Annotated in this window: 825 protein-coding genes, 9 tRNA genes, 16 pseudogenes and 2 riboswitches (2 of these 852 cut by a window edge); of the genes and pseudogenes, 458 read left to right on the forward strand and 392 right to left on the reverse strand. The window is 48.0% G+C overall.

Annotation, left to right across the window (positions count from 1 at the left end):
- The 16 genes from AM1_RS08510 to AM1_RS08575 all read right to left on the reverse strand — a co-directional run.
- On the reverse strand, positions 1-190 hold the 5' end (the start) of the coding sequence (locus tag AM1_RS08510) for a class I SAM-dependent methyltransferase (protein ID WP_041659417.1). 584 nt of this gene lie to the left of the window's left edge; the window shows 190 of its 774 coding nt (coding positions 1-190); its start codon is at positions 188-190; its stop codon lies beyond the left edge, outside the window.
- A gap of 8 nt (positions 191-198) precedes the next feature.
- Entirely contained in the window at positions 199-954 is a 756-nt protein-coding gene (locus AM1_RS08515) for a class I SAM-dependent methyltransferase (protein ID WP_012162428.1), read from the reverse strand.
- 20 nt (positions 955-974) lie between these two features.
- A complete protein-coding gene (locus AM1_RS08520; RefSeq protein ID WP_012162429.1) occupies positions 975-2,483 on the reverse strand; it encodes a lipopolysaccharide biosynthesis protein in 1,509 nt (502 codons plus the stop codon).
- A gap of 34 nt (positions 2,484-2,517) precedes the next feature.
- Entirely contained in the window at positions 2,518-4,809 is a 2,292-nt protein-coding gene (locus AM1_RS08525; protein ID WP_012162430.1) for a GumC family protein, read from the reverse strand.
- Between the two features lie 10 nt (positions 4,810-4,819).
- Entirely contained in the window at positions 4,820-5,944 is a 1,125-nt protein-coding gene (locus AM1_RS08530) for a glycosyltransferase (RefSeq protein WP_041659420.1), read from the reverse strand.
- Between the two features lie 456 nt (positions 5,945-6,400).
- Positions 6,401-8,215 (reverse strand): ABC transporter ATP-binding protein, encoded by a 1,815-nt coding sequence (locus tag AM1_RS08535; protein ID WP_012162432.1) that lies wholly within the window; start codon positions 8,213-8,215, stop codon positions 6,401-6,403.
- A 380-nt stretch (positions 8,216-8,595) separates the two neighbouring features.
- Positions 8,596-8,736: a hypothetical protein gene (locus AM1_RS42080; protein WP_012162433.1), complete on the reverse strand. Its 141-nt coding sequence runs from the start codon at positions 8,734-8,736 to the stop codon at positions 8,596-8,598.
- 184 nt (positions 8,737-8,920) lie between these two features.
- On the reverse strand, positions 8,921-9,061 hold the full coding sequence (locus AM1_RS42085) for a hypothetical protein (protein ID WP_012162434.1): 141 nt from the start codon (positions 9,059-9,061) through the stop codon (positions 8,921-8,923).
- A gap of 286 nt (positions 9,062-9,347) precedes the next feature.
- Entirely contained in the window at positions 9,348-11,318 is a 1,971-nt protein-coding gene (locus AM1_RS08540; protein WP_012162435.1) for a lasso peptide isopeptide bond-forming cyclase, read from the reverse strand.
- A gap of 20 nt (positions 11,319-11,338) precedes the next feature.
- Positions 11,339-12,556, reverse strand: coding sequence for a cupin domain-containing protein (locus tag AM1_RS08545; protein ID WP_041659424.1), 1,218 nt, complete (start codon positions 12,554-12,556; stop codon positions 11,339-11,341).
- Entirely contained in the window at positions 12,546-13,451 is a 906-nt protein-coding gene (locus AM1_RS08550; RefSeq protein ID WP_012162437.1) for a phosphoenolpyruvate carboxykinase (ATP), read from the reverse strand. Before AM1_RS08550 ends, AM1_RS08545 begins: the two co-directional genes overlap by 11 nt.
- Positions 13,452-13,580: 129 nt before the next feature.
- Entirely contained in the window at positions 13,581-14,504 is a 924-nt protein-coding gene (locus tag AM1_RS08555) for a hypothetical protein (RefSeq protein ID WP_012162438.1), read from the reverse strand.
- Between the two features lie 14 nt (positions 14,505-14,518).
- Positions 14,519-15,127, reverse strand: coding sequence for a 2OG-Fe(II) oxygenase (locus AM1_RS08560; RefSeq protein WP_012162439.1), 609 nt, complete (start codon positions 15,125-15,127; stop codon positions 14,519-14,521).
- 70 nt (positions 15,128-15,197) lie between these two features.
- The gene (locus AM1_RS08565) at positions 15,198-15,656 is read right to left on the reverse strand and encodes a lasso peptide biosynthesis B2 protein (RefSeq protein WP_012162440.1); all 459 of its coding nucleotides are present in this window, start codon (positions 15,654-15,656) and stop codon (positions 15,198-15,200) included.
- On the reverse strand, positions 15,640-15,945 hold the full coding sequence (locus tag AM1_RS08570; RefSeq protein WP_012162441.1) for a lasso peptide biosynthesis PqqD family chaperone: 306 nt from the start codon (positions 15,943-15,945) through the stop codon (positions 15,640-15,642). Before AM1_RS08570 ends, AM1_RS08565 begins: the two co-directional genes overlap by 17 nt.
- A gap of 188 nt (positions 15,946-16,133) precedes the next feature.
- Positions 16,134-17,336, reverse strand: a complete 1,203-nt coding sequence (locus tag AM1_RS08575) for a M20 metallopeptidase family protein (protein WP_041659428.1) — start codon at positions 17,334-17,336, stop codon at positions 16,134-16,136.
- Between the two features lie 163 nt (positions 17,337-17,499).
- On the opposite strand from AM1_RS08575, the gene AM1_RS08580 reads away from it, so the two are divergent.
- A complete protein-coding gene (locus AM1_RS08580; RefSeq protein WP_012162443.1) occupies positions 17,500-18,402 on the forward strand; it encodes a hypothetical protein in 903 nt (300 codons plus the stop codon).
- Positions 18,403-18,679: 277 nt separating this feature from the next.
- Here AM1_RS08580 and AM1_RS08585 read toward each other — a convergent pair whose 3' ends face one another.
- The 4 genes from AM1_RS08585 to AM1_RS08600 all read right to left on the reverse strand — a co-directional run bounded on the left by AM1_RS08585 (position 18,680) and on the right by AM1_RS08600 (position 21,561).
- A complete protein-coding gene (locus AM1_RS08585; RefSeq protein WP_012162444.1) occupies positions 18,680-19,579 on the reverse strand; it encodes an ADP-ribosylglycohydrolase family protein in 900 nt (299 codons plus the stop codon).
- 40 nt (positions 19,580-19,619) lie between these two features.
- A complete protein-coding gene (locus AM1_RS08590) occupies positions 19,620-19,880 on the reverse strand; it encodes a ParE family toxin-like protein (RefSeq protein WP_012162445.1) in 261 nt (86 codons plus the stop codon).
- Entirely contained in the window at positions 19,877-20,077 is a 201-nt protein-coding gene (locus AM1_RS44240) for a hypothetical protein (protein WP_012162446.1), read from the reverse strand. The genes AM1_RS08590 and AM1_RS44240 overlap by 4 nt, the downstream gene beginning before the upstream one ends.
- Positions 20,078-20,250: 173 nt before the next feature.
- Positions 20,251-21,561 carry an IS701-like element ISAcma8 family transposase gene (locus tag AM1_RS08600; RefSeq protein WP_012160919.1) on the reverse strand — a complete coding sequence of 437 codons (1,311 nt, stop codon included), beginning with the start codon at positions 21,559-21,561 and terminating at the stop codon, positions 20,251-20,253.
- A 133-nt stretch (positions 21,562-21,694) separates the two neighbouring features.
- Here AM1_RS08600 and AM1_RS08605 point away from each other — a divergent pair.
- Positions 21,695-21,768, forward strand: a tRNA-Arg gene (locus tag AM1_RS08605).
- Between the two features lie 64 nt (positions 21,769-21,832).
- On the forward strand, positions 21,833-22,477 hold the full coding sequence (gene trmB / locus AM1_RS08610; RefSeq protein ID WP_012162447.1) for a tRNA (guanosine(46)-N7)-methyltransferase TrmB: 645 nt from the start codon (positions 21,833-21,835) through the stop codon (positions 22,475-22,477).
- On the opposite strand, the gene AM1_RS08615 is transcribed toward trmB, so the two are convergent.
- Positions 22,470-23,765, reverse strand: a complete 1,296-nt coding sequence (locus AM1_RS08615) for a glucose-1-phosphate adenylyltransferase (protein WP_012162448.1) — start codon at positions 23,763-23,765, stop codon at positions 22,470-22,472. The genes trmB and AM1_RS08615 overlap by 8 nt on opposite strands.
- Positions 23,766-23,853: 88 nt before the next feature.
- The gene (locus AM1_RS08620; RefSeq protein WP_012162449.1) at positions 23,854-25,254 is read right to left on the reverse strand and encodes a 1-acyl-sn-glycerol-3-phosphate acyltransferase; all 1,401 of its coding nucleotides are present in this window, start codon (positions 25,252-25,254) and stop codon (positions 23,854-23,856) included.
- Positions 25,255-25,339: 85 nt separating this feature from the next.
- On the opposite strand from AM1_RS08620, the gene AM1_RS08625 reads away from it, so the two are divergent.
- Positions 25,340-26,032 carry a RibD family protein gene (locus AM1_RS08625; protein WP_012162450.1) on the forward strand — a complete coding sequence of 231 codons (693 nt, stop codon included), beginning with the start codon at positions 25,340-25,342 and terminating at the stop codon, positions 26,030-26,032.
- A 48-nt stretch (positions 26,033-26,080) separates the two neighbouring features.
- Here the strand turns inward: AM1_RS08625 and rpsF are convergent, their stop codons facing one another.
- The 5 genes from rpsF to AM1_RS08650 all read right to left on the reverse strand — a co-directional run bounded on the left by rpsF (position 26,081) and on the right by AM1_RS08650 (position 29,022).
- Entirely contained in the window at positions 26,081-26,407 is a 327-nt protein-coding gene (gene rpsF, locus AM1_RS08630; protein WP_012162451.1) for a 30S ribosomal protein S6, read from the reverse strand.
- A 171-nt stretch (positions 26,408-26,578) separates the two neighbouring features.
- On the reverse strand, positions 26,579-27,343 hold the full coding sequence (locus tag AM1_RS08635; RefSeq protein ID WP_012162452.1) for an EAL domain-containing protein: 765 nt from the start codon (positions 27,341-27,343) through the stop codon (positions 26,579-26,581).
- A 201-nt stretch (positions 27,344-27,544) separates the two neighbouring features.
- Entirely contained in the window at positions 27,545-28,039 is a 495-nt protein-coding gene (locus tag AM1_RS08640; RefSeq protein WP_010471389.1) for a Tic20 family protein, read from the reverse strand.
- 115 nt (positions 28,040-28,154) lie between these two features.
- Positions 28,155-28,670, reverse strand: coding sequence for a Tic20 family protein (locus AM1_RS08645; protein ID WP_012162453.1), 516 nt, complete (start codon positions 28,668-28,670; stop codon positions 28,155-28,157).
- A gap of 145 nt (positions 28,671-28,815) precedes the next feature.
- Positions 28,816-29,022: a hypothetical protein gene (locus AM1_RS08650; RefSeq protein ID WP_012162454.1), complete on the reverse strand. Its 207-nt coding sequence runs from the start codon at positions 29,020-29,022 to the stop codon at positions 28,816-28,818.
- Between the two features lie 298 nt (positions 29,023-29,320).
- Between AM1_RS08650 and glyA the strand changes: the two genes are divergently transcribed.
- Positions 29,321-30,601 (forward strand): serine hydroxymethyltransferase, encoded by a 1,281-nt coding sequence (gene glyA, locus AM1_RS08655; RefSeq protein ID WP_012162455.1) that lies wholly within the window; start codon positions 29,321-29,323, stop codon positions 30,599-30,601.
- A gap of 137 nt (positions 30,602-30,738) precedes the next feature.
- Positions 30,739-31,788: a glycosyltransferase family 4 protein gene (locus AM1_RS08660; RefSeq protein WP_010471382.1), complete on the forward strand. Its 1,050-nt coding sequence runs from the start codon at positions 30,739-30,741 to the stop codon at positions 31,786-31,788.
- Between the two features lie 60 nt (positions 31,789-31,848).
- Here AM1_RS08660 and AM1_RS42090 read toward each other — a convergent pair whose 3' ends face one another.
- Entirely contained in the window at positions 31,849-32,004 is a 156-nt protein-coding gene (locus AM1_RS42090) for a hypothetical protein (protein ID WP_012162456.1), read from the reverse strand.
- Between the two features lie 54 nt (positions 32,005-32,058).
- On the opposite strand from AM1_RS42090, the gene AM1_RS08665 reads away from it, so the two are divergent.
- From AM1_RS08665 to AM1_RS08710, 9 genes are all read left to right on the forward strand, one after another.
- Positions 32,059-33,318: a competence/damage-inducible protein A gene (locus tag AM1_RS08665; RefSeq protein WP_012162457.1), complete on the forward strand. Its 1,260-nt coding sequence runs from the start codon at positions 32,059-32,061 to the stop codon at positions 33,316-33,318.
- Positions 33,319-33,767: 449 nt separating this feature from the next.
- Positions 33,768-34,217 carry a type II 3-dehydroquinate dehydratase gene (gene aroQ / locus AM1_RS08675; RefSeq protein WP_012162458.1) on the forward strand — a complete coding sequence of 150 codons (450 nt, stop codon included), beginning with the start codon at positions 33,768-33,770 and terminating at the stop codon, positions 34,215-34,217.
- Positions 34,218-34,330: 113 nt separating this feature from the next.
- Positions 34,331-36,034 carry an ABC-F family ATP-binding cassette domain-containing protein gene (locus AM1_RS08680; protein ID WP_012162459.1) on the forward strand — a complete coding sequence of 568 codons (1,704 nt, stop codon included), beginning with the start codon at positions 34,331-34,333 and terminating at the stop codon, positions 36,032-36,034.
- A gap of 126 nt (positions 36,035-36,160) precedes the next feature.
- Positions 36,161-37,942: a tetratricopeptide repeat-containing S1 family peptidase gene (locus tag AM1_RS08685; protein ID WP_012162460.1), complete on the forward strand. Its 1,782-nt coding sequence runs from the start codon at positions 36,161-36,163 to the stop codon at positions 37,940-37,942.
- Between the two features lie 39 nt (positions 37,943-37,981).
- Entirely contained in the window at positions 37,982-38,587 is a 606-nt protein-coding gene (locus tag AM1_RS08690; protein WP_012162461.1) for a GNAT family N-acetyltransferase, read from the forward strand.
- A 228-nt stretch (positions 38,588-38,815) separates the two neighbouring features.
- Positions 38,816-41,284: an ATP-dependent Clp protease ATP-binding subunit gene (locus AM1_RS08695; protein WP_012162462.1), complete on the forward strand. Its 2,469-nt coding sequence runs from the start codon at positions 38,816-38,818 to the stop codon at positions 41,282-41,284.
- Between the two features lie 81 nt (positions 41,285-41,365).
- Positions 41,366-42,301, forward strand: a complete 936-nt coding sequence (locus AM1_RS08700) for a cation diffusion facilitator family transporter (protein ID WP_012162463.1) — start codon at positions 41,366-41,368, stop codon at positions 42,299-42,301.
- A 194-nt stretch (positions 42,302-42,495) separates the two neighbouring features.
- Entirely contained in the window at positions 42,496-42,927 is a 432-nt protein-coding gene (locus AM1_RS08705) for a hypothetical protein (protein WP_012162464.1), read from the forward strand.
- An 86-nt stretch (positions 42,928-43,013) separates the two neighbouring features.
- Positions 43,014-43,349 carry a septal ring lytic transglycosylase RlpA family protein gene (locus tag AM1_RS08710; RefSeq protein WP_012162465.1) on the forward strand — a complete coding sequence of 112 codons (336 nt, stop codon included), beginning with the start codon at positions 43,014-43,016 and terminating at the stop codon, positions 43,347-43,349.
- Between the two features lie 209 nt (positions 43,350-43,558).
- Here the strand turns inward: AM1_RS08710 and AM1_RS08715 are convergent, their stop codons facing one another.
- Both AM1_RS08715 and AM1_RS08725 read right to left on the reverse strand, forming a co-directional pair.
- A complete protein-coding gene (locus tag AM1_RS08715; protein ID WP_148215696.1) occupies positions 43,559-44,236 on the reverse strand; it encodes a hypothetical protein in 678 nt (225 codons plus the stop codon).
- A gap of 279 nt (positions 44,237-44,515) precedes the next feature.
- Positions 44,516-45,121: a hypothetical protein gene (locus AM1_RS08725; RefSeq protein WP_012162467.1), complete on the reverse strand. Its 606-nt coding sequence runs from the start codon at positions 45,119-45,121 to the stop codon at positions 44,516-44,518.
- A gap of 141 nt (positions 45,122-45,262) precedes the next feature.
- Here AM1_RS08725 and ttcA point away from each other — a divergent pair, with 141 nt between their 5' ends.
- Positions 45,263-46,099, forward strand: a complete 837-nt coding sequence (gene ttcA, locus AM1_RS08730) for a tRNA 2-thiocytidine(32) synthetase TtcA (protein ID WP_041659447.1) — start codon at positions 45,263-45,265, stop codon at positions 46,097-46,099.
- Here the strand turns inward: ttcA and AM1_RS08735 are convergent.
- Complete coding sequence (locus tag AM1_RS08735) at positions 46,096-47,637, reverse strand: DUF3747 domain-containing protein (protein WP_012162469.1); 1,542 nt, start codon at positions 47,635-47,637, stop codon at positions 46,096-46,098. The two genes, ttcA and AM1_RS08735, sit on opposite strands and share 4 nt — an antisense overlap.
- Before the next feature lie 520 nt (positions 47,638-48,157).
- Here AM1_RS08735 and AM1_RS08740 point away from each other — a divergent pair.
- The 5 genes from AM1_RS08740 to hemH all read left to right on the forward strand — a co-directional run bounded on the left by AM1_RS08740 (position 48,158) and on the right by hemH (position 52,040).
- On the forward strand, positions 48,158-48,637 hold the full coding sequence (locus AM1_RS08740) for a hypothetical protein (RefSeq protein ID WP_041659451.1): 480 nt from the start codon (positions 48,158-48,160) through the stop codon (positions 48,635-48,637).
- Between the two features lie 18 nt (positions 48,638-48,655).
- On the forward strand, positions 48,656-49,210 hold the full coding sequence (locus tag AM1_RS08745; RefSeq protein WP_012162471.1) for a hypothetical protein: 555 nt from the start codon (positions 48,656-48,658) through the stop codon (positions 49,208-49,210).
- A gap of 94 nt (positions 49,211-49,304) precedes the next feature.
- Positions 49,305-50,342, forward strand: coding sequence for a thiamine phosphate synthase (locus AM1_RS08750; protein WP_012162472.1), 1,038 nt, complete (start codon positions 49,305-49,307; stop codon positions 50,340-50,342).
- Between the two features lie 142 nt (positions 50,343-50,484).
- Entirely contained in the window at positions 50,485-50,694 is a 210-nt protein-coding gene (thiS, locus tag AM1_RS08755) for a sulfur carrier protein ThiS (RefSeq protein ID WP_012162473.1), read from the forward strand.
- 182 nt (positions 50,695-50,876) lie between these two features.
- Positions 50,877-52,040: a ferrochelatase gene (gene hemH, locus AM1_RS08760; RefSeq protein WP_012162474.1), complete on the forward strand. Its 1,164-nt coding sequence runs from the start codon at positions 50,877-50,879 to the stop codon at positions 52,038-52,040.
- 1 nt (position 52,041) lies between these two features.
- On the opposite strand, the gene AM1_RS08765 is transcribed toward hemH, so the two are convergent.
- Complete coding sequence (locus AM1_RS08765; protein ID WP_041659458.1) at positions 52,042-53,874, reverse strand: response regulator; 1,833 nt, start codon at positions 53,872-53,874, stop codon at positions 52,042-52,044.
- 48 nt (positions 53,875-53,922) lie between these two features.
- Complete coding sequence (locus tag AM1_RS08770; RefSeq protein WP_012162476.1) at positions 53,923-54,375, reverse strand: QcrA and Rieske domain-containing protein; 453 nt, start codon at positions 54,373-54,375, stop codon at positions 53,923-53,925.
- A gap of 418 nt (positions 54,376-54,793) precedes the next feature.
- Here AM1_RS08770 and AM1_RS08775 point away from each other — a divergent pair, with 418 nt between their 5' ends.
- The 5 genes from AM1_RS08775 (at position 54,794) to AM1_RS38230 (ending at position 61,726) form a co-directional block, all read left to right on the forward strand.
- Complete coding sequence (locus AM1_RS08775; RefSeq protein WP_012162477.1) at positions 54,794-55,813, forward strand: cytochrome-c peroxidase; 1,020 nt, start codon at positions 54,794-54,796, stop codon at positions 55,811-55,813.
- Positions 55,813-58,596: a DAHL domain-containing protein gene (locus AM1_RS08780; protein ID WP_012162478.1), complete on the forward strand. Its 2,784-nt coding sequence runs from the start codon at positions 55,813-55,815 to the stop codon at positions 58,594-58,596. Before AM1_RS08775 ends, AM1_RS08780 begins: the two co-directional genes overlap by 1 nt.
- 276 nt (positions 58,597-58,872) lie before the next feature.
- A complete protein-coding gene (locus tag AM1_RS08785) occupies positions 58,873-59,370 on the forward strand; it encodes an SRPBCC family protein (protein ID WP_012162479.1) in 498 nt (165 codons plus the stop codon).
- Positions 59,370-59,963, forward strand: coding sequence for a cupin domain-containing protein (locus AM1_RS08790; RefSeq protein ID WP_012162480.1), 594 nt, complete (start codon positions 59,370-59,372; stop codon positions 59,961-59,963). The genes AM1_RS08785 and AM1_RS08790 overlap by 1 nt, the downstream gene beginning before the upstream one ends.
- 149 nt (positions 59,964-60,112) lie before the next feature.
- The gene (locus AM1_RS38230) at positions 60,113-61,726 is read left to right on the forward strand and encodes a sensor histidine kinase (protein WP_012162481.1); all 1,614 of its coding nucleotides are present in this window, start codon (positions 60,113-60,115) and stop codon (positions 61,724-61,726) included.
- 153 nt (positions 61,727-61,879) lie between these two features.
- Here AM1_RS38230 and AM1_RS08800 read toward each other — a convergent pair whose 3' ends face one another.
- Both AM1_RS08800 and btpA read right to left on the reverse strand, forming a co-directional pair.
- Entirely contained in the window at positions 61,880-62,521 is a 642-nt protein-coding gene (locus AM1_RS08800; RefSeq protein WP_012162482.1) for a CAAX prenyl protease-related protein, read from the reverse strand.
- Between the two features lie 20 nt (positions 62,522-62,541).
- Positions 62,542-63,390: a photosystem I biogenesis protein BtpA gene (btpA, locus tag AM1_RS08805; RefSeq protein ID WP_012162483.1), complete on the reverse strand. Its 849-nt coding sequence runs from the start codon at positions 63,388-63,390 to the stop codon at positions 62,542-62,544.
- Positions 63,391-63,589: 199 nt separating this feature from the next.
- Here btpA and folK point away from each other — a divergent pair, with 199 nt between their 5' ends.
- From folK to AM1_RS08835, 6 genes are all read left to right on the forward strand, one after another.
- On the forward strand, positions 63,590-64,111 hold the full coding sequence (gene folK, locus AM1_RS08810) for a 2-amino-4-hydroxy-6-hydroxymethyldihydropteridine diphosphokinase (RefSeq protein WP_238549200.1): 522 nt from the start codon (positions 63,590-63,592) through the stop codon (positions 64,109-64,111).
- Between the two features lie 464 nt (positions 64,112-64,575).
- Positions 64,576-65,124, forward strand: coding sequence for an NUDIX hydrolase (locus AM1_RS08815; protein WP_012162487.1), 549 nt, complete (start codon positions 64,576-64,578; stop codon positions 65,122-65,124).
- Positions 65,125-65,278: 154 nt separating this feature from the next.
- Positions 65,279-67,807, forward strand: coding sequence for a COR domain-containing protein (locus AM1_RS08820; protein WP_012162488.1), 2,529 nt, complete (start codon positions 65,279-65,281; stop codon positions 67,805-67,807).
- Positions 67,808-68,047: 240 nt separating this feature from the next.
- Positions 68,048-68,497 carry a hypothetical protein gene (locus AM1_RS08825; protein WP_012162490.1) on the forward strand — a complete coding sequence of 150 codons (450 nt, stop codon included), beginning with the start codon at positions 68,048-68,050 and terminating at the stop codon, positions 68,495-68,497.
- Between the two features lie 74 nt (positions 68,498-68,571).
- Positions 68,572-68,964, forward strand: a complete 393-nt coding sequence (locus AM1_RS08830; protein ID WP_012162491.1) for an MAPEG family protein — start codon at positions 68,572-68,574, stop codon at positions 68,962-68,964.
- A gap of 121 nt (positions 68,965-69,085) precedes the next feature.
- Positions 69,086-70,183 carry a radical SAM protein gene (locus tag AM1_RS08835; protein WP_012162492.1) on the forward strand — a complete coding sequence of 366 codons (1,098 nt, stop codon included), beginning with the start codon at positions 69,086-69,088 and terminating at the stop codon, positions 70,181-70,183.
- On the opposite strand, the gene AM1_RS08840 is transcribed toward AM1_RS08835, so the two are convergent.
- From AM1_RS08840 to AM1_RS08855, 5 genes are all read right to left on the reverse strand, one after another.
- Positions 70,175-72,070 carry a GTPase family protein gene (locus tag AM1_RS08840; protein WP_012162493.1) on the reverse strand — a complete coding sequence of 632 codons (1,896 nt, stop codon included), beginning with the start codon at positions 72,068-72,070 and terminating at the stop codon, positions 70,175-70,177. The genes AM1_RS08835 and AM1_RS08840 overlap by 9 nt on opposite strands.
- A 93-nt stretch (positions 72,071-72,163) precedes the next feature.
- Positions 72,164-72,319 carry a hypothetical protein gene (locus AM1_RS42095; RefSeq protein ID WP_012162494.1) on the reverse strand — a complete coding sequence of 52 codons (156 nt, stop codon included), beginning with the start codon at positions 72,317-72,319 and terminating at the stop codon, positions 72,164-72,166.
- Positions 72,320-72,516: 197 nt separating this feature from the next.
- Entirely contained in the window at positions 72,517-72,876 is a 360-nt protein-coding gene (locus AM1_RS08845) for a DUF760 domain-containing protein (RefSeq protein ID WP_010467452.1), read from the reverse strand.
- Positions 72,877-73,150: 274 nt separating this feature from the next.
- Positions 73,151-74,320 carry an aldo/keto reductase gene (locus AM1_RS08850; RefSeq protein ID WP_012162495.1) on the reverse strand — a complete coding sequence of 390 codons (1,170 nt, stop codon included), beginning with the start codon at positions 74,318-74,320 and terminating at the stop codon, positions 73,151-73,153.
- Positions 74,321-74,335: 15 nt separating this feature from the next.
- The gene (locus tag AM1_RS08855) at positions 74,336-74,848 is read right to left on the reverse strand and encodes a bifunctional nuclease family protein (RefSeq protein ID WP_012162496.1); all 513 of its coding nucleotides are present in this window, start codon (positions 74,846-74,848) and stop codon (positions 74,336-74,338) included.
- Between the two features lie 235 nt (positions 74,849-75,083).
- Here AM1_RS08855 and AM1_RS08860 point away from each other — a divergent pair, with 235 nt between their 5' ends.
- The 3 genes from AM1_RS08860 to AM1_RS08870 all read left to right on the forward strand — a co-directional run bounded on the left by AM1_RS08860 (position 75,084) and on the right by AM1_RS08870 (position 77,871).
- Positions 75,084-75,752, forward strand: a complete 669-nt coding sequence (locus tag AM1_RS08860) for a riboflavin synthase (RefSeq protein ID WP_012162497.1) — start codon at positions 75,084-75,086, stop codon at positions 75,750-75,752.
- Positions 75,753-75,975: 223 nt separating this feature from the next.
- Positions 75,976-77,475 (forward strand): VanZ family protein, encoded by a 1,500-nt coding sequence (locus AM1_RS08865; RefSeq protein WP_012162498.1) that lies wholly within the window; start codon positions 75,976-75,978, stop codon positions 77,473-77,475.
- A gap of 54 nt (positions 77,476-77,529) precedes the next feature.
- Positions 77,530-77,871 (forward strand): MGMT family protein, encoded by a 342-nt coding sequence (locus tag AM1_RS08870; protein WP_012162499.1) that lies wholly within the window; start codon positions 77,530-77,532, stop codon positions 77,869-77,871.
- On the opposite strand, the gene AM1_RS08875 is transcribed toward AM1_RS08870, so the two are convergent.
- From AM1_RS08875 to AM1_RS08915, 9 genes are all read right to left on the reverse strand, one after another.
- A complete protein-coding gene (locus AM1_RS08875) occupies positions 77,860-79,050 on the reverse strand; it encodes an ABC transporter permease (protein WP_012162500.1) in 1,191 nt (396 codons plus the stop codon). The two genes, AM1_RS08870 and AM1_RS08875, sit on opposite strands and share 12 nt — an antisense overlap.
- A 124-nt stretch (positions 79,051-79,174) precedes the next feature.
- Complete coding sequence (locus AM1_RS08880; RefSeq protein WP_012162501.1) at positions 79,175-80,035, reverse strand: M56 family metallopeptidase; 861 nt, start codon at positions 80,033-80,035, stop codon at positions 79,175-79,177.
- Entirely contained in the window at positions 80,035-80,454 is a 420-nt protein-coding gene (locus AM1_RS08885; RefSeq protein WP_012162502.1) for a BlaI/MecI/CopY family transcriptional regulator, read from the reverse strand. The genes AM1_RS08880 and AM1_RS08885 overlap by 1 nt, the downstream gene beginning before the upstream one ends.
- A gap of 124 nt (positions 80,455-80,578) precedes the next feature.
- Positions 80,579-80,887, reverse strand: coding sequence for a hypothetical protein (locus tag AM1_RS08890; RefSeq protein WP_187152929.1), 309 nt, complete (start codon positions 80,885-80,887; stop codon positions 80,579-80,581).
- Positions 80,888-81,165: 278 nt separating this feature from the next.
- The gene (locus tag AM1_RS37545) at positions 81,166-81,525 is read right to left on the reverse strand and encodes a hypothetical protein (protein WP_049783713.1); all 360 of its coding nucleotides are present in this window, start codon (positions 81,523-81,525) and stop codon (positions 81,166-81,168) included.
- Between the two features lie 21 nt (positions 81,526-81,546).
- Complete coding sequence (locus AM1_RS08900; RefSeq protein ID WP_148215699.1) at positions 81,547-81,984, reverse strand: hypothetical protein; 438 nt, start codon at positions 81,982-81,984, stop codon at positions 81,547-81,549.
- Positions 81,971-82,546 carry a hypothetical protein gene (locus AM1_RS08905; protein ID WP_012162505.1) on the reverse strand — a complete coding sequence of 192 codons (576 nt, stop codon included), beginning with the start codon at positions 82,544-82,546 and terminating at the stop codon, positions 81,971-81,973. Before AM1_RS08905 ends, AM1_RS08900 begins: the two co-directional genes overlap by 14 nt.
- A gap of 86 nt (positions 82,547-82,632) precedes the next feature.
- On the reverse strand, positions 82,633-82,917 hold the full coding sequence (locus AM1_RS08910) for a hypothetical protein (RefSeq protein WP_041659478.1): 285 nt from the start codon (positions 82,915-82,917) through the stop codon (positions 82,633-82,635).
- 108 nt (positions 82,918-83,025) lie between these two features.
- The gene (locus AM1_RS08915; protein ID WP_012162506.1) at positions 83,026-83,784 is read right to left on the reverse strand and encodes a DUF1877 family protein; all 759 of its coding nucleotides are present in this window, start codon (positions 83,782-83,784) and stop codon (positions 83,026-83,028) included.
- Between the two features lie 84 nt (positions 83,785-83,868).
- Here AM1_RS08915 and AM1_RS08920 point away from each other — a divergent pair, with 84 nt between their 5' ends.
- The 4 genes and pseudogenes from AM1_RS08920 (at position 83,869) to AM1_RS08935 (ending at position 86,887) form a co-directional block, all read left to right on the forward strand.
- The gene (locus AM1_RS08920; protein WP_012162507.1) at positions 83,869-84,459 is read left to right on the forward strand and encodes a macro domain-containing protein; all 591 of its coding nucleotides are present in this window, start codon (positions 83,869-83,871) and stop codon (positions 84,457-84,459) included.
- 165 nt (positions 84,460-84,624) lie between these two features.
- Positions 84,625-85,116, forward strand: coding sequence for a hypothetical protein (locus tag AM1_RS08925; RefSeq protein ID WP_238549201.1), 492 nt, complete (start codon positions 84,625-84,627; stop codon positions 85,114-85,116).
- 1 nt (position 85,117) lies between these two features.
- Positions 85,118-86,337, forward strand: a pseudogene (locus tag AM1_RS43940) (urease accessory protein UreH domain-containing protein).
- Positions 86,312-86,887: a hypothetical protein gene (locus AM1_RS08935; protein WP_012162509.1), complete on the forward strand. Its 576-nt coding sequence runs from the start codon at positions 86,312-86,314 to the stop codon at positions 86,885-86,887. Before AM1_RS43940 ends, AM1_RS08935 begins: the two are co-directional and overlap by 26 nt.
- A gap of 59 nt (positions 86,888-86,946) precedes the next feature.
- Here the strand turns inward: AM1_RS08935 and AM1_RS08940 are convergent, their stop codons facing one another.
- A complete protein-coding gene (locus tag AM1_RS08940) occupies positions 86,947-87,345 on the reverse strand; it encodes a hypothetical protein (protein ID WP_012162510.1) in 399 nt (132 codons plus the stop codon).
- Positions 87,346-87,467: 122 nt separating this feature from the next.
- On the opposite strand from AM1_RS08940, the gene AM1_RS40910 reads away from it, so the two are divergent.
- Together AM1_RS40910 and AM1_RS08945 are read left to right on the forward strand one after the other, a co-directional pair.
- Entirely contained in the window at positions 87,468-87,716 is a 249-nt protein-coding gene (locus AM1_RS40910) for a hypothetical protein (protein WP_148215701.1), read from the forward strand.
- Positions 87,717-87,754: 38 nt separating this feature from the next.
- Positions 87,755-88,438, forward strand: a complete 684-nt coding sequence (locus AM1_RS08945) for a hypothetical protein (RefSeq protein WP_041659480.1) — start codon at positions 87,755-87,757, stop codon at positions 88,436-88,438.
- 208 nt (positions 88,439-88,646) lie between these two features.
- On the opposite strand, the gene AM1_RS08950 is transcribed toward AM1_RS08945, so the two are convergent.
- Entirely contained in the window at positions 88,647-88,988 is a 342-nt protein-coding gene (locus AM1_RS08950; RefSeq protein ID WP_010467412.1) for an antibiotic biosynthesis monooxygenase family protein, read from the reverse strand.
- Positions 88,989-89,363: 375 nt separating this feature from the next.
- On the opposite strand from AM1_RS08950, the gene AM1_RS08955 reads away from it, so the two are divergent.
- The 3 genes from AM1_RS08955 (at position 89,364) to AM1_RS08965 (ending at position 92,029) form a co-directional block, all read left to right on the forward strand.
- The gene (locus AM1_RS08955; RefSeq protein WP_238549202.1) at positions 89,364-89,882 is read left to right on the forward strand and encodes a pentapeptide repeat-containing protein; all 519 of its coding nucleotides are present in this window, start codon (positions 89,364-89,366) and stop codon (positions 89,880-89,882) included.
- Positions 89,883-89,968: 86 nt separating this feature from the next.
- On the forward strand, positions 89,969-91,492 hold the full coding sequence (gene crtD / locus AM1_RS08960) for a C-3',4' desaturase CrtD (RefSeq protein WP_012162514.1): 1,524 nt from the start codon (positions 89,969-89,971) through the stop codon (positions 91,490-91,492).
- A gap of 69 nt (positions 91,493-91,561) precedes the next feature.
- Positions 91,562-92,029, forward strand: a complete 468-nt coding sequence (locus tag AM1_RS08965) for a DUF29 domain-containing protein (protein ID WP_012162515.1) — start codon at positions 91,562-91,564, stop codon at positions 92,027-92,029.
- A gap of 120 nt (positions 92,030-92,149) precedes the next feature.
- On the opposite strand, the gene AM1_RS08970 is transcribed toward AM1_RS08965, so the two are convergent.
- The 4 genes from AM1_RS08970 to AM1_RS08985 are packed head-to-tail and all read right to left on the reverse strand — an operon-like array spanning position 92,150 to position 94,481.
- On the reverse strand, positions 92,150-92,857 hold the full coding sequence (locus AM1_RS08970; protein ID WP_012162516.1) for an HAD family hydrolase: 708 nt from the start codon (positions 92,855-92,857) through the stop codon (positions 92,150-92,152).
- Positions 92,858-92,890: 33 nt separating this feature from the next.
- A complete protein-coding gene (locus tag AM1_RS08975) occupies positions 92,891-93,190 on the reverse strand; it encodes a hypothetical protein (RefSeq protein WP_049783714.1) in 300 nt (99 codons plus the stop codon).
- A gap of 20 nt (positions 93,191-93,210) precedes the next feature.
- The gene (locus AM1_RS08980; RefSeq protein ID WP_012162518.1) at positions 93,211-93,672 is read right to left on the reverse strand and encodes a hypothetical protein; all 462 of its coding nucleotides are present in this window, start codon (positions 93,670-93,672) and stop codon (positions 93,211-93,213) included.
- Positions 93,669-94,481: a hypothetical protein gene (locus AM1_RS08985; RefSeq protein ID WP_012162519.1), complete on the reverse strand. Its 813-nt coding sequence runs from the start codon at positions 94,479-94,481 to the stop codon at positions 93,669-93,671. The genes AM1_RS08980 and AM1_RS08985 overlap by 4 nt, the downstream gene beginning before the upstream one ends.
- An 85-nt stretch (positions 94,482-94,566) precedes the next feature.
- Between AM1_RS08985 and AM1_RS08990 the strand changes: the two genes are divergently transcribed.
- Positions 94,567-95,445 (forward strand): class I SAM-dependent methyltransferase, encoded by an 879-nt coding sequence (locus AM1_RS08990; protein WP_148215703.1) that lies wholly within the window; start codon positions 94,567-94,569, stop codon positions 95,443-95,445.
- Here the strand turns inward: AM1_RS08990 and AM1_RS08995 are convergent.
- From AM1_RS08995 to AM1_RS09005, 3 genes are all read right to left on the reverse strand, one after another.
- Positions 95,442-96,461, reverse strand: a complete 1,020-nt coding sequence (locus AM1_RS08995; RefSeq protein ID WP_148215893.1) for a sirohydrochlorin chelatase — start codon at positions 96,459-96,461, stop codon at positions 95,442-95,444. The two genes, AM1_RS08990 and AM1_RS08995, sit on opposite strands and share 4 nt — an antisense overlap.
- Before the next feature lie 330 nt (positions 96,462-96,791).
- Entirely contained in the window at positions 96,792-98,057 is a 1,266-nt protein-coding gene (locus AM1_RS09000) for a glycosyltransferase (protein WP_012162522.1), read from the reverse strand.
- Positions 98,058-98,066: 9 nt separating this feature from the next.
- Positions 98,067-98,594: a GNAT family N-acetyltransferase gene (locus AM1_RS09005; RefSeq protein ID WP_012162523.1), complete on the reverse strand. Its 528-nt coding sequence runs from the start codon at positions 98,592-98,594 to the stop codon at positions 98,067-98,069.
- Between the two features lie 133 nt (positions 98,595-98,727).
- Between AM1_RS09005 and AM1_RS09010 the strand changes: the two genes are divergently transcribed.
- Positions 98,728-99,417, forward strand: a complete 690-nt coding sequence (locus tag AM1_RS09010; RefSeq protein WP_041659492.1) for a Bax inhibitor-1/YccA family protein — start codon at positions 98,728-98,730, stop codon at positions 99,415-99,417.
- A 73-nt stretch (positions 99,418-99,490) separates the two neighbouring features.
- Here the strand turns inward: AM1_RS09010 and AM1_RS09015 are convergent, their stop codons facing one another.
- Complete coding sequence (locus tag AM1_RS09015) at positions 99,491-100,786, reverse strand: glutamate-5-semialdehyde dehydrogenase (RefSeq protein ID WP_012162525.1); 1,296 nt, start codon at positions 100,784-100,786, stop codon at positions 99,491-99,493.
- A 26-nt stretch (positions 100,787-100,812) separates the two neighbouring features.
- Positions 100,813-101,718, reverse strand: a complete 906-nt coding sequence (locus AM1_RS09020) for a PRC-barrel domain-containing protein (RefSeq protein WP_010474481.1) — start codon at positions 101,716-101,718, stop codon at positions 100,813-100,815.
- A 333-nt stretch (positions 101,719-102,051) separates the two neighbouring features.
- On the opposite strand from AM1_RS09020, the gene AM1_RS09025 reads away from it, so the two are divergent.
- Positions 102,052-102,642, forward strand: a complete 591-nt coding sequence (locus tag AM1_RS09025) for a Uma2 family endonuclease (protein ID WP_012162526.1) — start codon at positions 102,052-102,054, stop codon at positions 102,640-102,642.
- A gap of 75 nt (positions 102,643-102,717) precedes the next feature.
- Positions 102,718-103,647, forward strand: a complete 930-nt coding sequence (gene murQ / locus AM1_RS09030; protein WP_012162527.1) for an N-acetylmuramic acid 6-phosphate etherase — start codon at positions 102,718-102,720, stop codon at positions 103,645-103,647.
- 16 nt (positions 103,648-103,663) lie between these two features.
- On the opposite strand, the gene AM1_RS09035 is transcribed toward murQ, so the two are convergent.
- Positions 103,664-104,605: an aldo/keto reductase gene (locus tag AM1_RS09035; RefSeq protein WP_012162528.1), complete on the reverse strand. Its 942-nt coding sequence runs from the start codon at positions 104,603-104,605 to the stop codon at positions 103,664-103,666.
- Between the two features lie 541 nt (positions 104,606-105,146).
- Here AM1_RS09035 and AM1_RS09040 point away from each other — a divergent pair.
- The gene (locus AM1_RS09040; protein WP_238549203.1) at positions 105,147-106,685 is read left to right on the forward strand and encodes a mechanosensitive ion channel; all 1,539 of its coding nucleotides are present in this window, start codon (positions 105,147-105,149) and stop codon (positions 106,683-106,685) included.
- An 81-nt stretch (positions 106,686-106,766) separates the two neighbouring features.
- Here AM1_RS09040 and asnS read toward each other — a convergent pair whose 3' ends face one another.
- Positions 106,767-108,158: an asparagine--tRNA ligase gene (asnS, locus tag AM1_RS09045; RefSeq protein ID WP_012162530.1), complete on the reverse strand. Its 1,392-nt coding sequence runs from the start codon at positions 108,156-108,158 to the stop codon at positions 106,767-106,769.
- 327 nt (positions 108,159-108,485) lie between these two features.
- On the opposite strand from asnS, the gene AM1_RS09050 reads away from it, so the two are divergent.
- The 3 genes from AM1_RS09050 to AM1_RS09060 all read left to right on the forward strand — a co-directional run bounded on the left by AM1_RS09050 (position 108,486) and on the right by AM1_RS09060 (position 111,990).
- Entirely contained in the window at positions 108,486-109,883 is a 1,398-nt protein-coding gene (locus tag AM1_RS09050) for a polysaccharide biosynthesis/export family protein (RefSeq protein ID WP_012162531.1), read from the forward strand.
- A 155-nt stretch (positions 109,884-110,038) separates the two neighbouring features.
- The gene (glgA, locus tag AM1_RS09055; protein WP_012162532.1) at positions 110,039-111,430 is read left to right on the forward strand and encodes a glycogen synthase GlgA; all 1,392 of its coding nucleotides are present in this window, start codon (positions 110,039-110,041) and stop codon (positions 111,428-111,430) included.
- 311 nt (positions 111,431-111,741) lie between these two features.
- Positions 111,742-111,990: an RNA recognition motif domain-containing protein gene (locus AM1_RS09060; RefSeq protein ID WP_010474492.1), complete on the forward strand. Its 249-nt coding sequence runs from the start codon at positions 111,742-111,744 to the stop codon at positions 111,988-111,990.
- Positions 111,991-112,493: 503 nt separating this feature from the next.
- On the opposite strand, the gene psbM is transcribed toward AM1_RS09060, so the two are convergent.
- Positions 112,494-112,598 carry a photosystem II reaction center protein PsbM gene (psbM, locus tag AM1_RS38600; protein WP_010474494.1) on the reverse strand — a complete coding sequence of 35 codons (105 nt, stop codon included), beginning with the start codon at positions 112,596-112,598 and terminating at the stop codon, positions 112,494-112,496.
- A 159-nt stretch (positions 112,599-112,757) separates the two neighbouring features.
- Complete coding sequence (locus AM1_RS09065) at positions 112,758-113,057, reverse strand: 2Fe-2S iron-sulfur cluster-binding protein (RefSeq protein ID WP_012162533.1); 300 nt, start codon at positions 113,055-113,057, stop codon at positions 112,758-112,760.
- Positions 113,058-113,594: 537 nt separating this feature from the next.
- Here AM1_RS09065 and psbB point away from each other — a divergent pair.
- A complete protein-coding gene (gene psbB, locus AM1_RS09070; RefSeq protein WP_010474498.1) occupies positions 113,595-115,115 on the forward strand; it encodes a photosystem II chlorophyll-binding protein CP47 in 1,521 nt (506 codons plus the stop codon).
- Positions 115,116-115,276: 161 nt separating this feature from the next.
- Entirely contained in the window at positions 115,277-115,369 is a 93-nt protein-coding gene (locus AM1_RS38605) for a photosystem II reaction center protein T (protein WP_071819940.1), read from the forward strand.
- A 102-nt stretch (positions 115,370-115,471) separates the two neighbouring features.
- Here the strand turns inward: AM1_RS38605 and rimM are convergent, their stop codons facing one another.
- The 7 genes from rimM to AM1_RS38610 all read right to left on the reverse strand — a co-directional run bounded on the left by rimM (position 115,472) and on the right by AM1_RS38610 (position 120,976).
- Positions 115,472-116,050 carry a ribosome maturation factor RimM gene (gene rimM, locus AM1_RS09075; protein ID WP_012162534.1) on the reverse strand — a complete coding sequence of 193 codons (579 nt, stop codon included), beginning with the start codon at positions 116,048-116,050 and terminating at the stop codon, positions 115,472-115,474.
- 34 nt (positions 116,051-116,084) lie between these two features.
- A complete protein-coding gene (locus AM1_RS09080) occupies positions 116,085-117,362 on the reverse strand; it encodes a valine--pyruvate transaminase (protein WP_012162535.1) in 1,278 nt (425 codons plus the stop codon).
- Positions 117,363-117,495: 133 nt separating this feature from the next.
- The gene (locus AM1_RS09085) at positions 117,496-118,260 is read right to left on the reverse strand and encodes a serine/threonine protein kinase (protein WP_012162537.1); all 765 of its coding nucleotides are present in this window, start codon (positions 118,258-118,260) and stop codon (positions 117,496-117,498) included.
- Between the two features lie 18 nt (positions 118,261-118,278).
- On the reverse strand, positions 118,279-118,743 hold the full coding sequence (locus AM1_RS09090) for a GNAT family N-acetyltransferase (protein ID WP_012162538.1): 465 nt from the start codon (positions 118,741-118,743) through the stop codon (positions 118,279-118,281).
- Positions 118,744-118,788: 45 nt separating this feature from the next.
- Entirely contained in the window at positions 118,789-119,304 is a 516-nt protein-coding gene (locus tag AM1_RS09095) for a hypothetical protein (RefSeq protein ID WP_012162539.1), read from the reverse strand.
- A gap of 89 nt (positions 119,305-119,393) precedes the next feature.
- Entirely contained in the window at positions 119,394-120,767 is a 1,374-nt protein-coding gene (locus AM1_RS09100) for an AtzE family amidohydrolase (RefSeq protein ID WP_012162540.1), read from the reverse strand.
- The gene (locus tag AM1_RS38610; RefSeq protein WP_238549204.1) at positions 120,764-120,976 is read right to left on the reverse strand and encodes a DUF4089 domain-containing protein; all 213 of its coding nucleotides are present in this window, start codon (positions 120,974-120,976) and stop codon (positions 120,764-120,766) included. The genes AM1_RS09100 and AM1_RS38610 overlap by 4 nt, the downstream gene beginning before the upstream one ends.
- 159 nt (positions 120,977-121,135) lie before the next feature.
- On the opposite strand from AM1_RS38610, the gene AM1_RS09110 reads away from it, so the two are divergent.
- Complete coding sequence (locus AM1_RS09110; protein ID WP_012162542.1) at positions 121,136-122,647, forward strand: UbiD family decarboxylase; 1,512 nt, start codon at positions 121,136-121,138, stop codon at positions 122,645-122,647.
- A 251-nt stretch (positions 122,648-122,898) separates the two neighbouring features.
- On the opposite strand, the gene AM1_RS09115 is transcribed toward AM1_RS09110, so the two are convergent.
- The gene (locus AM1_RS09115) at positions 122,899-123,429 is read right to left on the reverse strand and encodes a hypothetical protein (protein ID WP_012162544.1); all 531 of its coding nucleotides are present in this window, start codon (positions 123,427-123,429) and stop codon (positions 122,899-122,901) included.
- Between the two features lie 348 nt (positions 123,430-123,777).
- Here AM1_RS09115 and AM1_RS09120 point away from each other — a divergent pair, with 348 nt between their 5' ends.
- Positions 123,778-125,853, forward strand: coding sequence for a leucine-rich repeat domain-containing protein (locus AM1_RS09120; RefSeq protein WP_049783715.1), 2,076 nt, complete (start codon positions 123,778-123,780; stop codon positions 125,851-125,853).
- A 57-nt stretch (positions 125,854-125,910) separates the two neighbouring features.
- Here AM1_RS09120 and AM1_RS09125 read toward each other — a convergent pair whose 3' ends face one another.
- The 5 genes from AM1_RS09125 to topA all read right to left on the reverse strand — a co-directional run bounded on the left by AM1_RS09125 (position 125,911) and on the right by topA (position 133,821).
- On the reverse strand, positions 125,911-127,020 hold the full coding sequence (locus tag AM1_RS09125; RefSeq protein ID WP_012162546.1) for a substrate-binding domain-containing protein: 1,110 nt from the start codon (positions 127,018-127,020) through the stop codon (positions 125,911-125,913).
- An 8-nt stretch (positions 127,021-127,028) separates the two neighbouring features.
- Complete coding sequence (locus AM1_RS09130) at positions 127,029-127,757, reverse strand: hypothetical protein (protein WP_012162547.1); 729 nt, start codon at positions 127,755-127,757, stop codon at positions 127,029-127,031.
- Positions 127,758-127,790: 33 nt separating this feature from the next.
- On the reverse strand, positions 127,791-129,512 hold the full coding sequence (locus tag AM1_RS09135) for a VWA domain-containing protein (protein ID WP_012162548.1): 1,722 nt from the start codon (positions 129,510-129,512) through the stop codon (positions 127,791-127,793).
- A gap of 113 nt (positions 129,513-129,625) precedes the next feature.
- Positions 129,626-130,963: a DUF2330 domain-containing protein gene (locus tag AM1_RS09140; protein ID WP_012162549.1), complete on the reverse strand. Its 1,338-nt coding sequence runs from the start codon at positions 130,961-130,963 to the stop codon at positions 129,626-129,628.
- A 179-nt stretch (positions 130,964-131,142) separates the two neighbouring features.
- Positions 131,143-133,821 (reverse strand): type I DNA topoisomerase, encoded by a 2,679-nt coding sequence (gene topA / locus AM1_RS09145; RefSeq protein WP_012162550.1) that lies wholly within the window; start codon positions 133,819-133,821, stop codon positions 131,143-131,145.
- Positions 133,822-134,220: 399 nt separating this feature from the next.
- Between topA and AM1_RS09150 the strand changes: the two genes are divergently transcribed.
- Positions 134,221-135,786, forward strand: a complete 1,566-nt coding sequence (locus tag AM1_RS09150; protein WP_012162551.1) for an NAD(P)H-quinone oxidoreductase subunit N — start codon at positions 134,221-134,223, stop codon at positions 135,784-135,786.
- 180 nt (positions 135,787-135,966) lie between these two features.
- Here the strand turns inward: AM1_RS09150 and petH are convergent.
- Positions 135,967-137,022: pseudogene (petH, locus tag AM1_RS09155) on the reverse strand (ferredoxin--NADP reductase); the annotation flags it as partial.
- Positions 137,023-137,381: 359 nt separating this feature from the next.
- Between petH and chlP the strand changes: the two are divergent.
- Entirely contained in the window at positions 137,382-138,602 is a 1,221-nt protein-coding gene (gene chlP / locus AM1_RS09160; RefSeq protein ID WP_010474534.1) for a geranylgeranyl reductase, read from the forward strand.
- 125 nt (positions 138,603-138,727) lie between these two features.
- Here chlP and AM1_RS09165 read toward each other — a convergent pair whose 3' ends face one another.
- Positions 138,728-139,042: a hypothetical protein gene (locus AM1_RS09165; RefSeq protein WP_012162553.1), complete on the reverse strand. Its 315-nt coding sequence runs from the start codon at positions 139,040-139,042 to the stop codon at positions 138,728-138,730.
- A 291-nt stretch (positions 139,043-139,333) separates the two neighbouring features.
- On the opposite strand from AM1_RS09165, the gene panB reads away from it, so the two are divergent.
- From panB to rsmD, 4 genes are all read left to right on the forward strand, one after another.
- Positions 139,334-140,113, forward strand: a complete 780-nt coding sequence (gene panB / locus AM1_RS09170) for a 3-methyl-2-oxobutanoate hydroxymethyltransferase (protein WP_012162554.1) — start codon at positions 139,334-139,336, stop codon at positions 140,111-140,113.
- Positions 140,114-140,208: 95 nt separating this feature from the next.
- Entirely contained in the window at positions 140,209-140,853 is a 645-nt protein-coding gene (gene hisH / locus AM1_RS09175; RefSeq protein WP_012162555.1) for an imidazole glycerol phosphate synthase subunit HisH, read from the forward strand.
- A gap of 5 nt (positions 140,854-140,858) precedes the next feature.
- Entirely contained in the window at positions 140,859-141,371 is a 513-nt protein-coding gene (locus AM1_RS09180; RefSeq protein ID WP_012162556.1) for a hypothetical protein, read from the forward strand.
- Positions 141,371-141,916, forward strand: a complete 546-nt coding sequence (rsmD, locus tag AM1_RS09185; RefSeq protein ID WP_012162557.1) for a 16S rRNA (guanine(966)-N(2))-methyltransferase RsmD — start codon at positions 141,371-141,373, stop codon at positions 141,914-141,916. Before AM1_RS09180 ends, rsmD begins: the two co-directional genes overlap by 1 nt.
- 96 nt (positions 141,917-142,012) lie before the next feature.
- On the opposite strand, the gene petG is transcribed toward rsmD, so the two are convergent.
- Entirely contained in the window at positions 142,013-142,123 is a 111-nt protein-coding gene (gene petG, locus AM1_RS38615; protein ID WP_010474545.1) for a cytochrome b6-f complex subunit V, read from the reverse strand.
- A 282-nt stretch (positions 142,124-142,405) separates the two neighbouring features.
- Here petG and AM1_RS43945 point away from each other — a divergent pair, with 282 nt between their 5' ends.
- Positions 142,406-143,845 carry an energy transducer TonB gene (locus AM1_RS43945; RefSeq protein ID WP_148215704.1) on the forward strand — a complete coding sequence of 480 codons (1,440 nt, stop codon included), beginning with the start codon at positions 142,406-142,408 and terminating at the stop codon, positions 143,843-143,845.
- A gap of 77 nt (positions 143,846-143,922) precedes the next feature.
- On the opposite strand, the gene AM1_RS09195 is transcribed toward AM1_RS43945, so the two are convergent.
- From AM1_RS09195 to AM1_RS42100, 3 genes are all read right to left on the reverse strand, one after another.
- Positions 143,923-144,387, reverse strand: coding sequence for a plastocyanin/azurin family copper-binding protein (locus AM1_RS09195; RefSeq protein WP_012162558.1), 465 nt, complete (start codon positions 144,385-144,387; stop codon positions 143,923-143,925).
- Positions 144,388-144,535: 148 nt separating this feature from the next.
- Complete coding sequence (locus AM1_RS09200) at positions 144,536-145,201, reverse strand: methyltransferase family protein (protein ID WP_012162559.1); 666 nt, start codon at positions 145,199-145,201, stop codon at positions 144,536-144,538.
- 587 nt (positions 145,202-145,788) lie between these two features.
- Positions 145,789-145,944 (reverse strand): hypothetical protein, encoded by a 156-nt coding sequence (locus AM1_RS42100; protein WP_012162560.1) that lies wholly within the window; start codon positions 145,942-145,944, stop codon positions 145,789-145,791.
- Positions 145,945-146,254: 310 nt separating this feature from the next.
- On the opposite strand from AM1_RS42100, the gene AM1_RS09205 reads away from it, so the two are divergent.
- The gene (locus AM1_RS09205) at positions 146,255-148,045 is read left to right on the forward strand and encodes a M61 family metallopeptidase (protein WP_012162561.1); all 1,791 of its coding nucleotides are present in this window, start codon (positions 146,255-146,257) and stop codon (positions 148,043-148,045) included.
- Positions 148,046-148,474: 429 nt separating this feature from the next.
- Here the strand turns inward: AM1_RS09205 and AM1_RS09210 are convergent, their stop codons facing one another.
- On the reverse strand, positions 148,475-150,073 hold the full coding sequence (locus tag AM1_RS09210) for an Hsp70 family protein (protein ID WP_012162562.1): 1,599 nt from the start codon (positions 150,071-150,073) through the stop codon (positions 148,475-148,477).
- A 249-nt stretch (positions 150,074-150,322) separates the two neighbouring features.
- On the opposite strand from AM1_RS09210, the gene AM1_RS09215 reads away from it, so the two are divergent.
- From AM1_RS09215 to AM1_RS09225, 3 genes are all read left to right on the forward strand, one after another.
- Positions 150,323-150,784, forward strand: coding sequence for a hypothetical protein (locus AM1_RS09215; protein WP_041660837.1), 462 nt, complete (start codon positions 150,323-150,325; stop codon positions 150,782-150,784).
- A gap of 129 nt (positions 150,785-150,913) precedes the next feature.
- Positions 150,914-151,876, forward strand: a complete 963-nt coding sequence (locus AM1_RS09220) for an NAD-dependent epimerase/dehydratase family protein (RefSeq protein WP_012162564.1) — start codon at positions 150,914-150,916, stop codon at positions 151,874-151,876.
- A gap of 52 nt (positions 151,877-151,928) precedes the next feature.
- The gene (locus tag AM1_RS09225; protein ID WP_012162565.1) at positions 151,929-152,915 is read left to right on the forward strand and encodes an MraY family glycosyltransferase; all 987 of its coding nucleotides are present in this window, start codon (positions 151,929-151,931) and stop codon (positions 152,913-152,915) included.
- Positions 152,916-152,919: 4 nt separating this feature from the next.
- On the opposite strand, the gene AM1_RS09230 is transcribed toward AM1_RS09225, so the two are convergent.
- From AM1_RS09230 to AM1_RS09240, 3 genes are all read right to left on the reverse strand, one after another.
- Positions 152,920-154,242 (reverse strand): homoserine dehydrogenase, encoded by a 1,323-nt coding sequence (locus AM1_RS09230; protein ID WP_012162566.1) that lies wholly within the window; start codon positions 154,240-154,242, stop codon positions 152,920-152,922.
- Positions 154,243-154,295: 53 nt separating this feature from the next.
- Complete coding sequence (locus tag AM1_RS09235; protein ID WP_012162567.1) at positions 154,296-154,952, reverse strand: DUF4291 domain-containing protein; 657 nt, start codon at positions 154,950-154,952, stop codon at positions 154,296-154,298.
- 105 nt (positions 154,953-155,057) lie between these two features.
- Positions 155,058-155,405 carry a tetratricopeptide repeat protein gene (locus tag AM1_RS09240; RefSeq protein ID WP_238549207.1) on the reverse strand — a complete coding sequence of 116 codons (348 nt, stop codon included), beginning with the start codon at positions 155,403-155,405 and terminating at the stop codon, positions 155,058-155,060.
- Between the two features lie 200 nt (positions 155,406-155,605).
- Between AM1_RS09240 and AM1_RS09245 the strand changes: the two genes are divergently transcribed.
- Both AM1_RS09245 and AM1_RS09250 read left to right on the forward strand, forming a co-directional pair.
- A complete protein-coding gene (locus AM1_RS09245; protein ID WP_041659516.1) occupies positions 155,606-156,004 on the forward strand; it encodes a hypothetical protein in 399 nt (132 codons plus the stop codon).
- Between the two features lie 480 nt (positions 156,005-156,484).
- Entirely contained in the window at positions 156,485-157,480 is a 996-nt protein-coding gene (locus AM1_RS09250) for an alpha/beta hydrolase (protein WP_012162571.1), read from the forward strand.
- Positions 157,481-157,510: 30 nt separating this feature from the next.
- Here AM1_RS09250 and AM1_RS09255 read toward each other — a convergent pair whose 3' ends face one another.
- The gene (locus AM1_RS09255; protein WP_012162572.1) at positions 157,511-157,969 is read right to left on the reverse strand and encodes a GNAT family N-acetyltransferase; all 459 of its coding nucleotides are present in this window, start codon (positions 157,967-157,969) and stop codon (positions 157,511-157,513) included.
- A gap of 303 nt (positions 157,970-158,272) precedes the next feature.
- Here AM1_RS09255 and AM1_RS09260 point away from each other — a divergent pair, with 303 nt between their 5' ends.
- The 4 genes from AM1_RS09260 to AM1_RS09275 all read left to right on the forward strand — a co-directional run bounded on the left by AM1_RS09260 (position 158,273) and on the right by AM1_RS09275 (position 161,948).
- Complete coding sequence (locus AM1_RS09260; RefSeq protein ID WP_012162573.1) at positions 158,273-158,791, forward strand: P-loop NTPase family protein; 519 nt, start codon at positions 158,273-158,275, stop codon at positions 158,789-158,791.
- A 166-nt stretch (positions 158,792-158,957) separates the two neighbouring features.
- Positions 158,958-160,232, forward strand: coding sequence for a serine--tRNA ligase (gene serS, locus AM1_RS09265; protein WP_012162574.1), 1,275 nt, complete (start codon positions 158,958-158,960; stop codon positions 160,230-160,232).
- Between the two features lie 231 nt (positions 160,233-160,463).
- Positions 160,464-161,411 (forward strand): signal peptide peptidase SppA, encoded by a 948-nt coding sequence (gene sppA, locus AM1_RS09270; protein ID WP_012162575.1) that lies wholly within the window; start codon positions 160,464-160,466, stop codon positions 161,409-161,411.
- A 3-nt stretch (positions 161,412-161,414) separates the two neighbouring features.
- On the forward strand, positions 161,415-161,948 hold the full coding sequence (locus AM1_RS09275; protein ID WP_012162576.1) for a YIP1 family protein: 534 nt from the start codon (positions 161,415-161,417) through the stop codon (positions 161,946-161,948).
- A gap of 459 nt (positions 161,949-162,407) precedes the next feature.
- Here the strand turns inward: AM1_RS09275 and AM1_RS09280 are convergent.
- A pseudogene (locus AM1_RS09280) lies at positions 162,408-162,596 on the reverse strand (helix-turn-helix domain-containing protein); the annotation flags it as partial.
- A gap of 42 nt (positions 162,597-162,638) precedes the next feature.
- Here AM1_RS09280 and AM1_RS09285 point away from each other — a divergent pair.
- A complete protein-coding gene (locus tag AM1_RS09285; RefSeq protein ID WP_012162310.1) occupies positions 162,639-164,057 on the forward strand; it encodes an IS4-like element ISAcma16 family transposase in 1,419 nt (472 codons plus the stop codon).
- Positions 164,058-164,068: 11 nt separating this feature from the next.
- Here the strand turns inward: AM1_RS09285 and AM1_RS09290 are convergent, their stop codons facing one another.
- Both AM1_RS09290 and AM1_RS09295 read right to left on the reverse strand, forming a co-directional pair.
- Positions 164,069-164,770 carry an AraC family transcriptional regulator gene (locus tag AM1_RS09290; protein ID WP_012162579.1) on the reverse strand — a complete coding sequence of 234 codons (702 nt, stop codon included), beginning with the start codon at positions 164,768-164,770 and terminating at the stop codon, positions 164,069-164,071.
- Positions 164,771-164,865: 95 nt separating this feature from the next.
- Positions 164,866-165,618, reverse strand: coding sequence for a hypothetical protein (locus tag AM1_RS09295; protein WP_012162580.1), 753 nt, complete (start codon positions 165,616-165,618; stop codon positions 164,866-164,868).
- A gap of 279 nt (positions 165,619-165,897) precedes the next feature.
- Between AM1_RS09295 and AM1_RS09300 the strand changes: the two genes are divergently transcribed.
- Together AM1_RS09300 and AM1_RS09305 are read left to right on the forward strand one after the other, a co-directional pair.
- Entirely contained in the window at positions 165,898-166,521 is a 624-nt protein-coding gene (locus tag AM1_RS09300) for an NAD(P)-dependent oxidoreductase (RefSeq protein ID WP_012162581.1), read from the forward strand.
- Positions 166,522-166,562: 41 nt separating this feature from the next.
- A complete protein-coding gene (locus tag AM1_RS09305) occupies positions 166,563-167,054 on the forward strand; it encodes an anthrone oxygenase family protein (RefSeq protein ID WP_012162582.1) in 492 nt (163 codons plus the stop codon).
- Between the two features lie 12 nt (positions 167,055-167,066).
- Here AM1_RS09305 and AM1_RS09310 read toward each other — a convergent pair whose 3' ends face one another.
- The 9 genes and pseudogenes from AM1_RS09310 to AM1_RS39740 all read right to left on the reverse strand — a co-directional run.
- On the reverse strand, positions 167,067-167,984 hold the full coding sequence (locus AM1_RS09310) for an ABC transporter permease (RefSeq protein ID WP_012162583.1): 918 nt from the start codon (positions 167,982-167,984) through the stop codon (positions 167,067-167,069).
- Between the two features lie 7 nt (positions 167,985-167,991).
- A complete protein-coding gene (locus tag AM1_RS09315; RefSeq protein ID WP_012162584.1) occupies positions 167,992-168,924 on the reverse strand; it encodes an ABC transporter permease in 933 nt (310 codons plus the stop codon).
- Positions 168,924-170,738: an ABC transporter substrate-binding protein gene (locus AM1_RS09320; RefSeq protein WP_012162585.1), complete on the reverse strand. Its 1,815-nt coding sequence runs from the start codon at positions 170,736-170,738 to the stop codon at positions 168,924-168,926. Before AM1_RS09320 ends, AM1_RS09315 begins: the two co-directional genes overlap by 1 nt.
- A gap of 211 nt (positions 170,739-170,949) precedes the next feature.
- Entirely contained in the window at positions 170,950-171,675 is a 726-nt protein-coding gene (locus AM1_RS09325) for an SIMPL domain-containing protein (protein WP_012162586.1), read from the reverse strand.
- Positions 171,676-171,902: 227 nt separating this feature from the next.
- The gene (locus AM1_RS09330) at positions 171,903-173,180 is read right to left on the reverse strand and encodes a S41 family peptidase (protein WP_012162587.1); all 1,278 of its coding nucleotides are present in this window, start codon (positions 173,178-173,180) and stop codon (positions 171,903-171,905) included.
- Between the two features lie 538 nt (positions 173,181-173,718).
- Complete coding sequence (locus tag AM1_RS09335; protein ID WP_012162588.1) at positions 173,719-175,473, reverse strand: ABC transporter substrate-binding protein; 1,755 nt, start codon at positions 175,471-175,473, stop codon at positions 173,719-173,721.
- 71 nt (positions 175,474-175,544) lie between these two features.
- On the reverse strand, positions 175,545-176,624 hold the full coding sequence (locus tag AM1_RS09340) for a cytochrome-c peroxidase (protein ID WP_012162589.1): 1,080 nt from the start codon (positions 176,622-176,624) through the stop codon (positions 175,545-175,547).
- 180 nt (positions 176,625-176,804) lie between these two features.
- Positions 176,805-176,948 (reverse strand): hypothetical protein, encoded by a 144-nt coding sequence (locus tag AM1_RS43155; protein WP_012162590.1) that lies wholly within the window; start codon positions 176,946-176,948, stop codon positions 176,805-176,807.
- 552 nt (positions 176,949-177,500) lie between these two features.
- Positions 177,501-177,856 (reverse strand): annotated as a pseudogene (locus AM1_RS39740) (IS1 family transposase); the annotation flags it as partial.
- Positions 177,857-178,230: 374 nt separating this feature from the next.
- Between AM1_RS39740 and AM1_RS09350 the strand changes: the two are divergent.
- Positions 178,231-180,255, forward strand: a complete 2,025-nt coding sequence (locus AM1_RS09350; RefSeq protein ID WP_012162593.1) for an EAL domain-containing protein — start codon at positions 178,231-178,233, stop codon at positions 180,253-180,255.
- A 143-nt stretch (positions 180,256-180,398) separates the two neighbouring features.
- Here the strand turns inward: AM1_RS09350 and AM1_RS09355 are convergent, their stop codons facing one another.
- Together AM1_RS09355 and gndA are read right to left on the reverse strand one after the other, a co-directional pair.
- Entirely contained in the window at positions 180,399-181,112 is a 714-nt protein-coding gene (locus AM1_RS09355) for a DUF748 domain-containing protein (protein ID WP_012162594.1), read from the reverse strand.
- A gap of 74 nt (positions 181,113-181,186) precedes the next feature.
- Positions 181,187-182,617, reverse strand: a complete 1,431-nt coding sequence (gndA, locus tag AM1_RS09360; RefSeq protein WP_012162595.1) for an NADP-dependent phosphogluconate dehydrogenase — start codon at positions 182,615-182,617, stop codon at positions 181,187-181,189.
- Positions 182,618-183,003: 386 nt separating this feature from the next.
- Between gndA and AM1_RS39745 the strand changes: the two genes are divergently transcribed.
- Positions 183,004-183,886, forward strand: a protein-coding gene (locus tag AM1_RS39745) for an IS630-like element ISAcma31 family transposase (RefSeq protein WP_076611717.1) whose coding sequence is annotated in 2 segments (ribosomal slippage) — positions 183,004-183,330 and positions 183,332-183,886 — 882 coding nt in all. Because the reading frame shifts where the segments join, the coding sequence is not laid out codon by codon here.
- 70 nt (positions 183,887-183,956) lie between these two features.
- On the opposite strand, the pseudogene AM1_RS09375 reads toward AM1_RS39745, so the two are convergent.
- Positions 183,957-184,409: pseudogene (locus AM1_RS09375) on the reverse strand (transposase); the annotation flags it as partial.
- A gap of 64 nt (positions 184,410-184,473) precedes the next feature.
- Between AM1_RS09375 and AM1_RS39750 the strand changes: the two are divergent.
- Positions 184,474-185,533, forward strand: a protein-coding gene (locus tag AM1_RS39750; protein WP_076611764.1) for an IS630-like element ISAcma28 family transposase whose coding sequence is annotated in 2 segments (ribosomal slippage) — positions 184,474-184,950 and positions 184,952-185,533 — 1,059 coding nt in all. Because the reading frame shifts where the segments join, the coding sequence is not laid out codon by codon here.
- Between the two features lie 7 nt (positions 185,534-185,540).
- Here the strand turns inward: AM1_RS39750 and AM1_RS09390 are convergent.
- The 4 genes and pseudogenes from AM1_RS09390 to AM1_RS09405 all read right to left on the reverse strand — a co-directional run.
- Positions 185,541-185,894: pseudogene (locus AM1_RS09390) on the reverse strand (IS5-like element ISAcma5 family transposase); the annotation flags it as partial.
- 158 nt (positions 185,895-186,052) lie between these two features.
- A complete protein-coding gene (locus AM1_RS09395; protein WP_012162602.1) occupies positions 186,053-186,430 on the reverse strand; it encodes a helix-turn-helix domain-containing protein in 378 nt (125 codons plus the stop codon).
- Between the two features lie 14 nt (positions 186,431-186,444).
- Entirely contained in the window at positions 186,445-186,738 is a 294-nt protein-coding gene (locus AM1_RS09400) for a type II toxin-antitoxin system HigB family toxin (protein WP_012162603.1), read from the reverse strand.
- 350 nt (positions 186,739-187,088) lie between these two features.
- Positions 187,089-187,673 (reverse strand): TIR domain-containing protein, encoded by a 585-nt coding sequence (locus AM1_RS09405; RefSeq protein ID WP_041659529.1) that lies wholly within the window; start codon positions 187,671-187,673, stop codon positions 187,089-187,091.
- A 493-nt stretch (positions 187,674-188,166) separates the two neighbouring features.
- Here AM1_RS09405 and AM1_RS09415 point away from each other — a divergent pair, with 493 nt between their 5' ends.
- Positions 188,167-188,745, forward strand: coding sequence for a Uma2 family endonuclease (locus AM1_RS09415; protein WP_041659536.1), 579 nt, complete (start codon positions 188,167-188,169; stop codon positions 188,743-188,745).
- Positions 188,746-188,749: 4 nt separating this feature from the next.
- On the forward strand, positions 188,750-189,373 hold the full coding sequence (locus tag AM1_RS09420) for a Coq4 family protein (RefSeq protein ID WP_012162605.1): 624 nt from the start codon (positions 188,750-188,752) through the stop codon (positions 189,371-189,373).
- A gap of 84 nt (positions 189,374-189,457) precedes the next feature.
- Here AM1_RS09420 and malQ read toward each other — a convergent pair whose 3' ends face one another.
- Positions 189,458-190,978 (reverse strand): 4-alpha-glucanotransferase, encoded by a 1,521-nt coding sequence (gene malQ, locus AM1_RS09425; RefSeq protein WP_012162606.1) that lies wholly within the window; start codon positions 190,976-190,978, stop codon positions 189,458-189,460.
- A 15-nt stretch (positions 190,979-190,993) separates the two neighbouring features.
- Positions 190,994-192,100, reverse strand: a complete 1,107-nt coding sequence (locus AM1_RS09430; RefSeq protein WP_012162607.1) for an NAD(P)/FAD-dependent oxidoreductase — start codon at positions 192,098-192,100, stop codon at positions 190,994-190,996.
- Between the two features lie 220 nt (positions 192,101-192,320).
- On the opposite strand from AM1_RS09430, the gene AM1_RS09435 reads away from it, so the two are divergent.
- The 3 genes from AM1_RS09435 (at position 192,321) to AM1_RS44415 (ending at position 193,091) form a co-directional block, all read left to right on the forward strand.
- Positions 192,321-192,539, forward strand: coding sequence for a DUF4327 family protein (locus AM1_RS09435; RefSeq protein WP_012162608.1), 219 nt, complete (start codon positions 192,321-192,323; stop codon positions 192,537-192,539).
- Positions 192,540-192,624: 85 nt separating this feature from the next.
- Positions 192,625-192,936 carry a GNAT family N-acetyltransferase gene (locus AM1_RS42105; protein ID WP_012162609.1) on the forward strand — a complete coding sequence of 104 codons (312 nt, stop codon included), beginning with the start codon at positions 192,625-192,627 and terminating at the stop codon, positions 192,934-192,936.
- Positions 192,837-193,091, forward strand: coding sequence for a GNAT family N-acetyltransferase (locus AM1_RS44415; protein ID WP_071819944.1), 255 nt, complete (start codon positions 192,837-192,839; stop codon positions 193,089-193,091). The genes AM1_RS42105 and AM1_RS44415 overlap by 100 nt, the downstream gene beginning before the upstream one ends.
- A 45-nt stretch (positions 193,092-193,136) precedes the next feature.
- Here the strand turns inward: AM1_RS44415 and AM1_RS09445 are convergent, their stop codons facing one another.
- Positions 193,137-193,679: a cofactor assembly of complex C subunit B gene (locus tag AM1_RS09445; protein ID WP_012162611.1), complete on the reverse strand. Its 543-nt coding sequence runs from the start codon at positions 193,677-193,679 to the stop codon at positions 193,137-193,139.
- A 313-nt stretch (positions 193,680-193,992) separates the two neighbouring features.
- Here AM1_RS09445 and sigC point away from each other — a divergent pair, with 313 nt between their 5' ends.
- Positions 193,993-195,264: an RNA polymerase sigma factor SigC gene (sigC, locus tag AM1_RS09450; RefSeq protein ID WP_012162612.1), complete on the forward strand. Its 1,272-nt coding sequence runs from the start codon at positions 193,993-193,995 to the stop codon at positions 195,262-195,264.
- Positions 195,265-195,488: 224 nt separating this feature from the next.
- The gene (locus AM1_RS09455) at positions 195,489-195,938 is read left to right on the forward strand and encodes a Fur family transcriptional regulator (RefSeq protein ID WP_010477400.1); all 450 of its coding nucleotides are present in this window, start codon (positions 195,489-195,491) and stop codon (positions 195,936-195,938) included.
- On the opposite strand, the gene AM1_RS09460 is transcribed toward AM1_RS09455, so the two are convergent.
- From AM1_RS09460 to AM1_RS09475, 4 genes are read right to left on the reverse strand one after another with little or no spacing between them, the layout of a single operon-like run.
- Positions 195,908-196,522 carry an acyl carrier protein phosphodiesterase gene (locus tag AM1_RS09460; protein WP_012162613.1) on the reverse strand — a complete coding sequence of 205 codons (615 nt, stop codon included), beginning with the start codon at positions 196,520-196,522 and terminating at the stop codon, positions 195,908-195,910. The two genes, AM1_RS09455 and AM1_RS09460, sit on opposite strands and share 31 nt — an antisense overlap.
- A complete protein-coding gene (locus AM1_RS09465) occupies positions 196,519-198,246 on the reverse strand; it encodes a solute carrier family 26 protein (protein ID WP_012162614.1) in 1,728 nt (575 codons plus the stop codon). Before AM1_RS09465 ends, AM1_RS09460 begins: the two co-directional genes overlap by 4 nt.
- A 59-nt stretch (positions 198,247-198,305) precedes the next feature.
- Complete coding sequence (locus AM1_RS09470) at positions 198,306-199,367, reverse strand: hypothetical protein (RefSeq protein ID WP_012162615.1); 1,062 nt, start codon at positions 199,365-199,367, stop codon at positions 198,306-198,308.
- Between the two features lie 17 nt (positions 199,368-199,384).
- Positions 199,385-201,928, reverse strand: coding sequence for a glycogen/starch/alpha-glucan phosphorylase (locus AM1_RS09475; RefSeq protein WP_012162616.1), 2,544 nt, complete (start codon positions 201,926-201,928; stop codon positions 199,385-199,387).
- Between the two features lie 508 nt (positions 201,929-202,436).
- Between AM1_RS09475 and msrB the strand changes: the two genes are divergently transcribed.
- From msrB to ilvN, 4 genes are all read left to right on the forward strand, one after another.
- Positions 202,437-202,832, forward strand: coding sequence for a peptide-methionine (R)-S-oxide reductase MsrB (msrB, locus tag AM1_RS09480; protein ID WP_012162617.1), 396 nt, complete (start codon positions 202,437-202,439; stop codon positions 202,830-202,832).
- A 117-nt stretch (positions 202,833-202,949) separates the two neighbouring features.
- On the forward strand, positions 202,950-203,504 hold the full coding sequence (locus AM1_RS09485) for a DUF4333 domain-containing protein (protein ID WP_238549210.1): 555 nt from the start codon (positions 202,950-202,952) through the stop codon (positions 203,502-203,504).
- 43 nt (positions 203,505-203,547) lie between these two features.
- Complete coding sequence (locus AM1_RS09490) at positions 203,548-204,519, forward strand: alpha/beta fold hydrolase (protein WP_012162619.1); 972 nt, start codon at positions 203,548-203,550, stop codon at positions 204,517-204,519.
- A 55-nt stretch (positions 204,520-204,574) separates the two neighbouring features.
- Complete coding sequence (gene ilvN, locus AM1_RS09495; protein WP_010477416.1) at positions 204,575-205,093, forward strand: acetolactate synthase small subunit; 519 nt, start codon at positions 204,575-204,577, stop codon at positions 205,091-205,093.
- A 42-nt stretch (positions 205,094-205,135) separates the two neighbouring features.
- Here the strand turns inward: ilvN and AM1_RS09500 are convergent, their stop codons facing one another.
- Both AM1_RS09500 and AM1_RS38635 read right to left on the reverse strand, forming a co-directional pair.
- On the reverse strand, positions 205,136-206,068 hold the full coding sequence (locus tag AM1_RS09500) for a Ycf66 family protein (protein WP_012162620.1): 933 nt from the start codon (positions 206,066-206,068) through the stop codon (positions 205,136-205,138).
- Between the two features lie 444 nt (positions 206,069-206,512).
- Positions 206,513-206,635 (reverse strand): photosystem II reaction center X protein, encoded by a 123-nt coding sequence (locus AM1_RS38635; protein ID WP_010477420.1) that lies wholly within the window; start codon positions 206,633-206,635, stop codon positions 206,513-206,515.
- Positions 206,636-206,905: 270 nt separating this feature from the next.
- Between AM1_RS38635 and AM1_RS09505 the strand changes: the two genes are divergently transcribed.
- Positions 206,906-207,190 carry a YggT family protein gene (locus AM1_RS09505; RefSeq protein WP_010477422.1) on the forward strand — a complete coding sequence of 95 codons (285 nt, stop codon included), beginning with the start codon at positions 206,906-206,908 and terminating at the stop codon, positions 207,188-207,190.
- An 82-nt stretch (positions 207,191-207,272) separates the two neighbouring features.
- Here AM1_RS09505 and accC read toward each other — a convergent pair whose 3' ends face one another.
- The 4 genes from accC to rpmI form a co-directional block, all read right to left on the reverse strand.
- Entirely contained in the window at positions 207,273-208,622 is a 1,350-nt protein-coding gene (gene accC / locus AM1_RS09510) for an acetyl-CoA carboxylase biotin carboxylase subunit (protein WP_012162621.1), read from the reverse strand.
- Positions 208,623-208,898: 276 nt separating this feature from the next.
- Complete coding sequence (locus AM1_RS09515) at positions 208,899-210,845, reverse strand: hypothetical protein (RefSeq protein WP_041659545.1); 1,947 nt, start codon at positions 210,843-210,845, stop codon at positions 208,899-208,901.
- Positions 210,846-211,135: 290 nt separating this feature from the next.
- Positions 211,136-211,486, reverse strand: a complete 351-nt coding sequence (rplT, locus tag AM1_RS09520; protein ID WP_010477428.1) for a 50S ribosomal protein L20 — start codon at positions 211,484-211,486, stop codon at positions 211,136-211,138.
- An 83-nt stretch (positions 211,487-211,569) separates the two neighbouring features.
- Positions 211,570-211,767 carry a 50S ribosomal protein L35 gene (gene rpmI / locus AM1_RS38640; protein WP_010477430.1) on the reverse strand — a complete coding sequence of 66 codons (198 nt, stop codon included), beginning with the start codon at positions 211,765-211,767 and terminating at the stop codon, positions 211,570-211,572.
- A gap of 293 nt (positions 211,768-212,060) precedes the next feature.
- On the opposite strand from rpmI, the gene clpB reads away from it, so the two are divergent.
- Positions 212,061-214,688 carry an ATP-dependent chaperone ClpB gene (gene clpB / locus AM1_RS09525; RefSeq protein ID WP_012162622.1) on the forward strand — a complete coding sequence of 876 codons (2,628 nt, stop codon included), beginning with the start codon at positions 212,061-212,063 and terminating at the stop codon, positions 214,686-214,688.
- Between the two features lie 90 nt (positions 214,689-214,778).
- Here the strand turns inward: clpB and AM1_RS09530 are convergent, their stop codons facing one another.
- Together AM1_RS09530 and nuoL are read right to left on the reverse strand one after the other, a co-directional pair.
- Positions 214,779-216,251 carry a complex I subunit 4 family protein gene (locus AM1_RS09530; RefSeq protein ID WP_012162623.1) on the reverse strand — a complete coding sequence of 491 codons (1,473 nt, stop codon included), beginning with the start codon at positions 216,249-216,251 and terminating at the stop codon, positions 214,779-214,781.
- A complete protein-coding gene (gene nuoL / locus AM1_RS09535) occupies positions 216,178-218,193 on the reverse strand; it encodes an NADH-quinone oxidoreductase subunit L (protein ID WP_012162624.1) in 2,016 nt (671 codons plus the stop codon). Before nuoL ends, AM1_RS09530 begins: the two co-directional genes overlap by 74 nt.
- 671 nt (positions 218,194-218,864) lie before the next feature.
- Here nuoL and AM1_RS09545 point away from each other — a divergent pair.
- The 7 genes and pseudogenes from AM1_RS09545 (at position 218,865) to AM1_RS09570 (ending at position 228,706) form a co-directional block, all read left to right on the forward strand.
- Positions 218,865-220,976: an FAD-dependent oxidoreductase gene (locus AM1_RS09545; RefSeq protein ID WP_012162626.1), complete on the forward strand. Its 2,112-nt coding sequence runs from the start codon at positions 218,865-218,867 to the stop codon at positions 220,974-220,976.
- A gap of 332 nt (positions 220,977-221,308) precedes the next feature.
- Positions 221,309-223,201, forward strand: a complete 1,893-nt coding sequence (gene ftsH2 / locus AM1_RS09550) for an ATP-dependent zinc metalloprotease FtsH2 (RefSeq protein ID WP_012162627.1) — start codon at positions 221,309-221,311, stop codon at positions 223,199-223,201.
- Between the two features lie 151 nt (positions 223,202-223,352).
- A complete protein-coding gene (locus AM1_RS09555; protein ID WP_010477444.1) occupies positions 223,353-224,165 on the forward strand; it encodes a carbon-nitrogen hydrolase family protein in 813 nt (270 codons plus the stop codon).
- A gap of 139 nt (positions 224,166-224,304) precedes the next feature.
- Positions 224,305-224,451: a hypothetical protein gene (locus tag AM1_RS42110; protein ID WP_012162628.1), complete on the forward strand. Its 147-nt coding sequence runs from the start codon at positions 224,305-224,307 to the stop codon at positions 224,449-224,451.
- A 449-nt stretch (positions 224,452-224,900) separates the two neighbouring features.
- Positions 224,901-226,094: an IS4-like element ISAcma19 family transposase gene (locus AM1_RS09560; protein ID WP_012162629.1), complete on the forward strand. Its 1,194-nt coding sequence runs from the start codon at positions 224,901-224,903 to the stop codon at positions 226,092-226,094.
- A gap of 27 nt (positions 226,095-226,121) precedes the next feature.
- Positions 226,122-226,470 (forward strand): annotated as a pseudogene (locus AM1_RS09565) (cation:proton antiporter domain-containing protein); the annotation flags it as partial.
- Positions 226,471-226,777: 307 nt separating this feature from the next.
- Positions 226,778-228,706: an N-acetylmuramoyl-L-alanine amidase gene (locus tag AM1_RS09570; RefSeq protein WP_012162631.1), complete on the forward strand. Its 1,929-nt coding sequence runs from the start codon at positions 226,778-226,780 to the stop codon at positions 228,704-228,706.
- On the opposite strand, the gene mdh is transcribed toward AM1_RS09570, so the two are convergent.
- A complete protein-coding gene (gene mdh, locus AM1_RS09575; protein ID WP_041659551.1) occupies positions 228,703-229,668 on the reverse strand; it encodes a malate dehydrogenase in 966 nt (321 codons plus the stop codon). The genes AM1_RS09570 and mdh overlap by 4 nt on opposite strands.
- A 61-nt stretch (positions 229,669-229,729) precedes the next feature.
- Positions 229,730-229,939 (reverse strand): NAD(P)H-quinone oxidoreductase subunit O, encoded by a 210-nt coding sequence (ndhO, locus tag AM1_RS09580; RefSeq protein ID WP_041660842.1) that lies wholly within the window; start codon positions 229,937-229,939, stop codon positions 229,730-229,732.
- A 252-nt stretch (positions 229,940-230,191) separates the two neighbouring features.
- On the opposite strand from ndhO, the gene AM1_RS09585 reads away from it, so the two are divergent.
- The 6 genes from AM1_RS09585 (at position 230,192) to AM1_RS09605 (ending at position 235,382) form a co-directional block, all read left to right on the forward strand.
- A complete protein-coding gene (locus AM1_RS09585; protein WP_012162635.1) occupies positions 230,192-230,659 on the forward strand; it encodes a DUF4079 domain-containing protein in 468 nt (155 codons plus the stop codon).
- 233 nt (positions 230,660-230,892) lie between these two features.
- Positions 230,893-231,090 (forward strand): DUF559 domain-containing protein, encoded by a 198-nt coding sequence (locus tag AM1_RS44420; protein ID WP_390610039.1) that lies wholly within the window; start codon positions 230,893-230,895, stop codon positions 231,088-231,090.
- Between the two features lie 220 nt (positions 231,091-231,310).
- The gene (locus tag AM1_RS09590) at positions 231,311-231,784 is read left to right on the forward strand and encodes a cupin domain-containing protein (protein WP_012162637.1); all 474 of its coding nucleotides are present in this window, start codon (positions 231,311-231,313) and stop codon (positions 231,782-231,784) included.
- Positions 231,785-234,058: a ComEC/Rec2 family competence protein gene (locus AM1_RS09595; RefSeq protein WP_012162638.1), complete on the forward strand. Its 2,274-nt coding sequence runs from the start codon at positions 231,785-231,787 to the stop codon at positions 234,056-234,058. It begins immediately after the preceding gene.
- Between the two features lie 34 nt (positions 234,059-234,092).
- Positions 234,093-234,179, forward strand: a tRNA-Ser gene (locus tag AM1_RS09600).
- Positions 234,180-234,509: 330 nt separating this feature from the next.
- Positions 234,510-235,382 (forward strand): alpha/beta hydrolase, encoded by an 873-nt coding sequence (locus tag AM1_RS09605; protein ID WP_012162640.1) that lies wholly within the window; start codon positions 234,510-234,512, stop codon positions 235,380-235,382.
- Here the strand turns inward: AM1_RS09605 and AM1_RS09610 are convergent, their stop codons facing one another.
- Positions 235,383-235,523: a ribbon-helix-helix protein, CopG family gene (locus AM1_RS09610; RefSeq protein WP_012162641.1), complete on the reverse strand. Its 141-nt coding sequence runs from the start codon at positions 235,521-235,523 to the stop codon at positions 235,383-235,385.
- 283 nt (positions 235,524-235,806) lie between these two features.
- Here AM1_RS09610 and AM1_RS09615 point away from each other — a divergent pair, with 283 nt between their 5' ends.
- From AM1_RS09615 to AM1_RS09630, 4 genes are all read left to right on the forward strand, one after another.
- Positions 235,807-237,849 carry an AMP-dependent synthetase/ligase gene (locus AM1_RS09615; RefSeq protein ID WP_012162642.1) on the forward strand — a complete coding sequence of 681 codons (2,043 nt, stop codon included), beginning with the start codon at positions 235,807-235,809 and terminating at the stop codon, positions 237,847-237,849.
- Positions 237,850-237,886: 37 nt separating this feature from the next.
- The gene (locus tag AM1_RS09620; RefSeq protein WP_012162643.1) at positions 237,887-240,271 is read left to right on the forward strand and encodes a 3-hydroxyacyl-CoA dehydrogenase/enoyl-CoA hydratase family protein; all 2,385 of its coding nucleotides are present in this window, start codon (positions 237,887-237,889) and stop codon (positions 240,269-240,271) included.
- A gap of 41 nt (positions 240,272-240,312) precedes the next feature.
- Positions 240,313-241,494 carry a thiolase family protein gene (locus AM1_RS09625; protein ID WP_012162644.1) on the forward strand — a complete coding sequence of 394 codons (1,182 nt, stop codon included), beginning with the start codon at positions 240,313-240,315 and terminating at the stop codon, positions 241,492-241,494.
- 283 nt (positions 241,495-241,777) lie between these two features.
- Positions 241,778-244,252, forward strand: coding sequence for an acyl-CoA dehydrogenase (locus AM1_RS09630; protein WP_238549211.1), 2,475 nt, complete (start codon positions 241,778-241,780; stop codon positions 244,250-244,252).
- Positions 244,253-244,361: 109 nt separating this feature from the next.
- Here AM1_RS09630 and polA read toward each other — a convergent pair whose 3' ends face one another.
- Positions 244,362-247,313, reverse strand: coding sequence for a DNA polymerase I (gene polA, locus AM1_RS09635; RefSeq protein ID WP_049783717.1), 2,952 nt, complete (start codon positions 247,311-247,313; stop codon positions 244,362-244,364).
- 188 nt (positions 247,314-247,501) lie between these two features.
- On the opposite strand from polA, the gene AM1_RS09640 reads away from it, so the two are divergent.
- Complete coding sequence (locus tag AM1_RS09640; RefSeq protein WP_238549212.1) at positions 247,502-247,792, forward strand: hypothetical protein; 291 nt, start codon at positions 247,502-247,504, stop codon at positions 247,790-247,792.
- A 36-nt stretch (positions 247,793-247,828) separates the two neighbouring features.
- Positions 247,829-248,200, forward strand: coding sequence for a hypothetical protein (locus AM1_RS09645; protein WP_238549213.1), 372 nt, complete (start codon positions 247,829-247,831; stop codon positions 248,198-248,200).
- Between the two features lie 83 nt (positions 248,201-248,283).
- On the opposite strand, the gene AM1_RS09650 is transcribed toward AM1_RS09645, so the two are convergent.
- Positions 248,284-249,444, reverse strand: coding sequence for a phosphoserine transaminase (locus AM1_RS09650; RefSeq protein WP_012162649.1), 1,161 nt, complete (start codon positions 249,442-249,444; stop codon positions 248,284-248,286).
- Positions 249,445-249,645: 201 nt separating this feature from the next.
- Here AM1_RS09650 and AM1_RS09655 point away from each other — a divergent pair, with 201 nt between their 5' ends.
- From AM1_RS09655 to AM1_RS09715, 11 genes are all read left to right on the forward strand, one after another.
- Entirely contained in the window at positions 249,646-249,939 is a 294-nt protein-coding gene (locus AM1_RS09655) for a DUF3288 family protein (protein ID WP_010467646.1), read from the forward strand.
- Positions 249,939-250,442, forward strand: a complete 504-nt coding sequence (gene sixA / locus AM1_RS09660) for a phosphohistidine phosphatase SixA (protein WP_012162650.1) — start codon at positions 249,939-249,941, stop codon at positions 250,440-250,442. The genes AM1_RS09655 and sixA overlap by 1 nt, the downstream gene beginning before the upstream one ends.
- A gap of 86 nt (positions 250,443-250,528) precedes the next feature.
- Positions 250,529-251,665 carry a citrate synthase gene (locus AM1_RS09665; RefSeq protein WP_012162651.1) on the forward strand — a complete coding sequence of 379 codons (1,137 nt, stop codon included), beginning with the start codon at positions 250,529-250,531 and terminating at the stop codon, positions 251,663-251,665.
- A 155-nt stretch (positions 251,666-251,820) separates the two neighbouring features.
- Positions 251,821-252,939 carry an NADH-quinone oxidoreductase subunit NuoH gene (gene nuoH / locus AM1_RS09670; RefSeq protein WP_010467643.1) on the forward strand — a complete coding sequence of 373 codons (1,119 nt, stop codon included), beginning with the start codon at positions 251,821-251,823 and terminating at the stop codon, positions 252,937-252,939.
- A gap of 71 nt (positions 252,940-253,010) precedes the next feature.
- Positions 253,011-253,613, forward strand: a complete 603-nt coding sequence (ndhI, locus tag AM1_RS09675) for an NAD(P)H-quinone oxidoreductase subunit I (protein WP_012162652.1) — start codon at positions 253,011-253,013, stop codon at positions 253,611-253,613.
- A gap of 3 nt (positions 253,614-253,616) precedes the next feature.
- Entirely contained in the window at positions 253,617-254,213 is a 597-nt protein-coding gene (locus AM1_RS09680; protein ID WP_012162653.1) for an NADH-quinone oxidoreductase subunit J, read from the forward strand.
- Between the two features lie 44 nt (positions 254,214-254,257).
- Positions 254,258-254,563, forward strand: a complete 306-nt coding sequence (nuoK, locus tag AM1_RS09685) for an NADH-quinone oxidoreductase subunit NuoK (protein WP_012162654.1) — start codon at positions 254,258-254,260, stop codon at positions 254,561-254,563.
- A gap of 82 nt (positions 254,564-254,645) precedes the next feature.
- Positions 254,646-255,209, forward strand: coding sequence for a rhomboid family intramembrane serine protease (locus AM1_RS09690; protein ID WP_012162655.1), 564 nt, complete (start codon positions 254,646-254,648; stop codon positions 255,207-255,209).
- Positions 255,210-255,270: 61 nt separating this feature from the next.
- A complete protein-coding gene (uvrA, locus tag AM1_RS09695) occupies positions 255,271-258,291 on the forward strand; it encodes an excinuclease ABC subunit UvrA (RefSeq protein ID WP_012162656.1) in 3,021 nt (1,006 codons plus the stop codon).
- 117 nt (positions 258,292-258,408) lie between these two features.
- Complete coding sequence (locus AM1_RS38645; RefSeq protein WP_012162657.1) at positions 258,409-262,638, forward strand: TIR domain-containing protein; 4,230 nt, start codon at positions 258,409-258,411, stop codon at positions 262,636-262,638.
- Between the two features lie 3 nt (positions 262,639-262,641).
- Positions 262,642-263,835 (forward strand): FAD-dependent oxidoreductase, encoded by a 1,194-nt coding sequence (locus AM1_RS09715; protein ID WP_012162658.1) that lies wholly within the window; start codon positions 262,642-262,644, stop codon positions 263,833-263,835.
- 146 nt (positions 263,836-263,981) lie between these two features.
- Here AM1_RS09715 and psbA read toward each other — a convergent pair whose 3' ends face one another.
- Both psbA and AM1_RS09725 read right to left on the reverse strand, forming a co-directional pair.
- On the reverse strand, positions 263,982-265,064 hold the full coding sequence (gene psbA / locus AM1_RS09720; protein ID WP_010482631.1) for a photosystem II q(b) protein: 1,083 nt from the start codon (positions 265,062-265,064) through the stop codon (positions 263,982-263,984).
- A 141-nt stretch (positions 265,065-265,205) separates the two neighbouring features.
- Complete coding sequence (locus tag AM1_RS09725; protein WP_012162659.1) at positions 265,206-265,556, reverse strand: histidine triad nucleotide-binding protein; 351 nt, start codon at positions 265,554-265,556, stop codon at positions 265,206-265,208.
- 259 nt (positions 265,557-265,815) lie between these two features.
- Here AM1_RS09725 and AM1_RS09730 point away from each other — a divergent pair, with 259 nt between their 5' ends.
- The 3 genes from AM1_RS09730 (at position 265,816) to AM1_RS09740 (ending at position 269,808) form a co-directional block, all read left to right on the forward strand.
- Positions 265,816-266,559 (forward strand): DUF561 domain-containing protein, encoded by a 744-nt coding sequence (locus tag AM1_RS09730; RefSeq protein WP_012162661.1) that lies wholly within the window; start codon positions 265,816-265,818, stop codon positions 266,557-266,559.
- A 123-nt stretch (positions 266,560-266,682) separates the two neighbouring features.
- Positions 266,683-269,217 carry a mannose-1-phosphate guanyltransferase gene (locus AM1_RS09735; RefSeq protein WP_012162662.1) on the forward strand — a complete coding sequence of 845 codons (2,535 nt, stop codon included), beginning with the start codon at positions 266,683-266,685 and terminating at the stop codon, positions 269,215-269,217.
- Positions 269,218-269,364: 147 nt separating this feature from the next.
- Positions 269,365-269,808 (forward strand): single-stranded DNA-binding protein, encoded by a 444-nt coding sequence (locus tag AM1_RS09740; protein WP_012162663.1) that lies wholly within the window; start codon positions 269,365-269,367, stop codon positions 269,806-269,808.
- 5 nt (positions 269,809-269,813) lie between these two features.
- On the opposite strand, the gene purD is transcribed toward AM1_RS09740, so the two are convergent.
- The 3 genes from purD to AM1_RS09755 all read right to left on the reverse strand — a co-directional run bounded on the left by purD (position 269,814) and on the right by AM1_RS09755 (position 272,123).
- On the reverse strand, positions 269,814-271,097 hold the full coding sequence (gene purD, locus AM1_RS09745) for a phosphoribosylamine--glycine ligase (RefSeq protein WP_012162664.1): 1,284 nt from the start codon (positions 271,095-271,097) through the stop codon (positions 269,814-269,816).
- Positions 271,098-271,167: 70 nt separating this feature from the next.
- On the reverse strand, positions 271,168-271,899 hold the full coding sequence (locus AM1_RS09750) for a class I SAM-dependent methyltransferase (RefSeq protein WP_012162665.1): 732 nt from the start codon (positions 271,897-271,899) through the stop codon (positions 271,168-271,170).
- 44 nt (positions 271,900-271,943) lie between these two features.
- A complete protein-coding gene (locus AM1_RS09755) occupies positions 271,944-272,123 on the reverse strand; it encodes a hypothetical protein (protein WP_010471979.1) in 180 nt (59 codons plus the stop codon).
- Positions 272,124-272,356: 233 nt separating this feature from the next.
- On the opposite strand from AM1_RS09755, the gene AM1_RS09760 reads away from it, so the two are divergent.
- Positions 272,357-272,848 (forward strand): hypothetical protein, encoded by a 492-nt coding sequence (locus AM1_RS09760; protein WP_012162666.1) that lies wholly within the window; start codon positions 272,357-272,359, stop codon positions 272,846-272,848.
- 61 nt (positions 272,849-272,909) lie between these two features.
- Here the strand turns inward: AM1_RS09760 and AM1_RS09765 are convergent, their stop codons facing one another.
- Positions 272,910-273,788: a phosphate/phosphite/phosphonate ABC transporter substrate-binding protein gene (locus tag AM1_RS09765; protein ID WP_238549214.1), complete on the reverse strand. Its 879-nt coding sequence runs from the start codon at positions 273,786-273,788 to the stop codon at positions 272,910-272,912.
- A gap of 317 nt (positions 273,789-274,105) precedes the next feature.
- On the opposite strand from AM1_RS09765, the gene AM1_RS09770 reads away from it, so the two are divergent.
- Complete coding sequence (locus tag AM1_RS09770; protein WP_010471973.1) at positions 274,106-275,026, forward strand: c-type heme family protein; 921 nt, start codon at positions 274,106-274,108, stop codon at positions 275,024-275,026.
- Positions 275,027-275,104: 78 nt separating this feature from the next.
- On the opposite strand, the gene AM1_RS09775 is transcribed toward AM1_RS09770, so the two are convergent.
- Together AM1_RS09775 and AM1_RS09780 are read right to left on the reverse strand one after the other, a co-directional pair.
- Positions 275,105-277,801: an FHA domain-containing protein gene (locus AM1_RS09775; protein WP_012162668.1), complete on the reverse strand. Its 2,697-nt coding sequence runs from the start codon at positions 277,799-277,801 to the stop codon at positions 275,105-275,107.
- Positions 277,802-277,965: 164 nt separating this feature from the next.
- Positions 277,966-279,297: a serine/threonine-protein kinase gene (locus AM1_RS09780; RefSeq protein ID WP_012162669.1), complete on the reverse strand. Its 1,332-nt coding sequence runs from the start codon at positions 279,295-279,297 to the stop codon at positions 277,966-277,968.
- Positions 279,298-280,263: 966 nt separating this feature from the next.
- Between AM1_RS09780 and AM1_RS09785 the strand changes: the two genes are divergently transcribed.
- Positions 280,264-281,376: a hemolysin family protein gene (locus AM1_RS09785; RefSeq protein ID WP_049783718.1), complete on the forward strand. Its 1,113-nt coding sequence runs from the start codon at positions 280,264-280,266 to the stop codon at positions 281,374-281,376.
- Here AM1_RS09785 and AM1_RS09790 read toward each other — a convergent pair.
- A complete protein-coding gene (locus AM1_RS09790; protein WP_238549276.1) occupies positions 281,373-282,977 on the reverse strand; it encodes an ABC transporter permease in 1,605 nt (534 codons plus the stop codon). The genes AM1_RS09785 and AM1_RS09790 overlap by 4 nt on opposite strands.
- A 236-nt stretch (positions 282,978-283,213) precedes the next feature.
- On the opposite strand from AM1_RS09790, the gene mnmG reads away from it, so the two are divergent.
- The 19 genes from mnmG (at position 283,214) to AM1_RS09885 (ending at position 303,608) form a co-directional block, all read left to right on the forward strand.
- Complete coding sequence (gene mnmG, locus AM1_RS09795) at positions 283,214-285,121, forward strand: tRNA uridine-5-carboxymethylaminomethyl(34) synthesis enzyme MnmG (RefSeq protein ID WP_012162672.1); 1,908 nt, start codon at positions 283,214-283,216, stop codon at positions 285,119-285,121.
- Positions 285,122-285,166: 45 nt separating this feature from the next.
- A tRNA-Pro gene (locus AM1_RS09800) sits at positions 285,167-285,240 on the forward strand.
- Between the two features lie 333 nt (positions 285,241-285,573).
- Entirely contained in the window at positions 285,574-287,037 is a 1,464-nt protein-coding gene (locus AM1_RS09805; RefSeq protein ID WP_012162674.1) for an MBOAT family O-acyltransferase, read from the forward strand.
- Between the two features lie 167 nt (positions 287,038-287,204).
- Positions 287,205-288,095 (forward strand): hypothetical protein, encoded by an 891-nt coding sequence (locus AM1_RS09810; RefSeq protein WP_238549216.1) that lies wholly within the window; start codon positions 287,205-287,207, stop codon positions 288,093-288,095.
- A gap of 57 nt (positions 288,096-288,152) precedes the next feature.
- On the forward strand, positions 288,153-289,061 hold the full coding sequence (locus AM1_RS09815) for a sialate O-acetylesterase (RefSeq protein WP_012162676.1): 909 nt from the start codon (positions 288,153-288,155) through the stop codon (positions 289,059-289,061).
- Between the two features lie 142 nt (positions 289,062-289,203).
- Positions 289,204-290,004 carry a glucose-1-phosphate cytidylyltransferase gene (gene rfbF / locus AM1_RS09820; RefSeq protein ID WP_010471955.1) on the forward strand — a complete coding sequence of 267 codons (801 nt, stop codon included), beginning with the start codon at positions 289,204-289,206 and terminating at the stop codon, positions 290,002-290,004.
- Positions 290,004-290,987: a GDP-mannose 4,6-dehydratase gene (locus tag AM1_RS09825; protein WP_012162678.1), complete on the forward strand. Its 984-nt coding sequence runs from the start codon at positions 290,004-290,006 to the stop codon at positions 290,985-290,987. Before rfbF ends, AM1_RS09825 begins: the two co-directional genes overlap by 1 nt.
- Positions 290,988-291,020: 33 nt before the next feature.
- The gene (gene rfbC / locus AM1_RS09830; RefSeq protein ID WP_012162679.1) at positions 291,021-291,578 is read left to right on the forward strand and encodes a dTDP-4-dehydrorhamnose 3,5-epimerase; all 558 of its coding nucleotides are present in this window, start codon (positions 291,021-291,023) and stop codon (positions 291,576-291,578) included.
- Positions 291,575-292,492 carry an NAD-dependent epimerase/dehydratase family protein gene (locus AM1_RS09835; RefSeq protein WP_012162680.1) on the forward strand — a complete coding sequence of 306 codons (918 nt, stop codon included), beginning with the start codon at positions 291,575-291,577 and terminating at the stop codon, positions 292,490-292,492. The genes rfbC and AM1_RS09835 overlap by 4 nt, the downstream gene beginning before the upstream one ends.
- A 107-nt stretch (positions 292,493-292,599) precedes the next feature.
- Positions 292,600-293,757, forward strand: a complete 1,158-nt coding sequence (locus AM1_RS09840; protein WP_148215705.1) for a glycosyltransferase family 61 protein — start codon at positions 292,600-292,602, stop codon at positions 293,755-293,757.
- 204 nt (positions 293,758-293,961) lie between these two features.
- Positions 293,962-294,966, forward strand: a complete 1,005-nt coding sequence (locus AM1_RS09845; RefSeq protein ID WP_012162682.1) for a KpsF/GutQ family sugar-phosphate isomerase — start codon at positions 293,962-293,964, stop codon at positions 294,964-294,966.
- Positions 294,963-295,700 (forward strand): 3-deoxy-manno-octulosonate cytidylyltransferase, encoded by a 738-nt coding sequence (gene kdsB, locus AM1_RS09850; RefSeq protein ID WP_012162683.1) that lies wholly within the window; start codon positions 294,963-294,965, stop codon positions 295,698-295,700. Before AM1_RS09845 ends, kdsB begins: the two co-directional genes overlap by 4 nt.
- Entirely contained in the window at positions 295,697-296,533 is an 837-nt protein-coding gene (gene kdsA, locus AM1_RS09855; protein ID WP_012162684.1) for a 3-deoxy-8-phosphooctulonate synthase, read from the forward strand. Before kdsB ends, kdsA begins: the two co-directional genes overlap by 4 nt.
- A complete protein-coding gene (locus AM1_RS09860; protein ID WP_012162685.1) occupies positions 296,533-297,045 on the forward strand; it encodes a KdsC family phosphatase in 513 nt (170 codons plus the stop codon). The genes kdsA and AM1_RS09860 overlap by 1 nt, the downstream gene beginning before the upstream one ends.
- A 22-nt stretch (positions 297,046-297,067) precedes the next feature.
- On the forward strand, positions 297,068-298,396 hold the full coding sequence (locus AM1_RS09865) for a UDP-N-acetylglucosamine 2-epimerase (RefSeq protein ID WP_012162686.1): 1,329 nt from the start codon (positions 297,068-297,070) through the stop codon (positions 298,394-298,396).
- 86 nt (positions 298,397-298,482) lie between these two features.
- Positions 298,483-299,787: a glycosyltransferase family protein gene (locus AM1_RS09870; RefSeq protein WP_012162687.1), complete on the forward strand. Its 1,305-nt coding sequence runs from the start codon at positions 298,483-298,485 to the stop codon at positions 299,785-299,787.
- 106 nt (positions 299,788-299,893) lie between these two features.
- Entirely contained in the window at positions 299,894-300,982 is a 1,089-nt protein-coding gene (locus tag AM1_RS09875; protein WP_012162688.1) for an acyltransferase family protein, read from the forward strand.
- 162 nt (positions 300,983-301,144) lie between these two features.
- A complete protein-coding gene (locus AM1_RS09880) occupies positions 301,145-302,380 on the forward strand; it encodes a glycosyltransferase family 4 protein (protein ID WP_012162689.1) in 1,236 nt (411 codons plus the stop codon).
- A gap of 64 nt (positions 302,381-302,444) precedes the next feature.
- Entirely contained in the window at positions 302,445-303,608 is a 1,164-nt protein-coding gene (locus AM1_RS09885; RefSeq protein ID WP_041659575.1) for an acyltransferase family protein, read from the forward strand.
- Here AM1_RS09885 and AM1_RS09890 read toward each other — a convergent pair.
- Positions 303,595-306,411 carry an NACHT domain-containing protein gene (locus AM1_RS09890; RefSeq protein ID WP_012162691.1) on the reverse strand — a complete coding sequence of 939 codons (2,817 nt, stop codon included), beginning with the start codon at positions 306,409-306,411 and terminating at the stop codon, positions 303,595-303,597. The two genes, AM1_RS09885 and AM1_RS09890, sit on opposite strands and share 14 nt — an antisense overlap.
- Before the next feature lie 173 nt (positions 306,412-306,584).
- Between AM1_RS09890 and AM1_RS40915 the strand changes: the two genes are divergently transcribed.
- The 4 genes from AM1_RS40915 to AM1_RS09895 all read left to right on the forward strand — a co-directional run bounded on the left by AM1_RS40915 (position 306,585) and on the right by AM1_RS09895 (position 308,631).
- Positions 306,585-306,715, forward strand: a tRNA-OTHER gene (locus AM1_RS40915).
- 11 nt (positions 306,716-306,726) lie between these two features.
- Positions 306,727-306,848: transfer RNA gene (locus AM1_RS40920), tRNA-OTHER, on the forward strand.
- A gap of 7 nt (positions 306,849-306,855) precedes the next feature.
- Positions 306,856-306,979: transfer RNA gene (locus AM1_RS40925), tRNA-OTHER, on the forward strand.
- Between the two features lie 56 nt (positions 306,980-307,035).
- Positions 307,036-308,631 (forward strand): TROVE domain-containing protein, encoded by a 1,596-nt coding sequence (locus AM1_RS09895; RefSeq protein WP_012162693.1) that lies wholly within the window; start codon positions 307,036-307,038, stop codon positions 308,629-308,631.
- Between the two features lie 106 nt (positions 308,632-308,737).
- Here AM1_RS09895 and AM1_RS40930 read toward each other — a convergent pair whose 3' ends face one another.
- From AM1_RS40930 to AM1_RS09920, 6 genes are all read right to left on the reverse strand, one after another.
- Positions 308,738-309,166: a hypothetical protein gene (locus tag AM1_RS40930; protein WP_148215706.1), complete on the reverse strand. Its 429-nt coding sequence runs from the start codon at positions 309,164-309,166 to the stop codon at positions 308,738-308,740.
- A gap of 169 nt (positions 309,167-309,335) precedes the next feature.
- Positions 309,336-309,860 carry an HD domain-containing protein gene (locus AM1_RS09900; RefSeq protein ID WP_012162695.1) on the reverse strand — a complete coding sequence of 175 codons (525 nt, stop codon included), beginning with the start codon at positions 309,858-309,860 and terminating at the stop codon, positions 309,336-309,338.
- A 66-nt stretch (positions 309,861-309,926) separates the two neighbouring features.
- Positions 309,927-310,613, reverse strand: a complete 687-nt coding sequence (locus AM1_RS09905; protein WP_012162696.1) for a hypothetical protein — start codon at positions 310,611-310,613, stop codon at positions 309,927-309,929.
- Positions 310,614-310,767: 154 nt separating this feature from the next.
- Positions 310,768-311,424 (reverse strand): class I SAM-dependent methyltransferase, encoded by a 657-nt coding sequence (locus tag AM1_RS09910; protein WP_012162697.1) that lies wholly within the window; start codon positions 311,422-311,424, stop codon positions 310,768-310,770.
- Positions 311,425-311,621: 197 nt separating this feature from the next.
- Positions 311,622-311,852, reverse strand: coding sequence for a glycosyltransferase (locus AM1_RS09915; RefSeq protein ID WP_012162698.1), 231 nt, complete (start codon positions 311,850-311,852; stop codon positions 311,622-311,624).
- Positions 311,853-311,948: 96 nt separating this feature from the next.
- On the reverse strand, positions 311,949-312,674 hold the full coding sequence (locus AM1_RS09920) for a class I SAM-dependent methyltransferase (protein ID WP_012162699.1): 726 nt from the start codon (positions 312,672-312,674) through the stop codon (positions 311,949-311,951).
- Positions 312,675-313,633: 959 nt separating this feature from the next.
- Between AM1_RS09920 and AM1_RS09925 the strand changes: the two genes are divergently transcribed.
- Complete coding sequence (locus AM1_RS09925) at positions 313,634-315,235, forward strand: IS5-like element ISAcma17 family transposase (protein WP_012162700.1); 1,602 nt, start codon at positions 313,634-313,636, stop codon at positions 315,233-315,235.
- Between the two features lie 800 nt (positions 315,236-316,035).
- Here AM1_RS09925 and AM1_RS09930 read toward each other — a convergent pair.
- The 5 genes from AM1_RS09930 to AM1_RS09950 form a co-directional block, all read right to left on the reverse strand.
- Positions 316,036-317,514 (reverse strand): glycosyltransferase family 39 protein, encoded by a 1,479-nt coding sequence (locus AM1_RS09930; RefSeq protein ID WP_012162702.1) that lies wholly within the window; start codon positions 317,512-317,514, stop codon positions 316,036-316,038.
- Positions 317,515-318,289: 775 nt separating this feature from the next.
- The gene (locus tag AM1_RS09935) at positions 318,290-318,562 is read right to left on the reverse strand and encodes a hypothetical protein (protein ID WP_012162703.1); all 273 of its coding nucleotides are present in this window, start codon (positions 318,560-318,562) and stop codon (positions 318,290-318,292) included.
- A gap of 213 nt (positions 318,563-318,775) precedes the next feature.
- A complete protein-coding gene (locus tag AM1_RS09940; RefSeq protein WP_012162704.1) occupies positions 318,776-319,504 on the reverse strand; it encodes a hypothetical protein in 729 nt (242 codons plus the stop codon).
- Positions 319,505-319,615: 111 nt separating this feature from the next.
- Complete coding sequence (locus tag AM1_RS09945) at positions 319,616-321,004, reverse strand: IctB family putative bicarbonate transporter (RefSeq protein ID WP_012162705.1); 1,389 nt, start codon at positions 321,002-321,004, stop codon at positions 319,616-319,618.
- A gap of 5 nt (positions 321,005-321,009) precedes the next feature.
- Positions 321,010-321,693 carry a response regulator transcription factor gene (locus AM1_RS09950; RefSeq protein ID WP_012162706.1) on the reverse strand — a complete coding sequence of 228 codons (684 nt, stop codon included), beginning with the start codon at positions 321,691-321,693 and terminating at the stop codon, positions 321,010-321,012.
- 96 nt (positions 321,694-321,789) lie between these two features.
- On the opposite strand from AM1_RS09950, the gene AM1_RS09955 reads away from it, so the two are divergent.
- The 3 genes from AM1_RS09955 (at position 321,790) to AM1_RS40935 (ending at position 324,051) form a co-directional block, all read left to right on the forward strand.
- Positions 321,790-322,194, forward strand: coding sequence for a hypothetical protein (locus AM1_RS09955; RefSeq protein WP_012162707.1), 405 nt, complete (start codon positions 321,790-321,792; stop codon positions 322,192-322,194).
- A gap of 189 nt (positions 322,195-322,383) precedes the next feature.
- On the forward strand, positions 322,384-323,688 hold the full coding sequence (locus tag AM1_RS09960; RefSeq protein ID WP_012162708.1) for an ATP-dependent DNA helicase: 1,305 nt from the start codon (positions 322,384-322,386) through the stop codon (positions 323,686-323,688).
- 183 nt (positions 323,689-323,871) lie between these two features.
- Complete coding sequence (locus tag AM1_RS40935; RefSeq protein ID WP_148215708.1) at positions 323,872-324,051, forward strand: hypothetical protein; 180 nt, start codon at positions 323,872-323,874, stop codon at positions 324,049-324,051.
- A gap of 24 nt (positions 324,052-324,075) precedes the next feature.
- Here the strand turns inward: AM1_RS40935 and AM1_RS09965 are convergent, their stop codons facing one another.
- Entirely contained in the window at positions 324,076-327,966 is a 3,891-nt protein-coding gene (locus AM1_RS09965) for a calcium-binding protein (RefSeq protein ID WP_012162710.1), read from the reverse strand.
- 246 nt (positions 327,967-328,212) lie between these two features.
- Between AM1_RS09965 and AM1_RS09970 the strand changes: the two genes are divergently transcribed.
- The 3 genes from AM1_RS09970 (at position 328,213) to AM1_RS09980 (ending at position 331,851) form a co-directional block, all read left to right on the forward strand.
- Complete coding sequence (locus tag AM1_RS09970; protein WP_238549218.1) at positions 328,213-329,070, forward strand: ion transporter; 858 nt, start codon at positions 328,213-328,215, stop codon at positions 329,068-329,070.
- A 194-nt stretch (positions 329,071-329,264) separates the two neighbouring features.
- Complete coding sequence (locus AM1_RS09975; protein WP_012162712.1) at positions 329,265-330,701, forward strand: hypothetical protein; 1,437 nt, start codon at positions 329,265-329,267, stop codon at positions 330,699-330,701.
- The gene (locus tag AM1_RS09980) at positions 330,691-331,851 is read left to right on the forward strand and encodes an ARPP-2 domain-containing protein (RefSeq protein ID WP_012162713.1); all 1,161 of its coding nucleotides are present in this window, start codon (positions 330,691-330,693) and stop codon (positions 331,849-331,851) included. Before AM1_RS09975 ends, AM1_RS09980 begins: the two co-directional genes overlap by 11 nt.
- A gap of 17 nt (positions 331,852-331,868) precedes the next feature.
- Here AM1_RS09980 and AM1_RS09985 read toward each other — a convergent pair whose 3' ends face one another.
- Positions 331,869-333,149: an MSMEG_0569 family flavin-dependent oxidoreductase gene (locus AM1_RS09985; protein WP_012162714.1), complete on the reverse strand. Its 1,281-nt coding sequence runs from the start codon at positions 333,147-333,149 to the stop codon at positions 331,869-331,871.
- Between the two features lie 212 nt (positions 333,150-333,361).
- Here AM1_RS09985 and AM1_RS42115 point away from each other — a divergent pair, with 212 nt between their 5' ends.
- The 6 genes from AM1_RS42115 (at position 333,362) to AM1_RS10010 (ending at position 338,150) form a co-directional block, all read left to right on the forward strand.
- Positions 333,362-333,517, forward strand: a complete 156-nt coding sequence (locus AM1_RS42115) for a hypothetical protein (protein WP_012162715.1) — start codon at positions 333,362-333,364, stop codon at positions 333,515-333,517.
- 445 nt (positions 333,518-333,962) lie between these two features.
- Positions 333,963-334,445 carry an MSMEG_0572/Sll0783 family nitrogen starvation response protein gene (locus AM1_RS09990; protein WP_010478963.1) on the forward strand — a complete coding sequence of 161 codons (483 nt, stop codon included), beginning with the start codon at positions 333,963-333,965 and terminating at the stop codon, positions 334,443-334,445.
- Between the two features lie 30 nt (positions 334,446-334,475).
- Positions 334,476-335,474 (forward strand): Nit6803 family nitrilase, encoded by a 999-nt coding sequence (locus tag AM1_RS09995; protein ID WP_012162717.1) that lies wholly within the window; start codon positions 334,476-334,478, stop codon positions 335,472-335,474.
- A 9-nt stretch (positions 335,475-335,483) separates the two neighbouring features.
- Positions 335,484-336,569 (forward strand): MSMEG_0568 family radical SAM protein, encoded by a 1,086-nt coding sequence (locus AM1_RS10000; protein ID WP_012162718.1) that lies wholly within the window; start codon positions 335,484-335,486, stop codon positions 336,567-336,569.
- Positions 336,570-336,639: 70 nt separating this feature from the next.
- A complete protein-coding gene (locus AM1_RS10005) occupies positions 336,640-337,149 on the forward strand; it encodes an MSMEG_0567/Sll0786 family nitrogen starvation N-acetyltransferase (RefSeq protein WP_012162719.1) in 510 nt (169 codons plus the stop codon).
- Positions 337,149-338,150, forward strand: a complete 1,002-nt coding sequence (locus AM1_RS10010; RefSeq protein ID WP_012162720.1) for a sll0787 family AIR synthase-like protein — start codon at positions 337,149-337,151, stop codon at positions 338,148-338,150. Before AM1_RS10005 ends, AM1_RS10010 begins: the two co-directional genes overlap by 1 nt.
- Here AM1_RS10010 and AM1_RS10015 read toward each other — a convergent pair.
- From AM1_RS10015 to hsdR, 6 genes are read right to left on the reverse strand one after another with little or no spacing between them, the layout of a single operon-like run.
- The gene (locus tag AM1_RS10015) at positions 338,139-339,266 is read right to left on the reverse strand and encodes a PDDEXK nuclease domain-containing protein (RefSeq protein ID WP_012162721.1); all 1,128 of its coding nucleotides are present in this window, start codon (positions 339,264-339,266) and stop codon (positions 338,139-338,141) included. The genes AM1_RS10010 and AM1_RS10015 overlap by 12 nt on opposite strands.
- A gap of 38 nt (positions 339,267-339,304) precedes the next feature.
- Positions 339,305-341,026 (reverse strand): restriction endonuclease subunit S, encoded by a 1,722-nt coding sequence (locus AM1_RS37560; protein WP_012162722.1) that lies wholly within the window; start codon positions 341,024-341,026, stop codon positions 339,305-339,307.
- Positions 341,026-341,472, reverse strand: coding sequence for a type II toxin-antitoxin system VapC family toxin (locus AM1_RS10025; protein WP_041659585.1), 447 nt, complete (start codon positions 341,470-341,472; stop codon positions 341,026-341,028). Before AM1_RS10025 ends, AM1_RS37560 begins: the two co-directional genes overlap by 1 nt.
- The gene (locus tag AM1_RS44425; RefSeq protein WP_012162724.1) at positions 341,469-341,954 is read right to left on the reverse strand and encodes a hypothetical protein; all 486 of its coding nucleotides are present in this window, start codon (positions 341,952-341,954) and stop codon (positions 341,469-341,471) included. Before AM1_RS44425 ends, AM1_RS10025 begins: the two co-directional genes overlap by 4 nt.
- A 29-nt stretch (positions 341,955-341,983) precedes the next feature.
- The gene (locus AM1_RS10035) at positions 341,984-343,444 is read right to left on the reverse strand and encodes a type I restriction-modification system subunit M (protein WP_012162725.1); all 1,461 of its coding nucleotides are present in this window, start codon (positions 343,442-343,444) and stop codon (positions 341,984-341,986) included.
- 40 nt (positions 343,445-343,484) lie between these two features.
- On the reverse strand, positions 343,485-345,839 hold the full coding sequence (gene hsdR, locus AM1_RS10040; protein WP_012162726.1) for an EcoAI/FtnUII family type I restriction enzme subunit R: 2,355 nt from the start codon (positions 345,837-345,839) through the stop codon (positions 343,485-343,487).
- A gap of 285 nt (positions 345,840-346,124) precedes the next feature.
- On the opposite strand from hsdR, the gene AM1_RS10045 reads away from it, so the two are divergent.
- Positions 346,125-347,282, forward strand: coding sequence for an MSMEG_0565 family glycosyltransferase (locus tag AM1_RS10045; protein ID WP_012162727.1), 1,158 nt, complete (start codon positions 346,125-346,127; stop codon positions 347,280-347,282).
- Here the strand turns inward: AM1_RS10045 and AM1_RS10050 are convergent.
- Entirely contained in the window at positions 347,266-347,559 is a 294-nt protein-coding gene (locus AM1_RS10050; RefSeq protein ID WP_012162728.1) for an MSMEG_0570 family nitrogen starvation response protein, read from the reverse strand. The two genes, AM1_RS10045 and AM1_RS10050, sit on opposite strands and share 17 nt — an antisense overlap.
- Before the next feature lie 166 nt (positions 347,560-347,725).
- Here AM1_RS10050 and AM1_RS10055 point away from each other — a divergent pair, with 166 nt between their 5' ends.
- From AM1_RS10055 to AM1_RS10065, 3 genes are all read left to right on the forward strand, one after another.
- Entirely contained in the window at positions 347,726-349,135 is a 1,410-nt protein-coding gene (locus AM1_RS10055) for a LuxR C-terminal-related transcriptional regulator (protein WP_012162729.1), read from the forward strand.
- A 281-nt stretch (positions 349,136-349,416) separates the two neighbouring features.
- The gene (locus AM1_RS10060; RefSeq protein ID WP_012162730.1) at positions 349,417-349,836 is read left to right on the forward strand and encodes a hypothetical protein; all 420 of its coding nucleotides are present in this window, start codon (positions 349,417-349,419) and stop codon (positions 349,834-349,836) included.
- A 60-nt stretch (positions 349,837-349,896) separates the two neighbouring features.
- The gene (locus AM1_RS10065) at positions 349,897-350,733 is read left to right on the forward strand and encodes a hypothetical protein (protein ID WP_012162731.1); all 837 of its coding nucleotides are present in this window, start codon (positions 349,897-349,899) and stop codon (positions 350,731-350,733) included.
- 182 nt (positions 350,734-350,915) lie between these two features.
- On the opposite strand, the gene AM1_RS10070 is transcribed toward AM1_RS10065, so the two are convergent.
- On the reverse strand, positions 350,916-351,578 hold the full coding sequence (locus AM1_RS10070; protein WP_012162732.1) for a Uma2 family endonuclease: 663 nt from the start codon (positions 351,576-351,578) through the stop codon (positions 350,916-350,918).
- A 531-nt stretch (positions 351,579-352,109) separates the two neighbouring features.
- On the opposite strand from AM1_RS10070, the gene AM1_RS10080 reads away from it, so the two are divergent.
- The 6 genes from AM1_RS10080 to grxC all read left to right on the forward strand — a co-directional run bounded on the left by AM1_RS10080 (position 352,110) and on the right by grxC (position 355,329).
- Positions 352,110-352,679, forward strand: coding sequence for a TetR/AcrR family transcriptional regulator (locus tag AM1_RS10080; protein WP_041660847.1), 570 nt, complete (start codon positions 352,110-352,112; stop codon positions 352,677-352,679).
- A gap of 73 nt (positions 352,680-352,752) precedes the next feature.
- Positions 352,753-353,535 (forward strand): SDR family NAD(P)-dependent oxidoreductase, encoded by a 783-nt coding sequence (locus tag AM1_RS10085; RefSeq protein WP_012162735.1) that lies wholly within the window; start codon positions 352,753-352,755, stop codon positions 353,533-353,535.
- A gap of 33 nt (positions 353,536-353,568) precedes the next feature.
- On the forward strand, positions 353,569-354,249 hold the full coding sequence (locus AM1_RS10090) for a cupin domain-containing protein (protein WP_012162736.1): 681 nt from the start codon (positions 353,569-353,571) through the stop codon (positions 354,247-354,249).
- Positions 354,246-354,632: an OsmC family protein gene (locus tag AM1_RS10095; protein ID WP_012162737.1), complete on the forward strand. Its 387-nt coding sequence runs from the start codon at positions 354,246-354,248 to the stop codon at positions 354,630-354,632. Before AM1_RS10090 ends, AM1_RS10095 begins: the two co-directional genes overlap by 4 nt.
- 44 nt (positions 354,633-354,676) lie before the next feature.
- Positions 354,677-354,937 carry a hypothetical protein gene (locus AM1_RS10100; protein ID WP_012162738.1) on the forward strand — a complete coding sequence of 87 codons (261 nt, stop codon included), beginning with the start codon at positions 354,677-354,679 and terminating at the stop codon, positions 354,935-354,937.
- Between the two features lie 71 nt (positions 354,938-355,008).
- Positions 355,009-355,329 carry a glutaredoxin 3 gene (gene grxC / locus AM1_RS10105; RefSeq protein ID WP_012162739.1) on the forward strand — a complete coding sequence of 107 codons (321 nt, stop codon included), beginning with the start codon at positions 355,009-355,011 and terminating at the stop codon, positions 355,327-355,329.
- On the opposite strand, the gene AM1_RS10110 is transcribed toward grxC, so the two are convergent.
- Together AM1_RS10110 and AM1_RS10115 are read right to left on the reverse strand one after the other, a co-directional pair.
- Positions 355,299-355,934, reverse strand: a complete 636-nt coding sequence (locus AM1_RS10110; RefSeq protein ID WP_012162740.1) for a hypothetical protein — start codon at positions 355,932-355,934, stop codon at positions 355,299-355,301. The genes grxC and AM1_RS10110 overlap by 31 nt on opposite strands.
- A 273-nt stretch (positions 355,935-356,207) precedes the next feature.
- On the reverse strand, positions 356,208-356,699 hold the full coding sequence (locus AM1_RS10115; RefSeq protein WP_012162741.1) for a hypothetical protein: 492 nt from the start codon (positions 356,697-356,699) through the stop codon (positions 356,208-356,210).
- Positions 356,700-357,272: 573 nt separating this feature from the next.
- Here AM1_RS10115 and yghU point away from each other — a divergent pair.
- The 4 genes from yghU (at position 357,273) to AM1_RS10130 (ending at position 359,435) form a co-directional block, all read left to right on the forward strand.
- Positions 357,273-358,136: a glutathione-dependent disulfide-bond oxidoreductase gene (yghU, locus tag AM1_RS10120; protein WP_012162742.1), complete on the forward strand. Its 864-nt coding sequence runs from the start codon at positions 357,273-357,275 to the stop codon at positions 358,134-358,136.
- A gap of 391 nt (positions 358,137-358,527) precedes the next feature.
- Positions 358,528-358,761, forward strand: coding sequence for a ribbon-helix-helix domain-containing protein (locus tag AM1_RS10125; RefSeq protein ID WP_012162744.1), 234 nt, complete (start codon positions 358,528-358,530; stop codon positions 358,759-358,761).
- 31 nt (positions 358,762-358,792) lie between these two features.
- Positions 358,793-359,008: a type II toxin-antitoxin system RelE family toxin gene (locus AM1_RS38650; protein WP_261891573.1), complete on the forward strand. Its 216-nt coding sequence runs from the start codon at positions 358,793-358,795 to the stop codon at positions 359,006-359,008.
- Positions 359,009-359,039: 31 nt separating this feature from the next.
- The gene (locus AM1_RS10130) at positions 359,040-359,435 is read left to right on the forward strand and encodes a cupin domain-containing protein (RefSeq protein ID WP_012162745.1); all 396 of its coding nucleotides are present in this window, start codon (positions 359,040-359,042) and stop codon (positions 359,433-359,435) included.
- A gap of 8 nt (positions 359,436-359,443) precedes the next feature.
- Here the strand turns inward: AM1_RS10130 and AM1_RS10135 are convergent, their stop codons facing one another.
- Positions 359,444-359,833: an MAPEG family protein gene (locus AM1_RS10135; protein WP_012162746.1), complete on the reverse strand. Its 390-nt coding sequence runs from the start codon at positions 359,831-359,833 to the stop codon at positions 359,444-359,446.
- 42 nt (positions 359,834-359,875) lie between these two features.
- Entirely contained in the window at positions 359,876-360,469 is a 594-nt protein-coding gene (locus AM1_RS10140; protein WP_238549219.1) for an SRPBCC family protein, read from the reverse strand.
- 18 nt (positions 360,470-360,487) lie between these two features.
- Between AM1_RS10140 and AM1_RS10145 the strand changes: the two genes are divergently transcribed.
- The 3 genes from AM1_RS10145 (at position 360,488) to AM1_RS10155 (ending at position 362,566) form a co-directional block, all read left to right on the forward strand.
- Positions 360,488-361,381, forward strand: coding sequence for a LysR family transcriptional regulator (locus AM1_RS10145; protein WP_012162749.1), 894 nt, complete (start codon positions 360,488-360,490; stop codon positions 361,379-361,381).
- A gap of 219 nt (positions 361,382-361,600) precedes the next feature.
- The gene (locus AM1_RS10150; RefSeq protein WP_012162750.1) at positions 361,601-362,029 is read left to right on the forward strand and encodes an MAPEG family protein; all 429 of its coding nucleotides are present in this window, start codon (positions 361,601-361,603) and stop codon (positions 362,027-362,029) included.
- Positions 362,030-362,125: 96 nt separating this feature from the next.
- Entirely contained in the window at positions 362,126-362,566 is a 441-nt protein-coding gene (locus AM1_RS10155) for a VOC family protein (RefSeq protein WP_012162751.1), read from the forward strand.
- Here the strand turns inward: AM1_RS10155 and AM1_RS10160 are convergent.
- Entirely contained in the window at positions 362,563-363,708 is a 1,146-nt protein-coding gene (locus AM1_RS10160) for a pyridoxal-phosphate-dependent aminotransferase family protein (protein ID WP_012162752.1), read from the reverse strand. The genes AM1_RS10155 and AM1_RS10160 overlap by 4 nt on opposite strands.
- 273 nt (positions 363,709-363,981) lie before the next feature.
- Between AM1_RS10160 and AM1_RS10165 the strand changes: the two genes are divergently transcribed.
- The 12 genes and pseudogenes from AM1_RS10165 to tnpA all read left to right on the forward strand — a co-directional run.
- Positions 363,982-364,212, forward strand: a complete 231-nt coding sequence (locus AM1_RS10165; protein WP_010481519.1) for a DNA-directed RNA polymerase subunit omega — start codon at positions 363,982-363,984, stop codon at positions 364,210-364,212.
- Positions 364,209-364,892: a hypothetical protein gene (locus AM1_RS10170; RefSeq protein ID WP_012162753.1), complete on the forward strand. Its 684-nt coding sequence runs from the start codon at positions 364,209-364,211 to the stop codon at positions 364,890-364,892. The genes AM1_RS10165 and AM1_RS10170 overlap by 4 nt, the downstream gene beginning before the upstream one ends.
- A 9-nt stretch (positions 364,893-364,901) precedes the next feature.
- Positions 364,902-365,264: a DUF1818 family protein gene (locus tag AM1_RS10175; RefSeq protein ID WP_012162754.1), complete on the forward strand. Its 363-nt coding sequence runs from the start codon at positions 364,902-364,904 to the stop codon at positions 365,262-365,264.
- Between the two features lie 32 nt (positions 365,265-365,296).
- Positions 365,297-365,370, forward strand: a tRNA-Pro gene (locus AM1_RS10180).
- Positions 365,371-365,539: 169 nt separating this feature from the next.
- Positions 365,540-365,698, forward strand: a pseudogene (locus tag AM1_RS43950) (Arm DNA-binding domain-containing protein); the annotation flags it as partial.
- Between the two features lie 213 nt (positions 365,699-365,911).
- A complete protein-coding gene (locus tag AM1_RS10185; RefSeq protein ID WP_238549278.1) occupies positions 365,912-366,631 on the forward strand; it encodes a tyrosine-type recombinase/integrase in 720 nt (239 codons plus the stop codon).
- Between the two features lie 2 nt (positions 366,632-366,633).
- The gene (locus tag AM1_RS10190) at positions 366,634-367,419 is read left to right on the forward strand and encodes a hypothetical protein (RefSeq protein WP_012162756.1); all 786 of its coding nucleotides are present in this window, start codon (positions 366,634-366,636) and stop codon (positions 367,417-367,419) included.
- A 200-nt stretch (positions 367,420-367,619) separates the two neighbouring features.
- A complete protein-coding gene (locus AM1_RS10195) occupies positions 367,620-367,898 on the forward strand; it encodes a hypothetical protein (RefSeq protein WP_012162757.1) in 279 nt (92 codons plus the stop codon).
- Positions 367,899-368,000: 102 nt separating this feature from the next.
- Positions 368,001-370,082, forward strand: a pseudogene (locus AM1_RS10200) (DUF3987 domain-containing protein); the annotation flags it as partial.
- A gap of 156 nt (positions 370,083-370,238) precedes the next feature.
- The gene (locus tag AM1_RS43170; protein WP_238549313.1) at positions 370,239-370,487 is read left to right on the forward strand and encodes a hypothetical protein; all 249 of its coding nucleotides are present in this window, start codon (positions 370,239-370,241) and stop codon (positions 370,485-370,487) included.
- A gap of 57 nt (positions 370,488-370,544) precedes the next feature.
- On the forward strand, positions 370,545-371,132 hold the full coding sequence (locus tag AM1_RS10210) for a hypothetical protein (RefSeq protein WP_041659594.1): 588 nt from the start codon (positions 370,545-370,547) through the stop codon (positions 371,130-371,132).
- Between the two features lie 458 nt (positions 371,133-371,590).
- A pseudogene (tnpA, locus tag AM1_RS38655) lies at positions 371,591-371,872 on the forward strand (IS200/IS605 family transposase); the annotation flags it as partial.
- Between the two features lie 124 nt (positions 371,873-371,996).
- Here the strand turns inward: tnpA and AM1_RS10220 are convergent.
- The 5 genes and pseudogenes from AM1_RS10220 to AM1_RS39760 all read right to left on the reverse strand — a co-directional run bounded on the left by AM1_RS10220 (position 371,997) and on the right by AM1_RS39760 (position 377,236).
- Positions 371,997-372,470 (reverse strand): hypothetical protein, encoded by a 474-nt coding sequence (locus AM1_RS10220; protein WP_041659598.1) that lies wholly within the window; start codon positions 372,468-372,470, stop codon positions 371,997-371,999.
- 464 nt (positions 372,471-372,934) lie between these two features.
- Positions 372,935-373,348 carry a pepsin/retropepsin-like aspartic protease family protein gene (locus AM1_RS40940; protein ID WP_148215709.1) on the reverse strand — a complete coding sequence of 138 codons (414 nt, stop codon included), beginning with the start codon at positions 373,346-373,348 and terminating at the stop codon, positions 372,935-372,937.
- Positions 373,349-373,355: 7 nt separating this feature from the next.
- Positions 373,356-374,102, reverse strand: coding sequence for a hypothetical protein (locus tag AM1_RS10225; protein WP_012162762.1), 747 nt, complete (start codon positions 374,100-374,102; stop codon positions 373,356-373,358).
- Positions 374,103-374,165: 63 nt separating this feature from the next.
- Entirely contained in the window at positions 374,166-375,074 is a 909-nt protein-coding gene (locus tag AM1_RS10230) for a hypothetical protein (RefSeq protein WP_012162763.1), read from the reverse strand.
- Positions 375,075-376,230: 1,156 nt separating this feature from the next.
- Positions 376,231-377,236: pseudogene (locus AM1_RS39760) on the reverse strand (IS1 family transposase).
- A 332-nt stretch (positions 377,237-377,568) separates the two neighbouring features.
- Here AM1_RS39760 and AM1_RS10245 point away from each other — a divergent pair.
- Positions 377,569-377,814, forward strand: a complete 246-nt coding sequence (locus AM1_RS10245) for a hypothetical protein (RefSeq protein WP_012162766.1) — start codon at positions 377,569-377,571, stop codon at positions 377,812-377,814.
- 351 nt (positions 377,815-378,165) lie between these two features.
- Here the strand turns inward: AM1_RS10245 and AM1_RS10250 are convergent, their stop codons facing one another.
- From AM1_RS10250 to AM1_RS39765, 4 genes are all read right to left on the reverse strand, one after another.
- Entirely contained in the window at positions 378,166-379,455 is a 1,290-nt protein-coding gene (locus tag AM1_RS10250) for a glucose-1-phosphate adenylyltransferase (protein WP_012162768.1), read from the reverse strand.
- Positions 379,456-379,533: 78 nt separating this feature from the next.
- The gene (glpX, locus tag AM1_RS10255; RefSeq protein WP_012162769.1) at positions 379,534-380,574 is read right to left on the reverse strand and encodes a class II fructose-bisphosphatase; all 1,041 of its coding nucleotides are present in this window, start codon (positions 380,572-380,574) and stop codon (positions 379,534-379,536) included.
- 87 nt (positions 380,575-380,661) lie between these two features.
- The gene (locus AM1_RS10260; protein ID WP_012162770.1) at positions 380,662-381,096 is read right to left on the reverse strand and encodes a hypothetical protein; all 435 of its coding nucleotides are present in this window, start codon (positions 381,094-381,096) and stop codon (positions 380,662-380,664) included.
- A gap of 518 nt (positions 381,097-381,614) precedes the next feature.
- Positions 381,615-382,320, reverse strand: a protein-coding gene (locus AM1_RS39765) for an IS1 family transposase (protein WP_202947661.1) whose coding sequence is annotated in 2 segments (ribosomal slippage) — positions 381,615-382,041 and positions 382,040-382,320 — 708 coding nt in all. Because the reading frame shifts where the segments join, the coding sequence is not laid out codon by codon here.
- 539 nt (positions 382,321-382,859) lie between these two features.
- On the opposite strand from AM1_RS39765, the gene AM1_RS10275 reads away from it, so the two are divergent.
- A complete protein-coding gene (locus AM1_RS10275; RefSeq protein WP_012162772.1) occupies positions 382,860-383,099 on the forward strand; it encodes a hypothetical protein in 240 nt (79 codons plus the stop codon).
- 486 nt (positions 383,100-383,585) lie between these two features.
- Positions 383,586-384,128, forward strand: coding sequence for a GrpB family protein (locus AM1_RS10280; protein ID WP_012162773.1), 543 nt, complete (start codon positions 383,586-383,588; stop codon positions 384,126-384,128).
- A 241-nt stretch (positions 384,129-384,369) separates the two neighbouring features.
- Here the strand turns inward: AM1_RS10280 and AM1_RS10285 are convergent, their stop codons facing one another.
- On the reverse strand, positions 384,370-384,594 hold the full coding sequence (locus AM1_RS10285; RefSeq protein WP_041659613.1) for a hypothetical protein: 225 nt from the start codon (positions 384,592-384,594) through the stop codon (positions 384,370-384,372).
- Between the two features lie 574 nt (positions 384,595-385,168).
- On the opposite strand from AM1_RS10285, the gene AM1_RS10290 reads away from it, so the two are divergent.
- On the forward strand, positions 385,169-387,235 hold the full coding sequence (locus AM1_RS10290) for a DNA polymerase III subunit gamma/tau (RefSeq protein ID WP_012162776.1): 2,067 nt from the start codon (positions 385,169-385,171) through the stop codon (positions 387,233-387,235).
- Positions 387,236-387,241: 6 nt separating this feature from the next.
- On the opposite strand, the gene AM1_RS10295 is transcribed toward AM1_RS10290, so the two are convergent.
- From AM1_RS10295 to acsF, 3 genes are all read right to left on the reverse strand, one after another.
- Complete coding sequence (locus AM1_RS10295; protein WP_012162777.1) at positions 387,242-388,723, reverse strand: alpha-amylase; 1,482 nt, start codon at positions 388,721-388,723, stop codon at positions 387,242-387,244.
- A gap of 209 nt (positions 388,724-388,932) precedes the next feature.
- Positions 388,933-390,312, reverse strand: a complete 1,380-nt coding sequence (locus AM1_RS10300; RefSeq protein ID WP_238549220.1) for a serine/threonine-protein kinase — start codon at positions 390,310-390,312, stop codon at positions 388,933-388,935.
- Between the two features lie 175 nt (positions 390,313-390,487).
- Entirely contained in the window at positions 390,488-391,564 is a 1,077-nt protein-coding gene (gene acsF / locus AM1_RS10305) for a magnesium-protoporphyrin IX monomethyl ester (oxidative) cyclase (RefSeq protein WP_012162779.1), read from the reverse strand.
- A gap of 278 nt (positions 391,565-391,842) precedes the next feature.
- Between acsF and bioF the strand changes: the two genes are divergently transcribed.
- Positions 391,843-393,027 carry an 8-amino-7-oxononanoate synthase gene (gene bioF / locus AM1_RS10310; protein WP_012162780.1) on the forward strand — a complete coding sequence of 395 codons (1,185 nt, stop codon included), beginning with the start codon at positions 391,843-391,845 and terminating at the stop codon, positions 393,025-393,027.
- A 56-nt stretch (positions 393,028-393,083) separates the two neighbouring features.
- Here bioF and AM1_RS10315 read toward each other — a convergent pair whose 3' ends face one another.
- From AM1_RS10315 to AM1_RS10325, 3 genes are all read right to left on the reverse strand, one after another.
- The gene (locus AM1_RS10315; protein WP_012162781.1) at positions 393,084-393,572 is read right to left on the reverse strand and encodes a GNAT family N-acetyltransferase; all 489 of its coding nucleotides are present in this window, start codon (positions 393,570-393,572) and stop codon (positions 393,084-393,086) included.
- 99 nt (positions 393,573-393,671) lie between these two features.
- Positions 393,672-394,058 (reverse strand): VOC family protein, encoded by a 387-nt coding sequence (locus tag AM1_RS10320; protein ID WP_012162782.1) that lies wholly within the window; start codon positions 394,056-394,058, stop codon positions 393,672-393,674.
- Positions 394,059-394,063: 5 nt separating this feature from the next.
- Positions 394,064-395,728: a dipeptide ABC transporter ATP-binding protein gene (locus AM1_RS10325; RefSeq protein ID WP_012162783.1), complete on the reverse strand. Its 1,665-nt coding sequence runs from the start codon at positions 395,726-395,728 to the stop codon at positions 394,064-394,066.
- Between the two features lie 158 nt (positions 395,729-395,886).
- Here AM1_RS10325 and AM1_RS10330 point away from each other — a divergent pair, with 158 nt between their 5' ends.
- The 5 genes from AM1_RS10330 to AM1_RS10350 all read left to right on the forward strand — a co-directional run bounded on the left by AM1_RS10330 (position 395,887) and on the right by AM1_RS10350 (position 402,687).
- A complete protein-coding gene (locus tag AM1_RS10330) occupies positions 395,887-396,519 on the forward strand; it encodes a chorismate lyase (protein WP_012162784.1) in 633 nt (210 codons plus the stop codon).
- 82 nt (positions 396,520-396,601) lie between these two features.
- A complete protein-coding gene (murJ, locus tag AM1_RS10335; protein WP_148215710.1) occupies positions 396,602-398,323 on the forward strand; it encodes a murein biosynthesis integral membrane protein MurJ in 1,722 nt (573 codons plus the stop codon).
- A gap of 191 nt (positions 398,324-398,514) precedes the next feature.
- Positions 398,515-400,098 (forward strand): murein biosynthesis integral membrane protein MurJ, encoded by a 1,584-nt coding sequence (gene murJ / locus AM1_RS10340; protein ID WP_012162786.1) that lies wholly within the window; start codon positions 398,515-398,517, stop codon positions 400,096-400,098.
- Positions 400,099-400,180: 82 nt separating this feature from the next.
- Positions 400,181-400,417: a DUF6737 family protein gene (locus AM1_RS10345; protein ID WP_012162787.1), complete on the forward strand. Its 237-nt coding sequence runs from the start codon at positions 400,181-400,183 to the stop codon at positions 400,415-400,417.
- Positions 400,418-400,968: 551 nt separating this feature from the next.
- Positions 400,969-402,687 (forward strand): EAL domain-containing response regulator, encoded by a 1,719-nt coding sequence (locus AM1_RS10350; protein ID WP_012162789.1) that lies wholly within the window; start codon positions 400,969-400,971, stop codon positions 402,685-402,687.
- Positions 402,688-402,701: 14 nt separating this feature from the next.
- On the opposite strand, the gene AM1_RS10355 is transcribed toward AM1_RS10350, so the two are convergent.
- The 3 genes from AM1_RS10355 to AM1_RS10365 form a co-directional block, all read right to left on the reverse strand.
- Positions 402,702-403,475 carry an SDR family oxidoreductase gene (locus AM1_RS10355; RefSeq protein ID WP_012162790.1) on the reverse strand — a complete coding sequence of 258 codons (774 nt, stop codon included), beginning with the start codon at positions 403,473-403,475 and terminating at the stop codon, positions 402,702-402,704.
- A 150-nt stretch (positions 403,476-403,625) separates the two neighbouring features.
- The gene (locus AM1_RS10360) at positions 403,626-404,138 is read right to left on the reverse strand and encodes an inorganic diphosphatase (RefSeq protein ID WP_012162791.1); all 513 of its coding nucleotides are present in this window, start codon (positions 404,136-404,138) and stop codon (positions 403,626-403,628) included.
- Between the two features lie 391 nt (positions 404,139-404,529).
- Entirely contained in the window at positions 404,530-404,709 is a 180-nt protein-coding gene (locus tag AM1_RS10365; protein ID WP_012162792.1) for a hypothetical protein, read from the reverse strand.
- A 112-nt stretch (positions 404,710-404,821) separates the two neighbouring features.
- Here AM1_RS10365 and aroA point away from each other — a divergent pair, with 112 nt between their 5' ends.
- Positions 404,822-406,162 (forward strand): 3-phosphoshikimate 1-carboxyvinyltransferase, encoded by a 1,341-nt coding sequence (gene aroA / locus AM1_RS10370; protein ID WP_012162793.1) that lies wholly within the window; start codon positions 404,822-404,824, stop codon positions 406,160-406,162.
- Positions 406,163-406,208: 46 nt separating this feature from the next.
- Here aroA and AM1_RS10375 read toward each other — a convergent pair whose 3' ends face one another.
- A complete protein-coding gene (locus AM1_RS10375) occupies positions 406,209-407,471 on the reverse strand; it encodes a coiled-coil domain-containing protein (protein ID WP_012162794.1) in 1,263 nt (420 codons plus the stop codon).
- 429 nt (positions 407,472-407,900) lie between these two features.
- On the opposite strand from AM1_RS10375, the gene AM1_RS10380 reads away from it, so the two are divergent.
- The gene (locus AM1_RS10380; protein WP_012162795.1) at positions 407,901-409,181 is read left to right on the forward strand and encodes a D-alanyl-D-alanine carboxypeptidase; all 1,281 of its coding nucleotides are present in this window, start codon (positions 407,901-407,903) and stop codon (positions 409,179-409,181) included.
- A 10-nt stretch (positions 409,182-409,191) separates the two neighbouring features.
- Here AM1_RS10380 and lptC read toward each other — a convergent pair whose 3' ends face one another.
- From lptC to AM1_RS10415, 7 genes are all read right to left on the reverse strand, one after another.
- Positions 409,192-410,313, reverse strand: a complete 1,122-nt coding sequence (gene lptC, locus AM1_RS10385; protein WP_148215712.1) for an LPS export ABC transporter periplasmic protein LptC — start codon at positions 410,311-410,313, stop codon at positions 409,192-409,194.
- A gap of 9 nt (positions 410,314-410,322) precedes the next feature.
- The gene (locus tag AM1_RS10390; RefSeq protein ID WP_012162797.1) at positions 410,323-410,955 is read right to left on the reverse strand and encodes a LabA-like NYN domain-containing protein; all 633 of its coding nucleotides are present in this window, start codon (positions 410,953-410,955) and stop codon (positions 410,323-410,325) included.
- A gap of 104 nt (positions 410,956-411,059) precedes the next feature.
- Positions 411,060-412,658: a methionine--tRNA ligase gene (gene metG / locus AM1_RS10395; RefSeq protein WP_012162798.1), complete on the reverse strand. Its 1,599-nt coding sequence runs from the start codon at positions 412,656-412,658 to the stop codon at positions 411,060-411,062.
- 158 nt (positions 412,659-412,816) lie between these two features.
- Positions 412,817-413,275, reverse strand: a complete 459-nt coding sequence (locus tag AM1_RS10400; protein WP_012162799.1) for an ATP-binding protein — start codon at positions 413,273-413,275, stop codon at positions 412,817-412,819.
- Positions 413,276-413,434: 159 nt separating this feature from the next.
- On the reverse strand, positions 413,435-413,635 hold the full coding sequence (locus AM1_RS10405) for a hypothetical protein (RefSeq protein WP_012162800.1): 201 nt from the start codon (positions 413,633-413,635) through the stop codon (positions 413,435-413,437).
- A 74-nt stretch (positions 413,636-413,709) separates the two neighbouring features.
- Positions 413,710-414,909, reverse strand: a complete 1,200-nt coding sequence (locus AM1_RS10410) for an MlaD family protein (RefSeq protein ID WP_012162801.1) — start codon at positions 414,907-414,909, stop codon at positions 413,710-413,712.
- 51 nt (positions 414,910-414,960) lie between these two features.
- Positions 414,961-415,749: an ABC transporter ATP-binding protein gene (locus AM1_RS10415; RefSeq protein ID WP_012162802.1), complete on the reverse strand. Its 789-nt coding sequence runs from the start codon at positions 415,747-415,749 to the stop codon at positions 414,961-414,963.
- Between the two features lie 407 nt (positions 415,750-416,156).
- On the opposite strand from AM1_RS10415, the gene AM1_RS10420 reads away from it, so the two are divergent.
- Positions 416,157-417,689, forward strand: coding sequence for a pentapeptide repeat-containing protein (locus tag AM1_RS10420; RefSeq protein WP_041659623.1), 1,533 nt, complete (start codon positions 416,157-416,159; stop codon positions 417,687-417,689).
- On the opposite strand, the gene AM1_RS10425 is transcribed toward AM1_RS10420, so the two are convergent.
- A complete protein-coding gene (locus AM1_RS10425; RefSeq protein ID WP_012162804.1) occupies positions 417,666-418,424 on the reverse strand; it encodes a HEAT repeat domain-containing protein in 759 nt (252 codons plus the stop codon). The genes AM1_RS10420 and AM1_RS10425 overlap by 24 nt on opposite strands.
- Positions 418,425-418,550: 126 nt before the next feature.
- Between AM1_RS10425 and AM1_RS10430 the strand changes: the two genes are divergently transcribed.
- From AM1_RS10430 to AM1_RS42120, 3 genes are all read left to right on the forward strand, one after another.
- Entirely contained in the window at positions 418,551-420,353 is a 1,803-nt protein-coding gene (locus AM1_RS10430; protein ID WP_012162805.1) for a proline--tRNA ligase, read from the forward strand.
- A gap of 302 nt (positions 420,354-420,655) precedes the next feature.
- Positions 420,656-421,261, forward strand: coding sequence for a GerMN domain-containing protein (locus tag AM1_RS10435; RefSeq protein ID WP_012162806.1), 606 nt, complete (start codon positions 420,656-420,658; stop codon positions 421,259-421,261).
- 191 nt (positions 421,262-421,452) lie between these two features.
- The gene (locus AM1_RS42120) at positions 421,453-422,529 is read left to right on the forward strand and encodes a hypothetical protein (protein WP_012162807.1); all 1,077 of its coding nucleotides are present in this window, start codon (positions 421,453-421,455) and stop codon (positions 422,527-422,529) included.
- A 3-nt stretch (positions 422,530-422,532) separates the two neighbouring features.
- Here the strand turns inward: AM1_RS42120 and AM1_RS10445 are convergent, their stop codons facing one another.
- Complete coding sequence (locus tag AM1_RS10445) at positions 422,533-425,244, reverse strand: DUF3536 domain-containing protein (RefSeq protein WP_012162808.1); 2,712 nt, start codon at positions 425,242-425,244, stop codon at positions 422,533-422,535.
- A 433-nt stretch (positions 425,245-425,677) separates the two neighbouring features.
- Between AM1_RS10445 and cax the strand changes: the two genes are divergently transcribed.
- Positions 425,678-426,763: a calcium/proton exchanger gene (cax, locus tag AM1_RS10450; protein WP_012162809.1), complete on the forward strand. Its 1,086-nt coding sequence runs from the start codon at positions 425,678-425,680 to the stop codon at positions 426,761-426,763.
- A 7-nt stretch (positions 426,764-426,770) separates the two neighbouring features.
- On the opposite strand, the gene AM1_RS10455 is transcribed toward cax, so the two are convergent.
- Positions 426,771-429,206, reverse strand: a complete 2,436-nt coding sequence (locus AM1_RS10455) for an S-layer homology domain-containing protein (protein ID WP_012162810.1) — start codon at positions 429,204-429,206, stop codon at positions 426,771-426,773.
- 247 nt (positions 429,207-429,453) lie between these two features.
- On the opposite strand from AM1_RS10455, the gene AM1_RS10460 reads away from it, so the two are divergent.
- Genes AM1_RS10460 through AM1_RS44430 form a run of 3 tightly spaced genes read left to right on the forward strand, consistent with a single transcriptional unit; the run spans position 429,454 to position 431,627 of the window.
- Positions 429,454-430,872: a murein transglycosylase A family protein gene (locus tag AM1_RS10460; RefSeq protein ID WP_012162811.1), complete on the forward strand. Its 1,419-nt coding sequence runs from the start codon at positions 429,454-429,456 to the stop codon at positions 430,870-430,872.
- Between the two features lie 38 nt (positions 430,873-430,910).
- Positions 430,911-431,318, forward strand: a complete 408-nt coding sequence (locus tag AM1_RS10465; RefSeq protein WP_012162812.1) for a hypothetical protein — start codon at positions 430,911-430,913, stop codon at positions 431,316-431,318.
- 12 nt (positions 431,319-431,330) lie between these two features.
- On the forward strand, positions 431,331-431,627 hold the full coding sequence (locus tag AM1_RS44430) for a DUF1877 family protein (protein WP_041659627.1): 297 nt from the start codon (positions 431,331-431,333) through the stop codon (positions 431,625-431,627).
- 70 nt (positions 431,628-431,697) lie between these two features.
- On the opposite strand, the gene AM1_RS10475 is transcribed toward AM1_RS44430, so the two are convergent.
- Together AM1_RS10475 and AM1_RS10480 are read right to left on the reverse strand one after the other, a co-directional pair.
- Positions 431,698-432,294, reverse strand: a complete 597-nt coding sequence (locus AM1_RS10475) for an ATP-dependent Clp protease proteolytic subunit (protein WP_012162814.1) — start codon at positions 432,292-432,294, stop codon at positions 431,698-431,700.
- 44 nt (positions 432,295-432,338) lie between these two features.
- Positions 432,339-433,025 (reverse strand): ATP-dependent Clp protease proteolytic subunit, encoded by a 687-nt coding sequence (locus AM1_RS10480; RefSeq protein ID WP_012162815.1) that lies wholly within the window; start codon positions 433,023-433,025, stop codon positions 432,339-432,341.
- 388 nt (positions 433,026-433,413) lie between these two features.
- Between AM1_RS10480 and AM1_RS10485 the strand changes: the two genes are divergently transcribed.
- A complete protein-coding gene (locus AM1_RS10485) occupies positions 433,414-434,043 on the forward strand; it encodes a class I SAM-dependent methyltransferase (RefSeq protein ID WP_012162816.1) in 630 nt (209 codons plus the stop codon).
- Positions 434,040-434,738, forward strand: coding sequence for an isochorismate lyase (locus AM1_RS10490; protein WP_012162817.1), 699 nt, complete (start codon positions 434,040-434,042; stop codon positions 434,736-434,738). The genes AM1_RS10485 and AM1_RS10490 overlap by 4 nt, the downstream gene beginning before the upstream one ends.
- A 23-nt stretch (positions 434,739-434,761) precedes the next feature.
- Here the strand turns inward: AM1_RS10490 and AM1_RS10495 are convergent, their stop codons facing one another.
- Both AM1_RS10495 and AM1_RS10500 read right to left on the reverse strand, forming a co-directional pair.
- The gene (locus AM1_RS10495; protein ID WP_012162818.1) at positions 434,762-436,318 is read right to left on the reverse strand and encodes a hypothetical protein; all 1,557 of its coding nucleotides are present in this window, start codon (positions 436,316-436,318) and stop codon (positions 434,762-434,764) included.
- 15 nt (positions 436,319-436,333) lie between these two features.
- On the reverse strand, positions 436,334-437,284 hold the full coding sequence (locus AM1_RS10500) for an ABC transporter ATP-binding protein (protein ID WP_012162819.1): 951 nt from the start codon (positions 437,282-437,284) through the stop codon (positions 436,334-436,336).
- Positions 437,285-437,443: 159 nt separating this feature from the next.
- On the opposite strand from AM1_RS10500, the gene AM1_RS10505 reads away from it, so the two are divergent.
- Entirely contained in the window at positions 437,444-437,773 is a 330-nt protein-coding gene (locus AM1_RS10505; RefSeq protein WP_012162820.1) for a GNAT family N-acetyltransferase, read from the forward strand.
- A 24-nt stretch (positions 437,774-437,797) separates the two neighbouring features.
- On the opposite strand, the gene AM1_RS10510 is transcribed toward AM1_RS10505, so the two are convergent.
- The 3 genes from AM1_RS10510 to AM1_RS10520 all read right to left on the reverse strand — a co-directional run bounded on the left by AM1_RS10510 (position 437,798) and on the right by AM1_RS10520 (position 440,420).
- On the reverse strand, positions 437,798-438,784 hold the full coding sequence (locus AM1_RS10510; RefSeq protein WP_012162821.1) for an RluA family pseudouridine synthase: 987 nt from the start codon (positions 438,782-438,784) through the stop codon (positions 437,798-437,800).
- A gap of 15 nt (positions 438,785-438,799) precedes the next feature.
- Entirely contained in the window at positions 438,800-439,480 is a 681-nt protein-coding gene (locus AM1_RS10515) for a PHP domain-containing protein (RefSeq protein WP_012162822.1), read from the reverse strand.
- A 136-nt stretch (positions 439,481-439,616) separates the two neighbouring features.
- Complete coding sequence (locus AM1_RS10520) at positions 439,617-440,420, reverse strand: TPM domain-containing protein (protein WP_012162823.1); 804 nt, start codon at positions 440,418-440,420, stop codon at positions 439,617-439,619.
- Between the two features lie 668 nt (positions 440,421-441,088).
- Here AM1_RS10520 and AM1_RS10525 point away from each other — a divergent pair.
- The 3 genes from AM1_RS10525 to AM1_RS10535 all read left to right on the forward strand — a co-directional run bounded on the left by AM1_RS10525 (position 441,089) and on the right by AM1_RS10535 (position 444,022).
- Complete coding sequence (locus AM1_RS10525; protein WP_012162824.1) at positions 441,089-442,072, forward strand: RNA polymerase sigma factor, RpoD/SigA family; 984 nt, start codon at positions 441,089-441,091, stop codon at positions 442,070-442,072.
- 139 nt (positions 442,073-442,211) lie between these two features.
- On the forward strand, positions 442,212-442,943 hold the full coding sequence (gene sfsA, locus AM1_RS10530) for a DNA/RNA nuclease SfsA (RefSeq protein WP_012162825.1): 732 nt from the start codon (positions 442,212-442,214) through the stop codon (positions 442,941-442,943).
- A 137-nt stretch (positions 442,944-443,080) separates the two neighbouring features.
- Positions 443,081-444,022 (forward strand): DUF4351 domain-containing protein, encoded by a 942-nt coding sequence (locus AM1_RS10535; protein WP_012162826.1) that lies wholly within the window; start codon positions 443,081-443,083, stop codon positions 444,020-444,022.
- Here the strand turns inward: AM1_RS10535 and AM1_RS10540 are convergent.
- On the reverse strand, positions 444,019-444,789 hold the full coding sequence (locus AM1_RS10540; RefSeq protein ID WP_012162827.1) for a 7-carboxy-7-deazaguanine synthase QueE: 771 nt from the start codon (positions 444,787-444,789) through the stop codon (positions 444,019-444,021). The genes AM1_RS10535 and AM1_RS10540 overlap by 4 nt on opposite strands.
- A gap of 65 nt (positions 444,790-444,854) precedes the next feature.
- A complete protein-coding gene (queC, locus tag AM1_RS10545; RefSeq protein WP_012162828.1) occupies positions 444,855-445,541 on the reverse strand; it encodes a 7-cyano-7-deazaguanine synthase QueC in 687 nt (228 codons plus the stop codon).
- A gap of 458 nt (positions 445,542-445,999) precedes the next feature.
- Here queC and AM1_RS42125 point away from each other — a divergent pair, with 458 nt between their 5' ends.
- Positions 446,000-446,152, forward strand: a complete 153-nt coding sequence (locus tag AM1_RS42125) for a hypothetical protein (protein WP_010467774.1) — start codon at positions 446,000-446,002, stop codon at positions 446,150-446,152.
- Here AM1_RS42125 and AM1_RS10555 read toward each other — a convergent pair.
- Positions 446,149-446,802 carry a ComF family protein gene (locus AM1_RS10555; RefSeq protein ID WP_041659635.1) on the reverse strand — a complete coding sequence of 218 codons (654 nt, stop codon included), beginning with the start codon at positions 446,800-446,802 and terminating at the stop codon, positions 446,149-446,151. The genes AM1_RS42125 and AM1_RS10555 overlap by 4 nt on opposite strands.
- Positions 446,803-446,969: 167 nt before the next feature.
- Between AM1_RS10555 and AM1_RS10560 the strand changes: the two genes are divergently transcribed.
- Both AM1_RS10560 and AM1_RS10565 read left to right on the forward strand, forming a co-directional pair.
- Positions 446,970-449,297 (forward strand): putative PEP-binding protein, encoded by a 2,328-nt coding sequence (locus AM1_RS10560; RefSeq protein ID WP_012162830.1) that lies wholly within the window; start codon positions 446,970-446,972, stop codon positions 449,295-449,297.
- A gap of 65 nt (positions 449,298-449,362) precedes the next feature.
- A complete protein-coding gene (locus AM1_RS10565) occupies positions 449,363-449,689 on the forward strand; it encodes an MgPME-cyclase complex family protein (RefSeq protein ID WP_012162831.1) in 327 nt (108 codons plus the stop codon).
- 57 nt (positions 449,690-449,746) lie between these two features.
- Here AM1_RS10565 and dapF read toward each other — a convergent pair whose 3' ends face one another.
- Positions 449,747-450,598 (reverse strand): diaminopimelate epimerase, encoded by an 852-nt coding sequence (dapF, locus tag AM1_RS10570; RefSeq protein WP_012162832.1) that lies wholly within the window; start codon positions 450,596-450,598, stop codon positions 449,747-449,749.
- 170 nt (positions 450,599-450,768) lie between these two features.
- Between dapF and AM1_RS10575 the strand changes: the two genes are divergently transcribed.
- The 6 genes from AM1_RS10575 to AM1_RS10600 all read left to right on the forward strand — a co-directional run bounded on the left by AM1_RS10575 (position 450,769) and on the right by AM1_RS10600 (position 455,168).
- Positions 450,769-450,984 carry an Hfq-related RNA-binding protein gene (locus AM1_RS10575; protein WP_010467763.1) on the forward strand — a complete coding sequence of 72 codons (216 nt, stop codon included), beginning with the start codon at positions 450,769-450,771 and terminating at the stop codon, positions 450,982-450,984.
- 108 nt (positions 450,985-451,092) lie between these two features.
- On the forward strand, positions 451,093-451,428 hold the full coding sequence (locus tag AM1_RS10580; RefSeq protein ID WP_012162833.1) for a hypothetical protein: 336 nt from the start codon (positions 451,093-451,095) through the stop codon (positions 451,426-451,428).
- Positions 451,429-451,489: 61 nt separating this feature from the next.
- Positions 451,490-452,362, forward strand: a complete 873-nt coding sequence (locus AM1_RS10585; RefSeq protein WP_012162834.1) for a M23 family metallopeptidase — start codon at positions 451,490-451,492, stop codon at positions 452,360-452,362.
- Between the two features lie 87 nt (positions 452,363-452,449).
- Positions 452,450-453,004 carry a TRAP transporter small permease subunit gene (locus AM1_RS10590; RefSeq protein ID WP_012162835.1) on the forward strand — a complete coding sequence of 185 codons (555 nt, stop codon included), beginning with the start codon at positions 452,450-452,452 and terminating at the stop codon, positions 453,002-453,004.
- The gene (locus tag AM1_RS10595; RefSeq protein WP_012162836.1) at positions 452,994-454,358 is read left to right on the forward strand and encodes a TRAP transporter large permease; all 1,365 of its coding nucleotides are present in this window, start codon (positions 452,994-452,996) and stop codon (positions 454,356-454,358) included. Before AM1_RS10590 ends, AM1_RS10595 begins: the two co-directional genes overlap by 11 nt.
- A 231-nt stretch (positions 454,359-454,589) precedes the next feature.
- Complete coding sequence (locus tag AM1_RS10600; protein WP_012162837.1) at positions 454,590-455,168, forward strand: SRPBCC family protein; 579 nt, start codon at positions 454,590-454,592, stop codon at positions 455,166-455,168.
- Positions 455,169-455,760: 592 nt separating this feature from the next.
- Here the strand turns inward: AM1_RS10600 and AM1_RS10605 are convergent.
- The 3 genes from AM1_RS10605 to panD all read right to left on the reverse strand — a co-directional run bounded on the left by AM1_RS10605 (position 455,761) and on the right by panD (position 458,447).
- Positions 455,761-456,171, reverse strand: coding sequence for a hypothetical protein (locus tag AM1_RS10605; protein ID WP_012162838.1), 411 nt, complete (start codon positions 456,169-456,171; stop codon positions 455,761-455,763).
- A gap of 510 nt (positions 456,172-456,681) precedes the next feature.
- Positions 456,682-457,959 carry an FAD-dependent oxidoreductase gene (locus AM1_RS10610; protein WP_012162839.1) on the reverse strand — a complete coding sequence of 426 codons (1,278 nt, stop codon included), beginning with the start codon at positions 457,957-457,959 and terminating at the stop codon, positions 456,682-456,684.
- A 92-nt stretch (positions 457,960-458,051) separates the two neighbouring features.
- Complete coding sequence (gene panD / locus AM1_RS10615; protein ID WP_012162840.1) at positions 458,052-458,447, reverse strand: aspartate 1-decarboxylase; 396 nt, start codon at positions 458,445-458,447, stop codon at positions 458,052-458,054.
- 126 nt (positions 458,448-458,573) lie between these two features.
- On the opposite strand from panD, the gene AM1_RS10620 reads away from it, so the two are divergent.
- The 8 genes from AM1_RS10620 (at position 458,574) to AM1_RS10655 (ending at position 466,758) form a co-directional block, all read left to right on the forward strand.
- Positions 458,574-459,251 (forward strand): DUF4129 domain-containing protein, encoded by a 678-nt coding sequence (locus AM1_RS10620; protein ID WP_012162841.1) that lies wholly within the window; start codon positions 458,574-458,576, stop codon positions 459,249-459,251.
- Positions 459,248-460,393: a DUF4350 domain-containing protein gene (locus AM1_RS10625; protein ID WP_012162842.1), complete on the forward strand. Its 1,146-nt coding sequence runs from the start codon at positions 459,248-459,250 to the stop codon at positions 460,391-460,393. The genes AM1_RS10620 and AM1_RS10625 overlap by 4 nt, the downstream gene beginning before the upstream one ends.
- Complete coding sequence (locus AM1_RS10630) at positions 460,390-461,331, forward strand: AAA family ATPase (RefSeq protein WP_010467746.1); 942 nt, start codon at positions 460,390-460,392, stop codon at positions 461,329-461,331. The genes AM1_RS10625 and AM1_RS10630 overlap by 4 nt, the downstream gene beginning before the upstream one ends.
- Positions 461,328-462,788, forward strand: a complete 1,461-nt coding sequence (locus tag AM1_RS10635; RefSeq protein ID WP_012162843.1) for a DUF58 domain-containing protein — start codon at positions 461,328-461,330, stop codon at positions 462,786-462,788. The genes AM1_RS10630 and AM1_RS10635 overlap by 4 nt, the downstream gene beginning before the upstream one ends.
- Before the next feature lie 69 nt (positions 462,789-462,857).
- Complete coding sequence (locus tag AM1_RS10640) at positions 462,858-463,352, forward strand: tetratricopeptide repeat protein (protein WP_012162844.1); 495 nt, start codon at positions 462,858-462,860, stop codon at positions 463,350-463,352.
- A gap of 238 nt (positions 463,353-463,590) precedes the next feature.
- On the forward strand, positions 463,591-464,157 hold the full coding sequence (locus AM1_RS10645; RefSeq protein ID WP_012162845.1) for an Npun_F5560 family protein: 567 nt from the start codon (positions 463,591-463,593) through the stop codon (positions 464,155-464,157).
- A 191-nt stretch (positions 464,158-464,348) separates the two neighbouring features.
- Positions 464,349-465,272 (forward strand): UDP-glucuronic acid decarboxylase family protein, encoded by a 924-nt coding sequence (locus tag AM1_RS10650; RefSeq protein ID WP_012162846.1) that lies wholly within the window; start codon positions 464,349-464,351, stop codon positions 465,270-465,272.
- A gap of 106 nt (positions 465,273-465,378) precedes the next feature.
- Positions 465,379-466,758 (forward strand): UDP-glucose dehydrogenase family protein, encoded by a 1,380-nt coding sequence (locus AM1_RS10655; protein WP_010467737.1) that lies wholly within the window; start codon positions 465,379-465,381, stop codon positions 466,756-466,758.
- 18 nt (positions 466,759-466,776) lie between these two features.
- On the opposite strand, the gene AM1_RS10660 is transcribed toward AM1_RS10655, so the two are convergent.
- Together AM1_RS10660 and AM1_RS10665 are read right to left on the reverse strand one after the other, a co-directional pair.
- Entirely contained in the window at positions 466,777-467,535 is a 759-nt protein-coding gene (locus AM1_RS10660) for a M15 family metallopeptidase (protein ID WP_012162847.1), read from the reverse strand.
- Positions 467,536-467,672: 137 nt separating this feature from the next.
- Positions 467,673-468,518, reverse strand: a complete 846-nt coding sequence (locus AM1_RS10665; RefSeq protein WP_012162848.1) for a pentapeptide repeat-containing protein — start codon at positions 468,516-468,518, stop codon at positions 467,673-467,675.
- Here AM1_RS10665 and AM1_RS10670 point away from each other — a divergent pair.
- Positions 468,517-469,437 carry a phosphodiester glycosidase family protein gene (locus tag AM1_RS10670; RefSeq protein ID WP_012162849.1) on the forward strand — a complete coding sequence of 307 codons (921 nt, stop codon included), beginning with the start codon at positions 468,517-468,519 and terminating at the stop codon, positions 469,435-469,437. The genes AM1_RS10665 and AM1_RS10670 overlap by 2 nt on opposite strands.
- 266 nt (positions 469,438-469,703) lie before the next feature.
- Here AM1_RS10670 and AM1_RS37565 read toward each other — a convergent pair whose 3' ends face one another.
- Positions 469,704-470,150 carry a CAP domain-containing protein gene (locus tag AM1_RS37565; RefSeq protein WP_012162850.1) on the reverse strand — a complete coding sequence of 149 codons (447 nt, stop codon included), beginning with the start codon at positions 470,148-470,150 and terminating at the stop codon, positions 469,704-469,706.
- Positions 470,151-470,679: 529 nt separating this feature from the next.
- Between AM1_RS37565 and AM1_RS43175 the strand changes: the two genes are divergently transcribed.
- On the forward strand, positions 470,680-470,820 hold the full coding sequence (locus AM1_RS43175) for a hypothetical protein (RefSeq protein ID WP_238549223.1): 141 nt from the start codon (positions 470,680-470,682) through the stop codon (positions 470,818-470,820).
- Positions 470,821-470,862: 42 nt separating this feature from the next.
- Complete coding sequence (locus AM1_RS10685; protein WP_261891574.1) at positions 470,863-471,597, forward strand: transposase; 735 nt, start codon at positions 470,863-470,865, stop codon at positions 471,595-471,597.
- Positions 471,598-471,780: 183 nt separating this feature from the next.
- Here AM1_RS10685 and AM1_RS10690 read toward each other — a convergent pair whose 3' ends face one another.
- Positions 471,781-473,391: a B12-binding domain-containing radical SAM protein gene (locus tag AM1_RS10690; RefSeq protein ID WP_012162853.1), complete on the reverse strand. Its 1,611-nt coding sequence runs from the start codon at positions 473,389-473,391 to the stop codon at positions 471,781-471,783.
- A gap of 206 nt (positions 473,392-473,597) precedes the next feature.
- On the opposite strand from AM1_RS10690, the gene AM1_RS10695 reads away from it, so the two are divergent.
- On the forward strand, positions 473,598-476,126 hold the full coding sequence (locus AM1_RS10695; RefSeq protein WP_012162854.1) for a protein phosphatase 2C domain-containing protein: 2,529 nt from the start codon (positions 473,598-473,600) through the stop codon (positions 476,124-476,126).
- Positions 476,123-477,160, forward strand: a complete 1,038-nt coding sequence (locus tag AM1_RS10700) for an SIS domain-containing protein (RefSeq protein WP_012162855.1) — start codon at positions 476,123-476,125, stop codon at positions 477,158-477,160. The genes AM1_RS10695 and AM1_RS10700 overlap by 4 nt, the downstream gene beginning before the upstream one ends.
- A gap of 91 nt (positions 477,161-477,251) precedes the next feature.
- On the opposite strand, the gene AM1_RS10705 is transcribed toward AM1_RS10700, so the two are convergent.
- Positions 477,252-477,725: a globin family protein gene (locus AM1_RS10705; RefSeq protein WP_010467729.1), complete on the reverse strand. Its 474-nt coding sequence runs from the start codon at positions 477,723-477,725 to the stop codon at positions 477,252-477,254.
- Positions 477,726-478,287: 562 nt separating this feature from the next.
- Here AM1_RS10705 and AM1_RS10710 point away from each other — a divergent pair.
- Complete coding sequence (locus AM1_RS10710; protein WP_238549225.1) at positions 478,288-479,478, forward strand: SPOR domain-containing protein; 1,191 nt, start codon at positions 478,288-478,290, stop codon at positions 479,476-479,478.
- Positions 479,479-479,485: 7 nt separating this feature from the next.
- Here the strand turns inward: AM1_RS10710 and AM1_RS39775 are convergent.
- A protein-coding gene (locus tag AM1_RS39775) for an IS630-like element ISAcma34 family transposase (protein ID WP_148215715.1) occupies positions 479,486-480,483 on the reverse strand; the annotation gives its coding sequence in 2 pieces (ribosomal slippage) (positions 479,486-480,030 and positions 480,030-480,483; 999 coding nt in all).
- Between the two features lie 93 nt (positions 480,484-480,576).
- Entirely contained in the window at positions 480,577-482,571 is a 1,995-nt protein-coding gene (locus AM1_RS10725; RefSeq protein WP_012162859.1) for an ABC1 kinase family protein, read from the reverse strand.
- 555 nt (positions 482,572-483,126) lie between these two features.
- Here AM1_RS10725 and AM1_RS10730 point away from each other — a divergent pair.
- Together AM1_RS10730 and AM1_RS10735 are read left to right on the forward strand one after the other, a co-directional pair.
- Positions 483,127-485,076: an adenosylcobalamin-dependent ribonucleoside-diphosphate reductase gene (locus tag AM1_RS10730; protein ID WP_012162862.1), complete on the forward strand. Its 1,950-nt coding sequence runs from the start codon at positions 483,127-483,129 to the stop codon at positions 485,074-485,076.
- Positions 485,077-485,110: 34 nt separating this feature from the next.
- Positions 485,111-485,971, forward strand: a complete 861-nt coding sequence (locus AM1_RS10735) for a TSCPD domain-containing protein (RefSeq protein WP_012162863.1) — start codon at positions 485,111-485,113, stop codon at positions 485,969-485,971.
- Here AM1_RS10735 and AM1_RS10740 read toward each other — a convergent pair.
- The 4 genes from AM1_RS10740 to AM1_RS10755 form a co-directional block, all read right to left on the reverse strand.
- Positions 485,968-486,777, reverse strand: coding sequence for an HAD family hydrolase (locus tag AM1_RS10740; protein WP_041659647.1), 810 nt, complete (start codon positions 486,775-486,777; stop codon positions 485,968-485,970). The two genes, AM1_RS10735 and AM1_RS10740, sit on opposite strands and share 4 nt — an antisense overlap.
- A gap of 106 nt (positions 486,778-486,883) precedes the next feature.
- Positions 486,884-488,431, reverse strand: a complete 1,548-nt coding sequence (locus AM1_RS10745) for an FAD-dependent monooxygenase family protein (protein ID WP_012162865.1) — start codon at positions 488,429-488,431, stop codon at positions 486,884-486,886.
- A 36-nt stretch (positions 488,432-488,467) separates the two neighbouring features.
- The gene (locus AM1_RS10750; protein WP_012162866.1) at positions 488,468-490,603 is read right to left on the reverse strand and encodes an ATP-binding protein; all 2,136 of its coding nucleotides are present in this window, start codon (positions 490,601-490,603) and stop codon (positions 488,468-488,470) included.
- 582 nt (positions 490,604-491,185) lie between these two features.
- Entirely contained in the window at positions 491,186-491,662 is a 477-nt protein-coding gene (locus AM1_RS10755) for a hypothetical protein (protein ID WP_012162867.1), read from the reverse strand.
- A 140-nt stretch (positions 491,663-491,802) separates the two neighbouring features.
- On the opposite strand from AM1_RS10755, the gene AM1_RS10760 reads away from it, so the two are divergent.
- The 3 genes from AM1_RS10760 (at position 491,803) to AM1_RS10770 (ending at position 496,400) form a co-directional block, all read left to right on the forward strand.
- The gene (locus tag AM1_RS10760; protein WP_012162868.1) at positions 491,803-492,426 is read left to right on the forward strand and encodes a MarR family winged helix-turn-helix transcriptional regulator; all 624 of its coding nucleotides are present in this window, start codon (positions 491,803-491,805) and stop codon (positions 492,424-492,426) included.
- A 151-nt stretch (positions 492,427-492,577) separates the two neighbouring features.
- Positions 492,578-492,970: a hypothetical protein gene (locus tag AM1_RS10765; protein WP_148215716.1), complete on the forward strand. Its 393-nt coding sequence runs from the start codon at positions 492,578-492,580 to the stop codon at positions 492,968-492,970.
- A 217-nt stretch (positions 492,971-493,187) separates the two neighbouring features.
- Positions 493,188-496,400 carry a glycoside hydrolase family 15 protein gene (locus AM1_RS10770; RefSeq protein ID WP_012162870.1) on the forward strand — a complete coding sequence of 1,071 codons (3,213 nt, stop codon included), beginning with the start codon at positions 493,188-493,190 and terminating at the stop codon, positions 496,398-496,400.
- Between the two features lie 14 nt (positions 496,401-496,414).
- On the opposite strand, the gene AM1_RS10775 is transcribed toward AM1_RS10770, so the two are convergent.
- From AM1_RS10775 to AM1_RS10790, 4 genes are all read right to left on the reverse strand, one after another.
- Positions 496,415-497,128: a Uma2 family endonuclease gene (locus tag AM1_RS10775; protein ID WP_012162871.1), complete on the reverse strand. Its 714-nt coding sequence runs from the start codon at positions 497,126-497,128 to the stop codon at positions 496,415-496,417.
- Positions 497,129-497,211: 83 nt separating this feature from the next.
- Positions 497,212-497,877, reverse strand: coding sequence for a class I SAM-dependent methyltransferase (locus AM1_RS10780; RefSeq protein WP_012162872.1), 666 nt, complete (start codon positions 497,875-497,877; stop codon positions 497,212-497,214).
- Between the two features lie 13 nt (positions 497,878-497,890).
- Positions 497,891-498,901 carry an NAD(P)H-binding protein gene (locus AM1_RS10785; RefSeq protein ID WP_012162873.1) on the reverse strand — a complete coding sequence of 337 codons (1,011 nt, stop codon included), beginning with the start codon at positions 498,899-498,901 and terminating at the stop codon, positions 497,891-497,893.
- A gap of 138 nt (positions 498,902-499,039) precedes the next feature.
- Positions 499,040-499,651, reverse strand: a complete 612-nt coding sequence (locus AM1_RS10790) for an SMI1/KNR4 family protein (protein ID WP_012162874.1) — start codon at positions 499,649-499,651, stop codon at positions 499,040-499,042.
- Between the two features lie 159 nt (positions 499,652-499,810).
- Between AM1_RS10790 and AM1_RS40955 the strand changes: the two genes are divergently transcribed.
- Positions 499,811-500,212: a hypothetical protein gene (locus tag AM1_RS40955; RefSeq protein WP_148215717.1), complete on the forward strand. Its 402-nt coding sequence runs from the start codon at positions 499,811-499,813 to the stop codon at positions 500,210-500,212.
- On the opposite strand, the gene AM1_RS10795 is transcribed toward AM1_RS40955, so the two are convergent.
- The 3 genes and pseudogenes from AM1_RS10795 to AM1_RS10815 all read right to left on the reverse strand — a co-directional run bounded on the left by AM1_RS10795 (position 500,141) and on the right by AM1_RS10815 (position 503,811).
- The gene (locus AM1_RS10795; RefSeq protein WP_012160919.1) at positions 500,141-501,451 is read right to left on the reverse strand and encodes an IS701-like element ISAcma8 family transposase; all 1,311 of its coding nucleotides are present in this window, start codon (positions 501,449-501,451) and stop codon (positions 500,141-500,143) included. The genes AM1_RS40955 and AM1_RS10795 overlap by 72 nt on opposite strands.
- Positions 501,452-501,524: 73 nt before the next feature.
- A pseudogene (locus tag AM1_RS39780) lies at positions 501,525-502,581 on the reverse strand (IS630-like element ISAcma41 family transposase).
- A gap of 885 nt (positions 502,582-503,466) precedes the next feature.
- A complete protein-coding gene (locus tag AM1_RS10815) occupies positions 503,467-503,811 on the reverse strand; it encodes a hypothetical protein (RefSeq protein WP_041659654.1) in 345 nt (114 codons plus the stop codon).
- A 319-nt stretch (positions 503,812-504,130) separates the two neighbouring features.
- Between AM1_RS10815 and AM1_RS10820 the strand changes: the two genes are divergently transcribed.
- Positions 504,131-504,637: a 3'-5' exonuclease gene (locus tag AM1_RS10820; protein WP_012162879.1), complete on the forward strand. Its 507-nt coding sequence runs from the start codon at positions 504,131-504,133 to the stop codon at positions 504,635-504,637.
- A 214-nt stretch (positions 504,638-504,851) separates the two neighbouring features.
- On the opposite strand, the gene AM1_RS10825 is transcribed toward AM1_RS10820, so the two are convergent.
- Positions 504,852-505,904: an IS701-like element ISAcma22 family transposase gene (locus tag AM1_RS10825; protein WP_012162880.1), complete on the reverse strand. Its 1,053-nt coding sequence runs from the start codon at positions 505,902-505,904 to the stop codon at positions 504,852-504,854.
- A gap of 336 nt (positions 505,905-506,240) precedes the next feature.
- On the opposite strand from AM1_RS10825, the gene AM1_RS10835 reads away from it, so the two are divergent.
- A protein-coding gene (locus AM1_RS10835) for an IS3-like element ISAcma13 family transposase (RefSeq protein WP_148215638.1) occupies positions 506,241-507,397 on the forward strand; the annotation gives its coding sequence in 2 pieces (ribosomal slippage) (positions 506,241-506,496 and positions 506,496-507,397; 1,158 coding nt in all).
- Between the two features lie 36 nt (positions 507,398-507,433).
- On the opposite strand, the gene AM1_RS10840 is transcribed toward AM1_RS10835, so the two are convergent.
- Positions 507,434-507,817: a GNAT family N-acetyltransferase gene (locus tag AM1_RS10840; protein WP_012162881.1), complete on the reverse strand. Its 384-nt coding sequence runs from the start codon at positions 507,815-507,817 to the stop codon at positions 507,434-507,436.
- Between the two features lie 965 nt (positions 507,818-508,782).
- Here AM1_RS10840 and AM1_RS40965 point away from each other — a divergent pair.
- Positions 508,783-509,109 (forward strand): hypothetical protein, encoded by a 327-nt coding sequence (locus tag AM1_RS40965; protein WP_148215718.1) that lies wholly within the window; start codon positions 508,783-508,785, stop codon positions 509,107-509,109.
- A 196-nt stretch (positions 509,110-509,305) separates the two neighbouring features.
- On the opposite strand, the gene AM1_RS39785 is transcribed toward AM1_RS40965, so the two are convergent.
- The 7 genes from AM1_RS39785 to AM1_RS10875 all read right to left on the reverse strand — a co-directional run bounded on the left by AM1_RS39785 (position 509,306) and on the right by AM1_RS10875 (position 518,031).
- Positions 509,306-510,395, reverse strand: a protein-coding gene (locus AM1_RS39785; RefSeq protein WP_076611922.1) for an ISAs1-like element ISAcma12 family transposase whose coding sequence is annotated in 2 segments (ribosomal slippage) — positions 509,306-509,854 and positions 509,856-510,395 — 1,089 coding nt in all. Because the reading frame shifts where the segments join, the coding sequence is not laid out codon by codon here.
- Positions 510,396-510,464: 69 nt separating this feature from the next.
- Positions 510,465-510,620 (reverse strand): hypothetical protein, encoded by a 156-nt coding sequence (locus tag AM1_RS42130; protein ID WP_012162883.1) that lies wholly within the window; start codon positions 510,618-510,620, stop codon positions 510,465-510,467.
- 41 nt (positions 510,621-510,661) lie between these two features.
- Positions 510,662-511,768 (reverse strand): DNA methyltransferase, encoded by a 1,107-nt coding sequence (locus AM1_RS10855; RefSeq protein ID WP_012162884.1) that lies wholly within the window; start codon positions 511,766-511,768, stop codon positions 510,662-510,664.
- A 22-nt stretch (positions 511,769-511,790) separates the two neighbouring features.
- Positions 511,791-513,833 (reverse strand): ATP-binding protein, encoded by a 2,043-nt coding sequence (locus AM1_RS10860; protein ID WP_012162885.1) that lies wholly within the window; start codon positions 513,831-513,833, stop codon positions 511,791-511,793.
- A gap of 25 nt (positions 513,834-513,858) precedes the next feature.
- Positions 513,859-515,004, reverse strand: a complete 1,146-nt coding sequence (locus AM1_RS10865) for a hypothetical protein (RefSeq protein WP_012162886.1) — start codon at positions 515,002-515,004, stop codon at positions 513,859-513,861.
- A gap of 331 nt (positions 515,005-515,335) precedes the next feature.
- Positions 515,336-517,237 carry a transketolase C-terminal domain-containing protein gene (locus AM1_RS10870; protein ID WP_012162887.1) on the reverse strand — a complete coding sequence of 634 codons (1,902 nt, stop codon included), beginning with the start codon at positions 517,235-517,237 and terminating at the stop codon, positions 515,336-515,338.
- A gap of 230 nt (positions 517,238-517,467) precedes the next feature.
- Positions 517,468-518,031 carry an adenylate kinase gene (locus tag AM1_RS10875; protein WP_012162888.1) on the reverse strand — a complete coding sequence of 188 codons (564 nt, stop codon included), beginning with the start codon at positions 518,029-518,031 and terminating at the stop codon, positions 517,468-517,470.
- Between the two features lie 374 nt (positions 518,032-518,405).
- On the opposite strand from AM1_RS10875, the gene rpiA reads away from it, so the two are divergent.
- The gene (gene rpiA / locus AM1_RS10880) at positions 518,406-519,113 is read left to right on the forward strand and encodes a ribose-5-phosphate isomerase RpiA (protein WP_012162889.1); all 708 of its coding nucleotides are present in this window, start codon (positions 518,406-518,408) and stop codon (positions 519,111-519,113) included.
- Positions 519,114-519,162: 49 nt separating this feature from the next.
- Here rpiA and AM1_RS10885 read toward each other — a convergent pair whose 3' ends face one another.
- From AM1_RS10885 to AM1_RS10905, 5 genes are all read right to left on the reverse strand, one after another.
- The gene (locus tag AM1_RS10885; RefSeq protein WP_187152931.1) at positions 519,163-519,654 is read right to left on the reverse strand and encodes a tetratricopeptide repeat protein; all 492 of its coding nucleotides are present in this window, start codon (positions 519,652-519,654) and stop codon (positions 519,163-519,165) included.
- Positions 519,655-519,894: 240 nt separating this feature from the next.
- Positions 519,895-520,839, reverse strand: coding sequence for a cysteine synthase A (cysK, locus tag AM1_RS10890; protein ID WP_012162891.1), 945 nt, complete (start codon positions 520,837-520,839; stop codon positions 519,895-519,897).
- Between the two features lie 72 nt (positions 520,840-520,911).
- A complete protein-coding gene (locus AM1_RS10895; protein ID WP_012162892.1) occupies positions 520,912-521,349 on the reverse strand; it encodes an RrF2 family transcriptional regulator in 438 nt (145 codons plus the stop codon).
- Between the two features lie 112 nt (positions 521,350-521,461).
- Positions 521,462-522,301 carry a prepilin peptidase gene (locus AM1_RS10900; protein ID WP_012162893.1) on the reverse strand — a complete coding sequence of 280 codons (840 nt, stop codon included), beginning with the start codon at positions 522,299-522,301 and terminating at the stop codon, positions 521,462-521,464.
- A gap of 130 nt (positions 522,302-522,431) precedes the next feature.
- A complete protein-coding gene (locus AM1_RS10905) occupies positions 522,432-522,722 on the reverse strand; it encodes a hypothetical protein (RefSeq protein WP_012162894.1) in 291 nt (96 codons plus the stop codon).
- A 412-nt stretch (positions 522,723-523,134) separates the two neighbouring features.
- Between AM1_RS10905 and AM1_RS10910 the strand changes: the two genes are divergently transcribed.
- From AM1_RS10910 to rsmG, 3 genes are read left to right on the forward strand one after another with little or no spacing between them, the layout of a single operon-like run.
- Entirely contained in the window at positions 523,135-524,820 is a 1,686-nt protein-coding gene (locus AM1_RS10910; RefSeq protein ID WP_012162895.1) for a DUF3352 domain-containing protein, read from the forward strand.
- A gap of 47 nt (positions 524,821-524,867) precedes the next feature.
- Positions 524,868-525,146, forward strand: a complete 279-nt coding sequence (locus AM1_RS10915; protein ID WP_012162896.1) for a 4a-hydroxytetrahydrobiopterin dehydratase — start codon at positions 524,868-524,870, stop codon at positions 525,144-525,146.
- A gap of 23 nt (positions 525,147-525,169) precedes the next feature.
- Entirely contained in the window at positions 525,170-525,940 is a 771-nt protein-coding gene (gene rsmG, locus AM1_RS10920; RefSeq protein ID WP_012162897.1) for a 16S rRNA (guanine(527)-N(7))-methyltransferase RsmG, read from the forward strand.
- Positions 525,941-525,985: 45 nt separating this feature from the next.
- On the opposite strand, the gene AM1_RS10925 is transcribed toward rsmG, so the two are convergent.
- A complete protein-coding gene (locus AM1_RS10925; RefSeq protein WP_012162898.1) occupies positions 525,986-526,666 on the reverse strand; it encodes a 2OG-Fe(II) oxygenase in 681 nt (226 codons plus the stop codon).
- Between the two features lie 758 nt (positions 526,667-527,424).
- Here AM1_RS10925 and AM1_RS10930 point away from each other — a divergent pair.
- Positions 527,425-528,747, forward strand: a complete 1,323-nt coding sequence (locus AM1_RS10930; RefSeq protein ID WP_012162900.1) for a tetratricopeptide repeat protein — start codon at positions 527,425-527,427, stop codon at positions 528,745-528,747.
- Between the two features lie 264 nt (positions 528,748-529,011).
- Positions 529,012-529,374, forward strand: a complete 363-nt coding sequence (locus tag AM1_RS40970) for a hypothetical protein (RefSeq protein ID WP_148215719.1) — start codon at positions 529,012-529,014, stop codon at positions 529,372-529,374.
- 217 nt (positions 529,375-529,591) lie between these two features.
- On the opposite strand, the gene AM1_RS10935 is transcribed toward AM1_RS40970, so the two are convergent.
- The 10 genes from AM1_RS10935 to AM1_RS10980 all read right to left on the reverse strand — a co-directional run bounded on the left by AM1_RS10935 (position 529,592) and on the right by AM1_RS10980 (position 542,076).
- The gene (locus tag AM1_RS10935) at positions 529,592-531,046 is read right to left on the reverse strand and encodes a DASH family cryptochrome (RefSeq protein WP_012162902.1); all 1,455 of its coding nucleotides are present in this window, start codon (positions 531,044-531,046) and stop codon (positions 529,592-529,594) included.
- 2 nt (positions 531,047-531,048) lie between these two features.
- Complete coding sequence (locus tag AM1_RS10940) at positions 531,049-532,743, reverse strand: TolC family protein (protein ID WP_012162903.1); 1,695 nt, start codon at positions 532,741-532,743, stop codon at positions 531,049-531,051.
- Positions 532,744-532,892: 149 nt separating this feature from the next.
- A complete protein-coding gene (locus AM1_RS10945) occupies positions 532,893-534,065 on the reverse strand; it encodes a tocopherol cyclase family protein (protein ID WP_012162904.1) in 1,173 nt (390 codons plus the stop codon).
- A gap of 423 nt (positions 534,066-534,488) precedes the next feature.
- A complete protein-coding gene (locus AM1_RS10950) occupies positions 534,489-535,838 on the reverse strand; it encodes a DUF3747 domain-containing protein (protein WP_041659656.1) in 1,350 nt (449 codons plus the stop codon).
- Between the two features lie 155 nt (positions 535,839-535,993).
- Positions 535,994-536,722 (reverse strand): TIGR04283 family arsenosugar biosynthesis glycosyltransferase, encoded by a 729-nt coding sequence (locus tag AM1_RS10955; protein ID WP_012162906.1) that lies wholly within the window; start codon positions 536,720-536,722, stop codon positions 535,994-535,996.
- The gene (locus AM1_RS10960) at positions 536,694-537,398 is read right to left on the reverse strand and encodes a TIGR04282 family arsenosugar biosynthesis glycosyltransferase (protein WP_041659661.1); all 705 of its coding nucleotides are present in this window, start codon (positions 537,396-537,398) and stop codon (positions 536,694-536,696) included. Before AM1_RS10960 ends, AM1_RS10955 begins: the two co-directional genes overlap by 29 nt.
- Positions 537,399-537,437: 39 nt before the next feature.
- The gene (locus tag AM1_RS10965) at positions 537,438-537,875 is read right to left on the reverse strand and encodes a hypothetical protein (RefSeq protein WP_012162908.1); all 438 of its coding nucleotides are present in this window, start codon (positions 537,873-537,875) and stop codon (positions 537,438-537,440) included.
- Positions 537,876-538,144: 269 nt separating this feature from the next.
- Positions 538,145-539,980, reverse strand: coding sequence for an ATP-dependent zinc metalloprotease FtsH3 (ftsH3, locus tag AM1_RS10970; protein WP_012162910.1), 1,836 nt, complete (start codon positions 539,978-539,980; stop codon positions 538,145-538,147).
- 81 nt (positions 539,981-540,061) lie between these two features.
- Positions 540,062-541,300: a DHH family phosphoesterase gene (locus tag AM1_RS10975; RefSeq protein ID WP_012162911.1), complete on the reverse strand. Its 1,239-nt coding sequence runs from the start codon at positions 541,298-541,300 to the stop codon at positions 540,062-540,064.
- A gap of 278 nt (positions 541,301-541,578) precedes the next feature.
- A complete protein-coding gene (locus tag AM1_RS10980; RefSeq protein ID WP_010468930.1) occupies positions 541,579-542,076 on the reverse strand; it encodes an HNH endonuclease in 498 nt (165 codons plus the stop codon).
- A 120-nt stretch (positions 542,077-542,196) separates the two neighbouring features.
- On the opposite strand from AM1_RS10980, the gene AM1_RS42135 reads away from it, so the two are divergent.
- The 3 genes from AM1_RS42135 to AM1_RS10990 all read left to right on the forward strand — a co-directional run bounded on the left by AM1_RS42135 (position 542,197) and on the right by AM1_RS10990 (position 546,896).
- Entirely contained in the window at positions 542,197-542,358 is a 162-nt protein-coding gene (locus AM1_RS42135) for a hypothetical protein (protein ID WP_187152932.1), read from the forward strand.
- A gap of 210 nt (positions 542,359-542,568) precedes the next feature.
- Complete coding sequence (gene dnaK / locus AM1_RS10985) at positions 542,569-544,476, forward strand: molecular chaperone DnaK (RefSeq protein WP_012162913.1); 1,908 nt, start codon at positions 542,569-542,571, stop codon at positions 544,474-544,476.
- A 431-nt stretch (positions 544,477-544,907) separates the two neighbouring features.
- Positions 544,908-546,896, forward strand: a complete 1,989-nt coding sequence (locus AM1_RS10990) for a glycosyltransferase family 39 protein (RefSeq protein WP_012162914.1) — start codon at positions 544,908-544,910, stop codon at positions 546,894-546,896.
- A gap of 243 nt (positions 546,897-547,139) precedes the next feature.
- On the opposite strand, the gene AM1_RS10995 is transcribed toward AM1_RS10990, so the two are convergent.
- Complete coding sequence (locus tag AM1_RS10995) at positions 547,140-549,524, reverse strand: hypothetical protein (protein ID WP_012162915.1); 2,385 nt, start codon at positions 549,522-549,524, stop codon at positions 547,140-547,142.
- 865 nt (positions 549,525-550,389) lie between these two features.
- On the opposite strand from AM1_RS10995, the gene AM1_RS11000 reads away from it, so the two are divergent.
- The 6 genes and pseudogenes from AM1_RS11000 (at position 550,390) to AM1_RS11020 (ending at position 555,148) form a co-directional block, all read left to right on the forward strand.
- Entirely contained in the window at positions 550,390-551,787 is a 1,398-nt protein-coding gene (locus AM1_RS11000; RefSeq protein WP_148215720.1) for a DUF3370 domain-containing protein, read from the forward strand.
- Between the two features lie 10 nt (positions 551,788-551,797).
- A pseudogene (locus AM1_RS44250) lies at positions 551,798-551,893 on the forward strand (O-methyltransferase); the annotation flags it as partial.
- Positions 551,894-551,926: 33 nt separating this feature from the next.
- Positions 551,927-552,760 carry a bifunctional hydroxymethylpyrimidine kinase/phosphomethylpyrimidine kinase gene (gene thiD / locus AM1_RS11005; RefSeq protein WP_012162917.1) on the forward strand — a complete coding sequence of 278 codons (834 nt, stop codon included), beginning with the start codon at positions 551,927-551,929 and terminating at the stop codon, positions 552,758-552,760.
- Between the two features lie 302 nt (positions 552,761-553,062).
- Entirely contained in the window at positions 553,063-553,425 is a 363-nt protein-coding gene (locus AM1_RS11010) for a hypothetical protein (RefSeq protein WP_148215721.1), read from the forward strand.
- 156 nt (positions 553,426-553,581) lie between these two features.
- Positions 553,582-554,574: an alpha/beta fold hydrolase gene (locus tag AM1_RS11015; RefSeq protein ID WP_012162919.1), complete on the forward strand. Its 993-nt coding sequence runs from the start codon at positions 553,582-553,584 to the stop codon at positions 554,572-554,574.
- Positions 554,567-555,148 (forward strand): Npun_F5749 family FMN-dependent PPOX-type flavoprotein, encoded by a 582-nt coding sequence (locus AM1_RS11020; protein WP_012162920.1) that lies wholly within the window; start codon positions 554,567-554,569, stop codon positions 555,146-555,148. The genes AM1_RS11015 and AM1_RS11020 overlap by 8 nt, the downstream gene beginning before the upstream one ends.
- On the opposite strand, the gene AM1_RS11025 is transcribed toward AM1_RS11020, so the two are convergent.
- The 4 genes from AM1_RS11025 to AM1_RS11040 form a co-directional block, all read right to left on the reverse strand.
- On the reverse strand, positions 555,145-555,876 hold the full coding sequence (locus AM1_RS11025) for an ATP-grasp domain-containing protein (RefSeq protein ID WP_012162921.1): 732 nt from the start codon (positions 555,874-555,876) through the stop codon (positions 555,145-555,147). The genes AM1_RS11020 and AM1_RS11025 overlap by 4 nt on opposite strands.
- Positions 555,877-555,983: 107 nt before the next feature.
- Positions 555,984-557,228 (reverse strand): ISL3-like element ISAcma10 family transposase, encoded by a 1,245-nt coding sequence (locus AM1_RS11030; RefSeq protein ID WP_012160803.1) that lies wholly within the window; start codon positions 557,226-557,228, stop codon positions 555,984-555,986.
- Between the two features lie 99 nt (positions 557,229-557,327).
- The gene (locus AM1_RS11035; protein ID WP_012162922.1) at positions 557,328-557,615 is read right to left on the reverse strand and encodes a hypothetical protein; all 288 of its coding nucleotides are present in this window, start codon (positions 557,613-557,615) and stop codon (positions 557,328-557,330) included.
- Positions 557,616-557,719: 104 nt separating this feature from the next.
- Positions 557,720-558,328, reverse strand: a complete 609-nt coding sequence (locus tag AM1_RS11040; protein ID WP_012162923.1) for a hypothetical protein — start codon at positions 558,326-558,328, stop codon at positions 557,720-557,722.
- A 251-nt stretch (positions 558,329-558,579) separates the two neighbouring features.
- On the opposite strand from AM1_RS11040, the gene AM1_RS11045 reads away from it, so the two are divergent.
- Both AM1_RS11045 and AM1_RS11050 read left to right on the forward strand, forming a co-directional pair.
- Positions 558,580-562,674 (forward strand): adenylate/guanylate cyclase domain-containing protein, encoded by a 4,095-nt coding sequence (locus AM1_RS11045; RefSeq protein WP_012162924.1) that lies wholly within the window; start codon positions 558,580-558,582, stop codon positions 562,672-562,674.
- A gap of 30 nt (positions 562,675-562,704) precedes the next feature.
- On the forward strand, positions 562,705-564,006 hold the full coding sequence (locus AM1_RS11050) for an NF041680 family putative transposase (protein ID WP_012162925.1): 1,302 nt from the start codon (positions 562,705-562,707) through the stop codon (positions 564,004-564,006).
- 124 nt (positions 564,007-564,130) lie between these two features.
- Here AM1_RS11050 and AM1_RS11055 read toward each other — a convergent pair whose 3' ends face one another.
- From AM1_RS11055 to AM1_RS11065, 3 genes are all read right to left on the reverse strand, one after another.
- Positions 564,131-564,562 carry a GNAT family N-acetyltransferase gene (locus AM1_RS11055; RefSeq protein ID WP_012162926.1) on the reverse strand — a complete coding sequence of 144 codons (432 nt, stop codon included), beginning with the start codon at positions 564,560-564,562 and terminating at the stop codon, positions 564,131-564,133.
- A 127-nt stretch (positions 564,563-564,689) separates the two neighbouring features.
- The gene (locus tag AM1_RS11060) at positions 564,690-565,475 is read right to left on the reverse strand and encodes a YdcF family protein (RefSeq protein ID WP_012162927.1); all 786 of its coding nucleotides are present in this window, start codon (positions 565,473-565,475) and stop codon (positions 564,690-564,692) included.
- A 153-nt stretch (positions 565,476-565,628) separates the two neighbouring features.
- Complete coding sequence (locus AM1_RS11065; protein WP_012162928.1) at positions 565,629-569,333, reverse strand: hypothetical protein; 3,705 nt, start codon at positions 569,331-569,333, stop codon at positions 565,629-565,631.
- An 831-nt stretch (positions 569,334-570,164) separates the two neighbouring features.
- On the opposite strand from AM1_RS11065, the gene psaA reads away from it, so the two are divergent.
- Positions 570,165-572,426: a photosystem I core protein PsaA gene (gene psaA / locus AM1_RS11070; protein ID WP_012162929.1), complete on the forward strand. Its 2,262-nt coding sequence runs from the start codon at positions 570,165-570,167 to the stop codon at positions 572,424-572,426.
- A gap of 22 nt (positions 572,427-572,448) precedes the next feature.
- Entirely contained in the window at positions 572,449-574,659 is a 2,211-nt protein-coding gene (gene psaB / locus AM1_RS11075; RefSeq protein ID WP_012162930.1) for a photosystem I core protein PsaB, read from the forward strand.
- A gap of 209 nt (positions 574,660-574,868) precedes the next feature.
- On the opposite strand, the gene AM1_RS11080 is transcribed toward psaB, so the two are convergent.
- The 3 genes from AM1_RS11080 to AM1_RS11090 all read right to left on the reverse strand — a co-directional run bounded on the left by AM1_RS11080 (position 574,869) and on the right by AM1_RS11090 (position 577,205).
- A complete protein-coding gene (locus tag AM1_RS11080) occupies positions 574,869-575,159 on the reverse strand; it encodes a hypothetical protein (protein ID WP_010468883.1) in 291 nt (96 codons plus the stop codon).
- 5 nt (positions 575,160-575,164) lie between these two features.
- A complete protein-coding gene (locus tag AM1_RS11085; RefSeq protein ID WP_071819946.1) occupies positions 575,165-575,641 on the reverse strand; it encodes a DM13 domain-containing protein in 477 nt (158 codons plus the stop codon).
- A 91-nt stretch (positions 575,642-575,732) separates the two neighbouring features.
- On the reverse strand, positions 575,733-577,205 hold the full coding sequence (locus AM1_RS11090) for a DEAD/DEAH box helicase (RefSeq protein WP_012162932.1): 1,473 nt from the start codon (positions 577,203-577,205) through the stop codon (positions 575,733-575,735).
- A gap of 160 nt (positions 577,206-577,365) precedes the next feature.
- On the opposite strand from AM1_RS11090, the gene AM1_RS11095 reads away from it, so the two are divergent.
- From AM1_RS11095 to AM1_RS11105, 3 genes are all read left to right on the forward strand, one after another.
- Positions 577,366-578,034: a Mo-dependent nitrogenase C-terminal domain-containing protein gene (locus tag AM1_RS11095; RefSeq protein WP_012162933.1), complete on the forward strand. Its 669-nt coding sequence runs from the start codon at positions 577,366-577,368 to the stop codon at positions 578,032-578,034.
- Positions 578,035-578,119: 85 nt separating this feature from the next.
- Positions 578,120-579,229, forward strand: a complete 1,110-nt coding sequence (locus AM1_RS11100) for an S-(hydroxymethyl)glutathione dehydrogenase/class III alcohol dehydrogenase (RefSeq protein WP_012162934.1) — start codon at positions 578,120-578,122, stop codon at positions 579,227-579,229.
- A 1,127-nt stretch (positions 579,230-580,356) separates the two neighbouring features.
- Positions 580,357-583,356: an FHA domain-containing protein gene (locus AM1_RS11105; RefSeq protein ID WP_012162935.1), complete on the forward strand. Its 3,000-nt coding sequence runs from the start codon at positions 580,357-580,359 to the stop codon at positions 583,354-583,356.
- 59 nt (positions 583,357-583,415) lie between these two features.
- Here AM1_RS11105 and AM1_RS11110 read toward each other — a convergent pair whose 3' ends face one another.
- A complete protein-coding gene (locus AM1_RS11110; RefSeq protein ID WP_012162936.1) occupies positions 583,416-584,756 on the reverse strand; it encodes a TldD/PmbA family protein in 1,341 nt (446 codons plus the stop codon).
- 74 nt (positions 584,757-584,830) lie between these two features.
- Complete coding sequence (locus tag AM1_RS11115; RefSeq protein WP_012162937.1) at positions 584,831-586,300, reverse strand: TldD/PmbA family protein; 1,470 nt, start codon at positions 586,298-586,300, stop codon at positions 584,831-584,833.
- Between the two features lie 441 nt (positions 586,301-586,741).
- Between AM1_RS11115 and AM1_RS11120 the strand changes: the two genes are divergently transcribed.
- Together AM1_RS11120 and AM1_RS11125 are read left to right on the forward strand one after the other, a co-directional pair.
- Positions 586,742-588,769, forward strand: coding sequence for a GspE/PulE family protein (locus AM1_RS11120; RefSeq protein WP_012162938.1), 2,028 nt, complete (start codon positions 586,742-586,744; stop codon positions 588,767-588,769).
- Positions 588,770-588,814: 45 nt separating this feature from the next.
- Positions 588,815-589,969 (forward strand): glycosyltransferase, encoded by a 1,155-nt coding sequence (locus AM1_RS11125; RefSeq protein WP_012162939.1) that lies wholly within the window; start codon positions 588,815-588,817, stop codon positions 589,967-589,969.
- Positions 589,970-589,995: 26 nt separating this feature from the next.
- Here the strand turns inward: AM1_RS11125 and AM1_RS11130 are convergent, their stop codons facing one another.
- Positions 589,996-591,171 carry a glycosyltransferase family 4 protein gene (locus AM1_RS11130; protein WP_012162940.1) on the reverse strand — a complete coding sequence of 392 codons (1,176 nt, stop codon included), beginning with the start codon at positions 591,169-591,171 and terminating at the stop codon, positions 589,996-589,998.
- An 82-nt stretch (positions 591,172-591,253) separates the two neighbouring features.
- Here AM1_RS11130 and AM1_RS11135 point away from each other — a divergent pair, with 82 nt between their 5' ends.
- Positions 591,254-592,174: a hypothetical protein gene (locus AM1_RS11135; protein WP_012162941.1), complete on the forward strand. Its 921-nt coding sequence runs from the start codon at positions 591,254-591,256 to the stop codon at positions 592,172-592,174.
- Positions 592,175-592,258: 84 nt separating this feature from the next.
- Here the strand turns inward: AM1_RS11135 and AM1_RS11140 are convergent, their stop codons facing one another.
- From AM1_RS11140 to AM1_RS11150, 3 genes are all read right to left on the reverse strand, one after another.
- Positions 592,259-593,542 (reverse strand): tetratricopeptide repeat protein, encoded by a 1,284-nt coding sequence (locus AM1_RS11140; RefSeq protein ID WP_012162942.1) that lies wholly within the window; start codon positions 593,540-593,542, stop codon positions 592,259-592,261.
- Complete coding sequence (locus AM1_RS11145) at positions 593,529-594,875, reverse strand: P-loop NTPase fold protein (protein ID WP_012162943.1); 1,347 nt, start codon at positions 594,873-594,875, stop codon at positions 593,529-593,531. Before AM1_RS11145 ends, AM1_RS11140 begins: the two co-directional genes overlap by 14 nt.
- 178 nt (positions 594,876-595,053) lie before the next feature.
- Positions 595,054-595,854: an IS5-like element ISAcma5 family transposase gene (locus tag AM1_RS11150; RefSeq protein ID WP_012162944.1), complete on the reverse strand. Its 801-nt coding sequence runs from the start codon at positions 595,852-595,854 to the stop codon at positions 595,054-595,056.
- Positions 595,855-595,971: 117 nt separating this feature from the next.
- Here AM1_RS11150 and AM1_RS11155 point away from each other — a divergent pair, with 117 nt between their 5' ends.
- From AM1_RS11155 to AM1_RS11185, 6 genes are all read left to right on the forward strand, one after another.
- Positions 595,972-596,736, forward strand: coding sequence for an FHA domain-containing protein (locus AM1_RS11155; protein WP_012162945.1), 765 nt, complete (start codon positions 595,972-595,974; stop codon positions 596,734-596,736).
- Positions 596,736-597,737 (forward strand): glycosyltransferase, encoded by a 1,002-nt coding sequence (locus tag AM1_RS11160; protein ID WP_012162946.1) that lies wholly within the window; start codon positions 596,736-596,738, stop codon positions 597,735-597,737. Before AM1_RS11155 ends, AM1_RS11160 begins: the two co-directional genes overlap by 1 nt.
- A 312-nt stretch (positions 597,738-598,049) precedes the next feature.
- A protein-coding gene (locus AM1_RS11170) for an IS3-like element ISAcma13 family transposase (RefSeq protein WP_148215638.1) occupies positions 598,050-599,206 on the forward strand; the annotation gives its coding sequence in 2 pieces (ribosomal slippage) (positions 598,050-598,305 and positions 598,305-599,206; 1,158 coding nt in all).
- 58 nt (positions 599,207-599,264) lie between these two features.
- Positions 599,265-599,930 (forward strand): ion channel, encoded by a 666-nt coding sequence (locus AM1_RS11175; RefSeq protein WP_012162947.1) that lies wholly within the window; start codon positions 599,265-599,267, stop codon positions 599,928-599,930.
- Between the two features lie 153 nt (positions 599,931-600,083).
- Entirely contained in the window at positions 600,084-601,568 is a 1,485-nt protein-coding gene (locus tag AM1_RS11180; protein WP_012162948.1) for an efflux RND transporter periplasmic adaptor subunit, read from the forward strand.
- Positions 601,569-601,612: 44 nt separating this feature from the next.
- Entirely contained in the window at positions 601,613-604,861 is a 3,249-nt protein-coding gene (locus AM1_RS11185) for an efflux RND transporter permease subunit (protein WP_041659684.1), read from the forward strand.
- Positions 604,862-604,892: 31 nt separating this feature from the next.
- Here AM1_RS11185 and AM1_RS11190 read toward each other — a convergent pair whose 3' ends face one another.
- Positions 604,893-606,242, reverse strand: coding sequence for an FAD-dependent oxidoreductase (locus AM1_RS11190; RefSeq protein ID WP_012162950.1), 1,350 nt, complete (start codon positions 606,240-606,242; stop codon positions 604,893-604,895).
- Between the two features lie 103 nt (positions 606,243-606,345).
- On the opposite strand from AM1_RS11190, the gene AM1_RS11195 reads away from it, so the two are divergent.
- The 4 genes from AM1_RS11195 (at position 606,346) to AM1_RS11210 (ending at position 609,925) form a co-directional block, all read left to right on the forward strand.
- Positions 606,346-606,990 carry an HD domain-containing protein gene (locus AM1_RS11195; RefSeq protein WP_012162951.1) on the forward strand — a complete coding sequence of 215 codons (645 nt, stop codon included), beginning with the start codon at positions 606,346-606,348 and terminating at the stop codon, positions 606,988-606,990.
- A gap of 21 nt (positions 606,991-607,011) precedes the next feature.
- Positions 607,012-607,587, forward strand: coding sequence for a tRNA-(ms[2]io[6]A)-hydroxylase (locus AM1_RS11200; protein ID WP_012162952.1), 576 nt, complete (start codon positions 607,012-607,014; stop codon positions 607,585-607,587).
- Positions 607,588-607,678: 91 nt separating this feature from the next.
- Entirely contained in the window at positions 607,679-609,049 is a 1,371-nt protein-coding gene (locus AM1_RS11205) for a hypothetical protein (RefSeq protein ID WP_012162953.1), read from the forward strand.
- Between the two features lie 291 nt (positions 609,050-609,340).
- A complete protein-coding gene (locus AM1_RS11210) occupies positions 609,341-609,925 on the forward strand; it encodes an acyl carrier protein (RefSeq protein ID WP_012162954.1) in 585 nt (194 codons plus the stop codon).
- A gap of 183 nt (positions 609,926-610,108) precedes the next feature.
- Here the strand turns inward: AM1_RS11210 and AM1_RS11215 are convergent, their stop codons facing one another.
- From AM1_RS11215 to AM1_RS11230, 4 genes are all read right to left on the reverse strand, one after another.
- Entirely contained in the window at positions 610,109-610,525 is a 417-nt protein-coding gene (locus tag AM1_RS11215) for a VanZ family protein (protein WP_012162955.1), read from the reverse strand.
- An 85-nt stretch (positions 610,526-610,610) separates the two neighbouring features.
- Complete coding sequence (locus tag AM1_RS11220; protein WP_010475692.1) at positions 610,611-610,874, reverse strand: Calvin cycle protein CP12; 264 nt, start codon at positions 610,872-610,874, stop codon at positions 610,611-610,613.
- 188 nt (positions 610,875-611,062) lie between these two features.
- Complete coding sequence (locus AM1_RS11225; RefSeq protein WP_012162956.1) at positions 611,063-611,935, reverse strand: fructosamine kinase family protein; 873 nt, start codon at positions 611,933-611,935, stop codon at positions 611,063-611,065.
- A gap of 93 nt (positions 611,936-612,028) precedes the next feature.
- On the reverse strand, positions 612,029-612,256 hold the full coding sequence (locus AM1_RS11230; protein WP_012162957.1) for a Calvin cycle protein CP12: 228 nt from the start codon (positions 612,254-612,256) through the stop codon (positions 612,029-612,031).
- Between the two features lie 339 nt (positions 612,257-612,595).
- On the opposite strand from AM1_RS11230, the gene AM1_RS42140 reads away from it, so the two are divergent.
- The 10 genes from AM1_RS42140 (at position 612,596) to AM1_RS11275 (ending at position 622,763) form a co-directional block, all read left to right on the forward strand.
- Positions 612,596-612,739: a hypothetical protein gene (locus tag AM1_RS42140; protein ID WP_012162958.1), complete on the forward strand. Its 144-nt coding sequence runs from the start codon at positions 612,596-612,598 to the stop codon at positions 612,737-612,739.
- 141 nt (positions 612,740-612,880) lie between these two features.
- On the forward strand, positions 612,881-613,969 hold the full coding sequence (locus AM1_RS11235) for a glycosyltransferase family 4 protein (RefSeq protein ID WP_012162959.1): 1,089 nt from the start codon (positions 612,881-612,883) through the stop codon (positions 613,967-613,969).
- Between the two features lie 4 nt (positions 613,970-613,973).
- Positions 613,974-614,867, forward strand: coding sequence for a S66 peptidase family protein (locus AM1_RS11240; RefSeq protein WP_012162960.1), 894 nt, complete (start codon positions 613,974-613,976; stop codon positions 614,865-614,867).
- A gap of 59 nt (positions 614,868-614,926) precedes the next feature.
- On the forward strand, positions 614,927-615,745 hold the full coding sequence (locus AM1_RS11245; protein WP_012162961.1) for a hypothetical protein: 819 nt from the start codon (positions 614,927-614,929) through the stop codon (positions 615,743-615,745).
- A gap of 12 nt (positions 615,746-615,757) precedes the next feature.
- The gene (locus tag AM1_RS11250; RefSeq protein ID WP_012162962.1) at positions 615,758-616,480 is read left to right on the forward strand and encodes an NnrU family protein; all 723 of its coding nucleotides are present in this window, start codon (positions 615,758-615,760) and stop codon (positions 616,478-616,480) included.
- 45 nt (positions 616,481-616,525) lie between these two features.
- Positions 616,526-616,876: a thioredoxin family protein gene (locus tag AM1_RS11255; protein WP_012162963.1), complete on the forward strand. Its 351-nt coding sequence runs from the start codon at positions 616,526-616,528 to the stop codon at positions 616,874-616,876.
- A 181-nt stretch (positions 616,877-617,057) separates the two neighbouring features.
- Positions 617,058-619,121 carry an NAD(P)H-quinone oxidoreductase subunit 5 gene (locus tag AM1_RS11260; RefSeq protein WP_012162964.1) on the forward strand — a complete coding sequence of 688 codons (2,064 nt, stop codon included), beginning with the start codon at positions 617,058-617,060 and terminating at the stop codon, positions 619,119-619,121.
- A 56-nt stretch (positions 619,122-619,177) separates the two neighbouring features.
- Positions 619,178-620,782, forward strand: coding sequence for a photosynthetic/respiratory NAD(P)H-quinone oxidoreductase subunit D1 (ndhD1, locus tag AM1_RS11265; RefSeq protein ID WP_012162965.1), 1,605 nt, complete (start codon positions 619,178-619,180; stop codon positions 620,780-620,782).
- Between the two features lie 277 nt (positions 620,783-621,059).
- A complete protein-coding gene (locus AM1_RS11270; RefSeq protein WP_012162966.1) occupies positions 621,060-621,605 on the forward strand; it encodes a YcxB family protein in 546 nt (181 codons plus the stop codon).
- 186 nt (positions 621,606-621,791) lie between these two features.
- Positions 621,792-622,763 (forward strand): gliding motility protein GldB-related protein, encoded by a 972-nt coding sequence (locus tag AM1_RS11275; RefSeq protein ID WP_187152933.1) that lies wholly within the window; start codon positions 621,792-621,794, stop codon positions 622,761-622,763.
- A gap of 82 nt (positions 622,764-622,845) precedes the next feature.
- On the opposite strand, the gene AM1_RS11280 is transcribed toward AM1_RS11275, so the two are convergent.
- Complete coding sequence (locus tag AM1_RS11280) at positions 622,846-623,271, reverse strand: hypothetical protein (RefSeq protein WP_012162968.1); 426 nt, start codon at positions 623,269-623,271, stop codon at positions 622,846-622,848.
- 147 nt (positions 623,272-623,418) lie between these two features.
- On the opposite strand from AM1_RS11280, the gene AM1_RS11285 reads away from it, so the two are divergent.
- Positions 623,419-624,543, forward strand: a complete 1,125-nt coding sequence (locus AM1_RS11285; RefSeq protein WP_012162969.1) for an ATP-binding protein — start codon at positions 623,419-623,421, stop codon at positions 624,541-624,543.
- Here AM1_RS11285 and AM1_RS11290 read toward each other — a convergent pair.
- The 6 genes from AM1_RS11290 to AM1_RS11315 form a co-directional block, all read right to left on the reverse strand.
- Positions 624,540-625,394: a DNA-formamidopyrimidine glycosylase gene (locus tag AM1_RS11290; RefSeq protein WP_012162970.1), complete on the reverse strand. Its 855-nt coding sequence runs from the start codon at positions 625,392-625,394 to the stop codon at positions 624,540-624,542. The genes AM1_RS11285 and AM1_RS11290 overlap by 4 nt on opposite strands.
- A gap of 41 nt (positions 625,395-625,435) precedes the next feature.
- A complete protein-coding gene (locus tag AM1_RS11295; RefSeq protein ID WP_012162971.1) occupies positions 625,436-625,705 on the reverse strand; it encodes a photosystem I reaction center subunit IV in 270 nt (89 codons plus the stop codon).
- Positions 625,706-625,856: 151 nt separating this feature from the next.
- The gene (locus AM1_RS11300; RefSeq protein ID WP_012162972.1) at positions 625,857-627,029 is read right to left on the reverse strand and encodes a histidine kinase; all 1,173 of its coding nucleotides are present in this window, start codon (positions 627,027-627,029) and stop codon (positions 625,857-625,859) included.
- A gap of 180 nt (positions 627,030-627,209) precedes the next feature.
- Positions 627,210-630,755: a WD40 domain-containing protein gene (locus tag AM1_RS11305; RefSeq protein WP_012162973.1), complete on the reverse strand. Its 3,546-nt coding sequence runs from the start codon at positions 630,753-630,755 to the stop codon at positions 627,210-627,212.
- Between the two features lie 59 nt (positions 630,756-630,814).
- On the reverse strand, positions 630,815-633,409 hold the full coding sequence (locus AM1_RS11310; RefSeq protein ID WP_012162974.1) for an AAA-like domain-containing protein: 2,595 nt from the start codon (positions 633,407-633,409) through the stop codon (positions 630,815-630,817).
- 221 nt (positions 633,410-633,630) lie between these two features.
- Entirely contained in the window at positions 633,631-634,536 is a 906-nt protein-coding gene (locus AM1_RS11315) for a hypothetical protein (protein WP_012162975.1), read from the reverse strand.
- Between the two features lie 100 nt (positions 634,537-634,636).
- Here AM1_RS11315 and AM1_RS11320 point away from each other — a divergent pair, with 100 nt between their 5' ends.
- Positions 634,637-635,845, forward strand: coding sequence for a sigma-70 family RNA polymerase sigma factor (locus AM1_RS11320; protein WP_012162976.1), 1,209 nt, complete (start codon positions 634,637-634,639; stop codon positions 635,843-635,845).
- Between the two features lie 10 nt (positions 635,846-635,855).
- Positions 635,856-637,001 carry a DUF1822 family protein gene (locus AM1_RS11325; protein WP_012162977.1) on the forward strand — a complete coding sequence of 382 codons (1,146 nt, stop codon included), beginning with the start codon at positions 635,856-635,858 and terminating at the stop codon, positions 636,999-637,001.
- Positions 637,002-637,059: 58 nt separating this feature from the next.
- On the opposite strand, the gene AM1_RS11330 is transcribed toward AM1_RS11325, so the two are convergent.
- The 3 genes from AM1_RS11330 to AM1_RS11340 all read right to left on the reverse strand — a co-directional run bounded on the left by AM1_RS11330 (position 637,060) and on the right by AM1_RS11340 (position 645,548).
- Complete coding sequence (locus AM1_RS11330; protein ID WP_041659691.1) at positions 637,060-639,681, reverse strand: two-partner secretion domain-containing protein; 2,622 nt, start codon at positions 639,679-639,681, stop codon at positions 637,060-637,062.
- Positions 639,682-640,084: 403 nt separating this feature from the next.
- Positions 640,085-642,823: a carotenoid oxygenase family protein gene (locus AM1_RS11335; RefSeq protein ID WP_012162979.1), complete on the reverse strand. Its 2,739-nt coding sequence runs from the start codon at positions 642,821-642,823 to the stop codon at positions 640,085-640,087.
- Between the two features lie 130 nt (positions 642,824-642,953).
- Complete coding sequence (locus AM1_RS11340) at positions 642,954-645,548, reverse strand: trans-splicing intein-formed DNA polymerase III subunit alpha N-terminal partner DnaE-N (protein WP_012162980.1); 2,595 nt, start codon at positions 645,546-645,548, stop codon at positions 642,954-642,956.
- Positions 645,549-645,794: 246 nt separating this feature from the next.
- On the opposite strand from AM1_RS11340, the gene AM1_RS11345 reads away from it, so the two are divergent.
- The 4 genes from AM1_RS11345 (at position 645,795) to AM1_RS11360 (ending at position 652,307) form a co-directional block, all read left to right on the forward strand.
- On the forward strand, positions 645,795-648,056 hold the full coding sequence (locus AM1_RS11345) for a RelA/SpoT family protein (protein ID WP_012162982.1): 2,262 nt from the start codon (positions 645,795-645,797) through the stop codon (positions 648,054-648,056).
- A gap of 278 nt (positions 648,057-648,334) precedes the next feature.
- Entirely contained in the window at positions 648,335-648,997 is a 663-nt protein-coding gene (locus AM1_RS11350; protein ID WP_010475730.1) for a vWA domain-containing protein, read from the forward strand.
- A gap of 107 nt (positions 648,998-649,104) precedes the next feature.
- Positions 649,105-649,914, forward strand: a complete 810-nt coding sequence (locus tag AM1_RS11355) for a PP2C family serine/threonine-protein phosphatase (RefSeq protein ID WP_012162983.1) — start codon at positions 649,105-649,107, stop codon at positions 649,912-649,914.
- On the forward strand, positions 649,911-652,307 hold the full coding sequence (locus AM1_RS11360) for a protein kinase domain-containing protein (RefSeq protein WP_012162984.1): 2,397 nt from the start codon (positions 649,911-649,913) through the stop codon (positions 652,305-652,307). Before AM1_RS11355 ends, AM1_RS11360 begins: the two co-directional genes overlap by 4 nt.
- Positions 652,308-652,326: 19 nt before the next feature.
- On the opposite strand, the gene AM1_RS11365 is transcribed toward AM1_RS11360, so the two are convergent.
- The 5 genes from AM1_RS11365 to AM1_RS11385 all read right to left on the reverse strand — a co-directional run bounded on the left by AM1_RS11365 (position 652,327) and on the right by AM1_RS11385 (position 656,968).
- Positions 652,327-653,406 carry an N-acetylmuramoyl-L-alanine amidase gene (locus AM1_RS11365; protein ID WP_012162985.1) on the reverse strand — a complete coding sequence of 360 codons (1,080 nt, stop codon included), beginning with the start codon at positions 653,404-653,406 and terminating at the stop codon, positions 652,327-652,329.
- A gap of 254 nt (positions 653,407-653,660) precedes the next feature.
- Positions 653,661-655,238: a metallophosphoesterase family protein gene (locus AM1_RS11370; RefSeq protein WP_012162986.1), complete on the reverse strand. Its 1,578-nt coding sequence runs from the start codon at positions 655,236-655,238 to the stop codon at positions 653,661-653,663.
- A 7-nt stretch (positions 655,239-655,245) separates the two neighbouring features.
- Positions 655,246-655,965 carry a rhomboid family intramembrane serine protease gene (locus AM1_RS11375; protein ID WP_012162987.1) on the reverse strand — a complete coding sequence of 240 codons (720 nt, stop codon included), beginning with the start codon at positions 655,963-655,965 and terminating at the stop codon, positions 655,246-655,248.
- Between the two features lie 63 nt (positions 655,966-656,028).
- Positions 656,029-656,430, reverse strand: coding sequence for a hypothetical protein (locus AM1_RS11380; protein ID WP_041659695.1), 402 nt, complete (start codon positions 656,428-656,430; stop codon positions 656,029-656,031).
- 70 nt (positions 656,431-656,500) lie between these two features.
- Entirely contained in the window at positions 656,501-656,968 is a 468-nt protein-coding gene (locus tag AM1_RS11385; RefSeq protein ID WP_012162991.1) for a hypothetical protein, read from the reverse strand.
- 137 nt (positions 656,969-657,105) lie between these two features.
- On the opposite strand from AM1_RS11385, the pseudogene AM1_RS39795 reads away from it, so the two are divergent.
- From AM1_RS39795 to AM1_RS11410, 4 genes and pseudogenes are all read left to right on the forward strand, one after another.
- Positions 657,106-658,103 (forward strand): annotated as a pseudogene (locus tag AM1_RS39795) (IS1/IS1595 family N-terminal zinc-binding domain-containing protein).
- A 538-nt stretch (positions 658,104-658,641) separates the two neighbouring features.
- Positions 658,642-659,772, forward strand: coding sequence for a sugar phosphate nucleotidyltransferase (locus AM1_RS11400; RefSeq protein ID WP_012162994.1), 1,131 nt, complete (start codon positions 658,642-658,644; stop codon positions 659,770-659,772).
- Positions 659,773-660,061: 289 nt separating this feature from the next.
- Positions 660,062-660,493: a LexA family protein gene (locus AM1_RS11405; protein ID WP_041659700.1), complete on the forward strand. Its 432-nt coding sequence runs from the start codon at positions 660,062-660,064 to the stop codon at positions 660,491-660,493.
- Positions 660,490-661,755 (forward strand): Y-family DNA polymerase, encoded by a 1,266-nt coding sequence (locus AM1_RS11410; protein WP_071819947.1) that lies wholly within the window; start codon positions 660,490-660,492, stop codon positions 661,753-661,755. The genes AM1_RS11405 and AM1_RS11410 overlap by 4 nt, the downstream gene beginning before the upstream one ends.
- A 133-nt stretch (positions 661,756-661,888) precedes the next feature.
- Here the strand turns inward: AM1_RS11410 and AM1_RS11415 are convergent, their stop codons facing one another.
- Positions 661,889-662,365 (reverse strand): hypothetical protein, encoded by a 477-nt coding sequence (locus AM1_RS11415; protein ID WP_012162997.1) that lies wholly within the window; start codon positions 662,363-662,365, stop codon positions 661,889-661,891.
- Positions 662,366-662,570: 205 nt separating this feature from the next.
- Between AM1_RS11415 and AM1_RS11420 the strand changes: the two genes are divergently transcribed.
- Entirely contained in the window at positions 662,571-663,113 is a 543-nt protein-coding gene (locus AM1_RS11420; RefSeq protein WP_012162998.1) for a peroxiredoxin family protein, read from the forward strand.
- Here the strand turns inward: AM1_RS11420 and AM1_RS11425 are convergent.
- From AM1_RS11425 to AM1_RS11445, 5 genes are all read right to left on the reverse strand, one after another.
- A complete protein-coding gene (locus tag AM1_RS11425) occupies positions 663,110-664,075 on the reverse strand; it encodes an aldo/keto reductase (RefSeq protein WP_012162999.1) in 966 nt (321 codons plus the stop codon). The genes AM1_RS11420 and AM1_RS11425 overlap by 4 nt on opposite strands.
- 50 nt (positions 664,076-664,125) lie before the next feature.
- Positions 664,126-665,346: a nuclear transport factor 2 family protein gene (locus AM1_RS11430; RefSeq protein ID WP_012163000.1), complete on the reverse strand. Its 1,221-nt coding sequence runs from the start codon at positions 665,344-665,346 to the stop codon at positions 664,126-664,128.
- 141 nt (positions 665,347-665,487) lie between these two features.
- The gene (locus AM1_RS11435) at positions 665,488-665,886 is read right to left on the reverse strand and encodes a hypothetical protein (RefSeq protein WP_012163001.1); all 399 of its coding nucleotides are present in this window, start codon (positions 665,884-665,886) and stop codon (positions 665,488-665,490) included.
- Positions 665,887-666,205: 319 nt separating this feature from the next.
- Complete coding sequence (locus AM1_RS11440) at positions 666,206-667,390, reverse strand: AAA family ATPase (protein ID WP_012163002.1); 1,185 nt, start codon at positions 667,388-667,390, stop codon at positions 666,206-666,208.
- A 490-nt stretch (positions 667,391-667,880) separates the two neighbouring features.
- Complete coding sequence (locus tag AM1_RS11445) at positions 667,881-669,161, reverse strand: alpha/beta hydrolase family protein (protein WP_012163003.1); 1,281 nt, start codon at positions 669,159-669,161, stop codon at positions 667,881-667,883.
- Positions 669,162-669,815: 654 nt separating this feature from the next.
- On the opposite strand from AM1_RS11445, the gene AM1_RS11450 reads away from it, so the two are divergent.
- Complete coding sequence (locus AM1_RS11450) at positions 669,816-670,562, forward strand: methyltransferase family protein (protein WP_012163004.1); 747 nt, start codon at positions 669,816-669,818, stop codon at positions 670,560-670,562.
- A gap of 142 nt (positions 670,563-670,704) precedes the next feature.
- Positions 670,705-670,983 carry a hypothetical protein gene (locus AM1_RS11455; RefSeq protein WP_012163005.1) on the forward strand — a complete coding sequence of 93 codons (279 nt, stop codon included), beginning with the start codon at positions 670,705-670,707 and terminating at the stop codon, positions 670,981-670,983.
- A gap of 345 nt (positions 670,984-671,328) precedes the next feature.
- Here AM1_RS11455 and AM1_RS42145 read toward each other — a convergent pair whose 3' ends face one another.
- A complete protein-coding gene (locus tag AM1_RS42145) occupies positions 671,329-671,580 on the reverse strand; it encodes a hypothetical protein (RefSeq protein ID WP_012163006.1) in 252 nt (83 codons plus the stop codon).
- Here AM1_RS42145 and AM1_RS37570 point away from each other — a divergent pair.
- Both AM1_RS37570 and AM1_RS11465 read left to right on the forward strand, forming a co-directional pair.
- Entirely contained in the window at positions 671,566-674,127 is a 2,562-nt protein-coding gene (locus tag AM1_RS37570; protein WP_012163007.1) for an eCIS core domain-containing protein, read from the forward strand. The two genes, AM1_RS42145 and AM1_RS37570, sit on opposite strands and share 15 nt — an antisense overlap.
- Positions 674,128-674,137: 10 nt before the next feature.
- Entirely contained in the window at positions 674,138-675,094 is a 957-nt protein-coding gene (locus AM1_RS11465) for a YbjN domain-containing protein (RefSeq protein WP_012163008.1), read from the forward strand.
- Between the two features lie 58 nt (positions 675,095-675,152).
- Here the strand turns inward: AM1_RS11465 and AM1_RS11470 are convergent, their stop codons facing one another.
- Together AM1_RS11470 and AM1_RS11475 are read right to left on the reverse strand one after the other, a co-directional pair.
- Complete coding sequence (locus tag AM1_RS11470) at positions 675,153-678,245, reverse strand: efflux RND transporter permease subunit (RefSeq protein ID WP_012163009.1); 3,093 nt, start codon at positions 678,243-678,245, stop codon at positions 675,153-675,155.
- Positions 678,246-678,274: 29 nt separating this feature from the next.
- On the reverse strand, positions 678,275-679,588 hold the full coding sequence (locus tag AM1_RS11475) for an efflux RND transporter periplasmic adaptor subunit (protein ID WP_041659705.1): 1,314 nt from the start codon (positions 679,586-679,588) through the stop codon (positions 678,275-678,277).
- A gap of 99 nt (positions 679,589-679,687) precedes the next feature.
- On the opposite strand from AM1_RS11475, the gene AM1_RS11480 reads away from it, so the two are divergent.
- Complete coding sequence (locus tag AM1_RS11480; protein WP_012163011.1) at positions 679,688-680,233, forward strand: PadR family transcriptional regulator; 546 nt, start codon at positions 679,688-679,690, stop codon at positions 680,231-680,233.
- Here AM1_RS11480 and AM1_RS11485 read toward each other — a convergent pair.
- The 9 genes from AM1_RS11485 to AM1_RS11530 all read right to left on the reverse strand — a co-directional run bounded on the left by AM1_RS11485 (position 680,230) and on the right by AM1_RS11530 (position 689,091).
- The gene (locus AM1_RS11485) at positions 680,230-681,000 is read right to left on the reverse strand and encodes a hypothetical protein (RefSeq protein ID WP_238549229.1); all 771 of its coding nucleotides are present in this window, start codon (positions 680,998-681,000) and stop codon (positions 680,230-680,232) included. The genes AM1_RS11480 and AM1_RS11485 overlap by 4 nt on opposite strands.
- Before the next feature lie 246 nt (positions 681,001-681,246).
- A complete protein-coding gene (locus AM1_RS11490) occupies positions 681,247-682,032 on the reverse strand; it encodes a hypothetical protein (RefSeq protein WP_041659706.1) in 786 nt (261 codons plus the stop codon).
- Positions 682,033-682,221: 189 nt separating this feature from the next.
- Positions 682,222-682,959, reverse strand: a complete 738-nt coding sequence (locus tag AM1_RS11495) for a hypothetical protein (RefSeq protein WP_012163014.1) — start codon at positions 682,957-682,959, stop codon at positions 682,222-682,224.
- A 383-nt stretch (positions 682,960-683,342) separates the two neighbouring features.
- Positions 683,343-684,441 (reverse strand): IS630-like element ISAcma32 family transposase gene (locus tag AM1_RS39800; RefSeq protein ID WP_076611697.1). Its coding sequence is split into 2 segments (ribosomal slippage): positions 683,343-683,936 and positions 683,938-684,441, totalling 1,098 coding nucleotides; the frame shifts between segments, so codons are not numbered across the junction.
- A 26-nt stretch (positions 684,442-684,467) separates the two neighbouring features.
- Positions 684,468-685,253: a hypothetical protein gene (locus AM1_RS11510; protein ID WP_148215726.1), complete on the reverse strand. Its 786-nt coding sequence runs from the start codon at positions 685,251-685,253 to the stop codon at positions 684,468-684,470.
- Positions 685,254-685,465: 212 nt separating this feature from the next.
- Positions 685,466-686,497 (reverse strand): ankyrin repeat domain-containing protein, encoded by a 1,032-nt coding sequence (locus AM1_RS11515; protein WP_012163019.1) that lies wholly within the window; start codon positions 686,495-686,497, stop codon positions 685,466-685,468.
- 97 nt (positions 686,498-686,594) lie between these two features.
- Positions 686,595-687,119, reverse strand: coding sequence for an NADPH-dependent FMN reductase (locus AM1_RS11520; protein ID WP_041659707.1), 525 nt, complete (start codon positions 687,117-687,119; stop codon positions 686,595-686,597).
- A gap of 33 nt (positions 687,120-687,152) precedes the next feature.
- Positions 687,153-687,821 (reverse strand): CIA30 family protein, encoded by a 669-nt coding sequence (locus AM1_RS11525; protein WP_012163021.1) that lies wholly within the window; start codon positions 687,819-687,821, stop codon positions 687,153-687,155.
- Between the two features lie 55 nt (positions 687,822-687,876).
- Positions 687,877-689,091 (reverse strand): cation:proton antiporter, encoded by a 1,215-nt coding sequence (locus AM1_RS11530; RefSeq protein ID WP_238549231.1) that lies wholly within the window; start codon positions 689,089-689,091, stop codon positions 687,877-687,879.
- Positions 689,092-689,338: 247 nt separating this feature from the next.
- Here AM1_RS11530 and AM1_RS11535 point away from each other — a divergent pair, with 247 nt between their 5' ends.
- Positions 689,339-690,406, forward strand: coding sequence for an FHA domain-containing protein (locus AM1_RS11535; RefSeq protein WP_012163023.1), 1,068 nt, complete (start codon positions 689,339-689,341; stop codon positions 690,404-690,406).
- A gap of 39 nt (positions 690,407-690,445) precedes the next feature.
- Here AM1_RS11535 and AM1_RS11540 read toward each other — a convergent pair whose 3' ends face one another.
- Positions 690,446-691,615 carry an MFS transporter gene (locus AM1_RS11540; RefSeq protein ID WP_012163024.1) on the reverse strand — a complete coding sequence of 390 codons (1,170 nt, stop codon included), beginning with the start codon at positions 691,613-691,615 and terminating at the stop codon, positions 690,446-690,448.
- A 2-nt stretch (positions 691,616-691,617) separates the two neighbouring features.
- Complete coding sequence (hisIE, locus tag AM1_RS11545) at positions 691,618-692,247, reverse strand: bifunctional phosphoribosyl-AMP cyclohydrolase/phosphoribosyl-ATP diphosphatase HisIE (protein ID WP_012163025.1); 630 nt, start codon at positions 692,245-692,247, stop codon at positions 691,618-691,620.
- Positions 692,248-692,408: 161 nt separating this feature from the next.
- Positions 692,409-692,491, forward strand: a riboswitch (Glutamine riboswitch).
- A 37-nt stretch (positions 692,492-692,528) separates the two neighbouring features.
- Here hisIE and AM1_RS11550 point away from each other — a divergent pair.
- On the forward strand, positions 692,529-692,978 hold the full coding sequence (locus AM1_RS11550) for a DUF4278 domain-containing protein (RefSeq protein WP_012163026.1): 450 nt from the start codon (positions 692,529-692,531) through the stop codon (positions 692,976-692,978).
- A gap of 241 nt (positions 692,979-693,219) precedes the next feature.
- On the forward strand, positions 693,220-694,116 hold the full coding sequence (locus AM1_RS11555; protein ID WP_010479008.1) for an FHA domain-containing protein: 897 nt from the start codon (positions 693,220-693,222) through the stop codon (positions 694,114-694,116).
- 13 nt (positions 694,117-694,129) lie between these two features.
- Here the strand turns inward: AM1_RS11555 and trxA are convergent, their stop codons facing one another.
- Positions 694,130-694,447: a thioredoxin gene (trxA, locus tag AM1_RS11560; protein ID WP_010479009.1), complete on the reverse strand. Its 318-nt coding sequence runs from the start codon at positions 694,445-694,447 to the stop codon at positions 694,130-694,132.
- A 133-nt stretch (positions 694,448-694,580) separates the two neighbouring features.
- Complete coding sequence (gene dnaG, locus AM1_RS11565) at positions 694,581-696,635, reverse strand: DNA primase (protein ID WP_012163027.1); 2,055 nt, start codon at positions 696,633-696,635, stop codon at positions 694,581-694,583.
- 1,170 nt (positions 696,636-697,805) lie between these two features.
- Between dnaG and AM1_RS11570 the strand changes: the two genes are divergently transcribed.
- From AM1_RS11570 to AM1_RS11600, 7 genes are all read left to right on the forward strand, one after another.
- Complete coding sequence (locus tag AM1_RS11570) at positions 697,806-698,759, forward strand: alpha/beta hydrolase (protein ID WP_012163028.1); 954 nt, start codon at positions 697,806-697,808, stop codon at positions 698,757-698,759.
- Between the two features lie 92 nt (positions 698,760-698,851).
- On the forward strand, positions 698,852-700,603 hold the full coding sequence (locus AM1_RS11575) for a peroxidase family protein (RefSeq protein WP_012163029.1): 1,752 nt from the start codon (positions 698,852-698,854) through the stop codon (positions 700,601-700,603).
- 10 nt (positions 700,604-700,613) lie between these two features.
- Complete coding sequence (locus AM1_RS11580) at positions 700,614-701,531, forward strand: hypothetical protein (RefSeq protein ID WP_012163030.1); 918 nt, start codon at positions 700,614-700,616, stop codon at positions 701,529-701,531.
- Between the two features lie 27 nt (positions 701,532-701,558).
- A complete protein-coding gene (locus AM1_RS11585; RefSeq protein ID WP_012163031.1) occupies positions 701,559-703,067 on the forward strand; it encodes an NADH:flavin oxidoreductase in 1,509 nt (502 codons plus the stop codon).
- 32 nt (positions 703,068-703,099) lie between these two features.
- Positions 703,100-704,596 carry a c-type cytochrome gene (locus AM1_RS11590; RefSeq protein ID WP_012163032.1) on the forward strand — a complete coding sequence of 499 codons (1,497 nt, stop codon included), beginning with the start codon at positions 703,100-703,102 and terminating at the stop codon, positions 704,594-704,596.
- 52 nt (positions 704,597-704,648) lie between these two features.
- Entirely contained in the window at positions 704,649-705,083 is a 435-nt protein-coding gene (locus AM1_RS11595; protein WP_012163033.1) for a hypothetical protein, read from the forward strand.
- Positions 705,084-705,190: 107 nt separating this feature from the next.
- Complete coding sequence (locus AM1_RS11600) at positions 705,191-706,606, forward strand: c-type cytochrome (protein WP_012163034.1); 1,416 nt, start codon at positions 705,191-705,193, stop codon at positions 706,604-706,606.
- Positions 706,607-706,704: 98 nt separating this feature from the next.
- Here AM1_RS11600 and AM1_RS11605 read toward each other — a convergent pair whose 3' ends face one another.
- Positions 706,705-707,040, reverse strand: a complete 336-nt coding sequence (locus AM1_RS11605) for a hypothetical protein (RefSeq protein ID WP_012163035.1) — start codon at positions 707,038-707,040, stop codon at positions 706,705-706,707.
- Between the two features lie 108 nt (positions 707,041-707,148).
- Here AM1_RS11605 and AM1_RS11610 point away from each other — a divergent pair, with 108 nt between their 5' ends.
- The 4 genes from AM1_RS11610 to lepB all read left to right on the forward strand — a co-directional run bounded on the left by AM1_RS11610 (position 707,149) and on the right by lepB (position 711,641).
- Positions 707,149-708,333, forward strand: a complete 1,185-nt coding sequence (locus AM1_RS11610) for an HlyD family efflux transporter periplasmic adaptor subunit (RefSeq protein ID WP_012163036.1) — start codon at positions 707,149-707,151, stop codon at positions 708,331-708,333.
- Positions 708,330-709,583 (forward strand): FtsX-like permease family protein, encoded by a 1,254-nt coding sequence (locus tag AM1_RS11615; protein WP_012163037.1) that lies wholly within the window; start codon positions 708,330-708,332, stop codon positions 709,581-709,583. The genes AM1_RS11610 and AM1_RS11615 overlap by 4 nt, the downstream gene beginning before the upstream one ends.
- Before the next feature lie 3 nt (positions 709,584-709,586).
- Entirely contained in the window at positions 709,587-710,267 is a 681-nt protein-coding gene (locus AM1_RS11620) for a DevA family ABC transporter ATP-binding protein (RefSeq protein ID WP_012163038.1), read from the forward strand.
- Between the two features lie 219 nt (positions 710,268-710,486).
- Positions 710,487-711,641 (forward strand): signal peptidase I, encoded by a 1,155-nt coding sequence (gene lepB / locus AM1_RS11625; protein ID WP_063710520.1) that lies wholly within the window; start codon positions 710,487-710,489, stop codon positions 711,639-711,641.
- Between the two features lie 285 nt (positions 711,642-711,926).
- Here lepB and AM1_RS11630 read toward each other — a convergent pair whose 3' ends face one another.
- The gene (locus AM1_RS11630; protein ID WP_012163041.1) at positions 711,927-712,325 is read right to left on the reverse strand and encodes a helix-turn-helix domain-containing protein; all 399 of its coding nucleotides are present in this window, start codon (positions 712,323-712,325) and stop codon (positions 711,927-711,929) included.
- Between the two features lie 75 nt (positions 712,326-712,400).
- Between AM1_RS11630 and AM1_RS11635 the strand changes: the two genes are divergently transcribed.
- A complete protein-coding gene (locus tag AM1_RS11635; RefSeq protein ID WP_012163042.1) occupies positions 712,401-712,736 on the forward strand; it encodes a hypothetical protein in 336 nt (111 codons plus the stop codon).
- A 25-nt stretch (positions 712,737-712,761) separates the two neighbouring features.
- Here the strand turns inward: AM1_RS11635 and AM1_RS11640 are convergent, their stop codons facing one another.
- Both AM1_RS11640 and AM1_RS11645 read right to left on the reverse strand, forming a co-directional pair.
- Complete coding sequence (locus AM1_RS11640) at positions 712,762-714,126, reverse strand: tetratricopeptide repeat protein (protein ID WP_012163043.1); 1,365 nt, start codon at positions 714,124-714,126, stop codon at positions 712,762-712,764.
- Positions 714,127-714,235: 109 nt separating this feature from the next.
- A complete protein-coding gene (locus AM1_RS11645; protein WP_012163044.1) occupies positions 714,236-715,486 on the reverse strand; it encodes a DUF4331 domain-containing protein in 1,251 nt (416 codons plus the stop codon).
- 211 nt (positions 715,487-715,697) lie between these two features.
- Between AM1_RS11645 and AM1_RS11650 the strand changes: the two genes are divergently transcribed.
- On the forward strand, positions 715,698-716,264 hold the full coding sequence (locus tag AM1_RS11650) for a sigma-70 family RNA polymerase sigma factor (protein WP_012163045.1): 567 nt from the start codon (positions 715,698-715,700) through the stop codon (positions 716,262-716,264).
- A 172-nt stretch (positions 716,265-716,436) separates the two neighbouring features.
- Positions 716,437-717,042: a cupin domain-containing protein gene (locus AM1_RS11655; RefSeq protein ID WP_012163046.1), complete on the forward strand. Its 606-nt coding sequence runs from the start codon at positions 716,437-716,439 to the stop codon at positions 717,040-717,042.
- A 15-nt stretch (positions 717,043-717,057) separates the two neighbouring features.
- Here AM1_RS11655 and AM1_RS11660 read toward each other — a convergent pair whose 3' ends face one another.
- The 4 genes from AM1_RS11660 to AM1_RS11675 form a co-directional block, all read right to left on the reverse strand.
- Positions 717,058-717,285, reverse strand: a complete 228-nt coding sequence (locus AM1_RS11660; RefSeq protein WP_012163047.1) for a hypothetical protein — start codon at positions 717,283-717,285, stop codon at positions 717,058-717,060.
- A 50-nt stretch (positions 717,286-717,335) separates the two neighbouring features.
- On the reverse strand, positions 717,336-718,529 hold the full coding sequence (locus AM1_RS11665) for a DNA cytosine methyltransferase (protein ID WP_012163048.1): 1,194 nt from the start codon (positions 718,527-718,529) through the stop codon (positions 717,336-717,338).
- Positions 718,522-719,166: an Eco29kI family restriction endonuclease gene (locus tag AM1_RS11670; protein WP_041659708.1), complete on the reverse strand. Its 645-nt coding sequence runs from the start codon at positions 719,164-719,166 to the stop codon at positions 718,522-718,524. The genes AM1_RS11665 and AM1_RS11670 overlap by 8 nt, the downstream gene beginning before the upstream one ends.
- A gap of 228 nt (positions 719,167-719,394) precedes the next feature.
- Entirely contained in the window at positions 719,395-720,369 is a 975-nt protein-coding gene (locus tag AM1_RS11675; RefSeq protein ID WP_041659709.1) for a hypothetical protein, read from the reverse strand.
- Positions 720,370-720,650: 281 nt separating this feature from the next.
- On the opposite strand from AM1_RS11675, the gene AM1_RS11680 reads away from it, so the two are divergent.
- Positions 720,651-721,097, forward strand: coding sequence for a phage integrase N-terminal SAM-like domain-containing protein (locus AM1_RS11680; protein ID WP_041659710.1), 447 nt, complete (start codon positions 720,651-720,653; stop codon positions 721,095-721,097).
- Here AM1_RS11680 and AM1_RS11685 read toward each other — a convergent pair.
- Positions 721,056-722,420: a tetratricopeptide repeat protein gene (locus AM1_RS11685; RefSeq protein ID WP_012163051.1), complete on the reverse strand. Its 1,365-nt coding sequence runs from the start codon at positions 722,418-722,420 to the stop codon at positions 721,056-721,058. The two genes, AM1_RS11680 and AM1_RS11685, sit on opposite strands and share 42 nt — an antisense overlap.
- Positions 722,421-723,042: 622 nt before the next feature.
- Between AM1_RS11685 and AM1_RS11690 the strand changes: the two genes are divergently transcribed.
- The 4 genes and pseudogenes from AM1_RS11690 to AM1_RS39805 all read left to right on the forward strand — a co-directional run bounded on the left by AM1_RS11690 (position 723,043) and on the right by AM1_RS39805 (position 728,728).
- Positions 723,043-723,387, forward strand: a complete 345-nt coding sequence (locus AM1_RS11690) for a hypothetical protein (protein WP_012163052.1) — start codon at positions 723,043-723,045, stop codon at positions 723,385-723,387.
- Positions 723,388-723,579: 192 nt separating this feature from the next.
- Entirely contained in the window at positions 723,580-725,997 is a 2,418-nt protein-coding gene (locus AM1_RS11695; RefSeq protein WP_012163053.1) for a catalase family protein, read from the forward strand.
- Positions 725,998-726,271: 274 nt separating this feature from the next.
- The gene (locus tag AM1_RS11700; protein WP_012160919.1) at positions 726,272-727,582 is read left to right on the forward strand and encodes an IS701-like element ISAcma8 family transposase; all 1,311 of its coding nucleotides are present in this window, start codon (positions 726,272-726,274) and stop codon (positions 727,580-727,582) included.
- Between the two features lie 101 nt (positions 727,583-727,683).
- Positions 727,684-728,728: pseudogene (locus tag AM1_RS39805) on the forward strand (IS630-like element ISAcma41 family transposase).
- Between the two features lie 22 nt (positions 728,729-728,750).
- Here the strand turns inward: AM1_RS39805 and AM1_RS11715 are convergent.
- The 4 genes from AM1_RS11715 to AM1_RS11730 all read right to left on the reverse strand — a co-directional run bounded on the left by AM1_RS11715 (position 728,751) and on the right by AM1_RS11730 (position 734,418).
- Positions 728,751-730,061, reverse strand: a complete 1,311-nt coding sequence (locus tag AM1_RS11715) for an IS701-like element ISAcma8 family transposase (RefSeq protein WP_012160919.1) — start codon at positions 730,059-730,061, stop codon at positions 728,751-728,753.
- Positions 730,062-730,390: 329 nt separating this feature from the next.
- Positions 730,391-731,899: a lipoxygenase family protein gene (locus tag AM1_RS11720; protein ID WP_238549232.1), complete on the reverse strand. Its 1,509-nt coding sequence runs from the start codon at positions 731,897-731,899 to the stop codon at positions 730,391-730,393.
- 390 nt (positions 731,900-732,289) lie between these two features.
- A complete protein-coding gene (locus tag AM1_RS11725; RefSeq protein ID WP_012163056.1) occupies positions 732,290-733,282 on the reverse strand; it encodes a D-alanine--D-alanine ligase family protein in 993 nt (330 codons plus the stop codon).
- Positions 733,279-734,418, reverse strand: coding sequence for a KamA family radical SAM protein (locus AM1_RS11730; protein WP_012163057.1), 1,140 nt, complete (start codon positions 734,416-734,418; stop codon positions 733,279-733,281). Before AM1_RS11730 ends, AM1_RS11725 begins: the two co-directional genes overlap by 4 nt.
- Before the next feature lie 107 nt (positions 734,419-734,525).
- On the opposite strand from AM1_RS11730, the gene AM1_RS11735 reads away from it, so the two are divergent.
- Genes AM1_RS11735 through AM1_RS11745 form a run of 3 tightly spaced genes read left to right on the forward strand, consistent with a single transcriptional unit; the run spans position 734,526 to position 737,463 of the window.
- Positions 734,526-735,311: a VanW family protein gene (locus tag AM1_RS11735; protein WP_012163058.1), complete on the forward strand. Its 786-nt coding sequence runs from the start codon at positions 734,526-734,528 to the stop codon at positions 735,309-735,311.
- Entirely contained in the window at positions 735,308-736,375 is a 1,068-nt protein-coding gene (locus AM1_RS11740) for an Ldh family oxidoreductase (protein WP_012163059.1), read from the forward strand. The genes AM1_RS11735 and AM1_RS11740 overlap by 4 nt, the downstream gene beginning before the upstream one ends.
- A complete protein-coding gene (locus tag AM1_RS11745; protein WP_012163060.1) occupies positions 736,372-737,463 on the forward strand; it encodes an MFS transporter in 1,092 nt (363 codons plus the stop codon). The genes AM1_RS11740 and AM1_RS11745 overlap by 4 nt, the downstream gene beginning before the upstream one ends.
- Before the next feature lie 29 nt (positions 737,464-737,492).
- Here the strand turns inward: AM1_RS11745 and AM1_RS11750 are convergent, their stop codons facing one another.
- From AM1_RS11750 to AM1_RS11760, 3 genes are read right to left on the reverse strand one after another with little or no spacing between them, the layout of a single operon-like run.
- On the reverse strand, positions 737,493-737,858 hold the full coding sequence (locus AM1_RS11750) for a type II toxin-antitoxin system PemK/MazF family toxin (RefSeq protein ID WP_012163061.1): 366 nt from the start codon (positions 737,856-737,858) through the stop codon (positions 737,493-737,495).
- Entirely contained in the window at positions 737,842-738,156 is a 315-nt protein-coding gene (locus tag AM1_RS11755) for a hypothetical protein (protein ID WP_012163062.1), read from the reverse strand. Before AM1_RS11755 ends, AM1_RS11750 begins: the two co-directional genes overlap by 17 nt.
- A gap of 10 nt (positions 738,157-738,166) precedes the next feature.
- Positions 738,167-738,448 carry a hypothetical protein gene (locus AM1_RS11760; RefSeq protein WP_012163063.1) on the reverse strand — a complete coding sequence of 94 codons (282 nt, stop codon included), beginning with the start codon at positions 738,446-738,448 and terminating at the stop codon, positions 738,167-738,169.
- Positions 738,449-738,567: 119 nt separating this feature from the next.
- Here AM1_RS11760 and AM1_RS11765 point away from each other — a divergent pair, with 119 nt between their 5' ends.
- Together AM1_RS11765 and AM1_RS11770 are read left to right on the forward strand one after the other, a co-directional pair.
- Positions 738,568-738,840: a type II toxin-antitoxin system Phd/YefM family antitoxin gene (locus AM1_RS11765; protein ID WP_012163064.1), complete on the forward strand. Its 273-nt coding sequence runs from the start codon at positions 738,568-738,570 to the stop codon at positions 738,838-738,840.
- Positions 738,821-739,093: a Txe/YoeB family addiction module toxin gene (locus AM1_RS11770; RefSeq protein ID WP_012163065.1), complete on the forward strand. Its 273-nt coding sequence runs from the start codon at positions 738,821-738,823 to the stop codon at positions 739,091-739,093. Before AM1_RS11765 ends, AM1_RS11770 begins: the two co-directional genes overlap by 20 nt.
- A gap of 47 nt (positions 739,094-739,140) precedes the next feature.
- On the opposite strand, the gene AM1_RS11775 is transcribed toward AM1_RS11770, so the two are convergent.
- Entirely contained in the window at positions 739,141-739,920 is a 780-nt protein-coding gene (locus AM1_RS11775) for an ATP-grasp domain-containing protein (RefSeq protein ID WP_012163066.1), read from the reverse strand.
- 104 nt (positions 739,921-740,024) lie between these two features.
- On the reverse strand, positions 740,025-740,816 hold the full coding sequence (locus tag AM1_RS11780) for a class I SAM-dependent methyltransferase (RefSeq protein ID WP_012163067.1): 792 nt from the start codon (positions 740,814-740,816) through the stop codon (positions 740,025-740,027).
- A 454-nt stretch (positions 740,817-741,270) separates the two neighbouring features.
- Here AM1_RS11780 and AM1_RS11785 point away from each other — a divergent pair, with 454 nt between their 5' ends.
- From AM1_RS11785 to AM1_RS43955, 3 genes are all read left to right on the forward strand, one after another.
- Positions 741,271-741,969, forward strand: a complete 699-nt coding sequence (locus AM1_RS11785) for a glutathione S-transferase family protein (RefSeq protein WP_012163069.1) — start codon at positions 741,271-741,273, stop codon at positions 741,967-741,969.
- Between the two features lie 71 nt (positions 741,970-742,040).
- Positions 742,041-742,976, forward strand: coding sequence for a HEAT repeat domain-containing protein (locus AM1_RS11790; protein WP_012163070.1), 936 nt, complete (start codon positions 742,041-742,043; stop codon positions 742,974-742,976).
- A gap of 13 nt (positions 742,977-742,989) precedes the next feature.
- Complete coding sequence (locus AM1_RS43955) at positions 742,990-743,121, forward strand: hypothetical protein (protein ID WP_012163071.1); 132 nt, start codon at positions 742,990-742,992, stop codon at positions 743,119-743,121.
- Positions 743,122-743,164: 43 nt separating this feature from the next.
- Here AM1_RS43955 and AM1_RS11795 read toward each other — a convergent pair whose 3' ends face one another.
- Complete coding sequence (locus AM1_RS11795; RefSeq protein WP_012163072.1) at positions 743,165-743,809, reverse strand: hypothetical protein; 645 nt, start codon at positions 743,807-743,809, stop codon at positions 743,165-743,167.
- A gap of 948 nt (positions 743,810-744,757) precedes the next feature.
- Here AM1_RS11795 and purL point away from each other — a divergent pair.
- Together purL and purF are read left to right on the forward strand one after the other, a co-directional pair.
- Positions 744,758-747,109, forward strand: coding sequence for a phosphoribosylformylglycinamidine synthase subunit PurL (purL, locus tag AM1_RS11800; RefSeq protein ID WP_012163073.1), 2,352 nt, complete (start codon positions 744,758-744,760; stop codon positions 747,107-747,109).
- Between the two features lie 85 nt (positions 747,110-747,194).
- Positions 747,195-748,703 (forward strand): amidophosphoribosyltransferase, encoded by a 1,509-nt coding sequence (gene purF, locus AM1_RS11805; RefSeq protein WP_012163074.1) that lies wholly within the window; start codon positions 747,195-747,197, stop codon positions 748,701-748,703.
- 122 nt (positions 748,704-748,825) lie between these two features.
- Here purF and ylqF read toward each other — a convergent pair whose 3' ends face one another.
- Both ylqF and AM1_RS11815 read right to left on the reverse strand, forming a co-directional pair.
- Complete coding sequence (ylqF, locus tag AM1_RS11810; RefSeq protein ID WP_012163075.1) at positions 748,826-749,701, reverse strand: ribosome biogenesis GTPase YlqF; 876 nt, start codon at positions 749,699-749,701, stop codon at positions 748,826-748,828.
- Positions 749,702-749,705: 4 nt separating this feature from the next.
- Positions 749,706-753,077 carry a valine--tRNA ligase gene (locus tag AM1_RS11815; RefSeq protein ID WP_012163076.1) on the reverse strand — a complete coding sequence of 1,124 codons (3,372 nt, stop codon included), beginning with the start codon at positions 753,075-753,077 and terminating at the stop codon, positions 749,706-749,708.
- Positions 753,078-753,362: 285 nt separating this feature from the next.
- Here AM1_RS11815 and AM1_RS11820 point away from each other — a divergent pair, with 285 nt between their 5' ends.
- The 3 genes from AM1_RS11820 to AM1_RS11830 all read left to right on the forward strand — a co-directional run bounded on the left by AM1_RS11820 (position 753,363) and on the right by AM1_RS11830 (position 754,528).
- Entirely contained in the window at positions 753,363-753,650 is a 288-nt protein-coding gene (locus tag AM1_RS11820) for an RNA recognition motif domain-containing protein (RefSeq protein WP_010476170.1), read from the forward strand.
- Positions 753,651-753,821: 171 nt separating this feature from the next.
- A complete protein-coding gene (gene rpsU, locus AM1_RS11825; RefSeq protein WP_010476171.1) occupies positions 753,822-754,013 on the forward strand; it encodes a 30S ribosomal protein S21 in 192 nt (63 codons plus the stop codon).
- Positions 754,014-754,099: 86 nt separating this feature from the next.
- The gene (locus AM1_RS11830; protein WP_012163077.1) at positions 754,100-754,528 is read left to right on the forward strand and encodes an FKBP-type peptidyl-prolyl cis-trans isomerase; all 429 of its coding nucleotides are present in this window, start codon (positions 754,100-754,102) and stop codon (positions 754,526-754,528) included.
- A gap of 14 nt (positions 754,529-754,542) precedes the next feature.
- Here AM1_RS11830 and AM1_RS11835 read toward each other — a convergent pair whose 3' ends face one another.
- Complete coding sequence (locus tag AM1_RS11835) at positions 754,543-755,607, reverse strand: retropepsin-like aspartic protease (protein WP_238549233.1); 1,065 nt, start codon at positions 755,605-755,607, stop codon at positions 754,543-754,545.
- Positions 755,608-755,892: 285 nt separating this feature from the next.
- On the opposite strand from AM1_RS11835, the gene AM1_RS11840 reads away from it, so the two are divergent.
- The 7 genes from AM1_RS11840 (at position 755,893) to AM1_RS11870 (ending at position 763,814) form a co-directional block, all read left to right on the forward strand.
- On the forward strand, positions 755,893-756,789 hold the full coding sequence (locus AM1_RS11840; RefSeq protein ID WP_012163079.1) for a peptidoglycan recognition protein family protein: 897 nt from the start codon (positions 755,893-755,895) through the stop codon (positions 756,787-756,789).
- Between the two features lie 208 nt (positions 756,790-756,997).
- Positions 756,998-758,575, forward strand: a complete 1,578-nt coding sequence (locus AM1_RS11845; protein WP_012163080.1) for a bifunctional pantoate--beta-alanine ligase/(d)CMP kinase — start codon at positions 756,998-757,000, stop codon at positions 758,573-758,575.
- Between the two features lie 153 nt (positions 758,576-758,728).
- Entirely contained in the window at positions 758,729-759,898 is a 1,170-nt protein-coding gene (locus tag AM1_RS11850) for a pyridoxal phosphate-dependent aminotransferase (protein ID WP_012163081.1), read from the forward strand.
- A gap of 243 nt (positions 759,899-760,141) precedes the next feature.
- Positions 760,142-762,238 carry an FAD-dependent oxidoreductase gene (locus AM1_RS11855; RefSeq protein ID WP_012163082.1) on the forward strand — a complete coding sequence of 699 codons (2,097 nt, stop codon included), beginning with the start codon at positions 760,142-760,144 and terminating at the stop codon, positions 762,236-762,238.
- Positions 762,239-762,354: 116 nt separating this feature from the next.
- Positions 762,355-762,843 (forward strand): hypothetical protein, encoded by a 489-nt coding sequence (locus AM1_RS11860; protein ID WP_012163083.1) that lies wholly within the window; start codon positions 762,355-762,357, stop codon positions 762,841-762,843.
- 118 nt (positions 762,844-762,961) lie between these two features.
- Positions 762,962-763,159 (forward strand): hypothetical protein, encoded by a 198-nt coding sequence (locus tag AM1_RS11865; protein WP_012163084.1) that lies wholly within the window; start codon positions 762,962-762,964, stop codon positions 763,157-763,159.
- A 190-nt stretch (positions 763,160-763,349) separates the two neighbouring features.
- Positions 763,350-763,814, forward strand: coding sequence for a hypothetical protein (locus tag AM1_RS11870; protein WP_012163086.1), 465 nt, complete (start codon positions 763,350-763,352; stop codon positions 763,812-763,814).
- On the opposite strand, the gene bioD is transcribed toward AM1_RS11870, so the two are convergent.
- From bioD to AM1_RS11895, 9 genes are all read right to left on the reverse strand, one after another.
- Positions 763,781-764,506, reverse strand: a complete 726-nt coding sequence (bioD, locus tag AM1_RS11875; protein ID WP_012163087.1) for a dethiobiotin synthase — start codon at positions 764,504-764,506, stop codon at positions 763,781-763,783. The two genes, AM1_RS11870 and bioD, sit on opposite strands and share 34 nt — an antisense overlap.
- Before the next feature lie 22 nt (positions 764,507-764,528).
- Complete coding sequence (locus AM1_RS11880) at positions 764,529-764,984, reverse strand: phosphate-starvation-inducible PsiE family protein (RefSeq protein ID WP_012163088.1); 456 nt, start codon at positions 764,982-764,984, stop codon at positions 764,529-764,531.
- A gap of 462 nt (positions 764,985-765,446) precedes the next feature.
- Positions 765,447-765,563, reverse strand: a complete 117-nt coding sequence (locus AM1_RS38660) for a photosystem II reaction center protein J (protein ID WP_010476185.1) — start codon at positions 765,561-765,563, stop codon at positions 765,447-765,449.
- Between the two features lie 91 nt (positions 765,564-765,654).
- Complete coding sequence (locus tag AM1_RS38665) at positions 765,655-765,771, reverse strand: photosystem II reaction center protein L (RefSeq protein ID WP_010476186.1); 117 nt, start codon at positions 765,769-765,771, stop codon at positions 765,655-765,657.
- Between the two features lie 9 nt (positions 765,772-765,780).
- Positions 765,781-765,915 carry a cytochrome b559 subunit beta gene (gene psbF / locus AM1_RS38670; protein ID WP_010476187.1) on the reverse strand — a complete coding sequence of 45 codons (135 nt, stop codon included), beginning with the start codon at positions 765,913-765,915 and terminating at the stop codon, positions 765,781-765,783.
- 8 nt (positions 765,916-765,923) lie between these two features.
- Positions 765,924-766,175 carry a cytochrome b559 subunit alpha gene (psbE, locus tag AM1_RS11885; protein WP_010476188.1) on the reverse strand — a complete coding sequence of 84 codons (252 nt, stop codon included), beginning with the start codon at positions 766,173-766,175 and terminating at the stop codon, positions 765,924-765,926.
- Between the two features lie 130 nt (positions 766,176-766,305).
- Positions 766,306-767,283, reverse strand: a complete 978-nt coding sequence (locus AM1_RS11890; RefSeq protein WP_238549282.1) for a photosynthesis system II assembly factor Ycf48 — start codon at positions 767,281-767,283, stop codon at positions 766,306-766,308.
- The gene (locus AM1_RS43185; RefSeq protein ID WP_238549314.1) at positions 767,189-767,383 is read right to left on the reverse strand and encodes a hypothetical protein; all 195 of its coding nucleotides are present in this window, start codon (positions 767,381-767,383) and stop codon (positions 767,189-767,191) included. The genes AM1_RS11890 and AM1_RS43185 overlap by 95 nt, the downstream gene beginning before the upstream one ends.
- Positions 767,384-767,427: 44 nt before the next feature.
- The gene (locus AM1_RS11895) at positions 767,428-767,772 is read right to left on the reverse strand and encodes a rubredoxin (RefSeq protein WP_012163090.1); all 345 of its coding nucleotides are present in this window, start codon (positions 767,770-767,772) and stop codon (positions 767,428-767,430) included.
- A 204-nt stretch (positions 767,773-767,976) separates the two neighbouring features.
- Here AM1_RS11895 and petM point away from each other — a divergent pair, with 204 nt between their 5' ends.
- The gene (gene petM / locus AM1_RS38675) at positions 767,977-768,075 is read left to right on the forward strand and encodes a cytochrome b6-f complex subunit PetM (protein ID WP_010476195.1); all 99 of its coding nucleotides are present in this window, start codon (positions 767,977-767,979) and stop codon (positions 768,073-768,075) included.
- 79 nt (positions 768,076-768,154) lie between these two features.
- On the opposite strand, the gene ychF is transcribed toward petM, so the two are convergent.
- Positions 768,155-769,246, reverse strand: a complete 1,092-nt coding sequence (gene ychF / locus AM1_RS11900; protein ID WP_012163091.1) for a redox-regulated ATPase YchF — start codon at positions 769,244-769,246, stop codon at positions 768,155-768,157.
- Between the two features lie 120 nt (positions 769,247-769,366).
- Between ychF and AM1_RS11905 the strand changes: the two genes are divergently transcribed.
- The 7 genes from AM1_RS11905 to AM1_RS11935 all read left to right on the forward strand — a co-directional run bounded on the left by AM1_RS11905 (position 769,367) and on the right by AM1_RS11935 (position 777,973).
- Positions 769,367-770,821: an aminotransferase class I/II-fold pyridoxal phosphate-dependent enzyme gene (locus AM1_RS11905; protein ID WP_012163092.1), complete on the forward strand. Its 1,455-nt coding sequence runs from the start codon at positions 769,367-769,369 to the stop codon at positions 770,819-770,821.
- A 25-nt stretch (positions 770,822-770,846) separates the two neighbouring features.
- Positions 770,847-771,446, forward strand: a complete 600-nt coding sequence (cbiT, locus tag AM1_RS11910; RefSeq protein ID WP_012163093.1) for a precorrin-6Y C5,15-methyltransferase subunit CbiT — start codon at positions 770,847-770,849, stop codon at positions 771,444-771,446.
- Positions 771,447-772,089: 643 nt separating this feature from the next.
- A complete protein-coding gene (locus AM1_RS11915; protein ID WP_012163094.1) occupies positions 772,090-773,649 on the forward strand; it encodes a DUF3370 domain-containing protein in 1,560 nt (519 codons plus the stop codon).
- Positions 773,650-773,653: 4 nt separating this feature from the next.
- Positions 773,654-774,385, forward strand: coding sequence for a 6-phosphogluconolactonase (pgl, locus tag AM1_RS11920; protein ID WP_012163095.1), 732 nt, complete (start codon positions 773,654-773,656; stop codon positions 774,383-774,385).
- Between the two features lie 346 nt (positions 774,386-774,731).
- Positions 774,732-775,499, forward strand: coding sequence for an FHA domain-containing protein (locus AM1_RS11925; RefSeq protein ID WP_012163096.1), 768 nt, complete (start codon positions 774,732-774,734; stop codon positions 775,497-775,499).
- Between the two features lie 4 nt (positions 775,500-775,503).
- Positions 775,504-776,910 carry a protein kinase domain-containing protein gene (locus AM1_RS11930; RefSeq protein WP_012163097.1) on the forward strand — a complete coding sequence of 469 codons (1,407 nt, stop codon included), beginning with the start codon at positions 775,504-775,506 and terminating at the stop codon, positions 776,908-776,910.
- A 112-nt stretch (positions 776,911-777,022) separates the two neighbouring features.
- Entirely contained in the window at positions 777,023-777,973 is a 951-nt protein-coding gene (locus tag AM1_RS11935) for an alpha/beta hydrolase (protein ID WP_012163098.1), read from the forward strand.
- Between the two features lie 60 nt (positions 777,974-778,033).
- On the opposite strand, the gene AM1_RS11940 is transcribed toward AM1_RS11935, so the two are convergent.
- The 3 genes from AM1_RS11940 to AM1_RS11950 all read right to left on the reverse strand — a co-directional run bounded on the left by AM1_RS11940 (position 778,034) and on the right by AM1_RS11950 (position 780,848).
- Positions 778,034-778,738, reverse strand: a complete 705-nt coding sequence (locus AM1_RS11940) for a hypothetical protein (RefSeq protein WP_012163099.1) — start codon at positions 778,736-778,738, stop codon at positions 778,034-778,036.
- Between the two features lie 11 nt (positions 778,739-778,749).
- Complete coding sequence (locus AM1_RS11945) at positions 778,750-779,430, reverse strand: hypothetical protein (protein WP_012163100.1); 681 nt, start codon at positions 779,428-779,430, stop codon at positions 778,750-778,752.
- A 119-nt stretch (positions 779,431-779,549) separates the two neighbouring features.
- Positions 779,550-780,848: a tetratricopeptide repeat protein gene (locus AM1_RS11950; protein ID WP_012163101.1), complete on the reverse strand. Its 1,299-nt coding sequence runs from the start codon at positions 780,846-780,848 to the stop codon at positions 779,550-779,552.
- Between the two features lie 381 nt (positions 780,849-781,229).
- On the opposite strand from AM1_RS11950, the gene fusA reads away from it, so the two are divergent.
- From fusA to AM1_RS11965, 3 genes are all read left to right on the forward strand, one after another.
- Positions 781,230-783,317, forward strand: a complete 2,088-nt coding sequence (fusA, locus tag AM1_RS11955) for an elongation factor G (protein ID WP_012163102.1) — start codon at positions 781,230-781,232, stop codon at positions 783,315-783,317.
- A gap of 198 nt (positions 783,318-783,515) precedes the next feature.
- Positions 783,516-783,731, forward strand: a complete 216-nt coding sequence (locus AM1_RS11960) for an ankyrin repeat domain-containing protein (protein ID WP_041659713.1) — start codon at positions 783,516-783,518, stop codon at positions 783,729-783,731.
- Positions 783,732-783,779: 48 nt separating this feature from the next.
- The gene (locus AM1_RS11965) at positions 783,780-784,832 is read left to right on the forward strand and encodes an ankyrin repeat domain-containing protein (RefSeq protein WP_012163104.1); all 1,053 of its coding nucleotides are present in this window, start codon (positions 783,780-783,782) and stop codon (positions 784,830-784,832) included.
- Positions 784,833-784,843: 11 nt separating this feature from the next.
- Here the strand turns inward: AM1_RS11965 and AM1_RS11970 are convergent, their stop codons facing one another.
- From AM1_RS11970 to AM1_RS11980, 3 genes are all read right to left on the reverse strand, one after another.
- Positions 784,844-785,341, reverse strand: coding sequence for a hypothetical protein (locus AM1_RS11970; protein ID WP_012163105.1), 498 nt, complete (start codon positions 785,339-785,341; stop codon positions 784,844-784,846).
- 11 nt (positions 785,342-785,352) lie between these two features.
- A complete protein-coding gene (locus AM1_RS11975; protein WP_012163106.1) occupies positions 785,353-786,696 on the reverse strand; it encodes a DUF3370 domain-containing protein in 1,344 nt (447 codons plus the stop codon).
- Positions 786,697-786,787: 91 nt separating this feature from the next.
- The gene (locus AM1_RS11980; RefSeq protein ID WP_012163107.1) at positions 786,788-788,791 is read right to left on the reverse strand and encodes a cation:proton antiporter domain-containing protein; all 2,004 of its coding nucleotides are present in this window, start codon (positions 788,789-788,791) and stop codon (positions 786,788-786,790) included.
- A gap of 139 nt (positions 788,792-788,930) precedes the next feature.
- On the opposite strand from AM1_RS11980, the gene surE reads away from it, so the two are divergent.
- The 7 genes from surE to AM1_RS12015 all read left to right on the forward strand — a co-directional run bounded on the left by surE (position 788,931) and on the right by AM1_RS12015 (position 796,556).
- On the forward strand, positions 788,931-789,737 hold the full coding sequence (gene surE, locus AM1_RS11985) for a 5'/3'-nucleotidase SurE (RefSeq protein ID WP_012163108.1): 807 nt from the start codon (positions 788,931-788,933) through the stop codon (positions 789,735-789,737).
- 65 nt (positions 789,738-789,802) lie between these two features.
- Positions 789,803-790,759: an MBL fold metallo-hydrolase gene (locus AM1_RS11990; RefSeq protein ID WP_148215730.1), complete on the forward strand. Its 957-nt coding sequence runs from the start codon at positions 789,803-789,805 to the stop codon at positions 790,757-790,759.
- Between the two features lie 38 nt (positions 790,760-790,797).
- Complete coding sequence (locus AM1_RS11995; RefSeq protein WP_012163110.1) at positions 790,798-791,721, forward strand: bifunctional riboflavin kinase/FAD synthetase; 924 nt, start codon at positions 790,798-790,800, stop codon at positions 791,719-791,721.
- A 19-nt stretch (positions 791,722-791,740) separates the two neighbouring features.
- Positions 791,741-792,670 carry an AAA family ATPase gene (locus tag AM1_RS12000; RefSeq protein WP_012163111.1) on the forward strand — a complete coding sequence of 310 codons (930 nt, stop codon included), beginning with the start codon at positions 791,741-791,743 and terminating at the stop codon, positions 792,668-792,670.
- 283 nt (positions 792,671-792,953) lie between these two features.
- Positions 792,954-794,486 carry a family 10 glycosylhydrolase gene (locus tag AM1_RS12005; protein WP_063710548.1) on the forward strand — a complete coding sequence of 511 codons (1,533 nt, stop codon included), beginning with the start codon at positions 792,954-792,956 and terminating at the stop codon, positions 794,484-794,486.
- Between the two features lie 51 nt (positions 794,487-794,537).
- The gene (trmFO, locus tag AM1_RS12010) at positions 794,538-795,935 is read left to right on the forward strand and encodes an FADH(2)-oxidizing methylenetetrahydrofolate--tRNA-(uracil(54)-C(5))-methyltransferase TrmFO (protein WP_012163113.1); all 1,398 of its coding nucleotides are present in this window, start codon (positions 794,538-794,540) and stop codon (positions 795,933-795,935) included.
- Positions 795,936-796,211: 276 nt separating this feature from the next.
- Positions 796,212-796,556, forward strand: a complete 345-nt coding sequence (locus tag AM1_RS12015; protein WP_012163114.1) for a hypothetical protein — start codon at positions 796,212-796,214, stop codon at positions 796,554-796,556.
- A gap of 42 nt (positions 796,557-796,598) precedes the next feature.
- On the opposite strand, the gene AM1_RS12020 is transcribed toward AM1_RS12015, so the two are convergent.
- On the reverse strand, positions 796,599-797,153 hold the full coding sequence (locus AM1_RS12020) for a TetR/AcrR family transcriptional regulator (RefSeq protein WP_012163115.1): 555 nt from the start codon (positions 797,151-797,153) through the stop codon (positions 796,599-796,601).
- Positions 797,154-797,266: 113 nt separating this feature from the next.
- On the opposite strand from AM1_RS12020, the gene AM1_RS12025 reads away from it, so the two are divergent.
- Together AM1_RS12025 and AM1_RS12030 are read left to right on the forward strand one after the other, a co-directional pair.
- Entirely contained in the window at positions 797,267-797,887 is a 621-nt protein-coding gene (locus AM1_RS12025; RefSeq protein WP_012163116.1) for a glutathione S-transferase family protein, read from the forward strand.
- 15 nt (positions 797,888-797,902) lie between these two features.
- Complete coding sequence (locus AM1_RS12030; RefSeq protein WP_012163117.1) at positions 797,903-798,610, forward strand: cupin domain-containing protein; 708 nt, start codon at positions 797,903-797,905, stop codon at positions 798,608-798,610.
- A 69-nt stretch (positions 798,611-798,679) separates the two neighbouring features.
- Here the strand turns inward: AM1_RS12030 and AM1_RS12035 are convergent, their stop codons facing one another.
- From AM1_RS12035 to AM1_RS12050, 5 genes are all read right to left on the reverse strand, one after another.
- Positions 798,680-799,900 carry a cysteine desulfurase family protein gene (locus AM1_RS12035; RefSeq protein ID WP_012163118.1) on the reverse strand — a complete coding sequence of 407 codons (1,221 nt, stop codon included), beginning with the start codon at positions 799,898-799,900 and terminating at the stop codon, positions 798,680-798,682.
- A gap of 120 nt (positions 799,901-800,020) precedes the next feature.
- Positions 800,021-801,019 carry a sulfurtransferase gene (locus AM1_RS12040; protein WP_238549234.1) on the reverse strand — a complete coding sequence of 333 codons (999 nt, stop codon included), beginning with the start codon at positions 801,017-801,019 and terminating at the stop codon, positions 800,021-800,023.
- Positions 801,020-801,160: 141 nt separating this feature from the next.
- Positions 801,161-801,520, reverse strand: a complete 360-nt coding sequence (locus tag AM1_RS44255) for a TetR/AcrR family transcriptional regulator (RefSeq protein WP_083776759.1) — start codon at positions 801,518-801,520, stop codon at positions 801,161-801,163.
- A gap of 673 nt (positions 801,521-802,193) precedes the next feature.
- Positions 802,194-803,120 (reverse strand): LysR family transcriptional regulator, encoded by a 927-nt coding sequence (locus AM1_RS12045; RefSeq protein ID WP_041659714.1) that lies wholly within the window; start codon positions 803,118-803,120, stop codon positions 802,194-802,196.
- A gap of 151 nt (positions 803,121-803,271) precedes the next feature.
- A complete protein-coding gene (locus tag AM1_RS12050) occupies positions 803,272-804,276 on the reverse strand; it encodes an IS630 family transposase (RefSeq protein ID WP_012163122.1) in 1,005 nt (334 codons plus the stop codon).
- A gap of 75 nt (positions 804,277-804,351) precedes the next feature.
- Here AM1_RS12050 and AM1_RS12055 point away from each other — a divergent pair, with 75 nt between their 5' ends.
- Genes AM1_RS12055 through AM1_RS42150 form a run of 3 tightly spaced genes read left to right on the forward strand, consistent with a single transcriptional unit; the run spans position 804,352 to position 806,432 of the window.
- Positions 804,352-805,329, forward strand: coding sequence for an NmrA/HSCARG family protein (locus AM1_RS12055; RefSeq protein ID WP_269150237.1), 978 nt, complete (start codon positions 804,352-804,354; stop codon positions 805,327-805,329).
- 60 nt (positions 805,330-805,389) lie between these two features.
- On the forward strand, positions 805,390-806,271 hold the full coding sequence (locus tag AM1_RS12060; RefSeq protein WP_012163124.1) for an NmrA family NAD(P)-binding protein: 882 nt from the start codon (positions 805,390-805,392) through the stop codon (positions 806,269-806,271).
- Complete coding sequence (locus AM1_RS42150) at positions 806,271-806,432, forward strand: hypothetical protein (protein WP_187152934.1); 162 nt, start codon at positions 806,271-806,273, stop codon at positions 806,430-806,432. The genes AM1_RS12060 and AM1_RS42150 overlap by 1 nt, the downstream gene beginning before the upstream one ends.
- A gap of 2 nt (positions 806,433-806,434) precedes the next feature.
- Here the strand turns inward: AM1_RS42150 and AM1_RS39815 are convergent.
- Positions 806,435-807,317, reverse strand: a protein-coding gene (locus AM1_RS39815; RefSeq protein ID WP_148215732.1) for an IS630-like element ISAcma31 family transposase whose coding sequence is annotated in 2 segments (ribosomal slippage) — positions 806,435-806,989 and positions 806,991-807,317 — 882 coding nt in all. Because the reading frame shifts where the segments join, the coding sequence is not laid out codon by codon here.
- 111 nt (positions 807,318-807,428) lie between these two features.
- On the opposite strand from AM1_RS39815, the pseudogene AM1_RS12075 reads away from it, so the two are divergent.
- Positions 807,429-807,956 (forward strand): annotated as a pseudogene (locus AM1_RS12075) (response regulator); the annotation flags it as partial.
- On the opposite strand, the gene AM1_RS40980 reads toward AM1_RS12075, so the two are convergent.
- The 3 genes from AM1_RS40980 to AM1_RS12080 all read right to left on the reverse strand — a co-directional run bounded on the left by AM1_RS40980 (position 807,949) and on the right by AM1_RS12080 (position 809,045).
- Entirely contained in the window at positions 807,949-808,176 is a 228-nt protein-coding gene (locus AM1_RS40980; RefSeq protein WP_148215733.1) for a hypothetical protein, read from the reverse strand. The pseudogene AM1_RS12075 and the gene AM1_RS40980 overlap by 8 nt on opposite strands.
- A 280-nt stretch (positions 808,177-808,456) precedes the next feature.
- Positions 808,457-808,630, reverse strand: a complete 174-nt coding sequence (locus tag AM1_RS44435) for a TetR/AcrR family transcriptional regulator C-terminal domain-containing protein (protein WP_012163128.1) — start codon at positions 808,628-808,630, stop codon at positions 808,457-808,459.
- Between the two features lie 7 nt (positions 808,631-808,637).
- Complete coding sequence (locus tag AM1_RS12080) at positions 808,638-809,045, reverse strand: TetR/AcrR family transcriptional regulator (RefSeq protein WP_012163129.1); 408 nt, start codon at positions 809,043-809,045, stop codon at positions 808,638-808,640.
- 115 nt (positions 809,046-809,160) lie between these two features.
- Between AM1_RS12080 and AM1_RS12085 the strand changes: the two genes are divergently transcribed.
- The 4 genes from AM1_RS12085 to AM1_RS43195 all read left to right on the forward strand — a co-directional run bounded on the left by AM1_RS12085 (position 809,161) and on the right by AM1_RS43195 (position 812,392).
- Positions 809,161-810,096, forward strand: coding sequence for an alpha/beta hydrolase (locus AM1_RS12085; RefSeq protein ID WP_012163130.1), 936 nt, complete (start codon positions 809,161-809,163; stop codon positions 810,094-810,096).
- A gap of 89 nt (positions 810,097-810,185) precedes the next feature.
- Positions 810,186-811,121 (forward strand): SDR family NAD(P)-dependent oxidoreductase, encoded by a 936-nt coding sequence (locus AM1_RS12090; protein ID WP_012163131.1) that lies wholly within the window; start codon positions 810,186-810,188, stop codon positions 811,119-811,121.
- Between the two features lie 211 nt (positions 811,122-811,332).
- A complete protein-coding gene (locus AM1_RS43190; protein WP_049783679.1) occupies positions 811,333-811,836 on the forward strand; it encodes a helix-turn-helix domain-containing protein in 504 nt (167 codons plus the stop codon).
- Positions 811,796-812,392: an IS630 family transposase gene (locus tag AM1_RS43195; RefSeq protein ID WP_238549144.1), complete on the forward strand. Its 597-nt coding sequence runs from the start codon at positions 811,796-811,798 to the stop codon at positions 812,390-812,392. Before AM1_RS43190 ends, AM1_RS43195 begins: the two co-directional genes overlap by 41 nt.
- A gap of 320 nt (positions 812,393-812,712) precedes the next feature.
- On the opposite strand, the gene AM1_RS43960 is transcribed toward AM1_RS43195, so the two are convergent.
- A complete protein-coding gene (locus AM1_RS43960) occupies positions 812,713-812,838 on the reverse strand; it encodes a hypothetical protein (RefSeq protein WP_261890952.1) in 126 nt (41 codons plus the stop codon).
- Positions 812,839-812,983: 145 nt separating this feature from the next.
- Positions 812,984-813,056 (reverse strand) — tRNA-Thr (locus AM1_RS12110).
- 203 nt (positions 813,057-813,259) lie between these two features.
- Here AM1_RS12110 and AM1_RS12115 point away from each other — a divergent pair.
- From AM1_RS12115 to AM1_RS12130, 4 genes are all read left to right on the forward strand, one after another.
- Positions 813,260-814,573 carry an SWIM zinc finger family protein gene (locus AM1_RS12115; protein WP_012163133.1) on the forward strand — a complete coding sequence of 438 codons (1,314 nt, stop codon included), beginning with the start codon at positions 813,260-813,262 and terminating at the stop codon, positions 814,571-814,573.
- A 6-nt stretch (positions 814,574-814,579) separates the two neighbouring features.
- Positions 814,580-816,139 carry a DUF5691 domain-containing protein gene (locus AM1_RS12120; RefSeq protein WP_238549235.1) on the forward strand — a complete coding sequence of 520 codons (1,560 nt, stop codon included), beginning with the start codon at positions 814,580-814,582 and terminating at the stop codon, positions 816,137-816,139.
- A 799-nt stretch (positions 816,140-816,938) separates the two neighbouring features.
- On the forward strand, positions 816,939-818,411 hold the full coding sequence (locus AM1_RS37575) for a WecB/TagA/CpsF family glycosyltransferase (RefSeq protein ID WP_063710521.1): 1,473 nt from the start codon (positions 816,939-816,941) through the stop codon (positions 818,409-818,411).
- A 125-nt stretch (positions 818,412-818,536) separates the two neighbouring features.
- On the forward strand, positions 818,537-818,956 hold the full coding sequence (locus tag AM1_RS12130; protein ID WP_012163136.1) for a TerB family tellurite resistance protein: 420 nt from the start codon (positions 818,537-818,539) through the stop codon (positions 818,954-818,956).
- Here the strand turns inward: AM1_RS12130 and AM1_RS12135 are convergent.
- Positions 818,953-819,906, reverse strand: coding sequence for a M23 family metallopeptidase (locus AM1_RS12135; protein WP_012163137.1), 954 nt, complete (start codon positions 819,904-819,906; stop codon positions 818,953-818,955). The genes AM1_RS12130 and AM1_RS12135 overlap by 4 nt on opposite strands.
- Before the next feature lie 539 nt (positions 819,907-820,445).
- Between AM1_RS12135 and AM1_RS12145 the strand changes: the two genes are divergently transcribed.
- Positions 820,446-820,880, forward strand: coding sequence for a (2Fe-2S) ferredoxin domain-containing protein (locus tag AM1_RS12145; protein ID WP_041659718.1), 435 nt, complete (start codon positions 820,446-820,448; stop codon positions 820,878-820,880).
- Between the two features lie 4 nt (positions 820,881-820,884).
- On the opposite strand, the gene AM1_RS12150 is transcribed toward AM1_RS12145, so the two are convergent.
- On the reverse strand, positions 820,885-821,637 hold the full coding sequence (locus tag AM1_RS12150; RefSeq protein ID WP_012163139.1) for an FHA domain-containing protein: 753 nt from the start codon (positions 821,635-821,637) through the stop codon (positions 820,885-820,887).
- Between the two features lie 348 nt (positions 821,638-821,985).
- On the opposite strand from AM1_RS12150, the gene AM1_RS12155 reads away from it, so the two are divergent.
- The 4 genes from AM1_RS12155 to AM1_RS12170 all read left to right on the forward strand — a co-directional run bounded on the left by AM1_RS12155 (position 821,986) and on the right by AM1_RS12170 (position 824,287).
- Positions 821,986-822,306, forward strand: coding sequence for a 2Fe-2S iron-sulfur cluster-binding protein (locus AM1_RS12155; RefSeq protein WP_012163140.1), 321 nt, complete (start codon positions 821,986-821,988; stop codon positions 822,304-822,306).
- A 52-nt stretch (positions 822,307-822,358) separates the two neighbouring features.
- Positions 822,359-822,547, forward strand: a complete 189-nt coding sequence (locus tag AM1_RS12160; protein ID WP_012163141.1) for a hypothetical protein — start codon at positions 822,359-822,361, stop codon at positions 822,545-822,547.
- Positions 822,538-823,602 carry a DUF3326 domain-containing protein gene (locus AM1_RS12165; protein WP_041659721.1) on the forward strand — a complete coding sequence of 355 codons (1,065 nt, stop codon included), beginning with the start codon at positions 822,538-822,540 and terminating at the stop codon, positions 823,600-823,602. Before AM1_RS12160 ends, AM1_RS12165 begins: the two co-directional genes overlap by 10 nt.
- Before the next feature lie 79 nt (positions 823,603-823,681).
- Positions 823,682-824,287 carry a CPBP family intramembrane glutamic endopeptidase gene (locus AM1_RS12170; RefSeq protein WP_012163143.1) on the forward strand — a complete coding sequence of 202 codons (606 nt, stop codon included), beginning with the start codon at positions 823,682-823,684 and terminating at the stop codon, positions 824,285-824,287.
- 1 nt (position 824,288) lies between these two features.
- Here the strand turns inward: AM1_RS12170 and AM1_RS12175 are convergent, their stop codons facing one another.
- Positions 824,289-824,924, reverse strand: a complete 636-nt coding sequence (locus AM1_RS12175; RefSeq protein ID WP_238549236.1) for a sigma-70 family RNA polymerase sigma factor — start codon at positions 824,922-824,924, stop codon at positions 824,289-824,291.
- A gap of 190 nt (positions 824,925-825,114) precedes the next feature.
- On the opposite strand from AM1_RS12175, the gene AM1_RS12180 reads away from it, so the two are divergent.
- The 5 genes from AM1_RS12180 to AM1_RS12200 all read left to right on the forward strand — a co-directional run bounded on the left by AM1_RS12180 (position 825,115) and on the right by AM1_RS12200 (position 828,094).
- A tRNA-Ser gene (locus AM1_RS12180) sits at positions 825,115-825,203 on the forward strand.
- Between the two features lie 31 nt (positions 825,204-825,234).
- Positions 825,235-825,471, forward strand: a complete 237-nt coding sequence (rpmB, locus tag AM1_RS12185; protein ID WP_010473270.1) for a 50S ribosomal protein L28 — start codon at positions 825,235-825,237, stop codon at positions 825,469-825,471.
- Positions 825,471-826,031: a 2'-5' RNA ligase family protein gene (locus tag AM1_RS12190; protein ID WP_012163145.1), complete on the forward strand. Its 561-nt coding sequence runs from the start codon at positions 825,471-825,473 to the stop codon at positions 826,029-826,031. The genes rpmB and AM1_RS12190 overlap by 1 nt, the downstream gene beginning before the upstream one ends.
- 72 nt (positions 826,032-826,103) lie before the next feature.
- The gene (locus tag AM1_RS12195; RefSeq protein WP_012163146.1) at positions 826,104-827,297 is read left to right on the forward strand and encodes an NAD(P)/FAD-dependent oxidoreductase; all 1,194 of its coding nucleotides are present in this window, start codon (positions 826,104-826,106) and stop codon (positions 827,295-827,297) included.
- A gap of 188 nt (positions 827,298-827,485) precedes the next feature.
- A complete protein-coding gene (locus AM1_RS12200) occupies positions 827,486-828,094 on the forward strand; it encodes a peroxiredoxin (RefSeq protein WP_012163147.1) in 609 nt (202 codons plus the stop codon).
- A 159-nt stretch (positions 828,095-828,253) separates the two neighbouring features.
- Here the strand turns inward: AM1_RS12200 and AM1_RS12205 are convergent, their stop codons facing one another.
- A complete protein-coding gene (locus AM1_RS12205) occupies positions 828,254-829,258 on the reverse strand; it encodes a glycosyltransferase family 2 protein (protein ID WP_012163148.1) in 1,005 nt (334 codons plus the stop codon).
- Positions 829,259-829,523: 265 nt separating this feature from the next.
- Between AM1_RS12205 and AM1_RS12210 the strand changes: the two genes are divergently transcribed.
- The 13 genes from AM1_RS12210 (at position 829,524) to AM1_RS12265 (ending at position 841,467) form a co-directional block, all read left to right on the forward strand.
- Positions 829,524-830,108 carry a glycosyltransferase gene (locus AM1_RS12210; protein ID WP_238549237.1) on the forward strand — a complete coding sequence of 195 codons (585 nt, stop codon included), beginning with the start codon at positions 829,524-829,526 and terminating at the stop codon, positions 830,106-830,108.
- 25 nt (positions 830,109-830,133) lie between these two features.
- Positions 830,134-830,775 (forward strand): glycosyltransferase family 4 protein, encoded by a 642-nt coding sequence (locus AM1_RS12215; protein WP_238549238.1) that lies wholly within the window; start codon positions 830,134-830,136, stop codon positions 830,773-830,775.
- A 43-nt stretch (positions 830,776-830,818) separates the two neighbouring features.
- On the forward strand, positions 830,819-832,528 hold the full coding sequence (locus tag AM1_RS12220) for a glycerol-3-phosphate dehydrogenase/oxidase (RefSeq protein ID WP_012163151.1): 1,710 nt from the start codon (positions 830,819-830,821) through the stop codon (positions 832,526-832,528).
- Positions 832,529-832,530: 2 nt separating this feature from the next.
- On the forward strand, positions 832,531-833,070 hold the full coding sequence (locus tag AM1_RS12225) for a metal-dependent hydrolase (protein ID WP_012163152.1): 540 nt from the start codon (positions 832,531-832,533) through the stop codon (positions 833,068-833,070).
- Between the two features lie 42 nt (positions 833,071-833,112).
- Positions 833,113-833,958 (forward strand): hypothetical protein, encoded by an 846-nt coding sequence (locus AM1_RS12230; RefSeq protein WP_012163153.1) that lies wholly within the window; start codon positions 833,113-833,115, stop codon positions 833,956-833,958.
- A 139-nt stretch (positions 833,959-834,097) separates the two neighbouring features.
- A complete protein-coding gene (locus AM1_RS12235) occupies positions 834,098-834,829 on the forward strand; it encodes a class I SAM-dependent methyltransferase (RefSeq protein WP_012163154.1) in 732 nt (243 codons plus the stop codon).
- A gap of 58 nt (positions 834,830-834,887) precedes the next feature.
- Positions 834,888-835,922: an NAD-dependent epimerase/dehydratase family protein gene (locus tag AM1_RS12240; RefSeq protein ID WP_012163155.1), complete on the forward strand. Its 1,035-nt coding sequence runs from the start codon at positions 834,888-834,890 to the stop codon at positions 835,920-835,922.
- 98 nt (positions 835,923-836,020) lie between these two features.
- Positions 836,021-837,874 (forward strand): HAD-IIIC family phosphatase, encoded by a 1,854-nt coding sequence (locus tag AM1_RS12245; RefSeq protein WP_012163156.1) that lies wholly within the window; start codon positions 836,021-836,023, stop codon positions 837,872-837,874.
- Between the two features lie 12 nt (positions 837,875-837,886).
- Entirely contained in the window at positions 837,887-838,126 is a 240-nt protein-coding gene (locus AM1_RS12250) for an acyl carrier protein (RefSeq protein WP_012163157.1), read from the forward strand.
- A 62-nt stretch (positions 838,127-838,188) separates the two neighbouring features.
- A complete protein-coding gene (locus AM1_RS12255; protein WP_012163158.1) occupies positions 838,189-838,716 on the forward strand; it encodes an acyltransferase in 528 nt (175 codons plus the stop codon).
- Positions 838,717-838,899: 183 nt separating this feature from the next.
- The gene (locus tag AM1_RS44440) at positions 838,900-839,295 is read left to right on the forward strand and encodes a sulfotransferase (protein WP_071819948.1); all 396 of its coding nucleotides are present in this window, start codon (positions 838,900-838,902) and stop codon (positions 839,293-839,295) included.
- Positions 839,220-839,897, forward strand: coding sequence for a sulfotransferase family protein (locus tag AM1_RS12260; RefSeq protein WP_012163159.1), 678 nt, complete (start codon positions 839,220-839,222; stop codon positions 839,895-839,897). The genes AM1_RS44440 and AM1_RS12260 overlap by 76 nt, the downstream gene beginning before the upstream one ends.
- Positions 839,898-839,970: 73 nt before the next feature.
- The gene (locus AM1_RS12265; protein ID WP_012163160.1) at positions 839,971-841,467 is read left to right on the forward strand and encodes an oligosaccharide flippase family protein; all 1,497 of its coding nucleotides are present in this window, start codon (positions 839,971-839,973) and stop codon (positions 841,465-841,467) included.
- A 468-nt stretch (positions 841,468-841,935) separates the two neighbouring features.
- Here AM1_RS12265 and AM1_RS39820 read toward each other — a convergent pair.
- Positions 841,936-842,995 (reverse strand): IS630-like element ISAcma28 family transposase gene (locus AM1_RS39820; RefSeq protein ID WP_076611764.1). Its coding sequence is split into 2 segments (ribosomal slippage): positions 841,936-842,517 and positions 842,519-842,995, totalling 1,059 coding nucleotides; the frame shifts between segments, so codons are not numbered across the junction.
- Between the two features lie 591 nt (positions 842,996-843,586).
- Here AM1_RS39820 and AM1_RS12280 point away from each other — a divergent pair.
- Positions 843,587-844,765, forward strand: coding sequence for a glycosyltransferase (locus AM1_RS12280; protein ID WP_049783722.1), 1,179 nt, complete (start codon positions 843,587-843,589; stop codon positions 844,763-844,765).
- Positions 844,766-844,856: 91 nt separating this feature from the next.
- On the opposite strand, the gene AM1_RS12285 is transcribed toward AM1_RS12280, so the two are convergent.
- A complete protein-coding gene (locus AM1_RS12285; protein WP_012163162.1) occupies positions 844,857-846,068 on the reverse strand; it encodes a polysaccharide deacetylase family protein in 1,212 nt (403 codons plus the stop codon).
- Positions 846,069-847,135: 1,067 nt separating this feature from the next.
- Between AM1_RS12285 and AM1_RS12290 the strand changes: the two genes are divergently transcribed.
- A complete protein-coding gene (locus AM1_RS12290; protein ID WP_012163164.1) occupies positions 847,136-848,554 on the forward strand; it encodes an oligosaccharide flippase family protein in 1,419 nt (472 codons plus the stop codon).
- A 115-nt stretch (positions 848,555-848,669) separates the two neighbouring features.
- Here the strand turns inward: AM1_RS12290 and AM1_RS12295 are convergent, their stop codons facing one another.
- Positions 848,670-850,112, reverse strand: a complete 1,443-nt coding sequence (locus AM1_RS12295; protein ID WP_012163165.1) for a rhamnogalacturonan lyase family protein — start codon at positions 850,110-850,112, stop codon at positions 848,670-848,672.
- A 421-nt stretch (positions 850,113-850,533) separates the two neighbouring features.
- On the opposite strand from AM1_RS12295, the gene AM1_RS42155 reads away from it, so the two are divergent.
- Complete coding sequence (locus AM1_RS42155; protein ID WP_012163166.1) at positions 850,534-850,701, forward strand: hypothetical protein; 168 nt, start codon at positions 850,534-850,536, stop codon at positions 850,699-850,701.
- A gap of 816 nt (positions 850,702-851,517) precedes the next feature.
- A complete protein-coding gene (locus tag AM1_RS12305; protein ID WP_012163167.1) occupies positions 851,518-852,168 on the forward strand; it encodes a Crp/Fnr family transcriptional regulator in 651 nt (216 codons plus the stop codon).
- Here the strand turns inward: AM1_RS12305 and AM1_RS12310 are convergent.
- Positions 852,165-854,234, reverse strand: coding sequence for a dynamin family protein (locus tag AM1_RS12310; protein WP_012163168.1), 2,070 nt, complete (start codon positions 854,232-854,234; stop codon positions 852,165-852,167). The genes AM1_RS12305 and AM1_RS12310 overlap by 4 nt on opposite strands.
- Before the next feature lie 200 nt (positions 854,235-854,434).
- Between AM1_RS12310 and AM1_RS12315 the strand changes: the two genes are divergently transcribed.
- The 3 genes from AM1_RS12315 (at position 854,435) to AM1_RS12325 (ending at position 855,884) form a co-directional block, all read left to right on the forward strand.
- Positions 854,435-854,878, forward strand: a complete 444-nt coding sequence (locus AM1_RS12315) for a hypothetical protein (protein ID WP_012163169.1) — start codon at positions 854,435-854,437, stop codon at positions 854,876-854,878.
- 147 nt (positions 854,879-855,025) lie between these two features.
- On the forward strand, positions 855,026-855,370 hold the full coding sequence (locus AM1_RS12320; RefSeq protein ID WP_012163170.1) for an ArsR/SmtB family transcription factor: 345 nt from the start codon (positions 855,026-855,028) through the stop codon (positions 855,368-855,370).
- The gene (locus AM1_RS12325; protein ID WP_012163171.1) at positions 855,360-855,884 is read left to right on the forward strand and encodes an SRPBCC family protein; all 525 of its coding nucleotides are present in this window, start codon (positions 855,360-855,362) and stop codon (positions 855,882-855,884) included. Before AM1_RS12320 ends, AM1_RS12325 begins: the two co-directional genes overlap by 11 nt.
- A gap of 135 nt (positions 855,885-856,019) precedes the next feature.
- On the opposite strand, the gene AM1_RS12330 is transcribed toward AM1_RS12325, so the two are convergent.
- The 4 genes from AM1_RS12330 to AM1_RS12345 all read right to left on the reverse strand — a co-directional run bounded on the left by AM1_RS12330 (position 856,020) and on the right by AM1_RS12345 (position 861,170).
- A complete protein-coding gene (locus AM1_RS12330) occupies positions 856,020-858,320 on the reverse strand; it encodes a GUN4 domain-containing protein (RefSeq protein WP_012163172.1) in 2,301 nt (766 codons plus the stop codon).
- Between the two features lie 335 nt (positions 858,321-858,655).
- On the reverse strand, positions 858,656-859,063 hold the full coding sequence (locus AM1_RS12335) for an endonuclease domain-containing protein (RefSeq protein WP_012163173.1): 408 nt from the start codon (positions 859,061-859,063) through the stop codon (positions 858,656-858,658).
- A gap of 182 nt (positions 859,064-859,245) precedes the next feature.
- Positions 859,246-860,454, reverse strand: coding sequence for a hypothetical protein (locus tag AM1_RS12340; protein ID WP_012163175.1), 1,209 nt, complete (start codon positions 860,452-860,454; stop codon positions 859,246-859,248).
- 23 nt (positions 860,455-860,477) lie between these two features.
- The gene (locus AM1_RS12345; RefSeq protein ID WP_012163176.1) at positions 860,478-861,170 is read right to left on the reverse strand and encodes a rhomboid family intramembrane serine protease; all 693 of its coding nucleotides are present in this window, start codon (positions 861,168-861,170) and stop codon (positions 860,478-860,480) included.
- Positions 861,171-861,302: 132 nt separating this feature from the next.
- On the opposite strand from AM1_RS12345, the gene AM1_RS12350 reads away from it, so the two are divergent.
- Together AM1_RS12350 and AM1_RS12355 are read left to right on the forward strand one after the other, a co-directional pair.
- Positions 861,303-863,153 carry a DUF3685 domain-containing protein gene (locus tag AM1_RS12350; protein WP_012163177.1) on the forward strand — a complete coding sequence of 617 codons (1,851 nt, stop codon included), beginning with the start codon at positions 861,303-861,305 and terminating at the stop codon, positions 863,151-863,153.
- A 125-nt stretch (positions 863,154-863,278) separates the two neighbouring features.
- Positions 863,279-864,052, forward strand: coding sequence for a pentapeptide repeat-containing protein (locus tag AM1_RS12355; protein ID WP_012163178.1), 774 nt, complete (start codon positions 863,279-863,281; stop codon positions 864,050-864,052).
- Here the strand turns inward: AM1_RS12355 and AM1_RS12360 are convergent.
- Positions 864,042-864,512 carry an NADAR family protein gene (locus AM1_RS12360; RefSeq protein WP_012163179.1) on the reverse strand — a complete coding sequence of 157 codons (471 nt, stop codon included), beginning with the start codon at positions 864,510-864,512 and terminating at the stop codon, positions 864,042-864,044. The genes AM1_RS12355 and AM1_RS12360 overlap by 11 nt on opposite strands.
- Positions 864,513-864,999: 487 nt before the next feature.
- Between AM1_RS12360 and AM1_RS12365 the strand changes: the two genes are divergently transcribed.
- From AM1_RS12365 to AM1_RS12380, 4 genes are all read left to right on the forward strand, one after another.
- Positions 865,000-865,476 (forward strand): hypothetical protein, encoded by a 477-nt coding sequence (locus tag AM1_RS12365; protein WP_012163181.1) that lies wholly within the window; start codon positions 865,000-865,002, stop codon positions 865,474-865,476.
- Between the two features lie 119 nt (positions 865,477-865,595).
- On the forward strand, positions 865,596-865,925 hold the full coding sequence (locus AM1_RS12370) for a YbjQ family protein (protein WP_010473217.1): 330 nt from the start codon (positions 865,596-865,598) through the stop codon (positions 865,923-865,925).
- A gap of 72 nt (positions 865,926-865,997) precedes the next feature.
- Positions 865,998-866,510 carry a pentapeptide repeat-containing protein gene (locus AM1_RS12375; protein ID WP_012163183.1) on the forward strand — a complete coding sequence of 171 codons (513 nt, stop codon included), beginning with the start codon at positions 865,998-866,000 and terminating at the stop codon, positions 866,508-866,510.
- 14 nt (positions 866,511-866,524) lie between these two features.
- Positions 866,525-866,998: a gamma-glutamylcyclotransferase family protein gene (locus AM1_RS12380; protein WP_012163184.1), complete on the forward strand. Its 474-nt coding sequence runs from the start codon at positions 866,525-866,527 to the stop codon at positions 866,996-866,998.
- A gap of 76 nt (positions 866,999-867,074) precedes the next feature.
- On the opposite strand, the gene AM1_RS12385 is transcribed toward AM1_RS12380, so the two are convergent.
- Positions 867,075-867,395 (reverse strand): hypothetical protein, encoded by a 321-nt coding sequence (locus AM1_RS12385; protein ID WP_012163185.1) that lies wholly within the window; start codon positions 867,393-867,395, stop codon positions 867,075-867,077.
- A gap of 406 nt (positions 867,396-867,801) precedes the next feature.
- On the opposite strand from AM1_RS12385, the gene AM1_RS12390 reads away from it, so the two are divergent.
- Positions 867,802-872,859, forward strand: coding sequence for a C39 family peptidase (locus AM1_RS12390; RefSeq protein WP_012163186.1), 5,058 nt, complete (start codon positions 867,802-867,804; stop codon positions 872,857-872,859).
- A 120-nt stretch (positions 872,860-872,979) separates the two neighbouring features.
- On the opposite strand, the gene AM1_RS12395 is transcribed toward AM1_RS12390, so the two are convergent.
- The 7 genes from AM1_RS12395 to AM1_RS12425 all read right to left on the reverse strand — a co-directional run bounded on the left by AM1_RS12395 (position 872,980) and on the right by AM1_RS12425 (position 879,403).
- Positions 872,980-873,294: a type II toxin-antitoxin system RelE family toxin gene (locus tag AM1_RS12395; protein ID WP_012163187.1), complete on the reverse strand. Its 315-nt coding sequence runs from the start codon at positions 873,292-873,294 to the stop codon at positions 872,980-872,982.
- Positions 873,295-873,303: 9 nt separating this feature from the next.
- A complete protein-coding gene (locus AM1_RS12400; RefSeq protein ID WP_012163188.1) occupies positions 873,304-873,567 on the reverse strand; it encodes a type II toxin-antitoxin system Phd/YefM family antitoxin in 264 nt (87 codons plus the stop codon).
- Between the two features lie 361 nt (positions 873,568-873,928).
- Positions 873,929-875,101: a DUF58 domain-containing protein gene (locus AM1_RS12405; protein WP_012163189.1), complete on the reverse strand. Its 1,173-nt coding sequence runs from the start codon at positions 875,099-875,101 to the stop codon at positions 873,929-873,931.
- Positions 875,102-875,131: 30 nt separating this feature from the next.
- Positions 875,132-876,535 carry a (Fe-S)-binding protein gene (locus tag AM1_RS12410; protein ID WP_012163190.1) on the reverse strand — a complete coding sequence of 468 codons (1,404 nt, stop codon included), beginning with the start codon at positions 876,533-876,535 and terminating at the stop codon, positions 875,132-875,134.
- Positions 876,535-877,878: an FAD-binding oxidoreductase gene (locus AM1_RS12415; RefSeq protein WP_012163191.1), complete on the reverse strand. Its 1,344-nt coding sequence runs from the start codon at positions 877,876-877,878 to the stop codon at positions 876,535-876,537. Before AM1_RS12415 ends, AM1_RS12410 begins: the two co-directional genes overlap by 1 nt.
- Positions 877,879-878,101: 223 nt before the next feature.
- A complete protein-coding gene (locus tag AM1_RS12420; protein WP_041659747.1) occupies positions 878,102-878,386 on the reverse strand; it encodes a hypothetical protein in 285 nt (94 codons plus the stop codon).
- 318 nt (positions 878,387-878,704) lie between these two features.
- The gene (locus AM1_RS12425; protein WP_012163193.1) at positions 878,705-879,403 is read right to left on the reverse strand and encodes a hypothetical protein; all 699 of its coding nucleotides are present in this window, start codon (positions 879,401-879,403) and stop codon (positions 878,705-878,707) included.
- A gap of 375 nt (positions 879,404-879,778) precedes the next feature.
- Here AM1_RS12425 and acs point away from each other — a divergent pair, with 375 nt between their 5' ends.
- Positions 879,779-881,749, forward strand: a complete 1,971-nt coding sequence (gene acs / locus AM1_RS12430; RefSeq protein WP_012163195.1) for an acetate--CoA ligase — start codon at positions 879,779-879,781, stop codon at positions 881,747-881,749.
- Positions 881,750-882,024: 275 nt separating this feature from the next.
- Here acs and AM1_RS12435 read toward each other — a convergent pair whose 3' ends face one another.
- Positions 882,025-885,192, reverse strand: a complete 3,168-nt coding sequence (locus AM1_RS12435) for a pentapeptide repeat-containing protein (RefSeq protein WP_012163196.1) — start codon at positions 885,190-885,192, stop codon at positions 882,025-882,027.
- Between the two features lie 398 nt (positions 885,193-885,590).
- Here AM1_RS12435 and AM1_RS12440 point away from each other — a divergent pair, with 398 nt between their 5' ends.
- Together AM1_RS12440 and AM1_RS12445 are read left to right on the forward strand one after the other, a co-directional pair.
- Positions 885,591-885,893, forward strand: a complete 303-nt coding sequence (locus tag AM1_RS12440) for a type II toxin-antitoxin system Phd/YefM family antitoxin (RefSeq protein WP_012163197.1) — start codon at positions 885,591-885,593, stop codon at positions 885,891-885,893.
- A complete protein-coding gene (locus AM1_RS12445; protein WP_012163198.1) occupies positions 885,880-886,185 on the forward strand; it encodes a Txe/YoeB family addiction module toxin in 306 nt (101 codons plus the stop codon). Before AM1_RS12440 ends, AM1_RS12445 begins: the two co-directional genes overlap by 14 nt.
- A gap of 67 nt (positions 886,186-886,252) precedes the next feature.
- Here the strand turns inward: AM1_RS12445 and AM1_RS12450 are convergent, their stop codons facing one another.
- Positions 886,253-887,107, reverse strand: a complete 855-nt coding sequence (locus AM1_RS12450; RefSeq protein WP_012163199.1) for a class I SAM-dependent methyltransferase — start codon at positions 887,105-887,107, stop codon at positions 886,253-886,255.
- 343 nt (positions 887,108-887,450) lie between these two features.
- Between AM1_RS12450 and AM1_RS12455 the strand changes: the two genes are divergently transcribed.
- The 6 genes from AM1_RS12455 to AM1_RS12480 all read left to right on the forward strand — a co-directional run bounded on the left by AM1_RS12455 (position 887,451) and on the right by AM1_RS12480 (position 890,756).
- Positions 887,451-887,735 (forward strand): YkvA family protein, encoded by a 285-nt coding sequence (locus tag AM1_RS12455; protein WP_010473193.1) that lies wholly within the window; start codon positions 887,451-887,453, stop codon positions 887,733-887,735.
- A gap of 67 nt (positions 887,736-887,802) precedes the next feature.
- Positions 887,803-888,321 (forward strand): hypothetical protein, encoded by a 519-nt coding sequence (locus AM1_RS12460; RefSeq protein WP_238549239.1) that lies wholly within the window; start codon positions 887,803-887,805, stop codon positions 888,319-888,321.
- Positions 888,322-888,462: 141 nt separating this feature from the next.
- Positions 888,463-888,942: a hypothetical protein gene (locus tag AM1_RS12465; protein WP_012163202.1), complete on the forward strand. Its 480-nt coding sequence runs from the start codon at positions 888,463-888,465 to the stop codon at positions 888,940-888,942.
- Between the two features lie 53 nt (positions 888,943-888,995).
- Positions 888,996-889,391, forward strand: coding sequence for a c-type cytochrome (locus tag AM1_RS12470; RefSeq protein ID WP_238549240.1), 396 nt, complete (start codon positions 888,996-888,998; stop codon positions 889,389-889,391).
- 24 nt (positions 889,392-889,415) lie between these two features.
- Complete coding sequence (locus tag AM1_RS12475) at positions 889,416-889,994, forward strand: GNAT family N-acetyltransferase (protein ID WP_012163204.1); 579 nt, start codon at positions 889,416-889,418, stop codon at positions 889,992-889,994.
- A 39-nt stretch (positions 889,995-890,033) separates the two neighbouring features.
- Positions 890,034-890,756 (forward strand): pyridoxine 5'-phosphate synthase, encoded by a 723-nt coding sequence (locus tag AM1_RS12480; protein ID WP_012163205.1) that lies wholly within the window; start codon positions 890,034-890,036, stop codon positions 890,754-890,756.
- Positions 890,757-890,953: 197 nt separating this feature from the next.
- On the opposite strand, the gene AM1_RS12485 is transcribed toward AM1_RS12480, so the two are convergent.
- A complete protein-coding gene (locus tag AM1_RS12485) occupies positions 890,954-895,327 on the reverse strand; it encodes a tetratricopeptide repeat protein (protein ID WP_012163206.1) in 4,374 nt (1,457 codons plus the stop codon).
- A 77-nt stretch (positions 895,328-895,404) separates the two neighbouring features.
- Between AM1_RS12485 and AM1_RS40995 the strand changes: the two genes are divergently transcribed.
- The 10 genes from AM1_RS40995 (at position 895,405) to AM1_RS12530 (ending at position 903,146) form a co-directional block, all read left to right on the forward strand.
- Positions 895,405-895,620, forward strand: coding sequence for a hypothetical protein (locus AM1_RS40995; RefSeq protein WP_012163207.1), 216 nt, complete (start codon positions 895,405-895,407; stop codon positions 895,618-895,620).
- A 65-nt stretch (positions 895,621-895,685) separates the two neighbouring features.
- Entirely contained in the window at positions 895,686-896,246 is a 561-nt protein-coding gene (locus AM1_RS12490; protein ID WP_012163208.1) for a Uma2 family endonuclease, read from the forward strand.
- A 332-nt stretch (positions 896,247-896,578) separates the two neighbouring features.
- The gene (locus tag AM1_RS12495) at positions 896,579-896,983 is read left to right on the forward strand and encodes a hypothetical protein (RefSeq protein WP_012163209.1); all 405 of its coding nucleotides are present in this window, start codon (positions 896,579-896,581) and stop codon (positions 896,981-896,983) included.
- A 143-nt stretch (positions 896,984-897,126) separates the two neighbouring features.
- The gene (locus AM1_RS12500; protein ID WP_012163210.1) at positions 897,127-897,498 is read left to right on the forward strand and encodes a tetratricopeptide repeat protein; all 372 of its coding nucleotides are present in this window, start codon (positions 897,127-897,129) and stop codon (positions 897,496-897,498) included.
- A 218-nt stretch (positions 897,499-897,716) separates the two neighbouring features.
- Positions 897,717-897,995, forward strand: a complete 279-nt coding sequence (locus AM1_RS12505) for a hypothetical protein (protein ID WP_012163211.1) — start codon at positions 897,717-897,719, stop codon at positions 897,993-897,995.
- Positions 897,996-898,145: 150 nt separating this feature from the next.
- Positions 898,146-898,682, forward strand: a complete 537-nt coding sequence (locus AM1_RS39825; RefSeq protein WP_148215735.1) for a hypothetical protein — start codon at positions 898,146-898,148, stop codon at positions 898,680-898,682.
- Between the two features lie 218 nt (positions 898,683-898,900).
- Positions 898,901-900,685 carry a DNA repair protein RecN gene (recN, locus tag AM1_RS12515; protein ID WP_012163213.1) on the forward strand — a complete coding sequence of 595 codons (1,785 nt, stop codon included), beginning with the start codon at positions 898,901-898,903 and terminating at the stop codon, positions 900,683-900,685.
- Between the two features lie 206 nt (positions 900,686-900,891).
- The gene (locus AM1_RS12520) at positions 900,892-901,644 is read left to right on the forward strand and encodes a hypothetical protein (RefSeq protein WP_012163214.1); all 753 of its coding nucleotides are present in this window, start codon (positions 900,892-900,894) and stop codon (positions 901,642-901,644) included.
- A gap of 5 nt (positions 901,645-901,649) precedes the next feature.
- On the forward strand, positions 901,650-902,648 hold the full coding sequence (locus tag AM1_RS12525; RefSeq protein WP_041659763.1) for a pentapeptide repeat-containing protein: 999 nt from the start codon (positions 901,650-901,652) through the stop codon (positions 902,646-902,648).
- A gap of 105 nt (positions 902,649-902,753) precedes the next feature.
- Positions 902,754-903,146 (forward strand): calcium-binding protein, encoded by a 393-nt coding sequence (locus tag AM1_RS12530; protein ID WP_012163216.1) that lies wholly within the window; start codon positions 902,754-902,756, stop codon positions 903,144-903,146.
- Between the two features lie 130 nt (positions 903,147-903,276).
- Here the strand turns inward: AM1_RS12530 and coaE are convergent, their stop codons facing one another.
- Entirely contained in the window at positions 903,277-903,879 is a 603-nt protein-coding gene (gene coaE, locus AM1_RS12535; RefSeq protein WP_012163217.1) for a dephospho-CoA kinase, read from the reverse strand.
- A gap of 128 nt (positions 903,880-904,007) precedes the next feature.
- Between coaE and AM1_RS42160 the strand changes: the two genes are divergently transcribed.
- The 4 genes from AM1_RS42160 to AM1_RS12550 all read left to right on the forward strand — a co-directional run bounded on the left by AM1_RS42160 (position 904,008) and on the right by AM1_RS12550 (position 906,015).
- Positions 904,008-904,175: a hypothetical protein gene (locus AM1_RS42160; protein WP_187152935.1), complete on the forward strand. Its 168-nt coding sequence runs from the start codon at positions 904,008-904,010 to the stop codon at positions 904,173-904,175.
- 271 nt (positions 904,176-904,446) lie between these two features.
- The gene (locus AM1_RS12540; RefSeq protein WP_238549241.1) at positions 904,447-904,773 is read left to right on the forward strand and encodes a hypothetical protein; all 327 of its coding nucleotides are present in this window, start codon (positions 904,447-904,449) and stop codon (positions 904,771-904,773) included.
- 320 nt (positions 904,774-905,093) lie between these two features.
- Positions 905,094-905,453 (forward strand): hypothetical protein, encoded by a 360-nt coding sequence (locus tag AM1_RS12545; RefSeq protein ID WP_238549242.1) that lies wholly within the window; start codon positions 905,094-905,096, stop codon positions 905,451-905,453.
- Positions 905,454-905,559: 106 nt separating this feature from the next.
- On the forward strand, positions 905,560-906,015 hold the full coding sequence (locus AM1_RS12550) for a DUF2262 domain-containing protein (protein ID WP_012163221.1): 456 nt from the start codon (positions 905,560-905,562) through the stop codon (positions 906,013-906,015).
- A gap of 51 nt (positions 906,016-906,066) precedes the next feature.
- Here AM1_RS12550 and AM1_RS12555 read toward each other — a convergent pair whose 3' ends face one another.
- Complete coding sequence (locus AM1_RS12555) at positions 906,067-906,393, reverse strand: type II toxin-antitoxin system HicB family antitoxin (protein WP_012163222.1); 327 nt, start codon at positions 906,391-906,393, stop codon at positions 906,067-906,069.
- Positions 906,383-906,643, reverse strand: a complete 261-nt coding sequence (locus tag AM1_RS12560) for a type II toxin-antitoxin system HicA family toxin (protein WP_012163223.1) — start codon at positions 906,641-906,643, stop codon at positions 906,383-906,385. The genes AM1_RS12555 and AM1_RS12560 overlap by 11 nt, the downstream gene beginning before the upstream one ends.
- A 279-nt stretch (positions 906,644-906,922) precedes the next feature.
- On the opposite strand from AM1_RS12560, the gene AM1_RS12565 reads away from it, so the two are divergent.
- Entirely contained in the window at positions 906,923-907,549 is a 627-nt protein-coding gene (locus AM1_RS12565) for an acyltransferase (protein WP_012163224.1), read from the forward strand.
- Here AM1_RS12565 and AM1_RS12570 read toward each other — a convergent pair.
- Complete coding sequence (locus AM1_RS12570) at positions 907,520-908,386, reverse strand: alpha/beta fold hydrolase (protein ID WP_012163225.1); 867 nt, start codon at positions 908,384-908,386, stop codon at positions 907,520-907,522. The genes AM1_RS12565 and AM1_RS12570 overlap by 30 nt on opposite strands.
- Positions 908,387-908,487: 101 nt before the next feature.
- Here AM1_RS12570 and AM1_RS12575 point away from each other — a divergent pair, with 101 nt between their 5' ends.
- Genes AM1_RS12575 through AM1_RS12585 form a run of 3 tightly spaced genes read left to right on the forward strand, consistent with a single transcriptional unit; the run spans position 908,488 to position 911,055 of the window.
- On the forward strand, positions 908,488-909,405 hold the full coding sequence (locus AM1_RS12575; RefSeq protein WP_012163226.1) for a PRC-barrel domain-containing protein: 918 nt from the start codon (positions 908,488-908,490) through the stop codon (positions 909,403-909,405).
- On the forward strand, positions 909,386-910,105 hold the full coding sequence (locus tag AM1_RS12580) for a class I SAM-dependent methyltransferase (RefSeq protein WP_012163227.1): 720 nt from the start codon (positions 909,386-909,388) through the stop codon (positions 910,103-910,105). Before AM1_RS12575 ends, AM1_RS12580 begins: the two co-directional genes overlap by 20 nt.
- Before the next feature lie 11 nt (positions 910,106-910,116).
- Complete coding sequence (locus AM1_RS12585) at positions 910,117-911,055, forward strand: sulfotransferase family protein (RefSeq protein ID WP_012163228.1); 939 nt, start codon at positions 910,117-910,119, stop codon at positions 911,053-911,055.
- 159 nt (positions 911,056-911,214) lie between these two features.
- Here the strand turns inward: AM1_RS12585 and AM1_RS42165 are convergent, their stop codons facing one another.
- Complete coding sequence (locus AM1_RS42165; RefSeq protein WP_041659777.1) at positions 911,215-911,481, reverse strand: hypothetical protein; 267 nt, start codon at positions 911,479-911,481, stop codon at positions 911,215-911,217.
- Positions 911,482-911,568: 87 nt separating this feature from the next.
- On the reverse strand, positions 911,569-912,207 hold the full coding sequence (locus tag AM1_RS12595) for a HupE/UreJ family protein (RefSeq protein ID WP_012163230.1): 639 nt from the start codon (positions 912,205-912,207) through the stop codon (positions 911,569-911,571).
- Between the two features lie 23 nt (positions 912,208-912,230).
- Positions 912,231-912,447: riboswitch (cobalamin riboswitch) on the reverse strand.
- A gap of 127 nt (positions 912,448-912,574) precedes the next feature.
- On the opposite strand from AM1_RS12595, the gene AM1_RS12605 reads away from it, so the two are divergent.
- Together AM1_RS12605 and AM1_RS12610 are read left to right on the forward strand one after the other, a co-directional pair.
- Entirely contained in the window at positions 912,575-914,302 is a 1,728-nt protein-coding gene (locus AM1_RS12605; protein WP_012163231.1) for a succinate dehydrogenase/fumarate reductase flavoprotein subunit, read from the forward strand.
- 483 nt (positions 914,303-914,785) lie between these two features.
- The gene (locus AM1_RS12610) at positions 914,786-915,253 is read left to right on the forward strand and encodes a type IV pilin-like G/H family protein (protein WP_041659785.1); all 468 of its coding nucleotides are present in this window, start codon (positions 914,786-914,788) and stop codon (positions 915,251-915,253) included.
- Here AM1_RS12610 and AM1_RS12615 read toward each other — a convergent pair.
- On the reverse strand, positions 915,192-916,265 hold the full coding sequence (locus AM1_RS12615; RefSeq protein ID WP_041659788.1) for a hypothetical protein: 1,074 nt from the start codon (positions 916,263-916,265) through the stop codon (positions 915,192-915,194). The two genes, AM1_RS12610 and AM1_RS12615, sit on opposite strands and share 62 nt — an antisense overlap.
- Before the next feature lie 111 nt (positions 916,266-916,376).
- Here AM1_RS12615 and AM1_RS12620 point away from each other — a divergent pair, with 111 nt between their 5' ends.
- Entirely contained in the window at positions 916,377-917,003 is a 627-nt protein-coding gene (locus tag AM1_RS12620; RefSeq protein WP_012163234.1) for a TetR/AcrR family transcriptional regulator, read from the forward strand.
- A 3-nt stretch (positions 917,004-917,006) separates the two neighbouring features.
- On the opposite strand, the gene AM1_RS12625 is transcribed toward AM1_RS12620, so the two are convergent.
- The gene (locus AM1_RS12625; protein WP_202947656.1) at positions 917,007-917,429 is read right to left on the reverse strand and encodes a DUF805 domain-containing protein; all 423 of its coding nucleotides are present in this window, start codon (positions 917,427-917,429) and stop codon (positions 917,007-917,009) included.
- 429 nt (positions 917,430-917,858) lie between these two features.
- Here AM1_RS12625 and AM1_RS12630 point away from each other — a divergent pair, with 429 nt between their 5' ends.
- Both AM1_RS12630 and AM1_RS12635 read left to right on the forward strand, forming a co-directional pair.
- Entirely contained in the window at positions 917,859-918,359 is a 501-nt protein-coding gene (locus tag AM1_RS12630) for a signal peptidase II (protein WP_041659791.1), read from the forward strand.
- Between the two features lie 207 nt (positions 918,360-918,566).
- Positions 918,567-919,469, forward strand: a complete 903-nt coding sequence (locus tag AM1_RS12635; protein WP_012163237.1) for an alpha/beta fold hydrolase — start codon at positions 918,567-918,569, stop codon at positions 919,467-919,469.
- On the opposite strand, the gene AM1_RS12640 is transcribed toward AM1_RS12635, so the two are convergent.
- Positions 919,466-920,818, reverse strand: a complete 1,353-nt coding sequence (locus tag AM1_RS12640) for a GH1 family beta-glucosidase (protein WP_012163238.1) — start codon at positions 920,816-920,818, stop codon at positions 919,466-919,468. The genes AM1_RS12635 and AM1_RS12640 overlap by 4 nt on opposite strands.
- 222 nt (positions 920,819-921,040) lie before the next feature.
- Between AM1_RS12640 and AM1_RS12645 the strand changes: the two genes are divergently transcribed.
- Together AM1_RS12645 and AM1_RS12650 are read left to right on the forward strand one after the other, a co-directional pair.
- Entirely contained in the window at positions 921,041-922,006 is a 966-nt protein-coding gene (locus AM1_RS12645) for a serine/threonine protein kinase (protein WP_012163239.1), read from the forward strand.
- Between the two features lie 212 nt (positions 922,007-922,218).
- Positions 922,219-922,746: the 5' portion of a hypothetical protein gene (locus tag AM1_RS12650; protein ID WP_012163240.1), read on the forward strand. Its footprint extends 6 nt past the window's final position; 528 of the gene's 534 nt are visible here — the first part of the coding sequence; the start codon lies at positions 922,219-922,221; its stop codon lies beyond the right edge, outside the window.

The raw sequence follows: 922,746 nt of genomic DNA on the forward strand, positions 1-922,746 counted from the left end.
CCCCAATTTTTTCTGATACCAGCCCAATACCACACCCGATATCCAGGACCTTGCTATCCGGACGAGTATATTGCCCAATTAGCTCTACCGCTTTGTCGATTCGCGGGTTGCCATACAGGCGATAGCTCAACATCCGCGTATCGCGGAATTCATTGTAGTAATTTCTGACTTGTTCTACGTTGTTGGTCATCAAAGGTCCTATATTGATTTGCTTGAGTTGACAAGTGGCCGAGCCACAACTAGATAAACAGCGGAATTTTCTTGACGCTGTTCAGGGGAATAGGAACGATCTAAACAGCGAATAACCTGTTGCATCAATACAGCAAATACTCGTTTAAAGGGACTTCTTATCTTAGGAATTAAGGCATCTTGAATCAGGCAGGCTGAAGCGGCTGCAAATCCCAGTACTCCAGTGATCTCAACGACGTCCCAATGGCAGTCTGTCAACAGCTTGGTGAGACCTGCTCCAGTCCAGCGCCAATAATCCGTCGGTATAGGATGGTAGGGCCAATAGCCATGGGTAGATAACAGCAAGAGGCCGTTGGCTTTGCAAACTCGATGGGCTTCCGCTAAGTAAGCAGCGGGAGATTCGACATGTTCCAACACCTGGGTGGAAATCACTAACTCAACACTGTTGTCACCCAGGTCAACACTGCCAGTATCCGGATCAATGGCTAAATCAGCTAGAGAGTTACTCGCTAAGTCGGCCCCCAAATAGTTCTGGACCGTTGGGGTGAATAAACTACGATAAGGCATCGAGCCACAGCCCATATCGATCGCGGTTAAGTCATGATGCTGTTGATGGAGGGGTTGAACATGGTTCGCAATCGTTTGCTCAAGGGCCTGACGAAGCTTTACTAAAATGTAGTAGCGATCGCTGGTCCAGGATGGGTTGAGACGAGGTTCAACTTGATTGATCGTGTCGAGCGGATGGTCAGTTGAAGTTGGGGTCATATCCAGTCTCTGCATCTCCTTTATGCCGCCTTTAAATCAGACATTAATTGTTGCAGATCCCCTAAGATGCGCCTGCCCTTGGGAAGTGCGACTAAAGCCGTAAAAAAGCTGAAGACCGTCACGACAAACGCAACACAGCACCCCCAAAAAGGCTGAGGTTGAACAAAGTATCGTAGGGTTCCGAGGGCCAAGAGGGTCCAAATTGTCGCAAAGCCAAGGGGGGCAATAGTTACATAGAAGTCTTTCGTTTTGACGGGCCCCTGTCGCCCCACCACAAAAAATAATAAGGGCATCGTGATTCCTAGGGCGATACTGGAATAAGAGATAGCCACCCCCAGGGCCTGCCAGGGTAGGCCGACCCCAAACGAGAAAACGGTAATCGTCGAACTCAAAATGCCCCATCGGAATAAATCATCCGTTCGATCTTGGGTAATAAATAACCAGCCTACAGAATTGGCGATGGGCCGCATCAGCCCTGAAATTCCCAGTAATGCGAAGATGGCGCTGGCACCGAGCCACTGAGAGCCCAATAGCACCTGAATCAGCCAATCTGATGCCGAAATCATAAATAGGATAATCGGCAAGGTCAATAGCATGAGTTTTTCTAAGATGCGCAAATAGACTTGTCGATATCGATGCGGGTTGTCGACTAAGCGGCTGAGTACAGGAACAGCCACATTGGTGATCGGGGCGTTAATTTGGCTAATCGGCAACAGCAAAAGTTGATAGGCTTTAGCGTAGAGTCCTAATTGCTGGGAGCCCCAAAACTTACCAATTAAGACGTTGTCCAAATTGAGGGACAAGTAGTTCACAATACTGAAGCCAGTGATGTTACTGCCGAAGACCATTAGCGATCGCATCTCCGTATTCCAGGTGGGTAAACCCGGTACCCATCGACAGGCAATCCAAATGCCCAGCGTATTCACGCTAATCGTCACCAGGGAAAGGGCAATCAGTGACCAGTAGCCCCAACCTAACCCCACACATAGAAAGGCCGCACTCACCCCAGAGAGCTGGGCAAAAATATCGTTGAAAGCTAAGGCGTTGTATGACATCTGCCGCTGGAGTAGCGCCGTATGCTGTACCCCTAAGCCCCCCATCACAATGCCACCCGCTAAAGCAATGGTAATCAGGGTCAGTCTCGGCTCATTATAAAAGCCAGCGATCAAAGGTGAGAGGCAAGCGGCGAGGATCGCAACTCCTAAACTAAAGCTCACATTAATCCAGAACAGCGTACTGACCTGCTCATGATTAATGTCTTCTTTCTGAACCGTCGCCATGGATAGACCCAGATCTTTGAAGATCGTCACAAAGCCCATGACTGCGGTCACCATCCCCACTAAACCATAGTCATTCGGGGTTAAGAAACGCCCCAACACAACATTGGCCACAAGGGTCAGCGTAAACTTCAACCCTTGAGCCGTGATCGTGGTTGCACCACCTCGGACAGCGCGTTGCTTTAAATTACCTTGCAAATGCTTCGTACTGAAGAAAGCATCTGCAGTATGGTTAGACTTTCGAATACGCAAGGGTTCGGCCTGATGATTCGGTCGACAGACTCACTTAAGCTTTTAGGTAAGCATAATTTTTATGAGTGGGCGTAACGCCATTTGCCACGAGGCCAATCACATTTAATCTCTTGTGAGCAGAAATTGCTTTGGACAATTCTAATCGGGTGACTTGTTTCATTCGCCCCACCATCACAACACCATCGCACCCTAAACCGATGGGAATGGTATCGACAACGCCCAAAACTGGCGGACTATCAATCAAAATCAAGTCATAGTTATTTTCAAAAGCTTTAAGCACATCTTGCATCCGTTCTAAGCTCAGTAGCTTGACCGGATCGGCCGATAGCGGCCCCGCCGTTAGTACATCAATGCTGAGATCAGACGGAGGCAACGTTCCTGGATCCAGCTCAGACTCATCCCACCGCATATACACCCATTGTGGAGTGGTCTGCAGCTCTGCCAAGGTGACATTCCCATTGAGCAGGGTCGATAGTCCTTGGTGGTTATTCAAGTTAAACATATAGTGCAAGCTTGGATTCCGCAGATCCGCGTCAATCACAAGGACCCGTTGATCTAAGCGGGCAGCACTAATTGCTAGGCCTAGGGCCAAGGTCGACTTCCCTTCTCCAGCCCCAGCTGAAGTAATCATCAAGGTTTTGTAAGGATTTTTGGTTTGTAACAGCTGAATGTTGGTATAGATTAAATCCAAGGATTCTCGCAGGGGCTGCCATTGAAATAGTTCCGGAGTCGTAAAGGTGGGGCTTTGGGTTTCGGCCACCGGCAGAATGAGCGAGTCACGCAAGTCAGCGCTTGAAAGTTCAGGAATCGCTCCGAGTAAGGGCAAGGGAAACTGATTGCCCAAATCATCTGAGTTATGGAACTTATCATCCATCGCCTCGCGCACAAAGGCCGTGAGGCCCCCTAGAAATAGTCCCACCACTGCGCCCAACATTAAGTTACGACGGGCATTGGGGCTAATTTGCACTCCCAGTTGGGGGGCCTCGACCACTTGCCAATCAAAGCCACCTCGAGCAATCTCTAATCCCAGCTCTTGCCGAGCTTCTAGCAGCTTTTGCAACGTTCCTCGCCGAGTGGAAACTTCTGGTTGAAGGCGATTGAACTGGGCCAATAATTCAGGGTATTGCTTTAGTTCAGCTGTTAATTTCGCTTCGGTCTGAGCTAAGCTGCGATCGCGTGCTTGGAGACTCTGCAAGTTTTTCTGGAGCTCGCTCAACTGCCTAACGAGAGATAAATCATTGTCTCCAAACTGGCCTGCGTTGAGCTGATTTTCACTAGTGGGCAACTGGCCCGCATCTCCCCCCAATACACGACCGACTTCCTGCTCTAGGAGGGCCAATTGATCTCGGCGCTGATTGAGTAAGTTAAAAATGACGGGATGATCTTCTGTCAGAGTCTGACGTTTTTGTGCTAGCTCTAATTCCGTTTGCTGAATTTGATTCAACAGAGACTGATACCGAGTCGATTCACTTAACCGAGCCGAAGTTCGGGCTTGCTCAGGGGCTAGCTGAATCTGCCGCTGCACACTGGTATAGCTGGCATAGGTTTCCCGATATTGAGCATCTAATGCTTGTCGTTCGGTTTTGATCCGGTCTAAAGCCGCGGATGCCGTTTGGGCTTGAGTGGCAGGGTCAATCACATTGGTGCCACTGCGAAAAGTCTTGAGAGCCGCCTCTGCTTCCAAAACGCTGCGGCGAACCTCTGGCAATTGCTTATCAATAAATGCCAAACCTTTGGATAGACGGAGCTTCTGCTGTTCTAAATTGTAGAGTTGGTAGACCGCTAAAACCGTTTCTAAAATCTCTTGGGTTTTTTCAGGCTGAGTGCTGATATAAGTGGCTTTTAAGACTTTAGTCGCGACCTTGCCTTTACCTGTACTGTCTGGAGCATACACAGGACTAAAGGACAAGGATGACCGTAAATCCTCAATGGTGATATTCGGATATTCTGTTTGTAGGCGTTCAACAGCCCTAGACAGTACTTCCGACCCCGCCAACACCTGCAGTTGCGTTGTGAGATCCACTTGAACGTTTGGATCAGCAAACCGATTCTCCGCGGTCTTCGGCCCTAAACCATTGGGTTTGGACTGATAGTTAGACTCCACCAGCAGCTGCATCGTGCTTTGATACAGGGGCTGAGTTTTCAACGTTAAGAATATAGAACCGGCAATGGCACCGGCAAAGGCACCTAAAAACCAAAATTTCCGCCGGACTAAGATAGAAAGCAGATGTCCATAACCCCAGTCCTTATCAATGGTTTGGGCAATTAAAGCATCCTGTTGATGAGTAAGCTTATTAGGGGGTTTATATAAACTGCTTTCAGTCACAATCTGTATTTCAACTTATAGAAGGAACAAAAGAATTTTGATTAATGGGTTGGGTCGGATAAATTTGATTAATAACTTGATGAATTTTTTGAAAAAAGACGGGCTCAGAAAAGTGTGACAGGGCATGGTCACGAATATATTGATAGTCCCATTCGATCTGTTGAGATCGCACGAGCGCTGCCTGCAAGGATGAGGCAGTTTGTTGATGAAAAAACACACCTGTTTGACCTGGGACTTGGGTATCGATAACACCACCTGCACCAAAAGAAACCACAGGTGTTCCACTCGCATTCGCTTCGACGGGAACCAAACCATAATCTTCTAGTGCCGCCACGACCACCGCTTTAGCTTTAGACATCAAATGACAGCGTTCGGCATCAGAGATATACCCTAGAAACTCGACGTTTGACTTAGCACGTCGTTCCAAATGCTCCCGTTCTGGGCCATCTCCCATAATTTTTAACGGCCAACCTAACTGATTAAACGCATCAATAATAACGTCAACACGCTTATAGCCCAACAGTCGGGCAGATACCAAGAAAAAATCTTCTTTGTGGTCTGAAAAAGAGAATTTAGAATTATCAATTGGATAATTAACTACTATCGCTTGTTTACTATAAGTCGACTGGATACGGCGGGCGACTTCGGTAGAGTTAGCAATATATAGATCAGGTTCTTGGGCATAGGCAAGATCAGCCTTCCTCATCACCCGAAACATTTTCTCAATAAAAGGGTAGAGATGCTGATAATCCGCATACTCTCTCAAATAAGTTTGGGTATCCCAAAGAAAACGGGTGATGTTATGACAGAAGCAGATATGTTTGGCATCCGGCCGGGTTCGCACCGCTTTTGCAAAGCTGGTGCTACTGCTAATGATGAGGTCATATTTCTGTAAATCTAACGCCCTAAAAGCTGGATAATAGAAAGGAGCCAACAACCGAAAATACCGAGTAGCTCCGGGTAATTTTTGCAGAAGGGTTGTATGGACGAGGCGATCTCCCAACTCTATTGTTTGGTGAGGATCATAGAGGGAAGTGAATATATCTGCACTGGGGAAGTGACGACACAACAGCTCGAAAACCCGCTCAGCGCCTCCGCGTTGGGTCAGATAGTCATGAACTAGGGCAATCTTCATCATTTCGTTCGTACTTTAGCTGCTACTTCACCAGAACCCTTTGTTCAATTTTTAGAAATCCAACGGATGTGGAGGAATAGGCTCGACAATATCATGAGCTTGACGATACAACACTTCGTAAAAGGATACCTTAAACATTAGAACTCTTGCTTCATAAAGACTACAAAACCCCATTCAATAAGTAGCGCAGCTATTTCACTGGTCACCGCATGGGTTAACTACTTTGTGGACTTCAATCTCAATATTCATTGAGGAGAAGGAGGTAGTCATTCTAATTTTTTTTCAGCAATAGTCCCTCGCTTAAATCGTGAGGGGGAATAATGTTTGAAGATATTGGAAGTAAGTGAAAGTCTTGAGAAATTGGCTTAATTAGCCCACTTGCACCTCAGCAAGATCAGTATAGCGTGGCATTTTTCCCCTCGCCAGATAATTTAGAAAGTTTTTTACTATGATCGGTTATCGATAGTTCTGGGCTTGGGTTTCAAACATCGATGCATAGACCCCGTTGAGGTTCATCAACGTATGATGATTACCTTCCTCAATCATGTGACCTTGTGACATCACATAGATGTAGTCAGCCATCTTAACCGTTGACAATCGGTGACTAATCAAAATAGCGGACTGATCTTGAATGAGCTCTCGGAATTGTTGAAAAACCTCATATTCAGCTTTGGGGTCCATTGCACTGGTTGGCTCATCCAGAACAATCACTTGAGAATCCCTTAAGAAGGCACGAGCCAGAGCGATTTTTTGCCACTGGCCAATACTGAGTTCTTCTCCTTGATCAAACATCTTACCCAGAACGGTATCGTACCCTTGCGGTAAAGACTGGATGACTCGATCCGCTCCTGATAGTTGAGCCGCCGATCGAATCCGACGATCATCGGCTGGCCGCTCAATATTGCCTAACTGGATATTATCTCGGGCTGTGAAATGATATTTAGCATAGTCTTGAAAAATGACGCTGATATGGCTTTTTAGCTCAAGCTTACTAAAGCTTTTGAGATCGATGCCATCAATCGTGATACTTCCCTCAGTGGGATCATATAGTCGACAAAGTAGTTTAATGAGTGTCGTTTTTCCAGAGCCATTCTCGCCCACCAAGGCAATAACTTGTCCGGGCTGGAGCTTGAGTGACACATTGTGAATCGCTTTCCGTTTGGTCGTAGCATATTGAAAGCTAACATTATTGAAAACCACTCCAGTAGCCAACGTTTCTGGGAAAGGCTGCGGGCGTTCGGGTTCCAAGACTTTGGACTCTATATCTAAAAATTCGTATAGATTCGCGAGGAACAAATTATCCTCGTAAAGCCCCGATAGACTTCGTAACAACCCCCTCAGACTGTTTTGACCTTTTTGCAACGCTTGATAATAGAGGACTAAGTCTCCCAACTTGAGAACGCCTGCCAACGTTTGCTGGACCATATAGATAAAAATGGCAAAGACAAATAACCCTGCAATTACCTGAGCCCCAAAAAAGGCAAAGGATCGTTTAGAAACTATCCCTACTTTTTCCTTATAAATAAGTTCTCGTAGCTGGGCATACCGCTGTCTGAAATGCTCTCCTAGGTTGAATAATCGAATCTCTTTGGCGAACAAATCACTGGTTTGTAACCACCCCAAATACATTGCCTGCCGTTCTAGCTGAGTCCGACGGCGTTTCCAGTGGTACATTACCCCTGCAAATTTCATCCGCACCAATACAGTTGGAATTGCAGCCACAAACAGAATTCCGACAATACCCCAATGCAGGGCCAACAATAATCCCAACATTGCTAGTAATGAAATTGAACTTTGCCCTGCTAAGGCCAACCGATCCAAGATGCGGGGAGGCCGATAAGGCGCTTCTTGTTGGGCGCGCTGCAGAGCATCATAATATTGGGCATTTTCGTAATACTCTAAGTCAGCCGAAATCGATTTAGAGTGGATGATGCCCTGCATATAATCCGTGACTCGCTGAGCATGGGCAATGGTAACTAAATCTGATAGAGAGGCAAAGAGGGTCGTACTAATCGTCAAACAAGCGGCAACAACCAATAAAGGCACGATATCGTTGAGCGCGGCTGCTCGGTTCGAAAGTGCCAAACTAATCGTCACTTGATCGACAATTAGCTTAGTCATATAAATAGAAAATAAGGGTAGTATGCCCTGAATGATTACCAAGCCAATGCGTGCCAAAGTCCAGTTAGGACTGCTTTGCCAAACCAGTTTTAAAGCTGGGATGAAGTGCAAAGGGCGTTTAAATCTTGCTTTGATAAATCCAGTCAGCATAAATTGCCATTTGACAATGCGTAGTGCGAAACTATCCTAACCCTGTAAGCAAAGCTCAGCGAGGGAGAGGATCGATATAACCGCCCTTAAACAAAAGTCTGGGTTAAACGAATCTGCTATGCCGCTCATAAGTTCGAAACCTCAGAAAGACCAACCGACAGATTAAAAAGGCGAAGTCGAGTTCACCATAACTCAGCCCAAAAAGACTGCATCACATAAGCTAGGAGTCTTTTAGCAAAGCTCAAATCGTTAATATTTGGCATGCCCTACTATAGGAGGGTGCGATTTTTTCCGTTTTAGCTTAAACAAATAGAGCCAGCATTTGGAAGGCTGACTCTACTCGCTTCAATATTCAGTTGAACAATAACTGAAAAGGATGACTATGACGTTACATCATCAATATCACCAACGGGAATTGTCCCGAAAGGCACATCTGTAGCATTCAATGACGGTGAATTCTTAGTCATATCTTCTACGCTGCCGTACACCTTCAATTGGGGTGCACCATAGGTTCTTTTCATGGTCTTAGCTTACTCCTTACTTAATCTGTCGCTGTTTTAGCTTATGCAAGCATTTGCAAGTTAACAGCATCTAACTATAGTCAATTAGGTGTTTTACCCCCCAGGTCAGCTGTGAAACAATCCACGCTGGACCAGGACGCCCACATTCTAGCAACAATCAAAAATTAGTGACTGGATAAAATGACTAGGATGTAATGTCGTCGATATCTCCAGGAGGAATGGTTCCAAAGGGCACATCAATGGCATTGATTGATGGCGCATTCTTCGTCATATCTTCTACGCTTCCGTAGGTTCTGAGTTGAGGTGCGTCATAAAATTTTTTCATGGCTTTAGCTTGCTCCTTAAGTCATCTGCTTTTATCAGCTGTTCTGGTTTCCTTATATGGGTTGCCATACAAGTTGACAGCGTCTAATTAAATTAATTAGGTGTTTACCCCCCAGGTCAGCTGTGAAACAAGTTTCTAGCCGGACCTTGATACCGTTATTTGACATACTACCCAGTAGGCAAACTTGCCAAGCGGACATCAATTCAGCATACAAATCCAGTTAAGCTATTATAACTTCTCAAATATTTTGGGGACATTCCAATCCTTAAATATTCATTAGATTTGATTACTGTAGAGTAGATTCGGCAAAATTGACGCCTAGATTGGCTTGTTGTAGCCAAAGAGTCAAATTAACGGCAATCCAAATCAACAGTGTATCGTTAGCTTCAGCCTCTCCCCTTTGCCATCGCTGGACTAACTGAGTGAACTCGTGCATATCAATAAACGTCTCAATGGCATCGGGTGGATGATTGAGAACTTGATGAATTAGGTCCATACCGTACTTTTCTAGGGTATGGTCAAACGCTGTGCCCAAATTTCCTTTACCGGCACGCCATTGAATTTGAGGAGGAAGAATACCATCCAGTCCACGTCGGATAATTAATCGAGTCCAACCATTTTGCATCTTTTGTTCTTCTGGTAGAGAAACACAAAATTCCACTAACCGCTTATCCCAAAAGGGAAATCTCAATTCCACTTGGGAGGCAGCAGCTGTTCGATCCATCACTTCTAGGGTCGAAGAGACTAAGCCAGATGTAACGTCAACGATATGTTCGTGGCGCTGGGAAGGCTGTGCTCCAAAGCGCTGACGACGCAGGTGTTTATAACGCTGTAGCACGGATGCTCGATCAACAAAGTCTGGGGTGAGGGGGATGGCCCAGGGCCTGGCTGGAGTCACCTCGGACGTCTTCTGCTGCCCACGGAATTGCCAGCTTTTAACTTTACCTAAAATTTTGGTAATCTTTGTTTTTTTAAGGAGGGGATTGATGCCAAATTTACGGACATAGGACCGATACAAGGGCCATAAATCGTAACCAAAGCTTTGGCAAAACCCCCTCATCTCGCGCCATAACTTGAGCCACCGTCCTGCCTTGGCCAGAGTACGTAAATACCCAACACCATGAGATACCGCCTGATCACCATCAAAGCCATCCAATAACACCCTGACCGATTGGCTTTGAGCGATTTGATATAAGGCATGGGTTAAATGGGCGTTACAGGCAAATAAGGGTTCGTCTTGGATAGCTAGCATGTGCTGATAATCGGTCCAGGGGCTGAGTTGATCGCCCTGTACATACTGAGGCTCGATGGGTCGCTGATGAATCACGGCATTCATAAATTCCTGCTCATCAGATGCCGTAATTTCATTAAACACGGCGGAGAAAGTAGGGAATTTAGCGGTCTCTTGCGCCTCCTGTCTCAACTGGGCCGTCATACAGGTAATCGAGGAAGAATCAATTCCTCCACTTAACATTGTGCCGATGGAAAATGCACTTCTCAGGCGGCAGCGCACGGCTTCGGTGAAAATGGATTGAAACTGTTCCGCATAGGCTTGATCGGAGTCCAGCTGAAGTTCAAAGTCAGGATCGAGAGACCAATAGGCTGAGATGTCCAAACTGTTTTGGCTTACTGTCATCCGATGAGCAGGAGGAAGACGAACAATCTGCTCATAAAAAGTCATTTCTGCATCAAATAGCATCAGGGTCAGATAGTCGGCGACCCTGGTTTCATTGAGGGATTTAGGCACTTCCAGCAAATGAAACAGCGCTTTCATTTCGCTGGCAAAGGCAAAGACTTGTTCGGAGGCATAGTAAAAGAAGGGCTTGACTCCAAAATGATCGCGGGCGCAAAACAAATGCTGTTGAGTCTCATCCCAAAGGGCAAAGGCAAAATCACCTAAGAAATATTCGGGGCATTGTTCGCCCCATTTTTCGTAGGCAGCAAGAATGAGGGCGCTATCGGTAATCACTGCTGAGGGAGACTCTTTCAGACCCAGCTGGGTCATTAGGTCCACACGGTTATCAATTCGGGCGTCTGCCGTCAAGATTAAAGTTTGGGAAGCGTTGCTAAGGGGTAGCGTTTCAAACCGGGATTCTGGGGTGGTCTGTAATAAACAATGGCCTAAGCCAACCCTATCTTGACTCCATTCATTGGTTCCATCCGGTCCTCGATGGGATAGAGATTGGACCATTTGGTGCAAATAATCGCTCCCCTCAGGATGAGGGTGAGGATAGACAAAGCCAGTAATTGCGCTCATGGGGGCAGAAGGGGCAAATGTTAGGAAGTAGAAGTGGGTTCAATCGCTTTAATCATCAGAAATCCCTCTTGAATCAAGTTTTGAGCTAAGGACAATCGTCCAGCATCGTTAATCAAACCACCAATGTCTTTAACAGCTAGATAGGGATGGTCAATCAGATCAGTCAGGGAGGTCGCTAGGAAAATAGGAAAGGTTAGACTTTTTTGATAGAAGTTCAAAACGATTTGAGTGGAATCTCTATCAACGGAGAAGAGAATATTGGGTCTGCGAGCAACGACAGAGTTGAGATTGAGCTGTGGCAGGTAAATCAGATCTTGGAATCGACCTTGGTCTTCTGATTTGCGATCGCACAAAAATACCTTATGCTTCCGCTCTACCAGTTCTTCAGTCTTAACATTACTAATTAAGTACTGACTCAGGGTTTGAAACAACTCATAAAAAGCCTGCTGTTGCTCAGAACTGGAAAAACCGTGGGGAATCGCTTTCCGAAAGGCTGGGTCAGCCTGGGCGATGGTGACCAACTCCTCCAAGAGTTCATAGGCGAAGGTGGGATATAACCCTAGGGATGCATGCACAGAGGTGGTCTCCTGACTAGCCGCTTGATGGACTACCCCCCGAGGAATATAAAGCAAATCACCAGGCTGAAGCATTACCGTTAATTCCGGCTCCGCCAGTTTATGGCGGCCAATACTTTGATCGCGGATGTGAGAGGGGAGTTCAACAGGAGAATGGTAGAGTTTCCATTCCTTTTCCCCCGTGATTTGGAGAATAAACACATCATGTTCATCGTAATGAGGGGCTAAGCCCTGGGCCTGGGGGGGGGTGATATAGATATTGGTTCGTAGCTTAAACTTCAGCTCGCATTCTAGAGCACTGCAAAAATGTCTCAGCTTGGGAATTTTCTTATGAGCCCCATTGATAGTCAAGGTTAAGCCTTGATGCAACAGGCTATAGAGCTTGTCGTTATTAATAAAATACTGTTGGGATTTAGAGTGGCGATCACACCAGTCTTCCAGACTGAGCTTATTACCCTGATCCACTAGGCGAAAGTTATTGTAATCCGCCAACAACGCTTTGTTTTGCAGCAGAAGATCGATGTCCTCTGGCTGTAAAACTGACCCATAAAATGAGGCATCATTCCTTGGCAAATAGAGGGTTTTTGTTTCCCAATAGGTCTGGAAAAAATCCTCAATCGTGCAAGGAGAGATTAAACGGGCAAATTGAGACTCAACCTTCATGGGCCAGGATGTGATTTTCAACGAGGGTAGCAATGTCCGGTAGTAAGTCGAGGGAGGCTGGCCGTAAGAGACGCAAAAGTGGCACTTGTTGAGCCAGGAGCATCAGTTGCTTAAAATGGTTGGCTCCTCGCTCCTGCAATAAAGTTTGCTCAAAGCGGGTGACATAGGAGTTTTGCATCAAATGTTGAATAATCTCCTGGGGCGGTAACGGCTTAATGGCGACTTCCTCCCCCTGTCCCAGCACAAAAATATATCTCAAGGGCAGAATGTCAGACATAAAGCCAGAAGAGAGTTGATGATTGCGCTTTTCTAAGCGGGCCCCTAGTCGTGGTAAATCCTCGGGCTGCTTGCCAATACAGGTGACCGCATCGGGCCACAGCTTGATTTGTGGAAAGGCAGGCTGTACCTGAATTTGATGGCGTTGGACCTCTAGGGCTACCACATCATCCGCAATCAAGCTATGGCCACGATCATGCAAAGTCGCTGCCATCGTGGATTTGCCCCATCGCTTTTGACCAATAAAGGCCACCGCTTCTCCTTCCAACGCCACGGCACTGGCATGGAGGACCAAAAATCCGCGTTGATGCAGCACAACTCCCATGACCGCACCCAGAATAAAGAGTCGGAGACGATCCTCATCGAGATCAATCTCTAGATCAATCAGGACATCCTGGCCTTCCTGAATCAAAAACGTACCGACTCCTTGCCAATATAAATACATTCCTGAATCGTTATTTTGATAGCAATGCAGGGTGTCTCCCGTCTGCAAAGGACTATCGGTAATGGCATCAAAATGAATCCAGACATCCGCATCCGTTGCCAGGGTGGGAATCAGTTCTGGCAGTTTAATTTCAGACTGAAGGGTCAAGCCATAGGCTGAATAAAAGTGGGACATAGCAATTAGCGGCTATCCAGACTCAAAGAATAACGTTTTTAAGGGATTTTTGCCTTCAGCAGTTAGGGTGACATATGGGAGCAAAGTAGCAGATCATCAGCGGGACAAACCTGCAGATTGAAACCACCCTTACCGTTGGTCCCGAGGTAGTAATTTCTTGAGTTTGGATCTTAGTTTTTTGAGAAAGGGTTGAGTGGGTTGAGGCTCGTTTGCCGTAAACAGTTTATAAATTAATGCTTCGAACAGGGGATTTGGCGCCATAGAGTCCGGATGAATGATGGCATCTAAATTCAAATTAAAGGTTGGCAACTCATTTAAACCTTGGTTCCCTTGGGTATGACTGCCTTGAGTGCCAATATTGGAAATCAGATTGACCTTCGGCACAACGGTGAGACCGTCCTGAGCGAGACAAGAATAAAACCATGGAATATCCCAAACCTGTTGGTTCTGATAGGCCCAGTCAAATAATTGGGTCACCCAATCCGTGAGGGCCTGTTGCTCAAAAAATTGGGGTTGGGTTTGCTTGAACTGAGGCCACCCCGTCATCGTGAGGTCGTTGCCTTGCCACGCTCTGCGCCAAGAGGCCCATCCCCAAGACACAAAAAATTTAGAGAAGACATAGGTCTGGGGAATAGAAAGGGTATCTCGCAAAAAATTACTCCCCGAGATGGTCTTGACTTGGAATTGATGACGGTACTGAGCTAACATCCCTTGGCAAAACGGGAAAAAGCTGGGATGGGGAAGACAGTCATCTTCTAAAATGATCGCTTCTTCCACCTGAGAGAACACCCAGTCCAACCCCTGGACATTACAAGACCGTCCCCCCAGGTTCGATTCAGCAAAACGGGTGAACACCTCGCACTCCCAATCCACTTGATCAACAATCGCCCTTGCTTGCTGGCATAAATCATCATCCTCGGGCACATCAGCTCTCGGGCCATCCGCAACGATAAACAAGGTTGACGGTTTGACTTGGGCAATCGCTGCAAATACCTGATTCGAATATTGCGGACGATTGAAAATATGAAGGGCAACGGGAGTGGAAAAAGGCATGGGAGAAGCAAAATTCAGACAAACCAGCTGACAATGGTGAATCGTTCACCATGGGTGACGGGTTTAACTTCATGCCAGAGATCGGAACGGAAAGCGATCAGCTGGCCTTGTTCCGGTTCTAAGGGAAAGCCATAGTTTTGACCACGAGCATCATTGAGTAACCCATAGAGCGCTAAGGCTCCCCCCCCAAAGGTCTGAGGACTAGGCTCAGCGGACATGCCGTTGAGAAAAATAATTAAAGACACTAATCGATTTTTTTCAAACTTGGAGCCCGGTAGGCTCGGATCGATCACATCTCGATGCAGGCCAAAAAAGTCGCCCACTTGATAGCGGTAGCAGGAGGGAGGTTCAAGGGCATGGAGTTGAACCTCAAAATGAGTTTCTAATCGCGGTTTGATGGCAATTAAGCGCTCACGAATCCCCTTGATCGTGGTTGGGCTGATTTGCAACTGGCCTGTTTTCCGTCGACTATCGTCGGTCACAGCCTCCCCGTATCGGGTGAGACGAGCAGGCTCACAGGGGCAGGTCTGTGCTTCCGTGAGGTAGGACTCACAGAATTGTGGATCTAAGAAGCCAGGGTCTACAAATACCCCCAAGCGTTCAAAAAAAGCAGCGCTAGGCATTGCTCCGAACCTTTTATTCAGTGATAAAAAAATATTTAATATTCTAGGTCAAGTCCCCAGAGGATGGGACTTAGATCTTGGACTCAAACGATGGCATCGGCGTAAAGCGAGATAAGTCCTTCACAAAACCCATGATCACTTGCCCTTGTAGTTCAACCCAGGCATGGGCTTCAAGGGAATGATCCTCTGCTTTCGCGACCCCAATTTTTAGCTCGGGTTCATAGCCTCGTCGGCAAATTAAGACTTGCGTAACGAGGGCTCGGGCTAAACATTTCACGTGTCCTGGCATAAATCGGCTACTAGTGTTCACTGCCCAGATCACTTTTCCGACAGTTCTACGACTAATCTTTCTGAGGGTAGGGGTTTGATAGTAGGCAGGGGGGTTGTGAAAATTGGCCAGCCATTTCTGCAGGATTTTGAAAGGCAGCAACCACAATCCCAATCGAACCAAACCCAACAAAACGTAGGTTTTGATCAAGAGAGTGCGATCGCAACTTTGCAACCGCAAAAATTTAAGCAGTGGCGACATCTTTGATCTCAATCAAATCTGATTCAACCAGTTCATTCAGCAACCTGAGGACATCCTGTTCACACTGGTCCGACTCAACTTCGTACTGGTCCAGAATTTGGTCGCAGATGTCTTTAACCGATCGAGGTTGCTGAAGTAAATTCCAAATACTTGCACCCACTTCATTCAAACCGAAGTACATTCCTGTCTTCAGGTTGAGAATTACTGATTCCCCTGCTAAGTCAGATGAGACTTGCTCTGGGGTCGCAACAACCGTTGTATTCGTTGAAATAGTGGTAGTCAAACTCATAACCCTTTAAAACACTCAAATAATGCAGATTTCGTATAAGCTAGCACAGATATTTTATATTTATCCGTAGGAATTAAAACATTTAAAGATTTCCCTGAGCGGAATTGTAGCCCTGTTTTTCGCTAGGTAGCCTGGATCTATTTTAAGCGGCATTGATGATACCATTAGCCAGACTGTATTTCCGCGACTTACGGATTAGGATCACAGAATTTTTCAACGCAGCGCACAAAAATCTCCACACCCATAGCTAAGGCAGTCTCATCAAAATCGAACTGGGGATGGTGATGGGGATAGGCTAAGCCTCGATCGGCGTTGGCTGAGCCTAAAAAGAAGTAACAGCCTGGCACTTCTTGTAAAAAGAAGGACATGTCTTCTCCACCCATGGTTTGGCAATTGGGAACAACGCCTGTCGGTGTTTCAATAACTTCAGTACTGACGGAGCGAATCAAATCTGAGATCGCAGCATCGTTAATCACCGGTGGATACAGCCGCCAATAGTTGAGGTCGTAGGTGGCTCCCCAGCTTTGGCAAATCCCTGTGAGAATATCCTGCATCCGTGGCTCAATCAGATGGGCCAATTCCGGGTCAAAGTAGCGCACCGTGCCGCTCATAAAGCTGGAGTCGGCAATCACATTAGATGCCGTGCCCGCATGGAGTTGCCCGATGGTCACCACTGCGGAATTAAGGGGATTGACATGGCGAGCCACAATCGCTTGCAGGGCATTAACGATTTGAGCACTAATCACCACTGCATCAGTGGTTTGATGGGGCATAGCTCCATGGCCCCCCTTGCCCTGAATCTTGCATTCAAATAAATCCACGGCAGCCATCAGTGGACCCGATTTTATGCCCACCGTACCGAGGGGAAGGTTATTCCATAAGTGGAGGCCAATAATGGCGTCCACTTGTGGGTTTTGCAGAACCCCTGCTTCAATCATGGGCTTGGCCCCACCGGGAGACTCTTCCGCAGGCTGGAAAATGATCTTGACCGTACCGGCAAAGTCCTGGCGATGCTGAGATAAGTAGCGAGCGGTTCCTAGGGCAATGGCCGTATGCCCATCATGACCACAGGCATGCATCACTCCATCATGGCGTGACCGATAGGAAACCGTATTCTCTTCCTGAATGGGTAAGGCATCCATATCTGCCCGAATGGCTAACACTGGCCCCGGTTGCTCTCCAATGATGGTAGCCATAATGCCCGTTTCAGCAATGGCAGTTTGATGCTCAATGCCCCATTCTGTTAAGCGTTGGGCTACAAATTCAGCAGTGAGATGTTCTTTGAATCCAAGTTCTGGATATTGATGCAGATGCCGCCGCCAAGACACCAAGTCTAGGTGCTGGATATCTGGACGAATAGTGGTGGCAGCATGAGAAGGCGAAGAAACCATAATGCTCTTACTCAAGCAAGACAAGGATTGATTACCTTTTTAGAATACAATTCCCAGATTTTTCACAAACAGTCAGCAAAATGTTACGTAGCAGTCTGACAGAGAATCCTAGTTGGAAAACAATATCGATAGTCTCAGTCATCGACGAAGGACAGAATCACGTATGAGTCTAGAACGCAACAATTCCTTGAAAAATAGCGCAACGCTTCCAAAAGTACTTTTACACGTCGGTCGTCATAAGTCTGGTACGTCTGCCATACAAGCTTTTCTAGCGCTCAATGACGAGCTGCTTGCAGAAGAATATGGTGTACTTTATCCGCAAATCGGACGAGATCCAAAAGGCAACTACCATCACCCTCTATTTCGTCCTTTGGTTGAGAATATGGTGCCTTTGGATCAAGCTAAACTCCACAAGATTCAACAAGAAGCACAGGATCGAAATTGTCACACTATCTTGTTGTCTTCAGAAATGCTAAGTCGGATCAAATTATCGGAAGATCACCTGAAAGGCGTCCGAGATGCATTTCAAGGCCATGAAATACGCGTCATTCTGTACTTTCGCCAACAAGATTCTTTCTTGAGATCAACCTATGCCCATCGGATCAAGATTGGTTTTGTCGCAGCTCCGACAAAAATTCAAGATTTAGATCCAGCAATGGATTACTTTGAATTTGCGAACCGTTACGCATCCATTTTTGGTAAGCATGCTTTAACGATAAGAAGCTATGACGAAGATACAGCTAAAGGCTTATTTGAAAGCTTTCTGTCAATTATGGATATACCCTTATCGGACGCTTTTTCACGCCCAACCTCTCGTGTCAACCAGCGGTTACCGTGGCGTTATATTGAGTTGATTCGGCACGCAAATCGCTGGCCATGGACCCGCAAGCTGGCCATGCATCGGTATGTCCATCGCACTGCAATCAACCTTTTGCGTCAATTCCCCGACTTTATGGATAGCCCCGAACCCCTCTCGCCAGAACAAGGTCATCAGATTGTCATAAGCCAACAAACAAGTAATAACCAGCTCGCCCGTGAATTTCTGAATAGAGAGAGCCTATTTTAATCAGATACTGCATCACCCAACATAATGCCGTTTCTAAGGCTTTCCTGATATGCCCCAAACAAGCCAGCCTAGCCTTGAACTAGCTAAACCTCTAAGTCGGGCTCCATAGAAAGGCAATCTGCTTGAATTTACTTGCACGGATTCCTTGGCAACTCATTCCACACACTCTTCTACTGCTATGCATTGCAAAGATCAAGTTTGCAATGCATAGCAGCAAGGACTTGTGAGCAATCCTAATATTGCATCTTTGATTCTGTAATCCTGAAAAAGGTAACTTTTAGATTGCAGCATAGAGCTGATCTGCCAGGGTGACAATCTCTTCCTTCATGGTTAGCCTTTCTAGCCAATAGCGTGGAATACCTTGGACTCCGTAGAATGCACCTGCCAATTGACCACAGATTGCAGCCGTAGTATCCGCATCATCTCCAAGATTAGTGGCTTTCAGAACCGCCTGTTCAAAGGTCTCTGAGGTCCAGAAGCACCATAGAGCAGCCTCTAGACTTTTGACGACATAGCCTGAACCGCGAATCTCCGTGACTGTTTTATGTTTAAATTCTCCCTTAGCGATAGCTCGTATCGAAGGAGAAGTTAACCGGTCTAACTGATTTTTTTCAAGGATTTCAGTTTTATTAGCCCCCGATAAAGCGTGAAAAAGCATCTCGCCAAACAAGCGACTGGCCTCAACACATTCCGTCGCCCCGTGCGTGGTGCGCGAACTTTCGCCAGAAAAATACACGGTGCGATCGCGATCTGGGTGACAGAACATGGGAACCGGGGCTAACCGCATCAAGCAGCCATTTCCAGACGATTTGGGATGTGTAGAACCACTAAACGGGTTCCCCGTCTTCTTGTATTGGTTTAAAGCTTGTGTGACCGTATTGCCTATATCAAAACAGGTGCCCGTACTGCTGAGATAGCCATTCTCATACCAGTCACAATAGCGATTCATTTGATCCGCCGCATCAAACTGTCCCTTTTCAACCAGACTCGTGGCTAGACATAACGCCATAGAGGTATCGTCCGTCCATTGTCCCGGCTCTAGATAAAACGGACCACCGCCCACCATATCGGTGACAGGTGCAAAAGTCCCTCGGGGTTGAAACTCTACAGTGGTACCAACTGCATCGCCAACCGCCAGCCCTAGTAAACACCCCCTAAACCGATCAGATATATCCATATCTCACCCTCGTCACTCACAGCTGCTGATTCCCTAAACCTTACCCACCCCGTAACAGTTGGTCATATTCAGCATGCGTTCCAATCCAGAACCATAGGATATTCTGATCTTCTTCTATAGCCAAAGCACGGTAATGCAAGCCAATCCGAACGGACCAGAACGGTCCTACTTTTTTGAAATGCAGGGATGGATACCGAGAATCTTGTTTGAGCAGCTCATAACTCCGATCAGCTAAATTTTGAATTTCATCAGGTAGGCGTCGATAGTGATACCAGAAATCAGGGGTCGCACAATGTCTCACAGATCAGTGCAATTCCCGTCTTTAAGCTGCTGGCGTGCTCGCTCTGCTAGTTTATTAAGTCGGCCTGCAGCAACGTCTTCTTCAAATTGCTGATCCCATCTTTTCGCATCGAACTCTGCAAACCAGACCCGAAAGGCAGTGAGGTCGTCTGCAGATAATTGACTCACGGCAGTTTCAATTTCTTTAAGATTGCCCATAATGCTCAAAACAGCAGAATTCAGGTATATCCCTCCCATCATACCCTTCCTATAATTTAGCCATCCCAGCCCCTGAGGCCAAAAGCAGCCATGAGTGAGTGCAATGCAGTATTTCTCTCCCTGTCGCTGGGCCCAAGACATAGTGGCTGAACCTTTAACCCTCTTTTATCACTTTAGACAGAGAGAAAATCAGGATGCTTGAGCAATTTCCTCACCAGTGGACAGCAAAATGCCTCCATCTTTGATGTGAGTTGCTCAAACCCCTTTTTCAAAGCACGGCTGGGAAAGACTTCTAACCAGCGCTTTAGAAGATTCCAACTGATTAACGGTTGAATGATCAAGCGCACATTATTGAGCAGATTCTTCCACCCGTTTTGGTTATCCCACCAAGGATGCTGCGCAAAGTGTTGATGTGCCACTGGACAAGAGTCATTGAAGACATCAGCGAACAAACTCACCATCAAGAAAGCGCTCATCACTATCTCCCACCACTTTTCAATTTGTTCGTAGTGCGTCATGCGAAAATCAGCCCAACCCAAGGTATCTTTAGACTGTTTGAGACCATACTCAATCCAAGTTCTGAAGCCATAGCAATCCCCAATTTCATCCAGCTTGATCTCGGGTGCCGCTGCCATGACATAAGAGGTTGAGTTCTCTGGTAGCGTTTGGGGGTCCGTGGTTAATAGCCAATAGCGCTTCTGGTGGTGTCGCTGGCCATAAATGATCTCTTGCCTGTAACGAGTTTCAGTGGTGCCATTGCTGAAGGTTCGTTCAAATGACTGCCACGGTTCGGCAAAGACTGCTTGTTCTGCGGGTAACCACACCGCATGATTGCTACGAATCGCTAGGATATAGGGCAGCTTTAACTCCTCTAAGACATTCACAAAGTTTGTTTGAGCTTCCCCATACAAGCTGTCAGCCAGGACGAGCTCAAAGCAAAAGCCCATCCCTTGCAACTGTCGGATCATTCCAGCAGCAATTTGGGGTTTGCTGAGATACTCATCCTCCTCTTTAAGACGTTCTCGGGGTTTGTACACTTCAAAGGACAAAGGCAAAATCATCCCTTGAAACAGCCCGTAGGCAGTGACTGCGACGATGCCATTCTCTTTCTTGCCCACATTGCCGATATACTGCCGTTTCACATAGTCGGTACTCTTGCCTTTTTTGCAATCGCCCGTCTCATCGATCAATAGAATTAACCTGCGCCCATCCAGTATTTTCAAGATGATGTCCAATCTCTTGTCAGACAAATGTGACGCTACCCAAGGTGATTCACTCAGAAAATGATGCAGGCTTTGATGGTTCTCCAAGCCCACTGCTCTTGCAATGGCGGGCAATGATTTACGTTTGATATCACTAATCATCCCCAGATGGAGATGCTTGAAGGCTTCATAACTGCGGACTTGGGGAAATAACTCTGCAAATAGTTGGCAGTACTCATCAACAAAGCCAATGGTTGGTTCTGGACTTCTTGAAGCTGACATCACTCATTAGAAAAATAGAAACTGAGAATAGTCTATTTTTTATCTGTCTAAAGTGATAAAAGAGGGTTAAATCTGCAAACAACCTAATCTTGTTTCAGAGCTGGAGAATCTCTGCTAACATAAATACGCTTTAGGGCTTGTAGCTCAGTGGACTAGAGCACGTGGCTTCGGACCACGGTGTCGGGGGTTCGAATCCCTCCTGGCCCGTTTTTTAATTAACTCAAGTGTTATCGCTTGGGTGCATTGTCGTTTCTATCGTTGTCCTCACAGTATGGGTGTTCGAGTTCGTCAGCACGTTAACCCCCTGAGCAAAAAATTCCAACATGCGATCGCACCCCCGGATTGGCCTGAAATCTTCGCCCAACCAGAGCAGCCCCTTTACTTAGATATTGGCTGTGCCCGTGGGCAGTTTTTACTAGAGATGGCTCAACTGCACCCTTACCATAATTTCTTAGGCGTCGAAATTCGGCGGCCCATGGTTGAATCTGCCCTGAAGCGCCGTGATGCCTTACAGCTCACCAATCTCCATTTTCTGTTCGGCAACATCAATACGTCCCTCGATTCCCTGGTGGGTGCTCAATCGGTTACGGGTGTGACGATCCAATTTCCTGACCCTTGGTTTAAGCGTCGCCATCAAAAACGGCGCGTCGTCCAACCCCAGTTAGTGAATGAACTCGCCATTTGCCTTAAGCCAGAAGGGTTATTGCTGATCCAGTCGGATGTATTGGAGGTGGCGATTGATATGTGCGATCGCATCACCGAACATCCTGCCTTTACAGGCACAACGCCGCCCCACCATTGGCTCACAGAAAGCCCGTTTCCCGCTGCAACTGAGCGGGAAAAGTTGACCTTATCAGAAGGGTTGCCGGTGTACCGTTATTTATTTCAACGGCGAGTCGAGCCAAAGTCTAAATAATCGTGTTATCGGGAATCTCAGCATTTTTCAGCACCACAACAATACCGCTGCGGATGTAAAAGCCATGCTCTTCTTGGTTGGATTCCTCAACATTGTCTTTATTAACAATCTTGACGTTGCGGCCAATCCGGGCATTTTTATCAATAATGGCGCGACTAATCTTTGTATTCTCACCAATGCCGATGGGGATACTCGTATCGCCCATGCCTGAGGCCCGCTCCGCAAAGGGCTGATAATAGTCAGCCCCCATCACCAAAGCATTATCTAGGGTGCAGCCAGATTCAACCCGCGATCGCACGCCCAATACCGAGCGATTAATCTGGCAATTTTTGATAATGCAGCCTTCCGCAATCATCGATTCCGTCACATGGCAATCGAGCTGCTTGGTAGGAGGCAAGTAGCGAGAGCGGGTATAAATAGGCGATTTTTCGTCATAAAAACTAAAGGGAGGCTGAGGCTGGCGGGTTAACGCTAAGTTCGCTTCATAAAACGCTTCAATTGTCCCAATATCTTCCCAATAATCATTGAAAAGATAGGCTTGGACATTATAGTCCTTCGCTGAACTAGGGATAATCTCCTTACCGAAGTCGGTGGAATCTGGGGAATTCTTGAGCAGATCGATCAAGACATCTTTCTTAAAGACATAGATGCCCATCGAGGCAATAAACGGCTTCTCTTGGGCTTCTTCTGGAGTCAGTCCGAGGGTGGTGGTATCCACCTTCATCCGCTCCAGTTCTTCGCCTTGGGGCTTCTCACTAAAATCAACCACACGCCCCGACGACTCATCAATTTTCATCAAGCCAAACGCAGGGGCACGATAGGCATCAATGGGTAGTACAGACAGGGTAATATCTGCATTCGTACTCCGATGGCGCTCAATAAAGACGCTGTAATCCATGCGGTACAGATGATCCCCGGACAAAATCAGGATTTCATCCACATCTCGCTGTTCAGCGAACATCCACATATATTGGCGAACCGCATCTGCTGTGCCCTGGAACCAATTGGGATTTTCAGGGGTTTGTTGAGCAGCCAGCACCTCAGCAAAACCATCGCTAAAGCTGGAGAAATGATAGGTTTGGGAAATGTGGCGATTCAAAGACGCAGAGTTAAACTGCGTCATCACATAAATTTTGTTGATTTCCGAATTGATACAGTTACTCATCGGAATATCAATGAGGCGATACTTACCTGCTAAAGACACCGCAGGCTTTGCACGCTGCTTGGTAAGAGGATATAGGCGTGTACCAGCACCACCACCCAAAACAATTGCTAGAACTCTATTCATACTTTAAATGACACCTTCACTGCCTATCGCCTCCACACTCCAGTGTCGGACGGTCCGTTACAGTTGACAAGGGCAAATTAGTTAAGAGCTATGGTTCGATCGCGTTCAAATCTTCCAGGGCTGTCTGAATAGATTGAGTCAATTCATCCACGGCTTTCTTGGCTCCCTTGCGGTTGGCACTATAGGTGGGCCACAGGTCCGTCACTGATATGGGATCGCTAATGGTCAGCTTCAAGGATTGGGCACCGAGCTGTGGTGGTGAATGGGAATCGCCTCCCTGCATGAAGGTCATGATTTTCCACATAATCAGCACAATCTCGGCAAATCGATCCCCCGTCGGTTTCTCCAAAATATAGTTACCACTCACCATTGTGAGTCGCTCAACCATGCGCATATGTCCGATGCGGAGGCTTGCCTCTTGGGCTAACCAATCCGCCATGCCATGCTCCAAGGGGGTTAGCTGCTCCAAGTCTTGCCGATAGATGCGATCAAAACTCGCCTGTTCGAGACGTCGACAGCGATCCACGATCTCCCCTTTGGCCGTGATGCCGAAATAAGATTCAGCAGCCTGCAGGGCAATATCTAATTGTTGCTTGAGTTGAAAGGCCAGTTTGGCATTGCGATCAGGCGGATCATAGGGCAATGGGTCCACCACGGGCCGAGGCAGATGATAGTACTTGCTATAAAACCGATCCATTTCAGCCAACAAGCACTCACCCAAGCGCAGAACTCGACCATATAAAGCATCTTTTTCAGGATCCTCAAGTAGGCCGGAGGGTGTCACTTCGGCAGTCAACTCCATTTGAGCTTCTAGCTGCCCAAGTAAATCCTTGATCGCTTTCCAAGGCGGAGAAACATACCGATACCGAATCCGTAACGGCACAATATAAACCGATTCCGACCGGTTTGCTTTTAGTAGATCTTCGATACACCAAAAGCCCATTTGGGCGACCCCTGGCTCTAGCGGACTCACCAACTCATTATGTTCGTTGGTACCTCCTTCTGGAGCGATGGCAATGGGATAAGGACTATTGGCAAAGATGTCCCGGGCTGCTCGCAAGCCTACCCGATCGGCTTTCCCCCTCAGAATCGGCGTCCCTCCCAATCTCGGGAATAACCAAGACACAAATTCCCCTGCCCACAAAGGAATACCACGGTCATACATAAAGTGGCTGTAGGTGGGTCTTTTAAACCGAATACCCGATTTGCGCGCTTCCTTGGGGACGAGCCGCCACAGCATATAAGACATGGCAAAGGGATCTTTGGTACTCGGATGCCGGAAGGCCATCAAGAACCGAGTATTACCGGCTTGGAATTCCTGGTACAGCTTGACTAAAACCTCTAAGTTTTCGGCCTCGACAGACGTCACAGAGAGTTTCCAGGGCATCCAGACTGGTAACAAAAATCGGACAGTTTCGATCACCCAAGGCGTGAGACGTTGCGGAATAAATGCTAAAGGCGGTTGAGCTTTAGAAACGAACTTGGGCAAGGATAGCAGCTCCCTATTCAGGTTTAGTTGATCACGCTACCCTAAGAGAATAGCTTGTTTATATTGGACGACAAGACTGAACTGTATGGCCGAAACACCTCTCCAGAGACCCACAACAACCGTTGTTTTGGCGATGAGTGCAGACGGCAAAATTGCCGATGCCCAACATTCTCCCCCTGAGTTTGGGTCTGATGAAGATTATGCCCATTTAGAGCGACAAGTTGCGGCTGCTGATGGCATACTTTTTGGATCGGCCACCCTCAAAGCCGGGGAAACCGCTATGCGAGTGGTGACCCAAGATCTCATTAATGCCCGTTTAGAGCGAGGCCAGCCCGAGCAGCCTGCCCAAATTGTCTGTACGCGGTCGGGGGATTTAGACCCCAACCTCAAATTCTTCCAACAAGCCGTCCCCCATTGGCTAGTGACGACCCAGGCCGGTGGCCAATCCTGGCAAGGGACCTCCCATTTCGAGCAAATTTTCACCTATGGAACAGAAGCCCAATCCATTGATTGGGGGCAGACATTGGCGTCAATGCCTGCCTTAGGCATTCACAAAATAGCGGTGCTTGGGGGCGGCCAAATTGTGGCCGCCCTTTTAGCAGAAGATCTAATCGACGAACTTCACCTAACCGTTTGCCCCCTCTTGATTGGCGGAGCGTCCACTCCTACCCCTGTGGCGGGTCAAGGCTGGCTACAGCAGGATGCACCTGGGTTAGAGCTGCTTTCTGTTAAGCAAGTTGAGAACGAATTGTTTTTGCACTATCGTCGCCTTCGTTAGGAAGCGTCTTCTAGCACAATACTCGGGGTCAGGTTTTGCTAACCACGATTATTCTGAATCAGACTCGTCTTCGTCTGCGTTGGCGGCAGGACCTTCATGCTTAAGAGTCAGGTAGCGAATCACCTGTTCACTGATACGCATTTCACGTTCTAATTTTGCGATCGCATGACCCTGACCGTTGTAGTTCATCTGGATATAGACGCCTTCACGGAAATTCTGGATCTCGTATGCCAATCGACGCTTGCCACGGTGTTGAGTATCAATGTCCTCAACCCCTTGTTCTTTCAGCAGGTCTTGGTATTTATTAATCGCCTGATCCAACTGCTCTTCGCCTAAGTCTGGGCGCAGAATATACATGGTCTCGTAAGCAGTCATTCAATTTTCTCCTTATGGGCTTGAGGCTTCTTCAAGCTAGCTGGCAGTGCTCACAGGGAGCCACGCACGATCCAACTCTTTAAGAAGCAAGGATCTAGAATTCTAACATTCAATGCCCTGGCAAAAACCATCTTTTACCTATCTGGCACCAAGGAATTTTTCAGGCAACCCCTAACCAGGAGACAGATTTAAATGAGTGGTAATCGACCTGAAACTAGGTTTGGCAAAATAATAGCCTTGAAATAGCTGAATATCCATTTGCTTGAGAACAGCCAATTCCGCTTCGGTCTCTATACCCTCTGCAATAGGCTCAATCGCTAGCTCACGACAGACTTGAATAATCCCTCTGACAATGGCTTGCCGACCTTTATCTTGGTCAATATTACGGATTAACGCCATATCCAGCTTAATAAAATCCGGCTGAAAATCAGCTAAAAAGTTCAAGCCAGAATAGCCAGCTCCAAAGTCATCTAATGCCGTTTTAAATCCTAATTTTTGGTAATGCTCAATGATGGCGCGGACATGAGCATAGTCCTTCACCTTCTCAACTTCCGTTAACTCAAACAGAATTTTGTTCAACGGAAAATTGCATTGTTTAGCCGTTTCGATCGTAGTACGAATACAAAGATCGGGCTGATAAACGGCATTCGGGAGAAAATTGATACTGACCATTGACTGGATTCCCAGCTCAGCCGCTAGCTGAATCGCCCGAACTCGGCAGGCTTGGTCAAAACGATATCGACTTTGATCGGTCACCTGGCTAAGAATGCTCGCCGCCGACTCATTATTAAGACCACGAACTAGGGCTTCTTGCGCAAAAATAGTGCCGTTCCCCAGGTTCACAATGGGCTGAAACGCCATTGTGAAGTCAAACTGCAGTTCAGGCGTACTCAGACACCCAGAACATCCCACTGACAGAGTTTCTTGATCCACCACGATAGTGTTTTGAAATCACAGATAAAAAACCGAAGCTACCGCACATGGCTATTGATGTAAGTAGAAATCCATCTCATCCAAATACATGGAATCAAGATCTCAGCGATATGCAGATATAGTTAGTGTGCCCTAAAAGGACGCACGCACCACATAGAAGCCGTCCACCATATTTCTTTCTCCAGCGTTAGATCACGCAACGATTTAGATCTGCATATTGACCGCATTTGAAATCGCGGGAATCTCAGCATATTGGCCTTGAACAGTTTTAAATACACTGTAAGCAAACGTTGCGAAAATACCCAAGAAAATAGTGTTAAATAGCGTTTCAGTCAACAATTCAAGCTGAATTCCCTGACTAATAATCGGTAATACCAAATTGCACACCATTAATATGAGATCGAGCAAAATCGCCTGCAACACATTAAAGCGAATAAAACGGCTTATATTTTCATTCCGAACAACAGCAAAAAACAATCCCATAAATAGGATCAAGCCAGCAAACGGAATCAGCCGAATAAATTGGGCATAGATTTGCACAAACGGAATGATAGGCAATAGGCCAATGCTAGTAATCGTTGGGAATTGGCGCATAATGTACTGGCCATCGCCATAGACAATCGCATCCATCAAAGGCAGTAAATAAGGCAGCGCACCGAACACTCGTTCGGACCAAGGGGTTGAATCATCCCAACTCATTGCATCGTCTCCCAAATTATGGATTCATACCGTTTCATCAATGTAACGTATCTCCATTCCTGTTTTGGGAGACGCTACAAAAGACCTAACAATTGGCTAGAACCATAGCCAGAGACTAATCACGGGTTTGGGCATAAGCTGCATCAGAAAGCAAAGGCACTTCAGCATGATGTCCGCGCAACGATTGCACAACTGAGAACACCACTATACCTAAGGTTCCTAGAAATAAAACATTGAACAGTACCATGACAAATAGCCCGCCTCCTGGAGTCGCGCTGCTAAATGCACTACCCAAAATCCCCACTAACCGCAGAATCCACAAGATCAGAGATAAAGAAATACCGAGCATGATTGCCTGCATAGCGTTGTAGCGGATGAGGTGACGGATACGGTTATTCCTAACAACACCAGCGTATAGGCCCATAAAAACCAATAGCGGTACAATAGCCAATCCTCCACCTCCCATGTGATAAATGGGCATGAGCAATCCTATAGGGTAAAACAACACTCCTAACAAGGGAAATTGACCGAATAAAAAAATGCCAAATGGGTACGTATTCAACAAAGGTACTAGAAACGGTAAACAGGACTGAAGCCGCTCTTGTGTTGTTGTTGCTCCACGCCAAGCCATACAAGCCCCTCTTTCAACTGTGGATTATGGATAATCTTCACTCACTATAAGGGATAGTCCCCAATCGCTGAGTTCCCCTGATATTAAGTCCTTGAACATCCAGCAACAGCGGTAGGGTGGGTCTACCTGCAGCAAAGCTGCCTCCCTATCCTTCCACTTCAGCCACTCGAAATCCCATTTGGCACTGGTATTGCTTCGGCTGTAACTCAGTTTCTGAAATTTGTTCTAATAAGTGACCACAGCACAATTTATTTTGGTGCCATCGGGGTTGGCCCTGGCGATTGGCCAACAAGCAAGACTGACAAACGACTTGAGGCGAGAGTAATTGATCTTCAGTTAGGATGACTAACATTATCAACCTCCAGACACTTGGATCAGCTCTAGCACTATTTTAGGCGACTCATCTGGGAGTTGTCTGCTGTGAGCTGTTAAGAATTACGCAAAAGGGTGAGCAGAGTCTGTCATTTTCCTCAGCCTATAGTCACCTTGAACCGAGGTGTTAAGGACGCTTATAGGCGTTAAGATGATTACTTTAAAGATCGTTGTTATCCGTTGGGAAAGCAAGAAAAATACGCAGCACAAGACCTATTCAATGGATTGATGCTGTTCGATCGTAGCTTTGTTGACACTGGAAAAGGATAGGCTGTGCCATGCAAACTAGCTTAGATATTTTGACAGAAACCGATCCTGCGATCGCAGGGATACTACAGCAGGAATTACAACGCCAGCGCGATCATTTAGAGCTGATTGCCAGCGAGAACTTCACCTCAGCAGCAGTCTTGGCCGCGCAAGGGTCGGTCCTAACCAATAAGTATGCAGAAGGGCTACCTGGCAAGCGGTATTACGGTGGCTGTGAATATATCGATGCGGCCGAACAGCTCGCTATTGATCGAGCCAAAGAACTATTTGGTGCAGCCCATGTAAATGTCCAGCCTCACTCTGGTGCTCAGGCAAACTTTGCCGTCTTTCTCACCTTGCTGCAGCCAGGCGATACCTTTATGGGCATGGATTTGTCCCATGGGGGTCACTTAACCCATGGCTCTCCAGTGAATGTCTCAGGGAAATGGTTCAATGTCGTCCAGTACGGTGTCGATCCAAATTCAGAACAACTCAACTACGATACGATTCGCGAGCTAGCCCTTAAGCATCGTCCCAAAATGATTGTCTGTGGATACTCTGCCTATCCTCGCATCATTGATTTTGAGAAGTTTCGGGCCATCGCTGATGAGATCGATGCCTATTTAATGGCAGACATTGCCCATATTGCTGGCTTAGTCGCCTCAGGGCATCATCCCAATCCACTCCCCTTCTGCGACGTGGTCACCACCACCACGCACAAAACCCTCCGAGGTCCCCGAGGCGGCCTGATCATGACCAAGGATCTTGAGCTGGGTAAAAAGTTTGATAAATCCGTTTTCCCGGGTACCCAAGGCGGACCGCTAGAACATGTCATTGCGGCTAAAGCCGTGGCCTTCGGCGAAGCCCTCAAGCCTGATTTCAGAGATTATTGTGGTCATGTGGTTGAGAATGCCCAAACCTTAGCCCAACAACTGCAAGAGCGCGGCTTCAAAATCGTTTCTAACGGTACGGATAATCACCTCTTACTGGTTGATTTACGATCTATTGGTATGACCGGAAAGCAGGCCGACCAGCGAGTCAGTCAAGTCAATATCACAGCCAACAAAAACACCGTTCCCTTCGATCCTGAATCTCCATTTGTCACGAGTGGACTCCGGTTAGGATCTCCTGCCATGACGACTCGGGGCATGGGAACAGCAGAATTTACCGAGATAGCCAATATCATTGCGGATTGCCTGCTAAAACCTGAAGATGCTGCTGTAACAGAAGACTGCCGCCAGCGGGTTGCCAATCTTTGTTCACGATTCCCCCTCTATCCTCATCTCACCAGTCCTGTGCCCGCTTTAACTTAGCCAGGATCTCCCTTGGTTTGGCAACGTAGCTTGTGTTAATCCCCATTCCTCATGCATGATGTCATTGTGACAGTTCATTAAGACTGTTTTCTATTCTGCATGGTTTGCTCAATTTTCTTTACGTAGCAGGATCTCGGATGCCTTATCATCTGGTTGCCTTTCTTGTGGCTGCCCTTGTGGTCCTCTGGAGTACACCAATCGTTAAAAAGATTGGCTTAAAGAGTGGCTATGTAGACATGCCCAACCCCCGTAAAGTCCACAAGCGTCCAATGGTGCGTTTGGGGGGGATTTCAATTTTCATGGGGACCCAAATTGCCCTACTGATTGTTGCCATTTCCGGTGGATTTGGCGACCTACCGCCCGCCTCAGCATCCGAAGTTTGGGGGGTGGTTATTGGCGGCATACTATATTTCTTGATTGGTCTGGCCGATGACTTATTTACCTTAACGCCATGGTCGCGGCTATTGATGCAGTTTGCGGTGGCCGGAATGGCCTGGGGCGTGGGGGTACGTATCGACTTTGTCACCCTGCCGTTTTCTGACCTTGGACTGATTAATATTGAGTGGTTCAGCCTGCCCCTCACCTTAGTGTGGTTAGTCGGCATGGCCAATGCTGTCAATTTCATGGATGGCTTAGACGGCTTAGCGGCTGGCATTTCAGGCATTTCAGCGGTCGTGATGTTGGTAGTCAGCTTGTTTATTGACCAACCGGCAGCAGCCTTATTAGCGGCAGCCCTCGCTGGGGGAGCCTTAGGTTTTCTCCGCTACAATTTCAACCCTGCCCAAATCTTTATGGGAGATGGCGGTGCTTATTTTTTAGGGTTTACCCTGGCAGGAATTGGCGTTATTGGCTTAGTGAAAACGGTAACGACCGTCGCGGTTGTCTTACCCTTTGTGATTTTGGCAGTCCCCATCTTTGATACATCTACGGTAGTCCTCAATCGGTTACGTCGGGGTAAGTCCCCGTTTAGTGCCGATAAAGGCCACCTTCACCATCGCCTTCTAGATGCAGGACTTTCTCAGCGACGTAGTGTTCTCCTGATCTATGCCATTGTGTTTTGGGTCGGTAGCTTAGCCATTGCCATCGCGGGCATCCCAGCAGGTAATGCCTATGCTCTAGGCGCAACGTTACTTCTGTGTTACGCCATCTGGCGAGCTTGGCAGCGGTTGCAAGAGCCCCGCACTTAATGTAAAAGCGTCAACGACTCACCCAACCCATCGGCGTTCCACAAACATTTCCCTAATCATCTATAAATCCGATTCTTTCTGCAGACGGTAATGGACTGGAGCAGAGTCGAAGTTGGTAATCGGCCAATCTAAAGCCGTGGCTTTAGATTGGGTATCAGTAAACACAATGGCCTTAATTGACCCAATTGGCACCCAAACCGAGACAGCTCGCCCCATTTACGCTAGAAGTAACGATACAGTATTGAGGATAAGTCAACGAGATAAAAGGGTATGAGCCGAAGTGCTGAGGTCATTTGCGTGGGGACAGAGCTTCTCCTTGGAGAAGTACTGAACTCAAATGCTCAGTTTTTGGGGCAGGAATTGGCTCGATTGGGTATCGCTCATTTTCATCAGACCGTGGTGGGAGATAACCCCACTCGCATCAAACGTGCGATCGCACTCGCCTGTCAACGGTCTCAACTCCTGATCTTTACAGGAGGGCTAGGTCCCACCCCCGATGACCTGACCACAGAAACATTGGCTGATTTCTTCCAAGCTCCACTGGTCAACCATCCCGAAATTTTGGAAGACATTGCCCGTAAGTTTGCCCAGCGCAACCGAGTGCCGAGTCCTTCCAATGACAAACAAGCTCTACTCCCTGACGGCGCTCAAATCCTTCCAAATCCCATCGGCAGTGCCCCAGGTATCATTTGGCATCCACGCCCCGAGCTAACCATTTTTACCTTTCCCGGTGTACCCAAAGAGTTTCATCGGATGTGGCAGGAAACCGCCGTGCCCTATCTACAATCCACTGGCTGGGTAACCGCCCAAATTTATAGTCGAGTTCTGCGGTTTTGGGGGATTCCCGAATCCACTCTTGCGGACCAGGTTGCTCCCCTCTTGGCCTTAACCAATCCCACGGTTGCCCCCTACGCCAGCAAAGGACAGGCTCGATTACGAATTTCCACCCGCGCCACCTCCCAAGAGACCGCCCATCAAGTTATTGCTCCCATCGAACAACAAATTCGGCAGATTTGCGGACTGCACTGCTTTGGGGGCGATGATGAAACGTTGGAATCCGTGGTTGGCAAACTCCTGCAACAAAGAGGAGAAACCTTAGCCGTAGCCGAATCCTGTACAGGCGGAGGTCTAGGACAACGAATCACGGGTGTATCGGGCAGTTCAACCTATTTTTTGGGAGGGGTGATTTCCTACACTAATGCCGCTAAACGAGATTTGCTGAAGGTTAACGCAGCGGATCTCGAACAATACGGAGCCGTAAGTGCAATCGTGGCAGAACAGATGGCAGCAGGGGTGCGATCTCAACTCCATAGCACCTGGGGCATTAGCATTACTGGCATTGCGGGACCAGACGGTGGCTCCGAAACGAAACCCGTAGGTCTGGTTTATATCGGTTTGTCCGGGCCACAAGGAACTCAAAGCTTTGAATATCAGATTAGTCCGTTAAGAGGAAGGGACTGGATTCGACAAATGAGTACGTCCCACGCCCTTGATCGCTTACGTCGCCAACTGCTGGCAGACGAATCATAAAATTGCTAACGTATACATCCGGGCTTCCACGCAATTTGGTTACAGAGATCACACAATCAATCAGTAAATATGCTACGTTAAAGAAACGTTATAACATTTTTTGTTTTATAACCATCTGTAAAAACAATCATAACGTTTTTCTGATGCGTTACAACGTCACTGCGAGGGATTATTTACTCAATGGACTATTTAGATAAAATCATCGAAAAAATCAAGAATTTTGCTCGTAAGCTTGTTGAAGTTCTCGTTGGTCCGGAAGTTGAGCCTGAACTAGAGATGATCCCTATCCCTGTTCGAGATCGACGCTAGCCTTATTTCACTGCTGATTACTGATCAGCATATTTTTGATTCGTTAAACATCTAATTTATCCATCTTGCTGCTACACAGTGTTTATAACCATCATGTTCTGAATATTGTGGCCAACCAGTCTTTTTTTAACTAATTTTCTGTGAGCCGTCCTAGCATTCTGGTCCTGCACGGTCCCAATCTAAATCTGCTCGGCCAGCGTGAGCCTGGTATTTACGGTTCAGTCACCCTAGAAAAAATTAATCAGCAACTGCTATCTCTAGCAGAATCGCTGAAATGCAATATTGAATTTTATCAGTCCAACCATGAAGGCAACCTAGTCGATTCCATTCAGGAAGCCTTGGGTTGTCATAACGGCATTCTCATCAATGCAGCTGCCTATACCCACACTAGTGTTGCGATTCGTGATGCTTTAGCGGCCGTCGCGATTCCCGCCGTCGAAGTCCATCTCAGTAATATTTATCGGCGCGAAGACTTTCGACACCATTCCTTTATTGCTCCCATCGTAATCGGTCAAATTAGCGGATTCGGTGCCCAGAGCTACTCTTTAGGCCTTCAAGCCTTAATTCACCACTTACAAACCCAGACTTAATCCTGCTCTAGGCAATTCGTTACGAAGTCTAGACTATAATGAACTTTTGTTGCTGAAATACGGGATTGTCAAGGGAGAATTCCGTGAGCCTGCTGTTGGTATCGGAGTTCTAAATGCTAAGACTGGAACATATTGGTAAGGTCTACCCCACGGGCGAAATCCTCAAGGATGTGAATTGGGAGCTAAAGCCTGGCGACCGGATCGGCTTAGTGGGCGTCAATGGTGCGGGTAAATCCACTCAACTCAAAATTATTGCTGGCGAAGTTGAGCCAACCTCAGGAGAAGTCATTCGTCCCAACAGCCTACATATTGCCTATCTCAACCAGGAGTTCGATGTCGTCACGAGTCGAACGGTACGGGAAGAATTTTGGACCGTTTTTACAGAAGCCAACCAAGTTCAGCAACAACAGCACCACGTCCAACAGCAAATGGAAAGTGCTGCCCCAAACACCCTCGACGACTTAATCCATCAACTGGATCGACTACAGCGCCAGTTTGAGGCTTTAGATGGCTACGGCCTCGAGTCTCGCATTGAAAAAATCTTGCCGGAGATGGGCTTTAGCGCCGAAGATGGAGACCGTTTAGTCAGTGCTTTTAGTGGCGGTTGGCAGATGCGGATGTGCTTAGGCAAAATCCTGCTGCAAAGCCCTGACATTCTGCTACTGGACGAGCCGACTAACCATCTGGATCTAGAAACCATTGAGTGGTTAGAAACCTATTTAAAGGGACTCACGACCCCCATGGTCATTGTGTCCCACGATCGGGCCTTTATGGATCGGCTCTGTAACCGCATTGTCGAAACCGAGCGGGGAGTGGCGACCTCTTATTTGGGCAACTATTCTGCCTACATCCAACAGAAAACAGAACAGCAGTCAGCCCAACTCAGTGCTTTTGAACATCAGCAAAAAGAACTTGAAAAACAGCAGGCCTATGTCGATCGGTTTCGCGCCAGCGCCACCCGCAGTACCCAGGCTAAAAGTCGCGAAAAACAGCTCAATAAAGTCGAGCGCATAGAAGCCCCGACTGCCGACGTCCGCACCCTCAAGTTTCAGTTCCCTCCTGCTCCTCGAAGTGGTCGGGAAGTCGTCATCGTCAAGGATATGGTTAAAACCTATGGAGACGATATTCTTTTCCTAGGGGCCAATCTGTTGCTGGAACGGGGCGATCGGGTGGCCATCTTAGGCCCGAATGGGGCTGGGAAATCCACCCTTCTACATATGCTAATGGGAACGGAGCCCCCCGATGAAGGGACCGTCAAATTTGGAGAACATAACGTTATTCCAGGGTATTTTGAGCAAAATCAAGCTGAGGCTTTGGATCTGTCAAAAACCGTGATGGACACCATTCATGATGAAGTGCCTGACTGGAAAAACGAAGAGGTCCGAACGCTGTTGGGCCGCTTTCTCTTCAGTGGTGAAACTGCTTTCAAACAAGTGGAGGCCTTAAGTGGAGGAGAAAAAGCTCGGCTGGCCCTAGCCAAGATGTTGCTCAGTCCCGTCAACTTACTCATCCTGGATGAGCCCACCAATCACCTCGATATTCCCGCGAAAGAGATGCTAGAAGCAGCGCTACAGGATTATGACGGCACGGTCGTGATTGTGTCCCATGACCGATATTTCATCTCCCAAGTCGCAACTAAGATTGTGGAAATCAACGAGGGAGAATTGATTCTCTATCGAGGGGATTATCAGTACTACCAAGAGAAGCTAGCGGCTGCAGCAGAGAAAGCGAAGCAAGAGAAAATTGCCGCTGAGAAGGCAGCCAAAGCTGAAGCAAAGCGGGCCAAAAAACGCAAAAAAGCCAAAGCCAAAGTTTAGGAGTGGCCTGCGGTAAGATTGCAGCTGTTTTAGGCTATCAAACGACACCTTAACCCTGCTGAAAGACATCCGGTGGTCTATTTTTCTCCGTGCTAGAGTATGGTCTGGTGGCGATCTTTCAGCATTATGGTGTTTAAAAGTTTTACGTATCCAGCTGTGGCGTTTATGGGGGTTGCAGCCGTTGCGATTGCACCTCATCCCGCCCAAGCCCTCAGTCCTGACCAAATTAGTGGCATCGCCAAGCAAGTCACGGTGCTCATTGATGGTCAAAATCCTGGATCAGGGGTCATTATCGATCGGAATGGCGATACCTATACGGTCCTCACGGCGTTTCATGTGGTTGGCACCCCCGATGAATACGATGTCGTCACCCCCACCGATCAACGCTACAAATTAGACTACCAAACCGTTAAACGCTTGCCGGGTGTTGATCTAGCGGTTCTCAAATTTAAAAGCAATAAAACCTATAAGGTTGCCGACCTGGGGAACTCCACCCAAGTACAAGAAGGAAAGCCCATCTATGTGGCCGGATTTCCCCAACCCACCCAAGCCATTAACTTATCCATTTATCGGTTTACAGAAGGACGACTCACGGCCAACTCATCGAAACCCTTAGCCGATGGTTATGCCCTGGTTTATAACAATTCCACTCGACCCGGCATGAGTGGTGGCCCCGTCCTCAATGACCAAGGTGCCCTAGTCGGCATTCATGGCCGCTCGGATGCTCAGCAACAGGGCAATGTCTACTTCAAAAATGACACCAACTTGGGGGTTCCCATCGATACCTTCTCAATGATGGCCCCTCAAATAGGGGTGAAGTTAGATTCAATCCCTGGATCCTCAACGCCTAGCCCATCCATTCCCGCTACAGCTCCTACCCGCCCACCAAGACCGCCGGTCCCCCAAGGACCTAGGGCAGGAGATTTTTACCTCCAGGCCACTGATAAGTTGCAACGGGGAGATTCCCAAGGTGCTTTGCGAGATCTGAACCAAGCCATTAGCCTGAATCCCAATTATGCCAATGCCTATGGCGATCGAGCCACGATCAAATTTCAGCAGGGCGATCGCAGAGGAGCACTTGCAGACTTAGACCAAGCCATCCAGATTGATCCTCAGTTAGCAGATGCCTATGGCATTCGTGGACTATATCGAGTGGTGACGGGCAATATTCGCGGCGCTCAGTCCGATGTAGAGAAAGCGGTCCGTCTCAAACCTGAGATCGGCTATGCCTCTCGGGGCGTGGTGCGCTGGTATCGCAGTGATTTGGCAGGCGCTCAATCCGATTTTGACCAGGCGCTCAGTCTCAAGGATTCGTTCAAAGATGCCTATGCCGTCCACTATTTTCGTGGGTTTGTCCGTTGGCAGCTGGGCAATTTTGATGGTGCCCTCCAGGATCTCAATCGCTCTATTCAGCTGAACCCCAAATATCTAGAAGCCGTCGGCGTTCGAGGGATTCTGCGATTCCAAATGGGGGATGAGGTCGGCGCTTTACGAGACTTTGATGAAGGCATTCGCATCAACACGGGCAGTAGTGATATCTACACCATCCGCGGCATGATTCGCCTCACCCAGGGCGATAGCCAAGGCGCAATCTCTGATTTTGATCAAGTGATTCGCATCCAGCCCGGCAACGTCGCTTTAGCAGATATGTATGGCAGTCGGGGGATTGCCTACTTCCAAGCGGGTAATGATGAACAAGCCTTAGCTAGTCTCCGCCAGGCCGTTCAACTTGCCAAAGATGCCAGCAGCCGAGAGTCCTATCAGAAATTAGGTAACGCCATCAGTAACTTACAATCGCAACCTGCATTACGTCCTAAGATGAAGGCCTATATTCAAACCTTTATGCAAAGCTACCTGAAACGATATATCGGCCAGTATGTGCAGTCCTATCGTCCGTTGCAGGGCTAAGGGCAACCATGAGGTCCAGCCAGAAGGGATTCTCCACTCATGTTGGTAGAGGTTAGCCCTCTACAGGCCCCAGACTTAGCCGATGCAGTGGCCTTAGATCTGCAAATTTTTGGTGGCTGGTGGAGCTTGCAAGGGTACCAGCAGGAAGTAGACCGGCTGAGTAGTACTTTAGTGGGACTAAAAGTGCACCAGGAGGGTTCCAATCCTACCATCCCCGATGATGGAACGGCGTCCCTTCCTTCCTTAGTCGGTATCGGCTGTCTCTGGCGAGTCGAAGATGAAGCCCATATTACGATGCTGGGTATTCATCCTCAATATCAAGGTCGAGGGCTGGGCCAAGCCTTACTGACGTCACTCTTAACATTGGCCAGGATGGAGCAAGCCAACCGAGCCACGTTAGAAGTCAATGTTGCCAACTCGGCAGCCGTGAAGCTGTACCAAAAGTTGGGGTTCAAAACCGCTGGGCGTCGGCCCCATTACTACGACAATGGTGAGGATGCCCTCATCCTATGGCAAGGAAGTTTACAGACCCTCCAATTTCAGCAGTCGCTTGAGGAATGGCAACGAGATACTGAGCATCGACTCGCCCAATGGGGGTGCACAAGTCTAAATCTAATCTGGGGTGAACCTAAGGCAAGCTCTTAAAGTAATTTCGTAATATCCACACCCCAGTTTGATTATTTTTGACCCAATTGTTGGAAAGATAAATCTACAATGGATCAAAGGAAAAAGCTGTTTTGGTCAAAAATAGGATTTTTCGTTTGCGAAAGCTCCTCATCGATCCAGTGAGAATCCTTATGTAATCGCCAATTCAGCCGATCTATCGTGCTAAAATTGGGTTTACCAGCAAGCAGCAGGTTGTGGGAAAACGCCATGTTTGAACGCTTTACAGAAAAAGCCATTAAAGTCATCATGCTGGCTCAAGAGGAAGCCCGCCGCTTGGGGCACAATTTTGTCGGCACAGAGCAAATTCTTTTGGGGCTCATTGGAGAAGGAACTGGCGTTGCCGCCAAAGTTTTGAAATCCATGGGGGTTAACCTTAAAGATGCTCGCGTTGAAGTAGAAAAAATTATCGGTCGCGGTTCTGGATTTGTTGCGGTAGAGATTCCCTTTACCCCCAGAGCCAAGCGCGTTCTCGAGTTGTCGTTAGAAGAGGCCCGTCAGCTGGGTCACAACTACATTGGCACGGAGCACTTGCTGTTAGGACTCATCCGTGAGGGTGAAGGGGTCGCCGCCCGTGTTCTAGAAAATCTTGGAGTTGACCTGGCTAAGGTACGCACCCAAGTCATCCGCATGTTGGGTGAAACAGCAGAAGTCTCTGCTGGCGGTGGTCAAGGACGTACTAAGACCCCAACCTTAGATGAGTTTGGCGCCAACCTGACCAACCTTGCCTCTGAAGGCAAGCTAGACCCCGTTGTGGGACGCCAAAAAGAAATTGAGCGGGTGATTCAGATTCTCGGTCGTCGGACGAAGAACAATCCAGTCTTGATTGGTGAACCGGGCGTGGGTAAAACTGCGATCGCAGAAGGTCTCGCCCAGCGGATCGCCAATGGAGATATCCCCGACATCCTAGAAGAGAAGCGCGTGGTCACCTTGGATATTGGTCTGCTGGTTGCCGGTACCAAATATCGAGGGGAATTCGAAGAGCGTCTCAAGAAAATCATGGATGAGATTCGCCAAGCCTCCAACGTGATTTTGGTGATTGACGAAGTTCATACCCTGATTGGTGCAGGGGCTGCTGAAGGGGCTATTGATGCTGCGAATATCCTCAAGCCTGCGTTGGCTCGGGGTGAACTCCAGTGCATCGGTGCCACCACTTTAGATGAGTATCGCAAGCATATCGAGCGAGATGCCGCCCTGGAACGTCGTTTCCAGCCGGTGATGGTGGGTGAGCCTTCTGTGGAAGAAACCATCGAAATTCTTTACGGCTTGCGCGAGCGCTATGAGCAGCACCATAAACTCAGCATTTTGGATGAGTCTTTAGAAGCGGCAGCCAAGCTTTCGGATCGCTATATCTCCGACCGCTATCTGCCTGACAAGGCCATTGACCTGATTGATGAAGCTGGTTCTAGAGTTCGGTTAATTAACTCTCAACTTCCCCCAGCAGCCAAAGAATTGGACAAGGAACTACGCAAAGTTCTTAAAGATAAGGATGATGCCGTTCGCTCCCAAGACTTTGACAAAGCCGGTGAACTGCGCGACCGCGAGATGGAAATCAAATCCGAGATCAAAGCGATCGCTCAGAACAAAAAGTCGAGCGAGGAGAACAAGGACGATTCCCCCAAGGTGACGGAAGAGGATATTGCCCATATTGTGGCTTCCTGGACCGGGGTTCCCGTCAGCAAGCTGACGGAATCTGAGTCTGAGAAGCTGCTGCATATGGAAGATACCCTACACCAGCGATTGATCGGTCAGGATGAAGCGGTTCGTGCCATCTCTCGAGCGATTCGCCGGGCCCGTGTGGGTCTCAAGAATCCTAACCGTCCGATTGCTAGCTTTATTTTCTCTGGTCCAACTGGAGTCGGTAAGACTGAGCTGACCAAGGCTCTGGCCACTTACTTCTTTGGCTCCGAAGAAGCCATGATTCGCTTGGATATGTCCGAGTATATGGAGCGACACACGGTCTCCAAGTTGATTGGCTCGCCGCCTGGCTACGTGGGCTATAACGAAGGCGGTCAGCTAACCGAGGCAGTTCGTCGACGTCCTTACACTGTGGTCCTCTTCGACGAAATCGAAAAGGCTCACCCCGACGTCTTCAATATGCTGCTGCAAATTCTGGAAGATGGTCGCTTAACCGACGCCAAAGGACGAACCGTCGACTTCAAGAACACCCTGTTGATCATGACCTCAAATATTGGGTCGAAGGTGATTGAAAAGGGTGGCGGCGGCCTCGGCTTTGAATTTGCTGAGGACGAAGCGGATTCTCAATACAATCGCATCCGCTCCTTGGTCAACGAAGAGCTGAAGGGCTATTTCCGACCGGAATTCTTAAACCGACTCGACGAAATCATCGTCTTCCGTCAGCTCACTAAGGATGAAGTGAAGGAAATTTCCGAACTATTACTGAAGGAAGTCTTCAGTCGTTTGGAAGAGAAAAGCATCACCTTGAATATCACTGATCGCTTTAAGGAGCGATTGGTGGAAGAGGGCTACAATCCCAGTTATGGGGCTCGTCCCTTACGTCGAGCCATTATGCGTCTGCTCGAGGACACCTTGGCCGAAGAGATTCTCTCTGGTCGGGTGAAGGAAGGCGACACGGCCATTGTTGATGTAGACGAAGATCAGCAAGTTAAGATTGCCTCGGCTGAAAAACGGGAACTGCTGCCGCAAGCTGCAGAGTAATCGATTTCGCCTGCTAATGCTGGAAAAGGGAAATCCGAAAGGGTTTCCCTTTCTTGTAGTCGATAATGGTTAAAGAAATCTATGACTGCAGAAACAACGGCTCATAGCCACTCCCACCACCATAATCATGACGCTTGTAATCATAGTCATGGCGTGATCGATCCAAGTGTGGCCAGTTCCGAGCGAGGCCTGTGGGCGGTTAAATGGTCGACGACGGGACTGCTGACTACAGTCTTACTCCAGTTGGGAGCAGTCTATCTGTCCGGTAGTGTGGCCCTCCTAGCTGATTTACTCCACAATGTCGGCGATATTATTAGCGCCTTACCGCTGGGCATTGCCTTTTGGTTGGGAAGACTATCCCCAAATCGTCGATTTCAATATGGCTATGGCCGAGTTGAAGATGTAGCTGGAGTGATGATTGTTCTGATTATTGCGGCTAGCGCCGTGGCCACGGGCTATGAATCCATTCAGCGATTTATTCATCCTCAAGCTTTAGAACATTTAGGGGTCGTTGCGATCGCAGCCGGTATCGGGTTTATTGGCAATGAAGCCGTAGCCCTCTTTCGCATTCGAGTCGGCAACGAAATCGGGAGTGCTGCCCTCGTGGCCGATGGCTATCATGCCCGCGTCGATGGACTGGTCAGCTTAGCAGTCGTCATTAGTGCCGTGGGGTTATGGCTCGGCTATGCCTGGGCGGATCCACTAGTGGGATTAGGAATTACCTTCGCGTTGATCCATATTGTTTGGGAGTCTGGCCAGACAGTTTTAACGCGGTTACTGGATGGCGTTGAACCTGAAACGACTGAAGCACTACAACAAGCCCTAGCCGGATATGACTATACCCATCTGAAAGCTCGGTGGATGGGACATCAGCTCTATGCCCAAGTTTGTCTGAAGGTAGACCCCGAGATGAGCATTGGAGATGGGGATGCGATCGCAAGTCAGCTTCGTTCTCATCTCCACCAAGAAATCCCTTATTTATCAGATATCAGTATAGAGATGCAAGCAAAATCCTAACACTGGGGAAGCAGGTTCTACGTCAAACCGACACCATTGAACCAAACCGTCTTGAATTGCCAATTCCAGTAGCGATAGGAGCCATCAACAGCCCCACACTTCATTTTCCGTAACCTTCAGGCACAAGAATTCAGCCTATCTAGTCAAATGTTGTACAGTGATCTGCAAAATCTGAATTCCTAGGAGTTGAGCATATGCATCTTAACCTGGCAATGATGATGGTATGGCTGTGTTTAGGGCTGAGTTTGGGATGGCTAGGGTTATTACTCGCCCTCACTACGGCCAATACTCTCCAAAAGATTCAACCTCAGCAATCCAGGAAGAAACTGTCCTTGCCATTTAATTTCAAACCGTTCTGGCAAGGATGGTCAGGTCAGATTCTACTTCCAGTCTCCAGTCGAACCGCCAGCACATTGCTGGAGAAGATTATCCCAACGGAACAGACTATCCCGGCAGCAGCAGCACTTACCCCCCATCATCCACCCTTAGCCTGTGAGCTGAATATTAGATCCAGCTCCTTTAGCCCTAGCTGTTGTTTACTCCATACCAAACAGGGATCGCCACTCCATGGAGGCGCTATTTCGACTCGGTTAACTCGCCTACAACGGATGGGAGTCTTGTTATAAAAGTCATCAATTGGGGAGATTTGACATAATTTGTAATAATTTGTTAGGGTAATTGATTGAAAGACCCAGGCAAAGAGTAAGTAATTATGCTCAAAAAATTAATTGTTCCTTTGACCATCGCAGCATCCGTATTGTTTCAGTCTGCTGCCCTGGCTCAAACCGCAACTTACTACAGTGATTACTACCAAGGTCGCCAAACGGCATCTGGCGAAATTTTCGATACTTGGGGTAATACTGCAGCCCACCCCAGCCTACCGTTTGGTACTTGGGTTCAGGTCACCAATTTGAATAATGGTGCTTCAGTCAATGTCCGTATCAACGATCGATGCAACTGCGGCATTGACCTTAGCAAAGCTGCTGCTGGACAGATTGGTCTGCTGCAAACCGGTGTTGCCCCTGTTTCCATCCAAGTTCTACGGTAAGTAGCTGTCGCCAACCATTGAGTTGGAATAGATCCATCAGAATTTGCTCTGAATTGAAATTTTGATATTTCCAGAAGCCTCCTAATCGAGTTAGGAGGCTTCTGTGATCTCCGCCCTAAAATACACAGTGCGGGTTCAGCCCATACCAGTTTTTTAAATCGCCACAGGGATTGCTTTACCTACGCCAAGGTGACGATGATTAGCCAAACTTACAGATCTTCCCATTGCTCAAAAAGAATCACAGGATCGTCCGTCAGTTTGAGAACATAACAAAGATCACTCAAATGCTGACAAATATCGTCTCTTTCACTTGTTTCCAGGGTTCGATATTGCTGCTGAAGCACATTGAAGCCTTCAATAAGCAATTTTAAGTGGGCATGGACATGCTGTTTTTTGGGTTTGTCGCCTAGATCTATCAGTGCATCAATAGTGCTTCTGAATAACCGCCGTGACTTTTGGACCACAATCTTGGGCTTCATATATTCTTCCCATCTTGAGAAAAATTTTTCGCACCGAAATTGCTTTAAACTCATCATTCCCAGGTGGGCCAATCGCTCTTTTTCTTTCCGTTCCGATTCCAACAGCCTTGCCGAAAATTCTTCTTGCTGACGACGAAGTATTTCTTCGTGGTTGCCGTTGTCCCACTCCTCCTGCAGTAATAAGTGATTGCCATTGAACGCAGACCAGAACCCAATATGATTTCCTGGCAAGTCTTGATCTGATTCAGGTGGATAAATCACACCAAGATTCATAAAATCGGAACTGGGTGGGGAGCTAACTGTCCAACACACTAGCGCTCCTATATACGCATGATGCGTGAGTCGTAGAACCTCTTTCAGACGTTCATCTTCCAATTGCGGTATCTCATTGTCAAGGTAAGTCGTCATTACAATGACAGGGCAGATTCCAGCCCATTCGCCACTGTCTGCGTTTGACACAACTTTTGCGACTCTACACGCACCATAACGTCCATCTGCCAAGCGAAATGCATATACACAACTTTTGCGACTCTACACGCACCATAACGTCCATCTGCCAAGCGAAATGCATATATAGTTCCAACAGCCGGGAGATTATCTACTGTGTAACGTTTTTCTGCCATCAAATGTCTGAATTAACCTCCTTTATGATTCCCTGGTGTTTGACTAAGCAACACGCACATTAGATCAGTTATTCTGTTGCAGTTTTTGGAGGATGCGCAGAAGTAGAGGAATCCCGACCAGCGCAGACGCGATTAACGCCAATAGAATTTTTGCCAGATTTGCCGCTAATATTCCTTGATAGAGATACCAGAGTACACCCATCAACACGATGGCCCTGAGGATCAAACTTTGGGGCGAATACTTGATACTGCCTTTTTGCTTGGTTAATGGCAGTACGGATTGAGTTTCCCAAGCGCGATTTTTATTCAGCCCAAATTGGTAATGGTCTCCTGCCACTGTAGAAATCTTGAGAACATATCCCCCCGTTAGGCTCAGCAATACGGCTTCACTCACCGTTGCCAGAGGAATCTCCCAATCCCCACAGAATAGACATGTTTCTGTCAGAATCAGCATGCCGCGCCTAGACGCGACCCATCCCAGCTCATACTGAACCGGGGCATCGGCCTCCATCTTTCTGGCTTTCGTCACACCTGCAGCGAGAATCTGAACATCATGATGTTGATTTTGGAAGGTCTGTAAGCGCAACGGAACCAGGTAAAACACGTAACACGTCGCACGGCTAAACCCAATCAATACTTGTTCCAGCCAATCAGTAAGATAGGAAAGCATGGGCAGATTGTTAAAATTCTATCAATCCCGATTTAGGAATGATACTGCCATCTAGATACAACCCCCTATCCTTCAGCATTTGCTCCCTCTGAGTGAACTAAATATTCCCCAGTATTGATTGCTCTTTTGTCCAATCTGTTTATGACCGCCACTCAACTCCACCCCTCCAAACAACTGAAAAAGCTACAAGCTCGCCTCAGAGGGCTAGTGGGCAAGGCCATTCGTGACTACAACCTGATCGAAGCTGGCGATCGGATTATGGTGTGTTTGTCCGGTGGCAAAGACTCCTACACCCTGCTGGATATTTTGTTGCATCTACAGCGGGCTGCCCCCATTGATTTTGAAATCTTGGCCGTCAATCTCGATCAAAAACAACCCAATTTTCCAGAACAGGTTTTACCCAACTATCTAAACCAACTCCAAGTCCCTTACCGCATCGTCGAAGAAGATACCTACAGTACGGTCAAACGAGTCATCCCAGAAGGCAAAACCATGTGTGGCCTTTGTTCTCGATTACGAAGAGGGATTCTCTATCGAGTTGCTCAAGAAGAACAGGCCACCAAAATTGCCCTCGGTCACCATCGAGAAGACATTATCGAAACCCTCTTTCTGAATCTGTTCCATGCTGGCAAGCTAGAAGCCATGCCCCCCAAGCTATTGAGCGACAATCGCCAGCACATGGTGATCCGTCCCCTCGCTTACTGCCCCGAAGCCGATATCCAACGCTATGCCGATTTACGGCAGTTTCCGATTATTCCCTGCACCCTATGTGGATCTCAAGAGACCTTACAACGGGTCCAAGTCAAACAAATGCTGCAAGCCTGGGAGCAAGAAACACCGGGGCGATTAGAAACGATCTTTCGCAGTCTACAAAATATCGAATTGTCCCAGCTTGCTGATCCACAGCTGTTTGATTTCGCCCACTTGGCGATTGCTGCAACACCTTATGCAGATTCACCCGATAGGTCGGGGCTTTAACGAATATCGAGAATACCGTCAATCCCTTCTAAACTCAACATATCCAGGCGCTCATCGGCTTCTCCACGTTTTTCATAAGCCCCTACTTGTAAGACCGATCGGCCCTTATAGCTCGAACGAAACGCATCCGGTACTAGGGTTTTAATTCGCTTGTAATCCGCCGAGCTATTCGCCTTAACAATCACGCGATAGCGAAGTCTGGAGCGCTCATCCAGGGGAGGCGGTGGAGGATTACCTGTTCCTGCAATAGCGGCAAGCTGTTGAGCACGACCCGCATCCTGACTGGCTGCATAAATATCTGAAGCAGGACGATAGCGCCCCAAGGGCACAGTCTGTTGAGGGACGGGAAGAACACCATCCGAGCTGAGGGTCGGTCCTGGAATCGGTAAGTTAGGTAATGCTTTAGGAAGGGGAGCAACGGCACGACGGGGGGAAGGGACTGGAATGGGAATGGGAGCGGCAGCGCGGCGAGGAGAGGGGACTGGAATAGGAATGGGTCTAGAAAAGAATCCCTTAGACAACGGTGGTTTAGCCGCCAATCTCACCAGTTTTCGCCGTTTACTCGCTGAAGTTTTGGCAGAGGGTCTGTATCGATTCGATTGGGGTGCGGTAAGGGACGGCGGTGGTGGGCTTTCACCCGCTAACTCAGGTAATTCTGGATCGGTTTCTGGGCGAGGCAGAGCAATCGCCCCTGGCGTTTTACGGGCATGGGATGGAGGAGCAGAAGGAGCAGAACCCAGGGATTGTCCCGGCTTAGGTACGGGAATTTCAATGGGAGAGGTAATGAGATTCGTTAATTCATCCCGCTCTTGGGAGTGTTCTTGAGGCGTCGTTTTTGGGGGAGCTGCAGATGGCCGGGCTGACTCTTCTGGGGGAGGGTCTAAGGGGGGGAGACTCTCCACATCACCTGCCGGTGGGGCAGGTGGAAGTTCTTCAATCTCGATGGGAGGTACCGCATCAGAAGGGGCTTCAGCGATAGTATCTGTACTCGGCACTTCGTCACGGGTGAAATAGATATGACCCAAGGTTTTGCCGTTGTAGCTCCGCTTGGAAAACCGCCAGCCGGGTTCTAACTCAATTTTCAAAAAGCCATCGGTCAAATTTTGGGTTTGGCCTATTTTCAGCTTGGGAGCTTGGGGATTTCGAGATGGATATCCCATTAGTACGAGGTTGCCATTTTTCTTCACTACGGACAGACGATAGTCCAAGGCGTAGTCCTGCCCAGCTTGGCGAATGGAATACCCATTACTATCCGTACTCCGTCCACAGATACCCGTGAAGTCAAACTGGAGGAGCAAAGGCTCGATAACGCCAGGCTGATCCGCTTTTTCTTCCCAGCAGGCTTGGGTCGATGAGATTTGCTCCAGAATAATCAGGTTATATTGCTTCCCTTCTGCAAACGGAACTGCGATCGCAATAAATTTACTTTGGTCCACTTCCTCCTGACCAAAGGTATAAGCCTGGGCTGCATGCGGAATCAACAGCCCCAGAAATAGGCTGGAGACCGAAACCGCAACCCGACTTAAATGATATTTCATGACTCCTATCCGCTTCCCAAAATGTGAGTGATTTGCTGTTAAAGCTGGCCAAACTTTCTAGAAATTTCCATACCAAGTCTGTGAGCTGAACTCAGATTTACTCGGCTGCAAAATCCCATTCAACTCAAAATTAAAATGGCCGGTGGTGCCAAATTTTATCCTATTTTTTACTCAAAACTAAAAGTGAAATATAAGTTAACAAATGCCTCTATTTTCTAGAGTCGAAGAGCCAGAGTTAATTGAGTATAAATAGCTATTTAAGCTCTAGGATCTGGACCCTAAATTCAGATATCGATCAAATGATTCACTTTGACCAAAATGCATTTTTTGACACCATAAATCTTGCTATTTCTTTGCTGAGATCTTGGGCATCACACCTATAGAAATATGCAAATTAATTCTAATTTTATTTTCAAAAGATAATATAGTTGACCAAAATTTTTTTCAGGGTTTCTCCAGGATTGGGCGAATGATCTAAACGCCCGTTCAATTCGCTCTTCAAACGGTCCATCCTGACAGTATGAATAGAAAACGCATGGCTCACCCCATTTATGCCTGGGGCTATCTCTTCGGTCTACTGATGGCCTATGGGGCTGTGGGGTGGATTTTGGCAGCTTATGCCGCCCCCCTAATGATGTGGATGTGGACCCTTCTGCTGATTGCCTATGTTGCCTGGGCAGATACTGGTGCGATCGCAGGTGCAATGCTATGGGTCGTTTCCGTCGTGTGGATCGCTGCATACACCACCGCAACCCCCTTACTAATGCACTGGAAAGGGCCAACTTGGGCAATCTCATTAGTAGGGGTGTGGATATTCGCCATTGGGGTTGTCCTGTTGCTGGCATTTGCTCGATCAGCAATTCAGGCGTTGGGCTGGTCTCGACAAAAGACTTTTTATCGTCTGCTGATGCTCACAGGCGCAGGCTTGATCATCGGTCGTTTACTTTATGTGGGATCAATGCTTACTCCCCAAGCGATGGCCCTACTCTACATGACTTAGTTACAGGAGATACCTCGGTTGCCTCAATCCTCATTTTCCAAAGATCGAAATCACACCACCCCCAAAGACCAGAACGCCATATCTTCAACTGATACTCCGTCACAGCCGATCTCTGGGGCTGACTATATCAAACATATCGATCCCAGTCTTTTATCCAATTTAAATACATCCCAAGTACTGGAGATAAAGAAATTTATTAGTAAAGCCATTGCCCATGAAGTGACTCAAAAAACAGCCCATTTAAGTATCAATCATAATCAGGCAGAAAGTCAGGATTTCACCTGCAAAAAGCGTAGATCAAAACTCATAGATATTCGCTTTGTCATTGACTTATTGTTCTCACGTTTTTACGTTGTATTAATGGTGGGCAAAGACATCCGCAAAGGCCAGCGTTCTTATCCCACATCTCGCGCAACTAAAGCAGGCAATATGATCGCTGCTTTTATTCTAATTGTGGCGATGAACCTACTCATCTCTGCCATCTTGCTATTAGGTCTTTATTTACTCAAGTCGGCTCTAAATATTGACTTAATGCCTGGACATTTTTCAGATCAATTAGAAATCTTAAAATAATAAGGATATTAACACTCTTCTACCTCAGTTGAGTGCTTGTTTAGACTCAACCACTTGATAGGATAGAAAAGGTTTATTCGTAATACTTTTTTTAATGATGAATGCAAACTCGACCCTTTATCGCATCTTGGATGCCAACCTCGATCGAGCACGGGAAGGGTTGCGGGTGATTGAAGAATGGTGTCGATTTGGTCTAGAAGATTCTCAGATGAGTGCTCAGTGCAAGCAACTCCGCCAGGAATTGGCCCATTGGCATCATCCCCCCTTACGGATGGCCCGAGATACCCCCAATGATCCAGGCACCCAGCTCACCCATCCCCAAGAGGCAATCCGTACTGACTTGCCGACGGTTGTACAAGCCAATCTTTGCCGGGTACAAGAAGCCCTGCGAGTCCTAGAGGAATACAGCAAGATTTACGATACCCAGATGGCAGCGGCCTGTAAGCAGATGCGATATCAGGTGTATACCCTAGACACTCAACTCCAGCCTCGCCATCGCTTGCAGCAATTACTTGATGCGCCGCTCTATCTAGTCACGTCCCCCAGCGACCAGTTGACCGCCGTCGTCGAAGCCGCCTTAAAGGGAGGACTAAAGCTGGTTCAATATCGAGAGAAACAAGCGGACGACGATCAGCGCTTGGCCGTTGCCCAGACTTTATGTCGGCTATGCCATCAATATAATGCTCTGTTTATCGTCAATGATCGAATTGATATTGCTGTAGCCGTGGATGCCGATGGGGTTCACTTAGGACAGCAAGACATGACTATGGCGGTGGCCCGTCAAATGTTAGGCCCCGGTAAGCTAGTAGGGCGCTCCACCACCAATCCGCAAGAAATGGAAAGAGCCATCCAAGAAGAAGCAGACTATATTGGCGTCGGCCCCATCTATGAAACCCCTACCAAAGCAGGCAAAGCTGCCGTTGGTCATGAGTACATTCGCTATGCCAATCAACATGCACCCATGCCCTATTACGCCATCGGCGGCATTAACGAGTCCAATCTTGGCGAAGTCTTGGCCGCAGGCGCCCAACGGGTAGCTGTGGTGAGAGCGATTATGCATGCCCCTTCCCCAACCCAGGCTGTCCAACAGATGTTAAAGCAGTTTCCACAAACATCTGCTCCAGCCCCATAAAGTCGGTCTAGAAGAGAGACCACATTGGCGCATTCTATACCTCCAGCTCATCCACCAAGCTTCAGGATTTATTTTTGATCGTGAACCTAATATGGAAAGAGACGCCCCCCTATCGAATCGCTTTTGGGACTGATTCCTCCAAATGAAAATGATTAATATCCAAGTCAATGGAGAGCGACAAACCTGCGCACCCAGCATGTTATTGCCAGAATTTCTGGTACAGTTAAACCTCAATCCTCGCCTCGTGGCGGTAGAATACAATGGCGAAATTCTGCATCGACAGTTTTGGGAAACCACCCACTTGCAGATGGGAGATCGCTTAGAAATCGTAACGATTGTTGGCGGCGGCTAAGCAACCCTCAGCGCGATCTCAAGTCACGATTCTGAAGTTCAGTCATTGTCTTGGAGTCTTTCTAAACCAGTGTGTACCTGAGCTGCATAGCTCTATCAGAAATATTGGTCATTTGTCAATGCTTTACCCAGACAATGTTGTTAAAATAAGTAACAGAGTTTAACAAAGGCAATCATCAGGTTATGGGCCGTGTCGGTGTTCTATTACTGAATCTAGGGGGACCAGAACAGCTAAAGGATGTACGTCCTTTTTTGTATAACCTGTTTGCTGACCCAGAAATTTTACGACTGCCATTTGCCTGGATGCAAAAGCCTTTTGCCGGGTTAATTTCAACCATGCGAGCCCGAACGTCTCGGGACAACTATCGGCAAATCGGAGGCGGATCCCCTCTACGACGGATCACCGAAGCCCAAGCCCACGCGCTCCAAGACGACTTACAGGCTAAGGGATGTGACGCCCAGGTCTATATCGGTATGCGTTACTGGCACCCTTTTACAGAAGAGGCCGTCAACCGCATTAAACAGGATGGCATTGAAGAGCTGGTTATCCTGCCCTTGTATCCTCAGTTTTCTATTAGTACGAGTGGTTCAAGTATCCGGTTATTGGAAAAGATTTGGTCTGAAGATCCAGCATTACAAAAAATCAAGTACACCGTTATCTCCTCTTGGCACGATCGCCCTGGCTATGTTCAAGTTATGGCCGACTTTTTGCGTCAAGAGCTGGATCAATTTGAGAATCCAGACCAAACGACCGTATTTTTTAGCGCCCATGGCGTCCCTCTCAGCTATGTGACTGAATCAGGAGACCCCTATCAGCAGGAGATTGAAGCCAGTACCCAGCTGATCATGGAAGCGTTAAAACGCCCTAATCCCCATATCTTGGCCTATCAAAGCCGAGTGGGACCGATGGAGTGGTTACGCCCCTACACCACGAATGTGATTGCCCATTTAGGTCAGCAAGGGGTTAAAGATTTAGTGGTGGTTCCCATTAGCTTTATCTCGGAACATATCGAGACGCTCCAAGAAATCGATATGGAATACCGGCATTTAGCGCTAGAGTCAGGCATTGAAAATTTTCGCCGGATGCCAGCTGTCAATACCCATCCAGACTTTATTGATACCCTCAGTGAGATGGTGCTGGAATATCTGGACAAGCCTTCCCTTAGGTTCTCTCAAGTTTTTCGCCCCCAGAAAAAGATCAAGCTGTATCCTCAAGAGCGTTGGGAATGGGGGATGACCACCACAGCAGAGCGCTGGAATGGTCGCTTTGCGATGGTCGGCTTTATTGCATTACTGGTTGAACTGATCAGCGGTTATGGTCCCCTGCATTTAGCGGGGCTACTTTAAGCTATAGCTTTTTAGAAAGTTCAGCCTTCCAGAGTTTGTGCCAGTGGCTGCGGACAGCCCGGTTGGCATCGTACATCGTCGAATACCGTGCTTGGATATTAAAGTGGCACATCTGAGCGAAAATCTGAGCTGTCGCCTGGTGCAGTTCAGCCAATTCTGGATCATCCCCTGGTGCTGATAGTTGTAAGGCTTGCAAAAAGATTTTGCCCACCACGTATTGGTCCGTTTCAGGTTTAAAGGTACCGTAGCTAATTTCTGGGGCTAAAATATCGCCTTGATCCTGAAGCAGTTTTTGATATTGTGGATATTGAAGACTAAGCTTACTGAGAATACGGGGGACTACCCCATAGTCAATCAGGACTAGTTTTTTACCTTTCTCATTGGGCTGTAGAAAACAATCGGGATGCGGATGACTATGGACCAGATCGGCCTGATGCAGAATTTCAACAATCGTTAAGACTTCATCTGCAAACTTACAGGTCATGCGGGGATTTAAGGGAGCCTTGGAGGCCAATACTTTACTCAGCAGGGCCCCTTCAACATGTTCATGCACCACATACAGGACTTCACTATCCTGTAAAAAGCTGAGCACCGGAAGACATTGCACATGGGGAGCTAGCTGTTTCAAAGTCGTCATCTCAGCTAAAAACAGCTCTTGAACCGACTGCAAAACCTCTGAATTATTGGTGTCTAGTCGAAAGGTATGAACAATTCGCAGGGGAGTATCCGGTTCTTGCAGATCTTGGGCAATAACCGTTTGTCCGAAGGCATGCTTGCTAATTACTTCAACCAAGCGAAAGTGGTCATCCCAAAAAGAGGGTTGAGGAGCCGCTGTAACGGTCGATTCTAATAACTGCTGTCGGGCAGCGACTGAGGCTTCACGGGTTTTGAGATGACTTTGAATACGTGCCAGGGCAACGGGCAAATCAATGGGCTTCGTAATGTAATCATTGGCCCCTAGTTCTAGGGCTTCGACCACATTTTCGCTGGCATCTTTGGCTGTTGCCATAATCACCGGCAGCTCTTCCTGGGAATAGATCTGCCGAATACGCTTCAGGGTCTCAATCCCCCCAATGCCTGGCATCATAATATCCAGTAAGACCAGAGCAATATCAGTGGTGGCCATCAGTTCCAAGGCTGCTTCACCACTGTCTGCTAACGCCACTTCATAGCCTTTACGCTGAAGACGCCGACTCAACATATCCCGGTTCGCCTCGACATCATCCACGACTAGTAATGTCGGTGTCGTCGGTTCAAGGGCAGACGTTGGGGGAGGAGAGGAGGGCCGGGGTGTAGCTGCAACCAGGGGAGTCGCCCCACTCACTTCTTGTTGATCTGCTGAAGCTGTTCTAGCAGTAGCGGTGACCAATTGCTCAGAACGGGGAATATCGGGGGTCGCAACGGCGTTAGGGGCTGGCGTTGCTTTTGCCACAGCTTCTAAAGGTTGTGATGGCGCTGATGGTTCTTGAGTCTTTTGCAATAGGGTTTCAATTTTTTGCAACAGCCGCTTCAGATCAACAGGTTTAGTATCGTAATCATCACACCCTGCCGCTAGAGCCTCTTCTCGATCACCCACCATTGCATGGGCCGTAAGGGCAATAATTGGAATAGTGGCGGTCTGGTCTCCAGCTTTGAGGGTTCTCGTCGCTTCCCAGCCATTCATCACGGGTAAGCTCATATCCATAAGAATCAGATCAGGCTGTTCCGTTAGCGCCTTCGTGACGCCTTCACCGCCATCAACTGCAATCACAACATCATATCCTCGGCGCTTCAAGCGACGTCCGAGCATGTCGCGGTTAAGTTCATTATCTTCAACTAAAAGAATCTTCGGCATGTAATGATGGCCTCTCTAATCCCTGAGGTGTGTGAATCGCTGGCTAGATTAACTGGCTTGAGGCTTCACCAGAATGGCATCACCTTCTACTTTGATGTCATAGCTTTCTAGCGGCTCAGAGGCAGGTCCTTTAGCAACAGCTCCATCCGGTGTATAGGTGGAACCATGGCAAGCACAGAAAATATCTTGAGAGTCCTGTTTCCAATCTACGGGGCAACCCTGATGGGTACATGTTGGATTAAGCGCATGAAGGGTATCAGCGTTCTTTGGATCTCTCACCACTAGAACTTTTTGGTTCCCTTTCAAGGTTTGCAGAATACGGCCATTTTTGTCTAAGTCTTGGGTCTGGCCCACCTTGATAAACCCACCTGGGGTCGCTTCAGCTTTAGGCGCTGGGGTTGAGGAGGTTGAAGTCCGGTTCGTACAGGCCCCAATCACAACAGAGACGATTCCTGAAATCCAACTTAAGGTCAACCATGACAAAACTTTTCGGCGGTTCATACTGAAATCTTAAGAAACGAGATCCACAATAGTTTACTAGCTGATGGGAGTTTCCCTTGAAAAATAATAGGGAATAAATACACACAGACTAGAATTAGTTTGCCCATGCCAACGCTATAAACTGAACTTCAAAAACATTTATTTGTCGACCCAAAACAACCAATAATTGACGCTAAACTCTGTGAATCTCAGTATAGACTTACATTTTGAGTTTATTACAAATAATTGACCTAACTCCCTTAAATTCCTATCATTGCGATATTTTTATTTACAAATATCTTGTTGAAAGAGACCCATATTTGGGCAAACTAAGGGTTGGAGACAGAGTAGAATTATTGTTCTCGAAAGTCTTCTTTAACTCTTATGTAAAAAATGCATCAACGTTTAGAGAAATGCTATCTCCAGGAGGGTCTTGGGCGTGAACAGACTGTTTAAAAAACGCCATCTAGTATTGATTGTTTTGTTCGCAGTTGCATCGCTACTGTCATTACAACTGGCACGGATGACGGAGCAACCTGTGATTGCAAAACTAGGCCCCCCCATTACCGCAGCTGGAGATGAGCCGATTGAGCCGATTCCGATGCAGGTTTCATTAAATATGGAGAAAGTGGTTCTGGGCAAACAATTGTTCCATGATCCTAAACTCTCTAAAACCAATGATATTTCTTGTGCCAGCTGTCATGATTTAACGATGGGGGGGACCGATCGCCTACCGGTTTCCATTGGCATCAACGGTGAGAAAGGTTCTATCAACTCCCCCACCGTATTTAATAACAGCTTTCACTTTAAGCAATTTTGGGATGGCCGAGCTTCAAGTCTAGAAGAGCAAATCGAAGGTCCTGTCCATGCGGGGAATGAAATGGGATCGAGTTGGCCAGAAATTATTGGCAAGCTCAAGCAGTCACCTGAATATGTGAATGCCTTTAACAAACTCTATGAGAGTGACATTTCCGCGGACCATATCAAAGATGCGATCGCAACCTTCGAGCGCTCCCTCTATACCCCCAATTCAAAATTTGACCAATTCCTCCGGGGCAATGCTGACGCTCTAACCCAAGACGAAAAAGAAGGCTATCGACGCTTCAAAGGGTATGGCTGCGTCGCCTGCCACCAGGGCGTGCTGCTCGGTGGCAATATGTATCAGAAATTTGGGGTTTTTGGTGACTACATCAAAGACCGGGGGAATGAAACTAAAGCGGATCTGGGACGCTACAACGTCACTGGCAAAGAAGACGACCGCTACATGTTTAAGGTACCGAGCTTAAGAAATATCGCCTTAACTGCCCCCTATTTTCATGATGGCTCCTCTCAAACCCTAGATGAAGCTGTCAAAATCATGGTCAAATATCAACTCGGTCGCGAAGCAGATCAGAAAGACATTGACCTAATTATCAAATTCTTAAACACCTTAAATGGTGAAATCAAAGAGGTCGCCTAATGCAGAAACAAAAACTTCTTGGCCTCCTCGGGGTCTCTGGTGCCCTGCTCTTGTTTGGCGGCTTCGTTGCCAAAAGCTTATCCGTTGACAACCAGCAGCATCAACAATATCGCACCCTCATGGCTCAACAGTTGGACAAAGATGCCACTGTTAACCAGAGCGTACTCAAGGCCAGATATGCCCTTCTAACCTCCTACGACCCCCTCGTCCGAGCCATATCCGAGCAGCTCGAGTTACAAGAGGATCTCAAGCAAGTTCCTGGGTTTATTGGTAACCAACAAAGCCTCTTATCCCAGCTCAGCGAGAACAACCAGGTCTTCACCCAGAAAGAAGAGTTAGTTGAATCGTTCAAATCCAAAAATGCCATCCTCAAAAACTCCTTAACTTACTTGCCAGAATTGGTAAAAGAAGTTCGCACGGGCTCTGCTAAAGGCTTATCAACGGATGAGGCGATTCAGTTAGAAAGTCTATTGGATAACGTCTTGCTGTACAGCTTGTCATCCGATGAAGATCTCGTTCCCCAGATCGAAGCCCAAATCACTCAGCTTGAGGGGAAAAAATCTTCTCAGGGCATTCAATTGGCCCTTGCCCATACCCGGATGATTCTGGAGTATAAGCCCCAGGTCGACACCTTAACCCGCGATATCCTGAAGCTGCCTACGGCCCAAGCCATCAGCACCTTAGAAGCGGCTTATACCAATCAATATGATGCAGCCACCCAAACCGCCGACCTATTTCGACTACTCAGCTTCGGCTGCTTGTTAGTCCTCGTCAGTGGTGGTGCCTATTTGGTGGTTCAGCAACAGCGCCGCTCCAATGAACGGGTCTCGGGTATTCTCAGCAGTTTGACCGATGCCTTCGTCGCCCTCAATCCCCAGTGGCAAATCACCTATATCAATGACAAAGCTGCTGAAATTTTACAAGCGGATTCCCAACAGCTGCTCAATCAAGATTTCTGGCAAAGCTTTCCAGACGTTCTGGGGGCCGATCATCTTAGTGACTATCGGCAAGCCCTAAAAGAGAAGCAAAAGACCTCCTTCGAGGTGTTTTATCCTCCCAGCCAAATGTGGTTGGAAATTCGGGTCTATCCCAGTGTGGACGGTCTCTCCCTATTCCTTCAGGATGTAACCATCCGCAAGGAAGCGGAAGCCAGCTTGAAACAAATGAACCAAGAGCTGGAAACTCGGGTCAAAGCTCGTACGGCCCAGCTCGCCTCCAGTATGGAAGCCGCCGAAGAAGCGCGGGAGAAAGCAGAAGAGGCCAATAAGAGTAAGAGTGAATTCTTGGCCAATATGAGCCATGAACTGCGGACCCCCCTCAACGCCATTATTGGTTACAGCGAAATGCTGGAAGAGGATGCCGAAGATATGGGGCAGGATGATTTTGTCCCCGATTTGCAGAAAATTTCAGGGTCGGCCAAGCATCTCTTAGAGCTGATTAACGCAGTGCTGGATCTGTCGAAGGTTGAAGCCGGACGGATGGAGCTTTATTTGGAGTCCTTTGAAATCGCACCGATGGTTAAAACCATTGCTGCTACATTGCAACCCATTGCTGATAAGCAAAGCAACATGATTTCTCTACATTGTCCTGAAAACATCGGGACTCTGTATGCGGATCAAACCAAAGTCCGTCAGAGTTTGTACAACCTACTCAGTAATGCTTGTAAATTCACAGAATCCGGCGAAGTTAGCCTGACCATCTCTGAAGATGCGGGTGAAGAAGTTGTGTTTAGCATTAAAGACACCGGCATTGGCATGACTCCAGAACAACTGGAAAAAGTGTTCAAAGCCTTTACCCAAGCGGATGCATCTACCACCCGTAAATATGGGGGAACCGGACTGGGCCTCACCATCACCAAGCAGTTTATTGAGATGATGGGCGGTCATATTTCAGTGACCAGCCAATACGGCTACGGCACCGAGTTTACGATCCATCTTCCTCGCCAAGTGGAATCAGAATCGAAAGCATCGGCTCCCGCTCAATCTGTCCCCGCCGAACCCAGTAAAATCTCGTTACCCACAACGGCTAAGGGACAGCCGGGTGGCACAGTACTGGTGATTGACGATGACGAGTATGCCCGAGATTTAATGAAACGGTTTTTAACGGATGCTGGGTATGATGCCGTGGCGTCGTCTTCAGGGGTAGAGGGGCTACAACTCGCTGAAGACCTGATGCCGGACATGATTATTTTGGATGTTCTGATGCCAGAACTAGACGGCTGGTCCGTCCTCCAGAATCTCAAGGGCAATGCCAAGTTAGCAGATATTCCCGTCATTATGATGACGATGGTGGATGCCGAAAAAGTCGGTTTCTCTTTGGGCGCGACTGACTTCCTGACCAAACCCTTACAGCGGGATCGGCTGCTGGAACTGTTGGATAAATATGTCACCACCGCCGATCGCAACTGGATGTTAGTGATTGAAGATGATCTGCCTTCACAAGAAATGCTAGGTCGCCTACTAGAGCGGGAAGATTGGCCCTACAAAACAGCGGGCAATGGCAAACAAGCCCTTGAAGTCCTTGGTACCCATGGCATCCCAGACTTAATTTTTCTGGATCTAATGATGCCAGAGATGGATGGGTTTGAGTTCCTCAAGGTGCTGCGGCAAAATCCAGAATGGCAAAATATCCCTGTAATTGTGGTTTCAGCGAAAGACCTTACGGCTAGTGAACGGATGGAGTTGGGCGATACGGTCCAAAGCATTCACCAAAAAGGCCACCTCGATCGAGAGGAATTGCTGGAAGAAGTCCAAGACTTTATTGAGATTACAGCGGGTCATTAAATCGAGACCCAGAAAATTCAACACCGCCTAATCCCAGCAACCAGAGCGATTGGATGCTCTGGTTGCTGTTGTTATTTTTTGCTCGCAACTCATCACCTTAGAGATGAGGAGTATCACGGTCTATCATCATCCACCCCTATGCCTACAACCATCAATCACCTTGCCCTTATTGGTTAAAAAAGGGGTCTGGCATAGATCCAAATATGGGCAAACTGGCGTATATCTTATCAGTTGGCGTTCGCGCCACTCAGCTTCGTCCAATATTGGGAATAAGGCATGAAATTCAACTGTCGGCCAGTCGGAATAGAGTTTCTGGAGAATGCCCCCGTTCAATTCGTGAATCAGGTGGAACTCGCTGCATCACCGGCCCAGGTGTTTGAGATCTTTGAGAACGCCGAGGCTTGGCCCCAATGGTACAAAGAGATTGTCAATGTGGAATGGCATGGCTCCCAACCCTATGGGGTGGGCACTACACGCACCGTCAAACTGACTACAGTCACTGTAGAAGAATATTTCTTTGTCTGGGAGCAGAACCAGCGTTTGGCATTCTACTTTACGGGTATGAGCCTCCCTCTAGCAAAGGCTTTGGTTGAAGAATATCGCCTCATTCCTTTGGGTGAACATCGAAGTCAGTTCACCTATAAAGTTAGCTTAGAGCCTTCGTTTTGGCTCCGTTTGGGAGGTCCATTTATTCTCAAGGTCTATGCAAAGATGTTTCAGCAAGCAACAGCCGATTTGGCTGAATATATTCGGAGTCAATCAGTGATCTCTTGATGTCGGAACATATTCCCGATCGTTTTTTTGAACTAGCTCCCTTGTATGCTCTGGGGAGTTTAGCAGAGGGTGAATGCCAGTGGGTTGAAGCTCAAATGGAAGCTCACCCAGAATTAACAGCAGAAATTGCCGCGTATCAAGCTGCGATCGCAACCCTACCCTATGCCGTTCCTCAACAATCCCTGCCCGCAGGCTTAAAAGAGCGCGTTTTCCGCAAAACGACCGGAGAAGCTCCTCCAGCGACTGAGGAACCTGGTATTCCCGTCAGCAAAAACTTTAATTTTTCTGATCTGAAATGGCGACCGTTTAATGCTCCCGGTTTTGAAATGGCAAAACTGCACTTGAATCGTGACTCGCGTGAACTCACCTGTTTCGTCAGAGCAGCCACAGGCGGACTACCCTATCCTGCTCATCGCCATGCAGGTCCTGAAGAGATCCTGATGCTAGAAGGAGAGCTGAGAATTGGGGAAACGTTATACGGTCCAGGAGACTATATTCGCGCCGAAGCTGATTCAGTCCATCCCCATGCAGAGACTGTCACCGCTTGTCTCTTCTACCTGAAAACTTCTGTCGATAATGAAACCTTGGTGTAAAAGCGGTTTCCGACAAAACCCTATCAAGATGATGGTGATGAATCACTCAAGACTTATGCAGCGGCAGTAAGTTTCAACTTGAACTGGTCAATAATTTGAATAGAGGGCCGCATTTCTCCCCAACTGCCAACACTGCAACAATTCGCACTATGTTCCGCCAGTATGGTCGCCTGAAGCATTGGCTTGAACTATCACCGACAGAAGTTTTACGAGGACGGTTATCCAGAAAAATTGCGTTTTGGATCTTTGCAGGACTAGTGTTGATCGAAATCATTATTCTGCTGCCGTCCTATGCCAAAAGAGAACAAGACCTGCTGACCGATCTAGAACAGACTGGGATGGCAACCCTCAAACCTTGGGTGAACATTCCCTGGGACCGCTTATCCGCAGACAACTCAACATTGCTACAGCAATCGCTGGTTTTTGATTCACGGTTACGGGGGGCTGTTGTGCTCTCTCCTCGGGGTCAAATCGTTGCCCAATTTGGGACAGCGCCTACTCTCCAATCATCAGACTTAAGTCGTTCGCCTATCACTCGATCGCTACATACGAATGACCTCATCTATGACATCGCTTGGTCTCCCTCTGAATTCGGCACCACAAAATATACTGTCATTGCCAGTCTTGATGCCTCACAGGTCAAGAGAGAGAAAATTGCTTACCTATGGCGGATTATCGGACTGATTGTCTTAATCTGTGTGACGGTAACATTGGTGACGATGTTAGCCCTCAGACCGCTGGTGCTCAAACCCATCGACCAGTTAAGACTAGACCTGCAAAAAGTGGGACTAGCCATTAATCACGATCAGTCGCAACCTGCTCTAGCGACCCAGAGTATTCGGAGAAGTGATGAACTTGGCGAAGTCGTCGCCACTTTTCACCTGATGGTGTCCCAGATCTATGACAATGTCCACGAGCGCAAGCAAGTGGAGCATCAGTTACAAGAACTCAATGAAGATTTAGTTAAGACGCTAACCGAACTCAAAGCCGCCCAAGCTAGCTTGGTAGAGGCCGAAAAGATGGCAGCTCTGGGCACACTTGTCGCCGGAGTAGCCCATGAAATCAATACCCCCATCGGCACCAGCATTACCGTTGCCTCTACACTAGCTGACGAAACCCATGTTTTTTTGGAAGCTGCCCAATCAGGACAGCTCAAACGTTCAGTTCTCAACCATTACATCGACGTCGCTCGCCAATCAACCCAACTCATTAACAGCAATTTGGATCGAGCCGGTCAACTGATTCAAAGCTTCAAACAAGTTGCAGTCGACCAATCTCATCAATCGGTCAGAACGTTTAATCTTAAGACTTACCTCGACGAAATTGGCACCAGCCTGCAACCTCAAATCAAACGGTCAGGGCACCAGCTGAACATCCTTGGGGACGATGATATTGTCCTGACACAGGATCCCGGTATTTTCGCCCAAATCATAACGAATCTGGTCACTAATTCGATTAAGCATGCTTATCCATCCGATATAAATGGCACTCTCCAACTCCAGATCACAGCAGCCAACAACCAAGTCATCCTGGATTATTGTGATGATGGTTGTGGGATTTCACAGGATCTGCTCAACAAAATTTTCGATCCCTTTTTTACGACCGCCCGCCATATCGGGGGAACTGGGCTAGGTCTGCATATTGTTTACAACATTGTTGTGCAATCGTTGAACGGAACCATTGATGTCCAGAGTCAGGAACACAAAGGCAGTCAATTTAAAATTACGTTTCCCTTAACTCCCTCCCCTCCAGTAGAAACATAAGCGGGCAAAACCTTTAGGAATCAAGGCTCACCATTCCTGATGCTCAACGCCTAACCCTTGTCGAACATTCAGTGCCTGATAGTGAAGTGGCTTACGGCAGACTTTAATCATGTGACAAACTATCACAGCGAATTTAGCGCCAGAAGCACTGTATTACCAATACTGCCAAGCTGAATTCGTCAAAATATAGATTCCCAACGCCAAATTAGTGGTGCTATGGGCAATCATGCAGGCGTAGAGGCTCTTCGTCACCTTCAGCAGAATGGTATAAATCACCGCACAGATAATAGCCACCAGCCACTCGCTATGGAGCAGTCCAAACAACACACAAGAGATGGCAAAGGCTCCCCAGGTAAAGGTGCCTATAGGGATTTTCTGAAACTCGGGTACGCTCAAGTACCGAAGGAGGAAAGAACGCCAAAAGATCTCCTCCATAATCGGCACCATCACCACTAAGCCATAGAAGCGAAAGGCCAAAAAGACGGGTAAGATCCAGCCCGTCAAACTGACGAAGGGATTGTAGCCAACACGCTGGCCTAGAGGGGGATAAGGGATCCATTGATCCAGCAAAATCCATTCGGCAAAGACGATGAGACCGACTGCGATCGCAGTCACGGTTACCTTGCCACCGGGTCGAACATCTTGCCACGGACGCGCCAAAACGCCTAGCAGTGTAGACACAACAATCACCTTTACCCCATAGAGCCAAGGATAGGCCTCTGGCCATAGCCCTTCCAGGGTGGTAATCAGCATAAACGTAGCCATCGGGGCTACATAGGCAACCCAAGGCGGCATATTGATACGGCGCTCTTAATTTATGACTCGAGCATAACCGATGATTTCACATTTGCTGCGTCTTGCTGGGTTAAGCTACGGCGCATCGCTTCCACAAAACGGCTAACGCGAATGGGATCAATGGGTTGATCCACTTGACCATGACGCTTCAGAGAGCTGGAAACAATGGCACCATCCGCTGCTTGAATCAGGCTGGGAATATTTTCCCAATTGGCACCACTGCCAATAAAGACAGGAACATCTTTAGCCGCATCAATCGCAAGTTCCAAATCACCAATATTTGGCGGACTGCCCGTTTCCCAACCGGAAATAATAATGCCGTCTGCCAACCCCCGTTCGATGGTTTCATGGACGGTTGTGGTCAGGTTGGGCGCGCCCAAAGGACGGGCATGTTTGACGAGGACATCGGCAAAAATTTTGACGTCGCTCCCTAGTTCACGGCGATAGCGCAGGAGGCGGTGGGCTTCCCCTTCAATCAGTCCCTGATCCGTTTCCATGACGCCGGTAAGGACATTGACGCGAATAAACTGGGCTTCGACACAAGATGCGATCGCCATGGCGCTACAGGCATCGTTGCGAAGCACATTAATGCCAATGGGTAAGGGAACCAGATTTTTGACCCGCTGTACCACCAAACTCATGGCACTCACCACAGCTGGGTCTACTGTGCCTTTGGTAAAGGGGGCATCAAAGAAATTTTCAATAATAAGGCCATCGACTCCACCAGCGGCAAGGGCAGTGGATTCTTGTTCGGCTCTGGCAATAACAGCCTTGAGGCTTCCGCCCCAACGCGGGGAGGTGGGCAATGGCAGGAGATGGACAACGCCAATAATGGGATTCGGGGATTTAAAAATGTGTTGTAACTCCACGGATAATTGAGTCGAACTCAGTAGGGAGACTATAGAAAAATAAAATTAAATAAGTCTAGAAAATTCTAGCTAAATCACTAGAAAACGGTTGGCACAGCCAAAACCTTCTAGAGTGTCTAGCATAACAGCTTCCAGGAACCATGTATATTCTGTAAATCACTGTTCTCACTGACCGATCGACCTCAAGATCGACCCACCTATGGTTGAATGCTCGGAGATGGGCGGAGAAAAATCAAATTGGGTGCAATCGGCGGTTGCCTTAGGGGGAAATTTAGGCAATCCCAAAGCGACCCTTTCTGCTGCCATTACCACCCTGCAAAACGACGCCAAAATTCTGGTGTTGACCCAATCCCATTGGTATCAAACCGCAGCCGTTGGACCACCCCAGCCCGACTATCTCAATGGTTGTGTCAGTTTATTGACAGCTTACTCGCCTCAATCCTTGCTAGAGAAGCTATTGGAGATTGAAACTCAGTTTGGACGTGTCCGACGGGAGCGCTGGGGACCTCGCACCCTCGATCTAGATGTGTTGTTGTTTGGACAGGCCGTCATTCAGACACCGACGTTGACGGTGCCCCATCCCTGTCTGCATGAACGCGCTTTTGTGCTGGCCCCTTTGGCCGAGATCTGTCCAGGCTGGGTGCATCCCGTGCAACAGCAAACCATTGCCGAGCTGGCCAAGGCGGTAGACTATACAGGGGTTCATCGACTGTCTCACTAGGCAGCGTCATTCAGCTGAGAAGGCATACTCGTTGGTTACCTCTGCCATTTCTTTCACGCATTGAGAGCATGAATTGCAATCTCTTTCGTTATTTTCCAATGTGATATTTTGCTAGGCAACAACAAGCAAGAGCTTTCTCCCCACAGAACTGGAGGCCGGGGGCCAAATACAGATAATGTGTTCTTGCCCCAAGGTCTCACATACCTCATTCTTATCTTTTTCAAAGGCGTATCCCGAAGTTGGGGGAGTTGACTCTGGACACATCTAAGGCCCTCACCCCCAACCCCTCTCCCAAAGCTGGGAGAGGGGAGCTAGATCTCAACCTTGGGCTTGCATTTCTCCCCTTCGCCCAAGGTTGGGAGAGGGGGCTGGGGGGTGAGGGCCAAACCTCAAGACACTCTTCCCAAACTGTTGGATACAAGCTTTTTTAACTCCATACTCTGACCTCCCTTACAAGCCAACCTATGTCTTTATTTCAAGAACCGCCCGAAATCCTGAAGCCGTTAATGTTTTATGACGGTCGCAAGTATACATTTGAAGCGAATCGACTGCGATTACCCAATGGTAGTGAAGGGGATTGGTCGTGTGTAAGGCATCCAGGTGGAGCGATGGCGGTGCCGATTACCAGTGACGGACAGTTTGTGTTGGTCAAGCAGTATCGTTTTGCCTTGAAGGGGCGGCTGTTGGAGTTCCCGGCAGGTACGGTAGAAGTCCATGAAGATCCGGGGGTGACGATTCGGCGAGAAATTGAGGAAGAAACGGGGTACCGGGCTCATCAGTGGCAAAAGTTGGGGGAGTTCCCTTTGGCGCCGGGATATTCGGATGAGATTATCTATGCGTTTTTGGCTCAGGATTTAGAGTTGTTAGAGAACCCACCGGAGCAGGATGAGGATGAGGATATTGAAACGGTTTTGATGACTTCGGAGGAGTTGGAAAAAGCGATTTTGGCGGGGGAACCGATTGACGCGAAGTCGATTTGTGGGTTTTATATGGCACAGGCGATGTTGGCTTAATTGAGGTGCAGTGTGTGCCAAAGATATTTGTGTTTATGAAAACAATTGGATAAAGCGTGGCGAATGGCTGAGATTCACTTTAAATTCAGCTATTAGGTGATTTTTCTGCTGATTTTCTTGAGGATGGTGTGAGGTTCTTTTAGCGGGGAAAGGTATGTCTTGGGAAGAAGCAGAGCAACGGATTCAAGGGGCTGCGAAGCAACAATCTAGAAGCCTTGATTTATCATATTTAGGACTAACAGAAATTCCCGATGCGATCTCACAACTAAAAAACCTGCAAACGCTTTCCCTACAAGGGAATCAACTGACCACGATTCCCGATGCGATCTCACAACTAAAAAACCTGCAAACGCTTTCCCTACAAAGGAATCAACTGACCGCGATTCCCGATGCGATCTCACAACTAAAAAACCTGCAAACGCTTTCCCTACAAGGGAATCAACTGACCGCGATTCCCGATGCGATCGGACAACTGGTAAACCTGCAAACGCTTGACCTGCACGACAATCAACTGACGACGATTCCCGATACGATCTCACAACTGGTAAACCTGCAAGAGCTTGACCTACGCAATGATCAACTGACCACGATTCCCGATGCGATCTCACAACTGTCAAATCTTCAAAAACTTTATTTGCATGGGAATGAATTGCTGAAAATTCCGGCTGAGATTCTAGGTTCAACATACGGCGATGTTCGATCTGGAGCAGAACCAGCTAAACCAAAAGACATTCTGGAATACCTTTTCCGCATCCAGAAACAAGCCCAACCTCTTAATGAAGCGAAATTGATTCTGGTGGGCTATGGTGCGGTTGGTAAAACCTCTCTGGTCAACCGATTGGTTCATCAAAGGTTTGATGCGAGTGAAACTAAAACTGAAGGCATTCAAATCACCGATTGGCCCCTGTATTTGAACGGCAATGAAGACGTCAAATTAAATGTTTGGGATTTTGGGGGGCAAGAAATTATGCACTCCACCCATCAGTTTTTTCTAACTGAACGAAGTTTGTATCTTCTTGTCCTCAACGGTCGCCAAGGCCATGAAGATGCAGATGCTGAGTACTGGCTCGAACTGATTCAAAGTTTTGGTGGCGACTCTCCCGTTATTGTTGTCCTCAACAAAGTTGAAGAACATCCTTTCGATGTCAACCGCAGTGGCCTCAAGCAAAAATTCCCTAATATTAAAGGCTTTGTGCGTACGGACTGTGAAACTGAACGAGGTCTGGATGAACTCCGCCAAGTCATTGAGCACGAAACAGATCGTCTCGAACATTTGCGCGATCCGTTTCCAGCTAGTTGGTTTGCCATTAAACAGCGTTTAGGAGACATGGAGGAAAATTACATCTCCTTTGAGCACTATCGGAATATCTGCAACCAGAATCAAGAATCCGATCTAGACTCTCAAGATTCCCTAGCTGTTCATCTTCACAATTTAGGCATTGCTCTCAACTATAAAGATGATCCTCGTCTGAGAGATACCAATATCCTCAATCCTCTTTGGGTCACCAATGGCATCTACAAAATCCTCAACGCTCATGATTTGGCAGACCACAAAGGAGAACTAGATCTTGGCTGCCTTCCCCAACTGTTGGATCCTAAAAACTATCCTCGTCAGCGCCACGGTTTCTTAATGGAGCTAATGCGCAAGTTCGAGCTATGTTTCCCTTTTCAGGACAGTCAAGAGCGCTATCTCATTCCCGACCTACTTGATAAACAACAACCACTAGAAGCCGAAGACTTTATTCTCGAAGACTGCCTTAATTTTCGCTATACATACCCCATCTTGCCCGAAGGCTTGTTACCTCGCTTTATAGTTCGTACCCATGTCTTGAGTAGCAATACTCTTCGCTGGCGCACTGGTGTTATCCTCGATTTTGAAGGTAGCCGTGCTCTAGTAAAAGCTGACCGTCAAGACCGAAGTGTCAGTATCAGCATCACTGGCCCTAAAAATAAACGCCGTGAATTGTTGGGCATCATCCGTTATGACTTTGAGCACATCCACAACAATTTTAAATTTCAGCCTGAAGAAAAGATTCCGATTCCAAATCACCCAAAACTAACCTTCAGCTACAAAGATTTATTGGTGATGGAAGAACAAGGCTTAGTTAAGGTACCAAAAGTCATCAATGGGAAATTAATCCATCTAGAAATCAAGGAATTACTCAACGGTGTAGATCTAACAAAGCGACCGCAAACTTTAAGAGACGTTGAGCATCCATCAAAAGCTCTCCAACTCTTCTACAGCTACTCCCATAAGGATGAAGGTATTCGTGATCAGCTCGAAACACATCTCAAGGTGCTTCAGCGCAGGGGTCTTATTCAAAATTGGCACGACCGCAAGATTCTGCCTGGTACTGATTGGAAAAACGAATTAGACAGAAATCTTGAACAGGCCGACATTATCCTGCCATTAGTCAGTCCAGATTTTATCGCTTCTGACTATTGCTATGAAGTCGAAATGAGCCGTGCCAGAGACCGCCATGATGCCAAAGAAGCAATTCTACTCCCTATCCTAATCCGCCCTGTAGATTGGAACTCAACTTCCTTCTGTGATATTCAAGCCTTACCCAGTGATCTAAAACCAGTAACAAAATGGTCTGATAAAGATGATGCTTGGCTAAATGTCATGCAAGGTCTAAAGCGAGTTATTCAAGTGATTCAAAAAAATAAATCTCTTCAATAACCGCCAACGATATACAGGAAATCAGCAAGCACAGATGCAACGTAGAATCTGAGTAAGCCCTAACCTTTAACTGCTATTTTGATTGGGTCGAGAGTGTCGGAGTGGCATTGATGCTGCAATTCAGCCTCCTCTATCCATCGCACATCCTTGCATGGATGAAAGTCGTTAAATATATTTTCCCGATTCAGTCTAAGTTGCATCAAAGGTGGGGAAAGTCCAGTATGTGAATTTTTGAGACCTATGTTGTCCTCCAATCAATTCCAGCCAGAATCTTCCGCTGTGCAGAGTTACCTCGGTATTCTCCAAGATATTATTACTCGGATGGCTAATAACAGCAGTAACTGTAAAACCTGGTGCATTACGGTCGTTTCGGCAATTTTGGTAGTTATTGTTGATAAAAAACAACCTAGTTACGTCTTGATTGCTCTTATTCCTGTCCTATTATTCTTCTTCCTAGACACCTATTACTTGGCTCTCGAAAGAGGTTTTCGAGATGTGTACAACGACTTTGTCCAAAAGTTACATAACAATGCTGTTACGACTCAAGATCTCTTTGTAGTGAGGCCCCTAAGAGACTTTTCACTCTACAAAACTATATTGAAAGCCGCATTCTCACCTGCTATTGCTCCCTTTTATGGAATTTTGACCCTAACCGCAGTCCTAGCCCACTCCCTAATTGTGAAGTCTTGAACCTTTGCCTTTATCGCTTCATTAATATGCATCCACCTCAGCTTGAAACTTTCGCTTCCCCCCTACCTTGAAAAATGACCATCAGCCTCTGGTGCATCCTGGCCGCTCTGCTCGCCCCTTACATTCTGTCAGTGCTAGCCCGTTCTGGCGTCACCAAAGCCGACTATGTCCAAAACCCGCGCGCCTTTAACGAAACCCTCACCGGATGGCATCGTCGCGCCCATCTCGCCCAACTCAACGCCTTTGAAACCTTCCCCGGCTTCGCCGCCGCCGTGCTCGTGGCCCATATGACCCAAGTGCCCCAACTTCAGATTGATATCGTTGCCTTGGCCTTCATTCTGTTTCGCATCCTGCACGCCAGCTTCTACATCACCGACAAACCCAACCTCCGCAGCCTCAGTTGGCAAATGGGCATGCTCTGCATCGTCAGCCTATTTGTTCTAGCAGCGATTCCCCAGCAAATTTGATGCTCCATCGAACAGCGCCATTCCTTAAACCCAGGCCAAGCCTTATTGGTAAAATGCTCGTATTTCAATCCTAAAAGCCTTAATACGGCAGCATTAACACCATCTTTAGCCCTACTCAATTATGCTCACCCAGAATCGGCAATCGAATCCGACCCGGCTCCCCCAACCCTTTATTCCCTACCGACCCAAATATTCACCCCTCAGCTGGATCAAGCGGAATGTCGTCGTTGCCAGAGCCTTTCTGGGGGCTCTCGCCATCGTCCTCAAATCAAGACGACAACAACAGTCCCTCCCCTTTGGGGCCTCTATAGAAATCACCGATCGCTGCAATGCGGGGTGTCATTATTGCTACGTCTATCCCTCAGACTGGAACCAAACCCAACGCGTCCGAGGGTATCTACAGCTTTCTCCCCCTGAGCATAAAGCCAAAGATCAAGCCATTTACCAAACCCTAGACCAGCTCTCGCGTCAAGGCATGGTCCTCGCCACCCTGGTCGGCGGTGAACCCACCCTGGCACCTAAAGTGATTCAATATGCTGCCCGCAAATTCCCAGTCGTTTGGGTCGTGACCAATGGGTCATCCAAATTCCCTAAAGTGCCGCATTCCGTTGTGTATAGCGTCAGTATTGATGGCCCTCCAGACCACCATAATCAAACCCGAGATCCCTTGGGGTTCTTTCAAAACCATGCCTATCAAGACCTGCACGGGATGGCAGCCGCTATCGTCCGCAATATCAATGAATCTGAACGGGGTGCCTACGCCCACATTACCCTGACCCAATCCAGCCTCAAGTTATTTCCAGAGACCGTAGAATGGCTGGTCACCTCTATCACCAAACTCCGAGGCATTATGGTGTCTGGTGCAGCCACCCATTCTCCTGCAGATCCGAATACCCTAACCCTGGCCGATCGGCAAACCATGAAGGGGATGATTGAGACAGCGGCGGCAAAATATAGCTGGGACTTGTTTCCCTTTAACCAACCTGCAGTCAATGCCTACCTATTTGATGCGCCCTTCGTCATTCAAGATCCCACGCAATGTACCGTGGCACGGCGAGTCACGAGTTTAGGCTTTGATGGAGCCAGCGTCGGTAAATGCATTCTGCGAGATGAGACGGACTGTCAGACCTGTGTGTGTAATCTGACCGGATTAATGCGAGGAGTAGCCACAGCGGATCGCCCTAGTTTGAAAGGACTCTATCAAGCCTGCTTAGGCTAGGGTGGCCTTGCTGAGATAACTGTGGTAACGTTCCTGCAATTGGTTTACACCCACCTTGCCAGTCCATAACTCCACCATGGTTTGGCCAAAGGCCCAAGCATCATCCTGAATCGAAGACGCAGTCTCTAGCAACAGGGGCCAGAGGGCTAAAAAGTCAAACACAGGATGGGCCTCGGGTTCAGCCAGCAACGTAAAGAGTTCATAGCCCATCTGCAATTTCCCCATAACAACGGGGGCCTGCTCAATGGGGAGCTGGGTTGCCAGGGCTGTTGCCAAGGCCGGAGAACCTGTTGTCATCGTCGACAGAAATCCTAAAAGGGGGCTTTTCAGTAGGGCTGTGAGGCCCTGAGTCGTGCTCATTTGGGACGCATACTGGTTGATGATTTTGGCAGAAGTGGTGATACGGGTGGTGCGATCGCGCAAAAATCTTGCCATCCGGGCCTGCTTCGCCGGGTCAAATTCATCCACCATCGCTGCTGACAGTTCTGTTCCGCCCCAGGCTGGCCGATCTTGACTCGTATCGCCCGTGACCAGCGGCAAAATAACAGCCGAAACCTCCCCTAAAATCTCTTGGCGATAGGCAATCGCTTCTCGAATCGAGGTCTCCTTGGGTTGCTCACCCGATCGCCAATCGTAGGGCGGGGACCATTCTCGAATAGGCCGGAGCCGATCCACCTGGGTGACAATGCTAATCACGGGCAGATCGTCCACCTGAGTTTTAATCTCTTCTAAAAACGCCAGATCCATTTGTAAGGCCGGATCCGTGGCAGGTGTAACTAACAACAGCAGATCCGCCTCCGCTGCTTTCTCAATCACGGCTTGGCGTAAATCGTCTCTCCCACTTTGCTCATACCCCGGTGAATCCCAGAGGGTCAGCGTTTCGTCTAAATTATTCTTAAACCGATACGACTGCAGGGTATCCGTGCTGGGCAATACGTCTACGGCTGCCGTCTCTCGGCCAAATAGGGTATTCACCAAACTACTTTTACCCGCTCCCGTCCGTCCCACCAGCAGGACATTGAGGGGTGCCTGCTCTACCGCCTTGGCAGGCGCAGCTTCCGTAATAATTGCTTGTAGGGTTTGGGTCTCCGCTTCGGGCAGCTTCGGTTCCAGACTCTCCAACGAGCGGACCGCTTCACCACTGTAGAGGGCAATCGCTCGTTCGCCCAGAGCCTGTAGCGTCGTCTCTCGGACAATCTGACCCAAGTTTGCCAACAACTGTTGATTGGCTTGATTGCGATAGGTTTGTGTAGACGTGCGAGTCAAGGCCGCCACGGGATTAAAAATCCATCGGGACCATTGCCATACCTTGACCGCAGTGCGGGCGGCGGGTTCTAGTTTTCGATAGGTTTCATAGGTTTCATAGGCCTGCCCCACTGTCACCTGCCCTAGCACCGGAGAGAGTTTTTGCATCCACTGATCCACATCATCCACGGTGCCCCGCAACAAACCATAGGCATCCGGAACATAGATATTTAGAAACGGACGCTTAGTGGTGGGGTAGTAGACATGGGCAATGGCCTCAATCAACGTTTGGCAGCGGCGAAAAAACTGGGCCCAATCTTCCCAGGGCAAGACATCCTCTCTAGCTGCCACTAGAATCGTTTGGATTTCAGCTTCGGCCTGCTGCCGACGGGGTTCACTTGAAGATGTCTCTTCAGCCTGCTCTTGAATAAAGGCTCTGGCTTCCGCTGCAATCTGATCCGGCAGCCGCAGCCAGCGAACCAGCAAATACTGCCAGCCCAAAAACACTAAAATCACGATGGCCCAAATCCAACTCAGTCCCCACTGATGGATTTGTAACCCAGCCGCAGCCCCCAGAAATCCGAGCACGCTAACGACGGGTAGAGCCAAAACGACCCACTGCCAGACCTTGAGACGAATCATAGGGCGGATTTATGTATGTAACGAAAAAGGACCCAAGGGCAATATAGCCCGCAAACGACCTAAAGGATCTTTGCAGGGAAGCAATACTCTCTGCTACAGCCGCTTTGAAACATAGGAGAAGACAATCGCTTGCGCATACAGATAAGGCGTGCCCACAACCAGGGCAATCAGTCCAGTCACGAGGTCACCGGTGACAATGCAGTAAATTCCAGCACCAATATTCAGGACCAACCCCAACCAGGAAAACAAGAGCGTAACCTGCAACGAGAACTTAGCTATCGGCGAGTAACACCCCCCAAAAAAACTAGCACCGCTAGACCCTGCTCTCCCACACTTAGGGCAGCTGGTCAGAATCATATCCAGTGCCGCATCTAGAACAAATGGGCATATACTATCTCGCTGCTGGTTATGACAGCCGTAAGGAATTCCCTATGAATGATTTGACACTACTCAGGGTCTTCAGAATCTTGATCAAATGAGAGACTATTGCCCAACAGGCTGGTATCCAATTCCATCCGCTGTTCCATTTTGCGGAGGAAGTAACCCGTCATCATCGCGGAAGCAAGCAAGCCTGCTAGATTATCTCGATCGGTGACCACTTGAACGCTGAAAGCTTCGCTCGGCAGGACACCCACTAGCCCTTGAACATTTTGCGAAATGATTTGCTTGATCTCGGGGCTGACGGACTTGGCAACCCTAGCCAGAACCTCTGGCGGTTGATTTTGTAAATATTTGATTAAGAGATTGGCCTGAGCCTCCTCTGAATCACTCATAATAAAGTTGGCGTTTTCGGGGTCAAAGGCCATAAAGCACCCTCAGAATCTGCTTGCATTCATTGTGTCATCTCTACCTCTAGTGTGCCCAGCTTCTCGGTGGAGAGAAGCCCGAACCTTAAGGTAATTTGATCAACACTACATCCAGAAATCAGAACTTCGTGAATGGGTGGACAAGCGTTCTGCTTCCTTGACGGTAGTATAAACGATTGTTAACTTTTTTGGCGAGATTTCAAGGCCAGATCGCTGGGTGCAAGAACTTGTAAATCACGCATCAAGCAAGATTCACGGAATTGCCTTTTTATCCCTAAATGGACTCCCATAATCGAGGACGGGGCTGGCCCTGCAGGCGAGTATGGGTATCTTGGAGTAGCTGGGGAATAGCCAGCTGCTCCGGACAGCGAGGCAGACAGTCACCACAATCTGTACAGCGATTGCCCCGTCGTCCGGGAAACCAATGGCCCGCATTCTCAAACATGCGGTAGCGATAGCGGCCAAAGTCTTCCATATCGTAGGCCAGGGTCAAATTCCGTAACCGCAAAATCTCGGGAATGTTGATGTCTTCTGGGCAAGGCAGACAGGCATGGCACTGCTGACATAGGTCAGGCAGGGTCTGAGCCTGGGCTTGGAGGCGGTCGAGAATCTGCTGTTCTTGCTCCGTGAGGGGATGAATCTGATCTGCAATCGCAAGGGGCCAATCCAACTCTTCTGGCTTCGCCGCTCCTACACTCAGGGTCGTCACTGAAGGTTGACTCAGCAAAAATCGGGCATTGAGATGAAGAGGGTCCAGGGGCTGACAAAGCTCTTTTAACCGTTCAGGAGGCGTATAAAGTAGCCCTCCTTTATCCGCAGGAGAAATGATAAAAATACCCATCCCTTTGCGACTCGCCAGCTCAACAGCGGGGGCATTGCGCTGAAAGAAAAAATTGTAGTGCAGGTTCACAAACTCAAATAAATCCGTCTCTAACGCGGCCAAAATAAGCGCTAAAGAACCATGGGTGGAAAACCCTACATGGCGAATTTGATTGGCGGCTTTTGCGGCCTGGACCGCCTGCATACATCCTTGGGGATCCTTGATCCATTCCAAATGCTCGGGGGTATTGAGTCCATGAATCGCCAGACAGTCAATCGTCTCTAGTCCTAGCCGTTCCAAGGATAGATCAATCGCCTGAGCCATTGTCTGGGCATCTGACTTAGGCGTAATTTTGGTCGTGAGATAGAGGCGCTTAGCCTCTCCCTGGCAGGGCTTTGGCAGATAGCAGCCCTCTTCCCTGGCCAGTCCTAACGCCTGAACCATCTGCCCTAGATAGACTTCACTTTTGCCATAGCCTTGGGCGGTTTCAATATGATTAATGCCCAGCTCAAAAGCCCGCTTCAGGGTTGCTTCGGCATTCTGAGCCGACTGTAAGTACCGCATCGTCCCCAAAGAAAATACCGACAGATGCAGATTCGTCTGGCCGAAACGGCGATATCTCATGGTGAGTCGATAAAGTTAGCTGGATTCAGCCGAAGGCTCGCTCCCCCCTCGACTCTGAATAAAGTCTTCGGGACGGATATTGTCAATAAATTCGTGAAATTCTTCCTTTTCTGCCAGATCTGCTTCTTTATCTACGGGAATAGACGCATCTGCCACCACTTCTTCCAATACCCATATGGGGCTATCCATTCGTAGTGCCAGTGCGATCGCATCGCTGGGACGGGCATCGACTTCCTTTTTAGAATCTCCTTGCTGGAGGGTCAGGACCGCATAAAACGTATTGTCTTGTAAGGAATGAATGACGACCCGCTCTAAATCGATGTCCCACTGATCCATACAGCTCACCATCAGATCATGGGTCATGGGACGGGGGGTTTTTTGGCTTTCTAAGGCCGTGAGAATGGCCCTAGCTTCTGTTTGACCAATCCAAATGGGTAAAGCGCGACGTTCCGATGCATCTTTCAAAAGAACGATAGGGAGTCGGGTTGCGGCATCTAAAGCAATACCAGCAACATTCATTTCAATCATGCTTGTAGACCCAACGGAACAATGGCCACGGAGGATACCTTCTCATGTAAACCCATACCATTGAGGATTCTCTACAATTTCTTTAGGGCAATTTATACTCTAAGGATCTGGCTAAGAATCTCAGAAGTATGATGGTTTGAGAATCAAGATAAGATTCCCCGCTCCGATCCTAGCCAAGGCAATCGCAATTTGCCAATGTAGGAAATACTGATGTTAATAATGGCTTGATAAGTAAGTGTTTACAGGACTCATTCAAGGATTAGGCTATCTTCAACCCCAAGGCCCACAGCAAATTTTGGTAAAGTGCGGGGCTGTGCCCTTTTGGGATGATCTGGCCATCGGCGATAGTGTCGCGGTGGATGGCGTCTGTTTAACCGTCGAGACGATCATTGCTCAGGGGTTTGTCGTATCTGTTTCCCCAGAAACAGTGCAGCGCACCACCCTCTCCCAGCGGTTACATACCCACCAGGCCGTCAATTTAGAACCGGCCCTCAGCGTCGGGGATCGGTTAGGGGGCCATTTTGTCACAGGCCATATTGACGATGTGGGGGTATTCCAAGGGTTACAGCAAACCGATACCTCTTGGGAGTTAAGCTTCGCAGTACCGGATGCGATCGCACGCTTTATCATCCACAAAGGCAGCGTAGCCATCAACGGTGTCAGTCTGACCGTTGCCGACTGTAACGAAAGCGGCACTCACTTCAAAGTCGCCGTCATTCCTCATAGCTTTGCCAACACCAACTTGAATACCTTGAGCCCAGGCGATCAGGTCAATATCGAAAACGATGTGTTAGGCAAATATGTGGCTAAACTCCTGCACCTGCCAGATCCCCCCTCCTCAACTGCAGCTATGCCTGACATAACAACCGAGTTCCTGACCACCCACGGCTTCGGTAGCCTGTAATGGTAATGGGTTTTGTCCAGCCACCCATGCTATCAGACAGCACTCAATTTATACATTTTGCCCTTACCTTGCATGGGCACAAAGGCACCATCTCCAACAGCAGGTAATCACGGCTAAGTCTGCTGCCAAGCTGGATATCGTGCGCCCCCGAACTGCCACAGTATCAACCTCGCACCCTTCTCAATTCATCCCCGCCTTTCCCACTTGTTATCAGCCATCAAGCATGAAGCATCGACCAACAAAGTTAGTGATGACGGTAGCTTTATGGCTCGGTTCACTAACCTTGATCGCAATTAGTACCCTGTCTCCATTTACGTTTAATCTGCATGACCTTAATCTCAAAGACGCCATCAGCTTAGGGATCAGGAATCCCACCAATCCCATCGATATAGTGGCGAATATCATTCTCTTTCTCCCCTTAGGGTTCAGTAGTTATGCCCTGACGCTCAGACTTCCAAGACGTAAAACCGTGCTCTGTCTAATGAGTATCGGTGTGCTCAGCACTTCAATATCCATTCTGGTTGAAACAGCACAACTCTTTCTCCCAGGCCGATTTCCAACCTTATCCGATATCGTTTTCAATGGATTCGGCGGTTTTTTAGGGGGCTTGTTTGCGCTACAGCTATCCATTCCAAAAGACAAAAGATTTCCGACCAAACTCAACAAAACGGTTTGTCTGATCGCATTTCTGGGGTATTTTCTGTCCATCTATTTAGGACTCTTTCTATTTACCTGTCAAATCCAGATCAGTAACTGGCAAACGTCTTATCCCTTGACCATTGGAAATACAGCAACCGGGGACAATCCATGGCTAGGTAAAGTATCCAATATTCTCCTATTTGATTCAGCATTAACATCAGACAGTATTGGACACTTACTTAACTTCAAACTCGATTCAACGAGTTACAAGTCGTTAGCATTTTCCTGCCTATTAGAACCAGACATCATAGAAAGCAATTATTTAGCTTCAGAACTACACTTATGCAAAAACCCTACACCTCAAAAAAAGCTACATCCTCAGGCAGACAATGATGTCTGGTATTTAGTTGAAAGCAGTAATCTTGACTTTATCAACCGCATAAAATCCAACAAGGCTTTTACCATTGCCCTCAAAATCAAGTCTGAATTCAATCGGGGGTTTGGCACAGTTTTAACGATTGCTGAAGATATAGACCATGTCAACTTTATCTTAGGAATTCAAGCCAATCGACTGACTAGCCGTATCCGTTTTCCACTCTCTGGAGTGTCAGGCAAAACTCCTGAATTGGTGATACATGATAAAAATCTAAACTCGATAGATCAAACTATCGTGATTGTATATGACAGCATTTCCTTTCACGTTTACCAGAACCATCTGAATCAAGAGAAACAAGCCTCGTTACTCGCCGATCTATACTTTACACAGCCTCTGTCTAAAATCTATCGAGAATGGCGACTAGAACTATTTAATATCGACTTACATAAATGGTTGTTTATTGCCTTTACTTTTACACCGGCAATCGTCTTATTCGAGCTACTGCAAGCTACGGGAAAAATCAATTCATCTAGAGAAATATCGCAATGTGTGATTGGCCTCTCGATATTAGCTGCGCTCATATCTAGAGTCTATACAAGTAGCCTCAATATTTGGATATTTGAATGGATGGAAGTGTTAGCCATTCTCCTATTCTGCTGGTTTGGCACCAAACTTTACTTCATCACGCTAGAGAAGTATCAGCTTTAGTGAATATCTCGCCGTTTTTAGCCTAAGAGAAGATCGCTCACAACATATAGATCGATGAAAACCTCAGATCGACAAAGCCATTTTTATCAACAGATCTATCAGTTAGTACGCAAAATCCCTCCTGGCAAAGTCGCCACCTATGGCCAAATTGCGGAACTACTCGGCAGACCTCGCCATGCCCGTCAGATTGGCTATGCCCTGTATCGAGTGGCACCGGATTCAGATATTCCCTGGCAGCGGGTCGTCAATGCCCAGGGCATGATTTCCCATTCCCCTCAACGTCAGGGGAGCGATGACCTACAGCGCATTTTGCTGGAGCAAGAAGGCATCACCTTCAATAGCCAAGAGAAACTGGACCTGCGCCGCTATCGTTGGCAGCCGGACCTACTGGAGTGACCCTCTAGGGTCCAAGATATCTCGTAGGGTGTCCCCCAAGAGGTTAAAGGACAACACCGTCAAGATAATCAAAATAGCGGGGGGCCACACCAACCAGGGCTGCAAAATCAAAATGGAGGCATTGGTCGATAGGGACAGCAAATTGCCCCAGGAGGGATCAGGCTGTTCAATGCCCAGGCCAATCAGGCTTAATACCGATTCCGCCACGATAAAACTGGGAATAGCCAGGGTAGCCGAAATAATCACGTAGGTGGCAGTTTGGGGGAGAACATGGCGGGTAATGATATACAAGGGCCTAGCTCCCATCACCTTGGCCGCTTGGATAAACTCCTGCTCCTTAATCGACAGGACCTGACCGCGAATCACCCGAGCTAGCCCTGCCCAGCCCACAAATGAGGTAATTAAGACAATTAACAAAAAGCGCTCACTACTGGACAATCCTGGTGGCAAAATAGCGGCCAGGGCCACCAGTAAATACAGGCCAGGAATGGTCATTAAGACTTCCACTAGACGCATCAAAATGCTATCCACCCAGCCACCGAAATAGCCAGAGATACCACCAACCAGCATCCCTAACGGGAGGGAAATAGCGACCCCTACTAAGCCAATACTGAGGCTAATCCGGCCGCCAAAGAGGATTCGGCTGAGTTGATCACGAGCCTGGTCATCCGTACCAAGGACGTTGAGATAGCCTGGGCCAGTGGTGCCAAACAAGTGACGGTTAAAGGCAAACCCTGGAAATACCGTGACCTGATCGATTTTGGGGTCGGACCAAGACCATTGAGTCGGTAGGGGGAGCTTTAGCTGCAAAAACTGATAGTTCCAGCCTTTGACAAACAGGCGAATGGGAGACGGTTGGGTCCGATCGACTTGTAAATCACGGATGCCGGTTTGCCAGGCTTTGGATTCCTTGTTGCGCCAGTCAATGGGTTCAAGGGTGGTGGGATAGACATGGGGGCCAATCCATTGCCCATCAGCGTTGTTCCAATAAATCTGGGTCGGCGGTAATAAAGCGCCATTGACTTGGGGCTGGCAGGCCCCAGTATTAATGGTTTCTGTATCGCAAGGAGCATAGGGGGCAACAAAGTCTGCTCCGATCACTAACAGGTAGAAGGTAATCAGAATAGCGGCCCCAAATCGAGCCAATTTTTTCTGACGAAGCTGCTGCCACCAACTCATAATGTCTCGTCCTGGGTGCTGAAGACTTCCACATTGTAGGTCCTGGCATGATTAAACCATGCCAAGCAAGGGGGCACAGACGAGGTTGACCCCATGTTGTGACACAACTTGGCAAATTTCAGAGTTAGTAATGGAAGGGGATCGTCAACAAAGGGGCAGCAGTAACCAATAAGCCGCTCCAGGTCCAGGGATAGGAAGGAGGAGCCGTTCCCCTGGGGGCAAGCAGGGCATCGATTCGCTCTGATAAGCGATGGCCCGTTGCCGTCTGCATGGCGGCACAAATATTTTCCGCAAACTCTGCCGGATAGGGATTGACCATCAACAGCAAGGATTCCGCTAGCACCAACGGATCAACCTGCTGGGCAGCCCACTGATCGGCGCGCAATTCCCGCAGCAGCAAGAGTTCTTGCCACAGTTCTGTGGAATGGGGCAGCCAAGCCGTCAGCCGACGCAGCCAGCCCCACCAGAAAAACCAAAAGGTATCGCGATACTGCTGATGGGCTTGTTCATGGACCAGTACTGCGGCTAGCTGATCCGCAGACAGGGCCTGCACTAACCCCTTGGTAATCACTAATTCAGACTGCCAAAACCCGACTTGAGCGGCATAGGGCAAGGCATGATCGATTTGGTAGGCTGCATGGCCTTGAATATGGGTTTGGGGACAGGCATAAATGCGCTGTAAGCTCGACCATCCCTCCATCAGGAGCTTGAGATTAAGGCAGGCCGCTACTCCCACAAATCCAGCAGCGACACCATAACTCCACCCATTTTCTCGAACCCAAACCATATGGCCTTGAGGTCCCATGTATAGAACTGCGATCGCAGTCATTAACAACAGCAAGGGGGACCATAAAAAGACCAGTAAATTCCCCTGCCACCTCTGGGCCCAGGTCCATTGGTCTCGATTGGATTCCAGCCAGCGATAGCCATAGGTTCGGCACAGCCAGGCCAAAGACAAGGCACTGAGAATCATCAGCAAATGCATTACTGATCCTCCCTGGCTTTGCGAGCGGCCCGTATCTTATCTGCGATCTCTTCCAGTTGCTCGACGCTGGCCTGATCGAGATGATCGGCAAAAGCAGCAACCGTATCAGGATTCCCGACGGCTAAAAACTGCTGAAGTTGGTCGTAGGCCCAAAGAGAGTTGGCCTGGGCTCGGGAAACCAGAGGACGCCAAACAAAGCTGCGATTTTGCTTATCGCAAGCTAACCAGCCTTTTTTAGTCAGGCGATTAAGAACGGTGGTAACGGAGGTGTAGGCCAATTCGCGATCGGGATTGGTCAAAATCTGTTCATGCACCTGTTTGACGGTGGCGGTCCCTAAATCCCAAATCAAGTTGAGAATTTCGAATTCTAAGGGGCCGAGAGAAAGCTGCTTGGGACGAAAGTCCGGGAGCGATGCCATCGCTGTTATATCCTGCTGATTGGTTAGCTACTGACCAAGGTAACGTATCGTCTAACGACTAAACGCTTTAAACACAAGACTTTTTAGGATTAACCGCTACTCAGTGCTGCAAACCAGAGATTATCTAGTCGAAGACGATAAATGGATTCATCTCAGCCGGAGTCATCCACTCAATGCCATACTTTTCTCGCAAAATCCGTTTCATCACCAACCATTGTTGATGGCAGAGTCCCCTCCCGGGGTGGCACAAATCGGCAGCTTTAGGTGAGGTGTTTTGCAGCTCAATCATCCGCTGCCGATGCTCACGATCTACTTCTTGACGCGCTTGTAATCGCACGTCTTCAAATATTGGCTGCAAGTCAGGATCATCTTCAAGAGGATCATGTAATTCAGAAGTGCCCGATTGATGCGCCACTTGCAGTGCATCAATCATCTTGAATCGTTTTTCAAAGGAGAGGTTTTGAAGATAAAACTTCCCTTGCGCTATCGGGCAGCCAGTAACCCGATGGAAAAGCATGACATCAGAGTTATCTAACAAGAGCGAGTATTGAAAAACGTAGTACAGCCCTATGCTAGCTTGCCATTTGCTTAAACAGTTGATGTATCCAAGTGCTCAAAACACCCACTTTGAAACAACGCCTTGATTTATCGTTTGCTTAAGTCGTGTTTGGTTGTTCCGTATGCTCACAGCAACCAGCGAGTCATTGAGTATTAGCTGATGCAAACACCAGCATTTCGCTGCTTGGCTAAGTCTATCGCGGAGAGAAAACGCTTCATATATGTCTGAATCCTCGCCGACTGTGCTTTATTACGCCAAATTTCTTGGGCAATAGCCACAGAATCTGCATAAATCATGTGACACTCAGCAGCAAACAGATCTAATTCCTCAGGGTAAACAAATAAGTCACCATCATTGAGTTGGGGGAAGTACCTTGCGCCACGCCGAATCAGTGATTGCGCCCCCCATAACTGTGTACGATATGACTCAAATCCAGCCATATCATATTCAATTGCATTGAGATAGGAGTAGGGACCTGAACTTGGATCGAAAAGGTCTATAACAAGGGTCATATTTCCTTTGTGACTTGCACTTCAGCAAGAAAGATATGCGTTCGAATGGAGGCCAATCACTTCAGTTACGATTGCTACGGCGACTAGTCTACCTCCTTCCATAAAGTAGCCTTTTACACCTAACTGAATTCTTGAACAGTGAATCTGTCGGCGCATTTCAGGTGACACAATCCACATGGTTGCCATACCAGTCATGGGGACAGGAGTATCTTGAGGAAAAACAGAACCGTCTAAAGCCAAAAACTGAGGCCAAATCATATAGATGCCAGTTTCTGAAATATCGTCCCCTTTATACGACCAGTCACAGCGACAGCCCTGATAATATTGGCGACCACCCTCTAGTAGCAATCGATAACGAACCTTAAAGTCTGGCAACCTACCCGACACTTTGGCATAGCTGGTCATACTAGATACTTTAGTCTTGATTTCTGTATTTATTGGCCAGTTAAAGTTCAGCATCACTGATGCTCTGCTGTTGCCGTGCTCGATTACGCACAGCACTATTACAGCCTTCATGCACCAACCTATCGAGTTGCTGACGGGTGATTTCCTTTGCCACGATGAGTGATTCCTGGACCATTCGATCTTTGCTCGCTAAGCACCGTTTCACTAATTCATCGCTAATTGGCCCAGTTTCAATCGCCAGGGTTAGTCGTCGCCGTCTCACCAGCCTTTGATGACCGTCGCTCTGAAAGGCTGAATGTGTCGCAATGTGCTCAACTTGATCCTGACTTAAACGATGCCCAGTCAGGAGGTTCGCAAGTGCCGCTCCAGCCATCGCCTGATCAGGGTCAAGCACAGCCAATTCAATGTATTGCGCCAATTCTTCATTAGCCAAGAACAAATGCCTATCTAGGATGCGGAGAAATGAAGCATAACGATAGTGTTCAGCATTTTGATCGTCAGAGGACTCAAAAGTCTCATGTTGGCAGGCCAGCTCTTCTAGAGATAGAAATCCATAAACGAGCCATCGCCGATCATAGCCCAGTAATTTCAATGACTGTTCCGTATCCTGCATCATCGTTGCGTTTATCCGCCCAATATCCTAGCTCACCATCACTGGTTCAGAATGCAGCTTCATGAGAAGGAAGTAGATTGTGATAACCTTCAGTTCTGAAGCGAGATGCGCAATGGTTTAAGTCCCGGAGTTCTTGGCTGCCAACCCTTCTGAAGCGCCTCTTCAATGCATGTCACTACAAAGCCTGGGGTGATTTGCCGATATTGTTGATGTTCAGACGGATCACTGTAATCCATCTGGACTTCCAATTTTTGGCCTGACGATTCATCATCTATGACAACCAGAATCATAAAGCCACTATCAGGCGACACGACCCAGCGATACCGGACATCGCCCGTTACTAGCGTTCGACTTTCTTTTTTTGCTAGAGCCAAGATTACCTCTATCTAATATTTACGATCATCAAATCCAGAATCACTCAAATACTTTTTCAACAAGCTTTCCAGGCTTATGGACACCAGAATCATTTTTCCACAGAGTTTTCAACAGCAAGAGGAGACCATTCCCAACCCTTGATCAGCAGTAACCTGATAGAAAAGCTGAATCTCTTGCAAAAACTCTTGCAGGAATGGATATTGATCTTCTGACCATCCGCCTCGGTAAATTGGTGGATTTATTTTCGCTGCTTGCTCAAACCGTCGCCGAACCTCTTTCTCACCAATTGCTGATAACACTCGTGAAATTTCTGCCACTTCACTCACGTCCTGGTACCAACAGCAAGGGTATGAATCTGTTGGATCAACAGGTTTACCAGCAAAAATATTAACGCGGTTTAAATCATTAGCTACACATATGCAATCCAAATGATTCATCGCTTGACCATTCCTCAGCACATAGCTGCCCCAATCCCATGCCTGCCCTAAATACAGATATGAACAGTTTTTTTCACTACAAACAATTGAATATAGGCTCTGTTTCCAACGCTCATAATTCTTTGGGCAGTCACGTTTTAGGTCAACTAACATTTCAACGTCCCATTCCGTCCACACATTACAAACCTCATTTGCATCTGATGTGATTTCATCCAGGATTTGCCTTTGCTCTAATGTCAATTCGGAAATATCTGCAATCAAAGGTATATCAGTATTTTTAGGAGCTAGCTCTGCAATTATGTCTTCATAAATCTCTAAATCTTTCTGGAGAATGTCTAATCCAGTTTTAGTAATTTGTCTTAGCAATGCAGTAACTGACATATTTTTAAAAGCTGCTAATTCTGCCCAATATATCTTTTGCACAACCATAGTCGCTTGCTTTCACATACTTCAACCATCAAATTGACGCTGCTCCATAGGGCTTGCTAGACTCAAGCCCTATGGAGCTTTTAGTTGACAAAATTAATCCTTGTAGCGCCTGCAGCTAAGCTGTACGGGGCGTTTCGCAAATCCTTCGAGCATTTACCTAACGTTGAAGTCGTTCATAATTATTTTGAGTGGTTAACCGAGTTTGACTGCCTGGTGAGTCCTGCTAATTCCTTCGGCATGATGGATGGCGGTATGGACGCCGCGATCACGAAATTTTTCGGCGTGGAACTGGAATGGAACGTTAAATCCCAAATCCTAGAAACATATTTGGGAGAACAGCCCATTGGCACCTCCATGATCGTTGAGACTGGACATCCCCAACATCCTTACTTAGCCCATACCCCAACCATGCGGGTGCCCATGATTATCAAAGGCACAGATATTCCCTATAGCGCTATGTGGGCCATGTTGCTAGCAGTCCGACAACATAATCAACAGTCCCAAACCCCGATACGGAGTATTGCCTGTCCTGGTTTAGGAACAGGGATTGGCCGAGTTCCCTATGCCGAAGCCGCTCGGCAGATGGCTGTTGCCTATGACCACTTTCTCTATCCCCCCAAAGCGCTCAATTGCTTCGTTGCCGCATCCAGACAACTGCAAATTTGGGAAGGTTAAGGGCGCCCATTCCGTTAGCAATTCATCCATCTCCATGTACGACAGACTGTCGTTTGACTTTTTCAGAACGCTTCACCCAGGATAGTTGTGGCAAATGGTTTGCCAGTCAAATTTGAAGTTGTTTTTGACTTGCGATCTCATCTCACTCCACTGGGGAATCTGATTATGACTTCTGTTCGGAAAGGGGCTTTACTAGCGGTTTATATCGGGGTCGGGACTTTGGTGACACCCCAAATTGTGCAATCCCACCATACTCAGCCCCAAACCGTCTCATCCGCCGATCAGAAAACCAAACATCATCACCACAAGCACCATAAACAACTCGAAATTTCCGCCAATCAAGCCCCACCCACGGTCGAGTTAGTCGCTCATCCTGATCAGGTCCAGGGCTGGAATTTAGAACTAAAGGTCACTAACTTTAACTTTGCCCCCACCAAAGTCAATGCCCCGAGTAAAATCTCCGAAGGCCATGCTCACCTGTATATCAATGACAAAAAAGTAACTCGTCTTTACGGCAATTGGTACTATCTCTCTGAGTTACCCACAGGCACGAACACCCTCAAAGTCACCCTCAACAGCAACGGCCATGAAGCCCTCGTGCGTCGAGGCCAACCCATCAGCGACACTGCAGTGATTCAGGTTGCGCCCCGACCCTAAAATGCTAGACCTGTTGCTCGTCACAGCCCTGGGATTTGTCGGCAGCTTTGGCCATTGCGTCGGTATGTGTGGACCCTTAGCCGCCAGCTTTGCCCTGACCTCCGGTGGATCCCGAACGTGCGACAACAACTAACCTTTCATCTTCTGCTCAATCTGGGACGAAGTCTAAGTTATGGCCTGATCGGAGCAGCCATTGGTGCCCTTAGTTCTGTCCTGGTTGCGGGGGGAGAGCTGGCGGGCATCGATAGTGTTCTTCGTCGTAGCATTGCCTTTTTGATGGGTGGCTTGTTGATCTGGCTGGGAGTTCGGCAAATTCGTCCCGGCTGGCTACCTAAACTACCCTTGCCGCACCCATTATTGAAATTGGGGCTGCATGAGCGTTTCAATCGAGCCATGGCAGGGTTGGCCCATCAACCCCACTGGTGGACGCCTGCGTTACTGGGCATGGTTTGGGGACTCATTCCCTGTGGCTTTCTGTATGCAGCCCAAATTAAAGCCGCAGCCACAGGGGACTGGTTACTCGGAAGTGCCACGATGCTGTGTTTCGGGTTGGGAACGATGCCAACCTTGTTAGGAGTGGGGCTTTCCACTGCCATTCTTAGCCAGGATCGACGCAGCCAGCTCTTTCTGTTAGGGGGCTGGCTGATGCTGATCATTGGTGTGCTGACCGTCCTCAGAACGGGAGAAATGCAGGACTACAGCAGCCATACCGCCTTGTTGTTATTAATGTTGGCCCTCCTCGCCCGTCCCATCCAACCTTTGTGGTCAGCTCCACTGCACTATCGACGGTTATTGGGGGTTGGGGCCTTTATCCTCTCACTCATCCATGTATTGCGGGTACTCGACCATTCCTTTCAGTGGTCTCTCACAGCGGTTCCCTTTATGCTGCCCCTCCATCAAGCAGGTCTCTGGACAGGTATCGCTGCATTAACCTTGCTCATTCCGTTAGCTACAACCAGTACCAATTGGATGGTGCAACGATTAGGTTCCCATTGGCGACGACTCCATCTTCTCAGTATCCCTGCTCTCCTATTAGCAGGCAGCCATACGGTGATGATCGGATCCCATTATTTAGGGGGGCTGGAATGGACAGGGGTGCATTTGGGGAGAACTGTTGCGATCACAACGGCAATCCTCCTGGTTTTACTGATCCGCTGCCGTTGGGTATGGGCCTTGTTCTCACTGGAGAAATTTTATGGTGCGTCTTCTCCATTGCGGTAGTTTAGCCTTCTTAGCAGTTGGATTATTGGGCGGCCCCAGCCAGGCCCATACGGTCAAAGCATCCGACTCAGTTGCCGTCACCTTTCATTTAGAACCTGATCACAATCCAAGGGCAGGAGACCCTGCTCAAGTCTGGTTCGTCCTTACCCAAAAGGGGGGCAGTACCATCCCTCTCTCCCAATGCGACTGCCATCTGCAGGTGATTGCAGAGGAAAATGGACAGACAATTGCCCAACCGCCTTTAACCGCCGTCTCCGCAGAGCAATACCAAAATATTCCTGGCGCTGATGTGACGTTCCCAAAACCGGGGGCATACCAATTGAGCATTCAAGGCCAGCCACAAACAGGCGATGCATTCCAGCCATTTCAGTTTAGTTTTCCCGTCACTGTCGCTAAAGGCAGTAGCCCAAAGCCCTCTCCACCTGTCCAGTCAACAGATACGCCCTTGTCTTCGTCAAAATCAGGTCTACCCAAGGTTGTATGGATCAGCATCAGTATTGGCGTAGGACTCAGTTTCGTGATGCTAGTTCTTCGACTGCGCAAAAAATAGTGAATAGCCCATTGAGAGCATCCCGCTTCCAGAGTCCTCCAACAGAAGGGGGACAACACTTACCCTTCTTCCAAGTAAAACCGGTCGTTGCTCTGGACAGCATCACGCAGAATTAATTCTAGAGCCCTCAGATCCCATAAAACCCAATGGACCCCCTCCGGACTTTTATCGACTTCTGGATAAGCCAGTAGATAATTCAAAAGCTTTTGAACGGTGTCCAGCCCTTGGTTAGGGTCATACCATTCAGGACTAGTTTCTAATGCTTTTCCGCCATCGTTTTCTTCAAGCATAAAGGCACTGAGAGGTGTAATGTTTAAGTCTTCTGCAATATCTTCCAACAAAAGACTCGCAGCAGGCAGATTGCCCCCAAACATCAGCTCTTCACCTTTGAGATCCATCTCAGCAGGTAAAGCACAGAATCCAGTGTTTTCTAGAACGATATCTAGGCATCTAGACATGGACTGATTTTCTCCGAAAATTTAGCGACATCAATTTTCTATCGCCCGCTCACCCAGCATTTTGAGCAGTAAGGACCGCAAGACGCCTGAATCGCGCTGGTGACTAACCAACACAATGGGCTTTGCATCGGTTTGATTCTGCGATCGCAACCACCTTTACCAACCTCCGTCTTTTTCCCAAGATTCCCAAAACATCAGTGGCCTCTGACGACGTAGGAGGAAGATTGCACACTAGCTATGCTCAACAACACTCTACGGGAAAAAGCGCTTTAGGTGTTTACGCTATGTGTTGTCGATGTTCACTAGATCCATTTCAGCACCAATCACTTTTTGCGTTTGGAGCCGTCAAACTGGCATTCATCCTCCTCTAGAAGGGCACGCTAAGGACACCCTTCATCGTCCTTGCTTTATGCCTAGCCCTCTTCAGAGACGAAACTTATTTCGTAAGTGGCTGACCCACACCATGTTGGGATTAATCGGTGGGGGAATCCTTTGTCTCCTGACCGTACCCGCCGGATTTTTGTTGCTGGGGGATCTGCTCATCAGGGTGAAGTTCTGTGGTTACGGGCAAAGTGCCATCGGCTGTTTGTTCTTTGGTGCAATCTTTGCAGGCGGACTGACAGTTGGATTTAGCGTGGGCCTAGCGCAGTGGTTCGTCCTAAAACGATTCCTTCAGCGGGCACGATGGTGGATTCTGGCGTCAACCCTAGGTTGGATGGGCATCTTTTTCACCTTGTGTAACCTGTTTTATACGCCCATCCTCAACAATGGAGTGGTATTGCAAGCGATCGACGCAGACGCCCTCTCCGGAGTAGCAGGACTACTGGGAGCTGGAGCATTAATGGGACTCTTTCAATGGCTGCTGATGGATCTCCCGTTAGTTCGCTCCTGGTCATGGATTGCACTACATATATGTCTGGCACTTTTAGCAGCTTTAGCCGTAACATCGGGGCTTCATCCCGGCGGTGGAGTGACAGGAGCAAGCGTATTTATGGTTCTGTCATTCCCTATGTATGCAGTGATATCTGGAGCCGTGCTCAGCAGATTAATGGGGAACTTGAAAGTGGTCAATAGGCTGAGCCAAGCCACATAAGTGACTCAACCCGAGTGGCACTGGCCTCAAGCATCCCAACCACTGATCACCCTATCCAGGACCAAGAGGCCATCCAATCGTATGCTGGCAAGGGACGTACGCAAATAATCGTCCCTCATCTCCATCTGTACAAGATAGCCCGCACTCATGCCAATACAGAAGGTTGAATATGGGTGACTCCATAAACCGAAGCACAAGCCCCCCCGATCTATGCACCTGATTTTGGCGTTTCATTCGGGTCAATTTTGCAGACAAGTTCATAGACAGAGACTTGAGGCGACTCAGAGAAAAAGGGAGCCATTTTACTAAGAATCGCTTTTTGTTCTTCGCCCTCATGGGCTTCCATATCTTCTAGGTTGTCCCAAAGAATCACCGATACACCTTTGTCTGTACCGGGTTCTTGGAAGAGATAGGCTCCTTCAAAGCCATCAGAATAGGTTGCGATCGCTTGTTCATACAGATGTTGAACCTCGGCAAACTTACCTGGTTTGAACTCACCAATCGCCACTGATGCAAACCGCCGCTTCAAACAATCCTGAAAGTCTGACATTGTTTACTCCTTTCGCCATTTTGAAGATATTTGGCTGGGGTTTGGGGGTGACAAAACGAACCCCAACAATTGATCAATGCTCAGTCTGGGTAATCAAGTTGACCAATATTCATAGGGTAGAAGGTGGTCGGATCAATACCGGGGAACTTAAACAACATCTAAGGAAGTGCTAGGGCTCTAATGATCCCCAGCCGTTCATATTTGTTCACCTTTTTGCCCAAAATCATGAACTTTATTTATCTTGAGAAGTAAAAAGCAGCCAGCCGGGAATGCTGAAACTGAGACTTCCTTACTGCTTTTACCTCAGAATTGATGAATATCAGCATCTCAGACTCATTTTTAAGCAAAGGATTGCCATTTTTAGACCGATGTCTCATGGGTCAAACCTCCTTCCACGGAATCGATCTAGCAGAAGTTCACTTAGATGGCGTGGTCCTTAAATACCTGGACTTAACTGCTGTAAATATGCAGGCAGCCAGTCTACAGCGAGCTAACCTACAACGATCTATTCTCACCGCTGGATGCTTAGACCAGGCAAATATGCAGGGATGTTACCTCTACCGTAGCCACTTGGAAAGGGCTTCGATGCAACAAGTCCAGTTACAGCGAGCCAATTTATCCCATGCTTACTTGAGGGGGGCCAATCTCCAGGGAGCGAATCTCCACCAAGCTCAACTGATGGGCACCGATCTTCGGGACGCTAATCTCACGGATTGTCTACTCCAAGATGCGAATTGTAAAAGTGCCCTCTACAGTGCCAACACTCAATTTAGTCCATCTTTCGATCCAGTCCTTGCAGGCATGAAACTATGGACAGCAAAAACCTTGGTCAACTACAGCCACCAACGGGTGAGGGGGCAGAGAAATTGGGATTGGGGCTGGCAATGTTCGTAATCCTCATTTAATGTCACCACTACCCCGGTCGGGGTAGGTTAACGTTATAATTTTATTAAGAAATGTAACAAACCCATCTCTCCCCCATGTCTAAGTCACCCCACGAAACTGATGTCGTTGTCATTGGTGCAGGCATTGGTGGCTTAACGGCTGGAGCACTCTTAGCGAAGCGCGGCTATCGCGTCAAAGTCTTCGACCAAGCCTGGGTGCCAGGGGGCTGCGCCTCTACCTTTAAACGGCGAGGGTTCACCTTTGATGTGGGGGCAACCCAAGTAGCAGGTTTAGAACCTGGCGGCATCCATCATCGGATTTTTCAGGAATTAGGGGTTGAGATCCCAACTGCAAGCCATTGTGATCCGGCATGCGCTGTCTTTTTGCCGGGAGAAACAGAGCCCATTTCTGTCTGGCGAGACCCAGACCAATGGCAGGCAGAACGGGAAAAACACTTTCCCGGCAGTGACGGATTTTGGCAACTTCTGGCGAACCTATTTCGCTATAACTGGGGGTTTCAATCCCGCGATCCGGTGATTCCCCCACGTAATCTCTGGGATGGCTGGCAGCTCTTACAAGCCGTGCGTCCCGATACCTTACTGACGGTTCCTCATCTATTTACAACGGTAGGGCAACTCCTCAGACTCACAGGTCTCGGAAATCAACGCCGCTTAAAAACGTTTTTGGACCTCCAACTCAAGCTTTATTCCCAGGTGAATGCAGACCAGACTGCCTTACTATATGCGGCAACGGCATTAGGCGTATCGCAAGCCCCTCAGGGCTTGTTTCATTTGCACGGCAGTATGCAGGTCCTGAGCGATCGCATCGTCGAAGCCCTGAAAAAGCATGGCGGTGAACTGCATATGGGCCATAGCGTTGACCAAATTCAGGTGCATAGTCAGGAATTGTTAGGTGTATTAATCCGTCAGCAAAAAACAGGTGAGACTTGGACGGAATCGGCGGACCATGTGGTGGCCAATGTAACAGTGCAAAACCTCGTCCGTTTGCTGGGAGAGGATGCCCCCAGACAGTATCAACAGCGAGTCAAAAAACTGCCGCCCTCCTCTGGGGCCTTTGTGATTTATCTCGGGGTAGACGCGGCTGCCATTCCCGAGAACTGCCCGCCCCATCTGCAGTTTCTCTATGACTATGACGGCCCCATTGGCGAGAATAACTCCCTATTTGTATCCGTCAGCCGACCGGGGGATGGCCGCGCCCCCGAGGGCAAAGCCACGATCATCGCGTCTTCTTTTACAGATCCAAAGTTGTGGGATGAAGCCGAGGATTATGATGCGCTGAAGCAGGAGTATACGGAGGGTGCGATCGCACGTCTGAGTCAATACTTCCACCTTACTTCAGACACCATCATTCACCAAGAAGCAGCAACCCCCAGAACCTTTGCCCACTTTACAGGTCGTAGCCAAGGCATAGTCGGGGGCATCGGTCAGCGTCTATCTACCTTTGGCCCTTTTGGATTTGCAACACGGACTCCGATTAAGCGGTTATGGCTAGTCGGGGATTCAACTCATCCCGGCGAAGGCACGGCAGGAGTGAGCTATTCTGCCTTGACTGCCGTCAATCAATTGATGGCAATGGACGGTACACTCTCGATGGAGTAGTCATTTCGGCTCTCTCAATCTGTCTTAGCTGTTATATATGTCAGAGTGGAGAGAGCAACGGTAGCCATCATGACCAGCCTACAGAAGCCCACTACATCCCATCAGCGACTCTACAACGCTGACTTTGCCCAATGGGTTGCTCAAGCCACCCTGCTATTACAGCAAGGCAAATTTGATGAATTGGATATTGAGAACCTGATTGAAGAGGTGGAAGACTTGGGGAAACGCGATCGGCGTGCGCTCTGTAGCAATTTGGAAATTGTGCTGCTTCACTTACTCAAATGGCAATTTCAGCCAGAGCAGCGATCTACCAGTTGGCGGGGGTCTATCCGTGAACATCGACGACGAATCGCCCGCATTCTCAAAGACTCTCCTAGTCTGAATCCATACCTTCAGCAGGAATACCAAGACTGCTATTTAGCAGCAAGGTTACAAGCCGCTGATGAAACAGGCTTACCCCTCAAAACTTTTCCTGAAGAGTGCCCCTATTTTCTTGAACAAGCTCTTAATGAGGCGTTCTTACTGGACACAGAGTAGAAACAAGTGGGGCATCATTGACGAGACTATAAGCAATCTCTTTGAGTCAGCTGTTCAATTATTCGTTCTTCTAGGTCAGCTCTATAGCCTAGCGTTTCTTGGTCATCTCAAACATTATCATTACCGTTCAAAAATCTGAGTCATTTCCAGCAGAGAACGGATTTCATAGGTGGGTATAGCATGTGATGTATTTTCTTCATCATTTCGATTGAGCCATACTGAAATAGCCCCAACACCATTTGCCCCTACAACATCTGAATCCAAAGAGTCACCAATATGCATCAATTGTTCAGGTGCACAACCGGCTTGAGCACAAGCAGAAAGAAATATTTCAGCTTGGGGCTTTTCGACCCCAATATCCTGTGAAAAAATTACGAAATCAAAATAACCAGACAAACCACACCGTTCTGGATAGCTGTTCCCATTAGAAATCAGACCAATGGCAAAGCGATCCTTGAGGACATCTAAGCAAGGAATGACATCAGAATAGAGTTCGATAGCTTCAAATCGATGTTTGAGGTAGAGCTGATTCAAAGCAGCCGCCAGGGCTGGATCATCCCAATGAATAAACTCCAATGTTCTTTGAAAAGCTTTTAGCCTTATTTGTTCGAGATTAACGGTTGTTCCTTTCAACTCAGCTGCAACTGTCTTGCGAATGTCGATCATTTTGTCTATGGTCAACTGGGCTGAAGCCCGATCAGGAACGTGACGTTTCAGTTCCTGGAGCGTGAGAGCTAGAGAATGGCGCATGACTTTCTCGAAATCCCACAACGTCATATCACCATCAAAAGAAATGACTTTGATCTTGTCTAGGTCATGTGCAGCCATAATGCAGTAAGACCATCATCGCCTCTTGGGAGTCTAGAGATTGTTAGAAGCTGGTTGTTCCAATAACTCCAATAAACCCACCGTACCGACAAAAAAAGTGTACAGCCCATAAGGAATGGGAGACTGCTCACGAGACTTGGCAAATAGACTCGCCACAACTCCTTCCACAGCATGGGCCGTTAAGGCAAATCGTTCAAACCAAAAGAGGCCCATGGGCAACGGCGGTAACGGTTTTCCGGTCTGCAGGGCATAGAACGTCCATATTTCCAAACCGATAGCAGCGCAAATCAGGATGGGGGCAAGAACTTTGATTATTGGGTAAAACTTTTTCATTACTTTCAGTAGTGAGTGGTCTAAGAGGCTCCTTGACGCCAAAGCATCACAGTTAACCAGAACAGGAACAATTGAATCTTCAAATCCAGAGGAGCATTGACTGCAATCGTTGCCTGTCTCGATGAAAAACTATCTGGACGAATGCGTCCCAAGACCTGACTACCTTGACGAATTTGGAATTCCCGCCGGAAAGGTGAGACTGCCTGCAAAACGAGCTTTTGAGTCCCAAAGGTTAACTCAAGTTTACGCCTCAAAGGATTTGGCTTCCGGGCTTGAGCAACAATTGATTCCTCGCGATCTTGCTTCAAGCTCCATTCCCCAGACAGCATCGGATGTGTAATGGTGTAACTTGCGTCGGGTAGGATTATTTCACCCTCATCCTTCATCACCTTAAGTTCGATCCTGGCGGTTCCTTGAGAAGTCTCAATTCTATAATTCCAACCCCACATAGAAGCAGGAATACACTGCAGTTGAGTCATCATGTCCACACCCGATGCAAGATAAAACCCATGAGCTGTCCTTGGGAATCCAGCCCTCCAATTATATGAACGGCATCCACACTATTTTCCAAAGCCTGATCATGAATGGCGAGAACCGCAATCTCCCCCACACAGGCTTGCATGGTTTTGAGTAAAGACACACCTGAGACAATGATGCGATCGCTCACTGCATCAAAATCCCAAGCAAACTTAGATGCCTCTAAAAACTGATACCACCCATGATTCGGCTCTTGGGCATCTAACAGCGTAAAGTCTGCCGACACCTTAGCTAACTGGCGAGCCGAGTAGCGCCGAGGAGCCTCTTCCATAATGCGTTGGACAATCTCTGACTGCCGTGCATAAGCCAATAGCGCGGAGGACAATTCAGTACTCTCTGTTGACCACTGGAAAGTCGTCTGAAATCCATCTCCTTCATTCGACCGATAGGTAATATCAAACCCTTCTGCAATCAGGCGATCAATCAACGCCGGGAACGACGGTGGTACCCAATCGGTTAGGTTCAACAACTCTGCTTCTGAACAGGCCGTAGCGCTAGTTTCTATAGTTGGGGCCTGATTTCCCACCACTAAAAGGGTGATTTCATCTTCAAGGTCCGTCACCACTTCTGCTTCAAACCGCTCACAAAACGCTTGTAGGGTCTCTAGGGTCGCATCGAATTCCTCTACGAAGGCAACAGACGCCCCCCACAAAGGGATTGACCGATAAGGGAGCGGTGTCTGACTTCCCCCTACTCCTGAAACGAGCGAATCTTCTGCCGCTTGATAGTAAGGGGAGTGAGTTGGCTTTATCATGGTGAGCAAGTGTGCAATCTGGGTATAGTGGCCTGTTAACGGCGTTGGCTTGGGTCTAACCTGGACTGATAGATCAGCCCACCGATTGACTCACTTCACTGTAGACGACAACCCCAGGATTTTGAAGACGACGGTACCTCAGGCCCTATGGCAACTTTGTGTAAAAGGATTTGTCCGCATCCTGATTGGTGCTGATAATCAAAACCAATACGATACCTATGATTGGGAAGCAGGATGTCATGCCCTCAGAAATCCAGATCTAGCCTACCCTCAGTACTACCGCATCCCCAACTTTCATGGGGTCGAAGGGGGTTATCTCTGCAAAGAAGCTGCGGTCACCTACGATGCGGTTACGGCCTTTGCCTGTCCTCCCCATGAAATGAATCTGCGACGAGAAGTCTTGAAATCTATTCAAGGGCAACCTCAACGAATTCTGGACTTAGGCTGTGGAACCGGTTCCATGACCTTGATGCTTAAAGCTACCTATCCCCAAGCGGAAGTCATTGGCCTAGATTTATCGCCCTATATGTTGTGTCACGCCCAACATAAGAGCCAAAAGGCTCAGCTCACCATCCATTGGCTGCATGGCTTAGCAGAAGCGACAGACTTAAAGGCTCACAGCTTTGATGTGATCAGTATTTGCATGGTCTTCCATGAAATGCCTCCGCGCATTTCACGGTTGGTCTTGCAAGAATGTCGTCGCTTACTGAAATCGGGTGGTCAACTCATCATTTTGGACGGTAATCAAAACCGCCTCCGCCATGCAGACTGGCTGATTCGACTATTTCGAGAACCCTATTCTACGGTTTACGCCAAAGAGAGCATCCACGACTGGGTCACCGAAGCTGGCTTTGAAAACGTCAGCACCCGATACCTCGGCTGGATTCACCAACTAACGGCAGGGACAAGCCCTCACCACCGAGATGAGCCACCCCTTAGACAGTTACAAACCCACGCAGTTTAAGGTACTTGCCAAATACGATTGTGGTAATCCGCTTCTTTATCCACATTGATAGTGGCGTGGCTATGCCCGTGACCATGATGGCCGTGATCGTGGCTATGGCCATGATCATGACTATGGCTATGGGGTTCTTCACCATTGAGAGCTGCCAGCCGAAATTTACATAGCTCACAATTCATCTGGACTTGCCCTAACTGAGTTTCCAATTCCCGCTGGCGCAACACCTGAACCAAGGCCGGATGCAGCCCCATTTCCGGCAAGCAAGTCACTTGAATATCTGGATAGGCCACTTGCTGATGGGCTGAGATATCAAAAATCTTTTCCACCAACGTGCCCGTAAACAGAAAATAGGGCAGTACAACAATGCGCTTAGGCTGATACAGCCGTGCGCGTCGGAATCCTTCTTCCAATCGGGGATGGGTAATGCCAATAAAGCAGGTTTCCACAGTCTGATAGTTACTGCCTTCCCAGAGGATGCGGGCCATTTTACTGACATCGCTATTGGCATCAGGGTCGCTGGAGCCTCGTCCCACAAATAGCAAAACAGTCTCTTCACGGGAAATGCCTTGAGGATTATGCTCGGGGTTATCCAGTAGTTCTAACCGTTGTTTCCATAGGTCTAAAATCCCAGGCGTAATCCCAAAATGACGGCCATAGTGATATTTCAACTGGGGATGGCGTTTGCGGGCTAGATCGAGTTCGTTGGTGACATCAAACTTGTTGTGGCGGGCGGCAAATAGCAGAATCGGTAGCGCCGAGAGTTCCGTATAGCCTTGCTCAACACAGTGATCGACGACTTCTTGAATACTGGGTCCCGTCAGTTCTAAAAAGCAGGGAAACACCGGTCTTGATCGATCGAGTTCCTGGTAGAGGGTTGCAAAATCTAGGAAACATTGTCTGCCGTTGGGATTTCGGGTGCCATGGCCAATCATAAGTAAAGGTCTTTGAAGGGGTAATGGCGTTAGATCACCAGCGATCGGCAAACTGAGGGGGGCAGGTCTGACCACCAAGTCTGGCATATGAGCAATGGACATTAAAGAACTCCCTGCCTGTGAATCACAAGCGTTGACTGAGGATTCCCCACGAGATGGCTAAGCAATCTTATGGGTTAAAAAATAGGCCGTAACAGAGTGGTTTGATCGGACCTGGGCATTTGCCCACCCCCCACCATACAAAGTCAGCTCTCCAAACCAGGACAGTCACAGCATTCTTTTAAGATCGCCTCGGGGCAATCTCTGTCAATCAAGAGCATGGCGGACGAGTATTTGAAGGGTTGATTTGAGGTAGAAGGCGCTTAAACCTAGATACTCATCCATTCTCACGCTCTTTAGCTAACAGCGGAGCCAGATTCAAGCATGGTGTAATTGTTGCTCAATGGCATCACACGCTATCTTGACTCCATTCTCTGATCGGATCCTGGCCCCCACTTGTGACGCTTGGGCTGCATATTTGGGGTTTTCGAGTAGCTCACCTAGCTCTTTAATGACTCGTTTAGCCTGATACTGCTTTCTGGGAATCGTTTTGGACGTACCCAAGCGTTGAACTCTGGATGCATTGTCCGGTTGGTCGTGACTGTAAGGCACAATCAGCGTTGGGCAACCGGCACGGAGTGCCTGGGCAGTGGTCCCCACTCCCCCTTGATGAACCACTGCACAAGCACTGGGAAAGATTTGTGAGTAAGGCGCATAGCGCATGGCAATGATGCTGTCTGGCAGATGGTCGGGTGGAACGTTCTGGCCTATCAATAACACGGCTCGACGGTTCAAGGCTTGTGTCGCCTGGATACTTTCTAGATAAAACCGTCCTGGATCCATCACTGCAGCAGAACCTAAGGTAAATACGATCGGTGGTTCCCCTGCATTTAGAAATCGAACCAGTTCGGGTGAAAGTTTTTGGCCTCCAGCACTACCATCATAAAAAGCAAACCCAGTCAGCATCGCCTTGTCTGGCCAATCCAATTGTGGCTTAGCCAGCACCGAGGAGAACATTGCCAACACCAGATGGGGTGAGTATTTGTCATCCACTAATGGATTGCCCTTAAGGGCAGGCAGTCCAAGCTCTTGTCGAAGCTGATGAATTGGTTTCACCCAAGACTGGGTCATGACTTTTGCCAGTTGTCGAATGGCGCTTTGAGCGACAACATTCAAGCCCGGTAGTTGAAAAATAGACGGTAAGCCCGGTGCAACAGATGCATCTTTAGCAGAGAGAAACGCAAGGGGTTGCAGAACCGTGAGCACCCAGGGAATTCCTAATTTCTCTGCTACTAATCGAGCTGCCAATACGCCTTCACCGTTGATAATCAGATCAGCATTTTGGGCAGCGTTCATTAAGTCAGCATAAGTCTCTCTTAAACTGGCGCATACCCAATTTCGAACGACGTACTCTGTTCCCGTCTTCAAATCCATCATCCGTGCCATTTCTTGCGGATCATGAAGGGCGGTATTGTCAGGGCGCATTCGGTGAAACTCAAATCCTAAGGTTTCGATGCGGTCTTGATATTCTTGATGGGTGGCAAATACAACCTCATGCCCCCGATGGCGTAGCTCAATTGCGATCGCAATCTTAGGATGCAAATCCCCCAAAGAACCAATCGTCGTCAATACAATCCGACTCACAACCTAGCTCTATCCATTAACCCGAAAACTTTGTTTGGGGCCTGTGGGTTGATGCTCACTGAACCCTTCTTGATAATGTCCGTTCGTATAGTCGGCAATCACTTTTCTCCAGAATATCTGGCCGGGTATATTGCCAGCCTGTTGAGCAACATGCCATTCCGCCGAGAATGTCCGAAATAGATGAAAAGCGGCCCGCTTTCCAATCCCTAACCAACGGTACTTCCGAAGCACAAAAAATTCGGCAATTGCATATTGATCCACGTTCAATTCTCGAACTAACGCAAAACCAACTAACTGTTGATCCAGATTAATCCAGAACGGGTGGCGATTTGGATCGGTCCAGTAGTCATCAAAATAGGGATACTTCGCAAACTGACCGGAGGCATCCAGGGCATCGTCATTAAATTCACTGAGGTCGTAGCGATACAGCTGCATTAAATGGGCCAATGTGATTTTTTCCGTCGCCGGGATTCTCGTAATACGAACCTTGTGTAAAAGATCTGCTAATTCATCTTTTGCCGCACTAAAGTCATGCATAGCACCTGAAACCTTTGGGTAGCGAGGTGTTCGGTTAGGGACCCATATGGGCGTGGAGACAGTTGATTTGTTCGTAGACTAAGCTAGACCTATAGCAGGTTTTTTGATACTGCCTTTGTCGAGGATACAAATTATGTTAAGCGTTGCCCAGTCAAGGCCATCTGAACGCGCCATTTTTATTCAGAAAACCTATCTGCATCTTGCAGGGGCCATTGGTGCGTTTATTGTCGTCGAATTTCTACTGTTCCAATTGGGGATTGCTGAAGCAATGTTCCAATTTGTAGCCGGAGGTCGTTTTAGCTGGCTGTTAATTTTAGGTGCATTCTCACTCCTCGGCTGGATGTCTCGGGGACTGGTTGCCAAAGCGGATCAAGTGGGTACTCAGTACGCAGGGCTAGGGGTTTATGTAGTTGCCCAAGCCTTGATTTTTGCCCCCATGCTTTACATGGCTGCGGCTTTTTCAGACGCTAATGTCATTCCCACAGCAGGTATCTTAACCCTGACTATGTTTGGGGGACTGACTGCGATCGCTTTCACTACCCGAACAGATTTCACCTTTCTCGGTGGCATCCTTAAAATTGGTAGCTTTGTCGCTCTGGGACTGATCGTTTGCAGTTACATCTTCGGCTTTTCCCTTGGATTATTCTTCTCCGTTGTGATGGTCGTGTTTGCCTCAGCAGCGATTTTATACGACACCTCTAAGGTGATGAAGCACTATTCCACCAGACATTATGTTGCGGCATCCCTAGAATTGTTCGCGTCTGTGGCTTTGCTATTCTGGTACATCCTTCGCATCGTGATGTCCATGTCATCTCGCCAATAACCCCACTCCTCTGACATATCAGCATCATCGGTACAAGGTTGAACGTACGGATGATGCTGATATGTCAGAGGTATTAAAGATCTTTGTGGGTAAACGGGCGAGCATCTGACCCCGCATAGGTAGCAACAATCTGGCCTTGGCCTTTGAGCTGATACTTATAGGTAACTAATCCTTCTAAACCGACGGGGCCTCTGGGGGGCATCCGCTGGGTGCTAATACCCACTTCCGCGCCAAAGCCATAGCGGAAGCCGTCGGCAAATCGAGTAGAACAGTTGTGGAATACCCCGGCTGCATCCACCTGGTTCATAAACACAGCTGCTGCTTGATCGTCTTCAGTGGCAATGGCATCCGTGTGTCCCGATCCGTATTGATTAATATGAGCAATGGCATCGGATAGAGACGCCACCACTTTAATAGAAACAATTAAATCCCCATATTCTGTCGCCCAGTCCGTCTCCGTTGCGGGGCCAACATCCACAATGGCCTGAGTTTTGGCATCCCCTAGAACTTTGACGTGGTTATCCTGTAACGCCGCCGTTAGTTTGGGTAGGTATTGAGGTGCGATCGCATCATGCACCAAAATCGTTTCCACCGCATTACAGGCCGCCGGATATTGTATCTTGGAATCCACTGCAATCTCTACCGCTTGGTCCAGCTTGGCTGCCTGATCTACATACAGATGGCAGATGCCTTCCGCATGGCCCAACACCGGAATACGAGTATTTTCTTGCACAAACCGAACAAAGTCATTGGAACCACGGGGAATAATCAGGTTCACATCCTGATCGAGGTTCAGCAATTCTAGGGTTTCTTCTCGGCTAGTGAGTAACGCCACTACGTTGGGTGATACCGCTGTGTTGGAGAGACCTTGATGAATGGCCTTGACTAATGCCTGACAGGAATGAAGAGCTTCTTGCCCCCCTTTGAGCAAAACGCCATTACCAGACTTCATGGCCAACGCTGCAATTTGCATCACTGCATCGGGTCGGGCTTCAAAAATGACTCCGAGTACCCCCAACGGACAGCTAACCCGACTCAGAACAAGATCTGTATCTAGCTCTCGCTTCAGCTGCACTGTCCCAACTGGATCCTCCAGAGTGGCAACACTGCGTACCCCTGCGATCGCACCTTTGAGCTTGGTGGCATCCAGCTTTAACCGAGCATAGAGGGCATTAGCAATGCCTGCTGCTTTTGCCTGCTGACAATCCTGCACATTCGCTTCTAAAATCTCTGGCGTTGCCGCTTCTAGGGCTTGGGCGACGGCTTCTAAGGCTTGGTTTTTTGTTTCTGTAGAAGCCCCTGCCAGTTGGATTGCCGCCTGTCGCGTTTGCTGGGCGACCTCAGTCAAAGAATTCGTTAGGACAGTCACAGTTCTAGTGGCTTAACAACAGGGTTTTAAAAATCTTCGCGTTCGTACTCGGCAATTTTTTGCGGTTCAGGGATTTTCAGCTCTTGAGGCTCATAATCATCATCCCAGACATCTCCTTCCCGCTCATATTTCGGATCTGGAGCACTGGGAGGGGTAGAAGACCCACTATCACTCCAGTTATCCTCCTCTTGATATGCATATTGTTGCTGAGGGGCTTCTTGACGCTCTACGGGGACTGGTTCCGCTTCCCAGGCTTCTGTTTCCCAGGCTTGTTGAGCAGGCGCAGCCTGACGGGCAGGTGCGTAAGCAGTGGTCGGTTCTCCAGGGCCAAGCTGGTTCGTGGTAGACGCCGTCTTAGGGATATAGTCTTCTTCATCGCTTAATTCCCAAGGCGGAATCCCTAAACCCATCCGCTCCAGAATACCGACCGTCAGCTGATTCAGGCGTTCTTCCGCCCCTTCAAAAACGATCAAGCGATCAGGCCCTGTACTGACAATCTCTTCCACAGGCAGCTCGTAGGTGCTCAACACCTGGGACGGAATCAAGGGTACTCCAATCGATGCGATGACTAAAGAGGCGACTTCTCCTGTGCTGGTGTCAAACTTAAACCCTCGGACTTTGCCTAAAAGTTCTCCAGCTTCGGTAATGACTTCGTTATTAATTAAAGTGCTGAAATCGAAGGTATCTATTTCTTCAATCGCGGTCTCATCATCGACCAGAATCACATCTCCAATCTGCCGAATATTACTGAGATACATGTAGCGCTCATCGCCAGTAACTAGGGTATTCCGCAAACCCACGACGGCGACTTCTCGCTGATCGACATCTACCCAAAGCTGAGTAATCACCCCCAGCTTTTTACCCGTACTGCGGGTAATAACTTGAGTACCTATAAAGTCAGCGCGTTGTTGAACTTGTTCAGATATTGCCATGCGTGAATCCTGAGCCGAATTCTTGAGTTTTCGGGTGGGGTAAATTTTGTTAATCGTACCTTTACAATGTCACAAAAACTATCGCACACGGTACATTTTTACACCTTAACCACTCTATTTTAGTGCCTTGAGGAAGTGGGCACCTCTTTTATAAGGTGTTGATATCACCCCAAGACCGTTGCCGTTCAAGGCTTATATCTCCCAGAATTTCTGATGGGTTCATACTTCGATGGGGTAAAACTAACCAGCAAACTTCATGTGACCGCTTTATCGCTCCAGCTATATTTAAGTCAGATCCCTAGCGTTAGCTCAGACCTCTCATACATCAAGATTATGGTCAGCATAGCTTCACCCCCCATCGCATCCGCCTTAACCCTCCGCATCAACCTGAGTGATGAGCAGTTTTTTCAACTCTGCCAGGACAACAGCGATTTAAAATTTGAGCGCACCACCCTAGGAGAAGTGATTATTATGCCCCCTACCGGTGGAAATACAGGTCGGCGTAATATCAAAATCACGACCCAATTAGAAGTTTGGAATAGTCAAACCGGTTTGGGAGAAGCCTTCGATTCCAGTACAGGATTCCAGCTCCCCAATGGAGCCACCCGTTCTCCTGATGCCTCTTGGATCACTAGCGAGCGCTGGGAGACCTTAAATCCTTCAGAACAAGAACGATTTATCCCCCTCTGTCCCGATTTTGTGGTGGAATTACGGTCAGCGGGAGATGCATTGGCCCCTCTACAGGCCAAGCTGCAAGAGTATATGGATAATGGGGTGCGGTTAGGCTGGCTGATTGATCCCAAACAACAGACGGTCGAAATCTATCGTCCTAATCAGGATGTTGAACGACTTCAAACCCCCACCAAACTCTCTGGGGAGACCGTTCTACCAGGTTTCATCTTAGATTTATCCACGATTTTCTAACGCATCTTTCAGGATATGCCTTCTAGGGGTAGAGTCGAGAGGACCGCTTAAGTATGACGATCTCAGGTAATTCCCTTGACTTCTACTCCTCAGCCTTTAAGCCAACGTGGACATCTTCTCACCGAACAGATTAATCCCAACAGCCAAAATCTCGATCAGTTGACGGCATTAGAGCTAGTCGATCTATTCAATCAGGAAGATCAGCAACTGATCAGCGCCATTGCCGCTGCTCGGGAACCCTTGGCAGCAGCAGTCGAGAAAACGGCTCAAGCCTTGAGACAAGGTGGACGGTTATTTTATGTCGGGGCTGGAACCAGTGGTCGTTTAGGGGTCTTAGATGCAGCCGAATGTCCCCCTACTTTTTGTACACCACCTGAAATGGTCCAGGGCATCTTGGCAGGGGGAGAAGCTGCCTTAGTCAGAAGTTCAGAAGCGTTAGAAGATCGGGCCGATGATGGTGCGGCTGCCATTGCAAATCGAAACGTTTCCCCAACTGATGTGGTGGTGGGCATTACGGCAGGTGGAACGACTCCCTTTGTCCATGGTGCCTTGCAAGCCGCCAATGAGCGAGGAGCAACCACTGTTTTTATGGCCTGCGTTCCTGCCGAACAGTTTTCCATCAATGTCGATATCGATGTGCGGCTACTCGTAGGACCCGAAATTTTAGCGGGCTCCACCCGCCTTAAAGCCGGGAGTGTCACCAAGTTAGCCCTAAATATTATCTCCACGGGGGCGATGGTCCAAATTGGTAAGGTGTATGGCAATCGGATGGTGGATGTCTCGGTCACAAACAGCAAGTTAGAAGATCGAGCCCTGCGAATTATTGCTGATCTGACGGAGCTATCCCGAGACCAGGCAGCTGAGTTGTTAGGGAGATGCGATCGCAAAGTGAAACTAGCCCTACTTGTCCATTGGACAGGCCTCTCTACCGATCAGGGCCAAGCTCTGCTAGACCAACATCAAGGCAATCTACGGCAAGCGGTTCAAAGCCAATCTGCACCTTAAATGTTATGAATCGGCTTCACAACCAGGGACGACTAGCTTCTTCTAAAGCAGTCACCTCTTCAGGCGTTAAGGACCATCCCAAAGTCCCCGCATTTTCTATGGCTTGCTGTGCCGTTTTCGCCCCTGGAATGGGAATAACACCTTCTTGAGCAATCAACCAATTCAGCGCTACTTGCGCCATCGTTTTGTCATGGGCTTCCGCAAATTGACGCAGCAAGTTAGTAACTGGAGCCACTTTTCGTAATCCCTCAGGTTTAAAGCGCTGATCGGCTTTGCGAGCACCTGTCGGGAGCTGTTCAGGCGTATATTTACCCGTTAGTAACCCCTGGGCTAGGGGGCTATAGGCCAAGATGGTGACCCCTAATTCTCTGGCCTTAGCTATCAATCCTTGACTCTCCACTTGGCGAGTAATCAGAGAATATCGCACCTGGTTCACGGCGAGAGACACCCCTTGCTCGGCCAATAAAGCATGAGCTGTATGCATTTGCTTAGCACTGTAGTTGCTTACACCAACGGTTTTAATCAGCCCTTGATTAACCGCCTTCGCCAGGGCTCGAAATAGAGTCTCATAACTCATAAAGAAATTGAAAGGCCAATGAACCTGGTATAAATCAATCACATCTACCTGCAATCGTTTCAGACTGTCTTGAACCGCCTGAAGAACTGCGTCTTCACCCAAACGCCAAGGAACCGGACCATATTTAGTCGCCAAACAAACTGGACGCTGACAGTCCCGACAGAACTGACCTAACAGTCGCTCAGACTCACCCCATCCATAAATTTCAGCTGTATCAAACAAGGTAATTCCAGCCTGAACCGCAGATTGAAACGCATCAGCAACTTCAGCCTCACCATACTGATCGCCATAGCCCCAAAAGATCCGATCGCCCCATGACCATGTGCCAATGCCCACAGCTGACACCAGAGGCCCACTAGGGCCAAGTTGTTTCGTTGTCATTGATAAACACTTCTTAATATTTCTACTTCTAGTTTAATAAAAACCACTTTAGATAGGAGTACTTTACCGGCTTCATCAACAGGAATCTCCAGCCGTAAGTAGGGCCTAGATTTAACTTTTTATTACTAATACTCAGATGAAGGCAACTATTTTAGATTATTTTCTTCATGCGCGAGGAAAATAGCTATAAAGCAATGAAAATCATATATAGCAAAGACTATAGACCATAAGCGAGAAGACAATACCAACTAAGATCCAAAGGCTTTATTAAGACTTTATCGCTTCGGGCAATGAAGGACTATGGTAAGGCTGAAATAGTCTGTTATAAATAGTCAGCATTAGCAAACAAAATATGTTTGCTTTGTACATATAAATGGCATAACGAAATTTTTCTTGAACCAGGTTCCAAATGGTTCCCTATTGCAGATATTGAACTTAGAGCTAGAAATCAATGGATGCCTTCTTAAATATATTCACCAACCCGTTGGTGACATCAGTTAACACGAGCAGCCTCATATTAGGTCAAGCTGCTTCTAACCCCTTGGACACAATCACAAATGGGGTGAGTCAATCACTGCCTGCAATCATTGGGGCAGCCGCTTTTCTGATTATTGGTGTCATCGTCGCCTATTTCGTTAAGTGGTTTGTGCAAGCCCTTCTGTCCAAAACAGATATCGATAACCGTATCGCCCGCTGGTTATCGGGTTCTGGTGACTCACGTGTGGCGGCCAACGTTGAGAAACTGATTGGATCGATCGTTTTTTGGATCGTCGTCCTCATTGCAGTGGTCGGCGCTCTAGATTCCTTAAAACTCGAAAATATCTCTGCCCCTCTTAATAACCTCCTCAGTAAAGTCTTGGGGTATCTCCCCCAAATTGGAGGAGCCATCGCTTTGATGGGAGTGGCATGGATTATCGCCACACTGGTCAAGATGGTTGTGATCAGGGTCCTACAATCCTTATCAATTGATGAGCGATTAAGTGCAGCATCTGGTCCGGAAGATGCCAGTGGACAGCAGCCTATCTCCATCAGCGAAACCCTAGGCAACACCATTTACTGGTTTATCTTCCTGCTGTTCCTCCTCCCCATTTTAGAAACCCTAAAATTGCAAGGGCCATTACAGCCTGTACAGGCAATGGTTCAAGACATTTTGGAAGTTTTACCTAATGTCTTGGGTGCTGTTCTGATTGGCGTAGCTGGCTGGTTTGTAGCCCGTATTGTTCGCATGATCGTTACCAATTTGCTAACAGCGAGCGGGGCCGATCGATGGGGGCAACAACTCGGTTTAACGCAAGCCATTGGTGGTCAGAGCCTCTCTACTTTGGCAGGCAGCGTTGTATACGTCTTTATCCTCATCCCATTCGCAATTTCTGCCTTTCAAGCTTTAGGGATTGCGGCTATTTCTGAACCTGCCGTTGAAATGTTGCGGGATGTCCTGAGAACAATCCCTCGCATCTTCACAGCTGCCGTCATTTTGGGTGTGGCTTACATCCTTGGAAAAATTGTGGGCGACTTGGTTTCTGGTTTGCTCGCCAATTTTGGATTCAACAATATCTTTCAAATTTTGGGACTCCAAGCAGCCCAAGAACCCACAGATAGCATTTCTGAAGATGGCCCCATCAACACGTCTTCTGGTAAAACTCCCTCTGAGATCGCTGGAATCGTCGTTTTGGTCGGCACCATCTTAGTCTTCTTAATCCCTGCCACGGATGTTCTTCAATTCCAACCCCTAACTGGCGTTATTACTGAACTCCTCAGGATTTTGGCCCAAGTTCTAGTCGGGGTATTGGTGTTTGGAATTGGTCTCTACCTGGCCAATATGACCTTCAATATTGTCTCCAGCTCTGGCGGAGCCCAAGCTCGCATGGTCGCTCAAGCGGCCCGAGTCGCCATTATCGCTTTAGTGTCCGCAATGGCTCTACAACAAATGGGCATTGCCACGAATATTGTCAACCTAGCCTTCGGTCTCCTATTGGGTGCCATTGCAGTTGCCTTAGCACTGGCATTTGGCTTTGGCGGTATGGACATCGCTGGGGAACAAGTGCGTAAATGGCTGAATAATTTCGAATCACGGCGCTAAACCGTAAATTTAGTCATCCCAACATCTACAAAAGCCCCGCTGAGTTAATCAGCGGGGCTTTTGTAGATGTCAATATCTATGCTAAAACTCAGCATTCAAGGGGGTACGAGGGAACGGAATCACATCTCGAATGTTCGCCATCCCCGTCATAAACTGAACCAATCGTTCAAAACCCAGCCCAAAGCCCGCATGGGGAACCGTGCCATAACGGCGAAGATCGAGATACCACCAATAATCTTCTAAGGGCAGCCCTTGAGCGACAATTCGTTGCTCCAATAGATCCAAACGCTCCTCTCGTTGAGAGCCACCGATAATCTCGCCAATTTTAGGGACCAGAACATCCATGGCGGCGACTGTTTTATCGTCATCATTCATCCGCATATAGAACGCTTTGATCTGTTTGGGGTAATCCGTAACAATAACTGGCTTTTTGAACAGTTCTTCGGATAAATAGCGCTCATGCTCAGACTGTAAATCCAACCCCCATTCCACAGGGAACTCAAACTTGCGGCTGGCTTTCTCTAGCTGATTCACGGCCTCGGTATAGGTAATCCGCTCAAACTCACTGTTGATAATTGTGTCAGCCGTCTCTAAAACAGATTTATCAATTCGCAGATTGAAAAATTCAAAATCTTCAGGACACTGCTCTAATACCGATTTAAAAACATGTTTGAGAAAGGCTTCTGCCAGATCCATATCCCCCTGTAAATCACAGAATGCAACCTCTGGTTCCACCATCCAAAATTCTGCTAGGTGCCTTGAAGTATTGGAATTTTCTGCTCTAAAGGTCGGACCAAAAGTATAAACATTACAGAAGGCAGAGGCCATAATCTCTCCTTCTAACTGTCCGCTCACCGTCAAATAGGTCGGTTTGCCAAAAAAGTCTTGACTGTAGTCAACCGTTTGATCTTCCGATAGGGGAACATCCTGAAGATTTAAGCTGGTGACCGCTAATTGCTCTCCTGCCCCCTCACAGTCACTAGCCGTGATGATAGGTGTGTGAATCCACATAAAGTCCCGGTCTTGGAAAAATTGATGAATGGCCTGGGAACAGGCATTACGGATTCTGAAAACTGAACCCAAGGTATTGGTGCGCGATCTCAAATGGGCAATCGTCCGTAAAAACTCAAAAGAATGTCGCTTTTTCTGGAGTGGATAGGTCTCTAAATCCGCTGTTCCCCACACTTGCACCGCCTTGGCGACTAGCTCAACACGCTGATTTTTTCCTTGAGATGCCACCAACTCGCCCTCAATAGATACAGAGGATCCAGTATTTAATAATTTGAGGGTTTGCTCATACTCTGGCAGGTTTTGGTTGACAACCACTTGCAGTCCCTGTAGCGATGACCCATCGTTCACATCTAGGAATGCAAACTCTTTTAGCTCTCGTTTTGTACGAACCCAACCTTGCACTTTAATGCTTTCGCCCGGTGTCCCATGACGAAGTAACTCAATAATCCGTCTAATTTCCATGCAGAAATGCCACTTTTTTTATTACCAACACTGTCATCAGTCTAATCTGCGAATACTGTGGTCGGTATACTGGCACAAACTTCAATCAATCTATATTTCTAGGGATTATTGTCAACTTGACAAATCAATAAAATTGCCAGAACAACTGTCTCTATGTCACATTAGTGACTACTAGAAACATACCGACCTGCACAACGTCTCCAGATAAACAATCGTTTATAATAATTGTTTTCTTCTAGGTATATAAATTAACTAGGGTTTTAACTAACTATGATTAGGCCTCTTCACTCTGCAGCTCTGATTGCTATTGCAGCCTCGATAACCCCCATGTCTGCCGTAGCTCAAGTATCAACCTCAGAAGCCAACCAAACTTCTGAAGTTTTAACCGTTGCTCAAAATGCTGTAACCCCTAACCGTAATGCCCTAGCTAATCAGCAAGCTTATGTATTAGGACCTGGAGATGAAATCCAGCTCACAATGTTTGGGCAGCCTGAACTGTTTACCACTAACTACCGGGTGTTAGTAGATGGGACGGTCAGCCTACCCTTAATCGGTCGGGTTCCGGTCGTCGGTCGCTCGATTGGCCAGGCTGAACGAGAAATATCTTTGCGCTACACACGCTTGTATCGACGCCCTTACGTCACCATGGTTTTGGTGAGAGCAAGAACAGTCACCCTAGCCGTAACAGGTGAAGTTAGACGGCCTGGGACTTACCCAGTGGAATCGCCTAATCAAATCCCTACTGTGACCCAGCTGATTCAGTTAGCAGGTGGTGCATCACAATCTGCCGATTTAAGTAACGTCATTGTTAGACGCCCTCAATTGAATGGATCCGTACAGAACATCCCAGTAGATTTACTCAGGCTACTCCAGGAAGGTGACTTAAGCCAGAATCTAGAGTTACGTGATAAAGATACCGTTGTCATCAATGCCACTACAGAAATAGATAGACGGAACTCCTTACTGGTCAGTAATGCCAGCTTTTCCGCAGATCGGTCTGAGCCGATCAATATAGCCATAGTGGGTGAGGTGTATCGTCCCGGTCCTCATACCATACGACCAGGTAGTGCTGACGTTAGAGATGCAGGAACCCTTGGAAATTCCAGGGCAGCATCCACGGAATTACCCACCGTCACCCAAGCCATTCAAACAGCTGGTGGTATCAAACCAGAGGCCAATATTCGTGAAGTTCGAGTCATTCGACGTCCCCACAACGGAGACCCACAAACTATTGGTGTTGATCTCTGGAAGCTTTTGAAAGAAGGCGATTTATCTCAAGATATTGCCTTACAAGCAGGGGATACGATTGAAGTTCCCAAGGCCGTTGGCCTAACTGCTGCAGAAATGACAGAACTAGCGACGGTTAGCTTTGCCCCTGCCACGATCGACGTTAATGTAGTCGGAGAAGTTAAAAGCCCTGGAGTTGTCAAGATTCAACCCAATACCCCACTCAACACTGCCGTGCTAGCAGCTGGGGGATTTGATGATAGACGAGCGAATAAAAGCAAAGTTAAGTTAATCCGCCTCAATCCAGATGGTACCGTTGCTCAAAGGGATATCAAGGTCAATTTTAGCGAACCTGTTAATGAAGACACGAACCCTGCCCTTCGCAACAATGATGTCATCGTCGTCGGCCGCTCTGGATTGACGAAGTTTGGGGATGGTTTGCGCAATGTGCTCTCCCCCATTACCAGCGGTTTTGGCCTCTTTAACATTTTGTTCTAAGAGACTGACAACTCGATTACAGACCATCCATCATCACATACTGTCCAACAACAGCACATGAGTTTTATGTGCTGTTGTTGCGTTTTGCCCCAATGAACAGCAAAGCGGGCAGTTGCCCGATATGATAATTGGCAAGATTCACAGGATAGGACAATATGCGCATCCTTTTCGTTTCAGCAGAAGTTGCTCCATTTGCCAAAGTTGGTGGCATGGCAGATGTAGTTGGAGCACTTCCTGCCGTCCTTAGGAGTATGGGGCACGATGTGCGCATATTTATGCCTTACTACGGTTTTCTTCCAGACAAAATCACAATTCCTAAAGAACCGGTTTGGTCAGGGTCGGCTATGTTCGAAGATTTCACCGTTTTCGAAACAGTATTACCTCAAGCAGACGTTCCCCTCTATTTATTCAAACATTCAACTTTTTCTCCTCGCCATATCTACGGTGGAGAGAACGAAGACTGGCGCTTTACTTTCTTTGCTAATGGCGCTGCAGAATTTTGTTGGAACTATTGGAAACCTGACATTGTTCACTGCCATGACTGGCATACAGGGATGATACCGGTTTGGATGCATCAATCTCCGGATATATCGACCGTATTCACCATTCACAACCTAGGGTATCAAGGCCCTTGGCGATGGCGATTGGAGCAAATGACTTGGTGCCCATGGTATATGCAAGGACATAACACCTTGGCGGCAGCCGTCCAATATGCAGATCAAGTGAATACCGTCTCTCCAACCTATGCTCAACAGATTCAGACCACTGCTTATGGCGAAACCCTAGAAGGATTGATGTCCTTCATTAGCGGTAAACTCGTGGGTATTTTAAACGGAATCGATGTTGAGTCTTTTGACCCCAGTACTGACAAGTACATTCCCCAAAATTACTCTGCTACCTCCTTAGACAAACGACGAGCCAATAAGATTGCATTGCAAGAAGAGTTGGGCTTAGAGGTTAATTCTGGTGCATTCGTAGTAGGGATGATTGCCCGTCTCGTCGAACAAAAAGGCTTAGATCTAGTCATTCAGGTTCTTGACCGGTTTATGGCGTATACAGATGCACAATTTGTACTGTTGGGCACCGGCGATCGCTACTATGAAACTCAGCTATGGCAAATTGCCTCAAGGTTTAACGGTCGGATGTCTACGCAGCTTCTGTACAATCCAGGATTATCCAGGCGAGTATATGCTGGAGCTGATGCATTTCTAATGCCCAGTCGGTATGAACCCTGTGGCATCAGCCAAATGCTCGCCCTGCGGTATGGATGTGTTCCAATCGTTCGTCGAACAGGTGGATTAGTAGACACCGTTAGCCATCATGACCCCAATGAGCAAACAGGGACAGGCTATTGTTTTGATCGATACGAACCACTTGATTTATATACCTGTATGATTCGGGCTTGGGAAGGATTTCATTATCATGATGCCTGGCAATCACTACAGAAACGAGGCATGCAAGTGGATTTTAGCTGGGCTAAATCTGCAAAGGAATACAATAAGATGTATCACAAAATATTAGGACTGCCCTCTACAGCCATCTCTTAATAACATTTTGAACCTCTATAAGCTGCTGTTGTTACTCACTAATGTGGCATCAAAGACAGGTCGACCGTCTGCTCTTATGAGACAATGCAAGAGTAATAAAATACATATGTCGAGTGAAGAGCTTAGGGCTTGCCATCTTAAACACCAGATGCCAATTTAGTTATTAACGGCTAGCGAATACTATTACTAACAAAAAGCATTGCTGAATGTTATCGATTTGCTGTGTCCACTGAAATAACTGCTGCTTAGGTGTATTGTTGTCTGTCCTCAAGCATTCGTTTACCGTTCAATTCTAATCTCTGAGTTTTACCATGACCATTTATATTGGCAATCTGTCTTACCAAGCCACTGAAAACGATGTCCGAGAAGTTTTTAATGAGTATGGCACTGTTAAGCGAGTTGTTCTCCCAGTAGATCGTGAAACAGGCCGGATGCGGGGTTTTGCCTTCGTGGAAATGACAGAAGATAATGATGAAGAAACAGCGATTGCTGATTTAGATGGTGCTGAGTGGATGGGACGACAGCTAAAAGTCAATAAAGCTAAGCCTCGCGAACGATAAACGATCATTCCAAAATTCTCAGTTGTCTTTAGCTATTCACCTATAGCCTTTCAGTATTAAATCTGTGTCGGGAGCCTCAACGGCTCATAGGGCAGATACGAAAATTCAATATCATGAGCCCTATATTTGAGATTTTTCTCTAAAAAGAAACCGCTTCATCTGTTGGATAACGAAGCGGTTTCTTTTTAGAGAAATTTTATTAAAGGCTGTTGGTACAAACCTCACAAACGCCTTGTCTATATCCAAGTAAGCTGAGAACACAAGTTTGGATGAGTGACCAATGGACACTTAACCCTCAAAACTAAGGGCGACTTAAAGAGTATTTACTAATCAGTTCGACATGCTGGCTTTGAGTACTCAAGCCAACAAATGACCAAAGACAAACTACTTTTGAGAACGAACTATCGTCTTAGTTATGAACGAGAAACCCGCACAAAAGTACCTAGTTAACGATAACTAGGTACTCTCAATCATCCTTTCAAATATCGTGCAAGGATTCTTGACTAGCTTCCCCGGCTAGCGGTTTGAGCATAGAGAAGAATCAGAAACACACAAGGTATGAAGACGAATAAAGCGGTAGCAATTGCACCTAAATCATTAACTGGCATAGGAATTAATCTCTATCTCATCTGGGCATTTATAAACTTTACAATACCATTTTTGCTAAACCTCTTTGGAAAGATTTATCAATACCTACTTGAACAACACGGATGGTCATGCCTCTCTACGCTCCCTTATACAGGTCACAATTGGAATGACGATGACAGCTATGAAGGCTTGGTTTTAATGGAAGCAGACCCAAGCACCAAAGTTTGACAAGCGAGGCGATACGTCTCGGGTTTTCTCTTAAGCTTGGCATCTTCTACAGGCGTTCGAGGAGAAAGGTTCTCCATTCCCTCAACAACCTCAATAAGGCATGTTCCACATTGGCCATAGCCTCCGCAGTTCATTAACTTACCCTTAAACGTGTAGAGGTCAATCTTGTTATCCAGCGCAACCGAGCGTAGATCATCTTCTTCTGAAATATCTATCTCTTGGCTTTCATTAACAAACAGAATGCTGGACATAGTTGGCGATATACCTTGGATCTGAGATTTATTTAGTAAATGTTTACAGGTAAAGGGTTCAGCACAGAGAGTTTAGCAATAAGTTCATCAGCAGACAGGCCGACCAATTGCCAGTACGCCCGAATTTCAAATCGTTAAGTTCTCTTGCATTGAGTCCCTACTCTAGTTACACTTCGTTATACACTTTATTGTTTCGTATAGTACATTAGGTTGCCCTCAATCATTCAAACTCCAGAATCATTTACCACTGTTTCCAAAAGTTTGAGTGTGTCTTGCTTGTTTTAATAATAATCAGCATATTAGCCTACACCGTTGAGTTCTAGTGACTTCAATGTCAACTTAGGTCTGCCATGTAAGCACTAAGTATGATTCAATGAATCACAGTGACGACAGCAGTTGGCTTAAATTACTGAATTACTGCAATTGATACAAGAAGGGCTTCATAAACCAATTGTTTGTGAGGTCTTATTAGGATCGGCCCATTAAAAAAATGCTGCAAGTTAAAGTATTGACGTTTTAAGAGGAGGAGCGTAGTCGATGGGACTACCCTGGTACCGAGTACACACAGTCGTCCTGAATGATCCAGGACGACTGCTATCTGTGCATTTGATGCACACTGCCCTGGTAAGCGGCTGGGCAGGCTCCATGGCACTCTACGAGTTGGCCAAGTACGATCCAAGCGATCCAGTATTAAACCCCATGTGGCGTCAAGGCACATTCGTTATGCCTGTGATGACTCGCATTGGTGTCACTCACTCTTGGAGTGGCTGGACAGTTACTGGTGAGCCTTGGGTTACACAGCCAGGAATTTTAGGCGCACACCTAAACTTCTTTAGTTATGAGGGTGTCATCCTCATGCATATCCTGGCTGCAGGTTTGTTTTTCTTAGCTGCCGTTTGGCACTGGATTAACTGGGATTTAGACATCTACTATCCCGATGGTTCTTCTGAGCCCGCAAGTGATTGGCCCAAAATTTTCGGTCTTCACCTACTGACATTAGGAATTGTTTGTTTCGGCTTTGGATCTCTCCACTTAACTGGAATCTTAGGCCCAGGCATGTGGGTTTCGGATCCTTACGGACTCACAGGTCATGTGCAAGGGGTTAGCCCAGATTGGAGACCATTTGCCTTTGACCCCTACAATCCCACAGGTTTGGTTACTCACCATATCTCTGCAGGGATTGCCCTCATCATTGGCGGCATTTTCCACACTGTTTCTCGTCCTTCTGAGCGCCTTTATAACGCTCTCAGCATGGGTAACGTTGAAACCGTACTATCCAGTTCTGTTGCCTTTGTAGCTGCGGCTGCATTCGTAATGGTTGGAACCATGTGGTATGGAAGTGCAACTACTCCAATCGAATTGTTTGGTCCTACTCGTTATCAGTGGGATAGCGGTTACTTCCAAACTGAAATCCAGCGCCGTGTGCAGTCTGGTCAAACATGGGATCAAATCCCTGAGAAGCTTGTTTTCTACGATTACATCGGTAATAGCCCTGCTAAAGGTGGTTTATTCCGCACAGGTGCTATGAACAGTGGTGACGGTATTGCTAGAGCATGGGAAGGTCATCCTACATTTACGGATTCTGAAGGTCGTGAGTTGTTCGTGCGACGCATGCCCAACTTCTTCGAAACTTTCCCAGTTGTTCTAACTGACAAAGATGGTGTTGTCCGCGCTGACATTCCTTTCCGACGAGCTGAATCTCGATACAGCTTTGAGCAGAAAGGTGTTTCAGTCTCCTTTGAAGGTGGTACTCTAAACGGTCAAACCTTCACCGATGCTCCTTCTGTTAAGAAGTATGCTCGTAAAGCTCAGCTTGGTGAACCTTTTGAGTTCGATCGTGAAACGCTTGGTTCTGATGGTGTTTTCCGAACCAGCACTCGTGGTTGGTTTGCATTCAGCCACTCTTGCTATGCACTACTCTTCTTCTTCGGTCACTGGTGGCATGGCGCTCGTACCATCTTCAAGGATGTGTTCGAGGGTGTTGATCCTAACCTACCTGAAGAGCAAGTGGAATGGGGTGTCTTCCAGAAAGTTGGTGACACAACCACCCGTGCTTAGTCAGTCCTAAAAGGATGTTGAATTCTAAGGAAGTGCTGATTAGCACTCACTAGGTTCAAAAAGAAGGCTACTGAACGCTTCTAAGTCCGACAATGATTAGAATGTGTATAGGTAGCCTTCTTAGTTATTTGAATTAGCATTTATTGAGGGGTTTTAATCCTATGGACGTTATTGCTTACGTATTTATTCTTGCCTGTCTAATCGGGTTGTTTTTCTTTGCAGTGTTTTTCCGCGAGAAGCCTACTCGAATCTAGATTGATCGAGCTTCTAGAGTACTAGCTGCATTTAGGCTAGTTCAATAAGTTCAATGATAAAAACCGCTTTCTTGTGAAGGCGGTTTTTTGCATCAACTGACTTTATTCAGGAATCAATCCTTTAGGAGGAGTGATTTCTATGCGTTTAGTCGCTATATCTACAATAGGGACTAGAGCTGAGACAAATGGTAGCAGAATCGTTTTTGTAGTGTTGTCAAGTTGGATTTCCAGCAGATCATTGCCTGCACTGGCAAGGCTAACGACTGAACCTACGACTGCTTGGGTTTGGTGATCAACAACTGTTACTCCGATCAAATCAGACAGATAATATTCGCCCTCTGCCAAGGTGGGGCGATCATTGCTGCGAACGAGAAGTTTGGTTCCTTTTAGAGCTTCGGATTGATCTCTAAAGTTGACGTTGGCCAATTTAACAACATAAATCCCTTTACGTTCAACAAAGCGACCTCTGATAAGTTGAATCTCTTCTGGAGTCGATGCTTCGGTAGGGGATACTAGCCAGCGGAGGCCCGGCTGGGTAAAGCGCTCAGGAAAGTCTGAATCTGGATAAACTTTAACCTCCCCATTTAATCCATGGGCACCTACGATGGTGCCAACTTCTAACCATTCTTCTGAAGTGTCATCATTGGGTAAATCTGGGGAAAGGGAGTCACTCACCGGCATATCCTTTAAGTTGAAATGAGCTGGAGGGGCCTCATTATGCGTTGTTGCTTCGGTACACTTCTTCAATGACTGGAACAAGTCGCTGCATGGCGATGGTGATTTCTTCGTCAGTGGCTGTTAAGCTAATGCGCAAACATTGATGTTTGTGGGGCCAGTCTTGGGATAAACCGGGAAAGAAGGAGTGGCCTGGGACAACGATAACCCCGACTCGTTTGAGCTGTTGATAGAGTTGCCAGTCTGAGATGGGCAATTCCTTAAGCCATAGCCAGGCAAAAATTGCACCTTCACCCAAATGTAAAAACCAGGGCAGAGTGGAGGGCATATGTTGGTCGAGGGTGGATTGAAGGAGAGCGAGCTTGGCCTGATAGTAAGGTCGGATCACCTGAACTGATATTTCTGCCAAGGCACCAGATTGGATGGCTTGGGCTGCGATCGCTTGTCCGTATCGCCCAGAATGAATACAGACATTGGTTTGGAAGGCCTCTAGGATTTGAATGATACGTTCATCGCCAATGGCAATACCAACCCGTTCTCCAGGCAAGCCAGCTTTAGACAAGCTCATGCAATGGACGATGTTATTCCCTAAGATGGGCGCGATGTCGGTGTAATTTAGGCTGGGATAGGGTGGCCCATAGGCGGAATCAATCAGGACTGGAATATTAAAGGGAGCCGCCAAATCGGCAATCTGTTTGACTTCGGCCTTACTGAGGACGTTCCCCGTGGGATTGCAGGGGCGCGAAAAAATAATGCAGCCTGTAGTTTCATCGAAGTGCAGCTGTTCAAAGTCTGGTCTGTATTTGAACCGATGGGCCGTTTCGTCAATCTCTAAAGTAGGTTGATAGGCTTTTAAGGCTTCTGGGGTTAGGCAAATGCCACCATATCCGGTATAGTCCGGCGAGAGGGGCAAGACAATCTTTTTAAGCCGCCCCGTTTCAGTTGCCCCGCCAAAGGCATTTGCGGCCAGGAAATAGAGGGCTTGGCTGCCTGGTGTAATCAGAATTTGGCGATCCGTTAGGTTTAGGCCATAGCGCTGATTAAAATCTTTTTGAATGGCATCGACAAGGGGCTGATAGCCCTGGCTGGTGCCGTAGCGGCAAACCACTTCACCGTAATCAGGACTTGCTAACAGTTGGGTGGTGCAGTCCCGCCATAGCTGTTCGACCTCAGGTAGGATAACCGGGTTGCCTGCACTGAGATTGATAAAAGATTCATCGGGATTGGCTCTCAAGGTTTCGATAATGTCCTTCATGATGGCGCGAACACCGGTCAATGCAGACATCTGATTGCCAATTTGCGAAAGCGTTGGAGGCATTGATTATGAGCCAATCAAGAGTTTATCGTTTTGCACTTGGGACCTTGCCCAACCAGGTAGGGCAGATCCCAATATCTTAGGGGGTGTGGGCTGAACTCGCAATCCCTTGAGGCTAGTCCTCAGCCATCAAGTTTCACGAATCAAATAATAGATCTAGCAATCTCTGGAAGTTTTCTGTGGTGGGTTGATGTTTATAGTGTCGCAGTCGCTCAATACAGTGTTGTTGATCAGGATGAAACCAATGGGGAACGAGTAAAGATGCAATGGTGGTGCCCCAAAATAAACCCTGAGTCAGACTCGTTACATTCGCCGGTCGCCGCGTTGTACTGGCACTGCTGAAATCTAGTAAGACAGGGCCTTGAGTGGTCACAATACTATGGGCCGTTACACACCGAAGGTTGCCATGATCGAGACCTGCTTGATCGAGCTGAAAGGCTTGCCAAAGCAGTTGATTTAACTGAGCTTTTAGGGTTGTGCGAGTCAATGTAGGAGTCGATTGCAGCCAAGCCAACAATGGTTGCCCCACTACATAGTCCATCAGGAGAAAATTGGGGCTGTTGCCTAGGAGTTGAGGGCCAACTTGGTGAGTATTGGCAAGGGTCAACATCGAGGCTTCTTGGGCAAATGATGGGCGAGAGGCATCTATGCGTCGCCCCTTCAAGGCGACCTGCTGCCCTTGGTGCTGGGCTAATAGAACTAACCCGCAATAGCCTAACCCCAAACAATGCCAGCCCTGAATCTGCTTGGGACCCCAATCATAAATGGCAGTGATGCCTAGATCTGACAATTCGGAGATGCGATCGCAACTCACTTGCTGATCAGGATAAGCCAGCAGCCTCTGTTGAGGGGATTGCAGAATTTCAGCTAAAGGAACAGCCGTTAATCCAGTTAAGTCCACTTTGATGGTTCAAGAGCCCTAATTCGACGCCACCTTGAAAGTCATTAAATGATACCGGTCTCTAGCCAAGAATCCTGCTTGTGAGTAGAGTCGTTTTGCTCTGTTGTTGGCACGGGACACTTCTAAATGCAAAGCCGCAACATCCAAGCTGGCAGCCTGTCGAATTACAAATTCTAAGACTTGTTTACCAATGTCTTGCCCCCGTGCACTTTCGACGAGAAACAGCTCATCAATAAATGCGTCTCGGCCACTTAGCTCAATGCTATAGCCAAAACATAAGGCAACATACCCCACCACTTGTTGGGAGATGAAAATCAACCACACTCGTCCGACTTGAGAATCAGGACTGAGCAAAGGTAATACAGCATCACACCGTTGCTGTTCCGATAGACCAATCTGTTCAAATTCATGATAGGCACGCACTAACGGCAATAAAGCTGCGACGTGAGAGTCATTTGCAACTTGGAAGTGAGGACTATCCATCTTTGGAGCTGAGGGCAGTATTCATCTAGAAGGGGGAACCAAAAGTTAAGACGAATGGACTGTGCGTAAGGCTGCTCCTGCTCTGCCGTCATGAGAAGATTGCGGCGGAATATGAATCTTAAACTCATGGCGTAAATCGCAGAGGCGTTGATCCAAATAAGCAGCATAGTTTTCGGCAGGCCAACGACGCTTCATTCGAAATGCCCGAAGCACGGTCATCAAGATCTGAGGAATACTCTTCAGCCAAGTCTTAAGCAAATGCCAATGTCCAATCTCTGCCAATACACTCCGGTGGTCTTGATGGCGGTTAACACGATGCATGGCCTGCAGCGATACCGTTGTTCCCAAAGCAGTCCAGACATGAGCCAAGATCTCGCCATCTAAATGAGTGGGACAACCAAACAAAACATGAATGGCATCATGCATATCGATATCCGCTAGCAATTCCGGTGCAACTGTGTCTGAGGCATCATTTTCAATTACTTCAGCCTGGTGAAATTCATAAATCCCCTGTCGAAGCGTTTGGGTGGATTGGAGGTTGAGATATTGAAGCGTAGCCATACAGGATACCTCGAAGAACTTGGCGGAATAGTTAAGTGCCAAAGGGAATCTTGACGTTGCTTCCAGCGTAGTGGATATTAAGGCTGTCTCTAGGCATGGGCAATCTTGGCTTCTGTAATCCCTTGTGATTCAAGGGTCACAGCCGCTTTAAAAATCGTGTTCTCGTCATAGGGGCGAGCGATCAGCTGGATGCCAACGGGCAGTTCTCCTGGTAGGAAGATGGGCACTGAGAGCACGGGTAAGCCAATAAAGGAGAGAGGTTGGGTGTAAAAGCCTAGATGGGGACGAATGGGCACCGTTTGTCCATCTAGCTCCATCGTCGTCTGATCAATTAATGGGGCTGGACAAGGCGTTGTGGGGGCAATTATCAGATCGACGGTCTTGAAAATTTCGCGGACCTGATCGCGATACCAACGGCGAAAGCGCTGGGCTTGAAGGTACCAGCTATTCGGCATCATTGCTCCTGCCACAAATCGATCGCGGGTGGCTGGGTCAAAGTCCTGTAGACGCGTTTGTAAACGCTGTAAGTGGAGCTGACTACCTTCACTGGCGGTAATCAGATAAGCGGCAGCTCTAGATCGTGCCGATTCAGGTAAGGTCACGGTTTGGGTGACCTGTAATGCCGACGAGACTTTGTCTAGGGCCTGGGCTACGGTAGAGGTCATGCCTCGGGCGAAATGATCAGTTGCTATCGCAACCCGTATTCCCGTCATATCCCCTGATTTATCAGGGGCAACAGGCGGACGGTCTGTACAAACGGGGTCGCGAGGGTCCGATCCTTGAAGCACCTCAAAAGCCAGGGCAATATCTTCCACAGAGCGGGCAAAGGGACCAATATGATCCAAACTGCTGGAAAACAGGTAGACTCCCGCTCGCGACAGACGGCCATAGGTGGGCTTGAAACCATAAACGCCGCACAACGAGGCTGGCACCCGAATGGAACCATTGGTATCCGAGCCTAGGGTCAGGGGTACGAGGCCAACCGCCACTGCTGCCGCCGATCCACCCGAGGAGCCACCGGACATTCGAGTTGGATCATGGGGATTGGGGGTAACGCCATAGTGATGATTGATGGTGACAAAGCCATAGGCATATTCATCCATATTCAGCGCTCCCACCAAAATTGCCCCTGCAGCTTTGAGGCGGGCTACCGCAGTTGCATCTTGAGTTGCAGGGGGCTGGCTTTGATTAATTTTGGATCCGGCTAAGGTTACGGTTCCAGCAATATCAAACAGGTTTTTAACCGCAAATGGGACTCCTGCTAAAGGACCTGTAGTTTCTCCCGCAGCCAGTTTGCGATCCAGGGTTTCGGCATTGGCTAAGGCAGAAGACTCTAGAAGTGTCGTAAAGCAGTTGTGATCCTCTCGACTAGAGATATGCGTCAATGCTGCTTCAACGATGGATGTGGCTGAACGCTCTCCAGTTTTAACCTGGTGAGTAATTTGAGCTGCCGTCAAACTCATGGTTCAAACTGAGGCGCAGCCTCTAAGGTATCCGGCAAAGGAAAGTCTAAAACGGGCTGAGCAATCCTGTGGATCTGCTCAAAGCTCTCGACCACGCCTGGGAGCTGCTCTGGGGGTATCGATAGTCCAAGTAGCTTAGCCATCTCAGTCACATACGCTGAGGTACAAGCATCCAAATCATTAGATGGTGAAGCTGAAGACTTTGACATGCGGCAGGTATAAAGGGGCAACAGGTCTAGAATAGCGGACCCATCAGCGAATCAGAGCACCAGTTTCCTCGCTGTTGAAAAAAATAGCACCCCAGGGATGTTCTCAATTCCGCCCATAATATAAATAGTGCATAACGACTATCGCCCCCAAAGGAATCCATGGCTAGAGACCTGAGAAAATTTATCCAACGCCTCGAAGAGCGAGGCCAACTCAAACGCATCCAAGCCTTGGTAGATCCCAAACTAGAAATTGCTGAAATTTCAGATCGGATGTTACAGCAGGGCGGGCCAGGACTGCTATTTGAAAACGTGAAAGGCTCGGACTATCCCGTGGCGGTGAATTTATTGGGCACCGTGGAGCGCACTTGCTGGGCGATGAATATGGAGTCCCAGTCCGAGCTGGAGGATCTGGGTAAGAAGCTAGCAATGCTGCAGCAGCCCAAGCCCCCCAAGAAACTGAACCAATTTATCGACTTTGGCAAAGTTCTGTTTGATGTAGTCAAGGCCAAACCCCAGCGAGATTTGCTGCCCCCATGCCATCAGGTAGTGCTCAAGGATGAGCAGGTGGATTTGAATAAAATCCCGATGATTCAGCCCTATATCGGGGATGGCGGCAAGGTGGTGACCTTTGGCTTGGTGATTACCAAAGACTGTGAAACGGGGACGCCCAATGTCGGGGTATATCGCCTGCAGTTGCAGTCGAAGAACACCATGACGGTGCAGTGGCTATCGGTGCGGGGCGGAGCACGGCATTTACGCAAGGCGGCAGAGCAAGGGAAAAAACTGGAAATTGCGATCGCAGTCGGTATTGACCCCCTGATTATTATGGCCGCAGCCACGCCGATCCCCGTCGATCTTTCAGAATGGCTGTTTGCCGGACTCTATGGCGGCAGTGGCGTTCACCTGGCCAAGTGCAAAACCGTCGATTTAGAAGTACCTGCCCAAAGTGAGTTTGTTCTAGAAGGTACGATTACCCCCGGTGAAACAGGCGTAGATGGTCCCTTTGGCGATCATATGGGCTACTACGGCGGCATCAATGAAGCCGCGCCGCTAATTCGGTTTCACTGCATGACCCATCGTAAAAATCCCATCTATCTCACTACCTTTAGCGGACGTCCCCCCAAAGAAGAAGCAATGATGGCCATTGCTCTCAATCGGATTTACACACCGATTTTGCGGCAGCAGGTCTCAGAAATTGTGGACTTCTTTTTACCCATGGAAGCCCTGAGCTATAAAGCAGCGGTTATTTCCATTGATAAAGCCTATCCAGGGCAGGCTCGTCGGGCAGCTTTAGCATTTTGGAGCGCCCTGCCCCAATTTACCTATACCAAGTTTGTAATTGTCGTCGATAAGGATGTGAATATCCGCGATCCGCGCCAGGTAGTATGGGCAGTTTCTTCTAAGGTCGATCCGGTCCGAGATGTGTTTATCTTGCCGGAAACCCCCTTTGATACCCTCGATTTTGCCAGCGCTAAGATTGGCCTAGGGGGTCGCATGGGCATTGATGCGACTACAAAGATTCCCCCGGAAACGGATCATCCTTGGGGAGAACCCCTGAAAGCAGATCCAGATGTGGCAGCGATGGTAGATCGACGTTGGGCTGAATATGGTCTAGCAGATCTGAATCTAGGTGAGGTAGACCCGAATTTATTTGGTTATGAGATGCCCTAGGTCTAGATTTTTAGCTAGCGCCATACTATTGCCCTGTTGGTCCGACTTGCCACAAAAACAGCAGGTTATCTCCAAATCTAGCCCAAGCCATTGATTAGCCTGAAACTGCTGCCAGTACAATCATGAATTTGCAACCGTTGATCAAAACATCATACGAGCAGTGAAACATCTAGCGGGTTGCTCTCACACTATGCCGTAACTAGCGATCAGACGATTAAGTATGCAGGAACTAATGTAGGCATCCCCATGTCCTAATTACAACCGTCGTGACTCCAATTCCTGACTCCAAACGGATAGGTGATATGGATCGACACGAAGAACAGTGGGTCTGGACGACACACTTTTTTGACTGCGTTCTGAGCAAAGAATCCATAATTAATATCCGCGACAAATCGTGCATCGCTAAAGCCCACCATACTCACATCCGAGCAGTTGTCCATGATGTTCTGGCTAATCTTGGACATAAATTGAGGCGAGCTAAATACGTTTCTTATCCCTGATGTTTTCTCTAGAATATATTGATACTTCTGAGGCCGACCCGCAGGTGGGTCGTACATAAAGCCAACCTTGTCCCAATACCCTTTCTGCAGTTTGACTTGGGGAAGTTGATTGATTTGTTCTTCGCCTTGCAAGATTGCTTGACGGCATGAGGGATCCGTCGACGAAGACTCAGTCAGGGGCAAGAAACGCTGCAATCGCCATAGACCCACAGCGCCAAAATAGACAAAAATCAGCCACCGAAGAATCGAAATACAGATAGATAATTTAGTTCTTTCCTGCATAAATCAGTCATCACAGGCTCAGCAGTTCTGAACCCACAAGACTTAGACATCTCACCCAGTAGATTTCCTACAACAGGTTATTTGTTCTAGATGTCTGAACTGGAGATAAAGTCGATCTTGTAGATTGATAGGTTCATTATTCATCACACCTTTTGAGAACGGGGTGACCTCCATCATCTACAGCGAAAGTTTACTTGCCTAGCATGATTCCAGTGTTCGGATACAACGGAAACACTGGACAACACGCCAAGATCGCTCCAGCTGTAGCTACTGATTTTCAAAGTCAACGATAGCCACTCGATCTTGATGCCAGCAGAGCACTGTCTTACTCGGAGGAGATTGCAGACGATGCCACAGATGCGGAGATTTTCTCCAGGATTGTTAGGGTTTGTGATTATTGTGATGGGGCTTTGCAATATAGGGCATCAAAACCCTCAGACTGTATTGGCAAATCCTGCCCGTGAAAACGCAACAGGACTGCCACCAACAGAGAAAAATCCCCAAGTTACGCCTGGATATGTAGAGGCCCAGCACCGCATTCAACAGGCATTAGCAACACAAGCATCACAGTTAGATTTACAAGGGCTCTCTCTAACCCAACTCCCCCTTGAAATTGGACAACTCAAACATCTGGAAGTTCTGAATCTTCGGGACAACCAATTGAGTCGTCTGCCCCCTGAAATTGGACAGCTCATCCATCTAACCACCCTAGACCTCTGTTCCAATCGACTCAATCGCCTGCCAGCAGAAGTCACACAACTCACTACCCTGTCCAAGCTAGCCCTCTGCTTCAATCAGCTGAGTCATTTACCCATGGAAATGGCTCAGCTCAAGCATCTACAATCTCTGGACCTCACGGCAAATCAGCTGACTAACCTGCCATCAAGTGTTACACAACTGAAAGAGTTGCAAACGCTAGATCTCAGCAATAACTGGCTGAAAAGCCTGCCGCCTGAAATCGCACAACTCAATAAGCTGAGACGGCTAGACTTGTTTAGAAATCAACTGAGTGGTCTGCCGCCAGAGATCATAAAGCTCAATAATCTACAAACCTTAGGATTAGGCCATAACACACTGAGCAGTCTACCTGCGACTATTGCTAAGCTTACAAACCTCAAAAAACTAGACCTCCGTGCAACTTCACTGAAGCGCCTACCACCAGAAATTCTTCAGCTCACTAAGCTGCAAGAGCTGGACCTCAGTGACAATAAACTCAGTAGCCTACCACCCGAAATCGCACAACTCGTCAATCTGCAATCTTTACGACTCAAATTTACTCAGCTCAGTCACCCGCCAGCAGAATTGTCTCAACTCACCCATCTGCAAGAGTTGGATTTAAGTGGCAATTCCCTCAGCAGTCTGCCTAGAGAAATGGCAAAGCTCAAGAAGCTGCAAAAGCTAGATCTGAGTTACAACTCATTGAGAAACCTGCCAACAGTCATCACCCAACTGACCACTCTGCGATCGCTAGACCTGAGAAGCACTCAGCTTAACAGCCTGCCACCCGAAATCGCACAGCTCATCAACCTGCAATCCCTTGATCTCTATGACAATCCACTAACGCACTTACCCCAAGAAATTGGAACGCTCACCCATCTCAAAAAGCTCAATCTGAGTAAAACACAACTGACGAACCTCCCCCCTGCAATCATGAAACTCAAAAGGTTGCAGTCCCTAGATTTCAGTGGAAATCAACTCAGTAGCCTACCGATAGAAATCACGCAGATTATTAGTCTTAAAGAGCTAAACCTTAGTTTTAATCAACTCAGTAAACTGCCCGCAGATATTGGACAACTCAACAATCTCCAAGAGCTAGACCTGAGAGAGAATAAACTAGATAGCCTACCGAAAGAAATTGGACAACTCAACAATCTGAAATCGCTAGTTCTCAGATTCAATCAACTCAACACCCTTCCCCCTGATATCGGACAGCTTAAAAATCTAAAATCCCTGTCTATCCATGGCAATACCCTCAGTAGCCTGCCACCCGAAATCGGAAAGCTCAGCAGTCTGAAATCGCTCATTCTTAGAAGTAATCGATTGAGTAGCCTACCACCCGAAATCGGAAAGCTCCATAATCTGAACTCGCTCAATCTGGTTGAGAATCAACTGAGTAGCCTACCAATCGAAATGAGAAAACTCCAGAATTTAAGGGAGTTAGATCTTAGAAATAATCGACTGAGAAACCTACCGCTAGAAATGGGGCAGCTCAAGAGTTTGGGATTGGTGGACTTGAGTGACAATCAACTGAGCAACCTGCCCAAAGAGATGGGGCAACTCTACAATCTCACAGTGTTATCCCTTGATCGCAATCAACTCAGTAACCTACCCATCGAGATAGAACAGCTCTGGCCATCAACCAAGATAACGGTGGAGGGAAATCCACTGCCCTCCCATATCTTGAAGCGATACCGTCAGCCTTAGGGTGAAGTTACGTCAAACAGTCAGCGATTGCATATTACGAGCAGGTAGAAATCATAATTATGGCTGCGATCGCTCCCACAATCGCCCTACCTCTTTCAAGACTGGCACAGTCGGCGAGTCCATAACCTGAGCCTTAGGCTTCAATGCTATTCCCGTATCCTGTTTCCACAAGGCTGTTGCGTTCTCTTCCAGTTTCACATCAGGATGAACTGGGCGAAAACCATATTCAATCAATATTTTTTGCTGAGCGGGCTGTGACAGATAGTCAATAAAGTCTTGGGCTTTTTGGGCCGTTGGCTCATCCACTTGGCGGCGAACAATTGCTGCTGTGGGTTTGTTTTCCACCGTCGGGTTGATTTCATAAATTTGATAGGGTTGGCCTTGAGTCACCTTGGACTCCTCCCACCGGTTCAGGGCCACACTTTCGTAATTAGTGATGATATCGGCATCATTCGCTCCCCGGACTACAAACTCCTGCATCAAAATATCGCTAGAGCGGGCAGGCTGGTAAATCGAACGCTTCAGAGTAGACACCGCCGATTGGGCGATCGGACTATTCAAGTCAGCTGCCTGCAAGGAAGACGTTTGCAGCTTATGGGACAGCCAGAGACTCAAGGTCATTTGCCCACTATTAGAGCGAGTGGGGTCCGTCATTACAAAGTCAAAACTGCCCCAGTTAGCAGAGCCACCGAACGAACCCCACTGCTGAGCCTTCATTGCCGTTTCGAGTCGATTCCAACTAAATTTTCCGTCTGGGAATAGAGCCTTGCCCCGTGCCGGCCAGGTAATGGCAACGAGGCGAGTTTTCGCCACCGGGGTCGGGTCACCATAAAAGGCAGGCCCTGAGGATTGAGCCGTCCATCGCTGCTCTAGGCGTTTAAGGGTGTCCTGATTGGCAGGAATTAATACCGTAGGTTGAAAATCATTGCGGTCATCAATAAAGCGATTCACCATATCCAAGGACCCCTGAACCTTGAGGTCAATGCGGATCTTAGATTGTTGTTGATGGAAAGTCTCAATCAGCTTTTTTAGGGGTGGCTCTAATTCCGAGCCACTGACTACTACCAGGGTTTGGACCTGATCATCGGGCAAGGGATAAAAGGTCAATCCTAGAGATGCAGCGATAATCGCCAGAGAAATATATAGGGACCGCTGAGACTTCACCATGTTTCTCCCTAGGTCAATACCAACACATCCAGGTTTTCTTGAAAATCTCGCAGCTCATCACTGAGACTCTTAAGTTCTGCAGATTGACTCGCCTCAGCTAAGTTCGCACTCCGCAACTGATTCTGCATGGCCTGCAATACGCCAGCCGACTCAGCAATCAGTTGGGACAGACTCAAAAGCTGGGCCTGACGGGCATCTTGGCCCTGCTGAGCTAGGCTGATATTGCGCTGGAGGCTTTGGTCAAGCTGTTGGAGTTGTTGTTGAGTGGCTCCAGAGCTTTGGGCTAACTTCTTTTGGACGGTAACCCGCTGCTGCTGCAACTCCTGCACGGACAAAATTGAATCATCACCATGGAGACGTTCGGCCATTGCTTCGATTTTTTGGGGCAATTCGGTGGTGCGATCGCACGCATACTGCAACGTCCCCAACAACTCCATTTGCGAAGATTGGGTCAGCAAGTTTTGAGCTTCTGTCTTCAGAACCTGGGCCTTGTGAGCTAGCTTGTTTGCTTGGGTGCGCAAATTACCCAGTTCCTTTGCCACAGAAGGACTTCGAGGTTTGGGCTTTGCCCCTAGCGAGGACTCAGATGCAATCACACCTGCGCCAATCGTAGCCACTCCCGCCGCTAAGGGCAGCATCACAAAATGATTAAGCTTGGCAATCCGCACGCCGCCCACTAAAACAATTCCACCGGCTAATACCGCGAGGGGATGATACAAGGGATTAACAAGTTTCACCACAGCATCCTCATGACTGGCACATGAACTTCTCTAAAACTCCACTTGTAAGTCTGCCATCAACTGGGCGATGGAGGCGGGATCTCCTTGACGATAATATCCGCCATTGGCTTCCGCAATCTGCTTCAGTACATCCGGAGCGAAATCCCCAGCATTGCCATAGCCAACTGTAAAAATAGCAATCCGCTGTTCCCCTTCAAAACCACTCTTTTTCAGAGCTGATAACAATTGAGGTAATTGCTGGCCAGACCCTGAATCTTCACCATCGGTCAGCACGATGACTGCATTAATGGCATTGGGTCGTAAATTCTGGGTGAGCCAAGTCTGCGCCGCCAGAATGGAATCGTACAACTTGGTATTACCATCCGCCTTTAAGGCCACGACAAATTCCAAACCTTTTGACTGACCTTCTGGCGAACCATCTACGGATACAGGCTTACGAACGACTGAGTCAAAGTCGATGAGTGTAACTTTCTCTTTGGGGCCAAGACCTTTCAAGTAAGTCTGGAGTGTAGACTGCACAGCGGCTAGCTTGGTCCCCGTCATGGAGCCCGACGAATCCACCACAATCACGACCTGTGAAGGTTTCTTGGCTGCGGTTTGCCAGGACTGCAGCATCGCTTCCACCACTTCCGGTTTGGGAACCCGAAAAGAATCATACTTGGGCTGGGCTTCGACCCCCCAGGTTTGAGTAAACTTATTCCCCAAGGCGACTCCAGGCGTTCCGGGTCGTAATCCCAGCGTCGTCCCAATCTGTTGGGTCTCTGGCTGGCGTATATATCGAATAATTTGCTCAGCGGCCTCTTTTTCAGCCGGACTTACCCAAGGACCAGTCGATAGTACTCCCCGCATATTCGAGGTATAGGTAATCCCAGGGTAAACGGCTTGATAGCGAGGTTGTCCTGCAGGAACCTGAGCATTGGCCGCAATCACGGAAGATTCATACACCGACCCCACCGACGCCCAAAAAGGCCCATTAGCCACCATCGCCTTAGCGAGGGAGGTCGTGGAGGTCCCATAACGTGTAATTTTTTGCTGGATTTCGCCGACTTTACCTTGGTGAGCACCCACATCAGCGACCGTCAGCTGATCCGGTCGTTTGCCTGAGACTGACGCAAACTGAGCGACTAGGGTTTGTAATCCTGAGTTAGAACGAGTGGGGGCCGTATGCACATATCGCAGGGGCAACGGCTGGCTACCCGCATCTAAGTCTTTATGGCTTTTGGCCGTGAGCAATGCTTGAAATGGATCTTTAGTCTTACGAAGACTTTGGGCTAAATCCTCCCGCACCATAAACACCATCGGACTATTGGCCAGCAAAGGCGCATCCGCTACGGTCGGCAAATAATTTTGTCCTGGAAAAAGCTGGCTGAATTGATAGGCTAGCTGGTCAACGTAAATGTCACCATCCAAGGAAACCAAGGTCGGCCAACTCGGATCTTCCGCCGAAACACTGCCATTTTTCAGAGCATTCGCCTGGGTCAACAACTCGGAAACAATATCTCCACTGCCTTTGGCCACACACTTCACCGTAAAGGAGCTGCCGTCCTTCAGCTTAGGTCCCGTTTGATTGAAACGCTCCATACTTTGTTGGCAAAAATCTCCCATGGCACTCCCCACCAAAAAGGTGACCTCCATGCCTGGACTGCTCGAAGAGCTACCAGTGGGTCCACCGCCACTACAAGCAGCACTCAGGGAGACCAAGACTGCCGCCTGACAGCGCAGTAGGATTTTACGGGTCGTTTGTTTCGCCATTCCGAAATATCCAATGAATCAGCAGAAGAGGGGGGCCGCTCTCGGCTTTAGCATACCCGCTCGGTGGTCAACACACGACCTGGGCCTAGGCGAGGGGAACAGTCCCCGGGAGATTATTTCCACAACCGTTTCCACCAAGGCTCGGGTTTAGGATTTTGAAAGTCCATCTTCTGGCGAATATCCTGAATATTCCACCCTGTGAGCTTAGCCAGGGTTTGGGCTTCCTTCTCAAACCGAGCGGGGAGGGATTGCTTGTAGCGACGACCGGCAGGACAATCCGCCTTCTGCTTGTAAGGGTGGCGCATCACATAGCGTCCTTGGAACAACTGACGGTTGCTAGTTTCTTGGAATACCAAATCTTCAGGAAATTTATCGCGACTATAGCGAACATGCAGACGGGTGATAAATACGCCTGTTGAACGAGGGGGGACTACAAAATCACCTTGAGGTCGCTCAGGCAGCCAGAACACCCCTGCTTTACGCAACTCTTCTGGGTTCAATGGCGTTGCCGAACAGGGATCGCAATTGCTCATATCCCAAGCATATTCTCGAAAGGCAACCCGCTTACCCGCTTTAGCATGAGCCGTCTCAAACATAGCGGTATAGAACTCACCAAACTCATCCTTCACAAACTCAGGGATCTCCGCATCCGTGGGAATATTGGCAGTGCGATAGTTGACCAGCTCCGCTTGTCCCTTAGGAGAGAGCAAATACACAATCAAATCTTGCTCTGTATTGGCATTGATCATGCCTAACCGAATCGGTAGCATAAACTTGGGCGAATCAAAGGCCATCTGCAAAGGCCGTAGCTTCTGAAATTCAGATTTCTCAAATTCTTCTAGGTTGACTTTGGCCACGAAGAATTTCATATTCTGGCGAATATAGGGCTTCAGTAGTGACCGTGCCCCTCGGGGGATTTTATAGCCATTACGATTCAGCCAGGTCTGGAGCCCATTGGATTCCTTTGCACTGAGAATGACAATGTCATACTCCCCAACAGTGAACTGGGCTTCGACGGTGACACCTAAATCGGCCTCAGTTCGAGACTCTTGCAGCGGAGCCGAACTGGGGGCAGCCGATAACTCCCTGTCGAGAGATTTACGAAAAACTTGGCAGGGATTTTCGTCAAAATATTCCACTAATCGGGGGGCAGAAAAATCATCCAGCCGTTGCAAGATCGTGGGATCGCCGACATGCACTTGGTCTTCCTGCAGGAGGACTGGGACGGGCACCACCATGGCGAAATCTTTCACGTCTCCTTTGAAGTCGTTGGCCATGGTGAGTACGGTGCGGCTGCCATCTTTTGCGATCGCAACTTGAGACGCCTCGTTATACAAAGCCGTATCGGCTTTAGCGACATAAAACCCACAAAAGGCCAAAGCATTGGGTGACAGGCTAGTCCACATCAACACAGCCACCAGACAAGCACTAAGGAAACGTTTCATTTTCATGATCCCAAGAAACCGTCACTGAATTTCGGTCTATGCTAGCTCAACTTTTTCAGTAGACTATCTATCGTTACAAGAATTGCAACAACCAGAATACGGTTCCAGGTTAAGCTCCCACCCGTGCTAAGCGGTATGCATCTACACGAGAACTATGGCCACTTGTGGTCACTTAGAACTGATGACTAGGACTTGGTCGTTTTCTTCGCAGTGGTCTTTTTCGCTGCTGTCTTTTTAGTCGTCGTTTTCTTAGCGGTAGTCTTCTTAGTGGTTTTCTTCTTCGTGGTTGATTTAGCGCGACTCGTCTTTTTCTTCCCCTTCGTCGAGGCTTTCTCCGCCAATAACGGCAGAGCCATCTCCAAAGTCACGTCTTCAACTTTTTTCCCTTCAGGCAAGGAGACATTCGTCTTATTGTGCTTAATATATGGGCCATAGGGACCGTCATACACATTGACGGGTGCTTCATCTTCCGGGTGACTGCCCAGTTCTTTCAAGGCTTTTTTCGTACCCCGTCGTCCCCGAGTGCCTTTGGGCATTGCCAATAATTCCAAAGCTCGCTCAAACGAGATAGTGAATAGATTATCTTCTTTCTTGAGTGACCGATAATCTTTTCCTTCTTTGCCTTGGTCATGGACTACATAGGGACCAAACCGCCCCAAACCGACCTGAACCTTGCAGCCCGTATCCGGATGCTGGCCCAGCAACCGAGGCAAGGACAAGAGCTCGACCGCCATATCTAAGGTCACCGACTCCATCGCCACTCCCTTGGGCAGAGAGGCTCGTTTAGGCTTTTTATTTTCCTCGGTGACATCCCCTAACTGGACATAAGGCCCATAGGCACCGAGCAGAATATAAATAGGCTCTCCTTTCTCGGGGTGGAAGCCTAATTTCTCAGGACCTTCCAGCTTTTGTTTAAGGAGTTGCTCAATTTGTTCTGGTGTCAAATCCGCTGGCGTCATATCTTTGGGCAAAGACGCCTTAACGGGTTTTTCCTCATGCTCCGTCTCGATATAGGGACCAAAACGACCAATTCTCACTTTGGCTTCCAGATTATCCAGATCAATGGTCCGAGCTTCACCTGGATCAATCTGATCCTGCCGAGTTTTGACTAGAGTTTCCAGACCTTCATCTCCCAGATAAAAGTCGCTTAGATATGGCAGCCACTCCACCTCACCAGTGGAGATGCCATCCAATCTGCGCTCCATGCGCGCCGTAAAGCTGAGATCCACTAAATCTGGAAAATGTTGCTCCAACAAAGCGGTGACAGCAAAGGCGGTAAAGGTGGGCACCAAAGCATTGGCCTGGCGCTGAGCATAGCCCCGGTCAATAATCGTGCCGATCACACTGGCATAGGTACTAGGACGACCAATCCCCTCTTTCTCCAGCATTTTCACCAGAGATGCTTCCGTAAACCGGGCAGGTGGCTGGGTCTCATGGCCAATGGGGGAAAGCTCTGTGCACTCCGGCGTATCCCCTTGCTTCAGGGAAGGCAGCAACACCTCTTGATCATCCAAAGCGGCATCGGGATCATCGGACCCTTCTACATAAGCCCGGAAAAATCCAGGAAAATCAATGCGCTTACCCGTCGATCGGAACCCAGCATCTTCAACTTCTAGATGAACCGTAATGTGGGTTTGACGTGCCTCAGCCATTTGGGTAGCGACGGTGCGCTTCCAGATTAGGTCATAGAGTTTACTTTCTGCGCCTTGTAAGTCCGTCTCTTTAGGGGTACGGAAGGTTTGTCCAGCCGGACGAATCGCTTCATGAGCTTCTTGAGCCCCCTTGCTTTTCGTCTTATACTGCCTCGGCTCAGGACTCAGGTAGTTTTTCCCGTAGAGGTCTTCCACGCAGCTCCGAGCAGCCGCAATGGCCTGCTGCGACAGATTCACCGAATCTGTTCGCATATAGGTAATAAATCCCTTCTCATACAGACTCTGGGCCACCCGCATGGTTTCTCGCGCCGACAGTCTTAGTTTGCGGTTGGCTTCTTGCTGCAGTGTAGAGGTAATAAAGGGAGGCGCAGGCTTACGAGTAGACGGGCGCTCATCCACCCCCGCAACGGACCAGGTTTTATCGGTCAGACGAGCTTGTAAAGCCAGGGTCTCCTCTTCATTCAGCAGAACCACATCTCGCCCTGCAATGATTTGCCCGGTATTCTCGTCAAAATCATTGCCTGTGGCTAATCGCTTGTCAGCTAGGGTCACCAAGCGCGATTCAAACGACGATTTATCTTTGCTAAGGGCTGCTTTTAAGTCCCAATAGCTGCCTTGGCGGAAGGCACGTCGCTCTCGCTCCCGCTTAACGAGCAGCCGCACTGCGACAGACTGTACCCGTCCCGCAGACAAGCTAGGGGCAATCTTTTTCCACAGCAGGGGAGATAGGGTGTATCCCACCAAACGGTCTAAAATACGGCGAGTTTCTTGAGCCCGAACCAACCGCTGATCCACCTCACGGCAGTTGGTTAAGGCAGCTTTAATTGCTTCATCCGTGATCTCATGAAAGACCATCCGCTTCGTCGGCACCTTAGGCTTCAGAAGCTGCAGCAGATGCCAGCTAATACTTTCCCCCTCTCTGTCTTCGTCAGTCGCTAGCACTAACTCATCGGAATTTTTAAGGGCTTCTTTCAGCTCTTTGACAATTTTTTTCTTATCTTTGGGGACAACATATAAAGGTTCAAAATCGGACTGAACATTGACCCCTAAGCTGGACCATTTCTCACCTTTAACCGCTGCGGGGATTTCTGATGCAGTCCGGGGTAGATCACGAACATGCCCCATCGATGCTTCAACCCGGTATCCCGAAGGCAGATAATTGCGGATTGTTTTCGCCTTCGTAGGAGATTCAACAATAACCAGTGTGGACATAGTCTCAATGGGGAATGTGTGATGGACAAAAGATAAGCCGCCTTTGCCAATCCCAACCTAATTCATGCGGACAGACAAAGGAAGCACTAAATTCTTGCTTAGAAGTTCTGAGTTGCGATATGACCCTACCCTAACCTTAATCAGACGATTGAGTGGGTAGCTAAATGAACCCCTTCAAATTTTTTATAGCAAATGTTGCGAGTGTACCCTAAGTTTTTTGTCACTTGATCAACGGGTAGCTCCTCAAGTCTAGCCCGCTTCTCCCGGCAGAACGTCCCTTAACTTGGTATCTTGGTTGTTGGCGCTTGCGCGTTAAAATTCTCAACATAATCCTTGCCATTGAACTTTATTGTTAGATGACTGGGCTTATGTCGCCAAAGACATTACCACTCTTGACTAATGGACGTTGCCAATCTCGCTAGCCAGCTAAATGCCACCACCATCTTGCCTGAAGGTGTTTTGGTGATCTCGTTAATTCTTGTTCTCCTTGGAGATATTACCTTTGGTCGTTCATCGGCAAAATGGACCCCATACCTTGCGATCGCAAGTTTGGCAGCCTGCCTCTATCTGCTCTATACCCAGTGGGATCAAGCGAATCCCATCGGTTTTCTGGGGAGCTTCAATGCCGATAACCTCAGCATTGTTTTTAGAGCCATTATTGCCCTGTCGACTCTAGTCACCATCCTGATGTCGGTGCGCTATATCGAACAGTCGGGCAGTTCCATCGGCGAATTTATGACGGTGCTGTTAACAGCCACTGTTGGAGCGATGTTCCTCTGCGGTGCCGAAGAGCTCGTCATGATCTTTATCTCTTTGGAAACGTTGAGTATCGCCTCTTACCTAATGACGGGTTACATGAAGCGCGATTCTCGCTCTAATGAAGCCGCTCTGAAATATTTGCTGATTGGTGCAGCCAGTTCTGCCGTTTTTCTCTACGGTCTGTCTTTGCTCTATGGCCTTTCCGGTGGCAAAACCCATTTAGATGACATTGCCCTGGCCTTAACCGATACTTCCAAGTCCCTGGCTCTCGTTATTTCCCTAGTATTTGTGATTGCTAGCGTCAGCTTCAAGATTGCGGCAGTCCCCTTCCACCAATGGACCCCCGACGTCTACGAAGGCTCTCCCACACCGGTCGTTGCTTTTCTCTCTGTCGGGTCCAAAGCAGCCGGATTTGCCCTCGCGATTCGCCTGTTAACCCAAGCCTTCCCCAACCTAGTGGAGCAGTGGCAATTCATCTTCACGGCCTTAGCCATTCTGAGTATGGTGCTTGGTAACGTGGTTGCCATTGCCCAAACCAGCATGAAGCGGATGCTCGCTTACTCTTCCATTGGTCAGGCAGGCTTTGTCATGATTGGCCTCGTCATTGGAACAGAAGCAGGTTATGCCAGCATGGTTTTCTACCTGCTGATTTACCTGTTTATGAACCTGGGCGCATTTACTTGCGTGATCCTGTTCTCTCTCCGGACTGGCACCGATGAAATTGGCGATTATGCTGGCCTCTATCTTAAAGATCCGCTCTTAACCCTAGCCTTGAGCCTCTGTTTGCTCTCCCTAGGAGGGATACCGCCGCTTGCAGGCTTCTTCGGCAAGCTATACCTCTTCTGGGCCGGTTGGCAAGCCGGAGCCTATGGTTTGGTTCTTCTGGGCTTAATCACTAGTGTGGTCTCCATCTACTACTACATTCGAGTGATTAAGATGATGGTGGTCAAAGAGCCTCAAGATATGTCTGAGGTGATCAAAAACTATCCCAGCATTGTTTGGAAGCCCTTAGGAATGCGTCCCTTACAAGTGGGCTTAGTCCTTACGTTAATTGCGACCTCTTTGGCTGGAGTCCTTTCCAATCCCTTGCTCACGATTGTAAATAGCTCGGTTGCGGATGTCCCTCGCTTTAAGCAAGCAACCATCCCGACGTCCATCGATGTTGCGATTCAGCCCGATACACCAACGATTGCACCTGAGCTATAAGCGTTATGCTAATCGGGTGGGGCCAGATACCAAGCCATAGATTTATTAGCAACGCCTAGAAGCAAGCAGATTATCTCTTCTAGAAACAGCTGCATTAGCTAATTTTCTCTAACTCTAACAACCAAAAAGGAGCCTCCCATATGGGAGGCTCCTTTTTGATGGCTGACTGAAGTTGTTGATTTAGTAGGTTTCTACATGCCAGCGATGAGCCTTCTTCAAGGTTCGCTGATACTCGGACCAATCCACGCCATGCTTAGCAGCGGCAGCAGACATTCCTTCATCAATGCCACCTTCCATACCTTTCAAACCGCAAATATAGGTGTGGGTATTTTCTTTCTGAACCAACTCCCACAATTCATCGGCATGTTCAGCAATACGGCTTTGGATATACATCTTGCTACCATCTGCGGCCTTTTGCTCACGGCTAATGGCATAGGTCAACCGGAAGTTATCAGGATATTGACTCTGTAGCTCTTCTAACTCTTCCTTGTAAAGGATATTGGGAGTGTAAGCGACCCCAAAGAATAGCCAGGCTAAGCCTTTGAACTTATAGTCGTCATGCTTTTCTTTGAACATCCGCCACAGATAAGCGCGGAAAGGAGCGATACCAGTGCCTGTCCCCATCATGATGATGTTGGCTTCAGGATCATCGGGTAACAGCATTTCTTTACCCACTGGCCCCGTAATTTTGACATCATCACCGGGTTGCATGTCGCATAGATGCTTGGAACACACGCCATAGACCCGCTCTCCGGTCTCAGGATGGTCATATTCCAATTGGCGAACACAAAGAGAAATCGTTTTATCATCTACCCGATCGCCATGACGAGTCGAGGCAATGGAATAGAGACGCAACTTATGGGGTTTACCATTGGCATCTGTTCCAGCAGGGATAATGCCAATACTTTGACCTTCGATATAGCGGAGATCCCCTTCGGAAAGATCAAACATAAGGTGCTGAACTCTCCCTTCGCCTCCTTCCCGCACTAGGGCTTCATTAGATAAGCACTTCCCTACAAAGGGGGTTTTAGGACGGTATATATTAACGGGAATATCGTCTTTTTTCTTAGCCTTTTTAGCGGACTGAGGGGGGGCAACGGGCGCTTCGGGGGCTGGTTCTGCGATGATGGGCTTTTCTTCAACCTCGGGAACGTCAATGTTGACCATTTTGGCGCCAGCTTTGGCAAAATTTCTCAAATCCTTTTTCAATCGATCGAACGGTTTTTCCATTATTTCTGAAGCTCTCCGAAGCTAACCTGTCGTAATATTTTGCAATAGAATGTCTATGATTTCAAAGGAGTGTATCTTACACTTCTTAGGGTTTCGGTTTCAATTTGGTCAATCGTTCTACATCCTAGGGAACAGCGCAATTGTATAACGGTCATAGACCATAGGCTACAGCTTTAGACAAATCGAATTGATGGCAAAAAGCCGATAAAACCATGTCTAAAATTGATGACTTAAATCATTTCGGTCTGTAACGAAAAAGTTAAGGTGTGTTGCAAGTTGCCCTTGTGAACGGCTGTAGATGGCATTTGGTCAGGATCCCCGTGATACGATTCGCTACGTAGCCGTTAAAAGTTTGGAGGATCGCCTTGGCACTTCGGGTAGCAGTTGTTGGGTCAGGGCCAGCCGGTTCATCAGCAGCAGAAACGCTGGTAAAGGCTGGTATTGAGACCTATTTATTTGAGCGTAAATTAGATAACGCTAAACCTTGTGGTGGTGCGATTCCGCTGTGCATGGTGGACGAATTTGATCTCCCCCTTGAGATTATTGATCGTCAAGTTAGAAAGATGAGAATGATCTCTCCTTCTAATGTTGAGGTGGATATCAACATTAAAAATGAGGGTGAATATATCGGCATGTGTCGTCGGGAAGTCCTTGACGGCTTTATGCGCGATCGCGCCGCTAAATTAGGGGCGAAGTTGATCAATGGCACCGTTAATAAGCTGGATTTCCCCACTGGAGCCAACCAGCCTTATACAATTCACTATGCTGATTTAACCGGCGGTCGAGCTGAAGGGGTGATGAAAACCCTCCAAGTCGACTTGGTGATCGGTGCGGATGGCGCAAACTCCAGAATTGCAAAAGAGATAAAAGCAGGCGACTACAACTATGCGATCGCATTTCAGGAGCGAATTCGCCTTCCTGATGAGTACATGGCGTATTACCAAGATCGCGCCGAGATGTATGTCGGTGATGATGTCTCCACTGACTTCTATGCTTGGGTATTCCCCAAATACGATCACGTTGCTGTCGGCACCGGCACCATGAAGGTCAACCAAGCCGACATCAAGAAGCTGCAGGCCGGTATTCGTGCTCGTGCGGCCCATCGTCTCGTTGGCGGTGAAATCATCAAAGTGGAAGCTCACCCCATTCCTGAGCATCCTCGTCCTCGCCGGGTTGTCGGTCGGGTTGCCCTCGTCGGTGACGCTGCCGGTACGGTCACCAAATCTTCTGGCGAAGGGATCTACTTTGCAGCCAAGTCTGCCCGGATGTGTGCCGAAGCCATCGTTGAATTTTCCAACAATGGTCAGCGGATTCCCACGGAAGATGAACTCAAAATTTATCTCAAGCGTTGGGATAAGGCCTACGGCATGACCTATAAGGTCCTCGATATTTTGCAGCGGGTCTTCTACCGTTCCGACGCCACTCGGGAAGCCTTTGTGGAAATGTGTGCCGATGAAGATGTCCAACAAATGACGTTTGATAGTTATTTGTATAAGACGGTGGTTCCCATGAATCCCCTGAAGCAAATCAAGATTACCGCTAAAACCATCGGCAGTTTGATTCGCGGCAACGCTCTTGCACCCTAAGGTCATGATTTGAGCATTTTGCATATAAAAGCCAAAGCCCTTTAGATTCAAAACCTAAAGGGCTTTGGCTTTTGATACAAGCATCCTAAAAAACGCTTCCCAAACTTTTGATCACAAGGAAGGGTTTAAGGATTCAAAACTTTCACTTGGATCCCCCGATGATCTTCCTGTTCGGGGACCTCACCAGGTTTATCGGGGCCCGGTGTAAGCTCTACCTGCGGCGGTAGACCAATACTAATTTCTTGGGGTTCAGGGAGCTGCTTGGGTTGAGGCTGCCAAGAACGAATTCCCACTTCTTGGACCCCCAAGGTTTTAGCATCACCGGTCCTTGAGGAAGCTGATTGCCGATTTTGTCCTCGTCGTTGGGCCCTGGCATCTTCGCCCCCCATGCTCAGCACCACCATCAATAGGGTTGTACAAACGAACGTTAATCTCAACATCGTTTTAGCTCTCTTTATGATTAATAACCTAGATAAACGGGGATAGTATCAACTTTAAACGGTTGAGTGAGATGATTTACCCGTCTAAAGTCACAAATGAATCAGATTTTCCTCAGATATTCTTATTTTAGTGAATATATTTTTGACTTTTTGGTCTAACGCAACCAAATTCAAGACTTAAAATTTTCTTTAGATCTTTACTTCAGACCAGCGCAAGTCAGGATACCTCTCCCTGAAACCCATCGAAGACCCTTTATTCTGGGAAAGAAGACACAAAGGAGCCATAAGACTATGGCTGTGACCATTCATCAGCTACGGACATGGAAAGAACAGGGACGTCCCATCTCAGTCCTGACCGCTTGGGACTTTCCCTTTGCAACGTTATTAGATCAAGCAGGAGTCGATGTCTTATTGGTGGGAGACTCCCTAGCCATGGTTGCCTTAGGATATCCCACCACTCTCCCGTTGACCTTGGACGAAATGCTTTACCATGCACAAGCTGTGACTAGAGGGGTCAACCATGCCCTAGTCATTTGTGATCTACCCTTTCTGAGCTATCAAGAAAGTCCGCAACAGGCCTTGAGAAGTGCTGGGACCTTATTGCAACAGGCAGGCGTAGCCGCCGTCAAACTAGAGGGAGGATATCCAGATATGGCGAAAACCGTTCACTATCTGGTTGACCGAGGAATCCCAGTGATGGGACATGTGGGCTTAACCCCCCAGTCTGTTCATCAGTTCAGCGGCTATCGACGTCAAGGGACCTCCGATGTAGAGGCGGATCGTATTTTACAAGAAGCGATTGCCTTGGAAGCTGCAGGCGCGTTTGCCATTGTTCTGGAGCATATTCCTGCCCCCCTAGCCACGAAAATCACCCAAACATTGACCATTCCCACCATTGGCATCGGCGCAGGTCCAGGCTGTGATGGCCAGGTGCTGGTTACAGCCGATATGTTGGGCCTGTCTGCATGGCAACCGCCCTTTGCCAAAGCCTATACCAATTTGCAGGAATCGATTACTGGAGCCGTGCAGCAATTTTGTGATGATGTCCGTCATCACCAATTTCCCCAATAGGGCTGACTCCAAATCCAGTCACCTCGCTGAAACCGAAGAGAAAGCGATAAGGTAATAAAGTAGAGATGTGGCCTAGCTGGGAAAGGAAGGGATGAATGCCTATCATCGCCGTGATTGACTACGATATGGGCAATCTGCATTCAGCCTGCAAAGGACTGCAAGAAGCTGGGACTCAAACAATTGTCAGCGATCGGCCGGAGGATCTGGTATCAGCGGATGCGGTGGTTCTACCCGGCGTAGGTGCTTTTGATCCAGCGATGCAGCATTTGCGATCTCGCCAGCTGATTCCTGTCATCCAAGATATTCTCGCTAGCGGCAAACCCTTTCTCGGCATTTGCTTGGGGCTACAAATTTTGTTTGAAGGCAGTGAAGAAGGGACTGAAGCCGGATTAGGCATTATTCCCGGTACGGTTAAGCGCTTCCAATCCGAACCCGGCATTACCATTCCTCATATGGGCTGGAACCAACTGGAGTATCAACAACCTGATTTGCCCCTATGGCGTCATTCTCCTGCTCAGCCTTGGGTCTATTTCGTGCATTCTTACTACGTTGACCCCGTTGACCCCACCGTTAAAGCCGCCACCGTCACCCACGGCACTCAAACCATTACCGCAGCCATTGCCCGAGATAACCTAATGGCCGTTCAGTTCCACCCCGAAAAATCTTCCACTTTCGGGTTACAAATCCTGGCCAACTTTGTTGAGCAGGTGCAGGCCACCTTGGCGACTCCCGCTGTTTGACCCCCATGAATTACTTAATTGCCGTCCTAGCCGACCGCATCCAAGCAGAAGCCGCCTATACCGACTTGGAAAAAGCAGGCATTCCCCTCACTCAAGTTTCTATATTGGGCAGAGGTTATAAAAGCGCTGATGAATTTGGCTTTATTGACCCCAAAAAGCCCGCCCGCGAGCAAGCCCGACGGCTAATGAACTTTTCCATCCCTTTAGGGTTAATCTTTGGATCTACCTTTGAGCTATACACGGGCATCCGCCTTTTCCCTGGGGTGGGAACGGTAATTAATGTCGTTTTAGGCGGACTGCTCGGCGCGTCTTTTGGTGCTTTTGGTGGGCTGTTCTCAGGGGGGTTAGCCGGTTTAACAACGGGCAGCGGTGATGCATTGGTTTATCGCAATCGCCTCAATGCAGGGAAATATATTGTGGTGGTCAAAGGTAAAGAATCACTGACCCGTAAAGCCACTGATATTCTGCAAGGATATGACCCCGAAAATATCCAAGGCTATATTGAACCGCCAGACTGATGGTCAGAATTTACGGTAACCGTCAGATTAAAACCCTACCCGGCTTACAGACCCGCCCCACTACAGCCCGGGTACGGGAAGCCCTATTTAATCGCTGGCAACATCATCTCCAGGGGTGCCATTGGCTCGATCTCTGTGCGGGCTTCGGCTCCATGGGAGCCGAAGCCCTTTGTCGAGAAGCTGCAGTGGTCTATGGCATTGAACAAGCAGGTGAGGCTTGCCGGATTATCCGCCAGAACTGGCAGTCTGTGGCCCGTCCAGCCCAAACCTTTCAAGTCCTGCGGGGAGATGTCGTCAAACGGCTGGCTAAATTGCAAAGTCAGTCTTTTGATCGGATTTACTTTGATCCCCCCTATGATGGCGGCTTATATGGAGCAGTACTGGATGCGATCTCAACTCACAATCTCCTCAAAGCCACAGGAGAACTCGCCGTCGAACATCGTCCCAAGCAGCAATTCCCCATTCCCACAACACTCCAAATCTGTCATACAAGCATCTATGGCAACACAGCCCTGACCTTTTTCCAGATCTCGCAACTGGCATAAACAAAATCAGAGAGACGAACCCATCTCTCTGATTTACAGATAACAAATATTGTGGACAGCTCAAACAGAGCTGTTTCCTGCGAGGTTTAACAAACTTTAGCCAACCTCTTCTCCACGCTTGTATTGTTGCCATGCAGCGACAAATAGTCCAGCTAGAGTCACTGGAACTAGGCCAAGTACAATACCTGCTAACAGAGGTTCTACCACGGTGATAACTCCTTTGTGTACGCCTTAAAATAGCGTCTGAATCGTCCTTCCTTACTCTAGTAACCTTTGGGAACCTTGACAAGCGAATCCCTATTATTCCTTAGGCAAAGCATTTTTCAAATCTGTTGATACGGGTTGTTATTATAGGTAAAACAACCCAATTTTAAAGCGATCAGAAATTGAAACAACCGATTTTTTGATCCGTCTTAACAGTAATATCACCTTAGGTCAAAGCCCTAGGCGCTCTGATTGCTGACCCATAACTATCTATTTTTATTTTTTATGAACGGCTCTTCTAATCAACTGTTTTCCAAATCATGGCAACGACCTGGAAACCTTGCCATGATGGCTTCGATCGCGGCTCACGGTGTGTTATTTGCCGGTTTAGCACTCGTACCCGCAACAGGCCAGCAAACAGACAGGAAACAACTGCGAGTCGTCAGTCTGCTCAAATCTCAACCTAATCCGGCGGCCCAACCCAACCCGGCCATTGATCCCAATGCCCCACCCCCAGCTCCTGGTGTAGCGGGTTTACCCCTCAACATCACCACCCCTGATGGCCTCGCTGAATTGCCCGTCACTGATACTCCCAATCCAGCCTTTGACCCCTTTGCCTCTTCAATTGTGGAGTTACCTCCTCCTCCTCCACAGCCAAGCTTTACCCCCTTTGATCCCAATTCTTTAGCAGCATTACCCCCTGGACGAAACCCTGCCCCACCGCAACAAACCCCACCTCCTAGTAATTCCGGTCCATCCCTAAGTGATGAAGACTTTCAGGCTTGGCTCAACGGCACCTCCGATTTACCGAATTTGCCACCAGATCCAGGATCTACAGGTCCTTTGCCTCCACCAGGTGCTGCCCCCGGTCCTGTTGCCAGCAACACCACACCTCTAAGTCCAGCTAATGTAGGCGGAATAGACAGTAGTGCGAACCCTAACGATAGTAATTCCCTGGCCTCCTCTTCCGTTGCGCCTCCGGCTCAGAATGTCAAACGCTTTGTTGCCTACAACTACCCCAAAGAAGCCTGTCCAGATCGTTTAGAAGGTAAAGCAGAATATCGGATTTGGGTCAGTTCCAAAGCGGCACCCGTCGTCTCCGATATTGTCCTGTCTACTAACTCGCCGATCCTGGATCGAGCTGTTCTGGAGGCAGCGAAGAAATACAAAATCAAGGCCGAAGACGCCAACAAAATCGTCATCTTACCCTTCGACATTAAATATTCCCAATCCGTTTGTGCGGCTAAGGAGCCTGCTCCACCTATCTCTGAGCCCAATTTACCGCCAGTCACCCCAGTCCCAACTCCCAAGCCACCCACTCCTGCTAACCCACCATCCACGAATACACCCCCCGAGAGTCCTGCTCCGGCGGAACCGATTACTCCCCCGATACCACAGCCTAATTTACCTCCGGTAGATCCAGCACAACCTGCACCACCGACTGCACCTCAGCCAACACAACCGGCTCTACCTCCTCAGCCAGCCCAACCAGCTCCTGCTGCACCCGCCCCCAGCCCAGTGCAGCCTGCTGTTCCCATCCAAGAGCCTCCAACGAACTCAGATCTACCACCGGTGCCTGCCGCTCCCCAGCCAGCGGCCCCACCCGCTAGTCCTCAGCCTCCAGCAGCGACCCCACCAGGAGCTCCTAGTGCCCCTGCTGCTCCACCGGCAGCACCCGCTGCCCCACCCGCTGCCCCACCGGCGGATGACACTCCAGCCAATTAATTTAAGACAGACAAAAAGCCCACTTGAATTCTGAGCCATCCCAGAATTCAAGTGGACCCATCGAGGCAGGGTTTCTTTCAGCCAACAACTTCAATCGTTCCCACCATACCGGCTTCGGTATGGCCTGGAACCGTACATCGCAGTGAATAAGTTCCAGAGCGCAGTGGAACAAAGACCCACTCTGCTTCAGTATTGGCTCTCAATTCTAATTCGTGAATCGCACCTTTAATTTCTACATTCCCTGCGTCAACTTTTTGCGACCAAATCCCATCCGCAAAATCTTTGGCGGTGAAGTAGTGCTTTTGGCCACTAGAGTTGCTTAAGTGCAGATTATAGCGACGCCCTGGCTCAAATTGTAGATTATCAGGGAAAAACCGCAAGGCTCCAGCCTCATTCCCTAACGCGATATCAACATCAATGGCAGGTTGTTTGGCTAAATTAGTGGCAGCCATCCCTGCACCAGAGCTGCCTAATATCGTACCTACAGTGAGAACGGCTGTTAAGACCAAGGCCAGCACTGCTCGACGAAGCCTGTTATTCATGACATGTCTCCTGCAACGAATGGAGAAGGATCACCGCTTTCATTCCAGTACGGCTCAGAGTGCGATTATAGCGCCGCAACTGAAGCTGTGCGAAAGACTGCAATTTAGCGTTTTAAATTGATAAATTGCGACATTCACAGCAGCATTTCTATGAATTCAACTCGACTTTAGCCATATCTTTGGGGGTTGGGTTCTGTTTCCCAATCAGTTTGGGCCAGAACAAACCAGAATTTTCTCGATACTGTTCAAACTCAGGATATCGCGACAGAGAGCGATCTTTTTTGAGCATATTAGGGATAAAAACAGCTCCAAAAAAACCGCCAAGGATGACAAAAGGCAACCAATGCATCGTCAACATCGCAAAGGATAGATAAATCAACATTTCACCTAAATAGTTAGGGTTGCGACAACGAGCAAAAAAGCCTTCAGTAATCAATCTCGGTTGATACTTGAGGATCAAATATTTTTGCGCATCACTCCCAAAATGGAGAAAGACACCAACAATATTGAGGGCTATTGCACCAGCAATCAAAGGTACAGCAGGCTCAACACGACGACTGATCAAAATATATGGGGCCACCCAATATAAACTGATGAGCCCAAATCCCAATAAGTGGATGGGCCATGGATATTGCTGTTCCCATTGTTTATCGGGATACAGTTGATCTTTAAGTAACCACAGCAATCCATAGGTGCCATGTAAGGCCAAATAAACCCAAGCCCCCAGCATAAAGTTTTGATAAATCAACATTAGACCCAAGATAAAGATAAAGGTCGTGCCTTTATGAAGATTGATGCAGTACTTGATCTTCATCATTTGCTTCTGGTCTTTAAAAAATTTTCATCGTCCCAATCACATCTCTCAGCCGCTCTGATAAATGTAAAAAGTCAGTCCTTAGACCAAATTATCATCAACAAAAAAACTACCAGCGATTGCTTTATACCGATCAAAGGAGAGACTTGCCTAACCTGTTCCCAGACCTATGGATGAGGACTATATTTAGATTCTTATAGCTTTAACACTCAGGGTTCAATATCAACCACTGATCGCTCAATTCAGCCAGTGTCGTGATGGCGGCTGACTTCCTCATTATTTCCTACCAGCCCTGCCCAGACTGATTCAGCGATTCGCTTAAAACTCGAATCATCATGGCCCCTATTCCTCCGCTGCCCTAGGACTTAGTTCATGGGTGCCTTGGAGACAATGGTTATAACCGAAGCCGTCGTGGGTAACAGCTCATCTTCTACAACTCACCCAGGTGTATTCAATCTTGACCACCGAGGCGTTGGAATATCAGACAAGCTGAAGCCCTTAATAGATTGACTCGCTCAAGCTGTGCTCTCAGGTGAATCGTTGGCCTATTCTCTAAATTCACTCCAAGGGGAAACACAGCCCCTAGACTAATTGGCAACTCTGACCACTTTTAAATTGGAGTTTTTCTGGCCCTTGCCTTCTAATGTCTGCGACAAATCTTGGAACAAGATAAAAGCAACGGCACCAGACAACGTGAAGGTACTGAGAAGTAGTGTAATTAGGCTCAAATGAATAACTTTCATGGATTAATTCTCCCAAGGTATGTCAGTCCCCCTCGCATGACATTCAATATAGCCACCCATTCAGGCTCCCAACATGACTGTCCTCACGCAGTGAATAGATCTTGATCACGACTCGAACGGCGGAGGAGAGGCCGTCACATCATGTTCTGTAAGCTTGTTTGACGCGGTACAGAATCAATCGTTCCAAAATTATTGAGACAAAATTCATCGCACCGCCGCATAGTATTGCCCTAAAAACTATCTCAGAACCTACAAGCATATCTGTCCCAATCGATACACTAAAGAGGATTAGCGTCAGTATTAAAGCCCTATGACTGAAGTCCTCGATTCAATGTCTCAGATCAGTACCCTTGCCTCAACAAAGCTGCGGTATGAGGTGGCGATGCCTGATCCGACCTCTCACCTATTTGAGATCACACTTCATTGCTCGCTTGGAACTGACGACACTTTAGATTTGAAGTTACCGGTCTGGACACCTGGCTCATACCTCGTTCGAGAATATGCAAAACATTTACAGGATTTCTCGGCCGTCGATGCTCAAGGCGCCCGTTTGCCCTGGCAAAAAATCAGCAAGAATCATTGGCAGATTCAAACATCCGGCGTCCAGACCGTCACCATCCACTACCGTATCTTTGCCCATGAATTGACCGTACGCACCAATCATTTGGATGCCAGTCATGGCTACTTCAATTCAGGAGCCATGTTTTTCTATGTCCCGGGGCGAGAACAAGATGCGATCGCAATCACGATTCATCCGCCGGATCCCAGTTGGCATATCACAACCGCATTAGATCCTGTGCCCAACCAGCCGTCAACTTTTCTAGCCGCAAATTTTGACACCCTGGTTGATAGCCCCTTTGAGATTGGTACCCACCAAGTGTATGACTTTGAGGCCTTAGGTAAGCCTCATCAACTAGCGATTTGGGGAGCTGGGAACTACGACGTAGACCAGATCATCGCGGATACCAAAAAAATTATTGAAGTCGAGGCCAACCTCTTTGGTGGACTCCCTTACGATCGATATTTTTTCCTCCTCCATGTTTCAGCCAAGGGGTATGGGGGACTCGAACACCACAACTGCTGTTCATTGCTGTATTCCCGGTTTGGATTTCGTAAACCTGACTCCTATAACCGCTTTATGGGACTGGTTGCCCATGAGTTTTTTCACCTATGGAATGTGAAGCGGCTGCGGCCTCAAGCCCTGCATCCTTTTGATTATGACCAGGAAAACTACACGGATGCCCTGTGGTTTTGTGAGGGCGTCACCAGTTTTTATGATTTGATCCTGCCCTACCGCGCCGGTATTTACGACGCTAAGTTTTATCTCAAACTGCTGTCAGAATCCATTACGCGCCTCCAGTCCATCCCAGGACGACACACCCAGTCCTTAACGGAGTCTAGCTTTGATACGTGGATTAAGCTCTACCGCCCCCATGCCAATTCCCGTAACTGTCAGGTCTCCTACTATCTCAAGGGAGAGATCGTCTCGCTACTTCTTGACTTGCAGATTCGCCAACAGCATCACAACCAACGTTCTTTAGATGATGTGATGCTGCAGCTTTGGCAAACCTATGGTCAAAAGGATCTGGGCTATACCCGAGCACAGCTTCTGGACGTCATAGAAACCATTGCAGAGTTGGACCTGACTGCATTTTGGCAAAGCTATCTAGATGGAACCGTGGAATTACCCTATGAGGAATTTTTGAATCCATTTGGGTTGGAAGTGGTGGCTGAGTTTGGAGAACATCCGCTGCCCTATCATGGCCTAACCCTGAGCAGCCAATCTGGAAAAACCCTGATCAAATTTGTTGATATCGCTTCGCCAGCCCAAACTGCAGGCTTACAACCAGGGGATGAACTATTGGCCTGGGATGGTTTCCGCATCCAGGCGGATCAACTTGAGCAACGTTTGCAAGACTACCAAAGCGGTGATTCAGTCTCAATCACCCTATTCCACGATGATCAGCTCACCACCCATCGCCTTACCTTAGGTGAACCCCAGCCCAAATCCTATACGGTCAAGCCAATAGCTCACCCCACGGATCAACAGAAAATCAATTTCCATCAATGGCTGGGCATTGAGTTAGCAGAACTGACCTAATTTTGGCTCTGGCGTGAAGATGTTAAACCCCAAAAAAACTTGGGAATGCTAAGGGCATATGAACGAAAACTTGCGTCTCCTTTGCCCCTTTGTCGCTTGGTGTGGACTTAGGGGTATTTTATTGCCCACAAAAAATCTTTCACGGCATCTTCACCATTAGTTGATAATTTAATTCCAGAGATAAGCAAACCCTTTAAACCTCACTAGCGCGTATAGGTCGTCATCACCATATACGTGCATTCCAACAAACTGGCCCCCAATTCGGGGGCATTTTATTTGCTTATTTATACTTACGCGGTGATATAAATCACAATAATCATTCCGTAATGCCACTCAGGTAATCCTCAAGACTAGAAAGTTAGGATGAAATTGCCTCAGGGGAACTCTTCGGAGTTATCACCCCCCCTGGGGCATTTGATCTGTCTAGCCTTAGCTGAGTTGGGCAACCACCTGGTTTTTGAGCAGGGTATCTTGAGTTAACAGATCTTCAACGCTGATGCGCAAGGTGCGTCGATTATCGACCCAAAACAGTACTTTGATGCGATCGCTGCCCGGATACCCCGGCGGTGTTAACTTCGCCACTTTCCGTGACCCATCCCGATCATTCAAAGGTTGAACCAGGGTTTGGGATTCAGATAATTGCCGAGTTACTAAGCGATCACCATCGAAAAAGACTTCAGTGCCACTATTGGTATTACCCAACTCTCCCAAGATGAGTTCAATGCTAGGCTGAGCATCCGTTGAAGCCCCGAGGGTCAGTTCAATCGGTTCCTCCATGGGATAGGGCAAGCCTGCAGGAATAATCGGATGCCAACTATGGGCCTGTTGACGGCGGTCCCAGTAGCGAACGCCGTAGCTGTGGTAGAGAAAATCTTTCACCTCTAAACCCTGGGCTACCTGTAAAGCGCCTTGGGCAATCGCTTCAAAGGGGCGGCTACTGCAAATGCGGCTGTCATCAAAATATTGCTGCACCCAGGTTTGAACTGCAGGAATCTGACTGGTTCCCCCCACCAGCAGAACGGCTTTAATATCATCAACCTCTAAACCTTGGCGACGAGCCTGTTGCAAGACCTGGGTCATGCTGTCATCTAAACGATCAAAGAACTGATGCTCCTTGAGAATTTGATCAAATTGTTCTCGATCCAAAGCAAGCTCATAACTATCAAAGGTTTCCTCATTAAAGTAAACCTCGGTCGCCTTGGGCTGTAGGGAGAGTTGAATTTTGAGCCGCTCGGCTAAGCGAGTCGTCAGGGGAGTGACGGCTAAGTTTTGCGTTTTGGCAAAGTGATCGACGAGCCAATTATCAATATCGGTGCCCCCCAAGTTCTGACCCGCTTTCGCCAAGACGCGGGCTGATTGCGGTCGTTGTTTTGAGGTATCCGCTAGATTCTTATCGCCCCACTTCAGAATGAAGCCCAAAGGCTGGGTCTTTTGTTGCGACGTATTGATCTGGACCAGAGACAGATCGAAGGTACCGCCTCCAAAATCCACCACCAGCAGCACATCTTGATCGGCTTTGCCATAGCCTAAGGCTGCGGCGGTGGGTTCATCGATCATCCGCACCTGCTCCACCTGCAGATCTTGGCAGACCTGCCCCAGCCAATGGCGATAGGTTTCAAAGCTATCGACTGGAACCGTCAGAACTAAGGACTCTTTCACGTCCGGATGGGTGGTTTGGAGCTGCTGGAGAATCGTTTGCAAAAACCAGCGTCCCACCTGTTCAAACTGAATGGTTTGGCCATCCAGTTCCGGCAAAAACCCTTGGACCTTGGACCCAATTCCCCGTTTAAAACTGCGAAAAAAGCGCGGATCATTTTGGATATCCAAGCCGCGATCTCGCACCTGTTGCCCCACACAGACTTTATTCTCCGCCGCTTGCTCTACATAGAGCAGACTGGGGATAAGGTCAGGATTTTGGGCCGTCTGATAGCTCAAACTGGGCAGATTAATAATTTCAGATTGCTCTGTAACCGGGTTCCAACGAGCAATAACGGTATTACTGGTACCAAAATCTATTGCGTAACTCAAGAGACTGACCGCTCACTGACAAGAGATGGATAACGTTTGAGAACACGCCTACACAACGAAGCATTCCAGACCAACATGGTGAGGAAAAAGGTACGTACGAAGATGTGCCTTCTAAACTGCTCCTTGAGGCAATCCTCACTCAATTAGTATACAAAAGAGATCAGACTGCTCCAGCAATAGCTGAAGTATTCTCGCCTGTGAGCACTCACATGTCCTGAGCGATATTGAACCTTTGTGGTCATCAATGCCATGCATACCCTATTTCACTGTGGCTTAAGCCTGATGATTGGACTAGCCAGCCTGTCTCCTGCAGCAGCCATGTCTTTTGCGACCCATCCGATTATGTTTCCTCAATCCGGCAATCATATTTTTTGGGTTGCGCAAGGAGTGATGCAGTCAGAAACCTCACCCCAGTCCGGGTCGTTGCCTGACTCGATTCAACAGGCCGTTCTCCAAGATCTTGCCCAACAAACGGGCGATGCTCCAGATCAATTTCAAATTATTCAGGCCCAAGCCCAAACCTGGCCAGATGGTTGCTTAGGATTAGCTACTCCTGATGTGTTTTGCACCATGGCCCTTGTTGAGGGATGGCAGGTGCAAGTTTCCAATGGATCCCAAACATGGACTTATCGTACCGATGCCTTTGGAGATGTCGTGAAATTAGAACCTGCTACCGCCTCCTCTCCTAAAAATAACTCTCAAAACCGTTAGGGCAACCCTTACTTTCCCCTTGAATGCCCGTCCGAGGAACTTTGATGCAATCTCAGAGCTGATCAGTCCAAGCCGTTGAAGTGCCCTTACCGTACTATGATGGCCTAGGCCTTCCCATGCAGGCTAGCCATGAAGACGATTTTAATCACAGGGGCAACTGGATTTGTAGGCGGGCATCTATTGTCCTGCTTAGAAGGGCATCCCTACAAACTCAGACTAGCCCTTAGAAAGCCCCCTCAATCCCCACTCCCACCAGGAGCAGACCTGATCCAAGTTGGGGATATCAACGCCCTAACCAACTGGCAAGAAGCGCTCATCGACGTTGATATTGTCATTCATCTGGCCTCCCGCGCCCATATCCTCAAGGAAACCGTGGCCGATCCAATGGCTGCGTTTAAGGAGGTCAATGTTGAGGGAACCCAGGCTCTCGCTCAGCAATCAATAAAAGCGGGCGTTCAGCACTTTGTCTTTATTAGTTCCATTGGAGCCATGGCGACTTTGAGTGATGTCGGTTTAACAGAAGCGTCGCCGTGCCGTCCTGACTCGCCCTATGGTCGCAGTAAGTGGCAAGCAGAGCAGGATTTAATGGCCCTTGCTCAACCCACCAAGATGCGGTGGACAATTTTTCGACCAACCTTGGTGTATGGTCCCCGCAATCCAGGCAATATGGCGCGATTAATCAAGCTGGTCGATCAGGGATTCCCCTTGCCCTTTGGCTTAATTAACAATCGCCGAAGCCTTGTTTACGTGGGCAATTTAGTTGAGGCCATTGTGGCCAGCCTGAACCATCCCCAAGCCTTCAATAAAACCTTTTTGATCAGTGATGGGCGGACGGTATCCACGGCTGAACTTATTCGGGCCATTGCCCAAGCTTTACAACGTCCAGTTCGATTGCTGCCCATACCGCCCATCTTGATCAAGCTCTTGGGCATACTAACCGGTAAAACGGATGCGGTTGATCGACTTTTAGGATCATTGGCGGTTGATAGTGATAAGATTTTCCAGACTTTAGATTGGACGCCCCCCTACTCTATGGAACAAGGCCTACACAAAACTGCAGAATGGTATGCTCAGGGCGCTTCCAAAGCGTAAGGCAAACCCATCCGTCTCGATACTCCGTGCTCAAGTGATTCACTAAGGATTCATGGTCTTTATCGTTGTTTGTTGTCTAGTAAGCTGCATATTCAGCATGATTGGGGTTTATGCATTGACCAAAACCCTCAAGCAAATCCTGATCGATATTCCCAATGAGCGTAGCTCCCATACCCAACCCACTCCCAGGGGCGGCGGGTTGGGCTTTATTATGGCGTTTGCAGTATCCGCCTACCTCAGCCAAACCTTATTGAGCGACCCCCAGATTACGTTTGCTTATCCAGTCTGGTTGCCCTTGACCTTTCTCGTTGGGGTCGGCTGTATGGATGATTGGAAAAATTTGTCCTCGACCTTAAGATATGCCGTCCAGCTCTTAGTAGCTTGCATGATTGTCAGCCAGGGCAATGCCTTTCCTCAGCCCTGGCTAGAGTCTTTGGGCACCGTTGGTTTTGGGGTTGCGATCGCAACCACGATCATTGGCCTCACTGCCTTGATCAATTTCTACAACTTTATGGATGGTATGGATGGCTTAGTGGCTGGCGTCAGCGCAGTCCAGCTAGGCTTTATGGCCGTTTGGTCCCAAGAACCTGTTCTCTGGCTGTTGGTTTCGGCCTTGATTGGCTTCCTCTATTGGAACTGGTCCCCAGCCAAAATTTTTATGGGGGATGTGGGCAGCACCTTTCTAGGGGCGGTGATGGCGATTACGCTGCTCAACCAAACGGGCACCGTCGAACAGAGTTGGTCCGCTTTGGCTATCACCCTACCGATTACGGGCGATGCTATTTACACTCTGTTCTGTCGAGCGATTCGGGGTGAAAATATTTTCAAGGCCCACCGTAGCCATATCTATCAGCGGCTACATCAAGCGAAGTGGAGTCACAGTAGAGTGGCCGCGGTCTATATGGGCGTGACGGTGGCATTGGCCCTGCTCATTTACGGCTATGGCAGTTTGGGCGCTTGGATCAGCTTGATCGGAGTTACGATCGCAATTCTAATCGCGGAACGATATCTAAGTACTCACAAATCTCTCAGTAATTAAGTCTCTACAAAACACGCAGCAGACTGGGAATAGAGCTAATGGCTTCCATCTGGCGAATTTCGTCTAAGGCTTGATGGAAATTACCTTCTTGGACATCATGGGTGACCACCACAATTTCAGCTAGCTCGGCCTTGATGCCCGTTTGGACAACAGATTCTAAGCTGACGCCGTGATTACCAAAGACAGTCCCTAACTTGCCAATCACCCCTGGATGATCTTTGGTTAAAAACCGAGCATAGAAGCGGGTCACCAGATCATTCATCGGTGCAATATTGCAGTAATGCTGGTGGGAACAAGCCAGCAACGGGTGGATGCGAGAGGACTCTGGATCATTGGCGACGATACCTGTTTTGAGCAAAGCCGCAATATTAATCAAATCGGCAACCACGGCACTCGCCGTCGGCCCAGCCCCTGCTCCGGGACCAAAGAACATCACTTGTCCCAACGGATTGGCTTCGATTAGCAGGGCGTTATAGACATCATTGACGTTTGCTAGGGGATGATCGACGGGAACTAATGTGGGATGAACACGGGCCTCTAATTGAGGCGGCGGCAGCTCGGCAGTTGTGGGAGGCACTTTTGCGATCGCAAGTAGTTTGATTACAAATCCCAGGTTCTTGGCATAGTTAATATCCGCTGCACTTACCTGGCGAATGCCTTCCCGATGAACCTGCTCTAAGTCAATCCGCCCTCCAAAGGCCAGGGAGGCCAGAATCGCAATTTTATCGCCAGCATCTAAGCCATCCACATCCGCAGTGGGGTCTGCTTCGGCATATCCAAGTTCTTGGGCTTCCGCCAGCACATCGTCAAAGGCTGCTCCCGACTGCTGCATCTTGGTGAGGATATAGTTGGTGGTGCCATTCAGAATACCGATGAGGGTATGGATCCGGTTGGCGCCTAGAGATTCCTTGAGGGGCTGAATCACCGGAATCCCACCCGCCACTGCTGCCTCAATCATGACGTAGACGCCTGCTTGAGTTGCGGCTTGAAAAATTTCCTCGCCAAAGCGGGCAATCACGGCTTTGTTGGCAGTGACCACATGCTTCCCTTGAGCGATGGCTTCTAGAATCAGGGACCGAGCGGGTTCAAGACCACCAATGACTTCAACCACCATATCGATGGTGGGATCATTGACGATGGCGTTGAGATCCGTGGTGAGCACCTCAGTCGGGAGATTTAGGCTGCGCGCTTTCTCTAAGGACCGCACCCCAACTTTGGCAATTTCAAGCTCTTGCAAGAGGGGATGTCGGCCTTTGGGGTTAGCAAAGATCTCGCCCACTCCTGTACCTACGGTTCCTAATCCAAGTAAGCCAATTTTGAAACCCACGGTTATGCCCCATCTCGATCACAAACTTTATTGTGACATTCAGATTCAAGTCTTCAACAAGATATAGGGAAAATTTGCGGGACTTGCAATCGGTGGGCCGTCTTCAAATCTGATACGGGATAGGGGGCTTCAGCAGGCGTTAGGAGGGCTTCATAGTTGCCAGACACCACATGCTGCCGCTGATCTGCCACAAAGTCCGAAATATCTTCAATGTCGAGAATCCACTCTTGGGCATACTTACGAATCGCGTCTCCCCGCAAGCCCAATTGAATCGCTCGCCGCTCCAGCTTATGACCAGCTGGATTATGATCTGGGTCCCACTGCAAACGCACATCAGAGGTCTGAACCGCCTTTTGCCAAGATTCTTGGCTATCGTACAGTCCAGACTGAAAGGATGAATGAACGGCCTGAGCCAAAATCGAGTCAAATGCAGATCGTTGCAAGCGAATCGCCAAGACGACCTCTTGACCAGGTTTTGCTCCCCAACCTGAGCGATACATCATCCACAAAAAGTTAGGCTTTATCCAGGTCATGCGTGAGAGCTTAAACTCACCACCGAAGTAACCGTGTTGAGCGGCAAAGTTACCAATGGCAGGTCGATAGGCCTGATACACCACAATGGAATCGGTATCGTATTGGGCCAAGATTACTCGTCCTTGTTGGGGCCAGCGGTCTTTTTGATGGAGATAAGGTTCGGTGCGCAAAGGCATAGCCAATTGAAATAGAAGGCGAATGAAATACTACAATGTAGTATAACTAGTTCATGGCCTACTGTCCATCTATCTCATTCAATTCAGCACCAGGAATTAAACCCCTTACTCCATAAGCTCACATCCCATATCCTTGGCTTGTTGACGGTAATATTGAGCCATTGCCGGATTTTGATCGTCTACCTCGTAAATCGTAGCCAAATTATGGAAAGACAAGGCGCAGCCTTGCAAACCTGCTTGTTGATACCATTGTTTTGCTGCAGCACTATCTCGCTCAATCCCTAAGCCCAGCTGAAACATTGAGCCGAGCAGGCATTGGGCAGTCACGTACCCTTGGTAGGCTAGCAGCGAAAGTAGCTGAAAGGCTTCGGCATACTGATGTTGAGTGTAGGCTACCTGACCAGCTTCTAGTTTTGGATGCAATGGACGCTCAGCACAGTAATGGCAGCTCATGGTGGTGAGTTTTTACCTTTGGCGATGATTTTGGGAATCGTTGTAGTACATTTTCTGAACCATAGGACACCTTACAAGTTGTCTAACACTGTTGTTCTCTAAATTCCTAGAGGAAGCGGTTGGTATCTAATATCTGTATATAGGGCTGCAATACATCACATGACAGATAACCATAGTCATCCCATGAAGGATTGTCATCCATGCCGCTAATCCGCTCAGAATCGCAAGTTGGGAACATACTTGACCATTATCATGACAACGAATCGGATAGCGAACAGATTCGCAAATGGTACGCTGCAATGCGTGACCTGATTCCAAAACTCGATGCTGAATTGCCAAGCACCAATGTTTGGGGCCTAACTTCACACGATTCTCTGTGCCTAATGTCAGTACCCGAATATAATGCTGGCATCAATCATGTCATAATCGAGCACTACTATGATGGATGCTTCAGAATGTCATACCATCCTCCAGAAGGCGAACTTCCAGTGCCGGAATCGCATGTTACCTTTATGGCAATCGGTGTCCCAGAAGCATTGACTCGAATTAAGATTGCAATGGCTGCATCCAAAGGCTGGCCTGATAGCCCTGACTTGTAGCCGACATACTTGCAGAAGAAAGAAGTTACCCTCCTCCCAACTGCCTATTCCTGCAGCAAGTCTCTATTCCTCCCCTCTGCCAGGTTGACGGGATATATCACTAAGTCTTCAGCTTTGCCTGAAACCGATTCATATAGTCGACCAACCGGTATGTTTTGAGTCTCAGTACCAACCCAAGCTTCTTGAGATGAACGCTTGGTAGCTATCCGTAGTACATCGTGAAATGAATATTACAAGAGGTCTATTGACTTTCGAAATGAAAAGGACTGGATTTGTCTAGCAGCTAAGTTTCAACAAATCAGAAAAGTCTTTGGTGACACTCTCAATAGTAAAGGTTCTCGAGGGAGTAAACATGCCATTCTTACTGAGCATCTCCATCAAAAAATATCTGAAAAAATGATTCAATACCAAAAAGAATATCTCTAAATTTTCTCCATCAAACTACAAAATCCTAATCATATCTAGAAGGCTTTAATCAACATGCTATTTGCTACTAATCGCACCTTTATCCAAGGTCCTTCTCGCACCCGAAATCCTCAATTCCCCCGCTCAGTTGACTTTAACTTGGATGACAACCAAGCTGGACAATCTATTTCTTTTTGTCGTCGAAAGAATACGAATAGCTACACAGAGATTGGGCACTCTGCTTTCTTTGATGCCCTAGAAGCCGATCCAGCAGAAGAAATCTTATTCTATATCCACGGATACTCCACTTTACCTGAGCCAGTAATCTTTTCTCGGACAGAAGAATTACAGCAACACTTCAATGCTCTTGGGGGCAAAAGTATTCGGGTTGTTCCCCTCATTTGGCCATGCGATAACGACTCTGGTCCCTTACAAGATTACTTTGGTGATCAGATGGCAGCCGATGCCAGTGGCATCGCATTTATGCGTTTTTTTGAATGGTTTTTTTCATGGCTGAGTAACCGCAATGATGGCCAGAATGCTCCCTTCAACAAAAACTTGAATATTCTGAGCCACTCCATGGGGGCCCGAGTGCTACGTGGTGCCCTTAATCGCGCTGTTCAATATTTTCAAGTAGATGGCTTTCCGCTGATTTTTCGGAGTATTTTTCTATCAGCATCCGATATTGTCAATGAAGCCCTTGAAGTAGGAGAAGAAGGACAGTGGATTCCATCGTCTGCCAGAAATGTAGCCGTTTATTATGCCTCTGACGATTGGGCATTACGAACGACTGCAATTATTAATATAGGCAATCTGGTCGCCTCAAGACGGTTAGGTCAAAAAGGGCCAGAAAACATGAATGCAGTACCTGATAATGTCTTTGCGTTTGACTGCGGAGACTTTAACAATCGATATGATTTACCCGGCCATGGATATTTTGCCAGTGACGTTCAGGGGAATCCTGGGTTAGTCCTCAGACATATGCATGCCACGATGCAAAGAGGGCGAATTATTACGCCTAATGGACAGCGGAATGTTGTCTTAGATTCAAGCTTAGTCACTTTCAACTAGCAGGGAATGTTGCTCTTCCCTTGTCAACGACTAAATCTGATTTTGAGAAGACGCCCTATCTTGCTCCTTTGCCAAATTAAAGGAGTACATCACAAAGTCTTCAGCTGTGCCTGCAACTGACTCATATAGTCGGCAAGCCGGTGTATTGTCAGCCTCAGTGCCAACCCAAGCTTCTTGGCAGCCTAACTCTCGCCCCAAGTTAAGCAGGGTCTGCAATAACTGACGTCCGATGCCTTGTCTCTGATAACGAGGGGATACTCCCACTTCATTAATCCAGAGTTGAATGGGTTTATCAGGATGGAAATACGTCACCGCTGAGGCCATCCCCACCACTCGCTGGTCATCACAGGCTACGGCAATGTGGTGACGAGGATCAGCCATAAAGGCTGCACTCCATGCTCGATTCAGCTGATAGTCAAAAACATCGGGTGCCACACAGTCAAGGACATGAATTTGGTCAGGCTGGAGAAGGCGAATGGTGACGGTCATGGCCAATACCCCCTAGGTATCAGGACTTAGCTCAACGGTAGCGTGGGCTTACGGTCTGAATGAGGGGATATCAGCCATGGCCAAATTGAAAGAAGCCATGCTAGCCTGTGAGAAAGATTTTGTATCTTAGCTTTTGCAAGTGCGACGATGAATTATCGCCCGTCCTACAACGGATTGATTATTACCGCCATTCCTTAATCAGTGGTGGGTTCAACGTCGTATCTAATCATTTCGAGCATTTAGAAACCCGCCTCAAGGCGGTTTTTTTATGGGCCTGCTTTGAGGCAACTCAGGAGGTCAATCATGAAAAAAGTAGCAGTCTTTGGCAATTCCGGTGGTGGGAAATCCACCCTTAGCGCTCAATTAGCCGAGTTAACGGGGTTACCCCTCTATGTCTTAGACAAAATCCAATACAAAGCTGGAGGTGAGAAGGTACCTCAGGCGGTTTATAGACAAACGCACGATCAGCTTCTGCGGGAAGAGACCTGGGTGATCGATGGGTTTGGCTGCATGGAGACCTTATGGGAACGGCTGAAGGCCGCTGACACTCTGGTTTATCTGAATTTGCCGTTGTATATCCATTTTGCCTGGGTGACCAAGCGGATGGTCACAGGGTTTGTGCAACCCCCTTCGAGCTGGCCAGAACAAAGCCCCATCCTCGAGAGCAGCCTGAATAGTTATCGGACCCTGTGGTTATGCCATCGGCATCTGACACCGCGATATCGCAATTTCGTGCAACAAGCCAGGGAGACTCAAACGGTCTATCATCTCCGATCGGTCTCTGATATCTCGGCGTTTTTAACCACGGTGGTCAACTCATAAGGCCTGAATTTCTGGCGGGCTCAAGCATAGACGCGGCAGCTCATATTGCTCAATTAGTTGCCGCGACTGGGGTAGAGACGACCTGCCATCTCCAAAGCTGATCGTTACACCTGTATCCGGTATATCCTGTTAAATTGTCGGTATCGCGCAGCGGAAAAGTTAAGACGTGATTGATTTAAAGCAGCTAAGGGAGAATCCTGAAGCCTTTGCAGAGTGCCTCAGTCGACGAGGTGACTATGATTTGCAGGCTATTTTGGACCTGGATCAAAAACAGCGTGAACTAGAAACCGAGCGATCGCAACTGCAAGCCCGAAGTAACCAAATTGGTAAAACCATTGGTGAACGGATGAAAGGGGGCGCTAATCCCAAGGATCCTGAGATTCAAAACCTGCGGCAGGAAGGCAGTACCGTCAAAGCCACCCTCAGCGATTTAGAGCCGAAAGAGCGTGATCTTAAAGCTGAAATTGGTGAGCTGCTGTTAACGATACCGAATTTACCCAGTGATGATACGCCGGTCGGTAAAGACGAAACCGCTAACGTCGAAGTGAGTCGCTGGGGGGACGAATATATTCCTAAAAACGCCAAGCTCGCTCACTGGGAGATTGGCGAAAACCTGGGGATTTTGAATTTTGAGCGCTCCGTTAAAGTCGCTCAAAGCCGCTTTGCCACCTTGGTGGGGGCGGGGGCTGCCCTTGAACGCGCCCTGATTCAATTTATGCTCGACCAGCAGGTGGAAGCGGGCTATGTCGAAGTTTTACCACCCGTTCTCGTTAACAGTGACTCCTTAACGGCCACTGGACAACTGCCCAAATTTGCCGAAGAAAGTTTCAAATGTGCTGAGGATGATTTGTGGCTCAGCCCAACGGCTGAAGTTCCCGTCACCAACCTCTATCGGGATGAGATTATCAATGCCGATGATCTGCCCATTTTTCACTGCGCCTATACCCCTTGTTTTCGCCGAGAAGCAGGCAGCTACGGCCGCGATACCCGAGGGCTAATTCGATTGCATCAGTTTAATAAGGTGGAACTGGTAAAGCTGGTCCATCCCAGTACGTCTGCTGCTGAACATGAGGCCCTGGTTAAAAACGCGGCTGCCATCCTCGAAGCCTTGAAGCTGCCCTACCGAGTGTTGCAGCTCTGTACGGGGGATTTAGGATTCTCTGCTGCTAAATGCTATGACCTGGAAGTCTGGCTCCCTTCAGCCGATTGTTATCGGGAGATTTCGAGCTGCTCCAACTTTCTAGATTTCCAAGCCAGGCGAGGGAATATTCGCTTTAAGGAATCTGGGCAAAAAGGGACTCAGTTTGTCCATACCCTCAATGGTTCAGGCTTAGCAGTCGGTCGGACCATGGCTGCTGTACTAGAGAATTATCAACAGCCGGATGGCAGCGTTCAAGTCCCCGATGTCTTGCAACCCTATTTAAAACGCAAAGTCTTGTAAACTCCCGTAGGGACGGACCTTCTACAATGGGTGGGACACTGATGGGGGAATTTCTGTCTGTAAGCGTTACTAAGATGAGTTATTTGGCATTGCCCAGGCAGCAACTGTAATTTCGTCTATATTGCCAGAAAAGCTTATAAAAACAGTCGAACCCTGGTGATAGGGTCAGGTGTCTAATCATCGAGCAGTTTCGTTCCTCACCCATGTTCAGTAAAGGGAGAATAATCTTCTATGCGTCTGAATCGTGTCCTAGCCTTAGCGTTAGTGACGTTATGTTTGATTGCAGCTTTAGGTAACTGGTTAGGTGGATCGGTTAACAAAAGCAAAGACCAGGGCTCTGCGAATGTCGCCCAAATCAATGTTTATGGCGTGATTAGCGATGAAGCGTCTGGTGGGCCTTTCAGCTCGGGTGAAGGGGCCAATGCCAATAAGCTGATCAGCAATATCAAAAAAGCTAGAGAGGATGATGGAATTAAAGCCATCCTGCTACGGATTAACAGTCCGGGAGGCACAGCCGCCGCATCCCAGGCCGTGTACGAAGAGCTAATGCGCACCCGCAAGGATACGGATATTAAAATTGTCGCCAGCTTGGGGGATGTCGCTGCTTCAGGAGGATACTACATTGCCAGTGCCGCGGATCATATTGTGGCGAATCCTTCTTCGATCACCGGATCCATTGGGGTGATTGTGCAAACCCAAAATGTGACCTCTCTCCTTGATAAAGTGGGGGTCCAAACCAACACCTTTACCAGTGGCCCCTTAAAAGATATTCTGTCGCCGTTCCGAGAGACGAAACCCGAAGAACGAAAAATTCTGCAGTCCATCGTGGATGATTCTTATCAGCAGTTTTTAGATGCCATTGTTGCCGGACGGGGGATGCCCTTGGAAAAACTGAAGCCCTTAGCCGATGGTCGTATTTATACGGGGACTCAAGCCAAAGACAACAAGCTGGTAGATTCCCTGGGGAATTACTATGACGCGTTGGACAAAACGGCGGAGCTAGCCAATATTTCCGGTGACCCCAAGGTCAAGGATTTTGGCAAAGGCAGCTTATTTGGAGATTTCGGTCCATTTCTCTCCACGTCGAATCAATCCTTTCCCCAGCTAACGACGGAATGGCTCTCTTCCAAATCCCAATGGCCGCGTTGGCATAAGATCCCGCTAACGATCATGGAGTAAGCGATGCTAGATGCTCTATTTACGACGTTCTTTGGTGCTCAATCCTCCCGGAATAACCAATCTGTCTCGATTCTGATTGGCTTTGCGCTTCTCAGCATTCTGTCCTTGAATGCAGCTGGCAAAGTGGGGGCAGGCATTGGGGGAGTAATTGTTTTCTTCCTGTTGTTTTTGGTGGCAGGTCTGTTAGGGGGGCTGTGGTTAGCCGCTGCCTTTAACTTTTTTGCTCAACTCTTGGGAGGCAAAGGTTCAGCTCAGGAGAGCTTACGGGCAGTCCTGCTGGGGTTGTGGCCGTTGATGATCTCTGGACCTGCGATCGCAGCTTCGCAGTGGCCCGGTATTTTAGGTCAATTTTTAGGTCTGTTATTGGGGCTAGTCGTCCTGATTGGGACGCTGGTCACCCTGACGCGATCCATCGGCCAAGCCCATCAACTCCAGTGGGGGAAAGCTTTATTGACGGTTATCTTTACGGCTGTAACGTCGATGCTGGCGTGGTTAGGATTTATTCTCTGGCCCCTCGTTTTGATATTGGGGTTGTAGCGAAACGGCGATGTATAAACACTTTTTCATCGACCGCAATAATTCATAATGAAAATCGCTGGTTTTTTAATAAAAAGATACCGATCCCTGGCATTTTTCAGTGCATCTACCCAGGCGATTTTGATAGCATTTTGGAAACAATAGAATTAAGCAATTAATTCTTTTGAACAGTCACAACCACGCAGGGCCTCATCATGCTTCAAGAGCCAACTAGCACAATATTTTGGACCATTATGGTCTGTGAATTCTTGGCCGCCTTCGGTTTAATTACCTACCTCGCTCAAGGGGAAAAGCGCCGAAATAAACCTCAGTAACTTTTGCTCTTATTTGCAGCAATTAACTTTCAACATACCTCCTAACATAACCAACAGCAGCTCAGGGTCAACTGTGCTGCTTTTTTCGTGGTTCATTGACTTAGACAACAGCCACCTCGCCTGATTGGAATCACCGACCGATGCTTCAACTGACTCGATAGACTTTCGGAGTCATTCCCGTCACCTGTCGAAACTGCCTGCTTAAATGACTGTGGCTGCTAAAACCACACTCGAAGGCAATATCGACAATGGGCTGATCGGTTTGCTTTAAAAGCTGTTTGGCCCGCTCTACCCGCTGCTGCAGCAAATATTGAAAGGGAGAAAGCCCCATAGATCAATGGCACTGACTTAAGAAGTCAGGAAAAGGCTACAAGTCTTGATAGATATAGGATCAAGACTTGCACGCCATAAACTTCTGCCTTTCACTATGTCTGAGTCAGCCGAAATTCTCAAGCAGCAATTTTCCCAAAGCCTGGGTTTACCGTGGACAGATATCCTTCCAGCCTCAAGGTTAGAGGAACTCCTGAAAGAAGAAGCATTCTCCTATCGCAACCGGATATATAGCCCCATCGTTACGCTGTGGGCCATGCTTTACCAAGTGCTATCAGCCGATAAAAGCCTTCGTAACACAGTCAAATGCATCACGACTTGGCTCACAGCGGCTGGCATCCAACCGCCCTCATCTGATACCGGAGCCTACAGCAAAGCCAGAAGTCGCTTTCCAGAGTCACTGTTGCAACGTTTAATTCCCGAAAGCGCTGAGTGCTTAGCGCAACCCCTCTCCCCAGAGCACCTCTGGTGTGGTCGGCCCGTCAAGGTCTACGACGGAACCACCGTGTTGATGGCTGATAGTGCGGCCAACCAAGCATCATATCCACAACATGGCAATCAAACAGCAGGCTGTGGTTTTCCCATCGCTCGCTTGGTAGTGTTCTTCTGTTTGGTTACCGGTGCAGTGGCGTCAGCTTGTATTGCCTCCTGGGACACCAGTGAAATTGTCATGAGTCGTTTGCTCTATCAAGACCTTGAGGTCGGTGATGTGGTCATGGCGGACCAAGCTTATGGCAGCTATGTTGATCTAGCCATCATTCAACAACACAGGGCTGATGGAGTGTTGCGTAAACATCATGCTCGCAAGACTGATTTCCGCAAAGGCAACAAGCATGGCATTGGTGATCATCAGGTGACATGGCATAAGCCAGCCCAACGGCCTGAGCACATGAGTGAGCAAGATTTTGCCCTGATTCCTCAAACATTGGTCGTTAGAGAGGTGTGTTTGCGCTTATCCCTTAAGGGCTTTCGCGACCAGCACATTATTGTGGTGACGACGCTGCTGGATGCTCAACGCTACAGCGCTGGGCAACTGACTCGCTTGTATGGCTGGCGTTGGCCAGTGGCGGAAGTCAATCTGCGCCATCTCAAAACCACCTTAAAAATGGAGATGCTCAGTGCCAAAACTCCGGATATGGTGCGCAAGGACATTTGGGTACATTTGTTGGGCTATAACCTACTCAGAAGTCTCATGGAACTTGCGGCACCGCTAGCAGATAATGCTAGAACTCAACTGTCTGTGCAAGGAGCACGACAACACTTCAATCAGATGCTTGCTTTGTTGGCGACAGCCAACCGTGCGACCAGAAAGCGGTTGTTTACTCATCTACTTGAGACCATGGCAGCCGATCTATTACCCTCTCGACCGAATCGGCACGAACCGAGAGTCGTCAAACGCAGACCCAAATCTTTCCCGCGAATGCGACAACCTCGCTCTGCTCTCAAAGCTAAGCTAGCTGTTTGATTGAGCTTAAGTCAGTGCCATTGCCCCATAGATTGCTTGAACAGACGGCTAAAGTGAAATTGGCTCATGTCTAACAACTGCGCTAAGTCAGCCAGCTTGAGATCTTGCTCTAGATGGACATCCATATAGTCCAACACCTGGGCAAGCTGGCGCTGGGGAATACCGCCGTCATAAACCGGTAAATGGGGTTGGATCGTTGCATACTGCCTGAGCAAGTGGACCGTTAACACATTGGCTAAGGAATCCATCATCAGGCTGCTCGCTGTATTCTGCTGGCCTTCCGTCAGCAGCATCATGGCGATGGTCTCTATTTGCGGATCGCGCATCCGAAATCCGGGGACTAGAGAAATGCGATCGCAATCTTGTTCCAGAGTTTCCTGGACAACTTTACGGACAAACTGATCGGTCAGTTTCACCTCTAGACAATGTTCATGCCCTTCCCACCGCGCAAAAAATGGCGAGCCAGCCGGTGCCAGGGAGAAATCTCCTTTCTGAATCAGGCCGGTAAAGGTGTTGCCGTCTTGGGATTGGACATAGTGAAGCGGACGGGGTGCCAATGACATAAACAGGGTATGTTCTGCCTCAAACTGACACTGTCCTTCTCCTGGTGGATTTTGGAATTGGTGGACATGAATATCCTTCCCCTTTTGCTCTGAGCTTGGCAAATTGAGGTAGGCCGTGACAGCAGTTTGTTGTGGTGCTGTTTTGTCCACGATGTCTAATCAATGGGGTTAGTTGCCACTATACAATTCCAACCTATTTGCGCGAGTGAAATTGCTTACAGAATTCAGATTCCCATGGCCCATCATCAAGATTTCTGCCAGGGGGCTATACGTTCTATCGGGCACCACCGATCGTCAATAGGATACGTCTCAATATCATAGACATCTCTAGTTAATACAATCAGCTCATCCTCATCCCACCGATCAATCAGCGCGATCACATCTGATTTTTGGACTGTGCCAATGGAAACAGATGATTGGTGAGGACTGCCCACAGCAAACTGTAGAGCAATATCAAGATTGAGAGTCCATGAGATGCCGTGTAGTAAGGGATGATCATGGCCACGGAAAACTGTTAATTCCTTTGGTAATACCGTCAGTTTTTTCTGTTCAGCAGACGTCATCATATGGTGAACATGCTTGCTAAGTGGTAAACCAACCATAGTACCTAGCGTTAGTTCAAGAAATGATGATGATTGCCCCAAGGACTCTGGGTTTGTCCAAATTTGGCCCAACATTTCGAAGTATTTAGGATCTCGTTGTGGGAAATCAGGCTTGTCTAATTCTTCAAAGTAAAAGTTATGGAGGCGCTCAAAAAGATCTAAATCAGGATAAAAGGACTGCCATAAATTTGGCTCAAGCTTTCTTGCAGCACTTGTTTTTCGATATTGATAGATCTTGTTAAGACGAGCATGAAGTCTTGGAGAGATTGCCCATTCAAAATGCACTAGTGGATGGTGCAGCCCCTTTTCTGATAGATAAGGCTGAAGATCAGGATGTAAACCTGGCAATCTATAGGTTTGGAGAACTTGATCAATATCGAGTCTAGGTGACGACATCTTAAGGATTGAGAGCCAATTCAGATACTGATTCGATGCTAACTCGACACACCTCAGTTCACCTTCTTCTGTTCATCCCACATATAGGTCAATCATAAAACGGTTGGTTCAGCTATTCTGATGAGCATCCCATTTATGGCGATGTAATGGTCAGGCAATCGTAAATGGCATGTCGTTTAGAAATTGGCCGCAAGATTGTGAAAGTGTCGCAAGAGGGTGATAGTGGCATCTAAAGGGTTTTCCTAAGCTGAGATTGTCTTGACTTAGGAGAGCAACATTATGAAATTACTCGTTTTTGGCGCAACAGGAAGCGTGGGTCGCCATGTGGTTGAACAGGCCTTAGCTCAGGGGCATACCGTTACAGCCTTTGCCCGCAATCCCCAGAAACTCGATATCCAGAATCCTCATCTCCAGCTCTTTCAAGGAGATGTCATGGATTTCCCTACGGTTGAGCGGGCCATGCAAGGACAAGACGCCGTGCTCTGTTCTCTCGGCGCGGGTCGCAATGGTGTCATTCGCTCCGAAGGGACTCGGCATATTGTCCAGGCCATGGAGAAGGTTTCTATATCGCGTCTGATTTGTCAGACCACGCTAGGGATTGGCGATAGCCGAGACAATCTCGATTTCTTCTGGAAGTACATCATGTTCGGGCTGCTATTGCGGCCTGCTTATGCAGATCATGTGGCTCAAGAAACCTACGTCACACAAAGCAACCTGGACTGGACCATTGTTCGTCCTGCAGCATTTACGGATGAACCCCAAACGGAAGCCTATCTGCACGGCTTTCCAGCCGATCAACAAGGGCTAACCCTGACCATTTCTAGAGCCGATGTCGCTGACTTTATGCTGCAGCAACTGCAAGACCATACCTATTTGCACAAAGCGCCAGGCTTGTCCTACTAACTGACAGTGTCCATCAAATGTTATTCAACCGGAGAGTCGTCATGTCGAATCAACTTTTGTTCTCAATCAAACTATTCTCAATTTTAGGGTGTGGTCTTGTTGCCAGGATGTTCTTCGCCTTCTCGACCTTTGTGATACTAGCTCTAGGTCAACGCCCGCCTTCAGAAGGGATTGCCGCGATGCAGGCCATTAATATCACAGTGATTAATCCTTGGTTTATGATCGCGTTTCTCGGAACGGCAGTCACTTGTCTGGGCCTTACCGTATTCTCACTCACTCAGTGGCAACAACCGGAGTCTGCTTACCTGCTGGTGGGGTGTCTGTTGTATCTGATTGGGACGCTATTTGTCACCATGCAGTTTAATGTACCGATGAATGATGCCTTGGCCATTGTTCAACCTGATAACCCTGATGCAGTGGGTCTTTGGGACCACTACCTGTCGAAATGGACCTTCTGGAATCATATCCGGACTGCTGCTGCCCTAGCCGCGACTGCAGTACTCACCCTGGCCCTTAGAACTCCACAGGTATAGGGCCATCGTCAGCTAAGCCTTCTGAATCGCGGCTTCTTTGGCCTCAAACTGGGAATCCCCTTCCGCTACCTCAGTTGTGCCTCGCAATTTTGGATCCAAGGCATCTCGTAAGGCATCACTAACAACGTTTAGGGAGTAAATCAACAAAAACATGGCTAACACCACCCCTGCCAAAGGCCACCAAATGCCCTGAACTAACTCCCCAGTAGCATCTGAAATCATGGCGCCCCAGCTCGCTCCATCCTGAATACCCACCCCGATATAGGTCAGAATCACTTCCGACTTGATCGCGCCCAAAATTTGGAGGGACGCACTAATAATCGCCAAATGGATGACATTGGGGAGGATATGACTAAATATAATCTGAAGATCATTGGCCCCAATCACTCGGGCAGCAGCCACATATTCCAAATTGCGGGTTTTAAGTACCTCGCTCCGTATCAATCGACAGAGTCCCACCCAACCGAGCAGGCCCATAGCCAAACAAATCGCCACTAGCCCCTTACCAATCACATAGGAGATGGCAATTACCATCAAAATGTAGGGTACAGAACTAATGACGGTATACAGCCAGACAATGCCAACATCGACTAAGCCCCCGTAATAGCCCGCCAAGGCGCCTAAAATGACACCGATGGGAACAGAGATGCTGGTCACTAAGACTCCAATCAGCATTGCTGTTTTAGTTCCAGCCAAAATTTTATAGAGAACAGAGCGACCAAACAGATCGGTGCCGAGTAATTTTGCGAGTTCTAACGAAGGGGCTTCATATTCTGCCCCCACCCGAGTCTGATAGTCAGGTAAGACATTAAATCCCCCCAATACAGCCACCAAAATGTAGATAGCGATAATCCCCAAGCAGATGACAACCAGTTTTTGACGGCTGAGCTTTTGGGCAGCTTCCCAATAAAGGTTATGAACGCGGGTCATGGAGTCCTCAATTTAGTTTGACGCGCGGATCCACCGCAGCAATAAGTAAGTCAGTGATTAGGTTAAACAGGGCATAGGTAATGGTGATATACATCGTCATGCCCTTCAGCACCGGAAAATCACCATTATTAATTGCTGAAATCATCAAATCGCCTAAGCCTGGAATACTAAAAAATCGCTCCATCAAAAAGGCTCCCAAAATCAAAAAGGGAACCGCCACAATCGTGAAGGTCAGAATCGGAATCATGGCATTTTTGAGGATATGCGTAAACAGAACCCCTCGTTCACTCACCCCTTTGGCCCGAGCCGTGCGGACATAGTTGGCCTGCATTTCATTCAGAAAAATGGTGCGGTAGATCCGCACATCAGGCCCAATGGAGACCACGATAATAATCAGCCAAGGCAAAGCCAAATAAGGAATTGCATCCCATCCTGGGGCATAGCCATTGATGGGAAACCATTCCAACTCATAGGCCAGGAAGTACTGCATGGCAATGATATAGACCAAGTAGGAGACGCTCATGGCAATCACAGCGGTGGCGGTGGAAAAGCGATCGATCCAGGTGCCTCGGTAATAGGCGATCATCATCGCAATCACGATATTGATCACCAATCCCAACACGAAGGGAGGGAGCGTCAAACTCAGTGATACCAAAGCCCCACTGGCGAAGGCTTCACTCAGTCTCTCGCCAGTGAAATAGGACTCTCCATAATCAAACGTCACGATTTGGCGCAGAAAGTCGAGAAACTGCTTCCAGAGTGGCTGATCTAGCCCCCATTGGGCTTCGAGATCTGCAATGGCTTGGGGGGTTGCATGCTGGCCTAAGGCAATCCTTACCGGATCTTCTCCGGCCACGTTGAACAACACGAAAATAATGACCGCAACTCCCAGGATGGTGGGAATGATGTATAGCAAGCGGCGAATAATATACCCAACCATTACTTCAATCCTTTGGCTTTGGCCTCAGTATCGATATCCAAAAATTTAGAAGTCGAGCCTAGCATCAGGTTGGGTTTGGAGTTGAGGAGCCATTTCTGGCGCATTCCCACATTAATCCGGGCTTTAAGAAAGACAATCGGTACATCTTCTTTCAAAATCAAAGCCATCTTCTCAATAATTTTGTTGCGCTCTGCACCGGGAGACATGCGTCGCATCTGTTCGTAAAGCCGATCATATTCAGGATTTTGGTAAGACCCCGCATTCGGTCCCGGTGCCTTATTCGGGCCATAGAACAGTTGATAGAAGTTTTCTGCATCCGGATAATCTGCCCCCCAGCCGCTACTGGATAGCTGAAAACTTCCGCCTTCCTTCCGTTTCAGAAATTCAGAGAAGGTTAAAAACTCTCCTTTAAGCTGAAAGCCAGATTGGGCCAGTTGATTGCGTAAGAACTCATAATTCTGCTTGGTAATCTTATCTTGCGATGGATACAAGATCGTGATGGGCGGTAATCCTTTACCGTCTGGATATCCTGCTTCTTTTAACTTTGCTTTCGCTTGGGTTGGATCATGGGAATACCATTTCACCGGAATCGTTTCTTCACTTCCCGCAATGGGTAAGGGGACAATGGTGTTGAGGGCAAGACCCCGACCATTTTCCATTTTCTCAATATAGGTAGGGGTATCTAGCGCATAGGCTAAGGCTTGACGCAGCACTTTATTTTGCCCAAAGGTTTTATCTCTAAAGTTAATGGTGATGTAAAACGATGCCAGATCATTGGCCGAAGCAATGTTGAACTTACCTGCGAACTCACCCTTTAGCTGAAATTTCTCTCCTACCTTTTCAGCCATTTTGGAAAAATTATCTCGATCAATGCCAATGGAATCCAGCTCACCCTTCAGAAATTTGAGCATTCGGGGTTGCGCTTCTTCAATTAAAGGAATCCGAATTTCATCAATTAAGGGCAGTTTTTCGCCTGCATCTTCTAGCAGCCCCTGGCTTTGATCCTCTGGCTCTCCTTCGGTAGGGTATGTGCCATGATAATTGGGGTTTTTCTTGAGCACCATTACCCCTTTGCGCGGATTTTTATCCAGGATATATGGCCCTGTCCCGACGCCGTGGTGTTCCAATTTGCGGCCATACTCTTCAACGGCTTCTCTGGGAACGATGGAGAGAGGACTAGCCGCAAAAGACATCAATAGCAGGGGATCCTGCTCAGTCATGACAATCTTGAAGGTATGGGAATCTACCTTTTCGATACCTGGGACGTTTTCCTGGTCATAGTCGAGATCTTTTTGCTGCCGAGTTTTTTCCCTAAACTCATCTAGCCCTTTAATCCGATTTTCTAGCAGGGTAGGGTAACTTTGGGGGTTAACATTGACATCCGCAAACCGCTTCAGGGTGTAAATCACATCATCGGCATTCAGTTCCCGACCTTTGCCGTCTGGGAAACAGGGATCATCATGAAATTTGATGCCTTTCCGCAATTTAAAGGTGTAGGTGAGCTTATCCTCGCCCAATTCTGGCATGGTCTCTAAAAGGTTGGGTACCAACTCATAGGGACGTTTGAGATAGTGATATTCCAAGAGAGGGTCATAGATGTTGCTGATAATCCGGGCGGAAGCCACATCAAATTGCTTAGGGGGATCGAGGCTTCGATAAACTGACGCCCGAAACGTATCTAAAACTTTGACACCCGTATCCCCTGCACCTTGTCGTGGCTGACATCCCAATGGCACTGCCGCTGTGGTAATCAGTAGGGCCGATAAAACAACTTGGGGAGCTTTTTGCCAGATTGAAATTTTCTTTACAGCCATAAATTCAGACAACGCTACATTAACGACAAATCCATCAGTGGGACATCATCAAACCGTTGAGACAAGATTAATGGGAAGTTATGGTTTGATCAAATCTGAGTGTCCATTAGATCGTATTGTGGCACTGATGCCTAAAATTCGCCCTCTCAGACAGCAGAAACCACCTCATTATCGCTAGCGACAATGGCTGGAGCTAAGCTGCTAGCGATGGTTAATATCTGATGTGCAGCGTGACTGAGGCTCTTACCGTTTGTTCACCCCCGACCACAGGGGTGGATGCTGCTTCTCCCCGAAACACAGTTGTTGCCTGAAACGGAACCGGAGGCGGCACGGGAGCATTGGCCCCATTAATTTGGATGCTAATGACGTCTTTGGCAGAGAGATTGAGCGCAGTTAGTACAGCCCTGGCCTGAGCTTGAGCATCCTGGGTGGCCTTGGCTAAGGCTTGTTTTTGAGCCGTTGCGATCGCATCTTCTGCAGCAACAAACGAGACGCTATCAATCCGGGATGCTCCTGCCTTCACGGCATCGTCCATGAGTGCTCCCGCTGATTCAATACCGACCCGAAAACTAACCACATTACTCCCCCGATAGCCCACCAATCGTCGCTGACCATTATTGGAGCTATAGTTGGGGCTCAGGTTAATTCCCGTGGTTTCCAGCTTGTCCACCTTACGGGACTTTAGAAGAGAGACAACGGCAGCCGAACGGCTGGCGACCTGTTGCTGGACTGCCTCTGCCGTCCTGCCTTGAACCTCTACACCCAATCGCACTTGAGCTTCAGTGGTCTGAATATTTTCAGCCCCTTTCCCAGTAACCGACAACACTCGATACTGCCGTTCTGAAATCGTGGGCAGTTGGGGTTGGGCATAGATGGGTCCCGATAGCCCTAACAGCATCGTTATACCTAACAGACCAGAGCAAGCAACATGTTTCATAGGATATTGAGTTGAGTCATTTGGAAATCAGAACAGCACTGTTGGCATTGCATAAGGACAATCGTCATCCCACCAGAGCTGTTAGTTTAGTTGTCTCCTAATATACTTTTTGGGTTCCGAAAAGCATGTTCTCAGATACACCTGAACACTTGGATACAGAGGCTTGGATAGCCCAGGCATGATGATTTCAGAGTACCGACCAATGTGAGTGAACAATTGTGGCAGGACTACTGGATGGCCTGTCTCGCCATTGCGATCGCACGGTCTTTCTGGGGATCTTGACCTTGGGCATAGGGGATAGGGAAGGGCACGACAACATCTGGCGTCACGCCTACCCCCTCTAAGCGAACCGTTTTATCGATATACACATCACTCACTGCAACGTATAGCAAACTTTGATCTGGCATCAGATAGGGACGTCCAGCCACCACTGCCCCCGCCGTGGGACTCCCGACAACGGGGCCAATCTCATATTGCTGAAAGCCATAGGCCAAAATTTCCTTGGCGCTGCGACTGCCTTCATTTACGAGCATCACGACAGGCTTATCCCACTGTCCCTGGTAGGTCGAGGTGGCCCCATGCCTTTTAATACTGGTCAAACTGGGCCCTCTAGCCGTGAACAGATGAAGTGCCGTCATCGGATCTCCGCCCCAACCATCTCTTAAATCAAGAACAAGGGCATCGGCATTCTTCAAACGACCATAAATCACTTCATCTTCTAGCTCTTGCTGATGCTGGTCTCCAGCCAAGGACCAAACATGGATATAGCCAATGCGTTGACCATCCGTTTCAATTACCTGCACACTATTAGCGATGGCTTCGACAAACATCTGGGTGCAATCGAAGCGCTTCGGCGTTACTGTGATGGTTTGTTGATCGTTAGGGTCTGCCGTTCTTTGAATTCGCACCTTGATGGGTTGGTCTGCTTTGCCCTTAAACGACTGAATCGCCTGAAAAGGTTGACCTGCCACATTCACGATTTGGTCTCCCACTTTGAGACCTGCCTTGGCAGCTGGACTGCCTTCAAAGATAGTTTTAATAAAAGTTTTGTCTTGAATCGCCTGGGTGACAATACCAATGCCTTCGTACTGAACCTTTCCCTCAGGAAACGTGGATTTGAGCTGAGTGCGTAATTCTTTAATGCGGGGATAAAAAATACCCAGTACCTGATAGTAAGCAGGTTCATCCACGGTAAACAGGTGAGTATGAGAGGTCTGCAGCCGATCCAGCATCTCGTTGATCGCCTCAGCTTTTTCTGCCCGAGATGATGCCTTGGCTACCTGGGACTCATATTGCGATTTCAAGGCTGCCCAGTCTAAACCATTGAATTCCGGATCATAAAAATTTTCATTGACGGTGTTCCAAACCGCATCCAGCAAGGCTGGCTGTTGAGAAGAAACAGAGGACATCGACCCCTGAGCCAACCACAATGCCAGCCCAGCCGCGAAAAAAAAGCTTAGAAGATGGCTTCTATAAAGCTTCAATTTTTCAAAACCAGTCTTCATGATGATGGGGCTCGTCTACAATGGGCTGCATTGCCAAGATGGCTATTGATCGCCATTCTGGTGTAAGCCGGATTTAGAGTTCCCCACTATCCCAGGCATTTTGGGAGTTCCCCACTATCGTTTGATCGGTCGCTGTTGTAAGAACCGCTTACGCTCAATATCTCGATGCTGCTGCCTTTGTTTGAGTTGCTGCCTAAATTGCTGCTGCCGTTGATTTAAGAACTCATCAACTTGTCGATGTTGATTCAGCCGGAGTTGGCGATGGAACTTTAATTGTTGTTGTTGCAGCCCTTGCTGGAGAAGAGGTTGCTAGTGCAGTTGGTGAGGATTGCGCAGGGGGTGGGCAAGCAGAGGAAATGACACTCCCAAAATAATAGGAGACGCCAACAATACACTACTGAAGCAAAATGCTTTCACTGAACTGATCTCTGCCCCTAGTGTAGCGAGTTTGAGGCCCGGCTAACCCGATACTGATACTGTCTTTTTGATTCGAACCCCCTCCTTTGGGTCTTCGGAGTCCCTCTTCAAAGCACTCAGGTCATTCACCAACATCCCGAATATCGTGAATATTCCAAGTGACTTTCCCCAATGCCGTATATTGGGTTCCTTCAAAGTTATTACGAACGGCTGCTAGGGCCAACGGATTTATTAAGTATATAAAGGGCAAGTGTTCCTGAGCAATTTGTTGAGTTTTGGCATAAATGGCTTTCCGTTTGGCCTCATCTAATTCCTGGGCTCCTTCGATATAGAGATCGGCTATCTCTTGCTCCCAGTCACTCACGGTAAAGCCTTGAATCGGCTCACTAGGAGGCTGAGGTTTTTGGTTAAACATATGCAATCCCCCTTCTGGGGACCAGACATTCGCGCCAGTATTTGGCTCCAAACTGCCAGTCAACCCCAACAAGGCGCAATCCCAATCGAGGGAGTCATCTAATTTATCCACCATTGTGTTGAAGGCGATGGGGGTATAGTCCACCTTCATACCAACTTTGGATAAGTCCTGTTTAATCTGAGCACCTAAGGTACTGCCTGCGGGTGCCATCAGCGTAAAGCGGACTTTGTTACCCTGATCATCCAAAAGCTGTCCTTGTTTGTTCGTTTTAAAGCCCGCGTCTTGGAGTAACTGTTTGGATTTCTGGAGATCATAGTCGTATACCTTCAGCCCCTCTTCTGGGGGCAGGTAATACGGGCTTTGTACAGAGATGGGAGAATTCTGGGTCAAGCCTAAGCCTTGGTAAGTATTGGCGAGAATCCGTTCCCGATCAATGGCATAGGCCACTGCCTGCCGAAATTTAACGTTGTTAAACCATCGGGATTTGATGGGATTGACTAGGGGCTTATTATTTCTGCGGCCCCGATTGAGGTTAAAGAAAACGAAGGTTGTACCAAAATCGGGCCCGCCTTCATAGATGGTAAAGTTTCCAGACTTTTCTTCCCGCTTTAAAAGAGAAAACGTACTGGCCCGCACCCCCACTGAGTCTAAGCCCCCGGTGCGGAACTGCAGTAAGGCCGTATCAGGGGATTCAACAATTTTCCAGATAATGCGCTCAATGTTACCGTTCGCTCGACCCGGAATTTGATAGCGCCAATAATTGGGGTTGCGTCGAAACACAACCCGTTGATTGGTTTCGTAGCGTTCCAGTTGATAGGGACCGTTGACGATAATTTCTTTGGGGTCTGTATCCACACCCCAAGCCGAAATAAACTGAGGATTGCCTTTGCTATCTGGTGTATCCACCAATTTCTTGAGGGCATGAGCAGGCAGAATGCTGATTGCGCCTGCCGTTCGCAAAAACGGGGCGAAGGGTTCAGGAATCGAAAACTCCACTCGCTGGTCATCTAGTTTTCTGACCTTGGGCAAGGCCCGATTTTTACCAACCCGAAGAACATCGCGAGTATCCGTGGGAATGGCCTCATTCAGATAGACATCGTTATAGGAAAAAACAACATCATCCGCCGTCAATGGAGTCCCGTCTGACCATTTCAGATTCGGTCGGAGGGTAAAGATAATTTTGAGTTTATCGGCAGAGAATTCCCAAGACTCTGCCAGGGCAGGCTCAATCTCACCTGTTAGACCATTCTGGGTTGTTAATCCTTCATAGATTAAGCCGAAGACGTTGTTGGCTTCTTTACTTTGCGTGGAATTAAACGTTTTAGGGGCACTCAGTAGGGTATCGACATACTGGGGGACCCGTGCCGTTTGGGTTTTGAATTGGGAGAGGCTACAGCCAGGGAGTGCGATCGCAACTACCAATACCAAACTCCAAGCCACCCATCGTCGCAGAAAAGCCATACAGTTCACAGCCAACGTTTAACGCTGAGTCTGATGGTAGCGTACAAGTCTGTTGGAAATGCCAAGGGAGTTTAAGTCGGGTCAGCAGCAGGAGTACTTTCCGTACTGACAGGCAAAACAGGGGGCTGGATATAATCTGTGGGAGGTTCTCCAGTTAAAGACTCTAGAAAGGCGACAATATCCCCAGCTTCCGAATTAGAGAGATCTTTCCCCAACTGAGTGTTAGCCATTTGCACCACAGCCGCTTTTAGCGATTTGACAGAACCATCGTGGAAATAGGGACCTGTCTTCGCTACGTTGCGCAAGGATGGCACCTTAAAGAGCATTCGATCATACTCATCACCCGTGACTTTGTAGCGTCCTTGATCCTCTTGATTCGGCCAAGGATTAACTCGACCTGCTTTTTGATAGGTGTTACCGCCAAAATAGGTGCCGTTATGACATTGGGCACAGCCTGCATCCACAAAAAGGGTTAGACCCCGTTTTTGTTTGGCATTTAAAGCGGTTTGATCACCTGCAAAATAGCGATCAAAGGGAGCAGGGGTAACGAGACCTCGCTCGAAGGCACCGATGGCTTGACCGAGGTGATCGTAAGTAACCGACTGCTTATCTTTGGGAAAGGCTGTGGCAAAGGCTTCCACATATTCCGGCATGGAATTGAGGACTTTCAGGACCTGAGCCTCGGAGGGCATCGCCATCTCCACCGGATTGAGAATCGGGCCTTTCGCTTGAGCTTCTACATCGGCAGCACGGCCATCCCAAAATTGGGCCACATGGGCAGCAGCGTTATACACCGAAGGAGAGTTACGCCCTCCGAGCTGCCCTTTATGGCCAGGGGAAAAGGGTTGGTTATCAACACCATAGTGATCAAGCTGGTGACAGCTATTGCAAGAAATATCCTGATTTTTACTCAGGCGCTTTTCAAAGTAGAGACTGCGACCTAAGTCCACAAGTTCAGGATCGGCAGGTTGCTGCTGAGGGTAGAAATTCTCAGGTAAGGGAGGACCAAATAGTGCGAGGTTGGGAGCTTCATCTGCGATAGCAATTTCCGATCCGCGGAGGAATATCAGCAAGGTCGCTGCCACTACCACCCAAAACACAATAAATCTATGGATCTTATCGCGGTTGCCGTGATGCCATTGCAAAGTCATGGGTCACTTCTCCTCTCAAAAACGCGCTGGGTCGCGAGCTGCGCTCCATCCAAATTTTATGAGTTAGCCAAAAGTGAATGACGACCCGTAAGAAAACGTGATAGCTCCATGACGTTTTGGCACAAAACCATACATAGCTTCGAATTTCGCAAGAAAAGGTTGAACTAGGGAATCAATCCTTCAATATCGTCGTTCTTGAATCAGGGCATGTTCTTCGGGCAAGACCATTTTGGTATCGGACTCGATGGGGGTATTTACCGTGGAAGCTTCGACGACCTTGGCTTGGCGCTGCCGTTGATCTAAGGTGCGGCTGCGGGCCTGCATAAACAGCCAAGAATCGGCTCGACTGTGACTGCAATTATATTTGGAGGCGGTGATCCAAGACCGCTTCTTCGGCTTCTTCGACGGACCCTAGCATTATTTATGCGATCGCATAAATAATGCCTGCATAACGGTCATACAAAGTCGACCGTGCGGCTTGATTCTGTTCAGCTACTTGGTGGATTAAAACCAAGTCCTCACTATTGTGTTGGACGGTCATTCCCGAGTTAAACTCACGTAATTCCAACAAATTTTTCGAGAAACAGATCCAATCATCAACTCCCAGCGTATACCCCTAAAGATTGGTGAATCAGAAGAAGTTAACGGCGAAGTTTGTCCAACCTCGGACAAACTTCTGTTGCCCATTCTCAGTCCATTTTCAGCTTAATTTTTATGGAAATTGAGTGGCGTGGTTCATAGGACTTGGCCTCTCGTTGGGCAGCATTGCCCCAGCCATGGACTCAGATCATGATGATGGTGCAACCCATACCAAGAGCCGCAATCTCAACCTGACGGACTTATATGTATTCCCCAAAGACAATCAAAATTCCCATGTTTACAGTGCTTTTGCTTTTTTTGACCAAGGACCATAATTCATCCGCATTCATGCCGTTGGTCGACACAACCTGAACTTCTCCATTGTGAATCATTTGGGTTTTATGACTGGCTGAGCAAATCACCCTCACACAGGTGTTAGTAAGCCACACCTGTGATGCGAGATAGTCTGCGAGGTCCCTTCAGCATGGGATTGAAGGATGATCTGGATTATTTCAGAAGAGATTTGACGGCGATAATAGAGAGTATCAAAAGTGTCACTGAAGGTTTGTAGACAGTGCAAGCAGCGATTGGCTGCCTTTGCTGATCTTGCCATGTTTGTGGGTCTTAGAATGACCCCATAGGGGACATTGCATGAGGGAATAGGATCACTCAACTCCCTATTGGTTTAGCAAACCCACACTTTTTTAATGCACGACCCAAAGGCTTAATACTCTGATGGAATCGAGGTAATGGTGTCCCGTTACCATACCTACATTGGCTGTATTGTCTTTATAAATAATCGACTTGGAATGTTCTCCAGAGCTTGCTTAAAAGCCTTGAGATGTTCTGATCGATCTTAAATATTTAGGTCTCTAAATTTTCCATTTGTAGGGTCATTATTTTCTACATTGAATATAAAATAGCCCTGGCTCTTGAGGTCAAAATGGTCGGCATCCAGCCATTTAGAGCGGCTTTAACCTAGCCAAATCCCACTCCAGCAAGTGTTTCCCTGTGTTTGTGTTCATCCATGTATCTGAATCGACTTATTCACTTTAAGACCCTGTTGCTATTACGAGAAGCATTTACTTCGCTCTTACCCGTCGTCTTAGTGATGAATATTGTTGTCTTACTGTCAGGTTTATCTGACGTGCTGGCATCTCAGGGTGTCGTAGCAGAGGGTTTTATCAACGGAAATGAAGTTAGTCGACTCTACTTCTTTCTAGTCCCGTTTTTTCTCAACATTTCTCTGAGCACTTTGATGGCCAAGGAGAAAGAGCTTGATCAGGTCAGTACGATTCTGATTTCAGCCGTTTGCTTTTTGCGCGTATCGGGCTTCTTATTCATTAATTCAACCGGCCAAATCCTCTCTTTTCAGGGCTCCGTGATCACCAGTATCCCAGCCACACTGGTGGCGGTCACGCTGCTCCATTATTTCAGTCGATTCTCGTCTCTACAATTTTTTCGAGGTCGATCTGAGGTGAGCCCAGTCCTCCAAAGAACGCTAAACCTCCTGATTCCAGGGCTCTTGACAATGTTATGTTGTGAGTTGGTCGGTCATGGATTTCGGCTATTTTTTAAGGCCGGTGTTTTTAGCGTTTTATTCGCAGCCCTACCTAAGCTTCAGGACATTCAAGAAGTCATTCTCTTTAAACTGATTTCTCAACTCTCCTGGTTCTTCGGAATTCATGGCGAGTACAGTGCCGATGGTTTATTTCGAATTTTAAATGAGATTCCATCTTCCCAAGCGGGCAGTATTCACTTCAAAGTCTTACATGATGTATTTATGAATATTGGAGGCTCTGGCTCTACGTTTGTGGTGCCATTAGCAATTCTTTCCCTGCCTGGCTCTGCTCCATTTAAATCCATCGCTCAGCTGAGTCTGCCGTTTGCCCTCTTCAATGTCAACGAAATTTTATTGTTCGGGCTGCCGATTATCCTCAATCCACTCTTTTTGGCACCGTTTTTATTAGCCCCCCTCATTAATCTGGCCATTGCTCTGACTGCAATTCATCTAGGGGTATTCACTCTCAGTGCCCCTGCCATCAACTGGATGTCTCCTCCCTTATATAGTGCCTATGCAGCCTCTGGAGGCTCGGGAGGGGCCGTACTGACCCAGTTACTTTGTATCGTGATCGATATGAGTATCTACTATCCATTTCTGATTCTGGCTCAGCAACAATCCAATACTCCGCTGAATCTAAGCAAACGCTTGCATAGTGATGCTTACCAATTTGTTAATACAGAACTCAATCGTCAGGAAGAGCGACGCTTTATCACTCAGAAAATGGATCAAGTCAGAGGAATGGAAGAGGCCCAGCGCCTGCTACAGCAACTCAAAGGTGGGCAGTTTATTCTTTACTTTCAGCCTAAGGTAGATGCCAAATCGAAAGCACTCGTGGGCTTAGAAACATTGCTCCGTTTTCAAGATGCAGGGGGTAAAATTGTCCCTCCTACTTTTTTGCCTATCCTCTACCAGCAAGGGCTATCTAAGGCCGTGGATCAAAAAGTGCTGTCGCTGGTTTTTGACCAGATCAAACAGTGGCGAGGGGATGGTCAACGATTCCCTCAGATTAGTATTAACCTAGATAAAAATTTTTTATTAGATCCACCCTCGGTACAGGCTCTTATCGCTCAAGCCAGACAAGAAGATATTTGCTTTGAACTAGAAATCACTGAGCATACCTACACTTCGGAAGTGCAATCTTTAGCATCAGTGGTGCGGGACCTTCGAGCGGCAGGACATCAAATTGCAATAGATGATTTTGGAGCAGGCTATTCTTCCCTCACCACTCTAGTGTCTCTGGAAGCAGATTCGGTCAAATTAGACCGAAACCTCGTCGCCGCGCCTGAGGGGGAAAGCCAGCGGGGACGTGTGTTACTGGAATCTAGTGTAAAGCTCTGTCATGACTTAGGATTTGCTGTGGTGGCAGAAGGGATTGAAAGCTCAGCCCAGTTAAAGTTAGTGCAGCACTGTGAGGTAGATTTTGTGCAAGGGTATTACACGGGCAAACCCATGCCCTCAAATCAGGTCAGTCGCTTATTTCATGCCTAATCGAACGTATTAGCCTGCCCCCAAATCAGCTAGCCATTTCCATCAGATGAAACTGCGTTGGAATTCAGGTTGAAGTAACATCAACTTCAGATCCAGCTGTTTTACACAACAACCGTTCAGGGGGCTGTGGACCAACGACTGAACTAGGGAATTAACCCTTCGATATCAATAGGAATATCATCAATGGGCAGATCCTTGAGGGGGTTATCACCATCAATGTTGATGGGCAAACCATCCTGAGGAATTTTTTCCAGTAAGGCAGTGGTAACGGCATTTGCGATCGCAACCGACAATTTACCCTCGGCATTCTTAGAGGTCACGTCCGTTAGCTCAATATCATCAATATCGAGATTTTCTTCTAAATCAACAATGGCATTAAGCTTAATCGAGGCTTTGATATTGCGGATACTCAAACGGCCAATTTTAACCACCTTTTCATTGCCGCTGCTTTCGGGCTGTTCCTTTTCTTGCAGGGTATCCACCACTTTCACCAAATTATTGTCGGGAATCTGCTGCTCTACCTTCAGATCTAAGCCATTAACGGTCAGGGCCTCAAGTTCGACCTGATCTTGCCAAAGGTTAGAGAGCTGAAAATCTAAATCCAAATTCTGGACTTTAACCAAATGAGGGGTGGAAAAGCCCTGGGGGTTTTTAAGGGTAATGGCCTTAATAGTTAAATCGCCCGCAAAGGGCTGAAAATTTAGACCTTCTACATCCGTGCTCACCCCCGTCGTATCTTGGATAGCCCCTTCTAAGGCCGACTCCAGAATGGCATTGCGACTAAACCAGCCAATTCCTAATGCGAGAACTGCGATCGCAACCCCACCACCCAAAATCTTTAAAGCACGCTTTGCCATAGCCACCCTGCACCGAGAACTGCCGTGCTACCACGGCAGTTCCAGCTTATCCCACAAAAATCCAGCTTGGGAAACTAGCTGTTGGATTCGTTGATGGCGGTCCATTCCGTATGGAACGTTCCTTCCTTATCAATCCGTTGATAGGTATGGGCACCAAAAAAATCGCGCTGGGCCTGAGTTAGGTTTTGGGGCAAGCGATCACGACGGTAGCTATCAAAGTAATCCAAAGAGGCACTAAAGGCCGGGACCGGAATCCCCAATTGAGCTGCCGTAGCCATCACTTCTCGCCAGGCGTCCTGCCGGTCCAAAATAGTCTGCCGAAACTCAGGAGCAAGCAGCAAATTTGCCAAGGCCGGATCATCAGCAAAAGCCGATTTAATTTTGTCCAAGAAGCCCGCCCGGATAATGCAGCCGCCTTTCCAAATCCGGGAGATTTCACTTAAATTCAAGTTGAACTTGAACTCCTGTGACGCCGCACTCATCAAGGCCATGCCCTGGGCATAGGAACAAATCTTAGAGCAGTAGAGGGCATCCCGAACTTTGCCGATAAAGGCTTGCTTATCGCCGCTAAAAGTCGCCGTGGGACCCGTCAGGATTTGAGACGCTTTAACCCGCTCATCTTTGAAAGATGAGGTAATACGGGCATTCACAGCGGCTGTAATCGTGGGGATGGGCACACCCAATTCCAAGGCACTCATCACAGTCCAGCGACCTGTCCCTTTCTGGCCTGCCTTATCCAAAATCAGCTCCACTAAAGGCTGCTGAGTATCTGGATCAACATAGGTGAAAATTTCAGCCGTAATTTCAATCAAAAAGGAATTTAGCTCATCCGTGGTGTTCCACTCACTAAAGACCTGATGCAGTTCTGTATGACTCAGTCCTAGAACATTTTTGAGCAGGTCATAGGCTTCAGCAATCAGCTGCATATCGCCATACTCAATGCCGTTATGGACCATTTTGACGTAGTGACCAGCACCCCCTGGGCCAATATAGGTGACACAAGGCCCGTCATCCACTTGAGCTGCAATCTTGGTCAGAATCGGAGACAGGTCTTTATAGGCAGCTTCCGTACCACCAGGCATTAGGCTGGGACCGTTGAGGGCACCTTCTTCACCGCCACTGACGCCCATACCAATAAATCGGAGGCCGACGGCTTCTAATTCTTCTGTGCGTCGCACGGTGTCCCCATACAGGGAGTTGCCGCCGTCAATCAACACATCGCCGGGTTCCAGCATTGGCTTGAGCTGCTGAATCACAGCATCCACTGGAGCACCAGCTTTGACCATGATCAAGATTCGCCGAGGACGTTCGAGGGATGCGACCAGTTCTTCCGGTGTAAACGCGGCGACTACTTGTCGTCCCTGGGCCCGCTCTGCCATAAAGGCATCTGTTTTTGCTCGTGTGCGATTGTAGACAGCAATGGGAAAGCCATTTCGCTCAACGTTGAGGGCTAAATTTTCCCCCATAACGGCGAGGCCAATTAGTCCAAATTGTTGCTGGGGCATAAGGAATTTGCTCTAAATAGTGAGAGTCACAATGCGTTGACTACAGGGTAGCTCGATCCCCATGGGAACTACTGGAAGAAGAGATTAAAAGACGCCGAGAATCATTTGAGAATGGGTCAGGCATTGCCCAAATCAATGGCTCTAGGTCCTACTCAAACCCTCAAGTGGCATAACAGAATCGCACGGCTTGGAGTCGGTCACTTGCAAAAAGTGCGAGGCGTTATGGGTTAGCGAAGGAGGCTCTTTCCACTCATCAGAAATGGCCTAACATTCCAATGCTTCTCCCATTGAAAGACGAGCTAGTTCTTGAAGTTAAGCAAGCTCTGTTATATAGCCCTACGAAACTATGTTAGTACTATTGATATAGAAGATATCCCTACATTAGTATGCCAGCACCCTATAGTTATGACCTTCGTCGTAAAGCCGTTGATGCCTTCAAGAATGGTGAACGGAAAGTCGATATCTGTCGAATGTTGAACATCAGCCGTAATACCTTGCATCTATGGATAGTCCGCGAAGAAGCTACAGGTGACTGTCAGGCGATTACCAACTACCAACAAGGGGCTCGCCACAAGATCACAGATTGGGAGCGCTTTCGTGAATTTGCTCAAGAGCATGGGGGTAAAACCCAGGCCCAAATGGCTAAGCTATGGGGGGATAATGTCACCCAGCAAAATATCAGTGATGCCTTGAGAAAACTGGGATTGAGTCGAAAAAAAGACCTATGGCTATCGAGAACGAGATGAAACACAACGTCAAGCATTTATAGAACGATTACAGACCAAACACCCTCATCAGATCGTCTATGTAGACGAAGCGGGTATCGATAATCGAGCGGACTATCCTTATGGATACTGCCCTGTGGGTCAACGATTTTATGACCTCAAATCAGGCAAGCGGACAGAGCGAGTCAGTTTTATTGCTGCGCTCAAAGAAGGCCAGTTATTTTCTCCCATGACCTTTGAAGGGTCTTGCAATCGGTTGTTATTCGAAGCGTGGTTACAGCAGAGTCTTATATCCCAGTTACAACTTGGCGATGTGATTGTGATTGATAATGCCAGTTTTCATCATGGCCAGAGGATCGAAGAAATCGTAGCTGAAGCAGGCTGTGAGATTTGGTATCTACCGAGCTATTCTCCAGATCTCAATAAAATCGAGCGATGGTGGTTTGTGCTCAAAAACTGGATGAAGCAGCGGTGGGATGAATTTGATACCTTTCGTGATTGTGTGGATGCTGCTTTCAAAGAGCGTACTAACATATATCCGTAGTGCTATACCTAACAATTACGCCTTTCTCGTGTTGTATTGATCTCAGATCTTAGAGGCTGTTTGAGAAGTTTTAGTACTCCTGCGCCAGCCTTCGAACCATGAGTCGAATCATCGCCACATATGCGAGCGCTTCAGTTGTTCTGGTCAAAACCTCATAATCTTTATTAAGACGTCGAGACCACAACAACCATCCAAACGTCCGTTCTACAATCCATCGTTTGGGAACAACCTGAAACCCCGCTAGATTATCTGAGCGTTTGATCACTTCCAAGACATATTGAAAACGGTCCATTACCCACTTCATAAAAGCTTGTCCTTGATAGCCAGCATCGGCCCATATCCGAACTAGACGGGACAAACTCGCACCTTGGCGTCGAGCTTTCCAAAACAGCATTTTGGCCCCTCGTTGGTCAGAGATATTGGCAGCAGTGACCATCACCATCAAAACCAGCCCTAAAGTATCAACGAGCACATGACGTTTACGACCTTTGACCATTTTCCCACCATCAAACCCAATCGAGTGATACCAATTCCATATATGTGTGACTTGTATTATGGGAGTAGCGCGTTGCTGATACTTATCCCTCATGCCCAGACCCTTACGAATTGATATCTGTGAAAGTGAAGACACACTCAAACGTTTATTACGTCAACAATCCTCCGGTCGTCGCAAAGAACGCTTGCAAGCCCTCTACTGGCTCAAAAGTGGTCAAGTCACCACTCGCATGGAGTTGGCAACCCTGACCGGACGAGGGGAATCCACGGTGTATCGCTGGATCAAACTCTATAAATCAGGGGGATTACAGGCAATGCTGGAGATTCCTACCTCTCCTGGGAAGCCCCCCATGATTGGTGGAGAGGTCCTCGAAAAGCTGAAAGCTCGTCTAGCTGACCCCAGGGGCTTTGAGAGCTACGGGGCGATTCAACAATGGCTTTTAGATGAGTGTGGATTAGACGTACCCTACAAAACGGTTCATCAAACCGTGCATTATCGGCTCAAAGCCAAGCTCAAAGTTCCTCGACCTCGCTCACGCAAGACAGAGGAAGCTCAACAACAAGCCTATTAAAAAACTTCCTCGTGTGATTGAGGTAATGACCCGCTATTTTGCCCAAGGACACCCAGTGCGCTACTGGTGCATGGATGAAAGCCGCTGGGGACTCAAGACACTCACGGGTCGGGTTCTAACGTTGCGGGGTGTCAAACCTGTGGTGACGGTACAGTGGCCCCGAGAGGCTTTCTGGCTCTATGGCGCTGTCGAACCTCTCACAGGAGACAGTTTCTTCTATCGGTTTTCTCATCTCGATAGTGTTTGTTTTGAGCGCTTCCTGGAGCAATTCAGCTTGGCGTTTCCCCAGAGTCTCAATCTGATGCAAATAGATCAAGCCGCAGCCCATATGGCGACTTGGGTTCGATGGCCTGAGAATGTGTTGCCGATTGTACAGCCGTCTCATAGTCCAGAACTCAATCCGGCAGAGCGATTATGGCAGGACCTAAGAAAGCCTTTCAAAGGCAAAAACTTTGATTCTATTGGGGCACTGGAGACCGCTTTATTTGAGCATATCAATACCCTCTCCCAGAAGGTGGTGGCTTCTCTAACGGGATATTCTTATATCTTGGATGCTTTGACTATAAAGGTCACTCAATAAGTGAATTGGTATGACACCGAGGATTGCCGACTTTAACCGATTGAGCATCGCAGATGGCGGCACTGGGACTTGGATGACGGTCTTCACTCACCCGCTCTTGCATGCGTAGATGCTCATTGATGTGGACCCAAGTCCCATCATCACGCCACCTTCGAAAATAGCTATAGACCGTTGACCAACAGGGAAAGTCATGAGGTAGCTGTCTCCACTGGCAACCCGTAACCACGAGATAAAAAATGGCATTGAGAACACTGCGCATATCAGTGGTGCGAGGTCTACCTCCAGGTTTAGCAGCAGGAATCAAGGGCTCAAGTAATTCCCATTGCAGGGTGGTGAGGTCGCTATCATATGCTGTAGGCATTGCTCTCTAGGTCCTGTCCAGTGTTTGTGTATTGACAGATTTAGTACCTTGAGAGCTTTACTCACTTCTCAAACAGCCTCTAACGAACTGCGTTCAACAGGTTGCAGATCAAAGACAACGCGCATCATGGTATGTCGATTATCCTATGCAAGTGCTGGTTAGGCAGGAGTTTGCATTGAGCTATATGACTGAATCAGGACTTCAGCAGGAATCCCCAGATTTTGATTTAGTTTCCGAATCATCTCTAATGTTAATGAGCGCTTTCGAGATAGTATTTCTGACACCCTTGCTCGACTACCCAGGCAAGGTTCTAAGTCTCGACGAGATAAACCACGAGTATCCATGTAGTAGAGAATGGCTTCAATTGGATCAGGCGCTTCAATCGGGAAATGCCTTTCCTCATAAGCTTCTACTAGTGTACTGAGTATATCCAGTCGATCATATGCAGGGGTATTGGGTGGAGCATCAAACAGCATCTCAATTTCTTTCAATGCTGCTTGATAATCAGCCTTAGTTCTAATTGGGCAAATTTCCATACCTATTCCTATCTTTAAACCGTTTCTGCATCTACTTTGTCGTACTCTGCATGAGTGCCAACGAATCGAATAAAAATAATGCTGATATCGTAGCGAATTGAAACAATCAGGCGATACGTATTTCCTTTGATATTGAACACAACACGGTTATTCGCAATGATACTGGCGTTACGATGAGCGGCTTTGATATCGGCTGGACTTTTCCAATCTGCATGTGATGCTTCGTAATACCAGTTTTTCAAGGATTCTTCAGCATCTGAGTGCTTTTCCCAAAAAGTTCGGAGGGTGCTGCGAGACAGGATACGCATACGTTTATAGTACATTGCTCCCAATATGGGAGCAAACTGCAAATGATTAAAAAGTGAGCCTTAACCTCAAGGATAACCGGGCCGGGAGTTGACGTGAACGAGCGTAGCGAGCCAGCCTGGCTGTTCCGGCTCCGGTTCATCCGTTTGTTATGTCGCCTTTCGGGTTATGTTACCATTCGACCAACGCATAGATGAACACAGGCTTTCTCGAACGAATTAAGGAAACAGCATCATCGAAAGACTCGACACAATTTTGATTGTATTCGTCTGGTGATAGAGACTGAAGCACATCCCGACATTTATTGCCCACGATTATTGCAAACGGTTTTGAACATGATGACGGTCCGATATCATGCCACCCAGCCCGCAAAGCTTCTGTACCCGTCATCGGATACCCAGGCATAGATTGAATACCATCGGCCAAGATTGTAGCCATTGCCACGGTATTCCTCCGGAACGCCACCAGTGTGATACGAGGCGCTACCATCAATCTCCGTATAGGGCTGCCACTTACCATTTACCTTTTCATGGAGAGTTGCCGTAAGCCCACTATCGGAGTACGAGACGCCGACGTAACTGAGGGGATTGTACCCCTTGCTCTTGGTCTTTTGGTCACGACCTTTGATCGAGTTGATGTGGACAGCCAGTAGTTTGTTTCCTTGGCGGAAGCTCTTAAGTAGTTCGTATCGGACCCACGGACGTGCGTACGTTTGAGAACCGATGAGGACACACGTCACCGACGTATTGTTAACCGCTGCGTTGATAAGACGTTTGATCGCGACCGGGCCAGTCTTTTTCGCAAACTCCCATACAGATGCGTCAAAGAACCCAGCCGATTTGCGGTCAGGCTTCATGAGCCAGTGATTCCGAAAGACATTCGCGCGGAAGTCAATGACATCTTGGTAGTGAAAGCTAAAGAAAACGCGTTTCGCCATCCATATTCGCCTTGATGTCTAACTATAAATTAGGAGGCAAATTTATTCTTAACATAAAATAAATTAACAGCTTATTTACCTCCTTAAGCCAAGCCTTCTCTACACTAGCACCACAATATAAAGACCCAGTTTTACGGAAATTTTTCGATATGCAAAAATTATAGTTGATTGCCTAAAAAGAATATAGAAAAGGCATTTTCGGTGTATCTGTCATACAGGAATGAAGAATGTTAATAGGCAAAATAAATAACCGTATAATTTTCAATATCAGTTGTTATCAGGTACTCTATGCCACCCCGCAAACTCCTTGTCCAAGTCCGTGATGTAATACGAACCAAGCATTACGAGTACAGTACCGAGAAAAACTATATGCAGTGGATCTGACGCTATATTCCCTTCCAAAACAAACGTCCTTCCCAAGAAATAGCCAAGCCCAAAGTTGGAGCCTTTCTTACTCTCGATACAATAGTGACAGTGCATAGTCGTTCAACATATGACACTTTCACAGGCAGCCCTCACTCAACCAAATAACCATTTGTGGTCCGTTGCTAACTATCACCACATGGTCGAGGCAGGCATTTTAAGTGATTGTCATGTAGAACTGCTCCAAGGCAAAATTGTCGATAGGACACCCGAAGGTCCACTTCACACCCATAGTGGTGAAGGCACCGCTCAGTTTCTCCGCCAACATCTTCAAGGACAGACATGGATCCGAGAGGCGCATCCGATTACCTTAAACACTTCTAAACCGGAGCCAGATCTTGCCATTGTTCGCTTACCCTGGTCCCAATATCGTCAGCGTCATCCAGACCCCAGTGAAGTGTATTGGCTGATCGAAATCTCTGACTCTAGCATAGCGATTGACTCCGGCTATAAACTCAAAATCTATACCAGTGCTGGAATCCCTGAATATTGGATTGTTAATTTACGCAAACAACAAGTCAGTGTCTATCGACAGCCTGAGTCAGAGCATTATCGTTCTGTAGAAACTTACCAAGATGGTGAGCTGACGCCCTTAGCCTTTCCAACGTTAAGGGTGTCTGTGTCGCTTTTACTCGCTCAAGAGGTCTAAAGACATGGATAGCAGTCATCAGTTAGTCTCTCGACAGCGCTTCTCTTTTTTTTCCTTAGCCGTACAAGCCTATCGCCAAGGCAGGCTGGGGGACGTAGCCGCTTATAAGTCTGCAATATTAGGCACTCAAGCTTATCCAGAGATTGCGGACAAGCTCTCCAGATTAACAACCTGCTTTCCCACCATTGACTTGGCAGCCTTAAGAACCCTACCAGAAGGGACCTTTGGACAGATCTATGCCCAGCATATGGATGGGTGCCACCTAACACCATTGGACATTAGCGCAGACGTTATAGCTTCATTGCCAGACCAATCTTTGGGACTGCGCTATACCCTGCTCCATGATGTATTTCATGTGCTGTTAGGATATGACACCAGCCTTGCCGGAGAAATGGGGGTATGGGCTTTTGTCGATGCTCAGCACTATAGTCCTAGCTATCAGACAGCCGCCTGTCTGGCCCATTACTTATACCCTCTGGTCATTCCGCACCGATACCGACAACTACGCGCCATCGAGCAGCACAGTCGTAAACTTGGACAGCAAGCAGCCTGCGTCATCGCTCATCCGCTTGAAGACTATTGGTCAGAACCTCTTTCTACGGTTCGTTCTCGCCTGGGGTTAGCATAAAGAATTCGACCCCAGATAAGCTGGGTCGCTTCAAGGGAGTCAGAATTCAAGACCTCAAAGTGTGGAGAACCTAACGCGCCACTACTAATCCCAGGAGTCATCTGTTTTGACTGGGGCACGACCGTAGGTATCCGTGAGTTGCAGTAACCGTTCTGCGATCGCATCCGTCAATCCACCCGAACGATACCGCCAAGCCCAGTTGCCCCCTGATGTACTGGGTAAGTTCATGCGGGCCTCAGTGCCTAGCCCCAGCAGATCTTGCACAGGGATAATCACCTGATTTGCCACCGAACTGAGGGCCAGTCGAATTAAATCCCAGTGGATGCCTTCCTGGGACAAGCCGCCCATATAGCCCTCCACAAACACCCGCTCATGGTCAGGCATATCGTGAAACCAGCCCACCGTCGTGTTGTTGTCATGGGTGCCTGTGTAGACCAAACAGTTCTGCACATGGTTAAAGGGTAGGTAGGGATTACCCGAACCAGAACCAAAGGCAAAATGGAGAATCTTCATGCCCGGAAATTCAAACTTATCCCGGAGTTCCTCCACATCAGGGGTAATGATGCCCAGATCTTCCGCCAAAATCGGCAGCTTGCCCAGCTCATCTCGCAGGGCTTCGAACAGCTCATCTCCAGGAGCTACAACCCACTCGCCATTCATGGCAGTATTTTCCCCTTGCTTGACCTGCCAAAAGGCTCGGAAGCCCCGGAAGTGATCTACCCGAATCAGATCCACATAGTCCAGCATGGTGCGGAAGCGCTGAATCCACCATTTAAAGCCTTGCTTCTCCATTCGCTTCCACTGGTAGATGGGATTGCCCCAGAGCTGTCCGGTTTCACTAAAGTAATCCGGGGGCACGCCAGCCATCAGCGCGGGTTCAAGGGTTTCTGGATCGAGGAAAAACTGATCGGGATTCGACCACACATCTGAACTATTGTGGGCGACGTAGATGGGAATATCACCAATGATTTGAATGCCGTTATCGTTGGCGTACTGTTTCAGATTGGACCATTGCTGAAAAAACTGAAATTGCCAAAACTTATGCATCTCGATATCGGACTGCAGCTTTTGCTGCCACTCCGCCATAGCAGCAGGTTGGCGCTGGGCAATTTCTTGGGGCCACGTATTCCAGGCCGCCCCCCAATGGGCATCCTTGAGGGCCATAAAAAAGGCGAAATCTTCCAGCCAGGCTCTGGTTTGGCAAAATTTCTGAAACGCGAGGGCAAGCTCTGGAAAAACGCCCGCTTTGAAATTGTCATAGGCCAGCCGTAGCAGCCCCTGCTTCATGGGAATGACCTGCTCGTAGGCGATGGTCTCCGGGCGAAAGCCCACGCCTAGCTCCAGATCTTCCTCTTGCAATAGCTCCTGCTCCTGTAGTTGCTCCAGACTAATCAAGAGGGGATTGCCCGCCATTGCGGAATAACACATGTAGGGGGAGTTACCAAACCCCGTTGGCCCTAGGGGCAGCACCTGCCATAGCTGCTGACCACTTTGGACCATAAAATCAACGAATCGATAGGCTTCTGGCCCTAGGTCACCAACTCCAAATCGACCTGGAAACGACGTCGGATGCAGGAGAAGGCCACTAGCTCGGGGGAAGGGCATACGCAAGAACTCACTTTAGTTCGATATCAACTGTCGCACTTTTTGGGCCGTAATGGGGGCTAATAAGACACCATTACGATAATGTCCACTGGCCACCACCACATTGTCATAACCCGGGAGTCGTTCAATGATCGGGGCAGGCCGTTCATGGGGGCGAGGACGTAAGCCAGACCAGGTTCTGAGAACTTTGGCATGGGCAAGGGAAGCATCGAGTGCGATCACACGTTGATGCAGCTCCTTTAATTGAACTGGATCGGCTTCGATAGCGCCTCCCACCTCAGACGGAAATTCAACCGTCGCCCCCACCCATACCTCCGAGGCATTTAGGGGCACTATATGCGCCTGATCACCATTGACGACAGGCAACAGGTCTGCAAGGGGATACTGGCGTTGGAGATGTAGCGCTTGTCCCAAAACCGGATAAATCGGCACGGTCTGCTGGAGAGTGGTGGTCAGAGGTGTTGATCCTAATCCTGCCGACACAATCACCCAATCCACGGGATAGCTATCGGTAGATGAGCAGACATGCGTTAGCGACCGGGGATCACCTGCTTGCAAGGGTTTGAAGCCAGAGATAGTTGTATTGAAATAAACCTCGGCCCCATTTTTCTGAGCAGCGGTTATCAAGGCTGCCGATAACGCAACAGGATCAAATTGGCGATCTTGCGGAGAATAGATGGCACCCACCGCTGGCGCTTTTGATTCCCACAGATGAGCGGTTTTTAAATGGGGATAGGTTTGAAATAGCTGGTCCTGATCCAGGATATCTAGGTGAAAGCCTTGTTGAGCCCGAACTTGCTGAGTTCTAGACCAACGGTTTAACTCATCTCCATCAAAGCACAGCCGTAAAATGCCTTGACGGTTATAGGGCAAGGATATGTGGGTGATCGCTTCCAGCTCAGGTATTAGGGTTTCGTACAGCTTTAAGCTATCTAAGCGTAACTGTAGATGTTTGCCCTTTAATTTCGGCGTAATAGCTGCCATCAGCACCCCCAGGGCCGCACCTGTCGCCTGCCATTGATGGGGAGACCGTGCATCCCACACGGTCACCTGATGGGTCTGACTGAGTTCAAAGGCAATTGCTGCTCCCACAACACCACAGCCAATAATGCCAATTTGCATTGCAATTTTTGTATTGAGGAACTTATGAATAGCATGATTATTAAGGAAAAATCAATAATCTGCCGTCCAAGAAATTCATAAGCATGTGCTAGGATTATGAGCGAATTAAATCAGCCGGTTGCGCAACACCTCTTAGAAAGCGCAACACAGCTGTTTCTAGTGTTTGCACTATTAGCAACCTGTTTAATCTTTCTACAATCCATATATGACAAACACCACCATGACTCCGGCGGTTCTGCACCCAATGGGTAAACTGCAGCGCCAAGTGCAGTCGTTAGTCAATTCTCAAAAACTCAAGCCAACCGATAGCTTATGGAAAGTTGGATTGCTGTTTCCCGATAAGTGGTCTTATCTAAAAGATGAGTTAATCGACTTTGAATTTTCGATGCAAGATCCAATTGCCAGTTTCCTAGAAGTTGAAACCTGGGAAGACGAATAACAGCACAGTTTTCACTCCGCATTGATTGAACTCAAACCCTCGCGCTTGCAACTGATTCAGCCCACTGCAGCCTGAATTTCTAAGCATGGTGAGCAACTTTCAGCATGCGGGTGAAACATGCATTCATGATCAAAACATCCAAAACATCTCCTTTATTCAAAACTCTTTTCTGGCCTACCTTCACCAGCGAGAACAGAACGCCCTCGGTATTGACCTGAAACCGGGATTTGTTCCGGCGACCACTTTTTGGCTGATCAATGAAAGCAATCGAGTGTTAGGCGAAAGTCGGCTACGCCATTGCTTAACGCCCTCTCTAGAAGAGGTGGGGGGCATATCGGCTATAGGGTTCGTCCTGCAGACCGAGGCCAAGGAAATGGTACTCAGCTGTTGGTATTGACACTAGCGAAAGCCCTAAAAAGGGGAATTCAGCCTATTTTAGTCACCTGTAACCCAGCCAATCGAGCCTCTGTAAAGGTCATGCAAAAAAATGGGGGTGTTCCCACCAGCGAGAGCTATATCCCACGCATCAATCAGCAGGTCTCTCGCCACTAGATTGAGTTGGGGACAATGCCCTAAATATCTGAGGATAACCGAAATCTATGGTGCAATGACGCCGAAGGTCTTTAGGGTTGGGCGCATTGCCGTGATTTCATCCCGGTGGGCAATCACCGTGAGTAGGGTTTGGGGGTCTGTCTCTCCAGAAGAGGCCACCGATTCTACCTTGAGTCTAACCTGTTCAGGCCGTTGGGCCTTTTGCCAATAAAACCAGCCTGCCACCGGTGAAATAACGGTGATCACCGTAAAGCCAAAGCCTACGGAGGGAAAGAGAATGCTAAATACTAGGCTTAAGCACAGGGTTGCCGTTAGCATCAGGGCGGTTAGAAAACAGGCCAACACCACGCTAGGCCGTACCGTCCCTTCAAAGGTGACTTGATCCAATTCTTTGTCTAAAGCCGAGAGCCGATAGGACCGATTCGTTAGGTGGTCTTCCACTTTCTTGAGCACGGCTTCTTCTGGCTGGCTAGATAGCCACTGCAACTCTTCTGTCCGATCCTTCACCGAGGCGCGAACAAAGAAGAATAACCCCACCATCAGCAATAAGGTCAGCAGAAAGGTTGAGGGTAAAACAAAGGAGCGCATCATAGGTGATTTAAGCCCAGTGAATAAAACAAATGTGATGCAAGTTGCCAGATCGAGTTGACCTCAGTCACTGCAAGCACTTGGAAGAAACCATATGGTATGGAAACACATCCAGTGAAAAATTGTTGTAATTTCTACTGTCTTCCAAACAAGAAACCATTATTTGGCAGCGGCGAAATAATCACTTGGATGTATCTTCTCTGTTTAGTTTACAGCCAAAACTAGAACTCTTCATATGCTTGAAAGTCTTATTTTTTGGGAACTATAGAGGAAGGGAGCTGTTTTCGCTTTAACCTGTTAGAGGTGATCTTAGATGTCGGCAATTCCGCAAAAAGCAGAAGTCATTCATGCCGTTTATGACGGTCAAGGGAACAGTCGTGACCTTGATCAAAATTCCAATGAACCTGAGGAAGTAGAGTTTGATCCAAACGCTGATTTAGATGATGATGCTTCCGAAGATCTTGCCGCTTTGAAGATGACTCCCATTTCTGCTGCCAATCGTCGGGGAACGACGGATTTGGTGCGGTTATACTTGCAAGAAATTGGCCGAGTAAGCCTACTAGAGCGGGATGAAGAAGTCGCTGAAGCCCAGAAGGTGCAACGCTATATGCATCTACTGGAAACGCGAGAAGAATTTTTAGAAAGCCATCCAGTGATTGCTGAGTATGCCCGTTTAACGGATGTCCGCGATCGATTGACCGCCATGTTGGGGCATCGTCCGTCCTTCAACCGCTGGGCCAAGGAAGCTGATATTCCAGTCGCAGATCTGAAGCCCCGCCTAGCTGAAGGCAAAACCGCCTGGGCAGAGAAAGCTGAGTTATCCAATGCGGAGCTTGACCAAATCGTTAAGCAAGGCATTAAAGCGAAAGAGCATATGATTCAAGCCAATCTACGCTTGGTCGTCTCGGTCGCGAAGAAATACCAAAACCGAGGTTTAGAACTTCTGGACTTGATTCAAGAAGGAACCTTAGGTCTAGAACGGGCAGTTGAAAAGTTTGATCCCACTAAAGGGTATCGCTTTAGTACCTATGCCTACTGGTGGATTCGCCAAGGGATCACCCGTGCGATAGCAACTCAAAGCCGCACCATCCGCCTCCCGGTCCATATCACTGAGAAGCTAAACAAAATCAAGAAGGCTCAGCGCAAGCTGTCCCAAAGCAAAGGCCGCACCGCCAGCATTGAGGACATTGCCCAGGAAATGGATATGACCCCGGAGCAAATTCGGGAACTCTTAGTCCGCGTCCCCCGCTCCGTCTCCCTGGAGATCAAAGTTGGTAAGGACAAAGATACAGAGTTAGGTGACCTGCTAGAAACGGATGATATTTCTCCAGAAGAGCTGATCATGCGAGAGTCCTTACAACAAGAACTGAAGCAGCTCCTCGCCGACCTAACCCCTCGGGAGCGAGATGTGATCACCATGCGATTTGGCCTCAATGATGGCAAAACTCATTCCCTTGCCCAAATTGGTAAGTCCTTAGATTTATCACGGGAGCGGGTTCGCCAAATTGAATCGAAGGCGTTACAAAAGCTTCGACAACCCAAGCGACGTAACCGCATCCGTGACTTTTTAGAGGCCTTTGCCTAACCCTCTCGACCTTAACAATTGCCAAGATCACCCTAAGGGGATCGCTAAGCGATCCCCTTTCTTGCATCAAGGGCAAATAGACTGCAATGCAGGACAGCGTATAGAATTACAGACGTCTTCAGGATCCAAGCCCTCGCTTTACTTTTCTCAATAGAATCTTCTTGTTGCCAAAGGATCCATCATTCGTTAGACTTTCAATAAGCTCATGTTCTTGAGAAAAGACTATGTACAGTGCTAACTCACTTAAAGCAGAACTCAACGATCGAGGGTGGCGTCTTACACCTCAACGAGAAACAATCCTCAATGTGTTTCAAAACCTGCAAAAAGGGAAGCATTTAAGCGCTGAAGATTTATACAATCTCTTGGAAGAACAGGGTGAGCCTATTAGTTTATCCACGATTTATAGAACGGTAAAATTAATGGCTCGCATGGGGATTTTGCGAGAGTTAGAATTCGCTGAAGGTCATAAACACTATGAACTAAATCAGCCCTATCCCTACCATCATCACCACCTGATTTGCGTTAAATGCAACAAAACCATTGAGTTTAAAAGTGACTCTGTTTTGAAGATTGGCTCAAAGACAGCGAAAAAGTCAGGCTTCCATTTATTGGACTGTCAACTGTCGATTCATGCCATTTGCCCTCAATGCCAGCGGTCTTTACTGCCCACCTGATCCAGGGTGTGACAATGTTGAATCATGTCTGGGAAAAATTGCGCAAAGTCCTGGGCAACAGTGGGGTAGTGGGTCAACCAATCTTCAATAGCAGGGCATAGGTTAACGGAACGCTGCCAACGGTGGCTAATTCTGCGAGATAAGCGAGACAAGGTAGTCTCGATGCCCTCAATGGATTGATATTGGGTTAGCCAATCTTCTGCGGCAATCCGATTCAAAAGAATGTGAACATCCGTAGGCAGCCAGCCACTATAGGTTTGGAATGAACGGTAAATCTCCTGGGTAAACGTCGCCAGGGGAACATCACTATACTCTGACCAGTGGCACGCTAGATGGTGATCGTAAAAAATATCCACTAAGATGCCTGCCATCCGGCGATGCGCAGGACTGATCAAACGTTTGCTATGGCGAACCACCGGATGACAATCCGTAAAACTATCAATCTGTTGGTGGTGTTTCATCCCTGCTTGCATCTCCACAGAGAACTGTTGACGGACCGCCCCTTTAATGAAGTCTGCGAGTAAGTTGCCTAACCGATGTTCAACGGTCGGCTGAGCTAGGTAGAGATGGGCTAAAAAGTTCATGTAGAAGATTGATCCAAAGGATTAGCAGACACGGGGTATTGGGTCGTATAGGCCGAGACTGCTGTGGGTAGCGTGGCAAAAATGAACTCTGGCGGAATGTTTTTCAGAAAAGCGGTGGGCTGCAGCTGACCATAAAGGTCTTGTTTCATCCGGGCAATGCCAAACTGAATGTTGTGCTTAGCGAGTTCTTGACGCAGCTCTTCCAGCATATCGACCGCCGTAATATCAATATTGATAATGGCTTCCGTATTGAGGACAAACCAGTGGACAGGGGGTTCTTCAGTTGCGATCGCATCCAAGACTCGCTGCTTAAAATTTTCGGCATTGGCAAAACAAAGGGGCGCATCATAGCGATAAATCACTAAACCTGGCCAGGTCGCCGTCCCCTCCCAATCGGCAATATCATGGAGGCCAGCCATGCCAGGAACTTTCCCCAACACGGCATCATGGGGGCGAGCAATCCGAGCAAACAGATCAATCACCGACAAGCCCACGGCCACCGCCACCCCCAGTAAAATATCCGTTCCCAACACGCCTAACGTCGTGATGATGGCTAACCCCCACTCCGTTTTTCGAAACCGCCAGAGTCGCTTAAATTCTGCCCATTCAATCAGTCGGGTCGCCGCAAAGATTACAATTGCCCCGAGGGCTGCGGTCGGGAAGAGCGCCAGTACAGGCCGTAGAAACAGCAAAACAATGACCACCACCCCAAACGCGACCAAGGAAAACACTTGGGTCTTACTCCCCAACGCATCACCAATCACGGTACGGCTACCACTGCTGCTGATGGGGAAGCCTTGCAGCAGCCCCGTGGCCAAATTCGCGATGCCTAAGGCCAACAGTTCTTGATTCCCGTCGATTTGGTAGCCATTACGGTTAGCAAAGGATCGGGCCGTCAATACATTATCCGAATATCCCACCACGGCAATGCCCACTGCTGCCGCGAGCAAAGTAGAAATTTTGGCAGGTGAGAATCCGGGCAGGAGTGGCGTGGGCAAACCCGCTGGGATGGTGCCTACCACCTTGACGCCTTGCTGATCGAGCTGAAAAACAGCGACCGCTGCCGTTGCCAATAAAACTGCAATCAGCGGCCCCGGCCATTTGGGAAAGCGAGTTTGAATCACAAAGAGAAAAAACAAGACAGCGGTTGCCAACACAAAGGTCGGTGGATGCAGCTGATTGAATTGGGTCACAAAGTCTTGCACCTCTCCCACCAAACTCTCAGATTGAATGGGAATACCGCTAACCTTACCGAGCTGACCAATGATCATAATCAGGGCGACTCCTGCCATATATCCCACTAAAATGGGCTTCGACAGTAAATCAGCCAGAAAGCCCAGTCGAGCGATATAAGCAATCAAATAAACCAATCCGACAAACAGGGCTAAGACCGCAGCCCAACTCGCCGCCTCATAGGCTCCACCGGCCACTAAAGGCCCAATGGCGACCGCCGTCATCACAGCGGTTGTCGACTCAGGTCCTAAGGAGAGTTGCAACGAAGATCCAAACATCGCGTAGATCAGCATGGCAGGCAAAATAGCCCACAAGCCAGCCACAGGCTCCACCCCCGCTAACTCCCCATAGGCCATACATTGAGGAATCAAATAAGCCGCGACCGTTATACCCGCGATACTATCCTGCCGCAACCACTGCCATTGATAATGGGTCAGCTGCCACCAACCCGGTACCCGTGATCGCAGCCCAGACTTGCCGTTCTTAGCCACAGTTTATGCTTCAGTTCAGTCTGGATTGATATTAGCTTGATTTGATTACAGCAATGGCGCTAGGCCATCTCAGACCTGTGACTGGGCTGATAAATATCGCCGAAGGTGTGATCTGCATTCACGGTAATCACCAGATCGGCCCCGTTTTGCTGAGTAGTCAAAGGTTTTACAAATAGCTCGGGATGCAGCGCCTTCCAAAAGTAATCCACAAATTCATCGATTTCCCCATCACTCATGCCAGCGTTACCCATTGCGATCGCTTTATGTTCTGCCTCTTTTCGCCACTGCTTACTGAGTTGATAATCCGCTAAATTCAGCACCATCAAACGGTCGAGACGGTCCCAGAGAGGCAAGTAATCCTGCAAGCGCTGGTTCATTTCCATGGCGAACTTGCGATCAGCGGGCGTATCAATCGGTGCAGGGGCTTGTTCAAAGAGGTCAGGCGGAATAGGTTGTGCCCCCACAAACCAACCCTCAAAAAGGACGATATCAGCGGTCGGCACCGATTCAAACCCACTGCGATCGCCCTGTCCGCCAAAGGCCGATTTATCAAACCGAGGGATTTGAATTTGAGTATTGGCCTCGTTGGCTCGCACCTGATCCAGAATTTGAAGGCCCAAATCAACATCATGGGTTCCTGGTGGCCCTCGCCATTTTAGTCGAGGGTCCTCCACTTGCAGCTGCTGACGCTCACTATAGGTCTTATAGAGATCATCGATGGACAGGCAGCAGCACGAATACCCTAGCTGTTCTAGAACGATCTGCAGCACCGTGGTCAGGGTCGTTTTTCCAGCCCCCTGCATGCCCAAAATGCCTTGGATTAGTGGGCGATTCAGCTTCCGTCTCGCTTCCGCTATCTGGCAGGCTAGCGGCATCCATACCCGCCAGAGGGGCTGTAGGGGCGAGGTGAATATTTGACAGTCTCCACACCAAAACTCTTCCACCGGGGGGTAGATTCGGGGAAGGAGCTGGGCGAACTGATGAAGGGTTGCTTCTACTGAGGCTGGAGTTAGGCCAAAAGCGGCTGCCCGATCCGGCTCAGACAGCATCCATTGGCCTAATTCAGCCTTTTGAGGCTCTGTGAGCACCTGTCCTTGAACCAGCTGTTCTAAACTGTCCATGATTTAGGTGCTGATGCCTAGCACTGACGCAATTCAACGTTCACGGGTTCAACTTTCCAGATATCTCGACAATAGTCTTCAATCGAGCGATCCGAAGAGAATTTACCCATACGGGCTGCATTCAAAATCGACATGCGAGTCCACTTAGTCTGATCTTTATAGACCGCAGCCACCTGATCTTGACAAGCAATATAGGACGCATAGTCCGCAAAGAGGAAATATTGGTCCTGGTTGAGCAGATCATCAACCAAAGGTCGAAACAGCTCTGCATCTCCCTGGGAGAAAAAACCAGAAGCGATTCGATCGATCGCCAGCTTTAGCTCAGCGTTGGTATGGTAATAATCCCGAGACCGATAGCCATGGGCTCGCTTGTGATAAACCTCTTCAGTCGTCAGGCCGAATAAGAAGAAATTCTCTTCGCCCACTTCCTCCCGAATCTCCACATTGGCTCCATCTAAGGTACCAATGGTCAGGGCACCATTCAGGGCAAATTTCATATTGCCTGTGCCCGACGCCTCTTTACCCGCAGTAGAAATCTGTTCCGATAAATCAGCAGCGGGATAAATGCGCTGAGCTAGCTTAACGTTATAGTCCTTCAAAAAGACCACCTTTAGCCGTCCCCGCACATCTGGATCGCGGTTAACTACATTCCCGACAGAGTTGATCAGCTTGATAATCAGCTTGGCCATAAAATAGCCTGGCGCTGCTTTTCCACCAAAGATAAAGGTGCGAGGCGTAATCTCAATATCAGGATTGGCCTTAATGCGGTTATAGAGGGTGACGATATGAAGCAGGCTTAAATGTTGGCGCTTATATTCATGAAACCGCTTCGCCTGAATATCAAACAGGGAATCTGGGTCAACGGTAATATTGTTATTGTTTTGGATATAAGTCGCCAGCTCAGTTTTGCTGTGCTGCTTAATCCGCCGCCATTCCACTTGAAAACCAGCATCATCGACAAACTGCTCTAACTGCTGCAGTTCCTTCAGATTTTTGATCCAAGAGTCACCAATTTTGCTCGTAATCAGCTTGCTGAGTTGAGAATTGCTGAGAACCATAAACCGACGGGGGGTCACTCCATTGGTTTTATTGGTGAACTTATGGGGATACATTTCATAGAAATCCCGTAGCACATCTTTTTGCAGCAATTCTGTATGTAGCGCTGCAACCCCGTTAATAGCATGGCTACCGACACAGGCCAGGTGAGCCATGCGCACATACCGTTCCCCACTTTCATCAATCAGAGACATGCGGATCATGCGCTCTTCATCATCGGGGAACTTAATCCGCACCTCGTCTAAGAAGCGCTGATTAATTTCGTAAATCAGTTCTAAATGGCGAGGTAACAGGGACCCAAACAACTCAATGGGCCATCGTTCTAGGGCCTCAGGTAAGAGGGTATGGTTGGTATAGGCAAAGGTCTGATGGGTAATGGTCCAGGCCTGCTCCCAGTCCATTTGATGATGATCGATCAGCAGCCGCATCAGTTCCACCACAGAGATGGCAGGGTGGGTGTCATTTAACTGAACCGCAAATTTCTTGTGGAAATTTTCCAAGGGCAAGTTCTGACCATGGAGAATGCGAATCATATCCTGCAGCGAACAGGAGACAAAGAAAAACTGCTGGGTGAGGCGGAGTTGCTTACCTTGGGATGAATCATCATTGGGATAAAGGACCTTGGAAATATTTTCCGAGATCATCTTTTCGTAGACGGCCCCCAAATAATCGCCGGAGTTAAAGGACCTAAAGTCAAAGGACTCCGGTGCTTCAGCCGTCCACAGACGCAGGGTATTGGCTGTATTAGTCTGATAGCCCAGGATAGGGGTGTCATAGGGAATCCCTTTAACCACTTGATCCGGCACCCAGCGAGACCGATAGTTACCGTGATCGTCCGTGTAATGTTCTGTGTGGCCGCCCAACTTAATCTCTACAGACCATTCAGGTCGGGCGATTTCCCAGGGATTGCCTGCGCTTAGCCATTTGTCGGTCCGCTCGACTTGCCAGCCATCGCGAATATCTTGATCAAAAATGCCAAATTCGTAGCGAATGCCATATCCCAAAGACGGAATATCTAAGGTGGCGAGGGAGTCCAAGTAGCAGGCAGCTAAACGCCCTAGTCCACCATTGCCTAAGCCTGGCTCTTCTTCTTCCTCTTGCAGCTCATCCAAGCTCAGGCCTAACTCTGCCATGCCTTGCTCAACTTGGTCATAAATGCCGAGGTTAATAAGGTTATTGCCCAGATGCGGTCCCATCAAGAACTCTGCAGAGAAATAGGCAACCGTTCGGGACCCGAGTTCAGTATAGGTGGCGGCTGTATTGATCCATCGTTGGAGGAGGCGGTCTCTAACGGTATAGGCCAAAGCCATATAGTAGTCATTGGTCGTCGCCAGGGCAGGAAATTTACCCTGGACGTAGAAAAGATTATTCAGGAAAGCCCGCTTAAGGGTTTCGCTATCCATGCCGGTGCGATTGCTTAACTCGCAGCGATCTTGTAGGTCGATAGCATCGAGGGACAGTTCGCTAGAAGAACCATGAATTTGGGCTGAAGGATTGCTGGTCATTGCATTAAATAAAGAAAGTACCAGGAATAAACGGTCAGCCTCAATCGCACTTGAGAGCTGTGCTCAGATTATTATCATTCAATGTTAATCATGTTTGTGCTGTGCAGCACTAGAAGCCACCCCTTAACTTCATAATTTAGGATTTGCTTTAGATCCCCACCCTTTTTCTCCGATCCTGCAGACCCATGGGCTGCATTTGGCCCCCACGACCTCCCAATGGGGATAGGGAACAGTTAGATTCAGTGCATTACCCCTTAGATTCAGTGCATTAACCCTCATCGACCTGTTTAGAAGCTAAGGATTCGTTCCAGCTCTGAGTGGAAAGTGCCAAGGATATCGGTTATCCACCCTCCCTGGGGGGAATCACCACCCACCAGCCCCAAAGATGGAAAAAGTAACGTTAGGATTTAGAGAAGAGATATCAATAGTTCGCTCAATTGTGGCGGCTGTGAATGTTTCTCCTGATATCGCTTAAGCAATATTGCCCTTCTGACTCAACACAAGATTTATGGAAAAAGTACAGAAAACGGAGCAGGAATGGGAAGCCCAACTCACTCCAGAACAGTTCCGTGTGACCCGTCACCATGGAACGGAGCGGGCCTTTACCGGGGAATACCATGACCTCAAGGCAGCAGGCACCTACCAATGTGTGTGTTGCGGTACCGAATTATTCACATCCGATACCAAATTTGATTCTGGGACGGGCTGGCCTAGCTTTTGGGCACCAGCGGATAAAACCCATGTCGAGGAAAAGACGGATCGCAGTTTGTTTATGGTTCGAACTGAGGTACTCTGCGCTGTCTGCGATGCCCATCTTGGCCATGTTTTTAATGATGGTCCAAAACCTACGGGCTTAAGATATTGCATGAACTCTGCTGCCCTCAAATTTGTCCCCAAAAGTTAAACGTTGAGTCAATCATGGGGGTTAACCTCAGATTGGGCTATAGCCCAATCTCTGGAACTTATAGGCCCAACAGTGCTCATAGTCCTTTAAAGTCTCATCATCTCTCGCTAAACACCCGTGAACAGAAATCGTGGCTTGCAATATTTGCAAGGGTATAGTCTCATCCTGCTCCCCACCGTGCTTCTAGCCTGTGCTCCCATCGTGGATGGAGATGAAGTAGGTCGCCGAATTCACCAGGAATTTGAGCGCAAAACTGAAATTGCAGTGCACTCGGTTAAATGTCCCCAAGATATTGAAAGCAAAGTCGGTAAGAGGTTTGTTTGTGATATTTATGCCCTAGAAGGAAATATTCTCAAAACCCAAGTCACCTTAAAGGATGACCAAGGCGATATTTCATGGTCTGTACAAACGGGCCTAGTCAATTTAGGAGTGATTGAAGAGAATATTGAGAAGACCTTCAAAAATGAGCGTTTAAGCAAAGTCAAAGCCTCCTGTGATGGCAAGTTCAAAATTGCTCATCAAGGGGACACATTTGAGTGCGGGGTCCAAGAAGGGAATGATGATCCAGGTAAGGTGATGGTCAAAGTCACGGATGAGCAGGGGAAAGTCAATTTTCAGTTTTTAGATCGTTCTGATCCAGCTGCAGACAATAAACCGTCCTCTGCCCCATAGGGATATCACTAGAATTGAGTCGACAGTAGGGTAGGCAATCGGATTGAGTACATCCAGAACTTGGCAACAGCAAATCGGCCACCAGCGAGACTGGGCTTGGCGGGGATGGCAAATTCGCTATACCTTTATGCGCGGACAACAGGAGACAACGCAGCCCCCCATGCTGCTATTACATGGGTTCGGAGCTTCGATCGGCCATTGGCGATTCAATATACCGGTGTTTGCCAAAGACCGAACCATCTATGCGCTAGATTTACTAGGATTTGGGGCATCCGAGAAAGTCTCTACCGACTATTTAGTGACCCTATGGGTGGAACAGGTTCATGACTTTTGGCAGACCTATATCCGCACCCCAATGGTTTTGGTGGGTAATTCTTTAGGATCCTTGGTCAGTCTTACGGCTGCAGCCCTTTACCCAGAGATGGTGGCGGGATTGGCCATGCTAACCCTGCCGGATACATCGGTGTTGAAAAATCCTTCATGGGTCAAACCTGCGATCGCACCTTTGAAACTCGCCCTCAATCCCGTAGCCGCATTCGCCAAAGCCTTGTTCACTGCGCCCCCAATCTTCAACCCGTTTTTTCAATTCATTCGCCAGCCCAAGATTATTCGTTCCTGGGTCAAGAAAGCCTATATCGATACCACGTCCGTTGAAGATGATCTCGTCGATATCCTTTCCAGCCCTGCCTATGATCAGGGGGCCGCAGATGCCCTCCGAGCCATGGTCAACACTATGTCCAAGCCCCAAGTCCCTCAACATACGGCTAAGGAGATGCTGCCTCAATTAACGATTCCGATTCTGTTGGTGTGGGGGCAGCAAGATGTCATGATCCCACCCAAATTGGGACCGCTCTTTGCCCGCTGCAATCCTCGAATCCAGCTGGTCGAGTTAGCCCATGCGGGCCATTGCCCCCATGATGAATGTCCAGACCGACTCAACCCTATTCTTCTAGACTGGCTCGCCGCTCACTTCCCTATCCAGCAGCCACAGCCAGAACAGTTGCACTGCGCCTAGATTTGGTTGCATAATCAGGCCATTACACCACCCCAAGCTGGGGCTGAATCAAACCATGAAACATACACTGTCCGTCTTAGTTGAAGACGAAGCTGGCGTTCTCACTCGCATCGCCGGACTTTTTGCCCGACGAGGATTTAACATCGAAAGTTTAGCCGTTGGACCTGCCGAGCAAATTGGGGTCTCTCGCATTACGATGGTCGTTCCCGGTGATAATCGCAGCATTGAGCAGCTCACCAAGCAGCTCTATAAGCTAATCAATGTTCTTAAGGTTCAGGATATTACTGAAGTCCCCTGTGTGGAGCGGGAGCTGATGTTGATTAAAGTCAATGCCGCGGCGTCTCTACGCTCTGAGATTGTGGAAATTGTCCAAATCTTTCGTGCCAAAGTGGTGGATGTTTCTGAGGACGCTCTCACCATCGAGGTCTCAGGTGACCCAGGCAAGATGGTGGCAATTGTGCAAATGCTGAACAAGTTCGGCATTCAAGAAATTGCCCGAACTGGCAAGATTGCCTTAACCCGAGAATCACGCGTCAATACTGAATATCTGAAATCTTTAGCAGCCAAGGTTTAGCAACTCAAAGATCTGCCAGCCTCAAAGGATTCAAGAGCAGTCTTAATAACTGCCGTCGTCATTCTCTGGTCCACCTGAACCCGGGCCTGGGTACTTGGGTAAATCCAGAGGTTTATAGTCTACATAATCATCATTGCCGTTCTGGCCGTAAGCATCGTCTGAACCGCTATCGCCAGAAGCATTGGCTGAATAGCCATTCGCACCTGTGTCATCAGCATCTGTGTTTTTACGTCGACGGTTTCTCATGGCTTTGACCGCTGATGAGTAATCATCGGGAGTATAGTCTTGATCTTCCAGCTCTCCCGTTAATTGCAAAGGACGACGACGGCGAGGTCGCTCTTCTGATGAAGGTTCGGGCGGGGCATAAGAAGTTGACGAAGAATAGCCTTGGTCATAACCATAGCTAGCCTGATCCTGTCCATAGCTATCTTGGGAATAGCTGTTGCTGCCTTGCTCATAGTCATCATAGGCAGCAGTCCGTCGCCTAGACCGCCGGCTGGGCGCATCATCATAGTCATTCCCATAGGCATATTCATCCCGTCTCGACCGACGGTCCCCTTCCCCTCGAATACGACGAGGTCGAGCAGGCATATCGTCTTCAAACTCCAGTTGAGCTTCAGACCGCATACGGCTAGAGCGCTGAGGTCGTCTAGGGCGATAGTCATCGTCTCGATCTCGAGGTCCGCCTCGCTCTCGAGGCTGTCTCATGGGGCCATTATTGGGCAGACGGTTCTGAATATTCTCAATCATCAGCGCCACTAACATCCCCACTACAATCATCTGCTGCAGGGACAGGGTAAATTCCATACCCAAGTGGGCCAAGAGGATAACACCCGCTAGTAAGCCGAGAAAGGCATAGACATTATCGGAATCTCGACGGTAGCCCGGCTTGATTTTATCCAAAAAGAATAATGCGATCGCACCGACGATCAGAATAACTCCAACAATAAGTGGAACAGGAGTACCGAAATTCACTTGGGATGTCTCTCTAGGTGACGACTGATAGCCAGAATCCGCATACTCAATCAGTAATGAAATGAAGGAGAACGGCTAGGTTGGCGGTAGGGAAGCAAATTGTAATTTAACTGATACGACCCCAACTTGATCAAACTCTATGCTAACGAGTTATGGGTCCAAATGGGATGAGGGGGGTATCTCAGTTTCTTTATACAGTTGAAATCTCACCCAGCAAGGAGGGGAGAAATGGCAAAAAGGAATGATGAGGACGCTGCGGCATATCAACCTATAAAAACGAAGAACGGCTGAACAGTATTTCCAGCCGTGCTTTAAGAAAACATATTTTAAGATATTTTGCCCCAAATGGCATTAATAGTGAAGCTACCAAAACGCTGAGGTGATTATTGCACTACAGGTGGACTGAGGTAGCCCACGCTAGAGATCAACAATCACCCTAAAAACCTAGCGTCGTACAATCTTATCTTTTTGGCTAAAGAAGATGAATCCACCGCCGAGTAGACCCAACACGATGGCTCCAAAAAGAATGCTATAAAAGAAACCCTGTAAAGAGGGGGTAATTGTCATTAACATGGAAGTCATATTTTTTTGATATTACGACAGCATCTCTAATCTTAAAGGTTTGTAAGGATATTGAGAAGTCTTCCTTAACGGCAACTTAGTCATAGCCCCCATACCACCCCTGTATTCACATCACTTTTTTGCGCCTTGCCAGCCCCATAGTGAGCTGCCCTTCTCTCCAGCTCAAGTCAGCTTCAAACAACTGCTGCTGCTATGCCAACCCTAGACAACGCGCTACACTGAAACATATCAGGGTACTGGGTTGGACACCATTTTATGACCATAGAGACACTACTTATTTGGGGCCTCAGCTTTTGCCTAGGGCTGTTTATCTTTCTCTTTATTTTCAGGATTATCCTCACTTGGTATCCCCAAGTGGATCTCAATCAGATGCCGATTGCCCTGGCGACCTGGCCAACGGAACCCTTTTTGATCCCCACCCGTAAACTGATTCCACCGATGGGAGGGGTCGATATCACACCTATTATTTGGGTCGGTATCACGAGTCTGCTACGGGAGGTCCTCCTCGGGCAGCAAGGTCTACTGAGAATGTTGTTCTAGGCTGCTTTTGTCCATCTCACCTTATTGAGGTGGAAAGTCAGAGTCGATGTAAGCAATCCGCCTAGCAGCCCCATCAAGACCATCATTGCAATCCCATCACTTCTTGAATGAAATTGGTATAAACCTTACCTTGAACAAATTCTGGAGTGTCTAGAATTTTTTGGTGGAAGCCAATGGTGGTGGGCAACCCGGTAATTGCACATTCTTGCAGGGCGCGTTTCATGCGTGCGATCGCAGTCGGTCGATCTCGTCCCCAAACAATGAGTTTACCAATCAGCGAATCATAATAAGGGGGAATCTCATAATCCGTATAAACATGAGAATCAACCCGCACCCCAGGCCCACCAGGGGGTAGATAGCCATTGATACGTCCTGGGTGGGGGCGGAAATTATGGTCGGGATCTTCGGCATTGATGCGGCACTCGATGGCATGCCCCGTTAGCTTGACTTGATCTTGGGTCACACTGAGTTTTTCACCCTGGGCAATGCGGATCTGCTCCGCAATCAAATCTAAGCCCGTTGTTACTTCCGTCACCGGATGTTCCACCTGGATGCGGGTATTCATCTCCATAAAATAGAACTCCCCTGTCGAAGACAGGAGAAACTCAACGGTGCCGGCACCGACATAGCCAATCGATTGAGCTGCCCGGACAGCGGCGGAACCCATTTTTTCTCTTAGCTCTGGGCTTAGGGCTGGACTGGGCGATTCTTCCAGTAACTTTTGGTGCCGTCGCTGAATCGAGCAATCCCGCTCGCCCAAATGAACCACATTGCCATAGCTATCTGCAAAAATCTGAAATTCAATATGACGAGGGTTTTCGATAAATTTTTCAATATAGACCCCAGGATTACCAAACGCAGCCTCTGCTTCGCCCTGGGCCGCTAAATAGAGCTTGCCTAAGTTTTCAGGTTCCCGCACTAAGCGCATCCCTCGACCACCGCCCCCGGCCGTGGCTTTAACCATAACGGGATAGCCCATATCATCCGCAATTTTTTTAGCCGTCGCTTCATCCGGTACCAGGCCATCGCTTCCTGGGACAGTAGGAACCCCAGCCTTTTGCATCGTTTCTTTGGCCGTAGACTTGTCTCCCATCGCCCTCATGGCTTCGGGTGTGGGACCAATAAAGTGAATCTTATGATCAGCACAGATCTCGGCAAAGCGGGCATTTTCGGCCAGGAAACCATATCCCGGATGAATGGCCGTCGCATTCCGCGTTAAGGCAGCCGAAATAATATTGGGAATATTGAGGTAGCTCTTACTGCTGGCGGGTTCCCCAATGCAGACCGCTTCATCTGCCAACTGCACATTGAGAGATTGCTGATCCACAGTGGAATGAACGGCAACAGTGGAAATTCCCATCTCTCCACAGGTGCGGAGTATCCTCAAGGCAATCTCGCCCCGATTCGCAATTAAAATCTTAGAAAAACGCATGTTTTAACAGGAGCGTAACGCTCAATAACCTTCTCGCAATGACCCAGGACGAACCTGCTACACGCCCCAAGTCTGAACCCCCAAGGAGCTGCGTGAAGCGAAATTCAACCACACATTCGTCCAGTAGCGGTAAGCAGTGTCAAAAGTAAAATCCAGAGCTATCGTATCATGCAGATGCAGCCAAGATTCCTCTTGTCATTTTGGGAGTGAAGGCAGGGCAAATACACGAGGATAGCTCTTTCCTACCTCAGCTATCAGCGTTCATTTAAGCCGCTGCTATTCTTCAGCCGTGGGATCAAGGATGACTGGTCGAGAGAGTTCTGCATCGGGATCCGGGGCATAGGTTTCAGCCGGTGGCGGTGCGGCTGGTGGAGCTTGCTGCTGAACGGGAACGGGTTCCGGTTCATATCGAGGTTCGGGCTCATAGCGGGGTTCAGGCTCGTACCGAGGCTCTTCTCGTCGCCGTCGAGACGCATAAATTGCATCCCGTTCAGCGGCCCAAGCAGCAATCTTATCCTGCGCCTCGTAATAGAGGGCTCGACCGTACCCAATCTGGGAGGCCGTTGCGATCGCATCGGACAAACGCCCATTTCGCGCTAGGGCATTGGCTTCGCTAAGAATGGGGCGGTCTTCCACGGATTGAATTTCAGCAACCCAGGTATAGATATCGTCTTGGGCTTCTCGATGGAGGGACCGTCCCGATTCGATTTGTTCAGCGGTTTTAATGGCATCATTTAACTTGCCCGCTTTAGCTAATTTTCGGGCTTCATCCAGAATGGGTTGATCTTCCACCTTTTCAATGGAGCCTTCCCATTCCTGCATCAGGGTTTGGGCTTCATCCCGTAACGGATTGCCAAACTCTACTTTCCGTGCCTCTACAATGGCCGCTTGGAACCCTGCCGTCGTATTTTGCGTGGCAAATTGACGAGCCCGAGCCAAAACCTGACGATCTTGGAAGGTATTGATCTGTTGATTCCATTGGGCAATCAAGGTTTGGGCCTGAATTCGACCCGGCTTCTCTGTACCAATCAGGGCCGCATGATCCATGGCCAACTGATAGGTATGAACGTTATCAATATTGGCGAAGAATTTCGCCAAATGGAGCTGGCCAGTATTTTGAATTTTTTGCTCCCAGGCTTCGACGCGATCGCGATTTTTTTCAAACAAGTCACTCTTGCGATCAATCTGCTCCGCTAAGGTCCAAGCATGGATATAGCTGTAGAAGTCATCCTCCTCCACTGTTGCTTCAGCCCGGCTGAGCTGCACTAATGTCGTTGCGTTCTTAGCCGCTTTAGTATTAGGTGGAATCCGTTGAGCAGCCGCAATGGCTTCTTTGAACTGGCCATACTCTTGGTGCTCTTCTGACAAGTCCAGAAGCTTCTGACTCCACTTTTCAATATTTTTTTGGACTTCTTCTTTAGCAAGGCGCTTGGGATCAATTTTGCTAGCCAGCTGAATCGCTTCCGACAAGTCTTTAGCGCGACCATAGGCAGCGATATCTTGCGCTTTATAGAGATCTTGAAAGGCTTTTTTCTCAATCGCCATATCCCCCAAGATCTTATCGGCTTGATCGGACCAATAGCCATCTCCCAGCTGGACTAGAGACCGAACCTGTAGAGCCGCCTGGGTCCAATCCTGCTTCTTAATAGCTGTTCGAGCATTCTCCAGGGATTCTTCTCCCGCTTCCCAATTCGCTTCCCAGCGTTTGATCAGGCGTTTGGACTCAGGTTGAATGCTACTTGCCTCTGGCACTTCTTTCGCCAGACTAATGGCTTCTTTGAGATTACCTTTGGAGATTTCTCGCCGCGCCAACCCTAAAATCGAACGAGACCATTCGTCTGATAGAAGAGATACCCGGGGATAGAGGGGATGTTCCTCATCCCATTTATCCGCAATAGCTAGGGCCGCTTTAATATCTTTAACCGTCCCTTTGCGAGCAAGCTTGTCAGCACACTCCAGCTGTTCTGCTTCAGAGAGGGTCGCAGCAATCTGTTTGCAGTTAGGGGTTGGTGGCAAACTGGACAACCATTGCATGGCAGTCATGCCGGTCACCCAGGACACAATAATGGTGATCAACCAGGGCCACCCTCTAAAGGTCACAATCTTACCGAAGACGTTTTGGATCTTCTGAACTTTGGGGTTTTGTCCAGGGTCAGGCAGCTCAGATCCTTGTCCAGGTTCTAGAGCGGGAGGGTTACTGTCGGCAGGTTGGTTACTCGTCATATCCTAAGGATTAAAGCAGAAAATCACACAAAGACTGGCTCAGTATTATTCACACATCATTTGATGTATCCCGCACATCCTCTACAAAGAGGTCTGGCGGAAACAAGCCTCATGTAGATAATAGGCTAGAAAACTGAGAATTGACAGTTCATCAAAAATAGCCCATCTTTCCAAGGATTAATAATGGCTGCGGGTAACACTTAGGTGATCCAGCGTTTTCCTTGGAAAGATGGGCTATAAATATGGGTTGATGCTGTGAGGACCAAGTCGATCGCTCTAAGGACGAAGCGTTAGGCTTTGCCAGCCAGTTCAACGATTTTGCTAAAACTGTCTGGATCCGTCGCAGCAAGCTGGGCTAGCATTTTGCGGTTGAGCTGAATATCAGCCCGCTTGAGCTGTCCCATAAATTTGCTGTAGCTGACGCCATGTTGACGAGTTGCAGCATTGATACGGGCAATCCACAGACGACGAAAATCTCTTTTACGCTTGCGGCGATCACGATAGGCGTTACGTAAGGCCTTCATCACCTGCTGATTCGCAATTCTAAACAGGCGAGAATGGGAGCCTCGGTAGCCTTTGGCAAGCTTTAATATCTTTTTGCGGCGCTTACGAGCGACGTTACCGCGTTTAACGCGAGTCATGGTCTTGGTCCTTGTTGATGATTTTTTAGGTAGGGAAAACTATTGAATAGGTATAAAGTCAAAGCCTGGCTCGGTTTTTGTCCCTAAGAGTAAGGCATCATGGCTCTAACGTTTTCTGCGTCTTGCTCGCTTACCACACATTTCTTAGAGAGGCGGCTCTTACGGTCGGGACCTTTATGCTCTAACAAGTGGTTCTTGTATGCCTTTCGACGCATAAATTTGCCACTTCCGCTTCGTTTAAAGCGTTTGGCAGCGGATCGTCGGGTTTTTAGTTTGGGCATTGTTCGTCTAGAATTGCAGCATCGACACAAACTAGCATCATAGTATATGTGACAACCGATTGCCAATAGCTGTTCAAACTGTCCGAACGGATAGTGTGTCACCTGAGTTGGGTGGGCAGTCTGAGAGAAGAATCTTAAATTTGGGCCAAGGCTGCTGACTGACTGCAGGACGGCAATACCTATCCTTGAAGGGGGGAAGACCGATCTTAGGCAATGTCCTCCCCTCTCTACAATGGCAGTAGGCGCTAGGCCTGCCAGAAGTTAATCCCCACTGTCCAGGAGGTTCCCCATTCATGCAACCCACCAATCATGACCAATTTACGGAAAAAGCTTGGGCTGCGATTGTACGAACCTCTGACTTGGCGAAAGAGGCCCAGCAACAGCAGATTGAGAGTGAACATCTGCTGCAAGCCCTGGTTGAAGACGATGGTTTAGCAGGACAAATTTTTACTAAAGCCGGGACAGATGTGCAGCGCGTCCGCGATCGCACCACGGAATTTATCAATCGGCAAGCGAAACTCACCACACCGAGTGAGTCAGTTTATCTAGGTCGCAGCCTAGACACCCTCTTTGATCGGGCCGAAAACTTCCGCCGCTCGCTTGGGGATGATTTTATTTCCATTGAGCACTTGGTCTTGGGCTATATCGAAGATGATCGCTTCGGCCAACCCCTCCTCCAAGGTCTGGGCATCACCGAGCAAATGTTGAAGCAAGCTGTTACAGACATCCGGGGAAATCATAAAGTCACGGATAAGAATCCAGAAGGCAAGTATGAGTCCTTAGAGAAATATGGTCGTGACCTAACAGCGCTGGCTCGGGAAGGAAAGTTGGACCCGGTGATTGGCCGAGATGACGAGATCCGCAGAACGATTCAAATCCTCTCCCGACGCACGAAGAATAACCCCGTCTTGATTGGGGAACCTGGGGTGGGTAAAACAGCCATTGCCGAAGGGTTAGCCCAGCGAATTGTGGCCCGAGATGTCCCGGAATCTTTGCGAGATCGCAAACTGATTGCCCTTGACATGGGATCCCTGATTGCCGGGGCCAAATATCGGGGAGAATTCGAGGAACGACTCAAGTCTGTCCTTAAGGAAGTGACGGAGTCAGACGGGTTGATGATCTTATTTATTGATGAGATCCATACCGTCGTTGGCGCAGGGGCCAGTCAAGGTGCCATGGATGCGGGCAACTTGTTAAAGCCCATGCTGGCCCGAGGGGAATTGCGCTGTATTGGAGCCACCACCCTCGATGAATATCGCAAATATATTGAAAAAGATGCGGCCCTAGAGCGACGCTTTCAGCAGGTCTATATTGATCAACCCAATATTCAAGACACCGTCTCAATTTTGCGGGGTCTAAAAGAACGGTATGAGGTCCATCACGGGGTCAAGATTTCTGATAACGCCCTGGTTGCCGCCGCCACTCTTTCTACCCGCTACATCAGCGACCGCTTTTTACCTGACAAGGCTATTGACCTAATGGATGAAGCGGCAGCCAAGCTCAAAATGGAAATTACCTCTAAGCCGGAAGAGCTAGACGAAATTGATCGTAAAATCCTCCAGCTGGAAATGGAGCGTTTATCCCTTGAAAAGGAAAGCGATCGCGCTTCTCTAGAACGCCTCGAACGAATCGAGCAGGAGATTGCCAACCTACAAGAAGATCAAAAGACCCTGAATGCCCAATGGCAGTCTGAGAAACAAATTATTGATGATATCCAAACCATCAAAGAAGAAATTGATCGGGTCAATATTGAGATTCAGCAGGCTGAGCGCAACTATGATCTCAACCATGCAGCTGAACTGAAATATGGCAAACTCACTAATTTGCAGCGGCAGCTAGAATCGGCTGAAACTCAGCTAGCCCAGCGCCAAACCAATACCAACTCCCTTTTAAGAGAAGAGGTAACCGATGCTGATATTGCCGAAATCATCTCTAAATGGACGGGGATTCCCGTCAGTAAGCTGGTGGCGTCGGAAATGGAAAAGCTGCTGCACCTAGAAGATGAGCTACATCAGCGAGTGATTGGCCAGGAAGAAGCAGTGACGGCCGTGTCTGATGCGATTCAGCGATCGCGTGCCGGTCTCGCAGATCCCAACCGCCCCATTGCCAGCTTTATCTTCTTAGGTCCAACGGGTGTGGGCAAAACAGAACTAGGCAAAGCTTTAGCCGCCTACCTATTTGATACCGAAGATGCCATGGTCCGTATCGACATGTCGGAATATATGGAGAAGCATACGGTGGCCCGGATGATTGGGGCCCCTCCCGGCTATGTCGGCTATGACGAAGGGGGGCAACTGACTGAAGCCGTTCGTCGCCGTCCCTATGCGGTCATCCTCTTTGATGAAATTGAGAAGGCCCATCCCGATGTCTTCAATATCATGCTGCAAATTCTGGATGATGGCCGAGTCACGGATTCCCAAGGTCGCACTGTCGACTTTAAGAATGCGGTGATTATTATGACCAGTAATATTGGCTCCCAACATATTTTAGATTTGGCGGGAGATGACAGCCGCTACAGCGAAATGCAAAATCGGGTTATGGATGCCATGCGCTCCCACTTCCGACCTGAATTTCTGAACCGGATTGATGAGCTGATTATCTTCCGTAGTCTGCGTAAGGATCAGTTGCGCCGAATTACTCAACTCCAGGTTCAACGACTGGCGAAACGACTCAGCGATCGCAAGATGTCTCTCAAACTCTCAGAATCAGCGTTAGATTTCCTAGCAGAAGTTGGATACGACCCGGTCTATGGGGCCAGACCGCTGAAACGGGCCATTCAGCGGGAGCTAGAAACCCAAATTGCCAAGGCCATTTTGCGAGGTGACTTTGGTGAAGGAGACACCATTTTTGCGGATGTCGAGAATGAGCGGTTGATCTTTAAGCGCATGGGGGCAGAAGTCTTGACCACTTCGGGTTCATAGCACTATTGACAACCTAGACCATAATCGAACCCCCTAGAACTATCGTTCTAGGGGGCTTTGAGTGAGGAGTTAATGCGAGGAGTGAAAAGACTACATCAGGGTGCCGCCAATGCTAGCGAGCAGATCCTGCAGTGTCGGAATAAAGAAGCTAAGGAGATAGCGAGGATAAATTCCGATTCCTAGGGTGATAATCAGGAGCGGAACAACTGTGACCACCTCACGCATATTGATATCGGGCAAGCTTTCCCACTTGGGGTTGGCAGGTCCCAACAGTACCCGGCGCACCATAAACAGGAGATAACAGGCCGCTAAGAGAATGCCCATACAGGCAAACGCGGTATAGAGCTTGCTGTATTCATAGGACCCCAGTAAGACCAGAAACTCACTGACAAAGCCGCTGAGGCCCGGTAGCCCCAAAGAGGCAAGGGAGAAGAATACCAAAAATCCTGAGTAAACTGGAAGTTGAGCATTCAGACCACCAAAGGCGTTCATATCGCGGGTATGAGCCCGGTCGTAAATGACGCCCACCAGTAAGAACAAGGCTCCAGTGATTACACCATGGCTAAACATCTGGAGCATGGCACCGTTAAAGCCATTGGTGGAGAAGGCTGCCAAGCCTAACAACACGAACCCCATGTGACTGATGCTAGAATAGGCCACCATCTTTTTGAAGTCTGTCTGGGCTAGGGCAATAAACCCACCATAGACAATGCCAATGGCCGCTAACACAGCAAGATAAGGCCGGAACCAGTTCGCTGCTTCAGGCAAAATCGGGAAGCTAAAGCGGAAAAATCCGTAAGTTCCCATTTTGAGCAACACACCCGCCAGAATCACGCTGATAGGAGTGGGGGCTTCCACGTGGGCATCGGGTAGCCATGTATGGAAGGGGAAGGTGGGAACTTTGACTGCAAAGCCCACAAACAGAGCCAAAAAGACAATCTTTTGGAATCCAAAGCTAAAGTCTTGGGCCACTAGCTCCATAATATTGAAGGTGTGGGGAGCGGAATTAAAGTACATCCCCAAAATGCCCACCAACATCAGCAAGCTACCGGCAAAGGTATACAGGAAGAATTTCATCGCTGCATACTCTTTCCTGGGGCCACCCCAAATCCCAATCAAGAAATACATGGGAACGAGAACGACTTCCCAAAAGACATAGAACAGAATCATGTCTAGGGCCAAGAAGGTGCCCATCATGCCTGTGACGAGAAACAGGTAGAGACAGTAGTATTCTTTTTCCCGTTTCTTGATGCTGAAAGAGCCAATACTGGCCAGGGTAGAAATCAAGGCGGTCAACACCACCATCGGGAAGCTAATCCCATCAGTTCCTAGCAAGTAATAAACATTGAGCTGAGGAATCCAGAGGGTCTTTTCGACCAGCTGAAAGCCAGTCTGATTCGGGTCAAATTGGAGGAATGCTGCAAATGTAAGCGCACTCACCACGACCATATTGGCCAAAGATATCCATTTGTAAAGGCTTTCTTGAGCCTTAGGGAGCAAAAGGATTATGACCGCCCCAACGAGCGGGGAAAATATTATCAAGGATAAAAGATGAGATGCCATACAACTCCTCTCTGAGCAAAGGAAGTTCTTGGAAACCTGAGGTTAATTCAACCGACAGGAAGGCCAGAACGCTAACGCAAGTAATCAGTAAATAAAATTGGGTAGAACCCGTTTGGAACAGCTTGAGGATATCGCCGCCAATGACGGTGCCTCGGCCAGTGAGATTAACGAGCCCATCGACAATGTTGCGATCAATCCAGAGCTGGATTTTGCTCATTTTCTGCATGGCCGTTGCTGAACTGTTGACTAAGCCATCAATCACAAGGCGATCAAACCCAAAGAGGAATTCTCCAAAGGCTTGAAAGGGATTGAGGATTAAGACGGAATAGATATCGTCAATCCAGAATTGGTTAACCGATAACAGGTAAAGGGGACGGAACGTATTTGCGATCGCAACGGGCCATTGGGGCTTGGCGAGGTAAAGCACTGCGGCTAGACCAATTCCCAAAACACCAGCAGCAATCGAAGATCCCATCACCATCCAGTCAATTGCAGCTGCATGATGCTCACCGGTCAAGAAGGTTTGAAACCAGTTATCCATAAAGGGGGAGCCTGGAATGCCCACAAAGATGGCACCAATGGCAAGACACCAAAGGGGAACAGTCATCAAAGCGGGAGACTCATGGGCATGAATCTCAGGGTTACGGGCTTTGCCAAAGAAGGTCATAAAGACCAGGCGGAACATATAGAAGGCGGTCATAAAGGCCGTCAACAACAGTACGCCATAGACCACAAAATGGCCTTCTTGATAGGCTTCTAGCAGGATTTCATCCTTAGACCAGAAACCAGACAGAGGCGGTACACCCGCAATGGCTAAGGACGCAATTACAAAAGTTGCCCCTGTATGCTTCATCTTGCTGAACAGGCCGCCTAATTGACGGATGTCCTGTTCATGGGCGCCGTGGATAACGCTGCCCGCACCGAGGAAGAGCAATGCCTTAAAGAAGGCGTGGGTCATCAGGTGAAAGGTGCCTGCGGTCATACCGCCCAGCCCCATGGCCGTCACCATGTAACCCAACTGGGAAATCGTGGAAAAAGCCAGGACTTTCTTGATATCTGTCGCAGTTAAAGCAATGTAGGCCGCCATAAACGCGGTCAAGGTGCCAATCCCCATCACCCAGGGCATCACCATAGGGAAGCTGGTAAATAACACGAAGGAACGAGCCACCAGATACACCCCTGCAGCCACCATGGTTGCCGCATGAATCAGGGCACTCACTGGCGTCGGACCTTCCATGGCGTCTGGCAACCAGACGTGCAAGGGAAATTGAGCCGACTTACCCACGGTTCCACAGAAAATCAGGGGAGCTGCCAGCCACAGCAACGGAGCACCCGTTTCTACTGCATTCGGCAAATCCACAAAGCTGAGGGTACCGCCGGTCACAAACAGGGTCATAATGCCGAGAAATAAGCCCACATCCCCAACACGGGTGGTTAAGAAGGCTTTCCGAGAGGCATTCGCTGCTGAATCCTTATGGAAGTAAAAACCAATCAGTAAATAGGAGCAGAGACCCATGACTTCCCAAGCCATAAAGTACTGCACATAGTTATTGGCAATGACCAAGGTGAGCATGGCCGCCATGAACAGGGACACATAGGCAAAAAACCGGTGATAGTATTTCTCACCGTGCATATAGCCAATGGAGTAGACCTGAATTAGGGTACCAATCACTGTCACCACAAACAGCAAGGTGGCTGAGAGGGGATCGAGTAAATAACCAAAATTGAGGTCGTAATTTCCTAAGGTCAACCACAGCCACTCATGGGAGTACTGACCGCCCTGGGCGACTACCCAAGCTGCCGGTAAAGCAATGGCCGAAGAGGCAACACTTGTCAGGACTGAAATCCATCCAGAGAAACTACCTAAACGATGACCAAAGAAAAGATTGACTGCAAACGCAATCAAGGGAAATAAGGGTATTAGGTATGCAAAATCAGTCATAGTTTCCCATTTCAAGAGATCGATTAATTTATCCCCACAAACTGTCTTCCTAATTCTGGCGGTAGCGGTTAAACATCAAGCTAAACTGCTCCGTGGAATCGATAGACTATTAAATAAAACAAAGATAAATTTCAGGAAATTTACATAATTCATGGGTGGATGGAAATATCGACGACCAAACCAGATGAGTGGCCGAGTCGATTTTTCATTTCGTTAATCGTACTTGCTAAAAAAAAGTGTGTATGCCAAGCAGGGTAAAGGCCTAAAACCCTTTCTCTGCCTGCAAGACCTTATTCTAACAGCAACATTTTTGAGGTGCCGAGCTGTCTATCAGCGGGGGTGTAAAAATGAGAATTCACCCATCAATTTTGGTCAACATTCTGTTAATGACGCCTCTCTTTCTGGCGGGATTCAAGGGCTGATTCTATAGACGCTTACTTGGTTTGGGCAGAGTCATCATTTTTGCTTAATTACTGTAAAAAAACTGATCCTGAAGAAAATCTTTTATTTCAAATTTTTCGGAGTTAAAACTTAAGTTTCTTTAACATAAGAAATATGTTCTCAATGTAAACAAATGTATCGTTGCTCTTGAGACTTAAAATGCGGTTGTCCAAGCCATAATGCAGTTGACTTTCTAGCCTAGTTTTAGGGAAGCACCCCAATCGCGGAATATGAGTAAGACGGGTAATGGCATTCTTGAAGCGCATTTTTTCCTTCGACCCGCCGCTGATCAGGAATTAACCACCCCCATCCTGATTGTGGGGGGATCGACAGCAGCCTATGCCGCCACCTTAGGTGCATTACAAGCCGGAGCAAAGGTATGTTTAGTGCAGCCTCAGCTCGTCTTAGGGGGGCAGTTCACAAGCCAAGGTTTACCGGCCTCTGATGATGGCAAGCTATTAACCCCCTATGAGCTGATTCCACCGGATCGACGAGACCCGAATCAACTTAGGGATAGTGAGTATTTTGCCCTGTCGCGATCGCAACGACAATTCCGACAATGCCAACGCCAGAATCAACCCGTTGCCCACCAAATCCTTCAGAACCCTGGCGGTAGCTGGGTAAGCCACCTCTCGGTCACGCCAACTGTCGCTGCAAACTGTCTCAATGCAGCGATTCGGCCCTTTTTAGAGCAAGGATTATTGACGCTTATCCCTTGGTCTATACCGATACGGGTATTGATGGAAGAATCACCCCGCCGCATCCTAGGTGTCCAATTCAAGGATAAACAGACCCATCATCAATTCACGGTTAGGGCACAAATCACCATTGAAGCTACGGATCTAGGAGAGCTGCTGGAACTGGGAAAGATACCCTCCCGGGTGGGGCAAGAATCTCGTTCCCAAACCCAGGAAGCCGTATTACCTGAAGACCCTCGCCCGGAATGCCAACAGGCCATCACCTTTTGCGCCGTAGTTGAGCGGAGTTCCCAAAGTCCACCCCCCCTGCCAGCACCATCAGGGTATGACCATCAACCCTGGTTGCAATCTTGTGACTTCACTGATGAGTTTTGGATCCACCAACCCGATCGATGGCAAAAACATGACTTCTACGATCCAGACGGTATGTTTCGGTATCGTCGGCTGTATCGCAGCCAGAAGAGTGATACTGTTCACCCCGGAGATATCACTGTTCTTAACTGGGCAACCAGTCCACTAGGGGTTAATGGTAGACCGCCAGATCCTTCAGCCCCACTGGGGTGTGGCAATGATTATCCCTTTGGTTGCCTCCTCGGTGTCAGTCCAGAGCAACGACAAGAACAAGTGATACGGGCGCGCGATCGCACCCAAGCCTACATCCACTATCTGCAAACCCAAAGTCATCCCGAACTTAAACCGAGGGGAGATTTAACCTGGACCGAGGATGGTATTGCCTTAGAACCCTATATCCGAGAAGCCCGCCGCGGCATTGCGCTAACCACCATCCGCCATGAAGATGTGGCTGCTAAATTTTTCCCCAATCAAGTTCGGGCTCGAACTTTCACAGACAGTGTGGGCATCGGTCAATACCATTACTTAGATGTTCACCCCAACCATGCCCAGGGCCACGTGGAGTTAGGCGATGGTCACGATGCCTTGCCGTTCACTCTACCCTTATCGGCCTTAATTCCCATAGATACAGAAGGGTTGATCCTGTCGGCCAAAAGTATTGGCACCACTCACATTACCAATGCGGCCTATCGCATGCATCCTATGGAATGGACCATTGGTGAAGCTGGAGGACATTTAGCCGCCTTTGCACTCATGGAAGGCGTAACTGCACAAGAGATCACCCAACAGCCCACATTGAGAATGGCGTTCCAAACCCATCTCACCCATCAGGGGATTCCCATTGCTTGGTTAAACGACATCAGTCATGAGGATCCAGACTTTGCGGCGATTCAGGTATTAACCACCAACGGAATTCTCCCGCTCCAGAACCTGCAAACCTTAAACTTTATGCCCGAAGAAGCTATCAGCTGGGGGCGATTTCGGCATGCCTTAATACAGGTCTTGCAACGGTTACGTGAAGCTACCCCCCTGCCCTTCTCAAATGTTACTTCGATGAAAGCAGCCTCTTCTGTTGCTAAAGCTTGGCTTGAAGGGCAGAACAGTCTAGACCGTTTTCAATTCGATCCTGAACAACCCATCACCTTTAGTCAAAGCAAACTTTTACTGGAGCAGCTTGCTCTAGCCCTAGTACCAGAAAACTTTAACGTTACATTGGCTGAGAACAAACCGATGACAAACCGCATCGCTGCCCAGATTTTGTGGCAACTATGGACATCTACTTGCCATCCTTAACGTTCAGTCAGCGATATAGCAGTCACAGTAAGGCTAACCGCCCTCCTGGGCAAAATAGGATATTGCAAGGAAGACCCAGCCAGGCAACTGGATTAACTCCTACTTGGTCTGCAGAAACTCTCTATATGAGTTGTCCACCACCTGAGAATTAAGTTAAATTTAGTTAAGATTGATGTTCGACTTGCCTCTAGTTGGCCTTTTGCCAGGTTCAACCCTGAGGAAACGCTCAAAGCGTGCGTGAAAAGTCGAGTGAGATCGTTCTCGCTTCGCTTCAGACATGCCAGATCCCTAGCAAGGCTGTGCGTTGCTTTTACCGAAAGGGCCCATAAACGATGAAATCTTCTTGGAAAATACTTCTTCTGTGGCTTTTGCCATCTCTACTGATTGTGTTCTTCCTCTGGCAAAGTGTTTTTGCTCCTGCAGCCACTACCACGCCAGAAATGAGCAATGCTGCAAACTCACGGATGACCTACGGTCGGTTTCTTGACTATTTAGAAGCAGGTCGAATCCAGAAGGTCGACCTGTTTGATGGTGGTCAAACCGCCATTATTGAGACAACAGACGTAGAAATTGGCGGTCCAGTTCAGCGAGTCCGCGTTGCCCTCCCTGGGTCTGCACCTCAGCTCATTGCCAAGCTCAGAGAAGACAAGGTTGACTTTGATATCCACCCCGATCGCAACACAGGTGCTGTTTGGGGCTTGCTAGGCAACCTAATTTTCCCCATCTTCCTGATTGTGGGTCTCTTCTTTATTTTCCGCCGGTCCAGCAACGTCCCCGGTGGACCAGGCCAAGCCATGAACTTTGGTAAGTCCAAAGCTCGCTTCCAAATGGAAGCCCAAACCGGAGTCATGTTTGATGACGTCGCGGGTGTCGAAGAAGCCAAAGAAGAACTCGAAGAAGTCGTCACCTTCCTGAAAAAACCTGAGAAATTCACCGCTGTTGGCGCTCGAATTCCTAAAGGTGTCTTGTTGGTCGGCCCTCCTGGAACGGGTAAGACATTACTCGCCAAAGCCATTGCTGGTGAAGCAGGGGTTCCGTTCTTCAGTATTTCTGGTTCAGAATTTGTCGAAATGTTTGTGGGTGTCGGTGCCTCTCGGGTCCGCGACCTATTTAAGAAAGCCAAAGAAAACGCGCCTTGCATCATCTTTATCGATGAGATTGACGCCGTTGGTCGTCAGCGGGGTGCCGGTATCGGTGGCGGTAATGATGAACGGGAACAAACCCTGAACCAACTCTTAACCGAGATGGATGGCTTTGAAGGCAATACTGGAATCATTATTCTGGCAGCCACCAACCGCCCCGACGTCCTAGACAGTGCCCTCCTCCGTCCTGGTCGATTTGACCGTCAAGTCACTGTGGATGCCCCGGACATCAAGGGTCGCTTAGAAATCCTGTCCGTTCATGCTCGGGACAAGAAGCTAGCGGAAGAGGTTTCTCTCAAGACGATTGCTCGTCGTACCCCTGGCTTTACAGGAGCTGACTTAGCGAACTTGTTGAATGAAGCGGCGATTCTAACCGCACGTCGTCGGAAAGAAGCTATTACCCTTTCTGAGATTGATGATGCCGTCGACCGTGTTGTTGCGGGTATGGAAGGCACCCCCTTAGTCGACAGCAAGAGCAAGCGACTGATTGCTTACCACGAGATTGGTCATGCCATTGTCGGTACGCTGATGAAAGAGCATGATCCAGTCCAAAAAGTAACCCTGATTCCTCGCGGCCAAGCCCAAGGTCTAACCTGGTTTACCCCGTCGGATGAACAGGAATTGGTATCGCGATCGCAACTCAAAGCCCGGATGGCAGGTGCCATGGGTGGGCGCGCTGCAGAGCAAGTGGTCTTTGGTGATGCCGAAGTGACCACGGGTGCAGGCGGTGACTTACAGCAGGTCACTGGTATGGCAAGACAAATGGTGACCCGATTCGGCATGTCGGATTTAGGTCCCCTATCCTTAGAAGGTCAGCAAGCAGATGTATTTCTCGGTCGAGATCTCATGTCTCGCTCTGAATATTCTGATGAGATTGCAGGTCGCATTGATGCCCAAGTGCGTGAACTGATTCAGCATGCTTATGAAGAAGCGATTCATATCGTCCGAGATCACCGAGCAGCGGTTGACCGATTAGTAGACCTCTTGGTAGAGAAGGAAACCATTGATGGCGAAGAGCTGCGTCATATTCTGGCAGAGTACACAACCGTCCCTGAGAAGGAACGTTTCGTGCCCCAGCTATAAGCTCAATCAATAGAAAATTTCTGAAAAGAGGGTGAGTTGAACTCACCCTCTTTTTTCGCAAATATGTTCTTTTACGAGGATCTCTTGACGAGGATGGTCCGCAAAGCTTTACGATGAGTTAGTTTATGCCTTTCATCGTTCGCCACACGCTATGAAGCCCTACCTTGCTGCCGCAGTTCAAATGACCAGTTTGCCAGATTTACACAAAAATTTGGCCCAAGCGACGGATTTAATTGAGCTAGCAGTGCGCCGCGGAGCCGAATTAGTGTGTTTGCCTGAGAATTTTTCTTTTCTTGGAGATGAATCAGCCAAAATTGAGCAAGCTGAAACCATTGGTTTAGAATCTGAAAAATTTATCAAAACCATGGCTCAGCGCTTCCAAATCACGATCTTGGGAGGGGGCTACCCTGTACCTGCAGAGGCGGGCAAAGTCTACAATACAGCTCTACTAGTGGCACCAGATGGGAGTGAACTAGCTCGATACCATAAAGTCCACCTCTTCGACGTCGAACTCCCGGACGGCAATATTTATCATGAGTCAGGCATTGTGCTCGCTGGCTCGGAGATTCCCCCCATTTACGCTTCGCCCAAATATGGAAACTTGGGTATGTCCGTTTGCTACGATGTTCGATTTCCTGAGTTTTATCGGGCCTTGTCTAAAGCTGGAGCAGACGTACTGTTTGTTCCAGCAGCGTTCACGGCCTTTACGGGCAAAGATCACTGGCAAGTGCTACTCCAAGCCCGTGCCATTGAGAATACGACTTACGTCATTGCCCCAGCTCAAACTGGTTTCCACAACTCTCGCCGCCAATCCCATGGCCATGCTCTGATTGTCGATCCCTGGGGAGTGGTCTTAGCAGATGCCAGTATTGAGCCAGGAGTCGCTGTAGCTGCCATCGAACCCTCCCGTCTGGATCAAGTGCGGCAGCAAATGCCTTGTTTAAACCACCGCGTATTTGGTTAAGTCTTTTACCGTCAATGGTCCTTCATACCTGTATTTAAAGATGCGAAGCAGTCCGCAACGGGTTTGACAGTGTGGCTTAATATCTGTACCCCTCTCCCCTGAATCAGTCTCCCTTCTCCCGAAAATATACGGCTGATGTATGGATTCCTGCCGTTATAGCAGTAGTGAGTATGCCTGCTTATTAGGGTTTACTACTGGGGCAGGTACTGAAACTGCGATCGCAGTATCGCAAACCTACAACAAAGTCATCTCCATTTTCGCCGAGTTAGGCATGGTCACTCTATAAAATTGGTTTAGAGTCTTAGCTACAAGAACTACTGGGACTGGGTTCTCAAGCAACCATTGTTGGGGTAGCCGCCCCCTTCATTTAAAGTACGTTTGGATTAATCTATTGTTTTTATTTGAATCGACAAACTACAAACTCGCGGTGATCTACTGCTGTCTGCTTTAATCCTTGTTAGCGTTATAAAACTATATTTAGAAGCCATTCTAGGCACCTTTACCGCTGAATTAGTCCTAGCTGGAACTAACCAATATAAAGAACAAGTGATCCCCTTGGCAGGCATACTTGTCCCTATCTTTATTTGTCTGGGTGGGAGCAAAAACCGATGTCAGCGTTCTCAACCTTCTGATCTTTGGAGATGACAACGCGCTTCAACTCTAGAGTCAGCAGTAGATAGGGCAGTGTGATTTCAAAGAAAATAGGGTGGCCAAAACGACTACCCTATCCAAAATATGTTGCCAACATGCTACCAAAAAGTTCTACGTGCTCACCTGAGCGAAAGCCAATATTTGACCTTGCAATTGTTGATACTGCTATTGCAAAGTCATCGTCAAATTCAACTGGCTCGTCTAGCCAGCATGTTTCCTCAACCGATTCATTACAGCAGTCGCATCCGCAACTTGCAGCGGTTCTTAGTCCTACCCCAGTTGAGTGTACGTCTGTTATGGTTTCCCATTCTTAAGCACTGGCTTTCAGAAGAATTCAAGACAGGCCATGGCAATCGAGCCTATCGCCGAGCCCGCCTCAAACGCACCATTGATGGCTATGTGGTGATGGCCGTTGACCGCACCCAATGGAAGGGACGTAATCTGATGATGGTGACAGTGGTGTGGGGTAAACATGCCTTGCCCGTGTATTGGGCACCATTGCCCAAATCAGGCAGTAGTAGTCTCAAACAGCAACTCCGTTTGTTGAAAACGGCTCTAAAAATCTTCAAACCTTATCCAGTTGTGGTACTAGCAGACCGAGATTTCCACAGTCCTAAACTGGCTCTGTGGCTGAGCCAACGACAGGTTGAGTTTGTGCTCAGGCAAAAGAAGAGTGCTTATGTCCAGCTCCAAGGTGAAGTAGACTATCAACCCCTCAAAGAGAGAGGATTTGCCCCAGGCCAGAAAGGTTTCCTTTGCGATGTCTATTGGGGAAAGCGAGACCAGTTAGGGCCGTTTAACCTCGCGTTTTACTGGAAGCGACAGTATCGGGGCAAGGGGGGAAAAGATCCTTGGTTTATCATGACAAGTCTGCCAACCCTGGAGCAGGCTCTCTCGCTTTACGCTTGCCGATGGGGAATAGAGATGATGTTCAAAGACTGTAAGAGTGGGGGATACAATCTCGAACGAACGAAAGTCAATGATGCTCGTTTTCTAGCTTTGGTACTGGTGATGGCGATGGCCTATTGTTTGGCAACGCTTGCTGGCTATGGATTGAAAAAATTGAAAGTCAACCACTATGTTGCTCGGCTCAATGAGCACTCTCGACGGCGGCCTCGACACAGTGATTTTGGCACGGCGTTGTATGGACACTTATGGTGTTGTGGCATGGAGGTCTGGACTTTATTAGCCACTGAATTAATGCAACTGAAACCCCATAAACGACTCAATTATCAGAGAGGCATGAGGGCGCTATCACTGATTCAGACTACGTTGTAAAATCCTTGTCATCCCCAAAGCCTTCTGATACCAGAGAATCGTGAAGGACTGATCATCGCCGCATTTTTGATTATTGTTGCTATTATTGGCAGAGTGATTACAGGATTCACTATTTTGGGGCAACCTGAGATTAACCGTCTAGCCATTGGCGTAGGGATGATTCCCAGGGGAGAAGTTGGACTGGTCTTTGCCGGTGTTGGTTCAGCGAGTGGCACTTTATCGCGTCCACTAGAAGCAGCCATCATTAGTTATGGTGATTTCAACAACGTTTCTAGCACCACCCATGCTGCACGTTGTATTCCAGTCGTCCGATACAGGTGAACCAGCCTTGAGTGTAAAAGTTGCATCTGCAGCGGTCAGTGATATTGACATTTAAAGCAATGTCACGACCGACGCGGTACTGTTCAATCAAGACCTTGAGCGACCTACTGTTCTCCTAAATACAGATAATGCTTGATCAAAACGTGCTTGAGGTCAAGGCTCTGTAACTCCTACCTGATATGGCATCTAATGCCATTATTGGGGTGCAGTCGCAAGTCATCACAGAAACTTTGATGCTCAATTGGGCGTCCCAAAGCTTGCAGACTGCCATACCCCTTTTGCGGACTAGGCGAACGTCAAGTGCTCCTACGTTGAGACAGCTTGAAAGCGTTAGGGGGTCGATTTATCCATGGAGACATTGCATGCGCCACCATTTACAGACTGTCCATAGACAAAGGGGGACAACTCACTCGCTACGCTGGTTACTCCCCAGTCTCTGTGGACTCTTTCTCAGTTGTTTACCGGCGGAAGCAGCCCAACTCCAGTCTTGGCGGTTTGATCAAAATCAAAATCGCTTGGAATTCACCACGGATGAAGAAATTCGGCCTCGGGTACAGCTCATTCCCAACCCCACTCGCTTAGTCGTCGATCTACCTGGGATTGTCTTAGGTCAGCGAACCTTAAAGCAGCGTTTGGGAAGCCAGTTTCGCTCCGTCCGCCTCGGACAAGTCAATGCCCAAACCGCACGGATTGTAGTGGAATTAGATCCGGCTTATACCCTCGATCCCCAAGAAGTCAAAGTGGAGGGGAACTCACCCACCAACTGGTCGATCAATTTACCCACTCCCCAGCGGTGGCAGTCATCAGGTGAAACGACCAACAATACTCCCACAGCATCGGCTCCAGCCCCTCTACCCCCATCCCAGGTCGTTCAGCCAGCACCTACTCCCTCACCAAAAATCGTCTCCACCAAACCCTCATCTCCTCCCCTCCAAATTGCCCAAAGCTCATCGGGAATCAGTGATATTTTAGTGACCGTCGATGGTCTTTTCTTGCCGACGAAGAAGAGTAAGCCCAAAGTAAAAGTCAAGCGCAGCCGCAATAAAAAAGAGATCACATTCAAGATTTCGGGCACCACTATTGCCCCCCAACTAGCTAAGACCTTCACACCTGGATATCACGGTATCAAAGCCATGACTTTAAAGTCTGTTTCTGATTCAGAAGCAGAGCTGCTATTAAAGGTAGACAAAGACAGTCCAGACTGGATGGCAAGCGTTAGTCGATTCAGTGGGATTGTACTCTTACCCAAAGGTGGTCCCTCTGCCAATCGTTCAGCTCGCCGTCCCGGTACAACGGTCAGTTTAGTTTCACCGAATCGTTCCACCGCTCCAACCGCCTCAACGAGCCAAATCAATACGATTCGCCGTATAGACTTGGGTGGACGGCAACTCCTTGTCAAAGCCGATCAACCGATCTCATATACAACCCGCTGGTCGGGCAGAGCCTATCAAATTACGATTAATTCTGCCAAACTTGCAGATGACTTAAGAAAACCACGACTAGGCTCTGGCAGCCCTTTGTCAGACATTTCCGTTACAGAATCAGACCGCAATACGGTTATCATCACGGCCAAACCCAGCACGAACGTCAGAGTCACCGGGGTTCAGAGACTATCAAATCAGTCGATTGCCCTCAACCTCCTCCGACCCGGTCAACGCCCCATTACCCGTATTCCGAGTAATCCATTTCCCTCGTCAACAAAATCTCCTCCTCCTGTAACAGGACGTCCCGTTCGAGGTCGCAAAGTCATCGTGATTGATCCTGGCCATGGCGGGCCTGACCCCGGTGCGATCGGCATTGGCGGCTTGCGGGAAACGAATGTGGTTTTGGATATTAGCTTAGAAGTTTCTCGCATTCTTCAGCGTCAGGGCGTCGTCGTTTATCTCACCCGCACACGAGAAGTGGATGTTGATTTGCCTCCCCGAGTGAGGTTAGCGGAGAGAGTGCGGGCCACTGCGTTTGTCAGTATCCATGCCAATGCCATTAGCATGAGCCGACCAGATGTGAATGGTCTAGAGACCTATCATGCGCCAGGGGCCCGTTTAGGAGCCCGCTTGGCTCGAACAGTGCACAACACCATCTTGCGCAGATTAAGGATGCCGGATCGCCGAGTTCGTCCGGCCCGCTTCTATGTGATTCGCAAAACCTCCATGCCAGCGATTCTGGTCGAAACGGGGTTTCTCACCGGTGCCCAAGACATTGTTAGGCTAAGAAATCCAGCCTGGCGTAAACAAATGGCCCAAGCTATTGCCCAGGGAATTCTCAACTATTTAAACGGTCGCTATAACTAGGCAGTCAGTAAAGTTTTTGTGGTGGCAATATTCTGTCGGACCGCCTGGGCGGAAGTCTGCAATGCCTGATAGTCCTCAGCAGATAAGTCTAGTTCCAATACCCTCGTTACACCTTGGCGACTTAAACAGGTGGGAACGCCCAAGAAAATATCGGAGAGACCATATTGCCCATCCAGGTAAGCGGCAGCCGGTAAGATACGGGACCGATTAAATAGGATAGATTCCACCATCAAGGATGCAGAAGAAGCCGGAGCAAAATAGGCGCTACCGGCCTGCATGAGGCCAACAATTTCGGCTCCGCCATTGCGAGTGCGATCCACTAATTGCTGAATAGTTTCCTCATCCATCAATTCGGTGATCGGGATACCGCTAACGGTGGAATAGCGGGGCAGGGGCACCATCAGATCACCATGCCCTCCTAGCACCATGGCATGAACATTGGCAATCGAGACTTTGAGTTCTAGGGCAATAAAGGTTTCAAACCGGGCTGCATCTAAAACACCTGCCATGCCGATGACGCGTTCTGGTGACAATCCACTGGCCTGCCAAGCCAGATAGGTCATCACGTCTAAAGGATTAGTAACCACCATCAAAATGGCGTTAGGCGACTGGGCAATTGCTTGGCGAGTAACATCGGTAATGATCTGGGCATTCACCTTGAGCAGATCGTCACGACTCATGCCTGGTTTGCGGGGGATGCCAGCTGTAATGACGATGATATCCGAGTTTTGGGTATCGGCATAATCTGCTGTGCCGATAATGGTGCGGTCATGGTGTTCGACACCACGTGCTTCCATTAAATCTAGGGCTAATCCTTGAGGGCGACCAGCTTGAATATCCAGCAGAACGACGTCAGCAATATTCTTCTCGACAATGCGCTGTCCTAAGGTACTGCCAACATTGCCCGCTCCCACAATCGTGACGCGGGGGGCTTGGGTTCCCGGTAAGCAGGTGAGGTCCATACCTCTATTGTGGTCGGACAAATTGCGATCGCACTTAATCCGTAACCAATCGTTGAAATGATTAGGCCGCTTCTAGCTGATCAACCCGGAGCCAAACCGTTGGCACAGGGACGCGAAACTGAATCTGGGCATAATCACCCTTAATTTCTAGTACTTCTCCGGTGCCCTCAAATACATAGGGCGGCAAGCGGCGATCGCTGGCCTTTGCCTCTACGCTATTCTCAAATTTTTCGGGAACGATACGGACTAGACTTCCTTTCTTTACAGCCATAATTGCGGGTAATTTTACCAAAGTGAGAGCCACCGTCATTGTAGTCGCTTTCCTCGCCCTGATCCTAACTTCAGTGATTCCCTCAACTGATCAAGCATTTGATGAAGTCGCAAGTTGGAGCCGTTTTCACTACGCCCCAACCGTTCGCAAGAAATCATTACACTTAGAAGTCATAGCGGTTGTATTTACCCAATTGAGGGGAATCACACTGCCCTAAGAACACTGCCGAAGCCTTGAAGGAGCACTTTAAAGATGGAAGAACTACTAGCCCCCATTGCGGGATTTTTTCAAAGCTTAGGCTTGCCTGAGCCGATCGTACATTGGGGACACCCCACCATGATGGGCATTGTGGTGTTTGTAATGGGATCCTATGCCGGTGTGCAAGGCTGGCAAGGTCGGTTAGCCACTGACGAAGAAGTCGGTAGCAAAAAACGAGCTGCCCATGCCCAAGTGGTGCCTTGGATGTTTTTGTTTATCGTTTTGGGATATACCGGAGGCGTGCTGTCTTTGGTAATGCAGGAACAGCCAATTTTCGAGAGCCCCCACTTCTGGTCGGGGACGGCTGTGATTGGTTTATTGACGACTAATGCTGTGCTGTCTCTCAGCAATTTTTGGGGAGAAACGAGTTTTCGCTCTGCCCATGCTTATATTGGAAGCTCTGCTCTAGTCCTACTAGTAGTCCACACGCTATTGGGCTTGAAACTCGGCTTGTCGTTTTAATCTAGTAAGGAATCATGATCATTTAGCCCACCCTCCTTTCCTCTATCTATTGCAAGGAAACCACATCAATCTTGCAGCCAAGCACAAAGATGGAGTGGACCTTCCCCATTTCGAGAGGGGTATCCAAAGAGAGGGTGGGTTAATGCCTAGAATTCAGGTTAATCTCAACAGACTTGATACCTTAGCAGTAGTAAGAGCAATGCACTGATTGTGAAACAGCCATATAACCCCAAATAACTCATTATCTCAGGCAGAACATGACTCCCAGCGAAGTTTCACTCGGGCCGTGTCTGAAGACAAAACAGCGATTGAGCCATATCTGTGATTGGCAGTTTCCCATTGAAAAATTTATTGTGGATTTTTACTTCAAAGGGTTAAAGCTAACGATAGACATTCAGGGACATCCCACGAAGAGGAAGTTGCATCAATAAGAGGCCAAGCGATTAGAGTCTTTAGGGATATACTTTGTGGGGTTTGCTGAGGGACTGGCACAAACTCAGCCACCGCTGATTTTTGAAGAGATTAAGAGGTGAATCTTGCAAAATTCACCCAAATCAGTCTTTGTTTGTAGGATATTAGGGAAACTCACCCTGCTCTCCAAGCCCCCCCAGGAGGGGATGGGGACACCAGACATGACTCAGGAGTGCATCCATGGTTCACACGCCTCATTTGGTCAAAGCCTCCACTATTCAAGAGTCCCTTGAACAACGTTTTCAACATCCCTTAAACGCTAATGCGATTCGACACACAAAATCGATTGGGGACTGGGTGGGACTTGAACGGCTGGGAGTTCATCTGGTCAGAGTAGAGCCGGGTAGGGACACCACGCAGTTTCACTACCATCACCAAGAAGAAGAATTTATTTATATCCTGTCGGGAAAAGGGATTGCCACCATTGGTGAATCTGAATATGAAGTCGGTCCAGGCGACTTTATGGGGTTTACAGCCCCTTCCCAACCCCATAGTTTGTTTAATCCTTTTGACCAAGACTTGGTCTATTTGATGGGGGGAGAACGACGCCCTGTAGACATCTGTGACTATCCCAAACTACGGCAACGGTTAGTTCGTAATGGTGAGGACCGTCACCTATATAACTGGGATGATCTTCAGCCATTTGAAATCTAAATGCAGGCGTTGAATGGGGCCATTCTCTGCATCGCTTGGATAGTCGGCTTACTCTCCACGGCTCATCCTTATAGCTGGCTGGGGTTGATTGGCTTAGGGCTAGGACTGATGGGAATGCGAGTTATCAGTTTGCGAGTTCCCTGGCCTCTTTTGTACCCCTGGCGACGAGGCCCAAGAGTGGCCTTTTGGTTATTGGCTTTGGCATGTGCGCTGTTTGCTAGCCTATATTTCTCCGTCCGCACCCCAACCCCAGGCTCAAGAGATATCAGTCGAATCGTCCCTGAAGTCTCGCGATCGCTAGTGACGGTTACAGGCAAAGTCGAAACCATGCCTCGCTTGACACGCAGTCAAACCGTTCAGTTTCAGCTTCAGGCGTTAAAACTAGAGGCAAAGCCAACTCAAAAAACGGTTCGTGGCTTACTTTATGTATCCTTACCTCCAAAGCAGGGACAAAAACTACATCCGGGGCAACGGGTAGAAGTGTCTGGCTATCTTTACAAACCTCGCCGTTCCGCTACCCCCCAAGGCTTTGATTTTGAAGATTATCTGACCCGCTCTGGTATTTTCGCAGGTTTGCGAGGTAAAACCGTTACGGTCAAGCAGTCTGGAGGCACTTGGGGTGGCTGGGCTGTGCGGCAGCGAATTGTGCGATCGCATGCCCGATTCCTGGGACCTGAAAAAGGTGCATTAGTCAGCGCTATGGTCTTAGGCCATCGTCGGGTCGATTTACCGTTCAACCTACGCAATCGCTTTGTCAAAGTTGGTTTAGCTCATACACTAGCCGCTTCAGGGTTCCATGTTTCCATCATTCTCGCGGGACTGCTAAAGGTCACAGGTCGCCTTTCGTCCCGAACTCAACTGATCAGTGGGCTGATCGGACTCATCATTTTTATCTTCTTAAGCGGATTTGAGCCCTCGGTTTCCCGTGCGGTTTTAATGGGCATGGCAGGTTTGGCAGCCGTTACGGCCAACCGTAAGTTAAATCCAGTTGGCGTATTGCTGGTAGTGGCCGTTGGACTGCTCGTCATCCAGCCCCAATGGATCTGGGATTTAGGATTTCAACTCAGCTTTTTAGCGACATTGGGGCTGATCGTGACGGTGCCACCCTTAACCCAGAAACTAGATTGGTTACCGCCTGCGATCTCATCCTTATTCGCAGTGCCCATTGCCGCTATGCTGTGGACCTTGCCCTTACAGCTCTATCAGTTTGGAATCGCCCCGATTTATTGTTTGCTGGCCAATATTTGCACAACGCCGCTGTTGATTCTGCTAACAGCAGGTGGATTTTGCAGCGGTATCGTAGCGGTAATGTGGCCTTTGGCAGGGGGGCTATTGGCTTGGCTGCTGGCGATACCTACCCAAGGGCTGATTTGGCTGGTCACTCAGATCAGCCTGTTACCGGGAGCCTCCTTAACCCTCGGGACCCTCTCCATTTGGCAATTGGTACTGCTCTATGGGCTGCTGGTATCGGCATGGCTCTTACCCGTTTGGAAGCAACGTTTACCGCTATTGATAACCTTGGCCTTAGGCATCATCATCCTGCCCATTTGGCATTATCAAGTCTATCGCTTCCAAATCACGATTTTTGACCGAGCCACACCACCGATGATGGTGATCCAGCAACCCGGATCGACACTGGTATTGAATAGTGGCGATCGCAACACCGCATCACAAACCCTCGTTCCTTTTTTGCAACGCCAGGGCATTGATCAAGTGGATCTGGCCTTAGCCACAGACTTACGATCTCGCTGGAGAGACGGATGGCCCGCGTTACTCCAGCAGGTCTCCCTAAAGAAGTTGATTCCCATCTCTTTAACCAACAACACCGCACTACAAGAGCAACTTCTTGGATCTCAGGTCCAACCGGGAAAGCTACGTTTCCTTCAAGTCGGTGAGCAACTGGTTCAAGACCAAACTCAAATTAGCGTCTTGCGTCACCAACCGACTCTGTTGCAGTTCACTATCAATCAACAAAACTGGCTGATGGTTTCGGGTCGGTATCAAGGATTATTACCTTGGCTGCAAACGACCCAAGTCCCCTCGCCGCAAGTGCTATGGTGGTCCACAAAAGTTGATCTAGAAGCGATTCACCACTTGCAACCTCAAGTTCTTATTCTCACGTCTCGCAATATTGATGCCGAAAGCTTGAGCCAGTTAGAACGCCGAATCTCCAAAGTTTATTGGACGCCCAGAGATGGGGCAGTGCAGTGGACTCGCGATCGCGGTTTTGAATCCACCTTCCCCCTTAGTGAAAATCCGGCTTCTCCCCTGTAGAATAGGCGTTAGACTAAACCAAAATCACCAACCTGGAGAGGTGGCAGAGTGGTTGAATGCGGCAGACTCGAAATCTGTTTTAGGGTCAAACCTAACGGGGGTTCGAATCCCCCCCTCTCCGTTCTATATCTAGCTGATAGCATACCCATTAAATAGGACTGAGATGTCTGCAGGCAGTGCTCTTAAGGGCATTGAGTGGCAATTTAAATGGGTTCAGACTAAAGAGCAGACCATCATCCTTGTAACAGATTTAAAAACAAATCGATTCATTAGCAATCGTTCTGATTGTATCTATCATGGCGACACCATCTTCCTTGGGCCCCTATCTCTCTAATCCAGTGCCCATAACGCATTCGCTATAATAGTATTGGCTTTTCACTCAACAAGCATAAACTGCTCCTGCAGCCACCAATCGAGGGTGTGATTTGCACCTGAAGTCAGGAGGTTTCTTATGCAGATGCAATCAGGATATTTAGTCGGAGCACAGCAGCACACTCTTTACTATCGGGCTTGGTCCCCTGAACGCTCCCCTCAAGCTGTAGTAGCAATCGTCCACGGTCTTGGCAGTCACAGCAATACCTTCATCGATGCAGTCAATGCTTTAACTCTCCAGGGCCATGCTGTATATGGCCTAGATCTACGAGGGCATGGTCACTCTTCTGGGCAGCGAGGCTATATCAACCATTGGTCAGAGTTTAGAGCTGATTTCCACATCTTCCTGCAATTCGTTAAGCACCGAAACCCTGACCTTCCTATCTTTGCCTGGGGACATAGTTTAGGGGGTTTGATTGTTCTGGATTACGTCCTACATTCCCCCCAGCGATTGATGGGCATGATGATATCCGGTCTACCCATGAGAGTTGTCGGTATTTCACCTTGGAAGCTAGCGATAGCACGTCTTCTATCAAAGCTATGGCCACGGTTTTCACTGAATACTGGGATCGATCCAGAAAGCAATTCTCGAAATCCAGCCGTCCTGCTAGATCATTCTCAGGATTCACTGCAGCACACGCAAGGAACAGCTCGGTTAGCCACTGAATTTCTCCGCATTCAAGCCGAATTACAAGCCCACGCAGCGAATCTCCGTCTACCGCTGTTGATGCTCCATGGCAGCAACGATCAGACCGCTTCTCTCTCCGAGAGCGTAGCCTTTTTTCAAAAGGTCGGAAGCAAGACCAAACAACATCTGGAATATCCAGGAGCCTTTCACGACTTACACGCTGATCTGGATGCCCAAACAGTACTCGCTGATATGAGCCAATGGCTCCGTCAACAGCTAACTTCTTTTGAGAAAAACAAGGACCGACAGCTTATAGGCATATAGTTAGCCTTTTGTGGTCTCTTCCAAAGAGCGAATGAATTCACGAATGATATCGGTCTTGGTCCGTTGTGTCTTTTTCGCATAGCGGTCTAATATTTTTAGTTCATGCTCTGGAATTCTTATACAAAGCTGGTTCTGGGCCATATGTATAGATATATGCTATACTGCGATTGTACCTTAAAAATTGTCATTCAACGCCACTAGAGCATGTTTTAAGGTTCCAATTCAATGAACGCGCTGTATTGATGCTATTCAGAATTATTCAAGCAGTGCTTCAGCATCGCTCACGCTCCTTGTTGCTGCAGGAGTAACAATTACACCGCGTAGCTTTGTCAGAAGCCATCTCACATCAATGAAAGCGCGAAATGGTTGAGGAGAACCAGCGCCGTTTGTGAGAGAGAGTCGTCATTAGCGACTCTAGCTGATCATGTTTACACCCCATGAGATTTACTGCCCACTCCCGCAGTCTGAACAGGGGCTCTTGGGACGAACCCTACCGTCACTACTCGATGAAGCCTGCGAGCGTCATCCGAACGCCCAAGCTTTTAATCATTGGACGAAAGAAGGCTGGGAACCTGTCTCATCACAGGCATTCCGTACAACCACAGAAGAAATCGCTTTGGGTCTAAAAGAACTTGGGCTAGAGGCTGGAGATCGCATGGCCGTACTCATGCACAGTGATGTCAACTTCTGCCTGGCTGATATGGGCAGTTTGTTGGCCCACCTGATTAACGTCCCTATTTATATGGGTGAAACCCCAGAAAATATGGTGTTTATTATGCAGCATAGTGGTGCAAAAGCCCTTATGCTGTCTGATTTACAGGTGCTGCAGCACATTGCTCCTTGCCTACATGAGCTATCTACGCTGAAATTCGTTATTGTTGCCAATGGCATAGACTCCAAATTCGGCGAGGATTCTTCGATAGAGCTTCAGACTACTCTTCCAGATAGCATTCAACTTGTGTCTTTGCCTTCCTTGCGGATATGGGGACAAGAGCAATTATCAGACCAATCCCGGAAGCGGTTGCGAGCTGAGATTTCACCTGAAGATGTGGCCACCATAGTTTATGTTGCTGGTGCGACGGGACGTTGTCAGGCCTTTAGAAGCCAGGTATTACCCATTTTTCAGGCAGTGACATCCCTTAGACAGCGGCTACAGCATGGTGCTCCCTACCTGTGCGAACTTCCAAAAGGGGTAATGCTCACCCATGAAAATTTGGCAGGGGATGCACTGGCCGCGTTTAGCATTATGCCGGGTCTTCGAACTGGCCCCCAAGAAACAGTCCTTTCTTTTCTGCCACTCACCCATGTTTTTGCTCGCGTCATGCTGTATGGGCACCTGAACCATGGCCACACTGTTTATTTCACGACTCCCCAACGAATCGTCAAGCATATTCGGGAGATCAGGCCCACTATCTTATCGACCGTGCCCCGCCTTTTAGAAAAGGTCTATCAAAAGATTCTGGAGCGAGGCCATCACCTGCCCCATTTCCAGCAGATGATTTTCCAGTGGGCGATCGATCTAGCGCATAGATACCAATTGGGTTGCCAGTCGCATGGACTCTATGATTGGAAACTTAAACTAGCAGACCAGTTAGTGTATCGCCAGTGGCGCAACGGGTTTGGGGGACGGCTTAGGTATCTCCTCTGTGGGGGGGCTGCCCTCAAGTCAGAGTTAGCTACCGTTTTGTCTGCTGCAGGGATTCCGGTCCTACAAGGGTATGGCCTTACGCAAACGAGTGCTGTGCTTTGTGTGAATCGCGGGGAACTGAATCGAGCTGGCACGGTAGGAGTGCCTATTCCTGGTGTTGAAATTGAGATCGCACCCGATGGCGAAGTCTTGGCTAAAGCGCCCTATGTGATGAAAGGCTATTACAACAATCCAGTGGCAACCCAAGAAGCCATTGACGCAGAAGGTTGGTTTCATACCGGCGACTATGGGGAGATAACCGATGAAGGGTTCTTGACCATTACCGGTCAGAAAAAAAGTCTTTTTAAGTTATCAACTGGCAAGTATGTGGCCCCTGAACGTATTGAGCATCATCTCGTGCAATCCTCGTTAGTAGACTGGGCTTTGGCGGTGGGTAACCAGCGCCCTTACTGTGGTCTGCTGATTTTCCCCAATCGACGGAGACTGCACAGACTGGCAAAGAAGCTGGGGGTCCATCTTCCTCTCAACGAGATCGTAGACCATCCGCAGATTATCGCTGAATATCAATTACTGGTCGATGCGGCTAATCAGAAACTCCCGGTGTGGTCAAGGGTGAAACGCTTTCGTCTGATACCTGAAACACTCACTGTTAGGCATGGATTACTGACATCCTCTCGACAACCCGATCGGGAGGCCACCTGTGCGGCCTTTGCTGAGGAGATTGAAGCACTATATGGCGCTGTTGTGCCTGCGATAACCCAGCCAGTTTCTCCCACTATTCCACCAACATCTGCATCGCTGAGGTTGGAAGCTTCTTAGGGATTTATTCCTTCCTAATTTATGGAGGTTTGCTGTTATGTTGAAACCATTTCGGACCGCTGCTGTTCTCGGTGCAGGGGTGATGGGCACTCAAATTGCCGCCCATCTCGCCAATGCAGGTTTAGTGGTTTATCTCCTGGATCTGCCTGGGCCTGGCGTCCATAAAAACGCGATTGTAGAAGCTGCTTTCAAAAAAGGTCTGCAGCAAAAACCGCCGATTTTCTTTACCGAAAAAACAGCCCGCCGCGTTCTTCTGGGCAACTTTGAGGATGACTGGCATCGCCTAACCCATGTGGATTGGGTGATTGAGGCGGTAGTCGAAAAGTTAGAGGTCAAGCAACAGCTGATGGCCCGTTTAGAAGGCCACATTCGCGATGATGCAGTGGTGTCAACCAATACCAGTGGGTTATCCATTCAAGCGATTACTGCAGGTCGCTCCGATTCGTTCCGACGACGATTTCTAGGAACACACTTTTTTAATCCTCCGCGTTACCTGAAGCTCTTGGAACTGATTCCCACCATAGAAACGGATCCACAAATTGTGGAGCGGCTGAAGTGGTTTGGACATCTCCATCTGGGGAAAGGGGTCGTGGTCGCCAAAGATACCCCTAACTTTATCGGCAATCGGATTGGTGTGTTTATCAGTATGTTAGGCATCCGAGCCTTTACGGAACAGGGGTACACCATTGAAGAAATTGATACGCTCACAGGAACCCTGGTGGGTCGTCCTAAATCTGCAACCTTCCGAACTGCAGATATTGTGGGTCTCGATACCTTACTGTATGTAGCTGAAAATCTCTATCCTGCCATCCCCGACGATGAAAATCGTGATGTTTTCCAGGTGCCAGAGATTCTGAGGCGCTTAGTTGAGGCAGGACATCTCGGGTCCAAAACGGGTCAGGGCTTCTATCAAAAAGTGGGTAAACATATTCTCTCCGTTAACCCACAGACCCTGGCATACGAAAAGGCCCAGTCTCTGCATCTAAGGAACTGGAAGGCCATTGCCAAAATAAAACCCCTTCCCGAACGCCTGCGAACCCTCTATCAAGATTCCGGTCGAGCGGGAACATTTTTCCGGCAAATGATGCTGAAGATCTTGAGCTACAGTGCCCATCGGATTCCTGAAATTGCCGATCATCCCCTCGACATTGATCAGGCTATGCGCTGGGGATTTGGTTGGCAGTTGGGTCCCTTTGAAATCTGGGATGCAATTGGTTTCAGTCAGGTGATCCAAGATATGCAGGCCGCCGGGATTGTTGTACCCCAGTGGGTAGAGAAAATGCAGCTTGCCGAGATTGATAGCTTCTATCAAAACATTGGTCCTAACGGGGAGCGGTTTGTCTATCAACCCCTGCATGGCTATCTACCCACGGAAGGGCCTCAAGATGAATTGACGGTGGCCCAGTTCAAGACTGATCCAGCCCGAACACTGTGGCAGAACGCCGAGGCGGCTTTGCTTGATATTGGCGATGGTGTAACGCTGTTTGAGTTTCGCTCTAAGGGCAATACCCTCGGTCAAGTGGTAGTAGACGGTTTCTCAGAAGCCTTAGATATCGTTGAGGCGGGCGACTATCGCGGCTTGGTGATTGGTAATGACGGGGAGCATTTTTCTGCTGGGGCCAACCTAGCAGACATGATCAAGTTCTCGCACCAAGACAAGGTCAATGTCTTTACAGATTGTGAGCATGGTGCCATTGCCCATCTCCTCGATCAGTTTCAGGCCCTGATGCTGCGAATTCACTATTTTCCCAAGCCGATTGTGGCAGCGATTCGAGGGCGAATCTTAGGGGGTGGCTGTGAGCTGGTGATGGCTTCTCCCCATGTGGTGGTAGCGGCTGAGACCTACATTGGTTTGGTGGAACTCAGCGTCGGTCTTATCCCCGGTGCAGGTGGCATTATGACCATGGCGACTTGGGCTGCTGAACAGGCTGCCAGTGATGCCCCCAGAGATATTCAGCCGTTTTTAAAGCAGGCTTTTGAGCATATTGGTATGGCAAAGGTGGCAAGCAGCGCCCATGAAGCTCAAGCGTGGGGATATTTACCTCCAACAGCTCAGATTGTTATGAATAGCGATCGCCGTTTGTACGTCGCCAAGGAAGAAGTGTTGCGCCTAGATCATGAGAGCTACGTCCCCCCACCCAAACGCAATGCAATCCAGGTGTTGGGCAAACCAGCCCGCGCCCTGTTTGAAACGGCGGCCTACCAGATGCAGCAAGGAGGCTATATCTCTGACTATGATCGCTTCCTCGCCAATCGGTTGGCCTATGTATTGACAGGCGGTGATCTGTCAGCACCAACGTTGGTCTCTGATGATTATCTGCTGGGCTTAGAACGTGACATGTTCTTACCCCTGTTCTCAGAGAAGAAAACTCAGGAACGGATTCTGCATACGTTGAAAACGAAAAAGTCTTTACGGAATTAGGAGACTCAACCTTAGCCCTCACAAGAGACGAGGTACATCAAATGAATAACGCATATATCGTCAGTAGTGTCCGCACTGCCGTTGGCAAAGCCCCCAAAGGTGCACTGCACCATAGCCGCCCCGATGACTTGGGTGCCGTTGCTGTTAAGGGCGCACTAGATACCGTCCCCAAACTTGAGATCGATCAAGTTGATGATCTGATAATCGGCTGTTCCTTCCCTGAAGCTGAACAGGGGTTCAACTTGGGGCGCGTGATTGCCCTGCGGGCAGGGCTTCCCCACTCCGTTGCTGGCTGCACCGTGAATCGCTTTTGTTCGTCGGGGTTACAAACCATTGTTATGGCCACGCAAGCGATTATGACAGGTCAGGCAGAGGTGATCGTGGCTGGGGGAGCTGAATCTATGAGTCTGATCCCGATGGGGGGACATTACCTGACGCCCAATCCAGATCTACTGTCTGAGATTCCTGAAGCCTATTTATCGATGGGGCTAACGGCAGAGAATGTGGCCGAAGAATTCCAGATTTCTAGAACTGATCAGGATGCTTTTGCCTTGCGATCGCATCAAAAAGCCCTGGCTGCCCTTGAGAAGGGACGGTTCAAAGACGAGATTATTCCCTTTATGGTCAAGGCAACCACCTTAGTAGAAGGACAACTCCACACCACCCAAACCGTGTTCGACGTCGATGAAGGCCCCCGTGCTGACACCAGCCTTGAAGCCTTAGCTCAGCTCAAGCCGGTCTTTAAGGTCGATGGTACCGTCACGGCGGGCACCTCTTCCCAAATGTCGGATGGGGCAGCAGCAACAGTTGTAATGAGTGAGCGTAAGGTCAGAGAATTGGCCCTTGCACCGCTAGGCCGAATGCTGGGCTACTCCGTGGTAGGGGTACCACCGGAACTGATGGGTATGGGTCCAGTGGAGGCAGTACCCAAGGTACTGAAGCAGGTGGGGTTATCCCTCAGTGATATTGGCTTGATTGAGCTGAATGAAGCCTTTGCGGCCCAGGCCTTAGCGGTTATGCGAAAGCTAGGTTTGGATGAAGGCATTGTCAATGTGAATGGTGGTGCGATCGCACTTGGTCACCCATTGGGCTGCACAGGAGCAAAATTGACTGCCACCCTACTGCATGAGATGAAGCGTCGGGGCATTCGCTATGGTCTGGTGACTATGTGTGTTGGAGGCGGCATGGGTGCTGCAGGTGTCTTTGAAAACTTGATGTTGTAGTTGTTTTGCTGTCTATGCTCAATGCTTTGCACTGGCCCCCTACCCCCCCAATCCTGGGGGGAAAGATGCATAGACCTGAGACTTCGCTTTTCCTTCTCTCTGAGTGCTCTCATTAAGGCGTGCAGCACATACAGGGTAAAACTCCAGACTTCATACTCCCCCCAAAGTTGGGGGGCCGGGGGGGCAATGCAGGGCTAAACGGCTCAACTCTCTAGTCCAATTCTCCAACTGGATATGCCGATTGTCCTAAATCAAATATTCGTCTGTTGCCATGGAGGTTGTTATGACTGTTATCAATACTGTGATGGCGGATGGCCGACCGGAGATCATCGCACTCGCCACCCTCTCCCTAATCATCCTATTGGGATATATCGGTGTCCCACTGTGGGGCTGGTCGCTATTCGCTGCTGCAGTCCTCAGCCTCAGCCATCCACCAATCTGGATATGGAGTCTGTTTCTCGTCGTAGCGCTGGTGTTCAATGTCCCTTGGCTTCGCCAAAAACTACTCACGTCCTTCGTCGTAAAAACACTCCAAAATCTCAAAATCTTTCCCAAAATTTCAGAGACGGAGAAAGCTGCAATCGAAGCGGGGAACGTCTGGGTCGATGGTGAATTTTTCGCCGGGAAACCCAATTTTGAACGCATCCTTAACGAACCTTATCCCCAACTCACCCTTGATATCCAAGCTTTTCTAGATGGCCCTGTTGAGCAAGTCTGCCGGATGGCCAGTGACTGGGAAATCTATCAGCGCCAGGATCTTCCGCCCGACGTCTGGACTTATCTCAAACAAGAGCGGTTCTTTGGCATGATGATTCCCGAAGAATACGGAGGGCTGGGCTTCTCGAATCTGGCCTATAGTGCTGTAATGGCCAAACTGGCCTCCCGCTCCTTTACCCATGTGGCGACAGTTGGCGTTACCAACTCTCTGGGGCCTGCTAAACTTCTACTTCGCTATGGCACCAAGGAGCAGAGACATCACTATTTACCTCGCTTAGCCAGGGGTGAAGAGATCCCCTGCTTTGCCCTCACGGAACCCAAAGCTGGATCAGATGCGGCCAGCATTACGTCTAGTGGAGTGGTGTTTAAGGGGGAGGATGATCAGCTCTACCTCAAACTCAATTGGAACAAGCGCTATATTACCCTGGGTGCCATTGCAACCATCCTTGGCCTTGCCTTCCAACTTCACGACCCTAACAATCTTCTGGGTAAAGGGGAACACCCTGGTATTACCTGTGCTCTGATACCGACCGAAACATCTGGCGTCATTCATAACCGTCGCCACGATCCCATGGGCGTCCCCTTCTATAACTCACCGTTAGAAGGCCACGACGTCATTGTCCCGATTGGGCAGATCATTGGTGGCATTGAACAAGCAGGTCAGGGTTGGAAAATGATCATGCAGACCCTGGCAGCGGGTCGTGGGATTAGCTTCCCAGCCACTTGTACAGGGGTGACTAAACTGGTGGCTCGCGTAGCAGGTGCCCATGCTGTGGTCCGCAAACAGTTTGGTTTATCCATTGGCCGCTTTGAAGGGGTTGAAGAACCTCTAGCCCGGATTGGGGGATTCACTTACATGATTGATGCGGCCCGCCTCTATACCTGTGGCGCAGTAGATCAAGGCGAACAGCCTGCGGTGGTATCCGCAATCGCAAAATCCCAAACCACAGAACTAGCTCGTCGCGTCGTACTGGATGGAATGGATATTCTGGGGGGAGCCGGGATTTGTCGAGGGCCACGAAACCTATTAGCCAATATCTACACGGCCATGCCAATTGCCATTACCGTGGAGGGGGCAAATATTCTGACGCGATCGCTGATGATATTTGGCCAGGGTGCGATTCGCAGTCATCCTTATATTTACGATGAGATTTTAGCCTTAGAGCAGTCGGATGTAGCTGCCTTTGATCAGGCTTTCTGGTCTCACCTTGGCCTGATCGTCCGTAACGGCGTTCGGGCTGGTCTGTTATGCCTGACGCGAGGGCGGCTCACTCGTTCTCCTGTCCAAGGCGAAACGGCAATGTACTATCGCAAGTTAGCCTGGGCTGCAGCGACCTTTGCTAACTTCAGTGATTTAGCCATGCTGTCATTGGGGGGTTCTCTGAAGCGTCGAGAAAAACTCACTGGGCGCTTTGCAGACATGCTTGCCTGGATGTATCTGGGGTCAGCAACACTCCGGCGCTTTGAAGCTGAAGGACAACAGGTGAAGGATTTACCCTTAGTGCATTGGCCGATGCAGTATGCCTTTTCCCAAATTCAAAAGGCAGTTGAAGGCGTGATCTATAATCTCCCGATCCTAAGTGCTGGCCTGCGCCACCCCATTTTAGGGCTGTGGCGACTGAGTCCCCTTGGAACAGAGCCATCTGATGAATTGGGGCATCAGGTTTCTCAGATCCTATTGATGCCTGGGCCGGAACGGGATCGACTCACTCGTGATATTTATCTTCCCAATCACACTGAAGAAGCGGTGGGTCGCCTGGAAGAAGCTTTACGCTTATCAGTGCAGACAGCCTCTATCCTTAAAACCATTAAGAATGCCATAGCAAGAGGGCAACTTCCTCCATCCAAACCTTCGCAGCTGGTCGATAAAGCCCTTGAGGAAGGAATCATCAACACTCAAGAAGCCAGATCTCTCCAAAAAGCGGAAATCTCACGTAGCAATACCATTCAAGTGGACTCATTTACATTAGAGGAGTATCAACAGAGAGATGCCATAGCTGTGGACTCACCAATTTTCAAACAGGTCGTAACAGGAAGTTAGGCAAACAGGGTCCAAGGCTTCAAACATGAGATCTACTGTCAGACCTCATGGAAGTTCAACCGTGAACCCAAGGTGTAAAGGTTTTTGAGCTTGTGAACAGGACTATGGCCTATTTAGCCTCCATCCAGTTAGCTCCAGTATGTACTTCAGCTACCAGGGGAATACTGAGGGGGAGTGCCGTCTCCATTGTGGTTTTGATTTGCGATCGCACATCGTCCACTTCATCCACAGGGACTTCCAACACTAATTCATCATGAACCTGCATCAGCAGTCGACTCTTATAGGGTTCAAGAGCAGCCTGGAGTTGAACCATGGCAATTTTAATTAGGTCAGCACTAGACCCTTGGATGGGAGCATTGGCTGCTGCCCGCAGCAGACCTCGATCATAGCTACTCATTTTGATATCGCTGAGATCGACTTCTGCTAACTCTTCTAGAGCTTTACCGCGATATTTTTTCAAGCCCCGACTATCAAACTCAAAATAGCGTCGGCGTCCAAGAATCGTTTCCACATAACCTTGGCTCACCGCTTCTCGCTCCATCCGCTGCAAATAGGCAAAAACCTCTGGATAGCGATCATAGAACCGCTGAATAAAGTCTTTGGCCTCGCTATATTTAACCCCAGCCTCACGGGCAAACCGATGGGGGCCCATGCCATAGATAACACCAAAGTTGATAATCTTCGCTAATCGTCGTTCCTCGGCTGCAATCTGATCTTTTTCCAACAGCAATTGGGCCGTCAGAGTGTGAACATCCTGACCATTCCGATAAGCCTCTAATAGCCGTGGCTCTTGGCTGAGGTGGGCAAGAATCCGCAGCTCAATTTGGGAATAATCCGCTGCCATCAGGATCCAGCTCGATTCGGGAATAAATGCGGCTCGGATTTGACGGCTAAATTCAGTCCGAATGGGAATATTCTGCAAGTTGGGATTCGAGGAAGACAGGCGTCCCGTCGCAGTCACCGCCTGATTAAAGTCCGTATGGATGCGGTGGGTATCGTCCCTAACCAGCATCGGCAACGCATCCACATAGGTGGATTTGAGTTTAGCTAAGGTTCGATACTCCAACAGCACATCGATAATCGGATGATCACCCTGCAGTTTTTCCAAAGTGGCGGCATCCGTAGAGTAGCCCAGCTTGGTCTTGCGGGACTTCTTAACATCCAGCTCTAGGCGGCCAAACAGGATTTCACTCAACTGCTTAGGGGAGCCTAAATTGAAGATTTCTCCGGCTAGCTCATACGCCCCGGCCTCCAATCGCTGGAGATCAGCCTCTAATTGGGTAGAGAGGGTTTGCAAATACTCTTGGTCAATGCGAACGCCTGATGTTTCCATCACCGCCAACACCGCTTCCAAAGGCAGCTCTACTTCCTGAAATAGGCCATGCAATGAGGGAATCGCAGCCAGTTCAGCTTCCAGCTTCTCTCTTAGCTGATAGGTGGTGAATACATCTAATCCACAATATTCTGCTACTTGGGTAATGGACAAGTCGGCAATGGTTTGCCCTTTTTTGACCAATTCCTTATAGCTTTTTGCCGTTATTTGCAGATAATTTCGAGAGAGATCCGTCAGGTTATGGCTACGTTCGGGATTTAGCACATAATTAGCCAGCATCGTGTCAAAAACAACGCCCTGAAGCTGAATTCCCTGGAACTGAAACACTAATCGATCAAATTTGGCATTTTGGAGCACCTTGGGATAGACATCACTTTCTAGAATGGGGCGTAACCCTTCCAGGGCTGTCTCAAGATCTAAGTTGTCGCCCTCTTTATGGCCAACCGGGATATAGGCAATCGCCTGTTCCTCCCCCTGCCAACAACAGCCAATACCGACGAGATGAGCATCTCGGGGGGAAAGGCTATCGGTTTCCGTATCCCAAGCCACAGGTTGATTGCCATCGGTGCACGATTCCAAAATCGTGATTAACTCTTTCAACTTGGCAGGCGTATCCACAATTCGAGGAACCAATTGAGGGGGTGGCGGCGTTTGGACAGCCTCAGTATCTTCAGCACTAAAAAACCAGGTGTCATCTCCATCGTCTGTAACCGGAGATGCAGTAGGGGCAGGTGGGGCGATGGCTTCTCCCCCAAACTGCTTTTGTAGCTGGTTAATTTGGCGCAGGAAAGACTGAAATTCTAGCTTCTCCAGCACAGGAGACACCTTATCCGAGGTGAAACCTTTGAGTTCAAAGTCTTTTGGCCCCACCTTTAAAGGCACGTCCAAAACAATGCGAGCCATAAATTGAGAATGATAGGCAGCCTCTTTGCCCGTGATCAGTTTTTTCTGAACGGCTCCTTTAATCTGGTCAACCGAGGCATAGATGTTGTCGAGGGTGCCGTACTCCGTCAGCAGCTTAACGGCAGTTTTATCGCCAATCCCCTTCACCCCCGGAATATTATCGGACGAGTCTCCACAGAGGGCTTTATAATCGACAATCTGCTCAACGGTAACGCCCATCTTTTCCTGGACTTCGGTGGGGCCAAAGGACCCTGGTGGGGCTCCACTCCGAGAGGCAGCACTATAAATATTGCTCATATAGAGAATGCGAACCCGATCGTCAGGCTGAACCAGCTGAAATAAATCGCGATCACCGCTGAGGATCTTCACCTTAAATCCTTGCTGACTCGCCTGATAGGCCAACGTGCCTAGCACATCATCCGCTTCATACCCCGGCTCAACCACAATGGGCAAATCCATAGCGGTCAAAAGCTCTTGCAAATTTTCTAGATCTGGGATGAAGTCTTCGGGGGTTTCGGCTCGGTTGGCTTTATAGGTTTCATCGGCTTTATGGCGAAAGGTCGGTCCCCCCAAGTCAAAGGCAATGGCTAAATAATGGGGTTTCTCGGTCTTCAGTAAATCCAGTAGGTTCTTAAGAAACCCATAACAGACACTCGTGGGAATCCCTGTGGAGGTTCGTAATCCACCTTCTCGGCCTTTGGCAAAGGCATAGTAAGCCCGAAAGGCCAGGGAATGTCCGTCAACCAAAACCAGGGTGGGCTTGGAGTTTGCGCTTGCAGAAGACTGAAGTGCAGCGGGTGCTGGGGAAGTAGAGGTGGGAGTCATGACCCTATTGTACGGATTTACAAGGCTTTATCCGTGATATACAAGACTTTCCACACGATTCCTCATCCAACCCAGCATCTCGCTGCTCGCGCAAATGGGTCAAAGGAAAAACTGTTATGGGGAACAATAGGCTCAGCCTATGGCATTTCGTCACTTTCACAGCCCTATTTCCATCACAGCGAGCAACAATGGCCCAACACAACCGTCTCACGTATCTTGGCAGTCTGATATTTGCTTCCTTACTCCTGATCAGCTGCCAAAATAAAGAGCTGGTTAGTCAGGAGAAATACAAACAGCTCAAGTTAGATATGTCCTATGAAGACGTCAAGAAAATTATGGGCAGTCCCGGCAAGGTAAAGAAGTTTCCAGGACAACCCTCCACAGAAACGACTTACGTCTGGAAACAAAAGAATTCTTCTTATCGCATTCTCGTAACGCTCAAAGATGGGAAAGTCGGCAGTCTAGTGGATATCAAGTGAAGTTCTAGAGACTGACACCCCTTACTTTTCCCAGCAATGACTGATAAAAAGATGGCGCTAGTCGTCCAGATTTCAGCTTCACCTTACGATACAGACTACGACATGGCCTACGTTTACTGCTTTGATGAGGCCAAGAATTATTGTTTTTCCCTCTCAAGATTTCCTCATTCTGAGCATATTGAGGTGATGATCGTTGACCAGCTAGTGAGTCACGTCGATGATTTGACAATATCTGTAACTCACAATTTGATGACAGCCACGTTGGATGAAAAGACAGCTATATCTCTGGATGGATATCATCACTATGACCTTCACTTTGAATTGACGCCCCCAGAGAGGACTCGCCTTATCAATAGCCTTCAGCAAATTTTTGCTGGAAAGTCAGGATTATCAATTGATATTCCTTGAAAGATGGGAGCATTGGACTGACACAACACTCCCATATCCGAATTTGTACAGATAGTAGAAAACGAGCAGACAGCCGCGCCAGATTAACCGTGGCTAGCCTTCATCTGTTCGTAAGCCCAGTCTAACCAAGGCGTCAAGGCTTCCAGATCCGCTGTATCGACTGTGGCTCCGCCCCAAATTCTCAGTCCTGGGGGCGCATCACGATAAGACCCGATATCATAAGCAACTCCCTCCTTATCTAGCAAGGTCGCTAATTGCTTTGCTCCTTTGGCCTGATCTTCGGCAGAGAGAGCCGTATACCAAGGATCCACGATTTTAAGACAAATAGACGTATTGGAGCGAGTAGCCGGATCGACGGCGAGGAAATCCACCCAATCTGTGCGGTCAACCCAGTTAGTGATTGCAGTCAGGTTTGCTTGAGAACGCGCGATCAATGCCGAGACTCCACCCAGGCTCTCAGCCCATTTCAGTCCATCCAAAGCATCTTCGACACAGAGCATAGAAGGAGTGTTGATGGTTGCACCAGTGAAAATCGCTGCATTCAGCTTGCCTTTTTTCGTTAACTGAAAAATCTTGGGAAGTGGCCATGCAGGTGAATAGGACTCCAATCGCTCGACTGCCCGAGGGCTCAAAACCAACATGCCGTGGGCCGCTTCTCCACCCATTACCTTTTGCCAGGACCAAGTGACCACATCCAGCTTGGCCCAGGGAATATCCATGGCAAAGGTGGCGGACGTGGCATCTGCAATCGTGAGGCCCTGACGATTATCTGGAATCCAGTCGCCGTTGGGAACTTTGACCCCGGAGGTGGTGCCATTCCAGGTGAATACGATGTCGCGATCGCAATCCAGTTGCGACAGATCCGGCAAATGGCCATATTCGGCCTTGGTGATTCGGCAATCCGACAGTTTTAACTGCTTTTGTACATCCGTCACCCAGCCAGACCCAAAGCTTTCCCAAGCCACCATCTCTACACCGCGAGCACCGAGGAGGGACCACATGGCGATTTCTACCGCACCCGTATCGGAGGCGGGGACAATGCCGCAGAGATAGTCTTCAGGAATACCGAGAGTAGATTTGGTCCGATCAATCACCTCTTTCAGGCGGGCTTTGCCCGGACCAGACCGATGGGAGCGGCCCACCAACGCATTATTAAGAGCTTCCAGACTCCAACCAGGGCGCTTGGAGCAAGGGCCTGACGAAAAGTAGGGACGTTGGGGGCGTTGGCTAGGTTGGGACGTCATATCAAATTCCACGTTGGGGGTAGGACTATCGAAATGCAGCAGAACTTGAGTCGCTTGCCACAGGGGTTGCTAGAAGTAAATTAGTCTAAGCTGCTTCATCCGGGATCCAGCGTTCCGAATTATTTTTTTAAGATCCGGGAAGGCTCCACTAGTGCACTGGTAAACTTAAATCCTTCATTGGTCATATTCGGTTGATATCCTATGCCGCCAGAGAACAGTCTTAAGGATCAACGTCATCCTCAACAAGATCGCGATCGCAACACCCTAAATCGCCTGCTCCGGGAAGAACCCAATGCACTGAACTGGGCTGAACTGGCCCGACTCCGCATTCGCTATGCCGGATTTCCGGGGAGTCGTGACATCCAAAAGGATCTGGATAAATTACTCGAAAAATGGGATGTCACCGAAGACCAACTTTTTGAGAAGACCCGTGAAATCCACGCTACCCAGAAAATTTACACCGTACGGACGAATAAAAAAGAAGACTGGACCTAATGGCACCGCCCCTGAAGCTCTATCTCATTCGTCATGGAATTGCCGAAGAGCGACAGCCCCATCTCCCTGATCAGCAGCGGGCCTTAACCGCTAAAGGTCGACAGAAAACCCAGAAAGTGGCCCAGCGACTACAAACGCTAGGAATCCATTTTGATGATTTGCAGACCAGTCCGCTAGTCCGTGCCCATCAAACCGCTGAGATTCTCCAACACCAAGGATTAGTCCCCCGCATCCATGTCTCCGATTTATTAAGTCCCGACGGCAACTGGCCAGACTGGCTCCAATGGCTACAGGATTGGCGAAACCCAGGTTTGACTCATTTAGCCTTGGTCGGGCATGAACCGAATCTGAGCACATGGGCGGAGATTTTAGTTTGGGGACAACCCCGTCAGCAACTGGTTGTGAAGAAGGCTGGTATGATTGGACTACTCCTGCCTGAGCATCACAACCCTGTAGGGCAAAGCACCCTGTTTTGGTTGACTGCTCCAAAATTGCTGTTTTAGAGCCCATACCCTCCTTCGCCCTGCCCGGCTCCCCCTCAGTGCTTCCAGGCAGTTGGCGATCTATTCACCTTCATCTGAGAGACACTATGGTCGCTTGTGAATTTCAACCCGGTTTAGAAGGAATTCCTGCTGCTCAATCCCAGATCAGCTTTGTGAATGGCCAAGTCGGTAAGTTGGAGTATCGCGGTGTTCCCATTGAAGCCCTCGCAGACAACAGCAGCTTCCTGGAAACGGCCTATCTATTGATTTGGGGGGAATTTCCCAAATCGGATGATCTAGACGCTTTTCAAGAAGAAATCACCCATCATCGCCGCATCAAATATCGCATCCGAGACATGATGAAGTGTTTTCCCGAAAGCGGTCACCCGATGGATGCCCTACAGGCGTCAGCCGCAGCTCTAGGACTGTTCTATTCCCGACGGGCTTTAGATGATCCCATTTATATTCGTCGGGCCGTGGTGCGATTACTGGCAAAAATCCCAACGATGGTGGCAGCCTTTGAGCATATTCGCAAAGGTAATGACCCGGTGCGACCTCGGGATGATTTGAGCTATGCTGCCAACTTCCTCTACATGATGAATGAGCAGGAGCCGGACCCCTTTTTAGCCCAAATCTTTGACACCTGCTTGATCCTGCATGCCGAGCATACAATGAACGCCTCAACCTTCTCGGCTCGGGTCACCGCCTCTACCCTCACCGATCCCTATGCCATTGTGGCTTCAGCCGTGGGCACCTTAGCCGGGCCTTTACATGGGGGAGCCAACGAAGAAGTGATCACTATGCTGGCGGAGATCGGCTCGGTGGAGAATGTCCAGCCTTTCTTAGAAGAGAAGCTCGCCACCAAATCTAAAATTATGGGATTTGGGCATCGTGTCTATAAAGTGAAGGATCCGAGAGCAAAGATCTTACAGAAATTAGCCGAACAATTGTTTGATAAAACCGGTGGCGATCCCTCCTATGAAATTGCCCTAGCGCTGGAAAAAGCAGTGGCCGAAAAACTGGGGAGTAAAGGGATTTATCCCAATGTTGATTTTTACTCTGGGCTGGTTTACCAAAAACTGGGAATTCCCACGGATTTATTTACACCTATCTTTGCGATCGCAAGAGTGGCTGGCTGGTTAGCCCACTGGCGAGAACAGTTGGAAACGAACCGGATTTATCGCCCCAGCCAGGTTTATATCGGCGACCATAGTCTTGCTTATATCCCGCCAGAGAGCCGTTAGAACAGACATAGACTAGAATCAATCCTTTCCTTCAGCCCTTAGGGAAATGGATTTCGGAGCATGAAGTTATTCTCCTAGAAACTCGCCTAGGCGTATATACTGGTTTAGGCATCAAGAAACTTTACAAATCATAAATTCAGTAAGAATGGGCGGCAATGAACCCAGGTATTGATCTTGAACAACGCTTTGTTGAAACTTTAATGGAATTGGGGTTAACCCCCGGTGTCGCCAAAACCATTTGGCTTCCGATCCCCATGTTGTTGATGATTATCGGCGCAACAGTGGGAGTCCTGGTTTCGGTTTGGCTAGAACGAAAAATTTCAGCGGCGGCTCAGCAACGGATTGGCCCCGAATATATTGGACCGCTGGGCATCCTAGCGCCAGTGGCAGACGGCATCAAACTCGTCTTTAAAGAAGACATTGTGCCAGCCAATACCGACCCCTGGCTTTTTACGTTAGGTCCCATCCTGGTCGTCATCCCTGTCTTTTTCTCCTATCTGATTGTCCCGTTTGGTCAGAATATTCTGATTACAGACCTAGGGATTGGCATCTTTTTCTGGATTGCCTTATCTAGCATTGCGCCAATCGGTCTGCTAATGGCGGGATATTCCTCCAATAACAAGTACTCTTTGCTGGGTGGACTCCGAGCTGCAGCCCAATCCATCAGCTATGAAATCCCACTGGCCTTAGCAGTCTTGGCTGTGGTGATGATGTCCAACAGCCTCAGCACCATTGACATTGTTAACCAGCAATCAGGCTATGGCATCCTCGGATGGAACGTTATTCGCCAGCCCATTGGGTTCATGTTGTTTTGGATTGCAGCCTTGGCGGAATGTGAACGTCTCCCTTTTGACTTACCCGAAGCGGAAGAAGAATTGGTGGCCGGTTACCAAACCGAATATGCAGGCATGAAGTTTGCTCTGTTCTATTTGGGGTCCTACGTCAACCTCGTACTGTCCTCAATTCTGGTAGCGGTCCTCTACTTTGGCGGTTGGGACCTCCCCATTCCAGCAACCATGATTGCAGACTGGATTAATGTCGATCCCAACAATGCCATTTTTGAGTTAGTGACGGCTGGCCTAGGCTTGGTAATGACCCTGCTGAAAGCCTATTTCTTCCTGTTCCTAGCTATTTTGTTGCGCTGGACCGTTCCTCGAGTCCGTATTGACCAGCTTTTAGATTTTGGTTGGAAATTTTTACTGCCTGTGGGATTGGTGAACCTCCTTCTCACCGCCGGTCTGAAATTAGCGTTTCCTTTTGCCTTTGGTGGATAGGCACAAGGTAAATTTTCTAAACTTAAAACTAACGCCAGCCTTCATCTGCCGACATCTGAGAGTGAACATCCATGCTCAAGTTTCTGAATCAAGTCACCAGTTACGGAAAAGAATCTTTCCAAGCGGCTCGTTACATTGGCCAAGGTCTAGCCGTGACCTTCGACCATATGAAGCGCCGTCCGATTACGGTGCAGTATCCCTATGAAAAGCTGATTCCTTCCGAGCGATTTCGCGGTCGGATTCACTTTGAATTTGACAAGTGCATTTCTTGCGAAGTCTGTGTTCGAGTATGCCCGATTAATCTGCCCGTGGTGGATTGGGAGTTCAATAAGGAGATCAAGAAGAAGCAGCTCAAGCACTACAGTATTGACTTTGGGGTCTGTATTTTCTGTGCCAACTGTGTGGAATACTGTCCCACAAACTGTCTCTCGGTCACCGAAGAGTACGAGCTATCGACCTTCGATCGCCATGAGCTGAACTTCGATAACGTGGCGATGGGACGTTTACCCTACAAAGTGACGCAAGATCCAATGGTCACCCCTATTCGCGAGTTTGCTTACTTACCAGAATCAGAAATGGATGGTCATAACGTGGACCATACGGCACCCCGAGCTGGGCAAACCCCCGCCGAGATTGTCGCCAGCACACCGAAACCCGAAACCAAGGAGGGCTAATCAGTGAATCTTGCAGAAGGGGTTCAGCTCGTCTCCCTCATTCTTTTGTCTGTCATGATGCTTGGAGCTGCTTTAGGAGTGGTTTTATTTGAGAGCATTGTTTACTCAGCGTTTACCCTAGGTGCAGTCTTTATCAGCATTGCGGGTCTTTACATTTTGCTGAATGCGGACTTTGTATCGGCGGCCCAAATCCTGATCTATGTGGGTGCGGTCAACGTCCTCATTCTGTTTGCGATCATGCTGGTCAATAAAACTGAAGACTTTAAACCTCTACCCAGACGCTGGATTCGGAAAGTCTCTACCGCTTTTGTGTCCTTGGCTCTGTTTACCCTGCTGGCAACAATGGTCCTGCAAACCAACTGGCCGGTAGATGTAGCCCTCGCCCCCCCTGCTTCATCAGTGGAAACCATTGGCATCCATTTCTTCACCGATTATTTGTTGCCCTTTGAATTGGCGTCCATTCTCTTGCTGATGGCCTTGGTCGGTGCAGTTGTCTTAGCCCGCCGGGAAACCATTATTGGTGAAGAAACTGCCATTGTGGGAGAAGAGCCAGCGCCAGTACTGGAATTACCAGAGCGTCCCAAAGAGCCTGTTGCTTAGCGCTGAATCCGTTTTTAAGTCTTGGAGAATTTTAGAGAATCCCTATGAACCTTGAGTTCTTTTTACTCTTAGCGGCTGCCCTATTTTGTATTGGCATCTATGGTCTAGTGACCAGCCGTAACGCAGTCCGGGTATTAATGTCAGTAGAGCTACTGCTGAATGCCGTTAATTTAAATTTAGTGTCCTTCTCCAACTTCTTGGATGGCCAAAACATTAATGGTCAGGTATTTACCGTATTTGTCATTACCATTGCGGCCGCCGAAGCGGCGGTTGGCTTGGCGATTATCCTCTCCATCTACCGCAACCGTGACACAGTCGATATGGAGCAGTTCAATTTGCTGAAGTGGTAGCAGGCCGTCTTATCTTGGAGTCAAGAGTGGCGATCTCACTGCTGAGCTGATTATGCTTGAGATGTAGCGCATCGCAACCTGCATGAGAGATCAGCTCAAAACCCAACTGCAAATTTTAGGACTCTGTGCAGTCACACTGTGGAGCATCCAGCTTATCAATTGGTTGACGGGTGATTTACTGATTCAGTTTGGTATTCAACCCCGTAGCCTTGTTGGCCTACGGGGTATTCTATTTGCGCCTTTTCTACACGGCAACTTCAGACATCTAATCGCGAATACAGCTCCTTTTCTGGTCTTGGGCGGATTGGTGATGGTCCGCCGGATTATGGACTTTTTCTCCGTCAGTCTGATTGTGATGGTGGTGGGTGGTCTAGGCACCTGGCTGATTGGCGGCAGTGATACCCTCCATATTGGGGCCAGTGGCTTGGTCTTCGGTTACCTGGGCTATCTGCTATTTCGGGGATACTTTGAGCGCAGTTGGCCGGCCATTACCCTGTCGGTGTTTGTGGCCATTGTCTATGGCAGTATGCTGTTTGGCTTGTTACCGACCATGCCCCATATTTCTTGGGAAGGCCACCTGTTTGGATTTATCGGGGGCGGACTAGCGGCGAAATGGCTGACCGCAAAACCCAAATCAGCAGCCTAATTGCCCCAAGAAGCTCACAAATAAGCGGTAGAATTATTAAGTAATTTTTCAAAATGTTACTATGCCTCGCCGCGCTAATGCTCCCAAACAAGAGAAGAAAGCAGCGGCCAGTCGTTCCTCTCCCAATGGTCGGGTCAAGAAAACAAAAATTCCCGCCGACCATCGGATTCGAATTCGGGGAGCCCGTCAGCATAACCTCAAAAATATTGATTTAGACCTGCCCCGCGATCAGCTGATCGTCTTTACGGGCGTGTCGGGATCGGGGAAATCTTCCCTGGCCTTTGACACCATCTTTGCGGAGGGGCAACGACGCTATGTGGAATCTCTCAGTGCCTATGCCCGCCAATTTTTAGGCCAGGTTGATAAGCCAGATGTGGATGCCATCGAGGGGCTGAGTCCCGCCATTTCCATCGACCAAAAATCCACCTCCCACAACCCCCGGTCCACGGTGGGGACAGTGACAGAGATTTATGACTACCTTCGCCTACTATACGGACGGGCAGGAGAACCCCACTGTCCCCATTGCGATCGCGCCATTACACCCCAAACCATTGACCAGATGGTCGATCAGGTGATGGACCTACCGGAGAAAGCGCGGTTCCAAATTCTGGCCCCCGTAGTTCGCGGCAAAAAAGGCACCCATAAAAAGCTGCTGTCTAGTCTGGCTTCGGAGGGATTTGTCCGGGTGCGGGTAAATGGCGACGTGCGAGAACTGAGTGATGCCATCACCTTGGATAAAAACTTCAAGCACGACATTGAAGTAGTCGTAGATCGATTGGTGATGAAGCCGGGGATTGAAGAACGGCTTGCGGATTCCCTCTCCACCGGACTACAACGGGCTGAAGGCATCGTCATGGTTGACGTTCTGCCTGCCCCCACCGATAAGGTGGTGCCCATTACCCAGGCAAAATCCCTGAAGGTGGCAGAGGCAGAAGGCAGCTACGGTGACGAAACCCAACCCAAACTCTTTGTCTTTTCCGAAAACTTTGCCTGTCCTGAGCATGGGGCAGTGATGGAAGAACTATCGCCTCGTTTGTTCTCCTTTAACTCTCCCTATGGGGCCTGTCCAGAATGTCACGGCTTGGGTAGTCTTAAAGTTTTTTCTGAAGATTTGATTGTCCCAGATCCCAATCTGCCCGTCTATGCCGCCATTGCTCCCTGGTCGGAGAAAGATAATACCTATTACTTCTCGCTGCTTTATAGCGTGGGCCAAGCCTTCGGGTTTGAGCTACAAACAAGCTGGGCTGATCTAACGGACGAGCAGCGCCATATCGTTTTACATGGCACCAAAGAACCCATCTATATGGAAGTGGATTCTCGCTATCGAGAATCGAAGGGCTATCACAAACGCTATGAGGGCGTGATTCCCCTGCTGGATCGGCATTATCGAGAAACCACCTCCGAGCAGTATCGGCAAAAGCTAGAAAAATATTTGATTCAGCAGTCCTGTGAAGTATGTGGGGGGCGGCGACTGAAACCAGAAGCCTTATCGGTACGGATGGGCCAATTCTGCCTGCCCGATCTGACCAGCGTTTCTATTCGCGACTGCCTGGAACGGATTAATGCCATGACTTTGACTGCTCGCCAGGCCAAAATTGGGGAGCTAGTGCTCAAAGAAATTAAGGCCCGATTGCAGTTTTTGCTGGACGTGGGGCTGGATTATCTAACTCTAGATCGAACAGCCATGACCCTATCGGGAGGAGAGGCCCAACGGATCCGTCTGGCAACTCAAATTGGTGCAGGGTTAACGGGGGTTCTCTACGTATTGGACGAGCCCAGTATTGGTTTGCATCAACGAGATAATCATCGGTTGCTGCAAACCCTAACCAAGCTGCGGGACCTCGGCAATACCTTGATTGTGGTGGAACATGACGAGGATACAATTCGAGCTGCAGACCACCTAGTGGATATCGGTCCAGCGGCGGGGGTGCATGGCGGCGATATTGTCGTGCAGGGGGGCTTAGAAGAACTGTTGGATAATGGCGAATCCTTGACGGGGGCTTACCTGTCTGGGAAGCGGGTGATTCCTACCCCGCCTGAACGTCGAGCCGGGAATGGTCGGGCGTTGCGCCTCCACAATGCCTATCGCAACAATCTCCAAAGCCTGGATGTGGAAATTCCCTTGGGCAAGCTGGTTTGTATTACCGGGGTATCAGGGTCGGGGAAATCGACGCTGATGAATGAATTGCTTTATCCGGCGTTGCAGCATCACTTGGGCTTTAAGGTACCGTTTCCGAATGAGTTGGACCGAGTGGCAGGTCTGAAGAGTTTGGATAAGGCCATCGTCATTGACCAATCCCCGATTGGTCGCACGCCTCGTTCCAATCCTGCCACCTATACGGGGGTGTTTGACGTGATTCGGAGCGTGTTTTCGGAAACGGTGGAAGCCAAGGCCCGGGGCTATAAGCCCGGTCGCTTTTCCTTTAACGTTAAGGGCGGGCGCTGTGAAGCCTGCGGTGGGCAAGGGGTTAATGTGATTGAGATGAATTTCCTGCCGGATGTTTATGTGCAGTGCGAGGTTTGTAAGGGGGCACGGTATAACCGGGAAACGCTGCAGGTGAAGTATAAGGGCAAGTCAATTGCCGATGTGCTGGCGATGACGGCGGAGGAAGCCCTGAAGTTTTGTGAGAATATCCCGAAGGCGGCAAATAAGCTGCAAACGATGGTGGATGTGGGACTAGGGTATGTACGGCTGGGACAAACGGCTCCAACGCTGTCGGGTGGAGAAGCCCAGCGGTTGAAGTTGGCGACGGAGCTATCCCGGCGGGCGACGGGTAAGACGCTGTATTTAATTGATGAACCGACGACGGGGTTGTCTTTTTATGATGTACACAAGTTACTGGATGTGTTGCAGCGGCTGGTGGATAAGGGCAATTCAGTATTGGTGATTGAGCATAATTTGGATGTGATTCGCTGCTCGGATTGGGTGATTGATTTGGGACCAGATGGGGGCGATCGTGGGGGTGAATTGGTGGCAACGGGGACGCCAGAAGCGGTTGCGAATGTCGCTGGGTCTTATACGGGACAATATCTTAAGCAGGTGCTAGCGCTTCATCCGCCAACCATTGCTGCTGACGCTTAAATCCGCTAATTCACGTATTAGAATACAGTTGCAATCTGATTATCCTGATTGCTCTTGATATAGAGCAAATTCAAGAGATTAATTGTTGGCTTTTCAAGGGTCGGCCAGGAGCAATGAGTGGCAGCTAATTTCCAATACGATGTTTTTCTCAGCCACAGTGCCAAGAATAAAGATGTGGTCAGGAAGATTGCAGAGCGGCTCAAATCTGCTGGGGTAAAAGTCTGGTTCGATGAGTGGAGCATTCGACCTGGAGATAGCATTCCAGCCAAAATTGAGGAAGGGTTAGAACAGTCCCGAGTGTTGGTACTGTGCATGTCTGCTGAGGCATTTGGGTCGGATTGGGCACAGTTGGAGAGTTATACCTTTCGGTTTAAAGACCCACTAAACAAGGACCGTCGCTTTATTCCCCTCCGATTAGATGACGCCACTATCAGAGGATCACTGGCACAGTTTAGCTATATCGATTGGCGTAGGCAGGATAGCTCTGAAGCATATGGCAAACTGCTGACAGCTTGTCAACCTTATCAAGACGCTCCGCTACCAGACCCAAAACAACTCACTCAAGACGAATTTAAGTTAAAAATTCTATCGCTCGGACACACTGACGCCGTCTGGAGCGTGGCCTTCAGCGCCGACGGTCGCCGCGCCCTCTCCGGCTCCAATGACAACACCGTGCGCCTGTGGGACGTCGATACCGGACAATCCCTCAGGGTCATGGAAGGACACACTGACTCCGTCAATAGCGTGGCCTTCAGCGCCGACGGTCGCCGCGCCCTCTCCGGCTCCTCTGACAGAACCGTGCGCTTGTGGGACGTCGATACCGGACAATCCCTCCGAGTCATGGAAGGACACACTGACTCCGTCCAGAGCGTGGCCTTCAGCGCCGACGGTCGCCGCGCCCTCTCCGGCTCCTATGACAGAACCGTGCGCTTGTGGGACGTCGATACCGGACAATCCCTCCGAGTCATGGAAGGACACACTGACTCCGTCCAGAGCGTGGCCTTCAGCGCCGACGGTCGCCGCGCCCTCTCCGGCTCCTCTGACAGAACCGTGCGCTTGTGGGACGTCGATACCGGACAATCCCTCCGAGTCATGGAAGGACACACTGACTACGTCTGGAGCGTGGCCTTCAGCGCCGACGGTCACCGCGCCCTCTCCGGCTCTGATGACAACACCGTGCGCTTGTGGGACGTCGATACCGGACAATCCCTCCGAGTCATGGAAGGACACACTGACTCCGTCTGGAGCGTGGCCTTCAGCGCCGACGGTCGCCGCGCCCTCTCCGGCTCCTATGACCGCACCGTGCGCTTGTGGGACGTCGATACCGGACAATCCCTCAGGGTCATGGAAGGACACACTTCCTACGTCAATAGCGTGGCCTTCAGCGCCGACGGTCGCCGCGCCCTCTCCGGCTCCCAGGACCGCACCGTGCGCCTGTGGGACGTCGATACCGGACAAACTCTCAGGGTGATGGAAGGACACACTGAATACCTCCAGAGCGTGGTCTTCAGCGCCGACGGTCACTACGCCCTCTCCGGCTCCTATGACAGAACCGTGCGCTTGTGGGACGTCGATACCGGACAATCCCTCAGGGTCATGGAAGGACACACTTCCTACGTCTTGAGCGTGGCCTTCAGCGCCGACGGTCGCCGCGCCCTCTCCGGCTCCTCTGACAGAACCGTGCGCTTGTGGGACGTCGATACCGGACAATCCCTCCGAGTCATGGAAGGACACACTGACGCCGTCTGGAGCGTGGCCTTCAGCGCCGACGGTCGCCGCGCCCTCTCCGGCTCCTCTGACAGAACCGTGCGCTTGTGGGACGTCGATACCGGACAATCCCTCCGAGTCATGGAAGGACACACTGACTCCGTCAATAGCGTGGCCTTCAGCGCCGACGGTCACCGCGCCCTCTCCGGCTCCTATGACAGAACCGTGCGCTTGTGGGACGTCGATACCGGACAATCCCTCAGGGTCATGGAAGGACACACTGACGCCGTCTGGAGCGTGGCCTTCAGCGCCGACGGTCGCCGCGCCCTCTCCGGCTCCAATGACAACACCGTGCGCCTGTGGGACGTCGATACCGGACAAACTCTCAGGGTGATGGAAGGACACACTGAATACCTCCAGAGCGTGGTCTTCAGCGCCGACGGTCACTACGCCCTCTCCGGCTCCCAGGACCGCACCGTGCGCCTGTGGGACGTGGATACCGGACAAACCCTCAGGGTCATGGAAGGACACACTGGCGAAGTCTGGAGCGTGGCCTTCAGCGCCGACGGTCGCCAATACTATTCTTCTGCATCAAATGGTGTCCTACGTTTATGGCCATACGGCGATGAAACCTTGCCAGTAGTCACCGATCAGGTCGAATATACAAACGCCAAAGTCTTATTTGTAGGCAACAGTGCAGCGGGCAAAACCGGGCTTTCCAACCGGCTGGCACTAGACGCCTATAAAGAGACTGATTCTACAGTCGGTGCCTGGGCGACGCAGTGGAAGCTTCCTGTTGAGTCAAACGACGGCGTAGAAAAGGAGATTTGGCTATGGGATTTTGGGGGACAGGCGGATCAGCGGCTAATTCACCAACTCTATATGGATCAGACTCAGGTAGCGGCTTTAGTCTTTGATCCACAGAAGCCAGAATTCCTGGAGGGACTACGAACCTGGGATCGGGATCTGACAAGGGCCGCTACAGGCGACTTTAAAAAATTGCTCGTTGCCGGACGCATCGATGCCGGAGGTCTACGCAGTGTCAGTCGCCATCAGGTTGAAGAATTTGCCCAAGAATATGGATTTGAGGAATACATCGAAACGAGTGCCAAAGAGAACATCGGCTGTAAGGAATTAAAACAGGCAATCTGTCAGTTAATCGATTGGGATAGCATCGCCAAACGGACAACACCTAAGCTTTTCAGAAGACTCAAACAAGAGATTGTCTCCCTCAAGGACGAAGGTCGCACATTGATGCGCTTCAACGAACTGCGTGAGGCCCTAACCCTGCGTATGAGTGGGGAACGCTTTACTGACACAGAGCTAAAGACTGTTATTTCACTTCTCGCTGGTCCAGGTGTAATGTGGGAACTCGGATTTGGCTCCTGGGTTCTGCTAGCGCCTGAACTAATCAATGCCTATGCTCAAGCCGTTATTCGCACAATTCAAGAGGATGAACGCGAGTTGGGCTGTATCACAGAAGCCTGTGTCCTGGCTGGTCAGCTCAGCTATCCCAACGATCTCCAGCGGCTACCGGAAGAGGAAGAACGTATTCTGTTGCTGGCGATGCACCGACTCCTGGTTGAAAATAGCCTCTGCCTGAGCGAACCTACGGAAACCGGAACCCTTTTGATCTTCCCTAGCTATGCTCGCCGCGAGCGTCCCGATCTGATTAAACACCCCTCCGTTATGGTCAGTTATGAGTTTGCAGGGTTTCTTGATGACATCTATGCGACTCTTATTGTTCGCCTGCACCGAATCAGCCCTTTTGAAACTGAAGAACTCTGGAAAGACGCCGCAGATTTCAAAAGCAGGACTGGCTATAAGTTGGGGGTTAAACTCTCCCGCAAAGCAGCAGGAAAAGCAGAATTGCTGGTTTACTTCGACCCAAAGCTGTCGATTGGCGAGCGGATGATCTTTAGCCAATATGTTCAGGAGCATCTATTCCGCAAAGTCAAAGATCGTGATCAGGTCAAACGGCTGCGCCACTGGGTCTGTGGCAACTGTGGCGAACCTGTCGAGAATCGCAACCGGGCTATGCAACGTCTACACGACCAAGGGAAAGAAGCAAAAATCATCTGCGTTAACTGCGAGACATACGTGCAGCTCTGGGACGAAATGGAAGCAACGTTTGCAGACCCCGACATCCTTAGTCGAGTCAGAACCTTAGAAGCAGAAGCCCAACGTGAGCTGGATAACGAGAGCAAAGAACGAGCCCTTGTTGGTGATGTGATTTCCACGGTTGCGCTAGCAGGCCAAATTTCCCGTGAATTCTCCGTTAGCGACCACGGCCTCGATATGGAGATTGAATTTAAGAATGACGAAGGTGAGGCAACGGGCCAGCGCCTTTACCTACAGCTCAAATCAGGCGACTCGTATCTGTCTGAAAGAAAACGTGATGGAGTGGAAATATTCAAAATTTCCAAGCAACGACATGTTGAATATTGGATAAATCAGAAATATCCAGTTATGTTAGTCATTCGTAATTCGGAAGGCGAAATTCGCTGGATGGAAATTAGCGAATATCTTCAACAGAAAACCCAAAATGGTAAAAAACAGATTCGACAGATCGAATTTGTGGGTGAACGCTTTGACGTGATGAGTGTCAGACATTGGCGGGAGAAAGCTCTAAAGCCGTAATCTATGCAATCTGAACAGTCCCCTTACCTCAATAAAGTTGGCATTATCGGTGCAGGCCCCGCAGGACTCGCCACAGCCATCGCCCTCAGAAAGCAAGGCATAGAAGTCCATATCTATGAACGCGCCACAGCCTTGCGGCCCATCGGCGCAGGCGTCACCCTCTCCCCCAACGGCATCAGAAGCCTAGCCGCCATTGATACCGATATTGTTCAACAACTACAACAGCAAGGCTCCCAACTCAATCGCTTCCGCATCAGAACCGCTAAAGGATGGCCCCTCCTCAACCAACCCGTCAAAGATGACGATTACGATCAGCCCTTTCTAGCCATTCGCTGGTTTAGCCTCCAAGAAATAATGAGGGCCAAACTCCCCCCAGAAATTCTTCACCTCAATCATCAACTCACTCACTTTGAGCAAACCCATCAAAACGTCAATCTGTCCTTTGCCAACGGTGAAATGGCAACCGTTGATCTACTGATTGGCGCAGACGGCATTCGTTCCATCGTCCGCAAACAACTCTTTGACCTAGAAGACCCAGCTTATGGTGGTTGGATGACCTGGCGCGGCGTCCAAAAATATCAGCATCCCTTGCTTCCCCCTCACCACACCACGATTTTTGCCAAACGAGGCAAAAGTTTAATCCTCCTAGATAACGGCCAAGGCTATGTCTCATGGGCATTAGAGATACCCATGCCCACCATTCATCGATCCCAACATCCCGAAGCAGCAAAAACCCGAGTCCTACAGGAACTCTCCAAATGGCATCCTACCTTACAAGAACTGGTGAACCTCACAGATGCAGACACCATCGTTGAAAGACCCGTATGCGAGCCTATGATCTTGCCTCAATGGAGCAACGGCAGAGTCACCCTCGTCGGGGATGCCGCCCATCCAATGGCACCCTTCTTAGGCCAAGGCACTAACACCACCTTCGAAGACGTGTGGGCCTTATCCACCTATTTATCTCAACAGGGCAATCTAGCAAACGCTTTGAAAAACTACGAAAACAACCGTATTGAGCGCGCCCATACTATTCAATATCGGACAATGTACTCCGCTGCTCAAATGCGCAACCCTTTCCTACGACCTCGATGGTTCAAAACATCCTTAGGAAAAGTACCAGACCAGGCCAAAGTCAGCGAAAAGGCATTTTCAGATTGGCTCTACCAGTATGAGCTAACAACTGAATCAACTTAACTCGCCTCCGTCAGGCCAAGAAAAGACTGGAGTCCTATACGCATTTACACAAAAATAAAGCGCCCCCGGAGGAGCGCTTTATTCAAATTAGGTTCTCAGTTTAACCGAGGTTAAACCTTTAATTCAGAACTGAATCAGTTCAGGAATTAACCGTTGATGACAGGAGCAGTAAGAGCAACAGGAGCAGACTCACCAGCAGCCAAGTCTAAGGGGAAGTTATGAGCGTTACGCTCGTGCATAACTTCGAAACCCAAGTTGGCGCGGTTTAGTACGTCAGCCCATGTGTTCACAACGTTACCTTGTGAATCAACGATGGAGTGGTTGAAGTTGAAACCATTCAAGTTGAAGGCCATGGTGCTGATGCCCATTGCAGTCAACCAGATGCAGACAACGGGCCATGCACCCAAGAAGAAGTGCAAGGAACGGCTGTTGCTGAAAGATGCATATTGGAAGATCAAACGACCGAAGTAGCCGTGGGCTGCAACGATGTTGTAGGTCTCTTCCTCTTGGCCGAACTTGTAACCGTAGTTGGCGGACTCACCTTCGGTGGTCTCACGAACTAGAGTGGAGCTAACCAAGGAACCGTGCATGGCGGCGAATAAGGAACCACCCAGTACACCAGCAACTCCAAACATGTGGAAGGGGTGCATGAGGATGTTGTGCTCAGCTTGGAACACGAACATGAAGTTGAAGGTTCCGCTGATGCCTAGAGGCATTCCGTCGGAGAAGCTGCCCTGACCTAGAGGATAGATCAAGAAGACAGAGTAGGTAGCGGCCAAAGGTGCAGAGTAAGCAACACAAATCCAAGGACGCATCCCTAGACGGTAGCTGTACTCCCACTGACGACCGAGGTAGCAAATACAACCAATCATGTAATGGAAAATGATTAGCTGGTAAGGGCCACCGTTGTACAACCACTCATCAAGAGAAGCTGCTTCCCAGATGGGATACAGGTGAAGGCCAATGGCGTTGGATGAAGGAACAACGGCACCAGTGATGATGTTGTTGCCATAAAGTAGTGAACCAGCAACGGGCTCACGGATTCCATCGATGTCGACGGGAGGGGCGCCGATGAAGGCGATTACGAAACAGGTTACAGCGGTGAGAAGTGTAGGAATCATCAATACGCCGAACCAACCGATGTATAAACGGTTGTTGGTGCTGGTGATGAAGCTACAGAATCTTTCCCATGCGCTGGCGCTTTCGCGTCTTTGCAAGACTGTTGTCATGGTTATGATTGCTGAAGTATGAATTTGTATTAAACAGAAGCAGTTAGATAAATCTAAGTTAACTTCTGCACTTGATTGTAACTACCCTATTTAAAAATGTAAACTTTTTAAGTATTTCTTAGGATTGCAACACAATCGTAGCTATCCCGGTGGCCAGCTCAAGGAGCGCCCCCCTAACAGATGCAAGTGCAAATGCTCAACGGTTTGGCCACCGTCTTCACCGTTGTTGATCACCACACGAAACCCCTGCTCCAGCTTTTCTTGGACTGCAACTTGTTGAACCACTCTTAAAAGATGGCCCAGTAAAGTCTCATCCTGCTGTTCCGCTTCTGATAGACGAGGGATGGGCTTTTTAGGAATCACCAGAATGTGGATCGGGGCTTGAGGACTGACGTCTCGGAATGCGATCGCAAGCCCGTCTTCATACACGATATCTGCGGGAATTTCGCGACGGATAATTTTGCTAAAAATCGTTTCAGGCGCTTGACTCATAAAGAAACTAATCCAGTCAAATGAAAGGAATTTGAATTCATCCTACGGGAGGTCAGCCTAGGAATTCAAATCTTTAGTCCTAGAGAATAATCCAGCCAAAAATCAGCCCCAAGAGAAAGCCGGTAGAACCATATACAGATAGTCAGGTGCGAAGTAGTATGGTAAAGCGCTGCAAACGTTGCAATGTAAAGGCATGTAAACGTTTGAACGTGTTTAAAACTTTGCGTAACCGTCTCCCTAGAACTGGTAAGGAATAATGATGCATCCTCACTTGCAATCAGCTGTCGCTCAACGCCGGGCCATCAAAATCATCAGTGGCTTAAACAACTTCGATATCGCCCATGTCACTGCCGTGGTTAAAGCTGCTGAACAAGGTGGAGCCACTTTTGTCGATATTGCTGCTGATGCTGATCTAATCCGCACTGTTCGACAATCCATTCAGTTACCGATTTGCGTATCCGCCGTAGAGCCTGAAAAGTTTGTTGAGGCCGTCGCTGCTGGTGCAGATTTAATCGAAATTGGTAACTTTGATAGCTTTTACGCCCAAGGACGTCAGTTCAGCGCCAAGGACGTCTTAGAACTGACCCATCAAACCAGAGCATTATTGCCCACCATTCCTTTATCCGTTACCGTTCCCCATATTTTGGAGTTGGATCAACAGGTCCAGCTGGCTCAAGACTTAGTCAAAGCAGGAGCCACCCTGATCCAAACAGAAGGGGGCACCAGTAGTGATCCGAGCCATTCAGGCACGTTAGGATTGATGGAGAAAGCAGCCCCCACCTTAGCGGCTGCCTATGAGATTTCCCGATCCGTTGATATTCCCGTGCTCTGTGCTTCTGGTTTATCTAACGTCACAGCGCCTCTGGCCATTGCCGCAGGGGCCTCGGGAATTGGAGTTGGATCAGCCGTCAATCGACTCAATGATCCACTAGCAATGGTCGCAGCCGTCAGAAGCCTCGTAGAGTCCCTACCCCAATCCGTTCATCGGCCTGCGGTTGGATAGTTGGCCATACCACCTAATGGACCGTCAGCAACTGGCGGAAAAGGGGTGACTGCACAATCTCAGACAATAACTTAAATACCCTGCATCAGCAGGGTATTGGGCGTAGTTCATGGAGCAGAAATTATGAGAGCCGTACTCATGGCTGGTGGAGAAGGGACTCGGTTACGACCGCTAACCTGCGATCTACCCAAGCCGATGGTACCTATTCTCAATCGACCGATTGCCGAGCATATCGTTAATCTGCTCAAGCACCATCAGATCTACGAAATTATTGCAACGCTTTATTACCTCCCCGATGTCATGCGGGACTATTTCCGCGATGGCTCTGACTTTGGTGTTCAAATGACCTATGGCATCGAAGAAGAACAGGCATTGGGGACTGCAGGCTGTGTCAAGAATATTTCCGCCCTACTCACGGATACATTCTTGGTGATTAGCGGCGATTGCATTACGGATTTCGATTTAACAGCCGCCATTAAATTTCATCGGCAGAAAGGGTCTAAAGCTACCTTAGTATTAGCTCGCGTCCCTGATCCCATGGAATTTGGGGTCGTGATTACAGACCAATCCCATCAAATTTGTCGCTTTTTAGAAAAGCCCTCCACCAGCGAGGTCTTTTCTGACACGGTTAATACAGGTATCTATATCTTGGAGCCAGAGGTTTTAGATTACCTACCCAGCGATCAACAGACCGACTTTTCCAAAGATCTATTTCCCCTCCTCTTGGAGAAAGGGGAACCCATGTTTGGCTATGTCGCTGAGGGATATTGGTGTGATGTCGGTAGTTTAGACTCCTATCGAGAAGCCCAATACGATGCCCTGCAAGGGAACGTCAGAATTGAATTTGCCTACCAAGAAATGAATCCCGGACTCTGGATGGGGCAAAACGTCCATGTTGATCCAGAGGCCAAGCTCCATCCCCCCATCCTCATCGGCGATAACTGTCGGATTGGGCCACGGGCCAATATCGAAGCCGGTACCGTGATTGGGGATAACGTCACCATTGGCAATGATGCAGACCTGAAGCGACCAATTATCTGGAATGGAGTCCTGATTGGAGAAGAAGCCCATCTTCGGGCCTGTGGCATCGCCCGAGGGGCAAGAGTCGATCGTCGCGCCCATGTCTTAGAAGGCGCAGTGGTTGGAGCCCTGTCAACGGTGGGAGAAGAAGCCCAGGTTAGCCCAGGAGTACGCGTTTGGCCCAGTAAGCATATTGAACCCGGTGCCGCCCTCAATATCAATTTAATTTGGGGCAGTACTGCCCCCCGGAATCTCTTTGGCCAGAGAGGCGTCGCCGGCTTAGCCAACGTTGACATTACGCCAGAATTTGCCGTTAAACTCGGCGCAGCCTATGCCTCAACCCTAAAACCCGGATCTCAGGTTACGATTTCCCGTGACCAACGCAGTATTTCGCGGATGGTGTCTCGATCCTTAATCTCAGGCATTATGTCCGTGGGCATCGATGTTCAGAATTTAGAAGCCACTGCACTACCGATTGCTCGCTGTGTCCCTCGTAATGCCCTCGTGGTTGGTGGGGTTCATGTGCGGATTCACCCCGAGCGATCTGACTTTATCCTGATTGAATTTTTTGATGAGCAGGGCATTAATATTTCCAAGGCCAAGGAAAAGAAAATTGAAGGGGCCTACTTTAAAGAAGATTTTCGGCGAGCTCCCATTGGCGAAATTGGTGGCATTACCTATCCCGGCGTTTTATTAGATGATTACGCCCAGATTTTCGAAAAATGGCTGAATACCGCCGTGGTCCGAGAAGGGGACTTCAAAGTCGTTATCGACTATGTCTATGCTGTATCGGGTGCAGTCTTACCGCGATTGCTCAGTAAATTTGGCTGTGATGCCGTCGTTCTCAATGCGAGTTTGCGCACAAAAGGCCCCACCCCGGAACAACGGGAAGAGTTACTCACCCAACTCGGCCCTGTGGTGGAAGCCTTAAAGGCTAACTTTGGCGTCCAGGTAGCAGCCAATGGTGAGCAGCTTCTCCTGGTAGATGAAACCGGGAGCGCTATACGAGGAGAGCAGTTAACCGCCTTGATGGTAGAGATTATTTTAACTGCCAATCCTAGGGGCACCGTTGTCGTCCCCGTGCATACCTCCAGTGCCGTCGAGCAAATTGCCCGCCGTCACGATGCCAACGTCATTCGCACTAAGGTCAACCCCACCGCTTTAATGGAAACCTGCTGGACAAACCCCAATGTGGTGTTAGGCGGCAGTGCAGATACGGGATTTATCTTTCCCCAGCTGCATCCCGGATTTGATGCCATGTTTTCCATTGCCAAGCTGATTGAAATGCTAACCCTCCAGCAAAAATCCCTTGGGCAACTTAAGGCCAGTTTGCCCCGCATTTTTCATCGAACACAAACAGTACGATGCCCTTGGAATCGAAAAGGGGCACTGATGCGCTACTTAGTCGAGACCCATCCGGCTGAGACCTTAGAACTGATCGATGGCGTTAAGGTCAAAGACCCCGCATCCGATAATTGGACATTAATTCTCCCCGACGCCAGCGAACCATTAGTGCATATTTTTGCCAATGGGGGCGACCGCGAATGGGTGGACGCAACCTTACGGGAGTATCGTCAGCGCATTCAAGAATTTACAGAACGGGATCCGGATTTAGAAAACAATCTTGAGGAAAGCTGATCCCTTTCTGCATTCTTGGTAGACTGCCTGAGTCTGCAAGATGACGATCAAGGTCACAGCCCTGAGAACCCATTTGAGCTCAGCTTGCGACTCTGCTCGTAGAGGGCTGCAATCTCCCCCCGATAGAAGATTTGAAGGACTAAAAACATGAATACTTGTGTCTTAATGGCAGAGATTACCAAAGCCCCTCAACTGCGCTATACCCAGGATGGACAAACCGCCATCTCCGAAATGTGGGTGCAGTTTCCCGCCCTGCGGTCTGGCGATCCCATGTCTACTATCAAAGTAACGGGCTGGGGAAATTTAGCCCAACAAATTCAAGAACAATTTCAAGAAGGCGATCAGGTCATTATTGAAGGTCGCCTCGGCATGAATACCATCGACCGTCCCGAAGGCTTTAAAGAAAAGCAAGCTGAGTTAACGGCGTCACGAATTCACACCACTGATATGTCCATCAGCGCGAGTGCTGCCCCTGCGGCCGCACCCGCTCGTCCTGCCGCTCCAGCAGCGGCAACACCTGCAGCCATTCCTGCACCGCCGGCGCCAGCTCCAGCAGAAGCAGAACCCAATTACGATGACATTCCCTTCTAGTCGGCTTAATCCAAATTGATGTTAATGGTGCGCTGACCAATATCGTGGCGGTAATAGCAGCCCTCAAATTGAATGGACGGTATCGCCTGATAAACCGTTTTTAGCGCTTCTTCAAAGGTGCTCCCTTGTCCAGTCACCGCTAAGACCCTGCCGCCACTGGTGATAATGGCTTGGTCTTTAAGTTGGGTGCCAGCATGAAAGACGGTGACGTTCTGGGCTTCGGCTTTATCAAGATCGGCAATTGGGAAGCCCTTTTGGTAGCTACCGGGATACCCTCCTGAGGCCAACACGACACAGGCTGAGAAGCCTGACTGCCATTGGATATCAATTTCAGCCAGTTCTTGTTGGGTACAGGCCATCAAGAGCTGATCCAACGGGGTGGCTAGAAGACTTAATACTGCTTGGGTCTCGGGATCGCCAAATCGACAGTTAAATTCGATGACTTTGGGCTCACCGGTAGGAGTGATGATCAGCCCTGCATAGACCACACCGCGATAATCAATGCCTTTCTGCTGCAGTGCCGTTAGAGTAGGTTGAAGAATGTCTGTTTCTACACGCTGCATTAATTTAGGGGTAACCCAGGGAACCGGCGCATAGGCTCCCATACCGCCGGTATTTGGCCCCGTATCTCCTTCGCCAATGGGCTTATGGTCTTGAGCTGGAATCAACGGTTTAATGGTTTTGCCATCCGTCAAAGCTAAAACTGAAACTTCTTGCCCTGTTAGATATTCCTCAATTAAAACGGTCTGGCCCGCTTCGCCAAATTTACCGGAGAAGGCCTCATTCACAGCATTCAATGCTTCATCTAGGGTGAGAGCAACGGTCACTCCTTTGCCTGCAGCCAGACCATCTGCCTTAATCACAATTGGAGCACCTTCCGACTGAATATAAGCCTGAGCAGCATCTACATCGGTAAAGGTTTGGGCCTTAGCCGTAGGGATACCAGCCTCGGTCATGAGGGTTTTGGCCCAGGTTTTGCTGGCTTCGAGTTGGGCACCAGCTTGGGTAGGGCCAAATACAGGGATGTTAAACGGCTGCAGGGCATCCGTAATTCCCTCAGCCAGAGGTGCTTCTGGCCCCACAACTACTAAGGCGATGTCCTGGGATTGGGCAAATTGACCAATAGCAGCAAAGTCTTGCTCAGAAATATCAATATTTTGACAGTTGGTTAGGGTAGCAGTACCCCCGTTGCCAGGTAAACAATACACTTGCTGCACCGTTTGCGATCGCAACAAGGACCACGCCAATGCATGCTCGCGACCACCACTGCCAATCACTAAAATATTCACGGCTAACGTCTACCCAACAGAGAACATCCTATAGTCTGGGTGACGCTAGTAGCATTGGTCAACAGCCAGGTTAAAACTTGACTTTGAACAGGTGAAACAGCTCTTGACTCTCAGCTTTGATGACCTTACCCCCTGCCGTTTTAATCACACTTTTCCAGGTCTCGAGGGGCTCAGGAAACACTTCTGCCCCTAAGTAGGTTTCTAGGATGGACCAGTTATCGGCTAATTCGCTATCAGGATCAATGACATCAAAGACGACAACACTCCCAGTTTTAAGCACTCGCTTAATTTCGGTGAGTACCGTTTGCCAGTAGTCCTGGGGAAAATAGCAGCTAAAGCCAGTCGCAATTACCCCATCAAATTGGTTGTCTTCATACTTCAGATGATGCGCCGGGCCGCGCTCTACTCCCTTGAACAATTTGGAATTTAACTGCGGTCCCCGACTATTGACGGCTTCCTGGGCGACTTTACTCAGCTCTTGACCGTAGAAATAGGCTTCCCATTCAAACCAGGGATAGACCAAAAAGCTCAGCCCACAGCCAATATCCAGCCAATGCTGTTTTTTCTTAGGTTTTTGGAACTGCCAAAATTCAGAGGCAATTCTGGCTTGCAGACGCCCCGCATTCCAGTCTTGAAACACAGGCATTGCTTCTACTTCAGGCGGTAGCTCAAAGGCCGCCTGTTCATATTCACGGTTAAACCGTTGGGTCACCGCCTGGATCTGCTCATGCCACTGATCATCAGGATTGGCTAATTGAGGCAAACTCGTGTACAAATTCGTTTGCTGTTGTTTTTTAGCCATAGTGCGACTCGGAATGTAGGGCAAGCGTCTGATCGATAGAGAGATTAGCCTTTGAGAGCTTTAACGAAATTCTGGCGATAGGACTTATTCGCTAACATCACGGGCCAAAGCAGGGTGAGAACAAGACGGTTCGAGGTGAAATTCGTCTGTCTAAATCCAGCCCAAAAGCGCCAACCGCCCCCCGTATAGATGACGACTAACAGTAGCCAGACAAAAAAGGGCATAAACGATGTCCTCCTGATCGAACGTTTCGACGATGATAATGCCTCAATTTTAGTTCACAGATCCGGCAATTGTTTGTATCTGCACAGTTCTGTAATGCCACGTTGGTTTACCCTGGAGCCACTAATGGAAACGACTGATTGAGATTTCGTTCTGGTCCTATTCCTATCCCAGCAATTCAGGCGGTGTCGGCACCAGAATGTCATCATAGAAATGACCGTCGAAGGAATCAACCATGTCCCAGTCTGCTCATGAGCCAGATGCGGTATCTGTCGAGACTGAAGTCATTACGGATGACGACTATCAACAGTCCCTAGCACAGCAAAAGCATTTGGCCGAACAAGATCGAAAAGCAAGAGAACAAGCCCGACAGATTTTGCAGCGCTATGACCAGGGCTTTACACCGAATTTAATTCAAGATATTCGCTTGTCTGCCTTTGATTCGTTGACCGCCAGTCGAGCCATTATGCAGCTGTTACGGCTAAGTTTGGCAGAGGATGAGTACGGTGCCGTGGGGGAGTCTCGGATGACCTATACCAGGGGACGAAATGTTGCGATCGCACAGCAATGCGGCCAGATTCTCTACCAGCTGGGCGGGTTGAAATTAATGGAGCACGTCTTGACCCGTCTCATTCCACCGTTCGACCAAGATAATTTAAATCAGGCCTGGCAAGGGCTTGGGACCGGCGCCTCTCACTATTTTGACGCTAGACATCACCTGCCCTAGCATTGCGTCTCAGACATACTATTGCCCTGGCATAGAGAATCTAAAAACGATCAGAATACATCTAAGGAGCAGGAACTTCTGCTGCTTCATATAAAGGAGCTGGCTTTTCTCTAATCCGTTGGGCAATGGGTTGAACCCGCTTAACCACCTTGATCAAGTATTCATAATCAGGTGGCTGAGCATTCGAGATATAGCCGATGGATCGTTTCGTCCGAGGAGAGGCGGACTCCAACGCCTCTAGTAACTGTTCTTTCAACGCATCATCAACATCAGGACCAATCAAAACAGAGCCTGAAGGCACCAGATGGGAATCGCGATAGAGAATGCGGAATTGAGTCCCTTTAAACTCAGAGCGAAACCGCTCCAATTCTGCCAAAGAGAGTGCCCCTGCAACCACTTCGCCCCCATCAACCCACTTCAGTACTTCTTTGGGTGTAGCCCCGAACTTAATTTCTGCAAGCGTTAAACCATACAGATTGAATACCGGAAAGTAGTAACCAGCAGCCGATCCTTTTTGTCCTAATGCAACAACTTGATTCCCCAGATCTTTAATGGCCGTTGAGGGGTCGTCTTCTCGAACCACAATGACAGACTGCTCTTGATCCCCCCCCTCACGAGGTAACACGGGTACATACTGAGCCTGAGAAATAGCAATCGCAGCCAATCCAGGTGGCGCAAAGACTAGGTCCCAATTTTGCCTCTCAATTTGATCTATGGCTTGAATTTCGTTGAGAGCAGGTTCTAGCTCAATGAGGCTTTTTAATTCAGCTCCTAAATGCTCTTTCAAGTCAGCATATTGCTCTAACGAACGAGAACCTTCACCATAACTAACAACACCAATCACTAATTTCTTTAAGGGTTTATTCTCAGTGCCGTTACAGGCGACCAACAACCACAAAATAGGTACTAAGAAAACCCAGAAAAAACGGCGAGAATGCATCTTCAAGATCATAAAAAAACTTCATCTAACTTATCTATGCTTGATCTTGTCGCGGTTCGTCTAGCTAAGCTAAGCTTGGAATTAGCTATAAGCTAGCAAAATCAATTGTTTCAAAGTATCACAATGTCAAAAATCACATCAGATAATATCCCAGCATAGACCAAGTTCCGTAGAGACATCAATATTAAATTGAAAGCCGCAATAATTCTCTGCTTGAAAATAATCATTGTGACTTTACATGACTTAAAACTTTGGTAATAAACCACTCAAATTTGCAAAATAATACTTATCTAAACAATAGCTAAGGAATCCTGCCAATGTTCCAAAATCTAAAATTGGGCGTCAAGCTAAATCTCATTTTGCTTTCGGTTTTCTTAATTATTGTTTTGATTAATGGTTTACTTTTATCCAATGTTTTGCAAAAGAATGCGGAGCAAGAAGTCAAGGACAAAGCATTAGTCCTGATTGAGACCATGACGTCTGTTCGGGAATATACCAGTAAACAAGTGAACCAAGGAACCATCCAAAAGCTCTCCCCTGAACTAGAGATAGATGGTCAGTTCATCAAAACAAGCGTCCCTGGCTATTCGGCTCGAGAAGTCTTTACTAACCTGCAAAAACGGGATCAGTACAGTGATTTCTTCTATAAAGAAGCAACTTTAAACCCCACCTATATCCGCGACAAAGCCGATAGATTTGAGACGGAAATCGTTGAGAGATTCCGTAGTCAGCCGGATTTGCAAGAGCAGGTCGGTTTTCGCAAAATTTCAGCCGGAGACTTGTTTTATATTGCCCGACCGTTACAGATTAAAAGTGAGAGTTGTTTAGTCTGCCACAGTACCCCCGATCGAGCCCCTGCGAGCCAAATTAAAACCTATGGAGATACCGGCGGTTTTGGTTGGGAACTCAACGAGATTGTTGGTGCTCAAATGATTTCCGTGCCGGCCAGTAAGGTATTTGCAGAAGCTCGACGATTGCAACTGATCGTGATTGGCATTCTAGCCGCTGGATTTATCGTTGCGGCCGTTATTCTCAACCTATTCTTGAAATTCTCAATTATTACGCCCTTAACCAAAATGTCTAAGTGGTCAAGAGACGTCAGCACTGGGGCCTCGGATACTGACTTTGAGCATAAACCCAATGATGAAATTGGAGTGCTTGCAGCCTCCGTAAACCGCTTAAAGGTCAGCTTGGAAATGGCTATGAATATGCTGAAGCAGAACCCAGAAAATCCTTAAGTCATCCCATCAGGCATAGCAGGTGACTAACGGAGAGCTTGATTTGCAGCACTGTCAGTCAGCGGATCCTCACTGAACTTAGAAAAAGTCTTTCGCTTTCTGGACCGCAAGGGTGAGAGCAAAAATAGCAAAGATAAAGATGCCGAAGATCCCTAAATGTTGATTGACATTGACTTTGAACGTATTGCTGAATTGCTCATTAATGCCGTTGATTAAACCTTCAGCGGCACTAATGGCACCATTACGTTTTAAATTCCACTCCGTTAGGTCTTCTTGATACTTTTCAAGATCTTTGTTGAATTTATCAAAGGCATCTGGAGATTGAGCATCAGCCCCTGTGGGTTGTTTAGGCTGTTTGGGCTTCGGTTGATCGACAATCGGGTCATATTCTTGCTCGATGCCGGGAAACTCGCATTTTTTAAAAACGCTCTCTCCCATGCAATCACAGCTTTTTTTCCGATCCGCTCCGATTTCATCGTATTCTTTGACCTTGCCGGAGGTCACATCTTGCCAGCAAGGATCCTCTGCTACATCAATACCGGCTTCCGACAGCGTGGAGAGGGCTTCAAACGGCCACTTCGTCAGGGATAACTGGTTGAGCACCTTTCCTGGCGGGCCAAACGTCTCAATAGGTAAAACGCCACCCCCAAAGATAATTTGAGGAATCAGAAAAACCAACACTAAAATAGGAGCCACACTCTGATTAGGAGCCGCTGCCGATCCTAAAAGTCCCAGCAGCATCCCCGCAATCACCGACAGGGTAATGGTTAGATACATCCCCAGGAGAATGCCAGGTTCACTCGGTAAGTCCTTGACCGCAATGATTTTAAACAGCAAGAAAACACCGCCCTGGTAGAGAGCTAGCAAAACACTCACCCATACCTTGGAAAAGACATAGGGGGCAATCTGTAAGCCAATAATTCTTTCTCGACGATAAATATCGACTTCTTTGACGATTTCGCGCATCGTCGGTAGCGCACCCACCATCACAGCAAACAGAATAGTGGTGAACAGCATCGTTAACGCCAAACTGGCATCACCATCTTTCGTACTGAATAGGGGCTGGCTCCAGGTCACCAGATCTAGCATTCCTAAGATCGGTGCGACAGCCAGCATCAGCAAAAGGCTAACGCGATCGCGCATTAGAATCGCAATATTCCGCTTCGATAGAATGAGGAATTGCTTCCAACTCGAAATAGTTTTGACCTGAGCGCCTGGCAATTGCTGCTTCAGGCGTTTCGCCCCTCGTTGAGTTCCTGATGCCCCTAAGGATTGTTGGCGTTGCGCCACATATTTTTGATATAAGGGCGATTGCTGATAACGCTGTTGCCATTCCTGCGGGGATAATTCATGTTCAACCTTGCTGTAAATTTGGTTGAACTTTTCTACGCCAAAGTAGCCAGGCGCTTCTTTCGGCGGACCATAGTAGGCTAAATACCCCCCTCGGGCCATAAACACCACCTGATCACACATCGTCACATTGTCGGTAGCATGGGTGATCAGCAAAATGGTGCGGCCTTGATCCGCTAACTCCCGCAACAGCTGCATCAGTTCAGCTTCGGTGCCAGGATCGAGGCCCGACGTGGCTTCATCTAAATAAAATAGGCTGGGCTTGGTCAGGAGTTCTACCCCAATGGACACCCGCTTAATTTGGCCGCCACTGAGGGACTTAATGGGGACAGAGCGCCGATGTTCCAGTCCTAAGTCTTTCAGGACTTCGCTCACCCGCATTTTTCGTTCTGCCCGGGTTGTATCATTGGGCATGCGCAATTGAGCCGCGAAGTCCAACGCTTGTTCAACGGTTAATTCCATATGGACAATGTCCCGCTGGGGAACATAGCCAATTTGATTGCGATAGGCATTGAAATTACGGTATAAATCCGTGCCGTTGACCAAAACATTGCCACTCGTCGCCGGCCGGAACCCGTTTAAAGCATCCAGTAAGGTTGATTTCCCTCCACCACTGACCCCGGCAATCACCACAAATTCCCGGGCCTGAATTGATAAGGAGATATCTTGCAGCAGGTTGAGGTCCTTATTGATTTGCTTATTTAGACCAATGGCATCAATCCGCAGATTTCCCTCTTCATTGCTATGGAGTAGGGTCTCATTCAGATTAAAGACCAGATTGGTTGGACCCACGCGAATCGAATCCCCGACTCGGAGAGGGTGATGGCCAACAATTTGCTTGCCATTTAGGAAGGTGCCATTGGTGGAGTTGAGGTCGAGAACAATATAAGATCCGTCTTGCTTTTTGATTTGAGCATGGAAGCGGGAGACCGACGGATGGTTAATCTCCATGTCATTGAGCGGATCGCGACCTAAGGTGAAGGTATCACGCCCTTTTAAGTCTAAATGCCGAGATTGCGTGGGAGGAGATCCCACGCCAGCTTCAGGCACACCTGAAATCGTCGTTTTCTGGGCTGAGACAGGGACAGGAGCCTGGGCAGGAATCGGAGCAGGTGCTGCGATCGCAAGAATGATTTCATAGTTACCAATCCGAACTTGATCACCCGGCACCAGGGATCGAGGGGTATGAGGCGCTAGCTGAATACCATTAACGTAGGTACCATCAGAGCTATTAAGATCCGTGACGACATAAGCATTGCCAGAATATTTAAATTGGGCATGATGCCTAGAGACTGACAAATCATCACTTAAAACGAGCTGATTATCTGGGGAGCGACCTAAATTGACTTCAGTTTGCGTCAGCGGAAATTCTCTAACGAGAGCTTGGTCTTTGCGGATATCAAGTTTGGCAGCAGGATTAGGCATTGTCAGAGTCGAGACAGCATAAATGAAATGGGCTGGCAATGGGTCGATTGTGGGCGAGGGGGCTGGGACTACGCGTCAGGTTCCCTTTCGATCACATTCGAACATTGATCAATATTAATCCCATTAAAGTTCGAATCCTTCAAGATGGATTTATTCCGCAACACTCAGGAGCGTAATCGTTGCCGAAATTCGGTCGCTTGCTCTGCAACTGGAATTTGCTGCGATAGCAATTTGACTAGCTCTTGTTCAGTCACACCAGGATACTGGGTCAGGGTGCGCTGATAAACAATCGCTGAGATAGGGCCAATAAACTCTGCCAAAACATTCTGGCACTTTTGTCCAAATTCTGGCCGAATAACCGGTTGTGAGCTCGGAACAATGGGTACTGTTGCTGACTCTGGAGCAGATGATACTGGACCTGTGGAAGAAGGCGTAGGAGGTGGCTCGATCGGCTGGCTTGTCGGCTGAGCAAAGGAAGCAGGGCCAGCTGGCTGACTCGTAGACTGCCCACTAGCAGGAATACTAGAGCCAGATGAATTAGGCTGAACAGAATTGACCGCCTGAGTGGGTTCCATCCCCATCGTTGAGTTTAAAACGGAAGCAGGGATCGATTGGCCACTACTTTCCAACACAACAAGCTGCTGCAGGACAACCTCAGCATTTGCGGGACGCTGACTCGCCACTGGCGCCATTAACCAATCTAAAAGATTGGCAAATCGTGGAGAGATATTAATAGCGGTTGAGCGCCACTCAAACTTATCCGTACTCCCATCGTAAAACTGACTGAGTTCTTTACCCGTCACCAAATAGACAAAGGTTCGACCTAGCGCAAAAAAGTCAGACTGGGGAACCGCCTGCCCATGAATTTGCTCGCGGGGGGTATAAAAGGAGGAGACCACCCGGGTTCCTCCTTGTTGGGTATTGGTCACATTCGTCACGGATCGAGCTGTACCAAAGTCAACCAAACAGATGTTGCCATTGGCTTTCAGCATAATATTAGAGGGCTTAATGTCCCGATGCAGCACCTGCTGCTGATGGACAACCTGGAGAATTTTTAGGACTTGTTTCAGCCATTGGACCGCCAGTTTTTCATCAATGGGATGTCCCCGTTGTCGTAAATAATCTTGTAAGTCCAACCCCACGATTTTTTCCATGACCAGACAATGGAGGGGCTCTTTCCAATTGCGAGGATAAAACGTGAAGTAAGAGTTGGGCTCAACTTTAGGAATGCCAGGATGATTGAGTTGGCTCAGCAAATTAGCCTCACGCTGAAACAACTCGACATGCTTGGGATAATTGTCAGTCAGTATTTTGAGGATCTTAGGGCTACTCTCTAAATCACTCACTTCATAGGTTTTGCCAAATCCGCCTTGACCTCGTAGACTAATGACTCGATAACGTCCTTCTAGCAACAGTTCTGAACCACAACTCGCACAGAACAGATGGTCATCTGAGCTTTGTGGATCGGCACAACTAGGATTGATGCAGAGACTCATGCGAGGGTAATTAACCGAATGGGAGTAAAACAGCAGCGGTCAGACTGAAGGATTTCAGTCATGATTTGCGACGGTGTCAGGATAGTATTTTGCCCAGTCGTAGGCAGCAGGACTTTAGGGTGAGGCCCATGCTATGTAGGTTCAGTGCCTTCATCTATAGAGGTATAACATCAAGGTAAACCCCTGAGGAATCACGTTTAGAAGACAGGTTGCCTCATCAACGATTTCTTTACCCCCTATAGAAATATCAACAGATTTCAAGATCTTTATGCAAGGTCAAGAAAACATATTTGAAGGTTACCCACATTCACAACATTTATTTGCGGCGAATGGGGTCGGAACAAAAATGTGACACCGCAACTTTCTAGTTTTAGTGTATGGGGCCAAGGACGCCACGAAAATGATCTCCGTCATCCCTACATCTTTCTTATGATCAATAGTGGCTTGTGATCTAGCGCAAGATTATATCGTGTCAGGATTCTACGGATATCTTATAGGTCTTGAGTTTGGAACCAGCGCCTTTCGGTCACGCAACGCCCTGATCAAAAACACTGTAAAGTGCCTATGCAGAGAAAACTAGCTTTCTAGGATATTTTGTAAGCGAATAGTTGTAGTTTCTTATCCTTGCTTCAAACAATCTAGATCAGACATATAAGTCGCGATTTCACCTTGGCCAATGAAATTATGTTTATGCTGGAGAAATCAGACAGATCTCTAAATCTTCTGATTCAATCCTCACAACACCATAAAGCAATGAGCTAAAACAATTCCCGCTCTGACAAAAAAGACATATGTTAGGCTTCTGTCTTAAAACTTAATACCCAATTCTGTCTGATCACCAAGGTAACGCACTGGAGAGAAACGGTGTCGTTTAGCTCAGCATGATCCTAAAGACAGCGATTAAAATATATCTCTGGACGATTATTTCAACGATATACTTGCATTCTGACCCTCATATTCAAATGAATGGTTCTGTTGCCTTTCTCCCAATTATCAGTGGCTAGTACAGTCAGGCCCTTATTAGGAGATGTTCGCCTGGATCTAATGATCTTGGTGATTTTGCTATTTTTATCTGCTTTCTTTGCCGGATCTGAAACTGCCATCACGGCCCTCGACAACCTGAAGCTCAGGGCTCTAATGAAAGCAGAAGGGGATCCTGATGGGCTCTACCGACTGGTGCTAGAGAAACGGGCTCGCTTTATCACAACCCTGCTGGTGGGCAACAATTTGGTCAACAACTTTGCGGCCATTTTAACCAGCAATTTATTTGTGATTTGGTTTGGAGGGGCAGGGGTTGGATTGGCAACAGCTGTGGTCACATTCTTGCTGTTACTGTTCGGTGAAATCACCCCCAAATCCTTAGCTGTCAATAACGCCATGCCCATTTTTCAATGGGTGGTGCGCCCTATCTACTGGTTGTCGGTTTTGTTACTACCGATCATTCGTCTGTTTGAATCTATCGTGCAGGTGGTGATTCGTTTTTTCCAAAGTGGTTTGAAACAACAAAATGAATCCCTGCAAGATTTGCAGCTGTTGATTGAAGTGCTTGGGGGGCGAGGGCAGCTTGATTTACAGAAACGCCAACTCCTCAACAAAGCGTTGATGCTGGATAGCTTGACGGTGCGCCAAGTCGTCAAACCCCGGGTAGAAATGCAGACCGTGGACCATGAAGCCACCATGCAAGACGTGATTGATATTTGCTTAGAGAGCGGATATTCACGGATTCCGGTTCAAGAAGAATCCAAAGACTCCATTGTAGGAGTGATCCACTTAAAAAGCGCCGTTCAGCACCTTAAAACCCAGGGTAATGAAGTCGTGACGGCAGCGATGGATCCACCTGTTTATATTCCCGAAACCAAGCGGGTTGCCGATCTCATGAAAGAGATGTTACATCAACGTCTTCATTTAGCCATTGCGGTCGATGAGTATGGCGGTACGGTGGGTTTAGTGACCTTAGAAGATTTGCTAGAGGAGTTGGTGGGCGAAATCTATGATGAAAGTGATTCCCCTAGCTCTACAAAGCCGCGACGATATCTAGGATTAGGATTATTGTCCCGACCCGGATCCACCTCTTCTTAGTCGGTGGACCGTAGACGGGATTGAGCAATTTGCCAACTGAGAAAAATGACCGGCAATAGCCCCACCAACACGATGGCTAAAGCAGGGGCTGCCGCTTCCACTAACCGTTCATCCGACGCATAACGGTAGACACGCACGGCTAAGGTATCAAAATTGGGGGGTTGGATCACGATGGTTGCGGGAAGTTCTTTCATGACATCCACAAACACCAACATCAAAGCCGTGAGTAGGCTCCCCCCCATCATAGGAGCATGCACCTTGGCTAGGGTACTGCGGGCCGAATGGCCCAAGCTATGGGCCGCATCATCAAAGCTGGGTTTAATTTTGGCTAGACCTGACTCTACTGAACCAAGGGAGACTGCTAAAAATCGGACCAAATAGGCAAAGATTAACGCCGTAATCGTGCCCTGAAGCAAGGAACCGGGCAGGTTAAACCAATTTTGTAGCAAGGGTGCGATCGCACCTTCTACCTGAGCCAGGGGAATCAGAATGCCCACCGCAATTACAGACCCCGGAATGGCATATCCCATGGCGGCGATCCGGACCCCAAATCGCATCACCGGGGTACCACTCAATCGCAACCCATAGACTAGAAATAAGGACAGTATCACCGCCAGCCCCGCCGTGAGGGTCGCGAGCAGCAAACTATTCAGGGCCAAGGGTAAAAACTGCTGATCTAGCGTCTCGGCCATATTCTGCAGGGTCATCTGCACCAGTAAAGCACCGGGAATCAGCAACCCCAACACGATGGGTAAACAGCAGCTCAACCAGGCCAACAGCCCTCGTACCCCCTCCAACTTATAAGTCGATAACCGCTGAAACGGGCTACTGGTTTGATAGTAGCGAGCCTGTCGGCGGGACCATCGCTCCAATAAAATGAGGCTGAGGATAAACATCATTAAAACGGCAGCCAGCTGCGTTGCCGCCAGTCGCTCACCATTGCCAAACCACGTTCGATAAATACCCGTCGTAAAAGTGGGCACCCCAAAGTACTGAACCGTCCCAAAGTCGTTCAGGGTCTCCATTAAGGCCAAGGCTAAGCCTGCCGTAATCGCAGGGCGGGCCAGGGGCAGTGCCACTTTCACAAAGCTTTGCCAAGGATTACACCCTAAGGACCGACTGGCTTCTTGGGTACAGACAGACTGCTCTAAAAACGTAACCCGCGACAATAGGTAAACATAGGGGTAGAGCACAAAACTCATCATGGCGATCGCCCCCCACAACGATCGAACATTCGGAAACCAATAATCCGTAGCGCTTTCCCATCCAAACACCCCCCGCAGGAACGTCTGCACAGGGCCAAAATAATCGAGCACATCCGTATAGGTATAAGCCAACAAATAGGCAGGAGCGGCCAGGGGCAGCAAGAGGGCCCATTCAAACACCCGGCTCCCTACAAAGTCACACATGGTCACCAACCATGCCGTTCCGACCCCAATTACTAGAACACCTACACTCACCCCCAACATCAGCAACAGGGAATTGATGACATAGGTGGGCAGCACCGTGGTGGCTAGATGTTCCCAGGTCTCGCTTTGGTTCGTAAAAATACTGCTTAAAACCACCAAAATTGGGGTAGCTATCAATACCGCAACCCCCATCACCCCGATCGTCCAAATATTCCAGTGGAGAGAGGGGTGACTCAATATTTGGCGAGAAAGTTTGGAAACAGACTTAGGAACGGTATTCAAAATGAGTCCATAGGATAATATGCGTCTAACGTCCAGTATTGCACTCTGTCATCCCCCATTTAGGAGCCTTCTAGCCTATCGATCCGAGGAGATTTCAAAGAACCGTTAGAATCAGAGGGAGATCAGATTAATTCAGGGCCACATCTATGACGTCCCCCCAGGCAGTTGAATTTTTGGATGAGTTTGAAGTGATTGTCGTCGGGGCAGGCCATGCCGGGTGTGAAGCTGCGTTAGCCTCTGCTCGCATGGGCTGCAGTACCCTATTGCTCACCCTCAATCTCGACAAAATTGCTTGGCAACCCTGCAATCCTGCGGTGGGAGCCCCCGCCAAATCTCAGCTCACCCATGAAGTCGATGCCCTGGGCGGCGAAATTGGCAAAATGGCGGATCGCACCTATTTGCAAAAGCGTCTGCTCAACCATTCCCGGGGTCCTGCCGTTTGGGCCTTACGGGCTCAGACCGACAAACGCGAATATGCGGCAGTGATGAAAACCATCGTCGAGAACCAGGGCAATCTGACCGTGCGGGAAGGTATGGTCACGGATTTAGTCCTGGGAGACAATGATGAGGTCGTTGGAGTCCAGACCTATTTTGGCGTCGCCTTTCGCTGCCAGGCCGTTATTCTGACCACAGGCACCTTTTTAGGGGGACGCATTTGGGTGGGAGATAAATCCATGCCCGCTGGACGAGCCGGAGAGTTTGCGGCGGAGGGGCTGACCGAAACCCTCAATCAATTGGGGTTTGAAACGGGACGATTGAAAACTGGGACACCTGCTCGGGTCGACAAGCGGTCTGCGGACTTTAGTGTGATGGAACCTCAGCCCCCGGATCAGCAGGTGCGTTGGTTTAGTTTTGATCCTGCAGTTTGGATTGAGCGGGAGCAGATGAACTGTTATATCACCCGCACTACCCCGGAAACCCACCAGTTGATTCAGGACAATTTACATCTATCCCCCGTCTATGGCGGCTGGGTCGATGCCAAAGGCCCGCGCTACTGTCCCAGTATTGAAGACAAAATCGTGCGGTTTGCCGATAAGGCTAGCCATCAGATTTTTATTGAGCCAGAAGGCCGCGATATCCCTGAACTCTATATTCAGGGATTCTCCACGGGTCTACCCGAGGCATTGCAGTTACGGATGTTGAGATCGCTGCCCGGTCTCGAACACTGTGCCATGCTCCGCCCAGCCTACGCCGTGGAATATGATTATCTACCTGCAACCCAGTGTTATCCCACCTTAATGACCAAACGGATCGAGGGTCTCTTCTGTGCGGGACAAATTAATGGCACCACCGGCTATGAAGAAGCGGCGGCTCAGGGGATTGTTGCCGGTATCAATGCTGCCCGCAGGGTGAACCAGCAGGAAATGCTCATTTTCCCCCGAGCGGAAAGCTATATTGGTACGCTCATCGACGACCTGTGCACAAAAGACCTACGAGAGCCCTATCGGATGTTGACCGGCCGATCTGAATATCGATTGCTGTTGCGATCGGACAATGCCGATCAGCGATTGACCCCCTTGGGGCGAGAAGTCGGTCTGATTGATGATCGACGCTGGCACTTATTTACCCGTAAGCAGGCCACCATCACCGCTGAGAAAGAACGACTTCATGCCACCCGGCTAAAAGAGCGAGATCCCGCCGCCCAAGCGATTGTCCAAACAACAGGTGAAAAAATTAAAGGGTCGATCACCTTATCTGATCTGCTGCGTCGGCCCAAGTTCCATTACTGCGACCTTCAGCAACACGGCTTAGGCATCGAGACCCTGGAGCGCTCTGAACGGGAAAGCGTTGAAATTGAAATTAAGTATGCAGGGTATATCCAGCGCCAACAGCGCCAGATTGAGCAGGTTAGTCGGCAAGAACAGCGCAAACTACCTGAAAACATAGATTATGCCAGCATTGAGACGTTATCCATGGAAGCCCGGGAGAAATTGGCAAAAGTGCGGCCCCTAACGGTAGGACAGGCATCTCGCATTGGTGGTGTCAACCCTTCAGATATCAATGCTTTGCTGTTTTATCTCGAAACATTAGCTCGCTTGTCCCCAGTCAGCTAAAAGCCTGTGATACGATGTTAAAGTCTTGTTGGCTTTGGTCAACGACGGGATGTAGCGCAGTTTGGTAGCGCGCCTGCTTTGGGAGCAGGATGTCGCAGGTTCGAATCCTGTCATCCCGATTTAATCTTAAGAGCTAACGCAAAAAAGTCACTGAGAGTGAGGGTGATCACCGCAACTCTGAACTATCATGACTTTACTAGTTAATGTGATGAAAAAAGCCGATCTAGGCTGTCATCCGACCTATCGCCTGAGCACAAATTCTTTAGGAGTCTACATTGCCACAAGCATCAGCAATATAGATTAATCTATGCTGTCAGTTAACGCTTCTGGGTATCCATAGATCTTCCCAAAACTGAGTCTGGTTACCCCTGCAATCTTGAACTGTTTTTAGTGTACAAATCAGTAATAAATGTGATTCATACTCATTAACTGGCTCTCCCCAATCATCTCATATGACATTTACGACCTTAACTTTCGTAGTATTTTTACTACTGACCTTCACCAGTTACTGGAAATTAGGAAAAAGGTCATTACAAAATATTTTTCTGGTTGTTATTAGCTACATTTTTTATGGCTGGTGGGATTACCGCTTTTGCTTTTTGTTACTAGCCTCTAGTTCTGTCGATTATTGGATCGGCTTATACCTCGCTCGATCAGACACAGACAGAACTCGAAAACTTTTATTATTCAGCAGTCTATGTATCAACTTAGGGTTACTAGGGTTCTTCAAATACTGGAATTTTTTCTCCCAGAGCTTGGTTGATACCCTATCCCTAGTGGGCTGGAAGTTAGACTATGTTGCCCTGAATGTTATTTTGCCCGTTGGCATTAGCTTCTATACCTTCCAAACCCTGAGTTACACCATCGATATATATCGGCGCCAACTACAGCCTACAAAAAACTACATAGACTACCTGGCCTACGTTTCCTTTTTTCCTCAACTCGTTGCTGGCCCAATCGAGCGGGCACCTCACCTGCTCCCGCAGTTTCTCAACTCAAGACAATTTAACTATGAGTTAGCCGTGGATGGATGCCGCCAGATTCTCTGGGGACTAGCCAAGAAAATGTTGGTTGCGGACAACCTAGCAGCTATCGTTGATCAGGCCTTTGGACAACCCAGTGAATATCCTGGCCCTCAGCTCGTCTTTGCAACCATTGCCTTTGCATTCCAAATTTACTGTGATTTTTCCGCCTACTCTGATATTGCCATTGGCACCGCCAGACTCTTTGGGTTTGACTTGATGAGAAATTTCGCTTACCCCTATTTCTCCCAGTCGATGGCTGAATTTTGGCGACGATGGCATATTTCCTTCTCTTCGTGGTTAAGAGACTATGTCTATATTCCCCTGGGTGGTAGTCGGGTCCCGTCATTCCGCAGAATCATCAACGTGATGTTGACCTTCTTAATCAGTGGTTTATGGCATGGTGCAGCCTGGAATTTTGTGATCTGGGGCGGCATTCATGGTGGCGTCGTTCTCGCCGAAAAACTTTGGATCCCTGCTCAAACCCTCAAAGCAACAGATACCCCCTGTGGAGAGGGGTTATTTCCCAAGTTGAGTACTGTGTTCAGAGTGCTGATTACCTTCTCCCTCACCTGTCTATCTTGGATCTTCTTCCGAGCCAAAACAATTCAAGATGCGGGCTTTATGGTCCAGAAGATATTTATGGATGCCCTCCGCCCTTCCGCCTATAAATCCTTCGGAACCATTGTTGCTGATTGCCCTATTGGTAAATGGATTGTTGTGGTTTTAGCCTGTTTAGTGCTTATTGAGTGGCTACAGCGAAAGTATGCCCATCCCTTGGTATTGAAGAAGTTACCGCAAAGTATCAGATGGTCAGCCTATACCCTATTACTGTGGATCACCTTGGCATACGGAACCTGGAGTACTGGACAATTTGTATATTTTCAGTTTTAAGCTCTCATAATGAATGACTTGCAAGCCAGATTGATGTTAGGGCCCCCCTAGCCTGTCTTAATAAATTGATTTTAAGTGTTCTCTGAATGAAGCAATTTATCTTCCGACTACTAAAATTCATATCCATTCAGTCTTTAGTCCTGTTCATCGTGCTCGTTTTTTATGTCATGAACCATGACAAAACAGCCAAAACCAACTACTTGGCAGCCACTCTCGATAAACATGATTTACTGGCTAAACAACAACCACCTCGGGTCATTTTTCTAGGGGGTTCTAATGTGGCGTTTGGCTTAGATTCTTCACTAATTGGACGTCGCTTAAATCGCAACCCCGTCAATATGGGGCTACATGCGGCACTAGGACTGGAATATATGCTCAATGAAGTGGACGCTTCCCTAGTAGAAGGAGATATCGTTGTTATTTCATTTGAATATGAGCAATTTTCTAGTCCTTTACCCGATATTCCAGAACGTCTGTTTACGGTGATAGACAGTCGTCCCCAGAATGCTCAGTTCGTTCCTTGGTACTATGCCCCCATCATGCTGGACAAAGGCCAACTCTATCTAGGAGGCGTTATCCGTACAGCGATCAATTCAGTCCTAGGGACCTACGAAATTGATCGCGTTTATCGCCGCAGCAACTTGAATGAGATTGGAGATGCCACGGTTAATAACACAGAAAGTGGACGAGACTTAACCCAAATCAAGGGAAAGCTAACGGTCAATGATGACTCCGTGCAAACAGCGATCACCATCTTGAATGCCTTTAATCAATCAGCCACCCAAAAAGGAGCCAAGATTTATTATTCCTATCCTTCATTACTCGACTCTGTTTTTCGAGATAATGCTGCTGCCATTGGCCGCATCGATGCTCAACTCAAACAATCCTTAGATTTTCCCCTGCTAGATGCTCCTAAAGATATGGCATTTAGTCAAGAGTATTTCTTTGATTCTGAGTATCATCTCAATCACAAAGGTACAAAAGTTCGTTCGGAATTAATTTCGGAACAATTGTCGAAGCGTTTAACAGAAAGCACTGATACCAAAACTGATAGCTGAAGGATTTAATCTAGACTTGCTATATTTCTCACCTTAGAAGGATATTGCTTAGTTACTATGAAATTTATTCCGTCAAAAATATGGTTGATCATTCTATTTTTGAGTGGCGTCACCTGTGGTGTACTTCTGAGTAAGTTTCTGTTTAAGTTTCAAGACCGCCTCCAGACCTCTCAAGCTTCCCAGGCACAAGAACTCCCCACTATTCCGGATCAGGTGCAGGGGAAAATGTCTCTTTATGTTTTAGCGGGGCAATCCAATATGACGGGCAGAGGCCCGCTAGATGCTGAGAGTTCAAAAACACACCCCCAGGTTTTTGTATTTGGGAATGATTACCGATGGCACCTCGCCAAAGACCCTCTGGATTCTATAGACGGCCAAGTTGATCCAGTCTCCCAGGAAGGCAAGGCTCCCGGTGTGGGGCCCGGCATGACCTTTGCATCGGCATTGCTCAAACATGATAAAGATGCTGTTATTGGCCTGATTCCCTGTGCTAGGGGAGGGTCAACCATTCAAGAATGGCAACGCAATTTAAGTGAAAACTCTCTCTATGGGTCGTGCCTCAAGCGATTGCGAGCGGCCTCTTTGATGGGCCAGCTGGAAGGAATGTTATTTTTTCAGGGAGAAGCAGATGCTTTGGATCAAAAGCAATTTTCTCACCTCTCTTTATCTCCACAACAATGGTCCAAAAAGTTTGAAAAGTTTATTGAGAGTTTTCGACTAGATACAAAGCAGGAGAATCTACCTATTGTCTTTGCTCAAATTGGGTCTCATGATGCCCCCAATCTCTTAACTCAGTGGAACGTTGTTAAAAAGCAGCAAGAGAATATTCAATTACCCCATGTAGCCATGATTACCACGGATGATTTAGCCCTTGAGGACTATGTTCATTACACCACTAAAAGTTATCGTACGATTGGGCAGCGATTCGCCAATGCCTATATTAAACTAACCGAGAAGAATCTATGATGTGAAAGTCTGACAAAATGGGAAATATCAATATATGATTGAAGCAATTTTGGATTTTTAAATGGCCTTTAAATACAGCTTTATCTTTAGTTTTTATTAACTGTTTCAAATCGATTGTTAGCGTTGTTCATTGAGTGAGCTAATGGAGACAAAACCAAGAATTCCTGTTGCAATTTTGTGTGGTGGCAAAGGAACGAGATTAAAAGAAGAAACCGAGTTTCGTCCCAAGCCCATGGTCATGGTCGGGGATCGTCCCATGATCTGGCACATTATGAAAATCTATGCTCACTATGGCTTTACAGATTTCCTACTCTGCCTTGGTTATAAAGGCGATATGATTCGTGACTATTTCTTTAACTATGATTGGAACCACAGCAATGTCTTGCTGGAATTAGGGAATAAAAAAATTACTAAGTTAGACAGCTCCCACGGGGAAGAAGATTGGCGGATCTGGCTCATTGATACTGGCCCTGAAACCATGACTGGGGGGCGTTTAAAGCGTCTATCTCCTTATTTTAAGGATATCGGTAGTGACCTGTTTATGGGCACCTATGGCGATGGCGTGAGTAACGTCAATATCCAGAAATTACTGGAGTTCCACAATAGTCATGGCAAGCTAGCCACCATCACCTCTGTTCGCCCTCCGTCGCGTTTTGGTGAGCTGGCCATTGATAACAATTTTGTCAGCTACTTCCAAGAGAAGCCTCAAACCAGTGAAGGCTGGATCAACGGCGGGTACTTTGTGTTTCATCGCAAAGTTCTAGATCTGATTCAAGGGGATAGTACCGTTCTGGAAGCTGAGCCGTTTAAGGCGTTGGCGGCGTTGGGAGAACTCGCCGTCTATAAACATGATGGATTTTGGCAATGTATGGATACCTATAGAGAACTCGAACTGCTCAATAAGCTATACATCTCCAATCAAGCAGAGTGGAGGGTTTGGTAATGAGTGACTTTTGGCAAGATCGATCGGTATTGATTACGGGCTGCACCGGGCTATTAGGCAGTTGGATGACCCAAGAGCTGGTAGCCCGGGGGGCTCGTGTCGTGGGACTCGTCAGGGATTGGGTGCCACAATCCCGCTTGTTTACGGAAGGACTTTCCGACAAAATTACAACGGTTTACGGTGGTATTGAAGATTTAGGGGTGTTGGAGCGGGCGATTAATGAATACGAAGTCGATACCGTATTCCATTTAGCCGCCCAAACTATTGTAGGAGTTGCCAATCGCGAACCCCTGGGCACCTTTGAAGCCAATATCAAAGGCACCTGGAATGTATTAGAAGCCTGTCGTCGGGTGGGTGGTGTCAGTCGCATCGTCGTCGCTTCTAGCGATAAGGCCTATGGCGATCAGGAGATCTTGCCCTACGACGAGCAAACGCCCCTTCAGGGCGAACATCCCTATGATGTGTCCAAAAGTTGCGCGGATTTACTGTGTCGAACCTACTATGTGACCTACAACCTCCCCGTCTGTATTACCCGTTGCGGGAATTTCTATGGCGGTGGGGACTTAAATTTCAATCGCATTGTCCCTGATACGATTCGATCGACGTTGCGAGACAAACCCATTGTGATTCGCAGCGATGGAACTTATATTCGCGACTATTTCTATGTCAAGGATGGGGTGCTGGCCTACCTTCACCTAGCGGAACAAATGGATCGACCGGAGATATTGGGTGAGGCCTTTAACTTTAGTAATGAGCTACAAATCTCGGTCTTAGAATTAGTCCATAAAATCTTAAAGTTAATGGGTAAACCTCATCTTGAACCCACGATTTTAAACCAAGCTCAAAATGAAATTAAGCATCAATACCTTTCCGCAGAAAAGGCAAGACGGCTATTAGATTGGAAATCCCCCTATGATCTGGATGCAGCATTATTAGAAACCATTCAGTGGTACACAGCGTTCCTTGAGTCCACTTCTACTTAGCAACTTCTACTTAGCAATTGTATTAGGAAGGATATGCAACTTCATCCCACAAAAATACCGGGCTGTTTTGAATTAGAACTAAACGTTTTCAAGGATCAGCGAGGTCGGTTTGTTAAAACGTTTCATGAAGAGATTTTTGCCAGTCACCAATTAGAAACTCACTTCCCTGAAGCCTATTACTCCTACTCCACTCAAAATGTGCTGCGAGGACTCCATTTTCAGATTCCCCCGAAGGATCATACGAAAATGGTGCACTGTGCCCAGGGAGAAATCGTTGATGCAGTGGTCGATTTAAGGGTGGGGTCACCCACCTATGGCCAATTTGAGGTGTTTGAACTTAGCGCTGAAAAAGGGAATTCGGCCTATATCCCTCCCGGCTTAGCCCATGGTTTTTACATTGTCAGTGAAACGGCTCTGGTGATGTATCAGGTGTCCACGGTATATGCCCCTGGCCATGAACAAGGTCTATTGTGGAACTCAGCTGAGATTCCCTGGCCCAGTACCAATCCGATTATTTCTGAAAAAGATCAAGGATGGAAGACCCTTGCCGACTATGAAAGCCCGTTTGTCTATGAGCCTGCCCACTCATGACTGATTCCCAGTCCTCACCCACGGTCCTAATTTCTGGAGCCAATGGCTATTTTGGCGGTATCGCCTGTCAGTTTTTTCGGGATCAGTCCTGGACCGTGTTAACGGCAACCCGTCGTCCTGACGCGGATGTCTCGTTTGATCTCAATCAGCCCGATCAGTTTGCCGCCCAAACCCTAGAACAACCCGTTGATTTATTTATTCATGCGGCAGCTGCCCATGAAGTCACCTGTCGGGACCAGCCCTATCAAAGCATTTTTCAGAATGTTGCCGGTACCCGGGCCGCCTTGGACTTTTGTGTAGCCAACCATATTTCGCGGTTTGTATACCTGTCGACATTTCATGTCTTTGGCCATCCTACGGGCCATATTGATGAATCCACAACGCCGTTACCGGCAAATGACTACGGCTTAAGTCATTTACAGTCGGAAGATTATTTGCGGCTGTACCGGCGGGAGCAGTCTCTACAGACCCTAGTGTTGAGACCGAGTAATTTTTTTGGTGTCCCGGCTGATGTCAAAAGCTGCGATCGCTGGACCTTAACCCCCTTAGGATTTTGTCAGTCTGCGGTTGAAGACAAACAGATTGTCTTGAGAACGCCAGGCTATCAACGCCGCAACTTTATTGCTGTCCAGGATATCTGTGGTGCGATCGCAGCTGCGTATCCCCAAATGGACACCCTCGATCTCCTCCATTTGCCAGGGCCAGAAACCCTGAGTATTCGGGGCCTGGCTCAACTCGTCCAACGGGTGATGCAAGAGCGGTTTGATATTGCGATTGATGTCGTCCTACCGGATGGAGAACCGATAGAAGATACATTTACCTATACCAGCCAACGATTAGCAGCCGTTTATCAACCTCAACTCACTCTAAAAAATTTTGTGTTTGAATTGTGTCAACGGCTGCTATCCGTCTAGCGGCGGATTAATATCAGCCCCTTTGGTCACCCTTGTTCTAGGGACCAGTCAAGGCCGCGATCAGTGGAAGAAAGACAGCCATGGTTTTAGGAACACTCTCTGGAAATATGCCTGAAACAATCTCGAATGCATTAAAGCCGATTATTCGTCCCCTGTTTAGTTGGGCCGTACTCAAACCTGCGATCGCATATCTACTTCCTCGGCAAACGGTGGCCCAAGCCTTTGGCAAAGACCATCCAAAGCATCGGCGCTTCCCCCCGGAGACCATTGCCACGCCTGAAATCAAGGATATGCCGCCTTTTGACGGTCCCTTTGCCTATCTGGAAAGTGAAACCTATACCACCCACGATATTTTTTCCACGATATTAGAAGACGTTTTAGTCGAACCGGGCAACGGCATTGTCTTAACCTCCTCCCGTAAGGTGATTGCTGAGTCCATGTATCCCAAAATGGACGACATCACCATTTATGGGGCCTTACTCAACAAGAGCTTTATCCGACGCAGAATGCTTGAGAAGCCGGTCCAGGAGATTTCAGGGTATGCCAGCATCTATCAAGGCTTGCCCAATGGCTACTACCACAAATTTATTGACTTGGTGCCCCGTTGTTCTCTCCTCAGCCAGCCAGAATACGCAGAAATAGAAAATATTCAGCTCCTCTATTCCGATCCTGTGTCGGAGACAGAAACGTTACTCGTGCCAAAACTGATTCCTGACAATGTCACCTTAACCAAGTTAGAACCCAGTCGACTTTATCGGGTTGAAAAGTTAATTTTGCCGACGTTTCTGACTCAGTTTGGGTCTGGTTATCTACCAAAAGCCTATATCCAACAGCTCCGGCAAGCGATTTTTCCGAAGCGTCCGTCTACCCAGAACAAACGGATTTATATTTCCCGCGCCCAGTCAGCAAAGGGGCTGAAAAAACGACATATTGTCAATGAGGCGGAATTAATTGCAGCCCTGAAACCATTGGGCTTTGAAATCTATGAGCTAGAAGACTATTCATTAGAAGAAAAAGTTGAACTTTTCTATGATGCTGAAATTGTCGTTGGTGCCTACGGCGGTGGAATAACCCATGTGCTCTTTTCTGAGTCTGTGAAGATCTTGGAGCTACAGGTGATGGCGAAAACGCAAACCTATTACTATTACTTAGCGAAAGCCTTGGGCCATGATTATCGCTTCTGGTTCTCGGATAAAGCCAACAACCGCGAGAACTTTGAAGTGGATGTTTCTCAGGTTTTGCAGTTACTTGAAGGTTGGTGCTAAAACGGAGGTGAAGTGATCTAATTCACAGAACTAGACGAGATTTGAGATCATCATGGAGTGGCTTCGGTATTAAGGCCAACCTCCAGTTTTATATCTAATTCATGATGTTAATCAGTCTTCCTAGCTGCGGAAGACAGGGGTTTTGTACCCGCCATAAATAGCTCCATAAGATACGCTAGAACTACTGATGAGATATTGATTTCTATGCAATCTCTGATTCAAACGACCCAACCCACCTTTGCCTCTCAAGTGGATAAGCTCTTGCTTCTAGAGGCGGAAGCCATTGCGAAAGCGGCAGACCGATTGCAGCCTGAACAGGTCAATCAAGCCGTCGATCTCATGATCAACTGCTCAGGGAAGGTGGTGTTGTCGGGGGTAGGCAAATCAGGGATTGTGGCTCGCAAAATCGCCGCGACCCTCACCAGTGTCGGTGTGATGGCGGTATTCTTACACCCTGTGGAAGCCCTCCATGGCGATTTAGGGATTGTGGCCACCACCGACGTGGTGGTGGTGTTGAGCAACAGTGGTGAGACGGATGAGCTGATTGCCATGTTGCCCTGCTTAAAGCAGCGCCAAGTCCCCCTGATTGCCCTAGTGGGGAATGTGAACTCGACCTTGGCGGATGAAGCGGATGTGGTCTTAGCAGCCACTGTGGACCAAGAAGCCTGCCCAATGAATTTAGCGCCTACGGCCAGTACGACGGTTGCGATCGCAATCGGTGATGCCCTAGCCATGACCGTCACCCATGCCAAAGGCGTTACCCCTGAAGCCTTTGCCGTTAATCACCCCGCAGGTCGCCTCGGCAAACGCTTAACCATTAAGGTCTCAGATTTGATGCACCAAGGCTCCGAGCATCCTTGTATTTCCTCGGAAGCCAGCTGGTTAGAAATTGTCACCAGCATCAGCCAGGGCGGCTTAGGGGCTGTGAACGTGGTGAATGCTCAACAGCAACTGCTGGGCATTGTCACCGACGGAGATCTGCGTCGTGCCATGGAGAAGATTCGCCCCGTGGACCTGGAACAGATGAAGGCAGAAAAAATTATGACGGCGAATCCCATCACGGCTGCCCCCGACCAGTTAGCCTACGATGCCCTCCAGGTCATGGAAGATCGTCCGTCTCAAATTTCGGTCTTGCCCGTCGTCGATCCTGACGATCGTTGCGTGGGAGTATTGAGACTGCACGATATTGCTCAAGCGGGTCTTATATGAATATTCTTGCGGTCATCCCTGCCCGCTATCAATCTCAACGCTTTCCTGGCAAGCCCTTAGTGATGCTAGATGAGCGGCCCATGGTTCAGTGGGTGTATGAAGCAGCGAAAAGCTGCGATTTTTTTCAAGATGCGGTGGTCGCCACGGATAGCGACAAAATTGCCGACTGTGTCAAAGGGTTTGGCGGCAAAGTGGTGATGACCCGGGACGATCACCTCACAGGCACCGATCGCGTCGCCGAGGTCGCGGGTTTCTACGATGACATGGACGTCGTCGTCAATGTTCAGGGAGATCAACCCTTTGTCACCCCGGAAGCCCTAGAACAGCTCGTCCGACCCTACCGAGAGGGCGAACGCCCCGAGATGACCACCCTGGGTTGTCCTTTAGATATGGATGAGGATTACGCTAGCCCGAATGCGGTGAAAGTATTATGCGATCGCAACGGCCATGCTCTCTATTTTTCCCGTTCTCCCATTCCTTACTTTCGCACCCAGGGAACGGTACCGGTCTACCACCACTTGGGACTCTATGCCTTTCGCCATGACTTCCTCATGCAGTACTCCCAACTGGAGCCGACCCCCTTTGAAACCTGCGAAGGCTTAGAGCAATTGCGGGTTTTAGAATATGGCTATGCCATTAAGGTCTGCCAAACCCAAAAAGCGGCGATTGAAATTAATACCCCCGAGGATTTAGTTAAAGCCCAGTTATTCATCCAACAAGGAATGACCTCATGATCCGTACTCAAGTGACTGATACATTAGCCATCGGCGAAGGATGTCCGCTGACACTGCTGAGTGGTCCCTGTGTGATCGAATCCGAAGACTTTACTTTAAAAATGGCCTCGGGCATCGCTCGCATCTGTGAGAAGCTGGGCATTTCCTATGTGTTCAAGTCCTCCTTTGATAAAGCCAACCGCACCTCCATTAGCTCCTTTCGGGGGCATCCCATGGAAGAAGGCTTGAGAATCCTCCAGCGCGTGAAAGATGAGGTGGGCGTCCCCGTCGTTACGGATATTCATGAAAGTCACCAGGCAGCCCCCGTGGCGGAAGTGGCCGATATCCTCCAAATTCCTGCGTTTTTATGTCGCCAAACGGATCTACTGATGGCGGCAGCAGCCACAGGGCGGACCATTAATGTCAAAAAAGGGCAATTTTTAGCCCCCTGGGACATGAAAAACGTGGTCAGCAAACTGGAGGCGGGCGGCGCCAAGAAAATCCTGCTAACGGAGCGCGGCACTAGCTTTGGCTATAACGCCCTCGTGGTTGATTTCCGATCTCTGCCCCAAATGCGCAGCTTTGGGTATCCTGTTGTCTTTGATGCTACCCACAGTGTCCAAATGCCCGGCGGCCAAGGCAGCAGTTCCGGTGGTCAGCGGGAATATGCCCCCTATCTGGCTCGGGCAGCCGCTGCTATTGGTGTGGATGCCCTATTTATGGAAGTGCATGAGAATCCCGACCAGGCCCCCAGCGATGGTCCTAATATGATCCCGCTCCATCAGCTCGAAGATGTGTTGCGGCCCATCCTTGAGGTGCATAAAATCATGAACTCAACTCCCGTATTAGCCTGATGAGTATCTCCCCAGACCTACAATCTCGGCTCGCCAATGTTAAGCTTTTGGCCTTAGATGTGGATGGCGTCTTAACGGACGGCGGGCTGTACTACACCGAAACCGGCACCGAGCTGAAAAAGTTTAATGTCAAAGACGGTCAAGGCTTAAAGCTGCTGATGCAGTCAGGGGTTGACGTCGCCATTATTACAGCCAGCGATTCCCCCGTAACGCGGCATCGAGCCAAAAAGCTCGGCATTCAGCATGTCTTTCTTGGGGTTGAAGAGAAGCTCTCGGTGCTCAAATCCCTTTGCCAAACTCTCAATATTGAGCTGTCTCAAGTGGCCTATGCAGGGGATGATGTCAATGATGTGCCCATCTTGCAAAATATTGGCTGTCCATTCACCGTGAATGATGCCATGCCGACTAACCGAGGCGCTGCCATTTACATTACTCATAAAAACGGCGGGTGTGGCGCAGTACGAGAACTTTGTGATTTACTGATTCAAAGTCAGGCCGGTTCTTCATCCTAGTTCCTGACAAGGATCTGCCAAAATGCAACAAAAGCTAAAACTCCGGTCGCGTCAGGATATTGTCCCCCTGGAAAAAGCGGTTCTGGGACAATACTATTTTCCCTTGCAAGACTATCTGGGCTTTGATGAAAAGTTAGCGATGCTGCTTAAAGCATTGCCGCTGCGGCTTTCTCGTTTATCAACCCAGCCAGAAATTACCTTCTTTCTCTATTCCAAAGCTTGTGAACGGTTATTAATCCCCCTCCTACTACACCTCGCTGAAAGTAGCATCCTTGAACGTCAAGGCATCCAGCTAAACCTGATCGTACTGCCGGGGATTCATCAACTACAGCTCGTCCCTCAAACCCTAGAAAAATTGAGCGCTCTAAGCATCACTCCCCAAGCCAACTATTTGAGCCTGGTTCGGGCTTGTTTATCTCCCCAAGATAAAGTGGTGGTCTTTTGCTTAGATCACCGAGAACTCTATGAGTTTCACCGATGTGGGGTCGATACCGCCGATCAGCTTCGCCAATTTGGCGTTAAAACCCTTTCAATTCAACATGGCGGCACTCGCAAAGACTCCGTTAAGGGCCTCGCTTCTACGGTCTCAGACCTGATTATGGTGTGGGGTAAGCGAGTGGAACGGGAATTAATTCAGGACTATGGGGTCGATCCACAGCGAATTCGAGTCGTGGGCAATCCATTACATGATGTCCTCAACAACCTGGATTCCCAAGCCGCATTGGCAACGTTGCAAAAATGCTATCCCCAGGTCCAACCGCAACTACCCCAGAAGAAAATTGTGGTGTTGGCTGCCTGCCTGCATACGGAATATCAGGGATATGGAGATGAAGCTCAGCTCTATCGGCAGTATATTCAGCATATTTATGAAAGCCTGGATTTCTCCAAGGTGTTGTTGTTGATCAAAATGCATCCCAACGATCAAAGAGATCCAAATTTATACCAGCAAGCGGCCCAGCAATATGCGGATCTGGAGTCGGTGATCGTGATCGAACCGGAGGTCACAGAACTCAGTGTGTATGCCCTGCTGTCCATCGCTGATTTACTGCTAACACGCAGCTCTACGGTGGCAGAGGAAGCCTTAATGATGGGAAAGAAAGTGGTGGCCTTTGATTTATTTGCAGAGGGACCTTCTAAAGGCTATAAACACCTAGAAGAATATGGCGTCTACCAGACCGTATATGCAGAACCTAAACCTGCTTTAAAGACGCAAATTGAGCAAATGTTATTTGATGGGGACTCAGATCACAGTACAGAGATCGATCTTGCAGCAGAATTTACCTATGCCTTAGATGGCCAATCCACTCAACGAGCTGTTGATGAAATTGTTACACACCTATCTGCTGGCTAGCCCCGATCCACGACCATAAGTGTTGTTGATCATCCGTATCTCCATTTACCCCAATCTTATAAACCCCATTGTTGACATCCGTGTCTATGAAAACCGTTGCGCTCGTTGATACCAATCATGGCAGAGGGCATCATCTCACGTATATGCGTTTCTTCAGTAAGACACTGTTAGAAATGGGATATCGAGTCATGTCCTTTTATCCACAGCCAGATGATATCTTGCCGTGGATTCAAGAAAATTGTCCCGAAGGGGTGGAAAATTTTCATGCCTTCGAAATGCAGGAATATCAATGGCAGGAACTCCCCGTGGTGGGTCAGTTACCCAAGCTGTTTCCGCAATGGACCCGCTGGCCTCAGCCCGTTCTAATCTTAGGGCGCTGGCAAAAAACGGCTGCCGTTATTCAAGACGCAGCTGACCAGATTGGTTATGAACCTGATTTAGTCTTTCTCAACTGGTTAGACAACTATTTAAGCTACTACTTAAGTGGCTCCATGATTGATTGGGTCTTTCCCTATCCCTGGTCTGGCCTGTATTTTCGACCCGCAACCTATCGGTTTGGTCAACGATATCTACCGATCCTGAAAACGCCCCTATCTCATCTCGCAGTTGCGAACGCCGATCGTTGTCAGGCAATCACCCTACTGGACGAATATGAAGCTGAAAACCTTCAGTCGGATGTCCACAACAAACCCGTGATTGCATTTCCTGACTTTACCGACATTACTCCCCCAGATTTGACCTATTCTTTAGCAAAAGATATCAAAGCCAAGGCCGGTAATCGCACCATTGTGGGACTGTTTGGTGCTCTGAGTAAGCGCAAGGGACTCCTAACCTTATTAGAGGCGGCCCAACAGTGTGACCCAGAAGAGTTTTTCTTTGTCTTTGCGGGGTCACTTTCAAAGGCGATGTTTCATCAAGACTATTCAACTCGGTTGAATGACGACTATGAAACGGTACAAAAGATCGTTGAATCCTCTCCTTCAAACTGTCTCTTTCATTTGGAATTTATTCCAGGCGAACCTCAGTTTAATGCCCTCGTCAATCGCTGTGATGTTATTTTCTCGGCCTATGAAAACTTTCCCTATAGCAGTAACGCCCTCGTCAAAGCTGCCGCCTTTAAAAAATTGGTAATGGCCAGTGAGGGATATTGCATGGGTAAACGGGTCGAGCAGTTTCAATTAGGCGTGACTATCCCTGAAGGGGATGTGGGTGCCTGTTTGCAAGGTCTGAAGGACCTCAAGATCCGGTTAGCCCAACCCAATACGGACCGTCAGCCAGACTTTGAAGGGTATTGCCAGCAACACTCTTTACAACAACTGGCTAATTCCTTTGAAGATGTCCTAAATCTCGTCTCTGTTCACCCAAAACAGTCGGCAACGAGAGTGCCATAGGATACTTTGATCAATCATCTTTTGAATGGAGGAATATTCGTTTAGACCATAAATTGACCATAGATTTAAAGACACTTGCTTGCTATAGCGTGAGGACAAAGGAATCGTGGTAGTTATTGAAAAAGTTCAATCTCTTTTTGTCAGTAAACCCTCGCAACCTGCGAAGAAGATCCATGCTCTAGATGGCATTAGAGGATTTGCAATTCTGTTCGTTTTTTTTGATCACGCCAAAGGACAAGGACTAGAGCTTTTTCCAATACTGAATCCTGATGGATTTGGTAAAGCAGGGGTATATCTGTTCTTTGTGTTAAGTAGTTTTTTACTAGCTGGACAATTCTTTCGAGAGGACTGCGACTTAGGTCGTTTATCTCTATGGGGTAGTTATGCACTCAAACGAGTCTTACGGATCTACCCACTTTATATCTGCATTATGTTGCTCTATGGCATCGTACCTAGTTTTAAATACCAGGGTTCAGATGTCCTGAGTCATCTATTTTTACAGGAAGGGAAGGATCAATTTTGGGCCATCCCCGTTGAATTTAAGTTTTACCTCTTCTTACCTGTATTGATGTGGCTGATTGTCAAAGTTTTGAAGAAGAACCTAGGGCTAACGACTTTATTCTTAGCGGCCGTGGGTAGTACCAGTTTTCTGGTGACGATTAACCCTCCTGAAGTCGCGAGGATCTCCCTGGTTAAGTATTTACCGATTTTTCTCTTTGGTATACTCGCGGCACTGATCCATGCCAAACTCCAGAAACAGCCGCAGCTCCAGGATTCGTCTGTATTTGGCAATATTGCAGAAAGTATGGCAATCCTCAGTTTGATGGCGACGGTGGGTTTGATTGTTGCTTTGAGAGCCCAACCCGACTGGTGGATCTTGCAGCAAAGTTGGTCCGACCGGCTGGTCTTTATTGCCTTTGGGGGACTATGGTCATTATTTATGGTGGCCCAGCTCCACGGTCGCGGTCTGATTCGGGGCATCTTAAGCCATCCCATTATTCGATTTGTGGGAACGATAAGTTTTAGTATGTACCTTTGGCATATGGCACTGATTGGCTATACCAATGCCCATCTCAATCTGGCCCAACCGATTAAATTCTCGATTATTTTGGCGATCACATTTGGGATATCTATTATGAGTTTTTTCGTAATTGAGCGTCCCTTCTTTCGCTTAAAGAAGTACCTTCCCCAATAGCCCAATTCATTTCAGTAGCCGGATGCCTAGGGTGAAGCTGGAGCACTTTGAGGTAATGTCATGCTGATGGGTGCAGTTAGGTTGGGAGAATGCTCAGACCCATCGCCTCACCTTTACATCTCTTGCTTGTTCTTATAGGACCCTAGAAAAACTAAAGCGTCTATGAAATCTCTCTTATTGAGTACATCTGACATTGAAGGCGGGGCTGCGAGAGCAGCATACCGACTGCATCAAGGGCTACTGGCCATTGGCCATGACTCCCAAATGTTAGTTCGCGCCCGTTTCAGTGGCCAGAAGTCGGTCCTGGCTGAAAAGTCAGTATTAACTAAATTAGGGCCACCGATGAATGGATGGCCGTTAAAGCTAGGGTCCTATCAAACCAAAACGCTTTTTTCGAGCCAATGGTTTCCAGATGCGATCGCAAAAAAAGTCGCCCAGCTCAAGCCTGATATCGTCAATATGCATTGGGTCTGCAATGGCTTTCTCAAAGTGGAAACCTTGCCCAAACTCAATAAGCCCTTGGTATGGACCCTGCAAGACATGTGGCCGTTTACGGGAGGATGCCACTATGCCGAGACCTGCGATGGCTACCAGGATACCTGCGGCAAATGCCCCCAACTCAATAGCCAAAAAGAGACGGATCTATCTCGAAAAATTTGGCAGCGTAAACATAAAGCTTGGCAAGACATCAACCTAACCATCGTCACCCCCAGTCAGTGGATGGCGGATTGTGTCCGGGAGAGTTCGTTATTTGGCCATCGCCGAGTGGAGGTGATTCCCTTTTGTCTGGATGTGCAAAAGTATCGACCCGTCGATAAAGGCTTTAGCCGTGATTTGTTGGGGCTGCCTACAGACAAGCTGATCATTCTGTTTGGTGCTTTATCGGCCACTGCTGATTTACGGAAAGGATTTCACCTGCTCCAGCCCGCCCTGCAGAAATTGAGTCAGGCCGGATGGGCAGACCGGATTGAGGTGGCCATTTTTGGAGCAGATGCTCCTGCAGAACCCGTCGATTTAGGATTTAAGGCCCATTACCTGGGCAGCTTTGCCGATGATTTGAGTTTATCCATTGCCTATTCGGCGGCTGATGTCATGATTGTGCCCTCCCTCTACGAATCCTTTGGTCAAACCGCATCGGAAGGATTGGCCTGTGGCACCCCGGTGGTGGCCTTTAATGCTGCCGGGCAAAAAGATATTGTCAGCCATCAGGAAACAGGTTATCTGGTCAAACCCTATGAAGTCGATGATTTAGCCCACGGTATGGCCTGGGTCCTGGAAGATGCCGATCGCCATCACAAATTATGTGAGCAAGCCCGCCAAGCCGCAGTCGATCGGTTTGCCCTAGAGATTCAAGCCCGACAGTATCGGTCTCTGTTTGAAGAGTTATTGGTAGCTTAAGCCCTCGAGTCCCTTGAGGGGATAGCGCTTTTGATGGATTAAATGCAAGTGTTTTCGGATCAAAATGACAGAAAAATTGATTGAACAAGAAGCACCTAAACCGCGATTCTCTCTCCAAAGTCTATTTTTTGGTGCCCGTACGTCTAAAAGTTGGATGGCATCGCTGGATGGATTAAGGGGGATTGCGGTTCTCTTAGTGGTGGCAACCCATAGCAAGCGACTCCTGGGCCTACCTTGGGAGCAAATGTTCCTGGGGCATTATTTTCAGGCCGCAGGCACTATCTATGGCAGAACAGGGGTCTACATCTTTTTCATCTTAAGTAGCTTCCTGTTAACGAGCCACATGATGCGAGAGACGATTGAGCTTAAAAGCGCTAAAACCTGGATAAACTATGCTTTAAAACGATTTATACGCATATATCCGCTCTATCTTTTCGTTTTAGTCGTTTATTTAATTTTTCCGGGATTTAAGTTTGAACTGAAGGATCTAATATCCCATGTTCTACTACAAGAAGCGTTTAATCATTTTTGGACCATTGTCGTAGAGTTCAAATACTATTTGTTTTTCCCCTTCGTCGTGGGGATTATTGTCCTGCTCTTCAAACGGGATTTTAAAGCGTCTACTCTCTTTTTACTCAGCGCCATTATCGTAACGGAGGGCGCTAATGTTGCGGTGGACTTCACGTCCAGATTATCCGTCCTCCCTCATATTCCGATTTTTCTGTTGGGCTCTTTGGCAGCCGTGGTCAATGCCAAGCTAACGGCGGTCTTTGACCCAGAAAATCCCAAACAGCGGCGATGGATGTCCATCCTGGCCAACACCTCCTTCGTGTTGATTGTGTTTAATTTTCCCAATCTAGTGAGTCGCCCCCTGTGGGATACCGTCTTTCAAGCCAACTATGTTCGTCTGTCCGCCAACCACGGGTTCTATACCTACCAAGCCATTCTGATCTGCGTTTTACTGGTGACCCATTTACATACGGATGGCTGGATCAAAAAAGTGTTAGAGAATGTGGCCCTGCGATTTGTAGGCATCGTTAGTTTTGGGGTATACCTCTGGCACATTGCAGTGCTCGGCTATTTGGAATCTAAACTGAACGCCCCTGGCTATATCCAGTTTGCCAGTGTGTTCGTGGTGACCATCCTGTTGTCTGCGATCACGTATCTGTTATTTGAGAAACCTTTTATGCGTATTAAACTTCGTCCCCAAATGATTAAGTCTTCCTAGGATCTTTAGGGTTCACCTTGATAGATGCACCCGCTTGCCAGAGGGCACGAAATTGCTCAACGGATAATGCCTGGGACCAGTCCCACAGCAATTTGTAAACCGGCTGAGTCTGGGCCGACTGCTGAGATGTGATATATACCCCTTGAACCACAGTGAAAGCCTGTCGCCAGGTTGGGGACTCAGCATCCACCGTCATCAGACGGAGGTGTTTGCTGATCTGTTTGAGATGGTTTTTGCTCTGGGTTCTAGAGAAAATATCTAATAACACATCAATGGCCTCCCTATGGTGGGGCTGTATTGCCAAGAGCCGACCTGCATAGCGAATGCGAGTCTCCATCTTTCGGCTTTTCTGCAGTTTCTGTTCCAACACCTGAATAAGCTGTTGCGGCTTGAGGGGAGTTTTACGGGACCGACGATGTGAGTGCTTTACCGGTAGCGCTGAATGCTGAGGCGCCAATTTTTGCAAAGACTGTAGCGTTTGGTGACGGAGGGCAGGATCGTCAGTGAGTTGGAGGATATGTTCTAAAGTTTGGAGGGCCAAGGGTTGATCCGGTGCAATGATACCCAGCCGATGGGCAGCCTTGCGACGCATCGCCAGAGAGTCATGGGACTGAATAATATCGTGTAAAGTTTGGAGGGCCTGGGGATGTCCCGGCTGAATATCTGCAAGCGTCTTAGCCATCTCAATTTGCACATCGACGTTAGGCGCTTGGGTCAGCAGTTGTTCTAGGGTTGCGATCGCAACCCCATTCCCTGGATCATAATTTTTGCCCAAGCTATGGGCCGCCAACCACTGCTCAAACGGATTCCGGGCATTTACCACAAACTGTTCAATGGCTTTGGTTACCAGGGTGCGATCGCTCTGGGACAACGCTTCCCCCGCAGGCTCAAGCCAAACAGTGGGTTTACCGTTCTGATGCTGAAATCGCCAATGGACCACCTCAGTGACTAACGCTTCTGAGCCAGCAAATTGGGGAAATTCTGCTAACCCCTTGGTCGCCAGCAGCTTCGCCTGGATATCGTAAAATCCACCACAGCCATCGGCAAAGTCTACCAGAGCTTGCAGAAACTGTACTTTATCCCCATCAGAAACGTCACTGCGCCCCAGCCATAGCAAGATCACTTCCTGCCATTGCCCACTAAAGATTGGGTGAAAGGTGGTTTCCGCTTGCTGATATTCAATAAACTGATGCAAATCTGCGATCGCTTGAGCTGCAAAATATTCCTGAAACGTGGCGTGATAAAAAGCGTAGACTTTACCGCCTGTGGTGGGAGACCAGCCTGCGGGCTGTAGCCACCCTAACTGCAAGGCCAGAGTTAACTGATCAGGATCCAAATGTTGACTGATAAATATCACAGGTAGGCGAAACAATGGCGACGGTTGAGCCATTGCCTGCAACGCCAGGTGAGCTAGGGCTTGGTTGAGCTGCTGCCGCTGGGCCAAGCTGGTGGGGTGATGATCCTGCTTCCAGTCGTAAAGGGCCTCGACAAACTGCCGATAGAGCATGGCCTTCGTTTCTGGCAATTGTTCTTGGGTGAGCTGCCAGGTTCGGCAGAGCAGAGCTAGGTGTAAGGGATTCTGAATCAGGGCTTTGAGTCGCCGCAGCTCGGGGCGATTAAGTTGGTGATACAGCGTATCGCCCGTTTGATCCTGAAACCAGTTTTGGATCACCGTTTGAACTTGATTTCCCCCTTGGCGATAGCTGAAGCTAAGGCTGCGATAGGGAGTGAAGGTTTCCAGAGCATTATGGCCCGCGTCCCAAAGTTGCGATCGCGAGGTCAGGATCACATGGGCCTCTCCCAGCCAGCCCTTGAGCTGCTTGGCTACAAAGGCCAACGCTTGGCTAGGCACCATCCCCATTTCATCTACGGCATCCAGTAAAAGCCAGACCTTACCTGTAGCGAACTGCTGGGCAAAGGCTTGCTGCTGGCTTGGCGAAACGGTAAATACCTTCAGGGTTTGCTTGAGCCAAGTTTCTAGCAGGTATGTTTCTAGGGATTGACCCTCGAGATCGGCTAAAGAGATCCAAATCGGCAGCACCTGATCTTGGGCCAACAGTTTGAGAGCTAAGGTTTGCAACAGGGTCGTTTTGCCTGCCCCCGGTGGGCCAACGATGGCCACCCGCTGCACCGCTGATTGTGCCAGTAAAACCTCTAGAAACTGATCAGGCTGATAGACCGTTGTCTCGGCGTCAGAATCACTGACTACATCCCCAGTTTGTTTAGCAACATCCGTTGGGTAGGCTACCAACCCCACCGGACAATAGACATCTTTCAGGTCAAACGCCAATCCCGTATGGGCCGTCAGCGGATTAGTGGTTAGCCGAGTATCCAACGCCGCCTGACAGCAGGCTCTCCAGGGGCCTGCCTCTCTCTTCGGTTGGGATACCCCTCGATCCGGGCGCTGCTGATTCCAAACTTGGTCAAAGCTTTGCTGATTGGCTGCTTCTTCCCAGCGGTTATGGCACAGGGTCAAAGTGAAATGCCACTGATCCGACCCCCGCTGGCTGGTGCGGTGATCTTCCAGCATGCCCATAAAGGTTTGGAGATGTTTTAGCCCAGCTTTTACCTGCGCTAGGGTCAGCGGTGTCTCTAAATATTGGGTTAGGGCCACTAGATGCCGAGCCGTGGTCTGCACCACCAACCGCTGGTCCGTTTGCCAGTAGGTTTTGATCGTCCCCCGCAATCCTGCCAGGATCTTCTCGTCCTCAAGCTCTAGGGAATCATTGGCAAACTGCACCAAGCCCATCAGGAGGGTTTGGGTTCTGCGCCGGGTAATAGGGCCAAAACTTTGCTTGGGCATAGAGAACTTTCACGACAAAGTTAGGGGGTTCCCCTTAACTTAGATATCCCCCCTTATTCTAGAACCCTAACCCTGTCCGCGTTTGACTCCAACTTTACGACATTGGAATCGGGGGAGAGACAGCCAGTAGATTAGGTTCAACGATAAGAAACGAGGTTACTTCAAGGCAAACATGGACAGTTAGTTTAACGGTAGAACGTCTGTTATATGAATCTCCTGATTCACAACTTTATCCGTAAGGGTCGAAGAATTAGGGTTATCGCTAAGGAACAGAGGGTAGAGGTTCGAATCCTCTCCTGTCCACACCACAGCCACGGACGGATAGTTCAAAGGTAGAACGCCTTAACCCCCTTGTTCATAACTTATCCGCAAGGGTCGAAGAATTAGGGTTATCGCCTATCATGCGGGAAATAGGGGTTCGAATCCCCTTCCGTCCATCCCCTGGAGTGGGTCGCTCAAACGGTAGAGCACCATTGATTGTCCGCAAGGGCCGCAGGAAATAAGGTTATCGCTTTTAACGACTTGTCCTTTATCCGTCGGGATGCGGGTTCGACTCCCGCTCCACTCCCTTTCCCTATATGGGATTTTCAGCTTTTTTATTGCCCAGTCGGGCCGGAGATAATCATGACTTACAAATTTTTTACCAACGCTCGTACCCCTCAGACCCATCCGATTCCTGGCCATGCAGCTGAAATGGTCCAAGGTCGATCTGGCGGCTACATGTTTGACCCAGGCATTTGGGGGATGCTGCGCCGATGCCTACTGATCGGTACAGCTCAAAGCACCTACTATGCAGACAAGCATGAGTTAACCGATGACTTTATCCATGTCGTCCAGCAGTGTGTTTATGAGAATCCTCAGCGCACCGCTGAAGAGATTCTCTACGCTAGCGATGGCCGTTCCATCAACAACAGTGCGCCTATCTTGGCATTAGTGCTTTTATCCATGGGGGAAACCCAAATCGCCAAGCAGGCATTTGTAGAGCTATTCCCGCAAGTGGTGCGAACGGGTAGCCATTTCTACGAGTGGTTGAACTATACCAAGTCCTTACGGGGTTTCGGTAAAATCATTCGCCAGTGTGGAACCACATGGCTCTCTAATCCCGATGCCAAGGCCCTGGCCTATCAGTTGCTGAAGTACCAGCAGCGCCATGGCTTTACTCACCGGGATGCCTTACGGCTATTCCACGTCAAGCCCATCAGTGCCGATCACCAGGCCCTTTATCACTGGGTGACCCAGGGTTGGGAGACCTTACCTGAAAGCGCTCCTGACGCTTTAAAGCAAATTTGGTGGTACGAGCGGGTCAAGCGTCAGCCCGAGGCTACCCATGAGGCAATTATCCAAGGTCGCTTAACCCACGAGATGATCGCCCCCATCGGTCAGATGGATCAGCGGGCTTGGCAGCTCCTCTTAGAGGGAATGCCTGTGGGAGCCTTATTGCGAAATCTAGGGTCTTTGACAGCACTAGGCGTTCTCGGAGCCCATAAGAGTAAGAACCTCAAGCGAGTGGCTGCGATGTTAACCAACAAGCAGCGCTTGCGCAAGGCTCGGATCCATCCGATTGATGTGCTCAAAGCCTTGAAGACCTATGCGTCTGGGGGCCAGGTGGGGCGAAGTCGCAAGACTTGGACACCCATCGCCCGAGTCACCGATATTCTCGAAACGGCCCTTGAGCTATCTTTCGAGACAGTTGCCCCAACGGGCAAGGTGTTTATGCATGCCATCGATGTCTCAGGGTCGATGTCCTACTACACTGTGGGTTCGGTGGGCTTAAGCTGCTGCGAGATTGCCACGGCAATGGCCCTAGCAACGGCCAAAGCTGAGCGGAACTACGCGATTCGCGGGTTCTCAACCCAGTTCCGTGATTTGGGTATCACAGCCCGAGACAGCTTCCGCGATGCGCTCAAGAAGGCAACGGATAATAACTTCGGAGGCACTAATGCAGCGGTGGCCTACGAGTGGGCGATTCAGCATCACTTCTATGCCGATGTCTTCTGCTTCTGGACGGATTCTGAGTCCTATGCAGGGCGACAGCATCCGAGTCAGGCTTTAGCGGAGTATCGACGTCTAGTGAATCCAAAGGCTAAGGCGGTTTACGTGACTCTAGCCCCTTACCAGCTCTCCTTAGTGGATCCTAAGGATCCATTATCCTGGGACTTCGGTGGTTTCGACCCCGCTGCCCCACGAGCCATCCAAATGATTGCTCAAGGAGAGATCTAACAAAGAGAGGTTACTATTCACTTTTTATCAAGGCTTAGTGACCTCTTTCGTATTTTGGATAATAAGATTCAAATGCACCCATCAAGTAAGTGGAAAAATCTAGAAACTAAATAGCTTCAAAGACGCGAATATCATCAAAAATACTCTTTACAACGGAATTATAGTTGTCTAGCGAGAAGCTGAATATCAACAGATTGAATGGTAAGAGAGAGCTTCGCAAATCAGTTGTAAACTCTCGAAATACAATATTACGATCCCAACTTTGCACGACATTACAGCTAATACAACTACATCCATATGTTCCACAGGGACATACAGCAACTACGCGTTTTCCTGTATCTCCACTGTTCAATTGAGAAAGTGGTCGTAAAGCGACACCAGTCTTAAAAAGCCAGTAGGGAACGGCTGTATCTGAAGTACCTACTATTTCCCCAATAGGTTTTCTATCTACCATCAGTTCGAAAGAAAGACCATGAACTTCTAAACTCCGATAATTTAGAACATTCAGATCAGTAAGAGAATTATTGCGAGTCATATAAGTCATGTTATCGCTTGCATCTAAGCACATGGCCGTTGGAGTTTATGAAGCCGCACATCTATACCATTACTGGTGCATTGAACAATATTGATGATTTACTTTGTCTTAAAAGAGATTGCGCTTATGGCTCAAAACCATTTCCCTGAGATTCTTTAGCGCATTTCAGCTAGGGATTCATACTTTGAGCCAAGCGATGATCGCCATTTGCCGCAATCTTTTCAAAACACTCGTCTAGATACAGATATATATCCCATCGGTTTTTACCCATTACTTCCGCTATTTCATCAATCACCCGCAGTTCTAGCGTAGCCACTCGTTTGCCTTTCCATAGCTTGTCTGATAAAGCAACCAAAAGCTCTTCTAGACAAACTTCCATCGACTCATAACGGGCATGACTCAAACAACAGCGGGCAATTTCTGGTTGCACACCCGCTTCTAATAACATCTGTTCTCCTACTGGCTCATGCTGATTTCCTGGCATAGTAAGTTCCCCAGGACAGAGAATCTTGCCCGCGTCATGAATTGATGCTCCCAATCGAACGAGATCGTTTTGGATATTGAGATCGAGCGAAGCAAGGGAATCGAGTAATTCTTCTGCAGCTTCTCCCACCAACTGATGATGCACCAATAAACGCTTAGAGGCTCCCAGAGTTTGCAAGAGTTGTTTAGCTTCTGTCTTCGTCTTGATCACTGGCTAATGTAGAGTCAAATGTTCTGCAAATCTGCTTTTAGCAAATAGTTTAGGCTACTTTGCAATTCAGAATCTTCCAGTCCCCAATAAACAGACGGCTGATAAATCCACTGGGGTTAAGGGATCTACACTCCATTCACGGGCAATCTTGATAGTTTCAACAGATGCTGGCCCCATACCTTGCCACCCCGTGACTAGATTGGACGCTTCATTCTCCGCCTCATGTTCACCCCACTCATCCCAATCTTCTTCACTCCAACTCTCAAGTTCTTGAACCCTAGACCAATCAATAAACGATTCAGTCGCAGTTGGTTCTCCCATATTTCGCCAGGAAGGCGGAAACTCTGGAGAATAGACAAATGAACGGATGATCTGGCCATTTCTTGCCAACATCCAAGAGGTTGGACCGCACCATTCCTCAGTATCAAATTCGAAAAACTGTGCTTCACCAAACTGCTGACTAAGTTTCACCAGAAGAGCTTCAACCGCGACAGCACACCCTTCATCGATATCTTCTGACATATCTGCTTCATTAGCAGGGTTATAGTCCCAATCATAAATCTCAACAATCACCCAATTGTCCTGAGCAACATACACTCTGGTATTGGCTTCTGGCTGAATCGTTTCCTGCCACTTTTCTGATCGCACATGATCTAAACCCAATACTTCTGCAACAGCCTGCAGATCAGTTGATTGAATCGTGAACCAAGATATCCTTGCCTGAATATCTGAATTTTCACCCACAATGCTCATAATTCACTAAATAATGACAGTAAAAAGGTATTTTGACGATACTGGGTCTGTATTAAGAATGCCCACTCAATCAAGGCCAGCCAATGACTTTACCAGTACTGAATGATTTCGACGTCCAAGGGTTCATCATGAGATGAACGTTGATCATCAACAGCTAGTCCATGGCTGCAGTCTTCGTCAACAGCACCACATCATTTCCTGAAATCGTTAAAGCGGCCTGCCAATGATTGGCCAACCATTCAAACGTCTCAATCGAAAAGAAACACACATGCGTCAGATCGCTTTTGTAATGCCAGCGAGCAAAAGCCGCCTGATCAATAACGCGCTTAGTCATAATGCCAAAGACGCCATTAGGCTTGAGGCAAGACCATAGCCGTTCAAGTTCTCGTCGAGGATGGTGGAGATGTTCGACCACCTCAGACGCAGAGATAAAATCATACTGTCGCTGCAAAACCCTAGTATCTGGTGCATAGAACAGATCGTAGAGTTCCATAGAATGCCCAGCTTCCTCAAACATGACTGACAGCGTCGGCCCTGGTCCCGATCCAAAATCCAGGCCGACGCTCTGGGGAAGTAAACGTTGGGACAAAGGCAAAAAAAGCCGGTTCAGAAAACGACGATACCCCAAATCCTCAGCAGAATTTTCGTGAGTGTCGTAGATAGCCTTCTCAGCTTGGGCTGATAAAAACTGATGAGGAAGTACAAAGACTAATAGACACACCTGGCAACGAAAATAGGTGCGACTATCTTGATGAAAAGCGCTAGTTTGAATGGACTGACATAACGGACAACACCGATCTGAATTAGGCATTATTTGAGTTGCCCAAATCGATACCGACCAACAATGAGTAGAAATCAGTGATTTGCGTCAAGAAAAGCCCTTGACCGATCGCGACTGGAATTGAGGGTTGCAGATCTACCAGAATGGCATGGAATCAACTCAACTGTGGCAGATCGTACTCAAAACCACTCAATCCTCAGAATTTCGGTTTAGGGAAGATGGTTCCTTTAAGTCCCCGCTTTCAGATCCATCATTCGTTCGATTTCCTGAGTATCGCCTGGGGCGGTATCCGGTCGCAAACGATGAAAGGTTCGGTTTAGAGATTTAATAATGTCCTGATATTTTCGATGAGTGGCGAATACTAGATCATGGCCACGTTGCTGTAGTGCTTGTGCGATCGCAATCAAAGGATACAGATCCCCCAAAGACCCCATGGCGGCCAGTACAATTCGGCTCATTGTTTCGCCTCCTACCCGTCGCCCTGGGCTTTATCCTAGTTTTTGGCGATCTGGTTGGCAACACCACTGGTGGTAGGTGAAGCCCCAGAAATCAGCTTATCGACCTAAATTCAGTTTTCGATAACCCATCAGTCTGCGAATCCCATCTAAAACACCCGTAGGCAACTTTAAAAGAACATATTGGTGAAGCAGCATCAGCGTATCGGGGAAGGCTTTTTTTAAGCGCATCGACCACCGAGCTAGGGTGTCAGTCACCGTTTGAGAACTACTTTTCGTCGCATATGTCGTGGTCCCCGTGAACCCAATATGCTTGAAATCCTTAGATTGGAACAGATATTTATCCACAACCCGTTTGGGGCCTAAGTAACCCATCAGCTGATTGAACGGGCTACTGGTTGAATCATGAAATGCAATGATACCGCCCTCTACAACAAAGCGAGACCACAGCAGAAAATCTTGCTCTACCATGTCATGCTCATGGTTGCCATCAATAAACAGGAGACCGATCGGTTGAGTCCATCCTTCACATGCATCTGCTGAAGTTTTGACAATTGGAGTGACTAGCTCTCGAACCCCAGCACTCGACACATTATGCTCAAACTCTTGATAAGAATCATCTTGGTGGGGGTCAATTGCATAGATATGAACGTTTCCACCTGCTGCGGATCCTTGGCTGAGACAAATGGATGATTTACCCTTCCAAGAGCCGATTTCAACAATGACCGTGTCAGGAGGACAAGCCTTGGCCTGTGAATAGAGGAATTGCGCTTCTGTATCAGTAAGCCATCCCTTCACATAGTCAGGAATATTAGGAGTATTCATTTCAAAAAATAGATTAATACGAACGTTTGCAGACGTTACTACATATCAACAGGGAAAATTCCCATGCTAATCCCATGCGAAAGCATGGCTAATCAGCGAAACAAGCTTAACAGCCTTTCAGCACTTACAAGTGTTGATAGAGAGTATTTTTTGGGGACTTGGTATTAATTTTAAAGAGTATAAATAAACAATAAAAGAAATTCAAGTGACTCAAATCACAAAGTAACAATTTTCATCATAGAAGCCTTGCATACTGAAGCCTTTTAGAGATGCTTATATATTTTTATTACGCCTATGCAAACATATAGGCAGCAGCTCATAGGGAAAAATTGTTCTATTAGAAAACTAATTTAATCCTATCTATGACATCGCTCAAACTCCATATAGATTGCGTTTCAGAAAAAAATTAGACAAATTTAGAAACCGTATAATCCTTACCCCAAAATAGATTCAGCGATTTAATCTTCACTTCAATAAGGGGTTTACCGAGATCATCCTATTTACATAGAAGCACCAACTATTCTCGAAGAACTTGCCTTTTAAAGTCAGGGATATTTGACATTCATAAAATTTAAATCCCCACATATGACTGCCTATATCTTTATCTTGAGCCCAACCCATCAAGAATGAATGCTAACCCAATTACTAGAATGGTTTGTTTTAAAAAACACATACAAAGATAAATGGAATATGAAAGGGAAATAAGAAAATCTGCTGAAAGTATCAGAGCCAATGGACAGTAGTAGAACAGGATTAACATCAACCCTGCTGGAACCCTTTGACATGGCAGCGTAGAAAGATTTGTTCTCCGATTCATACAGGAGAACAAGCTCAAATATCTTAGGGCTTGCTTCGGAAGTCTAAGTTCCAATATTTGCAGTGTATCCAAGTGTTGAGGGCCCTTGAGAAGTGCAAGGAAAATCATTCAAAATATTTAAAACCCTTGCACCTGCAACCCGATGTATCGCCGTCCATCCCCCGGTCAACTGTCCTTTGAGAACTTCTACTTGCCCTTTGGAGGGAAACTTTCAGGAGAGAATCGCTGGGTCAAACTAGCCGAGTTGATTCCTTGGGAGAGCTTTGAGTCAGAATATGCAGACCAATTCAGTCAGACCATGGGGGCACCTGCCAAACCCTTTCGTGTGGCCTTAGGGACCTTAATCATCAAAGAGAAACTGGGTATATCCGACGCAGAGACCGTAGAACAGATTCGAGAGAACCCCTACTTGCAGTACTTTCTGGGGTTTAGTGAATATCGAGAGAGTGCTCCGTTTGATGCCTCCATGCTGGTTCACTTTCGCCAACGGTTGAATCTAGAGCTGCTAGCTCAAGTCAATGACGCAGTCGTGGACTCTGTGCTGGCATCCGAGGGGTCTCCTGTGGCGATGTCCCCTGAGTCATCTCCTCCCTCTGACGATGATGAAGATGAGCCTCCTGCCCCTCCCAACCAGGGCCAATTGTTGATAGATGCGACCTGTGCACCAGCCGATATTCGCTATCCGACAGACTTGGATTTGCTCAATGATGCCCGCAAAGCAAGCGAAGCCATCCTCGATGCTTTATATGCTCAAGTCATGCTGTCCCTCAAGTGCAAACCTCGCACCTACCGCCAGAAGGCCCGCAAAGCCTATCTGGCCATTGCCAAAAAACGTCAACCGAGCCGCAAGCTGATTCGTAAAGGGATTCGTCAGCAGTTGGGCTATGTGCGTCGCAATCTAGCCCATATTGATGGGTTGATAACATTGGGGGCTTCCCTATCCCAATTGTCCCGGCGGCAGTACCGTCTGTTGCTGGTGATTCATGAAGTCTTTCGACAGCAAGAATGGATGTATCAACAGTCAGTACGTCGAGTGGACGACCGGATTGTCAGTATGAGTCAGCCTCATGTCCGACCGATGGTCCGAGGCAAAGCTGGAACACCCGTTGAGTTTGGAGCCAAGCTATCCCTCAGTTGTGTGCGTGGATGTGTGTTTCTGGAGCGCTTGAGTTGGGATGCGTTCAATGAATCCCAGCATCTTCAACATCAAGTGGAAGCCTTTCGTCGTCGCTTTGGCCATTATCCTTTCTCAGTCCATGCTGACCAAATCTATCGGACTCGGGCTAATCGACGATGGTGTAAAGCTCGGGGGATTCGCTTGAGTGGACCGCCGTTAGGAAGACCTCAACAAGACCCACAAGTACAGACCCAACTCAAGCAACAAGCGTGTGAGGATGAAAAGGTGAGGGTCCAGATTGAGGGTAAGTTTGGGCAGGCCAAGCGACGGTTTGGCTTGAATCGAGTGATGGCGAAGTTAGCGGATACGGCTGCCAGTGCGATTGCTATCACGTTCTTGGTCATGAATCTGGAGCGGTGGCTCAGCCACTTTTTATCGTTCATTTTTGGGGTGGGATTGCTGGTTTTGGAAAGCGTTATGGAGCTGTCAGGACTTCCTTGGGGCTTTGCTAGGGCCAGTCAAAGGATATGGCTCTGGCCGTCACAAATGGGTTGCTTGTACGATTTGATGCATGGAATTTGCTCAATTTACTTTCTCAGCAAACCCTATCTTAAACCTAGTCATTGATACAGACAGTAATGATCCTCACAAAAGCGAATATCTTTGAACCAAGACAAGCCCCTTTCAATACCCTCTATATCAATGCTTGTCTTTACTTGAGGATGTGCCTGATTTTGGCAAGTTCAGTGACTGGCAGAACGCTGCCCCATCGTCTACAGCCAGATTCAGTAACACAATACTTCGTTTCTCTTTCATACCCATTGTTGCAGATATCAATAGCACGCATTGATGGTGAGCACAATTGGGATAACCAACTTCTATAGAGATGACAGCAATGCAATCCATGACGGTGAGCATTGTTTGCCAGTAAAATGCCAAAGCCACCACGATTGAAGGCACCCATTTCGCAACGCGAGTGCCTCAAAGCGGAAACGTCTCCCGCCAGAAATTCCTTGAAGGTACGGTAGCCAAAGCCGTAGAAGTGATGACGATGATCATCCCTTCACGGATGCTGAAGCGAGACCGATAGCACTTACCTTGCTTCTCACCAAGGAGGGCAAGCGAGGTATCTAATTATCGTTTCACAGTCATAGTAGAAATCATCGGCATCAGCAAAAGATTTCAGTTCAATCGAGGTCCGTTAGACTGGCAGACATAAATGAGGTGCAGCGGGTCAATATCGAGAATCTTAGCCCTAGCATTTTCTAATTCAACCTTCTTCGGTCAGACTCACCTATTCTCAACACAACACTCAATTGCGGAGAATGATGGACCCTCCAGATCACCACTTTTACCATCAGAGCTTGATTCAACAATCAGGCAGATCGTTTGCCTTCATCAGTTCACCCTATAAGCTCAGTCAGGTATTATTCTGACTTCGGCGTTAGGAGAAAAAGATCAACATCTTCAAATTCCTGCTTCTCCTGCAGTGTAAATTTATCGACGACTGCCTGGCGAAAGCGATCATGCCCCTCCTCGTCAACAAATGCCGTATGTTCATAGGTCAACCACAAACGTGAATCGAACGCTGGAATATCCTCTAAAACCTGATCAATTTCCTCTGGCAGTCTCTTCTTACTGACAATGTCCATAAATTGGGTGGGCGCTGACCCCCGATAATAATGCTTGAACAGTGTTGGGTTTGCATGAATTGCAATGTGATCGCCCGCCTGCTCACTCTTAGAGATAGTTTGAACCACTCCTCGCCAATCGGATCGATGGCTGGTAGCGTAATAGCGAAATAAGCCACCACCCACGACAATCGAGTACAGAATGACAATACCCAATGCAATCGGCCACTTCCATTTCCACATGCGGGTAAACCCTGCCGCTAGCATCACTAGAGCATAGGGGGCCGTAAACAGTAAGTAACGTTCAACCCATAGAGAACTCGTGAGATGGGACACCACAAACACTGCCGCCTGAGGAATAAACCACCATAGAATAATCCAGCCCGCCGATGATTTCCAGGGTTTGGTAGCGATGAGAAAAATTACAATTCCAACTAATACCAAGGTGTAGGCATTAATCAACCAACCTAACCCAGCAATATTAAAAGGCGGCTTGACTGACCAAATCGTAAATCGGGTCAACATGCCCGGTAAACTCTTCAGACCTGGGCGAGGTTGGTACTGTGCCCAAGTTAAGAGAACATCCCCACTCCCTTTAGCTGTAATCAGAAAGGTCGGTAAACAAGCTGCCCCCAGAAATAAGGCAGAGACACCAAACATAAAGAGTAATTTGCGATGCCGCCAAAACTGCAATCCAACCAGCAAAAAATCAGCAAAGATCAGGGCGATATTGAGGGGCGCTGTCACAAACATCAACCACCGTGCAATCGCCCATGCAAACAAAGGCGCTATTTTACGCTCTTGCAACGCAATGGTCAGGGCGAGGGTTCCTGCTAGTCCTAGACAAGTCCCCAAGGCATACATACGAATTTCTTGGGCATGGTTGATAAATAAAGGAGACAGGGTCAAAAGCAGCGCTGAGATAACACCTGTAGCTTTGCTATCCAGTCGTTGCCCTAATACATAAATTAAGCCAACACTTGCCAAAGCAAACAGAACCGATAAGCTTCTCATCCAAAATTCACTAGTTCCGAGTTGCATCCATATATGCAATAGGAAAAAGTAAAGGGGGCGTGAGATTAAAAATTTTGATCTAATATTATTCGCATCGCGAATACTAAAAACCTCATCATTCCAGAGGCTTTCACTATCTAACTGATAGAAAAATAGAAAAATTGCAAGAAGAAAAACAAGGCCAAATGGCAGAAACTCTTGGATCGATTTATTGCCACTAAACCTAGTGTCTAAGGATGTTTTTTGCATCGGTTTCTGCATCAGTAATCAATTGAACTGAAATCAGTGATTCAGTTGGCAATTTGCGGGTTGACTGTAGGGGAAGAATTTATTTTGCTCCTAGACCATAATATCTAGCCATGTGTAGTTATGTCACGAAGACAAGTGTTTGCATCATGCTCTTTGCAAATCTGGATCATGGTAAAAGAAGCTGAATTAATATCGTCTAGTGTTGAAAAAACGAGCGTCTGATTATTTTTGATCTAGGAAAATCGCGTTCCAGTTTAGGTCTGTCAGCCGGTGCCCATCCACTAAAAAAACATTCAGAAGCGTAGTAATGGGATCAAATTTACAGCCCATTTAGGCAGATCACTGGGCTGGAAACTGCCCTTCAATCAATCCTCCCTTCAAACCAGGCTCTCCTCAACCCGAATGATTCATGAGGGCTTCAAACACTGATTACAGGGACACTTCTAGAAACAAGCTGTATTTCAGGCAGGTGATGCTTTTAATCCATTAGAAACGTGTTCGAGGAATTGCCCAAATAGTCATGAATAATCCAGGTTAGGACGACCAGAGGTAGCATCCAGGGCCGTCCTCACCGCCGAACAGGAGGAGAGTCCCAGTAAAACGGAGGGGAAACGATTGAGTCTTCGAGAAGAGTAAATTCAGGAAATTTTGACTGCTCTGGTCTTAGCAACGCCACAGGGCAGGATTATGCAGCCCTTGTTTAAGCAGGGTTTAAGATACCCTCGCCTGTGCCCAACTCCCCGTTGCCGGAGCAGAGGGTTGAGACGGTTGATTCTTGGACGCCTAGCTACTCATCTTGAGAGTAGATAGAAACACCATAAACAGCAAAGCTACCATAGACAAAGGCAGGCATGATTAAAACCGCCCACCATTTTCCCAATAGCCACCAGTCATTAATGGGGGTATGAGGTTCAATATTGCTGGCAATTAGGAAGCCTAAGGCCGTTGCACAGCCACCGATCACATGGATATAAAGGGGACATTTAAAACCTGACTGTTGCCAGAGAAACAGGCCACAGAATAGAACCAATACTAGGATGCCAACTTCAAGAGGAGTCACGTTCGTCCCTTTATGCTTCGTTCTTAGATTTCCCGCTCTGAGAAGCAACCTATCATAAACTGTTGCCAGGCACAGGCCGTGGTCCTAGTCACCACTGCCAAAAAGAATCGCGATCAAAAAAATAGACCGATACTTGCTCCCCTGGAAAGGAAGGTCAGCATCAGTCTGGCGTGAGGTTTAGTGTGCTTAGGTAAAGATCTCAGGGGATAGTGCTTAGTCGATTTTTAGATCTTTTTTTAACCGCAAATCCAGGTCGCGATCGGGATAGATGACTACGAGGTTGCGATCGCGTCTGGTATCAAAATCGTCATTGCGGCTATCGAAGTCATCATCTCGTCTACGATCGCCCAAAATCGTCGCTAAGACATCTCTGACGCCTTCGGAGGTTTTTGTGCGGCGAGAGGCAACCCGGCGATTGGGATAAATAACCTCAGAGAACGCATCCAGATTGTAACGACGACCATTGGGTAAAACAATCCGCTTGGCGTCATACTGAATCCCCCCATCTCGGGAACGCAGGCGACCTTCAATGCGGCTATTACGGGGAATAATCACCCGGTCCGTATCGTCTGCCCGAATATCGTTCTCGATGTAGAGGGTCAGATCTCGATTATCATTTTTGCGCATCACGATGCGATAGCGATTCTTGGCCGAGGTTCGTATCGTTTTGCCTTCATACAGGCGACCTTTATTAAACCGAAAGCGATCGCTGCGGCGATCTCGCCGATCATCAAACCGATCATCGTCATCGAACCGGTCATCATCCACTTTGCAAAAGTAGCCCCGGCGCTCCCGCTTGCACTCGTAACCCCACCGTTCTGCCGCTTCAGGGAAGGAGCGAGGTCGCCGAAACTGGGCGTGGGCCGCGTCGATGCCCAATCCTGAGCCCATCAAGACCAAAGAGGCCAGGGTTGTAGGTAGGAGTCTGATTTTAGATTTCATAAGTATCACTGCCTTACAAGGAGTTCAGAGAGATTCAACAACCGATTGGTACATCCTCTGACGCCCCAGAAATCTAAATAGTTTCTGATGGGCAAGTGATTCGCCCTTCCCTTAGAGCGATACGGCGGTATCAGCCGCTGTGGTTTGACGGTAATAGCTGGCGACGATGGCTACCGTTAACCACCACAGGGTATTGATTTCAGGGCGATACCAAACGGTATCCACAAACCCGTGCATTAACATACCGATGATGGATGCGATCGCACCCACTAACCACCAAACATCCTGGCTTTGGAGCTGACGTAGCTTGTGAAACTGCACCCAGGTTTGCTGAAAAATCAGGGCGAGAAGCCACATTAAACTGGCAAACCCAACCACCCCGGTCTCCACCAAGGTTTCTAAATAAATGGAATAGGCACTCAGGGCAGTGTAATTGGGTCGTTGAAATAGGGGGTAAATCTGGTTAAAGGCCACATTACCCGGGCCAATCCCCAACACGGGACGTTTTCGGATCATATCCTGCACCCCGGCCCAGACATTCAGTCGAAAGCTATTGCTACTATCTTCATGACCGGAGAAGGCGCTCAAGGCTCGGTTACGGAGAGGAGCCACAAATAAAATCCCTAAGGCGACTGCGCCCACAATCGTGCCAATGGTGAGGGGAAATACCCAAATCTGCCACAACTGCGGTAAGCGGGGCAGTATCCAATAGAGCACCATCATGGCCATCACAAAAATCGCCAGGACTAAACCAATCCAAGCCCCTCGGCAGCCCGTCCAGTACATACAGGCACAGTGAACCAGCAGCATCGTCCCGGCCAAGAGCTTCGCACCCCAACGCTGCCAAGCCACCACGGCACAGATGCTAAAGAGGATGGCGGGCAGAATATAGGCTGCCAGCAGGTTGGGATTGCCCAAATAGCTGTAGACTCTGACCTCATCGGCGGTGGTGGAATTGGGATCTACCCAAGTAGCTAAGGCCTCTGCCCCAAAGAATTTTTGCCGCACCCCATAAATAGACACAATGATCGCTGTATGCAGATAGACGGCGATCAGCCAGGAGCGTAGTCGAGGCGACCGCACCACCCGCTCTGCCAGAACAAAGACAAATACATACAGGGTCATTTTGACCAACCCAGAGACCGCTGCCAACTTCACCGGCGATAGGGCTGTAGCCATCACCGTAATCCCCCAAAACAAAAACACGAGTAGATAAATCGGGGAAAATCGATGGGGTTTCAGGTCATCCGAAAGGGTCAACAACAGCCAATAACAGCCACAAGCCATTGCCAATAATCCCGTCAGGCTATTAGGGACAAAGGGAGCCAAGGTAAAAACCGCCGTCAGCAAGACTGCACCAATTTCCTGGTGCCAGTTCAGCAGCCAACTCCCCTGCCGCCACTGGCGAAGGAAGGCAAGCAGTCGCCAGAACAGACTGCCTTGTCGCCATTGCAGGGATTGGATGTTGTTCAAGGTCAATGTCTGCCAAATGGTATGCATAAGAGTTACTGTGTCAGACCGTTCTCCAAGGCAAAGCGTACCAGTTCTGTCCGGCTATTGGTGCCCGTTTTACTAAAAAGTCGGCTGACATATTTTTCGACGTTGCGGACGCTGGTTTCTAAGCGACGGGCAATCTCTTTGTTCATGAGCCCGACCGCCACCAGGTCCAAGACACTTTGTTCGCGGGGGGTAAAGTCAATTTTTACGGTGGGGGTATTTTGGGTGGGTAAAGGAGCGCGGTTCATCAAGATGGCTCGAATTTCGGCCACCTGATTGGCTAGATCGGCAATATCAGTGGTGGCGTTAGCGTCTTTGGCTTCTTTACGGGTCAACAGATTGGTGACGATGGCGACCAGTTCGTCCGGGTCAAAGGGTTTGGAGAGATAGGCATCCACTCCAGCGTTATAGCCTTCAATCCGATCTTTGGTCATGCCACGGGCGGTTAAAAATACGATGGGCAATCGCATAAACCGAGGATCTTCCCGCAGTTGGGCTAGGAATTGGTAGCCATCGACTTCGGGCATCATAATATCGGAAATCACCAGGTCGGGAATGCGCTGTTGCAGCAGCTCCCATCCAGCTTTGGCATTACTAGCAACATCGACGGTAAAGCCGCTGTCTTCGAGGTAGGCTTGCACGGCTTCCCGCAATCCTGGCTCATCGTCTACCAATAGTAAATGCCCGGTCATAGAATTTCCGTCTAATGAGTACTACTAGCTTCAGTTTACCGCCCGAATCTGTCAGTATGAGGGGTGAATTGCCGAATGAGGGATTGAGGTAGGCCGATGCGGTTAGAGTTTGTACCAGTAGAAGAGTTTTACTTTGCGATTACGCTCTGTGTGCGGGTGCTGACGGAAATTGAAAATCCTGAGTTGGTGGCTCAGATGCAGGAGAAATTGGCGACTACGTTGGGTCAGTCTTCGACGGTGGCGGCGGCTCAGCAGAATAGTTTTAATTATGTGTTTCGAGTGTATGAGGTGGATTGTGCTCCGGCAGAGGAGTTGATTGTGTCGATTGCGGATTGGGGGGAGGCGTTGCGATTGAGTAGTGATTTTGGCTGGATGTTGGATGAGAATCGCAAGCCAAAGCGGACGGAGAAGTTTGGACAGCGGGATGCGTTTTTGCAGCAGTTGAAGGCTAAGTTGCAAGAGGAATTTCAGGTTGTCTTAAATGAGCCGACTCCGCTCTAGGTAAATTAGATTAGGGGACCAAAACATGGATAGGGCATGGCTTGAACGTAAGGAGATGAAATTTCTAGTGGCCCTAGCAAGAACTGCAATGGCTACTCGAAGAAGATCGTCCTAGCAGATCAACAGCAATTGACCTCATCCTACAAACCCTTGCTTTAGTATGGTGAAGATCGTTTCCACTGCTGACTGATGGCAGTCAAAACTAAAACAAACATCACCCTCACCGAGCATCAACAGACTGCCCTGGATCAGCTCCACAACTTTCTGGATAGTCCCGAACGGCTGTTTGTCCTAGAAGGGTATGCAGGCACGGGCAAGACTACCCTGCTGCAAGCTTTTGTCTCTCAGCTCAAAGAGCGGGGAGATCGCCGAGATATTGTTTTTAGTGCTTTTACCAACAAAGCCACCAAAGTCCTGCACCAAATGGTGTCCTCGTGGGGATTGAGCGTCGAATGCCTGACCTGCTGTCAGCTCCTAGGGTTACGCCCGCAGATTAATCCCGAAACAGGAGAGCAAGAGTTTGTCCTCGATCCCAATGAGGAAAGCTCCTTTGGCAAATTTGCCCTAGTGGTGGTTGACGAATGTTCCATGGTCAACCGCAATCTGTGGGAGCTATTGCAAACGGAACTATATGCGTTTCACCTCACCACTCAGCTTTTATTTGTAGGCGATTCCGCCCAGCTTCCTCCGATTAATGAACCGACTTCCCAAACCTTTGTTGAAATTGCCAACAAAGCCCAGCTGACCGAAGTCGTGCGTTATGGCAGCTCCATTGGCGTCTTGGCAGAATCCGTCCGCTGCCATTTAGACACCTACAGACTCCCTACCTTTCAGACCGACCTCAACGAAGATAAAACCGAAGGCACCGTCGTTCTGCGCCAATCCGACTGGACAAAACAACTCCTCCGAGCCTTTACTAGTGAAAAAGGTCAGGAAGATTCGGATTATGTCCGGGCCTTAGCCTATACCAACAAGCAGGTCGCCAGTCTCAATCAACAAATTCGCAATGCCATTTTTGGTGCAGAGGCGTGCCGCTTTGTCCCAGGAGAACGGCTGATTGCCATGGGGCCAGTCTTTCGGCGCAAAGATGAAATTGTGATGCAAACCTCTTCCGAATGCTGGGTGGAAGACGCTTACGAAGACGATTCTTCTGGCTGGCAGGTCTGGCGACTCTTTGTGGTCACCGATGCCAACTTTGATGTCGAGGTCACGGTTTTGCATGAGTCTGAACACCAACGGTTTCAAAAAGAACTCAAGCGCTTAGCAGAAGGTAAGCAATGGCAAGATTTTTGGCTGCTCAAGCAACAGCGATTTGCCAACTTAAACTATAGCTATGCATTAACCGTGCATAAGTCCCAAGGCTCCACCTTTCAGAATGTCTTCGTTGACCTGCCCAACCTCATGCGCAACAGCAATATTCGCGAACGCAACCAGCTACTTTATGTCGCCGTTACCCGAGCCGCCAAACGGCTGTTTGTTTGCAAAGCCCGCTAATCTATGCCCAGAGAGGATTACAAGGGTTATACGAACCTTTTTTGCAACTGATTTGAAACTTCTACAGAAGTTATACAAGTACAACTTGTGGTTGAACACTATCTCAACCCTCGCCTTGTAATACTAATGATGTGGAGAAAAAACAAACCCCTCCAAACCAACCCTTAAACCCAGCATCATCCAGTGAACACTCCTACACTACTCACCCCACAACCCCAGGCAGACCGGATGATGCCTCTAGTGATGTCCCACCCATCACCTTCCCAAGAAAATACCCCGACTGCAAAAGCAATCGAGGTACGACAGACACATGATGGGAACACAACAACGTTTCAGGTCCAAGCCAAAGAAAAAGGCAACTGAAACCAAAAAGAAGGGAAAGAAAAATTAAAAAGCAACAACTGGGCTAGCGTAATAGAAAGAAGAATCAGTCAAAGAAAGCTGAGAAACGCCAGAAATAGTTGCAATTAACTCATCCGAACCACCCACTTGACCATCTTGGTTGGTATCTAGATAAAGATTGACGCCTTGAGCAGTGGATCCTAATACATAATCAGAAGCGGATCCGGCAAGCTGAATCTTGTCTTCTTGGGTATTGAAGTCAGTAATCATGGCAAAGTCATACGTACCTGCCGACTGGTCGTCACCATCGTTATAGAAGGCCACGGCATTACCGAGGATAAAGTGGTCTTCCCCCGCACCACCGGTTAGCACATCTACAGATCCTTGGCCAAAACCAGCGTTGGGATCGACACCGACTAAAATATCGTTACCAGCTCCACCAATCAGGGTGTCATTACCGAAGCCACCTTCCAAGATGTCATTACCTTGGTTGCCGGACAAACGGTCGTTACCATTGTTGCCGAGGACAATATCATCGCCTTCGCCACCAAAAAGTAGATCATTACGAGTTGCAGAGACCGATTCAAAGACAGTAACGTCGTCTAAGTAACCGCCTAAGCTATCGTCTTTACCTGCTGCTCTAAATTCCAGAGCTGTCGTCTCACCTTCACCTGCTTCAACAGTGTAAGTATAGGTTTTCCAAGCTTCAGTCTTGCTAGCGCCAGTGATGGTATCGAGAAGTTCGCCATTCCAGTAAACTTCGATGGGGTTACTAGTTTCAGCCACACCTGGACGAGGCGTATAAGCAAAGGAGATTTCGTAGGTTTTACCGGCTTCTGTGTCTAGGTTTTGCATCATGCCACTGTTATTGTGGCTATCTAATTCGATGCGGGCTTTGCCATCGTCAGCTTTACCAAACTGCTGAACTTCAATGCCTTTACCTTGAGTCGTCGTCCAACCCTCAACAGAGCCAAAGACACCCCAGTTACGATTGCCCAGCTGATTGTCTTCAAAGCTACCGTTCGCGACTAAGTTACGAGGCGCAATGACGTCTTCTGCACCACCATCAATGATGTCGTTGCCCGTGCCACCGTAAATCGTATCGTTACCAGCACCACCGTTAAGGATGTCATGACCGGCATCACCGTACAAGCGATCAGCACCTTCGTTGCCGACAATGATGTCTTCGCCTTCGCCACCGTAGAGTCTGTCTCTACCAGCGCCACCGAGAACCACATCGTTGCCGGTGCCGCCGTAAATCAAGTCGCGACCTTCGTCTCCACTTAAGACATCATGACCGGCTTCACCGTAGAGACTATCGTTGCCTGTCCCACCAGACACCCAATAGTCATCACCAGCACCGCCAATCAATTTGTCATGGCCCGCCTCACCTTCGAGAATATCGTGACCGTCTTGACCAAGCAGAGTGTCATTACCAGTGCCACCCTTGAGGACGTCATGGCCTGCTCCGCCATCCACTAGGTCTCGGCCTGCGCCACCTTCTGCATAGTCGTCGCCTTCGCCGGCATATAAGGTGTCACGACCTTCGTCTCCGAAGAGGGCGTCATTGTCTAGCCCCCCTTCAATATAGTCACGACCCCTACCACCGCTCAGAACATCATGACCGACCTCACCATAAAGACTATCGTTGCCTGTCCCACCAGACACCCAGTAGTCATCTCCAGCACCGCCAATCAATTTGTCATGACCAGCCTCACCTTCTAAGACATCAGCACCATCTTGACCAAGAAGCGTATCGTTACCTGTCCCACCTTTAAGGACGTCATGGCCAGCACCACCATCAATCAGATCACTGCCTTTGCCACCTTCAGCGTAGTCTTCACCGTCACCAGCTAATAAGGTATCTTTGCCCTCATTCCCAAAGAGAGCATCGTTGCCAATTCCGCCTTCGATATAGTCACGGCCTTTGCCACCACTCAAGACATCATCGCCAGCTTCACCATAGAGACTATCGTTGCCTGTGCCACCGGATATCCAGCCATCACTACCGGCTCCACCGATCAATTCGTCGTGGCCAGCTCCGCCTTCTAGGACATCATTGCCGTCTTGGCCGAGGAGGGTATCATTACCCGTGCCACCCTTGAGAACGTCATGGCCTGCGCCGCCATCCACCAGGTCTCGGCCTGCGCCACCTTCTGCATAGTCGTCGCCTTCGCCAGCGTATAAGGTGTCACGACCTTCGTCTCCGAAGAGAGCGTCATTGTCGAGCCCCCCTTCGATGTAATCACGGCCTTTGCCACCGCTCAGAACATCATGACCCGCTTCACCGTAGAGACTATCGTTACCTGTCCCACCAGATACCCAATAGTCATCGCCAGCACCGCCAATCAATTTGTCGTGGCCCGCTTCACCTTCTAAGACATCAGCGCCTTCTTGGCCTAAAAGAGTGTCATTACCAGTGCCACCTTTAAGAACATCATGGCCAGCACCACCGTCAATCAGGTCACTGCCTTTGCCACCTTCAGCGTAGTCTTCACCTTCTCCGGCATAGAGAGTGTCTTTACCTTCATCACCAAAGAGGGCGTCGTTGCCAATTCCACCTTCGAGATAATCACGGCCTTTGCCACCGCTTAAGACATCATCGCCAGCTTCGCCATAGAGACTATCGTTGCCTGTGCCACCAGACACCCAGTAGTCATCACCAGAGCCACCGATCAATTCATCATGACCAGCCTCACCTTCAAGAATATCGTGACCATCTTGCCCTAGGAGGGTGTCATTACCGCTGCCACCTTTGATGTGGTCATGGCCTGCACCACCATCTACTAAATCGCGACCACTACCACCTTCGGCATAATCTTCACCGTCACCACCGAGGAGGGTATCATGCCCTTGGTTCCCTTGGAGATTGTCGTTATCAGCGCCGCCTTCGATATAGTCACGGCCTTTGCCACCGGTTAAAAAGTCGTTACCCGCCTCACCATAAAGGCTGTCATTACCCGTCCCACCAGAGACAAAATAATCGTCGCCAGCGCCACCAATGAGTTCATCATGGCCCGCTTCGCCTTCGATAATGTCATGACCGTCTTGCCCAAGAAGGGTGTCGTTGCCGCTGCCGCCTTTGATATGGTCATGGCCTGCACCACCATCTACTAAGTCATTGCCAGTACCGCCTTCTGCATAATCTTCGCCTTCCCCTGCGAATAGGGTATCGTGGCCTTGGTCTCCAGATAGATTGTCGTTACCTGCGCCGCCCTCTATATAGTCATTGCCAGTACCGCCGGTCAGGTAGTCTTCACCCGCTTCTCCGTAAAGGCTATCGTTACCCGCACCACCGGACACCCAGTAGTCATTGCCTGCACCACCGATTAACTCGTCATGGCCACCTTCACCATCGATAATGTCGTGACCGTCTTGCCCAAGAAGGGTGTCGTTGCCGCTGCCGCCTTTGATATGGTCATGACCACTGCCCCCATCGACGAGGTCGTTGCCTTGGCCGCCGTTGGCATAGTCTTCGTTTTCGCCACCATAAAGGCTGTCATTGCCTTGGTCGCCACTGAGATTATCATTTCCGGTACCACCTGAGAGATAGTCATGGCCAGCACCACCGCTCATGACATCGTTTTGGCCTTCCCCGTAGAGGCTATCATTGCCAGCCCCACCAGACATCCAGTAATCGTCGCCAGCACCACCGACTAACTTGTCGTTGCCATTGCCACCTTCTAAAACATCGTGGCCGTCTTGACCGAGGAGGGTGTCATGGCCGCTACCCCCTTTGAGGTGGTCATGATTAGCGCCACCATCGACGAAGTCATTCCCTTGGCCACCCTCAGCATAGTCTTCACCTTCGCCAGCGAGGAGGGTGTCATCTCCCTTATCACCAACAAGATTATCGTTACCAAGGTCTCCCAGAATTGTGTCGTCTTCTAAGGAGCCGACTAAAAAATCGTCATTCTCAGTTCCGAATACTTGCATGCTTCTAGCCTTTATCTCGTATGTATATTTAGGCTATTCATTGCAGTTAGCTTGAAGGTCAACAAAAAACCATATAAGAATAACTTATGATTAGTCGATCAAAACCTCTGTATTCTTTTTCTAGACTGGCTTTGAGTTTAATTTTATTTTCAGGCAAATATTTTTCTTAATCAGAGTGTCATCCGTAGAAATATCTATTTTTTCCAGGATATTGAGCGACATAATTCCTGCAATACCTGCTAACTTATGGAGGTAAATCAGGCTTCAAATGCAGGTGAACAGATGGGGGGCAAGAGAAAAAAAACTTGGCGACGACGAGTTTTTGAAATATTGGAAGTAGCCGATGCAGGGGACCGAGCTAGCCAAATCTTCGATATCAGCTTGTTAGTGTTGATTTTGGCCAACTTGGTGGTGATCACCCTTGAAACGGTTGAAGGACTAACGACGCAATATCGAACCTATTTCGAGGTTTGTGAGACCGTCAGCATCACGATTTTTACAATTGAGTATCTGCTAAGGATCTGGTCCTGTACGGCTGCTCCAGACTTTCAGCATCCTGTATTGGGTCGGCTTAAATTTCTATTTACCCCTCTGGCTTTGATCGATTTGATGGCGTTAGCACCGTTTTATTTACCGTTGCTGATTCCCATTGATATCCGGTTTATTCGCTTTGTCCGTTTGCTGAGGGTTCTACGGTTATTTAAGCTCAGCCGCTATTTCCAGTCGTTTCAAGTCTTAGGAAATATCCTTAAGTCGAAACGAGATGAGTTATTGGTCACTCTGATGGGGGTGTTTGGCTTGCTATGGCTGGCCTCTACCATGATGTACTTTATTGAGCATGATGCTCAGCCGGAAGCCTTTGCCAATATTCCAGCCACCATGTGGTGGGGAGTGGCGACTCTGACAACGGTGGGGTATGGAGATATCTATCCCGTGACTACAGCCGGTCGAGTGTTAGGAAGTGTGATTTCAATCCTGGGAATTGGTTTGTTTGCATTGCCAACAGGGATTTTGGCGTCCGGTTTTACAGAAGAATTAGATCGCCGCAAGCAATTACCCAGCCCTGAACCCAGCACTTGTCCACATTGTGGAAAACCTTTATAGCTGCATGATGATCATGCTTTAACCCTCTTAAGAATATGTGTAGCTTCATCAATCACAGACCTCGGACGTGGTCAGTGTGCTAGCGTGGAATTTCCGTTTGCGGGACTTGAGTGCGACTTCCGAACTCCATCTTGAAAATGGCGCTAGCCTGTCGTGCCACTACTCCCCAAACGGGCTGATTTATACCGACGAGAATGGCTTCTACCTGGACCCAACGTCAGCAACAGGTCGAACGGGAAGACCTGGTGATGTTTATTAATGCCTGTCTAAGCTGTACTGGGCAGCGCGAATTTTATGACGATGCCTGGGGGCAGAAACTGTCCCTCGACTTTTTGCATGACTATATTTTGGGCAACTATCGGTTACTCTATGCCCGCACCTTAGCCGCAGGGATTAATCACTTTAATCAGAGCCAAATTATTCTCAAATTATTAGCAACGGGTAAGCAAACCCTGCCAGAACATCGCCAGGAAGAAGGTCGTCTGATTGCAGCCACGTTGAATGCGTTGCCCACCCAACGAGCTTGGAAAGTCCTAGAACACATTCGTAAGCGACGCATTAATAATCGGCGGGCAAGGGCGATTACTCGCGATTATATTGCAGCCCACCAGAACCGATTGGATTTTGATGCGGTGAAATATCGATCCAAAGTGCGTGGGATCGCAACTCACAATCACCTCAAGTTACCTGGTGAAGTTGGCCCCTTTTTATTCCGAGACTGGCCCCAGCAGTTTGAAACGGACCTGTTTGAGAAATTTCGCAAAGCGTATTACAGCCATGAGGCGATTTATGAGCTGCCCTTTACAGTAGCCGAAGGATTAGCAGCCAAACATCAGATTCCTCGCGATCGCTTTTTGACTCGAATTGAGTCTCAAATGACTCAGGCGGAGAAAGTGCGGTTGCAGCAAAGTACTAGCAGCACGTCGATACTCACCGTTGATCTAAAACGCACCCCGCTCACCAAGCTGGCCCTCTACTGCCTATCTCTATCCATACAAGAACGGAAAAACCGGCGGGCAGAATTAACAGCGGCTTTAGAACAGTCCTCCCAAGCCGCGCTGCGTCGGGCACCTTTAAAGCTAGGACGGGTTGCAGCAGTATTGGACTGTAGCTATTCCAGTAGTGGCTCCAATGAAAAACGACGACGACCTTTGGGGGTCGCTTTAGCCGTTCACTATCTGTTGCAAGCAGCCACAGCAGACTACCAAGCCTTTTGGACATCATCGGTACCAGATCCACTTCTCATTCAACCTCGGGGACAAACGGATCTGGCCACCCCTTTGCTGGATGCCTTAGAAACGAAACCCGATGTAGTAGTGATTTTGTCGGATGGCTGGGAGAATGATCCACCCCATGGAGCCTCGGAAGTGTTGCGGGTGTTCCGCAACCGCATCGATTCATCCGTTTCCATCCTGCACTGCAATCCGGTTTTCAATGCTGATGACTTTTCTGTAAAAGCCCTGAGTCCTGCAGTCCCCACCGTAGGACTGCGAGATGCGGAGGACTTACCGACAGTGTTGGGATTTGCCCAATTTGCGGACGGGCAATCGTCTTTAGCGGAGCTGGAGCAGTATTTACAGGTCCGCGTCCAGCAGTTTCTCTCCACCTTTGACCCCAACCATGGCTCCTAAAGCGCCTCTACTGAATACCCTTTCCCTCAAAGGGATAGAGATTGCCCCTTCTCAAGTTTGGGGGGCGATTCGGATTGTGCCGCTCCTGCGCCGCAACGTTCGGGGCGATCTGCGTCTAGCCAAGCGAGACTATAACGAAGATCTCACCGTCGTCTCCCTTCCAGACAAGACAGTGTACACGTCCTATGTCCCCCACGGTTTAGTGCTGTCCTGGAATGAAGAGGGTCAACCCGTTGCCGCCAAAGGCAGTCAGTTAGGGACCGATGGAAAACGCTTTCATGCCGGCCCTGCCAGTGTCCGAGTACTGTCGCGCATGGCAAAACGGGAAGCCCGTAACCAGCTCCGATTTCTCCCTCTGCATCTAGCTATGGAAGGGTTTCTATCCCTATTTTTCTCGGGACCGGATATTGCTTGGAGTGAGTATTCTAAACAAGCTTTGTCTCAAGGGTTATCACCACGGACAGAATGGTCAGTTTCGGGACAGGCGATTCAGGGTCTCGCGGATGCCTTGCGGGTGTTTGAAATCCACGAGCATCAGGTAGGGATGCTGATGTTTGTATCGGAGGCATTGGCGTCTGCCTTTATCACCCCCACACCAGAGGACTACCGGCTACTGCACTCCAGTTTGCTGCAAGACTTCTATGGAGAGTTGCTGTATCAGTATGGGATTTATGGGGGCACGGTTCCCATGCAGAGCCAGGTGGATGAATCGAAGGTGGAGACTTTGGCGGATTTGCGGGATGCGATCGCAACTCTCAGACAAGACTGGGCCGATTTCCAAGGACTGATGGCTAGCGATCTATTGCAACGTCCCATTGAATCGAAGCGCATCTACACAGCAGGTCCCTTTACCTTGCAGCGCTTTATCACCGACCTACAACTTAAATCGGAGAACCACATTGGCGAGGCAATCGTCCGTCAGGATGGGCAACTGGAATACCTCAAAACCTATCGTTTATCTGCAGGTCAGGCTCGACGGGCTTATCTGCTCAGTCAGCTAGCTGCCCAAGGCTGGAATATAGAGCGAACGGCGCTATCGATGAATGAGACACTAGAGAACTTTATCTATCGGCTAGAAAAAGCTGGCTTTGGCTATTTGATCAATAATCTAGTGCGGGAGCAGGCTCGAAAAGCGCGACGACGGGATTAAGAGGATGCCAAAGATGGTTACGAGCCAATCGCCATTTCGTTGAAGCGAAGTTGCGATCGCACATTTACTCGATGATTGGCCTGCACATAGTCAGCAAGATACCGAACATCCCTAGCAATCCCCGAAAAACGTCCAGACCCCCAGGTATAGAGCCAAGGTAAGCCCACAAAATAGAGTCCTTTCACCCCAGTGACACCCCGATCATGCCCAGGGTAACCCTTGCCATCAAACACAGGAATTTCCACCCAGGAATAGTTCATGTCATAGCCAATGGACCAAATCACAGTGGTGATATGGGCAGCCTCTAGGTTCAGAGCAGTGGGTTCAGTGGCAGGTTCCCAAACTGGGCAATAGGGGGCCTCCACAGGGGCCTCAATTTGATGCTTGTCAATATAGGCATCAATTGTTCCCTTGATACTTTCAGCTACCGCATCGGCCTGGTCCAAGTTCTCTCGCAAATTGGCATGAAAGGTTAACTGAGCCTCGCGAATATCCGTCAGTCTGCCGTAGAGCTGCATTCCTTCCAGAGCAAAATGACGTAAATCAATCTCCCGCCCTCCACCACGGCCCGTTACATAGTGGTTGGTTTTGGTTCTCACCTGTTCTTTTTGGGGATGATCTTCAATGGTCAGATCGTAGTAACCCAGTTGATCCAGCCAATCCACCACATCTTTGCCTCGGTATTGTCGGGGCGATCGCGGCGCACTACCAACACACAAATGCACCTGTTTCCCCGACAGATGTAGATCTTCCGCAATCTGACATCCCGATTGCCCCGTTCCCACCACTAGAACTGCTCCATCGGCTAAACTCTCAGGATTTTTATACTCAGAAGAATGGAGTTGACGAATCCCTGCAGGTAAACGCTGGGCCATGCCAGGGATGCGAGGGCGATGATACCCACCAGTGGCCACCACAATTTGATCGGCGGAAAACTCACCAATGGAAGTGGACACTTCAAACACATCGCTAATGGGGTTTTTGCGCACTCTCTGCACGCTGACACCTTCTCTAACTGGAGGATTAAAGGAACGGGCGTAGGCTTCGATATAATCCACGATTTGTTCTTTCTGCATAAACCCGTTGGGGTCATCCCCCGGATAGGAAAATCCGGGTAGCTGACATTGCCAATTCGGGGTGACCAGGCAGAACGAATCCCAACGCTTATTCCGCCAGGAATGGGCAATCTGATCCTGTTCAAAGATAATGTGATCGATCTGGCGTTCGCCCAAACAGTAACTGACCGATAAACCAGCCTGTCCTCCACCGACAATGATGACGGAATAGTGACTGCCCATATTTCCCTCCAATCTGCGCTTGTTTGCACCATAGAAGGCATACAGACGTGATCCTGTTACAGAGGCTACGAAATTGAAATGTTTAGTACTATCAGTAGGTTAGAAAAGGTTCGATGATGCTTCGGAATTGTGTTTGGGCTCCGCAATATTGCACATCCTATGATTTTCGATAGTCATAAACGATTTAATCTAAGCACTTTGGAGATTTGATCATGAATGATAAAGATTGGTCAGATATGATTGGAGGTTTGGCTGCTGATGCTCTATTAGATGCAAATATTATCCAGAAAGATCAATTTCAAGATGCTTGCGAAGTGATTGCCGAAGAAGTCTTCGTTCGTTTATGTCTGAATGACAGACCCACATGAACAGATCTCGACAGCATGGGCACCTAAGCTCCTACCAAAGAAGATCCGATCTTCCGAATCAAACGTAATTATGGCTGCGTACCCCTTATACTTCATCGTTGATACCTGCCTTGGTTAAGAAGCCTCAAACTGCTTGCACTTGATATGGAGCAGTCCTTTGGATTCTGAGTATCTTGAGCCGGGATTGATCATTGAACTCTAATTTTTGGAAATGAGTTTATTTTGATCGTGAATATTATTTGACCTATCACTTTTGATAGGTCATCTCCATTCTTTTACTCTGAAGTGATTCAATCGTTGCAATTCCCTGTTACTTCAATCAAACATTGCGGGTTTGTAGTTATTGATACAGGGGCATAAATTCAACCCACTTACTGTGCAGAGTTAATGATGCTCACCTATGCATCAGGCACTTCCAAAACTCTTCAAGAAGGATGCTTCCCCTATGCCAGAAGTTACGACTCCCATCCACCAAACTGGCGACTTTTTTGTGGATTATGAGGAAAAAGTCTTCCCCGATGTGCAGGCCGATCCGGGCGAAAAAGCCTTAGTTACCTTTCACACTGTCGCTTTTGAAGGATCAATTGGCTTGGTGAACCTATTGCAGGCCACCCGCCTGATTCGCAAAGGATTTGAGACTTCTGTTTTACTCTATGGTCCTGGTGTAACCCTGGGCGTCCAGCGCGGCTTTCCCAAACTTGGAGATGAAGCTTTCCCCGGTCATATGGCCATGAATAATCAGCTCGTCAAGATTATGGAAGAAGGGGGCAAAGTCTATGCCTGCCGATTTGCCCTACAGGCCCTCTACGGTCATGGTGAACCCTCTTTGATTCCGGGGATTCGACCTATCAATCCCTTGGATGTCTTGGATATTGTCTTGGTGCACCGCAAAGCAGGGGCCTTTATTCTCGATACCTGGACTATGTAATCGTTGGGCCAGCCCCTTGAGGTCATCGTTATGGATCACGAAAAAGCAGTACGAGCTGCTGCGGTGCAGATCAGTCCGGTCTTGTTCAGTCGAGAAGGGACCACGGAGAAGGTTTTGGATGCGATCGCATCTGCGGCCCAAGAAGAGGTGCAATTGATTGTCTTCCCGGAAACCTTTGTCCCCTACTATCCCTATTTCTCCTTTGTTCAGCCGCCCGTGGTGATGGGGAAGGCCCATATGCAGCTGTATGAAGAAGCAGTGACTGTGCCGGGAGCCGTGGTGGATGCCATCAGCCGAGCCGCTCGCTCCTACGAAATGGTGGTGGTTCTGGGGGTGAATGAGCGGGAGGGCGGTTCCCTCTATAACACCCAACTGATCTTTGATGCCGATGGCACCTTGGGGCTGAAGCGACGCAAGATTACCCCTACCTACCACGAACGGATGGTCTGGGGACAAGGAGATGGGGCTGGACTCGCCGTCCTAGAGACGGCAGTGGGTCGGCTAGGGGCCTTGGCCTGCTGGGAGCATTACAATCCCCTAGCTCGCTATGCCCTGATGGCTCAGCAGGAAGAAATTCACTGTGGGCAGTTCCCCGGATCCATGGTGGGGCAAATCTTTGCCGACCAAATGGAGGTGACCATGCGTCACCATGCTCTAGAGTCGGGCTGTTTCGTGGTCAATGCCACGGGCTGGCTTACCCCAGAGCAAAAGCAGCAAATTACCGCCGATGAAAAACTGCAAAAAGTCCTCAGTGGCGGCTGCTATACCGCCATTATTAGCCCCGAGGGGGTGCCCCTCTGCGACCCCGTGACCGAGGGAGAAGGGATGGCCATTGCCGATCTCGATTTCTCCCTGATTACCAAACGCAAACGAATGATGGACTCCGTAGGCCATTATTCCCGCCCCGATTTGCTGCAGCTGCAGGTCAACCAACAAGCGTGGGCCGTAATGCAATCGGCTCCCACCGTACCGCTCCCAGAGCAGGATTCTCCCTTATCCAGTGAGCCCATCCCTCACCCCGTCGATTAACCCAAGATTATGGACAAACAACATCTAATTACTGAACTGCAATCGAACGGACTGCAGGTGATTGCCCCCAGTATTGGCGTAGCGGGTCGTCGGGGTGGGGCCGGTCCCTCGGATCATAAAGCGGTGACGGTGGATGGGACGACGGTGATGGTTCCGATTTATACGGGAACCGCCAGCCAGTCCCCCTATACCGCCCAGGTGAATCAAGGCCGGCAAGCGGTGTTAGAGAAAGCCGACCAGGCCGTGGCCACGGTGGAATTTCCTCGGCAACCCCAGTTTTACCAACTACAAACGGCAGAGGGCATTCCCTACTGGAAGATTGCCCTCCTCCATAGCCATGACGTGTTGGCCACCACGGTATTGCAAACCTGTATGCGGTATCGCGATCCTGATACGGCCTGCCAGTTTTGTGCCATTGAAAAGTCCCTAGAGGCGGATCGGACCATTGCTCGCAAAACACCGGAACAACTAGCAGAAGTGGCGGAAGCAGCAGTGCGCCTGGACGGGGTCCAGCATATGATTATGACCACCGGGACGCCCAATACCCGCGATCGCGGAGCTGCCTACTTAGCCGAATGTGCCCAAGCCATTAAAGCTCGGGTCAACCTACCGATTCAGGCCCAATGCGAACCCCCGGATGGTTTTGGCTGGTTTGCCCAGATGAAGGCGGCAGGTATCGACAGTTTGGGAATGCACCTAGAAGCCGTCGATCCACAGGTGCGATCGCAAATCATGCCCGGTAAAGCCGAAGTCCCCCTATCCCATTACTTTGAAGCCTTTGATGCCGCAGTACAGGTATTTGGCTGGGGTCAAGTTTCCACCTATTTATTGGCTGGACTGGGCGATAGCCTGGACACGCTGGTGGAGGCTTCACAACGACTTATTGATTTGGGGGTATATCCCTTTGTTGTGCCCTTTGTCCCTATTTCCAGTACCCCCTTAGCCAATCATCCCGCCCCCAGCAGCGAGTTTATGTTTACCCTCTATCAGCAGGTGGGGGCGATGCTCAAACAAGCGGGCATGTCCTCGGCAGATATCAATGCAGGATGTGCCAAGTGTGGGGCCTGTTCCGCTTTGTCTACGTTTGAAGCTTAATTTTTAGAGGGTTTATGCCAGCAATCCCCCGATTGCTAGGTAGTACTATTTAGCAGCACAGAGGTATCTGATGGCATCCAGTCGATATTGCTTTAAGTTGGCGCAATCTCCCCAGGATCTACGGGGATATTTTGACTTGCGTCAGTCTATTTTTTGCCAGGAACAAGGTCTATTTGAAGGGGACGATGAAGACGATATCGATACCACCGCCTATCCGATCGTAGCTATTGATCAAGAAGCACCTCCAGACCAACAGGTGGTCGGCGTAGTCCGCATTTACGAGGAGCAAGATCGCCTCTGGTACGGCGGTCGCTTAGGGGTTCATGCTGACTATCGGCGGGTGGGTCGCATCGGTAAGGGCCTGATCTATAAAGCCGTGACCACTGCTAATACTTGGGGATGCGATCGCTTCTTGGCTACGGTCCAACTCCAGAACGTTCGGTTTTTTCAACGCCAGCACTGGGACTCCTTAGAAGAGATACAGATTTGCGATCGCCCCCATCACCTGATGGAAGCAGACTTAGCCTTCTATCCTCCCGGTCATGAACCCCGTCCCCAGCCCCTCCTGCAAGCCTCTTAATGCTGTCGGAGTTAGCCACCGAATTACGACAAACCTTGGGCCTGCTGCATAAACGGGATATTCAACCCGTGGCCCGTCACTTGGGGGCTTGGGTCCCGGATAATACCACTCAAAAACCCATTTGGTTAGGAGATGACTGTGCCGCTATCCCTGATGGTGAGGGTTATCTATTGCTGGCAGCGGAGGGCATGTGGTCCGTGTTGGTAGAAACAGAACCCTGGTTTGCAGGCTGGTGTGGAGTACTCGTCAACGTTAGCGATATCTATGCCATGGGAGGCAAACCGATTGCCGTAGTGGATGCCCTCTGGAGTCAGTCCACGGATCAGGCAGAACAGCTTTGGCAAGGGATGCAAGCGGCATCTAAGGCCTTTAACGTGCCCATTGTTGGCGGCCATACTCACTGTCATAGCCCCTATAAAGCTCTATCGGTGGCAATTTTGGGACGCGCCCAACAGTTGATCACCAGTTTCAATGCCCAACCCGGCGATACCTTACTGCTGGTCACCGATCTCAAGGGTCAGCCCCATCCCAAATATCCGTTTTGGGATGCAGCGACAATGGCAGAACCCCAGACGCTACAGGCCCATCTCAATTTACTGCCCGCCCTGGCTGAGTCAGGACTATGCGATGCCGGGAAAGACATTAGCATGGGGGGCTTAGTGGGCACCTTGTTGATGTTACTGGAGACTTCCGGTTGCGGGGCTGAGCTAGACCTAGAGGCGATTCCCTGTCCTTCGGATTTGGACTTCAAACAGTGGCTGGTGAGTTTTCCCAGTTATGGTTTTTTGCTCAGTGTTAGACCCGATTGTGTGGAGCCAATCCAGCAGTTATTTGCCCCCCATGATTTGGTCTGTACAGCCATTGGACAAATCACGCCGGGGCATACCTTAACCCTAAAATCTAGCGCTGAGTCAACTTCCTTCTGGGACTTGAGCCAAGAATCCCTCACGGGTTTTTCTCCATCCCACGCAGACCGGAAGCACAACCCATCAAACCTCTAAATTGGGCGGTTGTCGATCTTGCAGTTGGGCCATTTCGCGATGGAGTTCGGCCTGGAGTTCAGCTTCAGTGGGGAGGTGGAGTTGATAGCGGCTGGCAAAGATTTTGGTTTGTTGGTTGGGACCAAGGGTGTATTTGACCACGGCATCATTTTTGTCAGAGCAGAGGATTAGACCAAGGGTGGGGTTGTCGTCTGGGGCGCAGCGTTCGAGATCGTAGTAGTTGACGTAGAGCTGGAGCTGACCAAGGTCGCCGTGGTTGAGTTTGCCGACTTTCAGATCGATCAGAATGTAGCACTTAAGGATGGTGTGGTAGAAAACGAGATCAATATAGAAGTGATCGCCTTCGAGGCTGATCCGTTCTTGGCGGGAGACAAAGGCAAATCCTTTGCCCAGTTCGAGCAGAAAGGTTTGCAGGTTGCTAATCAGGGCGGTTTCGAGGTCGGATTCGACGATACGAGGGGATTCGGGAAGGCCAAGGAATTCAATCACGACAGGGTCTTTGAATACATCGCTGGGAGTTTGGATAATTTGGCCTTCGGTGGCGAGCTGCATCAGTCCGGCTTTATCGGTGCTTTTGGCGAGGCGCTCAAATAGAAGGCTGCTAATTTGGCGTTCGAGTTCGCGGGCGGACCAGTTATTTTTGAGCGCTTCGATTTCATAGAAGGATCGGGCATCCAGATTATCGACTCGCATCAGTCTTCGGTAATGGGTCCAAGACAGATTGGGATGAAGTTGACCGGGTTGCCAGTTGGGGTTGGATTGAAGGATTTTCGAGAGGTTGAAGGGGGCATCAGAAAGGCTACTCACCGCGTAGCCTTTGTCCTGGTCACCCAAAAGTTGCGGATAAGCAAAATAAAATTGACGGATAAATTTGAGATTGGCGTAGGAAAAGCCTTTACCAACATCTTTGGTCAGTCTACGAGAAAGGTCTTTGAGGAGGTTTTCGCCATATTCGGCCCGCTGTTGTCCCTGTTGTTCTTGTTCGACAATTTCGCGCCCGATCAGCCAGTAGGAGACGACTTGTGTCGTATTGACGGTTCGGGAAACGCCGATTTGGGCGGCGTTGAGGATGTCGCGAATACGTTGATATAGCAAATCGGGGTGATTATCGTTCATGGGAACGGGCTTACAGGGGTGGCACTTAGACCTAAAACCTAAACTTCTAGCTGGCCTACTACAGCAGCGGCAAGGGCTGTGGCTTTTTCCTGGGTTTCGTGCAGGTGGGCTTCGAGGTTGTCACAGAAGGTCATCAGTTGATCGACTTTGATGACTATGCGTTTTTGTTCAGCGAAAGGGGGAAGAGGAAAAACGAATTGCTTAAGGGAACGAATATTAACATGAGGGACAGTCATTCCAGCCGCATCATTTAATGCTTGATTAAAAATGACTGGAGCATTCATAACCCAAGAAAAAAAGTAGGGATCTATATTCGAAGCTACACGGAATTGCATCATACGCTGTGAAAGACATATTTCACATTGCGGTGGAACAACCGCCGCTATCCCAAAATTTCCCTCTCTCGAATAAAAAATATCTCCCTCTTGTGGTATGAGTCTTTGAGTTTGTGTTTGATACTCTTCTATCCCAACTTTTCGAGCTTGATCAACAAGGATTTTACCTGGCTGTATATCTGAAGTTCGAATTGCAGGATAACCATTCTCTTGATACTTAGGTGTTCGATGTAAGCAATCAACAATATGAGTGCAAATTGTCTCAACACGAACCCATGTCCACGACCTTGGAATTTGAAACGGCTGTTCTACTTCATCTAAGGGCTTGATTTTCCTAAGTTTGGGAAACGGCTTCTTTTTTGATAATGCATTTTTTTCATGCTGAGCCTGCTCAATGACTTTATCTACAGAGCCATCAGTAACAGTCTGTTTCGATAATTTGCCTCTTGCTCCTAGCTGCAAGATGACTTTGCGGACGGTCTCAACTTCTTCAGGTTCCTGAATTAGGCATTCCCAATGCTCTTGAACAAATTCCCAGGCCGTATTTAGCGATTCATCTGTTTCAGCATTCATCAGGGCATCGTTCGCACTTGCTCGCATTTTTGTTCGTAGGGTGTTGCGATCGCACTTCGATACCTCATAGCGATCGCACATTGCCATCAATTCATCCACCTTCGCCACAATCCGCTTCTGCTCTGCAAGAGGTGGTAGTGGTAGACAAATTTGTTCTACGTCTTTAACTCGCAGATGCTTAACTGTCATTCCAACAGCATTACTAGCAAGTCGCTTGATTAAACCTGGTTCAGTCAACGCTAACAGTACAAAGTTTCGATCTACAAACTGTTCAAAGACACGAATTAGCATTGTTCGCTGTCCCAAACAAACTTTCATCCCATCAGGAATAATAGTGGCTTCACCCATTGGAGCTTCGCGCGTAAAGATAATGTCTCCTGGCTCAGGGAAGCATCTTCGTGACCAAAACTCATATGTGTCTTGATCTACATATTTCATCCCATGAAAACGGAACTGGCGATTTCTGATATTAGTCGTTCGTATTAGTGGAATACCTTCGAAAGTGGTGGGAGCTGTTTTGTTATGACAATCCACAACCAAAAGAGATAAATCAATTAGATGTGCTATCGACCAATTTGACGGTATATCAAAGGGGGGGACAGAGGATTCTAAAGCAGAGAGCTTTTTCAACATTCTGCGATACTCAGTATTGGAATCCGCAGTTTTTGCTAAATGTTCAGCTCGCTCATTCCTCAGATTTGCAAGCTGTTCTTGAGCTTGTCCTTCTGTCGGATCTTGCGGCACTAACTTTCCCCGTACCGCCAAATCCAAAATCAACTCCCGCAGCCGTTGCACCCCACCCGGCGCTTCCGCAATCACCTCGAAATTATCCCAAAATGTTGGCAAATCCATTAGACTTCCAGCTCATCTACAACCAAAACCTGCAGCTCAGCCACCTTCTTCAGCTGAAAATCATTTGTCAAAAAACCATCACATCCAGACACAATCGCAGTCGCAAGCTGCAAAGCATCCGGTAACTTCAGAGAATATTGAACCCGTAATTGAGCCGCTTTTACCGCGATTCCGGCATCAATCGCAACAAAGGTCGTAAACGCTGCCGTTGTGATCACATCCGTGAAAACCTGTTGTTGTTGAGAATTGCTATCTCTTAGAGGAAACATCAACGTTTCCGCCAAGGTCACCGGAGAAGTCACCGCCACAAAATCTCCTCGACTCAGACTCCGAAAAATCGGTTGCAACAGCACAAAATACTGCGGATGTTGCTCTACATAGTAAATAACAGGTGCGGTATCGAGGAACAATCGATTGATGCCGGAAAGCACCGCATCGATCCTCATACCGATGTTTGCCACTGATTTTCGCGATCGTCCCACTCATCACGCATTTTCGTCACCCAAACCTGCGCATTTTCTTCTCTACCAGCACCAGCCGCAATCCCCTCTAACTCTAGCCACGATCGTTTAGATGCGATAGTCTCCGCCTCAATATCAGCTAAATCTTCGACCCACTCTGCCCAGCGTCGTTTTAGTTCAGCTTGATCCACTTGCTCTGCTGCTTGAGACTGAGGATTGGATATGGTCTCTGCATTCGAATATTCCTTAGCCAATAGCAGGACTTCATCCAAATTCCTGACATCCCCCGCCGCAATATCCGCTTCTGCTCTGGCAATAAACGCATCCAATCGTCCCGCCTCCGCATCCGTCTTAATCTGTGCATCCCAGGCATCATCTAAATAATCCACCAACCATGCTGACAACTGCCGTGCCTCATCCTCCGGCAACTGTCGAATTGCTGCTTCAATTTCAGCCACTGTGGTCATCTCGCCATCTCCTTGCTCAAAGGATTTTCCTATTCTAAACAATCTCGCAAAGCCGCTTGTAAAGCCGATCTCGCTTCATCCGCCTGTTGCACAGCAAACCGATACTTATCCAGCAATACCGCCGCATCCTCATGCACCTCCCCCGCTGCATTCGGATTCTTTACATCCAGATTGTAGTTATTCGCCTGAATCTCCTGCAGCGACACCTTCCAGGCAAACTCATTCTCCTCCCGCTGCTCCCACCACGCCTTCTCCGGCCCAAACTCCTCAATCCGCATCGGCTTCGTCTTCGAGTAGGACTTATACCCCTTGGGATAAGGATGCTCGTAATACCAAATCTCCTGGGTCGGCTCCCCCTTGGTAAAAAACAACAGATTCGTCTTAATGCTCGTATAGGGTGCAAACACCCCATTCGGCAACCGCACAATCGTATGTAAATTACACTCCCGCAGCAGCTTTTCCTTAATCCGCGTTTTAATCCCTTCCCCAAATAACGTCCCATCCGGCAACACAATCGCGGCCCGTCCGCCTGCCTTCAGCAGCTCCATCACCAACACCAGAAACAGATCCGCCGTCTCCCGCGTGCGGAACTCCGTTGGGAAACCCCGCTCAATACCATCCTCCTCCATGCCCCCAAAGGGCGGATTGGTCACCACCACATCCACCTGATCCGCCCGTGCATAATCCCGTAAGGGCTTGCGCAATGTATTGTCATGGCGCACATTGGTTGGCACCTCCAGGCCATGCACCAGCATATTCGTCACGCAGAGCAAATGAGGTAGAGGCTTCTTCTCTACCCCCCAAACCCCCTGCTTGGCCTGCTCCAAATCCTGCGAACCCTGCACCTGTTGCTTCAAATGCTCAAAGGCGCAGGTCAAAAATCCCCCCGTGCCGCAGGCCGGATCCAGCACCCGCTCTCCCAACTGCGGATTCACCCTATCAATGGCAAACTGGGTGACCGCACGGGGCGTATAAAACTCGCCCGCATTGCCTGCCCCTTGAAGATCCTTGAGCAACTGCTCATACATATCCCCAAACAAGTCCCGCTGCTTCGACTCATTAAAATCGATATTGTCATTGATCTTATTCACCACCTGCCGCAGCAACGTGCCCGACTTCATATAGTTGTAGGCATCTTCAAACACCGATCGCAGCAGTGCGCCCCGCCCCTGAGCAATTCCCTCTAGGTCTTCTAGGTCCAACTCCTTTAGGGCCGGAAACAAGCAATTATCCACTAGATCCAGCAGTGCCTCTCCCGTCAACGCCTGCTTGCCCAATTGCTCACTATCCGCCCAGGCCGACCACTGCAGTTCCGCTGGAATCGGAGACTCATAGTCATCCACTAGGGCTTCCAGTTCCAAGTCCTGGTCGCTAAAAATCTTAAAAAACAGCATCCAGCCCAACTGTCCGATGCGCTGGGCATCTCCATCGACCCCCACATCCTTGCGCATGATGTCTTGAATCGACTTAATCGTGGCGGATAAAGACATAGCCATTCCTCAAAACCGATGCTAAAGCGTGAGGCGCTGTCTACGCCCCTGGAGAAGCTGATTCATCATCGTACAGCATCCGCGCCAACTCACTTACCGCTGCCCGATATTGCTTCTTCCCCCCAAACTGTTTCAACAACTCCACAGGCGTCCCTAACTGGGCAAACGGCTCCAACTGCAGAACCTTCGCATCCTCCATAGAGACCACCCCCTGATCGGCATACTTCTCCAACAGACCTTCCAACACCGCCCGCGCGGTCTCCCCATATTGCGTAAACACATCTCGCTTGCGCACCTGGTTGGCTCGCTCTCGTCTGGTTTTGGGGGGCTGATCAAAGGCCACATGGCAAATCAAATCAAAGAGGTCATACTCTGCCCCCACCTGTTTGGCTAATGCTTCCACCATCACTCCGTGGGACTGGAGTTCCTCCAAGATCGCCGACTTGCGATCCGCCTTATTCCATTTCCCCAAAAAGCGATCCAGAGACTGATACGCCTCATTAATCGTCCGACGGTTATAGTCCTTGAGGGATTCCGTCGTCAGTTTCCCCTCCTTGTCGTAGTAGCTCACCCGCTCCCGCGCCACCATAAATTCCTGACGCCCCACTTGGTATTTCACCCGTTCAGCAGAACCATCATCGAAGGCTGGGTCAAGGGTGACATCTCTAGGCTCTGACTGGGCCGAGGATGGACCAACACCAAACTGCTCATCCTGAATCGGAGGCCCATCCCAATCCTCATCGTTAAACAATGCCGTAGCATTGCGAAAATCAATAATGGTGAAAAAGTTTTTGCCAAAGTCGGGGCGTAACCGCGTCCCTCGCCCCACAATCTGCTTAAACTCGGTCATCGACTGGATCCGTCGATCCAAAACAATCACATGACAGGTTTGGGCATCCACCCCCGTCGTCATCAGCTTCGAGGTGGTCGTAATCACCGGATAGTCTTCTTTCGGATTGATAAAGTGATCCAGTTGGGCCTTCCCTTCCTTGTCATCCCCCGTTACCCGCATCACATAACGCCGATCCTGCTCCACGAGGGGCCGATTCACCGCAACATTCACAAAAGCCTGCCGCATCCGCTCCGCATGGTCAATATCCTCACAAAAGACAATCGTCTTGCGCATCGGGTCGCCTTGATGCAGAAACTCACTCACATACTCCGCCACCGCCTGGGTTCGCTGGTCAAACACTATATTGCGGTCAAAGTCCCGCAAATTGTACTCCCGCTGCTCGATCAATTGCCCCTGATCATCCACCTCATTGGCGTCCGGTATCCAGCCCTCTATATCCTTATCCAACTGCACCTGCACCCGACGGAACGGAGCCAAGAAACCATCCTCAATCCCCTGCCGCAGGGAATAGGTGTAAATGGGTTCACCAAAATAATCAATATTAGAGACGTATTGAGTTTCCTTAGGAGTAGCGGTTAAGCCTAACTGAGTGGCGCTGGTAAAATAATCCAACACCTGTCGCCAGTTAGAATCCTCCGCTGCGCTGCCCCGGTGACATTCATCAATCACAATCAAATCAAAGAAATCTGCCGGGAACTTGCTGTACAGATCCTCCTGGCCTTCCTGGCCAATAATCGCCTGGTAAATACCGAGATAGACCTCATAGGAGGTATCAATCTTGCCATTGTCGTCTACCAGTTTGCGCGTCAGCTTAGTCATCACCTGGCCAAAAGGGCGAAAATCATTGGTAATGGTTTGATCCACCAACGCATTGCGATCGGCTAAAAACAGCACCCGCTTCACCACCCGCTTTTTCCACAGTCGCCAAATAATATTGAAAACCGTGTAAGTCTTTCCAGCTCCCGTCGCCATCACTAGGAGACAGCGCTTCTGCCCCTTGGCAATAGCCGCCAAGGTCTGATTGATCGCCAACTGCTGATAGTAGCGGGGCTTCTTCCCTCCTATCTCAAAATAATAAGGCGAGGTGAGCAGCGCCTCGTCCACCCCCAACAACCCTTGGCTCTGACGATACCGTTGCCACAGCTCATCCGGTGACGGAAACACCTCCAGCGCTAGCGCCTGCTCCACCTGAGGATAAGTACCACTGCGATCATGGAGCAAAAAGCCATCCCCATTCGAAGAAAACACAAACGGAACCTGCAAAGTCTCGGCATATCCCAGGGCCTGCTGCATTCCCGCCCCCAAACTATGTTTGTTATCCTTGGCTTCAATTACGGCAATCGGCTGGTTCTGAGGGTAAAACAGCAAATAATCTGCTCGCTTGCGTTTTCCCCTCGTCGTCAATTGCCCCCGCACAATGATCTGCCCATCCGTAAAGCCATATTCCCGCCGGATTTGGCTTTTCTTCCAACCCGCCGCATCAATCGCCGGAGTAATATAGCGATCGCAAATATCCACTTCACTCAGAGATTTTTTGGTCATCAAACAAAAAATAAAGGTATTTTAAGCGTGAACAGCATCCAGCTCGCTCCTACTCATCATACCCAGGTAAATCACCTATGGTTCGGCAGTTTGATAGGTCTATTCCTCTCGATCTGGGCCTTGCCTGTCTCTGCTTACACCCTATTCCCTAGATCTCGGCCTGCAAAGTTCCCAGAGTTATGTCACCCATTTACACACCCAATAACACCCAATTCAGGTGTTGGATTCGACAGGGCATCCCTTTAGACTATTGGCATTCAATTTATCAGAGCCAAGGGCCAACCCATGTCCGCCGCACCCCTATCAATCGCACTGTTGACCTATGCCACAAAACCACGGGGCAGCGTTATCCATACCCTAGAACTGGCGGCAGCGCTTACCGCTTTGGGCCATCAAGTTTATGTATATGCCCTCGATAAAGATGGAAAAGGATTTGAGCGAATCCTACCTCATCCCGTACAACTTATTCCTGCTCAAGCCGCCCCTAGCGATATTGATGCCCTGATCCAGCAACGGATTCAGGAATTTGTAAGTTTCTTAGGAGCACATCCCCATAAACACGATATCTATCATGCTCAGGATTGCATTAGTGTCAACGCTTTAATGCAGCTTCGCCAAACCCAACATCTCCCCCACGTCGTCCGCACCGTCCATCATATTGAAGACTTCCAGAGTCTCTATTTACAGCAGTGCCAAGACCGCTCAATTCGAGACCCCGACTTATGTTTATGCGTCAGTGATTACTGGCAAGAGAGGCTCGTCACTGAGTACCACATCACCGCCCCTCGGGTAACAAATGGCGTTAATTTAGAGCGGTTTTCTCTTATTCCCACTGGACAAGAATCTGTGCTTAAAGAAGCCTTAGGTTTGCATGGATCTCCCATTTATCTGACGGTGGGTGGAATTGAACCGCGAAAAAATTCCATTCGGTTACTCACAGCCTTTGCCCAAGTATTACAGAACAGACCCCAAGCCCAACTCGTGATTGCGGGCGGTGCAACCCTGTTTGACTACCAAGCGTATCGAGACCAGTTTTTCCAGCAAGTCCAGACATTGCAAATTGATATTGGACGATCTCTAATTTTGCCGGGGGTTGTGCCTGATGCTGATCTTCCGGTGCTTTATCGTTGTGCGGATGCCTTTTGTTTCCCGTCTTTGAAAGAAGGATGGGGACTGGTCGTTCTAGAAGCGATCGCATCTGGGTTACCGCTGCTTCTCTCTGACCAACCGCCGTTTACAGAATTTTTAGGTAGGGAACAGGCCGTGTGGGTCAATCCCCAAGATCCTGACCAGATGGCTAAAGGGATGTTGAGCCTTGATCCGACCTACGGTTCTGTATACCTCTCCTCTGCCACCCCAATTTTGGACCAATATTCCTGGCATCAGTCAGCGCTTTCTCATGTGGAACAATATCAGCGCTTACGGGCTAACCACCAGGAATAAATTGAATCATTTGTACCTTGGGATCGGCGAGATCTTGATAGGTCTGAGCCCGAGTTTCCAGAGATTGCAGTTGTCCTAAGGCGAGGCTGCAAGGCATACCATATTTAGCTTTTACTCGGTCGCTGGCAATGGTCAGAGCGGTTTGTGATCGCGCCATAAAGTCACTCAATTCATAGGTACTTCCTGGCTCGAAATAGTCTTTGACGACCAAGGAAGGTGAATAGCAGGTTTCCTGGGTACCGTCGGGCCATTGGATTTGAAAGCGAATTTCTGGCATGGGGCAAAGTGCAAAGGGAGATAAGTGAAACAGATTTCCTGACCTTTACTTTAACGGCGCAGGGGGAGTCGCAAGTTGTACTGGTTGATACAAAGTGAGGGGAGTCTTTTTTATTCAATAAAGAAGTGATCCGTTCTCTTGAGCCATTCCAGCCCCAAGCCACACCTTGCTAAATTCTGTTCAGTTACTCTCCGATCTTCAGGATGTCAATGCGATTGGTCAAAGTATTTCTGGGTGCTTAGAACCAGCAGAAATTGCCCATCGTGTCACTGAAGCGTTGGTCCAGCGTTTTCAATGTGCCTTTGCTCGCATCTGGTTAACGGACACTGATCAGCAAGCTCTGACCTTAGTTGCCTCTTCTGGGCTGTATACCCATACCAATGGTTCTTTTGCCCATGTGCCCATGGGTGCCTATAAGGTGGGCAAGATTGCCCAAAACCGAGTGCCGTTTTTAAGTAATTATTTACCGGATGAACCCTGGGTCAAGGATCGAGACTGGGCAATTGCCAATCAAATTCAAGGGTTTGCCGGGTATCCGCTAATGGCGGGTGATCGGGTGTTAGGAGTCCTGGCCACCTTTAGTCATACTCCCCTCGCTCCAGAATTCCTGGAAGTTCTGCAAATGCTGTGTCTGACGACAACTATTGCCTTAGATGCCGCACTTCAGTCTCAGAGAACGATACCCAAATCTGTGTCTCAAAGTGGGGCAATAGCCCTTTCCGATCAACTGGCAAAGGTGCTCACCTCAACTCAGTTAATGTTGGTGGGCACGGAGCGGGATCTTCCGGCTTCTATGGCCTATGCCCTGCTGCGCGGGGTGGAGCTGTTAACCCAACTGGATTGCAGCTATTGCCGCTTGACCTATGGTGAACAAGCCGTATTGTTGGATGCAATCGCAATCTTCCCCCCTAACATCCGTGAAGATCTGTTAGAGCAAACTGCCTCTCCCTTAGCCGAGCTACAGCGGCTGACTCTGTGGCTGGGAGGGACATTGACTACCCAACCGGACCCCCAAGATCGCGTGTTTGAGCTGACTTTAACGCTGCCCTATGGGGCTGCAACTGAGCATTTCTCCGTGTCCGTCCACTGTCAACAGTCTGTCTTACAACTGGCATTTACCCATCTATGTTTGCAAGCAGGCTTAAATCTGAAAGAAATGACGTCTGCCAAAACAGCAGAATCAAATTGTCAAGAAGTCCTGCTGACAGATCGTCTGGATATCCCATCGTCTAAGTCACCTATCATTTGGATTCAGCATTCCCCTCGGGGGCAGATCCCTGCAGCAGCTCAAGCGGTGGTGACACTGGATATTATTCCTCAGCAACTCTATACAGTTGTGGCTCAAGTTTCGCAAGGCCAAGCGGCTTTGCCTGAGCTAATCGCTCCTACGTTATCCGACCGGGAACAGGAAATTATGCGGTTGTTATCTCAAGGGCTAAGAGATCGCGATATTGCCAACCGATTACATATCAGCGAAAGTACCGTTCGGTTTCACGTCAACAATACTTTGACCAAGTTAAAGGCCAAAAATCGGTATCAAGCGGTTTATGAGGCTACTAGTCGAGAGTGGATTTAGGTGCTCAGTCGTGACTTTAGAACGAGACTGGGCAGACATTCAAAAATAGATATTCAGTGCAAGTATGAGAAGGCGACGCCAGCTCCTGGGACATGATTTATGGATGGTTTCTGGGTTCAATCCCTGGATAAAACGCTGCTTTATTGGGCTAAAAGTTATGCGCTATCAACTTAGCTTAAACCACTTATTATGATGTAAATATTTTTGGCTATCTACTTAGTTTCGATCTAAGCTGCGATGGCCTAATCTTATTTAAATATCGACAATTGAACGTTTTAATAATGGCACCCTGGGTATCCGATCCGCATTCAGGCGGCATAAACATTCCGACTCGACTGAAAGAGCCGATCAAACAACGCATACTGGCCTATGCAGCAAAGCACTATGCTGGCAAATACAATCGGATTGACGTGCGCTTTCGAGGCAAGTTTTGCTATATCGATGCCTACCTAGAATCCGAGGTACCAGCAAAAAATTTTAACGAGGAAGTCTATGGCTGCACGTGGGAAGAGCGGATTGAGTTTTTGAGATCGATACCAACCCATCTGTGCCGTTTGCGCTACAGCGGCGATGCGGAAAAGTGGGCGATGGCATTTTATACCTACAGTAATGACAAGTATGAGCCTTGTGTGTTCAATAACGGTACTTTTAAGGGCACTCCAGAAGAGGCTTTTGAAAGCTCAGCCATGTATCTGCAATAGTGGAAATTTCGGGGTATCAAGATCTGTTCTATTGAATTCTCGGAATAAAGGAATGAGCCGATGAGTGTAAACGGTGCGAATAGCAACGTGAGTGAAAAGCTGCTCGCGGCACTAACCCATGCTGAGCTTCAATCCTTGCTAGATGCGTTGTGGGAAACCGTTCCCTTGGAACAAAGGGAAAGGGCGATTGCTCAACTCTCTGCAGATACTCAAGCCACCATTCGGCAGCTACTCGAACCGCCCCCGCCAGATCAAGCCGAGGCAACAGGTTCTGAACAAACGCTCCCTGTTTCTTTGGCAAAACTATTGCAAACTTGGTCTGGGTTATGGCGAGAATGGGTTGACCTGGTTGATGTTGCTGCAGAAGAAGACGGGCAATATATTGAGCAGGAGGCACGCTGGGAGCCGCCTTATTTTGATGACACCACCTTTGCAGAAGACTTGGATGCGGTGGCTAAGAAAATGCGATCGCACTTGCCCGCAGCTTTTGATCATGGGCTCAATCCTCAACGGGGTTTTGCCACCGATCTGATAGAAGCAGAGACAGACATCAGAGCAGGCATTCCCGAATGGATAGAAATTGTGGATGGTATTTGCTTAGGCACGCATGTGACCCATTGCTTGCTGGCCTGGGAATGGCTAACGATAAAGGCACAAGCACAAGATGCCTTTGCGTTCGCTCAGCAAGTCAGAGAAATAGAAACGGGGTTTTCTGACATGGCTCTAGATGAAGATGAGTTGATCAGGTTCTTGTGGGAGCTACCTCAAGCAGATCAAGCTTGTATCGTGGAGGGTTTGACAGCGAATAAGGACAAACGTTTGTGGCATCAGGTCTTGGAGAAGACCTACTCCCCTTGGCATTTATACTACCTGCAAAAGCTCAACGAGTTCTCCTGATTCTTGAAAACTTGTAGAACGTCAAACTTGCGAGTAATTGCCCCAAATTGTCCCGCTGTTACCCTTCAATACAATTGCTCTTCAAAATTCCTTGGGTTTAAGTCAGGAAAGTGTTCGCAGGCATATCTCATGAGACTGCCAAGTCAATCCCATTATTTGGGTTTCGGTCTTAAATCGCGACCCTAAGCCGGTGGCTCAGCATGATGTTTGATCCAGCTTTTGAGTTCTCTTAGGGCCTGGGCCTCACCGGCCGTTTTGCCCTGTTGCAAAAAGTGATAGAAAACCTCTTTCGGTACCCACGGGAAGGTGGGACTAGCATCAACCTCTCGGTACTGATCCTGCTCAAGCTGGTAGATGGTCAATACTGAGCCGTTAAATCGCCAAAACTCGGGTACACCAAAACTGGCGTAGAGATTATTTTTATCGATATCTGCATGGGTAATATCGACTTCTACTACTAAGTCAGGGGGCGGATCTTTTTCTAAATCAACAGTTCTACCTCGCACGAGGGGTTCATTTTGGATGTAATAGCATTTGTCTGGTTCGGCTCCTTTCTGTAAGGATTGGCGGCGGAGGGTGGTTGAAGCCATGCTTTTAATATTGAGACCGCTGTCAATCACTAGTGCTTTGATAAAGTCGCCAATCACATCACTGGGATTTTCATGGGCTTCTAAAGGAACCATAAATTCTAGTAGACCTAGGTCATAGTGCAACCGCGCAGCTCGATGTTCGCCAAAGGCATTCAGTAATTGTTCATAGGTGTCCCAAGACACATTCATCAAGATGAGGCGCTGCTCAGCAGGCTTTGTGTCGATCGTTTCAGTTACAGGTAGCTGAGTTTGCATGATCTCTAGACTCCTGAGTCTTCACCTCCTCCAGCATAAGCGGTGAAATTTATGTTGCAAAAAAAATCACTCATCTATAAGAGATGAGCGAGAGGAGAGTTTTGATACCCAATGAGAGAGAAGAAATTATGAACAAGCTTCAGGTGCTGAATATGGCATTGTGTTTGGGCGATTAAAAATGAGATCAAAGTCTATGCTTTTCATTGTCTGAACAGGTGTGGAGCCCGTTTGTTGAGTGTAAGCAACCATTTGCTCCACTGGAGAATATGCTTCAGTTCTAAGGGCAGAACCGAGTACTTTGCCTGCGATCGCAAATGAAATAAGGACAAGCATGGGACAACTCTCAACTCACTGGGGATGTCGGTTAACAACAAGGCAACAAATGTATCTTTATGTAAATCAAGATAACATTTATGTAAATAAAGCGCAACATATATTGACATATTATTTTTTTCTTGCTAACCAGTTTTACCTGCGCGCCACAAAAAGAAAGAGTTGACATCTACCTACTAGATGGTAGATATTCAAAATATGGAAAAAAACACTGCCACTCAAATCCTGGATGTTGCTCAAGAGATGGTGCGAAACCGAGGCTATAGTGCCTTTAGTTACGCCGATATCTCCAAGCAAGTCGGGATTCGCAAAGCTAGTATTCACTATCACTTTTCTACTAAAGATGAGTTAGTGAAGGAACTGGTGAAGCGATATCGGGAGGACATGATGCGGGCCTGCGATCGCATCACCCAATCCAACGCCAGTCTTGATCAGCAGATAGTTCAATTTGCCCATCTTTATCGCAATGGTTTAGAAGACAAACAGATCTGTCTCTGTGCCATGTTGGCTGCAGACTATGCCGTTCTTCCCCAACCGGTTCGCGACGAGATTCAAGTCTTCTTTCAGGAAACGGAAACCTGGCTCACCAATCTCCTCCAACAGGGATGCGATGCCCAACTTTGGACCTGTCAGCCGGAGCAGGAAGCTAAAGGGTTAATTGCCCTGCTCCAAGGTGCTCAGTTACTAGCTCGTTCAGCAACGGACAGCACTACCACCTTCGAGCAAATGGTTTATCCCCTCTTAGCAGCCAAATTTCCCAGTCGCTAAATTTTTTTGCTTCACTATCTACCTACTAGTAGGTATTTGAATTAATTCACCAGTCTATCTATAGGAGTTCGTCATGTCTCAAGCCTTTACAGGTCAAAAACTCATCGTTGTTGGTGGCACTAGCGGCATGGGCAAAGCCGTTGCCCGCATAATCCTTGAACAAGGAGGGTCCGCAGTCCTGATTGGTCGCCAACCCGAAAAACTCCATGCAGCCGTTGAGGAATTAAAGGCCTATGGTCCAGTATCAGGTGAGCAAGCTGATATTGCCAACCCAGAAGAGCGTCAAGCTCTGATCGCCCGCCTCAATCAGTCCTATGCCGATGCCACCCTATTAGTGAACGCGGCTGGCGTCTTTCTACCCAAACCTTTTCTGGAGTACGAAGAAGCCGACTACGATCTCTACTTAGAACTGAACAAAGCCACTTTCTTTATTACCCAAGCCGTCGCCCAGAACATCATTAACCACCATCACAAAGGAGCCATCGTCAATGTCGGTTCCATGTGGGCCAAGCAAGCCGTCCAGGCCACTCCATCCTCTGCCTACTCCATGGCTAAGGCCGGACTCCATTCCCTTACCCAGCATCTCGCCATGGAACTAGCCGATCATCATATTCGAGTCAATGCCGTCTCCCCCGCAGTCGTTGCCACCCCCATCTATGAAGGCTTTATTCCCAAAGAAGAGGTCCATGGAACCCTACAAGGCTTTAATAGCTTTCATCCCATAGGTCGCATCGGCACCCCTGAAGATATCGCTGAGACCATTGCCTTCTTACTATCCGACAAAACCAGCTGGGCGACAGGCGCAATCTGGGATATTGATGGTGGCGTCATGGCCGGTCGAAACCAGTACAGCTAGCGTTGCAGACAGTAAACCGAAGAGATAGACACTATGAAAATTCACGCAGATCTAACTGAACGGGCGGTGGTTCATAGCGACGACCTACCCTGGGTGGAGTCTCCCATGCCAGGGGTTCACCGCCGCATGTTGGAACGGGATGGCAAAGAAGTCGCTCGGGCAACCTCCATCGTTCGCTATGCTCCTGGTAGTGCCTTCTCTGCACACACCCACGGGGGTGGCGAAGAATATATTGTTCTGAACGGCGTGTTTTCTGACGAGCATGGCGATTTTGGTCCAGGCACTTATGTCCGTAATCCGGTTGGGTCCAGCCACACCCCCTATAGCCAAGAAGGGGCCACCATTTTGGTCAAGCTCTGGCAAATGGACCCAGCCGATCAGCAGCCGGTGGTGATTGATACGACTCAGGCAGAGTGGGTGCCGGGGTTAGTACCGGGGTTACAGGTGCTACCGCTGCATAATTACGGTACAGAACAGGTGGCCTTCGTGAAGTGGGCACCGGGGACAAAATTCCAAACCCACCAACACTGGGGCGGCGAAGAGATCTTTGTCCTAGAAGGCACCTTTGCCGATGACCAGGGCGTTTATCCTCAGGGGACTTGGCTACGCAATCCCCCCGGCAGCATCCATACCCCCTTTAGTGATGAAGGCTGTCTAATTTACGTGAAAACGGGACATTTAGAGAACATCTACCACCCAGGAGAATCCTCATGATTTCGGTTCAAGTTGCCTCCAATCATTCCCGGTATGGCCAAGATATTTCTATTCGCCATCTAAACCTGGCTGCGGATGAACCGCCTTCCCTAGGGGGGGATGATGTGGGTCCTACCCCAACGGAATTGGTTTTGGCAGGCTTAGGTTCTTGCAAGGCAATCACCCTACAAATGTATGCCGAGCGCAAAGGATGGAAGCTAGAGTCCGTGGCGGTGGAGTTGAGCTACGACTCTGCTGTTCAACAACCCACCATCCAGGCCAAGCTCAGCCTCAGAGGTGACCTAGATGAGAAGCAACGGCAACGGCTCCGAGACATCAGCGATCGCTGCCCCGTGCATAAACTCCTGACTACTCCGGTCGCTATCCAAACGCAACTCACTTAACGCCCTAATCGTTTTAGACGTTTCATCAACAGAAGGAGACTGTAATGGATGCCTGTCGACTCGTGGCCTGTAGTTTTCATGATGAATTAGAAGCCTGGGCCACGCTCCGTCAAGATTGCCAGATCATCTATCGAGATGAGAAAGGCCAAAACCAAACTGTAAACAGCAAAATCATTGATGTCTACGCAGCCAATCAAGCTGACTTTATCAAGCTCCAAGATGGAAGCATTATCCGTCTGGATTACTTAATTTCAGTGAATGATAAACCGATTCAATTTGCCAATTCGCCCTTCTCTTGCTCGTAAGGGCTGGCTAGTTCTGGCATCGTTCATATCTTTGAATCCAATACTGAGAAATCATTTAGGAGACTATCATCATGGCTAATGTCGAAATTTACACTTGGAGTACTTGTCCTTTTTGTCGCCGCGCTAAGCATCTGCTCGACCAAAAGGGGGTGACCTATACAGAATATGTGCTGGATGGTGATGAAACTGCCCGAGATGCCATGGTCGCCCGAGGCACCCAGGGGCGTCGTTCGGTACCTCAGATTTTTATTAATGACCAACATATTGGCGGGAGTGATGCCCTATATGACCTCGAACAGCAGGGCAAGCTAGATGGCTTACTCAACTCATCATTAGCTGGCGCAACCCCACTCAAGCCCTATCAGCGAGGCCGAAATATTTCTGGCACTTGATGAGATGCAGGAGACTGGGAGAGATAATCGGCTATCGACGAGAAGGAAAATGCAACGCCTAGGATTAAGATAATTCCTCGTATGATATTGAGCATCAAATAACGCTCCTGTTGTGGCGTGAGTCGCCGTCTCAAAATGATGCGGAATAGATCATTTCGAGTACGCTCTACTTCTACCCAGAAGGAGATCCAGAAAATGACGAGGATGATGAGCGGTAACACCAATCGATCTTGAGCCGAACCATAATCCATATCCCCAGAAGACAAAAGCAACAGGTGGAAGCCATACCAAAACACAGACCAAAACCCGAAAAAGATCAGCACTGAAGGATGGGGGGTGAGGGTGAGATGAATAACGGTCCCCCCTGCAAATGTTTCAAACCGTCCTTTAATGTAAGGTTCGCTGGCATTTGGACGACCCATGGGAATGCGGCTCATCTTACAACCAGACTGTGTCACTGATCCTTCATAGGGCGCATGGTTAAGGTCATAGGTTGAGCGAAATGTTTTGGGAGACTCTATTTGGGCTTCCAATCTCTCCATCACTGTTTGCAAAGGGGCAGAAGTTTGAATCACAAAGTGATCGCGCGGTACAAGGTGAACCATAGTTGATCACTCACTTTAAAGATTTTGAAACGACAAATGAATGCCAGAGATACTGAGCAGATGCGATTTCAGATGGCGTGATTGTCCAGCAGTAGGTCTACCAAAACGAGGAGCACCCAAAGAGACTGGCTATCTATACCTAACGTTTTCAACAGGTGTCATCTGTCTCGATTCCCAGCAGAGATAACTTTTCAACGATTTGAGGCTGGCTGATGTGCAGCTTCTTTTCAATTCAAAGGTCAATATTGCACGGATAGCGTGCATCAGCGTTGTTTAATGGCGTGTCACATGTCCACCGATGATGTTCAGCAAATCTTTACGACTGCGCTCCACCTCTACCCAGAAACTCATCCAGAAGATGAATAGCACAAATAAAGGCAATCCCAAGACCAGTAAAGCTTCAGAATTAGCCACCTCCCCTGACAAGCCGATTGCTAAAGCACCACTGTAAAAAGAGAGAAACCACATCACTAGAAAGCTCATAACAAAAGGGTGAAGCTTCATAGAGATATGCACGACCGTTCCCCCTGCAGGTGTCTCAAAACGGCCTTTGATTTGGGGAATAAACGAGTTACGTCCCTGGGGAATTCGGTGCATCGTAAAGCCCGATTCTGAAACAGATCCTTCATAAGGGGCATGGTTGCGTTGATAGGACCATCGAAATGCCTTCGGAGCTTCTACATGAGCGTCCAGGCTTGCTATAACGTTTGGCAATGCAACGGGTGTCCGGATGATAAAGCGATCCTGCGGTAAAAGGTGAACCATGATGATCACTCACTTTTAGATTCTTGAAACGACGATTAAATGTCAGGAGTACTCAGCAGGTCCGGTTTCAGGTGGAATATGTTTCTAGACATAGATCTATCCAACCAGAAAGCCGATTGAGAGATGGAACATCTGTGCTGTAGTTCCTAGCCAGATGCAATAGGTATACTCAATTGGCTCTATCAGAGATATTTCTGCTTAGAGGTTACTGCTGATTTACTGCCAGTCGATGCCTTTCAGGTCTGATGGCGATTGGATGTGCTTGCCATCTGGTGAACTGATGCTGGGCAGCTTCTACCCTGACATGCAAAGAAGTAATCTTTTATTCCTCTGATTGCTTCTTCAACATCTATGATCTGGTATCCATGACTTAAATTCAGTGATCGGCATCATACGATGAGTCTCATCTCAGCTAGAACGGCTCGGCACGCAGCAATCAGGGGCGTCAATGGGGTGTCTTTAGAGACATTAGGCTATGGCGAGCATGGCAGGAGCGATCGTCTGCCGTGCAGGTAAGGATGCGACAACGCTAATGTTGAGACAGCCATACCTGTCCTGCAATGGAGACAAATCATGAGTAGCGACTATACGCCCCCCAAAGTTTGGCAATGGGATTCTGAAAGTGGGGGGACTTGGGCCAAGATTAACCGCCCCATTGCAGGGCCAACCCATGAGCAAGACTTGCCCGTGGGTAAACATCCTTTGCAGCTCTATTCCATGGCAACCCCCAACGGCCAAAAAGTCACCATCATACTAGAAGAACTGTTGGCATTGGGTGAGGCTGGGGCTGAATACGATGCCCATTTAATCAAAATTGGAGATGGCGATCAGTTTGGCAGTGGATTTGTGGATGTTAATCCCAACTCCAAAATTCCGGCTCTTGTAGACCACTCCACTTCAACCCCAGCTCGCGTCTTTGAATCTGGAGCTATCCTCCTATACCTAGCAGAAAAATTCGGCCAGCTCCTACCCACAGAACATGCAGCTCGCACCGAATGTTTGTCCTGGTTATTTTGGCAGATGGGTTCAGCGCCCTATCTGGGAGGGGGATTTGGTCATTTTTATAGCTATGCTCCCGCCAAAATTGAATATTGCATCAACCGTTTCACCATGGAGGTGAAGCGCCAGCTTGACGTCCTGAATCGTCATCTTGAAACCCACTCATTTATGGCTGGCGACGATTACTCAATTGCTGATATTGCCATCTGGCCTTGGTATGGCGGGGTAATTCGCAATACTCTATACGATGCCGCAGAGTTTATCGATGCCCCCTCTTATACCCATGTGGTTCGCTGGGCTCAGAATATCGCTGATCGCCCAGCAGTCCAGCGGGGCCGCATGGTCAACCGCACTTGGGGAGCCTTGTCAGAACAGCTCCATGAACGCCATGATGCCGGTGATTTTAATATTAAGACGCAGGATAAGCTTAACCCGTAGCTTTCTCTAGGGGAAATGGACAAAGATCGGTAAATCCTTAGGTAGTATAGTAGACCCCTTGCATGAATCCTGCCTAAAGCTACTGTCTCTTACTCTTTATGGATGGCACTAGCCCCCCCGCCCCCCCAATTCTGGGGGGAGAGTATTGAAAGATAACGTCACGGTTGCCAGCATTCATGGGCCAATCTCACAGACTTGAGGGTGAGTGGTACTTTTGAGCAACGGTACAGGGGGTAAGCGAATTGAGGCTAACGTTCTCACAGCAGAATCGGACAAGATAACGCTGCTCTCCCCCCAGAATTGGGGGGGCGGGGGGGCCATTTATGCAAGACCTCTAGTAAACGCTTTAACGTTTAGATGTTGTGGTGTCTATATGCACAAGGACAACGATATGAATGAGTCATCCAAGCGTTCAACTATTTACTTTGAACCGGAGTTGCATCAGGCATTACGTCTCAAAGCAGCATCGACTGATCGCACGGTATCGGATCTCGTGAATGAGGCCGTCCGTCTAGCCTTACAGGGCGATCAAGAAGATCTAGCGGTCTTTGATGAGCGAGAAACAGAGTCTACGATGACTTATAAAGAACTGCTCAATGATCTTAAAAGCCATGGCAAACTATAAGGCCGTTTTCAAGTGATCCGTTGCCAAAGATCTGCACCGTATTTCTAATCAGGATATTGCTAGAATTCTCAGTCGGATTGAATCTCTTGCTATTGATCCACGGCTAGGTGCAGAAAAACTGTCAGAGCAAGAGAGAGCTTGCATCCGACAAAGCGTTTACCGAATCATTTACGAGATTGTAGACCAAGAATTAATCGTAGTTGTTGTTAAAGTTGGCCACAGACGCGATGTGTACAAGAATCGCTAATAGCGCTTTCAGGTAATTTCAGGAGAGAGTGATGGCTGGAACAGATATTAAAACTCATCCTATTCATCTGGGGTTGGGTGCAACGGCAGAAACTGAACCCGTATTTACAGGGTCGATGGAATGGTACATCGACTATGCTAAACGCCATGATTCTGACGGTACCGAAGGGCGCTTAGTTAGTATGCATTCTTTCTCAGAAGCTTGGGATGTTTGGGAAATGCATCCGCAGGGTAGTGAGGTCGTCATGTGTATTACGGGAACGATAACGCTGCATCAAAAAGAGGCAGAGGGTTCTGTGACCACCACCCTCAGTCCTGGTGAATATGCCATTAATCAGCCTGGTGTTTGGCATACCGCCGATGTCGAAGAAGAAGCGACGGTGTTATTTATCACTTCTGGTATCGGCACCCAAATTCGGCCCCGGTAGATTGGCACTTACAACACCTGGCTGGCAATCATGCCCATGCCGATCAAAGAGCCACCAAACGCAAAGCTACGCACCACGGGCACGCCAAAAACATACAGGGGCAAATAGACCACTCGACTCCAAAAATAGAGCCAGGCCCCTACGGCACTAACGCCATTGGTGTGGCCTGTCGCCTGCACCAGCAGCAATAAACCCAATGCCCAAGGCAAGGTCTCTTTGAAATTATGGTTGGCTCGCTCGCCTCGAATGCCATAGGTATTCTGGCGAGGGGGTAAATTATCGCGGGGACCGAGCAGGACCATTGGCCCAACTTCAAAAATCCTGGTCATTGAACCAATGCCAAGGTGAATCATGGCCAAGATCAGCGTCAGCAGGAAAACAGTTGTTTCGGGGGTCATGGTTATCAGAAGTGTAGGGTTGATTCAAACGTTGTCACGGTCTTAGGCCGCAGTGACGACTTGACCTTGCGTGACATAAGCATCATTGCCTTCCAGGAGGGCATTGAGCATTTCCGTAAATTTGGGTTTCATCATGGGGAGCATAAGCTTGCCCAGTAACCCCATCCTCGGCTCAAAGTCCATGCTCATAATGATTTCAGTTCGTTTCGCCATGACTTTACGGAAACGTAAAGTTGCTTTTGCACTTTTCAGGGGCATGGTTCCCTCATAGATATTGAAGGTCATCTGCTGGTAGGGAATATATTCAACGACTTCTTCGCGAATCCAGTTTTTGCCGTCATTCAGATCGCACTGCCGCTTGGCCCCTTGTCCTTTCGGGAGAGAATCTTCAAGGAGATGGGAATGAGTGAGATTGGGATTGAATTGGTAGATATTGCCAAAGTCATCCCAACTCTCCCAAACCTTTTCGAGGGAGGCATAGATGGTTCGATATACGGTCACATTCGCCATGATGATGCTCCTATACAGGCTGGGAAGATCAACCACTTGGGGTCGATGGTGCCAACTGGCTTTCCTTCGATAGTATGTAATCATTCCTGCATTGAGAAGCCCAAAATAAGCACCCTGCCGTTGCATAAATGCACCAGAGGAATCATGAACTGGGATGATTTGAGAATCTTTTTAGCGATTGCCCGTCAAGGATCGGCTCGGGCTGCTGCTGCCAAGCTGGGGGTTCACCACTCCACCATCACGCGCCGGATTGATGCCTTTGAATCCACCCAGAAAACACGCCTCTTTGATCGGTTACCAAGCGGGTATGCCCTGACCTTAGCGGGGGAAGAACTACTGGCGGGGGCTACTCGGGTCGAGGACGAAATGAATGGGATTGAACGCCATATCCTCGGGCAAGATATTCAGCTACGGGGCAATCTCCGCGTCACGATGCCAGATGCTTTAGCGGTTCATTTTCTCATGCCAGATTTGGTGTGCTTTATGGAGACTTATCCAGAGGTGAACTTGGAAGTCTTGATTTCCTATGAGGTCTATAACCTCACCAAGCGGGAAGCAGATGTTGCCATTCGAGTCACCGAAAATCCGCCTGAACATTTGGTGGGGCGGAAAGTGGGATGTTATCACTGCGCCAACTATGCATCTGTAGACTACTTGGCAGCTCATGCACTGCCCAAGAATACTGAAGGGGCCTATTGGATTGGTTGGGATGCACCAACCCCCTATCCAGACTGGGTGCGAAAGAGTGAGTTTCCCCATATTCCGATGCGGGGGCGATTCAATAATGCGATCGCACAACTCGCAGCCGCCAAAGCCGGTTTGGGACTCGCCCGTATCCCCTGTTTTTTAGGCGATCCAGAACCCACCCTCAAACGAGTTCCTCCCGGTCAGAGTGCCCCTTGCCATGACGTCTGGATTTTGACCCATAAAGATCTGATCTCAACGGTACGTATCCAAACCTTTATGGACTGTATGTCCAAAGCCTTCCAGCAAAAGCAGGATTTATTAGAAGGGCGTTGCCCTGCACTATCCGCTTAACTCAACACAATCATACGAATCAACCTGTGCAACAGTACCCAATCGAGGACTAGTCGCTATAGGCTACGGCTCTTAAGCTGAGTTCGAAAGAGCCTCAGCCCTGTCTTGGTGTGTTGCACTGAGGCGATTCAGCCCAATTTGCTTCTGGATGTTCTAAGCCTGATAACCGAACTATCGAACCTTCATTGATGTTCCTTTCGCCTATGGAGACCGTAACCCATGAATCAACAGGCCATTTTTGCCCCCATTTTTGTGATGTTCTTACTAACGTTGACGGTCTGGATCTATATGTATGCCCATCGCATTCCCTTCATCATCAAAAACAACTTCCCCCCTGAAAAAATGCGGCCCCTAGAATTTGCCCGAATCTCTCCACCTAGCGTCTCCAATCCTTCGGACAATCTCAAAAACCTCTTTGAGTTACCCGTGCTGTTTTACGCCCTCGGCAACTACCTATTTATGACCAGCCAAGTCGACGGGTTCTATGTGTTCTTAGCTTGGATATTCGCAGGTTTTCGCATTCTGCATAGCCTAGTTCACTGTACGATCAACCGGATTTTGCTGCGGTTTTATCTCTATCTAACCGCTGCCGTCGCCCTATGGTTGATGGTTTTGCGGGCAGGCTGGCAATATCTCGGTAGCGCCTGATGCATTTCCCCAAAACGGCTGAGAATCCTCAGACAAATGCGTCAAAATTGAAAAAAGATAATACACCTAAAATGGCAGAGTAGGTTTGGTACGGATATGACTGCATTACCCCAAGGCAAGCTGCGCAAAACCCATCACTTTGCCCTGAATGTCAAAGACCTGCAAGCCTCCCGGCATTTTTATGGCACTATTTTGGGCCTGCATGAGTTAACGGGCTCTGAAGTGCCAGAAACCCTCGTCGAACTTGTGAAACAGGGACGCATTAGCAACTTTGTCACCCCCGATGGATGGGTTTTGGACCTCTTCTGGGAGCCAGATCTATCTCCCCCCAATCCAGATCCAGAGCAGCAGTTTACCCGCGCCAATCACTTGGCCTTTGATATTGCCCCCGACGCCTTCGACGAGGCCGTGCAGGTTTTGCAGGCGAATCAAGTTGCGATCGCACAAGGTCCAGTCTCCCGACCCACCGGGCGGGGCATTTATTTTTATGATCCAGATGGGTTCTTACTTGAAATCCGCTGTGATCCAGAAAACTAGCGATTCAAGGTGTACTTAAAGGCATCCAAAACCATATGGACATTTTCAGGGCGGCTGTTAAAGCCCATCAGTCCAATTCGCCAGGCCTTGCCCGCCAGTTCTCCTAAACCATTCCCAATTTCGATATTAAAGTCTTTCAGGAATTGCTGGGTGATAGCTTTACCATCCACCCCATCTGGAATCCGCACCGTAATTAACGAAGGCAATCGATGCTGGCGTTCCACATAGCACTCCATGCCCAGGGAAGCTAACCCTTCCCACATCAACTCGGCATTGGTTTGATGTCGCGCCCAGCGTTCCGCGAGACCTTCTTCGGCAATCAAACGGAGGGCTTCCCGAAAGCCGTAGATCATATTAATGGGAGCTGTATGGTGATAGGTTCGCTCCGACCCCCAATATTTGCCCACCATCGACATATCTAAATACCAGTTGGGCACTTTTTTCTCTCGCTGATTGAGCTTCTCCACCGCGCGAGCCCCTAAGGTGAACGGACTAATTCCCGGTGGGCAGCTCAGGCATTTTTGGCTACCGCTATAGGCCATATCCACGCCCCATTCATCCAAAAACAGCGGTAAGCCCCCTAAGCTAGTCACCGTATCTGCCAGCAGCAAACAATCATATTCTCGACACAAGTCACCCACACCTTCTAAGGGTTGGCAGGCGCCCGTAGATGTTTCCGCATGAACCAGCCCCAAAACCTTGGGACGATGCTCTTCCAGGCCAGCTTTCAATTCATCTAAGGAAAAGACTTCTCCCCAGGGTTTATCGATGCGACGCACATCCGCCCCATAACGCCCAGCCATATCCATCATTCGATGACCGAAATAGCCATTGACGCCCACTAAAACCACATCTCCTGGTTCGACGGTATTGGCCAAAGTGGCTTCCATAGCCGCGCTACCCGTCGCGCTCACCGGAATCGTCGTCGGGTTCTCCGTTTGCCAAGCATATTTAAGCAGAGACTGAACTTCGTTCATCAGCTCGATAAAGCAAGGATCTAAGTGCCCTACTTGGCGCATTCCCAACGCTTGTAAAACTCTGGGATGGGCGTTGGACGGCCCCGGCCCCATTAATAGGCGGGGGGGAACGTCTAGCTGAGCAGTTTGCTGACGATGGGTCTCATTGATGGCAACGTTGGTCATAGGAATGGGCCGGAATAGATAGAGGAAGGTCAGTTAGGTTACCAGGCTGATCCAGATGATGGTCGCAGATGGTCCCACAGGGCGGCATCTCGATTCAGGGTCAGTAATGGCGCATTTAAGACGGAGCAGATTAGAAATGATGCATGGGTCTTAAGCATGCTTTGCATATCCTACAATCAATCAGCCCCCGTACCCGCAGAGTTTCTAGGCGGCTTGTCTCGGGACGAGAGCATTGTTGCTAGACTAGTAAGCAGTCCATTCTCGAGAAACTTTATGTCTAAGCGCCCCACCATCGACACCACGCATATTATGCGGCGAGCTGAAGAATTGATTAGCGCTTCTTCCAATCGCTACCGCATTACTGTGCAAGTTGCGAACCGGGCCAAAAAGCGTCGTCGCCGCGAAAATTTAGAAGACTTTGAAGATGCTGGCATGAAGTCCGTGATGCAAGCCATTATCGAAATGTCTGATGAACTGACGCAACCGGAGATTATTGGCGAGTGAACCCTAACCTCACTCTGATTCAACGGTCCAAGCGGGCACTTCTCTGTGCCTCCTTGGTCGTCAGCGGATGGATGCTGGCCCAACCAGCGGTGGCCCAGCGTCTGAACGCCAAACTGGCAGCGGATGCGGTCTACTCCCAATTGCCGGAGCTACCGCAAGAAAACCAGTATGTGCGCCGCAAGGGTAATAAGCCTGCTCCCAATAGCACGTTGGTCAGTCGACTAATTCGGTATCACACCCAGGTCAAGGGCCGATCGCCTCAGTATCGGTTTGACTGGAAAATCACCCTGGCGGACTATCTAGGACTCTACGAAAACCTACGAGAAGAAGAATATCCGGGGCAGTCGTACTTAAAGACGAATCCCATGGAGAGCGATCGCAAGTTGATTCGCCAGTTCACCCGCAAGCAGCGCCTGGCATTAACTCAAGCCCTTAGCGATGTATACGCGAGTCAAGTCCCCCAGCAGGCAGCCCCTCCACCAGAGAAACAACAACCAGAGCCACCCAAGCCTGCAGCAGCCCCAGATCCAGAACCAATCTCTCGTCCCAAACTCATTCCCTTACCTGGTTCGGGCAGCGCCGATCTCTTACGGCCTCAAACAACGCCCAAATCCAGCTCACCTCAGTCCACTACCCCCACTCGTAAGCCTACAGGTGAGTCCCAAAAGCTCACTTTTTAAGTACTAAGAATGGACCGACAGCTCAAAGAGGGCAACGGTTGGCGCTTGGGATGGCATCCTCAGGCAGCGTTTTCCACCCTACTCGGTACCAATGAATGGGCGGTAGAGTTAACGGCTGAGGAATTTGCTGATTTTCGTCGTCTGCTCTTACAGCTCGTCGAGTCCATCACCCAATTACAAGATCAATTAATGGCTGAGGAAACCATTGCCTGTGAGGCGAGTAGTGATTTGGTTTGGCTAGAGGTGCAAGGCTATCCCCAGCAGTTTGCTCTCAGTTTTATCCTCTTAAATGGTCGCCGAGCAGAAGGACATTGGTCTGCAGAGAGCACCGCTGAACTGGTGGGCGCTATCCAAACAATTGAGGTCTTTTAATCAGAGTTTTATGTTAGGCTTGTAAAGCAAAACGGGGCGTAGCGCAGCTTGGTAGCGCACCACTTTGGGGTAGTGGGGGTCGTGGGTTCAAATCCCGCCGCTCCGATTGACTGTAATTCTTATATCTGGCAAGGCTTGAAGGCTACTGATACTAGCTTTCAGGTCTATTTTTGTGCAATCAATATGCATTGAAATAAGTCCGTTAAAGCTGGTTAGTCGTTTAGTTGGCCGGATAGATTGGCCGGAAGGATTAACCTGTGAAAAGTAGAGATAAAGTGCAGGTCACCAGTGATAGGGGGATGCTAAGACTCCGGTGGACATATATAGATAAACGTCAGAGCCTCAACCTTGGATTAGAAAATACCCGGATTAATAGGACTTATGCCAATGGCATTGCTAGGCAAATAGCAGAAGATATTAGATGTGGTGAATACGATGTCACCAAAAATAAGTACAGGCCCAAGCTGATTGGTAATTCTGGCTTAAACTGCTCAGAGTTATTTGATAAGTTCACAACCTACAAACAACACGATTTAGGCATCTCCCCTCGATCTGTTGAAACAAGATATATTCCGTTATCCAGGGCTTTAAACAAATGGTTAGATATGCCTGCTCATGAGGTCACTAAAGATCATGCTAGGCACTTCATGAGTATCCAAAGTGAGCATGTCACCGCTGACACTGCTAAAGCCAGAATTGGATTATTGGGAAGCTGTTGGAAGTGGGCCATACAAGAAGAACTATTAGCCACAGATAATCCTTGGGTTGGCTTGAGAGTAGCTCTTAAACCTCAACCAACTCAACGAGTGAAACCCTTCAATCGAGAAGAAATCAAGGCTATCTTGTCCGAGTTTAGGAATAATCGCTATTACTCACATTATTCAGACTTTGTGATTTTCCTATTTGGTGTAGGTTGTCGGTTTGGAGAAGCAGCAGGATTACTGTGGAAGCATATTGCAGATGATTTCCAAACAGTCTGGATAGGAGAAAGCGTTTCTAGAGGCTATCGGAAAAGCACTAAGACTGGAAAGGCGAGGACGATAGTGCTATCCCCAAACGTACAATCGATGCTTAAAGCGCGATACGAAAGGCTGAAGCCTAATCTCGAAGATTTAGTTTTCCCTAGTCCACAAGGGTTACCAATATGCGATCGCAGTTTTAGAAGACGGGCGTGGAAAACAGTTCTAATTAAATGTGGCATTGAATATCGAAAACCCTATGCAATAAGGCATTCCGCAGTTAGCCATGCACTAGCTAGTGGTGCTGATCCAATCAGTGTTGCTGAGCAAAGTGGGCACGATAAGAGAGTAATGCTGGAAAGCTATGCCCATGTCATTCAACCCCAGAGCGTTTTTATAGAGTTTTAGTAATGGAAAGTGAATTAGAAAATATTATTTGCCAGAGGATCCCCTATAAGGGTTGGATGGCGATTAACTACATGGGTGTCACATTAGAGCCTGCGATAATTAATAACATAATTGAATGTGATTTATACCTATCTTTATGGCTTCGACATAAGGTTCTTGGTGAAAGAAAGGATCATAGTCTTGCGAGTGACACAGGGGGGGAGTATTGTTGCGATTTTTGGTATGCTCGCCTCAATCTAATTCTGGAGTTATATAAACGATCCGATGTAATCCAAAAGGGTGAATTAGCAGACCTATTTGTTTCTTGGAGTCCATACCTACTTTGGTGGACGTGCCTTTGTGAAAGTGCAATACGTGAAATTGAGAGAATTGTTTGTGAATTACCTATAAGAAAGGATTCTTTCCTCAAGTTTCACACTCAGAACTCTCCCGAAGATCAGGAAGCGAATCCACCGCATGATGGCATAATCCCTGGGCGACTTCCCCAGTTGTCATCATACGAGTGCCCTGATATAGAAATCCAATTAGGTTTGGTATCTCAAAATCATAACCCTAAAGAGAATGAGATGCTTTTATTCACTTTGATTGAGAAAGAAGCCAAAATTATTAGCGATAAAGATACTTCTTTCCAACCACACTTCGATAACTATATAAGGGAAGATCGAAAGCTAATTTACCGGATGAATCGAGATCCCAAATTCTCATTCCTGAATGTTCGAGAAGGAAAGATATTGGAAAGCAAGAGAGGCAGACCCAGGCACCCAAAAGGGTTCGGAAACAGAAAATAGAATGTAACAATTTTGTGATATTAGAGCAGTTAATTCTGTATTTCGTTTGACTACGAAAAGTCCGATTAGGTTTGTTATAGCCTTTAAGTCTTGCTATGGACCAAAAGGATTACAGCAAAAAAAATTAATCCGGTAGTACCTTCTCGTCAAAGTTGATCACTACCGGACTGATTAACAATCTAAATCATGGACGATTTATCATGTTTACCCATCAGCATAAAGCTATTTTCCCATTCGTTGATACAAGAACCTTACGTACCCACTTCCAATTGGGGAAGTTTTGTGAATCAAGGTTACGTGAGCAATTGCCCAGTCCTATTTATTGGATTCAGCCAGAACGAAAAGTTTTATGGAACATCCGTCTGGTGCAGGACTATTTACTAAATGGTGATGGGCCTAGCCACCAGAGGTTGGTTGAAGAGTATCTATCAACCCTTGAGCCTCAAATTGACAATTTCAGCAACCAATATGCGGCTTAGGAGGTGAATAAAGTGAATTCTTCAACAAATAATCCACAAAATTTTTCTAGCATACTTGATGTTGCGATAGGGTATCTAGACTTAGGTTCGTCACCTCTACCAGTGGCACCAAAACAGCCTAATTCCAATTTTAATGGGAAAAATCCAAGCTATTTAGATGAACAAGGTAAGGCTTATCTAATTAGTAGCAAGCAATATCAGAATAAGCAACCAACTCGTACAGAGATAGATCTATGGTTTGCTAACCCTGAAAATGGCATTGGAATCCTTGGTAATAATCACTTGCATATAGTTGATGTCGATACCAAGCATTTCGATAGTAAGGAAGTATGTGAGCAAGTCGTTAATAAATGGCTGGATAAGCATTCTCAACTGCATGATGCTCAGGTAGAAAGAACTCTTAGTGATGGCTTCCACATATATGTAGAGTTTGCAGAGCCACCAGGGTTTACACGCTTTGCTTTTAGTGAGGGTGGATCACACGTAGGGGAGATCCAAGGGCCAAATCAGTTCACTGTCGTGGCACCCACTGTTGGTTACCAGGTAGTACAGAAAGGTAGATTCGCCCCTGTCATCGATGCTGAGTCTATTGGGCTGTACTCAATCAAGAAGGCTAAGAAAGCTAAAGCAAGCAGGTCTGATCAAGTCCAGAAAACAGTAAGAATCAAGCCAGAAAATAGTGATGCTTTATCCCTGCTGGAATTATCCACAAGGGGGGTCCAGGCAATATACCAAAGTCAACCTGAGTCTGATGATAGGAGTAAAGACATCACCAAAGTTGCTAACGAGCTTTATGGTTGGGCAAATTGGTGTGAAGCAAATAACCTGGCTTATGATCCAGAGCCTCGAACTCTCCTTGTGGATCTTGCATCTAACTTGGACATTGATGAGGACAGATTAGACAGAATCATTGATTCCATAGACATTGATGACTGTCAACCAGCTTGTGTATATGAAGGGGGAGATGAGGCAGCTTGGAAGAAGATCAAGAAGCTATCAGTAGATGTGGAACTAGAGGAAGTTACCACAAAAATATTGATAGACAGCACAATCATAAAGCCTCCCCAACTCTTTCATAAATCGTTATATGGCCCACTCAGTGATCTTGCATCAAATCTTGAGTTACCAGTAGAAGCTTTTCTTGTTTGTATTCTTCCTATCCTGGCTTCAAGGCTTAAGGCTGAGACAAGGCTAATAATCGATCCAGGAACTGGCTACCATGTACCGCCAATCATTTGGGCTGGTTTAGTAGGTGAATCAGGAACCATGAAAAGCCCCATTCTTAAGCTCCTCACTAGACCTTTGTCGAGGTTGCAACAAGAAGTCCACGAGAGCTATCAACTGGAAGTCTCTGAGTATGAAAAGGATTTGCAACGGTTTCAGTCTCGGTCCAAAAAACTACCTATCACCCCAGAAAAACCTAAGCATCCCAACATGAGAGATTTATTTTTCTCTGACTTTACGATTGAGGCCATTGCCGATTCCATCTGTCATCATCCATCAGAAGGCTATCTAATCCATATAGATGAGTTGGCTGGATTCTTTAAATCGATGGATGCCTATCGTAATTGAAAAGGGGCTGATAGGCAGAGGTGGTTAACTTTTTATGGTGGGGACTCTCTCAAAGTTAATCGAAAATCTTCTGAGCCGATCTATATCCCTAAAACCTCAATCAGTTTATTGGGAAGTATTCAGCCTTCAGTGTTAGGGAAATTGGTATTAGATGATCCCACATCGGAAGATGGCCTCTGGCCCAGATTCCTGTGGTTTCGTCTGCCAATAACAACTCCACCAGGAATCTCAGATAGGCCGAAGCTTGATTTAATGCCCTTACTGAAAGGTGTTTACTGTGGCCTAAATGAGCTTGATGCCCAAGAGCACCGACTTTCAAGGGGAGCAATAGGGGTATGGAATCAGTGGAATCATGAGATAGGCCAGCTTATCCAACAAGAACCATCCAATATTCTCAGAGCTATATATCCAAAGTTCAAGGAGATTGCAGGCCGAATTGCCCTCATTGTTCACACCACAAATTGGGTATTAGACCAGTTAACTCTCACAGAGGGTTCATCTACTTTTGAGGAGTCCATTATCCCTGGAATCCGGCCAATAGAGAGTGAGATCTCTGCAGAAACACTCACTGATGCTATTCAATTCACCAAATGGCTCATGGGTCAAACTAGAAGCCTCTACTGTGAACTTGGATTATCAGACAAGGAATCATCCAGAGTTGTCAGATGCATCAATCGTTTTAGGGGATGTGGATGGATTAAGGCTAGAACCATTACTCAATGGTGGGGGTCTACATCAAGACCTAAGGTTCAACAGGCACGAGAGTTTATGAGTCAAATTGTTGCACTGGGATATGCCATTGATAATGGTAAGTCAGTGAATGATTCCAAATACCAAATCAAAATCACCGTACCTACAAGCCAATCCACACTTAATGCAGTAGGTGGTAAAAGTGTTGGTACGAGTTGGGAAGAAGTTGGCCACCATCCCAACAGGCTTAAAGCCATAGAGGAAAGTAGTTCCAGGGATTCTGTTGGTAATGTTGGCACATTTCTAGAACAGAAGGTCAACAGATAGTCTACATACCGTGGTCAGAATTTCCTGCTCACTACTACGGTCTTAGGGAGGTGTGTGATGACGACCTCTAAACCATTTCTCAACCACATAACCACTGTGGGGGAGACTGATTACCCTACTGTAAGTTTTGAAGATGATCTCATAAGACTTAAGTATCCTGATGGCTCCACAAAATGTATACCTAGTTTTGCATTCAAGAGCTGGTATCTAACTCTTCCCCCCTATGACTTCTCTGATTCCACTGAAAGTTTGGGTGCTATTGCATTAGGACCTGCAGGGAAAGGGGCAATTATCACCGATGTGGACGATTCTTGGGTTACTGTCAGATACCCCAATGGCACATCTAGGAAGCTATCAAGGAGAGGTTTCATAGAGTGCCAGAGAATCAAATCCACTACATTTAAGGTGGGTGATTGGGTTCTAGCTATGCTTAAGGACCTGACCTGGGTAACAGTTCAAATACTTAGCCTAGACACCCCCACAAAGGTTATAGAAGGTGAATCCTATACCTATATTCAGGGTTGTGGGTTCAGAGCCAAAATACTAAGTAAGCCTAAGTCTATATGGAGTATTCAAATTCCCGTTCAGATTATGTGGCCTCGTAAACCACCTAATATGCAAGGGCTTGATTACTCTCTTACTTAGAATGTGCCAACAATACCAACAAAAAACTTGAAAGTACTGCCAGATAAAGGTTTAACCCTGTTGGCAAGCAATTCAACAACTACCCAACAGGTACCAACAAATTCTTCTTCGGATTAATTGTTGGTATTTGTTGGCATCTATACCAACACACCAAAGTCAGTAAGAGAAATGGTCTCAGCGTTTTGTTGGCAATGTTGGTATGTTTTCCAGGATCTAATAAAACAATCTTAATAATTAAACATACGCAAACAAGAAAATATTTGAGCTGGAATTTTCATATATACTCATTTCATTAAATCAATTTGAGTATTTATTATCCTAAACACGCTAGTCCAAAACTACGCACTTTCAGTGCGAGACTTTAGTTGCTACACATCTCCAATGCAGGATAAAGAAGTAGTATCAAGAAGTCTATAGTCGAGAATCATCTGGGAAATTATGCTGTCACCCGCTTAACTATATTAAAAGGGATGGTCAGTAAAGATCATGATCATACGCTAATTGAATATCCCCCATCGAAATCGATCAGTGACATAGCCAAGCGGTTGAAAGGGTTCACATCAAGGCGACTTCAGCAAGAGTATCGAGAGTTAGAGCGGCGATATTGGGATAAATATCTGTGGGCCTTAGGTTATGGAGCCTGGAGTACAGGTAATATCAGTGAACAGATGGTGGAGGAATATTTGGAGCATCACCGTCTCGTGTCTAATAACGATATAAATACGTTCATGCTGGAGTGAATCAAGACTTTAGTCCTGAGAAGAATCGGACATTAAGTCCATCAATGACCTCTGTGCTTTCAGTACAAATTCGTTAAGTTTTTCTAGATTAGTTGTTTAAATTTCTCACTACTAGAATGGTGAACTATTTTGAATATTTACCAACTACTATTCCAATAAAACCTCCAGCTAACGAAATAGATAATTTTTCACATAAATCTATGAAGTTTTTTTCATTATATGCCAAAGGCTCTTTAAAGTAATAAGCAGACCACCAGGCACCCACAAATGCAGCTATCATCAAAAGAGCACAAACTACAAGCATTACTTGATAACTTGGACTTAAATTAATAGCTGTTGGATTTAGTATCTTATCTTGAAGAAGTTCAACTTGCTTTTCAAGTGTCTCAACCTGGCCCTTTAGATGTTCTATAAACTCTTTATCCGTTCCTTCATGCACATGAAAACTATCTACTACTTTCGTAGTAAGACTTTTATCATTATTCGCTGGATACCTAAGAAAACTTTTTGGCTTTAGGGGATTATTAAAAGATAAGATAATTATTTTAAGGAGGTCTAAAAATATAAATAATCTAGTAGTCTTTTTAGTTCTAATCATACTTTAGTGGGAGTTGATTAACTAAGTCCAGCTCACATGCCCCTGAAAAGTCACAAAGAATTTATACAGAATTTTATATGTTTAGGTTTTTTATTCTCTTGAAATAAATTCTTTATTTATATCTGTGCTCATAAAGTTTTTATAGCAATTACCAAATTATATATATTGAAGTTTATATGTGTATATTTCAGTCGAAAAGTGAATTTTCGTAGTTAACTTTGTCTACCTTTGAGGTCAACATAAGTTTATTACAAAGAGTTTACTCAACGAAGTCAATAGAGGCTTAAAAATCACGTAAATATGCAGAATCCCAACATTATATACACAAGATAGTATGGAGTCAAAACGTTTGAAACACAGAAAATTGTTATTTAGCCTTACATATGTAGGTACGAACCCTAATTCACATTTTGCTCATGAAGAAGAGTTCATAAGTAGCGGTTTTGAATGCTGATCAACTGATGTTAATGGGTAAGAAAATATTCTTCTCCATTAAAACACGCCTCTAACTCATCTAAAATATCTCTACCTATCAATGCGATTTCTCTACTCCAAGCTAAAACAGACCTATTTGGAAGAATAATTCCATCCAACCTAATCGATAGGGAATATGGATCATAAAAACCATGCCCTCCTACACCATAACTTATAACCGCAGGACCAATAAGAGGTGCATTCAACTCGAGTATTAGATCTTTAGGTATAAATGTTATAGGTGAACCAGTATCCAAAAGGCCATAGCAAGAAGAATCTTCGCCGAAAACAAATTCTTCTTGATAAGGTAGAGAAAGTGCAATTCTTGCAAAAGGTCCGCTCCTCACCGTATTACTATCAGAATCATGAGAATTAATATAGGGAGGAGTGATGTATTGTGGCACTTATTAGCTATTCCTTAGGAAGCGGTGTAAAGACCCCATAATTATCACTTGTTTTAGACACTTTTTTTATGAAGATATTTTTACTTCCTCGAAATTCTCCAGCAACTTTAGTTACCGCAGCCATTGAATTACCAGCATACAATACTTCTCCATCATGAAATAAAACATATTGGCCAGCATATTTTTTGATTAATTCATCAAGTTTTTGGTTGAACAGATGATTTTGCCTTTCAATATATTTTCGGGGTTCTTCAAAACCATCCATTTCTAGCTTTACCTTCTCAGCGGATTGGGCTAGAACACCAATCGTATTTACATCATCTACAACATTTTCTTCTAATTGGCCCTCATGAAAAAAGGCGCTTGCAACATTTGCACCTTTTTCAATTAAAACCTCAGTGCAGAAGTGGTGACCGATATCTGGGCAAACTGTTGCTACATGAGGGGATAGATAAGGATGTTGATCACCTGTATTTAGCAATTCACGAGAATGTTGTATTGATTTGTTTGCTAAGTCGTTTCCATCATTCAAATATCTCCCTTCATCTATATCATGATGGGGGGCATGATCTTTGCAAACTTGCTGTTCTCGCGCAGCCAAATGCGCTTCTTTCACCTGAATTATATTTAAGACCCCAATACCACAGCTAACGGGTGAAATTGTTCTAAAGTGGCAAGACAATTCTTTAGTCCATCGACTTTCCAAGTCAGCCAATTTTCTAGAGGTATAAACGACTCTCTTAGGGTAAACCATGGCTAAAAATATCTTGCTAAAGGACGAAACATCAAAAGCTATCTAGTTGAGGGAGAAACTACTTTAATCGGATAATATTTTCTTTGCATTGTAATAAACAGTAGAAAACTGAGTAAACATCAATTGATTTATTAAATAAATTGACAAAATATCAGTAAGAATTTGTATAAAAAATCTATCTTCGAGCTTAAAATATTCTACATTGATATGGTCAAAACATAGAAATCCAAATAAAGCTCGCTGAGTGGAGCTAATAATTTGAAACTTTTCAATAAATTCTTTCCTTAACTTTTTCGTTGCCAAAGAAACTGGAAGTATAAGCGTGGATTTATAACACGTTTCTGGGGGAGATTCAATACTTTCTTTAGAGCCCACCCTTGAAACTGGAGACCAGCAGCTGACCCATTCTTGATCATACCTATCTCTGAACTTTCTACTGTGATCAACACTATGAGTTGTAGCATATATATATGCTGCCTTATCTTTTATCCTTATGTTCACATATTTTCCATTTGCAATTTCGTTAGGTATATTATTGCACAAATAAAAATCTTTACCCTGAGCAATCTCAAGAAAACCTGTATTAGCTGAAATTTCAGTGTTGTTGTCTGACAAAAATGACTCTGGTATCTTTAAAAGAGTTGCTAGTTTGTCCTTAGAAATAACTTTAAGAGTTAACCGTGGTGATATGTTTGACCTACCCTGAAAATATACCAATGAATACTTATAAGCCTTCTCAAAAATTCTCCCAAAATCATCTAAGAAAAAGCCGTCAAAATCAGCTAATAATTCTCTCAGGTGATCTTCTTCATCTTTACTTATCTCTTGCTTATCTGAAGTTATAGATTGGATACATTGTCTTAGATTTTTATGATTTTCATTAACCATAAAAATATGCTGCAATAAACTTGTTTGACTACTGCAAACATAATCACTTAAAAGCTCTAATAATTTTGATTCAATCTCACTCATTATTTTATGATTTTTAAGGTCTAACTGAGATTCATAAGTATCTGCTTAATTAAGTGAATATTTTCAAGAATTTAGTAGGATATAATGAAAAAATAATTAACCCAACAATATCACTAATAGAATTTAGCAGATTGTATATTTCTTTACAAACAATCGTTTTTTTTGCAGTTTAACTATAGCTCATTCTTGTATTAAGCTGCTTCAGCAATACCCCTGAGAAAAAATTAGAATTCGCTTATTGTTTTCATTAGAATTACCGATGCATTTTTCTCAAGGAAGCAATAAGAAGAGTTGGATCCACAAAGAAAGAAAACTTTCTGTATAATATTATACTATTTTAAAGCGATTATGGCTTTTGCCCCAGATTGTTTCATTGAAGCAAGCGATCATGAAAGGATAATCTATTGTGCTCCAAAGACGAGAATTCGTGTTTTGCAGCCCTGTAAGAGTTTTTTCTTTCAGAAAGGGTTGTATACGGTAACACACTTAGATATTCTCCTGCTTGTTGGCTATTCATGTTGATTTTTGGGGCTCTCTATTCTAGAGTGTAATTTTTTTTAGGTAGTTTATTTATACTTAATGACTATTATCTTTCTGTGGTTTTGCCAAATAATACGCCGATTTTACATTTCTTATTGCCAATCTCTGCTTTTTTATCATTCTCTCCCGCTTATATTAAGGATTTATAGTTGATGGCTTTTCGAAAACCTTCTAAAGTCTTTTCTAATTCGCGAGATCAAAGTTGAGATTTTATAAAGTAAAACCAATTGTTTGATTTAAGATAAAGTCAGTTTATAGAGATGACCTCCACAATCTCTAAGTCAATGAATAGCTAGGGTTGCCCCTGAACCTTGGATATTCTAATAAATAGGAAGTAGCACAGAGCTTGAATAAACTTGCCAATGACGTAGTAAGCAAAACAATGATGTAACTACTTGAAGTTGAAAAAGTAAACAAAAATTGTTAGGTTGCAAGTACCTTGAATTAATGGATGAGTCAGTCACCAGAGTAATGATTAAAATCAACAGGTAAATTTGTAATACTGGAAACTGGCCGGAAAGTTGAACAAAGCTGTTTCATGGGAGTATTCCCAAAACGGGACAATAATCTGAAACGCTCCCCAGGAATTTTACCTAGTGAATTTGGCACTGGTCTCTTAACAAGGCGCACGTCTAAAACCTTTATTGGTTATGAGTTCTAACATGCTAAGCGGGCGTGAAGAAAATCCCATCTCCATCGCTGGCGTAGTCTGCTTGCTGAGCCCTCAATGGGGTCTAACCCAGTTATGAATCAGCCGTTGTACGTCTAGCACTCTCTGAAAACCCGACTGCTTCTTAGCGTAGAGATTCTGCCTTTTTCGATAAGCACTACATCGTCTCCTCAAGGCAGCATTGTGAGCCTCGTTGTGATTGGCATGGACCTCAGATGCTGGACTGATAGCGGTAAAGGGATGCTCTGCTTTCACCCACTTCACCCACTTCACTCGCCGATTCGCCTGAAATCCTTTAACTTTCATCGCGACTTCTAATCCGTCTCGCCAAACCTTGCGATGCCCATAATCAGGGTGACACTCCTCAGCGTTGAGAGAGACACTGGCGAGCTTCCAAAGTTCTTGTCCATAGCGTCTTTCTCCATCAGTAAACCATTGAATCCCATCACAGGTTTTCATCCACTCCCAAGCTGATTGAACGCCATCAATAAAGAGTTGTTGATCCTTGAGACCAGCCTGTGCTGTAAACCAATAACGGCTCGCGCGCTCAAGGAAGTGGATGGTCCAGCCCTGGGACTGGCTAGAGGGGAAGATTTTCGCATACACGAGTGTAAACTTCATCCCCTTCTACCGTCACATCAGAACTTGCTGGAGCTGGGGGTGACCAGTTCAGTGCCTGATCTGCTAGGTGCTTTTCCCACCGCATAATGGTGGTATGAGATGTCCCAAAAGTACGACCCGTTGCACGGACTCCCATTCCTTTGGTGCGAGCCTTGATGGCATAGCTCACCACTAAACTGGTGGTGCGTAAGCGAGCCATTGGGTTACCTGTGCGTTCTTTGAAACGCCGATTGCAATCCTCACACTGATATCGCTGGACTAGTGTCCCATCTTGCAGGCTATCAAAGCCTCGTTTATGGATCTTCTGGCTCTGGCAGCATGGGCATTCCATTGATCTACATTACGTTGTGTCGGAGCCATTCTAGCTAGATCCAGTTGATAGACCAGTGCCAATTAGACCGCTTTGATAGCATTAACTCTGGATAATAGTAGTTTTTTTCCTTTTACTGGCGTATTTTGTACTGTGGAAACTTTGTTCAGTTTAGAAGTACTTGAGTTTACTACCCTTATTTTTCCATGTTAACTGGGTAAAGATACGTAGCTATGATATAAGTCCGACAACCTTACCTGAAGTTATATAAGCAATACTTATACTTCCCTGTTATCTGGGATTAATCTTGTCGAAACTGGGTACTCTAAGGTTAACGTTTTTGACTTTTCGTTATGCCTAAGAAGAAAGGCACCCCTGGTGGTAATCCCAATCCAGTCCAGACACCACAATTCATAGCCAAGCAATTTAAAGCTGATGACGTGCCTGAAGGTGTCAAACTTCAAAAAGGCTTGACGGCAGTTAGACTACCTGAAGACATAGCTGATCTAGTTAATGGTTTGGGTAAAGAGAAACCAGCTTGGCTACGTCGAGTGATTACCACAGCAGTGAAGCAAGAGTTGATGGGAGGTGAGGAATAAGAACGAATTTACGTTGTTTCAGATGCCATTGGCCGGATAGATTGGCCGGAAGCATTTGGAAGAAGCCTTGTAAGTCTTGCTAGACAAAGATTTTGTAGATCATGTGACCCACTTTGGGGTAGTGGGGGTCGTGGGTTCAAATCCCGCCGCTCCGATTAACTTAGAACCTCCTCTAGTAGGAGGTTTAATTATTTTAAACGGCCTTAATTAACACCTTTTCAACAAGAAAGAAATGCATCATTCTCAGATGGAAAAGTTAAAGGGTCAACCTACTATTCTGGTTATAAGATCAGGGGCTAACCCTCTATTGGCAATCATTAATTCTGACTGGAAATAGAGGGTCAAGATCGGTTAGATCTCTGTGCCATCAGGAATGATGGCATTCTTCAAAATGACAACAATCCCACTCCGAATATAGAAGCCTTCATCCTCATGATTCGCCTCCTCCACCTGGGCTTTATTGACGATTTTGACGTTCTTGCCAATTCGGGCATTTTTATCAACAATTGCTTTGCGTATAACAGTATTTTCTCCAATCCCTAAGGGCACTCTACCTTGATCCAGATCAGCTTGCCGCTCAGACAGGGATTGATAATAATCAGACCCTAGCCACAACACATTGTCCAGGGTGCAATGATCGTCTACATAAGAGCGAACCCCTAGAACGGAATGGTGAATTTGGCTCTTTTTGACAATACAGCCTTCACCAACAATGGATTCCGTCACCCGGCAATCGAGGATTTTACTAGGGGGTAAATATCGGGCTCGAGTATAAATGGGAGCCTGCTCATCGTAAAAACTAAATTTGGGTTTTGGCTGTTGTGCTAACGCTAGATTGGCTTCATAGAACGCTTCAATCGTTCCAATATCTTCCCAATAATCATCAAACAGAAATGCCTGGATATTGTGATTCGCAGCAGCCGTGGGAATCACCTCTTTGCCAAAGTCAGTGTGCGCAATATTAGATTCCAGTAAGTCGATCAGAACCTCTTTTTTGAATACGTATATCCCCATAGAGGCAATATAAGGTTGCTCACGGGCCTGTTCTGCACTCAACCCGAGCAACGTGGTATCCACCTGCATTTGGGTTAATTCATCTCCCGAGGGTTTTTCACAAAAATCTCCCACACGCCCTGACTCATCCAGCTTCATCAAGCCAAAGGCAGAGGCCCGTCGCTCATCCATGGGAACCACAGAGATGGTGATATCAGCATTGGTATCACGATGTCGTTGGACAAATCGGCTGTAGTCCATGCGATACAGATGGTCTCCAGAAAGGATGAGATATTCATCCACATCCCATTCCTTGAGCAACTGCAAATACTGGCGAACCGCATCGGCCGTTCCTTCAAACCAACCTGAGTTGTCGGGAGTCTGCTGGGCAGCCAAGACCTCAACAAATCCTTCTGTAAAATTCGAGAAATTATAGCCCCGACTCAAATGTCGATTGAGAGACGCTGAGTTGAATTGAGTCAGGACATAGATTTTATTGATGTCTGAGTTAATACAGTTACTCACAGGAATATCAATCAGACGATATTTTCCCGCCAAAGGAACCGCAGGTTTAGCCCTCAGTTTGGTCAACGGATAGAGTCGGGTGCCAGCACCACCGCCAAGAATAATGGATAGTACGCGTTTCATATTTCCTAGCTAAATATAATGTTTAATCACAAAGGCGTAATGAAAAGGCCCTGAATCGGGGACTCAGAGCCTGAAAGCTTAATGCAATTGCAAAGCTCGGTGTTTATCATCCAGTTTGTGGATGGTATCGACAAATCGAACCGTTTTAGATTGAGTGGAGATAATAAGAGATTCAGTTCTCACCCCTCCGGGGAAAAAGCGAGCCCCTTTCATCAGGGTTCCGGGGGTTATCCCACAGGCGGCAAATAAGACCGTTTCACCACAGGCCAGCTCTTCAGCCTCATAGATGCGATCTGGATCGTCAATCCCCATCTCTTTTAAGCGAGCGAGGTTGCTCTCCTTGCTTTCACCAATCAATCCAGTCTGGACAATTTCTGGGTCATAGATCAGTTGACCTTGGAAATGTCCCCCCAAAGCCCGCATGGCAGCCGCAGAGATCACGCCTTCTGGAGCTGCACCAATGCCCATCAAGGCATGAATGTTTGTGCCCGAAAACGCACAGGATAAGGCCGCTGAGACATCTCCATCCTCAATCAAACGGACTCTGGCCCCTGCCTCTCGAATTTCCTTAATCAAACCGTCATGGCGTGCCCGTTTCATCACGACGACGACCAACTCAGAAATAGAGCGGTCTAAGCATTCAGCAATGATCTGCAGATTTTCCGTAGCGGATTTACGAATATCCACCTTGCCTTTGGCTGCAGGAGGGGCAGCCAGTTTCTTCATATAGAAGTCAGGAGCAGCAAATAGGCCGCCTTTTTCGGAGATAGCGAGAACGGCCATGGAACCATTCTGGCCATAGGCAACGAGATTGGTGCCTTCACACGGATCGACGGCAATATCGATCTCAATCAGCTCATCCAGGGTGCAGAATTCAGCAGCATTTTCTTGGGTGCAAATCCCGACTTGCTCACCGATATAGAGCATCGGGGCATCATCCCGTTCTCCCTCACCAATCACAATCCGACCCCGCATGTGAATTTGATTCATGCGGTTCCGCATCGCGTCTACAGCCACGGCATCTGCGGTGTCTTTTTCCCCTTTACCCATCCATAGCGCAGATGCGATCGCAGCTTGCTCTACGACTTCAATAATTTCTAAACCAATCACATTGTCCATTTCGTTTCCCTCAAAGTTCGTTGTTAATGATTCGTGCGAGACAGTGTGAGTAAAACTCAAAGCTAGTTCTTCCAAATGAAACTGTCGTCATTTGGATTTCTTCTGATACAGGTGAATCGCAGGGCTTTGAAGCGAAATCACCTGGCAAGCGGCCATCGTTTCGGGCGTATCTTGTTCCCAATAAATCAGCAAAAATTCAGCATGGGGTTTATATCGCCTATAACTGTCTAATACAGTGGGATAGGCTAATCCAGCATCTCGGATCTCCTCAAAGGTCATATAATCAGTGGGGATTATTTCAGGATCCTCAGACTGCCACGGAGCAGCCACAACGGCACCTTTCTCTTTGGCTGCCAGATATCGGCGCAGGGCCATACGGCCTAGGGCTTTTGCATTATCCTCCCAGCCCAAAAAGTCATACATTTTGAATAACACTCGCTCAGTATCCTCAGGGTTGAGGGTACTCAACACGGGTTTTATCTTTGGCTTTCTAGGGGAGTCTTGACCAAAACCTTTACCCATCTTTAATTCCCTCGCTGATCAAATGGGTATCTGTTTTTCTCGTGAGTTACGGTCTAACGCAGTCAATCAGGCATCTTTCAGTGATGTATGACAAGATGCCACAAACACGGTTTAACAAACGTAGTACTGCTGATTGGCTAGACCGTGACCTTAATCGTGCAAACAAAGCGCCGTTCCGGGAGGCAACTCATTTGCTTTTTTATACTGGTGACTGAACCTTGCTGAATGAACGGCAGCTCAGGGTTGATGGTCTAAGTGATGTAAGTTCGGTAAAAAGTATGAGTTATCAAACTGAATCATCTAGTTTTGTATTTCTGTAAACTTGCTTAACAAATTGAAACTATTCTAGGTGAGTAATTTTACCTAGTCAACCCTAATTGCAAACTTTCTATGTCTCGTCCCTCGCTTTCATTAACTCGTCCCTCGCTTGCATTAAAGGGAGGAGACACCCGATGCACACCTTACAAAAGCATGAAATCTATTCCTGGAAAGCATCTTAAGACTGGGATTTGGTAGTCCTAGTCCTGTAAGGATGCATTGTAGTGATGGACAAACATCCAGATTGCTCCAATATGATTCTCTAGCTTTTTCGAAAACGACAGTGTCTTTCGAACTAACCGAGACACTCGCTGGCGCATGGTGCAATTAAATCGTTCAATGTAGCAGGTTTGGCCTGTTTCCTTGCCCACAGCTTGATGTCGTTGTTTGGGGAAAACACAGCCGTAGGCATCCCAAAAATCCGTGTAGGCAACCGCACATTGACGATAGATTCCTGGCAAGGAATTCCATAGCTGACGAGCACCTTGCTTGGAGCGTGCCCCCACATAAACACCGACTATCTCACGCGTGATGACATCAAGAGCAAGCCATATCCACTGTTTATTGCTCTTATCGTTCACAAATGACCACATTTCATCACATTGAAGAGTTAATCGGCCTTTTTTTTGATGATATGTTCACAGTACGAGGCACTGCTTCATACTTACAGTTCACGTACTCTTGTAACCAGCTTTCAGAAACATCACAGACCCTGGCAATACCTGCCAGAGGTATCTTTTCAAGCAATAGCTTATCGATCAGGCCTTTAGTGGATGAATCAATTCGCTTTTGCTGAGGAGCTTCCACAAACTGACGACCACAGGTTTTACATTTGTGGTTTTGCTTGCCATTATGGATTCGACCGTTTTTGACAACGTTTTGAGAACGACAGTTAGGGCAGGTCAATGTCGACATTTGTGATGCTGGATTTTGGATGTTGGATATATCTATCCTTACATCTGGCGGACTACCTGGGATTTAATCCTCCTGGCATCGGCAGGGAAAAAACATCACTGCACAAAGATGAAAAAGAAAAGTCCACGAATTTCCCTCGATAGCCAAGATCTATCAACATAACCTCATGTTTTTCTAGCAGAGATGAAGGTATGCCAAGTCTGTGAAGAAAGATGTCCGCCGACAATAGCGTTATCGGTTTGCCATCTGCAGCAAGCTTTTGGAGTAGCGCTGATTGGCAATTGACGGGCATTTAAAGGGAAACTTTCTGGTCATATTCCAATCCATTACCTTGCCTAATATTCTTGGGTTCTAGGCGATCCTGATTTTGAGATTAGGTCGATTGAAAGCGTAGCTTGTAAAGATGTTTATACTTTGTCCTCAGCCTTTATCCCTAGAGGTAGGATTTAAGTAGCATAAATCTAAAGAAAACCTTAAATAATCATCAAAACACCAAATTTATACGCAATTAGCGTTTATGGTACTGTTCCGTGTTATCCCCTTCCCTGCTCCACGACCTATGGCAATTAATTGAAGAACTGCCCAGTCATCCGGTGATGCAATTGAATGATAGTCGCCTGATTTCTTGGCTGTTGGCCCGAGTAGAGCGTCGATTAATTCTTAAGGAAGAAGATATCAGCAACATTGAGAAATATCTCGGTTCCCATGTGCTGCTCATTCGAGAAATGACTGAATCTAGACGATATCACTGCTGTCCTCTGGCGATGTGACAAGTAAGGCTCTCTTAAACACCTTGGTCCTGAACTATCAGAGTCTTCCATCCATACAGCCCCCTTGTAAGAGAATAGTATTGTCGGTCCATATTCATTAACTTCAAATATAGGGTTCTAGACTATTGACCACAAAACTGCCTGAAGTGAGTTGAAAGCATTCACACCAGCAAACACTCGAGCTTTTTAAAGTCGTTCAGGCTCTGTTCACAACCCTACGGCATAGCAGGGAATCATTTTAGGCAAACGTTACTAAACTGTCCGCACACTCATAAAGCCGGGGACGATGACTGGGTAAGCCATCACCCCAACCACCTTTACCGATACCCACTGACCTATACGTCAAATCGATCGCTAATTCTGCATCAAATCAGAGCGAGTTCCTAGCCCTAAGCGGATCTATCTCTCATCCAGGGTTAACCATCAACAGACCTTGAAACTCATTGGGAGGAATTCTTGTATTGATATACAGAGAGGTATCCAAGCATGAGAACGGTAGAAGTTGTCTCTCACAATCCTGCCTGGAAAATGATATTTCAGACTGAAGCCTCGCTAGTCAAGGAAGCCCTGGGTGAAACTGTGATGGCTGTTCACCATATCGGCAGCACAGCTATTCCTGACATCCATGCAAAACCCATTATCGATCTGTTGGTTAAAGTGCAGTGCATGACCCAAGTTGATGCGCGCAGTTCATCCATGGAGCAGCTGGGCTACGAAGTCATGGGGGAATTTGGCATCTCAGGTCGTCGGTTTTTTTTCAAAAATAACCGAAACGATGTTCGAACCCACCATATCCATATCTTTAACCACAGCTCAGCCCAGGTGAAGCGCCATCTGGCATTTCGAGATTATATGATTGCCCACCCGACAGATGCGAAGCAATACAGCGACTTAAAACATCAGTTAGCTCACCAATATCCCACGAATATCGATGGCTATATGGACGGCAAAGATAGCTTTATTAAAGCCATAGACGTAAAGGCAGTTCAGTGGAACGCTTTACAAACCGTGCCGCAGTCAGAACCCTAATGCTTCCACACTTACGTGGATAAATGATGCAGGGCTGGTGGCTGGGAAAACAATTAGCAACTGCTTGAGATCGACTCAGAGCTTACTTGAAGGTAGCATCATGTTCAAGATCTATTATTCAGAAACGTTTTTCTTCACTGCTTCTTCTCAGAAGATCGATAGCTTAAGAAGCGTGGTTTCATCCCACTCCATAAAGATAACTGTTTACCCCAATGTCCCCAACCATTGGGGTTTTCTCCATTTAAGAACGAACACCTCTAAAGTTTTTATAGACGGTCAATAGCCAGTGATAGGCTTCTTCAAGTCCATCGGTAGTATCAACATCTATCCCTACTTTTTTCCACTCCTCTACTCGTTGAGGAGAAAGTAGATTTCTGAATTCATCCATTGATGGTATTTCAATAATTTTAGGAGCCTTCAGCCTATTCTTATTAGCATTTCCAGGCTCTTGACCTTTGCAATTCATGCCTTGGTTCAGATAACGCCATCACTCCCAGAATACCCAAAAGAAGATCTCTTTTTAATACTAGGTAAAGAGAACCGATTTTATCACTTTATCAAATATCAGAAATCACCTTAAGATCATCAGTATCTTCTATAGAGCGACTCACTTTCAGCCTCCTTTGCTATGCAATTTGACTGATAGAACCCTATACAAGCCTTATTAACAAAACATAAAGAAAATTGAAAGATTCGAATTTTTATAATCAAGTATACTCACCCATTTTGACATCAATAGGCCGATTGAGTGTGGCCCAAATTCGCGGCAAAAACCTTACATGTTCTGCGCAAAGCTAAGATTCAGCAGAGGGTCTCCATCCAGTCCTGCAGTTCTCTAGGCCCAAATCGCGAAGTGGTATACCAGCAGATTCCTCCCTCCATCTCCTTGGGCCAGCCTGGTTGTAATGACCGTCCAAGTGCCAAGACACAGCTCTCATTATTTCTGAGATCTTGCTTGAGAAGCATTAACAGTAGCACCATTCGGAAGCTCATCCACTAGAGTAGAGGTGGACGCCTTTGCTAATTGATTAGGGTAAGCTGTGGCTTACGAACCGCTGCATCATAAATATCGTCCCCAAGTCTTTGCAGATTTAGTGGGACAAGATGCGATCGCAACCACGTTAACCAATGCGATCGAGTTCGAGCGGATTGCCCCTGCCTATCTCTTTACCGGCCCTCGGGGGACAGGAAAAACCTCCAGTGCCCGCATCCTCGCCAAATCCCTCAACTGCCTCAATAGCCAGACACCAACCCAAACCCCCTGCGGGACCTGTTCTGTTTGCCAGGAAGTGGCCCTAGGCACTTCTCTTGATGTCATCGAAATTGATGCTGCCAGCAATACGGGCGTAGACAATATTCGCGACTTAATCGAACGGGCTCAATTTGCACCGGTTCAATGCCGATTTAAAATTTACTGCCTGGATGAAGTCCATATGCTCAGCACGGCAGCTTTTAATGCCTTGCTGAAAACATTAGAAGAGCCCCCAGATCGGGTGGTATTTATCCTCGCGACGACGGATCCCCAAAGAGTCTTACCCACCATTATTTCTCGCTGCCAACGGTTTGACTTTCGGCGCATTGCCCTAGATCCGATGATTCAGCACCTCACCCATATTGCTGAACAGGAATCGATTGCCATTACCCCGACGGCGGTAGAACTGATTGCCCAAGTCGCCCAAGGCGGGTTACGAGATGCAGAAAGTTTGCTCGATCAGCTCAGCTTACTGTCAGGGGAAATTGATAATACTCAGGTCTGGGATTTAGTCGGCTCCGTCCCAGAACAGGCGCTCTTAGCCTTACTACAAGCCATTATTGAGCAACAGCCAGCATTGATGGTTGAGCGCACCCATGCCTTGCTCGATCGCGGTCGAGAACCGTTAACGGTTCTTCAGAATTTAGCGGGCTTTTATCGAGATTTACTGATCGCCAAAACGGCCCCTACCCGCAGAGATTTAGTGGCCATCACGGCCCCGACTTGGACCGATTTGTGCCAGCTCGCTCAGCAGTTTGAGGTCGATGACATTCTGGCCAAGCAACAGCACCTACGCAATTGTGAAACTCAAATCAAGAATTCTACTCAGCCTCGCTTATGGCTGGAAGTCTCACTTCTGGGTCTGTTGCCAGGGGCCACTCAGTCTACGGATCCACAGCCGATCCTTATTCAGATCACATCCCAGCCCTTAGAAACTGCAACTCAGGCACCGGAGCCAGTATCAGCAGGACCTGCTCACCCCGTTCCCCCGTCGAAAGCCTCTGCCCCCACTCAACCATCTCCCGTTGTTGATACGCCCCAACCCGCTCCTCAAGGAAGTTTCCAGGCCCCTCCAGTCCCAGAGCCTCAAGTCATCCCCCAACCAGAAGCCCACTCTCCTGAAGCCGAGGACTTACCCAACCCTCTAGAAGACTTACCAGAGCCTTTAGAAGACTTACCTACACCTCTAGAAGAAACTCCCGACCCCCTGCCTAGTCTGCAGACAGACTCCATTCCACACCCAGCACTACCACAACCCGAACCGACGCCTGCTCCCCTCCCACCCCCTTCAGCCCCTCCTGCCCCTGTACAAGTTGATCTAACGGAGGTATGGCAGCAGCTTTTACAAAGCCTTAATTTGCCCAGTCGGGCTTTGCTAAAAGAACATGGCCAACTCCTCTATTGGCAGGGAAGAGAAGTCCGGATTGGGATTCGCAAAACCTTACTTAGACTGGCTCAAGGCAAAGTCCAAGAACTAGAAGAGACCTTCGAGAAGTGCTTTAATCGCAAAGTTAAAGTCACCTTAAAAGTCCTAACTGAAGAGCAAATGCGAGCCAAACCGGCCTCGCCATCCACGTCTTCTGCTCCACCGTCTGTCTCTGCCCCATCTCCCGTCTCCGCTCCACCGCCCAATATCGCTGCACCTCAGCCAATCGCAACTCCTCCTGCTCCCATTCAGAATGGTCATGCAGCCCCACAAACTGCTCCACAAAAACCCTCTGAAGCTCCACCAACCTGGCAAAGTGAGGATGAAACCACATCCGCAGCCAAGAGTTTTGCCCAATTTTTTAACGGCGCTTTTGTGGATATTGATCCGAAAGAACCTGAGCAAACAGAAGCGGCTAAATCTAAATAACCGATGCTAATCCGTTTGGGGGACCCATACAGAGACGGAGCCAGCCTTACAGGCAAATTCAGCCCAACCCTCGGCATTGGTCGTGATCGATTCAGAAATATGTTCTGTCACATCCCGATAGGTTTGGTGGGGGTGCCCCATTTCCATCCATTTGCAGCCCTGATCGCCATTGCTAAGGATGACGGCCATTCCCCCCGGATGCTCATCCGTGCCTAAGCGGGTCCAGCCCACACAGTTGGCATGATCAAAATAGTCGTACTGATCGCCATAGGCATAGGTCCGTCGAGCTCCCAGGAACTTATCGATTAACCATTGATGACTGTCCAACCAAATTTCATACTCATTACCATCACGGCCTTTGTCCTTGTAGTGAGCCCCATAATAGTCTGCATAGAAAATACAGGGATATCCATCTCGACGTAACAAAATCAAGGCATAGGCCAAGGGCTTAAACCAAGACTCCACCACAGACTCTAACGCCTGCAAGGGCTGAGAATCATGATTTTCAACCAGGGTGACGGCTAAGGCAGGCTGCTCTTTCACCAACGTGTCATCAAAAATTTGGCGGAGGTCAAAGTCACACCCTTTCGTACTCGCCACCGTAAAGTTGTAGTGTAACGGGGCATCAAACAGCATGACATCGCCCCCAGTTACCTTGACAAAGTGGTGCAGGGCTTCAATTTCATCAGACCAATATTCCCCTACTGCAAACAGGCGTTTCTGGGAGTGCTGCCGACAATGGTTCAGCCACTCAGGGAAAAAATCTGCTTTGACATGCTTGACGGCGTCAAAACGGAACCCATTCACTTGCGTGGTCTCCACGAACCACTTTCCCCAAGCTTTGAGGGCGTCCTGAACTTCGGGATGTTCCATGTCTAGGTCACATCCCATCAGATAATCATAGACTCCCTTTTCTAAGTCAACATTACTATCAAATTTTTTGTCCTTAAAGAGATAGACCGCCTGCTGGTCACCGTTATAGGCGTTGTAATCCACCGCATCAAAGTGCCACCAATGCCACTCTAGATCTGAATACTTGCCTTGACGGCCTGGGAACGTGAAATGGGTCCAGACTTTGACGGTTTGAGTGTCACCAATGGGCTGGTGACGATTATCAGGATTCATAGGGCGAGCCTGGGCTTCTTCTTCGGCGTCCGCGCCCATCTTGTGATTCAGCACTACATCAGCATAGACATGAATACCAACTGTTTGAGCGACCTTAATCGCCGATATATATTCATCTTTAGTGCCATATTTGGTGCGAATAGACCCTTTTTGGTCGAATTCACCCAAGTCATACATGTCATAAACACCATAGCCCACGTCATATCCTCCTGCTAGCCCCTTATAGGCAGGCGGTAGCCACACAGCGGTGATACCCACATTCGCTAGATCGGCAGCTTTTGTCTTCAGTTCACTCCACAAACTGCCATCAGCGGCGTTGTACCAATGAAAGAACTGCATCATTACGCCGTTGGGCTCAGACATACATGACCTCTACTTGGAAAGATAGGGATTTCAATTTTATTCGTTAGGGATAAATTGGTGGGATTTTTTGGATTAAGGCTATATAGATTCGCCATTAAAACATCCCTATCCAGGTATGGATGCCCCACTAATTGGCCTGTGATCAATTGAGCAAATTCTCGTCAAAACTTGATGCAATATATCTTGAACCAAGGCCGATTCGTTGTGTTCTATTGACGATAAGCAATATATTTTAAACCCGTTTGCAAAGGATTACCGTTCTCAAGAATCGTGATTTCAGCGGTATTATCATTAATCCATCTCACAGTGCTTCGGGTGGTCGGCAAGGTGGAAGATTGCTCCAGCAAAATGCCATCGGCGTACTCCCAGGTACCGGAATATTCTTGTGAAAAGCCATTGGTAAAGGTGATGCGGTTGCGCCAAGTCCCATCCTGTTTATAGTGGGTGATGCCTGTAAAAGGTGGCACAACATTCAGTAATTCAGCTTTCCAGGTACCCACAACAGCAGAAGAAGTTTGCTTAGACCGATCTGAGGCCGATGGAGTGGTGGGTTCAGGCTCATCATCCAGCCTAGGGCTAGCTCCGCCGACGGGGATTGGCGCATTGGGCTGTCCGGGCCGAAATAACAACAAACCGCCGATGCCGACTAGTGCGATCGCACCTACAAATCCCTTCCATCCTCGAAGAAAAGTCGGCACGCTCATGGATCCCTGACTGTGAGGCTGCTGAATGGTGGGTGTTTGAGAACGAGAGGCCATCTGCGTAGGAGAAACTGTAGCGGAATCCCTCTGCAGAGCAGCTAACATCTCCTGAGCTGAAGAGAAGCGCTCTCGCGGATGATAACGCGTGGCTTGGTCGAGGACGTCTGCTAAAACACCGTCAATCCCAGGGACATGCTGACGCCATAGCAGCTCTCCAGTACAAGGATCGCTACCCAAGTGTGTGGGCAATCTCCCCGTCAACAGAACCATCATCGACAACCCAAGGCTATATAAATCACTGGAAAAGACGGGTCGCCCTGCCGCTTGTTCAGCTGGCATATAGCCCGGGGTGCCAATTACAATCGAGGTCGTGGTTTGTCCCTGGGAGTTGATCTGAGTCCCCATCACTTCTTTAACCGCCCCAAAGTCAATCAAGACAGGCTTGCCATCCCGATGTCGCCAGATGATATTATCGGGCTTTAGATCTCGATGAATGATGCCTTGGCTATGGATGTATTCCAGCACTGGCAGGGTCTGCTGTAAAACATCCATAATCACACTGGCATTCACGGGTTGCTGCCATTGGGCTAACGTGTGGCCATTCACCCATTCTTGAGTGAGGTAAAAGTACCCGCCATCTTGGAAATAGCTATAGAGTTCAGGGATTTGGGGATTTTCATCACCTAGTTTTTCTAAGCAAGCAGCTTCTTGGCGGAATCGGTCTTGAACGATTTGATAAACCTGAGGATCTTGGGTGACGGGTTTGAGTTGTTTAATCACGCAGCGTCGGCGAGAAGGACGATGGGTATCTTCTGCCAAATAGGTAATGCCAAACCCTCCCTCTTCCAATGGCTTAATGATTTGGTATTGATCTTTAATCAACGTCATATCCATAACTTCACCTTGGACAGTGACAGAAAGCTGTTGATCGTGGGTATAGCGTCATACCCTACTCCCAGATATTAGCAAAGCTCAAAAAGCCAGATCATGGCGAACAAAGCATCAAAAAACCACCAAAAGTTGATGCTTTTGGTGGTTAGTAAGGTTAGGTTATTGATTGAAGCTAACGGACGGTCCCTTCTAGCTGCTCTGTAGGAATGGGCTTCATTAGATATAAGCGCAAGAAGTTGAAGCCATTGGAAAGGAAGATAGGTAGCTTCCGGATCGTTTTGATGAACTCAGGTTGTTCAGCTGCATCAATGGCCCGTAGCTTCACGCAATTGTCCACGCACTCTTCCAAATGGCCGTAGAAGCTAGGATGCTCGACATTCAAGACCAACGGAAAGACACGACCCGCACTGTCATTGGTTTTCTTAATCACGTGCTTGTCATACTCACGGGCATCTAGGCCAATGGTGGCGTAGAAACCAGAGCGCTGCAAGTCATTGAGATACATGGTGACGAAGACAGACAGCAAGAAGAATCGTGCCCAGAGTCTGGCTTTCCAATCGTTGAGCAGTTGAGGCTGAGACCGCATCAAGGCATCAAAGAAATCACCATGACGGTTCTCGTCTTGGCACCAATTCTCGAAAAATTCGAAAATAGGATAGACACAATCGTCTGGATTCGCAGCCAAGTGACGATAGATGGTGATATAGCGCCAGTAACCAATCTTTTCAGAGAGGTAGGTAGCATAAAAGATAAATTTAGGCTTGAAGAAGGTATAGCTACGGCTCTTGGTCAAAAAGCCCAAGTCCAAGGACAGTTTGAAGTCCGTCATGGCTTTGTTAAGGAAGCCAGCGTGACGAGCTTCATCCCGAGACATTAGGTTAAACCCTTCAGCCAACAGCGGGTTAATGGTCTTGAGACGACGACCTAATTCTTTGTAGAGGAGGAAGCCAGAAAACTCTGCAGTACAAGACCGCTCTAGAAACTCGATGAACAAGCGCCGAGTTTCACCATCAATGTGATCCCAAGACTTGTCGAAGCGCTCATCACGGACAAAGTGCTTTTGATTATAGTCAGCCTTGAACTCGGCAATGATGGCTCGAATCTCATCTTCATTGACGCTGAGATCCATCTTGGCCATCTCGTCAAAATCAGTGGTGTAGAAACGAGGGGTAAGAACCGTTTCTTTGGCGGGAACTTTAATCCCGTCACGCAGTTCTTGGGGTTCTGGCTTTTTGAGGGTATCTACCATGGGTGCCTCAATGACTATAATTTGAACAAATTTATCCCACAACAGAAGGGGGGAAACCCTTTGAGCAACAAAGCTGCAATTGTTAAGAAACCACTATCGTAGCAGTTATTACTTTCAACTTAAATGCTAGCTCTGTAAGCAATATTACCTGAATGCCCGGTTGATGCAGGGCGCTAAGTCACCAAGCGTTACATTTCGCAAAGAGACTCGTTACATTTTGAAAAATATTATGAAGGACTGCTCCGAGTGTTGAACTACCTGCTGCAAGAGGGGCTGTAATGGCTGCGTATGATTGGATCGAGTCAGCGTTAGCCACAGTTCACAAAGCGAATTGGTATCGCTCGGTCAAAACCATGAGCAGCCCAGGTCCAACGGCTGTACTCAATGGACAAACAGTGATCAATTTTGCCAGTAATGATTATCTCGGTTTAGCCGGGGATTCAAGGCTAGCTGAAGCTGCGATTGCAGCTATCAATACCTATGGAACCGGCAGTACAGGGTCGCGGTTGCTCAGCGGTCATCGAATGATTCATGAGCAGTTGGAGCGTGCGATCGCAACCTGGAAACAGACGGAAACGGCTATTGTCTACAGCTCTGGCTATCTCGCCAATATCGGTACGATTACGGCCCTCGTCAATAAACGGGATTTAATTCTGGCGGATGCCTACAACCATGCCAGCCTTAAGAATGGGGCGCGGTTGAGTGGAGCCACCATCCATGAATTTGGTCATGCAAATGTCACAGAACTACAAACCCTACTAGAAACTCATCGTTCTCACCATCGCCGTTGCCTTTTGGTCACCGATAGCGTCTTTAGTATGGATGGTGATCTATGCCCGCTGCCAGAACTGATTGCCCTGGCTGAACAGTATGACTGCATGCTTTTGATTGACGAAGCTCACGGGACTGGGGTTTTAGGAAAAACGGGAGCAGGCTGTGTGGAACATTTTGGCTGTCGCGATGCGGAGCTGATTCAAATGGGGACGCTCAGTAAAGCTCTCGGCAGTTTAGGGGGCTATGTGGCGGGTTCCGCTAGTTTGATTGATTATCTCCGCAATCGATCTTCAAGCTGGATTTATACGACGGGACTATCTCCTGCGGATACGGCGGCGGCGCTAGCGGCAGTGGAAATTATTCGGGAGGGAAGTGAGTTGCGATCTCAACTTTGGCAACGGGTCACTCAACTCAAGCAAGCCTTAACCACCCACCTGGCCCCTGAAGACGAACATCAAACCATGCAGCTCTTACCCTCAGAGTCACCGATTCTCTGTGTGCAAATGCCTACACCTGCAGCCGTTTTGACGGCCAGCCAGCAACTTCTTGACCAAGGAATTTTTGCCCCAGCCATCCGCCCACCCACTGTTCCTACTAGCCGAATTCGGATTTCGATAATGGCCACTCATCAAGCTGTACAAATTGATCAGCTTATTGTTGCCTTAAGCGAGGTAGCTCAGGGCAGTTGAGAACTTTCATACGCAGGCTTACTGATATTTTGAGTGAGATAATTTGCGTATTCTGCTTACAATTCATGATCACTAGGATCTGCCTCAGGACGCTTGGCGAGTTTTTTGACAAATTTCATCTCTCCTTCGAAATCACCATCTGACTCAACGCCAACGGGAATCCAATTAAGATGTAGATAGAAACCATAGGCTCTGAAACTTTGGTTATTACCTGTGACTAACCAAATCTCTTCAATCTCCTTTGACCAAAACCAAGTTTCAGTAACCTGCATTAGAGCACGTCCTGCTCCCCGCCCTTCAAAAGCCGGGAGGACAAAAATGCCAAATATTGTTTTTTCTGTAGCACTGGCAATGGAGAAGCCAATCGCTTGATCATCAATCTCAGCGATCCATGCACGACAGTCCGTCTCTAACATTTTGGTAACGGACTTTGACGTAATGCCCAGTTCAGCAATCTCTTCTCGGGATTGATAATTTTCGACAACGCTAGTTCGAATCTCAAACAGCGTCTCGACATCCTGCGGTTGAGCAATGCGGATATTCATGTTGTCTTTCCAGGCTCTTACTTTCTAGTGCCGAAATCTACTTATCCAAATGGACCGCTCAACTAAACAACTTGGCTCTTTGCTCAGTACAGGACAATTCTATGCCCTGGCATCACCCATATGGTCTGAGATCACAACCAAGTAACCATCCGGATCGCGGAACCAAATTTCGTGCTGTTGGGCATTGGGGTTGATATGGGGTTCGGTGACAATTTCTGGGCTGAGGGCTCGAACCTTAACAACACTGGCGTCAAAATCATCCGTGCGAAACCATAAAATCATCCCATTCCCAGACGGTATCTCAGGATTCCACATCCCAGGATGCTCATGCACATCCTGGCGATGCAGTTGCAGCAGCAATTTCCCGTCAACCGTCAGCATTTCATATTCATCGCCCCCATGAGCGCTTTCACAACCCAAGAGGTTTTGATAAAACTGGCTACTTGCGACAACATCGTTAACGGTAATGAGTGGCTCTATTTTCATGGCTATTAACCTTCCTGCAGGCGAGCCAGTAAGGGGGCAGCACCTAGTAGCGTTTGAGTATAGGGATGTTGAGGATTGGTAAAGATCTCTTCTGTGGGACCGATTTCGACGATTTTGCCCTTATTCATAACGGCGATGCGATCGCAAAAGAATCTCGCCACCCACAAATCATGGGTAATAAATAGGTACGTTAGGTTGAAATCATCTTTCAAAGACTGCATTAAATCCAGTACCTGGGTTTGAATACTGGCATCCAGCATACTCACGGGTTCATCACAGATCACAAGTTTGGGCTGGGTAATCAGTGCCCGTGCGATCGCAACTCGCTGCTGCTGTCCCCCCGAAATATCGCTAGGAAACCGCTGGGCATAATCCGTGGTAGGCGTTAACCCCACACGCTCCAGCATGGCATGCATCTGTGATTGGGCTTCTGCAGGGGTTGCCAACTCATGAATCAGCAGCGGTTCGGCCACACTCTGGCCAATCTTCATCCGGGGATTCAGACAGGCTCGTGGATCTTGGAAGATCATTTGAATTTGACGGCGACATTGCCGCAGTTCACGTCCTTCTAGAGACGTTAGCTCCAGCTTGTCAAACTGAACGCTACCCGCTGTAGGTCGGACCAACTGCAAAATGCTGCGAGATAAAGTGCTTTTGCCACAGCCCGACTCTCCCACGAGGCCCAAGGTTTCACCCGCATGGATATTTAAGGTAATGCCGTCTACGGCTTTGATGGCATCCGCAGGCTTGGAAAGGAGGCGGGCAATAAAGTTCGTTTCCAAGGAGTAATGTTGCTGGACGTCTTGGAGTTGCAGCAGCACATTGTCTGATGGCGGAGGGGCATCCTCTGGCGAGGCTTCCGTCGCACTGGTTTGTAGATGGAGGGCCGCCTGCAGCAAAGACTGGGTGTAAGCATGTTGGGGGTTGGTGAGAATGTCTTTGGCTGGCCCTAGCTCGACCATTTTGCCCTGGTACATAACGGCAACGCGATCGCAATATTCACTCACCAACGCCAAGTCGTGGGAAATCAGCAACAGCCCCATCTGGCGCTCTTCACAAAGACGGGTCATCTCCTTGAGAATTTGGGCTGCCACCGTCACATCCAAACTGGTGGTGGGTTCATCGGCAATCAGCATTTTTGGGTCAAGGAGGAGCGCTAGAGCAATCGCCACCCGCTGGCGCATCCCTCCACTAAATTCATGGGGATACTGGGTCCACCGTTCTGCCGGGATATTGACGGCGTTTAGGGTGTCTAAGACTTTGGTTTTGGCGTCTTCCGCAGACAGTTGAGGGCGATGAACCTTGAGGGTCTCCAGACAATGCTTTTTCACCGTCAGCAACGGATTTAAGCGAGTCATGGGGTCTTGGAAAACCAGGGCAATTTCTTCCCCTCGAAATCGCTGTAGATCTTTCCCAGTCAGCTTTAAAACCGAGCGACCTGCAAAGTTAATCTCGCCTTCTAATTGAGTGCCAGGGGGCAGTAACTGCATCAACCCCCGCCCTATGGTGGACTTACCGCAACCCGACTCTCCCACTAATCCCAGCCGTTCTCCGGCTCCCAGGGCAAAGGAGACCTGATTGACGGCCCAACTCTGAGCCTCGGTTCCCCGCTGCTGGGCATAGGCAATCTTCAGATCTTTAACATGCAGCAAGCCTGCGGAAGAACTCATATCCTGTGGGCGAATAATGTGTACGTTAAGGCTATTTACGTTGGCAGAGACTCTAAAATCACCAGTATAGCCATCAAGCCCCAACCGGGTCTGATTTTTGCACGCAGGGTCAAATACTGTCTATGATGAAAGTATATTGAAAAGTTTTGTGAAGTCCTTTGTTAGCAAACGCTGATACCAACAATCAAGCTCCCCTGATCTCCACCTGGCATCATTTAGATGTCTTATGGCAAGCCGATCAAACCCGAATTCAACCTGGCCTTCCTTACTATCAACTTTCTCCCACTTGGCAAATGTTGATTTTGGGAGACGGCTCTCCGACCCGCCATTTACAGCTGCTCACGGGTGAGCCGACGGAAGTAGATGTGATTGATATGTCCTTTGTCGGGTCTGAGCAAGATAATGCCCCCGATTTAATAAAGGCTGTCCCCGGTCCTCGACTACGTCGCCAAGTCTGGCTGCGAACGACGTCTGGTCAGCGCCTCGCCTATGCCACTTCTTGGTGGGAAGCCAGCCATGTGGATGAGTATTTACAAAACCGATCTTTACCCATTTGGGCCAGCTTGTCCCAGTCGCGGACTGAATTGTTTAGGGATATCCGTCAAGTTTTCTGTGGTCAGTCTGAAGCGTTATCCAAGGCCTTTGATCATCCCGGACCCTTTTGGGGCCGTTACTATCTGTTTTGGCATGATGGTCAGCCTCTGACCTTGATTTACGAGGTCTTTTCTCCCCATCTCAATCAGTATCTAGGACCGGTCTCTAGCAATCTCCAGCCTACTCAGATTTCATAGATAAGTCTCGGCCGTATTAGCAAGACTCTATCCATCAAAACATCAGTTTGTTTAGCTGAGATCTGCAATTATCACCCCAAGCATGGAATATGCGCTTAAATGGGTGAGAATTCTTTATATCGCTTCAGCATTCGTGACCGATGCGCCCTCTAAACCTAGCCGTTCTCTAGCCAGAATCGCTACGATTGTTGCGATCACAACCTTGATCAGCAAGGTCACTGGAGCCGCTCGCCAGATGGCCACCGCCGCCGTCTTTGGGGTTGGTCCCGCCGTTGGCGCTTACGGCTTTGCCTATGCTATTCCCAGCTTTTTCTTAATTCTGCTCGGCGGGATTAATGGTCCATTTCACAGTGCCATCGTCGGTGTGCTCGCCAAAAAAGAGCGCCGCGACGTCAAACCCGTCATCGAAACCATCACCACTTTGCTGGTCGGACTACTGCTGCTGGTGACCATCGGCTTAATTGTCTTTGCTGAACCCATTTTGCGGTTCACGGCCAGTGGCTTGTTTATCTCCCCCGAAGAAGCCCTGCGTCAAGGCATCGATCCAGCCACCTATGCCGTTACCCAGCAGACTCGACTCATTGCCATTACCCAGTTCAAAATCATGGCACCCATCGCCCTATTCTCGGGTCTGATTGGCATTGGTTTTGGAGCCTTAAACGCAGCTGATATTTACTGGATGCCCTCCATCAGTCCGATTTTTTCTAGCGTGGCAGTGATGATTGGCCTGGGGCTGTTCGCACTGCATCTGGGACCAGCAGCCTCCTTATCAGCCAATGCCCTGCTAGGGGGACAAGTCCTCGCCTGGGCAACCTTGGCGGGTGCAGTGGCTCAATGGTTGATTCAATTGCCCGTCCAGTGGCAAGCAGGCTTGGGAACCTTAAAGCCTCACTGGCAATGGCAGCATCCCGATGTCCGAGCCGTTTTAAAAGTCTTGGGGCCTGCCACCTTTGCCTCTGGGATGCTGCAGATTAATGTTCAAATCGATATCTTCTTTTCTTCCCTAATTCCTAACGCCACTGCTGCTGTCTCTGCCTGGAGCTACGCTAATTTTCTGGTAATGGCTCCTCTAGGTATTCTCTCAAACACCATTTTGGTCCCTTTCTTTCCCGTGTTTTCTCACCTGGCAACATCTGGCCAATGGGACGACCTCAAAAGTCGTATTCGTCAGGGCATCGTGATGACAGCAGTAGCAATGCTGCCTTTGGGGGCTTTGATGATTGCTCTAGCCTTGCCCATTGTCCGCCTCGTTTATGAGCGATCCGCCTTTAATGCAGAGGCATCACAACTGACTGCCAGTATTCTCATTGCCTACGGGATGGGAATGTTCGTGTACTTGGCCAGAGACTTACTCGTTCGAGTGTTCTATGCTCTGGGCGATGGCACTACTCCGTTTCGGATCAGCTTGGTCAGCATTTTGTTTATTATTCTGTTTGACTTCCTATTTGTTAAGCCCTTTGGTGCACCGGGCCTCGTACTAGCCACAATTGGGGTGAATATATTCTTAATGGTGGTTATGTTGTGGTTCTTAAGCAAGCGCTTACGGGGATTAAAGCTGCACTCTTGGATACAGCCGTTGATGGGGCTTACAGGTGCTAGTGCTCTTTCTGGACTGGTAGCATGGGGGCTTTGGACCGGAACAGATACGGTATGGGGTAGCCAAGGTTTTCTCCTACTACTGATCAACTTAGGTATCGCAGCTCTGGGCGGTTTTATGGTCTATGGGCTTGCAGCCAAGCAGCTCGGTATTCCAGAAGTACAAGTCTGCTTAACTCGCATGAGAGCCAAAATTCCCTTCCTGTAAAGCTGGACAATGGATCGATCCTGAGTCTTCTCCAAAGTGTTCTGAGCTAGCCCAGCATTGAGGAATTTGAAAACTAGCTGAAGGGGCAACCGAATCTACGTTCAGATTGCCACCCTTGAAATATTCTTTGTTCCTTAAAGACCAGAATATGCGCTTAAATAGGTGAGGATTCTTTACGTTACTTAAAATTTGTGACCGACTCAGCTCCCAAACGCCGTCGCTCCCTAGCGAGTATTGCCACCATTGTTGCGATCGCAACCCTGATTAGCAAGGTCGCGGGCCTCGTTCGCCAGCAAGCGATTGCAGCCGAATTTGGGGTCGGTCCCGAAGTGGATGCCTATAACTTTGCCTACGTGATTCCGAGCTTTCTATTTATTCTGCTCGGGGGAGTCAACGGCCCCTTTCACAGTTCCGTCGTCAGTGTCCTAGCCAAGCATCCCAAGAAGGACGCTGCAGCCTTAATTGAAACCGTCAATACTCTAGTGGGAATTTTGCTGCTGCTGCTGACTGCAGGATTGATACTAACGGCGGATCCACTGATTACCATGCTCGCACCAGGGGTCTCCACTGGCGTTCACACGATGGCAGTGGAGCAGCTCAGAATTATGGCCCCCCTCGCCTTCTTATCAGGGCTGATTGGCATTGGCTTCGGCACTCTTGTCGCCTCTGACCAATATTGGCTGCCATCCATTAGTCCTCTACTATCCAGCGTCACTGTCATTATCGGTGTACTGTTCCTCACGGATCGGGTGGGAGCTTCCGTCATGGCTTGGGGAACACTAGCGGGTGGATTACTGCAATGGCTCGCCCAAATCCCAGCTCAATGGGGATCTGGTATGGGCACCTTAAGACTCCGATTCGATTTCAACCGTCCCGGTGTCAAAGAGATCGGCAAACTGATGGCACCGGCCACTCTGTCTTCTGGGATGCTGCTGATTAGTGTTGCCATTAGCTTATTTTTTGCGTCGCAACTCCCAGAAGGGTCGGCCTCTGCCCTCACCTATGCTCAGCTCCTCTTTCTAACCCCTCTGGGCATCCTCTCCAACGTCATTCTGGTTCCCTACATGCCGATTTTTTCCCAATTGGCAGCCCCAGAAAGTTGGACTGACCTCAAAGACCGCATCCGCCAAAGCCTCGTCTTAACTGCCATGAGCATGATGCCGACAGGGGCGCTGATGTCTGTTTTAGCACTGCCTGCCGTGCAAATTGTTTATCAACGGGGAGCCTTTGACAATTCAGCCTCCCAACTCGTAGCCTCTCTCTTAGTGGTGTATGCCTTTGGTATGTTCTTTTACCTGGGCCGAGATATTTTTGTCCGAGTGTTCTACGCCCTGGGCGATGGCAACGTTCCTCTCCTGATTAGTTTATTGGGCTTATTCTTTAACGCCATCTTTTGTTTTTTCTTTACCAAAACCTTTGGTGCACCAGGGTTAGCCATGGCGACGGTCGGGGTGCAAGTCTTTTCCATGGTCGCTCTCGTCTGGATTCTAAATAAACGGCTGCATGGATTACCATGGGTTGCGACAGGAGGTCCCATTCTGGCCTTGGCCATCAGTAGCCTGCTCTGTGGATTCACGGCCTGGGTGACCTTATATGGATGTCAGATGCTCCTGGGTACAGAGGGTATCATCAGACAACTTGTGACCCTTGGTGTCTCCGCAGGTGCAGGGTTATTGGTCTTTGCCGGACTTGTGATTCAACTCAAGTTACCGGAGATGGATTTCTTTGTGGATCGGTTGCGCCAAAAACTGCCCTTTCTACCCCGTAAGTCTTAGTAGCAACCTCTTATCTCGCTAGACGCAGGATGGCAGCCCAGGCTTTAGGATAATGCTGAGTACTGTTTTCCTCACAAGCCCTATGGACAATTCCTACAACCCATGGAACGACAAACCTTGGTGGTGTCAGCCCTGGTCCATTTTGGTAACGGGAATCACGCTAATTGCAGGGACCTGGTTCGTGACCAAAATAGTTTGGCTGACGCTACTCGTCGCTTTACCAGTCTTAGCCTGGATGGGGCTATTTTTGATACTTTGGCCTCAGGCGATGAAACAAGCCCATTCTGAGCAACCCTTGACCGATGAATCAGAAGCATGATCATCACGTTGGTTCACCCCTACTCGCATCTTTCTCCATTCGTGACGTTCCAGTCGGATGAGCAGCGTATCACCCTGAAAGATTCAATTTTTATTGATAAATTAGCTATCAAAAATATCTGATTCCTGACCCATTAAGATAGTTCTATTTTACTGATATAGCCTTATCTTTAACATATGAGAATTAGCATATTTATTTCTACGAAAAAATAAATATTGTGTCTACCTTTAGTATCAAAGATAACATTTTGAAGCCACTCATTTTCCTATATTGCCCACGGAATAGAGGCATATTTGAGGCAAGATTATCGAATAATTTGCTGGCGCATTGTCTGCTTCTGAGAGGGGTGAAAGTATTACAAACTAAGCATTTACCATTAATTGATATGAATAATGCCGATGTCCCATTAGCAAAGATGTAATCTCAATATAAAGATGTAATCTCAATATAAGGTTTGTCCCAAACTTCCAATAGTAAAATGTAGGCATTGTCCTAAAAAGTCACTTAAAGCCATCATTCAAACTTCTGAGTGCGCCTGTTCTGAGTCTAAAATGCCAAAAATTTTAATCATCGAGGACGAACCTCAAATTCGCGACATCATTCAAGAAATTTTAGAGTGTGAAGGATATCGCACCCTTGAAGCAGACAATGGTTTAACGGGGTTACAACTGGCACAGCAAAGCCCTCCAGACCTCATTGTTTGTGATGTCATGATGCCAGAGCTAGATGGATTTGATGTTTTAAAGGGACTGAGAGCCAACCCAGGCATTGGCAGCATTCCGATGATCTTTTTAACCGCCAAAACAGATCGGGCGAGTGTACGAAAAGGGATGAATTTAGGGGCAGATGACTACATCACCAAGCCATTTACCCATCTAGAACTGTTAAGTGCCATTGATGCACGGCTCAAAAAACAAGCCTTAGTGACTCAACAGTACACACAAACGATTCAAGGGCTAGAAGCAGGTCTCAATGCCCTGACCTACTACGATCATCTCACCCAGTTACCCAATCGTCGCTTACTCGAAGAACAATTCCAGCATATTCAGGCAGAGAAGCAAATCGCAGATACGTTAGATGCTCTAGTTTTAGTCGGTATTGATCGCTTTGAGTGGATTAAAAGTACCCTAGGGGCTGCATTTAGTGATCAACTCGTTCAAGCGATTACCCAGCAGTTGTCCGCCCACCGCTATATGGGCAACTATGCCATGGCGATGGTGGCTCGTATCGAGGCCGATCAATTTGCCATCATTCCTCGAAACATTAAGTCCCGTCCAGATCTCGACCAGTTTGCGAAACAAATTCTAGACATCTTGGCCACGCCTTTCTACGTTGTGGATCAGGAACTCTGTATTACGCCTAGCATTGGCATGACCTGCTATCCCAAAGGTAGCACTGATATCGGCACCTTGATTAGCAACGCCGAGATAGCAATGTATCAGTCCAAACAGCAGGTTGGCCCCAGTGCCGAGTTTTATTTACCGACAATGCGATCGCAATGTTCTCAAACCCTCACCATGGCTGCACGATTACGGCATGCCCTGGATAAAAACGAATTGCGCCTGTATTACCAACCCCATATTGACTTGCAGACGAGTCAAGTTGTGGGAGCCGAAGCTTTGTTGCGCTGGCATCATCCAGAATGGGGGGTGCTGTCCCCTAACGTCTTTATCCCCATTGCCGAAGAAACGGACTTAATTTTAGACATTGGCGAATGGGTACTGCGAACCTCCTGCCTGCAAGTCAAGCGATGGCAGCAAACCTGTGGTCGGCCGTTGCAAATGCTCGTCAATTTATCGCCCCGGCAACTGATACAGCCCGCCTTACCCCCCATGCTCCATGAAATCCTGTCAGGGAACGCTCTGGAGCCGAATAGCTTAGTTTTAGAGCTAACAGAAAGCACCTTGATGCAAGATCCGGATCTGGCCCTCAAAGTCATGCATCAAATTAAGGCAACAGGCATACGCCTATCTATCGATGATTTTGGCACTGGTTATTCTTCCTTAAGCTATTTACAGCGTTTCCCACTAGATATCCTCAAGATTGATCGAGGCTTTATCCATGAGATTAATCGTCAACCTACGAATGCGGCGATCACGACAGCCATCATCCAAATGGGCCACAAGCTGGGATTATCTTTGATTGGTGAAGGGGTAGAGACTTTAGCTGAAAGAAAGTTTTTACTAGACCATCAATGTGATGGTATCCAAGGATATTTAATCAGTCCTCCCTTACCCGCAGCTGAGCTCTTAAAATACTTCCCTGAGTAAAATCAGAATCTCTGTCAAGGCTGTCGATGAACTAGGGTTGCCCCCGATTGAGCTGTAGGCAAAACCAATAGCTCACTGATATTGACATGGGGAGGGCGAGTGGCGCAAAAGACGACCACGTCAGCAATATCTTCTGGCGTTAGGGGAACCGTATCAGCATAAACAGCCTTAGCGCGCTCGGTATCGCCATGAAAACGGACATCACTAAACTCCGTTTCTACCAGACCTGGATCCACGGCACTGACGCGAACAGGTGTCCCCAATAAATCCTGCTTTAACCCTTCGGAAATCGCTCTTACTGCCGCCTTAGACCCACAATAGACATTCCCCTTCGGATAGGTCTGATGTCCAGCAATGGAGCCAATATTAATCACATGACCCTGCTGGCGCTGCACCATCCCTGGAACAATGGTCCGCGTTACATATAGCAAGCCTTTAATATTGGTATCAATCATTTCTTCCCAATCTTGAATGCTGCCTTCGTAAAGCTTGTCGAGACCTCGACTCAGGCCCGCATTATTCACCAAGATATCAATGGCTGACCACTCTGGAGGTAATGCTTGGAGTTGGGATTCTACTTGGGTGCGATCGCGAACATCCAGTTGGAAGGTATGGGTGTGAACGCCAAATTCAGCTTCTAGCTGAGTCGCCAAGGTTTGCAAGCGCGACAGCCGTCGAGCGGCAAGCAACAACTTCACACCCAAGGGCGCAAAGGCTTGCGCACAGGCTGCTCCGATACCGCTACTAGCCCCTGTAATCAACACAACTTGATTCTGAATCGATACCATTACAGCCTTCCATGTTTGGCTAAGGGGCAAACTCTCGTATCGACTGATACGAGAGTAGGAGAGAGGTAAGGCTGAGATCTTAAGGTGTGGTTATACCTAAAAAAAAGAATTAATACACCTATAAAACGCTAGCCTTTACAGTCTCTCGACCTATTTTTGGCCAGCTTTAATGCACTCAGCCACTAAAGGATTGACCTTATCCACATCTTGCCACCCTAAAATTTCTGTAACTTTTTTCTCGAGGTTTTTATAGGTGCGGAAAAACTCAGCGATTTCATCTAAACGGTGAGAGGCCACATCAGCCAAAGATTTGACATCGGCATAGCGAGGATCTTCCTCAGGTACGCAGAGAATTTTCTCATCGCGATCGCCACCATCAATCATTTCCAACATGCCAATGGGACGGGCGGTAATCACACAACCAGGGAAGGTCGGCTGATCCATGATCACCATGCCATCTAGGGGATCGCCATCATCTGCCAAGGTATTGGGAATAAACCCATAGTCATAGGGATATTGCACAGAAGCAAATAGCACCCGATCCAAAGCAAAGGCATTCATGTCCTTATCAAATTCGTATTTGTTTTTGCTGCCTGCAGGAATTTCAATCAAGACATTGATCAAGCCCGGTTTAGGCTGAGCGGGTATTAAAGATAAATCCACAATTGTTCTCCAGATGTAAGGGTGGGATGGCCTACAAGACCTTTGTTTCCGGCGCAGATTTCCTAAAATATTTCGCGTAATAGACAATGACAGCGCCGTATGTTGAAAACAACAGTGATTGAGACCCCGAAACACACTCTAGGAAATTGCGAGTTATGCCGTCAATATCCTCTTGGAAAACGGATGCGTTTGGAAGCGATATGGAGCGCATACTCCCCCAACTGTTTAAGCAGCATCCCTGTTTTGACATAATTCAGAAGCCTAGGTAACTCGCCACATTCGTCTCAGAGTTGTCCATGTGGCCCCCATGTCTTGAGACGGACCCAGTTATTGACAGCAAACCGTTCGGGAAGTAGCTTGTATCGGTAAGCCACCTATGAAAAGCCAGATATCACAAAGGGGCAGACGAGGGCGTATTCTCAGACGGTAAGATTTCTAGATCGGGTCGCTGCTGCTCAAAACCTTGCAAACTGAGGTTGACAGCAACAGATAACGCTAACCCAAATCCAAGGGTCAGCAAAATACATGCGGCGGTGACCCACAATAATTGTTTTTTGAGAGAAGGTTGCATTGGATGGCTCATCGTCTACTGAACATTGTAAAAGCGATCCAGACCAGACTGCAGCCAATTCCTCTAAACACGATAGGATGGCGATTGGCTGTTCTTCGGGATTGTAAAGTCTATGCCTACTGATGTGTTGACCGTCTGCCCTGCCCCTACAGGAACAACCTGGGTGATCCAGTCTGAAGGTTATCTTCAGGGTAAAACGACAATCCCCGGTGATAAGTCCATTTCCCATCGCGCCTTGATGTTGGGCGCTTTGGCCTCCGGTGAAACCACGATTCAAGGGCTACTGCTGGGGGAAGATCCTCGTAGCACAGCCCATTGCTTTCGGGCCTTGGGTGCTGAGATTTCTGAATTGAACACAGAACATGTGCGGGTGCAGGGGATTGGTTTAGGCCATTTACTAGAGCCCGACGTGGTATTAGATGCCGGGAATTCAGGCACCACTCTACGGCTGATGTTAGGGATTCTCGCCTCCCACCCGGATCGATTATTTACAGTGACGGGGGATACTTCCCTTTGCAGTCGCCCCATGGGCCGCGTTATCAAACCCCTTCAGCAAATGGGCGCTCATATTTGGGGTCGCCAAAGCGATACCCTAGCTCCTTTAGCGATTCGAGGCCAGCAGTTACAGCCCATCCACTACCCTTCACCCATCGCATCGGCTCAGGTCAAGTCTTGCATTATGTTTGCTGGCTTAATGGCCGAGGGCCAAACCACCATTACCGAACCGGCCTTATCTCGTGATCACTCGGAGCGAATGTTTGCTGCTTTTGGTGCCAATATCATCGTTGATCCGGACACCTGTAGCGTCACGGTGACCGGGCCAGCGCAGCTACACGGGCAAGCCATCATCGTACCGGGTGATATCAGCTCAGCCGCTTTTTGGCTAGTAGCAGCGGCTATTGTTCCGGGTTCAGATATCTGGATTGAAAATGTCGGGGTTAACCCCACTCGCACCGGCGTTCTAGAGGTGCTAGAGCAGATGGGAGCCAAGATGACCCTGGCCAACCAACGAACCGTAGCGGGGGAGCCTGTGGCCGATATCCATATCCAGCATAGTCAGCTTCACGGCACTGTCATTGAGGGAGCTGTGATTCCGCGGTTAGTAGATGAAGTTCCGATTCTGGCCGTTGCAGCCTTGTTTGCCCAAGGACCTACCACCATCCGAGATGCAGCAGAATTACGGGTCAAGGAAAGCGATCGCTTGACGGCCATGGCCACTCAACTCCAAAAAATGGGAGCAAATATCACCGAGCAACCCGATGGATTAGAGATCCAAGGGGGTGCCAGTTTACAGGGAGCAGACGTGGATAGTTTTGGGGATCACCGCGTGGGGATGAGTCTTGCGATCGCAGCCCTAAACGCTACTGGATCTACCACCATTCACCGGGCAGAAGCCGCTGCCATTTCATATCCCAATTTTGTAGCGACCTTACAACAGCTTTGGCACTCCTAATCCCGTCTTTCCCAATCAGAGAGAGAATCGGTAAGGGGGCCAATCGTTAAGACAGGTCTGCCAGCAGTGAATCCAGTTCAGACAAGCTGGTTTGCTTACCCACCTCATCCACTTGGGGAACCGTCTGCTCCCGCAGTTCACCGACTCGGTTCTGAACCTGCTCATCCACCATATTCGGGAGGTTGGCCATTTCTGTTGAGAACTGACTGGAAACCGTCTCTAGGCGATTACTTAAGTCTTGTAGATGGTGTTGTAAGCTTTGGAGCTGTTCTTCCTGGGCTTGGGTGACGTTGGCATCAAGGGTGGGCAGGGCCGTGATTCGGCTTTCAAGTTGGCCAATTTGGCCTTGTAAAGGGGTAATTGCCGCCTGTATTTGTTGGTGTAAGTCATCTGGGTTGACTCCAGACGGTGTGTTCGCCGCTTCTTCCCGGACTACAGACAATTGATGCTGGACTTCATTCACCTGATGTTGAGTATTTTCCATGGCCCCCCGGGCAATTTCCATCTCTTCTGAGATGTTCGTCAGCATGGCGTCCATCTTGACTTTGACGTCTTCAATCTGGCCAAAAACAGGGGCTAATTGCTCTTCTGAGACCGTTGTCGGGGCAGACTCCTGAGTCCGTTCTGACAAATCCACCACTTGCTGTTGAACGGGGGCTAACATGGCCTGTAGTTCGGCACGTAAAGGCTCTAGGTCAGCCGCACCTCCCTGTTGGGAGAGTTGGGAGACCGCATCTTGCAGCGCCGAGAGTTCCTGCTGATAGCTATCCGCCACATTGGCCGATTCAGCATCGCTGGGAATCTGACCTTGCAAGGCTTCAATGGAATGGGTCAGATCAATTTGATGCTCGCGCAGTTGGTTGAGTTCAGCTTCAATGGCGCTAATCGCTTCAATCGGTTGGCCCCCTGATGTTTCCATCATTTGCTGTTCTAAGGTCGCCACGCTGGCAGATAAGGAGGTAATCGAGACCTTCACATCGTTGTAATCGGATCTTTCCTGGAATGCGGGTAAGTCTTCAACTTGCGATCGCACCCGTTGAATTTCAGCTCGCAAGTCCCGTTTGACTAAGGCCATATCTGCATCAGTGTGCTGGCGGGTCAGCTGATCAAGTTTCCGGCGATTGAACAAATTAAGACAGACGGCCAGAGTCAGAGGGGTTGCTGAATAAATAGCATCTTTCAAAATAAAGGTCAGCACCGTTCCGCCAATGGAGCATCCTGCCACTACATATTCAATAGCCTGGAGCATGACATTTTGTTTAATGGACTTCTCCAGGGTGTTATCTGAAATGCTATTCAACTCTTGCATACAACCTCCTATCTCAGGATGCTCAACATACCGTTCCCTACACTTCACCGCTTAGCATCAATATTGATCATCCTGAACGGAGATGCAATATTAATAGGCTGGGTAGAAAATTGTTTTTTTATTGTAGTTGAGGTAAAACCCTTCTTCCGAGAAAAACTCCCTACCCTCCAACCAGAATTCTCTCTATCCATCGCGGACTGAAGCCCCCATCCCTGCATGAAATTGTGCTGATGCCAAGTAGATGGATACCAATTCTCATCAGGATTTGACGTCTAAACCATCCACGACGCTCCCATACCCCAAATCAGTCTCCTGGAGGTCCATTTGTGAAACTGGACAATCTATCCGCTCCAGACTCACTTTCACAAAAATTCAATATTTACGCACAATACAACTACTGCTCCTTGATACTTGTGGTGAGAAAAATCCATGTTGCAACTGTTTAGTACCGGTCTAATCCCATTGTGGTTAAACACAGTCGGGGTTTTGGCGAATCAAACAGTGCCTCCTTTAACTCCATTCAATCTACTCCATATCAATACCCCTGACGTGAAAGTTGCAGAGATTTGGCAGGATTCATTAAATCAGTTCTCATCCCAAGGATTTACTCCTACTGCCCAGGGATTTTGGTTACAAACCCAAGATCAGCTCTTGGTTAACCATAATGCTCAGCAGCCTCTTCCTGCTGCTTCTTTAACCAAAGTGGCGACCACCTTAGCCGCTTTAAAGACTTGGGGGCCTCACCATACGTTCCTGACCGAAGTTAGATCCACAGGGCCTGTTGTGGATGGCGTGTTGCAGGGAGATTTAGTGATTGTAGGGGGTGGAGATCCTCTATTTGTAGGTCCTGAAGCCACTAGCCTGGGATATAGCCTCAATCAACTGGGAATTCAAACTGTCTCCGGCAACTTAATTATTTCCGGCAACTTCTGGATGGATTTTCTCACTAAACCTAAACAAGCGGGAGAGCGTTTGCGCCAAGGGTTAAATGGGAAAATCTATCAGACGACGGAAGAGAGTCGTTATACGTCACCTACAACGACTCAACCAGCCACCCAGTTAGCCATTTCTGGATCAGTACAATGGCGACCTTATCCCCCGCAATCCCAACTGCTCTTGCGGCATCAGTCTCTCCCCATCTTTGCCTTGCTCAAACAGATGAACGTCAATAGCAATAATGCCTTAGCCGAATCCCTGGCCTCAGGTATCGGTAATGGCCCCACTCTAGTGGCTCAGGTCACAGCAGCCACTGGTGTATCTACGAAGGAGATTCGCTTACAGAACGGTTCAGGGTTAGGGCAGGATAATCGTCTTTCTCCCCGCGCTGTGGTAGCGTTACTCCTCGGTATTCAACAGGAGCTAAAGCTCCATCAGCTCACCCTTGCCGATGTCTTTCCAGTGGCTAAACGGGACCTGGGCACCATTGAAGATCGTCAGCTTCCCACTGCAGCAATTGTGAAAACTGGAACCCTATGGAATGTCAGTGCCCTCGCTGGGGTTATTCCGACTCAGAAATTAGGACCAGTATGGTTTACGATTATCAACCGCGGCGAGAATATTGACGGTTTTAGGAGAGACCAAGACCGTATCCTCCAACAGCTCACCCAACGCTTAGGGGCAGATGCCAAAAGCATCAATGACCTGCGCCCCAGCCGTCCCATGCCTACCTTAGGTGATCCCAAACGAAACCAAGTCGCTGGCCGTCGCTAGCACATCAACGCTAGGGAACGATTTCCACTACTGCTTCTCCCCCTTCAACTTCTAGAGTTTTCTGGAGTAGATTACCCATAGCCCTCGTCCCCGTCATTCGCACCCAAGGTTGCAGCTGTTGATAAATGAGCTGCCCTCGAGCCTGGACCTTTTGGGTTGCCATATTCCAGGTCAGTGTCTGGGCTCGCAGCTGAGCGTTCTGAGGCAATCCTTTCACCCGAACCTGATGTTGTAAACGCAAGGTTCGAGACGGTTCCAACCAGCCCTGTTTCGCCCGGGCAGAAATGCCTTGATATTGAATATATATACCCTGGGGACTATGCCACTGATCTTCTGTCAGGCTCACCAGTACGCGGGGACTCTTAATGTGCATTTTAGAATCGGCAATGTGCATCTCTACGGCCTCATCAAAGACGAGTTGTTGAGACGGCAAGCACAACTCCACTCGTTGAGATTGGACGTGTGGCCAACGGTTTGAAGTGAGGGGCTGATTTGCACTGGGTCGCATCGTCACACTGGCGGGGATCACACTGTGAGCCGCCAGGGTTTCTTTCCTCGGGAACCAGCTAATTTCCTGAGCCTGCATCTGTAAATCTCGTTCGAGCCACTTGACCGTAACCGTGCCTGATAACCGAGACTGCTGGGTCCGAGTAGACGCTTGAAATCGCTGCCCTTTGATTTCAAAATGGGGATGCTGTAAGAGAACCTGATGTTGAGCAATCAGCTGGCCCGTCTTGGGATGCCACTGCAGACGCTGACTGCGCAGGGTGGTGCGATCTCGTACATCCTTAACGAGAAGTGGTCCTTGAAGCTGAATAAAGTTTGACTGTTGATGAACCTGACCATAGGGGGCTTGCAGAGAATAGATCGGTTCTTGCTGGTGATAGAAAGTTCCTTGAATCTGCTGGAGCTGAACGACATCGTCAAGCACCTCGGCTTTTTCAGCCTGTATCTGCCACAAAAGCTGCCCAGTCGGGTCAGTGCGCTTGAAAATAGCCTGATGTAGAGAGGTTTGAGGTTGCTTAGGAACAGGAAGCCCAGGTCTGACAGGCGCACAGCCTACAACAATGAGACTGAGCAGGCCAATCAGAGAAATATCAATTCCATCTCTGGCAGCACAGGGTCTCGTCAAAACAACCAATTAATCAAAGGCAGGATCAACGATATCTTCGGTCTCTGGCTCCGCAATCGTAATCCCTGATAAAGGACGGTAGGTATAACCGGAACGGGAGGCTTTTTGAATATCGCCTTTAATGCCTTCCAGATCAATGTAGCGATCGGCAACGTTGATCAAGCTATCGCTGGTCATGGAGCGCAAGCTAACAACTTCTACACGAATGCCTCGATAACTAACGGCATCTACGGCATAGGCTAAGTCGCCATCTCCACTGACTAAGATCGCTGTATCGTAACAACCTACCAACGACATCATGTCGACGGCAATTTCAACGTCCAAATTGGCTTTTTTAGAACCATCCGGCAGCTGGACTAACTCTTTTGTAATGACGCGATACCCATTGCGGCGCATCCACAGCAAGAAACCCTGCTGTTTTTCATTCGTCGGATCAACGCCGGTATAAAAGAAGGACCGCAATAAACGTGAACCACAGGTCAGACGGCATAACAATTTGGTGTAGTCAATCTCAATGCCCAACTGCAGAGCAGCATAAAAAAGATTAGACCCATCTATGAAAATAGCGATACGCCCACGGTTTTCAAGTACTTGCTCTGCTGAAAACACAGAGTCTTGGTCCATATCTGGATTGATAATCATGGAAATTAAAGCCTCGGATGTTTAAATGATGTCAGGTTTTAAAATATATTGACTAAACCAGTGCAGTAACCCTGAGACAATCCTCAAGTGAAGACGGCAAAGTGCTAGGGTGCTGCAGCTTGTAAAGGCTCTAATTTTTGGAAGACGGGTTGAGGTGTGCCTAAGATTTGGTTAGCGGGCAACCCTCCCCAGTTGCTATGAATAGAATGTAATGTTGTCTCATCCCCATCATGATTAACATTCAAATCAAGCTTGAACCCTAGCTGTTGATATATCTGTGTACTGAGGTTAGGAATAACCGGAGTGAGCAGATATGCTGACAGTCTAACCGATTCTAAAACGGTGTAAAGGATCTCGTTGACTAAGCCTTGTTCCCCTTTTTTATAGAGAGACCAGGGTGCTTGCTCGTCTATGAACTGGTTTCCAGCTTTGACAAGCCCCAAAGAAATATTACAAGCTTGACTAAAATTTAAGTTTTGGTAAGCTTTTGCGACCTGATCGCCCGCTTTTCGACCCAGTTGGGCCAACGGATGATCCTCCGGAATACTCTGAATATCAATATCGGGAACCTGGCCATTACAATATTTGACGGCCATTTTAAGGGTGCGATTCAGTAAATTGCCTAGGCTATTGGCCAGATCAGCATTGACGACATCAATAAAGCGAGTTTCACTGAAGTCGCCATCCCGACCGAACTCGAGGGCCTTTAAAAAGTAGTATCGAACCGCATCCGTTCCATAGCGGTCGACCAATTCAACGGGATCGAGGGTATTCCCCAGGCTTTTCCCCATTTTTTGCCCATCTTTAGTCAAGAAACCATGACCAAATACCCGATCAGGCAAAGGCAGATCTGCCGACATCAACATTGCTGGCCAATACACTGCATGAAACCGCAGAATATCTTTGCCAATTAAGTGGAGATTGATGGGCCACCACTGACTGAGGGCCTGATCTAAGGTCGGTTCTGTATCTTCATCGAGCAGCGCTGTGACATAGCCGAGGAGGGCATCGAACCAGACATATAAGGTGTGCTGATCGTCTGCCGGTACGGGAAATCCCCAATCCAAGTTCACCCGTGAAATGGAAAAGTCCTGTAACCCCCGTTCGACAAAACTGAGGACTTCATTCCGGCGACTGGTGGGTTGGATAAAGTCAGGCTGATCCGCAAATAACTGAAGTAGATCGTCTTGATACTTCGACAGCCGGAAAAAATAATTTTGCTCGTCTCGCCATTCCACCGGCCGCTTATGGATCGGACAGTGATTGTCTTCGAGGAGGTCGCGCTCTTCTTTAAATTCTTCGCAACCGACACAATACCAGCCCTGCTGATGTCCTTGACAAATGTCACCTTTATCCCACACCCGCTGAAAAAACTCGGCCACAATCTGACCATGGCGAGGGCTCGTGGTGCGACTAAAGCGATCATATTGAATATTGAGGCGTTGCCATAAATCTTTGTACCCAGCAACGATTTCGTCACAGTGGTCTTGTGGCGCTTTACCCCGCTGTTCAGCCGTCCGCTGAATTTTTTGGCCATGCTCATCTGTCCCCGTGATCAGCAAGACTTCATGCCCTTGTAAGCGATGGAATCTTGCGATCGCATCTGCAGCCATCGTGGTGTAGGCACTGCCAATATGGGGTAAATCGTTAACGTAATAGAGCGGCGTGGTCAGCGCAAAACGTCGGGTTTGGCTGGAAGTCATAGGCTAAAGATAGAAGCATTGTGGTTGCCGACCTCCATCATACATGAGCTATTAATGAACGGCGTTTATACCTAATTATGATGTTTTTAATAGGTACAATCCCATCCTCATCAAGCCATCGCCCTATTCAACCACCCAGTATCGAAAGAATGAATGGCTCAATTTTGCCAAGCGAGCTGTTTATCAGCCTCAGATTTGATTGCTTTGAACAATCTCAGCTCCGTACCATCACCGTTCCAATACACTTGATCAAAAATCTGATGGAGAATATATAAACCTCGACCACATTCACAGCCTTCATCAGGAATCTTTTGTGGAGGGGGCGGCGTTTTGCACTGATCTGGAGGCGTAAACCCTGCGCCTTGATCCGAAATAATCCACCAGCCCTGGGAATGACTGATCGAGAAATGCACAAAGATGGTCTTGTAAGGATCCAACTTATTTCCATGCTTCGCTGCGTTAACTAGTGCTTCTTGCAAGCCTAACCTGAGTTCTGCCTCTTCCTCTATCGGTATATCTGCAAGGAGACAGTCTAAGATTGGACAAAGATACAGGGTTGATGCGAAACTGACTTGCTGCCATCGGTGGGCACTGGGCGGAAGCGAAGAAGCAATCACTCAATTAATCCCATAGCTGTGTTCTAGAGGGTTTGATGGGGGGTGCGTCACTGCACGAATTGGATAGATAGAAAAGTTGGATTAATGAAGTTAAAAGGCTGTCAATTAATAATTTAGGGATATCTCACCTACTACTAATATAGCTAACAGCCTTGGGATTTACAATATCCAACCCTGACTCTCCCCACTGAAAATCCAGTGAGAACAGGCATTCCAGCTCAACCGAAGGGTACCCATCGGGGCTGGTAGCATCTCCCCCCGAGCGTCTAGTAGCTGGACTAATACCAGATATCCAACTCCCAAAAGCAGTGCGATCGCACCGGTAATCACGGCAGTCCACTGTGAGCGATCAAAAGACATAGCAATACGGTTCTTGCAGCTGAGAGGAATAGAGATCTCTTTCACCGTAACATTCGCAGACGGTCAGAAATTGGTCAATTTTGGGAGGGAGTCGATGGAGCATCCGATTGAGAAAAAGCAGACGTGAGTGGTGCTTTTTGAACCCCTTGCATTTGTTGTTCCAAATCCTGGCTAGAAGACAGCAGCTTACCGAGGCCGTTAATTAAACGAATTAAATTTTGCCTCACCTCTTCATTGCCGGTAATGTCTTTGAGATCCGACGTAATTTGGCTAGCATTATCCAACGTCTCTCGAGCTGATTTTAAAGTCTGGCGCAGCTCCGATGCCGTGGCTGGGTTATTCACATCCGTCGTCAAGAGCTTGAGAGTTTCAGAGGCCTGAGCACCATTCGCCGCTAAGGTTTCTAGGTTATCTAACAGCTTGCCTTGCTCAACCCGGCTGAGCAGAGGACTCAATCGAGTCACCACTACCTTCAGTTCTTGGCTCGTCTCTTGCAAATTCTGTAGAGAAGTCACTAAAGTGCCTTTGTTTCCCTTTACCAGGGTATTCACTTCACCGCCTAATTGATCGAACTGTTGCGCTGCTGCCGTTACTGATTCAGCAGCAACACCAAACTGTCGTAGTTGTTTACGGGTATCCAAACTGAGTTGGGTTACACTGCGGGCAGCACGGGACACGTCTTTTAAGGCAACCTTTGTATCTTTGCTGAGCTTGCTAATATCCTTGGAAGCCTGAGATAAGTTATTGAGGGTAGCCTTTAAGTCTGTGCCTCCTAATTGCGTCGCAATCTGCATCGTGGCGCGAATGAGTTCTTCCAAATTGTTGCCCGAGTCGCCCTCCAGACGATCCCCTTGACAGAGGATCATTCGGGGGTCACAGTCTGGCTCAAAGGGGCTTAAATCTTCTACAGAGGCATCGCTGAACTCAACCTCAGTCGGTCGAAACTCTAATGCAGCCTGCCCCACAAATCCTGACTGGCTCGTCTCAACCTTGGTTTGCCGAGGAATCAATACGGTACTCGACGTAATTTCTACTTCCACCACCACTCGATTGGCCTGAGGCCGCATTTGCGTAATATGACCGACCTTTACCCCTCTAAACTTAGCCGGACTACCGATACTTAACCCCAAAGCGTCTGCTAACTCAACTTGTAAGGTGTACGCTCTACCCCCAAAATTAAAACCACGCACCCAAAAAATTAAACTCGTTACGAGTCCTAGACCGAAGATGACTAGCAATCCCACTGTCCCTTCTCGTACCGCTCGCGTTCTCATACTGCCCCTCACCGGTGACCTTAGCTAACTATTACTCGGCATTCTTTTGCGCTACAAGTAATCTCCCACCAAATCCATGGGGCCTTGCACACTTCCACTCATAAATTGCTGTAGATAGGGATTATCAGACGTTTCGATTTCATCCCAAATGCCTTGCCATTGCACATGACCTTGATAGAGCAAGACCAAGCGTTTGCCATTACGACGAATCGTACTGTTTTGGTGGGTAACAATGGCATAGGTCTCACAACCAGAAGAGCGTTGCAGTTCTAAGATCAAATCTTCGATCATCGTGGAGGCAATGGGATCAAGACCTGCTGTGGGCTCATCGTAGAGCAAAATTTTAGGATCATCTAAGTCATCATCGGGATTATCCAAAATGGCTCTGGCAAAGCTCACCCGTTTTCGCATACCCCCAGACAGTTCTGCTGGAAAAAGGTGGCCAATTCCTGGCAGACCCACCACTTCCAATTTCTCGTTCACTAAATCTCGAATTCGCTGCCTCGGCAAAGAAGAATTCTGGTACAGGAAAAATCCAACATTCTCTTCAACCGTCAGGGAGTCAAATAACGCTGCCTGTTGAAACACCATACTCATGCGAATAGGGTTATCGAAATTATCTAAAGACCCACAACGGCGTTTGCCATTGATATAAACCTCTCCTTTATCCGGTGCCAGTAAACCCGCAATAATTCGGAGTATCGTTGATTTCCCTGTCCCGGAAGGGCCTAAAATCGCAAGTGCATCCCCTGGATAAATCGTGAGGTCAGCCCCATCCAACACCACATGTTTACCAAAGGCTTTAGAAATTCCTTTGAGTTCAATTAAGGGCTCGGCCATAAAAACGATCTGAGAGATGCCCAAAGAAACCACGTCTCGAAGCTATCACTACTGTAATCTAACTTCCTTACCCTAGCCTAGGGAGAAGCTTAAAGAGAGATGAAAAGTGATTAATAGGGGAATGCTAGCAACGTTTGCCCTATGGACTAGGCGATAAGCGCTGAATTCAAGCCTCTACACCTTAAACATGAATGAAAAATATAAAAATAGGGCAAAATAGACTTGTGATCTATATTACATATAGATACTAGCTAGACTTAATTTAGAGGTTTTAAAAGGACGGCTAGTATTGAGATACAACTATTTTGAAGACTGTGGTTAACCGGGGGATGACAACTAGTCAATCCACAGGATCAAAAGACAGAGGTTAAAGACATTGATGACTATTTATTTGCTTATCCCCCGCTATGGCCAATACTAACCATGTCCGTATGATTAAACGTGGTGTTAATCATTGGAATCAGTGGCGTAAACAAAATCCTAGGGTCAAACCAGATTTAAGTGGTATAGACCTGAGTGAACAGGATTTAAAAGATATTAATTTAATCAATGCTAATTTGAGTCGGGCCAATCTCAGCTTGGCCAACTTGAGCGGTGCTTTTTTAGCCGGTAGTGATCTCAGTGATGCCTTCTTAAGCGAAGCTAATCTCAGTCGCGTTAATTTTAGTCGGGCCGATTTAACAAAAGCAGATTTAAGTTTTGCCCGGTTACAGGGTGCCACGCTCATTGAAGCAACCCTCTACCAAGCCATTTTGATTGAAGCCTGTATGGTTCAGGTTATCTTCCCCTATGCCGATCTAAGACAAGTCAATCTGAGTAAAGCAGACTTATCAGAAGCCAACGGGATTAAGGCCAATTTGACCCAGGCAAAGTTAGACTCAACCCAATTGCAACAGAGCAATTTAAGTCGGGCTTTCATGAGTGAAGCTAGCTTAAAGGGGGCTAATTTAAAAGGCGCTAATTTGAGCAAAACAGACTTGAGTTTCTCTAACTTAAGCTCAGCCCTTTTACGAGATGCCAATTTAGGTAAAAGCATTGCGATTGAGGCAAATTTTAGAGGCGCTGATTTACGCAATACAAATTTCAAGAACGGACAATGCGTAAAAGCAAACTTTAGTCGAGTGGATGGTTGTGAAGTAGACTTGTCCTCCGCTAATTTAACAGGCGTCGATCTGAGTGATGCCGATCTGCAGCAAGCGGTGCTCAAGGAAGCGAATCTCCGGGACGTCAACTTCACTCGCTGTCGTCTATTTGGCACTAATTTTGCCGCGGCTACCCTGACGGGGGCTTGCATAGAAGATATCAGCCCTAATGCCACCACCACTTTAGTAGATGTTGTCTGTGACTATGCCTATCAACGCCACAATCAGCAGGAACGCATCCCCAAACAAGGCTATTTTGAGCCTGGAGACGTAAAAACCTTTTTTACTGAAGCTCAAGCCACCCTTAATTTGGGGCTACCTAAGGATGTCCATTGGGCCGCGCTAACGTACAGTCTCCAATGGTTGCAAATCCAACCCGACTGCCAACCCGTCAAAATTCAGCGGTTAGAACACAATCCAGATGGCACTGTTTTGCTGAGATTGGCTATCGCGACCAGCATTGACAAGGAACGCCTGCAGCTAGATCTTTGGCGAGTCTATGAAGAAACCTACATGATGCTAGAGCCTGAGGATGGTCAACCCTTAGCAAAGCCGTTACCCAGTATTGATCCTCAACAATACGGTCATCACGAGTCTATTAATCGCTTATTTGATTTCCTCACATTGATGATGGAGGCGATTACCCCTAATGGAGCCGTGATTAACAACCATGACCTCGCGGTATCACGCAATGGGAGCAACATCCACGACGGTCAGACATTCCCCGAGCTCGCGGTCACTAATTCTTTACTGCAGGGGGAGATGGCAGATACCTTACAACAACCCCATACTCTCTAATTCTTCTATGGCCTGAAGTCCTGTTGGATCTCCAAGCTTGAGTAAAGAACTCTTGGCATCCTCTTGAACACCGAGATCTTCATCACTGAGGGCCTTGATCATGGCTGCAATCGCTTGGTTATAGAGATCTCCCCTTGCAAGTACTTTGCTTAATTGCCCTAAAGACCAAGCACAATTACTCCGCACGGGTGCCATGGATTCTGTTTGCAGGGCATGGAGCACCGCAGGGATGGCAGCGGCAGCGACATCAGCATTAATTTCGGAGAGTTGTCCTAGGGAACTGGCAGCCCAGAGGCGAACAGCTGAAATATCATTCTCCAGAGCATCCACTAACGGATCAAGAACGCGCTGATCTCGGCAATTGCCTAAGGCCCAAACGACACCTTTACGAACATATCCATTCCAATCTTGATTGAATTGATGGATCAAGGGCAAAACAGCCGTATCACTAGGGTTACGCCCTAAAGCATAAGCTGCACTCACCCGCACTAAGGGACAGGCATCAGCTAATAATTGAATCAAATGGGGAATGGCTCTCGAGTCTTGCAACTCACAAAACGCTCTCGCTGCGATCATGCGTTGGGTCACGTCAGTCGATGCCAAAAATTGCAGCATCTCCTCGACATCGGGTTTCGCCGCTTCTGCCGCCGGATCATCGACGGCGGCCATGTGATCCAACGGACTTTCTAGATTGTCCTCGTCATCTAGGAGGCTAAGATCTTCTTCGTTATACATAACTGTAACTGTACAACACTGAATACCTCTGATTTTGGCAAAACTGGGATTGATAACAAGACAAGGTTAAAGTCATAGTCTAATCGTCTAGACTGATAAGGCAAAACTGAAGCTTAAGAGGACACCATGCGGCTATCTCAAATGCTGTTTGTGACGCTGCGAGAAGACCCAGCGGAAGCAGAAATCCCCAGCCATAAATTACTCTTGCGGGCCGGGTATATTCGCCGTGTAGGCAGTGGGATTTATGCCTATTTACCGTTGATGTGGCGTGTGTTGCAAAAGGTGTCTCAGATTGTCCGGGAAGAAATGGATGCAGCTGGGGCTCAGGAATGTTTGCTGCCCCAAATTCAGCCCGCTGAGTTATGGCAAGAATCAGGTCGATGGGACACCTATACGCAAGCAGAAGGGATTATGTTTGCCCTCCAGGATCGCCAGGACCGGGAGTTGGGATTAGGGCCGACCCACGAAGAGGTGATTACTGCGGTCGCCAGGGATATGATTCGCTCCTACCGTCAGCTTCCTTTGAACCTTTATCAAATTCAGACCAAATTCCGTGATGAGATTCGCCCTCGGTTTGGCTTGATGCGAGGACGGGAATTCATTATGAAGGACGCCTATTCTTTTTCCACGGACGAAGCCGATCTCAAAATTATTTACAGTAAGATGCATGATGCTTACTGCAATATTCTCCAACGATCTGGCTTAGCGTATCGCGCAGTTGATGCTGATTCTGGAGCCATTGGCGGCTCTGGGTCCCAGGAGTTTATGGTATTGGCCGAAGCTGGGGAAGATGAGGTTCTCTACACAGACGATGGTAAATATGCGGCCAATGTAGAAAAAGCAGTGTCCCGACCTGCCGATGCTCAGCCTTCTTCCTTCAAGTCCGTAGAAAAGAAAGAAACGCCCAAGACAGATACCATTGCCAAACTCTGTGATTGCTTGCAATGCTCGCCGACTCAGGTTGTCAAAACGGTGCTCTACGAAGCGGTTTATGACAATGGTCAAACCCTTCTGGCTTTAGTCAGTTTGCGGGGCGATCAATCCGTCAATGAGGTGAAACTACAGAATGAGTTGGTCCAGTTAGGCGACGTGGTGAAAGGCAAAGCTCTCATTGCTCTCACTGTTGCGGAAGGAGGAACCAAATGGGCGAGCCAGCCTCTACCCCTGGGGTATATTGCCCCTGATTTAGCAGATAGCTATATTCAAAAGTCCAAACAGGTGCATGGCAAGTTTGTTCGCTTAGTCGATCAAACAGCAGTCGATCTCAAGAATTTTGTGACGGGGGCTAACGAGGTTGGCATCCACCAAGTCGGGGTCAACTGGAAAACAGATATTCCTTTACCCAAACATGTGGTGGATATTCGCACAGCTCAGGTGGGAGATCGAGCGGTACACGATCCCAAGCAAACCCTACAAACTGCTCGAGGCATCGAAATTGGTCATATCTTTCAATTAGGTACGAAGTACTCCCAGGCGTTAGGGGCGACCTATACGAATGAAGCGGGTAAAGAACAGCCATTAGTGATGGGTTGCTATGGCGTTGGGGTCTCTCGTCTGGCCCAAGCTGCTGTGGAACAATCCTATGACAAAGATGGGATTGTCTGGCCAGTTGCGATCGCACCGTATCACGCCATCATTATTATTCCCAATGGGAAAGATAGCGACCAGGTAGAGGCCGCTGAAAAACTCTACAGCGAGCTCAATGCTGCAGGCATAGAAACCTTGCTAGACGATCGGACAGAACGAGCGGGGGTGAAATTCAAAGACGCTGACTTAATTGGAATTCCCTATCGAATTGTGACGGGACGATCCTTGAAGGAAGGCAACGTTGAGATGGTAGAACGAGCCACCCACGACGCGCATCAAATTGCGTTAGATCAGGTTTTACCCACCCTTAAAGAATATTTAGCGAAAGCCATTTCTACTTAGGGATTCTGTCCTGATTAACTCCTATTAGAAGTCCTAACTTTTGGAACTTAAGCCTCTGTAAATTCGTCTTTATAGAGGCTAATCCTGGGACAATAGTGCTGACATTTGCTGTTATCTAAACTCAAGCGCTACTCAACCCATTTCTCCAATTGCATGCATTGAGTTATGGAGTACACCACGGTGTCATTCTCCTAGAGTGTCCACCCACAAACCCAGATTAGATTCCTTGAGTTAGGCTAGACTGGATGGCCCCCTGTTCTCCTGATCTAGTTAGATGTATTCATAGAGGATGAAGTCCAAAAATGGCACAACTACGGTACCAAAGTAGGCGGTTCTGGGGAGGGCTGGTTGGCGTTGCCTTAGTATTAGGAGGATCTGGCTGTCAACCCCAACAGACATCCACAGAAACGAGTCCTTCGCCTACAGCTTCTCCTCAACCCGGCCAAACAGATCCTGAACCGCCCGTTGCGAACCCTGAGCTTGCGGTTTATTGGGTTGCCTATAAAGATCAAGAGCAGCTGGTGCTGGAACCCACCAAACTGCCCCTAGATAACTTGGAAAATGCCACGTCTGAGGAACAATTAGTCGTTGCTTTCAAACGGCTACTGGAAGGACCTGCTAATACTGATAAGACAAATGCAATTCCTGAAAAGACTCAACTGAATAGCCTGAAATTGCAAGAGGATGGGATTCGCATTGATTTATCGAGGGAGTTCACAACTGGTGGCGGGACCAAATCGATGCAAGCTCGTCTCGGCCAAGTTGTTTACACTGCCAGCAGTTTGAATCCCAAGGAAGCCATTTGGATTTCCATTGATGGAGAGCCCTTAGAGGTTTTATCCGGGGATGGGCTCATCGTTTCACAACCGATGACCCGCAAGGAATTTGATGATAACTTTTCCCTATAAACGAAAGGGCCTTTAGAGGATATCCGTGAGTTTCTGGGGCTTCTGGGAATCCTAAAGATAGGCTCTTGGTTTGGGGTCTAAAGAACTGGATCTGGGGTCAGCCGCCTTCTCTATCTTGAGGTCAGTTTACGGATCACTCTTGTGCCGATCATAATAACGATATCCCCATTCTCCATTCCAGAACCAAGTCTATGACGGTGTCTAAAAGCCCCGAAGAAAAAAAGCGGGAGGAGCAGCGCATGCAGGATGTATTAGTCCTGCTGCAACATTTAACTGAAAATGAAGAAACCACGATCAAGCTGATGATTGAGTGCCTTTACGAGGTAGGGGCCGTTAACTTCATTAACAAGAAAGTTCAAAACGACTCCATCAACCAATTCGCTAAAACCCTGGCGGGGATGTCGAAGCCCATCGCTAAACGCTATGGCTATTACTGGTTCAAGAAAAATTGTCCTGAATTAATCGTCAATTGGCTCAAGCGAAAGGTCGCGTTTCCTGCCCCACAAGCCAAAGCCATTCAACAACAAGAGGCAGCCTCTCAAGTTGAAGTCGCTCCAGTTTCGACAGAAACCCCATCTCCAGATCATCCATCTTCTAGCAGTCAATCAGATGAGCCTTCTACCTTAAAAGAATCAACCCCATCGGTAGAAACGGCTCACCCCCACCAAGCGGAAACACCTGATCAATCCACAGCTCCCACGAATAGTGCAACAAGCTGGCAGGACGACCAGCATCAGGTGATGGCCTCTTCTGTTGATGGTTTACAGGCTGAATCACAACGCGCTCAGGAGAATGCCGCTGATCCACTGCCATCTATTTCACCCACTAACGGAACGCTGACGACGCAAGACAAGGAAACTGAAACAACCAGCGCCTTTATAGAGACAGTCAAAGCTGCCACTTCCAGCAAACCTGAGGCCGTCTTAGAGAATCCACCCTCATCCGCAGAGTTGCCAACTTCCAAACAAACCGAGACTGCACCCAAGCAAAAAGCACAAGACATCAGTCAACCGAGTCGCGGAAAAGCGCAAAACAAGGTTCTGATGAAGTCGTTCAAAGTTACGACTTTGCCAACGCCGATGGAGCAAAAGGCCACGCAAATTCGCCGACTCAAAACTCAAAACAAGGTTTTGATGGGCTCCTTAGCAGGCACGATTCTGGTGGGTGGATTAGCGATCTGGCAATTACATACTACACAGCAAAGTGCCTTACAGCTTCACCAATCCACCCCCTCATCCATTGTGCCGGCGAGTCAATCCGTAGAGTAAGAACTACTGATAGCTGTCCAACCATGGCTGCACATCAATGGCTAGCTTGCGACCCAACTGGAGCAACTGACGCATTTGCACCATCGATAATGGCTGCTCCTGAGATAGCGTCTGATCGTTGCTGTTTTGCTCTCGCAATTGAGCCTGGGTGATGGCTTGACTGTGATTCAAAAGGGTCATCTGCTCTTGCAGACAACGGAGATAGAGTTCTTGAGCCCGATCGAGATGAATATCAAGCTGGAGTTGATGGACCAGATTAAGCAAGGTTTGTAGACGCTGAATCCGATGGGGAGATAAGTCCACATCTACGTGATGGAACAGTTGCCAGAGCAGACGGAGAATTAAATCTTCGAGTAAGGGATAGGCGGCATCCAATTTGAGGCGACATCCAGCTTGCTCAGCTTCAGTTGCGATCGCAGCCAGTTCTGCCAAATCACTGGCACCCACCTGGGAGGTTTCCAGGTCTGGATCGCTCATCTCCTTCTCCAAGCTTTTAAGGGTATTTAAGGCACGATGGTTGAGAGCAACTTGAGCGGCTGTCAGCAATTCGGGGGGCACTTCCAGGTCATCGTATTGGAAGGCCATTAAAACCCCATAGTTATCTCGATAGACCTGGGTATAGAGCTGGTTGAGACGACTTAAGGTCTCTTGGGACAGAAGAGAAATAATCCGATGGCGCTCTTCTGGCAAGAGGTCATGGAGGCCATAGTGCTGATGACCAAAGGTCTCTGAGATGGCCAACACGATATTAGTGGCACTAGCCTGTTGCAAGGTATTAAACAGCTTGGCTTTCATCTCGCAATAATGCTTGCGACCACTAAACAGCTGGACCCCACAGTGAAAGTCCCAACCGCCCAGGTGAAGCACGCAGAATACCAGATGTTCCGATTCAGAAGTGACATTGGAGGTCAGTTGCAGCTGGCCAATGGCTAGGGAAAGGGAGCCTAAACGCTGAATTTGATAATCTATCTGCTCGGCTTGGTAGGAAAAGTAAGGATGTTGAGGGGGATAGGGATTGAACAGAGAGGTGATGGCATAGTGGGCGGCAACGGCCTGGACATCGATTTGAGAGGGAATTACCAATTGCTGGTACACACCCGCTCCCGTCTCGAATAGAGCGACATTACTAGGGGCCAAAGCCAAGCGCTGGATAAACTCAGGCTCTAGGCTGATCCCTGCAACATCCGCAGCTAAGTCAACTGCACGGGCTGCATATCGGAGAATTTGTACCCCCTCGGGCCTTGAGAGTTCGGCAAAGAACCAACCACAACTCGTATACATCAACAAGCTATGACGCTGAATCTCTAATAAGCGCAAGGCATCAACCCGTTCATCTGCTGTCAGTTCATGATTTTGATGGGCATTGAGAAAGGCTTGAATGGGATCGGCTGCAGAGGAATCGATCTGCACTTGCCGAGGGAACTGGCCCATAATCTCGATATAGCGATTTCGAGTTTCCCAGGGATCTTGGAACAGCAGCCCCCCAATTTCTTGGTAGATATCGCTGAGTTGATCCCGCAGCCAATCTAAAGCGTCCCGTAAGGGGCGTCGCCATTTTTGATGCCAGAGGCTGCCTTCCCCGCCACATCCACAGTCGTCTTGCCAACGATCAACCCCATGACCACAGCTCCAAGCAGTCACCGGCTTCAACTGCACTTCCCAAGTGGGAGGATGCAGGCTGAGGTAATGGGCATAGTTGGTCACCGTCCATCCCAGTTGGGGGAAGGTCTCGTGAAACGCATAGGCGATCGCTTTTTCCGTATCGCGTTTGTGGTGACCAAAGGTCTCGCCATCAGTCGCAATCGAAATTAGCTGAGACGGCTTGCGATCGCAGCGTACTGCCTGCCCTAATCGATTGGCCAAATTCTGGGAGCTACTCAGGACTGCGTTAAAACCAATATCCCGAGAGATGGGGCCATCGTAAAAGAAAATATCGATATAGCGTTCACGATCAGGCAGATAACAGCGATAGGGCCGGGTCGGATCAATTTGTGCACCTCCAACTTCTTCCCAAGTAGGGTGGGTGTCAGTATCCGTATCGCCAGCCATACCTGGTATCAACCGGCAGCGTTGGGCTTGGGATGGGGCCAGAATAATAAAGCGAATCCCTTCCTCAATCAGCACTTCAATTGTGGCCATATCGACGGCAGCTTCCGCTAGCCACATGCCTTCGGGGTCGCGGCCAAATCGAGATTGAAAATCTGCTTTGCCCCAGCGCACTTGGGTGACTTTGTCCTGGCGATTGGCCAAGGGCATGATGATGTGGTTGTAGACTTGTGCGATCCCATTACCGTGACCTTGGAGTCGCTCACAGCTCCTGCGATCGGCTTCAATAATACGCTGGTAAACCTCCGAATCATAGGTCTCCAACCAGCTCATCAAGGTTGGGCCGATATTGAAGCTGAGATATTCGAAATTATTGACAATATTGATGACTTCGCCCTGGTCATTAAAAATGCGCGCAAAGGCATTGGGGCGATAGCATTCGTGATAAATTCGCTCATTCCAATCATGAAACGGGGCCGCACTCGATTGCCGTTCGATGGTGCCCAAGTAAGGATTTTCCCGAGGAGGCTGATAAAAATGACCATGTAAGGTCACATAAACGCCCTCAGCCTGCTCTAGTGGACTAGTGGGTGAACGTAAGGGAGTAGAGACCTTAAAAGTCGACTGTTCCTGATCAGTATTCTCAGGAATATAAGAGGTTGTATTCATATCAAAAAAACCGCCATGGATGAAGAGATTTAGCGTTGATGCGGAATCATTAAGCGCTCGCTTAAAGCTTGATTTCAAACTCGAACATCCAGATCAGTTTGAATAGTGAGGATGCAGCGAAGCCACAAAAGAATAAATGAATGAGTCCTTTATGTAGTGAAGCCGGACGTAGTAATTGAATGAGGGCCTATGGAGGCAAAGAACCTGCTAACCTGTCTGTGGCTATAACCTAGGCGATCCCTTTTGGGAATAGGGGAAATCGCAAGATATCTTAAGAGTTTATTCGGGCATTATGGGTAAAGTCTTCATATTTCCTATGGGATCAGCCCAATTCACACCGAAATGCCCCTGATAACCGCCCATTAATCTGAGGCAAATCTAGATTTTCCCAAATTGATTTTGATGTACTTGTAAACCCAACTCATCTGCAATTGTGACTCTCAAAAATCGTATTTTTATTGTCTTACTGCTGTTTATCCCTGTCTCGATTGCAGCAGATCTCCTGGAGTGGGGACCGCTCCCTCTATTTGCGACATCAGCGCTCGCTATTGTGCCTTTAGCTGCATGGATGGGCACAGCAACGGAAGAGATTGCTGTGGTCATTGGTCCCTCCGCCGGTGGACTGCTCAATGCCACCTTTGGTAATGCTACGGAACTAATTATTGCTTTTATCGCCCTCCAAGCCGGTTTGGTAGAGGTGGTCAAAGCCAGTATTACCGGTTCCATTTTGGGTAACCTCCTTCTCGTGATGGGGCTGTCCATGCTGCTGGGCGGACTGCGATTTAAAGAGCAAACCTTTCAGCCCGTTGTGGCTCGCGTGAATGCCTCATCCATGAACTTAGCGGTCATTGCAATTTTGTTGCCCACCGCCATCAAGTTCTCCGCCGAAGGCATCGAGAGTCAGGTTCTCCAGAACCTTTCCATTGCCGTTGCCATCGTGTTGATTGGAGTTTATGGTTTAACGCTTCTGTTCTCCATGAAAACCCACACCTATCTGTTTGACGTGGGAGTGGCTGGCATGGAATCAGAAGAAGAGCCCCATGAAGAAGGCTCAGGTAATTTGCGATTATGGATTGGTGTTTTACTCGCAGCAACCCTAGCGGTTGCCGTTGAATCTGAATTTTTAGTGGGCAGTTTAGAAGCAGCCACTGAGCAACTTGGGTTGACGCCCTTGTTTACAGGGGTGATTTTACTCCCCATTATTGGTAATGCCGCAGAGCATGCCACCGCCGTCACCGTGGCCATGAAAGACAAGATGGACTTATCTGTTTCTGTTGCCGTCGGCTCCAGTATGCAGATTGCCCTGTTTGTTGCCCCAGCCTTAGTCCTGGCAGGCTGGGTAATTGGTCAGCCCATGGACTTAGACTTTAACCCCTTTGAATTGGTCGCTGTTGCCGTATCAGTCCTGATTGCCAATTCGATTAGCTCAGATGGTCAGTCCAACTGGTTAGAAGGGACGCTGCTCCTCGCCACCTATGCAGTGTTAGGATTAGCCTTTTATTTTCATCCTCTGACGTGATCAGCCCTTAAGAATCTGGCGTCACTACATATTCAGACTCAATAGGCTCTAGCCGCCCTGATTGAACCAGCGCCTGGTAAATCATGGCGGCGACTTCTGCCCGAGTAGCATTGGCCTCTGGCTTCAATAGTCCCGGCTCAGGATGACTCACCACAATATTTTCTTGGGTCGAAGCGGCAATTTTTCCTTTTGACCAATCGGGGAGCTGGCTCTGATCTTGGAACTGCTGCAGGCTAGTTTCTGGGGAAGTAGGAATGTCCAGTTCTAACCCACTGACCAGAGCCACTAATACTTCATATCTGGGCACAAGCTTATCCGGCTGAAAATCTCCTTCCGGATATCCGCTCATAAATTTCTTATCGACCGCGTCTTCAATGGCGCCTGCAGCCCAATAATCTGATGCAATATCAGAAAAGGTTAGAGCACGCTGGCCGGGCTCATTGACAAACGCACGTTGAATTTGAGCGGCCAGTTCAGCCCGCGTCACCGGCTTATCGGGCTGGAACTTGCCATCCGGGTAATCCGGAATAATCCCCTGGGCATGCAGCTTGGTGATAAAAGGATAAGCCCAATGATCCTCAGGAACATCAGAAATATCAAGCTGCGAGGGAATGACACCCGGTGCATCTAGGCCGCCAATCGCTTCTGTAGGGCTTTGCCGAACAGCTGCTGTTTGACTAGTTGGAGCCTGTCCAGGCGTATTCCCTGTCTCACCGGTACTCGGAGCATCTTCACTAGCAAAAGGAGCACTGGCAATAGGTGAGTCACCTGCTGATTCACCGGATGGGCTATTGGCCGATGGGTTCGGGTTCAGCGGCGAAGAAGAGACTGATGGAGCGGAAGGTGGTGTTAGAGAGGGGTCTTGCTGATTGCCAGTCACCCCCAAATAGGTAATGGTGCCTAACGTTGACAGAGCGACCAATAAACCAACAACCTGAACACGGTTAAGGGGTAATTTACCGCTTAACGCACCTAAATCGCCTGCATTTGCCCCAGTAGAAGGACCTGAACCCACAGCCACTGGCTCTGGTGCTGGCACAGGATCTGGTACCGGAGTTGAGGGAACCTCGGGTTCACCATCACTTTCTACGGCGGGTATAGACTCAAGGCCCTCCGCTTCAGGCGCAGAAACGCTCTCGCCTGTCATCTCTCCTAACGGAGGAATCACAGCAGGAATATCAGCTGCAGGGGCATCTGGATCAACCAGATCAGTGGGGGCAGCCCCTACGTCACTTGTCGGCACATCTCCCATATCAGAACTGATAAACCCTGGGCTGGCTGCTAAAGGTGTTGCATCGCTATCTGGGGAAGCTTCTGTATCGATGGGGAGTGGTGACTCTGCCACTGGTAGATTTTCACCGATTGGCAACGACGCATCTTCTGGTAAGGAGACATCTTCACCCACCGTTAATGGTTGATCTTCTGGTGTTGGCAGTTCTTCTATCTCAGGTTCCACTGCTGGTATGTCAGCACTAACCGGCACATCAGCCACAACATCAGGAATCAGGGCATCCACAGGAGGAATATTTGGCCCTGAGACATCGGTCGTTTCTGGGGTCGAAATCTCTGATATGGGATCTTCAGCACCAGCAGGCTCAAGATCATCCATCCACGGATCAGGTAACGAACTCTCTTCTGGCGTGGACTCTAAGGGTATAGGTTCTTCAACAGGTTCGTTGATGGTTGGAGCATCAGGGGGCTGAATCAGAGTTGGCTCTTCAATCTCTGCACTCAGCGGGGTAATCAGCGATTGTTCGTCAGCAGCTGGTTCAGACCAAGGATCGGAGAGGGTATCTCCAGCACTGGTCGATGCTGCTATATCAGGAAGATTGGGGTCTGATGATTCATCGACTACAGGAGTCAAATCGACAGGTGGCTCTACGGGAGGGGGCGCAAACGGATCGGACAAAATATCAGATGAATCGGTTGGTGCTGCTGATATATCTGGAAGACTGGGGTCTGGCAGCTCACCTCCCTCAGGAGTTAAATTCCCAGGTAAATCCAAGTCACCCAGGACAGGAGAGCTGGAGTCTGATGACGTCTCTGACCAGGCATCTAGGGGCTGAGTACCTTCGTCTTCACCTACTAACGGCATATTAGTCGGATCAACGGATTCTAAACTATCGCCAATTCCACTCAACTCTTCTATTGGAGGCGTTTCTACATCTGGCCCCATTTGAATAAGCGTCGTATCGCCAAGGGTTGTTCCCAGCTCTTCCGTAGGAGGCGGAGGTTCCGTGGATTCCTCTGACCAAGAGTCTAAATCTGGTAGAGAGGCAGGCTCATCATTGGCAGGGGTATCTCCTAACAATTCTGACAACGAATCAAACAACTCGTCAGAAATAGGGCCAGAATCGGCACTGGGAGCATTACTAGGATCCGAGCCAGGTTCTGAAGAAGGGACTCCACCTGATTCAGAGTTCGGATCGTTAGGATTAACCATAATATTGAGCCATTTTTAGGGTTTAATCTTTGGCAACCATCCTACAGGGGTACTGAAGGTGCGATCGCACCTCCGCACATTCTTTTTAGAATTCATGGACACAAACTGTCAGTTTGTAAAGTCATTTGTGAACATTAAAAAAACGAGTGTTGGAGTGAGTAATTAGCGTATTAGTCTTGACGATTCAACTCAGTCACTCATTTAATAATCATCATTGCGAGAATAATCCTTAAGGATTAACCGAAGTATGCGTTTGTTTCTGCCCTTCAAAGTACAACTTCATCTTTTAGTCTTAACCCTCTTTTTATCGACGCTAAGTAGTTGTGCTGAACGCGAAACGCAGTCTCAAACGTCCGCCCCCCCTTCGCAATCCACTGCCGAAAAGACGGAATCTTCATTATCCAGTCAGGATGCAGCCAGTTGGTCTATCATCTTGACCGATCCAGAAGAGTCGCCTCAAACATCTTCACCGTCGTCTATTGGTGCGCCCGATTCATCTCCTCAGGCTCCTGCATCCCCAAGTCGTCTGAAGCCAGGAAAAACAGGTCAACCTCAAAAAACAAAACCTCAAGGCCAGGCAGCCCCTAAACGCAACACCCGCAAACAAAAAGTTGCGTTTTCTCGCACCCCCTATGCCGTTATTGATGAAGCTAAAAAGGATCAATTCAACGTCACAGGAGAGCAAATTTTTAGCAACAGCACGCTACCCAATCATCAAGTTGATTTCAATGAAGCGGATTTATTAGCCGTTCTGATCAATGTCAAAACGTACTTCGAATCCCACAGTCAAAATGATTCAACGGCATTACGGGAAGGAATTTTAGGCACGGGTGGCGTCACGGTTCAAGATATTCAAGACACCTTGGCCTTTATGATCAATACCTTAGAGCAAGATATTGCACTCCAACGGCCATCCCGATTAAAAGATCCGAATTTTCTCAACACCCATTTCCAGGTCGTAAAATGGCAACCCTATAACCCACAACAGCCAGATCAAAATCAATTGCGAATTACTAAATATGCAGTTTTTGCCCATCAAGGATCTCGGACAAAAACTGCAGAGTTTGATACTCCTATTTACCAGCTCAAACCAGAGTATGCAGTTGATAAATTTTTCCAGAACTATTCGAAACAGGAAGTCCTCACAGGTATCTATGAAACCGGAGGCAAGGAACAGGGGAAAGTCACTCCTCTGGCCTACCTGACTCGGCAAGGATTGGAAGATGCCTTATTGCAAGGCACCATCTTGATCCGATTTGGCGATGGCTCATCGGCCTACTTCAATGTGGATCGCAACAATGGGATTGCCTATGTACGAGGGCAGCCCCAACGAGAACAAAAACGCTACTGGTACTTCAAGCAAGTGGATGCCATTAAGGGGTATGGTCCTAAAACTGCAAAAATCGCAGTGCGACCGGGCGTGACTTTTGCAGGTGACGTGCTCAATATTGGCCTAGGGAAAATCATCATGCTGGAGCACAATACGGGTGGGACTCAGCAGCTCAATATGGGGGTTCTGGCGGATACGGGTGGGGCATTTTTGCCTAATTTATATCAGCTCGATTTTCTAGCTGGCGTATTTCCAAGTCATGATCAGTTCAAGCAGCATATCAGTACCCTACCGGCCTATGCGAATGCCTATATTTTGATCAAGAAAAAGAGTTAGATGGTTACACTGTGGTCATTATGGCGCTGCTTTATTAAATGGGAATAAACAGTTACCTCAAAGCAGTCTCGATTTCAACGCTGGAAACCTTACAACAAAATCCGGATCTGACTGACTTATTTTTTGCTGCCCAGTGGTTACCAGAAGCCCCAGTTTGGAGGAAGTCTTATCTGCAGGGAGAATGGTCTGAGGAAACGAAGGAACGGGCGGTCCAACAGTTCTCAACATATTCTTCACTCAAGCAACCGTTCCTCGATGAGTGGGAATCTCCAGAGGCAGATCTCCACAAGTATTTTGTTGTCCTCACATTTCTGCTAGCAGGCTATGTGCCTGGCCATATCCTGCAGCCATGGGCAATTCCAGAACTCAGGAAGAATTCTGAGTTGATGCAACAATCCAAAAATCGAGATTTTGCGCCTTTCCTAATGTTTATGGACTCTCAGTGAGATGGGCTTCCTTTGGTCAATGCCTTGGGGGCCGGAAAGATTCTGAATCCCAATACGAGTAGTCACCGCTTAGTTCGTTATTTATCCACAGAGGAAGTAGGGAACATGTTAGATGGCTTGCTATTGCTTTCAGAACAAGTATTTCGAACACGTTATAAACGAGAATCTAGGAAGTCAGCCCCTGTTCTCCTTTTTGATCTTTCTGAAGCAGAAGAGCTGGATTGGCTAACCGATTATTTTCGGATTATAGAAAATTACTATAGCAACACCCTTCGTTCAGAAAAAGCCTTGCTGCTATACCTGTCTTAATTAAAAAATCTGGCAGCTCATCTCTTCTAGATACTGCCAAACTCGACAAAAATAATGGATTGAGATGCGGTTAAGCAGGTCTTTCTTCAATCACTTGGTCAATCAGACCATATTCTAAAGCCTCATGGGCAGACATAAAGAAGTCGCGATCCATGTCTTTTTCAATTTTTTCCAAGGGTTGCGCTGTTCTCGCGGCATAGATATCATTCAACTGCCGACGCACGCGAATGATTTCTTTCGCTTCGATTTCAATATCAGAAGCTTGTCCACGGGCTCCACCAGAGGGTTGGTGAATCATAATTCGGGAGTGGGGAAGCGCCAAACGCTTACCAGGAGAGCCCGCAGCCAGTAGAAACGAGCCCATAGACGCCGCTAGACCAACACAGATGGTCGCGACTTCTGACTTAATATGCTGCATGGTGTCATAAATAGCCAATCCAGCAGTCACTGAACCACCCGGCGAGTTGATATAGATGGAAATCGGCTTACTGGGATCTTCAGAATCCAAATACAGGAGAAAAGCCACAATTTGATTGGCTAGACCATCCGTTACTTCCTGACCAAGAAAAATGATTCTTTCTTGGCTCAAACGGGTATAAATATCCACCCAGCGTTCATAGGGACTGCCAGGAATACGGTAGGGAACACTAGGAACACCAATAGGCATAGTCGATAACTCTCTTTTTGCTACTACTCAGGTTGACTCATTTCTTAGACGGGCATTGGCGTGGGTAATTCTTTTTGGCTAGCCAACACGCGATCAATCAACCCATAGTCTTTGGCTTCTTCTGGAGACAGATAAAACATCCGGTCCATGTCTTTCGAAATCTTCTCGGCGGTTTGTCCGGTATTTTTCTGCAGAATGTCTAGCATTGTGGCTTTATTCGCAAGGACTTCCTGCGCTCTAATTTGAATATCAGAGGCTTGCCCTTGGGCACCGCTGCGGGCCTGGTTCAGAACGATGGTTGCATGGCCTAAGCTCGCTCGATATCCTTTGGTTCCTGCTGATAAGATCATTGCCGCAGTTCCCATGGCTTGGCCAATACAAATCGTGTGGACTGGGGGTTTGATGTATGACATGGTGTCGCAAATGGCAAAAGCTTCTGTTTCAAAGCCAATGGCATCGCCACCATACCAAGAGGTGCCTGTGGAATTGATGTAAAAGAAAATAGGTTTATCAGGATCGTCGAATTGCAAGAACAACAGTTGAGCAATAATCAACTCTGTGACATCAAAGCCAACCTGGCGTTTGATATCATCTGAGGAAAATAGGGGCATCCCCAAATACACAATCCGCTCTTTTAGCAATAGAGACTGTAAATCAGGGGGCGGGGTGCGGTAATAGGCATCGCCGCCGCCACCGTAAGGGGCTTGAACTGCTTGAATCCTGGACTCCATTGCCTGACAACTACCTAAAGGTGACAATACTGTTACACTGTAGCAATTTTCTGGCATTTGAATTGGGGGAAATACCGTACTCCCAGATTGTCACTAAAGCTCATCCACAATGGCTCAAGTAACAATGGCATCGCTACAGATTATGTTGAAACAACGTAATACAATCTAGTTCGAAAAAACCTAGAAAGGCTAGCATTCAGGAACAGTATATCCTCTGAGTGCTCAAGAACATTGGTATATCAGTCTTTCAGCAATACTCACTTCCCTACTATTATTTCGCTGACTACAGGGATGTAATTACCAATATCTTGTAGTATTATACTACAAAGCAATCTATTAGGCTTTCAGAGACGATTGTTTCTCTCCATATCGTTTTGATGAGTGCATCATGTCTAATCAATGGACCTCAGCAGAGCATGCCCGTGGTTATCTAGCTAGGGCAGATCATTTGCCCCACCGTACCGAAGGAGAAGCTGTTCTGTTGGAACATGTTCCACAGTCTGCCCAGAGAATCCTAGACTTGGGAACTGGAGATGGTCGCTTGTTGGCACTCCTAAAACTTGACCGTTCGGATGTGAACGGTGTGGCGATGGATTTTTCACCCATCATGCTTGAGGCGGTACAACAGCGATTTGCAGAGGATGCCAAAGTTAAAATTGTTGAGCACAATTTGGAGGCCCCATTGCCCCCATTAGGAACGTTTGACGGGGTGGTGTCCAGTTTTGCCATTCACCATCTTGCCCACCCCCGCAAACGCTCTCTCTACCAAGAAGTATTTGAGATCCTAGAGCCTGGAGGCATTTTCTGTAACTTAGAGCATGTTGCATCACCCACGGCCAAACTTCATAAGCAGTTTTTGCAAGCCCTTGACATTGCCTTAGAAGATGATGATCCTTCCAATCAACTGTTAGATGTCGAAACACAGCTCAGCTGGTTGAGAGAGATTGGCTTTGAAGATGTGGACTGTTACTGGAAGTGGCTAGAAATGGCCCTCCTGATTGGGGTGAAACCACTATGACCCAGCCAATTCAACGGGTAAGTTCGGGGGCCCCGTGGGAAGCCCAGGTGGGCTACTGTCGAGCCATGCAAGTGGGGGATCAAATTCACGTTTCTGGAACGGCCCCTGTGGATGCTCAAGGGCAGGTGGTTTCTGCCGATGGCTATACTCAAGCGCATCGATGCCTAGAGATTATCCAGGCTGCTTTACAAGATTTGGGAACAGATACCCATGCCGTTGTACGAACCCGTATGTTCGTCACCGATATTACGCAATGGCAGCAGTTCTCCCAGGCTCACCAGGAATTTTTTGGAGCCCATCCCCCCGTTACCACTATGGTGCAAGTCAGCGCATTAATTGATCCAGCCATGCTCATTGAAATTGAAGCAGATGCAGTGGTTCCAGCAGATAGCGCTGCCATACTAGACGCCCAGGATTGTCGTGACATGACCGATATTCGGGACGCAATTGATCACCTGGATGCCCAAGTTATTGCATTACTCGGTCAGCGATTTGAGTACGTTAAAGCAGCAGCAAAATTCAAAACTGATGCCCACAGTGTCCAAGCGCCTGAACGTCTCAAGAAGATGTTAGCGCAGCGTCGGCAATGGGCTGAGAATGCTGGTTTAGAGCCAGACGTTATCGAACAGCTGTATTGCAACTTGGTGCAATATTTTATTAATGCTGAACTCGATCATTGGCGTTCATCTCAATAGCGCTTAGTGTGATGTTCTGAGGTTTACCCAGCAACCGGACGCGCTTGAGCATGAGAAAGGTTCTGCAGGTGATTTTGGAACTGCCGTACCAACAGCACTATCACGCAAAGCTGAGCAACCAAACCGACTAGGGCACTGCTAATGACCATGGGTTCCGCAAAATCGCTGAAGGGATAGCCTAAGAAGGTCCAAATCATCATGGCGGCCGGAACCTGATCAGGCACGATGCTCACAATAGACAACATAATCGGTGGAACCAACATCCAGAGACCAAGCCCTCCCATGGTCCAGGTATAAGGGTTGCGAATTTTGAGGGCGAAAATCTGTTGGACAACAGCTGTATAAATCAGTAATACTCCAGTCATAGACAAAACAATGATGGCAGCAACGGTAGGAGTCTCTTTTTCAACCCCCACTAAGAGCATCCAGGGGACATAGAGAGCATTGATAATGATGAGATTGATTGCGATCGCAAGGATAGCCGGACTTTTATCGGCCCAAACTAAATCTCGCAAAATTCCCTGAGGGTGCTTTTGAAACCTCACCCAGTCGAGGAGAGAGGCTCGCTGAGGACATAGGGCTAACATGATCACGATCGTCAGACCTATGTTAAACGCGTAAAGGAGCCATGTACCTGCTTCTGCCGTTGACTCAGCAAAGTTCGCCTGATCGGACGTCACCACGAAGAAGCCCAACACCAATGGCTCTAGGAAAGCCACAATGGCATAACTTTGCCATTTACTCATAACGGTCGTATTGGGATTTCGAAATAAGCGGACCAGCATCAACCAAATCAGGGCCGTAGCTATGGCCAGGAAAGATAACGTAAACCAGTGAGAAAAAAATGCAGACTGATTGATCGTTTGCCCAAACCATTGAATCGGTGCGTTTTGATCTTCTCCCGCATAGGGATAAGGATTCCATTGAGCAGACCATTCACTAATTCCTAAAGGCCGCCAAGTCACGGCCATATTCCAGGTCATATAAAGGGGAGCCAGAAAGAAAAGCGTTAGCCCGGCAAACGCTACAGCCACTACAGATTGTTGCCCGACTGCAATCGTTCGAGAACTGCTGAGCAAGCCATACAGAATTGCCAGGCTGAATAGCGCAAAACATCCGGCTGCCAGGAGCAAATAATAACTGATTAAGAAAAAGATCGGCATTCCCGAATTCAGCCCAGCCATGATGTGCAACGGAATCGCCAGCCCAATGGCGAGGTACGGCAAGATCGGAACCCCTAGCATTTTGCCCAATAAAACTCCTCGACTGGGACGGGGGCTAAGCCGAATAAAATTGAGGGTGCCCCGTTTTTCTTCTTGATTGAGATCACTCACCAGGTAGTAGCTGCCTGCAGTAAACAGCGCAAACGGGAGAATCCAGATCATGGCTTCGGCTAAACCTGCCCAGCGTTCCAGAACGGATTTGTAAGTTTGCTGGGAGAACACTAGTCCTAACAGGGTTTGCCCCACTAAAGAGACCACAATTGTGGCGGCAATACTACGGGACTTGAGGCGACCTCGGAATTCTCGCAGAAGCTGGGGATTCCAGTTGCCGACTCGATTAAGAAAGGTGGATGTCATGACGCGACTAGAGAGTTATGAGGTTTGCCGATAGCCCATTTTAATAAAGATATCTTCTAGGCTCTCTTGAGTACGGTGGAAATCGATAATTGGGAAATTGTGGGAGATCAGCGATCTCAGCAACGCAACGATGTCATCATCCGTGCCCGAAAAGGTCACAGCAATTTGATGTTTATCAGGTAAGACTTTGCATTCATGGACAAATGCATGGTCCTGTAGAAAGGTTTCAACAGGCGCTAAATCTGTCACCGTAGAAATAATCAATTGCTGAGTCTGATCTCGGTTGTATAACGCCCGAAGCTCTGAGCTCTCCACCAGTTGCCCCATCTGCATAATGCCGATGGAGGTACAGAAGTCTTCCAAATCGCTGAGAATATGAGAAGAGATAAAAATGGTTAAGCCTTGCTGTTGTAAGGTCTTTAAGGTTTGACGGAATTGAACTCTAGCCACTGGATCTAACCCAGAAACAGGTTCATCTAACAACAATAAGGTGGGTTTATGAATAATCGTTCGAGCTAAGCTGAGGCGCTGCTTCATGCCTCGAGACAAGGTACTAATCGGGCTATGGCGCTTATTGTCCAGATCGACCAACGCCAACACTTCCTTCAACCTGTTGCTGAGGTCTGGTTCTTGCAGATAATACAGGCGGGCAAAATATTCCAGATAATCCCATACCAGCAAATCATCGTATAGAGGAAAATCATCCGGCAGGAAGCCAATCCGCCGCTTGATATCAGGATTAGGCTGGTTCTGAATAAGAGTCTGTCCAGCAATCGCAATACTTCCCAGGGTGGGTTCTTCAGCCGTCGCCAACATGCGAATCAGAGTGGTTTTGCCAGCGCCATTCGGCCCAATTAAGCCGTAAATTTCGCCTTGTTGAACTTGCAGATCGACTTGGTTAACAGCAATGCTGTCACCAAACTGTTTCGTCAGTTGCTGAGTGGCAATGACTGGAGGATGGGTCATTGATTCACTGACCTTTACGAGGATGAGAATAATGTCATGATGCCACCATCTTCGCGAATCGGATCTGAAACTTGAGTGATGTCAATCACGTCTATCGGCAAAGGAAAAGGACGCAAAGTTAATCACTAGCACATCCAAAACTTTTCAGTATATGAATATATGGAAGTGGACCTCCATACTGTTGATGCTCATGGTATTCGCCTTTCCATCACCGAGAATAATGTGGAAGTTGGGCGAGCATTTGTCTATTTCATGCACAATGATTTGCACGATCAACCTTTTGCCTTGATGGAAGATGTGTATGTCAATGAAGAGTTTAGAGGGAAGGGGTTAGGCTCCGACCTCGTCCGTCAGGTAATCCAGCTGGCCCAAGATGCCAATTGCTACAAACTCATCGCCACGAGTCGAGATTCTAGGCCCAAAGTTCACACCCTCTATCGACAGCTCGGATTTACCCAGCGGGGGCTCGAATTTCGTATGGATTTTTAAACGACATCCCGTCTGTCAGTACCCTTAACCCACGGTCGGCGCTGGGTAGAGGAGATTGTTCATTGGCTTCAGATTAGCCTGCTGCTGTAAGCGGTTGAGTAGTTTTACGAAATCTATAGGCAAAGGGGCTTGGACACTAATTTCTGTATGAAAAACGGGATGTTTCAGGCTTAAACGCCATGCATGTAAGACTTGTCCAGATAGATTTACCTTTAAGGATCGCCCTCGACTGTAGAGGGGGTCACCGACAATCGGCCAACCCATCTGAGCGCAATGAACTCGAATTTGATGCGTGCGTCCGGTTTCTAGCCGAAATTTAACCAATGCATAATTACCCAAAGGCTGGAGAATCTGCCAGTGGGTCACCGCTACTTTTCCCCCTTGTTCTTCAGGCACGACTGCCATTTTGATGCGATCTGATCGATGACGGCCAATGGGAAACTCCATTCGCCCTGTTAAGGCAGATGGACGGCCATAAACCAGGCCTACATATTCCCGTAGCGCTGTTTTGGCTGCAATCTGGGCTTGGAGATGTTGATGAGCTTGATTCGTTTTAGCCACCATAATAGCCCCGGTCGTGTCTTTATCCAGGCGATGCACAATTCCTGGACGCTCAACACCGCCAATACCAGAGAGGGTGGAGCCCTGACCATCTTGGCAATGAGCCAGCAAGCCATGCACAAGGGTACCTGTGGCATGACCAGGGGCAGGGTGGACTACGAGGCCTGCAGGTTTATTGACGATAAGGAGATGGTCATCTTCAAATAGGATCTCTAAATCCATCGGCTCGGGCTCTAGGGCTAAGGGCTGAGGCGCAGGGATGTGCACTTCGACCTGGTCACCGATTTGCAGGGCATATTTCTTAGAGGTGCAAATCTTATGATTGATTTGGACATGGCCCTGTTCAATCAGTTTCTGAATATGCGATCGCGACAATGAATCCACTTGGTTCGCCAGCCAGCGGTCTATTCTGGCAGCAGATCCCTCAACCGAAAATTCCAGTTTTTCCATGGGGATGAGCCTCAGTTAGAGGCGACGGCGAATATCTAAACCATGGGTATCGGTCCCACAGGTTTGCAGCAAGCTATGCTGGTCAGCCAGTCGCATCAGTGTTCGCGTTTGAGATGGACTCGGTTCCCACGGATCGTTATTCCCATAACAATAAAACGTTTCTATGCCATCAATGCCCGCTTGGACAGCTGCATTGACTAGCTCCTTTACAGAACGTCGATATCGGGCAGGATGAGCCAGAACAGCCAGTCCTCCGGCTGCATGCAGGGTATTAATCACTTGGTTGGCCTGGGCCTGATGTCCCGAGGGTGCTGAACCGACTAAATAAGGCTGCAATGCCCCGTGATGAGGATCAAAGCCATAGCCCAGGATATGAACCTGGGTCTCCAGCAACCGAGACGTAATTTCAATGCCGGTCCACAGATGAGGCAAGGATGATGCACTGTCCGGGGGCTGAGATTGCAAGAGTTCTAAAGCCCTCCAATAGCCACCCACACTATGATGGTCTGTGATCGCTAAGCTCGTGATACCCGTGTCAATGGCTTGTTGAACCAATTGCTGAGGCTCTAACCGCCCATCTGAATGGATTGTATGTAAGTGAAAGTTATAGGTATGGGGACAGCTTTCAGCCGTAATGGATTGAAAGATCGCTTTCAATCGGTCTTGATCGGTTTGAGGCGCCTTCGTAACAATCACTAAGCAATTACTAAATGCGATGCTCTTAGATTCCAACTATATCCCAAGATTTTTGAGATGTTTAGTCTCAAAACCAGCCAGAACCATTCAGCATCTAGGTTTATGCCGAAAATAAAAAAGTTTAGGCGTCCCCCACTTACACTTCTGAAGTAGGTGGTGCTTTGTAAATTGGCGTTAAGAAGGCAATTAAGAACCCCACCAAAAAGCCAGCGACATTTCTCAATATAGGCAGCCATTCTGTTGTCCGGGCAATCACAGGGCCAATGCCAAAGGAAAAGAAACAAATCCCCCATAGAGGAGAGAAAATCAACATCCACTGCCAAGCAAACACTTGATCAGGCTTGCGAGGATGAGCCGAAAAACCACAGATAATTCCACCGACTACAGAGGTGATTAGGGTAAAGATCCATTGCTCTTGGGGTAATCCTGGCACAACTCGACAGCCGCCTTGATTCAAGCAAGTCTTAACTGAGTTGATGGCTTGAATGATCGATTCATCTTCCCCGTTCTCCTGAACGAAGTACTGGTTACCGAACCGAGTCTGGAGCTCGACCCAGAATGTACGGGGGAGTAATTGATAAACCGAATCACCGACATTGAAATTGAGGATGTTGCCGCCACGTGAGTCCGCTACCAACAGCACACTTTTCTCATCTAGATTCCAAAAGTCTTTAACAGCACGTCCTGGCGTACGATCGTACTGGGTCAGAATTCTCAATTTCCAACCCGTATCCTGTTCAAAACTGTCTAGATCTTTATCTAGCTTGCTTTTTTGAGTGCTAGTCAGGGCCTGAGCGAGATCCACAATGGAGGTGGGTTCTGCAGGTAATAGTTCAGGTGCCTCAAAGGCTTGTGCGGGTGATGCGCTAAACCATACCCCTAAGCTCAGTATTAGACCGAGACAGGCAGTAAACACTCGACGAACAAGATTACGATTCATTAGAAATAATGTATTGGATGTCAAAAGGCATTAATTGGCAACTAATTAAGTCAATTTTTAACACTTATTCAAGATACTTATCATAATAATACGAATCTCGGGTCTTTGGCATAGTCACCAATGAGGTGGGTGCATGCCCTAACCTAGCTTAATAGGCAGGAATCAAGGATGACAAAGACTATAGGGTCAAAATATTGAAATTCGTATCTAACCTTAGTAAACAGTGCAAATTTGCATAGGTCCTGGGTATTCTATGCCGTATATCCTTGCCTGGGCATTTTGAGCGGTCCCTTGGCCATCAGGTCCAAAATTGACAGCTGTTACTCAGCATTTTTTCAGGTCTATCGGCGAGGATGTAGTGACGTTGAAACTTAATAGACTACAGAACAGTCTAGAGGTAGAGATGCTTATACAACTTGTTGCTTATTGGCAAAGATGGTCTGAGAAATGGCTGGTGAGGTCACAATGGCCCTAGTGAATACGGTTTACCGAATATTCAATTATCACCAAGCCTAAAAAAATCGCCTAGTATAGAAGGACAAACTCATACTGACTTCGTTTTTAATCTGCCATATCGATTATTAGCATCTTGCATCATTCACTATCTAATTTGAAGTTTGATAGTCTTCATGCCAACATCACCTTCTTAAAGGGGGTAGCTCAAGTCCATGTCCAATACCAAAACTAAGCAACAAGCTATCTCTGTGTCCCCGACAACAGATATGGTTCGTACCTATCTCCATGAGATCGGTCGAGTCCCGTTGTTGACCCATGAGGAAGAAATCGTTTTTGGTAAGCAAGTACAGGCCATGATGGCGCTTTTAGACTTGCAGAAAACTGTAATGGATGAATTAGGGCGTGAACCTTCCTTAGAGGAGTGGGCAGAGAAAGCCAATCTTAGTCCCTCACAGTTGGAGCTGTCCCTGCACCAAGGACAGCAAGCCAAGCAAAAAATGATTGAAGCCAACTTGAGGCTGGTCGTGTCCGTTGCCAAGAAGTACCAAAAGCGAAACCTAGAACTGCTAGACCTAATCCAAGAAGGCACCTTGGGATTAGAGCGCGGGGTTGAAAAGTTTGATCCAACCCGAGGCTATAAGTTTTCAACCTATGCCTACTGGTGGATTCGACAGGCGATCACCCGTGCGATCGCACAACAGGCTCGCACCATCCGACTGCCCATTCACATCACCGAAAAGCTCAACAAGATCAAGAAAGCTCAGCGTGAGCTATCGCAAAAGCTGGGGCGCAGTGCCACTCCTGCTGAAATTGCAGAAGCCTTAGAATTAGAGCCTAGCCAAATTCGAGATTATCTCACCATTGCTCGTCAGCCTATTTCCCTAGACCTGAGAGTGGGGGACAATCAGGACACTGAGTTGCGAGATCTACTGGAAGATGATGGGCAATCTCCTGAGCAGTTCACGACCACTGAGGCCCTGCGGGATGATGTAAATCAATTGCTCAAAGAGCTAACTCCCCAGCAACGGGATGTTCTAATGCTCCGGTTCGGCCTCAACAACGGTAAAGAGCTGTCTCTTGCCAAAGTCGGCCAACAATTAAGCCTCAGCCGCGAGCGCGTTCGTCAGCTAGAACGGCAAGCCCTAGACTATCTGCGCCGTCGCAAAGGCGAAGTGCGGGAGTATATCGCTAGCTAGTCTGCCTATTTCATTACTTACCCTAAAGCGCCAGTGCATCATCTGCATTGGCGCTTTACTGTATAAATCTGCCACTGGAGACAACACCAGGGGGACGCGGTAAATTAGTTCAGCCCCTGATCCTAGAGAGTTAACGCAAATGGCGGACTGGCTATATCAATATCCCCCTTTACTAGCAGGCACGTTGATCAAACGATATAAGCGTTTCCTAGCTGATATTGAACTCGATACGGGTGAAGTCGTTACCGCCCATTGTCCGAACACCGGGCCTATGACCGGGATGTGTGCCCCCCATAGCCGGGTGCAAATTTCTCAAAGTAATAACCCGAAGCGCAAATTAGCCTATACCTGGGAGATGATTGAGGTTTGTGACACCGAACCCACCTGGGTCGGGGTGAATACGCAAATCCCGAATCTAGTGGTCAAACAACTCCTTCAAAATCGTCTTTTGCCGACCTTAGGTGAGTATGATCAGGTCAAATCTGAGGTGCGTTATGGTCGAGAAAAAAGCCGTATTGATTTTTTGCTGACAGGCACCGCTCAGCCTGCCTATATCGAAGTTAAAAGTACGACTTGGGCCATCGAAAAACAGGCTTTATTCCCAGACACCGTTACGATCCGCGGCCAAAAACATATTCGAGAGTTGATATCGGTTTTACCTGCAGCCCAAGCTTACTTACTCTTCTTTATTAATCGGGCTGATTGCACAACATTTGCCCCGGGTGATCAGGCAGATCCAGAGTACGGAAAACTCCTCAGGGAAGCTGTGGCCACAGGGGTTGGGCTTTTACCCTGCCGCTTTGAGATTACCCCCGAAGGCATTCGCTATTTAGGGTTAGCAACGGTCGAAGAATCGTCTTTAACAAGATGAACCGTAGTTTTAAATTAGTATGAGTATATTTCGCTGTTTTTTCTCTCAGCATCGAATTGATTTTGAGCGAGAAAAGCGAGATCCTCGCCTGAGGATGTTAGGGTAAATACGATTTAGTTGTGGGGTAGACATTTACGATGGTCGATCGCGATCGTCTATTTAGGGACTTACTCAAAAACTTTTTTCTAGAATTTGTCGATCTCTTCTTTCCAAAAATTGCGGTCGCTATCGACCCCAAATCGATTCGATTTCTAGAAGATGAAGAATCCCTTAAACCTCAAGAGCAGGGAGAGCATTCTCCTGCCTCTACCAAGCAAGAGGCAAGCTCTAATGTATTAGTGCAAGTGCGATTACGAGGACAAGAATCATGCTTCTGGGTACATCTAGAAAATTCATCTGAAACTAACATTAAGCTAGAGCGACGTATTTTCCATACCTTTGCTCGCCTGGATGAAAAATATAATTTACCGATCTATCCCATTATTTTGCAGTCTTCAGATAAGTCTCAACGTCTGGAAACCAATGGGTATCGGGTGGAATTCGTCGATCGTCGGGTTTTGGATTTTAGCTTTGTTGCCATCCAACTTCATCGATTAAACTGGCGTGACTTTTTGCAGCGTCGCAATCCTGTAGCAGCCGCACTGATGCCTACGATGAACGTTCAAACCTTTGATCGCCCCGTGGTCAAAGCAGAATGCCTGCGACTGCTGACCAACCTGCGTTTAGATGCCAAGAAAGTCAAAGTCATCTCTCAATTTATTGAAGCTTTTCTCCATCTCAATGCTGCTGAAGAACAGGTCTTGCAAACTGAGATGGAACGCATGGGCTTACTCGAGCGGGAGCGAATTACCAATCTACTGACAAGTACGACTCAAGCCAATCAACAACAAGGAGCCGAACGAGAAGCCCTCAGTCTGGTATTTCGCCTTTTAAAACGGCGAATTGGGGATCTTAATCCAGACTTGGAAGCTCAGGTCCGTAGCTTGCCGGTTAATCAAGTGGAAGATTTGGGTGAAGCCCTCTTAGATTTCAATAATGAAGAAGACCTGAAAAACTGGTTGCGGGGGAAAACGGCTTAAAGCTGCCCCAGAAACTTATGGGTTTGGGGCACAACCCTAATCTGTCGCCCCATCTGTTTGAGCTGCCCTTGCCAGGCCAAAACTTGATCGGGGGTGGGTGGCTGGACGGGGTGTTGCGCCGTTAAGGGTGTCACGGGTTGTAAGAACATCAATACCGTAGGGCTAATATCAGCAACCATCTGGGCGGCTTGAACCAACTCCGGCCAATCAGTTTTTTCGCTAATAATGAGCTTACAAAATACATCGATATGGGCTTGATGACATAATTCCAAGCTTTGACGATGCTGAGGCCAATGGTTTTCACCACTCACACTCGGTAACTTCAGATCCATACCCACACTATCCAGGTGGGGCAACAGCGGATCGAGGGCTTCAGGATGATGGCCGCCCGTTTCTAAGTAAATGGGTAACGAGGTCTGTTGCCGCAGCAAAGGCAACAAATTCTGTAAGAACGCCACCTGTAATAGGGGTTCTCCGCCAGTCAAGCTGATACTGTCATGCATCCCAGGCAGATCCTGATCTTGAACCCACTCTAGGATCTGGGGAAGGGTCACTGGATTTGGATAGCGGGCAAAATCGCGACAGCCCGGCGTTTTTTCAATTTGACAGCTGCTTTTTGGGGTCCAGGTATGGGCACTATCGCAGAAATGGCAGCGGAGATCACACCCCCCAAAGCGAATAAAAATTTGGCGGGTGCCGACATTAAGCCCTTCCCCTTGAATGGCAGAAAAAATCTCAACTAAGTTGGCGGTGGATGCAGTTTTCATAAAGGCAAATGCTTAGGGGAGTGGCGATCAACCCCATCGGAGGAAAATAGAGGTCGATGTTGCGGTTAGGTGGCATAGGATAGGGGATCGGATAAACCGAGTTGAGCAAATGCCGCTAATCGTAATTGGCAGGAATCACACTGACCACAGGCTAGGGGTGGTGAGCCGCCACCGTCACTGTAGCAAGACCAGGTCTGCTCCCACGGTACACCCAGGTCATTGCCCAATTCGATAATGGCAGACTTATGCAAATTGATCAGAGGGGTACAAATTTCGATAGCCTGCCCCTCCCGACCCAGCTTGGTCCCTAACCGAAACACCTCTTGCATGGCTTGGATAAAGTCCGGGCGACAGTCGGGATATCCCGAGTAATCCAGTTGGTTAACTCCGATATAGACCTGCTCTGCTGAAATCGTTTCTGCATAGGCGAGGGCAAAGCTAAGGAAGATCGAGTTGCGGGCGGGCACGTAAGTGACGGGAATATGATCCGCCATCTCTTCGATGGAACGAGACGGCAAGTCGATTTGGGTATCGGTTAAGGCAGACCCACCCCAGAGGGTGAGGTCGAAGGCCACAATTTGATGTTGAGTGACTTGGGCTGATTGTGCGATCGCAACCGCCGAATCCAATTCCTGGCGATGACGCTGCCGATAGTCAAACGAGATGGCATAACAGTCAGCCCCATCGGCTTTTGCTTTGTATAAAGCAGTGGACGAGTCTAGCCCACCTGACAATAAAACAACTGCTTTCACATCCCATCTCCCTGACTATCGTCGTTATAAATCCTAAGTTGGATACTTGCCATAGAGAAATGAGTGACACATGAGAATTAGCGATGGGTTGCTCAGGACATCAAGCCAGTCGCAGCCACGAGTCCCAGTGACTTATTGTATCGACTTCAGGGATGAGATGGGACCTACCTCAATCCGGACGCTCCATCGCCAGAACCCTAAGATTTTGTTAAGTATACTTAACAAAATCGAGTCCCCAAAACATGGACGAAATCCCTTTTCTTAAGAACAGTGACGATAAACGCCTAGGTATAAATACTCCTAAACATCAGTCTAGAAAACGCTTACAGGCCGTTCATTGCTCATCAATCATTCTCAAGTGAGCAATACAGCATGAGTTGGGGCATACTAGCAACAAGAATTAAAATATGTTAAGTTAACTTTAGTTAACAACCTCAACACCTTAGGGAGCAAAAACCATGTCTTCTGACTTCAACAAAGGCATTATGAAGTTTGACAACGCTGACAACCCCATTACGGTCGCCCTATCAGCCATCATCATTTTTGGCAGCATCGGCCTCTTGATTGGCTGGAGTCTAGAAACTGCATATCTCGTCGGTCAACTGGGTTAAGCTTTAGCCACCACCACAATTTCTACCACTTGAAAGCCTGCTTGGCTTAACGTTTCAACGGCTGAGTTAATGGTTGCACCCGTCGTATAAATGTCATCAAGCAGCACAATCTTACTTCCACGGCTTTTCTGTGCTAGCTCAGGGCCTACTCGAAAAGCTTCAGATACATTAGTAAGACGGTCTTGTGGAGACAAGCTAAATTGAGCTGCTGTTGCCCGTACTCTCACCAAACCGTTGAGCATCACGTTTAAGCCTGTAAATTGGCAAAAACTATTGGCAATTAGCGCTGATTGATTGTATCCCCGCTCCCTCTGCCTGACTTTGTGAAGTGGAATAGGGACAACGATAGGTTGTCGATGGTGAGACTGAGTTTCTAGCCAAGTGACTCCCAGAAGTTGCCCTAAAAGACGAGCAACTTGAGCTTGTTGGTCATACTTGAGACGACCCAATAATTGCTTCAGCGGCCCTTGATAATGCCCCCATGCGAGAAGCGGTAGCATATCCACAAAGGCGAGTGGAATTGCTAACTGGCAAGTTTCTAGCTGACGACGGCAATCTGGACATATAAGTCCAAATGAAAGTCGCTGACACATCGCACAGCGCGACTGAAGAACAAGCTGTTGCAGCGACTGAAGTAAACCGTTTTTCACCTTAACCAAACCATGTTGCTAGATTGGTGAGTCCATAAGCTATCCTGCATAGTTTAGGAAGCTATCGAGTAGAGTGTCTTTCATATTACGATCTGGAACTCAAAATATCGATATATTGCTTTATGGATTTAGTTATATCTCATTGACCAACAGGTGTTTGCACTAGGATGAGATCGTCTGTTCAAGACAATTTTGTGGAAAGCCTGTATTGGTTAAACAAGCTAGAAACAACTCACTCTCTGCGGGTGGGTGACGCTGCCTTAGGGCTGGCTGAGCTCTATAATGCTCAGGTGCCGGTTCTGCCCAGTGCAGTTATCGGTACAGAATCTTTTCAGCAGTTTTGCCGATCGATTGTTTGGTCTTCCCCTTTCTTAAGTGATTTTCCCCATGTAAGTTTGCGCATACGAGCAGCGCACCCCTTCCAGCTGCAAGCGGTTGCAGAAGAAATTGCCCAAAGGTTTGAGCAAACGGCTTTACCCCCACTGTGGTTGCAGACCGCTTCAGCAGAATTGCAGAGTCTATCCAACGACTGGCGTCTGTGCCTATCCTTGACCTTGCCAAAACCTTGGGCTCAATTTACCCCCCTCCTGACGGAGATGTTGCCAGTTCAATACTGTTCATTGACCGGCATTGGCACAGCCATCAAACAAGCCTGGAACAGTACTTTTACAGCTCAGACACTCCTGCTCATGCAGGAACGAGCGATTCCCATTGATCAATTACGCGTAGCGCTACTATTACAGCCCGTCACGTCAGCCCAGGCATCTGGATTTTTAACCGTCACAGAAACCTACATCCAGGTGCAAGCGACCCATGGTCTGAGCAAAAGTCTGATGATGGGCGAAATCTTACCTGAAACCTATACCTATGACCGCCAGGAAAAGCGGTGGCACCGCTATCCTGGCTCGATCACGAGTGCCTACCAAGTTCCTTTTGAAACATCTATCCCAGGAGAATTGGGTTTAGTACAGCAGATCCTGACACCCGTTTCAGACTCGTGGGTCCTTGAGCAACTCCAACTAGAGCAATTACTAGATTTAGCCCAGAAGCTTCCTCCTTTACAGTCTGAGTTACAAGCAGTGGAATGGATATTCTCTGGGAAAGAATCTGAGGAACTCCACATTGCAGGGTTAAGGCCAGCCCAGCCCTTGCCACCTCTGACTGCCGCTCTTCAGCTCCGAGAAGAACCCGGGTTAGATGATAACTCTCGGGTAATCGCTGCCGGATTAGCCGCAGCAGTCGGCCAGGTAACAGCCCCGATTCTCGTCTGTGAAGATCCAAGTCAACTGCAGCCTAACATCGTGGCCAACCAAATTGTTGTCCTAAAGCAGGTCAGGCCTGTCGACTGGGTTTGGTTACAAAAGGTCGCAGGCTTAATTTGCACAACAGGCGGACATACCTCTCATGGGGCCATAATGGCCCGCGAATTAGGATTGCCTGCAGTGGTCGGCATTGCTGGTGCATTAGAGACGTTCCAGTCAGGGCAAATGGTGTTGCTAGATGGGAATCAAGGCCAGGTCTTGGCCGCCCCCTCCTCTAGCTCACCAGGCAGGGCATCTTTATCGACTCCTGCGAAACCCGCCCTCGATCTCGATCTGCAAACTACCCAGTTATGGGTCAATCTGAGCCAGTCTCAACGGCTAGAGCGGGCTCTACATCTGCCAGTCCATGGCGTCGGCTTATTACGATCTGAATGGTTTCTGCTCGATATTTGCCAAGGACAATTACCTGAGGTTTGGATCCAACAACAGGGGGCTGACGCCTTTGTTAGCCATTTGAGCCACCATTTACTGTCGTTTGTCCAAGCCTGGCATCCTCGGCCTGTGCTGTATCGGTCCCTCGACTGTAAACAAGATGCTGCTCACTCGTTACAACCCGCCAACTCGATATTGGGACTGCGGGGGGGAGCGCAATATATGTATGACTCAACCCTATTTGATCTGGAATTGCAGGCACTGGCGAAGCTTTGTCACCAAGGCTGTCAAAATATACGCTTGATCTTGCCATTCATTCGCTCGGTCGAGGAATTTGTCTTCTGTCGAGATCGGCTTCACGCTGCTCATCTCCTGGAGCATCTGCAGATTTGGATCATGGCAGAGGTGCCTTCAGTGCTTTTTCAACTGTCTGAGTATGTAGCAGCAGGGGTGCAGGGGATTGCGATTGGCACCAATGATCTCACTCAACTGATCTTAGGTGTTCACCGAGAGAATACCTATTTGACGGAGCGATATACCGCGAATCATCCGGCTGTGGTTGCCGCCCTCTCTCAATTGGTCAAGACTGCTAAATCCTTAGGAATTCCCTGCTCTATCTGTGGCCAAGCTCCGGTTCAACATCCTCAGCTGATTCACCAGTTTGTTGCATGGGGAGTGACCGCTATCTCTGTAGATTTGTCGGCAGTACCCGCAACTCAGATTGCGATCGCAACGGCCGAAGCACAGCTTAAATCTAAGACTGCTTCTACTTCTGCATCTTCAACTATCCAAAACGGTTGATGGGCTGAGATAATGACGATGGGCGTCCCTCGATACGTCTTCGTTCATTTGTCTTTCTCTAAGCCATGCAAACTTACCACTACGCCCTTGCCAGTCAGCGCTATCTCTTTGAAGAAGAGCCCTTTGAAGAAGTTCTCAAAGAACGTCATCGCTACTACAAAGAAAAAAATAAAGAGATCGATTTCTGGGTGGTGATGCAGCCAGCATTTTTAGAACTGCCGGAAATGCAGGACATCAAGGCGAAGTGTCCACAGCCCTGTGCCGCAATTGTGTCCACCAATCCGACCTTTGTGACCTGGCTAAAACTGCGTTTGGAATATGTGTACGTTGGTGAATTTCAGGCCCCTTCAGACACGATTCCTGATCCACTAGCGTCTTTAGCATCCGTTTAAGATGCAGGATTGATTAATATATGGGATTGAGGCTCCCGCTCTAGTCCAAGCGTGGTGTTAGCCCGTCTCATAAATCCCTGTAAATACTTTTTCTGCAGGCCCCGTCATAAACACGGACTGTCCCTCTCCTGCCCAGCGAATCTGCAACGGACCGCCGGGCAGTTCAATCGTGGCTTGAGATTGGCTTTTACCTGTGAGTACTCCTGCTACTAACACAGCACAAGCCCCTGTTCCACAGGCTAGGGTAGGACCTGCACCCCGCTCCCACACCAACATTTTGAGATAGTCCGGGCGAATCACCTGAATAAATTCCGTATTAATGCGTTGGGGAAATACAGGGTGATGCTCAAACTGAGGGCCTAAAGTTTGAAAATCAATCGCCTCTAAATCGTCAACAAACGTAATGCAGTGAGGATTGCCCATACTCACGCAGGTCACTGGCCAGGACTGTCCCGCCACCTCTAGGGGCTGATTCACCACTGGATCGGTGCCTTCCCCTAACGTGGTCGGAATTTCTTGGGGAACCAGAAAGGGAGGCCCCATATCCACCTTTACCAGGCCATCGGCTTGGAGGCTAGGGGTGATGGTGCCTGCCAAGGTATGAATCCGATAGGTGATGTCTGTTTGGAGGGGCTTGCCTTCTAAATGGGCCAGAAATCGCGCTAAACAGCGAATACCATTACCGCACATCTCGGGTTCAGATCCATCCGAGTTATAGATGCGCATGGTGTAGTCCGTGTCCCCTTCTGGGGGTAAGGCAAAAATGACCCCATCCCCACCGATACCGAAGTTGCGATCGCACATCTGCACCGCTTGGTCTGGCGTCAAACAGGGTTGAGCTTGGTGGCGATTATCGATCAGGATAAAATCATTTCCCAATCCTTGATATTTTGTAAACTCAACCCGCATCAGCATTCCTTAGGCAAAAACAACGTCTTTCTATACTACTCTGGCAGTCAGGGAAGTCTATGCCAAGATTTTTATGGGTATCATGGCAAGATAAACCATCTCTATAATGGCTCCACGGATCATCTCCACAACGCCTTATCTGTTCTTTTATCCATCTCGCGACAAAAATAATGTCAACTGAACTTGATGTCAAACTGCCTAGTTTTCGGCAACTTCAGACGCTGATTCAAGAAGAATCTGAAGTTGAGATCAAATTAATCACCAACGATTTACTCGTCGGCAAAGTGCGTTGGCAAGATAATTTCTGCATCTGCTTACTCGATCATTACGATCAGCCGACCATTGTCTGGAAGCAGGCTATCGTCTTTCTCAAACCCAAACCTTAGACAATCTTCAGGTGTAAGATTGTGGCGTTGAGACGGTCGCTCAACATAGAACTCAAAGCGTTTAGTAGCAACATATTCCGATTGGTTTGAAGTAAAAGGAAACGAACCATGACTCAGGGGGTTGACAGTCGAAGTTCCCAACCTTATCAACCGATAGGGGCATATCTAGTGGAAGCAGGGTTATTAACAGACGCCCAAGTGGGTGTCGCCCTCGCTGACCAAAATGTCACCGCTATGCCGTTTGGAGAGATTGTCGTGGCCCGAGGTTGGGTCAAAGAGCAAACCATTGAATTTATTATGCATCGGGTGGTACTACCTGAGCGGAGCATCCAAGCAGCATCCAGCGGCATGCAAGACTGCTTAACCCATCGCCAGCGGCCGGCACCTGGCAAAGTCGATCCCAACTCAACGACACCCCAAGCAGGGGTGTCTTGGCTCGGCTAGTGGAACCTAGTTCATTGCCATCTAGACTATGTACTTGTAGACTGCATCCGTTTATCTCTGCATGAGTTATCAAAATCTTCGTAGGCTGAGCGTTCTCCTCTTCGCTACAGTAGGGAGCACCCTATCTGCCGCCTTATCTGCCCACGCGTTAGACGTCACTGTAACCCCTAAAAAGCCCAGATTGGGTGATACCCTGGCCATTACCGTCAAGCCTGATCCAGGCGAGCAACTCACGCAAGCACCTGTCATCAAAGTTGCAGGCAAAAAACTGCCTGTTTATCCCATTGCGGCCAACCGTTGGCGGGCTTTTTTACCGACCATTCCCTTGGAAAAACATGGTCGTCGCAGTCTGATCGTGACGGGAAATCAACAAGCTCGCAACATGGTGCTGTGGATCGGGAAAAAATGGTTCCGGACCCAGAGCATTTGGTTGCCACCGGGTACAGGGTCAGGCACAGACTTTGAATTTGATCGGGTGGATGCCTTTAAAGCCATTGTCTCTCCTAAAAAACTGTGGAGCGGCAAGTTCCGACGTCCCAATAATGGCCCCCTTACGGCTGGGTATGGGATCAAGCGGATTTACAATGGCGATTACTCCGATCCCGATTATCATCGGGGCTTAGATTATGCAGGCTGGGGTGGTTCTCCTGTGAAAGCCTCAGCTGCCGGACAGGTGCGCCTTGTGGGTCGAGAATCCCAAGGGTTCCGGATTCATGGGAATGTCGTTGGCATTGATCATGGCCAAGGGGTGAACACGGTATATCTACATTTACGAGATATAAAAGTCAAAGAAGGTCAAAGGGTACGAGCAGGCCAAATCATCGGCACTGTCGGCTCAACGGGCGCATCAACAGGCCCCCACCTTCACTTTGGGTTAAATGTGAATGGTCAAGCCGTCGATCCCACTCCGTGGCTGAAATGGGGATTTCAGTAACAGAGGCCTTTTTTCTCTCTGCATTCTGATTCAGGGCCGTGATCTGAGAGGATAGGTCTCAGATGGATTGTGGAGGCCCCTAGAAGATTGCAGAAGTTGTTGCGACTATCTCAGATCATCGATGGCATCAACGAAAGCGTGGGCAAATTTACTGTCCTACTCGTTCCGTTGATGATCGTCATTGGGGTTTGGAATACCTTGGGGCGAAAAATAGGCAATTTAATTGGCCAGAATCTGAGCTCTAATTCTCTGATTGAGGGACAAGCTTATTTATTTGCCCTTGTCTTCCTATTGGGGGCAGCCTATACCTTTAAGCACAATGGCCATGTGCGAGTCGATGCATTTTATGATCACTGGCCGCCCAAACGGCAGACTTGGGTCAACTTCTTAGGGTCAATACTCTTTGTCATCCCTTTTTGTAGCTTGATGATCTATTACGTCTGGTCCCCCATCGTCAATTCCTGGGAGGTTTGGGAAGTCTCGCCAGATGCAGGGGGGTTGCCCCGTTATCCCATTAAATCTGTGGTTTGCATCTTCTTTGTGCTGCTTTTACTGCAAGGCATTTCAGAAGCCATTAAAAATGGGATCAAACTGAGACGGTTCAGCCTAGGCCAAGAAGGAGAAGCCGACCATGGACTATAACTGGCTAAGCCTAGCCATGTTTGTGGTCGCCCTAGGCCTGCTGTCGGCAGGTTATCCGGTGGCCTTTACCTTGAGTGGCGTGGCCCTTTTATTTTGCATGCTACCCACAGCTATCAGTTGGGTCGATCCAGAAATTTTGGTGGATCCCAATCTGCTAGCCATGCCTCAAGAAATTTTCGCCACCATGCTGAGCAATACGCTCCTGGCAATTCCCTACTTTATTTTTATGGGGGCCATGCTGGAGAAATCAGGTTTGGCTGAGAAACTGCTCGAAACCATCGGTATTCTCTTTGGGCCGATTCGGGGTGGACTCGCTTTGGCCGTGGTATTTGTGGGGGCTTTGCTGGCGGCGACCACGGGCGTGGTCGCCGCCTCTGTCGTCGCCATGGGTCTTATCTCTCTACCGATCATGCTCCGCTACAACTACAGTAAGGAGCTGACGGCTGGGGTCATTGTCGCTTCTGGGACTTTGGGGCAAATTATCCCTCCCAGTGTGGTGCTAGTGGTGTTGGGTGATCAACTGGGGGTTCCAGTCGGCGACTTATTTCTGGGCGCTTTGATTCCAGGCTTAATGATTGCTGGGATGTTTGCCCTGCACATTATCATTGTTGCCATCTTTAAACCCGAAGCCGCTCCTGCTTTACCCCTCTCGGTCCGGGAAATTCAGGGGAAAGAGCTAGCCCTTCGAGTGATCAAAGTTTTAATTCCACCCCTAGCCCTAATTTTCTTGGTTTTGGGCAGTATCTTTTGGGGCATTGCAACGCCCACAGAAGCAGGCGCATTGGGGGCATTAGGAGCGATTATTTTGGCCTGGGCCAATGGTGAGTTTTCCCTAAAACGGCTGTTTGAGGTGTCAGAGTCTACCCTGCGCATCACCAGCATGGTGATGCTGATTCTGATCGGTTCTCGGGCTTTTAGTCTCGTCTTTATTGGTTTAGGCGGAAATGTTCTAGTTTCTGATGCACTGCAAAATCTACCAGGTGGCGAACTCAGCTTCTTAATCGTCAGTATGCTGACGGTATTTTTGCTGGGTTTCTTTATCGACTTTTTTCAAATTGCTTTTATCGTGGTGCCTATTTTTCGGCCCATTGCCCAGGCATTGGGCATGGACTTGCTATGGTATGGCATTTTGCTAGGGGTCAATTTACAGACCTCCTTTTTAACCCCTCCCTTTGGTTTTGCGTTGTTCTATTTAAGGGGGGTCGCACCGCCAGAGATCAAAACGTCAGACATTTATCGCGGGGCCATCCCTTTTATCATCTTGCAACTAATTGTGCTGGTCATTTTGGTTCAATTCCCGGAGATCGTAACGTTTTTACCCTCGTTAAAGACAACGCCAACTGGTTCTGTCTAGTTTTTATGTAAAAGAATAAAATTTTAGCCCCAATGATGCCCTATTACAGGTAATTGGGAATACTAAGAGTTAATCGGCAAATAGGTTAGAGTACGATGCGTATTTATGACCTCTAGTCACGATAACTTCTAGGACACTCCTAAGGCAATCTGTGAAACAAAATATATATTTTGTAATAAATAGAGCTATGATGGCCCTGACTGTTATTTCTCCATTAGGAGTTTAACCGGTATGTCCCATCGCGATCCTGTTATGAGTGTTCCCGCTACAGCGGTTGATCCAACTCACGCTCTTCTCCCCCCTCAACAAATGGTTGATCTATTGCAAGGTGAAATCCTTTTAGATGTCCGGTCTCATACCCATTGGGGAGGTGCAGTAACGGCAACCATGTACTTACCCCGGGTGCGATCGCATATTTGGTCTCAGCTCACGACCTATAGTCGCTGGGTGCGGTTCTTTCCCGATATTGTCAAAAGCGAAGTCTTGGAACATGCCTCCAAAACGGCGGATCAAACCCATCGTCTTTATCAGGCTGCACGCAAAACGTTCTTCTTGCTGTCTGTCGATGTGGAAATCTTTCTGCGAGTGTCAGAGCGATTCCAAGAGAGCATCAAATTTTCCTTGGAACGAGGCAGCTTTAGTGACTTTTCCGCTGACCTGACACTGCAGGATTGTGGAGAGGGTACAATCCTCACCTATTCTGTAGCAGCTACACCACTGATCCCCATGCCTTCTATTTTTATTCAAGAAGCCATCCGTGCAGATTTACCTGGGAATATGAAGCATATGCGCCAAGCCCTTTGTAGTTAGTTTTCACATCAAGCTGTACATGCCAGCTTGTTCTCAAAACGCATGCCTCAGCTATTGGTTTGCAAGGTTGCGAAGAAAATGCAATCAGACACCTCGAAAGATTGTCTTCTATGTTCCGGCTCCGTTCATACGGCTACTTGAAAGATGGCCAATAGTCTAAAAGACTGATTTAATTTCATCTTCAGTCTTTCTCTCTTGATTTAGCTCATTTATTCATATATTGATTGGCCTCTACAACGCTCAGCAGCATTTCAGCAACCGAAAGCCTACTTAACCCAGTACGGGTTAAGCCCATTTTTGAGCCTCTTCTACGAAAGAACACAGGTTTCAGCTTACGCAAAAATCTAGGTTTCAGCTTCCCGAACTCAGGTTACTTACCTTCAAAACTAACCCTTAAATTGCGATTGATAATGATCTTTAGAACCTAAGCTTGGGCTAAGTTAAAACCTACATTCTTGTTGAAGACTGTTTTTCAAGTTTTCCTAGCCCAAAGAAGTTCACTAGATCGTGCTCAGCGATGGGGTTATGGCTTTCACTCGGATAAGTTGTTATTCAAGGAAATTAACATAAAGACCACTGAAACAATCACTGATTACGTAGGACAATCCCCCACAAATGCCCAGCAACCATTAGGTGCTGGATAATATGGACACGGTTTGCACCAGACAAAGCCTCCAGCATTAGAAGGTGCAGGCTTTAATTGCTCAGTATAGGTAGCCGTTTGGAACGCAGTAAATATACCAGTGCGTTGAGAAGTTGCTATCTTAACAGGCCGGCTGGTAGGGACTGCAAAAGCCTGTGAATAATCAAAAAGTTCTCCTGAACCCTGATGGAGACTGGCCTGACAAAGAGATACTTTAGATGGTCCAAAGTTTGGGGCAATCGCCTTATTCTCAATTTCCGCTAACGCCAAATCCGACAAAAAGGTGGCTTGTATAATACTGGATACTGCAATGGCACCAACAGCAAGTCCGAGCTGTTTTGAACACTGTAAGCTAGTCATTAGGTTCTCCTTTTATAAGGGATTAATTGTATTTCCAGAGAGACAAAATCTTTCAATGAGAAATACCCAAGGAAGCCTCTGAGTATTTCCATACGAGTAATCAAATAAATACTTTAAAAAACCAAAACAGTGACTAATAATGCAAAAAAGCGTTAAATCACCTATTCAATTTTGCAGGAAAGTTAAATTTTGATATTTACTTTTAAGCTCATAAAAATGAACTTATATACAAATGCTCCGCATGTCAGTCTAATTTCGAGGAAGAAAATAGAGGTTTGAGTAGACTTTTGTAGAAAAAAGCAGGAAAAAGATGGAGAAAAGTAGAACTCATTATGAGTAGCAATCTAAAAATATCTATTTGCCAATGTTCCAGAAGTAATAGCTCAAAAGATTTGAAATGTAAAAATCTTTCTTGAGTAAATGGCTGTCAATATTATTTTCGAGAATAATTTTTAAGATAAAAAAATGGCGGACGATTCTCGTTCATCCAGCATCAACATAATGTCATCTCTAACGGGTTGATGCTTTAACTTTATTAATCCAACCTTGATGAATTTTGAGAACTTCAGAATAGGGAAGATCGGAGTCAAATATAAGGTCAAATAGAAATGGAGGAAATCGTTTGGGAAACCAGCGATTGAGGATACGGCCAAGTTGAAGTCGCAAGATAAACTCAGTCACAAGCAACTTATTGCGGGGAAAAGAATAGTCTGACAGTTCTCGAAGGGCATGAACTTCGGGAATTCTTTGGTCTGAGAACGCTGGTAGGGTCTGAGACCAGTTATCTTGGTGTTGATCTAGGAGTTGATTAAACACCCACACATCTTGCAGCGCAGAATTACAGCCTTGACCAATGGAAGCCGACACCGCATGAACGGCATCTCCAATTAAGAGAATATTCGAACCTTCATGAAACCGTTGGCATCGAACTGTGGTAACGTTTGCCACAGGCCGTGACAATAATGCGTCTGCTTCATCCAGAGTCATCAGTGCACCAAACCGGGGAAAATTCTCTTGGACAAAGGCCAGGATCTCTTCTTTGGTGTTGTATTGGGCGATGGGGCTATGGTCACGCTTAAAAACCAGCACACCATTGAGCTGTGTATTTCCCTGAGGGACCAACATCATGCGGACATTGTTGGGTAAATTCAAGGTATGGACTTTATCCACAGCCAGTGGTGCACCATCTTCTGGCTGAGTCAGAAAGACTGATTTATAGGCATCGGGAATTAAAGTTTGTTCGCAGGGGAAGTTAACCTGTTCAACCAATGCCTCTCTTAACTTTGAACGAGCCCCATCTGCCCCCACAACGACATCATAGGTATGGGTGATGACTTCACCGTCGGGTTGCTCAAATTGAAGAGTTTGCGCGGCTGAATTGAGGTGAGTACATCGACAATTAAACTGGATGACCAACTGATCAGATGAGTACTGGTCTGATAAAAACTGAAGCAAGACCATCACCATCTGTAAGCGATCAATCATCAAGCTAGACATCTTGCGAGGAATGGCCCGGCTCTTCCCGGAAGCTTGATGCATGATCGTGCCATTACAAACCGTGCTGCGATCGGCAACAGCCTGTTCCAGGCCAGATATTGAGCGAAGGGCCTGTTGCCCCCGCTCCTGCAATGAAATGGGAAAGGTTCGATTCTGTACTTGTGGGGTTAGCCTAGGGTCAGCCCGCTGCTCAAACACGCTGACTCGATATCCAGGTCGTTTTAACAGGTATACCGCTAGTAAAAGCCCAGCAGGACCTGCTCCCACAATCACAACATGCCGATCAGCCACAATGTACCTGCTCTAAGGAATCAGAACATGTGCCAATTATCCCATTTCACTGAAAATCACAGCGTTATCAATGCACAGGAAATCCCAGGCGCTTACGTCAAACACAATTCCGGGGTTGACGCATTCACAACAGGTGCATCTTCAATCACACGATTTTCTTGATCCACCAATACAACCCGAGGTTCAAACCCTTCGATTTCTTCCGATGTTAACTGGGCATAGGTCATAATAATGACTCGGTCACCCCGGGTACCCAGTCGTGCTGCTGCACCATTTAACTCTACAGCCCCAGAATCAGCAGGAGCTGGAATAGCATAAGTGACCAGTCGCTCACCGTTATTCATATTCACGACTTGAACTTGCTCATAGGGCACAATCCCAGCCGCATCCAATAACGTTTGGTCGATACTGATACTGCCCACATACTCGAGATTCGTCTCTGTAAGTGTGCAGTGATGGATCTTGGAGAATAAAAAGGTGCGATGCATATAGACCATTCTACTGTCAGTCTTTATAGTCTGACTGTAGGTCAGAACACCGATCCTCACCTACGTACTCTAAGATAGGGAGCTGAACCCTGTGTTCGAGCCAACGCCTACTTGAAATTCAGGACTATGGCTTCTACCATACCCTTAATCAGTGCTGTGAGCCAGTTTGATCGAGTACTCTGGCAAGCAGAGAACTCCGTTCGACAAACCGGTGAATGGGTTGAGTTTCAATGGCAACGTTTAGGCAATTGGGTATGGGGCAACGAAGCAGCCAGCCTGAATACACCCACGTGGTGGGGCGATATTCTGCTGTGGATTGCTCGGGTACTAGCCGTGTTAATTGCTCTTTGGGTTTTACGAGCCCTCTATCAGCAACTCAAGGGTTGGCGACGCTGGTTTTCTAGAAAGATAGCCCTGAGCGATGCCATTCAGCAGCCTCTCATTGCAGATCACACTACAGTACAAGATTGGCTGCAACAAGCGATCCAGGCTCAAAAGAATGGGGATTACGCCAAGGGCTGTCGTGCCCTCTATATGGCCTTACTACTGCGGTTAGAAGAAACAGGCTGGATTTACCGAGATCATGCCTTTACCAACCAGGAATATTTGCGCCGATTAGAATCTCAATGGGTTTTGAAGGCTAAACCCGCCCGTTTACAAACGACTTGGCAGCAGATTTTTCAAGTCCATGACGCGTCCTACTATGGAGCTGAATCCGTCACCTCTGAGACTTTTCAATCTTGTCAGCAAGCCTATGAAACGTTAGACGGAGAGTTGAACCAGCCCCCTGAGGTCAACCCATGACCCAAACGGCCCAATCCTCCCCCACCCGCATTACCCCCAGCAAAGGGCCAGGGAAAAGATGGTTATGGGCAATCTTAGCCGCAGCGGCTTTGCTCATTCTGCTCTTTTTCAGTGCACCCAATCAGCAAGACGGGTCAACCTATAGTCGGTCCAATAAAGGCTACCGAGGGTGGTATGACTTTATGGTCGAACAAGGCTACTCCATCAATCGCTGGCAAAAACCTTATTCTGAGTTACAAGGCCAGAATCAAACCTTGATTCGCATTACTCCAAGCCTAGAGGAGGCTAGGGAGAAGGCCCCTTCTTGGGACAATTTTGACTCATGGGTATCGCAAGGGAATACAGTTATTCTTTTAACCTGGGATGGTCCTGTAACCGCAGCCTCGTTTAATAGTGATCTTGTCAGTGAAGCCGGTCCGGTCCGAATCGAAACTGCTCGGCGTCAAAAGATTGGTTCTAAACAGCAAAGCCATCTCAAAGATGACTATGGCAGCGTCGTTTGGTCACAGTCATTTGGCAAAGGCCAGATGATTTTTGCCACCTATCCTTGGATTGGAGCCAATATCTATGGCGATCAGCCTGGCAATTACCTATTTTTGCAACAGCTAGTGCCTGAGTCGAAGACGATTTGGATGGATGAATGGTTACATGGCTATCGCGACCAACAAAATCAGTCCGCCGAAGATGCCCGCAATCCTGAGAATCTCTGGTTGTTTTTTGCCCAAACTCCTGTCGCCGCCATGGCCACCCAAGGTGTCTTAATGACCTTGCTTTGGATTTGGGGGCACAATCATCGGTTTGGCTTACCCTTACGTTTACCCCAAGCATCCAAAGATAATAGCCAGCAATATATTCAATCCCTGGCAGGAACTTTGAACCATGCCAATCAGCGAGAATTGGTCCTCACACAGCTCAGCCAATATTTGCGACAATCCTTAGCTCAACAGCTAGGGCTAACCAGTCAGATGGATAGTCAACTCCCCACCGATACCGCCTTAGCCGCTCAATGGTCGATGATATCTGGACGGAATGACCAAGAGTTATTAGAGTTATTACAACCATCAGGCCAGCAGTCGATCACGGATCAGACTCTGTTAGCTTGGGTCAATAAAGCCGACGCTATTTTGCAGGATCTCCCTTGAACCCATCCTTTAAACAACTGCAACAGCAGCTTAGCCAAATCGTCATCGGTCAAGACGCTATCGTCGAAGGGCTGCTGATTGCCCTTTTGGCAGAGGGGCATGTCATTCTCGAAGGAGTCCCAGGAACGGCCAAGACCCTCATTGTTAAACTACTCGCTACGCTGATTAGTGCAGATTTTCGGCGTATTCAGCTCACCCCAGATGTCTTACCGGCTGATATTTTGGGGACCAATATTTTTGATTTCAATAGTAAAAGCTTCACCCTTAGCAAGGGTCCGATTTTTACCCAAATTCTGCTAGCAGATGAAATCAACCGCACACCACCCAAAACCCAGGCGGCCTTGCTCGAAGCGATGGAAGAGCGGCAAGTCACGCTGGATGGGAAAACCATTGCCCTGTCAAAGCTGTTTTGGACGATTGCCACCCAAAACCCCCTGGAGTTTGAAGGCACGTACCCCCTACCCGAAGCCCAGTTAGACCGATTCTTGCTAAAGCTGGTGGTCTCCTACCCTGGTAAAGCAGCCGAACAACAGATGCTCCACAATATCCTCAGTGGTTTCGAGCCACGGGATTTAAAGCAAATGCCCCTTGAGCCCGTCATTACGGTTGATCAAGTATTAGAGGCACGGCAACAGGTGCGTCGAATCCGGGTCGAAGGCCAAGTGCTCGATTATTTGCTCGAGCTAGTGATGGCCAGTCGGCAACAAACGGAGTTGATGCTAGGGGCCTCTCCTCGAGCAGCCGTGGGTTGGCTACGGGCTGCTCAAGCCCATGCTTGGCTAGCCGCTCGGGATTTTGTGACACCGGATGATGTGAAAACGATTGCTGCCCCTCTACTACAACATCGCTTGATCCTGAAACCTGAAGCCCAGCTCGATGGTGTGTCAATGGACCAAGTCATTCAGACTTTGCTGACCCGCGTCCCGGTACCTCGATGACTAACGCTTCTCAGTCCGAGTTTATTTCTCCCTTTCATCGGCAATCTGATTCGGTGGTACAGCCGCCAGCAAAACCCAGTCCCCCGCAGCCCACTATTCCTCATTTATTGCCAACATCTCGGCTGTATTTGATATTAGGGCTGGGACTCCTTATCCCCTTAGGTCTGGCCTGGATTCCAGGAGATGGCATCGAGTTAGGTTGGGCGGCCATGCTTCTCTTCGACATTGTGGTGTTGATGGTAACCTGGGTCGATTACCAGCGATCGCAACGGTGGGATATTCAAATCACTCGCCATTGTGACCCACGACTATCCATTGGCCGAGATAACCCCATTCACTTAACCGTGACCGTTGGTTCTGGCCCTGGCAAAGCCAGACAAGCCAAACTGCACCTTAGAGATAGCTATCCTCAAGACTTTCAAGTCGACCAGGAAACCCTGATTCTGCAAATTGCCCCCCACACTGACACCGACGTTACCTATCATGTGTTTCCCCCCCAACGGGGAGCCTTTCAATGGCAAGGCGTAACCTTACGGTTGCTGAGCCCTCAAGGGTTCGCCTGGAGAGCTTGGCAAATTCCCATTGAGACGGAGGTGGATGTCTACCCTGACTTAATGGGGTTGCGGTTACTGTCGGTGCGCTTAAGTTTGGAGGCAGCAGGCGGCTTACGTCGCCGTCAGCGCACCTTAGGAGGAACCGAGTTTGCCGAATTACAGGAGTACAATCGGGGTGATGATCTACGACTGATTGATTGGAAAGCTACGGCCCGTCGAGGACACCCCCTGGTTCGCGTCTGTGAGCCTGAGCGAGACCAGCCCCTCTTGATTTTGCTCGATCGAGGACGGCTGATGACGGCTCAGGTTGCAGGCCTCAAGAGGTTTGATTGGGCTTTAAATGCAACCCTATCCTTAGCCATGGCAGGACTAAGGCGGGGTGATCGTGTGGGCGTTTGTGTGTTTGACAATGATATTCACACCTGGATTCCGCCGCAATCGGGGAATTCCTACCTCTCTCGGATTCTAGAGCAGGTGTATAACCTAGAACCGGTGATGACGGAATCAGACTATGTAGCGGTGGCCAGTCGGGTGCTCAGCCAATATACCCGGCGGGCTTTAGTGGTGTTGCTGACGGATATTGTGGATGCGATCGCATCCAGCGAACTCCTAGCCGCTATGGCTCGTCTATCCCCTAGATTTTTGCCTTTCTGTGTGGCCCTCCGCGATCCCTTAGTCGACAGTCAGGCCCACCAAGCTTTGGCACTGACCGAAACCGCTAAGGATTTACAAATCCAGCAGTTATACGAACAAGCAGTCGCATTAGACTTACTCCATCAACGATCCGTTGCCTTTGCTCAACTGCAGCAACAAGGTGTCTTGGTATTAGATGCCCCAGCCCCCGGCATTAGTGAGCAATTGGTGGATCGATATCTCTTGCTAAAAGCCCGTAATCGTTTGTAAAATGCAGGGCCTACCTGAATCAACCGTCTATTCACCGTGTCTTCCGAAGTCGATACCCACCTGCAAATAATGAGCGCCTATACCAAGGGCCGTGACGCCTTTGAACATGGTTGCTATCGAGAAGCTGTAGAATCCTTTTTACAAGCCATCGCTTTAGTCAATCGGAATTCCCCTTTGGACGGTGAAATGCAAATGTGGCTGGTGACGGCCTATCAAGCCGCAGGACAACAGCAAGAGGCCATTAGTCTATGTCGCAAACTACAGATGCATGCTCACTGGGAAACTCGCAAGCAAAGTAAGCGACTGCTGTACATTTTAGAAGCCCCGCAACTCGAGAAAAAGTCAGAATGGCTGACCCAAATCCCTGATTTAAGCGATGTCAATGAAGAAGATGTCAACGAACGGATGGGCGTCGGCACCTTCACACCATCCGTTCCTAAACCTCACCCCCCTGAACCAGAACCAATTGATTGGAGCCAAGTCGACACCAAAGAAAGCAATATTGTTGGGGTTGCCCTCATTGCACTCCTGCTAGTCCTAGGAGGCTTAGTATGGTTGGGGTGATGGTCCGGATCTAGATCTCTCCTCTCAGTTTGAGCACAATGCCATAGCGTGCAGGATAAGATCATAAAAATGACGACAAGATAATATTCAGCCCAAAAATGGGAATGTTAGAGTGACAATAGACACTCACCCCGACCCCAAGAATGTCTTAGGCATAAATTCTGCATTGAGTGGGGTGAACAATAACCTCAGTCCCAAATGGCAGACTAGTCTTTATCACCAGTGGAGTTGCTAAGGCGTGGATTATTCCCAACCCCATATCTCTTCCAGAGATGTTCAAGCTGAAATCCTGCAGTTGAACCAACAAATACAAATGCGAGATCAATTAGTGGATCAGCTTTCAACTGAGCTGTATCGGCTGATTAAAGCGAATCCCGCAGCCCTTCCACCTGCCCAGGGGCTGACCCCGGCGACTCCAGCCCTCCCAATGCCTACCTCCCCCGCTCCCGAGAACAGTACAGGGGACTTGACCGCATTGGAATCCCAAATCGAGTTTTATCAAACCCAAATTGACAAGCGAGATACACAAATCGCGCATCTACAGAACTCTTGCCAAAGTCTAAGCGAGCGCAACCAAATGCTAGAGCATGTCATTCAAGAATTACCGGAAGTCTATCGTCAGAAATTTTCCAATCGGCTCAATCATGTCAAAACGAAAGTGAAATCTTTGCAGTTGGAAAATCGCAGATTATACTCAGCCCTGCAGGATTCTAACTATCCCTCAACAACCGATAGAATGTCCTTACCTGCTCGCAGCAAAGCCGCCCGCGAACGGACATCATCATCCATAAAGCGAATGAAATAACGCGGAGCCGAGATCGGTCAATCCAGCTCCCACTTTAGATTCAACGCTCGACAATGTTGTTCTTTCAGTCCTGGATAGAGATTTATTTTCATGCCAAGACATAGCGCTTTTCTCAATTGTCAGGCAAACTTAGGAAGCAGTAGCCATATTGTTACCTTCCAGTCCAATTTTTGTTGTGAAAAGCCCTAATTATGAGAATATTGGTCACCGGTGGTGCTGGTTTTATTGGATCTCACTTAATTGACCGCTTGATGGCAGACGATCACGAAGTGATTTGTTTGGATAACTTTTATACGGGACGTAAACATAATGTTCTGAAATGGTTAGACAATCCCAACTTTGAAATTATTCGCCATGACGTAACAGAGCCGATCCGCCTGGAAGTGGACCAAATTTATCATTTAGCGTGCCCTGCTTCGCCTGTCCACTATCAATATAATCCCGTCAAAACCATTAAAACGAATGTAATGGGCACCTTGATCATGTTAGGGCTAGCCAAGCGGATTAAGGCCCGATTGCTCTTGGCTTCTACATCAGAAGTCTATGGAGACCCAGAAGTACATCCTCAAACGGAAGAATACCGGGGAAATGTGAATCCCATCGGCATCCGTAGCTGCTACGACGAAGGTAAACGAGTGGCTGAAACGCTAGCCTTTGATTATCATCGTCAAAATAACGTCGACATCCGAGTCGCTCGCATTTTCAACACCTATGGTCCCAGGATGCTGGAGCAAGATGGGCGAGTCGTTAGTAATTTTGTCGTGCAAGCGTTGAAAGGCATCCCTTTAACCGTCTATGGCTCCGGCAAACAAACCCGTAGTTTCTGCTATGTCTCCGATTTGGTTGATGGGCTAATGCGACTGATGAATGGGAACAGTATTGGTCCCATCAATTTGGGTAATCCCGATGAGTATACGGTGTTAGAGTTGGCCCAAACCGTTCAATCTATGGTCAACCCGGATGCCGCCATTGAATATAAGCCTTTACCAGCAGACGACCCACAACAACGTCAGCCGGATATTACCAAAGCTCGAACCGAATTAGGATGGCAACCCACCATTCCGTTGAAAGATGGTTTGGAACGTACCATTGAACATTTTCGAACTCGACTTTAGGTAAAACTGCAAAATTAGAGGACCCACTGCCCTAGGCAGCTCAGTACTCTATTTCCCCTTTGACGATGCGCCCTTGAATACATTGCTGGTTATATAGGAGTTTTATATGAAAGTCTGTGTGATTGGAACAGGTTATGTCGGTCTAGTGACTGGCGCTTGTTTAGCTCGCATTGGTCATCACGTCATTTGTGTTGATAACAACGAAGAAAAAGTCAAAGTCATGCAGGCTGGTCAGTCCCCTATTTTTGAGCCTGGCCTATCAGAAATTCTGCGTGAGTCCATTGATGCTGGCAATATTGAGTTCACAACGGACTTAAAGGCGGGTGTCGAACATGGTGATATTTTGTTTATTGCTGTGGGAACTCCGGCACTGCCGACAGGGGAGAGTGATACCCGCTATGTTGAAGCGGTGGCTAGAGGGATTGGTTCCCACTTAACGGGTGACTATAAGGTCATTGTCAATAAGTCGACGGTGCCGATTGGCTCAGGGGACTGGGTGAAGATGATTGTCTTGGATGGCCTAGCAGATGCTAAAAAGCAGGCTGGAGAAGCAATCGACACCTCTAATTTAGACAGCAAAGGCTTGTTCGACGTCGTTAGTAATCCTGAATTCCTCCGGGAAGGCTCTGCTGTCTTTGACACCTTTAACCCCGATCGCATCGTCTTAGGAGGGGCCGATCCCAATGCGATCGCAAAAATGCAGGAACTCTATGAGCCCATCGTCAAACGTCAGTTCGCAGAAGATCAATCTCTCCCACCTGTCCCCGTGGTGGTCACGGATCTGAGCTCTGCAGAAATGGTGAAGTACGCTGCGAATGCCTTTTTGGCTACCAAAATTAGCTTTATCAACGAAGTGGCTAATATTTGCGATCGCGTAGGTGCTGACGTGGTGCAGGTCGCCAAAGGCATTGGTTTAGACTCCCGGATCGGCAGCAAGTTTCTTCAAGCGGGCCTCGGCTGGGGGGGATCTTGTTTCCCTAAAGATGTATCTGCCCTAGTGCATACAGCTACGGACTATGGCTATGAAGCGATCTTGCTAGAGTCCACCATCAAAGTGAACCGGCATCAGCGTGTGATCGTGATTGAGAAGCTCCAGCAGACCCTGAAAATTTTAAAGGGGAAAACTGTGGGTCTACTGGGTTTAACCTTTAAGCCCGATACAGACGATATGCGAGACGCACCAGCCCTCACCCTGATTGACGAGCTTAATCGCCTAGGGGCCAAGGTTAAAGCCTATGATCCCTTATTGTCCCAAAGTGGTTCCAGTCATGGTCTGTCCAATGTCAGCGTAGAAACGGATGTTGAACGTTTAGCCGATCATTGCGACGCCCTGGTTCTAGTCACGGACTGGGATGTCTTTGAGACGTTGAACTACAAGCGGATGGCCGAGCTGATGACGCATCCTGTAATCATTGATGGTCGTAATTACCTGGATCGCAAGATGCTGGAAGAGGCTGGCTTCCAATATGTTGGCATTGGCCACTAATTCCCGGCCGCATCGAGCTTAAGATCCGACCGGCTCGATGCGGCCATAGCGGGCCTTAAAAATCAGATGAGGCTGTTCAAGCTGATTGAGCCAGGCCCACATCTGATCCCCTAAACAAAAATGCCACCATTCGTTTTGATGCCGTTGGAAGCCTGCTTGGCTCATGGCATCGCACATCATTCTACGGTTTTGATCGGCTTGCTCTGCAAGCCGTTTTTCGTTGGGTGGGGTTTGAGGATTTTGGGCCAGATCTGCAAAGTAGTGGGGATGCGATCGCACCGACAATTCATCAATCTCAGATCCCATAAACACAGGCTCATCTGTCTGTTGATCAAACAGAGTGATATCTACTGCAGCGCCAGTGCTGTGCGGAGGAGGTGACTTGGGATCCAAATTGGGGGGAGCCCATAATCCATAGACCTCCTGCCACGCGGCTTCTGTTTGACTGGACGATAAGGTCTCTGCATGCCAGCCTTTCTCTTTGAGTACTTGGTCATAGGTGAAATTCACCATAAAAGCCTGTACCGCAATGGGGCGATAGGCATCAAAGATCATAATTTGCCAATGAGGCTGAAGCTGTTGTAAGTAGTTTTGAGCAGCTTGGAGAGCCGCTAGCACGCTCTTCCGGAGGAAATAGGGAGAGGCCTGTTCATAGGGTGCACCTAAAACTTCATAAGGATGAGGTGTTTCAAAGGCAAAGAGATCCTGAGGAATGGGTAACAACGTCTCTCCCGATTCAACAATCGGCATTTGCAAATAAGGTTTGCTGATCGGCATACCAAAAACTCAAACTAGAGGGAATACACAGAGGGTAGGGTAGTGATGGCATCTCTTAACTTAGTGCTGAAGGCTTCCATCAGACCATCCCCAAGGGCTGACAACTCCAACAACCATAAGCTGACTCATGACTATCGCTAGCCTGATGATACAGATTTTACAGGCTCTCTAGCGTTCACCTGTTCGTTGTGTAATCCATACCGGCTTCTTTTGTAGCTGTCTAGCTGAATGCCATCTAAATTGACATCTGATAAATCAGCCCCTCGCCATGAGGTGTGGGCAAAATCTTTGAGTTCTGTGACAAGGTTGGCTATCACTTGGAGTGTTATCCCCAAAAAGACGAGACAGAGGAGGCTCCAAGCGATCCCTGCCACCAGTTGTTGGACATTCAAGAGACTACTCGCTCGAGTGCTACTAAAAAAGCAAACTCCATAAGCAGCACACCCACCGACGGTATAGATGGCCACGGTAACCAGCCGAGTCCTGGCCATCACACTCATCCCCAGACTGAAGACGCCCCCAATACAGGCCGTCAGGACAGCCGCTTGAGGATCATTCTTGAGCATCACCCCTCCATAGAAGAAACCTAGTAGTGCACCTGTGGTCAGAGCTGCGATGGGTTTGACTCGTTTCCGACTGGGGCAAATTGCACTACTGATACCAGCGCTCGCCAGCAAACCAAGCAAGGCTAAGAGGTAAGGATAGGTTGGGATCTCCAATGTGAGACCTAATGCACCAAAGAGCATCTGACTCATGGCATAAAAGGCCAGCCCTACAAAATCGATAACGACTAATAGTCCAATTAAGATAGACTCAGGACCATAACCTACCCTGGCTCGATCAAAATTGGCCCCTTGTAATTGAGCCAAATCAAAACTACATCCTCGAAGATCAGAACCACTAAAATTGGCCTGCTGTAAATTCTGACCTCGAAATGAACGATTCCGTAGGTTTCGGTTAGACCACTTGTGTACTTTAGCCATGCAACGATTACGAATTTGGGGATGGGCAGCCATCTGTTTTAGTTTACTAACCCCTTTATACTGTTATGGCAGATCACAATGGCAACGTCCGGCCCAAACCCCTCAGATACAGCAGTTGTTTGCCGGTATTACCTACCAACGGCAAGTTTATACTTCTCCGCGCCCCTATATCGTTCATATTGCTAAGATTGATCTCACCCATCCTGGTATTCGAGTGATCGCGACCCCAGGGCAGCCTGCAGACGATGACAATGAGTTCCGTGCCCAACCAACCTCAGCCTTTCTCACCCAGTTTCGCCTGCAGTTAGCCATGAACGCAGGTTATTTCTATCATTTCAACGAAAAAACCCCTTGGGATTATGCGCCTCATACAGGCGGTCGGGTGAATGTATTAGGACAGTCCATTAGCATGGGACAACCCTATTCTCCTCCGCAGAAACAGTGGCCTGTTCTCTGCTTTGATCAAAGCCAGCGGGGCCGAATTGTAGCAACGGGACATTGTCCATCTGATACCCTTCATGCTGTAGCGGGTAACTATATCCTTCACCCTGATCAACCGCTACAGTTGGACTCAGATAAACCCTATGCGCGTTCAATCGCAGCATTGGACCAAACCGGGACAACCCTCTGGCTGATTGTAGTAGATGGCAAACAACCCGACTACAGTGAAGGAGCAACTTTTGCTGATATTGAGCAACTGATCAAACAGATTGGAGCTGATATTGCACTCAACCTCGATGGTGGCGGATCCACAACGTTAGTAACGTCTACCCGATCTGGAGCGAAACTGTTGAATGCGCCGATCCATGGCAAGTGGCCCATGAATGAACGACCCGTTGCAACCCATTTGGGTATCTATGCCTCCCCCATAGGGGAAATGGCTGATGCCCAGTTCAATTCTTTACAAAACGCCCCCTGAATCAATCATGCCCTCGCCCACTCCAGCAGCTAGGAAGTAAGCGGCAGAGAAGTTCCCTGTCCAACCCCTAGCTGGGTTGGCAACTCTGATCGGAATGCAGCCTGAAGAACCTGTTTTGAAGAAGGATCAGACTGCAAAACTGCTTGATAGGGCTTTTGGCCCCGATAGTTGCCAGGTGGGTTGTAATTACATACCCAAATTTCTTGAGGACCTGAGCGAATATTGGCACAACCGACTTCAGTCGTCTTCTGCCAAACTAGCTGGGTTTAGTGCCCACACACCGCAGAGCAACGATTGGTCTCGTAATCATAATGCTTGATTTCATCGCCCCACATATTCACCACTTCGGTCGGGGAGAGTTTTTGGTGAGCCGCCCACGTTAAGTTCTCACCATAGGGATTATTGGGGCGGTGGTAGAGTCGGAAATTATCGTTAGCCAAATGATTCGCCCAAGCTTGGGCATGCTTGGCCAAATCATCTGACCAAGTGAGCGGGGGAATACCTGTTCGCTGACGCCATTGATTATGAGCCTCTAGCATCTCTCGTGACCATGTTGGACGATGCACATTAAGGCTGGTAGAGGCTTGGGTATGAGATGGATTGGCTGGCTGGGCAGGATGATCTGTACACGCTAACGCAACCGATGTTGCAACACTACCGACACCCACCAAACTGAAAGCAAGACAAAGCGAAAAATATAGCTTACGCAGCATGGAAACACATCATCAAATTACTCAACATAGATGAATCACCGGGTTCAGAGATACTTCAAGCCATAAAAAAGGCCTATCCAAAATAAATAGGCACTCGAAAACATGTCCTACTCCTAAATTTCATGCATTGAATGACTCCCAAAGGCATGGAGTAGCAGAGAGGAATCGACAATAGTTTTTTCTAAAAGAACGAAGAATCAATATCGTTGTCGGGCTTTACCTCTATCAACGATTGAGCAACCCTATTTCTGCCCTCAAAATTGGCAGGAGACAAACGACATCTATATCTTGTATAGCTGACGAAGAAAGGAAAATAGTCCAGTGGAAATACCGAATTCTAAAAAAAACGATTTTAAATCCTTAATACTTCCCAGCATCAGTACTGTTTTAAAGCTATTAAAAAGCGAAAAGCACTGAACTCTAACACATTAATTTCATCGACAAACAAAGAGCATTAAGTTACTAGACCTGTCCGAAATATAAATGACGGAGAAAAAAGATGGTAGAACGGAGTTTTACCGCTCTACCAATGACAAAAAATCCTCTTGATTATATTCACAAATATCCCCATCGCAGCAAGCGAGTGTTGGGCATTGAGTACCCTCAGTTTCTCCAATTATTGGAACAAGCTGAGTTGAAGCACAATGAGCGAAAAGCTGAGATAGAATGACATAAAAGCCGGGTCAATGCCAAAGGAGGAGGACGCAAACCGCTGTTATCGGTCGCAGAGGAGGTTTGCCTGTGCCTGTTCTACTTACGGCACTATCCCACCTTTGAGGTGCTGGGACTTCAGTTTGGGGTGTCCAAGAGTGAGGCCAATGATACGGTTCACTACTGGCTGTCGATGCTACGAGTACTGCTTCCTGCAAGTTTGCTGGAGCAAGTGGATTCCAACCCGAGCGATTACGCCATTGTGCAGGAGTGGTTGACTCAGTTCCAGTTGATTGTTGATACCTTTGAGCAAGCGAGAGAACGCCCCATTGACAACGATGAACAACGCTCGTATTTTTCTGGCAAGAAGCAGCAGCACACCTTCAAATCTCAGATTGTGACTCTGCCTGGCGGCAAAGATATCGTTGATGCCATCGCAGGTAAAAAGGGACCAACCAGTGACATTTCTGTATTTCGAGAACACCAATCACAGTTTGCGCCAGGACAGGGGTTCGATGGTGATAAAGCCTATGTGGGAGCACAGAATGTGCAAACCCCACACAAAAAGCCACGAGGCAAAGAGCTAACACCAAAGCAAAAGGCACAGAACAAGAAATTCTCCAGCACTCGTCGCATCTTTGTTGAGCATACAATCCGTTTAGTGCGGATTTTCCGAGTTGCCCAAGAGCGATTCCGTTTGCGTCATGACACTTATGAACAAGTAATTCTCACCGTTTGTGGCTTAGTTCGATTGCGGCTGGGTATGATTATGTTGCCTGTTTTATCTCAGTCTTAAAAAGGGATGAAGCGATGAATTAGCCGACCCTATTTTTTGGAGCTAAACTAACAGAAACTACCGTCAACCCCCATTCTGTCGTTGAGTCTGCTGTCAGAGTAACCATGCTCAAAGCCAGACGCACTATGGGCTGTAATTTTTTGAACAAGTCTACTCATGTAACAGAGCATTGAGTCTGATGCTTTACATCAAATCGGTGGCATTGTGTAAATGTTTTTCTAAGGTGGATTGTGGCAAAGGACCTTGCAAGTGTGACCAAGGCAAGATTTGATCTGTTGGCCATTCCTGAAAAACGTAAAAGTCTAGAGAAGGAATCTGCCCTTTAAGTTGCTTAAACGCTCGACGATAGCTCCCGAGGGAATCGCCAAAATGCCGAGTCAGTTCTAGTAGATGAGAAATCCGTCGATCACCCCGAGCAATTAAGGCCTGAATAATTGACCAGTTGTAGCTTTCAGGCCTAAAATCGATCCCTTGAGATCGCAACTTCTTCTGCATCAATTGCAGCGACTTCTTAGCTGTAGGGTTGACGCCAAACCACTGAAAAGGCGTATGGGCTTTGGGGACAAAGGTGCTGCATCCTAAGGTTAATCGCAACCCAGGCACCTCTTTCTTTAACTGCAACATTAGATTAATCGTCGCTTCAACGTCCGTATCCGTTTCCCCTGGAATACCCACCATCCCATAAAGTTTTAGGCCTTTCAGTTGACCTTGATAAGCATTGGCAGCCGCTTGGTGAATCTCGTCATTCTGTAATTTCTTATTGATAACCTGCCGCAACCGCTCAGAGCCACTTTCAATCGCAATGGTAATCGAACGAGTATCCCGCTGAGCCAGGACCTGGGCGAGCTTGACCGTCACAGTATTGGTCCGCACGGAAGCAATACTTAAACGCACCTGATCTCGGTCAGGGTGGGCAAAATAGTCGATCAGCTGCTCAAATTCTGGATGTTGCGTAACAGAGGCTCCTAGGAGGCCAATACGGTTGGTAACAGCTAGTCCTTTTTCAATTTGGGGGAGTAGCGTTTGGGCCGCCTCTGGAGTCCGAAAGGGGAGCGTTAAATAGCTAGCCAGGCAAAAACGACACATTTCTGGGCAACTCCGCACCACCTCCACCATATAGATACTTTCCCAAGCTGCTTTAGGGGTAACAACCGTTGAGGCGGACAAGGTATTGCCACGATAGGTCTGTTTTTGGACCTGGGCGGGCACGTCTGGAGTGTGGGGTTTGATGGTTGCGATCGCACCCTCCGATGCCTGGTATTGAACCTCATACAAGCTGGGAATATACACCCCAGGCACTTGGGCTAAGGTCAACAGTTGGGTCGCACGGTCGGCTTGATGTACCGTTCGAAACGTATCAATAAACTGCCCCAGTAGATCCTCTCCATCCCCCAACAGAATCACATCAAAGAAATCAGCAAAGGGTTCGGGATTAGCAGTCAGCACTGACCCACCCCCAAACACTAAGGGATGAGCCGCTGTGCGGTGCTGACTACGCAATGGGATATCCAAGTCCTCCAACATCTGCAAAATATTGGCATAATCCAATTCCCAGGACAGAGAAAAACCCAAGAGTACGGGATGTTGGGGGAGGGGTTCCTGGACATCTGTGAAAAGTCGGCTAACCTGTAGATCAGAACGTGCACACAGCATGGCCCAAACGACTTGGAAGCCCAAACTCGTTATTCCTACACAGTACGTGTTTGGAAATGCGAAAATAAGCGGAAGCCTATTCGGTGTTGGCGTTCCTGGTGTAAACAATAATTGCTCTGATTGAAAGATTGAGGTTGACACTTAAACTAGAGACACTTTGATGTCTAGCAGAGGCTAATGTAACAGCATTTAGGTTTAAACATCTTTACATATGTGTTATCTCTCCAACACTCTCAGGTAAAAATAGCTTTAATACTATCGTCCAGGTGATGTGTCTTCATTCGTTTCATAAATAAGGGCAATCTTTAGATACAGACTAACAAGGACCCAATCCGTTAATTACGCACATGCCACACTCCCAACCCCAATTGCAATGTCCCAATCTCAGATGTCGAGCAGTCAACTCTGATCGAGATCAGTTTTGCCAAAAATGTGGGACATACTTACCGAAACGCTTTCTTTGGGTTGTGGGCGCTCGTGTAGATAACTTTCAAGTGGGTGACCTCCTAGAAGATCGGTTTCTGTTTCAGGGGCCGAGAGTGGTCTTCGATACACAACCGGGCATTCCTCTCAAAATGAGTGTTGAGTTACCGGATACCTTGGTCCCTTACCTGAAGCTATTTCCTTACCGACTCCATCTTCCCCAAGTCTATACCCTCCTTTCTTTAGGAGACCCCGAACCGTCCTTGATCCTCTTACTAGAGCAAGCACCTTTGGGTTCTGCCGATTTAGATCCGAGTCACCAAGGTGGACTAGCCCTAGGGGCAGGCATGCCGTTATTTGATGCTTGGGTCAACGCCCAACCTCTGCGCCAACTCCACTGGCTCTGGCAAATTGCTCAGCTATGGCAACCCCTCCGAATTCAGGGGGTGGCGTCGAGCTTATTGCAGCCTGACTTTATGCGGGTCGAAGGCTCCCTCTTTCGGTTATTGGAATTAGAAAATGATTTTCGCCTAGAACCGAGTTTGGCGGACCTAGGTTTAGTGTGGCAACAGCTCATTCCCAAAACTAGCGGTAAACTCGCAGACTCCTTAGATGGTCTCTGTGATCAATTAGCCAGTGGCGAAGTTGAATCAGCAGAAGAACTGCTCGCCCAATTGGAAAGCTGGATTGAAAATATCCATAAAGCCTATCGAGTCAAAATAGATATTGCGACTCGTACAGATACAGGCATGGTTCGCGAGCATAACGAAGATGCTTGCTATCCTGCAGATGGCGCAGTCACCCAAAACTCATTAGAGCGAATGGCGATTGTTTGCGATGGAGTGGGGGGACATGCCGGTGGCGAAGTCGCATCCGGTATTGCCATCGAAGCGCTACGGGATCATCTGACTCAATTACCCATTGATGATCTCTCACCTGCTGATGTGATTACAGAATTAGAAAATGCCTCCTTTAAGGCTAATGATCTCATTAGCCAGCGGAACGACCAAGAACAGCGCCAGGATCGTCAACGGATGGGAACCACGCTGGTGACGGCGTTATCCCAAACTCACCAAATTTATGTCTCGCATATTGGAGATAGTCGGGCTTACCTGATCACCACCCAAGGCTGCTACCAAATCATGGTAGATGACGATATTGCATCTCGCGAAGTGCGCTTGGGGTATGTTCCGTACCGCGAAGCCCTCCTCCAACCCGCTTCCGGATCGTTGGTCCAGGCCTTAGGCATGGCCTCTTCGTCAGTTCTCCGACCGACGGTTCAGCGATTCTTACTGGATGAAGACTGTTTATTTCTGCTGTGTTCAGACGGACTGAGTGACTACGATCGCATTGATATGATTTGGCGAGAGGAGCTGCTACCTCTCCTCCAAGGCGGCACCGACTTAGCCAGCACGAGCAAGCGTCTGATCGAACTCGCCAATCAGCTCAATGGTCATGATAATGTCACCGTTGGTTTGGTGCATTGCCATGTGACTCGTCAACGCCAAAGTACCGGCGCAACTGGCTTAAATAGTGCGCCAGCAGAAACATCAGCCCCGGTCGATAATACGCCTCCAACGGTCTTACCCAAGACTCAAGCCGTTGCCCCCGACGCTCCGCTTGATCCAAAGCGTTCAGGGAGTGGATTCGGCCTCTGGATTTTATTGGGCCTGATTTTATTAGGGGTTGGCGGTGCAGTGGCTTACCAGCTCGGCTTTCTCAAACTCCCTTTTCTGAATCAGCCCATCGCAGATTCTTCGGCTTCTCCTTCTCCTGAACCCAGCCTACCTGACACTCCCCCTCCTCCTCCTGATCTAGCTCAAGCGAATAAGTTGGATGTCCTCCGGTTAGTCAGTGCCAATGATCAACCCATTGAGATCTCCGTCGTCAAGGATCCAAAAGAACTATTACAGGGCATTGGTGGCGTGGATGACGCAAGCGTAGATAATCCACCGACAGAAACTTCAGACGCCAAAATCGCGCTAGGCTCTACCATTTCTATTCCAAGTGATAGTTTAGTGGTCGTTGATGGAATCTTTCCGCCCCCTCTGGCTGATGCATCAGATAAAACCGCACCAGGCGCTCCTATCCAAGCACTGCGGATTCGAACTTGCCAGCCTGTAGAAGAAGTTTCAGAACAAGAAGGTACAGGTATTCTGCCCCCCGAAAAGTTAGATGAAAAATTAGAAAAAGAAGGAGCAGACCCAGACGCCGATTCCGTCGCTCAACTCATCGATGAAAAACTGAGTGATGAGAATCCTAGCGGATCAGTAACAACCCCATCTACTCCCCAAATTGGCTGGGTGGATCGATCTAAGTTGGCCTCATTAGTGACAGAAATTATTCCCGCCGCCCAACTCAGTCCTGAACAACAAAAAGCTTGTACGCCTGCTCCTCTAGAAGGCAAAGATATTCCGGCAGGCGCTCCTATTGGCTCAGACCCTACCCCATGAGTTACCAATCGGATGTGCTGGAACAACCTCAAGTTCTACACCAGCTAATTCACACCTATCAGCACCATACCGTTTGGTCTCTCTTATCTGAATATCCTCAGAGGTCCATTCTTTTAACAGGCATGGGGGCTTCCTACAATGCCCTCTATCCAGCTTGGTTTTACCTGAACCAGCAGGGTAAAACAGCCCTTCATCTCGAAACCTCTACCTTAATTCACTACCTTCCGACTCTGCTAGAGAGACCAAGCCTGATCGTGGCCGCCTCTCAATCGGGAGAAAGTATTGAACTCCAGAAATTAGTGGCGCAAATTGAAGCTCAACGCCATCAAAGTTCACAGCCCCCTGTGCTGATTAGCGTTACGAACTCCCCACAAAATACCTTGGCAGATCATAGTGATGTGGCATTACCCACGGCAGCCGGTCCCGAAGTTGGGATTGCCACCAAAACCTATACCAGCTCGATGTTAGTGCTTCACTTTATCGCCAGGGCATTAGCTGGCCAGCTCTACCCTCAAGACTTTGAGTATGGGGATGAGATCGCATCCCAAGCTCAAACCTTTCTCCAAAAGCGTCAAACCGACATCTCCAAAGCGTTTAATGTCCTAAAGGCAAGTACCTACATCAGCATTATTGGCCGTGGTCCAGCCTTAGCAACAGCCAACAATGCCGCCTTAATGCTCAAAGAAGGGGTTCGCATACCCGCTGAGGGCTATTCGGGCGGGCAGTTCCGCCATGGACCGCGAGAAATGATTGCCCCTCAGATCGGTTCGATTGTCTTAACCAGCCCTGATACCACCCTGGGCATCAACCAACGCCTTGCAGCCGATATTGTCGAGTATGGCGGGCCAGTGGTTTGCATCGGCCAACCCACCATCGGGACAACCCATATTCCGCTGCCTGAGATTGAAGATATTTTTCTCCATCCCCTGTTAGAGATTTTGCCGATTCAGCGACTAGTTGCCCAGTTAGCAGATCAACAAAATATGACGCCTGGAGAATTTCGCTGGTCAGGCAAAGTCGTTGATCAAGAATAGCCGTTACTCTTAAAGCATAAGCGCTCTCAGATTTCTGAGAGCGCTTAAATCATTGTTATCGAGCAATTTTTGGAGATAGCGACGTTGAAACCTAGCTCAAGCCTGCACAGAGATGCTCAAAATAGGGGCTAATCTCATGGCCTGCAGCAGAACCCACTACATCACTGGTCACCTCTTGCATTGCACGGATGGCCTTGATTGTTGCGGCTAGAGACACACCTAAAGCTAGGTAGGTTTCCTTGAGACCATTGAGCACGCGCTCATCCAAAATAGTCGTATCGCCAGCAACCATGGCATAAGTTGCATAGCGAAGATAAAAGTCTAGATCCCGCACACATGCAGCATAACGACGGGTCGTTGGTAAAGCATCGCTACCTGGCACATCTAGGGACTTAGCAACCGCCTCTTTGACGATTTCTGCTGCGTTGTCGCGGATGATTGCAGCGGCTTCAACTTTCGGTTCATCAATTTGGAAGCTATGTTTGAGCTGCTGTAAAGCACCACCATCAATGTATTTGCCTTGAAGGTCAAATGAGGTAATCACAGAGGTGATTGTGTTTTCCATCATTATTTAACTTCCTTACCTGCTTCCTTGTTAAATGTCGATAAAATCTAAAAAATTAAAAGCTTTATAGCTCTACATTGACCATTATTCGGAGCTAGCACCATTACTGGCTAAACATTTGCAGTAATTCAATGCTGCGGTGAGAAACGGATGCAGATACTACCAAATCTATAAACCACATCTTCTATAGTAACCTGAGACCGAGCAGAACGCTTTAGATTGAATCTATTTTGTCCATAACTTAAAAGTCTCCAGAGACTATTTTCAGATAAGACGGTCACCATCACAGACTAGCTGTAACAGTTTTTAATATTCTATTAAGCATCCATGTTATTGCCTAGAGTGGGCTGCTCAAGATGGTTCTCCAGAGGCACATTCTACTCCCTAAGCCTCCAGGGCTAAACCATGACTGCTGGCGATCTCAAGATTCACTAGACCACTTTCTCTAAGGCGAAACGCTCAGTGATATCAGTGCGTTAATCATTCTCCCAACCCAGCGTGAAAACAGCTATAGTTCTTGTGGCTGTATTGGGACATATGCTCCTTTTCAAGACATTTAGCTATGACTAACTCCCCTGTTTCGAATGGTCCTCACCCTCTGTTGAAAGCAGCTTTGGGGACATTAGATATGACGATTGAGTCTGAAATGTCTCTGTTTCGTCAACATCAGGCTCTAGCGGAGTTGCCAGACGACTTAAAGGAAGAAATCAGTGAACCTCAGATCCTGCCTGAAACTACACAATCAGAGGCGGGATCTACAGAGGATTCTATGATTTCTAGAACTGGACCACAAGACGCTATTCCCCCATTAGAACTAGAAGATGTTGCGGAGGATTTAACGCCATCTGAACTCGCACTCTTCCAGGTTGAGACAGACTCTGCCAATGATTCAGAAGCAAGTGATTCAGAGAATAGTGAGACAAAACTGGATCAACAAGAAGCTGTCTTAGAACCTTCACCCAGATTTAAGCAGCCTGCTGGCGTTGCTGGGGCCCCTTTACCTTCTGAGGCTACGGAAAATGATCCTCATCTATCTAAACTCGACCCAGCCATTGACGACTATCTTGATTCTTCCACCGCCTTACGCCAGCACCTTGAAGAGGCTGTAGCTGAACCTGAGACGCCACCGGTAACGACTAACAACCCATTGACTCCAAAGAGAATCATGTTGCTGGTGGGGGGCAGCATTGTAGGAGCATTAGTTGTAGTGCTGTTTCTTCATGCCACGGGCTTACGCAATAAATTATGGCCTCCCAAGCAACCTCGGCCATCCGCCCAAGTTTCAGCGTCTAGTCCCCCTAAATCCCCCAGCTCTCCAGCTCAGCCTAGTGAGTCTCCTCTTGTCGCGACCTCACCACCGGGTCCTGACTTATCCAAGAAAGAGTTTTCGGATGTCAATTTAGAGAATTTGAGTCGCCTAGAACCCAGTTCCTCACCCTCGCCCTCTCCTGCCGCCAGCCCAGCTCCTCAGCCAAGCGCAGCTCCAACACCAGCAGCAACGCTATCCCAGAAACCTGTGCCCATTTTGAAAAATCAGACGTCAGAAACAGGCTTGTTCTATGTGGTGATTCCTTACAACAATGCAGCTTCGCTCCAACAAACCCGCAAGATAGTACCTACTGCATTCCTGACCAATGGTACAGGTGGTCAACAGGTGCAGGCAGGGGCTCTAGAATCCTTAGATGCAGCAAAGCGATTGGCTAAGCAGCTCCGGTCCAAGGGTCTATCTGCCGCCATCATTGCGCCAGGCTGATAAGCACCTAGCTAAAATTAATTACATAATCATCGCCGTAGGCTTTCAAAACTCTTTCCACATATTCGACCAAAGATGACCACCCCCAGTAGGCACTCATTTCAATCCACTGATATTTCATGAATTGCCACAGACGCTCAATCAAATTTAGATGGGGAGAATAGCTTGGCAACTCAAACAAGGTAATTCCCCGTTCGGCCCACTCTGCTTTCATCTCATAGATTGATTGGCTCGTATGGATAGGGGCTTGATCCACCACAATGACGGTGGGCAACTCCACGTCAGCAAAAAAGGTATCAATGCAATGACTGACAACCTCACTGGTGATGGTCTGTTCTGATGTATAAGCATGTAGCCCTTGTCGTCGACTCAAAAACCCCAGAACATTCAAGCGTTTACTTGAACGAGTCGGTATTTCCAGATACGTCCCTATGGGTTGCCATCCATAGGGAATACAGGGGACTAACGAAAAACCACTCTCATCCATAAAGAATAGATGGATGTCTCCCTTCTCTTCCTGTTCCTTGAGATGTTCTAACTGCTGTTTTTTTCGAGGTAGTGGGCATATAAAGGCTGGCCTGATGTCCCTTGGCGAAAGCGATGCCAGCTCATGTCCATCTGCTTCAAGACGCGTTTAACTGTGGCCTTTGACACGCGTACTGACCACTGTTGTTCAATCTGAGCTAACACCTGATTGAGTTGGATGGGAGATGCCTGAGTCCACTCATAAATCTGCTGTTGTTGGTCGGGATTAAACATCGGTTTTCGACCTCGACCTGGGTGATTATAGAGTCCTGCAAATCCTCGGTTGTTCCAAGCCTTAAGCCAGTTGTAAACCGTTTTAGGACTCACACTAAAAAGGGAGGCTAAGGTGTAGGGGGGCCAACCCTGGGCGAACAAAATGAGGCAATGGGCGCGTTGTCTGACCTGATGATGGCGACTACTGTGATAAATCCGATGCAATAAGCGTAAGCTTTCGGTGGAGATAGGACGGACTAATAACATCAAATCAATGGATGTAAACAGAGGACTCAGGTAGTTTACAACCAGGAAATTCTATGTAATTAATTTTGTTCATCTGCTTATTTAGTCTCTGGCTTAGCTAGCCTTAGCCAGAGGGGAGAGAGTGACGGGTGGTGCATACCTAGCCCCATCAGCAGCGTCACTCGACTCAGGTAAAAGAAATTCTCGAATCACCCGTACCAATGCTTTTTGCAAAAGACCAGTAGCAATTTGCTGGCCTAGGGCTTGGGTTTCAGGTTTAACCAACAAAGGCGGAACCACGCTGGCAAGCTTAACAGGGTCAAAACCCGGCGTTTCTTGCAACAATCCAAAAATGCGTTGAATATGGCCAAAATTGGCCTCTAAGTCAGCCACTGAGGCTTCATCGACCTCCCATCCCATCTGCTCTCGGAATTTAGCCGTCAAACCATGCCAAGTGGTCTGCCCAAAAGCATCGATGCCATTGACGAGCTCTTGCGCCATTCGATCTCGGATCAGTTCTCCTCGTTCTGAGAATAGATAATCGAGGGCTTGGTCTAGGGAGCCGCTTAGATCGTAATCAAAGTTGTTGCGGGCATTTTTCATCAGGTTTTCGAGGCGATTCCAGCGAAAACTATTTTCTTTAAACAGTAAGTCTTTCAAACTTTCCCGGAGTTCAGGAGCGGGATCCGTCAAAATTCGTTTGGCAACATAGGGATAGGCAGCGCTCAAGACTTTAAAGTCTTTATCTACCCCAATGGCAATCCCTTCCATGGTCAGTAGGGAACGCACAATCAGGGCGTAGTAGGACGGGACCCGAAACGGATACTCATACATAATTTCAGACAGCTGATCAAAGATGCTCTGAATATTGAGTTCCGCAACGCTGGCCCCCAAAGCATTGTTAAAGACTACGCCTAGGGCCGGAATAATGGGTTCTAAATTAGTGTCTGGAGTTAGGAAGCCTAAGTGGACATAGTCGTGAGCTAAAGCTTCAAATTCACGATTAATGATGTGGACAATAGCGTTAATCAGACCATAGCGCTGTTCAAGCTTGATTTCGCTCATCATGCCGAAGTCAAGGTAGGCCAACTTGCCATCTGGTGTAGCCAGCAGGTTGCCCGGATGAGGATCTGCATGGAAAAAGCCATGCTCTAGGAGCTGCCGCAGGGAGCAATTGACACCGACGTCAATCAGGTGGCGCGCATCAATGCCTTGCGCCTGAATTTTCTCGGGCTGATTGAGTTTAGTCCCCGTGATCCACTCCATGGTCAAGACCCGGCGATTGGTATATTCCCAATAAATTTTAGGAATATAGATTTCAGGGAGGTATTCATACAGATGGGCAAAGCGCTCAGCGTTGCGACCTTCCTGGGTATAATCGACTTCTTCAAAGAGTCGTCCGGCAAATTCATCCAGAATGCCGACTAAATCGCTGCGGATGGATTTGTTATTTTTCTGCACCCAGGCGGCAAGACCCCGCAGAATATAGATATCAAGGGTGACCTGTTCTGCCAGATCAGGGCGCTGAACTTTGACGGCCACCCATTCTCCAGAGTGCAGTTGCCCCTTGTAAACTTGGCCTAGGGAAGCAGCGGCAATGGGTTCTGGGGTTAATTGGGCATACAAATCTTGGGGTGGGCGTCCCAGTTCTTCTTCGATAAAGCGGTAGGCAATCTCATTCGAGAATGCTGGCAGCTGATCTTGGAGTTTAGATAATTCTTCTAAGTACGGACCTGTAAGGATATCGGGGCGCGTGGATAAGGCCTGACCAATTTTGATAAAAGCAGGCCCTAGGGCGGTGAGGGTTTCTCTTAATTGGACCGCTCGCCGCTTTTGCCGTTCAGGGGAGGTTGGTGTTCGCTTATCCCACCAACGCCGGGCAAAGAGCAGAAGAAATGGCCAGAGGATGGTGACCCATCGTTGGAGGACTCGAAAAATTTGGCCTTGAAATTTTTGCTGAATCTTGGCTGGATCGTAAGCCTCAAACTCTATGGCTGAGGTGAGGTTCGAGGGGCTCTCAGTGGCCACGGCTACCCCAGAAAAATCGGCCGTTGATGGGCCAGCGGGCAGAGAAGGGGACTGTGGGGAGGTCGGTTCAGCCAAGGTCATGGGTACAAAGATCTAAGACAATGTTGCTTTAGACGTATCGAATAGTTACGGCATAGGCCACAGTAAGATACGGTCTCTTGTAAAGCATTGTAACAATTAAGCTGTCCTTCTGTTGGCTTGAGACGCTTTGCTATGGGTTAGGGAATGGATTTGCGATCGCAAACCCGCATCACCCCAAAACATGTCAACCTTCCGCTCCAATCAGTCCAATACAAATATGGAGCATAAAAAACAATTAAGAAATGATTGGGATAGACGGCGTTAGGACTTCAAAGTCAATATCCAATAGTTGAAGCTAGGCGGGCTTTACAGCCTTATTTCTAACATCAGAACGGCCATCGAAAAAAATGTTTGCACTTCAGCGCCAGTTCAGCAAAAAGCATATATAGTGTTTATCGATGGTCAATGACCACACATATAGCGCTAATAGACCATCCTTCCAAACCTGTTGGTCTCACTAGCATGGGATAGCTAGTGAGCCATGCAATACTTGGAAAATTAATTCTACATAGCGCGATTTCATCCCGTTCTTCTGACCTCAACGCTAGATGTGCCATGGTTGCCACTCAATCTTTTATAACTGAACTCAGCGAATCCCAAAAAGCGGTTCTCCAAAAGTATCTGATCGAAGATGAAGTCTCCTGGGAAGACGTCGTTCACCGAGTAGCGACCTATGTTGCCAGTGCGGAATCAACACCAGAGCAGCAAAGCTATTGGCAAGAAAAATTTCTGTCGATTTTGCAGCCCATGAAGTTTGTGCCTGGTGGTTCCATCTTGGCCAACTGTGATCATGGCACCCGTGGCTTGCTGAATTGTTTTGTCCTTTCGGCTGAAGATCACATCCATGACATCACTAAATTAGTGTCTGACTCGGTACTCACCACCAAATTCAGAGGTGGGGTGGGGATCAATATTGGGGCAGAAGGCTCCAAGGGATATATCCGCCAAAAAGGCGCACCGTTTCAAGATGGGAAAGCGCTTGGTCCCTGTGCAGTCTTAGATATGGTGTCTGAGAACTCCAAGAAAATCACCACTGGCAACAAGGCCCGCCGAGGTGCATTTCTATTTTCCATGAACTGGAAGCACCCTGATATTTGGGAATTTATTCAGGCGAAAACCCAGTCCACCATTGATGCCAATTTTGCCAAGTCAGTGATGGAGGAGTTAGCCCAACTGGCTCAACAGGATGAACCGTCTCAGGGAAAGCAAGAGAAGCTCAAAGCTTTACATACAGAGGTCGGCACAGCTTGGGTGGAAACCCATCTCAATCCAGAAGGTAAACGCGATCGCAGATGGCATAACGCCAACATCTCAGTGCAGCTAGATGACGAGTTCTTTGCCAAACTCGATCAAGGCGATGAAGAAGCCAACAAACTCTGGCAGGCTATGGCTGAAAATGCCCATGCTACCGCAGACCCTGGCTTACTGCTGATCGACAATGCCAAGCGTCGGAGTCCGATTCGAGATTTTGTTACTTGTACCAATCCCTGTGGGGAAATCTTCCTCCCCCCCAACTCAGCGTGTAACCTCGGCTCTCTGGTGCTCACCAAGTTTGTCCGTCGGACTGCAGAGGGCAACATTGAAATTGATTGGGATGACTTAGCTGAGACCGTCAGAATTGCGATTCGCTTTCTGGATAACGTTCTCGATGTCTCTGAATTTGCGACTCCCGACCAAAAACATAATGTCCGCGATGTCTTTCGTCAGTTGGGCTTAGGCATTATGGGCTGGGCTGATTACCTGAAACTCGCTCGGATTCCCTATGATTCAGCCCGACACTTAGAAGAAATCGATCGCTGGGGCAGCTGGATTGCAGCTCATGCCTACCGAACCTCGGAAGCAATTGCCGCTGAAAAAGGAGCCTGTGGTGTTTGGGATCAGATTAAAGATATCCAGACTGGCAATCCTTTTGAACGCTGGATGGATAGTGAAGGGAACTACTATAACGGCACAGAAGCTCACCATAACGATCGTCAAGATTTGACCCAAGTGCCTCGCCGTAACTCCACAGTTTTATCCATTGCCCCCACAGGAAGCATTGCCCAGCTGGCAGCCTGCTCTTGGGCTTTTGAGCCAGACTTTGGTTTAACCCTATGGAAGCAAGTGTTTGTGGACGCTTCTCGTAGTCAGCAAAACTGGGTGCAAATTCTCAATCCTTATTTGGATGAGTTGAACCTACCAGAAGCTGATGCTGAGATCGTCAAGCAAACGGGATCGCTTGCCGATACTAACTATGGCAAGCAACATCCAGAAATTGCCCGTAGTTTCAAGATTGCCCGGGAGATTCCACCCGGTTGGCATATCCTTGTGCAGTCCAAATGGCAGAGCTGGATTGATTCTTCTATTTCTAAGACCATCAATCTCCCGGCTCATGCCACAGTAGACGAAATCAAGCAGATTTATCGATTGGCCGAAAAAGCAGGACTCAAAGGCGTCACAATCTACCGATCCGGCACCTTAGACTCTGAACCGATCAAGGTCGGCAATAGCGAGAAAGACTCCTAGTCCCCATCACCCAGACGCAGAAGAAGGTATAGGCATGGCCCAAACGGATGACTTATTAGGCTTAATCGATAGCTTTCCAGATGCCTTTAATCAGGTTGAAGGGAAGCCTGACGGCACAGCGCCGATCGACCCCGCTTTAGACCCCAAACTACAGCAGCTAATTGCTGAATTTCCCAGCGCTTTTGTGGATCCTGCAACCCATGTGGATGAAGCGGATAGTCAGGCTGAATCTGTCAGTGAGGAACATACCCTCCCTGACACGGAGGCAGCTGCAGAAAAAACTGAGCCTGTGCAACCGGCTCCATCTCCTCTGCCTTCAGCCCAACCAGGAACCTATGCTCATGCCCTGACACGAACCATCTCCACGTTTACCTGGGGACAGATTGAAGTGAATCTGACCTATGGAGACAGCGGATTGCAATCGGTTTGGGTGACAGTGGGCAAATCGGGAACTGAAGTGCAGTCTCTTTGCGAAGCCATCGCCCGTTTGATCAACCTATTGCTTGTAAACCAAACCCCAATTCCTGAGATTGCTCGCCAAATTCGCGGCATTCGGGGAGCAGATTCAGAAGGATTAGGTCCTAATCGTGTCTTAGGATTAGCTGATTTAATCGGTAAGGTGTTGCAGGAAGCTCCCACAGCCTGGCAACCAGCACAGCCTGGCCAGGAAAAGGCCGCTCCTCCGAAGCATAATGGCCATAACGGTAACGGGAATGGCAATGGCCATAACGGCAGCGATACCAAAACTGCAGTCATGCCGACTGAAGTGTGGACCACTATTGCAGACCATGATCATGCTGCTTCTATCTGCCCTGAATGTGGGGCTGAACTCCATCAAGTGAATGGTTGCTCTGGAGGTGCGTGTGTGGTCTGTGGATACAGTAGCTGTAGCTAAGCGGCTCTGGAAAGATCACAAATAAATTGAGTCGCCGTCGGCAAGTTACTTTGAATGCTCGTCGGCCTCAAGCTGTTTAGGAAGGCATAATTACGCATTCCACAGGTTAAAGCCACGGTTTTAATCTTCATGGCTTGAGCTGCTAATACATCTGCTTCCGTATCACCAATCATCCAAATTTGCTGATGGTTGGTCAGCCCCATGGCATTGATTGAATCCTGGATTAAAGCCTGTTTGCAGACCGCATAGTTTTTATAGGCTGCCTGGGTATCATTCGTTCCCCGGATCAACCGGAAGTAGCGCGTTAAATGATGCTGCTGTAAGACTTGGTCCACTTGTTCTTGGCAGCGGAGGGTCACAACCGCTAGTTGTGCACCTTGATTGAGCAGGTGTTCTAAGGCTTGATGGACACCTGGTTGAAGGCGGTCTTCTTGAAGCAGCAGCGGCTGGTTCACAATCGCTTGGACCTGGTGCATAAAGAAATCAATATGGCTGCCAGAGAGCCCGGACAGGTAAGCAATCTCGATATCAGGCCGCTTTGATTGCTTCATACTCCAAAACTGGGCGTGACTTAAAGGAGTGAGCGCTAAGGTTTCGCTTTGAGCCTGAACAGACGCTTGAGTCTCGGCAAGGGCAAGCTGATAGGTTCTGAAATACCGTTGAGAGACATCAATTAAGGGACCATCTAAATCACAAAAGATGGTGAGTTGTGATGTTTGTTGAGCACCAGGCCAATCATCTTTCGCTACAGATTGAGCAATATCTGACGTTGATCTGGGAAGAGTGAAGGCTGGCACACCTGTCATAGGCAGGACTGACTAGGAGTCAGTAATATATCTTTACTTGAATTTAACATTTTTTTATAGATTCGGTAGAGTTCAATTTATCTTAAATTTTTTTATTAAGGTAAACTTACTCATAATCGTGCCCAGTCCCATAGGTCCATCCGTCATATCGACGTTGCCAATAGTATTGTTGTTTCGGGTTCAAAGTATCACTCCACTGCTTGAGAGCAGGGATAAGGCGATGCAGCTCGTTATATAATCCCAAGCCCATGTAATGGGGAATCCATTTGAATAACGCCCCTAAACCCACATGTCCCAAAATTTTAGGGGTCAGTTGCGGATGGCGCAGGGAAATTTGGAGCAAGGTTTGAGATAGGGCCGGAAACTGAACAATATCCTGAAGAAAAGGTTTGAGAACCGGGTCTCCGAGTTTCTCCATTTCGTGGAAAACGACCTGAAGGAGCTGATTGATTTGTTGGGGGTTCAGATCGCGATCGGCGGGAGCCCGCATGGATTGCTGAAATAGCCAGGTCACAGATAGGTTGGGTTGATAGGGCTGCAGTAGGTTGAGATCCTTTGTCCCTAGGGCATCGGCACTAAGGGCTTCATGAATGCCTGCATCGAGGCGTCGCAAATGGCGAATCATAGCTCCAAAACCGCCAAAGCTGAGAGGGGATTGGCTACCGCTACTGTCTCCCATGGGCATAATGCGGTCCCAGGGATACTGGAGGGGGCTTTGTTCATAGCTGGGGAACATACCAAATAAGGCTCGCAAGATTTTGACCTCTGCTAGATCCGTATCTTGGTACTCGGGGAGCCGGTCTAGATAATGGCGAAACACATGCTCTAGACTGGGGCGCTGGGGATGCAGGTCAGCGTAGGTAAACATATAGGTCGTACGACCATCGCGGGCAGGGAATGCTTCCCAAAAATACTGACATCGATCTTCGATGGGGGTGAAAGAGACCAATAAATCTCCGGTGTCTCGAACGGGCAGTCCTTGCGCACAAGTGCCGACCACTAAACAGATACCCGCGGGGGTTTGGCCTTGGCGGGCCTGGGCGGCAACGGGAGAGAAATGCCCCATCACATCCAGCATGAGTCGAGCCGTTAGGGTCGTGTCTGTTTGAATTGCTACGCCATCGGGATGAACCACCATGTTGGAAAAGGCGGTCTGTTCCTGGAGATAACCTCCCGCTTCTAGAAATCGAGCTTTCAGCGCATCCAATAAAAAGACGGGGTCAACCCCAACATTGAGGACATCTTGAACCCAAACCGCAGGTCCCCCCATAAACTGAATCCGATTGGGGTTAAATTCGCTGGCAATAGCGGTTTCTAGTTGTGCTTCGGTGAGCAGTTCTAGCTCTACTAAAACCGACAGCTCAGCTCTGGAGATATTCCACTCCTGTTCGCGTCCTTTGAGAATACCTCGCTCTAAAATTAAGACTCGCCAGCCTCGTAACGCCAGGGTGGTGCCAATCATGACGCCTAAGGTACCGCCACAGATCACCACATCCCAATCCATCGTCCCCAGACGTTCGGTGCTGTCTTGAACGACAGTGGGAATCTGGGCGGGTGGCCCTTGGCGCAACTGGCTCCAGCGACGATCGGCCTGTTGCAAATTGGCCAGAAATGGCGCGGGTAGGGTGGCGATTAATTCAGCAGTCGAGGGCATTCAGGCAACACAAAAAGACGTCTCTTTTGAAGATACCTAATTGGCGTCGACTGCGGGGGGGAGAGATGACTTGTAGGGTAACTTGACGATAAAGGTGGTGGTTCCCTGGCGACTGGACACAGAGATTTCGCCTTCGAGTTGTTCAATCAGCTTTTGGACGAGGGCTAGCCCTAAACCCGTTCCGCCTTGTTTCCAGGGGTCGGCATTGGGGACTCGATAAAACTTGTCAAAAATTCGGGGTAGTTCCTGTTCTGGAATTTCAGCTTCATTGGTCACTTGCAGACGCAACATCGGCTTCGGAAATTCAAGATACTGGAGGGTGAGGGACACTTCGCCACTTTGGGGTGTGTATTTGCAGGCATTATTGAGTAACTCTGCCAAAATTCGATCGAGGCTAACGCGATCGGAATGGAAGGTAGGGATGCTTTGGTCGCAGTTCACCCGTAAATTGAGTTCCCGATCTTTAATCCGGGATTGAAACGGTTCGAGAGCCCGGGGCAACCATACTTGGATTTTGATCGGTTCCGACTTGATTTGATTACCGCCTGCTTCGAGGCGTTGCAGATCCAATAGATCGTTGATCAGTTCTGTCTCTCGACTACATTCGGCGTCCAGAATTTTGATATAGCGACGTTGCCGAGGTTCAAGGGGAAACTGACTGAGCATATGAATCGCCATTTTGATATTGGACATGGGGGTCCGCAATTCATGGGAGACGGTACTCAAGAAATCGTCTTTGAGGCTATTGAGACGCTCCAATTCCCGCATTTTTTGTTGGAGTTGGGCGGTGCGCTCTTCTACCTGTTGAGCCAGGTTGGTATTTAAGTCTTGGACATGTTGGTGAAGTTGGGCTTGATGAATTGCGATCGCACATTGATCCGCAATCGTTTTGACCAATCCTCGTTCATCGGCATTCCACGTTCGAGTTTCTAAAGCAAGACTTTCCTCCGTGGTTTCCTGGCAATGATACAGACTAATGCTACCTAAATAGTTCTGTAAATATTGCAGGGGAGAAATCAGCAGGGTTTGAATATTACATTGCTCACAAATCGCAATGAGTTCAAGATCGAGGTCATTCGTATCTGCGAAAACAACCTGTTGCCCTTGAGCCAAGGTCTCTTGAGAATGCCGCAAAAACATCTCATTAGCCTGAATTAAATCTTGGCGTCCAATAGCAGTATCACTCACATAATGATCCGCTAATTCACCATCTGAATTCATTTGAACAATTAGACAATGGCTAGCGCCCAAGGCTTCCGTTAACAGACCCACGGTAATTTGCAAGACTTCAGCGGTGACCATCGTTCCCCGCATGGCTTGGACAATGCGATTGATAATGGATTCTCGCTGGGCCGTATGTCGGAGTTTCTCTTCCGCCCGCTTACGCTCTGTAATATCAGTGACGTAGCTGCGGACTAAATCACTTTCAACAATATAGTGAATCGATTGTTCGTAAATATTTTGGTCAATTTCTACTTCCCGAACAAAGAAGTTGCTTTTGGAAGAATGCTCTGTTTGCACCATCTTCAGCAGTCCCTGCAACATGGGGTGCGCCACCCCTTCTTTGGAGATATCAGGAAACTGCATAACCGCAGCGGGATTGAGATAGGTAACGGTGCCCTGCAGGTCCATTTCAAGAATGGGACTCGGCGTTAACTCAGGGAAAGACGCCATCCGTACCAGAGAGGCTTCGCTCATATTCTGCAAGTCAGCGTCATCCGGAACCAAGGTCTGGAAAGGATTGACAGACTGTGACAGAATCATGGACAAGTCTGTGGCCTCACAGAACTTATCAAAATCGGCATCTGATAGATTCGAAACAACAAAGTATTTGGTTTTGACATCCCCCCCAAAAATGACCACATCTCCATGTTTGAGGTCATGGGAAAAGAGACGACGACCATTCACGATCAAGCCGTTTGTACTGCGTTTTCCTTGCAAATCACCGTCAATAATTCGGAAGAGAAAATTAGAGGTTTCCGGAGCGGTAACTCGCAACAAAATCGCATGCTGGCGAGACACCATTTTGGAATGCAGCACAATCGAATTGGTAACATCTCGACCAATCGAGTAAGTAGCAGCTTCTAAGGAAATGGTTCGACGCCCTTCGGCATCATCAATGATGAAGAGATGTCTGAAACGTTGTCTTTGATCCTGCTCAAGGTTACTCACGATTTGGGCTGTCAGTCGCGGTAGGGTGAATGGTTAAAAGAGAGATGAATGTAGTATGCCTCTATTGCTTGCTGAATTACACCTGTTGACTATTGTGTCATGAGGGTTAGACATTTCTCTTTAGAAAGGAAAGTTTAGTTATTTTGCTATTATTTGCCTCTTTGCTTTAGCTTCGCAATAGTACAGCGATTTTCCCAAGCATACCTCGACTCTAACCTAACCCCAATAGGAATAATGTCTATATCTGAGTCAATCTGATACGACAACACGCCCCCGCCTGCATAGTTGATGAGGAGATAAGGTCTTGATATTTCCAAGTCGTCTAAAAGACTGATCGGCTCTTTTCTGTACTTTTAGCAATCCTACACTCCATCAAAGCGACAGAGAGTATGCTATTGGCTGCAGAGCACTCCTCATCGCTGAGGCTTCCCTACCGTGAAGGAAGCGACTATCAAAATCAGAAGGGTAAACAGCAGTTTCAATAGGGCCGCATACAACAGAGACCCAGCCGTTACACGTTTACGGCTGGGTATTCCTGCTCCCTCACACTAAGAGGTAGATCTAACAACCTTGCTACAGGCTTTAATTCACAACTGAGGCTGGTTCATGGGCTCCCACCGCAAGCACAAGGCAAAGCGCAGCAACCGTTTTTTGCCATTCAAGGCGTACACTATCTTCTTCAACACCATCAAACGCTGAAACCAAGCGAGGAATAGAGCGTTGTAAAGCTTTTTCGGGTATGGGGCTATGCAGCTCCACTAGGTGAGTTAGACTTTCCTGATTATTTAGAAATGCCACAACCCACTTGGTTGCATGATCGGGACTATCAGGTACCCGATCAACCCCTAACTCTTGCTTGAGCCAGTCGTAAAACGGAGGCAGCTGCTTGGCCAAGATTTGTCCAGCCGTCGGTAAGGTCTCACGGAGCAATCCTGCATTTAGGCTTCCCAATAATTCGGTGACTGCGGGGAGGGCAAGAAAGTCTTCTAGACCCAGTGAGAGAAGGCTTTCGACAGTTGGAGCATCGAGTTGAAGGTGTTGTTGAAATGTGGCCTGCATTATATTTAGGACTCCTAAGTTTAGGACTCCTAAATATTAACCATGGTCGATCATTCTGTCAAAGAAATCTCATCGCAGTTCTCTCACGAGCGTTTTAGAATTTAAGAGTCTGGGATTGCTTCAAGGAGGTGAAGGTATCTATGGCAAAGACTTCACAGGATGCAACAGATACCCCCCTACGCCAACGGTTGGGCATCGGGTTAGAAAAAATTAGTATGGTGCTTAAAAGTCAGGCGTGGCACGATGCCAACCTGCAAGGACTGACACCCACCCAGGGCAAAATCTTGACCCTACTGCGAGATCGCCAACCCGTTGGCATGCGGCTATCGGAGGTGGCTGATGTTTTGGGAATTACCTCTCCCACCGCCAGCGATGCGGTGGCCGTTTTAAGTAAAAAGGGTCTGGTCGATAAACAACGTTCTACAGAAGATGCCAGAGCCATCTCGATTACTTTATCGGCCCAAGGGATTCAGCAAGCCGAACAAGTGATGGGGTGGTCTGATTTTTTGCTATCTGCCATTGATGATCTGACTGAATTTGAGCAAGAGATTTTTCTTAAAGGGTTAATCAAGATAATCCGAAGTTTGCAAGCAGAAGGATACATCACTGTTTCTCGGATGTGCTTGACCTGTCAGTTTTTTCATCCTAATCAGTATCCAGACAGCCAACATCCTCACCACTGTGGTTTTGTGGATGCTCCTTTTGGCGATAGAGATTTACGCATTGATTGTCCTGACCAGCTCCCAGAAGAGGCAGAGGTGTAAAAGTTTAGGTATCAATCAGCATTGGGATAGGTGGACCATCAGGGCAAGCGCTTACATGGCCTGTGAAAAATCCCAATAGTCTCCTGGTAAAATCAGAACATTACCTTCAAGCAAATAAATAATGTGTGTTGGCTGTTATTCGGTGCCGCTGATGGCATTGGTGTTACCTGAACTTGAAAACTCTTCAGCAATCATCGTTCCTTTGAGAGAATCATCTCAAGTCGCACCAGTTCAGTCCCAAGTCAGTACAGCTCAGGTTCAAGCTGAAGTTGCTCACATCACTCAGGTCCTACCAGACTCTCCCTACATCGGCCTGCTGCGGGAAGAATTTACAGCGATGCATCGGCGGCTAGAACATGCAACCAGTATGGGTGAGGCAAATGGGATTGTGGGGGAAGGGATCCTGAATATTGCTAAGCGGTTGGGAACCAATCCTAATCTTGATCGCGCCATTAAAGTTTTAGAGCCGAATCCAAACTCTGAAGTGGAAAGATCTGTGGATCAGTCTGGGCTGCTAGCTCCAAATGCCTGGGGATGGCTCTAAATTCTGGTCTACTGTTAGCCGCTGGTGGAGTGATTTATTTCTATCAGTGGATAAGAAAACTAAAAGGTTCTTATTCACTGATTGAGTCACAAATTTTGTGGGAATAAAAATAGGATTTTATTCCCGTAAAGTGTAGCCCTTTATATCAATGGGAATCCTAAAAAAGTCGTTGCCAATTCACCTTGAGAATTAGCAATTTTTTTAGGCACTATCACCCATGGATATCACTTCTTCTCAGTCTGATCGACTGGATCATTATTACCGACAACTCAATGCCATGATTTTGTCGCGGCAGCATCCGGTTAGTGGTCTGTTACCTGCAAGCACGGCGGTCAATATCCATGGGGACTATACCGACGCCTGGGTCCGCGACAACGTTTATAGCATTCTGGCGGTTTGGGGATTGGCCTTAGCGTATCGCCAGGATCAGTCGGATTCATCCCGGACCTTATTGCTAGAGCAAAGCGTTGTCCGATTGATGCGAGGGTTGCTACGAGCGATGATGCGGCAAGCACATAAAGTAGAGACTTTTAAGCATACCCAAGCGCCTCTGGATGCGCTCCATGCTAAGTACGATACCCCCACTGGAGATGTGGTCGTTGACGATGATGCCTGGGGCCATTTACAAATTGATGCCACCTCCTTGTTCTTGTTGATGATGGCCCAGATGACCGCTTCGGGTCTTTTGATTGTCTATAGTTTAGATGAAGTCAATTTTGTGCAAAATCTGGTCTACTACATTTCCCGTGCTTACCGGACGCCAGACTATGGGATTTGGGAACGGGGCAACAAAATTAATACGGGAACGGCTGAGATTAATGCCAGTTCAGTCGGTATGGCTAAAGCAGCCCTGGAGGCGATGAATGGTCTGAATATTATGGGAAAGCGAGGCGGACCGGCTGCAGTCATCCATGTGATGGCGGATGAGATTGCCCGTACTGAAATGAAGTTGGCGGCTCTATTGCCGAGGGAATCTACATCGAAAGAGGTAGATGCTGCTGTTTTGAGTGTGATTGGGTTTCCAGCATTTGCGGTGTGCGATCGCACCCTCGTAGACCGGACCCGCACCAAAATCATCGATAAGTTGCAAGGCCAATACGGCTGTAAGCGCTTTTTGCGAGACGGCCACCAAACCGTCCTCGAAGACCATACCCGTCTGCACTATGAGACCTGGGAGCTGAAACAGTTTGAAGATATTGAAAGTGAATGGCCGCTCTTTTTTACCTATTTATTCCTAGATAGTCTCTTCCGTGGGGACGCAGAGCAAGCCACGTTCTACAGAACTCGACTACAAGCATTGGGCGTGGAGCAGGATGGTTGGTCACTGCTACCAGAACTGTACATTGTCCCGGAAGACCGAGTAGAAGCCGAAAAATCGGAACCCCATAGCCAAGACCGAGTGCCCAATCAGAATATCCCTCTCGTGTGGGCTCAGAGTTTATACCTGTTGGGACAACTGGTGGATGAAGGGTTAATTACGCTAGATGATATTGATCCGTTAGGACGCCACCATCAAACCCAAGCAACAAAGATGGGGACGGGAACCCTGCAGGTGGCCTTACTAGCTGAAGATCAAGCTTTGCAAGAAACCTTAGCAGCAGCAGGCATTACCGCAGAAACCTTAGGAGAAATTGCCCCACTACAGGTTCGACCCGCCCATGATTTGACCGATATCTACCATCAGCTCGGTCAGAATCCGAAGCTGGGTCTTTCAGGCCGACCCCATAAGCGGATGCGGACATTAATGACCTCCCATCTCTATCGGGTTACCGGGGAAACCATGGTCTTTTTGCCGTCCTTTATTGATAACCGTGAGTTTTACCTGACCCTAGATATTCACTTCCTGATCTCGCAAATTCAAAGTGAGCTGGCTTATCTACAGCGCTACTGGCTCGCGGATCAACCACCGACCCTAACGCTACTCCTCACCCATCGCATGATCAAAATGGGGCAGGCTCCATTGCTTGAATTGCTGCAATCTCTCGCTTCTGGAGCGTCACCTATTGCGGGCCAGATTCAGGTGGGAATCTTAAGCGACTTTATCGACCATAGTGCGGTTATTCATATCGTCGGGCTAGAGCAAACGCCACCCTCCCAGGACTATGGCGATCAGGCCCTGACTCAGTACCTATCGTTTAGTGCAGAGCAATGTCATCCGCTAACCCATCTGCAAGAGCAGACCTTGGAGCTAAATCAGCATATTGATACGTTACTGCACACCCTCAAGCAGTCAGAGAATTTATATGAGCAAGTCGAAGTGCTGCACTTGCTGATTCATCAGCGCGCTTTGGATGACGATATCGGTTGGGAAGCCGATCAAACCGTATCCCTCCGTATTCTGTTGACCGAGGTCTATCTGAATGCAGCCCAAGCCGAACATTGGTCGATTGTGCGGCGGGCCGCCGGACTACTGAATATGGTGGATATTAGTTTGTCCGATGCGGTCACCAACTTGCTGGCTCACCAGAAACAGATCCTAGTCGGGCGCTCTTACAACGAGCATTCTTTGATCAATATGCCTCTACCTGCCCAGGAAATTGTGACTCGGATCAATGAATTCTGTCGGGAAGATGAACGCGATCGCGTCCTTACCCAAGAGATTTTGATCTATCTCGACCTGTTGACTAAATCAGAACCGCTGTTAGTCAAAGGGTTACTGACCCTGAGAATTGGCTATCTGATTTTGTTGCTGACCAGTGAACTGGCCCGTGAGCAACAGGTTACCCAAGATGAAGCCTATGAGCGGCTGACCCAACTCAGTCCCTACGATTTAAAGTCACGTTTACGCCAGGTTCTCTCGGCCTACGATCAGGTGCATAAGAGTTTGCATCAGCAGGAGTCGTTGCATATTGCCCACTGCACGGGTGAAGTCAATTGGGGCCTGACTCAGCCTGTACCGCTAGTGCATGAGTCTGACCCCGAAGACTGGCTGGTGAAGCGTCAGGTAGAAGGGTCCCTTAACCGAGTGCCACGAGAGTTTTATATCAAAGTTTGGCGATTGTTGAAACATACCCACGGGATTGTCATTGGTGAAAAGTTGGATCGCCGGAACCGCTTAGATAGCGAGCATCTACTGTCGGAGATGACGGAAGGAGAAACCAATTTTGCTCTGATGATTGAGCATCTACTGAATAAGATTCCAGCACCAGAGTATCGCCAGCTCAATGTGGAAGCGTTGCTGGAGCTAGCTCACGTCGTGGAAGCCAATCCCGATCTACAGTTCGCTGATCATGTTGTTTTGGATGTGATTATTGGTCATGCAGTGCGACTGGCCTGGTGGGATGCCCATCCTGAGCGGGTGGCTTCCTATGATGAGGATAAAGCCAAGGCTTGGCAAGCGTTCTACAAAATGCCGTCTCAGCACAGTGGTCCCTATGTCGTGATGGCCCTCCGCTTCTTAGTGGAAGTGAGCCAACCGGTGGCGGTGTAGACTCCCTAAACACACTACGAGCCCTGCCCTTCTGCTGCAAGAGACTCAATAAAAGCTTGATGTTCGGTCGTTGCCAAGCCTTGCTGCAAAATTGACAATACCTGGGCCATCTCCCCAGCGAGCAAGCCCGGAACGGATAACCATAAGCCTGGAAACACCTGAGAACGAATCACACCTGTTTCATCTGCTGGCAAAGATAGATATTCGCCCCTCTGCAGGCTAAACCAATCCAACTTCTGATCTAAAACCTGCCAGATGATATATTCTTGGACGCCATTTCGCCGGTAGGCTACTTTCTTATCGTAGGAATCATAGGCTGCTGTACTGGCTGCGACTTCCGCCACTAGCTCTGGAGCGCCCTCTAGATAGCCATCCTCACTTAACTGACATTGCCCGCCCGCTAAAGTATCAATGAGGAGTACCGCATCAGGTTGAGGCTCATTGTCTAGATCGAGTCGTACGGTGGGATTGTCCCCCATTCTCACACCGGATGTCATCGCTTTGTAGAATCCTAGCCATGTCATCAGGTTGCCATGGGGTTCTGCATGGGGTTCAAACCGCAGAGGTGAAGGCAAATATACAACTCCTTCGATTAATTCAGCTTTTTTTTGATGAGGCATGGCGTGGTAGCGACGTTCGAACTCGTCACGGGTGAGGTGATCGCCATTTTCTAGGAGCAAAATCGGTGCTTGAGCACTAAGAGATTGGGGCTGAGTTAAAGGTGACATTATCCAGAGTTCTGAGCCTAGCTTCCATTGTATCGTTCTTATTTTTAGTACCAGGTTCAACAGCTTGCAGGGGTCGATAGACCTTAGTCTGTACTTGCCACTGTATATAATGCTCGAAATCTGCGAACAGGGGGACTCTCATTATCTAGATAATCCTCAAAGGATTGGTTACTCAAACCCAACTTTTCAAATGTGTCTAATTCCTTTTGAGTCAGGGGATAAGGCATTTGGCCCGGTGGATCTGTTTCCTCACGACCTCTGGCAATCACTAATAGCTGGCCTAGGGAGGCTATCAAACGACTTATTTTTGAGATGGCAAGCGCGCGCAATGCCGAGGGAAGAACTTGCAACGTATAGGATTCTAGGACAAAGTCAAATCCCTGAGACCAGGTGGCTGGAGGGTTTAGCAAGTCTGCGACCTGGTAGGACACAGGTGAATTAGGGAAACGTTGGTTACACTGTGCGATCGCAGTCGTCGAAACGTCAAAGGCTACAACCTCAAACCCCAACTCCGCCAAAAACTCGGAATCATCCCCATAGCCGCAACCAATGACCAGAGCTGTTTTACCTGCCCCCTTTAATCCTTGGGTGATGATCCAATCGACTAAGTTTGGATTGGGGGTTAAATCAGCCCAAGGCACGGCAGCATAATCGTTGCCAGCTTCTGCATAGAGGGCTTCAAACCATCCCTGAGCATCTGCACGGGCCAGAAACTCTGACGCTAGTTGTTGGGCACGGTGACGAGACATGGTGGGCAGCAACTTAGAATACAGCGAAGTCGCCCCGCTCCGCTTCTTCGCTACCGTCAACGAGGCGCTGATAATATTCGAATAAAGTGTCTTTACCGGTTTCAGGCGTGGCGTCCGCATCATAACGCCCGGTTTCGGCATCGTATACCAACATCGATTCCGTGGCATAGTAATGGCCGATTCGCGCTAACTCTGCCTTGGCTGCCAAGCTTGGCACAATCTTGGCAATTCCGCCTAATACCGTTGCGATCGCATTCAGGAATCCAGGCGGTACGCTTTTGAAGCGGGGTGGGCAGTCCAACAGTTTAAACAAATATTCTCCCTGCTCCAAGGGCGTGAGGGCAGGTCCAGGCCCGCCGATGGGCAAAATTTTGTTCTGCAGTGAAGCGTCTTCGAGACAGTCCACAATGTAGGCCGCTAAATCTGGATCGCTGATCGGTTTGCAAGCAGTCAATGTGCCATCGCCAAATAGATAAAATGGCTTCCCGTTCTGAATCTTAGCCACCTGCCCCGCCAGAGATTTGAAGTAGGCGGTTGGTCGGACAATGGAATAAATTAGCCCGGATTCTCTCAGGGCTTTTTCAAAAGCAAGCTTGGCATGCTGAAACGCAAGGCGCGGCTTTTGCACGCAGATGGCTGACAACAGCACTATCTGCTTCACTCCAGATTCTTTTGCCAAGGAGAGAACGTCCATATGGGCTTGATAGTCAATGGCCCAGGTGTCGTCTGGTTCTCCTGTCCGTGAGGCTAAGCAGGATACCACTCCATAAAATTGTCGATTCTTGAACACTTGCTCAGCCAGAAACTTTGGATCTTTGACGTCGCCGAAGCATACCTCGGTCCCTTGTAGCAGTTGGGCCGTTTTTTCTTGGGTAAGCTGACCTCCAACCCCTGCCTGGGGCCGAGCAATACAAACAACTTCGTAACCGCGCTTCACCAATTCGGCGACAGTGGCTCGCCCAATCGTACCGGTGCCGCCCAATACCAAAATGCGACGTGTCTCCGAAGTGCTAGCGTCAGTCATGGGTAATTAATGGTGTGTTGTAGGACTCTATTCGTAGCCTACCAGTTAGCAGCTGCAAACCAATAGTTTCATAAACACGAACAGAAAACTAAAACACAAGACAGGCAGAGGATTACCAAGCTTTCGCTAAGAGAAATGCTACTGAGATTTTCCACGACCATATTTTTGATCTATTGGTCTACAACCCATGTCATAGATGAGGAGGTTGCATATTCCAGAGTCCCAAAATTTTGCTCTTGATTCGATGATCTCAGCAATAGCCAACATCATGTTCGTAATGCTGGGATAAAGCGGCTCATGAATTTGAGAAACATCTAGATCAGTCACACGATAGACAGGAGAGAATTTCTGTTGAATCGTACTTCCCAAGACGACAATTTGCCCGAAGTCACAAAAGAAGAGAGGCAATATATTGGATGGCTCATATGGGACAAAACTGGCATGGTAATCATCACGGGCTTGCCACCAAAATATTGCCTCTTCAAGCGGTAAAAAAGTAATATCGCCAATTAATTCAGCTAAGTGATACCCAAAATCGAAAGCGATCTCTGATGTCATATCATCTTCTCTAAATATTGGTAATGTGCCGTTATGCCAGCGGTAAAGCTCATATACTTCTTTGGAAAGCTTGAACGGATAATTTTGGAGAATGACGTCAATATCTCGAATGCTTAGTTGGGGACGCCAATATGATTGATCACATTTGGAATAAGCCTCAATTCGCTTCAAAGCATCTGTCAGTGATGGCATTAGTGAAAAGCTCTTCAGGCAAGAAATGATTTTATGGATCTGACAACGGAATTATAAACTAGGTGTTAAGCTTCCAGACTTGAACCGACAGCTAAAGCAAAAAATTTTGGGGGAAGACTAAGTACGCTACTACTTTCTCTTCAATCCCAACAATTAAACATGCGAAAACAACAGCTAGTAGCGGTGATAGCAGCTATTTTTGCTTATACCGTCTGGGATCAGCTTCGCCGATCCATTTCCCCCTGGATTGACTCAAATTTAACTGCAATTGGTGTCCCACATCTCATTGTTCAACTCATTCTGCTGGTATTGCCTCAAGTTTTATTACTAGAAGTTGTCCTTAAGTTGCTCTTTCTATCACTAACATTCCGTTCCCCGAAGTTTGTTCCTGCACAACCTGAGGATTGGAAAGGATTCAACCAAGATAAACTGAATGATGACACTTCCGAGTTGGAGAAGTTAGGTTTTGTATATCCCTCTTTTATCACTTTAGACAGAGAGAAAATCAGGATGCTTGAGCAATTTCCTCACCAGTGGACAGCAAAATGCCTCCATCTTTGATGTGAGTTGCTCAAACCCCTTTTTCAAAGCACGGCTGGGAAAGACTTCTAACCAGCGCTTTAGAAGATTCCAACTGATTAACGGTTGAATGATCAAGCGCACATTATTGAGCAGATTCTTCCACCCGTTTTGGTTATCCCACCAAGGATGCTGCGCAAAGTGTTGATGTGCCACTGGACAAGAGTCATTGAAGACATCAGCGAACAAACTCACCATCAAGAAAGCGCTCATCACTATCTCCCACCACTTTTCAATTTGTTCGTAGTGCGTCATGCGAAAATCAGCCCAACCCAAGGTATCTTTAGACTGTTTGAGACCATACTCAATCCAAGTTCTGAAGCCATAGCAATCCCCAATTTCATCCAGCTTGATCTCGGGTGCCGCTGCCATGACATAAGAGGTTGAGTTCTCTGGTAGCGTTTGGGGGTCCGTGGTTAATAGCCAATAGCGCTTCTGGTGGTGTCGCTGGCCATAAATGATCTCTTGCCTGTAACGAGTTTCAGTGGTGCCATTGCTGAAGGTTCGTTCAAATGACTGCCACGGTTCGGCAAAGACTGCTTGTTCTGCGGGTAACCACACCGCATGATTGCTACGAATCGCTAGGATATAGGGCAGCTTTAACTCCTCTAAGACATTCACAAAGTTTGTTTGAGCTTCCCCATACAAGCTGTCAGCCAGGACGAGCTCAAAGCAAAAGCCCATCCCTTGCAACTGTCGGATCATTCCAGCAGCAATTTGGGGTTTGCTGAGATACTCATCCTCCTCTTTAAGACGTTCTCGGGGTTTGTACACTTCAAAGGACAAAGGCAAAATCATCCCTTGAAACAGCCCGTAGGCAGTGACTGCGACGATGCCATTCTCTTTCTTGCCCACATTGCCGATATACTGCCGTTTCACATAGTCGGTACTCTTGCCTTTTTTGCAATCGCCCGTCTCATCGATCAATAGAATTAACCTGCGCCCATCCAGTATTTTCAAGATGATGTCCAATCTCTTGTCAGACAAATGTGACGCTACCCAAGGTGATTCACTCAGAAAATGATGCAGGCTTTGATGGTTCTCCAAGCCCACTGCTCTTGCAATGGCGGGCAATGATTTACGTTTGATATCACTAATCATCCCCAGATGGAGATGCTTGAAGGCTTCATAACTGCGGACTTGGGGAAATAACTCTGCAAATAGTTGGCAGTACTCATCAACAAAGCCAATGGTTGGTTCTGGACTTCTTGAAGCTGACATCACTCATTAGAAAAATAGAAACTGAGAATAGTCTATTTTTTATCTGTCTAAAGTGATAAAAGAGGGATATACTCTAGACGGTTAAGAGATTAACTTTCTGGAAAGACTGAAACTTGAGTGAGAGCAGGCTGGTTAGTTTCGCCTTATGCTCTGTATTGCATTGGTCAATGCACTGTTGAATGGCCCCTTTGAAAGAGTGAAAATCCGAATAATACTTCGAGTAGAGACATTCCTTGCGCACAAAGCGCCAAAGCCGCTCAATCAAATTCAAATGGGGTGAATAGGAGGGCAAATAGACTAACTCAATATCGACGATCTCAGCAAAGTCAGTCACCAGCTGGCATTTTTGATATCGGGCATTGTCTAAAATGACGCTGATGGGTATGACTGGGTCGAGTAGTGCCAGCTTGGCTAGCAACAGACACATGCTATGAGAGTTGATGTAGGTGTGGTTGGTGATACTGGTGACTTCTTTGGTGACAGCGTTGAGTGCACCCAGAACATTGAATCGTTGACGGCCAGAAGGAGAAGGGATGAAGATCCGACGAAGGCACCAGAGAAACCCCAGATAAGCCCGGTGAACAAAATGAGCAGCATCCACAAAAAAGACAAGACGCTCTTGGCGTTGAGCTTCCTCTAATAAGGGTTCAAGGCGAGTTTGTCGAAACTGCTCTTGCTCCTCAATTTTCTCGGGCAGACTCGACTTTCCCGGCACATACCCCACTTTTCGAGAGCGACAACCAATGCGTTTGAGGAAGGCTTTGAATCTGGGTTGGAGAACGCTTAATACCTGTCAATTGTTCAATGACTGCTTGGGCTTCTGCACTGGTGCGGGGCGGGTGTTGCTCAAAATAGGCTCTCACACTATCGCTATGAGCGTTGAGTGAACTGGATTGACCTTTGTATTCCAGGGTTTTCAACCCTTCAATTCCGCCTTGTTGATACAGACGAAGGGTTTTAGCTAAGGTCGGACGACTAATCTGACAAAGCTGACAAATCTGGGCATGGGGAAGACCCTGACTTTTCAAGTAGAGCACTTCCATCCGTCGCTGCACCCGTGGGTGAGGGTGATGATAGCGTTCGTAATTGAGGTGTTGGATTTCCTCTGCGGTGAAATCAATTTTAATCATGCAAGTAGGGGAGTCGGTTGAGGGATACTCCCAGTCTGCCAAATCTCTCCACTACAATGTTAAGCCGCAAGTCGTACGCAGTATACCTCACTGATTACAGGGTTCTATCTCATCGGGTTATAGCAAGGCTATTTGCTCATCCTCAAAAATTTTGCTTCGCAGAGCTGGGTCAGCATGAAGATTTTCCTATGTTCTGTAGCATATCTTCTAGCTTAGAAAAGCAATGGTCTATAGCAGTTACAAATATGCCTTCATTTGCTATCTCTTTTGCCTTCCTATGGCAACCACGAGGCCTTATAAAATATTTTGAGAATACATCAGAGAATATGATGTTTCAAGCACTATTAGACTTACGTGAACAGGTTTCTAGTGACTTGGGGCTAGAACTAGTCCAAGATATGAGAGCTGAAACTTATTTTGAGCTAGAACGTAAACGAACGAGAGACAGAAGGCGTTCATTTCTTTATTCAAGCGTTATTTGGAGACTATTGAAGTGGTTATGGTTTTCTCTGAATCCCCAAGATGAGTATTTAGGGGCTTACTCCAAGCTCAAAGGGAAGCGGTAGAACATAAATTCATGAATTTATTAGTCATAATATGTGTCTGCCAAGAACTAATAGACCTCTTGCAATATTCGTTTCATGATGTGCTACTTACGCAACAGATATCGCGATCTGACTCGAATTTTAAGTCCTCCACCATATCGTTAGTTGAAGTATGCAAGAGGTCTAATGTTGAGCTAAGCCGAGATGTAGAAACATACGTCGACGTCCAAAACAGATTATGTATCTAGGGCTTGCTGAAACACAGTTTAGTGGACGAGTGGACACCACGAGTTTTCAGACATGCGCTTGGTGATCCTTACAATACATTCCAATCGCTGATCTATTTTTTAGATTTCTGAGAAGTGGTGACACTCAGCGTGACATAAAGAGTTTCGGGTTCGGCCTCGATCACCTGAACTACAAGCGGTTGAATGGTGTTGGTCAGTTCGTCAACATTTTTCTCAGAGATCTCATTAGCGGGAATGATAACGTTGACATTCGTGAAGGCACCATTGCTCCAATTCCCACTTACTTTTGAATCAACACTAAGTTCAGCATTGATAGCGCGCTCTAATTCCGCGAACTTCTCGAACGTACCCATTAAGTTGTCAACAGCACTGCATGCAGGTAAGAGAAGCATTGCCCCAATGACTAGCGCAGATGACTTATTCAATTGGGTGAACATATTCTTAGATACCTCATTATTAATTTATTGGGCAAGGCATGATAACTCTGAGATTAAGTGTTATCCGACCCTATTCGTATAATTCCCAACGTAAGATTTCTTTGAATATCACCTATATAATTCCGAAGTGAGAATATTATCTGCTATTTACCTTGAATTTTGTAGTTCTGCTTGAAAATATTCGAATTTAGTATTTTTTACGCTAGAAGTCTTTGCGAATTTCTTTGTTTATAGCTAACTCTTCCTAGCATTGATTTGACTTGGGTTAAATCAGGAAGCTTCTTTACAATGAGATGATTGTCACAGATCTCCTACCGCAATGAGAAAAGAGGCATCATCAGGTAACTTTGTCGCCATTGACTTTGAAACAGCAGATTACCAAAGAGATAGCGCTTGTGCCATTGGCGTCATCCGGGTAGAAAATGACCAAATTGTTGATCGGTCCCACTTCCTGATTCGCCCGCCACGCCAGAAATTCCAATTTACCTACATCCACGGCATTACTTGGTCTGATGTAAAACACCATCCAACTTTTGCTGAATTATGGCCAAATCTCCAACCCAAATTTGCAGGCAGTGACTTTGTCGCGGCCCACAACGCTAATTTTGATCGCTCTGTGCTTAATGCTTGCTGTCAGGCAGCCGAACTAGATCCTATGCCCCTGCCTTTTCTCTGCACTGTCAAGCTTGCTCGGGAAGTATGGAATATCCGACCAACAAAATTGCCTAACGTATGTGAGTTTTTGGATATCCCCTTACAGCATCATCAAGCTCTTTCCGATGCCGAAGCCTGCGCCAAAATTGTGATTGCAGCACGACAACAGTAAATGCTTGTACCTGCTAATTGACATTGGTCAGCACCATTCCAGAATCTCAGACATTTTGCTTTTGGTCCTTGTCATAATCTGCATCGAGAGACCAACGTAGCGGTTGATAGGTTAAACCTCATAAAGGGTTAGCATTCAGTTCCAAAGTCATCAAGTACTCATCATAATATTTCCCATCTTTGATAAAAGTTTCGTGTTCTGTACCGTATAGGAGTTACGCATTGATAGAAGTGCATTGATCCATTTCGGCAAAAGTAGATATCGTCAGATTGTCCAAAATAAACTGGCGAATCACGGGTACAAACAATTGTCTTGATATTTGATAACAGTTGTTGAGCAATCCTTGGATGCACATCGTTTGCAGGCGACAGAACGCTCTGAGCGCACAAAAGCAATGATTACGAATGGCTTGCTCATCTCGGACATAGAATCGTTCGATATTGCATACTTGTTTAATGACTCTATGGAAGCATTCAATTTTCCAGTGGTCATCATGCACCGCTTTGAAGATCTTGCGAGTGAGATGTTGCAATCGTTCTAATTCGGGTTGGTACAAGATGTAGTGTCGCAGTTCGTCTTTGAACGGCTGACAAAATACCTTCACCCAACCAAAGGCTTTGAGATAAACCATCCTCCCTGTATCAGGTATATCTAGCTGTTTAACCTGTACTAAGGAGCCTCGCTCTACAGAGACCTGACGATTGCTGGCGATGCCAAAGAGAAAACCCACTTTCTCGTTTCTGAGAAACTTCAGGTTTTCCAGGCTTGAATACCAACTATCACCTGTCACCCAAGCCGGTGTAATGCCCCATTGTTTGACCTCAAGCACCATCTCCCGGAAGTAATCGTTTTTGGTTTTGCCCTCCTGTTTGTCGTAAATGCGAAAGTTGATGGGATAAGAATGACCCGCTGTATCGGTGTAGTACAACGTGATTAAATTGAGTCCTTTGACACTCCGCTTGTGCTTGCCTGACCAGAAGTAATCGACAAAGGCACTTTTGCTCAGGTCCCGATAGGGTTTGTCTTCCACACTGTCGTCAACGCTGAGGATGCCTACTGTCCAACCAATATGGGCTTTGACCTCATCCAATAAATCTTTGGGGGTGTAGTTCTCGCGTAATAGAAATCGATTCACGCTATCGTGACTCAACTCTGACAGAATCTCTGATAACCGCATACAGCTGACATATCGAGGCTCCGCCAGCAGGAATAGGGTGTAGAGAGTGCTATTACACTTTGCTGTGGAAGGTTTAGATATCTGACGCATGAGGTTTGAATACTGGGTCGAAGCAAGGGCTGCTTAATACACTACAGCGTTGTTATTAGACCTCTTGCAATATTCATTTCATGGTGTGCTACTAACTCAATGAATGCCGCGATCTGACTTAAATTTTGAATCCTCTACCATATCAGTAGCTGAATTATGCAAGAGGTCTATTCTGTCAATGCGTAACTTCTACCGTAGATACGAAAGCTAAAAGATTGGTAAAGTCGAATGGCATTTTTTTGTTGAGTGATAACCGTTAAGTTGACTCGTGAAGTGACCCCCAAGATTCGGACAAGTCCTTAAGCATCGTAATCTTGTACCGAATGAGGGAAATTAATGTCATCAAAACGTCGTCAATATAGTGCTGAGTTCAAAGCTCAAGTGGTCTTACAATTGTTAAGCGGTGAAAAAACGAGCAGTGCATTGTGTCGCATCCATACCCTGCACTCTAGCCTCCTCAACCGCTGGCGCAAGGAATTTCTAGCGCACGCCAGTAGCATTTTTGAGAGTCAGAACAACGACGACAACGCTGAAGCGAAAATTGCTCAGTTAGAGCGTCTAGTCGGCCAATTGACGCTGCAATTAGAGATCGCAAAAAAAGCCTCAATGTCCTTACACCTAACCAAAAACGGCAGATGGTGAGACAGTTGCAGCAGGACTATTCCATTCGCCAAATTTGTCAGGTACTCAATTACCCACGCTCTCAAGTGTATTACCATGCCAGAGGCCAACCGGATGAGAGCGAACTAAAAGCGGCCATTGCTGGAGTTGCTGGAGCCTATCCGACTTATGGCTATCGTCGAATCACCGCCCAACTGCAGCGTCAGGGGTATTGCGTTAACCATAAACGCGTGGCTCGACTAATGCGACAGATAGGGATTATGGCCAAGACCAAAGTCAAACGCAAACGCACCACCAATAGCGAACATTCGTTCCCTCGCTATGGCAATCGAGTGTTGAATCTCTCCATCGACCATCCTGAGCAGGTGTGGGTGGCGGACATCACGTACATTCGCTTACAGCAGGAGTTTGTCTATTTGGCCGTCGTGATGGATGTCTTTACTCGCGCCATTCGTGGCTGGCATCTGTCCCGCCATATCGACCAGCAACTAACGTTGAGGGCGTTGAACAAGGCGTTGGAGCGGGCAACGCCTGAGATTCACCATTCTGACCAAGGGGTTCAGTATGCCGCTGCAGCCTATATGCAATTGCTCCAACAACACCAAGTGCAAATCAGTATGGCCGAGGTGGGACAGGCTTGGCAAAATGGCTATGCTGAGCGATTGATGAGAACGATAAAAGAAGAAGAGGTCGATTTATCAGACTATCGAAATTTTACTGAAGCGTATGAGCACATTGAGCAGTTTCTAGAAGATGTGTATATGCATAAGCGGATTCATTCATCACTGGGGTATTTGACACCCTGTGAATATGAGCAGCAGTGGAGACAACAGAACAATCACTATTGTATGAATAAGGAGGATAGCGCTTAATTCATCTATTGCCCTGTCCGAATATAGGGGTTCACGTCATCGCCTAACACCAGCAGTCATCGTTGCCCGATGTAATGCTTGACTCACCAGTACTCTGCCACAGCCACGTTTGCGGAATTCAGGCAGGACATAGAGACCCGCCAGATAGGCACGATGTTTTTCATTGATGGCTTCGTAGCGAGACAACCGGATAATGCCAATGAGCCGCTTGACTTGAAAGGCACCAAAAAAGCAACGATCCATACTCTCAGCCAATCGCACTGCAGTTTCAGCAAGATCGGGTTCCGTTTCGGGAAGTGAACCAAAAGCAGGAGGCCGTTCATGCAATGCACGTAGGCGTACTGAACGATATGCTTCAACATCAGCAGGTGTAAGCACCCGCGTACTGATGCTTGTCTCTATGACTGGGTTATCGTCCATACAATAAACGTCATATTGCTAACTTTACAATGATCGGAGAATTGAGCATCACTCTTTTGCACAGATATTTTTGTAAGTGCGGCGTTAGATTGAACCTATCAAAACGCGGTGAGAGATAGGAAAGGTAACCGTTAATATGGGGCAATCTCTCCAAGCCAGTGTGGTTATTGACTGACATTATCCTGGCATTGTTGAACTGGCCCATCAAATGACATCAGGATATAAAGCATTGAGTGCGATGGCTGTTAGTAAAGCCCAGGCTCTACCTGTAGGCCAATCAAAGAACATCGCAAAAAATATCTGCCAACAAGTCTACGATCAGATTCACCATAAACTTCAAGACCAAACGCATCCTGTAATACGCGCACGGTAGATCAGTGAGGGGGCATCGATGACTTCTCCATGGGGTAGAATCAACCTGCTTTTTATCCAGGTTATTGAAACAAGCCTAGATTTTTTAGGTGATAGCGTGCTGATTTCATATTTACAATCAACATTGGTTCCTTATATATAAAATCTACAAAAAAGCTAATGTGGCAATATTTCCTTGTCTTATTTTTAGCCCACAAAGGCAATATATATGAGTTCTTAAAAAATTAGATATAGCTCATTCTTATATAAAAAATACCGGCCTAGGCATATAAAAAAGATAGAGACATACCTCAGAGACAGGGGAAGATAAAAAGCCAAAAGCTTTTTACTGAAAGGTTTGCAGGGATTGACCAAGCCGCATCTCTGCCAAGGATCACGTCTAAAAATAGGAAGTATCACGTTTCTAGTGTGATCCAGATTAGATAAGAAGAAAGGCTTTACCGATAACTTATGAGAAGAGAGGAAAACAGATTGGAAGAAAGTTTATCGGTTCTCTATTAACAAGAAACAGAGACATTAAGAAGGCTTCATCTGGACAATCTCTGAGCAATCAGTCAACGTTCTAAATTTGATTTCTGTTGGAGGAATCCATCATGCTAAAGCCAATAAAAGTTACCCTGCTAGGTGTAATGGCAGCAACCACAACTGCACTCGCTATCCCTCAAGCAAATGCCTTCTCTACATCGGTTGGACAACAGCCTGAAACTTCTGAGCAAGTTGAAAACTCACTAGTGGCTTCTCGATGGCGAAAAAGACATAGAGTTCGTCGAGTTCGTCGAGTACGCTGGCGTTGGCGCCGAAAGTGGGTTTGCTTCAAGCGTCCAGTCGTCTTCTATCGCCATGGCCGTAAAATCGTGAAGTTCAAGCGGCACTGTCACTGGAAAAGATACCGAGTCCGTCATGGCGGACATCATTTCTAACCAGTGATGTTAATTGATAGCAACCTCAGGCCTGAGATTTATCGATAATGTCATTGATTAACATGAACTTTAGCAACTCTAGGAGATTAGGTTCTTCTGGAGTTGCTTTGGCGAAGTATAAGCGATCAACGAATTTTCTAACGGTTGGAATAGTTTCAAAAAATCGGGCATTGCTCCATGACGGGGCAGGGCTGTTTTAAGTTAGCAGCGAAAAAATGATGTCGACCCGATTAGCAAGCTTAGTCATAGCGGTTTTGAGGGATTGATAGCCGTTTAGACGCAGAATATTAATCACAATGGTTCTAAGCACTGACCAATTGAGCAGTGCTTGTTCATCCTCTAGTCGATAATCATCTTCACCAAAGACCACATCCTTCGGCCAATGCAACCGATTTTCAATGCCCCAATGCTCTCGGACCAGAGATTGCCAATGATGGGGTGAGGTGGCAGCTGAACTGATGTAATAGGCCGTGTTGTGATACGCCTTGCCTTGACGAGTACCCCATCGCTGGACACAAAGCACCGAGCGAATGGCTTCCCACTCTTGTAGGGCTATGCCGACAGGCTCATAAACCTGGATACACCGATGTTCCTCTCGTCCTCTACTCTGTATGGAGTGGGTATGCTCAGCCATGGGTTTAAGACACTCAAAGTAAGTCTGGAGGTGGTCGTAAAGACGGCCCTGATTGCGCTTAACGGCGATAAGATAGTCATTAACCGAAGCCACAACTTGCTGAAGTGTTTTTTTGGGCGTGTAAGGCATCCATGGTGATTAACAAGCCATCGAGTTGTAGTGTTTCCAATAGAGCCTGGACGACTTTGATTTCGCTATTATCCTCCTGAGTGAGGGCTTCGAGCTTGAGGGTGATGCCTGCTTCCACTGCGAATATACTCACCAATCCTACAAAACGCTGCTTGCCGTTTTCATCGGTGAGCCCCTGACAAATCCGTTTGCCATCCATGGATGCTGCATAATTATCGGGAGAGTGAGTCTGAGCTTTCGAGAGCATCCAAGCTTCAAATTGGTGGCTCAACGATTGGAAGTCAAGCCCCTTCATCACGCGTCGAAAGGTACAGTGAGACGGAACTTGGAAGTTCTCCAGTCCCAACAGCTCACATAAAGGCTGCTGATAATCGCTCGTAAAAGTTTCTAAGGGACAATACCCCTGGTATCCAGCGAGCATGCCCATCACCATCAAGAGCAATAGAAGCCATAACGGATGAGTACGACCACGGGCACTGCGGAAGTCAGGGACTTGCTTCAAGGTATCGATCAGATGGCTCATCGGTCTCTCTACTCTTATTCAGTAGAACCATCCTATTTTTTCTAGGAGGAACGTAAAACAACCCTGGGTTTAGGTGTCCTGTGAACTCGCGGTCTTTTCCCATTTACCGATAAATTTTTCAGCCTGTTGAGCCAGGATTTTCATCTTGGCTTCGGCAGACTCAGCCAATCCAACAATCTCTTCTAGCTCAGAGTGCTTGGCAGTGTTTTGTTCTATCTGTGTCATAACAGCTCACTCAAGCAACGGATTACGATTAATCTTTCAACTTAACAATTTAAGTTTGCCCAGATATCATACTCTTCACGAGGATTCGAAACTTTCGAATTAATATGAATAGCCTGTCGACGACCTTGTGAAGCAAAGCCTGCTGATTTAATATTTTTAATTTTCCATCTTGTCTGACATAAAGACTTTTTAATAATTTCTAAAGCATCAACATTTCTAGTATTAATACTACCAAATCTAATTACTAATGTTGCATTTTGGGCACATATATCACTAGAATTTTCCCAGACTTTTTTTAGAGCCGATGAGAAATGATCTGGGCTCAAATGATTAAGTTGTTCTGGAGAAGAATAGTTGACTTGTGAAGAGTCACCCAAAAACCAAGATCTTAGCCACTGATCCGGAATATAACTACTCATACCATAGTAGGGAGGAGAAGTTATAACCCAATTAACCTGGCTTTGAATTTTCTGGAAGTACTTATTGTTACGACTATCACCTACAATGATTTTACCCATTCCTTGAGATTTTTCTAGGCCGAAGTATCGATCAGCCTTTTCTCTAATAATTTCAATTACATCTACTTCTTCCGGTAATAACCCCTTGCGTTTCCAATAATTAACTGCATAGTTAGGTTTAGGAGCATAAGTACGTTGGGATTGATTTGAAAAGTATGACTGTTTTGACTTTGGACGAGGGCCATGTAAAGCACCCAAGATAATAGCTCTAAGTGCTTTTCTAGAATCAGAACGACAGTTTCGAAGAAAAGATTCTCGAAACTTACAGAGACTATTCAAAACATTTTTGTGAAAGGCTAATTCCCAAAACTCTCCTGTTGGAATGTCAGATGGCTCTTCAGCATTTTTCAAAATTTTAATTGCAGTGCTAACAATATGACCAGGCTTAATATTAACTAGTTTTGCTTCAGAAATAGCTGTTGCAACTGGGCTGCTGTCAATACCGATAGAAGGCATACCTAACAACCTACTCGCATATATGGTTGTACCTCTACCACAAAAAGGATCTAGGACCCACTCTCCCCGGCTTCCATGCTCTTCAAGAATCGAGTATGGAAAGTCAAGAGGGAACATTGTGAAGTATGGGCAAATTCCATTAAGCCTAGTTTTTGCTTTTAAGGTTTTATCCACTCAACTAAATCGCTGAAACTATCTACTTCTTACGAATCCATGTTTTACCTTGTTTCTTAAATGACTCCCATCGCTTACCTTGTGGACCTAAGACATTGTTAAGCGTAGGAGCAACTAATTTATATGGCATATCCTCTGAAACATCTATTTGTTTGGGTAAAGCACTTTTGATTATAGCCATTACAGAACCCCATGCAATTCCTTCACCTTCGAGGTTCTCCATAACTTTAAGATTATTTTTAATCGCTTGGATGGCTTGCCGCTGACAGACATCTAACACATCCATGGGCAAGCCAGAATTTTCATCAATCATGCCTTCTTGAAATTTTTTCTTGAGCTGTTGTGCATAATTCTTAAGTAGTCCAGAGCTGTAGTCCGGATCACGAAGATTATGCATTTTTTCGAACAAAAGAACGCGCAGTGCTATTGGAAAAGGCTTTCCACTGGAAGAACTCCAGAAAACACCTTGTCCTGGGATAGGCTCATTCAATAAGGCACTTAAAATATCCTGACTAAAGTGAGCATTAGCATTTTTAATATTATTGAGGTCTGAAGCAGATAGTAAATGAAAAATAAACCAGTTATCTCCTTGACTTAAAATCTCGTTGGAGATACTACCTGGCTGTTGAGTAATTAAAACGGCACCTAAATCATATTTTCGCCCTTCTTTGACCCATGCAATATATGGCTCAGCTCCTGTAGCTCTTTCACTTAAAACTGATTGAGCTTCTTCAACCACTGCAAGAGTTGGTATTGTTTCAGGGTTAGCTGCTGTAAACTGTTCTTGGTTATGGTCAAATATTCGACGTAGAATCAAGCTAGAAAGGATAAGAGATTGGCTACCTCTCATTTGAGAGATATCAACAATACATAATTTTCCATTTTTTAAAGCATCTAACAGCATGTCTAATAACTGACTTGTATTGTCATGCAGCATTCTGACAATCGTTGTCATGTTTGCTCTTGCAGCTAATGCCTCTGCATCTTGTTGGTCAGGTTCCAAACCCAAGATATTTTTGACTTCATCAAGCTCTGCTTGATTTCCATTCTTGTGGACAAGATCAACTAATCGAGACCAATTATCTTGCCTCAAACCACTTAATTTACGTATATTTTGTTGGCCTTGCTTTTCAGGACTAATTGCTATGGATATTACATCACTTGGGTTTAACCTACGAATATCAAGTTTGATACCGCCTGCAACAAAAGAATCATAAAAATTACTAGGACCTCGCCTATTAGTGAAAACCACTAATTTATTTTCCAATTCTTTTACATCGCATAAACCAGGACGACCTTTATCATCTGGCCAAAAATATTCTCCATCCGGGTCAAACAGAATAGTCCCTACTGGAACCCTTCTTCCTTGCCTCTTTTCTACTACAGGATCAGATTTATACAATTCACTGAATAGCAGTTTATTTAAGTTTGATTTTCCAAAGCCTGCTCTTGCAAAAATAAATGAGCGCCTTGAAACCAAATTTTCCATAGGAAATTTAATCAGTACTTCAGGCTCTTTAATTTGCATCCATGGCAGTGGCTCTAATAATGTACTGGTTGAAGAGTAGATATACTCTCCCAATGCAAAATGACCTATAGCAGCTCCTTGAACATTATGGCTAGCTATCTCTCTTAAAACATCTCCAGATAAGAATGCTACTAAACTACCAACATGAGGGAGTCGTCGATGAGATGCAACAAATGTTAGCTTGCCATCATCTATAATTCTTAAAACTCCAAGTACTCGAATATCTACTTGATATTTTAAATACTGCTCCCTTAAGTCTTCTGGCACTGCCCGACTTTCTTGCATAGCCCGGATATTAAATTCTTCTCCCACGCCTGAAGACAGCTTTCCTGAAGAGGAAAGGGATGTAATTCTTCCTAACACAGCTTCATCTTGCGTTTCCAGTTGTACCAGAAGGAACTGGCCATGCATGGGGATACTTTGAAAGTCATTTCGGTAGGGCAGAACCAGATCTGCATGGAACTCTAAACCTCCTTTACTGAATCCTCGAAAAACGCCAATAACTTCGTTAGGTGGAAAAAGTTCAATACTAGACATAGTATTTTTTACTTCAGAAATTTAATTAATAGCGGTTCTGTGCCGGATCTGGATCTTGTAATCTTGCCATATCTAAAACCACTGCCTCTTGACCAAGGATATTTCTAATACCGTTAAATATTTGATCCTGTAAAACATCAAAGTCGAAATCAACTAAAGCAGCATTTTCATGTGCTTTTTGAAGACAACGAGGATAAAAAGGAACAGGAAAACCATTAATTGCATCTGATAATAAATAACCAATTATGGCTTGAGCTTCGTGGGCCTGAGGCAAAAATATATCCACAGGCCATATTGGATCGTGAGATTTGTTTCCAAATTTGATGAAGAACATTTTACCACCTACAAACTTATTGATTTCGCCACCTTGTTCTAGTGCGATATCATCATTTCTGGCATATTCTGACCAGATATATGCTTTTTCCTCTATGTCAGGAGGTATGTCAACGTAAGCTGGATACTCTGACGTTAAAATATTTTCTAAAGCCATTGCTAAGCGATAACGCGTTAGAACTTTACTATGCTTTGCAAATCCTACTAAATAAATCTTTCTACGTGATTTTCTTCGATGGCTATCTATCGCTTCCTGAATTCCTTTTCGATAATGCTGAAAAAGTCCTTCCTTAAAAACTTTACTGCGCAGTAGTCCATCAAAGACAATTAACGTATCTACAGCAAATTCCTTTTCTCGAATTACTGAAAATAGTACAGCCCATTCCACTAACTCTCGATACACCTGAACCCAGCTAGTGCTTGTTAGTTCTCCATCATCATTACTACGAATCATAGGGCTAAGATCGCTAATATGTCTGACTCCCAAGAAGTCCATCATCTTACCCAATGCAGTTAAGGGTTCGCCATTTTTATCGAATTGTTGATTACTGAGCGAACTAACTTTTGTAGTTGGCGTAATAGCTTCAAGACAATACTCATTATTGCTAGAGTCAACTACCCGAATGAGTTGAACTAAGAAAGGGTCGTATTGGATACGATTATTACCCCCATCAGTTCCGACTAGTGAAACAGAGGTCGTTGTTCGGGCTTGGATTCGTCTCACAGCACTTTTCAAAGGCCGGATCTCAGATCGTAATTGCTCTAATATTTCCCTATCTTCTGCAATGCGATTAGCAATCTCTGTACTGAGGTGTTCATGGCTTTCAGGGTCTATCATGGATCTGCCTTTTCAAACGCTCTCAACATGATGTGAACATCGATTGCTATCACATTGAGGTTGATAACTACCTCTTTGCTCTATTTAGAAGGCTAAGTTCAAAATAAATCTGGATAATTTCCGTAAATTTTGACCTTACTTTGTTTTTTAGAAGCTACGTTCATTAAAAGTTGAGAATAAAAGTATTCAAACTTAGAAGGCTTTTCCCTCTCGAAAATTGAAGATTTCTTTAATCTATCCTTGAATCTCTAAATATGCGGTACGTCCTAGGGAAAAAAATATCTCCCCAACATCCGTCAGGGAGATATTCCAAGAGTTAATCAAATTAAGCTTAGCTAGCGAGAGACTTGACGGTCTTCATAATGCCAACGGGGTCAATCCCTTGATGAGGGAATTGCTCCCAAAGACCGCCGCAGCCTTCTTCATGGGTGCCTAAGTAAGCAAACTTAGGAGATAGTCCTCGCTCCAGCAGCCAAGAACCGAAGCGGCTACCTAATCCAGTCCGACGGTTAAAGGATTCAACGACCACCACAAAGGGCGCTGCGCCAATCTTCTTCATCATGTCTTCGTCGACGACATTGAGGGTGGACTTGTTGATGAGACCCACATCAATGCCTTCCTTCTTCAGACGCTCAACCGCATCCAAAGACCGATAGAGGGCTTCACCAAAGCTGACAATATAGCCTGCTGTTCCTTCTCGTACCACTTCGTCCTTGCCAGGGGTAAAGGTGTAATTGCCTGCATACAGCTCACCGCCATTAGCGTCTGTCAGGAGGGGTACCTTAGAGCGAGTAGAGAAGATAAACCGGAGACCCGAATTATCGAAAACCGACTTTACACAGGCCTTCATTTGGTTGGCATCGGCAGGGAAATAGAGGCGAGTCTCATAACCATCATCCAAGCCATTATCGGCAAACATATTGTTAATACCGAAGTGGCAGGTGTTATCGGCCATATCGTCAATGCCCGCATGGGAGAAGTGACAGAGCAAGTTGGACTTGTTCAAGCGAGCCATGGTGATCTCAGAGATACACATCTCCAAAAAGGCACTAAAGGTGGCAAAGATGCCCTGCTTGCCTGCAGCCATGCCGAAACCAGCAGCAGCAGACAGGTTGCCTCGCTCTTGAATCCCACCACTGATAAAAATTTCAGGATTAGCAGCTCGAATTTTATGGAGACCACAGGAGCCTTCCAGGTCGCTATCCACGACGAGCACCTTAGCCTTACGGTCGGCTTCGCTCATGCCGCTGAGGACTTCTACCACCGCATCACCGAAGACGTTCCGGTTGGAGTCGTACTTCTCAGAAGCCCCGAGGAACGTATAGTCCTGGCTAGGCTTAACCACACTCTTCAGATTGGAAACCGCATCAGAATGACCGCGAGCCTCTAGATACTTAAGGGCGGCATCCACAGAGATCACGTCATGACCATGGTTAGATCCTTCTAGACCGTCGATCCCCACACACATGGCCCGCTTGTTGATAACGGCCACGGGACCGGGGGTGTTAATCGCTTCACAAATGCGAGCGTAGAGGCCATCAATATCTTCGCCATCGCCTTCTAGAACTTTGAGGCCATGACCTTCCAAAGTCTTTTTGACACTAAAGCCAGGTAGATAGTCAGAAGGGCTACCGGCAATGGTGATGTCATTATCATCAATCAGCAGCTTGACGTTAATCTGCTGGGCAACGGCTAGGCGGGCCGCTTCTGCATCATTTCCTTCTTGCTGAGAACCATCAGACCCAAGACAGAAGGCTGTTTTACCAGGATTTGCGAGGGCAACGCCATTCACATAGGGCCACATATGTCCCAAACGACCGGAGCTGAACTTAACCCCAGGGGTGAGACCCAGTTCGGGGTGACCAGGCAAGGTGGAGTTGGCAGCCCGATAACTCATCAACTGCTCGGCAGGTAAGGAGCCTTCTAGAGTAGACATCAAGTATTGCGTCGCGACTCGGTGCCCAGCTTCGTCAAAAAAGATCGGAACATACTTGTCAGCACTGCCCCGAAAGAGCGCATCCAAAATCATCACTTCGGGAACCGTGTCGTAGGGGCCACCGGTATGTCCACCCACACCTCGGGCTGCCCCCGTGGCGGTAAAAAAGACAATGGCATCACGGCAAAGCTGAATATTCGATTTGAGGGTCTCCCGTTGCTCCGGGGTGAGGGTGGGATTGCTAGCGTCCAGGGTAAGCGGTTTATAGGCCTTTAAATCAATCGGGAATGTTGTCATAGAAGCTGTTCCTTAAATGGGTCAATGTGAAGAGTTATAACGGGCTAGCCTGGCTATCGTACCATTTTGTCTGAAGCCCTCCAGACGTTTTTGGGTACCGACTTTGATATCTGAATCGTAGGCAGCTTCGGGCTGATCTCAAGGTCGAGAATCAAGGTTAGAGGCCAACCAGTATTCTTGAAGTTGCCGCTTATAGTTAAGTATTTTTACCTATTATAGTCGGTCGTTGTTCAAACGCTGACTAAGGGTTGTAATGCTGATGCGATCTCATCCGTAATTTCTGACTCCGGGCGACTCCCATCAATTTCAATCAAACATTGGCGACGGCGGTAAAAGTCAATCAGCGGAGTGGTTTGGTCGTTGTAAATCTGTAAGCGCTGTCGGATCAGATCTTCACTATCATCCTGCCGACCTCGCTTCAGCATTCGCTCGATTAATAAATCTTCGGGGGTTTCAAAATACACGACTTGCCCATAGAGCTGGCCCATAATTTGGAGTAAGGTATCCAGCGCCTGGGTTTGAGCGAGATTCCGGGGAAAACCATCCAAAATCCAACCATTCTGGGTGGCGGGTGACCCAAAGCTTTCCCGCATCAAACCTACCATTAAGGTATCTGGAACGAGTTCACCCGCTTCCACATGAGTTTGGGCTTGTTTACCTAAGTCAGATTGGGTTGCGATCGCATCGCGGAGTAAATCACCTGTCGAAATACTGGGAATCTGCCAACGCGCAGCCCCTGCTTGAGCTTGTGTACTTTTACCAGAACCGGGCGGGCCGAGAAATACAAGTCGCATCGTTTTAGTGGGGAATAACAACACAGTCGCTAATGGCCAAGGAGCCAGCATCCACAAGAAAGGGATACACCAACTCAACAGCTATGTGGTCTCATATTCTGACTAGAACAAGCGGAGTTAGGTCTCTCACCGATTAGAAAATCCAAACTAACTCATAACCTATACTTAATAAGAATTTCAAGATTTTTTCCGTAACATCCCCTTACTATACACCTAATCGGAATTCATAACGGACCATCCCCAACGTCGCAAAATTACGGGCAAGCCCAGCAAATTTCTGCGCTATCGCTTGAGAATGGTCTAGGCAGGTGTACCGCTTTACGTCATGCTAGAAATCGTCAGTTTTCGCAAGCAGCTTTTTTAGGAGGTTCAGTATGAGCGCAGTTGATCCCGTTAAGTTAATGAAACAACAGGTGGGTAAAGCCGCTGCCGATCGGGTTCAGTCTGGCTCAATCGTGGGGTTAGGCACTGGGTCTACCACCGCCTTTGCGATTCAGTTTTTGGGTGATCGGATTAAGTCAGGTGCATTAACGGATATCAAAGGTATTCCCACTTCCTTCCAAGCTTCTGTGTTAGCGAAGCAGTATGGCATTCCCCTCACCACCCTAGATGAAGTGGATCGGATTCATATCGGCATTGATGGTGCCGATGAAGTGGATCCGCAGAAGAATTTAATCAAAGGTGGTGGCGCAGCTCATACCCGCGAAAAGGTCGTGGATTCCCTAGCTGAGCAGTTTATTGTGGTGGTCGATCAATCCAAAATTGTCGATAAATTAGGGTCCACTTTCCCGGTCCCGGTGGAAGTATTGCCAATGGCGATCGCACCAGTCGTCAAAGCCTTAGAGAAGCTCGGTGGTAAGCCCGAACTGCGGATGGGTATCAAAAAAGACGGTCCTGTGATTACCGACCAGGGCAATATGGTGCTGGACGTCACCTTTAGCGATATTCCTAATCCCCCCGAACTGGAGAAAACCATTAACAATATTCCAGGAGTTCTGGAAAACGGCATCTTCGTGGGCATGACTGACATTGTTTTAATTGGCGAAATCAAAGATGGCAATCCCACCGTCCGTGAGATGTAATCTCCCATCGTTATCAAGGAAGTATGGGTGATACTTCCTTCTGATCATTTCACCTCCGGCTACCTTCGGGGGTATATTTTTTCCCTTCCTGTGGAGCCTCTTTCGCTTCTAAAAGGATGATTGCTTCTTCCTCGACTCTGCCTGTAGCACCGAGAAAATCAGCATAGCTTTCCAATCGTTCCTGTGTCCGTTTTTCCTCTAAGCCTTCCAGATGGATGCGTTCGGCCTCATCGGTACGATCCGTCAGAAGATAGATAAATGCAAGCATGGTGCGGTTCAAGTGCCCACTTTTAAGCTCTACGGATTTCAGAAAACACTTTTCTGCTGACTCGTACTTTTCCAACTCCATCCATACAACACCCAACGCCCAATAGGCGACATGACTGTAGCTTGCTGGAGCAATAGAGCAGGCTCTTTGCAAATGGGGGATGGCATCTGAGTGTTGGTTGAGCTTGAAATAAGCCCATCCAGTATTCCAAGATGTATTAAAACTAGTTAGAAGAAGTTCTGAGTTTTGCTCAGCGAACTGAATAGCATCCATCCAATGTTGCTGCTTCACCAACTGATCCATCTGTGTGGTTAGCTCTATCATATTTGTTGATCTCTAGTACTTATCTCGCCCCTTGAATAGGAGATAAACCCTCGGGTTTTATATGCGCGACTGTCCTAGGCTTATAAAGCCCAGCCAGGATGTCTTACCTAACCCCAGTTCAGCACTTGGGAGATTCTCCCACGCAAGAATAAAGGTTTCAGCTTATCTCGAATCTAGCGTTAGCCATGACTAGTGCGACTCCGCCTCGTGAAACAGAGGCGTGCTGAGATAGCGTTCACCAAAGCTAGGCTGAATCATCACAATCAGCTTGTCCTTATTCTCAGGTCGTTTGGCCACTTGGATGGCCGCACATAAAGCGGCCCCGGAGGAGATCCCAGATAGCAACCCTTCTTCTCGTGCAAGTCGGCGACCATAGGTGATCGCATCTTCATCTTTGACCAGGATCACTTCATCAATCAAATCCACCTTTAAAACAGGCGGCACAAATCCCGCACCGATCCCTTGAATTTTATGGGGACCAGGTGATCCGCCCGATAAAATTGGACTGCCTTCAGGCTCCACAGCGATGGCCTGAAATGATTTCTTGCGAGCCTTTAAGGCTTCTGCCACTCCCGTTAGGGTGCCCCCAGTGCCCACGCCAGCAATGAGGAAATCTACCTTGCCATCGGTATCTGCCCAAATTTCTTCCGCTGTGGTTTGGCGATGAATTTGGGGATTGGCTGGATTGCGAAACTGCTGGAGCATATAGGCATTGGGTAGGGTATCCACCAACTCTTGAGCCCGTTCAATACACCCCCGCATCCCTTCTGTACCTGGAGTCAACTCTAGCTCTGCCCCGTAGGCCCGCAGCATTGCCCGCCGCTCAGCACTCATGGTTTCTGGCATAGTTAGGATCAGGCGATAGCCTTTGGCCGCCGCCACCATCGCCAAGGCAATTCCCGTATTGCCAGAGGTGGGTTCCACCAACACTGTGATACCGGGATGAATCAGTCCTTGCTTTTCGGCAATGGCAATCATATTGCTGCCAATCCGATCTTTCACCGACGCGGAGGGATTCAGGCTCTCCAGCTTGATAATAATTTTGGCCAGGCACCCTTCCGATTCAGGAATGCGATTGAGTTGAATGAGCGGCGTTTTACCAATCAGCTCGGTAATATCGTGGGCAATACGCATAGTGACAGTCTCTGCTTATCAGTGCAATCAAGGAAGAGAACGCGGCCCAGGCAGCTGAGCTGTGCTCTTAGCTTAGATGTAATACATCAGGTCAATTTGTTTTTTAGCATCTCTACGATCGCAAAGATCTTGCAACGTACAATTCTTGAGGATCTTGCTCGCTGCTTGATCCGCTTCTTGCCAAAGTTCCTGGACCACCGCTTTCTCCGTTGTCAGACCTGTTTGGGGTAAAGCGTTCGATTGCGGATCTCTGCCTTCTATACAGTTAATGATTTCTAGTAGGGTAATTTTCCAAGGTTCCCGGGCCAATAAATATCCTCCGCGCGCCCCTCGCTGAGAACAGACTAAACCTGAACGGCGCAGAATGGCCAGGAGTTGTTCTAAATATCGATCGGGAATATGTTGTTGAGCTGCAATTTGGCGGATTCGTAGCGGCTCCCCTTGAGGGTAGTGATCCACCAGTGACAGCAATGCCAGCACCGCATATTCACATTTACATGACAATTCCACAGGGCAAGCCCCCCTGAGGCAACAACAGCCTTGGACCTAGTATACTCCGGTTCTCCATCGGAGTTTAGGGATTATCCTGCCTAGCCTTCTTAGTGCTCTATTCAGCTAGACCTTACCCCAATTCAATCCCCATCCAGCGATACAGCCACAAAATTCCCTGCTGATAACCCGTCCAAATTTGCGCCCCTGACATCATGCACAGCAATGCTCCCAGCACCAGAAACGGGCCAAAAGGAATCACCTGAAACTTGCCAAGTTTGCCAAATACCCGGCCTCCTATCCCTACCACTGACCCTACCAAACAGGCGAGAAACAGAGTCAGCAACATATATCGCCACCCTAACCAAGCACCAATCATCGCCATCAGTTTGCTATCGCCACCCCCCATCGCAGCACGACGAAAGATCAGGCCAGCCAACAGGCCAATTACATCAATCAACCAGATCCCCGCAATCACCCCCAAAGCACCAAAGGTGAACCCTTGGGCCGCCCCCGTCAGGCCATTTTGATGCCAGCCCACTAGGGTCTGAAACGTGACGCCCGAAATCACCCCCAACCGGGTCAAGGGACTGGGCAATAACATCACATCTAAATCAATCAGGGCCAGGGAAATCAGCACACTGGCAAACAGCCAATAACCCAAGGTCTGCAGCTGATAGCCAAACAGCAGGAAAATCCCCAGAAACATGCAGGCCGTGGCTGCTTCAACGAGGGGATACCGGCTGGCTATCGGGGTTTTACAATAGCGACATTTGCCTTGGAGCCACAGCCAACCTAGAACCGGAACATTGTCATAGGGTTTCAGGGGGGTGTGACATTTGGGACAACGAGAAGGGGGATGAAGTAGAGATAAGCCTTCGGGTAGCCGATAAATGACGACGTTCAAGAAACTACCCACCGAAGCCCCCAAGCTCACCACCAGTCCATAGATAAAGATTTCTGCCCAACTCATACCTTTGTACACACCGATAGCCAGATCGCCGAGGAGATTAGGGCTATCTATTCAGTGCTTCTCCTTGATGTTTGAAGGGAGACAACCTCTACCAGAGAAGGTCCACTCCTATAGGCAGGATACCCACTCTCTAATCGAGTTCGATATCTTCGGGTTGGGAGGACTCGTCGTTCTCTATATCATCAACAGAAATAAAGCATTCATGGGGAAGCAGTATCGGCTGCTCAGAGAAAATGAGTTGCCCACGCCCCGTATTGCGATCCATCGCCACTCCAGTCGGAGATTGCGCGTCTACATGGATTTGGCAATAGGCTTGATAGGTTGCACGAGCAGATGCCAACATCACAGCTTGGGAGGGTAATTGCACAGACTCAGAATGCCGATTCGGGTCAGGGGGATTATGAACATATGTCACTCGCATATCCCTGTTTTACTAGGTTTAATTACCTGTAATTTGTAGCAAGAAACCCCTATTTCAGCAAGAGCAAAGCCTATATTGATCGAAAAAAATTTGTACTTATTCTCAATTTTTTAGGCCAACAAACAGCGAAGACTGTAATAATTTCTGCGCAAAAATCTCCTGCATTAGCCTGACCATAACCCTGCAGCTAGATATTCTGATCCGCAGCGCTCATGGATTTTAAGGGCAATAAAACGAAATTATTCTAAAATGCGATGGACATATTATGGTTGTTTCCGTCTGCATAGACAGAATACTGGCCAATCATGGGGACACCTAGGGATTCGGCTTTATCCCTAATCGCGATCGCACGCTTTACCTAAGTTAGTGAAGTTGTGCATACTGACCTCTACACCTTGGATTTAACTCAACCATGAGCGAACGACCCACTCGACCGACCCGACCCAACCGATCTAAGCTGGCTAAGCGCAAGCCGAAGAAAGCTCAATCTCGGACTTTGCTGTTGACGTTGGGTGGTGCGGCATTGCTGGTCGTGGGCGGGACGCTCGCCTTCTTTCTCCTCCGAGGGAGTGACGATAAAGCGGGGCCATTACCCCTAGGGGCCAAAGTGGTGCCTAGAGACGTAATGCTCAGCGTCACCCTCAACACTGAGGGCGGTAAATGGCAACAAGTGGCCCAGTTCGGGACCACCAACACACGAAAGACCTTGCAAGACCAGCTCCAGCAGCTAGAGAAAGACGTATTGGAACCCAATGGCCTGTCCTATAAAGCCAATATCCAACCCTGGGCAGCCAATCAACTGACCATGGCGCTCTTGCCTCCCACAGTGGACTCCGTTGAGGAGCAAAGCCAGCAGGCCACGATTTGGGTGGTGCCCATTCGCGATCAAGGCCAGTTCGAAAAAGTATTTCAGAACAAGCTCACATCGGCTAATTCAACAGATACGCGCACCTATAAAGCAACGCAGGTGTATGAATTTAAGGCGGATGATGGCAATCGTTATGGCTTTGCCACGTTAGATAATCGCTGGTTAGTGTTTACTGCTGCCGATGCTCCTATCAATGCCGTCATTGATACCTATAAAGGGAAGCCAGCCTTAGCCGATGTGCCCCGGTATCAAGAGGCCCTCAAAGAGATTGAAAACGACGCTGCGATCGCAAAGGTCTATATTAATGTCCCCATCGCCGCCGCTCAGATGAGTCGTGTGCCCTTATCTCCAGCCAGCCAGGAACGCATTCAGAGTGTTCAGGGCATTGGCTCCACCCTGATGGTGGTCAAGGATGGCATCCAATTTAAGGCGATCTCCTGGCTAAAGCCGGATGCTAAAGACACCCTAGAGGCCAAAAACGAGGCCAAAGATATCGCCAAGCATTTACCCGACGATACGTTATTGATGACGTCTGGGGGGAATTTCCAGCAAGTCTGGCGGGACTATGCCCAGGGGAACTTAGCCAAGTTGGTGTTTCCCCTAAATCCTAAAGCCTGGAATGATGACCTTAGCAAACGCACGGGCATTGATTTCAATAATCAGTTTGTGAACTGGATGGATGGAGAATTCTCTAGTGCCATCATCCCTGCTCAAACCGACGATAAAAAAGGGGTCGGAATCGTCTTCTTAGCCAAAGCCAAAGACAGGACCACCGCGAACCAGGCGTTTCGAGACCTGGATAACGCCATGCGCGATCGCTTTGATTTTCTAGTCAGTGAATCCAAAGTAGGGAATAAAACTGTCACGAACTGGAAAGTTCCCCCCGGATTGCCCATTGCCAGTCATGGTTGGTTGGATAATGACGTGGCCTTTTTTACCCTGGGAGCACCGATTGCCAACCGCTTACTTCCAGCTCCGAAGAAAAATTTAACCCAAGCAGCGAGTTTTCAGGGGGCCACCACTTCAGATTTAGATCCGAATAACGGCCATTTCTATATTGATATGCCGCGCATGTTGGGGTTGCTAGATACCAATCCCCTGCTGCCCAAACTGACGCCCGACACCACAAAATTTATGAAAGGGATCGAAACGATTGGTGTGACGACCGCTATCAACAATGAGTGGAGTACGCGCTACGACATTCATGTCAAACTAAAGAAAGAATCATAGTCGCGCAGGTGCGGCAAACCCACAAGCTTAAGATTGGAGGTTCCCCGATGGCTGCGAAGTTAGATGATGCGACCATTCGTGAACGGGCACAGACGCTCACGGGTTGGACAACAGATGGTCAATCCCTGAAGATTACCCGCAAGTTCAAAGATTTTTTGGCAGCTATGGCTTTTGTAAATAGCTTGGTAGATCCTGCCGAGGCTGCGGGCCATCACCCTGATATTTACATCAGCTACAACCGGGTCGATATTACCCTCATCACCCATGATGCGGGGGGCTTGACGGAGATGGATTTCCGCATGGCCCAAACCATTTCTAATCTGTAGGTCTGGCCCCGAACAGACCACCCATGAGCAACGGCGCCCTACCGAATCGATCTGACGTGTGGTTGCAATCTTTGGGCTGGCAGCCTACCCCTGAGCAGGAGCAGCAGTTTGAACGGCTGTTTCAGCTGATTGTCCAAGCCAATCAGCAGCTGAATTTAACCCGGATTACAGATCCCCCAGACTTCTGGGAAAAACATCTGTGGGATTCCCTCGTTGGAATTGCGCCTTGGCTACAGCCGGACTCTTCTATACAGCGGCAGGTTAGCTTCTCGGTAGACCACAGCCACCCCTTAAAAGTCATTGATATTGGAACGGGAGGCGGGTTTCCGGGGCTACCCATCGCCATTATTAAACCCACCTGGCGTATCACTCTGCTGGATTCGACCCAAAAGAAGCTGGCTTTTTTGCAGCAGGTCAACGCAGAACTGGGCTTGGAGAATGTGGAGACGTGTTGCGATCGCGCCGAAAATCTAGGTCAACAGTCCCCCTATCGAGAATCCTTTGATCTCGCCGTTATTCGGGCCGTAGGTCCGGCTTCGGTCTGTGCTGAATACGCCCTCCCTCTATTGGCATTGCAGGGCTATGCCGTACTGTATCGCGGTCAATGGACCGCAGAAGAGCAGGAAGGATTAGTGGCTGCAACCTCCAAACTAGGAGGCGAACTGATTGCCGTATCACCTGTTAAAATGCCTCATTCTCAAGGCATTCGGCACTGTATCTATCTTCGAAAGATTAAGACCACAGACCCTAAATTTCCTCGGCGCGTAGGGGTGCCCGCCCGAAAGCCCCTGTAACTTCGCACCTATTTAATGGCCAGTTAATACACCTAAAAATTCAGATTATCGATAGGCTTCTAAGCCACCGATCCAGGTGACGAGAGCCCGACGGGTGCCTTCAGTCATAGCGGTGACGCGATGCAGAGTATAGCTAGGGAAAATCACGAGGGTGCCACGGGAGCGAGGCATCATGACGGGCTTTTGAGTGGCATGGAGTTCAAGCCCACCGCCCACATAGGTCTCTGGATCGGAAAGCTGCACAGAGACGGACAGCTTCCGCAGGCCACTGCGCCGAGACCCAATATCCTGATGCCAGGTGTAATGTCCGCCAGGTTCATATTCCGTGAGTTGAATGGAGCTTTCAAATCCATCCAGCCGAAATTGCCAGTTCTCGGCGTTGACCTGTGCAACATGATGCATGATCTTCTCGTAGATCCAAACGCTGTCGGGGTGGTCGTTTAACCGCAACCAGTGGAGGGTGCTATCTCGGGTGGCTTTATGGACGGATTTACCGCCCACTTCTCCGGTCATGGCTTTGACTTGAGAGAAATAGGTTTCAATGGTGTCGCATTCTTGATCGCTAAAGCAATGCTCTAGGGCGACGTATTTGCTAATGGTAGCGTCATTGGGGTTTTCGGAAACAAATTGAATTTTGGTCTCAACCTGCCGATCCATCAGCTGAATGTTATAGACCTGTTGGTTAATGACTTTGTATTCAACGTTTGACTGGGCATTTATAGACATAAAAAATCGATCAAGAGATAAATATCAACATTTCCCAGCTTTGGTCTATAAACGAGATCTATAGCTCCTTAAACACTTATTCAAAAGCATATGAATATTTTTCACCTAGTATTATTGAAGTCTTTACAGATCAAAGGTTTGTGGCCATATAGGTTGTTGAGTAGACTATTGCCATACCCTATTGCAAGCAGACAGAACATGACAAACTTCTCGCAACCCAAAATCATGGTTTAGATGTCAAGATTATCTCTTCGCTGAAAGAATATATCTCGATTTTTCCACTATTTAAAAATATACTACGTATTGAAAATAACATCAAGACCATTAACTATCAGCAATACCTTTTCTAAGCTAGTTGCTAAACTTAAATCTAGATACTTAACTTGCTGGAAAATTTTTTCTAGCGACCAATCCTCCACAATAATCTCATAAAAATTAATCACTTTTTGAGTTCAAATCTAGAACTTTTTAAGTTTAATATAGCGCCTGATTTTTCAGCCCAGTGTTATATGAATATCCTTTTTAAAAGAAAAATCAAAGCCTAAAAATTTCAAAAATATAGACTTAATCTGCGTAATTTATCAGAACTAGGTCGATATCTATAATATACCCTTCTCTCTTCTAAGATAAGAGCAAAAAACCTCATAAATACAAGAGAAATTCAGGAGTTATAAGCTATTGATCGCCTGATTATTCTTCAGTTAATATCTCGTAAATTTTGATGCAAAATATCCAATAATTCAACTAACTAAAATACCATGAATGACAAAGAAAGATGCTTAAATAGCCAAAGCAATGATTTGCTATTGAGCTATCAAGAAAGTATAGAAATAATAGAAAATGAAGATAAAAAATTATCAGCCTCAGAAATTATAAATACCTTCAAAATTCGTGACATTATCCAGACTATTATCAATAGCAAAAAAGATGACTATTATGAGATATCACCAATCCTTTTAAAGTTAGATGCAAGACTAGAAAAACAATCTGACAAAATTACACAAGCTATTAATATTGAAAAGCTATGTAGAAGTTTTCATCCTAATAAAGATTTTTGGTGGTGGCACCTAAAACCAACTATTCCAGTTCATTGGTACGATAAATATGATCGATTATTTAATATATTTTCTATTATTATTTTGGCTGCGTCTTTATGTATTTTATTCGACATCTCTTCCAGGGTTATCAGTCCTGATCCTGACTTGCTAAGTTCATTATTCCTTGCAGTTCAAGGTGCACTGACAACCTTATTCGCAGCAGTCATTATTACTCATGAAGGGCAGGAACTAGTTACAAGAATATTCAGTTTCATGAAAATCTCTCCTCATTTTAGGCAAGAAGTGCAACTAGGTGCAGCAGTTTTTTGTTTGATCCTCTTAATTATCTTTCGTACCTTTTTACCTAACATCTCCAATCATTTTTACAATAAAGGTCTGAATTTTACTGATACAGGTAGTATTAGTAGTGCTATGGCTTCATACCACCGTGCTCTTTCAATCGATCCAGAGAATGATTTAGCTAGATTTAATATTGCTGTCATATATGAAAAGCTAAGCGAATACAAAAAAGCTGAAGAAAACTTCAAGATTGCAAGTTTAAAACTAAAAATAGAAGCCTCAGATGAATCACCTTTAAAACCCATTGAGAAACTACAGTTAGAAGCTATAAATAGATTATCACGGTTATATATAATAAGAGAAAATTACTCAGAAGCTGTCAAGCGACTAGACAAAATAAAAGCAATAATAGATCAAAAAGCTGGAGAAAAAATAGATCCAGAACTAGGATATGCAACAATTAAGAACTTAGGCTGGGCTAGATATGAGCAATCACGATATAATGAGGCTATTCCATTATTAGAACAAGCCATCGGCTTTCCTATTAAAGATGAAAAAAAGGCTTCTGCATTCTGTCTATTAGCACAATCACTTAAAAAAGCTAAACATGCTGATTACGCAGTATACCAAAACTATGAAAAGTGCATTCAGTATGCAGACTCAGAAATCCCAGAAGAAGACGAATGGATTCCTCAAGCTAGAAATTTCATCTCTAACTCCTATCAAGAATTAAAGTCTCAATGATGTAGACCTCTGAAAATCAGTATTATGGCAACTTGAATGACGCCAATTTATTCAACTAACAATAACTTGTCTAATAACCCCTGACATCTTTGCCGATAGAAATCAATCATTTTTATCTAGTTAATTTTCTTTGCACATAACGTTTTTTAGAAAAATTTTTCATAATTGGCAACATTATTCATGTGTTTAACGTCACAGTATTTCTTGAGTGCTAGTACCTTTTTGAGTTCTAATTCCTACATAAAGATGTGAGTGAGATTATTTATGATTTGTAGACAATTGTGCAAGCACAACTATATATTTATCTCTTTGCCTTTTATCCTGAATGTTTTCACTGCCTTTACAGCATTTGCCCAAGAACTACCATATGCAGTTCTTGAAGATGTTAGTGGTGACGTTAAAGTTATGCGAAGACAAGAGAATAGAAGATTTCAGCCCATTTATCAAGGTGAAAAGCTTCACTCAGGAGATTTATTGAAGCTAAATTTCGATGCACGTGCTCGGGTGAGATGTCCAGATAGAACTTCATGGCATGTTCCAGTAGGGACTATCTCTGGAGTTAATAATGGATGTAGTTTTTCCAAAAAGAGAAGCAATATTAATATTCATTTTTTGATGAGTTATTAAATCAAATATTTAATTTAAAGTAGCAATCTTAGCTGAGGCTTGAGAAATCGGCATGTTTTGAGAAACATTTTACACTCTGGTTTCAAAGATCACAGTCATTCAAGCTTTCCAGACTATTTTTCAAGATCTCAAAAATGTGCAAGAAATTCTCTACATCACTTCTAGAGTCAACTATTAATAATTCACCAATAATTCACCACTTGGTTTTAATAATTCACTAATAATTCACCACTCGGTTATAGATCTGCTCATTTACCTTAGCTGACTGCCACAAATCTACCATTGGTTCTGGATAATCCTTGCCAATCGTCAAGCCAAACATCTCTTGCTCCAATGCTGTTAACTGCCAAGGCGTCTGCACCTGTCCCCCTGGTACATCCTTCAACTCCGGTAACCAATGGCGCACATAATCCCCTTGCGGGTCATAATCCTTTGCCTGTTTAACAATATTGAAAAACCGAAATCCTCGGGCATCATTTCCCACTCCCGCCGCATAATTCCAATTGCCCCAATTGCTGCACACATCGTAATCAATCAGGCAAGATTCAAACCATTCTGCCCCCATTTGCCAATTCAGACCCAAATTCTTGGTTAAAAAGCTGGCCACATTCTGCCGTCCCCGATTCGACATAAACCCCGTCGCCGCCAACTCCCGCATATTGGCATCAATTAGCGGAAATCCCGTCTGGCCCGTTTGCCATTTCTCAAAGGTTTCGCGGTTGTCCTGCCAGGGCAATGCCAGCCCCTGCAACCCCGATACCCGAAAGACTCGCTTGCCATGCTTGGCACAAATAAACCGGAAATAATCGCGCCAAATCAGCTCAAAAATCAGCCAGTACGTGGAGTTATTTTTAACCCGGTCTTGCTCATAGGTCTTGACCTGCTGGTGAATATATCGCGGCGATACACAGCCCAAAGCCAACCACGGCGAAAACTTCGTGGAATCATTCGGCTGCAGCATGCCGTTACGAGTTTCCTTATAGCGCTTGAGGCGATCCTGCTCCCAGATATAGTCCTGCAATCGGGCCAGTGCTGCCGTTTCTCCCCCGGAGAATTGAATCATCGCTCTGGCGTCAGGCTCAGGAGACGATAATCCCCAGTCCTCCAGTTGAGGCAGCTCACCTGGAGCAATATCGGGTAGCGTCGATAAAGACTGGGGGGTGGGGAAGGGGGCTTTGGGCTTGGCAGATTTCTCCACCTGCTTGCGAAACTGGGTGAATACTTCTGGCAGCTCTCGGATGGGAAAAGGCAGCTGCTCTGGGTGAAAGAGCGTACTGCTCCAAAAACGTAGGCACTCAATCCCTAGATCGGCTAAAGCAGAACGCAAACGATTCTCGACCTCAATTTCCTCAGCCGTAACTTCCCGGTTGAAATACACCGTCTCCACCTTCAAGGCTTGGGCCAACTCAGGCAGAACCGTTTCGGGATGACCCTGGCGCAGGATCAGATCACTCTGCTTGCCTCGCAAGGATTGACGCAAATCTGCCACACTCTCCAATAAAAACTGGGCTCTAAACGGTCCCGTTTTGGGAAAGCCAAAGGGGGTTTGGCCGAACTGACGGGGGTCAAAGCAGTAGCAAGGAATCACATCGGCATTGGAACGCACCGCTTGATGGAGCGGCGCATGATCATGGAGCCGCAAGTCATTGCGAAACCAAATGAGGACTCGCACCCTTATCCCCCTAGAGGCGTTACACCACTAACGGGTTGAGCAAAGCTCGTGGCCCGCTGGAGGGCGATTAAAGCTCGGTTATAGTTGAGAATGGCCGACACCAAGTTCCCTTTGGCTTGAGTCAGTGAGTTTTCTGCACTGGTCACATCTAACTGGGTGCCAATCCCGGCACTGGATCGCAACCGTGCCAGGGCCAAGCTTTCTTCAGCGAGCTGGACACTGCTTTGGGCCGTATTGATATTGCGTAAATTCGATTGCAGATCGGCATAGGCTTGCTCCACCTCAAACCGCAGATCATTTTTGGTATCGGCAAATTGGGTTTCTGCGATCGCAATATTCTCTTCCTGCTGCGCCGCCCTAGACTTAGCCGCTCCGCCATCAAAAAAGTTGATGGAAACTTGCAGCCCAACCGCATAGCCAAACGCACCCGAAACATTATCATCCAGCTCATCCACCACTTCCGCACTAGCAAAAGCCTGAAGCTGGGGTTTATTGGCCGCCAGGGCGACACGGCGCTGCTGTTGAGCCAACCGACGTTGACTAAGAAGCTGCGCCAGCTCCACCCGATTTTGAAGGGCCAACACAATACTGTCTTCCAAGTTCAACAGCCAGCCGCCCGCAATATTCACCTGATCTGCCGCCGATAGGTTGACCGTTTCTTTGACATTGAGGCGCTGGGCCAGTTGGCGTTGGGCAATTTTCTGGAGGTTATCGGCCTGGGTGGCATTTTGGATCGTATCCGCTAGCTGAACTTCCGCCTGCAACACATCAAACTTGGTGCCAATCCCAGCCTGCTCCCTTACCCTGGCCACCTCTAAGCTGGCCTCTGCATTGCGAACGGCATCTTTCGAAACGGTAATCAGAGCTGAGGACTGTTGCAAATTGTAGTAGTCATTCGCCACATCTAACCGCAATTGCTCAAGCTGTCGCTTTAGCTCTAACTCAGAAATTTTGACCTGGGCCTTCGCAGCCTCAATTTGCCCTGACCGGAACCCTGACGTGTAGATATTGTAGGTAGCCGAGACCGTCCCTTGAATACGATTCGAAATCCCCCCAGTATTACCTTGGCTAATCGGTACCGCTGCAATGGGCTGCAAAGGGGTTACATTCGTAATCGCAAAGGGGGTTGCACTGGTATTGGCCCGCAATTGCAGCTGCTGAATTTGCTGATCAAAAATTTGTTGTTGACTCTGGTTTTGATCCTGCTGTAACCGCAACTGCAGTTGCTGAATATCGATAGACAGTTCTTGCTGGGATTGAAACTGTTGCGTTTGCAAACTGAGCAACGTTCGCTGCTGGGCTTGGAGTTGTGCCGCTGCATCCACCTGAATCGGCGTTTGGTTGAGGAGAAAATTAGCGGAATCCGTCCGGGTCAAAGCTGACTGCACACTCAGAGTGGGCCAGTTAGCTGCTTTCGCCTGGGATAAAAAACTCTGGTTTTGCTGCAGCTGCAGCTCCGTAACTTGTAGGGTCAGATTATTGCGCAGGGCCAGCTCATAGGCTTGCTGGAGTGTGAGGGGCTGATCGAGTTTAATCTCAACATCTGAGGCTTGCGTGGGCACACTCAACAAGGAGGAATCTCGGTTCAGCTTAGACTCTGGCACAGTTGCCTCAGGGGCCTGCCCTAAAGACGGCTGTATCCCAAGGCCAATCAGGGCTATTCCTAAACCCGCCGCCAGATAAAGTCGGATCACCATATTGTTGGACCTATCAATTCTTTGCTCATACGCTATGGGGATCGGCCTAATTCCACCTTAAAACCACTTAGAGTCGCAAATCTCAGTGTAAACCATTGTCTGTGATCGCCTCTGTTACATAAAGATGGCATACAGAGATTAGCAGGGTTCTAGGTCGCCGCTAGTCCCCAAGGCGCAGCGTCCAAGGGTGGAGACATTGCTTCTTCTGCAATCCATGCTGTCTGCCAAGGACCACCGCCCACTTCTAGACCACAGAGGTGACTATGAGCTTTAAGGAGCAGGGTGGTTCCTTGCTGATGATAGCGTTTTAAAGTGAGGGTGACACGGCCATGCATAGTGTCCTTACAAATAAAAATTAGGCCGTTCTGAGTGGGGGCACGGAGGGGAGTGCCGTTGCGATCGCAACTCGCCCAAATTTCCACCGCATATTCCGAATTCCTGGCCGTCATCGTCCACTCTCCCCAGGGCGTTACCGACCAAGAGACCTCAGAATTCCAGGGGGCAAACTCATAAAACTGCCCCCGATGATGAATGCCAATTAAACCCACAGATTCCATCCACCACAGCACCCCTCGACGCCCAGCTGCCGCCGTTAACGCTAAATCCGGCTGATTTTCAAAACAATTGCAATTAATCCAAAACCATTTCTGGGGAAAGGCTCCCCCCCAATTTTTCTCAGCATAGGCAGGGGCATTTTCAAAGACAAATCGCTGGCCTTGCCAGTCCACCCACCCCGTCGCCCATCCATGGGCCATCATTACCTGCCATCCAGGTTCAAAAATGGGCAAAAACGATAGCAGTCCTGCGGTTGATCTCGGCGTTTTTCCCACCTCTCCCCAAGCATAAATCGGTTGAATCCGATAAGCCCAATGAGCGGTTTGCCCCGTTCCCGGATCTCGCAGATGACCTTGATGCCAAGTATGGGTTCCCTGATATCCCTGGTTGATCTGCCGATCAAACTCATCAGGCGCTAGCAACTGGGGTTTTAAGCTTGGAATTCCACGACTCCAATGGCCTAGCCCCAATGGCCCCATACCTGCAGGTGCCCCCCAAGACCAAAACTGACGAACATCTGCAAAGGTTCGGCAAAAATAAGTATCTTCAGGACCTAAAATCTGGGCAGCCCCACCACTATAGGGTTGCCCCCCGATGGGATCTTCAATGGAATACATAAAGGCGAAGGTCTGATCCAGCTCTGGCAAGGTGACCCGGTAATACCAACCTTCAAAAAATCGCCGCTGACTACCATCCCAGTGATAACCACTGTGGGGCGTAATCAGGGTGGAGGGCAGCGTATTCATAACCCAGTTCTGCAGACCCATTCCTGGATCTACATGGCTCTGAGGCTTTTCGTCCATAACATCTCTTCTTTCATCATAGGATCTGGCCGGGAAGAAGAGCGGATATGACGCCATACAAAAAGTTAGCCCCAGGAGGGCTCGCGAGGAGCCAGGGAGCAGAACCCCTGAGGCAAACGCTATCCTAACAAGGCCAGCCAGCCAGCCACCTGAGTGGATTTACGGAAACTATTTTTTCTCTGAGAATCAATATTTGTAAGGTGCTCAGTCATTGATACCCCATCAGATATTCGAGCCCTCCTGAACCAGGCACGATGCCTGCGAAAAAATGGCTCAGCCTTTCCTAAGGGCTGAGCCATTTTGATGTCTTTCCCTTGGATACAGGACGCTACGACGGCGGCATAGCCCTATCGGTAGAGACGGCATCCAGGATCATGAATGAGAGTCCTAGGGCTTAGGAACAGATGGCATCGGTACCGTTGGAGCGATATTAGACTCCGAAGGAGGCGCTGTTGGTGCATCCGGCACGGCAGGAGTGGTCGGTACTGATGGCTGGGGAACAGACGGTAACGGCACGGTTGGTGCAACAGAAGGATCCGATGGTGCTCCAGCCGGAGCAGGCGATGCACCAGTTGATGCATCTGCTTTCACACAGTTGAGGGTACGCAAGGTGGCTGCTGCCGCATAATTACGCTGAGCCGATTGATTGGGCGTAAAGGCCAAACCCTTTTCATTCAAGGGAGAGGCCACACCACAATAGCTGGACATTTCGGTAATCACAGCAGATGCCCAGTGACCACTGGTATCGGTGAAATTGAGAGCCGGTTGCTTCTCAGCCAGTTGAGTCTCCAGTCCTCCCAAAGATTTGGCATACAGGGCCGCTTTCTTAAGCACTGCCATCATTTCTGCTCGAGTGACTTTACGAGTGGGCTGGAAGGTTCCATCCGGATAGCCTTTAACAATATCGTTTTGCTGGGCAAAGGCAATTTTAGCTGCACTCCAACGACTGGCCGCCACATCTGGGTAGGGATTACCGCTGGCTTGGCTGGGAACCGTAAAGTTCACACCAGGGATATTCTTCAGAGACTCCAGAATCATGGAAACCAATTGCTCACGGGTCAAAGACTCTAACGGACGGAAGGTATTATCTTCAAACCCAGCAATAAATTTGAGGGCAACCGCCTGGCTGATGTCTTTGAGGTAAATGTCATTTTCAACATCTGGGAACGGTACCGCGCTAATCCCTTTAGAGAGATAAACATGACCTAACGTTTTCTTCTTAAAGCTTCGTTTCGTGAGTCGCCATTCAGGATCGAGAATAATTTTGGCAAATCCAGGCGTTTTACCATTAGTGCGACCCAATTCAATATCCTGATCTCCCCCTGCCTTGGAGTCAGGAATCCCCATCAAAACCATATCTGTATCCGTTTTCCGAATTTGGACGAGATAACGTCCGCCCAAATCTTCACCGTCCACGCGAATTGAGTAGCCATTTTGATCCACACTGCGGCCACACAAACCGGTGAAGTCAAAGTTCAGTAAGAGGGGGTCGATGATAACCGGATTGCTGCCACTTTCACTCCAGCATTCTTTTTCAGAGGAAATTTGTTCCAGGATCAAGAGTTGGTGAATATTGCCATTGCCGATCGGGGCTGCTACCAACACAAACTTAGACTGATCGATTTCTCTCTCACTAAAGGTAGCGGCTCGGGCTTCTGGAACTGTGGCCCCTACTGCAAACGTGGCAGAGGCCGCAAAAGCGAGTAATTGAACAATGGGGCGTAATGATAATTTCATGGGTTTGGCTCTACAACGTGATGGTGAATTATGTTGAGCGATATGGATCAGCCCTTGTGACGACAAGCATCATCTGGCTTGTTCCAGGGGTTCGTTTTAAGTCGAGAGTGTATCACGCCAAACCGTTTATTTTTCTTTATCCTCCCAAAATATAACTAATTTTTAAGCCCTGATTTTGGTAGTGAAGGTGGCCTATACCAACGCCACAAACGATGAGGACTCACCCCCAAGGTATACAGCCCCAACAACGCCCAATTCCGCAAGGTACAGCGGAGAATGCCTTCCTGTTCCCAACGCCGAGGCGAGACCAAAACGCGATCGCACACAAACTGAATCGGAATCCCCTGTTGTTTCAGCCGCTGCATCAGCGCCACATCCTCCATAATCGGAATATTAGGGAAGCCGCCCACTTGATTAAACGTAGTCCGATTCACAAAAATCGCCTGGTCTCCGTAAGGGATACGCGTCAGGCGCGATCGCACCGAGGCGACGCGGCTAATCCACTTCAGGCCCGCTCTAGGACTATCGATTCCCAAGTCAAAGGCCCCAGCAGCAGCTTGCGCCATCGTCAGCTTGATTTGAGCCAGTGCCGTTGATGGTAGTCGGGTATCCGCATGTAAAAACAGTAGGGTGGGCGCTTGGGCCAGTTTAGCCCCGGCATTCATCTGGGATCCGCGTCCTGCCGGAGCAGTGATTCCTTGGATGTCAGGGGGGAGATATTTCAGGGTTGAACCTTCTGGATCACCGTCCACCACAAGGACTTCATAAACTATATCCCCGGCAATGGCCTGAAGATGGTCAACCAAGCGCAAAATATTCGCCCCTTCATACAGCACAGGAATAACAATGGAAAGTTCAGGGTGCATCGTGGCCCAAGAGGTCAAGATGTTGCTGCAGAAAAGTCATACTTTCGGTTTGGGCACCCGCCTGGGATAGTCGTTGGTGGAAGTGACGTAAGTCGTCTAATGTATCGACATCATACCAAGTCGGTAGTTGGTGCACAGAACAGAATTGGAGGCGCTGCAGAGTTTGCTCGAACACCGTCTCTGTACTCCAGGGCATATCTGCAAAAACCCCAGGTGTAAAGGTCTCAGGTGTAAACCCGAGGGTATAGTACCCACCATCATCACTCGGACCAATCACGACTTGCTGCTGCGTCAAGGAACGAAGTCCATGCTGTAAATAGGTCAGGGGTAAATCCGGACTATCACTGCCCGTAATCAATGCACCGCCATATCCCCGCTCAAAACAGGTGGCAAAGGCATGGGCCATGCGCTCACCCAAATCATCTCCTTGCTGGGGCAGGTAGGTATATTGAGGCCCTAACCAATCCTGCACCGCAGTTTCCGCTGCCGCCGGAGCATAAAAAATCAGGTGGTCTATCCCCAATTGTCGGGTGGTGAAGAGTAAATCCCTAGCAAAGCAGCGGTAGAGCGCCGCAGCTGCTTCAAACCCAATACTTCGTCCTAATCGAGATTTAACCGTGCCAGGGATAGGATTTTTGACAAAGAGCAGTAGGCAAAACGGAGCATTGGAGGAGGACCTATCCTGGTCGTTCATAAAAACTAAGGCCAAACGAACGTCCTTATCATATCGGCTCTAAGCCGCTTTCAGGTTAAGGGAGCGGGCGCGACGATGCCCCAGGGCATAGCATAAACGGCGCTCTAGGGTGCGATGGGTGCAGCGCACCACCCGGTTCTGATCGGCATTGGCAAAGAACCAATCACAACGCCATAAATGACGCTGACAGGTCAACACCCACTGTTGCCCCTCAAATTCAAACTGAGCCATGAAATGAGCTTGGTGTTTCGATTGCTCACTCAAACGAATTTTTAGCCCCAAGCCTTTTTGCAGTCTGGCACTCATCGCTCGATCCAATTCTTGCTGAAATGCAGCCCGCAAAAACACTAACCGCCGCCGATACCGAATTGCCATACGGAGCTTGCGCTGTTGATAGCGCTGGCGTTGGTTGCAATAGGCTTGATCCACTTGGGTTGCCACAAAAGCTTGCGTAGGCGTGGTTAGACCGATGGACATTGCTTGCGTCTCCAGAGGGGCTAAATTAGTACAAATGTACTTTATTCGTATTTTTTGCCTCTGTCAATCCCTAAACAAGTGCAAGGTGGATTGGAACAATATGTAACCAATACACCATATATAGCTAATTTATTTAGTTCAAATACTACATATAGTGCTTTGAATCCATCGCAATCAAAAAAGAGGCTCTGCAAGCAGAGCCTCTTGAGGTAGTCAATGATTAATGCAGGATGTGAAATCACCCAAACTTGATAGTGGGTGATGCAGCGTTATGCGATCGCAGCCATCTTCACTTCATTGGTATTGAGAATTTCCTGAAGTTCATCAGAATCTACCGTTTCTTTCTCAACTAGTCGACGAGCGATTTCATCAAGGACAGCTCGGTTAGACACCAAGACATCTTTAGCACGACGGTAGGCTTGATCCACTAGGTTACGCACTTCATCATCAATGGTAGAAGCAGTTTCTTCCGAGAAGTCCCGCTCACTCATGATGTCACGTCCCATAAAAGGATTGCCTTGCTGACGACCTAAGGCCACAGGACCCAAGCGGTCGCTCATACCAAATCGAGTAATCATTTGGCGAGCCACACGAGCCACCTGTTGTAAGTCGTTGGAAGCACCGGTGGTGACTTCCTCTTCACCAAAGATGATTTCTTCAGCAATCCGACCGCCTAAAGCAACCGCCATTTGGTTCTGCAAGTAGCTGCGGCTGTAGAGGCCAGAATCCATCTGATCTTCGTTCGGTGTGAACCAGGTCAGGCCCCCGGCACGACCCCGAGGAATAATGCTAATTTTTTGAACTGGATCATAATCTGGCATCAACGCACCCACCAGAGCATGACCAGCTTCGTGATAGGCCACCAAACGCTTACGGCGCTCACTCATGACCCGGTCTTTCTTCTCGGGTCCAGCCAAGACACGGTCAATCGCATCATTGATTTCATCCATGGAAATCTCAGTCAGATTTCGGCGAGCCGCTAGAATCGCAGCTTCATTTAAGAGGTTGGACAAGTCAGCACCGGTAAATCCAGGGGTCCGGCGAGCCATTTTCTCTAAATCAACATCCTTAGAGAGGGTTTTGCCGCGAGCATGGACATTAAGAATTTCACGACGTCCTTTGTAATCAGGGCGATCCACCACCACTTGGCGGTCAAAACGACCGGGACGCATGAGGGCTGCATCCAATACATCAGGACGGTTAGTCGCTGCAATGATAATGATGCCAGTGTTACCTTCAAAACCATCCATTTCTGTTAGGAGCTGGTTGAGGGTCTGTTCCCGCTCATCATTACCGCCGCCTAAACCAGCTCCTCGCTGACGGCCAACGGCGTCGATTTCATCAATAAAGACGATGCAAGGGGCGTTGGTCTTAGCTTGCTCAAACAAGTCTCTGACTCGCGAAGCACCCACACCCACAAACATTTCCACAAACTCTGAACCAGAGATGGAGAAAAAGGGCACACCAGCTTCTCCAGCCACAGCCTTCGCTAAAAGGGTTTTACCAGTTCCAGGAGGACCCACCAGCAGTACGCCCTTAGGAATCTTGGCACCGACTGCGGTAAAGCGGTCTGCATTCTTTAGAAAGTCAACGACTTCTGTCAGCTCTAATTTGGCCTGCTCAATACCCGCCACATCATTAAAAGTGACTTGGGTTTGAGGCTCCATCTGCACACGAGCCTTGGACTTACCAAAGTTCATGGCTTGGTTACCCGGTCCAGACTGCGCCCGGCGGAACAAAAAGAACAGTCCCACGAGTAAAAGGACAGGGACCAAAAATGTACTCAATGCCTTAAACCAAACCCCTTCTTCTCTTTGAGGAAGGACAGCAATATCAACATCTTGCTTCGTCAAGATATCGATAAAGTCTGGATCCGGTGGCAAGTTAACGGTAATAACACCCTCGCCAGACTTCACTTCAGCCATCGTTCGATCGGCGCTGATGCGAATTTTTTCAACGTTGTTATTTTCGACTTCTTCGATCAGCTTGCTGTAACGCCAAGTTGGGTTATCAGCAGGCTGGCGCTCTAGCAACGCTGTCCCTAATGCCAAGACAACAATGGCCAACAGCGCATACAATCCTGCATTTCTCCACCGCTTATTCACGGACTTTAATCCTCCAGGTTCAGAATGGGGCGATGCGATCGCTACATTAACTAATGTTAACCCATTCTTTCAGAGGTGGGGCTAGCTGCTGGTAATTACGCTGTTTTCTGGATTCACCAAACGCAAGAGCTTCTGCTTAATTTGGGTATCGTAGACGCTCCACTTCAGCTTGGCGTAATCCGAGTTCTCATTCAGCCCCGATAAAAAGCCCATAGGAATTTCAAATCCACCCGCCAGGGAGCGGCCACCGCCAAAAAATCGGCCCTGAGTATCTTGACCAAAGGCTTCTTTAATAAATTCATCAGGGTCCAGAGTTAGCTTCGTTGTGCGCAAGGACCCGACCACCAATTCCAGATCTTCATCTTCATCATGGACAATGCCATACACTACGGCTGTATGCACATTATCTTCGGTGACCAAAAAATCTGCCGCTTGAGGGATGGCATCGCGGTTGTCATAGCGGAGAAAACCGACACCAGCAATCGTCACGTTGTTGTAGACGCTGCGATTTTTGAGAGCGCTCTCAATCACATCCATGACCTGCTTCGACCGAGAAGATTGCAGCACCGTATTCAGGAGCTGACTATCGTAGAAGCGGCTTAAGTAGGCCGCTGCCAGAAAATCTTCTTCTTGGGCTTGCTTGAGAAAGTTGGTGTCAGACCGCAGGCCATGCATGAGCGCCGTTGCACAATTCACATGTTCACTGACATTGCTATCAAACTCTAGCAAACCGGTCCGGAGATACTGGGTCAGAATCGTCGCTGTCGCCCGAGTATTGGGCCGTACATCTGTAAATTCAGCTTCCACGCCTTCTTGCAAACTGTGGTGATCGATAACGACGGTGATCGGAATATCCGCCGCCTGTAAAATCGGTAATAATTGGCTGGTCGTGCCCTGATTATCAATCAAGACACAGCCCTGGTAAGCTGATAAATCTTTTCCTTTGGTTTTTGGAGACTGACAAGCCCATCGTTGCACGGGCAGATTGGTCAGTTTCACTAGGGCAATATTTTCTTGATGGCTCAGGGTGCCAGCGTAGAGAATTTCGCATTGAATATCATACTGCTCTGCAATCAGCTTGTAGGCCCAAGCAGAAGACAAAGCATCTGGATCAGGAAAGTCTTGCAAAATCACAAGTTGCGAATCGCCGCGATGACTTTCGAGCACCTTAGCAAAGGCGTCAGCACGCTGTTCCTGGGCTCGCCCATTCAGACTCGTGAGATTACTAGAAGATCGAGCACCCAGTTTTTCAGACGAGTTGAGATTGGCTGAACGAGTCTCTAATTTAGGGTCAACTGACTTCAAAGAAGTTGAAACCATAGTAAAAACCTAATGTTAGGTAGGAGTAATATTCAGATGGAACATAGACACGGACAGAACCGCTTGATTTAAGGCAAAGCAGATTCTGAAGATTATCACGAATCGCTGGGATTGGGATCGGTGCTAGCTATCCCGCAGGCGCTTACTCCACTATTCCCCTACAATTATTTTCTTTGATCCTAATTGAAAATACCAGCCCCTTGATGTGAGGATACCCCTAAAGTTATGGGGAAGAATACTCGTCTTTATGCGTTTAAGGCAGAGTAAAAAGCAACAAATTACATACCAATGACATATTTACGCCATTCTTGATGAACCCCATTTCGTAGATGCTTAGTGACCTCAAAGTACAAGCTACTGTAAGGACGACGCGGCGTTTGTTTCAGGATCATCCGGGCTTCTTTGGGCGTCCGATTGCCTTTCTTGACGTTACAGCGGACACAGGCCGTCACCATATTTTCCCAGGTATCTCCCCCTCCTCGTGATCGGGGCATCACATGATCTAGGGTTAAATCATCGCCAGCATGTCCGCAATATTGACATGTATGGCTATCGCGATGTAGTAGGTTTCGGCGAGTTAAGGGAATTTCTTTGTAAGGCACCCGCACATATTGGCGCAATCGAATGACCGTCGGCAAGGGAAAGTCTCGATACACAAACTTACCGTTGTGTTCTACTTGCTCAGCTTTTTCTTTGAGGACTAAAACAACCGCTCGACGCCAACTGGTGATATTAAGCGGCTCATAGGAGGCATTCAGAACGAGAACTTTGCCCATGAATCCTTGCCCAGGCAGATCTGATACAGATAGTAGCACATACCCCATGAAACCTATGATTGGGCAATACTTAGGCCCATTTACTGGGGGCTGACGGTAAATACCCCCCAAACGTTACGGTTGTCCCAACGACAGTCTGTAGAGGTGCTGCTTATAGTGATGAATGTATGGATTCAGCAAACCAAGTCCTGGAAATCGTTAGGGTTACCCCCTGACGATTTACGACTGACGGCTCCCCCTGGTGCTGCCCTACTGCAAAGTCATTTGATGACCGCTTGGTAATCCCCACAGCACTAAAACCGTCTACACCAGGTTCGGTAAATACGCCTTCAAGATCTGGCTAGGAAAGCCAAGTATAGAGGTAAGTTAACCCTCCCACGGCGCTTGTTATTAGTACAAATGAACTACTACTTCGTCTATGGGTGTTCTAGAACCCGGTCAGTGACCTGTTTGCTTAACAGACAATTTTTTAGAAGGAGCTTGTAAAAACCTATGGCAAAAGTTGTTGGAATAGATTTAGGAACCACTAACTCTTGCGTAGCAGTGATGGAAGGGGGCAAACCCACGGTCATTGCCAATGCAGAAGGATTCCGGACAACCCCCTCCGTTGTCGCTTATGCCAAAAATGGTGATCGCTTGGTCGGTCAAATTGCCAAGCGCCAATCGGTCATGAACCCTGAGAATACGTTCTACTCAGTGAAGCGATTCATTGGCCGCCGTCAAGACGAAGTCACCCATGAAACGACTGAAGTCTCCTATCAAGTCCTCACTGAAGGGGGCAGCATTAAAGTGGACTGCCCTGCAGCAGGCAAAAAGTTTGCCCCTGAAGAGATTTCAGCTCAGGTACTCCGCAAATTAGTCGATGATGCCAGTAAATATCTCGGCGAAAAAGTCACTCAGGCGGTAATTACCGTTCCCGCCTATTTCAACGATTCCCAACGCCAAGCCACAAAGGATGCCGGCAAGATTGCCGGTGTGGAAGTCCTGCGGATTATCAACGAGCCCACCGCTGCTTCGCTCGCCTACGGTTTAGATAAAAAAAGCAACGAAACCATTTTGGTATTTGACTTGGGGGGAGGAACCTTCGACGTCTCCGTACTTGAAGTGGGTGACGGTGTGTTTGAAGTACTCTCCACTTCGGGTGATACCCACTTGGGCGGGGATGACTTCGACAAGCAGATTGTGGATTACTTGGCAGCCGAGTTCCAGAAAGCCGAAGGGATTGATCTACGCAAAGACAAGCAAGCCCTACAGCGTCTGACTGAAGCAGCAGAAAAAGCCAAAATTGAGCTTTCCAATGTCACCCAAGCGGATGTCAACCTTCCCTTTATCACAGCGACTCAAGATGGTCCTAAGCATTTAGACACCACCCTTACTCGCGCTAAGTTTGAAGAGCTCTGTTCTGATTTGATCGATCGCTGTCGGATTCCCGTTGAGAATGCCGTCCGTGACGCCAAAATCGATAAGAGCGCTCTTGATGAAGTGGTGATGGTTGGGGGTTCCACCCGCATTCCCGCGATTTTAGAAGTCGTTAAGAAAGTCCTCGGTAAAGAACCCAACCAATCCGTTAACCCTGATGAAGTGGTTGCCGTCGGTGCTGCCATTCAAGGGGGTGTGCTGGCCGGTGAAGTTAAAGATATTCTCTTACTAGACGTCACACCGCTATCCTTGGGAGTTGAAACCCTTGGTGGTGTGATGACCAAGCTGATTCCCAGAAACACCACGATTCCCACCAAGAAATCAGAAGTGTTCTCAACGGCGGTGGATGGCCAAACCAATGTGGAGATTCATGTACTCCAGGGTGAGCGGGAAATGTCTACAGACAACAAGAGTCTGGGAACCTTCCGCTTAGACGGCATTCCTCCCGCACCGCGAGGCGTGCCTCAAATTGAAGTCACCTTTGATATTGATGCCAACGGTATTCTCAATGTCACTGCTAAAGAAAAAGGCACTGGCAAAGAACAATCCATTAGCATTACGGGGGCTTCCACCCTGTCCGATGCTGAAGTCGACAAGATGGTTCAAGATGCAGAGCAAAATGCCTCTGTAGACAAAGAACGTCGCGAGAAGATCGAGACCAAGAACCAGGCCGATACGCTGGTGTACCAATCCGAGAAGCAGTTGTCTGAATTAGGCGATAAGGTTTCCGGTGAGGATAAAGAGAAGGCTGAAGGTCTGATCAAAGATCTGAAAGAAGCTATCGCCAGTGAAAACCATGAGCAAATGCAGTCTCTAACCACTGAGTTGCAGCAAACCCTATACAGCATCAGCACACAGCTATATCAGCAAGGTGATGCCGCTGCTGCAGGGGCACCCGAAGGGGCTACTCCAGATGAGCCCAGTGATACCGCTGGTGGCGACGATGATGTCATCGATGCTGATTTCACTGAAACGAACTAGAGTTCGCGATCTATCGACTCTAGCGAACCGATAGATCCGTCTTAAGACTTAGGTTTCTATTACTCCTTCTAAACTCTGCTCTTAATCAAAGAGCAGAGTTTTTTTCATGAGTGAAACCTGGGGCCTTTTGCAGACGTAATCCAGAGACAAATTGTATTGCAGCTCATCCGCTAGTTATGCAGATGCTAGCAATGAGGTCCCCGCTGGCAAATGCGCGACATCAAAGGCCAGGTCAATAGTGATGGGTTATGAAATTCACTACAGTTGCGCGATCGCAATCACCGCATCCAGCCCATAGATGGCTTCCAATAAGACATAGATAGCTTTTAGGCAATGCACAAAACCAGGTACATTCTCGGCCGCAAGGTTGTAGGGAAGAAGTCGGCGTTTCGCCTAGCCAAGCTGTCTACTGATGATGTGGAGCAGGTCGAATGTTAGGGGCAGTTGCCTTAATACCGATTACCGAAATAGCAGCTGTTATTCTCAGCATATTTATCGGGTTGCGAACCCGCCCCAACGCTTATCCAGTAGCAGCGGCCCTGGCCCTGGGTATTGTGTCTGGCCTGGGCCTTCTCTCGTTCTTGCTTCAGATCGGCTTTTTGCTAGGACGACCTGAGTGGCTACCCTTTGTGGAACTGGCTGTTTTACTGCCTTTGGTGGGACTGCAATGGCGACGATGGCCCATCATCAGGGATATTCCCCACCGCATCATTGTGGTTGGTCGAGAGGCTCCAGTCACACTGACAGTCTTGGCCGTTGCCCTACTCTACCTGTTGCTTCAAGCCGTGCTACTACCACCGAGTAGTTGGGATGCTCTGACCTACCACTTACCGAGAGTCCTACTCTGGGAGCAAAATCGCAGCCTGTTGCTTCGAGATTTCATCATTACGCCCCAAGCCGCCTTCCCGGTGGGGTCAGATATTCTCTCGCACTTATTCTTACGATTCGGGACGGACTATGGGTTGGGGCTATTTAGTTGGCTATCGTATCTGACGATATTGCTGGCTACCTATGGACTCGCACGTCCGCGAGTGAATCGCTACATCGCTTTAACCACAGCCTTTGTCATCGCTTCACTCCCCGAAGTGGTCTATCAGGCCACGGCCACCAAAAATGACATTATCCTAGCGGCAGTGGCGATTGCCTGTGTAGTTTGGGCAGATCGCTGGTTGCAGTCTCCTTCTTTTGAGTCACTGTTGGGGTTGGGCTTGACTCTCTGTTTTGGCGTAGCGGTAAAAACAACCTTCGTTTTATTTGCCTTTTTCTTTGGCTTGAAGTGGCTGAGTTTAGTGGTTCAGAAAGGACGATTGGGCTTGCTGGTGCAGTCATCCATGCGCCATTGGCGCTGGATTGGGGTCAGCTTCCTTCCGGCTGTAATTCTGTCCCAGGCCTGGTTATTTTGGGATAACTATCGCCAGTTTGGTGGGTTTCTGGGGCCTGCTAAGTTTGCGATCGCAAACCGTAACAATGATGGATTAGTTGGAGGGATTGCGAACTTTATCCGCTATAGCTTCCAAAGTATTCACCTACTTCAGCCTGTGGATATCCTGTGGAAAAAGGGGATGGGTTGGTCCCTGACAGATGGATTACAACACCTCTACAACACACTTTGTGAGCCGATCTTAGGAGTTGCAGGCCGAAGTCAATTGGCTTTATCCACACCCTTCGTGATCCTCTGGGATATGAAGGAAGATACATCCTGGTTTGGGCCATTGGGAATTTTTCTAGTGGTCCCAGCGATGGTTTGGTGTGCTGTTAAAGGCCAACGACTCCCTAGAATCATGGCATTTGTCTCCATCGCCTTGGTATTGGCCCTCTGCTATGCCATGGGCTGGTCACCGTGGAAGAGTCGGTTCTTTATTTTGGTGGCGGCAATGAGTGGACTCTGTGTAGCCATGCTGTTACAGCGACTTCAACCAAGGCCTTGGATGCTCAATGGTTTACAGATGCTGAGTTTGGTGATTCTTTGCTATGCCTGTGCATTTAATTTCGCCAAGCCGCTTTTGTTTATGCCTTCGCCTAAGCCTTTAGACAATATTTGGGTCTTGAGTGACTGGACACGCAACCGCTTGATTTATGAGCAAGCCAATGGGGGAGATCGAGTAGAACAGATTGGACAAAATATCCCGCCAGGAAAGAAGGTAGCGATTGTGGGCTACGACCATTACTTTCCGATGATGTTTCATAATCCAGGGCGTGAGTTTGTTTTACTCCCGGCGGACAAGACCCCTGATAAACAATACGATTTGGCGACAATCGAAGCCCGCTTAGCAGAGGTAGATTATTTGTTGTGCTTGGAACAAGCGTGCGATCGCAACAACTTAGATCTCCAACTCAATTTACTCTGGCAAAATGCCCCTCACTTCCGTTTTACGCAACTCTACGAGATTACCTCTCCTACCCGGCTTAAACAGAGGTAAAGCTCTATCACCCCATTGCCATATCTTTTCTGGTGCTGTCAGGAATGGCCATCGCCAAGCCCCGTTCAGCCACCAACTTTACTCCAGTCTTGATCCATCCTCTTAAAGCAAGCCATGGATTCTAGACAGAGGCCAATGAGCACCATCCTTGATGCAATCTTTGGCCTCTGTCTAGAATCCTGGTACGAGTCTTGGTGAGGGTTTTCTTCAATCCAAGGCTTTAGTCGACAATCAATCTAATCGTCAGAAATTCAGTGGTTCCCAACGACTACGGGCTTGGGAACCATCGCCTTGACGAGCCATCGCCAGTAGAAAGTCACTGGTTCCAATCAGCAAAGTGTAAATTAAATCCACAGTGAAGTCTTCTTCATCGACCGCACTAGGGGGTAAACGGGTCGCATTGGAGTCATCAAACACATCAAACCGATAAACCGGTCCCGACAGCGATCGACCTGTTTCACTTTGAGCCTCTCTCAGACTGATATTCGTGGATTCAAGCTTTTGAAAGGAAAGGATATGGAGTGATGCTTTATTCCCAACAGGTTCTAGTGTCCGATACATCCGTAGAGTCGCTAAAATTCTGCTGGTATACTCCTGAAAATCAATATCCTTGGTGGCCGCGATGGAAAAGCGTCCTTCCAAAGCATTAAAGGTATAGTCCGCATATTCATAGATGGGATAACGGACAGTTGTGCGGCTGCTATTTTCTGCAATCACCCGTGGCCCTCGCAAACCGTCCCAAGAAACACTGCCGTCTGTGGCACCATTTTCTTGATCAGTGAGTGGGCAAACAGTTCCAGTCCCTTGCGGACTACTAGATTGATCCCCAAAAAAAGTTCGTTCAGTATCGGGAGCAACTGCTGGCCAGAACGTACTCAAGGCGGCACAGAGCTTTGCATCTTCGGGAAACGGACTTCCCAATCCATAGGCAGAGAGATGAGTCGCTCCTCCAGGAATGCGATCACCGCTCGTATCCCAGCCTGGAGCGAATACCCCGGCAGCAGCATCAGGGAGTGCGGCATGACGTGCTGTCGTGGGTACAACGGGCTTAGGCTGCAGTAAATTGATGTCTTGGAGTGCCGTCACAATCGCTGTAACCGTACTATCATCTTCACGAAATTCAGCATTAGCCAAGGTGATATTGGGGGCCGATCGCTCATCCGACAACGGAATAGGTCCAGCTCGCCAAAAATCCCAGTACCCTCCTAGAACAAGCTGACGGAGCCAAGGAGGTTGAGTGGATAATGTGCTTTGGTCTTGAATCTCGCTCCACCATTCATAGACTTCCCGTTGGTCTACTGCTGGGAAGAAGTCGGGAGCCGCGATTAGAGAGTAAGCAGGTATGGAATCCAAGGAATCCAGGGCAGGCACAGTAGCCTTGATCCAACCATCCCCCGTAAAGTCAGCAATATTGAGGGCTCGATATCCTCCCTGCGTGGCCTTGCCAACTACATCTGGACGATTGCCAAAGTAGACGGTTCTGCCATTGTCTACTTCAAATCGGACATGAGCATATTCCGGCCAGGGACGGACAGGAGGCCCTTCAGGTTCATTAAAACTGAGGGTCGGAGAAAAAGCATCATAAAAAGCACCCTGCATGGAAGGCGACTGAAACGTCAGCGGTGCATTGTTAAAGCTAGCCCGTGCCACCAGCGGCTGAGGTTGTGGACTGAGGAGACATGAACCCCCTTGAAAAATAGCCAATCCTTCTATGAGACCTTGTGCATTAATAAAGGGAGATTGCTGTCTCTCAGCAGCACTAAATCCTGACGGGAAACCAGCATCTTCCATGCGTTGATGCAATCGCTCCAACTTTTTATTCTCATGGTGGATGGAAAAGTCAATATCAATGGTTTCATCCTTCAGGCATTCATCGCCATTGAAGAGTTTATGAACAGGTACCCAAAAGTCCCGAGTCTCGTCTCCTGGACGGGCCCGCGCAGGACCGAAGCGGCTTTCTTGAGCCCGAGAACGAACGGCGATCCAAATACTGTAATAGCAAGGCAAAACTCGGATCATATTTTGGCTATCCCCCTCGCGAAACGGAATATAACCCCGGAGTTCTCCATCATAAATAGCGTTTGCTGTTCCGACTCGGGCCGTTCCTGTGCGGGAATGGCATAAATCTGCATAACGCTGATGGGGGGTTTCAGGTGCAGGGCGATACTCTGAGGCAAAAACAGCGACAGCCAGCTCTACTGTGCCAATATCAGTGGCTAAGAGTTCGGCAGCATGTTGACGGACGTCAGCCAGACTACGATTAGTCGTGGAATAAATGTAGTTAGCAATGGTATCGAGTTCTTCCAGCGTGGGAAACTCAGTAATAGCCTGGCTCAAAGCGCCTAACGGGGTGGACTGATCTGGTACCCGGCTGACGTTTGGTGAAGCAAAGGCGTGATACAGCAAGCTCGCCGCTGGATTTCCAGGTTCAATGCCTTTGGCCTGATTGGCAACAAAGTCTTCAAACCCTGGAATAGTTTTGTCGACATCGACTACCTCGTTTAATGCACTGGCAAGGGCACTCTCACTCATGTGCTTGATGCTGATACCATGCTTGAGCATGAGCCTCTGCCACCCTGAATTAGCCAGGCGATCGCAGATTCGTTTCACATCTGTAATTAATGCCATAGTTTTGATCTCTCTTTAATGGGCAAATGAGACTAATGGGGAAAGATTGAATATTCAATTTCAGAGCACAACTAGGCTGCCCCCTTAGCTTGTACAAGTGCGTGATAGTTCAGAAAAATGACTCTGGTTGCTCGCGTTAATAAACCAGCTTTTAGAATGTTGCTCGATGGAGCTAAAGCAGGGGCCAATAGTTCCAATCAGATAGTTTTAAATCAGCCCTAAGTGCACACAAACAAGGGCTAAACTATCCTTCATAATTTATGAGAGTGAATTAACAGACCTCACATATAGTAGAGATTAAAAAGCACCTGAAATTCATAAAATCTGGTTGATTTGGCCTATAAATCGTCCACGACTTATCAAGCTAAAGTCTTAGGCAGAAATATCTCATAAATTCTTTTATTAAGAAATAATTCAAGCACAAAAAATTCTCCACCTTAAACGAATACGCTTTACCCTTGTGCAAGCTATCAGTCGGTTGAGCAGTATTTATGCAACTCAGTTTAGATAAAGGCTTCTATATTCAGAGCTGCGTGCACAGCTTTTAGGTAGAAAGTAACGTAAACACTCTAAAAACCTCAACAATGAGTCTACCTTCCCGAAAATCCATAAGGCTTAATAAAATTTATAAACATTAATATCAATAGGGAAAGGATGAGATTTATTTTAGGTTGCACTGATTATACTGATTAAAAATCCATAGACATAAAAAATTCACAGCTCTAGCACAACCATTTCTGACAATGCTATTAACTTCTTAAAGTGTCTATATTTTCTTGTTAAAACTAAGCTTACTCAGCTTGACTTTATGCCTTTACTTTCTTTGTCTAGAACAGCAAATCATTCCTACTTATTGGCAATAGGGATGACCATCCTATGCAGTTGTAAGTTCATCTCGCCTCCCGTACCTTCAGCAGCAGAGCAGAGTCGTCTGACTGGACAGAAGGCCACGCAAGATTTGTGGCTTGACGATGAAGTTCGCCCATTATCTGGGAAACTTGATCAGATTCCCATGTTCAATAGCAATAGTCCAGAATGGATTAAGCAACCTGGCATTCTACTCTCAACCTTTCCTTCATCAGGCAAAGCTACTCCTGAAGCTCATCTCAACTTCGGCTTTAAGAACAACTTCACGTTATTTAGTCATCATTTTTCGCACACTCCCATTGATCTAAAAACGCTCTATTTAGGCATCATCGTTCATAACCCCAATACAGAAACGGTCACGTTAGCACTCAATACGGCTGCTAGTTACCAACTCGCTGAAGCCCCTTTCGACAAGAAGCCCTCCATTGCAGAAAATCCTGAGGGAACAGTTTTCTCCGGCCCCGGAGTCCGAACGGTGGATCAGATCCTTCGACAACTCAAGACCAATCAGCAACCTCAAAATCAAGCTGATTTCCCCAAAGTCCTGATCATTCCACCAGGGGAGTATCGTCTTCTATTGAACCACCCAATTCCTGTGAAGGGTCTTGAGAAGCCTATCAATGGACGATCCACCTTCATGCAACTCCACAGCAATCAAACCGTGAATCTTGCTGAACTTGCGATGTATGCGCCAACTACAAAATCGGGAGATGAACGAAAGCCGACCCTTGAAGAGTGGAAAAAACTACTGCTGACCGGAGGGCTTGCAGGTCCAAGGGACAAAAGGCCAACGCCACCAGGTCAGGGAGGCGTTTTAATATACAGTCGAGTATCTGGAGTGCAGGCAGGTTCCAACTGGCAAGCCCTATTGACGGATCCAGGATCAAAACACTTATCTATTCCTGCTTCAGGCAAAGGCATTTCCTATGGAATTAGCACCTTGAGAGCCGGTCGTTTAGGTACAGCACAGACTCAGGCTGCTAAACTCCTAGCCCGATACACTGATACAGCTTACGAAGCTCATGGGAATTATTGTGTGTACTACGATTTATCTTTGCCATTACATAACCCCACGTCTAGCCCCAAACAGGTGACACTGACCCTTGCAACGCCCATCAAGGTAGACAAACTCAATCCAAAAGGATTACAGTTTACAATCCCGCCTCGCACACACCCCTATTTCCGAGGAACAGTTAGGTTGAGAATATCTGAGGACGATGGCGCTATCACGACTCAGTACGTTCATCTATGGCAAAGAACGGGAGAGCTGACCAAGCCAATGAGTACCCTAACTATCCCTCCAAAGACCACTAAAACGGTTTCAGTTGATTTCCTCTATCCACCTGACTCAACACCTCCACAAATCCTGAGGATTGCAACATCACCTGTTAAATAAGACCGCATAAAAAGTGCAAGGGGTATGCGCTTTCTGCGAATTGCTAGCTGCAAACCCTCGTGTTTCGGCCACGGCAATTCAAACTATAGGAAGTAAAGGCTATTAGGCGTTCATCTGATAACAAATGGTGGTAAATCAAATGATACCCATCGCACTAACCATTGCTGGCTCCGACAGCGGTGGTGGAGCGGGTATCCAAGCTGACCTGCGGACCTTTGCTTTTCACCGGGTTCACGGCACCAGTGCCCTCACCTGTGTGACAGCCCAAAATACCGTGGGAGTGAATCGGGTGGATGCCTTACCCGCAGCAGCAGTAGTGGCTCAAATCGATGCAGTTGCCTCTGATATTGGTGTGCAAGCAGCCAAAACAGGGATGCTGCTCAATGCAGAGATTATGGAAGCAGTGGCGGCGGCAGTTCAGCAACAGGATATTCACCAGCTAGTTGTTGATCCGGTGATGGTGTCGCGGGCTGGAGTAGTGCTGATTGATGAGGTTGCGATCGCAACCCTCAAAACCCACCTACTCCCCCAAGCCTTAATCCTCACCCCTAATCGCTATGAAGCCCAAATCCTGTGTGGTATAAAGATTCAGACTCTCGAAGATATGCAGAATGCTGCCCAAAACATCTTCGATATGGGACCTAAAAATGTCTTAGTCAAGGGCGGAGGGATGAGCGATACGCTTTTAGGTATCGATGTTTGGTTTGATGGCCAACAGATGGAGACCCTGAAGACGGAAACCGTTGCTACCACGAATACCCACGGCACGGGTTGTACGTTGTCGGCTGCGATCGCAGCCAATCTCGCCCTAGGCAAATCCCCCCTAGCAGCTGCTAAAGCCGCAAAAACCTACGTCACTCAAGCCTTGAAATATGCCTTAGATATTGGTCAAGGTCAAGGCCCTGTCGGCCATTGGTTTCCCCTCGTCTCTAAAGCACCAGAAGCCTTAGGCTTTTCCCGCCTCTGGAGTTAATCCTCAAAAGTTACAGTGTGCAAGGAAATAGCTATAAGTAGTCAGGTTCCATATCAAGCTGCACAGACAAAGCTCTCTCTTTCTTGAGATAATTATCCAAGTCTTTGCTGTCAAAGATACTGGTTACCATTTCGAATTACAACTCACCACAAAGATGTTTGTAGTTCGTCTCATCTAATATTTTGGCATACCTAATCATTATCTTTTAAATATAAATCATGAAAAGAAAGCCCAAATTTAAGTTATATTACTCAAGCTTTATTCCCGTTTATAGAAGCAACTGCATATTGCTAATTACTTGCATGATTGGTAGTTCTCTGTTGTCAGGTAATATATCCGTTATCTCAATTCTAAACTTGATAGCAGGAGCAATGATTATTTCACTTTTTATGACACAGATTTCAATTTTATGCTTTCCAGTTGGGATTAATTCTATAGGTATTCGATCTTCCACTTATCAAATGTTTCACTGGCATCATACTATTGCCTGGCATGACATTCAGCAGGTTAAATCACAAAATATAATAGGGTTACGGCACTTGATTGCATCCGATTCTAAAAATCATCAAATCTATGTACCATTATACTTATCTAAACAGCGACAATTCGAACAAGAACTAAAAGATCTTTCCGGAGATTCAAATCCTTTAGCTAAAGCTCTTTGATAGATTTAATGCATTTATGAAAAATTAATTTTTAACAGAGATTATTTCGGTGAAATAAATGCTTTTATCAATTCATTTTTTTAGTCTTTTCTTAGTGACATCGATTCTTGCAGCTTTTATGAATTGTCAAATTGTTGCTAGTCAGTTTCCCTCATAATGCCGCTTCAAATCCAAGCTCTGCTGCTAGCCATCACCACGATTTACCAAATCATTGTTTGCCTAATCGAAAACCGAACCTCACCGCCAGGGCAGCGCATTGATATCGGTAGCTATACCCTGCATCTCCAAACAATGGGTACGGGGCAGCAGACCATTGTGTTAGACCACAGCTTAGGGGGCCTGGAAGGCTATCTATTATTAAACAAGCTGGCCCCTCTAGGCCGAATCTATATCTATGATCGAGCGGGATATGGATGGAGCGATCATAGCCCTTACCCCAGAACCAGCGATCAAGTGGTTAAGGAATTAGACCTGCTATTAACCCACGCCAAAGCCGAACCGCCCTATCTTTTAGTAGGAGATTCCTTTGGCAGCTACAACATGCGACTCTATGCCCATCGTTTTCCCGCAAAAGTGTCGGGATTAGTGCTAACCGATGGCCTTCATGAGCGCGCCATGCTGAACATGCCGTTGCAGCTCAAGGCCCTGAAGCTCTTCTTTATCTCCGGTTTTTTGATGTCAATTGTGGGGTCAGCCTTTGGCATTATTCGCTTGTTGCGGCTTTGCCAAGTGTTTAAGCTAGTGAAGCCAGCGTTGAGAAAGTATCCTCCAGCAGAGCTAATGCACGTTACCCGTTCCTTTTGTCGTCCCAAGCATTGGATTACCATGTGTCGAGAGCTGTGGAATTTAGACCAAAGTGGACGCCAGCTCCGAGTAGCGGAGAACTTAGGCACTTTGCCCCTCGCCAGCATCAAGTCCCAGTCCTTTTTCAAACCGTCGCTGCTAACGAGGCTGACGCCGCTGCGGAGTGCCAACCGCTTACGAGATAAAATCCATATCGATTTGATGCAGCTTTCTTCTGTGAGTAAACAGTTTCCCGCTAGCAATAGCAGTCATTTTGTGTGGGTAGATGAGCCAGAGGTAATGGTAGCGGCGGTGAAGTGGGTGCTAGCAAATCAGTCTAAAAATTCAAAGGAGCATGATGACTGAACTTGCCCCTTGGAGATCGGCATTGAGTCGCGCCCTGCATCGGAATCGGTCATTGGTTTATGCCCGCTATGCCCAGTTGGCGACGGTACAGGCAAATCGTCCTGCCAATCGCACGGTGGTGTTTCGCGGTTTTTTAGAGGACAGCAATACGCTAAAGTTTGTGACGGATCGGCGCAGCAAAAAGATCGAGCAAATTGCGAAGAATCCTTGGGGGGCATTATGTTGGTATTTCCCGAAAACCCGTGAGCAGTTTCGGATTTCTGGGGAATTGATGGTGGTGTCGGCCACAGAGGAGGATTCCGATCTTCTCCATTTGCGTGAGGTGGCTTGGTTAGCGTTATCAGAAGGGGCGCGATCGCAATTCGCATGGCCCCATCCAGGACAACCTAAAAGCGAGTCTGAAGCATCATCACAGGAAGCGATTGATCGCACAACTCCCTTGGAAGCATTTTGCTTGCTATTACTGGCCCCCCAAGAAGTCGATCATCTAGAACTCAAAGGACAGCCTCATCAGCGATGTGGTTATACCTTAGAAGCCAACGATACTTGGAAACAACAAGTGCTGAATCCTTAAGCGGATACTGCAGCATGTCTTAAAACTTCCAGCACTTGAGTTGGGTCACAACCATAGATTCCAGCCCCCCAGGCTGCGTTTTGTTCGACCACTGCCCAACTGCGATCGCAAATCACACCCACATCCACCACAGCTGCTTGGGGCAGGTCAATCGTCTCATCCGCTAAAATCTCGCCAACAAATTCAACCAGAGCTGCTTCTTCCTCAGGAGAATGGGCAAAGTGATTATCCCGCTGCAACACTCCCTCGTGGAGGTACACTGAGAAAGTTTTCAACGTCCGATTCAGAATAAAACAGCGAAATTCCTTTTCCCACTGCACAATCTCAGAGATCAAAACGGGGGTTTCATCAGGGTATCCATTCGGTAGTTCAGACCCTGTATACACCCGCGCAGGGAAACTTTTATCATTTGGTGGTTTGATAAAAGCAGCCGTCTCGATTTGCCTAGCCTGCTCCAAAGTACTCAAACGAATCGAACGCTGGCGATATGGCTCTGGTAGTTTTGGCAACCAGTCGATGGGTGGCTCTAGCAGACGGCGTTGAAATTGCTCAGCCAGAAGTGGCGCCATCAAAGCCTCCAAATAGAACACAGGCTCTTCAACTTCCAGCAGATGCGCAGGTACATCCCAACAAGTAATTCGCTCCACATCCCAACCCAGTTCAATCGCAGCACGCCATAAAGCTTGGGCATCGTCTGTATAGCGGGGTGTCAGCAGGAGTGTTGGCATTAGAAGCTATCACGCAGTTCACACAAATCGTAGCGTGCAAAGTTATATCCAGCAGTCATTAATCTTGGCTCTCCGGGAATTAGCGTGGTAGCCGCTAGATATAGTGTTTAGGTCACAGCGAATGTCTGATACCCATTGAGGTCAAGAGAAATCCTTTGGAAGAGTCTTTCAATATCGAAAATACCGTAGCATCGTCTTTTTAAGACTTTGACTCGGTTATTAAATCCTTCCACAAAACCACTGGTCCACCCCTCCAGGAAATAGTTGGTCATCTCGTCCATCCAATTATTGATAGTGGTCAGAAAACAATCGAATTCCTTGATGTCACTCTTGAGTACTTGTTTACACCAAGCACGGATGGCACATTTAGCTCCGTGCTTGGTGTACCTGCCCTCAAATATCTGCGTGAGTTTCTCTCGGAGGTTGTACGCCTGTTTCAGTTGTGGAGAATAAGCAAACAATCGCTCAAGGAGTTGTTGCTCTGACTCTTTCAGATTCTCTGGTCGTTTTCTAAAAGGCCACATCGCGCCTTTGATGCTGTCATACTCTTGCTTAGAGAGCTCTCGTCGTAGACGTTTGACCTCACGTTTACGAACCGTATCAGCACAATTACGATAGGCTTTGGTCACATGAAAGCGGTCAATGACAATTTTGGCTTGCGGCAATTGTTCTCGGACTGCACTGACAAATCCTTGGTACATGTCCGTACAGACGCGCTCAATGGTTTGGCGTAAATCAATGGGAATCGATTGAAGGAAATTTGCCACTGTCTGCTGTTTACGGTCGGCTAGAACTGCCAATATATCCACCCCATCCGTCGTAGGAATCGTGATCAAAACCACAAAATCACGATGGCCTCGTTTGAGAGAAATCTCATCCATCCCCATAACTTTGAGGTCTGCATATTCGCTCCAGTCAACTTGAGCGGCAATCCAACGATCAATGATTCCACTGACGATATCCTCACTAACGCCTAGTTTTCTGGCAACATCTGAGACCGTTGAATTGATCAAGATTCGCAGAAGCCAACGCTCATATGCTTTTGTATTGGGACTGCGAGGTTCGTGCCATTCTAAATGTTGAGTTGTTGTGGGATGGTCATCGCAATACTTGCATCGATAACGCTTGGGCCGAATTTCTAAGTAAACGGGGACTTCAAATAATGGCAGGTGACGAATCCGAAAAGGCTGATCATGACAATGGAGGTCAGTAATCTCACGTCCGCATTGATGACAGGTTGTTCCTTGAAGCGTACTCTCAATCTTGATGAGCCAATCCCCTCTCTCAGTCTTCGATAGCTCTAGAACTCGAATATCAGGAAGGTTGAGCGGGATGCGAATTGAGTTATCCATTACGCCATTGCTCTGAAGTACTACCTCAGATCATTCCATAGGGATGAAAAAGGAAACACACTAAATGTAGGACTGCTACACGCTAATTCCCAGAGAGCCTTAATCTTTCAGCTTCGCTTGGTAGCGTTGGGTTGTCCACAACTCACTATCCCAAAATTCTTCCACCGTGAGCTGTTGATCCGTCCCTCGCTTAATGGCCCAATGATAGTGACGAATGGGTTTGCTGCTGTCATCAAAACCAATACGAACACAACGACCCACTAGCTGCCACGCACAACAAGCCACAAAATATTCCCTGGCATGTTTTGACGTGGGCTCTGGCAGAGATTCATTAAACAGCTGATTGAAAGTGCGAACAAATTTCGTTGCCCGTTGTTCAATAGACATTAACGGAAATAAAATGAGTGAGAATAACTTCAAATGTCTATGTCGTAAGTCTTTGAGGTCGATTTTCCTCCAAAAATAAAATGCTTTCCCAGTAAGGCTTTCAGCTATTTCCGATAAGGTCTAATTAACGGGTCTACTTGCCAACGATACTCAGATTCTTCAGGATTATAGGCACTACCCGGTGGAAGGAAAGCATATAAGACAACTGATTCACGGCAGGCTGCCAGCACGACTGGGTCTTTTGACAACGCAGCAAGTGCCACTAAGGAATAGTCATTGGACTCAATCGCAACATGAAATGTTTCAGCCGTTAAGTTGGCAATCGTCCAGGCCGGAAAGCTTTGCTCCATCGCGATGGATAATGCATCTTTACCGGTAGGCAATAAATAGCGTTGGTCCGCTGGAGTTCCAAATATGAGTGACCCAGTCACCTGTTTTAGACGTTGGAAACTCTTTACATCAGAAACGTCCGCTTCCCTTTCCCGTGGGACATTTTGCAGCGTCTGGACTAATTGAAAATACCGAGTCAGTTCTGGCGATTCTGTATAGTACCCCTCAACTGGAACATTGCCAGGTGCAAGAGACAATACCGAGGCCACCTCTTCTGCACACTGGAGTAGCTCAGTACGCTCATGGCATTTCATCGCCTCGCGGTAGAGTTCATCTAAACCCAGCACAAAGACTCGGTTAGTCACAATTCGTTGTTCTGGCATGGACTCGCGGTAAGGTTACAGCGCTGTTGACAGAGCAGATTATTCAGCTCAGGTTCTCAATCAAAAAACAGCATATTCTCTTATTTTCCCCATTCTGATCAGGTTATCGGACACCTCTAACCCTATTAGGCGGATATAGCTCTTCTAACAGTATTAATAGGTTTCTAGTGAGCTTGATCTGACGAATCACTAGATCATGAGTAAAGATAGAAAGAGTCAACTCACACCGCTCCCAACCAAGGAAAACGATAGTGGCCGAACAGATAGACATCCTGGCGAGTTACGTCCCAGATATTGTCGTGCGTCGGTTACTCCAAGATCCGACTCCCATCGCTAAGCCCCAAATCGATCGTTTTCCTGCCGCCGTTATTTTTATCGATATCTCGGGATTTACCATCCTTACTGAAACCCTGGTGAAATCTGGACCGGATGGTTTAGAAACCCTGACCGCCATTTTGAACGCCTACTTTGGCCAGATCGTGGATTTGATTTTGAAGTATGGCGGTGACGTCCTCAAATTCGCAGGAGACGCACTCCTAGCAGTTTGGCCCGTCCAGGAAGCTGACAAGACTCTCCAACAGCAAACGCTCCAAGCCTGCCAATGCGCCCTCGTTATTCAACAGTTTTCCCAGTCCTATACTGCGACGAGTGATGTATCCTTAGCCTTACGGATTGGCATTGGGGCAGGTGATGTTGCGATCGCACATGTGGGCGGCGTCTATAAACGTTGGGAACACGCGATCACAGGTGCCCCCTTAGGACAAATTCGCTTAACCCAAAGTTTGGCCCAACCCGGACAAGTCATCCTCTCGTCTGAAGTCATTACCTTAATTCAGTATCAAAGTATCGGCGCTACTATAGACAGCGGTTGCTGGCATCTAACTGCGTTATCAAAAGTAGATCCACCCCCAAAGACCAGCCCTAAAGAACTGACTATTGAGTTAGCCGCAGGTCTCAAAGCCTACATTCCTGGCGCTATTCTAGATCGGCTAGAAGCAGGACAACGAGAATGGTTAGCAGAATATCGACTGCTGACCTTACTCTTCATTAATCTGCCCGACTTCAACGCCAAAACGCCCCTAGAGCAAGCTCAGCGAATTATGCAGGCGCTCCAAAGTAGCCTCTATCGGTTTGAGGGCAGCATCAACAAAATTAGTGTCGATGACAAAGGAGCCACCCTAGTCGCTGCCTTAGGTATGCCTCCTTTTGCCCATGAAGATGACGCCGACCGAGGGGTGCGAGCCGCCCTAGAGATGCAGACCAAATTGAAGGGTTTGGGCTGGCACTGTAGTATCGGCATCACCACTGGCAACGTATTCTGCGGCATCGTTGGCAGTACCCGTCGTCGGGAATACACCGTGATTGGCGACATCGTCAATTTAGCCGCCCGGTTGATGCAAGCGGCTGAAGACAATATTCTGTGCGACCCCACCACCTATCGGGCCGCCCGTCGTCGGCTGGCCTTTACCGCTTTACCCCCTTTAAGCCTCAAAGGCATTGAACAGCCCATCGTCGTCTACCAACCCTTGGGGGCTCTAAAGCAGCAGCAGCATGCCACACGTACCCTGGTGGGTTGTCAACGCGAACGTCAGCACCTGCTGGAGTTAGCTCAGATTTTGCAGTTTGACCAACAGGGGGGCACCGCTATTCTGGAAGGAGAAGCTGGCATTGGTAAGTCTCAGGTTGTTCTCAACTTTCTAGAATGGTGCCAAACCCAAGATCTACCGTTTGTCGTCGGTGCTGGCGATGCCATTGAGAAATTCACCCCTTATTTTGCGTGGCGGCCCATCTTTACCCAAATTCTCCAGCTTGAGCAATTGCTGAATGCTGCGGATCGACGCCAACGCATTCTAAATCTGCTAGGCGCTCGGGACGATCTGATTGCCCTCACACCGCTACTCAATTTTATTTCTGGTCTCGATTTCCCAGAAACCCCGATCACCCAGCAAATGCAAGGCCAAGTTCGTGCCGACAATACCCGCAATATATTGCTGTATTTACTGCAAACAGGTCTGGAGCAAGACTCACACGTCATCATTCTCGAAGATGCCCACTGGCTGGATTCGGCTTCTTGGGCTTTGGCTTTGGCCGTTCATCAACAGGCATTGCCAATTCTCTGTGTCATCGCCACTCGCCCCTTGGCCGAACCCTGGCCGGAAGACTATACCCAACTCTTAGAGTCGGAGCAAACCAAGTATCTGCGACTTCGAGGGCTAACTCACCGCGAGACCCAGCAGTTTGTCAGTCAGCAGCTAGAAGTCGCCCATTTGCCTCAGCCTGTCTCAGACTTTGTCTATGCCAAAGCCGAAGGCCATCCCCTCTTTAGTGAAGAATTGGCCTATAGTCTTCGAGATAATGGCTTTATCCACATCGAGCAGGAAAAGTGTCAACTTACAGTCCCCGATCAACATCTGGAAGGTCTGGATCTACCGAACACCCTGCAAGGGTTGATCACCAGCCGCATTGATCGCCTCCTACCCCCTCAACAGTTGATGCTCAAAGTGGCCAGCGTCATTGGCCGTAATTTTCGCGGCGACTTACTGGAAGCCATTTATCCCCTAGCCGCCGATAAGGACCGCTTGCCCGAACATCTGGACAGTTTGCAGCGATTAGAGCTAATTGTCCTCGATACGCCCCCTCCCAACTTGGGATATCTCTTTCGCCACATCATGACCCAAGAAGTGGCCTATCATCTGTTGGTATTTTCTCAACGGCGGGAATTACATCGTGCGATCGCAACTTGGTATGAACAAAACTACACCCATGATTTAGCCACCGTTTATGCACTCCTGGCCTACCATTGGCAGCAAGCCGAAACCACCGACAAGGCTACCCACTACTTAGAGCAAGCCGGGGAGCAAGCTTTCCAAGGGGGCGCCTACCAAGAAGCTGTCGCTTTCTTCTCTCAAGTCCTGGCATTACATACGCCCAAGGCCCAGGTCTCGCGCCTGCAGTTGGCCCGATGGCATCGCCAATTAGGAGAGGCCTATTACGGTCTAGGCCACTTACCAGAGAGTCAACACCAGCTGCTCCAAGCCATCACCATCCTCGGCCATCCGATTCCGCAGAATGAACAGATTCTGGGGATTAAACTGGCTTTCCAAGGATTGAAGCAGCTCTGGCACCGCTTACAGCCCCGCCGCCGCATTACCTCTTCTCCCACTCGCCAAGCCCATATTTTGGAGCTAACCCGATCTCAAATTTGCCTAGGGGAAGTCTGCTACTACACCAACGCCAAAACTCTCGGCACCTATGCCACCCTCGTCGGTCTCAACCTGGCAGAAACGGTCCCTCCGTCTTCTGAACTATCTCGCATCTACGCCAACATGTGTTTTGCCACAGGCGTTTATCAAGTCCATTTTTTAGCCCGCCAGTATGGAGAATTAGCAGAACAAATCATCCAAAAAATCAACATCCAGTTACCCTGCATTAGCTGGATTTGTTTGGTAGTAGGGGTCTATAAAAGCGGTGTGGGCCAGTGGCTCCCCGCTCGGAACACCATTCAACGCTCCATTGATGCCTGTCGCCAACTGCAAGATTGGCATGTCCTCGCCCAAGCCGTGGCGGGCATTGCCCTAATCGATCATTTTCAGGGTCGTTTCAAAGATGCGATCCCATTGTGGGAAGAGACCCAAGAGTTAGGAGCCCAGCATGACGATATTCAGTCCTATGCCTGGGGATTGATGGGCCAGGCGGAAGAATGGGCCTGCCTCGGCAACTGGACGACCGCCACCACCTGCGTTGAGGAAGTCCAAGCCATCTTCGCCGAACAACCGGGCCTGATTGCCGACCAAATTCGGTTTGCGGGAATTGCCAGTCGCGTCTATCTCCACAATCGAGATTTACACCAAGCCCAGCAGGTGATCGAAACAGCCATTCAGATGCTCCGAGATTCCGATCCCATTGCCGTCCATACCCACGAAGGCTATGTGGGCATTGCTGAAAGCTCCATACAGCTATGGATTTATAATTTGCAAGATGCCAAGCAGGTGCGTCAAGCCTGCCAATCACTCCAGAAATTTGCCCAGTCTTTTCCCATTGCTCAACCGCGAGCCTTGCTCTGGCAGGGGGTATGGCTCTGGCACCAAGGCAAAACCACCCAAGCCCAAAAGCAATGGCACCAAGCTCTGCAGCTCGCGACAGCCTTGGCCATGCCCTACGAACAAGCCCGTATTCACCAGCAATGGGGACAGTGTCTCGATCCTCAAGATCCGGGACATCGACAGCATCTGGATCAGGCCCAACAGTTGCGAGAGCAGCTGGGCCAATCTCCTGTGAGTAATACACTTGAGTTTGGACTAAAGCAAACGAGAAAAGCAGTCAATGAAGTACACCGACTGCTTTAAGGTCAATGAATCATCACACTCATTGCCCTTATGATTTTCGACCATCTGCGTCAATTCCGCCAAACTCTGTATAGCTGCTTTGGCGCCAGTAAAGACGCGTTATTTGAGCTAATGGATGCGGTATTGATGAGTCCGAGCCTGCGTTCATTTGTGTGTTTGTCTCAACATCCTATCTTCCGTCGTCAATGGTCGAGTACCTATTCAGCCCTGCATGATGGTCGTATCCATCGTGCCAAACTTCACCGATATTTAGTTCGACAAGTTTCCACTCAAGACCAGCCGCTCTTCGTGGGAGATAGTAGTCCTTGGCTGCGTCCCGAGGCCAAGACCCTCAAAGACAGAGGTTTTCATCATCAAGGGGGACATACTGTCGGGGTAGGCCAAAGTTATAGCACCCTTTCTTGGGTCCCAGACGAAAGTCAGCATTGGGCACTGCCCCTACGCCATGAACGAATCACGAGCTTTGAGACCGCTTTGACCAAAGCCACGTTTCAATTAAAGCAAGTCTGTCGTCATTTGCCGGTGCGTCCTCTAGCCGCGTTTGACCGTCACTACGGTAATGGCATCTTTCTCAATCACACTGCAGGGATTGAAGTCGACCTGTTATTGCGCTTAGCATCCAATCGCTGTGTCTATGGTATTCCCCTCGCCTATTCAGGACGAGGGGCTCCTCGTAAGCATGGACATAAGTTCAAATTGAATGCCCCTAATACATATCCAGAAGCCAGCGAAATATTGGAGATAGAAGACACCCAACTTGGACAGGTCAGAGTAACTCGCTGGAGCCAATTCCATTTCCGTAATTCGGCCAAACGAGAAATGGAAATTTTGCGCGTTGAGATCATCCAACCGAAAGGTAAACGACGAAAGTTTAAGCCGCTTTGGCTGGCCTGGACTGGAGAATGCATGCCAAGTCTGGAGCGATTATGGCGAAGATATCTGCAGCGCTTTAGCATTGAGCATTGGTATCGATTTGCCAAACAACGGCTCTATTGGACGACCCCTCAACTCACGTCCAATGAAGCGACAGAGCGATGGAGTACTTTGATTGGGATGATATCTTGGCAATTGTGGTTTGCTCGGTCAGACTGTATGGATACGCCTTTACCCTGGCAGTCTCCTCAACAAGTTCTATCACCAGGACGCGTCGCTCAAGCATTCCCAAGTATTATTGCGGCGATTGGAACACCTGCTCAAGCACCAAAAACTCGCGGTAAATCACCCGGACGCAAGCAAGGCCAATCTCAACCACCAAGAACTCGATATCCAACGGTCAAAAAACGAGTCTCCAAACGCAGGAAAGCAAAGATTGTCTCAAAAACCGCTGCTTAACTGCTGAGTTAATACCAGAAAAACTTATGCTCAGGCTTTCAAGGGCCATGGGATATTTTACTCTGTCTGGAGATTTAAGCTTAGTCCAAACTCAAGTAATACAACCCCTGCGATCGCATAGCCCCTATTCCTGATCAAACACCATCCGGTAATAGGCTCCCTCTGGGGAGTGGCCTGTGGAGACAATCCACCATCCTTGGGATACATAGAATGCGATCGCAGCGGTATTCCGCTGCACACATTTCAAAGATACGGGTCTACCCACTTGGGTCAGACAACTGTGCAATAAAGCACTGCCGATCCCCCTGCGGGTGAAATGCGGATCAATGAACAGATGGTGGACAAAATTGTCCGGTTCCCACCAGGAAATGTAGCCCACGGGTCGGTCTCCCACAGCTGCCACCCAAATCACTTCATCCCGAGTCGCCTGATCAAAATCTTCTAACTGATATCCCTGAGGAGACTCCCAGGTAAAGGCAACGGTTCGAGAAGCCAGGTAGATTTGTCGAAGATAAAGCAGATCACTCGGCTGATAGGGACGCGTATCAAAGTTCATCTAGAGACTGATTGACCATCATCTATGGGCCTCATTCCCCCTACAGCCTAGACACCCAAATCAGGATTTCACGAATAAGCTGTGCTCCACAACATCATAGATCTTCAGCAGTCTCTAGCCTGGCAAGTTAAGCCCAGCCTCGCAGCCGGTACATCAAAAATCCAATCCATTCCTTAAACGCTATGGTTGTGTTTACTAACGCTTCAATATCTGGCAGTAATCGCAAAACAAATCCCAAAAAACCAGCATTCTCATTCACTTCCGTCACCTGATAATCCGTGGGAGCCGCAATCACAGACAGCCCTTGTGTTTCAAAAATCGCCATGGACCGGGGCATGTGAAAAGCAGAGGTCACCAGTAATAAAGGGCCATCAATATTATTTTGTTTCAACACTCGCTTTACATTAGTGGCATTTTCAAAAGTATTCAGGGAATCAGGCTCAAGCAATAGGGCAGATTCCGGCACCCCCATAATCTTCAACAGCTCAGCCATATCCAACGCTTCTGCTTGGCCGCCTCCTTTCCAATAAATCCGCCCACCCGCCAAGACCACTTTTGGGGCTTTGCCTTCTCGATACAGTTTGGCCGCGTACAATACCCGATCACCTGCCTCAGACACTTCCACCCAGGGTCGGGGAGGATGGGCCGAACGCGTGCATCCTCCCAGCACCACGATTGCATCTGCAGTGGCATCCTGTTTTAACGGCGGATACTGATGTTCTAAGGAATACAGCAAGCCATCTCCTACCCAACCATTCGCGGAAAAGAAGAGGATTCCTAAGGCTAGTCCCACCGAAATAGCAGCGACTTTGGGACGTTTCCAAAAGGTTGCGATCGCAACCAATAACAGCACCGTACTCAACCCCACTGGATAGATCAGTTGAGGGATCAACTTAGATAGAAATAGAAACATACACCTCTAACTCAAACCATCATCAGCGTCTCATACCCTTCCAACTCGACGGATCTCTGAGCGTAAACCCAGCATCCTTCAAGTCTTTCCCAGTATTACGCTTTTGAATTAGAAATTGAGAAAGATACCCTCTCAGTTATGCAGACATCGGCGTTATTGAGATATCCCTGACGGACTAGGAGCTGGATTGACCTTGGTCGATGCTGGAGGATTACTCATCGCCTTACCTGGGAAAAAACGACGATAATACACACCCGGATCAAACACTCTGGGCTCTGACTTCTGTACCTGAGTTGTGGGTGGCGCAGTATCCGTCTTCTTAGTGCTCTGGCTAGCTTGGGAAGAACTCGGTGATGGTGCAGGAGCAGTCGTCTCTTTAGGACTCAATGTCTTGGGCTGACTGGTCGGTCCTTTAGTGGAAGTTGGTGCCTTAGGACTAGATGGCTTTTGTGCCTTTTGGGTAGGAGAATTGGCCTTTACGGTCGAAGGCGCAATGGTCTTAGGTTGCGTTGATTTCGAAGCTGAAGGAACCGTTTTTGGTGCAGTCTGTGACCGAGACTGTTCTTGCTGCCACCGACTTCGTAAGGACGAAAAGATTGAGTCTTGCTGACCTGACTGAGGTGCAGCTGGCTTGGACTCGACTGGCTTCTTAGGTTCCTTAGAAGGTTGCGACGCCTTCTGAGTAGATTGAGAGGTTGTGCGGGGAGAAACGGGTTGCTTCTGTTCAGCTTTCAGAGGGGCAGATGGTGTCGCAGGAGAAACCTTACTTTGACTCGGAGACTTCGGTGTAACCGTCGTTTGTTTAGGAGCAGTTTTTACCGGAGTGGGGTTGGTCTTCTCGGCAGGAGACATCAGTTGCTTTTGCTGCTGCCATTTCTCTCGCAAAGATGAAAACACTGCATCTGCTTGCTGCGGTTGAGTGGGCTGAGCTGCAGCTGGTTTAGACTCAGCAGGTTTAGCTTTTACGGTCGCTTTAGCCGTAGGTTTCACCGACTTCTGATTTGAACCTGGAGCAGTAGGTTTCTTCTGTATAGCTGGCGCTGAAGACGGACTAGGAGACTTAGATGTAGTACTGGTCGTACTAGATACCTTGGGAGAAGCAGGTTTCACAGGCGCTGGCTGAGCCTTCTCTGCAGGAGGCATCAGTTGCTTCTGCTGCTGCCATTTACCTCGCAATGATGAAAACACTGAATCTGTTGGCTTCGGTTTAGGTGGCTGAGGTACGGCTGACTTGGGTTCCACAGCCTTAGCCTTTAAAGGGGGCTTGGCTGTCGGCTTGGCAACTGATGGTTTAGGTGTTGAACTTTGGGGCGCGGGTTGCTTAGACTCGGGCTTCACAGGTGAAGACGGCTGCGTAGGAGAGACCTTATTGGGGCTGGAAGGCGTTGGCACAGCCCCGGTTGCAGGCGCTTTCTTAGGAGCAGACTTCACAGAAGACTGAGCTTTGTCACTAGGAGACATCAGCTGTTTCTGTTGCTGCCATCGATCTCGAAAAGTAGATAAAGCCGAAGGTTGAGACTTCTCCTGAGACTCTACAGAAGGTTGAGGCTTCTCCTTCTGGGTCAGATTTTCATTCTTTGGACTGGTTGTCGACTTGGCCGTTGATGACTTAGCTGGGGTTGGTGCCTTTTCTGGTGTTGTGCTGGGCTTGACTGACCTAGGAGGAGTTACAGATTTAGGGGAAGAACTCGATGAACTCGGTTTCTGAACTGCTGGTGCAGCATTTTGTTGCAGCTGTTGTAATCGATCACGGAACCCAGAAAACACAGAATTATTCTGATCCCCAGGCTTTTGGGCTGGAGATTTGGGTTGGATCTGTGGTTTCTTTAGACTGCTAGCAGCAGGCTTAGGGTTCGGCTCAGCTGCCTTAGACTTCACAGCAGAAGATTTTGGCTGTTGAGTTGGTTTGGGCTGGGCAGGGGGCAACTTGGGTGGAGTTGCAGTTTGAGGCTTAGCAGGTGCTTTTTGAGCCGGAGGAGTGGCCGAATTCTTGTCTATACCAGCTTTCCCTTGAGTCGTTGAGCGAGGCTGCACAGGTTTTGAGGATGGAGTAGGCCGCTGACTAGAAGGCGAATTAAGGTTACGAGTCGGCTTGGGCTCTACTGACTTGAGAGCATCAGGTTTAGGTGCGGACCTAGATTCTTCTTGTTTAGGCTTGATGGGGCTTGGGGCCGGCTTCGACTCTATCCTTTGGGGAGGTGCTTTTTTGGCAGCAGTTGATGTTGAGGGGTTAGCAGGTTCCTGGGCAGGTCGAACCTGTTGCCAAAACTTACTAAAGGTCGTTTGCAGGGTCGACTCTTCATCTTTCCGAACAGCTTTAGGTTGCTCAGGCTGGTTCGAAGGTGCGATTTCCTTATCTTTGGTAGATTCTGCATCTGGCGTTTTTGCCGCTGGTGCTGGAGATATTTTAGACGCTTCTGATTTAGGAACTGCAGTTTTAGCAGTTGATTTAGAAGTATCATCTACCTTCGACGGTGTAGGTTTCTCTAGCGATTTCGGCGCTATTTTCTCGCGACTAGGAGGCTTGTCAGCTGGCTTCGGTTGAGACTGTTTGAGAGTAGAGGGCGGTGCAGCTTTCTGAATCGGCTCTGGTGCCAAAGGCGTCTTCTCAATTTTGGCACCAGAGGCGGGTAGCTTCGTCGAAGCAGGTGCAGATGATTTATCAGGCTTTGTTTCTTTAGTTTTAGTCGGGGCAGCTTGCTTGATGGACCCACTGGTAGAGGGTGTTGAGGACCTTGCCTTTTCTTGAGTCTGCTCGGCAGGCTTTTGATCTGTCTGAGCTGGAGCCGTTGATTTCACTGGTTTATCGGGCTGCTTCCGGATCTCTGGTGACTTTGTCTCCGTTGACTTAGGTGGTGGAGCAACTGATTTCGTAGGAGCAGGCTTCGGTACAGGTGCGGTCGGTGCCTTCGGCTTTGGCGTTGCAACAGGCTGCTTCAACACTGGTGCCGGAACAGGTTCAGCTTTGGGTGTCTCTGCTGGCTTAGGGGCTTCAGGGGCAGGGGTGACAACTGGAGCAGGGCTAGGTTGTGCTGGCTTAACAGGAGGTTGAGGCCGCTTGTAGTTTTTATCAACTATCCCACCTGCATCTAGGGCCGATAAATCACCTCTAATAATCTGAGAGAGCGTATCGTTACTATTTTCTTTGAGCTCAACAATTCGAATGGTGTCATTAAAGGCATTCTCTATTTTGCGACCTTGCCGATCCGTTAACTGCATCTGTACCCAGTTCTTACCCGCTTTTAGACCTTGAACATAAAGCGGTTGCCATTCATCAATCCGAAATTTAGAACCATTGACAGACACTTGAGCTTTCCAATTGCCTGAATTAGAACCTGTTTCAGGTACATTACTCAAGAAAAAATCAATCAGTACAGTATCTGTCCCAAAGACACCTTGAGGTTGCCCATAGGTCAGTAATGGTTTATCTGCGGATGGATTATTCTCTTCAGTCTTGGTAAACACATGAAATGTTGCTTGGGCAAAAGCATCGGAATTCTTGAAGCTTTCCGACCAAGGACGAGTGGCCACTGCCCGAATCGTATGAGTTCCTGGCGCCAAGTCTTTAAAAACGATAGGTTGAGCCAAGTCATACACTTCTTGAGCGGGCTGATTATCTAAGAGCACATTGAGGTGAGGTCCCAGACCAAGCTTTGCATCCTTAAATAGAGGTAAATCTTTTACATCGAAACGCACCGAAACTGAATCATCTTTGAGTAGCTGATCATCAGCAGGACTCAGAATCTTCACCTGAGGCTGATACCGATCCATCTTTGATCGGAGCTTTTGAATCGTTTCAGGAGGCGAAACTTCAACAATATCGGTGACTTGTGAGAATTGGCGGGACGGTGCTGACAAAGCAGGGGGAGTAATGGATAAGCTGATCCCCGCAACTAAGCATATAAGCGTGAAACTACCCAGCCACCCGACTATTGTCTGCCGACATCGCATACTAAATACCTAGAAATACTTATTTATAGTGATTGTGAAAATCTTTCTCTAGGGGAACTATACCGGAAAAGCCTCGCACTAATTGATGAAATATGAAGCTTGCCCCCTGTCAACGATTCATGAGAATCCATAAACAAAATAATAAGAATTTCTTATGATTCATTCTTGGCAAATTCTAAGGATAGATATCTTTTGGGTCTATGTATCGACTTCTTTCAATGGCGTGCATCGACCAGTCAGAAGTCTCAGAAAACACCTAAAAACATTAGAATTCAGAGTTCTGAGGGAGCTGCAGTACGACCCACCAATCAGAGATTTTCCAGCAAACAAGGACAAATACGTAAATATTTATTACGCATTCTGAATATTTATAACCATATGAGTCTTTTTACTCATCTTTGATCATGCGATCCCTGCCAATCCTAAGCACCTTAATTATTGTTAATTACCGAAAAAAGTACAGTCAGGCTTCTATAATTCACAATTGAGAACTCCATTCCAGATGGCTTTCTACTGCTGCTTCAGCACTCTGTCATTTAAAGAGATTTGTCTGTTGCTAGCGAAATGTAAACCTAAGGTGGCGGTTTTATTAAAAAAGCTTTGAAGTATTTACGCTTTAAGCGATTTTGCTGATTTATATGTATTTTCTGCATAGCATCAGCGCCATTCTCTTAGGAATGACACTGCTATCTGGTGAGGATGCTCATTCCTTGCTTGTCCAAAGAGAGGAGAGTCTCAATGACAACTAGCCCAGGTGGGCCAGAGACAAAAGGCAGAACAGCTGAAGTTGACATCAACCCAGTTAGCGCTTCTTTAGAAGTCGCGGGTAAGCCGGGTCACTTTAATAAAAGTCTGTCGAAAGGTCCCCAAACCACCACTTGGATTTGGAACCTACATGCTCTAGCCCATGATTTTGATACACAAACAAACGACCTAGAAGAAATTTCCCGCAAAATTTTCAGTGCCCATTTTGGACACTTATCCATCATTTTTGTATGGATCAGCGGGATGATCTTCCATGCTGCTCGTTTTTCTAACTACTACGCTTGGTTAGCCGATCCGCTCGGCAACAAACCCAGTGCTCACGTAGTTTGGCCCATTGTTGGCCAAGATATTTTAAATGCAGATGTTGGTAATGGATTCCGCGGAGTCCAAATTACCTCTGGCCTTTTCCATATTTTACGCGGGGCTGGAATGACTGACCCCGGTGAACTTTATTCAGCAGCCATTGGTGCCCTTGTTGCAGCGGTTGTAATGATGTACGCCGGGTATTATCACTACCACAAGAAAGCACCTAAATTGGAGTGGTTCCAAAACGCCGAATCAACGATGACCCACCATCTCATCGTTCTTTTAGGGCTTGGGAACCTTGCCTGGACAGGTCACCTTATCCATGTTTCTCTGCCAGTCAATAAGCTTCTTGATTCTGGTGTAGCCCCACAAGATATACCAATCCCCCATGAATTTCTTTTTGATAATGGATTTATGGCGGATTTATATCCCAGCTTTGCTCAGGGATTAATGCCTTACTTCACCCTAAATTGGGGTGCTTATTCTGACTTCCTTACCTTCAAAGGAGGGCTTGACCCAACAACGGGTGGCCTATGGATGACAGATATAGCCCATCACCATTTGGCATTGGCAGTAATGTACATCATTGCTGGTCATATGTACCGAACCAACTGGGGTATTGGGCACAGTATGAAGGAAATCATGGAATCTCATAAAGGTCCCTTTACTGGCGAAGGCCATAAAGGTCTATATGAGGTGCTGACAACTTCTTGGCATGCCCAGCTAGCAATTAACCTAGCCACATGGGGTTCTTTCAGCATCATTGTTGCCCACCACATGTACGCAATGCCTCCTTATCCTTACTTGGCAACAGATTACGGCACGCAGCTGAATCTGTTCGTCCATCATATGTGGATTGGAGGTTTCTTGATTGTTGGTGGTGCTGCCCACGCAGCTATTTTCATGGTTCGGGATTACGATCCAGCTGTGAACCAAAACAATGTTCTTGATCGGATGCTTCGTCACCGAGATACGATCATTTCCCATCTAAACTGGGTCTGTATTTTCCTTGGGTTCCATTCTTTTGGCTTGTATATCCATAACGACAATATGCGTTCTTTGGGTCGGCCTCAAGATATGTTCTCCGACACTGCTATCCAACTGCAACCTATTTTTTCTCAATGGGTTCAGAACTTACAAGCAAACGTTGCTGGAACAATTCGGGCTCCCTTGGCAGAAGGTGCATCAAGCTTAGCTTGGGGTGGCGATCCTTTGTTTGTTGGCGGAAAAGTTGCAATGCAACATGTTTCCTTAGGAACCGCCGATTTCATGATCCACCACATTCACGCCTTCCAGATTCACGTTACTGTTCTCATCCTAATCAAGGGTGTTCTCTACGCTCGTAGCTCTCGTCTAATTCCAGACAAAGCTAACTTGGGCTTCAGATTCCCTTGCGACGGACCAGGTCGGGGTGGTACTTGCCAATCTTCTGGTTGGGACCATATCTTCTTGGGTCTGTTCTGGATGTACAACTGCATCTCAATTGTCAATTTCCACTTCTTCTGGAAAATGCAGTCGGATGTTTGGGGTGCCGCAAATGCTAATGGCGGCGTTAATTACCTAACAGCTGGCAACTGGGCACAGTCTTCAATCACTATTAATGGTTGGTTGCGAGATTTCTTATGGGCCCAATCGGTTCAGGTGATTAACTCCTATGGTTCTGCCCTATCTGCCTACGGAATTTTATTCCTAGGTGCCCACTTCATCTGGGCTTTCAGCCTGATGTTCTTGTTCAGTGGTCGTGGCTATTGGCAAGAGCTGATCGAGTCTATTGTTTGGGCTCACAGCAAACTAAAGATTGCTCCAGCCATTCAGCCACGCGCTATGAGTATTACTCAAGGTCGTGCAGTTGGACTGGGCCATTACCTCCTAGGTGGAATTGTGACCTCTTGGTCATTCTACCTAGCTCGAATTCTCGCATTAGGATAGGCAAGGAGGACACTAAAAACTTATGGCTACTAAATTTCCTAGTTTTAGCCAAGACCTTGCCCAAGATCCAACAACACGTCGGATCTGGTACGGAATTGCCACAGTTCATGATTTTGAGACTCATGACGGAATGACGGAGGAAAATCTTTATCAAAAGATTTTCGCGACTCACTTCGGTCATCTCTCTATTATCTTTCTATGGTCTGCTGGCCATCTTTTCCATGTCGCCTGGCAAGGCAACTTTGAACAGTGGATCCAAGATCCACTAACCATCCGTCCCATCGCCCATGCGATTTGGGACCCCCATTTGGGTGATGCTGCAACTCAGGCGTTCACCCAAGCTGGCGCTTCTGGTCCAGTTGACCTTTGTTATTCTGGCCTCTACCAATGGTGGTACACCATTGGTATGCGTACCAATGGTGATTTATACATTGGTTCTGTTTTCTTGATGATTGTCGCTGCAGTCATGTTGTTTGCAGGTTGGCTTCATCTACAACCCAAATTTCGACCCAGCTTAGCCTGGTTTAGAGATGCTGAATCCCAAATGAACCACCACTTGGCAGTTCTATTTGGTGCTAGCTCTTTGGGCTGGACAGGCCACTTAATCCACGTTGCTATTCCCGAAGCTCGGGGTCAGCACGTAGGTTGGGATAACTTTCTGTCAACCATGCCTCACCCTGCTGGTTTAGCGCCTTTCTTTACTGGGCGTTGGGGAGTTTATGCTCAAAACCCTGATACTGCTGGTCATATTTTTGGAACTAGCGAAGGTGCTGGAACTGCGATTATTACCTTTATTGGCGGTTTCCATCCCCAAACTGAAGCATTGTGGCTAACTGATATTGCCCACCACCATCTGGCTATTGCTGTGATGTACATCATTGCTGGCCATATGTATCGAACTCAGTTCGGTATTGGGCATAGTATGAAAGAGATCCTAGAAGCACACACCCCTCCCAGCGGGATGTTGGGTGATGCGCACAAGGGCCTTTATGACACTTACAATGAATCTCTACATTTCCAGTTAGGTTTCCACCTAGCTGCATTAGGTGTAATCACTTCTGTGGTTGCCCAACATATGTATTCATTGCCGTCATACGCTTTCATCTCTCAAGACCATGTCACACAAGCTGCGCTTTACACACATCACCAATATATTGCTGGAATTCTAGCAATTGGTGCTTTTGCGCATGGTGGTATCTTCTTTGTCCGAGATTACGATCCAGAACGTAACAAGAACAACGTTCTTGCTCGTGCTCTTGAGCATAAAGAGGCGATTATCTCCCACCTATCTTGGGTATCCATGTTCAGTGGTTTCCATACCCTTGGTGTTTATGTTCATAACGACACCGTGGTAGCTTTTGGTACTCCTGAGAAGCAAATTTTGGTTGAGCCAATCTTTGCGCAATGGATTCAGGCAGCTCATGGCAAACTGCTCTTAGGATTTGAAACACTGCTTTCAAATCCTAATGGATTGGCTTATAACCCTCCTAACATTTCTCCTGATGTATTTGTTCCTGGATGGGTTGAAGCAATGAACAACCCTGTTATCGGGCCGTTTATGTCTCAAGGGCCTGGTGACTTCTTGGTTCATCATGGTATTGCCTTCAGTTTGCATGTCACCGTCTTAATCTGTGTCAAGGGTTGTTTGGATGCCCGTGGTTCTAAACTGATGCCTGACAAGAAAGACTTTGGTTATAGCTTCCCTTGTGATGGCCCCGGACGTGGCGGTACTTGTGATATCTCTGCTTGGGATTCCTTCTACCTTGCCTTCTTCTGGATGCTCAACACAATTGGTTGGATTGTCTTCTACTTCAACTGGAAGCATTTGGCTATCTGGTCTGGTAACGAAGCTCAGTTCAATACCAACTCTACTTATCTAATGGGTTGGCTGCGAGACTACCTTTGGGGATACTCAGCTCAATTGATTAACGGTTACACACCATTTGGTGTAAATAGCCTGTCAGTTTGGGCTTGGATTTTCCTCTTAGGCCACCTCTGCTGGGCGACTGGCTTCTTGTTCTTGATCTCCTGGAGAGGTTACTGGCAAGAGCTGATTGAGACTCTCGTTTGGGCTCACCAGCGTACTCCCCTCGCCAACTTAGTGACATGGAAAGACAAGCCTGTTGCTCTCTCTATCGTTCAAGGTCGCTTGGTGGGTTTAGTCCACTTTGCGGTTGGCTATTATGTGACCTACGCGGCTTTTGTGATTGGTGCAACAGCTCCTCTCGGCTAAAGAACTGCTAGCATATAGCTACGATAAATAGATTAATCCCCCCTCAACATAGTGTTGAGGGGGGTTTCGATTGAAGGGAAAACGCTTATGGGATCATCGCAGACCAGTTGAAGGCTACGGTTTGAATTGTGAATAGCAGCTAACGCAAACTACAATTCTTGATAGACCAGCAAGCTATCAAATCTACCAATCCTATAGCATTGAAAATGCTAGGTGGATTGAGTCGAATCTTCTGATACACCAAAACTAGCAAGGGCTAGCCCAGCGATTAGAAAGTCGAGAGCTGCTGAACCCAATAACCCAACAATGGATTGCAAAGCTGAATATTTTTCGGTGTAAATATAGAGGCCGATGTTGGCGACGCCAAATAGAAACCAAGTCAGCCAACTAACCCCTTGGGTTGATCGATCCTTGAAGATGGTGGCCAGCTGAATAATCGTAGCAGCGGGAATAATAACGGCGGGTAGCCATCCAGCTAATTTAATTAAGGTGGGTGACATAACGGTTATCCCTGGCTTTGCTGATCGGTTAATGGGGCATAGCCAAACGTAACATTAAACTTCTTACACCAAATCGCAACCGACTGATACTTGGCAAGATCTGCATCTGCAGGGATCTCATACTGTTGCAACCCCTGAATCTCTTTAAGTTTACTAACCACCTTATAGTCGTCTGGCTCATAAGTTTCTGGCTTTGCATCCTGGTGTAACAAGACAAATAAATCAGGGCCTTGATCGGTTTGAAAGGCTTGATCTAATTCAAGGAAAGTCTTACCCTCACTGGAGATTAAGGTCGCGCTTCCCTGGGTATTGTAGTTGCCTGAAACAAAAGTGCCTTGAGACAAGATCTTGCTGCTTTCGGCTTTGCTCACAGCAGGCTGTGGAGATCCTTGACCTGCAGAAGTCTCAGACTCTGGACTGCCTGAGCATGACATCAGCAGTAAACCGACCCAGAATACCTGACCCAAATATTTCAAGCTCATCACCGACTTCCTTTTAAAATTGTTTTGTGCCCATGATCTCATAAGGGGTGGAGCAAACACCGACCTTCAGTTCTGGCTTCAGTAGGAGATATCACTCATCAAAGGATTGAGATCCTTTGTTTTTGCTCTCTGCAGCCCGAGGTATAGGGACGTCATTTAACTCATACGACTTGGACACGACAGATAGTTTCGGTTTACTCCGGGTCGGTTGACGACGACGGGCTGTATTCTCTTCACTGGTATTCTCGGCAATCACCTCATACAGTAAAGCCAATTTATCGGGATCTTTGCCTTTACGAAGCACTCTTCCTAAGCGCTGTACATATTCTCGGGTAGAGCCAGTCCCTGATAGGACAATGGCAATACTTGCTTCTGGCACATCGACGCCTTCATTCAGAACACGTGAGGCTACTAGGGTGGGATAGTCGCCGGAGCGAAACCGCTGCAAAATATCGTGGCGCTCTTTGACGGGTGTTTTATGGGTAATGGCTGGAATAAGAAAATCTTGGGAAATTCGATAGACGGTGGCGTTGTCGTCGGTAAAGATAAGGGTTTGTTCGGGGTGGTGCTGAGCTAAGAGATCGGCGAGGATACGGAGTTTGCCTTCAGTACCGAATGCGATCGCACGGGCCTGACGATGGGCTAACATGGCTCTTCGTCCTGCTTTGGAGCGAGCACTTTCACGCACAAACTGTTGCCACCCCTTTAAGCTACCCAGAAAAATACGAGCAGATTGGAGAAACTGGTTACGAGTTTGAATCAGCTCGTCGTATCGCTCTCGTTCTTGGGTGGAGAGCTTGACCTGAATTTGGACGGTTTTATGTTTGGCTAAGGCGACGCCAGACAGTTCTTCAGCCGTTCGGCGATACACGGTCGGACCAATTAGATTATCTAAATCCTCATGCTTACCGTCGCTCCGTTCTGGGGTAGCGGTGAGTCCCAACCGATAGGGCGCAATGGCATATTCAGCAATCACCCGATTAAAGCTGCTGGGTAAATGGTGGCATTCGTCGAATACTAGTAGACCATAGCGATTGCCCAGGTTTTCAGCCTGGATGGCAGCACTATCGTAAGTGGAAATCAGAATTGGGGTACGATCGCGAGATCCACCGCCCAATAAACCAATTTCAGCATCGGGGAAAGCAGCCACCAAATGGGCATACCACTGGTGCATTAAATCCAGCGTTGGAACCGCGATTAACGTACTGCGTTGGGTGGCCTGAATCACCAATTGGGCCAAATAGGTCTTGCCTGCAGCGGTCGGTAAAACCACAACCCCTCGACGGTTTTCCTGCCAAGCGTCTAGCGCCTCTTGCTGATGGCGATAAGGCTCCATTTGTAGACTGGGGGTCAGTTCCAAAGCCTCATAGGATTTGGCTTGATCCACCAGACGCGGATCAGTGATTTGCGTTGCGGTTAGTAAGGAACGGTATGCGATCGCAGGGACCCGGAATCGCTCTACCCGATCATCCCAGGTGGCATAGTCCAACCAATCTTTTCCCTTAGGCGGAGGGTGCAAAATAAGCGTGCCGCGATCGTAGGTTAAGGTTGGCTTACGCACCATTGAAAATGCCTAGATAAGCTGTTTTATGGTTGAGTACCCTTATTCCAACTTACCAGCAGAGTATCGGCAACGGTGAGCATCCTTTGTTCGCAGAGGTTACAATCAGTGAGCAGCGGCACTTTGCAATGAATCCTTTGGTGACCTACTTCTGGGAAACGTTATGACAACTGGCTCAAAATCTACTTTCACAGCGGATCAGACCTCCACTTGGCTCCGAGGTTTAATGACGATTGCCTGGTCTGATGGCAAATTTGATCCTCAGGAACAGTCTCTGATTGAAGAAGTAGTGGCGAATGAACTAACGCCTGACCTAGAGAATGATTCCTTTAAACCCATCTCCCCAGAAGAGCTTACCGATGGCTTAGGCGACAATCCCAAAGTAGCTGAAAACTTTTTGCGGACTGCGGTGATGGTGGCGCTGGCTGATGGGGTCTATTCTAGTTCTGAAGATCAAGTCCTAGAGACCTTTGCCCAGGCGCTGCGTGTACAACTAACTGCCGTTGATTCTCTCCGACTCACTCTCGACGGAGAAGCCTTAGACGGCGCACCTAAACCGACAGAAAAACAGCCTCGCGATCCCCTAAAACCCGTTCGCCAGTGGCTGGATGGATTGGATATTCAAGACCCTGAAGTAGCCCGATTCTTATGCAAAATGATTCCCTCCCAATGTCCGTTTGAGCGGGATATCACCTTATTTGGCAAAAAGGTCGTACATATTCCTCCTATGTGCAAGCTCAACCCCCTTTACGAGCAGCTGGTCGGCCTTCGATTTAAGGCCCTGTCCTATCTTGCCGATGAATGTAAAGAGGATGTCTCCTCCTACATTTAGCGGTTGGTAAAACTTGTAAACCTGTTGATCGACTGCATCTGAGAGCGCGTATAGTGAAAAACGCGTACCCCTTAGGAGATCTGAGATGAAGGTCAAAGCAGCGGTGGCCCAAGCAGCCGGACAGCCCCTCAGTATTGAGACAGTCGATTTGGAAGGCCCCCAAGCAGGGGAAGTCTTGGTGGAGATTAAGGCGACGGGGGTTTGCCATACCGATGCTTACACCTTGTCGGGTGCGGATCCAGAAGGATTGTTCCCTGCCATCTTGGGGCATGAAGGCGCAGGTGTGGTCGTTGAGGTGGGGCCTGAGGTTAAGTCCCTTAAGCCTGGCGATCATGTGATTCCGCTCTATGTACCCGAGTGCCGAACCTGTGAATATTGCTTGAGTGGTAAAACCAACCTTTGTCAGTCCATTCGTGTGACCCAAGGTAAAGGGTTAATGCCCAATGGCTCTAGCCGGTTTTCTCTGGGCAGTCAGTCACTATTTCACTATATGGGTACCTCCACCTTTGCCAACTACACCGTGGTGCCTGAAATTTCCCTAGCCAAAATTCGCAAAGATGCCCCTTTTGATAAGGTCTGTTTGATTGGCTGTGGAGTAACCACAGGTATTGGTGCTGTGATCAATACAGCCAAAGTAGAACCGGGTGCCAATGTGGTCGTCTTTGGGTTAGGGGGTATTGGTCTCAACGTGATTCAGGCTGCCCGGCTGGTGGGTGCCAATATGATTATTGGGGTCGATCTGAATCCCGCCAAGCGGCCTCTGGCAGAGAAATTGGGCATGACCCATTTCGTTAATCCCAAGGAGGTAGAAGGAGATTTAGTTCCCTATCTCGTAGATTTAACGAAAGGCGGGGCTGACTATAGCTTTGAGTGCATCGGCAATGTCGAGGTGATGCGCCAAGCTTTGGAATGCTGCCACAAAGGCTGGGGAGAAAGCATCATTATTGGGGTTGCAGGTGCGGGTCAAGAAATTAGTACCCGCCCTTTTCAGTTAGTCACCGGACGTGTTTGGAAAGGCACAGCCTTTGGAGGGGCTAAGGGACGCACGGATGTGCCTAAGATTGTCGATTGGTATATGGATGGCAAGATCGATATCGATTCTTTAGTCACCCACACCATGCCCCTAGAAAAAATCAACGATGCCTTTGACTTAATGCATAAGGGCGAATCGATTCGGAGCGTTATCAATTTCTAGGGTGCTGTTGAGCATTGGACTCTTCTGTTTATAAAGCATGGCTTGATTAAAGCTGCTGATACATCGCTTTTAGCGGAGGTAATAGGGGATAAGGCTGCACTTAAGGATGTATCCTCAGTGAACAGTAGGGAGGATGTACCCTCAGTGAACAACAGTAGGGTGGCTGACGGTACTGTTCTATAGGATGACGGACGTTCCATGCATAATCACATTAAATGTGAATGCAGCCTCAGCGTCGACAGCGGCAATCGATTAACAAAATTCTTTTCGCTCTTCAGTCACGATACCAGCTTCATGACAGTTAGTTTTCTCTATCAATCTTGAGATAGAGATAGGAAACTTTTGACAACTTTTACTTCAGATTAGAAGTCTTATGTATAGCCAGCCAAGCCCTTATTTCTCAGGAATTTCTCAAGTATAGGCTTACTAAATCTGAGGCAAAAATGGTTGAAGCAGAGTGAAAGACTTGGGTTATGAGGAAAGTGGAGAGATAGAAGTTTTGAACTTATTAAATTGAACAAAAGTTCCAATAATTCGTATATTCAGAATCATTATCTCTTGAAAAATAACTCTTGAGCATGCTACAGGGCAACAATCAGAACAGTTGTCAGATGAAAGCATATTTCTCTAAATTTATATCAGAAGATAATAAGAATATTTTATTGTCAGATGTTTTATATATTTGCAAATTAAATAATTTGCATAAAATTTACTTCAAGACAAGATAAATATATGTTTTTTGATTAGATAAGCTCCTGAAAGCTTGAGTAAGTTCTGTCAAAGCCTGACATTCTTTGGCAGCAATAGTTTATGTGCAAGTGAAAGAATCGTGCTGAATTAAACAGCCATTGCCTCATATCCAATATGTCAATTATCAAGATGGAAGGGTGAGCCAGCATTCAAATCTGCTCAACCAAGATAGAAGCGTTTATAAAACGAGTCTGTCGAAATAAGCTTATCTCGGCCATAAAACCAGATAGAAGGTAGGAAGGAGCTTTATTCTTTCATAGGCGGTAACTTCCGTGTAAAAGCCTTTCCTTTACTATCTCAACTCAAACTCAGATTAACTCCATTATTTCATTCCATCTCAATTCATATTTTGAACCTATAGCGATAATTTACAAGCCATGCTCAATGCATCCGCTCAACTTAAAGTCATAAAAGAGGGGAATGATATCAATCTTGTATTTAGACTGACTGAGGCCCCATTCAGTATTGGTAAAGATGCTAAGAATTCACTAGTTCTTTGGGGAGATACTATCCTCCCGTACCATGCCAGAATCATTTGGCACGTCGACCATTATGAAATTTACAAATCATCTTCGAGTGTAAAACTGTCAATTAACGGTCATTCTTCACTTTTAAATCCTCAAAAATTACAGATTGGAGATGAAATTCAGATTGGCAATAACAGAATACTATTTGATGATGTACCGTCCACTTCTCTCATTGAACCAGAAGCAATTTTACCCGGTACAGTTGTTAACCAGACGACCTGCGATCGCATTCTCCAAGTCACCACATCCCAAGGAACCAAAAACTTTCCCCTCAGAAAAGAAACCATCACTGTTGGCCATCATTCAAACTGCGATATTTTTATTGACTGTCCAGTCATCGCTCCACTCCATGCTCATTTAAAGTGGGGCAGTGATGAAACCTATACCATTACAACTCTAGACCAGACGAATAAGCTCTTTTTTGCCGGGCAATCTATTCAAGAAAAAGTCTTAAAAAATGGTGATTGCTTTTCGATCAGTAATCAGGTCATTCTCTCCTTTCACCAAGTGCTGCCCGAATCAGAGGCTATCGAGAAATTTGAAACCCTAGAACTGCGAGATCTCAAACAGTTGACCTTTGGACGAGATCCAGAGAATACTCACGTGATTGACCACCCTGTTGTATCACGGTTTCACACCCAAATTATTTCCAAAGAAGGCTCCTGGTTCGTCGAAGACCTGCACTCTTCCAATGGAACATTTGTGGATGGTCAACAAATTCGGAGTCAACAACCGCTACACCCCGGTAGCACGATCCGCATTGGCCCCTATCAATTTGTCTTTAACTTTGATGAAATCCTGGTTCAACAAAATGAGTCTGGCAATCTAAGGCTGGATGCCGTTCATCTGACGAAGGTAGCGGGTAAGCATAACAATAACGTTCTTTTAAACGATATATCCCTATCCATCCTGCCCCAAGAGTTTGTTGCCATTGTGGGGGGGAGTGGTGCGGGTAAATCAACCCTAATGGACGCCTTAAATGGTTTGCGACCGGCCACCAGTGGCTCAGTGCTTGTCAATGAACAAGACCTCTACAAAAACTTCAACCTTTACCGCACTGAACTAGGCTATGTCCCCCAAGATGACATTATTCACCGGGAATTAACGGTCAATCAAGCCTTAGACTATGCGGCCCGTTTGCGTCTGCCTGCTGATGTGAATCGAGCCGAACGCAAGCAACAAATTCAGGCCGTCATTACAGACTTAGAACTGATCGGGAAAGAAAAGTTACGGGTGCGGTCCTTAAGTGGTGGCCAACGCAAAAGAGTGTCGATGGGTGTGGAGTTGCTCACAAAGCCCAGCTTATTCTTTCTAGATGAAGCAACATCAGGACTGGATCCAGGCACAGAAACATCCATGATGAAACTGCTGCGACGCCTAGCCGATCAAGGCCGAACCATTCTGCTAATTACCCATGCCACCAAAAACGTTATGTTTTGTGATTTAGTGGTTTTTCTGGCGAAAGGAGGGCGCATTGCCTATCTGGGACCGCCCACAGATGCACTGTCCTACTTTGGGGTTCAAGACTTTGATGAAATCTATGCCAAGGTCGAAAACGATCAAACACCGGAAGCATGGGAACATCAATTCCGGCAGTCGAAGCACTACCAAAAATACATTAGAAAACGACAGGCTGGACTCCCTGTTGCGGTCGAGACACCGAAAACGTCGAAGACCAAACCATCAAAACCTAAATCCAACCATATTTCTGCTTGGCGACAGTTTTCGATTCTATTACAGCGAAATTTGACGATTCTACGGCAAGATCGCGCCAGTTTGATCTTGATGCTGGCCTTGTCTCCCATTTTGGGTTTACTTGACTTTGTGATGTGGAAACGCACCATGTTTGACACCACAGAGGGAGAACCCGGCCAAGTCTTTACGCTCCTGTTTGTCACGGTGTTGACGGCTGTCATGGTGGGTAGCTTAGCCATGATGCGGGAAATCGTCAAAGAAAGAGAAATATACCGACGCGAGCGGATGATTGGGCTGCAAATTTTGCCCTATGTCTTCTCCAAAGTCTGGCTCAGTATTTTAATTGCCCTCTACCAAGCGGCCATTTTTCTGCTGACTAAAATGATCGCTGTCAGTATCCCCATTGATGGGAACAGTTTGGTGCAAATGTTTTTCACGCTGTTCTTAGCCACATTGGGGGGCATGATCATGGGGTTATTTGTATCAGCACTGGCTCCGAATCAAAGCGTGGCGCCTTTACTGACGATTTTATTTCTACTCCCTCAAATCACCTTCTCTGGGGCAATTATGCCCCTGGAAGCGCTAGGAGCACCGGGCCAGGTGTTAAGCCAAATTACGCTAACGCGCTGGTCTTACGAAAGCTTGATTTCATTATCAGGTGTGGGTCAAGATATCGCCGATGATCCCTGTTGGCAACTATCTGAAGCGGAACGTCAAGACTTGAGTGACTCGAAAAAAGAGCAGTGCAAATGTCTTGGCCCAGCCATGTTTGAAAGTTGTACTTTTCCAGCATTACGGCGAGAATATGATCCAGCGGTTGACCAACCGCAACCCGCCAAACCCGTTGATCCGGGCTCTCCTCCCAAGCTGACGGCAGAAAACCAACTGACCTATGACGATTTAATTCAGGACTACAACAAGAAAGTTGATACGTACCGCCAGGACTTAGATGATTGGCAAGATCAGTTTAGTGACTGGCGGAAGAAACGCGGCACCGCTATTTCCTCTGCAGAGCTACTAGTGGGCCGCTTCCATGAAGAAGTAGGGTCTGCCTTTGCCATTGATGTTGGCAAGCATTGGCTCAAGCTAGGCGGAATTATGATGGGGATGCTGAGCTTTATCCTCGTGATTTTGAAACAGCAAGATGTCATCTAATCGCTGAAAGAACAGTCATCCTGGCTGCCATTTGGACGGTGGTGATCAGGCGAGAGTCACTATTCACCCGTAATGGATAACTCATCCACCCAGATTCTGGGGCAGATGCCACCAGGCGTGAGTTCTGCCTCAGATTCAACATAGATAATTGATGTGAGCAGATCTCGAAAATCACCGGCAACGGTGGCAGATTCGATACTGATTTTCTCCCCTTTATTAACAAGCCAACCATCGAAAGGTAGAGAGAAAGAGCCTTGCAGAGCTTTGACGCCAGCATGCAGGGCTTGAACATCATCAATAAAGACAACATTTTCGGCAGTCTCTAAGCTGTAAGTTTGCTCAGGGGTACTGGCAGCAAACACATGGTAGAAATGTGGCCCCACGGTGACCTTAGCTCCTAGATTGGCATGACCCGTGGGTTGAGCATCAAGACGCTTAGCCGTTCCTGAACTATGAAGGAAATGAGTGAGGACTCCTTTATCAATAATTGGAATGCGTCGTGTAGGGGTTCCTTCATCGTCGAAAGTGGTTTTGCCCACATTGTCAGCATGGAGGGCATCATCGGCAACGGAAAGTAGGGGGGATGCAATTTCCGTTCCTAGGGACTCAACCGTCGCTAGGCTGCGGTTGTCGAGTATGCTTTGGGCATTGAATAGGTTAGAGAAGGCACCTAACAAACTCAGGAACGCTTCGGCAGACAGGACAACACGATACTTGCCAGACGTAATCGGCTGGTAGTTGAGGTGGCTGATAGTTTTCTCTGCCGTTTCTTGCAAACACCCCTCAATGTCGAGCTGATCTAGACCTTGGCTGACTCGATATGCGCCAGCACTACGGGGACGTTTACCTTCCTGCTCCGTCACGCTGTAGAGATACACCGAACTCGATGACCGAGCTTCTTGGCGCATGGCCCCTTCACTGTTGAGGTAGAACCGCTGGGCATCTCGTTGGGCAAGGCCATTATAAGGAACACCTGAAATGGCATCATGGGCGTCCATTAACTTCGCTTCGGTTTGCACCAAGTTATCGATCAGGGTGGCAATCTCCGCCTGGGGCACCAGTTCAGATTGAGTGGTGTCTAGAGCAGCAGTGGCTTCTGGACTGAAGTCCGGCACATACTCTTTGGCCCCAAAGGCACTGGCTTCTTGGGCCGTTTTGAGGGCGAGTTCGAGTCCCTGTTCATCCACTTCGCTGGTGGTGGTGACGCCGACGGTATTGGCTTCATTCCAGACGCGGACCATAACACTGGAGCGCTTGGAGGCTTTCACCTGTTTGGGTTCACCTTGATCGACTTGGACGCTGGCTTCATCAACGGTAGACCCACAGACATCAAACTTTTGGATGCCTAAGGCTTGGGCTTTATCTTTTGCGATCGCAGCGATGGTAGCAACATCAGACACGCTAACGGGTTCTCCTATTTTTTAGGTGTATTCTCTGGAATTTATAGGTGTAATAGCTTGTAGGCAGTGACGATTTAACGACCACCCACGGTAATCTCATCCACTTTGATATGGGGTTGTCCCACCGTGACGTAGATACTGCCGCTGATAGAGCCACAGAAGCCTGCCGCTAGGCCCAAATCCTGGGAGGACATGGAAATCCGCTTCATAATCTCTTTGGCTTCCCCAATCAACGTCGCGCCTTTGAGGGGCTTGGTGATTTTGCCATTCTTAATCAGATAGGCTTCATCCACACCAAAATTGAACTCACCTGTCGGGCCGACGCTACCGCCTCCCATCTTTTTGCAATAGATACCCTTCTCCACCGAGTTAAACAAACCATCATTGGTGAAGTTACCGGGGGCAATATAGGTATTGCGCATCCGACTTGCAGCCGCATGGGTATAGCTTTGGCGACGGCCACTTCCTGTGCGGGGATGTCCGGTGCGGATACAGCCTGCTCGGTCAGATAAGAAATTTTTGAGGATGCCGTTTTCAATCAAGAGGGTGCGCTGCACGGGCATACCCTCGTCGTCCATATCAATAGAACCAAAGGCATTAGGAGATAATCCTTCGTCCCAGGCCGTTAGATTCTCATGGGCAATTTTTTGGCCTTTCATTTCCGAGAAGGGACTGGTCTGGCGCTCAATCTGAGTCGTTTCTAGCAAATGACCACAGGCTTCATGGAAGATCACTCCGCCAAACTCATTAGCCATAATAATCGGGTAATTACCAGACTCCACATAGTCCGCATGAAGCATCTGCCCGGCGGATTCTGAGACTTCTGCTGAATCTTCGGCATACTGCCAGGAGCGCAGAAAATTAGGGTTATTGGTGGCACCAACCCGCTTGTTAATGGAAGCGCGATCGCTGCCTTCTGCACAGAGCAAGCTATAGCCAACGGATTGAGTCAAGCGGATATCACGGGCAAATACCCCATCACTAGCCGCCACTAAAACTTCTTGCCAATCACGGAAATAGGTGGCGCGACGAGACTGTACATGAGCAGCATCTTTGTTCAATTGGGCATTAGCAGTTAGCAAAATATCGCCCATTTCCTGCATAGAGCTACACTTGGCTAGCCAAGTCTCTTTGCCATTGACAGAGGCGTAATCTCGCAACAGCTCTAGGTTGATTTCAGGAATAAAGGCTTGAGGCCCCGGTAGGTTCAATCCCAGAATTGAGAGCGCTTTTTCTAAGGCCGACTTCAGGCCCTTAAAGCTCATATCATTGGTACTGACGTAGCAATCTCCCTTGCCCAGAAATACGCGTACACCCGCGCCCGCAACCAATCGGGGTGAGATGCTGGTGATGGCATCTTCTTCGGCGAGGCAACTGATATAGTTAACCCGCTCTAGGAAAAATTCGACAAAATCGGCTCCAGCTGCTCGGCCTAACCCCAATAGAGTCGACAAGGGCGAACGCCAGGTATCGTCAAAGCGATCGCGCGTTGCAGAATACTCTAGGGTCGGCAGTTCTTTGGAAAGCAGCGCTGTTGGAGACATAAATGGAGTGATCCAAATTGATTGCAGATGAACAAAAAGGAATCAGCAAATCTGATAGGAAGGGCTGATGTAGTTAAGTGTAACAAAATCAGCTAATGCCTTCAGACTCCACTCCAATCCTTGGAGATTTATGCTCTTAACTCAAAAATTATTCGTTGAATCAGACTGAGTTGGAACAAAGATAAAATCTGTCCATGCCAACAAAAAACACCAAAATTTTGTAAACTCTGCTGATTTACCCCATAACAGTGCGAGCAGAGGTATTGATTGTTATGGAAGCAAAATTTCTACGATTGTTTCCGCAAGGATATATGTGGTATTGATAGGTCACGACTGATTCAGTCTGCATTAGCCTTGGATTTTCCCCATAACCCAAAGTATTTGGGAATACACAGTTTTTTTATCTGTACATTTAACTAACTTTATTTCTTTTTTATAGTCATGGAGAATAACTCATCCAAGCGGGAACTGCTCGTTAGAAACAATTTTTCTCCTTCCAATGAAAAATTAATTAAGAGTGGCTATGTAGATCAAGCACGCTTGCGAGAAGCGATTTATGAAAGTCGGCGGAAGGGACGTTCGCTGCTAGCGATCCTGCAAAAGATGACGGGGAAACCTTTACCCCCCCGACTTCTTCGACAAATCAAGCGTCAGCAGCTATTTGAGTTAAAAATTCTCTATGGACTGGATTGTCTCGATCCTGAGCTGACCCAGGTTGACTTTGACGAAATTGACCGCTTGATTCGCACCGTCATTCCCCTTGACTATTGTCGTCGCTACCAGATTTTGCCCCTCGCCCTCAATGCCGACGTCGATCCACCAGTTGTCCGTGTGGGCATGGTCAACCCGGACCACCTCAGTGCCATTGATGATGTTGACTATTTGCTGCGCTCCAATGGGATGACCTTCCAGCGGGTGGTTCTAGATTTGGATACTTTCCAAATGCTGATCGCCAAGTTCTTGGACGCCCAAGCCAAACGTCAGGCCACCATCCAAGCAAACCTGCCCGTTGAATATGGCCTAGAAGATGATCTAGATCGCCTACAGGGGATTGAAGATCTCTCCAGCAATGATGCAGATATCAATCTGGATGAAGCCCTACTAGATGAAAATGCAGCGCCAGTCATTTCTTTAGTTAATAAAATATTGGCAAAAGCATTACAAAATGGCATTTCTGATATTCATATTGAGCCGCAGGAAGACAATTTGCGCGTTCGTTTTCGCAAAGATGGCTTATTGCATAATGCGTTTCAGCCCCTACCTCGGCGCATTGCCCCTGCCCTCGTCTCCCGTTTCAAAATCATCGCCAACTTAGATATCGCCGAACGGCGTTTACCCCAAGATGGTCGGATTCTCCGGTTATTTCAGGGCCGCAAAGTTGACTTTCGTGTCAGTACCTTACCGAGTCGCTATGGCGAAAAGGTCGTTTTGCGGATCTTAGACAACTCATCGATGCAGCTAGGTCTCAACCATCTGATTGATGATCCGACCAGCCTCGCAATGGTCCGTGAAATGGTGGATCGGCCTTTTGGGTTGATTTTGGTGACCGGCCCTACTGGTTCGGGTAAAACGACGACCCTATATTCAGCCTTGACGGAGCGCAATACTCCCGAAGTCAATATCAGTACCGTTGAGGACCCCATTGAATATACGCTGCCGGGGATTACCCAGGTACAGGTCTTGCGGGAAAAAGGCATGGACTTTGCCTCCATTCTGCGGGCCTTTCTACGGCAAGACCCTGATGTCCTACTCGTGGGTGAGACCCGAGACAAGGAAACGGCTAAAACGGCGATTGAAGCCGCGTTAACGGGACACTTAGTGTTAACAACCCTACACACCAACGATGCAGCCAGTGCCATTGTTCGTTTGGCAGAAATGGATGTTGAACCGTTTATGGTCTCAGCGTCCTTATTGGGTGTGGTGGCTCAACGACTCGTCCGCCGCCTCTGTCCAGACTGTCGAATTCCCTATCGTCCTTCCCCAGAAAAGCTAGCTCAGTTTGGGTTAATGGCTTCGGCCAAAACAGAAATCACCTTTTACAAGGCCAATACCTCTACGTCTGACGATATTTTGGCAACGGCAAATACAGAGGATGCCTGTCCCACCTGTTCCGGTATCGGCTATTCCGGGCGATGCGGGGTCTATGAAGTTATGCAGGTGACCGAAAAGTTAAAGGGACTAATTACCGAAGGTGCACCAACAGAGCATATCAAGGAAGTGGCTGTTGAAGAAGGGATGCAAACCTTGTTGGCTTATAGTTTGAAGCTGGTTGAGCAAGGCGCTACATCCTTAGAAGAAGTAGAACGGGTGACCTTCTCTGATAGCGGCTTGAAAACGGAGCTCAAGGCAAAGCGAAAAACAGCCCTCAACTGTCATGTTTGCAATGCAGGACTCTTACCGGAGTGGTTAGACTGTCCCTACTGCCTAACGCCCAGGTTTGCAGAGCATCATCCAGCCAATCAACTCTAAAGGGTGTTGTCCCAAAAGAGATCGGGCTATGGCAAGCTGTGAACTGTGAGCTTGCCCCGTTTGCTATTCCTGACTGAACGTTTTCCACCCGATATGGGCGGCGTCGCCCGCAGTGCGGGGCGGATTGTCACCTCTATTCAAAGCTTGGGAATTGCCGTAGATGTGGTGACCTGGAGTCGGTATCTACAGCCAGGGGAGGTGAGCGCCGAGCAGGTCGGCTCAGGCCGAGTCTATCGACTGGGGTTGTATCGTCATTGGGATGCAACAATGCCCCATACCCTTAATATTTTGGATGGCCTACATCAAGCGTCTCCCTTTGAGGCTGTTTGGGGGCATTATTTATTTCCTGCTGGTTTTTTAGGGGTGTGGTTTGGCCGACAACATCAAATACCGACGCTGGTGAGTGCACGGGGTAACGACATCGATCGAGAACTATTTCCCCCTGGAGACTTTGCCCGCTTGCAGTGGACACTCACCCATGCCTCAACCCTCACAGCAGTCAGTCACGACATGGCCCGTAAGATGCAGATGGTGAGCGACCGCACCCCTATCACTGTTCTTCCTAATACCCTCGATTGTGAGATTTTTCATCCTCTCCCACCTCATGACCTGCAAGACCTACGCCACAATTTAGGCATTGTCGATCAAGAAGTCGTTTTGGGGTTTTCAGGAGAGCTGCGAGAAAAGAAAGGTCAGGGATTTTTATTACAAGCCCTCGCTCAGCTCCGAGCCCAGCGGCCAGTCTGTCTGTTGATTATCGGCGAGCTGCGTTCAGCTGCCCAATCATTGCTGCAAACGTTTGCGATTGACCATCCTGATCATGCGGCTCGGGTGATTGTCACTGGCCAGTTATCAGACCCTGAGGTGATCGTTCAGCACTTAAATCTCTGTGATATCTATCTGCAGCCGTCTTTGTGGGAAGGTATGCCTAATGCACTGCTAGAAGCCATGGCCTGTGAACGTTGCTGTATTGCCAGTGATGCGGGTGGCATCCCAGAGGTGCTGGAGTCGGGACACACGGGATGGGTCATACCGCGATCGCAACTGCATCACTTAGGCGATGCCATTCTAGACTGTCTTTCTCTTTCGGTGGAGGAACGACGACAGATGGGACAACGCGCCCGACAATTTGTTCAAACCCACCATGCCCCCTCTCAGGAGAAAGTCCAGCTCCAACAACTGTTGCAACAGATTGTATGAGGGGTCTTCGCTAACTTTTATAACTGCTAGTCGCAGCTCTCCAACAAGGTCTGGTAACAGTCAATCAGCTTATGGGTCGCTTGCTGCCAGGTGAACTGTTGCGTGATCTGCGATCGCGCATTCTGAGACAACTGCATACCTAGCTCTGGATGAGCTCTGAGTCGAAGCAACCCATCTTTAATGGCTTTGGCAGAACCGGGGTGAACCGCCAAAAAATGGGTATCCGACATCCCTAATTCACGCACCACTGGCAGATCACTAGTAATGACAGGCGTGCCAGATGCCATCCCCTCCAACACTTTTAATGGACAACAGCCTTGAGTACAGTTGCGATCATTCGGTTTTAATGGGGCGAGAATCACGTCCGCAGTATGCATTTGTAGACAGAGATCGGACTGGGACAGCGGTTCCAGAATATTCAGGCGCTTGTCTACACCTAATTTAGTCGCGAGTTTAGTCAGCACTCTCACCTGTTTAGGTTTTGCGGGTCCTACAACCGTCAGAGTGGCGGGGAAGTCTCGGCAGAAAAGCCCCAACGCTTCAACGGCTAAATCCACCCCTTGCCAAGCGGATAACGTGCCAAAGTACAGCAAATGCAAGCTCTCAGGGTCTAGCTGCGAAGCTTGGTACGGGAAAAAGTCGAGATTCACACCATTGGCAATCACCTGAATTTTGGTTGGAGAGACGCCCCGCTGAATTAAATAGTCACGAGTCACTTGACTCACGGTGAGGACTCGATCCGCTTGCTCTAAACACAGATCTTCTTGAGCGATCAGCTTATGCATCAGTTCGCGATCATCTGCCACTCGCGGATAGCGGTATTTCAGCTCAATAGACGGTAAACCATTCACTTCCAAAATCAAAGCTTGGCAATACTTTGACTTTTGCAGTGCAATGGGGAATCCTTCATACATTGACCGCACATGAATGACATCAAACCATTGGCCTACCAACCATTGTTCAAGTCGCTGGCGAAATGTAATTACCCGGTCAATTAAGGTCTTACCGCTGGTGGGAAGAGCGGTATGTATCACTCCTGGCCATCGCTCTACGGTCGGGGATATCTCCAGCGTGGGGGCAACACTGACGAACTGGACTGAACCACACCATTGAGCAAGGGCTTGAGTAAAAGCAGCAATATGGATCGCAGCTCCTTTAGGAGCAGGAACTACATCAAAACAAAGATAAGCCAACTTGGGCATAAATGAGGAATTAGCGATAAATGCAGCTATATCTTATGCTAGGGCTTGATTAGGAGCCATCCAGTCTGGGGGAAGGTGTTATATGTCTCTCAATCTTGCAAGATTTAGGCTAAAGCTGAAGTACAAACACATTGGTTTTGCGAGCGAGATCCAGACTGACTTAGCGAAATTGGAGGATCGAGTTCAACAAGCACAAGCTCGACATCATCTTTACAACTACATTGCCCGTTTTGCTTGGATCGGATTAATTGGCTCGTTTGTGTTCGGGGTGTTTGGCTCGGTACTACTGGAGCAGCCATTGTCACCATTATTTTGGCTATTTCTCTTCTCTTTGGGGGTGCTGTTGGTTCTAGGGATTTTGAAATTATTTGAACGCCCCTGGTTGATCCCTAAAGAGCGGTATATGCTCCCTCTGGGACTCATCAAAAAAGTTATCCGTGATATGGAGCTAGAGCCTTCGCTCCACTTGTCCCTCAATTGCTCTCCTGTCATCGCAAAGCGTAAACGAATTGACACGATACCCGATCCGAAGCGAGACAGGTGGAAAATCGACCGTTATGCAGATCCTTGGTTATTGCTAGAAGGTCAGTTTTTGGATCAAACCGTCTTTACCTTGACGTTGACAGAACTCTACATTGAAAAACATGGCTGGAAACGGAGTCGTAGCGGCAAGACCAAACACAAACGGAAGAGCAAGCCCAAAGGGTTATCCCTCACTTTAACGTTACGGTTTCAGCGCAAGAAGTATGGCGCGGTTACTGTCTTAAAAGACTCCCTGAAAGATGCCCTAGAACTCCCCCCGACCGCGCGAGTCAAACGGATAAAAGTCAGCGATCGCACCCTATCTCTCACGGTGAAGATGCCTCCCTATCCACCTCTAAAACGTTTTGAGGTTGATCAAAACGTTGATGTTAAACAAGTTGAAGAGTTGATCACACAGATGTTTTTGAGTCTGTACCATGTGCTCAATTTGGCGCAAAAGTTATCAAAAGTGACATTATGAGAAGCTCTTCTCTGAAAGCCGTTTTGCCGATGAATGTCTGACTTATTGACGGGAAATAAGCTCACAATGTTGAGAATGCCTTGACTATAACGTTGAGCGAATCTGATCGACCGCCTGTTGGAATGGTTCGAAGTCAATTGCTTTGCCAATGGCTTCAGCCTGGGCCAACGATTCTTCTACACCATCTAAGTCGCCTAGCTGTTGTTGGGCAGAAACAATAAACATTAACAAGTTACGACCTTGACAATATTGATCACCAATTTGCTGAAAAATAGTTTGAGCAGAGTGATAGTAATCCATTGCTTGTGCTGGACGGTCTTGCAAACTTCCTAAACCCAATAAGGTATTGGCTTCCCCCAGCCGATCACCCACCTCGCGATACAGACGCAACGCTTCGTCATAGCGTTCTAAGGCCTCTTGACTTTGCTTGAGAAATTGGAGGACATCACCCAGGGCTTTTAACGTATTGGCTTCCCCCAGCCGATCACCCACCTCGCGATACAGACGCAACGCTTCGTCATAGCAAATACCAGCCTCGCGGGCGTTATATCTACGTTCAAAATAGAGATTACCCAGTTGTTTTAAACTGGTGGCCAATTCTGCGGGCAAATCCAGTTTTTCTAATAATTGCACGGCTCGTTTATAGACCTGGATGGCAAACTCACGATTTTGCCTGCTTTGACTTCGCTTCGTATAAACTTGCCCCAATTGAGCATACAGGTCTACTAATTGGGCTGAATCTTTATCGGCCCGCTGCTCCAGTGATTCAATCAGGCTCATCAACGCTTCTATATCAGGATCTAACCCCCTAGTTGTCGCTTTTTCCGTCGCCTTGGAAGCCGTAGATGTTAAGAGAGCCGCATCACTGGGGTCAACGCCAAACCAAAAAACGCCACTGCGCCAACTCCAAAAATCAGGTGATTGCTCTGCTAATAAACGCACCACCTTGCGATTGACCCAGAGCACAACCGGAAACCGAAATTGCCGCAAAGCTTCTCGGGTCCATTGCAAGTACCCTAGAAATCGGGCTTGCTGAGACTCTGGGATCGCCAACATTGGCGGCAGTAAATCTCCAATCCCTAGCACCGTGACCACTGCAGGCTGATGCTCCTGTAAAACAGGCTGTTGATCGACCAACTGCTCTAATCCCGTCCGCAAACTGGGGTCTTGACGGTTAATAAACAACCGAAAGGCATGTACCCCCTGTTCCCGTAAAGCTTGCTCATAGTCCTCAATTACGGCAGTTTGCAAGTTACGGTTTTCTGCCACGGCAATCAGTAACCCCAATTGCCCCTGATTCGCCTCTAGGGCAACTAGCAGCCGCAGGTATTGGCGTTGTTCTTCCGCAGAGCGCTCAATGGTGGGCATCCTCAGCACTCCCATAGTCCATCGTTGGCAGCAATTGCTCTAGCTGGAGATGTTTTTTCACAATCGGATGCACATCGTACCAGACCTGATTGTTGCGATATTCCAAGATATATAAACCGTGCAACAGCAGGGCAAAATCTTCATCATCGACTTCTTCTGGCTTAGCCTCTTTATAGGTTTTGACTAAAATCTCAGACCGCCGCTTGCCCAAAGACAGAGAAAATTCATTCCGCAGTTCCTGCACAGCCAGGTCCAGCACCTGAGCATCAATTTTCATCTCAGTCCGTTCCGGCTCCAGCCGCAGCAGCAGCGAACATTGACTGAAACATTCCCGAGCAATCCGCACCATTTCCCGCAATACTCCTCCACTCAGCAACACAATCTGCCGGGCCGTTTGCGGAGACATTACTTCTGACCAGTGCTCACCAAAGCGACGTTCTAATACTTTGAGAAAAATATCGACCTTGCGTTGATCCGGCTGCTGTTGAAGATGACGATCGGCCTTAGTAAAAAATTTAGCAACTCCCATTTGCAAAATCGGACGACCACAAGCCGACTGCAAAATCGTGCGGAGTTCAATATCTCTGACCACGGCTATCGGAATAGTAAACACCATCCGCATTTTGGGCTGAAAAAGCGCCAGGATATTGTTCTTGTAAATTTCCTCCACCAGTTTCCAATCCAATTTATCCAGATCATCAATAATTACCAATAGGGGCCGGATTGCATGATGCTGAATCAGGTCAGCTATCTCTTCTATTTTGGCTACCAGTTCAGAGATACGCCGCTCATAGGTGCGTTTAATTTCTTCCCTAAAGGTGGATTCCGTTTGTAGCTTAGCGGTCAAAACTTTCAGAACATCGCCACCAATCCCAATTTGAGATTTGAGATCCTTAGTTTCAGTGGTGGAGTGAGTGGTAATGAACCAATTTAAAATCTCTTCCTGAGTGGTCGAGGGAATATCCACCTCGGACTCACTCGCCTTACTCAGAAGCTGTAAAGCGATAGCATAAAGAATATTGACATGATCCACTGCCGACATTTCCACCATGTCAGAGATGGAAAAGCGCACGACAAAATAGCGAGGCTCTCGCTCTGGATCACTCATCAGGCGGCCAAACTGGGCGAGTAGCGTTGACTTCCCACACCCCCGATGTCCTGCAAAAATGATTTTGCCGTCTTTTGGAGCATCATCCACAGCCTGCTCTAGCCGCACCAATGCATCCTGACCATAATCGACGCGAAATGACTCAACTTCGTCGTCAGACAATAAGGGAAATAAATCTAAATCCCGATAAGCCTGCCGAAAGGTTGCTAGAAGGGGGTTATTCATAGGTAATGAATCGTGCTGGCCTTCATCATACCCAACCTCAGCAATTCAAATGCAAAAAATACTAACCAATACACGGTTCACACCGTTCAATGCCCATTCCCTGACATTCTGATATGAATTCATTTCTCCAGTGGCGAAATCATAATCATGGTTTATCTTAGAGGCTGTTTGAGAAGTTTTAGTGCTCCTGCGCTAGCCTTCGAACCATGAGTCGAATCATCGCCACATAAACAAGCGCTTCAGCCGTCCTAGTCAGCACCTCATAATCTTTATTAAGACGTCGAGACCACAACAACCATCCAAACGTCCGTTCTACAATCCATCGTTTGGAAACAACCTGAAACCCCGCTAGATTATCTGAGCGTTTGATCACTTCCAAGACATATTGAGAACGGTCCATTACCCACTTCATCAAAGCTTGTCCTTGATAGCCAGCATCGGCCCATATCCGAACTAGACGGGACAAACTCGCACCTTGGCGTCGAGCTTTCCAAAACAGTATTTTGGCCCCTCGTTGGTCAGAGATATTGGCAGCAGTGACCATCACCATCAAAACCAGCCCTAAAGTATCAACGAGCACATGACGTTTACGACCTTTGACCATTTTCCCACCATCAAACCCAATCGAGTGACACCGAGGATTGCCGACTTTAACCGATTGAGCATCGCAGATGGCGGCACTGGGACTTGGATGACGGTCTTCACTCACCCGCTCTTGCATGCGCAGATGTTCATTGATGTGGACCCAAGTCCCATCATCGCGCCACCTTCGAAAATAGCTATAGACCGTTGACCAACAGGGAAAATCATGGGGTAGCTGTCTCCACTGGCAACCCGTAACCACAAGATAAAAAATGGCATTGAGAACACTGAGCATATCAGTGGTGCGAGGTCTACCTCCAGGTTTAGCAGCAGGAATCAAGGGCTCAAGTAATTCCCATTGCAGGGTGGTGAGGTCGCTATCATATGCTGTAGGCATTGCTCTCTAGGTCCTGTCCAGTGTTTGTGTATTGACAGATTAGTACCTTGAGAGCTTTACTCACTTCTCAAACAGCCTCTTAGATGAGGCCGCCTATTCAACCTCCTGGTGCCAACGGTGCAAATTCAACTCGTTTGGACTGATCCAACTTCTGGTAAAACCTATCAGCCCCATTTTCAGCCTCCGGTTGCTTTGGGACAAAGCTTTAATCTGATGCCTGCCACCCATCAAGGGCAAGCAGTGAGTCGAATTGTGCTCCATGATGACGCAGTACAGGCATTTCATGCTTTGTTGGAAGTGCGACAGAGTAGCGTTTGGTTATGCAGCCAGGCAGACAGCCAAATTAACGGGGTCACTGTTACTGAGGGAGTTTTAACCCATGGTGACCGAATTCAGATCGGTCCCTTTGAACTCACATTCACGCTTGTCCCAAAGCCAACCACCACCGAGGACCCCCTCCAAGATCAAGCATCGGCCATCAGTGGAGACTCTCGTTCTACCTCACTTTCGGGTATGGCCCAGATCCCTACAGAGCGCCCCGCGCAAACAGCACAGGCGAATCGTTCTTCTAGGGAATGGGTTTGCGATCGCAAAATCGGTTTCTTGTTCAAACGGAACTGCGATCGCACCACAGCATTGGGATGTCCCTACTGTCTCGATGGTCAAAGCAAGCTCAACCAAGACCCTTACTGGTTAGACTATGACCTCTATCCTGGTTATGGCACCTATCGTCCCGGCAGTTGGGGCTATGAATACTATCGTGATCGCGCTTACTACTGTTACAACCGCGAATCCCGAAACGTCGACTTTACGGAAGCGGATGCCGCCAGCTTTGAAGAGGAATTAGACACAGATTACGAGATGAATTTTGGGGCCAGCTAATGGCCACTTGGCTGATTTATGCCTTAGGTGGTGGCTGGGGACATCTCAATCGGGCCATCGCTTTGGGCCGACAGGCCGCCCCTCAGCATCACGTTCGCATCCTCACCAATTCACCCTATGCCCCTTGGGTTGAAACTCAATTGCATCAGATTGCTTGCAGCCCATCTGTGGTGTCGAATTTATCCTTGCAGATTTTGCCTACAGCTTCCTTTACCGAAACGCGGCATCAGGTGCAAAGGATAATTCAAAACAAAAATTATGACTGCTTAATCGTCGATACTTTTCCCCGTGGCTTGGGGGGAGAGTTGGTGGACTGCTTGCCCTCCCTCTCTTCTATTCCCACAATACTGATTCATCGGGATATCGATCCAGCTTACGTTCAAGCCAAGCAGGTGGGGCAATTTGTTGAGGCTTACTATGACACCATTCTAATTCCAGGCGAGGGGGATGACGTCCCGTTTGCTGATTTTCCCCAAGCCGTTCATACCGAACCCTGGGTAATATTGAATGCCCCAGAGTTACCCCCTGTTCTGCCAACAGAAAAACCCACCCTCGTCGTCGTAGCAGCCGGGAATCTTGAGGAGATGGCTTTTTGGGGACAGTTGATGGTGCGATTACAGGCCACCTTTTCGGAAGCTAACTGCCGCTGTCTTGCCTATACTTGTCCTCCTGGGTGTCCACCCCACCTATGGATCCAACAATGGCCAGGACTGCCCATCTTGCACCAGGCTGATGTGGTGATTGGCGGTGCAGGCTACAATACCGTCTTTGAATGTCACGCTTTGGGTAAGCCACTGATTGCCATTGCTTGGCCTCGTCAATATGATCAGCAACGGCGCCGAGGTCAGCAATGGGCAACGCTGGTGGAGACGCCTCAAGCAGCTATAGATGCGGTAAAAGATTTATTGCAAGCTTCCCGGAATCCAAACCAGATCCAACTGTATAGGAATGGGATTGGGGATGCGATCGCAATCATAGACAAGACATACTCAGCTCCATAGAGCCACAGGCAGCTCAATCCAAAGTTTCAACCTCAACGTTTTGTGAGCAAGGCCCTATTGCTTCCAACCAGATATTGTTGATCTTGCGCTTCCGCAACAGCGAATCCTGAGCACTGAATTCCAGTCTATCTTCCAAGGTCTTGATGGCGCGTCACAGCATAACCAGAGGGGTTAATTAAGATCTTTTGAGGTTTTAACCGTTGACGAATGATGGGTAAAGCGCAGGGCTACAGTACTAGTTAAGTGAAGTGACCCCCCAAGATTCGGACAAGTCCTTAAGCATCGTAATCTTGTACCGAATGAGGGAAATTAATGTCATCAAAACGTCGTCAATATAGTGCTGAGTTCAAAGCTCAAGTGGTCTTACAATTGTTAAGCGGTGAAAAAACGAGCAGTGCATTGTGTCGCATCCATACCCTGCACTCTAGCCTCCTCAACCGCTGGCGCAAGGAATTTCTAGCGCACGCCAGTAGCATTTTTGAGAGTCAGAACAACGACGACAACGCTGAAGCGAAAATTGCTCAGTTAGAGCGTCTAGTCGGCCAATTGACGCTGCAATTAGAGATCGCAAAAAAAGCCTCAATGTCCTTACACCTAACCAAAAACGGCAGATGGTGAGACAGTTGCAGCAGGACTATTCCATTCGCCAAATTTGTCAGGTACTCAATTACCCACGCTCTCAAGTGTATTACCATGCCAGAGGCCAACCGGATGAGAGCGAACTAAAAGCGGCCATTGCTGGAGTTGCTGGAGCCTATCCGACTTATGGCTATCGTCGAATCACCGCCCAACTGCAGCGTCAGGGGTATTGCGTTAACCATAAACGCGTGGCTCGACTAATGCGACAGATAGGGATTATGGCCAAGACCAAAGTCAAACGCAAACGCACCACCAATAGCGAACATTCGTTCCCTCGCTATGGCAATCGAGTGTTGAATCTCTCCATCGACCATCCTGAGCAGGTGTGGGTGGCGGACATCACGTACATTCGCTTACAGCAGGAGTTTGTCTATTTGGCCGTCGTGATGGATGTCTTTACTCGCGCCATTCGTGGCTGGCATCTGTCCCGCCATATCGACCAGCAACTAACGTTGAGGGCGTTGAACAAGGCGTTGGAGCGGGCAACGCCTGAGATTCACCATTCTGACCAAGGGGTTCAGTATGCCGCTGCAGCCTATATGCAATTGCTCCAACAACACCAAGTGCAAATCAGTATGGCCGAGGTGGGACAGGCTTGGCAAAATGGCTATGCTGAGCGATTGATGAGAACGATAAAAGAAGAAGAGGTCGATTTATCAGACTATCGAAATTTTACTGAAGCGTATGAGCACATTGAGCAGTTTCTAGAAGATGTGTATATGCATAAGCGGATTCATTCATCACTGGGGTATTTGACACCCTGTGAATATGAGCAGCAGTGGAGACAACAGAACAATCACTATTGTATGAATAAGGAGGATAGCGCTTAATTCATCTATTGCCCTGTCCGAATATAGGGGTTCACGTCATCGCCATTCCTAAAGACCCATGTATTTGCCATCTCCATCGCAACACAAATATCGACAGCTTTTTGGGGTGCTGATTGCCAATTATTTAGTCACTCCCTTTTTACAGGGTGGACTAGGCAGTCTCATCTCGGCCTTGCTACTGCTGTACGTGATGGTTGTGATTGTTAAAAGTTTTTCGCTCCCCCCAAAACTGTTTTGGGCATATGTCTTTATTGCGGTCTTAGCGTTCTCTCTGCAATTAGGCCCCAGAGTGGGATGGACTACAACTGCAACCTTACCGTTTTCTCTGCTTGCTCAATCCATTTATGTCCTCTATTTGGGGGTAGCCGCGTTGTTAATTATGCGGGAAATTATTACGGTCACCACCATCACTATGGATACGATTAGGGGAGGCATTTGCGCCTACTTTCTGCTTGCTTTTATCTGGGCATTATTCTATGGCATGGTTGCAACCCTCAATCCCCATGCTTTTTCGGCAACTTTAATTCAGCCCGGTTCCTATTTACAACCCATTCACTTTAGCGTTACGACATTAACAACCCTCGGGTTTGGCGATATTGTTCCCGTGAGTACGTTAGCCATTGTGCTCACGGATACAGAAGCGATCATTGGTCAGCTCTACCCTACAGTATTCATCGCCATTCTGGTGGGTGGTTACTTGTCTCAGAAAGTAGATCAACCCTGAAGTCTCTCCTACTGTTTGAATCATCTTTATTGCGATATCTGTATACGGTTTGTAATGCTATAGAAATCCCGTAAAGTAATAGCTATAAGCTTTATCACATCAGCCTTATGGGTTCAACCAGCGGCATAATCCTATCAACATGGAACGAAACACATGAAGACGGATGAACGTACGCCAAAGGATACAGGAGATTTGGCTAATACTGATACTCCTTCTCAATTGGAACTAGATATTCAAGTCCCTGGAGACAAGCAGCCCCCCCACTCCAGACCTTCAGTATTTAGTAAAAAATCTCCCTGGCCCATTGCCATTCTCGTCATGTTGGTGATTGCAGGGTTGTTCGGATGGCGACTCTACAACAACAGTCAGTCTCCGGCCGTATCGGAACCTGAAACCACGTCTACAGCCAAATTACCGGTGCGGGCAGTGCGGGCTCAACTCTCACCGATTCGCCGTTGGGTCACCAGCCCGGATGGCGATGTGAGAGCAGAACGATACAAACAACTGATTTTTGAATCCAGTGGAGAAGTCACCCAACTCGCCAAAATCAATGGCCGCTTCCTGCGAGAAGGCGATCGCGTGGGTAAAGGTCAATTACTCGCAACCCTGGATGATCGCAAATATCAATCCGATATTCGAGCCGCTGCCGCCGATCGCGAAGTTGCCAAACGTACAGAAGAGCAGGCGGTGGCCAGCTTACGTCAGACAGAAGCCAATCTCAGGCAAGCCAAAGCTGACCTAGAACTCGCAAAAATAGAAGCCAAACGACGACAAACCTTGTACAAACAGGGAGTGATTCCAGCGACGGAACGGGATACCTACAATAACCGCGTTATTCAGGCCCAAGTTGGGGTCAAGGTAGCCCAAGAAAATGTCAAAACGGCCCAAGATCAAATTGCCGTATCCAAGGCAGGGGTGGTCTCCAACCAAGCTCGATTATTAAACACAGTGATTGCCAGGGAAGATACGCAGCTCGTGTCTCCCATCAATGGCATTGTCGCCTATATGAATATTCGGGAAGGAGAATATTGGAGTCCTTCCAGAGTACAGTCCGCCACCAGTTATCAAGCTGCTATCGAATCCGTCCCTATTGTGGTGGTTGACCCCAATAGTTTTGAGGTTGCCTTTGAACTTCCCGCCTCAGAAGGGAGTTTGCTGCGCCCCAATCAACCCGCCTATGTTGCCTTAGATGACGATATTAGCCAAGCCTTTGTCCAAGGGCTCAATCAAAGCAATCTCGTTAGTGTGTCTAAAGCTCGAGGCAAGGTGTTTTCCGTCACGCCAGCGGTCACTCCTGGGGGCAGAGCCGTCCAAGTGAGGGTTCGGATCACAGAAGGGCGAGAGAACTTACGCCTAGGAGCCCGTGTGCAAACCTGGATTGCTGCTCAATCCAGAAGCCAAGCCATTACGTTGCCCTTTGGGTCCGTGATCACCCGCGATCGCAAATCCTATGTGTTTGTTGTCAATGAGGAGACGGGCCGAGTGGAGCAGCGTCCTGTGGTTTTAGATATTGAAGGGTTAGATCGGATCTCGATTGCTCAGGGACTACAGCCCGGTGAATTGGTGGTCACCGAAGGCAGTAATCGACTGGTGAATGATTCTCCCGTCGATGTTGTCGATATTGAAGATCCGGCCTAAGTCAGCAGATTGCATTACCGCACTACACCGCAAGGATAAACCCCATGCAAACAGAGGATCGGCCAACTACCCTGGACGTTCGGGATGCCCCCGTGCATGGCGCTTCCGAGTTAGAGAACGCCTCTCCACTGGCTCAGTTTTTCTTTACCCGTCAGGTGTTTGGGATTCTGCTGTGTTTTTTGCTGGTGATGGGTGGCCTGATGGGGTATGTCTCCATGGTCAAAGAATCCGACCCCGATATCAAAATTGCCCGAGCCAATATCACCACTGCTTGGCCCGGCACCGATGCCGAGACCATTGAAAACCGAGTCACGGACAAACTAGAAAAGGAAATTAAGTCCCTACAAGGCTTGAAGGATGTTAAAAGTGCCACCTTCAATTCCTATTCCATTATCGATGTTGAGTTTCGAGCAGAAGCCCCGGTGGCCTCATCGATTCAAGAGCTGCGAGGTAAAGTCGATGATGCAGAGCCAGAACTTCCTGCTGAATCCGAAGGGCGCGAGCAGTCCGATTTTGTCCAAGTGTCTCAACAAGATGCGCCAGTTTTAACGATTGGCCTATTTGGCCCCAACCTAGACGCCGCCACCTTAAGTCAAACCGCAGAAGATCTCAAAGACATCTTAGAGTCGGTTAAAAACCTGCGAGAAGTCAATCTATCAGGTAATCGGGATGAGGTTATTCATGTCCAGCTGATTCCCAGCCGTCTGACCAGCTTAGGCATTGCCTCTACACAGGTGCGAAACGCCATTCAAGGGGGCAATCAAGATGCGTCTTGGGATCGGGTTCGAGATGATGCCATTGGGGCTCAGGTCCGAATGTTCGGACGATTTCGCAGCATTCAGGATCTTAAATCTCTGCCCGTGGCTCGATTAACGGACAACCGAATTGTCCGCTTAGAAGAAGTGGCGGATGTGCGGCGAGATTTAGAGCGGGAAACCAATCGAGCCTTTCTCAGTTGGGAAAATCAGCCGTTCCAATCCACCATTACCTTAGACATCGTCAAAGTTGCTGGCAGTGACACCATTCAAGTGATTACTGATGCCCTACAAACCTTAGACGACGCCAGCCAAAATCCCAAGGTTTGGCCAGCCGGGATGGAATATCGGATTCTGAACAACGATGCGATCACCATTAATGATGAACTCGCCAATTTGCTCAGTAATGTCGGTCAAGCCTCCTTTTTTGTCTTTATTATTCTCCTGGTGGCCCTAACCTGGCGAGAAGCGCTGATTGCGGGTTTAGCCATTCCCCTAACCTTTATTGGTGCCATCTTCTTCCTCTGGTTAGGGGGACAAACCCTCAACTCCATGGTGTTAATTGGCATGATCCTGGCCCTCGGGCTGCTGGTGGATGTGTTTATTTTGATGCTGGAAGGCATGCATGACGGCATTTTTGTCGAAGGTTTGGGATTTTCAGAATCAGCATTGCGGACCGTTAAAGCCTATGCTGGACCCGCCTTTGCAGGACAGCTCACCACCATCTTGGCCCTCGCCCCCTTGATGGCGATTTCCGGCACCATGGGCAAATTTATTCGCCTGATTCCCATTAGCGCGATTACCTGTTTGGTGATCAGCTATTTCCTGTCCCTACTGGTGGTGATTCCCCTATCCAAGTTTTTGCTGGGGAATGTCAAAGGTGGATCGAATAAAACCTTGGTGGATCGGATGACAGAAGTGGCCTCGGCCCGCTTTGCAGACTGGAGTCTGGCCATGACCGTTCCTAATAAGGCCGTGGCTCGGCTCTGGTCCTTGGGGGCAGTCGGACTCTTTGTCTTTGCCTGTGTTTTGTTTACCTCCTTGCCATCCAATCTATTCCCCCAAAATGACGGCACTAAGCTCAGTCTGAATGTAGAACTAGCCCCCAGCACAACTCTCGAAAGCTCCCAAACCGTCGCCGATCAAATGGGAGATTTGCTGCTGGCCTATCGCGATCCAGATGGTCAACCCGTCTTCAAAAGTGTGGTCAAGCTAGTGGGCAAACGCAGCAGCCTAGTCTCTTCCGGGGAATTGAAGCCCGGTAATGCTGACTATTTTGTGGGCTTCTCCGTCATCTTTGTCGAGTCCAACCAACGTCAACGTCAGTCTTTTGAATATGCGCGGGAGTTGCGATCGCAACTCCAAAACGAGATCCTCCGCAACTATCCTGGTTCCACCCTCGCCGTCCAATATGAGCGCGCGGGGGGCGGCGTCGATCCCATTCAAGTGGCCATTAGTGGAGAAGACATGCAGGTACTGAGAGAAATCTCTGTGCAGGTACAGCAAGTCTTGCGAGAGATTCCAGGAACGATGGATGTGCGAGATGACCTCGGCAACTTGCGAGAAGACTACAAACTGATTCCGAAGCGAGAAGCCCTGGACTTCTATGGTCTGAGCCAAAGCGAGCTGGCCTCTCAAGGCCGCTATTTAATGATTGATAACGATATTGGTGACTTTCCGATTGGCAGTGGGGAAGAAGATCTAGAGATCCATATGAGTACGCTTTGGCCCTCCCGCCAGGGAGAAGTCGGTGGACCGTCTCGCCAAGATGAATTTCAAACCATTCGGTTTGTGACTTCTGATGGGAAAACCATTCCGGCTGAAGCCGTGTTAGAACCCGCCCCTGGAGCCGTGCCTTTATCCATTACCCATCGCAAGAGCCAACGCACAGTCACGGTTTTAGCCAAAAACATTCCGGGCATTGGGGTATACGATGCCGATATTTTGGCCAAGCTAACGCCGAAACTCCAGGAAATGCAAAAAACCTGGCCCCAAGGCTATCAATATAGTTTCGGCGGCGATGCCGAGACTAGCGGTGAAACCTTTGGCTCCGCAGGTCAGATGTTGGTGGTCGCCATCTTCTTGGTCTTTGCTGTGTTAGTGCTGCAATTTGGCTCTTATTCTCAGCCTTTGATTATTATTCTCACGATTCCGTTTGCCTTAACCGGAACCTTTATTGGCTTTTATTTCCTCAATTTACCCTTCTCGTTTCCAGCCGCCATTGGCGTCATTTCCTTAACGGGGATTGTGGTCAATGATGCCATTGTGATGGTAGAGACCATGAATGAACGACGTAAACAGGGGTTAGAGGTCCGCCAAGCGGCGGCCTTGGGTGCGAGCGATCGCCTGCGTCCCATTTTGACCACCTCTATTACCACGGTGATTGGGCTACTCCCGTTGGCCTTCAGTGAAGCAGAATGGTTCCCCCTCTGTATGGCCATCATCTTTGGTCTGATCGCCGCCACGTTAATCGCCCTATTAGTGGTACCAGGACTCTACTTACAGCTCACCCCCAATAAGGTGCGAGTAGAACATTAAGGATTCAGTCGTAGTCAAGACAGCACATCACCTAGCCCAGTCCTAAAGCAGGTAAGAAAATTCGGGGATCAAATAGCACTTTTGGAGACTTCACCATGTGCATCACTTCCCAAAACGTTTGACTGACGTAAGAACGATTTAAAGAAGCCCGAACGACTAAATCAAGGTATTGATGCATCAGGCGAGTTTGCCAGTTAGGTGTGGATCCTACCGTAGTAGGCCATCGCAGGTCCTCACTCGTGGCCAGCAGCCATGGTACTTCTAACATTTTGGCCAACTGTTTATGAAATTTTGAGGGAAAACCTTGCAACGCAGTTTTTTGCTTTTGAACCATTAGACTCAAACATTGGTCCAACGTTTGAGCACCCAATGCTGCTACCGTCATCCCCTGAGCATAAACTGGATTAAAAGCACAAACCGCATCTCCTATCGCGACTAGATGGCCTGGGAAACGCTGCAAGTCTTCATAATGTTGCCAGCAGTTGTCAGTCCGTCGGTAGCTATAAATGGGGCTTAAGGGTTGAGCTTGTTGGATGGCATTATAGATTTCATGACTCCGAAGACTTTGGGCAAAGTGGAGGAAGTCTGTTTCATCGATGGGGGGATAGTCATGGCCCACGCCCGCAAGGGTCACAACCCACCGATTTTCTTCAACGGGATACAGCACAGCACTTCGACGATGATCTGGGGGTTTCGTGTGAATGAGCATCACCTTCCAAGGGGCTTCCCAACCCTCAGGGATCTGATACCAACGACTGCTATACCCTAAAAAGGAGTTGATCATCGTTTGAGTCGGTGCAGCATATCCTAACTGAGTTAACCATTTCGGTAAGGCAGAATTCCGTCCACTCGCATCGACCACTAGGTCTGCCTTCAGGGTGTCAAGTCCCTGCTCAGTTTGAATTTGAACACCCGTAACTATGGTGTTTTGGGCATTCATCACCAGGCCAATCGCTTGAGTCGAGGTTAAAAATTTTAGATGGTCATATTGCTCTAGTCGTCGATGAATCAGCCACTCAAGTAATATACGGCTACAAGGATGAGTATTCAGATCAGAAGACGTCTGATAAGACCAACCCCAGATGCTAAACCACCGTAAATCATGAGTCCAGTTGACCTGAGGAGCACCTGCGGCTTCTAGTTCTGCTTCCAAGCCTGGAAACAGTTGTTCTAAAATGCGTTGACCTTGAGTGAGCAGAATATGGACATGATGGGATTGGGGTACGCCTGACCGGGGTTTGGGCTGATCAGGGATGCGATCGCGTTCCAATACCGTGACTCGGCCAAAGTGGTTCAGCAACACCCGAGCAGCCAACAGCCCGGCCATACTGCCACCAATCACCACAGCATGTTGTTCTGAGAGGGATGTGGAAGCAACCATGAATCGTGTTTAATCCACTGCTACAAACCCTGAATGGAATCAGCATAGCACTGGAATTTCTTGGCGTAGGCTAGATATTAGCCCCCTGAGGTCTTCACCCTTCATGGACAAGCAACGTTGGCAAACCTTAATGCATGACTTGGCAGGTCAGCCCTCTCTGGACACATACCAGCAGTTAGTTTGCGCCTATAGCGAGCCCCACCGTTACTATCACACAGCCACTCATATAGATGCTTGCTTAGATCACTTAGATCGGGTGAAAGTATTAGCTCAAGCCCCTGCCATTTTAGAAATGGCTCTCTGGTTTCACGATGCTGTTTATCAAACCCAGTCCAACCAAAACGAGCAAGATAGCGCCGACTGGGCCGTCCATTTTTTACAGACCGCAGGGGTTGCAGTGAACGTATGCCATCAAGTTCATCATTTGATTATGGCCACTGCGACTCATACCACCCATGACCATCCAGATACTGCATTGATGGTCGATATTGATTTAGCGATCCTCGGCCAAAATACCCAGACGTTTGCCGATTTTGAAACTCAGATTCGCCAGGAATACGCTTGGGTGCCAATTACCGAATACTGTCAGCAGCGGAGTCAGATATTAGAAACCTTTGCGCAACGCCCCCATCTTTATCAAACCGCTTATTTTCAAGAACGGTATGAGGCCATGGCCCGGTCCAATCTTCAAACCGCTATCCGGTGTCTACAAGCTGGCATCCTGACCAACAATGGGGATAATAAATAAATTCAAACAGAGGACGTCTGTGTGACCATTCACCTACATTGCGATAGTTCAGACGCTTGGCTGCAAACGGTTCTGGCAGACTTTGACACTTTCCTGCTCGATCATGCCGCCAACGAGAAAAAAGCCTCTGGGGTCGCCCTCAACCTTGCAGCCCACTATCCTGACAAGCCAGACCTAGTGGCGGCCATGATTGACTTAGCCATTGAGGAGTTGAGCCATTATCGCGATGTCTTCAAATTAATCCGAGAACGCCACTTAACTATTCCTCCCGATGCCAAAGACCCCTACGTCAATCAACTGCGAGGTCTGATTCGTAAAGGCTCCGAAAATTACTTTCTCGATCGGCTCCTGGTCGCCGGAATTATTGAGGCTCGGGGCCTAGAACGCTTCACTAAAATTGCTTTAGCTTTGCCGAGTGGACCGTTAAAAGGCTTTTACCAAGCCATTGCCCATTCAGAGGCCAGGCATGCAAACTTATTTTTCAAACTCGCAGAACAATATTGTCCAAATGTAGCCCTACAGGCTCGTCTAGATGAACTCTTAGCGACTGAAATGAAGATTTTGAATCAATTACCCCATCGGGCCATGCTGCATTAGAGGATAGGAGGCAGCATTCTGCTTGTTATGGCGAAAGCAGACACGCTATTGTGCGGTGGTCTCCGATCCTTCTCTATGCTTCTGCCCCCTCATGATCTCTAAGGCCATCCGCCGCTATCTAGACCACTATGCCGAACCTATTGCCCGTATGATTCAAGTCGAGTGGCTCTCAGCCCTCGACCAGACCTATCAATATGTTCTTGTCCTTCCCCTTTTTGATGAAGCTCTCGACTGCCTAGAGAGCATCTTGCCCAACAGCACTCACCATACGCTGGTGGTTGCAGTAGTCAATGCTTCAGAGGATGCAAATAGAGCGGAAATCCAGCGAACCCAGGCGTTTCTCGCACAATTTCAACCGCACCCCCAGCTCCCGTTTACGGTAGTGAACAACCCCTCGGGAAATACCTTGCTGCTCATCGATTGCTGCACTTCTTCTCGACAACTACCTCCCAAGCAGGGGGTGGGGCTAGCCCGCAAAATTGGTAGTGATATTGCCCTGGCCTGTATTGCCGCCCAGACCATCCAAACCCCTTGGATTTACTGTAGCGATGGTGATGTGCAGTTACCGGAAGATTACTTTGCCACCCCCAACTTTGGCCCAGACGTGGCGGTCGCCATTTATCCCTTCCGCCACCATCCCCACCATCCCGATATTCTGGAATATGAAATTTCTCTTCGATATTACGTTCTCGGCTTAGCTCAAGCCGGTTCGCCCTACGCTTTTCAAACCATTGGTAGTTTGTTAAAAATCAATGCGGAGCACTACGCCAAAGTTCGGGGTTTCCCCAAACGTCAAGCGGCGGAAGATTTCTACATGCTCAATAAGCTGGCCAAAACAGGACAGGTTATTCGCTTAAAACAACCGACGGTCGTCCTGTCTTCCCGGTTATCCCATCGGGTTCCTTTTGGCACGGGAGCGGCAATGGTTAAACTGTCCCAAGATCCAGGTTTTCACCTTTATCACCCTCAAATTTTTGGAGAACTACAGCGTTGGCTGGCCTTAGAACAACACTTATGGCAAGGGCTGCGCCCCCATGCATTCCCTGACGTCACGATGAGTTTCCAAGCCTGGTGGCAGCAACAACATCTAGCGCCTTCGCTCTTAGAAACCTTACTGCATCTCAAAGTGGATCAAGCCCTCCAACAAGCTTTCCAGCAATGTCAGGATTTTCCGCATTTTCAGTTTTACCTAAGGGTTTGGTTTGATGCCTTTCGAACGCTCAAATTTGTGCATTATCAAAGAGATCACTATTGGCCCTCTCTACCGATTCCAGAAGCGATCACTTTGTTCAAGGGTTCCAACCTATGCAACTTCTCTCAGAGGCCACCACACTCATTGCCCGTAAGCCACCAGGAGTTACAGCCGTCTTCTCCAAAAATTCTCGATATTATGCAAGAATTATGCACGCTAGAATTACAATTGCCAACTTATGTAGGTCCGACTCAAAGTCTCACCCCATAAGCAGGCAAATCTCACTGATACCAACACCTATCTAATCAATAGATGTTGCTGGAATTGATTCAAAACCTACCGATTCTTCATCAGTCAGTGTGATATAAATTCAAACCAAGTTGTCTCTCAGACACACACAAGTCTGCGAAACGCTAGCAGCAAAATACAGACACTCACCCATCATATCTATGCCTAGTGAGTTGCTTAGTACTACTCAAATGATCCTGTCAAAGGAATTAACCGCGTAAACCAATATGTGCAAGTGATAGGTCTGTCAACTACTAAAGGGGGATTTCAATAATGAAAGATCAGGAATATACACTTAGTATTCTCAAGATGGTCATCAATAATGATTTAGAGAATCATCATGTAGAAACTAGCCAAGATTTAGAACATCTGGAATCCAAGCGAGATCAGTTAGTTTGGGAGATCGCGACTAAAATCTATACCTACAGCGGCCATAAAGTTGAGCTATCCATGGTTCGTGATTTGGTTACGATTCATCTGAAACGGAAAAGACGCCAGTTTTCTGCTGCTAAACCTCTCGAAAGACAAGAACGGCAACCTCAGCCTAAAACCCCCATCCGTTCTAATGTAGACTCTGTGAGATGGATATTCCTGAAGACTTGCTCCATCATTTGCAACTATACAGATGTCAATGCCCATCGAGTCAGTATGGCGAGTCGTATTGCAGATTTCGCTGATGAGAAGGAATTGACTCAGATTTTGCGAGATCTAGAAGAAGTTTTTGATATTAAATTCCCCCATCAAGCCACGACCCAGATTAAAACCGTTAAACATCTGGTGGACGTAATTGGCTACCAAATTAAACTTCATGCTGACTATCAACCGGCTGCTAACTATGAATCAGCGATAGCCATATAAAACAGCTGCATTCTACACAATCACGCAGAAATTACATCAAAGTCATGCAGAAAACGGGTTTAGGACGGTAGATCCGTCCCCCTAATAGGGCATAACTAGAATCAGATGTCTTTCTGCCAAGGAAACATCACCACAATTTCAGAAAGCCCCACGACTAGAGTTGCGGGGCTTTTTATCTTGGTATTAACGCTTTGAAACAGGCTGCGAGGCACCAGAATGCTGAGACAGTTGGTGCCGGGCCAGCCAGTATCCCACCAAAATTCCCAGCACGCTACATACTAGATCTAGCGCATCTAAGGAGCGAGTCGGGGCAAAAAACTGAGCCCCTTCTTCGGCTAAGGTCCATCCACTAAACGCGAGTACCCATAGGGGTAAACGATAACGGCCTAATCGTAGGGTAAAGGGATGTAATAAACGATGGCCTAGATAGGCAGCCAAGCCATAGAGAATGACATGCCCCAACTTGTCATAGTAGGGAATGATAGCCAGTTGAGACGGTAAATTTCCGGTATAGGCTAAAACCAATATCCAGCCAAACAAGGCGGCATAGAGAAGGGCTAGCCACTTTAATCGTGAGTGCGATCTCAGTTTCGAGGACATCAGCAAGCGGAAGTGAATTGAGAAGAGACTCCAATCTAGCCTCCGCTTCTATTCAATGCCCAATATGGGATAAAGTGCGGCCACCTTAAACGTCGTAAACGCGGCACTCTTCTGCATTAGGGTTATCATCACAAAAGTCTTCAAACTGAGAAGGCTGCTCTTGTACTTTCTTGTGAGAATATTCAGCTTGGAGCTCTTCGACGATATCCCAGGCAACTGCACAGGCTTTGGAAGTCGCGCCTTCGCTCGCACACGTTTCACGAGCTTGGCTTAAGGCATCTTCCATACGGGTTTCCATGGCTACAGATTGCTCAAGGGTCGGTGCAGCTGTCTCTAAAGTAAGGGGCATTGTTAATCACATTCCTATCATTGTGGTCAGAGTTGAGTCTTAATGAAGTAAAATCGTCACTCTGAAGACTTCTCCTCTAACCTAGCTAGGCCGTCCTCGTACCGACAGCGGTAGAAACCCGTAACTCCTCGATCGGTTTATTCGGCAAACCCAAAATCAACTCAGTAATAGTACCGACCAATTTTGCTCTAGCACATTGTTAAAACCTGCTCAATCATTCCCTGGGCCTGTGATGCATATCCACCACCAAATAAATTGAAGTGATTCAGGATGTGATACAGATTGTAGAGAGTTTTACGCTGTTGATAGCCTTCGGCTAGGGGCCAAGCCGCTTGATACCCCCGATAAAATGCTGGCGGGAATCCCCCAAACAGCTCAGTCATGGCAAGATCGACTTCTCGATCGCCATAGTAGGTTGCAGGGTCTAGAATAATTGGTTCTCCGGCCTGACTAAAGGCTGCATTGCCTGACCACAGATCGCCGTGAACTAAAGAGGACGCGACAGGGTGAGTCAACAGTGCAGGAATTTTATCCACAAGCGCATCCCCCTGGCGAAAATGCCCGCCATGTCGTTGAGCCAGCTGGAGCTGATAGCCAATGCGATGTTCAGCAAAAAATTCTCCCCAATTCTCAGTCCAAGGATTGCGCTGAGGGGTATCGCCAATCGTGTTGTTCTGGTGCCAGCCAAAACCTTGATCATGAGCCTGGCGATGCATCGCGGCCAGTTGTTGCCCCATCGCAAACCACGCTTGGGAATCGCCATGGCCTAAGGGAATCCATTCCAGGATGATATAGCTTTGTCCTTCGGCAGCGCCCCATCCTATCGGCTTCGGCACCCGAATACTGCGGGACGCCTGCATGGCTTTGAGGCCCTCTGCTTCTGCTTCAAACATCGCCACTTTGCTGGCCTGATTGAGTTTGACGAAATAGTGCTCCTGACCGTCACTCACCTGATAGGCCTGATTGATGCTGCCACCGCCCACAGAATTGCGAGTTGCGATCGCAAAGTCTTTCCCTTGTATTTGACTAATCTGGCGCTGAATCTCAGTCCATACAGACATATACACCTCCTAAGCCCTGACAGAAAAAAGACAACCTCAGTGAGGTTGCCTTTTCGAAGAAGCTAATGAATCAATACCTGAAAACCGGCGCAATTAGTCATCGTAAATCCGACACTCAGCAGCATCAGGATTATCATCACAATATTGCTCAAGGGAGTTTTTATCTTCGTTATTACCTTTACGCTGATGGGAGGCTTCGGCTTGCAGCTCTTCTACAGCATCCCAGGCTGCTGCACACTCACCAGAAGTGGCACCGCTAGTATCACAAGTTTCTCGGGCTTGCTCTAGCTCTTTTTCAATTTTTTCTTGGATATTGGTCATAGGTCAATTCTCAACCACTCTTATCTATGTGTTTAACTGAGCAAACGACAGTATTTTGATACTGCAGTTAGGTCATCCAAAGGAGTTTCTGGTTCATGCATTTAGTGTAACCATATCTCACAGTAATTGACTGGCTAGAGAAATAGGGTGCCCTTTAACACTGTTTTAGGAATGTCTTAGCAAAGCGCTAGATAAGTCTTTCAGAAGCAAAAACTAGTCATTAATCGAATGATTGTAAATAGGATTACACAATTTTTCATGAAGCTGTAGCACAGCCTACAACCGATTTATAGCAAGCATAGATATACTTCATGGGTATCGAAGCTAACGGAGTCTGACATGATGACTATCTGCGACAATACCGACCAAACAGAACTGCTGCGATTCTGGGTGCAAGAACTGACTCACTTATCTCCCCATGAAGTAGACGAAGTGGTAACGGCCCTCAGTCAAGAGAAGGCTACTCTCAATCCTGCTGCATAAGGCTGGATCATTCCATATTATGCCCTTCAATATACCGATGGTTTGAGCCTCTCATCCATCGGTTAATTTTTTCTCGAATCCCCATTCCCGTAGTGGTTTAACTCTGTTAGACTGCTGAGGTCATACAATCGGTCTTTCTCGTTGATTGCTGCGGGTCAATCCTATCGATTACTATTTGTCTCTACTCCTCTAGGACCTTTAGGATCTGGGGTTGGGGGAGGAGTAGAACTGACGCTCCTGAATATGCTGGATGCCTTAACCCAGCAGGGCCACCACATCCAGGTAGTTGCACCTCAGCAATCTCAGTTGCCCCAAGATGAGGTGATCACCGTGGCTGGAGCGCCCCAGATTCCAGCCCAAACCCAAACTCGCCAGACCCCTATTCATCTTCCTGAAAACTCAGTTCTCGCCAATATGTGGCTGCAGGTTTTGGCTCTGCAGTCTGAGTTTGACCTGATTATCAACTTTGCCTACGATTGGCTGCCTCTGTACTTAACGCCCTTCTTAAACACACCTGTTGCCCATCTGATCAGTATGGGGTCGCTTTCGGATGCGATGGATCAAATTATCGGTCAAATGGCCGATCAGTTTCCCCATACGATTGGCGTCCATACTCAAGCCCAGGCCAATACCTTTCCCTTTGCCCAGCACTGCTATCCCGTCGGCAATGGCTTTAATTTAGACCTTTACCAATTCACCCCTGAGCCAGAGGACTATTTATGTTGGCTGGGGCGGATTGCTCCCGAGAAAGCCTTAGAAGATGCAGTCGCTGCCGTCGACCAAACGGGGCAAGCTCTCAAAATTATGGGCCATATTCAAGATCAAGCCTATTTTGACCACATTCAGGCCCAGTTTCCCAACGCTAACATTGACTATCTAGGGTTTCTGGAGACCACAGCAATGCAAGAAGTCTTGCGCCATAGCCGGGGATTGCTCGTGACCCCTCGCTGGGTGGAAGCTTTTGGCAATGTTGTGATTGAAGCCTTGGCCTGTGGCGTTCCAGTGATTGCTTATCATCGAGGCGGTCCCGCAGAAATTGTCCAGCCAGGAAAAACAGGCTGGCTCGTCGAACCCGATAGTGTCGATGGCTTAGTGGAGGCCATTCACAAACTGCCTGAGATTGATCGACAGATCTGTCGCCAACAGGCCGAGCAGGAGTACTCTCTGACGGCTTTTGCCCAGCGCCTGGAGCAATGGTTTGTTAAAATCCTGTCTCAACCCGATCAATAAATCCATGCAGCCTTGTCAGCTCCCTCCTTTTTTACAACCCGGTGATGATCTTTGGGTGACAATGCCCAGTGGCACCCTCCGGGAGCGGCAGGATTTTGATCAAGGTGTTGCGGTGTTGCGATCTCACTCCTACACCATCCGCCTATCCCCGAACATCACCGCCCAGTGGGGCTATCTCGCTGGCACCGATACTCAGCGCAGACAAGCCCTAATCGAAGGACTCAAAGGCAACTACTCCGGCATTTTTTGTGGACGGGGCGGCTATGGCGGCGCTCGACTTTTAGAAGACTGGCAATGGCCCCCTACCCCTACCAAATGGCTGGTGGGTTTTTCCGATGTGACGGCTCTGCTCTGGGGACTGGCCACTCAGGGGATTGCTAGTGTTCACGGCCCGGTGATGACCACCTTGGTCCAGGAACCCGACTGGTCCCAGCAGAGACTGTTTGATTGGCTCTCTGGCCGCCCTATCCCCGCCCTAACGGGTAAAGGCTGGGGCCAGGGCAAAGCAACTGGCATCTTATTACCCGGCAATTTAACAGTGGCAACCCACATCTTAGGAACATCTCTCTGCCCGAAGCTAGACCAGGTGATCTTAGCCCTAGAAGATGTGGGGGAAGCGCCCTATCGGCTGGATCGGATGCTGACCCAATGGCGGATGAGTGGGGTATTCAAGCAGGTCAAAGGTATTGCCCTAGGGCGCTTTAGCGATTGCGAAGCCCCTACCGGGATTCCTAGCTTAACGGTGGAAGAAGTCCTTCGCGATCGCTTGGGGGATTTAGGTATCCCCATTGTGTCGGGGTTACCCTTTGGCCATGGCGCTCCCAACGCAGCTTTACCCGTGGGTGTTCCCGCGCAGTTAGATGGCGATCAGGGGACATTGGCCGTTGGCGCTCCCTAGGGATCAGCTCTCAAATCTGTACGCTATCGTAAAAAGTAGAGACCATCAGGACCCTAGGCATGAACGAGCTGAGGCAGGCACTAGAATTAGCGACGGAAGAAGAATTGCAGGACCTGACGGATTTGCTGTTTCGGCGCCGATATAACCCCCTTGATTACCTGCGAGAACCCACCCCGGATCAGGTACAAGCCGCTAGTCGCCAAGAGTGGTTAGAAACCATCGAAAACCGCTTTCGCTTTGTAGCCGCCGACGGGTTTACAGTCCTCAAAGGGCAAACGGAAACCTTGAGCTATCGCCAGGTTCTGGTTCAGGTTAGCCGTCACTTGAAGATAAAATATTCCCCCACCCTATCCACTACAGATTTGGAAGCTGAAATCTATTTGAACCTGATCAAGGAAGTTTGGCAAAAGCTACCAGAGAATCAGCAGGAGCAGCTGCAACAGCGAATCCAAAAAGTGTTGGCTGAGGCCCCTGGAACGCCTTTACCCGTTAATTGCCAAACGGATCTCCGACGATGGCTGCTGGAAGGAAGCAGCGCTTTAGCCGTATCATCAGTGTTGCGCCCGTTGCTGTTAAAGCATCTGGCGCGGCAATTTGCGGCTCAGATGGCAGTGTATCAAGTGGCTCGACAAGCAGCCCCCCAAATCGAAGGACAAATCGCGGTGCAAGCAGCACGGCGCGGTATGGCTTGGAATGCAGCTCGATATGGCGTGATGCGTGGGGCGTTGACGGTAGTGAGTTCAGCCCTGTGGATTGGCTTGTTTGCAGACCTGGGTTGGCGTGCGATCGCAACCAACTACGGGCGCGTCATTCCGGTAATCTTTACTCTGGCCCAAATTCGCCTCATCCGGGGGGACACGTCTTGGCAGTCTGTTTGAGTATGATTCGAAATGTCCACTGATCCCCATTCTTGGTTTGCTCCCTCTCACTTCATCATGTTGGCCTTACTGGGCGGCTTTGGGTTAACCCATAGCGGCTTGGCCTCCCTACGGATGGCCGCAGAGAAAAAATTAGGGGCACGACTTTATCGCGTGATTTTTGCCTTGGCCAGCATCACCGTCGCTGTGATTGTAATCGGCTATTTTCTTAAGCATCGCTACGATGGGGTGTTGCTCTGGCAATTGCAGGGCACCCCTGGTTTAAAAAGCTTCATTTGGGCTTTATCAGCGATTTCCTTTATTTTTCTCTATCCTGCTACGTTTAACCTGCTTGAAATTGCGGCCATCCAGAAGCCCCAGGTCCATCTCTACGAAACTGGCATTATTCGCATTTGTCGCCATCCCCAAATGGTGGGCCAGGTGATTTGGTGCATCGCCCATTTACTTTGGGTGGGCACCTCCTTTACCCTAGCCACCTGTTTGGGATTGATTGGCTATCACCTATTTGGCGTCTGGCATGGCGATCAGCGTTTGGCTAAACGCTATGGAGATGCCTTTGCAGCGGTCAAAGCGCGCACCTCCATCGTGCCCTTTCTAGCTATTGCCCAGGGCAAACAAACCTTCCAGCTAAAAGAGTTTTTGAAGCCTGCCTATGTCGGGGTGGCTGGCTTTGTTTGGCTATTTTGGATTGCCCATCCCTTAATGATGCGTGCAGCATTCAACGTTCGCTGGTAGCATGATCCCAGCTTATAAAATCTCTTGTTTAAAACACCGTTGAGCATGCTGTCTACGACTAGTACCCAGACTTTCAACCCAGACGTTTTACAATCTGAGACGCCCGTTCTAGTTAGCTTTTGGGCGCCTTGGTGTGGAGTCTGTCGTTGGGTGGAGCCGATGCTGATCCAGGTACAAGCAGATTACGGTTCGGCACTCAAAATTGTCACCATCAATGCCGACGAAAATTTTCTCATTGCCAGCCAATATCGGCTCACGAATATTCCGAGTTTGTTGCTATTCCAGCAGGGCCGTCTGGTTCACCGAATTGACCAGTTTTGCGATCGCACCGAAGCATTGAACTTACTAGAGAAAGCCCTCGGCAAGATTGTTCCATCCCTAATGTCTGCCGGGTAACCTAACTTTACATACCTTAGTGCTCACAACCAAAATTTTCCAAGATATCCCAAATAGTCTTTGGGACTCATATTCGATGGGTTAATCTTAAGATTTCTCAGTCGAAAAAGGGCCTGACAATATGTAACAATGTAAAATGTTTTACAAACTGTAAAGTTTTTTATCGAAAACAGCGTCAACGATGGATTCGTTATATCAATTTGCTTGGCTTATCCCTGTATTGCCACTTGGCGGTGCATTTCTCGTAGGTTTGGGGTTAATTTCCTATAACAAACAAACCAACGCTCTCCGTCAAATCAACGCGGCCTTTATTGTGTCTTTGATGGGAGCGGCAATGGTCCTCTCCTTCTCCATCTTATGGAGTCAGATTCAAGGTCACGAGCCCTATCTGATGACCTTTGAATGGGCCTCAGCAGGAGCATTTCACCTGACGATGGGCTATACCATCGATCATCTGACCTCCTTGATGTTAGTGGTGGTCACCACTGTTGCCTTCCTGGTGATGATCTATACCGATGGGTACATGGCTCATGACCCCGGTTATGTAAGGTTTTATGCATATTTAAGTCTATTTAGCTTCTCCATGTTGGGGCTCGTGGTTAGCCCGAACTTGGTGCAAATTTATATTTTTTGGGAATTGGTAGGGATGTGTTCCTACCTGCTGGTGGGATTCTGGTACGACCGCAAGCCCGCCGCCAACGCCTGCCAAAAAGCATTTGTAACAAACCGAGTCGGTGACTTTGGGTTACTGCTCGGTATTTTAGGCCTGTACTGGGCAACGAATAGTTTTGAGTTCGACATTATGGGAGAGCGATTGCAGTCCCTCGTGTCGACCGGTGAACTCAGCGGGGTGGTGGCTGCCATCTTCGCTATTTTGGTGTTTATGGGACCCATGGCTAAATCAGCCCAGTTCCCCCTCCATGTCTGGCTGCCCGAAGCCATGGAAGGTCCGACCCCCATTTCGGCCCTGATTCACGCAGCGACCATGGTTGCCGCTGGTGTTTTCCTCGTGGCTCGGATGTTCCCTGTATTCTCGGGCATCCCCACCGCCATGCAGTTTATTGCCTGGACGGGCGCGATTACCGCCTTCTTAGGCGCTACGATTGCGGTTACTCAAAACGATATTAAGAAGGGTCTAGCCTACTCCACCATCTCCCAATTGGGCTATATGGTGATGGCTATGGGCATCGGTGCCTACTCCGCAGGTCTATTCCACCTCATGACCCATGCTTACTTTAAGGCCATGTTGTTTCTAGGGTCTGGCTCTGTGATCCACGGTATGGAAGCGGTGGTGGGCCATAACCCTGCTTTAGCCCAAGATATGCGTCTGATGGGCGGCCTGCGCAAGTACATGCCCTATACCGGCATCACATTTTTAATCGGTTGCCTAGCGATTTGCGGTATTCCGCCTTTTGCGGGTTTCTGGTCTAAAGACGAGATTCTCAGTTCCGCCTTTGAAGCCAATCCAGCCTTATGGTTGGTGGGCTGGCTAACGGCAGGTCTGACTGCCTTCTATATGTTCCGGATGTATTTCTCCACCTTTGAAGGAGACTTCCGGGGTAATATCAATGCTTTGCGTGAGCAGATTGATGGCAAATCTCCAGCCCTCAACTTCGGCCCTGGCGCCATGGATCCCCGGGAGTTGACTATGGTGGCTGAGCAAGAGGCTCATCATCATGACGATCATCACCATGCGGATGAACCCCATGAATCTCCGATTACCATGACCTTGCCGCTCATGGTGTTAGCGATTCCCTCCATTGCCATCGGTTTGCTAGGAATGCCCTTTAACAACCGGTTTGAAGCTTTTATTTATGCTCCCGGTGAAGCCAATGCAGCCCTTGAAGCAGCGGCTGAGTTTGAATGGTCCGAGTTTCTGCTGATGGCCGGAAATTCCGTCGGTATCGCTTTAATCGGCATTACTCTGGCTTCGCTGATGTACCGGACTCGGAAAGTGGATCCGGCTGCGATCTCAAACCGGTTCCCATCCCTCTATGAGTTCTCCCTCAACAAGTGGTTTATTGATGACCTCTATGAGCGCACCATCATCAAGGGCTGTCGCCGGATTGCTCGTCAGGTTCTAGAGGTTGACTTCAAAGTCGTCGATGGCATCGTTAACTTCGCTGGATTCCTCGCAGTATTGACTGGGGAAGGGCTTAAGTACTTGGAAAGTGGCCGTATCCAGTTCTACCTGTTCATCATCTTTATGGCAGTCTTGGGGATCTCGATTGCCACGGTCATCTAAAGTCTTTTCATTTTTTCCTCGTCGTTGCTCAATCCGTTGAATAGAGATAGCGGTTCATGAATCCAGATACATTTCCTTGGCTGTCAACCCTGATTTTCTTCCCAATTATGGCCACCGTCGCCCTGCCCTTTATTCCAGATCCAAAGGGTAAAGGTGATCCCATTCGCTGGTATGCACTGGTGATTGGCCTGATTGATTTTGTGTTATTGATCTACGCCTTTTACACCCAGTACGACTTTGCCGAGTCTGGGCTGCAAATGGTGGAACACTACGACTGGCTGCCCCAACTAGGGGTGCAATGGTCTGTTGGGGCAGACGGCTTATCCATGCCCCTGATTTTGCTTACGGGATTTATTACTTCTTTAGCGATCCTGGCCTCCTGGCCCGTTACCTATAAGCCCAGACTTTTCTATTTCTTGATTTTGGCCATGTACGGTGGTCAGATTGCGGTGTTCGCTGTTCAAGATCTGCTGGTCTTTTTCTTGGTCTGGGAATTGGAATTAGTGCCAGTGTATCTGTTGCTCTCCATTTGGGGCGGCTACAAACGGCTTTACGCAGCGACGAAATTTATTCTCTATACCGCCATCAGCTCCCTATTTATTCTGGTAGCAGCTTTGGCAATGGCCTTCTTTGGTCCCGACCTCACCTTTGACCTGCAGTCCCTAGCGGCAAAAGATTATCCGTTAACGTTCCAACTGCTCTGTTACACGGGCTTTTTGGTTGCCTTTGCAGTCAAGTTGCCAATTGTGCCCCTACATACCTGGTTACCGGATGCCCACGGCGAAGCCACAGCTCCAGTCCATATGCTGTTGGCCGGAATCCTCCTAAAGATGGGAGGCTATGCGTTAATTCGCATGAATGTGGAGTTACTCCCTGATGCCCATGCCTATTTTGCTCCCGCTCTGATTATTCTGGGTGTCGTCAATATTATTTACGCGGCCCTCACCTCGTTTGCCCAGCGCAATCTCAAACGAAAAATCGCCTATTCATCCATTTCCCATATGGGCTTTGTCCTGATCGGCATTGCCTCCTTTACGGATTTGGGAATGAGTGGTGCCGTTCTGCAAATGGTCTCTCACGGCTTGATTGGTGCTAGTCTCTTCTTTTTAGTGGGAGCGACTTACGATCGCACTCACACTTTGATCCTGGAAGAGATGGGAGGCGTGGCCCAGAATATGCCCAAAATCTTTGCCATGTTCACCACCTGTTCCATGGCGTCTTTAGCCCTACCAGGGATGAGCGGTTTTGTCGCGGAACTGATGGTGTTTGTTGGACTAGCCACCAGCGATGCCTATAGCCTCGCTTTCCGCGTACCGGTGGTGATTTTGGCAGGCATTGGTGTCATTCTGACGCCAATTTATCTGCTGTCCATGCTGCGGGAAATCTTCTATGGCCCTGAGAACAAAGAACTCACGTCCCACGAGAAGCTAGTCGATGCCGAACCTCGGGAAATCTTTGTGATTGCCTGCTTACTCGTGCCCATTATTGGTATTGGCCTCTATCCCAAAATCATTACCCAGATTTACGATGCCAAGACCACCCAGTTAGTGGCTTATATTCGCCCCTCTGTTCCTTCTATAGCCATGCGAGAGGCGGCTACAGTGGCATCTGTTTCCGATATTGAGATGGACAGCTCTTATCAAGCTCCCGCGATTAAGTAAGTCGCTCACTATTTCACACCTAAAATTTATTTAATAGGTATACAAACCCCCATGCTGAAATTCAGTGTGGGGGTTTCTGACATTTGACATCGATTGAGACATCTCTACCAACTATTCAGAATCTTGGGGGCATTGCCCCCCTCAGTCTCACTTGTTCAAACGATATTTTCAATCTTTCAAACTATTGCCATATCAACGCTCAGCCCAGCTTTGATATGGGTTCTATAAGAGCAGATATTGTTATCACCGAAAACCTTCATAGTTCAGACTGCCATCTATGTTCAATCTTCAATATGAGATCACGGCTGAAGACTATCTTGAGGCTGATATGACATGGTTCTCTCGCCCTTGGTTTCAATGGATAGTAGTTCGTGGTGTCCCAACAGGCTTGATCCTATTTTGTCTAATCTCGAGCCTATTTTACGACCAACTCTATGCTGCTGAATCAGAATACGATCCACTGTTTGTTCGCTGGATATTAGTTTTTTACGCTTTGGTTGGCTTGATCTTTTCTATCGTTATGCAACCCCAAGTTCTCTCTAAACAGAGGCGTCGGATCATTAATCGAGCCATAGCCCAAGACCCAACACGCATCGGTCATCGGCAAACAATGGTGAATGAAACAGGCATTTACCTGGATAAACTCGATCAATTTGATCGCAAACGACTTTTATGGCAACAGATCCGCCGATGGCGCGAAACAGAACACTTGTTTATTTTCGACTTCAGATACCAGCGTCAATGCACGTTCATTCCCAAACGAGCCCTAGAATCCAAGCAGCATATAGATGCGTTTAGAAGTGTGATTCAAGCTTGCATTTGACATTTCCAAGCATCACTTCTTTTCGCTACAAGAGTTGCACCTTGAACCGTTCCGACATGCCTCACACTGTTTTTCGATATTCAGTCAACTTAGCAACACGTTTGTCAAAACCATGCCAGTATTGGTGTCAGCTTCACTTCCTCGTAATTTGTGCTCTTTGAAGCCAGCAATACCATGCAGAAATGGATGAGTTTGGTCGTTTGCGTTCCAGCAGCGGTAATGACACCACAGGTTTATGCTCAAGAGCAGCAAGCGAGGCCTTTTCAGGTCGTTCGTCTCGATCAAGCGTTTGATCAAGCTCTACAAGCTGCTCCAACACCTCCTACCCAAAGCGATATCACCCGCTTGGCCCAAGTGATTGCTGAGCATCAACCCATCTATGCCAGGCTCGGCCATAATGCCCCTAAGCTATATGCAAAAATCGCGTTTTCTAATCATGCAATCGCTCAAGATAATGTTAGAACCCGAGCCTATTTCAACCAACGAGATTTAACTCAAGAGGTTAAACGTTTACGCCAAAAAACGATCAAGGCGCTTGGAATCCAACCTCGTTATCCCACCGTCTATTATTTGGCCTATGGATACCGACGGGGCACCAATGCTCAAACGCAAAGTGGTGCAACAACAAAAGATGGCAAAACTCATGTTTATCTCAATTTAGTAGCCCTTGCGCGTCAGCGCCATTGGGAATCAGCAATAGTGCATGAAACGATTCATACTCTGCAAGGGTTAGTGCTGCCGAAAGAGACCACTTTGCTGACTCGGACCATGCTAGAAGGCGTTCCCACATATCTCGCTCAAGCTATTCAGGGCCATTTAAGCGATGCAGATGCGATGTTCTGGTCACCCGAACAATGGCAAGCAGCAGAAAAACATCGTCAAGCCATTATCCAAGCCTTTGCTCAACAGCGGCATGTCACTGACCCTCAGCAAATGACCACTTTTCTCCAACTTCACAAACCATTGCAGTCGGTCCCTGGTGCACCAGATCGTACGGGTTACTATGTGGGCTTTTTAGCAGTTAAAGCATGGGTTCGCCAAAACCCAGAGCGCCCCCTTCAAGAGTTGTTGTCAGTTTCACCCAAAGAGTTTTGGCAGGCCCTTGAACAAGATATGCAGAATATCTCAGTAACTCAAAGGGATAGAACGATATTGTAAGCACTCAAAAACAAAGTTAAAAAGAGATTAAATAATTGATTCATCTACCTATAAGTTGCAAGTCATACATAACAGAACAACCTCAACGTATGATTTGATGTTTGATGACTTCTGGATCAGCCTGCGGCTCATAATCAGCCAGATATCCAACTCCTTTCAGTTGATGAACAATACTCCACACCATGTTATGTACATTATCCTGATCGAGCCCACTCTGACCTAGGACGGGGCTGATGCGTAAGCAATCGTACAGCAAGGCAATGAGGTAATTAGAATCACACGGTAAGTCACGCTGGTGGCAATCACAGCAGAAAAGACACGCTACCACGTCATACCAATAATGCATCAGGGACACGTCAAGAAGAATCGTGATCAAGACTCGGACTATAGGGTTCCAACTTACCGTTTCAGCGAGAGCGATAATCTCTTCTGAAATTACATCCTCCGTTGCTTCATCCTGGAATTTTGGATCTGTAAAGATCTTGAGAATCTGCGGTTGAAGCTGCAAGTACTTTAGTCTCTCGTGATTCACAATAATCTTGAAGGCTAGCTTCCAGTCAATTAACCTTTACATCAAATCATCTTGGCAAAGGAAGAGCCACGATAGCCAAAATACCTGATAATTGCCAGTGTCTCTGATCTTTTGCAATACGCTATGGCTGCTAAGACAAAAAAACAGTCCTCGAAAACATTCGAGCCTCAAACTGCAATTCTGCGACAACATGCCGAGCAACAGTTTGCAGCCGAACTGGAAGAACTTCGCAAAGCAGACACGCGTCAACGTCCCGCAAACTGGCAGCTTTCGCCTTGGGCCGTCTCCACCTATTTATTAGGTGGCACCTTAGAAAACGGCTTTGAAATCTCCGCTAAATATATTGGCAATCGGCGACTGATGGAAATCGCCATTGCCACCCTGACAACGGATCGTGCTTTACTGCTGTATGGGGTTCCAGGGACAGCTAAGTCTTGGGTATCAGAACATTTAGCAGCTGCGATCTCAGGAGATTCCACCTTACTCATCCAAGGCACCGCTGGCACCAGTGAAGATGCGATTCGATATGGCTGGAACTACGCCAAGCTCTTAGCAGAAGGTCCCTCCCTAGATGCGATCGTGCCGAGTCCTCTCATGCAGTCCATGGGCCAGGGCAAAATCACTCGCATCGAAGAACTCACCCGAATTCCTGCGGATGTCCAAGACACCTTGATCACCGTCTTATCTGAGAAAACGTTGCCCATTCCCGAACTCGGAGAAGAGATTCAAGCCACCCAAGGCTTTAATGTAATTGCCACCGCTAACAACCGAGACAAAGGCGTAAATGACCTGTCTAGCGCTCTAAAGCGTCGCTTTAACACCGTCGTTCTGCCCTTACCCGATGATGCTGACTCTGAAGTCAAAATTGTCCAAGAGCGGGTGCAAAGCTTAAAGACAGCCCTTGATCTTCCAGCTGAAGCGCCAGCTCTCGCTGAAATTCGACGGGTCGTCACTATTTTTCGGGAATTACGTAGCGGCAAGACAGAAGACGGTAAAACCAAACTCAAATCGCCCAGTGGCACCCTCAGCACGGCAGAAGCCATTTCCGTCGTCAATAGTGGTTTATCCCTGGCTGCCCATTTTGGAGATGGCTCCCTCCAGGCTCATGACTTAGTGTCTAGTCTAGTGGGTGCCGTGGTCAAAGATCCCGTTCAAGATCAAGTGGTCTGGAAAGAATATCTGGAAACTGTAGTCAAAGAGCGAGACAACTGGAGTGACTTATATAGAGCTAGCCGCGAAATTCTCTAGGATTCCGGTTGGCATTGAGGGCAAAAATGGGTGGAACGGCCAACGAGTTTGATCCGCTCAATGGTTTGACCACAGGTTCGACAGGGTTGACCTTGGCGTCCATAGACCCAAGCCATACCGCCATAATTCCCGTTCACCCCTTTGAGATCTCGAAAGTCGCTGAAGGTGGTCCCACCCGCGCCAATACTGGTCGACAAAACCTCAATAATCGCCGTTCGTAGTCGCTGCACCTGTTCCGTCTGCAGCTGATGGCACGCTGTCGTGGGGCGAATCTCACTCATAAATAAGGCTTCATCTGCATAGATATTGCCGACTCCTGCCACCAAAGCCTGATCTAACAGGGCGCTTTTAATGGAACGCTTGCGCCCCTGTAACGATTCCCAAAAATAGTCTACAGAAAACTCTTCAGAGAATGGCTCGGGTCCCAACTTCTGTAGACCACTAATCACTTGTTTTGGATCTTCCGTCGGAGCCACCCACCACATTTGGCCAAAGGTCCGCTGATCTACAAATCGGAGCTCGCGGTTATTCACAAAAAATAGACGCACTCGAGTATGTTTCTGGACGGGCTCATCTTGCGCCACCCAGAGCAATTGCCCTGTCATGCGTAGGTGAACACCCAGCCATCCCGACGGCTGCTGAGTAGAGAAAGAAAGCTGACTCAGTAAATATTTTCCACGTCGCATCCATGATAAAAAGGTTGCATCTTGCAACCCTTGAATAAATACTTGTGGCGATTGAGGATGAGCAATCGTTCGTGGATAGAGAACTTCGCCACCCATAATTTGCATCCCAACAGTCACCTTTTCTAAGCCCAGCCGAACTGTTTCTACTTCAGGTAGCTCAGGCATTAAAACAGACTGTTGGGACGAAGAGTAGACACGAAGGTAAGTTAGCCTTCTGCCTTAGGCGCTGCAGCAGGCTTAGCAGCAGGTTTCTTACCCCCTTTGGGTGCCTCAACTTCTTCCAGTTCGTGAACCCCGAAGTTATTGGTGTTGATACCAGCAGCCGTGCCACTGATCCCGTTGTAATTACAGGTATCAAAACGAACAATCACAGGATATTTAATACCGCTTTGATCAACGGAGGCAACGGTGCCGATTTCACGAAACCAGTAAGACTCCGGGCGGAGAATTCTAACCTTAGAACCGCGTTGAACCATGAATCTTTTACCTTATTGAAATTGCAAACGAAGCATTGATCTCAGACTACTATGGTCTTGGTGCAGTCCTATGCCAAAATCTATAAAATTTTATAACTGTTATCAAAATTGATAACTTTATCGTTCATCTAGTGACATTTTGGGATCCATATCAACGATAAACGGGCAGCGTAAAGTGGAAAGAGCTGCCGTGATTGGGCGCAGAATCCACCCAAATTTCACCATAGTGGTTCCCCACAATCCGTTTGCAGTGGGCTAACCCCATGCCATATCCTGACTCGTCTTGATCCCGATCTAGGCGATACTGGTTATCAAAAATATATTGCTGCTTTTCCTGGGGAATCCCTAAGCCATTGTCGCAAATACTAACCTGCACCTTTTGCGTCGTGCGATGCAAAACTAAAAGTTGAATTTCTCCACCCTCTGGCGTATATTTCATCGCATTATCCAGCAAGTTAAGAATCACCTGCTGCACTTGATCGGCATCGGCATGAACATTGGGGATATCAGGTGGGATATCACTCTTCAAAGTCTGGGATTTAGCTTTAAGAGCATTTTGGACCCTCAAAGCAATTTCTTGGCACAGTCCCCCCAAGTCCAGCTGCTTAGGATGAGTTTTGAGGTCGGGTTCACTCCCTTGAGAGGCCTCTAGCAAATTGGTGATCATGCGCTCAATAATTTGGGTTTGGGCATGAGCATGTTTCGTCAAGCGTTGCAGCAAAGCTGAAGATAAATTTCGAATGACCTCATTGTCCTCATCCCATTGTCCCGCTAAAGTCTCTAACGCAATGGTCGCCGCCGTTAATGGATTACGAAGATCATGGGCCAACATGTTAATCATGCGATCCTTGAACTTGAGCTGATCCTGCAAGGCTTCATTCTCTTGTCGCAGACGAAACATTTGATCCGAAAGCTGCATCAGTTGCGCAGCGTCAGCAAAGGAGGTTGTATCTTCCTCTACATTCAGTTGGTCATCCAGCAGATCATTCGCCGAGAGGGCATGCTGCCAATAGGGCCAGGACTCTTCCAACTGAGAAACCAAGTTGCTGCCTGCCAAAATATGTCGCGGCTCAGGCCGAATTTTAACTAATGCTGGCGTCGCCACCAGTTTGTAGTATTCAACCAGATAGGGTTGTTCAGAGACTTCAACTACATGCAAATCAAAGTCACAGTCTGGTTTTAGGGTATCTAAATATTTCGATATTTGGAGAATCTGTTCTTTAGCCGTTGTACGTTTATCCACAAACAACAGCAGCTGTAGTGAAGCATCCGACTTAACTACAGATTGTAGATGGTCAGTGGGGGTCTCGGAAGATGATCTCATTCCGGTGATCAGATCAGAACAGAATAGGCATGGGAGTTAGTCAGAAGATACCAATGAGTGACTCACACATACTGATTTAACTTCATATTAATTGACAATGCCCCATAGAGGATCAGGCTAACTATAGATATCGAGCCTTGAAATCCTAATTGCCCTTTAGAATGCCCCCATCCGCCCATTCTAGCGCCGAGTACAAGGATTTGTGGCATCAGGGTGTCGCTGTTGATAAGTCTGTAACCATCGACATCCTTGCTGCAAGAGTTGCGGGAGAGTACCAGTTTGCCAGATCCGAATGGCATCGTCTTTACCCACCGTCATCAAAGATTGACCATCCGCTGCAAATTGCAGACTATACACTGCACCTTGATGCCCCATCAATTCTGCTAGCTGTTGCCCTTTAGACGTCCAAATTTTAACAATCCCGTCTTGGCCAGATGTTGCCAGCCGTTGTCCATCCGCACTGAGCACCAGGCGTAGAATATCATTAGGATGACTCTGAAACTCTTGTTGCAACTGGCCCTTAGTCGACCAAAATTTGACAGAGCCATCTTTGCCCACCGTCACCATCTGCTGGCCATCTGGGGTATAGCGGACATCACTGAGCCACCCTTGCTGAGCATCAAATTGTCGCAGTTTTTTACCAGAGGGTGTCCAGACTTTGATTTGTCCCTCTTTGCCCGCCGTCACGAGTTGCTTACCATCAGGGCTAAATCGGATTGCCCATAGGGGCTGGGTAGAGGCTTCAAATTGTTGATGGTCTTTGGTTTGAAAATCCCATAGGTGGACGGTCCCATCATTGGCCGCCGCCGCTAACATCTCACCCTTGGGACCATAGCTCAGGGAATACACGCCTTCTTTATCAACGAGATGGTCTTCTAGCTTACGGCCCTGTAAATTCCACATGCGGACATAGCCATCTTCACCCGCTGTCGCTAATTGCTTTTGATCGGGACTGAAGACGACATCGTTCCCTTTATTGTGGGCTTGTTTTTCCCACAGCAGGGTGCCATCTTTTTGCCACAACCGCAACATGCCATCTTTACCGGTTGTCGCTACGGTATCTTGCTGAGGATGTAGGGCAATACTCCAAATACTTTTATGTTGGCCTGCCCATTGGCGCTGGCCAGCGAGGTTCCATAGGTGGAGACTGCCATCTCTACCTGTGGTCAACAGACTTTGACCATCTGGACTAAAGCTAGCGCTACTCACCAAACCAGAATGTCCTTTCAGCTCCGCCAGTTTTCTCCCGGCAAAGTCCCAAATTCGAATCGTGCTGTCTTCCCCCAGGGTCACCAATTTTTGGCCTATGGGGCTGGCATCAATCAAATACAAAGACGTTTGACTGCCTCGCCATACATTTAAGGGCTGAGTACTAGATGCACTCCAAAGACGAATTAGGCCATCCGTACCCACCATGGCAAATCGTTGATTCTGCTGACTTGAGGAAGCGGTCCCAGGGACTGTATCCGGGAGAAAGCTCACACTATTGAGCTTGAGGTTAGGATTAATGCGGCTTTTCCATTCCCTCAGTTTCTGTCCCGATAGCGTCCAGGCCTGCATCGTACCGTCTGCACCGACAGTTATCACGGTCTGTCCATCAGGATTGAAACTTAAACTACTGACGGATCCATTGTTGGCCGTGAACTGCGCCAGCAGCTGCCCCGTTTGATTCCAAAGATACACCTGGCCATCGGTAGATGCCGTGGCAAATTGGTCACGGTTCGGGCTAAACCGAATGCTTCTAAGTTTGCCGATCTTCTGGGAAGCCGTTGACTGGAGGTCACCTTCAGCATCCCAGAACTGGAGTTGTCCCATCGGAGTGAGGGTCAAGACCTGACCATTTTTAAGGAACGCTGCAAACCGAATGCCTTCAGGATTAGCTTGAAACTCTTGCAGCTGTTCACCGGTTAGAGACCAGATCCGGACATAGCCATCTTTTCCTGCAGTGATTAACTGCTCGCCCTTCGGGCTAAAGGAACCACTATAAATCCGTCCCTTATGCCCCTGCCAAGTATTGGTTTCATAAATATTGTCCAGAATACTCTGCAGCACAAACAGGGGTTTGACGGTGGGATAGTCCTGCAACTGGCGTTTGGCAGGAACCAAGTCTTGTAGTTTTTGGCCCAGCTCAATGGCAGACTGCAAAGCTTGCAGCTGGTTGGTGGGGAACTGTCGGAGGGTAAGCACCCCTTCCTGTTCTAAGGCAAGACTCTGCTGGGATTCTTGTAGATCTCGCCCCGTACGAATGCCGACGGCAATGGCTAAGACGGAGATTCCCGAGACCATCGCTAAGGCTGCGATCGCAACTCGTACAATGCGACGGGCCTTACCATGGGCCTCCGTCAAAATATGGTTGGCCTCTTCAATCGCTTTCTTAGACTGGCGCTCCGTGGCGAGGCTGACTTCGACTTCTTGCTTATCGGCGTCTTGGCTCGCACTAAAAAACTGATAGTCCTGGTCGCTTAAGCTTTTGGTGTTGGCCCAGGCCAACGCCTCCCGTAAAGCTTCGCCGCGAAGTAGCCGAGACATATCTTGTCCGTCAGACCTTAACCAGGATTGCATCACATCAGCATAGGGGCGCAATTGCGCCAACTGCTGTTCCACCCAAGCCAAATCAAAGATTTTGGCATAAATGCGATTGTGAATATAAAGCTGTCCTTGTTGCTGAATCACCAATCCCGACAATAGGAGTTCCATCTGTTCAGAACTATTGTCTGTGGGGATACCCACTTGCCAATCAGGTTGGTCTAATAGTTTCTGATAACTGCCAAGTAGCCGCCCCGCTCGCTGTTCATTTTGCAGTAGGCGATTGCGAATGGTCCGTAGGTGCTCTGGTTCATCTTGGGCCTCCCAGCTATGGAGAAGGCGCGATTGCACCAAATCGGCCACAGCCTGTGCTTCCGTGCCTGGGGGAATAGTGGCACCTGTCGTTAGAAACTTACACAGCTTTTGGGTCAAAAAAGGTTGCCCATTCGTCCAGGCTAAAACCGCTTGCACAAGCTGTTCTGGTTGTTCGGACACATCACTCAGCCCGGCAGTGAGCGGCCGAGCCGCTGAGGACTGAAAACCCCGCAGGTGAATGGCTCGGCCAATATTAAAGGGGGTACGCTGCTGGTCTTGAATCAGTTGTGAGGGAGTAGCGACGCCGAATAGGGCAAAGGTGAGGCGCTTAAAGTCATCGCGATCCACCCGGCTGTTGTAATGGGCTCTCAGTAGGGCAAAGAAATCATCAGCAGAAAAGCTAAGGCTGAGTAAGCTATCGACTTCATCGATAAAGATCACCATGTTCTGGGGAACATGGGCAAACAGCACCTGCTCGATAAAGTCGGTGAGGCGTTGGGCGGGGGATAACAGGGTGCGATCGCGCCACCAAGACCGCAACTGAAACTTGTCTCCCAGCTTAAATTCGCTGACCAAGGCCCCAATCAGACTGGCGTACCATTGCTCAGCGGTAATATTCTGGCTACCAATTTTAGTGACATCAATGGACGCACAGGCAAACCCTTCTACGGTTAATCGCTTCATGGTGTGGACCCGCAAGCTGGACTTGCCCATCTGCCGAGCCGTGAGCACGTAGCAGAATTCCCCCGCTTTTAGGGCTTGATACAAGTCACGATCGGCCTGACGAACCACATAGGTGCGAGCATCGACCGGTAAGCTGCCCCCGACCTGATAGGGATTAATGGGGGAAGTGTCTGGCGTCCAGCCTGAAACAGAGGTATCCATAGGCAAACCATAACCAGCAATGGGCCGTCCCTAGAAGACAAGCCAATAGTCTCAAAATATCACCCTGATTCGCTGGCCCCTTTGTCAGCGGCCACCGTTGCAAAATACTGACGATACAAATCGCAGCGGGGTTGCGCTCCATTGCCGACCAACCGAATCAGTCCTAAGCTATGCAGCTTAAACAGCACAGACGGTTCTAGGGAGATCGCCTGTTCAGACGTGACGACGGAGATAAAGGCTTCAGCCAACTGAGCATGCTGTTGCAAATTCCACCAATGACCGCGTAAGTGATCGCGGAATAGTCCTGCTTCAGTCGGTGCCGTTTCGAGCAGTTGTTCTACACTCATATCTCCCTTGGCCACGTGGTACAGGGCCAGCCGGATCAGATAGGGATGACCACCGATCAGGGTTTGAAGCTGGGAAGTTTGGGCTTCATCCCAATCTAGGGTATGCAGCTCAGCCAATTGGCTAATCTGGGCCAAGGAAAATTCGGGTAAGTCAATCGGTAAGCCGACATTAAAGGGGGACTGATTGGTATTGAGGGGGATATAGACCTCAGTAGCATGGACCACAATCAGCCGTAGCCTTTGCCAGATCTCTTGGTTTTTGGCTTCTTCGTGCCAGGCTCTCAACAGGCCAAAGAAGTCGCTGGCAATTTCAGGATATTCAAAGACTCGATCGACTTCATCCAGGGCCAGCGTCAGCGGGCCATCTAGCTCTGGCAGAATATATTCTTCAAAATAGGCGGTGCAATTATATTTACTGCCAAAAATATCGTCCCAAGTTTCAGAAATCCGATTAGGTAAGCGCAAGCGACGGCTAACACTAGCACAGAGCCATTGCAACAGCTTATCCAGATCCGTAAACACCTTGCCATCTGCTAATTGCAGGTTCAAGGACACCGTGTTCAACCCTTGGCTGGAGGCCTCGTGCAGAATGCGGGCCATCAACGAGGTTTTGCCCATTTGCCGAGGCGCTTTAATCCGAATTAAGGAACCCGGTTGCACCACCGTTTCCGCACAGCGTAGTTCTATCGGTGGCCGCTCAATATAAAACGCGGACGCCACATTGACCTGCCCTTCCGGTAATTCTGGTTCAGCAACGGGCAAAGGCGGCGCATCCGATCCTTGTTTAGGCGGCGGTACGGTCGGGAATGATCCAGAACTGCCTTGATCCGCCGTTTTAGTTAAGGAGTCACTGGCATCTAAGGCGGATAAAATATCTTGGACGAGGTTCGGGGTATCACTGGCAGACCGCCAAATACGCTGCTGCAAGCGATGGAGATAGCCTCGAAGTTCATAATTCAAGGAGCCATCCATGGGCAAATCCACCCGAATGGGCACAATTTGCGGTCGCTGTTCCGCTCGACTCTGATGCAGTGCTTTGACCGCTCTCACTTCCTGCAACATCAGCTCGCTATGGGCTGAGGCCCGTGACAACAGCAGAATATAAAAATCACAGGCTTTGAGGGCGTGATCAATATGCTGGGCCCAATTCTCCTTTAGCTCCAAACTTTGGGTGGACATAAAGGGCTGATAGCCTGCACCTTTAATGGCTGCGAATAAATCTTTGGCCACCTGCAGTTCCGGTTCCCGGTTTAATGCACTAATAAAGACCTGACTCGTCACCTCTGCAAAAGGCTGGGTCGCACTCTCCGGATCCGCAGAGAGGGAATCAGACCCCATTGAGTTGCCAGGAAAGTCGGCGGGACGAGCCACTTGCGGCGTCGTCTGATAGCTGCGTTCTTCGGCTAAACCCGGTTCACCTGCCCACAGGTTTTGCACGGGCGATCGCAACATCTTACCGACTTTTTTAAACCATCCTGACGATGGTTGCTCTTGCAGCTCCTTGAGCACGTCTTCTGCAGATTGATACCGATATTGGAAGTGGTAGCGGACCATTTGCTGCAGCACATCCCCTAAAGCTGGGCTGACGGGTACTTCTTCCTGCCAGTCAATTTCGCCCTGGGCCGTTTGGGTAAATTGGGTGGGGTTTTTGCCAATAAAAGCCTCGATACCAATCATCCCTAAGGCATAGAGATCGCTATTGGCTCGGGGGCGGCCTTGGGCCTGTTCAGGAGCCATATAGCCAGGGGTGCCAATGGCAATTGTCCCTCCCACGGGCAGCGGCTGGTGGGGATCGCTGCTCAGTTCTTTACGTAGCTGCTTGACAGCCCCAAAATCAATCAGGACCAGCCGACCATCTTGCTGCCGACGAATAATATTTTCGGGCTTGATATCCCGGTGAATAACGTTGAACTGGTTAATAAAGGCCAGGATGGACAAGATATCTTGCAACAGTTGGGTGACCTGTTCTTCTGACCATTGACAGCCTTGGGGTAATTCTTTGCGCAGGAGGTGACCAGGAATATACTCCTGAACCAGATAAAACTCTTGCTTTTCTTCGAAGTAGGCTAATAAGCGCGGAATCTGATCGTGACTTCCCAGTTTCTCCAACATGACGGCTTCCCGTTCAAAGAGAGACCGGGCTTTTGGCAGAAACTCAGGATCCCGTTTGGCTGGCTTCAGATGTTTGACCACACATTGCGGACGCTCAGGTCGGTGGATATCCACGGCCAAATAAGTCTGACCAAAACTACCCCCACCGAGGGTTTCCTGAACTTGATATCGTCCACCGAGGGTTCGACCGAGCATAATCTCTAATGCTTGTGTGAGGAGTTAACTGTCTCTACGCAGCGACTAACGCGATTAGACCTATTGTCTCGCGTTGGGTGGGCAAAGAGGAGGTGGGATGGTCGGCAAATACCAAAACCCAACCGTATCCTAACTGCTTGTGGATACGGTTGTAGTGATTTTGATGTTGTTACCGTTTGAGAAAACTCACAGAGGTGCACAGGCACCCTCTGGTACAGGGTTTACTGACGTCTCAATAGGGGTCTCACGGTTTTGATGCGGCGCAAGGGTCGCTTTCTAGCCGGGGAAGGTCGGAGGGTGGGACGCAGGCGCTTAGACTTGATCCGCCGCTGATTCTTGCGCAAGCGCTTTCCTAGAGGCTTGATTTGGCGACGATTCGATTTGATTTGTTTACGCAGCAGCTTGCGGCGAGCGCTGGGCTTGACTCGCTTCACCCGTCGAGAACCCGGCTTCAGCCGAACCCGCTTCTTTTGGGAAGCCTTACTTTTCTGGAGTCTCGTTCTACGAATAAAGCCTTTGGGGGCCTTGGAAGGAGACTTAACGGCTGGAGTCGGCACTAAGACCTTGGGGCCTGGTGCTTTTTCGGGAATAACGGGTAATACTTCCTCTACGGGTTCGCCTAAACCAGGGTCCGGGACTTCGCCAAAATCATCGTCTGGTGGAAATTCCCCTTCATTTCCTGAGGAACCGATGCCAATCAGGGGGCCGCCTGAACCGATATTGATATTGACATTAATGGAGGGGCCGCTAGACTCTTGCACTTCTTCTTCGGCCAGTGCTGTGTCAGCATCATCTGCATCGGCAAATTCGTCTTCAGTAAAAGCCTCAGCGGTGGTGCAGGGCTCAGTCACCTCTCCTCCTTCCTCTACTGGAACCTCTTCACTCGTAGGCTCACCTTCAGGTTGCTCATTTTCGCTAGTTTTTGGCAGACAATCGTCCGTAAGAGCTGTTTCGGTTAACTCAGTAGGCTCCGTCTCTAGAGCAATCGCAGCATCTTCGGTTGGATTGGGATTTGTCTCTGAGGCGAGACTGGCGAGAGGCGTGAACCCGACCACCAGGCACGCCAAGAGAAAGACCTGCAGTTTTTGAGGAGTACGGTGGGTTGCAGCAGTTTGTTTCAGCATCATTAAAGTTCCTTGTAGTCATCAGCGTTGAGAAGAATTAGCTTGTACTGTTCTCTTAGGGCCAACGCGGTTGGTTTATGCACGTTGCTAACAATTGAGATCCATGCAACCTCGAACTGCACTGCTGGCAATCTTTTCCACTTTTCTGCAATTTGAGACGGATCATGTCCACACCTGGGCCAGTGATCCAAAGCTGCGGCGCAGTATGCAGATCCACCTTGAGCAATCCCAACAAACGGATCTATCGGCGAAGTTTTGGTCCCTGTACTGGCATAAGCGATGGCGAGCAGACACTATGCAGAAGGTTGCGGCAGGACACTTAGCGGCCTATTTACAGGAAGCTTGTTACTGGACGGCCCAGAAAACATCGACGCGATTTAGCAGTAGCCGCTATGGGGTAAGCGACTATTTTCAAATTGCGATGGCGCAGGTGGACAAGATCCTCAAAGGATTTAACTCTGATCAGGGCTTTAATCTGCAAAATTATGCCAGCGCCACCTTTGCCAGCCTGATGCGGGAGACCCTTCGGCAACGCCGCGAAATTGATATTTGTAGTGATTGGGCATTGCTGCGGAAGCTGAGCCAAAAGCGGCTGGTCGAAGCGTTGAAAAATCATGGTATGCCCCAAGACACGATTAATCGTTACGTTTTGGCTTGGACGAGCTTTAAGGCAATTTATGCCCCTCAACAGGCAACGGGGACGCAGAAGCTGGAGAAACCCGCGGCTGAGGTTTGGAGTGCGATCGCAACCCAATACAACCAGGAACGCACCACTCAACTGCTCCCCAACGCGGCTGCCATCACCGTTGAAGAACTCGAAACGATCCTGATGACCTGTGCCAAAGCCGCCAGAGCTTACCTGTATCCAGCGCAAATTTCCATCAATACGCCTAGGCCAGGACAAGATGCTGGGGAATTCCTCGATCAGTTACCCAATACAGAGCAAGCGTCTTTACTGGAGGAGATGATCGCCACAGAAGACGTCAAAACCCGACAAACCCAGCATCAACAAATCGGTGAGGTGCTAGTCACCGCGATTCAGGCTCTGGATCCGCCTTCTCAATCCCTTTTGCAACTCTATTACTCCCAAGCCTATACCCAACAGCAAATTGCCGAGAAATTAGAGATGAAGCAGTACACCATCTCGCGACGATTAACCAAACTCCGCAAGACATTATTGACGGCCTTAGCGACCTGGAGCCAAGAAACCCTGCATATTTCACCCGACTCGGACGTACTCAAAGCCATGAGTTCTTCCCTAGAAGAATGGCTGACGGGACACTACGGCCCGCCCCCACTGCCCCTGCATTAGAGTGATGATCATGACGTCTGATTTAGCCTTATTTGATGCCACCTATTTAGAAATTGATGCGGATAGTCAAGCCCAAGCTTGGCAACAAAACGACGGCCCTAGCCGATGGCAAGCCTATTTAAATCAGCTCTGCTTGGAAACGGTGATTCCCTGGTTACGGGAAGATCATGCTCTGCGAGCAATACCCGCGTTGAAAACTCCTTCGTTGCAAAGTATTTGGGCTGTGGTGACGGGGACACCGATTCAGGTAGGGGCACAAAAAATAGTCCTGATTCCCACGGAAACAATTGATTTAGATGAACTGCGGGTTCCCCAAGAATGGATCGATATTCCCAACTGGATGGCGGATTATTATGTGGCGACCCAGGTGAATCCTGATGAAGGTTGGGTGAGGATCGGTGGGTTTACCAAACACTTACAGCTTAAGGAACAGGGGGCGTATGATTGGTGCGATCGCACCTACACTCTCAACGATATGGATCTGACGTCGGACCTGAATGTGCTCTGGCTCACCCAGCAATTCAATCCACAAGAGATCACCCAAGCAGCGGTCAATCCCTTACCGGCACTCTCCAAAACCCAAGCCGATCAACTCATTCAACGCCTCGGCAATTCAGACCTCGTGACTCCTCGCTTAGCCATTCCTTTTGAAGCATGGGGCAGCTTAATGGCCCACGGCGGTTGGCGACAGCGGTTGGCGGCACAACGACGTGGCATCACCGAACAGCCCTCAGTAGGTCAATGGCTACAAACGGGAATGACAAATCTGGCTCAGCAGATAGGCTGGCAAGCAATTACATTACAACCTCAGCTCTCTGCTGCACGAGGCGATCAACCCTCAACACCGACTGCAGCTATCTCACGACAGTTACAGATTGAGGGTCAGCCCTATGAGTTGAATATCTATGCAGTGGAAGCTGAGTCAGCGATATGGCGGTTTGAACTGCACCCTGTGACCCCTGGTGCCAGGATTCCAGCAGGTTTTGTGCTGAGATTACGAACGGAAGAACTAGAGGCTTTTGAGGGGAATGAGGATCAAGCGTCTGAACCTGTAGATCGGCTCTATATTGATGTCGCTTTGGCATCTGGGGAAGCTCTAGTCTGGGCGATTGAACCGCAGCCAGAACAATACGATCAAGAAATTTTGCGTTTTTAGATTAACTAATTTGTGTCTTCGATGCTTCTACTTAGACTTTGATAGCCCCATCAATACCTCAACAAGTAACGCTGGGCTGACCAGAATTATGTGCCGTATGTTTAATATTGTTAGTCAGCACAATACGTCCTTGCTTATTCCGAGTCCATCCTTTGGCTTCCTCAATGTGAGAAATGGGAACTGATTGAGGAGGTTGATTAGGACTATCCATCTCAGGAGATGAGTCAGATTTTAGATGGTTCTGCTCAGAAAACGATTTTTCGTTCAGTATTGGAAAACCTCGCAAATCATGCCAAATTGATGGAGCAGTTTGTAGCTGTGTAGGAGCTAATGGAGTTCCGCCACGCCCAACATGTACAAAAGTACTGCCTCCTAGTGTTTGACCTGGACGGCACCCTTGTGTAATGGGTGGGTTCACTTCGATAGTCTCAGGAAGGTCAGCCAAGCCATCACTGGGATCAACTTCAGGATCTTGAATTTCAATGGTTCCACTAACCCCAAACTCAGAACTAGCAGTGATATCGCTAGTAGAGCTGAGTTGTTCACGAGGAACTAATCCAAAAATGCCTTGTGTTTGAATTTGAATCTTGCCACCCCGGCCTGTAACAGCATTTGCAACAATGTCACTATTCTCAATTGGAGGCGCAATGATGAATTTAGCTCCAATGTTTATATTGCCACCCTCACCCGTACCATCTGCATTTGTGGAAATCAAACTCTTATTACGCAACAGTAAGTTCTCTTGAACTCTCAGGAGAATATTGCCTCCTTTACCAGAAGCAGTAGAAGCAATTATCTCTCCCATGCTATCCAGATAAATAGAATTAGCAATAACTTCAAGATTACCAGCATCACCTGCATTAATACTGTTTACTGCAAGTTCTGCTCCATTACGAAGAATGAGCTGATCTGTGATTAAGCTTAAATCACCTGCATCGGATGATCCAAAGCTACTTGCACTGACAGCACTTTGTAATAGCCCATCTCGTGGAGAAAAAGAAAACCCACTAATATCGATTACCTCAGACGCTTCAATAGATAAACTTCCAGAGGCTCCAGTTGCAAAACTAGCTGCTTCAACGGCTCCCCCATCGCGGACTATTAATCTCTTGGTCTTGATAGCAAGAGATTGAGTGTCACCAGAGCCAAAAGATGCGACAGAAAGACGGCTTCTAGAAATCGCTAGATTGGGTGGAAGGCTATATCTTGAAGTTCCAGAGACTTCCACTGAGTCCGATGCATTGACAACTATGCTGCCTCCATTTCCGCTAAATAATGGGCCTGCTGTCACGAGACCACCATCACCAATAATTAATTTTTTGGCATCAATTAGGATATTTCCCGCACGACCTGAACCTATACTGGCAGCTGATATATTACTGCTAAGCGTAATGGATCTAAAAGAAGCATCGCTAAATCCAGGGACATCAAACCCAAACGGGAAAAATCTTTCTGGGACAAAACCTAGAGGAATAGATTGGCCTGAAATATCTACAAACCCAGCAACACGAATAGACACATCTCCTCCTCGCCCTAAACCGAAGCTAAAAGCAGCAATCTCGGCACCTTGCTCGACTATCACTTTGCCTGCTTCTATTTCTATATTTCCTGCTTGGCCCTCACTAAATGAACTTGAAGTAATATTTGTTAGGCGGGGAGTAAGGATTCCTGCTGCAGCTAAGCGAGTATCCAGCGGACCGTTTGTTAACGTATTTCCCAAAACTTGCAAAGAATCAGTTGCAGAAATAGTTATTGTTCCACCAGGTTTATTTCCTAAAGTATTCGACTGGATAAGAGAGCCTTCATTCAGTTTTACTTGTTGGCCTCTAATCTGAATTTCTCCTCCACCATCACCGCTAGCATCAAGAACAGCCAGATTGGAAAACAGAATATTCTGGAACTTTTCTACACCGTCGTAATTTAATGAGAAAGTATTCACATTTTCAGAAGATTGAGAAATTTGAACATAACTGTTCGCTCCAACTGCCCCAACCTCTATTCGGCCTCCAGAAGTTTGAGCATTTGAGCCCAACTGACGGCCTTCTAATGTAGCCCCAACTCCTGACAAATCAATAGTTCCTCCAGCCGATGTAAGATAACCGCCCTCCACGTTGACGTCTCCGCCCACCAAGGCTAAGGTCTTACCAGGTTTTACCTGGAGACCGACTAAAGATTCCATCCCGTTTTGCCCAATTTGGGTTGCCTGAGAACGATTGATCACTGTTCTGGGAGATTCACCAAACTGAAGCCCTACAGGAGTACTAATTGTCAGGAGAGTAGGTGTTTGATGGTCGACAGCACTAAAAATACTGCCATCTCCAAAGTGTAGGCTATCTGCAGTAGAAGCTATAAAAGAACCACCAATATCAATTTGTCCATTAGCTCCAAAGATTAAACCGTTAGGATTAATTAGAAAAAGGTTGGCGGTACCGTTACCTGTAATAAGCCCATCTATTGTGGAAACGTTCCTTCCAGTAATGCGGGTAATGACATTACCTATAGAAAGGTCATGATCGAAAATTGCTACGCTATCTGTTGAGACAGAGAATTCCTTGAAGCTATGAAATAGATTGTTGCCTACAGTTGTACCACCAGTAATACGCTGAAGATTACCTTGGATATCTACTACAGAATCACTAGGAAGTGTAGCATCAGGGACTATTTGAGCGACAGCTTCCATACATGCCAAAAGCTCAAGCAATATCAAAGCAAGGCATTGCCATAATAACAAATGTCTACTTTTTAGGAAACTATTTAGCTGCATATTGGATATGGATCAAATATTTGGCCTAGTCTAGGAATCTTCCAAAATATATTGAGATATGAGATGACGTACTCCTAGAATTCTTAAAATGAGGCCACCAAGAAAACCTAGATCACTAAAACTTTCTATCTACATTGACATCAGATATTAAGTATAAGAAGCACTAAATTCTCCTTTGCAAAAATCTAAAAGAGGATTAGCCCTGATAAGGCCTCAGCATGTATTTGACGTTGCAGGTGTTTAATAACAACTAATGTAAAGCCCTTTATAAGGCATGGTAATTCATTGTTGTTTGCCGACTCTTTCTCAATTACTTCTATCATTTAAAGTGAGGATATACATCGCGTTCAAATAAATCTTTAACTTTCTCTTTGTAGGATGACGGTTCTATCTTTTTAAGCTTATCTGTATAGTCTTTCTCTACACTGTAATCATCTTCACGTTCAGGCGGAGAATGAAGTTCACTTAACCAAGTTGCATGAATGGTTACACCTATATTCATTTGAGGATGGCTAAGTCTATAAAGAGGACCTTGATGCAAATCTTGAGCATCAAATATCCAAAATTCACAAAACTTTTTGTCTTCTCTATTCTCTGGCTCAGTATAGGAATGGTTTGTTGCAATCACTAGGCAAACAATATAGCCATTCGTTGGGCTAGGATCTGAAGAATGAAAATCACGAGGGACAAATTGCGGTGAATTAGCAAAAAAACCTCGTGGAAAAATGTATGAGTCTACAAGATCTAATTTAGGTTTTTTACATTGTATAGATTGTTTAATATGAAGTAAATTGGGCTGTTTTCCCTCATTGACAATATTTTTAAATAGATCTTGTATATTATCTGGTCGATCTTTATATAGTTCGAAATAGTATTCAGTCAAGGTATTAGGCCATGCACCCCAACAATTCCAGTAAATGTCAGTGATATTATCTGAACATTTTTCATGCCAAGTATATAGTGCTGTTGCCCATAACTTATCGTTATATTTATCATCTAAAAAATCTTTTTCAATCAGACGCTCTTTTATTCTAGTGGTATAGTTTTCAATATCAAGGATCCAAGTACCTATGCGACAGTTATCCATACCGCTTGGTCCAATTCCCGCGCGTTCTTGAAGTTTTTTACTTACGTCTTCATTACAGGTCTGGATAACAGTAGGGTCTTGAGGTCTATAACCGCAAAGAGCCTCATCAATTTTATGAATAAATTCAGCCGGATCATGAGCAGCTGTATGTGCTATATGCAGTATTATCTTGCCTTCGGGATTCTCATAATTAGTCACAAAATGCGCTGTTTCAGGTTCAATCCGAAAATGACGTGCATGAATTATCTGTCTAGCCTCAGAGGTTTTACCAAGTTTTTTATATATATTAGAAGGGGCTAAACTTTTCTCTTCTAAGCGATCAGGCCTATCAATGACGTAAATATCAGTGTATGACCTTTGCGGGTAATTTACGTACCTTAGTAAAAATCTAGTGAGACTTATTCCTGGGTTTCTAAAAAATTTTTCTCGAATGCTGGAGTCTAGCAAAGATCGCATCCAAAGAGTTCTGTAAGAAGGGTTGGGAAACTCTTGAATTTGTTTTGGAAACTCTTGAATTTGTTTTGGAAACTCTTGAACTTGCTTAAAAACCTCTTGAATTTTTTTTAATGGTACAAGGAAGTATGGTGGATTAAAAATACTAGGGATTACATCTGCAAGAACTAGCTTGAAGCTGGAATCTGACAAGATAATATAGTCTTTAGTAATACCCATTTGATGCAACGAATGAGGAATTTTTATAGAGCAACCATTGCTGTCCACTACCTCCCATTTATCTATATCTTGAATTTCTGCTCTTTTTCCATCCCAACGATAAAGATAAAGATGATTTTCGCCACCTATTCTAATAAAACTCAAGAAATTTATTGCATAGTGAATAATACAAGCAATAAATCTAGTAAGCGACCAGAAAATATACTGACTTGACTTAGAAAAAGATTTTTTTTCGAAATACTCAAAAACACCACGTTTAAAGTTAGGTAAAGTTCGCGGAATAGAAAGCATCGTTGGTAGTGATTTAGTGGCATTCACTACATAAACTATATCCTTATCAGGAGCATATACAGGATGGGCTACTGCTAGAGTAATAGGAAAGACTTGGGTCAGTAATGGAATCTCACGATTTGGTAAAATTTGTTGGACAACAGGCAAATTTTTAAGTATTTTATGTAAATTTTGAAAAACCCTGGATAATCGATTTATTTCAATTAGCGGTAACCAATCTTTGTTCAATCCAACTGGTCCTACTAGATCTAATGTGTAAGGGTTCACTTCATAAGGGCGGCCGGCATCCCACACCAATAAAAGTCTCTCTTTACCTGATTTGTCGTTAGGTTTCATGGGTAGTAAAGCTGTATTGAGGAGATTGCGACCCCCAAGTCTAAAAGATAGCCGCGTGATAACAGAGTCATAAAACTTAGATTCACGATATTCGACCCTAGACCATGGCAAAGTCCCTGAAGGATGCGTTTTTTTGCTATTTATATACCTAGGATCATAATTACCACCAGGCAAAAGAGCTTTATCAACATAATAATCAGGTGTTTTAATTAGTTTCGTTGATAGAAAAGCACCGCCTTTAGCTAGTTTTGTATCTTGTATATAATTATCAGAATTTTCATCAGAGCTATCATCTATTTGACCGGAATGATGGAAGTCTAATCTATAAATCATCCCATCTCCAAAAAACAGGTGTGTCCAACCATCAAAGGTTGGAACAACAATATTTTCTTGGCCCTTCGATTCTAGTGAACCTGCGGGACCAACTATAAATACATGCCCTTCTAAATCCTCTGGAAGTGAATCAGCTACCCAATTATTAGCATTTAGAAAATCTGATTGAGAGGCGTCTATCTCAGTCTTATCTTTGCGTTTCAGAATCTTGAGCCTAAGAGGCTCTTTATCAGAGCCTTGTCCATATTCTTCTCTATTAACCGAGAGCACCGCTTTGGGAAACAATCCCTCTTCTCTATCGGTAAATGAGTGATTGGAAGACGAAGCTGAGTTTTCCATATGACGAAGATAGTCTGACCGAAGAATTGAATACCTTCCACATTAAACCTAGTACAGGGTGTACTTTAAATTACATATAGAAAAATTAGGATCATTCTACTCGTTCATCATAGAATAAGCGCTACTCATCTTAGCTAGCTAGTTGTAAACCTGACTGCCAAGGCAAGGGCAACTGCTTCAAACTTAACCCTTCCTCAAAAATTTGCTGAACCGGATACATCTGACCATCCGTCGTCATAAACTGATGTTCCGCCGTCGCCTGAATCGTCGAACCATCCGCCAGGGTATACTCAAACACCTCTTGCTGACCCCGATGATGCCACTGAGCAATCGGTTGCGTATACAGATGCCCTCGCTCATTAATCGAAAACACCTGACACTCAATTTGCTCCTGCACCACCTGACCAATGGGCAGCCAACCATACTCCAAAGTCAATACAGGCGTGTCATAGCTCAGGCAATATTCCGCAAATAACAGCATTTGGTCGAAGAGGTTTTCCGAGACCTTCTTATCGACCCCTTTTTCAGCAGCGCCATCAATAAAGATCTCGCGATGCTTCTCCATCTCCGCCATCTTCTTTTTACCCATGGCTCGCCGCAGCAAATCGGCTTGTCCCAGGGAATATCCCGCCATATCCTGGGCAATCTTCATAATTTGCTCTTGATAGACCATAATTCCGTAAGTTTCTTCCAGAATCGGCTTAATCAGATCATGGGGATAGTCAATACTTTCGCGACCATGCTTACGGTTAATAAACTTGGGAATCAGCCCCGCATCCAACGGCCCCGGTCGATAGAGGGCCAGAATCGAAGAAATATCCTCAATATTGGAGGGCTTGAGGTCTTTCACCACCTGCCGCATCCCCGAGGACTCCAACTGGAAGACCCCTTCTAGTTCCCCTCGTGCTAGGAGCTGGAAGGCTTCTGGATCATCCATGGGCACTCGATCTACGTCTAGATCGAGCTGGCGATTTTGCTTCAGCAGATCCGTGGTTTTCTGGATCATTGTCAGGTTCTTGAGGCCCAAGAAGTCCATTTTCAGCAGACCCAAAGACTCTAGATCCTCCATAAAGTATTGGGTAATCACCGCCCCATCGTTATTGCGCTGCAAAGGCACAATCTGATCCAAGGGTTCCGAGGCAATCACCACTCCTGCCGCATGCACCCCAAAGGTTTTGTTAGTACCCTCAATCCGAATCGCCATATCTAGCCAGCGACGCACAATCGGATCTTTATCGTATTTTTCTTTAAACTCTGGGGCAGGTGTTTCATCGGAGATCATCACCTTGAGCTTTGTGGGTTTACCCCGAGCCACCGGAATCAGCTTTGCCATCCGATCCGCTTCCCCATAGGGAATATCCAGCACCCGAGCCACATCTTTGAGCACCGCTTTGGAGGTCATGCGGTTAAAGGTAATAATCTGAGCCACCCGGTCTTCGCCATATTTGCGGGTCACATAGTCAATCATGGCGTCCCGCTTTTCGATACAGAAATCCGTATCAATATCAGGCATAGACTTCCGTTCTGGATTGAGGAACCGCTCAAACAGGAGACCGTGATGAACTGGGTCGATATTGGTAATCCCTAAGGCATAGGCTACCAGGGAACCTGCCGCACTACCTCGCCCCGGCCCTACAGGAATATTATTGTCGCGGGCATATTTGATGTAATCCCACACCACTAAGAAATAGGTGGAAAAGCCCATCTGCTGTAGCATTTCCAGCTCATATTCCAGGCGCTCTTTATAGGTATCCGTGACTTCGGATCGTTCTTTGCAGTTGCAGCGCTCTAACAGGCCATCCCAGGTCACTTCTTCTAGGTAGGTTTCCGCTGTATAGCCGTCCGGTACTTCATAGTCAGGGCTTTGGGGGTCCCGAAAGATATCGTAGGCTTCGATCTTTTCGGCCACTTCTAGGGTGGTTGCGATCGCATCGGCAATCACGTCATCCGTCAGATGGTCCCGAAACATCAGGGCCATCTCATCCGCAGTTTTTAGATACTCCGTACCGCTATAGCGCAGACGCTTGTCTTCCGTAATCAGCTTGCCTGTCTGGATACAGAGCAACGCATCATGGGACTCCACGTCGTAGCAGGAGATAAAATGGGAGTCATTGGTGGCAATCACCTTAATATCAAGTTCCTGGGCAATCCGTACCAATTCCACGTTGACCACCCGATCTTCCTGGGAACCGTGGTCTTGAATTTCTAAGTAATAGTCATCTCCAAAAAGCTCTTTGTACCATTTGGCAATTCGCCGGGCGATATCCGGCTTCTCCTTCATAATCGCCTGAGGAATCTCCCCCCCTAAGCAGGCGCTGGTGACGATGAGTCCTTCGTGGTGCTCTTCTAGCAGATCTTTATTGATACAGGGTCGAGAGAAGATACCCCGCCCCTGGACCCCATGCAGGCTAGAAATTGTGGTGAGTTTAACTAGGTTCTGGTAGCCCTTCTTATTCTTCGCCAACACCACCTGGTGATACCGAGGTCGTCGCTCTTGCTTGGTGATATCGCCATTGATCACGTACATTTCATTGCCAACAATCGGCTTAATCCCCTGCTTCTTGCAGGTTTTGATCAAGCCAATGGCCCCATACATCACCCCATGATCCGTCAAGGCAATAGCGGGCATATTCAGTTCAACGGCTCGGGACACCAGATCCGGGAGCTGACTGGCTCCATCCAAGAGACTATAGTCGCTGTGAATATGCAACCCCACAAAAGACATTGGCCACATCCTTGCTAAACCTGGCTATAGGGTAACGGATTGCGATCGCAACGACTACAGTCTCAACCTTATTTGTGATTGCCCACTGCATAGGGATTTCCCGACCCCCTGCAGCAGCTAACTTAGAGTTGGGTAGAATAGAGTTTATACAAATAAATTAAGATTGCACTTTTATAAAAGCTAATCCATAGGGGTCAAGCCTCTGTTAAGATTTGTTTAACTGTCTTCTCCGTACCCCGATGTAGCATGAATCTGAAAGCTACAGTCTCACCGACCGATCTCGAACTGCCCATTTGGCTACAGGAATGTATGCTGGAGGTCGATGGTGCTGAAGACAAAGATGGCATCCCCGAACAAACTCTAATCTGTCGCGCCTTTAATTTTGGGTATCAACTCCATGAAGGCCAACGACGGGCCTCTGGAGAACCCTATATTGCCCACCCCGTGTCCGTTGCCGAGCTGCTCCGGGATTTAGGAGGTAGCGCAGCCATGATCGCCGCTGGCTTCCTCCATGATGTCGTCGAAGATACAGACGTCACCCCCGAAACCATCGAAGCGGAATTTGGTCTAGAAGTTCGCCAGCTCGTTGAAGGCGTCACCAAGCTTTCTAAATTTAATTTTTCTACCAAAACCGAGCGGGAAGCCGAAAACTTCCGCCGCATGTTCTTGGCCATGGCCCAAGATATTCGGGTAATTGTGGTCAAACTCGCCGATCGCCTCCACAATATGCGGACCTTAGAGCATCTCCCCCCGGTCAAACAGCGGCGTATTGCCCAGGAAACCCGAGATGTCTTTGCTCCTCTAGCCAACCGCCTCGGAATTTGGCGGTTCAAGTGGGAATTGGAAGATCTCGCCTTTAAGTATCTAGAACCCGATACCTATCGCCGCATGCAGCAGCTGGTTGCCGATAAGCGCACGGATCGGGAAGACCATATTGAGCAAGCGATCACCATTCTGCATGATCGCCTGGAACCCATTTGTTCGAAGCACCTGGAAATTTCTGGCCGCCCTAAACATCTGTTTAGCATTAGCCAAAAAATGGAGCGGCAACAGAAGGAATTTCATGAAATTTATGATGTCGCCGCCGTTCGGGTGATCGTTAAAACCAACGAAGAATGTTACCGCGCTTTAGCGGTGGTCCATGACTGTTTCCGTCCCATCCCCGGACGGTTCAAAGACTATATTGGCTTGCCCAAATCCAACCGCTACCAATCGCTTCATACCGTTGTCATTGGCCTAGGGGGGCGGCCTCTAGAAGTGCAAATTCGTACCGAAGCCATGCACCATATCGCCGAGTATGGAATTGCCGCCCACTGGAAATATAAAGAGTCTTCCAACCAGCCAGGGAAAGCCGCTTGGAGCCCGGACGACGAAAAATTTACTTGGCTGCGTCAACTGCTTGAGTGGCAAAGCGATCTCAAAGACGCTCAAGAATACTTAGACAACGTCAAAGACAATTTATTTGACAGCGAAGTCTATGTGTTTACCCCTAAAGGCGATCTAATCGATCTCACCCAAGGGGCCACACCCGTCGATTTCGCCTACCGCATTCATACAGAAGTCGGTAACCACTGCTTTGGGGCACGGGTCAATGGCCGCATGGTCACCCTCGACACGCCCCTGGATAATGGCGACATTGTCGAAATCATGACCCAAAACAGTGCCCATCCCAGTTTGGATTGGCTCAATTTTGCTGCTAGTAATGCGGCTCGCAACCGGATTCGGCAATGGTATAAACGCTCCCACCGAGAAGAAAATATCTTGCGCGGCCGCGAGATGCTGGAAAAAGCCCTGGGCAAAAAAGGCTTTGATGCCTTATTGAAATCAGAGCCCATGCAGATTGTTGCCAATCGATGCAATTACCAAACCCCTGACGATCTCCTAGCTGCCCTCGGCTACGGTGAAGTGACCCTCAATTCCGTCGCCAACCGGCTGCGAGAAACCATTCGGAGTCAGCAAGCCGAGGCCGAGCCTGCGACCTCAGACCTAACCGACGTTAATTTACCCACCCAAGCCAGCCCCAGGCCCCTCCCCAGCTCCGGGGACTCTCCCATTACCGGGGTTGAAGGGTTGGTCTACCATATGGCGGGTTGCTGTCATCCCGTGCCGGGTGAACCGATTATTGGAGCGGTCACCCTCAGTAACCGAGGGATTTCCATTCACCGCCAAGGCTGTAAGAATATCGGCAATATCCCAGGCGATCGGCTGATTCCCGTCAGTTGGAACCCGACCCACCCTTCCCAACAAAGTCGCCGCTATACCTACCCCATTGAAGTTCAAATTGAAGTCATCGATCGGGTCGGCATTCTCAAAGATATTTTGACCCGTTTAACCGACAGTAAAGTCAACGTCCATAATGCCCAAGTTAAAACCTTCCCAGGTCAGACTGCGGTGATCAATCTGGGACTAGACATCGAACATTGCAATCAATTAGACCAAATTTGCGCACAAATCCGAAAAATGAGTGATGTTCTCAAACTAAGGCGTCTCAGCCAGGTTGAAGACTGAAATACAGCCATGGACGCTTCCATAATCAATGAGGTGGCGAAATCAGCAGTGCCATGGGTTATGATGGAGCGAAAATCGTTAATTTTTACTAAACCTTTGCTGAGTCACCTCTCAAAGATTTTAGTAAGCATTAGTACTTAGCAAGACTATGCTAACCTACTGGAAACGTGGGTATAGCCCGTTGGAAATCGCTAAGGAATGTGGACCTGCACTCAGGTTCTATGGTCGGGGGGTTTATAAAAATGCAATTTATCACTCCTAATTTCGAGAAAATCTAAATGATTGGACAACCAGAATTCGTTGAAAACCCTGAGAATCGTTGCCCCGTTATTTTATTGGTGGATACTTCTAGCTCCATGAGCGGTGCGCCCATGGATGCGTTGAATAGTGGCCTAGATGCCTTCAAAGAAGCGGTCATTCAGGATGAACAAGCCGCCTTACGGGTGGACGTGGCAATTGTCAGTTTTGGACCAGTAGAACTCGTCCAAGATTTTGTCACCATTGATCAATTTGTGCCACTGCAGCTAGAGGCTCATGGCCTGACGCCCATGGGTGAAGCCCTCAGTTATGCCTTGGATTTGCTAGAAACTCGCAAAGCCACCTATCGCAACAATGGCATTCAATATTATCGGCCTTGGGTTTTCTTGATTACGGATGGTGCCCCCAATCCTGATTCTCCTTGGCAGCAAGCTGCTGAACGTCTGAAGAATGCTGAAGCTCAGCGGAAGTTGTCCTTTTTCGCCGTGGGTGTCCAGGGTGCAGATATGGCCATCTTGAACCAAATCACCCCTCCCGAGCGTCCCCCCCTCATGCTGAATGGGCTAGATTTCCGGTCCATGTTCCTCTGGTTGAGTGACTCGATGGTGCGCGTGTCTAGCAGCACCGTCGGCGGAGATATGGTTGCTTTACCCCCCGTCGGTTGGGGACAAATCGCCACTTAGACATTAGAGACGGAGACTTGTGAGGGGGCTGCAAACATTGATGTTTGTTGCCTCTCCAGCTTCCGCATCCTACCTATCGTTATTTTTCGCCCCCAAAAGGAGAGGTTGTGGCCTGGAGAGCAATCGTTCATTCTGCAATTGGAACTCGTCATCAACAGAAACAATTGCCTTGCCAAGATTATGGCAATTATCTGGTGCAAGCAGATACCATCATTGGTGCCGTTTCTGATGGTGCCGGCAGTGCCAAATTCTCAGATGTTGGGTCTAAGCTCGCCGTTAAAACAGCGTTGGCCATCCTGGAGAGCAGACAAGAAGACTGGTCAGCGGTTGACTTAGACACCATTCATGCTGAGGCTCCAAGTCTCTTCACTGAGATGGTTGAAGCGGTGGTTACGGCCTTGCGATCGCAAGCCGAGAGTGGTGAGTATCCTTTGCGAGAGCTAGGATGTACATTATTAGGCTTTATTTCCACTCCCCATTGGCTGGCCTGTATGCAGATTGGCGATGGCTTTATTGTCACCCAAGCCCAGCAAACAGCCCCCGAGTCCTCTGAAACTGAACCCGTACCGTCCTTTGACCTGCTCTTCGAGCCAGTTAAAGGCGAATACATTAACGAAACAGTGTTTGTCACTAGCGATAATGCGGTAGAGCATATGCAAATTGCTGTGCGTGCGGATCATCATCCCTTTGTCTGTGCGGCTACGGATGGCCTCGAGAAAGTCGCCATTCGATTTCAGGATTGGCAAGCATTTCCACCTTTCTTCAAGCCTTTCTTAGACTGTTTACGCTCGATTTCCGATCCTGAGGAACGCCAAACCTATTTAGAGATGTTTTTAGAATCAGATCGGTTAAATGCCAAGACGGACGACGACAAAACTTTACTGCTTTGTCTATTTAGGCCAGAGGCTGACGAATGACCGTTCTCAAATGCCAAGTTTCGGGTCGCACACTATCCCTGACGAAGCAGATCGCCAGTAGTGGGGAGGGTACGGTTTGGAAAACTAGCTATCGGGGTTTTCTCGCCAAGCTCTATCACGAACGCACACCGGAGCGGTTTCAAAAATTACGGGTGATGATTGCCCATCCGCCTCAAGATCCGACCCTAGGGCAAAATCATATTTCCCTGGCTTGGCCGAAAGATTTGCTGGAAAACCAGCAGGGCCAGCCCATGGGGTTCATCATGCCGGAAGTGGGGGAAAGCGTTAAGTTATCCACCATCTACAACCCCCGGCTTCGCAGTCGCAAAGCACCTCGATTTAACTGGTATTATCTCCATACCGCAGCCCTTAATATTGCATCCAGCATGAATGCGGTGCATAAAGAAGGGTATGTGGTTGGGGATGTCAAACCCCAAAATATCTTGGTCAATAACCAAGCCCTGATTTCGATTATTGATACGGATTCGTTTCAGGTCCAAGACCCACACACTCGGGAAGTGTTTCGGTGTTTGGTGGGTTCAGAAGGGTTTACCCCCTCCGAATTATTAGGCAAGGATTTAGCCTCCGTTGACCAGACCGAACTCCATGATCGGTTTCGATTAGGGGTAATTGTTTTTCTCCTCCTCTTCGGCGATCAGCCCTTCAAAGGGAAGTGGATTGGTCGAGGAGAGTCCCCCCAGCCCACCACTCTGATTGAAAAAGGATTCTGGCCCTACGCCCCCCAAAGCCTGATTCGTCCCGGTCCCAACACCATACCCCTGTCAATTTTGCACCCCCAGCTGCAGTCCTGCTTTCATCAGTGCTTTACCCAGGGCCATGGCCAATCCCATTTGCGCCCCTCTGCCAATCAATGGATGACCGCCCTGCAGAAAGCCATTGAGAACCTCAAGACTTGTAATTTGGAGTCCAACCACCATTACAGCCAAAGCTATGGCCATTGTTACTGGTGCGATCGCAACTCTCGCCTAGGGGTTGATATCTTCAGTCCTAATCCGGTGATTCCCAAGCCTGCCCCCAAACGTCGCCAGCAAAAAAAGAGGAAGAGTCCTTGGGCCACCCAGCCTCCCAGCCAAGCCAACCCGGCGTTAGCAGCAGCCTATGCCCAACGGATGCAGCAGCTCCAGAATATGCAAATTCCGAATTCTGGCATCACCCGCTCGATTCTGCAGATGCCCTTAGTCCAGCGGACGAGTTGGCCACCCTCCATTTCCAATTCAGTCCTAGGGCTGATTTTATGTGGCTTTAGTTTTTTGGGATTGGGGTTACTCTTGGCCCCAGAACTGAATCCTCAAACCTTTAGCTATTGGTCTAAATCCCTGGAACGCGCCGTCGATCAGTGGCTCGTCTCCAAGCTCGGCACCACCTTGTCAGGGCCACCTATCGCTCAGCTCCCCCCTCCCGGCCAAGCAACCACAGGTCAAAGCATTGCTGCCCCGGTAAACGGTCAAAAAGGCCATTGGGACACGATCACGACCTTATCGATTAGTCCAGATAGTGGCACCCTGGTCAGCGGTAGTCGAGACTTTACCCTCAAAATCTGGGATTTAAAGACGGGGCAATTGCTCAATACCTTATCGGAACATTATGAGCCCGTGGTCTCTAGCCATATTATTGACGATGGCCAGTCCCTGATTAGCAGCAGCATTAGCGGTAAAGTCTTGCAGTGGGACTTGACCACGGCCACCCTAAGTCGCAGCTTTGTCAATTACACTGCCATGCGCCCTGAAGGTGGGATTCGGGCCACCGTCATTGATCCCAAAAAACGCATTATGGCTAGTAGTGCCTGGGGCGGCTCCATTCTCCTCTATAACTTAGCGACAGATAAAGTCACCCGCATCCCCTCGCAATTAATGGCCTCTGAACAAACCATGGTGCTGAGTCCAGATGCGAAAAGTTTGGTGACCAGCAACAGTGACGGCCAAATTCAACAGTGGAATGTTCAGACGGGTAAATTAGTCAGACGCTTGCCCAATACCCAGGGGTGGCAGTCTTCTGAACTCACCAGTGCCATCGCCTTAAGTCCCCAAGGGAATACCCTAATTACGGGAAGTTGGGGCGGGAATCTTGGGTTATGGAATTTTCAAACCGGTAAGCTGATTAAAAACTTTAAGGCCCATGAGAAACGGGTGGCTTCGTTGGCCGTGAGTACCGACAACAAATTTCTAATCAGCGGTGGAGAGGACCAGACCATCAAGATTTGGAGCCTCAAAACCGGCCAGCTGATCCAAACCCTGACGGCTCACCAAGGCAGCATTTCGACCTTAGCCATTAGTCCCGATAACCGCTGGTTGGTGAGTGGGAGCAGCGATCGCAGTATCAAAGTCTGGAATTTAAAGACCGGAAAGCTTCTGCGCACCCTACTCAACTCTTAGCCCGGAGGGTGTCTGCCGACTATCTGCCCTGAAGATAATTGACGATGCCTTGGGCAATGGCTTCGGCCAACCGTTTGCGATGGGCTGCTGTTCTTAATTTTGCCGCATCAGTGCTGCCCGTTACAAACCCAAGTTCCACGAGAGCGGCGGGCATGGAGGATTTTCTTAAGACATAGAAGCGGGCTTGGCGAATGCCGCGATCGCCGACGGATACAGTCCGACGAATGCTGGTATGAATGGCGCGGGCCAAACGGTATCCCGTCACATAATAGTAGGTTTCTAAACCGTTGACTTCAGGACGGCTCAGGCTAATGGCATTGGCATGAATACTGACAAACACGTCGGCGCGAGCCCCTTCAGCTTTGGCCACTCGTGGCGGTAAGTCAACTTCGCGATCGCCCGTCCGTGTCAACACCGCATTAATCCCCCGCTTTCGCAGCAGGTTATGCACTTGCGTCGACACATCCAAGACGACTCGTTTCTCCTGGAGACCACCAATGCCCACGGCACCTGGATCCGCCCCCCCATGGCCCGGATCAATGACGACGACTTTTGCCCCGGATTTGACGGGTTTAGAAACGATGGGTCCCGGTGAAGAAATAGAAGGCTTGGGGATTTTGGGGGGCGGAACTCGCACGGCAATGGTTCGCCGAGACGACTTTTTAGCATCCTTGAGGGGGAAAAATTTAGGCAGTTGCACATACCAGCGATTCGGGGCAATCCCCCGCACCAGAACTCGCCGGGGGCTCAAGGTGTATTTTTTACTCAGCTCAACTACCACCCGCGTGGTCTTACGATTATGCTGAGCGACCCGCACTTCTCGAACATATTTGCTAATTTTGCGGCGGGCTTTGAGTTTACGGAAGGTGGTGTTGGGAAGGTCAATCACCAACCGGGTCGGGTTCATGACGACTTTTGCCCGCGGCTTCGTCGCTGAGTTCGTAATCAGGTCAATGCGACTTTGCTTAGAATTAAACTTCCAGTAGGTCAGTTGACCCGCTGATGCACTGTCTGCCCAGCAGAATAGACTCAAAGCGAGGGGCAATACCCAACCGGCTTTCCTTATCTTGCAATTCCACAGTCGTCTCTGAGCAGGCAAATCTTTAGTCTCGATTAGGTGGGGGGTCAATCCCTCTTGACTGGTCGGAGTGCGATCAAGTTTCCTGGGCAGATGTTTTGCCCAGAGAAAGATGATGCGTATCGCCCGCCATCATCATGGATCATTGCTGCAGACGCAAGTCTTATGAATCAATAGTGATAAAGATATGGGCTGAAATCCTTTGCTAGAAAGTAATAACACCTAATTTATTGTTTTCCTGACTGCTTTGCGTTTCTTAAATGTTTCGCCGGATGCTAAGTGTCTTCTACCCCTTGGGAGAGACGAATCGGTGCCAGGGGATAGTGATACCACTGGCGTTGAAAGCGTTCTGCAATCAGAGGACGCAGGATAAATTTAGGGGGCGTTCCGGCCTGGACATCAATCCGGAGCCCGGAATAGGGGCGATGTTTTTGAGACCCCTGTCCATGGCGGCTAATAAAGAGTTGCGATCGCGCCACGCATCGCTCGGATCCGCTATCCACCAACTCCCACAAGTCAGGGCCTTCGGGGCGTTGTCGCCGCAGACTAAATCCACTGCCGCCACACACCACACAATTGATATGGGAATCGGCATGGCCCGTATCGCCGGTTTTCAAAACCTCTAGACAGTGGGCATGGCCATTGAGGATCAAATCCACCAGGGGACGACCAGCCGTTTGCTCTCCCACGGCCTGCTGGACCTGATCTAAAACCTGGCGCAAATGACGGCGGATGGCCAGAGTTTGGCCCTGATACCATTTACTGGCCTCGGTGACATAGGGAGGGTGATGGAAAAATAAGACGCGTCCTCTCACCTCGGGGGTGGACCAGGACTCAATTAACCGCTGTTTTAGCCACACCAACTGTTCGATATCTAAGCGAAGGTCAGGGTCATCCGCCAATTGCTTATCAATATCTAAAATTTGCTCGTCTAATTGCTCAACTTTAGTATAGGTATCGCTGTCATCATCCTCTGAGCGAGACTCATACTGGCGCAACGCTGCTGCCAATGCCCGACTTCTGGCATTGATCAGGGCTTGGCGATCGGCTTTGAGTTGTCGTCGTCGCAATCGGCCCGTTTTATCTTTAGGAATGGGCAGTGGGGTATTTAAGGTATTCGAGTCCAGGGCAAAGAAATCAATCCCGCCCTGACGAAACTGATAGTAACGGTTGGGTAACCGCGTAAACACCCCAGGTTGATAGCGCAAGCAACGCTGGCCACGAAAATCAGCAGTGTAATGGGCCTCAATATGCTGGCGAAGCTCAGCCGTTGTCAACCGCTGGAGATAATCTAAAAACGCTTGGGCATAGGCATCCCCTTTATTGGACCCATGCCAGCCCAGATCGAGATCGAGCTGGCGCTGAAACAGATTACGGATCGGTAAAGTGGCCTGCGCAATCAGCCCCACACACCAGGGTAAATCATAGTAATCATGGTTGCCCGGTACGGCAAACAGAGGCACCTTAAAGACCATTTGATCGTAGGCAATCTGTTGAGGCCGCTCACCATTGACCAGCCACTCTCGATACGGGCGAATAAAATTATCAAAATATTGCTCCTTCGACCCCACCAGGTACACCACATCCCCCGTATGGAGCACAAAGTTGCTGCCCTGCCCATGGGCTAACAATTGCTCCATCACGCGTCGCTGAGGACTATCGCCACGATATTGTCCGGTGCCACTATCCCCAATCACCAAAAAGGAAAAATCGGGACTATCCGACCGGTCATCATCCACCACTAATCGGGTTTGATCAATCCCTCTAGCCTGTAGAACAGGATGCTGCCAACATACCCGCTCCTGCATTTTGGCAATTTTGACGGCGACGGCAGGATCCGCAATCAACTTCATGGAGGGCCTAATCTTCAGCAGAAAGCACAGCGCTATCTGCTTTGCTAAATAACCCCAGAAGCGGCCCCAGAATTGCGCCAAATACAAATCCACCGGCATGGGCCCAATAGGCAATTCCACCCGCTTCCATACCGACAGTGACGGGAGCGTCTAAACTGGCAACACCGTAAAAAGCTTGCTGCAAAAACCAAAATCCCAGGTAGAGAATCGCGGGAATTCTAAAGGTAGTCAGATAGATGCCCAAGGGGACTAGGGTTAGAATTCTGACTTGGGGGAAGCGAAAGATATAGGCCCCCATCACCCCTGCGATCGCACCGCTGGCTCCTAAGGATGGCACCACCGACAGGGGGTTGAAAAACCATTGGGTTAGAACTGCCAAAGCCCCGCAGGCTAAATAAAAGAGCAGAAACCGTATACGTCCCAGCTGCTCTTCCACGTTATTGCCAAAAATCCATAGGTAGAGCATATTGCCCGCCACATGCAAAAAACCGCCATGGAGAAATTGGGAGGTAATCAAGGTGCCCCACTCTCCGGCATCCACCGCAGAAAAGCCGCCAAAACTCGCAGTCAGTTCGATGGGAACCACCGCCCAATGCTGCATAAAGAGGCTGAGCTGTCCCGGAGACAAGCTCAACTCATAGCCAAAGATCAATACATTGAGAACAATCAGGCCATAGGTCACATAGGGCGTGATTTGAGTTGGATTTTCATCGCGAAGAGGAACCACTTGTACAACCTCGCTGGGGGGACTACTATGCAGCTTAGTTTATTTATCCCGTGAACGGGTGTGTTATCCCTGAGTCTTAGCAGGTTCAATGCGCAGCGTTATCAGAAACCCCATCAGAGCAATAAAGTAGAGTACTACGACAACCGCAAATCCAGCGACTGGGGGCGTACAGTCAGCTCCCTGCTTAAAGCCAAAGCAATCCCTGGGGCTCGCGAGCAGGACCAACCCCTGGCAAATCAGGCTCCCCCACAGCCAGATCTCGCGATACCTGAGCTGGCCATGGGGATGCTTAATTGCACAGACGATCAGGTAGAGGAGACCCACACCATATCCAGGCAGTACCAGCATGAAGAATGCGATCGCAACTGGAATGGTAAAGGCCAGCAGATTATGGATGATAAAGCTGCCGATTGCATATAGCCCAAACCAAAGGGCAAATGTCTTGATAGAGATGGTTGAAGACATCTTTCATATCCCACGGTGGCGATCTGCCCAACTGGATCAACAGCAGGCATAGCTCAATCATAGAAGCGGCTTAAGGAGATGCCAACTGTATCTCTACAGGACGAATCACCCATCGGGAAGCTGAGCTACCAACCGTGTTCACCTCAACCGTTCCCTCCACCCTGACGGTCTGCTGATCAAACTGGTCGGCTTCTGCAGGGGAGCGCAAAGATTGCTTATGGGTCGGAGGATAAAGGAAGACAGAGGTCCCATCGTTCAAAACTATCGTGGCTCGGATATGGGGAATGGGCGGTTGCTCGGGATTCCAGATGCCTGCGCTCGTGATATCTGGTATTTGTTTTTGGGCAACGTAGCGCCCTTGCAAGGTCACCGTTTGGCTCCCATATTTTTGCAGCGTTTTTTGATCCTGGATGAGAGGCATATGGTTAACGGTTGGGTCGTATTTTTGAGGCAGTTCACAAGCCATCAATGGATATCCTGACAGGGTCAACCCCAAAATTCCTAAGCTATACCCTACGACTTGTCCTAGTTGCGGCATTGAATTAGATGACTTGATTATCTTTCAGTTTAAAAATACCCACCGACGATCCACCCATTTCTTTCTAGAGAAAAATAGGCACTGGTCTGTTAGCAGGATCTAGCTATAATGCCTTCGACGGAACCTGATGTAGATCAATGGAATGCCCATACTGTCAAAGTGAGAAGATCCTTAAGCGTGGCTTTGATAGTCTGCAAGATGGGACATTAGTCCAGCGATATCAGTGTAAGGATTGCAATCGTCGTTTCAACGAACGCACAGGCACCCCAATGGCTCGTTTACGCACCGCTAGTTCAGTGGTGAGCTATGCCATCAAAGCTCGCACCGAAGGAATGGGGGTCCGTTCAGCAGGTCGTACCTTTGGTAAATCTCATACCACCATTATGCGTTGGGAAAAACGCCTAGCAGACCAAGCACAGAACTGGTCACCCCCCCGCACCAGCAGCCTCTGATGTGACGGTAGAAGGGGATGAAGTATACACTCGTGTAGGCAAAAATCTTCCCCCCCAGCCAGTCCCAGGGCTGGACCATCCACTTCCTTGAACGCGAAAGCCGCTATTGGTTGACAGCACTAGCTGGCCTCAAGGATGCACAACTTTTTGCAAATGGCGTTTACTCAGCTTGGGAGTGGGTGAAAGCCTGTGATGGGATTCGATGGTTTACCGATGGTGAAAGGCGTTATGGACAAGAACTTTGGCAGCTTGCCAGTGTCTATCTCAAAGGTGATGAGTGTCATCCTGACTATGGGCATCGCAAGGTTTGGCGAGAAGGGTTAGAAGTCGTGATGAAAGTTAAAGGGTCTCAGGGGAATCGGCGAGTAGAGTGGGTGAAAGCAGAGCATCCCTTTACCGCTATCAGTCCAGGGTCTGAGATCCATGCCAATCATAATGAGGCTCACAATGCTGCCTTGAGGAGACGATGTAGTGCTTATCGAAGGCGGCAGAATCTCTACGCTAAGAAGCGGTCGGCGTTACAGCGAGTGCTAGACGTACAACGCCTGATTCATAACTGGGTTAGACCCCATTGGGAACTCAGTAAGCAGACCACACTAGCCATGGAGATGGGATTTTGTTCTCGCCCACTGAGTACTTTAGAACTCCTCACCAATAAAGGGTTTAGGTATGTGCCCTGTTAGTAGACCAGTGCCTCTCGCCCACTGAGTACTTTAGAACTCCTCACCAATAAAGGGTTTAGGTATGTGCCCTGTTAGTAGACCAGTGCCGAAAAATAGTAATGTTGAACATTGCGACAACTTGAGAGTTGCTATCCTTCTTAATCATATTTGTCCTTAATCAACACCTCCAAATGCTCAGGATAATTTAAATCAAAGATGGCTAACTATGGCCAGCTATCTTTGGATATCTGACCTGCGGTTGAAATTGCTACATTTCTTTTTTAGCAGGCTTTCTAGACTCAAAACCCTTTGAAAATCCTAATAAAAAAAGAAAGATATTTTCATACACAAAAATAAATTAGGATCTAAATTCTTGTAATTTTATAGACTACTTTTGGCAAAATATTTTTCTCTATGATGTGTTTTTTTTAGTCAAGGGCAATCTAGGGCATGGCCCATAATGCCCTAGCAATCCGATAGAAAGCTAGCGCATGAACCTCTGAGAATCTAATGCAATATTTCGATCAGTTACTAGTTCTCTATACACAAACTATTTGATATGAAAGCAATGATTTTGGCGGCTGGTAAAGGCACCCGCGTTCGCCCAATAACGTTCACGATTCCCAAGCCCATGATTCCGATCATGCAGAAACCTGTAATGGAGTTTCTAGTCGATCTACTTCGGCAACATGGTTTTGATGAAATCATGGTGAACGTAAGCCATTTAGCAGATGAAATTGAAAGCTATTTTAGAGATGGCCAAGGTTTTGGCGTGGATATTGCGTACTCCTTTGAAGGGCGAATTGAAGACGGCATGCTGATCGGAGATGCCGTTGGTTCAGCAGGAGGGATGAAGCGGATTCAGGACTTTTCGCCATTTTTTGACGATACCTTTATTGTGCTCTGTGGTGATGCCCTGATTGATCTAGATTTAACGGCTGCAGTGGAATGGCATCGACAAAAAGGCTCCATGGCCACCATCATTATGAAAACCGTCGATCCAAATGATGTTTCTAGCTATGGGGTTGTCGTCACGGATGAAGAAGGCCGAATCAAATCTTTCCAGGAGAAACCTACGGTTGATGAGGCCCTCAGCAACACCATCAACACAGGTATTTATATTTTTGAGCCTGAGATTCTAGATTTGATTCCCTCTGGAGAAGAGTTTGATATTGGGGGGGATCTTTTTCCCAAACTGGTGTCGATGAATTTACCGTTTTATGGCGTTGCCATGGATTTTCAATGGGTGGATATTGGCAAGGTTCCCGATTATTGGCATGCCATTCGTAGCGTATTGAAAGGCGAGGTCAAAAATGTGGCGATTCCAGGTCGTGAAGTGAAGCCTGGTATCTATACTGGCCTGAACGTTGATGTCAACTGGGATAAGGTCGATATTCAAGGTCCGGTATACATTGGCGGCATGACTCGTATTGATGACGGGGTAAAAATTATTGGCCCAACCATGATTGGACCGAACTGTCATATTTGTAAGGGCGCAACGGTAGACAACAGCGTGATCTTCGAGTACTCTCGCCTGGGTCCTGAAGCGAATCTAGTCGATAAGTTGGTGTTTGGACGCTACTGTGTGGATAAAACAGGTGTATCCCTCGATGTTCGCACAGCCGCTTTGGATTGGCTGATTACGGATGTTCGCCAAGATGCTCATGTTCCCGCACCTGTGATGATCTAAGCTGGTACTTCTGCTCACAAAAGGACCAGCACAGTCCTTGGTCTTGATCTTCCTCAGAAGATTTTGACCGAATTTAGAACTATCGAGATAATCGCTTGTTCTCTCAGAGTTGCTGGTCAATATGAGGAACATTGTCAGCAAAATCATACTGACAGTTTCGAGAATACGGTGCATTTGACTTCATTCATCTTAAGGCAAGAAAGGGATAAGACTTCGTCAGGGTCCGATAACACTCGATATTCCTCGAAAACCTGTGCTACTCTTTTTATAGTACATATGCACTATAAAAATGCTCATTTGCTCAGTTCATGCTGTCTCTTGGGCAGATTCTCTGTGTCTGCCTTGTCTATCTGTCCCAGTCCCTGCTGGGTTCCCTTCCCCAGCCGATGACCATTTACAGAACAATTTGAATCTGCAAGAAGCGCTCATTCCTCGCCCTGCTGCGACGTTTTTGATGCGTGTCAAAGGAGATTCGATGGAAGGCTGTGGAATCTTCTCGGGGGATTTATTGATTGTGGATCGCTCCCTAACCCCCGTCGATGGGGCCGTAGTGATTGCTGTCTTAAACGGCGAGTTTACGGTGAAACAGCTGCGATTATCGCAAAAAACAATTTTATTAGCTGCCGCCAATGCAGACTATACCCCCATCGTCGTCAAAGCCGGAATGGAATTTCAGGTGTGGGGTGTGGTCACCTATGTGGTGCATGGGTTGCAGGTTTGAAACAGCGTCTAATCGGGCTGTGTGACTGCAACTCGTTCTATGCCTCCTGTGAAATGGCGCTCAATCCCCACTTGCAACATAAGCCGGTTGTGATCGCTTCCAATAATGATGGGGTCGTTGTGACCGGCAATGCTGCGGCGAAAGCCTTAGGCTTAGGCATGGGGGTGCCGCTGTTCAAGGCCCAAGATCTGATTAAAAAGCATGACGTACGAGTCTTTAGCTCCAACTACGCGTTGTATGGTGACCTCTCCCAGCGGGTGATGGCAGTCTTGGAGCAGCACACACCTGAACAAGAAATCTACTCCATTGATGAGTGCTTTATCCGTATGCCGGAATTTGCTGAGGCCACGACCTATGCCCGCAACATCAAAGAGACGGTGAAAAAATGGACGGGGATTCCAGTTTCGATGGGGATGGCCACGTCCAAAACGTTAGCGAAAATTGCCAACCACGTTGCTAAAAAACAGAAGGGATATGATGGCGTCTTTGATCTGTCCACGGCCCGCAATGCGGAAGGGATTCTGGCCACCTTTCCTGTGAAAGAGATTTGGGGAATTGGACGGCAATACAATAAGTGGCTACTCAGCCAGGGCATTGAAACGGCAAAGGAACTGCGAGATGCCAATGAAGGGATGATCCGTCAGAAAATGGGGGTGGTCGGTGTGCGGATAATTCATGAGCTTCAGGGAATTTCTTGTCTGCCCCTAGAGCTGGTGGCCAAGCCCAAAAAAGAAATTTGTGTGTCTCGCTCCTTTGGTCAGCCCGTCACAGAGTTGGCGGATTTGCAAGATGCGATCGCAGCCTACGCATCAAGAGCGGCAGAGAAGCTGCGCCAGGAACAGCAGGTGGCAGAGGCCATGGTTGTATTCGCCCGCACCAGCCCTTTTAAGTCAGGATATTTTCGCCAATCCGCAACAGTGCAGTTCCCTATTGCCACTAGCTATACGCCCGCCATAGTCGAAGCGGCCCGCAAAGCCATGGAGCGACTCTACGAACCGGACCGGGAATTTCAGAAGGCAGGTGTGCTGATGGTGGGTCTTTGTTCTGAAACGACTATCCAAGGGCATCTCTGGGAGAAAGATGAGGGTTGGGAGAAACGAAAGAGACTGATGTCGATTATGGATGAGGTGAATACTCGGTTTGGCCGAGGCACGATCGGCATTGCAGCGTCGGGGGCAAAGCAGACCTGGAAAATGCAGTCAAAGTGGCGATCGCCGAGGTATACAACCTGCTGGGCAGAGTTACCTGTGGCGAGTTGTTGAAGGAGATAGCCTCAGGCTAGTGGCTTGCAGTTTCACTCCCCTCGATTAGATAGGTGCCAAACCCCAAAGAAGTTCAAGGTGTTTTCGCTGATTGGGTTCTACTGACACCAGCTCACCAAGCACAAGACCATCATTACTGATGCTTGATATGTAAAAAGGATTGAATAAGCCTTACTCCCTGTTGAGCCTTTTCTATGGAAAGTGAGTTATCTCCACATAAGTGTAAGGTTTTTCTATTCAAGAGAATTAATTTAATTCCATAAAATATTTGATCGGATTCTTGCTCAATATCGACCTTATAAATTTCTTTTAATAAGTAATCATGACTACTTGGACCTAGCAGTCCCATCTTATTGACCGTAAGTATGCCATCTCTCTTATTAAAGCTCCATGTATTGATTTTTACTGAATCAAAAACACAAATAAATATGATGCACAACCCTAAAATAGCCCCAGCAGCAATGTGTCCTACTAGTAGCTCATCCGCACTATTGGCAGGAAGAAATAGACCGATTAATCCTAGTAGAATAAAGGCACTGAAGAAAACCCAGCTATGAATTGGATAATATTGAATTACTAATTTTTCATTATTATGATCAATAATTCTCATATTTTTTATCTATTAAGCTTGTCTTAAAGTGTTGTCAAAAAAATGATTGTAGCAACACTTTAAGACTGATAATTCTGTCGATTTTAGATGTAAGTTATGCTTCATGATTGCCTCTACAAGCACAATCTAACCCACCAAACTGATAAAACAACGTACACTCATTGGTAACACGCATTTGCGTTTGACCATTAACTCTCCGTGACCAATGACTCAAAGCTCAGGGTTCTTTAATCAACGCTATGTAAATAACTTTGTGCCCTTGCCAGGGAAAGGAGAGCCTGCAGTGGGGCGGCTGGCGCCAGACTTTGAGCTACCTCGAATCGGTGGAGACTCGGTCAAACTGTCGGACTATCGTGGACAGCAGCCCATCTTTCTCGCCTTTACTCGTATCTTTACCGAAAAACTTTTTTGCCCCTTTTGCTATCCCCATATTCAAGACTTAAAACAGCGCTACTCCGAGATTGTGGATCGAGGGGCAGAGCTGCTGATGATTTCCAGTACGGATCAAGTGCAGAGTGAGCAAATCGTCTCTGACTTAGATCTGCCTTACCCCTTTTTATACAATCCGAAATGTGAAAGCTTCCGCAACTATGGAGCAGGACAAGCCCTTGGTGCCCCATTACCTGCTCAATATATTGTGGATGTAGACGGCACAATCCGCTTCCGCCATATGTTTTCGTTCGTCGATCACAATGCAGGAATGGATGAAGTACTCACTATTCTTGAGGGTTTAATCCCCCAGGGCTAAACCAAAGTTGCCCCTTGAAATGCCCCGATGGGTGCGATCTCATCCAGGTTTCGCAACGTTTCTGCACTTAACTGAATACCAAGAGCCGCAAGATTTTCATCGATACGGGATTTTTTGCGACTCCCTGGAATCGGAATGATATTGTCACCTTGGGCAATTAACCAAGCCAGGGCAAGCTGTGCAGGCGTAATGTTCAAATCAAGAGCAATCTTTTTGATGTCCTCAAGACGCTGAAGGTTTTTGCTGAGATTCTCGCCTTGCATTTTAGGATTATTAGTGCGGAAATCACCGTCATCTAACTGCTTAACAGTACCTGTTAGGAATCCAGCGCCAAGGGGGGACCAACAAACAAGGGATGCGCTGATACTGTTAATGGCTGGCAAAATATCAGTCTCCGCTTCACGTCTAAATAAGGAATATTCGTATTGAACCGCTGAAATGGGATGGACCTGATTTGCTTGAATAATTTCCTCAGCGGTTACATTAGACAATCCAATCGCTTTCACCTTGCCCGCTTGAACAGCTTCTGCCATGGCAGAGACCGTTTCTTCCAGGGAGGTACTGGGATCAAGGTAGTGTGCATACAGTAAATCAATTTGATTGACACCCAGGCGCTCAAGGCTGTTGTCAATCGCACGTTTAACGTAGGACCGAGTGCCGTTGATGGTGAGGGGAAATCCCCAACCGGTGTCTATTTGATGGCCCGTTTGATCTTCTTCAAATACAATGCCGAACTTGGTTGCCACAAAAGGCGTTTGGGTGGATTGCTGTATGGCTTGTTTAAGTAAGCTTTCGTTATGTCCTGCACCATAGGCATCAGCCGTATCGATCATCATATTCTGCTCAATGGCATAGGTCAGGGTTTCTACTGCCGTTTGATCTTCGCTGGCACCGTAGTAACCTTCCAATACCATGGCACCATAGCCGATTTGCTTGATTGGCGTTGAATTAATGGTCAACATAATTTACTCCTAGGGAGATGCTTATAGTTACGATTGAATGGCTCTGCCACTTAAATAATTAGCCAGGTTACTAAACCCCAAAAAGGCACGAATCGCAGCCACCGTTTTTTAGGATTAGTTTCTACAGCACCTAGCAGAACAATCTGAAAAAGCGTAAAGAAGACAAAGTCCACACAGAAGGCAGCGGAGACCCGGTTTATCGTTACCTGAGTCCCGAAATAGTTAAGTCGCTCTGCCACAGTGCCAAATTCTGGTCCAATAAACCCAAACCAGAACAGCGCCATCCCACTCACCAAAAACCCTATCCAACCAAAGGCCCGAGCTAAAAGCCCTTTCGAAGGCGATGGTATGTCTTCAGGGAGGGGCATGGCAGCTCTCATGGCCATATACGGAATCATAAAAGCATTCGTCAGAAAGAGCGCCATACTCCAAATCGGCACTTTGGGTAGCTTTTGGCTACGCACATCAGCTAACAGTAAGGGCAAGAAAATAAAAATCCAAGCAATGGCAAAGTTGAAAAAGGCTTGGTCTACCGGATGAACCAGAGGCGCTTCCAGGTAGTGAATGCCTAGCATGTTAGCTAAGGGCAAGATAAAGAAGAAGTTGAGGGACTCATTCAGCACTTCCTGCCAGGTTTCCGCTTGAATCGCCCATACTGGTTCTCCAGGCATCAGTTGTCCTGGTGGAGAGAGAAACAGGATATAAATATAGGCTCCAGCCAAAAGCCAGAGCAGTCTGGATATCCACGGCTGAGACGAATCTGGCGGGCTGGCTGAAGACTGAAGTGATGTTTCCCCAGGCTCAGCGGGTTTCAGTAGCAGCCGCACTAAGGGGGCAATCAAGCGCAGAATCAAAAATGCGCCTTTACCAGGCTTGATCACAGGTTCAACCAAATCCCGGGCAAAGATCAGTTTTCCAGTTTTCTCAGATAGTCGGCAAAAGCTAACCCCTCGTCCATTGGGTAGGGGAATACCACCCAGCTCCACATGCCAGAGAATACCTACCGCAAGAGCATCACCTTCCGTAATGTCGTCCACCACAAATAACAAGTCTGCAGGCATCCCTTTACAAGATTCAGTGAATAGCTCCCCCACTGCTGCTTTCCCTTGAAAAGGTATCGGAAAATTTAGGTCTTGATAACAACAGTCTGGATCAACATATTCCAGGGCTTTGGCAACATTGCGCTCATTAATGGCCTCATACATGGCCTGAATGAGGAGATGGGCTGGGAGTGTCATGGGGTTCAGGACATAGAGGAGAACATCGGTCATCTGGGCAGTTGAGCAGCAGACATACTGTCAACAAAGCCAGCCTTCTGACACTGATGCCCGCCCAAACGCTCGGCCAAGAGCGACCGACAGCTTCATTTTACTCAAGGTTAGCGAGTCCCCTCATGCTTTATACCCTCCCTCTCAGAGTTCTTGAGGAACTCGTATGTCTGGGAAGGGAAACGACGAATATCGGGCAGTAACCAATTTGCCTTCTGGATTAAAACTGATGAAGATTGCATCACAGTCTAGAAGTACGTTATGGGGGTCAACTAGATAGAGCTTTTTGGAAATACCAACTTTCTTTTCCTCCTGATTCGGCCTCCAATTCTCTTCACTGGGTAATCGGAAAGACGTACCCGCATAAGTTTGTGTAACGGCAGCTCTCACTTCTGGGAGGGTCATATCTGGATGCAGAGAAAAGTAAAAGCTCACAAAAGGCCTAACCGGTGACCAGAAGAAGAAGGTAACTAGGACTGCCAGGGGCTGAATCAGGAAAAGATAACGCCACCTTTGCCATCTAAAGGCAAACACTGTCGTCATAGAGAAGAGAAGTGAAGTTAACCATAGTAAGAACCAAAACCCGAGAGCAATTGAGTCACTCACGAGGTATATCAAGCAGCTGTAACAGATGGAGATGAGCAAAAGCCAGATAAAAAAAATTGGTGTCATCTTCGAACTCATCTCTTCAGGCTCTGATAGAGTGCCATACAAATGCTATGAAACTATCGTGCGATCGCAGCTTGTATATGCATCAGGATCAGCGCATTATGTCGACGCTATTTCCCTGAGTACCACAGCACGAATCAGCGTCTGATACCCTTTCACTCAGCTTTTTGCTAAATACTGAACCCCGCTGTTTTTATAGGAGAGACTGGGTGAGTTGCTCTTGCGTCGGTATATCAGCAGGCAAAAACGTTCTTAAATCATCCTTAGTCGGTCTGGCTAAAGCAGCCAAACGGCCACATTGCATTGCAACACAACGATCAAAAAGGTTTCTCACAAAGCGGCCGTTTCCCAATTCGCCGATTTGGGTTTCATATTGTCCAATTAAATGACGCATGGACTTCAAGGTTTGTGCAGAGAGAAGATAGCCATGCTGTTCACAAATCGCTTTAAAAATATCAGCTAACTCAGATGGGGCATAATCTTCAAAATGGATCGCTCTAGAAAACCTGGACTTTAAACCAGGGTTGGAATCAATAAAACGAGACATCTCTTCTTTATAGCCTGCAACCACCACCACCAAGTCGTTTCTGTGGTCTTCCATCATCTTGAGGAGTGTATTGATTGCCTCTTGTCCAAAGGCATCTCCACGACCATCTGCAACCAGTGCATAAGCCTCATCAATAAAAAGCACCCCTCCTAGTGCTGATTCGATCACTTGGGTGGTTTTAGGCGCTGTTTGACCCACATATTCAGCGACTAAATGACTTCGATCAACTTCGATAAAATGTCCTTCTGACACCACACCCAAATGTTTATAAATCTTTCCCAGCAGCCTCGCGACCGTGGTTTTGCCCGTTCCAGGATTGCCCGTGAATACTAGATGTCTTGTGATTCCAGGAGACTTGATGCCCACTTTCGCCTGCATCTGAGATACCTTGGCGATGTTGACTAACTCTTGCACTGTAGATTTAACCGTATCTAAACCCGTTAGGGCATAAAGCTGATTGAGAGCGTGTTGCAATTCCTCTTGATTACTAATTTTTTTCGTCTGATCAGGCGAAGTCTCAGCATGCTTGCTTTTTTGATTTTGTGGATTGCGATTTGTGCACTGGGGTGGCTTTGGGACTAAAGATTTTCTCCGAATTCTCTCCAAAGTCCGAACGGTTTCTTGATCCTTAGACCATTGGTATTCCAGTAAGTCTTTCAGACCAGGATTCCAACCTTTCCGAAATCCCAAGCGTCTGGCAAGTTCTTCCAATTCATCCTTTTCAAGCGGGAACTCTTGATTCAATTGTCCATAAACCCAGCCTTCCGAGAGACATAAGTGGAGTTTTTGACGAATAAGTATAGAAAGATATTGGTCGACGTCTTGGCGCATTGGAACGAATTTCCCCAACATTGAATTTTTAATCACTTGGGATAGGGTTTATTCATCCCAGATTCATGAAAAATGTAATGAGTCTATGCTGAACGATAGATAACACCCGAAAAATTGAGATCAGAGATTGATCGAAGAAATAGCATAATTTCTCTATAAACTCTAAATATTTGAATCAACAAAAGAATCCATACTATTTTTTTCAGTTTGGATATAAATACTATGCTATTCATTCTCAGAAGACTGTTTTCGCCCTTGAGGCAACAGCCCAATGCCAACAAGACAAGATCGTAAAGCGAATATTCTGGTCAATGAAATAGGCGTTAGGTGTTCGCCATTTCTAACCCATTGATTTACATATTCAATCTCTTTCTGAATGGCCGAGCCTAGAGTTCATTTCTAGATTGCCCAATACAGGACGGCAGCGTATCAGTGTAATTTTTCAGGATTGTCTAATGGATGGAGTCGCAAAATTTTAGGCCATGCAAATCTACGGCGAAGGAGTTTGCATCATGACCTTGACATTGTTATCTACTTTATCTCCAGCGCCACTGAAAATAACATCCACGGCCTTTGGATCTTGGAGAACTGTCGCTCGAAGAAATAATGCTGTCCAAGTCCCAATCGTTTTGATTGCCAGCGCTTGAGGCATATCTTGCACCTTAGGATCCCGGATAATAGCTGGAACCACAGCAGGCGTATTGACTGGGTTATTGGGTGCATTGCTATTCGTAATGCCAAAATGATTGGCCCCTGTGACGGATACCAGCACCTTCGTCGGATTTCCCAACTGCTGATAGGTTTCCTTTGTCTTCTCGGGAAACGAGCGCCCATCTTTTTCACCAAAGATTAAAGCGGTGGGTATCGTGTCGTTATTAATGGGGGGAACGGGGTCACCCGTATAGGGCTTAAGGTGAGTGCCATAGAAAACAGCAGCAACCAATGCTTCTGGCTGCTTGAATTCACCATAAAGGCATTTAGGCATGGAACATCCTCCCTGAACAGCGTTTAATCCTGCAGCCCCTCCTAAAGAATGGCCTAGCAGTACCAATTGCTCCGGGTTGATGACCTCTGCCACAGGAGAGGCAGCCGGATCTTTGATGAAATTCCAGACCTCATTGATCAGTTTCAACTCAGGGTAATACCCTGTCGTGGTTGGCGCAGGAGGTGGTACAGGCCAAAGTCTTAAGTTATTGGGAATGACGACTACAAAGCCATAGCTCGCAACCACTTTGGCATATTCGGAGTAGTGAGATTTGTCTACATTAGCGCCCTGAAGCAACAGCGCCACCGGAAAAGGCTTGGCAACCGAAGCAGAGTTGACACTTCGAGGAACAAAAATATCTGCGACATCTCCACTAGACGTAATCACCGTCTCTAACTGCTGAATCCCAGAGAAGAGGGGAGCAGGTAAGGAGGAAATTTTCAGCACCTCATCTTGTTTAGAACTCTCTATCCTGCCATCAGTTCTAAGGTCATCTTCACCGTTATTCTTGCCGATATTTTCTCGTTCTATTTCTGCTATTACGTAGCTAGGATCTTTGCTACCAAAAGTGAAATGATGCCTATCAAACGTCCCATCAATTACACTGACAAAGTTGGCTTTTTCACTCACATTTGTATCGGTATAAAGCGTTTTCTGAGTCAAATTAGAAGCGTAAATCTGTTTGGCCAAGGCTTTCTGATGGCAGTCTCCCACTGCGAATAACGCTGATAAACCGATGCCTATGGCTCCAGGGTAAATGACAGTTAACGCGATCTTTTTATGCACAACGACACTCTTCAATTAAGTGAATTAAATAATTGATGCAGAAATAAAAACCACAAAAAATGATGGTTCAATTTCTTTCAATATTGCACTTTATGGCAAGAGAAGAAAGAAGACTGGATTACCATACAGGTTCTACCTGAAAATCAATGCCTATGAGAACAGTTGTGGGTCCTCTATCGCCTATCGAGGGTCGCCACTACGATCATCAAAAGGCATAACTGCTGTAATTAGGCTTTATCAATCCCTTTTCCATGTCTATCTGGTCCATATAAACGAATGGGCCAGCAGGAACATCTTGGGTTGATCATCCATCCACATCCCCCTCCTGAGTCCACTCTTGAAGTCGCCTTGTCTCTTGGCAGTTATGATTGACGCCAATGCCTGGCACAGAAAGATGTGCTGGAGAATATACACGCTTGAGAAGGTATTTCTTTCCAGTCAGTACCTCTGGTCATACCGAACATGTTGCAATTAGGCCACAACCACAATTCTTCTCAAGAAAAGTTACCGTCGGGTTTGCGCCTTCTAAAGTTCGTGCATAATACCAAAACAAAGGGAAAGCCATGCTGGGAAAGGTATTACACACTTTGCTCAGTCAACTTCCTGGACAATGCATTAAGCCAAAAATTATTCGGTATATAGGTAAATAAGGGTATGGGGCGTTACTTAATTCTCGTATATGGCATTTTCTCCTATTTGATTGGTCTGGGAGGACTGGTCTTCTTTATTCTGTTTATTGGGGGTTGGGAGTTTATGCCTGTTCATATCGACTCAGGAACGCCTGGCCCACTGGGGATTGCATTGCTGATCAACGTCGGATTAGTGCTGCTATTCGGACTACAACATTCTGTGATGGCCCGCTCTGGATTTAAGAAAACTTGGACCAAATTGATTCCTAAAGCGGCAGAACGAAGTACCTATGTTTTGTTGTCGGGCATTATTTTGTGCCTGATCGGTCTGTACTGGCAAACTTTGCCTGGAACCCTTTGGCAGATCGATAATTCGATTGCTCGAACCATTATTATTGCTTGCCAGCTGGTGGGTTGGGTCTTGCTGGTTCTGGCATCATTTGTGATTAACCACTTTGAATTATTTGGTTTGCAGCAGGTCTATTTCAACTTTGTGAATAAGCCAGAACCAGCCCCGAACTTTACCGATCGGTTTATCTATAAGCTGGTCCGTCATCCGATCCAACTGGGTGTTCTCGTTGGTATTTGGTTGACACCGACGATGACTATGACACATCTGATGCTATCTAGCATGATGAGCAGCTACATCTTTATTGGCTTGTACTACGAGGAGAAGGATCTAATAGCCACTTTGGGACAAGAGTATAAAGACTATATGGAGCGGGTCTCCAAACTTCTGCCCATCCCCAAAAAAGCGACTACAGCCGAATAGTGTTGGCGTTTAAGCTTTCAGTGACATTCAGTAAGAAAGACTAGGCATCTGTTGCCTACAGCAAGGCCATCCCCATGTGCCTTGCCCTTGTTTATGGGACGATAGCTTTAGGGCTGTGGATATCAAGTTTGGAGTTGGAACAATGAGTCAATTCGACGTTGTTAACAAAGAATTTTATGCAATTTACGAGCGGGACAGTGGTAAACCCCTGGTTCGCCGGATCAAAGCAGAAGATCACGATAATGCTTGGGACGTTGCTGAGGCTTTGGGGCAGAATCTTGTGGATGTCGTAGATATCCCCCCAACAGGCGATGTCGAGTTTGCAGAGGACGACATTGCCCCTAAAACGTGGCAAATGGATCGGCAGGACTTAAGCGTTGAGTGGAACGAACGGATTGCTAACAAGATTGATGGGGCATAACTTTCGATGAGGAATGTTCTTCCCATCCACCCCTACGCCCCATTAATAAGCGAGCAAAAAAAGGCTCCCTTTCACACTGTGGTGAGGGGAGCGGTAACTACTCATTCTTGGATTATACGAGGAATTAGGAGTGAGATGATTTCTGATCCACTGCGATTCCCCATTCTTGAACAGAACACAAAGTTGTAAGCTCTATTCTGATAAGAACGGTTTAGGTTCTTGATGTTGTTCAGAAAAGCCACAATAGGCTCTCTTACAAAGGCCGCCCACCCTCTAGGGTCTTTGTCTATTGGTAGGAACAATCATACAGATATGACTTTTACCCAAAGGCAACTTTGCAGCATCCTAATAATCTAGCAATTGATTCACAGTCACATCATAAATGCGTTTGAGGTGATAGCCAGGCACCATAATCATCCAGTTCACTCCCATATCAATGGACTGGTGATGGGCATAGCAAAGCGATGTGCGGCACTCAGAGTATTGTGCACGCGCTTTGCTATCCCTTGACATTTCCTCTGCCGTAGATATTTTATGGCGTTTAGGATGGACTACAGTCTCATTTGGGGTAAGGGTCAGTTGATGTTGCGTACGCATGCTTCTCCGTTAGAAAAAAAGCCTTCGCAGATAGTCACCCGTTCTAAAGTAGCGAATTTAACGCAATCAACAGCACCTGTTCCTCCTACCGTTCAGGCCAAGTCCAATGAAGAAGGTCTAGCTGAATGGGCAGCCCAGCTACAGAAGTGGGATCGATTGGGAACACCCTGGATGGATAAGGCTCCAAATTTATCTGGGGAGTTAGTACAGCCATGGATTCAGCAGAAGGTAACACTTAGTCCGCCAAGAGATATACATCAACAAGAGGTGGATAGAGGCGCTAAGAAAGCTGTGCAACCTATCCATTCACCTGTTTGCAATAACAGCTCCAATGCATTGTCTGGTGAGCCTGTTCAGCAAAAGCCTATCGATACTAACATCACACAACGATTTAGTCCGGTGGAAGGAGGGGAGATTTCTGCAGATCTTGAAGCTTCAATTCAGCAAGCCCGCTCTAGTGGGCGTCCGTTGGATACCAATATTCGCAGATCCATGGAGCAATCATTTGGAGCTGACTTTAGCAATGTGCGCGTTCATACCGATAGTCAAGCCGATCGTTTCAACCGCGACTTACACTCTCGAGCCTTCACCACAAAAGAAGATTTATTTTTTAAACAGGGTGAATATCAACCAGGTAATACAGACGGTCAAACGCTATTGGCCCATGAGCTAACGCATGTATTGCAGCAAAAAGGCACATCTTTGCAGACCGGCAACTCGATACAACGAGATGATGAAAAACCCAACAAACTAAGTGAGAAGGAAAAGTATAACGAAAAACAAAATAAAAAAATTAATGAATATCGGAACAAAAAAGGGGAATTACATTCGAAAAACTTTAGCTCCAAGCTGAAAGGTGGTTTTCTAGGGGACATGGAATCCAAGATGGTAGGCATTGTCAAAGATGTCCAAGATAAAGAGGGATCAATTCAGCAAGCAGATAATTATATCCATGGAGATGCCGCAGTTAATGCATTTCTGCTACAGAAACTCTTAGAGTCAAAAGAAAAGAAAGACCAACAGATTGTTGACACATTTGCTAAGCAAGTTCTGACAAAGAAATATAGAAAAAGCTTGCTATTTAACGATAAGCTTGATAGCTCATTTGTTTTATCTAATAAAAATAAGTCTCTAGAAACTGCGCGAGTCAGCAAGAAAAGAGTTGAAGATACGGCTGGTGACCGAGTCATTATTGAAATGTACTATAACCAGATCGAAAAATTACGTAAGGGAAAACATACTCAAAAGGATAAAGAGAAAGCTGCAGATATTTATAAATTCACAAAAAATCGCCAATTTGACATTACTAAGAGAGCAGAAGCTCAGAAAGAAGAACGAAACAAATTGGAGGATGAAGGACGAATCTCAACAGCTGTAGTGCGAGCCCTTCAAGCAACACAGCATGCAGTATATGGCACAGTGTTAAAGGTTCTAACGCTTGGATTTGTCACCACCAAAAAGAATCGTGACAAACGAGGTTGGGTGTCAGATAAAGATTTCACGCTGGATTTAGAAACAGGTACATCAGTTGAAGAAGAATTGAACTCGAAAAAGAGAAATTTCGACTTCCAGTCTCCTGTGGAAAAAATACGCGAGATTGTGAATGAGTATAAAGCCAAAGTAGCGGATAGGAAAGGGCTTGGCAAAGCTAAGTTGTTTTCTACTCTCTCTCTAGGGTGTGAAGTATTAAAGCGGTTTTTGGGACTTGTACAAGGCGTGTTTACCTCTGCTGCATTATGGGCCGCTGGACTAAGTTTGATTCCAGGTGCTCAGATTCTCGCTGTTATGGCTGCATTCTGTAGCACAGTCTCCTATTATCTTGGCTTAATTATGACGAGCATTAGTTCTTTAAGAACAATGCTAGACGGATTGGTCCAGCTTCTCAATAAAAATCCACTACTATTTGCTCAACTTTCTGGAGAAACGCTAAAGTCTGGCCTGAATACTGTTACAGAATCACTAGCCTACGGCACTGGTACATTAGCCAATTTTGGCCGGGAACAGATTACGGGTCAGAACCGCTTTGACACTGAAGGGATCTACGATCCGAAGTCAACCTTTAACAATCACAAGGATTTAAATACTAGTCAAGGCCCAGACACATTCAGTAGTAAAGGGCTAGGTGATAAAAGTGTCGTTGGCAGCACTGTGGGGGTCGGCAGTGGAATCATGGGAATTAATGCAGGTGGAACCGCTGGCATCCAATCTACAGATGATAATGATATGACCTACACCCAGACTGTGAATAAGAATCGTAGAATTGGGAAGAAATCAAAAATGACTTCTAATACTTCCAATAAAGAGCTTCAATCCATTTTGGAAGCATATGAGACGACTAAAGAAAAAGCACAGAAGACAGGATCAGAATTTACTAAGGCAGTGGTTAAGTTGTCATCTGAGAAGCCACCCAAGTCAAACGTCAAGAAGAATACTGAAATACCAAAAGATGACAGTGAAAATCTGAAGAGACTACCTCTAATTAGCAAACTAAAGAATGAAGTACTTGGCGATTTCAAAGATGGAATTGAGGAATTAGGAAAGGCTTAGCATTAAGTGAATGAGAGTTATTGAACCTGAAATTAATCTTTCCTCTGGCTTGGTCACCTTACGCTTCCCAATCACAGACTTAGAGTTAAAAGAAATTAGACATCAACAGATTTTTAATTTTCAAGAGGTTCTATTCTCAACAGACATACCCACCACTTCATTTCAGGAAGCTTTCATAACAATTATTTCCGAATCAAAGAATTTGGATGGATATGGCGAGGATACTAGCACCAATGCAAATATTGAACTTGAATTGGAATCTGAGAAATGGCAGATCTTAAGCCTAGAAATTGATGGTATCGTCTACCCTACGTTTTATTTTCTGAGAACGCAGGGTCAGCTTCAAGGTTCTTTAATTCAAGCAATGATGCATTTTGCGGTTGATCGAGCTACTCAGGATGAGAACTTATCTATCCAGTCTAAAACCCTAGTCAGTGAAGCAGTGTCTGGCTTTCTTTCTCTTGGAATCGATGGACTCAGCGATGAACATAGGTTAGAGAAAAGTCTTAAACAGGTACTTTCTAGAATTAGTCATGTATACACTCACGATCAATATCAGTCAGTCATTGAACAGTTCTTAAAGGCAAAGGATATTCCATTTGATCGTGAGGAAGACTCCTACTATTTTTCTGTCAATACTTCAGAATGTCGTTGGGGAGTAGAGCTAAACTTACTCGACGATACTGAAGGTATAATCCTATATTCCTATTTTCAGGTAGAGCTTGACGAAGGTAGTGTGGATAGTCTATTGAGAGATCTCAACTCAATTAATCAATCTCTCTTGCTCGGAAACTTTCAATTTAGTATTGAAGAGCACGTACTCTATTATCGGAACCATCTTAATCTCCAGGTCTATGATTTAGAGAAAAGTCTAGACAACTTATTTCAAGATAACTACGACTCCATTCAGAGCATTTCCTTACTTATAAAAGACAAGTATCACAATCAAATCAAAATTATTGATTGAAGTTATCAATTAATGCCAGCCACAACAAGGTGTCGTTCAACATAAAAGCACTGCTCGTTTATGCTGCAGGTTGCAAGCCAGTTTCAGATATTATGCGAGCAGTTTTCCGATGAATGAGCAGAAAGATACAGGGCACAAAATATAAAGCAAGAATGGTAGCCCCCAATAAGCCCCCCGCAATCGTAATCGCCAAAGGTGGCCAAAATCCCGTCTCATCCATCATCAGGGGCACTAAGCCCACAATGGTGGTCAGTGTCGTTGCCACCACATGTCGAGCAGAGGACAATACCACCCGCTCAATCGCTCGTCGCGATCCCTGATAGGCCCGTTCATCCTCTCGCAGAGCGGCTAACACCACAATCGAATCATTGATCGCTAAACCGATTAAACCCAACATACCCAAAATCGCGGTAAAGCCAAAAATAGACTGAAATGCCCATAGGGCAAAGGCTCCCAACCCGATACTAAGCAGTGCAATCAGGCCAATGAGACCTGCCAGCAAAAACGAGTTAAAGGATAAGACAAGGGTCGCGGTCATCAAAATCACTAACAAGCCAACAGTGGCTAATAAATTCCCCACTGCACTTCCACGAGCATCCGCTTCGCCGCCATAGGTCAAGGAATAGCCAGGTGGGAGTTGAAACTCGCTCTGTTCTAGTCGCGTCTGGAACTGTTTGAGTACCGTATCGGGCAGGGCTCCTGCTTGCAAATAGCCTTCCACCGTATTGAACCGTTGACCATCCCGGCGGGTAATGGTGGCGAGGTTGGGTACTAGATTTATGTCTGCGATCGCACTCAACGGTACCTGCCCATCTTGGCTCCCCAGCAACTCCAGAGAGGTCACCGAGGATAAATCCGCCCGATCCGTATCGGACAGGCGCACCCGTACGGGTAAATCTTCCGTGGATTCCAGGAGTGAACCACCCGTATTGCCATCCAAATAAGCATTGAGCTGACGGGCAATAGCTTCATTACTCAACCCCACCCGTCGAGCCTGGATTTCATCCACATCTAAGGCCAGTTTCGGCAGGGCTTCATCAATCACCGCCCGCGTTTGCACCACCTCTGGTTCTTGGGCCAAGAGGGTGCGGAGTTCATTGCCCAACTGCCGCAGAGTTTCCATATCGGGACCAAAGACTTCAATCTCAATCGGCGCACCAAAGGGAGGGCCTTGTTCCAACTGTTTGACCAAAATCTGCGCCTGGGGAAAGGCGGCATCCAGTTCCATCTGTAAGGTCTGAATCGTCTGACTGAGATTTTTAGTGGAGGCCAGCTGGACAATCCCCTGGGCAAAATCCGGGACATTGGTACGGATGCTGTTGATGTTGTAGAAAAAGCGCGGCGCACTTTCGCCAATAAACCACTGGACTTCCGCCACTTCAGCATGGGCTAGCATCCGATCCCGCAGATCACGCACGGTTTCTGTGGTTTGGGTAATTGTAGAGGAGGTGGGCATTTCCACCTGAATTTGGATTTGGTCCCGATTGGTGGGTGGGAAAAACTGCTGGGGTAGGGAGGCAAACTGACTAAAGCCCACCACAGGCAACAGCAGGGATAGGCCAATCCCCAAAATCGGCTTGGCTAAGGTGAGCCGCAGCAGATGCCGAAAGCCCTTAGATAGAGCTGGGCTAGACACCCCTTTATGCAACCAGCGAGGCCCTTGAGTGCCAGCCTGACCAACGCCAATAATTGCGGTTAGAGCTGCAATGATCGTCAGGGACACGGCCAGAGAGCTTAAGAGAGCCAGGATAACCGTTAAACCAATCGTGCCAATAAATTCCCCGGTACCGCCTTTGGACGTGGCAATGGGGACAAAGGCAAATACGGTGGTCAGGGTCGAGGCCAGCAGCGGAATGCCCAGATGCTGGACAGTTTCACGCACGGCAATCGCACCTCGTAACCCCTCCCGCAATCGATGCTGAACTTCATCCACAACAATAATGGCGTTATCAATCAGCAATCCCAGGGCAATAATCAAGCCCGTAATCGACATCTGATGGAGGGGAATCCCCAGTCCTTGCATCCAGCCAAACACCGCCAGCGTGACCAGGGGTAAGGCCGTGCCCACAATCAGAGCTGCCCGCCATCCCAGCATCACTACGGAAATGCCAATCACCAAGACCGAACTCACCACCAGATTGGTAATTACCCCGTTCAGCCGCTGACGAACATACTGACTTTGCTCTTGGATCACCTCCACACTCATCCCGTCCGACAGATTGGCCTGAAACTCTTGGATCTGCTGACGAGCGAGCTGCGACCACTGATCGACTCGCTCTTGAGATTCGACCGTGGCGGAGAGGGTAATGCCTGGCTTACCGTTGATCAGGGTGAGGCTATCAAGGGGAGCGCGGATGCCTTTGGTGACCTGGGCAATATCCTGCAGTTGGGTCACCTGTCCTGCATCCCCCAATTGGATCGGAATCGTCTTAATTCGAGCCAGGGTTTCCAGTTGGGTATCCACTTCTAGCAAAAACTCATCTGCCTCGCCCCGTAAAGTCCCTGCTGAAACCTTGGCATCACTGGCCTGCAATTGCCGTGCCACTTCAGCCGGGGTTAATCCCAAATTCACCAGCTCAGCCTGGTTAATCTCCACCAGAATTTCTTCCTGGGGGTCACCAAATACCTCCACTTTGTCCGTCCCTGGAATGCCGCGCAGTCGGTCTTCCAGCCCTGCCGCCACCCGCGTCAAAATCGTGTAGTTGGGGTCACCTTCCAAATCCCAGGTCAAGGCCACAATTAAGGCCGAAGCTTTGAGGTCACTCTGGTCAAACTCTGGCTTTAGAGTATCGGGGGGAAGGGCTGGGATCGTATCTTCCACCTTGCTCCGTACCTGAGCCCAGATCGGATCCACATCTGGAACCGCATCACTCAGTTCCACCACCACCACGGACACTCCCAAACTGGAGGTGGAGTCAATTTCCTCAATCTCTTCGATTTCCTGTAGCTCCGTCTCAATCCGTTCTGAGACCAGCGACTCCACCCGCTCGGCACTCGCCCCCGGCCAGAAGGTGGTCACCGTGGCAAATCGAGGCGTAATTTCCGGGTCTTCCAACCGAGGCAAGGTCAGAAAAGAGGACAAGCCCCACACCACAATCAGGGCAATCGACAGAATCAGTAACTGACGGTTGCGGTAGAACAGGTTCAACATGGTAGCCCCGGTATCGTTTCGGTATCGCGCTAGTTTTTGGTGTTGGCAACTTTGACCAGTTGGCCAGGAGCCAGACGGTGAGTGCCTTTGGCAATCACTTGCTCTTGGGAATTCAGCATGCCGCGAACATAGATGCGATCGCCCGCCGTATGCAGCACTTCCAGATCGCGTCGAGCCACACTAAACACCTGATCTTGATCTGTAGACTTCAACACAGAGGCCGACCATAGGCCCCGCTCTCCTGCAATCACCGCCGTTGAGGGCAGCCAAAATCCCGGTTGAGTTTGCCGTTGAGCCAACACCAGCTTGGCCGTTTGCCCCATCGAGACTGCAGCATCCTTGGGTAAGGTCAACACCGCCATCACCGTTCGGCTTTGGTTATCCACTTCCGGTAGCAGGGTTTTTACCTGCCCCTGATAACGCTGATCGCCGACTTGCACCGGATAGGTCTGACCGGGCTGCATTCGACTCGCCATCGCCTGGGGAATGCCAATTCGGGCCTCGATCTTCGAGGTTTCCACCAGCCGCAAAATTGGTTGGCCTCCGTTTAAGACCACCCCTTCATCCATAAGGCGCTGCGCCACCTGTCCCGTAAAGGGCGCTCGCAACACACTTTTAGATCGCTGAATATCTAAGGCTTTTAGACGGGCATCAATTTCGGCCAGCTGGGCGGACTGGGACTCCACCTGCTCTACCCGCGTTCCCGCCAAGAGTTCTTCTAACCGCTTCCGAGCTTGGCCCTGACGTTTTTCCAAGGCTTGAGCGGCAAAATATCGTTCTTCAAAGGACTCACGGGAAATAGCGCCTTGCTTATATAGGTCTTGACGACGCTTACTCTGCTTTTCCGCCAGCAACCGCTGCTGACCTAAATCCTCCACTGCTGCCCGAGCCGCCCCAATCTCTTCCGTTCTTGGTCCAGTTTTCAATTCTCGGAACTGGGCTTGGGCCTGGGCTTTTTGGGCTAAAAGCTGCTGACGCTGGGCGGCTAGGCTGCGCGTATCTAAACGAGCTAGGGGCATCCCTTGCTGTACCCAATCCCCTTCATCCACCGCAATTTCGATCAAGGTTCCGGTCAGCTCAAACCCCAGTTCACTGGTGCGATTGGCTTGCACTTCCCCGGCATAGGTGCGCTGAATATCATAGGAGGTTGAAGGCTGCAGGGAAAGAGTGGTGACGGGCAAGATGGCTTGTTTGGGAGCGGGGCCAGTCTGAGGCGTCCCCCACGTTTTGATGCCAAAAGTGACTGCACCGACTGCTAAAACGGCTAAACCCAGCATCCGTGGGGATTTCCAAACGGGCAGCTTAAAAGTCGGTTTAGGCAGCGGAGGAGTAGATTGAGCCATCGTTTATATCCAACTTGTTGATATAAAACTTGTTGAGTATTACATCGATAGCTTATACTCAACTTGTTGGATATGTCAACGCCACCCCATCATCAATTCATGACCCTTGCCCACACGATTTTGACAGTTCTATCTGAGGCTCCCCACAGCGGCTACGACCTTAGTAAGCGCTTTGAGGAATCAGTGAGCTGTTTTTGGAAAGCCAGTCAGCAGCAGATTTATCGAGAGTTATCCAAGATTGAAACCCAAGGCTGGGTAACCCATGAGCTGGTTCCCCAACAGGGCAAGCCTGATAAAAAGGTCTACCAAATTACCGAGATGGGCAAACAAGAGCTGCTGAACTGGTATGCAGAGCCGTCCACACCGACTCCCATCCGCGAAGATTTATTAGTAAAGGTCTTGGCAGGCCCCTATGTTCCCCGTCCACTGCTGATCCAGCAGGTCAAAGCTCGTCAAGCATTACATCAGCAACAATTGGAACGCTATCTAGAAAAGGAAGCCTGTTTTCAACAGTTAGAAACTGTAGAGCCAGCGTTGAAGTTCCGGTATTTCACCCTTAGACGAGGGATTCGATACGAGCGAGAATGGATTGATTGGTGCCAAGAAGTGATTGATACTCTAAAAGCAGATACCAGTTTGTACTAATCCTCAGACTGTTGATGCAGACGGTGTTGCCAGAGAGTATCAACGATAATGATGAACGCCGTGGGCACACAGCCAAAGATCAACACGAGCACTCCCCATATAATGAAGATAACCAGCGGCCCTTCAAAACCCTCTATACCTGCCACTTCAAAGAAGAAACGCTGACCGTCTAAATATTGAATACTGTTGCCATTCTGCTCTATAGCGAACAGTGCTTGATAGTACGGGTAGTGATCGTTGGCAACCTGGTCTCCCCTGGCACTGACAAAGGCTCGCTTATGTCCTGCTTTTGTTTTGCCAATCAGAACAACTCCCTGTAGAAAATCTTGGGTATATCCTTCATCAGGCGTAGCAATAATCGGAGACTGCAGCATTGCCGAATAGATAGCTAAGGCCTCCTGCACATTATGCTCAAAGGATGAGGGTAGCTTCCCCTGAGCTTGCAAATGATTCAGAAGAGGCTTGGCATTAGGGGAGTAAGGAGCACCTTGCGAACTATTCAGTATTTCAACCAAGGTCGATTGTTTATCAATGGTTAATCCACAGGGTTTATCCGTATCGCAGAAATCTGTTCTAATCGGAATTAAGTGCTCTACTTCTATAATGTTTTTAGCGGACCCCAGCAACCCAGGACGCACAATTAGATAACCCCAAAATTCATAATGCACCCATAAAGTGCCTATCAAAGCAAAAACAGCCATACCAACCAAGTAAGACCAGGCAAATCGGACGAGCTTTCTTGAAGAGCTGAAGAGATGTATTGGCATCTGTATATCCCGTGAGGAATGGGTCACCATTTCTTGAGACCTGAAATTATTTATATGAGAATTGAGGGAAGCATTACGGTGATCTGGGATCTCTATATTGCAAATCTCAACCTTTTTGTGCGGTGATTTTGAGCACTCCGGTCCCTAGTTTTAACGGGGTATCTTCTCTAGATATAGCCCCATGTTTCTTCCATAAAAAGGCATCTGGCATTGTGCCTGTACCTCTCTAGTCAGAGATCAGCTAGCTTACTCAAGCGGCGTAAGAGATGGAGGACGGTTCCAGAAAGCATCAATAATGATGACGATCGCTGTTGGAAAACCGCCAAAAATAATCACCATAGCGAAAAATAGAAACATGGCAAACGGTAAACCATCAGCCCCCTCGATACCTGCGACCTCATAAAAGAAACGCTGACCTTCCAGATATTGAGCAGTCCTACCATTCTGCTCTATGGTAAAAATCGCTTCATAAAAGGGGTAATGATCATTCTCAACTTGGCCTCCTCGGAGACTCAGAAATGCATGTTGTTGACCAGACGCAGTTCTACCAATCAAAATTGTTCCCCGTAGGTATCGATTGGTGTAACCCTCAGTAGGATGGGCAATAATTGGAGATTGCATCATCGCACCATACAAATCCAGCCCTTTTGGCAACGTCTGATCAAACGATGAAGGTAGCTTTCCCGCAGTCTGTAAATGGCGTAGCAGGCGCTCATCAAGGCTATCGTAGTACGGATCATAATAAGGGTCCTGCTCAGATTTGTTGAGGATTTCTGAGATCGTCTGAGAGTTGTCCAAGTCAAACTTGCACTCTTCAGGCACATCGCATGTGGATGTATCGACTGAGACCAAGTGTTCCACTTTTGTAATCGTTTTGGCAGCTTCGAGTAAACCTGGACGCTCCAACAGAAAGCCCCAATATTCATAGGTCATCCACAGAGAACCCACAAAGCTTACAGGCAAAACACCTAAAAAATAGCACAGCGCAATACGAACGGGCTTACTAATAGAGCTGAATAGTGGTTCTTTCATCTGTCTTTCTCGTTAATAGCACACGCATAACAATGAGCCTGTCATCCCTTCGCATCGACTTAATCTCTTCTGAATCCTCTTTGAAGAAGGAAAGCATCATTGCCTAATTCAAGGGTGTTTTCGAGTTGGTTCTTGCGTCGAACACCACATCTTTATCAAGGCAACAGCAGATCTTAATTCAAGCGCCGATCAAGAAGTCGTTGATCGACGCCAGTACTGAATACCCTTGCTGATAGCCAAGATTATTACAGAGACAATTCCAAAGACCACTATCAGCAGAATGAAATAGACAATAGGCAACACAGTTTCGTCGAAATCCAAAGAGAAAAATCGCTGGCCGTCTAAATATTGAACTGTTTGGCTACTCGGCTCTATCTTGAACATTGCTTCATAGTAGGGATAGTAGTCTTCAGCAATCTGGCTCCCTGAGACACTAAGGAAGGCACGTTTTTCTCCAGAGGCTGTTTCACCCATTAAAATCACCCCTGACAAGTACTCGTTGCTGAACCCAGGTGACGGCGTGGCAATAATAGGAGACTGCATTAGAGACGTATGCAAATCTGCAATTCCTTGCAAATTGTGGTCAAAGGAAGAGGGCAGCTTCCCCATAGTTTGTAGATAAAGTAGAAGACGTTCTTCTTCCCTATGGAGCTGTGGATCGTAGTGAGCCGCGATAGTTTGAGATGTATCAACGATAAACTTACATTGTTCGGGCCTATCGCAATCTGATGTCTTAACTGGTATCAATCGATCCAACTTGACAATGGTCTTGGCTGTATCGAGTACAGCAGGACGCTCAAACAAATACCCTAAAGTTTCATAGCTCAGCCACAGTGAGCCTAAACAGGCCAGAAGAAACGTTCCCAGGAAGTAAAATGGGGCAACCTTAACCCTATTTTTCTTGGGTTTGAAGAACTGTTTAGTCATGAATTTTACACTGCACTAGTCTGAGTAAACGCGCCAAGGCCATCTGTAACAAGGCTATGCAGTAGTCATACATCCCTTGCATGTGCCTAAGCGGTGACACGGATAAAACGTAAATGTGATCTGGTGATGCTCAAACGATGGATGTAGAGCGGACGTTTAGGTGATAGTAGTTCTTTCATCTGTTTTGCTCATCAATAGCAAACGCAATTAAGAGTGAACTTGTCATCACTCAGTCCCCACCCAGAATTTTCCACATATCTCATTGGGGGCAGAGTCATCACCCAACTCAAAGCTGATTTCAAGTTGATGCATCAGGCGACTTATCCAACTCTTGTGGTCAAGGGACCCGGCAAAGGACTATTTACTCCCTTCCCGCCATAAGATTATGGAACAAGTGAAAATATAAAATTCAGGCTGTTTTGAACTTGTTCAGCCGATAGAAACTGGTTAGCAGCAAAGAACTCATGGAGCTGTTGTTTGATCTGTGTCAGGGTCGTTCCAAGAGGGAGATGGTGCAGACATCGTAAGCGTAGTAAGTGAATCACATATTCAACCAAGTTCAACTTGGGAGAGTAGGACGGCAAATATAAAAACTCAACTTGAATCGATTGGGTGAGCCCCATCTGCTCTAGATGGATAGCGAGTTGGGAGCGCATCTTGCCCTTATGGGTCGGATTGTTATCGAGAATAAGGCACAGTTGAGTGTAGCCCAGCTCAACGCTATCCAGACATAGGTCTGCAAAGTACTCAGAGATATCTTCTGTTTTAGCCTGTGGGCTCAGAGCGAAATACTCTTCGCCACTGTGGGCATCGACGCACAGTAACCCATTGAGCTTGTTGCGAGCCCGCTCATTACTCTTGACCTGTGGACGAGTGTTGCGTTCTGCCCAGCCATAGAACAACCTAGGACGCTCAGACACCGCAAATTCGTCAAAGAACAAGATGCGCTCATCCGATTGTCGTGATTGCAGTTTTTTTAACAGCCGCCACCCACTCTTTCTGGGCGTTCAGGTCAGCATTCGCATAGTCACGATGGGCGCGTTGGTAAGATAACCCCAACTCTGATAGCAATTCGTAGATACGCGAATCTTTCAGCTGCACCTCGAAACGCTGCTCAATCACAACGGCTAAAATTGCACCTGTCCACATATTGCGGTCAATACCATAGTCTGTCGGACGTTGCGTCAGAACCATCTCTTTGAGTTGTTGTTGTTCCTCTGGGCTCAACCGACTAGGTTTTTGATGTCGAATGGGTTGGACCAAGCCCTGGAGTCCACCATCGAGATATTTGTCCATCCAACGCGTTAACGTATCATAGCTACACCCCACTTGTTCGCTCACTTGGGTACGACTGTGTCCTTCATTCAGCAATTTGATCGCGGTCAAGCGCTGTCGAATGTAGTGTTGTTGATTGCGGTAGTAGAATTTCTGCCACTCATCCGCATCAAAAGGCTTGTCCAGAAAGGCTTGTGTTCGATTCAATGTGACTATTTGCTCTTTTCCCCATTTTACAGCGGGAAGGGAGTAAAGGGCAACGACGTCGATCTTCCACGCTGCATATCCTCACAAATCGCTGGGATAATGGCAGGTAAACTACAAAAAACCAGCAGTATAAAAGTGAAATAGAACATCGTCATCCCGATTTCGTCAAAATCTTCATCAAAGCGAAACCCATGCCCCTCAAGATATTGAACGGATTCATCTTTCGCCCCCATCTTGAAAATCGCTTGATAGTAAGGTACGCCTCTATCCGTAACGGGGTAACTATAGGCACTGATAAAGGCTCGTTGCTCTCCACTGGATGTTTCACCGACCAAGAGAATCCCCCGCAGATACCGATTTGTTGCTCCTTCATCCAGAGAGTCGATAATCGAAGACTGCATCATCGGCGTATATAAATCTGCAATCCCTTGCAAATCACGGTCGAAGGCAGACGGTAACTTGCCTTGCTTGTGCAAATGAAGCAGAAGATATTCTTTCAGCTTGCCATTCTGTTGATAGTAATAAGTGGAGATAGTCTGAGTGGGATCAACGATAAATTTACAGCTTTCTTGCTGATCACAATCTAAGGTTGTGATTGGAATCAAGCGATCAACTTTGGTAATGGTCTTCGCCGCATCGAGTAGATCTGGATGCTTAATTACAGCGTCCCAGCCTAGGTATGACAGAATGGTCACCCCTACGAAGTAAGCTAGGACAATCTTCTTCTTACCCGCAACTTTGAATAGCTTATTGGTCATGAGTTGTACATCACACTGGCCTGATGCAGAGCGGAGCAACGAGGCCAGGTCCATGATTGAAAACGACTATTCAGTAGTCATACATTGATTGAATGATTCCATGCAGTGATACGGATAAACCGCCAATGTGATTGGTCAGCATTCTCTCAGTGATATCCATCACTAGGTGACAATTTAAGCGAATGGGTATGGTTACCAGGGATGGACACTCAACATTCATGATTACAGTACGAAAAGTGAATAGCGAACACCTAGACGACTGCCAATCAAAAATGTTGTAGGAAATGAACAACATCTAAATGCTGATTTTCTAACGCATAATCTATTGCCGTCTTCTGTTCCGCATCTTCATGTTTTGGATCTGCACCAGATTCCAGCAAAAGTTTTACAACAGAGAGCGATCCAGATTTAGCAGCTTCCAGTAAAGCAGTTGTCTTGTTATGAGTCATCGCATTGACATCCGCACCAAAACTGATCAACATCGCAACAATTTCGGGCTGCTTCGTTCGCATAATGGGGGTCATATCGTCATAGTCATCCGCTAAATTAGGATCAGCTCCAGATTCCAGTAAAGCGAGAGTCACTGGTAGTCGAAACTCTTCGAATCGCTTAATAACGGCAAGGTTTAATAGTGTTGATCCGCTCCGACAAAAATCATTGAGGGGGATATCTGCCATTAAGAGTTTTTTGATTCCATCAACATCCCCCTCAAACACCACATCATAAGCAGTTTCCATCACAGGATTGATATTTTCATCTCTATACTTCTGTCGAATCCCTTTCTGCAAGAAATGCGCTGCATCACCCAATAATTCTGGTTGCGTCATGGGAAGTAAGAAGTCGTAAATATCCTGATGCCCCGACAAGGCAGCATAAATAATGGGCGGTTCTCCCAATACAGTTTGATTGGCATTCGCCCCAGCGCTAACCAAGAGCTGAACAAGATCTAAATATCCTTTGTCAGCCGCAATAAATAATGGAGGATCAACCTCACGATGGATTGGCAGCGAAGGATTTGCACCCGCATTTAGCAGAGTAAAAACAATTTCATAATGATTGGCATATACTGCAGCAGTGAGTGCCGTTTCTTCCCCTACCGTAAGGTTTATATCTGCACCGTACTTGATCAATCGCTTTAATATTTCTAGACTTCCAGCCTGAGAGGCATGCTGCGCAGCACTGGCTAATTCCAGATCGCTCCATTGATTCTCAGCCAATATAATCTTGAACTGATCTAGATGATTACTGTTAATGGCATCCGTTAAGTTAAGCCACTCATAATTGATGCTTTCTGGCATGGCAAATCATTATATTTCTATGCAGCTAACTGTTTGCATACCCCATAGCCTCACAAAAAATAATGATGAGGTCGCTTAACAAGCCAGGAAGCTCTCCTCAGAGATCTAAAGTCTGAAGAATAGATCGCAAAGCTTTCTCAGTAGAGATATCAGTCAGATCTCCCTCTGCATTGATCTTTGCAGATATAGCTGGAATGCAGAGAATTGCTTCCTCTGGGATATCTGCCATCATCACCCGCAAGGTTTGCACCAATGATGCATTGGCTTTATCTCCGCCATCTGGAGACGGAGAGGCACTGATTACAGCCGTGGGTTTATCCATAAACTCACCTGAAGACACAATCCAATCCAGAGCATTTTTCAAGGTCCCTGGCACGCCATGGGCATATTCGGGCGTACAAAACAGGACGCCATCTGCGGCTTGTAATTGAGTCCGCCACTCCTTTACGGCGACAAGATCTAAATCGCCTTCTAACTCAGGATTAAAGTGGGGCAGTTGAGCAATACCGTTGTAGATTTTGACCTTGATGCCTGGGGGGGCTAAGCCAGCGATGGCATGGACTAGACGCGTGTTTGAGGATTGCAATCGCAAGCTCCCCGAAATTGCCAATATCGTTTTCATGAAGATTGCAGTTGAGGGAATAGGCGCACCGACCTAATACACACCAATCGTTTTAATCGTCAGGCGAAACTCCCCCGGACTAAACCGAGGATTCAACGCCCCATCATATTCAAACTTACTCAACATCATCTGCATCGCTCGAATTTGATGTGCCCCAATTAAAGGGGCATCATTCACCGTTTTGGCCCGAAATACAGGCGTCAACTGATTAAAGGGAATCCGAACCGTGATCCATTGTTGGGCCACCGTATCAAATGAGTAGGCATAGGCAATACTGTCCCACCGATCTTGATCGCGCAGCAAAAACTTGTAGCGTTGGCCGTCCCCCTTCACCTGTAATTCAATCCCTTGGTGGGCCGATAGATTGAGGGGCGGATCGAAATTGCGCGTCCGCACCGAGGCAAACCCACCCGAATTCGCCGTCGAGACCTTGCCCGTAAATAGAGCAACGCCTGACTCTTGACGCAAGCCACTATTGCTTACCCCCCCCATCACCACATCATCGACCGCTCCCCAGAGCTGGCTAATATCATTGACCTGGCTAAAGTCAAAGATGAGATTGGCTTGCACAGGGGGTGGGGCAGGGGGCGTAAATCCAGGCATCATTTTTTGAAACCAGTTGAGAACAGGAATTTCTTCAAAGTAGGACAGGGTTTGCAGAAAACGGCCTGCATCCCAGGATTGGCGGGTCGGTTCAGCCATAGAATTGCTACTCAGCCAAAGAGAGGTCCGCCTTAATTGTAAGCATGAACTCCCATTAGCCTTCTATTTGAGTCGCTAATTTTTTCCCCGCCCATTCCGACAAAATGGGGCCTAATAGGCAAGTGACGACAATATAGGCAATCACCGCATTAAAGATATTGTCATCCACTAAGCTGGCTTCTTTGCCAAATAACGTAATCACCAACACTAATGCCGCGCGGGGAATCGTCAAGCTGAACAGAGTCAACACTTCCATCGGTTCATAGTTAAACCAGCGACCGACTATCCAGGCCGACAGCCATTTAGAGGCGACAGCACCCCCCACAATAACCCCAGCAATGCCTAAACTACCGGGTGCCGATACAAACACGGTCGGATTAGCCAACACGCCCACCGACACCATAAACGCCGGAATAAAGAGACTATTACCGACAAAATCAATCCGGTTCATCAAATCGCTCTCCATGGGAATCGAACGATTCAAGGCCAAACCGGCAATAAAAGCCCCCACAATCGAATCTACCCCTAATCCCTGAGTGGCAGAGGCAATCACAAATAATGTGGCCACTACAAAAATAAACTGTAGCCCCAGGGAGACCTCTGCTTTGGGATTAAAAAAACAGTGCCCCAGTTGCGGAACACCCCAAAAACAGAGGGTCGTTAACAGCGGTAAACCCACCAGTAATTTTAGCCATAGGACTAACCCGATTTGCCCCTCGGCCATCGCCTGAATCAAGGCAAAGCCGACTAACGTGAGTATTGCCGTCAGTACCGTTCCTCCCACCGCAACCCCAATAGATTCTCGCTGGGCCAACCCTAGCCGGGTCATACTCGGATAGGCCAACAGAGTATGAGGTGAATACAAAATTCCCAGTAATGCAGAAGCCAACCCACTCGAACCAGCCACTGCGATGATACCCATGCTGATCATCACCTGACCGGACACGACGCCCACTGCGAAAGGCAGGCCAAAGGTGAGCAACCCAAACATAAGCGCTCGTACACCCAATCGCTGTAAGTCGCTCAGATCCATTTGCAGACCTGCTAGCAACATAATGTAGAGCAGACCCACTTTTTCTAAAAAAATCAGCTGGGTATCTCGGGCAATAATGCCTAAGCCATTACTACCTAACAAACAGCCTAAAAGGATGAGCACCACCAAAGCAGGCAGCTTTAAAGGCTTGGCAATCAGCGGTGCCAGCAGCAAAATGACCAGCAGCACACTAAAGGCATAGACCGGATCTTGTAAAGGTAGAATCAACGTCGCCATGGACATGCAAGCAATCTTCCTGAGCAGGGTTTAAATTATTCTGAACTTCTTAACCTACCCGAATTCTTTTGGGTTAAATCAGCCCGTTCGTTCTACGTTGTCGCCAATTTTACCGAGTTTTGGTAGGCAGGGAGTTTGGGCTTAAATCCCAGAATTTATACCAATCTGTCGAACTGTGATCAATGACATGCTAAGGCTGGTTTGTGCAGTGTATCTTGGATGAAGTGATGACAAGGTTTGGAGATCTATGATTACCTGCACCAACTGCGGCCACGCTAACCCAGAAGGGGCCATTACTTGTGAAGCTTGCTATGTAGAGCTACCCAAAATGACGTCTTGCCCCAGTTGCCATGCTCAGGTACCCGAAGACGCCGTTTTTTGCTCCCAATGTGGCGCCTCATTACAACCAGGAGTTGAAGCCCCCGGTCTAGATATGGCGACTGCCCCCACTCAAGTCAATGCAGGTAAAGGTATTCCCGCCACCGATGTGGTCAACTTTGAGACCCCATCCGGAATCCCCGCCACTGATGTCGTGGTGCCCTTGCCCGATCCTCCCGCCATGGCACCTCCTGACCCAGTCGAAATGACAGAATTTCCAGATATGGAATTGGGATATGCCCCCACAGAAGTGACCCCTCCGGGCAGCCTTCCCCCTCCTTTGGCCGTCGAAATGAGTGAGCAACCTACGGAGAATGTGATACCACCGTCCTCTCTGCCCACTCCACCAGAACTCGATTTTGAAGAGCCGACTCCACCGATGCCGCCAGTATCGGAGCCTCCCATACCGCCCGCGGCCTCTCACCCCCCCATGCCGCCTGCTGCATCCCAACCACCGATGCCGCCCATGGAGTTTACTCCTCCTTCTCCTGCACCAGAGGCCCCTCCGACTCCTCCAGAACCAGTTGTTTCTGCCGCACCACAGCCCACCACCACTCCGATTCCTGAACAGCCTAAGCCCATGCCTGTCGGTGCCACGCAACTGCAATTACCCGTCGCACGACTGCTACATGAACGGTCTAACTCGAATCTAGATTTACCTACAAATCTCAACTTGGTCCATATTGGCAAGCCCAATGATCGGATTCCTCCCGATATTGATGTATCGGGCTTTCCCGATAGTGATGTGGTGTCCAGAGTCCATGCCGATATCCGGGTTGAACCGGACGGCTATTACATCGAAGACACGGGCAGCGCCAACGGTACCTACGTCAATAATCAGCCGTTACGCCCTGGCGATCGCTATCGGTTACGGGCGGGCGATCGCATTTCCCTGGGCAAAGAAGATAAGGTCAGCTTTATCTTCCACCCCGGCTAAATTCCAACGCATCATATCAAGACGCCTGATGCCCCCAACTCAACTGGGGGCATATTTTGTGCGGGTCTGAATCGCCAACAGGAGCACCCCAAAAGTACAGGCACCCGCTAAATAGAGGGGATAGCCATAGCTGGCCAGGTTGGACTGATGAATCAGCACACCAGCAATGACGGGGCCAATACCATTAGAAATACTGAGATACGAGGAATTTAAGCCCATCGCCATCCCCTGCTGCTGAGCATCCACATTCAGGGAAATCAGGGTATTGATAATGGGTTGGACCAGGGAGTTAAAGATGGAAAAGAAAATGGTAATCGAGACAAAATAGGTCACATTGGGCCAGATGGGCATCGCCAAGAAAGCCACACTCCGAATCAGTAAGGCCACAAATAAGATCAACAGCAAATTAAATCTTTTAGTCAGGTTAGGCACCCCGAAGGTCTGCATTAGCACCCCGAGTACTCCGTAAACGATAAATATCAGGGCCAAAGACTGGGGAGTTTGGTTAAGGACGTTGAGGAAGTACGGCTGAAATGCGTAGGTGAAAATCGTAAAGGTCGTGCCAATCAAAAAATTGATCAACAAGAGAATGCCCACTTTGGGAATCGTCAATCCTGTGACTAATTTGGCCAATCCCAACTCAAACCGACGCGGTTGCGATCGCTCTTCTAAGGTTTCTGGTAAGAAGAAGTAGGTCACCCCTAAGGCTATCCCAGCGATCCAGGCAGATACTAAAAAACTAGCCCCCAGGGAAATCGCTTGGGCGCCCAAGCTAATAAGGGGGCCGAGGACAAAGCCGACGCCAAAGGCAGCTCCAAACAGACTAAAGCCCCGCGCCCGATTCTCGGCATCCGTGACATCCGCAATCACGGCCTGAATCACGGAATTGTTGCCTCCAGTAATCCCGTCTAAAAACCGGGCCAAAAATAACACCCATGCCGCCGTCGCCAGACCTGCCATCAGGTTGGCCAACATTGTCCCCGCCAAACTCACCAGTAATAAAGGTCGTCGCCCCCAACGATCCGAGAGCTGTCCAATCACAGGGGTGGCGATAAATTGAGCAATCGAAAATATCGAAAAGAGGAAGCTGGTCTCAAAATCATTGAGCCCAAACTGCCGACCGTAGGGATACAGGGTCGGCAGCAAAACCGTAAAACTAAGGGAGTTGACTAAGGCAATGGCAGAGACGATCCAAACTTCGCGCTTCATGCCTAGCGTCGCCGCTCTTGCAGTTTGCGGTAGACGTCCTTGATATCTACATCATGGTGGGCCAGGGCCACGAGACTGTGGTAAATCAGATCGGCCACTTCTCCCGCAATTTCATCCGCATTGTCGTCCTTACAGGCCATCACCACTTCTGCAGATTCTTCACCAATCTTTTTGAGAATTTTGTTATCACCCGCAGCAAATAGCTTGCAGGTATAGGAGTCCGGGGAGGGATTCTGTTTGCGATCGCAAATCACATCAAACACCTGAGACAAAGTATCAGCAGGGGGAGCCGCAATCTGCCCTTCAATCTGATGGAAACAGCTACGTTCTCCCGTATGGCAGGCAATATCACCAATTTGCTCCACCCCAACCAGTAAGGCATCACTGTCACAGTCGTACCGCAGGGACTTCACCTCTTGCACATGACCCGAGGTTTCACCTTTTGGCCACAGCTCCTGACGCGATCGGCTCCAAAACCAAGTCCGGCCCGTATCCATGGTCTTCTGCAAAGATTCACGATTCATCCAGGCCATCATCAACACCGTGCCATCTAAATAGTCTTGAACAATGGCTGGTACGAGCCCTTGAACGTCATACCGAATTTTGTCTACTGGAATTGCAGAAGAAGACATCAATGTGAGCAGCAGAAAACAACTCTTTAGATTATCACCTGGGACCGAACAATACGGATATATTAATTGAGATTGGCTTTTTTAATAAGAAATACTAATATTTATTTTTGCAAAACACCTCATATTCAATTTAAAAATGTTATATTTGATACAGAAATTAAATCGTTCATCCCTTAACTCGTCTTTAACTCTATTCTTAGTAGTCAAGGGACGGAAGTAGAGCCTTCGCTCGAAGGAACGCGCCTCAAATCTATACCCATCATTATGATCGGAGGCGAATCATGAAACTTACTTATCGCGGTGTTAATTACGACTACAATCCCCCTGCAGTAGACATGACTTCTAGTGAAGAAGTCGGTCAATATCGTGGATTGGAGTGGAGATTTAGAAACGCTCAAAAACCCCCGGTGATGCAACCCAGTCTTAACTTGGTTTACCGAGGCGTTGCCTATGAAACAGGCACCCCAGAGCCAGAAGTTGCACCCACCTATACCCCAGCACCTACCACACCTGTGGCTGCTCCTGCTATTTTGACCGTTCAAAATATGGCTCGGTCATTAATGACATCCCACCACCGCTGGATCAAAAACCGTCAGCAAGCCCTGCTCAGCCGCTCTGCCGCTGAAGTTGGCTTAAGTGCGGATGCGGCCCATTACTGGAATCATATTCAAGGCAAGGTCCATCCCAGCTTCCGTGGTAGCTATGATCGCTCCCATGCGGCCTTGAGCTAATCTCTACAACTTGTTCCGTTAGGGATCCATTTTTACAACAATCACTTATCTCTTCACCTCCTTTAGGGAGGTGATTTTTTTTGACCATTCTGTGCTGCACTACCCGATCAAAATGGAGCATGGCATAATTAATTCTCACCCATAAAAAAATAACCGCTTTCCTCCTCAAAGCAGTTAAAAATTCTTCGTATTACTGTGTTCCAAAAATGTAATCTTCTATTGAAATAAGTGCTTTACCATTGTGTCTTCAGCCCCTAAGCCCCAACTGTTTATCCCTGCAACTTCCTGCCTGTCTCATCAAGCCCTAACCGAGGGCGGCTTTTGGACTCCATCCGTCTCGATGGCACGGTTTTCTCCTTATCCCCCCCAAGGATATTATCGAACCTTGGTGGGGCAAGCATTATGGACCCTAGGACGAGAAAAGGCCTGTTCTATCGCCTTTGACGATGTCACCCTATCGCGACAACATGCTTTAATTTTCACGACCCCCCTACAAGAGTATTACTTGTCAGACCTGGGCAGCTTGAACGGTTCTTTTATCAATGAACAACGGGTGCTCCACCCCACCTGCCTACAGCATGGCGATCAGGTGAAATTAGGGCGGTTGAGCATGGAGTTTCAGCTGGCCTCAGGATTGGAACCATTCCAACCGCATCGCAACCAAAAGCTCGTCCTCATGATCCAGCCGTCTGCCACCCAAGGCAAACTCTGGCAAGAGCTGCTGATCTATCAGGGCGTAACCGTCATCTGGGAAAAGCTATCCACCAGCGAGGAGCTAAAAACCTGTTTAGATAACTATGCTCTAAATGAAAGTCGATTACCGGATCTCTTGCTGATTGAAGCTGAGACCTTAGACCCCAATCCCTATGAGTTCTGTCGCTGGAGCCATGAAGCCTATCCATCGGTGAAAGTAGTCCTCACCTGTCGAGGACGCACTGAGGTTCTGCCCTCTGAATTGCGATGGGCAAAAGAACAAGGGGCCACGGATTTACTCCCAGCTTTCCGAGAAGACAATATGCTGACTCGGGTGGTGGATATGGTGGCCCAAGTCAACATTGTCCTCAAGCTTCTCGGTAGCCAAGAACTTGAACAACAGACTGTAGCGACCGACTTTTTCTCGCTCCTCAAGGATCTCTAAACGCCGCAAATGACTAGAGTAAAGGCTGTACGCGACTGACAATATCTTCCGGCGGTAAGACCCCTTCAATCCGTTCCACGGGTTGACCATCCTTAAATAACACGAGGGTCGGCAAGGCATGGATATGGTATTCCGTTGCCAGCTCTGGGTAACGCTCGGTATCAATTTTGACCACTTGGACCTTATCTTTCAACAAGGTGCTGACCTGCTCCAGGATGGGGACCAACATCCGACAAGGCCCACACCAAATTGCATAGAAATCGACTAGGACAGGTTTATCAGATCCAGCTAAAAGTTCGGCAAAATTTTTGTATTGCTTTTTTGTGGCCATAGGGAGAGTCTAGGTAGGAATCTTTTCAATCCTAGACCCAGAATTTAGGCATTGGCAGGGATGTCGTTATTCATTTCAGGTTTAGGTGTAACCCTAAGATGTAGAGCTACACCAGACTTCAAATCTCTCCTCTTCAGTTCAAATTGAGCTGGGGATTTTCCATCAATTCACTGAAATCATTGAGATCCACACAGCGCTGCTGATCCAGCTGTTGCAAGTAGCGCTTTTCTTGGTAATAGAGCCGTTTAATTTCATCCAGCTCTTGCAGACAATAGGAGTCTTCCTCTAGTAAACTCTGGGCCTGCTCCGATTCATCCATCAACATCTGTTGTAGATAAGTGTTGAGGATTTGCCGCTGACCCAGTTCTTTTTTTGCGGATTTCATCGCCGATTCCCACATTTGCAGCAGATGCCGACAGCGCTTCTCACACGCGATCCGCTCTAGACTAGCCGCTGCTGCCCGAATGGAGAGGTTGGGGCGGAGGATATCCAGTTCTGTTTTTTCGTTCAGCTGAATCAGGTGGTAAACCTGCTGCATTTCCTGCGAATACTCGGTACAAAGATCCTGGACCACAGCGATTAGATCAAAGGCAGGGGCTTCCAGTTCAGGATGTAAGGGCTCTAACTTGGCCTGATCATCTTCAATGGCTAAAATTTGCCGCCATAGAAACCGATGGTGGGAAAAACTGAATTCTATATCCCGCTGTTTCATGGCGTTGTGAATATCTTGCCGAAACTGGGGTCGATGCAGATAAATACGAAGGATTTGGGCTTCCGCTGCTTCCCGCAGGGTGTAGTCGGCCGGGCGCTGCCATTTTTGCGATCGCCCATGCCAGCGTTGGCCGCGAACCTGCTGGCGCAGCGCTTCTTCCAGCTGCAGGGCCAAGCGAGAATCCCCCTGACTGAGGAGGCCTGCACAGCGATGGGTATAGTGGGTGCGCAGGGTGGCGTTGGGCAGCTTTCCTAAAATAGCCGCAATGGCTTCCGTGGCTGCTTGGAACTGTTCGGCCTGCTGCAAATCCCGATCTTGCAGAGCCCGGTGAATTTGCCAGTCTAGCCACAGGGGGGACTCATCGAGCAAATCCAGATAGTCTTCTGCCGTATACTCCTGCAGATACTCATCCGCATCTTTGCCATTGGGCAAATTCAAGACTCGGAGCTGAACTTCACCCCGATAGGCCTGGTCTTCAACTTCAGAAATCGCTCGTTCTGCGGCTTTACCGCCTGCTGCATCCGCATCGAAATTGAGAATGACCTGTTTGGATTCGGTGTAACGCAGCAACTGCCGCATCTGGTCCAAGCTTAGGGCTGTTCCCATAGAGGCAACGGCATTAGTGATGCCTACAGAATGCAGGGCAATCACGTCAAAATAGCCTTCGACCACCACCGCCCGGTCGGCCTTGACGATGGTTTGCCGAGCTTTATCTAGACCAAATAGGAGTTTGCCTTTATTGAAGAGTTCTGTTTCTGGGGAGTTGAGATATTTGGGTTCCTCTCCTGTGAGGGTGCGGCTGCCAAATCCCACCACCCGGCTTTGGGCATCGTGGATCGGTATCATTAAGCGATCGCGGAACCGATCGTAATATCCATCCCCAGACTTGCGGGGCACAATCAATCCTGCCTGCTGGACCAATTCTGGGCTAAATCCCTTCTCCTGAACCAACACATCATGGAGGGTACTCCAGCCTCCCGGAGCATAGCCCAGCTGAAAGGTTTGAATGGTTTCATTGCTGAGTCCCCGCTGGTTACGCGCATAGCGGAGGGCATTTTGGCCCTGGGGCTGGCGGAGGGCATGTTCGTAATACCGACTTGCGATCGCCAAAATCTCATAGAGCTGCTCTCGCAGGGACAGCTTACGGGCTAGCTTTTTCTCTTCGTCTTTAGCGAGGGTTTGGATAGGAACTTGACTGCGCTGGGCCAAATCGAGGACGACTTCACTAAAGGACCGCTGGCCAATCTCCATCAAAAACTTGATGGCATTGCCACCAGCTCCACAGCCAAAGCAGTAATAGAACTGTTTCTCGGGGCTAACACTAAAGCTGGGGGTTTTCTCGTCGTGAAATGGGCAGCAGCCCACTAAGTTCCGCCCCTGCTTGCGCAAGCTGACATGCTCGGAAACCACATCGACAATGTCGGTAGCTTGGCGAACCTGCTCAATCGTATCGGGGTGGAGGCGGGGCGTAGTCATCCAGGTTGAGAGGGCAATTTGACACCCATTCCGTGGGAGAAGCGGGAGGCTAAGGCAGTGAGGATTTTAAAAGCTGAACACCAATAGGGACGATATCTCTACAGCAGGATCAACAGGGATCAACACGACAGGCTGATAGAGATTTCAATAGTGCAAGCATACTACTTTATGGTTCCCTATTTGATCGTTTCGGTTTAGATTTTAGCAGTTTAATTTCGATGAGCTGAGGATCATTGCAAAGGTTTATTGGCAGATGGGTGTCGAGGAGAGCCAGAAATCCCCGGAGAAAGACTGTTTTCATTCCGCCAGTTAATTTTCACATCCTGAAACCTCGTGAGTAGCACAAGGATCTATTGATTGATAAACACCCCAGATTTTCTCTCAGAGGTTGACCTTGCTCCTCTTAATACACTCGGCAATCATCACGACTCATCAATGGATTGCAAGTATGGATCCCTTTATATTGCTACAGCATGAACCAAAGGAAGCTTGATTTATCCTACACAATGTTCTGGTTTGTTTTGACCCTTTCTATCTAGATCTATTCAGAAGAAAAACAAGATTATTATTTATTAAATGAATAATTTGATAGCTTGAATGAGTTAGTAAAATTAATGAATTTTTGTAAGAATATGCATAATTTAGCTCAATTGATCAGAAGTTATTATGTGCCTAACCCTTAAAATCTTTAAGGATAGTTATCTATTGCAGACGATCTGTTTTTTAGTGTGTATATTTGAATGAGATACAGCTCATCACGTCTAGATACTCATCTCTTGTGGTAGCTTACTATCCTTGTATTGAAAGCTTAATGAACCATTGAGTCTTGAGTCGTTTCGCCTCAAGAACGTTAAGCCCATTGACCCGCTAAAGCGATAGAAACCTCTTACAATAGTCGTTTCATGATGTGTTATCACTCAATTTATGCTGCGAACTAGCTTAGATTTTTGAGTCCTCTACCATACCGTTAGCTGACTGATATCAGACGTCTAATCTAAAGATTCTCCATTTTTAGATAGCCCAGACAATTGGCTATTCTGAACATCCATAAAATAATGGTTTCTTCGTGAAGCACAATAGCATCTTCGGCAAGATTCAAGCACTTGTACCGCATATTTATATAGCTTTAATTGGCCTCTTTATTAAATATTTAAAACAGGTATCAGGCTTATGATTATCATTGTTTCAAATCGTCGGGTGAACGAGGATCAAACCGATCACCGCTTGTTTGGAGAACGGGCGAATGTGAATGGTCTCGATGAAATTCGTTTAGCAACCGCTGACTACGATGAACCCTCACAACGGTGGCATCTATCCCTCGTTCCCGAAGGCGATCTAGATGATGAAGACAGCCGCCCTAGCCACCAATTATTTCAGCGCGTTATGGCCGGGATTCAGGCCGGTCAGCATCAGAAAAACTGGGTGTTTTATATTCACGGATTTAATCAATCCATGTTAGACAATCTCAATGCTTGTCGTGAAATCCAAACCCTCTATGACGTGGATGTCATTACCTTTGCATGGCCCTCGAATCCAGGAGGGTTTGTGCTTGGCGAATATCAGCGCGCGCGACAGGCCGCTAGAGCATCCAGTAATGCCCTAGATCGCACCTTAGAACTGCTCGGGCGCTACCTAGCTAGCCGTTCCCTGGTAGAGATGCGGAACTGCCAGATTAGCCTAAATCTCCTCGTGCATAGCTTAGGCAATTATTTATTTGAGGATTTTGTCCGGGATCCGGTCTTTAGTGATGAAACTCGCATCTTCGACAACATTATCTTTCACCAAGCGGATGCCGATAATCGCAACCATGCTCAATGGGTTGATCGCGTAGAGCATGGTCGCCGTATCTACATCACCCTCCATGAGGATGATTCAACCCTCAAAGCATCTGACATTATCAATCCAGGTCGCTTGGGCAATACCCTGGCCAATTTAAATGCCCAACGAGCAATCTATCTCGATTTTACGAATGGAGAGAATGTCGGCCGGTCCCATAACTTTTTTGATGGTCAGATTGAGAATGTCACCATCCAAACCATTTTTACCCGTCTACTCAATGGTCAGCGAGGAGAAACCGTAGCTGGCTTAAGCTTCGATCCAACCCTGAATGCTTTTCGGCTATAGCCCCATGATGTCGGTTTAGCCTCAGTGGGCTCATGACTCTGAACATTTCTGTGTGAGACCTGCATCGTTTTTGTCTTCTAGAGGAGGAATATATGTCTCGTAAACCATGGCACCAGCTTAAAACCCCCCTAGCCCTGATTAAGCTGCTCCAATTCCGAAATCGACTACGGGAAAATAATTTGCATGATACGGCTGCGATCGCACCCACAGATCACCTCCCCAAACCCAAGCCCAGTCCCGATGGTCGCCATTTTCGCGCCCGCACCGATGATGGCAGCTTTAACGATCTAGACCACCCTGAGATGGGAATGGCTGGCACTCGGTTTGGTCGAAATGTGCCCTTGCAAGATGTCTATCCCGATGAGAAGGCTCTCTTAACGCCCAATCCGCGGGAGATTAGCCGTAAGGTGATGACTCGGGATGAGTTTATTCCCGCCACGATTTTGAATGTGCTAGCTGCCGCCTGGATCCAGTTTGAAAACCACGACTGGTTTTCCCATGGCGACAACCAAACCAAACAGAAATTTCAGCTGCCCTTGGCGGACGATGATGACTGGCCTGCAGAGCATCGTCCCTTAGAGGTGGGTAAAACCGCCATTGATGAGACCCGCAAGGGAGATGAAAGCGGTGGTCCCCCCACCTTTATTAACACTGTCACCCACTGGTGGGATGGGTCTCAAATCTACGGCAGTGATAGCGCAACCGTTGCTAAACTCCGTTCCCATAAAGATGGCAAACTCACCATGGGAGACGATGGCCTATTGCCGTTAGATGATGGTGGCGTGGATTCCACTGGCTTTAACGATAATTGGTGGGTGGGGCTGTCCTTACTGCATACGCTATTTGCCAAAGAGCATAATTTTATTTGCGATCGCCTCAAAGCGGAGTATCCATCCTGGTCCGATGACCAACTATTTGACCAAGCCCGCCTGATCAATGCTGCCTTAACCGCCAAAATCCACACGGCAGAATGGACCCCCGCCATTTTGCCCCTACCTGCCACCGATATCGCCCTCAACGTCAACTGGGCAGGCTTCCTCGGGGAAGATTTTAGATATCTCTTTGGACATATCGGCGAAGGAGAACTGCTGAGCGGCATCCCAGGCTCCTCGACAGACCACCATACGGCCCCCTACTACCTAACGGAAGAATTTGTGTCCGTGTATCGGATGCATCCCCTAATCCCGGATGACTACCAATACTATGACCTGCAAGGAAAACTTCTGCAGGAGAGTGACTTTATGGCCTCTTCCGGCAAGCGGACCCGAGCCTTGGTGGAGGCGGTGGGGATGGACAATCTGTTCTACTCTTTGGGTATTACCCATCCAGGGGCCGTGACCCTCCATAACTTCCCTCGGTTTCTGCAGCTCCACAAGCGGGATAACGGGGAAGTCTTCGATCTAGCCGCCGTCGATATCCTCCGAGATCGCGAACGGGGAGTGCCTCGGTATAACCGCTTCCGAGAGTTAATCGGACGTAGCCGAGTTAAAAGTTTTGAGGAAATCACCAGCAATCCTGTTTGGGCCAAGGAACTACGGGAGGTCTATAACAACGACATCAACGCGGTTGATCTGATGGTAGGCATGTTTGCCGAAGATCTACCCGAAGGCTTTGGCTTTAGCGACACCGCCTTTCGCGTCTTTATCCTGATGGCCTCTCGCCGTCTGAAGAGCGATCGCTTCCTAAGCAAGGACTACCGCGCAGAAATTTATACCCCCTTCGGCTTGGAATGGATCTATCGCAACAATTTCATTACCCTCCTCAAACGTCACTACCCCAAACTGGCTCCTGCCCTAGTCGGCGTCAGCAATGGCTTTGCCCCTTGGCGCAATCTTAGTCATTAGGGCCTGTTCTATGAAACACCAAACCGAAATCCAGCAATACTGGCCAGCAGCTCAGGACTTTGATCCGTTACCTGCAGACTATTCCAATTGGTCAGCGCAAAAAAAGCAGGCTTTTCTCTGGGATGAACGCATCCTCCAATCCACCTATGACCAAAACCCACCCATTCCTCGGATCAATATTGTCGGGCTCATCTTGACCCCACTCATGATCAAAATGGATCGCCTGGAAGATGAAGCCCCCAGCCGTTGGCGCAAAGCTATCCACCCCCATGGCGCTGTGGCCAAAATCAAGTTTGTCCCAGCGGGCGATAGTCCCTATACCGGACTGTTTAAAGGCGCAGACTATGGCTTGCTGAGGGCTTCTCTCACGGGCGATCCAGCAGATCGGGGATTTGCCCCTGGTCTAGCGATTAAGTTGCTGGCAGATGGCCAGCCTTCCGGCAACTTTTCTGCCCTCGTATCCCTCTCCGGTCAAGGCCAAAACTATAATTTCCTGGCTCATCGATTCTCCAATATTGTGCCTGTGGCTCAGGAGTTTGGCCCCCGATTCACGAACCTAATTTTTCGTCGGGTCACCAAATACCCTACCCGTATTGACCTTCAACACTTAGGTTCTACTACCCAGCAGGGTCAGGTCGAAGCACAGCCCCATACCCCCACCCAAGTCTTTCTCGTTCCCAATCCTGACCTGCAGTTTGCTGAAAGCCCCCATGACTTCCGAGCGGATCTGGCCCACATTCCCCCAGGTACCCAGTTGTTTTCTATCTATGCAACGGATGCGGTCGATCCAGACGGGGAAACGATGACGGCTGGCGATCAACCTCAAGCCCAACTAATCGGACATTTGGAGACCACCTCCGAGTTTGTGGCTTCCTTCTACGGCGACAGTCAGCTCTTCTTTCGGCATCAGCGCTTCCGTAACCAGTAGTCCGTCACTCTGCCATAAGGAAATCCTATGACCTCAGACATTATCTTTCAGCCCTTAGAGTGGCGCAATCTAACGGTTAAAAATCGCATTTTCCGATCCAGCATCTCAGGGCGTTGGGATAACTACGATGGTTCGGGCACCCAAGCCCGGATCAATTGGGAAGAGCAGTTTGCCCAGGGTGGCGTCGGTGCCATTATCTCGTCCTATACCCCCATTCATATTGAAGGACGGATTGTGCCGAATGCTGCCATGATTGACTCGGACGACCGCATTCCCTTCTGGAAAAAGGTTGGCGAGACGGTTCATCAGCACGACTGCAAGTTTATCCTCCAGCTCAGCCATTCGGGGCGTCAGCGCGATATTGATGGGGTCGAAAATACCGTTCCCGATTCCTTTAAGCCCACACCTGCCCTGAGTGCAACGACCCTCTCAGAACAGATTCATGGGTTCCGCTGTCGCCAGATGACCCAGACAGAAATCCAGCAGACGGTACAAAGGTTTGCGGATGGGGCGCACCGGGCTCGGGAAGCTGGACTAGATGGCGTGGAATTACATAGCTCCCATGGCTATCTGATTACCCAATTCCTCAGTTCTGGCATCAATATTCGCAATGATGACTATGGGGGGTCTCTCGAAAATCGATATCGGTTCCTGCAGGAAATTGTCCAGGCTATTCGCCAAACTGTCGGTGATGATTTTCATCTCCAGGCCAAGATTAGTGCCGTGGACTATAACAATGTCTTGCCCTGGGAACGGAAGGGCAACACCCTATCTGAGTCCATTCAAGTCTGTCAGTGGCTCGAACGAGATGGGGTAGATGCTCTCCATATTTCTCGGGGCAGTACCTTTCCCCATCCCCTATTACCCGCAGGGCCTTTTCCCTTTAAGATTGCCACCTCCACCTACGACACGATGATTTCCAGTGCCCCGTGGCGCACCCTCCTCAATTACTTTCTATTTCGCAGTCCCTTACTTCAGCCCTTTTTTAAGTGCATCTGGAATCGCTTGGAGCGGCATTGGCAGCCTCCCGTTAAAGGCGATCGTCTCTCGTCAGATTCTCTCTCCCACTTGATGCAAGAGCATATCTCTACCCATGAGTTTCAGGCCCTATTAGCCCGCTACCAAGGCACGGTTATGGAAGATGCCCAGGCCATTAAGGAACAGGTCAATATTCCTGTTATTTGCACCGGCGGCTTCCAGCAAGCCTCTTTTATCCGGCAAGCGATTGAGAAGGGATTCTGTGATGGTGTTACCCTTGCCCGCCCGCTGGTCGCCAATAAGGATCTGGCCCACCAGTTTCAGGCAGGAAACGATATTCCCGAGCGACCTTGTACCTATTGCAATCAATGCTTGGGGAGTTATCTGGAGTATCCCCTGGGCTGCTATGAACGCCGTCGATATTACCAGCGCTCTATTACTGGCGCAGATAAAGCGGAGCAAGATAAAGCGGCACGAGAAGCCCATGACGCCATGATTCAAGATGCTATGCGGGTTTATAGCCCACCGCCCTTTAGCCCGGCCGAGCAAACGGCATAACCTCGGATGCAAATTGCAAGCGTGATATCCCAATGAGCAGTACACCCTTTTTCCAGAAAGTCTGTCGTAACTTCAAGCGGTTAGCCCTAGGGCTGGTTAGCCTAGTTTTAGTGATCGTTTTATGTCTGGCATGGCCCCTATTGACGGCGCGGTCCCCTCAATACACGGACATTACCGACCATTTTAAGTATGGCTCGATTGGCGGTGCCTCCACCATGGGAATTCCCTATTGGATTTGGCAAGTGATGCCGGTGATGTTTCCGGAGTACCTACCCACTGAGGACTACGCTACCCCTGGGACAGGCTATACCCAACTGGGCTTTATGCAGGAACCGGGGCAAGATCTGCCTATTGGGTTTGCCAAGGATACCCAATTAGGGTTGGAAGTGGTGACCAATAACTGTGCCCTTTGCCATGTGGGTAGTATTCGCAACACCTCTGATGGCCTACCGCAAGCCATCCCGACGATGCCGTCTAACACTGTTAATTTGTCAGCCTATTTTCGATTTATTACTGGCGTTGCCGATGATCCTCGGTTTAATGCTCGGGAAATGATGCCCTATATCAAGGATTTGGGGGCCGATCTGAATCCCTTGCAGTCCCTGCTCTATCGCTATATTGCTATTCCCCAAACCCGGGCGTTACTCAGCATCCAAGCCGAGAAGCTCAGTTTCTTGTCGGATCAGCCCCAGTACGGTCCGGGGCGAGTAGACACCTTTACCCCTTATAAAACCCGCACCTTTAATATCAACCTAGATGACCTCCCGCCTGAAGAAATTGAAGGAGCAGCCAGCGACTTTCCCAGTGTTTGGCAGCAACGCCCCCGGGAAGGTATGCAGCTCCACTGGGATGGTGACAATACCTCCGTGGCGGAACGGAATAAGAGCGCTGCTTTAGCTCTGGTCTCCCCCACCAATATTAATTTGGATGCCATTACCCGAGTGGCCGACTGGTTGTTGGATCTCCCGGCTCCGCCCTATCCCTATCCCGTGAATGAGGAGCTGGCTGTCCAGGGGCAATCTATCTTTGCCAACACCTGTGCCAGCTGCCATGCCTTTGACGGTCCAAAGGTCGGAATCGTGACGCCCATTGCAGAAATCGGTACCGATCCAGGTCGCTTAAATTCTTATACCTATGAATTTGCCTCGAATCAGTACACGCTGTTTGCGGGGATTACCTATAAAGGCGAAGATCAGCGGTTTACTCACTTCCGCAAAACCCACGGCTATGCCAACCATCCCTTAGACGGATTGTGGTTGCGATCGCCTTATCTACACAACGGCTCAGTCCCGACCCTAGAGGATCTGCTCAATCCGCCTGAGCAACGCCCAGCTAAGTTTTATCGGGGTAATGATGTCTATGACCCAGACAAAGTGGGGTTTGTGGCAGATGTTGCCGCAGCCAACGGCAGCAAATTTTTCGAATATGATACGTCGCTGCCAGGGAATGGCAAGGAAGGCCATCTCTATGGAACCACTTTGTCTAAGTCAGACAAAACAGCTCTGATCGAGTATTTGAAGACCCTTTAAGGTCCGTATCATACCTATCTATTTTTACCTACCTAAAATTGGAGCCAGTCAAGTGAGCACACAAAATCCCTATGCAAAATGGTTTGGCTATGTCGTTTGGCTGGGCATCGCCGTCAATCTTCTATTTATTATTCCCATTTGTTTTTTCCCTGAATGGCTGCTTTCTCTCCTCAGGATGACTATTCCTATCCCGATTATTTGGGTGCGAGCGGCAGGGTTATTGCTCTTGGAAATTAGCATTCTGTATATTCCGGGAGCGCTGGATCCGTATCGATATCGAGCGACCGCATGGATGTCAGTTCTGGTCACCCGGGGTGGTGGAGCCTCGTTTTTCTTGATTGCCGTGCTGTTTTTTGGTCAAGAACTGGGCTTTCTTTCCATTGCCATTGTGGATCTAATTTTTGGGGTCACAGAGGGCATTCTGCTGTATTTAGCGATGCAAGACAAAACGGCTCTTGCAAACCAATCCTATTCTGAGCCGGTCTAGTCGGCCGACAAACTGGGCCAAATTGGGGCCTCAAAAACTAAGTTCAAGCGGATTAGCAAGAGGGTCGAATGCCCGATCGTTGCTGACGTTATCAAGGAATGAAGACTATGCTTGGCAAAAAAATCGCCACCACCTTACTGATTCTGGGCCTGCTCGTGGGCACGGTGGTCTATATTGGCTGGTACAATCTCCTGCGCGAAGTGGACACCTATATCGAATCGCCAGCCGAACATTTTAAGTATGGATCAATCGGGACAGAAAATGATCAAGGGGTTCCCTACTGGATTTGGATGGTGCTCCCTCGCCTTTTTCCGGAATATTTACCCGGAACCAACGGCTATACTTCCTTGGGCTTTACCTGGGAACCCGGTCAGGAAACCCCGGTGGGCGTCTCTAAAAAAACGATTGGTTTTCCTCGCCAAGGCATTACCTGTGCCGTTTGCCATTCAGCAACCTATCGCAAAGCGCCTGAGGACAATCCCATCATTGTGCCAGCTGGCCCCTCGGTCAAATTTAATTCCTTGGGCTATGTGCGCTTTTTGCAGGCTTGTGCCCAAGATCCCAGATTTACGGCAGACTACATTTTGCCTGAGATTGAATACAACCATTCCTTATCGGCTTTTGAGAAGTTACTCTACCGATTTCTGATTATTCCCACGACCCGCAAGGAAATGCTTGAGCAGGGCGAATCCTTTGCCTGGACCAATTCTCGACCCAATTGGGGACCGGGGCGTATCGATCCTTTTAACCCCGTGAAATTCAATATGCTAGCTATCCCCATAGATGACACCATCGGCAACTCCGATATGATGTCGCTTTGGAATCAAAAGCAACATCAAGGATTTGCCCTGCACTGGGATGGTTTGGAAACCTCCCTCACAGAAACGGTGAATACCGGTGCCTTGGGAGATGGAGCCACTCGTAAATCCATCAATATTGAAGGGCTACAACGGGTCGAAAAATATATCACAGAACTGGATCCACCCCAATTCCCTTTTGCCATCGATCAAGCTGCTGCCGCCAAGGGCGAAAAGGTATTTGACCAGCACTGTGCCACTTGCCATGCCTTTGGCGGTGAGCGCACGGGCACCGTTATCCCCCAGCAAGAAGTCGGCACCGATCGCCACCGACTGGACATGTGGACCCAAGAAGCAGCGGATAAATATAACGCCTTTGCGGAAGGGTACGACTACGACTTTGACCAGTTACGGAAAACCGATGGCTATCTCTCCGTGAGCTTAGATGGGTTGTGGTTACGAGCCCCCTATCTGCACAATGGGTCAGTACCTAGCTTGCAAGATTTACTCAAAACCCCAGATGCACGGACGCCAGTGTTTTACCGAGGCTACGATGTCTATGACCCCGACGCCGTCGGCTTTATTTCGCAAGGTGCGGAGGCTGAGAGGGTTGGATTTGAATACGACACATCCGTAGTGGAAAATAGTAATCAGGGGCATGTATACGGCACCAATTTACCTGACAAGGATAAGGCGACATTAATTGAATATCTAAAAACCCTGTAAGTGATGCAAATAGTTCCCTCTGAGGCTTGCTTGGCTTAGCTGACTAGCGAATGAAGCCTCTCTGCTGAAGTAGTTTGGCACCAACGTTGGGTACACGCTTACATCGTGTCGACTAAAAACAAACCCTGCAATATTTCCTGATGTAAGTTAGTCGCGTTGGCAGAGGCAAGACCAGCGCAGAGCAATGTGCAGCCATAGTAATAGTGACTGAGGGCCGTTACTGCTTCAGCATCACCATAGGCCAGGGTAGGAAATCGATATTGTTTAGACCCCAGCAACGGATACTTTTCTTGATCCGGCTGAGAGATCTCGGCCACAAGTTTGCTTTTTTCGAGAATCTCCTGGATTGGCGATAACTGGGCTATCCGTTCCAGTCGGTTAACTTCACCCGCTGGCTTGATCAAATGGGTCTGGATGTTGAAGAACGTACGCATTTCTTATCCTGCTGGTTGACCCACCAACGCCAATAAAGAAACAACGTCTTGAGAATCTAAGTCTACAATTGAGAAGCTGGCTGATGCTTCATTGTCTTAGAGGTATGCATGACGGTCCCAGAAGCAAAGCGACGAGGCGGCAAATGGTTGATAGTTATCCTGGGATCCTCGCTACTGATGAGTGCCTGTGGATTGCTGCAAGCACAGCCCACCCCTACCCCCACTCCCAAAACCGTTAAGTCCAACCGAGTAGTGGCTCGGGGCAAGATCATTCCTGAATTTGATGTGATCAAATTATCGGTATCGAATGCTGAAGACAGTCGAGTCAATCGGATTTTGGTCAAAGTCGGCGATCGTGTCCGTGCCAATCAGGTGATTGCGACACTTCAAGGGGCTGATCGGCGGCTCGCCGATCTAAAAGCCGCCCAAACCAACGTTAAGCTCTTACAGGCCCGCTTGATTAAAGCTAAACAAGGGGATGCCAAACCCGGTGGTATTGCTGCCCAGCAAGCCGTTGTGATCCGGTTGGAAACCCAGCTACCCGTTGAGATTAAACAAAAGGAAGCCGAGATTGTCAGTGCCCAAGCCTCCTTGCGAGAGGCCGCACTCACCTATCAACGTCGTCAACAACTCTTTCAACAGGGCGCGATTAGCAGGGCCGAAGTAGATACTGCTCGTGAGGAATTTGAGACCACGCACGCTACCTTAGCGACCCAAATCGCCTCCTTAGAACAAACGGTCACTACTTTAAAAGCACAAATCCAAGAGGCAAAGGCCCGACTCGCTGAACTTCAGCAGGTTCGACCCATCGACGTTACCATCGCCCAGGCCGAACTGGAACGCGCCTTCATTGAAGTTGAGCAACGGCGGGCCGATTATAACGATACCCAAGTGCGAGCCCCCATTCCTGGCCAAATTCTGCGCATCAATACCAAGGTGGGAGAGCAGGTGAATACCCAGCTGGGCATTGTCGACCTGGGACGAACCGAGCAAATGTTTGTCCAGGCGGAAGTCTATGAAACGGATGTGAGTAAGGTGCAGAAAGGCCAACGAGCTACGATTCTCAGTGAATATGGTGGATTTGAAGGGGAGATCCAGGGGGTGGTGGATGATGTTGGTCTCCAGATTGACCCTCGGACCTTATCAACCGGAAATAACAACCCAACGACCGACGAAAATGCTCGGGTCGTCAATGTTTCCATTCGCATCGATCCAGACGATAGCCCCATTGTCGCTGGCCTGACGAATATGCAAGTCAGAGTCACCATTGACTTACAGGAGAAGGCCGGATGAAATGGGGCCGCCTGCGCAATTTAACGGCTGAACGCCCCTTAGCTTGGGCGCAGCTATCTCATCAAAAGGCACGTTTAGCTGTTGCCCTGACGGGGGTAGCTTTCGCCAATATCTTGATGTTTGCCCAGCTGGGGATTCGGGCAGTGCTGTTTGATGGCATTACCTTAATTCATGAGAATCTCCAGGGTGAGCTGTTCCTGATATCGTCTTACTCTCGGGCCTTAGGATTTCAGGCCTTTGCACGGATTTACCTATATCAAGCAAATTCTGTTCCGGGGGTTGCTTCAGCGAGGCCTCTCTATATTTTGGGGCGGGTGGACTGGATCAATCCGGAGCAACTCCCCGATGAGCATCCGATTCCACCGGAGTTACTGTCTCCTCCAGGGCAAGGCGAGTCGGCAGATAAAGAGATTCAAATTTTTCCAGATCGGGTTAAAATCTTAGCCTTTAACCTCTCTCAGCCTGCTTTTACCCTACCCGAAATCAATCAGCAACTGGACAAGTTGAAGGAACCCGATTCGATTCTCTTTGACCGGCTGTCTCAGGATGGGTTGGGACCGATTTCCGATTTAATTACGCAGAAACCCCAGTTAACAACGGTGATGGGAAATCGCCGCACTCAAATTGCTGGATTATTTACCTTAGGGAGCACGCTGTTCACCAAAGGGCATGTAATTATGAGTGACTTGAACTATGCCGCCCGCAATGGCCCCGAGAGTTTAGAGAATGTCAGTGTGGGATTGGTGAGTTTGGATGCAGGTGCTGACCCCCTGCAAGTTAAAGCGCAAATCCAACAAGCCTTACCGCCTTCTATCCAGGTGTTAACTCGAGAAGAACTGATCCAAAAAGAAGTGGCGTTCTGGGAAACGGATCCGAGTGGCACGGTCCTTAATTTTGGGGCGATGATGGGGTTTGTGGTGGGGGTGATTGTGGTGTATCAGGTCCTATACTCGGATGTGCTGGAACATCTACCCGAATATGCCACCTTGAAGGCGATGGGGTTTGCAGATAATGCTCTGCTGCGGGTTGTTCTGCAGGAAGCCATGATTTTAGCGGTGTTGGGTTTTGTGCCTGGGTGCGTGGCCTCTGTCGGGGTCTATAGCCTGCTCAGTTCTCTAACCAAAATCCCCTTGAGTTTGCGACCCGATGTGATGGCCCAGGTGTTTATCTTAACGATTGTTATGTGTATGGGAGCGGGTGGAATTGCAACTCAGAAGCTACGCCAAGCCGACCCTGCGGATGTATTTTAACCGATGGAACCTGTTGTTTCGATCCGTCATCTGAATCATGCCTTTGGCAAAGGGCAGTTACGGAAGCCTGTGCTGAAGGATATTAGTCTGGATCTCAATCCCGGTGAAATTGTGATTCTGATGGGGCCGTCGGGAAGTGGAAAAACGACGTTATTGACGCTGATCGGGGCGTTGAGATCGCAACAGGAAGGCAGCCTTAAATTCCTGGACCAAGAACTCCTGGGTGCCCCTAAGAAAAAGCTGGTCAAGCTCCGCCAGCAAATTGGTTTTATTTTCCAGTCTCATAATTTGCTGGACTGTCTAACGGCCCAAGAGAATGTGCGCATGTCTCTGAAGCTGCATAAGCACTTGACGTTGGAGGAACGGACTAGGCGTGCGATCGCAATCCTCGAATCCGTCGGTTTAGGCGAACATATCAATTACTATCCAGCCAATCTATCGGGGGGACAAAAGCAAAGAGTCGCCATTGCTCGTGCCCTCGTCAGCTACCCCAAACTGGTCCTCGCCGATGAACCCACTGCTGCCCTCGATAGCAAAACGGGTCGGGATGCAGTTGAAATTATGCGAAAACTGGCTCAAGAAGAAGGCTGTACAGTAATGTTAGTAACGCACGACAATCGGATTCTGGATATGGCTGATCGGATTCTGCAAATGGAAGATGGTCAGCTATTGCCTTCCGACTAAGGCCCATTTTTGTATTTTATGAATAACGATGGACTATTGAACCTGATAGTCTGTCTGCAACCTTTACATCCCACTCAGCAACATTCACTCCAGTAGGCTCACTTCCTCAATGGTTTTCTAGAACGGATCCCCCTTACCTAACTGCACAATTTCTTCATTCGATATCATGCCCATGAATCCTATACTTTGACCTAAGTTAGTCAGTATTTGGAGGAAAGCATGCTTGATAAAGAACCAGAGACTAGCGGTAAGCCATCCTCCAAAGAGCCTTGGCTAGCAGTTAATTGGTCGATGATTTTACCGGGATTAGGACATCTTTATGTTGGCAAACCCTTACAAGGGTGGGGCATCATTTTTGCTTACTTAGCTTTATTTTTACTGTCCCTTTTCTCAGTCATTACGGCTCAAGAGACTGGACTGATCGGGTTTGTTGCTATAGTCCTATTCCTATTATTGGGGTTTGGAAGTTGGGTCGGTGCCTATCGAGCTGCAATTTACACCAACGATTCAGCATTTGAAAATCATCGAACAACGCTCAAAGATCCCTGGCTTGCCGTGTTCCTAAGTCGTTTTATATTAGGAGCTGGCCATCTTTATATGGGGAAATGGATTTTAGGCTCAATTCTAATTGTGGCTGAAATTCTAACTTGGATTTATGCTCCGGCGCTAGTCTTCCTGGGGCTGTGGTTTGTTTTACCCTTTGTCGCTAACCATGCTTATCAAGCTGCCTCAGATCAACGAAAAAACAGCAAAAATATCATATTAAAATTATTTCTGCTGCTGTTTATTGCCCCGATCGGGCTATCTATCACGTTGGGCCTCGCTATTCGCTCATTGATTGTAGAAGCTCGATATATTCCATCTGGAGGAATGGAGCCAACTCTACAGATTAATGATCGTATCGTTATAGATAAAGTCAGTTATGTATTTCGAACCCCAAAACGAGGAGAAATTATTCTTTTTGAACCCACACAGGCATTAAAACGAGGTGGCTTTGAGAATGCTTTTTTAAAGCGGATTATTGGCCTCCCTGGTGATAAGGTCGAGATTAAACAGAATGTTATATGGATTAATAATCAACCCTTGCAAGAACCCTACACAATGTCGGGCACCACTGAGAGTCCAAGCCCCGACATATGCCGTTCCAATTATGTAACGATGGACGTCGAGAGCAAGCCCATTGATCCGCCTATTCCCATCTATTTATCCCAACCTCAAACGATCCCTCCCGGTCATTATTTAGTATTAGGAGACCACCGAGAACTGAGTCTCGATAGTCGGTGCTGGGGGCTGGTTAAACGGAGTGAAATTATTGGCCAAGCAACCAAAAGATTTTTCCCGTTTAACCGTATGGGTCGTTTAGATAAAAAGTAGGTGCTATCGATAGGTTTTGACGATTTTCTGAAGCAGATTCTCATCATCTCCATTGTCATACGCTTCCAGATCTTTATTGCCAGACATCTCGATCTGGAAGAGCAACATATACTTCCCTTAACCACCTAACGCCAATAGGGCTCTTGCTCGGGTGTCGAAATTAGGATCTATCGCTAGCGCCTTTTGGGCATAGACCTTGGCTTGAGCCTTATTGCCTAGGGACGCTTCTACTAAACTGGCTCGATAGAACAGGCTAGCATCTTGTATACCGAGTGCGATGATCGCTTAGATAAAAAGTCCTGCATCAACGCCAAAGTAATCAGCCAAAGATTTAGCTTGAGCGATACTAATACCTCGCTTACCGTTCACCACTTCAGACACAACCCCTCGCGATCCAATAACACCCACCAAATCCTCTTGAATACATCCTTTGGCCTCCATCAAGTGCAGCAAAACTTCACGAGGGCTACTGACAAGAATCGGATAAGCGCTATCTTCATACTTTTCAATCAGCATCACCAGTAGATCAAGCAGCGCTTCCTGTTCTGAGGTTTGATTCGGGAGATGTTCTAACTTTTGTGCAAGTGCGATGGCAGCTTCGTTTTCCCGTTCAGAAGCAATAACCTTTGGACGATACTCCGCCAACAATTGGCTGTAGATATCCACATTAAAAGTAAGGGACATTTTTCTAGAGGTCTATATCGTTATCAGCGTGAGTCAGAATATATTTGCAATCACCATCATGACATCAACAACTCTATGGCAACAGTTTGCCTCGAAACTGACTCCAACAACTCTGACTGGCTGGATATTGAGTGTATCTATCCCTTCAATTGGGAGATATTCACTGATGCGGATTGGGCAACGTTGAATACTATTTATACCAAGTTGCCAGACTATCAAAGCATCACCCAGAATTCAGAAGACTCACTACCTAGGTGGTTCTCTAGAATTGATAATCCTAAACAAGGATTTCTTTGGGCCAGTGTGGAACCGCCAGGTCTACAAGTTGTAGGGACGCTACCAAAAGATACCTGGCAAGCTTGGGATGAACAGTTGCGTGCTGAGATTGCGATACTTCCATTTCGAACTTAAGTCGTCAGACTTCAGCCCCTCAGAACTACCCACCTAAAGCCAATAGGGCTCTTGCTCGGGTATCGAAATTGGGATCTATCGCTAGCGCCTTTTGGACATAGACCTTGGCTTGGGCTTTATTGCCTAGGGACGCTTCTACTAAACTGGCTCGATAGAACAGGCTGGCATCTTGTATGCCGAGTGCGATCGCATCTTGCAACACACTCTGAGCCTCACCATATCGGTTCAGCCGCGACAGCGCCCAAGCCAAAGTCTTCAGAGTTTCAGGATCCTGGCGAAGATTGGCTTCTGCCTGCATCAGGGTCAACGCTTCCGGTAAATCCGCTTGGTGACCTCTCGCCAACAGTAACTTTGCCAAGTCCCGGCGATGACCGAAATGATCGAGATCCTGGTGATCGCGAAACTCATGTTCGGCTTCATCCCAGAGTTGACTGGCTTCGGTCAGTTTTCCTTCTAGAACCTTCAATTGGGCTAGTCCCTGCAAAGCCACATGATCTAGTCCATGGGAAGATTCTGGATGCTGAAGTAGTTGTTGATAGAGGGTTTCGGCAGCGCCGTAATTACCTTGACGGGTTTCCAGTTCTGCCAGTTTGACCCGGGCAAAGGAAGAATGGGGCTGTAGCTGTAGGGCTTCTTGATAGTACTGTTTCGCTAGAGGCAGTTGGCCCCGATGGGCATAATAACGGCCTAGCAATGTTCGCGCCCAGGCTGATTGAGACAATTGATCGGGTTGTTCCAGGGCCAGCGCCTGCTGGAAATCTTGAAGGGCAGCTTGATCTTCACCCTGAGCCACGAGCACCAAGGCCCGAAGGGTATGGCTGACCAAGGTTGGAGCCTGCTCCACTAACTGATCGGCCACTGGTTGGGCCTGATCAAGCTGCCCCTGGGCTAGCTTGCTGGTCACAACAATTGAGAGGGCTTGTTGATTTGTGGGATTCTCCTGCAGAACTGTCTCAGCAAACTGTAGGGCTTCCGCAAACTGATGCTCCGCCTGAGCCACTTTTGCCAGGGCAAGCTGAGCTTCAGGGTTATTGAAGGGTAAGTTGGCCAAAGACTGACGGGCGGTTTCTTCTGCCTCGTGATACCAGTGGGTGTTGCCAGTAGAGGAGGCGAGTTGCAGATAAAGGGTCGCTAGAGAGGCACGGTCTAAGCCATCTGTGGGATTGGCCTGAATTCGATTTTGGTAGAAGACAATCTCCCGTTGCAGGGCATCCGTTACCGAATGTTCGACCGCATGGGAATGGGATTCTCTCGTATGGGAATGAGTTTCCCCCCCATGGGAATGGGCTCGGGCTGGCTGCCCCAGGTCAACGCTAATTCCCAGCACTAGGGTAAGCGTCACGCCTGAGAGCAAAGAGGTGCGGGGCCATTTCCAGATATTCAAAATCATTGCAAAACCTCATGGTGGATTAGTAAAGCTTTCATCCTCTGCAAGCCAGGGCAGGGAAATCCGCAAAGGATGAAAGCAAGCGGCTTTAGAACAGTTCGAACAGGGAGACTTAGTTGGGTAGAGCTAGGTAAGGAAACTGGGTTTGGAGTGGACTGTGGCCCTGAGAGGGATTGCCAGGAGTGCCCTCATAGGAAACGTTATCCGTGGTGATCGCCCCGTTGGTGAGAACGCTCAGGGTAATATCCACCACATCGTCTTTAAGCAAGCGACCGCGAATGGGGCTGCCTTTGCTATTCAGGGCATTACCATAACCACTGGTATCCGTGGTATCAATTCGCATCACGTCGGGCAAGAAGGCTTGCAATAAGGTATTGGTGCGCTGGTCATCGTTGCCAATGGCTTTGAGGGTTTGAGCGGCTTCATTGACAATGGGGCCAGCAACTTTAGCGGCAGGCTTTTGACCAGCCAGAGCAGCGGCTTCAAAGTCAGGACCGACACTATTGAGGGCATTGAGGAAATCATTGGAAACAATTAACCCTTCGTTGACTGCCGGACGGGCTAAGCGTTCTACTTGTCGGTATTTACCACCTTTGCCCCGGACGGAGATGGTTTGCCAAACGTCAAAGGTCGTGGCACCCGACTGATTCTGGAGGAATTTGATGGGAACACGAACTGCGATCGCATTGACGTTATAGCCCGTTGTAAAGTCTACGGCTTTGTCAGGGTCCCGGAAGCCCACGGCAGGTCCTTTGCCTAATGCCCCGGCTCGGACTCGAAAAAACTGCTCCACATCGAAGAAGAAGGGATCTTCTCGGAGTCCAGCAAATACGAAGAGGGTCTGGCCGCCCATGGGCACTTGGGTGGTTTTGGGGTCACTATTGAGGGGAGTCGTGATCGCTTTGCCCACATGACTACTGCCATCGCGAATCGTCGTAATTTTGACGGTCTGAGTCTGATTTGGCTTGGGTTGACTAAATTCAAATCGCAACGTCACATCCGGCTTACCCGTGGGGGTGGCGTCGTTATCGGGGGTGCGAGCAATATGAAATTCGTAGCGGGCCTTGTTATTGAAATAGTATTGCTGCCGTGCCACCGACCGAGGATTGGTATTCATAATCAACACCAAGTCATCGGTAGAGGCGTTGGGATTTTGATCGCCTTCGCGGAACACATATAAGTCCGTCAGGTTGAGATTGCGGCTCTTGGTATTGGTTTCACCATCATCATGATCCGAAGCCAAGGTAGCGGGGGCAATGCTGCCCAACGAGAGGCCAAGTCCTAAAACCACGCCACTCAATTTCAACAAAGATTTAGCAGAGAATCGGCGGGTGGCCTGATTTTGACGGGGGTTCGATAGCATGTCTATCTCCTGCGAGTACATCAATGCGTTGACAGCAACCAGAAAAGGCTGCAAATTGACTGATAATGGGCAGCAGAAGCTTGTCCGCCCTCGGGCAGACTTCGCCGTCAACTTCCTTTCATTCAGCAATCTGTAGGGGTATACGCTAGGGGTTGGTGATTGGATCTGTTTCTCGAAAAATTTGTTGGAATCACGTGAGTTTAAATCGGGAATGACTGTCCAAAACACCAGTGAGGACTTGGTTTTAATCCACCAAGTGGCTGAACAGAATCAAGCCGCACTATCGATGTTGTATGACCGATATGCAGGCATCATTTATGCGATCGCATACAAAATGCTGGGGTCCGTCGAAGAAGCCGAAGAAGTGGTCTTGGATGTATTCGATCAAGTCTGGCGCACCGCCGCTAAATATGATCGCAGTCGCAGTCGAGTCGATTCTTGGCTATTTATGCAGGCCCGCAGCCGCACCTTAGATCGCCTTCGCAAACGGCAGCGCCAAGCCAAGGTCGTCGAAGCTTCTACGGTAAACGCGCCCATCGAGTCCGATACCAAAATGGCCCTGCCTGAAGAACATGCCCTGATTCAAGAACGGCGCGATCTTGTCCAAGTCGCCATGGCCCAAATTCCACCGGAACAACAGCAGGTGATTGAGCTGGCCTATTTTCAAGGGTTATCCCAATCAGAAATTGCCAAGCAAACTGGCCTGTCCCTCGGCACCGTCAAAACCCGAATTCGGTTGGGTTTAAGTAAGTTGCGAGGCATTCTTGATCAATCTTGAGGAGTAAAAAAATGCGAGAAATCTGCCCATAGACAGATCCAAAGTCATTTTGAGGACGTAATACTGGTATAGGCTTTTTCATCAACTCATCTCAGCATAACCAGGGTCAGAGATCAGCCTGCTTCAGTCCTCCTATTCAACATCCCCATAACCCACAGGCTAAGATGTAGCTATGAATCACTCAGCTCCACAACCCAATCCTGAAGAGCTTTCCAACTGGGCAGCCTTATCGGCGCTGGGTGCGTTGGCTGGGGACGATCAGCTAGCCGAGTCCTTTTCAGCGGATGAACTGGATGCAGAAATTGCTGGGTTTGAAGATGCGGTATCTGCGATCGCATACAGCGTTCCCGCCATGCCCATATCTCCCAAGCTGAAGGAGCGGCTGTTTCAACGGATTGACGCCACCACTCTCCAATCTGCTGAGCTATACGCGCTCATCTCTCAGCCTATTGAGGAGTTAATTGCCCTATCCAATCAATTGCAATGGCAAGACATAGAAGGGCCAGGTGAGTTTAAGCATGCGGTCTACCAAACCAACACCCTACATCGAGAGCTGGCCTTTTTTGTCAAGTCTGACCAAGGGGGGCTTTTCCCCAAGCATCATCACGCCGCTGGGGAAGAAATTTTGGTCTTGGCTGGCGATTTGGTGGTGGATGACCAGGTGTATCAGAAGGGAGATCGCATTGTGTCTGCGGCAGATACCATTCATCAACCTGCCACCCGCAACGGTTGTCTCCTATTCTGCGTTGCCTCTATGGACAATCAGTTTGTGTCTTAGATGTCAAAGTAGACGTCAGTCTTTGAGGCCACAGATCATGTCATCTATGGATTGACTGCTTTGGGTATCCTCTGATTCGACCATCCCTGCATAGTTCATCCAAGGTTGTGAACCATCAACTGGCGGAACATTACGCAAAGAGCTTTTCCGAAGCTCTGCTAGGGAAATACCTAACCGTTCAGCTTCTTGCTTTGCAGCCTGATATTTTTCTTCAGATAAGCTACTCTGGATGCGAAGCACCATAACGGTGGAGTTGTGCGGCGGCAAGCGACTGCTAAGTTTTATCAATCCCTTTATCCCGTCCGCACCAACGAAGTGTTAGCTGTTTCATTTGACCGGGGAGATATAGCTTGGACTAAAGAGTTAGCTATTCGATAACCCAACTCTACAGGTACAGCATTACCGATCTGCCTCATTGCTTCTGTCCATGAGCCAGAAATCCTATAATTGTCTGGAAAGGTCTGGATTCTTTTAGCTTCAAACGTAGTGTAATAGCGTATTCGACCATCTTGATATCTAATCATATTTTCTCCACCAGGAACTCCATGATCTCCTGCCTTAAGGGCTTTAGAGGGCATATCAATATAGCTACCAGTATGTCCAGGATAAGATCGCGCACCTTCTCTCAAGACATGTTCATTATCAAAACTACCTTGGATGTCAGGAGCTGGAAGTTTTCCAATTTGATCCCGAACTGTCTTCCAGGGTTCTAGAGAAGGAGAAAATAAACTAGGCTGTTGCATGAGCTGCTTAGCTCGTTGTTGTGTTCTTTGGTCTAGATGTTCAATTTCTAAGGGATTGACCGCATTTCTTATCCAGTAAGCGCCAGTAATAAATTGTGACCACAATAGAGAATCTAAAGAATGAGATTCTTCAGGAAAAGACCACTCGATATTTAAATCTTCTCTAATTCCAACAATAAAAACTCTTTCTCGGCGCTGAGGAACCCCATAATTTGCAGCGTCTACTAGCCGAAAAACAACATTATATTTGATGCCATCATACTTCCCTGAAGTGTGAATCTTCTCAAGCCTTGCAAGATGATCTTCCCAACGTTCTGAAGCTTGAAGAGAAAGGTCAGGATATCTCAACCTCAAGAGAATGTACTCAAAATAGCTACTGAAGGACTTACGTAGCAACCCTTTGACATTCTCAAAGACAAAAGCTTTAGGTGTACAAACACTTATCGCTTTACAGGCGTAAGGGAACATATCTCGTTTATCCATATTCCCTTTATGTTTTCCTCCCATCGAAAATGGTTGACATGGAGGTCCACCAGAAACTATGTCAACATGACCAAATTGTGAAAATTTAAATGTACGAATATCTACATTATGAACAAGCTGAGCACTGTAGTTATTAGCTAAAGTGATGCAAGCATCCTTGTTCCATTCAACAAAAGCCGTGTGCTGAACTCCAGCCTTTTCTAGACCTTTTGCCAGACCTCCAGCTCCTGTGAACAACTCTAAACAGGATAATTTAGGCATCTTCTTCATTCAATTCATTCATAAAAGCTTCAATGCTTTGCAAGAGATCTGCTTTATTAGCGTGAACTCCCTGACATTTTTCCGCCCAAAGGCGGCCTGGGTGGCAAACATCCCAGTCAGATTTTGCTTGCTCATATCGCCCTTTTCCAGGATCGTGGTTACCAAAACCATCAATTAAAGTATTCCAAAGTGGTTGATATTTCCTGATAAGAGCTGCTTCAACAGTTCCAATTAAGTCGCTTTCTTTACCCTCAAGAATCATGAATCTACAGAAAAAGTCGGAGCTGTTTACACCTTCTCCGATCTCTATACTGCGACTATGTTCTCTTATTCGATTATTTAGCTCATAGCTTTTTGTATCTGAAGATGATGACTGTCTGGCTTGTCTCCAGCCTTTGGGGACTGCTTTTCCAACATAGATAGGAATATGAAATGCAGTCCTATTAACTGAATTAAATCTTGAATAAATTCCAGACTTAGCGATGCAATACAAGGCATAAACACCTGTGCCGTGAAAACGTGTGGGCACGGGAATTGAATGCACAGGTGTACCGTTAAAAAAACGTATTGTGTCCTTGATTATTTCATCAAAATCCGGAGAAACGTAGACATGTTTAGAGCGGTCAAAACTATTCATATGACTAAATTTAGACCGATAACCGTAAGCAAAGCAGCGCCACATTATATTCGATTTTGCTGCCCTTATGTTTGAAGTGAAGCTAATTTGCTATCAGGAAGCATTAAAGGGACAGCAGCAAAGCCCCTAGACGGCTAACGGCACAACGTAGCGGCTGCAGATAACCTTGAACTCAGCACCAGTAGCCTTCTACCGTCCGCTGCCGTGATGTGTTAGGCGAGCTACAAATCATCTCCGCTGCTTAGATAAAGTACGAGCGGCTTTAGAAGTAGCTTTCTTGATGTCAGTCATTAAAGTATCAAAGTTAGACGTTTGACAAATTACAAATTGAGTAAAATATTGGACAAGAGTAAAACGCCTTCCCTCTGATAATGACTTGCAAAGAAACGAAGGTAAATAAAATCCGTATTCTCCGTTTTCTGCGCGGTACTTTTCAATATCATTGAATTCATCGAAATCAAGTTGCCCAAGCTTTGAGCACTCACGAGTACAGTGTCTTTCAAAATCAGGACCATAATCTGAATACAGGACTAAATAGGGAGTCGATTTTGCAATGTCAGTAAGGACAGTTGCATCCTCAACCATATTGGCTGTGAGTTTATTATGTGCGACTAGAAGTTCAGCAGTAGTAAGGAGTATTGGGCACACGATAAAAGGAATACTATCTTCACGATGTCCGTATAAATTGAAAAGAGCTGCTTCAGAAATGAGTCGTGGGAGAGCATATTGGAGTTGTGAGATTCCATGTTTGATCTCAGCATCATACACACGACCATCTGATTCATCTACTTCTACTCCCTTGTAACAATGATGCGCGTTTTCATCAAACTCCACCGTTGCATTGGAGCGGAAGAATTTCTGGGAAAACCTATCGATAGTGCGAATGGTTCGACCAAGCACAATTGGCGAAAAGTCAGCTCTGTTGGGATCTGGGCAGAATAACCATTTAACGTTTGGATTCCGTTGCTTACATTCTACCAACAGTTCAAGCTGGGCTGTTATCTTATTGGGGTTGGAGAATGGTAAGAAAGCAGAGGCTTTCAAATCGACTGAAAAATCTTTGGCAATACCAGAATCATCACGAGCATAGGTGTAATCAGCATCAATAGAAAAACCGTGCGAAACAAGAGACTTTGCCACTTCAAACTCCAAAGGAAGACTTGAGGAGACAAGTTTACTTTTCCATTTAGTAGAAATAGACATCCAGGATTAATAAATAGTATCAGCCACTATAACGCTGATCTTCGACGATTTCCGGGTACTGTTCCAGTTAAAGAGCGAAGCTGCCTAACTATGGTTATACGACAGACTGACGTATAACTCTCCTATATAGAATATTAGATGCCAAGTGTCGTATAACAACCTTCCAACGGGAATTAAATGTCAAGTGTCGCCTAATACCACTGATTTGGATAGTATTGCGACATATTATCGGATAAAACCCCTATTCTCACCCCTATTGAATCAAGCTTCCCATAACTGTAATGTCTCCTGGTGTCCAGAAACAGCCTCCACGCCTGCTAGATCAAGTTCGTCAATCAGCCAGACTTAGGCATTTTAGTCACAAGACTGAAAAGTCATACATCTACTACATTCGATCATTCATCCTGTTCCATCAGAAACGCCACCCTCGTGAAATGGGAGTTGACGAGATTCACGCCTATCTCTCTCACCTCGCCATCGATAAACAGGTAGCAGCCTCAACTCAAAATGTGGCATTGAGCGTTTTACTGTTTCTCTATCAGCACGTTCTGTCAATTTATTTACCTTACATTGACAAGATTGAGCGCGCTCGCAAGCCAGCACGGTTACCCACGGTCTTTTCACGCTCTGAAATCGCGGAGATTCTAGATAATATGAGTAGGGGCCACTTGTTGACGGCCAGCTTCTTAAGCTTTGGCGTTCTCCTGTGTTGCATCCCTAGCTGTTGAGAGACGTTCTTGCGCTTCAGCCACCCATTGATTCACTTCTGGTTGCGTCTCCAGAACAATCGGATTTTGCTGGGCTTTAGTCAGACACTTCTTCCAATCGGGTAGTGCTTTCTGCTGCTCATTCTTCGCTTCAGACACTTTAGCCAGCATACAAAATGGATCAGGGGCATTCGGCTCCATCTGGGCTGCCTGCTGAAGATGGTGTTCAGCCTTCGAGAAAAACTTCTGCTTTAACCGTGCCCACCCTAAATTCTTAAGAAGGCTATATTTCAGTTGTTTACCCTCGGGTGTCTCTTTATTACCTTGTTGTTCTAGCTTCCGCAACCCTGCCTGCAATAGCGGAGCCGCTTTGCCATACTCTTCATCGACAATATCCAGCTCAGCTAAATTGTTATGGGCCTGCAGCCAAATCATCAGATCATCGCAATGGTCAGCATTAGCAGCATTACAGTTCACAAGGTCTTTCTGAGTCACCACAAGCTGATACTGTGCCTTCGCTTTTTCAAGCTGCTGCAAATCTTCATGGACCAAGGCCAAATTGAAATGCGCCTTAGGAAAATCTTGCTTCAGGGCAATCGCCCGCTTAAAGTCTTTGCGAGCACTGTCTAACTTGCCATTCTGATAATGAGCTTCGCCATTCTGGTTAGCCGTTTCCGCAAATCCAGGCAATGCAGAATGGATACCAGCCAGAGATAAAACTAGGATCAGGGCGAAGGTAAAACTTGCCTCCTGCCAATAGCGCTTATTGATCCGTATCCGACAGAGAAGACGCTCATAGGCTTGTCGGCCAGCTTGAGTTAAGGCCCCTCCCCCCGCGAGCAAGGCCAATAGGCTTTGGCCGGAGATCATTAAGGTTGAACCCAAGTCGATACCCCCCGAGAATAGGCGAGTAGCAGTATCAGTAATTAAACTGGCCGAGATGGTCAAAATAACCAGGGTTCCGGCATTAAACAGCCAATCATATTCGTTCCACCAATGCCTAGGTTCTGGAGCCCTGAGAAACCACCACCAAGAAGTGTGGGGCGGATTAACCAACTGCTGCCAAGCCTCTAAATCAAGGTGAGTCGCAATCAAGACTTCATATTTTTTGAGATAGCAATCTAAATCCGCTAGCCGCAATAACTGCTGAGAACTCAACAAGGATCGCTCCGTCATCAAGGCCTGGATTTGATCACGACAGGTCAAAAGATTGAGAATTTCTTCTGGCTTAAATTTGCCCTTGGGGCGATCAAAGATTTGCAAGCTAACACGATACTGATTCAGCAGCTTGTTGAACTCAGGTGACTGAGCAGGCTCATCAACCGTCAAAGAATGGGTATGCATCTTTACAAGCAGAATTGAATAACAGCAGTCAAGATTCAGGCGCAACCAATTTATCTAGCAAAAGCTAAAAATTATGCCATCAGCTCTTGAGAGAAAGATTATTCTTATCATAAAAACAAATGAAAATATCTAAAGTGAGTCTGGTCACCATCACTAATAGTTCTAAATAATTTATTAAAAACTATCAGACTAGTCACTAAAAGTTATGGGGTTTATTAGTGCTAGCTCTATTTTTTCAGTTAGGCTCAGCCGGTCAAAAAAGTAAAAATTCTTCGATTTCACCCATCAATTTATTGATATACAGATCTTTTAGCCTTCAGTGTATCTCAAATAGGAATAGAGATAGTTACGGTGAGCGATCATCCTAAACATACTTTATTAGCTCTCGGCAAGAAAGACTTCAAGAGACATTATTGGATTTCTAGACAGTGAGCAATCTTAAGATTCTATAAGAAAGGGAAGACTAAAAAATCTGAGTACAAAATAAACAAAATTAAAGAATGGCGTAAAAATGGCCATTTGAAATGATGTTAGATATTAGAAGCTTGAATGAATTAGACAGCTCAGTTTTAAAATAATCATCTTTTTTATTTCCCATTTGTGAAACCTGGAGATCTAGAAAATGCCAACTGTAGATTCACTTCCCATCGAACAAAAAGTTGCTTTCCGCCGAAAGTCCGTTCAAGTTATGCGAGATCTGTTCGATCTCTCTGCATTGATGGTTTCAGTAGAAGACTATCAAAAAGCAAAAGATAATTTCTTTTCCCCTGCTCAAAAAATCTGGTTTATGTTCGGTGGTACTATCAAGCGCTTGGAGCCAGGCTTAGGCAACCAAATCGAATCCCACATCAATGCCATCAACCCTCTGTTGGATCAAGCTGCTCCCAATCGTGCTTTGACCGCTAGCCTAGATGAGCTGAAGCGATTGATGGCATCAGCTGTAACGATTAGCGATGCCAAACTTTAGTACTGCTGTCAAACTAGACTGAAATTCTTTTCAATCCTAGAGATTAGGAGCTATTTCAGCGGGTTAGGCCATCGAATAAGATTTCAAAACTGAATTTCGTATCAACCTATCTCAAATTTATCTTTCTGCCGGTAGATAGGTTGTTTTGTGCTCTCAAACGATCAAACCATCAGACCCTTAAGGTAATTAACCATGGATAGTCGTGATCCGCGCACTGAACATGTTGATGATGAATTTAAAAAACTAATTTCAAATATTGCCCGAGCCTTTGGACGTACCGCACAAATTAAAGGACGGCGAGCGACCCACTCCTACGGCACCGTCGCCAAAGGGGTTTTGAAAGTTCTAGATACTCTAGATATCCCTCAACATCAAATATTTAGCGCAGGCAAACAATACCCGGTCTTACTACGCCACGCCAATATCAAAGGGTTCCGCGATGACGCCATCCTCGATGGGCGCGGTGCGACAGTCAGGGTCCTAGCGGGCGATGCCCAAGCGCCGCTATCGGATTTAAACCTAGATGAAGGCATTGTCGATATCCTGATGAGCACTGGACGCTCCTTTATTTTGGCAGAGGCGCTTTCCTTTGCTCGCTGGGCAGCAGGGCCCATGAAATCGCGAGCCGCCATGCTGCAGGAATTTCCCAAGATTGCACCCATCTTCCATGAAATTATTCGCGACCCAGACTCCTACACTCAACTCCACTACTATTCTGAGACAACCTACAGTTTTACTAGCCTCAATCAGCAGTCATTTTTTCTCCGATATCGCTTGGTTAACCGCCAAAACCCATCTGCAGACACGGGATGGCTGAAGCCTGAAGAGGTGAAACTACCTTTAGATTACTTACCTCGCGTCGCCAGCGATACCCGTCCCGAGACCTATCTACAGGACGATTTTCGCCAACAGGTACGCAGTACAGGGGTCAGCTATCTACTGCAGATCCAACTGCAGCCCGTTTCTGATGATGCTGCAATGAATGAAACAGCCAAAGACTGCACGATTCCCTGGGAAGAAGAAGACCATCCGTTCCATGATGTTGCGGTGTTGGACTTGGGTAGCATTTTGCCCGATGAACTCGCGGAAGCCTTGGAATTTAATCCCTATAATGCACCACCAGAATTGAGCTTAATTTTGGCGAAGACAGCGCGTGAAACAGCTTCTGTCAACCATCTTCGCTCTGTTGTCTATCAGATCTCTGCCAATATGCGTAAATATCAAACTCCTAGCTCCAGCCTAGTGGATTGGGGCAGCGGTCACCAGCCGTCCCTCCCTGAGCAATATCCTTATGGCACAGGCAAAACCCCGAGCTTCGATAATACAAAGCCCTTGCCCGCGAGAGTAAAGCCAAAACCACGCTACTGGGCCAACTTTGGCCTCAAACTGATTCCCAATCAACAGCTAGATCCTGATTTGCCTGAATTAGGTATTACAGGGGCCTTAGATCTGATGGGTACCAGTGTGGTTTCCTATATGCCGCCGAACCTAACCCGCACCCGATTGGATAAGTTTAGCGATGATTTCTTTGTAGAGCGCCGCCTGAATGGATTTAATCCAGGCAAACTCAACCGAGTGACGGGGCATGCCTGGCAATATCAGGTCTGCTACGATTGCAGCAAACACCAGGTGGAACCTGCGGGCATCCTTCCGACAAAAATTACAGCCCGGTTTAATTTCTGTGGACAATACTTGCATCCCCATTCCATTCAATTTACTCTGAACGGCCAAACAGAGACTCAGCAACCCGGTGATGAAAATTGGGAATGGAGTAAGCGCCTGTTCCGCTGCGCAGAATTCGTCTTCCAGGAGGCTCAATCTCATCTAGGACGAACCCACATGAACCTGGATCAGTACGCTATGGCGTATTACCGGAATGTGGTGAATAATCCCATTCGTTTACTGTTAGAACCCCATCTGGAAGGTCTCTTAAGTATCAATAAGCTAGGAGCCAACCTAATTAGTGGACCGACAGGCTTTATTCCGGAAGCCTCCTCTCTAACACCAGAGAGCGTAGATGACGTTCTCAAAGATGAAATCAGTCACCTGAGTTATCATTGGACGCCCCATCGTCAAACCCTGCCCGATCGGGTACTGAACAACCATTATGATCCGGCTGCGATCGCAATGTGGAATCTCTTGACGCAGTATGTCAGGGAGTTCTTCGAAGACCATCAGGCAGGTATGGAGGAATACTGGTCTGAGATCCAAGCCATGTCCCACGATCTGGTCACTCACTCGATTCTCAAACCAGAATTAGGGACACTCGCCGTTCAAAACAATGCTGACTTACAGCAGCTTTGTGTATACGTTATTTTCCTTAGCTCTTTCTTCCATTCATGGGTTAATAACAAGCAGTACGAAGACGGTGGCGATGTCAGCTATAGCACGATTGGCCTATGGGATACCCGCCATCCAAAGTATGATCCTCTACGCGTCGCTGAACGAGAAGCCAAACAGGTCACTCTCCTCTGGACACTTTCCCATGTCCGCTACAACCCCATTATGGATGTGGGACCAACAGCCCTTAAAAACTTACTTTGGCAACAGCGGCAGCACATTGAGCCAGGCATTCCCCTAGCCAATCTTATGATGAGCACCAATATCTAATGTTGGCTGCATAGTGAAGGCTGCAATAGTTTAACAGTAGCTAGAAAATCAAATTCATGGCCAACCAGGATTAGTATTCAATCCTGGTTGGCGTTATCTAGTCTTAACCTAAATTACCCAACGGGTTTAGATCGTCCACTGCAGCCAGCAGTTCAGGCATAGGGAAGCGTTAATCTGACTTGTCACGCTAAGTCTCCTGGGTTGTTATCCCTCTTTTATCACTTTAGACAGATAAAAAATAGACTATTCTCAGTTTCTATTTTTCTAATGAGTGATGTCAGCTTCAAGAAGTCCAGAACCAACCATTGGCTTTGTTGATGAGTACTGCCAACTATTTGCAGAGTTATTTCCCCAAGTCCGCAGTTATGAAGCCTTCAAGCATCTCCATCTGGGGATGATTAGTGATATCAAACGTAAATCATTGCCCGCCATTGCAAGAGCAGTGGGCTTGGAGAACCATCAAAGCCTGCATCATTTTCTGAGTGAATCACCTTGGGTAGCGTCACATTTGTCTGACAAGAGATTGGACATCATCTTGAAAATACTGGATGGGCGCAGGTTAATTCTATTGATCGATGAGACGGGCGATTGCAAAAAAGGCAAGAGTACCGACTATGTGAAACGGCAGTATATCGGCAATGTGGGCAAGAAAGAGAATGGCATCGTCGCAGTCACTGCCTACGGGCTGTTTCAAGGGATGATTTTGCCTTTGTCCTTTGAAGTGTACAAACCCCGAGAACGTCTTAAAGAGGAGGATGAGTATCTCAGCAAACCCCAAATTGCTGCTGGAATGATCCGACAGTTGCAAGGGATGGGCTTTTGCTTTGAGCTCGTCCTGGCTGACAGCTTGTATGGGGAAGCTCAAACAAACTTTGTGAATGTCTTAGAGGAGTTAAAGCTGCCCTATATCCTAGCGATTCGTAGCAATCATGCGGTGTGGTTACCCGCAGAACAAGCAGTCTTTGCCGAACCGTGGCAGTCATTTGAACGAACCTTCAGCAATGGCACCACTGAAACTCGTTACAGGCAAGAGATCATTTATGGCCAGCGACACCACCAGAAGCGCTATTGGCTATTAACCACGGACCCCCAAACGCTACCAGAGAACTCAACCTCTTATGTCATGGCAGCGGCACCCGAGATCAAGCTGGATGAAATTGGGGATTGCTATGGCTTCAGAACTTGGATTGAGTATGGTCTCAAACAGTCTAAAGATACCTTGGGTTGGGCTGATTTTCGCATGACGCACTACGAACAAATTGAAAAGTGGTGGGAGATAGTGATGAGCGCTTTCTTGATGGTGAGTTTGTTCGCTGATGTCTTCAATGACTCTTGTCCAGTGGCACATCAACACTTTGCGCAGCATCCTTGGTGGGATAACCAAAACGGGTGGAAGAATCTGCTCAATAATGTGCGCTTGATCATTCAACCGTTAATCAGTTGGAATCTTCTAAAGCGCTGGTTAGAAGTCTTTCCCAGCCGTGCTTTGAAAAAGGGGTTTGAGCAACTCACATCAAAGATGGAGGCATTTTGCTGTCCACTGGTGAGGAAATTGCTCAAGCATCCTGATTTTCTCTCTGTCTAAAGTGATAAAAGAGGGTTATACTGCGTACGACTTGCGGCTTAACATTGTAGTGGAGAGATTTGGCAGACTGGGAATATCCCTCAACCGACTCCCCTACTTGCATGATTAAAATTGATTTCACCGCAGAGGAAATCCAACACCTCAATTACGAACGCTATCATCACCCTCACCCACGGGTGCAGCGACGGATGGAAGTGCTCTACTTGAAAAGTCAGGGTCTTCCCCATGCCCAGATTTGTCAGCTTTGTCAGATTAGTCGTCCGACCTTAGCTAAAACCCTTCGTCTGTATCAACAAGGCGGAATTGAAGGGTTGAAAACCCTGGAATACAAAGGTCAATCCAGTTCACTCAACGCTCATAGCGATAGTGTGAGAGCCTATTTTGAGCAACACCCGCCCCGCACCAGTGCAGAAGCCCAAGCAGTCATTGAACAATTGACAGGTATTAAGCGTTCTCCAACCCAGATTCAAAGCCTTCCTCAAACGCATTGGTTGTCGCTCTCGAAAAGTGGGGTATGTGCCGGGAAAGTCGAGTCTGCCCGAGAAAATTGAGGAGCAAGAGCAGTTTCGACAAACTCGCCTTGAACCCTTATTAGAGGAAGCTCAACGCCAAGAGCGTCTTGTCTTTTTTGTGGATGCTGCTCATTTTGTTCACCGGGCTTATCTGGGGTTTCTCTGGTGCCTTCGTCGGATCTTCATCCCTTCTCCTTCTGGCCGTCAACGATTCAATGTTCTGGGTGCACTCAACGCTGTCACCAGTATCACCAACCACACCTACATCAACTCTCATAGCATGTGTCTGTTGCTAGCCAAGCTGGCACTACTCGACCCAGTCATACCCATCAGCGTCATTTTAGACAATGCCCGATATCAAAAATGCCAGCTGGTGACTGACTTTGCTGAGATCGTCGATATTGAGTTAGTCTATTTGCCCTCCTATTCACCCCATTTGAATTTGATTGAGCGGCTTTGGCGCTTTGTGCGCAAGGAATGTCTCTACTCGAAGTATTATTCGGATTTTCACTCTTTCAAAGGGGCCATTCAACAGTGCATTGACCAATGCAATACAGAGCATAAGGCGAAACTAACCAGCCTGCTCTCACTCAAGTTTCAGTCTTTCCAGAAAGTTAATCTCTTAACCGTCTAGAGTATAACCCTCTTTTATCACTTTAGACAGAGAGAAAATCAGGATGCTTGAGCAATTTCCTCACCAGTGGACAGCAAAATGCCTCCATCTTTGATGTGAGTTGCTCAAACCCCTTTTTCAAAGCACGGCTGGGAAAGACTTCTAACCAGCGCTTTAGAAGATTCCAACTGATTAACGGTTGAATGATCAAGCGCACATTATTGAGCAGATTCTTCCACCCGTTTTGGTTATCCCACCAAGGATGCTGCGCAAAGTGTTGATGTGCCACTGGACAAGAGTCATTGAAGACATCAGCGAACAAACTCACCATCAAGAAAGCGCTCATCACTATCTCCCACCACTTTTCAATTTGTTCGTAGTGCGTCATGCGAAAATCAGCCCAACCCAAGGTATCTTTAGACTGTTTGAGACCATACTCAATCCAAGTTCTGAAGCCATAGCAATCCCCAATTTCATCCAGCTTGATCTCGGGTGCCGCTGCCATGACATAAGAGGTTGAGTTCTCTGGTAGCGTTTGGGGGTCCGTGGTTAATAGCCAATAGCGCTTCTGGTGGTGTCGCTGGCCATAAATGATCTCTTGCCTGTAACGAGTTTCAGTGGTGCCATTGCTGAAGGTTCGTTCAAATGACTGCCACGGTTCGGCAAAGACTGCTTGTTCTGCGGGTAACCACACCGCATGATTGCTACGAATCGCTAGGATATAGGGCAGCTTTAACTCCTCTAAGACATTCACAAAGTTTGTTTGAGCTTCCCCATACAAGCTGTCAGCCAGGACGAGCTCAAAGCAAAAGCCCATCCCTTGCAACTGTCGGATCATTCCAGCAGCAATTTGGGGTTTGCTGAGATACTCATCCTCCTCTTTAAGACGTTCTCGGGGTTTGTACACTTCAAAGGACAAAGGCAAAATCATCCCTTGAAACAGCCCGTAGGCAGTGACTGCGACGATGCCATTCTCTTTCTTGCCCACATTGCCGATATACTGCCGTTTCACATAGTCGGTACTCTTGCCTTTTTTGCAATCGCCCGTCTCATCGATCAATAGAATTAACCTGCGCCCATCCAGTATTTTCAAGATGATGTCCAATCTCTTGTCAGACAAATGTGACGCTACCCAAGGTGATTCACTCAGAAAATGATGCAGGCTTTGATGGTTCTCCAAGCCCACTGCTCTTGCAATGGCGGGCAATGATTTACGTTTGATATCACTAATCATCCCCAGATGGAGATGCTTGAAGGCTTCATAACTGCGGACTTGGGGAAATAACTCTGCAAATAGTTGGCAGTACTCATCAACAAAGCCAATGGTTGGTTCTGGACTTCTTGAAGCTGACATCACTCATTAGAAAAATAGAAACTGAGAATAGTCTATTTTTTATCTGTCTAAAGTGATAAAAGAGGGATAACTGCCATCCTTACTATCAGGAGATTTAGCGTGACAAGTTAAATATTAAGTCGAGAATTTTTACGTCTTTCTTATTGCAACTGATATCATCCAAGTTGTATTTATAAATACAGAAAACCACTTATAGATAGATTTCATCAAGAGACATCTATATCATTTTTATTCATAGATAATACTATATTTCCCAGCGCTAACTCTCTATCTAAATTGCAACAAAAAGATTTTAGATTGAAGCTTTAGGGCTAGGAAATATCTAAATTTTAGATATTGATCCGCGATCTTAAATCTCGCAAATCATAACCAAGTGTTTTAAAGTTGTCACGCTCTCTCTTCAAGATCGAAATAAACTCTCTAGGAATATCGTTTTCTTCATTCCTGGTTAAATATCCATGCTTGACATCGACCAAGATATTGACAATAAATAACTGAAATGCAGCATCTTCAACAGAATAATCAATTGCTAGACGAGCATAATCAATTTCTCCACCATAGTTGGCTTGATTATCATTGCGCCAATCATGCCAAATCGTTGCATGATAAATCGCATAAGCACAGGCTTGTTTGAGGTTCTCGATATCCTGTTCACCAGGATGAGTCATCGTTTCTGTGATTGGACTAATTGCCTTTTGATTCGCAGGTCTTTCGACGCTGACTTCATTATTATCAACATACTGTTCTCCATCTGTGATAGATGGAGGGACAAATGGAACGCTATGGTTTTCTAAATCTTTGGAGAAGTAATAAATTTCTTTCCAGTCTAATTTGATTTTGTCTTCATAAAGCGAAAAGAATTTATCAACGTATTCATTCAGAATATTCCAATATAGATTCTGAATTTTCGAATAGGAATGCTGGCCAGTAGAATTCACCTCACTTCTGGGCGACCAGTTCCTCCAATTACATTGGCCCAGATCATCTCTCATCACATCGATTAAAGAAGCTGAGTTGAGGGGGGAAAGTGCAAGGACTCCTTGATCTCCAAAGATAATATCTTTCCCAAACGTATTAATCGCAGAAACACTCTTTAAGTGGGGATGAAGAAGTTTAAGGATGGGACTTTTTTGAATATTCCGATAGAGGGCAATAGCATACTGCCCCACATTCAAATGCCCTCTGCCTAAATGTCCCTTAACCTGTCCATCAATAAACTCAGCAATGCGGAAATACAGCTTCGCTTGCTCCCACTTTGCCCCGTCTCCAGGCTCAGCCGAACCATCATCGACAAATTCAGGAGGGAAAGACGCAATTTTCCTTAGTTTCCATTCAATTTTTTGGGGAATCAACTGATCATTCCCATCTTTCACCATTGTTAAATGCACACTAGGTGCTTGATGAATTTCATCCCATCTATATTGATCTAAGTTGTAGCGAACATGAAATTGTCCATTGCTATCTTGGGTCATTAGCGCTGGTGCAAAACCATTTAAAGTTGCATCAATAAAGAACTTATCATCTCTAGATGTACCGTTCTCGATGGTGAGGTTTTCTGGAAAAACAGTTTGCGCTGCTTCAATCGAACCCTGTTGTCCAGCATTCCGTCTTTTCAGCCCCCATGGGACTGATTTAAGCAGTATTTTACGAGTCTGTGATGCGACAAAATTCTGGGGAGAGGCAAAGATTCCTGCTCCTTCCGAACGTATCAGTGGTACGGCATAATCGGGATCATATTCCCAGTCAGCGATCAAAATAGTGCCGAAATCATAGTCTCCTTCTACATTCCTAGGACCATCTTCCTCATAAATCACATGAGGCTGACTTTGATAGTCCAATCGGATGACCTTAACGGTTAGATCGGGGGTATCACCAGCATCATCTGTATCATATTCAATGTTGAACTCGCCATTGTCGTTCGTTCTCCCTGAACCGACTAGGTCATCTAGCCCAAAATCTCGGTCCCAAATCTCAATTAATGTATCTCTAAAGGGCGATTGATCAAATTGTCGAGAAATTTTGCCGGAAACCGTTTGCTTAACCATGACATGAGGCAGTAGTTCTACATATTACTCATCATTTATATCCATGGTTTTTATGCATCATTATCAAGAGTTAATACGTTAGAGTTTCTCGAATATTTCACAGGAGAACGTTATTTTTTAGGCATAAGCCTGACAGCATACTTGACACACTCGGGTAGGCGAATTATGCATCTTTACATCAACTTATGGAGTTGTGAGGCTCAGGCTCCAGCGGTGACATGTCGTCATCAAAATCAGCTTAATTAAATGTGGATAGGTCAGTTTTTGGGCTTGGGCGATTTGGGCAAGCGATCGCAAAGGATGTAACGTCGCATCGGCATTCACATCCACCAAATAGGCTTGCCCCCGGCCTAACCGAAAATCGAAGGTTGCATAATCCAAAGGCTGCAGCAGATTCATCAACTTTAAAGCTGCACTCCGCAGAGGCTGTAAGTCTGAATCGGCTAGATCAACATTGACTTTCTGAAACCCTCCCTGACGCTTCGCTTGCAGATCCAACACTTGCTCCTGCAATGCCTGACCTGAAGTCGTCAAAGTTTCCACAGCTCCCAGCAAACTCGGTTCGAGATTGCCAACCACCCCAACCGTAATTTCTCGCCCCGCAATCAACGGTTCACAAAGTACTGCGGTTTGAAACTGGGATTGAAGTTGCTGCACCTGTTTCTGCAATACCGCTAACCCATCTTGGGTCTCGAACCTTTGAAGTCCTAAAGAATAACCTTCACAGGTGGGTTTCAGTAGCGATACGGGCCAAGGGGGTAATTCTGTAATCGACTCTTCCAAACCAAAGCGACGCCAAGGTGGCGTGGCAATGCCGCACCATTCCAGAACCGGTTTGAGCCAGTCTTTATTTAAGGTCAAACTTTTAGTGGCCGCATCGCCACCGGTATAGGGAATGCCTAGGTGTTCTAACAACGCAGGAGCGAGAGCCGTACGATTGCGGGATAGAGCACCTACGGATAAATTCCACACTAGATCAGGCAGGTCTTGCTGCTGCCAGCGGTGAAGCAAACTCTCCAGGGACCCAATAGCATCAACGGTATGGCCCAAATCCGTGAGGGCATGGGTCACCGCAACCACTTCTTCCGGTTCGCGCCAATGGTAGTGGGTGTTGACTTGGGCCTCTGGTGCAGCCATCAGCTCCGCTTGGGAGTCAAACAGGAGGCCAATCTTCATGGTGGGAGAGCATCCGGTAGCCACATCGTTTGCGGATCAATCGGCAAAAACAGAATGTCAGGATAATCATTGCCCCGCCGCCGCTGGTGCCAGCGACCGATCAGCTGTGGTTCAGGACCAGGGGTGAGTCCGACGAGTTCTAGCTTGCCGTGTTCATGGGTGAGGATATAGCGAAATCGCTTAACGGAGCCATTGCAGCGTTGGCGCAGTCCTTCGACTAGCTTGAGTCCCTCCAGAATTGGCAGTTGAAAATGGAGGGCATGTTTAACCGGGCGCGGATGGAAGAGATATTGAGGCAGGACGCTGAGGCGATGCAGTCGCTTAAATAAGGTTTCCATCACATCGACGGAACTGTTGACCCCTTGCATCAGGGGAATTTGAGCCGTAAGCAGACAGCCTGCGTTTCGCAAAACCGCTAGGGCCTGTTCTGCGGCTGGGGTGATTTCGCGAGGGTGATCGAAGTGGCACTGAAAAACAATTTGGAATCGCTCTTGATACTGGGCCAACACTTGCAGCAACTCCGGATCAGAAGTAAAGCGGCTGGGAAGAAAGGCGGGTAGTTTGGTGCTGATCCGAATTTGCCAGAGATGGGGAATCTCGGCCAGGGCTGCCAGCAAATTGGCCAGACGGCGGGTACTGGACACCATTGGGTCGCCCCCGGACATCAGCACATTGTCAATTTCAGGATGGGTTTGAATATATGCGATCGCACCCTGCAAATCCTCAATGGTTTCCTTGGTCATCACATCTTTGCTCATTAGGCGGCGACGAAAGCAATAGCGGCAATGTCCCGCACAGGCTTGGGTGACAATCAAAACGGCGGTCTGTTCGTACTTATGCTGTAATCCAGGCACCACCGTCGATAAGGTTTCGCCACTGGTATCAAGAGAGCCGTGGTCATCCTGTTCATAGACCGACGGTAAGAGCAGCTGTCGCAGCGGATCGGTGGGGTCTTGCCAATCAATCAGTTGGGCATAGCCCTCCGGCACCATAAAGGGAAAATGGGTTTGGGCAGCAGTGATGCGATCGCAGTCTTCCTCTCCCAGAGGTAAGGTCGTTGCCGCCGTTTGCGAAAACTGTAGACTCGCTTTGAGTTCATCCCGCCAGGCCAGGCGCTTAGGCGTCGATAATGTCATCCCCTCACATTCCCCAGATAAATCTTTGAGGATCAGGCACACATCAGATCCTCGGTTTACAATAATGCCCTAACAACTGATGCCCTAACAACAATGGAGCTGAACGATTGACGGCCTCCTCTTGGCGAACCCCACTACGACTGCTGAAGTGCCGACTGCGTCAATCCCTCAAAGAGATGCGGCGGGGCTATGGCCCGCAATATGCGCAACAGCAAGCGCCGATAAACTCCTCCAGATTTAACCATCTCTGGAGCCAATGTCAAACCCCCATTAAGCAACGGTCTTCCGCAAATAACCTCCACCAAAATCGGCTGATCAATATGAGCTTAGCCGCTCAATTCGTAGATGGCCTGATTCTTCAGCCCCAGCAAATCTTTGGCTTTTGGCGACGCATCCCTCAACCGACGATTCAAAATGGCTTTCGGGCTGGCCCCATGCTGATCCGAGGACAACTAACGACGGATGCTGGCGGGGGGCTGTGCCAAATTTCTACCACCTTGTTTGGCGCTTTTCTGGCGGGCAATTTGGAGATTTTAGAACGGTCCAATCACAGCGTCGATACCTACGGCGACGATCGCTTTTTTACCTTGGGCCAAGATGCAGCCGTTGTATATGGCTATAAGGATCTGGTCGTTCGCAATCTGCATCCCGTCCCCCTCCAGCTACGCCTGCAAATTGATCAAGCTCAATTGACAGCCACTGCCAGTCTTTGGGGACCAACCCCCATTTCCGACACTATCTCGCTAAACTCTGAGGTGATCCAATCGTTGCCTGCTCCCCCAGATGGCATTCCAGGCTGGCGGGTGCGCACCCAACGATGGGTCCAACCCCCTGAATCCCCCAAAATCCTCACCTACCAAACCGAAGATACCTACCATCCCTACCCCCTATGAACCCACTGATTCAGGTTTCTGCCGCTCAGCTTCGCGCCTTTCTCACCGCTGTTTTAGCGAACTATCCCCTGCAATCCGAGGCTGCTACTGCGATCACCGATCACTTAGTCCAAGCCAATTTATGGGGCATGGATTCCCACGGGTTGCAGCAAATTATGGGGTATGACAAAAGTCTGCGGAGCGGTCGGATTAACCCTCAACCCAAGTTACACATCCAAACGGATCGCCCCACGATGATCCGGATCGAAGCCGATCGTGCGCCTGGACAGTATGCCGGTCAGATAGCCATGCAACAGGCGATTACCAAGGCTCAGGAGATGGGCATGGCAGTGGTGGGGGTCACCAACAGCAACCATTTTGGCATGGCAGGCTACTATACACGGATGGCCGCCGCTGCTGGGATGATCGGTTTTGCTACCAGCGACACTAATGTCGTGGATTTAGCCCCCTATGGTGGCAAAGAAGCCCGCCTTGGCAATAACCCTTTTTCCTGGGGCATTCCCAACGGTGATATGCCCATCGTGTTGGATATGGCGGCGGGAACCGTGAGTGGCGGCAAAATTAAGCATTTCGGCTATCAAGGACTGCCCATCCCACCAGAGTGGGGTTTAACGGCAGCAGGCGAGACCACCTCTGAAGCGCAAGCGGTGGCGGTCAATCAAGCCGCTTCGCCCAAAGGAGCGGGGATGGCCCTGGTTGCGGATCTGCTCTGTGGCCCGCTTTTGGGAACGGCAGCAGCTCTATTTAAAACCAAATCCAGGCATGATCGCATGAACGGTACGGGGCATTTTTTCTGGGTGATGGATCTGGCAGTCTGGTCTGATCCAGAGGAATTTGCAGAGCGGGTGGGGGATGCGATCGCAACCCTAAAACAAACCCCACGCCTCGACCCCCAACAGCCCATCTATTTCCCCGGTGAGTTGGAAGTTGTAACAGAGCAGACGCGCATACACCAGGGAATTCCTGTACCCTATGCTCTAATCCAGGATTTGGCCCGTCACTTCGGCCCTGACTTGGTAAATCAACACCTAACGCCTGATCTGTCTATCTCGATTAACGCTTGAATCCATCCACCCCAACAAGCCAAGGCCGCTTAACAGCGGCAGGTTTTATCGGTCTCTACCTCCACGGCATTGTGGTCGCCATGCCCGGTGCGTTCCTCCAGCAGTGGACGGATACCTTTGGCACAGGCGTCAATATTGGCCTGTTTTATACCCTCTTTTTAGTCAGCAGCCTAGGGGGATTAATCTGGGTCTCTCGCCAAAAATATCGCCATCCTGTCTTTGCCTTTGCCTTTGCTGCCATCGGCGTTGCCTTTATCGCCGCCGCTTGTGCCCCTCAGTTTGCCTGGATTGGGGGTGCTGCCCTTCTGCTGGGTTGGGGAGACGGCATTCTCAACTTTCACTGCAATAACTTGGTGGGAGAGCTACATCCTCGCCGTAAGATCACCGTCTTAAATTGGGCGAATGCCACCTTTGGGGTTGGGGCTTTGAGTGCTCCTCTGATCAATGCAGCATTACTGTGGCGCTGGGCCTTTGGCTTAGTGGCAATGGGAGCCATTTTAGCCATTGCCCTGGCATGGCAAGCACCCCCAGTTCAAAATTTTCAGCCTCGCCATGATCGCGTTCAGTGGAGCATTGCTTGGCCATTTCTGTTGGTGATATTGATTTACGTCGGTTTGGAAAGTTCGATTGGCACCTGGAGTGGGTCTTACCTCAGCAGTCTGGGCTGGAGTAAGGGATGGCAAAATGCGTTGCTCTCAGCGTATTGGGGTGGTTTAACTCTGGGTCGCCTAACGTTGGGCATTTGGGTTGGCCCTCGCCCAGTACAACGGTTGCAGATATTGTTTTTGGTGGGTGTGGGTACCATTGCACTGGCGTTTTTGCCCAGTTTTGGCTTTCTGTTTCCAATTGCGGCAGTTCTCTATGGCCCAACTTTTGCAACTATCTTTGCTCTCCTGCAAGGGCGCTGTGGTCATGTGGCTTTAGGCTATATGTTCTACGCTGCCTATCTAGGCAAAACCCTATTCCCTACGGTCTTAGATCAAATCCCTGATCCTATTAACCTACGCTTTGGCTTTCTGAGTCTTGCTCTGCTCCTTTTGCTGAGCAGTCAGTTTTTATCCAGCACATCGGCACAAGAGCATGGTTAAGTCTCATTTCAAACAGCTACACAGAGTCTTTATGCTTCGATGATAGTCATGATCGCGATCTCAATTGAAGCCATGATCTCATCAGAGAGATACCCTAACCGACGGATCAATCTTTGTTGATCAACACCTCGAAGCTGAAGTGCATCGACGGAGGATAGTTTACTCAACCCATTGTCAGCACTTGGCTCTAGCTTCACATGCCAAATGTTCTTGGCAAAATAAGGTTTCCAATCAGTGACGGGGGCAACCAGTTTGATGGGCAGTTTGCCTACGGCGTCAGAGCTAATCACAATCGCAGGGCGGGTCTTTTTAATCTCTGTACCAAGGGTAGGATCAAAGTTCACTAGCCAGACTTCTCCACGCTTAGGCACTGCGGGATTAGTAGTCAACGACATCACCTGCCATTAGGTCTTGCCATTCAGAATCTTGCTGATAATGGTCGTATATCATATCTGCCTGTTCTGCCAAGATTCGTCTTCGTTCTGCCAGTGGCTGTTCTAAAAAATGGCGTCGCTCTTCTAAGGTGAAAGTCGATGCTTCGGTCATCGATTGTTCAGTCTGGCTAAAGGATGAAGACAAAGCTTCTGTAACGCCTTCATTCTGGAGGAGTTCTTGGACGAGGACTTGTAAAAGTAAGAGCTTGTCAGTGTGGGACAGTCTTTTGACGGTGGGGATTAGCTTAGTGATAGTCATATTATTTATCTCACGCTAGAGATTCAACCTGGCGAATACCAATATCATCTAAAATTTTGACGCCAGTGTAGACCTGGTCCAAAGATAGCCCTTTCTTCATCCCTAGCAATTTGACGATTCCGTACCGCTCTAGATATTTCGTCTCATACCTCAGAAATAAATCAGCCCCAGCCTGCCGATCTTTAACAAATTCAATTCCTTTCTCAAGCAACTTCTCAAGGATAGATGCCCCCACTTTCGCAATGGCACCTTGCGTACCTTTTCCCGCAATTTCCCCAATCGGACCGCTCATTTCACAACCTAGTCTTCAGAAGCTATTGGCCCTAGCCTAGCAGTCATCACCTAAAAACTTCTTAGACTTGCCTTAAAATGTACTGTAATACCGTACATTAAATTTTAGCTTGAGTTCCAATGGACAGTATCAGTGTCAACCAATTCAGAGCAGCGCTCAAAGAATGTGTAGAAAAAGTGATTAGCCAGCACGATCCGCTGAAAGTGACTCGGCGCAATGGAGCAGACTTTGTAGTGGTCAGCGCTGAGGACTGGGAGCGGGAGCAAGAAACACTGCGTATATTACAAAGTAGTGACTTGATGCAGCAGATTTCTGAGTCTTTTGCCACTCATCTAAACCAGCAAGGCTACACACCATCCACCGAGGAAATGGATGAGATCTTTAGTCTTTGAAGGTAATACCTGGAGCGCCTATGAAAAGTTGAGAGAGAAAGACAAGAAACTGCATCGGAATCTTTGTAAGATCCTCAAAGAGATGCTGCGAGGAGATCCTAGCTCAGGACTCGGCAAGCCAGAACTTCTAAAACATAATCTTTCTGGTTTGTGGTCTCGAAGGATATCGCAAAAAGATAGACTCGTCTATCGATTTGATGATAACTACATCTACATCTTCGCCATCGGTGGTCATTATGACCAAATCACCTAGAGCTAGCACATTCCATAATCGGACTGCCATGTACGATAAAAAACACACTACCAATGGTCTTCTTGATATCGAGACACTCGATCAGCTATCCGTTTCACATCAGATAAATAAAAGCGACTCCAGTTAAAACAGTTGCACTCAATAATCCGCCATTGTCGATCAACCCGCCCCACATCCAGGACAAAGACATCAGCCGGTGTCCAGATTGCAACATACTGAGCTGCAAAATCTAGAAGCTCTTGCGGTAGCAAAGCTTCTGCAGTAGGGCGATACATTGACCCTGTAATTACCTCACCATTGACGATAAAAAGTCGCCATTCTGCATCCACTTCATACCGTTGTCCGACCACAACCTTGTCTGATTGGCGATGAGAGACATCTAGCAATTTTCGATGCATTCGCCGAATGTCTTCATAGTCAGCAACACAGCCCGTAAATGCCTTGAGATCATCAGGGGGCTTGATAAAGAAAGCAGCAGATGCATCAGCCGCCATTTTCAATAATGATGACCAGTCCATCACCTGGGCATCGTAATTGAGATAGGCATGACCAAAGCCTTGGGTATAGGCATCATGCGTAAAATTCTGAGAATCGTAGAAGACGCCTTTTTGAACCCGCGCATCTTCCCTGGCACAGAGAATCAGCGTTGTGACACCGTGAAAGACAAGGGGTGGATCAACCTCAGACATCTTTGGTAAATGCTTCTGTCCTGGTTGGACCGTGACTGGGTAAAAAGGCTGCTCCAATTGTTCGCAAGCCGCTTGCAAGAGCAATGCAGAATTAGATTTAGGAATATTGGATTGTACAACCCAAGTTGTTTTCTCCATGACTCCAGTGCTAACAGGCAAGATAAGGCATGAAATGATCTAATAGCACTCTGTGCAAGTCCACAAGCAGTCCTTAGCTTAGCCATATTGCCAAAGTTAAACTACTATTTCTGAGCAACAACGCCTACCGTCGCATAGTAAATGGCCCACGTATTTGGGTCTTCTGCGAATCGGCCATAATGATCGATATCCGCCTGGGTAACTGCCCCCGTTGCAAGATATTTCTCTGCCAATTGCATCGTAGACATATGCATCATAGTCGCTATGCCTGAACCCCCTTGAGAGAGATGAGTATCAACCTCAACCGAGAATGACTGTAAATCATAGGATTGTAGTAGAGCAGGTAACTTAGCTCCAAGGCCATAATCCATCCCCCTCGCCGTAAACATCTGCTCAATCGCCCGGTTGACATTATTAACAGACTGACAAGCAGAGTCCTCACCTGCAATCGCCCGAGCAGCCGCAAAGTCAGGTTCTTCTAGGACGATCCATCCCCCCGGTTTCACCAACTCCAACAGCTTCGATAGGAATGCATGAGCATCAGGATTATGAATCAAAACATAGCGGGCATGAACCAAATCAAAGGATTGTTTATCCAAAGGAAGGTGCTGGATATCGCCTTCCACAACCTCAACATTTCCGGCTTCCAGGTTAGCCACAAATCGCGTATCAAGATCAACGGCAACCACCTGGCCCTTCTCCCCAACCATGCCTGCCATCCATTGCGTGATCGATCCTGCTCCAGCTCCAACTTCTAAGCATCGCCAGTTTGTGTTTATCCCTGTCGATTTCAGCCGTTGATGACTGGTTGGATCAAAGATTTTTTCAATGGCCTGGAGGCGTTTCAGTTCCTGAGCATATTGAGTCTCAGTGAAAATGTATTTAGCAGTCGACATTTCTTTCTCCGCTCAGCCATCTAGTCCTGGGCAAACCATATATCTAATGAGAGCAATCCCATAAACCGTTATCCCTCGCTCCCATCAGTACATAGCAAAGATCTAGCTCAGCACAATACCTCAATATATCTATTGCTACATCCCCCAAATAGCCTAACCGACCTCTAGCCTGAGCAGCAGAGGCTAACCACAAGCTCAAGCATTCACAACAGCGCAGGCTATTGCAAAAGACCCACCTCTTGACCAATTAATAGTAATTATGTACTATAAACTTCAGGATTGGTGTGTAGCCTACTACCTTTACTCAGATCTGGCATCACTCACAACAAAGCGCCCACTTTTCACTCCTACTAGGTGGGTTTAGAATCATCCCATCATCACTCCGTTTGCAAAATCCATCTCCTGTTTTCCTGCCCAATCCGTCGATTAGGCTATCGCTATTTAAGGAACTTCTATGCTGACGCTTTACCAGTTTGAGCCTGCCTGGGGGCTACCCAATGCCAGCCCATTTTGCATGAAGCTAGAAACCTATTTTCGGATGACTGGCCTGGAGTATCAGGTCGATACCAGCGCTGATGTGCGTAAAGCGCCCAAAGGCAAGCTCCCTTATATCGAAGATAAGGGCCAGATTATTGCTGACTCTAATCTGATCATCGAATACCTAAAAACCACCTATGGCGATCCGTTGGATAGCCATTTAAGTCCTGCTGATGCTGCCATTGCCCTCGCCATGCGACGGTTAATTGAAGAAAACCTCTACTGGGCGCTGGTCTATACCCGCTGGATTGACGAAGAGAATTGGCAGAAGACTAAAGCCGTCTATTTCTCCGATTTACCCTTTCCACTTCGCCTCCTAGTGCCCAAGATTGCCCGCAATACCGTTACCCAGAATTTGCAGGGGCATGGCATGGGCAGGCACACCGAAGCGGAAATTTACCAGATCGCGGCCTTGGACATTCAAGCCCTTTCAAATTTTCTGCAAGACAAACCCTATTTTATGGGTGAGCAACCCACGGCGCTAGATGCCTCTGCCTATAGCTGTCTCGCTAATATTTTGAATGAAACCCTGATATCCCCTTTAAGAGATAAAGCGACTCAATTGGAGAACTTGGTAACGTATTGCGATCGCATGCATCAAACCTACTACGCTTAAAATTTCCAGAACACACCTCCTCACCCAAGCACTAAACCCAAAAATGTAGCAATATTCAGGCATTAAAGACTATGGCCCGGTCCCGTCAATTAGAAGAGCACCAACTTCTCCTCGCTGAATTGCGAGAGTCTCCCCTAACCCCCGACACCGTAGAACAATGGCGTCAGATCCTACACGATACTCATGCCTCAACCATTACCCAAGCCGCTAAAATTTTGGGCCAACGGGGGCTCACGGATCTCAACTCAGACCTAGCAGAGACCTTCGCCCGGTTAATGCAAAAACCCGTTAAACGTGATCCCAACTGTCTAGCCAAAGCCGCTATTGCCGACACCCTCTATCGCCTAGAATCCCATAATCACACCCTCTTCCTCCAAGGGATTCGGCATGTCCAGATAGAGCCCGTCTGGGGCGGATCTGTAGACACTGCAGCCACCTTACGGGGCAACTGTGCCCTAGGGCTGGTACGAATGCATTATCCCAATGTAATGACCGAGCTAGCCGATTTACTCGCCGATCCAGAAGGGCCAGCCCGGATGGTCGCGGCCAGAGCCATTGCCTATACCGAAGACCCTCAAGGGATTCCTCTACTACGACTACGGGCAAAAATAGGCGATGAACCGCAAGTCTTATCGGAATATTTAGCGGCTCTACTAAAGTTGGCTCCCCAACAATCCATTCCCTTCGTATCCGAATTCTTAAGGGATACGAATCAGCAGATTCAAGAATTAGTAGCCCTGGTTTTAGGCGAGTCCAAACAGCCAGCAGCACTAGACCCTCTACAACATTGGTGGCAAGGAATCCAAGATCCTGAACTGCGCATCACCGGACTTCTGGCAATTGCCATGCTTAGAACCGACGAAGCGTTTCAGTTTTTGCTAGGGCTGGTGGCAGATGGCAGTGACAAAACAGCCCAAGAAGCAATCCAAGCCCTAGAAATTTATCGACAAGATTATGACCTCTGGCAACGGGTCTGTGAGGTACGAGACAATCGCCATCAGAGTTAAGAAAGACACAGCTGTGCTTGCACAACATTCCGGCAATATTTCAAACACCAAAATCATCAAGCCTGATATCGCAGCAAACCAAGCCATCCTCAGCCATGAAGCCGATCTTCATCTGACGCTTTTCTACGGCAATGGGCTTGCATGAAATACACAAGCCCATTGCCTCAATCACAACTCTAAGCAGTTACCTAGCTAGCACAGAGGGGAAGCTTGAACTTCTCAACGCCCTTCAGATCAAAGTGAATTGAGTAGCAATAGAGAATCTTGAAGCAATAGTCTCCTTCCTTAGCGCCACAGCTCACTAAAACAAGTTCCCGTGATAGGCAAGATTGCTTGTCCGGTTTATGAGGATCGCAAGGGGGCAAATCACCAAAACAAACAAACTTAGCGGGTTTAATGTAAACAGAAGGTGTGCCATCAGGCAACTCCGGTACCGGTGTTCCGTCTGCTTTGGTCACAACAGAAATAACGACCGTTAAATCTTTGAAGGTCACATTTGAATACGGATTACAAGCTGTAATGCATAGACACTCCGTATCTGTGGTTTCAATCATGTCCTTGGGTCCATCACCCCAGTGGATTTGGAAACAGGGTGCCAATTCTGGGATGTCTGCAGGTTTGCAAACTTTCGCTTTGGGATCTTTAGCGTGTGGATGGGGATGGCCCGCATCAATAATAAATTCTTTTGCTTCACACTCTTTATCGAGTAGCCGATCAGCAAAATCCTCGGCAAGTTTGCAGATTTTGGGATCTTTACTTTGCGGAAAGTCTGCAACAAAGTCTGAAAGGCTAGTTGTTTTAGTAGTTGTGGGGTTGGTGGCTGGATTAACCATATTTTGTGTCTCCTTGTTAGTGAATTCATGAGTCACTGGCTTGTCAATAAACCAGGACTTAAGTTGTTGACATAATTGGCTAAGAAAATTGTTCATTTCTGCAGTAGCCTCTGTTCCGAATGACTATAAAAATCTGCTTCGGCAGAGAAAATGCCTGAAGATTTTTCTGAACTACTCAATGGTTATAGCAGTCCCAATCTCAAGCAATATTGACTGACTGAGAACACACTAGTAAGTGTGCTAATCTATTCTTTACTATGTCTATAGCAGTGAGTGGATTGCACCTTGATATCGAGACAAAAACCGATCAATAATCAGTACTAAGTTTCTCTCGAATCATCTATTTCTTAGGCTGAGACGCTTGATAAAAGAGAGTCTCTAAATTCCTCAAAAATCAACGCAAACCCATACTGATCAGTAGTTTTATAGATAGTTCTTAAACAGCTTTACCTCTATCAACCAGTGCAAAAGAGTCGCTAAATCAACCTAACCTTGTTGAATAAGGCTAACGTCATGCAATACTTTAGTTATTTTTTGAGAATCTAGTATCTCAACTAGAGTCATCTTTTCTCAATTAACCAAACTAGTTAGAAATCTGCATTAGCGCTAATTTTTTAGAACTATATTTATTTATCATTTTTTATGTTTAACTTTACGCAAAAAGCAACATATGCTTAACATTTTTTAAGAATTTTTTATACGGATGAAATGATAATCAATCAAAAAATCAATGGATATTTTTATACTTAAATCACGATTTTCCATCAGAAATTCAGTCAATTTTTTCTGGCTTTGACTTTAAATAAAACACTTAACATGCATGCTGTAAGTAGCTTTTCTAAAGATACTGAATATAAATTTTGAGCATTCCTGAATATCTGAGTCAGGCTGCATCGATACTCTAGATCAACCTGTACAATAGGGACTTGTGCGATTGGTATAGAGTACATGGCAAGCCCTGGATCTTCTCCCTTTTCCCCTGAAGAAATTGCTACTGAAGGGCTAAAGCCCGAAGAATACGACGATATCGTTCAACGATTGGGTCGCCATCCCAATCGAGCCGAACTGGGCATGTTTGGCGTTATGTGGTCCGAGCATTGCTGCTACAAGAATTCAAGGCCTTTACTTTCGCAATTTCCCACCGAAGGTAAGCATGTATTAGTTGGCCCTGGAGAGAATGCCGGAGTCGTCGATTTAGGCAATGGCCTCCAGCTCGCCTTCAAAGTCGAGTCTCATAACCATCCTTCTGCCGTTGAACCGTTTCAGGGGGCAGCAACGGGAGTCGGCGGCATCTTAAGAGATATTTTCACCATGGGTGCCCGCCCCATTGCCGTCCTCAATTCCCTGCGATTTGGTGATCTAGACGATGCTCGCACCCGCCGTTTATTTAGTGGGGTGGTGGCCGGAATTGCCCACTATGGCAACTGTGTGGGCGTGCCGACCGTGGGTGGTGAAGTTTATTTTGATCCTGCCTACACGGGCAATCCCCTCGTCAACGCCATGGCTATGGGCCTGATGGAGACCGCTGAGATTGTCAAAGCTGGGGCATCAGGCGTGGGTAATCCGGTGCTTTATGTGGGATCTACCACCGGGCGAGACGGTATGGGAGGGGCGAGCTTTGCCAGTGCTGAACTGGATGCCACCTCTGAAGTAGAAGATCGACCCGCTGTTCAAGTCGGTGACCCATTTTTAGAAAAATCTTTAATTGAAGCCTGTCTAGAAGCCTTCCAAACCGGAGCGGTGGTTGCTGCTCAAGATATGGGGGCAGCTGGCCTGACCTGCTCCACTGCCGAAATGGCAGAGAAAGGCGGCGTGGGGATTGATCTGGATTTAGATCTAATTCCCAACCGAGAAACGGGGATGGTGCCCTACGAATATTTGCTCTCCGAATCCCAAGAGCGGATGTTGTTTGTGGCCGAAAAAGGTCGGGAACAGGAGCTGATTGATATCTTCCACCGTTGGGGTCTACAGGCCGTCGTTGCCGGTTCAGTCATTGCTGAACCCATTGTCAAGATTCGGTTCCAAGGAGAAGTAGCGGCAGAAATTCCCGCGACCGCCTTATCCGACAATACGCCAATCTATAAGCGTGAGGTGTTAGCTGAACCCCCTGAGTATGTCCAGAAAGCACGGGAGTGGAGTTGCGATCGCATCCCCCCTGGCACCGCTGAAGGCATCGAAATCCAAGGCAAACTGAACTCCTGGTCAGACATCCTCCTCCAGCTTCTACAAGTCCCCACGATTGCCAGCAAACGCTGGGTGTATCGTCAGTACGATCACCAAGTCCAAAACAACACCGTCGTCTTGCCCGGTGATGCCGATGCCACTATCGTGCGTCTCCGTCCCGTCGCCCACCAAGAAACTCCTGATCAAGGCGTAGACTCCAAAACTGCAGTTGCCGCCACCATCGATTGCAACTCTCGCTATGTCTATTTAGATCCCTATGAAGGGGCCAAGATGACCGTAGCCGAAGCCGCTCGCAACTTGAGCTGTGTGGGTGCTGAGCCGATTGCCGTCACCGACAACCTCAACTTTGGCAGCCCCGAAAAACCTATTGGCTATTGGCAGCTAGCAGAAGCCTGCCGAGGACTCTCAGAAGCCTGTCGCCATTTACAAACTCCAGTCACGGGCGGTAATGTCTCCCTCTACAACGAAACTTTTGACGCTGATGGTCAGCCTCAGCCCATCTATCCCACCCCTGTTATTGGCATGGTGGGGTTAGTTCCCGATCTCACCAAGACCTGTGTCCAGGGCTGGCAAGCAGACGGCGATCTGATTTATCTACTCGGAATTCCCCTCGACGTCCAAAGTGACCTCGTTACCCTAGGAGCCACGGAATATTTAGCCAGCATTCATCATCAGGTAGCCGGTGAACCACCCCATGCCGATTTAGATCTAGAAGCCCAAGTCCAAGCCACCTGCCGCCACGGCATTCAGCAGGGCTGGCTCCACTCGGCCCATGACTGTGCAGAAGGGGGAGTGGCCGTCGCCCTAGCCGAATCCTGCATCAGTGGCCAACGAGGGGCTGACATTCAAGTTCCTACCGGTTCAAACCGCTGGGATCAGGTCTTATTTGGTGAAGGGGGGGCCAGGATTGTCATTTCTGTCAGCGCAACTCATCAAGCCGCCTGGGAATCCTATTTACAAGAACATCTACCTCAATATTGGCAACAGATAGGAACCGTCACCACCCCCAATTCAGAGCTCACCCTCACAACAAATGTTCACCAAACCTTAATCAAGGTTAGGATTGAAGAGGCCACTCAACGATGGGCTCAAGCCATTGAGTCCAAGCTGGCGTAAATCCAGGCTGCTTGAGGCTGGAAAGGACAAATGTTTGTAATGTGTCAGTTTTTCTGGTTTATTCCGTTTACTTAACGACTTAAATATGTTTCCTGCTGCTTCTGTCCCATCGATTCCCACTGGCAACGATCCCGTTGATCCCCACCTTTCCACCGAATCGTGGTCCGAAGACAAACCAGAAGAAGCCTGTGGCGTGTTTGGCGTGTTTGCGCCCGGTTTAGAAGCCGCCAAACTAGCTTACTTTGGTCTCTATGCCCTCCAACATCGAGGTCAAGAATCCGCAGGGATTACCACTTACACCCCAGAGGGGAAAACCCACACCTACAAAAACATGGGGTTGGTCTCCCAGGTCTTTTCAGAACCGATTTTGAATGACTTACCCGGCCATATTGCCGTTGGTCATACCCGCTACTCCACCACCGGTTCGAGCCGAGTCGCCAATGCCCAACCCGTCGTCGTTGAAACCCCTAAAGGCTCAATCGCCTTGGCCCATAATGGCAATTTAGTGAATACCGTCGAGTTTCGCAAAACGTTACTGGCCAAAAACTGTCCCCTGGAAACCACCACAGATTCTGAAGTGATTGCCTATGCCATTGGCGAAGCAGTCAAAGCGGGCAAGGACTGGTACTCCAGTGTGATTGAAGCTTGTCAGCAATGCGAAGGGGCCTTCAGTCTAGTGATTGGCACACCGACCGGCATACTCGGCGTTCGCGACCCCCAGGGAATTCGCCCTTTGGTCCTCGGTACCATTGACACGGATAATCCCGATAAACCCCATTACGTCCTCGCCTCCGAAACCTGCGCCCTCGACATCATCGGAGCAACCCACGTTCGTGAAATCGAGCCAGGGGAAATTGTTCATATCACGGCTGACGGCATTACCTCCGATACCTGGGCTCCTAAGCCTGAGCGAAAATTGTGCATCTTTGAGATGATTTACTTTGCTCGCCCCGATAGCCATATGAAAGGCGAAAGTCTCTATAGCTACCGCTTGCGTCTGGGTCACCATCTCGGCAAGGAATCTCCCATCGATGCAGATATGGTGATTGCAGTCCCCGATTCTGGTGTGCCTGCCGCCATTGGCTATTCCCAAACCAGCGGCATTCCCTATGCCGAAGGATTGATTAAAAATCGCTATGTGGGCCGAACCTTTATTCAACCCACCCAAGCCATGCGTGAAATCGGGATTCGCATGAAGCTCAACCCACTCCGAGATGTCTTGGAAGGGAAGCGGATTATCATTGTCGACGATTCGATTGTTCGAGGCACCACCAGCTACAAAATTGTCCGTGCCCTCCGCGAAGCAGGCGCCACAGAAGTCCATATGCGAGTCTCTTCTCCTCCCGTGACGCATCCCTGCTTTTATGGCATTGACACGGACGATCAAGATCAGCTGATCGCAGCCACCACCTCGACCTCCGATATCGCTCAAAAAATTGGGGTTGACTCCCTTCACTATCTCAGTTGGGAAGGTATGTTAGCGGCAACCGGACGTAACCCTGAGAATTATTGTTCAGCCTGCTTTACAGGAGATTATCCCATCTCCATTCCTGAACCTCTCAAACGTACAAAACTCATGTTGGAAAAAGCATAAGCCTGTTTCCTTCCAAAGCTAAAGATACTGAAAATGGCCTAGAAGAGGTCATCTAAGCTGTAAGCGTTAACCTTTTAAGCTTGCACTGATCCCATGGAAATACTGAATCACTACACCACGAGCTAGTGAACAGATGGTGGTAGCTCCAACGTCACTTTCCCCAATAAACCTTTGCGAAAATCATTGAGAACCTGTTGAGCCATACGCTCTAGATCCCCTTGATGTCGCTGTTCTGCTGCGGTAGCTAAATAATCTGCGGCGGTTATGGACGTAGGATCGAGCTGATAGCGAGTTTGCAAAACTTGGTTTGGCAAGAATCCAGGCTTCGACTTAGAAGACTCTAACCCTTGGATCAACTCAATTAAGGCCGTGGCTACCAACTGATTCTCATAGGCAGCAGTGCCGATATCATCACAAATGGCCAATTTATAGGCGGCTTCTTGATTATTTAATTTGGCCGGTAATACACCGGGGGTATCTAATAGTTCTAAATCTTGAGAGACCCGTACCCAGCGGAGTTGGCGAGTCACCCCTGGACGGCGAGCACTTTCAACAATGCGACGCTTCAACAGACGATTGATTAAAGCAGATTTACCCACATTCGGGAACCCCAACACCACCGCACGCACAGGGCGAGGTCGCATACCGCGATTGCGCCGTCGTTGATTGATACTAACACCCACTTTTTCGGCTGCTTTGATCACAGCTTTAATGCCCTTACCATGCTGAGCATCCGTACAGTGGGGCACCTGGCCTTCGGCCTTAAGAGCATCAAGCCAGAGCTGATGAGAGACCGGAGTAACCAAATCAATCCGATTCAAGACCAGCACATGGGGCTTATCTCCAATCCATTTCTGGATCTGCGGGTGATGACTGGAGTGGGGAATGCGAGCATCCCGAACTTCCAGCACCACATCTACCTTTTTGAGCTGCTCAATTAAGGCTTTTTCAGCCTTGGCGATATGACCGGGATACCACTGAATAGGGGGAGTGGACATAAACCTAGAGTCGCTCTAGGCGATCGCGCAAGATCTCAGCTTGTTTCTCAGCTTCAGCCAGAGTATCGCGTGCCCCCTGAACAACTGCAGGTGGGGCTTGGTCTACAAAATTGGCATTGTTCAAGCGACCGCTACAGGACCGAATTTCAGCTTCTGCTTTTTTCAGATCCTTGTTGAGTTTGGCTTTAAGAATTTCCACGTCCACCACACCACTGAGGGGAAGGAGGACTTGAACCGTACCTACTACACCGATAATGGTCTGTTTGACTTCCCCTTCAACGGTGGGGGTAATACTCAAAGATTCAACTCTGGCTAGATCTTGGAGATAGGTTTGACCCGCTGTGAGGATTTGTCGTTCGCGATCGCTTTCGCTTTGCAAAATCACTTTAATCGGTTGCTTAGGCTTAATACTGGCTTCTGCCCGCAGATTGCGAATGGTACGAATGGTCTCAATCACTAGCTCAAACTGCTCTTCCAGCCCCGGATCGACCCAGGCCGTGAACTGTTCTGACATTGCACCTAAAATTTCTGTGGGCTCGGGCGGTGAATTTTTAGGTGCACTATCCTGTGCGGCATCGAGATCATCGTGGGTCTCTGAATCATCATGAGCCTCTGGCATTGCAGGTTCTGCCAAGGCCAAATCTCCGCCTAGCGCTTCAGCCGTCGTCTCCAACGTCTTGGCATCATTCAGCAGCGGTAAAATTTCTTCCGTTTTCTTTTGCAAAGATTCCACCCAAGCTTTGCGATCGTCATACCAAAGCAGGCGACGATAGCCAAAGTTAAGGGAATAGCCCAACCCCACCAATTCAAAGAAACTTCCTAAGAAGGGAACGTGATTAATGGCCCCTAGCACCGCTGCCACAACCGCCAAACTGACGATGCCCAAGAAGAACGCACTGCTCCAGAGGAAAATCGTTTGATTCGCGTTCAGAAAACGCCCGACGCTAGCAGGCAATTCTCCAAAGGCCAGGAAGGCATCCCGCCAACTGAAATCACGAATTTCGGGTTCAGGCTCTGACGTCTCGTCAGCTTGAGCAGTCGACTCTGGCTCCGGTATCGTTTCAGGTTCAGGCGCTGCTGCTTCAGCAGGTGCATTTGCACTATCTGCAGTCAGTGGTACCGTTTCAGTCACCAACTGGATATCAGCAGCTTCTGGGTAAGGCTGGCTGGCTAAATACTGCTCTGACGTCGGTTGAGTCAGGGTCTGCCAAATCTCTTCCGTAATATGGGGCATAAACGGATGAAACAGCTTCAGGGTTCCTTCCAACACATAGGCGAGGGTTTGCTGAGCCACTCGCTGAGAGGTCGTCCCCTCCTGGCGCAGCCGAGGCTTGACCAGTTCGATATACCAGTCACAAAAATCACCCCAAATAAACTCATACAGACCTTTGGCCGCTTCACCTAAACCATAGGCATCCACTTGATTGCGGGTCTGCTGTACGAGGCGATGATAGCGAGACAAAATCCAGCGATCTGCCAGTTCTAGATCAGCGATCGCAGGTTGCCCCAGCTGCTCAGGCGTTTGTCCCTTCAGGTTCATCAACACAAACCGTGAGGCATTCCACAACTTATTAGCAAAGTTACGAGACGCTTCTACAGAAGTGGATTCATCGGTTGTGCGGTTATATTCTAGGCGAATATCTTGTCCTGCACCAGCCACTTCTCGAATCAGAGTATAGCGAAGAGCGTCCGTGCCATATTTGTCGATCAAGATCAGCGGATCGATGCCGTTATTAGACGACTTGGACATTTTTTTATTGTTTTCGTCTCGCACCAAACCGTGGATATAGACATCCTTAAAGGGCATCTCTCCCGTGAAGTGTCCCGCCATCAGGGTCATCCGGGCGACCCAGAAGAAAATAATGTCAAATCCCGTCACCAAGGTAGCGGTGGGATAGTAGGTAGATAAATCCGCCGTTTCTTCGGGCCAACCCAGGGTAGAAAAGGGCCACAATCCAGATGAGAACCAGGTATCTAAAACATCTGGATCCTGAAGTAGCTGTACATCAGGTCCAAACTGTTCTACTGCTTTTTGCTGGGCTGATTCCGCATTTTCCGCCACCACAAACGGCGTATCTTCTCGGATTTCGCCCTCGGTTTCACTAATGGCGTACCAGGCCGGGATTTGATGTCCCCACCACAGCTGTCGGGAAATACACCAGTCCCGCAGATTCACCAGCCAATCGCGATAGACCTTCGTCCACCGTTCAGGGATAAATTCAGGTGAATTTTGGTCATCCAAGAATGCCAGGGTGCGTTTGGCAAGGGGTTCGGTTTTGACGAACCATTGGGTGGAGATTAAGGGTTCAACAGGTACCTTGCCGCGATCGCTATAGGGAACACTATGACGATACGCTTCTATTTTCACCAGACAGCCGTCTTCTTCTAGGCGAGCCACCACGCGTTTACGGGCTTCAAACCGATCTAAGCCTGCAAAAACGTTGCCGTTTTCATTGAGAGAGCCATCCTTATTAAGGATATTAATGAAGGGCAGATGATGTCGCTGACCCATGGCAAAGTCATTGGGGTCATGGGCAGGCGTGACCTTGACACAGCCCGTTCCAAATTCGGGGTCGACCAACTCATCGGCAATGACTAGAATTTCCCGTTCTGTAATCGGTAGCTTGATGGTTTTACCAATTAAGTCTTGATAACGCTCATCGTTGGGATTCACCGCTACCGCCGTGTCGCCCAACATCGTTTCTGGGCGCGTGGTAGCGACTTCTACCGCACCAGAGCCATCACTGAGGGGATAGCGGAAATGCCAGAGATGACCATCTACTTCTTTATTTTCTACTTCCTGATCGGAGACTGCTGATTGACTGGCAGGACACCAATTCACCATATAGTTGCCCCGATAGATCAATCCCTCCTCATGCATCTGCACAAAGGCCTTATTGACCGCCTTAGACAGCCCCTCATCCATCGTGAATCGCTCACGGGTCCAGTCCACCGAAACGCCTAATCGCCGCTGCTGATGGACAATTTTGCCCCCCGATTCAGCTTTCCAGCGCTTCGCCCGTTCTAAAAATTCATCCCGGCCAATGTCATAGCGGGTTTTACCTTCCGCCTGCAGCTGCTTCTCCAGAATGGTATGTACCGCAATGCTGGCATGGTCCGTTCCCGGTAACCACAGGGTATTATCACCAATCATGCGATGGTAACGAATCAGCACATCAATTAACGCCGCCTCAAAGGCATGACCCATATGCAGGCTGCCTGTCACATTCGGTGGAGGAATGACGATGCAGTAGGGGTCACCCGTATGGTTCGGATCTGCTTTAAAGACGTTGTTCGCTTCCCAAGTCTCTTGCCATTTGGCTTCGGTGGCCGCGGGATCATACTGGCTAGATAGGGATGGAGCGGTGGCAATCATAAACTTAAAATACTCTGAAGAGGAGAATACGAGCCTGTAAACTAAGGCAGCATTAGATTAAATTCTGCCATATTTACCTGTGCCTGTCGGTCTTTCCTTACAAGGATTGATCAATTGCCTCTTTGAACTTGGCGGCAGTAACGCTAGAATAACCGGAGAGACCAAACGTCGGTAGGCCAAGTTTTGGCTAGATTCAAGAAGATTTATCCTTTCGTCCTGAGTTAGTTGACTTACCTCCGCATCCCAATCTCGATACATTGTTCATTTGATTTTTGAAGGTAAGGTATGACAGTTTACATCGGTAACCTATCTTATGAGGTTACAGAGGACGATCTAAGCGCAGTTTTTGCGGAATATGGAGAAGTCAAGCAGGTCAAGCTTCCTGTGGATCGTGAATCAGGTCGCAAACGTGGATTTGGATTTGTAGAAATGCAAGACGAATCTAACGAAGAAAAAGCCATCGAAGAATTGGATGGGGCTGAGTGGATGGGCCGGACCTTAAAGGTCAACAAAGCCAAGCCTCGCACCCCCAGACCCACTAGCAGTGGATGGGGCGGCAACCAAAGATATTAATCCAAATATCATTTATGGGGTTGAGGCAAACTCAATCCTAGCAACAGTAACTGTTGCAAGCCTCATCAGGTAAGGGTAGCGACCCCATCCTCCCTTACCTGCTTTTGATGTCTAGGTGTACAGTATTGCCTGGCATCCAAACGTTCAACCATATTAGTTGGAGAATCTTGAATGACCCAAGTGGTCCTCGGAGACGATGAGCAATTAGAATCCGCGCTGCGTCGATTTAAACGGAAAGTATCTAGAGCCGGCATCTTTGCCGACATGAAAAAAAACCGCCATTTTGAGACTCCCGCTCAAAAGCGACAGCGGAAAATGACTGCCAGACACCGAGAACGACGTAGGATGCGTGGCCGTAGGTAGACAAAGGTGTTCATTACACTTGTGACCCAGTGGGCAAATAACGCGTTAGTCCACTGGTGCTGTTCATTCATCTCAGGAGCATAATTATGGCAGCCGCTAAAGTCGGAGACACCGTATCAATTCACTACACGGGAAAGCTGGATGATGGTTCCGTCTTCGACTCTTCTTTAGAGCGCGAGCCTTTAAAATTCTCCATTGGGGGACAGCAAGTTATTCCAGGATTTGAGCAAGCCGTTATCGGCATGAACCCCGGTGAGTCCAAAACCGAGACGATTGTCTGCGATCAAGCCTATGGTCCCCGCCATGAAGATATGGTAGTCACCGTCCTCCGGGAGCAAATTCCCAGCGATTTCGACTTAGAAGTGGGGCAACAATTGCAGATCAGAAACCCCGAGGGACAAGTCATTCCGGTGATGGTCAGTGAGATTATTGAAGATCAAGTCACCCTAGATGGCAATCATCCCCTAGCCGGTGAAGATTTAACCTTTGAGATTGAGTTAGTCAGCATTGCATAATTCCCTCATTTATCTCAGGGAGAAGGGTTTGAGGTAGCAAGGGGCACCAGTAACAAGCTGCCCTTCTTTGACTCCGAATTAAACCGCCAATATTGCTGATAGTGGCGAAGAAAGTTTTGACCCAGAATACCGTCTACTTTCAGTACTTTGAGAATGCTGGAAGATAAAACGATCACATCTATATCGCGCTGCTGATGATGATGAAGGGTAGCAGAGTCCAGTTGCGATCGCATCGCATCTTCCAAACCACAAAATCCCCGAATTTGAATCGGACTTAACGTGGCTGTATCCAAGTTGAGCTTTGCTGCCACCTGCTCAGAAATAAAGGTGCTGTCCGCCGCCGTATCTAGCAACACCCGAAATGGCCCTTTCCCATTCATATAGAGCTGTGCCACCATCACCCCTAGTTTTTCCTGGAGGGGTACTGCCATTGCGATCTCATCGACAGGCAAGGGCGTTGGTGGCAATAAGCTCAGGGTTGCTTTGCCGGGGTGCAAATGTAAATCAAACTGCCTCAACACATCCATTCCTAAGACCCCAGACAATTCTGCGGGAATGACCGTATTGGCAAACTGCAGACTATGCAGTCCTTTGACCTGGAGCTGGCCCAACGTTAGTGGGGGGAGCTGCTGGAGCGTCGCATTCATATTGGGACAGTCATTCCCTGCCACGGCAAAGGACAGCCGTTGATTGGGGATAGGCGTTCCTTTTAGGCCCAGTGTCTCAACGACAGGTGTGGCCACCATTGAGGTGGACGCTCCAGTATCCACTAACCATTGGGTTGACAGCTCCCGCAATTGAGCCTTCACGGTATAAACAGACGTGCCTGGCAACGCGAACAGGGGCAATCGAGCGCGCCCCTGTACCTGAGGCTCAGGCACCTTCAGTCCTTGCAACTGGACTATGGCCGATACTAAAGCAGGATCCATAGGAGTCATCGCTTTCTCTTCCGACCGAACCCCTATCTGATCCGCCATCTCTCCTGAGAGAATCGGCTGGGCTAAAGCCCCACCCATGGCATTCCCCCATAGGCACAAAGCCATGCAACTTTGCCAAACCCATCTTGTTTTCAGACTCATAGCTCCCTGATTGTCGATACCCTAATGAGCTACCTCCAGCCTGCCCAAATCGTTTAACTTCTCTTGCAAAATGGGCATACAAGATTATGAAGCCTAGGTCGTTTTTAGCGCTTCATCTGCAGAAAAAGTGATATTGTTGACTTTTTTATAGTTTCTTGACGTATATGATCTTTATAAATAGATATTAGTGTCTACACCTTGACGTCATTCTCAAGGGATTTGTACCCATCCATATGGCTGCTGGCCCCTTAATTCTGCAAATTCAGTTGGGAAGACCTATCAACCATGACTAAAAGCAACGTTTTCCTAACCCTTGTTTTATCCATTGCTGCTGGCCTCATTACCAGTGCATTCGGGTTTTGGAGTGTGACTGAGAAAGAATCTGCTTCCACATCAGCCGCCCCTAAAGACCCCACTCCCTCAACTCTCTCCGCTCCCACGCCGGAGAACTTACCTGACGTGCAGTCAGATATTGTCTTGGCTGATCCAGAGGTTGTCCCCCCGACCGCCCCTCTTACCCCTGAACCAGCCCCTAGTAATCCAGCACCCATTACGCCCCAGCCCCCTGTTCCTCAGCGTCCTCTGGCTAGCGTTTCTTCTGCCTTTGCGCAACCTAGAGAGGTGAAAGCAACCGTTCATCCCACAAACTACGGAGAACGATTCGCCAAAAACGTTCAAGGCCAATCGGTACAAAACAACTGGCTGATTGTTCTTCATGAAACGGTGGGTTCTGGCATGAGCGCCATCCGTCACTTTCAAACGCCCCATCCTCGGGATGAAGACCAGGCCAGTTACCATGCCTTAATTTTTCTCGATGGGACTATCGTCTATCTTGTCCCTCCTGAGCATCGAGCCTTTGGTGCAGGCAACTCCGTATTTATCGGTGCTAATGGTCCTGAAGCCGTCAAAACGAATCCAGACCTACCGGCCTCCGTCAATAACTTCGCCTATCACATTGCCTTGGAAACTCCGCCGGACGGTAATCACAATGGCCCCAGCCACGGGGGCTATTCAGAGTCTCAGTACCAATCTCTTGCCTGGCTCATTGCCCGCACAGGGGTTCCCAGCCAACGCATCACCACCCATGCAAAAGTCGATCGTTCTGGCGAGCGATCCGATCCCCGGAGCTTTGACTTTTCCAAATTCAACACCATGCTTCAGCAGTTCTATGCTCGATCCTAATCTTGTGATTTAACCTAGGATTAATTGCCTAAAAACTTATATGGCATGGCTTTTAGCATTTCTACTCTTTTCATCTTCCCCACCCTAGGCTGACAACACCGTCAACCACCAGACGATACACTAGCTTAGAGACCAGTCATCCCAATCGCTTTGCCAAAGCACCTCGTCAAGGAACTGGCCCTGTCGTCTGCCTTTTTTTCTAACTGTCATGGACAATGTGCCTATTATTCGAACGGTGTCAGGACTGCGTCATTTCTTGCGCTGTTTTCCTGGCAACCTTAATACAGGCGCCAGCCCTTCCAGTACAGTCATTGGTCAGATTGGGTTGGTGCCGACCATGGGAGCATTGCATGCAGGGCATCTCAGCTTGATTCAGCGGGCTCGCCAAGAAAATCAATGTGTGATTGTCAGCATTTTCGTCAACCCGCTTCAGTTTGCCGCCCATGAAGACCTGACCGAATACCCGCAAACTTTAAATCAAGACCAAGCCTTATGCCAAGAACAGGGAGTCAATACTATTTTCGCCCCATCTACAGACACCCTTCTCGCCGACGCTCCCCTCACCCAGGTGATTCCGCCTGCGTCTCTTACAGAATATCTCTGTGGGCCCCATCGCCCCGATCATTTCACCGGGGTAGCAACCATTGTCTTGAAGTTGCTGAATATTGTCCAGCCTACTCGGGCTTACTTTGGCCAAAAAGATGCGCAACAGCTGGCAATTATTCAGCGTCTGGTTCAGGACTTCAATCTAGATGTCACAATTGTCCCCTGCAAGCTGATTAGGGACGCGACAGGCTTAGCTTTAAGTTCTCGCAATCAGTACTTAAATGCCCAAGAAGCACAACAAGCCACCATTTTGCACCACAGTTTGCAAGCTGCTAGACACACCTTTCAGGGGGGAAGTTGCGATCGCAACTCTGTTCTCGCCACCGTGGCCCAAACATTAGCTAAAGGACCCCAGGTAGAGGTGGAGTATATTGATCTGGTCGATCCTGTGACGTTACAGCCGTTAGAACAGATCACCACCCAAGGTCTAGTCGCCATTGCCGCCCGGGTCGGCTCGGCCCGATTGATCGACAATATGCTTTTGGATGCCCGCTTACCCATCCTGGCCATTGATGGGCCAGCTGGGGCGGGCAAATCAACGGTCACCCGTCGCTGTGCCCAAGCTATAGGATTGCAATATCTAGACACGGGGGCCATGTATCGCGCCGTCGCTTGGCTGGCCCTAGACCAACAGGTTGAGGTATCAGACCCATTTGCGATCGCAGATCTCGTCGAAGATTGCCAGATCGAGCTCAAGCCCCATGCAGATCCTCAGCAGCAGCCCCAGGTCTGGGTCAACCACCAGGAGGTCACCCAAGCCATTCGTACTCCAGACGTAACAGCACTGGTGTCAGCCGTTGCTGCCCAACCCCCAGTACGAGAAGCTCTCGTTAAACAACAGCAACGATTAGGTCGTCAGGGTGGCCTGATTGCCGAAGGTCGAGATATTGGCACCAATGTCTTTCCTGACGCAGGCCTCAAAATCTTCTTAACGGCTTCCATTGAAGAACGGGCCCGTCGTCGTCAACAAGATCTGAAGAATCAGAACTTACCCCCCCAGACACAATCAGAATTAGAAGACCTGATTGCCAGTCGCGATCAGCAGGACAGCCAACGGGAATTTGCTCCCCTGCGCAAAGCATACGATGCTGTGGAAATTAATACGGATGGCATGACGATTGAGCAGGTGATCACTCGCATCACCACCCTTTACCAAGAGCGATTTCCAGACAGAGCATAATCTTTGTTTTGCCTAGATAGCATCGGTCTTGCCCTGGCGTTCAACCCCCTCTCAGAAGAAGATTCAATTCTTAAGAGGGAATTCTGATTTGCTCCTTCAGAGGGTGCGGTATGCTATTCCAAATAGCCCCCCGTCCTCAATCTCGGAGTCAGCATGAAACTGGCAGACCGCATTGGTCAGGTGTCTGCATCTTTGACCTTAGCCATCTCAGCAAAAGCAAAAGCAATGCGGGCTGACGGTATTGATGTTTTAAGTTTTAGTGCTGGCGAACCCGATTTTGATACCCCTGATCACATCAAAGCTGCTGCGAAGCAAGCTTTAGATCAAGGAAAAACCAAGTATGGCCCTGCACCAGGCGAGCCCCAACTACGAGCAGCCATTGCCCATAAATTACAGCAAGAAAATCGCTTAAATTTCCAAACAGAGAACGTGCTGGTGACAAACGGGGGCAAGCAATCTCTCTATAACTTAATGCAGGTTCTTCTCAATCCTGGTGATGAGGTGCTTATTCCCGCCCCCTACTGGCTCAGTTATCCCGAAATGGTGAAATTGGCTGGAGGAGTCCCAATCACTCTAGCCACTGATGCTCAAACTGGATTTAAAATCACGCCTGCCCAACTGCAAGCAGCTATCACCCCCCAGACGCGTCTTTTAATCCTCAATTCTCCTTCTAATCCCACGGGAATGGTCTACACCCCGGCCGAAATTGCGGCCCTAGCAGAGATTATTGTGGCGGCCAATATTTGGGTCGTATCAGACGAAATCTACGAGAGAATTTTATATGATGGCGCTGAACAGCTGAGTATAGGCGCAGTGAGTGAGGCCGCCTTTCAACACACGATTATCAGCAATGGATTTGCCAAAGCATATTCAATGACCGGATGGCGGATTGGGTATCTTGCGGGTCCATTAGAGCTGATTCGAGCCGTGGGGCGCTTGCAAAGCCACAGTACGTCTAATGTTTGCACCTTTGCACAGTATGGTGCCATCGCCGCCCTTGAAGGGTCGCAAGATTGCGTAGAAACCATGCGCAAAGCCTTTGATCAACGGCGTCAGTTGATGTTTCAGCTTTTGACGGCTATTCCCGGCGTCACCTGCCCCCAGCCGCAAGGAGCATTTTATATGTTTCCGGATATTAGCTTTACAGGGTTAGGATCGATTGCATTTTGCGAAGCCTTGCTGGAACAGTGTCATGTAGCGGCTGTGCCTGGCATTGCCTTCGGGGCCGACCAATGCATTCGGCTATCCTACGCCACTGACCAAACGAGTATCGAACAAGGCATCGAACGGCTGGCCCAATTTATCACCACCGTTAGCCGCTAAATTCTATCTCTTGAGCCCTTCTATCTACCTGAAAGTGGCGCGCACATAGCTCTCAAGCCCCAACAAATGTGTCAAAGCTTAGCAATCTCCGCCGTTGTTTCCGATGAAACGGTATGCTTTGCATAAGATTCACTGATTAATGGATAACTGCTTTGCCCCTCCACTCCTTTGGGTCAGATGCTCGTATTTTACGGGCGTCGCGAGGCCACCCAAAGCCGTGCTGTTTAGTGGCTTGCCCAACTCATGAAACAACTTCTTTACCTGGAAATTCCTACGCCGGATCTGGCAGCCGTTCAAACGTGGTTGCATCAGCAAACCGCGAACACGCTGGGCTTAGGCACGAGCGTTGTCACACCCACTACTTCAGGGATCCACATCACAGCAGGCTCAGCACAATTAGTTGTATTTCTATGGCAGCATCTAAACACCACCTATTTAAAGGTGATGCAATGGTCAGATCAGCCCTTACCTGGACAACAAGCTTGGATCCATTCCTTTGAAGCCACACTCAAATCTGCTTTTCCCTACGCTCCCAAACCTTTTCCAGAAATTGATCTAGCTCAAACGGATATTTTTTCTGCTTTAGCCCCACATTATCCACTGACTGCTAAGTACTTCCAGAATATTCCCAATGGTGAGGCAGATTTGCAGCGCGCCTATTGGTGGGAAAAACGCTGGCGAGATACGGTCAAACTCGGCCCTCAACCGCCTACCGTTCAGCCCATTGTCCATACGGCCCCTCCTGCTGAACCGGATTCAACCTGGGACATGGTGATTGTTGGTGGTGCCCTAGGGGCTTTGACCGCAGCGATGATGGCTCGCTTGGGCTACAAAGTGGCTTTAGTGGAGCGCATCAAATTTGGCCGCATGAACCGGGAGTGGAATATTTCTCGTAGCGAACTCCAAACCCTAGTGGATGTCGGTTTACTGACCGCAGATGAGCTAGAAACGTTAATTGCTCGCGAATACCACGATAATTTCAATCTATTTTTTAGCGGCAATAATCCACCGGCCGCTCGATCTTCCGTTCTCTATACGCCGACCGTCCTCAATGTAGCGATGGACTGTGATCGGCTGCTGCAGCTTTGTGGAGAAAAACTGCTGGCCGCTGGGGGACAAATCTTTGAATGCACAGAATTTGAGCAAGCCTTTTTAGAATCAGACTCAGTTACCGTTCAGGTCCGTGACCTCAACACCGATCACGTGTCTTATATGCAGTCTCGACTGCTAATCGATGCCATGGGGACTGCCTCGCAAATTGCCCAGCAAATTAATGGCGGACAGGCTTTTGATAGTGTTTGCCCAACGATTGGTGGCGTGGTTAACAATGGCTTTGATCCAGGCGTCTGGAACCAAAATTATGGTGAGCCTTTATTCACGAATGGTGATACCAGTCGCGGTCGCCAACTGATCTGGGAAATGTTTCCTGGCGAAGGCAGCGATATCACCATTTATTTGTTCTATTACCATCAAATTTCTAAAGAGAATCCCGGTTCACTGCTAGAACTCTTTGAAGATTTCTTTGCCTGTTTGCCAGATTATCGACGCTGCGACTTGGATCAGCTGGAATGGCGAAAAGCCGCCTTTGGCTATATTCCAGGACGCTTTAGTCGCAATGCTCAGGATCGGTTACCGGGATGCGATCGCATCCTCTCCATTGGCGATGCCGCATCCCTAAATTCTCCGCTGATCTTTACCGGGTTTGGCTCATTAGTCCGCAACCTCCCTCGGGTCACCCATTTATTGCACACCGCACTACAAAATAATCTCTTGTCCGGCAAAGATCTTGGACTGGTCAATGCTTACCAAGACAATCTGGCCGCCACCTGGATTTTCTCACGCGGGATGATGGCTAAGCCCCAAAGCACCCTACCCCCCTATTGGATTAACGCCATCCTCAATGCCTTTTTTGGCGTTCTCAGCACCGAACCGCCCGATCAAGTCGATGACTTTATCAAAGATCGCGGGGGCTGGCTCTTTATGACTCGCACCATTCTAAAAGCGGGCATACGCATGCCCAAAATTCCCTGGTGGGTTACCCGTGCCATTGGCCTAAAAGAATTACTTAGCTGGGTCCCCACTTACCTCACCTTCACCTGGACCGCCATTCTCGCCTTTCTTTTTAGCGGCTGGTTACCCCAACTTTTACAGCGTTGGCAAGAACCTTTATCTCGGCATTGGCCCCATCTATGGCTACAGCTTTTGAGCTGGTGTTACCGTTTAACCTACGGCATGGGTAAGCCCCACCTTCTCTTACGGCTGCCGCCCCTCAAAGATACACCCGTCAATGCTGAGGTAACCGAGCTTACCAGTGAAACCGTCTCCAGCCTCTCGGGTTAAATCAGCTAAATATTCGCCACCGAAGATTTGGAATTGTCGGTATCCACGCCGTATAGTAAGGCTAATTCCCACGACTATCGCAACATCACTGTAGATATCCTAGGTGAGGAGTTGGTATGGTTTTCCAGCCTGTGAGCTTCGCAATCAATCCTGTCCAAACTGCCTTAGACAGGTGGTTTCAAAGCTTATCCACCAGTTACCCAGCCCTCTCTTGGATGGTGGGTCACCCTATCCTGGCCATCATTAGCCTTTTAGTCCTATTAGCAGTTATCCAAATTCTCTTGGGCTGGATTAGCAGCGGTATCAAACATCTGCTATTCACCATCTTCAAATCGCCCTATTCTTTGGTGCGATGGTTATTAGGAAAAACGGCAGCCCCCTTAAGTCCTTCCAAACCCAACAAATGGCCTAAAGGTAAAAGCTCAGAACAGGTCTCAACGCTCCTAAAACGCTTAGACCACCACCACCGAGAACAAGAAAAATTAATCTCAGAGCTGAAGACCCTGATTGCCTTTACCAATTCTGAACCCCGCCGCATTGAAGGTGCTCAGGACACTTCCACGTCTTCTGCTGATATCCCACCTTCTAAAATTGCATCTCCATAGTCCGCAAGCTGCAACCCCAACCCCATGAGGCAATTTAGAAAGTGTTCTATAGGGGTCTCAATTTAGGGAAGATTTCGATCTAGAATGGTGGCCCAAAGCAGCAGGTAGATGAGTATAAATGACTAGCCCAACAATCATTTCTAAACCAGCCGCAACTCAGCAGTCTGTTCCCATCAGTTCTATCAACAGCAATGATGCTCGCCTGTTTGAGACTGTCAAGCATGTCTATAAGTCTGATCACCAAGCTGAATACTTAGAGATTAAAGCCCAAATCGAGTCGCTACTACTGCAACTCCAGACAAACACCCAAGCTTAATCCTTACAAACACAACAAAACTGATTCAACACTCGCCTTGGTGACCTGAGTTACCATAGGCAGTTCCTCCATATATGTTTTAAGCTGAGCGAGTAGCCGTCCCGTCATTTTAGATTTCGTATCTGATGGAACGGCCATTACTCAACGATAGGTGTAATATTGGTGATGGCCTTTTACTGGCATCCTCACCATGGCTCAAATCTTCCCTGCAAAGTTGGATTATGAACAGAGCTATCCTTGTCCGGTCTGTCGTAAGGGAAAATTAGACCGCCTAGTTTTAATGGATGCCTTTGCCTGTAGCACCTGCCATCACATTTTTTCAGCCAACCTCAACCAGCAATCTATTTGTCTAGCCGATCGAACCCCAGCCCTTGGTTGGCGCTGGACTCGGCAACACTGGCGTCCTCTACATCACCCCGATATTGATTTTCCGTTGGGAATCTGGATTCTGTGTGGCGGTCTTACTATACTCCCCCCGACAGTCTTATGGCTTATGCACCATATGTTTCCACCGTTAGACAGCTCTGCCCATTCCTTTCCGTTACTCTGGATTGGCATCGTGGGCTTCACCCATGGCTTAATCGCCTTATGGGTTTTGGCAGAGTTTTACCAGTTACCTCTCTATTTATCCTGGAAGTTTCGCTGGCAATCTTGAGTCGCATAGCTAAGCGAGCCTAACATCTCTAAATCTAACCCAGAGGCTACCTCAGCCAGTGCTGCTCGATTCGTTGGATCAGACAAATGAGGCACCTGTCCAATCACTGGCACCTGGGTCAAGGCTTGTATCATATCAGCCGGTGCCCATTGCTGAATTTCTTCCGTGGATAATACCCCCGTAGCATTCAAAACAATGCCTTTTACATCCAGTCCAAACTGTCGTGCTAAAGCCACATGAGCAACCGCTTGCCCCACACATCCCAATCTAATCGGCACCACTAAGACAATGGGCAATCGCCAATCTCGAGCAATATCCGCCACAATCAACTCATCTGTCACTGGAGAGCCTAAACTACCAACCCCTTCAACTAACACCCAGTCAAACTGAGACTGCAACTGTTGAACCGCTTGCCAAGCAGGTAATAAATCCACAACCTGACCAGCTCGTTTTGCCGCCAAGGGAGGCGCTAGCGGTTGCTCAAAATAAAGAGGGTTCAAGGTTTCCGGGGGCTGGTTCAGATCAAAGACCTCGGTATACCATTCCCGATCTCCCAATCCAGATTGTACTGGCTTACAGACTGCAATCTTTTCATTTGGTCTATAGATCTGCCAATAGGCCAATAAGGCAGATGTAACAATGGTTTTGCCAATTTCTGTATCTGAACCACTAATTAAAAGAGTTTGTGCCACAGCACTAATATCCTTAGATTGACTATTTTTTAAGTTGACACACTAACCAATAACTGACCGATAGGGAGAATATGGCTGCTGCCAACCCTAACAGATCGAAACCGGACGATTTCGCAAAGTCGAAAATAATCAATTTGCGCGCTACAGCGATTAAAGCAGTGGCAACCACCAACTGAACCTGAACACCCTGATGATCGAGATAGGCTTGGACATTTTCTAACAGCTCTAAAGCAATCAGGATATTAAGGAATAAGCCAAAAATCTCTAGTAGGGTTGACTGAAAGAAGCCAACAGGTTCTGTCCATAATTCCTGAATAACCTTAAATCCAAGATCGAAAAGCGCGAAAAAAATAACAATGATCAGCGCTAGGGACAAAATCTTAGCAACAGTCCCTTGAAACCAATGCAACACCTGGAGAAAAGACGCATCGCTAAAAACCTTAGCCATACGGTTCGATGTTCGATTATTTCGCTTCATAGGAGATGTTGCGGACCTACTTACGGTAATAAAGGTAACGATGAATCATATTACAGAAACTTGATTCGGTCGCCCTCGCACCAGATAATAAAAAAGCTGGAGTAGTACAGTAAATTTATGCTTAGACTCTTAGCCTTTTTTTGCTAAGTTTGCTAGATGATCTGTATTATCGTTTTGCCCATTTTCATAGGACTTTGATTATGATCAGCGACATTTTACCTGCAATTATGACGCCTCTAGTTGTTTTAATCGGTGGCGGAGCTGCTATGACGGCCTTCTTTTATTATGTTGAACGTGAAGGATAATGGATGGGGCTTAATCCATCAACTCATGCCATGTATTTCATATAGCCGACCTTCCTTACTGGACGGCTACGTATAGCAAGAAGCCATAACAAGCATCTTAACTAAAAAGGGGAGTCAGTTAACTGACTCCCCTTTTAGATATCGCAAAAATGCTAGCTTACAGGGAAGAACCCAAGCCTGCATATGCTCCATAGAAAAAGAGACCTACAATTGCAATGAGGGCGGTCCCTGCGACTGTCCCTACTAGCCATAATGGAACTTTTCCATCTGCCACAGACTTTTCCTCCTAAAATTACCAGCAAAGTTTATGCATAGAATAGTTTGTTCTCAAAAACGCTTATCAAATGGATAAACGGAATTTTATGTTAGTTAAAAAAGTAGCTTGAGAACAATAAAGCTAAAACAAGAACAAGCAGCAAGCCAATAAAGAGCGATGCACGATTCAACTCTACGGGTTGCTTATTCGGATTGGGTGTTGCCATTAACGTCTCCTATCTCTGAATGAACTGCATAGCTGCGATTGCACCCAGGAAGAAGGTAACCGGGACACCTAGGGTATGAACAGCCAACCAACGCACTGTAAAAACTGGATATGTAACCGGTTCTTTTGAAAGTCTACTGGTCATTGTTATAACTATAATCCTTTTGTAAATTCATCAATTTGTTGCTTACCTTCATAACGGTCAGTAACCAAAGGTAGCCCTTGTCGAGCTTGGTCAAAGTACTCGTTAGGTCTTGGCGTTCCAAACACGTCATAAGCCAGACCTGTGCTTACGAATAACCATCCTGCTAAAAACAGCATAGGTACCGTAATGGTATGGATAATCCAATAACGAATGCTTGTAACGATATCACCAAAGGGTCGTTCACCAGTTCTACCAGACAATTCAAACACCTCCTATGAACACAGTCATGATACTTAATCATACGAAACCATCGGACGTCCCACAAGTAAAACCTGAAGTTTACTTCCGCTAACCATCAAAACAAGAAGACAGCGGAGGACTGAATACCCTCTAAGCAGATGCTTTAGGGGGAGCAATGAAACGCAATAGCGTTCCGGATTGCCCAATAATGAACCCTTGGTCAGATGAGACAAAAATAATCTTGTAGAGGTTGGATGGCACATCCTCTACCGTCGAATCTTTCTGCCAAGTTTGGCCACCATCTAGGCTACAAAGTAATGTGCCACTCCCCCCTGAGATCCAAACTTCATCAGGAGTCCGATAAGCCAAATCTAAGAGTCCAATTTTGTTAGTGCCAGGGGTAAATGCTTCGTCCCAGGCATAATCTCCATCTTCGAGAAACCCGTTACTAAATTGAACCTGTCCACCTTTGTTCAAAATCCAAGGGTTGCCATTCGGATCAAATCCCATGGTTTGAATCCGTCTAGCACCATTCCGATCATGGCTTTGCCAAGAGGTCTCGCCAGGATAAAACGTGGTATAAAAACTTCCCCGAGAAGAAATGGCGACATACTTACCATCTTCCGAACGGTTAATATTTCGCGTTGCTCCCGTAGCCTCTTCAACTAAGGCTGTCCAATGCTGAGCCTCATCTTGAGTGCGGTAAATAGCACCAAGGTCGGTGATCATCTCTACCGATTTGGGCCCTAAAGCAGTCACTTGATAAGGAGTCCCAGGGAGTTGGGTACTGAGAGACACCCGTGACCAAGACTTTCCGCCATCTGTCGTATGGAGCAGAATAGAGGGCTCACCCACAATCCAACCTTCATCACCAGAAAAGCTGATGGATGAAAAGCGGTAATCTAAGTCTCCTAGGGCAAGAGGACGCTGCTCCCAAGATTTACCCCCATCAAAGGTTTCTAAGAGGGCAGAGCTGGTTCCCACTAGCCAACCATGGTCTGGAGACGCAAAATCGACGTCTAAGACAGTAGAGTCAGTCGGCAATGCGACGGTTTCCCAAGAAAGGGAATCCAAAACTGGCAGGCTGTTGCAGGCAGTTAAGAAAAATAGAGCGGCAATGATAGATATCCATTGCCTTGAAGTCTTTAGAATTGCTTTTATCATCTTGTTTTTGAACGGGCGATAGCGTACCAGCCAATTGAGTAATTAGGATTTTTGCAATTGGCACAAAGCATCTCTTCGCGGATGGGTAAGGGAACGAGTTGTTACAACTTAGCCTGAAGAATAGAAGCTGAGTAAGAACAGGAATATCAGCAACAATGTGCCGAAAATCAGCAGGTTTTTTTTGCCTGGGGTCATTGCATTAACCCCAAAGCCATAGCCTAGATTTTCAGGAAACCCCGAAGGGGCACCTACCGGCCCAATATTGACAAATTGCTCCATAGGAGTTCGGCATACAGGGCATTTCCAATCATCAGGAAGTTGATCAAACAACGTTCCTGGCGGAATTTTACGGCGTTTGTCACCTTCATCAGGCTCATAAATGTACCCACAGGATCGGCATTCAAACCGATCAACAGGTACTACTTCTTCATTTGAATCCGTCTCAGTAGACATGACCTAAATTCGTGGAATTTCCACAATCCTAGAAATCTTTGTGAATTATTATGACATGGAACTTAATCACCTTGTGCAGGCTTCTCTGTCTAAACCCAAAATTTAACCCTCATTCATCAGTCCAGACCCGAGAACATGGCACCCGAGTATGCTTAACTGAATAGTGAGCAATGATTTTGGAACAAGTTTTAGGATCGATTAATTATGGCCGGAGAAATTTTCACTACAGCATTTCTTTGTTTTTCGCTGATCTTAGTGGGTATTGGTTTGGGATATTTACTATTGAAGGTCGCTCCCGACTAAACCCTAAATGCTGGCTATTAAGGCTTTTGGGTTCTATGTCGTGTCTCTAGCCTGAAAGTGCAAGACATGAAGAATGCGGTTAAACATTGAACCGAAAGAGCATTACATCTCCTTCTTGCACAAGATAATCTTTACCCTCACTGCGGACTAACCCTTTTTCCTTAGCAGCAGTGAGCGATCCATTTTCCACTAAGTCTTGATAACCAACGGTTTCTGCCCGAATAAATCCCCGCTCAAAGTCGGTATGAATGACCCCAGCAGCTTGAGGAGCTTTTGTGCCGATAGGTATCGTCCATGCTCGACTCTCTTGAGGACCAGATGTAAAGTAGGTTCGTAGCCCCAAAAGCTTATAGGTAGCATGGATAAGAGATGTTAAGCCCCCCTCTTCAACGCCCAAGGCTTCAAGAAAATCATGACGCTCTTCATCCGTTAGTTCCACTAATTCAGATTCAACTTGGGCAGACATAATCACGGTTTCCGCTGACTCGGCCGTTGCAATCCCACGCACCTGTTCTACCCATTTATTCCCTGTCGCCAAATCATCCTCAGACACATTGGTTGCATAAATAATTGGCTTCAGAGTTAGCAAGCCCAAGTACTTAATCACTTCTTTTTCTTCAGGGCTTAACTCAGCCTGACGTGCTGGCTGTCCTGCATTCAAAGTGGCTCTGAGCTTTTCTAAGATTTCTAGTTCGGCTTGGGCTTCTTTGTTATTACGAGCAGTCTTTTTAGTTCGCTCCATTCGTCGCTCAATTTGGGCTAGATCTGCCAAGCTCAGCTCCAAATTAATCACTTCTATATCGCGCATAGGGTCTACTGAACCTGCAACATGGATAATATCGTCACTATCAAAACAGCGCACCACATGCACTATGGCATCAACTTCACGGATATTGGCCAAGAATTGATTCCCTAAGCCTTCGCCTTGGCTGGCTCCCTGCACCAGCCCAGCAATATCTACAAATTCGATCCGGGTGGGCACCGTTTTGGCCGAATTCGACAATTCAGATAAAATTTGTAAGCGCTGATCAGGAACAGAGACCACGCCCACATTGGGTTCAATCGTACAAAAAGGGAAATTAGCAGCCTCAGCTTTGGCATTCGCGACTAAGGCATTAAACAGGGTTGATTTACCAACGTTGGGTAGCCCAACAATACCAGCTCTTAACATGGGAAGGGATAACTCAAATCATGGGCTCAAACACATTATGAAGACAACATAAGCATCTCTAAAAGTGATGCAAATGTGACTCATAATCCTTTGCCATTAAAACATGCATAAACCCTTTACATGAGCGTGAATCAACAGCAAGTTCCCTTATGGCAAGCGCTACAGGACAGTGCCCACTCAAATCAAATTGCGTTCCACACCCCTGGCCATAAACGAGGGCGGGGGCTGCCCGCTGCGATTCTGCAGCACTTTGGATCCGCTCTAGGTTCAGCCGATCTGCCTGAACTACCTGAATTAGATAATCTCTTTGCCCCTGAAGCAGCCATTCTAGAGGCTCAGGTACTCGCTGCTCAACTCTTTGGGGCTGAGCAGACCTGGTTTTTAACCAACGGGTCGACCTGTGGGATTCTGGCAGCATTGCTAACCGTCTGTGGCCCAGGTGCTCAGATTATCGTGCCGAGGAATCTCCATACATCTGTAATTTCTGGGCTAGTACTGTCTGGCGCAGTCCCCATTTTTGTACAACCGACCTTGGATAGCCAGCTCAACTTAGCCCATAGTTTATCGGTTCAGGATGTTCAGCTGGCGTTCGAGACATATCCTCAGACTAAGGCTATCTTCTTAATCCATCCAACCTATGAAGGGGTTTGTGGAGATGTATCGGCTATCGCTACGTTTGCCCATGATCATGACATTCCGTTGATTGTCGATGAAGCCCATGGTCCCCATTTTGCTTTTCATCCTCAATTCCCTCAATCTGCTCTCGCCGCAGGTGCAGACCTGGTTGTACAATCCACCCACAAAATGCTAGGAGCCTTGACACAAGCGGCCATGCTGCATGTTCAGGGTCTTCTCATCGATCGAAAACGGCTGAGCCAAACCCTACAGCTCGTGCAATCTACCAGTCCTAATTATCTGCTTCTGGCCTCTTTAGATGCTACCCGCCACCAATTAGCCCATGCTGGCCTGAACGTCATGGAGCAGGTCTTAACTCTGGCCAATAAAGCCCATACTCAACTGAACCATTTGCCCAACTATCGTCCATGGGATCCAATAGGCACTACCCCTGGCTGTATTGCCCTCGATCAGACACGCCTAACCATTCCTATTGAGCCATTTGGTGACCAGGCCTATGACCTCGATCAAACCCTCATTGATACCTATCGCATCTCAGCAGAGCTGATCACGCCAGACCATCTCACCTTCTTAATTACATTGGGCAATACTGAGGATGATATTGACCAATTACTCTGCGCATTACGAGAGTTATACCACCCTCCTTTACATCCCAGCTCTCTGGCCTACTCAACAAACAAACTACCTATTGCTTTACCCGTGCTATCGCCCAGGGAGGCCTATTGGTATTCTTCAGAAGTCGTTCCAGTTCTCAAGGCCGTCGACCGGATCAGTACCGAAAGTATTTGTCCCTATCCACCGGGCATCCCTATTCTGCTTCCTGGAGAAAGAATTCAGAAACAAGATTTAGACTGGCTATTACAACTCAAACAACAAGGAGGCATCATTACAGGGTGTAGCGATCTGCGCTTTCAGACCTTAAAGGTTGTGAGAGAGTAGTACCGTGAGCACACTGGGACAACCTATGCCTTCTTCTCCTTGGCCCTATACCAGTCCTGGCATTCCAGATGAACTGTTTGAGCGTTTACCTGGAATCCCCATGACTCAGCGCGATACACGCTTATTGTTAATCTCACAATTGCGACTCACGACGGATACAGTGCTGTGGGACATTGGAGCAGGAACCGGCACCATTCCTGTCGAAGCAGGCTTACTCTGCCCACAGGGACAAATTATTGCCATCGAACGAGATGAAGAAGTGGTTAATCTGATCCAAGCGAATTGTGATCAATTTGCAGTCAAAAATGTCGATATTATTCAAGGAAATGCTCCCGGCTGTTTGGACGACCTCCAACCTCAACCCACCCGAATTTGTATAGAAGGGGGGCACCCCATGCAGGATCTGCTGAAAACAGCATGGAGTCATCTACAAACCAATGGCCGCTTGGTTGCCTCTGCATCTAGTCTGGAAACGCTGTATGTCATTTCTGAAACCTTTTCTTCCCTGCGTGCTCGCAACATTGAAGTCGTTCAGTCCGTCATCAATCGTTTGGAGACGCGGGGCACACGCCAATTGTTTGCCGCTGTCGATCCAATGTTTATCTTAAGCGGCGAGAAACTTTGAATCTGAACATAGCTAAAGTATCTTTTTTTCGGAGCTGGCTTGAAACTTAAAATAATTTACTTTTAATATATAGAAAAAATAATTTTCGCCATATTAACCTCAGCCTTTATCTTTCAGGAAGATATTATTTAGCCTGCTTTTTTCAGCTTTTTTGTCTATTAATAAGCTGTAATGATGTATCACCATATATAAAATCTCTAGGGTGTGGAGTCAAGCTATGATGGCAGCTCAATATCTGACATAGCAAGCATCTTTGATAGCGTCGAACATCTTAATATCTAAAAATCGCTCGAAATAATTATTTACAAGACTGTTTAGTATTCTTAATCCTTAGTATCTCTTTTAATCATTGGCCTGCTTCAGAATTCCACGTCATACTGACGGTATAAGGATTCACTGGAGTTTCTTCATAAGCACAAATAGAGATGACTATACAATCTCCTCTATCTACATCGAAATCTATAAATGTAGAGATACATTCTTCTTATCAATATTGAAAAAATCGCTAGGATTTATAAGTAGTGAACTATTCAAAACAGATACTGCTGAAAATTATTCTGAGCTATACTTGTCAAGGCAATTAAAACTTCTATGGGTACATAGAAAGAATGCCTGGATTGATGTTTCTGAGATCGTTGACGGAATGCTGCCTCTGTTTGCCACTTTATGGATCCAACAGCCCAACTTATCTTTAGAGACCCCTCAACCTTTATTCCAGGCAAATATCCAACCCCAACTCTCTTCAGATCGGGATGGGTGGGTTGGCCAAGCGTCTCGCCCTTCTTTGAAGCGCCAAACGAATCGGCAAGCATCACGGCAAGGGATTGAGTTTCGTACCCTGCCTGGTCGGCTCGATACAGTCCCTGTTTTCAACAGCAACAGCCCTGAAGTGGTCAGACGGTCTGGGATTTTGCTGTCTACATTTCCACCCCGAGGTAAGCGTCAAACCAAGGCCCATCTCAATTTTGCCTTTAATGGTCGATTTGATATTTTTGCCCATCACGTGGCCAAGACTAATCGCCCGGATGATACCCCCACCCTTTATAAAGGCATCCTGTTATTTAACCCCAGCCGCACCCGCAGTATTACGATTAAGGTCCTCCATTCAGCAACCTTTCTAGGCAATCCTGATGCGCCTTATATTGCCCTGCCACCTCAGGTCAGCAATGATTTGGGCAAGGTTTTTTCTGGACCAGGTGGACGAGTCGTCGATCAAATCCTAAGAGGACGCCGCCAAACCCATTGGCCACCAGTCATCTACTTACGCCCTGGCCAAAGTAAAATGCTGATGAACTTACCTATTCCAGTGCCTAGCTTATCGGCCAAAAAGCCAGTCCGGGGTCCCAAAGCCCAAAAATTACTGAAGCTAAATGCGGCGAAATCTCCTCTCAAAAATATTGCGCCGTCTTCCAATACTCGCTCAACCCTGGCTCATTTACAAAGCAGTGGCCCTGTATATGCCGCCAGTATGGCCATGTTAGCGCCCCTAAATCAAAATGGAACTGAAAAAATTCCGACCAAGAAAGATTGGGAAAAACTGTTAATTAATGGTGAGCTGCTCTCTCCTCGGGACAAGCCTCCCTCCCCTTTACGCCAAAGAACTGATCCATTTTTCTATGGTCGTGTTGCGGGTGTCAGTCGAGGTTCCCTCTGGAAAGCACAAATCACAGATGATTTCACCAGCAAGCAGTTAACCATACCTAGGCCCGGTCGCACGTTTGCCTATGGATTGAGCACGCTACAGCGAGGAACGTTTGGGACCGGACAGGTTCAAAGTGCACCGATGCTCGTGAGATATCCTGATACCGCTTACCTAGCCCATGGGAATTACGGGGTCCATTACGATTTAACTCTACCCTTCCATAACCCCAGTAAAAAACCTCGGCAGGTCGATATTGCAATTCAAACGCCCCTTAAACATGACCGCAAAGGAGTGGGTCTTAATTTTTGGCGATCAAAAACTGCTCCAGTCTTTTTCCGGGGTACCGTACGGGTACGGTACAAAGACGATGACGGCAACTCCCAATTGCGTTATTTTCATCTCGTCCAAAAACAAGGTGAAAAAAGTCAGCCTCTTGTGACGTTAAAGCTCAAACCAGATGAACGGCGGTTGGTCCAGGTGGACTATGTTTATCCACCGGATGCCACTCCGCCCCAAGTGCTAACGGTTAAAACGGATCTTTTCTTTGGCAGTCGGAGCTAATTGAATGAAACCTAATATTGAAGTTTTTGCTGATCCATCCCAGTTAATTGAACGTGCCTTAGAACTGACCCTCGCTGAAATCAAAGATGCGATCGCACAACGAGGACGCTGCACCATTGCCTTAGCCGGAGGCAACACGCCCAAACCCTTGTATGAGCAACTCGCCCAACAAGATCTCCCGTGGCAAAATATCCACATCTTTTGGGGAGACGAGCGGTATGTGCCGATTTCTGATCCGCAAAGTAACGCCGGAATGGCCACCAAAGCCTGGCTCAACCATGTCGCCATTCCCCCCACCAATATTTATCCTATGCCAACCCAAGCCGCCGATCCAGCGGAGGCGGCTCAAACCTATAACCAGCAGCTGCAGACTTTTTTTGGCACAGGTCCCAAAGAATTTCCCCGCTTTGACATTGTCTTGCTAGGTCTGGGACCTGATGGACATACCGCTAGTCTATTTCCCCATACTGAGGCGTTACAAGTGTGCGATCGCAACGTTACCGTTGGCAATAAAGACGGTCAACCTCGATTAACTTTAACCGTCCCTGTTCTCAACCAAGCTCGATGTATTTTCTTTTTAGCAACCGGCGCAAATAAACAAGACGCATTAACGGAAATTTTTGCGGAGACAGCTGATGCAACCCACTATCCCGCTCGTTTAATCCAACCAATTCACGGCAAACTCTCATGGCTACTGGACACTGCGGCAGGAGAACCTCTACAGAAGTATCTATAGCTGATTCCTGATACGGACCGCCTTGGCCCCAGAAACCCTATCAAATCTGAGGATCAGATTAAGCACCACAAATGGGTACACTCAATGAGGCAAGATCAAAACGTCTGAAGACAGAGTTGCTGAGTGGCTGTAGGGTTTAACAACCCAGGTTGCGGACCATAGTTGCCATGAATATCTCGTGTACTATGTGAAAAGCAGTCTTTTTTGTATCTCAAAAAGCCTCTCTTGTACAGACATTGCTGGGACGTTTTATCGCCTATTGAGCTAACGATTCGATAAGTCTTATCGGCCGCCTAAATTTGACTATGATCGGGGAATTTTTTGACGGGGGAAATAACTACAACCTATGATTATTTGTCCCAATTGTCTCCACCAAAATGCCGATGGCGCAGCGACCTGTGAGGCCTGTCAGACTGCATTACCTTCCACTAGCAGCTGTCCCAACTGTGGTGCATCCATACAGGTAGGCGCACAATTCTGCGGTCAATGTGGTTTTAATCTACAAGACGATCCCAACGACTTAGATGAAATTATCGCTCTCACCACCGAGACAGCAAAACCCGAACCCGCATCTCCAGAGAACCCATTTATTTTTCCCGATCCTCAACCCCCTGATCCGCTCGTCATGCCGGATTTAGTATCGCAGGAACCCTTAGCAGAACCATCATTAGCCGCGGATTTACCTGTCCTGGACAACAATTTGTCTCAGTTTGAAGAAACGCCACCTCCTTCTTCAGCCTATGGGGATAACGAGTCGCCGGGTACGCCCCGAACTCAACTCCAACAGCAAACCATTCAGCTAGTCCATGTTCAGACCAACACAGTGATTGATCTGCCTTGGACACTGGATAAAATTCATATGGGAAAACCTAACGATCGAGTGCCGCCCGACATCGACGTGTCAGGGTTCCCAAATGCTGAAGTTGTTTCTCGCGTTCATGCGGATATTCGGGTTGAAGGGGGTCATTATTTTATTGAAGATGTCGGCAGCTCAAATGGGACCTACATCAACAGTATTCCTTTGTTACCTGGTAATCGGCATCGTCTACGCGTCGGTGATCGAATCGCTTTGGGTAAAGGCAATTTAGTCACTTTTCTATTCCAACTTAACTGATAACGTGATTACTCTAACGCTCTTACATCCTGTCCAATCCACTCCCGTTCAAAGTTGGAGCTTTGAGCAAGATCCCGTCATCCGAATTGGTCGAGCGGTAGACAACCATGTTGTCTTGTATAGCGCCGTTGTCTCCCGCTATCATGTCGAACTGCGACAAACCGGAGCCCAATGGGAAGTCGTGAATATTGGCACCAACGGTACCTATCTAGATGGCAAACGGGTCCATCAAGCTCCTCTAGCTGATGGCAACATCATGCGACTCGCACGATCGGGACCTAATATTCAAATTCACATTGATGGAAGTGGTGCGGTAAGCGAACAGTACAATCACCCTGAAGTCACTGCAGCCCCTAGTTCAGCAAAGATACAATCTCAAGTTTCAGTAGAGGAGTCTGCCGAAGCTGTTGCCGTATCACCCAGCTCGGAGCCACCCGCTCAAAGCGCCGATCAAAAATTTCAAGTGACGGGGCAAACCTCTTTTCCTAAACATCCTCAAGATGAGCAGCGTCGCTTTCAGTATCCCTGCACGAATGACGGATCACAGCCCGCTGGCAGCTGTCAAAACTCACCTGCGAACAAAGGATCGTTAGTTTGCACCGATTGTGGTTTACCGCTCAAAGTCTGGCGGCAAATCGGCCAGTACCATATTCTTAAACCGCTAGGGACCGGGGATAATACGTTTATTGCCTGGCGAGATGGTCACATGGTGGTTCTCAAAACCCTCCAGCAAGAGTGGCTTGACCATGAAGATGCGTTGATCGCCTTCCAAGACCAGGCAGCCCAGCTCTGTCAGATCAGTCACCCAGGAATTCCCAAAATCTACGAAGCCTTTGAAGTAGACGGACACCCCTATCTCGTCAGCGAGATGATTTATGGGCAAAATCTCAAGCAATGGGTGGCAGAGCGAGGCCCCCTCTCTCAGGAACAGACCATTTTATGGATTTCAGATATTTGTGAGGTTTTAGACTATCTACATCAACAGACCCCGGCGATTATTCACCGCAATCTTAAGCCTGCCAATCTTTTACGTCCTACCATTCCCCATGGTTTCAAAGAAGTGGTCTTAGTAAATTTTGGCGAGATGCAGCTGCTCAGCCCCGAAGCTGGCACATTTATTGGCTCTGTGGGCTACACAGCACCCGAGTTACAGGCAGGCAAAGCTGCCCCAGCCTCAGATCTCTATGCCCTGGGGGCAACTTTGGTCTATATTTTGACCGGGCAAGAACCCGACGCCTTTTATCGATTGGGAGATGAAGAATTCCGCCTGCATGTCGAAGATGTGCCTCGCCTGAGTCCAGAAATGGCAGATGTGATTCAACGCCTGACCCATCCGCAACCCCAAAAGCGATATTCCTCGGCGTCCCAAGTCGCTGAAGCGATGAGAGAATTGCTACCCGCATCCATTTGATTTAGAGCCAGCTGTCCCTCTACGATATCAGCAGAAATGTGACATCAGCTTCTAGGGTTGAACTCCAGCGCCTAGGAGTAATGATGGTTGTTTTAAACTCTCCCTGCGGACATTGCTACTCCCCTCCAACAATCCCTGGACCTCTAGATTACGACAGCTCGGCATTCGGCTGGCCCAAGGTTTAGTGGCTTGCACCCTCTTGGTCTATTCAGGGATCTGTATCTTCTTTTTTGTGCGGCAAGAAGCACTACTTTACGATTCTAAGCTAACTCTGGAAACGGTACCCAGCGATCAACCCTTTCAACTACCGTTCCAAACTGTCAAAATCCCCGTGGGGTCAAGCTCTGAGCACCTAAATAGTTGGTGGGTACCTGCCCCTCAATCCTCCGAAGACACCATTGCTCTACCCGAAGAACCTCACGATATCCTGACTGAACCGAAAGTGATTCTGTATTTCAACGGACGGGCAGGCAATAAGGGGTCTCGAAGTCACTTAGAACGCGTCAAAGGTTTCCGTCAGCTGGGCTTTTCTGTCTTGCTCGTTGATTATCGGGGCTATGGGAATAGCTCACCTCGCCAACCTAGTGAGGCCAGCTTGTACGAAGATAGCCAAGCCGCCTGGCGCTATCTGACTCAAACACGGAGGATGGCTGCCCACCAAATTGTGATTTATGGCGAATCCTTAGGTGGAGCCGTCGCCCTCGATTTAGCGGTTAAGCAGCCCAATGCAGCGGGCGTTATTGTCCAAAGTTCTTTTACGACGCTACCCGCAGCAGCGAGGGAGATGGACTGGTTTCGATACCTTCCTGTGGATTGGATTCTGACCCAACGATTTAATTCCCTAGCTAAGGTGCGGTCTTTGAAAACCCCCGTCCTTTTCCTCCATGGCACCGCAGATCAGATTGTGCCGGTATGGATGAGTCATAGGCTTTATCAGGCAGTGCCCTCAGAGACCCCTAAAGAATTAGTGATAGTGCCCGATGCTAGCCATTTCCGTATTTATCGTCCAGGTCAGCATTCTTATCTGAAAGCCATACAGCGCTTGGTAACCAAGATGCAATAACGCTACTTCCCTCTCCATTGATGGGCCTTGAGCTGAGTACTGAACTTCGTGCTGAACTCATCAAGACTGAGAAAGCTGTCTCATAGTGGTCTGCACCTTGGTACTGATTTGTAAAGCTGCTTGAATCACATCTTGATAGTCCTGGGCTTGATCCTGTAACTCTAAACCTTTCAGGGTGATCAAAGCTTGATCCAAATCCAGTAGAGCTTGATTCCGGTGAATCAGTCGTTGATGCTGGCGAATCAGCCGTTCTAGATTTAATGCCGTGACTAAACTGGTGCGACTGGTATGTAAGACGTCCAAAATGAGCGTGTGATCGGCAGTCAGAGCTGAGGGATTCGCCTGAGTCAGACCGGCCAACAGGATGACCGTCTCCACGAGCTGATTATATTGGTCAATATCATCCAGTAACTGCAACAGAGGGCGTAAGGTTTGCGTTCGATGCCAGAGATAGAGATGCCAGCTGGCAAACATCAGCCCCGTTGCTGTTCCTGTAACCTGAAGAAATCGGTGGGGGTGGGCCGTATCCCGTAATGGGATCAGACCAACGGGCACCGACAACATACCGAGCAAGGCCAAAGCAATCATTTCTACCCCCAAGACTCGCAGCCAATGTTGGGGTTGACGCCAAACCGATAGGCGGTAAACGCCTCCCCATAAGCTGCCGACCCAAAAGGAAGTGGTGGTAAAAGCCGTTTGGGCTTCAAGATCATCGGTGGTCAAGCGTAGGGCTTGTAGGTTATCTAAGTTGCGGATACCGGTCATGCGCTTTAGCCCTACATCAGATTTGCGATCGCATCTAGAACCCCTGTCCAAAAATTCCCTTCCCGAGGGCGAAACAGCTCAAAAGCACCCGGTGAACCAAAGAAGGGGCGCAAGGTCCAACCCAACTGACTACCGACAAACCCGTAGAGCCCCAACCAAAACCGGAGTACCGTAGACCGAAGCTGGACGTTGGTATCTGTCTCTGATTGGGCAACGGGACGCATGGCCTGATAGAGGAACGACACCCCAAACATCCCTGTCATCGCAAAAATCACCACGTTGAGTAACAGGTAAAAGGAATAATCCTGTACAGGAGAAATGGTGATCACGAAAAACAACGTAATCGGAGCAAAACCCACGAGCAGCAGGGCAATGACAGCAGCCGCACTCAAGACATAGGTGAAATGCTGAGCAATAGTTTGGCGAGAGCCAAACAGGGCATTAAACACATACAGGGCAGGCAAACAAACCAGTAAGGTAATCAGATAGAGGGTGGGCAATTTGAGGCCCGAAGACAAGGCCTGTAGCGGACTATGAAAGGAGCCGACAATAGCTCCATAGGTGGCGAAACTGCAAAAGCTACAGATCAGTAGGGCAGAAATTTTGACCGATAATCGCTTTCCCTCGTGAATTTCTTGGAGAAAGGTTTGTCGGTCTTTGAGGAGAGCAATAAAAATAGCAACAGCATTCATAGACGAGGGCGGCGAGAAATTAAGCACAGCCTAGCTTTGCCCATCTGGTCCTGTCAGTCGGCTGAAGTCGGGAGTTCTGAAGAAAAAGTCGGGTCAGGTCGGTTCAATCACTCCGGCTTTTATCTCATATGGTCTTCCAGACTCAGAATTACCGTCTCTAAGTACCACTCCTCTGAGCGCCCCGGATATTGAAATTTCGTGCTCCGAACCATCCCTTTCGCTAACTCTTGGTTTCCTCCCAATAAGTCCAATAACCGCTGCCACAAGCGCTCATAGGTCGTTTGTGGTGGTTGAGGTGGCGGAGCCTGAACATTTGTCTGGGTAGGAGGTTTCAGCTGATTGAGTTGGGCGAGAACCTGCTGATAGTTGAACCATTCTTCTTGGGCACAGAACAGGCTAATGGCCCGCTGGTAATCGGCAATGGCTTGGGGATTTTCCTTCATCCCCGCATAGGTAAGGCCGCGCTGAAAAAAGGCATCGGCGTTATTTCCATTCAAACGTAAGGCTTCCGCATAGTCTTCGATTGCTCCTAAATGATGGCCGATGGCTCGGTAGGCATTGCCTCGTGCCACATAGGCATCACTATCTTCAGAAGACAAGAATAAGGCTTGATTACAGTCTGCAATCGCCCCCTGGGGATCCTTGAGGTTTAAGCGAGCTTTGCTCCGCCCACGATAGGTAATCGGATCCTCAAATTTAAGGGTAAGGGCTTGATTAAAATCGGCCATGGCAGCCTGATAATTGCCCTGCTTGCAATAGACTAATCCCCGGCAGCAATAGGCTTTGCCGTCCTGAGGATCGGCCTGCAAGACCCAATTAATATCCGAGAGGGCCTGACTGAGCTGGCCGATTTTGGCCCGATCGAGGATTTGCGTAAAGTAATCTTTTTCTGATAGGGCAGGGGGCGGTGCGTTGGGTGCCTTTGTGATTGGAGCGCGAGCATTGGGCGTTTTGGGTCGGATTTCCTCAATCTTGTCAATGCATTGACGGGCTCCATCTGCATCTTTTTGATCGAGATAGAGTCCTGAAGCTACCTTAAAATCAGCGATTGCTGCTTGGATATCCCCTTGCTTGCGATGGACAATGGCTCGCAATTTATAAGCTGCAGCATAGGTACGATCGCACCCAATCGCCAGTTCAATATCAGCCATCGTTCCTGGGATATTTTTTAAGGAGAGTCGGGCTAAGGCTCGACAGTAATAGGCTTTGGCCGATTTAGAGTCAATTTCTAGGGCCTTACCGTAGTCTTCAATCGCGGCATAGACGTTACCAGAATCATAGTAGGCCAACCCCCGTTGACAATAGGCACCGATGGAAAAGGGATCGGCGTCCAGAACTTGGGTGAAGGTTGCGATCGCATCTGCATATTGCTTTTGCCGCAGCTGCGCTTGGCCTTGTTGAAATAACGGGGCACTCATGGGCACTCTGATGGTGGTGCAGATCTAAAACCAACAGGCTATCCCTGCTGGATAAGATCAATATCCTAACCAATACTCTCATTGCCTGAGAAGGACCTACTGATGCTGGCCGATTCTTACGGGCAGAAATATACCAATACGCTGACAGGGAACGTCCCAATCTACCCTAAGTTCGGTTTTTACTTCCAGAGATCCTTACAACTTTACGTCAAGATACTTTACAATCAGCAATACTGCCCTGGGCATAATTAACAAAGACTTTAGAATTTAAATTACGACGTTTTAAAGCGCCCACCCCTGCTACACGGGCAATCTAACAGTCTTACGTCCACCCCTTGGTGGTTTGTCAACGTTTGTAGCACTATCCCTTAGAGAAGAAAGATGAAAGACCTCACCCGCTATCGCAACATTGGTATCTTTGCCCACGTAGATGCCGGTAAAACTACAACAACCGAAAGAATTTTGAAGTTAACCGGTAAAATCCACAAGATTGGTGAAGTGCACGAAGGTGAGGCCACCACTGACTTTATGGAGCAGGAACAAGAACGGGGCATCACCATTCAGTCTGCTGCCACCTCCTGTGAGTGGAAAGACCATCAACTCAATATTATTGACACGCCAGGGCACGTTGACTTCACGATTGAGGTGTATCGTTCCCTCAAAGTTTTGGACGGCGGCGTTGGCGTTTTCTGTGGGTCTGGTGGTGTTGAACCTCAATCCGAAACCAACTGGCGTTATGCCAACGACTCCAAAGTCGCTCGGATTATCTACGTCAACAAACTAGACCGTATGGGCGCTGACTTCTATCGCGTCGTCGACCAGGTAGATAACATCCTGGCGGCCAAGCCTTTGGTCATGACCCTGCCCATCGGTACCGAAAACGACTTCGTCGGTGTCGTTGATGTATTGACTGAGAAAGCATGGGTTTGGGATGATTCCGGCGATCCCATGAACTACGAGATCAAAGATGTCCCCGACGACATGAAAGATGATCTGGCCACTTACCGGGAACAGCTAATTGAGACCGCTGTTGAGCAAGACGATGACTTGATGGAGCGGTATCTAGAAGGTGAAGAGATCAGTATTGAGAACCTAAAGCGCTGTATTCGCAAGGGAACTCGTGACCTGGCTTTCTTCCCCACCTATTGTGGTTCCTCCTTTAAGAACAAAGGGGTTCAGCTCGTTCTGGATGCTGTAGTTGACTATCTACCGAACCCGAAAGAAGTCAATCCTCAACCTGAAATTGACTTAGAAGGGAATGAGACTGGCAACTTTGCCGTAGTTGATCCCAGCAATCCCATGCGGGCATTGGCCTTTAAGATTATGGATGACCGCTTTGGTGCTCTCACCTTTACCCGAATCTACTCCGGTACGATTTCCAAAGGCGATACGGTCCTCAATACCGCCACGGGCAAAACTGAGCGGATTGGCCGTTTGGTAGAGATGCATGCCGACTCTCGGGAAGAAATCACCTCTGCCCAAGCCGGAGATATCGTGGCCATCGTCGGTTTGAAGAATGTGCAGACGGGACATACCCTCTGCGATCCGAAAGAGCCTGCTACGTTGGAACCGATGGTCTTCCCGGATCCGGTGATCTCGGTTGCGATCGCACCCAAGAAAAAAGGCACCGATGAGAAGCTGGGCATGGCCCTCAGCAAAATGGTTCAGGAAGATCCCTCTTTCCGTGTCGAAACTGACCAAGATAGTGGAGAAACTATCATCAAAGGGATGGGTGAATTGCACCTCGACATTAAAGTCGATATTCTCAAGCGCACCCACGGCATTGAAGTCGAAGTGGGTAAACCCCAAGTGGCTTACCGAGAGTCGATTACAAAGCGTCTCGAAGATAGCTACACCCACAAGAAACAGTCCGGTGGTTCCGGTCAGTACGGCAAGATCGAGTATGTTCTCGAACCCGGCGACCCTGGAACAGGATTCGAATTCGAATCGAAAGTCACTGGTGGTAACGTTCCCCGTGAATTCTGGCCTGCGGTGGAGAAGGGCTTTGGCAATAGCCTAGAGAAAGGTGTGCTGGCGGGCTTCCCCTGCGTTGACATGAAAGTCACTCTGACCGATGGTGCCTACCACCCTGTAGACTCCTCGGCTATTGCCTTTGAAATTGCAGCGAAGGCAGCCTATCGTCAGTCGGTTCCTAAGGCCGGTCCTCAGTTGCTAGAGCCGATCATGAAGGTGGATGCCTTTACTCCTGATGATCATGTAGGTGATGTGATTGGTGACTTGAACCGTCGTCGAGGCATGATCAAGTCCCAGGACTCTAACCCCATGGGTGCCAGAATTAAGGCTGATGTGCCCTTGAGTGAAATGTTTGGCTATATTGGTGACCTGCGCACCATGACCTCAGGTCGAGGCCAGTTCTCGATGGAGTTCTCTCATTACGCTGCGTGTCCTAACAACGTGGCAGAAGAGGTGATTAAGGAAGCCAAAGAACGCCAGGAAGCCAAGGCATAACTCAGCGGTCTTCAATAAACAGCAAGCGAACGGCGCATTCTCCAAAGGGGTGTGCCGTTTGTTAGTTGAGTTAGGAAATACTTTATGCGCTGCCTCTTACCAATGGGGAGATCGATAAGTGAAGAACTTCAGTTGGGTTTAGAGCTAGTTTTGAGAGTAGGATAATAACCTATGTCTGGTGACCTTCAACATTAGACAATGAGCAAAGAAAGCAGCGGTCAGGCTTTGATTGCCGCAATTCAGCAAAGGAATTGCAATCAGGTTTGTATTTTGTTGGATGCTGGATTCTCTCCTGATACCTGGGATGACTTCAATATTCCTGGCTTAGTGATTGCAGCTCAGAAGGGTTACACCGACATTGTGGAGATTTTATTGGCCGCTGGAGCCAATTTCGCTACTCCAGGGATCGCATAACCACAAGATTACAAGGGTGAATTTGGAGGTTTTCGCGCATCAGGACCAATGGCCATTTGGGCTGCTGCGATAGCAGGTCATCGGGATGTTCTCCAAATCTTGAAATCTGCGATGCCAGAAATGTTTGGCCAAGCTTTGGTTGATATTTGTGAAAGAGGCAGTCTTTCAGCACTGCACACTCTGCTTGCTGTTATCGATGTGCATCAGTACTACATTTACGGCCCTTTACAGGCCGCCAGCCAGGAAGGACGACTTGATGTAGTTCAAATCCTTATCCAGTCAGGGATTGACGTGAATCGGCCTAGCATCACTAAAGAAATACCATTAGTCGTGGCAGCTAGCCAGGGTTATGTGGAAGTTGTTAAGACATTAGTAGAAGCTGGTGCTCTAGTAGATTCATGGACCAGTGATGAGGATTCCCCGTTATTCGGTGCTGCCTATTGTGGACATTTGGAGGTTTATAACTATCTTTTTCCTCTCGTCTCAGAAGAAACTCAAAGATATGCAGAATACACCCTACATAAAGCTTTAAAGCGAAAAGCACGAGAACAACACACAGATGTAGAAGCTTTTATCAAAGGTGCCATGTTAGGACAGATGGACGTTATTCAGTGGGGAATTCGGCGTGGAATAGATATCAATGCAATCGGCGCTAACAACCAAACTGCGTTAATGTATGCAGCCTCTTCTAGCTTGCAACCGATGGTTCAGATATTGCTGGAGGCAGGCGCAGATCCCAATATTCAAAGTGATGACGATGGTCCAGATGAAGGCACTACAGCCTTGATGAAGGTAGCAAGTCATTATGCCTGCCATTTTGCAGAGAACGTTCAGGAGATTATTAAGCTGTTGGTAGCAGCAGGAGCAGATCCAAATCTTCAAGACAAAGCAGGCCGTACAGCCTTGATACATAGCGTAACTTGGGGGTATTCAAAGCCTGCTATTGAGGCTCTCAAAACACTCATTTCGGTGGGTGCTGATCTCAATATTCACGATAATGCGGGTAAAACAGATTTGATATATGCACAGGATCGTTGTCAGGAGCAGGCCGGCTTTTCTGTAGTTGTAGAGTTACTTGAACGATCAAGTTTGTCAGAGTAAAGAACAATAAACTACTCAACCGTCCATTCCCCATTGGCAGAAAAGTTAATTTTGAGTGTCTTACTTTGAGACTGTAGCCAGCCTTGACGATGCCAAGTGATCAACAATGAACGCTGTTCAATCGCCACTTCAGATGTACCAATATTGACGGGATTGCTAGCATCACCCATCGTAATGCTGAGATTTGGATCAGCTTTGACCACCTCAATCGCTGCAGAGGAGAGATAAGCATGATTCTTGGGTTTTATACTCTTCCACGCTAAACGCAGCTCTGCTTGGGACTCACCCAAACGAAAGGTCGCTTGGTGCGGCGTTTCTTCAGGCTCCTGCACACTAGATTGATCGGGTTCCTGTTCATACTCAGAGAAGGTGAAGGGTTGTCCCAATGGCCCAATTGGCGTACTCGGAGCGCCACAGCCCACCAGTAAGGTTCCGACCAACACAAGAGAGCCTAACGTCATTCCAGAACAAGAGGTAGAACGTGGGTCCCGAAACAGCCCAGCGCGCATCAACAAACCTCCTAATCTTTGGTGAGTGTTCTGATGGTCAGCACTTGGGGAGGTGTGGAATCTGGCGGATAGAGGAACTCAACATTGACCAGCTTCTGCTGTTTGGGATCGATGGGAAACGTCAGCAGAGCCTTGCCGCGTTGACCCCGTCGCTGCACCAAGTGAAAGAAGCGTCTTTGGGCCTTGCCAAAGGTGTCAGTATAGCTGAGCTTGACCGTTCCCCGAAAAAAGGCTGACCCTGTTGGTCGCTTAAAGAAGCGCAAGCCTTTTTGGGTGAGTTCATCTTCTTTGATGGGGGTTTGCAAAGACAGAGAAATTTTCTGGGGGTCTTTCGTTGTATTTTTTAGGGGCAGATCCAGGCTATATCGCAATCCATAATTGCCATGGGATTTATAGGCCGTATCGCCATAGCGCACCAGCATCGGCGCACTTTGAATCTGCCCGGTGCCTAATGTGCCGCGATCTAAGGAATTGATCACATAGGAAAAGGCCTTGCCGGGCTTCGGGATATCTAGCTTGTCATCCCCCGGTTTATTAGTCACTTTGGCTTTCCATTCCGAGCCTTGAGACACTCCCGCGACCCGGCCATAGAAAAACTTCTCGGCCTTAGAGTCGGGGGGCGTGGGCGGTTGATCTCTCGGCGATACCAAGCTGCCCTTCGTCAGCGTTTGCTTCCAATCATCCAACAAAGGGGCCTGAAACTTCCACTTCGAAGGAGAGCGAGCATATCGGGTCATGCTGGCAGCGTAGAGCTTACCGTTGGTCCAGAGGCGTAGCCAGGTCGTCCGGCTATTGCTAGGGGGCAGCTGCAAATTCACCAACATTTTGCTTTCACCGGGCGGAATCACCAGATTGGTGTCCCAACCGGCTTGCCGTTGCCGACGCAGCACATCACCTGCTGTCCGACTTCCCGGCCCCGAATAGACGTTCCCCCCTGGATCAGCGGTCTGAGATGGAAGATCCACAAAAGGGGCTTGGGACTGACTGAGATAGCTATTGGCCTGCAGTACCAACACCTTGACAGGCTTGCTGGTGGGATTATGCAATAGAACCCCGAGATAAAGAGGGCGCTTGCCTTTTTTGGAGTCAATTCGGGTGACATGATGGGCAAACACATCAAATCGACCGGATAAGGCATAGTTCAAATGAGCGTCAGGAGACTGTTTGCCTGTTTCAGGAAAGGTCGATACAAGAATACCTTCCGATTTAACAATTTCTGGACTATTGCTATTAAAAACAGGGAATTTATCCAGTTCTCCCGGTAAGGCCCTGACTTCCTGGGGAATGACCACTTCGGAGGCGGCGGCAATCGTACTTGCTTGAGCGAGAAGTAGGGCAGGCAGGAAAAATGACATGAATACATCAATACAGTTGAGCGAATAAATTCTACCAGCCCATGATCCCCACCTTGAAGCTTGATGGGCCGCTTTGACAGATGACCTATTCCTAGGGAGTGGTTTGTGCAAGTAGATTCTCAAACGAATGGCGCTCGTGGGGGCTGCCCACTAACAGCAATCGATCACCAACTTCCAGTAGAGTCTGGGCATGGGGATATCGAAAGATACGCTGGCCCCGCCGCACCGCCATAATGGTGGCTCCTGTGCGACTCCGGATCTGGGTTTGGGCAATGGTTTGATTGATAAAGGGAGAGTTAGGCTTTAGGGCATACCAGCGACCTTCGAGTCCTTCCACCGCACTGCCTAATTCGGGGGGCATACGATCCCCCAACTGTTTCGGCACAATTTCCCGGTAGTGGCCAGCCCGATAGGTATTGGCGATGGTTTGCACCTGTTGAATCGGGTCCCCCAAGTTGAGTAGGACATGGGCTCCCATTTCCAGAGATGCTTCAAATTCTGGCTGGACTACCTCTTTAGCTCCCAGTTGGTAGAGCACATCAATCTCTTGGATGGCATGGGCACGGACCGTGACATCTAAACCAGGAACCATACTTAACGCCCGCTTCAAGGTCAATCGAGTTGCCAAGGGATCCGGAAGGGCGATGGCGAGAACACGGGCTCGATCGAGTTTAGATTTACGCAATACCAACTCACTCGACGCATCCCCAAACAAATAGGGGAGTTTTTGATCTCGTAAAGTCTGGAGGGTGGCTTCGTTATTTTCAATCACCAGGACGGGATGGCGTTGCGATCGCAACATCCGTACCAAGGTTTGTCCAACCCGACCATAGCCCGCCACAACACAATGCCCCGTTAACACCTCGGGAATGACCACTTCTCGGGGCCGTTGAGCATAGATAAACCAGCGACCAATCCCCGGAAGGCGCTGGAGATAACTGGGAAGACGCGTCGACAATTTAAACACAAAGGGAGTAATCAGCAGGGTAATAGCCGTCGTCCCGACCATCAAGCCATAGAGCCGAGGGGAGAACAGCTTTAGCTCCACAGCGACCCCCGCCAGCACAAAAGAAAATTCTCCAATTTGATTAATGCCCAAACCCACCTTTAGGGCTGTGCTGAAACCATAGCCAAAGATCACCACTAAAGTCGTAACAATCAGGGCCTTACCGATCATCACAATCGCCACCAAACTGAGCAGAGTCCCCAAATTTTGAACTAGAAATAAGGGGTCAATCAACATGCCAATCGAGGCAAAGAACAAGGTGGCAAAGACATCTCGCATGGGCAAAATACTTTGCAAGGCATGGTCTGCATATTCCACCTGGGAAATCATTAATCCGGCGACAAACGCCCCCATCTCAATCCCTAAGCCCATGGACGCTGTGGCCAACGCCACGCCCATACACAGAGCAACCACACTCAGCACAAACAGCTCTTGCGATCCGGTCTGAGCCACCTTCTTCATCAAAGTCGGGACAATTTTCAGTCCTGCAACAATGGCGATGAGAAAAAACAAGGCGGTTTTGAGCACCGCGAACAGCAGAGCTTGACCGATGGTGGCAGCCGGTTGAGTCAAGATGGGCAGTACCGCTAGCATCAATCCCAAGCTCAAATCCTGAATAATCAGAATGCCCAGCATGACTTGGCCATGAACCGTCTGCATCTCATTGCGCTCAATCAAACTTTTGAGCACCACAGCAGTTGAGGAGAGGGAGAGCACTGCTCCCAAAAAAATCGCTTGGGGTAACGTCTCGACCCACCGGGTGAAGTAGGCCAAGCCACCGCCCAACAGGGTGGTGAGCAGAACTTGCAAGGTACCTCCGCCCAAGGCAATTTTGCGGACTTTTAAGAGATTGCTGAAAGAGAACTCAACCCCCAGGGCAAAGAGCAGCAGGACGACGCCCATCTCCGCAAAAAAGTTAATGGCTCCTTCGGCTTTAACAATCTCTAAGCCAGACGGCCCCACGGCCAAACCTGCGAGTAAATAGCCCAATAAGGCAGGCTGTCCCAGACGGGTCGTGAGATAACCACCCACAGCAGCAGTCCCTAAAACCGCTACCATATCGACAATAAGAGAAAGTTCTGCAGCCATACCTTACTCTAGGAGCAATTTCTGAAGACAGGCTACTCTAACATCAATCCAGCAGTCTTCATCTGTAAGATGCAAGCAGCATCGTTAATATACAATCCTGCACAAGCAATCGAGCTGTCTTTGTCTTCATCGGAGGTCCATGAAAATCTTAGTTGGCAATGATGATGGTATTTTTGCCCCCGGTGTCAGGGCCTTAGCCAATACCCTCGCCCCAGACCATGAGGTCACCGTTGTTTGCCCAGATCGAGAACGCTCAGCCACCGGACATGGGCTCACCATCCATCAGCCGATTCGTGCCGAACAAGTACAGTCCATGTTTGTAGATCAGGTCACTGCCTGGGCCTGTTCTGGTACGCCTGCAGACTGTATCAAGTTAGCCCTAGGCGCACTCCTAGACAGTCCACCAGATTTCGTCTTGTCGGGGATTAATCAAGGCCCCAATTTAGGCACAGACGTCCTGTACTCAGGGACGGTCTCAGCAGCCATGGAAGGAGTCATTGAAGGAATTACGAGTATTGCCTTTAGTTATAGCAGCTTTACAGACCAACAGTTTCAGCCAGCGGCTAATTTTGGCCAGCAGTTATTAGAACATCTGATTCAGCATCCTTTATCGGAGCCTATGTTGTTAAATGTGAATGTCCCTGCTGTACCTGCCGATCAGATTCAAGGGGTTGCCCTCACTCGTCAGGGGATCCGTCGTTACCATGACCTATTCGAAAAACGAATCGATCCAAGAGGAAAAACGTATTATTGGCTGGCGGGAGAAGTGATGGAAGATTTAGAAGACGATAGGATGGCCGATCCATTTGTCCTCACAGATGTTCAGGCGATTCGTCAACGATGCATTGCGATCACGCCTTTGCAATATAATCTGACTGCGAACAATAGTCTAAATCCTTTATTGGCCTGGCTTACACCCCTCCAGAAACGCCAATCCGTGATTTGATCACACGAATTGTTCTTATTTGGGCTAAAATTCACAGAAACCCGCAGAAGTTTCATTGCTTCGATATGATTGGACTAACGGCCGATTCGGTCCAGGCCATCCACAAGCCATTTATGCAAGAAAAGCTTACGGTTCGCTTTTGGGGCGTCAGGGGCAGTATTGCTTGTCCAGGGCTACACACCGTTCGTTACGGTGGTAATACCCCCTGTGTGGAAGTACAAGCCGGACATCAGAAATTCATCTTTGATGGTGGGACGGGCCTCAGAGTCCTGGGACAAGAGATGCTCAAACATCTACCGGTCGAAGCTCATATTTTCTTTTCCCATACCCACTGGGATCATATTCAAGGATTTCCTTTTTTCTCCCCTGCATTTATGCCGGGTAACCGTTTCCATATCTACGGCACCAGAGGATCCGATGGTAAGACCATCGAGAAACGCTTAACGGATCAGATGCTGCACCCCAACTTCCCTGTGCCTCTACAGATTATGGGGGGAAGTCTAGATTTTTATGATTTGGAAGCTGGCCAAATCGTCGAAGTTGAAGATATTACGATTCGCAATGCCATCCTCAATCATCCGGGTGGATCTATCGGCTATCGGTTGGAATGGCAGGGATTGACGGTCAGCTATATCACCGATACTGAGCATTTTCCAGATGCCCTAGATCCCAATGTGTTGGCCTTGGCCGATCAAGCCCATGTATTGATCTACGATGCCACCTATACCGATGCTGAATATCATGAAGCGGGCAATAGTAAGGTGGGCTGGGGACATTCCACCTGGCAAGAAGCGATTAAAATTGCGAAAGCGGCGAAGGTCGATCAGCTCGTTCTGTTCCATCATGATCCCCTCCACAATGATGTTTTCTTAGATGATATCGGGCGCAAAGCGGGTCATCAATTTACGAACTCAATCATTGCCCAAGAAGGCTTAAGCATTACCCTAACCCCGAATGGCCAATCTTCTTTGCAGTATGCCGAACTCGGTCGTGCCATTTCTTCCGTGCCTGATCGTGCATGATTAAGCTGACGGGCCTAAACTGTGTCAGAATTTGAGTTGTGTGGGTTACTTCATCATTAGAGACGGTTCGAACACCAACAGTGATTGCCCTTGGCAACTTTGATGGCATCCATCAAGGGCATTGTCAGGTCATTCAGTCTCTGCTGTCTAACCGCTCAGATACAGCCCAGGTGACGGTGGTTGCCTTTAACCCTCACCCCCAAGCTTTTTTCTCGGGTGAGCATCAGCCGCTACTGACACCCCTGTCTGAAAAAGCCACGTTACTAGAAAATTTAGGGGTCGATCAGCTGGTGCTGATCCCCTTTGACCAAGCATTAGCCAATCTCAGTCCCCAGGACTTTGTCAAAGATATTTTGGTGGCCCAGCTGCAGGCGCAGTTTATTAGCGTGGGCTTTAATTTCTGTTTTGGCTATCAGCGGGCCGGAACAGCAGAAGACTTGGTTGCGATCGCAGGTCAGTATCAAATCCCCGTCTCCATCACCGCACCTCAAACAAACGGTTCAGAACCCATTAGCAGCTCTGCCATTCGTGAAGCGTTACTGGAAGGGAACCTGGAGAAAGCCCAGCAAATGTTGGGACGAGCCTATGACCTCACGGGAACCGTGGTTAAAGGGCAGCAGTTAGGCCGTACCCTAGGCTTTCCGACCGCAAATTTGCAGGTGCCTACGGATAAATTTTGCCCTCGGACGGGCGTTTATAGCGTTAGCGTTACCAGCAACCTTTGGTCTCAACCCCAACCTGGCGTTATGAACTGGGGCTGCCGCCCCACGGTCGACGGTCAGCAACCCAGCTTAGAAGTTCATCTACTCGATTGGTCTGGGGATCTGTATGGGCATACTGTGACTGTGCATTTGCAGCAATTTCTGCGATCGGAACAAAAATTTGCCTCTTTAGCGGATCTCAAAGCCCAAATCCAGGCCGATTGCGAGATCGCTCGGGCATCCCTCGCAGCGGTTGTATAACCCATCTCCTTAGGTAACTATGGTGAATACTCTGACCAGTATCCGGCCTCCAGTGCAGCGCCTGCAAGATAATCTCGGGACTGTCATCGTCGGCAAACATGAGGCCATTCAGTTAGTCTTGGTTGCCTTACTGTCAGGCGGCCATGCCCTCCTGGAAGATGTGCCTGGCGTCGGTAAAACCCTGCTAGCGAAATCCTTGGCCCGCTCCATTGATGGTCAATTTCACCGCATTCAATGCACTCCCGATTTACTTCCCAGTGATTTAACGGGGACCAATATTTGGAACCCCCAAGAAGGCAAGTTTGAGTTTTTAGCCGGTCCTATTTTTGCCAATGTCTTGCTCACAGATGAAATTAACCGAGCCACGCCCCGAACTCAGTCTGCCCTACTAGAGGTGATGGAAGAAGCCCAAGTCACCATTGATGGGGTTTCTCATCCCGTCCTCGATCCATTTTTTGTGATTGCCACCCAAAACCCCGTTGAATATCAGGGCACATTTCCCTTACCGGAAGCCCAGCTGGATCGGTTTGCCTTATCTTTGAGTCTGGGGTATCCCTCAGAAGCAGAAGAATTACAAATGTTAGAACGTCTGCAGTCAGGCAAATCGTTTCAGACCTTACAACCCTGCATTACCTTGGCGGAGGTCAAGCAGCTTCAGCAAGACTGTCAGGCAATTCATGTGGAAGCTTCAGTCCAGCGCTATATTTTGGCGTTGGTTCGCGCGACACGGGAGCACGATGATATTACGTTGGGCATCAGCCCTAGGGGAACGGTGACCCTCCAACGCACCAGCCAGGCCTTAGCACTGCTGAACGGGAGAGATTACGTTTTACCCGATGATGTCAAATTTTTAGCGCCCTACGTCCTTCGCCATCGCTTGATTCCTGCGGCTGGGCATTCTGCCCAAGGAATTGTGGAGCAGTTACTGGGTGCGATCGCAATTCCCTAACGGTTTTCTGCCCTAGCACCAACCGATCAGCCCCAACCTTGGAACCGCCTCGAATAACCTGGCGTCAGAGAGATATAGCATCTCGGTATGTGCAGAGCGACGATACCCGCTGATCTGGGCTATCTAAGCTTGATTCATCCTTAAGTCAGCACATAATCGATCCCCTCGTATTTTATAAGTGGGGATGGATGCCTTTGCCAACGGCTACCAATCTATGAGATTGCAAAGCGGTTGGCGTTGAGATCAGGTGAACCTCTACTTTCTGCACTCCTCTGCTGCCCCTATGACAAAGACATTTTCTTGGTTGCCTCTGGCACTTTGTTCTCTGGCCTTGCCCATTAGCATCAGTATGGCGCCCGTCCAGGCACAAGTGCCAGGATTCTGCCATTCCCCTGCCGGTGCAGCCAAAGCCAAACTCAAACTTCTACGGGCAGCCATTGCTGGAGATGTTGAAGCCCAGCGAGCCTATGACCGACAAGTGGCTGCAGATGCCCAAGAACTGCAGCAATGTCGATCCCGCAATTGGCCCCAAAATCAGGCGATCTGGCTGCGGTTGCATGAATGTGACTTAGAACCCGGTGTCCTTGACACGCTTTTAGACCGGATCGTCAGCCGAGGCTACAACCAAGTCTATGTAGAAGTGTTTTATAACGGTCGGGTTCTATTGCCCGCCGCTAATAACCCGACGACTTGGTCTTCAGAAATTCGCAATCCCAAGTATGCCAATCGAGATCTGCTAGCAGAGACGATTAAAAAGGGACGAGCCCGAGGGTTGAAAGTCTATGCCTGGATGTTTAGCCTCAATTATGGCCACCAATATGGACAACGGAGCGATCGCAACTCCGTATTGGCCCGAAATGGCCAAGGCAAAACCAGTCTAACTCTGTTGGACTATGCCGACCCCAATATCAACCTCGATAACGGCGATATTGATCGAGCCTTTGTCGATCCCTATAGCGCCCAAGCCCGCCAAGACTATGCCCGTATGCTGCAGGCCATCTTACAGCGCAAACCCGATGGGGTCTTATTTGACTATATTCGCTATCCTCGCCAAACCGGCGGGGCTTCCGTTAGCAGTAAGCTCAGCGATCTATGGGTGTTTGGCAATTCGTCCCGCCAAGCGTTGATTGACCGGGCGACTAATCAAAAGGGGCGGGCCGTCATCCAGCATTATCTCCAGCAAGGTTCGATCTCAGCAGGTACGTTAAAAAGTTTTGATAGTCAATATCCCAAGGAAAAAGCAGCCCTTTGGCAAGGCCGCCAAGTTCCCAAGGGCAAGCTCCCCCCCGTCGGAGTTCGCACCACGCGCTTAAATCGAGATTTGTGGTTGTTGAGCGTCGCCCATGCCTACCAAGGGATTGTGGATTATCTCTCAATTTTTGCCACCACTTCGATGCGCCAAGGTGTGCCTGCCGGAGCCGCCTTTTTCCCGGATGCCAACCGTCGAGTGGGCCAAGGCTATGACTCTAGAATGCAACCCTGGCACCGATTCCCCAAAAATATCGAATGGCATGCCATGTCCTACGGCACCTGTGGCAACACCAGCTGTATTGTCCAGCAAGTGCAGCGGGTCTTACAGCGAGCCTCGGGGGCTCAGGTCAAGCCTGTGATTGCCGGGCGATGGGGCCAAACCTACCGCAATCGCCCCTCCTTAGAGACCCAAATGTCGGCCATTCGCCGAGTGGCCCCCCAAGTTCGCACCGTTAGCCATTTTGACTTTTCTTGGCAAGATCCTCAGTTCGCCAATGCCCGCCGTTCTTGTCGGGTCACCTTGCTGCCAGGAGAGGATACCCGCCAATCTTCAATCAGCCCTTAAGAACCAAGACTGCGACTATCCTGGTAAAGGAGACGCTTGCAGACGAACACCATGGACCATCAACAACCCATTCAGGTGATTGGGGGAGGACTCGCAGGGACTGAGGCCGCTTGGCAAATTGCCCAAGCGGGATGGCCCGTGATTTTGCATGAGATGCGTTCTGTGGAGGAAGAGCGGCTGACGCCCGCTCACCACACAGACCAGCTGGCTGAGTTGGTCTGTAGTAATTCCTTTGGTGCACAAGCTAGCGATCGCGCCGCCGGATTGCTCCATGCTGAACTGCGCCAGCTCGGTTCCATCATTATTCGCAAAGCCGATGAACATCAGGTCCCTGCTGGGGGAGCACTAGCAGTAGACCGAGGCGTTTTTAGCCGAAATTTGACAGAAACCTTGGCTGAGCATCCTAATGTCGAATTGCGCCGGGGTGAAGTTCCCACCTTACCCATCGATGGCACTGTCGTATTGACCTCTGGACCATTGACCAGTGCCGCTTTAACGGAGAGTTTGCACCAATTTACCGGCCAAGATTATCTCAGCTTTTTTGATGCTGCCAGTCCCATCATCGTCGGTGAATCCATTAACCGAGATGTGGCATTTCTGGCCTCTCGCTACGACCGAGGCGAAGCGGCCTATCTCAACTGCCCCATGAATCGGGAGCAATATTTAGCCTTTTGGCAGGCCCTCTGTGCAGCGGAACAGGCTGAACTCAAAGACTTTGAAAAAGAAACCGCTAAATTCTTCGAGGGCTGCTTACCCATTGAAGAAATGGCCCGCCGGGGTGAAGACACAATGCGCTATGGCCCCCTCAAGCCTGTAGGTCTATTCGATGCCCGCTATGGCGACTTTAAAGCACCGGAAAACCAGAAGTATCGTCCCTATGCCGTGGCTCAACTCCGCCAGGAAGATAAGGCAGGCAAGCTCTGGAATCTAGTCGGTTTCCAGACTAATCTGCGCTGGGGTGAACAAAAGCGGGTATTCCAGATGATTCCAGGATTGGAATCGGCAGAGTTTGTACGCATGGGGGTGATGCATCGCAATACGTTTATCAATGCGCCGGAATTGCTTCATCCCACCTTACAGTTTAAGCAACGGCCGACGTTACTGGCAGCGGGACAGTTGATCGGTACGGAGGGCTATACAGCGGCGACGGCAGGAGGGTGGCTAGCAGGCACAAATGCAGTGCGCTTAGCTCAGGGGCTGAACCCTGTGGTTCTACCGACAACCACCATGAGTGGTTCGCTGTTTGAATTTATCAGTTCAGCTACACCGAAGCATTTTCAGCCGATGCCCCCTAACTTTGGCATTATTCCTGATCTGCCGCAGCGAGTTCGGAATAAGCGTGAGCGTTATGGAGTCTATCGCGATCGCGCCTTAGCCGATCTAACCGCCTGGATTGCGGAACCTTCTCTCTTTCGGCAAACGGTTGCGGCTAACTCGGCCAGTATGTAATTCAGCCAGACGCTCAACGAACCCTTGTAATGTATTGATTTGAATACGACATAACGCTACTTGAAACAGCCCAATACACGAGAACCGTTGGTGAAGAATACTACAAGTTCTTACCAACTGTTTTCGTATAGCTGTTCCCTCAAATGCTTTTCTCAAAAGGTATAGTAGCCTCACTTGATAGAAGCAGGCAGAAATGAGGGAATCTTATCATTAGCAATCTGTTTGTTCAACATCCCTAGCCCTGCATCACCCTTACCAACTTACAAAGGAAACAAAATGAGCCTTTATGACATCCGCCAAAATCAGCGCATTTCTAAGGCTCAGACCGAGAACAAACGCACCGCTCGCACTGTTCAAGAAAGCCAAGAATCGATTGAAGAACTGCGTCAATCCGTTCAAAAACTGTCTTTAGCCTGTCAAGCCATGTGGCAGTTATTACAGACCACCTCAGGACTGTCAGAGCAGGACCTGCTAGAAGCATTGCAAAACATAGAAGACAAGAATGCCGCTCAGAACTGTGTCAAATGTGGGCGGGTTCAGCAAAGCAAGAAACCTCATTGTCTCTACTGCGGCACTCCATTTCCTGAAGAAGCCTCTACGATAAGCTGTTTCCAAGTTTGAGTGAGCCGTCCTGAGAGCAAAATATGGTCAACCTGATAGAGACTACTGTGGCCAATCCACTGCATAGGACTTAAGTAATTGCTTCACGGTCTGATCAAAATAGGTTAGGTCCTTTAAACAGACCGCCATCATCATGGCCCCTTGCAGTCCTGCCACCAACGTAGCTGCCTGACTCTGGCGCTCAGCAAGCGCTACCTCAGCAGACATCGCTTCAGCCACCCAATCAACATTTGCCTGCAGAAACTGCTGCACCGCCTTGACAACCGGTTCGGGCAATCCCCCGCTTTCAACCCCCAACATGCCACACAGACAAAGCGTATCGTTAGCCATCAGAGAAGCCCGATAGAGGCCACAAAAAGCCTGCAACTTTTGGCCGACAGAACCATCGGGAATAGCTGCTAGTCCCCTGTCAAACTGCTCCGAATAGCGACGGACAAGGGCAACGCCTAAATCTTCTTTCTGCGGGAAATAGTAATGCACACTTGAACTCTTGATGCCCAGCGCATCTGCTAGCTCCCGGAAGCTGACGGCGTGATAACCATAGGCACGAATCCGTTGTTCAGCAGCGTCTAACAGAAGATTGAGTGTATCAGCCATCGCCTTATCACATCCTATTGGCCCAATATACCCTGCAGACCCAAAAGTCTTGACAAACAGAATTCGGATAAGCCATTATCTATCTATCGATAGATAGATGAGTTTTCACCCCTATGAAAGTGTATGAATTCAAAGGTTTTCCAAATCCCGCTCGGGTTCGCATCGCCTTAGCAGAGAAGGGATTGACTGAGGCCGTAGAGTTTGTCTCTGTTGACGTGCCCAATGGAGAGCACAAACAGTCTGAATTTCTGGCTAAAAATCCTTCTGGAACCGTTCCTGTCCTTGAGTTAGACGACGGCACGACCATTGCTGAGTGCACAGCCATTACAGAATATCTGGACCACACCTCAGGTGAAACTACGCTAACCGGTCGGACTCCCAAAGAACGGGCTATGATTCATATGATGCAGCGCCGAGCTGAAGCAGGTCTGCTGGATGCGGTTGGCCTATATTTTCATCATGCAACCCCTGGATTAGGGCCAGATATCGAGGCTTATCAGTGTTCAGAATGGGGAGAGCATCAACGCCAAAAGGCCATTGCAGGCATGCACTATCTCAATGATGTGCTAGCCCAAAACACATATTTAGCGGGTGAGCAATTTTCGATGGCCGATATCACGGCTTTTGCAGGCTTAGTATTTGCAGATTTTGCCAAGATTGAGATTCCAGCAGAGTGTGGTCATTTGAAAGCCTGGCGTGAACGCGTCAGTCAACGTCCCAGCGTCGCAGGCTAAAACAAGGAGAGCAGCATGGAGTTAAATGCAGACTTTAACCAGCGAGCAGTGGTCCATGCTGCTCAGCTCGATTGGATTCCTTCACCCATGCCAGGTGTCGAGCGGCGGATGCTGGATCGCGTGGGTGATGAAGTGGCCCGTGCTACCTCAATTGTGCGCTATGCCCCGAATAGTTCTTTTTCACCCCACGTACATACGGGGGGCGAAGAATTCCTGGTGTTGGAAGGAGTGTTTCAGGATGAACAGGGTGATTTCCCCGCAGGGAGCTATATTCGCAACCCACCCGAGTCGAAGCATCAGCCTGGTTCTGAGTTAGGCTGCACTATTTTTGTGAAGCTGTGGCAGTTTGATCTGCAGGATCGAACCCATGTGCACATAGCTCCTTACAACAGGTCACAACAAAATATTCCAGAGCGATCTGGTGTGTTACAAACGCCTTTGTTTCAAGATGATCGGGAGTCTGTTCGCCTGGAGCGCTGGCAACCGGGGACAATCATCGACTATCAAGCCAGTGGTGGTTTAGAGCTTCTGGTTTTAGAAGGACAGTTTATTGAGCAAGGCGAAACCTTTACTCAGTACTCTTGGCTCAGGCTACCGATAGGGGCGACGCTATCGGCGCAAGCGGGGTCTACCGGATGTTACTGCTGGGTCAAGGAGGGACATCTACGGTATGTTGACTTAGATCAATTACCGGGGAGTGTCCCAAAAACAAGGAACCATTAGTCGTCGCTACTTTGGGGGGCGATCTCGAGGGCACGCTTTCAGGATTTAAAAGAGTTGAGAAACGATTTATCAAGGTTGGATTTCAGGTTTTACCAACTCAGGCTGAGCTGTATCATCAAGTTTTTGTGATGATTGGCCTTGTTGAATCGTGCGGATCACATGGCGAGCTGCCTGCTCGATCTCTGCTTGAGTCGTAAATCGACCTAACCCAAATCTCAGCGTCGCTTTAGAGAGTTGAGCAGACCTCCCTAAAGCCGTTAACACATGCGAGGGAGTGGGTTTACTAGATGCACATGCAGATCCTGAAGACAACGCCACATAGGGCTGCAGCCCCAATAACAACGCCGCACCATCTATCCCTTCAAAACTGACCGACAAACACCCCGGTAATCGCTGTTGCGGATGACCATTCAAGTGAATTCCGTTCAATACCTGAAGCTCTTGCCAGAGCCGGTTTCTAAGCACCGTTAGCCGCTCTGCCTCTGCCGTTTGCTCAGCTAACCCTAGCTCAATCGCTTTCCCCAAACCAACAATTTGTGGTGTTGGTAACGTCCCCGATCGCACATTTCGTTCTTGCCCACCCCCCTGCAGTTGAGCCGCAACCTGCACATGGGGATTGCGATTGCGAATATACAGCGCCCCAATCCCTTTGGGACCATAGAGCTTATGCCCCGTCATCGACAATAAATCGATCTGCATCGCCTCCACATCTAAAGGGATTTTGCCAATCGCCTGAGCCGCATCCGTATGAAAAAGAACATTGTGCTGACGGCACACCTGACCGATTTCAGACAATGGCTGTAATACCCCTATTTCATTATTCGCTGCCATGACCGACACTAAAATCGTATCGACCCGGATTGCTTGTTCCAGAACCTTCACATCCAACAGTCCATCCGGTTGGGGCAGCAGATACGTTACCTCAAATCCCAGCTTTTCGAGATATTTACAGGGTTCTAAAACAGCATTATGTTCTGTTTGCATCGTAATCAGATGCCGCCCTTTACTGAGATAGGCTTCCGCTACCCCTTTAATCGCTAAATTATTGGCCTCCGTTGCGCCACTGGTAAAGATAATCTCTTGTGGATCTGCGCTGATGGCCTGAGCAATGGTCTCCCGCGCTAGATCAACTACTGCTTTTGCTTCCCAACCATAGAGGTGAGAGCTGCTAGAAGGATTGCCCGGACAGTCCGTAAAGTAGGGCAGCATCGCCTCGACGACCCTAGGGTCAACGGGCGTCGTGGCTTGGCAATCTAGATAAATCGGACGCTCAGGCAGGGGGGGCATCATTCAAATTTCGCCAGTGAAGACCACAAACTGTTTCTGCAGATGTATCAAGTTAGGTATAAACAGTGGGAATTAATAGGTGTGATATCTAAGGTTATCTGTGTGGCGTGCGATCGCACCTCTTTACTGTGGCATATCCGTCGCCTTTAGCCCCTGAGACTGAACGGTCAGCGGAAACTCTTGCGGAGACCCTGCAGACCATTCCCACATTGAACCTGCATAATTTTGCACCTGATATCCCAAGTCCGCCAGAACCACCGTCAGCCATCCCGAGCGAATCCCTCCAGTACAGTAAGCCACCACTTCAGACGCTTGGGTAATCCCCAACTCAGCGAGTTTGGCCACAATCTGATCTCGGGGTAACAGCTTTCCTTGAGGTGTTAATAGTTCCTGAAAATGGAGTGAAATGGCCCCCGGCACATGTCCTCGCCGTTTCTCGCCATAAGGGGTTGCACCAGCATACTCTTTGGGAGTACGTGTATCGATTAAGACTAAATCGGGTTGATCCAGTGCCGCTTTTAAGGCTGCTTTCTGAATCTGCCAAGTGGGCATTCTGTGAATCTCAAAATCTCCTAGCTGAGATATTTCTGGGGCCTTCAGGTTCAATGAAGCTAAGGCTGAATATCCACCGTCCACCATCACCGCCTGGGAATGACCCAGAGTTCTTAACATCCAGACAATGCGGCCTTCCTCTCCCCACCCCTGGGGCGGATTTGCAAAAACGACGACAGGCCGCTCTTGAGAGATTCCTAGCTTCCTTAATTTCTGATTTAAAACTGCATCGCTCTCTAACAGCGTTCCTTTACGGACTTTATTAGAGGGAGAAAAATCTTGCCATCGTATCGACACACTTCCCGATAACCGATTGAGCCCAAACCACTGATTCCCTCGGGCATCCAGGAGAGTAGCGCCTTGTTCGATCAGAACTTTCGCTTCTAAGGCACTAACCACCCAGGTTTGTTCAAGCTTAGGAGGTTGAGGCCGGAGCGTGTAAGCAGCCTGTGGAGAATGGGTATGAGGAGTAGTGATTGTTGTTTGGGTAAATGCGATCGCACCCAACAACAGCACGATTCCCAGAACTACAGCTCGTCTCACCTTGGCAGGAATGGGGTTAAGCATCATCCTATCGGTAGGATAAAAATCAAAAAGCTGGTGATAAGACTCGAACTTGAGATCGGCGGATGACTAATCAACTAGACCAAAGTTTTCACAAGCCTACTAAATATACTTCCTAGCTTATCTAAATTTTTACTGTAAACCGTTTTATCTCAATACATTTTCAGCCCTGATAGGCTCTAATGGACTCCAGTAGGTACAACCGAAGTACCTTTGAGAAATGGATGAGCCGACGGTCTTTTGATAGCAATCCGTGTAACCTTGCAGGACAGTATTCCCAAGACGTCCTGAATTGGCTGCTGGGCAATAACTGAAGCGAACCCCAGACTTAAGTTCAAAATCGGACTTGATTTGTTCTGCTTCGTAAATTACTAAGAAAATCTCTTCTCGGGTTGAGAAGTAACGATAAATCTTGGCTTTGCTAATCCCTACCTCACGGGCAATCCGGTTGAGGCCAATTTCTTCATATGCCAGCTCAGAGAAGAGAGACTGAGCTGCTTCAAGAATTTTCTCTCACCTAGCATCTTTATTGGCTTTGACTACGTGCTCTTGCCCAACTCATAAATAAGTAACCACTAGTCACTTGCTAACCTCTACTTGATAGTTCTTTTCTCTCCGAAGTGTCGAAGGTCATAGTAAACCCACTACTTAGCGAAGCGGAGAGCAGGAAGCAGGAGTACCGGAGGGGTTGCAAGAAAGCCGCTGTGTGGTACCTTTATCAGCGCTGTTGTTGGTAGCCGCGCGAAGCGCACTATAACAGTCTGATAGCTTGGGTTTTAAGCAATATTTTTTGAAGTTTTCAAGGTATGTAACCCCAATTCGGATTAAGCCCATTTTTGGGCCTTTTTTACGGAAGAATGCAGGGTTCAGCCTACGCAAGAATAAGGGTTTTAGCTTATCCCAAACTCAGGTTATGTAAATTCCTGAAACCCTTTCCAGACATAGGTTCCAAGGAAATATCATTTTTGGCTTAGCAGCTATCTGGAGGCTGTAAGCATCACTGGATATAGCTTTCAGTAGTTGTTGGAGCTCAAGGAAGTCATAGTCTTATATTCGAGAGTAGGTTGTCTACTCCCGTTCAGGTATGAATAATGTGTGCAAAAGACTCAGTACAGACATAACAACAATTTCATGAACGTTAGATGATAAACGACCTATGGGGAGATCTACTTCTGTCCTCTTAAGGGATTGTGACAGTTGGTAAATCTTGAACAATTTCAAACAGTTGACTCCTTAACCATTCATGGGCTGGATCGACCTGACTACGCTCGTGCCACATCATTTGCAAGAAAGCAGGAGCTATTTTGAGAGGCAACTCAGTGATGTGTAAGTCCGTTCTAAAAGGATTCCGCTCCACCATACGGAGAGGAATTGCTGAGATTAAATCAGAACCTGCAATCAGTTCAGGAACCAGCGTAAACTGATTAACCGTTAGGGCAATACGGCGACTCAAGTCCATCTCCCTCAGTTGTTTATCAACCAGTCCTGTTGCCTCTCCAGTTAAAGTTACAAGGAGATGATCAGCCTTGATGTATTGCTTGAGAGTCAGTCGTTTATGGGCTAAAGGATGGTCTTTACGCATGATGCAGATGTAGCGATCACCTATAATCTCCTGCACTCTGAGCCGAACGGTCGAGCGATAAAATCGCCCCATGGCCAGATCAATTTCAGATTGTTCGAGCAGCTTCGCCGCATTAATGTTTGTGTTCGGAACGATGCGGATATTTATATTAGGTGCGGAATGAGCCAAAATTGGTAGCAACTTTGGTAAAAAAAGAGCTACCGAGTAATCAGCCATTGCCAATGTAAACGTCTGCATTGATGAAAAGGGCTCAAATGAAGGTGGCGAGAGCGCTAGTCGAATATGCACTAGCCCCTCACGAATCGGTCCCCAGAGTTCTAGAGCTTTAGGCGTTGGACTCACGCCGCTCGGAACTTTCAAAAACAGTTCATCATTAGTAATGCGTCTGAGCCTTCGAAGCGCATGACTCACAGCAGGTTGAGTCATATTTAATCGTTCAGCAGCACGGCTAACATTTAACTCCATCATCACAGCTTCAAAGATATGGAGTAGATTGAGATCGATCTGATTATGCACTGAATTCATAATGTTTATATTTATCATGAATTAGACATTATAATACAGCCCTTTTATAGTCGAAATATGGCAACGCGGTAAATCCGCTGGAGCCAAGAGAATAAAGGGTTTTGAAAAGGCTATCGTATATGTCAGAGATAAAGACAGCTTTGGTAAGTACCTATCCAAAATCAATTACATAATCTTTTCCGAAGCCCTTAAGGATTTTGTCGATGTACAGACTCAGGCTGCCTAAACACTTGTAGGCAGCAAATTCAATCCACTCATATTTCATAAAACGCCAGAAAATCTCAATCAAATTCAGATGCGGTGAATAGGTAGGTAGCCAGAAAATTTCGACATTCTTGGCTTTCCAGTCCTCAATTTTTTCTTCAATTTCAGCGTTTTTATGGACGCTGGCTTGATCCATCACCACAACCGTGTGTTGATCACAGGTCCTACTAAAATCATCGATACAGGCCACCACCACAGCACTGGTAATACTCTTGTCAAACACATAGGAAGTGAGGTCATTGTGCCGATTCATCAACCCCAACACGTTGAATCGACTGCTGCGTTGACTGGGAAGTCCTAGTGTTTCCCCTTTCTCCTGCCAAGCATAGGGGACATACGGCACTAAGCAAAACCCGCTTTCATCGAGATATCTCAGGTCCAGCTCACCTTTTTCCTCTTGGCGCTTCAAGACCTCTAACTGATGACGTTTGGTTTCATACTCCACTGGGTCTGGCTGGCCTGCAACGACCCGCCTGAGACGACGCCAGCTCATGGAACATGATTTGAGGATGCGCTTGAGGGTGGTTTTGCTCACCGCTATGTTCCAGGCTTCTTTGATCTTGGCCAACACAGCATTGAGGTTATGCGGAGTCATTTTTGCCCACGCTCGGATTTGCTCCTTCTGCACGTCATTCAACTTAGGTTTACGGCCCCGGCCTGGCTGATCATACAGACCCACTAAGCAGTGGTTGTCCCAATCATCTAACCAGGTATAAACCGTTTTTCGGGTGACGGCAAAGATGCTCATTAACTCTGTGACATTGAACCCTTCAAAACTCAACAGAATGCAATGGGCACGTTGACGGACTTGGTGGTGATAACTATGGCGATGAATCCGGCTGAGTAAATGGATGGTCTCTGGGCTCAATCCCTGAATAAAACGTTGTTTCATTGGGCTACAAGCTATTCGCTATCAACTGAACTGAAACCACTTATTATGATGTAAATATTTCTGGCTATCTACTTAATTGGCGGGACGGGTGCAATGGGACGAGCGGTTGTCCGTTCATTGCTTCAGGACAGCGTTGATTGGCAAATCGCCATTTTTTCGCGCTCTCCCGATAGTGAAACAGCGCAGCAACTCGTTGAACAAGGGGAGGGGAAAGTTTCTATTCGCCAAGGCGATCTCAACGATGAAGCTAGCCTTCAGCAAGCAATGACAGATGTAACCGCTGTCTTTTGCAATACTAATTTTTGGGCAGAAGCTAGTTTTACCGTTGAAAAGGAGCAGGGGGTTCGCGCTCTTGAATTAGCTCGACAGTCAGGTGTGGATCACTTCATCTACTCATCCTTAGATGCAGTAGCTTCACTATCTGGTGGTCTATTAATGCTCCCTCACTATGATGCAAAGGCAGCGGTCGAGCACGAAATCGACTGGCGACGCTCCGATGAATACATGCAACAGGTCGATGATGGTTGGTACTCCAATCACGTCAGCGTGTTGGTAACAGCCCCTTACTTTGAGAACTTTCAATCCATCTTTTTACCAGAATCTGGAACGCTCTCCGATGGCCGAGAAGGATTACTGTTCACTGGCCCACTTTCGGGTGATGCGCCCTGGCAGATGGTTGCATTGGATGATATCGGTACCTTCGTAACCATAATGCTATCTGACCGAAAGACTTGGGGCGGTAGAACGCTGCGTGTTGCGTCCGAAGAATTACCGATGTCTAACGTCGTCGAAACTTTCACTCAGGTGACAGGCATTCCAGCTGAATACAATCCGCCCACATTGGAAGCCTTTTTGTCGTCCGGGATTCCCAATGCCCATGATGTTGTCAATAACTTTAGGCTCTATCGAGAGGGGTACGCCGCCCCCCGTGACTATGAATTCCTGAGACAACTCCACCCTGGTCTACGTTCGTTTGCAGATTGGCTAAAAGAAACTAACTGGAAGGGTGAAGCCCGTGCAGTGCAAAAAGATCCAATCACTGGCAGTAAGTAACGCTAGTTATTTAACGAGATAGCTAGAACGATTCAATATACTCATAAGGACAAAAACATCATGACTAATTATCCGAATATTCTTGTTGTAGGTGCAACCGGGAAAGTTGGAGGTGAAACGCTACGACAACTCCAACTAGAGGGAGATAGTAATCCCATTGCCGCAGTTCGTTCCCCAGAACAAGCAAGGACTTTCCAAGATCAAGGCATTAAAACTGTCATTCTCGATCTAGATGAGCCCGAAACCCTAGAACCTGAACTCAAGGACATTGATCGCGCTCTGCTCTTAACCGGATATACCGTCGATATGTTGCGTCAGAGTAAGCGATTTTTGGATGCAGCCCAAACAACAGGTGTTCAGCATATTGTTCATATTGGTGCATCCACTGCACCCACGAATGAAGTATCCCACTGGGGATGGCATCAAATGGTGGAAGCCTATATTGAGAAGAAAGGCTTTAGCTATACTCACTTACGCCCAGAAGCTTTCATGCAAAACATAACTGGCCCCGGCTTCCGATGGTTGGATGGTACCGTCATTCGCCATTTTGCTGGCCGTGCTCGCTGGAGCTGGATTGACTGCGATGACTTGGCCTTAGTGGTTGCCCATGCTCTAAGGGAGCCAGAGAAATATGCGGGACAAGTGATTCCCTTAGGTTACGACGCTAAGACCTTTGATGAGGTTGCAGAGATTTTTACCCAGGTGACAGGCCAAAACTTCACTGCCGAAGCTCGACCACCAGAGGAGTTTTTGGAAAATTCGTTAGCTGCTGGGGCTGATCCAGCGTATATCAACAGTGTCTATACACAATTCAAGCTCAATAACGAAGATGCTATTCCTAATGCTGATGCTACCTTCAATAATTTTGCAGCAATTACCGGGCGTAAGCCAATGACTTGGCAGACGTTCGCTAAACGACATCGAAATCATTTGATTGCTTGATGTTCTGTGACTCATATCTTGGTGCAAGATATGAGCTGATGGACTTAGGCTGTGAACCTGAAATTCGTGCAGATCAAGGTCAGGTGCTGGGATTAGCACCTGGGCAGCAAACACTCCGTATTTTAGTCGCGGAGGATAACCTTGAAAGTCAACAATTATAGCACTACGGATATATGTTAGTACGCTCTTTGAAAGCAGCATCCACACAATCACGAAAGGTATCAAATTCATCCCACCGCTGCTTCATCCAGTTTTTGAGCACAAACCACCATCGCTCGATTTTATTGAGATCTGGAGAATAGCTCGGTAGATACCAAATCTCACAGCCTGCTTCAGCTACGATTTCTTCGATCCTCTGGCCATGATGAAAACTGGCATTATCAATCACAATCACATCGCCAAGTTGTAACTGGGATATAAGACTCTGCTGTAACCACGCTTCGAATAACAACCGATTGCAAGACCCTTCAAAGATCATGGGAGAAAATAACTGGCCTTCTTTGAGCGCAGCAATAAAACTGACTCGCTCTGTCCGCTTGCCTGATTTGAGGTCATAAAATCGTTGACCCACAGGGCAGTATCCATAAGGATAGTCCGCTCGATTATCGATACCCGCTTCGTCTACATAGACGATCTGATGAGGGTGTTTGGTCTGTAATCGTTCTATAAATGCTTGACGTTGTGTTTCATCTCGTTCTCGATAGCCATAGGTCTTTTTTTCGACTCAATCCCAGTTTTCTCAAGGCATCACTGATATTTTGCTGGGTGACATTATCCCCCCATAGCTTAGCCATTTGGGCCTGGGTTTTACCCCCATGCTCTTGAGCAAATTCACGAAAGCGCTCCCAATCTGTGATCTTGTGGCGAGCCCCTTGTTGGTAGTTGGTAATCGCCTGACAGTCACCTGTAGCTTCTTCGCGGACTATCCATAGATGCAAGGTATTACGGCTGATGTTCAACATTCGACAGATATCGACTTTCCGTTCACCATTCTTGAAGGCATCAACGGCTTTACGACGAAGGTCATAACTATAGGGTGCTGGCATACTAATGTAGGGATATCTTCTATATCAATAGTACTAACATAGTTTCGTAGGGCTATATTAGTGAAGTTATTGGAATTAGTGGGATGCGAGGTTTGAGCCGTCAGTAATGGTCAAGATGCTGTAAATCAGTCAGAGCAATGGCAACCTGATTTAATTTGGTTAGATTTACGTATGCCAGTCTTAGATGGATATCAAGCAGCTCAACAAATCAAAACCCAACCTCAACCGCCTATTATTATCGCCTTGACTGCTAATGCTTTTGAGGAAGACCGTAGCAAAGCCTTAGCTAGTGGCTGTGACGATTATGTACGTAAGCCCTATAAGGAATCGATCATTTGGGAAAAGCTGGCCGAGCATTTAGGGGTCCAATATCTTTACGCTGAAATTCAGAATGATGAAAGTTGTATTGATGACTTTGGCTTAACTGCAGCTATTTTGCTCGCTATCTCTAGTCCGTGGCTTCAGAAGTTGCATGCTGCGGTGATTGAACTAAATTCGAATCAGGTTGATCAATTATTAACTGAGATTCCTAAAGAGCATCGTCGATTGAAATTAGCTATTTCTGAGCTGGCACAACAGTTTCGCTATGACGTACTCATGAACCTAACTCAAATGGCCCTGGAAGACCAGCCTAGCTAAACAAAGGTCGATTTACTTCAGTCGCTGCTGCTGGGGATACCTTTATCGGCGCTGTTGTTGGGAGCTGCGCGGAGCGTACTGCTGGAGCAGGACCCCGAGAGGCAGACAGGCGAGGGGGAACGAAAGAATCAATTAGATCCATGATGCCACGCCTATGAAGGGCGGAGATCAGCTTGGGGTGAGGTAGAGATTTGAGTTCCGCTGGCTCGGTACGCAGCACGGAAAAGAACAACCTCATGCAACGCAGCGATTACACTTCTCGTTGGAGTGGACGCTGTCGCGCAGCGAACAAAAGCTCCGATAGAAAAACTCTGACTGGGCGATGATGTCACTCAATTTGATTTTTACGATCGGGCGGATGTTATTAAAGTCTCAACAGATGAGGTTAACCATCACTTCAAAGCTTAATCCTCAAAAAATAGATGCCATTGAGTCATAGATGTCTTGAATTAACGTCTTCCGGTTATGGTGTGCGAGTAATGATTACATTTCCACCCGATTCACTGAGTCTTGTAGTGTGACAGGAACATCGCAACACAATCTTGCATGATTCCATTTGTTTTCGTCTTCTCGCCGAGCAAGAACTCCGGCCAAAAGAAAAATGTTTTGACCAAACCCAACAGTTGATTGGCCGCATACTCAGGATCAGCTTTCCTAAGCGCACCTGAATCCATGGCCTCACTAATGAGCTTCGTCACTGGGTAATCGTGCGTAGCGGCTTTCGCAAAAAATAGTGCGAGAACGCTCTAAGTCCCGCAGGAACTCGGAAATCACAATACGTTGCAATCCAATAGCATCGCCATTGGTAATGACACCGATATATTTTTCTAGTGCATCAATCAATTGTTCTTCCAATCCATGAGACGGGTCGTACGACACTGGCGACATGACATTGCTGCGCGCGAGCATAATTTCAGAAACAACGTCAAACAGAGCTTCTTTAGTCTCAAAGTGATTGTATAGAGTGCGGCTCGATACCCCTGCAAGTTTTGCAATTCGGGTGGTTTTAGCGCCCAGAAATCCCTGCTCTCGGAATTCCTCTATCGCTGCCTCAATAATGCTCTCTCGTTTTCGTTCAGTGAGTTTCACGTGGTTTCTTACCTTAGCAAATCAAAAAAGTAAAATTTGTTGTTTACTTTTTAGAGAACTGAGACTAAAGTAAATAGTGTAGTTTACTTTTTAACCCAAAACCAAGGAGACAACGATGGTCTCAAGCGAAAAAATTACCTTCAACAGCAAAGGCATCAAAATCGTCGGCAAGCTCTATCTTCCTGCTGATTTCGACCCGTCCAAAATCTATGAAGGGATCGTCATGACCCCGCCCTTCCCACAGGTGAAGGATCAGGTGCTGGGCAATTACGGGCCGAGAATGGCAGAACGCGGCTATGTCGCTTTGAGCTTCGACTGGAACTCAAAAGGCGAGTCCAACACCTATCAGGAAGGCTTCCGCGACGACGAAAATATTCCACGTAAATTTGAGGATCTCCGTAATGCGATCTCCTATCTCAGATCGCTACCTTTCGTTGGCGAAATCAACGGTTTGGGTTTCTGTGGCGGCGGTGGCATTATGGCCTCGACCATCATTTCGGACATGCGGGTCAAGGCATTCGCCTCTGTCAGTGCGATGCTGGCGACCGATATGATTACCTTCGGTGACAAAAACGCCTACATCGCGCGCATCAAAGCGGCCAATGACGCACGCCAGAAAATGTTCGAAACCGGCCAGGCAATGAACCGCGATGTCTTCGGCTACACCGACCCTGACTTCCTGAAGAAAAACGTTGGTGCGCCAGCGGGCGTGCTGGAAGGCTATGACTATTACGGCACCGCCCGTGGCGGCAAACCGACCTATCCAAATTTCACCAATGAAATTCTTGCGGATATCGACGAAACAACGGCCCTGAACCTTGGCGAGCACTATGCTGACAAGCTGGTGCAACCTTTCTGCGGTATCGTCGGGTCCGAGGCTGAGACCGCGCTCTGTACCAACGTGTACTACGACCTCGTGACCTCGGAAAAAGAGTTCCACGAGATTCCCGGTGCCAGCCATGTTGGTCTCTACGACGTTCCAGAGAACATGGCCCAGGTGGTCGATATCGTGGATGCGTTTTTCAAGAAACATCCTGATCCAATCGCCTAAAGGATAGGCGTTCAAACTATCAATGGAGAGGCCACACAGATTGTTTATACAGCCTGGTAATAACACCTCAAAAGAAAATGAGACGAACCATGAAATTTGATAATAACTCTACGACGACCGACGTACTCAACGGCATTGATCTATCGGGTAAGACCGTCCTTATAACTGGAGCATCAACAGGTCTTGGGGCCGAGACTGCGCGGGCGACCGCCGCTTGTGGTGCTGATGTCACCCTCGTTGCGAGATCAGTAGATAAGCTGTCTAAAGTCGCCGAATCAATCCTATCGGAAACGGGTCGCTCGCCCAATACCGCAGTCTTGGAATTGGACAAACCTGCCACGATTCGCAGCTTTGCCCAAGAGTGGCTTAGCCGTCACGAAAAGCTCGATATTCTGATCAACAACGCAGGCATTATGGCACCTCCGTTGACCCGTAACGCGGAGGGTTGGGAAAGCCAGTTTGCGACGAACCATCTGGGTCACTTTCTGCTGACCAATTTGCTGGTCGATGCCATCAAGGCCTCAGGAGAAGCCCGCGTTGTCAACCTGTCATCTGCTGGGCACTGGTATTCAACGGTAGATTTAGACGACCCGAATTTCCAAAACCGCGACTATGAAGCGCTTCAAGCCTATGGTCAATCAAAAACGGCAAACATCTGGTTCACGGTAGAACTCGCTCGTCGTTGGGCAGATCACGGTGTGAACAGCTTTGCAGTACACCCAGGCGGCATCCAGACCGAGCTTGGCCGAAATCTGGAACCGGAAATGGCCAAGAGGTTTGAGCAGATGATCAAGGATTATCCGGATATCTGGAAGACGGTCCCTCAAGGAGCGGCAACATCCTGCTGGGCTGCGACATCGCCTGATCTGAGCGGCAAGACAGGCCTGTATCTGGAAGATTGTCACATTTCTGAGCCGGGTGCCGGAGATGTGCTCGATGGCGGATACGCTCCACACGCCTACGATGCCGATGGCGCAAAACAACTGTGGATACTTTCGAACGATCTGTTAGGCACAGAGTTCTGAGATTAAACGCAGCAGCTAAACCCGCACTGGGACCGAAACCAGCCTGAACCACTCCCATCTGTCACCCTCATCCATGCTGGAAGCCCCACTACTGTGTGGCGTGCAGAGTTATATGGTGGCAAAGTAGGAACCGAGTTGTCGAACAACCTCCTGTGAACTGACTGATACCAAATCCGATTTATATAACCCCGATATGATGCATTATTAGAGAATGCCAAGAAAACTATATCTCGAACCTCATTTTTCGCCTGACGAGCTGAAGTCTCATTATCGAGCCAGCAAAGACCCAGTAGAATCGCGCCGCTGGCATCTACTATGGCTCGTCAGTGAGCAAACAACCCTGACTCACGCAGCCCAAGTGGTGGGTCTCAACTACGATTACGCTCGAGAAATCGTCAGGGAGTATAACCACAATGGCGCCCATGGGTTACACAACCGACGCAAAGATAAGCGACCTCATCAATCTCGCAGTCTTCTCACTCAAGACCAATGTGCACAATTGTTGACTCGTCTACAAACACCACCCGCCGACGGTGGTCTATGGAACGGACCCAAAGTAGCCCAGGTCATCGCTCAGATGACAGGAGTCGATAAGGTTTGGCCCCAACGGGGTTGGGACTATCTCAAGCGATTGGAGCAGTCCCTGCAATGCCCACGTCCTCATCATCGTAAAGGTGAACCGGAGGCCCAAGCCGCCTTTAAAAAAACTTCCTGAATACAAAGCAGAATTAGAGCGATGCTATCGTGATGCTCAGGTCGAAATTTGGTCTTTTGATGAACACCGATTAGGCCTTAAACCCATTATTCGAAAGATTTGGGCGCCTGTGGGGCAGCGTCCAATTGCTGAGGTGGACCATCGCTATGAATGGACCTATCTATACGGATTCGTTCATCCCGCAACCGGCGATACCGAATGGTTCATTCTACCTCGGGTCAATGGAGAATGGTTTAATCAAGCCCTACAAAGCTTTGCTCAGCAAGTTGGAGCGGGAAAGCACAAACAGATTCTTCTCGTTCTGGATGGAGCCGGATGGCATACCTGTAAGAATCGGGTGGTGCCACCTGGCATTCATCTGAAGATTTTACCCCCCTATTCTCCAGAGCTACAGCCAGCTGAACGGTTGTGGCGGCTAGCGGACGAGCCACTGGCTAATCAGTGTTTTGAGACCCTGGATGACCTCGAAGATGTTCTCGAGCAGCGCTGTCGAACCTTAATGACAATGCAATCGGACATTAAAGCTCTAACTCATTACCATTGGTGGCCAGCTTGACAGATGAAATGTTTCGGGGGTTAGTAAGTCGGATTTGGTATGATACCAAATGTGCGATGATCTTCGACCGGCCTTTGACCATCGCATACCCCTGGGCAGGTGGAAACGTAATCGTGCTCAACTGTTGAGGATTAGTCTGCAGTTGCAATTTTCAATGGTTACGTCCCCGTCATGGAAGTACGTTCTGGGGGTAGATTGGCAACGACAACACAGACATCATCACTATCCAACATGATGGACTGAAGCTGAACTGAAATGGGCGAACTCCTCTGCAGCTGAATCTGACTTGCCAGAATCCGTGATTCCTGGCTAACGCCTACTCAATAGACTGTTTCATGCTCGTCCTTGACCAATAAGTCATTCTGAGTCAGGGACTTAATCACCTCAAAGCTTTCATCAATGCGTTTCTGGATGATTGCATTCCGGCCACGGATTGAGGCAATCATCAAATATCTTCTTCCCTTTTCACCGACACTTCCCAATACACCTTTGGGAACACCCAAGACTTTATTGAAGGCAGAGAGAACGCCCCCGCTGCTATTGGCACACTGAAAAGCCCTATGCGACTTACAAGGGTTTAGTACAAAAGAAAGCTGGTGACAAGACTCGAACTTGCGACCGGCTGATTACAAATCAGCTGCTCTACCAACTGAGCTACACCAGCGTGCCTAGACATTATATAAGCGTTATAGCCAAAACGCCTATACACATCAAACTAGCTCATCTATGATAATTCAGATATTCCCCATTTTTCATAAATGGTGGCAAATTCTCTGTAGATTGTAGAGAAGCACCCATTAGGCAATTGCCATTGCTAAGTGCTTAGCAGGCCGCACAGCTGCCATAATCCCTGATTTTGCCTTGACCATGACGATGACTTGGACGGTTGAGCAAGTGATTGCTCTATCACCGGACGATAAATCCACCAAAAACGGTAAAAGTTTAGCCACTGCCAGTAAATGGCAGACTTTAGGCACCAATCAACAGGCCATTTGGGGTGAATGTCGCGGCAGTGGTAAGAAACCCTACCGAACCCAAATCGATCTGAGCGAACCAGCCTTTCGCTGTAGTTGCCCCAGTCGCAAGTTTCCCTGCAAACATTCCCTAGCCCTGTTCCTATTGCTTGTTAACCAAGTGGAATTATTTACCGCCGCCGATCCCCCCGACTGGGTTCAGGAATGGTTAGAGAAGCGATCTCAAACCGCATCCCGTAAGCAGGCCAAGGCCACTACTACCGACCCAGAAGCCCAAGCCAAACGCATCGCCCAGCGCGAAGCCAAAATCCTGGCTGGTCTAGCTGATTTGGACCAGTGGCTCCAGGATTTAATGCGTCAGGGCTTAGCCACGGCCCAAAACCAACCCTATAGTTTTTGGGAACAGGCCGCTGCTCGCATGGTCGATGCCCAAGCGCCCGGTCTAGCTCACCGTCTGCGAGAAATGGCCAGTATTCCCCACACAGGCGGCAATTGGCCATCTCGCCTATTGGCTGAATTGGGCAAGCTCTATTTACTCGTGCAAGGGTATCAGCGACTGGCCACCTTACCAGAAGCTGCACAAGCGGAATTGCGATCGCAAATCGGCTGGACCCAAAAACAAGAGGATCTGCTCACTAGCCCCTCCCCTATGGTGGTCAAAGATACCTGGTCGGTTCTGGGCAAACGGATCACCACCGAAGACAACTTAAATGTTCAGCGCGTCTGGCTATGGGGCATCACCCATCAACGCCCCGCCCTCATTCTGAGTTTTGGGTATCAAAATCAGCTCCTCGACACCAGTTTGATACCAGGCACGCAGATATCAGCAGAGCTGGTTTTCTATCCAGGGCTCCATCCCCTACGAGCGTTAGTCAAAGCGCGACAGCCTGACGTTGACCTTATCCCTCCACGGGGAGGTGCAGCCAATATTGCGGACGCCATCGCCCATTACGGAACGGCAATGGCGACCAATCCTTGGCTCGTGCAGTTTCCGTTGCTGTTAACCACCGTCATCCCTCACCGGACGGATCAACAATGGCACATCGCTGATACGCATGGGCATCAACTACCCCTCCAGTCAGGATTTGACCCATGGCCTTTGCTAGCTTTAAGTGGGGGGCATCCAGTGATGCTCTTTGGAGAATGGAATGGCCACAGCCTTCTCCCCCTCAGCCTTTGGGCTGGCGGCCGATTTGTCCCTTGCTAGGAGTTCATGATGCCAACCCCTTGGGAAACATTAGTCGCCCATGCCTTAATCGGTACCGATCGCCAAACACCACAGATACCAACGGGGGAAGGACAACTCGAAGCACTACTCAGCCAAGTGCCGACAGAAGCAGAATCCCTACTCTTACACGCTGCAGGGATTGTGGCCAGCTATCAACAGGCCGGACAAGGTGCGTTCTCTCAGGAAGGACCACTACCCACTTGCTGCCCAGAAGAAACCTTATTCCCCTGCAGTGACCGTACCCATCAACATCTACAAACCATTCTCAATGGTGAATACAAAGACGCTTTATGTGAACTCTTAGATCTAATAGCCCAAGCGCACCAATATATTCCCTTTGAAACATTACCCGCCCTCCTAGATCAAGGCCGTGGGCAAACCTCGTTACGATCTCATATCCAAGCCGTCATCGGCGAACGGGGACGCTGGTTAGCACAACATAATCCAGTGTGGGCGTATGCTGCTGGTCAAACTTTGCCTTATACACAGGCTGGGGAAATCGACCAAGAGGCTGTGGAAAACTTGTGGAAAACTTCTAATTACGCCCTCCGAGTCGATCTGTTGAAAACTTTCAGAAGTCTTAAGCCTCAAGCTGCTCGAGAGATGTTAAGTACCACATGGAAGCAAGAAAAGGCCAAAGATCGAGCAACGTTTCTTGCCATACTCAAAACGCATCTTAGTTTAGAAGATGAACTCTTTCTAGAGGCAGCTTTACACGATCGCGCCCAGGATGTCCGAACAGGTGCTCGTGATCTGCTGGCCCACTTACCCCAGTCACAATATTGTCAGCGTATGGCTGCCCAGATACAAACCTATGTTCAGTTCGAGAACAATACCCTCTCTATTACCCTCCCTCAAGATGATGGCTCCTGGAAACATGAGCGTTCTTACTCCCAATCCAGTCAGTTAGGACGGCGAGGGAGTCTGCTGATGCAAATCGTAGCAGCTGTTCCCTTAAAGGTTTGGCCAGAGGATGTAGATGGTCTGATCCAAACCGCCCAGACCCACCAACAGGGTGCTGCTCTATTACAGGGATGGACCATCGCAGCCCAGAGACAAGCCAATCCAGCATGGATCCAACGAATGATGGGCTATTGGCTCAGCAATCTTGCCGAGCAGCAAACCGATGACTCCATTGATTTTCTGATTAAACGATTGCCCGCTGAACAGATTGAGCCGCTATTTCTACAATGTCTAGCCGAATCTAGCTCTCCTGCGGAAAAAGCCCAAAAATGTATCAGATTGGCCCAGTGGGGGGCATTCCTCAGTCCCCATTTCAGTCAGGTTTGGTGGGAAACCCTTAAACCCGGCCTCAGCCCATTACTGGCACACACTTCAATTGCTTCACAGACACGATTACAGTTTGCAACGTTGCGATCGCTGTTCGATACCGGGTCTCTCAATCTGCATCCCATCATTGCCGATGATGTCATTACTTACCTTAACCACTTGAATAGCGAGGCATTCTCGACCTATCAACAAAACAGCTTGATGCTATGGCGAAGTACCTTCGAATTCCGCAAAGCTATCTGGTCAGAATTTTAAAATCGCTTAGTATCTAGATCCGTTCAGGCTCAGTACTTTTTACATTAACTCTATAAAAACCTGTAGACTACAACCCTTAATCTACATTTATAGCTACGCTTAAGCCTCGCTCCACCAAGACTCACACAAAGCCAAGAAACTACGGCATGGCTTAACAAATAGAGATTATGGGAGACTGACAGTCAATCCAACCATAATTTTCTTAAAAAATCCCAAATCAAGTTTTTGAGATTGCTAAATTGGAAGCTAAATCAGCCGTCAGAACAGCTCAAATTTATCTCTTTTCACAAGAAAACAGCAGTTATTGTTATTTGTAAAATATTTGACTTTACACTAAAAAACCATTCTGGATTCCTCAAAATAAATTAATAATTAGTATCTATTTTGATGCTATAAAAGAGTAAATCTTACATCAAAGAATACTAATTTTCTTTGAAAGCACTCAATAATAGAGAAGCATTTCACTCCATGAAGATTTGGCACTCTACCCAAATCCATAGAGATGGTTTCAGCTGTTTATAAAGTTTGGGGGAGGGGCAAAAAGATATCAACTGTCTAGGGAATGCTTTTTAATGCCATCGTTTCACAGACTAGCTGATAGCACTAAAAATATTACGTAATAACACGCAAGCACCCTGATATTTAGATAGCTAGAATAATTGCTAGTGAGGGAAAATCATTAACCGAACTCAAGGTTAATGTTCGGAGTGCTGGGGAAATTTTCGATTATCCTTTGTTACTGACCAGTGATTGTTAGCCGTTTGTTCATGTTTCGATAGCTTATCTCTCTCTACAACCTATGCTGGCTAAGCCTCAAACCATTCTGCCTTCTCCACAACTTGCAATTAATCCCCGTGGGTTTGAGTTGTGGTATCAACCGGTGTATGACGTTTCTTCAGGGAACGTTCTTCAAAATGAAGTGCTTTTACGATGGCGGGATACCCAAGGGCTGATCCATCGGCCGAAAGAGTTTATGCCAGTGGTTCAAAATGCGGATGCTGAGCCATGGTTAGATCGCTATGTGACGGGACAGGCCATTGCCCAATTAAAGCAACACGCTCACCTTAAGCTTTCTATTAATTTATCAAAGCGCATTGTCGAAGATCGCTTTATCGCCGAAGATATTTACGATCTGCTGGTCAACCACAGCGTTCAACCGCACCAACTGCACTTTGAAGTATCAGAAGCGAGTCTGGCCAAAAATTTCCAGGATTCAGTTGCTTTAATCCGAGATCTAAAAGAACTCGGATGCTCCGTCACCTTAGACAATTTTGCTAATCAACATCTCACCTTTCTGCAGTGGGAAAAGCTAGGGGTTGATGCCGTTAAAATCGACCCGTCTTTGATTCGCGACCTGAGACAAGATTCGCCCCAAACGCGATTGGCCAAAGCCATCATAGAAACCAGTACCGCCTTGGCACAACCTGCGATCGCAACTTCCGTAGACGCTTACGCCACCTCTCGTCACTTAGTGAATCTAAGCTTTAAGTCCGCCCAGGGATATCACTTCAAGCCTCCTAGCGATCACCCTTGGCTCACAAACACAGTTGATATTTTAGGGGTTCCCATTGATAACGTGACCCAAGACGAGTTGCTCCAGGAACTGAAATCGGGCATCGTTTTTACTCCCAATGTTGACCATCTCATGAACCTGAAGCAGGATGAAGAGTTTCGAGCTGCTTACAACATCGCCGACTACAAAATTTGCGATAGCCAGATTCTTTACTTTTCCTCCCATTTCCTTGGCTCACCGATCAAAGAAAAGATTTCAGGATCAGATTTATTTCCCGCCTTTTACACCTATCACAAAGATAATCCAGACATCACCATTTTCCTGTTAGGTGCTGCGCCAGGCGTAGCCGCTCAAGCGCAACAAAACATCAATGCCCATGTGGGTCGTGATATCGTCGTTGGTTCTTACTCTCCCTCCTATGGTTTTGAAAACAACCCCGAGGAATGTGCAGAGATTATCGAACGGATTCATCACTCTGGAGCAACGGTTCTCGCCATTGGAGTCGGATCGCCCAAGCAAGAGCGATGGATTTATCGGTATCGTCAACAGCTAGCAGAGTCTGTAAATATTATTTTTGCCATAGGCGGCACTTTAGATTTTGAGGCTGGTACTCAAAAACGGGCTCCAAAGCTCATCAGCACCATGGGCGTTGAGTGGCTCTTTCGCCTGATGGGTGAACCGAAACGCCTCTGGAAACGTTATTTAATTAACGACCTGCCATTCTTGAAATTAATGCTGCATCAAAAATTTGATCGCTAATGCGTCCTACAAGCTGCTTCTAACAGCGATTTAATCTATAACTCCCATTCTTACCGCTGAGTGAGCAGTGGGTTGTCTTGTACGGCTGCACAAGCCATGATGAAAGCAGTTGTTATGCAGCCCCTATGGATACAGAACACCAACGCTTAACTCTACAAATTTTGATCGGTTCAGCCTGGGTAGACCATACGCTCAGTGAACCCGAAGTGACCTATCTCAAACAGGTACTGGATCGCTACCATCTAACGCAGGATAACGAGTTGAAGGCCCTTCTCCAGGAGCCGGTTCCCGCTCAACAAACTGAACGCTGGATCGTTGAGTTTTTAAGGCAAACCAACCAAGAAGAACGACTGAAACTCTTGGCAGCCATCGGTAACTTATTAATTGCCGATGATGTGGTGTCAGAGATAGAGCATGACTTACTTGATGAGTATCATGCCCTGATGGCTCAGATTCCCGATGACCCACATCACATTAGCAATTTAGTTAGGAATATCGGATCTTACGTTAACAAAGCCTTGCAAACCCTCGCCAACTTGCCTTAAGGAACTGAGGCAAAGACCTGGTCGCGCAGCTGCTTAGACACCATATAAGGCTTCGGATCGACTGGCTTCTCACTACGATAAATTGAGTAATGCAAATGAGTCCCTGTCGATCGCCCCGTACTTCCCATAAAGCCCAGCAGCTGTCCTCGCTTAACGGACGTATTGGGTTTAACCGTTAGCTTAGAAAGATGGGCATACAGGGTTTGGTATCCATAACCATGCTGAATCACCACATGATACCCATAGCCACCCGAATAACCCGCTCGCTCAATCTTGCCGCTGGCTGTTGCATAAATGGGAGACCCATAATCTCCCAATAAATCTATGCCGTCATGGATTTCAGCACGCCCCCCAAAAGGACCGGAGCGTAAACCAAAATCAGACGAAATAGGACTATGACCTTTCGTCGGCTTACCCTGAGGCAAAGCCGCATTACGGGCTTCTTCCGCTTGTAGCGTCTTTTCTAGGGCTGGTTGAACCTGCTGCTTAAGGCGAGAAGTCAACGCAGGCAAGCGGGTTTTGGCAAATTTCAGCTGCTGTTCCGTATCCAAAACCACAGGAACTCCACCTTTACCACCCTTAAGCTTGATTTGTTGGCGCTCTACTTGAGATAACCCAGTTCGCTGACGGAGTTTTTTGACTTCTTCATCTAAGACTTCTAGCTTGACTTGCTGGCGCTCTGCTTTGGATAATCCAGCTCGCTGACGAAGTTTTTCGACTTCTCCGTCTAACACTTCTAGCTCTTCTAACACTTCAGCAGCTGATTCTGATAGCTGATCATGCCTTTGCTGCAATGCGTAAAAAGTTTTACCAGCCCAGACTGCAGGAACAGCAGCCATTGATAAGCCCAAAATGATGAGGATAGGACTAACCGAGAATTTGACGGAACGTTGTCCTGTTAGAGTAATCAAGATCCGAAAGCGTTTCGGGATCGGAAGGAGAGAACGCATAAAGGCCCAACACAAAGGATTCGTGAAGAATCATATCAAATTATGAGGTCAATATTAAATATTTCTTAAAAAACAAGGCGAATACTAAACTTGGGGGTGCAAAAAATTTGATTTGCAGACCACCCCGTTGAACGTATCGATCGGGTTGGTCCCAATTTCAGCCCATACTATCGCTGCTTGCCAAAATTCTCTCTAGGCAAATATTCTTACATGCTTCTGCTTCCATAGAAAAGGGCCAGTTGTGAATGGGTATGATGAGAATAGGGAGAATGCAACATCTATACCCTAAACCTATCACCCTGATTCAATTCCCTTATCCACAGTAAGTAGTGGATTGATATATCCTAAGAACAGCTTTGCATAGCTCAATACATTTTTTAGACTTATGGATCTCAAAACCATCCTCGTTGGATTAACACCCATTTTTATCGTTCTGTGCCTATTTTTTGGGACCAAAAATGGGTTCTATGATTCTGATGATTATCATGGCAATGGCTCTGCCCATTAGTCTTCACTGATCCCTGTCCCTAGTTTCACGAATGACTAAAAAGCCCCCCAAGGAAACAGCAGTGACCACTGCCCATCCTCAAGAGTCTGCATTACAAAAAACAGTGAAGGCGTTGGGTTTAGCAAAAATCCAGCGTCATATTTTTATCTGTGCCGATCAAACAGTGGATAAATGTTGTGATAAGGCAGCCAGTATAGAAGCTTGGACTTACCTAAAAAAGCGATTGAAGGAGCTAGGCTTAGACCAACCAACGGATAGCTGCGTTTTCCGCACTAAAGCCAACTGTTTGCGTGTCTGTCAGCAAGGTCCAATTATCGTTATTTATCCGGATGGCGTTTGGTATCATTCCGCTACGCCACCCGTGATTGAAAGGATTATCCAAGAACATTTACTGAAGAACCAAATCGTTTCAGAATTTCTGTTCCTTCAGCATCCTTTACCTGAACACCTGGTCAAGACTGAATAGCACTTTATTCACTTTGAGTGGTAGACGTAGGAGAAGGTTGAGGCTCTTGTTGGCTCACCCAATACCATCCTCCCAGTCCAGCCAAGATAATGAGCACAATGGGCACACTCAACATCCATAGCCGCGGTTGTTGACGAACAATCAAGGTTTGTTTTTGTCGCCCATCATCAGCTTTCTTTGAGCTAGAACCCGCTACCGTGGACTCTGGCATAGTATCTAGGGCGGCAGGGCCTGAATTTGCCTGGGAAAGGATAGCAGCAGGGTCTCGGGCAAGACGGGTTTTGGCCGTCGGCGATGCAGCCAATTCTGCTTCAGCAGCAACCACTGTTGCTTTAGGATTCACGGCATCAGATTTGAGGCTCTGAAAATCCGTGGATTCCAAATACCGGATAAATTCTGCTTCCCCCATCGACACCACCAGGTAGGACGCTTTAATCTTTCGTCCCAAGCCAAGGCGATCGCCATCAGCGAGTTCTTGAGAACTACACCGCTTGTCATTGACGAAGACACCATTAGCACTGCGGTTGCCTTCAGAGTCTCCATCAATAAGTCGATAACGATAGGTGCTTTTTCCAGGAGTCGGCAAGCGCAGAAGAATGGCATGCTTACGAGAAATCGTGGGAGAATCCAGCACGATAGCGTTAGACTCATCTCGCCCAATAGAATAGGCTGCTGAGTCAAGGGCAATCGCACGACGTTTACCATCGTTAATAACCAGAACGTGCCGTTCAGAAGAATCGTTTTTAGGGTCGTGCATGTTAGGGAAATTCCTGAGGAAACCGTAAAATCAGCCTACATAAGACATCAACGCTAACTTCCCTCATCTAGAAGGGCTGGACAGCCATCTCACTAGAGTCATCGCAACAACAGTCAGCAGACGTTGTGCGGATGAGGGTGCCAGGGTTAAAATCTTGCAGCAAGGAAGTTCCCTGACTCAGGAACCGCAAGTCAAGATTTTACCTGTTCTCAAAATTGAAGTTGTCTATACCTAGGATTCCCAACCTCCACACCTTTTCAAGCGTCACCCCCTTGGTTTAGGGAAAGAATATGAAACAATAGAGGCTAATCCCTCATGAGCCCATCAAAGGTTACAGTTGTTGATTCCATGTCACAGACTTATTCCGTAGAGATTCACCATCAAGACGCCGTCCATACGGTGAGCGTCCCTGAAGACACCACAATTTTACAAGCTGCTCAGGATGCTGGAGTTGATTTACCTAGCTCTTGCTGTGCGGGCGTATGTACGACTTGTGCCTCGTTAATCTTGGAAGGTGAAGTAGAACAAGAAGATGCGATGGGGTTAGGACCCGATTTATTGGACCAGGGATATGCACTATTGTGTGTCGCCTACCCCCGGTCAGATATCAAGCTTGAATCTGACAAAGAAGAGCTGGTATACAAATTACAATTTGGGCAATCTCAGTAACTGGGTCAACCCCATTGCCACTGTATTGCCGTCAACATTGGAGATAAACATCATGACCACTCATTTTATTGAGGCTGAAATTGAGCTAGATGCTTCAACTACAGAGTTGCAAGCTAATATCGAAGCCAAACTCCGGGAACAAGGTGAGCCTTTACGCTGGGCTGTTACGGATGTTCAGTCGGAGACGGCGACCGTTGAAGCAGTGGTGCTCAAGCCAGAGGAAACCGTCTTATCTCGCTAACCGCTCGACCTTTTACCGTTGTCTTATTAATACCAACAGGCATTGGGGCAGCAATTGGTGGCTATGCAGGAGATGCAATTCCGGTCGTTCGGACCTTGTCCATGGTTTGCGATCGCATCATCACCCATCCCAATGTTCTTAATGGGGCCCAACTCTACTGGCCCATCCCCAATGCTTGGTATGTCGAAGGCTATGGGTTAGATCAATTTGCCGCTGGACAATGGGGGCTACGACCGGTCCACCAAAACCACATTGGCGTCGTTCTCGACCAAGCCATTGAACCTGAGTTACGCCTGCGGCACTTGCAGGCCATTGATGCTGCCCGCGCGACATTAGGGATAAGCATCACAGATGTTTATGTGACGGATACACCTTTAGGAGTCACCCTTAAAACCGCTGATTCTGGAGCCACCTGGGGCACGCTGGATCAACCTGATAGCTTGCTGCGGGCCGTCGAACATCTGATCAATGATCGTAGCATTAGTGCGATCGCAGTCGTGGCCCGGTTCCCTGATGACTTAGATAGCGACATGCTTCAAGCCTATCGCCAAGGCCAAGGGGTCGATGCTTTAGCCGGTGCTGAGGCAGTCATTAGCCATCTAGTCGTCCAGCAGTTTCAAATCCCCTGTGCCCATGCCCCTGCCCTCTCCCCCTTACCACTAGATCCACACTTAAATCCACGGGCCGCAGCCGAAGAATTGGGCTACACCTTTTTACCCTCCGTTTTAGTCGGTTTATCGCGAGCCCCTCAGTTTATTCAAGGCTCCGCTCAGCCCACCGATCTCTGGCAGGATCAAGTCGATGCAGTAGTTGTCCCAGCCAGCGCCTGCGGTAGTGGTGCCATCCTCAGTTTGAACGCTACCCCAGCCCACATCATTACGGTGATGGACAATACCACCACCATGCATGCAACAGCTCAGAGCTTAGGTATTGAGAGTATCCCTGTACAGTCCTATGCCGAAGCCGTGGGTATACTTGCAGCTTTCAAAGCAGGGGTTGATGTAAACACATTACGTCCAGATATTCCCTCCTTGATCCCTCGGGACATGCTTTAATCTGCGACTCCCCCCACACGATGCGGTCTTTCGCATTAACTGATAGGTTATAGAGGTATTTGCAACTTTTGATATCTCTGTGGTTGATCGCCCTAATCAGCAGCCTGAACTAGAGTCCCTAACCCGCACGCAAGTCTTGATTGCCATGGGGGTAACAGCATTGCTGTTACTATTTCTGGCTAAGGTTTTCCAATATTTTGGTAATTTTGCAACCTTGCCCATGACGTGGCAATCGCAACAGGCTGTTTTGGGTATCGGTATTGGCTTCGGGATTACAGCTGCGAGTGCTGTTATCTATCAGTTATGGCCCCAGTATCGGCTCTCTGCATCCTTATATTTGCAGCTCGTTATTCAGCCCCTCGTCTGGACCGACTTAATCTGGTTAGGGCTGTTACCGGGTTTAAGTGAAGAATTATTATTTCGAGGTGTGATCTTCCCAATGGTAGGCCTGAACTGGGTGGGTCTCATTTTATCGAGCATCGTTTTTGGGGTCCTACATCTGAATAGTCCCCAGCAATGGTCCTATGTAGTTTGGGTGACCGTCGTTGGCTTTGTACTCGGTTATAGCGCTTGGAGTACAGGCAATTTGCTAGTGCCTGTCATTGCCCATATCACCACCAATATCATTACGGGAGTGTCGTGGAAAATCACTCATCCTCCCCAGCATCCCTTGGGCAAAACCTAGCCTAAGACGAGAACAAAGATGTTTGTGACGATGCACTGAAATAAACGTCTTGAATATCCTGAGGCAATGCAGCTTGCAATGCTTGATAGGCTTCCTGTCGATATTGGTTGATATCTTCAGGCGTAATATCTTGCCCTTCTGCCTGCAAAACCGCCTCAATCCGAGGGTCTTGCCAACGAAAGGTTTGGGACAGAACTAAAATCAACCTTGGTAAGGGCGGCACGTGATCCAAAGCGATTTGGATATAGCACCATAGGGGTGGAGGCGCGGTTGACAAGGTGTATTGAATCGTTTCAACCGCAGGGAGCTGATCTTCCGTAATACAGGCAGCAACCTTATTGGTAATCCATGCCTGCAATGAAACACTGGGTCCCCCTGTCTCCATCACCAAATGATTGAGCTCATAGAAGATATTGCGCCACACTCTGGCATATAGATAATCAACTTGGAGATGCGATCTTGCCATATTGCGCAGGAGAGCATAAGACATCGCGCCAAACCGACAAAAAAGAGCGATGAAGTATTTGCCCTCATCAGGATATTGCTGAAACCCTTGCACTAGCTCTTGGTCGCTGTAATTTTGCAACGACAGCACCAACGGATGATTGGATTCTGGGAAGTCTGGCAGTTTCATCATGGATATTCCATATTTCCTCAGTCTGGCGTGAGAAATTGAATCTCAAAATTATAAAGCTCAACTGATACCCAAGTGATTTAAATGGTGGAGGAAGCTAGCTCATTGATAAACTTCGACAAAAATATCACAATCTAGACCCGAGAACCCTGCTGTCATCAATGAGATCTGTTATGATCAGTTTTGCTCACCCGGAGAGGTGGCTGAGTGGTCGAAAGCGGCAGATTGCTAATCTGTTGTACGGTGAACTCCGTACCGAGGGTTCGAATCCCTCCCTCTCCGTTTTCTACAGCCTTTTGTTGGAGTCAATTTCATGGGCAAAAAATGCCAATTAACGGGAAAAAAAGCAAATAATGCGTTTGCAGTTTCCCATTCCCACCGCCGAACCCACAAGTTGCAAGAAGCAAACTTGCAGTGGAAGAGGGTTTGGTGGCCCCAAGAAAAGCGCTGGGTCAAGCTCCGACTATCCACTAAAGCGATTAAGACTCTTGAGAAAAAAGGTCTAGCTGCTTTCGCTCGCGAAGCTGGGATTAACCTTAACCAGGTTTAGTGGATCGATATTTTTTAGCTCTCCTTCCTCCTGAAGATATTCAGGAGGAAGTTTGCTGTATACAACAAAAATTTGCAGAACAGTATCAAAGTTGCAAAGCACTCAATTCTCCACCTCACATCACGCTGCAACCTCCGTTTGACTGGCCACCCGATGCGAGCACTGCTCATCCACCCATTACAGCTTTAATCCAAGGGCTAACGGCATGGGCTCACTCTCTCCAACCATGGCCCGTTCAACTCTCGGGGTTTAATGTTTTTGAGCCCCGCGTTATTTATATCCATGTGCAGCCCACACCAGCTTTACTCGCCTTACAGACCCAGCTGCAACACTATTGTGCAACGGTTTGGGATATCAGAGACACTCGATTGCAGTCTCGATCGTTCATTCCTCATATGACCGTGGCTTTTCGCGATTTAACACGGGCTAATTTCTATGCATCATGGCCTCACTTCCAAGATCGCCCGTTTGAGCATCACTTTATCGCCTCCTGCTTAACCCTGCTTAAACACAATGGTCAACGCTGGGAGACATTTTCTCAAGCCATCTTTGGCGCTTAATGTTCTCCCCCTCCGACTTAAAATCCCTTGGTATCCTTAAGACATCTAGATCTTCCTGGGAAGGGTGACTGCATGACTGAACATCAGCCAACAATTTGTATTTTAGGAGGTGGCTTTGGCGGTCTCTATACAGCTCTTCGCTTAAGTCAACTGCCATGGGATGAACAACAACCACTCATATATCTAGTGGATCAAAATGATCATTTTTTGTTTTCGCCATTACTTTATGAACTGGTTACAGGAGAACTACAGTCTTGGGAAATTGCTCCGCCTTACAGCGAGCTTTTAGCCAATACTGAGGTGCGTTTTATTCAAAGTGCTGTTAAAGAGATTGATGTTGCCCAACAGCAGGTTACCTTATCTGATCAGTCCATCTCTTACGATCGCTTGGTACTAGCCCTGGGTGGAGAAACGCCCCTGCACCAAGTTCCTGGATCGGCGGAATATGCGTTGCCGTTTCGGACTGTGCAAGACGCCTATCGCCTTGAAGATCGATTACGAACCTTAGAAACCTCCGCAGCACCAAAAATTCGCGTGGCGGTAGTGGGAGCAGGCCCTAGTGGGGTAGAACTCGCCTGTAAGCTAGCGGATCGCTTAGGTGATCGCGGTCGGATACGGCTGATCGAACGCAATAATCAAATTCTCAAATCAGCGCCTGAATTTAATCAAACCGCCGCTCAAAAAGCTCTAGAGAAACGGCAAGTGTGGACTGATCTAGAGACGAGTATTGAGTCCCTAGACTCCCATGAAATGACCCTGAGCTATAAGGATAAAACCGATACGCTGCCCGTAGACTTGGTATTGTGGACGGTGGGCACTGCGATCGCAGCACCGATTCAAGCCTTACCACTCCCTCAAAATGACCTCGGCCAACTCTTGACTGACTCCACCCTGCAAGTCCAAGACTCACCCCATATTTTTGCCTTGGGCGACTTAGCAGATTGTCGAGATCCGCAAGGCAATCCAAATCCTAAAACCGCTCAAGTGGCTATCCAGCAAGCAGATTGTGTGGGGTGGAACCTTTGGGCTTCCTTAACCCAACGGCCATTGCTGCCGTTTCATTACACCCATCTGGGAGAAATGCTGACCTTAGGAGAAGACTCAGCTGCCATGTCTGGGCTGGGATTACAGCTCGATGGCCCTCTAGCCTTTATGGCTCGGCGTTTGATCTATCTCTACCGCATGCCCACCCTCGATCATCAGCTTAAAATTGGGTTTAATTGGATGTTCAAACCTGTTTTATCCGCACTCAACACAGCTAAATAGAAGCCATCCAGTAAGTCTCTACAAGCAAGACCGGGAAGCAAATAAGAACCGTTCTTAGTTTGCGGTATAGTGATTGGGGTGTAACTGGATTTATACCGTAGATACACTCATTTTTTTGCACGCAGTCGATTGATCTTTGCAAATTCTGATATCTACAAAGATCAACATCCTATAGGAGTAATTTGGTTATGTCGCAACACGAAGCACATGAATGTTTAAGAGTCGGCCAAGCCGCACCTGACTTTACAGCAACGGCTGTTTACGACCAAGAATTTAGTGAAGTCAAACTCTCCAATTATCGGGGCAAGTACGTCGTCATCTTTTTCTATCCGCTTGATTTCACCTTCGTGTGTCCTACTGAAATTACGGCGTTTAGCGATCGCTATGATGCTTTTAAAGACTTAAATACTGAAGTTCTCGGTATTTCTGTAGACAGCGAATTCTCCCACCTAGCTTGGACCCAGACCGATCGCAAATCTGGAGGAGTCGGCGATCTCAACTACCCCTTGGTTTCGGACATTAAAAAAGAAATTAGCACTGCCTATAACGTTCTAGATCCAGATGCTGGTGTTGCCTTAAGAGGTCTCTTTATCATCGATAAAGAAGGCGTTGTCCAACATGCCACCATTAACAACCTTGCCTTTGGCCGCAATGTTGATGAAACCTTGCGCACCTTACAGGCAATTCAACATGTTCAGTCTCATCCGGATGAGGTTTGTCCCGCAGGCTGGCAGCCAGGAGACAAGACCATGAACCCTGATCCAGTCAAATCCAAGGTTTACTTCGAATCTGTCTAAAGATTTAGACAGATTCGTGTTGCCTGATCGCCCTCAAATACACAAGCTCCATGAGTATTTGAGGGCTATGTTATTGGCACTTCCCAGATCCTATACACTCTGGCTTTGGCACGATTATTGATCCGTTTCAACCGCTAGATATGAGGGTTACCCGACGCTTCAATTCTCAGAATTGGATGCTTGGACAACTTCTCTAACCCGGTAGATGGGACGGCTTTGGGACTCATGGTAGGTTCGCATCAGCAGTTCAGCCAGGAGCCCGATGGAAAAAAGTTGAATTCCAGTCAATAGCAACACAGCAGATAAGATCAGCAAGGGACGATCTGCAATTCCTTCGTTGAGGCCGTACTTTAAAAATACTAAGTAGCCGCCTGTTAATACTCCTAACCCAGTAAAGGTAATCCCCAACAGTCCAAAGACATGCATAGGACGGGTTAAAAAGGTTTTCATAAAAGAGACGGTTAGCAAATCCATGACGACCCGAAAGGTCCGATCCAGGCCATACTTACTTTGGCCAAATTGACGAGCATGATGGCGTACAGGCAGCTCTGCAATTCTGGCACCTTCAATAAAAGCTAATGCTGGTAAAAATCGGTGTAATTCTCCATACAGGTTCATATCAGCAATCAGCTCTGCTCGATAAGCCTTCAGAGAACAACCATAGTCGTTCAGCTTAACCCCTGTAATCCACCCAATCACCAAGTTAGCAATCTTAGATGGGAGCAGGCGCGTCAATGCGGCATCTTGTCGCTCTTTCCGCCAACCACTGACTAAATCAAAGCCTTCACTCATTTTGGCCAGCAGTAGCGGAATATCGGCTGGCTCATTTTGCAAGTCACCATCCAGGGTGACAAAAATCTTACCTTGGGCATGGTTGAACCCTGCGGACATAGCCGCCGTTTGTCCATAATTTCGGCGCAACACAACTCCCCGTAGCTGGGGGTATAGATCCACCTGTTTCCTTAACAACTCGGTCGTACCATCCACCGAGCCATCATCGACACAAATGATTTCGTAGGATACATGCGTTTCATCCAGGGTATCTGAAATCCTACGAATGAGATGCTCCAGGCTTTCGACCTCATTATAGATGGGTATAATGACCGAGATTTCGGGCTGAGTGATCTTGGCTTTTTGGTCTTGCATTAGCATGGGTAATTTCATCTCACTCGCTATTCATTAACTCACTTCAGAGGATTTCATTCAAGAAAACTGCCAAGAACGGTATTTAAAGCATTTTTTGCAACTTACCGACGAAGATAAAGCTCAAATACCTTCTATAACTAACATTATTTAGGACCAATACTCGCCTCTTTTAGAAGGTAAACTTGGAAAGAATACTTGGGCACTCAATTTTTAATATCGCCAAAGAACATTGATTAAGGCCTTTTTACCTGAAGGCTTAACACCTTTCATCTTCGAGAACCGCATGAGGATCCTACTCTTAGCTCCACATCCATTTTTCCAGACCCGTGGTACACCGATCGCAGTTGATCTTATGCTCAGAGTGCTATCAGAGCGGGGAGATCAGATTGACATGCTGACTTTTCCAGAAGGGGATGATGTCGTTTATGACAACGTGCGGATCTACCGGACTCCCAAATTACCATTTATTAAAAATATCAGTCCAGGTTTTTCTGGGAAAAAACTGGTCTGTGATGGTTTTATGCTGATTCAGGCTATTAACCTTTGCTGGAAGTATAAATATGATATCGTTCATTCGGTTGAAGAATCAGCTTTTATTGCGTTAGTGCTGAAAGTCGTGTTTAGAACACCCTATATCTATGATATGGACTCATCCTTGGCACAGCAAATGATTGAGAAGTTTGCATTTCTCTCCTCTTTACGGTTTCTCTTCAATGCGTTTGAAAGACTAGCCGTTCGACAAGCCAAAGTGGTGATACCCGTTTGCGAAACCTTATCTGAAGATATTCAAGTCTACCAACCGAAGAGAGTGGTTGTTTTACCAGACATTTCGCTTTTAGATTACTCTGCCCCAAATAACAAGGCATAACTGATGAACAGAATCATCTGCAGTGATGAAATATCACTCGGCCAATATGAATAATATCCCTGAAAATATCAGAGCGCACTGTCAGCCTGATGAGCTTATTCTAATGTACATTGGCAATTTAGAACTTTACCAGGGGATTGATTTGCTGCTGGATGGTTTTAAATCAGCTCAAAATCTCGCCCTGAAGGTTGCTTTAAAACTTGTCATTATTGGCGGCAAAGATGGCGACATTGCAAAATATAAGTTAAAAACGAAAAATATTGGCATTGACCACCAAGTTTTATTTTTAGGGCAGCGCTCGGTCGAGAATCTCGGCCACTATCTTGCTCAAGCAGACATTCTGCTCTCCCCTCGCATTAAAGGGAGAAACACCCCAATGAAATTGTATTCTTACCTTGATAGCGGCAAGCCCGTCTTAGCCACAGATTTGCCAACACACAATTGGGTTCTGGATAAAGAGGTTGCGGTGTTAAGCGCGCCTAATCCCGAAGCGTTTGCTCAAGGAATCCTCTACCTCGCCAACAACCCTCAAGTTCGGCAAACTCTCGCCGTTGCCGCCAAGCATATGGTGCAAAAGCGGCACTCGTTTACGGCTTATAAGCAAAAATTGAATAGCTTATATGATTCATTACAGTTAGAGTTTAACAATGCTGCCTCACCTCGCTAACATGCTCTACTTCCAGCCCCAGCGCTAGGATGCCACTGATTTTATGAAACGAAATTTAGAGGAATTATCTAACACTAAATTTGACGTCCTCGTCATAGGCGGCGGCATTTATGGAGCTTGTGTCGCCTATGAAGCAACCTTAAGAGGCCTGTCCGTTGCATTAGTGGAAAAACAAGATTTTTGTGGGGCGACCTCCGCAAATAGTCTAAAAACCATCCACGGAGGCTTACGCTATCTACAGCATGCTGACTTTAAACGGATGCGCGAGTCTATCTACGAGCGGCGCACCTTAATGAAAATTGCCCCTCACCTCATACATCCCTTGCCTGTATTGGTGCCCACCTACGGCCATGGATTGAAAGGCATAGAAGCGATGACGGTGGCCCTGAAAATTAATGATTTAGTGAGTTGCGATCGCAACCTCGGCTTGCCCGATCCTCAAAAGCACATTCCGACGGGTCAAACCCTATCCCCCACAGAATGTCTCAACACCTTACCCGGTATCTCCGCCGATGGCTTAACAGGTGGTGCTATCTTTCACGATGCTCAGGTCTACAATTCTGAACGTTTGGTGCTTGCCTATTTACAGTCTGCCACTCAACTCGGATTACAAGCCGCCAACTATTTGGAAGTCACTGGTTTTTTACAAACTGGCTCTACCATTTGTGGCGTGCAAGTGACAGATGCTTTAACAGCAGACACCTTTGATATTCAGGCTAAAGCGATCATTAATACCAGCGGCCCCTGGATTAATCAAGTCCTTGGACTCCTCAAGCCGCCTCTTACAAATCATCAGCCCTTTGCATTAGCCATGAACTTGGTCACTCGATCGCTCTTTGATCATGACTACGCCATCGGCCTCTACAGCAAGGCTGACTACACAGATAAAGATGCCATTCTCAAGCGCAAGAATCGGTTACTCTTCATCGCACCTTGGCAAGGGTGTTCTCTCATAGGTACAACCTACTCCCACTACCCTGGAACTCCCGATCAGTTATCAGTACCCCAGAACGAAGTGCAACACTTGCTGGATGACATCAATAATGCCTATCCACCCGCAAACCTAACCCCTCAGGATGTGTATTGGGTACATCAAGGTCTACTGCCCAGTAGCCACTCCCAAGAGACGACTAATGTCCAATTAACCAAGCATTACCACGTTCAGGATTATCAAAAAGAAGGTTTCAACGGCCTTATCTCCGTTACCGGAGTGAAGTATACAACTGCTAGACACGTCGCCATCCATGCCGTTGATACTGCAGTAGCCATGTTACAAAAGCCAGTTACACTCTCCCAATCGGCTCAACACCCCTTACAGGGTGGAGCGATTGAAAACCTCAGCGAATTCTTGCAACACGGACAAAAGCAACTAGACCACATCACTGATTGTCAGTCCGTCCAGCATTTTCTCTACAATTACGGCACAACCTATTCATCCGTTCTTAAACAGGTTCAGCACGGTCAACGGGCCACCTCACAACTAGATCTACTACAAGCACAAGTCACCTATGCAATTGAAGAAGAAATGGCGCACACTCTAAGCGACGTTATCTTTAGACGCACGGGTATCGGTGGGGCCCAAATGCCAACCCCTGCAGAGTTGCAAACTTGCGCAGATGTTATGTCAAAGACCCTGCTGTGGAGTCAGTCTAGAGTAGAACAAGAAATCTCAGACGTGACATCTAGGTGGTCTTGGTCTATTCCTAAACCACCCTCAGTGGGAGAACAAACAGCAACTATTCAGGGAATATAGCTATGCCTTCTCCCATTGCTCACTCAGCAACCGCATATTTCCTATACAAAATCACACCTCAGAAAAATCGCTCTATAAAATTAGATCGACATCATTTTATTGATCTTGCCTACGTCATCGTCATTGGAAACATCGCTGATTTAGACTTTATTCCGCATCTAATCTTAGAGGGAAGTTTTCACCGAGGTCCTTCCCATAGTCTCTGCATTGCCTTACTGATCAGTCTAGGCTGTAGCCTTATTTTCAAATGGTTCCATAAATCAACCTTCCGACGATGGTTTTTACTCACGATTGGAATCTATGTCTCTCATCTTGTTCTAGATTTCTGGACAGCCGGAGGCTCTGGGATGCAATTACTCTGGCCTTTTACAGATGCTTTTATCAAATCGCCAATTGCTTTTTTCCCTAGTGTTAGGCATTCTGAAGGACTATTCTATCCAGGTCATATCTTCTTTATCACCTTTGAGACAATTTACAGTATCGTTCTACTGCTATTCATTAATCGATACCAAAAATATAAACGACCAAATCAAAATACTTAAACCCTCAAAACAATATTGAAATCCAGATAGTCTCTAGTGAATATGCACGACTCACAACCATCCCTGATCTTTGTCGATGCCCATGTGCACCTGCATCACTGTTTTGCCATACAAACAGTGCTCGATTCAGCATTACGGAATTTCCAAGATAATGTCTCAAACATGACGACCAACTTACAGCATCAACTTGGGGTTCTAGTCATCAATGAGATAGGACAACAGAATTCATTTGCACAATTACGAGCAGACGTATCTCACCAACAAGCGATCACCCTTAATGACTGGACCTTACAAGTCACACCTGAACAAGAGTCACTAGTCGCTCAACATTCCACCGGTCAGCAAATTCTGCTTATTGTGGGCCGTCAAATCGTCACCAGCGAAAAGATCGAAGTCTTATCACTCTTTTCAAGTACGACCATCCCTGAGCAGCAATCCTTAGAAAAAACACTACTCAATATACGTACGGCCGGGGGGTTAGCAGTCCTGCCTTGGGGATTTGGTAAATGGTTTGGGAAACGAGGTAAGTTAGTTAATCAAGTGATCCAAGACAGGAATCCAACTGAGATTTTGATCGGCGACAACGGCAATCGGCCCGGTTTTTGGATTAATCCCGTGTATCTAAATAAAGCGAAAAAAAAGGGCATCAAGGTATTACCAGGGACAGATCCCTTACCTTTAGCCACAGAAGTACACCGTCCTGGAAGTTTCGGGTTCTATACTCAAGGGATAATTGAACCCAACCGTCCTGCAGCTTGTCTCAAGCAAATACTGATAGATCCAAACGCCAGTATTCACCCCTATGGATCGCTGGAAACACCATTTCGCTTTATTAATAATCAAATTCAATTTAGACTGCAAAAGAAAAAAAGCAAAGCAGTTGAATAATGGGGGCAAGCCCAAAAATTGTTGTACCTATAACGCCTGGAATAGCTGGACCGAATCCTTTCATTTAATCTCAAATAGCAACACACTAGATTGAACGTTAGCCCAAGAAAATATCACGCTCTTTTACTCATTAATTAAGATGCAACCGGAGAACAAATTTTTAGAAACAGCAGATATAGAAACATCTTCAGATGACTATGCTTCTCGTTTTCAAGGGCCAACTGGTGAGTGGCTACTACACATCCAAGAGCAAGCAACCCTTTCTATGCTGACTCAATATCCCAACGCCAGCATTTTAGATGTGGGTGGGGGACATGGGCAGCTCACCGAAGCCTTAATCAACAAAGGGTTTGCACTCACCGTTTTGGGTAGTAGCCTATCTTGCCAAAACCGTATCAAACCTTATATCGACGCTGGACAATGCGAGTTCAAGGTTGGAGATGTTTTAAGCTTGCCGTATCCAGACAACACCTTCGACATTGTCGTTAGTTATCGATTTCTAGCACATGTGAACCAATGGCAAGCGTTCTTATCTGAGCTAGGACGTGTTGCCAAAACAGCCGTGCTTGTCGATTACCCCACGACTCGTAGCATCAACTACTTATCACCGCTATTATTCAAATTCAAAAAAGGTGTAGAGGGCAATACTCGGCAATTCATTTGTTACCAAGAGAAAGAGTTATTAGACTTTTGCAGCAGCATTGGGTTAGAGAAGGACAATCGTCATCCACAATTTTTTTGGCCGATGGTGCTACATCGAATGTTGAAGCAACCTAAAGTTTCAGAACTTTTAGAGAATCCTGTGAAGAAGCTCGGTTTAACTTACATATGGGGCTCTCCAGTGATTACCAGATTTCATAAAGTGCATTAATCTATTGATGACTCAATTTCATCATTAATCTAACTATCAACATCTATATCACTACTGTATGTCTTCAACAACAGCTACCGAGAACACCATTAGTCCTGGTCAACGTGTTTTAGTAACTGGAGCAACTGGCTATACAGGCAGCACCTTAGTCCAAAAACTGCTAAACCAGAATGTCGAGGTTGTTGCAATAGCTCGTCCATCCTCTGATTTAAGCCGTTGGCAAGATGCGCCCATTCGATGGATTCAAGGAGATGTTTTTGATCCAAAGCTCATTCAGGAGGCGATGGAAGGAGTGAACTATATATTTCATATGGTCACCCCATTTCGGGAAGCAAAGTCATCTGATGATGTTTATTACAATGTCCATGTTAAAAGTACACAGTTACTAGCGAACGAAGCCTTGAAGCAACCCGACTTCAAGCGCTTTGTTCATATCTCGACAATCGGAGTTCATGGACATATCGAAAATCCTCCTGCTGATGAGACCTATAGAACTTCTCCTGGAGATTTATACCAATCCACCAAATTAGAAGGTGAAATATGGATCAAGCAATTTGGTGCGGAAACTGGGCTCCCCATAACCATCATTAGACCTGCAGGCATTATCGGTCCTGGCGAAAAGAGACTGCTAAAAATCTACAAGATGGTTTGTTCTGGTTTAGTACCTGCCATTGGTAATGGAGGCAACCTACTGCATTTAATTCACGTTGATGATTTGACCAACTGTTTTTTACTAGCATCCCAACATCCAAATGCAGTGAATGAAATCTTCATCTGTGGAAATCAAGACTCGATTTCTTTCAAAGAAATGGTCAATCTCATCTCCAAGTACTACCAGAAAAAAGCCACACTTCTACAACTCCCTTCCGCCCCCTTATTTCTTCTGGGAGATATTCTTGAGTTTGTTTGTAAACCTTTAAATATCGAGCCTCCCATATACCGGAGAAGACTTGCCTTTTACACCAAAGATCGGTCATTCAATGTTAACAAGCTTAAATCAAAACTAGGGTTTGTTCCCCAGCATTCAAATGAGCAGTGTATTACTGAATTGGCACAGTGGTATTTAGAAGAAGGATGGACAAACATTAGCTAATTTATACGAGTAGATAAAATTTACTGTTAGAGGTGACATTACGAAACTATAATTCTTAGGTATCAATCTAATTAATGTAACACAATATTGTTCTAGTGATGTTAGATGCTGACTTAAAGTCTCAACTCAGAGAAGCTCAAACTCAGACTGATATTTTTAAAATATTGAAGCAAGTGAACTCTACAGACTTGTCAAGCTCAGATTACTTTTTTATTAGTAGAACTCTGAACAAAACAAATGTAGAATCTAGCCTCAAAATTGCGTACTTCTCAAATTATACAATTGCTCCTCTGCCATCTTTCATTGAAGTACAGAGCGCTTTTCATACTATTGGTGTTAGGAGTTATGTCGGAGAGTACAATCAGCATTATCAGGAAATTCTGAATCCAACTTCATCAGCACTAAGTTTCAAGCCAGATATCGCATTCTTATTATTATCACTGCATGAATTATGCCCTACCCTACTCAATAGTTTTACCAGTCTGACCGATCAGCACAAACTAGATCAAAAAAATGTCATTCTTGAGCATATAGTGGACTGGGTAAATCTCACTGTAGAGAAAACGAACGCTACAGTTTTTGTCAGTAATTTCTTACAACCGACCTTTCCATCTTTAGGAATTGCAGATAGTCAACAAGGCTATAGCGAAAATGAGTTTTATATTGAGCTCAACTTGGCATTACAAAAGAAATTTAGAGAAAACCCTAGGGTATACATTTTTGACATTGATAAGTTAGCCGCTAGATATGGTAAGGAAGGTGCCATCAATCCAAAAATGTTTTTCATGGCTAAAGTTATTTGGCATGAAAAGTTTTTACCCACAATTGCTCAAGAATTTATTCGATATATCACTAGTTTCTTGGGTCAAACTAAAAAATGCTTGGTATTAGATCTCGATAATACGTTATGGGGAGGAGTGATTGGTGAGGATGGCATAGATGGTTTAAAGGTTGGAACAGGTGATCCAGTGAGTGAAGCTTATCTTGCTTTCCAATATAAGATTGCTGCCTTAAAAAACCGAGGCGTCATTCTGGGTATCTGCAGTAAGAACAATCAGGCCGATGCTCTAGAGGTTTTTGACAAGAAAGTCGACATGCCACTCAAACTCACTGATTTCTCAGCAAGTGAGATTAATTGGGAGCCTAAATATATCAATATTAAAAATATTGCCAAAAAGCTCAATATAGGGACCGAAAGCATACTTTTTATTGACGATAATCCTGTGGAATGCAGTCTGGTTTCTCAAGCACTACCTGAAGTCACAACGGTTCAACTACCAGCTGACCCAGCACTTTATGCAACTATTCTGGATAATATCCTTGTATTTGAGAAGTTTAATGTCCTCAGCGATGATCGCAATAAGGCACAGCAATATTCACAAAATGAGCAACGTCAAGAAGAAAAAGAAAGAATTGGAGACCTCAATACCTATCTTCATAGCTTAGAGACGAAAATTAAAATCCGCTTAGCTACGGATCAAGACTTACCGAGGGTCCATCAGCTGTTTTCGAAAACAAATCAATTCAACCTAACGACCATTCGTTACTCAATGTCCGATATTGAGGATTTCCACAAGAATGAGCAAGATTCGATTATAGTTATCTCTGTTCAAGATAAATTTGGCGACTTGGGTACTGTAGGATTATGCCTGCTCAAAAATCAAGAGCATCAACTTGTCATTGACAGTTTTATTTTGAGCTGTCGAGCCATGGGACGTGGGGTTGAAACAGCGTTGCTCAACTATGTCAAGCGTGAGTATCTATCTGGCCATCCTTCGTTGAAGCTGATTGGCTCTTATATTCCAACTAACAAGAATATGCCAACTAAAGACTTTTTTGAAGCACAAGGATTGACCCTGATCACTGAAAATAGTAGTGGTGAAAGGTATTATGAGATGCTTTCTGATGATGCATTAGAAATCCCTTGTCCCTGGATTAACGTTATTGATTAGGATTAATAAGTTATGGCTGAAAATGGTGTCCAAGATAGAGTCAAGCTAGTTTTTTCTGACATTTTAGACATCGATCTTCAAACAATTTCAGATGATCTTGGCCCTGATAACTGTGACAGTTGGGATTCTATGAATAATTTACGACTCATTACCGCTTTAGAAGAGGAATTTAGCATTAGCTTTTCCATGGAAGAAATCTCATCAATGGTCGATATAAGCCGGGTATTCGAGCTAATTGAGAGCAAAAGCTAGATTAACCCAGCATTAACCTTAGAATTGACCAATATATAAATATCTTCAAGGAATATGCTTAAATGAAAGCGAGTAAAATTGTTCGTAGATTTTTAGTTCCGTCACCTGTTATCACGCTATTTTATCTGGTTAAGTCTGGCGCAAAAATCAGCCCGAAAGCTGAGGTTGAGCTCAGCTCCTTTTTTACAATTGGTCGCCAATCGGTAATAAGTTCATTTACCAAGATTAAAGCATCTGAAGGACCATTGAAGATTGGTTCAAATGTTTCTATTTCAACAGGATGCTTTATCAGTTCACATACGGGTGGACTTGAAATTGGTGATTACTGCTTAATTGGTCCAAATGTAACCATAGTAGGTAATAATTATAACTATAGTAAAATTGATGTTCCCTTAGAACAACAAGGAATCATATCTAAGGGAATTAAGATTGGTAAGAATGTTTGGCTAGGTGCGGGGGTATGTGTTCTCGATGGAGCCACAATCGAAGATAATTGTATTATCACTCCTAATTCAGTTGTCTCATCCAATATTCCCGCTGGTGCGATCGCAAGTGGGCAACCAGCTAAGGTTATTTTTAAGCGTAGGTAGTTTTCTAAAGAGAAGTTGCTGATTTATTTATTAAATCTATCTTCATTTCTATTATTTTTTATGCGATATTATAGTTCTCATGTTAGTGATAATAAACCAGGAAGTTATTTAAACAAAGCATCATTAAAATCCACTAAATATGAATAATTAACATCAAGTTTCTTTGTTCTCTAAGCTTTAAATATGTGCTCATCTAGCATAAAAAATACTAGTCCTATTTTTATCTTCGGATCTGCACGGTCAGGGACGTCTTTACTGAGTCGGATTATTAATTCTCATCCTAGGATTTCAGTTCCATTTGAATCTCATTTATACGACACTTTCTATCCCTGGCTTAAGTATTATGGCGATTTGAATCTCTCTAAAAATCGAGAACGCTTAGTCGATGATATTTTAAGTATTGAATGTATGAGAGACTGGAGTCCAAGACCTGATCGAGAATGTGTTTTAGCAGAAATTTCACAAAATAACTTTGCTGGGATCGTAGATGGATTAATTCGATCATGGTCAATCAGCCAGGGAAAAAAAGATGGGGGGAAAAAACACCAGCCCATGCTTTCTTTTGGCGTGAGATTTTGAGTGACTTTCCCAAGTGCAAGATTATTCATATTGTACGCGATGGTCGTGACTCATCCTTGTCATTAAAAAATGCTCGTTTTGGCCCTAAGCATTATTATCATTTAGCAAAAGCATGGGTTAAATATTTAAAAGTTATTGAAGCCTTAAAATCTGAAGTCAGTCGTGACTCTTTTTACGAGGTACGTTACGAAGACTTATTGTCTAATACTGACCATAAGTCTAGAGAAATATGCGATTTTATTGAGGAAGATTTTTCTGAAGAAATGCTCAGTTTTTATACTAATAGAAATCCATATCCAACTGATAAAGACAATCTTAGAAATCTAGCAAAGCCCATCATATCTAGCAATTCCAATAAATGGAAGAGTAGTATGTCTCCTCGCGATCTGAGGATCTTTGAGTCAGTTGCTGGTCCTTACTTAGAGGCATATGGCTATGAAACAGTCATGAGTCATCCTAACATCTCCTCTATCGAGGAGGTATTAATTAAGTATTTTGAGCATCCTCCTAAGAAGATTTTATCTATGATCAAGAATAGAAAAGGCCATATTGATGGCTTGCGTAGGCTAGCCATTTATACTCGTCTTGTTATTACTCAATAGTGTTATGCCCTTCATAAATCACGATTGAGTTATTGAAACATTGAATTTTTAAAATATATGCTAAATAACAAGCATGAGTAAGTTCGTTAAGGGCGCTGGTATTTCATTTATTGGGCAACTTGGAAGCACTGGCTTAAAATATCTCACCCAAGTCACTCTAGCCTGGATTTTTGGAGCTGAAGTGTTTGGTTTATACACACTGGGGCTCGTTTTTTATCAATTTTGCGACTTGTTCGCCCGATTAGGCTTGGAGTTTGGGGCTGTACGTTATGTTGCTATTAGCACGACTGCCGAAAGTCGACCCAAGTTAAAGGGGGTATTACTGACCGTACTGGGTCTCCCGTTTATGTTCGGGTGTGTTCTTGGAGGCATGCTCTTTTATTCCTCTAGTTTGATTGCCACCGATATTTTCCAAAAACCAGCCTTAGCTGTTGTTCTACAAGTATTTTCACTCGCTATCCCTGTTGGAGCCAGCATGACTACAGGATCGTTTGCAACAACAGGGTTTCAAACGACTTTATATAGAGTCTTGGTATTTGACTTAATTGTACCCTTCACCAATCTACTCTTCGCTACTTGCTTAGGGTTAATCGGGTTCAGACTCTTTGGAGCATCTTTAGCTTGGTTAATCGCATTAATAGTGGGTTTAATACTGATCTTTTATTTTATTTATAATCTGTTCCCAGATATAACTTCAAGCAAAGTAAAGCCCGCCTTTAACCTAAAAGAAATTATCAGTTTTTCTTTACCATTATCTTTTGGGACATTTGTTTGGCTACTCTTAATTTGGACTGATATTTTGATGCTGGGCTACTATAACAGTGCATCAGCAGTTGGGATTTATCGAGCTGCTTCACAAACTGCTTTTTTGATGATCCTGTTTGATCGTTCTCTTATTACAATTTTTGCTCCTACAATTGCAAATCTATTTAACCAAGAAAAGTTATCAGAGGCTAATCAACTCTATAAAACCTCTACTCGTTGGAATTTTATCCTAACTTTTCCGCTGTTTATTATACTCACCATTTCTAGCCAACATATACTCAAAATTTATGGTTCTGATTTTCAAGCTGCATGGATTATTCTAATTATCTTGGCGACTGGACAATTAACAAGATCAGGGGGCGGCGGCGTATGCATGCATATGTTAGCCATGTCCGGACATCAATACTTAAAGCTATATGGTGATATTGCTTTAGCCATTACCAACATTACGCTTAATTTTTTGCTTATTCCCCTGTGGGGACCGCTAGGAGCATCGATCGCTACTGCATCTAGTATGGCTGGAATTAATTTGGTACGTGTGATTCAAGTCAAGTATGTTTTAGGAGTTTATCCATATTCGCTGCGTGATTTCAAAATCATCATTTGCGGTGTAGTTACTGCTATATCTGGTTACTTAATCCAGTATTTTTTGCATGATATTTCTTATTTACTGATAATTGCAATATCTGCACTTATTATGATATTTATATATACTTCTATGCTATTTCTTACAGCGCTGAATGAAGATGATAAGCGACTTATCAATCAGTATAAAGTTAAGATTAATAAATTCATAAAAGCTTAAATATATCCAGAAAGCACTATTAGTATAAAAGCTAGCCAAGAACAGCAAGTTTTGATAGGGATAGGGCCTTATACTTTAACGAGTTATTGTGTGATATAACTTCACTCGTTTGTAAGCCTCAACAGATCTTTGGATTAATGTTAAATGGCTGTGGAAAAAGACTAAAAAGCTTTGATTCGTTCGCTGCATACATTGAGCCAGTAGCATAGAATGAAGCGAAGATTACCAGAGATTGAGCGTTTTAGCCATATCATTAAACCCTAGCTTTGATCACGCCAAAGTGTTTTTACTGGTAGATTATAATCATAATTCCAAGGTTGCAGCATATCTCATCAACATCACCCAAAACGCTATTTCTTCATGGGTAGCTGACTTTTAGCGATGACTAAAACGTACATAATCAAGCTTAGCATTCCAGTTCTGGGGCTAGAATCATGCTTTGTCAAAGTAGTCGTAATACCAATTCACTTATTGAGTGACCTTTATAGTCAAAGCATCCAAGATATAAGAATATCCCGTTAGAGAAGCCACCACCTTCTGGGAGAGGGTATTGATATGCTCAAATAAAGCGGTCTCCAGTGCCCCAATAGAATCAAAGTTTTTGCCTTTGAAAGGCTTTCTTAGGTCCTGCCATAATCGCTCTGCCGGATTGAGTTCTGGACTATGAGACGGCTGTACAATCGGCAACACATTCTCAGGCCATCGAACCCAAGTCGCCATATGGGCTGCGGCTTGATCTATTTGCATCAGATTGAGACTCTGGGGAAACGCCAAGCTGAATTGCTCCAGGAAGCGCTCAAAACAAACACTATCGAGATGAGAAAACCGATAGAAGAAACTGTCTCCTGTGAGAGGTTCGACAGCGCCATAGAGCCAGAAAGCCTCTCGGGGCCACTGTACCGTCACCACAGGTTTGACACCCCGCAACGTTAGAACCCGACCCGTGAGTGTCTTGAGTCCCCAGCGGCTTTCATCCATGCACCAGTAGCGCACTGGGTGTCCTTGGGCAAAATAGCGGGTCATTACCTCAATCACACGAGGAAGTTTTTTAATAGGCTTGTTGTTGAGCTTCCTCTGTCTTGCGTGAGCGAGGTCGAGGAACTTTGAGCTTGGCTTTGAGCCGATAATGCACGGTTTGATGAACCGTTTTGTAGGGTACGTCTAATCCACACTCATCTAAAAGCCATTGTTGAATCGCCCCGTAGCTCTCAAAGCCCCTGGGGTCAGCTAGACGAGCTTTCAGCTTTTCGAGGACCTCTCCACCAATCATGGGGGGCTTCCCAGGAGAGGTAGGAATCTCCAGCATTGCCTGTAATCCCCCTGATTTATAGAGTTTGATCCAGCGATACACCGTGGATTCCCCTCGTCCGGTCAGGGTTGCCAACTCCATGCGAGTGGTGACTTGACCACTTTTGAGCCAGTAGAGGGCTTGCAAGCGTTCTTTGCGACGACCGGAGGATTGTTGACGTAATAAACGTTTGAGTGTGTCTTCACTTTCACAGATATCAATTCGTAAGGGTCTGGGCATGAGGGATAAGTATCAGCAACGCGCTACTCCCATAATACAAGTCACACATATATGGAATTGGTATAAGTCATGAATAGCCTGAGTTAAGTGGTCTTTTCTATCTTTAGCCGTTCAATGTTACAAACACTTTTAAGAATATTCTGTTACTAGCTCAATTACAAAGATTCAATACCTGTAAAGTTCCTGAACCATGAGTCCACGTATTTCTAACTCCACCAGAAATGTTTCGGTACTACAGCTTTAGTGTCATTCGTCGATTTTTTTACTGAATTACTTGCTTAGGAGACTGGCGCTATCAATTTACCAGCTAAGTTTAAATTTCATAATAAAGTCGAGTTTCAATCCCCTAGCTTTCTTCGTCCATTCTAGTGCGTTTGAAATCAGGGATTATTGCTGAATGTGTAGAAAAATATTAATTATTGGGAACACTAACTTAATAATACCAAAATTAACGCTCTATTAAAAGAGTACGAGATTACTTCTGGATGATTTATTAGGGAGTAGTCATTCGATAGTTATTTTTAGGCAAAATAACTTTAATTATTCCAGGTTTTTTACTTAAGCAACAAATCAAATATCTTTCAGAAAACTATGGTCAATATACTGTTTGTCGCCGACAAATTAGCACTAGGAAATGCCACAATTCATGGGGTAACTCAATTATTCTCTTGGTGGATTCCCAATTTTGACCCTGACAAGTATCAAATCACTCTTTGCACATTCAAGGGGAAAGATAAAGCTGGAGAATATTTAGAGAAAAGTGGTATAAAGGTTATTTATTTTAATCGGTCTAAGTTCAGCCCTGCGATTTTTTTCGATCTTCTACAGACGATAAAAGCTCATAATATTAACATTCTCCATTTACATGGATATGGCGCTTGTACTTATGGCAGGCTAGCGAGCATGCTCACTCATATTCCAGCCGTGGTTCATGAACATATGGTTGATGAAAGCATGCCGCCATACTTTAAACTTTTAGACTATTTACTATCTCGATGGACAGAGCGAGGAATAGCCATTTCTGATGCGGTTGCTAAATTTATGGAAACCTCCAGACATATTCCATCTCATTTAGTTGATGTTATTCCCAACGGCATCCCTTTAGAGAAATTTGAAAATATAGACTCACACCAAGCCAGTTCATGGAAAGATGAATTCTCAATTTCTAACGAACATCAGCTTGTCGGCATTGTCGGTAGATTAAATCCCATTAAAGGCCATCGCTTTTTTCTAGAGGCTGCCTCTATTGTGCTGCAATCTTATCCAAACATTCGCTTCCTAGTTGTAGGCGATGGAGATTTACGGACTGAGCTACAAGAACAAGCTGAACGCTTGGGTATTACAGACTCAGTAATTTTCACAGGTTTTCGGTCTGATGCATTTTCCATTATCTCGGCTATGGATATTTTGGTAATCTCTTCATTATCCGAAGGTGGACCGCTGACACTCTTTGAGGCAATGGCAGCTGGAACAGCCGTGATCGCCACTAATGTTATTGGGCTAAGTCATTTCGTCAAACCTGGAGAATCAGGTTATCTAGTCCCTTCTCAGGATTCTGAAGCCTTGGCAAACAGGATCTTAGAACTTGTCCAAGATCAGGAGCTTTGTGAAAAGATGGGGCATGTCGCAAAATCCATGATTCAGAAGCAGGATAATAAAAGTACTGTAAAAGCAATCGAGCAATGCTATGAGGCAGTGCTTCAAAGCTCGACAAAGTCACGGAATTTGCCAGACCAAACATTAGCTCATCAAATTTCCATGAGAAGCTAGTTTTCTATTAGCATCATCATCTAGATAATAGACAATTACTCTAGAAATCACTTATGTTTCTCACTGCCAGTATGTTTCTCACTGCAATAAACTAATTCATTAAAAATCTAGTCCGGAATTTATCAGCGAACAGTTGATGGAATTTTTTTCGTCTATTACCAGGTAACAAAAAAATAAAATCATCATTCAGCCTACTAACTTGATGAGGATCATCACCCACCCGATTACAAGGCTTCCCATCAATAAATCCCCAGTAGCTACATGCATAGCCAGCATCTTTGGCAAGTTTTACAGCCAATGGACTCCCAACATAATATGGAAAACATAACTGGTTGACATCGTTATTCTGAAGCTTTTCTTGTATCAATTGTTTGGAGGATATTAGATCAGTATATATTCCTTGTTCTAACTCATCTTGAGTTTCATAATACCCCTTAGCACCATATTTATTTTCAAAATCCTTGACGACTTTCAATAAAGACTTTCGCCAGTTTTTCTGGCCAAAAAATTCCACTCCTCCATGATTACTGACAAAATTCGTACAGCATAGCCGAAGTCTTTCATCATCAAGATATCTCTTCTTGCCACTCATTCTAGGGGTATATTCATATATTGGCGTTCCCAGTTGGAGTTGTCTATCCCATATATCCTGTCCATTACTTCTCACAATTGGCACATTATGATGACCCATAGCGTAGTCAAAATCAGGACTAAGAAAATCAACTATCTTGGGTGACGTATAAACCTGAGAGTGATATAGAGTATGCGATTGAAAATCAAATACGCTAGATTGATACATCTCAGAAATTTCTTCCCATGTACAGTATGGCTCAGCCGATAACTCGCGTTCTATTAACGAGTTATAGCCAATTTTTCCAGACCATACATCTTCCAAATTATGGTGTCTTTGCGCACCTGAGTTTATCACTCCAGGAATTAGAAAACAGGTCGCATGCATGCCATATTTTTTGAGCAGGGGATAGGCAAAGGTCCATAAACTTCCCCAACCATCATCAAATGTCAAAAGAACTGAGCGCTCTGGCATCGGTTTTTGAGCCAAGATAATACTTAAAAAGTCTGCAGCTTTGAGTGTTTGATAGTTGTTTTCATATAAATATTCAAGTCTTTGTTCAAAGACATCAGGCTTGACCGAATGAAAGGTAAAAACAGGTATCTCATTTATAATCTCAGCCTCACTATCAAATACAAAGCGAGGGTATGATCCTTTGAAGTAAGCTTTGACTTCTGGAATATTTTTTCTATATATATTTTTTAGTTTCAGAGATGTTGCACTAAGATTCATTAGTTCATTAATTTAAGATATAAGTGAATACTTACATTCAAGACTCAACAAGGTATTGAGTAGCTATCAACTATCAAACTTGAATCACTTGATATAGTAGAAGCATCTGAGCAATCGACATTATTAAATTGAGGCGTTGCTACTTTAGATTAGCAAATTAAAAATAACTGTGGCTAGTGATCGTTATGTTGTCGTACTATGCTAATCAATTTAGTTAATACTTCTGACTTTCGTTTATGCATGGAGTCAGCCAATACATCACTACTTCAATTGTTTTACCAGCATCAGAGCAATCTTTCTGCTCGGATTATGCCATTCTATCAAGCTATTTGATTCTGCAGATATTGAGCTAGCCAACCTTTAAGCTCACCGAGTAGAACAATAGAAGGTGTCATTGTATATGATGAAATTCTTTACTCTCACCTAGAATCTGAGGTGTTCAATGACTGTCTACTGGTGCAATATCAAATTTTGGAACTTCTCATTAATACTGTCATAAATATTTGAGGCAAAGTGTAAGGATATCAGTGGCGATGACTCATACTAATTTCATCAATAAATATGGCCATATGGACACCAATTGACTTTATTCAATGCACATCATCACATACTAAAGCGAAGTATGTAACTCATGTCTGAAGGAAATAGACCGTGCACTTTCTGATCTCAGCCAGCCATTGCATCGTCTAAGGTAATCCTCAATAGAAATTTCAACACTCATAACATGGGCAACTATCGACGATCTAACGCTTGTATGGCAAAGTGAGGCTGTTTACAGTACCCAACGGTTAAAACCTACGACGTCACTAGCTGATCTTCTTAGGCTCATTGCTGAGAGACATCTTGCGAGGTGAAGCTTTTCACTGTCATGTAGTTTATAGAAATAGTTCCACACTTACGGATTTTTAAGATTATGCTGCTTTTCAATTGTTGTAAGCATATCTTCTTATCAACCCAATTTGAAGCTATCCAGATTGAGGAGCATAGCAGACTTAAGAACAGTTGGCATCTTTTTTGATCTTCAATACATAAATTCTTATATTTCTAGCAATTCAGAGGCAACTTTTTTGAAGTCTATACGCAAGATATTTCAAGCTATCGATTTTTCATATTTTTTTACTTTTCTCAGTGAAGCTACTTTAGGGATTACGTTTTTACTTTACATTTTTATTGCGCGCGTTGTTGGCCCAGGGCAATATGGTATTTTCTCAGCAGCAGCTTCCCTAGGCGGGATATTGGCTTTTTTTACACAGTTTGGCTTTTCGGCTTTAATCAATCGTGAGGTTGCTAATAATCCTAAAGAAGGGACAAAAAACACCTATTTATATTTATTTATTGAATCACTTAATTCCTTATTTATCTTACTACTGCTTTTACCGTTATCGATTGTTCTTGGGTTTCAAGACAAAGGTATCCTAATTTGTTTTTGCCTCACTATTTCTGAAATTTGTAGGGGTGCAAAACAGACTGTCAGAGGTGTATATCGTGGCAACTCTCAATATAAATCTGAGACTATCTTGCTTGCATCTGAGAGAATCATTTTAGGAATAATTGCTAGTCTAGTATTAGTAATCTCTAAGGATTTATTTTTCGTCACTGCTGCCTTTGCTGGCGTACGCATTATTGATTTATTCGTAGTAATATTTATTTTAAGTCGACAATTTACTTTATTGTCAGCCATAAACTCGCAAACCGTTTGGAATGCTGTCAAAAAAGCCTATCCTTTTGCGCTTACAGGGATTCTATGGGTCGTATACTATCAAATCGATCTATTAATGCTCAATACTTTATCAACGTCCGAGCAAGTAGGTTACTATAGTGCATCATATAGAATTTTTGAAATCTTCTTAACTCTACCCAGAATTATTTTCCTGGTATCTTTTACAAAACTAGCTCGTCATAACTTCAATGACAAGCCAAAACTCTCTACAGAGTTATTCAATTCAGTTATCTTACTAATTGTATTCGTTTTACCTTTTATTATTGCGGCTGGTTTACTATCTGTTCCATTAGTCAATATAATTTATGGAAGCAGTTTCTATGCAGCAATTCCATCTTTAGTCATCCTTCTGCCTAGCTTAGGGATAAAAATGTTTGGAACGTTAATTCAATATTTTTTTGAAGCAACTAAGCGGGAAAAAATTTTACCGCCGCTTCTTTTAACAACTGTTATTTTCAACATTAGTGCGAATGCAATTCTTATCCCACTATGGGGTGCTCTCGGTGCAGCCTTAGCAACACTAATTAGTGAATTTATTTTCACTATATTTGGATCAACGATGCTGATTCGAATCAAATTTCAAAGAATTGGTTTCACCATACTCTACATCGCACTTTTATGTCTATTAGTCTCATTAATCCCTTCACTGATTTTTTATAAAGTCAATATTTATCTTTGTATTGCAAGTTTTGCTATATGTGTATTGCTTATCGCTGTGATCACCAGAAAATACAAGAAATCATCCATTAAACCAAGAACACTTTGAATGTATTAGAGAAATTGCTATCACTCTTATACGTGTTCAGTAAAAACAAGAAGACTTTCCACATCATGATGAGTCAGATCATGGCTGTACTCAATCATCTGACTCATTATTAGAACTACGGGCTATAGTAATTCCAAGTCAACTTACTACGCCGATAATATTCGTTTTCCCAGAGGGATGGGCGATCTGGGCGAGGGTTAGGTGCAGGATTTTGATAAATTCTGAGCTCTTGGTGATTCATAACTACTAACTCTTCTCGCCAATCTCCTGTCACATCCGCAATATATAAACGATCTGCTACTGTTTGAAATTTATCAACAAACTCTCCAGTCAAAGGCTTAAATAAACCGACATCTCCCGATTCATGTCTTTCTTTCGCTGCTGCTAATTGCTTTGGCTCCCCTGTCCAGTGAATAGGGACAATCACTTCTACACCTTTAGTTGTCCAACCCTTCGGTGCTACATTTTCAATCTTATAAATGTCGATTAGTTTGCCCGTCGAATCAAAAACAAATGGTCTTTGGTCTTTGTAGCGGCTACGACACCAAATCTCTAAACCAGGCTTCTCCAGATCAAAATCCCCAACAGCTGCATTTTGTGGTTCTTGATTTTTATAATCGGCTTGCCAAAATAATTCTTTAGTATTGTATAGAAAGATACGATTATCTCCACCCTCCTCCAATGCAACGACTTCTAAGCCAGATGAGTCAGGTTTAACATCTGCTATAAATACTGAGTCTATATGGGGAGCATTTTGCAATTTTATTGGTAGTTGAAATACAATCTCTCCTAATGAATTGACGATATTACCGCCAATCACTTCATCCTTTCCATCACCATCTAAATCGACAACTCTCGCACCATTATGGGCAGGGCTATGGAAATCATTTTGGACCCAAAGTGGCTTGGGTTTCTCAGTCTTGATTAATTCTTCTATTGAATAAGCTGCTAGGTGCTTACCCAAACGATAGTTGGTATTAGTAGTAGCTTGCAGTAGGAGATCTTTATCTCCCTCACCTCTAAAATTTACTACAACTAAATGCTCCCAGCGCTGTACCTTTTTGGGCACATTTAATTGGACAATCTTTTTTGACTTTCCATTTTCACCGTCGACAATATGGAGTTTATTATCTGATGACAAAAATAATACTTCTATTTTTTGATCTGAATCAACATCAGCGACTTGAAGCCCTGGAGCATGAAGGCCCGGAAGACCTTGAGCCTCTGCTTTTTCTGTAACATGTATATCGACTTTCTTGTCCCACAGCTTTTTACCTGTGCTGTCAAAAACAGAAATCTGATTCTTTTGAGTAATAAGATAATCTCGCTGATCATCATTATTTAAATCATAAGCAATTAATCCACCAGAACCATCTTCAAATTCAGGCAAGTCTAATGGAATACGGATAGGCTCTATACCTGAGTATGGTATATTCTTGCTCTTTAAATTTTCAGATTCACATCCTTGTAAAACAACCAAAAATAAAATCAGAGATAAAATTTTGTGAGTATGCTTTATCAATATTTTTACCTCTTTCTTTAAAGATATTTTGCGCATGCATATGCATAACTATGCTTGCCAGACTTGAAACTGTTTAGTATCAAAAAACTTTCAAGTATTAGCACTATATGATACACCTCAGTACAGGATAAAAGCTTGAGAGAGGCGATAGAGGTAGGGTTTCACTAGAATTACCGCTGTTCAAATGAACTCCATGATTCAATATAACGACCTCAACAGTAGCCTCTACCCCCACCTGAATTTGTCCGCTTATCCTTTTTCGTCTTATGCTTAGCGGCTTGGTCCAACGTCAAAATCGGTAATCGGAGAGAATTAGCACTGTTTCTTGAAGGAAATACCCACTCTGACTCCAAGAATCTGCCTCCCAGTGAAAACATTAGCAACTTTCTTGTGAGAATTTGACAATGAGACCATCGCCAAGCTCGTCATCAATGGAATTCCAAGGCCACAGCCACGGGTGCTGTGGATTAACCACACGATCGGGACATTTGGCACTTATTCCTACAACATTCAGAGTATTGAGGTTGTTCATGAAGAAGTTGCTTTTTCTCTGCTGCTGTGGGTGTCCAAGAAGCAAGACAATTCTAATCCTGACGGAGTAATGCGGTTGGTTGAGCATTTGTAGGGTAGCTTCTGCATATCTGGCCATGCCTGTATGATGACCGCAAGTTCATTGGTCAAACATGAATACGACATGGGATTCGCAAGACCTGAACTCGTAATCACCACAAGTTCTTGCAAGCCTTTCTATTTGTATCGTGTACCTCATTTAACCATACATTCATAAACGTTCTATTGATCTAACCTGTTCACTTTATATCTTCTGTAGATATCAGCTCTAATGAGTCTAGGACATGGATCAGAAATATTATCCACACAGTAAAATAACCTGAAATTACTCCAGTCTCTGATCAAAGATCAAAGGTTATATCTATCCACAACTCACTATTTTTAAGGTATTAAAGTGCAAAACAGGATTTATTTTTATCTTTCAGAATCTTATCAATCTAGTATTTAACAGGGATGGAGCTTCTTAAACTCCTATTAATAACTGAAGTGTATGAGGGATAGCGACGGTTCTAATCAAAGCTTAGGTTCCAAAAGATCTATTGAGGAACTTTTGAAGATTTATGGCGTCTAACTGTTTGTATTTTTGCTGAAGAAGATAAATATGGCTCACTGTTTTTAGCCTTTTTAGGATGAAGTTCGATAACGGATAAATTCTCATCTAAACTTCACGGAGTTTTCACAGAAGCTTACTACTATCGTACTCATGTTGGTATTTGGTACTATTCCTAAATTTCATTTTTAGTGATTAGTATCATGTATCCTACATAACTTCTTGCCTCACCCTATTGTCCTCATGGCTAACTAGCATAGGCAATATTCCTCGGTGAGTCTGACGCAAAGTTTCATTCAGTTTTTCGCAGGTACGCAGCTAATGGCAGTATCAACCCCCGTCACTCCGCACTCTCTTTCAAATAACGTTACGTCCCTCTATGAAGCTCGCAGTTTATGCTTAAGACCGGGCCAAGTCGTTCCACAGCAATCTGATCATCTCTGGCACATTGAGTTAGGCTTGGTACGCACCCTTACTTGGAATGAAGAAGGTGATTTAGTCACTCTTGGACTGTGGGGAGCCGGCGATTCTGTAGGTCGCTTGTTGTCTGAGGTCGCTCCTTTCCAGATGGAATGCTTAAGCGCGGTAGAGGTGAAGCCCTTGCCTTTGGCAGGTCAGGATTTGGGGGTGGTGATGCGATCGCACCTCCGCTACATGGAAGAACTCTTCAGCATCATCAGCTATAAGCGGGCACCTCAAAGGTTATTGCGCTTTTTGGATTGGCTAGGCGATCGGTTTGGCCGCCAGGTCGATCAGGGACGAATCCTAGATTTGGGATTAACTCATCAGCTCTTAGCTGAGATTACAGGCATCACCCGCGTCACCGCCACTCGTCTGCTCAATGAATTCGAGCGGGAAGGTAAGCTGTTGCGCCTGCCCAAGCAACAAATGCTGCTGCAGTTCAACTCAGGGCATCCCGATCGAGTGACCAGCATGGCCCGACATCGCGCTAGAGGGAAACGCAACACCTAATTGAGTAGGGCGGTTAGCTGGCTGACTTGTTCAGCCATGCCTTGATCTAGCCGTTGCAGACGATCGGTCTCTTGCTCTAGCTGAATGTCTTGAGTCTCTTTTTGGGTGACCAAATAGGTGAGTTCCGTTTGGCGAGCCAGAATATCATCGTTCAATCGCTGAATAATCTCAGTTTCGTGGGTATTAAAGCAAGACTCGACAGCTTCATACACTGCCTGCTGCTGCTCTTGGGCAATTTGGGGCAGACATTTGGCAAATTCTTGGCGAGTGGTGGTCAGGAAGGTCTGACGAACATATTCAGCTTGCCCTGCCACTAGACCTGCGCCCGCAACAATCACTAGAAACACATTCAAAGCCATGGCTGAAAACAAAAAGCCAACCATTTGAATCACCAAGGTGACGCAGAGGGAGGTAAACACCGCCTGCATCACCCGTCGCCAAAAGGGGCTTAAACGACCCACCACCCCATTCAGGGAGTTGGGAATGGCATCCAAGACTTCAAAGACGGTGTCGGTCCAGGTTTCAGCATCATTATAGGGATGTCCTGATGCCCCATAGGACTGGCCCAACAGCTTGGCATTAATCACCTCCACCACTTGGGTATAGGTGGCCTGATATTGGTCGGCAACGGCTTGCACCTGAGCAAAAGCCGTGTCTAATTGCTGGGTCGCCTGCATTTCCCACTCCGCCAATTTATCCGTGAGGTAGCGTTCAAAGGCTCGCTTAAAGGATTCATGGAACTTGGCCCGGTTCTGTTTGTTGAGGAAGTCTAAAAACTCTAGATCGGGCTGGGAGGCCACAAAGTCCGTTTCAAAGGTTTTTTCCAGCTGCAGCATATAGGCCCGAAATGAATCGGCAATGGATTGGGCTTCGCGATCGCGGATTTGGCGAATTTCGGTCTGAAAGTCCGTGGAGACGGTTGCGAGCTGATCGAACTCACTTTGGACGGAAGCAACTTTCGCCTTCAGGTTACCGATATCCTCGTCTAACAAGGGAATCCGCCGTTCAACCGCTTCATGGACATGGGCCGCCACGGCCCGAGCTTGATGCACGGCATGATTTAACTCAGCATTGGTGCGCTCGCGGGTTAAAAACTGGGTGAGGGCATCGAGAAATGCGGGTATACCCGTTTCGTCTAGGGAGGCTTTGGGGTCGTGGAGTTGTGACCTTAACGCGGGCAACGCTGAAATTTCAAAGACCCGCTGTTGATAGCGATCTTCGCCATTGACTGAACAGTAGGGGGAGAGGTGGGTTTGAAAAACTTGTCGGAGCTTTGCTTCTGCCTCGGTCAAGGCACTTTTATCCTCTGGATCGAGCAGACTGGTTTTCACTTTATCCCAGGCATTGAGGAGAAAGAAAATCGTTAGTCCTCGGTTCTGGAGAAAGTTGCGGAGGTAACGCCGCTCATCGAGGGTGCAAGGCTGGGTGGTATTGAGGACAAATAACACCGCATGACAGTCGTTGAGATAGTTGAGGACTAGCTCGTTACGGGCTTCTGTATCGTTTAAGCCAGGGGTATCGACGATTTCAATTCCTTTGGCTAAGAGAGGCAGGGGATACTCGATCACCGCATGACTGACATTGGGAAAGGCTTGCTCATCCTTATCCTGTAGCGCTTTGGATTCGGACGGGTCGATGGTGTATTTCCATTTGAAGGTGGCGACATCAATCTGCTGGGGTGGGGTGTCATCACGAAAATAAATGGTGACTTGCTTCTGGGGGCCATATTTGAGAACGCTCAAAATGGCGGTACAAGGGTTGACATCGCTGGGCAGCAGTCGTTCTCCCAAAATGGCATTGATCAGGGTACTTTTGCCACGTTTGAGATCGCCCAAGACTACTAACCGAAAGACGCCTTGCCGCAGATGATCACTAGCGGTTTTAACCAAGGTGATCTGGCGATCAAAGCCTAAAGATCCTGAAGCCTTGGTACCGTCCAGTTCCGATTGAATCAGCCCCTGAGACATGTGATCTAAATGATCGGCAACCTGCTCGCGAACACGGCGAACTTGGTCAAAATCATCTAAATATCCCGCAGGTGGGGAGGCGTTGACAGGATTGCTCATGGATTGGCGGTTGAAAGGACTGAAGTCTGAGATAGCGAGCGCTGACCGTACCATCATAGCGACAGCCAATGGCTGATGGCGCTACCGACTCTCAGTATTCCCAGGTGGGGAGTGATGCGAGACCGCAGTGAGGGAGAACACGCGCAGGATCGGATCGCGAGGCTAGACTAACGCCAGTTGAATCTATCCATTGAGGGCAAATGAAGCAGTCTCTGTTTTTTGTTGGTTTTTGCTTGTTGATGACTTGTGCAGGATGCGGTGGATCGAACGATCCTCAGGTCAATGTGACTGCAGCGATTGCTGACCATCTCCAAACTCAGCCCGGTCAACCCCTCGATTTAGCGACCCTTGGCTCGGATAAGTGGCAAAAGATTTGTGTGTTGAATCCCTATACGGTCAATACAGAAGGGGCAGAGATTTTAGGGTTCGACTGGGATTTTGAAAGTCAATCGTCGATTAAAGAAAATGATGGGATTGCTTTGTTGGTGTTTGTAAAGGATCAATCGGTGGTGGCTTTTGCCGAACATCCTAGGCACAAAGGAGATTTCACCAGCTTAAAACCAGCTTGCCTCAATCGAGATGATGCCGTGGTTATACCCAAAAAAGGGACTAAGGATTGGATCTCTTTTGTGAAGGACAAATAATTGACTGGGAAGTAGGGTTAATCAGTACCGCTTGGACTGCATCAGCCCATACGATAGAGACCTCAACTTTCCCTAAAGGATGCCAATCTAAACGGGAAAGTTTAATGTGTTGCTTGACATATTCTTATATCAGAATATATTGTGAGTATGGCACGGACCAAAACAACCTTTGACCCTTTTAATGCAATTGCAGAACCGAAACGGCGAGCCCTAATTGAAGCGCTGGTCGGTCAGGAACTGACGGTGAATCAGATTGTGGAGCGGATGGGATGGAGCCAGCCGATGGTTTCAAAGCACTTGGGTGTTTTGAAGCAGGTGGGGTTGGTTTCGGAACGGAAGGAGGGCCGATATCGGGTCTATAGGGTCAATGCCGATCAGTTGAAACCAATACAAGAGTGGGTGATCCAGTTTGAGCAGTTTTGGAGTGACAGTCTGGATCACCTGGAAACCTATTTAGACGAAATCCAAGCAAACGAGGTGAATGATGAGTAATTCCCATGCGATTCATGCTGAACCATTGCGACTCACTCGTGAGCTGAAGGCACCGAGGCAGTTGGTGTTTGAGGCTTGGACGCAACCAGAACATTTACAAAACTGGATGTTCCCAAAGCAGGGATTTGCTTGTGAGTATGTGTCTGTGGATATCCGAGCGGGCGGGTCTTCGCTACATAAAATGACGACGCCGAGCGGATATGAGATGTGGTTGCTGACTCAATATGAAGTAGTCAGTCCACCAGACCGTTTGGTGTTTAGGCAGTATAGTTCTAATACAGCGGGTGAGATTGTACCAAATACTCAAATCTCTAACTGGCCGCCAGAAATCAGGGCAACGGTGACGTTGGAGGAAGTGGGTGACAAGACGAAGTTGGCGTTTATCTGGGAACCAATTAATCCAACGGCTGAGGAAGCTGAGGCGTTTGAAGCTGCGCGTGATCAACATGGCCAAGGCTGGGGGGGTGGTCTGAACCAGCTCGAACTGTATCTTGGCAACGTATCCAAACAGTAGGTTCATGTTCACCTGCGATCTGAAACATGATGCGTCAAATTTTCGATTTGATCCGACGCTCTGAGATAAACATCATCAAACAAAAGGAGTATCAGATCAAGTCGAAAGTTTGACAGCTAAATAGAGAGATGAAACTTACAATTCACGGGACTGCCTTGTGCTGCAATCTACAAGTCTTTGTGCAAGAAAAGTAGCCCAGCCAACGAGCCAATGCCCCCCGCCCCGGCCGACTGACAACACAACAGCCGGAAATTCTCCAGGAAGAGTCTTATTTATATCGAAGGTCAAGTCTGGGTATGCTCGCCAATTGCCATTACTTCTCCAACCAACACGATCACCAAACTTTTCCCACTTATCATTGTAAATTGTAGGGCTTCCACATTCTTCCCAAATTTTTTTTTGCACACTGAAACCCCATTTACCCTTGCTGTATTGCACCCACAATTGATCAACCATTTGCAGGTCTTCACAAGGAAAAGTTTTAAGGTCATTTTCACTCAACAATTGTCCATCTTCTTTCCCCACCGTGGTAATCATCAAGCGATAGGTTTCTTGATCGGCTTCATACCACTGTTGATTTTTTAGAAGTTGTTCTAAGGTTGCATAACGAGAATTTTCTACTTGGGGGGTGAGTTGTTGGAAAGCAGCTAACTCATCTGCGGTTAAATCCAGCCGCTTCGTCGTGTCTTGCTGAATGGTATAGGCCAAATCAATAGCTTCTTGATGCAAGGCTTCTCGAATGAGTGGTGTGGGATTGACCTGCGAGGCATAGAGCAAAATGGTCTGTTTCCACCAGTCATTTTTGAGGTGTTCATATAGAAATGCTTCTTGCTTGCCCTCAGCAATTTGCTTTGCTGCTAAGTACTCTTGCAAACTGAGATGTGCAAATTCGAATTCACCTGGCTCCCGCTCCACTAGAAGTTCACTAATCTGTACTACTTGCGCCAAAAAATCCTTAGATTGAACTGTTTCTTGTTGTTGTGCCAAATAAGTATCGATACAATCCACTAAGACAGAGCGATCCAAACGCTCTTCATGGGCTTCCATCATGGATAAAGCCAACCGTTGCAATATAAGCTGGGCTTCGCAATTGATTAAACAAGTCTCCAGTTTCCGTGCCCCCGGTCGATCTCGAAGCTGGAGTATACAAATTTCTCGGTAGAGTTCAACTCGGCGCTTGGGTAACTCCATTCCTGGGAATCGCCGATGGAACGTCACAATCATATTCAGCAACAGCGGATTTTTAGCTAAATCTTTTAGCTCTTGCCGCGCTTCAATTTGGGTTAGCAGTTCCTCGGCGGCATCTTGCGCATCTTTCTGAACGTCAGGGGTTGTATCCCCACCCCTGGCATAGCGCTCTTGACACAAATACCAATGCTCTACAAAATCGCGGCGTTGAGATTCATTAAAGTCTTGCACCCATAGACGGGTCGAAAGTTCCAGACGGTCGGCAGGTTCCTGCTCGTTATAGGCTTTAGGACGGGAAGTGACGATAAATACTGATTTGCTGTAATGGCGCATCTGGTCATTAATCCATCGAGCCACTGCCGGACGCTGCCCAGAGGCCACCTCATCAAAGCCATCCAGCATCACCACCGCTTTTCCTTGACGGAGCTGTTTCTGAACCCAATCCTCCGGTAAGTCAGCTAGCTTGTCAGAGTCTGGTAAATCTGGAATGTGATGGTTTTTAATCAACTCAAGCAGAGTCGGTGGTTGCTCCTGAGCGAGACGGTCTCGATGTTTCCGCAACACTAGCAAAAATGGTACTCGTCGCGGAACGCCATACTTGCCCTGTTGATCCATCCCATAGGTATGGGCAATATGTTTAAGCAAAGTCGTTTTGCCATACCCACCCCAGGCCAACACCACAATTTGTCGGAAGGTTAATTCTTGATCCGTCTTGCCAAGTAAGTCCCAAATTTTGTGTCCACAAACTCCATCACGAGCAGACTTTTCAAGGTGCTGTTCAGGGAACTTCCGCCAACCTGCTGGTAAGGAGCTAGCGTCCAACTCTAAAGGAACATAAATTTCTTCCAACAGGGGCATAAAAATACCATCATGTTGCACCACCCCTTCAGATTTCTGACGACGGCAAGCCCAAGCTTGACATCGATAATACTGTTCTTCTACGCCACTAACTTTAGCAATGCCATGATCAATCGCTTTATTGGCGGCTTCTCCTGCTTTTGTTAGGCGATCTTGATTGCCCTTATGAACTGGGTTAAGCAGACTGGCTCCATAGGAAATTCCCAAACCAATCACTCCAGACGCCAAGGCTTTGGGAATATCACTATCTTTGAACAGGGACCAAAACGCACCTGCTCCACCTACCGTCACCCCACCTGTCCGTACTGCTTTAACCACAACATCCGCAATCTGGTCGCTGAGAGAAACCTTAGCTTTAGGTTTTGAAGTAGGTTTGTCAGTCTTGGTCATGGCTCTGGAAATATGGCGCTGCCTTTAGTACAGGACAGAACTTTTATCAGCTAGCTAGGGGTATGTTTTTAAGGAGAGCACGACCCCTCACAGCTAGATCCAATGTTTTTCTAGTCAACAGTCTCAATTATGCTACATTAGCCCCCTAAATCCCCCATTCTGGGGGACTTTAATCCTATAGCTAGGCAGGAGCATAAAGCCCAAAATCTTCAACATATTTCCCTCAAATCTGATTGTGAATATCTGTGAAAAAAACAGGTGAAGTCCCCCACTGGCAGGGGATTTAGGGGACCAGTGCAATGGAGAAAGCTATAGACATAATCACCTCAAATCCCTCATTCTGGAGACTTTGATTGTCGATCAAGGCTTTGCTCACTCGCATATCGGATTTGCTGAAGTACCTGATCTAGGTGGTGCATAACGTCTGAGTTCTGGAATCGGATCACTCGGAAACCAAGCTGGTTGAATTGCTCGGTACGGGCTTCATCATACTCCACCTGCTGATTGTGGATGTCGCCGTCTAGCTCAATCACTAATCGGCATTGGGGACAGTAAAAATCGACAATGAACGAACCAATGGCGTGTTGACAGCGGAATTTCAGGCCGCTGAGTTGACGTTTTTGCAGTGCTTTCCACAGCTTTTGTTCGGCAGGCGTCAGATTGAGTCTGAGTCTTCGCGCGGCGGCAACGACGGCTGGGGTCATGCCGCGAATACGGTGGCGCTGCATCTGCTTCTCTCGCATCGTGTTACCCCTAACCCTATCTCCCATCTCGGAGAATCATAAATCTCAAGGTCCCCCAGAATGGGGGATTCAGGGGGCGAATGCAGAGTTAAATTGGGCTTCCAAAACAACTTCTCAACCCGGCTTATGATGACGACAGAGGGTGATGGCTTCAATGTTTGTCCTATAACTGAGGACACTTCTCAATCGTATTGAACAATCAACTCCAACCCCTTTGCTCCCCTCAGCCGAAACGCATGCAAAACAATTGGATCCTTCAACTCCAACTCCGCAGTCGGATCATAATCCTCAAAATAAGCTGCAGCAGGCGCATCCCCATCCAAAAACTGAATCACCGCATCTTCCCCAAACCGTTGCTTCGCCACCGCCAAACAATCCTTCATCAACAACGACGGCGTAATCATCGAGCCTACATACGCCTTCGTTTCCTCATCAAACACCCGAATCCCCCGCGCCACCGACTGGGTCTCATGCAGCATAAACGGGCCACCCCGCTTATACTCCCCTCGCTCCAACACCGCCTCAATATCCTCCGGCTTACGAATCACCCCATGGGTATCAATCGTCACCATCGCCACATCCGGTTGGGCCTCCAGCTGCTCTAGCTCCTTGCGAATTTGCCCCTTGATATCATCCAGCCGCTCATTACTCGTCTTCCCTTCCCCTTCCAAATCGCTGAAATCCAGATAAGCCGACCGCCCATCTGCATAGGTCACCAGCCCCGACAACAAAATATTGGGGGCAGATTGCCCTGAAATCTTAGACGAACGGTAGATCGGCAGCTCCGTTTGCCCCGCGTTCTTCGGTAACCGATTGGGATTGAAATAGACATAACTGAGGGGAATCGCTTCCTTCTTTTTGGTAAAGCCCTTGAAGGTCGTACCAAAAATTCCCAGCACCTTGCCCCCCGTGCTCTCAATTTCCGCCTTCACCGTCTTATAGCTGTGATCCGGCAAGAGGGGCATAATCACCGTGCCCGGTTTGCGCTCAAACACAATCGCCGGACCCTGACCATACCAGTTCAGTGGCGTATCCGTCAGTACCGATTTACCTTCCACCTTGGTCCGACCAGGAACAGGATAGGTTAAATATTCTCGACCGTTATTATCAAGGGCAAACTGGGGTTCATTGCCACGATACTGAAGGGGCGCAACATCAACAGTTTTAATCACCTTTTTCCAGTTGAAGTCATAGTCGTAAAAGGAAAGCTGAAACACCTTGCTCATGGGCACCGCAGGCTTCGAGGCTAAAGACTCATACTCGATGGGCATTGCTTCTAACCGAAAGGCATCGGGTTCGGAAGCTGTCTTACGCAACAGGGTACAGTTCACCAACAGAGACGAGCAACCGATCAGCCCCATCAGTTTCACAGATTGAGCAATATTCACCATACAAGCAGCTTTACACTCACACGTTAACGGCGGGACTGATCATGATCAAACAGTCCCATCAGTGGACCTAGCAAGGCCCCAAACACAAAGCCCCCGGCATGAGCCCAATAGGCTACCCCGCCCATATTCATGGGGGCATTGAGGCTAGCGACGCTATTAAAAGCTTGCTGGGCAAACCAGAATCCTAAAAAGAACACGGCAGGCAGATTAACCGTCCACCAGAAAAACCCTAAGGGAATTAGGGTTAAGACCTCCGCTTTGGGGAAGCGAATAATATAGGCCCCCATCACCCCTGCAATTGCACCACTGGCCCCTAAAGACGGAATTTCAGAATTGACGCTAAAAAACCATTGACTGAGGGCCGCTAAAGCTCCACAGCTGAGGTAAAACACCAGATATTTGACATGGCCCAGTTTGTCCTCAATATTATTCCCGAACACCCACAGGAACAGCATATTCCCGGCAATATGCAAAATTCCCCCGTGCAGGAACTGAGAGGTAAACAAAGTAATCCAGGCGGGATGAGGCAAGGTCGTGGGTTCTCCTTGGAAACTCGCGGTCAATTCTCGGGGAACCACCGCCCACAAGCGGAAAAAGGCGTCTAGTTCTGGCCCCAAGCGCAACTCATGCAGGAAGACGACAATATTGAGGGCAATCAGAACATAGGTAACAAAGGGTGTAATTCGAGTGGGGTTATTATCGCGTAGGGGTACCACAGTTTTTTTTGATCGATTCCACTAAAAGTGCACTATTCTCTACATGGGGCCAAGTCGCTCTCCTGAGCTAAGCGATGGGTCTGACCAGGATTAGCGATTTCAGGAGCATAGGCTCTAAAAACCGGACAGGGCATGACAGAGCAGGCAGCAGCACAGACACAACCCCTTCAGTTCATGTTAGCGGATACCGATCCGATCTTTCGGGTCGGGTTAAAAGCTTGCCTAGACGCCGTAGCCGATATTCAGGTTGTCGCTGAAGCCGACGATCCAGCTCAAGTTTTACAGCTGTTCTCAACGCCATTGGCAGAAGAGGCCAGCCCAGAGGTCGATCCACAATCTCTGGATTTGCTGATTCTCGATATCAGTCGGGTCGGGGATACCGAAGCGAATGGCCTCCTCTGTCAACAGCTAAAGGGGCGCTATCCCAATCTGGCCCTGTTTGTTTTATCGGCAACCATCGACCCCAATCAGCTCACCAAACTGTGGCAAGTCGGCGTTGAAGGCTTTTGTCGGAAAGGCAGTGTCGATACCCCCACCTTAATCCAGCAATTTCGGCGAACCAGTCAAGGCCAGCGGGTTTGGGACGCCGCTCAGAAGGCCCAGGCTCAGATCGTGCCGCAGCCTGATGCCCCGCCGCCGATGGTCACTCAAAATGTGACCGCCTTTACCCTGTTGCGGCAGGTGTTTATGCAAACGGGGTTAAAGCAAATTGAGCAAACCCTAGAGCAGCTGCAAGCTCGCCGCCAAGGGGAAGCCTTAACCCAATGGCAACGCGCTGTAAATGAAGGGCGAGAGCGAGAATTACAATCCGTGCGCTGGCTGGTGCGCCAGTATATGGAGCGCCAGAGTGGTGCCGCTGAGGAAGACGCCCCCGCAGAACCAGAAGAACCTGCTTTTTCTTGGGCCAATGTCGATCCCTGGGAAACCGATGAGTTAGCGGTCCCCTCGCGGGTTACGGAAGTGAGTGACGGGGGGGACCTCGCTGCTCAGCCAGACATCACCACCGTACTGATGGATGGGTTGCTGGCTAAGCTCCCCACTAGCCTCTCCAATCGCACCCAAGATCCGTTAGAAATTGATATTCTCAAGGCCCAAAAGCGCCAGGATTTATTTCTGATTGTGTTGAAGCAATTTGAAACCGTGGTGGAAGAGTTGCGCTATGCCCAGGTGACGCGATCTCAACTGGTAACCAAACGCTCCAAACTCCTGCAAGACCTATGGATGGGGGCCACCGCCGATTTTTTTGGTAAGTATTTGACCATCCCGTTATCTCCAGCAGTCAACACCCAGGGCTTAGAAGATATCGAAATTGTCAGTGTGCTCCAGCAAGACCAAACCATTGTCGAAGCAGAGATCCTCAATAAAATTCCCCTGGTAACGGAACTGCTGGATCATCTCCTGTTTAAAGCGCCTTTACTGGTTGACAATACCTTGTCCGCCGTGGGTTCTCCTGAAGCCATGCTCCAGGCAGAAGCTCTGCTGAGTAACCTCGTGGTCAGTGTGGCCAATGGTGTGCTGCAGCCATTGCTGAATCGCTTTGCCACCAATGAAGCGATTAAACAAAGCTTCTACGACCGTTCTTTAATTTCTACCCGTGATATTGAGCGGTTTCGCAATGCCCTCTCTAATCACTACCGGTCTCGACGCCTGTTCAAAGAGCCTACTGATATTTTCGAAAGTCAGTATAGGTTAATCGTGTTTAGTGAGGCGGGGATGCAGAAAATTTCCGTTTATGCTTCCCGCGATCAGGAACTCAAGCAGCTCCAGGGCATCCGGTTTTTTGTGACCTTGGCTTTAGAGGGGAGAGATGCGATCGCACCGCCACTACAGGCCACCTTCACCTTCCTCGGTCGAGGAGTGGTTTATATCCTCACTCAAGTGATTGGCCGAGGCTTAGGTTTAATTGGTCGCGGCATCTTACAAGGGGTCGGCGGCACCTGGCAAGACATTTTCGTCAGCCGCAAAAGCCATCAAGAAAAATAACCTCCGGTCCGTAGATTCACGATCGCAATCCCTGAATATTCTCTTGGAATCGGTATATTCACTCTTCTCACTCCCAGAGACCAGTGACTAAGATCGAAGCTCAGGATTTGAATAGGTTAAGCCCCATGATGCAAGTAGCCGAGTTGCTGGAGCGCTACGCTGCCGGAGAAAGAGATTTTTGCGAAATAGAGTTAAAAAATGCGGACTTAAGCCAGCAGAATTTATCTGGCGCCACATTTATTAAGTCCAAATTAAGCCATATGAATTTGGAGAATGCCTACTTATATGGGGTGAACTTCAAACACAGTTATATCGAAGATACAAACCTGGCGGGTGCCCAGCTTTGTGGCGCCAACCTATGGGGCGTTAATTTTCAGGGTAGTGTGCTGGCAGAGGCAAACCTCAGTGATGCCTATATCCGAGGCACCTATCTCCTCAAAGCAGATTTGAGTAAGGTGAATCTTCAGCGAGCCAATTTGCAGCGGTCTTACCTATGGGGGGCAACCCTGAATCATGCCGATATGCGGGACGCCAATTTAACCGGCGCAAACTTAGATTCGGCAACCTTAATGTTTGCCGATCTGAGCGAAGCCAACTGCCAAGATAGCTCTATGAAAGGGGCGAATTTAAGTGGGGCTTGCCTGATTGGAGCTTGCCTGGATCGCGTTAACCTGAGCCACGCCAACCTAAGCATGGCCGAACTCAGCGAAGCGCGAATGAAGTTTGCCCAACTGACGGACACCATTTTCCAGCAGGCAAACTTAAGCAGCACCAATCTGGCCTACGCCCAAGTGCAGCTACAGAGACTGCAAGACGCCATTTTATCTCGCACCATTTTGCCGGATCAGCGGGTGGTCAACAATCTGGCCCCAGCAATGGTCGCTAGCGTCACACACTAATCGCCCCGGTTTGAATCAACTGGCGAATCTCTTGGCGAACTTGCATTAAGATTTTTCCCAGCTGGTTCTGCCCTTTACCATCTGCACCACATCCCCAATAGGGATCTAAAGGCGAATTTTCAACAATCAATTCATCCCCCGTGGATAACAGTTCCGCCTGAATCGTCGGATGGGTCAAGAATTTAGTGCGCACGGCAGCATACATAATCTCAGGCTTGATCACATCCCAATCAGCCTGCTCGGTATAGAGGGGATTACGACCCAGAGCTGCTGCAGCTTCAGGGGTCGATGCCTGTCGAATCTTGTCGCATAAGGCTTGGTGGGGCGTACCTTGGTATTTTTGGGCTTGATAGTAATGTTCTGAGGTCGGCCAGGTCTGTCCTTGCAGGTCAATACTATGAAGTGAAAAATTGGAAAAACATCCGTAAGGATCCTGGACTTTGTAGAAAAAAATGGTCATCCTCAGCTAACTTACCCGACTATCTCTTTCTATGATGACAGCAAACCTGACTTAGCAAGGACGTTCTTTTCTCCAAAGCTGGCCAAGTTCACCCTGGAAAGGAGTCACTGCCACCCCAAAAAGGCAGCCGCCTCACTTACGATACCCAGGGATAGACAGGGAAGCACTCTCTCTAGGCTGTCTCCCTACTTTTGTTAGCCTCCATCCCGATCAGCAGGAACCTGTTGAAGACCACTGAGTCTGTTGCGCCAGTCCTCTATCCTCAATCATGGTTTTAAAAGTGCCTAACAAGGCTAACCATCGCTTGACTCAGTTCAGCCGCCACAACCGACGCTGCAGCTCTTCCAATCGCCATATCTGTAAATTTTTACAAGATTTTGGTTAAATCTCCCAAAAAAAGATATTTTTCTGAGGAGTTATCTGTCTTAAGCCCCCTATTTTTCACGACGACTGCTTTGGGAAAAATAATCACGAAAGGATTAAGTCAATGCCGACCTCTAGAAAAATTTCTAGTTCGTTTTTTGCGATTGTTCTGATTTGCTTCTTCTTACCCTTCATCACGATTTCTTGCGATCGCACTCCGGTATTGGAGTTATCGGGCATGCAAATGACCACCGGAACGACTGTAGAAACGCCATCATTTGCTGGGCCTGCTGAATCCAAGAAAATTCCTGCCGATGGCAAAGCCATATTTGCGTTTACCTGCTGTGCCGTTGGCTTAGGCAGCAGTCTGCTCAAGAAAACCCGCAACAATAAAGTTCTACCAGCTTGCGCAGGTGGATTAGGAGCCTTTTTAATTCTGTCCATCAAGTCTGGACTAAACCAAGAGTTCACCAAACAAGGGGCAGGGTATGTGGGGTTCAATGCAGAATATGGCTTGGGTTTTTGGGGAGCGTTTATCTTTTTTGTCGCTGCCACCCTCTACAATATCTGGCAAATTGTGAACCCCATTCCCACGGACTAAGCTCTCTTTCTTGTTCTACTATTTTCAGTTTATTGCTCTACTATTTTCAGTAGCTCTGGGCTATCCAGGGATAAAATTATCCTTCACACACCACACCTAAACCTATGGGAAAGACAGACATGTTAGTGACCACAACAGATGTCATTCAAGGCGCTGTAATCGATAGTTATTGCGGCATTGTCACCGCTGAAGTCGTGTATGGCAGTAATGCCTTGCGAGATTTCTTTGCTGGTATTCGCGATATTATTGGCGGTCGTACAGCCAGCTATGAACGCGTGTTTGAAAAGGGCCAGCAGGATGCCATTTCGGAACTGGAAAAACGGGCAGACCGGTTAGGGGCCAATGCGGTGATCGGTGTGCGGGTCAGTACCGACACCATTAATATTGATGAAACCGGGGTTTTACTGTTAATTACCGCTACTGGGACAGCCGTGAAAATGGCCCGGTAAAATTCGTTCCCTTTAGCTGAATCTGCTACAGTACGGTTTGGAGCTGTCGCGACGGAATTAAAAGAAAAACGCATGAGATTTGGTGTTTTTGCGATTGCACTCACCCTCGGGGTGACTTTAGGTAGCTCGGCTTTCGCTGCCGATCCTAAACATGTTGCTCAGCTCAAACAGGTCAACTCCTGTGAAGGTTGCGATCTCAGTGGCGCTGATTTAAGTGGACTCATTCTAATCCGTGCTAATCTCCGCAATGCCAACTTGCAAGGGGCGAACCTGCGCAATACCTCGTTACTCCTGAGTAATTTAGAGAACGCTAACTTAGAAAATGCGAATTTCACCGCCGCCTATCTATACGGCAGCAACTTAGAAAACACTCAGCTCACCAGCACTGACTTTACCCAAGCCGTTTTACGGAGTGCTAAATTGCAAGGCGCTGATGTGTGTACGGCCACCCTTGCCGGAGCAGACTTGACAGATGCTGACGTCGATTTAGACGACTGTCCCCTTGCCCCACCCCCCGGCGCTACAAAGCCAGAGACTCCAGAAGAAGAATCCTTGATCAAAGATACGCTACCAGAGACTCCTTAATCTGAATCGGGTTGGTGACCGTCCATCTGTTCACCTACGGCACTCTTACCCTTCCCGAAGTGATGCAAGCGGTCACCGGTCAAATTTTCCCAGCCATGGACGCTCTGTTGCCTGGATACGAGCGCTTTTGTGTAGTGGATCAACTCTACCCAGGCATGATCAGAACGGGGCACCAGTCTACCCTGGGCAGAATTTATTTCAATATCGATCCCGTGTCCCTAGACCGCCTCGATTATTTCGAAGGGGACCTGTATATCCGACAAGCTGTAACGGTCATTCTTCCCGAGCACTCCACTCTATATGCCGATACCTATGTTGTCCCGCCTAGCCACAGGAACCAGTTATCTCAAAACTCTTGGAGCGCAGACCAGTTTCGCAGCTTACATCTGCCTCAGTTTTTAGTTCAAGTCCATCATTGGATGGATGAATACGCTGGGAACTCATCCCCTACAACGGAGGAACCCGATACCTGGTATTTAGAGCCATAAAAAATCAGTCCTCTGAACTAGGGGGAGCCATTCAGAGAACTGAGTTAGACATGAGGATCTCTAAAACAACGCCAATCTAAGGCTTTTGATAGGTCGCAACCACCTTCGGTTGAGCCTCTTGATCCGCAGCTACAGGCTGAGCTTCTTGAGGTGCAGGAGCCGAGGCTTTAAAGGTAAAGCCTAAGCGTGACTCTTCTACAGGATTGTCAGGAGAATGCTTGGGAGCAGATGTGGCGGACAGATGGCGGCACCCAGCAGGCACAACTTTGACAATAGACGCCGCACCATTGGGACCACAGGTCACTAAAGTCCCTGCATGAGCGGTTTGTGCTAAGGCCGATGCACTGGCTAAAGAGCCAAAAATCAAAGCAGTATGAAGCAAGGCTTTTGTATTCATCTTACTGACCTACTTATTGTCTCATTTGCTATGAGAGTAGTATGCACGTCCTAACTGAGGTCAGCCTGAAAAATGTATTAGATTATACTAATTTACTTTATCTAAGTTAACGATTGTCCCCCACATCCAGCCCGTAAAGCACACGGCTAGACGACATTTTGTATGGGTAAAATTTTGAATCTTACCTATCCTCTTCAAGATTCAGCATACTGCCCCAGCAGCTCATTATCTGACCTTCAAACTCAGCTCTGAAGCGTCGAAAGCTCGCTTTAGAGTGGGAATCCTAACTAGTAGCAGGCTAGATCACCGCCGACCCATAGCTGGGGACCACACTTCTCTGCAAACCCTCCGCTAGTTGGGAGAGCGAAGGATCAGCCTATCCATCCTCTATCTTGTCTAGACCTTAATGAAAACATCGGTAGAACTCTCCCAGTCTGTCTCAGATCGTCTATCTGCCTTAATGGACCAAGGGTTCTATCTCCAGGCCTATGACTTATGCCAGTCCGTTGATCTGCGGTCGACGGGGCCAGACACTACCACCCAACTTTTGGTAGGTCGCCTCACAGGGGCTCTAGGCGCGCCCCGACAACGAGCAGCGATATTACTTCGAGCTTGGCGGCGGAATCCAGCGGATCCAGATGCGCTGTATTACTACATCAGTACGATGCTTTGGCGGCAGGGTCCCTTAGCGGCCTATCGTCTGATTCAAAAGCATCAATCGCAATTTGATCACTTCACTCCATATCAACAAGCCCAGTGGCTGGGGTTACAAGCCCAGGTGGTTTTAGAATTCCGAGACTTTGATCGAACGGACGCCTACCTCCAAGAAGCAAAGATTTTAGCCCCAGAGGATCCCTGGATCACCCTGTTACAGTCCCGTTTATGGGAGCAAGAAGATCGATATCCAGACGCTTTAGCCATGGCCCAAAAAGCCTTAGCACAGCATCTATGGTATCGCCCTGCCGTATTGGCAACAGCCCATTTATATACCCTCTTAAACCAAGATGACCAAGCGCTGGAACTCCTCCAGCAGGCCACCACTCAGCTAGAGAGTGGAGATATTTGGGCCCAACTCGCTGCGCTCCAACTGGAGCTGGGGCAGTATACACAAGCTCAGCACAGTTATCAGCAATACGAACAAGCCTGTCCTCTCCTGGACAAGGCCGGGCAATCTCGACTATGGTCTGCCCAAGCTGACATTGCCTACCAGAGGGGAGATTTTAATCAAGCCCATCACTTGGCTCAGAAATTAACGGAGTACCCCTACTATCAGTCCTTAGCCCAACGCCTGCTGGAGCTACCCGAGGGAGAACGGGTGATTTTACCCGTCGGTTTTGTCCGTCAGCACCACATGACGTGTGCCCCCGCCACTTTGACCACCCTTTGTGCCTATTGGGGCACCACGGTGGATCACCAGCAACTTGCGGACAGCATCTGCTACAACGGCACATCTAGCTACAGTGAGCGGGATTGGGCCAGTCAGCAAGGATGGGCGGTTTGCGAATTTACGGTGACCTGGGACAGCATTATCCAGCTGATTGATGCTGGCATCCCGTTTACCCTCAGTACCGTTGAAGCCACGTCAGCCCACTTACAAGCCGTGATTGGCTATGACAGTCGCTTGCAGACCCTGATTATTCGTGACCCTTACCATCGGGGTATCGTTGAACCCTGGGCCAAGGAATTTCTGGAACGATATCAGGCGTCTGGTCCCCGAGGTATGGTGCTCTTGCCACCAGAGAAAGCGGGCTTGTTAGAAACCCTAGACCTTCCCGATAGCCGCCTTTACGATCAGCTCCATGCACTACAAGCAGCCCTAACCCACCATGATCGCGCCACCGCCGGTGACTGGAGCCAACGGCTGAATGGAGCCGCCCCTCACCATCGCCTTGCCCTCCAGGCTCAGTTCGAGCTGGCTTATTATGATGCTGACCACACCAGTGCCTTGGCCGTGATCGAACAAATGCTGGAGCAGTTTCCCGCTGCACCGCATCTGATGTTGCAGAAACTCCAATACTTACAGGAATTGGCCAGCCGCCAAGATTGTGTTGATTGGCTCACGTATGTGATTGAGCAAGAACAGTTCCATCCCATTTTTTGGACTCGACTCGCCAAGCTCTTAAGTGACGATGCCAGGGCTGATGAATCCGCCATTCGCTTACTGCGACGATCTATCCGGGCAATGCCGACGGAAGCCTATAACTACTTTTTACTGGCGAATCTGTATTGGTCACAACGCCAGTTTGACGTCGCACTGGACTTATATCGATTTGCAGCCTGTCTCGAAGATAAGGAGCAAACCTATGCTCACAACTATTTCCTGGCGGCTCGGGGATGCCGACAAACATCTGTTGCCCTACAGCTATTGAAACAACGGTGGAGCCGGGACCAAAAGCGATCGGCCCGTCCTGTTTATGCTTTGGCGACTGCTTATGACCATTTAGACCGCCCTTCCGAGGCCATTGAGGTATTGGCGCAAACCCAGTCCTGGCATCCGGGCGATGGAGAGTTGCTGTTATATCGGGCCAAGTACTTGGGCGAGCATGGCCAGTTTGATCAAGCCCATGCCCTATTGAAGGAGGCCAAAGCTAAGACGGCCCATAGTCGTTGGTTAAGTACGGCGGCCACCCTGGCACAGTATGAATACAAACCTGACCAAGCCCTCGACTTATGGCAACAGCTCATCAACGCTGATCCCTTAGATATCGAGGCGAATCGCGCCGTTAGTCAACTGTTAGCGGAACAGGAAGGCGTCACTGCCGCCCGTGAGTTTATAGCAGCTACCTGCAGCACCTTCCCGGACCATGCAGGGTTACATCACCTCTGGTATCAACAGGTGCAGGAGGGGGATGCGGTCGTTGCAGAACAGGTACTACGGCGACTGGTAGACATTAACCCTAAAGACGCTTGGTCTTGGCGACAAATCGCCTGGCAACTCGGTCGACAACAGCAGCTAGAGGCAGGGTTTGACGCCTGCGAAACAGCTCAGCACTTAGATCCGCACAACCCAGCCTATTTCACCATCTATGGGTATCTCTGGGTTTTAAACAAAGACATTCCCATGGCTAAGACCGCGTTCAAATCGGCCCTTCAGCGGTCTGTCGATTCTAGCCGAGCCATTTCCGAACTGATCGATATTTGCCAGTCCACAGAAGAGCAAAAAGACGTTATCGACTTTATCTTTCACGAGTTTCAGAAACAGGTGATTACGGGGGATGGACTGTTCACCTTTTACCAATACGCGCGCACTGTCTTGACGCCTGAAGACTTTGATCAACGCATCCAGGAAGTGCATGCCGCTCGACCCGATTTATGGCAGGTCTGGACCGTTAGAAGTCGGCAACTCCTCAGTAGCGATAGAACAACGGAAGCCTTGGCGATTGCAGTGGAAGCATCGGAGCGCTTTCCCCTCTTGCCCCGGGTGTGGGTAGATTTAGCAATCGTGCATCGCACCCGTAAGGATGATGAAGCCGAAGAACAAGCCCTGCAAACCGCTTTACGAATTAATCCAGGGTGGGATAGTGCCATTCAACAGTTGGCAGATCTCTATGACCGCACGAATGCGCTAGACAAATGCAAAGCTCTGTTAGAAACGGCTCTGATGCATTCACCCCTGGAGGCCTATCTTCACGGCTATCTTGCAGATGTGCGGTGGAAACTGGATGACTGTGAGGCCGCTCTACAACAGTTGCAGAAAGCCCTTCGTCTTGATCCTAGCTATGACTGGGGATGGAACCGGCTCCAAGAATGGGCTCAGACCTTGGAACGTCCCCACCTCACCGCAGACATCGCTCGGGAGCTAACGGTCACTCGATCAGGAGAGGCCCAGTCCTGGTTACGGTTGGCTGAATATCTGACTGGAGACGACACGCTAGATGAACGGATTGCTGCTGTAGACCAGGCCATTGCGCTCAATCCTCGCTGTTGGGATGCCTATGATTTAAAGGCTAAGGTATTGGCGGCAGCGGAGCGATACGAAGATGCGATCGCAACCTGCTCTCCCCCTGAAGTCGACGATGACGTCCCCTCATTTTTGGGCGCTCGGGCCGCTTGGATTCAATACCAGCAAGGCCAATTTGACGAGGCCATCCAAGCCATGAAGACGATTCTGGCCAAAGATCCTGACTATTTCGCAGGATGGCGTATTCTGGCGGATTGGTATCGACAACTCGACCACCTAGACGCGTATCTACCGACCGCGCAACAGCTGGTGCGACTGGCTCCACAAGAGTGTATTGCTTGGGGCTATCAGGGAGAAGCCAAACAAAAAACAGGAGACCGATTAGGCGCAAAAGCAGATTTTCGCAAGGCTTTTGAGCTAGATCCTGAATACAGTTTTGCCGGGTTGAGTCTCTTTGATCTCGAATTAGAGGGGCTTGAGACTGAGGCAGCCGCCAACACCTTAGCTCGATTAAAAGAGCATTGTAATGATGAATTTGTTTTGGCTCGTGCCGTTCAGCTTGCAGTCAGACAGAATGACCTGAATACGGCGACTCAAACCTTAGCACAACTCTGTATCTATCCCAGTGACCAGGAATGGCCCTTGGAGGCTGCGGTGGAGTCCATGATTGCTGCCAATTGGACCACTGAAGCTCAAACTATTCTCTTTGACGCTTTTCCCCAACCCGATGCCCATCCGAAGGTGGGATATCACTGGGTCTACTGTTGTGAGAAGCTGAAACAACGGAAATTTTGTCAGAAACAATTACAGAAGTTTCATCCTGACCATCCAGTCCAAAGACAGGCCCTGATCACTTATATCCGTCTTTTGGCCTATCGCAATTCTTCCGGTCCCTTGCTGAAGTTTCTCCGGGAAAACCGAGACCTTTTGCGATCGCACACTGAAACCTGGGGCATTGTGGGTTATGCCTTATCAGAACGGCGAGAGCACAAAATCAATCTCAAATGGTTATCCGATTGGAAAGCACGCAGTGAGGTGAAGCCATGGATGCTGCTCAATCTCGTGCAATCACTCCAAGCAACCCAGCATCCTGCTGATGCTATCTCAGTTAGTCAATATTCCCTTACCCTTCCAGAAGATGATGGGACCCTAGTCCATCGGCTCTGGCTAGCTTATGCCGCCAGCCATGAAGGGCAGACTATCAAAGCCAACCATTACTTGCAGGATATTGATCCAAAATATTTAGAGAAGGAGTATCTGTTTCTCCAATATCTCGTAAAGGCCAATCTAGCGATTGACTGTACAGAACTGCCTCGTCGTCAGCGTTTGGAGCAAGCCAAGTTACATGTACAGCAAGCGATGGCTGTTCATTCCGAGTTTCGAACTCGCTTTTATTGGCAGCATGTCTTCTCCAGTAGTGTATGGAGAATTGCGAAACAGAGTCGGAATATCAGCGGTTATATCTGGGCTCTCTCCCAAAGCATCCCACCTGATATCTTTTGGGCCATCATCTATCTACTGGGAACCCTCTTTTTTCTGATCCTCAAAATTATGAATCCGTAAACCAGGCAGTTCCCCTTTCATAGCTTGGCCCTAGTACAACCCCTACAGCAGACATGTCCGGTAACAGGCCTAAAGACTGGTTTGGCATCAGTATTGTGATGCTTAGAGGTTATAGAACCATCAGCCATCAGGGCGTTCGAGGAGCTTTTTCAGCAACGTATAGACATCCTTCTTGTCCCCTTCTTTTCTGCGACCCACACCAACTACGACGACAATGATTTTCTCTGACTTCACTTGGTAAACAACCCGATACCGTTGACCGACGGCCCTAACGCTATACAATCCCTTGAGATCACCCGTTAAGGGTTTACCCTGTTGCAGAGGTTCACGCTTGAGTTTTTGAATTCGATGGATAATCCCTTGTTGTTCACGTCGATCCTTGATTGCACCGATCATCTCTAGGGCAAGTTCCGTCAACTCAATGTGAAATTCCATATTGAGACGCTACAATCCCAATTTTGCGATCGCATCTTCAAGCGCTAAGGTCTCACCCTGATCCGCTTGAGCTAGACTTTGCCTCAAAATATTCATCAGCTCTGGGTCAGAGAGCACTTCAAGAGTTTCCATGATGCTCTCAAACTGTTCATACCCTAGGGCAACCATTGCTGGCTTACCATGCTTGGTGATGATGACGGGTTCATCAGTCAATTGCTCGGGTAGGGTCAGCAGTTGTTTTCGAGTTTCAGTAATGGTCAAAAACTTGGGCATGCTTAACCGAACACTAGAGTGTACACTTTAGTGTACCATCTCTGATTTGAATCAACTCACCACATCAGGCAAAATTGTCAGGAGCGGTTAGCCAAGTTGATCAGAATCGCCATATTGCCTGCCCGATAAATTCTGTCTTTCTTGTTGTTAAGCTGACTAGACCTCCTGCAATATTCGTTTCATGGTGTGTTACGCACTCAATTGATGCCGTGATCTAACTTGAATTTTTAGTTCGCGACCATGCCGTTAGCTGAATTATGCAAGATAGGATAAGCACTCAGCCTATCAGGCTGGTGGCAGTTCTCCAATACTGGCTACTCAAGACTGACAGATTCGTAGGCCTAACAGGATCAATGGTAGATCAGTATCTTTGGGCAACAGTCATAGAGGTTTGAAGCTGAGATTGTAGAGGCTGATCTGAGTCAATGACTACCCCTTGGCCTTGAGGTTGATGGGTCTCTCCATGATGATTTACAGCATTAGGATTCGGCCAAAATAGCCAACAGCTTCCTCGTGGCAAAGTCGATATACCACTCGGATCAGACGTCAGCCAAATAACAGATTGCTGGGGAAACGGCGCTACCGTCACTTCTCCAGCTTGCACTTGGGCTAGCGTTTCCAGGATAGCTTGCCGCCCCGTTTGTAGCCCCATCTGGGCAGTCCAGAGTTCCACCTGATCTTGATGCTTTTGACCGTAAGCATAAAGCGATGCCGCCGCAATCACCGCTTGTTCAAACTGATCAGGCTGCCAATCCCCAGAACTATCCAAAGCAATAACCAGGGTTTGGCCACCCGCAAACATTTCCAGTTCGCGAATGCGAAGTTCGTTGTGACGAGCACTCGTACGCCAATGGACGAGCCGTAACGGGTCACCCCAACGATAGGGGCGCACTGACCGGGTCACCCCTTCATTATTATTTTGGGGGCCAATTTGTTGCGCTTGCCGCTGTCGATCCTGTTCATGGCCCGAATGATCCAGCAGAGGGCATTGCTGTAAGGGCAAAATTTGGGGATAGACAATCGCTTTGGCCTTGACCGGACGACTCCGACGACACCAAAATAGTCCTAAAGGAGCCGCACTCCGTAATTGCACATTTTGCCAACGATAGACTCCCCGTTGCTGAGGTTGCAGCGTATAGGTCCAGGTATGGGTTGCCTGGGCAGGAATCTCATCAATGCTGTGAGCAGTCGCAACCCCTAGATTTTTTGGGGGGTGGTCGTGGACTTGCAACAGGGACTTTGCCATCTTCGTTGAGTTCGACAGCTTTAAGCCTAAATTCAAAGATTCGCCCACACTAATGGGCAATAAGGGTAGCCGCTCCACCTGTATCCCTTGCAAAGACTTTATCGGCAAGACAGCCGAGACCAGCAGCAGTCCTAACCCTAGTCCCCCTAAAACGTATAACCAGCCTGCGAGGGTGTTCGCAGCGGCCAGCAGAAAAAAGGTGGTGAGGCCCAGAATCACCCAGCCCGCATAGGCTGGCACAGCCCAATGGGTTTCTAACCAAGATGCGAGTTTGTGGATGAGATACATAGAAAGGAGGGCAGCCGCAATCAGGCCAGTTTATAGGGGTCTGTCCTGAGCATTCCCTACAGCCGTTGACCAAGAAACACCCCGAATAGAGCAATCTAACAGCTGCATGGGATGGAGCACAGGAGTGGTATGGTCTTGTTGATCTAAATGTTTGCGAATTTGCATGGTACAACCCACATTAGCCGAGGCAATTAAAGTGGCCCCCGTCTGGGTAAGATTCTGCACTTTTTGCTGCCCCAACTCTTCCGCAATGTCGGGTTGGAGAATGTTATAGACCCCAGCACTGCCACAACAGAGAAAAGCATCACGGGGTTCGCGGAGTTCTAAACCCGGAATTTGCTGCAGGAGGCGACGGGGTTGCGCCTGGATTTTTTGGCCATGGAGCATATGACAGGCATCTTGATAGACGACAGCCAATGGCTCTGGCTGCAGAGGAGACAAGGGGGTCGTTAAGCCCACTTCATCCAGAAATTCCTGAACATCTTTGACTTGGTGGGCAAAGGCTTGGGCGCGATCGCGATAGGCTGGATCGTCCTGCAAGATGTGGCCATATTCCTTGAGGGTATGACCACAGCCGGAGGCATTGACGATCACAGCATCCAAGTCATAATCGGCAAAACTATCCATCATCTGTCGGGCTAAGTCTTGGGCCTGATCCACTTGGCCTTGGTGGTGGGGCAAGGCAGCACAGCACCCCTGACTTCTGGGAACCACCACTTCGCAGCCATTCGCCGTCAACACCCGAATGGTCGCTTGATTGACTTCAGATAAAAAGAGACGCTGGATACAGCCCAAAATCAAGCCCACCCGATAGCGACGTTTTCCCTGGGCGGGAAAGATCTCCGATTCTGGATCCGTAAAGGCTTGGGCTTCAATGGGAGGAAGCAGCGACTCCATAGCGACGAGAGACTTTGGCAAGACGCGTGCCAACAGCCCTGACTGGCGCAACATACTTTGCAACCCTAGTAGTTTTTGGTAAAGCTGTAGGGGACCTAGTAGTCGTCGCAATCGCTGAGGATAGGGCAGTAACGAGAACAGCATTTTCCGCAGGAGTCGCTGGGGCAGACTGCGTTGATAATTCTGTTCAATCTGGGCTCGGGTTGAGGTGATTAGCTGGTCATACTCAACCCCTGACGGACAAGTGCTGACACAGGCCAAACAGCCTAAGCAGGTATCAAAATGGCCCACAGCAGCATCCGTCAAAGTAAAGTCACCTTGATTGAGGCCGTTCATTAAATAGACCCGGCCCCGAGGCGAATCGGTTTCTTTGCCAATCACACGGTAACTAGGACAGGTGGATAGACAAAATCCACAATGGACACAGCTATCGATCAAGGACTGTTCAGGGGATGTAGAGGGCTGCGCTGGCGGCTCGGACCAATCCACTGTCGCAGCCGTCACCTGCAGAGAATGGGGTGATTCAGAAGTAGTCATTAAATTCCACCAACGAAACGATCAGGATTCAAAATATTGTGAGGGTCAAATTGCTGTTTGAGCTGTTTCATACTGGCGAGGGCGTTGCCAGGATATCCCCACACATCCAGGCTGCGCTTCAGCACTGGCGGAGCGTCTAAAACCGTTAAAAATCCATGGGCGTTTTGACAGTGCGATCGCAACTCCCGTATCCATTCAACCCCAGGAGAGGGGTTCTTGCCTATCCCTTCCTGCTCTAATCGCAAGACACCCGTGCCGCTACCGGCGTAGATCCGTCCCCAACCGGTAATTTGCTGTTGTTGGCAGTATCGGTCAAACTGAGCCAAAAATTGCGTCGATTGGGCGGGCAGCACCCCAAATTTACAGACCAGGGCCGAGGGCTGAGGCACTTGCCAAAACTGCTGGGTGAGCTGCTGCCAAAAGTCCGTATCTAAGTCACCGGAGAGGGTGCAACTCGAACAGCCTTGGGCCAGTTTCAACATGCGATCGCATTGGGCCACCACACTTTCTTCTACACTCTGAAAGCGCACAGCCAAGGCCAACTCACCTTCTACCGTGCTAGAGGGGATGGCTGCAGCCGAGAGCAAATCCACCGCCATCGGAGTCAAGGTACTTTTGAGCAATATACGGGTTAACGCTGTAATATCGGCTTCCGTTCCGCCTATCACCACCGTTTGTGATACTTCTGGCAGGGGATAGAGACGTAGAGTGACTTCAGCAATCACTCCCAAGGTGCCGAAGGCCCCCGTCATTAACTTCATTAAGTCGTAACCCGCCACATTTTTCACGACTCTACCTCCGGCTTTAGTAGATTGCCCGTCTGCCCGAATAAAGGTAATGCCAATGCACATATCTCTTAAACTGCCATAGCGATGTCGCAAGCTTCCACCATCGCGGGTGGCGATCAGACCGCCCAAGGTGGCTGTTTCAGCATAGGCCGGATCTAGGGCAACATGTTGACGGAAAGGCGCTAGTTTAGCTTGCAGAGTCGCTAGAGATAGTCCAGCTTCTACGGTGACGGTTAAGTCCCCCGTCGCATGAGCCACCACGCGCTGAAGGCCCTGGGTACAAACCACCAAATCAATCTGCTGCGTCAGGCCGCCCCAATGGAGTTTGCTGGCGTGACCACATACCAAGAGTCGCCAGCGCTGTTGATGGGCCACTGCCATCACCGCCGCTAATTCAGCTTGGGTACGCGGATAAACAATATAAGTCGGCAATGCCCCTTGATCAAGAATCTGCTCTGGAGCGGAGAGCAGGGAGGCCTCAGATAACAGCAAGACCTGCTCAGGACCAACAATAGGGATCAGTTGTTGGGAAATCGCAGCAGTTGATAGAACCACAATAAACCGGCGGGATAAATCAGGGAGAGTCGAGCAGTTTAATCAAACTGTTTATCCACCATAAACGGTATCCCAGACTGCAGACAAATCCATTCACCAACCCTCTGCGATTAGCTTCGATCTCTAGGGACTAGCGATCCCCCAGACCTTTCCGATTGAGCCAGCCTGCTCGGCCACCCCAACGTCATTCCTTCAGGTCAGAGAGCTTGAATTCCCGAGTCCTTTATTCGTATTGGAAGTTGCCCACGATGGGGAACTCATACTGCAGATCGCCACTTAACGTATATTCATAGTTCGGGTTATAGGATTCATCACTCAGCAGTAGGTAGTGGTGATAAAAACCGGGGTAGGGATAGCTATTGTTAAAGAAACCCGCCGACGGAATAAAGAAAGGAACGGGCGCGACTGGATTGGCAGGGAAACCAAACACGACCTGGGTTTGAGCCGCTGCCGCAGTGGGTGAGAACACGAGGGCTAGACTAGCCAAGGCAAGCATCGTGAATTTCATGACAGGTCCCTTCTCAGTAGGAAGTAACAATAAGCAATGAGGCCCAACACCTCAACTGAGATAATAAGGACTCATAAACCTTAATTTCTTTCTCTGATCAAAAATCTTAAGGATCTAGCCATTTCATATATTCAATTTGATAAGAAATAGCACAGGATACTTCAGTCTTGATCGCACCTAAAGCTTATCGTTAACTGAGTTATCCATGTAATCTAGGCAACAAATATCAGCATGGATGTAACGAGACGTAAACCTAACACAAGACATGTAACGCTAGCAGGTAGCGCCGACAACGCTCATTCCATACAGCCCTAAGCTTTAGAACTCAACATTGGGCTGTGCTACCGTCTCTTCAGGCAGGGCTTGAGACAGGGCTGCAATGTCATCGTCTTCGGCAGGCAGACAAACCTTAGTCGCCCAAGTCCCCTCATACTGAGTGACCCGCAAGGTGCGGCCCGGTTCAATTTTCATGCGGTCGATCTTGTCTTTGGATAAGCTAGTGACCAATTGTTCGCCCGTGGGAGATACCAGGCCCAGCTTATTCTCTTCCACCACAATCACTGTTCCCTCAAAGACCCGACGGACACGGGCCGAGTCTAATTTAACGATCTGATTATTGCCATTGACATCAAACCCGACTAAGCTGCCTCGGCGAAAGGTTTGCGTCGCGCTGTTGGCAGCCACTTTATAAGTTCGAGCGGTACCATCAATTAATCGGACTGATAGCTGATCGCCTTTTAAGGACCGGACTAATCCGTATTGGCTCAAAATTTCGGTTGGCCGAACGGAAGGGGTTGTTAATGCAGTTTGAGACGTGTCGGGAGCTGGGGCGGGTGGATTGACCGGTATCGTCACAGGCTCAAACGGCCCCAAAACCTCGGCATCGCGAGTGAAATGATTGGCCATGGATGCCGAGTCTTCTGTCACCAGATCGCTGGCTTGGGCATGGCTAGCAACGGTTGCACTGATCAGTGCCAGACCAATGATGGATGATGAAGCGATAAATTTTACCAGCATTGCTTTTCCGCCGTGACCAATTTAAAGGTTTACTTAAAAATTGCGATAAAACTGAATTTTGGGAGGGAGAAATTGTTAATAATTCCTCAATTTTTCGAATTTGAAGCAATTTTTTATAACCAAAGAATACCCTATTCAACATCGGAGCAGCAAGGGATTAATGGGGGCTTCAGAATACAGAATTGGGGGCGAAATTCATTTTTTACAGGTTTATCCCGAAATTTCGAGGTTCCTTAGGTGTTTGACTTTTTTACAAACTGATCACAAAAGCTTAAAGAATTGCGATCGCATTTTATGGGACCTTAATTAGCAACACGGCAGATCGAGCGTGTCTCACCTCTGCCAGATTGCTCCCGACACGGTTAAACAAGGGCTATGTCACAACCCACGATTGAATCCATCCTGCAAGAACAACGCCTGTTTCCACCGCCTGCAGACCTGGCGGCCCAGGCTGAGATCAAAAGTGCCGAGGAATATGAGCAGCTTTATGCCAAAGCAGAGGCTGATCCTCAAGCCTTTTGGGCTGAACTGGCAGAAAAGGAACTGGACTGGTTTGAGAAATGGGATACGGTGCTGGACTGGCAGCCCCCCTTTGCCAAGTGGTTTGTGGGCGGCAAGCTCAACATCACCTATAACTGCTTGGATCGTCACCTCAAAACCTGGCGACGCAACAAAGCCGCGCTGATTTGGGAAGGGGAGCCAGGAGACTCACGCACCCTCACCTATGCCCAACTCCATCGAGAAGTCTGCCAAACCGCCAACGTCCTCAAGCAGTTGGGAGTGGGCAAAGGCGACCGGGTCGGTATTTATATGCCGATGGTACCGGAAGCTGCGATCGCAATGTTAGCCTGTGCCCGCATCGGTGCCCCCCATACCGTTGTCTTTGGCGGGTTCAGTGCCGAAGCCCTCAAGGATCGCCTCAACGATGCTGAAGCCAAATTAGTGATTACCGCCGATGGTGGCTTCCGCAAAGACAAAGCCGTCCCCTTAAAAACCGCCGTTGACAAAGCCTTAGCCGATAATGGTGTCCCCAGCGTTAACAACGTTTTGGTGGTGCAGCGCACTAAAGCCGACGTAACCATGGCCTCCAATCGCGACCATTGGTGGCATGAGTTAGTCCCAGCTGCTTCCGCTGACTGTCCGCCTGAACCCATGGACAGTGAAGATATGCTGTTTATTCTCTATACCAGCGGCACCACGGGGCGTCCCAAAGGCGTAGTGCACACCACAGGCGGCTACAACCTCTACACCCATATGACCTGCAAGTGGGCCTTTGACCTTAAAGATAATGATGTCTACTGGTGTACCGCAGATGTCGGCTGGATTACAGGCCATAGCTATATTGTCTACGGTCCCTTATCCAATGGCGCTACCTCTCTGATGTATGAAGGCGCACCCCGCCCTTCCAATCCCGGCTGTTTCTGGGATGTCGTGGAAAAATATGGCGTCAATATCTTCTATACCGCTCCCACTGCCATTCGGGCCTTTATTAAACTGGGCGATCAGCATCCCCAAGCCCGCAACTTATCTTCTCTGCGGATTTTAGGCACTGTCGGTGAACCCATTAACCCAGAAGCCTGGATCTGGTATCAGCAGGTGATTGGCGGCGGCAAATGCCCAATTATCGATACCTGGTGGCAAACGGAAACGGGGGGCTTTATGATTACGCCCCTGCCGGGCGCTACGTCCACTAAACCTGGATCTGCCACCCGCCCCTTCCCAGGGATTTTGGCAGATGTGGTCGATTTAGACGGCAACCCCGTCGCCGACAATGAAGGCGGCTATCTGGTCGTCCGTCACCCCTGGCCCAGCATGATGCGCACAGTGTATGGCGATGACGATCGGTTCCGTCGGACTTACTGGGAACATATCCCCCCCAAAGACGGCAAATATGTCTACTTCGCTGGGGATGGCGTCCGCCGAGATGAGGATGGTTATTTCTGGATTATGGGTCGCGTCGATGACGTGATCAATGTATCCGGGCACCGCCTGGGGACGATGGAGATTGAGTCTGCCCTGGTCTCTCACCCCGCTGTGGCAGAAGCTGCTGTGGTCGGTCGGCCTGATGACCTCAAGGGTGAAGATGTGTTTGCCTTTGTCACCTTGGAAAATACCCATCCTCCGAGTGATGAACTCAATTCTGAACTGAAGCAGCATGTGGTCAATGAGATTGGAGTGATTGCCCGTCCGGGCGAGATTCGCTTTGCCGATGCTTTGCCCAAAACCCGCTCTGGCAAAATTATTCGGCGATTCTTGCGCAACTTAGCCAGTGGTGAAGATATTGCTGGGGATGCATCCACTATGGAAGATCAAAGTGTTCTAGACAAGCTACGGCAAGGATCCTAAGCACGCACTATCGCTGATGAGGTTGAGTCTGTAAGCATCCACAGCCCTAACCTCATCACCTATGGCTTACAGGCCTCAATGTTTAGAGTGATTGTTCTAGAGGCCTTGCTCCATTTGCAGCGCTTCTAAATTCTCTGTACAGTTCGGCTAGCATTGTCTTTAACTGGATGCCGGAGCAGAAAGACAGCTCATCACCCAAAACTGGTGGAGAAGCCTGAGAGTGGATACTACTGAGCACACTTTAAGAGCCAAACTGTATCATTAACAACTCAAAATCAACGATACCGTTCCTTCTCCACCCACTGTTCAGCTTTTTCCAAGGTCGCAAAACGAGTAGGAAAGCGATCATGGAGAGCCGTTGCAAGTCCATCCCAATCTCTGTTGGAATCAATATCGATATTTGAGGGTAGAAATGCACTGCATATAAGGGGTGGATCAACACCTTCCAGTTGATCACTCGTTAAGTTTTGAGCATCACTCAAAACCGTTCGTATTAAGAAAGTGTTGCTGAGGTTGGCGCGGATGAGGTTGGCGCTGCTGAGGTCGGCGCTGCTGAGGTTGGCGCGGATGAGGTTGGCGCGGATGAGGTTGGCGCTGCTGAGGTTGGCGCTGCTGAGGTTGGCGCTGCGGAGGTCGGCGCTGCGGAGGTTGGCGCGGATGAGGTTGGCGCTGCTGAGGTCGGCGCTGCTGAGGTTGGCGCGGATGAGGTTGGCGCGGATGAGGTTGGCGCTGCTGAGGTTGGCGCTGCTGAGGTCGGCGCTGCTGAGGTTGGCGCGGATGAGGTTGGCGCTGCTGAGGTTGGCGCTGCTGAGGTTGGCGCTGCTGAGGTTGGCGCTGCTGAGGTTGGCGCTGCTGAGGTCGGCGCTGCTGAGGTCGGCGCGGATGAGGTCGGCGCTGCTGAGGTCGGCGCTGCGGAGGTCGGCGCTTCTGAGGTCGGCGCGGATGAGATAAGGCCCAACCGTTTTAGCAAACATCCCTGTTCCAAGAGCATCTGCATAATGAATAATTTTGAGGAGACGATCGGCTTGAAAGCTCTCTGTATCAGCTTGACCACAGGGATAAAAATAGATCTCAGGTTGAGGTGTATCGTCTCCAAGATAGGGATAGCCCCCTGGTTGCGCAGATGCATGTAGCCTAAATAGAAAAATCATCACGTTTAGCCCCGTAAATACATCTACTTGCTTTAATCCGGTAGGGATCTCGTGGCCTAACAGTTGGATCAGTTTCTTCTGGGGAAGATTCTCATTGGGGGGAGCATCCAAAAATTCGTTTTGGCACCAGCGATCATAGAAATTATTGAGGCGATTAAACAGCCGTACACGGTCAATATCGCTCTCATCCAGTAGCTCCCACAAATAGGCGACAATTTCTTGACTCAGGCCGCCATAACCCAATACGTCGTAAATTTGTTCATTCAGTGCTCGTTCATCTAGCCGAAACCGTTGTCGTTTATCTAACTCCGTCCAGGCTTCAAAGGCGTTCAGTAATCGCTCTGCAAACAAATACTCGCCAAAGCTCTTGTGGGCAAATTCCACTGAACCCCGTTGATCTCTTTCTCCTGGTTTGAGATAAAAGGTGGTCAGTAAATTATTCAGCGCCTTGTCCTCAGATTGCCCAGTGGTTGCCTGGGCTTGCTTCAGCAATTCAGCGATGGGATTGCTACTGTCTTGAAACCGCTGCTTCACCATTTCCAGTCGGGCCGTTTCATTGCCCGACTGAACCACACACAATGCTGCTTCTTGCAGTATCTCCCGTAAATCTTCCAGGGAATCTAGCCCTGATAGCCGCAAATTCTCATCCTGCCGCTGTTTTTTCAACACCCAATTCACCGCTGCTCGATAAATCCGCAGCTTGGCCTGAGTGTCTTGATTAAGACCTGCTTGAGTATCTGCAAACATTCCTTGAGTCAGATGCCCCTCTCGATTAAGCCGCGCCAGCAAGTACAGCAGAAGCGGCTCACGGGCTAGAGTATCTGTGATGTCTTTGGGGCAGGCTGTCAAAAATTCCCGGAACTGATTGACCTTCTCTTCTCCAAATAGGGCTTGCCATTTGTTCAGCCAGCCTTCCCTCAACTGATCTCCCATGGGTTCCAGCCGCACCCGCTCCAGATCTTTATTTTGGGTGATCAGTCGATCGATTCCTTGCAGCGCTAACGGTCGTCCAGTGACCAATAGCTGATGATGGCTACGCCGCTGAAAATCCGTTACTTGCTGCAAAAACTCCTTTAAACCACCCGTAGCCCGCCCTTCTAACAAGAGTTCATCAAAGCCATCCAAAATAATAAAAAATCGAGTGTTTTTATCCGCTAGCCAGCTCGATTCCCCGCGCACGAAATTTTCCTGCTCTAAATCGGGGCAGTCTTCTAGTGTTTCCGTTAGATTATTTGCCAGTTTCCGTAGGTCTCGTAACCGAATCCGCAAGGGAATAAAAGCATCTCCAAATTCCGAGCACACCCAATTGGCAATCATGCGACAAAATACAGATTTCCCTCGGCCTGCCTCGCCTTCCATAAACATCACTTTGCGGGGCTGGTTGGCTGGCTGGTCTAAAGTTTTCTTCGTCCATTCATGGCTACAGATGGGACTAACATCACGTTTTACCTCTCCTTCCTGAGTTAAGGGCTGCACCTCTAGCCGTACATAGATGTCTTGAAAGCTTACTCTGGGGCTACTTTCATCAAAGACCTGCTCCTGTGGAGTAGGTCTTATCCGCGTTTTTAAATACTCGTCAATAGCCGTATAGCGTTCTAGCTCTTGCTGACCACCCGTGCGGTAAAACTCCGCCAAGGGTTCCACACTTTCCCCAGCTTCTGCAATGACCTCATGGAAATACCGATGACTTCCCCACAAGACTTGATCTGCCAATCGTTGGGCTTGGCTGTTGTCCAGTCCAAACTGTTGCAACTGCTCTATCAAATCTGTTCCAAACTTCTCGGCGAATACAGACTCTCGAAATTGGGTAGTGGCTGTCTTTGCCTCCGTGAGGGTCAGCTCTGTTTTATAAAATTTGGAAAGCTGTTGCTCGACAACATCCTTAAGCAATAGCTGCGCTAGTTTCGCTTTAATCGTCTCATCTTGTTTCTCCAACACTATTTCTAAACTTCGGAGATAGGCGAGTTGGGCGACAATTGTGACTGAACTCTCGAAAGTTGGCTCCACTTTTGCCAGTTCAATCCCAATTTTCAGCACGTTAATGCCAGCAGATACAAATGGCAACCCAGAAATAGCCAACTTTGTCACTGGCGTATCCAGGGCTTTGATCAGTGGTTCTGCTTTTTGCAAATAAGGGGCAAGCTGTTGAATCTGATCGGCATTGTCCTGCCAAGCTTTTGCAGCATCCGGCAACGCCTTCATGGCTTCAATGCCTTGTTGGGCCACATCTCCCCAAGGAATATCTCGTACATCCGTATTGAGAAAATCCCAAAATCCTCTGAGAGCTTTCATTACTGACCTTGATTATCCTGAGTTCTTCAAGATAATAGCTGTACTTCCCTGAAAAGTTCTACCTCTGTTAAGTAAGGCATAGCCAACTTGACGACTGATTACAAAAACTAAGCGCTCTTTATCAACATCAATCAATATCCCCTGGTTGATTGACCAAACTTCAATCGGTCCTATAGCAAATAGGTTTGTACCTTGAACTCAATCTGCTGTCTTCTTTGCTGCGCTTGTCCATCGCATCTCAACCGGTGTCTTTTACCCCTAAAGCATAGATAAGCCTGCTCTCCATACGCCAACAATGTTATATCCTGCGTCACCAGCCCTATCAGATCTGTGCCATTGCTGCAGAGGCTTAATCCCAAATCTGCTAGACTTGACTTGTACGTAAGTATTGTACAACTATGCTGAATAAATCTCATTCGGCCTCTCATGTGCGCCAAAACTTCTTCAAAGTTCTGGATGAGGTCACCCAAGATCGCAACGTCGTCCTAATTGAAAGACGAGATGCCCCAGACGTCGCCATCATCTCCGCCGATGAGCTAACCAGCATGATGGAAAGCCTCTACCTGCTGAGATCCCCCCATAATGCCCAAAGACTGTTTGACGGACTGGCCTGGTCAAAAACCCAAGATCAGAATCCACCTGGCGCAGAAGCTGCCGAACAAGCCATCGCCCAGTTGAGAGAAGAGATTGAGCAAGCGTAAATCCAACATATCGGATCAGCCCCTCACCGTCTTTCGACGATACGCCAATCTATCGCCTCAATTTCGAGAAGATCTCAAAGCTCTCGCTCAAACCGAACCTAAACTCTACGATCGCACCTGGGTGATCATTGATAATACCCTCGAAGATCCGTTTAAGGGCATTGGCAAGCCTGAACCCTTGAAGCATATCGGGAGTGATATTTGGTCTCGCCGCTTATCCCATGAGCATCGCATCGTCTATGTGGTCAGGGATGAGCGTATTGACTTTATCCAAGCCAAATATCATTACTGATGAATAGGGTCATATTGATGTGAGCACGATTTGAACATTCAGCCAATGCTAATGGATGGTGATAGACTCAACCACAATACGGCTCTGGCTTATCGGCCAAAATATATACCGTCGTTAGATCATTCCAGAGGCCCTGCTCCGTTTGCAGGGCTTCCAGTTCTGCATATAGTTCAGCTTTGATTTTTCCTAACTCTGTTGCGGAAAACCGGGATCGCCCATCACCAACAACCTTTGGAGCAGTAATAGAAGGATTCACCACAACGCTCTCCCAAATGGCTTTGGCTTGATCCAGAGTTGTGTAGCTGCCATGTTGCTCGGTATAAATCTCAACCGCCTCAAAACCAGCCTTTTCAAACAACTGCCGACATTGCTCAATCGAACCTAACCGATTGCTAGGCTCTAGTTCAAGACCATACTCAGCCAGCACTCTGCGTAACACCACAGCCCCAATATAGGCAGTGTCAGCAGGGGTATGAACGGCGATGCGCCCCCTGGGCTTGAGTAACTGATACCACAAACGCAATGTCGCGGCTTTATCCGTCATCCAAGGAAACGTATGGGCACAAAGGATAACGTCAAAATGATGGCTGGGATAGTCCAGGGCTTCAGCATCAGCCCGTTGAACCACAACGTTGCTCAGTCCTAACCGCTGAATTTTGCGCTGTGCTTGCTGCAGCATACCTGGAGAAATATCTACGCCAGTCACATGTCCTTGATCGCCAACTCGTTGGGCAGATGCGATCGCAAGGTAGCCGGTTCCTGTACCAATATCTAAAACCGTCTGACCAGCACCAATCCGCGCATATTCCAGCAGGCGGTCACAAATTTGAGGGTGCCACTGCCCCTGGTCATAACTTCGACTCCTACGATCATAAAAGTCTGCAACCCCTTGTTTAAATTTATCTAATGCAAGTGGTTTCACATTCAGTCATGATCTACAACTGCCCTCTAGCCTAACGGGAAGTCGAATCCTCAGCAGCACTTGGCGAATCAAAAGCGGTGCGCTGCAACATCTCACTTTGAAATATGAGAAGCCAAGCCAATCACAAAGAGGCATGCCCGCATCTTTCCAGTCGCTGATCTATCGTCAGAGACTCATTTCGGGGCATCCTCCAATCACAGTCAACACGGTGCAATACATCCTACTTGCGGTAAACCGTATACGGTCTATTCGGTGTAGTTTTACCCCATCTCTGCGGGTAATCTGCACCAGATTTTTTGAGGTGGGTCTGTGAGAATGAAATCACTGAAGTACAGGACCTTCGATGAAACAACCCTCCTTGTTTAAGCTGTTTCAAGACGCCTTTCGCCAAGGCCTTCGTCATCCAAAATATCGTTGGGCTCTGATCGCTGGCACCTTGTTTTATCTGGTCAGCCCGCTAGATCTTGCCCCTGACGTATTACCTATCGCAGGTTGGATTGATGACGGTGTACTCGTAACCTTCCTGATTTCTGAAGTCTGTCAGCTGATGTTGGAAAACAAGAAAAACAGCACCTCAGAAGAAACCGTTGCAGCCACGATTGATATTGAAGCCAACCCCGTTGTTTAGTCGCCCCACCCGTCCCAACTTGCAGCACCGGAGAATTTTACAGATGGAAATGAATAACAAAGCCCCCATGAACGCCACATTTTCTCAAATTAAAACTGAAAGCGGGACCCGCAGCCAGCGGATTGCCAAGATCCTCAAAGAGGCCTTTACGCAAACGTCAGCAGAATTGAAAGAAGGGTATACCATTGTCCGTCCTCTCGCTGCTGAAATGTCGGCCACGGTCGCTGCAGACTTGCAAGAAAAGCGCCATCAAGCCTCTAGTAATTTCCAAGAGGCTTGGGGTAAAGAAACGGACTCAAAATCAACCTGGGAACGTCTGCAAAGCGTCTTCCAAATGATGGCCAACGTGATTCAAAAGACCCTCACGCCTCCCCTGCAAAAACAGGCCACTCGCGTCGATACGAAATTCACTGACCAGTATGGTGACTCCTACACATCTATGAAGCACGGACTCCAGTCTCTGAAGAACTGGTACGTCAATGCCACGGATGCTGCCGACCCTGCTGATTCATCCACCCAGCCCGTTCCTCATGACACCGTGACGGTGGATGTGGTCGCCTCCCCTGTAGAGGCTCCAGTTCAGTAAAGCTGTGGGCATGGATTCAGCCCCAAGTCGCTCACTACACTTCCCCCTCCAGATCTTGAACGGCCTAACTCTGCCGCTAGGATAGAGTTAAGCCTCCCCTCAAGTCTGGAGGGATTTTCTATAATTTCACCGCTGCAAGTTATGTCGTCCCAGACGCAAGCCTATTCTTTAAAAGAGTTATTGGATATGGCGATTGTGATCGCAACCCAATCCCACATAAACCAAATCGATAAAGCGGGCCAGCCCTACATTGATCATCCCCTGCGAGTGATGACAGCGGGCCAGACCCTACCGGAGAAAATCGTGGGCGTACTCCATGATGCCGTGGAAGACTCGGACTTAACCCTGGCAGAACTAGCAGAGTCCGGATTTCCTAAGGAGATTTTGGCCGCCATTGATGCCATTACCAAGCGCGACCATGAATCTTATGACACCTACTTAGAACGCGTGATGGCAAATGCGATCGCACTGCGAGTCAAGATTGCCGACATGACGGACAACATGGACATCAGCCGCATTGCTCATCCCACAGCGAAAGACTGGACTCGACTGGAAAAGTATAAAGCCATCCTGCCGCGCTTACAGCAGCGATTAAAAGACAGCACTCATCCCAGGAATTAAGACGGCGTAAAGATTGGCAAAGCCAGTTGCTTCCCCTTCCATCGCGACCAACAATGGAGTTGAACCTTGCAGAGAGCTGTGTCTTGTTAAAGTTATTCCGTGTCTCGATGGCGTTGAGTCGAAAAGCTGGCTTATGGGTCGGCCTCATACTGATGTGGTTGGGGGTGAATCTTGCCCCGGCCTGGGCTGCCTCTCCTGGGGACGGAGCTGTGCTGTTTGAAACCTACTGTGCAGGCTGTCATCCCAAAGGCGGCAATATTATCCGTCGTCGCAAAACTTTAAAACTGAAATCTTTACAGCGAGACGGCTACGACACCCTAGCCCCCGTCATCAACCTGATTACCCAGGGACAAAACAATATGCCGGGGTTTGCAGACCAGCTCAATGATACGCAAATCGAAACGGTAGCCCAGTTCGTTCTAGAACAAGCGAGCAACAATTGGAAATAACCCCCTAGAATCAGGAGCAGACGCTTGGACACCATCAAAATAGCCACTCCAGCAGATGCCGAAAATTGTCTGGCGACCCTTACCTTGGCATTCTGCAATGATCCAGCGATTCGGTGGATGTTCCCACAGCCCTCGCAATATGCGCAAGGTTTACCCCTATTTGCTCAAGCATTTGGAGGTGCGGCCTTTCAGCAGGCCACCGCGTTTTATACAGTAGGCTTTGAAGCAGTGGCCCTGTGGCTCCCCCCAAACACTCAGCCCGATGAAGCAGCCCTGATGGCATTAATTCAGCAAGGCGTTGAGGAAAGCAAACAGCCCGCCCTTGCCTCTATTTTAGAACAGCTCAGCGGGCACCATCCTCAAGAGCTCCATTGGCATTTAGCGATGATCGGCACCGATCCTATCTGTCAGGGACAGGGCTATGGTTCTGCATTGCTGGCTCACACTCTCGCGACCTGCGATCAGCAGAGAAATTTAGTGTATCTAGAAGCCACCAATGATCGTAATGTCGCTCTTTATCAAAAACATGGTTTTGAAGTTTTGGGTACTGTTCAAGCCGAGAACTCACCAACGCTCTATCCCATGCTTCGGCACCCGCAATAACCTCTATAATTAATCTTCCCCCTAGCCAGGAGTGTTATCATGCCTACCCTTGGTGTCAATATCGATCATGTGGCGACGATTCGCCAAGCCCGTCGCACTGTGGAACCGGATCCCGTCGCGGCAGCCGTATTAGCTGAATTAGCGGGAGCCGATGGTATAACAGTCCATTTACGAGAAGATCGGCGGCATATTCAGGATCGAGATGTCGAGGTACTGCGGAAAACGGTTCGTACCCATTTGAATTTGGAAATGGCGGCGACAGCAGAAATGGTTGAAATCGCACTTCGTATCCAACCGGATTATGTCACCCTAGTGCCGGAAAAGCGGGAGGAAGTGACCACGGAAGGAGGGCTAGATGTCATTGGTCAGCAAACCCATATGGCGGATGTGGTCCAGACCTTACAAGCCGCTAATATTCCCGTCAGTCTGTTTATTGATGCTGATGCTGCCCAGATTGAAGCAGCCGCTCAGGTGCAGGCCAAGTTTATTGAACTGCATACGGGGACTTACGCTGAAGCCAAGGGTGAGGCCCAGCAGACCCAGGAGTTGGACGTGTTGAAACAGGGATGTGATCGCGCCGCTGCATTAGGGCTACGAGTCAATGCAGGACATGGTTTGACCTATTGGAATACCTATCCTGTGGCCTGTCTACCGGGGATGGAAGAACTGAATATTGGCCACACGATTATTAGTCGGTCGGTGTTGGTGGGTTTGGAACGAGCCGTGCGGGAAATGAAGGACGTGATTGCGGGTCGAGGTTAGGTTTGCAGCAGTTGCTGAGCGGAGGTAATCAGCTGCTGCGTTTTTCCGATATCCAATTGGCCTTGGTGGTTCAGGGGAACGGCAACATCTGGAGAAAGCCTGCGGCGATAAGAGGAAGCTGGTGATTGAGGTACTGGGCATAGGTGAGGACCACCTCTAGCCGCTCCTATTCACGAATAAAGCCTCTCTCCCCGAACTTAGGAGCTGGAGATGCCGTCCAACCGCTCAATTAAATACAAAATCTCCGCCGCATCATCGTAATAGAGAGCATCATGATCTGCTAGAGATCGATCACGGTTACCCCCGAGAATGGCAACAACTGTCGGAATCAGCTGTTTGATGGAGTCCGATACATCTGGATGATTGACCAGTTCACCGAGCTGCGCCTGAATTTCATCCACTTGTTCTTGAGCCATGAGCCCCAGAACCTGATCGACCAATTTACCGCCCCCATACTGTGCATACCCCCCCTGCTGTCGATAGGCCAGATAGGCATCACGAGCCTGCAGCCATGCCGAGTGAGCCGCTCCTGGATTCCCGGTTGCCGCTTCGATGTCGTGCAGAATGGCGAAAGCTGTCCACGACTGAGCAGCATGACCAAATTGGCGATCACACTCGATCGCCCGCTGAATCTCTGTCCGGGCTGCATCGTACCGCTGTAGCTTGCATAAAGTATCGGCAATGTTGTTGCGGGCAAAACCTTCATAGCGCAAGTCTCCCAACTCCACATAAATATCAGCCGCCTGTCGGTAAAACGTGACCGCCTCTTCCGGACGATTCCAAGTGTTATAAAGATTCCCCAACTCGGTCAAACTATTGGCCTGCCCTGCCCGATTGTGGATCTGAGTCTTAATTTCCAAGGACTTCCGGTATGCTGATTCTGCCTGCCCGTAATGCCCTGCGTTCTTATGCACCCTGCCCATCTGGTGCCAGATGGAGGCGACTGGACTCGGTTCATTCTGCTGGACAAAGATATCCCGCGCTTCTTTATAGGCTGAGATCGCATCCTCATATCGCCCCTGCATCCTCATCACCGTCGCCAGATTTCCCTTCCCCACAGCAACTTGTCGTACATCTTTCATTTTCTCAGACCGTCTAATACTTTCCTCATAGGTATCAGCCGCTTCATCCAGCTGTCCTAAGTCCGTGAGGCAATCTGCCTGCCTCGTCAAGGACTTAGCAGCCATCCGTTCCCCCTGTTCTCCCAACGCCTCGAACAACTTCTGAGTGGTGCGAAGCAGCTCCAACGCTAGGGCTGCCTGTCCCCCTTTCACCAAAACCTGACCGAGCATAGAATGTGCCACCGCCAAATGATAATCAGCACCGCTGTAGGCATTGGCTCCAGCCTCCTTGGCCTGCTCCAGTAATGTCTGCGCCCGCTCATAGGCTGTCTGCAACTGTCCGTCCTGAAGCAGCCGCTCAATCACCAGCTGCTCATTTTCAAACCGAACATGGCCCCAATTCGGGATTGCTGCCGCCGCCCGTTCCCGCAGCACCACCGCCCGCGCCAGCGCCTGGGGGCGACCCAGCTCTGCCAGCAGGTGCTCAATGCTGCCAGCCATAGCGGCAATCGCTTCCGCCCTCGACGCATCTGCCGTCAACTGCTCTGCCAACCAATCCAGCAGCATCATTAGATTGGGGAGTTCCAGCAGCGTTAACCGAAAGGCCAATCTGGCGTCTTTAGACCGCTGCTGGTATAGATAATCCACCAGTTGCACCATTGCCTCAGCCCAGGTCTCTGTCAGCGCCGCCAACTGCTCCGACCCTTGCCCCAACTTCAGATAAGCAGGCAACGCTGGATCCAAGCGCAGATAGCTATACTCCTGCGCCTCCGCCATCCCCACCCCAATCAGCTGCTCCGCCACTGCATCCGCCGCATCAGCTTCAATTCCCATTACCTGCGACAAAATGAACCGATTCCCACCCCCATGCAACACCGCCAGCCGATTCACCCGCTCCCGCGTCTCCTCCGGCAACCGCCGCAACGACAGCTCCACACTCGCATACAGGGAATTCTCCCGGTCTCCCCGATTCTGCGATTCCAACTTCGCCATTAGCTTCGCCAAGTTCTCCGTTGTTGCCCGCACCCCATGGGCCACTTCTCGTGCCAACAAAACCAGCGCCCGGGGATGACAATTCACCGTCTCCACCAGCTCTTTGATCTCCTCCGGTGTCGTCGCATTATCCGTCTCTGGCGGCATCCACCCCTCCCGAGCCATCACCTGCTCCACCAACTGAGTCGCCTCGCCCTGACTCAACCGTCCCAACTCCACGGTATTTCCGCCCACATCAAATGGCTTTGGCAATCGCTCCCGGCTAGTAAACACTACCCGACATCGCGGATCTGCCTTCAACAACCGCTGACACAGCTCCAACAGCTCCGTCACATCTGCTACCCCGGCGGGGTTATTCCCTTCAGCATCCGGTAGCACTGACTCCATATTGTCCAGTAAAATTACCGTCGGGAAATCCTGCAATGCCCGTACCACGGGCTGCAATGCTTTGTCTAAATCGTCCCCATACTGGGCCACAGTATACTTTGGCACCAACTGCTGCCCAATCGCATCCAGTACTCCCGAAACATCCTGGACATTCTGCGGTTCCACGCTTACAAATGCCGCCCGCTGCCACCGACCTGACCGCACCAGCCATCGACACAATTCCACCGCCAGGGCCGTCTTGCCCATGCCGCCACTGCCCTTGATCACTACATAGTTTTCTTGGGCCAGCAATCGCTCAACATATAGCAGATGCCGACTCCGCCCCACAAACTGATGGGCTGGAGGTTCTGGCAACCGTCCCAACTGTAGCTCTCGTCGTTCACCCAATTTCCGGAGTGCATCTTCCCCTTGCTTTTCCGTAAATAACTGGGGGTCATCTGCATCTTGATAGAGAACGGGTACAAACCAGTCCTGTAACTTCAAATCCCCTGCCCCCATCACCTTGAACCGAAAGGGATTGTTGTACAGGGCCATCTGCCCCGCCAGCATGGCATCCCCAATCCGTTTCCCCTCTGCCAAGCTTTTGTAGAACTGCTCTACAAATTTCTGGGCCGTGACCACCAGTACGGAGTGGGTCATGGCCACCACCGACCCCACGCCCTGTTCTAATAACTTTGCGGCCACTGACGCTTGCGGATCGGCTGTCGATTGGGCTGTCTGACAGGCCTCCAGAATAATCAGCGGTACGCCATACTCCCGCAATGCGGCGGCCAGTTTATCAGCATGGACGAGATCCAATAATCGTTGGCCTAACTTTTGACTGTCTTGCGGATCTTCAAAACACAAGGCTCCTAATCCCACTCTGCGGTCATAGACCCCATGACCATCAAAATGGACTATTTCATAGGGGTCTTTTTCGTCAATACCTCGCTGCAAAGCTTCCTGCAAAGCCGCAAAGGTAGGCGGTTCTAAGATATCCACCTTGACCAGGGCTTCTCCCAGGTTTTCCACAGCTTGGATTAATGGAATGGCACTGGCCCGATGGTCTAGATACCCCACAGAATTCCCTTCTGAGTCCTTTTCAGGCCGGGGGCTAATCAATAAAACTCGTATTGGTAAATCCGCTTCAATGATTCGCGTTACCTTCCGTTTCGGCAACCGACGCCGCACTCGAACCCCGTTATTCCCTTCGGAAAGATAGCCCGTGCCATCATGCAGAATCTCCCAAGGGAGGGCTAGTAGGTCACTAGCCGATTCCTGAAACTGAGCGACTTTATCATCCTCAGACCCTTCCTTGGGTTCAGAATCAACCCGCACCGAAAAACGGCGACTACCGCTGGCGCGACGCCATGCTTCTAATGGCTCACGGGCTGACTCTCCTGCCAATGCAGCTTTGTACAGATCCTGTCCCCACTGGGGTAGGTTATCTTCTGTCTTGATGGCTCGGTCCTTAAAAACCCCAGATGGCCAGCGGAAATAGCTTTCGATATACCAGCGAATATCATCTAGTTCCAAGGGTCCGATTGGAGCAGTAAACCGATAACGCCGACTGGTGATGGCACCGCTATTATTGGCTGGGACATAGATAAGTTCAGCCGTTGCTTCAGCCCGACGCTTGCCATTTTCTTCAGAAATGCATGGATCAATCAGCTCAAGAATCAACTCCTCAACTGGCTCAACTTCAATGGTGATTCCCGTTTTCCAGTCCGTGGGGAGTTGCTTACCCAAAGCAGCAAAGATCTGAGGCAAGGCATCATCAAAACCAGTGGGGGTGTCTTGAATAAAAATGTAAGCCAGCTCATCAGGGAACAACAGCTTGAGAATTCCAGGCTGCACCCCTGGCAAAACCACTGGAATCACTTTGTAATCGGCTTTCTCTTTGGCAATCTCCAGCGCTAGCCTGACTTCGCGTTGCACCCAATCCGAACTCAGGGCATCAATACTGAGTACCACCAAAAAGCAGCGAGCATCGCGAATGCTGGCTTCGATCTCCGCGTTGAGGTCATCTCCACCAGTCAACTGCCGTGAGTCAACCCAAGGTGTGTGACCATAGAGTTCTAGAACTTTCCTGAGCTTGGCGACCGTATCATCATTCTTAGTAGAGTGAGAAATAAAGATATGCTCTGCCATCCAGTTGTCTCGCGAAAAAATCCTCTTAATACCTATCAGCCCCTCAGCTCATAAATACGCACATCAGACCTTAGGCGTTGAGTTTCCAAATCACCGATCTTCGATTGACCCATGATTTGCCCCATAGCAATCATTTGGCAAGAGTCGCTAACCGATTGGAAAGCTGTGGGGTTAACGAGATGGCAACTCCCGTCGCTATTATGGGGCACCTGCAATTCACCCAATTCCAAAGCCAACACTCCTCTTTAGGCTTGTTCCTACCCACCAATCGGCAAGAACTATACTGGACCTAATTACTCTCTAAACGTTGATCCATGTAGTACTCAGTTAAAATTCCAGGCTTAGGAATATCGCGAAAATGACCGTCCAAATTCTGCGAAAAAAATTCACGATAGGACAGTATCACCAGATGATTGAGTCTGGCATTTTGACTGACCGGGACCATGTAGAACTTATTCAGGGAGAAATCATTGAAAAGTCGCCCGTTGACAGACACCATGCCGCCTGCGTCGATCGACTGACTGAGCTATTAGTCTTAAAGCTATTCCGCAAAGCGTTGATTCGAGTCCAAAGCCCCATTCTCCTGAGTGATAACTCCGAACCACAGCCGGATCTTTCTATCCTGCAACGGAGAGAAGACTTTTATCATGCAGGACATCCCACACCTAACAATATTTTTGCCCTGGTAGAAGTGTCCGATAGCACCATCGAGTTTGACCGGGATGTGAAGGTTCCTATCTACGCTCAAGAACAAATTCCTGAGATTTGGCTAGTTAACCTCAACAATACCCAGATTGAGCGCTATCATCAGCCCATTGCGAACACCTATCAACACCGGCAAATCTTTAATCTAGAAGAAACGCTTAACTTTCAAGCCTTCCCTGATGTACCTATCGAGGTACATCAAATCTTCAGATAGGAGTAGATGAGTTCCATCCACCCCATCCCACTGCTTTATGGGGCCTACACGTTGGGGCATAAATGGCATCGTCAAAGATGAAATGCTGAGCTGAACAGACTTGATAGAATGACTGGCAAATAACACCTGTCCCTTACCCCAAGCACCAGAAATTGATTCATTGCCATAGAGCAGTTCTCGATCACGGTGTTTGCCCTGAACCAAACCACGAACCCCACTCATGAGACATTAGCGCTGTGCAAAATACATCCATCTATGCAACAGCGTTATTATCTTCTCAGGCAACCTGGAACTTTTATGGTGATAGCATCTCAGCAGAAACCCCATAGATTATGCCCCATATCCCTTCCCTAACCCAGGTGCAATTAGAAATTCTCCGTCTTGCGAAAGAGAATGATGGTGAAGCGCTTCAACTAGCCTTTGAGTCCCCCGTCATGGGTCAAGGGGAACCCCCTAGCCATCACCCTCCTTTAATGCAGGAGATGATTGATCTAGGTCTGCTCGAAGTGCAATCCAGTCGGGTCTATTGCGATACGTCTCGCTTTCAAAGAGATTGCTGGTTTGAATACTGCGCCAATTTAGAGTTGCCATCCATCTATGCTTGGGAATTATGGCGACAAGAATTTATTGAGAACCAGGAAGGTTCAACCACACTGATTACGCCTGGAGAGGAATTTGAAGACTTTAGCTATGTGTGGGTACAAAAAATGATATTTCGGGCCGTTCAACCCGGCTAACCCTGGGATTAAAATGTAGGGCAACAACATTGCAGAGGGAGATTCAATGCGCCGTAACCCCGCCCATTTCTATCTCACTGGGGCACTAGCTGCTGTCCTCCTCAGCATGAGATCAGGGAATCGTAAACCTTCCACCCTTGGCAATGGCCGCCCCAAATCCTCATTACTCAGCAGCTATTTCTCGCCTAGAACAAGAAGATGTCCCAGGAGCAATGAGCGCACTGAATCAAGCGCTCCAGCTAAACCCCTCTTTGGCAGAAGCCTACACGCTCAGAGGAATTCTTTTGATGAGCAAGAAGCAATTTCAGCCAGCATCTGATGATTTTGCTCAAGTGACTCGGCTGCAGCCCAACAGCGTAGAAGCTCATATCCATCTTGCCCAAAGTCAAATGGCTTTCAAAGATTTTCAAGGAGCATTACAATCCGCAACCACCGCTAATCACCTGGATCCGCAGAACCAAGCAGCAGCTCTCTTGGTACAAATGATTCCCCATCTAGCTCAACCATCCCCATAGTTCAACCTTTTCCAGTCAAGACCAAGCTTGGCACTATCATTCTTACCAGGCTGAAATATTCTGGAGCCTTGGGCATTTCGGGGAGGCCCACTCTAGCATCTTGATTCTTAAAGAGATACCTGAACTTTCCTGAACAAATCGGGATTTTATCTGCTGAGTCATTCCGCGATAGTGGGGTCAAGTTAAACAACTCACTTCACTTAACAAGGAATCCAACGATGATGAAATTTCAAAGCGCTCCTACCAAAGCTCTACTGAGTGCAGGTCTATTTTCTTTTTGCCTAGTGACCACTACCACGCAAAAAGCGATGGCTAAAACTGCCTCTCTCCCAGATCCCTTGACGACCGTGGCGACTGCTCCCTCTTTGAAGCAAACACTCCCCTTAGACATGAGTATTAAGCCTGAACCTTATGAAGCTGAACAGCAATTGCAGCAAGAGGTTGTGTTCCTTAGTCCTTTTCGATGGTATCGAAGGTTCCGTCGTATTTTTGGGTAAATCTTTTAGGGACAACTTGCCGTAAGAGAACGCATACATTTGCATTCTCTTACAGCAAGTTGCGATAGTACTCTAGATAAAGAGTGAATGTTTGCCCCTAATATTTCAAGCTCAACCTAGAAGCGTTCACTCACCCTTAACGATTCTGGAATGACCTTTAGTGAGATTAATGTAATGGGCAAAAAGCTCTTTAGTCCTGGTGAAATTGTTGAAGAAAGCGGCCAATATCCTGTGGTTGGTCCTAGAGGTGGAGACAAAGGCTACGAAGTGGCGGCTGTCAAAGGTGAACCCTTTCCATCTCTGCCTGAGAAGGGATGGGGATTTGATGCACCTCGTTTAACCCAACCCAGCGAGAGCAATTCCAGCACAGCGATTGTTGAATATACCCCCCCCGAACTCCCGAATCATCGTCCTATTGTTGCCGGGAATCTGGCTTTAGTCCCCTCCGAGACCTTACCCGGTGGCCGTCCTATTCTAGTCGGCACCCGTCAGGTGATTAGCTTTGAGAATTTACCGCAGCATCGTCCCGTCTTTCAAAGTGAGTTGAACATAGTAGCGATGCATGGCAACCGTCCGGTGATTAGCTTAGATTCATCCCTCACGCCCTCCGCTTCTTTACCTGGCAATCGCCCTATTGCCGAGAACAGTTCTTCCCCAAGCGGGACATTGATGGGTTACTTGGATTAATGGCGTGTCTGATTGGACGTCCGCAGTCACGCTAGCAGACTGGTCTCTCAACACATTACCCATGCTAACGAGAGAGGCCATCTTAATATCTGGCATCGCTCTGGCATTCATTCACACTCTCTAAAAAACCATTTGAAATCAGTTATTAATTGTCGCCTTCCCTTTCAGCTGCCCTGCAGATCAGTAAGATAGATAGGATCTGAGTTAGCCGTTCCTGTATGTTGCTGTCCCTGCGCATCGAAAATTTTGCCCTGATCGACACCTTAGATCTGACCTTTACGGATGGATTGAACGTGCTGACGGGAGAAACCGGAGCCGGGAAGTCTATCTTGCTGGATGCCATCGACTTGATCTTAGGAGGCAAAGCTCTCAGCTCCATGCTACGCACAGGGGAATCTCGCACCTTACTAGAAGCCAGTTTTAGTCTCACCCCCAACCTCAATACTTGGCTTGCAGACACCGACATTGATCCCTTAGATGACTTGCTAGTGTGCAGTCGCGAAATTTCGACTCAAAACACCTTACGTAGCCGCTTCCGGGTCAACGGCGTCGTCGTTAACAAACAGCAGGTTGCTCAACTCCGTGAACAACTGATCGAAGTTACCGCCCAAGGACAGGCCGTGCAGCTCGGTCGGGCCGATCGTCAGCGTCAGTGCTTAGATGGCTTTGGGGGAGAGCCGCTTCTCAAACAGCGGCAGCAAGTAACGAAGGCTTTTGCCCGCTGGCAAAACATCACCACAGAACTCAATACCTTCCGCCAAAACGAGCAGCAGCGCCTTCAGAATATTGATCTGCTCCGGTATCAACTGCAAGAGTTAGATGCGGCCAATCTGTCTGACCCCAACGAGCAAACGAATCTAGAACAAGAACTGCAACGTCTAAGCCATAGCGTTGAACTCGAACAACAAAGCTATCAGGTGTATCAGCTCCTCTATGAACAGGACCAGGGCGACGCCTGTGGCGACTTACTGGGCCAAGCTGAATCAGTCTTAATAGATATGAGCCAGTACGATTCGCAGTTAGAGCCCATCCTCGAACTAGTACAGCAGGCCCTGACCCAGGTGCAAGAAGCTGGCTCACTCATCAATGCCTACGGCAATACGGTTGAAACGGATCCTGAACAGCTTCAATCTGTAGAAGCCCGGCTGATGGAGCTAAAACAGATTTGTCGCAAGTATGGGCCGAGTTTAGAAGATGCGATCGCACATCACCAAACCATTCAATCCCAATATGCAGACCTGACAGGCGAAGGCCAATCCTTAGAAGAGCTAGAGCAGACCGCAGCCGAGTATAAAGCTAAGCTCCAGCAAGCCTGTGCCAAGTTAACCGCCCTGCGCCAAAAAGCAGCCCAACAGTTAGAATCCCGCATCTTGCAGGAACTCAAGCCCCTCGCCTTAGATAAGGTGCAATTTCAGGTGGGATTACAGTCCATCTCTCCTACCCAACATGGCGCGGATCAAATCCAGTTTCTCTTTAGCGCCAACCCCGGTGAAGCCCTACAGCCCCTATCTGAATCCGCCTCAGGGGGTGAAATGAGTCGGTTCTTATTGGCTCTTAAAGCCTGTTTTTCCCAAGGAGAAGGCGTGGGCACCCTGATTTTTGATGAAATTGACGCTGGGGTCTCAGGACATGTGGCCCAGGCCATTGCCACTAAGCTATACCACCTCAGCCAGAACCATCAGGTGCTCTGCGTTACTCACCAACCCATGATTGCTGCCATGGCCGATGCCCATTTTCAGGTGCAAAAACAGGTGGTCATGCAGGGCGCAAAATCAGCCCGCACCAAAACCGCTGAGCGGACAGTGGTACAGGTCACTTCCTTAGATGACCAACAGCGACGACAAGAATTAGCAGAAATAGCTGGGGGCCAAACTACTCAGCAGGCCCTTACTTTCGTGGATTCACTCTTGCAGCAGGCGGGACAAGTACGCCAAAGCTATGCCAACGGCAAAACCGCAACCCAGTCGAAAAAAGCCAAAAAACGGGCTGTTAACTCTGCTTAGTTCTGTATCAGGGGCCTAGACGCTCGTAACGAAAGTGCCCCATCTGTAACGGCTATGAGTCTTTATGCCTGCATTCAGGGCACTTTAAAGATACGAACCCGCTGCCAATTTTTACGTGTAACTTTCCCCCGCTAAGCCCAAAGAAAACACTCTTTTGGGTTTACAAATCGACCGATGTTTTCACTATCTTCTGTCGCTGAATCTTCATGGTCTCTGAACGATTGTCACAAGCCATACAGGCTTTGGAGCATCATCCTCAACATCTTCGTATTCGCAAGTTACTGTATTTTGTTGGTCATCAGCATTGGCCTAGCGATCTCATCTCGCAAGACCTGATGCAGCTCGATGTCTTGGTCCCTATCTTGCTAAATCAGGTAACCACCGCTCAAGATTTAGGCCATTTGTTATCTGAGAGAGCCGCCAAGCTCAATAAATCCAAAACCTATCTACCCATTGCTGACACGATTAGCCAAATTTTGGCTCCCCTCTGTCAGTCCACTCCCGTCCTGCCAGACTATGGGGTACCAGACGCACTCAACCCATCTCCCATCGGGGCAGGAGCAATCTACAGCCTCTTTGACCTAAAAGCAGCCTTAATGCAGTCCACCAACCCGCTGAAAGCCAAAATTCTGATCTTTTCGGCCCTCTACCATCCCTTTAGTTTCAGGCGTCAAGATTGGTTGAACTTAAAGCAGCGCTCTTTAGATAAATTACTGCAAACCTTATTCACCACCTATCCCAGCTTTGCGGCCCTTGAGCAGAAATTGATGCAAACCGCCGATCAGCTAGAAGCCCTCGATCAGAGTCAACAAGTGGTTCATGCCTTACTGCGGGCAGTCCTCCCCCAATACCGGGGTCAATCCCTAGCCACGTTGGAGAAACCAGAGCCAAACGTCATCGACGACTTAGAGATAGAAGATGATATGCTCACTTGCCAATTAGTGCCCCAGGTCTCCTAAGGAATATGAAAGCGAAAGCACTACTTCAACAATATGCCAACAATGTCTTTGACTTTAGTGGTCAAACTCTAGCAGGGTTAGATCTCGCTGGGGCCGACTTAATTGGCATTAATCTATCGGCAGCAGACCTACGCAATACAAATTTGAGTTTGGCCTACTTGAATCGCGTGGATCTGCAAACAAGCAATCTAACTCAGAGCAATTTGAGCGGGGCTACCTTAACTCAAGCCAACTTAAGCCAAGCGAACCTCACGGATGCAGCATTGCATGGGGCGAATCTACAACGGGCGGTTCTTTTCAAAGCAGATCTGACCTTAGCAGATCTAACGGATGCCAATCTGATGGAAGCCGATCTGCGAGAAGTAACCCTCCGCAGTACCAACCTGACAGGGGCTTGTTTGCGCAGTGCCAACCTGCGAGAAGAAAATCGCAACTGTGCGGATCTTAGAGGAGCCGTACTCGATGGGGTCGATCTGCAAGGAGCTAATTTGCGTGGCGCCGATCTAAGCAAAGTCAGCTTGCAAGGGGCGAATCTCCGCAATGCAAATTTACGAGCAGCGAATTTAGCCGGGGCCGATCTTCAAGGCGCAAATCTGGAGCAAGCCTTACTTATTGAGGCCAATCTCCAACAAGCGAATCTCAGTCACGCCACCTTAGCCGATGCCAAGCTGGAACGAGTCAATCTGCAAATGGCTCAGCTTGTCAATAGTGATTTAAGCGATTGCACTTTGGTAGAAAGTGAACTGAGTCAAGCCAATTTGCAGGGCGCAACCCTCTATCGCAGTCGGCTGAATCGGGCCAATCTCAGTCGGGCAAACTTGACAGAGGTCAACCTACAAGAAGCATTTCTGATTCAAGCATTTTTAGCCAGAACCGATCTCACAGATGCCAATCTCCAAGGGGCGAATCTAACCCGTTCAGATTGGAGTAGTGCAATTTTAACCAGAACAGTTTTAACGGGAGCGACACTACCCGACGGAACAGTATGCATGAGTCAAACTTGACCCTCGTCTCATCTATTCCACTTCCAAGCTGACGTTGTTAACATCGGCACGGGAAAACCGTCTTTGGGATGATAGTCTGCACACAAAGTATTCCATTCATCAACTATGTCTCCCATAGAACAAGACGAAGTACGAGAGCAACGGATCACCATGGAGATTGTGGTCGATGCCTATACTGCTGAAGAACAGGCCCTAGGCTGGTACTACTACCTGGAGAGAACCTTACAATTTCCGTTTATGGCAACCTACATGATGCAACGACGTGGCGCGGCGGAAAAAGAAGCGAAGCCTGTGAAGGTTATTGCCATGGCGGATGAAGAAGAGTGTGAGCATGAAATGTTTGTGGAGGTGGAGTGGGACGGTGATGTCTTGCCTATCCCGCTAGAGGAATTGACTTTCACAAGTGGAGACAGTCAACAGAGTGAAGAGATGGCTGCCAAAACGCAAGAAGCGATTGAAGATTGGCATTACTGGGTGCACCAAGGCAATACATTTTAGGAATGAAGTGCTGAAGGCCCCAATCCTACACACCTCTAAGCGAAAATATAGCTGAGCTTATTCTTCCATAATCAATTGAAGAAACCCAGTGTACATCTATTTGTCCATACTATTTGAGGCTTCACCAGCGTTAGGTTTGAGGAGTTGATGCAACATTCATAGCCTGATCAACTTGGTTATATAGGCGAGTTAGATCAGAGTTATTATCAATCACGACTGTAGCCCGGTGAGCTTTTTCAATTACAGGCATTTGGCTAGCAATTCTGGTTTTCGCTTGTGATCTAGAAATCGAGTCCCGTCGCATCAACCGCTGACACTGCTGCTCATCCGTACAAACCACCACCCAAATTTCTGTAGCTAAATCCGTCATTTTTGCTTCAAACAGCAATGGCACCACTGCCACCACTATCGGATCCGTGAGTTGTCGTTGAGCAGCCAGAATTTGCTCTCGCACATAAGGATGAATTTGGCCTTCCAGCCAAGTGCGTTCAGACTCATCATTAAAGACAATATTACCTAGCTGTTTCCGATCCAGATTGCCGTCTGCTAGCAGAATCTCTGCGCCATAGCGTTGGGCAATACTGGCTAATGCTACCGACCCCGGTTTCACAGCATCACGGGCATAGATATCGGCATCCAAGATAGGTAGCTTATATTGCGACTCTAGATAAGCTGCAACGCTGGACTTACCCGTCGCAATCCCTCCCGTCAACCCAATGATTCGTCGAGCCATTTTTTTCGCTTTGCCAACAGACTGCTTGCTAGATCTTAGCCCCCCACTTTAGGCGTTGATTAGGTCCTAGTACAAAACCAGACCCCATTGAAAAATTCATCCCTCGGTTTGCTCGCTACAACACATTGATGGTGGAGATGCTTGCAGTTGCGATCGCAACTGCCAATGTCGATATTGCCATGGGTGGAATGGATGCAGGTGCAGCCATTGAAACCGTCGATGAGGTGACTACGGCAAATACACCGACTAAAGTGGCAGAAGCCATCCAAATGGCCCATACAACCCGCTGCATTTAGAGTTGCCTTATAGGTCAAGGGTAAAAGGTCTATTCTTCTCCTAGGGACAATGGATATCGCGACGCTATGGGAAGCTATATTTGCCAATTTCGGCGTTGCTTTATTGATAATTCTCGATGCAGGTCGAGCCTTGAAGTAGCTATCGATATATTTGGCCATGGATAAGAGTTTAATAGAAAGCCATTTAACCATCGACCACATAGATCATAGTTCTGCAGTTCACCCCCAATCAGTCTCGGCTTAACTACTCACTTCACCATACCGATAGACAATGGACATCAGAAAATACACACCAATGACACCAACGAGACCTTGCCAATACTGCTTAAGTCTCCAACAGGGCAGCGTATTTGCCGATTTTGATATTGATGATAATGGGTACGTGTCTCTTGTTCGAATATCTTTTGATGGTTACGGTTGCTGCGGCCTTGAAGACGCGACGCGAAAAATGGATGCAGAATCTTCCCGAAAACTGATCGAATGGGTTGAGTCAAATAATGTCAGCCAAGATGCCATGCGTGCAGTGCTCAAAAAATACTTCAATGAGAACAAAGACGTAATTTGGGAGGATGCTTTAGCAGATTATGCATTGTTGTAAGCTTGTTCATCACTGAATAGAATGATTGTTGAAAAGCTAGCCAATTTCTGTTCGGCTACCCCCAATATCGAGAACACTACTTAAGAAACTGATGAATCCAAACCAAGAGATGGGCTAGATCGATTGCCTCATCTAACCTGGTAGGAGGATACAGACTATACAGAACATGCTCTCTCTATGTTGCAACGGATCTCTCCATTTCTAAACTGGAGCGTAGAAAGTGACCTTACCCTACTTGATAGAGATGCAGTTCCACTCGCCCTATGAACTGGTGAATCATGACCACTTTGACGCCGAAAACCCACCTAGCCCTACTCCTTATGAGCTTTCTTACATGGGGATTTTTCGTTCTCTTAGGCTTACCTGACTATTACCAAAGCTGGCCTTTCTCCGCCAAAGTTGCCGCCTGTATCGCAGTCACGATTCTCTACATTCCATTGGCCCCCTTCATCTTGAAGCGAATGGACAACAAGCAGTATGTCAAGAACTCCTTCTGGCTAGCCCTCTATTTAACCGTGCCACTGTTTATCTATGACTATGTGTTTATCGTCTTACTTGGCGGCGACAATATGACTTTTATCTTTCGATATTGGTATCTCTCTGTCTTTTACTTCTCTTTCTGGGTTCAGTTTCCATTGACCGCTCGGTTCATCATGAATGAGCCAACAGAAAGCCTTTAAAAGCAATTGAGATATATCGGTGGCATTCTGTAACTTCACCGAGTGAAGTGTGTGACTGCACTCTTATGAGTTGTATAGACCTACTTACTCAGGACAGAACATCTTTATGGATCACGACTTTTTGAGTGAGATCACTCGTGATGGTGAGGATGGCATCATCACCATCGAATATGAAGGACATACAATTGACATCAGGCTCATATCCGATGGTCAACCTTTCGGCATGGCTTTGCAACTGGCTACCGAGATTATCGAACAACTGCCTGAATATGATGTTGTCGCCAAGAACATTATCGTCAACGACCTTTGTGACATCTACAACAACGGTTGGAATGAATACGACGAAGTACAAGCAGATGGCTCTCTGAAGTCAGTGAGCCATCCACCATTAACTACAACCGAGTTTGAGCAGAAATTCTTTTTGGCGGGAGTCAATATTACTGGCAATACTGTAGTCGAACTGTTTTATGACAATTCGGGGCTATTCTGGGGGCATGCTGTATTGGTTCAGTCTTTGAACGGTAGTGACTTCAACACGGCACGCGCCGAATTACTCGGATAACAGGGACATTTCAGTATTGTGAAGTGCTGCAACCCTAAACACTACAGCGAGTTACTTGTGGTGTAAGTGAGTTGAGATAGCAGTCTCAACCCACGTATTCAAACTCACACCATCCACCTGAGCTCGAATGACAGCTTGACGATGGAGTTCAGGGGAAATTCTTAAATTGAAGCGGCCAGAGCAAGGTTTATCTGGATCTTTGCCCATCCGTTGGCAATCCGCCAAATAATCTTCAATGACATTGTGGAAAGAGGCTTCTAGTTCATCCACTGTTTGTCCATCAAAAGCGATCACATCCTGAGTCCCAACCACGCGGCCAAAGAAGATTCGATCTTCAGGATCAAACTGAATAACAGCTTCATATCCTTTATATTTCATCAGTTATTCCCGCTTTGAGTAGAAAATCACGCACCGCCTGAACCTGGTAGCGCTTTAACTCATTCCCTGGATGTGGGGAATGAATATTTAAGGACATCTGGTTGAGTTCAAAGCGAACCCGAGAACCGCTTCCACTAATGACTTTTCCCCCCAATCCTTGAATGAGACTAACTACATCAGCCCACAATATATTTTTACGAATAGGTGTAAAGAATAAGGCTCTTAGAATTTTTTTTTGCTTATTGTTCATATCCACACAAAACCGTTGAAATTTCAGATCCACCAACTTCGATAGACCAGTAATTTGTGGGGCTATGTACAGACCAGCAGTCAATATTTATAGTACTTTTTTTTAGTACTATTAGTCAAGTTAATAACCTAACGATCTATCGACTGAGTGGTAGTCCAAGCAGCAAATAAGCAGGCAGCCTGTAACCCACTTCACCATTCTTTTACGAGTAAAGGAGTATTCTAAGTGTAGGTGAGACCGTTTGCTGGAAAAATCGACTGATGAGAAAGCAATATCGCCATGAACCCTTTTTATTCAGGCTATTACACCGAAAATGAGCTGAGAGGCTTTGGTTTTAAATCCGTTGGCCAGAACGTCAAAATAGCCAAGAACTGTACTATCGTTGGCATTGAAAATATCGCGATCGGTGACAACGTCCGCATTGATGCCTATTGTTCCATCTTTGCCCATCAGGAAGGCTGGGTTACCTTAGGCTCCTTTATTCATATTGGCGGCTATTGTCTACTGTCTGCTGGAGACGGTATTCGCATGGATGACTTTAGCGGCCTCTCTCAAGGGGTCCATCTTTATAGCAGAACCGATGACTATACGGGTAAATTCTTAACCAATCCCACCGTCCCCAAGAAATACACCGGCATCATAGGAGGAACCGTCGCCCTGGGCCGACATGCCATCATTGGTTCCAGTTCTGTTGTTCTGCCCAATGTTCAGATTGGCGATGGCACTGCTGTGGGAGCCCTGTCTTTAGTCACCAAAAGCTTAGATCCTTGGGGCGTGTATTTTGGTAGCCCTGCCAAAAAACTGAAAAACAGATCGAAACGGCTACTGAACTTAGAAACAGAGTTAACGGCAGAACTGGCAAAGCCCACCGATAGCTTACCCATCTCCCTCTCGGCCATTGGCTAAAGGATGCAGCCGCAGAAACTCAATAACGGCGGGGTTGAAATGCTCCGCCTCCACTAAGAATGGCCAATGGTTTCCTGGCAGCCGTTCGACTTGAAGCTGGTTGAGATAGGTCTGGTAGGTTTTTAAGTTGCTTGCGCGGCGATTAATCCCCTGCTCCGGTTGTACCAGCAGCGTGGGGATATCGATGGGCGCAGTTAAACCAGAGACAGCAACGGATTCCTGAAAGATCTCATTCCGGGCAGGCACTGTAAACTTGCTACCCCAACTGCCGTCGGCTTTTTGCTCAATCCCCTCAGTAAACACCTGTTGCTGCAGGGAACTCCAGCCTTGAAATTGATTAAGGGTTCGCGCTTTTGCTTCCGCCACTGCGTAACTGGAGAACGGTCCCATACCTTGCAAAAAGGGCAACACTTTATAGAGCAACGGAAATGTAAAATTCACAAATCCCGGCATCTTGTTGATGTAAAACGGATCCACCAACACCATGCTGGCTAAACGTTGCGGCGCAGCAGTGGCCCAGATGGGTAGAAGTTTAGCGGTCCAGGAATGAGCAATCCCGTGAACCTGGGACCAGCCCAAGTGATCTAAAAGCGCTTCCAAGTCACCGATTAATTCGGTAAACGTATATCCTTGCGTCGGTTTATCACTCTCTCCATGGCCTCGCATATCTAACGCCACCAGATGATAGCGATCGCCCAATGCGATCGCAAGATCAGACCACACCCGAGCATGATCCCCCAACCCATGCAGGAGCAGCACAGGCTCAGGGCCTGTAAACCATTCCAAGTAAGAAAGCTGAATATGGGGGAGGATTAGGGTCTTCCGAATGGGTTCCATAGGCTCAATCATCCCTAAGAATGGGGGGCTTTGTCTATCGGTCAAAGTGGACTAACCCCCTACGCTACACTAAAAAGCGTAAGCGGAATATTGAGGAGCCAATGGCTGACGCTGCCAAGATTATGCGCCATAGCCAATTGTTAAATCGATTGGTGATTGACCGCGACACGACGGAAGAATTGGGCCGGATCGATGTGGTCTGGATGCATCCCCCTGCCCATCGGGTCATGGGGTTTATCTGCAAACCTGGTTTTATGACCAAGCAGCGCTATGCCTTTAACCTTAAGCAGCTCTATCGGATTGGCCCGGAAAGTATTTTGGTCTCTTCTGGTGCCGCCGAAACCAATGTCAAAGAAGTGGCCTTGCTGGAAACCCTGATTGGCCTGGAGCTATGGACCGATGCTGGGGAACGGTTAGGTCGGATTATTGATTGCCTCTTTGATCGGCAAACGGGCAATATCACCCACTATCTGTTTAAGTCTGGGGGCTGGCGAGGCTTCACCAGCGGGGTGTATCAACTCCCCCCTCGGGCGGTGATGAGCTTTGGCCGCAAAAAAGTGCTGGTGACGGCTAAGGTCAGTGCAAACTTGAAGGTATTCCAAGAAGGATTAGAAGATCGGCTGGTACAGGTCAGCGATCGCATCAAGTCGGGCTACACCCAAGAACTTGATTCCCTCACCTCCCGCGCTCAAAAGCTGACCCAACAGGCAGAAGAACGACTCCAGAAACTAGCTGAACAAGCCAATGAACAGGTGGAAGCCTTTGGCCAAGCCGAGGAGGAAGAAGACTTCGGCCAACAGCTCCAGGAAAGATCCCAGAAGCTAATGCAGCAGGCTAAACAAAAAAGCCGAGCCCTATGGGAGCGAGTCGAAGATGGTGCCTTTAACCTGACGGAAGAACTGTCTAACCCGGAAGAATCCCGTCCTGCGTCCCGTCCCAATGTGGAAGCGATTACCCAGGAAGATGTCATTAAAAATATTCCCATCGAGGACTTAGAAGATGACGAACCCTGGATCTGAGGCCAGTGCCCTGCTAACCCGTATACCCGAACCGGAGCTAATGGATGATGATGATCAGGCTCGGGCCTATGCAGAAGCAGACTTCGTAGAGCCGCACAATCATTTTGTTCAGCTCCTGCAAGAGACTTTTCCTGAGTTGCCAGAGATGGGCACGGCTCTAGACTTAGGCTGTGGTCCTGGGGATATTACCCTACGCTTTGCCCGCGCTTTTCCAGCCTGGTCGGTGGAGGGATGGGATGCGTCAGAGGCAATGCTGAACTATGGCTATCAGGCCGTAGCCGCCGCCAAACTCCAAGACCGCATCACCCTCAAAAAAGTATATGTACCTCAAAGCGATACGGTTAGCGATACCAAAAGTGATACGGTATCGTTCCCCCTTATTTTTTCCAATAGTTTGCTCCACCATTTAGCTGATCCAATGGCCCTTTGGACGGAGGTCAAACAGCAATCCGGGTTGGGGACTGCGGTCTTTATTATGGATTTGATGCGGCCCGCAAAGCGAGAGACTGCAAAGGATTTCGTCGATCTCTATGCTCAGGGAGAACCGGAGGTGCTACGACGAGATTTCTTTAATTCACTGTTAGCAGCCTATCGGGTGGATGAGGTACAAGATCAGCTAGCTCAAGCCGGATTAGAACAATTACAGGTGCGAGAAGTTAGCGATCTCCACCTTATTATTTGGGGACACATTGCTGAGTAAACGCTAACCTGATGAATCTCCAACCTGTTGCCATTGTCGGTGCTGAACGTTCTGGGACAACCCTATTACGATTGATGCTGCATCAGCACCCCCAGATATCGGTCTGCCCTGAGATGGAATTTATCGTTGACCCCCTGGTACAAACCGATACTTGGCCATCTGTCCAACAGTTACAGGGTGCTCTTCAGGCCAACTGGCTCTTTCGAATTCAGGGCTTTGAAATCGATAGCACTCTGACCTGGAAAGAACTTGCCGACTCATTGCTGGATCAATTTCAGCAACGCCATTCCTGCAACCATATTCTCATCGTTGTCCACCGCAACTTCGACCAACTGATTCGCCTGTGGCCGACCATCCGCTACATCCATATCGTTAGAGATCCCAGAGATGTCGCTCGCTCTGTATTGGGAATGGGTTGGGAAGGTAATGTATGGCACGGGGTGCAGCGCTGGTTGACAGTGGAGTCCATGTGGGAGCAGATGCGTAGAACTCTAGCCTTAGATCAGTTCCTAGAGATTCAGTACGAGGAGCTGGTTGCCCTGCCAGCCGCGACCTTGCAGAAGATTTGTGAGTTTATCGGCACAACCTTTACCCCAGACATGCTGAATTACCCTGACCATAGCAGCTACGCAGCCCCAGACCTATCCTTGGTCGGTCAGTGGCAGCATAAATTATCCCCAAGGGAAGTAGCCTTGGTTGAACACCGTGCCGGGTCTTTGTTGAAGCTACGACACTACCAAGCTAGTGGGATGGAATCGCTAGATCTCTCATGGCTAGATCTAAGCTGTTTAAGGCTTGATAACTGGCTCAAACGAGTTTTGTTCCGCTATCAACAATTAGGTCCCAAGCTGTTCGTAGAAGATTATGCCAGTCGCCAGTTACCTCTCAAGCGCTGGAGAGACTCCGTAGATGACCGTTTGTATCAGTCTTGGGCAAATCGCCTCAAATAGCCTGTTGATCATGACCACCATTGCTTACTTAGTCAATCAATATCCGAAGGTCAGCCATAGTTTTATTAGACCTGACGATTGTTTGGACGTGTCGTAGATTTCATTTTTCTGAATCTTTGAGTCAGGGCACAAATATGCAGGTGCCCCCTTCGCACTTTATTAGTTTACGAAGACAAGGGCATATAGCGAGAAGATAGCTGAGCTGCCATAAAATGCCATAGCAATCCAGTAACAGGTCGGCTCTTGATGACGATGTTTTTTATGAGCCCACTTACCAAACTCGAATGTCCGCCGTCCACCGCGCACCCAAACGGAACCAGAAGTAAATCCATCCCACAGTAAATAGCTCGTCGAAAGCAGCAACACGGCGAATAGAATTTTCTCCACTATGACTTCTTGCCCCTCAATAACAAAGAATGCCGTCACTCAGTGCAACGGCATTCTTTATATTGCCCAATCAACCCTAAAACCAGGTGGGCACTAATTTAGTTTTCAGAGATCAACTATCTGCTGTTAAGCAACACACAGATAAACACCCAAGCTGGTGACAAATCCGCCCATAAACAATTGAGCGAGACGAGCATGGCGTTGAAACATTTGCTGGCAAAACAGACCTAGTCCAATACCGCTCAAATGAAGCAGGGCAGTAGCCACCACAAACCCCAACCCATAGGACAGACCTGACGCAGAGGCTGGCATCTCTGCGCCGTGGGCATAACCATGGAGCAGTGCAAATAACGCCACAATTGCTGCACTCTGACCTATGGGCAAACGAACGGCAGCCGTAATCAAGACCCCTAGCATTAACACAGAAGAGGCAATGCCTTGTTCAGCAAAGGGGATGGCTAATCCGGTGGTGCCAATAAAGCCACCCACAATCATGACCAATACAAACGTTAACGGAACAGCCCATAAGGCGCGGCGCTCCATCTGAGTCGCCCATAGCCCCACGGCGACCATCGCCGCAAAGTGATCTAACCCCCCAATGGGATGGGTAAAACCATGTACAAATCCTACACCATGACTGCCATCAAAATGGGCTTGGGCGCTGACAGGCACTAGCACAATCGCTAGTAGCAGCGCTGGCAGTAGGAGTTGCGATAATCGAATGCTTTTACTCGTCCATCGCAGTGAACGATCTATCTTATTCACAATCTGTACCTCGCAGATATGTTGTAGAAAAGAATGCAATCAAGGGTATTCTGGCTTGTGGTTGAGCAGTATCCTTGGCCAGGGCGTTTGGCGACTTTAGATGGCTAAACACCTTGCAACAGACCTGCACAAACAACTTACAGTTGCGGGACAGCGTCGGGATTACACCGAACTTTCCCCAGTTGTGTGTCAGCCCGCAATGACAGGTTTACGACAGGCTCGACAACAACCTGATGGGTTGCAAATAGCCCTCCAATTCATTGATTGTGAGGTGAGTATATCACTATTACAAAACCCTGTAGCTAAGGATTCATAAAGAATATGTGCGATAGATTTGGAACGTATTCGAAGCTGTAAAGAAACTGCCATGTTAGAGCATGATGTTGTAATCGTTGGGGGTGGCTTGGCAGGGTGCCGTGCTGCCCTAGAAATTGCTCGAAAAGCCCCCGAGCTCAATGTGGCAATGATTGCCAAAACCCATCCCATCCGATCCCACTCCGTTGCGGCCCAAGGGGGCATTGCCGCCACCCTCAAAAATGTGGATGATCAAGATAGCTGGGAAGCCCATGCCTTCGATACCATCAAAGGCTCCGATTACCTAGCCGATCAGGATGCCGTCGCTCTCCTCACCCAAGAAGCCCCAGATGTTGTGATTGACCTGGAACATCTAGGGGTTTTGTTTTCTCGCCTGGAAGATGGCCGCATCGCCCAGCGTGCCTTTGGCGGTCACAGCCATAACCGCACCTGTTACGCCGCTGACAAAACGGGTCATGCCATTCTTCACGAGCTGTACAACAATATTCGTCGCTATGGCATCACTATCTACGACGAATGGTACGTTATGCGGCTGATCCTCGAAGACAACCGGGCCAAAGGCGTGGTGATGTATCACCTCCTGGACGGCGAGCTACAGGTTCTACGGGCCAAGGCTGTCATGTTTGCCACGGGCGGTTACGGTCGAGTCTTTAACACCACTTCCAATGACTTTGCGTCCACGGGGGATGGGTTATCGATGACCGCCCTGGCGGGGTTGCCCCTAGAGGATATGGAGTTTGTCCAGTTCCATCCCACCGGCTTATACCCTGCAGGCGTGTTGATTTCCGAGGCCGTGCGAGGAGAAGGAGCTTATCTGATTAATAGTGAAGGGGATCGGTTTATGGCCACCTATGCCCCCAACAAAATGGAGCTGGCCCCCCGCGATATTACCTCTAGAGCCATTACCACAGAAATTCGCCAGGGGCGGGGTCTCAATCTCGATGGCAGTGCCGGTGGACCCTTTGTCTACTTAGATTTGCGGCATATGGGACGGGAGAAAATCATGAGCCGCGTTCCCTTTTGCTGGGAAGAATCTCACCGTCTAGCAGGGGTTGATGCGGTTACTGAGCCGATCCCCGTTCGGCCAACTGCCCACTATTCCATGGGGGGGATTCCCGTGAATACGGATGGGCGGGTGCGCAATAGTGCCGATGGCTTGGTGGATAACTTTTTTGCAGCCGGGGAATGTGCCTGTGTGTCGGTGCATGGCGCGAATCGGTTAGGCAGCAATTCTTTACTGGAATGCGTGGTATATGGTCGGCGTACTGGGAGTGCGATCGCAACCTATGTCCAAGATCAATCTCTCCCTAGGGTGAATGAAACCCAGTATCTCCAAGAAGCTCAACAGCAGATTAAAGCGTTGCTGGCTCAATCTGGAGATATCCGCATTCACGATATTCGCCAGCAAGTCCAAGATTGCTTAAGTCAACATTGTGGTGTTTTTCGGACCGCCGATATCATCCAAGAAGGCTTAGAACAGCTCCAAACCTATAAACAGCAGTATTCAAATATTCGCCTCGATGACAAAGACACCCTTTGGAATACTGAAATTATCGAGGCCCTGGAATTACGCAACTTAATGGTCGTCGGAGAAGTGATTATGACTGGTGCCCTGCAACGCCAAGAAAGCCGGGGTGCCCATTCTCGTGAAGATTTCCCTACCCGCAACGATAATCAATTTTTGCAGCATACCCTAGCTTATTTTTCCACAGCCGGGATTGAGCTAAAATACATGCCCGTTAATTTAAACCAATTTGAGCCTCAAGAGAGAAAATACTGATTTATATCCGCAAAAGTATCTTTCTATTCGATTTAATATTACCCATCATCATTTTTACTTGCGAATAGTTCTTCTCAATAGCTTTATCTTTAATCTCTTTCAGCTGATCTTTGACCACAGAAAAATGGGTCACAAATTGTTGTGTTCTTGTCCGTATATTTACGGACAGCTCGCCCTAATCTCAATGTTAGGTTGAGCACAGTAACACTGTTATTTAGAGGGTTTGAAGCTTGCGTTATCTCTTTTCTCGTCCGCCAACATAGTTGTATCGTTGTCCAGATTGTTAACAACTGATGGTGTATCCATGTTGTTGACAGTAGCTGCTAGCAGCCATTTTTTATCCCCATGAAGTTTGTGATTAGCAAACTATATGGGGCTTAGTTTTTATGCGACTATTCTTTACTCAAAGCGTTGCATGACCCATTTCTTGGACTATGTTGCCCCGCCTTGAGTTGCGTCTGATCATCCCTTTCTACCAGCACCATGTTTTCGCTTATCCTTAGCTATTACAGACTCCGGCAATCCCCCGAGAACGGCTTGACCCTTTTAGAGCTACTGGTCAGTGTTGTGATTGTGGGTATTCTGTCTGCTGTAGCTGTGCCATCCATGTTTCAGCAATCCCTGAAAGCACGACAAGCTGCTGCTAAAAGCTATATTGGCTCAGTCAATCGAGCCCAGCAAACCTACCGGTTAGAATTTCCAGTGTTTGCGAATAGTATGGCCAATCTCGAAATTGATTTGCCCCTTGCCTCGGATCAATATACCTTTCAATTTGGCATTACAAACTCTACACTGGGAGAATTTCAAGCCATCCCCAATAACAATGATTTAGATGCGATCACAGGCTGTGTATTTGCGACGATTGTTGTGGGATCCTCTGCGACCACTACTAGCTCGATGCTAGAACAGTCTGGGGTAGGGGGAGCACCTGCGGTCCCACCATCTTGTTGAGATCTAGCGTTTGAATATTGTAAGAGTCTCGGATGGTCAGGATCGGTTGTTCAAGGAGTTCTGAGAAAGACCAATCGGGACTAAATAAGTCTTGACGAACAGCCGTTCCTTGTACAAATGCTTGGATGACTAAGCTAGGAATGAAATTGTTTTGACTCGGGTCTAAAATGCCAAGGGTTGTGAATTCTAAACCCAGGTGGAAATCCAACACTACTTCAAGCAACAGCTCAAACCCAAATTGACTGCCACTCATGCCCGCCTCAAAACCCGCCACCACAATTTCACCCACGGGGCTAGTATCAATACCGGATAACACATGAATCAGATCATGAGGCACCAAGATATCGCTAAAGCTTTTCTTTTCGCCAGGTAAGGGAAAGTTGAGATCGCGATAGTACTGATACAGTGCTTTCCCCAACGTGCCTTCGGGTAACTCCCCTAAAGTTTGATACTGCCGGGCTGTCTTCGGATCACCAATGTATTGGTGCATGGCACCAACCATACATCCCAGTTTTTGCCACCATCCTCCGGGCAAAAGTTTTACGAGCGATCGCACGGAGTAATCCCACAGCAACCCTCGCAACTGTCCTGCATGGACCTGCTTTAAGCTCTTTAATGTGTGGGGTTGGTGTTGGCAAGCTTGAGCAAACTGCTGCACTAACTCCACTTCAGCCGTTTCCACCTGCATCGATAGGTAGGGCATCAGAATTAGAAATTGCAGCGCCAGTTCTTGATGTCTACCTATTAATTCACGGCCCATTACCTCTGGGCTAATAATAGGTAGGTCCTCAATCGACCTTTGCCATTGGAGCAGATGATCTTGAATTGCCTGCATCATGTCTTTAGCTAAAGGATGCATTGGCCGTTGACCCTGAAGCGTGGCAACGGTTTTCAGACTGGATAGCAGTGTGACGGACTGGTGTTCATTCCAAGCCATATCCCGAAAGTAAGGTGGATTGGACAATGGAGTGGTCTTAGAAGTAGGGCTGACGGGCGTAGCGATGGTCGGCATAGTGGAAACCCTAGTGACGATACCTTTATATTGACCGACCAGTCGGTCAAATGTCAAGTCGAAAGATGAAAGCTCTACAGTAAAAGACGCAGGAACCGCTATGATGACGCCATGAGTCCCAAAATTGTTGACCGAGAAGCTAAACGCCAAGCGATTCTGGCTGCTGCGATCGCAGTCTTCGCCGAAAAAGGGTATCACGCCACCAAAATGGCCGACATTGCCCGCAAAGCTGAGATGGGCAAAGGTACCCTTTATGAGTATTTCCGCACCAAGGAAGAACTGCCCAAAAGCATTTTTGGCCTGATGCTCGAAGCATTCGATCAGGAAATTTCGCAACTAGAGCAGGCCCATGCTGATCCTGTAGACGCCATCATGGCCGGGATTCAACTCTGTTTTCAGGATCTGGATGAATTTGCTTATGTCACTCCTTTAGTCTTCGAAATTCTAGGTAATAAGGATCTGGATCGATCGATTGGGTTAAGTGAAGATTTTAAACAATGGCTGGAGGGCATCAATCAGTTCTTTATTGCTCAGATTCAAGCCGGTCAAGCTCAAGGGAAGATCTCGTCAAAGCTCTCTGCCCCAATTTTTGCCCGCATGCTAGTGAGCATCTTAGATGGCATGGCAACCCATTATTGTATGTTTCACTTTCAACCTGATTTTTTTATGGCTCAGGTTAAAGCCTTGGAGGATATGGTGTGCTCCTATCTAGTCTCCTCAATCGGGGACAAGCAATAACAATTAACCATATCGATTCTTTTCAGGTTGGCTTTCAGCGGCCAAGCAGAAAAGTAAGACTAGACCGCCTATCATTGGGACAAAGTTTACAAATAGCCACCAACCACTACGCCCGGTATCGTGCAAGCGTCTTATTGACACGGCAATAAATGGAATAACCATCACCAAACTGTGTAAGCCATTTAATAAGCCAAATTCTGGAAATCGACGTAATGTTACCCCAGAAATCCCCAGCATTGACTTAACCAGTTCATCTCCAGAGATTCCGAGATACTCATCTATCCGAATTAGGACAGAAGAAAATAAAATCACAAAAAGAACAAAGTACCAAAATTCTTTTCGTCTTGCTCTACCACTGTAGTCCCAATATTTTCTTAGAACATAGAAATACCATTTCATATCTGAACTACCAGTTTCCAGATTCATTACAGATACAAACGAATGTGATCTATTCGGCCACAGCAAAATCAACTTGAAACAAAACTTCTTAGAGGTAAATCTAGTAATGAATAATAAGTCAGATTTTTATCTAACCAAAATCTAAACTACTAAATTTTGATTGGATTACTGAAGGCTATTCCAGAACTCTTTTTTGATAAATATCAAAGATAAACTATGAGTTTCAGTCTCAAGATATACATAGAAGACCAGAGATATTATTTCATTGAATTAAATATTCTATAGTTATATATTTAGAATTTGTACAAATAAAAATTATGATATTAGATGACAGACGTAAATCACATATGAAAAAATACAATAAAGAAAATCATGAATCGATAGAAATTAAAAACCAACACATATTTTTATCCATGTAACAAATTTATTGGCATATTCTTAATATTAATTCTAGCGATGGTTAATAATTTGCTGGCATGGCTTATTACAGCTATATGTACAGGTTTTTGTTTACTTTCTCAAGAGTTAGTGAAAACCACACTCTTGTCTAACAATGCTTCCGAAACTGTGCCTATAGTAACTGGTATTTTACACTTAGCATATAATTTTTCTCAAGAAGATCGATTTGGGATGAACTATTTCAAGACATTTGAAGATCTATTTTTTAGATTATTCTATGTGGCTTTAATTCTTTCTTTAATAATATTTTATATTGCATTTTCTTATTTCAATAAAAATATTTCTAAAGTGTTTCAGATTGGATTTGGATTGATATTATCTGGATTAATCAGCAATTTTTGTGAGTTAGTGTATTTTGATGAAGTAGCAGTATATATTAACTTTCAATTGTCCAGCATTCCTATATTCAAATTATCAGATCTATTTATTTTCTCTGGCCTAGTCACGTCAGTATCTTCTATTGCCTGGAGAATAATCCGAGGAAAAACTTCTAAATAATTATTGATTGCATTGAGATTCATGTTAGCTTCAATCTCATTCAGGGAGCAGTGAAAATAGTCTCATACTCTATGGAGAAATTTCCCTACAAGCATAGTGAAACTGATCGGATTTAATTCGATTACACCATTGGAGCTGGAGCTAGATGTCTTTTGGTAAAGAACGGCTTATTATGAAGGAAAGTTAAGACAGCAGCTTCCGTTTACCATGACCACTCAGGTACCCACCCACCCACCGATTGAAATCAAAACTTGGATTTGGCGAGGTCATCAGATCAAATACACCGTCAAAGGCACTGGACAGCCGATGGTCTTGATTCATGGCTTTGGTGCTTGTATTGGTCACTGGCGCAAAAATATTCCAGAGCTAGCCGAAGCCGGATATCAGGTCTGGAGCTTAGATCTACTAGGGTTTGGCGACTCTGATATGCCCGCCATCGATTACTCCCTAGAAGTCTGGCAAGACCTGTTCAAAGACTTTTGGGAAGAATTTATCCAAAAGCCCGCCGTCTGGGTAGGGAACTCCATTGGCGGATTGCTGGTTTTGATGATGTTGGCCGACCATCCCCACATAGGCACCAGTGGCGTTTTGCTCAACTCTGCTGGCAGTATGAACATTCGGCGAGAAGAGGCGATCCTGCCCCTACGAGTTGTGATGGGGCCGATGCGGATGATGATGCGCTCCAAACTGTTCGGGCCATTTTTCTTTAATCAAGTCCGAGGCAAGCGAGCGATTCGCAACTCCCTGTTCCAGATCTATGGCAACAAAGAAGCGATTACGGATGAATTGGTAGAGATGCTGCATAATCCATCCTGCCGGGAAGAAGCCTGCCATGTCTTTCTTTCTGTTTTGACCGGGCCTCCCGGACCTCGCCCGACCGAGTTACTGCCTCGAATTAAGCAACCTCTCCTTTTGCTGTGGGGTGAAGATGATCCTTGGGCTGCCTTACGTACAGCAAAGGTCTATCGGGATTTGAGTGCTGATCCCAATGCCGAGCCTAAAGTCACCTTTGAAATTATTGCCAAAACCGGGCATTGTCCCCATGACGAGCGTCCCGAAATCATCAATCCGATGATTATTAATTGGCTGAAAGATCTGCAGGCTGCTTAGAGGATCTGACCGTTACTGACAATCACGTCTTTGTACCAATACGCAGAGTCTTTGAGCGTTCGCTGTTGGGTCTCATAGTCCACGTAAATAATGCCAAATCGCTTGTCATAACCAAAGGCCCACTCAAAGTTATCTATAATTGACCAGAGGAAATAGCCCTTGGCCTCAATGCCGTCGTCAATGGCTCGACCATAGGCTTGCAGGTATCGAGTTAGGAAATCGATGCGCTGGGGATCATGGACTTGGCCATCTCGATGAACCCAGTCACAGTTCGCCATGCCATTTTCTGTAATCACAATGGGCAGCTGATATCGTTCATAGATAAACCGAGGTCCCCAATAGAGGGCCTCTGGAATGACGGGCCAATCCATGGTGGTTCGGGGTCCGCCGGGTGGATGAGGGATAGTGGTTACACAGCCATCTGACTCCGCTCGAACCGTCTGACCTTGGTAAATATTCAAACCATAGAAATCTAGAGGTTGGCAAATCGTCTCCAGATCACCGGGTTGAATGTTGGGCATAATCTGATGAAACCGAGCCATGCCATCTTCGGGATAATGCCCCAGGATCAACGGATCGGCGAACCAAGTATTGTTCCAACAGTGCTTACCGCTGACGGCCAAGGTACTAGATCGGGCTGCCGCAATATCGTCAGGATGATCGGTGGCGGGTATAGAGACAATCCCTACTAACGCCGTGCCAATTTGGGGTGGACGTTTGGCCTGAGCGCGAATCACTTGGACGGCTTTACCATGGGCCAGCAAGGAATGATGAATGGCGGTCAGGACTTCACTAAAACTCAGCTTTAGACCAGGGGCATGGTCTCCCGATTGGTGACCCAAGCCAATAAAACATTGGGGTTCATTATGGGGCATCCAGTGGGTAACGCGGTCCGACAGCCGATCCACCACCACTTGGGTATATTCTGCAAACCAATCCGCACTGTCCCGATTCAGCCAGCCACCCTGTTCAAATAAGGCTTGGGGATAGTCCCAATGAAACAGCGTTACCCAGGGTTCGATATGGTGTTCGAGGAGTGTATCAATGATGCGATCGCAATACTCCAATCCCTTCTCATTCACCTGCCCAATCCCATCCGGCAAAATGCGCGGCCATGGCAAAGACAGTCGATAGGCCTGCAGGCCAATATCTGCCATTAGCTGAATATCTTCTGCACATCGATGGTAATGATCACAGGCAACCTCTCCCGTATGTCCCCCAGCCACTTTATGGGGTTGGCGACACATCACATCCCACACCGAGAGGCCCTTGCCATCGGCCTCAGCGCCTCCCTCAATTTGATAACTTGCAGCCGCAGCCCCCCAGACAAACCGATCAGGAAATGGCATCTTTATCGCTTCCTATTGCAACGGACCAGATTCAGCATAGACCACTCTTGTTTGCGGTATGTTGCAGCCCCACGGCCAGAGCGATCCCGTAAAATCCTTTACCCTGAAAGCATTAGAGGCATCTTTGTGATTAGCTTCAGGTGATTTCTGTGAGATGTGTCACTGAGTAACCCCAATGGAACTGGCATTGTCTAGACATAGATGTTCTGGGGAATACCCAAGATGGTTAGCACTTGTATCGCACCAACACCAACTTTACTCAATAATCGCTATCAGATTGTTCGCATCCTTGAGGACGGACCCTGGAGCATTGCCTGGTTGGCTGAGGATACACAGCTTCCTTCTCGTCGGCAATGCGTTATTCGCCAGGTCAAGCCCCTGACCGCCGATGCAGACATTCAAAAACAGCTTTGCGATCGCATTCAAGCAGAAATCGAAATCTGGCAAAAGCTAGGCGGCATCCATGACCAAATTCCTTGGTTATCCAGTTTTGCCGATAGCACTGGCCAAGTCTATCTCATGGAAGAATGGGTACCAGGCCTCACTCTCACCCAAACCGTGCAAGAACAAGGCGCATTAGACGAAGCGACTGTTCAACAGATCATGACCAAGCTTCTGTCTTTGGTCGATTATCTACACCAAAATCAAATCGTCCACTGTACCTTGGAACCCAACAATATTATGTTGCGACAAGACGACAATAAGCCTGTCCTTCAGTATGGCGGCATGTTAAATCAGGTCATTGCCAACACATTTCTGGACAACAACATTCGGCCCACCCCTTGGATATCCACATCTGGCTTCTTACCCCATGAGCAGGTCATCCTCGATCAGCACTACTACTCCAGCAACCTTTACAGTTTGGGTCTGATCGGCATTTATTTGTTGACCGGGCAAGATCCTTACGATCTGTTTAACCTCAACACCGGGTCCTGTGATTGGAATACCCAGACCTTAGACCCAGATTCAGCCTTTGCTGCCATTTTGAACAAAGCCATTGCTCGATTCCCAGGAGAGCGCTTCCTAACCGCTCGGCAAATGATGCAGGCTTTGGCAGCACCCGGGCAATTCGTCCAACAATCCCTCTCGGTTCACTCCACGCTAGTGGAGCAAATGGGAGCCTATTTAGATTCATGCCTCCTGAGTCTAAATCCCTCTGAGCCACCCCTTAATTCCTATTCGGGATAGTCAAGTCTCTCCTCCGAACATCTTAAGTTTGCTTTGGGTGATACCCATCACGTTAACAGCGTGATAGCTCTCAGTCGTGGTCAGTGATGATTCTCATCGCTGACCTTTTGTATATCTGGGATTCTAAACATATCCCCCAAGAGGAAGAGCCAAGGGTTTGCGACTAGGGTTCACTTCCCAAATGAGGGTATTGATGACTGAGAGAAAATGAAATGGTTAGCAATTTCCTAAACAAAAACACTCACGCCTCTAAAATCGCTTGGCAACTCCAACAAAGCGGCGAAGCCCTGAGATCAACATGGGTGAACTCAGCCCAACCAGTGCCAGCAGCCTCCCCCAACCGCAATCAGGCCAAAGTTGCACCGGATGTTCGTTCTTCACTCTTCCAAACCTTAAGCACCCCTGCCGATATGCCTTCTTTAGGAGAGCTGATCGCCCTTTCTTGCCACCGTCTAGTCTCCTATATTCAGCTGTCTCGCTTTCTGCCCATCTATGTTAAGCAAGCTTGGATTCGGCAAATTAGAGTGATTGATTTACACCGCTGGCAAGCCGGATTAGCCATTGTCGAAGAACTGTATTTCGATCACCGCTGTGCCCAGACCGACTACCGTCCTGGCCATGACATCTTTGGTGACAACCTCAACCAAGACCAGGATTTCAACGCCGAGATGACTTGCATTGAGCACGAACTCAACACGATTGAAATGATCCTTAAATATGCTGAAGCTTCGGCTGAGGAT

Source organism: Acaryochloris marina MBIC11017 (assembly GCF_000018105.1).
GTDB classification, from domain to species: Bacteria; Cyanobacteriota; Cyanobacteriia; order Thermosynechococcales; family Thermosynechococcaceae; genus Acaryochloris; species Acaryochloris marina.

Bases quoted from the DNA above. Each gene is read 5' to 3' on its own strand.
- AM1_RS11090 (WP_012162932.1), bottom strand. From the start codon at position 577,205: ATGGTGCGTAAGCCAACCTTAACCTACGATCGCGGCACGCTTATTTTG.
- AM1_RS40970 (WP_148215719.1), top strand. From the start codon at position 529,012: ATGATTTGTAGACAATTGTGCAAGCACAACTATATATTTATCTCTTTG.
- AM1_RS10430 (WP_012162805.1), top strand. From the start codon at position 418,551: ATGCGGCTATCTCAAATGCTGTTTGTGACGCTGCGAGAAGACCCAGCG.
- AM1_RS12405 (WP_012163189.1), bottom strand. From the start codon at position 875,101: ATGTATCTCATCCACAAACTCGCATCTTGGTTAGAAACCCATTGGGCT.
- AM1_RS10565 (WP_012162831.1), top strand. From the start codon at position 449,363: ATGCAAACTTACCACTACGCCCTTGCCAGTCAGCGCTATCTCTTTGAA.
- AM1_RS11880 (WP_012163088.1), bottom strand. From the start codon at position 764,984: ATGAAGCGAAATAATCGAACATCGAACCGTATGGCTAAGGTTTTTAGC.
- AM1_RS11380 (WP_041659695.1), bottom strand. From the start codon at position 656,430: ATGTCTTCAACCATCTCTATCAAGACATTTGCCCTTTGGTTTGGGCTA.
- AM1_RS10475 (WP_012162814.1), bottom strand. From the start codon at position 432,294: ATGCCTATTGGTGTTCCTAGTGTTCCCTACCGTATTCCTGGCAGTCCC.
- AM1_RS09595 (WP_012162638.1), top strand. From the start codon at position 231,785: ATGCAGGCGTTGAATGGGGCCATTCTCTGCATCGCTTGGATAGTCGGC.
- AM1_RS08515 (WP_012162428.1), bottom strand. From the start codon at position 954: ATGACCCCAACTTCAACTGACCATCCGCTCGACACGATCAATCAAGTT.
- AM1_RS09255 (WP_012162572.1), bottom strand. From the start codon at position 157,969: ATGACCGTCACCATTCGCCTTCTCCAGCCTGACCAAATTCATGTCCTT.
- AM1_RS11870 (WP_012163086.1), top strand. From the start codon at position 763,350: ATGGCTCAAATCTTCCCTGCAAAGTTGGATTATGAACAGAGCTATCCT.
- AM1_RS12640 (WP_012163238.1), bottom strand. From the start codon at position 920,818: ATGCCATTTCCTGATCGGTTTGTCTGGGGGGCTGCGGCTGCAAGTTAT.
- AM1_RS10195 (WP_012162757.1), top strand. From the start codon at position 367,620: ATGTTTACCCATCAGCATAAAGCTATTTTCCCATTCGTTGATACAAGA.
- mnmG (WP_012162672.1), top strand. From the start codon at position 283,214: ATGACGTCCCCCCAGGCAGTTGAATTTTTGGATGAGTTTGAAGTGATT.
- coaE (WP_012163217.1), bottom strand. From the start codon at position 903,879: ATGGCTCGACGAATCATTGGGTTGACGGGAGGGATTGCGACGGGTAAG.
- AM1_RS11620 (WP_012163038.1), top strand. From the start codon at position 709,587: ATGGAACCTGTTGTTTCGATCCGTCATCTGAATCATGCCTTTGGCAAA.
- acsF (WP_012162779.1), bottom strand. From the start codon at position 391,564: ATGGTAGATACCCTCAAAAAGCCAGAACCCCAAGAACTGCGTGACGGG.
- AM1_RS11665 (WP_012163048.1), bottom strand. From the start codon at position 718,529: ATGCCTAAATTATCCTGTTTAGAGTTGTTCACAGGAGCTGGAGGTCTG.
- AM1_RS09790 (WP_238549276.1), bottom strand. From the start codon at position 282,977: ATGGGGGTTGCGGTATTGATAGCTACCCCAATTTTGGTGGTTTTAAGC.
- AM1_RS09765 (WP_238549214.1), bottom strand. From the start codon at position 273,788: ATGCATTCTCGCCGTTTTTTCTGGGTTTTCTTAGTACCTATTTTGTGG.
- purL (WP_012163073.1), top strand. From the start codon at position 744,758: ATGGCAAGCCCTGGATCTTCTCCCTTTTCCCCTGAAGAAATTGCTACT.
- metG (WP_012162798.1), bottom strand. From the start codon at position 412,658: ATGACTTCCAGCCAAACCCGACGTTTTGCGCTGACCACGCCGCTCTAT.
- AM1_RS10045 (WP_012162727.1), top strand. From the start codon at position 346,125: ATGTCCGCCGCACCCCTATCAATCGCACTGTTGACCTATGCCACAAAA.
- AM1_RS10965 (WP_012162908.1), bottom strand. From the start codon at position 537,875: ATGTCCATCGGTCTAACCACGCCTACGCAAGCTTTTGTGGCAACCCAA.
- AM1_RS12240 (WP_012163155.1), top strand. From the start codon at position 834,888: ATGTCTTCAACAACAGCTACCGAGAACACCATTAGTCCTGGTCAACGT.
- glpX (WP_012162769.1), bottom strand. From the start codon at position 380,574: ATGGACAATGTGATTGGTTTAGAAATTATTGAAGTCGTAGAGCAAGCT.
- AM1_RS08600 (WP_012160919.1), bottom strand. From the start codon at position 21,561: ATGTCAGCTTCAAGAAGTCCAGAACCAACCATTGGCTTTGTTGATGAG.
- AM1_RS09980 (WP_012162713.1), top strand. From the start codon at position 330,691: ATGGCTCCTAAAGCGCCTCTACTGAATACCCTTTCCCTCAAAGGGATA.
- AM1_RS12250 (WP_012163157.1), top strand. From the start codon at position 837,887: ATGGCTGAAAATGGTGTCCAAGATAGAGTCAAGCTAGTTTTTTCTGAC.
- AM1_RS12200 (WP_012163147.1), top strand. From the start codon at position 827,486: ATGTCGCAACACGAAGCACATGAATGTTTAAGAGTCGGCCAAGCCGCA.
- AM1_RS09515 (WP_041659545.1), bottom strand. From the start codon at position 210,845: ATGACGAGTAACCAACCTGCCGACAGTAACCCTCCCGCTCTAGAACCT.
- AM1_RS09220 (WP_012162564.1), top strand. From the start codon at position 150,914: ATGAAGACGATTTTAATCACAGGGGCAACTGGATTTGTAGGCGGGCAT.
- AM1_RS12375 (WP_012163183.1), top strand. From the start codon at position 865,998: ATGAGATTTGGTGTTTTTGCGATTGCACTCACCCTCGGGGTGACTTTA.
- AM1_RS08640 (WP_010471389.1), bottom strand. From the start codon at position 28,039: ATGAGTTGGGATGATTCAACCCCTTGGTCCGAACGAGTGTTCGGTGCG.
- AM1_RS11010 (WP_148215721.1), top strand. From the start codon at position 553,063: ATGATTGGTAGTTCTCTGTTGTCAGGTAATATATCCGTTATCTCAATT.
- AM1_RS08575 (WP_041659428.1), bottom strand. From the start codon at position 17,336: ATGGTTTCTTCGCCTTCTCATGCTGCCACCACTATTCGTCCAGATATC.
- mdh (WP_041659551.1), bottom strand. From the start codon at position 229,668: ATGGACCTCACCTGCTTACCGGGAACCCAAGCCCCCCGCGTCACGATT.
- AM1_RS11480 (WP_012163011.1), top strand. From the start codon at position 679,688: ATGACCCTTGCCCACACGATTTTGACAGTTCTATCTGAGGCTCCCCAC.
- AM1_RS11225 (WP_012162956.1), bottom strand. From the start codon at position 611,935: ATGTCTGTATGGACTGAGATTCAGCGCCAGATTAGTCAAATACAAGGG.
- dnaG (WP_012163027.1), bottom strand. From the start codon at position 696,635: ATGACTACGCCCCGCCTCCACCCCGATACGATTGAGCAGGTTCGCCAA.
- AM1_RS09835 (WP_012162680.1), top strand. From the start codon at position 291,575: ATGACTGATTCCCAGTCCTCACCCACGGTCCTAATTTCTGGAGCCAAT.
- AM1_RS09245 (WP_041659516.1), top strand. From the start codon at position 155,606: ATGCCGCTAATCCGCTCAGAATCGCAAGTTGGGAACATACTTGACCAT.
- pgl (WP_012163095.1), top strand. From the start codon at position 773,654: ATGAAACCTAATATTGAAGTTTTTGCTGATCCATCCCAGTTAATTGAA.
- AM1_RS12215 (WP_238549238.1), top strand. From the start codon at position 830,134: ATGAAATATCACTCGGCCAATATGAATAATATCCCTGAAAATATCAGA.
- AM1_RS10815 (WP_041659654.1), bottom strand. From the start codon at position 503,811: ATGTTCACCCAATTGAATAAGTCATCTGCGCTAGTCATTGGGGCAATG.
- AM1_RS10915 (WP_012162896.1), top strand. From the start codon at position 524,868: ATGGCTGCGAAGTTAGATGATGCGACCATTCGTGAACGGGCACAGACG.
- AM1_RS10580 (WP_012162833.1), top strand. From the start codon at position 451,093: ATGACTCAGGGGGTTGACAGTCGAAGTTCCCAACCTTATCAACCGATA.
- rpiA (WP_012162889.1), top strand. From the start codon at position 518,406: ATGAGCGCAGTTGATCCCGTTAAGTTAATGAAACAACAGGTGGGTAAA.
- AM1_RS10775 (WP_012162871.1), bottom strand. From the start codon at position 497,128: ATGTCACCTTTAACTCAGCCCCAATCTCTTAGTGCTCAAGCACCGATT.
- rfbC (WP_012162679.1), top strand. From the start codon at position 291,021: ATGCAACTTCATCCCACAAAAATACCGGGCTGTTTTGAATTAGAACTA.
- AM1_RS08565 (WP_012162440.1), bottom strand. From the start codon at position 15,656: ATGTCGCCACTGCTTAAATTTTTGCGGTTGCAAAGTTGCGATCGCACT.
- AM1_RS10175 (WP_012162754.1), top strand. From the start codon at position 364,902: ATGGACCGACAGCTCAAAGAGGGCAACGGTTGGCGCTTGGGATGGCAT.
- AM1_RS42085 (WP_012162434.1), bottom strand. From the start codon at position 9,061: ATGAAAAAATTTTATGACGCACCTCAACTCAGAACCTACGGAAGCGTA.
- AM1_RS09205 (WP_012162561.1), top strand. From the start codon at position 146,255: ATGACTGAAGTCCTCGATTCAATGTCTCAGATCAGTACCCTTGCCTCA.
- AM1_RS09445 (WP_012162611.1), bottom strand. From the start codon at position 193,679: ATGCGCTCCTTTGTTTTACCCTCAACCTTTCTGCTGACCTTATTGCTG.
- crtD (WP_012162514.1), top strand. From the start codon at position 89,969: ATGTCTAAGTCACCCCACGAAACTGATGTCGTTGTCATTGGTGCAGGC.
- AM1_RS11295 (WP_012162971.1), bottom strand. From the start codon at position 625,705: ATGGTTCAACGCGGTTCTAAGGTTAGAATTCTCCGCCCGGAGTCTTAC.
- AM1_RS11205 (WP_012162953.1), top strand. From the start codon at position 607,679: ATGATCTCTAAGGCCATCCGCCGCTATCTAGACCACTATGCCGAACCT.
- AM1_RS11060 (WP_012162927.1), bottom strand. From the start codon at position 565,475: ATGTTTCTATTTCTATCTAAGTTGATCCCTCAACTGATCTATCCAGTG.
- AM1_RS38635 (WP_010477420.1), bottom strand. From the start codon at position 206,635: ATGACAATTACCCCCTCTTTACAGGGTTTCTTTTATAGCATTCTTTTT.
- AM1_RS08685 (WP_012162460.1), top strand. From the start codon at position 36,161: ATGGTGTTTAAAAGTTTTACGTATCCAGCTGTGGCGTTTATGGGGGTT.
- AM1_RS08880 (WP_012162501.1), bottom strand. From the start codon at position 80,035: ATGCATTTGCTGATGATTCTCAGTGCCTTGTCTTTGGCCTGGCTGTGC.
- AM1_RS10010 (WP_012162720.1), top strand. From the start codon at position 337,149: ATGCTGTCGGAGTTAGCCACCGAATTACGACAAACCTTGGGCCTGCTG.
- AM1_RS09910 (WP_012162697.1), bottom strand. From the start codon at position 311,424: ATGCCTAATTCAGATCGGTGTTGTCCGTTATGTCAGTCCATTCAAACT.
- AM1_RS10660 (WP_012162847.1), bottom strand. From the start codon at position 467,535: ATGCCGATCAGCAAACCTTATTTGCAAATGCCGATTGTTGAATCGGGA.
- AM1_RS10140 (WP_238549219.1), bottom strand. From the start codon at position 360,469: ATGCAACGGCAGGGTGCTTATTTTGGGCTTCTCAATGCAGGAATGATT.
- AM1_RS11025 (WP_012162921.1), bottom strand. From the start codon at position 555,876: ATGCCAACACTCCTGCTGACACCCCGCTATACAGACGATGCCCAAGCT.
- AM1_RS11000 (WP_148215720.1), top strand. From the start codon at position 550,390: ATGACCATCCTATGCAGTTGTAAGTTCATCTCGCCTCCCGTACCTTCA.
- AM1_RS42130 (WP_012162883.1), bottom strand. From the start codon at position 510,620: ATGACACAGATAGAACAAAACACTGCCAAGCACTCTGAGCTAGAAGAG.
- AM1_RS11425 (WP_012162999.1), bottom strand. From the start codon at position 664,075: ATGTTGACCATTAATTCAACGCCAATCAAGCAAATCGGCTATGGTGCC.
- AM1_RS12205 (WP_012163148.1), bottom strand. From the start codon at position 829,258: ATGAAATTACCCATGCTAATGCAAGACCAAAAAGCCAAGATCACTCAG.
- AM1_RS10185 (WP_238549278.1), top strand. From the start codon at position 365,912: ATGAGTATCCAAAGTGAGCATGTCACCGCTGACACTGCTAAAGCCAGA.
- AM1_RS10670 (WP_012162849.1), top strand. From the start codon at position 468,517: ATGCAACGATTACGAATTTGGGGATGGGCAGCCATCTGTTTTAGTTTA.
- AM1_RS11415 (WP_012162997.1), bottom strand. From the start codon at position 662,365: ATGAGAATTATTGATCATAATAATGAAAAATTAGTAATTCAATATTAT.
- AM1_RS11015 (WP_012162919.1), top strand. From the start codon at position 553,582: ATGCCGCTTCAAATCCAAGCTCTGCTGCTAGCCATCACCACGATTTAC.
- trxA (WP_010479009.1), bottom strand. From the start codon at position 694,447: ATGGCCACAAAAAAGCAATACAAAAATTTTGCCGAACTTTTAGCTGGA.
- AM1_RS12490 (WP_012163208.1), top strand. From the start codon at position 895,686: ATGACCGTCCAAATTCTGCGAAAAAAATTCACGATAGGACAGTATCAC.
- AM1_RS12400 (WP_012163188.1), bottom strand. From the start codon at position 873,567: ATGCCCAAGTTTTTGACCATTACTGAAACTCGAAAACAACTGCTGACC.
- AM1_RS43190 (WP_049783679.1), top strand. From the start codon at position 811,333: ATGCCAAGAAAACTATATCTCGAACCTCATTTTTCGCCTGACGAGCTG.
- AM1_RS10500 (WP_012162819.1), bottom strand. From the start codon at position 437,284: ATGACCCATCCTCCAGTCATTGCCACTCAGCAACTGACGAAACAGTTT.
- AM1_RS11270 (WP_012162966.1), top strand. From the start codon at position 621,060: ATGTTCAATCTTCAATATGAGATCACGGCTGAAGACTATCTTGAGGCT.
- AM1_RS12135 (WP_012163137.1), bottom strand. From the start codon at position 819,906: ATGCGTTCTCTCCTTCCGATCCCGAAACGCTTTCGGATCTTGATTACT.
- AM1_RS11370 (WP_012162986.1), bottom strand. From the start codon at position 655,238: ATGAAGTTGATTGCGGATCCTGCCGTCGCCGTCAAAATTGCCAAAATG.
- AM1_RS09505 (WP_010477422.1), top strand. From the start codon at position 206,906: ATGACCATAGAGACACTACTTATTTGGGGCCTCAGCTTTTGCCTAGGG.
- rsmD (WP_012162557.1), top strand. From the start codon at position 141,371: ATGGTCAGAATTTACGGTAACCGTCAGATTAAAACCCTACCCGGCTTA.
- AM1_RS12560 (WP_012163223.1), bottom strand. From the start codon at position 906,643: ATGAACAATAAGCAAAAAAAAATTCTAAGAGCCTTATTCTTTACACCT.
- hemH (WP_012162474.1), top strand. From the start codon at position 50,877: ATGGGCCGTGTCGGTGTTCTATTACTGAATCTAGGGGGACCAGAACAG.
- AM1_RS11430 (WP_012163000.1), bottom strand. From the start codon at position 665,346: ATGACCGATGTTCTCCTCTATGTCCTGAACCCCATGACACTCCCAGCC.
- AM1_RS10455 (WP_012162810.1), bottom strand. From the start codon at position 429,206: ATGGTTAATCCTAACGATCCGAACTCTGAATCAGGTGGAGTCCCTTCT.
- AM1_RS08740 (WP_041659451.1), top strand. From the start codon at position 48,158: ATGAATAGAAAACGCATGGCTCACCCCATTTATGCCTGGGGCTATCTC.
- AM1_RS11250 (WP_012162962.1), top strand. From the start codon at position 615,758: ATGTCCACTGATCCCCATTCTTGGTTTGCTCCCTCTCACTTCATCATG.
- AM1_RS10365 (WP_012162792.1), bottom strand. From the start codon at position 404,709: ATGCAACCTTCTCTCAAAAAACAATTATTGTGGGTCACCGCCGCATGT.
- AM1_RS10960 (WP_041659661.1), bottom strand. From the start codon at position 537,398: ATGAACGACCAGGATAGGTCCTCCTCCAATGCTCCGTTTTGCCTACTG.
- AM1_RS09330 (WP_012162587.1), bottom strand. From the start codon at position 173,180: ATGAAGACTGGTTTTGAAAAATTGAAGCTTTATAGAAGCCATCTTCTA.
- cysK (WP_012162891.1), bottom strand. From the start codon at position 520,839: ATGCGTATTGCCCACGATATTACCGAGCTGATTGGTAAAACGCCGCTC.
- AM1_RS42090 (WP_012162456.1), bottom strand. From the start codon at position 32,004: ATGGGGCGAGCTGTCTCGGTTTGGGTGCCAATTGGGTCAATTAAGGCC.
- AM1_RS11400 (WP_012162994.1), top strand. From the start codon at position 658,642: ATGAAAGCAATGATTTTGGCGGCTGGTAAAGGCACCCGCGTTCGCCCA.
- AM1_RS10820 (WP_012162879.1), top strand. From the start codon at position 504,131: ATGAGAAAAGAGGCATCATCAGGTAACTTTGTCGCCATTGACTTTGAA.
- AM1_RS08765 (WP_041659458.1), bottom strand. From the start codon at position 53,874: ATGCCGAAGATTCTTTTAGTTGAAGATAATGAACTTAACCGCGACATG.
- AM1_RS11570 (WP_012163028.1), top strand. From the start codon at position 697,806: ATGATTATCATTGTTTCAAATCGTCGGGTGAACGAGGATCAAACCGAT.
- AM1_RS12500 (WP_012163210.1), top strand. From the start codon at position 897,127: ATGGCCGCCCCAAATCCTCATTACTCAGCAGCTATTTCTCGCCTAGAA.
- AM1_RS08970 (WP_012162516.1), bottom strand. From the start codon at position 92,857: ATGGCTGCACATGACCTAGACAAGATCAAAGTCATTTCTTTTGATGGT.
- AM1_RS11680 (WP_041659710.1), top strand. From the start codon at position 720,651: ATGTCTCCTGGTGTCCAGAAACAGCCTCCACGCCTGCTAGATCAAGTT.
- AM1_RS10485 (WP_012162816.1), top strand. From the start codon at position 433,414: ATGTCTAATCAATGGACCTCAGCAGAGCATGCCCGTGGTTATCTAGCT.
- AM1_RS12575 (WP_012163226.1), top strand. From the start codon at position 908,488: ATGGCTGACGCTGCCAAGATTATGCGCCATAGCCAATTGTTAAATCGA.
- AM1_RS09585 (WP_012162635.1), top strand. From the start codon at position 230,192: ATGGAAGAACTACTAGCCCCCATTGCGGGATTTTTTCAAAGCTTAGGC.
- dapF (WP_012162832.1), bottom strand. From the start codon at position 450,598: ATGCGGGTTGAGTTTACAAAATATCAAGGATTGGGAAATGATTTTATC.
- AM1_RS12255 (WP_012163158.1), top strand. From the start codon at position 838,189: ATGAAAGCGAGTAAAATTGTTCGTAGATTTTTAGTTCCGTCACCTGTT.
- AM1_RS09325 (WP_012162586.1), bottom strand. From the start codon at position 171,675: ATGAAACATGTTGCTTGCTCTGGTCTGTTAGGTATAACGATGCTGTTA.
- AM1_RS09970 (WP_238549218.1), top strand. From the start codon at position 328,213: ATGGAGGTAAATCAGGCTTCAAATGCAGGTGAACAGATGGGGGGCAAG.
- AM1_RS10410 (WP_012162801.1), bottom strand. From the start codon at position 414,909: ATGAGAACGCGAGCGGTACGAGAAGGGACAGTGGGATTGCTAGTCATC.
- AM1_RS09870 (WP_012162687.1), top strand. From the start codon at position 298,483: ATGAAAACCGTTGCGCTCGTTGATACCAATCATGGCAGAGGGCATCAT.
- nuoH (WP_010467643.1), top strand. From the start codon at position 251,821: ATGAACCCAGGTATTGATCTTGAACAACGCTTTGTTGAAACTTTAATG.
- AM1_RS08530 (WP_041659420.1), bottom strand. From the start codon at position 5,944: ATGAAGATTGCCCTAGTTCATGACTATCTGACCCAACGCGGAGGCGCT.
- AM1_RS12000 (WP_012163111.1), top strand. From the start codon at position 791,741: ATGGTGAATACTCTGACCAGTATCCGGCCTCCAGTGCAGCGCCTGCAA.
- AM1_RS10315 (WP_012162781.1), bottom strand. From the start codon at position 393,572: ATGAATATCCGCATTGCTCAACCGCAGGATGTCGAGACGCTGTTTGAG.
- AM1_RS11615 (WP_012163037.1), top strand. From the start codon at position 708,330: ATGAAATGGGGCCGCCTGCGCAATTTAACGGCTGAACGCCCCTTAGCT.
- AM1_RS12015 (WP_012163114.1), top strand. From the start codon at position 796,212: ATGAGCCTTTATGACATCCGCCAAAATCAGCGCATTTCTAAGGCTCAG.
- rsmG (WP_012162897.1), top strand. From the start codon at position 525,170: ATGAGCAACGGCGCCCTACCGAATCGATCTGACGTGTGGTTGCAATCT.
- AM1_RS10980 (WP_010468930.1), bottom strand. From the start codon at position 542,076: ATGGGCAAAGTTCTCGTTCTGAATGCCTCCTATGAGCCGCTTAATATC.
- AM1_RS11605 (WP_012163035.1), bottom strand. From the start codon at position 707,040: ATGCGTACGTTCTTCAACATCCAGACCCATTTGATCAAGCCAGCGGGT.
- AM1_RS10885 (WP_187152931.1), bottom strand. From the start codon at position 519,654: ATGGATGCTATTCAGTTCGCTGAGCAAAACTCAGAACTTCTTCTAACT.
- AM1_RS12570 (WP_012163225.1), bottom strand. From the start codon at position 908,386: ATGGAACCCATTCGGAAGACCCTAATCCTCCCCCATATTCAGCTTTCT.
- AM1_RS12120 (WP_238549235.1), top strand. From the start codon at position 814,580: ATGATGCCAACCCCTTGGGAAACATTAGTCGCCCATGCCTTAATCGGT.
- AM1_RS08725 (WP_012162467.1), bottom strand. From the start codon at position 45,121: ATGCTTTCCTATCTTACTGATTGGCTGGAACAAGTATTGATTGGGTTT.
- AM1_RS08905 (WP_012162505.1), bottom strand. From the start codon at position 82,546: ATGATGCAGGATACGGAACAGTCATTGAAATTACTGGGCTATGATCGG.
- psbB (WP_010474498.1), top strand. From the start codon at position 113,595: ATGGGACTACCCTGGTACCGAGTACACACAGTCGTCCTGAATGATCCA.
- AM1_RS09560 (WP_012162629.1), top strand. From the start codon at position 224,901: ATGTTGCCAACATGCTACCAAAAAGTTCTACGTGCTCACCTGAGCGAA.
- AM1_RS11510 (WP_148215726.1), bottom strand. From the start codon at position 685,253: ATGGACCTGGCCTCGTTGCTCCGCTCTGCATCAGGCCAGTGTGATGTA.
- AM1_RS11085 (WP_071819946.1), bottom strand. From the start codon at position 575,641: ATGAGCTTGAAATATTTGGGTCAGGTATTCTGGGTCGGTTTACTGCTG.
- AM1_RS10870 (WP_012162887.1), bottom strand. From the start codon at position 517,237: ATGACAACATTCCCGATTGATTTAAAGGCCTATAAACCGCTTACCCTG.
- AM1_RS12425 (WP_012163193.1), bottom strand. From the start codon at position 879,403: ATGCTGGTAAAATTTATCGCTTCATCATCCATCATTGGTCTGGCACTG.
- clpB (WP_012162622.1), top strand. From the start codon at position 212,061: ATGCAACCCACCAATCATGACCAATTTACGGAAAAAGCTTGGGCTGCG.
- AM1_RS10620 (WP_012162841.1), top strand. From the start codon at position 458,574: ATGGCTTCTACCATACCCTTAATCAGTGCTGTGAGCCAGTTTGATCGA.
- AM1_RS11285 (WP_012162969.1), top strand. From the start codon at position 623,419: ATGGCTGCTAAGACAAAAAAACAGTCCTCGAAAACATTCGAGCCTCAA.
- AM1_RS10250 (WP_012162768.1), bottom strand. From the start codon at position 379,455: ATGAAACGCGTACTATCCATTATTCTTGGCGGTGGTGCTGGCACCCGA.
- AM1_RS09475 (WP_012162616.1), bottom strand. From the start codon at position 201,928: ATGACCAGCAATCCTTCAGCCCAAATTCATGGTTCTTCTAGCGAACTG.
- AM1_RS44435 (WP_012163128.1), bottom strand. From the start codon at position 808,630: ATGGATTCAGGTGCGCTTAGGAAAGCTGATCCTGAGTATGCGGCCAAT.
- AM1_RS09060 (WP_010474492.1), top strand. From the start codon at position 111,742: ATGACCATTTATATTGGCAATCTGTCTTACCAAGCCACTGAAAACGAT.
- AM1_RS11535 (WP_012163023.1), top strand. From the start codon at position 689,339: ATGATTACCTGCACCAACTGCGGCCACGCTAACCCAGAAGGGGCCATT.
- AM1_RS42080 (WP_012162433.1), bottom strand. From the start codon at position 8,736: ATGAAAAGAACCTATGGTGCACCCCAATTGAAGGTGTACGGCAGCGTA.
- AM1_RS10445 (WP_012162808.1), bottom strand. From the start codon at position 425,244: ATGAATACAACCTCTTATATTCCTGAGAATACTGATCAGGAACAGTCG.
- AM1_RS09760 (WP_012162666.1), top strand. From the start codon at position 272,357: ATGTCCCAGTCTGCTCATGAGCCAGATGCGGTATCTGTCGAGACTGAA.
- AM1_RS11360 (WP_012162984.1), top strand. From the start codon at position 649,911: ATGACCGTTCTCAAATGCCAAGTTTCGGGTCGCACACTATCCCTGACG.
- AM1_RS11540 (WP_012163024.1), bottom strand. From the start codon at position 691,615: ATGAAGCGCGAAGTTTGGATCGTCTCTGCCATTGCCTTAGTCAACTCC.
- AM1_RS09435 (WP_012162608.1), top strand. From the start codon at position 192,321: ATGACTCCGGCGGTTCTGCACCCAATGGGTAAACTGCAGCGCCAAGTG.
- AM1_RS08915 (WP_012162506.1), bottom strand. From the start codon at position 83,784: ATGGTTGTGCAAAAGATATATTGGGCAGAATTAGCAGCTTTTAAAAAT.
- AM1_RS42160 (WP_187152935.1), top strand. From the start codon at position 904,008: ATGGTGGAGATGCTTGCAGTTGCGATCGCAACTGCCAATGTCGATATT.
- AM1_RS10910 (WP_012162895.1), top strand. From the start codon at position 523,135: ATGAGCGAACGACCCACTCGACCGACCCGACCCAACCGATCTAAGCTG.
- AM1_RS11590 (WP_012163032.1), top strand. From the start codon at position 703,100: ATGAGCAGTACACCCTTTTTCCAGAAAGTCTGTCGTAACTTCAAGCGG.
- AM1_RS08715 (WP_148215696.1), bottom strand. From the start codon at position 44,236: ATGACGACTTACCTTGACAATGAGATACCGCAATTGGAAGATGAACGT.
- AM1_RS37565 (WP_012162850.1), bottom strand. From the start codon at position 470,150: ATGCTGCGTAAGCTATATTTTTCGCTTTGTCTTGCTTTCAGTTTGGTG.
- AM1_RS09120 (WP_049783715.1), top strand. From the start codon at position 123,778: ATGCCACAGATGCGGAGATTTTCTCCAGGATTGTTAGGGTTTGTGATT.
- AM1_RS11340 (WP_012162980.1), bottom strand. From the start codon at position 645,548: ATGTCTTTTGTGGGGTTGCATATTCACAGCGACTATAGTCTCTTGGAT.
- AM1_RS08870 (WP_012162499.1), top strand. From the start codon at position 77,530: ATGAAAACCTCAGATCGACAAAGCCATTTTTATCAACAGATCTATCAG.
- AM1_RS11640 (WP_012163043.1), bottom strand. From the start codon at position 714,126: ATGATTTTGAATATCTGGAAATGGCCCCGCACCTCTTTGCTCTCAGGC.
- AM1_RS12220 (WP_012163151.1), top strand. From the start codon at position 830,819: ATGAAACGAAATTTAGAGGAATTATCTAACACTAAATTTGACGTCCTC.
- AM1_RS12155 (WP_012163140.1), top strand. From the start codon at position 821,986: ATGTCACAGACTTATTCCGTAGAGATTCACCATCAAGACGCCGTCCAT.
- AM1_RS11240 (WP_012162960.1), top strand. From the start codon at position 613,974: ATGCAGCCTTGTCAGCTCCCTCCTTTTTTACAACCCGGTGATGATCTT.
- AM1_RS08550 (WP_012162437.1), bottom strand. From the start codon at position 13,451: ATGTCCCACTTTTATTCAGCCTATGGCTTGACCCTTCAGTCTGAAATT.
- AM1_RS08700 (WP_012162463.1), top strand. From the start codon at position 41,366: ATGACTGCAGAAACAACGGCTCATAGCCACTCCCACCACCATAATCAT.
- AM1_RS11755 (WP_012163062.1), bottom strand. From the start codon at position 738,156: ATGACTATCACTAAGCTAATCCCCACCGTCAAAAGACTGTCCCACACT.
- AM1_RS08995 (WP_148215893.1), bottom strand. From the start codon at position 96,461: ATGCCAGACTTGGTGGTCAGACCTGCCCCCCTCAGTTTGCCGATCGCT.
- AM1_RS11515 (WP_012163019.1), bottom strand. From the start codon at position 686,497: ATGCCAGAAAGCATCAATTATGAGTGGCTTAACTTAACGGATGCCATT.
- AM1_RS10425 (WP_012162804.1), bottom strand. From the start codon at position 418,424: ATGTATAACGAAGAAGATCTTAGCCTCCTAGATGACGAGGACAATCTA.
- AM1_RS11520 (WP_041659707.1), bottom strand. From the start codon at position 687,119: ATGAAAACGATATTGGCAATTTCGGGGAGCTTGCGATTGCAATCCTCA.
- AM1_RS12285 (WP_012163162.1), bottom strand. From the start codon at position 846,068: ATGAATCTTAGTGCAACATCTCTGAAACTAAAAAATATATATAGAAAA.
- AM1_RS12280 (WP_049783722.1), top strand. From the start codon at position 843,587: ATGGTCAATATACTGTTTGTCGCCGACAAATTAGCACTAGGAAATGCC.
- AM1_RS10025 (WP_041659585.1), bottom strand. From the start codon at position 341,472: ATGAGGATCGATGCGGTGCTTTCCGGCATCAATCGATTGTTCCTCGAT.
- AM1_RS12460 (WP_238549239.1), top strand. From the start codon at position 887,803: ATGAACGCCACATTTTCTCAAATTAAAACTGAAAGCGGGACCCGCAGC.
- AM1_RS10705 (WP_010467729.1), bottom strand. From the start codon at position 477,725: ATGGAAAACACAATCACCTCTGTGATTACCTCATTTGACCTTCAAGGC.
- AM1_RS09930 (WP_012162702.1), bottom strand. From the start codon at position 317,514: ATGCAGAAACCGATGCAAAAAACATCCTTAGACACTAGGTTTAGTGGC.
- AM1_RS42120 (WP_012162807.1), top strand. From the start codon at position 421,453: ATGACGGTGTCTAAAAGCCCCGAAGAAAAAAAGCGGGAGGAGCAGCGC.
- AM1_RS42115 (WP_012162715.1), top strand. From the start codon at position 333,362: ATGAATGATAAAGATTGGTCAGATATGATTGGAGGTTTGGCTGCTGAT.
- AM1_RS11255 (WP_012162963.1), top strand. From the start codon at position 616,526: ATGCTGTCTACGACTAGTACCCAGACTTTCAACCCAGACGTTTTACAA.
- AM1_RS10220 (WP_041659598.1), bottom strand. From the start codon at position 372,470: ATGATTAGAACTAAAAAGACTACTAGATTATTTATATTTTTAGACCTC.
- AM1_RS09200 (WP_012162559.1), bottom strand. From the start codon at position 145,201: ATGAAGATCAAGTACTGCATCAATCTTCATAAAGGCACGACCTTTATC.
- AM1_RS12525 (WP_041659763.1), top strand. From the start codon at position 901,650: ATGAAAGCGAAAGCACTACTTCAACAATATGCCAACAATGTCTTTGAC.
- ftsH2 (WP_012162627.1), top strand. From the start codon at position 221,309: ATGAAATCTTCTTGGAAAATACTTCTTCTGTGGCTTTTGCCATCTCTA.
- AM1_RS09775 (WP_012162668.1), bottom strand. From the start codon at position 277,801: ATGCCTAATCCTGCTGCCAAACTTGATATCCGCAAAGACCAAGCTCTC.
- AM1_RS11325 (WP_012162977.1), top strand. From the start codon at position 635,856: ATGACGTCTGATTTAGCCTTATTTGATGCCACCTATTTAGAAATTGAT.
- ylqF (WP_012163075.1), bottom strand. From the start codon at position 749,701: ATGTCCACTCCCCCTATTCAGTGGTATCCCGGTCATATCGCCAAGGCT.
- AM1_RS09960 (WP_012162708.1), top strand. From the start codon at position 322,384: ATGGCAGTCAAAACTAAAACAAACATCACCCTCACCGAGCATCAACAG.
- AM1_RS08850 (WP_012162495.1), bottom strand. From the start codon at position 74,320: ATGAGATATCGCCGTTTCGGCCAGACGAATCTGCATCTGTCGGTATTT.
- AM1_RS10560 (WP_012162830.1), top strand. From the start codon at position 446,970: ATGAGATCGTCTGTTCAAGACAATTTTGTGGAAAGCCTGTATTGGTTA.
- AM1_RS12350 (WP_012163177.1), top strand. From the start codon at position 861,303: ATGACAGAGCAGGCAGCAGCACAGACACAACCCCTTCAGTTCATGTTA.
- AM1_RS09995 (WP_012162717.1), top strand. From the start codon at position 334,476: ATGGATCACGAAAAAGCAGTACGAGCTGCTGCGGTGCAGATCAGTCCG.
- AM1_RS10535 (WP_012162826.1), top strand. From the start codon at position 443,081: ATGGTCGATCGCGATCGTCTATTTAGGGACTTACTCAAAAACTTTTTT.
- AM1_RS11750 (WP_012163061.1), bottom strand. From the start codon at position 737,858: ATGTCGTTGACTACTAATCCCGCAGTGCCTAAGCGTGGAGAAGTCTGG.
- AM1_RS42100 (WP_012162560.1), bottom strand. From the start codon at position 145,944: ATGAAAGTTATTCATTTGAGCCTAATTACACTACTTCTCAGTACCTTC.
- AM1_RS09610 (WP_012162641.1), bottom strand. From the start codon at position 235,523: ATGGCCCAGAACCAGCTTTGTATAAGAATTCCAGAGCATGAACTAAAA.
- AM1_RS08985 (WP_012162519.1), bottom strand. From the start codon at position 94,481: ATGATAAAGCCAACTCACTCCCCTTACTATCAAGCGGCAGAAGATTCG.
- AM1_RS09225 (WP_012162565.1), top strand. From the start codon at position 151,929: ATGGTCTTTATCGTTGTTTGTTGTCTAGTAAGCTGCATATTCAGCATG.
- AM1_RS09625 (WP_012162644.1), top strand. From the start codon at position 240,313: ATGAATAACGCATATATCGTCAGTAGTGTCCGCACTGCCGTTGGCAAA.
- AM1_RS11030 (WP_012160803.1), bottom strand. From the start codon at position 557,228: ATGGATAACTCAATTCGCATCCCGCTCAACCTTCCTGATATTCGAGTT.
- AM1_RS44425 (WP_012162724.1), bottom strand. From the start codon at position 341,954: ATGACCACAGTGGCTGAAATTGAAGCAGCAATTCGACAGTTGCCGGAG.
- AM1_RS10625 (WP_012162842.1), top strand. From the start codon at position 459,248: ATGACCCAAACGGCCCAATCCTCCCCCACCCGCATTACCCCCAGCAAA.
- AM1_RS11310 (WP_012162974.1), bottom strand. From the start codon at position 633,409: ATGCTCGGTCGAACCCTCGGTGGACGATATCAAGTTCAGGAAACCCTC.
- AM1_RS12365 (WP_012163181.1), top strand. From the start codon at position 865,000: ATGCCGACCTCTAGAAAAATTTCTAGTTCGTTTTTTGCGATTGTTCTG.
- psaA (WP_012162929.1), top strand. From the start codon at position 570,165: ATGACAACTAGCCCAGGTGGGCCAGAGACAAAAGGCAGAACAGCTGAA.
- AM1_RS11645 (WP_012163044.1), bottom strand. From the start codon at position 715,486: ATGCTATCGAACCCCCGTCAAAATCAGGCCACCCGCCGATTCTCTGCT.
- AM1_RS08975 (WP_049783714.1), bottom strand. From the start codon at position 93,190: ATGAAAAAGTTTTACCCAATAATCAAAGTTCTTGCCCCCATCCTGATT.
- AM1_RS09400 (WP_012162603.1), bottom strand. From the start codon at position 186,738: ATGCGTATCCTGTCTCGCAGCACCCTCCGAACTTTTTGGGAAAAGCAC.
- AM1_RS11020 (WP_012162920.1), top strand. From the start codon at position 554,567: ATGACTGAACTTGCCCCTTGGAGATCGGCATTGAGTCGCGCCCTGCAT.
- AM1_RS09100 (WP_012162540.1), bottom strand. From the start codon at position 120,767: ATGAGTTTGACGGCAGCTCAAATTACTCACCAGGTTAAAACTGGAGAG.
- psbA (WP_010482631.1), bottom strand. From the start codon at position 265,064: ATGACAACAGTCTTGCAAAGACGCGAAAGCGCCAGCGCATGGGAAAGA.
- AM1_RS11575 (WP_012163029.1), top strand. From the start codon at position 698,852: ATGTCTCGTAAACCATGGCACCAGCTTAAAACCCCCCTAGCCCTGATT.
- AM1_RS09965 (WP_012162710.1), bottom strand. From the start codon at position 327,966: ATGCAAGTATTCGGAACTGAGAATGACGATTTTTTAGTCGGCTCCTTA.
- rpsF (WP_012162451.1), bottom strand. From the start codon at position 26,407: ATGACTGCTTACGAGACCATGTATATTCTGCGCCCAGACTTAGGCGAA.
- AM1_RS08955 (WP_238549202.1), top strand. From the start codon at position 89,364: ATGGGTCAAACCTCCTTCCACGGAATCGATCTAGCAGAAGTTCACTTA.
- AM1_RS09650 (WP_012162649.1), bottom strand. From the start codon at position 249,444: ATGACGTCCCAACCTAGCCAACGCCCCCAACGTCCCTACTTTTCGTCA.
- AM1_RS08865 (WP_012162498.1), top strand. From the start codon at position 75,976: ATGAAGCATCGACCAACAAAGTTAGTGATGACGGTAGCTTTATGGCTC.
- AM1_RS10865 (WP_012162886.1), bottom strand. From the start codon at position 515,004: ATGATAGACCCTGAAAGCCATGAACACCTCAGTACAGAGATTGCTAAT.
- AM1_RS12045 (WP_041659714.1), bottom strand. From the start codon at position 803,120: ATGAATTCAGTGCATAATCAGATCGATCTCAATCTACTCCATATCTTT.
- AM1_RS37575 (WP_063710521.1), top strand. From the start codon at position 816,939: ATGCTGGCTAAGCCTCAAACCATTCTGCCTTCTCCACAACTTGCAATT.
- AM1_RS12305 (WP_012163167.1), top strand. From the start codon at position 851,518: ATGGCAGTATCAACCCCCGTCACTCCGCACTCTCTTTCAAATAACGTT.
- AM1_RS09470 (WP_012162615.1), bottom strand. From the start codon at position 199,367: ATGGACAGTTTAGAACAGCTGGTTCAAGGACAGGTGCTCACAGAGCCT.
- AM1_RS12265 (WP_012163160.1), top strand. From the start codon at position 839,971: ATGAGTAAGTTCGTTAAGGGCGCTGGTATTTCATTTATTGGGCAACTT.
- AM1_RS38610 (WP_238549204.1), bottom strand. From the start codon at position 120,976: ATGTCAAAGTCTTCAGCTTCACCATCTAATGATTTGGATGCTTGTACC.
- AM1_RS42110 (WP_012162628.1), top strand. From the start codon at position 224,305: ATGGATTCCTGCCGTTATAGCAGTAGTGAGTATGCCTGCTTATTAGGG.
- AM1_RS11050 (WP_012162925.1), top strand. From the start codon at position 562,705: ATGATTTTCGACCATCTGCGTCAATTCCGCCAAACTCTGTATAGCTGC.
- AM1_RS11470 (WP_012163009.1), bottom strand. From the start codon at position 678,245: ATGTTGAACCTGTTCTACCGCAACCGTCAGTTACTGATTCTGTCGATT.
- AM1_RS12645 (WP_012163239.1), top strand. From the start codon at position 921,041: ATGGTTAGCACTTGTATCGCACCAACACCAACTTTACTCAATAATCGC.
- AM1_RS10230 (WP_012162763.1), bottom strand. From the start codon at position 375,074: ATGAGTGAGATTGAATCAAAATTATTAGAGCTTTTAAGTGATTATGTT.
- AM1_RS10975 (WP_012162911.1), bottom strand. From the start codon at position 541,300: ATGGTTTCAACTTCTTTGAAGTCAGTTGACCCTAAATTAGAGACTCGT.
- AM1_RS12370 (WP_010473217.1), top strand. From the start codon at position 865,596: ATGTTAGTGACCACAACAGATGTCATTCAAGGCGCTGTAATCGATAGT.
- AM1_RS11055 (WP_012162926.1), bottom strand. From the start codon at position 564,562: ATGAACTTTGATACGCGTCCCTATCAGCCGAGTGATCTGCTTTATCTT.
- AM1_RS09195 (WP_012162558.1), bottom strand. From the start codon at position 144,387: ATGAATAACAGGCTTCGTCGAGCAGTGCTGGCCTTGGTCTTAACAGCC.
- AM1_RS10190 (WP_012162756.1), top strand. From the start codon at position 366,634: ATGGAAAGTGAATTAGAAAATATTATTTGCCAGAGGATCCCCTATAAG.
- rfbF (WP_010471955.1), top strand. From the start codon at position 289,204: ATGGAGACAAAACCAAGAATTCCTGTTGCAATTTTGTGTGGTGGCAAA.
- AM1_RS09135 (WP_012162548.1), bottom strand. From the start codon at position 129,512: ATGGCGAAACAAACGACCCGTAAAATCCTACTGCGCTGTCAGGCGGCA.
- AM1_RS10795 (WP_012160919.1), bottom strand. From the start codon at position 501,451: ATGTCAGCTTCAAGAAGTCCAGAACCAACCATTGGCTTTGTTGATGAG.
- AM1_RS11190 (WP_012162950.1), bottom strand. From the start codon at position 606,242: ATGGTTGCTTCCACATCCCTCTCAGAACAACATGCTGTGGTGATTGGT.
- trmFO (WP_012163113.1), top strand. From the start codon at position 794,538: ATGGACCATCAACAACCCATTCAGGTGATTGGGGGAGGACTCGCAGGG.
- AM1_RS10390 (WP_012162797.1), bottom strand. From the start codon at position 410,955: ATGATTATCAATCCAGATATGGACCAAGACTCTGTGTTTTCAGCAGAG.
- AM1_RS11835 (WP_238549233.1), bottom strand. From the start codon at position 755,607: ATGAGTCTGAAAACAAGATGGGTTTGGCAAAGTTGCATGGCTTTGTGC.
- AM1_RS11465 (WP_012163008.1), top strand. From the start codon at position 674,138: ATGAGAGTTATTGAACCTGAAATTAATCTTTCCTCTGGCTTGGTCACC.
- AM1_RS10115 (WP_012162741.1), bottom strand. From the start codon at position 356,699: ATGGTTCACCTTTTACCGCAGGATCGCTTTATCATCCGGACACCCGTT.
- AM1_RS08840 (WP_012162493.1), bottom strand. From the start codon at position 72,070: ATGATTCGTCTCAAGGTCTGGCAGTGGGTCGTTTTGGCTCTACCCGTC.
- AM1_RS12470 (WP_238549240.1), top strand. From the start codon at position 888,996: ATGGAGTTGAACCTTGCAGAGAGCTGTGTCTTGTTAAAGTTATTCCGT.
- AM1_RS12150 (WP_012163139.1), bottom strand. From the start codon at position 821,637: ATGCACGACCCTAAAAACGATTCTTCTGAACGGCACGTTCTGGTTATT.
- AM1_RS38230 (WP_012162481.1), top strand. From the start codon at position 60,113: ATGTTCCGCCAGTATGGTCGCCTGAAGCATTGGCTTGAACTATCACCG.
- nuoL (WP_012162624.1), bottom strand. From the start codon at position 218,193: ATGACTGATTTTGCATACCTAATACCCTTATTTCCCTTGATTGCGTTT.
- AM1_RS11630 (WP_012163041.1), bottom strand. From the start codon at position 712,325: ATGTCCCTTACTTTTAATGTGGATATCTACAGCCAATTGTTGGCGGAG.
- petM (WP_010476195.1), top strand. From the start codon at position 767,977: ATGGCCGGAGAAATTTTCACTACAGCATTTCTTTGTTTTTCGCTGATC.
- AM1_RS37545 (WP_049783713.1), bottom strand. From the start codon at position 81,525: ATGACCCTTGTTATAGACCTTTTCGATCCAAGTTCAGGTCCCTACTCC.
- AM1_RS09615 (WP_012162642.1), top strand. From the start codon at position 235,807: ATGTTTACACCCCATGAGATTTACTGCCCACTCCCGCAGTCTGAACAG.
- hisIE (WP_012163025.1), bottom strand. From the start codon at position 692,247: ATGTCTTCTTCTGCAATTCCAGTAGACAAAATTCGGTATGACGTTCAA.
- AM1_RS10035 (WP_012162725.1), bottom strand. From the start codon at position 343,444: ATGTCTTTATCCGCCACGATTAAGTCGATTCAAGACATCATGCGCAAG.
- AM1_RS11840 (WP_012163079.1), top strand. From the start codon at position 755,893: ATGACTAAAAGCAACGTTTTCCTAACCCTTGTTTTATCCATTGCTGCT.
- AM1_RS12630 (WP_041659791.1), top strand. From the start codon at position 917,859: ATGGTTAATAATTTGCTGGCATGGCTTATTACAGCTATATGTACAGGT.
- AM1_RS11790 (WP_012163070.1), top strand. From the start codon at position 742,041: ATGGCCCGGTCCCGTCAATTAGAAGAGCACCAACTTCTCCTCGCTGAA.
- AM1_RS09895 (WP_012162693.1), top strand. From the start codon at position 307,036: ATGACTTACAAATTTTTTACCAACGCTCGTACCCCTCAGACCCATCCG.
- AM1_RS11245 (WP_012162961.1), top strand. From the start codon at position 614,927: ATGAACGAGCTGAGGCAGGCACTAGAATTAGCGACGGAAGAAGAATTG.
- AM1_RS09035 (WP_012162528.1), bottom strand. From the start codon at position 104,605: ATGACAACGAAACAACTTGGCCCTAGTGGGCCTCTGGTGTCAGCTGTG.
- AM1_RS10755 (WP_012162867.1), bottom strand. From the start codon at position 491,662: ATGCAGGCCACATTTCAACAACACCTTCAACTCGATGCTCCAACTGTC.
- AM1_RS11495 (WP_012163014.1), bottom strand. From the start codon at position 682,959: ATGACTAAACAGTTCTTCAAACCCAAGAAAAATAGGGTTAAGGTTGCC.
- AM1_RS42125 (WP_010467774.1), top strand. From the start codon at position 446,000: ATGTCTTCTGACTTCAACAAAGGCATTATGAAGTTTGACAACGCTGAC.
- AM1_RS10745 (WP_012162865.1), bottom strand. From the start codon at position 488,431: ATGCCCTCGACTGCTGAATTAATCGCCACCCTACCCGCGCCATTTCTG.
- AM1_RS09755 (WP_010471979.1), bottom strand. From the start codon at position 272,123: ATGCCCTTTTTTGTCTGGCTACTGTTAGTCGTCATCTATACGGGGGGC.
- AM1_RS12050 (WP_012163122.1), bottom strand. From the start codon at position 804,276: ATGAAACAACGTTTTATTCAGGGATTGAGCCCAGAGACCATCCATTTA.
- AM1_RS11970 (WP_012163105.1), bottom strand. From the start codon at position 785,341: ATGCGCGCTGGGCTGTTTCGGGACCCACGTTCTACCTCTTGTTCTGGA.
- AM1_RS12040 (WP_238549234.1), bottom strand. From the start codon at position 801,019: ATGATGCTTAACCCCATTCCTGCCAAGGTGAGACGAGCTGTAGTTCTG.
- AM1_RS11275 (WP_187152933.1), top strand. From the start codon at position 621,792: ATGAGTTTGGTCGTTTGCGTTCCAGCAGCGGTAATGACACCACAGGTT.
- AM1_RS09300 (WP_012162581.1), top strand. From the start codon at position 165,898: ATGAAATTACTCGTTTTTGGCGCAACAGGAAGCGTGGGTCGCCATGTG.
- hsdR (WP_012162726.1), bottom strand. From the start codon at position 345,839: ATGACCAAAAAATCTCTGAGTGAAGTGGATATTTGCGATCGCTATATT.
- AM1_RS08825 (WP_012162490.1), top strand. From the start codon at position 68,048: ATGTTGTCCTCCAATCAATTCCAGCCAGAATCTTCCGCTGTGCAGAGT.
- accC (WP_012162621.1), bottom strand. From the start codon at position 208,622: ATGCGTTTTTCTAAGATTTTAATTGCGAATCGGGGCGAGATTGCCTTG.
- AM1_RS10740 (WP_041659647.1), bottom strand. From the start codon at position 486,777: ATGACAGGTGTGCCAGCCTTCACTCTTCCCAGATCAACGTCAGATATT.
- AM1_RS10345 (WP_012162787.1), top strand. From the start codon at position 400,181: ATGGACAATTCCTACAACCCATGGAACGACAAACCTTGGTGGTGTCAG.
- thiS (WP_012162473.1), top strand. From the start codon at position 50,485: ATGAAAATGATTAATATCCAAGTCAATGGAGAGCGACAAACCTGCGCA.
- AM1_RS09840 (WP_148215705.1), top strand. From the start codon at position 292,600: ATGCCTGAAACAATCTCGAATGCATTAAAGCCGATTATTCGTCCCCTG.
- AM1_RS42150 (WP_187152934.1), top strand. From the start codon at position 806,271: ATGTTCTGTGACTCATATCTTGGTGCAAGATATGAGCTGATGGACTTA.
- AM1_RS11150 (WP_012162944.1), bottom strand. From the start codon at position 595,854: ATGCCTACAGCATATGATAGCGACCTCACCACCCTGCAATGGGAATTA.
- AM1_RS08820 (WP_012162488.1), top strand. From the start codon at position 65,279: ATGTCTTGGGAAGAAGCAGAGCAACGGATTCAAGGGGCTGCGAAGCAA.
- AM1_RS11740 (WP_012163059.1), top strand. From the start codon at position 735,308: ATGAACCCACTGATTCAGGTTTCTGCCGCTCAGCTTCGCGCCTTTCTC.
- AM1_RS12175 (WP_238549236.1), bottom strand. From the start codon at position 824,924: ATGATGAAACTGCCAGACTTCCCAGAATCCAATCATCCGTTGGTGCTG.
- AM1_RS12315 (WP_012163169.1), top strand. From the start codon at position 854,435: ATGAAGCAGTCTCTGTTTTTTGTTGGTTTTTGCTTGTTGATGACTTGT.
- AM1_RS09990 (WP_010478963.1), top strand. From the start codon at position 333,963: ATGCCAGAAGTTACGACTCCCATCCACCAAACTGGCGACTTTTTTGTG.
- AM1_RS10940 (WP_012162903.1), bottom strand. From the start codon at position 532,743: ATGGTGATCCGACTTTATCTGGCGGCGGGTTTAGGAATAGCCCTGATT.
- AM1_RS10050 (WP_012162728.1), bottom strand. From the start codon at position 347,559: ATGCCAGAAATTCGCTTTCAAATCCAATGGCCCGACGGTACCCAGGAA.
- AM1_RS10355 (WP_012162790.1), bottom strand. From the start codon at position 403,475: ATGGTATCGATTCAGAATCAAGTTGTGTTGATTACAGGGGCTAGTAGC.
- AM1_RS11670 (WP_041659708.1), bottom strand. From the start codon at position 719,166: ATGAATAGTTTTGACCGCTCTAAACATGTCTACGTTTCTCCGGATTTT.
- AM1_RS12620 (WP_012163234.1), top strand. From the start codon at position 916,377: ATGAGTCCCAAAATTGTTGACCGAGAAGCTAAACGCCAAGCGATTCTG.
- AM1_RS11635 (WP_012163042.1), top strand. From the start codon at position 712,401: ATGGCAACAGTTTGCCTCGAAACTGACTCCAACAACTCTGACTGGCTG.
- AM1_RS08830 (WP_012162491.1), top strand. From the start codon at position 68,572: ATGACCATCAGCCTCTGGTGCATCCTGGCCGCTCTGCTCGCCCCTTAC.
- AM1_RS09050 (WP_012162531.1), top strand. From the start codon at position 108,486: ATGTCTGCCGTAGCTCAAGTATCAACCTCAGAAGCCAACCAAACTTCT.
- sigC (WP_012162612.1), top strand. From the start codon at position 193,993: ATGTCGGCAATTCCGCAAAAAGCAGAAGTCATTCATGCCGTTTATGAC.
- AM1_RS12330 (WP_012163172.1), bottom strand. From the start codon at position 858,320: ATGACCAAGACTGACAAACCTACTTCAAAACCTAAAGCTAAGGTTTCT.
- AM1_RS12390 (WP_012163186.1), top strand. From the start codon at position 867,802: ATGAAAACATCGGTAGAACTCTCCCAGTCTGTCTCAGATCGTCTATCT.
- AM1_RS09095 (WP_012162539.1), bottom strand. From the start codon at position 119,304: ATGGCTACGCTTCAATATCTCAACCTCCAATCCACCCAAACGCTTCGA.
- AM1_RS08780 (WP_012162478.1), top strand. From the start codon at position 55,813: ATGCAGAAACAAAAACTTCTTGGCCTCCTCGGGGTCTCTGGTGCCCTG.
- AM1_RS10225 (WP_012162762.1), bottom strand. From the start codon at position 374,102: ATGGTTTACCCTAAGAGAGTCGTTTATACCTCTAGAAAATTGGCTGAC.
- AM1_RS12210 (WP_238549237.1), top strand. From the start codon at position 829,524: ATGAGGATCCTACTCTTAGCTCCACATCCATTTTTCCAGACCCGTGGT.
- AM1_RS08615 (WP_012162448.1), bottom strand. From the start codon at position 23,765: ATGAATAGAGTTCTAGCAATTGTTTTGGGTGGTGGTGCTGGTACACGC.
- AM1_RS09725 (WP_012162659.1), bottom strand. From the start codon at position 265,556: ATGAGTCAAGCGCCTGAAACGATTTTTAGCAAAATTATCCGTCGCGAA.
- AM1_RS12420 (WP_041659747.1), bottom strand. From the start codon at position 878,386: ATGAAATTCACGATGCTTGCCTTGGCTAGTCTAGCCCTCGTGTTCTCA.
- AM1_RS44240 (WP_012162446.1), bottom strand. From the start codon at position 20,077: ATGGGCAATCTTAAAGAAATTGAAACTGCCGTGAGTCAATTATCTGCA.
- AM1_RS09905 (WP_012162696.1), bottom strand. From the start codon at position 310,613: ATGAGCATTGTGGGTGAAAATTCAGATATTCAGGCAAGGATATCTTGG.
- AM1_RS43945 (WP_148215704.1), top strand. From the start codon at position 142,406: ATGAACGGCTCTTCTAATCAACTGTTTTCCAAATCATGGCAACGACCT.
- AM1_RS09770 (WP_010471973.1), top strand. From the start codon at position 274,106: ATGTTCCAAAATCTAAAATTGGGCGTCAAGCTAAATCTCATTTTGCTT.
- surE (WP_012163108.1), top strand. From the start codon at position 788,931: ATGAAAATCTTAGTTGGCAATGATGATGGTATTTTTGCCCCCGGTGTC.
- AM1_RS12320 (WP_012163170.1), top strand. From the start codon at position 855,026: ATGGCACGGACCAAAACAACCTTTGACCCTTTTAATGCAATTGCAGAA.
- AM1_RS09810 (WP_238549216.1), top strand. From the start codon at position 287,205: ATGAACCATGACAAAACAGCCAAAACCAACTACTTGGCAGCCACTCTC.
- AM1_RS10695 (WP_012162854.1), top strand. From the start codon at position 473,598: ATGCCACACTCCCAACCCCAATTGCAATGTCCCAATCTCAGATGTCGA.
- AM1_RS11610 (WP_012163036.1), top strand. From the start codon at position 707,149: ATGACGGTCCCAGAAGCAAAGCGACGAGGCGGCAAATGGTTGATAGTT.
- AM1_RS10465 (WP_012162812.1), top strand. From the start codon at position 430,911: ATGGGAATAAACAGTTACCTCAAAGCAGTCTCGATTTCAACGCTGGAA.
- AM1_RS12615 (WP_041659788.1), bottom strand. From the start codon at position 916,265: ATGCCGACCATCGCTACGCCCGTCAGCCCTACTTCTAAGACCACTCCA.
- AM1_RS09355 (WP_012162594.1), bottom strand. From the start codon at position 181,112: ATGGCAAAGCGTGCTTTAAAGATTTTGGGTGGTGGGGTTGCGATCGCA.
- AM1_RS12530 (WP_012163216.1), top strand. From the start codon at position 902,754: ATGTCTCCCATAGAACAAGACGAAGTACGAGAGCAACGGATCACCATG.
- AM1_RS12540 (WP_238549241.1), top strand. From the start codon at position 904,447: ATGGACATCAGAAAATACACACCAATGACACCAACGAGACCTTGCCAA.
- AM1_RS11385 (WP_012162991.1), bottom strand. From the start codon at position 656,968: ATGCCGCAACTAGGACAAGTCGTAGGGTATAGCTTAGGAATTTTGGGG.
- AM1_RS10245 (WP_012162766.1), top strand. From the start codon at position 377,569: ATGCCTAAGAAGAAAGGCACCCCTGGTGGTAATCCCAATCCAGTCCAG.
- AM1_RS10155 (WP_012162751.1), top strand. From the start codon at position 362,126: ATGACTGCATTACCCCAAGGCAAGCTGCGCAAAACCCATCACTTTGCC.
- AM1_RS11145 (WP_012162943.1), bottom strand. From the start codon at position 594,875: ATGAATAACCCCCTTCTAGCAACCTTTCGGCAGGCTTATCGGGATTTA.
- AM1_RS10780 (WP_012162872.1), bottom strand. From the start codon at position 497,877: ATGTCTCGTCACCGTGCCCAACAACTAGCGTCAGAGTTTCTGGCCCGT.
- AM1_RS11580 (WP_012163030.1), top strand. From the start codon at position 700,614: ATGAAACACCAAACCGAAATCCAGCAATACTGGCCAGCAGCTCAGGAC.
- AM1_RS10510 (WP_012162821.1), bottom strand. From the start codon at position 438,784: ATGGAAAAACTGGAATTTTCGGTTGAGGGATCTGCTGCCAGAATAGAC.
- AM1_RS43155 (WP_012162590.1), bottom strand. From the start codon at position 176,948: ATGCAGGCCCGCAGCCGCACCTTAGATCAACGGCAGCGCCAAGCCAAG.
- AM1_RS10380 (WP_012162795.1), top strand. From the start codon at position 407,901: ATGTTGCAACTGTTTAGTACCGGTCTAATCCCATTGTGGTTAAACACA.
- AM1_RS10490 (WP_012162817.1), top strand. From the start codon at position 434,040: ATGACCCAGCCAATTCAACGGGTAAGTTCGGGGGCCCCGTGGGAAGCC.
- AM1_RS11695 (WP_012163053.1), top strand. From the start codon at position 723,580: ATGGATAGTCGTGATCCGCGCACTGAACATGTTGATGATGAATTTAAA.
- AM1_RS12340 (WP_012163175.1), bottom strand. From the start codon at position 860,454: ATGGTGAATATTGCTCAATCTGTGAAACTGATGGGGCTGATCGGTTGC.
- AM1_RS11950 (WP_012163101.1), bottom strand. From the start codon at position 780,848: ATGAGTGCCCCGTTATTTCAACAAGGCCAAGCGCAGCTGCGGCAAAAG.
- AM1_RS11660 (WP_012163047.1), bottom strand. From the start codon at position 717,285: ATGGTGCTTCGCATCCAGAGTAGCTTATCTGAAGAAAAATATCAGGCT.
- AM1_RS11820 (WP_010476170.1), top strand. From the start codon at position 753,363: ATGACAGTTTACATCGGTAACCTATCTTATGAGGTTACAGAGGACGAT.
- AM1_RS09240 (WP_238549207.1), bottom strand. From the start codon at position 155,405: ATGAGCTGCCATTACTGTGCTGAGCGTCCATTGCATCCAAAACTAGAA.
- AM1_RS08845 (WP_010467452.1), bottom strand. From the start codon at position 72,876: ATGGCCTTTGACCCCGAAAACGCCAACTTTATTATGAGTGATTCAGAG.
- AM1_RS42105 (WP_012162609.1), top strand. From the start codon at position 192,625: ATGGTGAGCAACTTTCAGCATGCGGGTGAAACATGCATTCATGATCAA.
- trmB (WP_012162447.1), top strand. From the start codon at position 21,833: ATGGGTGTTCGAGTTCGTCAGCACGTTAACCCCCTGAGCAAAAAATTC.
- AM1_RS10210 (WP_041659594.1), top strand. From the start codon at position 370,545: ATGACGACCTCTAAACCATTTCTCAACCACATAACCACTGTGGGGGAG.
- AM1_RS08750 (WP_012162472.1), top strand. From the start codon at position 49,305: ATGATGAATGCAAACTCGACCCTTTATCGCATCTTGGATGCCAACCTC.
- AM1_RS11975 (WP_012163106.1), bottom strand. From the start codon at position 786,696: ATGTCATTTTTCCTGCCTGCCCTACTTCTCGCTCAAGCAAGTACGATT.
- aroA (WP_012162793.1), top strand. From the start codon at position 404,822: ATGCCTACTGATGTGTTGACCGTCTGCCCTGCCCCTACAGGAACAACC.
- AM1_RS11120 (WP_012162938.1), top strand. From the start codon at position 586,742: ATGGAGAATAACTCATCCAAGCGGGAACTGCTCGTTAGAAACAATTTT.
- AM1_RS10160 (WP_012162752.1), bottom strand. From the start codon at position 363,708: ATGACCAACGTTGCCATCAATGAGACCCATCGTCAGCAAACTGCTCAG.
- AM1_RS08925 (WP_238549201.1), top strand. From the start codon at position 84,625: ATGACTTCTGTTCGGAAAGGGGCTTTACTAGCGGTTTATATCGGGGTC.
- AM1_RS12395 (WP_012163187.1), bottom strand. From the start codon at position 873,294: ATGGAATTTCACATTGAGTTGACGGAACTTGCCCTAGAGATGATCGGT.
- AM1_RS08875 (WP_012162500.1), bottom strand. From the start codon at position 79,050: ATGAGTTGGTGGCAGCAGCTTCGTCAGAAAAAATTGGCTCGATTTGGG.
- AM1_RS09250 (WP_012162571.1), top strand. From the start codon at position 156,485: ATGCTATTTGCTACTAATCGCACCTTTATCCAAGGTCCTTCTCGCACC.
- AM1_RS11600 (WP_012163034.1), top strand. From the start codon at position 705,191: ATGCTTGGCAAAAAAATCGCCACCACCTTACTGATTCTGGGCCTGCTC.
- AM1_RS08570 (WP_012162441.1), bottom strand. From the start codon at position 15,945: ATGAGTTTGACTACCACTATTTCAACGAATACAACGGTTGTTGCGACC.
- AM1_RS12545 (WP_238549242.1), top strand. From the start codon at position 905,094: ATGAGCTTTCTTACATGGGGATTTTTCGTTCTCTTAGGCTTACCTGAC.
- AM1_RS12555 (WP_012163222.1), bottom strand. From the start codon at position 906,393: ATGAAATATAAAGGATATGAAGCTGTTATTCAGTTTGATCCTGAAGAT.
- AM1_RS08705 (WP_012162464.1), top strand. From the start codon at position 42,496: ATGCATCTTAACCTGGCAATGATGATGGTATGGCTGTGTTTAGGGCTG.
- AM1_RS09320 (WP_012162585.1), bottom strand. From the start codon at position 170,738: ATGGCTGTAAAGAAAATTTCAATCTGGCAAAAAGCTCCCCAAGTTGTT.
- AM1_RS10665 (WP_012162848.1), bottom strand. From the start codon at position 468,518: ATGGCTAAAGTACACAAGTGGTCTAACCGAAACCTACGGAATCGTTCA.
- AM1_RS12435 (WP_012163196.1), bottom strand. From the start codon at position 885,192: ATGAAAGCTCTCAGAGGATTTTGGGATTTTCTCAATACGGATGTACGA.
- AM1_RS09815 (WP_012162676.1), top strand. From the start codon at position 288,153: ATGAAATTTATTCCGTCAAAAATATGGTTGATCATTCTATTTTTGAGT.
- AM1_RS10525 (WP_012162824.1), top strand. From the start codon at position 441,089: ATGTCCAATACCAAAACTAAGCAACAAGCTATCTCTGTGTCCCCGACA.
- AM1_RS11830 (WP_012163077.1), top strand. From the start codon at position 754,100: ATGGCAGCCGCTAAAGTCGGAGACACCGTATCAATTCACTACACGGGA.
- AM1_RS37560 (WP_012162722.1), bottom strand. From the start codon at position 341,026: ATGGATTTGCCAACATTTTGGGATAATTTCGAGGTGATTGCGGAAGCG.
- AM1_RS10995 (WP_012162915.1), bottom strand. From the start codon at position 549,524: ATGGCATTAATTACAGATGTGAAACGAATCTGCGATCGCCTGGCTAAT.
- glgA (WP_012162532.1), top strand. From the start codon at position 110,039: ATGCGCATCCTTTTCGTTTCAGCAGAAGTTGCTCCATTTGCCAAAGTT.
- AM1_RS10100 (WP_012162738.1), top strand. From the start codon at position 354,677: ATGGATGCCTGTCGACTCGTGGCCTGTAGTTTTCATGATGAATTAGAA.
- AM1_RS11855 (WP_012163082.1), top strand. From the start codon at position 760,142: ATGAAACAACTTCTTTACCTGGAAATTCCTACGCCGGATCTGGCAGCC.
- AM1_RS12585 (WP_012163228.1), top strand. From the start codon at position 910,117: ATGAATCTCCAACCTGTTGCCATTGTCGGTGCTGAACGTTCTGGGACA.
- lepB (WP_063710520.1), top strand. From the start codon at position 710,487: ATGCTTGATAAAGAACCAGAGACTAGCGGTAAGCCATCCTCCAAAGAG.
- AM1_RS12465 (WP_012163202.1), top strand. From the start codon at position 888,463: ATGTCGTCCCAGACGCAAGCCTATTCTTTAAAAGAGTTATTGGATATG.
- AM1_RS12455 (WP_010473193.1), top strand. From the start codon at position 887,451: ATGAAACAACCCTCCTTGTTTAAGCTGTTTCAAGACGCCTTTCGCCAA.
- AM1_RS11405 (WP_041659700.1), top strand. From the start codon at position 660,062: ATGCTCATTTGCTCAGTTCATGCTGTCTCTTGGGCAGATTCTCTGTGT.
- murJ (WP_148215710.1), top strand. From the start codon at position 396,602: ATGGAATATGCGCTTAAATGGGTGAGAATTCTTTATATCGCTTCAGCA.
- AM1_RS11140 (WP_012162942.1), bottom strand. From the start codon at position 593,542: ATGCCCACCATTGAGCGCTCTGCGGAAGAACAACGCCAATACCTGCGG.
- AM1_RS12325 (WP_012163171.1), top strand. From the start codon at position 855,360: ATGATGAGTAATTCCCATGCGATTCATGCTGAACCATTGCGACTCACT.
- AM1_RS12480 (WP_012163205.1), top strand. From the start codon at position 890,034: ATGCCTACCCTTGGTGTCAATATCGATCATGTGGCGACGATTCGCCAA.
- AM1_RS09890 (WP_012162691.1), bottom strand. From the start codon at position 306,411: ATGCCCAAGCAAAGTTTTGGCCCTATTACCCGGCGCAGAACCCAAACC.
- AM1_RS10540 (WP_012162827.1), bottom strand. From the start codon at position 444,789: ATGAAAACTGCATCCACCGCCAACTTAGTTGAGATTTTTTCTGCCATT.
- AM1_RS08900 (WP_148215699.1), bottom strand. From the start codon at position 81,984: ATGCTGAACTTTAACTGGCCAATAAATACAGAAATCAAGACTAAAGTA.
- AM1_RS09530 (WP_012162623.1), bottom strand. From the start codon at position 216,251: ATGGCATCTCATCTTTTATCCTTGATAATATTTTCCCCGCTCGTTGGG.
- AM1_RS11490 (WP_041659706.1), bottom strand. From the start codon at position 682,032: ATGAAAGAACCACTATTCAGCTCTATTAGTAAGCCCGTTCGTATTGCG.
- AM1_RS10150 (WP_012162750.1), top strand. From the start codon at position 361,601: ATGAATCAACAGGCCATTTTTGCCCCCATTTTTGTGATGTTCTTACTA.
- AM1_RS12195 (WP_012163146.1), top strand. From the start codon at position 826,104: ATGACTGAACATCAGCCAACAATTTGTATTTTAGGAGGTGGCTTTGGC.
- AM1_RS11795 (WP_012163072.1), bottom strand. From the start codon at position 743,809: ATGGTTAATCCAGCCACCAACCCCACAACTACTAAAACAACTAGCCTT.
- grxC (WP_012162739.1), top strand. From the start codon at position 355,009: ATGGCTAATGTCGAAATTTACACTTGGAGTACTTGTCCTTTTTGTCGC.
- AM1_RS10065 (WP_012162731.1), top strand. From the start codon at position 349,897: ATGAGTGTAAACGGTGCGAATAGCAACGTGAGTGAAAAGCTGCTCGCG.
- AM1_RS08650 (WP_012162454.1), bottom strand. From the start codon at position 29,022: ATGTTAGTCATCCTAACTGAAGATCAATTACTCTCGCCTCAAGTCGTT.
- AM1_RS09340 (WP_012162589.1), bottom strand. From the start codon at position 176,624: ATGACTTTGCAATGGCATCACGGCAACCGCGATAAGATCCATAGATTT.
- AM1_RS09925 (WP_012162700.1), top strand. From the start codon at position 313,634: ATGTATCGCCGTCCATCCCCCGGTCAACTGTCCTTTGAGAACTTCTAC.
- AM1_RS10945 (WP_012162904.1), bottom strand. From the start codon at position 534,065: ATGGGTCTGCAGAACTGGGTTATGAATACGCTGCCCTCCACCCTGATT.
- AM1_RS10420 (WP_041659623.1), top strand. From the start codon at position 416,157: ATGGCCAATACTAACCATGTCCGTATGATTAAACGTGGTGTTAATCAT.
- AM1_RS40955 (WP_148215717.1), top strand. From the start codon at position 499,811: ATGCGAAAACAACAGCTAGTAGCGGTGATAGCAGCTATTTTTGCTTAT.
- AM1_RS09395 (WP_012162602.1), bottom strand. From the start codon at position 186,430: ATGGAAATTTGCCCAATTAGAACTAAGGCTGATTATCAAGCAGCATTG.
- AM1_RS11345 (WP_012162982.1), top strand. From the start codon at position 645,795: ATGAATCTGAAAGCTACAGTCTCACCGACCGATCTCGAACTGCCCATT.
- AM1_RS11220 (WP_010475692.1), bottom strand. From the start codon at position 610,874: ATGCCCCTTACTTTAGAGACAGCTGCACCGACCCTTGAGCAATCTGTA.
- AM1_RS08660 (WP_010471382.1), top strand. From the start codon at position 30,739: ATGCCTTATCATCTGGTTGCCTTTCTTGTGGCTGCCCTTGTGGTCCTC.
- AM1_RS40965 (WP_148215718.1), top strand. From the start codon at position 508,783: ATGCTAAAGCCAATAAAAGTTACCCTGCTAGGTGTAATGGCAGCAACC.
- sppA (WP_012162575.1), top strand. From the start codon at position 160,464: ATGCGTCTGAATCGTGTCCTAGCCTTAGCGTTAGTGACGTTATGTTTG.
- AM1_RS12385 (WP_012163185.1), bottom strand. From the start codon at position 867,395: ATGAATACAAAAGCCTTGCTTCATACTGCTTTGATTTTTGGCTCTTTA.
- ndhO (WP_041660842.1), bottom strand. From the start codon at position 229,939: ATGGCTGTAAAGAAAGGAAGTCTAGTCCGTATCGTTCCCGAAAAATTT.
- psbF (WP_010476187.1), bottom strand. From the start codon at position 765,915: ATGACCAGTAGACTTTCAAAAGAACCGGTTACATATCCAGTTTTTACA.
- ndhI (WP_012162652.1), top strand. From the start codon at position 253,011: ATGCTCAAGTTTCTGAATCAAGTCACCAGTTACGGAAAAGAATCTTTC.
- AM1_RS10495 (WP_012162818.1), bottom strand. From the start codon at position 436,318: ATGACATCCACCTTTCTTAATCGAGTCGGCAACTGGAATCCCCAGCTT.
- AM1_RS08980 (WP_012162518.1), bottom strand. From the start codon at position 93,672: ATGATGACTCAACTGCAGTGTATTCCTGCTTCTATGTGGGGTTGGAAT.
- AM1_RS10125 (WP_012162744.1), top strand. From the start codon at position 358,528: ATGAATGAGTCATCCAAGCGTTCAACTATTTACTTTGAACCGGAGTTG.
- AM1_RS08545 (WP_041659424.1), bottom strand. From the start codon at position 12,556: ATGAAGGTTGAGTCTCAATTTGCCCGTTTAATCTCTCCTTGCACGATT.
- AM1_RS11765 (WP_012163064.1), top strand. From the start codon at position 738,568: ATGGACAGTATCAGTGTCAACCAATTCAGAGCAGCGCTCAAAGAATGT.
- AM1_RS12295 (WP_012163165.1), bottom strand. From the start codon at position 850,112: ATGCGCAAAATATCTTTAAAGAAAGAGGTAAAAATATTGATAAAGCAT.
- AM1_RS11940 (WP_012163099.1), bottom strand. From the start codon at position 778,738: ATGACCGGTATCCGCAACTTAGATAACCTACAAGCCCTACGCTTGACC.
- AM1_RS08950 (WP_010467412.1), bottom strand. From the start codon at position 88,988: ATGTCAGACTTTCAGGATTGTTTGAAGCGGCGGTTTGCATCAGTGGCG.
- bioF (WP_012162780.1), top strand. From the start codon at position 391,843: ATGGCTGCGTATGATTGGATCGAGTCAGCGTTAGCCACAGTTCACAAA.
- AM1_RS11485 (WP_238549229.1), bottom strand. From the start codon at position 681,000: ATGCCAATACATCTCTTCAGCTCTTCAAGAAAGCTCGTCCGATTTGCC.
- AM1_RS11960 (WP_041659713.1), top strand. From the start codon at position 783,516: ATGAGCAAAGAAAGCAGCGGTCAGGCTTTGATTGCCGCAATTCAGCAA.
- AM1_RS09860 (WP_012162685.1), top strand. From the start codon at position 296,533: ATGAGTATCTCCCCAGACCTACAATCTCGGCTCGCCAATGTTAAGCTT.
- cbiT (WP_012163093.1), top strand. From the start codon at position 770,847: ATGCCTTCTTCTCCTTGGCCCTATACCAGTCCTGGCATTCCAGATGAA.
- AM1_RS08645 (WP_012162453.1), bottom strand. From the start codon at position 28,670: ATGGCTTGGCGTGGAGCAACAACAACACAAGAGCGGCTTCAGTCCTGT.
- AM1_RS11690 (WP_012163052.1), top strand. From the start codon at position 723,043: ATGCCAACTGTAGATTCACTTCCCATCGAACAAAAAGTTGCTTTCCGC.
- AM1_RS09555 (WP_010477444.1), top strand. From the start codon at position 223,353: ATGAAGCCCTACCTTGCTGCCGCAGTTCAAATGACCAGTTTGCCAGAT.
- AM1_RS12020 (WP_012163115.1), bottom strand. From the start codon at position 797,153: ATGGCTGATACACTCAATCTTCTGTTAGACGCTGCTGAACAACGGATT.
- AM1_RS10325 (WP_012162783.1), bottom strand. From the start codon at position 395,728: ATGAGTTCTTCCGCAGGCTTGCTGCATGTTAAAGATCTGAAGATTGCC.
- AM1_RS08535 (WP_012162432.1), bottom strand. From the start codon at position 8,215: ATGCTGACTGGATTTATCAAAGCAAGATTTAAACGCCCTTTGCACTTC.
- AM1_RS12565 (WP_012163224.1), top strand. From the start codon at position 906,923: ATGAACCCTTTTTATTCAGGCTATTACACCGAAAATGAGCTGAGAGGC.
- AM1_RS11315 (WP_012162975.1), bottom strand. From the start codon at position 634,536: ATGATGCTGAAACAAACTGCTGCAACCCACCGTACTCCTCAAAAACTG.
- AM1_RS08965 (WP_012162515.1), top strand. From the start codon at position 91,562: ATGACCAGCCTACAGAAGCCCACTACATCCCATCAGCGACTCTACAAC.
- AM1_RS09955 (WP_012162707.1), top strand. From the start codon at position 321,790: ATGCGGTTAGAGTTTGTACCAGTAGAAGAGTTTTACTTTGCGATTACG.
- AM1_RS38605 (WP_071819940.1), top strand. From the start codon at position 115,277: ATGGACGTTATTGCTTACGTATTTATTCTTGCCTGTCTAATCGGGTTG.
- AM1_RS12625 (WP_202947656.1), bottom strand. From the start codon at position 917,429: ATGAATCTGGAAACTGGTAGTTCAGATATGAAATGGTATTTCTATGTT.
- AM1_RS10875 (WP_012162888.1), bottom strand. From the start codon at position 518,031: ATGCGACTTGTATTTCTCGGCCCGCCCGGTTCTGGTAAAAGTACACAA.
- topA (WP_012162550.1), bottom strand. From the start codon at position 133,821: ATGTCCACACTGGTTATTGTTGAATCTCCTACGAAGGCGAAAACAATC.
- msrB (WP_012162617.1), top strand. From the start codon at position 202,437: ATGGAAAAAGTACAGAAAACGGAGCAGGAATGGGAAGCCCAACTCACT.
- AM1_RS11990 (WP_148215730.1), top strand. From the start codon at position 789,803: ATGATTGGACTAACGGCCGATTCGGTCCAGGCCATCCACAAGCCATTT.
- AM1_RS11450 (WP_012163004.1), top strand. From the start codon at position 669,816: ATGGGGCGTTACTTAATTCTCGTATATGGCATTTTCTCCTATTTGATT.
- AM1_RS12115 (WP_012163133.1), top strand. From the start codon at position 813,260: ATGACGATGACTTGGACGGTTGAGCAAGTGATTGCTCTATCACCGGAC.
- AM1_RS11815 (WP_012163076.1), bottom strand. From the start codon at position 753,077: ATGATTGCCACCGCTCCATCCCTATCTAGCCAGTATGATCCCGCGGCC.
- AM1_RS44440 (WP_071819948.1), top strand. From the start codon at position 838,900: ATGTGCTCATCTAGCATAAAAAATACTAGTCCTATTTTTATCTTCGGA.
- fusA (WP_012163102.1), top strand. From the start codon at position 781,230: ATGAAAGACCTCACCCGCTATCGCAACATTGGTATCTTTGCCCACGTA.
- sfsA (WP_012162825.1), top strand. From the start codon at position 442,212: ATGGCGGACTGGCTATATCAATATCCCCCTTTACTAGCAGGCACGTTG.
- AM1_RS10840 (WP_012162881.1), bottom strand. From the start codon at position 507,817: ATGGACGATAACCCAGTCATAGAGACAAGCATCAGTACGCGGGTGCTT.
- AM1_RS08555 (WP_012162438.1), bottom strand. From the start codon at position 14,504: ATGCCTTTTTCCACTCCCGTTGCCCTTCATATTTTCAATCGTCCGCAA.
- AM1_RS11770 (WP_012163065.1), top strand. From the start codon at position 738,821: ATGAGATCTTTAGTCTTTGAAGGTAATACCTGGAGCGCCTATGAAAAG.
- AM1_RS09215 (WP_041660837.1), top strand. From the start codon at position 150,323: ATGCATACCCTATTTCACTGTGGCTTAAGCCTGATGATTGGACTAGCC.
- AM1_RS11585 (WP_012163031.1), top strand. From the start codon at position 701,559: ATGACCTCAGACATTATCTTTCAGCCCTTAGAGTGGCGCAATCTAACG.
- AM1_RS12550 (WP_012163221.1), top strand. From the start codon at position 905,560: ATGGATCACGACTTTTTGAGTGAGATCACTCGTGATGGTGAGGATGGC.
- AM1_RS10765 (WP_148215716.1), top strand. From the start codon at position 492,578: ATGGCATTGGTGTTACCTGAACTTGAAAACTCTTCAGCAATCATCGTT.
- AM1_RS09975 (WP_012162712.1), top strand. From the start codon at position 329,265: ATGGCTTCTACCTGGACCCAACGTCAGCAACAGGTCGAACGGGAAGAC.
- AM1_RS09570 (WP_012162631.1), top strand. From the start codon at position 226,778: ATGCGCCACCATTTACAGACTGTCCATAGACAAAGGGGGACAACTCAC.
- AM1_RS12230 (WP_012163153.1), top strand. From the start codon at position 833,113: ATGCACGACTCACAACCATCCCTGATCTTTGTCGATGCCCATGTGCAC.
- AM1_RS11115 (WP_012162937.1), bottom strand. From the start codon at position 586,300: ATGTCTCCAACAGCGCTGCTTTCCAAAGAACTGCCGACCCTAGAGTAT.
- dnaK (WP_012162913.1), top strand. From the start codon at position 542,569: ATGGCAAAAGTTGTTGGAATAGATTTAGGAACCACTAACTCTTGCGTA.
- AM1_RS11420 (WP_012162998.1), top strand. From the start codon at position 662,571: ATGACTCAAAGCTCAGGGTTCTTTAATCAACGCTATGTAAATAACTTT.
- AM1_RS09405 (WP_041659529.1), bottom strand. From the start codon at position 187,673: ATGGCGAAACGCGTTTTCTTTAGCTTTCACTACCAAGATGTCATTGAC.
- AM1_RS08800 (WP_012162482.1), bottom strand. From the start codon at position 62,521: ATGCCGCCTTGGGTTGCCTATGTAGCCCCGATGGCTACGTTTATGCTG.
- AM1_RS10460 (WP_012162811.1), top strand. From the start codon at position 429,454: ATGCGTTTGTTTCTGCCCTTCAAAGTACAACTTCATCTTTTAGTCTTA.
- AM1_RS10405 (WP_012162800.1), bottom strand. From the start codon at position 413,635: ATGTCTTTTGATCGCTCACAGTGGACTGCCGTGATTACCGGTGCGATC.
- psaB (WP_012162930.1), top strand. From the start codon at position 572,449: ATGGCTACTAAATTTCCTAGTTTTAGCCAAGACCTTGCCCAAGATCCA.
- AM1_RS10060 (WP_012162730.1), top strand. From the start codon at position 349,417: ATGGCACCCTGGGTATCCGATCCGCATTCAGGCGGCATAAACATTCCG.
- AM1_RS12485 (WP_012163206.1), bottom strand. From the start codon at position 895,327: ATGGCAGAGCATATCTTTATTTCTCACTCTACTAAGAATGATGATACG.
- AM1_RS08790 (WP_012162480.1), top strand. From the start codon at position 59,370: ATGTCGGAACATATTCCCGATCGTTTTTTTGAACTAGCTCCCTTGTAT.
- polA (WP_049783717.1), bottom strand. From the start codon at position 247,313: ATGACTCCCACCTCTACTTCCCCAGCACCCGCTGCACTTCAGTCTTCT.
- ilvN (WP_010477416.1), top strand. From the start codon at position 204,575: ATGAAACATACACTGTCCGTCTTAGTTGAAGACGAAGCTGGCGTTCTC.
- AM1_RS10635 (WP_012162843.1), top strand. From the start codon at position 461,328: ATGACTAACGCTTCTCAGTCCGAGTTTATTTCTCCCTTTCATCGGCAA.
- AM1_RS09590 (WP_012162637.1), top strand. From the start codon at position 231,311: ATGGTTCACACGCCTCATTTGGTCAAAGCCTCCACTATTCAAGAGTCC.
- AM1_RS10595 (WP_012162836.1), top strand. From the start codon at position 452,994: ATGGACTATAACTGGCTAAGCCTAGCCATGTTTGTGGTCGCCCTAGGC.
- AM1_RS11655 (WP_012163046.1), top strand. From the start codon at position 716,437: ATGAATCACTCAGCTCCACAACCCAATCCTGAAGAGCTTTCCAACTGG.
- AM1_RS08695 (WP_012162462.1), top strand. From the start codon at position 38,816: ATGTTTGAACGCTTTACAGAAAAAGCCATTAAAGTCATCATGCTGGCT.
- AM1_RS42145 (WP_012163006.1), bottom strand. From the start codon at position 671,580: ATGCGTACGCAACATCAACTGACCCTTACCCCAAATGAGACTGTAGTC.
- AM1_RS11675 (WP_041659709.1), bottom strand. From the start codon at position 720,369: ATGTCTATTTCTACTAAATGGAAAAGTAAACTTGTCTCCTCAAGTCTT.
- AM1_RS38665 (WP_010476186.1), bottom strand. From the start codon at position 765,771: ATGGCAACACCCAATCCGAATAAGCAACCCGTAGAGTTGAATCGTGCA.
- AM1_RS09950 (WP_012162706.1), bottom strand. From the start codon at position 321,693: ATGACCGGGCATTTACTATTGGTAGACGATGAGCCAGGATTGCGGGAA.
- AM1_RS11435 (WP_012163001.1), bottom strand. From the start codon at position 665,886: ATGACGACAGTGTTTGCCTTTAGATGGCAAAGGTGGCGTTATCTTTTC.
- AM1_RS10770 (WP_012162870.1), top strand. From the start codon at position 493,188: ATGGATATCACTTCTTCTCAGTCTGATCGACTGGATCATTATTACCGA.
- AM1_RS09545 (WP_012162626.1), top strand. From the start codon at position 218,865: ATGAGTAAGACGGGTAATGGCATTCTTGAAGCGCATTTTTTCCTTCGA.
- AM1_RS09005 (WP_012162523.1), bottom strand. From the start codon at position 98,594: ATGCATGACTTTAGTGCGGCAAAAGATGAATTAGCAGATCTTTTACAC.
- AM1_RS08585 (WP_012162444.1), bottom strand. From the start codon at position 19,579: ATGGATATATCTGATCGGTTTAGGGGGTGTTTACTAGGGCTGGCGGTT.
- AM1_RS12520 (WP_012163214.1), top strand. From the start codon at position 900,892: ATGGTCTCTGAACGATTGTCACAAGCCATACAGGCTTTGGAGCATCAT.
- AM1_RS09885 (WP_041659575.1), top strand. From the start codon at position 302,445: ATGACAGAAAAATTGATTGAACAAGAAGCACCTAAACCGCGATTCTCT.
- AM1_RS11230 (WP_012162957.1), bottom strand. From the start codon at position 612,256: ATGACCAATATCCAAGAAAAAATTGAAAAAGAGCTAGAGCAAGCCCGA.
- AM1_RS11785 (WP_012163069.1), top strand. From the start codon at position 741,271: ATGCTGACGCTTTACCAGTTTGAGCCTGCCTGGGGGCTACCCAATGCC.
- malQ (WP_012162606.1), bottom strand. From the start codon at position 190,978: ATGCCCTTCCCCCGAGCTAGTGGCCTTCTCCTGCATCCGACGTCGTTT.
- AM1_RS10505 (WP_012162820.1), top strand. From the start codon at position 437,444: ATGGAAGTGGACCTCCATACTGTTGATGCTCATGGTATTCGCCTTTCC.
- AM1_RS11530 (WP_238549231.1), bottom strand. From the start codon at position 689,091: ATGGCGACGTTGATTCTACCTTTACAAGATCCGGTCTATGCCTTTAGT.
- AM1_RS11320 (WP_012162976.1), top strand. From the start codon at position 634,637: ATGCAACCTCGAACTGCACTGCTGGCAATCTTTTCCACTTTTCTGCAA.
- AM1_RS08710 (WP_012162465.1), top strand. From the start codon at position 43,014: ATGCTCAAAAAATTAATTGTTCCTTTGACCATCGCAGCATCCGTATTG.
- AM1_RS12580 (WP_012163227.1), top strand. From the start codon at position 909,386: ATGACGAACCCTGGATCTGAGGCCAGTGCCCTGCTAACCCGTATACCC.
- AM1_RS09140 (WP_012162549.1), bottom strand. From the start codon at position 130,963: ATGAAAATGAAACGTTTCCTTAGTGCTTGTCTGGTGGCTGTGTTGATG.
- AM1_RS09940 (WP_012162704.1), bottom strand. From the start codon at position 319,504: ATGAAATCTAAAATCAGACTCCTACCTACAACCCTGGCCTCTTTGGTC.
- AM1_RS09865 (WP_012162686.1), top strand. From the start codon at position 297,068: ATGCAACAAAAGCTAAAACTCCGGTCGCGTCAGGATATTGTCCCCCTG.
- AM1_RS11915 (WP_012163094.1), top strand. From the start codon at position 772,090: ATGCTGCCTCTGTTTGCCACTTTATGGATCCAACAGCCCAACTTATCT.
- AM1_RS10655 (WP_010467737.1), top strand. From the start codon at position 465,379: ATGAAAGTCTGTGTGATTGGAACAGGTTATGTCGGTCTAGTGACTGGC.
- rpmI (WP_010477430.1), bottom strand. From the start codon at position 211,767: ATGCCCAAACTAAAAACCCGACGATCCGCTGCCAAACGCTTTAAACGA.
- AM1_RS08625 (WP_012162450.1), top strand. From the start codon at position 25,340: ATGGCCGAAACACCTCTCCAGAGACCCACAACAACCGTTGTTTTGGCG.
- AM1_RS09080 (WP_012162535.1), bottom strand. From the start codon at position 117,362: ATGCCTCCAACGCTTTCGCAAATTGGCAATCAGATGTCTGCATTGACC.
- AM1_RS10520 (WP_012162823.1), bottom strand. From the start codon at position 440,420: ATGAATCGTAATCTTGTTCGTCGAGTGTTTACTGCCTGTCTCGGTCTA.
- AM1_RS11860 (WP_012163083.1), top strand. From the start codon at position 762,355: ATGGTTTTCCAGCCTGTGAGCTTCGCAATCAATCCTGTCCAAACTGCC.
- AM1_RS11185 (WP_041659684.1), top strand. From the start codon at position 601,613: ATGCAAACAGAGGATCGGCCAACTACCCTGGACGTTCGGGATGCCCCC.
- AM1_RS12225 (WP_012163152.1), top strand. From the start codon at position 832,531: ATGCCTTCTCCCATTGCTCACTCAGCAACCGCATATTTCCTATACAAA.
- AM1_RS10650 (WP_012162846.1), top strand. From the start codon at position 464,349: ATGAGAATATTGGTCACCGGTGGTGCTGGTTTTATTGGATCTCACTTA.
- AM1_RS09945 (WP_012162705.1), bottom strand. From the start codon at position 321,004: ATGCATACCATTTGGCAGACATTGACCTTGAACAACATCCAATCCCTG.
- AM1_RS12235 (WP_012163154.1), top strand. From the start codon at position 834,098: ATGCAACCGGAGAACAAATTTTTAGAAACAGCAGATATAGAAACATCT.
- AM1_RS08885 (WP_012162502.1), bottom strand. From the start codon at position 80,454: ATGGCATCGCTCCCGGACTTTCGTCCCAAGCAGCTTTCTCTCGGCCCC.
- AM1_RS10110 (WP_012162740.1), bottom strand. From the start codon at position 355,934: ATGGTTCACCTTGTACCGCGCGATCACTTTGTGATTCAAACTTCTGCC.
- AM1_RS09605 (WP_012162640.1), top strand. From the start codon at position 234,510: ATGCAGATGCAATCAGGATATTTAGTCGGAGCACAGCAGCACACTCTT.
- AM1_RS11455 (WP_012163005.1), top strand. From the start codon at position 670,705: ATGAGTCAATTCGACGTTGTTAACAAAGAATTTTATGCAATTTACGAG.
- AM1_RS11350 (WP_010475730.1), top strand. From the start codon at position 648,335: ATGATTGGACAACCAGAATTCGTTGAAAACCCTGAGAATCGTTGCCCC.
- AM1_RS12025 (WP_012163116.1), top strand. From the start codon at position 797,267: ATGAAAGTGTATGAATTCAAAGGTTTTCCAAATCCCGCTCGGGTTCGC.
- rimM (WP_012162534.1), bottom strand. From the start codon at position 116,050: ATGCCGGTGAGTGACTCCCTTTCCCCAGATTTACCCAATGATGACACT.
- AM1_RS09730 (WP_012162661.1), top strand. From the start codon at position 265,816: ATGCATCCTCACTTGCAATCAGCTGTCGCTCAACGCCGGGCCATCAAA.
- yghU (WP_012162742.1), top strand. From the start codon at position 357,273: ATGAGTAGCGACTATACGCCCCCCAAAGTTTGGCAATGGGATTCTGAA.
- AM1_RS11035 (WP_012162922.1), bottom strand. From the start codon at position 557,615: ATGTCTATTGAACAACGGGCAACGAAATTTGTTCGCACTTTCAATCAG.
- AM1_RS09125 (WP_012162546.1), bottom strand. From the start codon at position 127,020: ATGGTGAAGTCTCAGCGGTCCCTATATATTTCTCTGGCGATTATCGCT.
- AM1_RS10435 (WP_012162806.1), top strand. From the start codon at position 420,656: ATGGCACAACTACGGTACCAAAGTAGGCGGTTCTGGGGAGGGCTGGTT.
- AM1_RS11180 (WP_012162948.1), top strand. From the start codon at position 600,084: ATGAAGACGGATGAACGTACGCCAAAGGATACAGGAGATTTGGCTAAT.
- AM1_RS10710 (WP_238549225.1), top strand. From the start codon at position 478,288: ATGACTAACTCCCCTGTTTCGAATGGTCCTCACCCTCTGTTGAAAGCA.
- AM1_RS39825 (WP_148215735.1), top strand. From the start codon at position 898,146: ATGACCTTTAGTGAGATTAATGTAATGGGCAAAAAGCTCTTTAGTCCT.
- AM1_RS43960 (WP_261890952.1), bottom strand. From the start codon at position 812,838: ATGATTGCCTCAATCCGTGGCCGGAATGCAATCATCCAGAAACGCATT.
- AM1_RS09180 (WP_012162556.1), top strand. From the start codon at position 140,859: ATGAATTACTTAATTGCCGTCCTAGCCGACCGCATCCAAGCAGAAGCC.
- AM1_RS08855 (WP_012162496.1), bottom strand. From the start codon at position 74,848: ATGATTGAAATGAATGTTGCTGGTATTGCTTTAGATGCCGCAACCCGA.
- AM1_RS08680 (WP_012162459.1), top strand. From the start codon at position 34,331: ATGCTAAGACTGGAACATATTGGTAAGGTCTACCCCACGGGCGAAATC.
- AM1_RS10145 (WP_012162749.1), top strand. From the start codon at position 360,488: ATGAACTGGGATGATTTGAGAATCTTTTTAGCGATTGCCCGTCAAGGA.
- AM1_RS09825 (WP_012162678.1), top strand. From the start codon at position 290,004: ATGAGTGACTTTTGGCAAGATCGATCGGTATTGATTACGGGCTGCACC.
- AM1_RS11700 (WP_012160919.1), top strand. From the start codon at position 726,272: ATGTCAGCTTCAAGAAGTCCAGAACCAACCATTGGCTTTGTTGATGAG.
- AM1_RS11305 (WP_012162973.1), bottom strand. From the start codon at position 630,755: ATGGATACCTCTGTTTCAGGCTGGACGCCAGACACTTCCCCCATTAAT.
- gndA (WP_012162595.1), bottom strand. From the start codon at position 182,617: ATGCCCCAGCAACAATTTGGACTAATTGGCCTCGCCGTTATGGGGGAA.
- AM1_RS09715 (WP_012162658.1), top strand. From the start codon at position 262,642: ATGCAATCTGAACAGTCCCCTTACCTCAATAAAGTTGGCATTATCGGT.
- sixA (WP_012162650.1), top strand. From the start codon at position 249,939: ATGGCACCGCCCCTGAAGCTCTATCTCATTCGTCATGGAATTGCCGAA.
- AM1_RS11135 (WP_012162941.1), top strand. From the start codon at position 591,254: ATGTCTCTCAATCTTGCAAGATTTAGGCTAAAGCTGAAGTACAAACAC.
- AM1_RS09455 (WP_010477400.1), top strand. From the start codon at position 195,489: ATGTACAGTGCTAACTCACTTAAAGCAGAACTCAACGATCGAGGGTGG.
- AM1_RS10725 (WP_012162859.1), bottom strand. From the start codon at position 482,571: ATGACCTTGGCTGAACCGACCTCCCCACAGTCCCCTTCTCTGCCCGCT.
- AM1_RS11260 (WP_012162964.1), top strand. From the start codon at position 617,058: ATGGATTCGTTATATCAATTTGCTTGGCTTATCCCTGTATTGCCACTT.
- AM1_RS11945 (WP_012163100.1), bottom strand. From the start codon at position 779,430: ATGAATGCTGTTGCTATTTTTATTGCTCTCCTCAAAGACCGACAAACC.
- AM1_RS10085 (WP_012162735.1), top strand. From the start codon at position 352,753: ATGTCTCAAGCCTTTACAGGTCAAAAACTCATCGTTGTTGGTGGCACT.
- AM1_RS10415 (WP_012162802.1), bottom strand. From the start codon at position 415,749: ATGGCCGAGCCCTTAATTGAACTCAAAGGAATTTCTAAAGCCTTTGGT.
- AM1_RS10135 (WP_012162746.1), bottom strand. From the start codon at position 359,833: ATGACCCCCGAAACAACTGTTTTCCTGCTGACGCTGATCTTGGCCATG.
- AM1_RS12335 (WP_012163173.1), bottom strand. From the start codon at position 859,063: ATGCGAGAGAAGCAGATGCAGCGCCACCGTATTCGCGGCATGACCCCA.
- AM1_RS11130 (WP_012162940.1), bottom strand. From the start codon at position 591,171: ATGCCCAAGTTGGCTTATCTTTGTTTTGATGTAGTTCCTGCTCCTAAA.
- asnS (WP_012162530.1), bottom strand. From the start codon at position 108,158: ATGGAAATTAGACGGATTATTGAGTTACTTCGTCATGGGACACCGGGC.
- AM1_RS10350 (WP_012162789.1), top strand. From the start codon at position 400,969: ATGCCAAAAATTTTAATCATCGAGGACGAACCTCAAATTCGCGACATC.
- nuoK (WP_012162654.1), top strand. From the start codon at position 254,258: ATGAACCTTGAGTTCTTTTTACTCTTAGCGGCTGCCCTATTTTGTATT.
- AM1_RS12260 (WP_012163159.1), top strand. From the start codon at position 839,220: ATGGTCAATCAGCCAGGGAAAAAAAGATGGGGGGAAAAAACACCAGCC.
- ttcA (WP_041659447.1), top strand. From the start codon at position 45,263: ATGACCGCCACTCAACTCCACCCCTCCAAACAACTGAAAAAGCTACAA.
- AM1_RS08540 (WP_012162435.1), bottom strand. From the start codon at position 11,318: ATGAGCGCAATTACTGGCTTTGTCTATCCTCACCCTCATCCTGAGGGG.
- AM1_RS10165 (WP_010481519.1), top strand. From the start codon at position 363,982: ATGTCTAAGCGCCCCACCATCGACACCACGCATATTATGCGGCGAGCT.
- AM1_RS09430 (WP_012162607.1), bottom strand. From the start codon at position 192,100: ATGCAAATTGGCATTATTGGCTGTGGTGTTGTGGGAGCAGCAATTGCC.
- rpsU (WP_010476171.1), top strand. From the start codon at position 753,822: ATGACCCAAGTGGTCCTCGGAGACGATGAGCAATTAGAATCCGCGCTG.
- AM1_RS09690 (WP_012162655.1), top strand. From the start codon at position 254,646: ATGAGAGATCAGCTCAAAACCCAACTGCAAATTTTAGGACTCTGTGCA.
- AM1_RS10575 (WP_010467763.1), top strand. From the start codon at position 450,769: ATGTCAACTGAACTTGATGTCAAACTGCCTAGTTTTCGGCAACTTCAG.
- AM1_RS09150 (WP_012162551.1), top strand. From the start codon at position 134,221: ATGGACGTTGCCAATCTCGCTAGCCAGCTAAATGCCACCACCATCTTG.
- AM1_RS11300 (WP_012162972.1), bottom strand. From the start codon at position 627,029: ATGAGATCATCTTCCGAGACCCCCACTGACCATCTACAATCTGTAGTT.
- AM1_RS09640 (WP_238549212.1), top strand. From the start codon at position 247,502: ATGGCCCAACACAACCGTCTCACGTATCTTGGCAGTCTGATATTTGCT.
- AM1_RS10090 (WP_012162736.1), top strand. From the start codon at position 353,569: ATGAAAATTCACGCAGATCTAACTGAACGGGCGGTGGTTCATAGCGAC.
- AM1_RS11330 (WP_041659691.1), bottom strand. From the start codon at position 639,681: ATGGAAGCTGTCGCTCAAATAGTCCCTGATGCTACACTTCCTAGTGAT.
- panB (WP_012162554.1), top strand. From the start codon at position 139,334: ATGGCTGTGACCATTCATCAGCTACGGACATGGAAAGAACAGGGACGT.
- AM1_RS11175 (WP_012162947.1), top strand. From the start codon at position 599,265: ATGTATTTGCCATCTCCATCGCAACACAAATATCGACAGCTTTTTGGG.
- AM1_RS11195 (WP_012162951.1), top strand. From the start codon at position 606,346: ATGGACAAGCAACGTTGGCAAACCTTAATGCATGACTTGGCAGGTCAG.
- AM1_RS11905 (WP_012163092.1), top strand. From the start codon at position 769,367: ATGAGCGTGAATCAACAGCAAGTTCCCTTATGGCAAGCGCTACAGGAC.
- AM1_RS12060 (WP_012163124.1), top strand. From the start codon at position 805,390: ATGACTAATTATCCGAATATTCTTGTTGTAGGTGCAACCGGGAAAGTT.
- AM1_RS10005 (WP_012162719.1), top strand. From the start codon at position 336,640: ATGGCATCCAGTCGATATTGCTTTAAGTTGGCGCAATCTCCCCAGGAT.
- AM1_RS12030 (WP_012163117.1), top strand. From the start codon at position 797,903: ATGGAGTTAAATGCAGACTTTAACCAGCGAGCAGTGGTCCATGCTGCT.
- AM1_RS09880 (WP_012162689.1), top strand. From the start codon at position 301,145: ATGAAATCTCTCTTATTGAGTACATCTGACATTGAAGGCGGGGCTGCG.
- AM1_RS10900 (WP_012162893.1), bottom strand. From the start codon at position 522,301: ATGAGTTGGGCAGAAATCTTTATCTATGGACTGGTGGTGAGCTTGGGG.
- AM1_RS10585 (WP_012162834.1), top strand. From the start codon at position 451,490: ATGAGTTATCAAAATCTTCGTAGGCTGAGCGTTCTCCTCTTCGCTACA.
- AM1_RS09065 (WP_012162533.1), bottom strand. From the start codon at position 113,057: ATGTCCAGCATTCTGTTTGTTAATGAAAGCCAAGAGATAGATATTTCA.
- AM1_RS10600 (WP_012162837.1), top strand. From the start codon at position 454,590: ATGTCCCATCGCGATCCTGTTATGAGTGTTCCCGCTACAGCGGTTGAT.
- AM1_RS08560 (WP_012162439.1), bottom strand. From the start codon at position 15,127: ATGCCTAGCGCTGCTTTTTTTGAACGCTTGGGGGTATTTGTAGACCCT.
- AM1_RS11760 (WP_012163063.1), bottom strand. From the start codon at position 738,448: ATGAGCGGTCCGATTGGGGAAATTGCGGGAAAAGGTACGCAAGGTGCC.
- AM1_RS10280 (WP_012162773.1), top strand. From the start codon at position 383,586: ATGAGAACGGTAGAAGTTGTCTCTCACAATCCTGCCTGGAAAATGATA.
- AM1_RS09110 (WP_012162542.1), top strand. From the start codon at position 121,136: ATGGCTAGAGACCTGAGAAAATTTATCCAACGCCTCGAAGAGCGAGGC.
- AM1_RS10790 (WP_012162874.1), bottom strand. From the start codon at position 499,651: ATGCCATCACTGACAGATGCTTTGAAGCGAATTGAGGCTTATTCCAAA.
- AM1_RS12130 (WP_012163136.1), top strand. From the start codon at position 818,537: ATGGATACAGAACACCAACGCTTAACTCTACAAATTTTGATCGGTTCA.
- AM1_RS10605 (WP_012162838.1), bottom strand. From the start codon at position 456,171: ATGACTAGCTTACAGTGTTCAAAACAGCTCGGACTTGCTGTTGGTGCC.
- AM1_RS11715 (WP_012160919.1), bottom strand. From the start codon at position 730,061: ATGTCAGCTTCAAGAAGTCCAGAACCAACCATTGGCTTTGTTGATGAG.
- AM1_RS09115 (WP_012162544.1), bottom strand. From the start codon at position 123,429: ATGCAGGAAAGAACTAAATTATCTATCTGTATTTCGATTCTTCGGTGG.
- AM1_RS10785 (WP_012162873.1), bottom strand. From the start codon at position 498,901: ATGACTGACGCTAGCACTTCGGAGACACGTCGCATTTTGGTATTGGGC.
- AM1_RS09305 (WP_012162582.1), top strand. From the start codon at position 166,563: ATGTCGAATCAACTTTTGTTCTCAATCAAACTATTCTCAATTTTAGGG.
- AM1_RS12355 (WP_012163178.1), top strand. From the start codon at position 863,279: ATGATGCAAGTAGCCGAGTTGCTGGAGCGCTACGCTGCCGGAGAAAGA.
- AM1_RS12495 (WP_012163209.1), top strand. From the start codon at position 896,579: ATGCCCCATATCCCTTCCCTAACCCAGGTGCAATTAGAAATTCTCCGT.
- AM1_RS10700 (WP_012162855.1), top strand. From the start codon at position 476,123: ATGAGTTACCAATCGGATGTGCTGGAACAACCTCAAGTTCTACACCAG.
- AM1_RS09295 (WP_012162580.1), bottom strand. From the start codon at position 165,618: ATGTCGTCACCTAGACTCGATATTGATCAAGTTCTCCAAACCTATAGA.
- AM1_RS12410 (WP_012163190.1), bottom strand. From the start codon at position 876,535: ATGACTACTTCTGAATCACCCCATTCTCTGCAGGTGACGGCTGCGACA.
- AM1_RS10130 (WP_012162745.1), top strand. From the start codon at position 359,040: ATGGCTGGAACAGATATTAAAACTCATCCTATTCATCTGGGGTTGGGT.
- AM1_RS09310 (WP_012162583.1), bottom strand. From the start codon at position 167,984: ATGACCCGCGTTCATAACCTTTATTGGGAAGCTGCCCAAAAGCTCAGC.
- AM1_RS09260 (WP_012162573.1), top strand. From the start codon at position 158,273: ATGAAAAAAGTAGCAGTCTTTGGCAATTCCGGTGGTGGGAAATCCACC.
- AM1_RS09460 (WP_012162613.1), bottom strand. From the start codon at position 196,522: ATGAACTTTTTAGCCCATCTCTACCTAGCTCAGCCGACCGTTGAACAT.
- AM1_RS12610 (WP_041659785.1), top strand. From the start codon at position 914,786: ATGTTTTCGCTTATCCTTAGCTATTACAGACTCCGGCAATCCCCCGAG.
- psbM (WP_010474494.1), bottom strand. From the start codon at position 112,598: ATGCCAGTTAATGATTTAGGTGCAATTGCTACCGCTTTATTCGTCTTC.
- AM1_RS09020 (WP_010474481.1), bottom strand. From the start codon at position 101,718: ATGGCAATATCTGAACAAGTTCAACAACGCGCTGACTTTATAGGTACT.
- AM1_RS10930 (WP_012162900.1), top strand. From the start codon at position 527,425: ATGAATGACAAAGAAAGATGCTTAAATAGCCAAAGCAATGATTTGCTA.
- AM1_RS11895 (WP_012163090.1), bottom strand. From the start codon at position 767,772: ATGTCTACTGAGACGGATTCAAATGAAGAAGTAGTACCTGTTGATCGG.
- AM1_RS09315 (WP_012162584.1), bottom strand. From the start codon at position 168,924: ATGGTTGGGTATATTATTCGCCGCTTGCTATACATCATTCCCACCATC.
- AM1_RS09630 (WP_238549211.1), top strand. From the start codon at position 241,778: ATGACTGTTATCAATACTGTGATGGCGGATGGCCGACCGGAGATCATC.
- AM1_RS11160 (WP_012162946.1), top strand. From the start codon at position 596,736: ATGGCCACTTGGCTGATTTATGCCTTAGGTGGTGGCTGGGGACATCTC.
- AM1_RS42140 (WP_012162958.1), top strand. From the start codon at position 612,596: ATGATGACTATCTGCGACAATACCGACCAAACAGAACTGCTGCGATTC.
- AM1_RS12505 (WP_012163211.1), top strand. From the start codon at position 897,717: ATGATGAAATTTCAAAGCGCTCCTACCAAAGCTCTACTGAGTGCAGGT.
- AM1_RS08770 (WP_012162476.1), bottom strand. From the start codon at position 54,375: ATGAACCGCCGAAAAGTTTTGTCATGGTTGACCTTAAGTTGGATTTCA.
- AM1_RS09645 (WP_238549213.1), top strand. From the start codon at position 247,829: ATGACTGATAAAAAGATGGCGCTAGTCGTCCAGATTTCAGCTTCACCT.
- AM1_RS08935 (WP_012162509.1), top strand. From the start codon at position 86,312: ATGGTGCGTCTTCTCCATTGCGGTAGTTTAGCCTTCTTAGCAGTTGGA.
- AM1_RS08785 (WP_012162479.1), top strand. From the start codon at position 58,873: ATGAAATTCAACTGTCGGCCAGTCGGAATAGAGTTTCTGGAGAATGCC.
- AM1_RS12310 (WP_012163168.1), bottom strand. From the start codon at position 854,234: ATGAGCAATCCTGTCAACGCCTCCCCACCTGCGGGATATTTAGATGAT.
- hisH (WP_012162555.1), top strand. From the start codon at position 140,209: ATGCCTATCATCGCCGTGATTGACTACGATATGGGCAATCTGCATTCA.
- AM1_RS09740 (WP_012162663.1), top strand. From the start codon at position 269,365: ATGAATACTTGTGTCTTAATGGCAGAGATTACCAAAGCCCCTCAACTG.
- AM1_RS09735 (WP_012162662.1), top strand. From the start codon at position 266,683: ATGAGAGCCGTACTCATGGCTGGTGGAGAAGGGACTCGGTTACGACCG.
- AM1_RS11475 (WP_041659705.1), bottom strand. From the start codon at position 679,588: ATGGCTCAATCTACTCCTCCGCTGCCTAAACCGACTTTTAAGCTGCCC.
- AM1_RS11965 (WP_012163104.1), top strand. From the start codon at position 783,780: ATGGCCATTTGGGCTGCTGCGATAGCAGGTCATCGGGATGTTCTCCAA.
- AM1_RS09010 (WP_041659492.1), top strand. From the start codon at position 98,728: ATGTTAAGCGTTGCCCAGTCAAGGCCATCTGAACGCGCCATTTTTATT.
- AM1_RS09845 (WP_012162682.1), top strand. From the start codon at position 293,962: ATGCAATCTCTGATTCAAACGACCCAACCCACCTTTGCCTCTCAAGTG.
- AM1_RS40930 (WP_148215706.1), bottom strand. From the start codon at position 309,166: ATGACTCGCAATAATTCTCTTACTGATCTGAATGTTCTAAATTATCGG.
- AM1_RS09415 (WP_041659536.1), top strand. From the start codon at position 188,167: ATGACACTTTCACAGGCAGCCCTCACTCAACCAAATAACCATTTGTGG.
- AM1_RS11925 (WP_012163096.1), top strand. From the start codon at position 774,732: ATGATTATTTGTCCCAATTGTCTCCACCAAAATGCCGATGGCGCAGCG.
- AM1_RS10640 (WP_012162844.1), top strand. From the start codon at position 462,858: ATGAGCGCCTATACCAAGGGCCGTGACGCCTTTGAACATGGTTGCTAT.
- AM1_RS37570 (WP_012163007.1), top strand. From the start codon at position 671,566: ATGTTGCGTACGCATGCTTCTCCGTTAGAAAAAAAGCCTTCGCAGATA.
- AM1_RS08835 (WP_012162492.1), top strand. From the start codon at position 69,086: ATGCTCACCCAGAATCGGCAATCGAATCCGACCCGGCTCCCCCAACCC.
- AM1_RS08815 (WP_012162487.1), top strand. From the start codon at position 64,576: ATGTCTTTATTTCAAGAACCGCCCGAAATCCTGAAGCCGTTAATGTTT.
- AM1_RS10300 (WP_238549220.1), bottom strand. From the start codon at position 390,312: ATGACGTTGATTAAAGATCAATACCAAATCATTAAGCCATTGGAAGAG.
- kdsB (WP_012162683.1), top strand. From the start codon at position 294,963: ATGAATATTCTTGCGGTCATCCCTGCCCGCTATCAATCTCAACGCTTT.
- AM1_RS43175 (WP_238549223.1), top strand. From the start codon at position 470,680: ATGACAAAAAATCCTCTTGATTATATTCACAAATATCCCCATCGCAGC.
- thiD (WP_012162917.1), top strand. From the start codon at position 551,927: ATGATACCCATCGCACTAACCATTGCTGGCTCCGACAGCGGTGGTGGA.
- AM1_RS09620 (WP_012162643.1), top strand. From the start codon at position 237,887: ATGTTGAAACCATTTCGGACCGCTGCTGTTCTCGGTGCAGGGGTGATG.
- AM1_RS09805 (WP_012162674.1), top strand. From the start codon at position 285,574: ATGACATTTACGACCTTAACTTTCGTAGTATTTTTACTACTGACCTTC.
- AM1_RS10080 (WP_041660847.1), top strand. From the start codon at position 352,110: ATGGAAAAAAACACTGCCACTCAAATCCTGGATGTTGCTCAAGAGATG.
- AM1_RS12440 (WP_012163197.1), top strand. From the start codon at position 885,591: ATGCTGAATAAATCTCATTCGGCCTCTCATGTGCGCCAAAACTTCTTC.
- AM1_RS10095 (WP_012162737.1), top strand. From the start codon at position 354,246: ATGATTTCGGTTCAAGTTGCCTCCAATCATTCCCGGTATGGCCAAGAT.
- AM1_RS12245 (WP_012163156.1), top strand. From the start codon at position 836,021: ATGTTAGATGCTGACTTAAAGTCTCAACTCAGAGAAGCTCAAACTCAG.
- AM1_RS12145 (WP_041659718.1), top strand. From the start codon at position 820,446: ATGACTAAAAAGCCCCCCAAGGAAACAGCAGTGACCACTGCCCATCCT.
- AM1_RS10990 (WP_012162914.1), top strand. From the start codon at position 544,908: ATGTTAGGGGCAGTTGCCTTAATACCGATTACCGAAATAGCAGCTGTT.
- AM1_RS09785 (WP_049783718.1), top strand. From the start codon at position 280,264: ATGGTTCTGTTGCCTTTCTCCCAATTATCAGTGGCTAGTACAGTCAGG.
- AM1_RS09335 (WP_012162588.1), bottom strand. From the start codon at position 175,473: ATGGCTTTTCTGCGACGATGGGTGGCTTGGAGTTTGGTATTGGTAGTT.
- AM1_RS09920 (WP_012162699.1), bottom strand. From the start codon at position 312,674: ATGAATACTCCTAATATTCCTGACTATGTGAAGGGATGGCTTACTGAT.
- AM1_RS11335 (WP_012162979.1), bottom strand. From the start codon at position 642,823: ATGGAAAACTCAGCTTCGTCTTCCAATCACTCATTTACCGATAGAGAA.
- AM1_RS10730 (WP_012162862.1), top strand. From the start codon at position 483,127: ATGGTTGCCACTCAATCTTTTATAACTGAACTCAGCGAATCCCAAAAA.
- AM1_RS10825 (WP_012162880.1), bottom strand. From the start codon at position 505,904: ATGCGTCAGATATCTAAACCTTCCACAGCAAAGTGTAATAGCACTCTC.
- AM1_RS12635 (WP_012163237.1), top strand. From the start codon at position 918,567: ATGACCACTCAGGTACCCACCCACCCACCGATTGAAATCAAAACTTGG.
- AM1_RS11775 (WP_012163066.1), bottom strand. From the start codon at position 739,920: ATGGAGAAAACAACTTGGGTTGTACAATCCAATATTCCTAAATCTAAT.
- AM1_RS10285 (WP_041659613.1), bottom strand. From the start codon at position 384,594: ATGAATTGCAAAGGTCAAGAGCCTGGAAATGCTAATAAGAATAGGCTG.
- AM1_RS09915 (WP_012162698.1), bottom strand. From the start codon at position 311,852: ATGAGCCGAATTGTACTGGCCGCCATGGGGTCTTTGGGGGATCTGTAT.
- AM1_RS12360 (WP_012163179.1), bottom strand. From the start codon at position 864,512: ATGACCATTTTTTTCTACAAAGTCCAGGATCCTTACGGATGTTTTTCC.
- AM1_RS09985 (WP_012162714.1), bottom strand. From the start codon at position 333,149: ATGGGCAGTCACTATTCCGTCATCATTGTCGGTGGAGGACAGGCTGGT.
- rpmB (WP_010473270.1), top strand. From the start codon at position 825,235: ATGGGCAAAAAATGCCAATTAACGGGAAAAAAAGCAAATAATGCGTTT.
- AM1_RS10295 (WP_012162777.1), bottom strand. From the start codon at position 388,723: ATGTCTGAGCCCAACGGCGTAATGATGCAGTTCTTTCATTGGTACAAC.
- AM1_RS11105 (WP_012162935.1), top strand. From the start codon at position 580,357: ATGCTCAATGCATCCGCTCAACTTAAAGTCATAAAAGAGGGGAATGAT.
- AM1_RS12005 (WP_063710548.1), top strand. From the start codon at position 792,954: ATGACAAAGACATTTTCTTGGTTGCCTCTGGCACTTTGTTCTCTGGCC.
- AM1_RS11980 (WP_012163107.1), bottom strand. From the start codon at position 788,791: ATGGCTGCAGAACTTTCTCTTATTGTCGATATGGTAGCGGTTTTAGGG.
- AM1_RS08940 (WP_012162510.1), bottom strand. From the start codon at position 87,345: ATGTCTAGATGCCTAGATATCGTTCTAGAAAACACTGGATTCTGTGCT.
- AM1_RS10735 (WP_012162863.1), top strand. From the start codon at position 485,111: ATGGCCCAAACGGATGACTTATTAGGCTTAATCGATAGCTTTCCAGAT.
- AM1_RS11685 (WP_012163051.1), bottom strand. From the start codon at position 722,420: ATGCATACCCATTCTTTGACGGTTGATGAGCCTGCTCAGTCACCTGAG.
- AM1_RS09025 (WP_012162526.1), top strand. From the start codon at position 102,052: ATGGTCAGCATAGCTTCACCCCCCATCGCATCCGCCTTAACCCTCCGC.
- AM1_RS10015 (WP_012162721.1), bottom strand. From the start codon at position 339,266: ATGAACGATAATCACCCCGATTTGCTATATCAACGTATTCGCGACATC.
- AM1_RS08580 (WP_012162443.1), top strand. From the start codon at position 17,500: ATGAGTCTAGAACGCAACAATTCCTTGAAAAATAGCGCAACGCTTCCA.
- ndhD1 (WP_012162965.1), top strand. From the start codon at position 619,178: ATGAATCCAGATACATTTCCTTGGCTGTCAACCCTGATTTTCTTCCCA.
- AM1_RS10860 (WP_012162885.1), bottom strand. From the start codon at position 513,833: ATGTCTAGTATTGAACTTTTTCCACCTAACGAAGTTATTGGCGTTTTT.
- AM1_RS09780 (WP_012162669.1), bottom strand. From the start codon at position 279,297: ATGAGTCTCTGCATCAATCCTAGTTGTGCCGATCCACAAAGCTCAGAT.
- purF (WP_012163074.1), top strand. From the start codon at position 747,195: ATGTTTCCTGCTGCTTCTGTCCCATCGATTCCCACTGGCAACGATCCC.
- AM1_RS10950 (WP_041659656.1), bottom strand. From the start codon at position 535,838: ATGAAATTATCATTACGCCCCATTGTTCAATTACTCGCTTTTGCGGCC.
- AM1_RS12085 (WP_012163130.1), top strand. From the start codon at position 809,161: ATGGTCTCAAGCGAAAAAATTACCTTCAACAGCAAAGGCATCAAAATC.
- AM1_RS12090 (WP_012163131.1), top strand. From the start codon at position 810,186: ATGAAATTTGATAATAACTCTACGACGACCGACGTACTCAACGGCATT.
- acs (WP_012163195.1), top strand. From the start codon at position 879,779: ATGTCACAACCCACGATTGAATCCATCCTGCAAGAACAACGCCTGTTT.
- AM1_RS12605 (WP_012163231.1), top strand. From the start codon at position 912,575: ATGTTAGAGCATGATGTTGTAATCGTTGGGGGTGGCTTGGCAGGGTGC.
- AM1_RS09655 (WP_010467646.1), top strand. From the start codon at position 249,646: ATGCCGCCAGAGAACAGTCTTAAGGATCAACGTCATCCTCAACAAGAT.
- AM1_RS11780 (WP_012163067.1), bottom strand. From the start codon at position 740,816: ATGTCGACTGCTAAATACATTTTCACTGAGACTCAATATGCTCAGGAA.
- AM1_RS09665 (WP_012162651.1), top strand. From the start codon at position 250,529: ATGGTCGCTTGTGAATTTCAACCCGGTTTAGAAGGAATTCCTGCTGCT.
- AM1_RS09090 (WP_012162538.1), bottom strand. From the start codon at position 118,743: ATGGATAGTCCTCACTTCCAAGTTGCAAATGACTCTCACGTCGCAGCT.
- AM1_RS11525 (WP_012163021.1), bottom strand. From the start codon at position 687,821: ATGGCTGAACCGACCCGCCAATCCTGGGATGCAGGCCGTTTTCTGCAA.
- AM1_RS11095 (WP_012162933.1), top strand. From the start codon at position 577,366: ATGACAACTGGCTCAAAATCTACTTTCACAGCGGATCAGACCTCCACT.
- AM1_RS10905 (WP_012162894.1), bottom strand. From the start codon at position 522,722: ATGCGAGTGACATATGTTCATAATCCCCCTGACCCGAATCGGCATTCT.
- AM1_RS10375 (WP_012162794.1), bottom strand. From the start codon at position 407,471: ATGCAAGAGTTGAATAGCATTTCAGATAACACCCTGGAGAAGTCCATT.
- AM1_RS09275 (WP_012162576.1), top strand. From the start codon at position 161,415: ATGCTAGATGCTCTATTTACGACGTTCTTTGGTGCTCAATCCTCCCGG.
- AM1_RS10000 (WP_012162718.1), top strand. From the start codon at position 335,484: ATGGACAAACAACATCTAATTACTGAACTGCAATCGAACGGACTGCAG.
- kdsA (WP_012162684.1), top strand. From the start codon at position 295,697: ATGATCCGTACTCAAGTGACTGATACATTAGCCATCGGCGAAGGATGT.
- AM1_RS11040 (WP_012162923.1), bottom strand. From the start codon at position 558,328: ATGCCAGAACAACGAATTGTGACTAACCGAGTCTTTGTGCTGGGTTTA.
- AM1_RS11215 (WP_012162955.1), bottom strand. From the start codon at position 610,525: ATGTCCTCGAAACTGAGATCGCACTCACGATTAAAGTGGCTAGCCCTT.
- AM1_RS43170 (WP_238549313.1), top strand. From the start codon at position 370,239: ATGAGTCAAATTGTTGCACTGGGATATGCCATTGATAATGGTAAGTCA.
- rplT (WP_010477428.1), bottom strand. From the start codon at position 211,486: ATGACTCGCGTTAAACGCGGTAACGTCGCTCGTAAGCGCCGCAAAAAG.
- AM1_RS10070 (WP_012162732.1), bottom strand. From the start codon at position 351,578: ATGCAAACTCAGCTACCTGTAACTGAAACGATCGACACAAAGCCTGCT.
- AM1_RS11550 (WP_012163026.1), top strand. From the start codon at position 692,529: ATGAAACTTACTTATCGCGGTGTTAATTACGACTACAATCCCCCTGCA.
- AM1_RS08690 (WP_012162461.1), top strand. From the start codon at position 37,982: ATGTTGGTAGAGGTTAGCCCTCTACAGGCCCCAGACTTAGCCGATGCA.
- uvrA (WP_012162656.1), top strand. From the start codon at position 255,271: ATGCCTCGCCGCGCTAATGCTCCCAAACAAGAGAAGAAAGCAGCGGCC.
- AM1_RS09420 (WP_012162605.1), top strand. From the start codon at position 188,750: ATGGATAGCAGTCATCAGTTAGTCTCTCGACAGCGCTTCTCTTTTTTT.
- AM1_RS10925 (WP_012162898.1), bottom strand. From the start codon at position 526,666: ATGTCTATAAATGCCCAGTCAAACGTTGAATACAAAGTCATTAACCAA.
- AM1_RS08665 (WP_012162457.1), top strand. From the start codon at position 32,059: ATGAGCCGAAGTGCTGAGGTCATTTGCGTGGGGACAGAGCTTCTCCTT.
- AM1_RS11100 (WP_012162934.1), top strand. From the start codon at position 578,120: ATGAAGGTCAAAGCAGCGGTGGCCCAAGCAGCCGGACAGCCCCTCAGT.
- AM1_RS09235 (WP_012162567.1), bottom strand. From the start codon at position 154,952: ATGCCTTTGCGCACCGAACCTTATCTCCATCAAAAAGACCGCTGGCCC.
- glyA (WP_012162455.1), top strand. From the start codon at position 29,321: ATGCAAACTAGCTTAGATATTTTGACAGAAACCGATCCTGCGATCGCA.
- AM1_RS08890 (WP_187152929.1), bottom strand. From the start codon at position 80,887: ATGATTGATGCACTGCAAGTGGCGCATCAATCGGGCACTTCTGAATTA.
- AM1_RS10260 (WP_012162770.1), bottom strand. From the start codon at position 381,096: ATGGGTAAAGGTTTTGGTCAAGACTCCCCTAGAAAGCCAAAGATAAAA.
- AM1_RS10480 (WP_012162815.1), bottom strand. From the start codon at position 433,025: ATGGAGTCCAGGATTCAAGCAGTTCAAGCCCCTTACGGTGGCGGCGGC.
- AM1_RS10320 (WP_012162782.1), bottom strand. From the start codon at position 394,058: ATGAAAATAGAGCCACTCATTACCGTTAACGATGTTGTCGCAAGTAGC.
- AM1_RS11850 (WP_012163081.1), top strand. From the start codon at position 758,729: ATGAAACTGGCAGACCGCATTGGTCAGGTGTCTGCATCTTTGACCTTA.
- panD (WP_012162840.1), bottom strand. From the start codon at position 458,447: ATGCATCGCACCTTTTTATTCTCCAAGATCCATCACTGCACACTTACA.
- AM1_RS09165 (WP_012162553.1), bottom strand. From the start codon at position 139,042: ATGTTGAGATTAACGTTCGTTTGTACAACCCTATTGATGGTGGTGCTG.
- AM1_RS11080 (WP_010468883.1), bottom strand. From the start codon at position 575,159: ATGTCACCCACCTTAATTAAATTAGCTGGATGGCTACCCGCCGTTATT.
- AM1_RS11865 (WP_012163084.1), top strand. From the start codon at position 762,962: ATGACTAGCCCAACAATCATTTCTAAACCAGCCGCAACTCAGCAGTCT.
- AM1_RS11730 (WP_012163057.1), bottom strand. From the start codon at position 734,418: ATGACATTATCGACGCCTAAGCGCCTGGCCTGGCGGGATGAACTCAAA.
- AM1_RS11845 (WP_012163080.1), top strand. From the start codon at position 756,998: ATGGACAATGTGCCTATTATTCGAACGGTGTCAGGACTGCGTCATTTC.
- folK (WP_238549200.1), top strand. From the start codon at position 63,590: ATGGTTGAATGCTCGGAGATGGGCGGAGAAAAATCAAATTGGGTGCAA.
- ychF (WP_012163091.1), bottom strand. From the start codon at position 769,246: ATGTTAAGAGCTGGTATTGTTGGGCTACCCAACGTTGGTAAATCAACC.
- AM1_RS11725 (WP_012163056.1), bottom strand. From the start codon at position 733,282: ATGAAGATTGGCCTCCTGTTTGACTCCCAAGCGGAGCTGATGGCTGCA.
- AM1_RS08735 (WP_012162469.1), bottom strand. From the start codon at position 47,637: ATGAAATATCATTTAAGTCGGGTTGCGGTTTCGGTCTCCAGCCTATTT.
- AM1_RS11650 (WP_012163045.1), top strand. From the start codon at position 715,698: ATGACTGTCCAAAACACCAGTGAGGACTTGGTTTTAATCCACCAAGTG.
- AM1_RS10760 (WP_012162868.1), top strand. From the start codon at position 491,803: ATGGCAAAGACTTCACAGGATGCAACAGATACCCCCCTACGCCAACGG.
- AM1_RS11440 (WP_012163002.1), bottom strand. From the start codon at position 667,390: ATGCGCCAAGACGTCGACCAATATCTTTCTATACTTATTCGTCAAAAA.
- recN (WP_012163213.1), top strand. From the start codon at position 898,901: ATGTTGCTGTCCCTGCGCATCGAAAATTTTGCCCTGATCGACACCTTA.
- AM1_RS12035 (WP_012163118.1), bottom strand. From the start codon at position 799,900: ATGATGCCCCCCCTGCCTGAGCGTCCGATTTATCTAGATTGCCAAGCC.
- AM1_RS08945 (WP_041659480.1), top strand. From the start codon at position 87,755: ATGCCTAGCCCTCTTCAGAGACGAAACTTATTTCGTAAGTGGCTGACC.
- AM1_RS11290 (WP_012162970.1), bottom strand. From the start codon at position 625,394: ATGCCTGAGCTACCTGAAGTAGAAACAGTTCGGCTGGGCTTAGAAAAG.
- AM1_RS09350 (WP_012162593.1), top strand. From the start codon at position 178,231: ATGTATCTGAATCGACTTATTCACTTTAAGACCCTGTTGCTATTACGA.
- AM1_RS11210 (WP_012162954.1), top strand. From the start codon at position 609,341: ATGAAAGATCAGGAATATACACTTAGTATTCTCAAGATGGTCATCAAT.
- AM1_RS12160 (WP_012163141.1), top strand. From the start codon at position 822,359: ATGACCACTCATTTTATTGAGGCTGAAATTGAGCTAGATGCTTCAACT.
- AM1_RS09750 (WP_012162665.1), bottom strand. From the start codon at position 271,899: ATGGCTAAAAAACAACAGCAAACGAATTTGTACACGAGTTTGCCTCAA.